Annotated in this window: 773 protein-coding genes, 10 tRNA genes, 1 rRNA gene, 19 pseudogenes and 1 riboswitch (2 of these 804 cut by a window edge); of the genes and pseudogenes, 364 read left to right on the top strand and 439 right to left on the bottom strand. The window is 60.9% G+C overall.

Annotated features, from left to right (window positions below; all coding sequences use genetic code 11):
* Window positions 1-699: ribosomal RNA gene (locus NIBR502773_RS24950) — 16S ribosomal RNA — on the bottom strand; it reaches 838 nt to the left of the window's first position.
* A 695-nt stretch (window positions 700-1394) separates the two neighbouring features.
* Here NIBR502773_RS24950 and rhtA point away from each other — a divergent pair.
* Both rhtA and NIBR502773_RS24935 read left to right on the top strand, forming a co-directional pair.
* The gene (gene rhtA, locus NIBR502773_RS24940; protein ID WP_065939873.1) at window positions 1395-2282 is read left to right on the top strand and encodes a threonine/homoserine exporter RhtA; all 888 of its coding nucleotides are present in this window, start codon (window positions 1395-1397) and stop codon (window positions 2280-2282) included.
* Between the two features lie 165 nt (window positions 2283-2447).
* Complete coding sequence (locus tag NIBR502773_RS24935) at window positions 2448-2729, top strand: hypothetical protein (RefSeq protein ID WP_065939874.1); 282 nt, start codon at window positions 2448-2450, stop codon at window positions 2727-2729.
* Window positions 2730-2835: 106 nt separating this feature from the next.
* Here the strand turns inward: NIBR502773_RS24935 and NIBR502773_RS24930 are convergent, their stop codons facing one another.
* The 3 genes from NIBR502773_RS24930 to NIBR502773_RS24920 all read right to left on the bottom strand — a co-directional run bounded on the left by NIBR502773_RS24930 (window position 2836) and on the right by NIBR502773_RS24920 (window position 6348).
* Complete coding sequence (locus NIBR502773_RS24930; RefSeq protein WP_141157197.1) at window positions 2836-4644, bottom strand: aminopeptidase P family protein; 1809 nt, start codon at window positions 4642-4644, stop codon at window positions 2836-2838.
* 39 nt (window positions 4645-4683) lie between these two features.
* Window positions 4684-5844, bottom strand: coding sequence for a cysteine desulfurase family protein (locus NIBR502773_RS24925; protein ID WP_141157196.1), 1161 nt, complete (start codon window positions 5842-5844; stop codon window positions 4684-4686).
* A 234-nt stretch (window positions 5845-6078) separates the two neighbouring features.
* Complete coding sequence (locus tag NIBR502773_RS24920) at window positions 6079-6348, bottom strand: DUF547 domain-containing protein (protein WP_141157195.1); 270 nt, start codon at window positions 6346-6348, stop codon at window positions 6079-6081.
* A gap of 399 nt (window positions 6349-6747) precedes the next feature.
* Between NIBR502773_RS24920 and msuE the strand changes: the two genes are divergently transcribed.
* The 4 genes from msuE to NIBR502773_RS24900 are packed head-to-tail and all read left to right on the top strand — an operon-like array spanning window position 6748 to window position 10820.
* On the top strand, window positions 6748-7311 hold the full coding sequence (gene msuE / locus NIBR502773_RS24915; protein WP_027607134.1) for an FMN reductase: 564 nt from the start codon (window positions 6748-6750) through the stop codon (window positions 7309-7311).
* A 9-nt stretch (window positions 7312-7320) separates the two neighbouring features.
* Window positions 7321-8460, top strand: a complete 1140-nt coding sequence (ssuD, locus tag NIBR502773_RS24910; protein ID WP_027607133.1) for an FMNH2-dependent alkanesulfonate monooxygenase — start codon at window positions 7321-7323, stop codon at window positions 8458-8460.
* Window positions 8461-8515: 55 nt separating this feature from the next.
* On the top strand, window positions 8516-9703 hold the full coding sequence (locus NIBR502773_RS24905) for an acyl-CoA dehydrogenase family protein (protein ID WP_027607132.1): 1188 nt from the start codon (window positions 8516-8518) through the stop codon (window positions 9701-9703).
* A gap of 13 nt (window positions 9704-9716) precedes the next feature.
* Complete coding sequence (locus tag NIBR502773_RS24900; protein WP_092358583.1) at window positions 9717-10820, top strand: sigma-54-dependent Fis family transcriptional regulator; 1104 nt, start codon at window positions 9717-9719, stop codon at window positions 10818-10820.
* Here the strand turns inward: NIBR502773_RS24900 and NIBR502773_RS24895 are convergent.
* Window positions 10809-11174 carry an antibiotic biosynthesis monooxygenase gene (locus tag NIBR502773_RS24895; RefSeq protein WP_141157194.1) on the bottom strand — a complete coding sequence of 122 codons (366 nt, stop codon included), beginning with the start codon at window positions 11172-11174 and terminating at the stop codon, window positions 10809-10811. The genes NIBR502773_RS24900 and NIBR502773_RS24895 overlap by 12 nt on opposite strands.
* Before the next feature lie 99 nt (window positions 11175-11273).
* Here NIBR502773_RS24895 and soxR point away from each other — a divergent pair, with 99 nt between their 5' ends.
* From soxR to NIBR502773_RS24845, 10 genes are all read left to right on the top strand, one after another.
* Window positions 11274-11714 carry a redox-sensitive transcriptional activator SoxR gene (gene soxR / locus NIBR502773_RS24890; RefSeq protein WP_027607129.1) on the top strand — a complete coding sequence of 147 codons (441 nt, stop codon included), beginning with the start codon at window positions 11274-11276 and terminating at the stop codon, window positions 11712-11714.
* A 91-nt stretch (window positions 11715-11805) separates the two neighbouring features.
* Complete coding sequence (locus NIBR502773_RS24885) at window positions 11806-12264, top strand: VOC family protein (protein WP_141157193.1); 459 nt, start codon at window positions 11806-11808, stop codon at window positions 12262-12264.
* Between the two features lie 220 nt (window positions 12265-12484).
* A complete protein-coding gene (locus NIBR502773_RS24880; protein ID WP_141157192.1) occupies window positions 12485-13687 on the top strand; it encodes a PepSY domain-containing protein in 1203 nt (400 codons plus the stop codon).
* Window positions 13684-14223, top strand: a complete 540-nt coding sequence (locus tag NIBR502773_RS24875; protein ID WP_141157191.1) for a thiamine pyrophosphate-binding protein — start codon at window positions 13684-13686, stop codon at window positions 14221-14223. The genes NIBR502773_RS24880 and NIBR502773_RS24875 overlap by 4 nt, the downstream gene beginning before the upstream one ends.
* Window positions 14220-14543: a hypothetical protein gene (locus tag NIBR502773_RS24870; protein ID WP_141157190.1), complete on the top strand. Its 324-nt coding sequence runs from the start codon at window positions 14220-14222 to the stop codon at window positions 14541-14543. Before NIBR502773_RS24875 ends, NIBR502773_RS24870 begins: the two co-directional genes overlap by 4 nt.
* A complete protein-coding gene (locus NIBR502773_RS24865; protein ID WP_141157189.1) occupies window positions 14540-15100 on the top strand; it encodes a DUF6162 family protein in 561 nt (186 codons plus the stop codon). Before NIBR502773_RS24870 ends, NIBR502773_RS24865 begins: the two co-directional genes overlap by 4 nt.
* A 19-nt stretch (window positions 15101-15119) precedes the next feature.
* A complete protein-coding gene (locus NIBR502773_RS24860) occupies window positions 15120-16040 on the top strand; it encodes a metal ABC transporter substrate-binding protein (RefSeq protein ID WP_065924535.1) in 921 nt (306 codons plus the stop codon).
* Entirely contained in the window at window positions 16037-16783 is a 747-nt protein-coding gene (locus NIBR502773_RS24855) for a metal ABC transporter ATP-binding protein (RefSeq protein ID WP_115488151.1), read from the top strand. Before NIBR502773_RS24860 ends, NIBR502773_RS24855 begins: the two co-directional genes overlap by 4 nt.
* Window positions 16780-17679: a metal ABC transporter permease gene (locus NIBR502773_RS24850; protein WP_053128716.1), complete on the top strand. Its 900-nt coding sequence runs from the start codon at window positions 16780-16782 to the stop codon at window positions 17677-17679. Before NIBR502773_RS24855 ends, NIBR502773_RS24850 begins: the two co-directional genes overlap by 4 nt.
* The gene (locus NIBR502773_RS24845; RefSeq protein ID WP_141157188.1) at window positions 17679-18599 is read left to right on the top strand and encodes a metal ABC transporter solute-binding protein, Zn/Mn family; all 921 of its coding nucleotides are present in this window, start codon (window positions 17679-17681) and stop codon (window positions 18597-18599) included. Before NIBR502773_RS24850 ends, NIBR502773_RS24845 begins: the two co-directional genes overlap by 1 nt.
* A gap of 19 nt (window positions 18600-18618) precedes the next feature.
* Here the strand turns inward: NIBR502773_RS24845 and NIBR502773_RS24840 are convergent, their stop codons facing one another.
* Window positions 18619-19332, bottom strand: coding sequence for a UTRA domain-containing protein (locus NIBR502773_RS24840; RefSeq protein WP_065924533.1), 714 nt, complete (start codon window positions 19330-19332; stop codon window positions 18619-18621).
* Window positions 19333-19679: 347 nt separating this feature from the next.
* On the opposite strand from NIBR502773_RS24840, the gene NIBR502773_RS24835 reads away from it, so the two are divergent.
* The 6 genes from NIBR502773_RS24835 to NIBR502773_RS24810 all read left to right on the top strand — a co-directional run bounded on the left by NIBR502773_RS24835 (window position 19680) and on the right by NIBR502773_RS24810 (window position 25051).
* Entirely contained in the window at window positions 19680-20756 is a 1077-nt protein-coding gene (locus NIBR502773_RS24835; protein WP_027607118.1) for an ABC transporter substrate-binding protein, read from the top strand.
* A gap of 189 nt (window positions 20757-20945) precedes the next feature.
* The gene (locus NIBR502773_RS24830) at window positions 20946-21752 is read left to right on the top strand and encodes an alkaline phosphatase family protein (RefSeq protein WP_141157187.1); all 807 of its coding nucleotides are present in this window, start codon (window positions 20946-20948) and stop codon (window positions 21750-21752) included.
* The gene (locus NIBR502773_RS24825) at window positions 21749-22594 is read left to right on the top strand and encodes an ABC transporter permease subunit (RefSeq protein WP_027607116.1); all 846 of its coding nucleotides are present in this window, start codon (window positions 21749-21751) and stop codon (window positions 22592-22594) included. Before NIBR502773_RS24830 ends, NIBR502773_RS24825 begins: the two co-directional genes overlap by 4 nt.
* The gene (locus tag NIBR502773_RS24820; RefSeq protein ID WP_141157186.1) at window positions 22581-23381 is read left to right on the top strand and encodes an ABC transporter permease; all 801 of its coding nucleotides are present in this window, start codon (window positions 22581-22583) and stop codon (window positions 23379-23381) included. Before NIBR502773_RS24825 ends, NIBR502773_RS24820 begins: the two co-directional genes overlap by 14 nt.
* The gene (locus NIBR502773_RS24815) at window positions 23378-24367 is read left to right on the top strand and encodes an ABC transporter ATP-binding protein (protein ID WP_092490276.1); all 990 of its coding nucleotides are present in this window, start codon (window positions 23378-23380) and stop codon (window positions 24365-24367) included. The genes NIBR502773_RS24820 and NIBR502773_RS24815 overlap by 4 nt, the downstream gene beginning before the upstream one ends.
* Window positions 24368-24397: 30 nt before the next feature.
* A complete protein-coding gene (locus tag NIBR502773_RS24810) occupies window positions 24398-25051 on the top strand; it encodes an HAD family phosphatase (RefSeq protein ID WP_141157185.1) in 654 nt (217 codons plus the stop codon).
* 78 nt (window positions 25052-25129) lie between these two features.
* On the opposite strand, the gene NIBR502773_RS24805 is transcribed toward NIBR502773_RS24810, so the two are convergent.
* A complete protein-coding gene (locus tag NIBR502773_RS24805; RefSeq protein ID WP_141157184.1) occupies window positions 25130-26092 on the bottom strand; it encodes a zinc-binding dehydrogenase in 963 nt (320 codons plus the stop codon).
* Window positions 26093-26230: 138 nt separating this feature from the next.
* Between NIBR502773_RS24805 and NIBR502773_RS24800 the strand changes: the two genes are divergently transcribed.
* Together NIBR502773_RS24800 and NIBR502773_RS24795 are read left to right on the top strand one after the other, a co-directional pair.
* Window positions 26231-28312: a carboxy terminal-processing peptidase gene (locus NIBR502773_RS24800; protein WP_373682355.1), complete on the top strand. Its 2082-nt coding sequence runs from the start codon at window positions 26231-26233 to the stop codon at window positions 28310-28312.
* A 118-nt stretch (window positions 28313-28430) separates the two neighbouring features.
* Complete coding sequence (locus NIBR502773_RS24795; protein WP_141157182.1) at window positions 28431-30200, top strand: bifunctional diguanylate cyclase/phosphodiesterase; 1770 nt, start codon at window positions 28431-28433, stop codon at window positions 30198-30200.
* Here the strand turns inward: NIBR502773_RS24795 and NIBR502773_RS24790 are convergent.
* The 4 genes from NIBR502773_RS24790 to NIBR502773_RS24775 all read right to left on the bottom strand — a co-directional run bounded on the left by NIBR502773_RS24790 (window position 30197) and on the right by NIBR502773_RS24775 (window position 32499).
* Window positions 30197-30568, bottom strand: coding sequence for a hypothetical protein (locus tag NIBR502773_RS24790; RefSeq protein WP_003172941.1), 372 nt, complete (start codon window positions 30566-30568; stop codon window positions 30197-30199). The genes NIBR502773_RS24795 and NIBR502773_RS24790 overlap by 4 nt on opposite strands.
* A complete protein-coding gene (locus tag NIBR502773_RS24785) occupies window positions 30565-30903 on the bottom strand; it encodes a helix-turn-helix transcriptional regulator (RefSeq protein ID WP_065939991.1) in 339 nt (112 codons plus the stop codon). Before NIBR502773_RS24785 ends, NIBR502773_RS24790 begins: the two co-directional genes overlap by 4 nt.
* Before the next feature lie 93 nt (window positions 30904-30996).
* Window positions 30997-31455, bottom strand: coding sequence for a YkvA family protein (locus NIBR502773_RS24780; protein WP_141157181.1), 459 nt, complete (start codon window positions 31453-31455; stop codon window positions 30997-30999).
* Between the two features lie 312 nt (window positions 31456-31767).
* Entirely contained in the window at window positions 31768-32499 is a 732-nt protein-coding gene (locus NIBR502773_RS24775; protein WP_012723274.1) for an FKBP-type peptidyl-prolyl cis-trans isomerase, read from the bottom strand.
* Between the two features lie 258 nt (window positions 32500-32757).
* Between NIBR502773_RS24775 and NIBR502773_RS24770 the strand changes: the two genes are divergently transcribed.
* On the top strand, window positions 32758-34566 hold the full coding sequence (locus tag NIBR502773_RS24770; RefSeq protein WP_141157180.1) for a di-heme-cytochrome C peroxidase: 1809 nt from the start codon (window positions 32758-32760) through the stop codon (window positions 34564-34566).
* Window positions 34563-35729 carry a catalase family protein gene (locus NIBR502773_RS24765; RefSeq protein ID WP_092358561.1) on the top strand — a complete coding sequence of 389 codons (1167 nt, stop codon included), beginning with the start codon at window positions 34563-34565 and terminating at the stop codon, window positions 35727-35729. Before NIBR502773_RS24770 ends, NIBR502773_RS24765 begins: the two co-directional genes overlap by 4 nt.
* 124 nt (window positions 35730-35853) lie before the next feature.
* Here the strand turns inward: NIBR502773_RS24765 and NIBR502773_RS30665 are convergent, their stop codons facing one another.
* The 5 genes from NIBR502773_RS30665 to NIBR502773_RS24745 all read right to left on the bottom strand — a co-directional run bounded on the left by NIBR502773_RS30665 (window position 35854) and on the right by NIBR502773_RS24745 (window position 36587).
* Window positions 35854-36015: a hypothetical protein gene (locus NIBR502773_RS30665; RefSeq protein WP_168209011.1), complete on the bottom strand. Its 162-nt coding sequence runs from the start codon at window positions 36013-36015 to the stop codon at window positions 35854-35856.
* A 52-nt stretch (window positions 36016-36067) separates the two neighbouring features.
* Window positions 36068-36144: transfer RNA gene (locus NIBR502773_RS24760), tRNA-Asp, on the bottom strand.
* Between the two features lie 19 nt (window positions 36145-36163).
* Window positions 36164-36239, bottom strand: a tRNA-Val gene (locus NIBR502773_RS24755).
* A 176-nt stretch (window positions 36240-36415) separates the two neighbouring features.
* Window positions 36416-36492: transfer RNA gene (locus NIBR502773_RS24750), tRNA-Asp, on the bottom strand.
* A gap of 19 nt (window positions 36493-36511) precedes the next feature.
* Window positions 36512-36587: transfer RNA gene (locus NIBR502773_RS24745), tRNA-Val, on the bottom strand.
* Between the two features lie 159 nt (window positions 36588-36746).
* Here NIBR502773_RS24745 and rdgC point away from each other — a divergent pair.
* The 3 genes from rdgC (at window position 36747) to sugE (ending at window position 39140) form a co-directional block, all read left to right on the top strand.
* Window positions 36747-37667, top strand: a complete 921-nt coding sequence (gene rdgC, locus NIBR502773_RS24740) for a recombination-associated protein RdgC (protein WP_065939896.1) — start codon at window positions 36747-36749, stop codon at window positions 37665-37667.
* A gap of 85 nt (window positions 37668-37752) precedes the next feature.
* Window positions 37753-38718, top strand: a complete 966-nt coding sequence (locus NIBR502773_RS24735; protein ID WP_027607104.1) for a bile acid:sodium symporter family protein — start codon at window positions 37753-37755, stop codon at window positions 38716-38718.
* Between the two features lie 107 nt (window positions 38719-38825).
* Window positions 38826-39140 (top strand): quaternary ammonium compound efflux SMR transporter SugE, encoded by a 315-nt coding sequence (gene sugE / locus NIBR502773_RS24730; RefSeq protein ID WP_027607103.1) that lies wholly within the window; start codon window positions 38826-38828, stop codon window positions 39138-39140.
* Between the two features lie 115 nt (window positions 39141-39255).
* Here sugE and NIBR502773_RS24725 read toward each other — a convergent pair whose 3' ends face one another.
* The 3 genes from NIBR502773_RS24725 to NIBR502773_RS24715 all read right to left on the bottom strand — a co-directional run bounded on the left by NIBR502773_RS24725 (window position 39256) and on the right by NIBR502773_RS24715 (window position 43624).
* Entirely contained in the window at window positions 39256-41130 is a 1875-nt protein-coding gene (locus tag NIBR502773_RS24725; RefSeq protein ID WP_141157179.1) for an MFS transporter, read from the bottom strand.
* A gap of 57 nt (window positions 41131-41187) precedes the next feature.
* The gene (locus NIBR502773_RS24720; RefSeq protein WP_141157178.1) at window positions 41188-42336 is read right to left on the bottom strand and encodes a TDT family transporter; all 1149 of its coding nucleotides are present in this window, start codon (window positions 42334-42336) and stop codon (window positions 41188-41190) included.
* Between the two features lie 88 nt (window positions 42337-42424).
* The gene (locus NIBR502773_RS24715) at window positions 42425-43624 is read right to left on the bottom strand and encodes an MFS transporter (RefSeq protein ID WP_141157177.1); all 1200 of its coding nucleotides are present in this window, start codon (window positions 43622-43624) and stop codon (window positions 42425-42427) included.
* 91 nt (window positions 43625-43715) lie between these two features.
* On the opposite strand from NIBR502773_RS24715, the gene NIBR502773_RS24710 reads away from it, so the two are divergent.
* Window positions 43716-44255: a TetR/AcrR family transcriptional regulator gene (locus tag NIBR502773_RS24710; protein WP_065924520.1), complete on the top strand. Its 540-nt coding sequence runs from the start codon at window positions 43716-43718 to the stop codon at window positions 44253-44255.
* A gap of 128 nt (window positions 44256-44383) precedes the next feature.
* Here NIBR502773_RS24710 and NIBR502773_RS24705 read toward each other — a convergent pair whose 3' ends face one another.
* The 4 genes from NIBR502773_RS24705 to NIBR502773_RS24690 all read right to left on the bottom strand — a co-directional run bounded on the left by NIBR502773_RS24705 (window position 44384) and on the right by NIBR502773_RS24690 (window position 47560).
* Window positions 44384-45163, bottom strand: coding sequence for an ABC transporter permease (locus tag NIBR502773_RS24705; RefSeq protein ID WP_012723134.1), 780 nt, complete (start codon window positions 45161-45163; stop codon window positions 44384-44386).
* Window positions 45160-46092 carry an ABC transporter ATP-binding protein gene (locus NIBR502773_RS24700; RefSeq protein WP_027607098.1) on the bottom strand — a complete coding sequence of 311 codons (933 nt, stop codon included), beginning with the start codon at window positions 46090-46092 and terminating at the stop codon, window positions 45160-45162. Before NIBR502773_RS24700 ends, NIBR502773_RS24705 begins: the two co-directional genes overlap by 4 nt.
* A 134-nt stretch (window positions 46093-46226) precedes the next feature.
* Window positions 46227-46844: a glutathione S-transferase gene (locus NIBR502773_RS24695; RefSeq protein ID WP_115488168.1), complete on the bottom strand. Its 618-nt coding sequence runs from the start codon at window positions 46842-46844 to the stop codon at window positions 46227-46229.
* A gap of 56 nt (window positions 46845-46900) precedes the next feature.
* Entirely contained in the window at window positions 46901-47560 is a 660-nt protein-coding gene (locus NIBR502773_RS24690) for a transglutaminase family protein (RefSeq protein WP_115488134.1), read from the bottom strand.
* 190 nt (window positions 47561-47750) lie between these two features.
* Here NIBR502773_RS24690 and NIBR502773_RS24685 point away from each other — a divergent pair, with 190 nt between their 5' ends.
* Together NIBR502773_RS24685 and NIBR502773_RS24680 are read left to right on the top strand one after the other, a co-directional pair.
* Window positions 47751-50198 carry an acyl-CoA dehydrogenase gene (locus NIBR502773_RS24685; protein ID WP_141157176.1) on the top strand — a complete coding sequence of 816 codons (2448 nt, stop codon included), beginning with the start codon at window positions 47751-47753 and terminating at the stop codon, window positions 50196-50198.
* A 75-nt stretch (window positions 50199-50273) separates the two neighbouring features.
* Entirely contained in the window at window positions 50274-50681 is a 408-nt protein-coding gene (locus NIBR502773_RS24680) for a PA2817 family protein (RefSeq protein ID WP_010567536.1), read from the top strand.
* Window positions 50682-50748: 67 nt separating this feature from the next.
* Here the strand turns inward: NIBR502773_RS24680 and NIBR502773_RS24675 are convergent, their stop codons facing one another.
* Window positions 50749-51681 (bottom strand): LysR family transcriptional regulator, encoded by a 933-nt coding sequence (locus tag NIBR502773_RS24675; protein ID WP_141157175.1) that lies wholly within the window; start codon window positions 51679-51681, stop codon window positions 50749-50751.
* Between the two features lie 89 nt (window positions 51682-51770).
* Between NIBR502773_RS24675 and NIBR502773_RS24670 the strand changes: the two genes are divergently transcribed.
* A complete protein-coding gene (locus NIBR502773_RS24670) occupies window positions 51771-52397 on the top strand; it encodes a hypothetical protein (protein WP_065924517.1) in 627 nt (208 codons plus the stop codon).
* Between the two features lie 147 nt (window positions 52398-52544).
* The gene (locus NIBR502773_RS24665; RefSeq protein ID WP_141157174.1) at window positions 52545-54284 is read left to right on the top strand and encodes a dipeptidase; all 1740 of its coding nucleotides are present in this window, start codon (window positions 52545-52547) and stop codon (window positions 54282-54284) included.
* A 93-nt stretch (window positions 54285-54377) separates the two neighbouring features.
* Here NIBR502773_RS24665 and gltS read toward each other — a convergent pair whose 3' ends face one another.
* The 5 genes from gltS to NIBR502773_RS24640 all read right to left on the bottom strand — a co-directional run bounded on the left by gltS (window position 54378) and on the right by NIBR502773_RS24640 (window position 56196).
* A complete protein-coding gene (gene gltS / locus NIBR502773_RS24660; RefSeq protein ID WP_141157173.1) occupies window positions 54378-55589 on the bottom strand; it encodes a sodium/glutamate symporter in 1212 nt (403 codons plus the stop codon).
* A gap of 192 nt (window positions 55590-55781) precedes the next feature.
* A tRNA-Gly gene (locus NIBR502773_RS24655) sits at window positions 55782-55857 on the bottom strand.
* A 3-nt stretch (window positions 55858-55860) separates the two neighbouring features.
* Window positions 55861-55936, bottom strand: a tRNA-Glu gene (locus NIBR502773_RS24650).
* Between the two features lie 105 nt (window positions 55937-56041).
* A tRNA-Gly gene (locus NIBR502773_RS24645) sits at window positions 56042-56117 on the bottom strand.
* Window positions 56118-56120: 3 nt separating this feature from the next.
* Window positions 56121-56196: transfer RNA gene (locus tag NIBR502773_RS24640), tRNA-Glu, on the bottom strand.
* Window positions 56197-56555: 359 nt separating this feature from the next.
* Here NIBR502773_RS24640 and NIBR502773_RS24635 point away from each other — a divergent pair.
* Together NIBR502773_RS24635 and NIBR502773_RS24630 are read left to right on the top strand one after the other, a co-directional pair.
* Window positions 56556-57326, top strand: a complete 771-nt coding sequence (locus NIBR502773_RS24635) for a hypothetical protein (RefSeq protein WP_027607090.1) — start codon at window positions 56556-56558, stop codon at window positions 57324-57326.
* A gap of 126 nt (window positions 57327-57452) precedes the next feature.
* A complete protein-coding gene (locus tag NIBR502773_RS24630; RefSeq protein ID WP_141157172.1) occupies window positions 57453-58265 on the top strand; it encodes an alpha/beta fold hydrolase in 813 nt (270 codons plus the stop codon).
* 34 nt (window positions 58266-58299) lie between these two features.
* Here NIBR502773_RS24630 and NIBR502773_RS31400 read toward each other — a convergent pair whose 3' ends face one another.
* The 4 genes and pseudogenes from NIBR502773_RS31400 to NIBR502773_RS24615 form a co-directional block, all read right to left on the bottom strand.
* Window positions 58300-59004 (bottom strand): methyl-accepting chemotaxis protein, encoded by a 705-nt coding sequence (locus tag NIBR502773_RS31400; protein ID WP_373682396.1) that lies wholly within the window; start codon window positions 59002-59004, stop codon window positions 58300-58302.
* Between the two features lie 204 nt (window positions 59005-59208).
* A pseudogene (locus NIBR502773_RS31395) lies at window positions 59209-59358 on the bottom strand (HAMP domain-containing protein); the annotation flags it as partial.
* A gap of 1024 nt (window positions 59359-60382) precedes the next feature.
* A complete protein-coding gene (locus tag NIBR502773_RS24620; RefSeq protein WP_141157170.1) occupies window positions 60383-61795 on the bottom strand; it encodes a PLP-dependent aminotransferase family protein in 1413 nt (470 codons plus the stop codon).
* Between the two features lie 201 nt (window positions 61796-61996).
* Window positions 61997-62758 carry an SDR family oxidoreductase gene (locus NIBR502773_RS24615; protein ID WP_027607086.1) on the bottom strand — a complete coding sequence of 254 codons (762 nt, stop codon included), beginning with the start codon at window positions 62756-62758 and terminating at the stop codon, window positions 61997-61999.
* 228 nt (window positions 62759-62986) lie between these two features.
* On the opposite strand from NIBR502773_RS24615, the gene NIBR502773_RS24610 reads away from it, so the two are divergent.
* Complete coding sequence (locus tag NIBR502773_RS24610) at window positions 62987-63994, top strand: NADP-dependent oxidoreductase (RefSeq protein WP_065939911.1); 1008 nt, start codon at window positions 62987-62989, stop codon at window positions 63992-63994.
* Between the two features lie 52 nt (window positions 63995-64046).
* On the opposite strand, the gene pyrF is transcribed toward NIBR502773_RS24610, so the two are convergent.
* Window positions 64047-64745, bottom strand: a complete 699-nt coding sequence (gene pyrF, locus NIBR502773_RS24605) for an orotidine-5'-phosphate decarboxylase (protein WP_065924510.1) — start codon at window positions 64743-64745, stop codon at window positions 64047-64049.
* A gap of 259 nt (window positions 64746-65004) precedes the next feature.
* On the opposite strand from pyrF, the gene NIBR502773_RS24600 reads away from it, so the two are divergent.
* Together NIBR502773_RS24600 and NIBR502773_RS24595 are read left to right on the top strand one after the other, a co-directional pair.
* Window positions 65005-65769, top strand: a complete 765-nt coding sequence (locus NIBR502773_RS24600) for a response regulator (RefSeq protein ID WP_115488166.1) — start codon at window positions 65005-65007, stop codon at window positions 65767-65769.
* Window positions 65769-66806, top strand: a complete 1038-nt coding sequence (locus NIBR502773_RS24595; RefSeq protein WP_141157169.1) for a HAMP domain-containing sensor histidine kinase — start codon at window positions 65769-65771, stop codon at window positions 66804-66806. Before NIBR502773_RS24600 ends, NIBR502773_RS24595 begins: the two co-directional genes overlap by 1 nt.
* Here NIBR502773_RS24595 and NIBR502773_RS24590 read toward each other — a convergent pair.
* From NIBR502773_RS24590 to NIBR502773_RS24555, 8 genes are all read right to left on the bottom strand, one after another.
* Window positions 66803-67864, bottom strand: a complete 1062-nt coding sequence (locus NIBR502773_RS24590; RefSeq protein WP_141157168.1) for an AI-2E family transporter — start codon at window positions 67862-67864, stop codon at window positions 66803-66805. The two genes, NIBR502773_RS24595 and NIBR502773_RS24590, sit on opposite strands and share 4 nt — an antisense overlap.
* A gap of 71 nt (window positions 67865-67935) precedes the next feature.
* The gene (locus NIBR502773_RS24585) at window positions 67936-68754 is read right to left on the bottom strand and encodes a DUF4892 domain-containing protein (RefSeq protein WP_141157167.1); all 819 of its coding nucleotides are present in this window, start codon (window positions 68752-68754) and stop codon (window positions 67936-67938) included.
* Between the two features lie 102 nt (window positions 68755-68856).
* A complete protein-coding gene (locus tag NIBR502773_RS24580) occupies window positions 68857-69711 on the bottom strand; it encodes an alpha/beta hydrolase (protein WP_141157166.1) in 855 nt (284 codons plus the stop codon).
* The gene (locus NIBR502773_RS24575) at window positions 69708-70511 is read right to left on the bottom strand and encodes an alpha/beta fold hydrolase (protein WP_027607078.1); all 804 of its coding nucleotides are present in this window, start codon (window positions 70509-70511) and stop codon (window positions 69708-69710) included. Before NIBR502773_RS24575 ends, NIBR502773_RS24580 begins: the two co-directional genes overlap by 4 nt.
* A 97-nt stretch (window positions 70512-70608) precedes the next feature.
* The gene (locus tag NIBR502773_RS24570; protein ID WP_027607077.1) at window positions 70609-71052 is read right to left on the bottom strand and encodes a hotdog fold thioesterase; all 444 of its coding nucleotides are present in this window, start codon (window positions 71050-71052) and stop codon (window positions 70609-70611) included.
* A 118-nt stretch (window positions 71053-71170) separates the two neighbouring features.
* Entirely contained in the window at window positions 71171-71620 is a 450-nt protein-coding gene (gene sixA / locus NIBR502773_RS24565; protein WP_141157165.1) for a phosphohistidine phosphatase SixA, read from the bottom strand.
* A complete protein-coding gene (locus NIBR502773_RS24560; protein ID WP_141157164.1) occupies window positions 71617-71964 on the bottom strand; it encodes a DUF4389 domain-containing protein in 348 nt (115 codons plus the stop codon). The genes sixA and NIBR502773_RS24560 overlap by 4 nt, the downstream gene beginning before the upstream one ends.
* Window positions 71965-71974: 10 nt before the next feature.
* Window positions 71975-73000 carry an NAD(P)H-dependent glycerol-3-phosphate dehydrogenase gene (locus NIBR502773_RS24555; RefSeq protein ID WP_141157163.1) on the bottom strand — a complete coding sequence of 342 codons (1026 nt, stop codon included), beginning with the start codon at window positions 72998-73000 and terminating at the stop codon, window positions 71975-71977.
* Window positions 73001-73195: 195 nt separating this feature from the next.
* Here NIBR502773_RS24555 and NIBR502773_RS24550 point away from each other — a divergent pair, with 195 nt between their 5' ends.
* The 5 genes and pseudogenes from NIBR502773_RS24550 (at window position 73196) to fabB (ending at window position 80141) form a co-directional block, all read left to right on the top strand.
* A complete protein-coding gene (locus tag NIBR502773_RS24550) occupies window positions 73196-75316 on the top strand; it encodes a TonB-dependent receptor plug domain-containing protein (protein WP_373682354.1) in 2121 nt (706 codons plus the stop codon).
* 1 nt (window position 75317) lies between these two features.
* A complete protein-coding gene (locus NIBR502773_RS24545; RefSeq protein ID WP_141157161.1) occupies window positions 75318-76247 on the top strand; it encodes an ABC transporter substrate-binding protein in 930 nt (309 codons plus the stop codon).
* Window positions 76244-78144: pseudogene (locus NIBR502773_RS24540) on the top strand (ATP-binding protein). The gene NIBR502773_RS24545 and the pseudogene NIBR502773_RS24540 overlap by 4 nt, the downstream one beginning before the upstream one ends.
* Window positions 78145-78393: 249 nt before the next feature.
* A complete protein-coding gene (gene fabA / locus NIBR502773_RS24535; protein ID WP_003210552.1) occupies window positions 78394-78909 on the top strand; it encodes a 3-hydroxyacyl-[acyl-carrier-protein] dehydratase FabA in 516 nt (171 codons plus the stop codon).
* Window positions 78910-78920: 11 nt separating this feature from the next.
* A complete protein-coding gene (gene fabB, locus NIBR502773_RS24530) occupies window positions 78921-80141 on the top strand; it encodes a beta-ketoacyl-ACP synthase I (protein WP_027607070.1) in 1221 nt (406 codons plus the stop codon).
* Window positions 80142-80241: 100 nt separating this feature from the next.
* Here fabB and NIBR502773_RS24525 read toward each other — a convergent pair whose 3' ends face one another.
* Window positions 80242-81264: an amidohydrolase family protein gene (locus NIBR502773_RS24525; protein WP_115488119.1), complete on the bottom strand. Its 1023-nt coding sequence runs from the start codon at window positions 81262-81264 to the stop codon at window positions 80242-80244.
* 140 nt (window positions 81265-81404) lie between these two features.
* Between NIBR502773_RS24525 and NIBR502773_RS24520 the strand changes: the two genes are divergently transcribed.
* Together NIBR502773_RS24520 and NIBR502773_RS24515 are read left to right on the top strand one after the other, a co-directional pair.
* Window positions 81405-81821, top strand: coding sequence for an OsmC family protein (locus tag NIBR502773_RS24520; protein WP_065924497.1), 417 nt, complete (start codon window positions 81405-81407; stop codon window positions 81819-81821).
* A gap of 64 nt (window positions 81822-81885) precedes the next feature.
* Window positions 81886-82752 (top strand): pirin family protein, encoded by an 867-nt coding sequence (locus NIBR502773_RS24515; RefSeq protein WP_141157160.1) that lies wholly within the window; start codon window positions 81886-81888, stop codon window positions 82750-82752.
* A 46-nt stretch (window positions 82753-82798) separates the two neighbouring features.
* Here NIBR502773_RS24515 and NIBR502773_RS24510 read toward each other — a convergent pair whose 3' ends face one another.
* The 4 genes from NIBR502773_RS24510 to NIBR502773_RS24495 all read right to left on the bottom strand — a co-directional run bounded on the left by NIBR502773_RS24510 (window position 82799) and on the right by NIBR502773_RS24495 (window position 86513).
* A complete protein-coding gene (locus NIBR502773_RS24510; protein WP_027607066.1) occupies window positions 82799-83527 on the bottom strand; it encodes a dienelactone hydrolase family protein in 729 nt (242 codons plus the stop codon).
* Window positions 83528-83593: 66 nt separating this feature from the next.
* Window positions 83594-85498, bottom strand: coding sequence for a molecular chaperone HtpG (gene htpG / locus NIBR502773_RS24505; protein WP_141157159.1), 1905 nt, complete (start codon window positions 85496-85498; stop codon window positions 83594-83596).
* Window positions 85499-85587: 89 nt separating this feature from the next.
* Window positions 85588-86040 (bottom strand): PaaI family thioesterase, encoded by a 453-nt coding sequence (locus tag NIBR502773_RS24500; protein WP_065939925.1) that lies wholly within the window; start codon window positions 86038-86040, stop codon window positions 85588-85590.
* Window positions 86037-86513: a PaaI family thioesterase gene (locus NIBR502773_RS24495; protein ID WP_027607063.1), complete on the bottom strand. Its 477-nt coding sequence runs from the start codon at window positions 86511-86513 to the stop codon at window positions 86037-86039. The genes NIBR502773_RS24500 and NIBR502773_RS24495 overlap by 4 nt, the downstream gene beginning before the upstream one ends.
* A 158-nt stretch (window positions 86514-86671) precedes the next feature.
* Between NIBR502773_RS24495 and NIBR502773_RS24490 the strand changes: the two genes are divergently transcribed.
* Window positions 86672-86923, top strand: coding sequence for a hypothetical protein (locus tag NIBR502773_RS24490; RefSeq protein ID WP_010211724.1), 252 nt, complete (start codon window positions 86672-86674; stop codon window positions 86921-86923).
* A 94-nt stretch (window positions 86924-87017) separates the two neighbouring features.
* Here NIBR502773_RS24490 and NIBR502773_RS24485 read toward each other — a convergent pair whose 3' ends face one another.
* The 12 genes and pseudogenes from NIBR502773_RS24485 to sdhC form a co-directional block, all read right to left on the bottom strand.
* Window positions 87018-87755, bottom strand: a complete 738-nt coding sequence (locus tag NIBR502773_RS24485) for a DUF599 domain-containing protein (RefSeq protein ID WP_141157158.1) — start codon at window positions 87753-87755, stop codon at window positions 87018-87020.
* Window positions 87756-87898: 143 nt separating this feature from the next.
* Window positions 87899-89212, bottom strand: coding sequence for a branched-chain amino acid transport system II carrier protein (gene brnQ, locus NIBR502773_RS24480; RefSeq protein ID WP_027607061.1), 1314 nt, complete (start codon window positions 89210-89212; stop codon window positions 87899-87901).
* A gap of 361 nt (window positions 89213-89573) precedes the next feature.
* Window positions 89574-90722, bottom strand: a pseudogene (locus NIBR502773_RS24475) (integrase core domain-containing protein).
* 186 nt (window positions 90723-90908) lie between these two features.
* Window positions 90909-91790, bottom strand: a complete 882-nt coding sequence (gene sucD / locus NIBR502773_RS24470; protein ID WP_003172813.1) for a succinate--CoA ligase subunit alpha — start codon at window positions 91788-91790, stop codon at window positions 90909-90911.
* Window positions 91790-92956 carry an ADP-forming succinate--CoA ligase subunit beta gene (gene sucC / locus NIBR502773_RS24465; RefSeq protein ID WP_003233235.1) on the bottom strand — a complete coding sequence of 389 codons (1167 nt, stop codon included), beginning with the start codon at window positions 92954-92956 and terminating at the stop codon, window positions 91790-91792. The genes sucD and sucC overlap by 1 nt, the downstream gene beginning before the upstream one ends.
* Window positions 92957-93160: 204 nt before the next feature.
* Entirely contained in the window at window positions 93161-94597 is a 1437-nt protein-coding gene (gene lpdA / locus NIBR502773_RS24460) for a dihydrolipoyl dehydrogenase (RefSeq protein WP_141157157.1), read from the bottom strand.
* Window positions 94598-94698: 101 nt separating this feature from the next.
* Window positions 94699-95925 (bottom strand): 2-oxoglutarate dehydrogenase complex dihydrolipoyllysine-residue succinyltransferase, encoded by a 1227-nt coding sequence (gene odhB / locus NIBR502773_RS24455; RefSeq protein ID WP_065939928.1) that lies wholly within the window; start codon window positions 95923-95925, stop codon window positions 94699-94701.
* A 44-nt stretch (window positions 95926-95969) separates the two neighbouring features.
* A complete protein-coding gene (locus NIBR502773_RS24450; RefSeq protein ID WP_141157156.1) occupies window positions 95970-98801 on the bottom strand; it encodes a 2-oxoglutarate dehydrogenase E1 component in 2832 nt (943 codons plus the stop codon).
* A 261-nt stretch (window positions 98802-99062) separates the two neighbouring features.
* Window positions 99063-99767 carry a succinate dehydrogenase iron-sulfur subunit gene (locus tag NIBR502773_RS24445; protein WP_003172807.1) on the bottom strand — a complete coding sequence of 235 codons (705 nt, stop codon included), beginning with the start codon at window positions 99765-99767 and terminating at the stop codon, window positions 99063-99065.
* 11 nt (window positions 99768-99778) lie between these two features.
* Window positions 99779-101551 (bottom strand): succinate dehydrogenase flavoprotein subunit, encoded by a 1773-nt coding sequence (gene sdhA / locus NIBR502773_RS24440; protein ID WP_053255229.1) that lies wholly within the window; start codon window positions 101549-101551, stop codon window positions 99779-99781.
* A 3-nt stretch (window positions 101552-101554) separates the two neighbouring features.
* A complete protein-coding gene (sdhD, locus tag NIBR502773_RS24435; protein ID WP_003172805.1) occupies window positions 101555-101923 on the bottom strand; it encodes a succinate dehydrogenase, hydrophobic membrane anchor protein in 369 nt (122 codons plus the stop codon).
* The gene (sdhC, locus tag NIBR502773_RS24430; RefSeq protein WP_003172804.1) at window positions 101917-102291 is read right to left on the bottom strand and encodes a succinate dehydrogenase, cytochrome b556 subunit; all 375 of its coding nucleotides are present in this window, start codon (window positions 102289-102291) and stop codon (window positions 101917-101919) included. Before sdhC ends, sdhD begins: the two co-directional genes overlap by 7 nt.
* Window positions 102292-102655: 364 nt before the next feature.
* Here sdhC and gltA point away from each other — a divergent pair, with 364 nt between their 5' ends.
* From gltA to NIBR502773_RS24415, 3 genes are all read left to right on the top strand, one after another.
* Entirely contained in the window at window positions 102656-103945 is a 1290-nt protein-coding gene (gene gltA / locus NIBR502773_RS24425; protein ID WP_027607056.1) for a citrate synthase, read from the top strand.
* A gap of 303 nt (window positions 103946-104248) precedes the next feature.
* Window positions 104249-105772 (top strand): DUF2235 domain-containing protein, encoded by a 1524-nt coding sequence (locus NIBR502773_RS24420; RefSeq protein WP_141157155.1) that lies wholly within the window; start codon window positions 104249-104251, stop codon window positions 105770-105772.
* Between the two features lie 40 nt (window positions 105773-105812).
* A complete protein-coding gene (locus NIBR502773_RS24415) occupies window positions 105813-106490 on the top strand; it encodes a hypothetical protein (RefSeq protein WP_141157154.1) in 678 nt (225 codons plus the stop codon).
* A gap of 49 nt (window positions 106491-106539) precedes the next feature.
* Here NIBR502773_RS24415 and NIBR502773_RS24410 read toward each other — a convergent pair whose 3' ends face one another.
* From NIBR502773_RS24410 to NIBR502773_RS24400, 3 genes are all read right to left on the bottom strand, one after another.
* The gene (locus tag NIBR502773_RS24410) at window positions 106540-108198 is read right to left on the bottom strand and encodes a cation acetate symporter (protein ID WP_115488109.1); all 1659 of its coding nucleotides are present in this window, start codon (window positions 108196-108198) and stop codon (window positions 106540-106542) included.
* The gene (locus NIBR502773_RS24405; protein WP_049709234.1) at window positions 108195-108506 is read right to left on the bottom strand and encodes a DUF485 domain-containing protein; all 312 of its coding nucleotides are present in this window, start codon (window positions 108504-108506) and stop codon (window positions 108195-108197) included. Before NIBR502773_RS24405 ends, NIBR502773_RS24410 begins: the two co-directional genes overlap by 4 nt.
* Before the next feature lie 265 nt (window positions 108507-108771).
* Window positions 108772-109623: a glycine betaine ABC transporter substrate-binding protein gene (locus NIBR502773_RS24400; RefSeq protein ID WP_027607053.1), complete on the bottom strand. Its 852-nt coding sequence runs from the start codon at window positions 109621-109623 to the stop codon at window positions 108772-108774.
* A 332-nt stretch (window positions 109624-109955) separates the two neighbouring features.
* On the opposite strand from NIBR502773_RS24400, the gene NIBR502773_RS24390 reads away from it, so the two are divergent.
* Complete coding sequence (locus tag NIBR502773_RS24390; RefSeq protein ID WP_141157153.1) at window positions 109956-111509, top strand: glycosyl hydrolase family 17 protein; 1554 nt, start codon at window positions 109956-109958, stop codon at window positions 111507-111509.
* A gap of 80 nt (window positions 111510-111589) precedes the next feature.
* On the opposite strand, the gene NIBR502773_RS24385 is transcribed toward NIBR502773_RS24390, so the two are convergent.
* On the bottom strand, window positions 111590-111958 hold the full coding sequence (locus tag NIBR502773_RS24385) for a hypothetical protein (protein WP_092358527.1): 369 nt from the start codon (window positions 111956-111958) through the stop codon (window positions 111590-111592).
* Between the two features lie 236 nt (window positions 111959-112194).
* On the opposite strand from NIBR502773_RS24385, the gene NIBR502773_RS24380 reads away from it, so the two are divergent.
* The 4 genes from NIBR502773_RS24380 to NIBR502773_RS24365 all read left to right on the top strand — a co-directional run bounded on the left by NIBR502773_RS24380 (window position 112195) and on the right by NIBR502773_RS24365 (window position 115670).
* Window positions 112195-113493: a serine/threonine protein kinase gene (locus NIBR502773_RS24380; RefSeq protein ID WP_065939932.1), complete on the top strand. Its 1299-nt coding sequence runs from the start codon at window positions 112195-112197 to the stop codon at window positions 113491-113493.
* The gene (locus tag NIBR502773_RS24375; protein ID WP_027607049.1) at window positions 113486-114274 is read left to right on the top strand and encodes a VacJ family lipoprotein; all 789 of its coding nucleotides are present in this window, start codon (window positions 113486-113488) and stop codon (window positions 114272-114274) included. The genes NIBR502773_RS24380 and NIBR502773_RS24375 overlap by 8 nt, the downstream gene beginning before the upstream one ends.
* Window positions 114275-114463: 189 nt before the next feature.
* Complete coding sequence (locus tag NIBR502773_RS24370; protein WP_141157152.1) at window positions 114464-114934, top strand: hypothetical protein; 471 nt, start codon at window positions 114464-114466, stop codon at window positions 114932-114934.
* A 232-nt stretch (window positions 114935-115166) separates the two neighbouring features.
* The gene (locus tag NIBR502773_RS24365) at window positions 115167-115670 is read left to right on the top strand and encodes a hypothetical protein (protein ID WP_115488106.1); all 504 of its coding nucleotides are present in this window, start codon (window positions 115167-115169) and stop codon (window positions 115668-115670) included.
* A gap of 69 nt (window positions 115671-115739) precedes the next feature.
* On the opposite strand, the gene NIBR502773_RS24360 is transcribed toward NIBR502773_RS24365, so the two are convergent.
* Entirely contained in the window at window positions 115740-116654 is a 915-nt protein-coding gene (locus tag NIBR502773_RS24360) for a DUF808 domain-containing protein (protein WP_115488105.1), read from the bottom strand.
* 135 nt (window positions 116655-116789) lie between these two features.
* On the opposite strand from NIBR502773_RS24360, the gene NIBR502773_RS24355 reads away from it, so the two are divergent.
* On the top strand, window positions 116790-117395 hold the full coding sequence (locus NIBR502773_RS24355; protein WP_065939935.1) for a TetR/AcrR family transcriptional regulator: 606 nt from the start codon (window positions 116790-116792) through the stop codon (window positions 117393-117395).
* A gap of 114 nt (window positions 117396-117509) precedes the next feature.
* On the opposite strand, the gene NIBR502773_RS24350 is transcribed toward NIBR502773_RS24355, so the two are convergent.
* Window positions 117510-117950 carry a heme-binding protein gene (locus NIBR502773_RS24350; protein ID WP_065939936.1) on the bottom strand — a complete coding sequence of 147 codons (441 nt, stop codon included), beginning with the start codon at window positions 117948-117950 and terminating at the stop codon, window positions 117510-117512.
* Window positions 117951-118206: 256 nt separating this feature from the next.
* Here NIBR502773_RS24350 and gcl point away from each other — a divergent pair, with 256 nt between their 5' ends.
* The 8 genes from gcl (at window position 118207) to NIBR502773_RS24310 (ending at window position 127564) form a co-directional block, all read left to right on the top strand.
* A complete protein-coding gene (gene gcl / locus NIBR502773_RS24345) occupies window positions 118207-119982 on the top strand; it encodes a glyoxylate carboligase (protein WP_141157151.1) in 1776 nt (591 codons plus the stop codon).
* A 10-nt stretch (window positions 119983-119992) separates the two neighbouring features.
* A complete protein-coding gene (hyi, locus tag NIBR502773_RS24340) occupies window positions 119993-120775 on the top strand; it encodes a hydroxypyruvate isomerase (protein WP_115488102.1) in 783 nt (260 codons plus the stop codon).
* A gap of 188 nt (window positions 120776-120963) precedes the next feature.
* Window positions 120964-121854, top strand: coding sequence for a 2-hydroxy-3-oxopropionate reductase (locus NIBR502773_RS24335; protein ID WP_141157150.1), 891 nt, complete (start codon window positions 120964-120966; stop codon window positions 121852-121854).
* Between the two features lie 55 nt (window positions 121855-121909).
* Window positions 121910-123190, top strand: a complete 1281-nt coding sequence (locus NIBR502773_RS24330; protein ID WP_141157149.1) for a glycerate kinase — start codon at window positions 121910-121912, stop codon at window positions 123188-123190.
* A complete protein-coding gene (gene pyk, locus NIBR502773_RS24325) occupies window positions 123180-124595 on the top strand; it encodes a pyruvate kinase (RefSeq protein WP_141157148.1) in 1416 nt (471 codons plus the stop codon). Before NIBR502773_RS24330 ends, pyk begins: the two co-directional genes overlap by 11 nt.
* Window positions 124596-124731: 136 nt before the next feature.
* Entirely contained in the window at window positions 124732-125607 is an 876-nt protein-coding gene (locus NIBR502773_RS24320; protein ID WP_141157147.1) for an urea transporter, read from the top strand.
* A 31-nt stretch (window positions 125608-125638) separates the two neighbouring features.
* The gene (locus tag NIBR502773_RS24315) at window positions 125639-126463 is read left to right on the top strand and encodes an ion transporter (protein WP_115488098.1); all 825 of its coding nucleotides are present in this window, start codon (window positions 125639-125641) and stop codon (window positions 126461-126463) included.
* Between the two features lie 96 nt (window positions 126464-126559).
* Window positions 126560-127564 carry a sulfate ABC transporter substrate-binding protein gene (locus NIBR502773_RS24310; RefSeq protein WP_027607038.1) on the top strand — a complete coding sequence of 335 codons (1005 nt, stop codon included), beginning with the start codon at window positions 126560-126562 and terminating at the stop codon, window positions 127562-127564.
* Between the two features lie 55 nt (window positions 127565-127619).
* On the opposite strand, the gene NIBR502773_RS24305 is transcribed toward NIBR502773_RS24310, so the two are convergent.
* Window positions 127620-128243 (bottom strand): DUF5666 domain-containing protein, encoded by a 624-nt coding sequence (locus NIBR502773_RS24305; protein ID WP_141157146.1) that lies wholly within the window; start codon window positions 128241-128243, stop codon window positions 127620-127622.
* 141 nt (window positions 128244-128384) lie between these two features.
* Between NIBR502773_RS24305 and NIBR502773_RS24300 the strand changes: the two genes are divergently transcribed.
* Window positions 128385-129581 (top strand): MFS transporter, encoded by a 1197-nt coding sequence (locus tag NIBR502773_RS24300; RefSeq protein ID WP_141157145.1) that lies wholly within the window; start codon window positions 128385-128387, stop codon window positions 129579-129581.
* On the opposite strand, the gene NIBR502773_RS24295 is transcribed toward NIBR502773_RS24300, so the two are convergent.
* Entirely contained in the window at window positions 129578-129982 is a 405-nt protein-coding gene (locus tag NIBR502773_RS24295; protein WP_141157144.1) for a type II toxin-antitoxin system HicB family antitoxin, read from the bottom strand. The genes NIBR502773_RS24300 and NIBR502773_RS24295 overlap by 4 nt on opposite strands.
* 11 nt (window positions 129983-129993) lie before the next feature.
* A complete protein-coding gene (locus tag NIBR502773_RS24290) occupies window positions 129994-130182 on the bottom strand; it encodes a type II toxin-antitoxin system HicA family toxin (protein WP_141157143.1) in 189 nt (62 codons plus the stop codon).
* A gap of 194 nt (window positions 130183-130376) precedes the next feature.
* Between NIBR502773_RS24290 and NIBR502773_RS24285 the strand changes: the two genes are divergently transcribed.
* Entirely contained in the window at window positions 130377-131258 is an 882-nt protein-coding gene (locus NIBR502773_RS24285; RefSeq protein WP_141157142.1) for a LysR family transcriptional regulator, read from the top strand.
* Window positions 131259-131287: 29 nt separating this feature from the next.
* On the opposite strand, the gene NIBR502773_RS24280 is transcribed toward NIBR502773_RS24285, so the two are convergent.
* The 4 genes and pseudogenes from NIBR502773_RS24280 to NIBR502773_RS24265 form a co-directional block, all read right to left on the bottom strand.
* Entirely contained in the window at window positions 131288-132769 is a 1482-nt protein-coding gene (locus tag NIBR502773_RS24280; RefSeq protein WP_141157141.1) for a M10 family metallopeptidase C-terminal domain-containing protein, read from the bottom strand.
* Window positions 132770-133164: 395 nt separating this feature from the next.
* Entirely contained in the window at window positions 133165-133737 is a 573-nt protein-coding gene (gene phnN / locus NIBR502773_RS24275; RefSeq protein ID WP_065939949.1) for a phosphonate metabolism protein/1,5-bisphosphokinase (PRPP-forming) PhnN, read from the bottom strand.
* Window positions 133737-133853 (bottom strand): annotated as a pseudogene (locus tag NIBR502773_RS31020) (PhnM protein); the annotation flags it as partial. The pseudogene NIBR502773_RS31020 and the gene phnN, both read right to left, overlap by 1 nt.
* A 129-nt stretch (window positions 133854-133982) precedes the next feature.
* Entirely contained in the window at window positions 133983-134573 is a 591-nt protein-coding gene (locus tag NIBR502773_RS24265) for a histidine phosphatase family protein (protein WP_141157139.1), read from the bottom strand.
* Window positions 134574-134654: 81 nt separating this feature from the next.
* Between NIBR502773_RS24265 and NIBR502773_RS31390 the strand changes: the two genes are divergently transcribed.
* Complete coding sequence (locus tag NIBR502773_RS31390; RefSeq protein WP_373682353.1) at window positions 134655-134819, top strand: DUF6124 family protein; 165 nt, start codon at window positions 134655-134657, stop codon at window positions 134817-134819.
* A gap of 175 nt (window positions 134820-134994) precedes the next feature.
* On the opposite strand, the gene NIBR502773_RS24260 is transcribed toward NIBR502773_RS31390, so the two are convergent.
* The 10 genes from NIBR502773_RS24260 to ccmA all read right to left on the bottom strand — a co-directional run bounded on the left by NIBR502773_RS24260 (window position 134995) and on the right by ccmA (window position 142346).
* A complete protein-coding gene (locus tag NIBR502773_RS24260; protein ID WP_141157138.1) occupies window positions 134995-135390 on the bottom strand; it encodes a hypothetical protein in 396 nt (131 codons plus the stop codon).
* Between the two features lie 16 nt (window positions 135391-135406).
* Window positions 135407-136591 (bottom strand): c-type cytochrome biogenesis protein CcmI, encoded by a 1185-nt coding sequence (gene ccmI / locus NIBR502773_RS24255; RefSeq protein WP_141157137.1) that lies wholly within the window; start codon window positions 136589-136591, stop codon window positions 135407-135409.
* The gene (locus NIBR502773_RS24250) at window positions 136584-137057 is read right to left on the bottom strand and encodes a cytochrome c-type biogenesis protein (protein WP_092358509.1); all 474 of its coding nucleotides are present in this window, start codon (window positions 137055-137057) and stop codon (window positions 136584-136586) included. The genes ccmI and NIBR502773_RS24250 overlap by 8 nt, the downstream gene beginning before the upstream one ends.
* Window positions 137054-137590 (bottom strand): DsbE family thiol:disulfide interchange protein, encoded by a 537-nt coding sequence (locus NIBR502773_RS24245; protein WP_010211784.1) that lies wholly within the window; start codon window positions 137588-137590, stop codon window positions 137054-137056. Before NIBR502773_RS24245 ends, NIBR502773_RS24250 begins: the two co-directional genes overlap by 4 nt.
* Window positions 137587-139575, bottom strand: a complete 1989-nt coding sequence (locus NIBR502773_RS24240; RefSeq protein ID WP_141157136.1) for a heme lyase CcmF/NrfE family subunit — start codon at window positions 139573-139575, stop codon at window positions 137587-137589. The genes NIBR502773_RS24245 and NIBR502773_RS24240 overlap by 4 nt, the downstream gene beginning before the upstream one ends.
* A gap of 3 nt (window positions 139576-139578) precedes the next feature.
* Entirely contained in the window at window positions 139579-140034 is a 456-nt protein-coding gene (gene ccmE, locus NIBR502773_RS24235) for a cytochrome c maturation protein CcmE (RefSeq protein WP_027607026.1), read from the bottom strand.
* Window positions 140031-140207 carry a heme exporter protein CcmD gene (ccmD, locus tag NIBR502773_RS24230; protein ID WP_003172771.1) on the bottom strand — a complete coding sequence of 59 codons (177 nt, stop codon included), beginning with the start codon at window positions 140205-140207 and terminating at the stop codon, window positions 140031-140033. Before ccmD ends, ccmE begins: the two co-directional genes overlap by 4 nt.
* Window positions 140204-140959, bottom strand: coding sequence for a heme ABC transporter permease (locus NIBR502773_RS24225; protein ID WP_115488089.1), 756 nt, complete (start codon window positions 140957-140959; stop codon window positions 140204-140206). The genes ccmD and NIBR502773_RS24225 overlap by 4 nt, the downstream gene beginning before the upstream one ends.
* Window positions 140960-141045: 86 nt before the next feature.
* Window positions 141046-141714 (bottom strand): heme exporter protein CcmB, encoded by a 669-nt coding sequence (ccmB, locus tag NIBR502773_RS24220; protein WP_065924458.1) that lies wholly within the window; start codon window positions 141712-141714, stop codon window positions 141046-141048.
* Window positions 141711-142346, bottom strand: coding sequence for a cytochrome c biogenesis heme-transporting ATPase CcmA (gene ccmA, locus NIBR502773_RS24215; RefSeq protein WP_141157135.1), 636 nt, complete (start codon window positions 142344-142346; stop codon window positions 141711-141713). The genes ccmB and ccmA overlap by 4 nt, the downstream gene beginning before the upstream one ends.
* 199 nt (window positions 142347-142545) lie before the next feature.
* On the opposite strand from ccmA, the gene NIBR502773_RS24210 reads away from it, so the two are divergent.
* Together NIBR502773_RS24210 and NIBR502773_RS24205 are read left to right on the top strand one after the other, a co-directional pair.
* Window positions 142546-144123, top strand: coding sequence for a flagellar hook-length control protein FliK (locus NIBR502773_RS24210; protein WP_141157134.1), 1578 nt, complete (start codon window positions 142546-142548; stop codon window positions 144121-144123).
* Window positions 144120-144449 carry an EscU/YscU/HrcU family type III secretion system export apparatus switch protein gene (locus tag NIBR502773_RS24205; RefSeq protein WP_027607021.1) on the top strand — a complete coding sequence of 110 codons (330 nt, stop codon included), beginning with the start codon at window positions 144120-144122 and terminating at the stop codon, window positions 144447-144449. The genes NIBR502773_RS24210 and NIBR502773_RS24205 overlap by 4 nt, the downstream gene beginning before the upstream one ends.
* Window positions 144450-144485: 36 nt before the next feature.
* Here NIBR502773_RS24205 and glp read toward each other — a convergent pair whose 3' ends face one another.
* A complete protein-coding gene (gene glp, locus NIBR502773_RS24200; protein WP_141157133.1) occupies window positions 144486-145712 on the bottom strand; it encodes a gephyrin-like molybdotransferase Glp in 1227 nt (408 codons plus the stop codon).
* Window positions 145696-146235, bottom strand: a complete 540-nt coding sequence (gene moaB / locus NIBR502773_RS24195) for a molybdenum cofactor biosynthesis protein B (protein WP_027607019.1) — start codon at window positions 146233-146235, stop codon at window positions 145696-145698. Before moaB ends, glp begins: the two co-directional genes overlap by 17 nt.
* Window positions 146236-146311: 76 nt before the next feature.
* Between moaB and mobA the strand changes: the two genes are divergently transcribed.
* Window positions 146312-146914 (top strand): molybdenum cofactor guanylyltransferase MobA, encoded by a 603-nt coding sequence (gene mobA / locus NIBR502773_RS24190; RefSeq protein ID WP_141157132.1) that lies wholly within the window; start codon window positions 146312-146314, stop codon window positions 146912-146914.
* An 81-nt stretch (window positions 146915-146995) separates the two neighbouring features.
* Window positions 146996-147217, top strand: a complete 222-nt coding sequence (locus tag NIBR502773_RS24185; protein WP_010211805.1) for a YgdI/YgdR family lipoprotein — start codon at window positions 146996-146998, stop codon at window positions 147215-147217.
* A gap of 55 nt (window positions 147218-147272) precedes the next feature.
* Here NIBR502773_RS24185 and NIBR502773_RS24180 read toward each other — a convergent pair whose 3' ends face one another.
* The 3 genes from NIBR502773_RS24180 to NIBR502773_RS24170 all read right to left on the bottom strand — a co-directional run bounded on the left by NIBR502773_RS24180 (window position 147273) and on the right by NIBR502773_RS24170 (window position 148877).
* Complete coding sequence (locus NIBR502773_RS24180) at window positions 147273-148163, bottom strand: pseudouridine synthase (protein ID WP_141157131.1); 891 nt, start codon at window positions 148161-148163, stop codon at window positions 147273-147275.
* Window positions 148164-148230: 67 nt separating this feature from the next.
* Window positions 148231-148566 (bottom strand): hypothetical protein, encoded by a 336-nt coding sequence (locus tag NIBR502773_RS24175; protein WP_003209087.1) that lies wholly within the window; start codon window positions 148564-148566, stop codon window positions 148231-148233.
* Between the two features lie 74 nt (window positions 148567-148640).
* Complete coding sequence (locus NIBR502773_RS24170) at window positions 148641-148877, bottom strand: glutaredoxin family protein (protein ID WP_027607016.1); 237 nt, start codon at window positions 148875-148877, stop codon at window positions 148641-148643.
* A 200-nt stretch (window positions 148878-149077) separates the two neighbouring features.
* On the opposite strand from NIBR502773_RS24170, the pseudogene NIBR502773_RS24165 reads away from it, so the two are divergent.
* A pseudogene (locus NIBR502773_RS24165) lies at window positions 149078-150807 on the top strand (cation:proton antiporter).
* Here NIBR502773_RS24165 and NIBR502773_RS24160 read toward each other — a convergent pair.
* On the bottom strand, window positions 150794-152002 hold the full coding sequence (locus NIBR502773_RS24160) for an ammonium transporter (RefSeq protein WP_065940001.1): 1209 nt from the start codon (window positions 152000-152002) through the stop codon (window positions 150794-150796). The pseudogene NIBR502773_RS24165 and the gene NIBR502773_RS24160 overlap by 14 nt on opposite strands.
* Before the next feature lie 347 nt (window positions 152003-152349).
* Here NIBR502773_RS24160 and NIBR502773_RS24155 point away from each other — a divergent pair, with 347 nt between their 5' ends.
* The 8 genes from NIBR502773_RS24155 (at window position 152350) to NIBR502773_RS24120 (ending at window position 161128) form a co-directional block, all read left to right on the top strand.
* Window positions 152350-152664, top strand: a complete 315-nt coding sequence (locus NIBR502773_RS24155; RefSeq protein WP_012723021.1) for a YqjD family protein — start codon at window positions 152350-152352, stop codon at window positions 152662-152664.
* Between the two features lie 3 nt (window positions 152665-152667).
* Window positions 152668-153051: a phage holin family protein gene (locus NIBR502773_RS24150; protein ID WP_065939958.1), complete on the top strand. Its 384-nt coding sequence runs from the start codon at window positions 152668-152670 to the stop codon at window positions 153049-153051.
* Complete coding sequence (locus NIBR502773_RS24145; protein ID WP_141157130.1) at window positions 153048-153386, top strand: hypothetical protein; 339 nt, start codon at window positions 153048-153050, stop codon at window positions 153384-153386. The genes NIBR502773_RS24150 and NIBR502773_RS24145 overlap by 4 nt, the downstream gene beginning before the upstream one ends.
* Window positions 153387-153476: 90 nt before the next feature.
* A complete protein-coding gene (locus NIBR502773_RS24140; RefSeq protein ID WP_141157129.1) occupies window positions 153477-154640 on the top strand; it encodes an EAL domain-containing protein in 1164 nt (387 codons plus the stop codon).
* Between the two features lie 71 nt (window positions 154641-154711).
* Window positions 154712-156043, top strand: a complete 1332-nt coding sequence (locus NIBR502773_RS24135; protein ID WP_141157128.1) for a deoxyguanosinetriphosphate triphosphohydrolase — start codon at window positions 154712-154714, stop codon at window positions 156041-156043.
* A gap of 171 nt (window positions 156044-156214) precedes the next feature.
* Window positions 156215-156610: a response regulator gene (locus tag NIBR502773_RS24130; RefSeq protein WP_141157127.1), complete on the top strand. Its 396-nt coding sequence runs from the start codon at window positions 156215-156217 to the stop codon at window positions 156608-156610.
* Between the two features lie 256 nt (window positions 156611-156866).
* Window positions 156867-157487, top strand: a complete 621-nt coding sequence (locus NIBR502773_RS24125) for a response regulator transcription factor (protein WP_065939963.1) — start codon at window positions 156867-156869, stop codon at window positions 157485-157487.
* A gap of 8 nt (window positions 157488-157495) precedes the next feature.
* Window positions 157496-161128, top strand: coding sequence for a transporter substrate-binding domain-containing protein (locus NIBR502773_RS24120; RefSeq protein ID WP_141157126.1), 3633 nt, complete (start codon window positions 157496-157498; stop codon window positions 161126-161128).
* Window positions 161129-161157: 29 nt separating this feature from the next.
* Here the strand turns inward: NIBR502773_RS24120 and NIBR502773_RS24115 are convergent, their stop codons facing one another.
* Together NIBR502773_RS24115 and NIBR502773_RS24110 are read right to left on the bottom strand one after the other, a co-directional pair.
* Entirely contained in the window at window positions 161158-161640 is a 483-nt protein-coding gene (locus NIBR502773_RS24115; protein ID WP_115488079.1) for a GAF domain-containing protein, read from the bottom strand.
* Complete coding sequence (locus NIBR502773_RS24110) at window positions 161637-162527, bottom strand: ATP-binding protein (protein ID WP_027607006.1); 891 nt, start codon at window positions 162525-162527, stop codon at window positions 161637-161639. The genes NIBR502773_RS24115 and NIBR502773_RS24110 overlap by 4 nt, the downstream gene beginning before the upstream one ends.
* Window positions 162528-162690: 163 nt before the next feature.
* Between NIBR502773_RS24110 and NIBR502773_RS24105 the strand changes: the two genes are divergently transcribed.
* Window positions 162691-165000, top strand: a complete 2310-nt coding sequence (locus NIBR502773_RS24105; protein ID WP_141157125.1) for a response regulator — start codon at window positions 162691-162693, stop codon at window positions 164998-165000.
* Here NIBR502773_RS24105 and NIBR502773_RS24100 read toward each other — a convergent pair.
* The 3 genes from NIBR502773_RS24100 to msrB form a co-directional block, all read right to left on the bottom strand.
* Window positions 164954-165445 carry a MarR family winged helix-turn-helix transcriptional regulator gene (locus tag NIBR502773_RS24100; protein ID WP_141157124.1) on the bottom strand — a complete coding sequence of 164 codons (492 nt, stop codon included), beginning with the start codon at window positions 165443-165445 and terminating at the stop codon, window positions 164954-164956. The two genes, NIBR502773_RS24105 and NIBR502773_RS24100, sit on opposite strands and share 47 nt — an antisense overlap.
* Window positions 165442-165927, bottom strand: coding sequence for a glutathione peroxidase (locus NIBR502773_RS24095; RefSeq protein ID WP_027607003.1), 486 nt, complete (start codon window positions 165925-165927; stop codon window positions 165442-165444). The genes NIBR502773_RS24100 and NIBR502773_RS24095 overlap by 4 nt, the downstream gene beginning before the upstream one ends.
* 218 nt (window positions 165928-166145) lie before the next feature.
* A complete protein-coding gene (gene msrB / locus NIBR502773_RS24090) occupies window positions 166146-166538 on the bottom strand; it encodes a peptide-methionine (R)-S-oxide reductase MsrB (RefSeq protein WP_065939967.1) in 393 nt (130 codons plus the stop codon).
* A 202-nt stretch (window positions 166539-166740) separates the two neighbouring features.
* Between msrB and NIBR502773_RS24085 the strand changes: the two genes are divergently transcribed.
* Together NIBR502773_RS24085 and htpX are read left to right on the top strand one after the other, a co-directional pair.
* Complete coding sequence (locus NIBR502773_RS24085; RefSeq protein ID WP_141157123.1) at window positions 166741-167952, top strand: pyridoxal phosphate-dependent aminotransferase; 1212 nt, start codon at window positions 166741-166743, stop codon at window positions 167950-167952.
* A gap of 303 nt (window positions 167953-168255) precedes the next feature.
* On the top strand, window positions 168256-169143 hold the full coding sequence (gene htpX, locus NIBR502773_RS24080) for a protease HtpX (RefSeq protein WP_065939969.1): 888 nt from the start codon (window positions 168256-168258) through the stop codon (window positions 169141-169143).
* Window positions 169144-169197: 54 nt separating this feature from the next.
* Here the strand turns inward: htpX and NIBR502773_RS24075 are convergent, their stop codons facing one another.
* Window positions 169198-169854: a thiopurine S-methyltransferase gene (locus NIBR502773_RS24075; protein ID WP_141157122.1), complete on the bottom strand. Its 657-nt coding sequence runs from the start codon at window positions 169852-169854 to the stop codon at window positions 169198-169200.
* Between the two features lie 105 nt (window positions 169855-169959).
* On the opposite strand from NIBR502773_RS24075, the gene NIBR502773_RS24070 reads away from it, so the two are divergent.
* Window positions 169960-170727, top strand: a complete 768-nt coding sequence (locus NIBR502773_RS24070) for a class III extradiol ring-cleavage dioxygenase (RefSeq protein ID WP_141157121.1) — start codon at window positions 169960-169962, stop codon at window positions 170725-170727.
* A 69-nt stretch (window positions 170728-170796) separates the two neighbouring features.
* Here the strand turns inward: NIBR502773_RS24070 and NIBR502773_RS24065 are convergent, their stop codons facing one another.
* Window positions 170797-172470: a DEAD/DEAH box helicase gene (locus NIBR502773_RS24065; protein ID WP_017136163.1), complete on the bottom strand. Its 1674-nt coding sequence runs from the start codon at window positions 172468-172470 to the stop codon at window positions 170797-170799.
* A 422-nt stretch (window positions 172471-172892) separates the two neighbouring features.
* On the opposite strand from NIBR502773_RS24065, the gene NIBR502773_RS24055 reads away from it, so the two are divergent.
* Window positions 172893-173684, top strand: coding sequence for a crotonase/enoyl-CoA hydratase family protein (locus NIBR502773_RS24055; RefSeq protein ID WP_065924442.1), 792 nt, complete (start codon window positions 172893-172895; stop codon window positions 173682-173684).
* 116 nt (window positions 173685-173800) lie between these two features.
* Here the strand turns inward: NIBR502773_RS24055 and NIBR502773_RS24050 are convergent, their stop codons facing one another.
* A complete protein-coding gene (locus tag NIBR502773_RS24050) occupies window positions 173801-174556 on the bottom strand; it encodes a spermidine synthase (protein WP_065939972.1) in 756 nt (251 codons plus the stop codon).
* Between the two features lie 124 nt (window positions 174557-174680).
* Here NIBR502773_RS24050 and NIBR502773_RS24045 point away from each other — a divergent pair, with 124 nt between their 5' ends.
* Window positions 174681-176027, top strand: a complete 1347-nt coding sequence (locus NIBR502773_RS24045) for a class II 3-deoxy-7-phosphoheptulonate synthase (protein WP_115488074.1) — start codon at window positions 174681-174683, stop codon at window positions 176025-176027.
* 61 nt (window positions 176028-176088) lie between these two features.
* On the opposite strand, the gene NIBR502773_RS24040 is transcribed toward NIBR502773_RS24045, so the two are convergent.
* Both NIBR502773_RS24040 and NIBR502773_RS24035 read right to left on the bottom strand, forming a co-directional pair.
* The gene (locus NIBR502773_RS24040; RefSeq protein ID WP_141157120.1) at window positions 176089-177309 is read right to left on the bottom strand and encodes a winged helix-turn-helix domain-containing protein; all 1221 of its coding nucleotides are present in this window, start codon (window positions 177307-177309) and stop codon (window positions 176089-176091) included.
* Between the two features lie 45 nt (window positions 177310-177354).
* A complete protein-coding gene (locus NIBR502773_RS24035; protein ID WP_065924439.1) occupies window positions 177355-177561 on the bottom strand; it encodes a DUF1127 domain-containing protein in 207 nt (68 codons plus the stop codon).
* 70 nt (window positions 177562-177631) lie between these two features.
* Here NIBR502773_RS24035 and NIBR502773_RS24030 point away from each other — a divergent pair, with 70 nt between their 5' ends.
* The gene (locus tag NIBR502773_RS24030; protein ID WP_043293698.1) at window positions 177632-178513 is read left to right on the top strand and encodes a LysR family transcriptional regulator; all 882 of its coding nucleotides are present in this window, start codon (window positions 177632-177634) and stop codon (window positions 178511-178513) included.
* Here NIBR502773_RS24030 and NIBR502773_RS24025 read toward each other — a convergent pair.
* The gene (locus tag NIBR502773_RS24025) at window positions 178503-179252 is read right to left on the bottom strand and encodes a sulfite exporter TauE/SafE family protein (RefSeq protein WP_027606990.1); all 750 of its coding nucleotides are present in this window, start codon (window positions 179250-179252) and stop codon (window positions 178503-178505) included. The two genes, NIBR502773_RS24030 and NIBR502773_RS24025, sit on opposite strands and share 11 nt — an antisense overlap.
* 108 nt (window positions 179253-179360) lie before the next feature.
* On the opposite strand from NIBR502773_RS24025, the gene NIBR502773_RS24020 reads away from it, so the two are divergent.
* From NIBR502773_RS24020 to NIBR502773_RS24005, 4 genes are all read left to right on the top strand, one after another.
* Window positions 179361-180311, top strand: coding sequence for a LysR family transcriptional regulator (locus NIBR502773_RS24020; RefSeq protein WP_115488072.1), 951 nt, complete (start codon window positions 179361-179363; stop codon window positions 180309-180311).
* A gap of 79 nt (window positions 180312-180390) precedes the next feature.
* Window positions 180391-180843, top strand: coding sequence for a MarR family winged helix-turn-helix transcriptional regulator (locus NIBR502773_RS24015; protein ID WP_141157119.1), 453 nt, complete (start codon window positions 180391-180393; stop codon window positions 180841-180843).
* Window positions 180844-181078: 235 nt separating this feature from the next.
* Complete coding sequence (locus NIBR502773_RS24010; protein WP_065939975.1) at window positions 181079-181498, top strand: organic hydroperoxide resistance protein; 420 nt, start codon at window positions 181079-181081, stop codon at window positions 181496-181498.
* A 27-nt stretch (window positions 181499-181525) separates the two neighbouring features.
* Window positions 181526-182542 (top strand): alpha/beta hydrolase, encoded by a 1017-nt coding sequence (locus NIBR502773_RS24005; protein ID WP_141157118.1) that lies wholly within the window; start codon window positions 181526-181528, stop codon window positions 182540-182542.
* Window positions 182543-182605: 63 nt separating this feature from the next.
* Here the strand turns inward: NIBR502773_RS24005 and NIBR502773_RS24000 are convergent, their stop codons facing one another.
* On the bottom strand, window positions 182606-183178 hold the full coding sequence (locus NIBR502773_RS24000; protein WP_003172723.1) for an elongation factor P: 573 nt from the start codon (window positions 183176-183178) through the stop codon (window positions 182606-182608).
* Between the two features lie 48 nt (window positions 183179-183226).
* A complete protein-coding gene (earP, locus tag NIBR502773_RS23995; RefSeq protein ID WP_115488069.1) occupies window positions 183227-184360 on the bottom strand; it encodes an elongation factor P maturation arginine rhamnosyltransferase EarP in 1134 nt (377 codons plus the stop codon).
* A 132-nt stretch (window positions 184361-184492) separates the two neighbouring features.
* Between earP and NIBR502773_RS23990 the strand changes: the two genes are divergently transcribed.
* A complete protein-coding gene (locus NIBR502773_RS23990) occupies window positions 184493-184861 on the top strand; it encodes a hypothetical protein (protein WP_115488068.1) in 369 nt (122 codons plus the stop codon).
* 5 nt (window positions 184862-184866) lie between these two features.
* Complete coding sequence (locus NIBR502773_RS23985) at window positions 184867-185349, top strand: GreA/GreB family elongation factor (RefSeq protein WP_027606983.1); 483 nt, start codon at window positions 184867-184869, stop codon at window positions 185347-185349.
* Window positions 185350-185354: 5 nt separating this feature from the next.
* On the opposite strand, the gene cysB is transcribed toward NIBR502773_RS23985, so the two are convergent.
* The 5 genes from cysB to NIBR502773_RS23960 all read right to left on the bottom strand — a co-directional run bounded on the left by cysB (window position 185355) and on the right by NIBR502773_RS23960 (window position 189256).
* On the bottom strand, window positions 185355-186329 hold the full coding sequence (gene cysB, locus NIBR502773_RS23980) for an HTH-type transcriptional regulator CysB (protein WP_003189876.1): 975 nt from the start codon (window positions 186327-186329) through the stop codon (window positions 185355-185357).
* 103 nt (window positions 186330-186432) lie between these two features.
* The gene (locus NIBR502773_RS23975) at window positions 186433-186933 is read right to left on the bottom strand and encodes a universal stress protein (protein WP_141157117.1); all 501 of its coding nucleotides are present in this window, start codon (window positions 186931-186933) and stop codon (window positions 186433-186435) included.
* A gap of 53 nt (window positions 186934-186986) precedes the next feature.
* On the bottom strand, window positions 186987-187904 hold the full coding sequence (locus NIBR502773_RS23970; RefSeq protein WP_027606981.1) for a 5'-nucleotidase: 918 nt from the start codon (window positions 187902-187904) through the stop codon (window positions 186987-186989).
* A gap of 15 nt (window positions 187905-187919) precedes the next feature.
* A complete protein-coding gene (locus NIBR502773_RS23965; RefSeq protein ID WP_141157116.1) occupies window positions 187920-188873 on the bottom strand; it encodes a putative 2-dehydropantoate 2-reductase in 954 nt (317 codons plus the stop codon).
* Complete coding sequence (locus NIBR502773_RS23960; RefSeq protein ID WP_141157115.1) at window positions 188870-189256, bottom strand: thioredoxin; 387 nt, start codon at window positions 189254-189256, stop codon at window positions 188870-188872. The genes NIBR502773_RS23965 and NIBR502773_RS23960 overlap by 4 nt, the downstream gene beginning before the upstream one ends.
* Here NIBR502773_RS23960 and NIBR502773_RS23955 point away from each other — a divergent pair.
* Complete coding sequence (locus tag NIBR502773_RS23955) at window positions 189255-189689, top strand: PilZ domain-containing protein (protein ID WP_065924429.1); 435 nt, start codon at window positions 189255-189257, stop codon at window positions 189687-189689. The genes NIBR502773_RS23960 and NIBR502773_RS23955 overlap by 2 nt on opposite strands.
* Window positions 189690-189818: 129 nt before the next feature.
* Window positions 189819-190895, top strand: coding sequence for a 3-deoxy-7-phosphoheptulonate synthase (locus tag NIBR502773_RS23950; protein ID WP_141157114.1), 1077 nt, complete (start codon window positions 189819-189821; stop codon window positions 190893-190895).
* 72 nt (window positions 190896-190967) lie between these two features.
* Here NIBR502773_RS23950 and NIBR502773_RS23945 read toward each other — a convergent pair whose 3' ends face one another.
* Window positions 190968-191249, bottom strand: coding sequence for a GNAT family N-acetyltransferase (locus tag NIBR502773_RS23945; protein ID WP_027606976.1), 282 nt, complete (start codon window positions 191247-191249; stop codon window positions 190968-190970).
* Window positions 191250-191860: 611 nt separating this feature from the next.
* Between NIBR502773_RS23945 and oprI the strand changes: the two genes are divergently transcribed.
* Window positions 191861-192112 (top strand): outer membrane lipoprotei OprI, encoded by a 252-nt coding sequence (oprI, locus tag NIBR502773_RS23940; RefSeq protein ID WP_003172710.1) that lies wholly within the window; start codon window positions 191861-191863, stop codon window positions 192110-192112.
* Between the two features lie 139 nt (window positions 192113-192251).
* Here oprI and NIBR502773_RS23935 read toward each other — a convergent pair whose 3' ends face one another.
* From NIBR502773_RS23935 to NIBR502773_RS23925, 3 genes are all read right to left on the bottom strand, one after another.
* Window positions 192252-193220: a L,D-transpeptidase family protein gene (locus NIBR502773_RS23935; protein WP_027606975.1), complete on the bottom strand. Its 969-nt coding sequence runs from the start codon at window positions 193218-193220 to the stop codon at window positions 192252-192254.
* A gap of 74 nt (window positions 193221-193294) precedes the next feature.
* Complete coding sequence (locus NIBR502773_RS23930) at window positions 193295-193588, bottom strand: hypothetical protein (protein ID WP_003172705.1); 294 nt, start codon at window positions 193586-193588, stop codon at window positions 193295-193297.
* A gap of 58 nt (window positions 193589-193646) precedes the next feature.
* Window positions 193647-194252, bottom strand: coding sequence for an arylesterase (locus NIBR502773_RS23925; protein ID WP_065939983.1), 606 nt, complete (start codon window positions 194250-194252; stop codon window positions 193647-193649).
* Window positions 194253-194262: 10 nt separating this feature from the next.
* Here NIBR502773_RS23925 and NIBR502773_RS23920 point away from each other — a divergent pair, with 10 nt between their 5' ends.
* A complete protein-coding gene (locus tag NIBR502773_RS23920; RefSeq protein ID WP_005786391.1) occupies window positions 194263-194946 on the top strand; it encodes an ABC transporter ATP-binding protein in 684 nt (227 codons plus the stop codon).
* Window positions 194946-197456 carry an ABC transporter permease gene (locus tag NIBR502773_RS23915; protein WP_141157112.1) on the top strand — a complete coding sequence of 837 codons (2511 nt, stop codon included), beginning with the start codon at window positions 194946-194948 and terminating at the stop codon, window positions 197454-197456. Before NIBR502773_RS23920 ends, NIBR502773_RS23915 begins: the two co-directional genes overlap by 1 nt.
* A gap of 46 nt (window positions 197457-197502) precedes the next feature.
* Here NIBR502773_RS23915 and greB read toward each other — a convergent pair whose 3' ends face one another.
* Both greB and NIBR502773_RS23905 read right to left on the bottom strand, forming a co-directional pair.
* The gene (gene greB, locus NIBR502773_RS23910; protein ID WP_027606972.1) at window positions 197503-197976 is read right to left on the bottom strand and encodes a transcription elongation factor GreB; all 474 of its coding nucleotides are present in this window, start codon (window positions 197974-197976) and stop codon (window positions 197503-197505) included.
* Between the two features lie 113 nt (window positions 197977-198089).
* Window positions 198090-199058: a hypothetical protein gene (locus NIBR502773_RS23905; protein ID WP_141157111.1), complete on the bottom strand. Its 969-nt coding sequence runs from the start codon at window positions 199056-199058 to the stop codon at window positions 198090-198092.
* A 212-nt stretch (window positions 199059-199270) separates the two neighbouring features.
* Here NIBR502773_RS23905 and NIBR502773_RS23900 point away from each other — a divergent pair, with 212 nt between their 5' ends.
* The 3 genes from NIBR502773_RS23900 to NIBR502773_RS23890 are packed head-to-tail and all read left to right on the top strand — an operon-like array spanning window position 199271 to window position 202680.
* Window positions 199271-200197, top strand: coding sequence for an ATP-binding cassette domain-containing protein (locus NIBR502773_RS23900; RefSeq protein WP_141157110.1), 927 nt, complete (start codon window positions 199271-199273; stop codon window positions 200195-200197).
* Window positions 200194-200919, top strand: a complete 726-nt coding sequence (locus NIBR502773_RS23895; RefSeq protein WP_141157109.1) for an ABC transporter permease — start codon at window positions 200194-200196, stop codon at window positions 200917-200919. Before NIBR502773_RS23900 ends, NIBR502773_RS23895 begins: the two co-directional genes overlap by 4 nt.
* 15 nt (window positions 200920-200934) lie before the next feature.
* Window positions 200935-202680, top strand: coding sequence for a Gldg family protein (locus NIBR502773_RS23890; protein WP_141157108.1), 1746 nt, complete (start codon window positions 200935-200937; stop codon window positions 202678-202680).
* A 4-nt stretch (window positions 202681-202684) separates the two neighbouring features.
* Here NIBR502773_RS23890 and NIBR502773_RS23885 read toward each other — a convergent pair whose 3' ends face one another.
* The 3 genes from NIBR502773_RS23885 to NIBR502773_RS23875 form a co-directional block, all read right to left on the bottom strand.
* The gene (locus tag NIBR502773_RS23885) at window positions 202685-202993 is read right to left on the bottom strand and encodes a hypothetical protein (RefSeq protein ID WP_065924423.1); all 309 of its coding nucleotides are present in this window, start codon (window positions 202991-202993) and stop codon (window positions 202685-202687) included.
* Window positions 202994-203254: 261 nt separating this feature from the next.
* Entirely contained in the window at window positions 203255-203689 is a 435-nt protein-coding gene (locus NIBR502773_RS23880; RefSeq protein ID WP_141157107.1) for a DoxX family protein, read from the bottom strand.
* A gap of 103 nt (window positions 203690-203792) precedes the next feature.
* The gene (locus NIBR502773_RS23875; RefSeq protein WP_141157106.1) at window positions 203793-205214 is read right to left on the bottom strand and encodes a transglycosylase SLT domain-containing protein; all 1422 of its coding nucleotides are present in this window, start codon (window positions 205212-205214) and stop codon (window positions 203793-203795) included.
* 235 nt (window positions 205215-205449) lie between these two features.
* Between NIBR502773_RS23875 and NIBR502773_RS23870 the strand changes: the two genes are divergently transcribed.
* The 6 genes from NIBR502773_RS23870 to NIBR502773_RS23850 all read left to right on the top strand — a co-directional run bounded on the left by NIBR502773_RS23870 (window position 205450) and on the right by NIBR502773_RS23850 (window position 213667).
* A complete protein-coding gene (locus NIBR502773_RS23870) occupies window positions 205450-206256 on the top strand; it encodes a TatD family hydrolase (RefSeq protein WP_141157105.1) in 807 nt (268 codons plus the stop codon).
* A 96-nt stretch (window positions 206257-206352) separates the two neighbouring features.
* Window positions 206353-207834 carry a methyl-accepting chemotaxis protein gene (locus NIBR502773_RS23865; RefSeq protein WP_141157104.1) on the top strand — a complete coding sequence of 494 codons (1482 nt, stop codon included), beginning with the start codon at window positions 206353-206355 and terminating at the stop codon, window positions 207832-207834.
* Between the two features lie 198 nt (window positions 207835-208032).
* Entirely contained in the window at window positions 208033-212517 is a 4485-nt protein-coding gene (locus tag NIBR502773_RS23860) for an RHS repeat-associated core domain-containing protein (RefSeq protein WP_257228060.1), read from the top strand.
* Window positions 212518-212523: 6 nt separating this feature from the next.
* Window positions 212524-212748 (top strand): HNH/endonuclease VII fold putative polymorphic toxin, encoded by a 225-nt coding sequence (locus NIBR502773_RS31015; protein ID WP_306669990.1) that lies wholly within the window; start codon window positions 212524-212526, stop codon window positions 212746-212748.
* Window positions 212745-213161: an Imm50 family immunity protein gene (locus NIBR502773_RS23855; RefSeq protein WP_141157103.1), complete on the top strand. Its 417-nt coding sequence runs from the start codon at window positions 212745-212747 to the stop codon at window positions 213159-213161. The genes NIBR502773_RS31015 and NIBR502773_RS23855 overlap by 4 nt, the downstream gene beginning before the upstream one ends.
* A gap of 143 nt (window positions 213162-213304) precedes the next feature.
* Window positions 213305-213667 carry an Mpo1-like protein gene (locus NIBR502773_RS23850; RefSeq protein ID WP_115486029.1) on the top strand — a complete coding sequence of 121 codons (363 nt, stop codon included), beginning with the start codon at window positions 213305-213307 and terminating at the stop codon, window positions 213665-213667.
* 3 nt (window positions 213668-213670) lie between these two features.
* On the opposite strand, the gene NIBR502773_RS23845 is transcribed toward NIBR502773_RS23850, so the two are convergent.
* From NIBR502773_RS23845 to NIBR502773_RS23835, 3 genes are all read right to left on the bottom strand, one after another.
* On the bottom strand, window positions 213671-214468 hold the full coding sequence (locus tag NIBR502773_RS23845; protein ID WP_141157102.1) for an acyl-CoA thioesterase II: 798 nt from the start codon (window positions 214466-214468) through the stop codon (window positions 213671-213673).
* A gap of 90 nt (window positions 214469-214558) precedes the next feature.
* Window positions 214559-215320 carry a CHAD domain-containing protein gene (locus tag NIBR502773_RS23840; RefSeq protein ID WP_065947441.1) on the bottom strand — a complete coding sequence of 254 codons (762 nt, stop codon included), beginning with the start codon at window positions 215318-215320 and terminating at the stop codon, window positions 214559-214561.
* Window positions 215321-215364: 44 nt separating this feature from the next.
* Window positions 215365-215643, bottom strand: a complete 279-nt coding sequence (locus tag NIBR502773_RS23835; RefSeq protein ID WP_003172685.1) for a hypothetical protein — start codon at window positions 215641-215643, stop codon at window positions 215365-215367.
* 217 nt (window positions 215644-215860) lie between these two features.
* On the opposite strand from NIBR502773_RS23835, the gene NIBR502773_RS23830 reads away from it, so the two are divergent.
* The gene (locus NIBR502773_RS23830) at window positions 215861-216898 is read left to right on the top strand and encodes a patatin-like phospholipase family protein (protein ID WP_141157101.1); all 1038 of its coding nucleotides are present in this window, start codon (window positions 215861-215863) and stop codon (window positions 216896-216898) included.
* A gap of 216 nt (window positions 216899-217114) precedes the next feature.
* On the opposite strand, the gene NIBR502773_RS23825 is transcribed toward NIBR502773_RS23830, so the two are convergent.
* From NIBR502773_RS23825 to kdpF, 6 genes are all read right to left on the bottom strand, one after another.
* Window positions 217115-217804 (bottom strand): response regulator, encoded by a 690-nt coding sequence (locus NIBR502773_RS23825; protein WP_115486025.1) that lies wholly within the window; start codon window positions 217802-217804, stop codon window positions 217115-217117.
* Between the two features lie 37 nt (window positions 217805-217841).
* Window positions 217842-220493, bottom strand: a complete 2652-nt coding sequence (locus NIBR502773_RS23820) for a sensor histidine kinase KdpD (protein ID WP_065939267.1) — start codon at window positions 220491-220493, stop codon at window positions 217842-217844.
* 30 nt (window positions 220494-220523) lie between these two features.
* Window positions 220524-221069, bottom strand: coding sequence for a potassium-transporting ATPase subunit KdpC (gene kdpC / locus NIBR502773_RS23815; RefSeq protein ID WP_141157100.1), 546 nt, complete (start codon window positions 221067-221069; stop codon window positions 220524-220526).
* A gap of 64 nt (window positions 221070-221133) precedes the next feature.
* On the bottom strand, window positions 221134-223197 hold the full coding sequence (gene kdpB / locus NIBR502773_RS23810; RefSeq protein ID WP_141157099.1) for a potassium-transporting ATPase subunit KdpB: 2064 nt from the start codon (window positions 223195-223197) through the stop codon (window positions 221134-221136).
* Between the two features lie 9 nt (window positions 223198-223206).
* Window positions 223207-224901 (bottom strand): potassium-transporting ATPase subunit KdpA, encoded by a 1695-nt coding sequence (kdpA, locus tag NIBR502773_RS23805; RefSeq protein ID WP_141157098.1) that lies wholly within the window; start codon window positions 224899-224901, stop codon window positions 223207-223209.
* A 9-nt stretch (window positions 224902-224910) separates the two neighbouring features.
* Entirely contained in the window at window positions 224911-225000 is a 90-nt protein-coding gene (kdpF, locus tag NIBR502773_RS23800; protein WP_003218754.1) for a K(+)-transporting ATPase subunit F, read from the bottom strand.
* A 414-nt stretch (window positions 225001-225414) separates the two neighbouring features.
* Between kdpF and eat the strand changes: the two genes are divergently transcribed.
* Both eat and NIBR502773_RS23790 read left to right on the top strand, forming a co-directional pair.
* Window positions 225415-226779 carry an ethanolamine permease gene (gene eat, locus NIBR502773_RS23795; protein ID WP_027604147.1) on the top strand — a complete coding sequence of 455 codons (1365 nt, stop codon included), beginning with the start codon at window positions 225415-225417 and terminating at the stop codon, window positions 226777-226779.
* Window positions 226780-226889: 110 nt separating this feature from the next.
* Window positions 226890-227057 carry a DUF2897 family protein gene (locus NIBR502773_RS23790; RefSeq protein WP_003172675.1) on the top strand — a complete coding sequence of 56 codons (168 nt, stop codon included), beginning with the start codon at window positions 226890-226892 and terminating at the stop codon, window positions 227055-227057.
* A gap of 6 nt (window positions 227058-227063) precedes the next feature.
* On the opposite strand, the pseudogene NIBR502773_RS23785 reads toward NIBR502773_RS23790, so the two are convergent.
* Window positions 227064-227911: pseudogene (locus tag NIBR502773_RS23785) on the bottom strand (urea carboxylase-associated family protein).
* A gap of 15 nt (window positions 227912-227926) precedes the next feature.
* Window positions 227927-228571, bottom strand: coding sequence for a GntR family transcriptional regulator (locus NIBR502773_RS23780; protein ID WP_141157097.1), 645 nt, complete (start codon window positions 228569-228571; stop codon window positions 227927-227929).
* Window positions 228572-228703: 132 nt separating this feature from the next.
* On the opposite strand from NIBR502773_RS23780, the gene NIBR502773_RS23775 reads away from it, so the two are divergent.
* Complete coding sequence (locus NIBR502773_RS23775) at window positions 228704-229282, top strand: TetR/AcrR family transcriptional regulator (RefSeq protein ID WP_141157096.1); 579 nt, start codon at window positions 228704-228706, stop codon at window positions 229280-229282.
* Window positions 229283-229299: 17 nt separating this feature from the next.
* Here NIBR502773_RS23775 and NIBR502773_RS23770 read toward each other — a convergent pair whose 3' ends face one another.
* The 35 genes from NIBR502773_RS23770 to mtnA form a co-directional block, all read right to left on the bottom strand.
* The gene (locus NIBR502773_RS23770; protein ID WP_141157095.1) at window positions 229300-229632 is read right to left on the bottom strand and encodes a helix-hairpin-helix domain-containing protein; all 333 of its coding nucleotides are present in this window, start codon (window positions 229630-229632) and stop codon (window positions 229300-229302) included.
* Window positions 229633-229802: 170 nt separating this feature from the next.
* Complete coding sequence (locus NIBR502773_RS23765) at window positions 229803-230825, bottom strand: glycosyltransferase family 4 protein (RefSeq protein WP_141157094.1); 1023 nt, start codon at window positions 230823-230825, stop codon at window positions 229803-229805.
* A 94-nt stretch (window positions 230826-230919) separates the two neighbouring features.
* Window positions 230920-232911: a nucleoside-diphosphate sugar epimerase/dehydratase gene (locus tag NIBR502773_RS23760; protein ID WP_141157093.1), complete on the bottom strand. Its 1992-nt coding sequence runs from the start codon at window positions 232909-232911 to the stop codon at window positions 230920-230922.
* A 56-nt stretch (window positions 232912-232967) separates the two neighbouring features.
* Window positions 232968-233924, bottom strand: coding sequence for an SDR family oxidoreductase (locus tag NIBR502773_RS23755; protein ID WP_141157092.1), 957 nt, complete (start codon window positions 233922-233924; stop codon window positions 232968-232970).
* 7 nt (window positions 233925-233931) lie between these two features.
* On the bottom strand, window positions 233932-235059 hold the full coding sequence (wecB, locus tag NIBR502773_RS23750) for a non-hydrolyzing UDP-N-acetylglucosamine 2-epimerase (RefSeq protein WP_141157091.1): 1128 nt from the start codon (window positions 235057-235059) through the stop codon (window positions 233932-233934).
* Window positions 235052-236062 carry a polysaccharide biosynthesis protein gene (locus NIBR502773_RS23745; protein WP_141157090.1) on the bottom strand — a complete coding sequence of 337 codons (1011 nt, stop codon included), beginning with the start codon at window positions 236060-236062 and terminating at the stop codon, window positions 235052-235054. Before NIBR502773_RS23745 ends, wecB (NIBR502773_RS23750) begins: the two co-directional genes overlap by 8 nt.
* An 18-nt stretch (window positions 236063-236080) precedes the next feature.
* A complete protein-coding gene (locus tag NIBR502773_RS23740) occupies window positions 236081-236941 on the bottom strand; it encodes an SDR family oxidoreductase (RefSeq protein ID WP_141157089.1) in 861 nt (286 codons plus the stop codon).
* Window positions 236942-237286: 345 nt separating this feature from the next.
* Window positions 237287-238498 carry a glycosyltransferase family 4 protein gene (locus NIBR502773_RS23735; RefSeq protein ID WP_141157088.1) on the bottom strand — a complete coding sequence of 404 codons (1212 nt, stop codon included), beginning with the start codon at window positions 238496-238498 and terminating at the stop codon, window positions 237287-237289.
* A gap of 125 nt (window positions 238499-238623) precedes the next feature.
* Entirely contained in the window at window positions 238624-239832 is a 1209-nt protein-coding gene (locus tag NIBR502773_RS23730) for a glycosyltransferase family 4 protein (protein WP_141157087.1), read from the bottom strand.
* 5 nt (window positions 239833-239837) lie between these two features.
* Window positions 239838-240917 (bottom strand): non-hydrolyzing UDP-N-acetylglucosamine 2-epimerase, encoded by a 1080-nt coding sequence (gene wecB, locus NIBR502773_RS23725; RefSeq protein ID WP_141157086.1) that lies wholly within the window; start codon window positions 240915-240917, stop codon window positions 239838-239840.
* Between the two features lie 24 nt (window positions 240918-240941).
* Window positions 240942-242066 (bottom strand): glycosyltransferase, encoded by a 1125-nt coding sequence (locus NIBR502773_RS23720; RefSeq protein ID WP_141157085.1) that lies wholly within the window; start codon window positions 242064-242066, stop codon window positions 240942-240944.
* Window positions 242067-242086: 20 nt separating this feature from the next.
* Window positions 242087-243928 carry an asparagine synthase (glutamine-hydrolyzing) gene (asnB, locus tag NIBR502773_RS23715; protein WP_257228059.1) on the bottom strand — a complete coding sequence of 614 codons (1842 nt, stop codon included), beginning with the start codon at window positions 243926-243928 and terminating at the stop codon, window positions 242087-242089.
* Between the two features lie 84 nt (window positions 243929-244012).
* Window positions 244013-245473, bottom strand: a complete 1461-nt coding sequence (locus NIBR502773_RS23710) for an oligosaccharide flippase family protein (RefSeq protein ID WP_141157083.1) — start codon at window positions 245471-245473, stop codon at window positions 244013-244015.
* Window positions 245466-246764 carry a glycosyltransferase gene (locus NIBR502773_RS23705; RefSeq protein WP_141157082.1) on the bottom strand — a complete coding sequence of 433 codons (1299 nt, stop codon included), beginning with the start codon at window positions 246762-246764 and terminating at the stop codon, window positions 245466-245468. The genes NIBR502773_RS23710 and NIBR502773_RS23705 overlap by 8 nt, the downstream gene beginning before the upstream one ends.
* 40 nt (window positions 246765-246804) lie before the next feature.
* Window positions 246805-247320, bottom strand: a complete 516-nt coding sequence (locus NIBR502773_RS23700; RefSeq protein ID WP_053132492.1) for a DapH/DapD/GlmU-related protein — start codon at window positions 247318-247320, stop codon at window positions 246805-246807.
* Window positions 247317-248210 carry an NAD(P)-dependent oxidoreductase gene (locus NIBR502773_RS23695; RefSeq protein WP_141157081.1) on the bottom strand — a complete coding sequence of 298 codons (894 nt, stop codon included), beginning with the start codon at window positions 248208-248210 and terminating at the stop codon, window positions 247317-247319. The genes NIBR502773_RS23700 and NIBR502773_RS23695 overlap by 4 nt, the downstream gene beginning before the upstream one ends.
* Window positions 248211-248323: 113 nt before the next feature.
* On the bottom strand, window positions 248324-249292 hold the full coding sequence (locus NIBR502773_RS23690) for a dTDP-glucose 4,6-dehydratase (protein ID WP_141157080.1): 969 nt from the start codon (window positions 249290-249292) through the stop codon (window positions 248324-248326).
* On the bottom strand, window positions 249289-250245 hold the full coding sequence (locus NIBR502773_RS23685; RefSeq protein ID WP_141157079.1) for a Gfo/Idh/MocA family protein: 957 nt from the start codon (window positions 250243-250245) through the stop codon (window positions 249289-249291). Before NIBR502773_RS23685 ends, NIBR502773_RS23690 begins: the two co-directional genes overlap by 4 nt.
* 3 nt (window positions 250246-250248) lie before the next feature.
* Complete coding sequence (locus NIBR502773_RS23680; RefSeq protein WP_141157078.1) at window positions 250249-250752, bottom strand: acyltransferase; 504 nt, start codon at window positions 250750-250752, stop codon at window positions 250249-250251.
* Window positions 250742-251881 carry a DegT/DnrJ/EryC1/StrS aminotransferase family protein gene (locus tag NIBR502773_RS23675; protein WP_218938954.1) on the bottom strand — a complete coding sequence of 380 codons (1140 nt, stop codon included), beginning with the start codon at window positions 251879-251881 and terminating at the stop codon, window positions 250742-250744. Before NIBR502773_RS23675 ends, NIBR502773_RS23680 begins: the two co-directional genes overlap by 11 nt.
* 216 nt (window positions 251882-252097) lie before the next feature.
* Window positions 252098-253189: a DegT/DnrJ/EryC1/StrS aminotransferase family protein gene (locus NIBR502773_RS23670; protein WP_141157077.1), complete on the bottom strand. Its 1092-nt coding sequence runs from the start codon at window positions 253187-253189 to the stop codon at window positions 252098-252100.
* On the bottom strand, window positions 253186-253770 hold the full coding sequence (gene wbpD / locus NIBR502773_RS23665; RefSeq protein ID WP_141157076.1) for a UDP-2-acetamido-3-amino-2,3-dideoxy-D-glucuronate N-acetyltransferase: 585 nt from the start codon (window positions 253768-253770) through the stop codon (window positions 253186-253188). Before wbpD ends, NIBR502773_RS23670 begins: the two co-directional genes overlap by 4 nt.
* A 7-nt stretch (window positions 253771-253777) precedes the next feature.
* A complete protein-coding gene (wbpB, locus tag NIBR502773_RS23660; RefSeq protein WP_141157075.1) occupies window positions 253778-254728 on the bottom strand; it encodes a UDP-N-acetyl-2-amino-2-deoxy-D-glucuronate oxidase in 951 nt (316 codons plus the stop codon).
* Between the two features lie 17 nt (window positions 254729-254745).
* Window positions 254746-256059, bottom strand: coding sequence for a UDP-N-acetyl-D-glucosamine 6-dehydrogenase (wbpA, locus tag NIBR502773_RS23655; protein ID WP_141157074.1), 1314 nt, complete (start codon window positions 256057-256059; stop codon window positions 254746-254748).
* Window positions 256060-256795: 736 nt separating this feature from the next.
* Window positions 256796-257041 (bottom strand): lipopolysaccharide assembly protein LapA domain-containing protein, encoded by a 246-nt coding sequence (locus NIBR502773_RS31385; protein WP_141157073.1) that lies wholly within the window; start codon window positions 257039-257041, stop codon window positions 256796-256798.
* 19 nt (window positions 257042-257060) lie between these two features.
* Window positions 257061-257363 (bottom strand): integration host factor subunit beta, encoded by a 303-nt coding sequence (ihfB, locus tag NIBR502773_RS23645; protein ID WP_141157072.1) that lies wholly within the window; start codon window positions 257361-257363, stop codon window positions 257061-257063.
* Window positions 257364-257494: 131 nt separating this feature from the next.
* A complete protein-coding gene (locus NIBR502773_RS23640) occupies window positions 257495-257779 on the bottom strand; it encodes a hypothetical protein (protein ID WP_141157071.1) in 285 nt (94 codons plus the stop codon).
* Between the two features lie 151 nt (window positions 257780-257930).
* Complete coding sequence (rpsA, locus tag NIBR502773_RS23635) at window positions 257931-259616, bottom strand: 30S ribosomal protein S1 (RefSeq protein ID WP_027604177.1); 1686 nt, start codon at window positions 259614-259616, stop codon at window positions 257931-257933.
* Between the two features lie 120 nt (window positions 259617-259736).
* Window positions 259737-260426, bottom strand: a complete 690-nt coding sequence (gene cmk / locus NIBR502773_RS23630; RefSeq protein ID WP_003172653.1) for a (d)CMP kinase — start codon at window positions 260424-260426, stop codon at window positions 259737-259739.
* Entirely contained in the window at window positions 260423-262633 is a 2211-nt protein-coding gene (locus NIBR502773_RS23625) for a bifunctional prephenate dehydrogenase/3-phosphoshikimate 1-carboxyvinyltransferase (RefSeq protein ID WP_257228304.1), read from the bottom strand. Before NIBR502773_RS23625 ends, cmk begins: the two co-directional genes overlap by 4 nt.
* Before the next feature lie 28 nt (window positions 262634-262661).
* Window positions 262662-263774: a histidinol-phosphate transaminase gene (gene hisC, locus NIBR502773_RS23620; protein ID WP_092359025.1), complete on the bottom strand. Its 1113-nt coding sequence runs from the start codon at window positions 263772-263774 to the stop codon at window positions 262662-262664.
* Between the two features lie 9 nt (window positions 263775-263783).
* On the bottom strand, window positions 263784-264878 hold the full coding sequence (gene pheA / locus NIBR502773_RS23615; protein ID WP_003172650.1) for a prephenate dehydratase: 1095 nt from the start codon (window positions 264876-264878) through the stop codon (window positions 263784-263786).
* Window positions 264878-265963 (bottom strand): 3-phosphoserine/phosphohydroxythreonine transaminase, encoded by a 1086-nt coding sequence (gene serC, locus NIBR502773_RS23610; RefSeq protein WP_065939348.1) that lies wholly within the window; start codon window positions 265961-265963, stop codon window positions 264878-264880. Before serC ends, pheA begins: the two co-directional genes overlap by 1 nt.
* 110 nt (window positions 265964-266073) lie before the next feature.
* The gene (gyrA, locus tag NIBR502773_RS23605) at window positions 266074-268728 is read right to left on the bottom strand and encodes a DNA gyrase subunit A (protein ID WP_027604181.1); all 2655 of its coding nucleotides are present in this window, start codon (window positions 268726-268728) and stop codon (window positions 266074-266076) included.
* 422 nt (window positions 268729-269150) lie between these two features.
* Window positions 269151-270221, bottom strand: a complete 1071-nt coding sequence (mtnA, locus tag NIBR502773_RS23600; protein WP_141157069.1) for an S-methyl-5-thioribose-1-phosphate isomerase — start codon at window positions 270219-270221, stop codon at window positions 269151-269153.
* A gap of 109 nt (window positions 270222-270330) precedes the next feature.
* Between mtnA and NIBR502773_RS23595 the strand changes: the two genes are divergently transcribed.
* From NIBR502773_RS23595 to NIBR502773_RS23580, 4 genes are all read left to right on the top strand, one after another.
* Window positions 270331-271662, top strand: coding sequence for a TRZ/ATZ family hydrolase (locus tag NIBR502773_RS23595; RefSeq protein ID WP_141157068.1), 1332 nt, complete (start codon window positions 270331-270333; stop codon window positions 271660-271662).
* Between the two features lie 64 nt (window positions 271663-271726).
* Window positions 271727-272425 (top strand): bifunctional 2-polyprenyl-6-hydroxyphenol methylase/3-demethylubiquinol 3-O-methyltransferase UbiG, encoded by a 699-nt coding sequence (gene ubiG / locus NIBR502773_RS23590; protein ID WP_003172645.1) that lies wholly within the window; start codon window positions 271727-271729, stop codon window positions 272423-272425.
* 4 nt (window positions 272426-272429) lie between these two features.
* Window positions 272430-273101, top strand: coding sequence for an N-acetylmuramic acid 6-phosphate phosphatase MupP (mupP, locus tag NIBR502773_RS23585; RefSeq protein ID WP_065928119.1), 672 nt, complete (start codon window positions 272430-272432; stop codon window positions 273099-273101).
* Between the two features lie 69 nt (window positions 273102-273170).
* Window positions 273171-273911 (top strand): YciK family oxidoreductase, encoded by a 741-nt coding sequence (locus NIBR502773_RS23580; protein WP_065939298.1) that lies wholly within the window; start codon window positions 273171-273173, stop codon window positions 273909-273911.
* Between the two features lie 121 nt (window positions 273912-274032).
* On the opposite strand, the gene NIBR502773_RS23575 is transcribed toward NIBR502773_RS23580, so the two are convergent.
* From NIBR502773_RS23575 to NIBR502773_RS23550, 6 genes are read right to left on the bottom strand one after another with little or no spacing between them, the layout of a single operon-like run.
* Window positions 274033-275547, bottom strand: coding sequence for an ABC transporter substrate-binding protein (locus tag NIBR502773_RS23575; RefSeq protein ID WP_141157067.1), 1515 nt, complete (start codon window positions 275545-275547; stop codon window positions 274033-274035).
* Complete coding sequence (locus NIBR502773_RS23570; protein WP_141157066.1) at window positions 275529-276548, bottom strand: ABC transporter ATP-binding protein; 1020 nt, start codon at window positions 276546-276548, stop codon at window positions 275529-275531. The genes NIBR502773_RS23575 and NIBR502773_RS23570 overlap by 19 nt, the downstream gene beginning before the upstream one ends.
* Window positions 276545-277501: an ABC transporter ATP-binding protein gene (locus NIBR502773_RS23565; protein ID WP_141157065.1), complete on the bottom strand. Its 957-nt coding sequence runs from the start codon at window positions 277499-277501 to the stop codon at window positions 276545-276547. The genes NIBR502773_RS23570 and NIBR502773_RS23565 overlap by 4 nt, the downstream gene beginning before the upstream one ends.
* A complete protein-coding gene (locus NIBR502773_RS23560) occupies window positions 277498-278355 on the bottom strand; it encodes an ABC transporter permease (RefSeq protein ID WP_141157064.1) in 858 nt (285 codons plus the stop codon). Before NIBR502773_RS23560 ends, NIBR502773_RS23565 begins: the two co-directional genes overlap by 4 nt.
* On the bottom strand, window positions 278352-279299 hold the full coding sequence (locus NIBR502773_RS23555; protein WP_141157063.1) for an ABC transporter permease: 948 nt from the start codon (window positions 279297-279299) through the stop codon (window positions 278352-278354). The genes NIBR502773_RS23560 and NIBR502773_RS23555 overlap by 4 nt, the downstream gene beginning before the upstream one ends.
* A gap of 3 nt (window positions 279300-279302) precedes the next feature.
* On the bottom strand, window positions 279303-280190 hold the full coding sequence (locus NIBR502773_RS23550) for a proline iminopeptidase-family hydrolase (RefSeq protein WP_115486000.1): 888 nt from the start codon (window positions 280188-280190) through the stop codon (window positions 279303-279305).
* Window positions 280191-280373: 183 nt separating this feature from the next.
* Here NIBR502773_RS23550 and NIBR502773_RS23545 point away from each other — a divergent pair, with 183 nt between their 5' ends.
* Both NIBR502773_RS23545 and NIBR502773_RS23540 read left to right on the top strand, forming a co-directional pair.
* Complete coding sequence (locus NIBR502773_RS23545) at window positions 280374-281138, top strand: LuxR family transcriptional regulator (protein WP_027604192.1); 765 nt, start codon at window positions 280374-280376, stop codon at window positions 281136-281138.
* A 92-nt stretch (window positions 281139-281230) separates the two neighbouring features.
* Window positions 281231-282163 carry a proline iminopeptidase-family hydrolase gene (locus NIBR502773_RS23540; RefSeq protein ID WP_115485999.1) on the top strand — a complete coding sequence of 311 codons (933 nt, stop codon included), beginning with the start codon at window positions 281231-281233 and terminating at the stop codon, window positions 282161-282163.
* 115 nt (window positions 282164-282278) lie between these two features.
* Here the strand turns inward: NIBR502773_RS23540 and NIBR502773_RS23535 are convergent, their stop codons facing one another.
* Window positions 282279-283781 (bottom strand): nucleobase:cation symporter-2 family protein, encoded by a 1503-nt coding sequence (locus NIBR502773_RS23535; protein ID WP_115485998.1) that lies wholly within the window; start codon window positions 283779-283781, stop codon window positions 282279-282281.
* A gap of 159 nt (window positions 283782-283940) precedes the next feature.
* Between NIBR502773_RS23535 and NIBR502773_RS23530 the strand changes: the two genes are divergently transcribed.
* Window positions 283941-284774, top strand: a complete 834-nt coding sequence (locus tag NIBR502773_RS23530) for a nucleoside-binding protein (RefSeq protein WP_141157062.1) — start codon at window positions 283941-283943, stop codon at window positions 284772-284774.
* Here NIBR502773_RS23530 and punC read toward each other — a convergent pair.
* Window positions 284771-285955: a purine nucleoside transporter PunC gene (punC, locus tag NIBR502773_RS23525; RefSeq protein ID WP_141157061.1), complete on the bottom strand. Its 1185-nt coding sequence runs from the start codon at window positions 285953-285955 to the stop codon at window positions 284771-284773. The genes NIBR502773_RS23530 and punC overlap by 4 nt on opposite strands.
* 122 nt (window positions 285956-286077) lie before the next feature.
* Between punC and punR the strand changes: the two genes are divergently transcribed.
* A complete protein-coding gene (gene punR, locus NIBR502773_RS23520) occupies window positions 286078-286998 on the top strand; it encodes a DNA-binding transcriptional activator PunR (RefSeq protein WP_141157060.1) in 921 nt (306 codons plus the stop codon).
* On the opposite strand, the gene NIBR502773_RS23515 is transcribed toward punR, so the two are convergent.
* On the bottom strand, window positions 286987-288156 hold the full coding sequence (locus NIBR502773_RS23515) for an aspartate aminotransferase family protein (protein ID WP_141157059.1): 1170 nt from the start codon (window positions 288154-288156) through the stop codon (window positions 286987-286989). The two genes, punR and NIBR502773_RS23515, sit on opposite strands and share 12 nt — an antisense overlap.
* 103 nt (window positions 288157-288259) lie before the next feature.
* Between NIBR502773_RS23515 and NIBR502773_RS23510 the strand changes: the two genes are divergently transcribed.
* Window positions 288260-289165 (top strand): LysR family transcriptional regulator, encoded by a 906-nt coding sequence (locus NIBR502773_RS23510; RefSeq protein ID WP_141157058.1) that lies wholly within the window; start codon window positions 288260-288262, stop codon window positions 289163-289165.
* Here NIBR502773_RS23510 and NIBR502773_RS23505 read toward each other — a convergent pair.
* Window positions 289162-289785 (bottom strand): HAD family phosphatase, encoded by a 624-nt coding sequence (locus NIBR502773_RS23505; protein WP_141157057.1) that lies wholly within the window; start codon window positions 289783-289785, stop codon window positions 289162-289164. The two genes, NIBR502773_RS23510 and NIBR502773_RS23505, sit on opposite strands and share 4 nt — an antisense overlap.
* Before the next feature lie 304 nt (window positions 289786-290089).
* On the opposite strand from NIBR502773_RS23505, the gene NIBR502773_RS23500 reads away from it, so the two are divergent.
* Entirely contained in the window at window positions 290090-291286 is a 1197-nt protein-coding gene (locus tag NIBR502773_RS23500; RefSeq protein ID WP_141157056.1) for an anthrax toxin-like adenylyl cyclase domain-containing protein, read from the top strand.
* A 35-nt stretch (window positions 291287-291321) separates the two neighbouring features.
* Here NIBR502773_RS23500 and fabV read toward each other — a convergent pair whose 3' ends face one another.
* Window positions 291322-292518, bottom strand: coding sequence for an enoyl-ACP reductase FabV (gene fabV / locus NIBR502773_RS23495; protein ID WP_141157055.1), 1197 nt, complete (start codon window positions 292516-292518; stop codon window positions 291322-291324).
* 308 nt (window positions 292519-292826) lie between these two features.
* Between fabV and NIBR502773_RS23490 the strand changes: the two genes are divergently transcribed.
* The 5 genes from NIBR502773_RS23490 (at window position 292827) to NIBR502773_RS23470 (ending at window position 296471) form a co-directional block, all read left to right on the top strand.
* The gene (locus NIBR502773_RS23490) at window positions 292827-293651 is read left to right on the top strand and encodes an aspartyl/asparaginyl beta-hydroxylase domain-containing protein (RefSeq protein ID WP_141157054.1); all 825 of its coding nucleotides are present in this window, start codon (window positions 292827-292829) and stop codon (window positions 293649-293651) included.
* Between the two features lie 148 nt (window positions 293652-293799).
* Window positions 293800-295173, top strand: coding sequence for a nucleotide 5'-monophosphate nucleosidase PpnN (ppnN, locus tag NIBR502773_RS23485; RefSeq protein WP_141157053.1), 1374 nt, complete (start codon window positions 293800-293802; stop codon window positions 295171-295173).
* A 207-nt stretch (window positions 295174-295380) separates the two neighbouring features.
* A complete protein-coding gene (locus tag NIBR502773_RS23480) occupies window positions 295381-295638 on the top strand; it encodes an AbrB/MazE/SpoVT family DNA-binding domain-containing protein (RefSeq protein WP_115486032.1) in 258 nt (85 codons plus the stop codon).
* On the top strand, window positions 295635-296030 hold the full coding sequence (locus NIBR502773_RS23475) for a PIN domain-containing protein (protein ID WP_053132385.1): 396 nt from the start codon (window positions 295635-295637) through the stop codon (window positions 296028-296030). The genes NIBR502773_RS23480 and NIBR502773_RS23475 overlap by 4 nt, the downstream gene beginning before the upstream one ends.
* Window positions 296031-296099: 69 nt before the next feature.
* Window positions 296100-296471, top strand: a complete 372-nt coding sequence (locus NIBR502773_RS23470; protein WP_115485988.1) for a hypothetical protein — start codon at window positions 296100-296102, stop codon at window positions 296469-296471.
* A gap of 7 nt (window positions 296472-296478) precedes the next feature.
* Here the strand turns inward: NIBR502773_RS23470 and NIBR502773_RS23465 are convergent, their stop codons facing one another.
* Window positions 296479-296808 carry a YXWGXW repeat-containing protein gene (locus NIBR502773_RS23465; RefSeq protein WP_043293388.1) on the bottom strand — a complete coding sequence of 110 codons (330 nt, stop codon included), beginning with the start codon at window positions 296806-296808 and terminating at the stop codon, window positions 296479-296481.
* 131 nt (window positions 296809-296939) lie between these two features.
* Window positions 296940-297836, bottom strand: coding sequence for a LysR family transcriptional regulator (locus NIBR502773_RS23460; RefSeq protein WP_141157052.1), 897 nt, complete (start codon window positions 297834-297836; stop codon window positions 296940-296942).
* A 99-nt stretch (window positions 297837-297935) separates the two neighbouring features.
* On the opposite strand from NIBR502773_RS23460, the gene NIBR502773_RS23455 reads away from it, so the two are divergent.
* Entirely contained in the window at window positions 297936-298601 is a 666-nt protein-coding gene (locus tag NIBR502773_RS23455; protein WP_115485986.1) for an NADPH-dependent F420 reductase, read from the top strand.
* 87 nt (window positions 298602-298688) lie between these two features.
* Here the strand turns inward: NIBR502773_RS23455 and mqo are convergent, their stop codons facing one another.
* On the bottom strand, window positions 298689-300335 hold the full coding sequence (mqo, locus tag NIBR502773_RS23450; protein WP_141157051.1) for a malate dehydrogenase (quinone): 1647 nt from the start codon (window positions 300333-300335) through the stop codon (window positions 298689-298691).
* A 478-nt stretch (window positions 300336-300813) separates the two neighbouring features.
* Between mqo and NIBR502773_RS23445 the strand changes: the two genes are divergently transcribed.
* Window positions 300814-302001: an MFS transporter gene (locus NIBR502773_RS23445; protein WP_141157050.1), complete on the top strand. Its 1188-nt coding sequence runs from the start codon at window positions 300814-300816 to the stop codon at window positions 301999-302001.
* Between the two features lie 12 nt (window positions 302002-302013).
* On the opposite strand, the gene NIBR502773_RS31010 is transcribed toward NIBR502773_RS23445, so the two are convergent.
* Window positions 302014-302235 (bottom strand): hypothetical protein, encoded by a 222-nt coding sequence (locus NIBR502773_RS31010; RefSeq protein ID WP_065939320.1) that lies wholly within the window; start codon window positions 302233-302235, stop codon window positions 302014-302016.
* 198 nt (window positions 302236-302433) lie between these two features.
* Here NIBR502773_RS31010 and NIBR502773_RS23435 point away from each other — a divergent pair, with 198 nt between their 5' ends.
* Window positions 302434-303195, top strand: a complete 762-nt coding sequence (locus NIBR502773_RS23435) for a metallophosphoesterase (RefSeq protein WP_141157049.1) — start codon at window positions 302434-302436, stop codon at window positions 303193-303195.
* Window positions 303196-303357: 162 nt separating this feature from the next.
* Here NIBR502773_RS23435 and NIBR502773_RS23430 read toward each other — a convergent pair whose 3' ends face one another.
* The 3 genes from NIBR502773_RS23430 to NIBR502773_RS31375 all read right to left on the bottom strand — a co-directional run bounded on the left by NIBR502773_RS23430 (window position 303358) and on the right by NIBR502773_RS31375 (window position 305590).
* Window positions 303358-303606, bottom strand: coding sequence for a CsbD family protein (locus NIBR502773_RS23430; RefSeq protein WP_082340961.1), 249 nt, complete (start codon window positions 303604-303606; stop codon window positions 303358-303360).
* A gap of 336 nt (window positions 303607-303942) precedes the next feature.
* Window positions 303943-304590: a methyl-accepting chemotaxis protein gene (locus NIBR502773_RS31380; RefSeq protein ID WP_373682352.1), complete on the bottom strand. Its 648-nt coding sequence runs from the start codon at window positions 304588-304590 to the stop codon at window positions 303943-303945.
* A complete protein-coding gene (locus tag NIBR502773_RS31375; RefSeq protein ID WP_168209010.1) occupies window positions 304583-305590 on the bottom strand; it encodes a methyl-accepting chemotaxis protein in 1008 nt (335 codons plus the stop codon). The genes NIBR502773_RS31380 and NIBR502773_RS31375 overlap by 8 nt, the downstream gene beginning before the upstream one ends.
* Window positions 305591-305873: 283 nt before the next feature.
* Between NIBR502773_RS31375 and NIBR502773_RS23415 the strand changes: the two genes are divergently transcribed.
* The 3 genes from NIBR502773_RS23415 (at window position 305874) to tal (ending at window position 308284) form a co-directional block, all read left to right on the top strand.
* Window positions 305874-306014 (top strand): DUF2256 domain-containing protein, encoded by a 141-nt coding sequence (locus tag NIBR502773_RS23415; protein ID WP_141157046.1) that lies wholly within the window; start codon window positions 305874-305876, stop codon window positions 306012-306014.
* A 130-nt stretch (window positions 306015-306144) separates the two neighbouring features.
* Window positions 306145-307131: a tRNA dihydrouridine(20/20a) synthase DusA gene (dusA, locus tag NIBR502773_RS23410; protein WP_141157045.1), complete on the top strand. Its 987-nt coding sequence runs from the start codon at window positions 306145-306147 to the stop codon at window positions 307129-307131.
* A gap of 226 nt (window positions 307132-307357) precedes the next feature.
* On the top strand, window positions 307358-308284 hold the full coding sequence (tal, locus tag NIBR502773_RS23405) for a transaldolase (protein ID WP_027604215.1): 927 nt from the start codon (window positions 307358-307360) through the stop codon (window positions 308282-308284).
* An 87-nt stretch (window positions 308285-308371) separates the two neighbouring features.
* Here tal and rssC read toward each other — a convergent pair whose 3' ends face one another.
* Entirely contained in the window at window positions 308372-308854 is a 483-nt protein-coding gene (rssC, locus tag NIBR502773_RS23400; RefSeq protein ID WP_010212025.1) for an anti-sigma factor antagonist RssC, read from the bottom strand.
* The gene (gene rssB, locus NIBR502773_RS23395; protein ID WP_027604216.1) at window positions 308854-310035 is read right to left on the bottom strand and encodes a two-component system response regulator RssB; all 1182 of its coding nucleotides are present in this window, start codon (window positions 310033-310035) and stop codon (window positions 308854-308856) included. The genes rssC and rssB overlap by 1 nt, the downstream gene beginning before the upstream one ends.
* Window positions 310036-310311: 276 nt before the next feature.
* Here rssB and NIBR502773_RS23385 point away from each other — a divergent pair, with 276 nt between their 5' ends.
* Window positions 310312-310608, top strand: coding sequence for a PilZ domain-containing protein (locus NIBR502773_RS23385; RefSeq protein WP_065939332.1), 297 nt, complete (start codon window positions 310312-310314; stop codon window positions 310606-310608).
* A gap of 61 nt (window positions 310609-310669) precedes the next feature.
* Here the strand turns inward: NIBR502773_RS23385 and NIBR502773_RS23380 are convergent, their stop codons facing one another.
* Window positions 310670-311359: a VacJ family lipoprotein gene (locus NIBR502773_RS23380; protein WP_027604219.1), complete on the bottom strand. Its 690-nt coding sequence runs from the start codon at window positions 311357-311359 to the stop codon at window positions 310670-310672.
* A 194-nt stretch (window positions 311360-311553) separates the two neighbouring features.
* Between NIBR502773_RS23380 and NIBR502773_RS23375 the strand changes: the two genes are divergently transcribed.
* Together NIBR502773_RS23375 and NIBR502773_RS23370 are read left to right on the top strand one after the other, a co-directional pair.
* Window positions 311554-312162: a phosphatase gene (locus tag NIBR502773_RS23375; protein WP_065939333.1), complete on the top strand. Its 609-nt coding sequence runs from the start codon at window positions 311554-311556 to the stop codon at window positions 312160-312162.
* A 110-nt stretch (window positions 312163-312272) separates the two neighbouring features.
* A complete protein-coding gene (locus NIBR502773_RS23370; protein WP_141157044.1) occupies window positions 312273-312539 on the top strand; it encodes a DUF4404 family protein in 267 nt (88 codons plus the stop codon).
* A 64-nt stretch (window positions 312540-312603) separates the two neighbouring features.
* Here the strand turns inward: NIBR502773_RS23370 and queF are convergent, their stop codons facing one another.
* Both queF and NIBR502773_RS23360 read right to left on the bottom strand, forming a co-directional pair.
* Window positions 312604-313434: an NADPH-dependent 7-cyano-7-deazaguanine reductase QueF gene (queF, locus tag NIBR502773_RS23365; RefSeq protein ID WP_141157043.1), complete on the bottom strand. Its 831-nt coding sequence runs from the start codon at window positions 313432-313434 to the stop codon at window positions 312604-312606.
* A gap of 66 nt (window positions 313435-313500) precedes the next feature.
* Complete coding sequence (locus NIBR502773_RS23360) at window positions 313501-314022, bottom strand: plastocyanin/azurin family copper-binding protein (protein ID WP_115485934.1); 522 nt, start codon at window positions 314020-314022, stop codon at window positions 313501-313503.
* 157 nt (window positions 314023-314179) lie between these two features.
* Here NIBR502773_RS23360 and NIBR502773_RS23355 point away from each other — a divergent pair, with 157 nt between their 5' ends.
* Together NIBR502773_RS23355 and NIBR502773_RS23350 are read left to right on the top strand one after the other, a co-directional pair.
* Complete coding sequence (locus tag NIBR502773_RS23355; protein WP_092490356.1) at window positions 314180-314860, top strand: heavy metal response regulator transcription factor; 681 nt, start codon at window positions 314180-314182, stop codon at window positions 314858-314860.
* Window positions 314857-316212 carry a heavy metal sensor histidine kinase gene (locus NIBR502773_RS23350; RefSeq protein WP_141157042.1) on the top strand — a complete coding sequence of 452 codons (1356 nt, stop codon included), beginning with the start codon at window positions 314857-314859 and terminating at the stop codon, window positions 316210-316212. The genes NIBR502773_RS23355 and NIBR502773_RS23350 overlap by 4 nt, the downstream gene beginning before the upstream one ends.
* A 104-nt stretch (window positions 316213-316316) precedes the next feature.
* Here the strand turns inward: NIBR502773_RS23350 and NIBR502773_RS23345 are convergent, their stop codons facing one another.
* Genes NIBR502773_RS23345 through NIBR502773_RS23335 form a run of 3 tightly spaced genes read right to left on the bottom strand, consistent with a single transcriptional unit; the run spans window position 316317 to window position 319561 of the window.
* The gene (locus NIBR502773_RS23345; protein ID WP_065939337.1) at window positions 316317-317561 is read right to left on the bottom strand and encodes a lipoprotein-releasing ABC transporter permease subunit; all 1245 of its coding nucleotides are present in this window, start codon (window positions 317559-317561) and stop codon (window positions 316317-316319) included.
* A gap of 58 nt (window positions 317562-317619) precedes the next feature.
* Window positions 317620-318303, bottom strand: a complete 684-nt coding sequence (lolD, locus tag NIBR502773_RS23340; RefSeq protein WP_024074097.1) for a lipoprotein-releasing ABC transporter ATP-binding protein LolD — start codon at window positions 318301-318303, stop codon at window positions 317620-317622.
* 7 nt (window positions 318304-318310) lie between these two features.
* Window positions 318311-319561 carry a lipoprotein-releasing ABC transporter permease subunit gene (locus tag NIBR502773_RS23335; RefSeq protein ID WP_027604228.1) on the bottom strand — a complete coding sequence of 417 codons (1251 nt, stop codon included), beginning with the start codon at window positions 319559-319561 and terminating at the stop codon, window positions 318311-318313.
* Between the two features lie 94 nt (window positions 319562-319655).
* Between NIBR502773_RS23335 and NIBR502773_RS23330 the strand changes: the two genes are divergently transcribed.
* The gene (locus NIBR502773_RS23330; protein ID WP_027604229.1) at window positions 319656-320240 is read left to right on the top strand and encodes a PilZ domain-containing protein; all 585 of its coding nucleotides are present in this window, start codon (window positions 319656-319658) and stop codon (window positions 320238-320240) included.
* 46 nt (window positions 320241-320286) lie between these two features.
* Complete coding sequence (locus NIBR502773_RS23325; RefSeq protein WP_027604230.1) at window positions 320287-321009, top strand: glycerophosphodiester phosphodiesterase family protein; 723 nt, start codon at window positions 320287-320289, stop codon at window positions 321007-321009.
* A gap of 42 nt (window positions 321010-321051) precedes the next feature.
* Here the strand turns inward: NIBR502773_RS23325 and sthA are convergent, their stop codons facing one another.
* On the bottom strand, window positions 321052-322446 hold the full coding sequence (gene sthA / locus NIBR502773_RS23320) for a Si-specific NAD(P)(+) transhydrogenase (RefSeq protein ID WP_003189670.1): 1395 nt from the start codon (window positions 322444-322446) through the stop codon (window positions 321052-321054).
* A 234-nt stretch (window positions 322447-322680) separates the two neighbouring features.
* Between sthA and NIBR502773_RS23315 the strand changes: the two genes are divergently transcribed.
* Window positions 322681-323214 carry a chalcone isomerase family protein gene (locus tag NIBR502773_RS23315; RefSeq protein WP_092358981.1) on the top strand — a complete coding sequence of 178 codons (534 nt, stop codon included), beginning with the start codon at window positions 322681-322683 and terminating at the stop codon, window positions 323212-323214.
* Between the two features lie 186 nt (window positions 323215-323400).
* Here NIBR502773_RS23315 and NIBR502773_RS23310 read toward each other — a convergent pair whose 3' ends face one another.
* Window positions 323401-324864: a glyceraldehyde-3-phosphate dehydrogenase gene (locus tag NIBR502773_RS23310; RefSeq protein WP_027604232.1), complete on the bottom strand. Its 1464-nt coding sequence runs from the start codon at window positions 324862-324864 to the stop codon at window positions 323401-323403.
* 340 nt (window positions 324865-325204) lie between these two features.
* Between NIBR502773_RS23310 and mfd the strand changes: the two genes are divergently transcribed.
* The 3 genes from mfd to NIBR502773_RS23295 are packed head-to-tail and all read left to right on the top strand — an operon-like array spanning window position 325205 to window position 331935.
* On the top strand, window positions 325205-328654 hold the full coding sequence (gene mfd / locus NIBR502773_RS23305) for a transcription-repair coupling factor (protein ID WP_141157041.1): 3450 nt from the start codon (window positions 325205-325207) through the stop codon (window positions 328652-328654).
* 11 nt (window positions 328655-328665) lie between these two features.
* A complete protein-coding gene (locus NIBR502773_RS23300; protein WP_115485928.1) occupies window positions 328666-329232 on the top strand; it encodes a CsiV family protein in 567 nt (188 codons plus the stop codon).
* A 9-nt stretch (window positions 329233-329241) separates the two neighbouring features.
* Window positions 329242-331935 carry a DEAD/DEAH box helicase gene (locus tag NIBR502773_RS23295; RefSeq protein WP_115485927.1) on the top strand — a complete coding sequence of 898 codons (2694 nt, stop codon included), beginning with the start codon at window positions 329242-329244 and terminating at the stop codon, window positions 331933-331935.
* Here the strand turns inward: NIBR502773_RS23295 and nagZ are convergent.
* Window positions 331932-332939 carry a beta-N-acetylhexosaminidase gene (gene nagZ / locus NIBR502773_RS23290; protein ID WP_065947399.1) on the bottom strand — a complete coding sequence of 336 codons (1008 nt, stop codon included), beginning with the start codon at window positions 332937-332939 and terminating at the stop codon, window positions 331932-331934. The two genes, NIBR502773_RS23295 and nagZ, sit on opposite strands and share 4 nt — an antisense overlap.
* 136 nt (window positions 332940-333075) lie before the next feature.
* Window positions 333076-333783 carry a TetR/AcrR family transcriptional regulator gene (locus NIBR502773_RS23285; RefSeq protein WP_141157040.1) on the bottom strand — a complete coding sequence of 236 codons (708 nt, stop codon included), beginning with the start codon at window positions 333781-333783 and terminating at the stop codon, window positions 333076-333078.
* A 263-nt stretch (window positions 333784-334046) separates the two neighbouring features.
* Between NIBR502773_RS23285 and lexA the strand changes: the two genes are divergently transcribed.
* Window positions 334047-334655, top strand: coding sequence for a transcriptional repressor LexA (gene lexA, locus NIBR502773_RS23280; RefSeq protein ID WP_003172575.1), 609 nt, complete (start codon window positions 334047-334049; stop codon window positions 334653-334655).
* 10 nt (window positions 334656-334665) lie between these two features.
* Entirely contained in the window at window positions 334666-335139 is a 474-nt protein-coding gene (gene sulA / locus NIBR502773_RS23275; RefSeq protein ID WP_065939343.1) for an SOS-induced cell division inhibitor SulA, read from the top strand.
* Window positions 335140-335221: 82 nt separating this feature from the next.
* Here sulA and NIBR502773_RS23270 read toward each other — a convergent pair whose 3' ends face one another.
* The 8 genes and pseudogenes from NIBR502773_RS23270 to NIBR502773_RS23240 all read right to left on the bottom strand — a co-directional run bounded on the left by NIBR502773_RS23270 (window position 335222) and on the right by NIBR502773_RS23240 (window position 343656).
* Window positions 335222-335455: a hypothetical protein gene (locus tag NIBR502773_RS23270; RefSeq protein ID WP_010212068.1), complete on the bottom strand. Its 234-nt coding sequence runs from the start codon at window positions 335453-335455 to the stop codon at window positions 335222-335224.
* Window positions 335456-335573: 118 nt separating this feature from the next.
* A complete protein-coding gene (locus NIBR502773_RS23265) occupies window positions 335574-336095 on the bottom strand; it encodes a DUF6586 family protein (RefSeq protein WP_027604239.1) in 522 nt (173 codons plus the stop codon).
* 39 nt (window positions 336096-336134) lie between these two features.
* Window positions 336135-336215: pseudogene (locus tag NIBR502773_RS31370) on the bottom strand (outer membrane lipoprotein carrier protein LolA); the annotation flags it as partial.
* An 85-nt stretch (window positions 336216-336300) separates the two neighbouring features.
* On the bottom strand, window positions 336301-338922 hold the full coding sequence (topA, locus tag NIBR502773_RS23260; protein WP_141157039.1) for a type I DNA topoisomerase: 2622 nt from the start codon (window positions 338920-338922) through the stop codon (window positions 336301-336303).
* A 114-nt stretch (window positions 338923-339036) separates the two neighbouring features.
* Window positions 339037-339273: a DUF1653 domain-containing protein gene (locus tag NIBR502773_RS23255; protein WP_027604241.1), complete on the bottom strand. Its 237-nt coding sequence runs from the start codon at window positions 339271-339273 to the stop codon at window positions 339037-339039.
* Window positions 339274-339370: 97 nt separating this feature from the next.
* Complete coding sequence (gene fadA, locus NIBR502773_RS23250; protein WP_026136849.1) at window positions 339371-340546, bottom strand: acetyl-CoA C-acyltransferase FadA; 1176 nt, start codon at window positions 340544-340546, stop codon at window positions 339371-339373.
* Window positions 340547-340575: 29 nt separating this feature from the next.
* Window positions 340576-342723 carry a fatty acid oxidation complex subunit alpha FadB gene (fadB, locus tag NIBR502773_RS23245; protein WP_141157038.1) on the bottom strand — a complete coding sequence of 716 codons (2148 nt, stop codon included), beginning with the start codon at window positions 342721-342723 and terminating at the stop codon, window positions 340576-340578.
* 495 nt (window positions 342724-343218) lie between these two features.
* Entirely contained in the window at window positions 343219-343656 is a 438-nt protein-coding gene (locus NIBR502773_RS23240) for a hypothetical protein (RefSeq protein ID WP_027604243.1), read from the bottom strand.
* Between the two features lie 105 nt (window positions 343657-343761).
* On the opposite strand from NIBR502773_RS23240, the gene NIBR502773_RS23235 reads away from it, so the two are divergent.
* Entirely contained in the window at window positions 343762-344202 is a 441-nt protein-coding gene (locus NIBR502773_RS23235; protein WP_027604244.1) for a universal stress protein, read from the top strand.
* Between the two features lie 82 nt (window positions 344203-344284).
* On the opposite strand, the gene NIBR502773_RS23230 is transcribed toward NIBR502773_RS23235, so the two are convergent.
* Window positions 344285-346204 (bottom strand): ATP-binding cassette domain-containing protein, encoded by a 1920-nt coding sequence (locus NIBR502773_RS23230; protein WP_065947396.1) that lies wholly within the window; start codon window positions 346202-346204, stop codon window positions 344285-344287.
* 213 nt (window positions 346205-346417) lie between these two features.
* On the opposite strand from NIBR502773_RS23230, the gene NIBR502773_RS23225 reads away from it, so the two are divergent.
* Complete coding sequence (locus tag NIBR502773_RS23225; protein WP_115485921.1) at window positions 346418-348346, top strand: transglycosylase SLT domain-containing protein; 1929 nt, start codon at window positions 346418-346420, stop codon at window positions 348344-348346.
* 65 nt (window positions 348347-348411) lie between these two features.
* Here NIBR502773_RS23225 and NIBR502773_RS23220 read toward each other — a convergent pair whose 3' ends face one another.
* A complete protein-coding gene (locus tag NIBR502773_RS23220) occupies window positions 348412-350196 on the bottom strand; it encodes an ABC transporter transmembrane domain-containing protein (RefSeq protein WP_168209009.1) in 1785 nt (594 codons plus the stop codon).
* 246 nt (window positions 350197-350442) lie between these two features.
* Between NIBR502773_RS23220 and NIBR502773_RS30660 the strand changes: the two genes are divergently transcribed.
* Complete coding sequence (locus NIBR502773_RS30660) at window positions 350443-350616, top strand: PA1571 family protein (protein ID WP_027604248.1); 174 nt, start codon at window positions 350443-350445, stop codon at window positions 350614-350616.
* A gap of 54 nt (window positions 350617-350670) precedes the next feature.
* On the opposite strand, the gene pdxB is transcribed toward NIBR502773_RS30660, so the two are convergent.
* Window positions 350671-351816, bottom strand: a complete 1146-nt coding sequence (pdxB, locus tag NIBR502773_RS23215; protein WP_141157036.1) for a 4-phosphoerythronate dehydrogenase PdxB — start codon at window positions 351814-351816, stop codon at window positions 350671-350673.
* 161 nt (window positions 351817-351977) lie between these two features.
* Between pdxB and NIBR502773_RS23210 the strand changes: the two genes are divergently transcribed.
* Complete coding sequence (locus NIBR502773_RS23210; protein ID WP_141157035.1) at window positions 351978-353372, top strand: MATE family efflux transporter; 1395 nt, start codon at window positions 351978-351980, stop codon at window positions 353370-353372.
* Here the strand turns inward: NIBR502773_RS23210 and tusA are convergent.
* Together tusA and rlmM are read right to left on the bottom strand one after the other, a co-directional pair.
* The gene (gene tusA / locus NIBR502773_RS23205; protein WP_027604251.1) at window positions 353369-353620 is read right to left on the bottom strand and encodes a sulfurtransferase TusA; all 252 of its coding nucleotides are present in this window, start codon (window positions 353618-353620) and stop codon (window positions 353369-353371) included. The genes NIBR502773_RS23210 and tusA overlap by 4 nt on opposite strands.
* 27 nt (window positions 353621-353647) lie before the next feature.
* Window positions 353648-354724, bottom strand: coding sequence for a 23S rRNA (cytidine(2498)-2'-O)-methyltransferase RlmM (gene rlmM, locus NIBR502773_RS23200; protein ID WP_115485918.1), 1077 nt, complete (start codon window positions 354722-354724; stop codon window positions 353648-353650).
* Window positions 354725-354920: 196 nt separating this feature from the next.
* On the opposite strand from rlmM, the gene acnA reads away from it, so the two are divergent.
* The gene (acnA, locus tag NIBR502773_RS23195) at window positions 354921-357662 is read left to right on the top strand and encodes an aconitate hydratase AcnA (protein ID WP_141157034.1); all 2742 of its coding nucleotides are present in this window, start codon (window positions 354921-354923) and stop codon (window positions 357660-357662) included.
* A 129-nt stretch (window positions 357663-357791) separates the two neighbouring features.
* Here the strand turns inward: acnA and NIBR502773_RS23190 are convergent, their stop codons facing one another.
* Window positions 357792-358730, bottom strand: coding sequence for an aspartyl/asparaginyl beta-hydroxylase domain-containing protein (locus tag NIBR502773_RS23190; RefSeq protein WP_115485916.1), 939 nt, complete (start codon window positions 358728-358730; stop codon window positions 357792-357794).
* A gap of 127 nt (window positions 358731-358857) precedes the next feature.
* On the bottom strand, window positions 358858-359832 hold the full coding sequence (cysK, locus tag NIBR502773_RS23185) for a cysteine synthase A (RefSeq protein WP_065938939.1): 975 nt from the start codon (window positions 359830-359832) through the stop codon (window positions 358858-358860).
* A gap of 129 nt (window positions 359833-359961) precedes the next feature.
* Here cysK and NIBR502773_RS23180 point away from each other — a divergent pair, with 129 nt between their 5' ends.
* The 3 genes from NIBR502773_RS23180 (at window position 359962) to NIBR502773_RS23170 (ending at window position 363162) form a co-directional block, all read left to right on the top strand.
* Window positions 359962-361038: a DUF748 domain-containing protein gene (locus NIBR502773_RS23180; RefSeq protein WP_065938938.1), complete on the top strand. Its 1077-nt coding sequence runs from the start codon at window positions 359962-359964 to the stop codon at window positions 361036-361038.
* Window positions 361039-361138: 100 nt separating this feature from the next.
* On the top strand, window positions 361139-361984 hold the full coding sequence (locus NIBR502773_RS23175; RefSeq protein WP_027604257.1) for a MoxR family ATPase: 846 nt from the start codon (window positions 361139-361141) through the stop codon (window positions 361982-361984).
* Complete coding sequence (locus NIBR502773_RS23170) at window positions 361984-363162, top strand: VWA domain-containing protein (RefSeq protein ID WP_024074064.1); 1179 nt, start codon at window positions 361984-361986, stop codon at window positions 363160-363162. Before NIBR502773_RS23175 ends, NIBR502773_RS23170 begins: the two co-directional genes overlap by 1 nt.
* 42 nt (window positions 363163-363204) lie before the next feature.
* Here NIBR502773_RS23170 and NIBR502773_RS23165 read toward each other — a convergent pair whose 3' ends face one another.
* The 4 genes from NIBR502773_RS23165 to NIBR502773_RS23150 all read right to left on the bottom strand — a co-directional run bounded on the left by NIBR502773_RS23165 (window position 363205) and on the right by NIBR502773_RS23150 (window position 366193).
* A complete protein-coding gene (locus tag NIBR502773_RS23165; RefSeq protein WP_141157033.1) occupies window positions 363205-363747 on the bottom strand; it encodes a hypothetical protein in 543 nt (180 codons plus the stop codon).
* 96 nt (window positions 363748-363843) lie between these two features.
* Window positions 363844-364755, bottom strand: a complete 912-nt coding sequence (locus NIBR502773_RS23160) for a biotin-dependent carboxyltransferase family protein (RefSeq protein ID WP_108574005.1) — start codon at window positions 364753-364755, stop codon at window positions 363844-363846.
* Window positions 364752-365456: a 5-oxoprolinase subunit PxpB gene (gene pxpB / locus NIBR502773_RS23155; RefSeq protein ID WP_141157032.1), complete on the bottom strand. Its 705-nt coding sequence runs from the start codon at window positions 365454-365456 to the stop codon at window positions 364752-364754. The genes NIBR502773_RS23160 and pxpB overlap by 4 nt, the downstream gene beginning before the upstream one ends.
* Window positions 365453-366193 (bottom strand): 5-oxoprolinase subunit PxpA, encoded by a 741-nt coding sequence (locus NIBR502773_RS23150; RefSeq protein WP_092356644.1) that lies wholly within the window; start codon window positions 366191-366193, stop codon window positions 365453-365455. Before NIBR502773_RS23150 ends, pxpB begins: the two co-directional genes overlap by 4 nt.
* Before the next feature lie 175 nt (window positions 366194-366368).
* Between NIBR502773_RS23150 and NIBR502773_RS23145 the strand changes: the two genes are divergently transcribed.
* Window positions 366369-367283, top strand: a complete 915-nt coding sequence (locus tag NIBR502773_RS23145; protein ID WP_092487986.1) for a LysR family transcriptional regulator — start codon at window positions 366369-366371, stop codon at window positions 367281-367283.
* A 59-nt stretch (window positions 367284-367342) separates the two neighbouring features.
* Here the strand turns inward: NIBR502773_RS23145 and NIBR502773_RS23140 are convergent, their stop codons facing one another.
* From NIBR502773_RS23140 to NIBR502773_RS23130, 3 genes are read right to left on the bottom strand one after another with little or no spacing between them, the layout of a single operon-like run.
* Window positions 367343-367885, bottom strand: a complete 543-nt coding sequence (locus tag NIBR502773_RS23140; protein ID WP_027604263.1) for a DUF2937 family protein — start codon at window positions 367883-367885, stop codon at window positions 367343-367345.
* Window positions 367886-367896: 11 nt separating this feature from the next.
* Window positions 367897-368673, bottom strand: a complete 777-nt coding sequence (locus NIBR502773_RS23135; protein WP_141157031.1) for a class II glutamine amidotransferase — start codon at window positions 368671-368673, stop codon at window positions 367897-367899.
* Window positions 368674-368703: 30 nt separating this feature from the next.
* Window positions 368704-369237 (bottom strand): MFS transporter, encoded by a 534-nt coding sequence (locus NIBR502773_RS23130; protein ID WP_141157030.1) that lies wholly within the window; start codon window positions 369235-369237, stop codon window positions 368704-368706.
* Between the two features lie 24 nt (window positions 369238-369261).
* On the opposite strand from NIBR502773_RS23130, the gene NIBR502773_RS23125 reads away from it, so the two are divergent.
* Complete coding sequence (locus tag NIBR502773_RS23125; protein WP_141157029.1) at window positions 369262-371304, top strand: S9 family peptidase; 2043 nt, start codon at window positions 369262-369264, stop codon at window positions 371302-371304.
* A 69-nt stretch (window positions 371305-371373) separates the two neighbouring features.
* Entirely contained in the window at window positions 371374-371847 is a 474-nt protein-coding gene (locus NIBR502773_RS23120; protein ID WP_027604267.1) for a cyclic nucleotide-binding domain-containing protein, read from the top strand.
* Here the strand turns inward: NIBR502773_RS23120 and NIBR502773_RS23115 are convergent.
* Window positions 371844-372122 carry a hypothetical protein gene (locus NIBR502773_RS23115; RefSeq protein WP_027604268.1) on the bottom strand — a complete coding sequence of 93 codons (279 nt, stop codon included), beginning with the start codon at window positions 372120-372122 and terminating at the stop codon, window positions 371844-371846. The genes NIBR502773_RS23120 and NIBR502773_RS23115 overlap by 4 nt on opposite strands.
* A 78-nt stretch (window positions 372123-372200) precedes the next feature.
* Between NIBR502773_RS23115 and NIBR502773_RS23110 the strand changes: the two genes are divergently transcribed.
* Entirely contained in the window at window positions 372201-372887 is a 687-nt protein-coding gene (locus tag NIBR502773_RS23110; protein ID WP_141157028.1) for a spermidine synthase, read from the top strand.
* Window positions 372888-372925: 38 nt separating this feature from the next.
* Here the strand turns inward: NIBR502773_RS23110 and NIBR502773_RS23105 are convergent, their stop codons facing one another.
* Window positions 372926-373846, bottom strand: coding sequence for a ParB/Srx family N-terminal domain-containing protein (locus NIBR502773_RS23105; protein WP_141157027.1), 921 nt, complete (start codon window positions 373844-373846; stop codon window positions 372926-372928).
* 106 nt (window positions 373847-373952) lie between these two features.
* Between NIBR502773_RS23105 and NIBR502773_RS23100 the strand changes: the two genes are divergently transcribed.
* The 3 genes from NIBR502773_RS23100 to NIBR502773_RS23090 all read left to right on the top strand — a co-directional run bounded on the left by NIBR502773_RS23100 (window position 373953) and on the right by NIBR502773_RS23090 (window position 375382).
* Window positions 373953-374327, top strand: coding sequence for a YajD family HNH nuclease (locus NIBR502773_RS23100; RefSeq protein ID WP_141157026.1), 375 nt, complete (start codon window positions 373953-373955; stop codon window positions 374325-374327).
* Between the two features lie 169 nt (window positions 374328-374496).
* Complete coding sequence (locus tag NIBR502773_RS23095; protein WP_065938927.1) at window positions 374497-374964, top strand: RNA methyltransferase; 468 nt, start codon at window positions 374497-374499, stop codon at window positions 374962-374964.
* A gap of 67 nt (window positions 374965-375031) precedes the next feature.
* Entirely contained in the window at window positions 375032-375382 is a 351-nt protein-coding gene (locus tag NIBR502773_RS23090; protein WP_027604272.1) for a DUF2892 domain-containing protein, read from the top strand.
* Window positions 375383-375406: 24 nt separating this feature from the next.
* On the opposite strand, the gene NIBR502773_RS23085 is transcribed toward NIBR502773_RS23090, so the two are convergent.
* The gene (locus NIBR502773_RS23085) at window positions 375407-376627 is read right to left on the bottom strand and encodes a hypothetical protein (RefSeq protein WP_141157025.1); all 1221 of its coding nucleotides are present in this window, start codon (window positions 376625-376627) and stop codon (window positions 375407-375409) included.
* Window positions 376628-376640: 13 nt separating this feature from the next.
* Window positions 376641-377090, bottom strand: coding sequence for a YcgN family cysteine cluster protein (locus NIBR502773_RS23080; protein WP_003172524.1), 450 nt, complete (start codon window positions 377088-377090; stop codon window positions 376641-376643).
* Between the two features lie 153 nt (window positions 377091-377243).
* Between NIBR502773_RS23080 and NIBR502773_RS23075 the strand changes: the two genes are divergently transcribed.
* Window positions 377244-377828 carry a nitroreductase family protein gene (locus NIBR502773_RS23075; RefSeq protein ID WP_141157024.1) on the top strand — a complete coding sequence of 195 codons (585 nt, stop codon included), beginning with the start codon at window positions 377244-377246 and terminating at the stop codon, window positions 377826-377828.
* 127 nt (window positions 377829-377955) lie between these two features.
* Here NIBR502773_RS23075 and NIBR502773_RS23070 read toward each other — a convergent pair whose 3' ends face one another.
* The 5 genes and pseudogenes from NIBR502773_RS23070 to NIBR502773_RS23050 form a co-directional block, all read right to left on the bottom strand.
* Entirely contained in the window at window positions 377956-378888 is a 933-nt protein-coding gene (locus NIBR502773_RS23070; RefSeq protein ID WP_141157023.1) for a D-2-hydroxyacid dehydrogenase, read from the bottom strand.
* Window positions 378889-378995: 107 nt separating this feature from the next.
* Entirely contained in the window at window positions 378996-379289 is a 294-nt protein-coding gene (locus NIBR502773_RS23065) for a YcgL domain-containing protein (protein ID WP_027604276.1), read from the bottom strand.
* Entirely contained in the window at window positions 379286-380419 is a 1134-nt protein-coding gene (gene rnd / locus NIBR502773_RS23060) for a ribonuclease D (RefSeq protein ID WP_141157022.1), read from the bottom strand. Before rnd ends, NIBR502773_RS23065 begins: the two co-directional genes overlap by 4 nt.
* 122 nt (window positions 380420-380541) lie before the next feature.
* Entirely contained in the window at window positions 380542-381141 is a 600-nt protein-coding gene (locus NIBR502773_RS23055; protein ID WP_115485901.1) for a class I SAM-dependent methyltransferase, read from the bottom strand.
* A gap of 101 nt (window positions 381142-381242) precedes the next feature.
* Window positions 381243-382612: pseudogene (locus NIBR502773_RS23050) on the bottom strand (glutamine synthetase family protein).
* Window positions 382613-382959: 347 nt separating this feature from the next.
* Between NIBR502773_RS23050 and NIBR502773_RS23045 the strand changes: the two are divergent.
* The gene (locus tag NIBR502773_RS23045; protein ID WP_141157021.1) at window positions 382960-383733 is read left to right on the top strand and encodes a transporter substrate-binding domain-containing protein; all 774 of its coding nucleotides are present in this window, start codon (window positions 382960-382962) and stop codon (window positions 383731-383733) included.
* A gap of 50 nt (window positions 383734-383783) precedes the next feature.
* Complete coding sequence (locus NIBR502773_RS23040) at window positions 383784-384623, top strand: cache domain-containing protein (RefSeq protein ID WP_141157020.1); 840 nt, start codon at window positions 383784-383786, stop codon at window positions 384621-384623.
* 69 nt (window positions 384624-384692) lie between these two features.
* Here NIBR502773_RS23040 and NIBR502773_RS23035 read toward each other — a convergent pair.
* Together NIBR502773_RS23035 and pobA are read right to left on the bottom strand one after the other, a co-directional pair.
* Window positions 384693-386209: pseudogene (locus NIBR502773_RS23035) on the bottom strand (MDR family MFS transporter).
* A 66-nt stretch (window positions 386210-386275) separates the two neighbouring features.
* Window positions 386276-387460 carry a 4-hydroxybenzoate 3-monooxygenase gene (gene pobA / locus NIBR502773_RS23030; protein WP_177414174.1) on the bottom strand — a complete coding sequence of 395 codons (1185 nt, stop codon included), beginning with the start codon at window positions 387458-387460 and terminating at the stop codon, window positions 386276-386278.
* Window positions 387461-387649: 189 nt separating this feature from the next.
* Between pobA and NIBR502773_RS23025 the strand changes: the two genes are divergently transcribed.
* Window positions 387650-388528, top strand: coding sequence for a helix-turn-helix domain-containing protein (locus NIBR502773_RS23025; protein WP_115485896.1), 879 nt, complete (start codon window positions 387650-387652; stop codon window positions 388526-388528).
* Here the strand turns inward: NIBR502773_RS23025 and NIBR502773_RS30655 are convergent.
* Window positions 388521-388697 (bottom strand): hypothetical protein, encoded by a 177-nt coding sequence (locus NIBR502773_RS30655; RefSeq protein ID WP_162844255.1) that lies wholly within the window; start codon window positions 388695-388697, stop codon window positions 388521-388523. The two genes, NIBR502773_RS23025 and NIBR502773_RS30655, sit on opposite strands and share 8 nt — an antisense overlap.
* Window positions 388698-388797: 100 nt before the next feature.
* Window positions 388798-389703, bottom strand: a complete 906-nt coding sequence (locus tag NIBR502773_RS23020) for a LysR family transcriptional regulator (protein ID WP_027604285.1) — start codon at window positions 389701-389703, stop codon at window positions 388798-388800.
* Between the two features lie 107 nt (window positions 389704-389810).
* Here NIBR502773_RS23020 and NIBR502773_RS23015 point away from each other — a divergent pair, with 107 nt between their 5' ends.
* A complete protein-coding gene (locus tag NIBR502773_RS23015) occupies window positions 389811-390674 on the top strand; it encodes an MBL fold metallo-hydrolase (protein ID WP_141157018.1) in 864 nt (287 codons plus the stop codon).
* Between the two features lie 34 nt (window positions 390675-390708).
* On the top strand, window positions 390709-391323 hold the full coding sequence (locus NIBR502773_RS23010) for an NAD(P)-dependent oxidoreductase (protein ID WP_115485894.1): 615 nt from the start codon (window positions 390709-390711) through the stop codon (window positions 391321-391323).
* Between the two features lie 48 nt (window positions 391324-391371).
* On the opposite strand, the gene NIBR502773_RS23005 is transcribed toward NIBR502773_RS23010, so the two are convergent.
* The gene (locus tag NIBR502773_RS23005) at window positions 391372-392244 is read right to left on the bottom strand and encodes a LysR substrate-binding domain-containing protein (RefSeq protein ID WP_141157017.1); all 873 of its coding nucleotides are present in this window, start codon (window positions 392242-392244) and stop codon (window positions 391372-391374) included.
* A gap of 111 nt (window positions 392245-392355) precedes the next feature.
* Between NIBR502773_RS23005 and NIBR502773_RS23000 the strand changes: the two genes are divergently transcribed.
* The 4 genes and pseudogenes from NIBR502773_RS23000 (at window position 392356) to NIBR502773_RS22985 (ending at window position 397826) form a co-directional block, all read left to right on the top strand.
* Window positions 392356-393981, top strand: a complete 1626-nt coding sequence (locus tag NIBR502773_RS23000; protein ID WP_141157016.1) for a 5-guanidino-2-oxopentanoate decarboxylase — start codon at window positions 392356-392358, stop codon at window positions 393979-393981.
* Entirely contained in the window at window positions 393978-395420 is a 1443-nt protein-coding gene (locus NIBR502773_RS22995; RefSeq protein ID WP_141157015.1) for an aldehyde dehydrogenase family protein, read from the top strand. The genes NIBR502773_RS23000 and NIBR502773_RS22995 overlap by 4 nt, the downstream gene beginning before the upstream one ends.
* Before the next feature lie 146 nt (window positions 395421-395566).
* Window positions 395567-396753: pseudogene (locus NIBR502773_RS22990) on the top strand (cyanate transporter).
* Between the two features lie 137 nt (window positions 396754-396890).
* Entirely contained in the window at window positions 396891-397826 is a 936-nt protein-coding gene (locus NIBR502773_RS22985) for a LysR family transcriptional regulator (protein ID WP_115485890.1), read from the top strand.
* A gap of 15 nt (window positions 397827-397841) precedes the next feature.
* Here the strand turns inward: NIBR502773_RS22985 and NIBR502773_RS22980 are convergent, their stop codons facing one another.
* Complete coding sequence (locus tag NIBR502773_RS22980; RefSeq protein ID WP_065938908.1) at window positions 397842-398204, bottom strand: 5-carboxymethyl-2-hydroxymuconate Delta-isomerase; 363 nt, start codon at window positions 398202-398204, stop codon at window positions 397842-397844.
* Between the two features lie 55 nt (window positions 398205-398259).
* Window positions 398260-399183, bottom strand: a complete 924-nt coding sequence (locus NIBR502773_RS22975; protein ID WP_092356590.1) for a LysR substrate-binding domain-containing protein — start codon at window positions 399181-399183, stop codon at window positions 398260-398262.
* Window positions 399184-399310: 127 nt separating this feature from the next.
* On the opposite strand from NIBR502773_RS22975, the gene NIBR502773_RS22970 reads away from it, so the two are divergent.
* Both NIBR502773_RS22970 and NIBR502773_RS22965 read left to right on the top strand, forming a co-directional pair.
* On the top strand, window positions 399311-399490 hold the full coding sequence (locus NIBR502773_RS22970; protein ID WP_065938906.1) for a hypothetical protein: 180 nt from the start codon (window positions 399311-399313) through the stop codon (window positions 399488-399490).
* Window positions 399491-399574: 84 nt separating this feature from the next.
* The gene (locus NIBR502773_RS22965; protein ID WP_141157014.1) at window positions 399575-400072 is read left to right on the top strand and encodes a hypothetical protein; all 498 of its coding nucleotides are present in this window, start codon (window positions 399575-399577) and stop codon (window positions 400070-400072) included.
* Here NIBR502773_RS22965 and NIBR502773_RS30650 read toward each other — a convergent pair whose 3' ends face one another.
* Complete coding sequence (locus NIBR502773_RS30650; protein WP_162844254.1) at window positions 400073-400216, bottom strand: hypothetical protein; 144 nt, start codon at window positions 400214-400216, stop codon at window positions 400073-400075.
* Between the two features lie 197 nt (window positions 400217-400413).
* Here NIBR502773_RS30650 and NIBR502773_RS22960 point away from each other — a divergent pair, with 197 nt between their 5' ends.
* From NIBR502773_RS22960 to NIBR502773_RS22910, 11 genes are all read left to right on the top strand, one after another.
* Entirely contained in the window at window positions 400414-401718 is a 1305-nt protein-coding gene (locus NIBR502773_RS22960) for an MFS transporter (protein ID WP_141157013.1), read from the top strand.
* Window positions 401718-402476, top strand: a complete 759-nt coding sequence (locus tag NIBR502773_RS22955; RefSeq protein WP_141157012.1) for a substrate-binding domain-containing protein — start codon at window positions 401718-401720, stop codon at window positions 402474-402476. The genes NIBR502773_RS22960 and NIBR502773_RS22955 overlap by 1 nt, the downstream gene beginning before the upstream one ends.
* Before the next feature lie 298 nt (window positions 402477-402774).
* Complete coding sequence (locus tag NIBR502773_RS22950) at window positions 402775-403626, top strand: STAS domain-containing protein (RefSeq protein WP_027604298.1); 852 nt, start codon at window positions 402775-402777, stop codon at window positions 403624-403626.
* A 2-nt stretch (window positions 403627-403628) separates the two neighbouring features.
* Window positions 403629-403991 (top strand): STAS domain-containing protein, encoded by a 363-nt coding sequence (locus NIBR502773_RS22945; protein WP_065938902.1) that lies wholly within the window; start codon window positions 403629-403631, stop codon window positions 403989-403991.
* Complete coding sequence (locus NIBR502773_RS22940; protein ID WP_027604300.1) at window positions 403988-404392, top strand: ATP-binding protein; 405 nt, start codon at window positions 403988-403990, stop codon at window positions 404390-404392. The genes NIBR502773_RS22945 and NIBR502773_RS22940 overlap by 4 nt, the downstream gene beginning before the upstream one ends.
* Window positions 404383-405390: an ATP-binding protein gene (locus NIBR502773_RS22935; protein ID WP_141157011.1), complete on the top strand. Its 1008-nt coding sequence runs from the start codon at window positions 404383-404385 to the stop codon at window positions 405388-405390. Before NIBR502773_RS22940 ends, NIBR502773_RS22935 begins: the two co-directional genes overlap by 10 nt.
* Window positions 405383-406246: a sensor histidine kinase KdpD gene (locus NIBR502773_RS22930; protein WP_065938900.1), complete on the top strand. Its 864-nt coding sequence runs from the start codon at window positions 405383-405385 to the stop codon at window positions 406244-406246. Before NIBR502773_RS22935 ends, NIBR502773_RS22930 begins: the two co-directional genes overlap by 8 nt.
* Window positions 406236-408170 (top strand): response regulator, encoded by a 1935-nt coding sequence (locus tag NIBR502773_RS22925; RefSeq protein ID WP_141157010.1) that lies wholly within the window; start codon window positions 406236-406238, stop codon window positions 408168-408170. The genes NIBR502773_RS22930 and NIBR502773_RS22925 overlap by 11 nt, the downstream gene beginning before the upstream one ends.
* Before the next feature lie 84 nt (window positions 408171-408254).
* Window positions 408255-409133, top strand: a complete 879-nt coding sequence (locus NIBR502773_RS22920) for a hypothetical protein (RefSeq protein WP_177414151.1) — start codon at window positions 408255-408257, stop codon at window positions 409131-409133.
* A 157-nt stretch (window positions 409134-409290) separates the two neighbouring features.
* On the top strand, window positions 409291-409503 hold the full coding sequence (locus NIBR502773_RS22915; protein ID WP_141157009.1) for a cold-shock protein: 213 nt from the start codon (window positions 409291-409293) through the stop codon (window positions 409501-409503).
* 67 nt (window positions 409504-409570) lie between these two features.
* Window positions 409571-409783 carry a cold-shock protein gene (locus tag NIBR502773_RS22910; protein WP_027604305.1) on the top strand — a complete coding sequence of 71 codons (213 nt, stop codon included), beginning with the start codon at window positions 409571-409573 and terminating at the stop codon, window positions 409781-409783.
* Here NIBR502773_RS22910 and NIBR502773_RS31365 read toward each other — a convergent pair.
* A complete protein-coding gene (locus tag NIBR502773_RS31365) occupies window positions 409780-410604 on the bottom strand; it encodes a methyl-accepting chemotaxis protein (RefSeq protein ID WP_373682395.1) in 825 nt (274 codons plus the stop codon). The genes NIBR502773_RS22910 and NIBR502773_RS31365 overlap by 4 nt on opposite strands.
* 96 nt (window positions 410605-410700) lie before the next feature.
* Window positions 410701-411420, bottom strand: a pseudogene (locus tag NIBR502773_RS31360) (MCP four helix bundle domain-containing protein); the annotation flags it as partial.
* 190 nt (window positions 411421-411610) lie between these two features.
* Here NIBR502773_RS31360 and NIBR502773_RS22900 point away from each other — a divergent pair.
* Complete coding sequence (locus NIBR502773_RS22900; RefSeq protein ID WP_141157008.1) at window positions 411611-411982, top strand: type II toxin-antitoxin system HigA family antitoxin; 372 nt, start codon at window positions 411611-411613, stop codon at window positions 411980-411982.
* 139 nt (window positions 411983-412121) lie between these two features.
* Here NIBR502773_RS22900 and NIBR502773_RS22895 read toward each other — a convergent pair.
* The 5 genes from NIBR502773_RS22895 to dapA form a co-directional block, all read right to left on the bottom strand.
* Window positions 412122-412211, bottom strand: a tRNA-Ser gene (locus tag NIBR502773_RS22895).
* Between the two features lie 83 nt (window positions 412212-412294).
* Window positions 412295-413008 carry a phosphoribosylaminoimidazolesuccinocarboxamide synthase gene (gene purC, locus NIBR502773_RS22890; protein ID WP_115485876.1) on the bottom strand — a complete coding sequence of 238 codons (714 nt, stop codon included), beginning with the start codon at window positions 413006-413008 and terminating at the stop codon, window positions 412295-412297.
* Between the two features lie 27 nt (window positions 413009-413035).
* On the bottom strand, window positions 413036-413794 hold the full coding sequence (locus tag NIBR502773_RS22885) for an MBL fold metallo-hydrolase (protein ID WP_027604310.1): 759 nt from the start codon (window positions 413792-413794) through the stop codon (window positions 413036-413038).
* A 4-nt stretch (window positions 413795-413798) separates the two neighbouring features.
* Window positions 413799-414914 carry an outer membrane protein assembly factor BamC gene (bamC, locus tag NIBR502773_RS22880; RefSeq protein WP_115485874.1) on the bottom strand — a complete coding sequence of 372 codons (1116 nt, stop codon included), beginning with the start codon at window positions 414912-414914 and terminating at the stop codon, window positions 413799-413801.
* Window positions 414915-414931: 17 nt separating this feature from the next.
* Window positions 414932-415810: a 4-hydroxy-tetrahydrodipicolinate synthase gene (dapA, locus tag NIBR502773_RS22875; RefSeq protein WP_065938895.1), complete on the bottom strand. Its 879-nt coding sequence runs from the start codon at window positions 415808-415810 to the stop codon at window positions 414932-414934.
* A 273-nt stretch (window positions 415811-416083) separates the two neighbouring features.
* Here dapA and NIBR502773_RS22870 point away from each other — a divergent pair, with 273 nt between their 5' ends.
* A complete protein-coding gene (locus NIBR502773_RS22870) occupies window positions 416084-416644 on the top strand; it encodes a glycine cleavage system protein R (protein WP_003172487.1) in 561 nt (186 codons plus the stop codon).
* Between the two features lie 12 nt (window positions 416645-416656).
* Window positions 416657-417130 carry a peroxiredoxin gene (locus NIBR502773_RS22865; protein WP_115485873.1) on the top strand — a complete coding sequence of 158 codons (474 nt, stop codon included), beginning with the start codon at window positions 416657-416659 and terminating at the stop codon, window positions 417128-417130.
* Window positions 417131-417179: 49 nt separating this feature from the next.
* Here NIBR502773_RS22865 and NIBR502773_RS22860 read toward each other — a convergent pair.
* Window positions 417180-418249, bottom strand: a pseudogene (locus NIBR502773_RS22860) (AI-2E family transporter).
* 31 nt (window positions 418250-418280) lie between these two features.
* Window positions 418281-418520: a sulfurtransferase TusA family protein gene (locus NIBR502773_RS22855; protein ID WP_010212198.1), complete on the bottom strand. Its 240-nt coding sequence runs from the start codon at window positions 418518-418520 to the stop codon at window positions 418281-418283.
* A gap of 95 nt (window positions 418521-418615) precedes the next feature.
* Here NIBR502773_RS22855 and NIBR502773_RS22850 point away from each other — a divergent pair, with 95 nt between their 5' ends.
* Window positions 418616-420049 carry a M48 family metalloprotease gene (locus tag NIBR502773_RS22850; RefSeq protein WP_027604315.1) on the top strand — a complete coding sequence of 478 codons (1434 nt, stop codon included), beginning with the start codon at window positions 418616-418618 and terminating at the stop codon, window positions 420047-420049.
* Window positions 420050-420115: 66 nt separating this feature from the next.
* On the opposite strand, the gene NIBR502773_RS22845 is transcribed toward NIBR502773_RS22850, so the two are convergent.
* The 4 genes from NIBR502773_RS22845 to rpoE form a co-directional block, all read right to left on the bottom strand.
* Window positions 420116-421555: a DegQ family serine endoprotease gene (locus tag NIBR502773_RS22845; protein WP_065938892.1), complete on the bottom strand. Its 1440-nt coding sequence runs from the start codon at window positions 421553-421555 to the stop codon at window positions 420116-420118.
* A 234-nt stretch (window positions 421556-421789) separates the two neighbouring features.
* Window positions 421790-422752 carry a MucB/RseB C-terminal domain-containing protein gene (locus NIBR502773_RS22840; protein WP_141157007.1) on the bottom strand — a complete coding sequence of 321 codons (963 nt, stop codon included), beginning with the start codon at window positions 422750-422752 and terminating at the stop codon, window positions 421790-421792.
* A 16-nt stretch (window positions 422753-422768) separates the two neighbouring features.
* Window positions 422769-423356, bottom strand: coding sequence for a sigma-E factor negative regulatory protein (locus NIBR502773_RS22835; RefSeq protein WP_141157006.1), 588 nt, complete (start codon window positions 423354-423356; stop codon window positions 422769-422771).
* A 32-nt stretch (window positions 423357-423388) separates the two neighbouring features.
* Window positions 423389-423970: an RNA polymerase sigma factor RpoE gene (gene rpoE, locus NIBR502773_RS22830; RefSeq protein WP_003172477.1), complete on the bottom strand. Its 582-nt coding sequence runs from the start codon at window positions 423968-423970 to the stop codon at window positions 423389-423391.
* 461 nt (window positions 423971-424431) lie between these two features.
* Here rpoE and nadB point away from each other — a divergent pair, with 461 nt between their 5' ends.
* Window positions 424432-426048: an L-aspartate oxidase gene (gene nadB, locus NIBR502773_RS22825; protein ID WP_141157005.1), complete on the top strand. Its 1617-nt coding sequence runs from the start codon at window positions 424432-424434 to the stop codon at window positions 426046-426048.
* Here nadB and NIBR502773_RS22820 read toward each other — a convergent pair.
* Together NIBR502773_RS22820 and NIBR502773_RS22815 are read right to left on the bottom strand one after the other, a co-directional pair.
* A complete protein-coding gene (locus tag NIBR502773_RS22820) occupies window positions 426017-426463 on the bottom strand; it encodes a protein YgfX (RefSeq protein WP_141157004.1) in 447 nt (148 codons plus the stop codon). The genes nadB and NIBR502773_RS22820 overlap by 32 nt on opposite strands.
* The gene (locus NIBR502773_RS22815; protein ID WP_115485870.1) at window positions 426447-426701 is read right to left on the bottom strand and encodes a succinate dehydrogenase assembly factor 2; all 255 of its coding nucleotides are present in this window, start codon (window positions 426699-426701) and stop codon (window positions 426447-426449) included. Before NIBR502773_RS22815 ends, NIBR502773_RS22820 begins: the two co-directional genes overlap by 17 nt.
* Window positions 426702-426841: 140 nt before the next feature.
* On the opposite strand from NIBR502773_RS22815, the gene NIBR502773_RS22810 reads away from it, so the two are divergent.
* Together NIBR502773_RS22810 and NIBR502773_RS22805 are read left to right on the top strand one after the other, a co-directional pair.
* On the top strand, window positions 426842-427783 hold the full coding sequence (locus NIBR502773_RS22810) for a folate-binding protein YgfZ (RefSeq protein ID WP_141157003.1): 942 nt from the start codon (window positions 426842-426844) through the stop codon (window positions 427781-427783).
* A 36-nt stretch (window positions 427784-427819) separates the two neighbouring features.
* Window positions 427820-428641, top strand: coding sequence for an HDOD domain-containing protein (locus tag NIBR502773_RS22805; RefSeq protein ID WP_115485868.1), 822 nt, complete (start codon window positions 427820-427822; stop codon window positions 428639-428641).
* Here NIBR502773_RS22805 and NIBR502773_RS22800 read toward each other — a convergent pair.
* Window positions 428642-430026: pseudogene (locus NIBR502773_RS22800) on the bottom strand (sensor histidine kinase). It abuts the gene before it with no gap.
* Window positions 430019-430690, bottom strand: a complete 672-nt coding sequence (locus NIBR502773_RS22795) for a response regulator (protein WP_108573986.1) — start codon at window positions 430688-430690, stop codon at window positions 430019-430021. Before NIBR502773_RS22795 ends, NIBR502773_RS22800 begins: the two are co-directional and overlap by 8 nt.
* 235 nt (window positions 430691-430925) lie before the next feature.
* Here NIBR502773_RS22795 and NIBR502773_RS22790 point away from each other — a divergent pair, with 235 nt between their 5' ends.
* The 5 genes from NIBR502773_RS22790 to NIBR502773_RS22770 are packed head-to-tail and all read left to right on the top strand — an operon-like array spanning window position 430926 to window position 436297.
* Window positions 430926-432218 (top strand): OprD family porin, encoded by a 1293-nt coding sequence (locus tag NIBR502773_RS22790; RefSeq protein WP_065947359.1) that lies wholly within the window; start codon window positions 430926-430928, stop codon window positions 432216-432218.
* Window positions 432219-432249: 31 nt separating this feature from the next.
* Window positions 432250-433233 carry a tripartite tricarboxylate transporter substrate binding protein gene (locus NIBR502773_RS22785; RefSeq protein WP_141157002.1) on the top strand — a complete coding sequence of 328 codons (984 nt, stop codon included), beginning with the start codon at window positions 432250-432252 and terminating at the stop codon, window positions 433231-433233.
* 59 nt (window positions 433234-433292) lie between these two features.
* On the top strand, window positions 433293-433751 hold the full coding sequence (locus NIBR502773_RS22780) for a tripartite tricarboxylate transporter TctB family protein (RefSeq protein WP_141157001.1): 459 nt from the start codon (window positions 433293-433295) through the stop codon (window positions 433749-433751).
* 1 nt (window position 433752) lies between these two features.
* Window positions 433753-435267, top strand: a complete 1515-nt coding sequence (locus tag NIBR502773_RS22775; protein ID WP_027604329.1) for a tripartite tricarboxylate transporter permease — start codon at window positions 433753-433755, stop codon at window positions 435265-435267.
* Window positions 435260-436297 carry an AbrB family transcriptional regulator gene (locus NIBR502773_RS22770; RefSeq protein WP_141157000.1) on the top strand — a complete coding sequence of 346 codons (1038 nt, stop codon included), beginning with the start codon at window positions 435260-435262 and terminating at the stop codon, window positions 436295-436297. Before NIBR502773_RS22775 ends, NIBR502773_RS22770 begins: the two co-directional genes overlap by 8 nt.
* Window positions 436298-436328: 31 nt before the next feature.
* Here the strand turns inward: NIBR502773_RS22770 and ung are convergent, their stop codons facing one another.
* Window positions 436329-437021 (bottom strand): uracil-DNA glycosylase, encoded by a 693-nt coding sequence (gene ung, locus NIBR502773_RS22765; RefSeq protein ID WP_027604331.1) that lies wholly within the window; start codon window positions 437019-437021, stop codon window positions 436329-436331.
* Window positions 437022-437157: 136 nt separating this feature from the next.
* Here ung and NIBR502773_RS22760 point away from each other — a divergent pair, with 136 nt between their 5' ends.
* Complete coding sequence (locus tag NIBR502773_RS22760) at window positions 437158-438270, top strand: enoyl-CoA hydratase/isomerase family protein (RefSeq protein ID WP_092356563.1); 1113 nt, start codon at window positions 437158-437160, stop codon at window positions 438268-438270.
* Window positions 438271-438325: 55 nt separating this feature from the next.
* Here NIBR502773_RS22760 and NIBR502773_RS22755 read toward each other — a convergent pair whose 3' ends face one another.
* The gene (locus NIBR502773_RS22755; RefSeq protein ID WP_081744398.1) at window positions 438326-438697 is read right to left on the bottom strand and encodes a hypothetical protein; all 372 of its coding nucleotides are present in this window, start codon (window positions 438695-438697) and stop codon (window positions 438326-438328) included.
* A 262-nt stretch (window positions 438698-438959) separates the two neighbouring features.
* Between NIBR502773_RS22755 and NIBR502773_RS22750 the strand changes: the two genes are divergently transcribed.
* From NIBR502773_RS22750 to NIBR502773_RS22695, 11 genes are all read left to right on the top strand, one after another.
* Window positions 438960-440582 carry a methyl-accepting chemotaxis protein gene (locus NIBR502773_RS22750; protein ID WP_141156999.1) on the top strand — a complete coding sequence of 541 codons (1623 nt, stop codon included), beginning with the start codon at window positions 438960-438962 and terminating at the stop codon, window positions 440580-440582.
* Window positions 440583-440749: 167 nt separating this feature from the next.
* A riboswitch (guanidine-I (ykkC/yxkD leader) is annotated at window positions 440750-440851 on the top strand.
* Window positions 440852-440911: 60 nt separating this feature from the next.
* Window positions 440912-441979 (top strand): putative urea ABC transporter substrate-binding protein, encoded by a 1068-nt coding sequence (locus NIBR502773_RS22740; RefSeq protein WP_115485864.1) that lies wholly within the window; start codon window positions 440912-440914, stop codon window positions 441977-441979.
* A gap of 12 nt (window positions 441980-441991) precedes the next feature.
* Window positions 441992-442807, top strand: a complete 816-nt coding sequence (locus NIBR502773_RS22735) for an ABC transporter permease (protein ID WP_027604335.1) — start codon at window positions 441992-441994, stop codon at window positions 442805-442807.
* Window positions 442804-443568 (top strand): ABC transporter ATP-binding protein, encoded by a 765-nt coding sequence (locus tag NIBR502773_RS22730; RefSeq protein WP_141156998.1) that lies wholly within the window; start codon window positions 442804-442806, stop codon window positions 443566-443568. The genes NIBR502773_RS22735 and NIBR502773_RS22730 overlap by 4 nt, the downstream gene beginning before the upstream one ends.
* Window positions 443565-444290 carry an urea amidolyase associated protein UAAP1 gene (locus NIBR502773_RS22725; RefSeq protein WP_065938873.1) on the top strand — a complete coding sequence of 242 codons (726 nt, stop codon included), beginning with the start codon at window positions 443565-443567 and terminating at the stop codon, window positions 444288-444290. The genes NIBR502773_RS22730 and NIBR502773_RS22725 overlap by 4 nt, the downstream gene beginning before the upstream one ends.
* 9 nt (window positions 444291-444299) lie before the next feature.
* Window positions 444300-444929, top strand: coding sequence for an urea amidolyase associated protein UAAP2 (locus NIBR502773_RS22720; RefSeq protein WP_074844417.1), 630 nt, complete (start codon window positions 444300-444302; stop codon window positions 444927-444929).
* Window positions 444930-445092: 163 nt separating this feature from the next.
* The gene (gene uca, locus NIBR502773_RS22715; RefSeq protein ID WP_141156997.1) at window positions 445093-448698 is read left to right on the top strand and encodes an urea carboxylase; all 3606 of its coding nucleotides are present in this window, start codon (window positions 445093-445095) and stop codon (window positions 448696-448698) included.
* Between the two features lie 48 nt (window positions 448699-448746).
* Window positions 448747-448953 (top strand): cysteine-rich CWC family protein, encoded by a 207-nt coding sequence (locus NIBR502773_RS22710; protein WP_065938870.1) that lies wholly within the window; start codon window positions 448747-448749, stop codon window positions 448951-448953.
* Window positions 448943-449635, top strand: a complete 693-nt coding sequence (locus NIBR502773_RS22705; RefSeq protein WP_141156996.1) for a 16S rRNA pseudouridine(516) synthase — start codon at window positions 448943-448945, stop codon at window positions 449633-449635. Before NIBR502773_RS22710 ends, NIBR502773_RS22705 begins: the two co-directional genes overlap by 11 nt.
* A gap of 304 nt (window positions 449636-449939) precedes the next feature.
* Window positions 449940-450824, top strand: a complete 885-nt coding sequence (locus tag NIBR502773_RS22700) for an alpha/beta fold hydrolase (protein WP_027604342.1) — start codon at window positions 449940-449942, stop codon at window positions 450822-450824.
* Window positions 450825-450934: 110 nt separating this feature from the next.
* A tRNA-Gly gene (locus tag NIBR502773_RS22695) sits at window positions 450935-451008 on the top strand.
* Between the two features lie 143 nt (window positions 451009-451151).
* On the opposite strand, the gene NIBR502773_RS22690 is transcribed toward NIBR502773_RS22695, so the two are convergent.
* Window positions 451152-451661, bottom strand: coding sequence for a GNAT family N-acetyltransferase (locus NIBR502773_RS22690; protein ID WP_141156995.1), 510 nt, complete (start codon window positions 451659-451661; stop codon window positions 451152-451154).
* A 9-nt stretch (window positions 451662-451670) separates the two neighbouring features.
* Window positions 451671-452222 (bottom strand): hypothetical protein, encoded by a 552-nt coding sequence (locus tag NIBR502773_RS22685; protein WP_141156994.1) that lies wholly within the window; start codon window positions 452220-452222, stop codon window positions 451671-451673.
* A gap of 343 nt (window positions 452223-452565) precedes the next feature.
* Between NIBR502773_RS22685 and NIBR502773_RS22680 the strand changes: the two genes are divergently transcribed.
* Window positions 452566-453090 carry a DUF3833 domain-containing protein gene (locus NIBR502773_RS22680; RefSeq protein ID WP_027604345.1) on the top strand — a complete coding sequence of 175 codons (525 nt, stop codon included), beginning with the start codon at window positions 452566-452568 and terminating at the stop codon, window positions 453088-453090.
* A gap of 20 nt (window positions 453091-453110) precedes the next feature.
* Window positions 453111-453416 carry a DUF6482 family protein gene (locus tag NIBR502773_RS22675; protein ID WP_141156993.1) on the top strand — a complete coding sequence of 102 codons (306 nt, stop codon included), beginning with the start codon at window positions 453111-453113 and terminating at the stop codon, window positions 453414-453416.
* Window positions 453417-453484: 68 nt separating this feature from the next.
* Here the strand turns inward: NIBR502773_RS22675 and NIBR502773_RS22670 are convergent, their stop codons facing one another.
* Window positions 453485-453724, bottom strand: a complete 240-nt coding sequence (locus NIBR502773_RS22670; RefSeq protein ID WP_027604347.1) for a DUF6124 family protein — start codon at window positions 453722-453724, stop codon at window positions 453485-453487.
* Between the two features lie 403 nt (window positions 453725-454127).
* Between NIBR502773_RS22670 and NIBR502773_RS30715 the strand changes: the two genes are divergently transcribed.
* Window positions 454128-454370, top strand: coding sequence for a DNA-binding protein (locus NIBR502773_RS30715; protein ID WP_177414150.1), 243 nt, complete (start codon window positions 454128-454130; stop codon window positions 454368-454370).
* Window positions 454371-454375: 5 nt separating this feature from the next.
* Here NIBR502773_RS30715 and NIBR502773_RS22660 read toward each other — a convergent pair whose 3' ends face one another.
* Window positions 454376-455566 carry an MFS transporter gene (locus NIBR502773_RS22660; protein ID WP_141156992.1) on the bottom strand — a complete coding sequence of 397 codons (1191 nt, stop codon included), beginning with the start codon at window positions 455564-455566 and terminating at the stop codon, window positions 454376-454378.
* A complete protein-coding gene (locus tag NIBR502773_RS22655; protein ID WP_141156991.1) occupies window positions 455563-456726 on the bottom strand; it encodes an MFS transporter in 1164 nt (387 codons plus the stop codon). Before NIBR502773_RS22655 ends, NIBR502773_RS22660 begins: the two co-directional genes overlap by 4 nt.
* A gap of 95 nt (window positions 456727-456821) precedes the next feature.
* Between NIBR502773_RS22655 and NIBR502773_RS22650 the strand changes: the two genes are divergently transcribed.
* The 5 genes from NIBR502773_RS22650 (at window position 456822) to NIBR502773_RS22630 (ending at window position 459522) form a co-directional block, all read left to right on the top strand.
* Window positions 456822-457718: a LysR family transcriptional regulator gene (locus NIBR502773_RS22650; RefSeq protein ID WP_141156990.1), complete on the top strand. Its 897-nt coding sequence runs from the start codon at window positions 456822-456824 to the stop codon at window positions 457716-457718.
* Between the two features lie 164 nt (window positions 457719-457882).
* Window positions 457883-458065: a type II toxin-antitoxin system HicA family toxin gene (locus tag NIBR502773_RS22645; RefSeq protein ID WP_003189411.1), complete on the top strand. Its 183-nt coding sequence runs from the start codon at window positions 457883-457885 to the stop codon at window positions 458063-458065.
* Between the two features lie 22 nt (window positions 458066-458087).
* Window positions 458088-458498 (top strand): type II toxin-antitoxin system HicB family antitoxin, encoded by a 411-nt coding sequence (locus NIBR502773_RS22640; protein ID WP_027604351.1) that lies wholly within the window; start codon window positions 458088-458090, stop codon window positions 458496-458498.
* A gap of 88 nt (window positions 458499-458586) precedes the next feature.
* Window positions 458587-458928: a hypothetical protein gene (locus NIBR502773_RS22635; protein ID WP_141156989.1), complete on the top strand. Its 342-nt coding sequence runs from the start codon at window positions 458587-458589 to the stop codon at window positions 458926-458928.
* Between the two features lie 93 nt (window positions 458929-459021).
* Complete coding sequence (locus tag NIBR502773_RS22630) at window positions 459022-459522, top strand: methylated-DNA--[protein]-cysteine S-methyltransferase (protein WP_141156988.1); 501 nt, start codon at window positions 459022-459024, stop codon at window positions 459520-459522.
* Here NIBR502773_RS22630 and NIBR502773_RS22625 read toward each other — a convergent pair whose 3' ends face one another.
* Entirely contained in the window at window positions 459523-460305 is a 783-nt protein-coding gene (locus tag NIBR502773_RS22625) for a GNAT family N-acetyltransferase (protein ID WP_141156987.1), read from the bottom strand.
* A gap of 178 nt (window positions 460306-460483) precedes the next feature.
* Between NIBR502773_RS22625 and NIBR502773_RS22620 the strand changes: the two genes are divergently transcribed.
* Entirely contained in the window at window positions 460484-460909 is a 426-nt protein-coding gene (locus NIBR502773_RS22620; protein WP_027604355.1) for a low affinity iron permease family protein, read from the top strand.
* Window positions 460910-460963: 54 nt separating this feature from the next.
* Here NIBR502773_RS22620 and NIBR502773_RS22615 read toward each other — a convergent pair whose 3' ends face one another.
* The 3 genes from NIBR502773_RS22615 to fos all read right to left on the bottom strand — a co-directional run bounded on the left by NIBR502773_RS22615 (window position 460964) and on the right by fos (window position 462716).
* Window positions 460964-461491 (bottom strand): DUF4142 domain-containing protein, encoded by a 528-nt coding sequence (locus tag NIBR502773_RS22615; RefSeq protein ID WP_027604356.1) that lies wholly within the window; start codon window positions 461489-461491, stop codon window positions 460964-460966.
* Window positions 461492-461609: 118 nt separating this feature from the next.
* Window positions 461610-462251: a LysE family translocator gene (locus NIBR502773_RS22610; protein WP_141156986.1), complete on the bottom strand. Its 642-nt coding sequence runs from the start codon at window positions 462249-462251 to the stop codon at window positions 461610-461612.
* 54 nt (window positions 462252-462305) lie between these two features.
* Window positions 462306-462716 (bottom strand): fosfomycin resistance glutathione transferase, encoded by a 411-nt coding sequence (gene fos / locus NIBR502773_RS22605; protein ID WP_141156985.1) that lies wholly within the window; start codon window positions 462714-462716, stop codon window positions 462306-462308.
* 99 nt (window positions 462717-462815) lie between these two features.
* Between fos and NIBR502773_RS22600 the strand changes: the two genes are divergently transcribed.
* Complete coding sequence (locus NIBR502773_RS22600; protein WP_065928241.1) at window positions 462816-463055, top strand: CopG family ribbon-helix-helix protein; 240 nt, start codon at window positions 462816-462818, stop codon at window positions 463053-463055.
* On the top strand, window positions 463045-463329 hold the full coding sequence (locus tag NIBR502773_RS22595) for a type II toxin-antitoxin system RelE/ParE family toxin (RefSeq protein ID WP_141156984.1): 285 nt from the start codon (window positions 463045-463047) through the stop codon (window positions 463327-463329). The genes NIBR502773_RS22600 and NIBR502773_RS22595 overlap by 11 nt, the downstream gene beginning before the upstream one ends.
* 7 nt (window positions 463330-463336) lie before the next feature.
* Here the strand turns inward: NIBR502773_RS22595 and NIBR502773_RS22590 are convergent, their stop codons facing one another.
* Window positions 463337-464254: a LysR family transcriptional regulator gene (locus NIBR502773_RS22590; protein ID WP_141156983.1), complete on the bottom strand. Its 918-nt coding sequence runs from the start codon at window positions 464252-464254 to the stop codon at window positions 463337-463339.
* 68 nt (window positions 464255-464322) lie between these two features.
* Here NIBR502773_RS22590 and NIBR502773_RS22585 point away from each other — a divergent pair, with 68 nt between their 5' ends.
* Window positions 464323-464811 carry a DMT family transporter gene (locus NIBR502773_RS22585; protein ID WP_141156982.1) on the top strand — a complete coding sequence of 163 codons (489 nt, stop codon included), beginning with the start codon at window positions 464323-464325 and terminating at the stop codon, window positions 464809-464811.
* Here NIBR502773_RS22585 and NIBR502773_RS22580 read toward each other — a convergent pair whose 3' ends face one another.
* The 6 genes from NIBR502773_RS22580 to yiaY all read right to left on the bottom strand — a co-directional run bounded on the left by NIBR502773_RS22580 (window position 464812) and on the right by yiaY (window position 471263).
* Window positions 464812-466143 (bottom strand): MFS transporter, encoded by a 1332-nt coding sequence (locus NIBR502773_RS22580; protein WP_141156981.1) that lies wholly within the window; start codon window positions 466141-466143, stop codon window positions 464812-464814.
* A 59-nt stretch (window positions 466144-466202) separates the two neighbouring features.
* Window positions 466203-467144: a hydroxymethylglutaryl-CoA lyase gene (locus NIBR502773_RS22575; protein ID WP_141156980.1), complete on the bottom strand. Its 942-nt coding sequence runs from the start codon at window positions 467142-467144 to the stop codon at window positions 466203-466205.
* Window positions 467141-468334, bottom strand: a complete 1194-nt coding sequence (locus tag NIBR502773_RS22570; RefSeq protein WP_141156979.1) for a CaiB/BaiF CoA-transferase family protein — start codon at window positions 468332-468334, stop codon at window positions 467141-467143. Before NIBR502773_RS22570 ends, NIBR502773_RS22575 begins: the two co-directional genes overlap by 4 nt.
* A 68-nt stretch (window positions 468335-468402) precedes the next feature.
* Window positions 468403-469332 (bottom strand): LysR family transcriptional regulator, encoded by a 930-nt coding sequence (locus tag NIBR502773_RS22565; protein ID WP_141156978.1) that lies wholly within the window; start codon window positions 469330-469332, stop codon window positions 468403-468405.
* The gene (locus NIBR502773_RS22560; protein ID WP_065938855.1) at window positions 469332-470006 is read right to left on the bottom strand and encodes an NAD(P)H-binding protein; all 675 of its coding nucleotides are present in this window, start codon (window positions 470004-470006) and stop codon (window positions 469332-469334) included. The genes NIBR502773_RS22565 and NIBR502773_RS22560 overlap by 1 nt, the downstream gene beginning before the upstream one ends.
* Before the next feature lie 108 nt (window positions 470007-470114).
* Window positions 470115-471263, bottom strand: a complete 1149-nt coding sequence (gene yiaY / locus NIBR502773_RS22555) for an L-threonine dehydrogenase (RefSeq protein ID WP_141156977.1) — start codon at window positions 471261-471263, stop codon at window positions 470115-470117.
* 125 nt (window positions 471264-471388) lie between these two features.
* On the opposite strand from yiaY, the gene NIBR502773_RS22550 reads away from it, so the two are divergent.
* Window positions 471389-472405 carry a DUF4917 family protein gene (locus NIBR502773_RS22550; RefSeq protein ID WP_141156976.1) on the top strand — a complete coding sequence of 339 codons (1017 nt, stop codon included), beginning with the start codon at window positions 471389-471391 and terminating at the stop codon, window positions 472403-472405.
* Between the two features lie 61 nt (window positions 472406-472466).
* On the opposite strand, the gene NIBR502773_RS22545 is transcribed toward NIBR502773_RS22550, so the two are convergent.
* Window positions 472467-472994: a helix-turn-helix domain-containing protein gene (locus tag NIBR502773_RS22545; protein WP_027604369.1), complete on the bottom strand. Its 528-nt coding sequence runs from the start codon at window positions 472992-472994 to the stop codon at window positions 472467-472469.
* Window positions 472995-473152: 158 nt separating this feature from the next.
* Here NIBR502773_RS22545 and NIBR502773_RS22540 point away from each other — a divergent pair, with 158 nt between their 5' ends.
* The 6 genes and pseudogenes from NIBR502773_RS22540 (at window position 473153) to NIBR502773_RS22515 (ending at window position 480159) form a co-directional block, all read left to right on the top strand.
* Window positions 473153-473935 (top strand): aldolase, encoded by a 783-nt coding sequence (locus NIBR502773_RS22540; protein ID WP_141156975.1) that lies wholly within the window; start codon window positions 473153-473155, stop codon window positions 473933-473935.
* Window positions 473936-473963: 28 nt separating this feature from the next.
* Entirely contained in the window at window positions 473964-474836 is an 873-nt protein-coding gene (locus NIBR502773_RS22535) for a dihydrodipicolinate synthase family protein (RefSeq protein ID WP_141156974.1), read from the top strand.
* A gap of 137 nt (window positions 474837-474973) precedes the next feature.
* Window positions 474974-475513, top strand: a complete 540-nt coding sequence (locus NIBR502773_RS22530) for an RNA polymerase sigma factor (protein ID WP_027604372.1) — start codon at window positions 474974-474976, stop codon at window positions 475511-475513.
* Window positions 475510-476478: a FecR domain-containing protein gene (locus NIBR502773_RS22525; RefSeq protein WP_141156973.1), complete on the top strand. Its 969-nt coding sequence runs from the start codon at window positions 475510-475512 to the stop codon at window positions 476476-476478. The genes NIBR502773_RS22530 and NIBR502773_RS22525 overlap by 4 nt, the downstream gene beginning before the upstream one ends.
* 127 nt (window positions 476479-476605) lie before the next feature.
* Window positions 476606-479163 (top strand): annotated as a pseudogene (locus NIBR502773_RS22520) (TonB-dependent hemoglobin/transferrin/lactoferrin family receptor).
* Window positions 479164-479265: 102 nt separating this feature from the next.
* Complete coding sequence (locus tag NIBR502773_RS22515) at window positions 479266-480159, top strand: DMT family transporter (RefSeq protein WP_092487809.1); 894 nt, start codon at window positions 479266-479268, stop codon at window positions 480157-480159.
* A 4-nt stretch (window positions 480160-480163) separates the two neighbouring features.
* On the opposite strand, the gene NIBR502773_RS22510 is transcribed toward NIBR502773_RS22515, so the two are convergent.
* The 4 genes from NIBR502773_RS22510 to NIBR502773_RS22495 all read right to left on the bottom strand — a co-directional run bounded on the left by NIBR502773_RS22510 (window position 480164) and on the right by NIBR502773_RS22495 (window position 483510).
* Window positions 480164-481381 carry an SAM-dependent methyltransferase gene (locus NIBR502773_RS22510; RefSeq protein WP_141156972.1) on the bottom strand — a complete coding sequence of 406 codons (1218 nt, stop codon included), beginning with the start codon at window positions 481379-481381 and terminating at the stop codon, window positions 480164-480166.
* 121 nt (window positions 481382-481502) lie between these two features.
* The gene (locus tag NIBR502773_RS22505) at window positions 481503-482120 is read right to left on the bottom strand and encodes a TPM domain-containing protein (RefSeq protein ID WP_115485822.1); all 618 of its coding nucleotides are present in this window, start codon (window positions 482118-482120) and stop codon (window positions 481503-481505) included.
* A gap of 31 nt (window positions 482121-482151) precedes the next feature.
* Complete coding sequence (locus NIBR502773_RS31170; RefSeq protein WP_065947342.1) at window positions 482152-482880, bottom strand: YgcG family protein; 729 nt, start codon at window positions 482878-482880, stop codon at window positions 482152-482154.
* 18 nt (window positions 482881-482898) lie between these two features.
* On the bottom strand, window positions 482899-483510 hold the full coding sequence (locus tag NIBR502773_RS22495; protein ID WP_141156971.1) for a LemA family protein: 612 nt from the start codon (window positions 483508-483510) through the stop codon (window positions 482899-482901).
* Window positions 483511-483748: 238 nt separating this feature from the next.
* On the opposite strand from NIBR502773_RS22495, the gene bglX reads away from it, so the two are divergent.
* Window positions 483749-486040 (top strand): beta-glucosidase BglX, encoded by a 2292-nt coding sequence (gene bglX, locus NIBR502773_RS22490; RefSeq protein ID WP_141156970.1) that lies wholly within the window; start codon window positions 483749-483751, stop codon window positions 486038-486040.
* 66 nt (window positions 486041-486106) lie between these two features.
* Here bglX and NIBR502773_RS22485 read toward each other — a convergent pair whose 3' ends face one another.
* From NIBR502773_RS22485 to NIBR502773_RS22470, 4 genes are all read right to left on the bottom strand, one after another.
* Window positions 486107-487264: a phosphatidylserine/phosphatidylglycerophosphate/cardiolipin synthase family protein gene (locus tag NIBR502773_RS22485; protein ID WP_141156969.1), complete on the bottom strand. Its 1158-nt coding sequence runs from the start codon at window positions 487262-487264 to the stop codon at window positions 486107-486109.
* Between the two features lies 1 nt (window position 487265).
* Window positions 487266-487856 carry a YceI family protein gene (locus NIBR502773_RS22480; protein ID WP_065938842.1) on the bottom strand — a complete coding sequence of 197 codons (591 nt, stop codon included), beginning with the start codon at window positions 487854-487856 and terminating at the stop codon, window positions 487266-487268.
* 90 nt (window positions 487857-487946) lie between these two features.
* The gene (locus NIBR502773_RS22475) at window positions 487947-488261 is read right to left on the bottom strand and encodes an amidase (protein ID WP_141156968.1); all 315 of its coding nucleotides are present in this window, start codon (window positions 488259-488261) and stop codon (window positions 487947-487949) included.
* On the bottom strand, window positions 488258-489331 hold the full coding sequence (locus NIBR502773_RS22470; RefSeq protein WP_141156967.1) for a serine hydrolase: 1074 nt from the start codon (window positions 489329-489331) through the stop codon (window positions 488258-488260). Before NIBR502773_RS22470 ends, NIBR502773_RS22475 begins: the two co-directional genes overlap by 4 nt.
* Before the next feature lie 184 nt (window positions 489332-489515).
* Between NIBR502773_RS22470 and olsB the strand changes: the two genes are divergently transcribed.
* Both olsB and NIBR502773_RS22460 read left to right on the top strand, forming a co-directional pair.
* Complete coding sequence (gene olsB, locus NIBR502773_RS22465) at window positions 489516-490271, top strand: L-ornithine N(alpha)-acyltransferase (RefSeq protein WP_027604385.1); 756 nt, start codon at window positions 489516-489518, stop codon at window positions 490269-490271.
* Window positions 490271-491062, top strand: coding sequence for a lysophospholipid acyltransferase family protein (locus NIBR502773_RS22460; RefSeq protein WP_092487788.1), 792 nt, complete (start codon window positions 490271-490273; stop codon window positions 491060-491062). Before olsB ends, NIBR502773_RS22460 begins: the two co-directional genes overlap by 1 nt.
* Before the next feature lie 113 nt (window positions 491063-491175).
* Here NIBR502773_RS22460 and NIBR502773_RS22455 read toward each other — a convergent pair whose 3' ends face one another.
* The gene (locus tag NIBR502773_RS22455) at window positions 491176-491760 is read right to left on the bottom strand and encodes an ACP phosphodiesterase (RefSeq protein ID WP_141156966.1); all 585 of its coding nucleotides are present in this window, start codon (window positions 491758-491760) and stop codon (window positions 491176-491178) included.
* A gap of 154 nt (window positions 491761-491914) precedes the next feature.
* On the opposite strand from NIBR502773_RS22455, the gene NIBR502773_RS22450 reads away from it, so the two are divergent.
* Genes NIBR502773_RS22450 through NIBR502773_RS22440 form a run of 3 tightly spaced genes read left to right on the top strand, consistent with a single transcriptional unit; the run spans window position 491915 to window position 494505 of the window.
* On the top strand, window positions 491915-492241 hold the full coding sequence (locus NIBR502773_RS22450; protein ID WP_027604388.1) for a helix-turn-helix transcriptional regulator: 327 nt from the start codon (window positions 491915-491917) through the stop codon (window positions 492239-492241).
* Window positions 492242-492254: 13 nt separating this feature from the next.
* Window positions 492255-493421, top strand: a complete 1167-nt coding sequence (locus NIBR502773_RS22445) for an MFS transporter (protein ID WP_141156965.1) — start codon at window positions 492255-492257, stop codon at window positions 493419-493421.
* A gap of 28 nt (window positions 493422-493449) precedes the next feature.
* Complete coding sequence (locus NIBR502773_RS22440) at window positions 493450-494505, top strand: alkene reductase (RefSeq protein ID WP_027604390.1); 1056 nt, start codon at window positions 493450-493452, stop codon at window positions 494503-494505.
* A gap of 306 nt (window positions 494506-494811) precedes the next feature.
* Here the strand turns inward: NIBR502773_RS22440 and NIBR502773_RS22435 are convergent, their stop codons facing one another.
* Window positions 494812-495444 carry a TetR family transcriptional regulator gene (locus tag NIBR502773_RS22435; protein ID WP_027604391.1) on the bottom strand — a complete coding sequence of 211 codons (633 nt, stop codon included), beginning with the start codon at window positions 495442-495444 and terminating at the stop codon, window positions 494812-494814.
* 285 nt (window positions 495445-495729) lie between these two features.
* Between NIBR502773_RS22435 and NIBR502773_RS22430 the strand changes: the two genes are divergently transcribed.
* The 8 genes from NIBR502773_RS22430 to NIBR502773_RS22395 all read left to right on the top strand — a co-directional run bounded on the left by NIBR502773_RS22430 (window position 495730) and on the right by NIBR502773_RS22395 (window position 509069).
* Window positions 495730-496878, top strand: coding sequence for an efflux RND transporter periplasmic adaptor subunit (locus tag NIBR502773_RS22430; protein WP_141156964.1), 1149 nt, complete (start codon window positions 495730-495732; stop codon window positions 496876-496878).
* Between the two features lie 3 nt (window positions 496879-496881).
* Window positions 496882-500043: an efflux RND transporter permease subunit gene (locus tag NIBR502773_RS22425; RefSeq protein WP_092487781.1), complete on the top strand. Its 3162-nt coding sequence runs from the start codon at window positions 496882-496884 to the stop codon at window positions 500041-500043.
* A complete protein-coding gene (adeC, locus tag NIBR502773_RS22420) occupies window positions 500040-501497 on the top strand; it encodes an AdeC/AdeK/OprM family multidrug efflux complex outer membrane factor (RefSeq protein ID WP_027604394.1) in 1458 nt (485 codons plus the stop codon). The genes NIBR502773_RS22425 and adeC overlap by 4 nt, the downstream gene beginning before the upstream one ends.
* A gap of 188 nt (window positions 501498-501685) precedes the next feature.
* Entirely contained in the window at window positions 501686-503383 is a 1698-nt protein-coding gene (locus NIBR502773_RS22415; RefSeq protein ID WP_027604396.1) for a molecular chaperone HscC, read from the top strand.
* Window positions 503384-503393: 10 nt separating this feature from the next.
* Window positions 503394-505007, top strand: coding sequence for a J domain-containing protein (locus NIBR502773_RS22410; protein ID WP_141156963.1), 1614 nt, complete (start codon window positions 503394-503396; stop codon window positions 505005-505007).
* Window positions 505008-505149: 142 nt separating this feature from the next.
* On the top strand, window positions 505150-506400 hold the full coding sequence (locus tag NIBR502773_RS22405) for an OprD family porin (RefSeq protein WP_141156962.1): 1251 nt from the start codon (window positions 505150-505152) through the stop codon (window positions 506398-506400).
* A gap of 84 nt (window positions 506401-506484) precedes the next feature.
* Entirely contained in the window at window positions 506485-507384 is a 900-nt protein-coding gene (locus tag NIBR502773_RS22400; protein WP_141156961.1) for a polysaccharide deacetylase family protein, read from the top strand.
* A gap of 119 nt (window positions 507385-507503) precedes the next feature.
* Complete coding sequence (locus NIBR502773_RS22395) at window positions 507504-509069, top strand: M91 family zinc metallopeptidase (RefSeq protein WP_141156960.1); 1566 nt, start codon at window positions 507504-507506, stop codon at window positions 509067-509069.
* A gap of 5 nt (window positions 509070-509074) precedes the next feature.
* Here the strand turns inward: NIBR502773_RS22395 and pcaC are convergent, their stop codons facing one another.
* From pcaC to pcaR, 11 genes are all read right to left on the bottom strand, one after another.
* Window positions 509075-509473 carry a 4-carboxymuconolactone decarboxylase gene (gene pcaC / locus NIBR502773_RS22390; protein ID WP_141156959.1) on the bottom strand — a complete coding sequence of 133 codons (399 nt, stop codon included), beginning with the start codon at window positions 509471-509473 and terminating at the stop codon, window positions 509075-509077.
* Between the two features lie 252 nt (window positions 509474-509725).
* Window positions 509726-510517 (bottom strand): 3-oxoadipate enol-lactonase, encoded by a 792-nt coding sequence (pcaD, locus tag NIBR502773_RS22385; protein WP_141156958.1) that lies wholly within the window; start codon window positions 510515-510517, stop codon window positions 509726-509728.
* 10 nt (window positions 510518-510527) lie between these two features.
* The gene (locus NIBR502773_RS22380) at window positions 510528-511892 is read right to left on the bottom strand and encodes a 3-carboxy-cis,cis-muconate cycloisomerase (RefSeq protein ID WP_141156957.1); all 1365 of its coding nucleotides are present in this window, start codon (window positions 511890-511892) and stop codon (window positions 510528-510530) included.
* A gap of 10 nt (window positions 511893-511902) precedes the next feature.
* Window positions 511903-513198 (bottom strand): MFS family transporter, encoded by a 1296-nt coding sequence (locus NIBR502773_RS22375; RefSeq protein WP_065938827.1) that lies wholly within the window; start codon window positions 513196-513198, stop codon window positions 511903-511905.
* A gap of 155 nt (window positions 513199-513353) precedes the next feature.
* A complete protein-coding gene (gene pcaG / locus NIBR502773_RS22370; protein ID WP_098480246.1) occupies window positions 513354-513920 on the bottom strand; it encodes a protocatechuate 3,4-dioxygenase subunit alpha in 567 nt (188 codons plus the stop codon).
* Window position 513921: 1 nt separating this feature from the next.
* Window positions 513922-514626, bottom strand: coding sequence for a protocatechuate 3,4-dioxygenase subunit beta (pcaH, locus tag NIBR502773_RS22365; protein ID WP_027604405.1), 705 nt, complete (start codon window positions 514624-514626; stop codon window positions 513922-513924).
* 17 nt (window positions 514627-514643) lie between these two features.
* Window positions 514644-515846: a 3-oxoadipyl-CoA thiolase gene (pcaF, locus tag NIBR502773_RS22360; RefSeq protein WP_177414173.1), complete on the bottom strand. Its 1203-nt coding sequence runs from the start codon at window positions 515844-515846 to the stop codon at window positions 514644-514646.
* Window positions 515843-516622: a CoA-transferase subunit beta gene (locus NIBR502773_RS22355; RefSeq protein ID WP_027604407.1), complete on the bottom strand. Its 780-nt coding sequence runs from the start codon at window positions 516620-516622 to the stop codon at window positions 515843-515845. The genes pcaF and NIBR502773_RS22355 overlap by 4 nt, the downstream gene beginning before the upstream one ends.
* Complete coding sequence (locus NIBR502773_RS22350; protein WP_027604408.1) at window positions 516622-517479, bottom strand: CoA transferase subunit A; 858 nt, start codon at window positions 517477-517479, stop codon at window positions 516622-516624. Before NIBR502773_RS22350 ends, NIBR502773_RS22355 begins: the two co-directional genes overlap by 1 nt.
* 146 nt (window positions 517480-517625) lie before the next feature.
* Window positions 517626-518966, bottom strand: coding sequence for an MFS transporter (locus tag NIBR502773_RS22345; protein WP_141156955.1), 1341 nt, complete (start codon window positions 518964-518966; stop codon window positions 517626-517628).
* Window positions 518967-519111: 145 nt separating this feature from the next.
* Window positions 519112-519954, bottom strand: a complete 843-nt coding sequence (pcaR, locus tag NIBR502773_RS22340; RefSeq protein WP_025855315.1) for a pca regulon transcriptional regulator PcaR — start codon at window positions 519952-519954, stop codon at window positions 519112-519114.
* Between the two features lie 559 nt (window positions 519955-520513).
* On the opposite strand from pcaR, the gene NIBR502773_RS22335 reads away from it, so the two are divergent.
* Both NIBR502773_RS22335 and NIBR502773_RS22330 read left to right on the top strand, forming a co-directional pair.
* A complete protein-coding gene (locus NIBR502773_RS22335; protein WP_003172389.1) occupies window positions 520514-520714 on the top strand; it encodes a hypothetical protein in 201 nt (66 codons plus the stop codon).
* A 311-nt stretch (window positions 520715-521025) separates the two neighbouring features.
* On the top strand, window positions 521026-522501 hold the full coding sequence (locus NIBR502773_RS22330; RefSeq protein ID WP_027604410.1) for an inorganic phosphate transporter: 1476 nt from the start codon (window positions 521026-521028) through the stop codon (window positions 522499-522501).
* Window positions 522502-522636: 135 nt separating this feature from the next.
* Here NIBR502773_RS22330 and ccoM read toward each other — a convergent pair whose 3' ends face one another.
* Both ccoM and NIBR502773_RS22325 read right to left on the bottom strand, forming a co-directional pair.
* Window positions 522637-522753 (bottom strand): cytochrome c oxidase subunit CcoM, encoded by a 117-nt coding sequence (ccoM, locus tag NIBR502773_RS31165; RefSeq protein ID WP_017530457.1) that lies wholly within the window; start codon window positions 522751-522753, stop codon window positions 522637-522639.
* Window positions 522754-522896: 143 nt separating this feature from the next.
* On the bottom strand, window positions 522897-523091 hold the full coding sequence (locus NIBR502773_RS22325; protein WP_141156954.1) for a hypothetical protein: 195 nt from the start codon (window positions 523089-523091) through the stop codon (window positions 522897-522899).
* Between the two features lie 100 nt (window positions 523092-523191).
* Here NIBR502773_RS22325 and NIBR502773_RS22320 point away from each other — a divergent pair, with 100 nt between their 5' ends.
* The 3 genes from NIBR502773_RS22320 to NIBR502773_RS22310 all read left to right on the top strand — a co-directional run bounded on the left by NIBR502773_RS22320 (window position 523192) and on the right by NIBR502773_RS22310 (window position 525803).
* Window positions 523192-524064 carry a LysR substrate-binding domain-containing protein gene (locus NIBR502773_RS22320; protein WP_141156953.1) on the top strand — a complete coding sequence of 291 codons (873 nt, stop codon included), beginning with the start codon at window positions 523192-523194 and terminating at the stop codon, window positions 524062-524064.
* Between the two features lie 90 nt (window positions 524065-524154).
* Window positions 524155-524625, top strand: coding sequence for a RidA family protein (locus NIBR502773_RS22315; RefSeq protein WP_141156952.1), 471 nt, complete (start codon window positions 524155-524157; stop codon window positions 524623-524625).
* The gene (locus tag NIBR502773_RS22310; RefSeq protein WP_141156951.1) at window positions 524622-525803 is read left to right on the top strand and encodes an aminotransferase class V-fold PLP-dependent enzyme; all 1182 of its coding nucleotides are present in this window, start codon (window positions 524622-524624) and stop codon (window positions 525801-525803) included. Before NIBR502773_RS22315 ends, NIBR502773_RS22310 begins: the two co-directional genes overlap by 4 nt.
* Here the strand turns inward: NIBR502773_RS22310 and NIBR502773_RS22305 are convergent.
* Window positions 525800-526141 carry an aspartate-semialdehyde dehydrogenase gene (locus tag NIBR502773_RS22305; RefSeq protein ID WP_065926412.1) on the bottom strand — a complete coding sequence of 114 codons (342 nt, stop codon included), beginning with the start codon at window positions 526139-526141 and terminating at the stop codon, window positions 525800-525802. The two genes, NIBR502773_RS22310 and NIBR502773_RS22305, sit on opposite strands and share 4 nt — an antisense overlap.
* Window positions 526142-526359: 218 nt before the next feature.
* Between NIBR502773_RS22305 and rapA the strand changes: the two genes are divergently transcribed.
* Window positions 526360-529206, top strand: coding sequence for an RNA polymerase-associated protein RapA (rapA, locus tag NIBR502773_RS22300; RefSeq protein WP_141156950.1), 2847 nt, complete (start codon window positions 526360-526362; stop codon window positions 529204-529206).
* 181 nt (window positions 529207-529387) lie between these two features.
* Here the strand turns inward: rapA and NIBR502773_RS22295 are convergent, their stop codons facing one another.
* Window positions 529388-530734, bottom strand: a complete 1347-nt coding sequence (locus tag NIBR502773_RS22295) for an MFS transporter (protein WP_141156949.1) — start codon at window positions 530732-530734, stop codon at window positions 529388-529390.
* Between the two features lie 251 nt (window positions 530735-530985).
* Between NIBR502773_RS22295 and NIBR502773_RS22285 the strand changes: the two genes are divergently transcribed.
* The 3 genes from NIBR502773_RS22285 (at window position 530986) to NIBR502773_RS22275 (ending at window position 536133) form a co-directional block, all read left to right on the top strand.
* Window positions 530986-531351: a YkgJ family cysteine cluster protein gene (locus NIBR502773_RS22285; RefSeq protein WP_115485798.1), complete on the top strand. Its 366-nt coding sequence runs from the start codon at window positions 530986-530988 to the stop codon at window positions 531349-531351.
* A 138-nt stretch (window positions 531352-531489) separates the two neighbouring features.
* A complete protein-coding gene (locus NIBR502773_RS22280) occupies window positions 531490-533754 on the top strand; it encodes a bifunctional diguanylate cyclase/phosphodiesterase (protein ID WP_141156948.1) in 2265 nt (754 codons plus the stop codon).
* Between the two features lie 201 nt (window positions 533755-533955).
* A complete protein-coding gene (locus NIBR502773_RS22275) occupies window positions 533956-536133 on the top strand; it encodes a hypothetical protein (RefSeq protein WP_141156947.1) in 2178 nt (725 codons plus the stop codon).
* Between the two features lie 36 nt (window positions 536134-536169).
* On the opposite strand, the gene NIBR502773_RS22270 is transcribed toward NIBR502773_RS22275, so the two are convergent.
* Together NIBR502773_RS22270 and NIBR502773_RS22265 are read right to left on the bottom strand one after the other, a co-directional pair.
* Window positions 536170-537261: a hypothetical protein gene (locus tag NIBR502773_RS22270; RefSeq protein WP_141156946.1), complete on the bottom strand. Its 1092-nt coding sequence runs from the start codon at window positions 537259-537261 to the stop codon at window positions 536170-536172.
* A 260-nt stretch (window positions 537262-537521) separates the two neighbouring features.
* Window positions 537522-537824, bottom strand: a complete 303-nt coding sequence (locus tag NIBR502773_RS22265) for a DUF2288 domain-containing protein (RefSeq protein ID WP_065938816.1) — start codon at window positions 537822-537824, stop codon at window positions 537522-537524.
* A gap of 339 nt (window positions 537825-538163) precedes the next feature.
* Between NIBR502773_RS22265 and NIBR502773_RS22260 the strand changes: the two genes are divergently transcribed.
* From NIBR502773_RS22260 to NIBR502773_RS22215, 9 genes are all read left to right on the top strand, one after another.
* Window positions 538164-539291 carry a branched-chain amino acid ABC transporter substrate-binding protein gene (locus NIBR502773_RS22260; RefSeq protein ID WP_065938815.1) on the top strand — a complete coding sequence of 376 codons (1128 nt, stop codon included), beginning with the start codon at window positions 538164-538166 and terminating at the stop codon, window positions 539289-539291.
* A 228-nt stretch (window positions 539292-539519) separates the two neighbouring features.
* Window positions 539520-540443, top strand: coding sequence for a high-affinity branched-chain amino acid ABC transporter permease LivH (gene livH, locus NIBR502773_RS22250; protein ID WP_141156945.1), 924 nt, complete (start codon window positions 539520-539522; stop codon window positions 540441-540443).
* On the top strand, window positions 540440-541693 hold the full coding sequence (locus NIBR502773_RS22245) for a high-affinity branched-chain amino acid ABC transporter permease LivM (protein WP_065938814.1): 1254 nt from the start codon (window positions 540440-540442) through the stop codon (window positions 541691-541693). Before livH ends, NIBR502773_RS22245 begins: the two co-directional genes overlap by 4 nt.
* Window positions 541690-542457, top strand: coding sequence for a high-affinity branched-chain amino acid ABC transporter ATP-binding protein LivG (gene livG, locus NIBR502773_RS22240; RefSeq protein ID WP_027604424.1), 768 nt, complete (start codon window positions 541690-541692; stop codon window positions 542455-542457). Before NIBR502773_RS22245 ends, livG begins: the two co-directional genes overlap by 4 nt.
* Before the next feature lies 1 nt (window position 542458).
* The gene (locus NIBR502773_RS31160) at window positions 542459-543160 is read left to right on the top strand and encodes an ABC transporter ATP-binding protein (protein ID WP_017844798.1); all 702 of its coding nucleotides are present in this window, start codon (window positions 542459-542461) and stop codon (window positions 543158-543160) included.
* Between the two features lie 175 nt (window positions 543161-543335).
* Entirely contained in the window at window positions 543336-543632 is a 297-nt protein-coding gene (locus NIBR502773_RS22230) for a DUF2282 domain-containing protein (RefSeq protein WP_027604425.1), read from the top strand.
* 22 nt (window positions 543633-543654) lie between these two features.
* Window positions 543655-544533, top strand: a complete 879-nt coding sequence (locus tag NIBR502773_RS22225) for a DUF692 domain-containing protein (protein WP_141156944.1) — start codon at window positions 543655-543657, stop codon at window positions 544531-544533.
* Complete coding sequence (locus NIBR502773_RS22220) at window positions 544530-545306, top strand: DNA-binding domain-containing protein (protein ID WP_141156943.1); 777 nt, start codon at window positions 544530-544532, stop codon at window positions 545304-545306. Before NIBR502773_RS22225 ends, NIBR502773_RS22220 begins: the two co-directional genes overlap by 4 nt.
* The gene (locus NIBR502773_RS22215) at window positions 545303-545788 is read left to right on the top strand and encodes a DoxX family protein (RefSeq protein WP_141156942.1); all 486 of its coding nucleotides are present in this window, start codon (window positions 545303-545305) and stop codon (window positions 545786-545788) included. The genes NIBR502773_RS22220 and NIBR502773_RS22215 overlap by 4 nt, the downstream gene beginning before the upstream one ends.
* On the opposite strand, the gene NIBR502773_RS22210 is transcribed toward NIBR502773_RS22215, so the two are convergent.
* Complete coding sequence (locus NIBR502773_RS22210) at window positions 545785-546693, bottom strand: LysR family transcriptional regulator (RefSeq protein WP_141156941.1); 909 nt, start codon at window positions 546691-546693, stop codon at window positions 545785-545787. The genes NIBR502773_RS22215 and NIBR502773_RS22210 overlap by 4 nt on opposite strands.
* A 103-nt stretch (window positions 546694-546796) precedes the next feature.
* On the opposite strand from NIBR502773_RS22210, the gene NIBR502773_RS22205 reads away from it, so the two are divergent.
* A complete protein-coding gene (locus tag NIBR502773_RS22205) occupies window positions 546797-547396 on the top strand; it encodes a short chain dehydrogenase (RefSeq protein ID WP_115485789.1) in 600 nt (199 codons plus the stop codon).
* Here NIBR502773_RS22205 and NIBR502773_RS22200 read toward each other — a convergent pair.
* Window positions 547381-547761 carry a hypothetical protein gene (locus tag NIBR502773_RS22200; RefSeq protein WP_177414149.1) on the bottom strand — a complete coding sequence of 127 codons (381 nt, stop codon included), beginning with the start codon at window positions 547759-547761 and terminating at the stop codon, window positions 547381-547383. The two genes, NIBR502773_RS22205 and NIBR502773_RS22200, sit on opposite strands and share 16 nt — an antisense overlap.
* Window positions 547762-547942: 181 nt before the next feature.
* Between NIBR502773_RS22200 and NIBR502773_RS22195 the strand changes: the two genes are divergently transcribed.
* Both NIBR502773_RS22195 and NIBR502773_RS22190 read left to right on the top strand, forming a co-directional pair.
* Entirely contained in the window at window positions 547943-548614 is a 672-nt protein-coding gene (locus tag NIBR502773_RS22195) for a COG3650 family protein (protein WP_115485787.1), read from the top strand.
* 106 nt (window positions 548615-548720) lie between these two features.
* Window positions 548721-550334 carry an NAD(P)/FAD-dependent oxidoreductase gene (locus tag NIBR502773_RS22190; protein WP_092487710.1) on the top strand — a complete coding sequence of 538 codons (1614 nt, stop codon included), beginning with the start codon at window positions 548721-548723 and terminating at the stop codon, window positions 550332-550334.
* Between the two features lie 61 nt (window positions 550335-550395).
* On the opposite strand, the gene NIBR502773_RS22185 is transcribed toward NIBR502773_RS22190, so the two are convergent.
* Window positions 550396-551490, bottom strand: a complete 1095-nt coding sequence (locus NIBR502773_RS22185) for a PLP-dependent cysteine synthase family protein (protein WP_141156939.1) — start codon at window positions 551488-551490, stop codon at window positions 550396-550398.
* Window positions 551491-551706: 216 nt separating this feature from the next.
* On the opposite strand from NIBR502773_RS22185, the gene nhaA reads away from it, so the two are divergent.
* Window positions 551707-552882 (top strand): Na+/H+ antiporter NhaA, encoded by a 1176-nt coding sequence (nhaA, locus tag NIBR502773_RS22180; protein WP_065938804.1) that lies wholly within the window; start codon window positions 551707-551709, stop codon window positions 552880-552882.
* Window positions 552883-552958: 76 nt separating this feature from the next.
* Here nhaA and NIBR502773_RS22175 read toward each other — a convergent pair whose 3' ends face one another.
* Window positions 552959-553423, bottom strand: a complete 465-nt coding sequence (locus tag NIBR502773_RS22175; RefSeq protein WP_003189251.1) for a glycine zipper 2TM domain-containing protein — start codon at window positions 553421-553423, stop codon at window positions 552959-552961.
* 157 nt (window positions 553424-553580) lie between these two features.
* Here NIBR502773_RS22175 and NIBR502773_RS22170 point away from each other — a divergent pair, with 157 nt between their 5' ends.
* A complete protein-coding gene (locus NIBR502773_RS22170; RefSeq protein WP_115485785.1) occupies window positions 553581-553841 on the top strand; it encodes a hypothetical protein in 261 nt (86 codons plus the stop codon).
* A gap of 36 nt (window positions 553842-553877) precedes the next feature.
* Here the strand turns inward: NIBR502773_RS22170 and pdxH are convergent, their stop codons facing one another.
* The 5 genes from pdxH to dinG all read right to left on the bottom strand — a co-directional run bounded on the left by pdxH (window position 553878) and on the right by dinG (window position 561625).
* A complete protein-coding gene (pdxH, locus tag NIBR502773_RS22165) occupies window positions 553878-554525 on the bottom strand; it encodes a pyridoxamine 5'-phosphate oxidase (RefSeq protein WP_115485784.1) in 648 nt (215 codons plus the stop codon).
* 27 nt (window positions 554526-554552) lie between these two features.
* Window positions 554553-555713: an OmpA family protein gene (locus NIBR502773_RS22160; protein WP_141156938.1), complete on the bottom strand. Its 1161-nt coding sequence runs from the start codon at window positions 555711-555713 to the stop codon at window positions 554553-554555.
* 143 nt (window positions 555714-555856) lie between these two features.
* Window positions 555857-557002, bottom strand: coding sequence for a serine hydrolase domain-containing protein (locus tag NIBR502773_RS22155; protein ID WP_141156937.1), 1146 nt, complete (start codon window positions 557000-557002; stop codon window positions 555857-555859).
* An 82-nt stretch (window positions 557003-557084) separates the two neighbouring features.
* Entirely contained in the window at window positions 557085-559382 is a 2298-nt protein-coding gene (locus NIBR502773_RS22150) for a beta-galactosidase (RefSeq protein WP_141156936.1), read from the bottom strand.
* Window positions 559383-559480: 98 nt separating this feature from the next.
* Window positions 559481-561625 (bottom strand): ATP-dependent DNA helicase DinG, encoded by a 2145-nt coding sequence (gene dinG, locus NIBR502773_RS22145; protein ID WP_027604440.1) that lies wholly within the window; start codon window positions 561623-561625, stop codon window positions 559481-559483.
* A gap of 99 nt (window positions 561626-561724) precedes the next feature.
* On the opposite strand from dinG, the gene NIBR502773_RS22140 reads away from it, so the two are divergent.
* Complete coding sequence (locus NIBR502773_RS22140) at window positions 561725-562189, top strand: CopD family protein (RefSeq protein WP_027604441.1); 465 nt, start codon at window positions 561725-561727, stop codon at window positions 562187-562189.
* Between the two features lie 45 nt (window positions 562190-562234).
* Here the strand turns inward: NIBR502773_RS22140 and NIBR502773_RS22135 are convergent, their stop codons facing one another.
* Both NIBR502773_RS22135 and NIBR502773_RS22130 read right to left on the bottom strand, forming a co-directional pair.
* Window positions 562235-562993 carry a collagen-like triple helix repeat-containing protein gene (locus NIBR502773_RS22135; RefSeq protein WP_065938797.1) on the bottom strand — a complete coding sequence of 253 codons (759 nt, stop codon included), beginning with the start codon at window positions 562991-562993 and terminating at the stop codon, window positions 562235-562237.
* Between the two features lie 156 nt (window positions 562994-563149).
* A complete protein-coding gene (locus NIBR502773_RS22130) occupies window positions 563150-563851 on the bottom strand; it encodes an OmpA family protein (protein ID WP_141156935.1) in 702 nt (233 codons plus the stop codon).
* A gap of 191 nt (window positions 563852-564042) precedes the next feature.
* Here NIBR502773_RS22130 and NIBR502773_RS22125 point away from each other — a divergent pair, with 191 nt between their 5' ends.
* The 15 genes from NIBR502773_RS22125 to pdeM all read left to right on the top strand — a co-directional run bounded on the left by NIBR502773_RS22125 (window position 564043) and on the right by pdeM (window position 579554).
* The gene (locus tag NIBR502773_RS22125; protein ID WP_141156934.1) at window positions 564043-564540 is read left to right on the top strand and encodes a DUF6231 family protein; all 498 of its coding nucleotides are present in this window, start codon (window positions 564043-564045) and stop codon (window positions 564538-564540) included.
* Between the two features lie 3 nt (window positions 564541-564543).
* Complete coding sequence (locus NIBR502773_RS22120; protein WP_065926434.1) at window positions 564544-565014, top strand: YchJ family protein; 471 nt, start codon at window positions 564544-564546, stop codon at window positions 565012-565014.
* A 19-nt stretch (window positions 565015-565033) separates the two neighbouring features.
* The gene (locus NIBR502773_RS22115) at window positions 565034-565516 is read left to right on the top strand and encodes an LEA type 2 family protein (protein ID WP_115485775.1); all 483 of its coding nucleotides are present in this window, start codon (window positions 565034-565036) and stop codon (window positions 565514-565516) included.
* Window positions 565513-565713 carry an SEC-C metal-binding domain-containing protein gene (locus tag NIBR502773_RS22110; RefSeq protein WP_003189235.1) on the top strand — a complete coding sequence of 67 codons (201 nt, stop codon included), beginning with the start codon at window positions 565513-565515 and terminating at the stop codon, window positions 565711-565713. Before NIBR502773_RS22115 ends, NIBR502773_RS22110 begins: the two co-directional genes overlap by 4 nt.
* Before the next feature lie 175 nt (window positions 565714-565888).
* Window positions 565889-566533 carry a glutathione S-transferase N-terminal domain-containing protein gene (locus NIBR502773_RS22105; protein WP_092487687.1) on the top strand — a complete coding sequence of 215 codons (645 nt, stop codon included), beginning with the start codon at window positions 565889-565891 and terminating at the stop codon, window positions 566531-566533.
* A 142-nt stretch (window positions 566534-566675) separates the two neighbouring features.
* Window positions 566676-569117: a penicillin acylase family protein gene (locus NIBR502773_RS22100; protein ID WP_141156933.1), complete on the top strand. Its 2442-nt coding sequence runs from the start codon at window positions 566676-566678 to the stop codon at window positions 569115-569117.
* A 201-nt stretch (window positions 569118-569318) separates the two neighbouring features.
* The gene (locus NIBR502773_RS22095; protein WP_141156932.1) at window positions 569319-570323 is read left to right on the top strand and encodes a ligase-associated DNA damage response exonuclease; all 1005 of its coding nucleotides are present in this window, start codon (window positions 569319-569321) and stop codon (window positions 570321-570323) included.
* Window positions 570320-571954: an ATP-dependent DNA ligase gene (locus NIBR502773_RS22090; protein WP_141156931.1), complete on the top strand. Its 1635-nt coding sequence runs from the start codon at window positions 570320-570322 to the stop codon at window positions 571952-571954. Before NIBR502773_RS22095 ends, NIBR502773_RS22090 begins: the two co-directional genes overlap by 4 nt.
* Before the next feature lie 233 nt (window positions 571955-572187).
* The gene (locus NIBR502773_RS22085; protein ID WP_027604451.1) at window positions 572188-572967 is read left to right on the top strand and encodes a transporter substrate-binding domain-containing protein; all 780 of its coding nucleotides are present in this window, start codon (window positions 572188-572190) and stop codon (window positions 572965-572967) included.
* 57 nt (window positions 572968-573024) lie between these two features.
* Window positions 573025-573753, top strand: a complete 729-nt coding sequence (locus NIBR502773_RS22080) for an ABC transporter permease (protein WP_141156930.1) — start codon at window positions 573025-573027, stop codon at window positions 573751-573753.
* Complete coding sequence (locus NIBR502773_RS22075; RefSeq protein WP_027604453.1) at window positions 573750-574460, top strand: ABC transporter permease; 711 nt, start codon at window positions 573750-573752, stop codon at window positions 574458-574460. Before NIBR502773_RS22080 ends, NIBR502773_RS22075 begins: the two co-directional genes overlap by 4 nt.
* Before the next feature lie 9 nt (window positions 574461-574469).
* A complete protein-coding gene (locus NIBR502773_RS22070) occupies window positions 574470-575588 on the top strand; it encodes a succinylglutamate desuccinylase/aspartoacylase family protein (protein ID WP_141156929.1) in 1119 nt (372 codons plus the stop codon).
* A 13-nt stretch (window positions 575589-575601) separates the two neighbouring features.
* A complete protein-coding gene (locus tag NIBR502773_RS22065) occupies window positions 575602-576366 on the top strand; it encodes an ABC transporter ATP-binding protein (protein ID WP_016973168.1) in 765 nt (254 codons plus the stop codon).
* A gap of 57 nt (window positions 576367-576423) precedes the next feature.
* Window positions 576424-578904: a ligase-associated DNA damage response DEXH box helicase gene (locus NIBR502773_RS22060; protein WP_141156928.1), complete on the top strand. Its 2481-nt coding sequence runs from the start codon at window positions 576424-576426 to the stop codon at window positions 578902-578904.
* Window positions 578904-579554 (top strand): ligase-associated DNA damage response endonuclease PdeM, encoded by a 651-nt coding sequence (gene pdeM, locus NIBR502773_RS22055; RefSeq protein ID WP_141156927.1) that lies wholly within the window; start codon window positions 578904-578906, stop codon window positions 579552-579554. Before NIBR502773_RS22060 ends, pdeM begins: the two co-directional genes overlap by 1 nt.
* 15 nt (window positions 579555-579569) lie before the next feature.
* On the opposite strand, the gene NIBR502773_RS22050 is transcribed toward pdeM, so the two are convergent.
* On the bottom strand, window positions 579570-579770 hold the full coding sequence (locus NIBR502773_RS22050; RefSeq protein ID WP_027604457.1) for a hypothetical protein: 201 nt from the start codon (window positions 579768-579770) through the stop codon (window positions 579570-579572).
* A gap of 107 nt (window positions 579771-579877) precedes the next feature.
* A complete protein-coding gene (gene dcd, locus NIBR502773_RS22045; protein ID WP_003172320.1) occupies window positions 579878-580444 on the bottom strand; it encodes a dCTP deaminase in 567 nt (188 codons plus the stop codon).
* Between the two features lie 389 nt (window positions 580445-580833).
* On the opposite strand from dcd, the gene NIBR502773_RS22040 reads away from it, so the two are divergent.
* Window positions 580834-581043, top strand: a complete 210-nt coding sequence (locus tag NIBR502773_RS22040) for a cold-shock protein (protein WP_002554837.1) — start codon at window positions 580834-580836, stop codon at window positions 581041-581043.
* A gap of 210 nt (window positions 581044-581253) precedes the next feature.
* On the opposite strand, the gene rpoS is transcribed toward NIBR502773_RS22040, so the two are convergent.
* The 8 genes from rpoS to NIBR502773_RS22000 form a co-directional block, all read right to left on the bottom strand.
* Window positions 581254-582258: an RNA polymerase sigma factor RpoS gene (gene rpoS, locus NIBR502773_RS22035; RefSeq protein WP_025855149.1), complete on the bottom strand. Its 1005-nt coding sequence runs from the start codon at window positions 582256-582258 to the stop codon at window positions 581254-581256.
* A 105-nt stretch (window positions 582259-582363) separates the two neighbouring features.
* Window positions 582364-583200 carry a peptidoglycan DD-metalloendopeptidase family protein gene (locus NIBR502773_RS22030; protein ID WP_065948790.1) on the bottom strand — a complete coding sequence of 279 codons (837 nt, stop codon included), beginning with the start codon at window positions 583198-583200 and terminating at the stop codon, window positions 582364-582366.
* A 207-nt stretch (window positions 583201-583407) separates the two neighbouring features.
* On the bottom strand, window positions 583408-584043 hold the full coding sequence (locus NIBR502773_RS22025; RefSeq protein ID WP_169899534.1) for a protein-L-isoaspartate(D-aspartate) O-methyltransferase: 636 nt from the start codon (window positions 584041-584043) through the stop codon (window positions 583408-583410).
* Window positions 584044-584084: 41 nt separating this feature from the next.
* Window positions 584085-584834, bottom strand: coding sequence for a 5'/3'-nucleotidase SurE (gene surE, locus NIBR502773_RS22020; protein ID WP_027604459.1), 750 nt, complete (start codon window positions 584832-584834; stop codon window positions 584085-584087).
* Window positions 584822-585880: a tRNA pseudouridine(13) synthase TruD gene (gene truD, locus NIBR502773_RS22015; protein WP_141156926.1), complete on the bottom strand. Its 1059-nt coding sequence runs from the start codon at window positions 585878-585880 to the stop codon at window positions 584822-584824. Before truD ends, surE begins: the two co-directional genes overlap by 13 nt.
* Window positions 585877-586350, bottom strand: a complete 474-nt coding sequence (ispF, locus tag NIBR502773_RS22010; RefSeq protein ID WP_141156925.1) for a 2-C-methyl-D-erythritol 2,4-cyclodiphosphate synthase — start codon at window positions 586348-586350, stop codon at window positions 585877-585879. The genes truD and ispF overlap by 4 nt, the downstream gene beginning before the upstream one ends.
* Window positions 586351-586404: 54 nt before the next feature.
* Entirely contained in the window at window positions 586405-587250 is an 846-nt protein-coding gene (gene fghA / locus NIBR502773_RS22005; protein WP_065938783.1) for an S-formylglutathione hydrolase, read from the bottom strand.
* An 8-nt stretch (window positions 587251-587258) separates the two neighbouring features.
* On the bottom strand, window positions 587259-588371 hold the full coding sequence (locus NIBR502773_RS22000; protein ID WP_141156924.1) for an S-(hydroxymethyl)glutathione dehydrogenase/class III alcohol dehydrogenase: 1113 nt from the start codon (window positions 588369-588371) through the stop codon (window positions 587259-587261).
* 108 nt (window positions 588372-588479) lie between these two features.
* Between NIBR502773_RS22000 and NIBR502773_RS21995 the strand changes: the two genes are divergently transcribed.
* Entirely contained in the window at window positions 588480-589376 is an 897-nt protein-coding gene (locus tag NIBR502773_RS21995; RefSeq protein ID WP_027604462.1) for a LysR substrate-binding domain-containing protein, read from the top strand.
* On the opposite strand, the gene ispD is transcribed toward NIBR502773_RS21995, so the two are convergent.
* The 23 genes from ispD to rpsB form a co-directional block, all read right to left on the bottom strand.
* Complete coding sequence (gene ispD, locus NIBR502773_RS21990; protein ID WP_065938782.1) at window positions 589377-590084, bottom strand: 2-C-methyl-D-erythritol 4-phosphate cytidylyltransferase; 708 nt, start codon at window positions 590082-590084, stop codon at window positions 589377-589379. It lies immediately after the preceding gene.
* On the bottom strand, window positions 590081-590359 hold the full coding sequence (gene ftsB, locus NIBR502773_RS21985; RefSeq protein WP_003172294.1) for a cell division protein FtsB: 279 nt from the start codon (window positions 590357-590359) through the stop codon (window positions 590081-590083). Before ftsB ends, ispD begins: the two co-directional genes overlap by 4 nt.
* A 183-nt stretch (window positions 590360-590542) precedes the next feature.
* Window positions 590543-591832, bottom strand: coding sequence for a phosphopyruvate hydratase (gene eno / locus NIBR502773_RS21980; RefSeq protein ID WP_053137218.1), 1290 nt, complete (start codon window positions 591830-591832; stop codon window positions 590543-590545).
* Window positions 591833-591989: 157 nt separating this feature from the next.
* A complete protein-coding gene (gene kdsA / locus NIBR502773_RS21975) occupies window positions 591990-592835 on the bottom strand; it encodes a 3-deoxy-8-phosphooctulonate synthase (protein ID WP_027604465.1) in 846 nt (281 codons plus the stop codon).
* 5 nt (window positions 592836-592840) lie between these two features.
* Complete coding sequence (locus NIBR502773_RS21970; RefSeq protein WP_053137224.1) at window positions 592841-594472, bottom strand: CTP synthase; 1632 nt, start codon at window positions 594470-594472, stop codon at window positions 592841-592843.
* A 274-nt stretch (window positions 594473-594746) separates the two neighbouring features.
* Window positions 594747-596057 carry a tRNA lysidine(34) synthetase TilS gene (gene tilS, locus NIBR502773_RS21965; protein ID WP_141156923.1) on the bottom strand — a complete coding sequence of 437 codons (1311 nt, stop codon included), beginning with the start codon at window positions 596055-596057 and terminating at the stop codon, window positions 594747-594749.
* Window positions 596058-596217: 160 nt separating this feature from the next.
* Window positions 596218-597165: an acetyl-CoA carboxylase carboxyltransferase subunit alpha gene (locus NIBR502773_RS21960; RefSeq protein ID WP_016976871.1), complete on the bottom strand. Its 948-nt coding sequence runs from the start codon at window positions 597163-597165 to the stop codon at window positions 596218-596220.
* 128 nt (window positions 597166-597293) lie between these two features.
* A complete protein-coding gene (dnaE, locus tag NIBR502773_RS21955) occupies window positions 597294-600815 on the bottom strand; it encodes a DNA polymerase III subunit alpha (RefSeq protein WP_115485764.1) in 3522 nt (1173 codons plus the stop codon).
* 77 nt (window positions 600816-600892) lie between these two features.
* Window positions 600893-601525 carry a ribonuclease HII gene (gene rnhB, locus NIBR502773_RS21950; protein WP_065938777.1) on the bottom strand — a complete coding sequence of 211 codons (633 nt, stop codon included), beginning with the start codon at window positions 601523-601525 and terminating at the stop codon, window positions 600893-600895.
* On the bottom strand, window positions 601522-602661 hold the full coding sequence (gene lpxB, locus NIBR502773_RS21945) for a lipid-A-disaccharide synthase (protein ID WP_065938776.1): 1140 nt from the start codon (window positions 602659-602661) through the stop codon (window positions 601522-601524). The genes rnhB and lpxB overlap by 4 nt, the downstream gene beginning before the upstream one ends.
* Window positions 602662-602663: 2 nt before the next feature.
* On the bottom strand, window positions 602664-603440 hold the full coding sequence (gene lpxA / locus NIBR502773_RS21940) for an acyl-ACP--UDP-N-acetylglucosamine O-acyltransferase (protein ID WP_027604472.1): 777 nt from the start codon (window positions 603438-603440) through the stop codon (window positions 602664-602666).
* Window positions 603437-603877 carry a 3-hydroxyacyl-ACP dehydratase FabZ gene (fabZ, locus tag NIBR502773_RS21935; RefSeq protein ID WP_003172281.1) on the bottom strand — a complete coding sequence of 147 codons (441 nt, stop codon included), beginning with the start codon at window positions 603875-603877 and terminating at the stop codon, window positions 603437-603439. Before fabZ ends, lpxA begins: the two co-directional genes overlap by 4 nt.
* Window positions 603878-603987: 110 nt before the next feature.
* Window positions 603988-605043 carry a UDP-3-O-(3-hydroxymyristoyl)glucosamine N-acyltransferase gene (gene lpxD / locus NIBR502773_RS21930; RefSeq protein ID WP_141156922.1) on the bottom strand — a complete coding sequence of 352 codons (1056 nt, stop codon included), beginning with the start codon at window positions 605041-605043 and terminating at the stop codon, window positions 603988-603990.
* Window positions 605044-605046: 3 nt separating this feature from the next.
* Window positions 605047-605550: an OmpH family outer membrane protein gene (locus tag NIBR502773_RS21925; protein WP_003219314.1), complete on the bottom strand. Its 504-nt coding sequence runs from the start codon at window positions 605548-605550 to the stop codon at window positions 605047-605049.
* 45 nt (window positions 605551-605595) lie between these two features.
* Window positions 605596-607983 carry an outer membrane protein assembly factor BamA gene (gene bamA / locus NIBR502773_RS21920; RefSeq protein ID WP_115485762.1) on the bottom strand — a complete coding sequence of 796 codons (2388 nt, stop codon included), beginning with the start codon at window positions 607981-607983 and terminating at the stop codon, window positions 605596-605598.
* Window positions 607984-608057: 74 nt separating this feature from the next.
* Window positions 608058-609410: a sigma E protease regulator RseP gene (gene rseP / locus NIBR502773_RS21915; protein WP_108573951.1), complete on the bottom strand. Its 1353-nt coding sequence runs from the start codon at window positions 609408-609410 to the stop codon at window positions 608058-608060.
* Between the two features lie 54 nt (window positions 609411-609464).
* Complete coding sequence (gene ispC, locus NIBR502773_RS21910; RefSeq protein ID WP_141156921.1) at window positions 609465-610655, bottom strand: 1-deoxy-D-xylulose-5-phosphate reductoisomerase; 1191 nt, start codon at window positions 610653-610655, stop codon at window positions 609465-609467.
* Complete coding sequence (locus tag NIBR502773_RS21905) at window positions 610652-611461, bottom strand: phosphatidate cytidylyltransferase (RefSeq protein WP_141156920.1); 810 nt, start codon at window positions 611459-611461, stop codon at window positions 610652-610654. Before NIBR502773_RS21905 ends, ispC begins: the two co-directional genes overlap by 4 nt.
* Window positions 611462-612217 carry a polyprenyl diphosphate synthase gene (gene uppS, locus NIBR502773_RS21900; RefSeq protein WP_027604478.1) on the bottom strand — a complete coding sequence of 252 codons (756 nt, stop codon included), beginning with the start codon at window positions 612215-612217 and terminating at the stop codon, window positions 611462-611464.
* A 17-nt stretch (window positions 612218-612234) separates the two neighbouring features.
* A complete protein-coding gene (gene frr, locus NIBR502773_RS21895) occupies window positions 612235-612792 on the bottom strand; it encodes a ribosome recycling factor (protein ID WP_027604479.1) in 558 nt (185 codons plus the stop codon).
* Window positions 612789-613532, bottom strand: coding sequence for a UMP kinase (gene pyrH, locus NIBR502773_RS21890; RefSeq protein WP_003172271.1), 744 nt, complete (start codon window positions 613530-613532; stop codon window positions 612789-612791). Before pyrH ends, frr begins: the two co-directional genes overlap by 4 nt.
* Window positions 613533-613743: 211 nt before the next feature.
* Window positions 613744-614607, bottom strand: a complete 864-nt coding sequence (gene tsf / locus NIBR502773_RS21885; protein WP_027604480.1) for a translation elongation factor Ts — start codon at window positions 614605-614607, stop codon at window positions 613744-613746.
* Window positions 614608-614799: 192 nt separating this feature from the next.
* The gene (gene rpsB / locus NIBR502773_RS21880; protein WP_003219330.1) at window positions 614800-615537 is read right to left on the bottom strand and encodes a 30S ribosomal protein S2; all 738 of its coding nucleotides are present in this window, start codon (window positions 615535-615537) and stop codon (window positions 614800-614802) included.
* Between the two features lie 387 nt (window positions 615538-615924).
* On the opposite strand from rpsB, the gene map reads away from it, so the two are divergent.
* From map to dapC, 3 genes are all read left to right on the top strand, one after another.
* Window positions 615925-616707: a type I methionyl aminopeptidase gene (gene map / locus NIBR502773_RS21875; RefSeq protein WP_012722594.1), complete on the top strand. Its 783-nt coding sequence runs from the start codon at window positions 615925-615927 to the stop codon at window positions 616705-616707.
* Between the two features lie 65 nt (window positions 616708-616772).
* Window positions 616773-619475, top strand: coding sequence for a [protein-PII] uridylyltransferase (locus NIBR502773_RS21870; protein ID WP_065938770.1), 2703 nt, complete (start codon window positions 616773-616775; stop codon window positions 619473-619475).
* A gap of 58 nt (window positions 619476-619533) precedes the next feature.
* Window positions 619534-620733: a succinyldiaminopimelate transaminase gene (gene dapC / locus NIBR502773_RS21865; protein WP_141156919.1), complete on the top strand. Its 1200-nt coding sequence runs from the start codon at window positions 619534-619536 to the stop codon at window positions 620731-620733.
* 9 nt (window positions 620734-620742) lie between these two features.
* Here dapC and NIBR502773_RS21860 read toward each other — a convergent pair whose 3' ends face one another.
* Window positions 620743-622386 carry a Na+/H+ antiporter gene (locus NIBR502773_RS21860; RefSeq protein ID WP_141156918.1) on the bottom strand — a complete coding sequence of 548 codons (1644 nt, stop codon included), beginning with the start codon at window positions 622384-622386 and terminating at the stop codon, window positions 620743-620745.
* 280 nt (window positions 622387-622666) lie between these two features.
* Here NIBR502773_RS21860 and NIBR502773_RS21855 point away from each other — a divergent pair, with 280 nt between their 5' ends.
* From NIBR502773_RS21855 to NIBR502773_RS21840, 4 genes are all read left to right on the top strand, one after another.
* A complete protein-coding gene (locus NIBR502773_RS21855) occupies window positions 622667-622975 on the top strand; it encodes an arsenate reductase (protein ID WP_231982825.1) in 309 nt (102 codons plus the stop codon).
* Between the two features lie 32 nt (window positions 622976-623007).
* Complete coding sequence (gene dapD / locus NIBR502773_RS21850; RefSeq protein WP_027604485.1) at window positions 623008-624042, top strand: 2,3,4,5-tetrahydropyridine-2,6-dicarboxylate N-succinyltransferase; 1035 nt, start codon at window positions 623008-623010, stop codon at window positions 624040-624042.
* A 64-nt stretch (window positions 624043-624106) separates the two neighbouring features.
* Window positions 624107-625312 (top strand): aminotransferase class V-fold PLP-dependent enzyme, encoded by a 1206-nt coding sequence (locus tag NIBR502773_RS21845; protein WP_141156917.1) that lies wholly within the window; start codon window positions 624107-624109, stop codon window positions 625310-625312.
* Window positions 625309-625722, top strand: coding sequence for a SufE family protein (locus NIBR502773_RS21840; protein ID WP_141156916.1), 414 nt, complete (start codon window positions 625309-625311; stop codon window positions 625720-625722). The genes NIBR502773_RS21845 and NIBR502773_RS21840 overlap by 4 nt, the downstream gene beginning before the upstream one ends.
* A 20-nt stretch (window positions 625723-625742) precedes the next feature.
* On the opposite strand, the gene tcdA is transcribed toward NIBR502773_RS21840, so the two are convergent.
* On the bottom strand, window positions 625743-626552 hold the full coding sequence (gene tcdA, locus NIBR502773_RS21835) for a tRNA cyclic N6-threonylcarbamoyladenosine(37) synthase TcdA (protein ID WP_065938764.1): 810 nt from the start codon (window positions 626550-626552) through the stop codon (window positions 625743-625745).
* A 218-nt stretch (window positions 626553-626770) separates the two neighbouring features.
* Between tcdA and NIBR502773_RS21830 the strand changes: the two genes are divergently transcribed.
* The 4 genes from NIBR502773_RS21830 (at window position 626771) to NIBR502773_RS21815 (ending at window position 631866) form a co-directional block, all read left to right on the top strand.
* On the top strand, window positions 626771-629362 hold the full coding sequence (locus NIBR502773_RS21830; protein ID WP_141156915.1) for a glycosyltransferase: 2592 nt from the start codon (window positions 626771-626773) through the stop codon (window positions 629360-629362).
* A gap of 111 nt (window positions 629363-629473) precedes the next feature.
* Complete coding sequence (gene dapE / locus NIBR502773_RS21825) at window positions 629474-630625, top strand: succinyl-diaminopimelate desuccinylase (protein WP_027604490.1); 1152 nt, start codon at window positions 629474-629476, stop codon at window positions 630623-630625.
* Window positions 630625-631434 (top strand): putative RNA methyltransferase, encoded by an 810-nt coding sequence (locus tag NIBR502773_RS21820; protein ID WP_141156914.1) that lies wholly within the window; start codon window positions 630625-630627, stop codon window positions 631432-631434. Before dapE ends, NIBR502773_RS21820 begins: the two co-directional genes overlap by 1 nt.
* A 54-nt stretch (window positions 631435-631488) precedes the next feature.
* On the top strand, window positions 631489-631866 hold the full coding sequence (locus tag NIBR502773_RS21815; RefSeq protein ID WP_141156913.1) for a hypothetical protein: 378 nt from the start codon (window positions 631489-631491) through the stop codon (window positions 631864-631866).
* Window positions 631867-632006: 140 nt separating this feature from the next.
* Here NIBR502773_RS21815 and NIBR502773_RS21810 read toward each other — a convergent pair whose 3' ends face one another.
* Window positions 632007-632216, bottom strand: a complete 210-nt coding sequence (locus tag NIBR502773_RS21810) for a cold shock domain-containing protein (RefSeq protein ID WP_017529713.1) — start codon at window positions 632214-632216, stop codon at window positions 632007-632009.
* A 180-nt stretch (window positions 632217-632396) separates the two neighbouring features.
* Between NIBR502773_RS21810 and plsB the strand changes: the two genes are divergently transcribed.
* From plsB to NIBR502773_RS21795, 3 genes are read left to right on the top strand one after another with little or no spacing between them, the layout of a single operon-like run.
* Window positions 632397-634901 carry a glycerol-3-phosphate 1-O-acyltransferase PlsB gene (gene plsB / locus NIBR502773_RS21805; RefSeq protein ID WP_141156912.1) on the top strand — a complete coding sequence of 835 codons (2505 nt, stop codon included), beginning with the start codon at window positions 632397-632399 and terminating at the stop codon, window positions 634899-634901.
* Between the two features lie 51 nt (window positions 634902-634952).
* A complete protein-coding gene (locus NIBR502773_RS21800; RefSeq protein WP_027604494.1) occupies window positions 634953-635354 on the top strand; it encodes a YbaY family lipoprotein in 402 nt (133 codons plus the stop codon).
* Window positions 635355-635376: 22 nt separating this feature from the next.
* A complete protein-coding gene (locus tag NIBR502773_RS21795; protein ID WP_141156911.1) occupies window positions 635377-636066 on the top strand; it encodes a DUF4197 domain-containing protein in 690 nt (229 codons plus the stop codon).
* 379 nt (window positions 636067-636445) lie between these two features.
* Here NIBR502773_RS21795 and NIBR502773_RS21790 read toward each other — a convergent pair whose 3' ends face one another.
* Genes NIBR502773_RS21790 through NIBR502773_RS21780 form a run of 3 tightly spaced genes read right to left on the bottom strand, consistent with a single transcriptional unit; the run spans window position 636446 to window position 641214 of the window.
* Window positions 636446-637039 (bottom strand): LysE family translocator, encoded by a 594-nt coding sequence (locus NIBR502773_RS21790; RefSeq protein WP_141156910.1) that lies wholly within the window; start codon window positions 637037-637039, stop codon window positions 636446-636448.
* A 2-nt stretch (window positions 637040-637041) separates the two neighbouring features.
* Window positions 637042-640107, bottom strand: coding sequence for an efflux RND transporter permease subunit (locus NIBR502773_RS21785; protein WP_141156909.1), 3066 nt, complete (start codon window positions 640105-640107; stop codon window positions 637042-637044).
* A gap of 6 nt (window positions 640108-640113) precedes the next feature.
* A complete protein-coding gene (locus NIBR502773_RS21780; protein WP_141156908.1) occupies window positions 640114-641214 on the bottom strand; it encodes an efflux RND transporter periplasmic adaptor subunit in 1101 nt (366 codons plus the stop codon).
* A gap of 93 nt (window positions 641215-641307) precedes the next feature.
* On the opposite strand from NIBR502773_RS21780, the gene NIBR502773_RS21775 reads away from it, so the two are divergent.
* Window positions 641308-641961, top strand: a complete 654-nt coding sequence (locus tag NIBR502773_RS21775) for a TetR/AcrR family transcriptional regulator (RefSeq protein ID WP_141156907.1) — start codon at window positions 641308-641310, stop codon at window positions 641959-641961.
* A 44-nt stretch (window positions 641962-642005) separates the two neighbouring features.
* Here NIBR502773_RS21775 and NIBR502773_RS21770 read toward each other — a convergent pair whose 3' ends face one another.
* On the bottom strand, window positions 642006-642788 hold the full coding sequence (locus NIBR502773_RS21770) for a class I SAM-dependent methyltransferase (RefSeq protein WP_141156906.1): 783 nt from the start codon (window positions 642786-642788) through the stop codon (window positions 642006-642008).
* A 96-nt stretch (window positions 642789-642884) separates the two neighbouring features.
* Between NIBR502773_RS21770 and NIBR502773_RS21765 the strand changes: the two genes are divergently transcribed.
* Window positions 642885-643505 (top strand): energy transducer TonB, encoded by a 621-nt coding sequence (locus tag NIBR502773_RS21765; RefSeq protein WP_141156905.1) that lies wholly within the window; start codon window positions 642885-642887, stop codon window positions 643503-643505.
* On the opposite strand, the gene NIBR502773_RS21760 is transcribed toward NIBR502773_RS21765, so the two are convergent.
* The 7 genes from NIBR502773_RS21760 to ppc form a co-directional block, all read right to left on the bottom strand.
* On the bottom strand, window positions 643502-644200 hold the full coding sequence (locus NIBR502773_RS21760; protein ID WP_141156904.1) for an extensin family protein: 699 nt from the start codon (window positions 644198-644200) through the stop codon (window positions 643502-643504). The genes NIBR502773_RS21765 and NIBR502773_RS21760 overlap by 4 nt on opposite strands.
* 3 nt (window positions 644201-644203) lie before the next feature.
* Window positions 644204-645031, bottom strand: coding sequence for an isocitrate lyase/phosphoenolpyruvate mutase family protein (locus NIBR502773_RS21755; RefSeq protein WP_141156903.1), 828 nt, complete (start codon window positions 645029-645031; stop codon window positions 644204-644206).
* 27 nt (window positions 645032-645058) lie between these two features.
* Window positions 645059-645919: a DUF72 domain-containing protein gene (locus NIBR502773_RS21750; protein WP_141156902.1), complete on the bottom strand. Its 861-nt coding sequence runs from the start codon at window positions 645917-645919 to the stop codon at window positions 645059-645061.
* Window positions 645919-646209: a hypothetical protein gene (locus NIBR502773_RS21745; protein ID WP_027604506.1), complete on the bottom strand. Its 291-nt coding sequence runs from the start codon at window positions 646207-646209 to the stop codon at window positions 645919-645921. The genes NIBR502773_RS21750 and NIBR502773_RS21745 overlap by 1 nt, the downstream gene beginning before the upstream one ends.
* 160 nt (window positions 646210-646369) lie before the next feature.
* A complete protein-coding gene (gene tsaB / locus NIBR502773_RS21740) occupies window positions 646370-647056 on the bottom strand; it encodes a tRNA (adenosine(37)-N6)-threonylcarbamoyltransferase complex dimerization subunit type 1 TsaB (protein WP_137211483.1) in 687 nt (228 codons plus the stop codon).
* An 88-nt stretch (window positions 647057-647144) separates the two neighbouring features.
* Entirely contained in the window at window positions 647145-647792 is a 648-nt protein-coding gene (gene adk, locus NIBR502773_RS21735; RefSeq protein WP_010212617.1) for an adenylate kinase, read from the bottom strand.
* A gap of 299 nt (window positions 647793-648091) precedes the next feature.
* Window positions 648092-650737: a phosphoenolpyruvate carboxylase gene (gene ppc / locus NIBR502773_RS21730; RefSeq protein ID WP_141156901.1), complete on the bottom strand. Its 2646-nt coding sequence runs from the start codon at window positions 650735-650737 to the stop codon at window positions 648092-648094.
* Between the two features lie 184 nt (window positions 650738-650921).
* On the opposite strand from ppc, the gene NIBR502773_RS21725 reads away from it, so the two are divergent.
* From NIBR502773_RS21725 to NIBR502773_RS30645, 4 genes are all read left to right on the top strand, one after another.
* Window positions 650922-651266 carry a hypothetical protein gene (locus NIBR502773_RS21725; protein ID WP_027604509.1) on the top strand — a complete coding sequence of 115 codons (345 nt, stop codon included), beginning with the start codon at window positions 650922-650924 and terminating at the stop codon, window positions 651264-651266.
* A gap of 296 nt (window positions 651267-651562) precedes the next feature.
* Window positions 651563-651973 (top strand): DUF4398 domain-containing protein, encoded by a 411-nt coding sequence (locus NIBR502773_RS21720; protein WP_169899499.1) that lies wholly within the window; start codon window positions 651563-651565, stop codon window positions 651971-651973.
* A gap of 55 nt (window positions 651974-652028) precedes the next feature.
* A complete protein-coding gene (locus NIBR502773_RS21715) occupies window positions 652029-652814 on the top strand; it encodes an OmpA family protein (protein ID WP_065938744.1) in 786 nt (261 codons plus the stop codon).
* A gap of 7 nt (window positions 652815-652821) precedes the next feature.
* Window positions 652822-653199: a hypothetical protein gene (locus tag NIBR502773_RS30645; protein ID WP_065938743.1), complete on the top strand. Its 378-nt coding sequence runs from the start codon at window positions 652822-652824 to the stop codon at window positions 653197-653199.
* 26 nt (window positions 653200-653225) lie between these two features.
* Here NIBR502773_RS30645 and NIBR502773_RS21705 read toward each other — a convergent pair whose 3' ends face one another.
* The 8 genes from NIBR502773_RS21705 to prfB form a co-directional block, all read right to left on the bottom strand.
* Complete coding sequence (locus NIBR502773_RS21705; protein WP_141156900.1) at window positions 653226-653582, bottom strand: hypothetical protein; 357 nt, start codon at window positions 653580-653582, stop codon at window positions 653226-653228.
* Between the two features lie 168 nt (window positions 653583-653750).
* Entirely contained in the window at window positions 653751-654077 is a 327-nt protein-coding gene (locus NIBR502773_RS21700; RefSeq protein WP_003172217.1) for a hypothetical protein, read from the bottom strand.
* Window positions 654074-654979 carry an alpha/beta hydrolase gene (locus NIBR502773_RS21695; RefSeq protein ID WP_141156899.1) on the bottom strand — a complete coding sequence of 302 codons (906 nt, stop codon included), beginning with the start codon at window positions 654977-654979 and terminating at the stop codon, window positions 654074-654076. The genes NIBR502773_RS21700 and NIBR502773_RS21695 overlap by 4 nt, the downstream gene beginning before the upstream one ends.
* A 27-nt stretch (window positions 654980-655006) precedes the next feature.
* Window positions 655007-656284 (bottom strand): flavohemoglobin expression-modulating QEGLA motif protein, encoded by a 1278-nt coding sequence (locus tag NIBR502773_RS21690; RefSeq protein ID WP_027604513.1) that lies wholly within the window; start codon window positions 656282-656284, stop codon window positions 655007-655009.
* A 21-nt stretch (window positions 656285-656305) separates the two neighbouring features.
* Window positions 656306-656854, bottom strand: a complete 549-nt coding sequence (locus NIBR502773_RS21685; protein WP_115485736.1) for a hypothetical protein — start codon at window positions 656852-656854, stop codon at window positions 656306-656308.
* Window positions 656855-656869: 15 nt separating this feature from the next.
* Complete coding sequence (locus tag NIBR502773_RS21680) at window positions 656870-657586, bottom strand: TetR/AcrR family transcriptional regulator (RefSeq protein WP_027604515.1); 717 nt, start codon at window positions 657584-657586, stop codon at window positions 656870-656872.
* Between the two features lie 106 nt (window positions 657587-657692).
* Window positions 657693-659195, bottom strand: coding sequence for a lysine--tRNA ligase (gene lysS, locus NIBR502773_RS21675; protein ID WP_046071251.1), 1503 nt, complete (start codon window positions 659193-659195; stop codon window positions 657693-657695).
* Window positions 659196-659286: 91 nt separating this feature from the next.
* Window positions 659287-660382, bottom strand: a protein-coding gene (gene prfB, locus NIBR502773_RS21670) for a peptide chain release factor 2 (protein ID WP_098465888.1) whose coding sequence is annotated in 2 segments (ribosomal slippage) — window positions 659287-660309 and window positions 660311-660382 — 1095 coding nt in all. Because the reading frame shifts where the segments join, the coding sequence is not laid out codon by codon here.
* A gap of 212 nt (window positions 660383-660594) precedes the next feature.
* Here prfB and NIBR502773_RS21665 point away from each other — a divergent pair.
* The gene (locus tag NIBR502773_RS21665) at window positions 660595-661026 is read left to right on the top strand and encodes a hypothetical protein (RefSeq protein WP_141156898.1); all 432 of its coding nucleotides are present in this window, start codon (window positions 660595-660597) and stop codon (window positions 661024-661026) included.
* 169 nt (window positions 661027-661195) lie between these two features.
* On the opposite strand, the gene NIBR502773_RS21660 is transcribed toward NIBR502773_RS21665, so the two are convergent.
* The 8 genes from NIBR502773_RS21660 to NIBR502773_RS21625 all read right to left on the bottom strand — a co-directional run bounded on the left by NIBR502773_RS21660 (window position 661196) and on the right by NIBR502773_RS21625 (window position 670541).
* Window positions 661196-662197, bottom strand: coding sequence for a PleD family two-component system response regulator (locus NIBR502773_RS21660; RefSeq protein WP_141156897.1), 1002 nt, complete (start codon window positions 662195-662197; stop codon window positions 661196-661198).
* A gap of 49 nt (window positions 662198-662246) precedes the next feature.
* Complete coding sequence (locus tag NIBR502773_RS21655; protein WP_065938739.1) at window positions 662247-663257, bottom strand: chemotaxis response regulator protein-glutamate methylesterase; 1011 nt, start codon at window positions 663255-663257, stop codon at window positions 662247-662249.
* Complete coding sequence (locus NIBR502773_RS21650) at window positions 663254-665536, bottom strand: hybrid sensor histidine kinase/response regulator (protein ID WP_141156896.1); 2283 nt, start codon at window positions 665534-665536, stop codon at window positions 663254-663256. The genes NIBR502773_RS21655 and NIBR502773_RS21650 overlap by 4 nt, the downstream gene beginning before the upstream one ends.
* On the bottom strand, window positions 665533-666234 hold the full coding sequence (locus NIBR502773_RS21645; RefSeq protein ID WP_115485734.1) for a chemotaxis protein CheW: 702 nt from the start codon (window positions 666232-666234) through the stop codon (window positions 665533-665535). Before NIBR502773_RS21645 ends, NIBR502773_RS21650 begins: the two co-directional genes overlap by 4 nt.
* A complete protein-coding gene (locus tag NIBR502773_RS21640) occupies window positions 666231-667484 on the bottom strand; it encodes a protein-glutamate O-methyltransferase CheR (RefSeq protein WP_141156895.1) in 1254 nt (417 codons plus the stop codon). Before NIBR502773_RS21640 ends, NIBR502773_RS21645 begins: the two co-directional genes overlap by 4 nt.
* Window positions 667481-667993 (bottom strand): chemotaxis protein CheW, encoded by a 513-nt coding sequence (locus NIBR502773_RS21635; RefSeq protein WP_027604522.1) that lies wholly within the window; start codon window positions 667991-667993, stop codon window positions 667481-667483. The genes NIBR502773_RS21640 and NIBR502773_RS21635 overlap by 4 nt, the downstream gene beginning before the upstream one ends.
* Window positions 667993-669615, bottom strand: coding sequence for a methyl-accepting chemotaxis protein (locus tag NIBR502773_RS21630; RefSeq protein WP_027604523.1), 1623 nt, complete (start codon window positions 669613-669615; stop codon window positions 667993-667995). The genes NIBR502773_RS21635 and NIBR502773_RS21630 overlap by 1 nt, the downstream gene beginning before the upstream one ends.
* Before the next feature lie 218 nt (window positions 669616-669833).
* Window positions 669834-670541 carry a tellurite resistance TerB family protein gene (locus NIBR502773_RS21625; RefSeq protein WP_065938734.1) on the bottom strand — a complete coding sequence of 236 codons (708 nt, stop codon included), beginning with the start codon at window positions 670539-670541 and terminating at the stop codon, window positions 669834-669836.
* Between the two features lie 168 nt (window positions 670542-670709).
* Between NIBR502773_RS21625 and NIBR502773_RS21620 the strand changes: the two genes are divergently transcribed.
* From NIBR502773_RS21620 to NIBR502773_RS21580, 9 genes are all read left to right on the top strand, one after another.
* Window positions 670710-671621 (top strand): LysR family transcriptional regulator, encoded by a 912-nt coding sequence (locus NIBR502773_RS21620; RefSeq protein WP_115485732.1) that lies wholly within the window; start codon window positions 670710-670712, stop codon window positions 671619-671621.
* A gap of 132 nt (window positions 671622-671753) precedes the next feature.
* Window positions 671754-673211, top strand: a complete 1458-nt coding sequence (locus tag NIBR502773_RS21615) for a gamma-aminobutyraldehyde dehydrogenase (protein ID WP_177414172.1) — start codon at window positions 671754-671756, stop codon at window positions 673209-673211.
* Window positions 673212-673282: 71 nt separating this feature from the next.
* On the top strand, window positions 673283-674434 hold the full coding sequence (ydcS, locus tag NIBR502773_RS21610) for a putative ABC transporter substrate-binding protein YdcS (protein ID WP_065926496.1): 1152 nt from the start codon (window positions 673283-673285) through the stop codon (window positions 674432-674434).
* Window positions 674435-674571: 137 nt separating this feature from the next.
* Window positions 674572-675606 carry an ABC transporter ATP-binding protein gene (locus tag NIBR502773_RS21605; protein WP_065938731.1) on the top strand — a complete coding sequence of 345 codons (1035 nt, stop codon included), beginning with the start codon at window positions 674572-674574 and terminating at the stop codon, window positions 675604-675606.
* Between the two features lies 1 nt (window position 675607).
* The gene (locus NIBR502773_RS21600) at window positions 675608-676537 is read left to right on the top strand and encodes an ABC transporter permease (RefSeq protein WP_115485730.1); all 930 of its coding nucleotides are present in this window, start codon (window positions 675608-675610) and stop codon (window positions 676535-676537) included.
* A complete protein-coding gene (locus tag NIBR502773_RS21595; RefSeq protein ID WP_065938730.1) occupies window positions 676527-677336 on the top strand; it encodes an ABC transporter permease in 810 nt (269 codons plus the stop codon). The genes NIBR502773_RS21600 and NIBR502773_RS21595 overlap by 11 nt, the downstream gene beginning before the upstream one ends.
* A gap of 169 nt (window positions 677337-677505) precedes the next feature.
* Window positions 677506-678930: a gamma-aminobutyraldehyde dehydrogenase gene (locus NIBR502773_RS21590; protein ID WP_141156894.1), complete on the top strand. Its 1425-nt coding sequence runs from the start codon at window positions 677506-677508 to the stop codon at window positions 678928-678930.
* Between the two features lie 90 nt (window positions 678931-679020).
* Window positions 679021-680883 (top strand): FAD/NAD(P)-binding protein, encoded by a 1863-nt coding sequence (locus NIBR502773_RS21585; protein ID WP_141156893.1) that lies wholly within the window; start codon window positions 679021-679023, stop codon window positions 680881-680883.
* 294 nt (window positions 680884-681177) lie between these two features.
* Entirely contained in the window at window positions 681178-682803 is a 1626-nt protein-coding gene (locus NIBR502773_RS21580) for a glucan biosynthesis protein D (RefSeq protein ID WP_065938728.1), read from the top strand.
* A 47-nt stretch (window positions 682804-682850) separates the two neighbouring features.
* Here the strand turns inward: NIBR502773_RS21580 and NIBR502773_RS21575 are convergent, their stop codons facing one another.
* The 3 genes from NIBR502773_RS21575 to NIBR502773_RS21565 form a co-directional block, all read right to left on the bottom strand.
* Window positions 682851-683036 (bottom strand): hypothetical protein, encoded by a 186-nt coding sequence (locus NIBR502773_RS21575; protein ID WP_065926501.1) that lies wholly within the window; start codon window positions 683034-683036, stop codon window positions 682851-682853.
* 270 nt (window positions 683037-683306) lie between these two features.
* Complete coding sequence (locus NIBR502773_RS21570; RefSeq protein ID WP_027604534.1) at window positions 683307-684413, bottom strand: NADH:flavin oxidoreductase/NADH oxidase; 1107 nt, start codon at window positions 684411-684413, stop codon at window positions 683307-683309.
* A 126-nt stretch (window positions 684414-684539) separates the two neighbouring features.
* On the bottom strand, window positions 684540-686441 hold the full coding sequence (locus NIBR502773_RS21565; RefSeq protein ID WP_027604535.1) for a potassium transporter Kup: 1902 nt from the start codon (window positions 686439-686441) through the stop codon (window positions 684540-684542).
* A gap of 413 nt (window positions 686442-686854) precedes the next feature.
* On the opposite strand from NIBR502773_RS21565, the gene NIBR502773_RS21560 reads away from it, so the two are divergent.
* The 7 genes from NIBR502773_RS21560 (at window position 686855) to tsaA (ending at window position 691617) form a co-directional block, all read left to right on the top strand.
* The gene (locus NIBR502773_RS21560; protein WP_065938726.1) at window positions 686855-687178 is read left to right on the top strand and encodes a type II toxin-antitoxin system RelE/ParE family toxin; all 324 of its coding nucleotides are present in this window, start codon (window positions 686855-686857) and stop codon (window positions 687176-687178) included.
* Window positions 687175-687510, top strand: a complete 336-nt coding sequence (locus NIBR502773_RS21555) for an addiction module antidote protein (RefSeq protein ID WP_043293399.1) — start codon at window positions 687175-687177, stop codon at window positions 687508-687510. The genes NIBR502773_RS21560 and NIBR502773_RS21555 overlap by 4 nt, the downstream gene beginning before the upstream one ends.
* 180 nt (window positions 687511-687690) lie before the next feature.
* On the top strand, window positions 687691-689031 hold the full coding sequence (gene rimO / locus NIBR502773_RS21550) for a 30S ribosomal protein S12 methylthiotransferase RimO (RefSeq protein ID WP_141156892.1): 1341 nt from the start codon (window positions 687691-687693) through the stop codon (window positions 689029-689031).
* 100 nt (window positions 689032-689131) lie between these two features.
* Window positions 689132-689605, top strand: coding sequence for a GNAT family N-acetyltransferase (locus NIBR502773_RS21545; RefSeq protein WP_141156891.1), 474 nt, complete (start codon window positions 689132-689134; stop codon window positions 689603-689605).
* Window positions 689606-689676: 71 nt separating this feature from the next.
* Window positions 689677-690387 (top strand): rRNA pseudouridine synthase, encoded by a 711-nt coding sequence (locus NIBR502773_RS21540; protein WP_141156890.1) that lies wholly within the window; start codon window positions 689677-689679, stop codon window positions 690385-690387.
* Between the two features lie 69 nt (window positions 690388-690456).
* The gene (locus NIBR502773_RS21535) at window positions 690457-690918 is read left to right on the top strand and encodes a DUF1456 family protein (RefSeq protein WP_141156889.1); all 462 of its coding nucleotides are present in this window, start codon (window positions 690457-690459) and stop codon (window positions 690916-690918) included.
* A 3-nt stretch (window positions 690919-690921) separates the two neighbouring features.
* On the top strand, window positions 690922-691617 hold the full coding sequence (gene tsaA / locus NIBR502773_RS21530; RefSeq protein ID WP_065938724.1) for a tRNA (N6-threonylcarbamoyladenosine(37)-N6)-methyltransferase TrmO: 696 nt from the start codon (window positions 690922-690924) through the stop codon (window positions 691615-691617).
* A gap of 116 nt (window positions 691618-691733) precedes the next feature.
* Here the strand turns inward: tsaA and fpr are convergent, their stop codons facing one another.
* Window positions 691734-692513: a ferredoxin-NADP reductase gene (gene fpr / locus NIBR502773_RS21525; RefSeq protein ID WP_003172178.1), complete on the bottom strand. Its 780-nt coding sequence runs from the start codon at window positions 692511-692513 to the stop codon at window positions 691734-691736.
* Window positions 692514-692637: 124 nt separating this feature from the next.
* On the opposite strand from fpr, the gene NIBR502773_RS21520 reads away from it, so the two are divergent.
* On the top strand, window positions 692638-693564 hold the full coding sequence (locus tag NIBR502773_RS21520) for a LysR family transcriptional regulator (protein WP_065938723.1): 927 nt from the start codon (window positions 692638-692640) through the stop codon (window positions 693562-693564).
* Between the two features lie 3 nt (window positions 693565-693567).
* Here NIBR502773_RS21520 and NIBR502773_RS21515 read toward each other — a convergent pair whose 3' ends face one another.
* From NIBR502773_RS21515 to NIBR502773_RS21505, 3 genes are all read right to left on the bottom strand, one after another.
* Window positions 693568-693930 (bottom strand): diacylglycerol kinase, encoded by a 363-nt coding sequence (locus tag NIBR502773_RS21515; protein WP_065938722.1) that lies wholly within the window; start codon window positions 693928-693930, stop codon window positions 693568-693570.
* 75 nt (window positions 693931-694005) lie between these two features.
* Entirely contained in the window at window positions 694006-694656 is a 651-nt protein-coding gene (gene erdR, locus NIBR502773_RS21510; RefSeq protein ID WP_027604545.1) for a response regulator transcription factor ErdR, read from the bottom strand.
* Window positions 694657-694908: 252 nt separating this feature from the next.
* Window positions 694909-695628 carry a tRNA-uridine aminocarboxypropyltransferase gene (locus NIBR502773_RS21505; protein ID WP_141156888.1) on the bottom strand — a complete coding sequence of 240 codons (720 nt, stop codon included), beginning with the start codon at window positions 695626-695628 and terminating at the stop codon, window positions 694909-694911.
* A gap of 179 nt (window positions 695629-695807) precedes the next feature.
* On the opposite strand from NIBR502773_RS21505, the gene NIBR502773_RS21500 reads away from it, so the two are divergent.
* Complete coding sequence (locus NIBR502773_RS21500) at window positions 695808-696248, top strand: PA3611 family quorum-sensing-regulated virulence factor (RefSeq protein ID WP_027604548.1); 441 nt, start codon at window positions 695808-695810, stop codon at window positions 696246-696248.
* Between the two features lie 377 nt (window positions 696249-696625).
* Window positions 696626-697738: a TIGR00730 family Rossman fold protein gene (locus tag NIBR502773_RS21495; RefSeq protein WP_065926513.1), complete on the top strand. Its 1113-nt coding sequence runs from the start codon at window positions 696626-696628 to the stop codon at window positions 697736-697738.
* Between the two features lie 242 nt (window positions 697739-697980).
* On the opposite strand, the gene recX is transcribed toward NIBR502773_RS21495, so the two are convergent.
* From recX to NIBR502773_RS21440, 11 genes and pseudogenes are all read right to left on the bottom strand, one after another.
* Window positions 697981-698448, bottom strand: coding sequence for a recombination regulator RecX (gene recX / locus NIBR502773_RS21490; protein ID WP_012722522.1), 468 nt, complete (start codon window positions 698446-698448; stop codon window positions 697981-697983).
* A gap of 8 nt (window positions 698449-698456) precedes the next feature.
* Window positions 698457-699515, bottom strand: coding sequence for a recombinase RecA (gene recA, locus NIBR502773_RS21485; RefSeq protein WP_065926514.1), 1059 nt, complete (start codon window positions 699513-699515; stop codon window positions 698457-698459).
* A gap of 83 nt (window positions 699516-699598) precedes the next feature.
* Window positions 699599-700099, bottom strand: a complete 501-nt coding sequence (locus tag NIBR502773_RS21480; RefSeq protein WP_027604550.1) for a CinA family protein — start codon at window positions 700097-700099, stop codon at window positions 699599-699601.
* An 81-nt stretch (window positions 700100-700180) separates the two neighbouring features.
* Window positions 700181-700680: pseudogene (locus NIBR502773_RS21475) on the bottom strand (lysis system i-spanin subunit Rz).
* Window positions 700668-701225 (bottom strand): glycoside hydrolase family 19 protein, encoded by a 558-nt coding sequence (locus NIBR502773_RS21470; RefSeq protein WP_141156887.1) that lies wholly within the window; start codon window positions 701223-701225, stop codon window positions 700668-700670. The pseudogene NIBR502773_RS21475 and the gene NIBR502773_RS21470 overlap by 13 nt, the downstream one beginning before the upstream one ends.
* Before the next feature lie 22 nt (window positions 701226-701247).
* Complete coding sequence (locus tag NIBR502773_RS21465; protein WP_257228055.1) at window positions 701248-702183, bottom strand: contractile injection system protein, VgrG/Pvc8 family; 936 nt, start codon at window positions 702181-702183, stop codon at window positions 701248-701250.
* Between the two features lie 225 nt (window positions 702184-702408).
* The gene (locus NIBR502773_RS21460) at window positions 702409-703371 is read right to left on the bottom strand and encodes a hypothetical protein (RefSeq protein WP_115485714.1); all 963 of its coding nucleotides are present in this window, start codon (window positions 703369-703371) and stop codon (window positions 702409-702411) included.
* 11 nt (window positions 703372-703382) lie between these two features.
* Window positions 703383-703568 (bottom strand): Com family DNA-binding transcriptional regulator, encoded by a 186-nt coding sequence (locus NIBR502773_RS21455; RefSeq protein ID WP_115485713.1) that lies wholly within the window; start codon window positions 703566-703568, stop codon window positions 703383-703385.
* A 365-nt stretch (window positions 703569-703933) separates the two neighbouring features.
* Window positions 703934-704119 (bottom strand): annotated as a pseudogene (locus NIBR502773_RS21450) (baseplate J protein); the annotation flags it as partial.
* Window positions 704116-704448: pseudogene (locus NIBR502773_RS21445) on the bottom strand (phage baseplate protein). The pseudogenes NIBR502773_RS21450 and NIBR502773_RS21445, both read right to left, overlap by 4 nt.
* A 9-nt stretch (window positions 704449-704457) precedes the next feature.
* Window positions 704458-704953, bottom strand: a pseudogene (locus tag NIBR502773_RS21440) (phage baseplate assembly protein V).
* Between NIBR502773_RS21440 and NIBR502773_RS30985 the strand changes: the two are divergent.
* Entirely contained in the window at window positions 704906-705052 is a 147-nt protein-coding gene (locus NIBR502773_RS30985; protein ID WP_227451278.1) for a hypothetical protein, read from the top strand. The pseudogene NIBR502773_RS21440 and the gene NIBR502773_RS30985 sit on opposite strands and share 48 nt — an antisense overlap.
* An 18-nt stretch (window positions 705053-705070) precedes the next feature.
* On the opposite strand, the gene NIBR502773_RS21435 is transcribed toward NIBR502773_RS30985, so the two are convergent.
* The 4 genes from NIBR502773_RS21435 to NIBR502773_RS30640 all read right to left on the bottom strand — a co-directional run bounded on the left by NIBR502773_RS21435 (window position 705071) and on the right by NIBR502773_RS30640 (window position 707524).
* The gene (locus NIBR502773_RS21435) at window positions 705071-705586 is read right to left on the bottom strand and encodes a hypothetical protein (protein WP_141156885.1); all 516 of its coding nucleotides are present in this window, start codon (window positions 705584-705586) and stop codon (window positions 705071-705073) included.
* 20 nt (window positions 705587-705606) lie between these two features.
* A complete protein-coding gene (locus NIBR502773_RS21430) occupies window positions 705607-705951 on the bottom strand; it encodes a phage holin family protein (protein ID WP_027604569.1) in 345 nt (114 codons plus the stop codon).
* Window positions 705952-706547: 596 nt separating this feature from the next.
* Complete coding sequence (locus tag NIBR502773_RS21425; protein WP_169899530.1) at window positions 706548-707291, bottom strand: XRE family transcriptional regulator; 744 nt, start codon at window positions 707289-707291, stop codon at window positions 706548-706550.
* Between the two features lie 80 nt (window positions 707292-707371).
* Window positions 707372-707524: a hypothetical protein gene (locus tag NIBR502773_RS30640; RefSeq protein ID WP_168209008.1), complete on the bottom strand. Its 153-nt coding sequence runs from the start codon at window positions 707522-707524 to the stop codon at window positions 707372-707374.
* A 261-nt stretch (window positions 707525-707785) separates the two neighbouring features.
* Here NIBR502773_RS30640 and NIBR502773_RS21420 point away from each other — a divergent pair, with 261 nt between their 5' ends.
* The 4 genes from NIBR502773_RS21420 to fdxA all read left to right on the top strand — a co-directional run bounded on the left by NIBR502773_RS21420 (window position 707786) and on the right by fdxA (window position 711735).
* Window positions 707786-708001: a hypothetical protein gene (locus NIBR502773_RS21420; protein WP_115485711.1), complete on the top strand. Its 216-nt coding sequence runs from the start codon at window positions 707786-707788 to the stop codon at window positions 707999-708001.
* Between the two features lie 135 nt (window positions 708002-708136).
* Window positions 708137-708463, top strand: a complete 327-nt coding sequence (locus NIBR502773_RS21415; protein WP_141156884.1) for a DUF2388 domain-containing protein — start codon at window positions 708137-708139, stop codon at window positions 708461-708463.
* A 214-nt stretch (window positions 708464-708677) separates the two neighbouring features.
* Window positions 708678-711269 carry a DNA mismatch repair protein MutS gene (mutS, locus tag NIBR502773_RS21410; protein WP_065926522.1) on the top strand — a complete coding sequence of 864 codons (2592 nt, stop codon included), beginning with the start codon at window positions 708678-708680 and terminating at the stop codon, window positions 711267-711269.
* 142 nt (window positions 711270-711411) lie between these two features.
* A complete protein-coding gene (gene fdxA, locus NIBR502773_RS21405) occupies window positions 711412-711735 on the top strand; it encodes a ferredoxin FdxA (RefSeq protein ID WP_027604581.1) in 324 nt (107 codons plus the stop codon).
* Between the two features lie 498 nt (window positions 711736-712233).
* On the opposite strand, the gene apbC is transcribed toward fdxA, so the two are convergent.
* Window positions 712234-713328 (bottom strand): iron-sulfur cluster carrier protein ApbC, encoded by a 1095-nt coding sequence (apbC, locus tag NIBR502773_RS21395; protein ID WP_141156882.1) that lies wholly within the window; start codon window positions 713326-713328, stop codon window positions 712234-712236.
* A gap of 172 nt (window positions 713329-713500) precedes the next feature.
* Between apbC and metG the strand changes: the two genes are divergently transcribed.
* The 4 genes from metG (at window position 713501) to NIBR502773_RS21375 (ending at window position 717643) form a co-directional block, all read left to right on the top strand.
* Entirely contained in the window at window positions 713501-715552 is a 2052-nt protein-coding gene (gene metG, locus NIBR502773_RS21390; protein ID WP_141156881.1) for a methionine--tRNA ligase, read from the top strand.
* A 114-nt stretch (window positions 715553-715666) separates the two neighbouring features.
* The gene (rsxB, locus tag NIBR502773_RS21385) at window positions 715667-716632 is read left to right on the top strand and encodes an electron transport complex subunit RsxB (RefSeq protein ID WP_141156880.1); all 966 of its coding nucleotides are present in this window, start codon (window positions 715667-715669) and stop codon (window positions 716630-716632) included.
* An 82-nt stretch (window positions 716633-716714) separates the two neighbouring features.
* The gene (gene nth, locus NIBR502773_RS21380; protein ID WP_027604585.1) at window positions 716715-717353 is read left to right on the top strand and encodes an endonuclease III; all 639 of its coding nucleotides are present in this window, start codon (window positions 716715-716717) and stop codon (window positions 717351-717353) included.
* Between the two features lie 107 nt (window positions 717354-717460).
* Complete coding sequence (locus NIBR502773_RS21375; protein WP_027604586.1) at window positions 717461-717643, top strand: PA3496 family putative envelope integrity protein; 183 nt, start codon at window positions 717461-717463, stop codon at window positions 717641-717643.
* Between the two features lie 84 nt (window positions 717644-717727).
* On the opposite strand, the gene NIBR502773_RS21370 is transcribed toward NIBR502773_RS21375, so the two are convergent.
* The 3 genes from NIBR502773_RS21370 to NIBR502773_RS21360 all read right to left on the bottom strand — a co-directional run bounded on the left by NIBR502773_RS21370 (window position 717728) and on the right by NIBR502773_RS21360 (window position 721207).
* On the bottom strand, window positions 717728-718360 hold the full coding sequence (locus NIBR502773_RS21370; protein WP_027604587.1) for a response regulator transcription factor: 633 nt from the start codon (window positions 718358-718360) through the stop codon (window positions 717728-717730).
* A gap of 591 nt (window positions 718361-718951) precedes the next feature.
* The gene (locus tag NIBR502773_RS21365) at window positions 718952-720169 is read right to left on the bottom strand and encodes an argininosuccinate synthase (RefSeq protein WP_012722490.1); all 1218 of its coding nucleotides are present in this window, start codon (window positions 720167-720169) and stop codon (window positions 718952-718954) included.
* 129 nt (window positions 720170-720298) lie between these two features.
* The gene (locus NIBR502773_RS21360) at window positions 720299-721207 is read right to left on the bottom strand and encodes an OmpA family protein (RefSeq protein ID WP_065938697.1); all 909 of its coding nucleotides are present in this window, start codon (window positions 721205-721207) and stop codon (window positions 720299-720301) included.
* Window positions 721208-721363: 156 nt separating this feature from the next.
* On the opposite strand from NIBR502773_RS21360, the gene pyrC reads away from it, so the two are divergent.
* Entirely contained in the window at window positions 721364-722410 is a 1047-nt protein-coding gene (pyrC, locus tag NIBR502773_RS21355) for a dihydroorotase (RefSeq protein WP_027604589.1), read from the top strand.
* Window positions 722407-723081, top strand: coding sequence for a ribonuclease T (rnt, locus tag NIBR502773_RS21350; protein ID WP_027604590.1), 675 nt, complete (start codon window positions 722407-722409; stop codon window positions 723079-723081). The genes pyrC and rnt overlap by 4 nt, the downstream gene beginning before the upstream one ends.
* A gap of 65 nt (window positions 723082-723146) precedes the next feature.
* Here rnt and NIBR502773_RS21345 read toward each other — a convergent pair whose 3' ends face one another.
* Window positions 723147-723749 (bottom strand): peroxiredoxin, encoded by a 603-nt coding sequence (locus NIBR502773_RS21345; protein WP_003172097.1) that lies wholly within the window; start codon window positions 723747-723749, stop codon window positions 723147-723149.
* Window positions 723750-723993: 244 nt separating this feature from the next.
* Here NIBR502773_RS21345 and NIBR502773_RS21340 point away from each other — a divergent pair, with 244 nt between their 5' ends.
* A complete protein-coding gene (locus tag NIBR502773_RS21340; RefSeq protein ID WP_074844072.1) occupies window positions 723994-724212 on the top strand; it encodes a bacterioferritin-associated ferredoxin in 219 nt (72 codons plus the stop codon).
* 201 nt (window positions 724213-724413) lie between these two features.
* Window positions 724414-724884, top strand: coding sequence for a bacterioferritin (gene bfr / locus NIBR502773_RS21335; RefSeq protein WP_012722487.1), 471 nt, complete (start codon window positions 724414-724416; stop codon window positions 724882-724884).
* A gap of 69 nt (window positions 724885-724953) precedes the next feature.
* Here bfr and grxD read toward each other — a convergent pair whose 3' ends face one another.
* Both grxD and NIBR502773_RS21325 read right to left on the bottom strand, forming a co-directional pair.
* Window positions 724954-725292 (bottom strand): Grx4 family monothiol glutaredoxin, encoded by a 339-nt coding sequence (gene grxD / locus NIBR502773_RS21330; RefSeq protein WP_027604591.1) that lies wholly within the window; start codon window positions 725290-725292, stop codon window positions 724954-724956.
* 86 nt (window positions 725293-725378) lie between these two features.
* Window positions 725379-727487 carry a molybdopterin oxidoreductase family protein gene (locus NIBR502773_RS21325; RefSeq protein WP_141156879.1) on the bottom strand — a complete coding sequence of 703 codons (2109 nt, stop codon included), beginning with the start codon at window positions 727485-727487 and terminating at the stop codon, window positions 725379-725381.
* A gap of 431 nt (window positions 727488-727918) precedes the next feature.
* On the opposite strand from NIBR502773_RS21325, the gene argF reads away from it, so the two are divergent.
* Window positions 727919-728839: an ornithine carbamoyltransferase gene (gene argF, locus NIBR502773_RS21315; RefSeq protein WP_027604593.1), complete on the top strand. Its 921-nt coding sequence runs from the start codon at window positions 727919-727921 to the stop codon at window positions 728837-728839.
* On the top strand, window positions 728836-729945 hold the full coding sequence (locus tag NIBR502773_RS21310; RefSeq protein ID WP_065926527.1) for an ABC transporter ATP-binding protein: 1110 nt from the start codon (window positions 728836-728838) through the stop codon (window positions 729943-729945). Before argF ends, NIBR502773_RS21310 begins: the two co-directional genes overlap by 4 nt.
* 63 nt (window positions 729946-730008) lie before the next feature.
* Here the strand turns inward: NIBR502773_RS21310 and ybaK are convergent, their stop codons facing one another.
* Window positions 730009-730479, bottom strand: a complete 471-nt coding sequence (gene ybaK / locus NIBR502773_RS21305; protein WP_027604595.1) for a Cys-tRNA(Pro) deacylase — start codon at window positions 730477-730479, stop codon at window positions 730009-730011.
* A 326-nt stretch (window positions 730480-730805) separates the two neighbouring features.
* Between ybaK and NIBR502773_RS21300 the strand changes: the two genes are divergently transcribed.
* From NIBR502773_RS21300 to NIBR502773_RS21250, 11 genes are all read left to right on the top strand, one after another.
* Window positions 730806-731660 (top strand): MIP/aquaporin family protein, encoded by an 855-nt coding sequence (locus NIBR502773_RS21300; protein ID WP_027604596.1) that lies wholly within the window; start codon window positions 730806-730808, stop codon window positions 731658-731660.
* A gap of 76 nt (window positions 731661-731736) precedes the next feature.
* The gene (gene glpK, locus NIBR502773_RS21295) at window positions 731737-733242 is read left to right on the top strand and encodes a glycerol kinase GlpK (protein ID WP_065926529.1); all 1506 of its coding nucleotides are present in this window, start codon (window positions 731737-731739) and stop codon (window positions 733240-733242) included.
* Window positions 733243-733337: 95 nt separating this feature from the next.
* On the top strand, window positions 733338-734093 hold the full coding sequence (locus tag NIBR502773_RS21290) for a DeoR/GlpR family transcriptional regulator (RefSeq protein WP_027604598.1): 756 nt from the start codon (window positions 733338-733340) through the stop codon (window positions 734091-734093).
* Between the two features lie 235 nt (window positions 734094-734328).
* Window positions 734329-735867, top strand: coding sequence for a glycerol-3-phosphate dehydrogenase (gene glpD / locus NIBR502773_RS21285; protein ID WP_027604599.1), 1539 nt, complete (start codon window positions 734329-734331; stop codon window positions 735865-735867).
* Between the two features lie 312 nt (window positions 735868-736179).
* Window positions 736180-737106 carry a glutamate/aspartate ABC transporter substrate-binding protein gene (locus NIBR502773_RS21280; RefSeq protein ID WP_027604600.1) on the top strand — a complete coding sequence of 309 codons (927 nt, stop codon included), beginning with the start codon at window positions 736180-736182 and terminating at the stop codon, window positions 737104-737106.
* 194 nt (window positions 737107-737300) lie between these two features.
* Window positions 737301-738047, top strand: a complete 747-nt coding sequence (locus tag NIBR502773_RS21275; RefSeq protein ID WP_024073702.1) for an amino acid ABC transporter permease — start codon at window positions 737301-737303, stop codon at window positions 738045-738047.
* Window positions 738047-738718 carry an amino acid ABC transporter permease gene (locus NIBR502773_RS21270; protein WP_027604601.1) on the top strand — a complete coding sequence of 224 codons (672 nt, stop codon included), beginning with the start codon at window positions 738047-738049 and terminating at the stop codon, window positions 738716-738718. Before NIBR502773_RS21275 ends, NIBR502773_RS21270 begins: the two co-directional genes overlap by 1 nt.
* A complete protein-coding gene (locus NIBR502773_RS21265; protein ID WP_027604602.1) occupies window positions 738715-739449 on the top strand; it encodes an amino acid ABC transporter ATP-binding protein in 735 nt (244 codons plus the stop codon). Before NIBR502773_RS21270 ends, NIBR502773_RS21265 begins: the two co-directional genes overlap by 4 nt.
* A 66-nt stretch (window positions 739450-739515) precedes the next feature.
* Window positions 739516-741417: a sensor histidine kinase gene (locus NIBR502773_RS21260; RefSeq protein ID WP_141156878.1), complete on the top strand. Its 1902-nt coding sequence runs from the start codon at window positions 739516-739518 to the stop codon at window positions 741415-741417.
* A 53-nt stretch (window positions 741418-741470) separates the two neighbouring features.
* A complete protein-coding gene (locus tag NIBR502773_RS21255; protein ID WP_242001049.1) occupies window positions 741471-742751 on the top strand; it encodes a sigma-54 dependent transcriptional regulator in 1281 nt (426 codons plus the stop codon).
* On the top strand, window positions 742751-743089 hold the full coding sequence (locus NIBR502773_RS21250; RefSeq protein ID WP_141156877.1) for a GlpM family protein: 339 nt from the start codon (window positions 742751-742753) through the stop codon (window positions 743087-743089). Before NIBR502773_RS21255 ends, NIBR502773_RS21250 begins: the two co-directional genes overlap by 1 nt.
* A 49-nt stretch (window positions 743090-743138) precedes the next feature.
* Here NIBR502773_RS21250 and NIBR502773_RS21245 read toward each other — a convergent pair.
* From NIBR502773_RS21245 to NIBR502773_RS21220, 6 genes and pseudogenes are all read right to left on the bottom strand, one after another.
* Window positions 743139-744535, bottom strand: a pseudogene (locus NIBR502773_RS21245) (sigma-54-dependent transcriptional regulator).
* Window positions 744525-746294, bottom strand: a complete 1770-nt coding sequence (locus NIBR502773_RS21240) for a HAMP domain-containing sensor histidine kinase (protein WP_115487718.1) — start codon at window positions 746292-746294, stop codon at window positions 744525-744527. Before NIBR502773_RS21240 ends, NIBR502773_RS21245 begins: the two are co-directional and overlap by 11 nt.
* Window positions 746294-747418, bottom strand: a complete 1125-nt coding sequence (locus NIBR502773_RS21235) for a GNAT family N-acetyltransferase (protein ID WP_141156876.1) — start codon at window positions 747416-747418, stop codon at window positions 746294-746296. Before NIBR502773_RS21235 ends, NIBR502773_RS21240 begins: the two co-directional genes overlap by 1 nt.
* Before the next feature lie 98 nt (window positions 747419-747516).
* Window positions 747517-748455: a carboxylesterase gene (locus tag NIBR502773_RS21230; protein ID WP_141156875.1), complete on the bottom strand. Its 939-nt coding sequence runs from the start codon at window positions 748453-748455 to the stop codon at window positions 747517-747519.
* Window positions 748452-749846 (bottom strand): aspartate aminotransferase family protein, encoded by a 1395-nt coding sequence (locus NIBR502773_RS21225; protein ID WP_065938687.1) that lies wholly within the window; start codon window positions 749844-749846, stop codon window positions 748452-748454. The genes NIBR502773_RS21230 and NIBR502773_RS21225 overlap by 4 nt, the downstream gene beginning before the upstream one ends.
* Complete coding sequence (locus NIBR502773_RS21220; RefSeq protein ID WP_027604610.1) at window positions 749839-750543, bottom strand: MtnX-like HAD-IB family phosphatase; 705 nt, start codon at window positions 750541-750543, stop codon at window positions 749839-749841. The genes NIBR502773_RS21225 and NIBR502773_RS21220 overlap by 8 nt, the downstream gene beginning before the upstream one ends.
* A 226-nt stretch (window positions 750544-750769) precedes the next feature.
* Here NIBR502773_RS21220 and NIBR502773_RS21215 point away from each other — a divergent pair, with 226 nt between their 5' ends.
* Window positions 750770-751540, top strand: a complete 771-nt coding sequence (locus NIBR502773_RS21215; protein WP_141156874.1) for a MipA/OmpV family protein — start codon at window positions 750770-750772, stop codon at window positions 751538-751540.
* A 51-nt stretch (window positions 751541-751591) separates the two neighbouring features.
* Here NIBR502773_RS21215 and NIBR502773_RS21210 read toward each other — a convergent pair whose 3' ends face one another.
* The 5 genes from NIBR502773_RS21210 to NIBR502773_RS21190 all read right to left on the bottom strand — a co-directional run bounded on the left by NIBR502773_RS21210 (window position 751592) and on the right by NIBR502773_RS21190 (window position 755206).
* Window positions 751592-751996, bottom strand: a complete 405-nt coding sequence (locus NIBR502773_RS21210) for an EamA family transporter (RefSeq protein WP_065926540.1) — start codon at window positions 751994-751996, stop codon at window positions 751592-751594.
* Window positions 751993-752373: a transporter gene (locus NIBR502773_RS21205; protein WP_027604613.1), complete on the bottom strand. Its 381-nt coding sequence runs from the start codon at window positions 752371-752373 to the stop codon at window positions 751993-751995. Before NIBR502773_RS21205 ends, NIBR502773_RS21210 begins: the two co-directional genes overlap by 4 nt.
* Window positions 752370-753290: an arginase gene (locus NIBR502773_RS21200; RefSeq protein WP_065926599.1), complete on the bottom strand. Its 921-nt coding sequence runs from the start codon at window positions 753288-753290 to the stop codon at window positions 752370-752372. The genes NIBR502773_RS21205 and NIBR502773_RS21200 overlap by 4 nt, the downstream gene beginning before the upstream one ends.
* Before the next feature lie 187 nt (window positions 753291-753477).
* The gene (locus NIBR502773_RS21195) at window positions 753478-754131 is read right to left on the bottom strand and encodes a DsbA family oxidoreductase (protein ID WP_141156873.1); all 654 of its coding nucleotides are present in this window, start codon (window positions 754129-754131) and stop codon (window positions 753478-753480) included.
* 55 nt (window positions 754132-754186) lie between these two features.
* Entirely contained in the window at window positions 754187-755206 is a 1020-nt protein-coding gene (locus NIBR502773_RS21190) for an alpha/beta fold hydrolase (protein WP_115487713.1), read from the bottom strand.
* A gap of 182 nt (window positions 755207-755388) precedes the next feature.
* Between NIBR502773_RS21190 and metR the strand changes: the two genes are divergently transcribed.
* Window positions 755389-756306 (top strand): transcriptional regulator MetR, encoded by a 918-nt coding sequence (metR, locus tag NIBR502773_RS21185; protein ID WP_027604617.1) that lies wholly within the window; start codon window positions 755389-755391, stop codon window positions 756304-756306.
* 49 nt (window positions 756307-756355) lie between these two features.
* On the opposite strand, the gene NIBR502773_RS21180 is transcribed toward metR, so the two are convergent.
* From NIBR502773_RS21180 to NIBR502773_RS21170, 3 genes are read right to left on the bottom strand one after another with little or no spacing between them, the layout of a single operon-like run.
* Window positions 756356-756862, bottom strand: coding sequence for a GNAT family N-acetyltransferase (locus tag NIBR502773_RS21180; RefSeq protein WP_141156872.1), 507 nt, complete (start codon window positions 756860-756862; stop codon window positions 756356-756358).
* A 5-nt stretch (window positions 756863-756867) separates the two neighbouring features.
* Window positions 756868-757281: an NUDIX domain-containing protein gene (locus tag NIBR502773_RS21175; RefSeq protein WP_092487404.1), complete on the bottom strand. Its 414-nt coding sequence runs from the start codon at window positions 757279-757281 to the stop codon at window positions 756868-756870.
* A 32-nt stretch (window positions 757282-757313) separates the two neighbouring features.
* Complete coding sequence (locus tag NIBR502773_RS21170) at window positions 757314-758630, bottom strand: HD domain-containing phosphohydrolase (protein WP_141156871.1); 1317 nt, start codon at window positions 758628-758630, stop codon at window positions 757314-757316.
* Between the two features lie 219 nt (window positions 758631-758849).
* Here NIBR502773_RS21170 and NIBR502773_RS21165 point away from each other — a divergent pair, with 219 nt between their 5' ends.
* From NIBR502773_RS21165 to NIBR502773_RS21150, 4 genes are read left to right on the top strand one after another with little or no spacing between them, the layout of a single operon-like run.
* Window positions 758850-760724: a bifunctional diguanylate cyclase/phosphodiesterase gene (locus NIBR502773_RS21165; RefSeq protein WP_065938678.1), complete on the top strand. Its 1875-nt coding sequence runs from the start codon at window positions 758850-758852 to the stop codon at window positions 760722-760724.
* Between the two features lie 25 nt (window positions 760725-760749).
* Window positions 760750-761718: a cytochrome-c peroxidase gene (locus NIBR502773_RS21160; RefSeq protein WP_141156870.1), complete on the top strand. Its 969-nt coding sequence runs from the start codon at window positions 760750-760752 to the stop codon at window positions 761716-761718.
* 10 nt (window positions 761719-761728) lie between these two features.
* A complete protein-coding gene (locus NIBR502773_RS21155; protein WP_115487708.1) occupies window positions 761729-763543 on the top strand; it encodes a DAHL domain-containing protein in 1815 nt (604 codons plus the stop codon).
* Complete coding sequence (locus NIBR502773_RS21150; protein WP_141156869.1) at window positions 763540-764919, top strand: ATP-binding protein; 1380 nt, start codon at window positions 763540-763542, stop codon at window positions 764917-764919. Before NIBR502773_RS21155 ends, NIBR502773_RS21150 begins: the two co-directional genes overlap by 4 nt.
* 45 nt (window positions 764920-764964) lie before the next feature.
* Here NIBR502773_RS21150 and NIBR502773_RS21145 read toward each other — a convergent pair whose 3' ends face one another.
* A complete protein-coding gene (locus tag NIBR502773_RS21145; protein ID WP_115487706.1) occupies window positions 764965-765555 on the bottom strand; it encodes a hypothetical protein in 591 nt (196 codons plus the stop codon).
* Between the two features lie 369 nt (window positions 765556-765924).
* Between NIBR502773_RS21145 and NIBR502773_RS21140 the strand changes: the two genes are divergently transcribed.
* The 6 genes from NIBR502773_RS21140 to NIBR502773_RS21115 all read left to right on the top strand — a co-directional run bounded on the left by NIBR502773_RS21140 (window position 765925) and on the right by NIBR502773_RS21115 (window position 779648).
* The gene (locus NIBR502773_RS21140; RefSeq protein ID WP_257228301.1) at window positions 765925-767505 is read left to right on the top strand and encodes a glucan biosynthesis protein; all 1581 of its coding nucleotides are present in this window, start codon (window positions 765925-765927) and stop codon (window positions 767503-767505) included.
* Window positions 767502-769766: a glycoside hydrolase family 3 N-terminal domain-containing protein gene (locus NIBR502773_RS21135; protein WP_141156867.1), complete on the top strand. Its 2265-nt coding sequence runs from the start codon at window positions 767502-767504 to the stop codon at window positions 769764-769766. Before NIBR502773_RS21140 ends, NIBR502773_RS21135 begins: the two co-directional genes overlap by 4 nt.
* 81 nt (window positions 769767-769847) lie before the next feature.
* The gene (locus NIBR502773_RS21130) at window positions 769848-771467 is read left to right on the top strand and encodes an FMN-binding glutamate synthase family protein (protein WP_065938672.1); all 1620 of its coding nucleotides are present in this window, start codon (window positions 769848-769850) and stop codon (window positions 771465-771467) included.
* 63 nt (window positions 771468-771530) lie between these two features.
* Window positions 771531-771827 carry a cupin domain-containing protein gene (locus NIBR502773_RS21125; protein WP_141156866.1) on the top strand — a complete coding sequence of 99 codons (297 nt, stop codon included), beginning with the start codon at window positions 771531-771533 and terminating at the stop codon, window positions 771825-771827.
* 132 nt (window positions 771828-771959) lie between these two features.
* Window positions 771960-773093, top strand: coding sequence for an OpgC family protein (locus NIBR502773_RS21120; protein ID WP_141156865.1), 1134 nt, complete (start codon window positions 771960-771962; stop codon window positions 773091-773093).
* 66 nt (window positions 773094-773159) lie between these two features.
* On the top strand, window positions 773160-779648 hold the full coding sequence (locus tag NIBR502773_RS21115) for an NEL-type E3 ubiquitin ligase domain-containing protein (RefSeq protein WP_141156864.1): 6489 nt from the start codon (window positions 773160-773162) through the stop codon (window positions 779646-779648).
* A 50-nt stretch (window positions 779649-779698) separates the two neighbouring features.
* On the opposite strand, the gene NIBR502773_RS21110 is transcribed toward NIBR502773_RS21115, so the two are convergent.
* Window positions 779699-781117: an amino acid permease gene (locus NIBR502773_RS21110; RefSeq protein ID WP_141156863.1), complete on the bottom strand. Its 1419-nt coding sequence runs from the start codon at window positions 781115-781117 to the stop codon at window positions 779699-779701.
* A gap of 457 nt (window positions 781118-781574) precedes the next feature.
* Between NIBR502773_RS21110 and NIBR502773_RS21105 the strand changes: the two genes are divergently transcribed.
* Window positions 781575-784685 (top strand): transglycosylase domain-containing protein, encoded by a 3111-nt coding sequence (locus NIBR502773_RS21105; RefSeq protein WP_141156862.1) that lies wholly within the window; start codon window positions 781575-781577, stop codon window positions 784683-784685.
* On the opposite strand, the gene NIBR502773_RS21100 is transcribed toward NIBR502773_RS21105, so the two are convergent.
* From NIBR502773_RS21100 to NIBR502773_RS21070, 7 genes are all read right to left on the bottom strand, one after another.
* Window positions 784682-785422, bottom strand: coding sequence for a molecular chaperone (locus NIBR502773_RS21100; RefSeq protein WP_141156861.1), 741 nt, complete (start codon window positions 785420-785422; stop codon window positions 784682-784684). The genes NIBR502773_RS21105 and NIBR502773_RS21100 overlap by 4 nt on opposite strands.
* A gap of 20 nt (window positions 785423-785442) precedes the next feature.
* Window positions 785443-785973: a fimbrial protein gene (locus tag NIBR502773_RS21095; protein ID WP_257228053.1), complete on the bottom strand. Its 531-nt coding sequence runs from the start codon at window positions 785971-785973 to the stop codon at window positions 785443-785445.
* Complete coding sequence (locus NIBR502773_RS21090) at window positions 785973-786713, bottom strand: molecular chaperone (RefSeq protein ID WP_141156860.1); 741 nt, start codon at window positions 786711-786713, stop codon at window positions 785973-785975. Before NIBR502773_RS21090 ends, NIBR502773_RS21095 begins: the two co-directional genes overlap by 1 nt.
* A 15-nt stretch (window positions 786714-786728) precedes the next feature.
* Window positions 786729-787982, bottom strand: a complete 1254-nt coding sequence (locus tag NIBR502773_RS21085; protein ID WP_141156859.1) for a hypothetical protein — start codon at window positions 787980-787982, stop codon at window positions 786729-786731.
* A 4-nt stretch (window positions 787983-787986) separates the two neighbouring features.
* Complete coding sequence (locus tag NIBR502773_RS21080; protein WP_257228052.1) at window positions 787987-788214, bottom strand: hypothetical protein; 228 nt, start codon at window positions 788212-788214, stop codon at window positions 787987-787989.
* Between the two features lie 71 nt (window positions 788215-788285).
* Entirely contained in the window at window positions 788286-790811 is a 2526-nt protein-coding gene (locus NIBR502773_RS21075) for a CS1-pili formation C-terminal domain-containing protein (protein ID WP_141156858.1), read from the bottom strand.
* Between the two features lie 122 nt (window positions 790812-790933).
* Window positions 790934-791425 carry a CS1 type fimbrial major subunit gene (locus tag NIBR502773_RS21070; protein WP_141156857.1) on the bottom strand — a complete coding sequence of 164 codons (492 nt, stop codon included), beginning with the start codon at window positions 791423-791425 and terminating at the stop codon, window positions 790934-790936.
* A 520-nt stretch (window positions 791426-791945) separates the two neighbouring features.
* Here NIBR502773_RS21070 and NIBR502773_RS21065 point away from each other — a divergent pair.
* Together NIBR502773_RS21065 and NIBR502773_RS21060 are read left to right on the top strand one after the other, a co-directional pair.
* Entirely contained in the window at window positions 791946-792494 is a 549-nt protein-coding gene (locus NIBR502773_RS21065) for a PadR family transcriptional regulator (RefSeq protein WP_065938658.1), read from the top strand.
* A complete protein-coding gene (locus NIBR502773_RS21060; protein WP_141156856.1) occupies window positions 792491-793258 on the top strand; it encodes a siderophore-interacting protein in 768 nt (255 codons plus the stop codon). Before NIBR502773_RS21065 ends, NIBR502773_RS21060 begins: the two co-directional genes overlap by 4 nt.
* 3 nt (window positions 793259-793261) lie before the next feature.
* Here NIBR502773_RS21060 and NIBR502773_RS21055 read toward each other — a convergent pair whose 3' ends face one another.
* From NIBR502773_RS21055 to NIBR502773_RS21005, 11 genes are all read right to left on the bottom strand, one after another.
* On the bottom strand, window positions 793262-794218 hold the full coding sequence (locus NIBR502773_RS21055) for a fimbrial protein (protein ID WP_141156855.1): 957 nt from the start codon (window positions 794216-794218) through the stop codon (window positions 793262-793264).
* A 112-nt stretch (window positions 794219-794330) separates the two neighbouring features.
* On the bottom strand, window positions 794331-794879 hold the full coding sequence (locus NIBR502773_RS21050; protein ID WP_141156854.1) for a fimbrial protein: 549 nt from the start codon (window positions 794877-794879) through the stop codon (window positions 794331-794333).
* Window positions 794880-794888: 9 nt separating this feature from the next.
* Window positions 794889-795368 (bottom strand): fimbrial protein, encoded by a 480-nt coding sequence (locus NIBR502773_RS21045; RefSeq protein ID WP_065926568.1) that lies wholly within the window; start codon window positions 795366-795368, stop codon window positions 794889-794891.
* Window positions 795369-795381: 13 nt separating this feature from the next.
* Window positions 795382-795876: a fimbrial protein gene (locus NIBR502773_RS21040; protein WP_141157862.1), complete on the bottom strand. Its 495-nt coding sequence runs from the start codon at window positions 795874-795876 to the stop codon at window positions 795382-795384.
* A 10-nt stretch (window positions 795877-795886) separates the two neighbouring features.
* Entirely contained in the window at window positions 795887-796468 is a 582-nt protein-coding gene (locus NIBR502773_RS21035; RefSeq protein WP_065938653.1) for a fimbrial protein, read from the bottom strand.
* A gap of 22 nt (window positions 796469-796490) precedes the next feature.
* Window positions 796491-797252, bottom strand: a complete 762-nt coding sequence (locus NIBR502773_RS21030) for a fimbria/pilus periplasmic chaperone (protein WP_141156853.1) — start codon at window positions 797250-797252, stop codon at window positions 796491-796493.
* A complete protein-coding gene (locus tag NIBR502773_RS21025; RefSeq protein ID WP_168209007.1) occupies window positions 797249-799852 on the bottom strand; it encodes an outer membrane usher protein in 2604 nt (867 codons plus the stop codon). Before NIBR502773_RS21025 ends, NIBR502773_RS21030 begins: the two co-directional genes overlap by 4 nt.
* Window positions 799853-799871: 19 nt before the next feature.
* On the bottom strand, window positions 799872-800432 hold the full coding sequence (locus tag NIBR502773_RS21020; RefSeq protein ID WP_092487319.1) for a fimbrial protein: 561 nt from the start codon (window positions 800430-800432) through the stop codon (window positions 799872-799874).
* A gap of 50 nt (window positions 800433-800482) precedes the next feature.
* Window positions 800483-800992, bottom strand: a complete 510-nt coding sequence (locus tag NIBR502773_RS21015; RefSeq protein ID WP_065926573.1) for a fimbrial protein — start codon at window positions 800990-800992, stop codon at window positions 800483-800485.
* A 491-nt stretch (window positions 800993-801483) separates the two neighbouring features.
* Window positions 801484-802110, bottom strand: a complete 627-nt coding sequence (locus NIBR502773_RS21010) for a Pr6Pr family membrane protein (protein ID WP_065948890.1) — start codon at window positions 802108-802110, stop codon at window positions 801484-801486.
* A 4-nt stretch (window positions 802111-802114) separates the two neighbouring features.
* Window positions 802115-802348: a VF530 family DNA-binding protein gene (locus tag NIBR502773_RS21005; protein WP_027604640.1), complete on the bottom strand. Its 234-nt coding sequence runs from the start codon at window positions 802346-802348 to the stop codon at window positions 802115-802117.
* Window positions 802349-802497: 149 nt separating this feature from the next.
* Between NIBR502773_RS21005 and NIBR502773_RS21000 the strand changes: the two genes are divergently transcribed.
* The gene (locus NIBR502773_RS21000; RefSeq protein ID WP_141156852.1) at window positions 802498-804516 is read left to right on the top strand and encodes a TonB-dependent receptor; all 2019 of its coding nucleotides are present in this window, start codon (window positions 802498-802500) and stop codon (window positions 804514-804516) included.
* A gap of 594 nt (window positions 804517-805110) precedes the next feature.
* Complete coding sequence (locus NIBR502773_RS20995; protein ID WP_141156851.1) at window positions 805111-807528, top strand: glucose/quinate/shikimate family membrane-bound PQQ-dependent dehydrogenase; 2418 nt, start codon at window positions 805111-805113, stop codon at window positions 807526-807528.
* Window positions 807529-807633: 105 nt separating this feature from the next.
* Here the strand turns inward: NIBR502773_RS20995 and NIBR502773_RS20990 are convergent, their stop codons facing one another.
* From NIBR502773_RS20990 to NIBR502773_RS20955, 8 genes are all read right to left on the bottom strand, one after another.
* Complete coding sequence (locus NIBR502773_RS20990; RefSeq protein ID WP_141157860.1) at window positions 807634-809970, bottom strand: bifunctional diguanylate cyclase/phosphodiesterase; 2337 nt, start codon at window positions 809968-809970, stop codon at window positions 807634-807636.
* 210 nt (window positions 809971-810180) lie between these two features.
* A complete protein-coding gene (locus NIBR502773_RS20985; RefSeq protein WP_065926582.1) occupies window positions 810181-811353 on the bottom strand; it encodes a PotD/PotF family extracellular solute-binding protein in 1173 nt (390 codons plus the stop codon).
* Entirely contained in the window at window positions 811350-812324 is a 975-nt protein-coding gene (locus NIBR502773_RS20980; protein ID WP_141156850.1) for a GTP-binding protein, read from the bottom strand. Before NIBR502773_RS20980 ends, NIBR502773_RS20985 begins: the two co-directional genes overlap by 4 nt.
* Window positions 812321-812620: a hypothetical protein gene (locus NIBR502773_RS20975; RefSeq protein WP_141156849.1), complete on the bottom strand. Its 300-nt coding sequence runs from the start codon at window positions 812618-812620 to the stop codon at window positions 812321-812323. Before NIBR502773_RS20975 ends, NIBR502773_RS20980 begins: the two co-directional genes overlap by 4 nt.
* A 13-nt stretch (window positions 812621-812633) precedes the next feature.
* The gene (locus NIBR502773_RS20970; protein ID WP_141156848.1) at window positions 812634-813383 is read right to left on the bottom strand and encodes an SDR family NAD(P)-dependent oxidoreductase; all 750 of its coding nucleotides are present in this window, start codon (window positions 813381-813383) and stop codon (window positions 812634-812636) included.
* A 79-nt stretch (window positions 813384-813462) separates the two neighbouring features.
* Window positions 813463-814224 (bottom strand): SDR family NAD(P)-dependent oxidoreductase, encoded by a 762-nt coding sequence (locus tag NIBR502773_RS20965; RefSeq protein WP_065938644.1) that lies wholly within the window; start codon window positions 814222-814224, stop codon window positions 813463-813465.
* 10 nt (window positions 814225-814234) lie between these two features.
* The gene (locus tag NIBR502773_RS20960) at window positions 814235-815575 is read right to left on the bottom strand and encodes an MFS transporter (protein WP_065938643.1); all 1341 of its coding nucleotides are present in this window, start codon (window positions 815573-815575) and stop codon (window positions 814235-814237) included.
* A 38-nt stretch (window positions 815576-815613) separates the two neighbouring features.
* Window positions 815614-815757, bottom strand: partial view of a polysaccharide deacetylase gene (locus tag NIBR502773_RS20955; RefSeq protein WP_003234086.1) — the 3' portion only. 735 nt of this gene lie beyond the right edge of the window; 144 of the gene's 879 nt are visible here — the last part of the coding sequence; the start codon falls outside the window, past its right edge; it ends in the stop codon at window positions 815614-815616.

The following is an 815757-nucleotide window of genomic DNA, read 5'->3' as shown; positions in this document are numbered from 1 at the left end:
ATCTACGCATTTCACCGCTACACAGGAAATTCCACCACCCTCTACCATACTCTAGTCAGTCAGTTTTGAATGCAGTTCCCAGGTTGAGCCCGGGGATTTCACATCCAACTTAACAAACCACCTACGCGCGCTTTACGCCCAGTAATTCCGATTAACGCTTGCACCCTCTGTATTACCGCGGCTGCTGGCACAGAGTTAGCCGGTGCTTATTCTGTCGGTAACGTCAAAACCATCACGTATTAGGTAATGGCTCTTCCTCCCAACTTAAAGTGCTTTACAATCCGAAGACCTTCTTCACACACGCGGCATGGCTGGATCAGGCTTTCGCCCATTGTCCAATATTCCCCACTGCTGCCTCCCGTAGGAGTCTGGACCGTGTCTCAGTTCCAGTGTGACTGATCATCCTCTCAGACCAGTTACGGATCGTCGCCTTGGTGAGCCATTACCCCACCAACTAGCTAATCCGACCTAGGCTCATCTGATAGCGCAAGGCCCGAAGGTCCCCTGCTTTCTCCCGTAGGACGTATGCGGTATTAGCGTCCGTTTCCGAACGTTATCCCCCACTACCAGGCAGATTCCTAGGCATTACTCACCCGTCCGCCGCTCTCAAGAGAAGCAAGCTTCTCTCTACCGCTCGACTTGCATGTGTTAGGCCTGCCGCCAGCGTTCAATCTGAGCCATGATCAAACTCTTCAGTTCAAACATCTTTGGGTTTTTAAGAAACCCTAAACTTGGCTCAGCAATCGTTGGTTATTCTTTGATTTCTCGCGGAGTAACTTGTGATGCTGATAATCTTGTTGACTATCAGTCTGACTCCACAAGCACCCACACGAATTGCTTGATTCAGTTGTTAAAGAGCGGTTGGTTAAGAGCTTTCGTCTCAACCGAGGCGCGCATTCTACAGCAGCCTCATTTGCTGTCAAGTGATTATTTTCAGAAGCTTTCGAAGATTTCTTCAACAACTTCAACCACTTGCGCTTGCGATCTCTCGTCAGCGGGAGGCGAATTCTACAGCGTTACACGCTGCTGTCAACACCTCTTTTTCTCCGCTTTCGACCGAGAAGATCGAATCGTTAATAGCGTCAAACAACATGACCCTACCAACTCCTTCTAGGCTTCGATGAACTGAAGCAATCCGCTGCCTTATTCTGCATAACTCATTGTTTAACAAGGAGTTTTACGTTTCGACTGCGCCGGAAGTGGGCCGAATTATAGACGTCTACAATCTGCCGTCAACCATTAATTTGGTTTTTCTATCAAAGCACCTAACAACCTTTGAATCCCTCTATATATGCCGTCTCCGAATCAAACTGAGCAATATATTGCTCAATTCCGAACAGTTAAGCATCATAGCCGCCTCTGCTTCTCGAATATGACCTCGGACGAACGCCCCAATGACCACCTCCCCCCGCAGCCTGGCCTCGGCATTGTTTCCTGTCGGCCTGCTGTTAATCGCCATGGCCTCCATCCAGTCCGGAGCCTCACTGGCCAAGAGCATGTTCCCGATTGTCGGAGCCCAGGGCACCACAACCCTGCGCCTGATCTTCGCCAGCGTAATCATGTTGCTCATCTTGCGACCATGGCGCGCCAGGCTGACCGCAAAATCCCTGCGAACAGTAGTTGTTTACGGCATGGCCTTGGGCGGCATGAATTTCCTCTTCTATATGTCCTTGCGCAGCGTTCCGTTGGGCATCGCCGTAGCCCTTGAATTCACCGGACCGCTCGCCGTCGCGATCTACGCATCGCGCCGAGCGGTAGACTTCCTGTGGATAGCACTCGCTATCATCGGCCTGCTCCTGTTGATCCCCACGGGGGAAGCCAGCAGCGGAATCGACCTGGCTGGTGCGACCTATGCTTTGGGGGCAGGGGCTTGCTGGGCACTCTACATTCTGTTCGGACAGAAAGCAGGCAACGACAACGGCGTCCAGACCGCCGCTCTGGGCGTAATGATCGCCGCCCTGTTTGTTGCGCCCATCGGCATTGTCCACGCCGGTACCGCACTACTGACCCCGGCATTGATCCCTGTCGCCATTGGTGTCGCGATTCTGTCCACGGCACTTCCCTACACCCTGGAGATGGTTGCGCTGACACGCCTCCCCGCCCGCACATTCGGAACGCTTATGAGCATTGAGCCTGCTTTCGGTGCGCTCTCAGGACTTTTCTTCCTACAGGAACATCTATCCCTACCGCAATGGCTGGCCATAAGTTGCATCATCATGGCCTCGGTAGGTGCGACGTTGACAATGCGCAATGACTCCAAGCCGCTGGTTCCGGCGGATTGAATCATCTTTGAAAGTTGCTCTGGTATTTGCCGCGTATTTAGGCCATGTTTAAACTGCAAACGAATGTCATTCATGGAGTTTTTCGACAAGGACAGCGCGAACGCTACACTCGAGAGCGAGTAGAGCCGACTTCGAGCATTGTGAAGCGGCTATATAAGGATGGGAATGAAGCGAATTTTGATACTGTTAATGGTCGTGGCCCTTGCTGGCTGTGCCGCGACTACCAAGACAGAAGTAAAACGCGGCAAAAAAGGGCTGCATATCAACTGTTCCGGCCTGTCTTCTTCCTGGGACCAGTGCTACACCAGTGCAACCAACTCTTGTGGCGCGAAGGGCTACCGAGTTATCGCCAAGTCCGGTGACAATTCCGAGGAACCAGGGGACTACCCCTTCGGCCTAAACCCTGCCGGCTATACCAGCCGCAGCATGATCGTTATCTGCAAGTGATCTTTTCCGAGCAGTCACCAGCGACTGCTCATCCACATGCCTGATACAACCTCACGCCATCGCGGCGCTGCAACTGAATTATTGCAGCTCCTGATTTTGCAACAGATCAAATAGCCGTCGTGCGCACCTGCAACCACTCCAACGCAGCACCGCTGAGTAGCGGGCTCAGGCGCTCACGCACCTGGGCGTGATAGGCGTTGAACCACTCGCGCTCTTCCGCCGTAAGCAGCGACGGCTCCAGGCAACGGGTGTCGATCGGGCACAAGGTCAGGGTTTCAAACGAGAGGAACTCACCAAACTCGGTCTTGCCTGCCTCGCGGTTCAATACCAGGTTCTCTATACGCACGCCCCAACGTCCAGGGCGGTAGGTGCCCGGTTCGATGGAGGTGATCATACCTGGCTGCATCGCGGTTTGCGGCGCAGTGGCGGCCTGGTAGGCGATCACTTGTGGGCCTTCATGCACATTGAGGAAGTACCCTACGCCGTGCCCGGTACCGTGACCGTAGTCCACGCCTTCGGCCCAGATCGGCGCACGGGCAATGGAATCCAGCAGCGGCGATAGAATGCCCTTGGGGAAATGCGCACGTGACAGTGCAATCACGCCCTTCAGCACACGGGTGCAGTCACGTTTCTGTTCGTCGCTCGGCGTACCGATAGGCACCATCCGCGTGATATCCGTGGTACCGCCCAAATACTGGCCACCCGAGTCGATCAGCAGCAAGCCGTCGCCTTCGATTACCGCATGCTCTTCTTCGGTGGCGTGGTAATGCGGCATGGCCCCATTGGCATTGAACGCTGCGATGGTATTGAAACTCAGCGACACGTAATCGGGGCGACGGGTGCGCGCAGCCGTCAAGTGTTCATCGATGGTCAATTCAGTGATGCGTTCACGTCCGAGTGCACTGTCCAGCCAGGCGAAGAATTCGCACAGCGCCGCGCCGTCCTGTTCCATGGCTCGGCGGATGTGCTCCGCGTCCGCCAGGCTCTTGCGGGATTTGGCCAGCGTCGTCGGGTTCAGCCCTTCGATCAGCTTGACGCCGGGATCCAGGTTTTCCAGCAGACCGGCAGTAACGCGGGCCGGGTCAACCTGCATGCTGGCGCCCGATGGCACCGCACGCAGTGCATCCGCCACGTCGCTGTAGTCGCGCAACGTCACACCATCCTGCGCAAGCACCGCACGCAGGTCCGCGTCGACTTTACTCAGCGCCACAAACAACGTGGCCTGTTGTTGATTGATCAACGCAAACGACACAAACACCGGATTAAACGAAACATCGCCGCCGCGCAGGTTGAACAGCCAGGCGATGTCATCCAGGGTGGCGATGAAGTGCCAGTCGGCGCCCTTCTCTTTCAAACTGGCGCGCAGTGCGGCAAGTTTATCGCCACGGCTGACGGTCGCTTGCGGTGGCAGATGCTGATAGATCGGCTGGCTCGGCAGGCTCGGACGGTCCTTCCAAACTGCATCGAGTACGTCGATATCGGTCCGCAGGCGCGCCCCGCGCTCTGCCAGCCTGGCGCCCAAGGTGCGCGCCGACGCGACAGCCATGACCGCACCGTCCACCGCCACCACACCGCCTTCCGGCGTCTGCTCGGCCAGCCACTCCAACGGCCCGGGTTGGCCCGGTTGCAGCTTGACCAATTCAATGCCACTGCCCTTGAGCTCCTTGATCGCCTGCTCCCAGTAACGGCTGTCGGCCCAGACACCGGCGAAATCCGCAGTGACAATCAGCGTGCCTACCGAACCATGGAACCCCGACAACCATTGGCGCCCCTGCCAGTAACCCGGCAGGTACTCGGACAAATGCGGGTCAGCCGACGGCACCAGCAGGGCGTGAATGCCCTCGCGGCGCATCAGTTCGCGGGTATGCGCCAAGCGCTGGGGAACCGTTCCATGGGTCAAAGGCTGCGTACTCATTGTGTCTCCTGCTAACCACTAATAATTGTTATGTGAAAATCAGACGGCCCAGAACGCCGGTGCGCTGGCCAGTGCGGCCTTGATCAATTGCACGGCCTGGTCGATGTCCTGCTCGGTGGTAAACCGGCCCAGGCTCAAACGTATGGTGCGGCCGGCAGAACGTGCGTCAAGGCCCAACGCAAGCAGCACGTGGGAAGGCGCATTGCTCGCGGAGTTGCAGGCCGAGGTCGCCGAAAAAGCGATGCCCGCACTCAACGCAGCAGCGTCGAATTCACCTTCGCTGAACGTAAGGCTGAGGGTGTGAGGAATGCGCTGCGCAGGGCTGCCATTGAGGCGCACGCCACCGACCGTATCCAACTGATCCAGCAGGCGCTGGCGCAAGGCCATGATGACTACCTTCTCCTGCGCAAAAGACGCCGCCGCCAAGGCGAATGCCGCGCCCATGCCCGCAATCTGATGGGTGGCCAGGGTACCGGAGCGCAAGCCCCCCTCGTGGCCGCCACCATGAATCTGTGCCGACACTTTCTGTTGCGCCCGAGGGCCGACATACAGCGCGCCAATCCCCTTGGGGCCATACAGCTTGTGCGCGGAAAACGACATCAGGTCCACCGGCCACTGCGCCAAATCGATCGCCACCTTGCCCGCCCCTTGCGCCGCGTCCACATGCAACAAGGCGCCATGCTCACGCACACGTGCGCCGATAGCCGGGATGTCATTGAGGGTGCCCAGTTCGTTATTCACCAGCATCAGCGATACCAGAAAGGTATCTTCACGCAATGCCTCGCTGACGGCCTCGGCGCTGATCAATCCGTCGGCGTCCGGCACCAGGTAAGTCACGGCCACACCGGCTTCCTGCAGCTGCCGCGCGGTGTCCAGCGTGGCCTTGTGTTCAATCTGGCTGGTGATGATATGCCCGCCCGCCACGCCACGCGCCTGGGCAACGCCCTTGATCGCGAGGTTGTTGGACTCAGTAGCGCCGGAGGTCCAGACGATCTGCTCAGGCTGTGCGCCGACCAGCCCGGCCACTTGGCTGCGCGCCTGTTCAACCGTTTGCCGGGCCGCCTGGCCGAACGCATGGGAACTGGACGCAGGGTTACCGAAGTTGGCGTTGAAGCCAAGACACTCGACCATCACCAGGATGACGCGTTCGTCCACCGGGGTGGTAGCGGCGTAGTCGAAATACAGCGGACGTTTATTCATGACAGTCAAGACTCGCAGAGCAGGTTCCCGAGAGCAGCGTCTCAGGGGCATCGGCCGGAACAGAGGTCGTCAGGTTTACCGGATCGAATGCCATTAAAGAAGGACAACTTTAAGTAAATGTGCGTAGGAACGCTCCTGAAATTCAGCTTAACAGGCTGAAGTCGTGCCATGGCAAACAAAAAGCCCGAGGTTCCTTCAAGGGAAGCCTCGGGCTTTTTGCTGCGCAGTGCCAACTCAACTGGGACGACCATGCAAAACCACGTTGCGCTCGGCGTTCATTTCGCCCTGGCGATCAAATCCGAAGGGCTTCTGTGGCTGGCCGGTCAGTGCGGCGCGCTGCTGTTGATATTCATCAAACGACAAGCCACGACGGCTCAGCGCTTCCAGGGCCAGTTGCTTGCTCTCTTCGGCCGTGTAGGGACGCAATTCCGGCGATGAATGGCTCGCACAGCCGGCGAGTACGGCGCTGACAATCACTAAGCAAACAGCAAGAAATCGGTTCATGGAGGTAGCCCTGGAAAGAAGGTTTCGAGTCAATGAACACAGGCTACTCCCGACCTCACAGAGTGAAAAATCACCGTCCGTGATAGTCGCTATCAACCGCCAACGCCCCCTCGATAGCCACCCCCTCATATTTCCTTATGATCTATAAATATGGAAATACGTTCATTTACGGAATAAATGCAACGCTCTATAAAGGACTTGCACCGCAACTGCACTGTTCGCCACGCAACTGTTTGCCAGGCAACAGCCATTCAACAAATCACCAGTCAGACAACAGCAGCATTTTTCAGCAGTGAACCTGCAACCCACGCCAATCAAGGCCTGCACCCGTTGGTACAGCTCTTGCTCAACAGGTTGCACTCCACCTGCTATGAACCACTGTTGATAAAGGAACTGTTCATGACCCGTCCCCTGAATGTCGTTGCCCTCTCCGGCGGAACCTGGCGCCCGTCCCGTACCCTCGTGCTGACCCAAGCCGTACTGGCTGAATTGGCGACCTTGCTGCCGATCCAGACCACCCTGATCGAGCTGGGCGACATTGCCCGGCCGCTCGGTGGTGCGCTGTCACGGGATGAGTTGCCCGCCGAGGTCGAAGCCCAACTGGTGGCCATCGAACAGGCCGACCTGCTGATCGTCGCCGCACCGGTCTATCGCGGTTCCTACCCAGGCCTGCTCAAGCATCTGTTTGACCTGGTTGGCCTCAACGCCCTGATCGACACACCGGTATTACTCGCAGCCACCGGCGGCAGCGAGCGCCACGCGCTGGTTCTCGATCACCAACTGCGTCCGCTGTTCAGCTTCTTCCAGGCCCTGACCCTGCCGATCGGGGTGTACGCCACCGAGGCCGACTTCACCGATTACCAAATAACCAGTGAGCCCCTGAAGGGCCGTATACGCCTTGCGGCAGAACGCGCAGCGCCGTTGTTTGCAGCGCACTCCCCCTCTCTGCTGAAAATCGCTTAAGGATTGGTCATGGATGTTTTCTGGTTTCTGCCAACACATGGCGACGGTCATTACCTGGGAACCACCCAAGGTGCACGGCCGGTCACCCTCAATTATCTGAAGCAAGTCGCGCAGGCGGCTGACAGCCTGGGTTACCACGGCGTGTTGATTCCTACCGGCCGCTCGTGCGAAGACTCCTGGGTCATCGCCTCGGCACTGGTGCCGCTGACCGAGCGCCTGCGTTACCTGGTGGCGATTCGCCCGGGCATCATCTCGCCGACCGTTTCTGCGCGCATGGCGGCGACCCTGGATCGCCTGTCCAACGGTCGCCTGCTGATCAATGTGGTCACCGGTGGTGATCCCGATGAGAACCGCGGCGACGGCAGCTTCCTCGACCACAGCGAACGCTACGAAGTCTCCGACGAATTCCTGCAAATTTGGCGCCGCGTATTGCAGGGCGAATCAGTGGACTTCGAAGGCAAACACCTGCGAGTGCAGAACGCCAAGGCGCTTTACCCACCGGTGCAAAAGCCTTATCCACCGTTGTATTTCGGCGGTTCCTCGGATGCCGCCCACGACCTCGCCGCCGAACAGGTGGACGTGTACCTGACCTGGGGCGAACCGCCCGCCGCCGTCGCCGAAAAACTCGCGGATGTACGTGAACGCGCTGCCCGCCACGGGCGTACGGTGAAGTTCGGCATTCGTCTGCACGTGATCGTGCGCGAGACCGAAGAAGACGCGTGGAAAGCCGCCGACAAGCTGATCGAGCACATCAGCGACGAAACCATCGCCGCCGCGCAAAAATCCTTCTCGCGCTTCGACTCCGAAGGCCAGCGCCGCATGGCCGCCCTGCATGACGGGCGCCGCGACAACCTGGAAATCGCCCCCAACCTGTGGGCCGGTGTCGGCCTGGTACGCGGCGGTGCCGGTACCGCGCTGGTGGGCAACCCCCGGCAAGTGGCCGAGCGCATCAAGGAATACGCCGACCTGGGCATCGAAAGCTTCATCTTCTCCGGCTACCCGCATCTGGAAGAAGCCTATCGCTTTGCCGAGCTGGTGTTCCCGCTGCTGCCGGAACCCTATGCCAGCCTGGCCGGACGCGGCATCACTAACCTCACTGGCCCGTTCGGCGAAATGATCGCCAACGATGTTCTGCCAGCCAAGGCCTGATCGGCGCAGCGGCGGGAGCGGCATTGGTCGTTCCCGCTTATAAAGAGGAAAACCCGTGACAGCCAAACCCCATAGCGTCCTGCCATCACCGTTGCAGACCGCCAGACTGCTGGCCGCCGAATTCGCCCTCACCGCCGTCGAACGCGACGAGCGCGGTGGCACCCCCAAGACCGAACGTGACGCCCTGCGCCAAAGCGGCCTGCTGGCCCTGAGCATTCCCACCCAATACGGCGGCCTCGGCGCCCGCTGGAGTGACACCCTGGCCATCGTGCGCGAGTTCGCCAAGGTCGACAGCTCCATTGCCCACGTCTTCGGCTTCCACCACCTGATGCTCGCCACCGTGCGCCTGTTCTCGCGGCCGGACCAATGGCAACCCTGGTTCGAACAGACCGCGCGCAAAAACTGGTTCTGGGGCAACGCCCTCAACCCATTGGACACACGCACCGTGGTCAAGGACTTCGGCGGCTGGCGCGAGTTCTCCGGCAAAAAAAGCTTCTGCTCCGGCGCCAGCGACTCGGAAATGCTGATTGCCTCGGCGGTGGATGAAAGCGCCGGCGGCAAGCTGCTGATCGCCGCCATCCCCAGCGGGCGCAGTGGCATCACCCTGCACAACGACTGGAACAATATCGGCCAGCGCCAGACCGACAGCGGCAGCGCCAGCTTCGAACGGGTGCGCGTCGAGGAGTCGGAATTGCTGCTCGACCCAGGCCCGCTGAGCACGCCTTTTGCCTGCCTGCGCCCGCTGATCGCCCAGTTGACCTTCACCCATATGTTCCTCGGCATCGCCGAAGGTGCCTTCGAAGAAGCGCGCAACTACACGCTCACCGAGACCCGTTCCTGGCACAAGTCCTCGGCCGAAGACGTGCGCCAGGACCCTTACGTGCTGCATCACTACGGCGAATTCTGGGTGGCCCTGGAGGGTGTGCGCCTGTTGGTGGAACGCGCTGCAGAGCTGCTCGACCAGGCCTGGGCAAAAGGCCCCAACCTCAGCGAAAACGAACGCGGTCAACTGGCGATTGCCATTGCGACCGCCAAGGTCGCCGCCACCCGCCAAGGCCTGGACCTGTGCAGCCGCCTGTTTGAAGTCACCGGGGCGCGCTCCACCCACGCGTCTCTGCGCCTGGATCGCCATTGGCGCAACCTGCGCACGCAAACCCTGCACGACCCGGTCGACTACAAACTCCACGAGCTGGGGGACTGGGCGTTGAACCAATCCCTGCCGATTCCGACGTTCTACTCATAAAAAAGAGGTGCCCATGCAGCTTCTAACCTTACCGCCCTCGCCCGCCCTTGCGACGTCGATCCGCGCCACGGCCCAGGTCTTCGAAGACCCGAAATCCAAGGCGCTGCTCGACCACATCCAGCAAGTGGCGCCCAGCGAAGCCAGCGTGCTGATCATCGGCGAGACCGGTACCGGTAAAGAGCTGGTGGCGCGCCACATCCACAACCTCAGCGCGCGGCGCAACCGGCCGTTCGTGGCGGTGAACTGCGGCGCGTTCTCCGAATCCCTGGTGGAAGCCGAGTTGTTCGGCCATGAAAAAGGCGCGTTTACCGGCGCCCTCAGCGCCAAGGCCGGCTGGTTCGAAGAGGCCGATGGTGGCACCTTGTTCCTCGATGAAATCGGCGATTTGCCGATGCCCATCCAGGTCAAGCTGCTGCGCGTCCTACAGGAGCGCGAAGTGGTGCGCCTGGGGTCGCGTAAGAGCATTCCGATCGATGTGCGGGTACTGGCCGCCACCAACGTGCAGCTGGAAAAGGCCATCAACGCCGGACATTTCCGCGAAGACCTCTACTACCGCCTCGACGTCGTCAGCCTGGAACTCAGCCCGCTGCGCGAGCGCCCCGGCGATATCCTGCCGCTGACCCGGCACTTTATCGAAGCCTACAGCCAACGCCTGGGCTACGGCCCGATCACCATCAGCCGCGAGGCCGAACACAAGCTAAAGAGCTACAGCTGGCCAGGCAACATCCGCGAATTGGAAAACGTGATCCACCACACCCTGCTGATCTGCCGTAACGGTGTGATCGAACGCGACGACCTGCGCCTGTCAAACATGCGCATCGAGCGCCAGGACGACAGCCAGCACGGCACCGACAACAGCGCCGAAGCCTTGCTGGAGCGCGCGTTTCAAAAGCTCTTCGAAGAACAGGCCGGTGCCCTGCACGAAAAGGTTGAAGACGCGCTATTGCGCGCCGCCTACCGCTTCAGCCATTACAACCAGGTGCACACCGCCAACTTGCTGGGCCTGAGCCGCAACGTCACGCGCACGCGCCTGATCAAGATCGGCGAGTTGGCGGTGAACAAGCGTCGCCCTGGAGAAAACGTGCAGGGCGAGCGCATGCTGCACCTATCCATTTAGGCGACAGTGCAACGCGTTGTCATGGCTGCGTTCGAAACTGCGCAGTACCTGGAACGAATCAAAGGTCACGGCCGTGGCCTGGTGGGCGCGAATCAGCGTCCAGAAATCTTCCTCGCCGTGCTCAAAGCATTGGAACGCCGCTTCGCCGTCCGCGCGGGAGCGCCATTGCAGGTAATTGAGCACCCGCCGCCCGTCTTCGCTGACCTGCACGCTCGCATTGATAAAGCCGCCATGGCCCTGGGCCAGGCGTTCACTTTGGGTGGACAAGGCCGCCACCAGCGCCACTTGTTGCTGGGGCTCGATGTGAAACTCGATCAGTTGAGTGAAACTGCGATTCTTCTCTGATACCGGCATGAACACTCTCCTTTCTCTGTAGGCAGAATCTTGTGATTCGATACCACGCAGGGTAAAACCTCTAGTTAAGTCAAGGTCAAGCGCTTAATTGGAGTATTCATGGTTACCAAAGAGCTCACCGTCGGCCAACTGGCAGCCCGTAGCGGTGTAGCTGTTACGGCCCTGCACTTCTACGAAACCAAGGGGCTGATCAAGAGTCATCGCAATGCCGGCAATCAACGACGCTATCCACGGGATGTACTGCGCCGGGTGGTGGTGATCAAGATCGCCCAGCGCCTGGGAATTCCACTGGCAACGATTGGCGAGGCGTTGCAGACGTTGCCGGAAGGGCGCACGCCCAACGCTCAGGATTGGGAGCGGTTGTCCGCGCTGTGGCGGGAAGACCTCGACGAGCGCATCCATAAGCTGATGCTGCTGCGGGACAAACTCACCGGTTGTATTGGGTGTGGATGCTTGTCGCTGGACGCGTGCCCGTTGCGCAACCCGGATGACCAGCTCGGTGGGCGCGGGCCGGGGGCGCAATTGCTGGAGCCCGGCTGAACGCCCCCTTGTCGGGGCCCTCGGAGCCCTTGATGGGCATGGCCTATAGTGAAGAGGCCGTGCCTCCACAACCACAATCAAGGAGAACGAAATGAGCGTTAAACCCATTCCCGAGGGTTATCACAGTGTCACGCCCTATATGGGCATCGACAAAGCTTCAGAGGCTATCGAGTTTTACAAAAAGGCCTTCGGCGCCACCCAAATCATGCGCCTGGACATGCCCGATGGCAGGGTCGGCCATGCCGAGCTGCGCATTGGTGATTCGGCGATCATGCTGGGCACGCCCTGCGATCAGATGTCCCTGAGCAATCCGGCTGAAAGCACCAGTGTCGCTTTGCATCTGTACGTGAACGACGTAGACGCACAGTTCAAACAAGCCGTCGCAGCGGGCGCCAGCGTGGTGTCCGAACCAGAGGACCGATTCTATGGCGACCGTTCGGGCAGCGTGAAGGATCCATACGGTCATCTTTGGTACCTCGCCACCCGCAAGGAAGACCTCAGCGAAGAACAGATCCGTCAGCGCGCCATGGAAATGTTCAAGCAAGGCTGAGCATCGGAGCCGGTTCGCCGGCTCCTACCCCACTTCATGAATACCCCCACGCTGTAAAAAACCGCTGGATGTGAACCTGAAACATTTTCTTTCATATCCATCTTGGGGATTTCTCATTCTCATCCGTCTTAATTTAGATACAGCCGGTCGCGTCAGCAAAAGCTACGACTGGCCTTTTACGGGCCTCCCTCGCCCTCCTCTGATCAAGACCCCCTTTCACATGTCGAAGAAGTCACGCTCAAAACTCTGGTTTCTCGTCCATAGCTGGCTGGCCTTGCCCATCTGGTTCTTTGTACTGATTGTCTGCGTCACCGGCACCCTGGCGGTGGTCAGCCAGGAAATCGTGTGGCTGGCCAACCCGGACATCCGTGCGAGCAAGCCGTCGGATGATGCGCAACCACTGAGCTACGACCAGGTCATCGCGGCCATCAAGCGCGACGAACCCCAAGTCTTCGTCCAATCGATCAGCCGCCCGGATGAATCCCACTTCGCCCTCAGCGTCGACCTCAGCTACCCGGACGGGCGCTCGGTAGAGGTCTACGTCAACCCATACACCGGGGCGATCCAGGGCATCAGCCCGTCGTTCAACTTCCGTCAGTTCACCCGCGCCCTGCACGGCTGGTGGCTGGTGCCGTTTACCAATGGCTTCAGCTGGGGCTGGTACCTGGTGTCGCTGCTCGGCTTGCCGTTGCTGGCCTCACTGGTCACCGGCCTGGTGGTGTACAAACGCTTCTGGAAAGGCTTTTTCAAGCCGACCCTGCGTATCCGCCACGGCGCGCGGATTTTCTGGGGCGACTTCCACCGCCTGAGCGGTATCTGGTCGATCTGGTTTATTGCGGTGATTTCCATCACTGGCACTTGGTTCCTGATCCAGGCAATCCTGGGTGACAATCAGATCTCCATCTCCAGCGAGCCCATCGTCCCGGTGATCGCCCGCGAAAAAGTCCCAACCTCAGCCCCCGGCGTGCCTGCGCCGATGATTCCGGTGGATGAGGCGATCGCGATCGCCACCCAACGTATCCCAGGGCTGGAGGCGAGTTTCGTGAGCCTGCCGCTCAATGCCTACAGCCACCTGCAAATCGGCGGGCGGGGCTGGTACCCGCTGATGTTCCAGACCGCTCAGATCAACCCGTATGACGGTGAAATCGCCTCGTCGCACCTGCTGTCCGACCGCACCAAGCTGGAGTTCGTCACCGAGTCCATGCGCCCCCTGCACACCGGCGACTTTGGCGGGTTGTGGATCAAGCTGATCTGGGCATTCTTCGGCCTTGTGCTGAGCATGATGGTCTTGAGCGGCCTGTTGATCTGGACCAAGCGCACGGCCCTGGCCACCCTCAACGCTCTCAAGCGTGAGGCCAAGACACAACGTGCGCCGGCAGCCATTCCGGCCATGCGGTCTGAAACCTCGGAGGCCAACCCATGAGCAAGTCCGCCAACGCTACCCCGCCTTCACCGTTGCGGACCTTTTGGCTGAAATGGCGTTTCCACATCAATGTCCTGCTGTTGCTGGTACCGCTGGGCTTCATGCCCAAGTACTTCGCCGATGCCGCGTTGTTTCGCGGCGACACCGGCATCGGCGAGCGGGTGGCCGGCGACGTACAGGTCGGCCCCTGGAGCCTCACGCTGGCCGAATTCCGCAACGAAGGCCCACGCCCCGACCCGGCCGGCCCGATGAAGTTCTTCAACGCCGCCCTCTGCGCCACCTGCGCCGACCAGGTCAAGGCCACGTACCTGCGCATCGGCAAGCCGCGCAGCCTGCGTGCCGCCGGGGTGATCTTCTTCGGCACCCCGTACCGCATGGGTGCCGGCCTGCCCGTGCCGGAACGTACCCCCGTCGATGCCGAACTGTGGGTCACCATGGAAGGCTGGGACGGCACCATGCACCAGGGTTCCATCCCGCTGAGCCAGGCCTCGCCTGCCACCATTGCCTGGCTGAACAAGCAAGGAGTCAAACCATGATGTTCAAGCGCCTGTCCCGCGCCGCGCTGTTGCTGTGCGCCAGTTTCAGCACCACCGTCTTTGCCCACAACCCGATGTGCGAATGCAAGGAAATCCCCGGCGAGCAGATCCAGTGCAAAGGCGGTTTCTCCGACGGCAGCGGTGCCCCCGGCGTGACCCTGGATGTGATCGGCTATGACGAAACCATCCTGGTGCCCGGCAAGCTCGGCCAGGACTCCACCCTGACCTTCAAGAAGCCGTCCGCCGAGTTCTACGTGCTGTTTGATGCAGGCCCCGGTCACGTGGTGGAAATCGACCAAGCGGATATCCAGCCTCAATGAGTACGACACAGGTTGTTCGCCCCGCCGGTGCCGGCCACGAAACCCTCTACGTACTGCTGCTGTGCCTGATCATCCTCGCGGTGGCCGGTACGGTGGTGGCGCTGCACGGTGAAACCCAGGCAGTCGCGGCGCTGCCGCGCCATCAACTGGATGCCCGCCGCGACCTGAGCGCCGCCGAACAAGGCATCTACGCCGACCTGCGGGTCACACTGGATGAAATCCACTTGATGCAGCAGGAGCAAAGTGCCCTGCCCACCCCCGAGCAACTGGCCGAAGAAGGCTTCGCGCCGTTTGCCCAGGACGCCAGTTCGGTCAGCCGCGGCGACCATCGCTGGCAGTTGCTGGCAAGTTCCGCCTACTTGGGACTGAGCCAGACGCCGACCACCAGCGGTTCACTGCTGATGCGCGTACAGGGCAGCGAGCCGGATATCTGGCTCAACCGTAGCACACACCTGGCCGCCCCCTCCGACCTCACTGACCAGGCGCTGATCGCAGCCGGCTGGCAGCAGGTGGTCGCGCAATTCGATGCCGGCGTCACCCGCCAGCACCGTCACTGAACGAGAAGACCGATTGCCCATGTCTATTTCATCGCCCCTGTTGCGCGTGTTTCTGGTTGGCCTGTTCAGCCTGATACTCGCCCCCCTCGCGAATGCCGAAGCGGCTAAACGCCTGCGTATCGGCATCACCCTGCACCCTTATTACAGCTACGTGGCCAATATCGTCGGCGACAAGGCCGAAGTGGTGCCGCTGATACCGGCCGGCTTCAATCCCCACGCCTACGAGCCACGTGCCGAAGACATCAAGCGCATCGGCACCCTGGATGTGATCGTACTCAACGGCGTCGGCCATGACGATTTCGCCGACCGCATGATCGCCACCAGCGAGCGCCCGGACATCCCGGTGATCGAAGCCAACGCCAACGTGCCGCTGCTGGCGGCCACCGGCAACGCCGCGCGCGGTGCCGGCAAGGTGGTCAACCCGCACACCTTCCTGTCGATCAGTGCGTCGATTGCCCAGGTCAACAACATCGCCCGCGAGCTGGGCAAGCTCGACCCGGACAATGCCAAGACCTACACCCAGAACGCCCGCGCCTACGGCAAACGCCTGCGGCAGATGCGGGCCGATGCCCTGGCCAAGTTGACCGGCGCCCCCAACCCGGACCTGCGCGTCGCCACCGTGCACGCGGCCTACGATTACCTGCTGCGCGAGTTCGGCCTGGAAGTCACGGCCGTGGTCGAGCCGGCCCACGGGATCGAACCGAGCCCCAGCCAGTTGAAGAAGACCATCGACGAACTGCGCGCCTTGGACGTCAAGGTGATCTTCTCGGAGATGGATTTCCCGTCGACTTATGTCGACACCATCCAGCGCGAATCCGGGGTCAAGCTGTACCCGCTGTCGCATATTTCCTACGGCGAATACAGCGCTGAAAAATACGAAGTGGAAATGACCGGCAACCTCAACACCGTGGTGCGGGCGATTCAGGAGTCCGGAGCATGACCGCAGCGCAGCAACTTAAGGTCGCGAGCGTCGGCCCGACCCTCGACTTCGACCAGGTGTCCCTGACCCTGGGCCGCACCGTGATCCTCGACGGCGTGAGCTTCCAGGTGCAGCCGGGCAGCATCCATGCGCTGGTGGGGCCGAATGGTGGCGGCAAAAGCTCGCTGATCAAGACTCTGCTGGGGCAAACACCGCACCAGGGGCAACTGAGCCTGCAGTGGCCGGGCACGCCCGGCACCATCGGTTATGTGCCCCAGGCGCTGGAGTTCGACCGGGGCCTGCCGATGACGGTCGACGATTTCATGGCTGCCATGTGCCAGCGGCGCCCGGCGTTCCTGGGGTTGTCCAAACATTACGCCGCCGCGATTGGCGAGGCGCTGGAACGGGTCGGCATGCAGGACAAGCGCAAGCGGCGCATGGGCGCGCTGTCCGGCGGTGAGCGCCAGCGGGTGTTGTTGGCCCAGGGATTGATCCCGGCGCCACAGTTGCTGGTACTGGATGAACCGATGTCGGCCCTCGATGAAGCGGGCATCCAGGTGTTCGAACGCCTGCTCAATGACTGGCGCCTGGCCGGCATCACCGTGCTGTGGATCGAGCACGACCTGGAAGCCGTGGGCCGCCTGGCCGACCGCGTCACCGGCCTGAACCGCCGCCTGCTGTTCGACGCCACGCCGAAAGAGGCGCTGACCCCGGACCGCCTGCTGACCCTGTTCTCTACCCACCCGCGGAGCCCGGCGCCATGAGTTATGAAGCGTTTCGCCTGATGGTCCAGGGCTGGGCCTCATCCGGTTACCTGCCGGAGGCACTGGCCTATGGTTTTGTGGTCAACGCCCTGCTCGCCGGTCTGCTCATCGGCCCGGTGCTGGGCGGGTTGGGCACGCTGGTGGTGGTCAAGCGCTTTGCGTTTTTCTCCGAAGCGGTCGGCCATGCCGCACTGACCGGCGTGGCCGTGGGCATCCTGCTGGGTGAGCCCTACACCGGGCCCTATGGCAGCCTGTTCGGTTACTGCCTGTTGTTCGGCATCCTGCTCAACTACCTGCGCAACCGTACGGGCCTGGCGCCGGACACCTTGATCGGCGTGTTCCTGTCGGTGTCCCTGGCGCTGGGCGCCAGCCTGCTGCTGATCCTGGCGGGCAAGATCAACGTGCACATCCTCGAAAACGTGCTGTTCGGTTCGGTGCTCACGGTCAACGGCAACGACCTGCTGGTACTGGCGATTGTCGGCGCCCTGGTGATGGCCCTGGCGCTGCCGCTGTACAACCGCATCATGCTCGCCAGCTTCAACCCGCAATTGGCGGCGGTGCGTGGTGTGGCGGTGAAGACCCTGGACTACCTGTTCGTGATCCTGGTGACGCTGATCACCGTGGCGGCAGTCAAGGTCATCGGCGCCATCCTGGTGGGCGCACTGCTGGTGATCCCGGCTGCGGCGGCACGCCTGCTGAGCCAGTCGCTCAAAGGCTTCTTCTGGATCTCGGTGGTGATCGCTACCGTCAGCACCCTGTGCGGGATCCTGTTGCCGATCATCTTCGACCTGCCCATCCCCTCCGGTGCCGCGATCATCCTGATGGCCGGTATCGCCTTCGCCCTTGCCGCCATCGCGCGCGGCACCGTGCCCAGCCTTAAAGGGAACCTTGGATAATGCGCTCCGTTCTTCAGCCTCTGGCCCTGGCCATCGCTTGCTTGATCACCACGCCGCTGATGGCGGCCGACGTGGGCAAACCGGCTGCTCACGCGGCCAAACCGGTCAAAGTCCTGGCCTCGCTGCCGATCACCTACGGCCTGGCGCAGGTGCTGCTCAAGGGCACCGACGTGCAGCTCGAGCGCGCCGCGCCGGCCAACCTGCCGGGCTCGCGACAGGTGTCGTACTTCACCGGCCGTGGCGCGCCGGCACTGAACACCCTGGCCCAGGACGCCGACGCTGCCATCGGCCTGCGCTCGCTGTGGGCCGATGACCCGCTCTACCCCGTGTCTCGGCGCAGCAATATCCGTATCGTCGAAATCGATGCGGCACGCCCGGTGGATGGCGGCCTGCCGGGCATCGCCGTGCAACCTGGCGTCGCCGACGGCTTGAACAGCCAGCCGTGGCAATCGAGCAACAACCTGGGGCGCATGGCCGATGTCCTGGCCGCCGACCTGAGCCGCCTGGCACCGGGCGCCAAGGCGAAGATCGACGCCAGCCTGGCCGCCCTCAAGCAACGCCTGCTCAAGCTCAGCGCCGACAGCGAGGCGCGACTGGCCAAGGCGGACAACCTGAGTGTGGTCAGTTTGAGCGATCACTTTGCCTATCTGATCAGCAGTTTGAATCTGGAACTGCTCAGCACCGATGCCCGGCCCGACGCCGATTGGACACCTGAGGCGTTACAGAAGCTCAGTGCCGAGCTGAAGGACAACGACGTGGCCGTGGTGCTGCATCATCGCCAGCCGAGTGACACAGTGAAAGCCGCCATCACGGCAGGCGGTTCAACGCTGCTGGTGTTGAACGTCGACGGCGCGGACCCGGTATCGGAGCTGGAGAGCAATGTGGACCAAGTGATCAAGGCACTCACGCCGGATAGCTGAGTGACAGAGCCTTTGTGGGTTAAACCACATCCACGCCGACATGAATCGCATCATGCCGCCAGAATTCCAAGTCACAGTCGATCAAGCGCTGGTGCTGGTCATAATTGACCCGGGCGATCCGCAAGCCCGGGCTGCCCACCGACACGCGCAATGCCGCCGCCGCTTCCACCGGCAATGAGGTCGGCACGATCTCGAAGCGCACCCGCCCGTAGTGCAAGTCGTACTTGCGCGCATACAACTCGGTCATCGACTGATTCAGGTCGCATTCGAGAATCCCCGGGAAATACTGCGGGTTCAGGTAGTGCTCCACATACAACACCAGCCGCCCGTCAATCCGCCGTCCCCGGCAGATCTGGATCACCCTGGACAACGCCGGCAGCTGCAACCACGCACACACCGCGGCCGAGGCCGGTTGCAGCCGCGCACTGATCACTTCGGTGGATGCCACCCGCCCTTGGTCGTTGACCATGGCGTGAAAGTGGCTGCGCTGCATCAGGTTGTAGGCCAGCCGAGGCGGCGAGACAAACCAGCCACGACGCTCCTCGCGATAAATCTGCCCTTGAGCCTCCAGTTGTAACAAGGCTTCCCGCACGGTAATTCGAGTGGTACCAAACAACTCGCTGAGCTTGCGCTCGGCGGGCAGCTTGCTTGCAGGCGGCAACAGGCCGTGGTCGATCTGCTCTTGCAGCGCCAGCCCGATGGATGTCACCGCCTTAATTGCCTCATCACGCATCAACGTTACCTATCTGGACTAGACCAGCACTGTTCAGGTGCACAAACCGCTGCATAAATGGGCTTGCACGACTGCTTGCCAGCCTAGGCACTCCTGATGACCGACAGATGACAGTCCCTGCCGCGTCCCTGCACCACGCCCTGCAATACGCCGGCCAAGTCCAGTCCCTGCGGGCATTTGAGCATGGTCTACGCTAAGTCTGCGCCGAGCGACATCAAGGCTTTAAAAACGACATCGACATGAAACTGTCATCCATCGCGTCTAGATTGGCTCAGGTATTGCTCTGACCTAGACCAACAACACCGTAGAAAACACCGCCGCGTTGAAAACGCCCAAAGGAGCTTCGGATGAAACAGCTTTTCCTGGCATCACTGTTAGGCTCGACCATTGCCATGTGCACCGCCGCCATGGCCGCTGATACCGATCTAAAAACCTTGGAAGCCGCCGCGAAGGCGGAAGGTGCCGTCAACAGCGTCGGCATGCCCGATGACTGGGCCAACTGGAAAGGCACCTGGGAAGACCTGGCCAAGACCTACGGCCTCAAGCACATCGACACCGACATGAGCTCGGCCCAGGAAATCGCCAAGTTCAAGGCCGAAAAAGACAACGCCAGCGCCGACATCGGCGACGTAGGCGCCGCCTTCGGCCCGATCGCGGTGAAGCAGGAAGTCACCCAGCCGTACAAGCCGTCCAACTGGGCTTCGGTGCCGGATTGGGCGAAAGACAAGGACGGTCACTGGGCCCTGGCCTACACCGGCACCATCGCGTTCATCGTCAACAAGAAGCTGCTGCACGGTTCCGAAGTCCCAACCAGTTGGGCCGACCTGCAAACCGGCAAATACAAAGTCTCGGTGGGTGACGTGAGCACTGCGGCCCAGGCCTCCAACGCCGTACTCGCCGCCGCCATCGCCAATAAAGGCGATGAAAAGAACATTGCCCCCGGCCTGCAATTCTTCACCAAGATCGCCCAGCAAGGTCGCCTCGGCCTGTCCAACCCGACCATCGCCACCATGGAAAAAGGTGAAGTCGAAGTAGGTATCGTCTGGGACTTCAACGGCCTGAGCTACAAAGCCAAGATGGCCAACCCGGATGACTACGTGGTGCTGATCCCATCGGACGGCTCGGTGAAATCCGGCTACACCACCATCATCAACAAATACGCCAAGCACCCGAACGCCGCCAAGCTGACCCGCGAATACATCTTCAGCGACGCCGGCCAACTCAACCTGGCCCGTGGCAACGCACGTCCGATCCGCGCCGAAACCGACCTGAAGCTGCCGGCCGACATCGCCAAGAACCTGATCCCGGGCGAGCAGTACACCAAGGCCAACCCGCAGCCCATCAAGGATGCCGATGCCTGGGAAGCCACTTCCAAGAAGCTGCCGCAACTGTGGAACGAGCAGGTCATCGTAGAGATGAAGTAAGGGTTTATCCCACATTGGAGCTCCAATGGAGATCCAATGTGGGAGGGGGCTTGCCCCCGATGACGGTGGATCAGCTAACAAATTCGTTGAATGACACACCGCTATCGGGGGCAAGCCCCCTCCCTCATTTTTGACCCCGTTCCTCCAGAGGAATTGAGCCAAGTCAATCATTGCGGAGCGTCGCCCCCCATGAAACACCCCGTCATCCTTGTCGTGCTCGACGGCCTGAACTTCGAGGTTGCAAGGCACGCCATGGGGCACTTGCAGGCCTATGTCGGCGCAGGACGCGCAGCCCTCTACAAGCTGGAATGTGAACTGCCCGCCCTGTCCCGCCCGCTGTACGAATGCATCCTCACCGGCGTGCCACCGATCCACAGCGGTATCGTCCACAACAATGTCTCGCGCCTGTCCAACCAACGCAGCATTTTCCATTACGCCACCGACGCCGGCCTTACCACCGCAGCGGCGGCTTACCATTGGGTCAGCGAGTTGTATAACCGCACGCCCTTTCTCGCCGCCCGGGATCGTCATACCGACGACAAGGCGCTGGCGATCCAGCACGGGCATTTCTACTGGAATGACCACTACCCGGACTCCCACCTGTTCGCTGACGCCGACAGCCTGAGGCTCAAGCACACGCCGGACTTCCTGGTGGTGCACCCGATGAACATCGACGACGCCGGCCACAAGCACGGCCTCGACACGCCGCAGTACCGCAACAGCGCACGCTCGGCCGACATCATCCTGGCCGACTACCTGCAAGCCTGGCTCGATGCCGGTTACCAGGTGCTGGTGACCGCCGACCACGGCATGAACAACGACCGCTCCCACAACGGCCTGCTGCCGGAAGAACGGGAAGTGCCGCTGTTCGTCCTCGGCGATGCCTTCAGCCTGGACACCCACGCCGCACCGAAACAGACCGAGCTGTGCGGCACGGTCTGCGAACTGCTGGGCGTACCCCACGACAAACCTGTGTGCCGGGAGTTACTGAAGTGAGTTCAATATCCCGCGGCAAATGGCTGGCCCTCCTGTGCCTGGTGCCTTTCGCACTGTTCTTTATCGTGTTCGAAATCGCCCCGCTGGTGTGGGTGCTGATCAATAGCCTGCAGACCGAAGACACCGGCTGGGGGCTGGACAACTTCACGCGCATCTTCAGTTCAAAGTTCTACCTGCAGGCCATCCAGTTCAGCCTGGAGATCAGCTTCTACTCGAGCATCTTCGGCATCATCATCGCCACGCTGGGCAGTTACTCCCTGCGCCGGGTGGATTCGCCGCTGCGCAACTTCGTCACCGCCTTCGCCAACATGACCAGCAACTTTGCCGGCGTGCCCCTGGCCTTCGCGTTCATCATCCTGCTGGGGTTCAACGGCAGCATCACCATCATGCTCAAGCAGGCCGGGATCATTCAGGACTTCAACCTGTACTCCAAGACCGGCCTGATCATCCTCTACACCTACTTCCAGATCCCCCTCGGCGTGCTGCTGCTCTACCCGGCCTTTGACGCCCTGCGCGAAGACTGGCGCGAGTCCGCTGCGTTGCTGGGCGCCAATGGCTGGCAGTTCTGGCGGCACATCGGCCTGCCGGTGCTCACGCCTGCACTGCTGGGCACGTTCGTGATCCTGCTGGCCAATGCCCTGGGCGCCTACGCGACGGTCTACGCCCTGACCACCGGTAACTTCAACGTGCTGCCGATTCGTATCGCCGGCCTGGTGTCGGGGGATGTATCCCTCGATCCAAACATGGCCAGCGCCCTGGCCGTGGTGCTGGTGGCGCTGATGACCGTGGTCACCGTGGTCCATCAACTGCTGCTCAAGAGGAGCTACCATGTCTCGCGCTGAAGCCGGCCCGGCCTCCCTCTACCACCGCGTGGTGGTGTACCTGTTGTTCGCGATCCTGGTGCTGCCGCTGATCGGCACGTTCGTCTACTCCATTGCCAGCAGTTGGTCGGCGACCATTCTGCCCGCGGGCTTCACGGTGAAGTGGTATGTGCAGCTGTGGAGCGACCCACGCTTCCTGATGGCCTTCGGGCAATCCTTGCTGGTGTGCGTGGGCGCGTTGATCCTGTCGGTGGTGTTGATTCTGCCGCTGCTGTTCGTGGTGCATTACCACTTTCCCAAGCTCGACGCCTTGATGAACATCCTGATCCTGCTGCCCTTTGCGGTGCCGCCGGTGGTGTCGTCGGTGGGCCTCCTGCAACTGTACGGTTCCGGGCCGTTGGCGATGGTGGGCACGCCGTGGATCCTGATCGGCTGCTACTTCACCGTGGCGCTGCCATTCATGTACCGGGCGATCACCAACAACCTGCAAGCCATCAACCTGCGCGACCTGATGGATGCCTCGCAACTGCTCGGCGCCAGCACCTGGCAGGCCGCGCTCTTCGTGGTGCTGCCCAACCTGCGCAAAGGCCTGATGGTGGCGCTGCTGCTGTCGTTCTCGTTCCTGTTCGGTGAGTTCGTGTTCGCCAATATCCTCGTGGGCACCCGTTACGAAACCCTGCAGGTGTACCTGAACAACATGCGCAACAGCAGCGGCCACTTCACCAGCGCCGTCGTGATTTCCTATTTCTTCTTTGTGCTGGTGCTGACCTGGGCCGCCAATATCTTGAACAAGGACAAAAGCCAATGAGCTTCGTCAGCGTCCAACACCTGCAAAAAGGCTACGCCGGCACCCCGGTATTCAGTGATATCAACTGCGAAATCGCCAAGGGTGAGTTCGTCACCCTGCTCGGCCCATCCGGTTGCGGCAAGTCCACCCTGCTGCGCTGCATCGCCGGCCTGACCGCGGTGGACAGTGGGAAAATCCTGCTGGACGGCCAGGACATCGTTCCGCTGAGCCCACAGAAACGCAACATCGGCATGGTGTTCCAGAGCTATGCGCTGTTCCCCAACATGACCGTGGAACAGAACGTCGCCTTCGGCCTGCGCATGCAAAAGGTCAACGCCGATGACAGCCACAAGCGCGTGCAGGAAGTGCTGCAACTGGTGGAACTCAAGGACCTGGCCGGCCGCTACCCGCACCAGATGTCCGGCGGCCAGTGCCAGCGGGTGGCCCTGGCCCGTTCGCTGGTCACCCGCCCGCGCCTGTTGCTGCTGGATGAGCCGCTGTCGGCGCTGGATGCACGGATTCGTAAGCACCTGCGCGAACAGATCCGCCAGATCCAGCGCGAACTGGGCCTGACCACGATTTTCGTAACCCATGACCAGGAAGAGGCCCTGACCATGTCGGACCGGATCTTCCTGATGAACCAGGGCAAGATCGTGCAAAGCGGCGATGCCGAGACCCTCTACACCGCACCGGTGGATGTATTCGCCGCCGGTTTTATCGGCAACTACAACCTGCTGGACGCCGACAAGGCCAGCCAACTGCTGCAACGCCCGATCAGCGGGCGCATCGCGATTCGCCCGGAGGCCATCGAACTGAGCCGCAACGGCGAACTCGACGCGCTGGTGCGCAGCCACAGCCTGCTGGGCAACGTGATCCGCTACCGTATCGAAGCCCGTGGCGTGGAATTGGTGGTGGACGTGCTCAACCGCTCGGCGGACGATCTGCACCCGGACGGCCAGCGCCTGGCACTTTCCATCGACCCCAGTGCGCTGTGTGAAGTAGCCTGAGCAGCAGTGAATCTTGAGAGAGCGTAACGGATGGCATTGGTAATTTTTGATTTGGACGACACCCTGATCCATGGCGACTGCGCCACCCTCTGGAGCGAACAGATGGGGCGCCTGGGCTGGGTCGACCCGGCGTCGTTCATGGGCAGGAACAACGAGCTGATGGACGCCTACAGCCGGGGCGAGCTGGCCATGGAAGACTTCATGGACTTCAGCCTGGAACCGATGATCGGCCGCACGCCGGAGGAAATCGACCACTTGGTGGAGCCCTGGGTCGAAGACGTGATTGAGCCGCTGATCTACAGCGACGCCACCAAGACCATCGCCCGCCATCGGGCGAATGGTGACCGGATCCTGGTGATCTCCGCCTCGGGGACTCATCTGGTGAAACCGATTGCGGCGCGTATCGGCATTGATGAGGTGCTGGGGATTGAACTGGAAGTGAGTCATGGCGTGTACAGCGGCCGTACCGTCGGTGTACTGACCTACCGCGAAGGCAAGATCACGCGTTTGCTGGAATGGTTGGAGCAGGAAGGTGAGACGCTGGACGGCGCGTATTTCTATTCGGATTCACGCAATGACTTGCCGTTGCTGTTGAAGGTGGATCACCCGCAGGTGGTGAACCCGGATCCGGTATTGCGCGAGCATGCCGAGAAGGCCGGCTGGCCAATCCACCACTGGGTCTGACACCGCCTATCCCGACTTGAAATCCAATCAAATGTGGGAGCAAGCCCCCTCCCACATTGAACCTATTCCAATCCGGGATCAGGTGAGGCTTTCGTCAATCACCAACACCAGCTTCCCGGCGATCTGGTTAGTCGCCAGCTCCGCAAACGCCGCCTCGGCATCCTTGATCGGGAACGTCCTGGCCAATTGCGGGCTCAGGCGCCCTTCGGCAAACAACGGCCATACATGCTGGCTCAGCTCGCTGAACAGGTCGGCCTTGAACTGATCGTCACGGCTACGCAGGGTCGAACCCAGCAGTTGCACACGCTTAGCCAGCACCTGGGCCAGGTCCAGTTGCGCCTCGCGGCCGCCCATCAAGCCAATCAACACCCAGCGACCGTCCAGCGCCAGCAGCTTGAGGTCCAGCGCGGCGTAGTTGCCGCCGACCGGATCGAGGATCACATCGAATGGCCCGAAATCCCGCAGCCCTTCGATACCGTCAGTGCGTACTACGCCGCCCTGGGCGCCCAGGTCTTCACAGTAGGCCAGGCGCTGCGCCGAGCCGACGCTGACCCAGCACGGGCTGCCAAATGCCTTGCACAGCTGGATGGCCGCCGAGCCCACGCCACTGGCGCCGGCGTGCAGCAACACTTTCTCACCGGGCTTGAGGCCCGCCAGCTGGAACAGATTGAGCCACGCGGTGCTGTACACCTCCGGCAGCGCCGCCGCTTCAATCAGCGACAGACCTTCCGGCACCGGCAGCACATGACGTGCATCCACCACCACTTCTTCGGCCATGCCGCCACCGGCCAGCAGTGCACAGACGCGATCGCCCACCTGCCAGGACGAACCCGGGCCCACTTCGCTGATCACCCCGGAACACTCCAGGCCCAGTACGGCACTGGCGCCAGGCGGTGGCGGATAGAGCCCCGCACGCTGCAATAAATCGGCGCGATTAAGGCCCGCAGCCGCCACGCGAATGCGAACTTGGCCTACATCACATGTAGGACTGGGTTCGTCCAACCACTCCACATGACCTTCAACGCCTTGCAATGCTTTCACAGTGCCTCCATAGTGAGTCTGGACTGAGCCCGTAGCAGTAGCGTCGGGCTTTTTGCATTATGCGACCGGCCCCTATGGAACCGGCAACTTCAAAGACGGCCTAATATGCGTTATCAATTGCCCCCGCGTCGAATCAGCATGAAGCATCTGTTCCCCAGCACCGCCCTCGCTTTTTTCATTGGTATCGGCTTCGCGTCGATGTCGACCAATACGCTCGCAGCCAACAGCTGGGACAACCTTCAGCCGGACCGCGATGAGGTGATTGCCAGCCTTAACGTCGTCGAGTTGCTCAAGCGTCATCACTACAGCAAGCCGCCGCTGGACGACGCGCGCTCGGTGATCATCTACGACAGCTACCTCAAGCTGCTGGACCCGTCGCGCAGCTACTTCCTGGCCAGCGATATCGCTGAGTTCGACAAGTGGAAGACGCAGTTCGACGACTTCCTCAAGAGCGGCGACCTGCAGCCCGGCTTCACCATCTACAAGCGCTACCTGGATCGCGTAAAAGCGCGTCTGGACTTCGCCTTGGGTGAGTTGGACAAGGGTGTCGACAAGCTCGACTTCACCCAGAAGGAAACCCTTCTGGTGGACCGCAAGGACGCGCCTTGGCTGACCAGCACCGCCGCCCTCGACGACCTGTGGCGCAAACGCGTCAAGGACGAAGTGCTGCGCCTGAAGATCGCCGGCAAAGAGCCCAAGGCTATCCAGGAGCTGTTGACCAAGCGCTACAAGAATCAGCTGGCGCGTCTGGACCAGACCCGCGCAGAAGACATCTTCCAGGCCTACATCAACACCTTCGCGATGTCCTACGATCCGCACACCAATTATCTGTCGCCAGATAACGCGGAAAACTTCGATATCAACATGAGTCTGTCCCTGGAAGGCATCGGTGCCGTCCTGCAAAGCGACAATGACCAGGTGAAGATCGTGCGTCTGGTGCCGGCCGGTCCGGCAGACAAGACCAAGCAGGTGGCGCCTGCCGACAAGATCATCGGTGTGGCCCAGGCCGACAAAGAGATGGTCGATGTGGTCGGCTGGCGCCTGGACGAAGTGGTCAAGCTGATTCGCGGGCCAAAAGGCAGCGTGGTGCGCCTGGAAGTGATTCCGCACACCAATGCACCGAACGACCAGACCAGCAAGATCGTGTCCATCACCCGTGAAGCGGTGAAGCTCGAAGACCAGGCCGTGCAGAAGAAAGTCCTCAACCTCAAGCAGGATGGTAAGGACTACAAGCTGGGCGTGATTGAAATCCCGGCCTTCTACCTGGACTTCAAGGCCTTCCGTGCCGGCGATCCGGACTACAAGTCCACCACCCGCGACGTGAAGAAAATCCTTACCGAGCTGCAGAAGGAAAAAGTCGACGGCGTGGTCATTGACCTGCGCAACAACGGCGGCGGTTCCCTGCAGGAAGCCACCGAGCTGACCAGCCTGTTTATCGACAAGGGCCCGACCGTGTTGGTACGCAACGCTGACGGCCGTGTCGACGTGCTCGAAGACGAGAACCCGGGTGCCTTCTACAAAGGCCCGATGGCGTTGCTGGTCAACCGTCTGTCGGCGTCGGCGTCGGAGATTTTCGCCGGCGCCATGCAGGACTACCACCGCGCGTTGATCATCGGCGGCCAGACCTTCGGCAAAGGCACCGTGCAGACCATCCAGCCGCTGAACCATGGCGAGCTCAAGCTGACGCTGGCCAAGTTCTACCGGGTTTCCGGGCAGAGCACCCAGCATCAGGGCGTACTGCCGGACATCGATTTCCCGTCGATCATCGACACCAAGGAAATCGGCGAAAGCGCCCTGCCGGAAGCCATGCCGTGGGACACCATCCGTCCTGCGATCAAGCCGGGCTCGGACCCGTTCAAGCCGTTCCTCGCGCAGTTGAAGGCTGACCACGATACCCGCTCTGCCAAGGATGCCGAGTTTGTGTTTATCCGCGACAAGCTGGCCCTGGCCAAGAAGTTGATGGAAGAAAAAACCGTCAGCCTCAATGAAGTGGACCGTCGTGCACAGCACTCCGACATCGAAAACAAGCAACTCGCCTTGGAAAACATCCGCCGCAAGGCCAAGGGTGAAGAGCCCCTCAAAGAGTTGAAGAAAGAAGACGAGGATGCGCTGCCGACCGAAGCGGATAAAACCAAGCCGGAAGACGACGCTTACCTGGCCGAGAGCGGCCGGATCCTGCTGGACTACCTGAAAATCACCAAACAGGTGGCCAAGCAGTAAATGATGGCGATTTAATGTGATCGCTCCTTGGAGTGTCATCATATAGACATCATTCTGTCGTGAAATGAAGGACCGCTGGCGTAACGCCTGCGGTCCTTTTTTTTCGATCGAGATCGCCATGACTATGACCGAACAGCTGAGTGCATTGGGCTCTATCCTGGCTCAAGGCAGTTTGCACAGCCTGTTCCAACCCATTATCTGTCTGTCGGAACGGCGCATCCTTGGCTACGAAGCCCTCAGCCGCGGCCCGTCGAACAGCCCGCTGCACTCCCCCATCGCGCTGTTCTCGGTGGCGCGCCACGCCGGACGCCTCAGCGAACTGGAAATGGCCTGCCGCGAAAGCGCCTGCCGCCGCTTCAGCGAGCAAAAGCTGCCGGGCAAGCTGTTCCTGAATGTCTCGCCGGAATCCTTGATGGAGACCGCTCATCAACCGGGCCGCACCCTGCAATTGCTGCGCGACTTCGGCATCCCACCAAGCCAGGTGGTGATCGAACTCACAGAGCAGACCCCCACCGACGATTTCGACCTGCTGCAAACCGCCCTGCACCATTACCGCAACATGGGCTTTTCGATTGCTTTGGATGACTTGGGTGCCGGCTATTCCAGCCTGCGCTTGTGGTCGGAGCTGCGCCCGGATTACGTGAAGATCGACCGGCATTTTATCGACGGTATCCATCAGGATGCGCTCAAGCGTGAGTTTGTCGGCTCTATCCTGCAGATCGCCAGGGCCTCACGGGCCCAGGTGATTGCCGAGGGCATCGAATTGCCGGAAGAGCTGGCGGTATTGACCGAGATGGGCGTCGACCTGGTCCAGGGTTACCTGCTCTGCCGTCCACAGGAGCAGCCGCCACAGGAAGCCCGCCAGATGCTGCCCAAGCCCGACCAGGCCAATGTGGCCCTCAGCGAAGAAGCCGGCGACCTCAGCGCCCTGCTCAACGAACAACCGGCGGTCGATCAGGACACCGCTACCGCCCAGGTGTTGGAGGCATTCCGCCGCCAGGCCAACCTTAACTCCCTGGCGGTGCTGGATGGACGCGGCCACCCGGTGGGGATCGTGCACCGGCATTCGTTGTCGGATGCGCTGCTCAAGCCGTTTGCCACCGACCTGTTTGCACGCAAGCCCATCAGCCGGCTGATGAGTACGGATTTTCTGGCGGTGGAGCTGAGCCAATCGCTGCAACAGGTCAGCCGCCTGCTGACCAGCCGCGCACGGCAACGTATCGAAGAAGATTTCATCATCACCCTCAATGGCGACTACCTCGGCCTGGGCCGGGTGATCGATGTACTCAAGCTGATCACCGAACTGAAAATCCAGCAGGCACGCTATGCCAACCCGCTGACCCTGCTGCCCGGCAACGTACCGATCCAGCAGTGCCTGACGCGACTGTTGCAGCAACAGCGGGAATCGGTGATCTGCTACGTGGATATCGACAGCTTCAAGCCGTTCAACGACATCTACGGCTACGGACGTGGGGATGAGGTGTTGCTGTGCCTGGCGCAGTGCCTGAACGACCGGGTCGACCCCAGCCGCGACTTTGTCGGGCATATCGGTGGCGATGATTTTCTGCTGGTATTGGGGCCACAGGATTGGCGCAAGCGGCTCAACCAGCTGCTGGACGATTTCCATACCCAGTGCCGGCGCTTCTACCGCGCCGAGCACCTCGATGCCGGCTGCTTCGTGGCACTGAACCGCCAGGGCGTACGCCAGGAGTTTGCGTTGCTGTCACTGTCGATCGGGGTGGTGCATTTGTATCCACAGGCCTGTGGACAACTCGATGCCAGCCAGTTGGCAGAGTTGGCCTCACAGGCCAAGCACCACGCCAAGGATATGACCGGCTACAGCATCCATGTGATCGACAGCATGGACATGTTGTCCCAGGCGCTTTAAACCTCGGCGGATTCCGGATATTCGTATTCGAATACCCGCACCACTTCCGAGGCATGCCAGGAGGCGGCGGCCACGCCATCGGACGGCCCGCTGAAACGCCCCAGGCGCTCCACACATTCAAAGAACCCGGTACGCGGCAGGCGACTGGCGCCCTGGCTGATCACCAGGGAACTGCGCAACGGTTGCTCGGCCTTAGCGTCCAGCGCCGCCAGGTGCTCCAGGGCAGCGGCCAGGGTTTGCATCGCCGGCGTCGGAAATTGCAGGCGCTCCAACAGTGCCCGGTATGTCAGCAGATGGCGCTGGCGGCGCGCCTGGTCCAGTTCGTTAAGTAACCCATCCCAATGTTGACGACTGATACGTAGGCTCAAGATTCATCCCTCCACCCTGTAACGCCCAATTCCCAGGCCAGGCTGCGGCGGATTGCGGCATCCGGCTGACGTTCACCACTTTCGATCAATCCTAGATACGAGGGGCTGATGCCCACGGTGCGGGCCAACGCTTCAATCGCCAGGCCCTTGGCTTCACGCAAGCCGCGCAGGTCTGCGAGCGGGCGCAAAACCTGGTCAGGCGCGGCTTGGACAGTAGAAGAAGGCGTCGGTGAAGGCTGTTGCTGACCGGCAGCTTTTAGCAGCGCCTGGTACTGATCCCATGGCAACACCGCATACTCGGGTTCGCCATTGCGTGAAATTATCTGAATATCCATGACCGCCCCGTAGGATAACTGCACTTACTGAGTAAGCTCTTTCCTTAGGAGTGTAATCCTAACAGCCACAAAGGTCGCAGGGGGATAGCCACGTCATCCGTTTTTTTGCGGGTTTTCCTTGGCCAGCAAGGCCGGGGTCGCAGGCAAGCGCTCAACCACCGCGAGTTTTTCCGGGAGCTGCGCGTCACGCCAGGCACGAAACGCGCTCAGTTCGCCTTCCAGGGTCTTCATGACCCACGCCAGTACCGCGATGTCATCGAGCATGCCGAACATAGGGATAAAGTCCGGGATCGCATCAATCGGACTGAGGAAATACATCAACCCCGCCACCACAGAGATCAGCGCCTTTGGGCTGATGGCCCGGTACTCGCCACGCCAATAGGCCAGGCACAGGGATTGAAGCAGTTTGAGATCATCCTTGAGCTTACCCAGGCGGTTGCCCTGGCTGGAGCCTTTGGCGGCGACAGCGAACAGCAGGGTCGGCAAACGTCCACGGCCCAGCAAGCGTGCAGCCATGGGCAGGAAACGGGTGAAATTGAAGGGTGGTTTCATCTGTCACTCCAGTTCCATCAAACAGAAAGGTTATCCACACAAATTGTGGATAACCTTGTGAACAGAGCCTGTTTTACCGGCTGAAAGCCACGGTCTACAAGGCTTCCAGTCAGATCGGGCGTTTTTTGCGCACATCAAAAAAACCCAAGAATTCATTGACTTGGCGCAGATGTGCCGATACCCGTACTCGAGTCTTACATCAGACTGTTACCGCGTACGGGCGTTCGATCGAATGTCTACAGGTACTGATTTTGAAAACCCCGGAAACAACAACGCCCCGTCAAGACGGGGCGTTGTGTGTTCAAGCGCCGATTACTTCTTGGCGGCAGGTGCAGCCGGGGCTTCAGCCTTGGCTGGGTCCTTGATGGCCAGCAGTTCCAGGTCGAATACCAGCACCGAGTTGGCCGGGATTGCCGGGCTCGGGCTCTGGGCACCGTAGGCCAGGTCGGACGGGATGTACAACTCGACCTTCTCGCCAACGTGCATCAGTTGCAGGCCTTCGACCCAACCAGGAATCACGCCGCTGACCGGCAGGTCAATCGGGCTGCCGCGATCCACGGAGCTGTCAAAGGTGGTGCCGTTGGTGAGCTTGCCGGTGTAGTGAACAGTCACCACGTCAGTCGGCTTAGGCTGTGGGCCGTCGGCTTTCTTGGTGATCTTGTACTGCAGGCCGGAAGCCGTGGTGACTACGCCGTCTTTCTTGGCGTTGTCTTCGAGGAATTTCTTGCCGGCGGCTGCCGACTCTTCGCTCATTTTGGTCATGCGTTCTTCAGCACGCTTCTGCAGTGCGGCAAACGCTTCAACCAGTTCGTCGTCTTTGAGCTTCTGCTCTTTCTTGCCGACGGCATCTTCGATGCCCTGGGCTACCGCTTTGGAATCCAGGTCATCCATGCCTTCCTGAGCAAGGCTTTTGCCCATGTTCAGGCCGATGCCGTAGGAAGCTTTCTGCGCCGGGGTTTTCAGCTCTACGCTGGTCTGCGAATCACAACCCGCAAGTACCAGGCTAACCAGGGCCACCGCCGCCGCCAACCGATGCTGTTTCATGCTATTTCCTTGTTCATGCGCCAAAAGGGCATTCGAATAAAGTCGCGAGCTTATCAGGCGGCCACGACCAATGGCTACCGGCATGTGAGCAGGAAACTTCCGATAAGTTCACGTGTTTAAAAGCATTTTCATTCATTATGGGAGCCCGCGACGGATCGCGGGACCGCCTCTCATCTGACTCATGGCCACTTGCCGCACCCGTGGCGTAGTGGCATAACAACGCGACCACTCGACAAGGCCGAGACAAGGATAGCCATCTTGCGCATTTTTTCCCGTGTTTTACTGCTGATACTCATCGCGCTGGGCCTGATCCTGGCCGTGGTGCTGTACTACACCGTCAACCCCAGGCTGCCCGACTACATGCCGGTGGAACAGGTGCACTACCAGGACCAATGGAGCGCCGCCGACCGCCAGACCTATTACTTCACGCCCCAGGGCACCCAAGTAAAAGGCCTGCACTACAACTGGTTCACCGCCCTGGAACTGCCGTTCTCCGAGCGGCGTTTTGCCACGCCGGAGTACCTGGCGCGCTTCGGTTTCCTGGTGGACCCCAAGCAGGTACCCACTACGCAAAACCCCGGCAACCTGCCCGTGGGGTTCGCCCGGCACAAGAACGCCGACAGTAACGTCGAATACCTGGATATTACCTGTGCCGCCTGCCATACCGGCGAATTGCACTTCAAGGGCCAGGCCCTGCGTATCGACGGCGGCTCGGCCCAACACGTACTGCCCTCCAGCGTACCCACCTTGCGCGGTGGCAGTTTCGGCCAGGCCCTAGTCGCCAGCCTCGCCGCCACCTACTACAACCCCTGGAAATTCGAGCGGTTTGCCCGCCAGGTGCTGGGGGATCGCTACGATGCCGAGCACAGCCAGTTGCGCGAGGACTTCAAACAGTCGCTGAACCAGTTCCTCAAGGTCGCCTGGAACGACACCCACCGCGGCCTCTACCCCACCGAAGAAGGCCCGGGCCGCACCGACGCCTTTGGCCGAATCGCCAATGCCAGCTTTGGCGATGCCATTTCGCCAGACAACTACCGCGTCGCCAATGCGCCGGTGGACTACCCGCAGCTATGGGACATCTGGACCTTCGACTGGGTGCAATGGAACGGCTCGGCCCAGCAACCCATGGCGCGTAATATCGGTGAAGCCCTCGGTGTAGGCGCGACATTGAGCTTTTTCGACGCCGCCGGCCAACCGCTTCAGGGCGATGCGCGCTACCCGTCGAGCGTCAGGGTGCGTGACCTCAACCGGATCGAAGAAACCCTGCAACGCCTAAAACCACCGACCTGGCCCGAGGATTTGTTCGGTCCCGTCGACAAGCCCCTCGCCGCCCAGGGCCGCGCGCTGTTCGCCGAGAACTGCGCCGGCTGCCATGTGCCGGCCGTCACCGAGGAAAATGGCCGCCCGGTGCAGCAACTGAAAATGCTGCCGGTGGAGTACATCGGCACCGACCCCGGCACCGCCAGCAACATTGCCGACCAGCGCTATGACCTCAGCGCCCTGCAGTGGGACCCGGCGGAACTGGCCAAGCTCAATGTCGAACTGCACCCCACCCCCACCGAGCCGTTGGACCTGAAGAAAATGTCCGTGGCCAAGGGCCTGGCCTACGTCACCGCCTTCGTCGAAGACCACGCCTACCGCGCCGCCGGCGTCACCGCGGCCGAGCGCCCGCGCCTGGATGGCTACGGCCTGCCCATTGGCGTGCGCGAGTTGCGTGCCTACAAGGCCCGCCCGCTGGCCGGTGTATGGGCGACCCCGCCGTTCCTGCACAACGGCTCGGTGCCGACGATCTACCAGTTGCTCTCGCCCCAGGACGAGCGCAGCACCACCTTCTATAAAGGCACCTTCAACTACGACCCGCGTCACCTGGGCTTTGAGACCGCAGCGTTCAAGAATGCCTTCCTGTTCGATACCAAACTCACCGGCAACCACAACAGCGGCCACGAATTCCGTGCCGGCAAGCGTGGCAATGGCGTTATCGGCCGCAGCTTGCTGCCGCAGGAACGCTGGGCACTGCTGGAATACCTCAAAGTGCTGGGCGGCCCGTTGGAGCAACAACTGCCATGATGATCCGATCTCGATACGACCAACCTTCCCTGCTCGCCCGCCTGTGGCTGCGCCTTGGCCGGTTTCTCGGCAAGACCCTGCTGTGGCTGGTGGGCCTGGGCCTGCTCGGCTGGCTGGCGAGCACGGCGTGGTTTGCCTGGCAGCACAGTGGCCCGGTGTCGCCGGACGAGCAGATCCCTGCAGGTGAAGCGGCAATGACCCAGGGCATTATCCAGACCGCCGTGCGCATCGTTGACCAGCACCGCGAAGGCACCCGCTACCTGCGCGATGCCCACGCCAAGGCCCATGGTTGCGTGAAAGCCGAAGTCAGTGTGCTGGCCGATCTTGACCCGGCGTTGCGCCAGGGCGTATTTGCCGAACCAGGCAAGACCTGGCAGGCCATGATGCGGTTGTCCAACGGCAACGCCTACCCGCAGTTCGACAGCATCCGCGATGCCCGGGGCATGGCGCTCAAGCTGCTGGACGTGCCGGGCAAACAATTGCTCGCCGACCAGCAGGCCCGCACGGAACAGGACTTCGTGATGTTCAGCCACCCGAATTTCTTTGTCAGCGATGTGGCGGAGTACGCGCAGAACATCGGCGCCCAGGCGGATGGCAAGAAAGTCCTGGCGTTCTTCCCCAAGGCCGACCCGCGCAGCTGGCAGGTGCGTCACCTGTTTATCGCCCTGGCAACCCTGGCACCCGCTCCGGCCAGCCCGACGCAGACCACCTATTTTTCGGTATCGCCCTACAAGTTCGGCGCGGCCAATGCCAAGTTCCGTGTGGCGCCCGACCCACAGAGCTGCCCTGAATATGCCCTGCCCAAGCAGAACCAGGACCTGCCGAACTTCCTGCGCAGCGCCTTGAGCCAGCAGCTGTCCACCGACCGCGTGCCGGCATGTTTCGTGTTGCAGATCCAGCGGCAGAACCCGCAGAAATTCATGCCGATCGAAGACACCAGCATCGAGTGGAAGGAGAGCGATGCGCCCTACGAGAGCGTGGCCAAGGTGCGGATCCCGGCCCAGGATTTCGATACGCCCGAGCAGAACCTGGCGTGCGACAACCAGTCGTTCAACCCATGGTTTGGCGTAGCCGAGCATCGGCCCATCGGTGGTATCAATCGCTTGCGCAAGGCGGTGTATGAAGCGGTCAGCGATTACCGTCACAGCCGCAACGCCCCGTAAAGAGTGCGTAACAATGGCCCCGGCGTCGTAAGGATTGCGTCGGGTCTATTGAGGCGCTTTCGCCGCAACTCTACCGTGGACGCCTACTCCATCACGTAGGAAGCCCATCGTGGAAAGCTCAACCCTAGGCATGATCGTCCTGACCATAATCGCCGTGTTCGGCACTGCGTCTTTTTGCTTCGAGCACTTGGCCACGCGCCAGCCACGCAAGAAAAAGATCAGGTAGCGTCAGGGCGACGGCAAGGCGCAGAAAGGTCAAATCGCAGACAAAAAAAAGCCCGCTCATTGAGCGGGCTTTCCGTGGTGACCTGGCGTTCAGCGTTCCAGGCTACCGAATATGGCGCAGCGGACGGGACTCGAACCCGCGACCCCCGGCGTGACAGGCCGGTATTCTAACCGACTGAACTACCGCTGCGCGTAACACGTGAAGCGAATGGTGGGTGATGACGGGATCGAACCGCCGACCCTCTGCTTGTAAGGCAGATGCTCTCCCAGCTGAGCTAATCACCCTTCGTTTCGGTGTGGGCGCATCATACACCAAAAAATCGTAATGTCTTGATTTAAATGCAATTTATTCAAAAAAAGTTTAGCGCACGATTTTTTGCCATATCCCGGACAGCAAAAAGCCCGCGATTAAGCGGGCTTTCTGTGGTGACCTGGCGTTCAGTGTTCCAGGTTACCGAATATGGCGCAGCGGACGGGACTCGAACCCGCGACCCCCGGCGTGACAGGCCGGTATTCTAACCGACTGAACTACCGCTGCGCGTAACACATGAAGCGAATGGTGGGTGATGACGGGATCGAACCGCCGACCCTCTGCTTGTAAGGCAGATGCTCTCCCAGCTGAGCTAATCACCCTTCGTCTCGGTGTGGCGCGCATTCTACGGAGCGACCTTATGTCTGGCAAGCACTTTCTTAAATCTTTTTTTTGAGGCCTTCCAATGGCTTAGGCAGGGTTGGCCTGGGGCGCTATCAAGAGAATAATGCCCCCCTTTGTATAAAGGAGAGACTCACCCCATGTGGTTCAAGAACCTGCTTATCTATCGCCTGACCCAAGATCTGCCTGTTGATGCCGAGGCGTTGGAAGCGGCCATGGCCACCAAACTGGCGCGCCCTTGTGCCAGCCAGGAGTTGACCACCTACGGTTTCGTCGCGCCTTTCGGTAAGGGCGAGGACGCTCCCCTGGTTCACGTCAGCGGTGACTTCCTGCTGATCGCCGCCCGCAAGGAAGAACGCATCCTGCCGGGCAGCGTGGTGCGTGACGCACTGAAAGAGAAAGTCGAAGAGATCGAAGCCGAGCAAATGCGCAAGGTCTATAAAAAGGAACGCGACCAGATCAAGGATGAAATCATCCAGGCCTTCCTGCCCCGCGCCTTTATTCGTCGTTCGTCGACCTTTGCCGCCATCGCGCCGAAACAGGGCCTGATCCTGGTGAACTCGGCCAGCCCGAAACGCGCCGAAGACCTGCTCTCCACCCTGCGGGAAGTGATCGGCACCCTGCCGGTTCGCCCACTCACCGTGAAGACCGCGCCCACGGCCATCATGACCGACTGGGTCACCACCCAGAAACCGGCCGCTGACTTCTTCGTCCTCGATGAGTGCGAACTGCGCGACACCCACGAAGACGGCGGCATTGTGCGTTGCAAGCGCCAGGACCTGACCGGCGAAGAAATCCAGTTGCACCTGACCACCGGCAAGGTCGTGACCCAGCTGTCCCTGGCCTGGCAGGACAAGCTGTCCTTCATGCTCGACGACAAGATGACCGTCAAGCGCCTGAAGTTCGAAGACCTGCTGCAAGACCAGGCGGAACAGGACGGTGGTGAAGAGGCCCTGGGTCAACTGGACGCCAGCTTCACGCTGATGATGCTGACCTTCGGTGACTTCCTGCCGGCGCTGATCGAAGCCCTTGGCGGCGAAGAAACCCCGCAAGGCATCTAAGCCGTGTGAAGATCAAATTGTGGGAGGGCCCCCTCCCACAGTTGATCGCAGTTGCACTTCAAGCATCTAACAACAAGGACACCCCATGCGCGCACTCGCCGCCTTGAGCCGCTTCGTCGGCAATACCTTCGCCTACTGGGTGTTGATCTTCGCCGTCGTGGCTTTCCTCGAACCCAGCTGGTTCATCGGCCTGAAAAGTGCCATCGTCCCGCTGCTGGGCCTGGTGATGTTCGGCATGGGGCTGACCCTCAAACTTGAAGACTTCGCCGAAGTCGCTCGCCACCCGTGGCGCGTGGCCCTGGGTGTAGTCGCACATTTCGTGATCATGCCGGGGGTGGCCTGGCTGCTGTGCCAGGCCTTTCACCTGCCGCCGGAAATTGCCGTCGGCGTGATCCTGGTTGGTTGCTGCCCAAGCGGCACCTCGTCCAACGTGATGACCTGGCTGGCCCGTGGCGACCTGGCGCTGTCGGTGGCCATCGCTGCCGTCACCACCCTCCTCGCCCCGCTGCTCACCCCGGCGCTGATCTGGCTGCTGGCCTCGGCCTGGTTGCCGGTGTCGTTCATGGAGTTGTTCTGGTCGATCCTGCAAGTGGTGCTGCTGCCGATCGTGCTCGGCGTGGTCGCGCAACGCGTACTCGGCGAGCGGGTCCGCCATGCGGTGGATGTGCTGCCCCTGGTGTCGGTGGTCAGCATTGTGATCATCGTCGCCGCGGTAGTGGCGGCCAGCCAGGCGAAAATCGCCGAATCGGGCCTGCTGATCATGGCCGTGGTGATGCTGCACAACAGCTTCGGCTACCTGCTGGGCTACTTCACCGGCCGTGTGTTCAAACTACCATTGGCCCAACGCAAGTCGTTGGCACTGGAAGTGGGCATGCAGAACTCAGGGCTGGGCGCCGCCTTGGCCAGTGCGCACTTTTCGCCGTTGGCGGCAGTGCCCAGTGCGTTGTTCAGTGTCTGGCACAATATTTCCGGGGCATTGCTGTCGACGTATTTCCGCCGCATGAGCGAGAAGGAAGACCGCCGCGTACTGGAGAACACGCCGCAAACTTGATCGCATGATCAATTTTCGGCACTCTACCGAGCTTCGCGGGGACGACCTCGCGACGCTGTCGAGGCGCACAATCCGGGGACGACCCCGCCTATGGAAGCGAGGTCATCATGTCCTGGATCATTCTGTTTTTTGCCGGTCTGTTCGAAGTCGGCTGGGCCGTCGGCCTGAAGTACACCGACGGTTTCAGCAAGCCACTGCCCACGGCCCTGACGATTGCCGCCATGGCCATCAGCCTCGGCCTGCTGGGGCTGGCCATGAAGGAACTGCCTCTGGGCACCGCCTACGCCATCTGGACCGGCGTGGGCGCGGTGGGCACCGTGATTGCCGGGATTGTCCTGTTCGGGGAGTCCATGGCGTTGTTTCGCTTAGCCAGTGTGGCGTTGATCATTTGCGGGCTTGTTGGGCTTAAGATCAGCGCTTAGGCCGCTACCGCCATCGTGGGCAAGCCCCCTCCCACATTTGACCGAGGTCTAGTGTGGGAGGGGCGGTGCGACGATTCGACTTGCCCCCGATGAGTCCGGAACATCCAGCACAGAACTACCTGACACTCCCCCGCAAAACACCCACCACCGCCTGCAACTGCGCAGGCGTAGCCGCCTCCACGGCAACAGGCTCACCCGCCACCAACACCACCCGCGACCAGATCCGATGAAAGAAGCCCTTATTCGGATCGCGGCTGAAGAAACTCCCCCACAGCCCCTGCAACGCCATCGGAATCACCGGCACCGGTGTCTCTTCCAAGATGCGCGTCACCCCACCACGAAACTCATTCATCTCGCCATCCGCTGTCAATTTGCCTTCCGGGAAGATACACACCAACTCCCCGTCCTTCAGGTACTGGGCAATGCGCGTGAAGGCCTTTTCGTAGATCTGGATGTCTTCGTTACGCCCGGCAATCGGAATCGCCCCGGCGGTGCGGAAGATAAAGTTCAGCACCGGCAAACGGTAGATCTTGTAGTACATGACAAAGCGAATCGGCCGACGCACCGCGCCACCAATCAACAGCGCATCGACAAACGACACGTGATTGCACACCAGCAACGCAGCGCCTTCATCCGGGATAGCGTCAAGGTTGCGATGCTCAACGCGGTACATGGAGTGGCTGAGCAGCCAGATCATGAAGCGCATGGTGAACTCGGGGACGATCTTGAAGATGTAGGCGTTGACCGCGATGTTGAGCAGCGACACCACCAGGAACAACTCCGGGATCGACAGCTTGGCCACGCTCAGCAGCAGGATCGACACGATCGCCGAGACCACCATGAACAGCGCATTGAGAATGTTGTTGGCGGCGATCACCCGCGCCCGCTCGTTCTCGGCGGTACGCGACTGGATCAGCGCGTACAGCGGCACGATATAGAAGCCGCCGAACACACCCAGGCCAAGGATATCGAACAACACCCACCAGGCCTGGCCGTAGCTGAGCACCGCGAGCCAATCGTTGGCCTGGACGTTCTGCGGGAAACCGCCGGAATGCCACCAGAGCAGCAGGCCGAACACCGTCAGGCCGAACGAGCCAAACGGCACCAGGCCGATTTCCACCTTACGCCCGGAGAGTTTTTCGCAGAGCATCGAGCCCAGGGCGATGCCCACCGAGAACACCGTGAGGATCAGGGTGACCACGGTTTCATCGCCGTACAACCATTCCTTGGCGTAGGCCGGGATCTGCGTCAGGTAGATCGCGCCGACAAACCAGAACCATGAGTTACCGACAATCGAGCGCGACACCGCCGGCGTCTGCCCCAGGCCCATGCGCAGCGTGGCCCAGGACTGGGTGAAGATATTCCAGTCCAGGCGCAGTTGCGGCGTGGATGCCGCCGCCCGTGGAATGCTGCGGCTGGCCAGGTAACCCAGCACCGCCACGCCGACAATCGCCACCGCCACGATCGGCGCGTAATGGGTGGACGACATCATGATCCCGGCGCCAATGGTGCCGGCCAGGATGGCCAGGAACGTCCCCATCTCCACCAGGCCGTTGCCACCTACCAGCTCATCTTCGTGCAGGGCCTGGGGCATGATCGAGTACTTCACCGGACCGAACAGCGCCGAGTGGGTACCCATGGCAAACAACGCCAGCAGCATCAATTCCAAATGGTTGAACAGGAAGCCTGTGGCACCGACGGCCATGATCACGATCTCGCCGATCTTGATCGCACGGATCAACGCATCCTTGTTGAATTTTTCGCCAAACTGCCCGGCCAGCGCCGAAAACAGGAAGAACGGCAGGATAAACAGCAAGGCGCACAGGTTGACCCAAATGCTGCGGTCACCGTCGATGGTGAGCTTGTAGAGAATCGCCAGGATCAGCGATTGCTTGAAGATGTTGTCGTTGAAAGCGCCCAGCAACTGGGTGATGAAAAACGGCAGGAAGCGCCGTGTGCGCAGCAAGGTGAATTGTGAGGGGTGGCTCATCGTCCGTGTTCCTGCGTGGCCTAATAGTTATCAGGCCACGACTTTACCTAACTCCGCTTACTTATTCCCTAGTCCTGCAATGCACGGCGAAACAAAAAGCTCGCCTTTATAGGCGCCCTGCACAGTGCGCTTGGCCACGATCAGCCACATCAGCGCCAACGCCGCCACCAACAGGCTACCGAAGGCGCTGAAGAAGCCCAGGTGCAGCAGGCTCGCCAGCTTCAGCGTGGCCAGGGCGTACACTCCCAATGGGAAGGTAAAGCCCCACCAACCGAGGTTGAACGGGATACCGCCGCGCAGGTAACGCAGGGTGATCAATACTGCGATCAGCATCCACCACAAGCCGAAGCCCCACAGGGTGATGCCTGCGACCAGGCCGAGCCCATTGGCTATTTCACCCACGCCGGGCAAGCCATTGGCGGCAAAGATCGCCGGAGCATCGCCGCCCAGCAACAACATGCCCAGGGCACCGGTACCGATCGGGCCCAACGCCAGCCAGCTCGACGCCGCCATGTTGGCGTGAGGCAGTTTGTGCAGGGCCATGCGCAACATCAGGATGGTCAGGATGCTGAACGCCACCGGCAGGGAAAACGCCCACAACACGTAGCTGGTCACCAGCATCACCAGTTGCGAATGCGCGTCCGCCAGGTGCGGCGCGAGCAAGCCGCCGCTGGCTGCAGCGACTTCGGCCGCCACCACCGGCAGCAACCAGACCGCAGTCATCTGATCGATGCTGTGTTCCTGGCGGGTGAACATCATGAAGGGAATCAGCACACCGCAGGCCAGGGCCATCGCCACATCCAGCCACCACAGGGCTTCGGCCAGCGCAATCACATCGGCGCCCCAACGCGGCAGGCCGAACAGCAGCAAGCCATTGAGAATGGTCGCCAGGCCCATGGGGATCGTGCCGAAGAACATCGAGACCGTGGAGTGCCCGAAAATCCTCCGTGCCTCGTGGAAAAACATCACCCAGCGCGCCGTATACAAGGCACTGAACAGAATGAACAGGCCAATGGTGAACCACCACAGTGCTTCGGCAATGGCCTGCACACCTGGCAGGTTGACCGGCCATTGCGCCAGGGCCAGCGCCAGCACGCCGGTGCCCATGGTCGCGGCGAACCAGTTGGGGGTGAATTGGCGAATCACTTCCCGAGGCCGGGTCAGGTGACTGAAGGGTTTGTAGCTGATGGTCGTCGAGCAGGTCATGATGGCAATCCTCTTCCTCGCATGAGGTTGAGGCCATGGTAGAACCTGATCGAATATCTATATAACGGGTAATATCTCTAACTGTTATCTACTTTGCAGATATGCAGGCCGCCTTGGATTTTGCCGAATCCTGCAGCAGCAAAGCGACCAACGCCCCGAGGGCCAGCAGAATGAGGACTGCGCCGTAACCGTCGGTGGTGGCGATCAGGCCAAAGCGGCGAATCAGGTTGCCCGCCAGCAGCGAAGGCAAGCAGAACGCCAAATAACTCAGCACATAGAATGCCGACATCAAGCCTGCCCGTTCATGGGGCAAAGCCAGCGGCACCACACTGCGCAATGCGCCGAGAAAGCCGGCGCCGAAGCCGCTGCCGGCGATCAATGTGGCGATAAAAAATAGCGGCAGACTGGCGCTGTGCGCCGCCGTAAGGATCAGTGCCACCCCCACAGCCAGCAGCGTCGCGCCCAGGCGCAGCACCTTGCTGGCCGGGCGATTGCGCAGGGTGAAGATCATCAGCGCCCCGCTCAACGTCAGCACCGCCACCAGGCCGCCACCGATAAGGTTCGACGTAGAGCCCGTCGCCGCCCGTACCAGCGACGGCGCCAGGGACAAGTAAAAGCCCCCCATCGCCCACACCGCCACATCCACCGGCAATGACAGCCACAACGCGCGACGCGCCTGGGGCGGCACATGCAGCGTGGGGCGCAGCGAGGCCAGTGCACCGGGAATGCGTTCAACGGTTTCCGGCAGGCGCCACACATACAACGCCTGCATCAGCATCAGCGCCAGCAGCGTCCAGTAGATCAACTGCGTCGGCAGTGGCGCGAACTCCGCCAGCACGCTGCTGCCCATCGCACCGCACGCCATGCCGAGCAGCGGCGCCACGCTGTTGACCAGCGGGCCCTGCTGGCGATCGGTGTCGAGCAAGGCCGCGCCCAGCACCGCCGTGGCCATGCCGGTGGCAAACCCCTGTACGGTACGCGCGGCAATCAGCCAGGCCACGCTGTCTTCATTGATAAACAGCAGCATCGCCAACATATTCAGGACCAACGCCGTAAAAATCACGGGCCTGCGTCCCAGGTGGTCCGACAGCGAGCCCACGGTCAACAGCGCCGCCAACAGGCTCAAGGCGTACACGCCAAAGATCAGCGTGAGCGTGCCCGCCGAAAAATGCAGCCCCTCCTGATACAGGTGATACAACGGTGTCGGCGCACTGGAAGCGGCGAGAAACGTCAACAACGTGACCGCGAGGAACACCAGGCTGGAACGATGAGAAGTGAGGCTGGACATGGGCACGCTCCGCTAAAGCTAATTTTTTGCTTTTGCGGAGTGTGCTACTCGCCGGCGCTTAAAGCAAATTCTTTGTGTTAAGGTCACAAGCATGGCGATAAAAGAAGGCCTCCGCCCGGGGGGCCGCAGTGCCCGGGTACAGGAATCAGTCCATTCGGCCGTGCGTGAATTGCTCGAAACCCATGAGCGCTCCAGTGTCACGGTGCCGATGATTGCCGCACGCGCAGGCGTCACGCCGTCGACTATCTACCGGCGCTGGGGCGACCTCTCGGTGCTGCTCGCGGATGTGGCCCTGGCGCGTATGCGCCCCGACAGCGAGCCCGCCAACACCGGCAGCCTGCGTGGCGACTTGCGGGCGTGGGCCGAGCAATACCTGGATGAGATGAGTTCGGAGCCGGGCCGCAACATGATGCGCGACCTGCAATGCAGGGGGACGCCAGGCTACTGCGTGAGCATCTTGAGTGGGCAGCTTCAGGCGATTGTCGACCGTTATCCGCACCAGTCGCCACCGAGCGTGGACCACTTGATCAATCTGCTGGCAGCGCCAACGGTGTTTCGTATTCTGTTCTCAAGCGCACCGCTGACGGTTGAAGAACTGCACGCGCTGATCGAGCTGGCACTGAAAGCCTGAAGACCTGACACAAAAACCAAATGTGGGAGGGGGCTTGCTCCCGATAGCGGTATGTCAGTCAGCTTATCTGTAGCTGACACATCGCAATCGGGAGCAAGCCCCCTCCCACATTTTTTGACCGCGTCTTATCAGGTACGCATCCCGCGCCCGCTCACCAGCAGCTTCGCGCAACCGATATACAACACCACCGTTGCCACCAGCATGAAGGTGATCGCCACGCTGATCTTGATATCCGACACGCCCAGGATGCCGTAGCGGAAGGCGTTGACCATGTGCAGCACCGGATTGGCCAGCGACACGGTCTGCCAGAACGGCGGCAGCAAGGTGATGGAGTAGAACACCCCGCCCAGGTAGGTCAGCGGCGTCAGCACGAAGGTCGGGATGATCGAGATGTCATCGAAGTTGCGTGCAAACACGGCGTTGATAAACCCCAGCAGCGAGAAGATCGTTGCCGTCAGCACTACCACCAGAATGGTGACGCCGAGGTGATGCACCTGCAGGTGGGTGAAGAACAGTGACAGCAGCGTCACGATCACGCCCACCATCAAGCCGCGCAGTACGCCACCCAAGGTGTAGCCGATCAGGATGGTGTGGGGCGATACCGGCGAGACCATCAGCTCTTCGATGGAGCGCTGGAACTTGCTGCCGAAGAAACTGGAGACCACGTTGCCATAGGAGTTGGTGATCACCGACATCATGATCAGGCCCGGCACGATGTACTCCATATAGGTGAAACCACCCATGTCGCCGATCTGCCGGCCGATCAGGTTACCGAAGATCACGAAGTACAACACCATGGTGATCGCCGGCGGCAGCAGGGTCTGCGGCCAGATCCGGGTAAAGCGCTTCACTTCGCGGTAGACGATGGTCTGCAGTGCGACGAGGTTGGGTTGCAGCTCAGAACTCATACCGCCACCTTCGTCAGATTTTTCTCCACCAGGGACACGAACAACTCCTCAAGGCGATTGGTTTTATTACGCAGGCTCAGCACGTCGATGTTCTGCGCCGCCAACTGGGTGAACAACGCGGTGATGCCCATGGCTTTATCCACCTGGACTTCCAGGGTATGGCTGTCCACCAGGCGGCTGGGGTAGCCGAGCAGTTGCGGCGGTGCCGACAGGTTGTTCTTCAGGTCGAGCAGGAAGGTTTCCACATGCAGTTGGCCCAGCAGGTTACGCATGCTGGTGTTCTCGACGATGGTGCCGTGGTCGATGATGCCGATGTTGCGGCACAGCTGCTCAGCCTCTTCCAGGTAATGGGTGGTGAGGATGATGGTGATGCCTTTCTCGTTCAGCTCGGTGAGGAAGGTCCACATCGAACGGCGCAGTTCGATATCCACGCCGGCGGTGGGCTCATCGAGGATCAACAGGCGCGGTTCATGCACCAGTGCGCGGGCAATCATCAGGCGACGCTTCATGCCACCGGACAGCGAACGGGACGGCACGTCGCGCTTGTCCCACAGGCCCAACTGGGTCAGGTATTGCTCGGCGCGCTCCTTGGCAACTTTCGCCGGGATGCCGTAGTAGCCAGCCTGGGTCACGACAATGTCGAAAGTCTTTTCGAACTGGTTGAAGTTGAATTCCTGGGGCACCACGCCGATGGAGCGCTTGAGCGCCGCCGGGGATTTGTCCAGGTCGTGGCCGAAGATATTCACCGTGCCGCTGGTCTTGTTGACCAGGGTGGAGAGGATACCGATGGTGGTGGATTTGCCGGCGCCGTTGGGGCCGAGCAAGGCGAAGAAGTCACCTTCGGCAACGTCCAGATCGATACCACTCAGGGCCTGGAAACCGTTGCCGTAGGTTTTGGTTAGCTGCCGGATGGACAGAGCGGAACTCATATCGGAATACGCACCAAAGAAGGGAATAGAAAGAGTAGATGAGGGCGCAGCGCACGTAGTTCAACGGCGGCGCATGACAGGCATGGTGCTTGCCCACGCCGCACAAGTACAGTCACCTGTATTAATAGTCAGTATTAAGTCAACGCGGTCATGACCGCCTTGCGGTAGGCCGGGCGCTGTTGCAGGCGCTGGTACCAGGCCTCCAGATGGGGCATCGCAGGGCGTTCGATGGGCATCTCGAACCAGGCGTAGATAAAGCAGCCGAGGGGAATATCACCCATGCCGAAGGTCTCGCCCGACAGGTAAGGCTGCTCCGCCAATGCGTTGTCAACGGTGCTCAGTGCATCGATACAGGCCTGACGCCCGGCGTTGATGCTGCCCCAGTCCTGCTTCTCCGCCGGGGTGCGCACAATGCCCCAGAACACAGCCTTGAACGGTTCGGCAAGGGTTGAGGTGGTCCAGTCCATCCACTTTTCGGCACTGGCACGCACTTGCAGGTCACTCGGGTAAAACGCCGACGCGTGTTTGGCGCAGAGGTAGCGCACGATGGTGTTGGATTCCCACAGCACAAAGTCGCCATCCTCGATCATCGGCACCCGGCCATTCGGGTTCAATGCCCGGTATTGCGGCGTGTCCACCACGCCAAAAGCCCCGCCCGCATCAATTGCCTCATAGTCCAGGCCGAGTTCCTCGGCGCACCACAGTGCTTTCCTGACGTTTGATGAATTTTTACGACCCCAGATCTTCAGCATGACCGCGCCTTTTTGTTGATGAACATGGCTGGATGAACGCAGCAGCATACGCCGGTTCACCCGCGGCTCAAATCGCTCTGCATGTCGCCCAGCAAGGTCGGCATCTGTTCGGCAAACAGGTGCGGGTAACATTTCTCCAGATGGGCGAAGAAGAAATCCTCGGGCACATCGGGAAACTGCCCATGGTCCACCACGTACTCCATCGAGCGCTGCCCCTGGCGGTTGAATGCATGGAACACGCTGTCGTTGATCCCGTCGAAATCCAGCGGTGGTACGTCGAACACCTCACACAGTTGGCGGTTGAACGCCGGCGTCGCCTTGACCCAGCGGCCGTCCAGATAAAACTCGGTGTAGCCATGCATGGCGAACACATCGCTTTTGAGCAACGCGATCAGGCGCGGTGTCGACAGGTGATTGCGCACATCCGCAAGACCGATGCGCGCCGGGATGCCGCAGTGGCGGGCGCAGGCGGCGAGCAAGGTGGCCTTGGGCACGCAATAGCTTTCGCCGGCGGCCAGGGCAAAGCTGGCGCTGAGGCTGCCGGGGTCGCGGCTGAAGGTGTAGGGGTTGTAGCGAATCGCCTCACGCACGGCGTAATAGAGACTGACCGCCTGGTCACGTAAATTCGCGCTGGAGCCGCGGTGTTTTTCGGCGAACTCCACCACCGCAGGGTGGTCACTATCGATGAAGCGGCTGGGACTCAGGTACGTATCCATGAGCTTGATCTCCGAAGGAAGCCTGGAGTTTAACGACAGGCCCGCCACGGAGATAACGACGATTCGGCCAAATGTCGGCGCCTGATGCCAGGTGTTCCCAGTACAACTTGTAACACCCTGATCACCCGCTTGTTCGGATGCCGACTAAGCTCCCTGGTGGTTTCGCCCCTGGTTTCACGGAGGATTGAATATGCTGTTGTTGTGGATACTGGTTCTGGTGGTCGGCATTGCCTACCTGGCACATCGCCGCGTCGCCCCCCTGCCCGCCCTGGGCGTGGTCGCCGTTTACCTGCTGGCGATGGGCGCCTGGAGCCATGCACCGGGGTGGCTGCTGCTGATTTTCTGGGTATTGATCGCTGTGGTGGCCGCGCCCTTGCTGCTGCCGGACCTGCGCCGCCAATACTTCACCAAGCCGCTGTTCAGCTGGTTCCAGAAAGTCTTGCCGCCGATGTCCGAGACCGAGCGCGACGCCATCGACGCCGGCACCGTGTGGTGGGACGGCGAACTGTTCAGCGGTCGTCCCGACTGGGACAAGCTGCTGGCCTACCCCAAGGTCCAACTGACCGAGGAAGAACAGGCCTTTATCGACGGCCCCACCGAAGAACTCTGCGCCATGGTCAGCGACTGGGAAATCGGCCAGGCCATGGACCTGCCGCCGGCCGCGTGGGAGCACATCAAGACCCACGGTTTCTTCGCCCTGATCATTCCCAAGGAATATGGCGGCAAGGGCTTCTCCGCTTATGCCCACTCCCAGGTCGCGATGAAACTCGCCACCCGCAGCGGCGACCTGGCCTCCACCGTGATGGTGCCCAACTCCCTCGGCCCGGCCGAATTGCTGTTGCATTACGGCACCGACGAACAACGCAACCACTACCTGCCGCGCCTGGCGCGTGGCGATGACATCCCCTGTTTCGCCCTCACCGGCCCGCTGGCCGGTTCCGATGCCGGCGCCATGCCTGACACGGGCGTGATCTGCAAAGGCGAATGGGAAGGCAAGGAAACCCTCGGCCTGCGCCTGAACTGGGAAAAACGCTACATCACCCTTGGCCCGGTCGCGACCCTGCTGGGCCTGGCCTTCAAGGCCCACGATCCAGACCACCTGCTGGGTGAAGAAGAAGACCTGGGTATCAGCCTGGCGCTGATCCCTACCGACACCCCCGGCGTGGAAATCGGCCGTCGTCACCTGCCCCTCGGCGCCGCGTTCATGAACGGCCCCAACTCCGGCAAGGACGTGTTCATCCCCTTGGAATACCTCATCGGCGGCCAGGAAATGCTCGGCAAAGGCTGGATGATGCTGATGAACTGCCTGTCGGTCGGCCGGTCGATCTCCCTGCCCGCCGTGGGCACCGGCGCTGCCAAGTTCACCAGCCTGGTCACCGGCCAGTACGCCCAGGTGCGCGAGCAGTTCAACGTACCGCTGTCAGCCTTCGAAGGTATCCAGGAAGCCCTGGCGCGCATCGGCGGCAACGCCTGGCTGATGGACAGCGCACGCATGCTCACCGCCAATGCCGTGGACCTTGGGGAAAAACCCTCGGTGCTGTCGGCGATCCTCAAGTACCACCTGACCGAACGCGGCCGTGAGTGCATCAGCCACGCCATGGACGTACACGGCGGCAAGGGCATCATCATGGGCCCGAACAACTACCTGGGCCGCAGCTGGCAGGGCGCGCCGATCTTCATCACCGTGGAAGGCGCGAATATCCTCTCGCGCAACCTGATGATCTTCGGCCAGGGTGCCATCCGCTGCCACCCGTTCGTGCTCAAGGAAATGGCGTTGGCCGGTCGTGAGGACCACGATCAGGCGCTGAAGGAGTTCGACGGGCTGCTGATGCAACACATTGGTTTTGCCGTGAGCAATGCCGCCAGCACCCTGGTGCTGAACCTCGGCGTGGGGCACTTCGAGAAGGCCCCGGGCAACCGTTTGAGCCAGGGTTATTTCCGCGCATTGAACCGCCAGGCTGCCGCGTTCGCGCTGCTGGCAGACCTGAGCATGATGCTGCTGGGCGGCGAGTTGAAACGCCGCGAACGCCTGTCGGCACGCCTGGGTGACGTGCTGAGCCATATGTACCTGGCGTCGGCGGCACTCAAGCGTTACCACGACCTGGATTCGCCGGATCACCTGGAACCGCTGTTCGCCTGGGCGATGGAAGAAAGCCTCGGCGAGTCCGAGCGTGCGCTGGATGAACTGTTGACCAACTTCCCGAATAAAGTGCTGGGCTGTCTGCTGCGGGTGATTGTGTTCCCGTTCGGGCGTCGCCATACCGGCCCGTCCGATGCGCTGGATGCCGAAGTGGCTGCGGTGATTGGGCGCGCCAAAGGCGATCCGACCCTGGAAGAATTGCTGGCTGGCTGCTACCGCCCGCAATCGGCAGAAGATCCCGTGGGCGCGCTGCAACACGCCTACGATCTATTGGGTGCCAGCCATCCATTGCATAAAAAGCTGCACACCGCACTCAAAAGTGGCCAGGCCAAACCCGCTGCCGGCGAACATATGATCGATGCCGCGCTGCATGCCGGTGTGCTGCAACCGGCGGAAGCGCAAACCTTGCGTGACGCCGAAGCGGCACGGCGCAAGGTGATCGACGTGGATGATTTCAGCAAGGAAGAGCTGGTACACGCTGAAGGTAAAGTCCGCTGAGTCCGGCGGTCATATAAAAACGGGCGCGAGAGGCATATACTCTCGCGCCCGTTTTTGCTTTAGAGGACTTATCTCGTGTCCAACGTCGTTGCCGATCATCTCGTCTTGCTCGACCACCTGCGCAGCATCCTGGTTGCCGTCGGCGAAGCCGAACAGGTACCCGAGGAAAGCCACACCCTGTTCCTGGAGCGCTTCGACGAACTGCGCGCCCTGCTGCCGATCGACCCGATCGAAAGCCAGTACCTGGGCCAGGACCTGATGAGCCAGGTCATCCTGCGCTACCCGCAGATCGCCCACCTGGTCCCGCGCGACCTGCTGTGGTTCTTCGGCGGCGATTGCCTGCACTTCATGCCCGACGAAGAACTGGACCTGTACCAGGCCCTGGAAGAGCGTCGCTTTGAAGCCGAACAGAACGACGAACCGTTCGACTGGAACCAGGAAAAGCAGCTGCTGGCCATGCCGCAGGACCAAAGCAAACACTGATTGTTCAAGACACTGCACAACTGAATGCGGGAGCGAGCAAGCCCTCCTCCCACATTTTCGACCGCGCCTATCGCCGGCGCAATGTCGGCTCCCTCGCCATGCATTCCACCAGATAATCGATAAACACCCGCAGCTTCGGCGGCAGGTAGCGCGTGGGCGAATGCAACAACCACGCCTCGCCATGGTAGGACGCAATAAAGTCCCACCCGGGCAACACCTGTACCAAGCGCCCCTCCTCCAACGCATGACGCGCGGTGAAATACGGCAAGCTGCCAATTCCCACATGCTGCAACACCGCATCCAGCCGAACGCCGGTGTGGTTCGCCGCATAACGTCCACGCACGCCGACCGTCACCGCCTTGCCGCCCTGGCGGAATTTCCAGCGCGAGTCACCCGGTGTTTCCCCCAGGTAGATACAACTGTGCTCCAGCAAATCATGGGGATGGCTCGGCGTGCCATGCTCGGCCAGGTACTGCGGTGTCGCGCACAGCAAGTGCTCGATGGGCAATAGCTGTCGCCCGACCAGCCCCGGTGGCGGACTGTCGGTGATGCGAATGCTCAGGTCGACATTGTCGTCGATCAGGTCTACATGCCGGTCTTCAAGAATCAGTTGCACATCCACCCTGGGATAGCGCCGCAGAAACTCCGGCATATGCGGATGCACCACAAACCGCCCGACCGCCTTCGGCACACTGACCCGCACCAGGCCCTCGGCCTCGTGGGTGAACTGGCCGCTGATTTCCATCACTGAGCGCGCCGCGCTGACCATCTCCTGGCAGCGCTTGAAGACCTCCTCACCGGCTTCACTCAGGCGCAATTTGCGCGTGGTGCGTTGCAACAAGCGGGTTGCCAGGGCCTTCTCCAGGCGCGAGATGCTACGGCTCACTGCCGACGGCGAAACGCTCAACTGCCGCGCCGCTTCGGAGAAGCTGCCGGTCTCCACTACCTTGACGAAAATCGCCATTTCGCCCAGCAGCGGCAAAGGAAGATTGATGCTCATAACGCACAGGTCCATTGATATTTGAGCGGATTATCACCTATCCAGGCACTATTTATACTCCCCGCAGAACCCTGATGCGGATGTAGAAAATGACCGAGCGCCTGTTTTTCACCCATGACCACCTGACCGCCGAGCTTGAAGTACTCAGTTGCACCCCCTGCGAGGGCCAGTTTGCGGTCGTTTTGCAGTCGACGATTTTCCATCCCCAAGGCGGCGGCCAGCCGTTCGATACCGGCTGGCTGGGCGACAGCCAGGTGCTGCGAGTGACCCAGGAAACCGATCGCGTGGTGCACTATGTCAACCAACCGGTGGAACCGGGCCCCATCACCGCGCGGGTGGACGAACCACGCCGCGCCCTGCACACCCGCCTGCACTCCGCCGGGCATTTGATCGGCAACGCCGGCGAAACCCTGGGTTGGATGCCGATCAAGGCGCACCACTGGCCAGGTGAAGGCAAGATCACTTTTATCCGTGGCGAAACCGCGCAAGCCATGGACGCCGAGATCATTCAACAGCAGATCAACCAATGGATCGCCGCCGACTATCCGCGCCATATGGCCCTGGACGACGGCACCCGCGAAGTGGGCTTCGGTGATCTGCCCACCTACGCTTGCGGCGGTACCCATGTGCAAACGCTGGGCGAGTTGGGTCAGGTAACGATCCTGGCGCTTTCGGAGAAAAAGGGCGCGTTGTCGGTGCGTTACAGCCTGGACTAAAGCACAGGGTCGAGGGTGCTATCGAGTTTTTAGATAAGCCTCTCAATGGTCTCCCGGGCACACCTGGGCAGTGGTAGTGTGTCGAAATATTTCTGACATGTTGATCAGAAATCCCCTATTTCCCTTTGCAAAGGAATGCCCCTGACCATGCATTTTCGACTCAAGCAATTGGCGGCTGCCACTCTGTTCGCGGCCGGCCTTTCGGTGATGACCGCACCTGCCTTTGCCAACATCACCCCAGAGCAAAGCACGGCGATCCTGAAGAGCTTCAGCGAAACGTCGGTCACGGATTTCCGTGGTTTCCTCGGCACCCTGGCCAAAGGCGACCTGGGCAAGGCCGACGACGTAGGCCCGGCGATCGGTGCCTTCCTCGATAACAAAACCCTGAGTGCCGACCAGCAGAACGAGATCCATCGCCTGCTGGGTATTTACACCCGAGTGAAATACGGCAAAGCCGCCCTCGACACCCTGCGCGAACTGGTGGAAATCCCGACCTTCAACGTGGACGGCGTGCCGCAGTACAAAAATCCGGAATTCATCCGGATTGCCGACAAGATCCAGGCCCTGGCCAAGACCTTCAACCTGAACTTCCGTAACGTCGACAACCGCGTGTACGAGATCTCCCTGGAAGGCAGCGGCGACGAAGTGGTGGGTATCCACGCCCACGCCGACGTGGTGCCGGTGACGCCGGAGAACTGGGTGTTGAAAGACGGCACCAGGCTCGACCCGTTCAAGGTCACGCTGATCGGCGACCGCATGTATGGCCGGGGCACCGAGGACGACAAAAACGGCATCGTGGTGGCAATGTACGCCATGAAGGTGATCAAGGAAGAGAAGTTGCCGCTGGCGCGCAATTTCAAGCTGCTGGTGGACACCACCGAAGAAACTTCCGGCGACGCGATCCCCTATTACTTCGAACGCAACCCGACGCCGCAGTACAACCTGGCGCTGGATGGCGGCTACCCGGTGGTGATTGCCGAAAAAGGTTATGGCACTGTCATGGCCACCTTCCCGCGCCGCAAAGGGGAAGGCCAAGGCGCGGAAATCATCGCGATGACCGGCGGCATGGCCACCAACCAGATTCCCTCGGCCTCGGTTGCCACGTTGATCAGCGACACGCCTGCCGAACTGGCCGCCAGCCTGCAAAAAGCCGGTGCGGAGTACGCCAAACGCAACGGCGGTGACTTCGAAGTGACAGCCAAGGTGGTTGGCAAAGAGGTCAAGCTGACAGTGACCGGGGTTTCCGCGCACTCCTCCGAGCCGGAATCCGGTATCAACCCGGTGTCACGCATGCTGGAGCTGATCCACAGCGTCGACGGCACGATCGCCCTCAAGCACAACCACATCACCGACGCGGCCCGTTATGCCTCGGACAACTGGGGCCTGGATTATCTGGGCGGCAAATTGGGCGTAGGTTTCTCCGATGATTTCATGGGGCCGCTGACCACCTCGCTGACCTTTGTCGGCCTGGATGACAAAGCCTTCAAGCTGGCGGTGAACCTGCGTGTACCAAAGGGCAAATCGCCGGAGAAACTGAAAGCCGAGATTTCCGACAAGTTGAGCACCTGGGACAAGCAAACCAAGGTCAATGTGGACTTCACTTACTCGGTCGCCGAACCGATGTACCGCAATCCGGAAGGTGAGTGGGTGAAGGCCTTGTTGGCCGTGGCCAGCGAAAACCTGGGCATGGAGCACAAATTCGGCACCTCGGCCGGCGCGACCTCCGTGCATGAACTGCCCAATGGCGTGCAATTCGGCCTGGCGCGGCCGGAAGTGAAGTACACCGGGCACACCGACAATGAGTTCAAGACGGTCGACCAGTTCTTGCTGGATCTGCAGATCGTCACCGAAATGATCGGGCGTATCGGGCAGTTGCCGAAGCTCTGACAGAGGTTCGAACCCGCCACGGCTCAGCAACAGATAGCACATGCAAAAACGCCGATCAGCATTGATCGGCGCTTGTGCGGATAGGCAAAACACTCAACCTGCCACGCCCAGGAACGGCAACGCCAGGTACAACTTGATCACCACCGCATTGGTGATATCGATGAAAAACGCCCCCACCATTGGCACCACCAGAAACGCAATCTGCGACGGGCCGAAACGTTGAGTCACTGCTTGCATATTGGCAATGGCCGTTGGTGTGGCGCCGAGCCCGAAACCGCAATGCCCGGCCGCCAACACCGCCGCATCATAGTTGCTGCCCATGACCCGGAACGTGACGAAAATCGCGAACAGCGCCATCAACAACGCCTGCGCGGCCAACAGGATCACGATGGGCAGTGCCAGTGCCGCCAGGTCCCAGAGCTTGAGCGACATCAGGGCAATGGCCAGGAACAACGACAAGCTGACGTTGCCCAGCACCGACACTTCACGCTCGAACACCTGATGCCAACCCAGCGCCGACAATCCGTTACGCAGCACTACGCCGATAAACAGCACGCACACGAAGGTGGGCAATTCGAACGCCGTGCCTTGAAGAAAACCATTGAGCAAAGTGCCGACCTGCAGGCTGATCGCGAGAAGTGCCAGGGTCTCGATAAACGAGAATGAAGTGATCAAGCGCTCCTGGTTGGGCTGCTCGAAGCCCTTCGGCAAGCGCGGTTGCGGATGCTCCAGGCCAGGCGTCCGGACACGCTTGATGAGCAAACGCGCGACCGGTCCGCCAATCAAGCCGCCGAGGACCAAACCGAAGGTCGCCGAAGCGATGGCCAGCTCAGAGGCGGAGGCAACAGCATATTTTTCGCTGAACACCGAGCCCCACGCAGCCCCGGTGCCGTGACCGCCCGACAATGTCACGGAGCCAGCAAGCAAGCCCATCAGAGGGTCAAGCCCCAACGCCGTGGCCAGCGCAATACCCATGGCGTTCTGCACCACCAACAGTGCGGTGACGACCAACAGGAAAATACCCAGGATGCGTCCGCCTTTCTTCAGGTTGGCGAAGTCCGCATTCAGTCCAATGGTGGCAAAAAATGCCAGCATCAGCGGGGTTTGCAGCGAAGGGTCGAACCGCACCTCGATATCAGCCAGCCCGCGCAACGCCAGCAGCAGCACGGCAACCACCAGACCGCCTGCCACCGGTTCAGGAATATTGTAGGTGCGCAAAAAGCTGATTCGCGCGACCAGCCCGCGTCCCAGTAAAAGAACCAGTGACGCGGCGACCAGCGTGGAATAGAAATCGAGTTCAAGCATTCAGGCATCTCTCTGGAGTAGGCCGGGAAATCGGGCACGCCAGAGTAAAGATCACCAAGCCAATACGCACCCATCCCACTCTAACTACAGATAAGTCCTACAAAACACCCAGCACCCTACATCGGGTGTGCCTCATAGAAAAACAGCACAAACAAAAACGCCGATCATCACTGATCGGCGTTTTTTTGAATATGGAGCGGGAAACGAGACTCGAACTCGCGACCCCGACCTTGGCAAGGTCGTGCTCTACCAACTGAGCTATTCCCGCAAATGGCGTCCCCTAGGGGACTCGAACCCCTGTTACCGCCGTGAAAGGGCGGTGTCCTAGGCCACTAGACGAAGGGGACACGCTACTGAAACACATGGTGTGTATTTCAGTGCCCAGAGGCCTCGTCCGAAGACTTGGTCCTGGTTTCACTCAGTGCCGCCCGAAAGCCACACTGCTTGTAAATTGGAGCGGGAAACGAGACTCGAACTCGCGACCCCGACCTTGGCAAGGTCGTGCTCTACCAACTGAGCTATTCCCGCATATGGCGTCCCCTAGGGGACTCGAACCCCTGTTACCGCCGTGAAAGGGCGGTGTCCTAGGCCACTAGACGAAGGGGACACACGTACAACATTCACTCCCTACCGCGTTTCGCTGTGTGCTTTACGCTGTAAGTGGCGCGCATTCTATGGATGGATTGAAAGGTCGTCAACCCCCAAGGATAAATTTATTTAAATCAATGACTTCGCCCGTGTTTACCGGCCCGCGCGGGGCATTCTGCCCGTCCAGGCCTTGACGCCTATATTCTGGCGTCCGACAAGGCGCTATAGTTCGTTCCAGCAAGTGATGGCAATGTGCATCTACGCAGGGAGCGGCTACTTATATAGAAGAACTACCTGGGTAACTGGTCGATCAGTCCTATCCGTCGACAAGCCCAGTCACTACACTCCACTGTAAACCCTATCAAAGAGGTCACACCGGTGACACCACTCATGATCACCCTGCTGGTAATTGCCGGGATCGTAATACTGATCGCCATTGGCTACATGAACCACGTGGTGGAAAACAACAAGCTGGAAAAGAAGCGCACCGAGATCGAGCTTAATGATCGCCTGCGCCGTTGCGGTGAGATCACCGAGACCTTCCCTGGCCAACTGATGACCCCGGCGCTCAAGCTGCTACTGGCTCGCCTGGAGCTCAACGTCAATCAGCGCCTGTTGAACCTCAACAAGACCAGTGCACCGCTCAAGGCCCGTATCACCGAGCTGAACACGCTGGTGGCCCAGGGCGAGTCCATCCCGGTGAACAACCCGCCGGCGCCGATCCAGACCGAAGCCAAGGCCAAGGACGTGCGCTTCCTGCTGGAAGCCCTGCATGGCCAGGTCACCCGCGCCGCCCAAGACGGGTTCCTACCGACCAACGAAGCCAAGCACTGGATCAAGGAAATCCGTCATATCCTGGTGCTGTTGCACATAGAGTTCTTCAACAACCTCGGCCAGCACGCCTTGCAGCAGGGCCAACCGGGCCAGGCGCGCCTGGCCTTCGAGCGTGGCGTGCAGTACCTGCGCAAGCAGCCTGAACCGGTGCTCTACAGTGCACAGCTGCAATTGCTGGAAGGTCAACTGGCCCGCGCCAACTCTACTGTGCTGGCTAACAGCAAACAGGCGGCGGAGGAAGTCAACGAATTGACCGAAGGCATGAAAGAAGTCGACGCCGATGCCGAGTGGAAAAAGAAAGTCATCTACGACTGATATGCCCACTCCCCTGGGGTGAGCGGGCTGCCCGCTCGCCCCAACATGCCATCAATTTGCATCTATCGCCCCGCCCCCGACTAGCGTAAAAAAGTGCCCCTCACTCCGTGAAGTCAGAGGCCCGCTATGCCTATCGCCGTCATTGATGGACAACCGCTGCATTACGTCGACCAGGGCACCGGCCCTGTCGTCCTGCTCGGCTCAAGCTACCTGTGGGACCGCGACATGTGGGCCCCGCAGATCGAAGCCCTGTCGCAACAGTACCGGGTCATCGTGCCCGAACTGTGGGGCCACGGCGAATCGGGCCAGCTCCCCGCCTCCACCCACTCCCTAGACGACCTTGCGCGCCAGGTCCTGGCCCTGCTTGACCATTTGGAGATCGCAAAGATCAACCTGGCAGGCCTGTCGGTGGGCGGCATGTGGGGCGCACGCCTGGCGTTGCAGGCCCCCGAGCGGATCAACAGCCTTGTGCTGATGGACACCTACCTCGGTGCCGAGCCAGAGGCCACGCGCCAGTATTACTTCTCGTTGTTCAAGATGATTGAAGACGCCGGCGCCATTCCTGAGCCGTTGCTGGATGTGATTGCGCCGATCTTCTTTCGCCCGGACATCGACCGCGAATCGGCGCTCTACCAGGACTTTCGCAAGTCACTGCAGGACTTTACCCGGGAACGCCTGCTGCACAGCATCGTCCCCCTGGGTCGATTGATCTTCAGCCGCGAAGATGTGCTGGAACAACTACCGCAGCTGGACGCCGATACCACCTTGGTGATGTGTGGCGAACAGGACAAGCCTCGGCCACCCGTCGAATCCGAGGAAATGGCCGCACTGATTGGCTGCGCCCTGATCCTGATTCCACACGCCGGGCATATCTCCAGCCGGGAGAACCCGGATTTCGTCAACGAAGCACTGCTGACCTTCCTCGCCAACCACGCCTGATCGCCCCCCTTCGATCGCCGCCTCGGGGCGGCGATCAAAGGCGGAAGTGCCCCACCATCCCCTTGAGCTCCGCCCCCAACTGCGCCAGCTGGATGCTCGACGCCGCATTGCCCTGCATGCTCAACGCCGATTGATCGGCACTCGCACGAATACTGGTGACGCTACGGTTGATCTCTTCGGCCACAGAGCTCTGCTCCTCAGCCGCAGCGGCAATCTGCTGGTTCATCTGCTGGATCAACGACACCGCTACCGCAATGCTACCCAGGGCACTTTCGGTTTCCAACGCATCACTGACCGCCAGCTTGACCAGTTCGCCACTTTGCTGGATTTGCTGCACCGATGATTGCGCCGCACTGCGCAAGGTACTGACCAGCCGCTCGATTTCTTCGGTCGATTGCTGGGTGCGCTTGGCCAGTGCCCGGACTTCATCGGCCACCACCGCAAACCCCCGGCCCTGCTCGCCTGCACGGGCGGCTTCGATGGCCGCGTTCAGGGCCAGCAGGTTGGTCTGTTCGGCGACGCTTTTGATCACGCTCAGCACGGTGCCGATATTCTGGATTTCAGCACTGAGGCTCTCGATACTGGTGCTCGCACGGGTACTGGACGTGGCCAGCAATTCGATGCGTTGCAAACTCTGGCGCACCACCTGCTGGCCGCTGTCGACTTTTTCATCCGCCGTCTGCGCGGCTTGCGCAGCCTGTTCGGCGTTGCGCGCCACATCGTGCACGGTGGCGGTCATCTGGTTCATCGCCGTAGCGACCTGCTCGGTTTCTTCCTTCTGGCTGCTGACCTCGACGTTGGTCTGCTCGGTCACGCTGGACAGCGACTGCGCCGAGCTGGCCAATTGTTCGATACCGGCCTGCAGGCCGCTGACCATCTGGCTGAGGCCGCCGCCCATCTGTTGCATCGCCTGCATCAACTGGCCGATTTCATCACGACGGCTGACCTCCATGCGCCCGCTCAGATCCCCGGCGGCAATCTGTCGGGCTACCGCGATCACACTGCGCAGCGGCGCGACAATCAAGCGGGTAATCACCCAGGCCGCAATCAACCCCACCAGCAAGGCCAGGGCCGACGAGCCAATGATCAACATCGCGCTTTTCTTCAGTTGCGCCTGCATCGACAGGTCTTCAGCGTCATAGGCCTGGTTGACCCGGCTGACGACCTGGTCAGCTCGATCATGCAGTTGTTTGTAGACGACTTTTTCCTGGGCCAGCAGGCCGGTGTATTCCCCCAGCTTTTCGCTGAAGGCGGCGATATGCCCGGAAACTTCGTTGAGCACCGTCTGATAACCAGGGTCCTTGACCGACGTTTTCAGTTGCTCGACCTGAGCCAGGGCCTGGTCGGCCTGCTCGATCTTGCCTTGCTCGGCGTCATCAGCATCCGCCTTGCGGCTCTGGTCCAGGCGCACATGGGCTTCGTTCATGGCCTGCAACATCAAGCGGGAAACCTGACTGATCTGGCCCGCCTGCTCGATAAACTCGGCGCCCTCCTTGCCTTGGCTTTCCTTGAGGCCATAGGCGCCGTCGTCCGCCAGCCCGGCCTGCAATACATCCAGGTTATTCGCTACGCTGGACACCGACCAACTGGCCATTTCCAGCGCCAGGTCCTTGGTCTGCGTCAGCTCGACAAACTCATCGAACGCCTTCCGGTAGGCTGCCAGAGCCTGCTCGACCTCGGCCATCACCGGCACATTCGCCGCAGACTGGGCCTTGAGGCCAGCCGCCTGGGCCGCCAGGGCATCGAGACTTTCATGCAGGGCGTCGACGGCCTTGGGGTCGGCGTGCAACGCGTAGTCCTGTTCGATCAGGCGCACCTTGAGCAAGCCGCTGTTGAGCGACGACATGGCCTTGAGGCCTTGGAAACGCTGGCCAACGGTTTGCAGGGACCACACGCCGATAGCCGCGACCAACGCCGTCAGCAGCAGCACCAGGGTGAAACCCAAGCCCAGTTTTTTCGCCATACCCAGGTTGGCGAAACGTCGTTGCACGCCTGAAATCATTGCACTTGAATCCTCTTGCAATGGCGGACGCCATCAAGTCCGATGGACAAGCAACGAGATTCGCAACCAAAAGGCACTGAGCACAAGGTACTGGCGCCACAATAATGGCAAAAAGCTACACGCTCGTCGTTTTCAGAATGGTCGAGGTCGATCTGGCGGGCCCCATCGCACGAAACAACGCCAAGGCACGTTGATCAGTAGCATAGGCGACATTGAGGCGTAGCCACTCACTGTGACTGCCGCTTGGACTGAACAACGCCCCGGGCGACAACAACACCCCCAACTGCCGGGCGCACGCCTGCAACCGCGAAGGCTGCGCCGCCCCCGGACGTGCCCACAGGAACATACCGCCGGTGGGTACGGCGAACACCTCCCACTCTTCGTCCTCCAGCACTTGCAGGGTCACGGCCATTTCACTGCTCAACCGCTTGCGCAGACGCTGCACCCACTTGCGATAGGTACCATTGGCCAGCAACGTGGCGACCACCGCTTCAGCAAACCGGGAGGTGCCGAAACCGCTCAAGGTCTTGAGGCTGGCCAATTGCGTGATGATTGCGCTGCTGGCGCAGAGGTAGCCCACACGCAAGGCGCTGCTCAGGGTCTTGGAAAAACTCGCGACGTAGATCACCCGATCATCATGGGGCAATGCCGAAAGCCGCGTGCAACTGGCCTGTTGCAGGTCGCCGTAGACATCTTCCTCGATGATCAGGAAGTTCTTGCGGTGTGCCAGTTCCAGCAAGCGCTCGGCCACCACCCGACACAGGCTGGTGCCCGTGGGATTGTGATAGAGGCTGTGGATGAACAGGCACTTGGGATGATGGTGCTGCAGCAGCGCTTCAAGCGCCGGGAGGTCGGGGCCGCCTCGGGTACGCGGTACTTCCAGCAGTTGCACGCCCTGGAACGCCAGCTGCCGATAGAGGTTGGCATACCCGGGGGTTTCGACCACCACGCTGTCGCCAGCCTTGAGCAGCGTACGTATCAGCAGGTCCTGGGCATGGCTGGCACCTGCGGTGGTCAGGATGCGCTCCAGGCTGGTGGCGATGTGAATCTGGGTCAGGCGCTTGAGCAGTTGCTCGCGCAGCGCAGGCAGACCCAGAGGGGTGCTGTAGTTGAACAGGCCGGCCGTGTCGGTGCGGGTGACTTCGCGAATCGCGTAACTGATGTCATCGCTTTCGCGCCAGGCATCGGGCAACCAGCCGCAGCCCAGCTTCAACTCGCCCAACGGATTGTCGGCAAAGGCGCCCCACTCGCGCTCCGCCCCCTCATACCAGTTGCCTTCGTGGCAGGCAGCCGGCTGGGCCACCACAAATCCCGAGCCCTGCCGGGGCGCCAGCACCCCTTGGGCGACCATCCGTTCGAATGCTTCGATCACACTGGATTGGCTGAGCAGGTTGTCCAGGGCCAACTGGCGGACGGACGGCAAGCGCGTTCCGGGGCTCACGCCGTCCTTGCGAATCCATTGCACCACTGCACTGACGATTTGCTGCACTACCGGTACAAGGGCCTGTCGATCGATCCCTAAATCCATGAGCCACTCACTTCAACTGTCTGTTATCAACCCGGAGAGTTAAGCACAGAAGCCGCAGATTGCCGGCCACATAAATTTATTAAAGTATTGATTTTATTGACTTATTTACCTACTGACACATATTCGATCACAGCGTTTTGCCAGCTTTGGAAAAGCCCCACGCGCCCCCAGACGTTTTCGACCAAGGGCCGGCGCCAGGTCCTAGATAGCCGTCGCGCCACCGTCCACGGCCAAGGCGTGGCCGGTGGTGAACGCCGCTCCGTCGCTGCACAGGTACAGCACTGCGCTGGCAATTTCCTCAACCTTGCCGATACGCCCGACCGGGTGCATGGCGGCGGCGAATTCGGCCTTGCGCGGGTCGGCTTCATAGGCGCGCCGGAACATATCGGTATCGATCACCGCCGGGCAGACGGCATTGACGCGGATTTTCTTCTTCGCATACTCGATCGCCGCCGATTTGGTCAGGCCGATCACCGCATGTTTGGAGGCTGCATAGATACTCATCTTCGGCGCCGCGCCCAACCCCGCCACCGACGCGGTGTTGACGATCGCCCCGCCGCCCTGGGCCAGCAGCAGCGGCAACTGGTACTTCATGCACAACCAGACACCCTTGACGTTGACGCCCATGATCGCGTCGAACTCATCCAGGCTGCCGTCCGCCAGCTTGCCCTTCTCGATCTCGATGCCGGCGTTATTGAAGGCATAGTCCAGGCGACCATAGGCCCCAATGGTCTGTGCCATTAACTGCTGCACATCCGCCTCCTGGGTGACGTTGCAACGCACGAACAGTGCCTCGCCTCCGGCCTGGTGGATCAGCGCGACCGTGCCCTCGCCGCCGGCCACGTCGAGATCGGCGACCACGACCTTCAAGCCTTCGGCGGCGAACGCCAGCGCAGTGGCGCGACCAATACCGGCGGCTGCGCCAGTCACCAGGGCGACCTGGCCGGAAAACGTCATGCTCATGGAGGATGTCCTATTGGGATTAATGGCAGTGGCACGAGTCTAGCCAACGCCGAGACGCACACGTCAGCACTATCAGAAGGCCGGTTAGTGCCGTATGAGTCATGGTGATAAGGCAACCGGGCTCACTATCAATGGCACCTATCGATGAGCATTCGCACCCTCGGCTGACCTTGCCCCCGGGCCATTCAAGGTCTATCAATCATGCTTCACTTCTAAAGAGTCCTTGCCATGACTGCCCAGACCAACCGCCAATTCCTGCTCGCCAAACGCCCGGTCGGCGCGGCCACGCGGGAAACCTTCACTTACCAGGTAGTGCCGGTGGGCACGCCCGAGGACGGGCAGGTGCTGGTGCGCAACGAATACCTGTCCCTCGACCCGGCCATGCGTGGCTGGATGAATGAAGGCAAGTCCTACATTCCGCCCGTAGGCCTCGGCGAGGTCATGCGCGCGCTGGGTGTGGGCAAGGTGATTGCCTCGAACAACCCGAAATTCGCCGTCGGCGACTACGTGAATGGCGCCCTGGGCGTGCAGGATTACTTCCTTGGCGAGCCGCGCGGCTTCTACAAGGTCGACCCCAATCTGGCGCCCCTGCCCCGCTACCTGTCTGCGCTGGGCATGACCGGCATGACCGCCTACTTCGCGCTGCTGGACACCGGCGCGCCCAAGGCCGGTGAAACCGTGGTGATCTCCGGCGCAGCCGGTGCCGTGGGCAGCATTGCCGGGCAGATCGCAAAGCTCAAAGGCTGCCGCGTGGTCGGCATTGCCGGCGGTGCCGACAAGTGCAAGTTCCTGGTGGATGAACTGGGCTTCGACGCCGCCATCGACTACAAGAACGAAGACGTGCCCGCCGCCCTGAAGCGCGAATGCCCTAAAGGCGTGGATGTGTATTTCGATAACGTCGGCGGCGACATCCTTGACGCGGTGCTCAGCCGGCTGGCGTTGAAAGCCCGCGTGGTGATTTGCGGGGCCATCAGCCAGTACAACAACAAGGAAGCGGTGAAAGGCCCGGCCAACTACCTGTCACTACTGGTCAACCGCGCACGGATGGAAGGCTTTGTGGTGATGGATCACGCGGCGAACTTTGCCGCTGCCGGGCAGGAAATGGCCGGCTGGATGGCCCAGGGCAAGCTCAAGAGCAAGGAGGATATTGTCGAGGGGCTGGAGACGTTCCCGGAAACGCTGATGAAGCTGTTCAACGGCGAGAACTTTGGCAAATTGGTGCTCAAGGTCAGCTGATACACACGCTCTGCGCGTTCCCACGCTCTGTGAACGTGGGAACGCGCATCGATCAGGCGATCTCGGCGACTACCGCCGCCAACGCCTTGGCCGGATCCGCCGCCTGGCTGATCGGACGACCGATCACCAAGTAGTCGGAGCCCGCGTCCAACGCCTGGCGCGGGGTCAGGATGCGGCGCTGGTCATCCTGGGCACTGCCCGCCGGACGAATCCCCGGGGTCACCAATTGCAACGACGGATGGGCGGTCTTCAAGGCCTGGGCTTCCAGCGCCGAGCACACCAGGCCATCAAGGCCGGCTTTCTGCGCCAGGGCGGCCAGGCGCAGTACCTGCTCCTGAGGCTCGATGTCCAGGCCGATGCCCGCCAGGTCCTCGCGCTCCATGCTGGTCAGCACGGTCACGCCGATCAGCAACGGCTTGGGGCCGCTGCGCTGTTCCAGCACTTCGCGGCAGGCGGTCATCATGCGCAGACCGCCGGAGCAGTGCACATTCACCATCCACACGCCCATCTCGGCCGCAGCCTTGACCGCCATGGCGGTGGTGTTGGGGATGTCGTGGAATTTCAGGTCGAGGAACACCTCGAAGCCTTTGTCACGCAGGGTGCCGACGATTTCCGCGGCGCAGCTGGTGAACAGTTCCTTGCCGACCTTGACCCGGCAAAGCCTGGGGTCCAACTGATCAGCCAGCTTCAGTGCGGCGTCACGGGTGGGGTAATCCAGGGCGACGATGATAGGAGTCTGGCAGACGGACATTGGAATGGGCTCTCAGGCAAGTCGAAATCGGCGCGGATTGTAGCGCAAGCAGCGCCGTTGCGGGATCCGATGATCGGTAAATACTGACCAAGCGTCATCAGCCGGGCATTCCAGGTAATTATTTCAAAGCCGATACATTCATGACATGCCCACAACACGCCCTGCCGCTAGCCTCGCCCGCACGACCCACCGACCAGCACTACCAGCCATGGGGCTGGGCGCCTATGCTGAGCGCAACAACCAGGCAGATGATCGCACTATGCATACCCCTTCCGTCCCCGTGAACGACGAGCAAAAAGGCTCGGTGGTCGCCGATGACAAGCGCTGGAACACCCGTGCGCTGATCGTCGACGACGATGTGCCGATCCGCGAATTGCTGATCGACTACCTGGCACGCTTCAATATCCTCGCCACCGGCGTGACCGACGGCGCCGCCATGCGCCTGGCCATGCAAGCCGAAACCTATGATGTGGTGGTACTCGACCTGATGCTGCCGGGGGAAGACGGCCTGACCCTGTGCCGCTGGCTGCGCGCCGAATCGGATATCCCGATCCTGATGCTCACGGCCCGCTGCGAGCCCACCGACCGCATCATCGGCCTGGAACTGGGGGCCGATGACTACATGTCCAAGCCCTTCGAACCGCGTGAACTGGTAGCGCGGATCCAGACCATCCTGCGCCGCGTACGCGATGACCGCACCGAACAACGCGCGAATATCCGCTTCGACAACTGGCGCCTCAACAGCGTGTTGCGCCAATTGGTGGCCGACGATGGCCTGGTGGTGCCGCTGTCCAACGCGGAATTCCGCCTGTTGTGGGTGTTTATCGAACGCCCGCGCCGGGTGCTGAGCCGGGAGCAACTACTCGATGCCGCCCGTGGCCGCTCGATAGAGGCCTTTGATCGCAGTATCGACTTGCTGGTGTCGCGCCTGCGGCAAAAACTCGGGGATGACCCCAAGGCACCGCAGTTGATCAAGACCGTGCGCGGCGAAGGCTACCTGTTCGACGCCCGGGATATTGGCTGATGCGCGCGCCCTTCAACACGCTGTTCGGTCGGCTGTTCGGCGTGTTGCTGGTGGCGATTGTGCTGGCCCATGGGCTGGCGTTCTTCTGGTTTCACCACTACGGCCAACCGCCGCCGCCCCCTCCTGAGCGATTTAGCGAGCAGCCGGACGGGCCCCTGGCGCCGATGCGCGACAAGCACCCACGTCCCTGGTTTGGCGGCCCGGTGGTGCCCCTGACCTTTCAATTCGTCTCGTTGATTATCGCGGCCTGGTACGGTGCCAAACTGCTGAGCCGGCCGATACAGCGCCTGAGTGAAGCGGCGGAACGCTTGAGCCTGGACCTCGACAGCCCCCCCCTCGATGAATCCGGCCCGTGGGAAGCGCGGCAGGCCGCCTCGACCTTCAACCTGATGCAAAGGCGCATTCGCGAGCAGGTCAGCCAACGCGCGCGCATGCTCGGCGCCGTCTCCCATGACCTGCGCACCCCGCTGTCACGTCTCAAGCTGCGCCTGGAGCAGATCGAGGACACCCGGCTGCAGGGCCAGATGCGCCAGGACCTGAACGACATGATCGGCATGCTCGACGCCACCCTGAGCTACCTGCACGAACAGCGCACCAGTGAAACCCGGCATTGGCTGGATGTGCAGGCGCTGGTGGAGTCCATGAGTGAAAACGCCCAGGACCAAGGCTCCGATGTGCAATGTGCGGGCAGTTGCCTACCCTTGCAGGTGCAACCGATGGCCCTGCGCTCATGCCTCAACAACCTGATCGACAACGCCTTGCGTTATGCCGGTACCGCCCGCGTGGAGCTGGAGGACAGCCGCGAAGCGCTGGTCATCCGTGTGATCGACCACGGGCCGGGGATCGCGGTCGATAAGCGTGAGGCAGTGTTCGAGCCGTTCTATCGGCTGGAAGGCTCGCGTAACCGCAATTCCGGCGGCGTTGGCCTGGGCATGACCATCTCTAAGGAAGCGGCAGAACGCCTGGGCGGCCGCCTGAGCCTGGAAGAGACCCCAGGCGGCGGCTTGACCGCCGTGATGTGGTTGCCCAGGGCTTAAAGGGGCTTGTCTTCACGTCGAACCTGGGCCTGGGTTGCGCTCCAATCCATCAGCAGGCTGTAGGCCACGGCCAGCAGGGTCGGGCCGATAAACAGGCCGATAAAGCCAAAGGCAATCAAGCCGCCGAAGACCCCGAGCAACACGATCACCAGCGGCAGGTTGCCGCCACGGCTGATCAGGTACGGCTTGAGCACGTTGTCCACGCCACTGATGATGAACGTCCCCCACACGCCAAGGAACACCGCATAGGTGTAGTCGCCTTTCCACGCCAGCCAGGCCGTGGCCGGGATCCATACCAGCGGCGGGCCCATCGGGATCAGGCTGAGCAGGAACGTCACGATCCCCAGCACCAACGCACCCGGCACGCCGGCGATCAGGAAGCCGATCAGTGCCAGCAGGGCCTGGGCGGCGGCAGTGCCGATCACACCGTTGACCACACGCTGCACCGTACCGGCCACCAGTTCGATGTAGTAACCGGCACGGTCACCGATCAGGCGTTCCAGCAAACGATGCACGAACATCGCCAGACGTGGGCCATCACGATAGAAAAAGAACACGAACACCAGGCTCAGGGTCAGTTCGAGGATGCCACCGCCGATCTGCGCACTGCGCGCCAACAGCCAATTGCCCACCTGCCCCAGGTACGGCTTGAGGCTGACCATCAGCGCCGCGCCCTGCTCGTCGATGCTGTTCCACATGCCGACCAGGCGTTCCCCCACAAAGGGAATCGCCGCCAACCAGGTTGGCGCCTCGGGCAGCCCATCGACCTGAATATCCTTGATCAACGCCACGGCATCGCGTACATGGTCCGCGAGATTGAACCCCAGCCATACCAGCGGCACCGCCACCAGCAACATCCAGCCCAGGGTCAGGATGCCGGCGGCCAGGGACTCACGGCCGCCCAGCGCGCGGGTCAGCAGCACCATCAGCGGCCAACTGGCAAACGCCAGCACCGCCCCCCAGAACAGCGCCGACCAGAACGGCGCCATCACCCAGAAGCTGGCACCAAACAGCACCAGCAGCAGGATTTGCACCAGCAGGCGATCGTTATTGAGCATGGGGTATCTCTAGAAAAGGCTGTAGGAAGAAAGCTTAGGCGAACGGCACGGGTCCGTTCGCCCTGTTACGGTCAGCGTATCAGATGCAGGTGCAGGCCTTTGGTTTCAGTGGTGCCGGTTTCCAGGCGCGCGGCGCGCACGCCTTTGTCGACCAGGGCCTGGCGCCAGGCTTCGGCTTTCGGGCCGGTCAGACTGACGCGCAAGGTCGTATCGAGGTTCAAGCCCCGGGAAATCAGGGTCAGCCAGGTGTCGTCGGGGTCGCCGCCAAGCGCGGGGAAATCCAGCTCACCGGTGCTTTTGAGCTCGCGCAACAAGGTGGCCGAGGTGGGCAACAGGTCGCCCAGCGGTGCGCCGGCATCCAACTGCTCCACATGCAGGTAGGCACGACGGTTGCCTCGGGTGATGCCGTACATGGCCACCAGGGAGTTTTCCTGAGGGGCGGCCAGGCGCAGCAGCAGGTATTCCTGCTGGCCGTCGGCACCTACCAGCTTGGCATTACCGAACACTTCGTTGGCCCACAAGCTGCTTTCACCGCAATCGCGGGCCTGGCACCAGAACAACAACTGCGCGCCGTTGGCCTGCAACGCTTCGCGCGTCGACGTGAACGCAGCACTGGAGGTGTGTTCGGCAGGCAGTTCGTAGGTAATCGCTGTGGCTCGCCCACGGGCAGTGGCCTGGCCCTCGTAACGCAACTGGCCACTGATCTTGCGGATCGCCCCCATGGGGTAGATGCGTTCCTTTTCTTCAGCGGGACGGTAATCGACGATCTGTGCGTCGACCTGACGGGCCACGGCAGGCAGGTCCTGACTTCCCGGCACATCGGCGGCGAACACCAAGGGGCTGAAACAGCACAGTCCAAGGGCACGTATACATCCTTTACGCAGGCTCATCGGATCGGTGAGCCCTGGCCATCGGAGGTCGCAGCGGTGTTGAGTTGGTTCATGGTTGACTCCCTTTCAATCCGCCCAGCCTCGGCAGTTGACCGCCCCAAGTCAAGGCGCGGAGAAGAACCGATTGAAACAGTCTGCAACAAGGACCGCACCGGGCTCATCATTCAGGTGTAAATGATGGCCACCCGGCAACGTGGTTACCGTAAAGGGTAGCTGGGAAAGCAATTCGGGATGTTTCGCCAACATGCCATCGGCGGCGACCACCAACTGCGCAGGGCAACCCACGCGCCGCACGAAAGCCATGGCCTGCTCATCGGTCAGGCGCATTGGCGAAGCCAGGGTAAGGCGACTGTCCGAGCGCCAGGTATAACCGCCCGGCACCGGCATCAAACCGCGCTGGGCCAGCAGTTCTGCGGCTTCACGGCTCACGGCGACCAAACCTTTCATGCGCGCCTCAACCGCCCGATCCAGGGTGCTGTAGACCGGCTTGCGCTTATCCTGCAAGTTCAATTGCGCCTGCAAGGCCATGCCCAGGCGCTCGGCCGCGTTCTCACCGCTGGCCGTGGGCGGGATCACGCCGTCAATCAAACCCAGGTGCGTCACCCGTTCCGGCAAGGCACCGGCCAGCACCAGGGACACGATGGCGCCGAGGGAGTGGCCGAGTAATGCAAAACGTTTCCAGCCCAGTTGCTCGGCAACGTGCAGCACGTCGTGGACGTAATCCCACAAGGCATAACCGGCACCTGTAGGACGATGCGCCGAATGCCCATGGCCGGCCATGTCCAGCGCCACGATACGCAAACCCGCAAGCTTCGGCGCCAGGCGTGCAAAGCTGTTGGCATTGTCCAGCCAGCCATGCAGGGCGATCACCGGCAAACCGTCCTCGGGGCCAAACAGATGGGCCGCCAATTCAATGTGCGGCAGGCTCAGGCGAACCTCTTCGACGGGTGTGCTCATGCGCAGCTGCGCTCCCGGGCTTCCCAGCGCGCGAACAGGGTCTTGATCAAGGTCGCGGTGTCCTGGGGGCGTTCGAGGGGAAACATATGGCCGCCGGGCATGGTGAGCATTTCGCCCATGGGTAGACGGTCGACACCGCTGGCGTGGTGACGCATCACCACACGGCTCTGGCGACCGCGCACCACCGCCAGCGGCACTTTCAATTGGCGCACCTGGCCGGGACTGGTGTGGGGCACGCCCCGGTAGATGCTGATTTCGGTGGCCGGGTCGAAACGCAGGCGCAGGCGATCACCCGCCTGGTACAGGCCGTGTTGCAGGTAGGCGTCGAAGCATTCCGGGTCGAAGCCTCGGAACAGGGTCTTGCCGGCGAAGTAGCTGCGCGCGGCGTCCAGGTCGCTGAATTCTTCACGACGGCCCAGGGTGCGGCCGGCCGGCGTGAGTCGATCGATAAAACCGAAACGCTTGGCGGCGCGGATCACCCAGCGGTCGGCGCGGGTCAATACGGGCGAGTCGAGCATCACCACCCCGCGATACAGCTGCGGGCAGCGCAGGGCCGCGTGCAAATGCAGCACGCCACCCAGGGAATGGCCCACGCCCCATACGGGCTGCGGTTGCTGCTCCAGATGATGGATCAACTCGTCCACCAGGTTCTGCCAGTTATCGTCCACTGGGAACCTGGGGTCGTGACCGTGCTGCGGCAAGTGAGCCACCGCATATTCCGGGGCCAGGGCGGCAAACAGCTTGCCGTAGGTGGCCGAGGGAAAGCCATTGGCGTGGGCAAAAAACACGTGCTGCGACATAGCGGACCCATCTGCAAAAACCGAGATTGATTGTCACCAGCCCCAAGCCCCACAGCAATGACTGTAACTGCCAGGAATGATGACACTCACGCCACACCTATCGCGCCGGAGGGGTTTCGCCCAAAGGCACCACGGCCATGGTCAGCCGTGAGACACAGTTGCACTTGCCGTCATCGGTGGTCAGGCGGATGTCCCAGACCTGGGTGGTGCGGCCGATATGGATCGCCTTGGCCACCGCCGTCACCCGCCCGCTGCGCACACCGCGCAGGTGGTTGGCGTTGACCTCCAGGCCCACGCAATAGAACTTGCTCGGGTCGATGCACAAATAGGCCGCCACGGAGCCGACGCTCTCGGCCAGAACCACCGACGCACCGCCATGCAGCAGGCCGTAAGGCTGGTGAGTGCGGTGGTCGACCACCATGCTGGCGGTGAGGGATTCGTCGTCGAAGCTTTCAAAACGGATGTCCAGCAGTTCACCAATGGTGTTTTTCTGGCCGGCATTGAGTTGTTCGATATTCGGTTGGGTGCGCCACAAGCTCATGGAATTGTCCTTATTGGTTTTATTACGACCCTAATCCTGCCACACAACTGCCTCGCTGCGCTCGCTCCAACGAAAAGCGACGGACATACGACCCGATCCTCTGTGGCACGGCGATAGCCTACGGATTCTTCACGCTGACCAGGCTCATCAACCCCGCCAGCGGGAAGTCGCCCTCAAGCTCCGCCAGGCTGGCCGTGGACATCGGCTGCGGCTGGCGCTGATGACCATGCTGCAAAAAGCTGATCAAACTGCCGACCAGCGGCTGATGACTGACCAGCAGCACGTTGTCATCGCTGTCGAGCTTGCTCAGGACCTCCAGCGGATTACCCTCCGGCGTGAGCCAAGGCACCGTGCGGATATCCGGTTCGAAACCCAACGCGTCCCGCACCAACTGCGCAGTCTGCTGCGCCCGCACGTACGGGCTGGCAATGATCGCGCTGAGCGGCTGGCCGATCAGGTGCGCCGCACTGCGCAACACCTCGGCGCGGCCATGCTCGGTGAGGTTGCGCTCGGCATCCGTGCGGGCCTGACTCTCGGCCTCGCCGTGACGCAAGACCCACACTTTCATAGCTTCGGCTCCTCATCACGCGCCGGATGCGGCGTCGGCGGCACGCTGTGGGCGGCTTCGCCCTCGGGAGCGCGCGGGGTTGGCCAGTCGGCGAACGGCCAAGGCTTCTGCTCGGTGTGGAAGCTGCCAAAGCGGCCGATCTGGGCAAGAAACTGGCTGAGGCTGTCGCCGAAGTTCATCAGGCCCAGGTTCGGCGCGCTGTACACCAGGCGGTAGATCAACTGCACCACCACCAATGCGCCGAGCAGGAACTGCGCCACCTGCCACACCAGGGCAAACACCAGCATCCACAGGATGCGCAAGAGGATGGACTCGTACTTGGGGGCTGCTTTCGGATCGTTCATGGCGCGTTCCTCAGTTGAAACCACTGGTGGAAATAAAGTCGACGTCGGTTTTGGGCTCGGCCCGCATCAGCAACTCGATGACCTGGTTCAAGGTGCGCCCTTCAAACAGGATCGCGTGCAGCCCGGCGACCAGCGGCATGTACACGCCGACTTCCTGGGCCTTGGCCTTGAGCACCTTGAGGGTGTTGACCCCTTCGGCCACTTCGCCCAGGCGCGTCACCGCGTCTTCCAGGCTCAGGCCCTGGCCCAGGGCGAAACCCACCTGGTAGTTGCGGCTTTTCGGCGACGAGCAGGTGACGATCAAGTCGCCCACGCCGGCCAGGCCCAGGAAGGTCATGGGGTTGGCGCCCTGGTTCACCGCGAAACGGGTCATTTCCGCCAGGGCGCGGGTAATCAGCATGCTCTTGGTGTTTTCGCCCATGCCCAGCGCCACCGCCATGCCGGCAATGATCGCATAGACGTTTTTCAGCGCCCCGCCCAGCTCCACGCCAAAGCGGTCGCCACTGGCGTACACGCGGAAGGTCCGGCCATGCAGCACCGCCTGGACGCGCTCGCACAACGCCTCATCTTCGCTGGCGATCACCGTGGCGGTCAGTGCGTGCTCGGCGACTTCCCGCGCCAGGTTCGGCCCGGACAGCACGCCAATGCGCGCCTGGGGGGCGATCTCGGCGAGGATTTCGCTCATCAGCTTGAAGGTGTGCGCCTCGATGCCCTTGGTCAGGCTGACCAGCAGCTTGCCCGCCAGGCGCTCGGCATGGGGCGCAAGCACCGCGCGCAAGGCGCTGGAAGGCAGCGCAACAAAGCACAGGTCGCAGTCCGTCAGGGTGGCCAACAGGTCGGTGACCGGCTCGACCGCCGGATGAATTTTGATGCCTTTAAGGTAACGCGGGTTTTCGCGGTGTACGCGAATGGCCTCGGCCTGCTCGGGATCGCGCATCCACTGGCGCACCGCATGGCCGTTCTCGGCCAGCAGGTTAGCCACGGCGGTACCAAAACTTCCGCCTCCCAGGACCGCAATAGGGCGCTGTTCAGTCATATGCAATCCGTTAATCCATACCAGTGGCGATGGCGGCATTATACGGGGCGACCCGCTTGCGGCCAGCCCCCGTATCAAATCGTGGGCCTGTCGAAAACTGCCATGTCCGTGTGACGGAATTGCAAGGGCGACGACTGGCAAATAGCCTCACCTCGGTTAACATGGGCGGCTATCCGTCATTATCAAGGCCATGTCGTGTATTTGGGCCCTCCTTCCCGTTCATCTCTACTGCTTATGCTGTTGTGCAGTGCACCTGCGCTGGCTGACGACCTGTTCCTCGACAGCCAGCCGCTGCCGCAGGTCTTGACCGCCACGCGCCTCAAGCAATCGGCCGCCGCCGTGCCGGGCAGCATGACCGTGATCGACAGCGAGTTGATCAAGGCCAGCGGCGCAAGGGATATCAGCGAGCTGCTGCGCCTGGTGCCGGGGATGATGGTCGGCTACAACACCGGCAACCAGGCGGCGGTGAATTACCACGGCACCAGTGCCAGCGACGCGCGCCGCATGCAGGTGTTGATCGACGGGCGTTCGGTGTACCGCGCCGGCCTGGCCACGGTGGACTGGAGCGACATCCCGGTAGCAATGGAAGACATCGAGCGCATCGAGGTCTTCCGCGGCCCCAACACCGTCAGCTACGGGGCGAATGCCTTGATGGCGGTGGTCAATATCCTCACGCGCTCACCGGCCAACAGCCATGGCTCACGGGTGAAGGTGATTCGCGGTGAGCGCGGCATCAATGACTTTTATGCCAGCCAGGGCGTGGGCTGGGAAACCGGCGATCTGCGCCTGTCGCTGTCCGGGCAACAGGACGATGGCTTTGACAGCGATGCCGCTGGCGCCGACCGCCGGGACGGCCGTCGCCTCAACCGCTTCAGCCTGGCAGTGAGCCAGACCTTGAACGCGCAACAGAGTATCGACTGGCAACTGAATGCCAAGGAAGGCACCAACCAGCGTCCTTACACCTATACCCCGGTATTCGCCGGGATTACCGAGGGCGGCGACAATTCCGATGTCACGGCCAAGGACTACGCCGGTTCCCTGCGCTGGAACTTTGATTTCAACCCAGAGCACAGCCTGTATATCCAAGGCTCGGCCCAGCAGTGGGACCGCCGGCAAATCTGGAAAGCCTGTGACGCCAAGGTCTCGTTCAGCCCCGAGCTGACCCAGTTGTGGCAGCTCAACCCCAACTATGCCGAACGGCTGGCCCGGCATATGGACACCTACAGCCAGGGCACCGCGCCACCGGGCAGCGCCGCCGAACAAGCCTTGGCCAACCAGGTACTGGACCAGTGGCGCAACGGCGCCAACCAGAGCGTATGCGGCGACATCGACCAGAGCACCCGCGAAAGCCGCTACGACGTGGAAATCCAGGATACCCTCAGCCTGTCCGACAGCCTGCGTCTGGTCAGTGGCATGAACTACCGCTACGACCGCGCCGACTCCGATACCTACTTCAACGGCACCCTGGACGACACCACCTGGCGTCTGTTCGGCCAGTTGGAATGGCGCGCCAGTGAACATTGGCTGCTGCAAGGCGGCGCCATGTTCGAAGACACGCACCTGAGCGGCCCTTCGCTGACGCCCAGGGTGGCGGTCAACTATTTGATCAACCCGCGCCACGGCTTGCGCGCGGTGTACTCGGAAGCCATCCGTTCGCCGGACATGTTCGAGAACAATGTCAACTGGAGCTACCGCGTCACCAACCTCAGCTCACCGACCTATGGGCAGAGTTCCGGACAGTACTTCGTGAAGACGCGGGGCCCGGGCAACCTCGACAAAGAACTGATGCGCTCGCGGGAACTGGGCTACAACGGCTTCTTTGCCGACATCGGGCTGAACATGGACGTGAAGGTGTTCTACGACGAAATCACCGACATGATCAGCTCGCCGCTGCGTAATAACCAGTACATTGCCAGCAACGCCAACAGCTCACGCTTCACCGGCGCCGAGTCCCAGTTCGACTGGCGCGTGAGCAACGCCGACCGCCTGCGGCTGACTTACGCGTATGTCGACGCTACCACCAGCAACCCACTGGACAAAGCACAGACCGCGCGTAACAGTGGCTCGGCCGGCTGGTTGCGCGAATGGGGCCAAGGTTGGTCCAGCGCGCTGTTCTACTATGGCGACGACGCACTCAACCAATATCGTTTCGAACGGGTCGACCTGCGGGTGGCCAAGCGCATTGCCCTGGGCAAAGCCAACGTGGAGCTGGCCGGCATGTTGCAACAACGCCTCGATAACCAGCCCACCACTTGGGCCGATAACACTTACGACCATCGCCACGTACTCTACTTCAGCGCGGAGTTAGAGTTCTGACATGGGCGACTCGTCACGGATGACCTTCTTCTTTATCTACAGGCTGCGGCGACTTGCCGGGCTGCTGGCCGGCCTGTTGCTGTGCGCACCGGCATGGAGCGCCGAAATCCTGCTGACCGCCGCCGAAGACAGCGCCGGGGTGCAGGCCTTTACCCAGGCGCTGGCCCGACAACGCCCCGAAGACCGCGTCACCTTCACGTCCCTCGGCGACTTGCCAGCACCCAGCCACCTGCCCGCCGGCACACGCCTGATCCTGCTCGACCTGCCCGGCCTCGACTGGCGCCTGCGGGATACCCAAGGGCCTCCGACGCTGGTACTGCGCATCAGTCGGCTCCAAGCCCATCAGCGCCCGGAGGCCTCACGGCACGCGCGGGTCAGCCTGTTGTGGAGCGACCCGCCACTGGAGCGGCAGCTGCGCCTGATCAACAGCGTCCTGCCCCAGGCACGGCGCATCGGCGTGCTCTACGGCACCGACAGTGAATTCCTGCTGCCCGAATTGCGCCAGCATGCGGCGGCCCTGGAGCTGGAGATCGTGCCGCAGCGCTGGGACAACACTAACGACAGTCGCCCGCTGCAAACCCTGTTCAGGAACAGCGACGTGCTGCTCGGCCTCGATGACCCGCAGCTGTACAACCCGAAGACCGCGAAAAACCTGCTGCTGAGCAGCTACGCCCAGCAATTGCCGCTGTTCGGGCCCAATGCAGGGTTTGTGCGCGCCGGCAGCCTCGCCAGCACCTACAGCGACCAGGACGATTGGCTGGCGGTACTCGATCGTTTGCTCGACCAGCCGCCGGCCGCTTGGCCACGCGCGCTGTACCCCGACCACTTCAAAGTAGTGGGCAACGCGCAGGTCGCACGCTCACTGGGCATCGAACAGGTGGACGAAGCCAGCGTCGCCGCCCGAATGGCCGAAGGAGAAAAACGCCCATGACCTTGCGTCGTCGTTGGGACATCAATACCCGCACCCAGCTCATCACCCTGGGGCCGGCGCTGTTGCTGACGTTGCTGTTGATCAGCTTCTTCACCTTCGTGCGTATCCAGGACCTGCGCCAGGAACTGGACCACACCGGCCAATTGATCGCCAACCAACTGGCACCGGCCACCGAGTATGGGGTGATCTCGGGCAACAACGACGTGCTCGACAGCCTGCTGCGCGCCACGCTGGCCACGCCCCATGTACGTTTCCTGGAGATTCAGGACAGCAGCGAAAATATCCTCGTGTACGTCGAGCAACCCTCGGAGAAACACGACCGCGCGCTGTCGGTAAAAGTGTTCCAGGCGCCGATTCGCCTGCAGCATATCCAGCTGGGCAATGACTTTTTCCAGGACAACCTCAACGAACCCAAGGCCCCCGCGCGGACTACCTGGGCCGGGTGATCGTCGGCATGTCCAATGACGCCTTCAGCCAGCGTCAGCAGGAGATCCTGTTCAAGGCCGGTATCCTCGCGCTGTTCGCCCTGCTGTTTACGTTCCTGCTCGCCCGGCGCCTGGCGGCGAGCCTGTCGCAACCGATCAGCGCCATGGGCCATGCGGTCAAGGCCATCCAGCAGGGCGACTACAAGACGCCGCTGCCGATTGTGGATGATTCGGAGCTGGGCGACCTGTCGCGGCATATCAACAACCTCGCCGAAGGCCTCAACCAGGCCAGCCGCGAACAACAGCAGGCCATGGCCCAGTTGATCCAGACCCGCGAAGAGGCGGAACGGGCCAACAACGCCAAGTCAGACTTCCTGGCGATGATGAGCCACGAACTGCGCACGCCGATGAACGGCGTACTGGGCATGCTGCAACTGCTGGAAACCACCGACATGACCGAGGAACAGACCGAGTACGCGGCGCTGGCCTCCGAATCCACCGAGCATTTGCTCAAGGTGATCAACGACATTCTCGACTTCTCGCGCATTGAACGCGCGGCCCTGGAACTGGAACATATCCCCTTCAACCTGGCCGACCTGATCAACAGTTGTGCCCAGGCCTTCCAGCACAGCGCCCAGCAGCGCGGGCTGGCGCTCAAGCTGCCGATCCCGCCCGGCATGGACGCACTGCGGGTACAGGGCGATCCGACGCGGATCCGCCAGATCCTGGTGAACCTGATCGGCAATGCCTTGAAGTTCACCGAACACGGCACCGTCAGCGTCGAGCCCCACTGGCAGGTGCTCGACCATGAGTTGGTGTGGTTCACCTGCACCGTGCGTGACAGCGGCATCGGGATTTCCGCCGAGCGCCTGGAATTGATGTTCGATGCGTTCCAGCAAGCCGACAGTTCCATTTCAAGACGTTACGGCGGTACCGGTCTCGGGCTGCCCATCGCCCGTACCCTGGCCGAACGCATGGGCGGCACGCTGCGCGCGCAGAGCGAAGAAGGCAGTGGCTCGGTGTTTACCCTGGAGATCCCCCTGGCCATCGACCCGCACAGCCAGCCGTCGATCGCCCTGGATGCCGAGGGCAAGCACAGCGCCGGCGAGGGTCGCCATGTGTTGCTGGTGGAGGACAATCCGGTCAACCGCACCGTGGTCGAAGCCATGCTGCGCAGCCTGGGCTTTGAAGTCAGCCTGGCCACCGATGGCGCCGAGGCGATCCGCAGTGCCGAGAGCCTGATATTCACCGCGATCCTGATGGATTGTCGCCTGCCCTTGATCGACGGTTATGAAGCCACCCGGCAGATTCGCCAACTGCCCGGCTGCGCCGACCTGCCGATCATCGCCCTGACGGCCAACGCCTTGCAGGGCGACCGGGAGGCCTGCCTCGCGGCCGGAATGAACGATTACCTGGCCAAGCCGTTCAAACGCACGGATTTGCAGCAAATCCTACAGCGCTGGGTGCAATAGCGGCGCGCCATCAGCCAACTCCGACTGGCGTGAAAGACGAAAGTGCGGCAGTCTTAGGCACCCGAACGGGCCCCTGAACGGGCTCGGTTTAAAATTTCAGTGAACAAGTGTACATTCAGTACCTTGCCGCTGTGACTTTCACTACAACGCAATAGTCTATGTGTAGGCTGCCGACATGAGGCATGAACGCTTCATTCGGTTCGGGAAGATTTGCCCTACCCTGCCGCATGGGATTATTGAGGAGCTCGCATGACCAAACAAAACGCCTTTACTCGGGAAGACCTGCTGCGCTGCAGTCGCGGTGAGCTGTTCGGCCCAGGTAACGCGCAACTGCCCGCCCCGAACATGCTGATGGTGGATCGCATCACCCATATCAGCGAAGAGGGTGGCAAGTACGGCAAAGGTGAATTGGTCGCCGAGCTGGATATCACCCCGGACCTGTGGTTTTTCGCCTGTCACTTCGAAGGTGACCCTGTCATGCCGGGCTGCCTGGGCCTCGACGCCATGTGGCAACTGGTCGGCTTCTACCTGGGCTGGCAAGGCCTGCCAGGCCGTGGCCGCGCCCTGGGTTCGGGCGAAGTGAAGTTCTTTGGCCAGGTCCTGCCGACCGCCAAGAAAGTCACCTACAACATTCAAATCAAGCGCGTCCTCAAGGGCAAGCTGAACCTGGCCATCGCCGACGGTTCGGTGACTGTCGACGGTCGCGAGATCTATACTGCCGAAGGCCTTCGGGTCGGCGTATTTACTTCCACTGACAACTTTTAAGGGTTATCCGCATGCGCCGCGTCGTTATCACTGGTCTGGGCATTGTTTCTTGCCTGGGCAATGACAAAGAGACCGTCACCGCTAACCTGCGTGCAAGTCGCCCTGGCATCCGCTTCAACCCGGAATATGCCGAAATGGGTCTGCGTAGCCAGGTTTCCGGCTCCATCGACCTGCCCCTCGAAGAACTGATCGATCGCAAGATCTATCGCTTCGTGGGCCACGCTGCCGCCTACGCCTACCTGGCCATGAAAGACGCCATCGCCGACTCCGGCCTGAGCGAAGACCAGGTATCGAACGTACGCACCGGCCTGATCGCCGGCTCCGGCGGCGCATCGACCCTCAACCAGATGGAAGCGCTGGACATCCTGCGCGAAAAAGGCGTGAAGCGCGTTGGCCCGTACCGTGTCACACGGACCATGGGCAGCACCGTTTCGGCCTGCCTGGCCACGCCGTTCCAGATCAAGGGCGTGAACTACTCGATCTCCTCCGCATGCGCTACCAGTGCACACTGCATCGGCACCGCCGTCGAGCAGATCCAACTGGGCAAGCAGGACATCGTGTTTGCCGGCGGCGGTGAAGAAGAACATTGGAGCCAGTCGTTCCTGTTCGACGCCATGGGCGCCCTGTCCACCCAGTACAACGAAACCCCGGAAAAGGCCTCCCGCGCCTACGATGCCAAGCGTGACGGTTTCGTCATCGCCGGCGGTGGCGGCATGGTGGTGGTCGAGGAACTGGAACACGCCCTGGCCCGTGGCGCCAAGATCTACGCGGAAATCGTCGGCTACGGCGCCACTTCCGATGGCTACGACATGGTTGCGCCAAGCGGTGAAGGCGCCATCCGTTGCATGCAGATGGCCATGTCCACCGTGGACACCCCGATCGACTACCTGAACACCCACGGCACCTCGACTCCGGTCGGCGACGCCAAGGAAATGGAAGGTGTACGCGCGGTATTCGGCGACAAGGCCCCGGCCATCAGCTCCACCAAGAGCCTGTCGGGTCACTCCCTGGGCGCCGCCGGCGTTCACGAAGCGATCTACTGCCTGCTGATGATGGAAGGCAACTTCATGGCCGGTTCGGCCAACATCGACGAGATCGACCCGGTCGTCGCCGATATGCCGATCCTGACCAAGACGGTTGAAAACGTCAAAGTCGACACCGTGATGAGCAACAGCTTCGGCTTCGGTGGCACTAACGCCACCCTGGTGCTGAAACGCTGGCAGGGTAAGTAAGCCCCGCAGATTGATCACATGAAAAAGCCCCGACTGGATCGGGGCTTTTTTATGGGCGACTGGATTTGAGACCGCATTTGCGTGAGACGAAAACGCAATATCAACGCGCACCCTCATCGCCGCGAGGTTTAGGCAGGATGGCCAGGAAGTTGTCCCTCGCCACTTTGTGGGCAACATCCTCAGGCAATGCATCAAGGAATACATCAAAGCGGTGCATTTCCTTACCCAGCTTGTTGAAACGCCCGACGACATCCGAACCCAGCATAAAGCGCTCCGGGAAGCGCTCCACCAGCGTTACCCACTCCGGCCGAGGCTTGCCCCCATCATCCAGCAAGTAAGGCGTGAGCATGCTCCAGGACAGGTCGATATACAGGTTGGGGTAGGCCTCGAGCATACGGTTCAAGGTGGGCAGCAAAAAGTCCATCTGCACCTGGTGGCGGTGTATTTCCTTGCTGGTACCGGCGTGAGCCCAGATAAAGCGGGTGTGCGGGTGGTTGCGCAGCGGCTCTTCGATTTCGGCCAAATACAGCGGGTTACGCTCGCGCTTGGAGGTGATATTGGAGTGCAGCATCACCGGCAAGTCGTTTTCCGCCGCCAGGTGATAGATGCGCGTCATGGCCTCGTTGTTGGCGCGCGGGGTATCCCCCGATGTGAGGGCGGTAAGGTCGTCGTGACGGGTAAACACTTCACCGATGCCTTGCCATAGCCCCGGATTGAGGTCGAGCATGCGCTGGATATGGGCATCCGAATTCTTGTCATTGGGGTTGAAGCCGGACAGAAACGGATGAAAGTGCTGGCGCTGTTCAGGTGTCAGTTTATTTACCGCTGCAGCAACAATCACGTCCGTGGCGCTGTACCAATAGGCATCCGCGTCATCACCGGCGTAGTAGCGTGGGCGCTTGGGCTCGTCTTCGTGCCATTTCTTTGCGACGGGAATGCCGGAAATCATGACATGCTCGATGCGATTATCTGCCATCGCCTTGAGCAATGTGTCCATCCCCGCCGTTTCCTGGAAGAAATCCACGTAGTGCAGGTGGGCATCGCTGTAGGCATAGTCGCGAGCCTGTGTGGCAAGGCTGTTGGCGGCGAGCAACAGGGCGAGACTCAAGCGGGTCCAGGGCACGGTATAACCTCGATAAGGGCGAATACCGGTAGACCTTGCGCGCCATACCGGGGTTCAGCCGGCAAAAAATGTGGAACACCCCCGTGCCAGCATGCTCTATAACTGCATGACCTTCCTTCTGCCACCCCGTGAGGTTTGCCATGCCTGTTACCGTCAATACGCTGAACGCCGACAACTTCCGCCACAGCGTCAATATCAATAATCACGAGCTGTTTACCGACCTGCCCAAGAGCCTGGGTGGTGACGACTCGGCGCCCTCCCCCCACGATTACTTCGACGCCGCGCTGGCATCGTGCAAGGCGCTGACCGTCAAGCTCTACGCCCAGAAAAAAGACATCCCCCTGACCGGCGTCACCGTGGAAGTCACCCACGACGCCAGCGAAGAGCAAAAGGGCAAATACAGGCTCAACGTCAAGCTGACGCTCAAGGGCGTACTCACCGACGAACAGCGCGACGAGCTGCACCGCGTGGCGGATCGCTGCCCGGTACACAAGCTGATGACCACCGCCGAGGTCACCATCGAAACCCGCCTCTCTGAAGGCGCGTTCAGCCAATAGCGGCAACCTCCCGTCGAGCGGGTTATGCTCATTACCCTACAACCCGCTCAGACTGGGACGCACCATGACCACCCTCACCGTGATCCGCCCACGCCCCGAAGATGTCGAAGGCCAGCCGATCCTGCGCCCGCTGCCCTCGCGGGAATGTCGCAGCGTCGGGCCCTTTGTGTTTTTCGATCATATGTTGCCGACCCGCTATGCACCGGGCAGCGGCATGAACATCCGCCAGCACCCGCATATCGGCCTGTCCACCCTCACCTATCTGTTCGAAGGCGCACTGCTGCACAAGGACAGCCTGGGGTCGGATCAAGTGGTAGAGGCCGGCGATGTCAGCTGGATGACCGCAGGCGGTGCAATCGCCCATGTCGAGCGCACACCCGAGGCACTCAAGGCCCGTGGTTTCAGCATGCATGGCCTGCAAGTATGGCTGGCATCGCCCAAGGACCACGAAGAGGGGCCGGGGCACTACAGCCATCACCCTGCAGCGAGCCTGCCGGTGAGTGACAACCTGGGCGTGCGGATTCGCCTGATCGCCGGCAGTGGCTTCTGCCTCAAATCACCGGTGCCGGTGCTGTCGCCTACGTTGTATGCAGATGTACACATGCAAACGGCCACGACCCTGCTGATTCCTGACGAGCACGAGGAACGCGCGGTGTATATGCTGGAGGGTGAAGCCCAGCTGGAGGGTGAACAGCTTGAGGTGCACAGCCTGGTGGTATTGCCGGCCGGGCAGGCAATGACCCTGTTCGCCGAAAGCGATTGCCAGTTGGTGGTGTTTGGCGGAGCACCGCTGGATGGGCCACGGCGGATCAATTGGAATTTTGTCGCGAGCGATCCGTTGAAGATCGAGCAGGCCAGGCAGCGCTGGGCCGCTGGGGATTGGCCGACGGTGCCGGGTGAAGCTGAAAGAATTGAGTTGCCGGTGAGATAGCTATCGGGGGCAAGCCCCCGATGACGCTGGAACAGGCGCTGAAGATTCAGCCCTTGAACACTTCATCCAGCAAGTTATGCATCGACCGGAACGCCCGTGCAGCGGTCTTGGCGTCATACATCATCTTGCCCGGCACATTGGCGTGCGGGTCGGTGAAGGAATGCACCGCACCGCCGTAGCTCAGCAATTGCCAGTCCACGCCGGCCGCGTTCATTTCATCTTCGAACGCCGGCAGTTGCTCTTTCGGCACCAACGGGTCGGAAGCACCGTGCAGCACCAGCACTGAACCCTTGATGTTTTTCGCATCTGCCGGGTTCGGCGTGTCGAGGGTGCCGTGGAACGATACGGCAGCCTTCAATGGCGCACCGGTCCGTGCCAGCTCCAGGGAGCAGCAACCGCCGAAGCAGAAACCAAAGGTGGCCAGCTTAGAGGTGTCCACTGCCGCTTCGGTCTGGCCCTGCAGCTGCTCAAGGGCAGCCTGCATGCGTTTGTTCAGCAACGGGCGATCATTCTTCAACGGCATCATTGCGGCGCCGGCTTCATCGCCATTCGACGGGCGCACGGTTTGCCCGTAGAGGTCGGCGATCAGCACCACGTAGCCCTTGGCGGCAACGCTCTTGGCGATCTCTTCGGCCCCCGCACTCACCCCCATCCAGTTCGGCGCCATCAGCAGGCCGGGCAGCGGGTTCTTTTGGCTGGCATCGAACGCCAGGCGGCTTTCATAAGACTGGCCATCAATCTGATAGACCACGGAACGCACGGTGACTTGGCTCATCATTTTCTCCAGTTAGGGTGCACTAGAACGAAAAAACCCGCCGAAGCGGGTTTTTCTACAACGGTATCAAACCGACAGTTCAACCAACAGCTTGTTCAGTCGGCGCACGTAGGCGGCCGGGTCCTTGAGGCTGTCGCCAGCGGCCAGGGCCGCCTGGTCGAAGAGGATGTGGGACAGGTCGCCAAAGCGCTCTTCGCTCTGCTCGCCGTCGAGTTTCTCGATCAACGGGTGAGCCGGGTTGAATTCGAAGATTGGCTTGGAGTCCGGGACCTTCTGGCCGCTGGCTTCGAGGATCTGGCGCATCTGCATGCCCAGGTCCTGCTCGCCGATGGCCAGGATCGCCGGGGAATCGGTCAGACGGTGGGAAACCCGCACTTCGCTGACGGCATCGCCCAGGGACGCCTTGATCCGTTCAACCAGGCCTTCTTTGGCCTTGGCGACTTCCTCGGCTTGTTTCTTCTCTTCCTCGGAGTCCAGGTTACCCAGGTCCAGGTCGCCACGGGCCACGTCGACAAAGGATTTGCCGTCGAACTCGTTGAGGTAGCTCATCAGCCACTCATCGATACGGTCGGTCAGCAGCAGCACTTCGATGCCTTTCTTGCGGAAGACTTCCAGGTGCGGGCTGTTCTTGACCTGTGCGTAGGTTTCGCCGGTCAGGTAGTAAATCTTGTCCTGGCCTTCCTTGGCACGTGCCAGGTACTCGGCCAGGGACACCACCTGCTCGCCCTCTTCACCCTGGGTGGAAGCAAAGCGCAGCAGACCGGCGATTTTTTCCTTGTTGGCAAAATCTTCCGCCGGGCCTTCTTTCATGACCTGGCCGAAGTTTTTCCAGAAACCCTTGTATTGCTCTGGCTCGTTCTTCGCCAGTTTTTCCAGCATGTCGAGCACGCGCTTAGTCAGCGCCGACTTCATGGAATCGATGATCGGGTCTTTTTGCAGGATTTCCCGCGACACGTTCAGCGACAGGTCATTGGAGTCGACCACGCCCTTGATAAAGCGCAGGTACAGCGGCAGGAACGACTCCGCCTGGTCCATCACGAACACGCGCTGCACGTAGAGCTTCAGGCCCTTCGGCGCTTCACGCTGGTACAGGTCGAACGGCGCACGGGCCGGCACGTAGAGCAGCGAGCTGTATTCCAGCTTGCCTTCGACCTTGTTGTGGCTCCAGCTCAGCGGATTTTCGTAGTCGTGACCGATGTGCTTGTAGAACTCCTGGTATTCCTCGTCCTTGATCTCGGTACGCGGACGGGTCCACAGGGCACTGGCGCGGTTGACGGTTTCCCATTCCTGCGCAGGCTTCTCTTCACCTTCGGCAGCTGCTTGTTCTTTCGGCAGCTCGATCGGCAAGGCGATATGGTCGGAGTACTTCTTGATGATATTGCGCAGGCGCCAGCCGTCGGCGAACTCGTCTTCACCGGATTTGAGGTGCAGGACGATGCGGGTACCACGGTCAGCCTTGTCGATGGTGGCGATTTCAAATTCGCCCTCGCCCTTGGAAGCCCAGTGCACGCCTTCGCTGGCGTCAAGGCCGGCACGACGGCTGAACACTTCAACCTTGTCGGCCACGATGAAGGCCGAGTAGAAGCCCACACCGAACTGGCCGATCAGGTGCGAATCTTTCTTCTGGTCGCCGGACAGGTTTTTCATGAAGTCGGCGGTACCGGATTTAGCGATGGTCCCCAGGTGGGTGATCGCATCTTCACGGCTCATGCCGATACCGTTGTCTTCGAGGGTGACGGTATTGGCGTCTTTGTCGAAGCTCACACGGATTTTCAGTTCCGCGCCACCTTCCAGCAGCTCAGGCTTGGACAGGGCTTCGAAACGTAATTTGTCGACAGCGTCGGAGGCGTTCGAGATCAATTCGCGAAGGAAGATTTCCTTGTTGGAATACAGCGAATGGATCATGAGGTGCAGCAGTTGCTTCACCTCGGTCTGGAAGCCCAGGGTTTCCTTTTGAGTTTCCACACTCATGGTCATCAAACTCCAATTGGATGGCAGTGGCCGCGCCCTGAAGGGTTGGCGGCGGGTTGTCATCAAAGTTGGGGGCTAAGAGCAGGATTTCAAGGGCGGACCACGTCCTCGATCTTGAAATGCGCACGGGCGGTGGCGATGGGCTCGGCGGCGGTGGTTTGCCAGGCGGTGATCGCCACATTCGCCACCCGTCGGCCCTGGCGCCACACCTGGCATTTGGCGTAAGTGTCGCGAAACTGGCCGGCGCGCAGGTAATCGAGGGAGAAATCGATGATTTTCGGGAGGCCCGGCGCTCCGGTAAATACCAGCAGGTGCAACGCCGCTGCCAGTTCCATGAAGCCGGCAATCACCCCGCCGTGAAGCGCAGGCAATATGGGGTTACCAATATTGTCCTTGTGGGCCGGCAGGCGAAACAGCAATTCATCCCCCAGCCGGGTGCATTCGATCCCGATCAGTTTGGCGTAGGGGATCAGGTCCAGCAGCGCCTCGTAGCTGCCGCGCTGATGAGCCTGTTCCAGGCGGGTCTTGAATCGATGGGTCATGCCTGCTCTCCTTTGATGGCGCGCCCCAACCCTTGGGTGCCCTTGAGACGCTTGCCCATGCGCATGAAGGTGCCCACCACATGGGCGATGGGTTGTTGCGGGTCGTCCTGGTAGGCAAAACCACGGGTGAAGATCACGTCGGTGGTCACCCGGTAGCACTGGGCGAAACCATATACCGGCTTATGCGGCTCGGCGGGATGCATATAGTCGACACGCAGGTCCAGGGTAGGGCACACCTCGAACTCCGGCAGGACACACAGAGTGGCCATGCCGCAGGCGGTATCCATCAAGGATGTCAACGCGCCACCGTGGATCACGCCGGTCTGGGGATCACCCACCAACTGCGGCGCGTAAGGCATGACCAACGTGATGCCCTCCTCGCTGGCATGATGAACGCTGATACCCAGCACCTGACAATGGCGCAAGGCTGAGACAAAGCGCGTCGCGCGCTCTAACAAGGGATTTTCGGTCATTCGTTGCAGACTCTTATTAGTGTTGATGGGCGAAATAGACGGTGCGGGCGAAAGTTCCTTTGAGGTCGTTGTTTATATATCTGTGGAATAAAAGGAACTAATGCTGAACGGCCATGCTCGAAAGGCCAGTAGATATCTTCACTAAGGAGAAACACCCCATGCGTAAGACTTTAGCTATTTCCATGATGTTGGCCGCTGCCCTCGGTCTCGCTGCTTGCGACAAGAAATCCGAAGACAAAGCACAAGATGCCGCAGCGCATTCTGAGCAAGCTCAAAAAGACATGGCGAAAGCTCAGGATAAAGTGAACGACGCTGCGAAAGAAAACGCCGATGCTGCCAAAGCTCAGGCTGAATCGAACGAAGCCGCCGCAAAAGAAGCAGCACCAGCTACTCCTGCCACCGGTTCCTGATACCGCGGCATGAAATAGCTTCGCTGCAAAAAGAAAGCCCGCTTATATAGCGGGCTTTACTTTGCCTGTTGTTTTTAACTCAGCGCGTCACGCATTAAATCTCCTCTTTGGCCGGCTCAGGCATCGGTGTATCCGTCTGCGTATACACCATCACTTGTAGTACGTCGGAATGAAACTCCCGGCGATACAACACAAACACCACCCCGGCACTCATCAACATGAACAACCAGGGGCTGACGAACCACGCCAGCATGGTCATGCCGAAGTAATAAGAACGCAGGCCAAAGTTGAACTGGTTGGCGGCCATGGAGATCACCCGCGCCGCACGCAGGGCAAACGCCTTGCGCTCCAGCTCCGACACATGCCGTTCACCGATCATCGGTGCCGACCCGACCAGCACAGCGGCAAAGTTGTACTGGCGCATGCACCAACTGAAGGTGAAGAAGGCATAGACAAAGACCAGCGCCAGGCAGAGCAGCTTGATCTCCGACATGCCCTGGGAGGCCTGCTGCACCATGGGTATGTCCGCCAGCAATGACACCGCCCGTTCGGAGGCCCCCAGCACCGTGAGAATGCCGGCGAGGATGATCAAGGTGCTGGAGGCGAAGAATGAGGCATTACGCTCCAGGTTGCCGATCACGCTGGCGTCGGCGATGCGGTTGTCGCGCAGCAGCATGCGGCGCATCCAGTCCTCGCGATACAAATGCAGCACGCTGGCCAGGCATGCAGTGTCCCGCGCCTTCCAGGTGGCATAACGGGTGTAGCCGCCCCAGCACAGGATGAACCAGAGGGCGGCAAGCAGGTGGATCTGATTGGCTTCGACGAACGACATGCGGGTCCTTGCAGAAAGAAGATTGAGAAACTTTTTGCGTCTGTTCGACGTTAGCGCAGAGAAAAAGACACTGCCTTGCGCTCAAAAAAAATGCCCCTTATCAATCGATACGGGGCATTTCAGTGCAAGCCAAAGCCCGCGAGTTAAGCGATAGCTTCACTACGCTTGCCGAGCACTCGGTCGACCACCACAGCCACGACCAGCGTCATCACCGAGGGCACCAGCCACGCCAGGCCTTGCTCACTCAGCGGCAGGTTCGCCAACTGCGAAGGCATCCAACCCGCCAGACCCGCGCCCTTGAGCGCGTCGATGCAGCCAAAGATGAACGACACCAGCATCACCGGACCGACGATACGGCCCTGCTCCTGCCAGAAGTCTTTGCAGAAACTCAACGCCACCAGCACGATGCACGGCGGGTAGATCGCAGTGAGTACCGGGATCGAGAACGCAATCAGCTTGGTCAGGCCCAGGTTCGACACGAACAGCGAGAACAGCGCCAGAATGACGACCAGCGCCTTGTAGGACAGCGGCAGGATTTTGCTGAAGTACTCGGCACACGCGCAAGTCAGGCCGACGGCTGTGACCAGGCATGCCAGGGAGATCAATACAGCCAGGAACCCACTGCCCAGGGAGCCGAAGGTGTGCTGAACATAAGCGTGCAGCACTGCGGCGCCATTGGCAGCACCGGCAGCGACTTCATGGCTGCCCGACCCAAGGCGGAACAGGCTGACATACACCAGCGCCAAACCGACGCCGGCAATCAACCCGGCAATGATCGCGTAGCGGGTGATCAGCTTGGGCGATTCGACCCCACGGGAACGGATCGCGTTGACGATCACAATGCCAAACACCAGCGCCCCCAGGGTGTCCATGGTCAGGTAACCATTGATAAAGCCCTGGGAGAACGGTGCGGCGACGTATTCCGGGGTGGCGACACCCACCTCACCTGCCGGCAGGGCAAAGGCGGCAATGCCGAGGATGGCCAGGGCGATGATCTTCAGCGGCGCCAGGAAGCGCCCCACGGTGTCCAGCAGTCGGCCCGGGTACAGTGAGACAAAGAACACCACCAGGAAATACACCGAGCTGTAGAGGAACAGCGCCAGCGGGCTTTCGCCGGTCAGCGGCGCCAGGCCCACTTCAAACGAAACGGTCGCGGTACGCGGGGTGGCGAACAGCGGTCCTACAGCCAGATACGCCGCCGCCGCGAGCAGGCCACCGGCGATCTTGCCGATCGGGCTGCTCAGCGCGTCCATGCCGCCACCGACCTTGGCCAGGGCGATCACGGTAACCACCGGCAGGCCAACGGCGGTGATCAGGAAGCCCAGCGCCGCCATCCAGACATGAGGCCCGGACTGCAAACCAACGATAGGCGGGAAGATGATGTTGCCGGCGCCCACGAACAGGGCGAAGGTCATGAAGCCCAACGCCAGGATGTCCTGGCTTTTCAACACTTTCATTTGAGGAAATACCACACTACTGAATCGGAATTTAGAGAGGGATTCCCTATGGATGAGGGAAATGCTGCCGGCCCTTATGGGCACCGGCCGGTCTAGCGCGCAGCTTCCTTTTGGGAGGCGGACGCATAAAGAGGCGGCTAGGGTACAGAATTAGCCTGACAAACGCACCGTTGCGGGGCGAACTGTCCGATAAGCGACATCTTGATGTCGCGTTTTCATACTTAATTTGGCAATACAAACAAAATTGTGGGAGGGGCTTGCCCCCGATTGCGGTGCGTCAGTCCCACATTAGCTGGCTGATGCACTGCAATCGGGGTGTAGAACCGTAGACATCGTTTACATCTGAAACCGGGAACATCGTTTACACATTTGAGGCCTGGACGCGGGTCATACCTCGTCCAAGCCTCCCCAAGGGATAATCACACAGGTACAAATCCCAAGCATCATCTTCAGCTTCTTTGAGCCCTATCCTTTCCCCGGACAGCGCCTCGCTGATAAATACCAACTTGCCGTTCCACTTGATCGATCCGTCCTGCCTGACGCTTCGAACTTTCATTTCTGCCGGATATTCCACATCGGGCAAGCATCCTGGATAAATTCGGGTGGACGGCACATACAAGTCTCCCGGACTTTTCATGCCGAGCGCTTCGTGAGGGCGTACGTAATTAAACTCATGCCTGAAATGCTCCAGCAAAAGCTGCTGCTCGACTAAGTTTTTCCCTAAGGGCAACTCAAGTTTCAAGCTACGGTGCATTCGTTCATGGCGACCATTCTGGGCAGGTCTTCCCGGCATGGTTCGCTCGGGATAAATACCCAGCCGAATCCACCAAACTGCCAGTGTGGATATTCTTGCCAGGCCAGGAGAGGCGAACGGTACCCCGTTGTCTGAACGGATAACTTCCGGCATGCCGTACTCCTGAAAAAGCCTCTCAAAGGCCTGTTTTACGGGCTGGGTCATGATCTTGGGATGGGCCCTACACGCTAAAATCAGCCGCGACGCATGGTCTGTGACGGTCAAAGGGAAGCACATCTGAGCATTAAGCATCTTGAACTGCCCTTTGTAGTCAGCACACCACGTCTTGTTAGGTTCGTCGGCCTTTCGCATTTGTGCGTGGGAAATGCTGTGTCGGCGTTTGAAGCGCCGCTTTTTGACGAGCCCAAGTCGGTCAAGCCATTGACCGGCCGTACTTGGAGAGGGCCAGGTGACGCAGGGATCTTCCAGCCGTAATAGTTCGAGAAGCTTTTTCGGCCCCCATTTATCGTGAGCCTCCTTCATCGCGACTACACGGGCCAAAATCTCGTCGTCGGTTTTATTTGGGCTGTTGTGAGGTCGCCGGGACAGTTAGGATAAAGACCTCAAATCGCCGTCGTGCCGGGCAATCCACTTATCGACGGTAGGTCGGCTAACGTCAAAGCGGCGTGCCAACTGGCTTTTGGTGAAGTTGCCAGAAAGCCAATCAGCTACCAGCTTGATTCTTTGATTCATGGGGGACTCTTGGTTCCAGGGCATGATCAGTTACCTCCTGATCATGCGTATTAGCCTGTAAACCATGTCCCCGGTTAGAAATGTAAACGATGTCCCCGGTTTGTACCGGGGCAAGCCCCCTCCCACATTTGAATCGTCAACAATCTGCAGAATGCACAAAGGCCACCCGAAGGTGGCCTTTGCTGGTAAAGCGTCAGCTAAGCGCGAGGCTTACTTGACAGCCCAACCGGTCAGCTCGGCCAAGGCCTTGCCGATGTCTGCCAGCGAACGCACGGTTTTAACGCCTGCGTCTTGCAGTGCAGCGAATTTCTCGTCTGCAGTGCCTTTGCCGCCAGAGATGATTGCGCCCGCATGGCCCATGCGCTTGCCCGCAGGGGCAGTCACACCAGCGATGTAGGAAACAACCGGCTTGGTTACGTGTGCCTTGATGTAGGCAGCCGCTTCTTCTTCAGCCGAACCGCCGATCTCACCGATCATCACGATCGCTTCGGTCTTCGGGTCTTCCTGGAACAGCTTCAGGATATCGATGAAGTTGGAGCCCGGGATCGGGTCACCGCCGATGCCGACGCAAGTCGACTGACCGAAACCGGCGTCAGTAGTTTGCTTCACAGCTTCGTAGGTCAGGGTGCCGGAACGGGAAACGATACCGACTTTACCTGGCAAGTGAATGTGACCTGGCATGATGCCGATCTTGCATTCGCCTGGAGTGATCACGCCTGGGCAGTTAGGGCCGATCAGGACTACACCCAGCTCGTCGCACTTAACTTTAGCGTCCAGCATGTCCAGGGTAGGAATGCCTTCGGTGATGCACACGATCAGCTTGATGCCGCCGAATGCCGCTTCCAGGATCGAGTCCTTGCAGAAAGGAGCTGGAACGTAGATCACGCTGGCGGTGGCGCCAGTGGCAGCTACAGCGTCTTTCACGGTGTTGAACACTGGCAGGCCCAGGTGCTCGGTGCCGCCTTTGCCCGGTGTTACGCCGCCAACCATCTTGGTGCCGTATTCGATGGCTTGCTGGGTGTGGAAACTACCTTGCGAACCGGTAATACCCTGGCAGATAACTTTGGTGTCTTTATTGATCAGGACGCTCATTATTTGCCCTCCGCAGCTTTGACAACTTGTTGAGCAGCGTCGGTCAGGCTGGTAGCCGCGATGATGTTCAAACCGCTTTCTGCCAGTACTTTAGCGCCCAGTTCAGCGTTGTTGCCTTCAAGGCGAACAACAACCGGGATTTTAACGCCGACTTCTTTCACTGCACCGATGATGCCTTCGGCAATCATGTCGCAACGAACGATGCCGCCGAAGATGTTGACCAGTACTGCAGCGACGTTGGAGTCGGACAGGATGATCTTGAAGGCTTCGGTTACGCGTTCTTTGGTAGCACCACCGCCTACGTCGAGGAAGTTGGCTGGTTTGCCGCCATGCAGGTTGACGATGTCCATGGTACCCATGGCCAGGCCGGCACCGTTGACCATGCAACCGATGTTACCTTCCAGGGCTACGTAGTTCAGTTCGAACTTGGCAGCGTGCGCTTCGCGCGGATCGTCCTGGGACGGATCGTGGAAAGTCTTCAGCTTAGGCTGACGGTACATGGCGTTGGCGTCGATGTTGATCTTGGCGTCGAGGCAGTGCAGATCGCCGTCAGCCTTGATCACCAGCGGGTTCACTTCCAGCAGGGCCAGATCGTGATCCTGGAACAGTTTGGCCAGACCTACGAAGATCTTGGCGAACTGGGCAACTTGCTTGCCTTCCAGGCCCAGCTGGAAAGCCAGCTCGCGACCCTGGAATGGCTGGGCGCCAACCAGTGGATCGATAGTGGCTTTCAGGATTTTTTCTGGGGTTTCGTGAGCGATCTTCTCGATGTCCACGCCACCTTCGGTGGAAGCCATGAACACGATGCGACGGCTCGAACGGTCAACGACAGCGCCCAGGTACAGCTCTTTAGCGATATCAGTGCACGATTCAACCAGGATCTTGGTGACTGGCTGGCCATTGGCATCAGTCTGGTAAGTCACCAGACGCTTGCCCAGCCACTGCTGTGCGAAGGCCTTGGCGTCTTCTTTGCTGCGAACCAGCTTAACGCCGCCCGCTTTACCGCGACCACCAGCGTGGACCTGGGCTTTGACAACCCACTCGGTGCCGCCGATTTTGTCGCAAGCTTCTGCTGCTGCTTCCGGGGTGTCTACTGCGTAGCCCTTGGAAACTGGCAGGCCGTATTCAGCGAACAGCTGCTTACCCTGATACTCGTGAAGATTCATGCTTTTTACCGTCTTCGTTAGGTACTGCGCATTCGGCGCTGCGCTCATTATGAGTGCCGCGCCACCTGTGACTGCTGCTTGCGCAACTTGCGGGGCTCAAGGCCCGTAAAGCTGCGCAAGACTGCGTCCAGCGGATATTCCGCGGTGAGTCTTGCGCGCAAGGCTCACGACGGGCAACTCCGCCGTGGTTTCTTATTATCTCGCTTAGCGCTTCTTCTTGTTGGCGATGTGGATGGCATGGCCATTCACTGCCAACGCGGCTTCGTGCAGCGCTTCGGACAGGGTCGGATGGGAGAAGACCATCATGCCGATGTCCTCGGCACTGGTGCCGAATTCCATACCGATCGCGCCCTGCTGAACCAGTTCTGCTGCGCCTGGGCCAATCACGTGGACGCCCAATACGCGGTCAGTCTTGGCATCAGCGATGACTTTGACAAAACCACCGGTGTCGTTGGCTGCCATGGCACGGCCAGAAGCGGCGAACGGGAAGGTGCCGACGTTAACTTCAACGCCTTCAGCTTTCAACTGCTGTTCGTTCTTGCCGACCCATGCAATTTCAGGGTGGGTGTAGATAACCGATGGGATCAGGTCGTAGTTCATCTGGGTCTTGTGACCCTTGATGCGCTCGACCACCATGATGCCTTCTTCGGAAGCCTTGTGCGCGAGCATCATGCCGCGAACCACGTCGCCAATGGCGTAGACGCCCGGAACGGTGGTAGCGCAGTGATCGTCAACGTGGATGAAACCACGCTCGTCGATGTTCACGCCGCTGTCGGAAGCCAGCAGGTCGGTGGTCACCGGACGGCGGCCCACGGCGACGATCAGCTTGTCGAACGTGATGGTCTGTTCGCCATCCTTGTCGGTGTAGGTCACGACGACTTCTTCGCCGTTGACCTTAGAGCCGGTCACGCGAGCGCCCAGCTTGATGTCCAGACCTTGTTTGGTCAGGGTTTTCAGCGCTTCCTTCGACACTGCGGTGTCAGCAGCCAGCAGGAACGTGTCCAGGGCTTCCAGCACGGTCACTTCGGAACCCAGGCGGGACCAGACCGAACCCAGTTCCAGGCCGATGACGCCGGCGCCGATCACGCCCAGGCGCTTAGGCACGGCCTGGAATTCCAGGGCGCCGGTCGAATCAACGATCACGTTCTGGTCAACCGGAGCCGGTGGAATGTCGATTGGACGCGAACCTGGGGCCAGGATCACGTTCTCGGCTTCGATGACTTCTACCGAGCCGTCCGGCTTGGTGATCTCAACTTTCTTGCCGGCCAGCAGTTTGCCGTGGCCTTGCAGGGAAGTCACATCGTTGGCCTTGAACAAGGTCGCAACGCCGGAAGTCAGGCCTTTGACGATGTTGGCTTTACGGCCGACCATTGCTGGCACGTCCATGGTCACGCCGGCATGGTTGATGCCGTGGATAGCGAAGCCGTCCTGGGCTTCGTGGAATTTCCAGGAGCTGTCCAGCAGCGCCTTGGAAGGAATGCAACCGACGTTCAGGCAAGTACCGCCCAGTGCCAGTTTGCCTTCCTTGTCGGTGTATTTTTCGATGCAAGCAGTCGAGAGGCCCAGTTGTGCGGCCTTGATGGCGGCAACGTAGCCGCCAGGACCTGCACCAATCACTACAACGTCAAATTTCTGCGACATGAAAATAGTTCCTCTATTTAGCAGCAAGCTTTCAAGCCGCAAGCCCCAAGCCCAACTGCCTTATCCGGCAATCTGTCACTTGAGACCTGCAGCTGCTTCTATCAGATATCCAGCAGCAGACGAGCCGGGTCTTCCAGCAGGTTCTTGATGGTCACCAGGAAAGTCACGGCTTCTTTACCATCGATCAGGCGGTGATCGTAAGACAGCGCCAGGTACATCATTGGGCGGATCACGACTTGGCCGTTGATGGCCATCGGACGCTGGATGATGTTGTGCATGCCCAGGATCGCGGCTTGTGGCGGGTTAACGATCGGCGTCGACATCATCGAACCGAAGGTACCACCGTTGGTGATGGTGAAGGTACCACCGGTCATCTCGTCGATGGTCAGCTTGCCGTCACGGGCTTTCTTGCCGAAGCCGGCGATGCCGCCTTCGATTTCAGCCAGGCTCATCAGTTCGGCGTTACGCAGGACCGGGACCACCAGGCCACGGTCGCTGGACACGGCAACGCCGACGTCTGCATAACCGTGGTAAACGATGTCGCCGCCGTCGATGGAAGCGTTGACTGCCGGGAAGCGTTTCAGCGCTTCGGTGGCCGCTTTCACGAAGAACGACATGAAGCCCAGGCGCACGCCGTTGTGGGACTTCTCGAACAGATCCTTGTACTTCGAACGCAGGGCCATGACTTCGGTCATGTCGACTTCGTTGAACGTGGTCAGCATCGCCATGTTCGACTGTGCCTCAACCAGGCGCTTGGCCACGGTGGCACGCACGCGGGTCATCGGTACACGCTTCTCGGTGCGGTCGCCGGCAGCGAACACAGGCGCAGCGGCAGCCGGGGCAGCAGCCTTGGCAGGCGCGGCAGCCGGAGCGTTTTTCTTGGCTTCAACAGCAGCGACCACGTCTTCCTTGGTCACACGGCCGTCTTTGCCGGTGCCTTTGATGGACGCCAGGTTGATGCCGTTTTCTTCAGCCAACTGGCGAGCAGCCGGTGCAGCGATTGGATCTTCTGCGCCAGCAGCCGGAGCGGCAGCAGGCGCCGAAGCAGCGGCCGGTGCAGCAGCGGCAGCAGGAGCAGGAGCGGCAGCGCTGCCCTCTTCGATCGAGCCCAGTACCTGGTTCGACAGAACGGTAGCGCCCTCTTCGGCAACGATTGCGCCCAGCACGCCGTCAGCTTCGGCCAACACTTCCAGCACGACTTTGTCGGTCTCGATGTCGACGATCAGGTCGTCACGCTTGACGGCCTCACCTGGTTTCTTGTGCCAGGTGGCAACGGTGCCATCGGCAACCGATTCCGGGAATGACGGGGCTTTGATTTCGATAGCCATTATCTGTGGGTCCTTAAAATTCGGTTTCAGTCAGCGCGAAGGCGTTAAACAGTGAAAGCATCTTGCAGCAGTTTTTCCTGCTGCTCGGCGTGCATCGACGCATAACCACACGCAGGTGCAGCGGAAGCATCACGGCCGGCGTACTCCAGGCCCAGGGCCTTGTTGTGGTTACCGATGCTGCGACGCAGGTGATGCTGGCTGCTGTACCACGCGCCCTGGTTCATCGGCTCTTCCTGACACCACACCACGTTAGTGAGGTTGGTGTAAGGCGCGATGGCCTCCATCAGGTCGTCTTCCGGGAACGGATAAAGCTGCTCGATACGCACGATGGCGATGTCTTCGCGGCCTTCGGCACGGCGTTTTTCCAGCAGGTCGTAGTAGACCTTGCCGCTGCACAGCACCAGGCGAGTCACCTTGGCCGGGGCCAGCGTGTCGATTTCTGGAATAACGGTCTGGAACGAGCCATCGGCCAGATCTTCCAGGGTCGAGATGGCCAGTTTGTGACGCAGCAGCGACTTCGGCGTCAGCACGACCAGCGGCTTGCGCAGCGGGCGGATTACCTGGCGACGCAGCAAGTGGTAGATCTGTGCCGGGGTAGTCGGCACGCATACCTGGATGTTGTGCTCGGCGCACAGCTGCAGGTAACGCTCCAGACGAGCCGAGGAGTGCTCAGGACCCTGACCTTCATAGCCATGTGGCAGCAGCATGGTCAGACCGCACAGGCGACCCCACTTGTGCTCGCCGCTGGTGATGAACTGGTCGATAACCACCTGGGCACCGTTGGCGAAGTCGCCGAACTGGGCTTCCCAGATCACCAGCGCGTTCGGCGTGGTGGTCGAGTAACCGTATTCGAACGCCAGTACGGCTTCTTCGGACAGGAACGAATCGTACAGGTCGAAACGTGGCTGGCCTTCGTAGAGGTGCTTCAGCGGAACGTAGGTGCCTGCGTCTTTCTGGTTGTGCAGAACCGCGTGACGGTGCGAGAACGTACCACGGCCGATGTCCTGGCCAGTCATGCGGATCGGGTGACCTTCGAACGCCAGGGTCGCGTACGCCATGGTTTCGGCATAACCCCAGTTGATCGGCAGGCCGCCGGCTTGCATCTTCTGACGGTCTTCGTAGATCTTCGCAACCTGGCGCTGCACCACGAAGCCTTCCGGAATTTCCAGCAGCTTGGCGGACAGTTCCTGCAGGGTCTTCAGATCGAACGACGTGTCGTGACGCGCCGTCCAGGTGTGACCCAGGTACGGACGCCAGTCAACGAACAGCTCTTTGTTCGGCTCCTTGACCAGGCTTTTTACGACATGCAGACCATTGTCCAGCGCGTTGCGGTATTCATCGATCTTCGCCTGAACACGTTCATCGTCAACGATACCGGCCTTGGTCAGGCTTTCGGCATACAGCTCACGGGTAGTGCGCTGCTTGGTGATCTGCTGGTACATCAACGGCTGGGTGCCGCTTGGTTCGTCGGCTTCGTTGTGACCGCGACGGCGGTAGCAAACCAGGTCGATCACCACGTCACGCTTGAACTGCATGCGGTAGTCGACAGCCAGTTGGGTCACGAACAGCACGGCTTCCGGATCATCGCCATTCACATGGAGGATCGGCGCCTGGATCATCTTGGCAACGTCGGTAGCGTACTCGGTGGAACGCGCGTCCAACGGGTTGCTGATGGTGAAGCCCACCTGGTTGTTGATGACGATGTGAACGGTACCGCCGGTCTTGAAGCCGCGGGTCTGCGACATCTGGAACGTTTCCAGGACCACGCCTTGACCGGCGAATGCCGCGTCACCGTGGATGGAAATCGGCAGGACCTTTTCACCGGTAGTGTCGTTACGACGATCCTGGCGAGCACGGACCGAACCCTCGACCACTGGAGAAACGATTTCCAGGTGGGATGGGTTGAAGGCCATGGCCAGGTGAACTTCACCGCCGGTGGTCATCACGTTGGACGAGAAGCCCTGGTGGTATTTAACGTCACCGGAACCCAGCTCGACCTTCTTCTTGCCTTCGAACTCGTCGAACAGCTCACGCGGGTTCTTGCCGAAGGTGTTGACCAACACGTTCAGGCGACCACGGTGGGCCATGCCGATCACGATTTCCTTGGTGCCGTAGGAACCGGAACGCTGGATCAGCTCGTCGAGCATCGGAATCAGGCTCTCGCCGCCTTCCAGGCCGAAACGCTTGGTGCCTGGGTATTTGGTACCCAGGTATTTTTCCAGGCCCTCGGCTGCGGTCACGCGCTCAAGCAGGTGGCTGCGCACGTCGGCGGACAATACCGGACGGCCACGCACGCCTTCCAGGCGATGCTGGAACCAGTGGCGTTGCTCGGAATCGGTGATGTGCGTGAACTCAGCGCCGATGGTGCGGCAATATGTCTGCTGCAACGCTTCGTGAATTTCGCGTAGGCTCGCTTCCTCTTTGCCGATGAACAGGTCGCCGGCACGGAAGGTCGTATCAAGATCGGCATTGGTCAAGCCGTAATGATTGATCGACAGGTCTGCAGGTGCAGGACGCTGCCACAGCCCCAGCGGGTCAAGCTGGGCTGCCTGGTGGCCACGCATACGGTAGGCCTGGATCAGTCGCAGTACTTCAACTTGCTTCTTCTCGTGCTCACTGCTCACGCTGCCGGCGGAAACCGGTTGGGCGCGGCGCCGGTTCTTTGCCAGCAGCACGAACTGATCGCGAATTGTTGCGTGCGATACATCGGTGGCAGCGTTGCCGTCTGAAGACAACGTCTGAAATTTGGTGCGCCATTCTTCTGGCACAGCGTTAGGGTCGTGCAGGTAGAGCTCATAAAGCTCTTCCACATAGGCAGCGTTACCACCTGAAAGATAGCCGCTGTTCCACATGCGCTGCATCACGCTTTCTTGCATGCTTGGTCACCCTCGATTTGGGGACACCACCGGCGAAAACACCGAGTTTGCTTGCAAAAGGCCAAGTGCAGCGACCAAAACAAGCCACTTAGGATCACGCTGATAGTTCGGGTACCAACCCGAATGCCCCTGCTTGTCTCATTTCTTCAAAATAAGAGCTGCGGCTTTGTAAGTCGCTGCTCAAGTTAAAACTACGGCGCCGGTTGAAGCCTGCGCCGTAGCATTTACGGGCACAACGGTCCTGCTTTGTTACAACGTCAGTTACACACCGCTTTGCAGCAGCATGTTACGGATGTGACCAATAGCCTTAGTCGGGTTCAGGCCTTTAGGACATACGTTGACGCAGTTCATGATCCCGCGGCAGCGGAATACGCTGAACGGGTCATCCAGCGAAGCCAGACGCTCGGACGTCTTGGTGTCACGGCTGTCTGCCAGGAAGCGATACGCTTGCAGCAGGGCAGCAGGACCCAGGAACTTGTCCGGGTTCCACCAGAAGGACGGGCACGAGGTCGAGCAGCAAGCGCACAGGATGCACTCGTACAGACCGTCGAGCTTTTCACGCTCTTCCGGGGACTGCAGACGCTCGATGGCCGGAGCCGGCGTGTCGTTCTGCAGGAACGGCTTAACTTTCTCGTATTGCTTGTAGAAGATGCTCATATCGACGACCAGGTCACGGATAACCGGCAAACCTGGCAGAGGACGAACGATCAGCTTGTTGCCTTTGACAACGGCGGACAGCGGCGTAATGCACGCCAGGCCGTTTTTGCCGTTGATGTTCATGCCGTCGGAACCGCACACACCTTCACGGCAAGAGCGACGATAGGAGAAACCTTCGTCCTGCTCTTTGATCAGTGCCAATACATCCAGCACCATCAGGTCTTTACCACCGGTATCGACCTGGAACTCCTGCATGAACGGCGCAGCGTCCTGATCAGGGTTGTAGCGATAAACACTGACTTTCAACATGGCAGCCACCCTTAGTAAGTCCGAATCTTCGGTTCAAACGTCGGAACCGTCTTCGGCGAGAAGTTCACGGCACGCTTGGTTACGCGCTTGTCACCCGGGAAGTACAGGGTGTGGCACAACCAGTTTTCGTCATCGCGATCTTCAAAGTCTTCACGAGCGTGGGCACCACGGGATTCCTTACGAACCTCGGCGGCGATCGCAGTCGCTTCAGCCACTTCCAGCAGGTTTTGCAGTTCAAGGGCTTCGATACGAGCGGTGTTGAACGCCTGGCTCTTATCGTTGATCTTGACGTTGGCGATGCGCTTGCGCAGATCGGCCAGCTGGGCAATACCCTTCTGCATGTATTCGCCGGTACGGAATACACCGAAGTAGTTCTGCATGCAGTTTTGCAGCTCGCGACGCAGAGTTGCCACGTCTTCGCCATCAGTGCGCTCGTTCAGAGCGTTCAGGCGCGCCAGGGCGGCCTCGATGTTGGCGTCGGTGGCGTCATCGTATTCGATGCCGTCGGTCAGGGCTTTTTCCAGGTGCAGGCCAGCCGCGCGGCCGAATACCACCAGGTCGAGCAGCGAGTTGCCGCCCAGACGGTTGGCACCGTGTACCGATACGCAAGCCACTTCGCCTACCGCAAACAGACCGTGGATGATCTCGTCCACGCCTTCGGCGTTCTGGGTGATCGCCTGGCCATGAATGTTGGTCGGAACACCGCCCATCATGTAGTGGCAGGTTGGAACAACCGGAACCGGAGCAACCACCGGGTCCACGTGGGCAAAGGTCTTGGACAGCTCACAGATACCCGGCAGGCGGCTGTGCAGCACTTCTTCACCCAGGTGATCGAGCTTCAGCAGTACGTGGTCGCCATTCGGGCCACAGCCGTTACCGGCGATGATTTCCTTGACCATCGAACGGGCAACGACGTCACGACCCGCCAGGTCTTTCGCGTTCGGAGCATAACGCTCCATGAAACGCTCGCCGTGCTTGTTGATCAGGTAACCGCCTTCACCACGGCAACCTTCGGTGACCAGTACACCGGCGCCGGCGATGCCGGTCGGGTGGAACTGCCACATTTCGATGTCTTGCACCGGCACGCCGGCACGCAGTGCCATGCCGACGCCGTCACCGGTGTTGATCAGGGCATTGGTGGTGGAAGCGTAGATACGGCCTGCACCGCCGGTCGCCAGAACGGTAGCCTTGGCGCGGATGTAGGTGGTTTCACCGGTTTCGATGCAGATGGCGATCACGCCAACGAATGCACCGTCGGCGTTCTTCACCAGATCCACTGCGTAGTATTCGTTCAGGAACGTGGTGCCGGCTTTCAGGTTGCCCTGATAAAGCGTGTGCAGCAGCGCGTGACCGGTACGGTCGGACGCGGCGCAGGTACGGGCAGCCTGGCCGCCTTTACCGTAGTCCTTCGACTGGCCGCCGAATGGACGCTGGTAGATGCGACCCTGTTCGGTACGGGAGAACGGCAAACCCATGTGGTCCAGCTCGAACACCGCGGCCGGGCCTTCCTGACACATGTATTCGATAGCGTCCTGGTCACCGATGTAGTCGGAACCCTTGACGGTATCGTACATGTGCCAGCGCCAGTCATCATTCGGGTCGGCGGACGCGATGGCGCAGGTGATGCCCCCCTGGGCCGATACGGTGTGGGAGCGAGTCGGGAATACCTTGGTGATCACGGCAGTCTTGTGACCGCCCTGGGCCAGCTGCAGCGCTGCGCGCATGCCGGCACCGCCGCCACCAATAATGATGGCGTCGAAGGAAATAGTTGGAATGTTAGCCATGAATCAGATACCCCAAAGAATCTGCACACCCCAGACGAAGTAAGCGAACATCGCGACGCCGCATACTGCCTGGAAGAGGAAACGGACTGCGGTCGCGGACTTGCCCAGCGCCATCGGCGTCAGGTAGTCGGTCGCGATGGTCCACATGCCGACCCAGGCGTGAGCGCCCAGGGCTACAAGGGCCAGCAGGCTGAAGATTCGCATCGCATTGTGGGAAAACAGCCCGTGCCATTGCTCGTAGCCAATGCCCGGGTTTGCGACGAGGTATCCGATCAGGAAAATGAAATAAGCCGCGAGAACGACCGCAGACACACGCTGCGCCATCCAGTCATAGAGGCCCGAACGCGATAGGTTCGTAACGCTGGTTACCATATCCAAACTCCTGCCAGAACGATCAGCACCACGGAAATGGCGATGATGATTTTCGAGCCCAGGCGGCCGCCTTCCAGCGTCTCACCGATGCCCATGTCCATGATCAAGTGGCGCACACCGGCTACCAGGTGATACAGCAGAGCGGACAGGAGGCCCCATGCTACGAACTTGGCCAGCGGGCTGGTCAAGCATGCCTTCACCTCGGCGTATCCTTCCTCGGAACCCAGGGATTTGCTCAATGCATAAAGCATGATGCCCAAGCCCAGGAACAGGATGATGCCGGAAACACGGTGCAGGAACGACGTAACGCCGGTGATGGGGAGTTTGATGGTCCTTAGGTCTAGGTTTACAGGTCGTTGGCTATTCACGGCTTTTTTTCACACTGAAGAGCCCCTAACAATCAGGGCAAAGTTGTTGGGGAGTGCGACTGGTCAGGTAAGCACCACCCAGGGAGTGCGACCCCCAATGAAAGCAAGCCCAAAAGCCCTTGGCGGTCGGTGGCCGAGTATAGACAGTTAGGTTACTAATGACAACGCGCGCACCTCACCCTAATAGCGGATTGCGCTGGCGGGATAAAAGGCGTAAATGGCAGGCAATTTCGAGGAAAAAGTCCGGTTAAAGCCTTCTGGGGCAAGACTTTAGGCAAATTGACATCTGAATTTATCTCACTATAGTGGTGCGGGCCCTGCGTGGGGGTCTGTCTGATGATTTGAAGCATAAATAGGAGGCCACATGGCTGACAAAAAAGCGCAGTTGATCATCGAGGGCGCAGCCCCCGTCGAGCTGCCCATTTTAACCGGCACCGTTGGTCCCGATGTTATCGACGTACGGGGCCTGACGGCCACGGGCCGTTTCACTTTCGACCCAGGCTTCATGTCGACCGCCTCCTGCGAGTCGAAGATCACCTATATCGACGGCGACAATGGCATCCTGCTGCACCGGGGCTACCCGATCGAGCAACTGGCGGAAAAATCGGACTATCTGGAAACCTGCTACCTGCTGCTAAATGGCGAATTGCCAACAGCCGAGCAAAAAGCCCAGTTTGTCAGCACCGTGAAGAACCACACCATGGTTCACGAACAGTTGAAGACCTTCTTCAACGGCTTCCGTCGCGACGCTCACCCGATGGCGGTCATGTGCGGCGTGGTCGGCGCCCTGTCGGCCTTCTATCACGACTCCCTCGACATCAATAACCCGCAGCATCGCGAAATTTCCGCGATCCGCCTGGTTGCCAAGATGCCGACCCTGGCCGCAATGGTTTACAAGTACTCCATGGGCCAACCCATGATGTACCCGCGCAACGACCTGACGTACGCGGAAAACTTCCTGCACATGATGTTCAACACCCCGTGCGAGATCAAACCGATCAGCCCGGTGCTGGCCAAGGCAATGGACCGGATCTTCATCCTCCACGCCGACCACGAGCAAAACGCCTCCACCTCCACCGTGCGCCTGGCAGGCTCTTCGGGTGCCAACCCGTTCGCCTGTATTGCCGCCGGTATCGCCGCACTGTGGGGCCCTGCCCACGGCGGTGCGAACGAAGCCGTATTGACCATGCTCGATGAAATCGGCGATGTGTCCAACATCGACACGTTCATCGCCAAGGCCAAGGACAAGAACGATCCGTTCAAGTTGATGGGCTTCGGTCACCGGGTCTACAAGAACCGCGACCCACGCGCCACCGTCATGAAGCAGACCTGCGACGAAGTGCTGAAGGAACTGGGCATCAACAACGATCCGCAACTCGAACTGGCCATGCGCCTGGAAGAGATCGCCCTGACCGACCCGTACTTCATCGAACGCTCCCTGTACCCGAACGTCGACTTCTACTCGGGGATCATCCTCAAGGCGATCGGCATTCCAACCAGCATGTTCACCGTGATCTTCGCCCTGGCGCGGACCGTGGGCTGGATCTCCCACTGGAAAGAAATGCTCTCCAGCCCGTACAAGATTGGCCGTCCACGCCAGCTGTACACCGGCTACGAGTCGCGTGACATTACCAAGCTGGAAGATCGCAAGTAAGCAATCAGCCGCTTAGCTGCACTGAACAAGGCCTCCTCTGGAGGCCTTGTTCGTTTTGCCGCAGCGACCATGCCTGCAACGACACATCCCAATCGGTAGCGAGCAACTCGAACGCCGCCCCCCCGGTATTTGCCGGCGCGACTTGACGCCTCCCCGGTACTGATCTTGAATCCAGCGTACCGCTAGGTATCCGTAGTCAGCGCTCACTTTCCGGCCGATGTGCCCCGCGCTGCCCTCTGCATGCAGCCAAACCCGTCGCCGGGTTTCTTGAACTGGCTCCTGCTTGCAGGTAAAGGATTTGCCATGGCTAATCTGGTGATTTGCTGCGACGGTACCTGGAATACCCCCGACCAACTCGATCAGGGCGTCCCCGCCCCCACCAACGTGGTGCGACTGTTTAACGCCCTGGCCGACCTCGACGCCCAGGGCGTCGCGCAAACCAAATACTATCACCCAGGTGTCGGCACCAACGGCAGTTGGTGGGATAAAGCCGTCGGCGGCGGCACCGGCGCCGGCCTTGATAACAACATCATGAGCGCCTACCAGAAGCTCTGTTACTGCTACCAGCCCGGCGATGCGATCTATCTGTTCGGCTTCAGCCGCGGGGCCTACACGGTGCGCAGCCTTGCCGGATTCATCGGCCGCTGCGGGCTGTTGCGGATCGCCGGACTACCGCCAGCAGAGGTCTGGACACGCATTCAGGCGCTGCTCACCTACGGCTACCGACGTAAAACCGAAGAGCGTGGAGACTGGAGCGCCCAGGGCTGGGAATTCCACAACAAGGCCGGCGAACCCATCCCGATTCAGTTCATTGGGGTCTGGGACACCGTTGGCGCGCTGGGCATCCCCGACGACATGGCTTTGCTCAACCTGCTCGACAATCGCGAACGCTACACCTTCCACGACACCACGCTACACCCCTCGGTCAAGCATGCGCGTCACGCACTGGCGATGGACGAACGCCGCGCCTCGTTCCAGCCGACGCTGTGGAACCAGCCATCATCGAAGGACACCGAACTCAAGCAGATCTGGTTTCCCGGCGTGCACTCGGACGTCGGCGGCGGCTATCAAAACTGCGGCCTGGCCGATGGCGCACTGCTGTGGATGCTGGATGAAGCGAGCGCGACGGGCCTGGATTTCGCGGCGGATATTGTCAAGCAGATCAAGCCCGACCTCTACGACACCATGCACGACTCCTGCGACGGCGTGTTCAATGTGCTGGCGACTCAGCCGCGCAGCGTGGCCAACCTCAACACGCAACCGGCACTGTTCCACAGCTCCGCACTGGCGCGGCAGAAAACCCCACCCATCACTCAATCGCCTTACCGCAAGGCGCGCCTGCTGACACCCCCGACCCCGCTGGTACTGGACATCTCAGCACGCCTGCCGTGGAACGAAACCGGCCTATGGCTCAACGCGGGCACGACGTACACCTTCAGCGCCAGTGGCGAGTGGCTGGACGCTTCGATCGTCTGCGACCCTGATGGCCCAGTTGACAACCATTTCCAACCCGGTGAACTGTCCTACCTGGCCGGCACCGCACTGGGCAAACTGGAAAACTGGTACGGCAAGCTGTTCAACAACAGCGATGCAAACTTTTACTTCACCCGCCGCCACGAGAATTACCCCTGGTTCAGCCTTATCGGCGCCATCACCAACAGCGATGGTGTTGACGCCAAGGGCATCCTGCTGAAACCGGAGTCCTTCCTCATCGGCCACGGCTGCACCTATACGCCCAAACGCTCAGGGTATCTGTATGCCTATGCCAACGACGCGTGGAATTGCTACGGCAATAACAAGGGGCATGTTGCGTTGACGATTCAATAATCCGTGGCTCATCACCCACTCGCTTGAGGGAGTACGCTCCATGACGGATAAACCCGCTGAACAAAAAATGGGCGCCGAGCTGTCTTCGCTGCTCAACTTCATACCCAGCGCTTACTACGACCTGATTGCGCGAGTGTGCCCAGGAATGGCGTTCTGGGTAGCACTGGCCTACAAGATGGATTTCATCATCACGCCCAGCAAACCGAACGCGCTGGCTTCCGGGGCCGATCTGTTCATTCTGATTTTGCTCAGCTACGTATCAGGCATTGTGCTGACCGGCTTCTGTGTCATCTGGGACGCTATATCGATCTTCATCCTGGAGCGCGTGCCCTTCTGCAAGGTATTGAACCTGGACAACGGCGCCACCTTTACCCAGCGCTGGAAGCAGGTTTCCGTGCATATCGATCAGGTGGGCAAAGCAAATGACACCGCCGGCCGCATCCTGGTCAAAGCCATGGCCGAAGTGACACTGTGCCAAAACCTGCTGAGCGGCCTGATCGTGCTCATGTTCATCGGCTTTTTTTCCGACGGCGTAAAATTCTACGCAGTGCAGCCTTACTACCTCTATTACTCGTTCATCGGCGGCGCGCTGTTCCTTGCCATGATGTTTCGCCAAGTGATGTTTCTTGGACGCGTGATGGGCCTGCACGCGCTGTATACCGACAACATTCCCCCGCCAGCTATAACCGTGACCGCCGAAGTAAATCCGCAGCCATAAAAAAATGCCCCGGCCTTTCGACCGGGGCATTCCTTACCCAACAACAAACTTAGTGATTAACCGCCCCACTCGCCCCCAGGCCAGTCTGCGAACGCACAAACTGCGGGAAGTACAGCGCGCGCTCTTTCTCTGCCGCCGCCGACTTGTCGGTGATTGAGAAGAACCAGATACCGATGAACGCAATGATCATCGAGAACAGCGCCGGGTATTCGTACGGGAAGATGGCTTTTTCGTGATGCAGGATCGAGACCCAGATGGTCGGACCCAGGATCATCAGGCCAACGGCACTGATCAGGCCCAGCCAGCCGCCAATCATCGCGCCACGGGTGGTGAGGTTTTTCCAGTACATGGAAAGCAGCAACACCGGGAAGTTACAGCTGGCGGCAATCGAGAACGCCAGGCCGACCATGAACGCGATGTTCTGGCTTTCGAACAGGATGCCCAGGCCAATCGCCAGCACTGCCAGGGCGATGGTGGTGATCTTCGATACGCGAATCTCATCCTTTTCGTTGGCCTTGCCTTTCTTGATCACGCTGGCGTACAGGTCATGGGACACCGCCGAAGCACCGGCCAGGGTCAAGCCGGCAACCACGGCCAGGATGGTGGCGAAGGCCACCGCCGAGATGAAGCCCAGGAAGATACTGCCACCCACCGCGTTGGCCAGGTGCACCGCCGCCATGTTGTTACCGCCCAGCAAGGCGCCTGCTGCATCCTTGAACGCCGGGTTGGTGCTGACCAGCAGGATCGCGCCGAAGCCGATGATAAAGGTCAGGATATAGAAGTAGCCGATGAAGCCCGTGGCATACAGCACGCTCTTCCGCGCTTCCTTGGCATCGCTTACGGTGAAGAAGCGCATCAGGATGTGCGGCAGGCCGGCGGTACCGAACATCAGTGCCAGGCCCAGGGAGAACGCGGAGATCGGGTCTTTCACCAGGCCGCCGGGGCTCATGATCGCTTCACCTTTAGGGTGAACCTTGATCGCCTCGGAGAACAGCGTGTTGAAGTCGAAGTTGACGTGCTTCATCACCATCAGCGCCATGAACGAAGCACCGGACAGCAACAGCACCGCCTTGATGATCTGCACCCAGGTGGTCGCCAGCATGCCGCCGAACAGCACATACAGGCACATCAGGATCCCGACCAGGATCACCGCCACATGGTAGTCGAGGCCGAACAGCAGCTGGATCAGCTTGCCCGCCCCCACCATTTGCGCGATCAGGTAGAACGCCACCACCACCAGGGAACCACAGGCCGACAGGCTGCGGATCTGGGTTTGCCCGAGGCGATAGGACGCCACGTCGGCAAAGGTGTACTTGCCCAGGTTACGCAGGCGCTCGGCGATCAGGAACAGAATGATCGGCCAGCCCACCAGGAAGCCGATTGAGTAGATCAGGCCGTCGTAGCCGGAGGTGAACACCAGTGCGGAAATACCCAGGAAGGACGCGGCCGACATGTAGTCGCCGGCAATCGCCAGGCCGTTCTGGAAACCGGTGATCTTGCCGCCGGCCGCATAGTAGTCGGCCGCCGACTTGTTGCGCTTGGACGCCCAGTAGGTGATGCACAGGGTGGCACCGACGAACGCGACGAACATCACGATCGCCGAGATGTTCAACGGTTGCTTGTGCACTTCACCGGTCAATGCGTCCGCCGCCCAAACGGCCGGAGCAAACAGCGAAGCGCCGAATACAGCCAATAGACGCCGGATCATTGCGCAGCCTCCTTGAGAATCGCATTGTTCAGGTCGTCAAACTCGCCGTTGGCCCGGCGCACATAGATGCCGGTCAGGATGAAGGCGGACACAATCAGGCCGACGCCCAGGGGAATGCCCCAGGTAATCGACGAACCGGGACTGAGCTTGGCCCCCAGTACTTGTGGCCCGTAGGCGATCAACAGGATGAATCCGGAGTACAGCCCTAGCATGATCGCCGAGAGAATCCAGGCGAACCTTTCCCTTTTTCTTACCAGCTCCTTGAAACGCGGGCTGTTTTGAATCGAGAGGTAAATGCTGTCGTTCATTGTTTTTATCCTCGCAGCACAGCTTTTTTATTATTGGTACGTATCCACTGTATGCGGCTACGGAACAGGTTCCAGACGACCTTAGTATTAGACGGAGTGTAGCGAGGGATTGAGAGGGCGCAGAAACATTTGCGGGTGACGAAAATAATGTGGGAGGGGGCTTGCTCCCGATAGTGGTGAGCCAGTCAGATCATTGACGACTGACACACCGCAATCTGGGGCAAGCCCCCTCCCACAGGGGTTGTATCAAGGCATTGGGGGGGGGTTATTTACCGGTCCACTCGGCTACGCGCTCAGGGTGCTTGGCCACCCAATCCTTGGCCGCTGCATCAGGCTTGGCGCCTTCCTGGATAGCGAGCATGACTTCGCCGATCTCATCCTTGGAGGCCCACTGGAATTTCTTCAGGAAGGCCGCGACTTCCGGCGCTTTCTTCTCCAGGCCCTTGCTGCCGATGCTGTTGACGGTTTCAGCAGCACCATAAATCCCTTTTGGATCGTCCAGGAAACGCAGTTTCCACTTGGCGAACATCCAGTGTGGCACCCAGCCGGTGACCGCAATGGATTCCTGCTTGTCTTCGGCACGGGTCAGCTCGGCGATCATCGCCGCACCCGAACTGGCTTGCAGTTTGTAGTCGAGGCCGTACTGCTTGATGGCTTCGTCGGTCTTGAGCATCACGCCTGAACCGGCGTCAATGCCGACGATCTTGTTCTTGAAGGTGGTGTCGGTCTTGAGGTCTTCGATGGACTTGGCCTTGACGTACTCCGGCACGATCAAGCCGATCTTCGCATCCTTGAAGTTGGGGCCGTAGTCGACCACCTTGTCCTTGTTCTTGGTCCAATACTCGCCGTGGGTCACGGGCAGCCAGGCGGAGAGCATGGCATCGAGCTTGCCGGTGGCCACGCCCTGCCACATGATCCCGGTGGCGACCGCTTGCAGTTTGACGTCATAACCGAGCTTTTCCCTGATCACCTCTGCCGCCACATGCGTGGTGGCAACGCTGTCGGACCAGCCATCTACATAACCGATGCTCAGGGTTTTGCTGTCGGCGCTGGCCAGTGTGGAGCTCATCGCAACTACCAGAGTGGCAGCTGCGCCCAAGAGTCGTCGCATCTTCATCGTACTTCCCCGAAAGTGCTGCGCCCGACGGATGTCGAGCGACGTCAACCTGTTGTTATGTGGTGCGCCGCGCCCCCTTCACGCGCATCGATCCGGCTGCTGCGACATCAGTGGAGTGCTGACACCTCGATCATCAACCTGCCGCCGCCTTCGACCTGCTCTGTCAGCGACCTCATGCAAGCAAGAAACGACATCACATCGCCAGTAGGATTTTTTGTAGGACTTAACCCCACGATCCCGCCTGAACTTTGCATGTCAAAATTATGCAGCCCCACTGGGATAGCGCAAATCCGGGTAAGATGCGCGCCTTTGCTCCCCCAGATAAGCCGACCATGCCCGCCACTGCCCGCTTCCCTGCCTTGCCCTATTGCTTCGCTTTGATCCTCGGCCTGCTGACCCTTGTCGGCTACTGGTATGGCCTCGGCCGGCCGGTGGTGCTGCCGGATGTGGCCAGTGCCAGTCACAAGCTGCAATGCGCGTCGTACACACCGTTCGACAAGGACCAATCGCCCTTCGATCAGCCGCTCAAGCTGCGCCCTGAGCGCATGGACGCCGACCTGGCCCTGCTGGCCACACGCTTTGAGTGCGTGCGCACCTACACCATGATCGGCCTGGAAGCCTTGCCGGACCTGGCGCGCAAGCACGGCCTGAAGGTGATGGCGGGTGCCTGGGTCAGCAGCGACCCGGTAGCGACCGAAAAAGAGGTCGACCAACTGATCGCCTCGGCGAATGCCAACCCCGATGTGGTTACCTCGGTGATCGTCGGCAACGAAGCGCTGCTGCGCAAGGAAGTCACCGCCAAACAGCTGGTGGCGCTGATCCATAAGGTCAAAAGCCAGATCAAGCAGCCGGTCACCTACGCCGACGTCTGGGAGTTCTGGCTGCAGCACCCGGAAATCGCTCCGGCGGTGGACTTCCTGACCATCCACCTGCTGCCTTACTGGGAAGATGACCCCTCCGGCATCGACCAGGCCCTCAAGCATGTGGGCGATGTACGCCAGACTTTTGGCAACAAATTCGCGCCCAAGGACATATTGATCGGCGAGACCGGCTGGCCCAGCGAAGGCCGCCAGCGCGAAACCGCGGTACCGAGTCGTGTCAACGAAGCCAAGTTCATGCGTGGCTTCGTGGCCATGGCCGAGGCCAATGGCTGGCACTACAACCTGATCGAAGCGTTTGACCAGCCGTGGAAGCGCGCCAGTGAAGGTGCCGTGGGCGGTTACTGGGGCCTGTTCGATGCCGACCGCCAGGACAAGGGCATCCTCGCCGGGCCGGTGACCAATGTGCCGCACTGGCCGCTGTGGCTGGGGGTCGGTGGGATTATCCTGCTGGGCACGCTGGTGCTCGGTGGTCGCGTCCGCAGCACGCGCGCCGCGATCGCCCTGCCCCTGCTGGGTGCTGTGGCTGCCTGCGCCATCGGCACCTGGGCCGAACTGACCCGCGTGACTGCGCGCTTCAACGATGAGTGGGCATGGGCCGGTTTACTCGTGGCGCTGAACCTGCTGGTGCTGGCCCACGCGGCCCTGGCCCTGAGTGCCCGTGAAGGCTGGCGCGAACGCCTGTTCAACTGGCTGGAACAACGCGCCTGCTGGCTGGTGGCAATCGCCGGGTTCGCGGGCGCCATAATGATGCTGGCACTGGTGTTTGACCCACGCTACCGCAGCTTCCCGAGTGCGGCGCTGCTGCTGCCGGCGTTGGTGTACCTGGTTCGTCCGGTGGCCGGGCCACGCCGGGAGATTGCCTTGCTGACCTTTATCATCGGGGCCGGCATTGCGCCACAGCTGTACCGTGAAGGCTTGCTGAACCAGCAGGCATGGGGTTGGGCATTGGTAAGCGGGTTGATGGTTGCGGCTTTGTGGCGGTGCTTGCGGATGCGCAAGGCTTAAGAGCGCCATCGGGGGCAAGCCCCCTCCCACCTTTGGACTGCGTTCTCATGTGGGAGGGGGCTTGCCCCCGATTGGCCTTATCAGGCGCGCCGCGACTGCCTGACCAACCGCAACCCCGCAATCACCACCGCAAACACCGCAAACGAGGTGTTGTACAACGCCAGGGCAGGCAGCCCGAACGCCAGCCCCAGTACCGCCAAGCCCCATCCCGCACGGCCCGGCACGAAAAACGCCAGCACCGAGGTCACCAGCGCGGCCCAGCCCAGCACCTTGAAGTGAATCATCAAGCCCAGGTTCGAACGCACCTGGCATTCCCAGCGGCTGGCCTCGTCGGCACAGATGCCGACCCACTGGCCATCTTCCATAAAGCCGTAACGCGCGCCATAACTGGCAGCCAGCCATAACGGCAGGGCAATAAGCAGCAAAATCAACGGCAAGCGGCGGGACATGGAGCACTCCGATAGGCAAAAACGGCGCTCAGCTTAATGCGCCAGCGGCCGTTAGCAAGGTGCATACACACAATTAGTGTTCACTAATGCATGGCAAAGTGTATCGTCTCGCTACTATTACCCCGAATCCGACGTTATTTTCCGACTTTTCGTGCCGAGAGCTGGCACTTCGGTGGCAACGCGGTGGTCATAGCCTGCGAACTTCATTAAGCACGTTTCCTCTTAGGGATTAAGTCATGCTCCGTTCCTTGCGCTGTGCTGCCTTACTGGGCAGCCTTTTTTTGAGTGCGTCAGCACTGGCCGTCGATATCGACCAAGCCAGCTATGGCTACCCTTTGACCAACCCGTTCGAAGCGACCATCGCCACCACCCCGCCCGACCTTCGGCCGACATTGCCGACCGACGACCAGATCAACCAGTCCGACTACACCCTGAACATGCGCCCCGAGCGCGAGTTCAGCCTGCCGGACAATTTCTGGGCAGTGAAGAAGCTCACTTACCGCATCGCCAAGCAGGACCGCGCCGCGCCGCTGATCTTCCTGATCGCGGGCACCGGTGCGCGGTTTGACAGCAGCATCAACGAATACCTGAAAAAACTGTATTACCAGGCCGGCTACCACGTGGTGCAACTGTCGTCGCCCACCAGCTTCGACTTCATCGCCTCGGCATCGCGCTTCGCCACCCCCGGCATCAGCCAGGAAGATGCCGAAGACATGTACCGCGTGATGCAAGCCGTGCGCGCCCAGAACGCTTCGCTGCCGGTGACCGACTTCTACCTCACCGGCTACAGCCTCGGTGCGCTGGATGCGGCGTTTGTCAGCAAGCTCGACGAGACCCGCCGCAGCTTCAACTTCAAGAAAGTGCTGCTGCTCAACCCGCCGGTCAACCTCTACACCTCGATCACCAACCTCGACAAGCTGGTACAGACCGAGGTCAAGGGCATCAACAACACCACCACCTTCTATGAACTGGTGTTGAACAAGCTGACCCGTTACTTCCAGCAAAAGGGCTACATCGACCTCAACGACGCCCTGCTCTACGACTTCCAGCAATCCAAGCAGCACCTGACCAACGAACAGATGGCCATGCTGATCGGCACCTCGTTCCGCTTCTCAGCGGCCGACATCGCCTTTACTTCGGACCTGATCAACCGCCGTGGCCTGATCATCCCGCCGAAGTACCCGATCAGCGAAGGCACCAGCCTCACGCCGTTCCTCAAGCGTGCGCTGCAATGCGACTTCGATTGCTACCTCACCGAACAGGTGATCCCGATGTGGCGCGCCCGCTCCGACGGCGGCAGCCTGTTGCAACTGGTTGACCAGGTCAGCCTGTACGCCCTCAAGGACTACCTCCACGCCAGCCCGAAAATCGCCGTCATGCACAACGCCGACGACGTGATCCTCGGTCCGGGCGACCTCGGCTTCCTGCGCAAGACCTTCGGCGATCGCTTGACCGTCTACCCCCTGGGCGGCCATTGCGGCAACCTCAATTACCGCGTCAACGCCGACGCCATGCTGGAGTTCTTCCGTGGCTAAATATCTTCTGCTGCTTGCCGCCCTGATGTGCGCAGGCGTTGCCAATGCCGACAACAGCAAGGCTCACGCGCCTGTGGTGATGGACTCCGACGGATTCAAGGAGCCGTTGAGCAAACTCAAGTTCAACCCGGGCCTGGACCAACGCGAATTCGAACGCTCGTCGGTCAACGCCCTCAACGTGTATGACCCGCTCGAATCGTGGAACCGCCGCGTGTACCACTTCAACTACCGCTTTGACCAATGGGTGTTCCTGCCGGTGGTCGACGGTTACCGCTACGTCACGCCAAGCTTCCTGCGCACCGGCGTGAGCAACTTCTTCAACAACCTGGGCGACGTGCCCAACCTGTTGAACAGCCTGCTGCAACTCAAGGGCCACCGTTCCCTGGAAACCACCGGGCGCCTGCTGCTCAACACCACCGTCGGCATCGCCGGCCTGTGGGACCCGGCGACCGCCATGGGGCTGCCGCGCCAGAGCGAAGACTTCGGCCAGACCCTGGGCTTCTACGGCGTGCCCGGCGGTGCCTACCTGGTGCTGCCGATCTTCGGCCCGTCGAACCTGCGCGACACTGGCGGCTTGCTGGTGGACTACACCGCCGAGTCCCAGATCAACTTCCTCAACGTCTCCGAAGTCAGCTCCAACCACCCGGAAATCTGGGCCCTGCGCGCGGTGGACAAGCGCTACCAGACCAGCTTCCGCTACGGTCAGATGAACTCGCCGTTCGAGTATGAGAAGGTGCGGTATATCTATACGGAATCACGCAAGTTGCAGATTGCCGAGTAAATAACGCCGACAAAAAAGGCCATTCGAATGAATGGCCTTTTTTTTGCGCGCAGTGGCGGTAACAGCAGCATGACGGGAACCAGCCGCACAGCTACGCCACACAGAGTCCGGTCACCCCACAGACAAGCCTGACAAACATCAGGCGGATGAGGCGGTTACCCACCTTGAACTTTGAGTGGATATTTCAATATGACGCAATCTATTTCCTCCAGCCCTTCCTCCGCCCCTACTGCGTATAGCCCTCAAGCAGCCGAACCGCAGGCATCGAAGAACGCTGGCACGGGCGCTCCCACAGGTGCTTATGGCAGGCCTGCCGGCGATCACCGCGGCGCAGAAAAAATCTTCAACGACAATCCGGCGCTCAAAGACGTGCTCAAACAGGACGGCCCTTTCTCCAACGACTTTCTTAACAAGCTCAAAAAGCAGACCGGCGATTGGGGCCCCGCCAACGACAATTCTGAATCGCGTGCGGATGCGGCCTATAACCTGTCGAAAGTGGTGAACCACATCGATGGTCGCGAAGGCCTCAAGCGGCAGGGTTCATCGCAACAAGGCGATCACCGCATGCAGGGCTTTGGCCAGTTCGGCAGTGTGTCCGCCGGTTCCGAAGCGCAGTTGCTCAAGGCTTTCAGCGAAAAAGGCTACAGCGCCTTGCAATAACCCCCTGAAGTAAACGCGGCGGGCGTGCCGCTGAACTCAAGTGTTCAGGGTACGCCTCGGGACCATGTACACCGATACTCACGAGCTCGGCGTAAACCGGTAATTTCCCCCACACGCAGACCACTAGATTTCCTAGGTCTAAGGGAACCGTTTCATTCGAGAAAACCACTTAAGGCGCGAACCCACGGGTTCCCAAATAAGACGCCTAATCATTGAAAAACGGAAAACCTTGATGGATGTAAACAATTCCAGCGGCTCCAATCAATACAATACCGGATACGCCCAGGCAAACGGCCCGGCAGGCTCCCAGTCGTCGACAGGCCAGCAGGGGCACGCCTCTATCAGTGCGCCTACCGGCAATACGGGCAGGGCACCTGGCGATCATCGCAGCGTCGACGCCATTACCAACACCCCGCTTTTTGCGAGCGCGCGCGAAGCGCTCAAGGATGACAAACTGACGGGGATCAAGTCTCAGACAGGCGATTGGGACGACATGAATGCGTCGAACGATACGCGGGCCGACCGGGCCGCAAATGCCGAGCGCGTATTCCAATACGCCGATGCCAAGGGCGGCACCGAGTCGACACCCAATAACAACCAGATAGAAGGGACGCTTTACACCCGACCAATGACTGCAAGCGCCTCCTCTGACAGTAGCTATGACTACGTGAAAGGTTCAGAAGCAAACACGCTTTACAACTTCGAGCAGAATGGCTACAAGGCCTTCGCCCAGTAATTGAAGGTTGCAGGCGGCGGGCGTGACGACGCCCGCTGCGCTGATACACATCGGTGCCTGACTGAAATGTCAGGCCCTCGCCGTACGCCACAACCGACCGACCACCGACACCACCACCAATACCGCCGCCCCGGCGACAATCCCCACACCCGCGTTCAACAGGGTCGGCATCAGCCACGCCACCCCACCGACACTCTGGCTCACCGTTTCCACCCAATGATGCACCACCGGCACACCATGGGTAAGGATGCCACCGCCGACCATGAACATCGCCGCCGTGCCGATCACCGACAGGCTCTTCATCATGTACGGTGCCGCGCGCAGGATGCCGCCACCGATACTGCGAGCCATCTGGCCAGGCTTCTGGGTAAGCCACAGGCCCAGGTCATCCAGCTTGACGATGCCAGCCACAAGCCCGTAGACGCCGATGGTCATGACGATGGCGATGCCCGACAGGACAATCACTTGCTGCATCAACGGCGCATCGGCCACGGTGCCGAGGGTGATGGCGATGATTTCCGCAGAGAGGATGAAGTCAGTCCGGATCGCGCCTTTGATCTTGTCCTTTTCAAAAGCCACCAGATCGGTAGCCGGGTTGGCCACCGCTTCGACCAGTTGCGTATGTTCGGCCTGGACTTCAGCCTTGCTGTGCAGGAATTTATGCGCGAGCTTCTCGAAGCCTTCGAAACACAGGTAAGCGCCGCCGAGCATCAACAACGGTGTCACGGCCCAAGGAGCGAAGGCGCTGATCAACAACGCGGTGGGCACCAGGATCAATTTGTTGATAAACGAGCCCTTGGCAACGGCCCATACCACCGGGATTTCCCGCTCGGCACGCACACCGGAAACCTGCTGGGCGTTGAGCGCCAGGTCATCGCCCAGCACGCCGGCGGTTTTCTTGGCGGCCATCTTGGTCATCAGGGCGACATCGTCGAGGACGGTGGCGATGTCGTCGATCAACACCAGCAAACTGCTTCCTGCCATGAAACGCACTTCCGTAAGAGAAAAGATGACGCGAGCATAGCGCGGCGCAAGGCGTTGCGGACACATTGTTGAGGCTCGCGGATAGCCGGTGCTAACATGCCCGACCGCCTGCACTGGCAAGGAAAACCCTGGTTTATGAGCACCATTCGCGAGCGCAACAAAGAAAAGATCCTGCGGGCGGCAAGCGAGGAGTTTGCCGACAAGGGCTTCGCCGCGACCAAAACCAGCGACATCGCCGCCAAGGCCGGGCTGCCCAAGCCCAACGTGTATTACTACTTCAAGTCCAAGGACAACCTCTACCGCGAGGTGCTCGAAAGCATTATCGAGCCGATCCTGGCGGCGTCCACGCCGTTCAACCCCGAGGGCGAGCCTTCAGCGGTGCTGAGCAACTACATCCGCTCGAAAATCCGCATCTCCCGCGACCTGCCCTTCGCCTCCAAGGTGTTCGCCAGCGAAATCATGCATGGCGCACCGCATCTGAGTGCCGAGCAGGTCCAACAACTCAATGCCCAGGCCAAGCACAATATCGACTGCATCCAGAGCTGGGTGGATCGCGGGTTGATCGCGGCTATCGACCCTCATCACCTGATGTTCAGCATCTGGGCGGCGACGCAGACCTATGCGGATTTCGACTGGCAGATTTCCGCGGTGACCGGCAAGGCCAAGCTGGATGAGGCCGATTATGAAGCGGCGGCGCAGACGATTATTCGGTTGGTGCTCAAGGGCTGTGCGCCGGACTGATGCACCGAGGTGCCTGTGCCAATCGGGGGCAAGCCCCTTCCCACAGATTGAACTGTGAACATGCTCAAAACTGTGGGGCTTGCTCCCGATGAGGCCCTTACAGTCACACACGACTCAAGCTGACACCCCCGCATCCGCCCTCAACCCCAGCCCTTCGATCGCCGTGATCGCACACTGCTCATCAATATCCGACGTATCCCCGCTGATCCCGATCGCCCCCAGTACCGCCCCCGCCTGATCCCGAATCAACACCCCACCCGGCGCCGGCACCACGCTGCCTTGCCCCAGGCTGTTCAACGCCGCGATAAACGCCGGCCGTTGCTGTGCATCCAGCGCCAGCAAGCGCGAGCCCTTGCCCAGCGCAATCGCGCCCCAGGCCTTGCCGATGGCGATGTGCGGGCGCAACAGGCTGGCGCCGTCTTCGCGCTGCACGGTGATCAAGTGGCCACCGCTGTCAAGCACCGCAACGGTCAGCGGTGCGGCTGAGATCGTGCGCCCTGCGCTGAGGGCCTGGCCGGCCAGTTGGGTGGCAATCTTCAAGGTTAAAGCGCTCATGGTGCCGTCCTTCTTTTGTTATTGGGAAAGCGGTGGAGGTCTGTTTGATCAGATGCCCGATCAAACAAATAGAACACAATGACATTTATTTTTGTATACAATATTTTCAAACAAAGGCTCCATACGTCGAAAAAAGCAGTTCCGACGAACGCAAAGGCCAACCAATAAAATGGATTGACCTGCGCCGCCCGCCGTGAATACACTTTGGACAGACACCACTTGTATACAATTACAAAACGCAAGAGGCACCAAAATCATGAGCAAAATGAGAGCAATCGAAGCCGCCGTCCTCGTCATGCGCCGTGAAGGCGTGGACACCGCCTTCGGTATCCCAGGCGCTGCGATCAACCCGCTGTACTCAGCCTTGCAGAAGGTGGGTGGCATCGATCACGTCCTTGCTCGCCACGTTGAAGGCGCCTCGCACATGGCCGAGGGTTACACCCGCACCAAGGCCGGCAATATCGGCGTGTGCATCGGCACCTCGGGCCCGGCGGGCACCGACATGGTCACCGGCCTCTACAGCGCCTCGGCCGACTCGATCCCGATCCTGTGCATCACCGGCCAGGCACCACGGGCCCGCCTGCACAAGGAAGACTTCCAGGCCGTGGACATCACCAGCATCGTCAAGCCGGTGACCAAGTGGGCGACCACCGTCCTCGAGCCGGGCCAAGTGCCGTACGCATTCCAGAAAGCCTTCTATGAAATGCGCTCCGGCCGCCCTGGCCCGGTGCTGATCGACCTGCCGTTCGACGTGCAGATGGCCGAGATCGAATTCGATATCGACGCCTACCAGCCGCTGCCACTGGCCAAGCCCTTGGCCACCCGCATCCAGGTCGAAAAGGCCCTGGCCCTGCTGGATCAGGCTGAACGCCCGTTGCTGGTGAGCGGCGGCGGTGTGATCAACGCCGACGCCAGCGAGCTGCTGGTGGAGTTCGCCGAGCTGACCGGCATCCCGGTGATCCCGACGCTGATGGGCTGGGGCACCATTCCCGACGATCACCCACAGATGGTCGGTATGGTCGGCCTGCAAACCTCCCACCGCTACGGCAACGCGACGCTGCTCAAGTCAGACGTGGTGCTGGGTATCGGCAACCGTTGGGCCAACCGCCACACCGGTTCAGTGGAGGTGTACACCGAAGGCCGTAAATTCATTCACGTCGACATCGAACCGACGCAGATTGGCCGCGTATTCACCCCGGACCTGGGCATCGTGTCCGACGCCGGCTCCGCGCTGACGATGTTCATCGAAGTCGCCCGCGAGTGGAAAGCCGCCGGCAAGCTCAAGGACCGCAGCGCCTGGCTGCATGACTGCCAGCAGCGCAAGGCGACCCTGCAGCGCAAGACCCACTTCGACAACGTGCCGGTCAAGCCGCAACGGGTGTACGAAGAGATGAACCAGGTGTTCGGCAAAGACACCTGCTACGTCAGCACCATCGGCCTGTCGCAGATTGCCGGCGCGCAGTTCCTGCATGTGTACAAGCCCCGCCACTGGATCAACTGCGGCCAGGCCGGCCCGTTGGGCTGGACCATTCCGGCGGCGCTGGGCGTGGTCAAGGCCGACCCTAGCCGCAAGGTGGTGGCACTGTCCGGCGACTATGACTTCCAGTTCATGATCGAAGAGCTGGCCGTGGGCGCACAGTTCAAGCTGCCGTACATCCATGTAGTGGTGAACAACTCCTACCTGGGGTTGATCCGCCAGGCCCAGCGCGGGTTTGAAATGGACTACTGCGTGCAGTTGTCTTTCGACAACCTCAACGCACCAGAGCTGAACGGCTACGGTGTCGACCACGTTGCCGTCGCTGAAGGCCTGGGTTGCAAGGCCCTGCGCGTGTTCGAACCGGGACAGATCGCGTCGGCGCTGCGCAAGGCCGAACAGATGATCGAAGAATTCAAGGTGCCGGTGATCGTCGAGATCATTCTGGAGCGCGTGACCAATATTTCCATGGGCACCGAGATCAACGCCGTCAACGAATTCGAAGACCTGGCCCTGGTCGGCAACGATGCGCCGACCGCCATTTCCCTGCTCGATTAAGGAGAACCCTATGCCACGCTTTGCCGCCAACCTGTCCATGCTGTTTACCGAGCAGGACTTTCTCGCACGCTTCAAGGCCGCTGCCGATGCCGGCTTCCAGGGTGTCGAGTACCTGTTCCCCTACGAATTCAGCTCGGCTGACATCAAGGCCCAACTCGATACCCATGGCCTGACCCAGGTGCTGTTCAACCTGCCGGCCGGTGACTGGGCCAAGGGCGAACGCGGCCTGGCGTGCCACCCGGACCGGGTCGAGGAGTTCCGCGCCGGGGTCACCCTGGCCATCGCCTACGCCCAGGTGCTGGGCAATACCCAGATCAACTGCCTGGCGGGGATTCGGCCCCAGGGTGTGGATGATGAAACCGTGGAGAGGACCTTTGTCGCCAACCTCAAGTACGCCGCCGACAAGCTGCAGGCGGCGGGCATCAAGCTGGTGATGGAAGCGATCAACACCCGCGACATTCCGGGTTTCTACCTCAACAACACTGCACAGGCCCTGTCGATTCGCGAACAGGTGGGCAGTGACAACCTGTTCCTGCAGTACGACATCTACCACATGCAAATCATGGAAGGCGACCTGGCCCGGACCATGGCGGCGCACCTGGAGGAGATCAATCACATCCAGCTGGCGGACAACCCTGGGCGCAATGAGCCGGGAACCGGGGAGATCAACTACCGCTTTCTGTTCGAACATCTGGACCGCATCGGGTACGCGGGCTGGGTGGGCTGTGAGTACAAGCCGCTGACCACCACCGAAGCGGGTTTGGGCTGGCTTAAAACCCACAACGCCGTCTAACCGACACCACACAAAACCTTGTGGAAGGGGGTTTGCTGTGGTGATGGGGGCTTTACCACTGCCCCCATGGGGCTGCTACGCAGCCAGCGCGGGACAAGCCCGCTCACCACAACAAGCCCGCTCACCACCGCAAGACCGCTTACCACCGCAAGCCCAGCGCCCACAGAGCATAAAAAGAGGATTTCATCATGGCTAAAATCGGATTTATCGGCACCGGCATCATGGGCCAACCCATGGCCGCGAACCTGCAGAAGGCCGGTCATCAACTGTTTCTTTCCGAACACCACGGCAAGGCACCGGCCGAGCTGATCAGCGCCGGCGCAGTGGCCCTGGCCACCCCGCAGCAAGTGGCCCAGGAAGCCGAGTTCATTATCGTCATGGTCCCCGACACCCCGCAGGTCGACGACGTGCTGTTCCGTACCGACGGTGTGGCGGCGGGCCTGTCGCCGAACAAGGTGGTGATCGACATGAGTTCGATCTCTCCCACGGCCACCAAGGCGTTTGCGGCAAAGATCAACGAGCACGGCGCGCAGTACCTCGACGCCCCGGTGTCCGGCGGTGAAGTCGGCGCCAAGGCCGGTACCTTGAGCATCATGGTCGGTGGCGAACCACAGGTCTTCGAACGTGCCCTGCCGCTGTTCCAGAGCATGGGCAAGAACATCACCCTGGTGGGCGGCAATGGCGATGGCCAGACCGCCAAAGTGGCCAACCAGATCATCGTCGCGCTGAATATCCAGGCGGTGGCCGAAGCACTGCTGTTCGCCTCCAGGAACGGCGCCGACCCGGCCAAGGTACGTGAAGCGCTGATGGGCGGCTTTGCCTCGTCGAAGATCCTCGAAGTGCATGGCGAACGCATGATCAAGGGCACCTTCGATCCGGGTTTCCGTATCAACCTGCACCAGAAGGACCTCAACCTGGCCCTGGCCGGTGCCAGGGAACTGGGGATCAACCTGCCGAATACCGCCGGCACCCAGCAGGTGTTCAGCACGTGCGCGGCGCTTGGCGGCGGTAACTGGGACCACTCGGCGTTGATCAAGGGGTTGGAGCATATGGCGAACTTCTCGATTCGCGATAAGTAACCCCCCTTTGAAATGGCTGCACCTCTAATAACAAAAATCCCCCGGGAGTCCGCTTATGTCGGTCGATCCGCAACACCTGCTTCGCGAGCTGTTTGCCACAGCCATCGACGCCGCCCACCCCCGGCACGTCCTTGAACCCTGCCTGCCCGCCGACCGCAGCGGCCGCGTGATCGTGATCGGCGCCGGCAAAGCGGCGGCCGCCATGGCGCTGGTCGTCGAGAATTGCTGGCAAGGCGAAGTCTCGGGCCTGGTGGTCACCCGCTACGGCCACGGCGCCCCTTGCCAGAAAATCGAAGTGGTCGAAGCCGCCCACCCGGTGCCCGATGCCGCCGGCCTTGCAGTGGCCAAGCGCGTGCTGGAATTGATCAGCAACCTGGGCGAAGACGACCGGGTGATCTTCCTGCTCTCCGGCGGCGGCTCGGCACTCCTGGCACTGCCTGCCGAAGGCATCAGCCTGGCCGACAAGCAGGCCATCAACAAAGCCCTGCTCAAATCCGGCGCCACCATTGGCGAGATGAATTGCGTACGCAAGCACCTCTCGGCAATCAAGGGCGGTCGGCTGGCCAAGGCGGCCTGGCCGGCGACGGTCTACACCTATGCGATTTCCGATGTGCCGGGCGACCAGGCCACGGTCATCGCCTCCGGCCCCACGGTCGGCGACCCCAGCACTTCGCAACAGGCCCTGGCGATCCTCAAGCGCTACGGCATCGACGCACCGGCCGCGGTGCGCAGCTGGTTGCAGAATCCGGCCTCGGAAACCGTCAAGCCCGGCGACCCGGTGCTCGCCCGCAGCCACTTCCAGCTGATCGCGCGCCCGCAACAATCCCTGGAAGCGGTGGCGGTGAAAGCGCGCCAGGCCGGTTTCAGCGCGCTGATCCTCGGCGACCTGGAAGGCGAAGCGCGGGAGGTGGCCAAAGTGCACGCCGGCATCGCGCGGCAAATCGTGCAGCACGGCCAGCCGTTGGCGGCGCCGTGCGTGATCCTCTCCGGTGGGGAAACCACCGTCACCGTGCGCGGCAATGGCCGTGGCGGGCGCAACGCCGAATTCCTGTTGAGCCTGACCGACAGCCTCAAAGGCCTGCCGGGCGTGTACGCCCTGGCCGGCGACACCGACGGCATCGACGGCTCGGAAGACAACGCCGGCGCAATCATGACCCCGTGCAGCTATGCGCGCGCCGAAGCCCTGGGCCTCTCGGCCAGCGACGAGTTGGATAACAACAACGGTTATGGCTACTTCGCCGCCCTCGCCGGCTTGATCGTTACCGAGCCGACCCGCACAAATGTCAATGACGTGCGCGCCATCCTGATTCTTGAGACTGCCCACCATGACGCCTGACAAGAAGGTCAAGATCCTCGCCACCCTGGGCCCGGCCACCGACGGTATCGACGATATCCGTGAGCTGGTGCAAGCCGGGGTGAATATCTTTCGCCTCAACTTCAGCCACGGTGAGCATGCCGATCACGCCCGGCGCTACCACTGGATTCGCCAGATGGAGCGCCAGCTCAACTACCCGCTGGGCATCCTCATGGACCTGCAGGGACCGAAGCTGCGCGTCGGGACGTTTGCCGAGGGCAAGGTGCAACTGGTGCGTGGCCAGGCCCTGCGCCTGGACCTGGACCCGACGCCGGGTGACCAGCGCCGGGTCAACCTGCCCCACCCGGAAATCATCGCCGCCCTGGAACCGGGCATGGACCTGTTGCTCGACGACGGCAAGCTGCGCCTGCGCGTGATCACCCGGCACGCCGCTGCCATCGACACCACCGTACTGAATGGCGGCGAGTTGTCCGACCGTAAAGGCGTCAACGTCCCACAAGCCTTGCTGGAACTCAGCCCGCTCACCGCCAAGGACCGTCGCGACCTGAGCTTCGGCCTGGAGCTGGGCGTGGACTGGGTGGCGCTGTCGTTTGTGCAGCGCCCGGAAGACATCCGCGAGGCTCGCGAGCTGATCGGCGACAAGGCCTTCCTGATGGCCAAGATCGAGAAGCCCTCAGCCGTACAACGCCTGCGGGAAATCGCCGAGCTGAGCGACGCGATCATGGTGGCCCGGGGCGACCTGGGCGTGGAAGTGCCGGCCGAGAGCGTGCCGCAAATCCAGAAAGACATCATCCGCACCTGCCGCCAGTTGGGCAAACCGGTGGTAGTGGCGACGCAGATGCTGGAGTCCATGCGCTTCTCGCCGGCGCCGACCCGCGCGGAAGTGACGGATGTCGCCAATGCAGTGGCCGAAGGCGCGGATGCGGTGATGCTGTCGGCGGAAACCGCGTCGGGCGAGTACCCGCTGGAAGCCGTGCAGATGATGAGCAAGATCATCCGCCAGGTGGAAAACGGCCCGGACTACCAGACCCAACTCGACGTCAGCCGGCCCAAGGCCGATGCCACGGTGTCGGACGCCATCAGCTGCGCGATCCGGCGCATCAGCAGCATCCTGCCGGTGGCGGTGCTGGTGAACTACAGCGAGTCGGGCAGTTCCAGCTTGCGCGCAGCGCGGGAACGGCCGGTGGCGCCGATTCTCAACCTCACGCCGAACCTGTCCACCGCACGCCGCTTGAGTGTGGCGTGGGGCGTGCATTCGGTGGTCAATGATCGACTGAGGCAGGTGGATGAAGTGTGTTCCACCGCGCTGGAGATTGCCCAGGCCCAGGGCATGGCGCAGCGCGGGGATACCTTGGTGATCACTGCCGGGGTGCCGTTCGGGCAACCGGGGTCGACCAACTCCTTGCGCATAGAGACGCTGATCTAGCGCCTGTAGAGGCCCCATCGGGGGCAAGCCCCCTCCCACATTGGACGGCATTCACACATCTAACTATGTGAACCCAATCAAGTGTGGGAGGGGCTTGCCCCCGATGGGCCCAACTCGGTCCCACTGAATACCCATCATGCACACCCCAACCTGCCCCGACTGGGCCGAAGCCCTGCTCAACGGCTTCAGCCAGATCTTCCTGCAACGCCATTCGCTGTGCGGCCTGCTGTGCCTGTTGGCGATCCTGATCGGCGCTCCGGCCTTGCTCGGCGGTGCGCTGCTGGGTGGGGTCGCCGGGTTGCTCACGGCCCAGCGGCGCGACTATCCCAAGGCCGAGCGCCAGGCCGGGCTGTATAGCTACAACGGCGTATTGCTGGGCCTGTTGATCAGCCAGCATTTCACCTGGTCGGCCTTGTTGCCACCGCTGATCCTCGCGTGCGGCGGCTTGAGCGCGATCCTCACGCAGCACTGGCTGAAACACGCCAGCCGGCCGCACGACTTGCCCGCCTACACCGCGCCCTTTGTCGGCCTGGGCTGGCTGCTGCTGGGCAGCGTCCCACACAGTGCCTTGGCCCTGGGCGAGCCCGAGACCCTGGCGGTGCTCGGCGCGCCGTTCACCGGCCTCGCGCAAATCATGCTGCTGGACCAGCCGCTGGCGGGCGTGCTGATTGCCCTCGGCCTGTGGCTGGCGAACCGGCGTGCCGCGGTCTGGGCCATGATCGGCGACAGCAGCGGCGTACTGATCGGATTGCTGCTGGACGACAGCAGCGCCGCCCTCCTCGGCCTGCACAGCTACAACCCGGCTCTCGCGGCCCTGGCGCTGAGCCAGGCACGGCGCCAACCCTGGCTGCCGCTGCTCGGCATCCTGCTGGCGATCGCCCTCACACCGGGCTTTGCTGCCCTGCACCTGCCCGCACTCACCGCGCCGTTTATCCTCGCCTGCTGGCTGGTACGCGCCGGCGCCCGAATACTCAGGAAACCCCGCATGGACAGCCCCTTCGAATCCCCCTAGGCTTGCTCGATATTCGATTCAGGCGGGCTTTATGGACAGCAACAACGACTGGCGTCAGCGGCTCTACGTCATGGTTTTTCAAAGCGACACGGTCGCCGGGCGGCGCTTTGACGGCATCCTGCTGTTGATCATCCTCGCCAGCCTGGTGATCGTGATGCTCGACAGCATCGACCAGGTCCACCAGAACTACGCCGATGTGCTGGCCTACATTGAATGGGGCTTCACCCTGATCTTCCTGATCGAGTACGGGTTGCGCCTGTACTGCTCACCCAAGCCGTTGCGCTACGCCTTCAGCTTTTACGGGCTGGTGGATCTGCTCGCCATCGTGCCCGGCATCCTTGCGCTGTACTACAGCGACGCGCAGTACCTGCTGATCATCCGCATCATCCGGATGCTGCGGATTTTCCGCGTGCTCAAGCTCAGCCCGTACCTCAAGCAGGCCAACTACCTGATGGCGGCGCTGCGCGGCAGCAAGCAGAAGATCGTGGTGTTCCTGGTGAGCGTGTGCACCCTGGTCACGGTGTTCGGCACCTTGATGTATGTGATCGAAGGCCCGGAGCACGGCTTCACCAGTATCCCCAAGGGCATCTATTGGGCGATCGTGACGCTGACCACCGTGGGCTTTGGCGATATCGTGCCCAAGACGCCGTTGGGCCAGGTGATTTCGTCGCTGGTGATGATCACCGGTTACTCGATCATCGCCGTGCCCACGGGTATTTTTACGGCCGAACTGGCCAGTGCCATGCGCGGTGAGCAACTGCAACACGACTGCCCGGTGTGCAGGAAAAACAGCCACGAGCCCAACGCGGCGTTCTGTTCGCGCTGTGGCAGCGCTCTTTTTAAGAAAGTGGAATAAGCAAAGTTCTTTTTAATCTTTAAGCGACTAAGTGCCCCCGGCTATAGTCGCTGGCAATATGCCTCCCCTCTTCTCCCGAACAACAAGGAATGAGCAGTGAAAAAACTCGTAAGCGCCTCTCTCCTGGCCGCCGGCCTTGCCCTCGCGGGCGCCGTCCAGGCCGCACCGGTCACCCTGCTCAACGTCTCCTACGACGTGATGCGCGATTTCTACAAGGACTACAACGCCGCCTTCCAGAAGCACTGGGAAGCCGAGCACCCGAACGACAAGCTGACCCTGCAGATGTCCTTCGGCGGTTCCAGCAAACAAGCGCGCTCGGTGATCGACGGCCTGCCGGCTGACGTGATTACCATGAACATGGCCACCGACATCAACGCCCTGGTCGACAACGGCAAACTGGTGCCGGACAACTGGGTCACCCGCCTGCCGAACAACAGCGCGCCGTTTACCTCGGCCACCGTGTTCATCGTGCGCAAGGGCAACCCCAAAGCCCTGAAAGACTGGCCGGACCTGCTCAAGGATGGCGTGCAGGTGATCGTGCCCAACCCGAAAACCTCGGGTAACGGCCGCTACACCTACCTGTCGGCCTGGGGTTATGTACTCAAGAACGGCGGCGACGAAGACAAGGCCAAGGCCTTTGTCGGCAAGCTTTTCAAACAGGCGCCCGTGCTGGACACCGGTGGCCGCGCCGCCACCACCACGTTCATGACCAACCAGATCGGCGACGTGCTGGTGACCTTCGAGAACGAAGCCGAAATGATCGCCCGTGAATTCGGTCGCGATCAGTTCGAAGTGATCTACCCAAGCGTCTCCGCCGAAGCCGAGCCGCCGGTGTCGGTGGTGGATAAAGTGGTCGAGAAGAAAGGCACTCGCGTGGCGGCAGAAGACTACCTGAAGTACCTGTGGTCGCCGCAAGGCCAGGAAATCGCTGCCAACAACTACCTGCGCCCGCGTGATCCGAAGGTGCTGGCCAAGTACACCGACCGCTTCCCGAAAGTCGACTTCCTGTCGGTGGAGAAGACCTTTGGTGACTGGCGCACCGTGCAGAAAACCCACTTCAATGATGGTGGGGTTTTCGACCAGATCTACTCCGGTCAGTAACTGACAAATGTGGGAGGAGGCTTGCCCCTCCCACATTTAGATCTGGGTTTTGCAGTTACATCGGCGGTGTCACGCCATCCTTGCCGGCTGAAATGGCTTGGGCAGTGATTTTCCCATCCGCCCCCTGCGCGGCAAACAACACCACCTTCACCCCCGGCTTGAGCAAGCTGCGGTCCCCCGGTTCCAGGTTGACGATCGGCACATCCTCCGGCACCACGATCTTCTGTTCGCCGCCTTTGTATTTCACGGTCAACGTCCGCCCTTTGCTGACCACCAGGTCGCCGACGGTGCCGTTGGTCATGCTGCTGCCTTCCTTCAGGTCAAACGCCCGATGCCCGTCGCCGGTGCCGGCCATGGCCGGTGGGAACACATGCACTTCCAGCGCCGTCAGGGTACCGTCGGCGTTGGGCATGGCGGCCGAGCCGATGTAGCTGCCCGGCTTGATTTCATCGATCCTGGCCAGGGTGACGGCGCGCACCTGGGTGTCCTTGGTCAGGTGCACGGTGACGTCTTCACCGCTGTTGACCTTGACCTGCATCGCATCACCGTCCATCGCGGTGATTGCCCCGCGTACGCCTACGCGCGGCGCATCGGCGGCATTGGCGGCATTGGCCAGGCCCAGGGCCATTGCAGCAGCGAGGCTTGAAGCCAGGAGTATCTTGTTGAGCGTGATTTGCATGGCGCTGGATTTCCTGTTTCGGCAGTTGTGTCTGAATGTATCATCACCCGGCATAAGTGATATCACCACAAACGGCCTACTCGCCGTTGAGCCTTGTCTTTACTCTCGCTCGCCATCTACCTTCGCTTTTATGAGAACACCATGAATGCCACCCCCCACGCTACGAGCACCATGACCCGCGCAATGGTGATGCTGTTTGCGTTTTGCTGCGGCGCCATCGTCGCCAACATCTACTACGCCCAGCCGATCATCGAACTGATCGCACCGGACATCGGCCTCACCCCGGCGATGGCCAGCCTGATTGTGTCCCTGACGCAGATCGGCTATGCCCTCGGCCTGTTCTTCCTGGTCCCCCTGGGCGACCTGCTGGAAAACCGCAAGCTGATGATCATCACGACCGTGGTGGCAATTGCCAGCCTGTTGGGTGCTGCCTTTACCGAACAACCGAACCTGTTCCTGATGGTGTCGTTGCTGATCGGCTTCAGTTCGGTGTCGGTACAGATCCTGATCCCCCTGGCCGCACACCTGGCGCCCGCCGAGTCTCGGGGTCGGGTGGTCGGCAGCATCATGGGTGGGCTGCTGTTGGGCATCCTGCTGGCGCGGCCAGTGTCCAGCGTCGTGGCTGACCATTTTGGCTGGCGCGCGATGTTCATGGCGGCCGCCGCGTTGATGGTGTTTATCAGCGTGGTGCTGATGCTGACCATCCCCAAGCGCCAGCCGGACCACAGCGCCAGCTATGGCCAATTGCTGCGCTCCCTGGGCACCCTGTTGCGAGAACAACCGCTGCTGCGTCAACGTGCGTTTTACCAAGGCTGCATGTTCGCCACGTTCAGCCTGTTCTGGACCGCCGCCCCGCTGGAACTGGTGCGCAACCATGGCCTGAGCCAGACCCAGATCGCGATCTTCGCCCTGGTCGGTGCCATCGGCGCCATTGCCGCCCCCATCGCCGGACGCCTGGCCGATGCCGGCCACACCCACCGCGCGTCGCTGCTGGCCATGGTCTTTGCGGTGTTGAGCTTCCTGCCGGCCTTTGTGCACCCACTGTACAGCGTGATCGGCCTGGCGGTGACCGGCGTGGTCCTGGACTTCTGCGTGCAGATGAACATGGTCCTCGGCCAACGCGCCATCTATGCACTCGACGCCAACAGCCGCAGCCGCTTGAACGCGCTGTACATGACCAGCATCTTCATCGGCGGTGCCTTCGGCTCGGCGATTGCCAGCAGCGTGTACGAACACGGCGGCTGGCTGGGCGTGATGCTGGTGGGCAGCGCGTTCCCGCTGGTAGCGTTGTTGCGTTTCCTCAGTGCGTCGCGGCAAACGGCTGTCGCCACCGCCTAAGAACGCACCAACTTCTCCAAAGCCGCATCCGCCAGAAATGACGAGCGGCTTTTGACCTTGTGCTCGCGCACATAGCGGTCGATTCGCTGGATGACATAGCCGGGCAAGGTCACATTGACCTTCTCGGTCTTGCCCAGATAGGGCGAGATGTCCAGTTCGAGCATACCCCAGCCCATCCCGGCGTAATCTTCGTGGGTGTGATGATCGGCCACCGACGTTGGCATCGGAATCACCCCGCCTTCTGCGGCGATCTCCTGCAGCAGGATGTGCGCGACTTCCACCGCGGCGTTGTAGGCCTCTTCGAAACTGTCCCCGGCGGTGACTGCACCTGGAATATCGGGGATCTGGATACCGGTGGCGGTGAAGTCATCGCCCCATTCGATAGAGATTGGGTATTGCATGAATGCTCTCCTTAAAACTGAAACAGCCCGGCACGTTTCCTGATGCTTCTGATGGTGCCCAGCGGCAGATACTTCTTCGGATGCGGCACCGGGATCGTGTACGGGTTATAGCGGTGGGTAAAAGTAGGATGACTGCCCGTGACCCGATCCAGCACCCAACCCGCCTCTTGCAGCTCCTTGATCAATAGCCTGCTTTGCACCCCAGTCTCCTTGGCTTGGCCTAAAAAAGTAACCCTAGAGTTATCTTCACTCAAGCACAAAATAGGTCAGGCTGACTGATGGTTGTTTTGCGCCATGTTGAAAACCACCAACCGGATGACACTCCATGGGCATTACCCTTAGGCTTGTACGCCGCGCTGCCTCGCGATGCGCTCAATCCAGCAAGGAACACCCGATGGACCGTCTCACCGCCATGGAAACCTTCGTCCACGTTGTCGAGACCGGCTCGTTCTCCGCCGCCGCCAAGCGCCTGGGCATCGGTCAACCGGCCGTGTCCAAGAGCATCGCGCAATTGGAGGCACGGCTGGCGGTACGCTTGGTGATGCGTTCGACAAGAGGCCTGACGCCAACCGAGGCGGGGCTGGCGTTTTTCGATAAAGCCAAGCGCGCCATCGATGAGGCCAACGCGGCCGACGAAGCGGCGCGCGGTGCAGGCTCCGGACTCTCGGGGAACCTGCGGATCAGCGCGCCGGTGACCTTCGCCCGCCTGCACATCATTGCGCACCTGGGGCCGTTCCTGGCGCAATATCCCGGGATGAACGTGGACGTGGTGCTCGATGACCGCAGCCTCAACCTGGTGGAAGAAGGTATCGACGTTGCCCTGCGCATGGGCAACCTGAATGATTCAAGCCTCACGGCGCGCAAGATCGGCGAATCGCCCTGCGTCATCCTCGGCACCCCCGCCTACTTCGAACGCTTCGGCGAACCCGCTACCCCCGCCGACCTGATGCAACACCAGGCAATCATCTACACCCGTGGCGAAGGCGCGCACTGGAACTTCACCCAAGGCGATACCCTCGCCCCCATCGTCGCCCAGGGCCGTGTGCGCGTCACTGCAGCCGAAGGTGCGCGCGCAGCCGTGCTGAGTCATTTGGGGCTGACCCTGTCGTCAACCTGGATGTTTTCTCCGGAGCTGGCCAGCGGCGAGGTCAAGGCCGTGTTGACTGACTGGGCATTGCCGTCGCGGGATTTATGGGCGGTGTTCCCTTCCGGGCGCATGGCAAGTGCCAAGGCGCGAGCGTTTGTCGACTATGTGCAGGCGCTGATCAAGGCCTGAGCCTGTCAGCGCCTCGTTATGTGGCAATGTTATCTGCGGGCATCCGACTGGACGATACCTTGCATCCATTGCAACAAGGCCGCCAACGCCTTGGCCATCACCTCCCGCAACGCGGCAATCGGGTCCGTATTGGTATCAAGCGGGGGCGCAGGGGCTGGTGTGGGGAAAACCCTCGGTGCGGGGTTCACTTCCGGCTTTTGCCCCTGCCACTGCACATCGGCAGGTTTGATCTGGCCAATGCTCTTGACCACCAGGTCGGCGCTGCCGCTCCCCTTCAGATCTATCTCCAGGCTTGAACGCCCCGTGGCCGCGTCGTGCCTGAGCAATGCCTCGCCGGCGCGACCCGTGAACCGATCAGTGAACGTCAGGGCTCCGACGCGCGCCTCTCTCAATGCACCCGAGACGTCAATCTTGTCCGTCCCGCTGGTAAAGTCCTCGATCAGGTCAGGCTGCTGCGGTGTGGAGTCGCTGGCCTTGTCGTAGTCAAAAATATCCGCCCCGCCGCCGCCCCGCAGCCTGTCTGCACCCAAGCCGCCCTTGAGCCGATTGTCTGCCTCATTCCCCGTCAACACGTCACGTCCGGCCCCACCGATGGCGTTTTCAAGCACGCAGCCCTTGGCGATGGAAACATTGCCCTTCAAGCCGCCCACATCGGAAAACGACTCGGCGTTCAAATTGATGTTCTGGTTCTGGGAAAACCCGGAACAATCCAGGGTGTCGTTACCGCCACCATCCCATACGCAAAAGATAGGTTTATCCCTGGCGCTGGTGAGGGTCATGGCTTCGCAGCCGGTATTGGAATTGAAGCCATAGGTGGTGTCGGTGTTGCGGGTTTTGTGATTGGCCCCATAGAGCCGCTGAACGGCAGCGATGTCATCCATCATCGGGGCAGAGGGATTCGAATACCGAAAGTCGTGACCAGCCTGGTTTTTCTCCGACCAGTAGCTCATCACACTGCGCGCCTTTGTATCGCCGGCATATTTGGCACCATTGTTGTAATCAGCACCGCCGCCATTGTAATCACCAGGATGCTGCAGGCCGATGGCATGGCCGATCTCATGCACGGCAGTGACCGAAAAGTGGCTGCCCAGCGCAGGCGAACTACTTTCTCGCAGTGTGCCGACCGTGGCCGTGGTGGTGGTAATGCCGCGCGAGGGTGAGCTGGCGACGCCACGGTCACCGCGCGGGTTGTTTTTGATGTGAACCGTGCCATCGGCGCCGGCTGCCCGTTCCTTGAAACTGATGTTGGCCACCTCCTCCCAATGTTGCACCGCCTGGCGCACTCGGCGTTGCTGCGCGGCGCTGAACGTCGGGTCTACCGTATAGGAGAGGTCGATGCGCTTGTCGCCATTACGGTCGTGGAAGTGCAGGTTATTGCGGGTGATGTACTTTCCGGCCTGCTCCGTTGTGAAGGTTGGTTTGCGACCGGCGCCCACACCATAGGGGCCAGAATCGGAAGGCGGCAGGTTTTCAAGTGATACGTTGAGACGAGAAAACTCAGAGTTAATCATGAGATAGCGCTCCCTACAGTAAGTTAATGAGCCGAGTCAATCAGAATCGACGCAATAAGCTCCCATGTAGAAAACACTCAGGACAGCACTGATTTAGTTCCTACTGAAACACACTAAGGTGGCGCAACATTCGTTAAGACATGCAATAAACCGCTTGCACTTTAAACAACTGAACACACACTTTCGCGCCAAAAAACTTATTGGATTCTCAGAAAAAAAACAAAATCCTACACAATGACGCTGATTTGACTACACCAAATCCGCCCTCAGACAGATACATGCACTTAACTTTTTCCGCCGAGTTCACGGCCTGTCAGGATTTCGCCGCTTGACATGCCCCATGCCGCACTCGATCAATGCGCTGCGCGGTTGACGGCACAGGCTTGCATCATTGGTCAGGCGCATACGGAGTGCCCCGAGTTCAGGCAACACAGCAGGCGCTCGACCGTGTGTTCCAGTGGCCCGGAGTTATCCAGCACAAACAACCCTGAGCCATTGCCGGCGATCAGTTCGGTGGTGAACCGCGCATTGCGCGCCAGGCGCTCCTCGATATCCACCTGGGCCTCACGCCCCCGCGCCACCAGGCGCTGGCGCAATACGGCTTGATCCACCGTCAGCAACAGCACCCACATATCCGGGTAACGCTCGCGGGTCTGCGCCAGGTGCGCGCGGGAACCATTGACCAGTACGTCTTCCCCCGCCGCCAGCCATTCGTCGATGACCTTGGGGATGCCGTAGGACAACCCGTTGGCGTGCCAACTGAGGGCAAACGCGCCCTCGGCCTGCATCACGGCGAATTGCTCCGGGCTGACACCCTGGGCCGCCTCACCCACCGCTTCCGCCGAGCGTGTGATCACCCGGCGCACAATCCGGCAACCGCGTTCGGCCAATCGTGGGCGTGCAGCCTCCAACAGGCTGTCCTTGCCCGAACCCGATGGCCCTATCAGATAGATCAACCTGCCCGCCATCAAAACACCCTCTTCGCTTGTCGCCAGACTGGTTGCACCACGGGTAGCCCTGCGCGGCTCCTGGCTTGGACCAGGTCGGCGCGCAGGCCAATGGCGATTTTCCCCGCACTGGAAAGTATATCCAGCAATCCCTCGGCAGCGACCACGTTACTGAAGCGCGCGCCGCCTCAATATTTGCCGGGCTTAATGCTTGCTCAACCCTGACGGGTTGGTGAGGTTTTTTGAAAGTCGCGTGTTGCGGTGATTCAGTCCGTTTCAAAGGGCGAGATAGCCGGAAGTATCTTCAATTCGAAATCTTCCAGAGCCAACATCGCCCCATTTGAAAGCTGCCAGGTGTAGAAATCCGAGAAGTCCCCTCTGGCCAATGCACGAATCACCTTTGCCACAAAACCATGTGCCACCAACAAAACAACCTGTGTTGGATAAAGCGACGTTAACTGGACCAAGCCTTGGTGTACTCGCGTGACCACATCAGCTATCGACTCACCACCGTCAGGCCCTGCCGCCCATTGGCGCGTGATGTCCTGTGCCCAAAGCACTGGATGCATGGCCTTGGCCTCCGCCTGAGTCAACCCTTCGAACACACCCACATCGCGCTCGCGGAAGCTGTCAATCGTCACAGGTTCAAGGTTTAACACACGGTTAAGAATCTGCGCCGTTTGCCGCGCCCGCAAGCGTGGAGAAACGATCAACACCTCAATACCGCCGGGTAGTTTTTCGCTGAGCAAAACAGCCTGTTCCCGGCCCCGCTCGGTCAGTTCCGGGTCGAGTGCGCCGAGGTAGCGGTGCTCCGCGTTGGCCCACGTTTCGCCGTGGCGTATGACGTAGAGGTTCATGAGGGTCCATCTCGTTGAAGGGTGGGGAGTTAATCTGGTCCTGATCATATTGCCGCCTATGCACAGAAGTGGCCTTAAGCAATGCCAGCAAGATGCTGGAGTCGGCGACTGACTGTGTGTGCCTACGACTGCCCCGAGCACTGGGATGGTTCAAGCCGCAAGCAGGTGCTGGCGGTGGTACAGATGGTTGAGATTGTGCAGTTGTTAGTGGGTGCGGCACTGGAGCGGGAGTGTACTGTGGCTTGATGGCTGAGGAGATCTCCTGTGGGAGGGGGCTTGCTCCCGATAGCGGTAGGTCAGTCAGACATTAATCAACTGAAACACCGCTATCGGGGGCAAGCCCCCTCCCACATTTGCCCTCCAGTGTCTGGAAGAATGGGTTTCACAGGCATGAAGAAGGCGACCCGAAGGTCGCCTTTTGTCATTGCGCGTACTGCTTGCTCAACCCCGGCGGCACGCCGTGCACATCGGTGTCTTCCCATGGCCCGTTGGGGCTGATGGAGCGGCTCCAGCCGTTGCTCCAGCGGTAGTAGGTGCGCTGGCGGTAGAAGGTGTCGGGCTGGTCGTCGAGCACGTAGACCTGCATCTTGCCGTCCCAGTGGCTGGCGGCGCCCGGTGGTGGGGCGAAGGTGGGCGATTTGGTCGGCAGTGGCTTCGGCGGCGGGGTCACCGGGCCAGAGGGCCTGGTGCTCGGCTGGGTCGAAGGGCCTGACGGCGGGATGGTCGGGCCGGTCGGCGCAGGCGGTGGGCGGTGGACCGCACAGGCGCTCAGGCCCACTACCAGGCTGAGCAGGGTGATGCGTGCAAATGCGGTCATGGGCGTTTCCTCGAAATTACTTGTCCGGACTGTCGATGGTCAGCTGCTGCAGCGCAGTGGTGCTGCTGGCCAGGGGTTGGCTGCGGCCGATCCACTCGCCGGTGGTCGGTTGACCGGCCCGGGATATGCGCGCAACCAGTTGGACTTCGGGGAAGTTGGACAGTTTCAACTGCGGCATCATCGCGTCGGCATCGCCGAGTTCGACGGTGACGGGCAACTCGGCAACGGTGACGCGCTTGGCCGCCAGGGGTGCCGGCGGGCCTTTTACCGCGCGGGCGAAGATGAATACGCTGTCGGTGGGCAGGGCCTTGGCCTTGACCTCGGCGGACAGGTCCACGCGGACGTTCATCACCGCTTTCTGCGCCACGCTACCGCCGCCTTCCTTGAGTTTTTCCGCGGCACGGTCAATGCCGCCTTGCAGCGCCACGCGGGAATTGTCTTGCGGTGGCAGTTGCGCCAGCAGGCGGCTCCAGTAGTCGATGGCCTCTTGATAACGCTGGCCTTCGAAGGCGGCGATACCGAGCAGGCCGAGACTGGTGACTTCCTTCGGGTCGAGCTTCAAGGCTTCGTCGGTCAGCGCCTGGACCTTGGGCGACCACTGTTTGTTGTCGGCAAAGTACTGCGCCTGGGCCCACTGGCCGAGCAGTTCCGGCTGGCGCCCGGCCAGCGCCACGGTACGCTCGAAGACCTTGGCGGCATCGGCGGAACGGTCCTGGGCCATATAGGCGCGACCGAGGAAGTACAGGCCTTCCGCCGAGTCCGGTTGGGCGGCGGCGGCGCGTTCCAGACGCTGAGTCATATCTTCCATGGACACCGGCGGCTGAGCGAATTCGCGGGTCAGTTCAACCTTGTCGCTGGCACCGAAATGCATATACAGGCCCAGGCCAAGCACCGGCACAAGGACGGCGGCGAGCAACGGCAGCGGTTTGCCCAGGCGTGATTCGCGGGGCTTTTCCACGCCTTCGGTGTCGGCCAGCAGCTCGCGGGCGGCTTCGGCGCGGCCGCTGTCGAGCTGGGCGGCGTTGAGCACGCCTTCGTCCTGCTGCACTTGCAGCTCGGCCACACGTTCTTGGTAAAGCGCCACGTTCAGCGCGGTGCGATCCTCTTCACGCTGGGCGCGGCGGCCACGCAACACAGGGATCAACAGGAAACTCAGGGCAATCAGAAGCAGCAAGCCGGCTGCGAGCCAGAAATCAATCATCAGTCTTGGTGTCCAGCAATTGGTCGAGGCGTTTACGCTCTTCGGGGGATAGCGCGTCGGAACCATCGGTAGTCGCGGCGCGGCGACGGCGGACGATCACGGCCATCACCACCACGCCGGCCAGCAGCAGCCCGGCGGGGCCGAACCAGAGCAGCGCGGTCTTGCCGGTGAGGGCCGGTTTGTAGCGCACGAAATCACCGTAGCGGTCGACCATGAAGTCGATGATCTGCTGGTTGTCCTTGCCCTCCCCCAGCATGCGGAAGATTTCCTTGCGCAGGTCGGCGGCGATGGGCGCGTTGGAGTCGGCGATGTCCTGGTTCTGGCACTTGGGGCAGCGCAGCTCCTTGGTCAATTCGCGGAAACGCTCGCGGTCACCGTCCTTGGCGAATTCGTAAGTGTCGATGGCAGCGTGGGCCACCCCGGCCAAGCCCAGCGCCAGCACGGCAGCAGCTAACAGGCGCTTCATGGCTTGGCCTCGTCGACCAGCGCCTGGTACTTGGCGGCCAGTTGCTCGCGCCACACCACTTCGTCGATCACGCCGACGTATTTGTCGCGGATCACACCCTTGGCGTCGATGAAGAAGGTTTCCGGGGCGCCGTACACGCCGAGGTTCAAACCGAGGTTGCCGTCTTCATCACGGATATCCAGCTGGTAGGGATTATGGAATTCCGCCAGCCACTTCAAGGCCGCCGCGTTGTCGTCCTTGTAGTTGATGCCGTAGATCACCACGCCCTTCTCGGCCAGCTTGTTCAGCACCGGGTGCTCGACGCGGCAGGAGATGCACCAGGTGCCCCACACGTTGACCAGCGCCGGTTTGCCGAGCAGGTCGGCCTGGGTCAAGGTCTTGTCACCCTGCACGGTCGGCAGGCTGAACGCGGGGAACGGCTTGCCGATCATCGCCGAGGGCAGTTCGGCCGGGTCCAGGTACAAGCCGCGATACAGGAATACCGCCACTACGAGAAACAGGGCCAGCGGCACGACCATCAACCAACGCTTCATACCGCCGCTCCTTGCATACCCAGCGCTTCACGCACCCGGCTCTTGACCTTGACCCGATACCGGCGGTCCAGCGCCGCGAGCAAACCACCAAAGCCGGTGAGCAAGCCACCGAACCAGATCCAGCGCACGAACGGTTTCACATGCACGCGCACGGCCCAGGCGCCATCGCCCAAGGGTTCACCCAGGGCCACATAGAGGTCACGGGTGAAACCGGCGTCGATACCGGCTTCGGTCATCATCGAACTCTGCACGGTGTACAGGCGTTTTTCCGGGTGCAGCACGGCGATCTCTTTACCGTTACGCACTACGCGCACGGTGCCTTTGTCTGACGTGAAGTTCGGCCCTTCGAAGTGCTTGGCGCCTTCGAAGATGAAGTGGTAACCGGCAAGGTCCATGAACTCGCCCGGCGCCAGGCGCAGGTCGCGCTCGGCGCTGTTCTGGCTGGAGAGCACTACGCCGAGGGCGCACACGGCGATGCCGATGTGGGCGATCTGCATGCCCCAGTAGCTGCGGGTCAGGGTCGACAGGCCTTTGACCAGGCCTTTGTGGCGGGTCTTGTCGACGATGTCACGCACACCGGCCAGCAGCACCCAGGCGGCGAGCAGGAACGTGGCGAGCACCGCCCAGTTGAAGTCGCCGTAGGCGATACCGGCGACCACGGCCAGGGCCACGCTGCCGAGCAGCACCGGCATCAGCATGCCGGCCAGCCATTTGACCGGGGTGTCCTTCCAGCGCACCAGCACACCGACCGCCATCACCACCATCAACAGCCCCATCAACGGAATAAACAACGCGTTGAAGTACGGCGGGCCGACGGACAGCTTGGCGCCGCTCAGGGCATCCAACACCAAGGGGTACAAGGTGCCGAGCAGGATCATCGACGCGGCCACCACCAGCACCAGGTTATTGCCCAGCAGCAGGGTTTCCCGCGACCACAGGTTGAAGCCGACCTGGCTCTTGACCACCGGTGCGCGCAGGGCGAACAAAGTGAGGGAGCCGCCGACTACAAACAGCAGGAAGATCAGGATGAACACACCGCGCTCCGGGTCGGACGCAAACGCGTGCACCGAGGTCAACACGCCCGAACGCACGAGGAAGGTGCCGAGCAGGCTGAGGGAAAAGGCCGCGATGGCCAGCAACACGGTCCAGCTCTTGAACACGCCGCGTTTTTCGGTGACGGCCAGGGAGTGAATCAGTGCCGTGCCGACCAGCCATGGCATGAAGGACGCGTTTTCCACTGGGTCCCAGAACCACCAGCCGCCCCAGCCGAGTTCGTAGTAGGCCCACCACGAACCGAGGGTGATGCCGATGCCGAGGAACGCCCAGGCGACGATGGTCCACGGCCGCGACCAGCGCGCCCAGGCCGCATCGAGACGCCCGCCGAGCAAAGCGGCAATGGCGAAGGCAAAGGCCACGGAGAAACCCACATAGCCCATGTAGAGCATCGGCGGGTGCACGATCAGGCCGATGTCCTGCAGCAGCGGGTTGAGGTCGTGACCGTCCGCCGGGATCTGCGGCAGGATGCGGGTGAACGGGTTGGAGGTCATGATCAGGAACAGCAGGAAGCCGATGCTGATCATGCCCATCACCGCCAGTACCCGCGCCAGCATGACTTGCGGCAACTGGCGCGAGAACACCGACACCGCGAAGGTCCAGCCGCCGAGGATCAACGCCCACAGCAGCAGCGAGCCTTCGTGGGCGCCCCACACCGCGCTGAACTTGTAGTACCAGGGCAAGGCGCTGTTGGAGTTATTCGCTACATAGGCGACGGAAAAGTCGTCGGTCATAAAGGCGTAGGTCAGGCAGCCGAACGCGAACACCAGGAACGCGCACTGGCCCCAGGCGGCCGGCTGCGCCAGGCTCATCCACAGGCGGTCACCACGCCAGGCGCCGAGCAACGGCACCACCGCCTGGACGATGGCAAAGCACAGGGCGAGGATCATCGCCAACTGGCCCAGTTCCGGAATAAACAGTGCGGACGTCATGGCTTAGCCCTCCTTGGCGGGGGTAGGTGCGGACTGGCCGCTGTCCTTGAGGGCTTTGGTCACCTCAGGCGGCATGTATTTCTCATCGTGCTTGGCCAGCACTTCATCGGCCACCACCACGCCGTCGGCGTTGAGCTTGCCCAGGGCGACGATGCCCTGGCCTTCGCGGAACAGGTCCGGGAGGATGCCGCGATAAGTGATGGTCACGGCCTTGTTGAAATCGGTGACCACGAAGGTGACGTCGAGGGAGTCGCCGGAACGCTTCAGCGAGCCCTTCTCCACCATGCCGCCGGCGCGGATGCGCGTGTCCAGCGGCGCTTCGCCGTTGGCGATCTGGGTCGGGGTGTAGAACAGGTTGATGTTCTCCCGCAGGGCGCTCATCGCCAGGCCCACGGCAATACTGACACCGGCCAGGATGGCAAGGATGATCAACAGACGCTTTCTACGCAGCGGATTCACTTTTCGGTCTCCCGGCGCAGACGACGCGCCTCTTGTTGCAGGTAACGCTTGCGGGCCAGGATCGGCGCGGCGACGTTGAGGGCCAGCACGGCCAGGCAGATGCCATAGGCCGTCCAGACATACAGGCCGTGGTGGCCCATGGCGAGAAAATCACTGAAAGAAGCAAAACTCATCCGCGCGCTCCCAGGCAGCTTTGCACTTCGGTCTTGACCCAGCTGGCGCGGGCTTCACGCTTGAGCACTTCGAGGCGCATGCGCATCAGCAGCACGGCGCCGAAGAAACAGTAGAACCCCAGCACCATCAGCAGCAACGGCGCCCACATTTCCACGGGCATCGCCGGTTTTTCGGTGAGGGTGAAGGTGGCGCCCTGGTGCAGGGTGTTCCACCACTCCACCGAGTACTTGATGATCGGGATGTTGATCACGCCGACAATCGCCAGCACCGCGCAGGCCTTGGCGGCGCTGTCACGATTGCTGATCGCGTTGCCCAGGGCAATAAGACCGAAGTACAGGAACAGCAGGATCAGCATCGACGTTAGTCGCGCATCCCACACCCACCACGAGCCCCAGGTGGGTTTGCCCCAGATCGCACCGGTGACCAGCGCCACGGCGGTCATCCACGCCCCGATGGGCGCGGCGCATTGCAGGGCGACGTCCGCGAGTTTCATCTTCCACACCAGGCCGACGACGCCGCACACCGCCAGCATCACATAGCAGGACTGGGCCAGCATCGCGGCGGGCACGTGGATGTAGATGATGCGAAAGCTGTTGCCTTGCTGGTAGTCCGGCGGCGCGAAGGCCAGGCCCCAGACCAGGCCGATGCCGATCAGCAACACGGCGGCGAGGCTGAACCAGGGCAGCAGTCTGCCACTGATGCCGTAGAACCATTTGGGCGAGCCGAGCTTGTGAAACCAGGTCCAGTTCATTGCTGTTTCCATCACGGTTGCTTCTTGTCTTGGCAAGAAGCGTAGGGTCTTTACTGACTATGCGTATACCGCCCAGTCAGACCTCATTATTCACCGACGCTGATCTTCAGGCCGGCGGCTATAGCAAAGGGTGTCAGGGTTACCGCCAGGGCGGTCAGGCTGCCAAGCCACAGGAGGTAACCGGTCGCCGGCATGCCCATGAGCGCGGCTTGCAACGCGCCGCTGCCCAGGATCAGTACCGGGATGTACAAAGGCAGAATCAACAGGGCCAGTAACAGGCCACCCCGCTTCAAGCCGACGGTCAACGCGGCACCCACCGCCCCCAACAGGCTGAGTACCGGGGTGCCGAGCAGCAGGCTCAGCAACAGGATCGGCAGGCATTCGCCGGGCAATCCCAGCATCATCGCCAGCAGTGGCGAGAGCAAGACTAGCGCCAGGCCGGAAAAAGCCCAGTGTGCCAGTACCTTGGCCAGGACCAGAAGTGGCAGGGGGTGCGACGAAAGGACCCACTGTTCGAGGGAACCGTCTTCGAAATCACTGCGAAACAGCCCGTCCAGCGAGAGCAGGACGGACAAAAGGGCCGCGACCCACACCAGTCCCGGAGACAAGGTTTGCAACAGTTTAGTCTCGGGGCCGACCGCCAACGGGAACAACGCAATCACGATGGCGAAGAACACTAGCGGGTTGGCCAGTTCGGCCGGGCGACGGCACAGCAAGCGGGCTTCGCGGGCGACCAACAGGGCAAACACACTCATACCGACCACCGCCCCAGGTCGAGGTCGCGGTAACCGACGGGCATGCGCGCCAGGGTGTGGTGGGTGGTGAGCACCACCTGGCCGCCCTGCTCGCAGTGCTGCGCCAGGTGCTGTTCCAATTGGATGACGCCTTGTTTGTCGAGGGCGGTGAAGGGTTCGTCGAGAATCCACAGCGGCGGGCCAGGCAGGTACAGGCGCGCCAGGGCCACGCGGCGCTGCTGGCCGGCGGACAGGGTGTGGCAGGGCACGTCTTCGAACCCCTTGAGGCCGACGGCGGCCAGGGCCTGCCAGATGGCGTCGCGGGTCGCAGGGTGATGCAGGGCGCTGAGCCAGCTGAGGTTTTCTTCGGCGGTAAGCACGTCCTTGATGCCGGCGGCGTGGCCGATCCAGATCAGGTTGCGTGCCAGTTCGGTGCGTTGTTCGTCGAGGGGCCTGCCGTTGAGTCGCACTTCACCGGCCGTAGGCTGCATCAGGCCGGCCAGCAAGCGCAGCAAACTGGTCTTGCCGCTGCCGTTGGGGCCGCTGATCTGCACCATGTCGCCGCCCGCCACACGCAGGTCGAGGTGCTCGAACAGCAGGCGCAGGTCGCGTTCACAGGAGAGCGCTACGGCTTCAAGAAGAGGGCTGGTCAAGAGATCGCGGGCCTTTACGGTTCAAGTCGGCGGTGCAGCGGCCGTTATAGAAAGAAGCACAATAACGGCTTTGGCGACCGATTTTAGAGAGCTGGATCAAATAGTTGTGAGGTTTTTACCGCTCTCTTTGCAGACGGGCGGCATTATACATGCGATGCCCTACGCTAAAGAGGGCTATTTCCCAGAGACGATGCGCACGATGACCGGCGAGATCAACCTTCCTACGCTTCCTCCCACCCCGGCAGCCGGGCAAAGCCCTGCGCCTGCGCCCGGGGCTCTGCTGAAACTGCTGGAGCCGCAGATCGGGCTGATCGACCCGGGCAAAACCGTGAATGCCGAGGTGCTCGCCCTGAAACAAGGCGGTGAGGCGTTTCAGCTGTTGCTCAAGCTGACCCTTGAAGGCGGCCGCCAGACGCTGGTGCAAGCCAGCAGCCCACAACCCTTGCCGTTGGGCAGCAATGTGGCCGTGAGCCAGACGCCCGCAGGCAACCTGGCCATCAGCCTGCAACAAGCCCTGAGCGCCAATGTTGCCGCCCTCACCCGTATCGATACGGCCAGGATGCCGGAAGGCACCCTGCTGCAGGCCAAGGTGCTGACCACCCAGGCCCTGCCCCAAGGCACCACGCAGCCGGCGATCTACCGTTCGTTGGTGAGCGTACTCAATAGCGCCATGGCCGGTGCGACCCTGACGCTGGAAAGCCCGCAACCGTTGCGCGTGGGCAGCTTGCTCAGCGCCGTGGTGCAGAACGCGCAAACCCTGAATTTTGTGCCGTTGAGCGGGCTCAAGGATCAACTGGCCGTCACCCAGCAATTGTCGACCCAGCAAAGTCGCCAGGGCTCCCTGGATGCGGTGTTCACGGCGTTGCAAAATCTGCCCCGCGGCGACAGCACCTCCGCCGACCTGCGCGCTGCCGCCGACCGTTTGCTGGCGGCCTTGCCCGACCTGGCACAGGTGAGCAATCCCAAGGTGCTGGCCCAGGTGATCCAGAACAGCGGCGCCTTTCTTGAAGCCAAGTTACTCGCCGGGCAAAACCCGCAGGTGCCACCGCTGGATATGAAGGGCGCGCTGCTGCGCCTGGTCGCCGACCTGCTGCCCGCCCTGCCCGCGAGCACCAACCTGAATGCCATTCTTGCCGCCAACACCCTGGCCCAGGTGCTGCCCAACTTCGTGCGCAGCCCATTGGGCACCCTCGGCCAGGTCGGCGCACGGCAGGCACCGGTCAGCTTCCCACTGCCGGAGCGGCTGATGGCGAAACTGGAGGGCGAAGGCGACCTGGAAAACCTGCTGCGCCTGGCCGCCGGGGCCATTTCCCGCTTGCAGAGCCACCAGCTGTCGAGCCTAGAGCAAACCGGCACCACCGCTGATGGCCGCCTGCAAACCACCTGGCAGTTGGAGATCCCCATGCGCACCCTGCAGGACATCGTGCCGTTGCAGGTCAAGTTCCAGCGCGAAGAGCCGGCGCCGGACAAGGACCAGCCCGAACGCAAGGATTCCAAGGAGCCCAAACAGATGCTCTGGCGCGTCGAACTGGCCTTCGACATGGAGCCCCTGGGGCCGTTGCAGGTCCAGGCGCAACTGACCCAGGGCAAGCTGTCCAGCCAACTGTGGGCAACCCGACCTTTCACCGCCAGCCTGATCGAAAGCCATTTGGGCAGCCTGCGCGAGCGCCTGGTGTCGTCGGGGCTGAATGTCGGCGACCTGGACTGCCACCTCGGCACCCCGCCACGCGGGCCGAAAACCGGACTGGAACAACGCTGGGTGGATGAAACCGCATGAACAACGCCAACCCGCCACGCCAGGCGATTGCCCTCAAGTACGACGGCCAGCAAGCGCCGACCCTGACCGCCAAGGGCGACGATGCCCTGGCCGAAGCCATCCTCAAGTTGGCGCGGGAAAATGAAGTGCCGATCTATGAAAATGCCGAGCTGGTGAAACTGCTGGCACGCATGGAACTGGGCGACAGTATCCCGGAGGAGTTGTACCGCACCATCGCCGAGATCATTGCGTTTGCCTGGACGTTGAAGGGCAAGTTCCCGGTGGGCTATGACCCGGATGCGCGGCCGGTGGAGCGGGATGTGACCGAGCGTGGCGACGATTACTGAATCGTCGCAGCGCCCCTCCCACATTTGGATTCGCGGTCAGTTGAGCAATTCGCTTAGCGGAATGAAATTGACCCGATCACCTACCTCCAGCGTCGTGCCTTCCAACACCTCCACAAACCCCTCCGCCCACGCCGCGCTGCGCAGCACGCCGGAGCTCTGGTTGCGGTAGATGATCGCCTTGCCCTGTTCGATGCGCCCGCGCAGATACTCGCGGCGGTTGCCCGGCTTGGGCCAGGTGAATCCCACCGGCACTTCGAAGCGCAGTGGCTCCACGTCTGCCACCCCTTGGCGGCGTAGCAAGTACGGGCGCGCCAACAGCGCAAAGGTCACCAGGGTCGAGGCCGGGTTGCCCGGCAGGCCGATCACTGGCACGCCACGGAAGTGGCCAAAGGTCAGGGGTTTGCCCGGCTTGATCGCCAGCTTCCATAACGCCAGCTCACCCTCCTCGCGCAGGGCGATACCCAGGAAATCCGCCTCGCCCACCGACACACCGCCCGTGGACAAAATCAGATCAACCGCGCTCAAGCCTGCCAGTCGGGAACGGGTCTGCTCCAGGTCATCCGGCAGGATGCCTGCGTCGATGACTTCGCACCCCATGCGCTCAAGCCAGGAACACAACACGCGGCGATTGCTGTTGTAGATCTGGCCCGGACCGAGGGGCAAACCGGGCTCGATCAGCTCATCGCCGGTGGACAACACCGCGACACGCGGGCGGCGGATCACGTCCAGCCGATCACGGCCAAGGGAAGCCGCCAGGCCCAGTTCGATCGGGCCCAGGCGTGTACCGGCCGCGAGCACCAACTCACCGACGGTGGTTTCCTGGCCTTGGGGGCGGATGTTCTGATTGAGCTGCAACGGTTCGCTGAAGCTCACGCGCTCATCGGCGTGGACCACGGCGTTTTCCTGCATTTCCACGCAGTCCGCGCCTTCCGGTACCGGCGCCCCGGTGAAGATGCGTGCGCAGGTACCGGCGGCCAGCGGCTGCGGTGCCTGGCCGGCAAAGATGCGCTGGCTGACGGGCAAGGGTTCACCGGTCCAATCCGCCAGGCGCACGGCGTAACCGTCCATGGCGCTGTTGGGCCAGGGCGGCAGGTCGAGGGTGGAGACCAGATCCTGGGCCAATACACGGCCGTCGCACTCGGCCAGGGGCAGCACGTGCTGATCGCGGATCGGCGCGGCTTCGGCCATCGCCAGCAGCTGTTGCAAGGCTTGTTCTACCGGCATCAGGGCGCCGGTCTTGCCGGGCTTACCCACGGGATTCACAGGGTTCGGCCAACTTCAGGTGCGGCACGAAGTTGCACGGCCGATGACGGTTATCCAGTTGTTCGGCGAGGATGCCATCCCAACCGGTGCGCACCGCATTGGTGGAGCCCGGCAGGCAGCACACCAGGGTACCGTTGGCCAGGCCGGCCAGGGCGCGGGATTGCACGGTGGAGGTGCCAATGTCGGCCACGGAGATCTGGCGGAACAGTTCGCCAAAGCCGTCGACTTGTTTGTCGAGCAGGCAGCCGACCGCTTCGGGGGTGCTGTCGCGGCCGGTGAAGCCGGTGCCGCCGGTGATCAACACCACTTGCACCACGTCTTCAGCGATCCAGTGGGCGACCTGGGCGCGGATCTTGTAGAGGTCGTCCTTGAGCAGCACGCGCTCGGCCAGGTGGTGGCCGGCGGCGGTGAGGCGGTCGACGAAGACCTGGCCCGAGGTGTCGGTGTCCAGGGTGCGGGTGTCGCTGACGGTCAATACCGCGATATTCAGGGGTACGAAGGGTGCATCGGCCTTGGCTTTCATGGCACGGTCCGGTTGTCGAAGGAACGGCCCGATGTTATATCACAGGCCCCTGTTCAGCTGCCTGCGCGGAACCCACATGCCACTCGATTCAATCCCCCTGCCCTGTTCGATCCTGCTGTTGGCCGGTGGCCGCGGCCAGCGCATGGGCGGCCAGGACAAAGGCCTGTTGGACTGGCACGGCCTGCCCTTGATCGCACATGTGCAGCGCCTGGTACGGCCACTGACCGATGACCTGATCATCTCGTGCAACCGCAACCAGGCGCAGTACGCCGCCTATGCCGACCAGTTGGTAAGCGACGACAGCCCGGACTTTCCCGGGCCATTGGCCGGTATCCGCGCGGGACTGGCCGCCGCGCGCCATGGGCACCTGCTGATCCTGCCATGCGATGTGCCCCATATCGACACTCGACTCCTCGCCGACCTGCGTGAAACCGCACAACGCCATCCCTTGTTGCCGGTGATGGTGCGCCACGGTGAATTCTGGGAACCTTTGATCTGCATCATCCCCATCGGCCTGCGAACCGAGGTAGAACAAGCCTGGCATGCCGGTGAACGCAGCCCGCGAAAGATCCTCCTGCAATTGGGCGGCGTGGGCGTGAAATGCCCAACCGATGACCCGCGCCTGGCCAACCTGAATACACCAGAGCTGTTGCGCCCAAGGTCTGACGTGTCAGAATGAACCTTCGCACAAGGAACTTTGGCGACGTCTCACACGTCACAAGGTCAGCAATCAAAAAGTATTCTCTTGGAGACAACACCCATGACTCAACGGACCATCGCCGCTCTCATGCTTGCACTGGGCCTGGCTACCCTCGCCGGTTGCGCCTCGCCGACAGTGATCACCCTGAATGACGGTCGCGAAATCCAGGCCGTCGACACCCCGAAATACAACGAAGATTCGGGTTTCTACGAATTCGAACAGCTTGATGGCAAGCGTACCCGCATCAACAAAGATCAGGTTCGCACCGTTAAAGACCTGTAAGTCTCAGCGCTTGCACACAAGGCCCGCCTCGCGCGGGCCTTGTCGTTTCCGGGGGTTACCAGTCGAGGGTGATGAGGCTGCGAAAACGACGTTCTTCACCAGTGACCGGGTCGATAAACCGCACGCCCTGGGCCAGCAGCTTGAGGGGATTGGCGTAATCATCGACCGCATCCTTGATCACGTCCGGATAGAACGGATCGTTGCAGATGCTCGCCCCCAGCGCGGTCATGTGCACACGCAGCTGGTGTTTCTTGCCGGTCACGGGAAACAGGCCGTAGCGCCATAAGTCGCCGTTCTTTTCCCGCACCTCCACCGCTGTTTCGGTGTTGCTGGCACCGGGGCCTTCCTGCATGCGGAAGAAAGGTTCGCCATCCACCAGGCGGCTTTTGTGTACCAACGGGAACGTCAGCCCAGGCAAAGCCGGGGCGATGGCCTCGTAGAATTTATCGATCCGACGCGTGGGAAACAGCTGCTGATAGGCCGAGCGGCTGGCCGGGTTGGCCGAGAACAGCACCAGCCCGGCGGTGTGTCGGTCGATGCGGTGCAGGGGCACCAGCGCCGGGTTGTCCAGGCGGCGAATCAGGCGGCGCAGCAGGGTTTGCTCGACGTACTCGCCGGCCGGGGTCACGGGCAGGAAGTGCGGTTTGTCCGCCACCACCAGGTGCTCGTCGGCGTAGAGGATGGTTTCCTGCACCGGGATGACTTTTTCGTTGGGGACTTCACGGAAGTAATAGATGCACAGGCCTTCCTTGTAGGCCAGGTCCAGGGGGATCGGGCTGCCAGTGACATCCAGCACCCGCCCGCGGGCGATGCGGTCCAGCCAGTGTTCGCGACTGATCGCCGCAAAGTGCTCGCACAGGCACTCCAGCACCGTCGCCCAGGGGCCAGGTGGCAGGTACAGGGTGCTGGCCTGGTGCTGGGACGCGGAAAAAGCGGATGTGGACATGCTCGAAGCCTTGAAAAAACAGGCGGGCATTATCCCGCATCAAGCGGGATGAAACCTAGGGCGGATCTCAGGCCTTGGCCAATTCCGCGCGCAGGACCGGTGACGCACTCGCCGCCTCGGTAAATTCCTTGAGCCAGCGCAGCACGTCCACCGCTTCCCAGCGGCCGGGATCGTACAGCGCGTACAACAGGCCCTGGTAACCCACCACATCGAGCTGCTTGTGATAACCGGCGCGCTGGAACAACGCCTCGATCTCGGCAAAGCAGGTATTGAAATGCACTTTGTTAAACGGCGTCTTGCCTTCCGTGACCAGGCCGTCGAGGCGCAGCTCGTTCACCGCGTCGCGCACGACATCGGCAGACATGCGATTGACGCTGCTTTTCAGTTGTTCAACATTCACCACGGGCGTTCCCTCTATTCAATCGCTGTACAAACATACAGTAACGTAATATTCGGAAACCCGCCATCGCATAAACGTCAGCGCAGGAAGGCGACAACCTGATCCGCATCGAAGGGCCAATCCAGTTCAGCCCCCGTGTCCACCCGCCGAAGCACCGGAATCCTTAGGCCGTAGGCGTCGGTCAGGTCGTCGGGGTCGGTGATATCAACCAACTCGACCAGCAACCCGCGTTCGACGAGCGGCATGATTTCGGCTTCGGCAATCTCACAAAGATGGCAACCCAGGGTGCCGAACAACTGGCATTCAGGAAGCATGGCGAATGGCCCTGATCAGTAAGTAGACGAGCATTCTAAGCCTGACAAAAACCTGTGGCGAGCGGGCTAGCCACAGGTACAGCGTTCGCTCTCCGGAAATCCGCCGGCCACAATAAACCCTGACCCAGATCACCATGGCCTATAACTGATTCAGCGATTCTCGCGGCTTTTTGCCCGCTCACCCTGCAACGGAGATGCTTGTGTTCGCCAACCTGCTGATCATTCTGGCCTCATCCCTGGTGGTGATTGCGCTGTTTCGCCGGCTGCAACTGCCACCCGTGCTGGGCTACCTGTGCGTGGGCCTGGCCGTAGGGCCCACGGCCCTCGACTGGGTGAATGACAGCGAAGAGCTGCCCGACCTCGCCGAACTGGGCGTGGTGTTCCTGCTGTTTTCCCTGGGCCTGGAGTTTTCCCTGACCAGGATGCTCGCCCTGCGCCGCGTGGTATTTGGCCTGGGCAGCTTGCAGGTGCTGGGGTGCAGCGTGCTGCTGGGGGCCTGTTGATGGCCTTTGGTGTGGCGCCGGGCATCGCCTTGTTGCTGGGTGCAGGTTTGGCGCTGTCGTCCACGGCGATCGTCAGCAAGGAACTGACCAGCCTCGGCGAAATCTTCAGCAGCCATGGCCAGAACGCGATCGGCGTGTTGCTGTTCCAGGATGTGGTGGCGGTGTTGCTGCTGACGCTGGTGCCAGTGTTCGCCGGCAGCAGCGAGCAGGCCTGGTACTAGGCGTTGCCGCTGACGCTGGGCAAAACCGTGGTGTTGTTCGTGGGCCTGTTGCTCGCCAGCCGCTGGTTACTGCCGCGCTTGTTTCATGAGGTCGCCGCTTCCCATTCGGCAGAGCTGTTTGTGCTGCTGGCGCTGGTGATCGTCTTGCTGACCGCCTGGCTCACGCATCTGCTGGGCCTCTCCCCTGCCCTCGGTGCCTTCCTGGCCGGCATGCTGCTGGGTGAAAGCCATTACCGCCATCAGATCGAAGCGGATATCCGCCCGTTTCGCGACATCCTGCTGGGGCTGTTTTTCGTCAGCATCGGCATGCTCATCGACCTGCAGTTGTTCGTCAGCCACAGCCTGTTGATCCTCGGCATGACTCTCACGCTGATGCTGATCAAGGGCGGAGTGGTGGCCGCGCTGGTCAAGCTGCGCGGCAGCGACAGTGAAACCGCCTGGCGCAGCGGCCTGGCCCTGGCCCAGGGCGGTGAGTTCTGTTTTGCCCTGATGGCGCAGATGCAACAGAGCCGGCTGATACCCGATGAGTTCAACGGTCTGTTGCTCGCCGCCACGTTCTGTTCGATGCTGCTGACCCCACTGCTGCTGCGCGCCGCGCCGGCGATTGCCCTGCGCCTGCACCGCAAGCCCAACCAACAGGTTCAACTTGAAGAAATTGCCGCCCTCAACGCCCAATTACACGGGCATGCGGTTATCTGCGGCTATGGCCGCGTCGGGCAATCCATCGGGCGCTTTCTGCGCAATGAGCAACAGGCGTTTATCGCCCTGGATGACGACCCGGAACGGGTCCAGGAAGCCGCCACCGAAGACAGCAGCGTGCATTACGGCGACTGTCGCCGTGGTGCCTTGCTCAGTGCCGTGGGCCTGGAACGGGCGTGCCTGGTGGTGATTGCCGTGGACAACAGTGAGGTGGCCCTGGCGGTGCTCAAGGAAGCCCGCCATATCAACCCCCACGTGCCGATCCTGGTGCGCACCCGCGATGACAGCCAACTGGCTGAGTTGAAAGCTGCGGGCGCCAGCGAAGTGGTGCCCGAGCTGCTGGAGTCGAGCCTGATGCTCGCCTCCCACGCATTGATCCTGCTGGGCCTGCCGGACCAACAGGTGCAGGCGCGGGTCGATGAAGTCCGGCACAACCGCTATCGCCTGCTGCACGGTTTCTACACGCACCCGAGCACCGACGAAGAGGCGCCGATCAATCCTGACTGACCGCACCGATCTTGTGTATCGACAGGTCTGCGCCGTAATACTCCTCTTCCTGGCTCAGGCGCAGCCCGTGTACGCGCTTGATCACGCCGTACACCAGCAGGCCGCCGCCGAGCGCGACGGCCACGCCGAGCCCCGTACCGATCAATTGGCTGATCAGGCTCACACCGCCCAATCCACCCAGCGCGGTCTGGCCAAAGATGCCGCAGGCAATCCCGCCCCATACACCGCACAGGCCATGCAGTGGCCACACCCCCAGCACGTCGTCGATCTTCCAGCGGTCCTGGGCAGCGATAAAGCACCACACAAACAGTCCGCCAGCGACGACACCGGTGACCAGCGCGCCCACCGGATGCATCAGGTCGGACCCGGCGCAGATCGCCACCAGCCCGGCCAACGGACCGTTATGCAGGAAGCCTGGGTCGTTGCGACCGATCACCAGGGCGGCGACGGTGCCACCGACCATGGCCATCAGCGAGTTCACCGCCACCAGGCCGCTGACGCCGTCCAGGGTTTGCGCGCTCATCACGTTAAAGCCGAACCAGCCGACAATCAGGATCCACGAGCCCAACGCCAGGAACGGAATGCTCGACGGCGCAAACGCCACCAGGCGCCCTTCGCGGTAGCGCCCATTGCGCGGGCCCAGCAGCAGCACCGCCGCCAGCGCCAGCCAGCCGCCCATGGCATGCACCACTACAGAGCCGGCAAAGTCATGGAAGCTGGCGCCGAACGTCTTGAGCAACCAGGCCTGCAGGCCGAAATTGCCGTTCCACACCATGCCTTCGAAAAACGGATAGATAAACGCCACGATCAACGCGGTGGCGCACAACTGCGGAGCGAACTTTGCACGCTCCGCAATACCGCCGGAGATGATCGCCGGGATCGCTGCCGCAAACGTCAGCAGGAAGAAGAACTTCACCAGGCCATAACCATGATCGGCGCTGATCACGGCCGCCGGTTGCATGAAGCTCACGCCGTAGGAGATCCAATAGCCTATAAAGAAATAGGCCAGGGTGGAGATGGCGAAGTCGCTGAGGATCTTCGACAGGGCGTTGACCTGGTTTTTCTGGCGCACCGTCCCGACTTCCAGAAACGCGAAGCCGGCGTGCATGGCCAGGACCATGACCGCACCGATCAGGATAAACAGGGTGTTGGAGCTGTGGACGAGGGTATCCACTGCACTTTGCAGATTTTCCATGGAGGTTGGCAGGCCTGCGTTAAAGGCAAAAAGCACCAAAGCGGTTCAAGCCAGGGATTGCGCGCACTAAATTGGCACCACCGGCACCGCCCCTCTTCAGAGGGCGTGAACCGCTTTAGGGCAGCGTTCAACACAACAGGCCGTTGCCGACAGGGTTTTTCCGCGAGTTTCAATTATTTAGGGTAAGGTTTTTCGAGACTTGAGCCCCGACCGCCCGGATTCAGCGCAAGCCCCGGGGCGTGCGCACCAAGGCAAAGCAAAAGCTGTACCAGACAATTGCACTGAACCTTCACCGATACCGGTGACTCGAAACCACACGTACCGATCAGCCAATCACGGAGATAACCATGGCCAGAAGAACTGCAAAGACTGCTCAAGAAATACTGATGGCGGATTTTCAAACCCTGGTCACTGACACCGAAAGGTTGCTGGACGACACCAAGGTGCTTGCGGGCGACCAGGCCGATGAGCTGCGCGCCAAGATTCATGACACGCTGCTACAGGCCCGCGAAACCCTCAAGCAGACCGAAGACTCCCTGCGCGAACGCGGCCAGGCGGCGGTCACCGCGACCGAAGATTACGTGCAGGCCAACCCTTGGCAGTCGGTAGGCATTGCCGCCGGCGTGGGCTTTCTGATCGGCCTTCTGGCTACAAGGCGCTAAATCATGTCTATCGGCGAAAGCAGCTCGTCCACGGGCTCAACTTCACGACGCCTGGGCGCGGCCGTTCTTGGTTTGCTGCACAGCCACGTCGAACTGTTTGGCATCGAATTGCAGGAGCAAAAGGCCCGTACCGTCAGCCTGCTGCTGTTTGCCGGCCTGGCGCTGGTGTTTGCCCTGTTGTTGCTGGTGGGGTTGTCGACGCTGGTGATGATCCTGGTATGGGACACCGGCTACCGCCTGACCGGGATCATCTGCCTCTGTGTGTTCTACAGCCTGGCCGCTGCCTTCTGCGGGGTGCGCTTGAAAGCGGCGGTGTTCGATGAATCCACGCCGTTCCACGCCACCCTCGAAGAGCTGGCCAATGATCGGGAGCGCCTGTTGCCATGAGCTCGAATGAAATCCAGCAAACCTCCCGCCGGGAAATGCGCAAGGCGTTGATCCGCTTGCGCATGGAGATGCACCGCCAGGAGATTCGCCACGAATCCCAACAATTGATGGTGCCGTTGAACAAGGTGCGCAACATGGGCCAAAGCTTTCAGGGTGGCCTGGGCATCAAGCACGCGCCACTGTGGGGTGTGGCCGCGGTGACGCTGATGGGGTTCTTGACCGGCAAAGGCGCCAAGGGCGGCGGTATCAGCAGCGTGACGCGCCTGGTGCGCCTCGGTGCCGGTCTGATCCCACTGATCAAACTGGCCATGCAGGGCAATTCACGCAAAGGTTGAGCCTGCTGGCTGCATTCTTGCTAACAGAATGGCCCGGTCCTCGTTTTCGAGGGCCGGGCCTTTTTTCGCCAATGCTTTTAAGGAGGCCCCGTGATTGACGGGCAACCGCTCGCCTGCTTCCAGCCGTTTATCGATACCGCCACCGGGCGCATTGCCGGCGTCGAGGCCTTGGGGCGCCTACGCCAGGCTGATGGCAGCCTGCTGACCGTTGGTCCGCTGTTCGCCGACCCACGCACGCCAGGCGCGACCTTGCGCCGTCTCGACCGGCAGATTCGCGACAATGCCTTGAGCCGCCTGCATGAAGCCCCGGAAGACTGGTTCCTGAGCCTGAATATCTCGCCGCGCTGGATCAACCAATTGCGTCCGGGCCAGGCGCTGCCGAGCCTCAAACAGATCCACAGCCATGGCGTCGACCCGCAGCGCATCGTGTTCGAGATCACCGAACTGGGCGGCGATATCCAGCGCCTGGCCGAGGTGGTGGCGCGCTATCGCGAGGCCGGTGCGCGCATCGCCATCGATGATTTCGGTGCCGGCTATTCCCAGCTTGACCGGGTACTGGCGCTGCAGCCGGACATCCTCAAGCTGGACATGCGCCTGTTCCAGCAAGCCGCCAGGGGCGGACCGAGCAGTGACGTCGTGCGGGCGCTGGCGCAGATGGCGGAAAAGACCGGCTGCTGGATCATTGCCGAAGGCGTGGAAACCGAGGCGCAGCTGAGCTTCGCCCTGGAATGCGGTTCGCGCTACGTGCAGGGCTATCTGTTTGCCCAGGCGCACTTGGACTGGTTCGCCACCGACGCCTTCGTGCCGCGCTTTGACCAACTGCGCGCGGCGTATGTCCAGCAGAAGCTGGCCGAACGCGGGCGCATCATGCAACTGCGCCAGCAATTGACCGAACTGATGAAAATCCTGCAATCCTGGGCACAGGCCCAAGCCCCGCTGGATCACTTGCCCCAACTGCCGGCCTTCCCCTGGCTGCTGCGCTTTTACCAGTGCGACCGGCATGGCACCCAGCTGACCCCCAACTTCGAATGGCGCCAGGACGCCTGGCAGGCCGACAGCCGCTACCTGGGCCACAACTGGTCATGGCGCCCGTACTTCTATCACCTGCTGGCCGAAGGTTGGGAGGAGCGTCGCCTGACGCTGTCCTCGACCTACCGCGACGCCACCACCAACCAGTACTGCCTCACCGCCGGACAATTCTTCGATAACGGTCAGCGCTTGCTGTTAATCGATATCGACGCGGCCGGGCTGTAGATTTTCGCTTGCCCCGCCAAGGCGGAACCGGGAAGCTGGGAGGGTCATTCACCGTACGGAGAGTACCCGCCTTGGATTGGCCCACCCTGCTTACCCGCGAACGCCTTGGAAAACCCCTGCACAGCCCGGAAGAACTCGGCCGCAGCCCGTTTCACAAAGACCATGACCGCATTATCTTCTCCGGCGCGTTTCGCCGCCTGGGCCGTAAGACCCAAGTGCACCCGGTGTCCAGCAACGACCATATCCATACACGCCTGACCCACTCCCTGGAAGTCAGTTGCGTAGGCCGCTCCCTCGGCATGCGCGTGGGCGAAACCCTGCGCAGCGCCCTGCCCGACTGGTGCGACCCGAGCGACCTGGGCATGGTGGTGCAATCGGCCTGCCTGGCCCATGACATCGGCAACCCGCCGTTCGGGCATTCCGGCGAAGACGCCATCCGCCACTGGTTCCAGCAGGCAGCGGGGCGCGGCTGGCTGGACGACATGAGCAGCGCCGAGCGCAATGACTTCCTCAACTTCGAAGGCAATGCCCAAGGGTTCCGGGTACTGACCCAACTGGAATACCACCAGTTCGACGGCGGCACGCGCCTGACCTACGCGACCTTGGGCACGTACCTCAAGTACCCCTGGACCGCCCGCCACGCCGACTCCCTGGGTTACAAGAAACACAAGTTCGGCTGCTACCAGAGCGAACTGCCGATCCTCGAACAGATCGCCGGCAAGCTCGGCCTGCCGCAACTCGAGGAACAACGCTGGGCTCGCCATCCACTGGTCTATCTGATGGAGGCAGCAGACGACATCTGCTACGCCTTGATCGACCTGGAGGACGGCCTGGAAATGGACCTGCTGGAGTACACCGAAGTCGAGTCACTGCTGCTCGACCTGGTGGGCGACGACCTGCCGCAGACCTACCGGCAACTGGGCGCCCAGGACTCGCGCCGACGCAAGCTGGCGATCCTGCGCGGCAAGGCCATCGAGCACTTGACCAACGCCGCGGCGCGCGCCTTCGTCGAACAACAGGATGCCTTGCTTGCCGGCACCCTGCCCGGAGACCTGGTGGAACACATGCACGGCCCCGCCAAACGCTGCGTGCTGGATGCCAAGGACATGGCGCGCAAGAAAATATTCCAGGACAAGCGCAAGACCCTGCACGAGATCGGTGCCTACACCACCCTGGAAATCCTGTTGAACGCCTTTTGCGGCGCGGCCCTGGAGCAGCATGGCGGACGCACGCCATCGTTCAAGAACCGGCGCATTCTCGACCTTCTGGGCAACAACGCGCCGGACCCTGCGTGGCCGCTGCACAGGTCGTTCCTGCGGATGATCGACTTCATCGCCGGCATGACCGACAGCTATGCCACCGAGATGGCACGGGAGATGACCGGGCGCTCCAGCCCTCAATAACCTGGCTGATCACGCCGCCTGTTTACTGAACAGAATCTGCCTACGATGGGAACAGAGCGGCCTGATCGAATTCGCACAAGCACCCGAAGAATAATCGCGCACGCTCCGGGCAGGTCTGGCGAACAGTTCCTACGTGCCCCCTATCGACGCTTGACTCACCGTGTGCCTTCTATGCCCCGTTACCCCCTTCGGATCCTGTTGGTGGAGGACCATCCCTTTCAACTGCTCGCCACCCAATGCCTGCTGAGGAGCTTCGGCTTCGAGCACCTGGTCCCGGCCGAAAACGCCGAAGAGGCAATCCGTTTGATGACCCAGGCCGAAGCGCCCTTCGACATCATCCTCTGTGACCAGTGCCTGCCCGACCTGCCTGGGCTTGAATTGATTGAAATCGCCAGTCGCCAAGGCTTTATCAAGACCGCCATCTTGCTCAGCGGACTTCCCGAGGCAGAACTTTCAGCGTTGCAAACCCAAGCCCACAAACGTGGCCTGCCATTACTCGGTTACTTACCAAAGCCGTTGAATAAAGATGAGCTGGCACGTTTGACCCATACATTACTCACGTTATAAATGTAGGACTTTAAACAAATTGATCGGTCAGAAAATTCGCGCACAACAACCGTAAAGTCCCTGCCACGCTCCTTCAGCCCGCGCCTCTGCGGAGCATTGGCCTTTCGCGTTACGACTCCTTAGAGACGGGTAGGCTTTTACCTTTTTTAATGTAGGAACTTTCCTGTTTTATACCTGTTGCCACCCAAGTTCATGCTTACCCATCGGCTTCTGAGCTAATGTGCCCGCTTTATTTGTACCTGCATGGAATATGATCATGAACACAGTTTTTATTATTGATGACCATCCCGTTATAAGACTGGCCATACGAATGTTGCTGGAGCACGAAGAAAACTTCAAAGTAGTCGGCGAAACGGATAACGGATGCGACGCCATACAAATGGTCCGCGAATGCATGCCGGACCTGATCATCCTCGACATCAGCATTCCAAAACTCGATGGCCTGGAAGTGCTGTGCCGATTCAACGCCATGAACGCTTCGATGAAAACCCTGGTTCTGACGGCTCAATCCCCCACCCTGTTTGCCACGCGCTGCATGCGTTCGGGGGCCGATGGCTACGTGTGCAAGGAAGGTGACCTGAGCGAGCTGATGAGCGCCATCCGCGCCGTACTGTCCGGTTACAACTACTTCCCCAGCCAGGCCTTGACCCCCTGCGATGAAAGCGGAAAGGAACTTGAACTGTTCAAGGCCGTAAATGATCGCGAGTTGATGGTATTGCAACTTTTCGCACAGGGCCGCACCAATAAGGAAATAGCTAAAGGTATGTTCCTGAGCAACAAAACAGTAAGCACATATAAAAAGAGGCTGATGCAAAAACTTCAAGCCAAGTCCTTGGTAGAACTTATCGAGATGGCAAAACGAAACGCGCTAGTGTGAGAAACCGGATGCCCAGGCGTATAAAGGACTATTTGATTATATTGAGTGCCGGTTTGTGCTTCAGCACCGCCGTGCCTGCAACCCCTCCAGCGAGCCCGGAGCATTTCAACCTATTGAGTCGCGCGAGCTCCGTGCAGTTGGAACCCTACCTGAACAAGGCCCAACGCCAATGGCTCCAGAACAAACGCGAACTGGTACTGGGCGCAGCGTCTCCTGACTACCCGCCCTTTGACCTCACCTCCAGTGGGCGTGACTATGAGGGGCTCACCGCCGACTACGCCGGCCTGCTGGCAATGGCGCTGGACGTGCCGGTAAAAGTGTTGCGCTACTCCTCCCGAGAGGCCGCCATTCGTGCCCTCGAAGCAGGGGAAATCGATTTACTGGGTTCCTCCAACAGCTTTGAAGCGGCAAATCCCAACCTGACGTTGTCAGAACCGTACGCCGTGGACCGGCCGGTATTGGTGACCCGCGAAGGTGAAACCCGCAGCCTGAATGATGGGCTGGCCGGCATGCGCCTGGCATTGGTCTATCACTATCTGCCACTGCACGAAGTGGAAAAGCTATACCCCAAGGCAATCATCCGTGCCTACCCTTCTTATCAAAACGCCTTGAATGCCGTGGCTTTCGACCAGGCAGACGTCTTTCTCGGCGATACCATTTCCACCCACTACATGATCAACAAGGGTTACCTGAAAAACATCCGCATGGCGAATTTCGGCAAACATGAAGCCTATGGATTCAGCTTTGCAATGCCCCAGGCCCAGCAGACACTGTTGAGCATCGTCGACGCCGTGCTGAGGGCCGTGCCCACTGCCGAACGGGAAACGATTGCCAAACGCTGGAGTGCCGGCAGCGACATCCTCCTGACCGACCAAAAGTTGCAACTGAGCCTTCGCGAAGAACGTTGGCTGAGGGAAAACCCGGTCGTCAAAGTGATCGTGAACCCCACCTTTGCGCCGCTGACCTTCTTCGACGCCGATGGCAATTTCCGCGGCATTACGGCCGACCTGCTGGAACTGATTCGCCTGCGCACCGGGTTGCGCTTCGAGATTCAGCGCGGGCGTGATGTGAACACCATGATCGAGCACGTTGAAACCGGCAAAGCGGACATCGTCGGAGCAATCATCCCCAGCGTCGAGCGAGAAGCCCAACTGAACTTCAGTCGTCCCTACCTGGAAAACTCCTACGTGATGCTGACACGCAAGGACGGCCAGGCCCCCACAGGCCTTGAGGAAATGGAGGGCAAGCGCCTGGCGATCACGCAAGGCAGCCCGCTGAAAAAATTCCTGCGTGAGCACTTCCCAAAGATTCAGCTGGTAGATACCGGCGACACGTTCAAGTCAGCCGAACTGCTGGTACAAGGCCATGTAGAGGGCGCGGTGAATACCCTGGTGGTCGCCAATTACTTCCTGTCCTCGCAGATACTCCAGGACAAGATCCAAATCAGCTTCAGTATTGGCACGATGCCGGCTACCTTCGGACTGGCGACATCACGCAGCGCCACCGAACTCAGCTCGATTCTCGACAAGGCGTTGCTCAGCATCGCCCCGGACGAACTCGGCGTGATCAACAGTCGTTGGCGCGGCTATACCGCCGCCTCGGACAGTTACTGGCGCGACTATCACCAACTGATTGCGCGCATCGTCATCGGGACCGGCCTCCTGCTGCTGATTTCCCTGAGCTGGAACGCGTACATGCGCCGCCAGATCAAGCACCGGAAAATGGCCGAGCGCGCCCTCAATGATCAGTTCGAGTTCATGCGCGCCCTGGTCAACGAAACCCCGCACCCGATCTACGTACGTGACAACAAGGGGCTGCTGCAGACCTGCAACGACAGCTACCTGCAGGCGTTCGACGTCAAGCGCGAGGACGTGATAGGTAAAAGCGCGGTCCAGATCAGCACAGCCCTCGCCGTCGAGGCGGCGCAATACCATGCCGACTATCGGCGCGTGGTGGCCGAGGGCAACCCGCTGATCCTGGACCGCACCCTGCATATTCGCGGAAAAAAACTGACGATCTACCACTGGATCCTGCCGTACCGCGACTCCGTCGGTGAAGTTCAGGGCATCATCGGTGGCTGGATCGATATCAGTGAACGACGCCAGTTGTTCGACGAACTCCGCACCGCCAAGGAACGGGCCGACGAGGCCAATCGGGCCAAAAGCACATTCCTCGCCACCATGAGCCACGAAATCCGCACGCCGATGAACGCGGTGATCGGCATGCTCGAGCTGACCCTCAAACGGGCGGACCAGGGCCACCTCGACCGCCCGGCCATTGAGGTTGCCTACAACTCGGCCAAGGATCTGCTGGAGCTTATCGGCGACATCCTGGACATCGCGCGGATTGAATCCGGTCGCCTCAGCCTGGCACCGGAACGCGTCAACCTGAGGGAGGTGATCGAGTCGGTGGTGCGTGTCTTCGACGGCCTGGCACGCCAGAAAACCCTTAGCCTGCTGCTGGAGTTCACGCCTGATCTGGAACACACCGAAGTGCTGATCGACCCGCTGCGCTTCAAGCAGGTGCTGTCCAACCTGATCAGCAACGCCATCAAATTCACTGAACGTGGCCAGGTAAAGATCAAGGTGGAAGTATCAGCCACCGAACTGCCGCAGCAGGTCGAGATGAAACTGGTGGTGGAGGACACCGGCATCGGTATCAGCCGGGACGACCAGATGCGCCTGTTCGAACCCTTTGCCCAGGCGGACAACTCAGGACAGCTGGCCAGGAGCGGTGCGGGCCTCGGGCTGGTGATCTGTCGCAGCCTGTGCGCGATGATGGGCGGGCAACTGAGCCTGAGCAGCGTGCCCATGGTGGGCACCCAGGTGCATGTAAGCCTGAAAATGAATCGCCTGCAGGCGCTGCAGGTGGCCGAAGAGCTCAAGCCCGCCGCAACCTCGAACGTGCCGGTGCTCAATGTGCTGGTGGTGGACGATCATCCGGCGAATCGCCTGTTGATGTGCCAGCAGCTCGGCTACCTGGGTCATCAATACACCGCCGCCCAGAACGGCGCCTCCGGCTTCCAGGCCTGGCGCCAGGAGCGCTTCGACCTGGTGATCGCCGATTGCAACATGCCGATCATGAATGGCTACGAGCTGAGTCGTTCGATACGCGAATACGAGGAACGCGAACAGCTGACACCTTGCGTGGTACTGGGTTTTACTGCCAATGCCCAGCCCGAAGAGAAACAACGCTGTGCGCAGGCAGGCATGGATGACTGCCTGTTCAAACCCATCAACCTTACGGCGCTGGAGCGGCAATTGGCGAAGATCAGTCCTCAACCCAGCGGCATGACCCTGGACATCGGCAACTTCGAGGCCCTTACCGGTGGCGATCCGCACATGAGCCGCCTCTTGCTGGAAGAGTTGCTGAGCAGCAGTCGCCAGGATCGCCAGGAGCTGGTCGCACTGATCGCAGCGCAGGCCTTGCCCGAAGAGATCATCGAACAGGCTCACAAGATCAAGGGGGCCGCGCGCATCGTTCAAGCCTCTGCGCTGGCCTCACAATGCGAAGCCGTCGAACAGGCCTGTGCCCGGGGTGATGATCAGCCCCTGATCGAGGCAGGTGTAAAGTCCCTGGAGAAGCTGATGCTGGAGTTGGAGAGGATGCTGCAAGTGCGGCTTGAGGAACTGGATGGCTGATCAGGGGCGGGTCGCGCCCCCTATTTCGATCAGCAGTCGGTCAAGCGCAGGAAAATCGCCGCCAGCTGTTCGATACCCGCCTGATCCTGAGGGGTAAAGCGGGCCAACGACGGGCTATCGAGGTCAAGGACACCTATCAATTTGGCGTCCTTGACCAGTGGCACCACCAATTCGCTGTTGGAGGCGCTATCACAGGCGATATGCCCGGGGAACGCGTGCACATCGTCTACTCGCTGGGTTTGCCGCGAGGCCGCGGCCGCGCCGCACACCCCACGGCCGAACGGAATACGCACACAGGCGATCTGCCCCTGGAACGGGCCAAGCACCAGCTCTTCATTGCGGTTGAGGTAAAAGCCCGCCCAGTTCAGGTCATCCAGCTGGCTGAACAGGAAAGCCGAAAACTGGGCGCTGTTGGCGATGAAATCACGCTCATCGGCCAGCAGCGACTCCAGTTGGGCACTCAGCAGGGCATAGCCACCGAGGCCGGTGCCGGCTTGTTGTAAATCGATCATGGTTGACGCTCCAGCAATTTGAGACCCACCCAGTAACGGGCGAATTGATACGCGCAACGACCGTTGCGGTTGCCGCGCCCGGTAGCCCAGCGCACGGCGAGAATGTCGAGGTCCTCATCGCGCTGCCACTGCAAACCCGCCTTGTTCGCCAGCTCACCGATCCAGTGCTCGACCACGTCCAGGAAATGTTCCTGGGTGAACGGGTAGAACGACAGCCACAAGCCAAAGCGGTCGGACAAGGCAATCTTGTCTTCCACCGCCTCGCTCGGGTGCAACTCACCGTCCACGCGCTTCCAGTTATCGTTGTCGCTCTGGTTTTCCGGCACCAGGTGGCGGCGGTTGGACGTGGCATACAGCAGCACGTTTTCAGGGGCCTGTTCCAGGGAACCATCCAGCACGCTCTTGAGCACCCGGTAGTCGCCCTCGCCGGCCTCGAATGACAAGTCGTCGCAGAACAGGATGAAACGTTGCGGCAACTTGAGCAATTGTTCAACCACACGCGGCAGGTCGGCCAAGTGGTCACGCTCGATTTCGATAAGGCGCAGACCGGCCTTGGCGTGTTGGGCGAGCAAAGCGCGCACCATGGACGATTTACCGGTGCCCCGCGACCCCCACAGCAACGCATGATTGGCAGGCAGGCCATCCAGGAACTGCTGGGTGTTGCGCGCCAGGGTTTCACGTTGCTTGTCCACGCCGATCAGGTCGGACAAGCGCATGTCCAGGCTCACGTCCAGCGGCAGCAGGAAGCCACTGCGGCCCTCACGCTGCCAGCGGGCCGCCAGGCACTGGTTCCAGTCGATGGTTTGGCGCGGCGCGGGCAACAAGGGTTCCAGGCGAGCGAGCACGGCATCGGCTCGCTCCAGAAAGGCACTCAATCGAGAATCCATGATTATTCCTCTGGCAAGTTTTTGCAAAAGATGGCGTATTGGCAACCCTGCGACAGACCGCTTGGGGCTGCGTAAAAACCGATTCATGCCGGGCAGGCCTGGGCGTGTGGATGTTCAGCTATGCTTGCCGGGCGAAGGGAAACGTGAAGTGGTTCAACACTCAATGGATATCAAGTTCGCCCACCGCTTGTCTTATAAACAAGCCAGATTGACGGTGCTGGTCGGTTTCGTCTTGGGAACCTTGCTCAGCCTGATCCAAATCGGCATTGATTATGCCAGCGAAGACGCATCCATCAACCGCGAAATACGTTCGCTGATCGAAATCAGCCATAACCCCGCGTCACGTATCGCCTACAACATCGATGCCGAACTGGCCCAGGAACTGACCCTGGGCCTGCTGCACTCCCCCGCCATCATTCGCGCGCAGTTGATCGATAACAACGGCGTGGTGCTGGCCGATGTCGACCGACCACGCAAGGAAAGCACCTACCGGCCTATCAGTGACTTCATGTTTGGCGCCAACCGCCAGTTCGAAGACCAACTGTTCCTGAGCCACATGCCCGACGAGTCACTTGGCGTACTGCGCCTGGACGTCGACACCTACGCCTTTGGCAGCCGGTTCCTGCGCCGCGCCGAGATCACCCTGCTCAACGGGTTCGCACGCAGCCTGTTGTTGACCGGGATTTTGCTGGGCCTGTTCTACGTCATGCTGACCCAACCGCTGGTGCGCATTATTCGTGAGCTGAGCACCCGCAAGCAGGCACGCCTGGACTGCCCGCCGGGGCATGAGCACGATGAAATCGGGGTGTTGGTGGACGTCGCCAACCAGCAATTCGAAAACATGGAAACCGAAATCCAGCAGCGCCGCCACGCCGAGGATCGGCTGACCGAATACCTGGGGCAACTGGAACATATCGTGTCCGCGCGCACCCTTGAACTCAAGGCCAGCAACCAGCGGCTGACCCAGTCCAACGATGAGCTGGAAGCCGCCAAGATGCATGCATTGGGCATGGCCCAGGCCCGGGCGGCCTTCCTGGCGAACATGAGCCACGAAATCCGCACCCCGCTCAACGGCCTGCTGGGCATGATCGCACTGTCGCTGGACAGCCCGTTGAACGCCGAACAACGCCAGCAACTGTCTATCGCCCATGACTCCGGCAAAGTGCTGGTGGAACTGCTCAACGATATTCTCGACCTGTCCAAGTTCGACGCCGGCCAGTTGGAGCTGGAGCGCATCCCGTTCGACCTCGGCGCACTGGTGGAAGACACCGCCAACCTGTTATCGCAGAACGCCGCACCGAGCGTGGAACTGAGCTGCCTGATCGACCCGCAGTTCCCGGCCCTGGTGCTGGGTGACCCGACCCGTGTGCGGCAGATTGTCAGCAACTTGCTCTCCAACGCCTTGAAGTTCACCCGCTTTGGTCGGGTTGATGTGCGCCTGGGTACCCACGACGGCGGTGTACGCATTGAAGTCTGCGATACCGGCATCGGCATTGCGCAGGAAGCCCAAGTGAAAATCTTCCAACCGTTCACCCAGGCCGGCGCCGGCATCACTCGCCAGTATGGCGGGACGGGCCTGGGCCTGGCACTGACGCACAACCTGTGCGAAGCGATGAAGGGGCGCTTGAGTATCAGCTCGGAAGTGGGCTTTGGCAGCCAGTTCTGTGCAGACCTGCCACTGCCCGCCCATTTGCCCGCGGTCCAGCCAGCGCCTCTCAAAGGCGAGGTCATCGCCATCACCAACGCCGGCAGCGGCCTGACAGAGTTGCTCACGACCCTGCTGCCCTGCTGGGGACTGTCCCTGCGCTGTTTCACCATGGATGACGATTTGAGCGGGCAAACCCCCGATCTGCTAATTACCGACTGCCCGGAATGCCTGTTCCGCATACGGCCGGGCATTACCGCGCCCATCCTGCTGGTGACCGCCTATGGCAACTTCATGCCCAGCGAAGAAGTGGCGGCACTGGCGCCGTTGCACCAACAGGCACGCCCCTTGAGCCGCAACGCGCTGTACCAGATCCTGCAACGTAACTTACGCACCGACGCGCACCTGGTGCTTGACCCCGTCCAGCTGGATGCCGCACCGCTCGCACACCGGGCGCGCATCCTGCTGGTGGAGGACAACCCGGTCAACCAACTGGTGGCCAAGGGCATGCTCAGCAAACTGGGCTGCGAAGTGATCGTGGCCGCCCACGGTGGCGAAGCGCTCAAGCTTCTTGAAGAACAGCGCTTCGATATGGTGCTGATGGACTGCAACATGCCGGTGATGGATGGCTATGAGGCCAGCCGGCAGATTCGGCGCAGCGGGCGCTGGCCGGACCTGCCGATTGTAGCGTTGACCGCCAACGCTTTGTCCGAAGAACGCGAGCGCTGCCGTGCGGCGGGGATGAATGACTACCTGGCCAAGCCGTTCCGCCGCGAAGAACTCAATGCCCTGCTGGACTTGTGGGTGCCTGGGACGACAAGTCTTTAAGTTGCACAAGCAACTGGTCGAGACCATCGCGCAAGGCATCGGCTTGATTCAGGTCGATGCCGCGATCACACAGCAGGCGGGTTTTCAGGCCATGGGCCTGGTCCCGCAGTTGTACACCGGCCTCGCTCAGGCTCAAGTGCACTTCACGCTCATCCCTGGCACTGCGCCGACGCGCCACTAACTCAAGCTGTTCAAGGCGCTTGAGCAGCGGCGTCAGCGTGCCCGAGTCGAGCATCAGGCGCTCCCCCAGGGCCTTGACCGTCGGCTGCAGCGCAGGCGTGGCGTGCCACTCCCACAACACCAGCATCACCACATATTGCGGGTAGGTCAGACCCAACTGGTCGAGCATCGGCTTATAGGCACGGGTGACAGCGCGTGACGCAGCGTAGAGCTTGAAACACAGCTGGTTGTCCAGGGCCAGGGACACACTGGGCAAGTCGGTCATTTGAGCAAGGCTTCGATCTCTTGGGTCAAGTCCTGCGGCTTGGTGGCAGGACCGAAGCGCTTGACCACCTGGCCGTCGCGGCCGATGAGGAACTTGGTGAAGTTCCACTTGATGCCCTTGGACCCCAGCAGCCCCGGCGCCTGTTTTTTCAGTTGCACGAACAGTGGATGGGCATCGCTGCCATTGACGTCGATCTTCTTGAACAACGGGAAGCTGACACCGAAGTTCAGCTCGCAGAATTCGGAAATCGCACCTTCGTCACCGGGCTCCTGCTTGCCGAACTGATTGCAAGGAAAGCCCAATACCACCAGGCCCTGGTCCTTGTACTGCTGCCAGAGTTGCTCCAGGCCCTTGTACTGCGGAGTGAAGCCGCATTTGCTGGCGGTGTTGACCACGAGGACGGCCTTGCCGGCGAAATCGGCCAAGGTCTTTTGCTCACCCTTGATGGTGGTGCAAGGGATGCTCAGCAGGTTGTTGCTCATGGCAGTGCCTCGATAAGGGAGAAAGAGGATGAAACATAGTAGGCAATTCAATTGTGTGCAATTTAATTGACCGCACTGATGACACCTCATCAACACTCTGTAGGAGCGAGCTTGCTCGCGAAAAACTCAAGGACACCGGGCTGAACCAGAATGCCCGTGTAATCGTTGACGACTTTCGCGAGCAAGCTCGCTCCTACAGGGGCCCGCCGTCAGTCGAGTTAACGGGGTACAAGGTCCAGGCACACCGAGTTGATGCAATAGCGCAGGCCAGTGGGCGGCGGGCCGTCCGGGAACACATGGCCCAGATGCGCATCGCATTTGGCGCAGGTGACTTCAGTGCGGATCATGCCGTGGCTGACATCACGGATCTCGATCATTGCGCTGTCGGCGATCGGCGCGTAGAAACTCGGCCAGCCACAGCCGGAATCAAACTTGGTGGTCGAATCGAACAATGGCGCATTACAGCAGATGCAGTGATACACGCCATCGGTCCGGGTCTCATTGTACTTGCCGCTGAAAGGACGCTCGGTGCCCTTGAGACGGCATACGTTGTACTGCTCCGGATCGAGCATTGCCTTCCATTCTTCAACGGTTTTCTGCAACTTTTCCATCGGTACACCTCGGCAACTGAAAAAGCCTGATCTGTATCTTTTCCATGGATCAGGCGGCACGTATGATTGCGCCTCTTCAAAACGCCAGTCTGGCACCCGCGCTACCGGCATTCAAACGTATTTATGGGTGCGGGCCTCGCAGCATTCACAGTACGGTAGTGCCCACACCGTCTGGATCGTTCATTTTCAGGATCACATCGCCATGCAGGTCAGCAAATCGAACAAGCTCGCCAACGTCTGCTACGACATTCGCGGCCCGGTGCTCAAGCACGCCAAGCGCCTGGAAGAGGAAGGCCATCGCATCCTCAAGCTGCACATCGGCAACCCGGCGCCCTTTGGTTTCGAAGCGCCGGATGAAATCCTCCAGGATGTGATCCGCAACCTGCCCACCGCCCAGGGCTACAGCGACTCCAAAGGCCTGTTCAGCGCGCGCAAGGCCGTGATGCAGTACTACCAGCAGAAGCAGGTCGAAGGCGTCGGCATCGAAGACATCTACCTGGGTAATGGCGTGTCCGAGCTGATCGTGATGTCCATGCAGGCCCTGCTCAACAACGGCGACGAAGTGCTGGTGCCGGCACCGGACTACCCACTGTGGACCGCCGCCGTGACCCTGGCCGGCGGCCACCCGGTGCACTACCTGTGCGACGAGGGCGCCGACTGGTTCCCGGACCTGGCCGACATCAAGGCCAAGATCACGCCGAACACCAAGGCCCTGGTGATCATCAACCCGAACAACCCCACCGGCGCCGTGTATTCCAGGGAAGTGCTGCTGGGCATGCTCGAGTTGGCACGCCAGCACAACCTGGTGGTGTTCTCCGACGAGATCTACGACAAGATCCTCTACGACGATGCGGTGCATATCTGCACCGCTTCCCTGGCGCCGGACCTGCTGTGCCTGACCTTCAACGGCCTGTCCAAGTCCTACCGCGTAGCGGGCTTCCGCTCCGGCTGGATCGCGATTTCCGGGCCCAAACACAATGCCCAGAGCTACATCGAAGGCATCGACATGCTGGCCAACATGCGCCTGTGCGCCAACGTGCCGAGCCAGCACGCAATCCAGACCGCCCTCGGTGGCTACCAGAGCATCAATGACCTGGTCCTGCCCCAGGGCCGTCTGCTGGAACAGCGCAACCGCACCTGGGAGCTGCTCAATGCAATCCCGGGCGTGAGCTGCGTCAAGCCCATGGGCGCGCTGTACGCCTTCCCGAGGATCGACCCGAAGGTCTGCCCGATCCTCAACGACGAGAAGTTCGTGCTCGACCTGCTGCTCTCGGAAAAGCTGCTGGTGGTCCAGGGCACGGCGTTCAACTGGCCGTGGCCGGATCACTTCCGAGTGGTGACCCTGCCGCGCGTGGATGACCTGGACATGGCCATTGGCCGTATCGGCAACTTCCTCAAGTCCTATCGCCAGTAACCGGCATGGCGCTGTACGACCGGCATTCGGTCGTACAGCGATTATCTGGCAACACTTCTCTGGCTATACACTTTCCCCGTACTGCACTTGCGTTTCTACATCCATAAGCCCCTGTAGTTATGGGGCCGCAAGACAAAAAGTGGCTTTTCACGGGTAGTATTCATCATCGGAAAATCCCTTCAAGGCTCTACATTCAGGCTGTAGGACACAGTTTGAAATAGTCGCTCGGTTGAATCACCCCAAGCCGCACCTTATATACCCCGCAGTACGCGACATATTAAGCATGAGGAGAACTCTACAACCATGATGCGCATCCTGCTGTTCTTGGCTACCAACCTGGCGGTCGTGCTGATTGCCAGCATCACCCTGAGCCTTTTCGGCTTCAACGGGTTCATGGCGGCCAACGGGGTTGATCTGAACCTCAATCAGCTGCTGATTTTCTGTGCGGTCTTTGGTTTTGCCGGTTCGCTGTTCTCGCTGTTCATCTCCAAGTGGATGGCGAAGATGAGCACCAGCACCCAGGTCATCACTCAACCACGCACCCGCCATGAACAATGGCTGATGCAGACCGTGGAGCAGTTGTCTCAGGAAGCAGGTATAAAAATGCCCGAGGTCGGGATTTTCCCTGCTTACGAGGCCAACGCCTTTGCAACGGGCTGGAACAAGAACGACGCCCTTGTGGCGGTCAGCCAAGGGCTGCTCGAGCGATTCTCTCCCGATGAGGTGAAGGCGGTCCTCGCACACGAGATCGGCCACGTAGCCAACGGCGACATGATTACCCTTGCGCTGGTGCAGGGCGTGGTGAACACCTTCGTGATGTTCTTTGCGCGGATCATCGGCAACTTTGTCGACAAGGTGATCTTCAAGAACGAAGGCGGCCGCGGGATCGCCTACTTCGTAGCGACCATCTTTGCCGAAGTGGTACTGGGTTTCCTGGCCAGCGCGATTGTGATGTGGTTCTCGCGCAAACGAGAGTTCCGCGCAGACGAAGCCGGCGCGCGCCTGGCTGGCACGAGTGCAATGATCAGTGCACTGCAGCGCCTGCGCTCCGAACAGGGCCTGCCGGTGCATATGCCCGACAGCCTGACCGCCTTTGGCATCAACGGTGGTGTCAAGCAGGGCCTGGCTCGCATGTTCATGAGCCACCCGCCGCTGGAAGAGCGTATCGACGCGCTGCGTCGTCGGGGCTGATACCCGGTAATGCAAAAGGGGCGATTGGATCGCCCCTTTTTTTGTGCGCGGGTTTTACAGCTTGGTGAGCCGATACACGCGCTCTTCGAGGCGCGCGACTCCGTCCTGCAAGAACTTCCAGCTCTCACCCAGGATATCCTGGGCTTCGAGCACCTCCAGGCTCCAATGCAAACCCAGCAGCACCTTCACCTCGTCATCCGGCACCGCAAAGGGCGGGCCGGCTTTTTGCGTCTGGTCGTAGTCCAGGGTGATCAGCAGCCCCTGGCAGCCTGGCCGCAGCAGGCTATTCAACTGCTCGGCGTACTGCGCACGCATCAACGGCGGCAGGGCGATTAGTGCGGCACGGTCGTAAAGCGCAGCGCAGTCAGCCAGTGCCCCGGCGTCCAAGGCAAAGAAATCGCCGCACCATATTTCGATCAAATCAGCCTGGTACACCTTGAACACGCCGTGCCGAGTGATGCGCGGCGTCAGGTTCTGCTCGCTGAAAAAGGTTTCCACCGCCTGTTCCGACAGTTCAACGCCGAGCACGTGATAGCCGTTGCTGGCCAGCCACATCAGGTCCAGGCTTTTACCACACAGCGGCACCAGCACCTTGGCGCCCTGGGCAAGGCCCAGCGCAGGCCAATACCGCAACAGGTAAGGATTGACCTTGGGCAGGTGAAAGCCGATCTGATTGCGCGCCCAGCGCTCCTGCCAAAATTTGGGCTCCATGGAATCACCTCCGAAAATTCGATCAAAAAACGCTAAAACTTATATTAGATTTAGATCAATGATCTGATTGAAGATGGGCCCATGTTAACCCTCAGGACCTTCCTTATGTTGCCCAGCCTGTTTATCTCCCACGGATCGCCCATGCTTGCCCTGCAGCCCGGCGCCAGCGGCCCCGCCCTGCAGCGCCTGGCCGCTGAACTGCCGCGGCCGAAGGCAATTGTGGTGGTGTCGGCACATTGGGAAAGCCAGGAACTGCTGGTCAGCGGCAGCGCTGCGCCCGAGACCTGGCACGACTTCGGCGGTTTCCCCCGCGAGCTGTTCGCCGTGCAGTACCCAGCACCGGGCGACCCGCAATTGGCCGGCGAAATTGTCGAACTGCTTCATGCCGACGGCTTGAATGCGCGGACCGATGAGCGCCGCCCTTTTGACCATGGCACCTGGGTGCCGCTCTCGCTGATGTACCCGGCAGCGGATATCCCAGTGGTGCAAGTCTCCTTGCCCAGTCACATGGGCCCTGCCCTGCAAACCCGCGTCGGGCATGCCTTGGCCGGCTTGCGCGAACAGGGCGTGCTGTTGATCGGCTCCGGCAGCATCACCCATAACCTGGGCGAGCTGAACTGGCAGGCCGGACCTGAGCGTATCGAACCCTGGGCACGCGAATTCCGCGACTGGGTGGTGGAGACACTCGCCGCCAACGACGAGGCGGCCTTGCATGATTACCGTCGCCAGGCGCCCCACGCCGTGCGCAGCCATCCCAGCGATGAACATTTGTTGCCGCTGTACTTTGCCCGCGGCGCCGGGGGTGACTTCAGCGTTGCACACCAGGGGTTCACCATGGGCGCGCTGGGCATGGACATCTACCGCTTCGGTTAACAGCGGACAAAAAAAATCCCCGAACCAATCGGGGATTTTTTATGTGCGATCAATCAGCCCGAGGGCGGATCAATCTTCGCGGTAGCGACGCAGCTTCAATTGCTTGCCGGCAACGCGGGTGTCTTTCAGCTTGGCCAGCAGTTTTTCCAGACCGTCTTCCGGCAGCTCCACCAGGGAGAAGCTGTCACGGACCTGGATGCGACCGATGGCTTCACGTGCCAGGCCACCCTCGTTGAGGATAGCGCCCAGCAGGTTCTTGGCAGCGATACCATCCCGCGCGCCCAGCGCGGTACGGCAACGGGCACGGCCTTCAGCCAATGGAACCGGAGCGCGACGCTCACGGTCACCACGGTCCGGACGGTCGCCGGTACGTTCTGGACGATCACCGCGTGGCGCGTTGTTCGGCACCAGTGGGCGCTCTTTCTCGATGGCTGCCAGGGTCAGGGCCTGACCGTTGGTAGCCTTGCGCAGCAGGGCTGCAGCCAGGGCACGCGGGGTGCAGCCGATATCGGCGGTCAGGCGGTCCAGCAGGTCGCCGTGGGTCGATTCAGCGTCAGCCACCAGGGGCGACAGGCTGTTGGTCAGTTTCTTGATGCGGGCATCGAGAACGGCCTGGGCATCCGGCAGGCGTACTTCGGCAACTTTCTGACCGGTTACACGCTCGATCACTTGCAGCATGCGGCGCTCACGTGGCGTCACCAGCAGCAGTGCACGACCTTCGCGACCGGCACGGCCGGTACGGCCGATACGGTGAACGTAGGATTCCGGATCGTAAGGCATGTCAACGTTGAACACGTGGGTGATACGCGGAACGTCGAGACCACGAGCCGCTACGTCGGTCGCCACAACGATGTCCAGACGGCCATCCTTGAGGGAGTCGATCACGCGCTCACGTTGGTTCTGGGCGATGTCACCGTTCAGCGCAGCGGCTTTGTAGCCTTTGGCTTCCAGGGCACTGGCCAAGTCCAGGGTCGCTTGCTTGGTACGCACGAACATGATCAGGGCGTCGAAGTCTTCGACTTCCAGCAGGCTCAATACTGCCGAGGTCTTCTGGTCAGCGTGAACCAACAGGTGAGCCTGTTCGATCGCGGTAACGGTCTGAGTCTTGGTCTGGATCTTCACGTGTTGCGGATCGCGCAGATGGCGTTCGGCAATGGCACGGATCGACTGTGGCAGGGTAGCCGAGAACAGGACGGTCTGACGGGTCGGTGGCAGTGCCTTGAAGATGACTTCCAGGTCATCCATAAAGCCCAGCTTCAACATTTCGTCGGCTTCGTCCAGAACCAGGTGGTTCACGGTCGACAGGACTTTCTCGTCGCGACGCAGGTGGTCGCACAGACGGCCCGGGGTGGCCACGACGATCTGGGCGCCATTACGGATGGCCTTCAGTTGCGGGCCCATCGGCGCGCCGCCGTAGACGGCAACAACGGTAACGCCTGGCATTTGCTTGGCGTAGGTTTCAAAAGCGGTTGCTACTTGCAGCGCCAACTCACGCGTTGGCGCCAGGATCAGGGCTTGCGGCTCGCGCTTGGCAGGATCGATGCAGTGCAGGATAGGCAGGGCGAACGCGGCGGTTTTACCGGTACCGGTTTGCGCCTGGCCAATCATGTCCTGGCCGGCCATGATGATCGGGATCGATTGCTGCTGAATCGCCGAAGGTTCTTCGTAGCCGGTCGCGATGACGGCGGCGAGAATGTTCGGGTTAAGATTAAAAGCGGCGAAGCCGCCGGTTTCCTGGGTCATGGGTCTGCCTCTAAGTGCATCCGCAAAGACCCATGCTCCAAAGCTGCGCATGCCGTGTTGAGACTCAAGAGTCGCCCTGGCTGCTTTGTCGGCGGGGATTTGCGAAAACGAATGAATGAAAAAGATTCGTCAAGGGAGAGTCCGCTGTGCGGACGTGCAGCCGAAGCTGACTTCGGGGAATTGCGCTACCTAAACGCGGCCCGGTTAAAGGCCGGCGCGCACTATACCGGAAATACCTGAAAAAGGGAGCTTTTTTTATCGCCAGGCGCCGATAAACCGCGCTGCATCACAGTCTTTGCAGATAAGCGCGGCAGGGTCTATTTTTCAAAGGCCCGGCCCTGCTGGTCATAACGCTTAAACGGTTCACCTTGCATCGAGACCCTTTGGTCTGAAACCCTTCATTGCGCCCGAGGGCACCCCCGATGAATCAAGCCAGCAGCAGCCGCGTCAGCCGTGAACTCCAGGGCCATGTCCTGCTGTTGGGCCTGGATCGGGTCGCCAAGCGCAACGCCTTTGACCTGGACTTGCTCAATGAACTGAGCCTGGCTTATGGCGAATTTGATCGAAATGACGAAGCACGGGTGGCCGTAGTATTTGCCCACGGCGACCACTTCACCGCCGGCCTGGACCTGGCCAATGTCAGCGCCGTGATGGCTGGAGGCTGGCAACCGCCCCTGGGCGGTTGCGATCCCTGGGGCGTTTTCGCCGGCCCCAGGGTCAGCAAACCGGTGATCGTCGCGGCCCAGGGCTACTGCCTGACCATCGGTATCGAGTTGATGCTCGCGGCGGATATCAACCTGTGCGCGAGCAATACCCGCTTTGCGCAGATGGAAGTGCAACGTGGGATTTTTCCGTTTGGAGGCGCGACATTGCGCTTTCATCAGATCGCCGGCTGGGGCAACGCCATGCGCTGGCTGCTCACCGGCGATGAGTTCGACGCCCATGAAGCCCTGCGCCTGGGCCTGGTGCAGGAAGTCATGGCCAGTGAAGACCTGCTGCCCCGCGCCATCGAACTCGCCAGCCGCATCGCGCGCCAGGCGCCGCTTGGCGTCCAGGCCACCTTGATGTCGGCCCGCCTGGCACACATGGAAGGCGAAACCGTTGCCGCCGCCGCGCTGCCGCCGATGGTGGATAAATTGCTGAACAGCGAGGATGCCAAGGAAGGCGTGCGGGCGATGGTCGAGAAGCGGCCGGGGGTGTTCAAGGGCATTTGAGTTGGCAGCACCGACGCCATCGGGGGCAAGCCCCCTCCCACATTTGGAACTCATTTCAAATGTGGGAGGGGCGGTGTGACGATTCGACTTGCCTTCGATGGCGTCGGCACAGGCGCCTACGTCGCCGGACGAATCGCCTTGATCAACGGCTGCAACGAATAGCCCAGACGCGGCGCCAACAACTCAGCTCGAGTAGAAAGCGCATCCAGATCCAGCGCCTGGTCCAGCTCCGAAGGCACCAACAGGATCACATTGCCCTCCTTCACCGGCAGTTCCCAATAATGCCGGTGGTACAAACCACGCAGCAACGCCGCGCCCAAGGGTTTGCCATCATCGGTCGCCCACTGGTTGATCACCAGCCAACCGCCGGGGTTGAGTTTCTTCTGGCAGTTTTCCAGGAAGGTCCAGGCCAGGTGTCCGACGCCGGGACCGACATCCGTGTAGAGGTCGACGAAAATCAGGTCCGCCGATTCAGCGCTCTCCAACAATTCCAAGGCGTCGCCGATGCGGATATACAGGCGCGGATCATCATCCAGCCCCAGGTATTCGATGGCCAGGCGCGGCACATCGGGGCGCAGCTCGATGGCTTCGACATCCTCCAGCGGCAGGAACTTAAGGCACGCCTGGGTCAAGGTGCCAGCTCCCAGGCCGAGGAACAGTGCGCTCTCCGGCTGCTCATGGCACAACGCGCCGATCAGCATCGCGCGGGTGTAGTCGTACTCCAGCCAGCTCGGGTCAGCGGTGAACACGCAGCTTTGCTCGATGGCGTCGCCAAACTCGAGAAACCGGTAATCGGCCACCTCGAGCACACGAATCATGCCGAAATCATCATGGACTTCGGCCAGCAGGCGCTCGACACGCTCCTCGCTCATCACTACTCCTAAAGGGTCTACCCCACGGCAAAGGCGCGATTGTCGGCCAACCGGCGGCAACAGGTCACGCACTAATTGCTGATAACATTGGCGCCCGACCGTCAACCACCCAATCGAGTTCATGATGAGCCAACCCTGGAGCCCCGACAGCTGGCGCGCCCTGCCAATCCAGCAACAACCCCAGTACCCGGACGCCGCGCACTTGTTGCAAGTGGAGCAGAGCCTGGCCAGCTATCCGCCGCTGGTGTTTGCCGGGGAAGCCCGCGAGTTGCGCCGTCAGTTTGCCGAGGTGACCCAGGGTCGCGCGTTCCTGCTGCAAGGTGGCGACTGCGCCGAGAGCTTTGCCGAATTCTCCGCCGCAAAAATCCGCGACACCTTCAAGGTGCTGCTGCAGATGGCCATCGTGATGACCTTCGCTGCTGGCTGCCCGGTGGTGAAAGTCGGGCGCATGGCCGGCCAGTTCGCCAAGCCGCGCTCGGCCAACGATGAGACCCTCGACGGCATCACCCTGCCCGCCTACCGTGGCGACATCGTCAACGGCATCGGTTTCGACGAAAAAAGCCGCGTGCCGGACCCGGACCGCCTGCTGCAGTCCTACCACCAGTCCACCGCCACCCTCAACCTGCTGCGCGCCTTTGCCCAGGGCGGTTTTGCCGACCTGCACCAGGTGCACAAGTGGAACCTGGACTTTATCGCCAACTCCGCCCTGGCGGAAAAATACAGCCAGTTGGCCGACCGCATCGACGAAACCCTGGCCTTCATGCGCGCCTGCGGCATGGACAGCTCGCCGCAGTTGCGCGAAACCAGCTTTTTCACCGCCCATGAAGCGCTGCTGCTCAACTACGAACAAGCCTTCGTGCGCCGCGACAGCCTGACTAACGACTACTACGACTGCTCGGCCCACATGCTGTGGATCGGCGACCGCACCCGTCAGTTGGATGGCGCCCATGTCGAATTCCTGCGCGGGGTGAACAACCCGATCGGCGTCAAAGTCGGCCCGAGCATGAACCCCGATGACCTGATCCGCCTGATCGACATCCTCAACCCCGACAACGACCCCGGCCGCCTCAACCTGATCGCGCGCATGGGCGCAGGCAAAGTCGGCGACCACCTGCCCAACCTGATTCGCGCGGTGCAGCGCGAAGGCAAGCAGGTGCTGTGGAGCTCCGACCCGATGCACGGCAACACCATCAAGGCCAGCAGCGGCTACAAGACCCGCGACTTTGCGCAGATCCTCGGCGAGGTCAAGGAGTTCTTCCAGGTACACCAGGCCGAGGGCACCTATGCCGGCGGGATTCATATCGAGATGACCGGGCAGAACGTCACCGAGTGCATCGGCGGCGCGCGGCCAATTACCGAAGATGGCTTGTCGGACCGCTACCACACCCACTGCGACCCACGGATGAACGCCGATCAGTCGCTGGAGTTGGCGTTCCTGATTGCCGAGACGTTGAAGCAGGTCAAACGCTAGCAGACGTTTGGAAAATAGGGCTTGTAGTGGCAAGCCCGCTCGCCACGAAAGTACCTTCCTCCTACACGTGCAGCATGGCTAACCGCAACCGGTCGGCACTCGGCCGCTGGCAATTGAGCTGCACCTGTTCCAGACCCAGCCAGTCGGCCATTTGCCGCAGGTTCAGGGCCAGCGCCTGCATCCCCTCATCATCCAGCCCCGGCTCCTCTTCGTGCACCCCATGCACGGCCAGGCGCCCGTTGGCGCGTTCGGCCCGCAGGTCGATACGTGCAGCGATGCGCTCGTTGTGCAAAAACGGCAGCACGTAGTAGCCGTACACCCGTTTGTGTTGCGGGGTGTAGATCTCCAGGCGGTAGCGGAAATCGAACAGGCGCTCGGTGCGGCTACGCTCCCAGACCAGCGAGTCGAAGGGCGACAGCAGTGCGCTGGCCGACACCTTGCGTGGCACTTTGGGCTCGGGCAGGCAGTATGCTGCCTGCTTCCAGCCTTGCACCTGGCACACCTGCAATTGCCCGTCCTCGACCAACTCCGCCAGGCGACTGCGACTGTCGGCGGGGTCAAGGCGGAAGTAGTCGCGCAGGTCTTTTTCGGTGCCTACACCCAGGGCGATGGCGCTGTGCAGCAACAGGCCACGCTGGGCCTCGGCCTCGGTCAATGGCGTCTGCTGGAGGATGTCAGCCGGGATGACGCGCTCGGGCAAGTCATACAGCCTCTCGAAACCACGCCTGCCGGCAACGGTCACCAGGCCGGCGGCGAACAGCCACTCCAGCGCATGCTTTTCATCGCTCCAGTCCCACCAGGGTCCGGCTCGCTCTTCGCGGGTAGACAAACTGCCCGCGCCCAGCGCGCCCTGCTGTTCGACAGTCTGCAAAACGCGCTGGATCTTGGCCTGTTGCTCACGACCGAAGCGCGCCATCTGCGAATAAATGCCCCGTCCCTGCTGCGCCCGCTCCATACGCCAACGCATCAAGGGATACAACGCCATCGGCAGCAACGAGGCCTCGTGCCCCCAGTACTCGAACAGCGAACGCCGCCGGCCCTGGCTCCAGGCCGCCTGTTCAAGCATCAACGGCGAGTAACCGCCCAGGCGGGAAAACAGCGGCAAGTAATGAGAGCGCACCAGCGCATTGACCGAGTCAATCTGCAACACGCCCAAGCGCTCGATCACGCGGTTGATGTGCACAGCTTTTATCAGTACGGGCGCCTGGCGCCCGGAAAATCCCTGGGCCGCCAGCGCCATGCGCCGAGCTTGCTTGAGGGAAAAAGACAGGTCGGCGGCCATGAGGTTCTCCATGTGGGCTCGCCAACCACCCTACTGCATCCGGGGTCATTTTCGCAGCGGGTCTTGCCAGAAATGCAGATGGCGATCCTGCTCAACGTCGCCGCGATTGAGCCCGATGTCCTTGAGCGCATCATCGCTCAAGCTGGCCAGGACCTGACGCTCCCCATGCAGCGCCTGCCAACGGGCAATCCTGTGAAACAGCCCGGAAAACGGACGTTTTGCCATCAACACAAAGCCTCTTTGACCTTTCATCTTCTCGCCCTCCAATGGGGATGACGCGAGTGTGAGCCTGGCCTTATGATCAATCCAACGAATGTTTCTTATGCAATACATCTCGGAGATTGATCAATTGTCCGACTACCCGAGCATCGACACTGAAGTGCTGCGCACCTTCGTCGCCATCGCCGACCAGGGCGGTTTCACCCGCGCCGGTGAACGGGTCAACCGCACCCAATCGGCGGTGAGCATGCAGATGAAGCGCCTGGAAGAAGACGTGCTGCAGCGCAAACTGTTCGAGCGCGATGGCCGGCAAGTGCGGCTTACCCCCGAGGGCCAAGTGCTGCTGGGCTACGCGCGGCGCATCCTGAAATTGCACAGCGAAGTGTTCAACACCCTGCGCGAGCCGCATATGGTGGGGCTGGTACGCATCGGTACACCGGATGACTACGTGATGCGCTTCCTGCCGGGGATTCTCCAGCGGTTTTCCAAGGCATACCCGCTGATCCAGATTGAGATGCACTGCGAGGCGTCCACGGTGCTGATGCAGCGCCGGGACCTGGCCCTGACCGTGATCAGCCGAGAGCCCGGGAATGATGTCGGGGAACTGTTGCGTTCCGAACGCATGGTATGGGCCGCAGCACCGTGCTTTTGCGTAGACGAGCACGACGCCCTGCCCCTCGCGATTTCCGGTGCTGACTGCCTTTACACCCAGTGGGCCCTGGGGGCACTGGATTCGGTCGAGCGCAGTTATCGCCTCGCCTATCACAGCACCAATGGGGCGGCGATCCAGGCAGTCGTCAGCGCAGGCTTGGCGGCCATGGTCAGCATGGAAAGCCTGGTGACTGCAGACCTGCGCATACTCGGCAGCGAGGAAGGGTTACCGCCCTTGCCGTCAATGAACCTGCGTTTGCTGCGTAACCCCCTGATGGCCTCACCGATCACCGATTGCCTGGCCGAGTACATCCTCGAAGGCTTCAGACTTTAAAGGTCAGCATTACCGCACACAGCACCAGGAAGCCGCAGAACAGGCCGCGCAACAGCCTTTCCGGCAGGGCGTGGGCGACTTTCACGCCCCAACTGATACTGAGCAGGCCACCGACGGCCAGGGGGATGCCGATCAGCCAGTCCACTTCGTGGTGCCAGGCATAGGTGACCAGGGTCACCCCGGTACTGGGCAGGGCCAAGGCCAGGGACAAGCCCTGGGCGACCACCTGGGTGGTGCCGAACACACTGGTGAGTACCGGCGTGGCCACCACCGCGCCACCCACCCCAAACAAACCGCCCATGGAACCGGACGCCGCGCCCAATACGCCAAGCCAGGGCCAGGAATAACGCATGTGTGCCGTCGGCGGTGCATTGCGTGTGAACATGCGCAGCAGGTTGTAAGCCGAAAGCGTCAGCAGGAACACGATAAAGCCGATGCGCATGGCGCCTGCGTCCAGCCCCACGGCCCAGATCGAGCCGAGCCAGGCAAAGCTGAAGCCCATGATGCCCAACGGCAGGGCGTGGCGCAGTTCGATGCGATTACGCTGGTGGTAACGCCACAGGGCCAGCATCACGTTCGGCACCACCATCACCAGCGCCGTGCCTTGGGCAAGTTGTTGGTCCAGGCCGAACCATACGCCGAGTACCGGGATCGCAATCAGCCCACCGCCAATACCAAACAGGCCACCCACCGTGCCGAGGGCCACGCCCAATACCAGATACACCGCTAAATCCAACACCGCTCGCTACTCCACATTCCCAGGCCCTGCATGCTACGCAGTCGACCCTGGCGCGGAAACGCACAGCAACGCACAATGGCTATGCCAATCTCGCATAAGCGCGCATCGATGAATCCCAACACGCTGACCGATCAACTGAGCCTGTTTCTCGATGTACTGGAAACCGGCAGCTTTTCCGCCGCAGCCCGTCGCCATCCGCTGACGCCCTCGGCGGTGGCGCGGCGCATCGACAGCCTGGAAAGCTCCGTGGGCAGCCGCCTGTTCCAGCGCAGCACTCACGCGGTGGTGCCGACCCCGGCGGGCCTGGCCTTCGCCGAGCGGGCACGACGGATTGTCAGCGAGCTGCAACTGGCGCGGGCGGAAGCGGTCTCCTTGAGCCACGCACCCGAGGGCTTGATCCGCGTGGACGCACCGGCAGCCTTTGGGCGACGGCATCTGGCGCCCGTGATCGCCGACTTTCTGAATGTATACCCTGGGCTGGATGTGCACCTGCATCTGATCGACAGCTTTGTCGATATGCAGGGCGCGCACTTGGGCAAGGTCGACCTGGTGCTGCGCGCCGGGCACATCGTCGATACACGGCTGATCGCCACGCCCCTGGCCAGTATCGTGCGCATCGCCTGCGCCAGTCCGGCCTACCTGAAAAGCCGTGGCACCCCGGCCCACCCTCACGAATTGAGCGAGCATGACGGCCTGGACTGGGACGGCCTGGCGCCGATGTTCGCGTGGCGCTTCGAGTTGGACGGGCGACGTGCAACGCATCGCCCGCGGCGCATCCGCATGAGCGCCAACAACGCTGAAGCGCTGTTATCGGGGGCTCTCGCCGGGCTGGGGATCGCCCACCTCCCCACCTGGCTGGCCAGTGAGTACCTGGTGCGCGGCGAGTTACTGCCACTGTTTTGCCAAGACGGCCTGCCCAACCCGGAGACCACCGGGATCTACGCACTGCGCCTGGAACAGCAGCCCAATGCGCGCAGCCGGTTGCTGCTGGAATATCTCAAGTCCCGATTCAGCCCCGTGCCGCCTTGGGATCTGGCACTGCAAAGCGGACTGGTCTGACCACCCGGACAGAATTATCTGGCGCATTAAAGATTTGCCCGCTAGATTCCAGGTAGACACGCTTTTTTGAGGCACCACCATGAGCAAAAATCCCGCCCCGTGCGAATCCCTGTTGCTGGACAACCAACTGTGTTTCGCCCTGCACTCCACGTCGCTGCTGATGACCAAGGTCTACAAACCGCTGCTGCAAGCCCTCGGCCTGACGTACCCGCAGTATCTGGCCATGATGGTGCTGTGGGAAGAAGATGGTTTGACCGTCGGTGAAATCAGCAGCCGCCTGCTGACCGACCCGGGCTCCCTGACACCACTTCTCAAGCGCCTGGAAGCCGAAGGCCTGCTCAGCCGCACCCGCAGCCGTGAAGATGAGCGCGTGGTGGTGGTGGAACTGACCGACGCTGGGCGTGCCTTGCAGGAGAAGGCCATGGGTATTCCACAGTGCATTCTCGGCGCCAGCGGTTTGGAGCTGGACCAATTACGCACGCTGCAGGCTGACTTGCTTGCGTTGCGGGGCAACCTGCAGAACGCGATCTGAACACGGCAAAACACTCAACATGTGGAAGGGGGCTTGCTCCCGATGACGGTTTATCAGTCGACGAATCTTTTGACTGAAACACCATCATCGGGAGCAAGCCCCCTCCCACAGTGGTTTGCAGCGACTGAAAAATATTTATACATTTATCTTGCGCGCTAAACATTAGCGCTATACATTTGCCTCACCAACTACTTAGCGCGCAAAACTTTAGCGCTAAAACCAAAAGGACGACACCATGCAAACGCTCTATACCGCAGTAGCCACCGCCACCGGCGGCCGTGATGGTCGCGCTGTTTCCAGCGACAATATCCTCGACGTCAAACTCTCCACCCCCAAGGAATTGGGCGGCGCCGGCGGCCAGGCCACCAACCCGGAACAACTGTTTGCCGCCGGTTACTCGGCCTGCTTTATCGGCGCCCTGAAATTCGTCGCCAGCCAGACCAAACGCAAAATCCCGGATGATGCCTCGATCACTGCCCACGTCGGCATCGGCCAGATCCCTGGCGGTTTCGGCCTGGATATCGACCTGCACGTCAGCCTGCCAGGCCTGGCCGAGGACGATGCGCAAAGCCTGGTCGACGCTGCGCACCAAGTCTGCCCGTACTCCAACGCCACCCGTGGCAACGTCGAAGTGCGCCTGCACGTAACCGTCTAACCACTGCCGCTGTCACTGGAGAAGAACATGAACACATTTGCCAACGTGCTGACCGGCAGCCTGCTCGCCCTGTCCGTCACTCACGCGTTTGCCGCCAATGGCGACGTTGAACACACTACCCAGGCCTTCCTGGATGTGTTGAACGCCGGCACCGGCAAACCGATGGAACAACTGACACCCACGCAAGCCCGTGCCGTACTGACGGGTGCCCAGGCCGGTGTGAAGTTGACCCTGCCCAAGGCGGACGTGAGCCAGAAGACCATTCAGGTCGATGGCCAGCCGCTGGACCTGACCATCGTGCGGCCAGCCGGGGTCAAGGGCACATTGCCGGTGTTCATGTTCTTCCACGGCGGCGGCTGGGTGTTGGGGGATTACCCGACTCACGAGCGCCTGGTGCGCGATCTGGTGGCGGGTTCGGGGGCCGTGGCGGTCTTCGTCAACTACACGCCTTCACCGGAAGCCCGCTATCCGGTGGCGATCAACCAGGCCTACGGCGCAACCAAGTGGGTCGCCGAGCATGGCAAGGACATCAACGTCGACGGCAAACGCCTGGCGGTCGCGGGTAATAGTGTCGGCGGCAATATGGCAGCCGTCGTCAGCCTGATGGCCAAGGACAAGGGCACACCTGCGATCAAGTTCCAACTGCTGTTATGGCCGGTGACCGATGCCAACTTCGAGACGGCGTCCTACAACCAGTACGCCGAAGGGCACTTCCTCACCAAGAACATGATGAAGTGGTTCTGGGACAACTACACCACCGACGCCAATCAGCGCGCCGAGATCTACGCCTCGCCGCTGCGGGCGACCGCGGATCAGCTCAAGGGCTTGCCGCCCGCGCTGATTCAGACCGCCGGTGCCGATGTGTTGCGTGACGAAGGCGAAGCCTATGCGCGCAAGCTGGACCAGGCCGCGGTTCCCGTGACGGCCGTGCGCTATAACGGCATGATCCACGACTACGGTTTGCTCAATGTGGTCAGCCAGGTACCAGCGGTGCGTTCGGCCTTGCTGCAGGCATCCGACGAGCTGAAGCAGCACCTGAAGTAAAAAGCAGCGCCCACGAAAAAGCCCGACGCTAGGTCGGGCTTTTTCGTATCGGCGGGGCGAGAATTACTTCTTGGCGCGACCTTTGTACGAACCACCTTCGCGGGTGTCGATCTCGATCAGGTCGTCGATTTCGATGAAATCGGCAACTTGCAGTTCGGTACCGTTGCTCAGCTTGGCAGGCTTCATCACTTTGCCCGAAGTGTCACCGCGAGCGGAACCTTCGGTGTAGGCAACCTTACGCACGATAGTGGTCGGCAGCTCTACGGAAACCAGGCGCTCTTCGAAGAAAATAGCTTCGCAGACGTCTTCCATGCCTTCTTCGATGAACGGCAGAACGGCTTCGATATCTTCAGCGTTCAGCTCGTACATGGTGTAGTCGGTGGTGTCCATGAACGTGTAGGTGTCGCCGCTGATGAAGGACAGGGTCGCTTCCTTGCGGTCGAGGATCACGTCGTCCAGTTTGTCATCGGCGCTGTAGACGATCTCGGTCTTGTAACCGGTCAGCAGGTTCTTCAGCTTGGTCTTCATGATTGCGCTGTTACGACCAGACTTGGTGAACTCAGCTTTCTGAACCAGCCAAGGGTCGTTTTCGAGACGGATCACTGTACCGGGTTTCAGTTCTTTACCAGTTTTCATTGCGTATATCCGAAATTTGGATGGGATTACAAAAATCAAGGTCGCGTATCATATCCAACTTTCATAAAACTGTACCAGCGCCGTCGCAAGATCGGCCTGCAAGCCTTGTTCCAGACACCACGTCTGCGCGTGCTGAGTTAACTCAGGCCAGTGCGGCAGCAGCATTTTCCACGCGTATGCCATATCGCCATCAGTGTTCCAGGCTTGCCAGAGTTCGACCAGGGCAGCCTTCGCGGCCGGTGACAGGGCGGCGGTGTACAGGTCCAGGAAGGCGTCGAGCTTGTCCAGGTGGATGTCTTCGTCCTGACGATAGATGTGCCACAGCAGCGGCCGCCCGGCCCATTGGGCGCGCACGAACGAGTCTTCGCCGCGCACGGCGTTGAAGTCGCAACACCACAGCAGGCGGTCATATTGCTCCTGGCGCACAAACGGCAGCACCTGCACGGTCAGGGCGTTGCGTTGATGGACGTCCCCCACCGCCAGGCTTTCGACACCGAGCCAATGCTGCACATCACCGAGGATGCGCCCTTCCGGCACCAAGAGATGAGTGGCGTGCCCGTCGGTCGAGAGTGCATCCAGCCAACTGGCCAGCCCGGCGTTTTCGTAGGCGAACAACGAGATCAGCCGCGCACCCGGTGCCGGAAACACACCCAGACCTTGCAGGAATTGCCGCTGTGCAGCGGCATCCTGCTGAAACGCCTGACGCTGTTCCAGCAACCCGGCCTCGCGTAACAGCCCGCCCGTACCGGGTCGGAACCCTGGGAAAAAGAAGTACTTCTGCACGCCCTTGAACTTCACCGAGGGCAACCGATGACACCCCACTACCCAGTCTTCGGCACTGAGGTAATCCAGGTTCATCCACAACGGCGTACGTTCACGCACGGCCATGGCTTCCATGTAGTCAGGCGGCAACTGGCAGGCGAAGGCGGCGATCACCACATCGGCTGCCGGTGCGCTCGACCACACGGCCGGCCAATGGCGCACATCGACACCCTCTTGCCATTGCTCGTCCAGGCGCACATCAATCTCGGGGCACATACGCTCGAAGGCGCGCAGGTCGTCGACCCACAAGCGCACCTCGCACCCCTGCTCCGCCACCAATTGCCGGGCCAGGCGCCAGGTCACGCCGATGTCGCCATAGTTATCGACGACGCTGCAAAAAATATCCCAGCGGGCTTTCATTCCGGGCTCCAACGCTCAAAGGCTCGATTGTCCGCATAAATGCGCCGATGCAGAAGGCTTGATCGCGATTATTCTGCACAGTGGCTGTGCGACAATCGCCGCCATGCCGTTAATGTCTGCCAGGAGGCCATCATGTCCGATCGCTCGTTGTCGCTGCCCAAACTCACGCTCGCCATTGCCCTGGGGCTGTGGCTGGGGTTTATCGCCATTGCGCTGACCAGTTGGCTGGCGTCGCGCTATCTGTTCCCGCAAAGCCTGGCGCCTGTAGCCCAGGCCGTTGAGCAACTGGGCAAACCTGCGGCGGTTGCACCGGAGCCGCCGAACCGTATGTTCGAGCAGTACCAACAGAACCTGCAGAAGCAGGAACAACAGCAGGCCCTGGACCAGGCCCGCAATAACGCACGCAACCTGTCCAACCCAAAATGCCAGTTCTGGCTACAGCAGGACCAGAACGCACCGAATGAAAAGACCCGGGCCAATGTCCTGCAATTCTGCGATTGATGACCATGAATAAACACGCTGTTCACCAGCTGATCCTGGAAAAACTCACCGTCGACCTCGACATTGCCCAGCGCGCCGCGCAGACCGCCTACGAAACCGCGACCCACGAAGAAAATATCGCCGAAAACAAATACGACACCCTCGGGCTGGAGGCGTCTTACCTGGCAGCCGGGCAAGCCAGGCGCGTCGAGGAAATCAAGCAGGCGCTGGCGCTGTGCCAGAACCTGCCACTGCGTGCGTACGATGATCAACGTGGCATAGAAGTCGGCACATTGCTGGGCCTGGAAGACGAAAACGGCCGCCAGCAGTGGCTGTTCCTGGCACCGGATGCGGCGGGTTTGAAGGTGGACGTGGTCGGGCAACCGGTGACCGTCATCACCCCGCGTTCACCCTTGGGCAAAAGCCTGCTGGGCAAGTTCGAAGGTGATGAGGTGGAGATTCTGGTGGCAGGCGCCCGGCAACACTTTACGGTTACCGAGGCCAAGTAACCCCCTTAATGGACGGGCAATTCCACGCCGTCGAACAGCTCTTCCAGTTCCTGCTTGTTGTGGCACTGGATCGCCTTGGCCATGACTTCGCGGGTGAGGTGCGGGGCGAACTTCTCGATGAAGTCGCACATGAAGCCCCGCAGGAAGGTGCCACGGCGGAAGCCGATCTTGGTCACACTGGACTCGAACAGCTCGCTGGCATCCAGCACCACCAGGTCTTTATCGAGGTTGGTATCGACCGCCATCTTGGCAACGATGCCAACGCCCAGGCCCAGGCGCACATAGGTCTTGATGACGTCGGCGTCGGCGGCGGTGAACACCACTTTCGGCGTCAGGCCACGATGGCTGAAGGCTTCGTCGAGCTTGGAGCGGCCGGTGAAACCGAAGACGTAGGTGACGATCGGGTACTCGGCCAGGGCTTCCAGGGTCAGCTTCGGCAACTTGGCCAATGGGTGACCCTGGGGCACGACGACGCAACGGTTCCAGCGGTAGCACGGCATCATCACCAGGTCACCGAACAGCTCCAAGGCTTCGGTGGCGATGGCGAAATCGACGGTGCCGTCGGCGGCCATCTCGGCGATCTGCATCGGCGAGCCTTGATGCATGTGCAGCGCCACGTCCGGGTATTGCTTGATGAAATCGCGGATCACCGGCGGCAATGCGTAACGCGCCTGGGTGTGGGTCGTGGCAATCGACAAGGTGCCTTTCTTCTCGTTGGAGAATTCCTGGGCGATCTGCTTGATACTCTCGACTTTGCGCAGGATCTCGCCGGCGGTGGTGATGATGCGTTCACCGGCCGGGGTGACGCGGGTGAGGTGCTTGCCGCTGCGTGCGAACACTTCGACGCCCAGCTCGTCTTCGAGCAGGCGGATCTGCTTGCTGATACCGGGTTGGGAGGTGTAAAGGCTTTGAGCGGTAGCGGAAACGTTGAGGTCGTGGTGCGCCACTTCCCAGATGTAGCGCAGTTGTTGAAGCTTCATATGTGTCCCTCAAAGCAGATAGACGCCACGGGTATCAGCGACGGTATATAACTATATTAAAGGTTTGACAGATAAATCTAGAACTTTTTATCGTTTTTCAGCGTCACACGTCATCACTGCGTCGACGCTGTAACGCAGGCACCAGGTAAACCGGCACGCTAGACAATTGCAGCACCCGTGCAGCGGTGCGCCCAAGCGGTGTGGCGGCCGCCGTGGCATGGCTGTGGCTGCCGACGATCAACAGGTCGACGGACAATTTGCGCAACTGCTCGAGTATCACTTCGCACGGGTCGCCCTGAATCACCCGTACCGAGCGAATCAGTTCAAGATCCTGGCCCTCACCCCCCAATTCTTCGCGAAAACTGTCCAGCACCCGTTGCTCAATGGTCGCCATGACAGTGCTCAGCCCCTGGCTCTGCCATTCACTCAAGGCCTTCTCATCAAGGTAGCTCTGCAACACCGATTCGGCGAACAACCCGATGGGCTCGACCACATGAATCACATCCAGGTCAGCCTTGAACGTTCGTGCCAGCGCCAGTGCATGTTGCATCACATACGGCGCGTACAGACCAAGGTCCGTGGCGTACAGCATCGAACGAATCATAAAACCTCCCGGACGGCCAGGATGGAGGAGATTGAATGAGCTTAGCAGCGCCCCTAAGTCTCGGCCTGAATCCTCACCTCGTTACTGATGCCATGGGGCACATGCCCGGTGGCCACCACCTCCCTGGCTTTCTCGCAGTGACCGGCCTGGTCATCGAAAAACACATCCGCGGCAAACGCCTCCAGGAAGGCGGACTTTTCCAGGCCGCCGAGAAACAGTGACTCATCCAGTCGGATGTCCCACTCACGCAAGGTCCGAATCACCCGCTCGTGGGAAGGCGCCGAACGGGCGGTGACCAAGGCTGTGCGGATCGGACAGGCCTCGTCTGGAAACTCACGCTGCAACAAGTTGAGTGCCGCCAGGAACCCCTTGAACGGGCCACCGTGCAAAGGCTGGCGTGCCGACTCGCGCTCGCTGGCCTGGAATGCCTCCAGCCCGCCGGCCTGATACACGCGCTCCGACTCATCGGAGAACAGCACCGCGTCACCGTCGAAGGCGATCCGCAGCTCTTCGCTGGACGCCCGGCGCGGACCGCCCGACAGAATCGTCGCGGCGGCAAAGCCGGCATCGAGGGCGCTACGTACATCTTCAGCATGGGTGGAAAGAAACAGATGACAGCCAAACGCCGCCAAATAAGGATAAGGACTACGCCCACCGACAAAGGCTGCGCGGGAAATATCCAGGCCGTAATGCTGGATGGAATTGAACACGCGCAAGCCGGTGTCGGCACTGTTGCGCGACACCAGCACCACCTCGACCCGAGCACGGCCCAGGCTGGCATTGAGGCTCAGCAGCTTCTTGACCAGCGGAAAGGCGTCACCGGGCTCGAGGATCTCTTCCTCGTGTTCGATCTGGTATTTACGGTAGGCCTCCACCCCTTGGGCCAGGTAGACCTTGTGGCTGTCGCTCAGGTCGAACAGCGCCCGCGAGGAAATCGCCAGCACCAGTTTGTCGCCCAATCCCTTTGCCATGGTACGTCCCCCGAATCAGCGGTTACGCCGATCAATAAAGCTCAAGGCCTGGTACAGCGCCTGCATTCGTGGCAATTCGCAACCTGCGGCCTTGGCGGCAGCGAGCGGTCGCCCATAGATCGCCGCCAGTTCCAGCGGGCGTTTATGTATATGGTCGTGGTACATGCTGGGCAGGTAATCGTCCATGGTTTTCGTCATGGCGAACATCTGCTCGGCGTAACTGCCGGGGATTTCATGGCCGCAGGCATGGGCACCCTGCACCACTTCGGCCATCAGCGCCTGGATCAGCTCGCGGCTGGATTCGTCCGCCATCATTGCCGTGGTACCCGTTCCCAACAGTACGGAGAGGCCATTGTAAGGCACGTTCCACACCAGCTTGTGCCAGCGGGCCTGATGCACATTGGCCATGGCCTGGGACTCGATGCCGGCCTTATGAAACAACGCGGCACCGGCTTCGACAATAGCCTTCTGGCGGGCCTCATCGTTGGCGGCCGTGCCGCTGTGGTAGCCCAGGTTGACCCGGCCCAACGCCTGATGCTCGACGACGCCAGGCGCGGAGCGGTGTACGCCGATGTAGCACAGCCCGCCCAGTAGATGCAGGGATGGCGGCAGGTGTTCACGCAGACTGTCTTCGACATCCAGGCCGTTTTGCAGCAACACCACCTTGGCGTCCGGCGCCGCGACCTGGGCAAGGGTTGGGGCAAGCTCGACATTGCCGGTGGACTTGGTGCCCACCAGCAACCAGTCGCACGCCGGCATGTCGGCGGCACGGGCGTAGGCTTGCACCGGGTGCAGGTGCAGGTTGCCATGCACGCTGCTATTGACGCGCAGGCCGTGCTCGCTGACCGCTGCATATTCGCTGCGCAGCAGGAAGTGCACGTCGAAGCCCGCGCGTGCCAGCATCACTCCATAGAAGCCACCAATGGCGCCGGTGCCGATAATGCCGATACGTGGCGACTGTACTGTCATGGCAGTTCCTCCGGAGTGCGGCTAAGTGCTTGGTCAATGGTTTCGGTCAGGTCAGAAAGCGTAAGACGTGTCTGTATTTGCCCGAGGAACTGACCCTCGCACACCACGAACAACGCCGGCAAATGAAAGATCTGGTAGCGTTCGACCGCACCGCCGTTGTGCCCGGCATCCACCCAGCACACGCGGTCCACCGGCAAACGCCAGCCCGGCAACTGCTGGCGCGCCCAACGGCAACTGGAACACCCCACGCTGATGAACACCACCAGCGAAATACCTGGCAATCCCAGCAATTGCTGGTCAATATCCAGGTCGGTCAATTCCAGTTCCTTCACTATACTGCTGCCACCGCCGTCAACTGGACGGTGCTTGGAGTCCGTGTACATGGGTCGTTTTTTACCTCACCCTGATGATGTCGCTGTCGAGTTAATCCAACGCCCCTCTCCCGCCATCCCCCGCCAACGCCTGCACACTATCGGCCTGGGCGGCGTTGCCTGCAATTGGCCCCGCGCATGGCGCCAGGGCACGGCCGTTGACCTGCACATTCCCTCCCTGGGCGCCACGGCCCGCTATCCGGGGTATGTGGCGTGGTGTCGCAAGGTGGAAAACGGCTACCGCGTGGGCATTTCGTTTACCGATGAACATGCGTTGTTCGGGGCGCGAATGGGTGAGCAAGCATGCCGGATAGAGCGCTACTGCCGCCAGCACGAAGATGCCGAGCCGACCCCGCAGCAACTCGAAGCCCTGGCCCGTGAGTGGGTGGCGCGCCATGCCGGCGAGTTCGCCCACGAGACGTTTGTGCGGCCAGCGCTGGATTAAAGCGGGCTTTGCCCATTGTCGCGGGCCCGTGTTACGCGCTAAGGTTCCTCCCCCTGCATTCAAATCATGCTGTGCCCGCCGCACGGGGATGGCTGGCGGCCGGCACCCGTGACCCTGGCGAGTAACACGATGGCTGATTTACCGATCAATGACCTAAACGTCGAATCCAACGAGACCCTGATCACACCCGATCAGCTCAAGCGCGAAATCCCTCTGAGCGACGCTGCCCTGCAGACCGTCACCAAAGGCCGCGAAGTCATCCGTGACATTCTCGATGGCACCGACCACCGCCTCTTCGTCGTGATCGGGCCTTGCTCGATCCACGACCTCAAGGCTGCCCACGAATACGCCGAGCGCCTCAAAGTGCTGGCGGCGGAAGTGTCCGACACCTTGTACCTGGTGATGCGCGTGTATTTCGAGAAGCCGCGTACCACCGTGGGCTGGAAAGGCTTGATCAACGACCCGTACCTGGACGACTCGTTCAAGATCCAGGACGGCTTGCACATCGGTCGCAAGTTGCTGCTGGACCTGGCCGAAATGGGCCTGCCCACTGCTACCGAAGCCCTCGACCCGATCTCCCCGCAGTACCTGCAGGACCTGATCAGCTGGTCGGCCATCGGCGCGCGCACCACCGAGTCGCAGACCCACCGCGAAATGGCATCCGGCCTGTCTTCGGCCGTAGGCTTCAAGAACGGCACCGACGGCGGCCTGACCGTGGCGATCAACGCGCTGCAATCGGTCTCCAGCCCTCACCGTTTCCTGGGTATCAACCAGGAAGGCGGCGTCTCCATCGTCACCACCAAGGGCAATGCCTACGGTCACGTGGTGTTGCGCGGCGGCAATGGCAAGCCCAACTATGACTCGGTCAGCGTTGCACTCTGCGAGCAGGCGCTGGACAAGGCCAGGATCAAGCCGAACATCATGGTCGACTGCAGCCACGCCAACTCCAACAAGGACCCGGCCCTGCAGCCGCTGGTGATGGAAAACGTCGCCAACCAGATCCTCGAAGGCAACCAGTCGATTATCGGACTGATGGTCGAGAGCCACCTGAACTGGGGCTGCCAGGCGATTCCAAAGGACCTGGCCGACTTGCAGTACGGCGTGTCGATCACCGATGCCTGCATCGACTGGTCCGCCACCGAGAACACCCTGCGCAGCATGCACGCCAAGCTCAAGGACGTATTGCCGAAACGCAAACGCAGCTGAACCTGTATCTGAAGTGTGCGCACACAAAAACGCCGGGCTGAGCCCGGCGTTTTTCATCCTGCGTTTTATGCCTCAAAGCTTCGCGGCATGGCGCTGGTGGCGCTCCATGTAGCGTTCGACATAGGAACACGACGGGATCACCGTGTAGCCTTGCTCTTCGGCAAACTTCAACGCTTCCTCGGTCAACGCAGCTGCAATGCCACGGCCGCGCAGTGCGTTGGGCACGAAGGTCCGATAGATGTCCAGGGTCTGCTTCCCGAGGTCCATATAGGTCAGATAGGCACGATGACCGTCCACATTGGTCTCGAACTGATGACCAGCCTGGTCATGGTGGATGGACAACGCCTCGCTCATCACTACTCCTCGCGGGTCTTGGATTCTGACCCCTACCTTACCGATGTTTTTCCGGCGAAGGAACATCTACGCCACCCCGTGCCGGTTTCGACAACGAGAAAACCTTGAGCGCTCACAACCAGCACGTAGGGAATAGTAGGCACCAATCCTGTAATTGCTCAAGGCGTACCCGTCATCCCTGCCGCTGGCGGATATAGAAAGGGCCTCGATCAACCGGTGATCGAAGGCCTGAACATTGCCGGCAGTTGAACCTTGAGACGAACAGACGCTCTTAAAGTCACCTCTACATGCACAAAAGATGCGGGGCGTGGTAAAGGCCAGCCAAACGAAAGTGTCAGCCTCGATATATAAAATTTCATCTATTTACAAGGCTTAACACATGCGGGCCGGCCCTCTCAGCCTGGATCCAATCTCCGTCAGACTGCAAAAAACTGTACGGTTTTTATACGAATGTCCAAAAGATTAGCCAAAATAGATTCGGCACAAGAATTTTTTTTGCTTCTTGCGCTACGTCAGTTTACTTACTACAAGTAATGGGTAGTATGTACGCCGGCTATTAGCTCACTCTGAGAAAGTAGCCATTTAATAGAAAGTCCTTGAAGGGGAACACGATGAACAACGTTCTGAAATTCTCTGCTCTGGCTCTGGCCGCAGTTCTGGCTACCGGTTGCAGCAGCGTCTCCAAAGAAACCGAAGCTCGTCTGACTGCAACTGAAGACGCAGCAGCTCGCTCCCAGGCCCGTGCAGACGAAGCCTACCGTAAAGCTGATGAAGCTCTGGCTGCTGCTCAAAAAGCACAACAGACTGCTGACGAAGCTAACGAGCGCGCTCTGCGTATGCTTGAAAAAGCTAGCCGCAAGTAATAATCCCTCGGGATTGTTATCAAGCCGATCCATTCTTGGATCGGCTTTTTTATTGCCTGCGATTCGGACCAGCCCCCCCGCTCAATAAAAAGCCCGCCGCAGCGCCAGGCCGTGGCGGGCTCAGGAACGGGCCAGTCGCTTATTGCTGCAGGTCGATCGGCGCGCTGGAAGCTATCGGTGCAGCACCTGGCACACCGATCTCGGTGGGCAGGCCATCTTCGGCCGCGACCACATCACGCACCTGATCCCAGTTCACCCGCAGGTTATTGGCCAGGTCTTCACGCTTGAGCAAAGCGTTGATCACTGCCGTGTGCTTGTCGACCACCGACGGCGTGCCATCGTCGTTCAAGGGCGTATGCGCCTCGAGGTAGACCTTGCCGCCGCTGCTGCCGAACTTGTAGGCATCGTTGATGATCCGCACCGACGTCCCCACCGGGACCATGCCGGCCATTTCCAGCACGTTGTTGTTGAACATGCGGAAGCAACCGTGGCTGGTACGGGTGCCGATGCCGAACTTCATGTTGGAACCGTGGATGAGATACCCCGGCGTCCCTAGGGTGAACTTGAACGGCCCCAGGGGGTTGTCCGGGCCGGCCGGCACCACATTGGGCAGCGGGTCGCCGTTGGCGGCGTGCTCAGCCTTGATCGAGGCCGGCGGCGTCCAGGTCGGGTTCGGCGTCTTGGCGATGATGCTGGTGTGCGCAATGGGCGAGCCCCAGCCTTCACGACCAATCCCAAGCGGGAAGGTGTAGACCACGTCCTGCCCCTTGGGGAAGTAGTAGAGCCGATACTCCGCCAGGTTGATCACGATGCCTTCACGGGGGCCCGGCGGCAGGATGAAGCGCGTCGGCAGGACGATCTCGGTCCCCGCCCCCGGCAACCAGGCATCGACGCCCGGATTGGCCGCGACCATTTCCGAATAGCCCAGGTCGTAGGTGGTACCCAGGTCGGCAAAGGTGTCTTCGTACTTGGCCTTGATCACCTGGACCTGCCCGACGATGTCTTCGCCGGGTGGAGGCAGGGGCAACTGCAAGGCGGCGGCAGGACCGGCCGCACACAAGGCAGCAAGAGACAGGCAGCAGGTGACGACGGAAAGGCGCGACAACATCCGGAAAATCCTTCGCAGAACGACGGGTAGGTAAAAATCGATTGTATACGTGAAGCGGGCTTCTAGCTGCCCCCCTACAACTCGAAACGCAACTCGGGCCAGATTGGCGGCGTGCCACGCTTCTGGGACTCGAGGATCGCCCGGCACAAAGGGCACAGGCGCTGGTCCTGGAAAATCGAACGGTCGACCAGGGACCAACGCGGCTGCGCCGGCAATAACGTACCGCACAGGGTGCGATCGATGGAGCCGCCCAGTTCCAATTGACGCGTCACCAGATGCACCCGCACTTCCTGGCAGGCGAACAGATCCAGCTGCTCGTCCGGCTCGATCAGTTGGTAGTTAAACAGGGACCAGGCAGGACGCGACATCGGGGGCTCCAGATCGGGGGGGCGCCACCTTAGCCGAAAGCCTGCCGGTAGAAAAGCGTCATAGCAGCGGTTTTAGCGTCGGCCAGACATTTTCCAGCAATTTGCCCTGGGCGCCGAGAGCCGGGTGAAGTTGATCAGCCTGCATCAGCTCCGGATGACCACCCACGCCTTCAAGGAAAAACGGTACCAGCGGGATGTTTTTTTCCTTGGCCAGCGTGCCAAAGACTTCGGCGAATGCCGTGGTGTATCGCGGACCATAATTGGGCGGCAACTGCATCCCCAATAACAGCACCTTGGCACCGCCGGCCTTGGACTGATCAATCATCGACGCAAGATTTTGTTTCAATTGCGCCGGTGGCTGCCCACGCAGGCCATCGTTACCGCCCAACTCGATCACCACCACGTCCGGCTTATGCTCTGCAAGCGCCGCCGGCAGGCGCGCCAGGCCTCCGGCACTGGTGTCGCCGCTGATGGAGGCATTGACCACTTTATCGTCGAAACCTTCCTTCTTGAGCCGTTGCTGCAGCAATGCAACCCACCCTTTGCTGGTATCCAGGCCGAAACCGGCACTGATACTATCGCCAACGATCAGGACTGTACCCGCCGCTGCGTTCTGGGCCATGCACATCAAGGCCAGGCCAGCACTCAAAAACCACATTCGCATCGGATTCTCCATGGGCGCAAGCATTCTCACCGCGCGGAACCTCAGCAAAGTGGTTCCCAGCGCGGAAGGTGAACTGACTATCCTGCACGAACTGAGCCTGGAACTGAACAAGGGCGATAGCCTGGCTATCGTCGGCAGCTCCGGTTCCGGTAAATCCACCCTCCTCGGCCTGCTCGCCGGCCTCGACCTGCCCAGCAGCGGTGAAGTCACCCTCGCCGGCCAGGCCCTCAGCACCCTCGACGAAGACCAGCGCGCGCGCATCCGTGCCGAACACGTGGGCTTTGTGTTTCAGTCGTTCCAACTGCTCGACAGCCTCAATGCGCTGGAGAACGTCATGCTGCCGTTGGAGCTGGATGGCCGCAAGGACGCCCGCGAACGCGCCAGACACCTGCTGGAGCGCGTGGGCCTCGGCCAGCGCCTGACCCACTCCCCTCGCCAGCTTTCCGGGGGCGAACAGCAACGGGTGGCGATTGCCCGCGCCTTTGCCGCCGAGCCGGACGTGCTGTTTGCCGATGAGCCGACCGGCAACCTCGACAGCCACACCGGTGAGCGCATCAGCGACCTGCTGTTCGAGCTCAATAAAGAAAGCGGCACGACCCTGGTGCTGGTTACCCATGACGAGCGCCTGGCTCATCGTTGCCGACGCCTGATCCGCCTTGAAGCCGGCCTGATGGTCGCCCCCCTGGAGCCTTGATGGCACGTTTGCCGCTGTTGCGCCTGTTCAGCCTTGCCCTGCGCCAATTACTGCGCGATGCCCGCGCCGGCGAATTGCGTGTGTTGTTCTTCGCCCTGTTGGTGGCCGTGGCGGCCAGTACCGCCATCGGTTATTTCGGCGCCCGCCTCAACGGCGCCATGCTGTTGCGCGCCACTGAGTTCCTCGGCGCCGACCTGGTACTCGAAGGCAGCTCACCGGCACGCCCCGAACAAATCAGATCCGGGACCGAGCTGGGCCTGGATCACGCCCGTGTGGTTGAGTTTTCCAGCGTCATTGCCACCGACAATGGTATCCAGCTCTCCAGCATCAAGGCGGTCAACGAGCAGTATCCGCTACGCGGTGAGCTTAAGAGCGCAGCAGCCCCCTTTGGGGATGAAACCCCGGGCGGCGGGCCGAAACCCGGTGAGGCCTGGGTCGAGTCGCGGCTGCTGACGGCACTGGACCTGAACGTCGGCGACAGTATCGATGTGGGCATGAAGACCTTGCGCCTGGCACGTGTACTGACCTACGAACCGGATCGCGCCGGCAACTTCTATAGTCTGACGCCCAGGGTAATGATCAACCTGGCGGACCTGGACGCCACCGGTGTGGTCCAGCCGGGCAGTCGCGTCAGCTACCGCGAGCTATGGCGTGGCCCGCAGGCCAGTACCGCGCTGCAAACCTATCGAGACCTGATCAAGCCGGGGCTCGCCGCCAACCAGCGTCTTCAGGACTCACGGGACGGCAACCAGCAGATCGGCGGCGCCCTGGGCAAAGCCGAGCGCTACCTGAACATGGCCAGCCTGGTGGCCGTGCTGTTGGCCGGCGTGGCCGTGGCCCTGTCGGCCAACCGCTTTGCCACCCGCCGTTTCGACGCCAGTGCGTTGCTACGTTGCCTTGGGTTATCGCGACTCGAGGCCATGCTGCTGTTCAGCCTGCAATTGAGCGTACTGGGGTTGCTGGCGAGCCTGGCCGGCGCCCTGCTCGGTTGGCTGGCACAGTTTGGCCTGTTCTATTTCCTGCACGACCTGTTGCCGGCGGATGTTCCGCCTGGTGGACTGTTGCCGGCCATTGCCGGGATCGGCACCGGGCTGGTTGCTCTCGCGGGTTTCGCGCTGCCACCGTTGGCCGCTCTCGGTCGCGTACCGCCGCTGCGAGTGCTGAGGCGCGACCTGCTGCCTATCCCGTCCAGCACCTGGATGGTCTACGGCGCCGCGTTGTTCGCCCTGGGCCTGATCATGTGGCGCCTGAGCCTCGACCTGGTGCTGACCTTCGCCCTGCTGGGCGGCGGCGTGGTCGCCGCGCTGGTTCTGGGTGGCTTGCTTCTGCTGCTGTTGCAGAGCCTGCGACGCCTGTTGGCCCGGGCGTCCCTGCCTTGGCGCCTGGGCCTGGGCCAATTGCTGCGCCACCCGCTGGCGGCGGCGGGCCAGTCCCTGGCGTTCGGCCTGATCCTGTTGTCCATGGGCTTGATCGCCTTGCTGCGTGGCGAATTGCTGGACACCTGGCAAAACCAGCTGCCCAAGGACGCCCCCAACTATTTCGCCCTGAATATCCTGCCGGCCGATAAGGAAGCCTTTGGTGCCCGTCTGCTGGAAGTGCAGGCGCAATCCGCGCCGCTGTACCCGGTCGTGCCAGGACGGTTGGTCAGTATCAATGGCGAGCCGGTACAGGAAATAGTCAGCAAGGACTCCAGTGGTGACCGTGCCGTACAACGCGACCTGAGCCTGACCTGGGCCGCCGACCTGCCGCCGGGCAATACCCTGACCGAAGGCTCATGGTGGTCGCAACAACCCAGCGATGGAATTCCAGGAGTCTCGGTGGAGGCCAAGGTCGCGCAGAGCCTCAAGCTCAAGTTGAACGATCACCTGGTGTTCACCATCGCCGGGGAAAACCGTGAGGCGCGGGTTGCCAGCCTGCGAACCATCAACTGGGATAACTTCCAGCCGAACTTCTTCATGATTTTCCAACCGGGAACCTTGACGGACCTGCCGGCCACCTACCTGACCAGCTTCTACCTCGCGCCAGGGCATGATCAGCAGATCGTTGATCTGTCCCGCGCCTTTCCGGCGGTGACCATCCTGCAGGTCGAGGCGCTGCTGGAGCAACTGCGCAGCATCCTCGCCCAAGTGACCCTGGCGGTGGAGTACGTGTTGTTGTTTGTGCTGGCCGCTGGGATGGCGGTGCTGTTCTCCGGCCTGCAAGCCACCTTGGATGAGCGCATTCGCCAAGGTGCACTGCTGCGAGCACTGGGCGCGGAGCGCAAGCTGCTGGTCAAGGCGCGGCGCATCGAGTTTGGCTTGCTGGGCGCAGTCAGCGGCTTGCTGGCGGCACTGGGTACCGAGTTGGTGACGTGGGTGCTGTACCGCTATGCCTTCGACCTGGCCTGGCAACCGCACCCCTGGCTGTTGCTGCTGCCTGTGATCGGCGCCATATTGATCGGCGGTGCCGGGGTGTTCGGCACACGCCGTGCGCTGAACGCCAGCCCGCTGACGGTATTGCGCGAGGGCTGAGCGCTCCATGACCCGCCTGCCTCACGGGGGGGCGGGTCAACGTCACTTACTTCACGTACTCGATAGCGGTGATCCACCAGCACACCTCACCTCCAGGGGTCTGCACGATGGCCTCATCGTCGACTTCCTTGCGCAGCAGCGCACGGGCCATTGGTGAATCGATGGAGATATAGTCCATCCGATCATAAATCTCGTCATAACCGACGATGCGGAAACGCTTGGTCTCGCCCTGCTCGTTTTCAATCTCGACCCAGGCGCCGAAAAATACCTTCCCCTCCTGCTCGGGCATGTACTCCACCACGCGCATGTCTTCCAGACGCTTGCGTAAATACCGCACCCTCCGGTCGATTTCACGCAGCAGCTTCTTGTTGTACTGATAGTCAGCATTCTCACTGCGATCCCCCAGGGAAGCAGCCCACGTCACCTTGCGTGTGGTATCCGGACGCTTTTCGCGCCATAGGTAATCCAGCTCTTTCTTCAGCGCTTCATGACCTTCTTTGGTAATCAGCTTGGTACTCAAACGCATGCATCCCCAGGCAATGTCCATAGGTACCGATAGGCCAGGAAATCACACCCTGGCGTCGGTTCACTGGCTTTGATGATAAATGAACCCGAGAAAGTAGCCAGGCCAGTCTAACCATCCAAGGCCTGATCCAGTTCAAGCAGCACACCCCGCAGGCTCTGGCGCAAGCCCGATACTTGCGAGGTCATCACCTTCAGGGCCTCGGTTCGCTGACTGACTGCCAGGGACTGGTCATGCAGTTGGGCGGTGCGCTGCTCCAGATCCCGGGCCTTTTCATCCAACTGGGTTTGCTCCTGCTGCAATCGGGCCTGCCATTGATCAAGCGCCGCTTCCCTCTCCACTGCAGCGAGTTTCTGTTGGGTCAGCTCCTGAGCGACACGAGCGAGGTTGTTCAACGTACTGCCCACTTCGGACAAAGTACCGTCATCCGCGGGTGCCGGAAGCTGCGGCTGCGGCTGCGGCGCCGCGGGGCTTGGGACAACAGGTGCATCCTGAGCAATGGCCACAGGTGCGTCAAACGACATCTCTCGGGACTCTTCTACAACAGGTTCATGTACAGGCTCGGGTGAATTCCCCCTGACAGGTGAACTCATTTTCGACGAGAAACGGATGGAAGGCACAATCAATGAAGCACTTTCGATTGCCGGCATCACTGGCGCAGACATTCCCCAGGTGATCACTTTCATCACCAGTGCCTTCTTGATGATCACCGAGTGATGTTCTTCGGGCCTTGCAGGCGGCAGCTTGCAGCCTTTCAAATCAATAAAATGATAAGGAACCTGAGTTTCGGTAACACCCGCCTTGGCGCCTGCCGCCACCGATGTAAGAATCTGCTTGAAGACATGCATTGCCACATGCAGGTCTTCCTTGGACTCGACACCGCCCAGAAAATACCGATCAAGTTTTTTGCGCAAGGCTGCGATATAAACTCTGGAACTCGCAGGCTCAACCTCTTCATCCAAGCTATAGACAAGGAAGTTGGAGGCAATCTGACCTACAGCAAACCCACAGAGCAATGCACCGTTGACCGGAGCATCCTGACCGTCGCGTTCAAGAACAAGGGTACGTAGAAGCATCATGGTAATCGGGCCTCCTTACAAAATTCGAAAAGTCTCTATAACTTTCAGACATTCACTCAACAATTAAAGGTTAAAAATACAAAACAATTGTTTCAGCGACCTGCCTGGCGCGCACGTAGGAGTTTTCCTATTAATGCAGAGCGGCGTTCCCAAAAACAGCTATTACTCGTACCCTTTTCAAACTCTCCTCTTCTACGACCACACCACGCTAAATGATCGAGATAATCAACCTGACAAAACATTCAAACAATAAAAAAATAATCAGCGATTTTTCATTCAGCGCAAATAAGCAGGAATGCCTGGGACTATTCGGCGAAAATCCTACAGTTAAAACAGCCCTTCTCGATGTAATATCGGGCTCAAGCACTCCTTCCAGCGGGCATATAAACATTCAAGGCTTCAGTACTAAAACCCACCCATTTAAAACAAAAAAACTCATAGGCTATCAACTGCATAGGAGTGTCAGTCATCCTACGATGTCGGTTAAAGAGTTCCTTGACTACATCGCAGCCATTCGCGGACTGCGCGGCACCGAAAAACGCGCTCAGGTGGAATATGCCGCTACACGTTTGGAATTGTTGCCGGTGCTCAACGCGCCCCTCGAGGCTCTCTCCATGGGGTTGGAACGCAAAGTCGCCATTGCCCAGGCCATCCTGCACACCCCGGCCTTGCTATTACTGGATGAACCGACCGAAGGGCTGGCATCTGATCAGAAATACAAACTCAGAAGCCTCATCCAGTCATTGACGCAGGAAATGACAGTGATCGTCGCTTCCCGACACAGCGATGAATTGTCCGAATTCTGTACGCGCGCGCTGGTTATCGCAGGCGATCGTCTGGTGGCCGATGCCCCCATGCCGGATTTGCAACGCGACTCTCGCCATTTCCAGGCGGTCACCCTCACCGCAGATGCCCCCTTGGATCTGCTGGCTCTCGCCGTACTGCCAGGGGTGGCAGGCATTGAAGAACATCGACACGCGCCCGGCACGGTGACGGTCCTGGCTATGCCGGGGCACACCATCTACCCCCATATCAATACGCTCATCGCCAATCGCCGCTGGAAAATCAACTCACTGAGCGTGGAGCCTGGTCGCCTCAGCGACGTAGTTCACCATCTGAGCCGAGAGATCCGCCGTTGAAACTGCTGCCCGTCATTTTCAAGCGTCAACTCGCCCACTATGCCGGAGCACCCGGCACTTATCTGAGCATTGCGATTTTTTCAGTACTGTCCGTGGCATTGGGGTTGCACATGAGTGCGTGGCCAGAACAGGACAGCGGTCACTTGCAGATTTTCTTCCAGCTACACCCCTGGCTCTATTTGTTGCTGATTCCTGTACTGGCGGCACAACTCTGGGCGGACGAGTCCAATGCCGGCTTTCTCAACCTGATGAAAACATTGCCCATCACCACGTTTGAATGGGTTATTGGCAAATTTTTAGCAGCCTGGGTCGTGGCGGGTACCGCCCTAATGCTGACCTTCCCTCTCGTGATCATTGCCAACTACCTGGGCGTGGCGGACAACAGCATTATTGCCTCGCAATTTTTGTCGAGCTGGCTGCTGGCTGGCAGTTATCTCGCCGTCGGTTTTTTTATTTTCACACTGGTGCGCCAGCGCACAGTCCTTTTCATACTGACAGTGGTCTTAATGCTCATCGTCAGCGCGCTCTCTTATTTACTCGATACACTTGAACACCAAGCGCCAATTGTGGCGGTAGACAGCTTGGTTTCCCTCAGCCCTTTTTCGAGATACAGCGCTATCGACAACGGGAAGTTGACACTTCGCGACACGCTTTACTTCATCAGCATGATCTTAGCGTTTCTCGCAGCGACGACCGTAACTCTCAACTACAAACACAGCTGAGAAGGAAAGCCCTCCATGCGACCTACTCTGCGCACCGGCATGACACTCACTGTCATCCTGTTACTATTCCTGGCGTTTAACTTAGTTTGGGTAGGAAAGATTCCGGATATTCGATGGGATTTCTCACAAGGAAAAACTCATACCCTATCGCCTCAAGTACGACAGCTACTCGCGTCATTGGAAAGTCCTATGGATTTGTATTTTTTCAATGCCCATGACGCCCCTGAGCGAAGCTACGCCTTGAAGCGCTATGGCAAGCGCATCGAAGACCGGTTGATGGAGTACGAAAAAGCAGCGAAAGGCATGATCAACCTGCACCTTATAGATCCCATGCCTTTTTCAGAAGACGCCTACAAAGCCAAGTTGTTTGGCCTCGACAACAATGGGGGATTCATGGGCCTGATCGGTACGCGAGCCGGCTACGGGGCACAACGTATCGAATCATTCAGCTTGGACCGTGAGCCATTGCTCGAATATGAAATCAGTCATTTGATCTACAAGTTGCAGCATCCGGAGCGCCCCGTTATCGGACTGCTATCAGGGGTGGCGATGGGAGAATCCTCTGGTCGATTGTTGAAACAACTGCAGCGACATTTCAATCTGGTCAATCTGGGAGCGGCCACCGACCCCGTACCGGAACAGGTCAAGACGCTCATGGTCGTGCATCCACAGGCGTTACCTGAGCAAGCGATGTATCAGATTGAACAGTTTGTCTTGAAGGGCGGTAAGTTGATGGCATTTATCGACCCCCTGAGCGAGCAAAGCTCGAACACCACATCCGCCAACAACCGACTGCCTGATTTGCTTGCCGCTTGGGGGATACAGATGCCAGCGGACAAATTTCTGCTGGACCACCGCTACGCGGCGTCGCCTCCCCCTGTGAACGGGAAGCTCACAGTGCAGCTTCCGGGCCGGTTGACCCTGCCCCGGCAGGCGATGAAGACAGACGACCCGAGCACCTGGAAATTGAATACCGTGACGGTATCGAGCAGCGGCGCGCTCTTTCGCCGCCAGAAAGGTCGCACCACCCTGACCCCTCTTCTATACAGCTCCGGGCAATCCGAGTTGCGGGAGACCAAGCGGCTTGCCTCAGCACCCGAGTTCGATTCAGCGGCCGATGAGGCCTCCAGCCAAGCGCAACGCCATGTGATTGCAGCCCGTATAGAGGGGCCTGCCTATTCAGCATTTCCCGATGGCATTGAAGGACAGCCGGCAGGTGTGCAAAAAGCGGCGCAGATCCATGTGGTGGTGGTCGCCGACACCGATTTGCTCACGGATCAAGTCAATAGCCCAGCGCCCGACAGCAACACGTTGTTTATCTTGAATACGCTGGATAACTTGTCCGCCGGTGATGTACTGACCACCATTCGCCCGCGCGCGCCGGCGCAACGATCGCCGAACAGGCTGGACCAGATGCGCGACAGCGCCGCACACGCTTACGCGCAGAAGGCGACTGAATTGGAACAACGCCTGCTACGAACAGAACAGGAATGGCAAATGCTGCGCCCAACGCAGATCACACTCGGCTCCCAGACAGTAGACACCACCACCCAATTGGTTGCACTCAACAAGGAACGCCTGCGCTTACCAATGGAATTACATGCCTTGAGGGCCGAGGCATACGCGCAGGTACATCGCCTGGAGTTCGTCATAAAAATGGTGGTGACCTTGGCGATCCCCCTGACGCTATGCCTGGTTGCCTGGGTGGTTTTTCGCTGCAATCGACGGCGTCGACTACAGGCGGGAGTCGCGCTCTACTGAGCGTTCAACGCCTGGCAATCAGGCCCTGCCGGGCAATGCGGGTCAATTGTCGGATGACTTCCTGCGCGTCGCTGGCGCTGGGGGCCTGGATAACCGCAAGATCGAAGCTGTTATTCGCAAACCGGGCAAGAGAATCGCCATCTTCCACAAACTGAATCAAGAATGCCGATGGCCGTCCGCTGCGACGTGGCCACCCGTCCAGATAACGTAAGAGCGTAGGCTGATGCTTGCCGCCCAGGAGGATTTTTGGATTGCGTTGGGTGAGGTCCGCGGTGATCGGGGCCAGGCGTATCAGGGGGCGTAGTGCATTCATCGTGTCGTGTCTCTGCCTCAAAAGTCTGCGGGCAGGTGAGAGGCAACACCGAACCAGCGCTTTAGCGGTATTTCGAAGTTGCCTCCTCAGGGGAAAACAGGCTTCTGTCGGGTTCTATCAAGACCCTGTGGCGCCCCGCAATTAGCTGTTTAAATCGGCGCATGCGCAGCATCCTAGAGAAGCCGGTGGGGCGGTGTCAAGAATCCCGAGCAACGAAAAGGCCCACACAGTGGTGGGCCTTTTCAGAGTTTTGCGCAGGTGTCAGTTGGCGATGGCGCGGTCGGCAGACAGTTTGCCAGCACCTTCCAGCAGCACCGCCAGGGAGCCGCCCAGCAGGGCCAGTGCGAACTCATAACCGTTGTTGGCCATGAACAAGCCGTTATGGATATGCACCGAGAAGATCGCCACCAGCGACAGAATGGTCAGGCCCAATGCCGCCGGGCGTACCAGCAAACCGATGATCAGTGCCAGGCCGGCAAAGAACTCGGTTCCGCCAGACAGCAGCGCCATCAGGGTGCCCGGCGCCAGGCCAATGCTTTCCATCCACTGGGCGGTGCCCGCCAGGCCATAGCCGCCAAACCAACCGAAGAGTTTTTGCGAACCATGGGCGGCAAAGATGATGCCGACGAAGATGCGCAGGATGGTCAGGCCGTAGCCGGCACGAGTGGACAGTACGCTTTTGATCATTGGGCTCATGGGGTGGATCCTTTTCGAAGTAGGGGTTGGTTGGCCGCTATATTAATCAGTTTAAGCAATGACAAAAGCCGAAAAACTGCCTGATTAACATCGAAAAAATAGATTATTTCCGTGAGGCGATTTTCGGCGCCGACGGTTCCAGGGACTCTCGCTCCCGATCAAACGCCAAGTAGTACTTGTTGACGCTGTTCACATAGCTGACGGCCCCCATCCCCACCTGCTCCATGGCGATGCGTTCCACCTGGAAGAACCACTGATTGGGGTTCAGTCCCCGGCGCCTGGCCTCGGCGCGCATGCCCTGCACCCGCTCCGGCCCCATGTTGTACGCGGCCAATACGAAAGCCATGCGCTCGCGCTCGTTGAGCTTGGGGCTGGCGAAGAATTTGCGACGGATCAACGCCAGGTAACGCGCGCCGGCCTGCACATTGCTGTCGAGGTTTTCGATGTTGTTGACGCCCACCCGCTGCGCTGCCGAAGGGGTGATCTGCATCAGGCCGGTAGGGCCGCCACTGTTACGCGCACCCGGGTCGAAAGCCGACTCCTTGAACGCCAGCGCCGCGAGGTTCAGCCAGTCCATGCCTTGCTCACGGGCGTGCTTTTGCAATACCGGGCGCAGTTTTTCCAGGCGCTGGCGGTCGACGCGGGCCAGCGGGTTGCGCACTTGGTAGAGGCGCCGATAGATGCGCTGGAATGCCACGTCCTGGTCGGACGGCGTGCGATAGGTCTTGAGAAATCGGTCAATACTGGCCCGCAGCATCGAGGCATCCTGGCGCACAAACCAGTACTCGTCGCCCGGTTCGCTGATTGCCACCTGCTTGTCGAAACGCAACTTGGGCAGGATCTTCGACCAGCGTTCGGCAATCGGCTTCTCGACGATCGTCAGGTGAAAAATACCCGCCTGGACCATCTCCAGCACATCCTCAACCGCGAGGGTCGGGTCCACCCATTCCACTTTTACCGGCGGCTGTTTGTGCAAGGCCAGCTTCTGGTTGACCTGGCTGATGGCATCCGCCGCCGCGCTGCCGGTGGTCAGCGCCAGGGTACGTCCGGACAGTTGCTCCAGCTTGGTAAACCGCCGCTCCCCCTTCACCCCCACCAGCCATAACGGCACACCGCTGGCGATCGGATCACTGGTGCTGATCTTGTGTGCGGCCTTCACATCCAGCAATTCACCGGGGGCCACCAGGTCACCTTCGCCACGGGCCAATGCGCCGAGCAGTTGGTCCTTGGCCTTGGGAATGATCTTGAGGTTGATTTCCTGGCCATCCCGGGCGTGGCCATTGAGGTATTGCTCGAACGCACGCAGGCGATGGTATTCGACACCAATGGCCTGGCCCTGGACTTCGCCGGAACTGTTACGGCTCTGGTTGACCAGTACACGCAGGGTGCGACTCGAGCGAATTTCCGCCAGATCGCGCACCTTGCCGGGCCTGGTCACTTCCAGTGGCCCGTCCAGACGTGCGAGCGCCGCTGCGGGCAGCAGCAGCGTCAGGCACAACATAAGCAACGCCGAGGGTCGGATCATCCGCTCTCCGGAAAGAATACTGGCCAACACCCTCGCGAAAAACGAGTTGTTGGGGTCAGAAACAGAGCGCTTTAAGCGCTGGCAAGACGCGCAACGGTGGCACAGTGCAAGGCGTGCAGCCAATCACGATGTCACTTGCGACGTTCAAAGACAGCTATAACTCGTTGTAGTTCTTAGTTTTTCTTATAAATCTACAGCTCTGATATGCTTTCCGGCCGCAGGCGGAGATAGCACCATGCAACTCATTGATATCGGCGTCAACCTGACCAACCCCAGTTTCGACGAGAAGCACCAGGCTGTTCTCGACCGCGCCTATGCCGCCGGGGTGCAACAATTGGTGCTCACCGGCACCAGCGTCGACGGCAGCGAACAGGCCTTTGAACTGTGCGTCAACCTCGATGACAGCGGCCAGCGCCTGTTCAGCACGGCCGGCATCCACCCCCACTCCGCCAGCGATTGGAACGGCGATAGCGCCAGGCGCCTGCGTGGTTTGCTCAACGAAAGCCGCGTGCGTGCAGTGGGCGAATGCGGGCTGGATTTCAATCGGGATTTCTCTCCGCGCCCGCAACAGGAAAAAGTCCTCGAAGAGCACTTGGCGCTGGCGGTTGAGCTCAAACTGCCGGTGTTTCTCCACGAGCGCGACGCCAACCAGCGCCTGCTGGAGATCCTCAAGGACTACCGCGACCACCTGAGCGCAGCCGTGGTGCATTGCTTCACCGGCGAACAACCGGCGCTGTTCAGCTACCTCGATCTCGATTTGCACATTGGCATTACCGGCTGGATCTGTGATGAGCGCCGTGGGACGCACCTGCATCCGTTGGTCAGGGAAATTCCCCGTGGTCGTCTGATGCTGGAAAGCGATGCGCCCTACCTGCTGCCGCGCACCCTGCGTCCAAAGCCGAAAAACGGCCGTAACGAACCCGCCTACCTACCGGAAGTGCTGCGCGAAGTCGCCCTGCACCGCAACGAAACGGCCGAGGACCTGGCTCAGCACAGCACCGCCTGTGCCCGCACGTTTTTTGGGCTGCCTGCCGTGGATTGATGCGGTGCATTGACCCATGTCAAAACCGCTTTTCTGAGTAGCGGCACAATAATGGCACCTTGCCAATGCTGTTTCCGCTATCAGAGAAAACCTTCCATGGGTGCCTGGCTTAGCAATATCTCGCTGAAATACAAATTCTGGGCCGTCAACGCGGTCGCCTTTATCACGACCCTGCTTCTGGTGCTGTATGCCGTGCATCTCGAACAGCAATCGCGCAGCCATGCGTCCCAGGCCTCGGCCCAGGCCCAGGCGCAATTGCTCGGTGCCTGGCCGGCCGACAAGGCCCTGCCCAAGAGCGAGCACTGGCTGACGTTTGCCCGAGGCCAAGCCCCACAGCTGGCCGATCAGGATCTGTCAGCCCTGAGCAGCAACACGGGTTGGGTCGAACTCAACCCCATGCCGCTGTTCGGCGAAAACACGCTGATGGGCGCTGAAGTGATCGCCCGCCCTGATGGGCAGTACATCGCCGTGCTCGCCCGCGCCCCCAGCCTGAGCCAGGTATTCAGTGAACGCTTCGCCAACTATGCCGTGGCGGTGCTGATCCTGATGCTGGCGATGCTCTGCGCCTCCCAATTGCTGATCCGCTTCCTGCTCAGCCAACTAAACACCCTCAAGGACGTGATGCTGCACGTGGAGAAAACCGGCGACCTGTCGGCCCGCGTGCCATTGGCCTGCAAGGATGAAGTCGGCCAGATGGCCAGCGCCTTCAATGCCATGCAAGCCGGTTATCAGCGCGTGGTCAGCACCGTGGCGCGCACCGCCAAGCTTCTGGACGAGGGTGCCGCTCGATTGGCCAGCAGCATGAACGAGGTACAACACGGCATGCTTGGCCAGCAAAGCGAGACCGACCAGGCCGCCACCGCCATCAACGAAATGACCGCCACCGTCTACCACATCGCCCAACATGCCGGCGCCACCCGCGACTTGTCCCAGTCCGCCGATACCCTCGCTGGCAGCGGTCAGGACGTGGTCACCCGCGTACAGCATTCAATCGCCGGCCTGTCTTCCGGCGTGCAACAGACCGCCGAAATGATCCAGAAACTGGCCGAAGACAGCCAGAAAATCAACAGCGTGGTCAGTGTGATCCACAGCATCGCCGAACAGACCAATCTGCTCGCCCTCAACGCCGCCATCGAAGCTGCTCGCGCCGGGGAAATGGGCCGTGGGTTTGCCGTGGTCGCCGACGAAGTGCGCAACCTGGCCAAGCGCGTGCAAAGCTCCACCGACGAAATCACCCGCATGGTCTCGGCGCTGCAGGCCGGCACCCGCGACGCGGTGGACTTCATGCAGGAAAGCTCGTTCAAGGCCGACGACTGCGTACAACAAGCCCTGGAAGCCGGCACAGCACTCGCCGAAATCACCAGCGCCGTGGCGCAAATGCGTGAAAGCAACACCCAGATCGCCGTCGCCGCCGAACAGCAAAGCCACGTGGCCGAAGAGATGAACCGCGCAGTGGTGAGCATTCGTGATGTGACCGAGAACACCGTGCAACAGACGGTGGATTCGGCGACCACCAGCAATGAGCTGGCAACGTTGGCTGGTGAGTTGAGCAAGGCGATTGGGCAACTGAAGCTGTAGGGCTTCTCCACCTGTAATCCGACTCCTACGATCGACTCTGCGTTTACCCGAAGTTTTGGCGACTCCTCCTAGCCGTCCTGGCGAATAGCGCCGACTTCTTTACCTGACGAAGCCCTCCAAAGTCTCTCGCCTGATCATTCAGTGCGAGGGACCGCCGATGCACCTACCCGTTAATGCCCTGGTCGTCGGGGCTGCCTCTTGATTCCCGTGATTGCCAGCTTTGTCCTGGCCCCCATGGATGCCAAGGCACCGGACGTTGAGCGCGTCTTTCGTGACTTTCGCGGTTGCCTGAATACCTTTGATGAGTGGGCGGGGAGCTTCTGGAGCGTTTCGGCACTGGAAGTGGAGCAGGTGTTCAAAGTTGGGGAAGAGGTGGCGCTGGTGGCGCCGGCTTCCTCCAAAGCCCCCAGTAAAACCGTAGCCAGGTGCGATGCCCAGGGATCGCTGACCCTGGTGCATATGTTCGAAAGCACTCGGTTTGTACCGATCGGCAATACGCCGGTGATGCTGCAAGCCATTGCCCAGGACGGCAGCCCGCTCGGCGCACCACTCCATCGGACCATCGGCCCCAGCGGCATCCTCGAAATCACCGAGTGTGATCGCAACCAGCCGTACCAAATCACCTTCTATCCCAACGTTTCCAAGGACCACGTCCAGGCACTGTACGGGTCTTATCAATCGGTGATCGCGGGGTTGGAAGGTCACCTGCGTGACGAATGGACCAGGACCTTCCAGCCCCAATGGGACGACTTCGCCAACGCCCCGCCGCTCCAACGGAGCGCGATGCAGGGCTTGGCCTTTTCCACCGGGATTGCCAAGGCGTTCTACAACCTTTGGGACAACGCTACGCAGCTGTATGACTTGCTGGCGGACCTCAAGGCCAACAGCGAAAAGTTGCTGCAATACATCTCCCAGGCCGAACTTGATGAACTGCTGAAGCTGGGCAAGGACGCCATTGCAAAGGGGCTGTTGGTGCTCAGCGATGAGCCGCTGCTGTTTATCTACCTGTCGGCCATGGTCAGTTGGCTACGCCTGCTGCCGCCGCCCGAGCTGTATGAAGTGCTGGGCGAGATCAGCGGTGAGGTGTTGATCAATCTGTTCCTGATCTGGGCGACCCGTGGCATGGGCGTGCAGATTCGCCTGGGCGCTCAGGTGTTGGGGCCTATCAAATCCGGAAGAGCGCGCAAGTGGCTGGAGAGGCTGGCTGATCAGTTGGTGGGGCCGACATTGGACGCGCATGCCGAGGCGGCTAAACCTTTGCTGCTCGGTGGCCCCGCGACAGAGATCAAGACCGTACCGGTTGCGCCGTTGAAGGCGGGGGAGCATGTGGTTTCGAACCCGGTGCCGGCGGTTCGCAGGAAGACTCGGCAGACGGTGTTGGTCAGGCAGGAGCCTGTCGATGATGTGCCGGTTTCAGGGAAAAACCCGAACGGGGATGCGGCGGCGGCTTCGGATAAGACCGTCACCAACGGCTGCCCCGTGTCGATGGTTACCGGGGAGGAATTGCTCACCCTCACCGACGGCACGTTGGATGGGATCTTGCCGTTCGAGTGGACCCGGCTGTATCGCACCAGTGCGGTGGAAGTGGATGGCGGGTTGGGGTTTGGCTGGAGTCATTCGCTGGCGCATCGGCTGGTGGTGTCGGGCGATTCGGTGGTGTGGACGGACCATGAGAACCGCTCGATTGGGTTTCCACTGCCGACGGTTGCTCGACCTGCCATCACCAATAGCCTGGCCGAAGCCGCGGTCTATCTGGGCGCGTCGCCGGATGAACTGGTGCTGGCCCAGGCATCACGGTTCTATCACTTTCGCGACGGGGTGTTGGTCTCCATCAGCGATGCGTATGACAACCGGCTGCGGATTTCTCGGGATTATTTGGGGCGGATTGAGCGGCTGGATAACGGCGTCGGGCGTTCGCTGTTCCTGCGCTATGCGTTCGGCCACATCGTGGCGGTGGACTATCAGGTTCAGCGCGCCAAGGGGCATGAACCCTTCGAGTGGGTGACCGAGCAGAACGTTGTTTCCTACGCCTATGACGACCTGGGACGGTTGGTTTCGGCGACCAATGCGGTCGGCGAAAGCGAGGTTTATCGCTACGACGAGCAGCACTTGATTCTTGAGCGTGGGCTGGCCGGTGGGGCGAGTTTCTTCTGGGCGTGGGAACGGGCTGGCAAGGCTGCGCGATGTGTTCGGCATTGGGCCAGTTTTTCGCAGATGGATACGCGGTATGTGTGGGGGGACGACGGCAGTGTCACGCTGCATAACGCCGATGGTAGCCAGGAAGTGTACGTCCATGACGACCGGGCGCGGCTGGTGCAGCGGATTGATCCGGACGGTGCCCAGCATTTCAAATCCTACGATGCCAAAGGCCGACTGACGGTTGAGCAGGATCCGCTGGGGGCGGTGACGGCGTATCAGTACGACGAAGCCGGACGTTTGGTGGCGTTGTTTCCCGGGGATGATGAGCCGACGTCCTACGAGCATGACAATGGCTTCGTACGGGTTATGCGCCGTGGTGAGGCGGTCTGGAAGTACGAGCGCAATGACCAGGGCGATGTCATCCGCAAGATCGATCCCGATGGTCATGTTACGGATTACAGCTACGACCAATACGGGCAACTGGTTGGGGTTTGGTACCCGGATCACAGTTGTCAGCGGCTGGTGTGGAATGAGCGCGGACAGTTGCTTGAAGAGCAACTGCCGAATGGCGGGATCAAGCGTTATCGCTATGACGATCTTGGCCGGCAGGTGGCGCGCGAGGATGAGCATGGCGCGCTGACCCAGTATCAGTGGGACAGCGTGGGTCGCTTGGTTCGCGTGGTGCTGCCCGGTGGGGCGTGTCGGGAATACAGCTACAACCCCTACGGAAAAATCACCGCCGAACGCGATGAGCTGGGGCATGTCACCCGCTACGAATACGCCAACGGCCTGCACCTGATCAGCTGCCGTATCAACGCCGACGGTAGTCAGGTCAAGTACCGCTACGACAACGTGCGGTTACTGCTGACCGAGATCGAAAACGAAGTTGGCGAGACCTACCGACTTGCTTATCACCCCAATGGCCTGATCCAGCAGGAAACCGGGTTTGACGGGCAGCGTACGGCCTACGTCTACGACCTCAATGGCAACCTGCAGGAAAAGACCGAACACGGTGACGATGGCAGTCAGCTCGTTACTCGCTACGAGCGCGATCACGCCGGGCGCCTCGTACGAAAAAACCTGCCTGATGGCAATACCGTCGATTACGCCTACGACCGTCAGGGCAACCTCCTCAGCGTCGATGACGGCCACTGGGCGCTGGCCTACGAATACGACCCACAAAACCGCCTCACCGCCGAACACCAGGGCTGGGGCACCTTGCGCTACGGCTACGACACCTGCGGCCAGCTTCAACACCTGCGCCTGCCCGATAACAACCGGCTGGTTTTTAATCATGCGAAAGGCGGCCACCTCGCCAGCGTCGCGTTAAATGGCACGCTGCTAACGTCTCATCTGTTCAGGACCGGCCGTGAACACCAACGCGCCCAGGGGAAACTGCTCAGCAGCTACCAACACGACGAACAGGGCCGCCTGTTCAACCACGGTATCTGTGACAGCGAAGGCGCGCTGTACCGACGTCAATACGACTACGACAAATCCGGCAACCTCACCCGCCTGCTCGACACCCGCAAAGGCGAACACCACTACCACTACGACCAGCTACACCGCCTGACCCGCGCCGACCACTCCCAAGACCTGCAGGAACGCTTCGGCCACACTCCGGCCGGCAACCTGCTGATGCAAGACCGTCCCGGCCCCGACATCGTCGCCGGCAACCGCCTGATGATCCAGGGCGACCGCCACTACGACTATGACGCTTTCGGCAACCTCATCCGTGAACGACGCGGCAAAGGCCATCAACTCGTCACCGAATACCGCTACGACTGCCAGCATCGGCTGATCGGCATCACCCAACCCAACGGCCAAACCGCAAGCTATCGATACGACCCGTTTGGGCGGCGCATCAGCAAAACCGTGGACGGCCTCACAACGGAGTTTTTCTGGCAAGGCGACAGGCTGATTGCCGAGCACCATGCGGATCGCCATCGCAGCTATCTCTACGAACCCGATAGTTTTAGGCCACTCGCCCTGCTGGAAGGCTTCGGCCCAAAAGACACCAAGCCCTACCACTACCAACTCGACCACCTCGGCACACCGCAGGAACTGACCGACCCCGACGGCGAAATCGTCTGGTCCGCGCACTACCGCGCCTACGGCCAGATCAGCCGACTCGACAAAGGCACAATCGACAACCCGCTACGTTTCCAGGGTCAGTACTTTGATCAGGAAAGCGGGCTGCACTACAACCGGCATCGCTACTACAATCCGGATATTGGGTGTTACCTGACGCCTGATCCGGTGAAGTTGGCGGGTGGGATCAACGCGTATCAGTACGTGACTAACCCTACGGGTTGGGTAGATCCACTCGGACTGAATGCCCGTTGCACCGGCGTAGTAAAGAAAAATCCAACCTGCGCAATACCTGTTGAACCTCACGCACCTTATGTATCTCGTAAAGGAGCATTCCGCGAAGCAAAAAGAGACGCCAATATACCGACATCGCAACAACCCGATGTATTTATCGACGCGGGTTCTGGCGCAAAAAAAACAATACAACACTGTGAAAATGTCAGATATAAATGAAAAAAAATTTTAGATAATTCTGGAAAACCGATTAAGACGAGGGTCTACCAATATACGAGAGCCGATGGTTCCAAAATACTAATACAAGACCATTCAGCAGGGCATAATTTCGGTGCTCAAAACGGAGCAGGCGATCAAGGCTCTCACTTCAACCTACGCCCAATTGATACACCGCGAACCGGCAAAGTCCCGGAAACAAAAGACCACTACCCATTTAAGGATAAAAAATGAAGCATTGGAATGATCTTGAAGGAACAATATTTTTTAATAAATTGTTCAGTCGTCCAATTGAAATTCGCGAGATTTATATACACTCTCTGACGATAGAAAACGACCAACCTTCTCTCAGCATTGGTTTTGACATACCAGACTTTCCAGATTTTTTACCTCCAAAATTGGAGAATAAAGGATACAACACATGCAGGATTGGGCTAACCTGTAACGCAATAAGTAACCTGCAGATAACCAATCTTCCTCGCCGGGAAATTTTCATTGCGAAAATAACGCAAAAAAACGAGCACTTTATTTTCAACGCAAAATCAGAAAATGCCTCTATTGAATTTAAATCAAAGTGGCTGTCTATGGCTGGGCCGTCAGTTTATATAAATTGTCCTGAACCAGGAGATCATAGCTGGCCAGCATAAGTTTTGTAGAATAGATGGGAGAAAGGACTAGATGATTTACATAACAGAAACTATGAGCGCTATAGCCAACCCCAATTCGCCCACCCGCCCACCCCCACCTAAACTCTCCCCATGTTATTTCAACGGACAGAGGGTTCACCATCATGGGCAAACGTCATCCCAATCTCCCCGCCTGGCAATGGCGTAACTACCCGCAAAGCCATCAGCACCCGACCAACCTGGCGTTGCACCTGATTGCCGTGCCGCTGTTTATCATCGGGTTTCTGTTGATTGTGTCCGGTGTGTTCAGCCTGAGCCTGGCCAGTTTCGCCATTGGCGTAGTCGGCATCCTCGCAGGCCTGGCGTTGCAGCGTCATGGCCATAGCCTGGAAGCCGAGGCCGGTGAGCCGTTCAGTGATCGTAAAGACGCGGTACAGCGCCTGGTGGTCGAGCAGTTCCTGACGTTCCCGCGCTTTGTGTTGAGCGGTGGCTGGTGGCGTGCCTGGCGGCTGCGCCACCGCCACTGACGATCAGGCGAAGACCACCACGGTCTGGCGACTGAGGGCGATCAACGCACCGGTTGGGCTCCACAACGCGGCGGCGGCGTGGCCGTAGCCGTCGCGCGCATGCTCGATGCTGACGTGGTACTGGCACCAGTCCAGGGTCGTCAATTCCTGCAAGGGCTGGATGAATTCGATGGTCCAGGTCAGGGTGCTGCCCGGAGCGGGCTTTTTCAGGTGCGGCAGCAACGCCGGTGGCCAGGCGTCGACCAGGGCGAGGATATGCGCTTCGGTCAGCGGTTCTTCCTTCACATCCCCGCGCAAACGAACCCAACCGCCCATCTCGCGGGATTTATTCCCGGTAAACGGCAAACCGCCAACGCTCCAGCGCATCGCCAGGTGGCGCATGAACTCAGGCGTGACGCCCTTGATATAGGGCAGTTCCTGGCACTCATCCCAGTGCTTGAACGTCGGCGGCGGCTCGCTGGCCACATCGATTTCCGACTCGCGGGATGCGCCAAAACTTGCCTGTACCAGGGTCGCGACCTCACCGTTCTGCACAACACGGCCGAGCAACTGGCTGACCGCCTTGCCTTCACGCAACACTTCGACTTGATAGCTGGCGGGTATATCGGGCGCGACCGGGCCAACGAAGGTGATCGCAAGCGAGCGCAATGGGCGGTCCGTCGGCACCTCGGCGCGCAAGGCTTCGTATTGCAACGCAGCAACCAGGCCACCGAACGTGGCGCGGCCCTGGGCCCATTCAGCGGGAATGGTGACATCCAGCGGGTTGCTTCGGGCGGCGTCGAGCAAATCACTAAAGCGCATGGCGACCTCACATCAAAAAAAACAGATGGGCGATCTTAACCAGCGCGCGGGCAAGGTACAGCGCTCATTCCGGCCAAAAGCCGGACCGCCTTAGAAACAATCCGCGCTGAGTTTGTCCAGCACGCGATCCGCCTGCCCTTCGGCCTTGGCCATGGTGCGATGCCAAATCGCAACACAGGGCTGCAGATCAGCTTGATGTTCGGCCTGGGCCAACCATTGCCAGCAGTCATGCCAATCACCCAGTGCCGCTTGGGCTTTCTTCAGGCGTGGCAGGGCATTGGCGGGCAACTTATCCAGCTGGGGGTAAGCCTCGGCGGCATAGCGCACACGCTTGATCAACAAGCGCAAACGGTGGCGATCATGGTCTGGATCTTTCAGCGCTTGATCGAGTTTCTGCCATTGCTTGGCCAGGCGCTTCTCGATGCGCGGTCGCAAACCCTTGAGCAATTTCTGGTGCTCCGAGGCGCGGATAAAGCGCGGGAATGCATCAAGGATCAGCAGCAGATGGGCAACTTCCGGGCCTTGTGCCACCTGGCGATAGGCGTCGGGTTGCAGGCGCAGGCGTCGATCAGCGGCCTCGTGATAACCATGCTGATGCAAATACGCCGCCAGCACCTCTCGGTCGCGCAGCGGCGTCGTCAACTGGCCGACCGTACCGGCGGCCAATTCAAGCTGTTCTACGCCCGGCAGCCCGCGCAAAGGACGCAACAGGCTACGCAGGCGGCGCACGGTGGTGCGCAGATCATGCAGGGCTTCATCATCGGTGACGGCAGCGAGGCGAGCCTGGCAGCTCAGTAACCCTACTTCCAGGCCAATGACCTGAGCGACTAACTGATCGACCAAAGCTGACATCCTGCCCTCACTCTCAGATGAAAAATCCCACTCTGCGCTGCACGTCAACGCCCGGCGCGCGACTCACGAATATAGAACCGCGCTTTTTCGGCCTTGTTGGAGCAGCCTTCAAACGCCTCGAATTGCTGCTGGGTCTTGGCGCCAGTCAACAACGACAAGGCCTTGGAGTAGCTGACGGTGCCGGCAAAACCTTCGGCCTTGGCCAGGTCGAGCTCTTTCCAAGCGGCATCCAATTGCGAGCCACAGCTGTCGCGGTATGCGGTTTTCCCGGCACAACCCGCCAAGGCCAACATGATCACAGGCACACACATCCAGGCTTTCATCGATGACACCTCAAAATAAAGAAAAACAGTCGTACGCCTGTAGACGTTGCCTACAAGAAAAAGTGCCTTGTCCTTAGCCTGAAATCGGTAGTACCTATTGCCAGAGCATACCCGAGCCTGGGCGCTATTCTTGAAAAATATTGCCAGGCGCAACCAAGATTGAAGCGGCCCCCACAATAGGCGCATTGTGGGCCCCCGTTTATGAAGGACATCGACCATGAAGAAACGTGTTGCCTTGGTGTTGGGATCCGGCGGGGCCCGGGGCTACGCCCATATCGGGGTGATCGAGGAAATCGAACGGCGCGGTTACGACATCGCCTGTATCGCCGGTTGCTCCATGGGTGCCGTGGTGGGCGGGATCTACGCCGCGGGCAAACTGAACGAGTATCGAAACTGGATTGAAAGCCTCGACTACCTCGACGTGCTGCGCCTGGTGGACGTGAGTTTCCGCCTTGGGGCGATTCGTGGCGAAAAGGTCTTCGGGCAAATCCGCAAGATCGTCGGCGAGATCACTATCGAAGAGCTGCGCATCCCCTACACCGCCGTCGCCACCGACCTGACCAACCAACAGGAAATCTGGTTCCAGGAAGGCTGCCTGCACCAGGCCATGCGCGCCTCGGCGGCGATTCCCAGCCTGTTCACCCCGGTGATGCAAGGCAACCGCATGCTGGTGGACGGCGGCCTGCTCAACCCGCTACCGATCGTGCCGGTGGTGTCGAGCCATTGTGACTTGATTATCGCGGTCAACCTTAACGCCACCAACCAGAAACACTACCAGCTGCCGGTGATCCAGCGCCCGCCGGCGTTCAAGAGCCGCTTCAACAGCCTGGCGAAATCACTGGGTTCGCACCTGCCGTTTCGCCGCAAGCAGGCCGAGCAGTTGATGAAACTTGAGCAGGAAGCCTTGCAGGCCCAGGCGGCCGAGATCAATCCGTGGCTGGAGTCGGCCGAACCCGAATCCCAGCAACCTGCCGCCGCACCGGAAAAGCCGGGGGCGCCGAAGTCGGCCACCGGTTCATTCATCATCGATAACGTCGGGCCGGCGTCATTGCTGGATCTGATCAACCAGAGTTTCGAGGTGATGCAGACTTCGCTGGCGCAATACAAGATCGCTGGCTACCCGCCGGATGTACTGATCAACGTGCCGAAGCGGGTGTGCCGGTTTTTCGAGTTCTACAAGGCGCCGGAGCTGATCGCACTTGGGCGGGAAATTGCCAGTGATACCCTGGATCGCTATGAGAGTGAGCAGCGTTGAGACAGCTGTGTCGCTAGAGCGGTGGTGAGCGGGCTTGCCCCGCGTTGGGATGCGCAGCGGCCCCACTCAATGAGGAACGCGTAGTGTCAGGTACTCCTTTGGGCCTGGTTTTGGGGCTGCTACGCAGCCCAACGCGGGGCAAGCCCGCTCACCACAGAAACCACAGAACCACAGAACCACAGAACCACAGAACCACAGAGAGGCTGACAGATCGCCTCAGGCACTCAACAATCGATACCCCACTCCAGCCTCGGTCACGATAAACCTCGGCTGGGTCGGATCATCCGCCAGCTTCTGGCGCAGATGCCCCACCACAATCCGCAGGTAGTGACTGTCGTCGGTGTGGGTCGGGCCCCAGATGTCCTTGAGCAGTTGCTGTTGGGTGATCACCCGTCCCGGGTGTCGCGCCAGTTGTGCCAGCACCGCGTATTCCTTGCGGGTCAGTGCCACCTCGGCGCCGTCCAGCAGCACGCGGCGATAGGCCAGGTCCACCGTCAACGGGCCAAACTGCAGCGCCGCTTCCTGGGTCTCGCCCACAGGCGCCTGGCGCAACAAGGCGCGCACGCGGGCCAGGAACTCCTGGATGCCGAATGGCTTGGTGACATAATCATTGGCACCACCGTCAAGGGCTTCGACCTTCTGCTCTTCGCTGGCCCGCACCGATAGCACCAGCACCGGTACCGTCGACCACTCACGAAACTCGCGCAACACCTGCTGGCCGTCCATGTCCGGCAGGCCCAGGTCGAGCACCAGCAAGTCGGGCTTGCTCAACGCCGCCTGGGCCAGGCCTTCGTTGCCGGTGCCGGCCTCGATCACTTTGTAACCCTGGGAGGCCAGGCTGATGCGCAGGAATTTGCGGATCTGCGGTTCGTCATCAATGACTAAAATCGTCGCGGTCTGGCTCATGGCGTCCAATCAACATCCGTAGAGAAAACAGGGTAGCTCACGCCTCGCCTTCCAGGCCAGGCTGTGTCGGCAATGGCAGGAACAGCGTGATACAGGTACCGCGCCCCTCAATGCCATCGGCCACGCTGATATGCCCACCATGGGCGCCGACCATGCCCTGGCAGATCGCCAGGCCCAGGCCGGTGCCCTGCCCGCCTCGATCACCGCGTGCGGCGGTGTAGAACATGTCGAAGATCTTCGCCCGCTCATCCTCAGGAATACCGGGCCCCTCATCCGCCACGGCGAAAAACAATCGGTTATCCGAGACGCCGGCGCTCAGTTGCAATCGACCGTGGGGCGGTGAAAAGCGCGCGGCATTTTCCAGCACATTGACCAGTGCCTGCTCGATCAACGCGGCATGGACATAGAGCAGCGGCAACTCCGCGGGCACATCGGTGCTCACCTGCAGCGGCGCCAGCACCGCGCGCAAACGCCCGAGCGCACTGCCGACAATATCGCCGGGCGACACCCAGTCCCGCGCCAGCTTCAGCGCGCCATGGCCCAGTCGCGTCATGTCCAGCAGGTTCTGGATATAGCGGTCCAGGCGCTCGGCTTCATCACGAGTACCTTCGAGCAACTCGCGACGATCCTCCAGGGGGATGGCTTCGCCGAGCGCCAGCAGGCTGTCGATACTGCCGCGCATGGAGGTCAACGGTGTGCGCAAATCGTGGGACACCGACGCCAGCAAGGCGCTGCGCAGTTGCTCGGTTTCGCCATGCAAACGTGCGGATTCCAGCTCCTGGGCCAACTGTGCCCGCGCCAGGGCCTGGGCCAGGGGCTGGCTCAAGGCGGTGAGCAAGCGACGGCGTTGGCCGCTCAATTCCAGGCCCGGCTTGGCACTGACGCCGAGCAACCCGAGCGGGCCTTCTTCGCCCGACAACGGCCACCACCACCAGCGGCCGAACGGCAAGGTGCCGGTGCCCATGCCTGCCGGCTGGTCATGCTGCCAGGCCCAATCGGCCGCAGCCCGTTCGGCTTCGGTGAAGGTCAGCGGGCCGCCGGTCTCGACTTTCCAGCCACCCTGGCCGTCGCGATTGACCAGGCACAGATCCAGGTCGCTCCAACCTTCCAGATGGTGGGCGGCGGCACTGATCACCGCCTGGCGGTCGGTGGCGGCGGTGAGTTTGCGCGACAGGTCGAGCAGTTCGCCGGTTTCTTCCTGGGTGTCGCGCAATGCCTGCAACTGCCGGCGCTGGCGCGCAGCAAGGTTACCGGTGAGCGCCGCCATCAGCAGGAAGAACAACAGCGTCAGCACGTCCTCTTCGCGCTGGATGGCGAAGGAGAAATTCGGCGGAATAAACAGGAAGTCATAGGTCAGGAACGACAACGCCGCACACACCAGGGACGGCCCCAGGCTGCTGCGCACCGCCACCAGCAGCACGGCGGCGAGAAACACCAGCGAGATATTCGGCAACGGCAATACGCTGGACACGGCCCAGGCCACAGCGGCGGCGACGACAGTCGCAACCACGGCCAAGGCGTAATCGAACCACACCAGGCCGCGCACATCCGGCAGGCGTGGGGCTGCGGGCACATCGTCGCTGTCGAGGACGTTGATTTCCAAGCCCCGGGCATTACGCAACAGGCGCGCCGCCAAGCCGCCACCGAACAGGCGACGCCGCCAACGCATTCGCGACTGCCCCACCAACAGCAGGCTGGCGCGGCGTTCGGCGGCATGCTGGATCAAAGTCTTGGCCACCTCCCCCGCCCGCAGCAGCACCACTTCGCCGCCAAGACGCTCGGCCAGTTGCTGGGCGTTTTGCAGGCGCAGACGGGCCTGCTCATCCCGCGCACGGCCGTTGTCGATATGCACCAGGCTCCACGGCAAATGCCGGCGCTGGGCGACGCGACTGGCATGGCGCACCAGGCGTTCGGCTTGCGCATCGCCATCCACGCCCACCAACAAACGCCCACGCACCGCCGGCGCCGCCTGGCCGAGCTGGCGATAGCCCTGGGCCAAATCGTCATCAACGTGGGCAGCGGCGGTCTGCATCGCCAGCTCGCGCAGGGCCATCAGGTTGGTCTGGGTAAAGAACGCATCGATGGCGGCGCGGGCCTGCTCCGGCACATACACTTTGCCGTCGCGCAGACGCTCGAGCAGTTCGCGGGACGGCAGGTCGATCAGCAGCAGTTCGTCGGCTTCCTGCAGCACCCAATCCGGCAGGGTTTCGCGGACCTGCACACCGGTGATCCCGCGGACCTGGTCATTCAGGCTTTCCAGGTGCTGGACGTTGACCGTGGTAAACACGTTGATGCCGGCGGCGAGCAGTTCCTGGATGTCTTGCCAGCGCTTTTCATGGCGGCTGCCGGGGGCGTTGCTGTGGGCCAGTTCGTCCACCAGCACCAGCTTGGGCTTGGCGGCGAGCAGGCCGTCGAGGTCCATTTCTTCGAGCATCACGCCACGGTATTCGCTGCGCAACAGCGGTTGTTGCGGCAGGCCGCTGAGCAAGGCTTCGGTCTCGGCGCGGCCGTGGGTTTCAACCACGCCGGCGATCAGTTTGACGCCCTGGCGCAGTTGGGTGTGGGCAGCCTGGAGCATGGCGTAGGTCTTGCCCACACCCGGCGCGGCGCCGAGGAAAACTTTGAGCCGGCCACGGCCGTCCCGGGGTAGATCGGCTAGCAGGGCATCGGCGCGGCCGGAGTCGCTCATGCGGGCAGTGTCCTTCAGGTATTGATCGGGTTACAGCTTTTCCAACGCCATGTTCAGCGCCAGCACATTCACCACCGGCGGCCCCACCAGCGGGCTTTCGATATGTTCATCCATCAACCGTTGCAGGGTCGATACCGGCACATTTCGCGCGGCAGCCACCCGTGCCAGTTGATAGGCAATCGCCTGGGGTGGCAAGTGTGGATCAAGACCGCTGCCGGAGGTAGTCAGCGACACCAAGGGCACCGGGCCCTGGCCGGGCACCAATTGCTTGCTCGCGTCATCGAACACGCGGGTGGCCAAGGCCGGGTTGCTGGGGCCGAGGTTACTGGCGCTGCTGGAAACCGTCGCAAAGGCCCCCGCCGAAGGGCGCGGATGGAACCAGCTGTCACCGGTAAACTCCTGGGCGATCAGGCTGGAGCCACGCACCTTGCCGCTGGCATCGCGCACCAGGCTGCCGTTGGCCTGGTCCGGGAAGGCGACTTGGGCGACACCGGTCACCACCAGTGGGTAGGCCACGCCGGTGATCAGGGTCATGAGCACCAGCAGGCTCAGGGCCGGGCGGATTATGTTGGACATTTCAAATTCCTCAATTCAGTCTTTGCAACCTGTGGGCACCGGGGTGGTGCCCACAGGCATCGGGTCACACCAGGTGCAGCGCGGTCAGCAGCATGTCGATCGCCTTGATGCCCACGAACGGCACCAGCAACCCGCCCAGGCCATAGATCAGCAGGTTGCGCCGCAGCAACGCCGCCGCACTCGCGGCCTGCACACGCACACCGCGCAGCGCCAGGGGAATCAGCACCACGATGATCAGCGCGTTGAACACGATGGCCGAGAGAATCGCGCTCTGGGGGCTCTGCAAGTGCATCACGTTGAGCACGCCCAACTGCGGGTAGATCGAGGCGAACAACGCCGGCAGGATCGCGAAGTACTTGGCCACATCATTGGCGATGGAAAAGGTGGTCAACGCGCCGCGAGTCACCAGCAACTCCTTGCCGATCTGCACCACGTCCAGCAGCTTGGTGGGGTCGCTGTCGAGGTCGACCATATTGGCGGCCTCGCGGGCGGCCTGGGTGCCGTCGTTCATCGCCATGCCGACGTCCGCCTGGGCCAGTGCCGGGGCGTCGTTGGCACCGTCGCCGCACATCGCCACCAGGCGGCCGTCGTTTTGCTCGTGACGGATGCGCGCGAGTTTTTTCTCCGGGGTCGCTTCGGCCAGCACGTCATCCACACCGGCTTCGGCAGCAATCGCAGCGGCCGTCAGCGGGTTGTCACCGGTGACCATCACCGTACGAATGCCCAGCTTGCGCAGCTCGGCGAAACGTTCGCGGATACCGGGCTTGACCACGTCCTTGAGGTGGATCGCACCGAGCAATTTGCCGTCGGCACACACCAGCAAGGGCGTGCCGCCGCTCTGGGCGATCTTGTCGATTTCCCGCGCCAATGCCGGTTGCAGGTCGCTGCGTGGCTGGCCGATAAATGCCAGCAACGAATCCACTGCGCCTTTGCGGAACACGCGACCCTGGTAGTCGACACCGGACAAGCGGGTCTCGGCGCTGAACGGTACCGCGGTCAGCTCATCCAGGGATGGCTCGGCCTGCGGGTGCAGAGCCCGCAGGTATTCGACAATGGATTTGCCTTCTGCCGTGTCATCGGCCAAAGAGGCAAACAACGCACCTTCGGCCACTTCCTTGCCGCTGACGCCAGGCGCCGCAACCACCGCCGCGCACCGACGGTTACCGAAGGTGATGGTGCCGGTCTTGTCCAGCAGCAACACGTGCACGTCACCGGCCGCTTCCACGGCACGGCCGGACTTGGCGATCACATTGAGGCGCACCAGGCGGTCCATGCCGGCAATACCGATGGCCGACAACAAGCCGCCGATGGTGGTAGGAATCAGCGTCACCAGCAGTGCGACCAAAAACACCAGGGGCAAGCTGCCGTTGGCGAAGTGGGCGAAGGGCTGCAAGGTCACGACCACCAGCAGGAAGATCAGGGTCAGGCCGATCAGCAGGATATCCAGCGCGACTTCGTTGGGAGTTTTCTGGCGTTTGGCGCCTTCGACCAGGGCGATCATGCGGTCCAGGGTGGATTCGCCGGGGTTGGCGGTGATGCGGATCAGCAGCCAGTCCGAGACCAGCCGCGTATTGCCGGTGACGGCCGAGCGGTCGCCGCCGGACTCGCGGATCACCGGTGCGGATTCACCGGTGATCGCCGCTTCGTTGACCGCTGCGATGCCTTCGATGACCTCGCCGTCGCCGGGGATCATTTCCCCGGCGGCCACACGCACCACATCACCTTTTCGCAGACTGGTGGCCGGCACGACCTTGAAGCTGCCATCGGCTTCCTTACGCCGTGCGCTCAGGCCTTCGCTGCCGGCCTTGAGGCTGTCGGCACGGGCCTTGCCGCGTCCTTCGGCCAAGGCTTCGGCGAAGTTGGCGAACAGCACGGTGAACCACAGCCACACGGCGATTTGCACGGCCACATACGTCGGTACGGCGGTGTCGGGGACAAAGCACAGCACGGTGGTGAGGATGGCGGTCAGCTCGACCACCAGCATCACCGGCGAGCGTTGCAGCTGGCGCGGGTCCAGCTTGACGAACGCCTGGACCAGCGCCGGGCGCCACAGGGCAGAGACGGCGGTTTTGGCGGGTTCCTGGGTTTTGACCGGGGCCGCGTTTTTTGCAGGCATATTCATGTTCATATCCCCTTTTTAGAAGCCCATGCTCAAGTGTTCAGCGATGGGCCCCAGCGCCAGCGTCGGCAGGAAAGTCAGGCCGCCCACCAGCAAAATAGTCACGGTCAACAGGGTCACGAACAGCGGACCATGGGTCGGGAAGCTGTTCTGGCCAATCGGTGCGGTCTTCTTCATCGCCAGGCTGCCGGCCAGGGCCAGTACCGGGAGGATGTAGCCGAAGCGGCCGATCAACATGCCCAGGCCCAGCATCAGGTTGTGGAACGGCGTGTTGGCACTGAAACCACCGAACGCCGAGCCGTTGTTGGCGCTGGCCGAGGTGTAGGCGTACAGCAACTGGCTGAAACCGTGAGGGCCAGGGTTACTGATCGCGCCGGCAGGTCCGGGCAGGCTCGCGGCGATGGCACCCAGTACCAGCACGCCCACAGGCATCACCAGCAGGGTCACGACCAGCAGCTGCACTTCCTTGGCCTGGAGTTTCTTGCCCAGGTATTCCGGGGTGCGGCCGATCATCAGGCCGGCCAGGAACACCGCGATCAACACGTTGAGCAACATGCCGTACATACCGGCGCCGACGCCGCCGAAGATCACTTCGCCGACCATCATGTTGACCAGCGCCACCATCCCACTGAGGGGGTTGAGGCTGTCTTGCATGCCGTTGACCGAACCGTTGGACGCCGCGGTGGTGGTCACCGACCACAACACCGTGCCGGTGGTGCCGAAGCGCGCTTCCTTGCCTTCCAGCGGTGCGGTCTGCTCGACGGCCGGGTTGTTCAAGGTCGGGTTGGGCTGGTATTCGGACCACAGGGAAGTGGCGCCGCCGATCAGGAACAGCGCTAGCATGCAGCCGAGGATCGCGCGGCTCTGACGCAGGTCTTTCACGTAGTGGCCGAAGGTGAATACCAACGCCACCGGGATCAGGATGATCGAAGCCACTTCGAACAGGTTGGCCCAGGCGGTGGGGTCTTCAAACGGGTGCGCCGAGTTGACGCCGAAGAAGCCGCCGCCGTTGGTGCCCAGTTGCTTGATCGCAATCTGGCTGGCTGCCGGGCCCAGGGGGACCACTTGATCCACGCCTTGCAGGGTCACGGCATCCACATAGTGCGCGAAGGTTTGCGGTACGCCCTGCCATACCAGGAACAGCGCCAGCACCAGGCACAACGGCAGCAGGCCGTAGAGCGTGGCGCGGGTCATGTCGACCCAGAAGTTACCCAGGGTCCTGGCGGATTTGCGCCCGATCCCACGGCACAGCGCGACCAGGACGGCCAGGCCGGTGGCCGCACTGACGAAGTTCTGCACGGTCAGGCCAGCCATCTGGCTGAGATAGCTCAGGGACGCCTCACCGCTGTAGGACTGCCAGTTGGTGTTGGTCATGAAACTGACCGCAGTATTGAAGGCCAGGGTCCATTCCTGGCCCGGCAATTTCTGCGGGTTCAGTGGGAGATAGTCCTGGAACAGCAGGATCGCGAACAACAGCAAAAAGCCCGCGAGGTTGAACGCGAGCAAGGCCAGCATGTATTTCTGCCAGCTTTGTTCCTGATGTTCATCCACCCCCGACAGGCGATAACAGGCTTTTTCGACAGGCCCCAGCACCGGGCTCAGCCAGGTGCGCTGGCCTTCCATCACCTTGTAGTAGAACCGCCCCAGGAACGGTGCCGGCACCAGTACCACGGCAAAGAAGGCAATGATCAGCCAATAGTCATAACTGTGCATGGCCAGCTCCTAGTTCCGATCCGCGCGTAACAGCGCAACCAGCAGATAAATGAACAGCGCCACGGCCAATAGCAGTGACACCCCGTCCAGAACGCTCATGGAAGTCTCTCCGTTTAGCGGCGAGTGCCGCGTGTGGGACAATTGTCCGCAGGAGTGGCGTAAAGGAACGAGAGCGACGGGCTGGGCGGGGCGTAAAGATGGCGTAAAGAGTGGGTTTATGCGGGGTTTACACTGGGGGTTTCCAGCGTCTGGGCGGGCGCTATCGGGGGCAAGCCCCCCTCCCACACTTGACCGCGTTGTCATGCCGAGCGCCAGTCAACCTGTGGGAGGGGGCTTGCTCCCGATAGCGCCGGCACCGTGACCGCCGCACCTATCTGGTGCGACACCGGCAAATTTCAAACGCCAAACCATCCCCCACACGACAGTTGCGCCGCTTTACGACAATGATTCTCAGGCTGGCATGGCCGCTGCAACACCTTGAATCATTCCAAACCGTTCAGGGAGCGCAGCACAATGAACACACAACTCAAACCCACCTTGGGCACCCTGCATTTATGGGGCATTGCCGTCGGGCTGGTGATTTCCGGGGAATACTTCGGCTGGAGCTACGGCTGGGGCGTGGCCGGGACCTTGGGCTTCCTGGTGACCTCGCTGATGGTCGCCGCGATGTACACCTGCTTTATCTTCAGTTTCACCGAGCTGACTACCGCCATTCCTCACGCAGGCGGGCCGTTTGCCTACAGTCGTCGCGCCTTTGGGGAGAAAGGCGGCTTGATCGCAGGCCTCGCCACACTGATCGAATTTGTCTTCGCCCCGCCTGCCATCGCCCTGGCGATCGGCGCGTATCTGAATGTGCAGTTCCCAGCCCTGGACCCCAAGCATGCGGCTGTCGGTGCCTACATCGTGTTCATGGGGCTGAATATTCTCGGCGTAAAACTGGCCGCGACCTTCGAGCTGGTGGTGTGCGTGCTCGCCGTCGCCGAGCTGCTGGTGTTCATGGGCGTGGTCGCGCCCGCGTTCAGCTTCAGCAACTTTGCCCTGAACGGCTGGGCCGGTTCAGATACCTTCGGCGCCCCGGCGATTGCCGGGATGTTTGCGGCGATTCCGTTTGCCATCTGGTTCTTCCTGGCCATCGAAGGCGCAGCCATGGCGGCCGAGGAAGCGAAAGATCCGAAGCGCACCATTCCAAAGGCCTACATCAGCGGCATCCTGACCCTGGTGATCCTGGCCATGGGCGTGATGTTCTTCGCCGGCGGCGTGGGCGACTGGCGCACCCTGTCGAACATCAACGATCCACTACCGCAGGCGATGAAAACCGTGGTGGGCGACAACTCCGGCTGGCTGCACATGCTGGTCTGGATCGGCCTGTTCGGCCTGGTGGCGAGCTTCCACGGCATTATCCTGGGCTACTCGCGCCAGTTCTTTGCCCTGGCCCGCGCCGGTTACCTGCCCTCCTTCCTCGCCAAATTATCGCGCTTTCAGACACCACACCGGGCAATCATCGCCGGTGGCGTGGTCGGCATCGCCGCCATCTACAGCGATGGCCTGATCAACCTGGGTGGCATGACATTGACCGCGGCGATGATCACCATGGCGGTGTTCGGTGCCATTGTGATGTACATCATGAGCATGCTCAGCCTGTTCAAACTGCGTAAGACCGAGCCGCTGCTGGAACGTACCTTCCGCGCGCCGGGTTATCCGATCGTGCCCGGCATTGCGCTGGCGCTGGCCGTGGTGTGCCTGGTGGCCATGGCGTGGTTCAACACGCTGATCGGGCTGATCTTCCTCGGTTTTATGGCGGTGGGTTTCATCTACTTCCAGATGACCGCACAGGATCGTGCCGATGCGCCGGCAGACGCAATGTTGACCGGGCTCTAAGGTTTCGAGGCAGAACGGGCCTACACTGAACTACTCAGAAAGCCCGTCACTCAAAGTAGTTATTGCCGTGGGAAAATTCTCCGACGGTAATCTGCCTCAAGGAGAGCCTTATGCCGTGGTATGCGTGGTTGATTATGGTGGTTGCGATCGGGTCGATCGTCGGAGGGCTGATGATGCTGCGTGACAGCGCCAACAAGGTGGAACTCACCGACGAACAACGCAAACGCGTGGCCGAGCGCAACGCCCAGGCGGATGCCAAGGACGCGCAGGACCGCTAGGGACGCTTACTCCCAATCCGCCTTGGCAATCTGCAACCCGTGCTGCCCTTTATAGGCAGCACGCTCCGGCTGGCTCCAGCCGTCCAGCAACTCGTCCTCCAACCGATAAATCTCAACCCCCAACGGACGGCACACCGTCAGCGGATCCTGCGCATCCGGCCCCCACATCGGCAGCGACAAGTCCCCGCCCGGGCACGTCGACAGCGCGCAGAGCAAATCAATCTCGGCAAAGAACTCCAGGTAATCGCCCTTCTGCGCCGGGCAGGCTTTCATGAAATACATATCGTCGTGATTGAGGCCCGTGCACTGGAAAATATTCAGCACGTCATGCACGTCGAATTCCGTCAGACCATGGGGTAATACCGCGCGGGTCAGGTTGGAGTGGCAATGGTGATGGAAGTCCTCGCCGGTGAGCATGCGGTTCACATAGGGATCGCAGCGCGTACCGAGCAAGTCATGCAGACGACCGCCGTGCTCATCGATGCCGTAACTGGCCAGGCTGTCATCGGTGATGGTCACCAGGGGCCTTAGAAATGGCAGATTCGACCATAGTCGGTCATGAGTGCTCACATGCGCCCCTTGCAACTGACGGGTACGTGCAGCCCAAAGACGTTCGCGGGGGTCATTGGCGTTCCACACATTGAAGTCCCCACCTGCGGGCCCACGGGCGTGGTGACACGAAACACATGCCCGGCGGGCACCTTCCACGCCCTGCCCGTGCGAATCGGTACCTCGAACTGCTCGATCAAGCTGCGCTGATCTTTTCGGTCACGAATGCGCTCGTAAAATGCCGCGTCGACCTGCAACGCCGAACCCTTGCTGACCTGATAAGCGGCCGGATAGTCTTTGTACATGATGCAGATCCTCGATCAGGGGTGGGTAAACAGGGCCAAGGACAGGCGTTCCGAATCATCCAGGTACAGGCTCATTGCCTCCCCTGCAGCCAATTTGTCGTGCTTGACCAGCCATTGATAAATCTCACGATCACGCTCCAGCCAGGGCGACTGGAAACGTTGCTCATCAGGCGCGGCGCAAAACACCAGGCGCAACTGGGCGATGACCTGGGCAAAAAACTCATCGAACAACGGGCTGCCCATCAACCCGACGATGTGCTGATGGAACAGCAAACTGTGGGTGGCCACTTCACGCCAATCCTCGCGCTCACGGGCCAGGGTGGTGGCGTCAATGGCGTTTTGCAGGCGTTCGGATTGCTCGTGCGTCAGGGCGCTGCTTCCGGCGATGGCCTGCAACTCCAGGGTACGGCGGACTACAAACAGATCGCGGACTTCCTCCCGCTCCAACCGCCGCACCATGACGCCCTTGTTACGCACATAACGGGTCAACCCCTCCTGCCCCAGACGGTGCAAGGCTTCGCGAATCGTATTGCGCGACGCACTGTAGGCCTTGACCAGATCCACCTCGACCAATGCCATGCCTGGCAATAACCGCCCCGCAATGATGTCGGCACGCAGCTCCAGGGCAATCTGGTCGGCTAAAGACAAACTGAGCCTCATGACCACCTCACGATTGTTGAACAATCTTCCGTCTAGATGTAATCACATTTCATGCCAACGCCCTGCATGCCGACGAGTGTGTAAAAAAGGTCAAGTTGGTTAAAATGCCCGCCTGTAACCGAGGCATGCCCCATGCGTTATTCACAGAACCACAAAGCTCAAACCCACCAACGCATCATCAAGGAAGCCTCTGCGCGCTTTCGCCGCGATGGCATCGACGCCACCGGCCTGCAGCCCCTGATGAAAGCCTTGAACCTGACCCATGGCGGCTTTTACGCGCATTTCAAATCCAAGGGCGAGTTGGTGGAGACAGCCCTGCAGGCGGCGGCTGCAGACCTGGACGCCCATTGCGACATGCTGTTCAGCCAGGAACAGCCGTTGAGCGCGTTTATCGACAGTTACCTGTCGGAATGGCACCTGACCTCCCCGGACCAGGGCTGCCCGTTGCCAACGATGTCTTCAGAGCTGGGACTGAGAGGCCAACCCAGCGCGACAACGGACAAGGTGCTCGACGCAAGGCTCAAGCAAATAGAAACAGCATTGGGAGAGGAGCGGTGTGATGCAGAGAGCCTGGTGATGATGTCGACACTGGTGGGCGCATTGGTACTGGCCAGGAGTGTTGAAGACCCTCAATTGGCAACAAGGATCATGGCCGTGGTGCGCGAACGCCTGAAAACGCAGAACCCGGAGACTAAAAAGGCCGATCAATGACCGGCCTCCTGGATAGATCAGTTGATGACCAACCTATCGCGATTTTTCTCCAGCAACGCCTTGCCGATCCCCTTCACTTCCAACAACTCATCCACCGCCGTGAACGGACCATTGCTGTCGCGATAGGCGATGATCGCCTTGGCTTTAGCGGCACCGATACCGAAGAGGTCACGGCGCAGGGTTTCGGCGTCGGCGGCGTTCAGGTTGACCTTGGCAGATTGCTCGCCCTGGGTCATCTGGGCGGTGATCGGGGTTTGGGCTTCGGGTTTGATGGACGGGGCTGCGTTGGTGGCGACGGAGAGGCTGGTGAGGAAGGCGAAGATTAGGGAGGTGAGGTAGGTGTTTTGCATTGGTGACGCTCCATGACATCGTTGAGAGAAAAGCAGCTTTTCCGAAGCTGCTTTTCAAACTTAGGTGATATCAGGCAACTGTCAAAAACGTGTCCATTACAGGATGTGAAGCAGTCGCCTGCCTATCAAGTTATTGAACTTACACCAAGTAACATTCCATCCTCCTTACGTTATGCAATGCTACGCTCCAACTCACCGGCTCGAAATTTGATTGCCAGTAAAACCAGTGGAACATAAGCCACTGTCAATACCGTCGCACCATCCAAATCGTAGATCAGCAGGCACAATGCCGCAGGCAGTAGCCACAAAATGTTGATTGCTCCTACCGCCAGGGTAACAGGCAAATGTGCGCCTAATCGGCGTGATGCGAACTGGTATGCATGGCTACGGTGGGCTTCGTAGACCTTATCTCCTCGTACCAAACGGCGTAACAACGTGAACGTGGCATCGACAATGAACACGCCCAGGAGTATCAGCCAGGCCCAAAAAAACGTGGGCGAGATCCAAGCCGCCTGGAGTGATAGAACGCCTAATGCCATGCCAAGAAATCCACTTCCGGCATCGCCCATGAATATTTTGGCTGGCGGAAAATTCCAAAGTAAAAAACCTGCGACACAACTCGCCAAGGCAACTAATGACCAACCTTGCGCTGGCGTGCCGTTGACCCAGTATAAGAGACAACCACACAGGCAAACTGTCATCGCTTCCACGCCGGCGATACCATCAATGCCATCCATAAAATTATAAAGGTTAAGCATCCACACTAAATAAACGACAGCGAAAACGTACCCAACCCAACGGATATCAATGTTAAAGCCGTACAGACTTATGGCTGGCACCCCTCCGAACCACACCACTGCCCATATCGCCGACGCGAAGTGCGCCAACAATCGCCAGCGTGCGGCTATATGCCCATGGTCATCCAAGAAACCCACAACGGCAGTCAACACCCCTGCTCCGGTTAATGCGTAAAACACCGTAGAGGGAATTAGCCCTCCGGCGTACATGCCGACCAACGCCACGATATAGCTCAATACAATAGCAACGCCCCCACCGCGAGGCGTAGGGATGGAGTGCGAGCTGCGACCATTGGGAATATCGAGCATCTTTCGCGACAACGCATAACGACGCAGGGCAGCAGTCAGAAAAAAGGAAAGTCCGGTCAATGCCGGAATCAGCCACCAATAGTTCATTATCCGAACAACTCCAAAAACAAAAATTCTTATTGGTACTGATATCTCGGCCTGATACAGGCCCCAGAAAATGGCAATTCAATTACTGTGTCGTTCAAAAGCCGTCAGCATTTTCCTGACGGCGTCTGTGAATCAGATCGACAATCTGGCACTCGGGAACGTAGCCACTCACCGTAGCGCCGAGCAATTTGCGCAGTTGGACATAATCATCCGCGTTGACCGCATCCAGTAATGCCGAAATGGCCAGTTTGAATGGTTCCCATGGCAGGTGCTCCTCGTCGGCACGCATGATCATCGAGTGCTCGGTCGGCGATACGTTGTCCCCAATCAGCAATTCTTCATAGAGCTTTTCACCACGACGCAGCCCGGTGAACTCAATCGCGATGTCCCCGCTGGGCCTCTCGTGAGTGCGCAAGGACAGACCCGACAGGTGCACCATCTTTTCGGCCAAATCGGCAATTTTCACCGGCTGCCCCATATCGAGCACAAACACATCGCCGCCCTGCCCCATGGAGCCAGCTTGAATGACCAGTTGTGCAGCTTCAGGGATGGTCATGAAATAGCGGGTCATGTTCGGATGGGTCACCGTAATAGGGCCACCATTCTTTATTTGTTCCCGAAACAACGGAATGACTGAGCCAGACGAGCCCAATACATTGCCGAAGCGCACCATGGTGAAACGTGTCTTGTTGGTGCACGGTTGCATATCAGGCTCACCGAACAGCAACGGCTGGGGCTCTCGACTCAACGCCTGCAAAGTCATCTCAGCCAGTCGTTTGGTACACCCCATGATGTTGGTAGGTCGCACCGCCTTGTCGGTGGAGATCAGTACAAAGTGCTCCACACCTGCTTTCACGGCAGCCTGGGCGGTGAGCAACGTCCCCAGGACGTTATTCAACACCCCCTCAGCAACGTTATGTTCGACGATGGGCACGTGCTTATAGGCTGCTGCGTGATAAACCGTATTAACCTTCCAGGTACGCATCACATCCAGCAGACGCTCACTGTTGCGAATCGAACCCAGGATCGGCACCAGCTCCAAGTCCAACCCTTCATCCTGGATCAGCTTCTCCAGTTCGGTCTGGATGCTGTAGAGATTGAATTCGCTGTGTTCGAACAGGATCAGCACCGTCGGCTGACTGGTGAGGATCTGCCTGCATAATTCCGAGCCAATGGAGCCGCCGGCCCCCGTCACAAGGACAACATGATCACGGATGCAGCGCTCGAATAGAGCCTGCTGCGCCGCAACGGGATCGCGACCGAGCAGATCGACAATATCAACTTCCTGCAGATCACTGACACTGACACGACCATTGGCCAGGTCCATGAACCCCGGAATCGTGCGCACGTGGACGGGATAACACTCAAGTGCAGCCAACATCTCACGGCGTCGAGCACGCGAGGCAGAAGGGATGGCCAGCAGAACTTCGGTTGCGCCAGTCTCCGCGATCATCTGCTCAATATCAGAAGAAGGGTAAACCTTGAGGCCGGCGATGACCCGGCGCGCAATACTTGCGTCGTCGTCAATGATAGCAACCGGCCGCATCGATTTGTCCGACCGCAGCGCCGCGACCAACTGATTACCTGCCGCGCCCCCGCCATAAACAGCGACCTTGGTGGCGTCATCGTCCTGGCGTAGAAACGGCACATGCTGACCGGCGAGGAACCAGTCACCAAGGAAATACTGACGCATGAACAACCGTAACCCGCCGATCATCAGCAGACTCAGCCACCAGAAGTTGATGATCAACGAACGTGGGACCAATACGTTAGGGCGGTACAAATAGACGTAAACCGTTAACACCAGCGCCGACAACGCCACGGCTTTGAAGATACTGACCAACGCTTCATTACCGAAATAACGCATCACCGCTCGGTAAAGGCCAAATCGGATAAAAATAGGCACAGAAATAATCGGTGCAGCGATGAATAACCATGCGTAATCACCAAACGGGTTGATCGGTTGCTCAATCCCCAGTCTCACGACAAAAGAGAGCCACAATGCCAACCAGACCAACACCACATCGACCATCAACTGCAAGATACGCTTGTAGCTACGCGGCAAATTTAATAAACGCTCACGCATTGTCCGAGCTTCCTGCGCTCGACTTTCGAATTGCCCACCGCCCTTCCCTTCCACGCTCAATGCTCCAGAAAGTCTTTTGCCGTTTTTTCAAGAGCCCCGTCGACGCTGATCACAGGAGTCCACTCAAGTAGTGTCTTGGTTTTTTTGATGTCGACCTGAAGCGACTCACACAAACGTTGAGATACTGCTTTTTTTCCAAGTATTTGCGCAAAGACGCTCAACAGCCACATGGGCAATGGCAACAGACGTGCCGGCTGACCCAGTGCCCGCGCCATCCGCCGTAGCAGTTCACTCGTAGACAGGTCTTCATCGTCGCTCACCAGAAACACCTGATTCGCAGCGCAAGGATGGTGTATGCAGGTCACTATCAGGTCGACCAGATTGTCCAATGCCACCAGACTTCGTTTGTTGGTAATCGTACCCAGCGGCAAAGGCGCGCCACGATTGAGCCAAGCCATCATGCTACGAAAGTTGGCTTTCACCCCTGGGCCGTACACCAGCACCGGACGAATAATCACGACTTCCATCTGCATTTCAGCTGCGAGCTTCAGCAATGCTTGTTCCGCTTCCAACTTGGAGATGCCATATGGATCTGCTGGAGCGGGCAGGTCATCCGCAGAGAAAGGGTGGCCCGGCACAGTCCCCTCACCGTTTACCTTGATTGAGCTCAGATAGATGAAACGGCGAACACCGGACTCCGCCGCTTGTTCTGCCAAGCGTAATGTCCCCCGCACATTCACGTGCCGGAAGGCCTCCAAGGGATCGGCTTCACGCTCGTCCATGACATGGACTCGAGCGGCACAGTGGATGATCACGTCGACCCCTTCAAGGGCCGGCTGCCAGTCGTTATGCGGTTCAAGTCCCTGGACCTGGCAGACTTCCAGACCCGCGAATGGCGATAACGGCAGCCGCCGATAGACCGAACGCACCGCGTACCCGGGATCATCCAGCAGACGAGCCTGAACCGCAGCCCCGACAAAGCCACTGGCTCCGGTCAGAAGAACACGTGTCATAACGATCTCAAGCCTTTTTCCACACCGTACGATTGATGTAATCGGTGTAACTCAGCACAACACGAACCACCTGCAATGAAACCGGACCACCTTGATAATCCGCAACCACTGGCACCTTGCGCTGCTCGCGCGCGTGCTGACTGGTTACCACTCGAACCGCATCCATTACGGACTCGCGCTTGAGGCCGCTCATGATCAATGTCCCCTCGTCCATACCTTCGGGGCGCTCGTGGGCGTTGCGCAAGGTCACCGCCGGCAGGCTCAACAGCGAAGCCTCTTCGGTAATGGTGCCGCTGTCGGACAGCACGCAAAACGCTGACATCTGCAGCTTGATGTAATCCAACAGGCCGAACGGTTTGACGAAGCGGATCAGCGGATGGTCAAGAGACTCGCCCAACGCTTCAAGACGCTTGCGCGTACGAGGGTGCGTCGAGACGATCAGAGGGAAACCATAGTGGTCCGCCAGGGAGCGCAGCGTATTCAGCAAATCACGCAGGTTATCCGGCGTGTCGACGTTCTCCTCGCGGTGGGCGCTGACAATGAAGAACTTATCCTGCTCCAGACCACTGCGCGCCAACACATCGGACTGCTCGATCTTGGGCATGTAATACTCAAGAACTTCCTGCATGTGCGAGCCTGTCTTGATGATCGTTTCTGGACGAATGCCCTCGGCGATCAGATAACGACGAGCATGCTCGGTCAAGACCATGTTGATGTCACTGAGGTGGTCCAGTACTTTGCGGTTAAGTTCCTCAGGCACCCGCTGATCGAAGCAGCGGTTTCCGGCCTCCATATGGAATACCGGAATTTTGCGACGTTTGGCAGCGATCACTGCAAGACATGTATTGGTGTCGCCGTACAGCAGCAACGCGTCAGGCTGTTCCAACTCGAAGAGTTCATCGGACTTGGCAATGACTTCGGCGATGGTTTTCGCGGCGGTATCGCCGGCCGCACCGAGGAAGTGGTCAGGCTTGCGAATTTCCAGATCGTCGAAGAACACCTGATTGAGTTCGTAATCGTAGTTCTGACCCGAGTGCACCAGGACATGATTGACCTGACGATCCAGTTCGGCGATGACCCGGCTCATTTTGATCAGCTCGGGACGCGTGCCGACGAGTGTCATGACCTTAAGCATCGAGTTGCTCCTTGATGTAATCAAGCTTGAGTAGCAATGCCTTGATACCAGGTACATCCAGACGCTCTGTATTGTGGGAAGTGTAATCATCCAGATCGGAGATAAGCTGCTCACCCTCAACGAAGTACTTTTTGTAATTCAAGTCACGGTTATCTGCTGGAATACGGTAATAACGGCCCATATCCTCGGCCTTGGCCATTTCCTCCCTAGACACCAGGGACTCATAGAGTTTCTCGCCGTGGCGAGTACCGATCACCTTGACAGCATTGCTCTTGGCGAACAGCTGCTTCAGCGCCTCAGCCAGGTCACCGACAGTGGAGGCCGGGGCTTTCTGGACGAACAAATCGCCCTGCTGGCCGTGCTCGAAAGCGTGCAGGACCAGGTCGACCGAGTCTTCAAGTGACATCAGGAAACGTGTCATTTCAGGGTCAGTAACGGTGAGCACTTCACCTTTGCGCAGTTGATCGACAAACAAGGGAATGACCGAGCCACGCGAAGCCATGACGTTGCCATAACGTGTTGCACAAATAACCGGCCCCTTGACCGGAATCATGCGCGACTTGGCAACCATTAACTTCTCGGCCATCGCCTTGGAAATGCCCATCGCATTGATCGGATAAACAGCCTTGTCGGTGCTTAATACAACGACTCGCTGCACGCCCGTCGCAATAGCGGCATTCAGCACGTTTTCGGTGCCCAGTACGTTAGTGCGCACCGCTTCCATAGGATAGAACTCGCAGGAGGGTACCTGCTTCAGCGCAGCGGCATGGAAGATGTAATCGACACCGACCATTGCCTGGGAAAGACTGTCGTAGTCACGCACATCACCGATGTAGAACTTGACCTTGTCGTTGGCCAAGGCGATACGCATGTCTTCCTGCTTTTTCTCATCACGACTGAAGATGCGAATCTCGCGCACAGCGGTATTGAGAAAACGCTTGAGGACCGTATGGCCGAAGGAACCGGTGCCACCGGTGATCATCAATACCTTGTCGTCGAACATGTAAACCTTCCGAATTCGTTAGCGAGTGGCGTGCATCAGCTCAATGAGCTGTCGCCAGGCTGGTGCTTTGTATCCAGTTGCCTGGGTGAAGCGCTCACTGTTGAGCGAGCGATCGATGACTAATGCGGCATCAGGGCGGATCTCGATTGACTTGCCATATTGGTTGGCAATCAACGTCAACAAGTCGAGCTTGGCAATTGGATCTGCGGACACATGATACAGACCATTGAGCTCCGGGTGCGGAATGACGAAGTCTTTCATGACGCGGGCCAATTCAACGGTGGGCAGGCCAGAGAAAATGGCCTTGGAAAAACCGCGTGTGCTGCCCTGTTGTGACAGGAACCAGTCCACCAGGGAGTGACTGGAATTCAACTCATGCCCGATGATGGAGGTTCGTAGGGTGACCGCATTGGGCACGTCATGAAGTTCGCCGATGTACTTGGACTTCCCATACAGATCACTGGCATCTGACACATCGCTTTCCAGGTAACCGCCTTTTTTACCCGAGAAGACGCAGTCAGTACTGATCTGAATCAGGCGCGCGTTGCTCAGGGCGCACAATCGCGCTAACCGATGCGGCAACAGGGAGTTGACCGGCAATGCGGTCAATGGGTCGTTGGCATCGGCCAATTGCTTGATCAGACCTACACAATTGATCACGACGTCAGGGCGAACCCGGGCTAGCACCGCAACAAGCGAGTCCTGATCCAATACATCGACGCCCGACAGGAGACGCTCGTGGTTGGCGGCAGCGAAGTGTCGCAGTCCGGCAGCGCTTCGCAACGTTCCCCACCCCTCATGTTCCGAGTCGGAACTGAAAGCCTTGAAGACCGCACTGCCGAGCATGCCGGTAACGCCAAGAACAAGAACACGTGCCATGAATCATGAACCTTCTATATTTTCAGATCTGGAAAAGACGAGAAAAAACCCCATCAATAAATAACAGAATAAAGACGTTCAAAAAAGGAAAACGAACAGTCTACAACTTTGCATGGAAACACTTTACATACTGAAGACTTACATGACCTGAATTGAGTTTGCTTCACACCGACACATCAATCCCTCATGCGCTTATACAGTATTACAGCCACTTGAAATAACGCCCCAACAACTAACACGCATTCAATCCGTTCGCAGATGACGCTCTCTGACTTCGAGCAGATCAATGTGTGCGCCTTGAACGTTATCAAACGCTTGCGCACGTTGACATGGTTGCGTCGCCCTTTAGCGCTGCAACAGCCCGACCAAGCGGCTCACTTGGCTGTCCATGTCAAAATTGGCATCGAAGTACGCCCGCCCGGCTTCGCCCATTGCCGCTCGCTCTTGCGTGTCCATAGCCTTCAGGAGCCGAATATTGGCCACCAGAGGAGGAACTTGCTCAGCAGGCGAAGTCAGGCCTGCGCCTGCTTCATCGATCACGCGCGCGCCTTCGCCGTTCATCGAAGCGATGATCGGCCGTCCCGCTGCAAGATACGCCTGAATTTTGCTCGGAATAGTTTGGGCAAAAACTTCCTCATCAGTCAGCGAAACCAACAACGCCGATGATCGTTTGAAAATCGCGCTCATCGCCTCTACCGGAAAGCGCCCCGGCAGCACCAGATTGTCCAGCTCAAGGGCCAACTTCTGCGATTTGAGCCAGTCCAGACGACTCCCGCTGCCAACCAGCACAATGCGAATCTGCGCGTCATCACGCAGCTTTAATGCTGCCTCGACCAGTGTATCGAGGGCTTGAGCGGTGCCCAGATTGCCCGCAAACACTACGCAAAAATGTTGCGTGAGCACTGCATCCAGCTCAGGCGGAACAACAAACGGCGACTGCGCCCCCCGCGTGTCCATTGAGTTAGGGTAATACTGGATTTTTTCGCGTGCCGCGTACCGGGCAACCGGCTCTACAAATGCGTGCGACTGCACCAGCAGCGTGTCGCAATGGCGATAGATGACCTTGACCGCCTCACCCACCAGCCTCAACACATACCGGTTATGAATGAATCCGGTGGCAGAGAGACTTTCCGGCCACAAATCCTGCACCCACAAAGCAAGCTTGGCCTTCTTCAGCCACTTCAACGGAATCGCGGGAACAGCCTGCAGGATTGGCGAAGGGGCAAAGACCAGAATCGCGTCGAACTCTCGTTTACGCAGCATCCACGGTAAAAAAAGCAGGCCGGCGAAGACGAACGACAGGTAGTTGAAAATCAGGTTCTTCGCGCCCCCTTCCCCTCTTGGCCAGAGCGGAACGCGCAGCACATCGATCTTCCCAAGGTAGCGCTCGCGTTGGGTGCCCTTGGCGCTATAGCCCTCAAATATTTTGCCATCCGGGTAATTGGGCTTGCCGGTAGCCACAACCACCTCATGGCCCTGCTCATCAAGGGTACGCACGATGTCGTTGATGATGAAGCTTTCGGGCCAAAAGTATTGCGAGACAACGAGAATCTTCATAGGGAATCGGGGTACTCAATCATTGATTCGAGCGAGGTATTCTGCCTGGCAAGGTGGCTGGCCAAGATCGGCCAGCCCCCTGCGCACGCTTGAGCAAATTCAGATGCCTTTGACCAGACCAGTGATTATCCCTGGTGAACATCCTGGGATGTCACACCGCAGACATCCTGATAAATCTGGTACATAAGCCGTGCATTCACTTCGATGGCGAAATTATCCTCAGCCCACCGGCGAGCCTGGCGGCCAAGGGTCAAACGAAACTTGTCGTCCCCTGCCAGTCGTTGCAAGGCATTAGCGAGTAATTCTGGATCAGAGCGGGGTATGGCCAACCCCGTCACCTCATGAATTATCGCGTCCGGTACGGGGTTCGCCACGGCAACCACGCTTGGAATTGAGTAGAACGCCGCCTCGAACACCGGCCGGCCCGCCGCATCAAGATGGGAAGGGAAGCACAGAATATCGAGCTGCGGATACAACTGCCGGACATCGTCTACAAAACCCATCAGGCGCACATGGCTTTGCAGGTCATGCTTTACGATGAAACATTCGAGATCGCTACGTACGTCGTGTGCAAATCCAAGCTTGCGCAGCACCCAAGCCTTGGGCCCGGAAAGATCCCGTGCATTCTCACCAGCAATCCAGCATTCGATCCGAACCTGACGGTCCCTGAGGACGCGCATGGCTTCCACAAGCTCATAAACCCCTTTCAGAGGAATGAGCCCACCCACGAACCCGACTCGTACAGGCTTATCCCTATCCCGTGGCGACCCTTCATTCAGCGGACCATCAATACTCAGGCCATTATGCACAATGCGCAGAGGCAAATCGTTTGAAAGGGTAGCAGCTACCGTATGGTCGATAGGCACGACCGCATCGGCAAAACGCTGCAATACCGCACTCACAAGCCTTGTACGCACACCCTGACGGGGAGGACGCTGCAGAGACCGCACATGCACCACCATCGGTATGCGCAATAATAACTTCGCTAGTATCCCCAAGGGCAGCAACGTCACTTCGTTCAGATGCAACACGTCAAAGCGCTCATGCCGCAAGCGCCAAAGGGCGATCAGGGAAAAGGGCAGCAGGAACAACTCGCGCAGCAGAATGATCCATCGCAAGCGTCGATAATAGCCATAACGGGTGTTGTCGAACTGACTCAACCCCTTGACCGCCCTGACATCCATTCCCGCCTGAATAAAAGCCTGGCAGACGGTACCGGAGGGGCTTAACACCGTGCCCTTCACACCGTAGGCGCGCAGACACCCGAACAACTCGATCAGACTCTTGGATGCGCCACCGAATGCCGCTGCCGGGTGGAGGAACAAGACTCGCACCCGAACTACCTCTGGCCTGAAACGAGGCGAAGTGACTGAACAACCCGGCCTGCTGCCTGACCGTCACCATAAGGCTCGCCATCTGCCGTGCCCGGCAGATAATCCTGTTCAAATGCACTGAAAAAATCGTCGCTCAGTGGCGAAGCAAGGCGGTTCCAGCCCATATCGATCAATTCCAGCCACTCGGTCTCATCCCTCAGCGTGAGGCAGGGAACCCGATGAAAATACGCCTCTTTTTGCACGCCGCCGGAATCAGTGACAATCAGTGAGGCGTGCTTCTCAAGCATGACCATGTCGATATACCCGAGCGGTTCCACTATCAGGATATTCGCAGGCATGACTATCCCTTGATCAGCGAGGCGATTACGGGTCCGCGGATGCAAGGGCAGGACGACTTTCAGCGGGGACCGGGACAAGCCATCAAAGATGCGCTGCAGACGCAGTGGATCGTCGGTATTTTCCTGCCGATGCACGGTCGCCAACCAATACGCTTTTGGGGCCAGTGACAACGTCTGAAGAATCTTGCTGGTCTCGTCGGCTCTTGCCCCAAAGTATAAGGCTGCATCAAACATCACGTCACCCACGTTGATGACGTGCGAACCGGTGATACCTTCTTGCGCCAGGTTCTGGATACCCTGCTGATTCGGGGTCAACAGCAAATCGCTGAGGTGATCAGTCAACTTGCGGTTGATTTCTTCAGGCATGGCCCGGTTGAAGGAACGAAGCCCCGCTTCGACATGAACAATGGGTACGTGCAACTTGGCGGCCGCCAGCGCGCCAGCCAAGGTGGAGTCCGTGTCCCCGTAGACCAGCACCGCATCCGGACACTCCTTGATCAGTACAGCCTCAATGGCTTCAATCATGCGCCCCGTGTTCTGGCCGTGGCTCCCGCCTCCCACCCCGAGACTGTAGGCGGGTTTAGGGATCTCCAGTTCTTGAAAAAAAACATCCGACATATTCGCGTCGAAATGTTGTCCGGTATGGATCATGACTTCAACGCAGTCGCCTTGCTCTACCATTGCACGAGAGACAGTAGCGGCCTTGATGAACTGAGGACGGGCACCGACAACGGTAACAATTTTCATAAATTCACTCATAAATGACGGTGTTCAGAGCAGCCGTGTGATTTCCGAGAGCAGAACCTTTCCATCATGCTCGTAATTGAGTTCACTGGCCGCGCGATGCGACGCTTGCTTGAATTCAGCGATATCTTCAGCGCTGAGCGCATTCATGGAGGCGGCCAGCGCTTGGGCGGTAAAAGAGTCAGCAACCACACCACAGCGATACTTGTTCAGCAGCGTAGCCATTTCAGTCGAAGGGCCGATGGCAACCCCGAGACGGGCCTGCACAAACTCAAAGAACTTGTTGGGCAACGCATGCTCATGGTTGAAGTTGACCGGTGGGAGCAGATAGACGCCCATGTCATATCCATTGAGCGCCTGGCATATCTGCGGCATCGGTACGGGCTCGATAAACCTGATCCGCACGTCTGCGCTGGCAGCCTGGCGCAGCTCCTTCATGTAAGCCGCATCCGACTCCATCAGCATGAAATCCAGACTGAAGCGCTGATCCAGGTACTGCATCATCTCGATCATGACGCCCAGGTGACGAGACCGAATGGCGGCGCCATGGTGGATCAGACGAACCTGGTGTTCATTGACAGGCGATGGCGCCAGTTTCTGATCGAGTGGCGCGTTATGAACAACCACCGGTTGAACCCCATAGACACGCCCATATTCGTCGGCAATGCCCTGGCAAACAGTAACCATGCCCGCGGCCAACGGCAGGTAGCGCTGGCACAACGTATGGTTGTAACGACCGAACAGCAACCGCCACGCCCATTTATCGTCGAATTCCCGAGGCGAGTACTCGTGCGCATCCACCAGCACTGGCGTAGCACCCGCCAACTTCAACGCCAGCGGCGCACTAGAAAGATCATTGGCAATGATAAGGTCAAAACTGTCGGCGCTCAGCAGAGCCTGGGCGCTGCGGACCTGTTGCTGATTCCAGTAGTAGTTTTCAAACGCACCGGCCAGCAGCTTGGCCGCCCAAAACAGCTTCTTCGGCAGACTCGCGGGTGATTTCTCAAGGTTTACGAAACGTATATTCGCATCAGGCTTTTGGCCATAGCCGGCCACAGTCACCTGGTAATCAGATTCGAGCAAGCGAACCTGCCGCATGACCCGAGGATCGCTATGAATAACGGAAAAAGAAATTATCAGTATGCTTTTCAAAGTAAAACCTTGACTCAATATCAAGCAATAAAATGACTATGCCAGCGACAGAAGTTAATCCAGCGCCAGACCTGCCAGGTAAAAGGCTTTTTGCCCGCCATGATCAACTCAAACTCACGCAACGCTTCTGCCTGGTCGAAAAACGGCAACTGCAGATCAACTCGCAGCCAACTGCGAATCGTATCCACCATCGATGTCAGCCAAACCTGTTCAGGAGTGGCAAAGCCGATCTTGTCGCGGCGATCCAGGACGTCATCGGGCACGATACCGCGCATGGCAGCACGAAACACGGACTTCGTCTCGCCCTTCGGCGAGATCAGGTAGGACTCTGGCAACGACAGCAACAGATTCACCATATCCAGCGTCAGGAAAGGTACCCGGCTTTCAACCGAAAAACGCATCGAGTTGCGGTCGCCATGACGCAGCAGCGCGGGCAACCCACGGCGAGTCAACGAAAGTGCCAGCTCGGCAACCACACGGCGACCCGACTCGGTCACGTCAGAGCGCTGCAACGGAAAACGCTGAACAATGCCGCGCTCGGCAAGCGGCTCACTTTTGATCCAGGCGGGTAACGCGTTCATACCATTCAATGAGCGCAGCGCCTGGTTCAACGTGCCCTGGGTCATTTCAGCCACGCATCGCTTGGCCCCACCCATCCGGCTGCGACCTGGCCACTTGGACCACTCATCAAGAAAGCTCCAGGCTTCGCCCAGTTTTCCTTTCTCGATCAGGCTTCGCAGACGCTGTCCTGGATAACCGCTGTAGCCGGCCATCATCTCATCAGCGCCCTGACCGTCCAGGGTGACGGTAACGCCCTGCTCTTTCGCCAGCTGAAACACCCGATACTGGGCGTAAATACTGGTGCTGCCGAAAGGCTCGCCTTGAGCCAGGATCATGGAATCGAGGTCGCGCGCGAGTTCATCGGCGCTGACCACCATTTTGTGGGGAACCGCGCCCACATGGTCATTGACTCGATCGACCCATACCTCTTCGCTTACATCACTGCCCCGCGCAATGTAGCTGAAGGTATTGATCGGCAGGTCCGGCTCGACATGACGCATGGCACACACCACAGCAGAGGAGTCGATGCCGCCGGACAACGCCGCGCCGACCGCAACATCACTGCGCAGGTGCAAGCGGATGCTTTGCAGAAAGGTTTCTCGGACACGCTCCGTGGCATCCGCGAAGCTCAGGTCGCTGCGCTCTTTGATCGAGGGGGCCCACCAACGTAGCGGGTCGCTGAGCGCGCCAGTCTTGAGGTCAACCGTGAGCACATGCCCTGGCAACAGGTTCAACACCCCCTCAAAAAAGGTGCCGGGACCACTTTCATAATCGCCGTGAACCAGATAATCGTAGGCACGCTGCCAGTCCAGAGTCGCCTTTTCGCGCTTCAACGCTTTGATCGCCGCCACTTCCGAGGCGAACAGGAACGCACCTTGTTCTTGAGTATAAAAGAAGGGTTTGATGCCAAACGCGTCACGCACGCACGTCAGCGTCGCCGCTACCCGGTCAAACACCGCAAAAGCGAACATGCCGGTCAGGCGTGGCAGACACGCTCTGCCCCACTGCTTCCATGCGGCCAACAGCACTTCGGTATCAGAGTCAGAAACAAAGGGGTGCCCGAGCGAGCGGAGTTCTTCACGCAGCTCGCGGTAGTTGTAGATCTCACCATTGAAAACGATCGATAGCGTCCCCTCAGAGGAATGCATCGGCTGATGCCCGGCCGATGACAAATCAATGACCGACAGACGTGTATGCCCCAGGCCGACGACGGCGTTAGCCGCCTCGAACAGCTCGTATCCCCGGTCATCCGGACCTCGTAGGCGCATGGCATCAAGCGCCCTGGCCAGGCTGTCATCCACCAAGGATGACCGTGTCGGCCACCATCCCCCTGCAATACCGCACATGGCTATCCAATCTCCAGAAACAAGGTTAAGCCTGCCGAATCACACATTAGACCGTCGACCGACACGCTGGCGAACTTGCAGCAACAGCGCACGAATATCTGCAAGTGGCAGCAGACCACTCGCCACCACGACAATCGACAGTGCAATCAATAGCAACGATTTCAGCATCAGGGCCAGCGGCAAGTAGAGATCCCATTGATCCAGCTGCGCGCTCACCCAGGCACAAATAATGAAGGCCACCACGCCAGACGCGCAGGCAGGCCAGTTATAGGGAATCCGATAGAGACGCTGACTGACCAACAGCCAGGCCACAAAGAACACCAGCGCGGCCAGAAGTGTCGCCGTTGCAGCCCCGTAAACGCCCCACAACGGCACCAGCAGCCAGTTGGCCCCGGCACTGACCGCCGCTGACAGCAGCGTTACCCACAGCTGCCAGATGGTTTTTTTCTGGATGGCGATGCCCGGCGCAAAAATATACATCTGAGACAGAAGCAGCGCCGGGGCGAGGAAGGCAACCAGCGAGGCGCCTGCGAGGTAATCCGCGGTTGCAAATACAGTCAAGAGCTCGCGGGCAAACACAGCCAGGAACAGGCAGCCGGCCAGCGCTACAGCAACAAACCAGCTGAACAACCGGGCAATCTGCCCCGGTGTTTCCGGTTCCCGGTAATGCTGGTAGACCAGTGGCGTCAGTGCGGCCTGGATACCAAGCAGCAGCAAGGCGGAAAGGCCCGCGACACGACTGCCAATACCGAACAGGCCGACGTCCTCCAGTGAGCCAAAATGCATCAGCGCAACGCGGTTGATATACAGGCTGACAAACACCGCCAGGCCGGCCGGAACCAACGGCATGGAGAACTTCAGCATCGCCGCGAGCCTTTCAACATCGAAGGAAAAGCCGAATGTGGTGCGCAAAAGCCAAAGACAGATCAGCGTTGAGCATAACGCGGCCAGTAACTGGCCAAGCATGACGCCTTCCAACCCCTTGCCAAGCATCAGGCAGAACAGCACCGCAAAGGCCAATGTCATCAGCGCATAGCCGAAGCTGACCATGGCGTACGCCTTACTGCGCAGCTCCCAGCGAAACTGGTTGAGCAGCAAATAGTAAATGCCATTGATGGTGATAAAACCCAGGCCAAGGCGAAAGGTCTCGAGGTACGCCGCGTCGCCGAGCACCAACAGATTCAGGCGTGACGAAGCCACCAGGCCTGCCAGCAGAAACACACTGTACATACCCAGGGTGAACCAGAAGGACGTGCTTGCCAGCGTGCGCTTTTCGGAGGGTTCCGCGATGTCTCCCCAGTAACGCGCCAACCCCTGCGACACTTCCAGCGCAACGGTTAGATTCACCAGCGCGCCCAGAGTGATGAGCAAGTCAAAAGCCCCGTAATCACCTGGAGAAAGTACCCGTGTGTAGAGCGGCAGCAAAAAAATAGCCAAGCCTCTGGACAAAATAGAGGCCAGGCCGTAGATCAGGCTGTCACGCAAAATCGCCTTAAGCATTGGAGACTTGGTCCTCGCTTTTGACCAAATCAAGAAGAGCGCGCTCCAGGGCCGGTTTATCCCCCATCGCCAAAGCGCTGGCACCCAACTGCTCGACTACTCCACTCACCAGGAAACGTACGTGATAATCGGGGGCGCAACATCCACCAACATAATCGATGCGTGAAGGGTCAAACCACCATTCGGCGCGAGGAGTGCCCTCAAGAAGATCCAGATAGCGTCTGGCAACGACCGCACACGACCAGCGCTCCTGAACGAAAAGCTGAGCCCGTCGGCCCAACTCCGTCCTGTACTCGGGTTCGCAAACCAGCTTCTCTATCGCTGCTTCCAAATTCTGCGGTAACACGTACAAACTGGGTGGCACATCTTCGGCCTGGATGTAGCGCGAGACATTCTCGGCCATGTAGCCGGCAATGACGCAAGGTTTACCAAAGCGAGCCGCCTCGGAGCCAAAAACGGCAAGCGGGATGTCCGAATACAGTTGATCCACGATGAAATCACAGTGGGCCAACTGCTTGAGTACTTCCTGATTACTGACACCCTGGAGCTTGATGAACTCGATCGGATACCCCCGGGCGATCAACCCATCGATAACCTCACCTATCCTCTGACTGCCCTTGGCCAGGGGACTTGAAGGGCTGTGCAAAATTGTCACTTTTCCCGCTGCGGGCTTTGTATCGATACCAACAGGCGCATCAAAGGCAGCCGGCACGCCCATAGCGAACCAGTTTATAAAAGGTTGCTCATGGAAATGGGAACTGCTCGGCGAACTGACAATGAAGTCAGCGTAACGCTCATGCAGGGCAATACGCTTTTTCAGGGTGTTGACCACTCGTCCCAATTTATGAAAATCAGGCGACTCTGCCACACAAGGATAAACAGACCCATCCAGATAAGGGGGACGGAAGTCACTGCCCACGTTAATGAACACCACTTTCTTCCTGAACGCCTTGAGCAAAAACAGTTCGAGATGAGAGTCCGTTAACGTACGACCGTAGAGGAAAATATAAGCGTCGTAGCAAAAAACCGACCCTAGAAAAACCAGCCAGCTCCAGGCTTTGTGCAGCAGTACGTAAAAGATCTTGCGCAGCAATTGACGTGATTGTGTCGCGCCCCGGCGCGCACCGATTGCCTGCCAGGCACGGATCAGCCACGAGTCACGCGCCCCGCCGTAGGAAAAGATATGCCTGCTCTCCAACACCAAGTCAGCCGAGATGCCATTTTCGGCAAAGCCCTTGGCTAGACCTTTGGCAACACCGGCGATTTCTACCGGGCCGATCAAAACCCTCATACCTCCTCCGGGGTGAGACGTGAGCAGGAGAGCATTGTAATCATCGGCTGCGAATCAACTTGGCCGGAACACCAGCAACGACAGAGTATTCAGGAAAGGTCTTGGTCAAGACGGCACCCGCTCCTACCTTGCTGCCCTTGCTGACGGTTACGCCGTTCATGATGATTGCGCCAATACCAATATTTACGTCGTCTTCAATGACAACCTTGGCAAAGCTCAAGCTCTGAAACATGATCGGTACGTCACGCCCGCTATCTTCGTGGTACGCCGCATGGATTTTCACCCCTGGGCCTATACCCACGCAGTCACCGATTTCAATGCCGCCGGCACCATGCAAAAAACAGCCTTGGCCAATCCACACATTGTTTCCTAGAACAATCTTGTCCTTGTAATAACCTTTCAAGATCGTGTCGTGACCGATGTAAACATTATCCCCAAGCTCGATATTTTCAGGGTGAAAGACCCGGACGCCATCTTCAATAATGACATTCGTCCCTACACGCGCAAACTTGCTCAGGTCAGGAGTACCTGGCCCTTCTGATCGATATGCTTTCATTGCCCACCTCGAATACTGTCGATTAAACGACCCAGTCCGGACTCCAGGGAAATAGCACCCCGTCCTTTGCAATACATACTGGATTTAGCACCGTCTACCTGATTGAAAACGGGCTCAATATTTAGAATCCGGCCCGCGAGCAGCGCAATCTCCTGAATACTGACGATCTCGCTTCCACCCAACACATGCACGCCCTCGACGCGCCCCAGCGTCATTGCACAGAGCTGATCGCATAGGTCATCAATATGTTGCGGGTTGATGAGCGGGCACGAGGCATGAATCGAAATATCAATCGGCTCGCGGTTCAGGATGCGCTGGATCAACCTTGGCATCAGGCGCTCCCGGGACTGACCTTCACCGTAGGGGTAATACAAACGCGCAACTGCAGATGGCCCTCGATAGTGCAGGCGAACGACCTCGTCCCCGAGGTACTTGCTTAGAGCATAATCACCCACAGGGGCCGCAGGGCTATCGAATACCGCCGGGCCATCCGAGTAACCGTATACAGCGCCACTGGATACATTGAGCAAATAAGGGGGTGTTGCGCGCGCCTGCAACATCGCACACAGGTTAATGATCCCCTGTACGTTTACGGTGAACAGCTTTTCTCGATCCGCCCCCACATAAGCAGCGCAGTTGATCACTGCATCGTGATCCTCAAGGCAGCCAAATGACTCCGGCATGACAAGATCGATATCGCTGCGACCGTAGGCTCGAACCTGGTGCCCCTCGGCAGTCAGTCTAGAGACCAGATGACTGCCGACAAATCCGTTTGCGCCTACGATTCCAACATTCATATTTAACACCTGATAAAACCAGACCAGCCAATATTGTGTTTCTGTACCGTCCAGGTTGCCCGCTGAAACTGACACGCCTACGACTAGTTTCAAACCCGGTATTGGCTCATCCAGCCGTTACATACGTTAGAACCAATTCAGGCTTGAATACGCATGAGGGGCAAGATAAATCAGCATCCGCCAACCTGAGGCAAGGCTTACACCCTTCAGTCGATGCGCTGCTTGTACCAGGCCAGGGTTTCCGCCAGGCCTTTATCGAACGGCGTCAAAGAATACTGGATAAGGCCTTTGACCTTTTCGTTACTGGCGTTGTGGCAAAGCACATCCGAATGGCGTCCCGGTTTGCGCAGGATCTCGCCGCTATAGTCGAAAGCCGTGCAGATACGCTCAATCAGCTCCGTGATGGAAATCTGATTGTCGGTGGAAATGTTGACGGTCTCACCCGACGGCAGCACCGAGTACAGCTTCACAACGGCATCTACCGTGTCCTGCACATAGATGAAATCGCGGCTCTGAGTACCCTCGCCATGAATCTCAGGCGTACCGCCTTTCAGCAAGCGCATGGCGGTAATCGGGATCACACCGGCGAGCATGCCCCTGTAGTTCTGGCGTGGCCCGTAGTTATTGAAAGGCCGCACGATGAACGCATCCAACTCAAACATCCGCACATAGCTTTCCACGGCCAGGTCGGCAGCAGCTTTACCCGCAGCATACGTGGTGGTTGGATTGCGTGGATGAGCTTCGTCCATCGGCTCGTAAACAGCAGAGCCGTAAACTTCCGAAGTGGAGAAATGGCACAGCGTCTTGAACAGGCCCCGGCGCTGCAGCTCCAACAGGTTAAGCGTCACGCGCACGTTGGTATCGAAAGCGTTGGCCGGGTTCAGGAACGAATAATTCAGCGCCTTAGTCGCGCAATTGAAGACGATATCAATTGAATGATTGGTAAAGATGTATTCCAGACTGGTGTTGAATTCCGCATCATCGCGATAAAAGGTGACTTTGCCAGTCGCAAGAGCCTCCTCCAGGTTGTCTTCCGAGCCGACAAACAGATTGTCGATCACGACAACATGCGCTGCCCCTTCGACCAGCAGCTTGTCCACAAGGTGACTGCCAATGAAGCCAGCACCACCGGTGACAAGGATCGTCTTGCCCCGCACATCATCCCGAATCGTCATGCTTGCACCGCCGCTTGAATCACTGCACAAATTTTCATTGCCTCAACACCTGCATCGACACCCGGCACACTGACCGAGGATGGCTGCCGGCAACTCGCCATGAAGGCTTGCAGCTCGGACAACAGGGCTTCCTGAGGAGGCACCGCAACCGCCTCTTGAATCGCCGAGATGGTGTAGGGCAATACACCGCCCTGCTGGGTCTCAGATTGGCGATTGATGATGATTTCTTTACGCAACAGATCGCAGTCGACAAACATGTCGGTGCAAGTAGCCTCGATCTGGCGCTTCTTCTTGTCGGTTACGCGACTCGCCTGAATTCTTGAGAAGCGGCCGTTTTCATGGGTAATCAACGCTGAGGCGAAATCGATCATGCTCCCGTGCGCGAAACCGTGAGCAGCCACGGACTTTGCCGGGCCGTTAAGGAACAGCGCCAGATCAATGTCATGAATCATCAGATCGGTGACAACATCAACATCGGTGATACGCGAACTCACTTTGTTGGTCCGGGTGAAGTCGATGCTGATGATCTGCTCGCTCTTCTGCAGGACCACCTTCAGCGCCTGCACTGCAGGGTTAAAGCGCTCGATGAAGCCGACCTGGATATTCAGGTTGTTGTCCTTGGCGAAAGCTGCGACTTCATCGCACTCCTCCAAGGTCGCCGCGAGAGGCTTTTCGACGAAGATATTCTTCACCTGGGCGGCTACCAGGCGGATGTAATCGGCGTGGGTCACGGTAGGGGTACAAATCACCACAGCGTCGACGTTGGCGAGCAGTGGGCTTGGGTCAACCACCCCTGGCACGCCGTGCGCTTCGCCAGCACGAGCGGCTACGCCAGCGTTCGCATCAGCGACAAAGGCCAGTTCCACGCCCTTGAGCAGGGACAGCACGCGCAAGTGATTACGCCCCATATTCCCAAGGCCAATCAGGCCTACCTTGAGCACTTCTTCAAACATATCTCAAACGTCTCCGGAAACTCGATTGCCTTCCCTGTCGATCTTGGCGACCGCACGAGCAGGATTCCCCATGACGAGGGTGTAAGGTGCAACATCCTTGGTAACGACACTCCCGGCTGCGACCATGGCGTACTCACCAATGGTAATCCCGCAGACGATGGTCGCATTCGCACCGATACTGGCACCGTTATGCACGAAGGTCGGTGTGATGGACCAGTCAGCATTGAATGCGCGTGGCACCTTGTCATTGGTGAAACAGGCATTGGGGCCGACGAAGACATCATCACCGATCTCTACGCCGTTATAGACCGAGACACTGTTCTGGATCTTGCAACGATCGCCGATCTTAACTGCGTGATCGATATAGACATCCTTGGACAGAATGCACCCTGCCCCGATCACCACATCTTCACGGATCTGTACGTTGATCCAGACCTTGGTGCCCTGCCCGATACTGGAGTTGTCCGAGACGTTGGCCGTCGGATGGATATAGACATCATTTGCCATTGGCGCCTCCGGCCAGCGTTGCACGAACTACGGACACCACGCTCTGCAATTCCTCATCGGTCATGTAGGGGAACAGCGGTAAATTAAGCACCGATGCACACAGTTGCTCGCCGACCTGACCGCCGAAGTGCCCTTTGATATAGGCGGCAGCGCCCGGCTGGCTCGACATGACGCCAGGGTAGATGTTCGCAAAACCGATCTCGGCCGCCTTGAGCGCAGACTCCAGGGCGAGCTTGGTATCCGCGTCAGACACCAGGCAGACATTGCAGTACCCATTTTCCGTGTATGCGGCTGGGGCCGACATCAGCTCGATGCCAGTCGAAGGCAGAGCCTCTCGGTAAAAGGCGACCGCCTTGCGACGGGACGCAAGGCGGTCCTCGATATGCCCGATGGACAAATTGAGGAACGCCGCCTGCAGCGAATCCAGGCGCGAGTTCCAGCCCACGTCGCCGTACCCGTAATGAGCCGTGCGCCCGTGATTACCGAGACGTCGAACCTTGTCGGCAAGCGCCGCGTCATCGGTAAACACCGCACCGCCGTCGCCCGCACCACCAAGAACCTTGGCTGGGTAGAAGGAGGTGGTGGAAATGAACGCCCCCTTGCAGATCGGCTCACCCGCGAATTCAGCACCGTACGATTGAGCACCGTCCTCGATCAGGCAGACAGCGTGTTTTTTGCACAGATCGCGCAGATCCTGCAGGCGCGCACTGCCCCAGCCATACAGGTGGGCAATGATCGCAGCTTTGGGCGATGCCTCGCGAATGGCCTGCTCGAACGCAGCAAAATCGACGCCCCCATCAGTGATTTCAGCATCAATGGTGACTGGTTTTGCGCCTACATTGACGACCGCTTCGAAGGTCGCCCAGAAGGTCACATTCGGAACCAGCACCACGTCCCCCTCACCCACGCCCACTGCACGCAGGGCCAGTTGAAGGGCATCCGTGCCGTTTGCACAGCTCACTGCATGAGCCACCTGCAAGTCCGACTGCAAGCGTGACTCCAGGGCAGCGACTTCGGCACCACCGATGAACTGTGCGTTGATCGTCATCGCATGGAATTTTTCCATCAACGCGGCGTGAAACCCAGGCTCAAAGCGCTTGAGATCAATAAAGGGAACTTTAATTTTCAATCTCCTTAGATAAGCCCAAAAATGGCCGCCACTTTATCAGCAATCCGGGCCAATCTCATAACTAGTGTCACCCCTTCCAAGTGCCGTTTACGGGCCATATGCGCCTGGAGGACGTACGACATAAAAATTTTAAAAATCAATATGATACGCTATCAATCCGAGTCAGATCCAAGCATGCCCCGGCAACCAGGCCTGACCACCGGGACAACGCACGACTCACTGCCCCAGACTATCGCTCAACGCCTGGACGATGGACCGCAATACCGCTTCATCGAGATAGGGATGCATGGGCAAACTCATGACACGCGAGGCCGCGGCATCACCCACTGGTAGCGCAACGCTATCATCCTTCACCGCAGGCTGGCGGTTGAGTGGAATCGGATAATGCACCGCAGTGGGTACACCCAGCGCCTTCAGTTGCTCCTGAACCTTGTCTCGCGCACTGACCTGAACGGTGAACTGAGCCCAGGCACTGGTGTTGAACGCCTCTACAAAGGGCACAGCGATGCCGGCCTCAGCCAGCAATTGGCGGTAACGTTCAGCGACCTTCTGTCGCAACACCAGTTCTTCGGCGAATATCCCCAATTTGGGCAAGAGGATGGCTGCCTGCAGCGTATCCAGACGACTGTTCACCCCCACGCGTACGTGGTGGTAACGACGATCCTGGCCATGGCGGGCGATTTGCCGCATGACAACAGCCAACTGATCGTCGTTGGTAAATAGCGCACCGCCGTCGCCGTAGCAACCCAGTGGCTTGCTCGGGAAAAAGCTTGTACTCCCAATGGTCGTCAAGTTGCAGGATCGACGCCCCTTGTAGGTCGCACCAAAACTCTGCGCCGCATCCTCGATCACAGGGAGGCCGTGTTGGGTCGCGATGGTATTGATCGCGTCGAAATCCGCACACTGGCCATACAGAGAAACCGGAATAATCGCCTTGGTACGCGGTGTAATTGCCGTCTCCAGCAATGCCGGATCAAGATTGTAGGTGCGCGGGTCAACATCGACATAGACAGGCTTGGCGCCCAGCAGCACCACGGTTTCTGCGGTAGCGATGTAGGTAAAGCCCGGCGTGATCACTTCATCGCCCGGACCTACACCCAAGGCCATCAAGGCAATCTGCAAGGCATCGGTGCCATTGGCGCAGGTAATGCAATGCTTGGCGCCAACAAATGCGGCAAGACGCTCTTCGAGCTCCGCAACTTCCGGACCGAGGATGTATTGACCATGAGCCAGGACACGCTGGATACCCGCATCGATCTTGTCTTTGATTCTGGCCTGCTGGGTCTTGAGGTCAATAAACTCGATCATTGCCCGGCCTCCTTGATCAGCGTTTTACCACTCAATATGTAGCGAGCCCCACTGTGCTCGCAAATCGCAATACCGTCGCCTTCCAGTGGCAAGTCCAACTGCTCGCCGAACTCGCTCATCCAGCCTATTTGCCGAGCTGGCACGCCCACCATCAAGGCATAGGCAGGCACAGGTTTGTTGATCACGGCACCGGCACCGACGAAAGCATATTCACCAATGGTGACACCACAGACGATCGTACAGTTGGCGCCCAGGGTGGCGCCTTTCCTGACCAGAGTGTCGCGGTATTCGCTCTTGCGCTCAATCAGCGAACGCGGATTGTAGACATTTGTGAACACCATGCTCGGCCCACAGAACACTCCTTCTTCCAGCGTCACGTTGTCGTAGACCGAAACGTTATTCTGAATCTTGCAGTTGTCCCCTATGAGCACCTTGTTACCGACAAAGACGTTCTGCCCTAGGGATACACCCTTGCCGATACGCGCACCACTACAGACGTGCACGAAATGCCACACCCGCGAGTCGTCACCGATCTGCGCACCCTCGTCGATAATTGCAGAAGGATGAATTTGATAATTCATGCCTGCCTCAGCGACTCAGAGCTGCAAGAAAAGGATGGCCCTCGCCGTCCTGCGGAGTAACGATGGCGGTCGAACGAATGGTGTTTACGGTCTCGATGCAGTGACGCGCGTCTTCAATGCCATAGCCACGGCCGGCGAGAATTTCCCGGTAACTGGTGGTATGCAGGTCGGTAAAGCCTTCGGAGAACTCCATCTCATCGCCATCAACCGTGATGGAGCGATAGGTAGGTTTCTTACCCTTGACCGAGTCCGGCAAGTCATCGGCATCAATGGACAAAAACCAGCGCACACGCGCTTTCTCGTATTCGAGGTAACCAGCGGCTTTGTAATCATTGGCAAAGTGCACAACGTTACGCTGCAACTTGCCAAAAATGAAATGCAACATGTCGTAAAAGTGCACGCCGATATTGGTCGCAATGCCATAGGATTTGCGCGGGTCCCCCTTCCAGCTCTCCATATACCACTTGCCACGCGAAGTGATATAGGTGAGCTCTACATCATACTTAACATCGCGAGACTCCCGGGCAACTTTCTCCTTTAGATCGAGAATGGCCTGGTGATGACGCAGTTGGAGGATATTGTAGACACGCTTGCCTGTCTCGCGCTCGACCAAGGCCAACTCGTCGAGAATTTCAGGCGTAGGAACCAACGGTTTTTCGCAAATCACATCACAACCAAGGCGCAGGCCGGCGGCGATATGCGAATGGTGCAGATAGTTGGGCGAACAGACTGCGACGTAGTCCAGGGCCGTGGCCGGATCGCGCTTGAGCTGCCAGGCGTGTTCACTGAAACGCTCGAACTGAGTAAAAAACTCGCTCTGCGGAGACAGGCTGTCAATGATCCCCACGGAATCATTGATGTCATAGGCCGACACCAACTCGTTACCGGTGTCTTTGATTGCGCGCATATGCCGAGGGGCAATGTAACCGGCAGCGCCAATAAGGGCGAAACGTTTCAAAGGGAACACTCCAGCAATCAGGCTTTGATGATATGGGCTTCAGGGGTACGGTACTTGCCGCGGCTATCGACCACCAATAATGCGTGCCGGCGAATCAGCTCATAATCGAATTTGTCGTGATCAGTCGCCAGAACAATGGCGTCGAAGCTCGCAATATTCTCCGAGGTCAGCACTTCGCTGGACAGGTTGAAGTGGTGTTCACGCATCTTCGGGAACACCGGAACGTGCGGGTCGCTGTAAGCCACGATGCAACCTTTGGCCTCCAGCAACTCCATGATCTCCACGGAGGGCGACTCACGCATATCGTCCACGTTTTTCTTGTAGGCAATGCCAAGCACCAACACTCTGCTGCCTTTCAACGGTTTACTGTTGTTATTGAGGCCGTCCATCAGCTTGCTGACTACGTACTCGGGCATGGCTTGGTTGACTTCGCCGGAGAGCTCGATGAAACGCGTGTGCAGGCCGTACTCGCGGGCCTTCCAGGTCAGGTAGAACGGGTCGATGGGGATGCAGTGCCCACCGAGACCTGGGCCAGGATAGTAAGGCGTGAAGCCGAACGGCTTGGTTGCAGCTGCGTCGACCACTTCGAAAATATCAATCCCCATCCGATCAGCCACAACTTTCATCTCGTTGACCAATCCGATATTCACCGCACGGTGGATATTTTCCAGAAGCTTGGTCATTTCAGCGGCCTTGGTAGAACTGACCGGCACCACTTGGTCAATCGCCTGCTCATACAAGGCGATACCGACTTCAAGACACGCAGGCGTATGCCCACCTATCACTTTTGGAATAGTGCGGGTTTCAAAGTTTGGATTACCCGGATCTTCCCGTTCTGGCGAGTAAACCAGGAAAATATTCTCACCGACCCTCAAACCACCACCCTCAACGCGCGGAAGCAATTCTTCTTCCGTAGTTCCCGGATAGGTGGTGCTTTCAAGCGAGACAACCTGACCTTCACGCAAGTAAGGTTTTATTGCTTCCGTGGTATTAATCACGAAGCTCATGTCCGGCTCACGATACTTGTTCAGAGGCGTTGGAACACACAAAATCAACGCATCACATTCACTAACGCGCTCAAATTCGGTAGTAGCCTCAAAACCGCTTTGACGGGCACTGTGAACTTTCTCAGCGGGAATATGTTCGATATAACTTTGACCGGCATTCAACCGAGAGACTTTAGCCTCATCAATGTCGATACCCAATACGCGAAAGCCAATGGCATTATAACGCAACATCAGGGGCAGACCGACATACCCCAATCCAACAATACCGATCAGGGCTTCTTTGCTCTTAAATCTGTCAACACTTGACTGCTTGATGCCTGACATCAGGTAAAACTCCATTAGCTAATTCTGGAACGATCAACACATCAACTATCCCGGGAATCACAACCCGATGCTGAGGCTCTCTTTTTCATACGTCCCATTGGAAACGCCGCCACTTGGAATTGACCAACCTGCGAGACAGCGTAAGCACATGCACCGTGGGGAATGTATCAAAGGGCACATTATGCCGCCATTCTACCCGCATAGCTGTAGCCAAATTGACGATTCCACAACAGCCTTGGAGAGAAACACATGTAATCATGGCGTTACAGCGAGCAAATCCAGGCAGAGGATTGCCGTTTTCTAACAACGCCCACCCCTGAAACGACCCTGATTTTTCTCCCCCAAAGCACATGTGAATCTTACCTTGCGCTACAAAATGTCGCGGCCGACGCACTGCCAGTCACTATAAACCAGAGCAAATTCCCCAACCGGACTGACTACTCGACACACGATAGGAAGACTGGACGATTTTTCAAGAGACCACAGATCCGTTACCAAGCCTGGCCTTAGTAGCGAAGCCTGTGGATCAGGATTCCAAAGCGCCATAACCCGAGAAGCGTTGCACTGCCCGGATAACTCACCAACATTCAAATAAGCAGATTTAAAATCTCTGCCCGCAAAAGGGGTGCATGGCTTGAGCATGCAGCACAGAGAACAGCCATACAAAGCGCCCCAACCCTAACGATCCGGATCCACCTGAAAAGGGCCACTAATTTCAACATGCAACACTAGAGTATTAGCTCTTAACGCGCGCCTTTGCTGCGCGCCTTAAACGCAGACGCGCCAACGAGCCAATAAGAGGACCGAGACAGCAACCTACCAGGAAAGCCAAGACAATATAGACCGCAACTGAAGCCTGAGGCGTAGACCAAGTAAAGAATATAAGGGCTACACGCTGATCATTTTCAAGAGTGAATACAATCACGACTACGGCAATCAAAATAAGCAGTACGATTTGCGCTAACTGCCTGACTTTACTCATCTAAACCTCCAAGCTACGATCACAGGCGACCTTCATCTTCCTCATCCTCATTCACCCGATCCCGCAATTCCTTCCCCGGCTTGAAATGAGGCACAAATTTCCCATCCAGGCTCACCGACTGCCCAGTCTTAGGATTCCGCCCCACCCTTGGAGCGCGGTAGTGCAGCGAAAAACTGCCAAACCCACGGATCTCAATTCGATCACCGGTCGCGAGGCACTGGGACATTTGCTCAAGCATGGTCTTGATAGCCAGCTCCACATCCTTGGATGAAAGCAGCCCTTGATGGGTGACAATTCGTTCGATCAACTCCGACTTCGTCATATTTTTCCCTTCTTTTTCAAGCAGCTAGGAAAAGCGCTTCGAAGGTTTTAGCATGACTTGATGAATTTGAACAGCCCACATACCAACTTATCCGCCGTTTGAATAACGCCCCCCATGAGCGACCTACACTCTCAATTGCAGATCACGAGCATGGTACGGGTGACCGCTCCTGCAGGGTTCCAACCGAACAAGTAATCACCCTCTTCGTCCTTGGCGTCGTTGGACCTAGCGACGACCTTATAACCCTGCATCCTGCATTCGCGGGCGGCGCGCCTCTCGCACTTATCCCAGTTGTTGCCCAACCCCGAGCAATCGACCTCAATACCGCTGACACCACGCCTCGCGTGAGTTTTGGCGCTGGTAACGGAACAGCCCGCAAGCATTACCACTGCGAACACCACGATAAGCCTGTTCATCGAAATCCTTGAAAACGCGGGAGCGCCTTTATCAATACTCTATTCAGCTCTGACATCAAGCTGTGTGCCTTGGTTCTTGCGTGTTGATTCAACAAATTTAAGGCAAAAAAAAAGGCGACCGAAGTCGCCCTTTTTTACAGCCTTACAGAACTTAGTTCTGCTTAGCCATTGCTTCACGCAGCAGGGAGGCCATGGTGGTCTCGCCTGTTGCAGCTTCCGGAGCCGATTTCAGGCTCTGGATGGCTTCTTTCTCTTCCACTTCGTCTTTCGACTTGATGGAGAGTTGGATCACGCGGCTCTTGCGATCGACGCTGATGATCTTGGCTTCTACTTCCTGGCCTTCTTTCAGAACGTTGCGCGCGTCTTCAACGCGGTCACGGCTGATTTCGGAGGCTTTCAGAGTCGCTTCGATATCGTCGGCCAGAACGATGATGGCGCCTTTGGCGTCAACTTCTTTCACAGTGCCTTTAACGATTGCGCCTTTGTCGTTCTCTTGAACGTACTCGGAGAACGGATCGCTTTCCAGTTGCTTGATACCCAGGGAGATGCGCTCGCGCTCTGGGTCAACCGACAGGATAACGGTATCCAGCTCGTCGCCCTTCTTGAAACGACGAACAGCTTCTTCGCCAACTTCGTTCCAGGAGATGTCGGACAGGTGAACCAGGCCGTCGATGCCGCCGTCCAGACCAATGAAGATACCGAAATCGGTAATCGACTTGATGGTGCCGGAGATTTTATCGCCCTTGTTGAACTGGCCAGAGAAATCTTCCCATGGGTTAGATTTGCACTGCTTGATGCCCAGGGAGATACGACGACGCTCTTCGTCGATGTCCAGAACCATGACTTCCACTTCGTCGCCGACTTGTACGACTTTCGAAGGGTGGATGTTCTTGTTGGTCCAGTCCATTTCGGAAACGTGTACCAGGCCTTCAACGCCTTCCTCCAGCTCAGCGAAGCAGCCGTAGTCGGTCAGGTTGGTAACACGCGCGGTGACGCGAGTGCTTTCTGGATAACGGGCTTTGATAGCAACCCATGGATCTTCACCCAGTTGCTTCAGGCCCAGGGAAACACGGTTGCGCTCGCGATCGTATTTCAGAACCTTGACATCGATCTCGTCGCCAACATTGACGATTTCGGAAGGATGCTTGATACGCTTCCAAGCCATGTCGGTAATGTGCAGCAGGCCATCGACGCCACCCAGATCGACGAATGCGCCGTAATCGGTGAGGTTCTTGACGATACCTTTGACTTGTTGGCCTTCCTGCAGGGATTCCAGCAGAGCTTCACGCTCGGCGGAGTTCTCTGCTTCCAGGACGCTGCGACGGGAAACGACAACGTTGTTGCGCTTCTGGTCGAGCTTGATGACCTTGAATTCGAGTTCTTTGCCTTCCAGGTGCGTGGTGTCGCGCACAGGACGAACGTCGACCAAAGAACCTGGCAGGAACGCACGGATGCCGTTAACGTCGACAGTGAAGCCGCCTTTAACCTTACCGTTGATAACGCCCTTGACCACTTCTTCAGCTGCGAAGGCTGCTTCGAGAACAATCCAGCATTCAGCGCGCTTGGCTTTTTCACGGGACAGCTTGGTTTCACCGAAACCGTCTTCAACCGAGTCCAGAGCAACGTGAACTTCGTCACCGACATTGATTGTCAGATCACCAGCATCGTTGTAGAACTGTTCCAGCGGGATCAGAGCTTCAGACTTCAGACCAGCGTGAACGGTTACCCAGCGAGCTTGGTAATCGATATCAACGATAACACCGGTGATGATGGAGCCTGCCTGAAGGTTCAGGGTTTTTAGGCTTTCTTCAAAGAGTTCCGCAAAGCTTTCGCTCATTTTAATTCCTGTTGATAAGGGCGAAGAATACGCCCATCTCCACACCCCAGACGGTGTGGGTCAGTTTCAGTTAAAAGAAGCCACCGCAGGACTATGACTGGTCCCCTGCGGCCTTCTTGATCACCCGGCGATATCGCGAATGGCGATTTCACTCAAGATGCGTTCCAGCACCTGCTCGATGGACAACTCCGTGGAATCCAGCTGTATGGCATCAGCCGCCGGCTTGAGCGGGGCTACTGCGCGCTGGGTATCACGCTCATCGCGTGCACGGATCTCATCTAGCAGACTCGACAGACTAACACCATCGACTTTGCCCTTCAACTGCAAGTAGCGGCGGCGAGCCCGCTCCTCGGCGCTGGCGGTCAGGAAAATCTTCAGCGGCGCCTCGGGAAACACCACCGTGCCCATGTCACGGCCATCGGCCACCAGGCCCGGTGGCTCCTGGAAAGCCCGCTGACGCTGCAACAACGCATCACGCACCGCCGGCAGTGCGGCAACCTGGGAAGCCCAGGAGCCGACCTGCTCGTTACGCAAGTCATCGGTCACATCGTCCCCTTCCAGGATGATGCGCTGGGGATGACCCTCCGTCGCGCCGACGAACTGCACATCGAGATGCGCGGCCAGCAGCTTCAGGGATTCTTCGTTGGTCAGGTCGACGCCATGGTTGCGTGCGGCAAACGCCAGCAGGCGGTACAGCGCGCCGGAATCCAGCAGGCACCAGCCCAGGCGCTTGGCCAGGATGCCGGCGATCGTGCCTTTGCCCGAGCCGCTTGGCCCGTCGATGGTAATCACCGGTGCTTTGATATTCACAATTGAGCCTCTTGGGCAACACGGATGCCGACTTGGGCACACAGTGTAAGAAAGTTCGGAAAAGACGTAGCAACATTGGCGCAGTCATGGATACGAATCGGCGCGGTCGCCCGCAGGGAAGCCACGCTGAAGGCCATGGCAATCCGGTGATCACCCCGGGCATGGACTTCACCACCGCCCATCACGCCACCGTCAATGATAATCCCATCGGCGGTCGGTTCACACTTCACCCCCAACACCTGCAGACCGTCGGCCATGACCTGGATACGGTCGGACTCCTTCACGCGCAACTCTTCGGCTCCACGCAAAATGGTCCGGCCTTCAGCGCAGGCGGCCGCGACGAACAACACGGGGAATTCATCAATAGCCAGAGGCACCAGCGCTTCCGGAATCTCGATACCCTTCAATGCAGCTGCCCGCACCCGCAGGTCAGCGACAGGCTCGCCACCCACTTCGCGCGGGTTTTCCAAGGTGATATCGGCCCCCATCAACCGCAGGATATCGATCACGCCGGTGCGGGTCGGGTTGACGCCGACATGCTCCAGCAACAACTCGGAGCCCGAGGCAATCGAAGCCGCCACCAGGAAGAATGCCGAAGAGGAGATGTCCCCCGGCACTTCAATATGGGCAGCCGTCAGTACATGGCCCGATTCCACCGACGCGGTAGCGCCTTCCACCGCGACCGGGTAACCAAAACCGCGCAACATACGCTCGGTATGGTCACGGGTCGGCGCAGGCTCGGTCACAGCGGTTTGACCTTCGGCATACAGCCCCGCCAGCAGCAGGCACGATTTGACCTGGGCACTGGCCATCGGCATTGCATAGCTCATGCCTTTGAGCGCCTGGCCGCCACGAATGGTCAGCGGCGGACGTCCTTCCGGCCCGGTCTCGATCACCGCACCCATGTCCCGCAATGGCTTGGCCACGCGGCTCATCGGGCGCTTGGACAGGGAAGCATCGCCGGTCAACACGCTGTCAAAGCGTTGTGCCGCCAACAAACCGGACAGGAGGCGCATGGACGTGCCGGAATTGCCCAGGTAGATCGGCCCCGGCGCCGGCTTCAAGCCGTGCAAGCCAACACCATGAATGGTCACGCGCCCATGGTGCGGCCCCTCAATCACCACGCCCATGTCGCGAAACGCCTGCAGGGTCGCCAGGGCGTCTTCACCCTCAAGGAACCCTTCCACCTCCGTCACGCCCTCGGCCAACGAGCCGAGCATGATCGAGCGATGGGAGATCGACTTGTCACCCGGCACCCGGATACGCCCGCTCAAGCGGCCGCCCGGGTTGGCGAGAAATGTCAGGTCATCGGCGTTCACAGCGGTTTCCATATAGGCCCGGCGAGCCAGGATCTTGCTGAAATGCTCACGCGCCACCCGCGCACGGGTGAACACGCCCAATAATTGATGGCCATCCCCGGCATCGACCGCGTCGCGCAAGGCGTCGAGGTCACTGCGGAAGGTGTCCAGGGTGCGCAACACCGCTTCGCGATTGGCGAGAAAGATGTCGTGCCACATCACCGGATCGCTGCCGGCAATCCGCGTGAAGTCGCGGAAGCCACCGGCGGCATAACGGAAAATCTCGAGGTTTTCGTTACGCTTGGCCAGGGAGTCCACCAGGCCGAATGCCAACAGATGGGGCAAATGGCTGGTCGCCGCCAGCACTTCGTCGTGGCGCTCGACCTGCATATGCTCCACATCCGCCCCCAGCTCACGCCAGAGACGATCCACCACCGCCAGCGCGGCCGGATCGGTTTGCTCCAGCGGCGTCAGGATCACTTTATGGCGGCGGAACAGCTGCGCGTTGGACGCTTCCACCCCGCTCTGCTCAGAACCGGCAATCGGATGGCCCGGCACAAAGCGCGACGGCATGCCGCCAAAGGCCTGCTGCGCCGCCCGCACCACATTGCCCTTGGCACTGCCGACGTCTGTCAGGATCGCCTGGCCCAGATCCATGCCGGCCAATACCGCCAGCAGTTTCTCCATGGCCAGGATCGGCACAGCGAGCTGGATGACGTCAGCCCCCTGGCACGCCAGCGCCAGGTCCGCCTCGCAGCGATCCACCACGCCCAACTCCACCGCCAGCTTGCGCGATTGCGGGTCAAGATCCACACCAACCACTTCGCCGCACAGCCCGCTTTCGCGCAGGCCTTTGGCAAAGGAGCCACCGATCAAGCCCAGGCCGACCACCACCAGGCGACCGATCATAGGCACGGCAGGTTGCAATGCAGTGACATCAACCACGAGCCAGGACCTTGGCCAGCGCCTCCAGGAAGCGGCTGTTTTCAGCCGGCAAGCCGATGGTAATCCGCAGGTGGTTCGGCATGCCGTAGTTGGCCACCGGCCGCACGATCACACCTTCACGCAGCAGCCCCTGGAATACCGGGGCGGCCACTTGACCAAGGTCGACACAGATGAAGTTGCCCTTGGAGGGAATCCAGCCCAGGCCCAACGCACGGAAACCATCCTGCAACTGCAGCATGCCGCTGGCGTTGATGCGGCGACCTTCTTCCAGGTACTCGGCATCCTTCACCGCCGCACACGCTGCCGCCAGGGCGAGGCTGTTGACGTTGAACGGCTGGCGTACGCGGTTCAGTACATCGGCAACCACCGCAGTCGACAGACCATAGCCAACCCGCAGCGACGCCAGGCCATAGGCCTTGGAGAAGGTGCGCGACACCAGCAGGTTCGGGTAGGCCGCCAGGAAATCCAGGCCGTTCGGCAGGTCGCTGCCTTCGGCGTACTCGATGTAGGCCTCGTCCAACACCACCAGCACATGCTCAGGCACGTCCTGCAGGAAGTCGTTCAGCGCCTGTGCATCGAACCAGGTGCCGGTCGGGTTGTTCGGGTTGGCGATAAACACAACGCGGGTCTGAGCATCGATGGCAGCCAGCATGGCCGGCAGGTCGTGACCCCAGTCCTTGGCGGGAATCACGCGGGCGTCGGCACCGACCGCCTGGGTGACGATCGGGTAGACCGCAAACGCGTGCTCGCTGAACACGGCGTTCAGGCCCGGCGCCAGGTAGGCACGCCCAACCAGCTCGAGGATGTCATTGGAACCGTTGCCCAGGGTGACCTGGTTCAGCTCAACCCGGCATGTTTCTGCCAGCAGGGACTTGAGGGCGAAGCCATTGCCGTCCGGGTAACGGGTCAGCTCGGCCAATTCTTCGCGAATCGCCGCCAATACCTTGGGGCTTGGGCCCAGTGGATTCTCGTTACTCGCCAGCTTGACGATCTTGGAGGGATCCAGGTTCAACTCACGCGCCAACTCGTCCACAGGCTTGCCCGGAACGTAAGGCGACAGTTGTTGCACGCCCGGCTGGGCCAGGGCGAGGAAGTTGCCACTCATGTTAAAGCCTCACAAAACCGCTTTCGGGTAAGAGCCCAGCACCTTGAGTGCCACGGCTTCCTGACTGATCTTCTCCAGCACGCCCTTGACCAGCGGATCGCGGTGGTGGCCGATAAAGTCGATAAAGAACACGTAAGTCCATTTACCGCTGCGCGAAGGACGCGTCTCGATGCGCGTCAGGTCAATCCCGTTATCGTGGAACGGCACCAGCAGCTCATGCAGCGCGCCGGGCTTGTTGCTCATGGAGACGATGATCGAAGTCTTGTCGTCGCCGGTCGGCGGCACCTCCTGGCTGCCGATCATCAGGAAGCGCGTGGAGTTGTCCGGGCGATCCTCGATTTTCTCGGCAAGGCGCGTCAGGCCATACAGGCCTGCCGCCATATCACCGGCGATCGCCGCCGAATTCCATTCACCCTTGACCCGCTTGGCCGCTTCGGCGTTGCTGGACACCGCCACGCGCTCCACATTCGGGTAATGCGCATCCAGCCACTTGCGGCACTGGGCCAGGGACTGGGCGTGGGAATAGATGCGGCTGATGCTGTCGGTCTTGGTGTTCTCACCCACCAGCAGATGGTGGTGGATGCGCAGCTCGACTTCGCCGCAGATCACCATGTCGTGCTCAAGAAAGCTGTCCAGCGTGTGGTTGACCGCGCCTTCGGTGGAGTTTTCCACCGGTACCACGCCAAAGTTCACCGCGCCGGCCGCCACTTCACGGAACACCTCGTCGATGGCCGCCATGGGCTTGCTGATCACCGCGTGGCCGAAGTGCTTCATGGCCGCCGCCTGGGTGAAGGTGCCTTCCGGGCCGAGGTAGGCCACTTTCAGCGGCTGCTCGAGCGCCAGGCACGACGACATGATTTCACGGAACAACCGCGCCATCTCTTCGTTGCCCAGCGGGCCCTTGTTACGCTCCATGACGCGCTTGAGCACCTGGGCTTCACGCTCCGGCCGGTAGAACACCGGCACTTCGCCTTCCGCCAGGGACGCCATCTTCACCCGGGCCACTTCCTGGGCGCAGCGCGCACGCTCACTGATCAGCTCCAGGACTTTCTCGTCCAGGCTGTCAATGCGTACACGCAGGGCCTTGAGTTCTTGTTCAGACATTAGCCGTGTTCCTTTTCGAACTCTGCCATGTAGGCAACCAGCGCGTTGATCGCGTGGATGTCGACAGCGTTGTAGATGGAGGCGCGCATGCCACCCACCGAACGGTGGCCCTTGAGGTTCAACAGGCCGCGGGCGTCGGCACCGGCCAGGAAGGGCTTGTCCAGGCGGTCATCGGCCAGGCGGAACGGCACGTTCATCCACGAGCGGTCGGTGAGGTTGATGGGGTTGCTGTACAGGCCGCTGGCGTCGATGAAGTCGTACAGGGTGCGCTTCTTCTCTTCGTTGAGCTTGCCCATGGCCGCCACGCCGCCCTGCTCTTTCAGCCACTCGAACACCAGGCCCGACAGGTACCAGGCGAAGGCCGGCGGGGTGTTGTACATCGAGCCGTTGTCGGCCGCGACCTTGTAGTTGAGCATGGTCGGGCACAGTGAACGGGCGCGACCCAGCAGGTCCTCACGCACGATATTGACCAGGATGCCGCTCGGGCCGATGTTCTTCTGCGCGCCGGCGTAGATCATGCCGTAGCGCGACACATCGATAGGCCGCGAGAGGATGTCCGAGGACATGTCGCACACCAGCGGAACATCGCCGACTTCCGGCACCCAGTCGAACTCCAGGCCGCCAATGGTTTCGTTCGCGACGTAGTGCACGTAGGCCGCGTCCTTGGACAGCTTCCATTCGTTCTGACCGGGAATGGCGAAGTAGTCGTAGGGCTTGGCGGTGCCGGCCACATTGACGTGACCGTAGCGCGAGGCCTCTTCAATAGCCTTCTGCCCCCAGATACCGGTGTCGATGTAGTCGGCCGTGCCATCTTCCGGCAGCAGGTTCAGCGGGATCTGGGCGAACTGCTGGCTCGCACCGCCTTGCAGGAACAGCACTTTGTAGTTGGATGGAATGTCGAGCAAGTCGCGCAGATCCTGCTCGGCCTTGGTGGCAATGGACACGAACTCATCGCTGCGATGGCTCATTTCCATCACGGAGAGGCCTTTTCCATGCCAGTCGAGGAGTTCACCCTGCGCACGCTGCAGGACTGCTTCAGGAAGCGCCGCGGGACCGGCACAGAAGTTATAGGCTCTCTTGCTCACATCCAATCTCACTCTGATCTGGTGGGGTGGTGCAATAAATCGGGTTTCAATACTTTCATAAGGGACAAACAACAAGGGGGCGAATCTTCATCCGCCCCCTGTGTGTCCGCTTATTCCTGCGGTTCTTCTTCGTCTGCGGCAGCATCGAGGGTTGGCTCGTCGACGCTGTCATCGCCGGTTGCGATCACCTCGCCTTCGAACTCCTCACCTTCCAGCTCTTCGCCTTCGACTTCCGACGGTTCCTGGACACGCTCCAGGCCGACCAGTTTTTCGTCCTTGGCCAGCTTGATCAAGGTCACGCCCTGGGTGTTACGGCCCAGGCTCGACACTTCGGCCACACGGGTACGCACCAGGGTGCCCTGGTCGGAAATCAGCATGATTTCCTCGCCATCGAGCACCTGGACCGCGCCGACCAGACGGCCGTTGCGGTCGTTGCTGACCATGGCGATAACGCCCTGGCCGCCACGCTTGTACTCCGGGAACTCGCTGATGGCGGTGCGCTTGCCATAGCCACGCTCGGAAGCGGTGAGGATCTGACTGCCTTCTTCCGGGATCAGCATCGAAATCAGCTTCTGCCCTTCCGGCAGGCGCATGCCGCGCACACCGCGGGCGGTACGGCCCATGGCGCGAACGTCGGATTCCTTGAAGCGAGTGACCTTGCCGCCGTCGGAGAACAGCATGACTTCACGCTCGCCATCGGTAATGGCCGCGCTGATCAGTACGTCGCCTTCGTCCAGCTCCAGGGCGATCAGGCCCACGCTGCGCTGGCGGCTGAAGGACTCCAGCGGGGTCTTCTTCACGGTGCCTTTGGCGGTGGCCATGAAGATGAAGTGACCTTCGGTGTATTCCTCGACCGGCAGCATGGTGGTGATGTACTCATCACTGTCCAGCGGCAGCAGGTTGACCAACGGACGACCACGGGCAGCACGGGAAGCTTCCGGGATTTCATAGGTCTTGAGCCAGTACACCTTGCCCTTGCTGGAGAACAGCAGCAGCGTGGTGTGGCTGTTGGCGACCAGCAGGTGAGCAATGTAGTCCTCATCCTTCACGCCGGTAGCCGATTTACCTTTACCACCACGACGCTGGGCCTGGTACGCAGCCAATGGCTGGGTCTTGGCATAGCCACCGTGGGAGATGGTCACCACGCGCTCTTCTTCCGGGATCATGTCACCCAGGGTCAGGTCGAGGCGCGCATCGAGGATTTCGGTGCGGCGCACGTCGCCGTATTCGGCGCGGATCACTTCCAGCTCTTCGCGGATCACTTCCATCAGGCGCACGGCGCTGTTGAGGATGCGGATCAGCTCGCCGATCTGGTTGAGGATCTCCTGGTACTCGGCCAGCAGCTTCTCGTGTTCCAGGCCGGTCAGGCGGTGCAGGCGCAGCTCCAGGATGGCCTGGGCCTGTTCCGGCGACAGGAAGTACTTGCCATCGCGCAGGCCGTATTGCGGGTCCAGGGTCTCCGGGCGGCACGAGTCGGCGCCGGCACGTTCAACCATCGCCACCACGGCGCTGGATTCCCATGGCATCTTGATCAGCGCTTCCTTGGCTTCCGACGGCGTCGGCGAAGCCTTGATCAGGGCGATGACCGGATCGATGTTCGACAGCGCTACAGCCTGGCCTTCCAGGATGTGGCCGCGCTCGCGGGCCTTACGCAGTTCGAACACGGTACGGCGGGTAACCACTTCGCGACGGTGACGTACGAAGGCTTCCAGCAGGTCCTTGAGGTTCAGGATGCGTGGGCGGCCGTCGATCAGTGCAACCACGTTGATACCAAACACGCTTTGCAGCTGGGTCTGGGCGTAGAGGTTGTTGAGGATCACTTCAGGCACTTCGCCACGACGCAGCTCGATCACCACGCGCATACCGTCTTTGTCGGATTCGTCGCGCAGTTCGGTGATGCCTTCGAGCTTCTTCTCTTTAACCAGCTCGGCGATCTTCTCGATCAGACGCGCTTTGTTCAGCTGGTACGGGAGCTCGGTGATGACGATCTGCTGGCGGCCACCGACCTTGTCGATGTCCTCGATGATCGAGCGGGCGCGCATGTAAATGCGCCCGCGACCGGTGCGGTAGGCTTCGATGATGCCGGCGCGACCGTTGATGATCGCGGCGGTCGGGAAGTCCGGGCCCGGGATGTATTGCATCAGCTCATCGACGGTCAGCTCAGGGTTGTCGATGAGGGCCAGGCAACCGTCGATGACTTCACCGAGGTTGTGCGGCGGGATGTTGGTGGCCATGCCCACGGCGATACCGCTGGAACCATTGACCAGCAGGTTGGGAATCTTGGTCGGCATGACCGCCGGGATCATTTCGGTGCCGTCGTAGTTCGGCACCCAGTCCACGGTTTCTTTATGCAGGTCGGCCAGCAGCTCGTGCGCCAGCTTGGTCATGCGCACTTCGGTGTATCGCATGGCCGCGGCGTTGTCGCCGTCGACCGAACCGAAGTTGCCCTGGCCGTCTACCAGCAGGTAGCGCAGGGAAAACGGCTGGGCCATCCGAACGATGGTGTCGTACACCGCAGTGTCGCCGTGAGGGTGATACTTACCGATCACGTCACCGACAACACGGGCAGATTTCTTGTACGGCTTGTTCCAGTCGTTACCCAGCTCGCTCATTGCGAACAGCACACGCCGGTGCACGGGCTTCAAGCCATCGCGCGCATCAGGCAGTGCCCGACCGACAATTACGCTCATCGCGTAGTCGAGGTAGGACTGTTTCAGCTCGTCTTCGATATTGACCGGGAGGATTTCTTTGGCCAGTTCGCCCATGAGAAGCCTGATTCCTTTTTCGGGTGAAACCTCGTCGCATCCATATGGGACGAACGAAGCTCGCCGTCGCCGGCACACTGCCTGACAACGACTTACGACAAATCAACGAGTTATGACACGGATCTGCACGTTATGGGCAACCCCTGGGGGCGGCCCTGGAAACCGCCGGATGTTATCACAATCGCCGCCACGCACCTATCCCCCTGATGCGCATGGAGACTAGTAATTTGACGGATGACAGGCTTGAGGAGGCCGAGAGGGGCTCAGAGATGGGGTGGTGCTTTTTTTTGAGGGTGGATCCGAGGGTTTTATTGACTTTCAGGGCCAATCGGGGGCAAGCCCCCTCCCACACTTTAATTGTGAACAGTCAAAATGCGGCAGGGGGCTTGCCCCCGATGGCCATTTCACAGACACCACAGCCCTCAATGCAGCCGCTTACGGCACATCAGCTTGGCCAATTTCGCCGTATCCGGCCGCTCAACCACGCCCTTCTCAGTCACGATCACATCGATCAGGTCGGCTGGAGTCACATCAAATACCGGATTAAACGCATTAACCTCCAAGCGCTGCCCCATGACCTCCAGCAGCTCACCGGGATCGCGCTCCTCCAGGGCCACATCGTCACCAGTGGCCATCATCAAGTCCAGGCTCGAACTCGGCGCCACCACCATGAAACGCACGCCGTGGTGCATGGCGCACACCGCCAATTGATAGGTGCCGATCTTGCTGATCACATCACCATTGGCGGCAATGCAATCGGCGCCGACGATCACCCAGGTGACGCCCTTGGTCTTGAGGAGATGCGCACCGGCCGAGTCGGCATTCACGGTGACCGGGATACCCTCGCCCGCCAGCTCCCAGGCAGTCAGCCGCGAGCCTTGCAGCCATGGGCGGGTTTCATTGGCGTAGACGTGCTCGACCAAGCCTTCCAGAAAGGCCGCGCGAATCACCCCGAGGGCCGTGCCGACACCGCCGGTGGCCAAGGCGCCGGCGTTGCCATGGGTCAAGATCGCCTGGGCGTTGCCCTGATGCTTGCGAATCCGCTCAACGCCCAACTGGGCCATGACGAGGTTGGCTTCCCGGTCGCTTTCATGGATAGCGATCGCTTCGGCCTCCAGCACCGCCAGCGGATCGGCGTGCTTCTTGACGCGATCCAGGCGATCGCGCATGCGCTTGAGCGCCCAGAACAGGTTCGAGGCGGTCGGACGGGTATCGGCCAGTAGTGCGTAGTCCTCTTCCCAGGCGGCCTGCCAGTCACCGCCCTCGGCGATGCGCTCGCGAGCGGCGAGCACCAGGCCATAGGCCGCGCTGATGCCGATGGCCGATGCGCCACGCACCACCATGGCGCGAATGGCCGCTGCAACTGCATCGACCGTGGAGCAGGCCACCCAGCGTTCCTGGGACGGCAGGGCGCGTTGATCGAGCAGGTGCAGCGTGCCATCACGCCAATCGATGGCCTTCACTTTCTCCGCTGCCAACAGTCGATCGCGCATCCATCACCCCATACTCATCAACAAAAGCCGCCGATTATAGCGATCCGCCAGCCAGGACGCTCGGGTATACTTCGCGCTTCTTTTATAGCTGCCCGGGAAGAAGCCTGCGATGACCTCCACTGCCGCCCCGCTCGACTTATTGCTACTGCCAACCTGGCTGGTACCTGTCGAACCCGCCGGCGTGGTGCTCAAGGACCATGGCGTGGGCATCCGCAATGGGCGTATCGCCTTTATCGGTCCACGGGCTGCGGCGTTGAAGCTGTCGGCCACTGAAATGCGCGAACTGCCGGGCATGTTGCTCAGTCCAGGCCTGATCAACGCCCACGGGCATGCGGCGATGAGCCTGTTTCGCGGCCTGGCCGATGACCTGCCCTTGATGACCTGGCTGGAAAAACACATCTGGCCCGCCGAAGCCAAGTGGGTCGACGAGGCCTTCGTGCGTGACGGCACCGACCTGGCCATTGCCGAGCAGCTCAAGGGCGGTATCACCTGCTTCTCGGACATGTACTTCTACCCCAAGGTCGCCAGCGATTGCGTGCACAACAGCGGCATGCGTGCGCAGATCTCGATTCCGATCCTCGACTTCCCGATTCCCGGTGCCGGCACCGCCGATGAGGCGATCCGCCAGGGCATCGAACTGTTCGGCGACCTCAAGCACCATCCGCGCATCAAGATCACCTTCGGCCCCCACGCGCCCTACACCGTGTGCGATGCCAACCTGGAAAAGATCCGGGTCATCGCCGAAGAGCTGGACGCCGCGATCCATATGCATGTGCATGAAACCGCTTTCGAGGTACAACAGGCCGTCGAACAGACCGGCGAGCGGCCGTTGGCGCGCCTGGGACGCCTGGGCTTGCTGGGTCCGCGCTTCCAGGCAGTTCATATGACCCAAATCAGCGAGGACGACCTGGCTTTGCTGGTAGAAAGCAACACCAGCGTGATCCATTGCCCGGAATCGAACCTGAAACTGGCCAGTGGCTTCTGCCCGGTGGAGCGTCTATGGCAGGCGGGCGTCAATGTGGCCATCGGCACCGACGGCGCCGCCAGCAACAACGACCTGGACCTGCTGGGTGAAACCCGTACCGCCGCGATGCTGGCCAAGGCCGTCGCGGGTTCGGCCACCGCCCTGGACGCCCACCGTGCGCTGCGCATGGCTACGCTCAACGGTGCACGTGCCATGGGCCTGGAAAGTGAAATCGGCTCCCTGGAAGTGGGCAAGGCAGCGGATATGGTCGCCTTCGATCTGACGGGGCTGGCGCAACAACCGATCTACGATCCGGTCTCACAGCTTATATATGCCACCGGACGCGATTGCGTGAAACACCTTTGGGTCGCCGGCAAGCAGTTGCTCGACGACCGGCAACTCACCCGCATGGATGAACAACAGTTGACCGCCACGGCGATTGCCTGGGGAAAACGCATCAGCGGGCACACCGAATAACGCTGGCTCTGAACCCGCGTGTTCAGGACCGACAAACCGATTTATCAGATTTAGAGGATTCACCATGAGCAACGTCGACCACGCCGAAATCGCCAAGTTTGAAGCCCTGGCCCACCGCTGGTGGGACCGCGAAAGCGAGTTCAAACCCCTGCACGACATCAACCCGCTGCGGGTCAACTGGATTGACGAACGAGTCAACCTGGCCGGCAAGAAGGTGCTGGACGTTGGTTGCGGCGGCGGCATCCTCAGCGAAGCCATGGCCCAGCGCGGCGCCACCGTGATGGGGATCGACATGGGCGAAGCGCCGCTGGCCGTGGCCCAGTTGCATCAGCTGGAATCCGGCGTGAGCGTGGAATATCGCCAGATCACCGCCGAAGCCCTGGCCGAGGAAATGCCTGAGCAGTTCGACGTGGTCACCTGCCTGGAAATGCTGGAGCACGTGCCAGACCCCTCGTCGGTGATCCGCGCCTGCTTCCGCATGGTCAAGCCGGGCGGCCAGGTGTTCTTCTCCACCATCAACCGCAACCCCAAGGCCTACCTGTTCGCGATCATCGGCGCCGAATACATCATGAAGCTGCTGCCGCGCGGCACCCATGACTTCAAGAAATTCATCCGCCCGTCCGAACTGGGTGCGTGGAGCCGCCAGGCCGGGCTGACCGTCAAGGACATCATCGGCCTGACCTACAACCCGCTGACCAAACACTACAAACTGGCCAGCGACGTTGACGTCAACTACATGATCCAGACCCTGCGCGAGGAGTAAGCCTGTGAAGTTGCGAGCGGTTCTCTTCGACATGGACGGTACCCTGCTGGACACCGCGCCGGACTTTATCGCCATCTGCCAGGCGATGCGCGCCGATCGCGACCTGCCACCGATCAACCCACAGCATATCCGCGATGAAATCTCCGGCGGTGCACGGGCGATGGTGGCCGTGACCTTCTCGATGGACCCGGAATCCCCCGGCTTTGAAGAGCTGCGCCTGGAATTCCTCGAGCGTTACCTGAAGGGTTGTGCGGTCCACAGCACATTGTTCGACGGCATGGCGGAACTGCTGGAAGACATCGAGAAATCCAAGCTGATCTGGGGCGTGGTCACCAACAAGCCACTGCGCTTTGCCGAGCCGATCATGCAGCAACTGGGCCTGGCCGAGCGCTCGGCGCTGCTGATCTGCCCGGACCATGTGAAAAACAGCAAGCCGGACCCGGAGCCCATGATCCTGGCGTGCAAGATGCTCGGCCTGGACCCGGCCAGCGTGCTGTTCGTGGGGGATGACCTGCGCGACATCGAGTCCGGCCGCGACGCCGGCACCCGCACGGCGGCGGTCACCTATGGCTATATCCACCCGGACGACAACCCGCGCCATTGGGGAGCGGATGTGGTGGTGGACCACCCGTTGGAACTGCGCAAGGTGCTGGATAACGCACTGTGCAGTTGCTGATGGCTCACCGATCCAGCTGACCTATGAAGATTGGTGTTTGTAACCCGCTGAATTCTGTCGAGGCTTTTTATGTTTGATTACTCTGCACGTCCAGAACTGCTCAAAGGCCGGGTGATCCTGGTGACCGGCGCCGGTCGCGGAATTGGTGCGGCGGCGGCGAAAACCTACGCCGCCCATGGCGCGACCGTGCTGTTGCTGGGCAAGACCGAAGCCAACCTGGCCCAGGTGTATGACGAGATCGAAGCGGCCGGCCACCCGCAGCCGGTGGTGATCCCCTTCAACCTGGAGACCGCCCTGCCCCATCAATACGATGAGCTGGCAGCGATGATCGAAAAAGAATTCGGCCACCTCGATGGCCTGCTGCACAACGCCTCGATCATCGGCCCACGTACGCCGATCGAGCAGTTGTCCGGCGAGAACTTCATGCGGGTAATGCACATCAACGTCAATGCGATGTTCATGCTCACCAGCACGTTGTTGCCGCTGCTCAAGCTGTCCCAGGATGCGTCGGTGGTGTTCACCTCCAGCAGCGTCGGGCGCAAGGGCCGGGCGTATTGGGGCGCTTATGGGGTGTCGAAATTCGCCACTGAGGGCCTGATGCAAACCCTGGCGGATGAGCTCGACACCGTCGCACCAGTACGCGCCAACAGCATCAACCCCGGCGCCACGCGTACCAGCATGCGGGCCCAGGCGTATCCAGGTGAAAACCCAAGCGACAACCCGACGCCGGAAGAAATCATGCCGGTGTATCTGTACCTGATGGGCCCGGACAGTACCGGCATCAATGGGCAGGCGTTTGACGCGCAGTGAAACCAAATGTGGGAGGGGGCTTGCCCCCGATTGCAAGGTGTCAGTCACTGTATCTGTGACTGACCCACCGCTATCGGGGGCAAGCCCCCTCCCACATTTGTATTGCGGTGTTCTCTGGGCCTTAGTTTTTCACGACATCTTCAAGCGTGAAACGACCCAACGGGTTTTGCAGGAAGTTGCTCACATTCTTGCGTGAGATGTTGATGTACGGGCTGTAGTACAGGTCGATCCAGTTCACATCCTCTTTCGCCAGTTTCTGCAGTTCGACATACATCTGCTCACGCTTGACCGGGTCGGCCTCGATGCGCGCCGCCGCCACCAGCTCCTTGACCTTGTCGTTCTTGTAGCGGGTCATGTAGTTCTGGTTGGTGTCGTGACCCAGTACGAAGGTGGTCTTCTGGTCCGGGTCGAGGATGTCGTTGGTCCAGTACATCACCGAAATATCGTACTCACCGTCCACCAACATCTGCCAGCTTTGGGTCGGGTCGACCTTCTGCAGGTTGGCGGTCACGCCGACCTTGGCCAACTGGTCCTTGATGATCACCGCGATCTGCTCGTCGGCTTCGTTGCCGGCGTTGACCACATAGTTGAGCTTCAAGTCCTTCGCGCCAGCCTTTTCCAACAGTTTCTTGGCGGCGGTCGGGTCATACGGGCGTTGCAGGTTGTTGGCGTAGTGGAACAACGAGCCTTTCGGGATGTAGGAATAGGCCACCGTGCCCTGACCGTAGGTCGCGGTTTTCACCAGCGACTGCTTGTCGATCGCCATGTCCAACGCCTCGCGTACTTCCTGCTTGGCCAGCAGACCGTGGGCGTGGTTGATCAGCAGGTGATCTTCACGGGTGGACGGGTCGGAGTGGATCACCACGTTCTTGTCTTTCTTCAGCTCTTCAACCCGGGAAAACGGTACGAAGATCGCCGTGTCCAACTCGTTGTTCTGCACCATGCGCATACGCGTGTTGTCGTCGGTCACGGAGACCCACTCCACGCCATCCAGGCTGACCTTCTTGGCCTGCCAGAAGTTCGGGTTCTTCTTCAGGATGACCCGGTCGCCCTTGCGCCATTCGTCCACGGTAAACGCGCCGGAGGTCACCGGATTTTCCGAGTAGGCGTCTTCACCCATTTTGGTCATGGCTTTTTCCGACAGGATCGACACCGTCGGCGAAGCCAGTTGCGACAGGAAGGCGACTGCCGGGGTCTTCAGTGTGACAACCAGGGTTTTCGAGTCCGTTGCCTTGGCGGTGTTGATCAGGTTGAAGGGGTCAGCCCACAGCGACGCCTTGTTGTCGCGAATGCGCAGCAGGCTGAACGCCGCATCCTCGGCGGTGATCGCCGAGCCATCGGAGAACTTCGCATCGCGCAGCTTGAAGGTGTAGGTCAGGCCGTCCTTGGAAATATCCCAGCTTTCAGCCAGGCCCGGCTCCATCTTGGTCCCTAGGTTGTCCACGCGTACCAGGGTGTCGTAGACGTTGGCAAATACCCAGGTATCGCGGTTTTGCGCGCTTTTGATCGGGTCGAACGTGGTGCTGTCTTCACGGCAACCGATGGTCAGGACGCCGGCGGCATGGGCCAGACCGGCGGTCAACGACCAGGCGGTCAGCGTGGCAGCGGCGAGCAATTTCAAGTGGCGCGATTGCATGTCATAACTCCTTGTTCATGATGGGCAGGAAGGGTCAACGGTTCTTCAAGCACGCAACTGTATCGATGCTCGTGCAGGGAATGGATAGGCGGCAATACCACGGAACACATCGTCCGGGCGTACCGGCAACGCGGGTGGAAGGCACAGCCCGTAGGCAAATTCAGCGGGCTCGGCGGCTCGCCAGGTAACGGCTGCGTCGGCAAGGGCCGGTACGGATCGATCTCCGGAATCGCCTCGATCAACGCCGCGGTATACGGATGGCGCGGCGCGGTGAAGACCGCTTCCACCGGCCCTTCCTCGACAATCTTGCCCAGGTACATCACCGCCACTCGGTCGCACAGGCGCCGCACGATGGCCAAATCGTGGGCGATAAACAGGATCGCCAGGTTCATGCGCTGTTGCAGTTCCAACAGCAGGTTGATGATCTGGCCCTGGATCGATACATCCAGCGCCGCCACGCATTCATCGGCGATGATCAGGCGCGGCTCCACCGCCAGCGCCCGGGCAATACCCACGCGCTGGCACTGGCCGCCGCTGAGGGCGCCAGGCTTGCGACTGGCCAGCTCGGGGCGCAAGCCGACCAAATCGAGCAGCTCGTTGACCCGAGCCGAGATACGCGCGGCCGGGACTTTGCGCTGCACCCGCAGCACCTCGGCGATGGTTTCGCCGATGGTGTGGCGCGGGTTCAACGCGGCGTAGGGGTCCTGGAAGATCATCGCCGTTTCATGGCGCAGGCGCGCGATGTCGACCCCGCTGCCATGGGCCATGTCGATGCCATCGAACAGCACCTGCCCGGCACTGATCGGGTTGAGGTGCAGGATCGCGCGGCCCAAGGTGCTTTTGCCGCTGCCGGACTCCCCCACCAGCCCCAGGGTTTCACCGGCGGCCAGGTTCAGCGACACGCCGTTCACCGCCTTCACCCACTGCTTGTTCAGGCCGAACACCCCCGTGCCGGACGCGGCGAACCGCACCTCGAGGTTCTTGATCTGCAACAGGCTCATGGGCGTGCTCCCAACGGGTAGTGACAGGCCACGCGCGCGCCTTCGGGCAACCGTTCGGTGCACAACGCGCCGACCTGCGGGCAACGCGGGTTGAAGCGGCAGCCGCCGGGTAATGCATCGAGCAAGGGCGGCTGGCCGGGGATGGTACGCAGCAACCCAGGGCCACTGCCGTGGGCCGGCTGGCAATCAATCAGGCCGGCAGTGTAGGGGTGTTGCGGGTGGGCGAGCACGTCGTACTTGCTGCCGTGCTCGCACAGGCGCCCGGCGTACATCACGGCGATGGAATCGCAGGTTTGCGCAACCACGCCGAGGTCGTGGGTGATCATGATGAGCGACAGGCCGCGCTGGTCACGCAGGTCCAGCAACAGGCGCAGGATCTGCGCCTGCACGGTCACGTCCAACGCCGTGGTCGGCTCGTCGGCAATCAATACGTTCGGGTTGCAGCCCAGGGCCACGGCGATCATCGCGCGCTGGCGCATGCCACCGGAGAACTCATGGGGATAGTTGTCGACCCGGGCCTGGGGATCGGGAATGCCCACCTGGCGCAACACTTCGATGGCTTGTCGGCGCGCGTGTTTTTTCGACGCGCCCTGATGCAGGCGGATGCCTTCGGCGATCTGATCGCCGATGCGCATCAACGGGTCAAGGTGGCTGCTGGGGTTCTGGAAAATCATGCCCAACTGCCCGCCACGCACCGCGCGCATGCCGGCGTCATCCAGTTGCAGCAAGTCCTGGCCCGCCAGGCGTACCGCACCGCCCTGCACGCGCAGGTTGGGTGACGGCAACAAGCGCATCAAGCCACGGCAGGCCATGGTCTTGCCCGAGCCGCTTTCACCCACCAGGCCGAGGATCTCGCCTTCGGCCAGGTCGAAGGACACGCGGTCGACCAAGGTCACATCGCGCCCGCTGTTATTGGCGATCACACTCAGATCCCGCACTTGAAGCAGACTCATGAGCGATCCCCCAACACTTGCGCCACACCATCGGCCAGCAGGCTGAAGCCCATGGCCAGGGTCACGATGGCCAGCCCCGGAAAGGTGCAGATCCACCAGGCCGTGGTGATAAACGCCTGCCCTTCGGCAATCATCGTGCCCCACTCCGCCGTCGGCGGTTGCACGCCCAGGCCCAGGTAGCTCACGGCGGCACCGTTGAGCAGCACCAGCACCGCGTCAGACATGGAAAACACAATCGAGCCAAACATCGCATTCGGCAGCAAATGCCGGAACAGGATGCGCCCATGGCCAAAGCCCAGGCTCTTGGCCGCGAGGGCGAAGTCGCTTTCCTTGAGCACCAGGATCTGGGAGCGGATCAGCCGTGCATACGACACCCAGCCCACCAGCGCCATGGCGATATAGAAACTCTTCAAGCCCGGACCGAGGATAGCCATGATCGCCAGCATCAACACCAGGAACGGGAACGCCAGGATCACATCGATCACGCGCATGCAGAAACTGTCGAAGCGCCCGCCGATATAGCCGGAAATCGCGCCGACAAACGTGCCGATCATGAACGGAAAAATCACCCCGATGATGGCAAGCTGCAGGTCGACGCGTGCGCCCCAGATCACCCTCGAAAGGATGTCTCGACCGTAGCTATCCGTACCGAATGGATGGGCCAGGCTCGGCCCCAGCAAGCTGATGTCGGTGTTCTGCGCGATCGGGTCATAGGGCGCGATCCACGGCGCACACAGCGCCAGGACCAACCACACCAGCAGGATCAACAGCCCCCACGCGGCCGTCAGGCGGCCATTGCGAAAGCCAAAACGCAGACGCAGGCGCCATGGAGCAATCAGAGGACGGCTGCTCATTGCATTTTCACCCGAGGGTCGAGGGCCACCGTGACCACGTCGGCGATAAAGTTGACCACCACCGTCACGCACGCCAGCACCATCGCCACACCCTGCACCACCATGTAGTCACGGGTAAAAATGCCGCGCACCAGCAACTGGCCGATGCCGGGAATGGCGAACAGGCTTTCGATCACGACGGTGCCGCTGATCAGCCAGCCAATATTCACCGCCAGCAGGTTGACCGCCGGCACCAGGGAATTGGGCAGCACATGGCGACGGAACACCGCCGCTTCCGACAGCCCGCGGGCTCGCGCGGCAGTGACGTGGTCGGCCTGCAGCTCCATCAGCATGCTCGCCCGCAGGTTGCGGACCAGCACTGCCGACAGCGCCAGGGCGATGGTCAGGCACGGCAAGACCATATGGTGCGCCTTGTCCAGCCAGGTACGGCCGTAGCCGGACACCGGGAACAGGCCCCATTGCACACTGAGCAGCAGGATCAGCATCAGGCCCAGCCAGAACGCCGGCATGCCCAGGCCCACGGTGGTGAACACGCGGATCACGTTGTCCGCCCACCCGCCTTTATTGCGCGCGGCCCACGTCGCCAGTGGCACCGCAATCAGCAGTGCCAGCACCACGCTGCCGAGCACCAGCACCAGGGTGGGTTCGATGCGGGTGACGATCAGTTTCAAGGCGTCGACTTTGTACAGCAGTGATTGGCCGAGATCGCCCTTGAGCAGGTTCTTCAGGAAATAGAAATACTGCTGCCACAAAGGCTGGTCGAGGCCGTACTGGGCGCGGATTTTCAGCAAGGCGTCCGGCGTGCTGCGCGAGCCCAGCAGGGCCCGTGCCGGGTCGCCAGGAATCGAGCGCACCAGCACAAACGTGATCAGGCTGATGCCAAACAGTACCGGCAGCAATTGCAGCGGCCGGGACAGTACAAAACGGTAGCGCGCCAGGTTCATCTGTCAGCCTCGGTGGCGAGCGAGAAAGTCCAACAGTACCGGAAAATAAGCCTGTGGCTCTTCATAGAACGGCATATGGCTACTGTTGGGAAATACATGCAGTTCGGCGTGTCTGGCCGCCATCTTCATGCGCATGGCGCAGGCCGGGGTGAGTTCGTCGTGCTGGCCGGTGGTGATCAGGATCGGCATGTTGAAAGCGGCCATCTCGGGGATTCGGTTCCAGTCCTTGAGGTTGCCGACGTAGAGGAATTCGTTGGGGCCCTGCATGGTTTCGTAGGGGCCCATGTTCCAGTCGCCGAGGGAGCGCTTGACCGGCTCGGGCCATTCGTCCAGACGGCAGACGTGACGATAGTTGAGCAAGGTGATCGCGGCCTGGTACTGCGGGTGGTCGAGGGTACCCATGGCTTCATGACGCTGCATCATCGCCACGGTTTCACTGCCCAGGGCGCCGCGCAGGCGTTCGAGTTCTTGAGAAAGATGCGGAATGTCGCCGACGGTGTTCTCGAGGATCAGGCTTTTCAGCCTGTCGGGGTAATGGATGGCGTATTCGATGCCCAGCCAGCCGCCCCAGGAATGCCCGAGCAGGTGCACGCGGCCGAGGCCAAGGGTTTGGCGTACGGTTTCGACTTCTTCGACATAACGGCGGATTTCCCACAGGGAAACATCGGTCGGTCTGGCTGATGCGCCTGTGCCAAGCTGGTCGAATGCAACCACTCGCAGGTCATGGTCCTTGAGCCAGCCATGAGCGTCGCGCAAGTAGTCACACGGCAGGCCCGGCCCGCCGTTGAGACACAAGAGCACCTCATCGCCTTCGCCGAAGCTGTAGACCACGAGGTTGTGGCCATCGACTTGCACGTTGTACTGCTGGTCGGGGGCAATTTCACGCCACATGCATACATTCCTTGTGTTGTATCGGCCTGGCGGGCAGCGGCCGTTTATCAGGCCAACACTACCGAGGATGCCGCGCGTCCATAACCTGGTATTTCTTATAGGTTTGGCCTGGCAGTCCTTCGCCGGGGCGTGGCATTCTACTTGCAGGAAGTGGAGATTCAAATGAATTCGGGAGCAGAACGGATGCTGGCCAAGCTAACTGCCTTCAATAATCGTCTGATGCCGGGCAGGAGCCTGGATGAGCAGATGGACAACACTTTTATCCTCGCCCAGCAGTTAGGCTTCGATGCACTGGTATACGACTACACCCCGGTGCCGATCGACCAGAATGGTGCGTTGATCACCCCCTCGGTGCTGGAGCTGCGCAACACGCCGACCGATTGGCATGCGCTGTGGTGCAGCAAGGGTTTCTACCAGATCGACCCGGTGCAACACCTGGCCCTGCGCACGGTATCGCCGTTCGTGTGGTCCTACGAAGCCAAGGCTGACACGGCCCTGCAAACCATCATCGACCCCTGCCACGCCCCCGTTTCATCCTACCTGCACGACCAGCAACTGACCTGCGGCGTCAGCGTGCCGATGCATCTGCCCCGTGGCGGCTTCGCGTCACTGACCGGCTTGCGCACTGGCAAAACGCCTACCGTGCTGCAGGACGCGCAGCAGACCTTGTCGGACTTCAGCCTGATTTCCCACGCGTTGCAGGAAGCGGCCTACCCGCTGTTCGGCAAGGAGCTGCGCACCTACCCGCACATTCACCTGACCAAACGTGAACGCGAATGCCTCAAATGGGCCGCCGACGGCCTGACCGCGGCCGAAATCGCCACGCAACTGAGCCGCTCACTGGCCGTCGTCACCCTGCACCTGGCCTCGGCGATGCACAAACTGGGCGCCAAGAACCGCGTGCAGGCGGTGGTCCGCGCCACCCATTACCGCCTGCTGGAAGACTGATCCCCCGGCAAAACCTAGCTGTTTTGCTAGTTACCTAAATCTCGCCCGCAGACTATCGTGTCCCTGATCATTTTTTCAGGGCAGGGTAGGAAATGGACTTCATCGAAAAAATCCGCGAAGGGTATGCCGCGTTTGGCGACTACCAGACCTGGTACCGCGTCACTGGCGACCTGGCCAGCGGCCGCACGCCGCTGGTGGTCATCCACGGTGGCCCGGGCTGTACCCATGATTATGTCGACGCCTTCAAGGACGTCGCGGCCAGCGGTCATGCGGTCATCCACTACGACCAACTGGGCAACGGCCGCTCCACGCACTTGCCTGAGAAAGACCCGTCCTTCTGGACCGTCGATCTGTTCCTTAAAGAATTGGACAACCTGCTGGACCACCTGCAGATCAGCGATAACTACGCGATCCTTGGTCAGTCCTGGGGCGGCATGCTCGGCAGCGAGCACGCCATCCTGCAACCCAAGGGCCTGCGTGCGTTTATCCCGGCCAACTCACCGACCTGCATGCGCACCTGGGTCAGCGAAGCCAACCGCCTGCGCAAGCTGCTGCCCCAAGGCGTGCATGAAACCCTGCTCAAGCATGAAGCCGCCGGCACTTACCTCGACCCGGAATACCTAGCCGCCTCGCGGGTGTTCTATGACCAGCACGTGTGCCGGGTGAACCCATGGCCGGAAGAAGTGGCGCGTACCTTCGCCCAGGTCGACTCGGACCCCACGGTGTATCACGCCATGAGCGGCCCGACCGAGTTCCACGTGATCGGCAGCCTTAAAGACTGGAAATCCATTGGCCGCCTTTCGGCTATCCAGGTGCCGACCCTGGTGATTTCCGGCCGGCATGACGAGGCCACGCCACTGGTGGTCAAGCCGTTCCTGGATGAGATCGCGGATGTGCGCTGGGCGCTGTTCGAAGACTCCAGCCACATGCCCCACGTGGAAGAACGCCAGGCCTGCATGGGCACCGTGGTGAAGTTTCTGGATGAGGCGTGCTCTGTTCCGCACACAGTCCGCAAGGCTGGTTGAGTTCCAAATGTGGAAGGGGGCTTGCTCCCGATAGCAGAGCGTTAGCCACTGTATTTGTGACTGACCTACCGCTATCGGGAGCAAGTCGAATCGTCGCACCGCCCCTCCCACATTTTTAGACCTCTGTGGTTTCAGCGTGTGCGGCTTTCCTTGGCTCCTGCGCCACCAATGGAATTTCCTTGCCCTCGGCATCAAATAACTTGCCACCCCTGAAATAATCCCCATCACGCAACGCCGCTACGTCGTGGAAACACAAACTGCGCTCAGTCCCCGCCACAAACACCGACTGCTGGTCCGAATTGCCTACGGTGAAATGGTTGAACGCCAGGTTCAACAGGATCGCCATGATCGCCGACGAACTGATACCCGAGTGGAAAATGGTCGCGAACCAGCTGGGGAACTGGTCGTAGAAACTCGGTGCGGCAATCGGGATCATGCCAAACCCGATGGACGTGGCGACGATGATCAGGTTCATGTTGTTGCGGTAATCCACTTTGGACAAGGTGCGAATACCACTGGCCGCCACGGTGCCGAACAGCACAATCCCGGCACCGCCCAGTACTGAGGTCGGCACCGCCGCGATCACCCGCCCCATAAATGGCAGCAAGCCGAGGATTACCAGGAACAAGCCACCGGTTGCCACCACAAAACGACTCTTCACTCCGGTCACCGCCACCAGGCCAACGTTCTGGGCGAAGGCACTCTGGGTGAACGAACCGAAGATCGGCGCGAACATGCTCGACAGCATATCGGCGCGCAGGCCGTTACCCAGGCGCTTGGAGTCGACCTTGGTATCGATGATTTCCCCCACCGCCAGGATGTCGGCCGAGGTTTCCACCAGTGTCACCATCACCACGATGCACATGGAAATGATCGCCGCGATGTGAAAGGTCGGCATACCGAAATGGAACGGCGCAGGGAAACCGAACATGGGCCCCTGGGTGACCCCGGAAAAATCCGCCATGCCGAGGAACACCGCGATCACCGTGCCGATCACCATCGCCAGCAGGATCGACAGGCGCGAGATGGTCGCGCTGCCGATCTTGCTCAATAGCAGCACCAGCACCAGGGTCAACGCCGCCAGGCCGATATTGGGCATGCTGCCGAAATCCGCCGCGCGGCTGTTACCGCCCATGGCCCAGCGCGCCGCCACGGGCATCAGGGTCAGGCCGATGGTGGTGATCACAATACCGGTCACCAACGGCGGGAAGAACTGGGTGATCCGCGAGAACACCGGGGTGATCAACAGCCCGATAAACGACGCGGCCATCACCGCGCCGAGAATCGCCGGTACCCCGCCGGCGCCATCGCTGCCGACAATCGCCACCATGGTTGCCACACCGGCAAACGACACGCCCTGCACCAGCGGCAACTGACAGCCAAAGAACGGCAGGCCAAGGGTTTGCAACAGGGTGGCAAGGCCACCGGCAAACAGCGACGCGGCGATCAACAGGCCGATATCCGCCGGTGACAACCCGGCCGCCTGGCCCACGATCAACGGTACCGCGACGATGCCGCCGTACATGGTGAGCACATGCTGCAGGCCGTAAGCCATGTTGGCGGCGACGCCTAGATTCTCATCTTCCGGCCGCTGCGGTGACGCCTTCGGGATAGTCATGGTGAGGGGTTCTCTGTTTTTGTTGTGGCGACACTGTATGCAATGTTTAGACTGGATGTCCATAGAGTTGTATACAATCAATCGAACAAGATACCCTCCGTCGGCGTTACAAAAACAACCCGGCCGTGATGAGCCAGAACGCCAAAGGACACAGAAACCATGAAAAAGGCATTACAGGGGGCAACCGTTGCACTCACCCTCCTCGGCGGCGGGGAGGCCGTCGCAGTGGAATGGATGAACAACAGCGTAGGTTTTCGCTACGGCCAGCAGTTCACCAATCCGAATAACCCCGACGAATTCAGCAAGCGCATCTACAGCGTTACCCACGCCAGCGGCTACCGGTATGGCAGCAACTTCCTGAACCTGGACGTGTTCCTGTCCGACAGCCGCGACCCGCGCAAGGGCACCGACCACGGCGGCAGCGAGGTGTACGCGGTGTACCGGCATCAGTTGTATGCGTCACGGGTGCTGGATGTGCCTCTGGGCACCGGGCTGGTCAAGGATTACGCGTTGACCTTGGGCTTTGATGCCAACCGCAACAACAACTTCGCGTCGGCGAAAAAACGCGCACTGGTGATCGGCCCGACCTTGAAGTTCAACACCCTGGGCGTGCTGGACCTGAGCCTTCTGTACTACAAGGAGCGCAACCACACCGGCATCCCCGGTGCACGGGAGTCGAACCACACGTTTGACGACACCTACATGCTCAACCTGACGTGGATGCGCCCTTTCGAGATCGCCAACCATGCGGCGAAATTCCAGGGCTTTGTGAATTACGTCGGGGAAAAAGGTGCGGACTACCATGGCCGTGACACGGCACCGGAAGCCCTGATGCGCAGCGCGCTGATGGTCGCGGTGCGACCGGGCAAGAGCGTAAAGCCGAACCTGTACCTCGGGGTGGGTTACGAGTACTGGCATAACAAGTTCGGCGTGGACGGCGGCCGGGGCAGCCGCACGTCAACGCCGACGGTGAACATGGAAGTGACGTTCTAGGCGGCGGCCAGTTCCGACTTGTCTGCTTTCGGCCGCGCCAGCCAATAGCCCAAGACGGCCAAGGGCGCGGTCGCCAGCATCACCATCACAGTAATCAGCAAGGGCTGTTCGATCATCGACGACACCAACAGGCTGCTGAGAAAGCACAGACCCAATTGCAGGGTGTTTTGCAGTGCCGCCGCCTTGCCGGAATGTTCTGCAAACGGCATCAGCGCATTCGCCACCACGATCGGATAACTCGCGCCGTTGACCAGCGCCATCAGGCAGAACGGAATCAGCAAGGTGGTGAGCGTCGGCACGGTCAAGGTGGCGATCAGGTACAACGCCACCATGCTGATGCAATAGGCCAGCAGCAGCCACGGCAACAGCGTCTTGCCCTGGAAACGCTGCAAGGCGCTACGGCAACTGTAGCCACCCACCAGAAACGCCAATGTCGGCAGCACGTAGCTCAGGCCGATGTCATTCGGGCTATAGCCCATGTCGCCGAGGATGAAGGGGGAAGCGGTCAGCCAGGCGAAGAAACTGGCCGAGCAGGCAGCGAAGATCATCACATTGCCGGTGAACACCCGGGAGGTGAGCAACTGCCAATAGCCAAGGCGCGAAGGTTCGTCTTCCCGCGCCTGAGGTTTCGGTACACGGCGCAGGAACAACGTCGGCAGCAGCAACAGCAACGACACCCCCAGCAATACACCGAAGATGGCCTGCCAACCGAAGTGGTTCAGCACCATCGCGCCCAGCAGTGGCGCCAGCGCCGGTGACAACGACATCAACGGCATGATGCTGGCGAACACACGGTGGGCCTTGTCGGCCGGGTAGCGGTCGATCACCAGCGCCTGCCAGCTCACGGCCGCAGAACACACGCCAATCGCCTGCATAAAGCGCAAGGCCAGCAACTGCGGCGCGGTCTCGACCCAAAACATTCCCGCGCAACCCACGACAAACAGGCTCAAGCCCGCGAGCAGGATCGGCTTGCGCCCCAGGCGGTCGGACAACGGCCCCCACAGCAACTGCCCCACGGCAAAGCCCGCGAGGAAAATACTCAGGCTGGCACCCACCGCGCCCGCACCAATCTGCAACTGCTCGCCCATGGCGCCGAACGCCGGCAAATACATGTCCATGGCGAGATAACCGAGCATGCTCAGCCCCGCCAGATACCAGGTGAAACCAAAAGAATTTTTCATTGAAGCCTTGTTAATCTTGCCATCAAACTATTTGCTGACTACCGCCCATTATGAAGCTGACAGTTTTTGTGTGAAGCGATAATAATTGGCGAATATTATCAATAATTTTGAAGGCAACCCTCATGTGGTCCGAATACTCCCTGGATGTCGTCGATGCGGTAGCGCGCCATGGCAGCTTCAGCGCCGCCGCCCAGGAATTGCACCGCGTGCCGTCAGCCATCAGTTACACCGTACGTCAACTTGAAGAGTGGCTCGCGGTGCCGCTGTTTGTGCGCCGGCATCGTGATGTGGAACTGACACCCGCCGGCCGTCTGTTTATCGACGAGGCCCGCGGGGTAATGAAAAAAATGCTCGGCACACGGCGCCTGTGCCAGCAGGTGGCCAATGGCTGGAGTGGCCAGTTGAAGGTGGCCGTGGATTCCATCGTCAAGCCCCAGCGCTGCCGACAGTTGGTGCTGGATTTCTATCGACAGTTTCCCGAGGTGGAATTGCTGCTGGAATACGAGGTGTACAACGGCGTGTGGGATGCCTTGGCGGATGAGCGCACCGATATTGTCATCGGTGCCACCAGTGCGGTGCCGGTGGCCAGTCACTTCACCTTTCGCGATATGGGCTTATTGAGCTGGCTGTGCGTGGTCAGCGCCCGGCACCCATTGGCGGCCGTGGACGGGTTGCTCAATGACGACCAACTGCGCCCCTTCGCCTCGCTGTGCATGACCGACACCTCGCGCAACCTGCCCAAGCGCGACACCTGGACCCTGGATAACCAACGGCGGCTGGTGGTGCCGAACTGGGCCTCCGCCATCGATTGCCTGCGCGATGGCCTGTGCGTCGGCATGGCACCGGCGCATCAGGTATTGCCCTGGATCGAACGCGGTGAATTGGTGGCGCTGCAACTGACGCGCCCCTTCCCGGCCAGCCCCTCGTGCGTGGCCTGGGCACAGAGCAAACTGTCCCCGGCCATGGCGTGGTTGCTGGAGTACCTGGGGGATACCGAAACCATGAACCAGGAGTGGCTCAACGGAAAGGACCTAGCTCAATAGCCGAGTGATGGCCCGCACAATCATCTCGACCTCCTTGGTATCCAGGGTCAACGGCGGCAGCAAGCGAATGACCTTGCCCCGCGTCACGTTGATCAGCAGCCCATGCTCCTGGGCAGCGCGCTGCGCCAGGTCGCGATAAGGGCTGGCCAGTTCAATACCGATCATCAGGCCCTGCCCGCGAATCGCCAGCACCTGCGGGTGCTCTTCCAATTCCATGCGTAACCGCGCCAGCAAGCGCTCGCCCTGCTGCGCAGCGTTCTGCAACAAGCCTTGCTCTTCGATAATGTCCAACACCGTGCAGCCCACCCGGCACGCCAGCGGATTGCCGCCAAAGGTGCTGCCATGACTGCCGGGCGTGAAAAGCGCGGCTACCGCTGCCCTGGCCAGGCAGGCACCGATGGGCACGCCATTGCCGAGGCCTTTGGCCAGGGTCATCACATCCGGAACAATGCCTTCATGCTGGAAGGCAAACCAGGCGCCGGTGCGGCCGATGCCGGTCTGGATTTCATCGAGCATCATCAGCCAGCCGTGCCGTGTGCAGAGGTCACGCAGTGCGTGCAGGTAACCCGGCGGCGCTGGCAGTACACCACTTTCGCCCTGGATGGGCTCCAGCAAGACCGCCGCGATACGTGTACCGAACGTCTGGGTGATTGCCTCAATCGCCGCCAGATCACCAAACCTGACCTTGAGAAAATCCCCCGGCAAGCGTTGGAAACCCAAGCGCACCGAGGGGCCATCGCTGGCCGCCATGGTGCCCAGCGTACGGCCATGAAAGGCATTCTCCATCACCACCACCAACGGCTCTTCGATGCCTTTTTTCCAGCCATGCAACCGCGCCAGTTTCAGCGCCGTCTCGTTGGCTTCGGCGCCGGAATTATTGAAAAAGGCACGGTCCAGACCGGCCAGCCGCGTCAGGCGCTGGGCCAAGCGTTGTTGCCAGTCGATGCTGTAGAGGTTGGAGGTGTGCAACAACAGGCCGGCCTGCTCGCTGATGGCCGTCACCAGCTTCGGGTGGGAATGCCCGACATTGGTTACCGCCACACCCGCCACTGCGTCCAGGTATTCGCGCCCCTGCTGGTCCCACAGGCGCGTGCCGAGGCCACGGGTGAAACTCAGGGCCAGGGGTTGATAGGTGGTCATCAGGCAGGCGGCGGTCATGGTGGCGGACTCCAGTGCATCGTTGAGATAGCAACAGTATCGTTAGCCATCCCAGCTGGATAAACTGCGCCCTCCTGCAATGACTTTAAACCAGGACTTGATAATGGACCTATTCCAAGCGATGTCGGTGTACGTGAAAGTGGTGGAGAGCGGCAGCATGACCGCCGCCGCCCACGCCTGCGGGATGTCGACCACCATGGTCGGCAACCACTTGCGCGCCCTCGAACAACGCCTGGGCGTCAGCCTGCTCAAGCGCACCACCCGCAAACAGAGCCTCACGGAGTTCGGCGGCCAGTATTACCAGCGTTGCCTGGAAGTACTCGGGCTGGTGGCCGACTCCGAGCAATGGGCCGAACAGGCCCACGGCGACGTCCCCAAAGGCACCCTGCGCATCACCGCGCCACCGGCGTTCGGCACTGAACGCCTGTCGCCGGCCCTGAGCGAGTTTTCCCAGCGCTACCCGCTGATCAAGCTGTACGTAGTGCTCAGCAACCAGCGCATGGACATGGTCGACAGCGGCTTTGACGTGGCTATCCGCCTGGGCGAGCTGGAACCCTCAAGCCTGATCGCCCGACCAATGCAGGACTACACCATCACCCTGTGCGCCTCACCGGACTACCTGGCCCGACGTGGTACACCCCAGATGCCCGAGGACCTGCAACAGCACGACTGCCTGGCGTTCGCCTACCCTTCCACCGATGACTGGCGCAACGCCGACAAGCTGTGGCGCATGACCGGCGCAGAAGGCGAAGTGGAAATCCCGGTGTCCGGCTCGCTGACCATCAATAGCTCCCAGGCTTTGCGCCAGGCCGCCGTGCAAGGAATGGGGATCGTCATGCTGCCGGATGCCCTGATGCAGCCCGACCTGCAAACCGGCAAGCTGGTGGCCTTGCTGACCACCTATCAACTGCCCAGCCGGCCCATGCATTTGCTGTACGGCCAGGACCGTTATCGCTTGCCGAAGCTGCGCGCCTTTGTGGATTTCGCCATGGAAAAGTGGGCGCGCTAGAAGCCCACGCCCAACTCGCGCAATCGCGCGGCCGTCTGCTCGGCAGACACATGGTGGATGCCTTGCCAGCCGAGGGAGACGGCCGCTTCGATATTGCCGGCGACATCATCGATAAACACCACTTCCCCCGGCTGGATATCCGGCAGGTACACCCGTACCTGGCTGAGACTGGCGTGGTAGATCGCCGCGTCAGGCTTGATCAGCTTCAACTCGCCAGACACCACGATGTTGCGAAATTTCCGAAGGAAGGGGTAATTGGCGAGCGCATAGGGAAAGGTCTCGGCCGACCAGTTTGTAAGCCCAAACAGTGGCATGTTGGCCTGATGCAGCGCGTTGAGAATCGCCACGCCTTCGGGTAACGGGCCACGCAGCATTTCGTGCCAGCGGCCGTAATAGGCCGTGATCAAGGGTTCATGCTCGGGGTATTGATCGATCAGGATCTGCGTGGCTTCGGCCAGCGGCCGCCCCGCATCCTGCTCGGTGTTCCAGGCCTGGGTACAGATGTTATCGAGGAACCATTGCCGCTCTTGATCGTCGACAATCAGTTTGCGGTACAGATGCTGCGGGCTCCAGTCGAACAGTACACCGCCAAAGTCAAATACTACTGCGCGGATCTCCATGGGCGCCTCCCTTTTGTGCAACGCCAGAATCAGGACAGTTTGGCATGTACCCGGCCCCTGGCAGCAAGTAAGCACGAGTAGGATTGTTCTGAGATTCAAACAAGGCGTGCGCTGAGAACCAGCAGCGTCCCTTGTGAATACAAGCCTTTAGCTTTAATGCACGGATTCTATCTCACATAAATGGTCACACTTGTTCCTCCCGCTTGAAGATGTCCTCATTTTAATCTCGGGCGTACAACTCAAGGAGCTGGCGCCTGAAGGGAATCATCGAATTTCGCTGTAGATATGACTTGGAGAAACATCAATGACAAGCATGACCTTTTCAGTGACCTCCCCTTCCGCATACAGCCTTGCTGCGCTGCAAAACTACCTGGCCCAAGGCGCAAATACTCCCACAGCAGTGCTGGTCGATCGGGTCAAGGACGAAACAGGCATCGTGCCAAGCCATCTTGCCCCCTTACAAGACATCGCACTGACCACCAACTCCATCATAGGCATACGCCCGGTCGAAACCGTCGCAACAGGCCTGATAGAAGCCGGGCATCCCACCAAGGACTTCCATATCAAAGGCAAGAGCGCCAACTGGGGGCCTCAGGCAGGTCTGATCTGTACAGACCAGGCGTTCAGCAAACTTGAACAAGTTGCCGGAAAAATACCGGCCAAAGTGGCCAAGGCCAATGAGCAAATCCAAGCGTGTATCCAAGAAGGCCATGCCGTTGCAACGCCCCTGCAGCTGTCGAGCCAGCGCCTTGATGTATTGGTCAAGCTCGGCCACATAACCCAACTGGCCGTTCAAGGCGCTGATGGCACATTACAATTAAGCGCCCGCGGGCCCAGTCAGCAAACCTATACATTCGAAGGCCATCGCACGTCACCTTCAAGCGACAGCTACTTCATCACCCATCAGGGCAAGCCCCTTGAAGTGCTGGCCAAGCATGCAGAAGGCAAACCGTTGACCGCCGATTACGACCTGCACCTGATCGCGCCCCATATCAGCGACTTCGGCCCCCAGGACAAACTCCCCGTACCGGACGTGGCCCACAGTGTTTTCAAGGGTCGAGTTGAACGCTATAAGCAAGTTCCTGAGGTGCTACGCGCAGACTTCGACAGCCCCGGCCATTTCTACCGGAAAGAAGATCCCAACCTTGGCAACGCAACACCACGGATAGAGCAGATGATAGGGCTGATCAATCAAAAATTGGTCGGCGAGGGAGAGAGAGTGGTTCATCACAATGCGGACTCGGGCAGCCCGGCCACGGAAGTGGCTGCCAATTACCCGGCGACGTTTTTCTTACCGGCAAAACTGGGTCGATTCGATAAAATCAGCATCATCCACGACAGCAGGGAAATGGCAGAACTGATCAAGACCGCCAAGGACAGCGGTTATCACGTGCCGCTGAATCCCCTGTGGGAGAAAGAAGTGACCAACGTGAGGCGGTCTGCCTTCACCCAGGCAAAAAATCGCCTTGCCTGGATCATGACAACGAAGACAGCGGCCTGATAACCCGATGATCAGGCCGCTATCAGTCACATCATTTACGCCTGGACCAAGCCGTTGATCTTCACGGTCGGATTGACGTCAGCCTCATAGTCCACGCCATCGACTTCAAAGCCGAACAAGCGCAGGAACTCTGCCTTGTAACCGGCGAAATCACTGATCTCGCTGACGTTCTCGTCGGTAACCTGGTTCCACAGTGCCGCCACGGCGTCCTGGACCTTAGGCTCCAGTTCGGCCAGGTCGGCACGCAGGCGGCCGTCGGCGTCAAGCTTCGGCTCGCTGCCGTACAGGCTGTCCTTGAACAGGCCGTAGACCTGCTCGATGCAGCCTTCGTGGGTACCCTGCTCTTTCATCACTTTGAACAGCAACGACAAGTACAGCGGCATGATCGGGATCGCGGAGCTGGCCTGGGTGACCACCGCCTTGAGTACCGATACGCGGGCATCGCCCTTCAGTGCAGCGAGGTTGTCGCGCAGGGTCAGGACTTTCTTGTCCAGGTCTTTCTTGGCTTCGCCGATGGAGCCGTTCCAGTAGATGTCCTGGGTCAGCTTCTCACCGAGGTAGGTGAACGCGGTAGTCTTGGCGCCTTCGGCCAGTACGTCGGCGTCACGCAGGGCGTCGATCCACAGCTGCCAGTCGGCGCCGCCCATGACATTGACGGTGCCGTCGATTTCTTCCTGGGTCGCAGGCTCGAGGGTGGTATCGACCACCACGCCTTTGTCGGTATTGATACCGCGCAGGGTCACAGCCTTGCCGATTGGCTTGAGGGTGGAGTTGTAGACTTCACCGGTCTTGGGATCGGTGCGGCGTGGCGCGGCCAGGCTGTAGACGACCAGGTCGATCTTGCCCAGGTCTTTCTTGATGGTTTCGATGGTCAGGCGCTTGATCTCGTCGGAAAACGCGTCGCCATTGATGCTCTTGGCGTACAGGCCTTTTTCAACGGCAAACTTCTCGAACGCAGCGCTGTTGTACCAGCCGGCGGAGCTCAGCTTGCCCTCTTCGCCTTCTTTCTCAAAAAACACGCCCAGGGTGTCGGCGCCGCAGCCAAACGCAGCACTGATGCGCGCGGCCAGGCCGTAGCCGGTGGAAGCGCCCAGAACCAGCACCTTTTTCGGGCCGTTTTTGATGGCGCCGTGCTCAGTTACGTAGTCGATCTGTTCCTTGACGTTCGCTTCACAGCCAACAGGGTGAGCGGTCACACAGATAAAGCCACGAACCCGCGGTTTGATGATCATAAAATTTCTGCCTCTTCCAAGGTGCCGAAGGCCAATGGTGGCCATTCAACTTCAATCGTACCGGTCTATGACGTCCGAAAAACCGAAGCGTCACGATAGTCGCAAATCTTCTGTTTACAAAATCCAATCCACACAAGCCCATCAGGGTTAAAGGCTGTGTCGAGCATCCACAATTTCGCACTATTTAAAACGCCAATCCGCTGCTGGACGCCTTATCATGACGAAGATGTTTCATTATGTTTCAAAACCCACCACTCGCGGCCACGGATCCGGATCTGTCGAATGGCGTCCTTCTGGAGCTGAGTTGCATGAACAAGTCTGCTTTGCGTAAGAAAGCGGTATCAGTCGCCTGGGTACTCGGCGTGTTGCTGATTATCGATGTGTTCCCCGAAACCACGTTGGTGTTCCTCTGCCTGGTACTGGTGTGCGGCTTTTACGACTTCCTGCGTAACGGCCTGTATGACAAGCCCACCATCAAGAAATACTTTATCGGCAGCGGTCGCAATACTTGGCTGCTGGCCCCGTTCAACACCCTGTTCGACCTGCTGAGCGCGCGTAACCGTCACGTCTACACGATGGACGACCTGCCACCCGCCTGGCGCACAGACCTGCAACAGGTGCTCGATGACGCAATGGCCCACAAGGATGAAATCATCGGCTACCTGGACGAACGCATGGCCGAGAAGAAGCGCGGCATGTTGTTTTTCCAGTGGTACGGGCGGCCGATCGAAACCAGGCTGGATATTCCTGAACTGCGCAAAAAACTGCCGTTCGTGAAAACCATCGGCGTGTCGGTGTTCAACGAGAACCGCTCGACGTCCTTTCACTTCGGCCCCCTGCGCATGATGTTCCGCGTGCTCTACAACATGGCACCGGCGCCCCATCACGATGGCGTGTACATCCAGGTCGGCAAGCACAAGCATTACTGGCATGACGACCCGCTGTTTATCTTTGATGACACGCTGATGCATGCGTCCTTCAACAAGAACGACGCCAAGCGCTACTGCCTGTTCATCGACATCGTACGGCCGACGCCGCTGCCGTCGGTACTTAACGCCGTCATCGCGGGATTTGCCGGGCTGGTCTTTACCCTGCGTCGGGTTTTCTACAAAAACTGGAAGCTGATTGAGTAAGTTCTGCGGCATGATGGTGTTGGACGGTATTTGCGCTCAGCCCTGCGCCTGAGGTAAATATCCGGCTCGTGCGCCTTAACCTGCGCCCACCATTCTCACGTCATCGCACCTCGACAGGTGCGGTGGCTGCGTTTTTCAAGGAATCAGAATGCCCCAACGCCAAGTCATCAATGCCTCCGTCAGCCCCAAGGGCAGCCTCGAAACCCTGTCCCAACGTGAAGTCCAGCAACTGAGCGAAGCCGGTACCGGCAGCATCTACACCCTGTTTCGCCAGTGCGCCCTGGCGATCCTCAACACCGGCGCCCATATCGATAACGCCAAGACCATCCTCGACGCCTACAAAAACTTTGAAGTGCGCATCCACCAGCAGGACCGTGGCGTGCGCCTGGAGCTGTTGAACGCCCCCGCCGATGCTTTCGTCGATGGTGAAATGATCGCCAGCACCCGCGAAATGCTGTTCAGTGCCCTGCGCGACATCGTCTACACCGAGAACGAGCTGGACAGCCAGCGCATCGACCTGAGCAACTCCCAGGGCATTACCGACTACGTGTTCCACCTGCTGCGCAACGCCCGCACGCTGCGTCCCGGCGTGGAACCGAAGATCGTGGTGTGCTGGGGCGGGCACTCGATCAACACCGAAGAATACAAATACACCAAGAAAGTCGGCCACGAACTCGGCCTGCGCAGCCTCGACGTGTGCACCGGTTGCGGCCCAGGCGTGATGAAAGGCCCGATGAAGGGCGCGACCATTTCCCACGCCAAGCAACGCATTACCGGCGGGCGCTACCTGGGCTTGACCGAGCCGGGCATCATCGCCGCCGAAGCGCCGAACCCCATCGTCAACGAACTGGTGATCCTGCCGGACATCGAAAAACGCCTTGAAGCCTTCGTGCGCGTGGGCCACGGCATCATCATCTTCCCCGGCGGCGCCGGTACGGCCGAAGAGTTCCTGTACCTGCTGGGCATCCTGATGCACCCGGACAACCGCGACGTGCCCTTCCCGGTCATTCTCACCGGGCCGAAACAAGCCGCGCCGTACCTGCAACAATTGCACGCCTTCGTCGGCGCCACCCTCGGCGAAGCCGCGCAGGCGCACTACCAGATCATCATCGACGACCCGGCCGAAGTGGCCCGCCAGATGACTGCCGGCCTCAAGGCGGTGAAGCAGTTCCGCCGTGAGCGCAACGACGCGTTTCACTTCAACTGGCTGCTGAAGATCGACGAAGGCTTCCAGCGCCCGTTCGACCCGACCCACGAAAACATGGCCAGCCTGCAACTGAGCCACGTACTGCCGCCCCATGAACTGGCAGCCAACCTGCGCCGTGCGTTTTCGGGGATCGTGGCGGGTAACGTGAAGGACAAGGGCATTCGCCTGATCGAAGAACATGGCCCGTACGAGATCCACGGCGACCCGGCCATCATGAAGCCACTGGATGAGCTGTTGCAGGCGTTCGTTGCCCAGCATCGCATGAAGTTGCCGGGTGGCGCGGCGTATGTGCCGTGTTATCGCGTAGTGCAGTGAGCTCGTCAGGTAATTTGCTTACAGCCGCCAGGCTTTACTGGCGGTCGGTCATAGTTTGTATTTCTTTGCAGCATGGGTAAGCGTGCGGGAGGGCTGAGTTCGGACTAGGTTTTCATGACCCCGACTCATCCTCCACCTGAAGAGCGACCTATGGACCAACGGATATTGTCCTCCATCACTCCTTACCCTAAGGTAAGGAGCATCATGCTGGAGATCTTTACCATGGCGACCGCCACACTTACCTCAAAAGGGCAAATCACCATCCCCGTCCAAGTCAGGACCGCACTTGGCCTGGAAACAGGCGACCGCGTCGAGTTCGTCGAAACGGAAGATGGCAAGTTTTCCATCATTGCAGCGAGCAAGACTGTCCATGATCTCAAGGGGCTGATCCGGAAGCCTGCCAGGGCCGTGTCCATTGACGACATGAACCACGCTATCGCAGCACAGGGAGCGAAGGCTGGATGATCGGGCTGGATACCAATGTGCTGGTGCGCTACGTCACCCAGGATGATCCCGTTCAATCCCCCAAGGCGTGCGAATTGATCGAATCCCTCACCACGCTTTCGCCAGGGTTTGTCAGCCTGGTGTCCGTGGTGGAGCTGGTATGGGTATTACAGAGCTGCTACCAATGTGCCAAAAATGACATTGTCGTCGTTCTGGAAACACTGCTGCGCACCCGTGAATTGACCGTCGAACATGCCGAGGTCATCTGGCAGGCGCTTCGACGGTTCACGGCCAACAACGCCGATTTTGCCGATTGCCTGATAGAGCGCTGCGCCCACGCGGCCGGGTGCGAATACACCGCTACCTTTGACCTCGGTGCGGCCAAGGCAGCGGGTATGAAGCGCCTGGGCTGAGCGGCAACATTGCGGCAAGGGGCAGGCTTTGGTAAAAGTCACTGATCCCTGAACGAGAGAACGCCCCACGTGCGCACGCTTCTTCTTGCTGCCCTGGCCCTGACGCCGCCCCTCGCACTGGCCGAGATCATCTGGCCCGACCTGCCAAAGAGCTGCTTCGTCAGCGGGCGTTCTGCCACTAGTGTGGATGTGGACACCGGCTGCGCAGCGTTCCTGATCAATGTGCAAGGCAAAGCCGCAGGTACGCCGATCAAGGTGGATATTCCCCAATACGCTTTTCACATCGACGAAGCCAGCGGCAAAGAGACACCGGTGATCATCATCCAGGCCGAAGAGAACGGAGAGGTCAAGGCCGTGGGATACAAGGAACTGGGCACCGATCAACTCGGTGCCGCGCTGCTGCGGGAAGTACGGCTCCTGGGTACAAAGAAGCCCTCCTAGTCGGGGTTCAACGAACCCAGCCACCCACCTGCCAGTGGTAGCCATCATTGCGCTGCACCCAATGCGGATGCACATAACGATAGCCTTCGCGCACCGGCTCCCAATGGCCGTGTACGGCAACGTAGCGCCCGCCTTCCCAGCGCCAGTAACCACGTGACCATATGTAACCTTCACGTACCGCAGGCTCGACTTCGATGACCTGGGTCGGCGGCGGTTGTGGCGCAACCACCTCGACATATTCACGCTGTACAGGCCGGCGCTCATGCACCACGCGCTCCTGCACACACCCGGACGCCGCGACCACAACCGCCGCTAATGCCGCGTAACGTAACAACATACAACCCCCTCGGGCGTTATCGCCCAACACCTGCACCGGTAAAAATGCCCCCGTGTTTCAGCCGTGCTCCTGCTCAGGCCTGGGTACTTTTTTAACAGGTTGTGTCTGTCGGATTGCTGAAGCAGCACGCATCAAGGGTGACCGAAGCGTCCCAACACCGCTTCGACGAAGCGTCTCAGCTTGGCCGTACGCTGGCGGTTCGCCGTGTAGACAAGGTGCATCGGACGGCTCGGCGCTTCAAAGTCCGGCAGCACTCTCACCAATTCGCCCCTGGCCAATGCCCGGCGCAAGAAGTCTTCCGGACCGAGCACGATGCCAAAACCATCCAGCGCGGCGGACATCAAGGCCCTGCTTTCATTGATCTGCAAGCGACTGGCAACCTGCACCTTGTAAGGCGTCGACGCCTGGTAGAACACCCACTCGCGATCCGCCGGCCGCGACCAGAAGGCGTAACCGAGACATTCATGACGCTCAAGGTCTGCCGGGGCCTGTGGGGTACCACGTGCCGCCAGGTACTCCGGCGAAGCGCAGACCACCAGGCGGTAAGGTGCCAGTGGCCTGGCTGTCAGGCCGGTGGTCGCCAGGGGGCCGATACGAAAAGCGGCTTCATAGCCCTCCTCCACCAGGTCCACGAAACGGTCGGTCAGGTGCAGGTCGATTTCCACATCCGGGTTGTCGCGCAGGAACCCGGTAATCAACGGCATCAGGCTGTAGGAGCCGAAGGTGACGGGCGCGGTGATTTTCAGCTTGCCGCGCGGCGTGTCGTTCATGATCTGCGCCAATGAATCGGCAGCCTCGGCTTCTACCAGGATATGTTTGCAACGCTCGTAGTACGCGCCCCCCAACTCCGTCAGGCTTTGCCTTCGTGTGGTGCGGTTAAGCAAGCGAGCGCCCAGACGCTGCTCCAGCGCGGTGACATGTTTGGCCACCATCTGCGGCGACATCCCCAAGCGCTCGGCAGCCCTCGCGTACGAGCCCGACTCTGCAGCCATCACAAAAGCATTCATGCTCGACAGGCGATCCATCATTCCCTACTCCCAGTAACAACATCCACGCCAAAACGACAATTTATCGCCATTGGGTTGCCAATCATCATAACCGCTCCCCCCATGCATCGGAGCAAGACCATGAAAATTGGTGTTATTGGAGCAGGCTTTATCGGGCGCGCCGTGGCCCAACTGGCGCTGGCGGCCGGGCACGAAGTGATGTTGAGCAACTCCCGTGGCCCCCACACCATGAGCAGCGTCGTGAGCGGCATACTCGGCGTACAGGTGGGCAGTGCCGACGACGCCGCCAAATTCGGCGATTTGGTGCTCGTGGCGATCCCCCTGGAGCATTACCGCAGCGTCCCAGCGCAATGGCTGGAGGGCAAGACCGTGATGGACGCGAATAATTACTACCCGAACCGCGACGGCCATATACCGGTACTGGATCGCTTCGAAACCACCACCAGCCGGTTGCTCGCCGAGCATTTGCCCCATTCACATGTAGTCAAAGTGTTCAACGCGATCTTCGCTCCCGACCTGACGCAGGACGCCCGCCCCCACGGTGCCCCCGACCGCCGGGCGTTGCCGGTGGCAGCGGATGACGCCGCAGCGAAGGCACGCGTCATCACGCTACTCGACGAACTGGGGTTCGACGCCGTGGATGCCGGCAGCCTGGATGACAGCTGGCGGCTGGAACGCGGCAAGCCGGCCTATTGCGTCCCGCTGGACCAGGCTGGCTTGAAGGCAGCGCTGGCCGCCGCCGAGCGTACGGTTGAACTGCCGCCTGTCGAACGCACTCGCCGTTAGACACGCACAAAAAAGCCCGCTGGCCGTTACCGGTTCAGCGGGCTTTTTGTTACCGGCAAGGTCCTGACCCAGGACCTCGCCAGCGGCTTACAGCGCCAGGTCAGACGCCGGTTTGCTCGGCTCAGCCGCAGGCTTGGCAGCCTCGGGCGCCTTGACAGCAGCCTGTTGCGGAATCGCAGGCGGTGTAGGCAGTTGCAGGATATTGGCGGTGTAGGCCCATTCCTTGGCAACAGCCTCAGGACTGTCGTTCAGCTTGGTGCCGTAGCTTGGCACGATCTGGTGCAGTTTTGCCTGCCACTCAGGGGTCGCAACCTTGTCCTTGAACACTTTCTGCAGCACGGTCAGCATGATCGGAGCCGCGGTGGACGCGCCTGGCGATGCACCCAACAGACCTGCAATGGTGTTGTCGGCGGAGCTGACCACTTCGGTACCGAGTTTCAGGACGCCGCCCTGCTCTTCGTCACGCTTGATGATCTGCACGCGCTGGCCGGCCTGCCACAGGCGCCAGTCGGATTGCTTGGCGTTCGGGAAGTACTCCTGCAGCGCCTTGAAGCGATCGTCATCCGACAGCATCAGTTGGCCGGCGAGGTACTCGACCAGTGGGTATTCACGAATACCGACTTTGGTCATTGGCCAGATGTTGTGGGTGGTGGTGCTGGTCAGCAGGTCCAGGTACGAGCCTTCTTTCAGGAACTTGGTCGAGAAGGTGGCGAATGGGCCAAACAGAATCACGCGCTTGCCATCCAGCACGCGGGTGTCCAGGTGCGGAACCGACATCGGTGGCGCGCCAACCGAAGCCTTGCCGTAGGCCTTGGCCAGGTGCTGCTCGGCGACGGTTGGGTTATCGGTCACCAGGAACGAGCCGCCGACCGGGAAGCCAGCGTATTCCTTGGCTTCAGGAATGCCCGACTTTTGCAGCAGGTGCAGTGCACCGCCACCGGCGCCGATGAACACGAACTTGGCGTCGGTTTCAGTCTTGGTGCCGTCTTTCAGGTTTTTGTAGCTGACACGCCACGAACCGTCGGCGTTCTTGGTGATGTCCTGCACTTCGCTCGACAGTTTCAGGTCGAACTTAGGCGTGGTTTGCAGGTGAGCGACGAACTGACGGGTGATCTCGCCGAAGTTCATGTCGGTACCCAGCGGGCTCCAGGTGGCCGCGATTTTCTGGTTCGGGTCACGCCCTTCCATCATCAGCGGAACCCACTTGGCGATCTGCGCCGGGTCTTCGGAGTACTGCATGCCGGCGAACAGCGGGCTCGCTTGCAGGGCTTCGTAGCGCTTCTTGAGGAACTTGATGTTGTCATCACCCCACACAAAGCTCATGTGCGGCGTGGAGTTGATGAACGAACGCGGGTTCTTCAGCACGCCCTGCTGGACCTGCCAGGACCAGAACTGACGGGAGATCTGGAACGCTTCGTTGATCTCGACCGCTTTCGGGATCTCAACGTTGCCGTTCTTGTCTTCCGGGGTGTAGTTCAGCTCAGCCAGGGCCGAATGACCGGTACCGGCGTTGTTCCAGCCGTTGGAGCTTTCTTCGGCGACGCCATCGAGGCGCTCGACCATTTCCATCGACCATCCCGGCTCCAGCTCGTTGAGCCAGACACCCAGGGTTGCACTCATGATGCCGCCGCCGATCAGCAGCACATCGACTTTCTTTGCCTCTTCCGCGTGAACGGACGTGATCCCCATCGACAAAGCCAGCCCCAGCAGGGCAGTGTTTACTTTTTTAAACATCAGTAGCACCTATGATAAAACGCCATCCGCCCCACCGCCCCTGATCATGGGCAACCCTCAATCACGCTGCGCCAGGCAACGCACCGCGAGGTTTACACATTCACTCGGGGACCGCAGGGTGGGCACACAAGGCCGACGTATCGACCTCACTTTTATGTCCCTTCTGCGCTGACTTCTTATCATTATTGGCTTCAGCTACCTGGGCGACAGCCAAACGCCGGGACGTATACGGGTGTACGTACCGGGAAAGACCAGACCAAGACGGCGCGCAGAATATCACGCCACACGGCGTTTATGCGTCGTTTGGCCAATTGACAACTCTAAATCGCCGGTTTTAACGCGCGAGTGTCAAGTGTGGCAAACGCGACCTGAGGTCACAGGGCAGGAACTCTCAGGCAAAAGGCTGTTCTAGACTCCTTCGTCGCTGCTTGCGTAGCATCGACGGTTTTCCTCGTACCCCTTCAATATAGAGCGATCCATGTCTATCCACCAAACTCCCGGGCACGTACTGCCCGCGCGCAGCGCCGCCAAAATGGAAGCTGCCATGGCCGTGGGCGCCTTCGCGATCGGTACCGGCGAATTCGCCATCATGGGCCTGATGCCCGACATCGCGCAAAACCTGGGTTTAAGCGAACCCCAGGTCGGCCACGCCATCAGCGCCTACGCCCTCGGTGTGATGGTCGGCGCCCCACTGCTGGCCATCCTCGGCGCCAAGCTGCTGCGCAAACATATGTTGCTGTTGCTGATGGGCCTGTATGCCCTGGGCAACCTCGCCACTGCGTTCACCCCGACCTTCGGCTCGTTGGTGGCGTTCCGCTTTATCAGCGGCCTGCCCCACGGCGCCTACTTCGGCATTGCTGCCGTGGTCGCCTCGAGCATGGTGCCCAACGACAAACGTGCCGGCGCCGTGGCGCGAGTAATGATGGGCCTGACCCTGGCCATGCTGCTGGGCAACCCCATCGCCACCTTCCTCGGCCAGCATCTGGGCTGGCGTTCGGCGTTCGCGCTGGTGAGCGTGATCGCCCTGTGCACCATCGCCCTGGTCTGGCAATTCGTGCCCCATCGCCATGACGAACAACGCAGCGACCCACGCAAGGAACTGCGGGCGTTTACCAAACCCCAGGTGTGGATGGCCCTGTCGATTGGTGCCATTGGCTTTGCCGGGATGTTCTGCGTGTTCAGCTACCTGGCGCCGACCATGCTGGAAGTGACCAAGGTGTCGCCGCAGTGGATTCCCTTCGGCCTCGCGGCATTTGGGGTAGGTGGGATCATCGGCAACATCGCCGGCGGCAAGCTGTTTGATCGCATGCAGTTTCGCGCGGTGGGCTTGATATTGGTGTGGTCGATGGCCGTGTTGCTGCTCTTCCCCTTCGCGGCGTCCTCGCTATGGGGCGTGCTGCTGAGCATGGGCCTGGTCGGCACCATGGTGTCGTTGGCCGCGCCGCTGCAGATCCGCCTGATGGACATCGCCCACGAAGCACCGAGCCTTGCAGCAGCGTCCAACCATGCGGCGTTCAACCTGGCCAATGCGCTGGGACCATGGTTTGGCGGGATGGCGATTACGGCGGGGTTTGGCTGGACCAGCACCGGCTATATCGGCGCGGCCACGGCGCTGGTCGGCCTGGGTATCTACCTGATCGCCCGCCGGATGAAGGGCGGCCACTGACTGCCCCCCCAATCAATCATCATGCAACAACCCCGACCCGTACTCCCCATAACTGCTCCCCAGCCCACTGCCGCCAAAATTCATCTTCGCGGCCTTGCTGGGGCTGTGGTCCCCAAACGCCTGGCATCCGCCTGAAAAGCAAGGGTCCCTGCTCACACCGGACGAACCCGAAGAACAAGCGCCCAACAGCAACGTGCCAGCAATCATCACGACTTTGACGAGGTTCGAGATCATTTTTTCAGTTCCCTGTGGGCTGGAGGCGCGAGGGTCCTCTCTTGAGCAAGATCGTAGACCTCAGTGGCGAAGGGAATGATGAAACTTTGCTGGATGACAGGGAGGGTTCAGGTTGCCTGATTTGAGGGTAATGCCAGGTTTTCGCAGACGCTGGCAATGATATAGTTCACCCGTGCCCACCCCATCGAAGCCCTGAACATGTACACCATAGAAGTATTTGAATCCAACTCAAAGGGCCGCGACTTTGTAGTGGGTGATATTCACGGGCACTTCAAGCTACTCGCTTCACTCATGAAAAAAGTAAACTTCAACACCCGACAGGATCGCCTGTTTTGTGTGGGCGATCTTATTGATAGAGGCCCTGACTCTATTGACGTCTTGAAGTGGCTCAGCGAACCGTGGTTTCACGGCGTACGCGGCAACCACGAACAGATGCTGATGGATTGCCTCTCCGGTCGCGGTGACATCAATAGGCACACGCGAAACGGCGGAGCGTGGCTATACGCGCTCTCGCCCAGTGTCCAGAGCGAGATTTACAACGCACTGCAAACGCTCCCAATAATGATTGAGATCGGCTTAGCGGATGGTCGAAAAGTTGGCATCGTCCATGCTGAAGCCTTTATTTCAACCACCACCCATAGTTGGCAAGACGCCAAAGACGCTATCAGTGGAGTGCGAGGAGAGTCCGCCCAACAACAAGCGTTGAAAATCGCCCTCTATGCCAGGGAAAAGATAGAACAGCAAAACCAGGCAGCGATCATAGGTTTGGATAGGTTATATGTGGGCCACTCGACAGTCCCTCATGTGCACGCATTGGGCAATGTCATTTATATCGATACGGGTTGTTCTTTTTCGGACGGTGCGTTGAGTTTGATAGAGATAGAAAGTGGAGAGGTTGCGCATGTGAGCATGCATTCATTGCTGGGGGACAGCCCCTCCAGTGTCCATTCCACGAGCTAAGTGGCCCAATAGCCTCGTAGTAATTCAGACGCGGTGCGCGGATGGAATTGAGTCGTGCATACCTGCCCGCGCCCCAGAAGCTCACTGATGGAAAAATCTAGGGGGCGGGGGTGAATAAACGCAAAAGTGAACGCCCCTGTCGGAACGTCCATTCTCCCTCACTCAGCGACGAAAAAGACGGTCTAGAACCAACAGGGCAACTGCACCAATCGCGATTGCCGCAACTGGTTTTTCTTTAACGAATGTAGATACGCTGTCCAGTGCGTCGCCATAGGTTTGTGTCAGCTGTCCAGCTGCTTGCCGACCAGCACCTTCAGCTTCCAGCTTCGAATCACCAAACAGTTTCCCAACTGCGCTCTGCGCTTTGCCGGCAACCTTTTCAACAACACCTTCTACCTGTTCGCTCTTCATGATTCACCAAACCTTCGTGTGTGATTGAGTAACCCAGAATAAATCTGGGCTTGAGGCAACCTTCACGGCATTAGGGGGACGCTGGTAATGATTAGTTCAAAGTGGATGAGGCTCACAGGTAGCCAGCTATCATTCACTCGAAAACTTGAAGGAAACAGCCCACGCTGACGGCATGCACACGCCCTCAGCAAGACTCCATGTAGCAGCCCCATTAAGATAAGTTGGCATGTTCTGTCTTACTTCGACCGAGAATCCTACGTGGCCAGTTAAACTTCTGAGTAGCCCAGCAGTCGCGCATAGACGTCAGCGCAGCAGTGAAAAGCTGTCCTGAATCCACTAAGCCGCAGAGAAGAACGCCACTTTAGCGGTAAGACGATCCGCTAAATCTGATAGCTCGATGCTAGCTGCCGCCACTTGGCGCGCGCCGTTGGCAGACTCAACAGTCGAACCATGAATGCGGTTGATATTTTCAGCGACCTCATCGGTCACGCTACTCTGCTGTACGGAGGCGCTCGCGATCTGGGCGTTCATATGACTGATTGCGGCAACCTGCTCGCTGATCCTTGCCAATGCACGCTGCGCGCTGCGGGTTTGTGTGACCGTTTGGCTCGCTAGCTCGCAACTATCGCGCATAGTTTGGGATGCCGTTTCGGTACCCGATTGCAGCGTACTGATCATCTCCCGAATTTCCTCGGTCGACTGCTGTGTACGATTGGCCAAAGAACGTACTTCGTCAGCTACCACCGCAAACCCACGCCCGTGCTCCCCAGCTCTCGCTGCCTCAATGGCAGCGTTCAAGGCAAGCAAATTGGTTTGCGAGGCGATAGCGTTGATGACGTCGATCACTGACGCGATATTTTCACTGTGTTTGGACATCTGGTTCACGGTAGCAGTGGTTTGCTCAAGCGTTACTGCCAACTGTTCAATGGCAAGCGTGGTACTTGCAACCAGCTTGTTCCCACTTCCCACTTCAGTATCAGCCATCAGCCAACCGGGAGGCGTCAGCTGCCTGCGCGGCATATCCAGATACTTCATTAACCGTCGCGGCCATTTGCATTATGGCTGCGGCCACCTGCTCGGCTTCGCGGGTTTGTAAGCTAATCTGCTCATTGTTAGCCGATGATGCGGCAGACAACTGGGTGGACGAGTGATTGACCTCTTGGGCCGCCTTACGTACTTGCTGAATAGTCTCTGCGAGATGGCCTAGCGCGTTTTTCAGGACGCCCATCACACTGCCGGGATAATCTGTGGAAATCGTCTGATTCAGATCACCAGCTGCCAGTCGCTCGATGGCCAATGCAACGTCTGTGGGCTCAGCACCCAGCGTGGATTTAACGAAGCGAATAATTACAGCCGACAACGTGATGCTCAGCAGCAAAGCAATACCTGTCGCAATAAGCATGAGCGTACTGAACTGACTGGCGGTTGCCTGCACTGCGCCCAGCTTTGCCTTGATTGATGCTTCCTCGTAGTCGATCAGTGCATTGACGCGTTTCAGCCACTCACTGTAATCCAAAGACGTTTGACGCATCAGCAGCGCCTGAGCTCCAGGTATGTCACCCGCTTGGCGCAGGGAGATTACCGCCCTGGTGGAGTTAAGGGTTTGTTGTTCGATGTCCTTGATAGCGCTCAGTAATCGAACCTCCTCGCCTGTTACGCTTGCGCCCTTGAACAACTGATCCATTGGAGCCGCCGAGTCGGAGTAGGCCTTTTCCAAGGCTGTGACCTCCGATAAGTGTTTTGCCAAATCCGTATCAGTCGTCACCAGCACAGCATCCCGAATAGCGATGGCTCGGTTATGGACACTGCCTCGAAAATTGATTGCATAGCGCTGCACCTTGGCGGCATTTTCGCTGACGTCTTCCAAGGTGAAGTCAATGAACGCAACGCGGTGAATGCCGATGGCGGTTATCAACATGAGCAGCGCCAGGATGGCTGCGAAACTAAGCCCTATGCGTGTGGCCAACGACAGCGTTTTCTTCATGGCTAGCTCGAAAATATGACCTGTACAGGCCTTTGTTGATTTGGAAGACGCGAACGGTACTACCACGATACGTCGACGCAGAAAGGTCATCCAGTTAGCAATACGCACCGCCATGACAGCGTATAGCTATCATCATGATGCGTATGTTCTGCAGTGGGCCTCGCGATTTACCTAGAGCGTTTTTGCGCGGCTATGGCAGTAGGAGCTAATGAGGGAGGTCGCAAAGCCAACGGTCATTAGATCGCCACGTGGGTACCCGCAAGCCAGTTGAAGGTGAACAGTTTTGAAAAAGAGTGAGCTTCCAGTAAAAACCTGCCTTAGCTGCGGCCTTCCCTTCACTTGGAGGAAGAAATGGGCGCGCTGCTGGGAGGAGGTTCGTTATTGCTCTGAGCGCTGCCGACGCAGTAAGCCTGCTAACTGCTGAACCAAAAGGGGGTCAGGTTGCCGCCTTCTTGGGGTAAGGCGGCAGGGTTGCCACAAAACAAGCCTCTCCCACACCCTGGATCCATCCCTGATAAACTGCCCACCATTCGCCTCGTTGACTCAGATTCCCAATGCCCCCACAAACCGCTCCCCTCTCCCGCCGCTTTTCCGTCGCCCCGATGATGGATTGGACCGACCGCCACTGCCGGTTCTTCCTGCGCCTGCTCTCCAAGCACGCCCTGCTCTACACCGAGATGGTCACTACTGGCGCAATCCTCCACGGCGACCACGACCGCTTCCTGCGCCATAACGAAGCCGAGCACCCTCTGGCGCTCCAGCTCGGCGGCAGTGTCCCCGCTGACCTGGCCGCCTGTGCCCGTATGGCCGAGGCTGCCGGTTACGACGAAGTGAACCTGAACGTCGGCTGCCCCAGCGACCGGGTGCAGAACAACATGATCGGCGCGATCCTGATGGCTCACCCGGCCCTGGTGGCCGATTGTGTGAAGGCGATGCGTGATGCGGTGTCGATTCCGGTGACGGTGAAGCACCGTATCGGGATCAATGGCCGGGATAGCTACGCCGAGCTGTGTGATTTTGTCGGGACGGTGAAGGATGCCGGCTGCACCAGTTTTACCGTGCATGCGCGGATTGCGATTCTGGAGGGGTTATCGCCTAAGGAGAATCGCGATATTCCGCCGTTGCGTTATGACGTGGCGGCGCAGTTGAAGCAGGATTTCCCGGAGTTGGAGATTATTCTCAACGGCGGCATCAAGACGCTGGAGCAGTGCCATGAGCATTTGCAGACGTTTGATGGGGTGATGCTGGGCCGGGAGGCTTATCACAATCCATACCTGCTGGCGGAGGTGGATCAGCAGTTGTTTGGCAGTGAAGCGCCGGTGATCAGTCGGGCTGAGGCGTTGGCGCAACTGCGGCCTTATATTGCTGAGCATTTGGCGACTGGCGGGACGATGCATCACATTACGCGGCATGTGTTGGGGTTGGGCACCGGTTTCCCTGGGGCACGCAGATTCAGGCAGTTGTTGTCGGTGGATATTCATAAGGCTGCGGATCCGCTGGCATTGTTGGATCAGGCTGGGGGTTTGTTGGAAGGGCGTTGATTGGATAGCGTGCAGGGGGTCAGTTGGCATGAAGCGCTATCCTAGTGTCATCGGGCAGTCGGTTTGAACCTGTCGGCCGTTCTGGCCTCCTATTGATCAGTACCGCCGGGCATTCAAACGGCTGTTTTCAGGTTGTTGCCCTCGCAAACGATCGAACGCATTTGCGCCCTTGAGCGCCTGCCAGCGCTCGGGTAATGTCATCAGACCCATAGGACAGAGCACGCCCATGACTTCCAAGTTGGAACAACTCAAGCAATTCACTACTGTCGTAGCCGATACCGGCGATTTTTCCACCCTCGCCAAGCTCAAGCCCCAAGACGCCACTACCAACCCTTCCCTGCTGCTCAAGGCCGCATCGATCCCGGGCTATGCCAAGCTGCTGGATGAGTGCGTGCAGGACTGCAACGGTGATGTCGGCTTGGCCAGCGACCGTTTCGCGGTGGCCGTGGGCCAGGAGATCCTTAAGGTCGTACCAGGACGCATCTCCACCGAGGTGGATGCCCGCCTGTCGTTCGACACTGACGCCGTACTCAAGCGTGCGCACCGTCTGATCGACCTGTACGACAAAGCCGGGGTTAGCCGTGACCGCGTACTGATCAAGATCGCATCCACCTGGGAAGGCATCCGCGCGGCGGAGAAGCTGGAAAAAGAAGGCATCCAGACCAACCTGACCCTGCTGTTCTCGTTTGCCCAGGCGGTGGCGTGTGCAGAGGCCGGCGTGTTCCTGATTTCACCGTTCGTAGGCCGTATCTACGACTGGTACAAGAAAGCCAATGGCAACGACTACACCGGCGCTGATGATCCGGGCGTGCAGTCGGTGACGCGCATCTACAACTACTACAAGGCTAATGGCTACAAGACCGTGGTGATGGGTGCGAGTTTCCGTAACCTGAGCCAGATTGAAGAACTGGCCGGCTGTGATCGCCTGACCATCAGCCCGGACCTGCTGGAGAAACTGGCGGCGGATGACGGCAAGCTGGAACGCAAGTTGTCGCCAGGGCACGCCGGAGAAGCGCGGGTGCATCTAACTGAAGCGCAGTTCCGTTGGGAGTCCAACGAGGATGCGATGGCGACTGAGAAGCTGGCGGAGGGGATTCGTCAGTTTGCCCGGGACCAGGAGAAGCTTGAGGCACTGTTGTCCGCCAAGCTGTAAACGGCGGAGGCGGCAAAAAGGGCGGTACCTGTGAGGGTACCGCCCTTTTTTGCTCTGTTGTCCCTAAGTAGCAGGCGATCTCCGGGATCAGTGACGCTCGAGAGCGTTGACGAGGTCGTGGAAAGCTTCGCGGTTGGACTCGTTCAGGCCCATCAGGATCTTGTGCGCTTCCAGCACCTTGACCCGTACGATTTCCTCGGACTGGTCCTGGGACGGCAGGTCGGTGAGGCATTCCGGGCACGGGATCGGGCGATCAACGATGTTGAACACCTGGTCGAAACCCATGGACTGCAACAGACGGGTGATGTCTTCGTGGGTGGTGACGACGGTCGGCAACAGGCCGACCTTCTGCCGGGACAGAATGGACAACTTGGCCAACAGCCCAAGGGTGGTGCTATCGATGCTGCGGGTTTCGGTCAGATCGATCACGATCGCCGAGAAATTCAACGCCGTGAAAATCCGCTCAATCGTCGCATCCAGCGCCGAACACAAGGTCAGGCGCACTTCACCGACAAACTTCAGGACGAAGGTCCCGTCTTGCTCGGCGAATTGGATTCTTCCGGTACTCATCAAAGATTCCTGCTCAACACCAATAGGGCGATATCATCCGGCATCTCCCCTAGCGTGGCCAATCCAAAAACCTGCCGCAGGCCATCCAGGCTGCCGCCCGCCGACTTGACCTTCTGGGGCAAGGCGGCTTCTTTCTCTTTGAGTGTAGGCTCTGGAAGAAGATCCAGGATGCCATCGGACATCAGCGTCAGGCTGAACGTCGGCGGCAGCTCCAGGATGTGGTCTTCGTACGTGGCTTCATTGAACAAGCCTACGGGCAGGCCACGCCCTTCCAGGTAACGCACACTGTCGGGAGTGTATAAAACAGGCATCGGCAGGTGACCGCCGATGCTGTAGGTCAAAAGACCGGTTTCTTCATCAATCACGCCGCCTACCATCGTCACGTGCTTGCCCAGCTTGCAGCTGATCAGGCCCCGGTTGATGTGGCCCAGCACCTCGGAGGGGGTAAACTCCGGCAAGGTGCCATTACGCTTGGATTCGAACAACAGCCGTGTCGTCATGAACTTCAACAGCACGGTGACAAAAGCAGAGGAAGCACCATGGCCGGAGACATCGGCCAGGTAAAACGCAACACGCCGCTCGTCTACGCGGAAATAATCGACAAAATCGCCCGACAGGTACAACGACGGGATGATCTGGTGAGCAAACTGGAATTCGTCGATGGTCCAGGGGCTGACCGGCAGCATGTTCATCTGCACCTGGCGACCGGCGTTCTGGTCTTCCTGAAGCAGGTTAAGGCTGGCTTCGAGTTCGCGGTTGGCGGTTTCGAGCTTTTCGCGGTAGCGCTGGTTCTCGACCAGCAGGCGCGCACGATCCAAGGCGCGACGCACAGAGTGCTCCAGTACCGCCAGGTCTTCGAGGGGCTTGATCAGGTAGTCGGCAGCGCCCAGACGCAACGCTTCCACGGCATCGTTCATGACGCCGGCACCGGACACGACAATCACCGGCGTCTGCGGGGCAAGCTCGGTCACCTGGCGAATCAGCTCCAGGCCGCCCATCTGGGGCATGCGCAGGTCGCAGATCACGAGGTCGGGCTGGTCGCGCTCGAATACCTGGAGACCCTGTTGGCCATTACTGGCCTGCAGGACGCTGAAGCCACTGTCTTCCAAATAGGCCGCGAGGCTCGCGCGCACTACTTCGTCGTCATCGATTATCAGCAGCGTGGCACTGGTTTTTTGCATGTGGGCAAACGGCGCCAGAATTAGGTTGGCGTAGGTGGCTCGGCAATGGCCGGGCTCACGTACTGGATTCGCTTTCTAGCCTCTCTGTACTACAACGCAATGGGATTTTCCCCATGCACAACTGTAAAGCAGAGGTGCCCTTCTAAGGCGCAGACGGTACTCCCATCCGCCAGGGGTTTCAAGCTCATGCCGATGGTCGCCGGGCGTCTTTACATCGCAAATCACCGGGAGTTATAAGAACAGCCAAGACCACAACACAAAGTAAGGATGGAACCGATGGGCGAACACGAGCGCGACTACGCCGAAAAACGCGATTTCATCCGCATGCGGGTGGATGCCGAAGTATCTTTGCTCCACGAAGGCCAGGAGTTTGCCGGGGTTTGCGTGGACCTTTCCAGCTCCGGGATGCAGGTGCAGGCACCGCGCCAGTTTGCCGTGGGAGACCTGCTCACCGTACGCATTGATTCAGACCACCCGGCGCTTAAGGGCCTGGAGGCTGACACGAAAGTGGTCTGGACCAAAACCACGGGCGACGAGCAACAACTCGGGCTTAGGATCCTGAAAATGCGCTGAAACCCGCGCACAAAAAAGGCGACCGCCAGGGTCGCCTTTTTTCATTTCAAAACATCACAGCTTAAAAGTCGTCGACGACCTTGCCATCCTTGACCTTGAACTCGCGGTTCTGCAGGTAGGCATTGCGGATGAAGGTGTACTTGTCGCCGGTGATCAGTTTCTCACTGTCGAGCAGGCTGGCACGGGTGTCAACGATGTTCAGGCCCATGGTGCTGTTGCGCCAGCCGATATCGTTCATATACCGGTACGGTTGGGTGTAGCTGTCCACGTATTTGGACGGTGCATCACGCAAGGTGCTCGGTCCCAGCAGCGGGATCATCACGTAGGGACCGCTGCCCACGCCCCAGTAACCGAGGGTCTGGCCGAAGTCTTCATCACTGCGTTGCAGCCCCATTTTGGTGCCGACGTCGATAAAGCCCAGCACGCCGAAAGTGGTGTTAACCAGCAAGCGCGCAGTGTCGACCCCGGCATTGTGGGGCTTGAGCTGCAGCACATTGTTGGCCAGGTTGCCGACATCACCGATATTGCGGAAGAAGTTATGGATACCATCTTCGACAAATTGCGGGGTGATCCACTGATAGCCTTGGGCCAATGGCTTGAGGGCATAGGTATCAACGGTGTCGTTAAAGGTGAAGATCGGGCGGTTGACGCTTTCCCATGGATCATCTTCCGATGCAGCCTGTGCAGCGAAAGGCGCCAGCAGGACAGTGGCACACACCGATAGCTGAGCGAAGTAGTGGCTCCAGCGCATAGCTTTTGCTCCTTGAATGGTCTGTCATGGGCGCTATGCCCTGAATAAGGCCGTCAGTATATGACGGAAGTGTCCAATTAGGCAGCTGCCAGGAATCGTCCTAACACAAATGGACAATTTTCCTACAATTAGCCGCCTGTCATCTGCTTGTCATCCTGCCCCGATAGCGTCACAGCTATTTCAGGGATGTCGACATGCCTCACGCCGAGATAGCCATCGCCAACGCGCCCGCCTTGACTGCTGTTCTGTTTGGCCTGAGTGGTTGCCTGGTGGACTTTGGTTCCCGGGCACGCACCGATTCCCCCTCCCCGGACTCCCAAGCCACACCCGGCGCCCTGAAAATCCTGCGCAGCCTCAAGGAACAAGGCGTCCCCTGTGCCTGGCTGGATGAACTGCCGCCTTCGGTAACCACACCACTGGCCGCCGTACTGCCCGGCTGGCTCAAGGCCGCCCCTCCCTCCTCCATCCGCTGGCCCGCCCCTCATGCCTGCTGGCAAGCCTTGATGGAACTCAACATTGAACGCCTGGAAGGTTGCGTACTGGTCAGTGGCGAACCGCGCCTGTTGCAATCGGGCCTGAATGCCGGTTTGTGGACCATTGGCCTGGCCTCCTGTGGTTCGCTGTGCGGCCTGGCGCCTGAGCAGTGGCAGGCGCTGAGCGACAAGGAACGCGAGCACAAACGCGGCAAAGCCACCGTTGAGCTCTATGGCCTGGGGGTCCACTCGGTGATCGATCACCTCGGTGAACTCGGCACCTGCCTGGCCGACATCAGCCTGCGCCAGCTCAAAGGCGAGAAGCCCTGATCGAGATCATGCACAGTCGGCGCCCGTGGATTAATCTACAGGTCAGTCCGTAGACCTTTCACGGCGTGCCGTGGTCTATGCCAGTGCCTATCGATAAAAGGAAGAACGTCATGCCTGATCGCAAAAAACTGGAAGAACAGGTCGAGATCCTGCGCGGGCAGCTGGAACAGGAACCGCCGCTGCCGCAAGAAAAACGTAAAGCGCTGGAGGCCTTGATTGCCAAGTTCGAATTACAACTTGAACTTGAGCCGGCTACTCAGACACCGAGTATTTCCGACGATGTGAGTCAAGCTGCCATAGAGTTCGACGCTGAGCACCCGGTGATTTCCGGGACACTGCGCAATATCATGATCACCTTGGGTAACATGGGGATCTGACCCGAGCCCAAGCCAGGCGCAGAACCAAAAGGTAGGAGAGGGCTTGCCCCCCTCCCACCTTTGCTTACTGACGGGCCAGGCGCACGTTCTGGAACGCCACATCCTCAGTACTGCGGTAAGGGTTGATATCCAACCCGCCGCGCCGCACATAGCGCGCATACACCGTCAACTTCTCCGGCTTCAGCAAACGCTGCAGGTCGAGGAAAATGCGCTCCACGCACTGTTCATGGAAATCCGAGTGCTGGCGAAAGCTCACCAGGTATTCCAGCAAACTCCCGTGATCCAACGCCGAACCGCGATACTCAACCACTACGCTGCCCCAGTCGGGCTGGCTGGTCACCGGGCAGTTGGACTTGAGCAGGTGGCTGTGCACGCTCTCCGCGACAATGCGCGAGTCATCGCAACGCAGCAGCTCCGGGCGCGGGTGTTCGTAGTTGCTGACACTGATATCCAGATCGTCAATGCACGTGCCCGGCAACGCCATCACGCCTTCGGCCTCAATGTCGGCCAAGCTGCGGATACGCACGGTAACAGGCTTGCCGGCGGCGGCGCTGAGGTCGGTGCGCAGGGTCGCTTCCAGGCTGGGTGTATCGGTGAACGCGGTCTGGTTCAGCGAGTTGAGGTACAGCTTGAACGACTTGGACTCGATGATGTTCGGCGAGTCGGCGGGGATGCTGAATTCACCGATGGCCACCACCGGCTTGCCCGACGGCAGCAGCCAGGACAACTCGAAGCAGTTCCAGAAGTCCACGCCCTTGTACGGCAGAGTCTCGGCGCTCAGGCCCAGCTCGGCCCACTTGGCGGCGCGTGGAATCGGGAACAGCAACGAAGGGGTGTAGGTGGAAATGTATTCACTGGACTTGCCCAGCGGCGAATGTTCGGCTGCGGGATGCATGGCGGAAACCTGGCTAAATAAACCGCGCCAGTCTACCAGCCTTTGCCCCCGCCCTTAAGAAACGCCTTACTCAACGGTCAGCTTGCCGACCATGCCCGCCTGGTAATGCCCGGGGAGGTTGCAGGCGAACTCCAGGCCGGTGGCCTTGGTGAACGTCCAGGTCAGCTCAGCAGTCTTGCCGGGTTCCACCAGCACGCTGTTGGGATCGTCGTGTTTCATGCCGCCCATTTCACCGTGGCCCATGGCGCTGTGATCCATCTTGCCCATCCCCGTGGAGGTGAGCATGCCGCTGGCCTGCATCTGCAGCATTTCCTTCTGGTGTTGGGCGTGCATCGCCGCGTCACCGAGGTTGAATTCATGCAGCAACTGGCCTTTGTTGACCAGTACAAAGCGCACCGTCTCACCGGCCTTGACGTCCAGGGACTTGGGCGAAAAAGAAATATCCTGCAGCGTCACTTCCACGGTGCGTGTGGCCTTATCCGCCGGTGCCGGCTGGCCGAACGCGTAGGTATGGGCCGCATCCGCCATTACATTGAAACTCAACGCCAACAGGCAGCTCGCCAACAACAGGGGTGTACGCAATGCCATCTCGATTCTCCAAAAAGTGTGCAACCTGCTTGGACAGCACTCTAAGAGTGCGCCGCTGCCAGCCAGCTGACTGCTAGATTACAACTTTGTCAGGTTGCGCCCTTCCCCTGGCACCCAGGGTATAAAGCCCCTCGTGAACTGTTGCCAAGAGCCGCCCATGAAATTGCTGATCGTCGAAGACCAACCGAAAACCGGCCACTATCTGCGCCAAGGCCTGGCCGAGGCGGGCTTTACCACCGAACTGGTGGCCGACGGCACCAGCGGCCAGCACTTGGCGCTGACCGGCGATTATGACCTGTTGATCCTGGATGTGATGCTGCCCGGTCGCGACGGTTGGCAAATCCTGCAAGCGGTGCGCAGTGCCGGCCTGGAGATCCCGGTGCTGTTTCTGACCGCCCGGGATGCCGTGGAAGACCGGGTGCACGGCCTGGAACTGGGTGCCGACGATTACCTGGTCAAACCCTTTGCCTTCTCCGAACTGCTGGCGCGGGTACGCAGCCTGTTGCGCCGTGGCAGCAGCACGCCGCAGGAAACCGCCCTGCAACTGGCCGACCTGCGCCTGGACCTGATCCGCCGCCGCGTCGAACGGGACGGCCAGCGCATCGACCTCACCGCCAAGGAGTTCTCCCTGCTGGAACTGCTGCTGCGCCGCCAGGGCGAAGTCCTGCCCAAGTCGCTGATTGCCTCCCAGGTGTGGGACATGAATTTCGACAGTGACACCAACATCATCGAAGTCGCGATCCGGCGCCTGCGCCTGAAAGTCGACGATCCCTTCCCCACCAAGCTGATCCATACCGTGCGCGGCATGGGTTATGTGCTGGAGGAGCGCAGCCATTGATCCCGCGTCTATCCCTGGCCAGCCGCCTGGCCCTGCTGTTTGCGGCGTGCACCGCGGTAGTCTCGTTGCTCGCCGGCGTGCTGTTCAACCGTGCCAGCGAGGCGCACTTCATTGAGCTGGACCAACAGCAACTCGACAGCAAGCTGGTGGCGCTACGCAGTACCTTGCAGGGCGTCGAATCACTGGACTCATTCGCCCAACGCGAAGCGCAGCTGCGAGCCGAACTCAATCGCCAGCCTGACCTGACATTGCGCATCACCGCCGCCGGCCAGCGCTGGCTGGACGATGCGCCAAGCGTCAGTCTGCCCGAGGCGCCTGGCCTGCACACCCTGCAAAACGCCGGCACCGACTACCGCGTGTACAACGCCCCCTTGAGGCCCGGCCAGCCCGCCTCACCGCAACTGACCCTGATGCTCGACATCACCCATCACCAGCACTTCCTGCAACGCATGCAACACTTGATCTGGCTCACCGTCGGCCTGTCGGCCCTGGCCACCGCGCTGCTGGGCGCCTGGGCTGCACGCAGCGGCTTGCGGCCGTTGCGCCGCATGGGCGAAGTGGCAGCCAGTGTATCGGCCCACTCCTTGACCCAGCGCCTGCCTCAACAGCAAATGCCGGCGGAATTGGCCGAACTGGCCCAGGCCTTCAATGCCATGCTCGGGCGATTGGACGACGCCTTCCAACGCCTGTCGGCCTTCTCCGCCGACATTGCCCATGAACTGCGCACGCCCCTGTCGAACCTGCTGACCCAGACCCAGGTCATCCTGACCCAACCGCGCCCCTTGGAGGATTACCGCGAAGCGCTGCACAGCAATCTGGAAGAGCTGCAATGGATGGCGCAGTTGGTGAATGACATGCTGTACCTGGCCAAGGCGGACCACGGTTTGCTGGTGCCCAAGCGCGAGCCGTTGGTACTGGCGGATGAAGTGGAGACGTTGCTGGAGTTTTTCGCGTTGCTGGCAGAAGACGCACAGGTCTCGCTGGTACGCGAAGGCGGCGCGCAAACCGTCGGCGATCGCGGCATGCTGCGCCGGGCCCTGTCGAACCTGCTGGATAACGCCCTCAGGTTTACCCCGGCCGGCGGCCAAGTGCGCGTGCGGATGGTTGAAGGCGCACGGGGCGTGACACTGACGGTAGAAAACAGCGGGGAAGGTATTCCAGCGGACGTGGTGCCGAGGCTGTTCGACCGGTTCTACCGAGCCGACCCGGCGCGCCATGAAGGCAGCAGCGAGCATGCGGGCCTGGGATTGGCGATTACCCAGTCGATTGTGCGGGCACACGGAGGGAGGATTTTTTGTGAATCCGCGGCGGGGTGGACAAGGTTTGTGATTGAGTTGCCGAAGGTAAATTGATGCAAGCCGGGCCGGCCCTATCGGGGGCAAGCCCCCTCCCACACGTTGATCTGTGAATACATTCAAATGTGGGAGAGGCTTGCCCCCGCTAGCGGTCTAAAAGACTACGAATACCTAAGCGCATGCGCCGGCTCAATCTTCGCCGCCCGATACGCCGGGTAAATCGTCGCCATGAAGCTCAACACAAACCCGGCCGTACAAATCAGCACCACATCGCCACTTTGCAGCTCCGAAGGCAGGTTGCTGACGAAGTACACATCCGAACTGAAGATATGCTGCCCGCTCACCCGCTCCAGCCAGCCCACCAGCTCACTCACGTTCAGCGCCGCAATCACCCCCAGCACGCCGCCGATCAAGGTGCCGACAATGCCGATCACCGTGCCCTGCACCATGAAAATCGCCATGATCTGCCGTGGCGTGGCGCCGATGGTGCGCAGGATCGCGATGTCCGCGCCCTTGTCGTTCACCACCATAATCAGCGTGGCGATGATGTTGAACGCCGCGACGGCGACGATCATCAGCAACAACAGGCCGATCATGGTCTTTTCCATCTTCATCGCGCTGAACAGGCTGCCCTGGGTGTGGGTCCAGTCATCGGGCTTGTAACCGCTGCCGAGGCTGGCGGCGATGTCCGCCGAGACCTTGGGCGCTGCGTACAGGTCTTTCAACGCCAGGCGCACGCTCTGCACCTGGTTCGGCTGCCAATGCTGTATCTCGGCGGCGTCGGCCATGTGGATCAAGGCCATGGAGCCATCCAGCTCGGCGCCGACCTTGAAGATACCCACTACGTTCAGACGCTGCATGCGCGGGGTGATACCACCGGGCGCACTGCTGATTTCCGGGACGATCAGGGTCAATTTGTCGCCCACATTCAGGCGAAAACGCCGGGCGGTGATTTCGCCGACCACCACGCCGAACTCGCCGGGCTTCAGGTCTTCCAGTTTGCCCTGCACGATATGCTGGGCCACGATCGACACCTTGCCTTCCTGGGCCGGGTCGACGCCGCTGATCTCAATCGGCTGCATCGCGCCCTTGTAGGAGAACATCCCGTCCATCTGCGTGAACGGTACGGCGGCAGTCACTTGCGGATTCTTCATCGCCGCAGCGGCCACCGGCTGCCAATCGTCGATCGGATTCACCCCGACGACAGTGGCGTGCGGCACCATGCCAAGGATGCGCGAGCTCATTTCGCGCTGGAAGCCGTTCATCACCGACAGCACCACGATCATCGCCAGCACGCCCAGGGCGAGGCCGATCATCGAGGTCATCGAGATAAACGAAACAAAGCGGTTGCGGCGCTTGGCGCGGGTATAGCGCGTGCCGATGAAAATCGATAACGGTCTGAACATTCGCGGGCACCGTTGGAAAAATAGAAAACCCGGCGTCAGGCACCGGGCTTGAAACAGGTCAGATGGCGACCAGATGACCTTCCTGCAGGTGCAGCACACGGTCCATCTGGCGGGCCATGCTCATGTCATGGGTCACCACCAGGAACGCGGTGCGCATCTGGGTGCTCAGTTCCAGCATCAAGTCCTTGATGCCCTGGGCGGTGTGGGAGTCGAGGTTGCCGGTGGGCTCGTCGAGCATCACCAGCCCCGGGTTGTTCACCAGGGCACGGGCAATCGCCACACGCTGGCGCTCACCGCCGGACAGTTCGGCCGGTTTGTGCTCCAGGCGATGGCCGAGGCCGACGCGCTCGAGCAAGGCCTTGGCACGCTGGCGGGCTTCCGGGATCGCGGTCTTGCCGATCAGCAACGGCATGCACACGTTTTCCAGGGCGGTGAATTCCGGCAACAGGTGGTGGAACTGGTACACAAAGCCCAACGAGCGGTTGCGCAACTGGCCACGGGCCTTTTCATTCAAAGCCGACAGTTCTTCACCGGCCAGCCATACGCTGCCCTGGGACGGCGTATCGAGGCCGCCCAACAGGTTGAGCAAGGTACTTTTGCCGGAACCGGAACTGCCGACGATCGCCACGCGCTCGCCGGGATGCAGTTCCAGTTGCAGGTTGGACAGCACCACGACCGACTCCGGGCCTTCCTCGTAGGATTTGCCCAGGTTGCGGCAGCTCAGGATTGCTTTTTCACTCATGCCCGATTCACTCATAACGTAAGGCCTGTGCTGGCTGGGTACGTGCCGCGCGCCAGGCTGGATACAGGGTGGCAAGGAAACTCAGGACCAACGCGGCGCCGCCCACCATCAGCACGTCCTGGGCTTGCACCTGGGACGGCAGGTAATCGATGAAGTAGACGTCGGCGTTGAGGAACTTGTGGCCGATCACTTTTTCAAGCAAGGCGATGGCGGCACTGACGTTCAGCGCGGCCAAGATGCCTACCGCCGTGCCGATCAAGGTGCCGACCACGCCAATCACGGTGCCCTGCACCATGAAGATCGCCATGATCTGCCCCGGCGTAGCACCCAGGGTACGCAGGATGGCGATGTCGCCCTTCTTGTCATTCACCACCATCACCAGCGTGGAGATGATGTTGAAGGCCGCGACCGCGACGATCAGCAGCAACAGCAGGCCGATCATGGCTTTTTCCATGCGGATGGCCTGGTACAGGTTGCCGTGGGTGCGGGTCCAGTCGCGGGCGTAGTACTGGCTTTCACCCAGGTGCTGGGCGATTTCCCAGGCGCCGCGCGGGGCATCGAACAAGTCATTGAACTTCAGGCGCAGGCCTTGCACCTGGTCCGGCTGCCAGCGATGCAGGCGGGCCAGGTCGGTGAGGTTGGTCAGGCCGAGGTAGCCGTCGATCTCGCCGGCGCCGACGTGGAAGGTACCGACCACGGTAAAGCGCTTCATGCGCGGGAACATGCCGGCCGGCGTCACGGTGACTTCCGGCGCGACGAAGGTCAGCTTGTCGCCGATGCCGACGCCGAGCTTGGCCGCCGCCTTGTCACCGATGACGATGCCAAAGCTGCCGGGCGCCAGATCGTCGAGTTTGCCCTGCAACATGAACTTGTCGATGATCGAGACGTTGCGTTCCTGGGCCGGGTCGATGGCATTGAGCAGGATTTTCTGCACCTTGCCGTCGTTGGTCAGCAACCCCTGCATCTGGGTAAACGGCGCCACGGCCACTACCTTGGGGTTCTGCTTGACCTTGGCGGCCAGGCTTTGCCAGTCGCTGATGGGCGCATCGCCCTCGATGGTCGCGTGGGGCACCATGCCCAGCACACGGGTGCGCATCTCATGATCGAAGCCGTTCATCACCGACAGCACCACGATCATCACGACCACGCCAAGGGCGAGACCGATCATCGAGGTCAAGGAAATGAACGACACAAAATGATTGCGACGCTTTGCACGGGTATAACGCGTGCCAATAAATACGAAGAGAGGTCTGAACATGTCGGGGCTTGTTCGGAGGAAAAGAAGACGTCCCGGTGGCGGGGTCTGGTAAGCAGCTTTACACTCAGACCATTACCGTTACCTGGGGTTCGCCATGTCGACATTAGATGAAGAAGAGCGCCGCGAATACTACCGTATCGACGACATGATCGCACTCCAAATCAAAAGCCTGTCTGCCCCCGAAGCGGCGAGCAAGGAAGTGTTGCTGGATGATTCACCGCTGTTCAATCTGCTCAGTGAACTGCACCTGAGCGAATTTGAAGCCCAGCACCTGCTGCGCCAGCTCAGCGAGAAGGATCGCACCCTCGTCGCCTTCCTCCGGGTGCAGAACAAACGCCTGGATTTGCTCAGCCAAATCATGGCCCGCGGCCTGCTGGATGAGGTCGGCGCTCCGCAGCCGGTGATCATTTCCGAAGGCGGCATCGATTTCCAACACCCCTCCCCCCTGACGGTGGGTGCGCACCTGGCGGTCAAGCTGGTGCTGATGCCCCAGGCGCTCGGCCTGCTGCTGCGCGCGCGGGTTACCCATTGCGATCCCAAGGGCACAGGCTTCGACGTCGGCACGGAATTCGAAGCCATGACCGATGCCCAACGCCAGCTACTGGCGCGCTACATCCTGCAGAAACAGGCGCAGGAACGGCGCCTGGCACGGGAACAGAGCGACGCCCAAGACACCTGAACTCTCGAATTCACCCTGCCAGACAACCTGGCGTAAAGGAGCAACTGTGACCCTGATCTACGGCCACCGCGGTGCCAAAGGCGAAGCACCGGAAAACACCCTGACCAGCTTCCAGGCGTGTCTCAAGCACGGTGTACGCCGCTGCGAACTGGATTTGCACCTGTCCATGGACGGCGAGCTGATGGTCATCCACGACCCGACCCTCAAGCGCACCACCGACCGGCGCGGCAAAGTCGTCGAGTATTCGGCGGCAGACCTGGTGAAGATGGACGCGCGCAAAGGCGGCCCGGGCTGGGTCAAGCCTTGCCCGATTCCGCGCCTGGAAGAGCTGTTCGAACAGTGCGACTTCGATCACTGGCAACTGGAAGTCAAAAGCGCCTCGCGCACCCGTGCCGCGACCACCGTGCTGGCCATCCGTGAGATGGCCGTGCGTTTCGGCCTGATGGACAAGGTCACCGTAACCTCAAGCTCGCGGGAAGTGTTGAAAGCAGCGGTTGAACTCACCCCCGACCTGTCACGCGGGCTGGTCGCCGAATATGCCTGGCTCGACCCGCTGAAGGTCGCGCAGAACTACGGCTGTGAGATGCTGGCGTTGAACTGGACGTTGTGCACCCCCGAGCGTCTGGAAAAAGCCCAGCGCCAGGGCCTGCACGTGTCCGTATGGACAGTCAACGAACCTGCGCTGATGCGCAGGCTCGCCGACTTCGGCGTAGATAGCCTGATTACAGACTTTCCCGGTTTGGCCACCGCCACCCTCGAGAATTACTGAAATCGGTCTCCCCGGCCGGCTCAGGCCACCGGCCGGAGCCGCTCAAAAAAGCCGGTTGAGGCCGTCGTAGGCCGCTACCCGATAGGCTTCGGCCATGGTCGGGTAGTTGAACGTGGTGTTGACGAAATACTTGAGGGTATTTTGCTCACCCGGCTGGTTCATGATCGCCTGGCCGATGTGCACGATCTCCGAAGCCTGGTAGCCGAAGCAATGCACGCCGAGGACTTCCAGGGTTTCGCGGTGGAACAGGATCTTGAGCATGCCTTGCGGCTCACCGGCGATCTGCGCACGCGCCATGCTCTTGAAGAACGCCTTGCCCACTTCGTAAGGCACCTTGGCCTTGGTCAGTTCGTGCTCGTTCTTGCCGATCGAGCTGATCTCGGGAATCGTGTAGATCCCAGTCGGCACGTCGTTCACGTAACGCCAGCTGCCGTTGTCGACAATGCTGCCGGCCGCCGAACGGCCCTGGTCATGCGCCGCACTGGCCAGGCTTGGCCAGCCGATCACGTCACCGGCACCGTAGATGTTCGGCACGCAGGTGCGATAGTTCTCGTCGACTTCGATCTGGCCACGGCTGTTGACCTTGACCCCGATGTTTTCCATGCCGAGCTTGTCGGTGTTGCCGGTACGGCCGTTGCACCACAGCAAGGCATCGGCCTTGATCTTCTTGCCGGACTTGAGGTGCAGGATCACGCCGTTGTCCAGGCCTTCGACCCGCTCGTATTCTTCGTTGTGACGCACGGTGATGTTGTTGTTGCTGAAGTGGTAGCTCAACGCCTGGGAAATTTCCGAGTCGAGGAAGCTCAGCAACTGGTCGCGGTTGTCCACCAGCTCCACCAGCACGCCCAGGCCGCTGAAGATCGAGGCGTATTCACAGCCGATCACGCCGGCGCCGTAGATGATCAGCTTGCGCGGGGTGTGGCCCAGGCTGAGGATGGTGTCGCTATCGTAGATACGCGGGTGGTGGAAATCGATATCCGCCGGGCGATACGGGCGCGAACCGGTGGCGATGATGATGTGCTTGGCCACCAGCTTCTCGACCACGCCGTTGGCGCACACCACTTCGACGGTTTGCTCGTCGGCGAAGCTGCCGGTGCCGAAGAACAGGTCGACACGGTTACGGGCGTAGTAGCCGGTGCGCGAAGCGACTTGCTTGGAGATGACCTTCTCGGCGCTTTTCAGCACGTCCGGGAACGAGAACCAGCGCGGCTCACCAATGGCCCGAAACATCGGGTTGGTGTTGAACTGCATGATCTGGCGCACCGAGTGACGCAAAGCCTTGGACGGGATGGTGCCCAGGTGGGTGCAGTTACCGCCGACCTGGCGACGGCTATCGACCATCGCCACCTTGCGCCCTGCCTTCGCGGCGTTCATCGCCGCACCTTCTCCAGCCGGGCCGGAACCCAGTACCACCACGTCGTAGTTGTAGACAGCCATGCGTACTCCTCAGAACAGGCCAGGCGCACGGTTGGACGCCTGGCTAAATCATGCCGCGGCCAGCGGTCATGAAGGACAATTTGGCTCAAGTGTGTGAACCGGGGCACAGTCTATATAAGGCTCAACGCCGCGCACATTAACCCTTGGTCGCGTCGTAGGCCAGTTTTGCCTTTACTACAGGAACAGGAAACCGGCATTACACTGCTGACACGCACCTTTGCAGGACGGGCCATTATGCGGCATGTCGTTTTCTGTTTAATGATGATTTTTTCGGTTGTGGTGTATGCGAATGAAGCAGACCGCCTCCGGCAAGCCGATTTTCCTGCGCAAGCCCCCGGACTGGCGCTGAAAAACCAGACGGTGTTCACCTACCTCTGGGCGGATGTGTACGCGGCTGCGCTGTATACCCCGCAGACTGTGAGCGCCAGGCAGGCATGGGACTCGCAACAGCCGCTGCGCCTTGTGCTGTATTACTTTCGCGACATCGACCGCAACGATGTGATCAAGGCGGCGACGGCCACCTTGGAGCGCCAGCAAGCCAGCCCTCGCCTGAGGCTTGAAGTCGACCAGTTGCACGCCAGCTTTCGTAACATCCGCAGCGGTGATCGCTACGCCCTGGACTTTCGCCCCGGCCGTGGCCTGAATCTGGAGATCAATGGGCAGGTGGTGTTCAGCAGCGCCAATGACGCGCTGGCAAGGGCCTACCTGGGCATTTGGCTGGCGCCCAAGGGTTTGTCCGATGACTTGCGCGGCAAACTGCTGAAATGAAAATGGCCTGCCCGTTAGGCATGCATACGCTGAACTACCGCTATCGGGGGCGAGCCCCCTCCCACATTTGAAATGTATTCACACGTCGAAAGCTTGCTCCCGATGAGGCCCTGCCCGGTAACACATAACCCGCTTGCCATAAAAAAGCCCCGAACCAGTCGGGGCTTTTTCATTCAGTGCTAAGGCTCAGCGCGGGAACGCAGGCGGGTTGACCCCGGCCATGTCTTCCATCACGCGAACCACCTGGCAGCTGTAGCCGAACTCGTTGTCGTACCAGACGTACAGTACAACGCGGTTGTCCTGGGTAATGGTCGCTTCCGCGTCCACCACACCGGCGTGGCGCGAGCCAACGAAGTCGGTGGACACCACTTCCTGGGAATTGACGAAGTCGATTTGCTTGTGCAGGTCGGAGTGCAGCGCCATGTAGCGCAGGTACTCGTTCATCTCTTCACGGGTAGCGGCTTTCTCAAGGTTCAGGTTGAGAATGGCCATCGACACGTTCGGCGTCGGCACACGGATCGCGTTACCGGTCAGCTTACCGGCCAGCTCAGGCAGGGCCTTGGCAGCGGCGGTGGCGGCACCGGTCTCGGTGATGACCATGTTCAGCGCGGCGCTGCGGCCACGGCGATCGCCCTTGTGGAAGTTGTCGATCAGGTTCTGGTCGTTGGTGTACGAGTGAACGGTTTCAACGTGGCCGTTGACGATGCCGAACTTGTCATTCACAGCCTTGAGCACCGGCACGATGGCGTTGGTGGTGCAGGAGGCAGCGGACACGATCTTGTCGTCAGCGGTGATTTCACCGTGGTTGATGCCGTGCACGATGTTCTTGAGCTTGCCTTTGCCAGGCGCGGTCAGCACGACGCGGTCGATGCCCGGGCAGGCCAGGTGCTGGCCCAGGCCTTCGGCATCACGCCATACGCCGGTGTTGTCCACCAGCAGGGCGTCCTTGATGCCGTACTGGGTGTAGTCCACCTCGGTCGGGTTCTTCGCGTAGATCACCTGGATCAGGTTGCCGTTGGCGGTGATGGTGTTGTTTTCTTCGTCGATGGTGATGGTGCCGTTGAACGAACCGTGTACCGAATCGCGACGCAGCAGGCTGGCGCGCTTGGTCAGGTCGTTCTCGGCGCCTTTGCGCACCACGATGGCACGCAGGCGCAGGCCGTCGCCGCCACCGGTTTTTTCGATCAGGATGCGCGCCAGCAGACGGCCGATACGACCGAAGCCGTAGAGGACAACGTCGGTACCTTTGCGGGCAGCGGCGTTTTGCTGGCCCACCACATCGGCCATTTCTTCACGCACGAACTGCTCGGCGCTGCGGCCGGCACCTTCCTTGCGGAATTTGTAGGCCAGCTTGCCCAGGTCTACCGAAGCCGCGCCGAGCTTGAGCTCGCTCATGGCCTTGAGCAGGGGGAATGTTTCGTGGACGGAGAGTTCGCTGTCGTCGGCGGAACGATGGCGAGCAAAGCGATGCGCCTTGAGAATCGCGATGACTGATTGGTTGATCAGGCTGCGGCCATAGATCGAGCTCACCACATTGTTATTGCGGTACAGCTGACCGATAAGCGGGATCATCGCTTCTGCGAGTGCTTCACGGTCGATCCATTCACCAAGACACTGGTCGGGCTTCTGAGTCACGGGAACCTTCCACATGTAGGGGCTGAAAAAAGGGGCTACATTATGTCGTCCGACCGCCCGTTGAGCAATGCGCCAACCACAACAAAAAGCCCTTGCAAAAAAATACCACCCCGCTACAGGCCAGGAAACACGCGGGTTTCAGAAGGCCACCAATGGCGCAGCGCCGCCAACTTGTCCGTAACTCTCCGAAACATCCGTGCAAAACGGCACTACATAATGAGTCAAAAGGCTGCTTTGTTTGTCTTAGCCACTACATTTCCTACAAACCGTAATAGGCTCAGTCAGCAACTGACAGGCGGCACCTCGGGCCGTTACAATTACCGACTTTGTCGCAACGCTTGGAGCTCAACCTTCCGTGCCCGTTCTGCGTCTACCGCTTCTCCCTGCCGCGGCAGGTAAACAGCACTGGGGCAACCTGCCCGGTGCCGCCCTGAGCCTGGCCATTGCCGAGGCTGCCAGCGCAGCCAAGCGCTTTACCCTGCTGCTTACCGCCGACAGCCAAAGCGCCGAACGGTTGGAGCAGGAGCTGAGCTTCTTCGCCCCCGATTTGCCGGTGCTGCATTTTCCCGACTGGGAAACCCTGCCCTACGACCTGTTCTCGCCGCACCAGGACATCATCTCCCAGCGCATCGCCAGCCTCTACCGCCTGCCGGAACTGGCCCACGGTGTGTTGGTGGTGCCGATCACCACCGCCCTGCACCGCCTGGCGCCGACCAAGTTCCTGCTGGGCAGCAGCCTGGTGCTGGATATCGGCCAGAAACTCGACGTGGAACAGATGCGCACGCGCCTCGAAGCCAGCGGCTACCGCTGTGTCGACACGGTGTATGAGCACGGTGAATTCGCCGTGCGTGGTGCGCTGATCGACCTGTTCCCCATGGGCAGCAAGTTGCCGTACCGCATCGACCTGTTCGATGACGAAATCGAGACCCTGCGCACCTTCGACCCGGAAAACCAGCGCTCCATCGACAAGGTCGAGTCGATCAAGCTGCTGCCGGCACGGGAGTTCCCGCTGCAAAAGGACGCGGTCACGCGCTTCAAGGCGCGCTTCCGTGAACGCTTTGACGTGGACTTCCGCCGCTGCCCGATCTTCCAGGACTTGAGCAGCGGGATTACCCCGGCCGGCATCGAGTACTACCTGCCGCTGTTCTTCGACGAAACCTCGACCCTGTTCGACTACCTGCCCCAGGACACCCAAGTGTTCTCGTTGCCGGGCATCGAACAGGCGGCGGAAAACTTCTGGAACGACGTGCGCAACCGCTATGAAGAGCGCCGCGTCGATCCTTCCCGGCCTTTATTGCCGCCTGCCGAATTGTTCCTGCCGGTGGAAGACTGCTTCGCCCGCCTGAAGAACTGGCCGCGCGTGGTCGCCAGCCAGCAGGATGTGGACGCCGGCAGCGGCCGCGAGCGCTTCCCAGCGGCAACGTTGCCGGACCTGGCGATCCAGTCCAAAGCCACGCAACCCCTGGAAGCTCTCTCGAACTTCCTCGGCGACTTCCCCGGCCGCGTGCTGTTCACCGCAGAGTCCGCCGGGCGCCGTGAAGTGCTGCTGGAACTGCTGGAACGCCTGAAGCTGCGGCCGAAAACCGTCGACAGCTGGCCGGATTTTGTCGCTGGCAAAGAGCGCCTGGCGATCACCATCGCGCCACTGGACGAAGGCCTGCTGCTGGATGACCCGGCGCTCGCGCTGATCGCCGAGAGCCCGCTGTTCGGCCAGCGCGTGATGCAGCGTCGCCGCCGTGAAAAACGCGCCGACGCCAACAACGACGCGGTGATCAAAAACCTCACGGAACTGCGCGAAGGCGCGCCGGTGGTGCATATCGACCACGGTGTCGGCCGCTACCTGGGCCTGCAGACCCTGGAGATCGACAACCAGGCCGCCGAATTCCTCACCATGGAATACGCCGAGGGCGCCAAGCTCTACGTGCCGGTGGCCAACCTGCACCTGATCGCCCGCTACACCGGCAGCGACGACGCCCTGGCGCCGTTGCACCGCCTGGGTTCCGAGACCTGGCAGAAAGCCAAGCGCAAGGCCGCCGAACAGGTGCGCGATGTCGCCGCCGAACTGCTCGACATCTATGCCCGTCGTGCGGCGCGCGAAGGGTATGCCTTCGCCGACCCGAAGGCCGACTACGCCACCTTCAGTGCCGGCTTCGCCTTCGAAGAAACCCCGGACCAGCAGACCACCATCGAAGCGGTGCGCGCCGACATGCTCGCGCCCAAGCCGATGGACCGCCTGGTGTGCGGCGACGTGGGCTTCGGCAAGACCGAAGTGGCCATGCGCGCAGCCTTTATTGCGGTACACGGCGGCAAGCAAGTGGCGATCCTGGTGCCGACTACCCTGCTCGCCCAGCAACACTACAACAGCTTCCGCGACCGCTTTGCCGACTGGCCGGTGACCGTGGAAGTGATGAGCCGCTTCAAGTCCGCCAAGGAGGTGAATGCCGCCGTCGCCGACCTCGCCGAAGGCAAGATCGACATCGTGATCGGCACGCACAAGCTGCTGTCGGACGATGTAAAGATCAAGAACCTGGGCCTGGTGATCATCGACGAAGAACACCGCTTCGGTGTGCGTCAGAAAGAACAGCTCAAGGCCCTGCGCAGCGAAGTCGACATTCTTACCCTCACCGCCACGCCGATTCCGCGCACGCTGAACATGGCGGTGTCGGGCATGCGCGACCTGTCGATCATCGCCACGCCGCCGGCGCGGCGCCTGTCGGTGCGCACGTTCGTGATGGAGCAGAACAAAAGCACAGTCAAGGAAGCGCTGCTGCGGGAATTGCTGCGCGGCGGCCAGGTGTACTACCTGCACAACGACGTAAAAACCATCGAGAAATGCGCCGCCGACCTCGCCGAACTGGTGCCGGAAGCACGCATCGCCATCGGCCACGGGCAGATGCGCGAACGCGATCTCGAACAGGTGATGAGCGACTTCTACCACAAGCGCTTCAACGTGCTGATCGCCTCGACCATCATCGAGACCGGCATCGACGTGCCTAGCGCCAACACCATCATCATCGAGCGGGCGGACAAGTTCGGCCTGGCCCAGCTGCATCAGCTGCGCGGCCGGGTTGGGCGCAGTCACCACCAGGCGTATGCCTACCTGCTGACGCCGCCCCGCCAGCAGATCACCGGGGACGCCGAAAAGCGCCTGGAAGCGATCGCCAACACCCAGGACCTGGGCGCCGGTTTTGTGCTGGCCACCAACGACCTGGAAATCCGCGGTGCCGGCGAACTGCTGGGCGATGGCCAGAGCGGGCAGATCCAGGCCGTCGGCTTCACCCTGTATATGGAGATGCTCGAACGCGCGGTGAAAGCCATCCGCAAGGGCGAGCAGCCGAACCTCGACCAGCCCCTGGGCGGCGGTCCGGAAATCAACCTGCGCTTGCCGGCGTTGATCCCCGAAGACTACCTGCCGGATGTGCATGCACGGTTGATCCTGTACAAGCGCATCGCCTCGGCCACCGACGAAGAGGGCCTCAAGGACCTGCAGGTGGAGATGATCGACCGCTTCGGCCTGCTGCCCGAGCCGACCAAGAACCTGGTGCGCCTGACCCTGCTCAAATTGCAGGCCGAGCAGCTTGGGATCAAGAAAGTCGACGCCGGGCCGCAAGGCGGGCGTATCGAGTTCGAAGCGCAGACACCGGTGGACCCACTGGTGCTGATCAAGCTGATCCAGGGCCAGCCCAATCGCTACAAGTTCGAAGGGGCTACGCTGTTCAAGTTCATGGTGCCGATGGAACGTGCCGAAGAACGCTTTAATACATTGGAGGCGTTGTTCGAGCGCCTCATCCCGAAATCTGCTTGAAGGACGCCCCAATGCGCCTGTTCCGCATTCTGAGCCTGTTGTTGGTGGTACTCGCGCCTTCGGCATTTGCCGACAGTCCGTACCAGGTGGAAATGATCCTGGTACGCCAGAACGCGGAGCCGGCGCTCAACAGCCGCGCGGCGCCGGAAAACTGGGATGAGGGCGCCCAGCGGTTGGGCGACAGGCTGAGCCCGCCGCGCCTGAACAATATCGTCGACAAACTCAACGCCGATAACAGCTTCACCGTGCTGGCGCACAAGGCCTGGGAACAGAACCTCGGCGAGCAGCCGGTCAGGATCGCGATCACCGACGGCCAGGAGCAGTTCGGCCAGTTCCCCATCGAAGGGGTGTTGAGCCTGCAACTGGGGCGCTTCACGGATATCGATGCGGACTTCTGGCTCAACACGTTCGACAGCAACGGCAGTGTGGTGGCCAGCGAACACCTGAGCCAGAAAGACGTGCGCACCAAGAACAACCAGCTCAACTACCTGGACGGCGGCCACCTGGCACTGCTGATCAAGATCACGTCGCTGACCGCCAAGCCACCCAGCGCACCCCCGCCCGACATTCAGGACTGATCCAGCGCCATGCCCCTGACGTCGCCGTTGACCAAACCCCTGGCCCCTTCGTGGGCCAATCGCTTCAAAGAGCAAAGCCTGGAGCGCGGGCGACGCTACGCCCTGGAGAACCGCGTGCGCATCGTCGAATCCGGCGACAGCACCATCGTCGCCAGTTGCGAAGGCTCGGGGGGCAACGTTTACCGGCAGACCATCTCATTGCGCGAATCGGCCAAGGGCGCGCTGATCCTGGTGGACAGCCGCTGTACCTGCCCGGTGCACACCAACTGCAAACACATCGCCGCGGTGCTGCTCAAGGTCCAGGAAACCCTGGCCTACCCGGCGGCCGCCCAGGATGCCGAGTTGCTGGAAAAACTCCAGGCCGTGCTGGATAACCGCGTGGTGTTGCCGCAGGTGGTGATGGAGGATGTGGTGCCCGTGCCGCGCCTGTGGCTGGCCAGCGTCGAGTTCAGCGCGTTTGAACCGCGCAACGGCAAGATGCAACGCTATATCCAGCACCGTGCGGCGCTGTCGTTCAACTACCTGGGCAACTATGTCAGCGGGCAGAAGAACGCCGACATCATCGTGCGCCAGGAAACCCAGAGCCTGCGCATCAAGCGCCATCCCGAGCTGGAGCAGCCCTATCGCGAACAACTGCGCCTGCTCGGTTTCAAGATCGCCACGCGCCAGAGCAAGGCCTTGCCGGAAAGCGCCGGCGAGCTGTTCGAGATGGTCAATGACAGCGCCTGGCTGAACTTCACCCTCAATGCCTCGCCGACCCTGCGGGCCGAGGGTTGGGAGCTGCAGATCGATGATGACTTCGGGTTTGACCTGAGCGCGGTCGACGACTGGTACGCCACCGTCGATGAAGGCCCCGAGCGCGACTGGTTCGACCTGGAACTGGGGATTATCGTCAACGGTGAGCGCCTGAGCCTGCTGCCGATCCTGCTCAACCTGATGCGCTCCCACACCGAGATCCTCAACCCGGAAAAACTTGCGCGGCGCCGGGATGACGAGCTGATCCTGGTGAATATCCCCGGCCTGCCCAATGGCGGTCATGGCCCGCTGCAAGTGGCCCTGCCCTACGGCCGCCTGAAACCGGTACTGGCCACCCTCGGCGAGTTTTACCTGCAGGAGCCCGGCACCACCGCGCTGCGCCTGGCCAAGGCCGATGCGATTCGCCTCAATCCGCTGGAAGACCTGCCCCTGCAATGGGAGGGCGGCGAGAAGATCCGCAACTTTGCCCAGCGCCTGCGGGACATCAAGGACTTCACCTGTGTGGCGCCCGAAGGCCTGAACGCGACCTTGCGACCTTATCAACTGGAAGGGTTGAGCTGGATGCAGTCGCTGCGCCAACTGGAGGTGGGCGGCATTCTTGCGGATGACATGGGCCTGGGCAAAACCCTGCAGACCCTCGCGCATATCCTCAGTGAAAAGATCGCCGGGCGTCTGGACCGGCCGTGCATGGTGGTGATGCCCACCAGCCTGATCCCCAACTGGCTGGACGAAGCGGCGCACTTCACCCCGCAACTCAAGGTGCTGGCGCTGTACGGTGCCACGCGCAAAAAACACTTCGCCAGCCTGCAGGACTACGACCTGCTGTTAACCACCTACGCGCTGCTGCCCAAGGACATCGAACACCTGGCCGCCCTGCCCTTGCATGTGCTGATCCTCGATGAAGCCCAGTACATCAAGAACCCTTCCAGCAAGGCTGCCCAGGCCGCGCGCGAGCTGAATGCCCGGCAGCGCCTGTGCCTGAGCGGTACACCGCTGGAAAACCACCTGGGCGAGTTGTGGTCGCTGTTCCACTTCCTGCTGCCGGGCTGGCTGGGCGACGTCAAAAGCTTCAACCGCGACTACCGCGTCCCCATCGAAAAGCGCGCCAGCGAGGTACGACTGCAGCACCTCAACGGTCGGATCAAACCCTTCCTGCTGCGCCGCACCAAGGAACAGGTGGCCACGGAGCTGCCGCCCAAGACCGAGATCATTCATTGGGTCGACCTCAATGAGGCCCAGCGCGATGTGTACGAGACCATGCGCCTGGCCATGGACAAAAAGGTCCGCGACGAAATCACCCGCAAAGGCGTGGCACGCAGCCAGATCATCATCCTTGAAGCACTGCTGAAGCTACGCCAGGTGTGCTGCGATCTGCGCCTGGTCAACGATGCGACCCTGCCCACCCGCGGCAGCAGCTCGGGCAAGCTCGACAGCCTGATGGAAATGCTCGAAGAGCTGTTTGAGGAAGGCCGCCGGATCCTGTTGTTTTCCCAGTTCACCTCGATGTTGAGCCTGATCGAAGTGGAGCTGAAAAAGCGCGGTGTCGCTTACGCCCTGTTGACGGGCCAGACCCGCGACCGGCGCACACCGGTGAAGGATTTCCAGAGCGGCAAGTTGCAGATTTTCCTGATCAGCCTGAAGGCCGGTGGCGTGGGCCTGAACCTGACCGAAGCCGACACCGTGATTCACTACGACCCTTGGTGGAACCCGGCCACCGAGAACCAGGCCACCGACCGTGCATACCGCATCGGCCAGGAGAAGCCGGTGTTCGTCTATAAGATGATTGCGCGGGGCACGGTGGAGGAGAAAATCCAGCACCTGCAGAAGGAAAAATCCGACCTGGCAGCGGGCGTGCTGGATGGGCGTACGACGGGGGATTGGCAGTTGGGCAACGACGATATCGAGGCGTTGTTTGCGCCGTTGCCCAATAAGCAGGAAAAGCGCTAGATCAGCTGTGCATCCCGCAAAGCGCCCAGTGCGGTGAGCCAGCGCGGATCCTGCTTGTAGTCAGTCGAAGCAATCGCCTGCCCACGCATACGCGCGATGCGCGCCGACGGCGTGACCTTCATGCGCTGCGCCGCACTCAGCGCCAACTCAGCCGCCGCACGATCGTTGCACACCAGCCCCATGTCGCAACCGGCGGTCAGCGCCGCCTCGATCCGACTGGCCGCGTCGCCGACCACATGGGCACCGGCCATCGACAGGTCATCGCTGAAAATCACCCCATCGAACTGCAACTCGCCGCGCAGGATGTCCTGCAACCAGCGACGTGAGAAGCCGGCAGGCTGCGCATCCACCTGCGGGTAGATAACATGCGCCGGCATCACTGCCGCCAACTGCTTGCTCAGGCGTGCGAAAGGCACCAGGTCATTAGCGCGAATCTGTTCCAGGCTGCGTTCGTCGTTGGGAATCGCGACGTGGGAATCGGCCTCGGCCCAGCCATGGCCCGGGAAGTGTTTACCGGTGGCGGCCATGCCGGCGCTGTTCATGCCTCGGATAAAGGCACCGGCGAGCACGGCGGCGCGCTCGGGATCACCCTCGAAGGAACGGGTGCCGACCACGGCGCTGCGCTGGTAGTCCAGGTCCAGTACCGGGGCGAAGCTCAGGTCGAGACCGACCGCCAGTACTTCGGTGGCCATGATCCAGCCGCACTGCTCGGCCAGGTACTCGGCGTTGGGGTTGTCCGCCAACGCGCGCATGGCCGGCAGGCGCACAAAGCCTTGGCGCAGGCGCTGGACACGACCGCCTTCCTGGTCGACCGCCAGCAGCAGGTCCGGGCGCACCGCACGAATCGCCGCGCTCAACTCCCGCACCTGCCGTGGGTGCTCGATATTGCGCGCAAAAATGATCAGGCCACCGACTTCAGGCTGGCGCAACAGGTGGCGGTCCTCGGCCGTCAGCCAAGTACCGGCCACGTCGACCATCAAAGAACCTTGCAGGGCAGCAGTCATAAACCTTCCTTAAATAACGCACACAACCCGTTGACCCCACCAGGCGCAGTGAGGACAACAGGTTGCGAGTAAATAGCTGAATTCGGCATGGGCAGCTAGCTTAGCGGATGCAAGCGGCCGCGCACACCCGGAGCGGTCAAACCTTGGCGGCAGCTGGCGTGGATTTGCTGCGCGGGCGCAATTGGGCGGCAGCCATGGCCGGGTCGGTCACGCCGGTTTCAGCGCGCATGCCGGCGGCAAGGAATGGCACCATCAGGCGCATGACCTGCTCAATGGAAGTGTTTACGCCGAAATCGGTCTCGGCAATCGCACGCAACGCCTTGATCCCGGACATGCTGAATGCGGCCGCACCGAGCATGAAGTGCACGCGCCAGAACAGTTCGATCGGCGGAATACGCGGGGAGGCTTCGTTGACCAGCAACATATAGCGGCGGAATACCTTGCCGTACATGTCTTCCAGGTAACGGCGCAAGTGGCCCTGGCTCTGGCTGAATGCCAGGCCCAACAGGCGCATGAAGATCGACAGGTCATTACCGCTGCGTGGCTGAACCACCAGCGCCTGTTCCACGAGCATTTCCAGCAGGTCTTCCAGGGTCGGCTTGTGGTCGGCCTTGGCCTGGCGGCGCTCGAGTTCACGGTCCAGGCTGGCACAGAACGGCCCCAGGAAGCGCGAGAATACCGCCTGGATCAGGGCCTTTTTCGAGCCGAAATGGTAGTTCACTGCAGCGAGATTGACCCCGGCTTTGCTGGTGATCAGCCGCAATGAAGTTTCAGCAAATCCTTTTTCCGCGAACAATTGCTCGGCAGCATCGAGAATGCGTTCAACGGTTTCCGACTGGGCCATGGATACTCCGCCTGACAAACACTTGTTTGAAACATACGTTTCAGGGTGTGTCTTGTCAAGCCTGCAAGTTCGCTTTCCGGCCGGGCAGTCATCTATTTCATCGCTATTTAATCACATACTCCCAGGTCTGTAGGCAGCGCTATCTCTGCCTTGTAGGACACTTGACGAATGACCGTCCAGCGGAGCCGCAGAAAAGGATGATTGCCAAGCGCAGTTCACTGTATATAATCCCAGTCACTGTATAAAAAGACAGAGCGATCAACATGCTAAAACTGACGCCACGCCAAGCTGAGATTCTGGCTTTTATCAAGCGCTGCCTCGATGACAACGGCTACCCGCCGACACGAGCCGAAATTGCGCTGGAACTGGGGTTCAAGTCCCCCAACGCCGCCGAAGAACACCTCAAGGCCCTCGCTCGCAAAGGCGCGATCGAGATGACTCCCGGTGCTTCACGGGGTATTCGCATCCCTGGCTTCGAAGCCAAGGCCGACGAATCGACACTGCCGATCATCGGTCGCGTCGCCGCCGGTGCGCCCATCCTGGCGCAGCAGCACGTCGAGGAATCCTGCAACATCAACCCGACCTTCTTCCACCCTCGCGCCGACTACCTGTTACGGGTGCACGGCATGAGCATGAAGGACGTGGGTATCTTCGATGGCGACCTGCTGGCCGTCCACACCACCCGCGAAGCCCGTAACGGCCAGATCGTCGTCGCCCGTATTGGCGATGAAGTCACTGTCAAACGCTTCAAGCGCGAAGGCAGCAAGGTCTGGCTCCTGGCCGAGAACCCTGAGTTCGCCCCGATTGAAGTGAACCTGAAAGATCAGGACCTGGTGATCGAAGGCCTGAGCGTCGGCGTCATTCGCCGCTAAAGGAGGCATCATGCAGCTCGTGCACACCCCCCAACACACACAACTGTCGCTGTTCGAGGCCTTTATGGCCCAACCCCTTGCGCCCATCCTCAAGGAAACGGTCGAGGCGCCCTGGGGCGCCGAACCTGAGGCGTTCAGTGAACTGTCGTTGCGCGGTGCGGCTGGGAGCTGCCTGAGCCTGCTGGCGCCGATCCTTCGTGAACTGAGCGAGGAACAGGATGCACGCTGGTTGACGCTGATTGCCCCGCCCGCCAGCCTGACCCAGGCCTGGCTGCGGGATGCCGGCCTCAATCGCGAGCGCATCCTGTTGCTGCAACCCCGCGGTGCGCAAAGTGCTCAGCAGTTGACCTGTGAAGCCTTGCGCCTGGGTCGTAGCCACACCGTGGTGAGCTGGCTCAACCCGCTGAATGCCACTGCCAAGGCACAGCTGATCAGCGCAGCGCGTACCGGCGATGCACAGAGCTTGAATATTCGATTGGGTTAATTCTGTGTGCCGCAGGCTATCCATTTGAAGGAGCCTGTTGTGGTGAGCGGGCTTGCCACAACAGCGAACCCACTTGCCACACTCAGTGAAGAACGCGCGGGCCGTCTTCTTTCTCGGGCTCGCCTTCTGCCAGACGACCTGCCATCTGCACACCAACGCTCAACATGGCTTTTGCCACTTCCACGTGCTGGCCCTGCAGGAACACCTTGGCGTCCTCGGAAAAATCCAGGATAACCAGAGAACCTTCGTCCTCAGCCCGGCGCAGCTCGATTCGGCCGTCAGGCAACTCAACAATTTCCAGAAAGGACGTCGGCATAAAAGTCTGTTCTCCACGAAAGGCCGGGATTATATCAGTCATCCGCCCGGCCTCGCTGAGGATCTGAAGAGGTTTCTTTACGGCTTGATGAACGGTGCCATGTGAATCCGACTAACGTTCAGCACTCGTTCAAACCTTCACGAAAGCGCAATGCCATCTTTTTCAGCGCCTGACGCCAGCCTTCCAACTCTTCGCGACTCAGTGGCTCGGGCTCTTCCTCTTCCAGCGCCACCGCAACGATCAAGGGCTGGGTTACATCGCCCTTGGGCACATGGGGAACCCGGGGCGGCTGAAACATATCCGCATGGGCCTTAAGCAGACGCGCGACCCAGCTATCAGGGCTCTGCGCCATTTCCACCAGCTCGGCCAGCTCAGGGATCGCCATGCTTTCCAGCACCTCACGATTCATGATCATTTCCGCACGGGGCGAACCGGCCTGGGGCAAGCGGTAGAACCCGGCGATCTCATGACACAAGCCCAGTAACGCACCATACAGGTGGAACAACGCGGCTTCACGCCCGGCCTGGACCAGCGCAATCGCGTTCATCTCCTTCCCCTCCTCGGCACGGCCAAGGGCTTCCAGGGACAAACCCGCAAAATAAATTTTCTGATTGGTACGGGTATAGAGCTCGTTGGCCATAACGGCAATCTCCACAACGAATAAGCGTGATGCTGGCTATGTAGGAGCGAGCTTGCTCGCGAAAAACTTCAGAGCACCGTTCGGCGCCAGGTTTTTCGCGTAATCGTTAACAACCTTCGCGAGCGAGGACCAGGCGCCCTCCTCGTTCCCACAGCAAGCAAAAGCCGTCTATACAGACGGCTTCTAACGTTAACAGACTAGCGGATCAAGCGCCCTGGCGCTTGTCCTCGACCTTCCACTTGCCACCGTCGTAGAACGCTTTCCAGCCGGTAGGCTTGCCATCCACTTCGGTCTGCACGTACTGCTCCTTGGTCTTGCGGCTATAGCGGATCACGGCTGGGCGACCATCCGGGTCCTTCTTCGGCGCTTCACACAGGAAGTGGTACTTCGGATCGATCTCGTCCTTGTGCGGCACGATCTCCAGCACCAACGGCGCTCGAGTCTCGCGGTTTTTCGGGAACTGGCTGGCCGCCAGGAACAGGCCCGAGGCGCCGTCACGCAGGATGTAGGTGTCGTTGACCTTCTCGCACTTGAGTTCCGGCATCTTCACCGGGTCCATCTTCGGCGGCGCCGCGTCACCGCTTTTCAGCAGTTTGCGCGTGTTCTTGCAGGTCGGGTTGGTGCAACCGAAGAACTTGCCGAAGCGGCCGGTCTTGAGCTGCATCTCGCTGCCGCACTTGTCGCATTCCAGGCTCGGGCCTTCATAACCCTTGATGCGGTAGCTGCCCTCTTCGATCTCGTAGCCGTCGCAATCCGGGTTGTTACCGCAGATGTGCAGCTTGTGCTTCTCGTCCAGCAGGTAGGCGTCCATCGCCGTACTGCAGATCGGGCAGCGGTGCTTGCCACGCAGTACCAGCGACTCGGATTCACCCTCGTCGTCGGCGGCGATTTCATCGCCCGGCACCAGGTTGACGGTGGCCTTGCAGCGTTCTTTCGGTGGCAGGCTGTAGCCCGAGCAACCGAGGAACACGCCGGTGGATGCGGTACGAATCTGCATCGGACGGCCACAGGTCAGGCACGGAATGTCGGTCATCACCGGCTGGTTGGCACGCATGCCGCTCTCGGGGCTTTCGGCCACTTCGAGTTTTTTCTTGAAGTCGCCGTAGAACTCGTCGAGCACGTTTTTCCAGTCGCGCTCGCCCTGGGCCACGTCATCGAGGTTCTCTTCCATACCGGCGGTAAAGCCGTAGTCCATCAGGTTGGAAAAGCTCTCGGACAGGCGCTCGGTAACGATATCGCCCATCTTTTCCGAATAGAAACGACGGTTGTGCAGCGCGACGTAACCACGGTCCTGGATGGTGGAGATGATCGCCGCGTAGGTCGAAGGACGACCAATACCGCGTTTCTCCATCTCTTTCACCAGGCTGGCTTCCGAATAACGCGCCGGCGGCTTGGTGAAGTGCTGGGACGGGTCGAGCCTGATCAGCTTCAACGTGTCGCCCTGGGCCATGTCCGGCAGCACATCGTCATCGCCAGGCTTGGCGATCTGCGGCATCACCCGGGTGTAGCCGTCGAACTTGAGGATACGGCCCTTGGCGCGCAGCTCGAAGTCCCCGGCGCCGACACTGACGGTAGTGGACAGGTATTGCGCCGGCAGCATCTGGCAAGCCAGGAACTGGCGCCAGATCAGCTCGTAGAGGCGCTCAGCATCGCGCTCCATGCCACTCAGCTTGCTTGGCTCGGTGTTGGCATCGGAAGGACGAATCGCTTCGTGAGCCTCCTGGGCGCCTTCTTTGCTGCTGTAGACGTTCGGCTTCTCCGGCAGGTACTTCTTGCCGAATTCGCTTTCAATATAGGTACGCGCCATGGCCACCGCGTCTTGCGACAGGTTGGTGGAGTCGGTACGCATATAAGTGATGTAGCCGGCTTCGTACAGACGCTGGGCCATCATCATGGTTTTCTTCACCCCGAAGCCCAGGCGGTTACTTGCGGCCTGTTGCAGGGTGGAGGTGATGAACGGCGCCGACGGCTTGCTGCTGGTCGGTTTGTCTTCACGCTTGACGATGCTGTAGCTGGAGGCCTTGAGCTTTTCCAGCGCGGCCATGGCCTGGGCTTCGTTCAGCGGCTTGAACGCCTCGCCTTTCTCACGGGCCACTTCGAAGCGCACGTTGGCGCCCTTGGCGGTGCCCAGGTCAGCGTGGACTTCCCAGTATTCCTCGGGGTTGAACGCACGGATCTCACGTTCGCGCTCCACCACCAGCTTGACCGCTACCGATTGCACACGGCCGGCGGACAGGCCACGGGCGATCTTGGCCCACAGCAGCGGCGAGACCATGTAACCCACGACGCGGTCGAGGAAACGACGGGCCTGCTGGGCGTTGACGCGATCGATGTCCAGCTCGCCCGGCTTGGAGAAGGCTTCCTGGATGGCTTTCTTGGTGATTTCGTTGAACACCACACGCTTGTAGCGGCTGTCATCACCGCCGATGGCTTCCCGCAGGTGCCAGGCAATGGCTTCCCCTTCGCGGTCCAAGTCCGTTGCGAGATAGATGGTGTCGGCATCCTTGGCGAGCCGGCGCAGCTCTTCGATGACCTTTTCCTTGCCCGGAAGGATTTCGTACTTGGCCTTCCAGCCATGATCCGGGTCCACACCCATGCGCGAGACCAGCTGCTTGCGCGCTTTCTCTTTAGGCGTGAGCACCGGACCTTCGCCCGCAGCCGCCTTGCCGCGCTTGGCGGCAGGCTCCTTGCTGGCGCTAGCCGAACCGCTGGTGGGCAGGTCTCGGATATGGCCGATACTCGACTTCACCACGTACTCGTTGCCCAAGTACTTGTTGATGGTCTTGGCCTTAGCCGGGGATTCCACAATGACCAGCGATTTGCCCATGGATCGGAAAATTCCTGAATTCGAGAAGTGAAAGGCAGTTGGCGCCTGACGCGGCAACGCTATATATAGTGGCAACAAGGTGAGGTCAAGCGCAGCATTCTGCGCGACCTGCCGTTATTGCCCTGAAAAAAGACTGGGTTCGACCTGGACCAAAGCAAAGCGCGGGACCTGCTCGCCGTCAACTTCGACGGTCTCCAGGAACATGCTCAAGGGGCGCACCCAAAAGCCGTAATCGCCATACAGTGCTTGGTAGAACACCACTTCTTCTTCGGTCTCGGAATGCCGTGCCACGCTGAAAACGCGGTACTGCGGACCTTTATAATGTTGGTAGAGCCCTGGTTCGACTTTCATGCTCTGGCCCCCTTACAAAATTTGTTGAAAAAAAATATTAAAAATTCCAAAAAACAAAAACCGGGGCACTGGGCCCCGGCTTCCGTCGACTCAACGCTTAGACGCGTTCGAAGACGGTGGAGATGCCTTGGCCGAGACCAATGCACATGGTTGCAACCCCAAGGTTACCGCCATTTTGCTTCATCACGTTAAGCAAAGTGCCGGAAATACGCGCACCGGAGCAACCGAATGGGTGGCCCAGGGCAATCGCACCGCCGTGCAGGTTAACCTTCTCGTTCATCTTGTCGAGCACTTTCAAATCTTTCAGCACCGGCAGGGCCTGTGCAGCGAAAGCTTCGTTGAGTTCGAAGAAGTCGATATCGGAGATGGTCAGGCCCGCGCGCTTCAAGGCTTTTTGTGTCGCCGGTACTGGACCATAGCCCATGATTGCCGGGTCCACACCCGCCACCGCCATCGAACGAATCACTGCCAGCGGCTGGATGCCGAGGTCCTGGGCACGCTGCGCCGACATTACGATCATGCACGAGGCGCCGTCGGTGATTTGCGACGAAGTACCCGCCGTCACGGTGCCGCCCTTCGGATTGAAGGCAGGCTTGAGGGCCGCCAGGCTTTCCAGGGTGGTATCCGGACGAATGGTTTCGTCGTAGTCGAACAGCTTGAGGAAACCGTTCTCGTCGTAGCCGTTCATCGGGATGATTTCATCCTTGAACTTGCCTTCCACGGTCGCCTTGTGGGCGAGCTGGTGGGAACGCACGCCGAACGCGTCCTGGGCTTCACGGGTAATGCCGTGCATCTTGCCGAGCATTTCCGCGGTCAGGCCCATCATGCCCGAGGCTTTTGCCGCGTACAGCGACATGTGCGGGTTAGGATCGACGCCGTGCATCATGCTGACGTGGCCCATGTGCTCCACGCCACCAACCACGAACACATCACCGTTGCCGGTCATGATCGCCTGGGCGGCGGTGTGCAGCGCACTCATGGACGAGCCACACAGGCGGCTGACGGTCTGGCCGGCTGCCGTGTGCGGGATCTGCGTCATCAACGACGCCATGCGCGCGATGTTCCAGCCCTGCTCCAGGGTCTGGTTGACGCAGCCCCAGATCACGTCTTCGACTTCGTTCGGGTCGACCTTGACGTTGCGTTCCAGCAGCTTGCTGATCAGGTGCGCCGACATGTCTTCAGCGCGGGTGTTGCGGTGCATGCCGCCCTTGGAGCGGCCCATCGGCGTACGACCGAAGTCGACAATCACGACGTCTCTTGGATTCAAGCTCATAAATATTCTCGCTCTAGTCGTCTGGGCACTTAACCGAAGAAGCGCTGGCCGTTCTTGGCCATCTCACGCAGCTTCGCGGTCGGGTGGTACAGCGGGCCCAGATCAGCGTATTGATCAGCCAGGGCAACGAACTCGGCCACACCGATCGAGTCGATGTAACGCAGCGCACCACCACGGAATGGAGGGAAGCCAATACCGTACACCAGGCCCATATCGGCCTCGGCGGCGGTTTCAACGATGCCGTCTTCCAGGCAACGCACGGTTTCCAGGCACAGGGCGATCATCATCCAGTTGATGATGTCCTCGTCGGACACTTCACGCTGTTCGTAGATGACCGGAGCCAGCACTTCGTGCACCGACGGGTCGGCCACTTTCTTCTGCTTGCCCTTCTTGTCCGCCTCGTAGGCGTAGAAACCCTTGCCGTTCTTCTGGCCCAGGCGCTTGGCCTCGTAGAGCGCGTCGATCGCCGAGCGGCGGTCGTCTTTCATGCGGTCCGGGAAGCCTTCAGCCATCACGTCACGACCGTGGTGGCCGGTGTCGATGCCGACCACGTCCATCAGGTACGCCGGGCCCATCGGCCAGCCGAATTTTTCCATGACCTTGTCGATGCGCACGAAGTCCACACCGGCACTCACCAGCTTGGCGAAACCGCCGAAGTACGGGAACAGCACGCGGTTGACCAGGAAGCCCGGGCAGTCGTTGACCACGATCGGGTTCTTGCCCATTTTCTTGGCGTAGGCAACGGTGGTGGCAATCGCCAGCTCGCTGGACTTCTCGCCACGGATCACTTCCACCAGCGGCATCATGTGTACCGGGTTGAAGAAGTGCATGCCGACGAAATTTTCCGGACGCTTGAGGGCCTTGGCCAGCAGCGAAATGGAAATGGTCGAGGTGTTCGAGGCCAGGATGGTGTCGTCTTTGACGTGGCCTTCAACTTCAGCCAGTACCGCCTGCTTGACCTTCGGATTCTCGACAACCGCTTCGACCACCAGGTCGACATGGCCGAAATCGCCGTAGGACAGCGTAGGACGAATGCCGTTAAGCACTTCAGCCATCTTCGCAGCCGTCATGCGACCTTTATCAACGCGGCCGACCAGCAGCTTGGCGGCTTCGGCCAGGCCCTGTTCGATACCGTGTTCGTTGATGTCTTTCATCAGGATCGGCGTGCCTTTGGACGCCGACTGATAGGCGATACCGCCGCCCATGATACCGGCGCCGAGCACGGCAGCCTGTTTCACGTCCTTGGCGATTTCGTCGTAGGCCTTGGCCTTTTTCTTCAGTTCCTGGTCGTTCAGGAACAGGCCGATCAGGCTCTGGGCCGCCGAGGTCTTGGCCAGCTTGACGAAGCCTGCTGCTTCCACTTCCAGGGCTTTGTCGCGACCGAAGTTCGCGGCCTTCTGGATGGTCTTGATCGCTTCAACCGGCGCCGGGTAGTTCGGGCCGGCCTGGCCAGCCACGAACCCCTTGGCGGTTTCGAACGACATCATTTGTTCGATGGCGTTGAGCTTGAGTTTTTCCAGCTTCGGCTGACGCTTGGCCTTATAGTCAAATTCGCCGCTGATGGCGCCCTTGATCAGGTTCAGCGCGGCTTCGGCCAGTTTGTCCGCAGCCACCACAGCGTCGACGGCACCGACTTTCAGTGCGTCTTCGGCACGGTTTTCCTTGCCGGCGGCAATCCACTCGATGGCGTTGTCGGCACCAATGATGCGCGGCAGGCGCACGGTGCCGCCGAAGCCTGGGTAGATGCCCAGCTTGACTTCAGGCAGGCCGATCTTGGCGGTGGCGGACATGACGCGGAAGTCCGCCGCAAGGCACATTTCCAGGCCGCCGCCCAGCGCGATGCCATTGATCGCGGCAACGGTCGGTACGTTGAGGTCTTCGAAATCGCTGAAAATCTTGTTGGCTTCGAGGTTGCCAGCCACCAGCTCGGCATCGGGCAGCTTGAAGTTGTCGACGAATTCGGTGATGTCAGCGCCGACGATAAACACGTCCTTGCCGCTGGAGACGATCACGCCTTTGATCGATGCATCAGCCTTGATGGTGTCTACGGCCTGACGCAGTTCGTTCAGGGTTAGACGGTTGAACTTGTTGACGGACTCACCCTTGAGGTCGAACTTCAGTTCGACGATGCCACTTTCAAGAGCCTTAACCGTGATGGCTTTACCTTCGTAAATCATCAACTGATCTCCACGATATGGAAGCTGAACAGTACACATTGGACGCTGGCCTATGCTTGGACATTGATAATTTCGTCAATGCTCAGGCCAATCCGCCAGGCACACCCGCCAATGCGATAGTCGGGGTTCTGTATGAGCGGTCTGACAGACAAACGCTCAATTCATACGCCCGTTTGATTTGGGTACGCCACCTTCATCCAATTCCGAGCAATTGTCAATCGCTCGAAAGGCTAGGAAAAACGCGACTTTCCAGTCATTTCAGAACCCCGGGGCCAGGCCCGCGATTCGTCAATATTCAACTATTCACGAAATCAATAATGAAAAAGATAGGGAAAACCGCTGTACAGAACGGGATATGCCGCTAGGCTAGCGACAACCGTAACGCGCCTGGATGAACATCCGACGCGGGAAACCCGGATTTACCGGCCTGCCTGGCCAACTCCAGCCCGATGATGCTTTCGGGCTTTTTATTGCCTGGGGTTTGACACACAGGTGTCAGGCCAGGGCCTTGAGCAATGTATCAATGGCCAGCAGGTCGCTCGCCTCGCCCTTCTCGCCCCAGTAAAGGGCGATCATTTGCTTGTCCGCCTCGACCTTGTAGACATTCGCCGGCAGCGTTGCAAAATGCGGCAACAACTTCTCATCGACACACACTTCGCGCCACTGATTGACCCACACGCCCGGCTCCAGCTGCCAGTAGCTCCAAACGGCCGGCATACTGCCGCGCCGGGGTCGACAGTACTGCGCACACGGGCTCGGCGGCTCTTGCTTGAGCCAGTGCGGCCACTCCTGGGGCGCCAGTTGCATGGCCAGGCCGATGCGGCGTGCCTCCATGCGCAGGGCCATGCGCCCGCTCTGATGGCGCGACGGGCGCAGCCATGCCAGAGGGCTCAGAACCACGACAAGGATTGACACCACTATCCAGACCGTCATATGTGTACTCCCGATTTTTCTGATGAGCGGATTTGACCTGACGCAACCCTATCCGCTTGAAAGCAGCCATACTGAATCTATTGCAGTCCCCTGGAGGAACGCCCCATGTCCTACGAACATATTCTGGTCGCCGTAGACCTGACCGAAGAGTGCGATCCAGTGATCAAGCGCGCCCGAGCGTTTGCCGTTGCCAGTGGCGCAAAACTGTCACTGGTGCATATCGTCGAGCCCATGGCCATGGCCTTTGGCGGCGACGTGCCCATGGACCTTTCCCAACTGCAGCAACAACAGTTCGACCAGGCCAAGGAGCGCCTTGACCGCCTGATCGTCAAATACCCCGAAGTGACCAAGGAAAACTCCCACCTCACCTACGGCCAACCGCGCCAGGAAATCCACCACCTGGCCAAGGAGCAGCATTGCGACCTGATCGTGGTCGGCAGCCATGGCCGTCATGGTTTGGCGTTGCTGCTGGGCTCCACTGCCAATGATGTGCTGCACGGTGCGCCGTGCGATGTATTGGCCGTCAGGCTGGTAAAAACCTCTTAAGGCCACATTTGAATCGCATTTCATATGAAAAAGCCCGGCGCCCATATTAGGGCGCCGGGCTTTTTTATTGCACGAAGGTCACTCAGGCATCCAGCTCGGCCCAACGCTCGACCAGCACTTCCAGCTCCTGGTTCAACGTCTCCAGGGAGGCGATGACCTTGGCGGTTTCCGCCGCCGGACGCAGGTAGAAACCCGCGTCAGCCATTTCCGCTTCTACCGCGGCGATCTGCTGTTCCTTGGCGTCGATATCACCCGGCAAGGCTTCCAGCTCACGCTGCAGCTTGTAGCTGAGTTTCTTCTTGGCCGCCGGTGCCGCTTCCTGGGCCGGTGCAGCCGCTTCCACCGGAGCCACCACAGCGGAGGTCAGGTCGGCCTTGCCGGACTTGCTCTCGGTCACGCCCAACAGACGCGGCGAGCCGCCCTGACGCAGCCAGTCCTGGTAACCACCGACGTATTCGCGCACCTTGCCTTCACCTTCGAAGACCAGGGTGCTGGTGACCACGTTGTCGAGGAATGCCCGGTCGTGGCTGACCATCAGCACAGTGCCGTTGAAGGTCAACAGGACCTCTTCCAGCAGCTCGAGGGTTTCCACGTCGAGGTCGTTGGTCGGTTCGTCGAGCACCAGCAGGTTGGCAGGCTTGCTGAACAGCTTGGCCAGCAGCAGGCGCGCACGCTCGCCACCGGACAAGGCCTTCACGGGTGTACGCGCACGCTGCGGGCTGAACAGGAAGTCGCCCAGGTAGCTGAGTACGTGGCGGCTCTGGCCGTCGATATCGATAAAGTCGCGGCCTTCGGCGACGTTGTCGATCACGGTCTTTTCCAGGTCCAACTGATGGCGCAACTGGTCGAAGTAGGCCACGTCGATGCGCGTGCCCTCTTCCACCGTGCCGCTGGTCGGCTGCAGACCATTGAGCATCAGCTTGAGCAAGGTGGTCTTGCCGGTACCGTTGGCACCTAACAGGCCGATACGGTCGCCGCGTTGCAGGACCATGGAGAAGTCCTTGATCAGGAACGGGCCATCCGGATGATGGAAGCTGACGTTCTCCAGCACCATGACCTGCTTGCCCGACTTATCGGCGGTATCCAGCTGGATATTGGCCTTGCCGGTGCGCTCGCGACGTTCGCTGCGCTCGACGCGCAGGGCCTTGAGGGCGCGCACACGGCCTTCGTTACGGGTGCGACGCGCCTTGATGCCCTGGCGGATCCAGACTTCTTCCTGGGCCAGTTTCTTGTCGAACAGGGCGTTGGCGGTTTCTTCGGCGGACAGCGCAGCTTCCTTGTGCACCAGGAAGCTGGCGTAATCGCCGTTCCAGTCGATCAGGCCACCACGGTCCAGTTCAAGGATCCGCGTCGCCAGGTTTTGCAGGAAGGAACGGTCGTGCGTGATGAACAACACGGCGCCCTGGAAATCCTTGAGGGCTTCTTCCAACCAGGCGATGGCGCCGATGTCCAGGTGGTTGGTTGGCTCGTCGAGCAGCAGCAGGTCCGGCTCGGACACCAGGGCCTGGGCCAGCAGCACACGACGACGCCAGCCGCCGGACAACTCGGCGAGGGTCTTGTCGGCCGGCAGTTGCAGGCGGCTCAGGGTGCTGTCGACCAGTTGCTGCAGGCGCCAGCCGTCACGGGCTTCGAGGTCCTGCTGGACGTGCATCAGCTTGTCCAGGTCGGCTTCGGTGACGCAGTTCTGGGCCAGGTGATGGTATTGCGCAAGCAACTCACCGACACCGTCCAGGCCTTCGGCAACCACGTCGAACACAGTCCGTCCGTCGGCAACCGGCAATTCCTGCGGCAATTCGCCAATCTTGAGGCCTGGGGCGCGCCAGACAGAGCCGTCATCGGGCTTCTGGTCGCCCTTTACCAGCTTCATCATGCTGGACTTGCCGGTGCCGTTGCGGCCGATGATGCACACCCGCTCACCACGGGCGATCTGCCAGGACACCTTGTCCAACAACGGCATAGCGCCGAAAGCAAGGGACACATCGCTGAATTTGAGCAGGGTCATACGCTTCTCCAAAAACTGGGCGCGCATTCTACCTGACTTGAGGGTGGGATGCGGCCAGCATTTTCGCTGCCGACACGTTCTGTAGGACATTTCCGGAGAACTTGAACGAACCACCCGGCAAAGCTTTCGCCGGCCGCTGGCAAAAGGCTAAGCTAGGGGCAATCAGTGTCGGCGGTGCCGGTGCTAGTCGTGATTTCTCTGCACGGACGTCTCATGCGCAGTCGCCTTTTCAACTTTTTATCTTGTCTGCTTCTTTCCGCCACCGCCGTTCAATCCGCCCAGGCCGTGGACCTCACCACCCAACGTCAATATTACGATGAAGCCAAACGCGCCCTGGCCAAGGGCGATACCGGCCCCTACATGCAATACAGCCAGGCCCTGGCCGACTACCCGCTGACGCCCTACCTGGCCTACGACGAACTGACCGCCCGGTTGAAGACCGCCAGCAACGAGGAAATCGAACAATTCCTCGCCAAAAACGGCGACCTGCCCCAGGCCAACTGGATGAAGCTGCGCTGGTTGCGCTGGTTGGCCGAGCGTGGCGACTGGCAGACCTTTGAAAAGTACTACGACCCCAAGCTCAATTTCGTCGAACTGGACTGCCTGCACGGTCAGTTCCAACTGACCCACAACCTCAAGGCTGAAGGCTACAAGACCACCGAAAAACTGTGGATGACCGGCAAATCCCAGCCGGCCGCCTGTGATGCCACCTTCAGCCAGTGGGCCGCCGACGGCCAACTCACCGAACAAAAAATCTGGGACCGCGCCAAACTCGCCGCCGAAGCACGCAATTACCCGCTGGCCAACAGCCTGGTAAAAACCCTGCCGACCCTGGGCGCCCAAGGCCGCCTGATGGTGGACGTAGCACAGAAGCCCGACATGCTCGGCGATCCGTCGCGCTTCCTGCCGGCCACCGAGGCGATGTCTGACGCCGTGGGCCTGGGCCTGCGCCGCCTGGCACGCCAGGATCCGGACAAGGCCATGGCCCTGCTCGACGGTTACGCCAGCAGCATGCACTTCTCCCGTGACGAAAAAGTGGCAATCGCCCGTGAAATCGGCCTGACCCTGGCCAAGCGCTTCGACCCGCGCGCCCTTGAGGTGATGACCAAGTACGACCCCGAGTTGCGCGACAACACCGTGTCCGAATGGCGTCTGCGCCTGCTGTTGCGCCTGGCCCGTTGGGAAGACGCCTACCAACTGACGCGCAAACTCCCACAGGACTTGGCCACCACCAACCGCTGGCGCTACTGGCAGGCCCGTAGCCTGGAACTGGCCGAGCCGAAAAACCCGCAAGCCCTGGTGCTGTACAAGAATCTCGCGCAGGAACGGGACTTCTATGGCTTCCTGGCCGCCGATCGCTCCAAGGCGCCGTACCAGTTGAAGAACAAGCCGTTGCTGATGAGCCAGGCGCTGGTCAACAAAGTGCGTAACACCCCGGGTGTGCGCCGTGCCCTTGAGTTCTACGCCCGTGGCCAGATCGTGGATGGCCGCCGCGAGTGGTACCACGTCAGCCGCCATTTCAACCGTGACGAAATGGTCGCCCAGGCCAAGCTGGCCTACGACATGAAGTGGTACTTCCCGGCGATCCGCACCATCAGCCAGGCCCAGTACTGGGATGACCTGGACATCCGCTTCCCGATGGCCCACCGCGACACCCTGGTGCGCGAAGCCAAGGTCCGTGGCCTGCATTCCAGCTGGGTATTCGCCATCACCCGCCAGGAAAGCGCCTTTATGGACGACGCCCGCTCCGGCGTCGGCGCCAGCGGCCTGATGCAACTGATGCCCGGTACCGCCAAGGACACCGCGCGCAAGTTCAGCATCCCGCTGGCCTCACCCGCCCAGGTGCTGGACCCGGACAAAAACATCCAGCTCGGCGCGGCTTACCTGAGCCAGGTGCACAGCCAGTTTAACGGCAACCGCGTCCTCGCCTCCGCCGCCTACAACGCCGGTCCCGGCCGCGTACGCCAATGGCTGCGCGGCGCCGACCACCTGAGCTTCGACGTCTGGGTGGAAAGCATCCCGTTCGACGAAACCCGCCAGTATGTGCAGAACGTGCTGTCTTATTCGGTGATCTACGGGCAGAAGCTCAATTCGCCACAGCCATTGGTGGATTGGCATGAGCGCTACTTTGATGATCAATAAGGTTTAAAACAGAAATGAAAATGCCCGCATTGAGAGATGCGGGCATTTTTTATGCGCACCGCAACTCAGTGTTCGCTGCTCTCCTCAACCCCATCACTGAACTGCAACGCCGCCAATCGCGCATATAACGGATTGCTCGCAATCAACTGCTGATGCGTGCCCACCGCCACCAGCCTGCCCTGATCCATCACCGCGATGCGGTCAGCGTTCTTCACCGTCGCCAGTCGATGGGCGATAACCAGCGTGGTACGCCCTTGCATCAATTGCGGCAACGCTTGCTGGATCAGGTGTTCACTCTGGGCATCCAGGGCGCTGGTGGCTTCGTCCAATAGCAGGATCGGCGCGTCCACCAGCAACGCACGGGCAATCGCCAGGCGTTGGCGCTGGCCGCCGGAGAGCCCCATACCGCCGTCGCCGAGGTGGGTCTGGTAGCCGTCGGGCATTTGCAGGATGAAATCGTGGGCGTGGGCGATACGGGCGGCGGCTTCGACTTGCTCGCGAGTGGCCATTGGGTTGCCGTAGCGGATGTTCTCCTCGACGCTGCCGAAGAACAGCGCCGGGTTCTGGGACACCAGGGCGAAGTGACGACGCAGGTCCAGGGGGTCGAGATCGGTCAGCGCCTGGCCTTCAATCAGGATGCGGCCTTGCTGGGGATCGTAGAAACGCAGCAACAGGTCGAAAAGCGTCGACTTGCCCGCGCCGGACGGCCCCACCAGTGCCAGGGTTTCGCCGGGGTTGATGCTCAGGTTCAGGCCGTCGATGGCGTAGCTGTCCGGCCGCGAAGGGTAGGAAAAGCGCAGGTCCTGCAGTTCCATACGGCCGCTGACCCGCTCGGGCAACTGCACGCTGCCCGTGGCCGGCGCCTGGATCTCGTTGCTCGACTGCAACAGCTCACCAATGCGCTCCGCTGCACCGGCGGCACGTTGCAGTTCACCGAGGACTTCGCTCAGGGTACCGACGGCGCTGCCGACGATCAGGCTGTAGAACACGAACGCAGCCAGCTCGCCGCCGGAAATGCGCCCGCTGATCACATCCATGCCGCCGACCCACAGCATCACGCCCACCGCACCCAGCACCAGCATGATCACCAGGGTGATCAACCAGGCGCGCTGGGCGATGCGCTTGCGTGCGGTGGTGAACGCCTCTTCCACGGTCACGGCAAAGCGTTGCTCGTCCTGGACCTGGTGGTTATAGGCTTGCACGGTCTTGATCTGGCCGAGGGTTTCGGACACGTAGCTGCCCACATCGGCGATACGGTCCTGGCTCAGGCGCGACAAACTGCGCACGCGACGGCCGAAGATCAGGATCGGCGCCAGCACCAGCGGCAGCGCCACCACCACGATGCTGGTGAGCTTGGGGTTGGTGATGAACAACAGCACGATGCCGCCGATCACCATCAACGCATTGCGCAGGAACAGCGACAACGACGAGCCGATCACCGATTGCAGCAAGGTGGTGTCGGTGGTCAACCGCGATTGGATTTCAGAGCTGCGGTTGTTCTCGTAGAAACCTGGGTGCAGGTAGATCAGGTGGTTGAAGACCTGCCGGCGAATGTCCGCCACCACCCGTTCACCGATCCACGACACCAGGTAAAACCGCGCAAACGTGCCCACGGCCAAGCCCAGCACCAGCACCATGAACAGGCCGATGGACTGGTTGAGCAGGTGCGGCGACTGGGTCATGAAGCCCTGGTCCACCAGCAGGCGAATGCCCTGCCCCATGGACAAGGTGATGCCGGCGGTGACGATCAGCGCGACCAGGGCACCGAGGGCCTGCCAGCGGTAGGGCGCGATGAAGCGGCTGGCCAGGCGAATTGCACGGCGTTGACGGACTGAGAGCATGGAGGGCATCACCTGATCGGAAAGGATTGGTACCTGCCTGCTTACATGGGGGGAACTTGCGCGAATAACAATGAGTCAGGTTAATTATGCCCGCCGATGCTGGCCCCTAGAGGCTATCGGTCTAACGCCCGGCTGGAAATCCACAGCGGTTTCTGGTGGACTGGGTGTTCGAACCGGTGATCTCGTAAGGAGTTGTAACAGCGCGGTCACTCGGGGGTTATACAGTAGGTACACAACCTGATGAGGAGACAGGCCATGACCTTGCAAAACAGCAGCGATGCCAAGATTGAAGTGATCCGCCAACCGCAGCACTTGCCTTGCTCCGTGATCGACGCCCAGGGCCGCGAAGTGCAGATTACCGAAGAGATGATCCAGCAAGCGTGCCGCGAGCTGGAACAGCGACTGGTCAAGCCTGCCCAGCAAGGCTAAAGGGCCTACGCTCTTTCAAACCCGGCCCCGGTGGCCGGGTTTTTTATTCAGTGCCTAGACGGTTGCCGCGCCCAATGCGGACACGATGCGCGCCAACGCCAGCGACTCCCCATTCACAATGCGCACCTTCAAGCCATCAATCTCACGACGCTCCGGATAATGCTTGCGCAGCACGTCGAACGCCTTGCGTTGTTCTTCGACGCTGCCCACCAGGCTACGGCGGAAATCCGCATCATCACGGCGCGGGTCGTACACGCTGCGGCACAACGTCGCCAGCGCCCAGGCCGGATCGGTCGATGCGTTCAAGTGCACTTCGGCCAGCCACGGTTGCGGCAACAAGTCGCCCAGCTGAATGCTCGGCTCCTGGCCCAGGTGCGCGCAGAACGCCTGATAGATCTGCGCCGTACCGCGCTGCTTGCCGTCCAGGCTGTAGCCGGCGATATGCGGGGTGGCCAGCACACACAGGTCGGCCAGGTCGACGTCCACCTCGGGCTCGCCTTCCCACACGTCCAGCACCGCTTGCAGGTCTTCACGCGCCAGCAGCACATCGCGCAGGGCGGCGTTGTCCACCACCGGGCCACGGCTGGCGTTGATCAGCCAGGTGCCGGGCTTGAGGCGGTTGAGGCGGTCGCGATCAAACAAGTGCCAGGTGGAACCATTGCCGGATTTGGTCAATGGCGTGTGCAGGCTGATCACATCGCATTGCTCGATGATCTGCTCGAGGCTGACGTAATCGCCGTCTTCGGCGATCTGGCGCGGCGGGTCGCAGACCAGCACGTTCCAGCCCAGACCCTTGAGCACTTCGATCAGGCGCCCGCCCACTTCACCGGCGCCGACGACGCCATAGGTACGCTGATTGAGGTCGGCGCCTTCGATCTCGGCCAGGGTTTGCAGGCTGCCCAGCACATAGTCCACCACGCCCCGCGCATTGCAGCCGGGCGCGCTGGACCACTGGATACCAGCCTGCTTGAAGTAATCGAGGTCGAGGTGGTCGGTGCCGATGGTGCAGGTGCCGACAAAACGCACCTGCGTGCCGTCCAGCAGGGCGCGGTTGACGTTGGTCACCGAGCGCACCAGCAGCACATCGGCCTGTTCGACGGTGGCGCGGTCGATGGAACGACCGGACACTCGGCGAATCTCGCCAAATCCTTGGAAGAACTCATCGAGCAGCGGGATATTTTCGTCGGCAACAATCAGCATGGCAGGCTCCTTTGGCGGATCAGCAGTGTACAGGGATGCGATCTTCAATGTGGGAGGGGGCTGGCAGGTCGCTTACAAATCCCTAACACAGGTTTTTTCCTGACCGTTACGTCAAGGCGTAGAATCCGCGGCCTTGCACCCTTTTGACTGGACTTGCGTACGTGAACACTGCCACTGCCCCCCTCACCCGCCCCGCCCGCATCAGCCGGGAAGTGGGTGGCCTGCTGACGCTCGCGCTGCCGATCATGATCGGCCAACTGGCAACCACGGCCATGAGCTTCGTCGATGCGGTGATGGCCGGGCGCGTCAGCCCCCAGGACCTGGCGGCGGTGGGCCTGGGCAACTCGATCTGGATTCCGGTGTACCTGCTGATGACCGGTACGCTGCTGGCCACCACGCCGAAAGTCGCCCAGCGCTACGGTGCGGGCCACTACGGCGAAATCGGGCCGTTGGTGCGTCAGTCACTGTGGCTGGCGGTGGTGGTCGGCATCATCGGCGCGCTGCTGTTGCTCTGCGCCGAGCCGATCCTGCATGCCATGAAAGTTGAGCCAGACCTTATCGCCCCCACCATGGGCTACCTGCATGGCATCGCCGCCGGCATGCCGGCCATCGCCCTCTACTACGTGCTGCGCTGTTTCAGTGATGGCCTGGGCCGCACCCTGCCCAGCATGGCCATGGGCCTGTGCGGGTTGGCGCTGAATATTCCGCTGAACTACATCTTCATCTACGGCCACCTGGGCGTGCCGGCCATGGGCGGCGTGGGCTGCGGCTGGGCCACGGCCATTGCGATGTGGGTGATGATGCTCGGCATGGCCGCCTGGACCCGCTGGGGGGCCGCCTACCAGAGCAGCGAACTGTTCAAGCGCTTCGATTGGCCGGAGTGGTCGGTGATCAAGCGCGTACTGGGGATTGGCCTGCCGATCGGCATCGCGATCTTTGCCGAATCGAGCATCTTTGCCGTCATCGCCCTGCTGCTCGGCAGCCTGGGCGCCACGGTTGTGTCGGGGCACCAGATCGCGCTGAACGTCAGCTCACTGGTGTTCATGATCCCTTATTCCCTGAGCATGGCCGTCACCGTGCGCGTCGGCCAGGCCCTGGGGCGTGGCGAGGCGCGTGAAGCACGCTTCGCCGCCGGGGTCGGCATGGGCACGGCGCTGGCGTACGCCTGCCTGTCCTGCAGCCTGATGCTGGTGTTTCGCGAGCAGATTGCGGCGATCTACACCCCGGACCCGATTGTCATCCACCTGGCCTCGACGCTGATCGTGTTTTCAGCGCTGTTCCAGTTCAGTGACTCGATCCAGGTCACCGCCGCCGGCGCCCTGAGGGGCTACCAGGACACCCGTGTCACCATGGTGCTGACCCTGTTTGCCTATTGGGGCGTGGGGCTGCCGGTGGGGTACGCCCTGGGGCTGAGCAACTGGCTGGGCGAACCCAGCGGCCCGAGCGGTTTGTGGCAAGGGCTGATCGTGGGCTTGAGCTGTGCGGCGGGGATGCTGCTGGTGCGCCTGGCGCGCAGTGCACGCCGGCGCATTCGCCTGGAGAAGGCGCGGGGTTAATCGGCCTTTTTACGGATCCAGTACAGGTACGTACCGGCCTGCTCCTGTTGATCCACCAGTTCATGGTCAAGGAACACGCAGAACTTGGGGATATCGCGGCGCGTCGACGGGTCGGTCGCGATCACCTTGAGCAAGCCGCCGGGCGGCAGGTCGCGGATGTGCTGGTGCAGCATCATCACCGGCTCAGGGCAGTTGAGGCCCGTTGCGTCGAGGGTGCCATCCACGGCGGTGTCGAAAATATCGCTCATTGTCTACTCCTGGAACCGGCGCTCAGTTTAGCGGGCCTTGGTTTTCTTCACATCCACCAGACGACGCAGGTGGCAGGTCACTTCTTCACGGTCGTGATACAGCTGCTTGCAGCCGATCTCCACCCGAATGCCGCGCGCCTTGAAGCCGTCTTCGATACGCTCCAGCAGGCGCTTGACCTCGGCGTAACGCTGCTTCATCGGCAATTTCAGGTTCACCACCGCCTCGCGGCAATGCCCTTCGCCGATCCAGGTCTCCAGCAATGCCGCGTTGCGCGCCGGCTTTTCGACGATGTCGCAGACCATCCAGTCCACCGGCTGCTTGGGCACGAAAGTAAATCCGTCGGCCATCAGGTGCTGCACCAGGCCGGTGTCCATCAGGCTTTCGGCCATGGGGCCGTTGTCGATGGCGGTCACCAGCATGCCACGGTTGACCAGCTGCCAGGTCCAGCCGCCAGGGGCTGCGCCCAGATCGACGCCGGTCATGTCGCCATGCAGGCGCTCTTCCCATTGGTCGCGGGGGATAAAGTGGTGCCAGGCTTCTTCCAGTTTCAGGGTTGAGCGGCTTGGCGCGTCCCGGGGGAATTTCAACCGCGGGATGCCCATCGGCCACATCGCCGAGTTATTCGACTCGGCCAAACCCATGAACACTTCGCGGCCGCTTTTGAAGGTCAGCAGCAGGCGCGGCTTGCTCGGGTCGTCCACCAGCTTGCCGGCGTTCAACAAGGCTTTGCGCAGGTGCACTTCGAATTTCTTGCAGAAGTTCGAGAGTTCCTTGCCGTCATTGGTGTCGACCATCTCCAGCCACAGGCTGCCGCACACCGGGAATTCACGCAGGTGAGCGAGGATCACGCTGATACGGTCGGTTTCCGGCAGGTCGATAAACACCCCGCGCGCCCACTGCCGCGGGAAGATCAGCTCAGCAAAGCGCTGGCCGTGCATCAGGCGCTGGGCGCCGTCTTCTTCGGTGCAGACAAATTCGGCGCAGGCGCTGCCGGTCTTGGCCTTGGCGTAGCCGGAAACGTTCAGGCGCGCGGCGTGTTCCGCGATCTCGGAACAGACTTCGCCCTCAAACCCCGGGCGGCAGTGCATAAAAAGGGTGTTCATCGACTCTCCTGGTGACTCAACTGACGTTGCGCTATCGCAATGCCTGTCATGAAAACGCGCGCATGATAGCCGAGTTCGGAACCTTGGTTCTGTCCATAGAGTCCAGTAATTAGCCAGCTACTGAAAACAGCGCTAGTTTGAAAGCTCTGTTCGTCCCGTCAGGTCCGTAGCCGTGCGGACCATAAGGAGTCATGTAATGTCATCCCTTGATAGCCTGAGTACCCTTAAAACTTTAGAAATCGACGACAAGACCTACCACTATTTCAGCCTGCCCGAGGCCGCCAAGCGCCTGGGTGACCTGGATAAGCTGCCGATGTCCCTCAAGGTGCTGCTGGAGAACCTGCTGCGCTGGGAAGACAACAAGACCGTCACCGGCGCCGACCTCAAGGCCATTGCCGCCTGGCTCAAAGAGCGCCAGTCCGACCGTGAGATCCAGTATCGCCCCGCCCGCGTGCTGATGCAGGACTTCACTGGCGTACCCGCCGTGGTCGACCTGGCCGCCATGCGCGCCGCCGTGGCCAAGGCCGGTGGCGACCCGCAGCGCATCAACCCGCTCTCGCCGGTGGACCTGGTGATCGACCACTCGGTGATGGTCGACAAGTTCGGCAACGCCGACGCCTTTGGGCAGAACGTCGACATCGAAATGCAGCGCAACGGCGAACGCTACGCCTTCCTGCGCTGGGGCCAGAGCGCCTTCGACAACTTCAGCGTGGTACCGCCGGGCACCGGCATCTGCCATCAGGTCAACCTCGAATACCTGGGCCGCACCGTGTGGACCAAGGACGAGGACGGCCGCACCTACGCGTTCCCCGACACCCTGGTGGGCACCGACTCCCACACCACCATGATCAACGGCCTCGGCGTGCTCGGCTGGGGCGTGGGCGGGATCGAAGCGGAAGCGGCGATGCTCGGCCAACCGGTGTCGATGCTGATCCCGGAAGTGATCGGCTTCAAGCTCACCGGCAAATTGAAAGAAGGCATCACCGCCACCGATCTGGTGCTGACCGTCACCCAGATGCTGCGCAAGAAAGGCGTGGTGGGTAAATTCGTCGAGTTCTACGGCGACGGCCTGGCCGACCTGCCCCTGGCGGACCGCGCGACCATCGCCAACATGGCCCCGGAATACGGCGCCACCTGCGGCTTTTTCCCGGTGGATGAGGTGACGCTGGACTACCTGCGCCTCTCTGGTCGCCCGGCTGCCACCGTGAAGCTGGTCGAGGCCTACACCAAGGCCCAGGGCCTGTGGCGCCACGCTGGCCAGGAACCGGTGTTCACCGACAGCCTGGCCCTCGACATGGGCAGCGTCGAAGCCAGCCTCGCCGGACCGAAACGCCCACAGGACCGCGTGTCCCTGCCCAATGTCGGTCAGGCGTTCAGTGACTTCCTCGACCTGCAGTTCAAACCCACCACCAAGGAAGAAGGCCGCCTGGAAAGTGAAGGCGGCGGCGGTGTGGCCGTGGGCAACGCCGACCTGGTGGGCGAAACCGACTATGAATACGAAGGCCAGACCTATCGCCTGAAAAACGGCGCCGTGGTGATCGCCGCCATCACCTCCTGCACCAACACGTCCAACCCCAGCGTGATGATGGCCGCCGGGCTGGTGGCGAAAAAAGCCGTGGAGAAAGGCCTCACGCGCAAACCCTGGGTGAAAACCTCCCTGGCGCCTGGCTCCAAAGTGGTCACCGACTACTACAAGGCCGCGGGCCTCACCCAGTATCTGGATAAAATTGGCTTCGACCTCGTGGGCTATGGCTGCACCACTTGCATCGGCAACTCCGGGCCGTTGCCCGAGCCGATTGAAAAAGCCATCCAGAAGGCCGACCTCGCCGTAGCCTCGGTGCTGTCCGGCAACCGCAACTTCGAAGGCCGCGTGCACCCCCTGGTGAAAACCAACTGGCTGGCCTCGCCGCCGCTGGTGGTGGCGTACGCCTTGGCGGGGACCGTACGCATCGATATCAGCAGCGAACCGCTGGGTAACGATCAACAGGGTAATCCGGTGTATTTGAAGGACATCTGGCCGAGCAGCCAGGAGATCGCTGACGCCGTTGCGCAGGTCAGCACCGGTATGTTCCACAAGGAATACGCCGAGGTGTTTGCCGGTGACGAACAGTGGCAAGCCATTGAAGTGCCTCAGGCCGCGACCTATGTGTGGCAAAAAGACTCCACCTACATCCAGCACCCGCCATTCTTCGACGACATCGCCGGGCCTCTGCCGGTGATCAAAGACGTCAAGGGCGCCCACGTACTGGCGTTGCTGGGGGACTCGGTGACCACCGACCACATTTCCCCCGCCGGCAACATCAAGACCGACAGCCCCGCCGGCCGCTACCTGCGCGAGCAAGGCGTGGAGCCGCGTGACTTCAACTCCTACGGCTCACGCCGGGGCAACCATGAAGTGATGATGCGCGGCACCTTCGCCAATATCCGCATTCGCAACGAAATGCTTGGCGGCGAGGAAGGCGGCAATACGCTGTACATCCCCACCGGCGAGAAAATGCCGATCTACGATGCGGCCATGAAGTACCAGGCCTCGGGCACACCGCTGGTGGTGATCGCCGGCCAGGAGTACGGCACCGGCTCCAGCCGCGACTGGGCCGCCAAGGGCACCAACCTGCTGGGGGTCAAGGCGGTGATCGCCGAGAGTTTCGAGCGGATTCACCGTTCCAACCTGGTGGGCATGGGCGTGCTGCCGCTGCAGTTCAAGCTGGATCAGAACCGCAAGGTGCTGAAGCTTACGGGCAAGGAGAAGATCGATATTCTCGGCCTGACCGAGGTAGAGATCGTGCCGCGGATGAACCTGACGCTGGTGATTACCCGTGAGGACGGCAGCAAGGAGAAGGTTGAAGTACTGTGCCGGATCGATACCTTGAATGAAGTAGAGTACTTCAAGTCGGGGGGGATTCTGCACTATGTGCTGCGGCAGTTGATTGCCTCTTAAGAACACAGGAGATCAAATGTGGGAGGGGGCTTGCCCGATAGCGGTATGTCAGTCAAAACATCTATGACTGATCCACCGCTATCGGGAGCAAGCCCCCTCCCACATTTTGACCGCGTCTAACGCTTCAGATCAGCCGAACAACCACTTCCACAGCAGTACCAACACCACTACCGCCAGCACCGGCCGCGCAATGCGGTAAGCCTTCGGATGCTTGCGCTTCCACTGCTTGACCACGCCGCTGAACTTGTCGCTGAAGGTCTTGCTCCAGGCATACGCCTGGTTGATGCCGCCGACGCGCTCGTCGTCGAGGTTCTGCGGTGCGGTGGCGCGGCCCAGTTGCTTGCTGACCCAGCGGTTGACGCGGGTCATCAGGCGGTTGCTCAGCGGACGCTCGATGTCGCAGAACAGGATCACGCGGGTCTTCTCGGTTTCGTTCTTCACCCAGTGCACGTAGGTTTCATCGAACATCACGTCGTCACCGTCGCGCCAGGCGTATACCTGGCCGTCGACGAAGATGCGGCAGTCGTCGGAGTTCGGCGTGGACAAGCCCAGGTGATACCGCAGGGAACCGGCAAACGGGTCACGGTGCGGGTTGAGGTGGCTGCCGCCCGGCAACAGCGCGAACATCGCGCCCTTGACGTTGGGGATGCTGCTCACCAGCGCCACGGTTTTCGGGCACAACGCCTCGGCCGATGGCAGGGGTTTGTCGTACCACTTGAGGTAGAAACGCTTCCAGCCCTTCTTGAAGAACGAACCGAAACCGGCGTCGTTGTTCTTTTCGGCGGCGCGGATGTAACCCTCGTCGAACAGGTGCATGGCCTCTTCGCGGATCACTTCCCAGTTGTCCTTGAGCACGTCCAGTTCCGGGAACTTGCTGCGGTCCAGGTACGGCTTGGACGGCACGGCCGAAAACAGGTACATCAAGGCGTTATAGGGGGCGAACAGCGCCGAATGGTTGACGAACTGGCGCAACATCGGCAAACGGGCCTTGCCGCGCAGGTGCACGTACAGCGTGCTGCCGATGAACAGCAACAACACCGACAGTTTGGCGGCCAAAGAAAAGGTCATGCAGCAACTCCTGGAAATAAGCGCCTGGCCAACAGCCTCCCGGCGACGGGAGGCCAGACGTGACAGCCGGCCATGATAAACAGTTGGGCCATTATGCAGAAGGCCCAGGCTGACCGGCTGACATAAATCAAGCCTGGTTTTCCTGCTCGGTAAACAAATCGCTGAACAGCATGCTCGACAGGTAGCGCTCACCGGAGTCCGGCAGGATCACCACAATGGTCTTGCCCTGCATTTCCGGCTTCTCGGCCAGGCGCACGGCCACGGCCATGGCGGCACCGCAGGAAATACCGCACAGGATGCCCTCTTCCTGCATCAGGCGCAGGGCCATGGCCTTGGATTCGTCGTCGGTCACCAGTTCCACGCGGTCGACCATCGACAGGTCGAGGTTTTTCGGCACGAACCCGGCGCCAATCCCCTGGATCTTGTGGGGGCTGGGCTTGATCTCGGCACCGGCCAGGGCCTGGGTGATCACCGGCGACACCATCGGCTCGACAGCCACCGACAGGATCGGCTTGCCTGCGGTGTTCTTGATGTAGCGCGACACGCCGGTGATGGTGCCACCGGTGCCCACGCCCGCCACCAGCACGTCCACGGCGCCATCGGTGTCGTTCCAGATTTCCGGACCGGTGGTTTTTTCGTGGATGGCCGGGTTGGCCGGGTTTTCGAACTGGGCCGGCATAAAGTAGGTGGCCGGGTCACTGGCAACGATTTCGCCGGCCTTGTCGATGGCGCCCTTCATGCCCTTGGCCGGCTCGGTCAGGACCAATTCGGCGCCGAGGGCCTTGAGCACCTTGCGGCGTTCGATACTCATGGACGCCGGCATGGTCAGCAGCAATTTGTAGCCACGGGCGGCGGCGACAAAGGCCAGACCAATACCGGTATTGCCGGAAGTGGGTTCAACGATGGTCATGCCCGGCTTGAGTTTGCCGGTGCTTTCGGCGTCCCAGATCATGTTTGCGCCAATGCGGCACTTCACCGAATAACCTGGGTTACGCCCTTCGATCTTGGCCAGGATGGTTACGCCACGGGGTGCGATACGGTTGATCTGAACCAGGGGCGTGTTACCGATGGAGTGCGCGTTGTCTGCAAAAATGCGGCTCATGGCGGGTCCTATTAGGCGGTTTTCAGAAAGGCTCCAAGGGTATGCCTCGTGCTGCAAAGCGTCCAGTCGAAGGAACGTTGCGCCTGCCGCTGGGGTCCACCGCACCAGTATGGACAGAGGACTCTCCCCATGAAACGTCGCTACAGCTGGCCACTATGGACCATTGCCGGATTGCTGGTGGTCCTGGTCGCCGTGAGCATCGCGCTCCCCTACCTGGTGCGTAACTACCTGAATGACAAGCTCGCCGACATGGGCGATTACCGCGGCCAGGTGACCGACGTGGACCTCGCGCTGTGGCGGGGTGCGTACCGGATCAACGGCCTGGAGATCGTCAAGGTCGACGGCAAGGTGCCCGTCCCGTTCGTCAAGGCGCCGCTGATCGACCTGGCGGTGAGCTGGCACTCTCTCTGGTACGACCACGCGGTGGTGGCCAAAGTGCTGTTTATCAAGCCCGAGGTTAACTTCGTCGACGGCGGCGCCAACAAGCAAGCCTCCCAGACCGGTAAGGGTACCGACTGGCGCGAGCAGTTGAGTAAGCTGGCCCCCATCACCCTCGACGAAGTGCGCATTGAAGACGGCAAGATCGCCTTCCACAACTTCAGCTCCAAACCCGTGGTGAAGATCGACGCGACCGGCGTCAACGCCAGCTTCTACAACCTGACCAATGTGGTCGACGTCAAAGGCCGGCGCGACGCGCGCTTCGACGGCAAGGCCCTGCTGCAAGGCCAGGCCCCGCTGGAAGCCACCGCCACCTTCGACCCGCTGAGCAATTTCGAGAATTTCGAGTTTCGCTTTCGCGCCAGGGACTTGCAGCTCAAGCGCATGAACGACTTCGCCGCGGCCTATGGCAAGTTCGACTTCAAGGCCGGCACCGGGGACGTAGTGATCGAAGCCCAGGCGGAAAAAGGTCAGTTGACCGGGTACATCAAGCCGCTGCTGCGCGACGTGGAAGTCTTCGACTGGCAGCAGGACGTGGAGAACAAGGACAAGAACATCTTTCGTTCGATCTGGGAGGCCGTGGTGGGCGCCAGCGAGACCGTATTGAAGAACCAGGCAAAGAATCAGTTCGCCACCCGCGTGGAACTCAGTGGCAGCGTGCATCAGCAAAATGTCAGCGCGTTCTCCGCATTTTTGGCGATTTTACGTAATGGTTTTATCCAGGCGTTCAATGCGCGCTATGAGCAGCCCAAGCCTTCGGCGGATTGAGCCGTGACCGGTCATTCAGAGACTGAATAACCCGTCTGCGTTCACAGTCGCCGGGGCCGCGCGGTATAGTCCGGGCATTGATGAATTCGAGGAATGACCGATGAAGTTCGAAGGCACCCAGGCCTACGTTGCCACCGATGACCTGAAACTGGCCGTCAACGCTGCCATCACCCTGGAGCGTCCGCTGCTGGTCAAGGGTGAGCCCGGCACCGGCAAGACCATGCTCGCCGAACAACTGGCCGAGTCCTTCGGCGCCAGGCTGATCACCTGGCACATCAAGTCCACCACCAAGGCCCACCAGGGCCTGTACGAGTACGACGCGGTCAGCCGCCTGCGCGACTCGCAACTGGGGGTGGACAAGGTGCACGACGTGCGCAACTACCTGAAGAAGGGCAAGCTCTGGGAAGCATTCGAGTCCGAGGAGCGGGTGATCCTGCTGATCGATGAAATCGACAAGGCCGACATCGAGTTCCCCAACGACCTGCTGCAGGAACTCGACAAGATGGAGTTCTACGTCTACGAAATCGACGAGACCATCAAGGCCCGGAAGCGCCCGATCATCATCATTACCTCCAACAACGAAAAAGAGCTGCCGGACGCGTTCCTGCGCCGCTGCTTCTTCCACTACATCGCCTTCCCCGACCGCACCACCCTGCAAAAAATCGTCGACGTGCACTACCCGGACATCAAGAAGGAGCTGGTCAGCGAGGCGCTGGACGTGTTTTTCGACGTGCGCAAAGTCCCCGGCCTGAAGAAAAAACCGTCCACCTCCGAACTGGTCGACTGGCTCAAGTTGCTGATGGCCGACAATATCGGCGAAGCGGTGCTGCGCGAGCGCGACCCCACCAAGGCCATCCCGCCCCTGGCCGGTGCCTTGGTCAAGAACGAGCAAGACGTGCAGTTACTGGAACGCCTGGCATTCATGAGCCGTCGCGGTAATCGATAATGTTGCTCAACCTGTTCAATGAAATGCGCGCAGCCAAGGTCCCGGTGTCGGTGCGCGAGCTGCTCGACCTGATCAACGCGCTGAAACAGCGCGTGACCTTTGCCGACATGGACGAGTTCTACTACTTGGCCCGAGCAATCCTGGTCAAGGACGAACGGCATTTCGACAAGTTCGACCGCGCCTTCAGCGCCTACTTCAATGGCCTGGAAAAGCTCGACGATCACCTGCAGGCGCTGATCCCCGAAGACTGGCTGCGCAAGGAGTTCGAACGCTCGCTGAGCGACGAAGAGCGCGCACAGATCCAGTCCCTCGGCGGCCTCGACAAGCTGATCGAGGCATTCAAGAAACGCCTGGAGGAACAGAAGGAACGCCACGCCGGCGGCAACAAATGGATCGGCACCGGCGGTACCAGCCCGTTCGGCTCCGGCGGCTACAACCCCGAAGGCATTCGCGTCGGCGACGCCGGCAAACGCCAGGGCAAGGCCGTGAAGGTCTGGGACCAGCGCGAGTACAAGAACCTCGACGACCAGGTGGAACTGGGCACCCGCAACATCAAGATCGCCCTGCGCCGACTGCGCAAGTTCGCGCGCCAGGGTGCGGCCGAAGAGCTGGACATCGATGGCACCATCGACCACACCGCCCGCGATGCCGGGCTGTTGAATATCCAGATGCGCCCGGAACGACGCAACACCATCAAGCTGCTGTTGCTGTTCGATATCGGCGGCTCGATGGACGCCCACGTGAAGATCTGCGAAGAACTGTTCTCGGCCTGCAAGACCGAGTTCAAGCACCTGGAGTACTTCTACTTCCACAACTTCGTGTACGAGTCGGTGTGGAAGAACAACCAGCGCCGCACCTCCGAGCGCACCTCCACCCAGGACCTGCTGCACAAGTACGGTGCCGATTACAAAGTGATCTTTATCGGCGATGCATCGATGGCGCCGTATGAAATCACCCAGGCAGGCGGCAGCGTCGAGCATTGGAATGAAGAGCCGGGGTATGTGTGGATGCAGCGCTTCATGGCCAAGTACAAGAAACTGATCTGGATAAACCCGTATCCCAAGGATACCTGGGGTTATACCGCGTCGACGGGGATTGTGCGGGAGTTGGTGGAAGACCAGATGTACCCGCTGACGTTGCGCGGGTTGGAAGAAGGCATGCGCTTTCTGTCCAAGTGATAGCCGGCCTGTAGCCGAAGACATCGGCTACAGGCCCCTCACTCAGCAGTGCTCGCTGTCGATCCAGGCAAACTTGAGGAAAAGCGCGGCGAACTGCTTGACCAGTTCCGAATCCTGACGGTCGACCTTCCCATCATTGTTGACGTCCTGGTTGATCGAGACAGAGGCGCCACGACCATTACCATCGCTGTACACCGCTGCCGAATAGACAATGGTTTCATCTCGCGGCACCCCCTCCCCTTGATGAAAGTGCAAGCGCACCGTGTCGGGAATCCCGTTGTTATCAAAGTCACCGGCAAATACCTTCAGGTACTTGTCGAAGGGTTCGTCGAGGCTGAACCATTCGAACGCCAGAAACAGCTGGGCAAACTCGATGGCCATCTCTCGATCCACGGTGTCGACAATGCCGTCCTGATTGAGATCGTCCGCAATGATCCAGTCGAACTGGCCGTCGTCGGTGATATCGAAGGCCGTGGCCCGATGGACAAGCGCGGGGGTCCTGGAATCGTCATAGAACTCCAGGTACACCACATCGGGAACATCGTTATCGAGCACATCTTGGGCAAAAATCTTCAAATAGCGCATGGAAAAGCCTGAATAGTGGATGAAGCCATTCAGGTTTTCATGACTGCGCTAAAGCCGCGAAGACGACAAACACTGGCACTCCCGTAGGAGCTTTCTTTACAGCGCAAACCGGCGCAGATACTCCACATGCTGCCGATGCGCCATATCCTGCACCACCGGTACCAACCTCAGCTTTTCTCCCGGCAAACACTGCGCCAGCCGCGCCAGCGCCAATGGCGTCAAGGCGCCCAGGCGCGGATAGCCACCGATGGTCTGGCGATCATTGAGCAACACGATCGGCTGCCCATCCGGCGGCACCTGGATGCCACCCAACGGAATCCCTTCGGAAATCAGCGACGGCCCCTGGTATTGCAAGGGCGTGCCCAGCAAGCGCATGCCCATGCGGTCGGCGCGACTGTCCAGGGCCCACTCGGTGTTAAAGGCATCGAACAGGCTCTGGCCGCTGAACAGGCCAATTTGGGCGCCGACGATCACCTCCAGCGGCGCCTTGGCCGGCAAAGCCTGCTCGCTCAGCACTTTCATCCCGCCGCCGGTACCGGAGTAGCCCAGTCGCCCGCCTTCAACCAAGGCCTTGCCGAAACCGTCCGGTCCGCCCAGCGCCTCACGTACCACCGTTGCGCAGCTGCCCAGCACATCCGGCGCATCAAACCCGCCGGGGGCGGCCAGGTAAGCCCGCGCGCCGCTGAAGGGCTGGGTAAAGCGCAGGCGCTGGCCCTTTTGCAGGATAAAACTACGCCCGGGACTGATCGCACGTTCATCGATATACGCCCCCAGATCCGCCCCGGCCAGCGCCAACAGGCAATAATCCTCGGCCTGCACGGTAAAGCCACCGAGAGTGATTTCCACCACCGGCGCGTCCAGCGCATTGCCCAGCAGCCAGTTGGCCCAGGACATCGACACCCAATCCAGCGCGCCGCCCTGGGTCACGCCCAGGTGGCGCACGCCAAAACGACCGGCGTCCTGCAGCAGGCACAGCGGCGTGCTGGCCTCGATGATCAAGCGGCTCATGCCTGCGCCTCCAACGGCGTGTCATCGCCACCCAAGTTTATAAATTCAGCGTGGCTGACCGATTCAAAGCGCACCGTGTCACCGGGCTGCATCAGGCTGTAGCCGTCGCGCTCGCGATCGAACAGCTTGGCCGGCGTGCGGCCGATCAGGTTCCAGCCACCAGGGGACACCACCGGATAGGCAGCGGTCTGTCGCTCGGCGATACCGACACTGCCGGCCGCCACGCGCTGGCGCGGGGTGCTCAGGCGCGGTGTGGCGAGGATTTCATCCACCAACCCCATAAAGGCAAAACCGGGGGCGAAGCCGAGGGCGAACACCTGGTATTCGTGGGCGCTGTGGCGGCGGATCACGTCGTCGACGGACAAGCCACTGCGCCGGGCCAGCAACGTCAGTTCAGGGCCGACACTCAGGTCGTACCATACCGGCAGCACATGGCACTGGCCGCTGCCCTGGGCCTGGGGTTGCAGGTCGGTCAGCGCCTGGTCGATCAATTCCCGCGCCTGGGCCGGGCTCAACGCCGTGAGGTCGTAATGCACCATCAAGGTGGTGTAGGAAGGCACCAGATCCACCAGGGCTGCGCCAAAACCGCTGCGCAGGCGCTCGGTGGCAGCGAGCATCCACGGCATATTGGCTTCGGCGATCACCTCGAACAGACGCACCATCAGGCAGTCGATCGCCACCACTTCAATCCGTGGCTTCATGCTGGCTTCAATGCCTCGCGGATACGCTTTACGGCGGCGACCGAGCTGGCATTGTCGCCATGCACGCACAGGGTATTGGCGCGCAATAGCAACGGGCTGCCGTCACTGGCGGTCAGGGGTTCGCCACGGGAAAGGGTCAAGGACTGCTGGACGATGACCTCTGGATCATGGTGCACCGCCCCCGGCAATTGACGTGAAACCAGATGGCCGTTGGCGTCGTAGGCACGGTCGGCAAAGGCCTCGAACCACAGGATCACCCCGTATTCGTCGCCCAGTGCCTGGGCCGCGCTGTTGTCGCGGGTCGCCAGCAGCATCAGCGGCAGGTCGCCATACGCGGCCACGGCCTCGATCACAGCACGCAGTTGCGCCGGGTTGGCCATCATGTCGTTGTACATCGCGCCATGGGGCTTGACGTAACTGACACGCCCGCCCTGGGCACGGCAGATGCCGTCGAGGGCGCCGATCTGGTAATGCAGCAGGTCCTGGATTTCCTGGGGGGTGTAGGCCATGGAGCGGCGGCCGAAGCCTTGCAGGTCCTGGTACGCCGGGTGTGCGCCGACCTGTACACCGTGCTTGAGGGCCAGGCTGACGGTCTTGCGCATGATGCTCGGATCGCCGGCATGAAAGCCGCAGGCCACGTTGGCGCAATCGATGAACGGCATGACCTCGGCGTCCAGACCCATGGTCCAGTTGCCGAAGCTCTCGCCGATGTCGCAATTCAATAGCAGACGGCTCACGCTGGTTGCTCCTGTAGGCTTTGTTTTTTTGTAGTGTGGGATTTTTTACGCAGAACTCGCAACTTGTCCTGACACCCCAACGGCGCTTATCGTGGAATAGCCTGATTTTTGGCGTTTGCCCGGTGCGGCGTCCAACTAATAAAAACCGATCCATGCATAAGAAAAAGTTGATCCCATGAATTTGAAGTTCCTCGAAACCTTCGTCTGGGTGGCCAAGCTCAAGAGCTTCCGCCTGACTGCGGAGAAGCTGTTCACCACCCAGGCCTCGATTTCCAGCCGCATCGCCGTGCTGGAAAGCGAGCTGGGGGTAAAGCTGTTCCTGCGCGACTCCCGGGGCGTGAGCCTGACCCCGGAAGGCTTGAAGGTACTCGACTATGCCGAGCAGATGATGGTGACCATGCAGGGCCTGAAACAGTCCCTGGAAACCACCAGCAGCAAGGTCGGGCGCATTCGTATCGGTGCGATGGACACGGTGATCCACACCTGGCTCAGCCCGTTGGTGGCGGAACTGATGGACCATTTCCCATTGGTGGAAATCGAATTGGTCGCCGATACCGCGCTTAACCTCAGCGATCAGCTGCAAAAAGGCTTTCTCGACCTGATCCTGCAAACCGACCTGCTGCGCCTGGAAACCGTGCGCAGCCTGGAGCTGGCCAGCCATCCCATGGCCTGGATCGTCGCCAGCCAGTCGATCTACAACCGCGACTACGCCTCCCTCGCCGAACTGGCCCAGGAGCGCATCATCACCTACTCGAAAAACTCCCACCCGCACCAGGACGTCATCAGCCTGATGCAAGCCAACGGCGTGGCCGCGCCACGGATGAACTGCGTGAACTCAGTGTCGGCGATTACCCGGTTGTTGCGCGATGGCTTCGGGATTGGTGCACTGCCGCCGGTGCTGGTCAGGGAAGAACTGGCGCGTGGCGAATTGGTGATGTTGCCGATGGCGCAGAAACTGCCGAACCTGCAGGTGGTGGTGTCGTGGCGCGTGGGGGTGGAATTGGTGGAGGAGATTGTCGGGCTGTGCCAGAAGGTCGTTACCCGCTATGCCGAGGAAGTCGGCGAAGAGCGGATGGTGCTGAGCAACTGAATAAACCGGATACAAATGTGGGAGGGGCAAGCCCCTCCCACATTAGACCGAGGTGTGGGTTAGAGACCTTTCAGGTCCCGTTCTTCGATTGGCCGGCTTTGGCGCAAGCGCTTGCCACCCAGCACCACCCAGTCGATCAGGCGGAACAGGCACTCCAGGCCAAACGACAGCAGCATCGCCCCGCCCAGGCCCCAGCCCATGGCTTCGGGGGTCAGCAGGATCTGGTAGCTGTAGCCGTTCCAGGTCTCCAGGCGGATATCCGGGTCGGCGGCCACCGCCACTTGCAGGGCGCGGATGTACCACGGACCTTGCATGGCCTGGAATTGCTTGTCCAATGCCACCTGGCGGTCAAGCATGGCGCCCAGGCTGTTGGCGTCGCTCTGGAACACCGGGTCGTCGCTGGCGCGGTAATGCGCCACCAAGGCCTTCAAGTCACCGTTGAAGAACTGCCGCGCGGTGGTTTCAAACCCGCTCAGGCCGGTCTGGGCCTCAATCAGGTGGGCTTCGACGCGCTTGGCATAGTCGTTGATAAACCCCGGCACTTGCACGCCGACCAACAGGCCAATGGCAAACAGCACCAACCGCAGATAACTGAGCAACATGGTCGATATCCTTACTCGGTAACGCCCTGGCTGACGCATTCACCGCGTCGCCACAGGCTCCATTGGCCCGGTTCGTAGCGGGTCCAGTTTTCGTTGTCGGTCAACGGCTCGGTGGCGATCACCGTCACCACATCATTGGGGGTGGTTTCGGCCTGAAAATCGACGATCACGTCGACATCCTTGAGGCGTGCCGGACCAAACGGCGCACGCCGGGTGATCTGCGCCAGTTTGCTCGAGCAATAGCAAAACAGCCAGTCACCGTCGCTGAGCAGGCAGTTGAACACACCCTTGCTGCGGTATTCGGCACAGGCGGCGATCAGGTCCGGCAGCATCTGTTCGATGTCCACCGGCTCGGGGAAGGCCTCGCGCACGCGGTTGAGCAGGTCGCAGAAGGCCGCTTCACTGTCGGTATCGCCGACTGGCCGATAGAACGTAGCGCGGGGGTGGAAGTCCGCCAACTGGCCGTTGTGGGCGAAACACCAGTTGCGGCCCCACAGCTCGCGCACAAACGGGTGGGTGTTGGCCAGGCTCACCTTGCCGACGTTGGCCTGGCGGATATGCCCGATCACCACCTCACTCTTGATGGGGTAACGCTGCACCAGCAAGGCGACTTCCGACTCGCTGCTCGCGGCCGGGTCCTGGAACAGGCGCAGGCCACGGCCTTCGTAGAAAGCGATGCCCCAGCCGTCGCGGTGGGGGCCGGTACGCCCACCGCGCTGCATCAGCCCGGTAAAACTGAACACGATATCGGTGGGGACGTTGGCACTCATGCCCAATAATTCACACATGCCAGGGCTCTCGCTGCAGGGCGGACAACGTTAAAGGCGCGGTTCGACCCGCATACCGCTCACCGGTGCAGGACGACGGAAAGGCTCATCGTCTTCATCCACAGGCTCGGCGGCCAAGGCGGCGTCGGTGGCGGCCTTGCGCTCACGGCGGGCGTTGGCGGCGCGCTCGATGGGCCAGCGGATCAGCACAAACACGAGGTACACACCAAAGGCGATCATGGTGTACATGAACAAATCGGAAATCGCCCGCCAGGCGTTATTGCCGACCTTGAGCACCAGGTCCAGGGCCGTGATGGCCACGGCCGGCGCGAACTGAGTCTTGACCGGGTCGACGATGGTCGGGCTCAACAACAGCACGGCCATCAGCAATTGCAGCGGTTCGCGCAGCCAGCGCCAGATCCAGCGGGTCATGCGCCACCACACCAACAGGCAGCCCAAGGCAGCGAAGGCGTAAAGGCCCCAAGCGGTCAGATAGTCGTTCTCGGTCATGGTGTCCATGGCAAGGTAGGCAAACAGGCGGCTATGATAACGGCTTTTGCGTGTCGCGGCTGCAATGCCTGCCACCTTCCGCCAGACAGAGAGTGCTCCATGCCTTCATCGACCGCCCCGATTGCCCGTAAAGCCCCAGGCCAGGACCCGTACGCCTGGCTGCAAGAGCGCGACAGCGTTGAGGTCCTTGATTACCTGAAGGCCGAAAATGCCTTCCAGGAAGCCCGGCTCGCCGACCAGCAGGCCCTGCGCGAAACCCTGTTCGAGGAGATCAAGGGCCGCATCCTCGAAACCGACCTGTCCCTGCCCTCCCCCTGGGGCCCGTACCTGTATTACACGCGCACCACCGCCGGTGACGAATACGCACGCCACTACCGCTGCCGCCGCCCGACCGGCGACGGCAACCAGGTGGACGACAGCAGCGAAGAGCTGTTGCTGGACCCCAACGTGCTGGCCAACGGCGGCTTCTTTTCCCTCGGCGCATTCAGCATCAGCCCCGACCACCAGCGCCTGGCCTACAGCCTCGATACCAGTGGCGAAGAGATCTACACCCTGTTCGTGAAGGAATTGGCCACGGGCAAAGTCAGCGAACTGGAGTTCCAGGATTGCGACGGCAGCATGACCTGGGCCAATGACAGCCTGACCCTGTTCTTCGGCGAGCTGGACGACACCCACCGCCCGCACAAGCTGTATCGCTACCGCCTGGATGGCACGGCGGCGCAGGAAGTGTTCCATGAGCCCGACGGCCGGTTCTTCCTGCATTGCTACCGTTCCAGCTCCGAGCGCCAGTTGCTGCTCTCGCTCGGCAGCAAGACCACCAGCGAGGTCTGGGCGCTGGATGCCGACCAGCCGCACCTGGACTTCACCTGCCTGGCGCCACGGGTCGAGGACCATGAATACGATGTCGACCACGGCCAACTGAATGGCGCGTGGACCTGGTTTATCCGCAGCAACCGTGATGGCATCAACTACGCCCTGTTTGTGGCGACCGACATTGGCGACGTGCCGACCGAGGATGAGTGGCAGAACCTGATTCCCCACAGCGATGACGTGATGCTCGACGGCGTCAGCCTGAACACCGGCGCCATGACCCTGAGCCTGCGCATCGGCGGCCTGCCGGTGATCGAAGTGCATCCCCAGGGCTTGTCGCCCTATCGCGTGGAGCTGCCCGACGCCGCCTACAGCCTCTACGTGCAAAACAGCCTGGAATTCGTCAGCGACAAGATCCGCCTGCGCTACGAAGCCCTGAACCGCCCGGCCCAGGTACGCCAGCTGGAACTGGCCAGCGGCGCGCAGCAGGTGCTCAAGGAAACCCCGGTGCTCGGCGTGTTCAATGCCGATGACTACGTCAGCCAGCGCCTGTGGGCCACCTCCGCCGATGGCACCCAGGTGCCGATCAGCCTGGTGGTCAAGCGCGACCAGCTCGGCAAGCCGACACCCTTGTACCTGTATGGCTACGGCGCCTATGGCTCAAGCCTCGACCCGTGGTTCTCCCATGCACGCCTGAGCCTGCTGGACCGTGGCGTGGCCTTCGCCATTGCGCATGTGCGCGGCGGTGGCGAACTGGGTGAAGCCTGGTATCGCAATGGCAAGCAGGAACACAAGCAGAACACCTTCAGCGACTTTATCGCGTGTGCCGAACACCTGATCGCCGAGGGCCTGACCACCTCCAGGCAACTGGTCATCAGCGGCGGCAGTGCCGGCGGCCTGTTGATCGGCGCGGTGCTCAACCAGCGTCCGGAGTTATTCCAGGCGGCGATTGCCGAAGTGCCGTTTGTCGACGTGCTCAACACCATGCTCGACCCGGAATTGCCGCTGACCATCACCGAGTACGACGAGTGGGGCAACCCCGAAGAGCCTGCGGTGTATGAACGCATCAAGGCCTACGCGCCGTACGAAAACGTCAGCGCCCAGGCCTACCCGGCCACGCTGGTGATCGCCGGCTACAACGACAGCCGCGTGCAGTACTGGGAGGCGGCCAAGTGGGTGGCCAAGTTGCGCGCGACCAAGACGGACGACAACCTGCTGTTGCTCAAGACCGAACTGGGTGCCGGCCATGGCGGGATGAGCGGTCGTTACCAGGGATTACGTGACGTAGCACTCGAATATGCATTCGTGTTCAAGGCGCTGGGGCTGGTTTAAGGAACTTAGCGGGGCGGTCCTGTCTGAACATTCAGACCGCCTCCTGATTGATGGACCAAGATTGCAGCCATGGCACTCCCGACTTTAATGAATACCGAAATCCGCGACATGCTCATGGACTGCGGCCTGTTCGACCCGTTGTTGCCGGAAGACTTCTACGTCGCTGCCGGCTACTTCAACATCAGCAGCATTGCCGAGGGCGAGGTGATTTTCCTCGAGGGCGATGCCGGTACCTTCATGTGCATCATCCACAGCGGCCAGGTGGCGGTGCAGAAAACCAACCACACCGGCCAGCGCCTGACCATTGCCACCCTGCGCAGCGGCCGGGCCTTTGGGGAGATGGCCGTGCTTGACGGCGAGCGGCGCTCCGCCAGTTGCGTGGCCGCCAGCGACTGCGTGTTGTTGAACCTGGGCAAGGACGCCCTGGAAAAGATGCTCAATGAAACGCCGCGTGTGGCGGCGAAGATCATCCGCGCAATCGCCATCGCGTTGTCCAAGCGCCTGCGCATGGCCGATGGGCAATTACTCTCCCAACAGTTTTAACCGCCGGGGGTCTTCGGCTTGCTGTCGTTCTGCTGCAGGCCGGGCACCGTCTGGTCCTTGGGCGGTGTCGGCAACACGATGGGCACCAACGGCGGTGAGCCGTTCGTCTTCGGCACGGCCGGCGGGGTGATCTGCGGATACAGCGTCGGCGTTGGCGTGCCCGGTGCGCCGGGGCTAGGTGCCGGCGCCACCGGTACGGTTTGCAACTCCTGAGCCTGCGCCGCACCCAATGCGAGCGCGCTCAACACAATGACCGTTAGAATGCTGCACTTCATCGATGGCTCCATGGCCTGACCGGAATGTCGTAAGGCTACTCCCAACCGCGCAAGAATGCCCTTCCCAATGAGATTTCCATGAAACGTTTCGTTCTGCTGGACACCACCCCGATCCCCGACAACGGCGGTGCCTTGTGCCTGTTCGAATACGGTGAAGACTTTGTCATCAAGATCCAGGGCGGTGACGGCGGCCAGTTGATGAACACGCGCATGCACGGCTCCGAAGACGCGCTGGCGGAAATCCCTTGCCGCAAGGTCGCGGGGCGCCCGGGCTCACGGGTATTGATCGGTGGGTTGGGCATGGGCTTCACCTTGGCCTCGGCGCTCAAGCACCTGGGCAAGAGCGCCGAAGTGGTGGTGGCGGAACTGGTGCCCGGTGTCGTGGAGTGGAATCGTGGGCCCCTGGGGGAAAAGTCCGGCCGCCCGCTGCTGGACCCGCGCACGGTGATCCGCATGGAAGACGTGGCCAAGGTGCTGCAGGCCGAGCCCCAGGGCTTTGACGCGATCATGCTCGACGTCGACAACGGCCCCGAAGGCCTGACGCAGAAGGCCAACAGCTGGCTCTATTCCGCCGGTGGCCTGGCTGCCTGCGCCAAGGCCCTGCGGCCCAAGGGCGTGCTGGCCGTGTGGTCCGCCAGCGCCGACAAAATGTTCAGCGACAAACTGCGCAAGGCCGGTTTCAAGGCCGAGGAAGTGCAGGTGTTTGCCCATGGCAACAAGGGCACCCGGCATACCATCTGGATAGCGGAGAAGCTCAAGGGCTGAGCACGCTTCCCAAGCCCCCTCCCACATGTTGATCCCTGTCAGTTGTGGGATTTGCGGTAGTCGATCACGTACGGCACTTTTTTGTCGAAGGTCTTCTCCAGCTCATCGCGGTCCAGCCGGGTCATGCCGCCCAGTTGATGGGCGGTGAAACCGCTGTCACCCACCTGTGAGCCCGGCGCCAGGCTGACCATGCGCTTGGCGACCGCTTCGATAGCGTCCTTAAAGCCGCCTTTCTTGTTCAGGTTGTACTGGCCCAGATCAATCTGCGTGCGCAGCCAGTTACCCCAATAGAACTCCAGGAACTCCGGTGCGATCTCGCCGCCATCCGGCTTGCCATAGGCGGCCTTGCGGGTGAAATACACCAGGCTGCGGAAGGTGTCGTCCTGCAGGTTCTTGAAGCCCAGGTGCGCCGGTAGTTGTTCCGGCGGCAGGGCCTGGCCCTGGTTGTCCTTGAGCCAGACCTTGCGGGCCGCTTCCATGCGCTGCCAGAAGCTCGCCATGTTCGGGCTGTTGCTGAAGTCGTCGGTGACCTTGACCCACATCTTCAAGCGCGGGCCGCCGCCAGGCACTTCCCACAAGGTGGTGAAACTGTGGTGACCGTCGGTCAGGTACAGTTGGCCGGCGGGGCCGACCACCACGGTTTTCATGTCCTCGGGGTGGGTGCCCACCGGGTCCTTGCAGGTGAAGCTGTCGGGCTGGTGCAGGTCAGCCTTGCTGGGCACCTTGTCGGCCTCGCCCTGGCCGTTGGTTTCGCAGTATTCATCGAAGACCTTGGCGGGTTTGTCGGCGAACAGGCCCAGGCTGTAGTAGATCTGGTCGAAGCCCACCACCGCCTGGGTCGGATGCAATTGTTCAAGGGCAACTTCGATCACTTGCCCGGGCTTGGGCGTCGAGAACGCCTGGGCCTGGAGGGTAACGACACACAGTAGCAGTGCAACAGTCCATGAAAGCAGACGCATGTTTTTCAGATCCTTATGAGTAAAGTAAATCGATCCCAGCGGTCATTTGCGACGCAAGCGGCTAGAATCAACGCTATCCGTGACCACCAAACAGCCAGGAGCCATGATGAGCTCGACCAACCCGCCCTCCCACACCGCCAAGCTGGACCGCATCCTTGCCGATGCCCAGCGCGACCGGGAAATGGGCTACCGCGACAAAGCCCTGAAGATGTACCCCCACGTGTGCGGCCGCTGCGCCCGTGAGTTCGCCGGCAAGCGCTTGAGCGAACTTACCGTACACCACCGTAACCACAATCATGATGACAATCCCCAGGATGGCTCGAACTGGGAGTTGCTGTGCCTGTACTGCCACGACAACGAACACTCGCGCTACACCGACCAGCAGTACTTCGGCGAGGGCTCCACCAGCAGCCCGACAATCGCCAAGGCCACGCATAACCCGTTTGCGGCGTTGGCGGGGTTGATGAAGAAAGCCGACTGAAGAGTGTCGTTGCCTGTCCTGGCCTCATCGGGAGCAAGCCCCCTCCCACATTTTGAGCTGTGAACAAATTTCAAATGTGGGAGGGGGCTTGCTCCCGATAGCGTTACCCCAAGCAATACACCAGCTTCAGGCCGTATAATCGCCGCTTTTCTCCAAGGCACCCCTTCCCGTGGGCAATAAACGCTACAGCTGCATCGGTCTGTATAACCCCAAATCCCCCGAAAACGTTGGCTCGGTCATGCGTGCCGCCGGCTGCTACGGCGTGGCCTCGGTGTTCTACACCGGCGTGCGCTACGAGCGCGCCCGGGACTTCATCACCGACACCAAGAAGGTCCACCACGATATTCCGCTGATCGGCATCGATGACCTGAAGAAGATCCTGCCCCTGGGCTGCATCCCGGTCGCCGTGGAGCTGGTGGACGGTGCCCGACCGCTGCCCGAATACACGCATCCCGACCGCGCGCTGTATATCTTCGGCCCTGAAGACGGGTCCCTGGATAAAGACATCCGCGACTGGTGCGAAGACGTCGTGTACATCCCCACCACCGGCTGCATGAACCTGGCCGCCACCGTCAACGTGGTGCTCTACGACCGCATGGCCAAGGGCAACAACACCCGTTCGGGCCCCAAGTACTGATCTTTTGGGAACATCCGGCGCCTGCGCGCAGTCAGCTGCATACACTTGACCTTGTTGGAGACAGATCATGAGCGACAGCACAACCTTGCGACCTATCATCGAACACACCCCCTTCCAGAATCAGCCCACCCAGAACGTGCACGGCTGGGAACGTATCGGCTCGGTGGCCGGTGGCGTGATGATGGTGGGCAAGGGCCTGCGCCGTGGCGGGATTTTCGGCCTGATTCAGGTGGCGATCGGCGGCGTGGCCCTGGCGCGCGGCTTTACCGGGCACAGTGCGCTTAAAGACAAGCTGGAACAGGGCCGCCAGGAAATGAACAGCGTGCGCACGAAGATCGAACGTGCCGGTGCAGAGCTGAAAAACCTGAAGACCAAGGCGGAAGTGGCGGCTGAGAAAGCGGTTAAAACCACTGGTTAGATTCAAATGTGGGAGGGCTAAGCATCAGCGTAAGAGTTTGGAATCGAGCACCACCGACGATTCGCCGATGATGCTCTCCGCCAACTGCACGAACTCCGCAGTGGTGATGCTGTTGGCGCGCATCACCGCCTGCGCGAGGTCATCCAGGGAGCGCTTGTTGTGAGTCTTTACGCGGATCTCGCGATCCAGCTCCTGCAACACCACCACCGCCCGTGACACCGTCGCACCGCTGACGTGGTCGCCGCGCAGGCTGGTCACGTCCTTGCCGTCCCTGGTCAAGCGCGCCTGTATCGCCTGATAGCGCTCATCGGTCACCCCGCCGGCACGGCGCACCAGCTCAATGGCGTAGTACTCCGCCAGCCCCTCGCTGATCCAGTCACTGGTGTCGTGGTCGTTGAAGCGGCCAATCGCCTGCACCACTTCACGAATCAACGGGCTGCTGCCGTTCTCGCTGACCAGCGGCGTGCGGCTGTTGAGGTAGATCGAGTCGCGCGCCGAGACCGCACCACGGCGCATCGGATCGCTGGCGCCCACCACCAGCAGCTTGGCCGGATGACGTGGGAACGCCGCTTCCACCTGCGGCCAGACAAAGGTCAGCAGCGTCAGCACATCCATCCGCCGCATGGCTTGCCCCTTGGGCGAGGCGATGGTCACTTCGGTCTCACCCAGGCGCACGCGGCGGCTGCCCAGGGTGCCGGCGAGCATCCAGCCGGTGGGCCGGTCAAACAGGCGCGAGACGTTGTCGATGCGGAACTTGTTCTTGCCGATGCGCGGCCAAGCGGTTTCGATGCTTTTCCAGCCGGCCGGCAGTTCGAACACCAGGCGCGAGACCAGTTCGACACCATCCTGCTGGTCGAGGCGTGCGGGCGGCACCAGATCTTCGCCGCGAAACAGCGCCCAGCTCGGAGTCATCCGCGCTTCATAAATACCCGGTTTGCGCGCGTGGCTCAGGCGCACCCGATAGGTCAGGCTGGCCTTGCTGGCGCTGGGTTGCCACAGGCCGCGTTGGTCATTGACGCTCCACTGGCCATCGGCCTTGAAGTCGCTGTAGTCGCCGGTGCGGCCCAGGTCGAAGTTCAGGCTCCGCACCGCCGAACCCTGGGACAGGCTCACCCGCACCTCGGCCTGATCGCTCTGGGGCAGCAGCTTGACGTGATAATCCAGGTCGACTTTCTTCGCGCACCACGCAGGCATGCTCAACGCCAGCAACACCAGGCTTGCCGCCAGCTTGGTTCCCGCCCTCATACACACTCCTTGCTCAGCCCGCGCGAAAGATCAGGTAATCCTCCCAGTCGTCCTCGGGCACGCTGCCTTCGCTGAGCATGCGCCCGGACTGGGAAATGCGTTCGTGGTGCACGGCATCGCGGTCGCCGCAGACCAAGTGGTGCCACAACGGCAGGTCCTTGCGCTCGCTGACCAGGCGGTAGCCGCAGGTGGGCGGCAGCCATTTGAACTGGTCGGCCTGGCCCGGGGTGAGCTGGATGCAGTCAGGTACCGAGGCACGGCGGTTGGGGTAGTCGGTGCATTGGCAGGTTTTCAGGTCCAGCAGCTTGCAGGCGATGCGCGTGTAATAGACGCTGTTGTCGTCTTCATCCTCAAGCTTTTGCAGGCAGCACAGGCCACAGCCGTCACACAACGACTCCCACTCCTCCTGGTCGAGGTGTTCAAGGGTTTTGCGTATCCAGAAAGGTTCGACTTTGGCGGCCATGGCTCTACATCGGTATCGGTAGGTGAAAAGGCCGCCAGTCTAGTGCCCAAGGCCCCTGGGGCCAAGCGCTTACGACTGTCGGTATGACAAGACTTGTCAGTCCAGCGGGGGCGCAGTAGCTTTGAGCGCCGAATTGACGATCAGGAGCTGCCCATGACACGCGTTGCCGATTACCCGATCCATACCCAGTTCACCGAACGCTGGTCGCCCCGTGCCTTTACCGGCGAGAGCATCCCGCAGGAAACCCTGCTGAGCTTCTTCGAAGCCGCACGCTGGGCACCGTCGGCCTACAACTCGCAGCCTTGGCGTTTTCTCTATGCACGCCGTGACACGCCGGACTGGAAGCGCTTCCTGGGCCTGCTGAATGAATTCAATCGTGGTTGGGCACAGCATGCGTCGGCCCTGGTGATCATTGCCTCGAAAACCGACTTCATCGCCCCCGGTGCCACGGAAGAAACCCCGGCACTCTGGCACACCTTCGACACCGGCTCGGCCTGGGGCCACCTGGCGCTGCAAGCCAGCCTCAGCGGCTGGCACACCCACGGCATGGCCGGCTTCGATCAGGAGCTGACGCGCAAGGAGCTGAAGATTCCAGAGGGGTATGCGCTGCATGCCGCCGTTGCAGTGGGCAAGCTGGGCGACAAGTCGACCTTGCCGGAGTACCTGCAGGGCCGTGAAGCGCCAAGCCCGCGTAAGCCGCTGAGCGAGCTGGTGTCAGAAGGTGATTTCAGCCTCTGAAACTGACGCAATCTCAAAATGTGGGAGGGGGCTTGCCCCCGATAGCGGTGGTTCAGTCAATAGATACAGTGACTGACACTCTGCTATCGGGAGCAAGCCCCCTCCCACATTTTCTCCCAGCGCCGCCTCAGTAACCGCGCTCGAAATCCACTTCCCCGCGCAAGGCTTGCTTGGCCTGGTACGCGCGCAGGTTTTCCAGGAACAGCTCCACCATCATCGGCGGCGAGGTCGGCGCGGAGCTGTGCCCGGTCAACAGCAGGCCCCAGGCGGTCCAGAACGGGTGGCGCTGCGGCAACGGTTCCTGGCGGCACACGTCGATCACCGCGCCGGCCAGGTGCCCTTCTTTCAGGGCCTCGACCAGATCGGCATCCACCACCGCCACACCGCGCCCGACGTTGATGAACAAACCGGTCGGCTTGAACTGCTTGAACAGCGCGGCGTCGTACAGGTCATGGGTGTTCGGCGTGTTGGGCAGCAGGTTGATCACGTAGTCCACCTCCGCCACCAACCGACCCAGTTGGTCGAGCCCGGCCACTTCGATAAACGGCGCTTGTTCCCGCGCAGTGCTGGCGATGCCGTACAACTTGACGCCGAACGGCACGAGAAACTCGGCGACACGCTGGCCGATGTCGCCGGTACCCACGATCAACGCCTTGCGCCCCGCCAGGCTCTGGCCAGTGCGGCTGTCCCACTTGCGCTCGACCTGGCTGACCAGTCGCGCCAGTACTTCGCGCTCGTGGCCCAGCATGTAGGTGAGGACAAATTCGGCCATGACCTGGCCAAAAATACCGACGGCGCGGGTCAGGCGATAGTCACGGGGCAAGCCTTCGGCCAGCAGCGGCGTAATACCGGCCCAGGTCGATTGCAGCCACTGCGGCTGGTGGCCCTGGCGCAACAGCGTCGCCAACAGGTCCGGCTGGCCCAGCCATACCGGGCAATCGGCGGCCAGGCGCGACAGCTCGGCCGAGTCGCCGCTGGTGAGCACCTCCAGGTCCGGCGCCGCTTCATTGAGCAATTGGGCGTAGAGCGGGTGATCCTGTTCAGCAATCAGAACACGCATGGTTCAAACCTTTCAAAAACAGTGCAGACGGCCGCCCGCTTCCCTACGGCCACCGCCCACTAATACGATTCCATTGAAACCTATGCCCCGGGCGAGGCACTGCCCGATCACATCGGGTCGTTGCGACGCAGCAGCTCTTCGGGCAGGTGCTCGATGTACTCGTCCTCGGCCGGCGGCATTTGCAGGTGATAGCCCTGCTTGTCGAGATTTTCCAGCACCACGATGATGTCTTCGCGAGACAACTTGCGCTCCGGCGTCAGCACCATGTCGAAGGCGTGGTGCGGTTTGCCGAACGCCGCCATCAAGGGCTCCGGCACGCGCTCCAGGGCGTCGCTTTTGAGCACGTAGAGGTACATGCCGTCTTTTTTCAGGCTGCGATAGATGGAGCAAATACGTTTCAAGGCTGTTCTCCGGCAGTGGCCAGGCTGTCGAGCAGCGCCTGGCCCATCAACTCGCGGCGCCAGCCACGCAGCGAGTCTGGCAATTGGTAAGGCCCATCGGGGTAGCCACTTTTAACCAGGGCTTCGAGGGTTTTCTTGCGCAGCATCAGTTCCGGCGCCATGTCCAGGCGCTCGGCGAATGTCTGGCCGAGGGCGCGCAGTTGCTTGATCAGCGTGGCGGCGTCCACCGGCAGCGGTTCAGCCACGGCCGGCGGCCACTGGTCCATGGAAACGCTACCGGCACGCTTGATCAGGTCCAGCAGGAACTGGCCATCCTGGCGCACGGTACGCGGGTGCATGTCTTCGATCTTGCCCAGGGCGGCGAGGTTGTCCGGCTGGGACTTGGCCAGGGGCCACAGCGAGTGTTCGCGAATGATGCGGTTGCGCGGCAGGTCACGGGCGCGGGCCTGTTGCTCGCGCCAGGCACAGAGTTCACGCAATACGGCGAGCTGGGCACGGGACAGTTTCCACGCCAGCTTGGCGTCACGGTACACCTCGTACGGGTCGACTTCGCGGCGCAGGTTGGCAACCAGTTCGGCGCCGTCTTCCAGGACCCAGGCGTATTTATCATCCGACAAGCGCGGGCGCAGGCGAATGTAGACCTCGGCCAGGTGCACGGCGTCTTCGGCGGCGTAGCTCACCTGGGTCTCGGACAATGGCCGCTGCAGCCAGTCCGAGCGGGTCTCGCCCTTGGGCAACTCGATATCGAGCACGGCTTGCACCAGGCGCGAGTAGCCCATGGAGAAGCCGAGGTTCAGGTAGGCGGCGGCCAATTGGGTATCGAACAACGGCACCGGCAGGCTGCCGGTCAGGCGCAGCAACACCTCAAGGTCTTCGCTGCAGGCGTGCACCACCTTGATCACCGCCGGGTTCTCCAGCAACGCGGCCAGGGGTTGCCAGTTGTCGATGGTCAGGGGATCGATCAGGTAAGCGCGTACGCCATCACCGATCTGGATCAGCCCGGCAATGGGATAAAAAGTGTCGACCCGCATGAATTCGGTGTCGAGGGCGACGAATGGCAACTGCTGCCATTCGGCGCAATGCTGGCCGAGGCTATCGTTGTCGCAGATCCAGTGAATATCGATGGCCACACGGCTCTCCCTTGAAGAATGGCGCGCAGTATATATCGCGAACGGGGCTAGCGAGCATCCGCAGTGCACAGGCAACCATGAAAACTCAGACAGGAGATGAAGAATAGTCCGACAAGTGGGAGTTATCCTTTCTTACGAAGAACGTAGACCCGCCACAGGCTGGAGCCCGGCATGAATTCCTGCTGACTCAAGACCTTGAACCCGGCCTGACGAAATTCCTCTTCCACGGCGGTACGCGAGGGTACCGACACAATCACCGTGTCGCGGCTGACCCGGTGAAACTCGCGCAATAACGCCATGCGCCCTTCGCTGCTGGGCACATGACGAAACAACTCCAGGCAGAAAATGCAATCCACCGCATTCGCCGACAAGCCGATGGAAAACGCCGAGCCCTGGAAGGTCTTGACGCGCTTGAGCAATGACGCCGGATGGTGGCTACGGGCGTGGTCGAGCATGTCCTGGGAATTGTCCGAGGCCAGGATCACCCGGTTGACGTGCTCGGCCAACACCGGCCAGAAGCGCCCCGAGCCGCAGGCCAGGTCCAGGATCAGCCCCGGCTCGCCAGCGACCTTGAGCGCCTGGCGCACCAACCACTCGTCGCGCCATGACGCCAGGCGCTGGCGCAGACCGGGCGGGCGCGTGTCACCGCAGACCCTGGCGTGCTCAAGGCCACAGCGTTCGGCGTATTCGATCTCGATGGAAGAAGGAGGTTGTGGCGACATCGCAGGCTCATGTGACTGAAACGGTAGTGAACGACCTTGATTCGCAGCTTAACCCTTGCAACGTGAAAAAAAGGTCGAAGCCCTCACCACCGTAAAAACCATCACGCCTGATGCAGATACCAACGCCAGTCCTGCTCGCCCACCTCGCCCATGAACTGGCGGTATTCAGCATGTTTCACCGCCAGGTACACGCCCAGGAACTCGCTGCCGAACGCCTCCCGCGCCCAGCTTGAAGCCTCCAGTGCGCGCAGGGTGGTGAGCCAATCGGTGGGCAGCAACGCCTTGGCCTGGGCGTAGCCGTTGCCTTCCACCGGGGCTCCGGGGTCGAGTTGTTCGCGAAGGCCACGGTGGATGCCCGCCAGGATCGCGGCCGCCGCCAGGTAAGGGTTGGCATCGGCGCCGCAAATGCGGTGTTCGATATGCCGGGAATCGGCCGGACCACCCGGCACCCGCAGGCTGACGGTGCGGTTGTCCACGCCCCAGGTGGCGGCCAGCGGCGCATAGCTGTTGGTTTGGAAACGGCGATAGGAGTTGGCGTTGGGGCAGAACATCAGCAGTGAATCGAGCAGGGTGCCGAGCATGCCCCCACCGCGTGGCGCAGCAGTGGCGTGCCGTCGGCGGCTTCACTGGCGAACAGGTTGTTGCCCTCGGCGTCGGCCAGGCTGACGTGCATATGCATGCCGGTGCCCGCCAGGTCATCGAACGGCTTGGCCATGAAGCACGCGGCAATGCCGTGTTTGTGCGCCACGCCCTTGACCAGGCGCTTGTAGCGCACCGCTTCGTCCATGGCTTGCAGGGCGTCGGCGCGGTGTTCCAGGGTGATCTCCACCTGGCCCGGGGCGTATTCGGAGATTGCCGTGCGCGCCGGAATGCCTTGCAGTTTGCAGGTGCTGTAAAGGTCGGCGAGGAACGGTTCGATCTGCTCCAGCTCACGCAGGCCGTAGACCTGGGTTGCGCGTGGGCGCCCGCCGTCCACGTCCCGTGCGGGTTGCGGGCGGCCATTGCTGTCGCGCTTCTGGTCGAGCAAGTAGAACTCCAGCTCCGCCGCCATTACCGGGTAATAACCGTCGGCGTTCAGGCCTTCGATTACCTTGGCCAGCAAATGCCGGGGGTCGGCCACGGTGGCGGGCAGGCCTTCGGTGGGGTGCATGCTGACCTGCACCGCAGCGGTCGGGATCAGCCGCCATGGCATGCGCTGCAAACTGCCGCTGATCGGGTAGGCGCGGCAGTCGATATCGCCCACCTCCCACACCAGCCCGGAATTCTCCACATCGTCGCCATTGATGGTCAGGCCGAGGATGGTGCTGGGCAGCGGCCGCCCGCTTTCATACACCGCCAGCAATTCGTCGCGGTGCAGCAACTTGCCGCGCGGCACGCCGTTGTTGTCGAGGATAAACAGCTCGAACAGCTCGATGTCCGGATGCTGTTCAAGGAAGGCGTGGGCTTCGTGCAGGCTGGCAAAAACACTCATGGGGGTTTCTCTTACGTTTGTGTCAGGCAGGCGCGCACAAGGGTGCGTCATCCGTGGGGTAAATCAGCGTAGGAGAAGGGAGTCTGGCGGGCGCGCGTGGCGGCAGTGGAACAGGGCCCAGAAGGCGAGTTCGGAGGGCAGTGTCGCAGGGTGAGTGTCGGGGGAGCCGCCCATGGGTGGATCACAATGATAGAGATGCGCCCAGCGTCACACGCCCGCATAGGTGTTTAAATTCAGGGTTGATGGAGTTTGGTTGCGACTTGGCTAAACATTCAACGCCCCTTGCTACCTGGCCTTGCTGCTGGAAATAATGACCGCCCCCGAGCATGCCCCAAGGACCCGATCGCATGAAAACAACGATAACCCTGTGCGTACTGGCAAGCCTGGCCACCTCCGCCCTGGCCGACACCGCCCCCTCGCGCCTTGACCAGGTGCTTGAGCGCGGCACCCTCAGCGTCTGCACCACCGGCGACTACAAGCCCTACACCTCGTTGCGCGCTGATGGCAGCTATGAAGGCATCGACATTGCCATGGCCGAGTCCCTGGCCAAGAGCCTCAATGCCAGGATCCAGTGGGTGCCCACCACCTGGAAAACCCTGATGCCGGACTTCCTCGCCCAGCGCTGCGACATCGCCGTGGGCGGGATTTCGGTGTCCCTGGAGCGCCAGAAAAAAGCCTTCTTCAGCCACTCCCTCGGGGTCGACGGCAAGATCCCGCTGGTGCGTTGCGCCGACGTCAAGCGCTACCAGACCGTGGAGCAGATCAACCAGCCCCAGGTGCGCGTGATCGAACCGGCGGGCGGCACCAACGAAGTCTTCGCTCGCGCCCACCTGGGCCAGGCGCAAATCCGCCTGCACGACAACGTGACCATCTTCGACGAACTGCTGGCCGGCAAGGCCGACGTGATGATCACCGACGCCAGCGAAGCGCGTTACCAGCAGAAGCAAAAGCCCGGGTTGTGCGCGGTCAACCCGGAGCGGCAGATGCAGTACAGCGAAAAAGCCTTCCTGCTGCCCCGTGATGATGTGGCGTGGAAGAGCTATGTCGACCAGTGGTTGCACCTGAGCGTGGCCACCGGCGTCTACGACGGCATCGTCAGCCAATGGTTGGCAGCGCCCTGAGCCAGAGCCGTCTACGCTGTGCTCACATCAATAAGAACGAGGGACGGGACATGAAGGGACTGCTCCGCATCACCTGGCTGCTGCTGTTGTGTTTCAGCCAGGTACACGCCGCGACCACTCAGGACGAGGACGCCCAGGCCGCCAAGGCCCTGCTGGAAAAAGCCCTGGCCTACTACCAGAGCAACGGCGACAAGGCGCTCGCCGTGTTCAGCCGCCAGGGCGAGTTTGTCGACCATGACCGCTACGTATTCGTGGTCGACACCCAGGGCGTGCTGCTGGCCAGCGGCGGGCCCTCCTCCGCCTTGATCGGCCGGGATGTGTCCGAGGTACTCGGGCCAGAGTTGCGCCAGTCATTCAAGGACGCGCTCAAGGTGCCGGAAGGCCAGGGTATCCAACAGGCCGACTACCGCTGGCAGAACTGGAACGACGGCAAGGTCGAGCACAAGCATGTGTTTTACCAGCGCGTCGGCCAGCGCATCCTCGCTGTGGGTTACTACCTGCCGCGCGCCACCCCGGAACAGGCCCGGGCCCTGCGCAACAAGGCGGTGAACGCGTTGCTGAAGGATGAAGCCGGCACACTCAAGGCCATCAACTCATTGCAGGGCGGTTTCCTGCAGGATGACCTCTATGTGTTTGTCGTGGACTTGAACACCCAGCGCTACGTGGCCCATGGCACCAACCTGCGCCTGATCAACACCGACTTCAGCAAGATCAAGGACCCCGACGGCAAGCCGGTGGGCGAGCCGATCCTCAAGCTGATGGCCGAGCAGGACCAGGGGGAATACAAGTACCGTTGGAAGAACCCGGTGACGGATAAGGTCGAGAACAAGCATGCGTATGTGCGCAAGGCCGGACATTTCATGGTTGCGGTGGGTTACTACAGCCCCTGATCTGAACTGGAATGCATTCAAATGTGGGAGGGGGTAAGCCCCTCTCACATCAAATCTCTATTGTGTCAGTCAGCGGGTTTTGTCTTCTCGCCCGCGCAGCACGCGATTGGGCATCGCGATCGCCGCCGCCAACCCCAGCAGCGACCCCCCGCACTCACCAGCAGCAAATGCCGGAACGTCACCCCCAGCTCCCCGCGCAGGGCATCCTGCGCCGGGCCTGGCGCGGCGTTCAGGCCGTCGAGCAGCACATTGCCGGAACCGCCCTCGGCCACCAGCGCACCGCTGGCCAGGTGGGCGAAGCTGGAGTCCTGCAACAGCGCCAGCAGCAACGCCGACATACACGCCACCCCCACCGCGCCGCCCAGGGAGCGGAACAGGTTGGTGGTGCTGGTAGCAACGCCGATGTCCCGTTGCTGCACCGAGTTCTGCGCCCCTACCAGGGAGGTGGGGAACTGCATGCCGGCGGCGATCCCGCACAGCAACATGAACACGCCGGTCAGCAGCATATCCTGGGGCGCACTGTAGGCCATGCCCAGGATCGCCAGCGGGCTCAACAGCGCTCCGCCGAGGATCATCGGTTTGTAACGCCCGGTCACCGAGGTCATGCGCCCGGCGCAATAGGCGCCGATGGGCAGGCCCATCGCCAGGGGCAGCAAATGCAAGGCGGCACTGTCGGCACCGCCGCCGGTCACTGTCTGAAAGCGCAGGGGCATCAGCACCGTCAGGGAAATCGCCTGGAAGCTGGTGAAGAAAATCGTGCACCAGCACAGCACCGCACTGCGGTTGGCAAACAGGTGCATCGGCAGCAAGGGCTCGCGGGCGCGGCGCTCGTGCCAGACGAACAGGGTCAATGCCACCAGGGCACAGGCCAGCAGCCCCAGCACCTGGCTGTCACGCCAATGATGGCCCTGGCCGATTTCGGTGATGCCCAACAGCAAGGCGGTGAGGCCGATGATCATCAGTACCGTGCCGAGGTAATCGATAATCGGCTTGCGTTGCGGTGCCGGCAGCCCCACCAGGGTGCGATGGGCCACGTACCAGGCACCGGCGCCCAACGGCAGGTTGATCAGGAACACCCAACGCCAGGATAAGTACTCGGTCATGTAGCCGCCCAACACCGGCCCGGCCACGCTGGCCACCGCGTACATGCTGCTGAAATAGCCCTGATAGCGCCCGCGCTCACGGGGCGGGATGATGTCGCCGATAATCGCCTGGCTCACCGAGATCATCCCGCCGGCGCCGATGCCCTGCAGCACCCGCGCCAGCACCAGTTGCTCCATGCTCTGGGCCATGCCGCAGAACAACGAAGCGACGGTGAACAAGCCCATGCCGATCAGCATCATCGGCCGCCGCCCGTAGAGGTCGCCGAGCTTGCCGTAGATCGGCACCGCCACCGTCATCGCCACCATATAACCGGAGATGACCCAGGCCAGCAGGTTGACGTCGTGGAATTGCGCGGAGATGGCGGGCATGGACACGGCGACGATGGTCTGGTCCAGAGCGCCGAGGAAGATCGCCATCATCAACGAGGCGAGAATACTGCGCACCGCGGGGAGCGGTGGCGCGGGCTGATTGAGCTGAGTCACGGCAGAACCTTCGAGCAGGGCCCGCGGGAAAAGGCGGCCCGCGGGAATGCTCGATACGATAGCAGGCTATTCGATAGGCTCGTAAGGAAGTCCGACGTAATTTTCCGCAATGGTCTGGCGCCCGGCTTCGGAGTGGATGAAGTACTCCAGCTCGCTCTGGGCAATGCGCTGGCTGAATCCGTCGGACTCAGGGAATTGATGCAACATCGAGGTCATCCACCAGGAAAACCGTTCAGCCTTCCACACCCGGCGCAGGCAGATGGCGGAATAACGTTCGAGCAAGTCCACGCGCCCCTCGCCATACACCTTGAGCAAAATCCGGAACAAGGTGCTCACGTCGCTGGCCGCCAGGTTCAAGCCCTTGGCCCCGGTGGGCGGCACGATATGGGCCGCATCGCCGAGCAGGAACAGGCGCCCGTACTGCATCGGTTCCACCACAAAACTGCGCAGGGGCGCGATGCTTTTTTCGATGGAGGGACCGGTGACCAGTTGTTCAGCCAAGGCGCTGGGCAGGCGGGTTTTCAGTTCCGCCCAGAAGCGTTCGTCCGACCATTCATCCACGGGCTCCTCGGCCGGCACTTGCAGGTAGTAGCGGCTGCGTGTCGGTGAACGCATGCTGCACAGCGCAAAGCCCCGTGAATGCTTGGCGTACACCAGTTCCGCGTGCACCGGCGGGGTGTCGGCAAGGATGCCCAGCCAACCGAAGGGGTAAACACGCTCGAACACCTTCAGCGATTCAGCCGGGATCGACTGGCGCGCTACACCGTGGAACCCATCACAACCGGCGATGTAGTCGCACTCCAGGCGAAACGCCTGGCCCTGATGCTCGAACGTCAGCCAGGGTCGATCGCTTTTAAGATCATGGGGCTGCACGTCGCGTGCTTCATACAGGGTGGTGGCGCCAGCGGCGGCGCGGGCGGCCATGAGGTCGCGGGTGACCTCGGTCTGGCCGTAGATCATCACCGATTGGCCGCCGGTCAGCGCCTTGAGGTCGATGTGGGTCAGTTGACCGTCCAGCGCCAGCTCGAAGCCATCATGCACCAGGCCTTCGGCATCCATGCGCTGGCTCACGCCCGCCTCGCGCAGCAGGTTGACCATGCCTTGTTCCAGCACCCCGGCGCGGATGCGGCCTTGTACGTAGTCGGCACTCTGGCGCTCCAGGATCAGGGTCTGGATACCGGCGTTGTGCAACAACTGGCCGAGCAAGAGTCCGGAGGGGCCGGCGCCGATAATGGCGACTTGGGTTTTCAGGGTTTTCATTATTTTTATCGCCCGCAAGTTCCACCCGAACGGATCGAGTGAAAGAGTTGTCATTGATCTTGTGGCTGACAGTTTTCACTTGAGTGCGCAGTATAAGAAGGTGAAAACTGCGACAAAACCTGCGCTTTTTGCCAATTTGGGCGATTACCGCACCACTGTCCTGAGTATCGGATTGAAACCATGACCAACACCGCGATTCCGGTCTTCAAGCTTTACGGAGAAAGCCAGCAATGGCCGACCCCCGATTTGTTGCACTGCGAAACCATTTCCCGGCGCAGTCGGGAATACCAGTGGGAAATCCAACCCCACCGGCATGCGGATCTGTGCCAACTGCTGTACGTGCACAAAGGCCAGGCCGAGTTGGAAATCGAAGGCCAGCGCACCACCCTCAAAGAAGCCACACTGCAGGTATTGCCGCCGTTGTGCGTGCATGGGTTTCGCTTTGCCGAAGATGTGGAAGGCTATGTAGTCACCCTGGCGGCACCGCTGGTCAGCCACTTGCAAGCCCAGCTGGGCGCAACGGCAGGCGGTTTGCAGACCCTGGGCAGCTACCCGGCGGGCAAGGACAGTGATTACCTCAACAGCCAGTTCGCCCGCCTGCAGGACGAATACGCCGACGACCAACCGGCCAGGGACATGCTGATGCATGCGCTGGTCAGTGTGCTGCTGGTGTGGATCAGCCGCCAGGCCATCCAGCGTCGCCACCCGCGCGCGCCAAGGGGCCGCGAGTATTTCCGGCGCTTTACGCAATTGGTTGAACAGCACTATCGGGAACACCCGAAGATTGAGGATCTGGCCCACAAGCTGGGTATCTCGGTCTCGCACCTGAATGGGACGTGTCGGGAACTGGGTGGGCAGCCTGCCTTGCAGATCATGCATGACCGCCAATTACTCGAAGCCAAGCGCCTGCTGACCTACACCAGCATGACCATCAACGAGATGTCGGAAGTACTGGGTTTTTCCGACCCAACCAACTTCTCTCGGCTGTTCCGCCGACGGGTCGGGTTCTCACCCAAGGCGTTTCGCGAGCAACTCAAGGCCGAACAGCCGCCTACCTGAGTGCACTGAAACTGCCGGTGTGGGGAACGCATTGGTCCTGATGGCAGCTGATCGCAAAAGTCGGCTGCATCCGGGTCTGCTCCACGCGGTAGGCGGCGGTGCCATACAGCCCGGTCGCCAGGGCGCAGAGGAAGAAAATCATCAGGTATTTGCGGGTTTTAATGCTCATGGCACAGACCTCTGAGCGGATCTACAGGGTGCTGTTTAAAGCATAGGCCAACCGGGGCGAGTTGCCATTATTGGGCGACATTCAACAGGGTTATGTCGCCCTAGAGCCCCCTATCCCAGACCGGCTGCTCGGGGAACCTCACCACCAGGAAATCCAGCAAGCTGCGCAACGCCGATGGCATGTGTTTGCGCGACGCATAGACCGCGTAGATGTTCATCTGCCGGGGTTCGGCCTCGGGTAGCAGACGTACCAGTTCACCACGGCGGATGTGATCGCCGGCCTGGTAGCTGGGCAGCATCGCCACCCCCGCGCCGGCCAGCGTCACGCGTAACAACGTACTCGCTTCGTTAGCGGTGATATTGCCGTGCACCGGCACCGAGACGTGCTCGCCGTGCTCCTCGAAATGCCACAGGCTTTTGCCGAAGTACGAATGGGTCAGGCAGTTGTGCCGGGCCAGGTCCTCGACTTTCTGCGGTGCCGGGTGCTCCAACAGGTAGGCTGGGGTTGCGCACACCACGGAGCGACAGACCGTCAGGCGCCGGGCGATCAGGTTGGGGTCCAGGTCGTTGCTGGTGCGGATGGCCAGGTCGATGCGCTCGTCCACCAGGTTCACCGTGCGGTCGAGCATTTGCAGGTCAATCGTCACCAAGGGGTAGCGTTTGACGTACTCGGCAATGGCCTCGGCCAATTGCGCCTGGCCGAACGAGGTGCTGACACTCAGGCGTAACAGGCCACGGGGCGCATTATCAGGCTCACTGACGGCGGCCTGCATATCGCCGCACAACTCCAGGAGTTGCCGACAGCGTGGCAGGGTTTCGCCACCGGCCGCCGTAAGGCTGAGTTTGCGCGTGGTGCGGTGCAACAGGCGCGCGCCGACCCAGTCTTCCAGCTCGGCCAGGTAACGCGACACCACAGGGCGGGACAGGTCCAAATGGTCGGCGGCGGCGGACTGGCTGCCCAGGTCCACCACCGTGACAAACACGCGCATTGCTTGAAGACGATCCATGATTTGCCCGATTTCAGAAACAAACTATGTCCCAGCATCGCATTTTTAGTTCGGTTTAGTGCAACTAAGCTCTGTGCATCCTTTGAACTCACTGCTGGAGCTGCCCGATGTTCTCAACCCTCAAGCGCTTGACCTTCACCGCTGCCTTGGCGTTTGCCGGCCATGCAGCGGCGGCCGACCTGACCCTGGATGTCTACAACCCTGGCGAGGCGGCGATCTTCCCGGTCAGCTCGGTGCTGGTCAGCGGTGCCAAAGACGCGATCCTGGTGGACGCGCAATTCGGCAAAGGCCAGGCCGTGCAACTGGTACAGAAGATCCGTGCCAGCGGCAAGCACCTGACCACCATCTACATCAGCCACGGCGACCCGGATTACTACTTCGGCCTCGACACCCTGACGGCCGCGTTCCCCGACGCCAAGGTCCTGGCACCGCAACCGGTGGTCGACCATATCAACGCCACCGTGGCCGGCAAACTTGAGTTCTGGGGCCCGAAAATGGGTGCCGACAAACCGGGCAAAACCATCGTGCCCCAGGTGCTGCAAGGCCACAGCCTGACCCTTGAAGGGCAGCAACTGGAGGTGATCGGCCTGGACGGCCCGCAGCCGGACCGCAGCTTCGTGTGGATCCCGTCGATCAAGGCCGTGGTCGGGGGCGTGGTGGTCGCGCAAAACATTCACCTGTGGATGGCCGACACCCAAAGCGCGCAATCCCATAAAGACTGGCTTGCGACCCTGCAACGCATCGAACAGCTGAAGCCACGCACGGTGATTCCGGGCCACTACCTGGGCACGCCGTCGCCGCAATCCGTAGCCTTTACTGCCGACTACATCAAGGCCTTCGACGTAGAAACCGCCAAGGCCAAGGACGCCGCCGCGCTGATCGCGGCCATGAAAAAGCGTTACCCCACCCTCGCCGACGAAAGCTCGCTGGAACTCAGCGCCAAAGTCGCCAAGGGCGAAATGAAGTGGTGAATGGCTTTAAACCCTGACCGTACTGGAGAACATCATGAGCAAGATCGCAATCATTGGGGCCACCGGCCGTGCCGGCAGCCAATTGCTGGAAGAAGCCCTGCGTCGTGGGCATAGCGTGGTGGCTATCGCGCGTAACACCGACAAGCTGGCTGTACGCCCCGGCGTCACCGTCAAGCAGGTTGATGCACTGGATGCCAATGCCCTGGAACAAGCCATCAGCGGCAGCGATGTGGTGATCAGTGCGGCACACTTCGCCACCCTGCCCGCCAGCGCCGTGATCAACCCGGTAAAAAAAGCCGGGGTGAAACGCCTGCTGGTGGTGGGTGGCGCCGGTTCGTTGCGGCTGCCCGGTGGCGGGCGTGTGATCGACAGCGCGGGCTTCCCTGCCGAATACAAGGCCGAAGCCAGTGCAGGCGCTGAGTTTCTTGACGTGCTGCGTCAGGAGAAGGACCTGGATTGGACGTTCCTGTCACCGTCCGCCTTGTTCGATGGCACCGAACGCACCGGTAAATTCCGCCTGGGCCAGGATGATTTGCTGGTGAGCAGTGACGGTAGCAGCTCGATCAGCTTTGCCGACTACGCCATCGCCATGCTCGACGAAGTGGAAACACCGAAGCACTCGCGCCAGCGCTTCACCGTCGGCTACTGACACCTGTGGGAGGGGGCTTGCCCCCTCCCACATTTGGATCTTCAGCGCCTACGACTGTTGCGCCTGGCTCACCAACCAATCCATCAACGTTTCAAGCCCTGCCGACGGCACCGTCCCCGGCGGATACACCAGGTAGTACCCCTTCCCCGTCGGCACCCGCAGTTCGAACGGCATCACCAGCCGACCCGCCTTGAGATCCTCGCCCATCAACGCACTGTCGCCCATCGCCACCCCGGAGCCCTGGGAGGCCACGTTCATCGCCAAGTCCAACGTCTCGAAATGATGCCCCTGGCTCACGTTGCTCAATCGCGTATCCGCCGCCTTGAGCCAGCGCGCCCAATCGCGCTCATCCCGGGTGGGATGCAACAGCACCTGTTGCTGCAAGTCCGCCGGGGTGTGCAAACCGGCGAGCAGCGCGGGGGCGCAGACCGGGGTGAGTTGCTCATCGAACAAGTGCCGCGCCTCGGCCGACTGCTCGGCGATGGGCGCATAGATAACCGCCGCGTCGAATTGCTCGCGACGAAAATCCACGCTGTAGGCCACGGTGGTAGTGAGTTCAACCGGCACATCCGGGCGTTCCTTTTGCCACTGCATCAAGCGCGGCAACAACCAGCGCATGACACAGGTGGAGGCCTTGATTTGCAAGGTATGGCGGCGATTGCCGATCTGTTCCAGCGCGTCACCGAGCAGGCCAAACACCTGCTGCACCCGTTGCGACCACTCGCGACCTTCTTCGGTCAGGCTCAACCCCCGTGCCTGGCGCTGGAACAAGGCGTAGCCCAAATGGCTCTCCAGCCCGGCGATCTGCCGGCTCACCGCGCCTTGGGTGATGTGCAGTTGCTCGGCGGCGCGGGTGAAGTTGCAGCACTGGGCCGTGACCCAGAAGGTATGCAGCGCGGGCAGTGGCGGAAGGCGTTTCATATGGGCGCAGCCATGACGTGAGGACATGGCTAGTATGACTTTTTATCGATTGTTGCCGCTACGGGCCAGCCGTTCCAATACCGCCACGATTCCATAACAAGAGCGACACCTATGGCGACCTGCGGCGAAGTATTGGTCAACCTTCTGGAACGCTACGGCGTGGACCAGGTGTTTGGTATCCCCGGCGTGCACACCGTGGAGCTGTATCGCGGCCTGGCCTGCTCGAGCATCCGCCACGTCACCCCGCGCCACGAACAGGGCGCCGGCTTTATGGCCGACGGCTACGCGCGCACCAGTGGCAAACCGGGCGTGTGTTTCATCATCACCGGCCCCGGCATGACCAATATCACCACCGCCATGGGCCAGGCCTACGCCGACTCGATCCCGATGCTGGTGATTTCCAGCGTGCAATCGCGCAGCCAGTTGGGCGGCGGGCGCGGCAAACTGCATGAGCTGCCGAACCAGGGCGCGATGATGGCCGGCGTGGCGGCGTTCTCCCATACCTTGATGTCGGCAGCGGAATTGCCCGCCGTGCTGGCGCGGGCGTTTGCGTTGTTCCAGGCCGGCAGGCCGCGCCCGGTGCATATCGAGATTCCGTTGGATGTGCTGGTGGAAAACGCCGATGCACTGCTGGGCAGTCAACCGGTCAGCATCGCCCGTGCCGGTGCGGCACCGGCGGCGGTCAAGCAGATGAGCCAGTTGCTCGCGGCCGCCAAACGCCCGCTGATCCTGGCCGGTGGCGGCGCGATTGAGGCGGCCGCCGAATTGACCCGCCTGGCCGAAGCCCTCGGCGCGCCGGTGGCCCTGACCATCAATGCCAAGGGCATGCTGCCTTCCGAGCATCCGCTGCTGATCGGCTCCACCCAGTCCCTGGTCGCTACCCGCGCGCTGGTGGCCGAGGCCGATGTGGTGCTGGCCATCGGCACCGAGCTGGCCGAGACCGACTACGACGTGACCTTCGCCGGTGGCTTTGAGATACCCGGTGCGCTGCTGCGCATCGATATCGACCCCGACCAGACCGTGCGCAATTACCCGCCGCACCTCGCACTGGTGGCCGATGCGCAGATCGCCGCCGATGCCTTGCTGACCGACTTGAACCGCACGCCGCTGGGGCCCCGCCACACCGACTGGGGCGCTCAGCGCGTCGCCCGGTTGTGGGCCGAACTGGTTCCCACCTGGGACGCCGCCACCCGCGCGCAAACCCTGTTCCTCAATACGGTGCTGGAAGCACTGCCGGGCGCCGTGCTGGTGGGAGACTCGACCCAACCGGTGTACAGCGGCAACCTGACCCTGAACCTCGACCACCCGCGCCGCTGGTTCAATTCCTCCACTGGCTACGGCACCTTGGGCTACGCCCTGCCGGCCGCCATCGGCGCCTGGTTGGGCCGTGGCGATGGGCAACCGGTGGTGTGTTTGATCGGTGACGGCGGGCTGCAATTCACCCTGCCGGAACTGGCCAGCGCAGTGGAAGCGCGCACGCCGATCATCGTGCTGCTGTGGAATAACCAGGGTTATGAAGAGATCAAGAAATACATGCTCAACCGCGCCATCGAACCGGTCGGCGTAGACATCTACACCCCGGACTTTATCGGCGTGGCCAAGGCCCTCGGCAGTGCTGCCGACAGCGCTCACAGCGTTGCACAGCTGCGCAACGCCTTGCGCGCCGCCGCCGATCGCCCGGGGCCGACGCTGATTGAGATCGACCAGGACCTATGGATGAAGGAGACAGCGGTATGAGCGCAATAGTGAACGGTGTGTATATCGACGGTGCATGGCGTGCCGGCCATGACGCGCTGGAGGTGATCAACCCGGCCACCGAGGCGACCCTGGCCCAGGTCAGCGTCGGCGATGGGCAGGCCGTGACCCAGGCCGTGGATGCGGCCAGCGCGGCCTTTATCGACTGGTCGAAAAGTAGCGGCCGCGATCGCGCCAGCCTGCTGCGCAAAATCGCCCAAGGCGTCAGCGCGCAGCGCGAACAGTTGATGCACCTGCAATCGAGCAACAACGGCAAGCCGCTGTTTGAAGCCGGTATCGATGTGGACGATGTGATCGCCACGTTCGAGTACTACGCCGGTATCGCCGACGATATGGACGCCGGCCAGGACCGCCCGGTGGCGCTGCCCAGCGACGACTTCAGCGCGCGCCTGCGCCGTGAGCCGTGCGGCGTGGTGGGGCTGATCGTGCCGTGGAATTTCCCGATGGTCACCACCGCCTGGAAACTCGCCCCGGCCCTTGCCGCCGGTTGCTGCGTGGTGCTCAAGCCCTCGGAAGTCACGCCATTGGCGGAGTTGCAGTTGGCGCAAATCATCGCTGACGCGGGCTGCCCGGCGGGGGTGTTCAACCTGGTCTGCGGCACCGGCTTGGCCGTTGGCGCACCGTTGGCCGCAGACCGTCGCGTGGCGAAGATTTCCTTCACCGGCAGCAACGCCGTGGGCGTACAGGTGATGCAACGTGCAGCGGAAACCATCAAAGGCGTGAGCCTGGAATTGGGCGGTAAATCTTCGCTGCTGGTACTGGCGGATGCCGACCTCGACCTGGCGGTGGAGCTGGCGTGTGGCGGTGGTTTTTTCAACGCCGGGCAAATGTGTTCCGCCACCAGCCGCGTGCTGGTGGCCGACAGCCTGGCGGATGAATTCCTGCAACGCTTGCAGGCCCGGGCTGAAGGGATTCGCGTCGCCGACCCATTTGCCGACGACGTGGAAATGGGCGCGTTGATCAACCGCGTGCAGTATCAGCGGGTGCTGGGGCATATCCAACGGGGCGTCGAGGCTGGCGCGCGATTGGTGTGTGGCGGCGAACGCCCGGCGAATCTGGCGAAGGGCTACTTCATTCGCCCAACCGTGTTTACCGACGTGCCATTGGACAGTGCATTGTGGAACAAAGAAATCTTCGGCCCGGTGCTGTGTGTACGGGCTTTTGCCACTGAGGAAGAGGCCATTGCCCTGGCCAACGACAGCGATTTCGGCCTGGTGGCCAGCGTGGTCAGCCGCAGCGTCGAGACCACCGAGCGCGTGGCGAATGCCTTGCAGGCCGGGTTGGTGTGGATCAACGCACCGCAGGTGATCTTCCCGCAGACGGCGTGGGGTGGTTACAAGCAGAGCAGTATCGGCCGTGAGCTAGGGCCTTGGGGCCTGGCGGCGTTTCAGGAGATCAAGCATGTGATCCGGTCTATCTGACGACGCAGAACAACTGTGGGAGGGGGCTTGCCCCCGATAGCGGTGTTTCAGTTAACCGCAATTTTTAGATAGCCCCTGCGACTTTCTCATTTGCCCCCCTCCCCCCTGCGTGGCCTGATTCACCCTTGTTCATTCAAGGCAGGCCCATGGAAAACGTTCAGGCAAAACCCACCACCGCCGTATGGCTGATGATCAGCGTCGTGCTGGTCGCCCTTAACCTGCGGCCGTCGATGGCCGCCGTGGGGCCGTTGTTGTCGTCAATCCGCGGCGATGTGCCATTGAGTTTCAGCAGCGCGGCGTTGCTGACCATGTTGCCGGTCATGGCAATGGGCCTGGCGATGTTCTTTGGCATGGGCCTGGCCAAGCGTTTTGGCGAGCACCGCAGCATTGTGCTGTCACTGCTGGTGATTGGCGTAGCGACGTTGTCGCGGCTGTTCCTGGATTCGGCCCTGGAATTGATCGTCAGCGCCATTGCCGCCGGTGTGGGCATCGCCATGATCCAGGCGTTGATGCCGGCCCTGATCAAGTCGCGGTTCAGCGACAACGTGTCGCTGTTCATGGGCCTCTATGTCACCGCCATCATGGGCGGCGCGGCGCTGGCGGCAACGTTCTCCCCCTTCGTGCAGGTGCAGACCGGCAGCTGGCGCATCGGCCTCGCGATCTGGGGGTTTCTGGCGCTGCTGGCCCTGGTGTTCTGGTACGCCCAGCGCTCGGTGTTGCCACCGTTGCCCCAAGCCGCCGCCGGCCCTCAGGAATCGTTTTTCGGCAACGGCCGCGCCTGGTTGCTGGCGATCTTTTTCGGCCTCGGTACGGCGTCCTACACCTGCGTGCTGGCGTGGCTGGCGCCGTACTACGTGGAGCAAGGCTGGAGCGAACAGAATGCCGGGTTGTTGCTGGGTTTCCTGACCGCTATGGAGGTGGTGTCCGGCATGGTGACGCCGGCCATCGCCAACCGCCGCCGGGATAAACGCGGGGTGGTGGCGGTGTTGCTGGGGCTGATCATCCTGGGGTTCTGCGGCCTGATCCTCAGCCCGCAACACCTCAGTCTGCTGTGGCCGTGCCTGCTGGGCCTGGGTATCGGCGGGTTGTTCCCGATGAGCCTGATCCTGTCCCTCGACCACCTCGACAACCCGCGCCGCGCGGGGGCCTTACCGCATTCGTACAGGGCATCGGCTACCTGATTGCCGGCCTGTCGCCGCTGATCGCCGGAATGATCCGCGACCAGCTGGGCAGCTTCGAATGGGCCTGGTGGTCGCTGACGGCGGTGATCGTGGTGATGCTGCTGATCGTCACGCGCTTCAACCCAAGGCATTACACAGAACATATTCGCTGACGTCGTGTTGCAAACAGTATTTGTCCCACGCAAAACATTGAAACGCCCTACAGAGCTTTCTATTGGTACGGCCGTTCCGTTAAGCTTTCGCGCTGTCTTGTACTGACTTCGGTACATGGGGTTTACGGACGAAACCGATGTTAAACAGTAACTTGCTCAGAAAACTCGATATGCAGGACTTGATGGTGTTTATCGCCGTCTATGACCAGAGCAGCGTTACCGACGTGTCAGAAACGCTGTTCGTCAGCCAGTCCACCGTGAGCTACAGCCTGAAGAAACTGCGGACCAGTTTTGAAGACGAGCTGTTTATCAACACGCGGGCGGGCATGCGGCCTACGTACAAGGCCACTACCATGTACGCCCATGTGCAGAAGATCCTCGAAAGCATCAACCTGTGCCACGCCGGTGGCCAGGCCTTCGACCCGACCCAGAAGGCCGTGACCTTCAATGTCTGCGCGCCGGAGTACTTCGAACAACTGATCCTGCCGCGCCTGTTGAAGAATTTCGACCGCGCCGACCTGCCGGTGATCGTCAATGTGCAGAAACTGGAAGCCGACATCCCCGCCGACGACCTGCGCGAGGGCCGCCTGGACCTGGTGATCTGCTTCGGACCGCACTTTCACCGCGCCCATAAAGACTTCAAGACCCAAATGCTGCTGGAGGACGATCTGGTGTGCGTCTTCGATAAACGCTCGGCACCGCGCGAGCCGGCATTCAGCCTGCAATCATTCGTCGAGCGGCGCCACGTGTTCCCCACGCCATGGACCTCCGACACCAACATGATCGACGGCTGGCTGGCGCGCCAGGCCCACAAGCGCCAGGTGATCGCCCGCGCCAACAGCTACAGCGCGGCGCTGAAGATGATCACCGGCACCGACTTCATCGTCACCCTGCCGCGCCGCGTGCAGAAACTGCTGGCACCGGCGACGGTGTTCGGCCACTGCGAGGCCCCCAACGGGTTACCGGGGTTCACCCTGGATATGCAGTGGAATGAAAGCAGTGAACAGGACAGTGCCAATACCTGGTTTCGTGAACAGGTGGTGAAGGTGTGTGCGGATCAGGGACTACTCTAATTTCTGTGGCGAGGGTTAGCCGATCGCGACTTTGCTGTAGGAATCGCGATCCATGTCGACCAGCTGGACACTGAGTTGAACCTGCAGATCCGTCGGCCAGTCGCCCAGATCCTGCAACGCTGCCAGCAGGCTTTGCGACAATTGCTGCTTGACCTGCGGCGACCGCCCGCTGAGCAGTGACAGCTTCACCGCGATGAAACCGCGTGGGTTGAGGGAGGTGCCGACCTGAAAACTCTCGAGCTTCACGGCGCGGCTTTTGATATCGAACTCGGAACCGAACTGCCCGGACGCCATCAGCACATTGTTGAGCCGCAACAGGGTTTTCTCGACGGCCAGGTTTGTCAGGTTGGCGGTGTATTCCAAGTGCAGGTGTGGCATGGATGACTCCGAGTCATTCGTAGGAAAGTCTGTAGATATAGCACGGATAAAAGCATCAGGCCTTGTTTGCCTGGCCCCGATCGCTCATGAACGCCTCCAGCCGCGAACGCACCCAGCGCTCGGCCGGGTCGGTGTCCACATGACTGAGCCAGACCATGGACAAATCCAGGGTCGGCGTCTCGAACGGAAACGGCTCGCAGAACAGGTTGCCCGACACCGCCATGGCCTCGGCCGTGTAATCCGGCAGGCTGGCGATCAGGTCGGTCCCGGCCAGCAGCGCGGGCAATGCGCTGTATTGCGGCACCGACAACACCACATGGCGCTTGCGGCCGATCTCCGCCAGCCACTCATCGGCAAACCCGGACACGTTGGCGGTGTGGGACACCAGCACATGGGGGCGCGAGCAATATTCATCGAGGGTCAGCGGGGTGTCCGAGGCATCGGCGCGCAGCAGTCGCGGACGAATGTGGCGCAGCAGCTTGCGCTTGGCATTCGCCGGCAGGCCACGGGTCTGGGTGATGCCGACGGTAATATCGCCGGACGCCAGCAGATCGGGAATCCGCCAATAGTCCACGTGCTGCACCACGAACACCACCTGCGGCGCTTCCTGGCGCAAGGCGCGCAGCAACGGTGGCAGCAGGCCGAATTCGACGTCATCGGACAAACCGATGCGAAAGGTCATAGTGCTGATGGACGGGTCGAAATCGTGAGTCAGGCTCAAGGCCGACGACAGTGAGTCCAGGGCCGGCGACAGGTGCTGGATGATTTCCTCGGCGCGCGCGGTAGGTTCCATGCGATGGCCGACGCGAATGAACAGCGGGTCGTTGAACAAGGTGCGCAGACGGTTGAGGGCCGAACTGATGGTCGGCTGGCCGAGAAACAGCTTCTCGGCCACTCGCGTCACATTGCGCTCGAGCATCAGTGCTTCGAAGACCACCATCAGGTTGATGTCGGCCTTGCGTAATTCATTGCGATTCATCGGCGCCTGCCCCTAGCCCAAGACAAGCCGCAGTTTAGAAAGCCGGGCCGGCCGCGTCTATGTGCACACTGTTCATCACGCGGCTTTGGGACTATAAACAGCGCTCGAACGTCGCAGGAACACTACCGTGCTGGTCATTTTTGGCCTGGCCATTCTGGTGGCCGGGTTCTGCCTCTGGCTTATCCGCTTTGTCACCCGCCCCACCGCCCGCACCTTGTTGCGGGTGTTTGTCGGCCTGTGCCTGGCAGCAGTGGTGGCGTATCTGGTGCTGGCCTCGGGTTTTCCTGTTTCGTTGCTGGTTTCATGACGCCCCCTCTTTGAACTGGATGCTATTGCCTTGATAAACATCCGCAACATCGCACTACCGCTGTTACTGGCCGGATGTACCGCCATGACGCCCTACAAGGCACCGCTCGAAGGCCCGCGAGCACAGCTCAAAAGTGAGTTGAGCACCCACGCCAGCTACAACGAATGGCTGTCTGTCAGCGTGTCGACGGATCATGAATGCCTGCAAGGCAGGGTGGGAGCGCCGAGTAAGGAAACCGCACTGTTTTCGGTGCACAGCAGCACTTCGCGCCCCGACGGTTACGTGGACATCGCCGCCGACCAGCCGCTGCACTTGATCGTGTCGGGCCTGGCGAGCGCCGGCCGGCGCTGTGTGATTGAGTTCAACACCCAGTTCGCCGCCCAAGGGCGCTACCTGCTCAAAGGCGGGATTGCCGACGCCGACAGTGGCTGGTGTCGCGTTAAGGTGATCAATGCCGATACCGGCGCCGCGCTGGCGGAGTTCGAAACCCCGACCCAGGTAACACCTGCCCCCACGGAGAGCCCTTCGTGGAGGCAGTTCATGGCCCGTCAAGGGTGCTTTTTAGCCCCGGCCGAACATTGATCAGGGCTTGAGCGGACGCTCCTGATCCCGCTCGGACAGCTCAGTGCCGTCGTCCGGGTGCTTCCAGGTCTGGGGTTTTTCCTCTTCATGTCGCCGGGGTTGCTCATGCTCCGGCTCATCCTGGCGCTTCGGTTCATTGCCCATAGCCATCTCCCTTCCGTAAGAATGGGTCATACCTTCCAGCATAGAACAGAGCGGGATTTTTGACAGGCACGCAAATTCATAACCAACAGACATTAATCAATCCATATTTTTCACTTTTCATTTCTAAATGTGTCAGCCACTATCTTCAGCATTAAGCGAAACAAGCACTTTAAAAAGAACGCTGGAGACACAAAACCATGACTAGCCCTACCTTGCCCGACTCTGCCCGTTCTAAAGTGGGGGCGGTATTCCGCGTTACTTCGGGCAACTTCCTTGAACAGTTCGACTTCTTTCTGTTCGGTTTCTACGCCACCTACATTGCTGCCGCGTTCTTCCCTGCCGCCAATGAATTTGCCTCATTAATGATGACCTTCGCCGTGTTCGGCGCGGGCTTCCTGATGCGCCCACTGGGCGCCATCATCCTCGGCGCTTATATCGATGACGTCGGTCGCCGCAAAGGGTTGATCGTGACCTTGTCGATCATGGCCAGCGGCACGCTGTTGATCGTGCTGGTGCCGGGCTATCACACCATTGGCCTGTGGGCCCCGTTGCTGGTGCTACTGGGCCGCTTGCTGCAAGGCTTCTCGGCCGGTGCGGAGCTGGGCGGTGTGTCGGTGTACCTGTCTGAAATGGCCACCCCAGGCCGCAAGGGGTTCTACACCAGCTGGCAATCGGGCAGCCAACAGATCTCCATCGTGGTCGCCGCCGCCCTGGGCTATGGCTTGAACGTGTGGATGGAACCGGCGGTGGTTGCCGACTGGGGCTGGCGCATTCCGTTCGCCATCGGTTGCGTGATCATCCCCTTTATCTTTGTGTTGCGTCGCAACCTGCAGGAAACCGAAGAATTCGCCAACCGCAAGCATCGCCCGACCATGCGCGAAGTGCTGGCCACACTGGTGAAAAACTGGACCGTGGTCATCGGCGGCATGCTGATGGTGGCCATGACCACCACCGCGTTCTACCTGATCACCGTGTACGCGCCGACCTTCGGCAAGACCGTGCTGCAACTGAGCACCTCCGACGCGCTGCTGGTGACCTTGCTGGTGGCTGTGTCGAACTTTGTCTGGCTGCCGATCGGCGGCACCCTGAGCGACCGCTTCGGCCGCAAGCCGGTGCTGATCGCCATGACCGCGTTGACGGTGCTCACGGCTTATCCGGCGCTGTCCTACGTGGTGAATGCACCGAGCTTCGCCCATATGCTGGAGACGCTGCTGTGGTTCTCGTTCCTGTACGGCATGTACAACGGCGCGATGATCCCCGCCCTCACGGAAATCATGCCGGTGGAAGTGCGCGTGGCGGGCTTCTCCCTGGCCTACAGCCTGGCGACCGCGATCTTCGGTGGGTTTACCCCGGCGATCTCCACCTGGTTCATCCACATCACCGAAGACAAGGCCTCGCCGGCCTATTGGATGATGTTCGCTGCGTTGTGCGCGCTGTGTTCGACCCTGGCGCTGTATCGTCGCGCCAATGCACGCGGGCAGGTGATGCAGGGGGCGGCGTGATGAAGTCTCTGTTCAAGACCCTGACGGCCCTGGCCCTCGGTGCCCTGGCGCTGACGGCCCAGGCCGAGGAACTCAAGGTGATGACCTCCGGTGGCTTCACCGCCGCCTATAAACTGCTGGGCCCGCAATACGCCCAGCACAGCGGCGACACCCTCGATACCGTCCTCGGCCCGTCCATGGGCAAGGCGCCGGAAGCGATTCCCAACCGCCTGGCCCGTGGTGAACATGCCGACGTGGTGATCATGGTCGGCTATGCCCTGGATGACTTGATCAAACAAGGCAAGGTCGACCCGGCGTCCCGCGTGGAACTGGCGGATTCGCGCATCGGCCTGGTGGTGAAGGCAGGTGCGACCAAACCCGCGATCGGCACCGATGCCGAACTCAAGGCCGTACTGAGCAAGGCCAAGTCCGTGGCGTATTCGGACAGCGCCAGCGGAGTGTATGTCGAGAAAGAGCTGTTCAAGAAGCTCGGCATGCCCGCCAAAGGCACCATGATCGAACGCCTCCCGGTGGCCGAACAGGTCGCCAAGGGCGATTACGAGGTGGGCTTGCAGCAGGTGGCGGAGTTATTGCCGGTGCCGGGAGTGACGTACGTCGGCAAGATCCCGGAAGACGTGCAATCGGTGACGCGCTTTGCGGCGGGCATCCCGGTCAATGCCGAACACCCTGCACAGGCCAAGGCGCTGTTGCAGTTCCTGGCCTCGCCCCAGGCACAACCGGTGGTGCAATCCACCGGCCTGGACTCGGTGGCACACTGACCGAAACGGCATCTCCCGCCCCACCGCTCCAATTCCAGCGCCGCCGACGGCCAGCTCCGTCCGCGGCGTTTGGTCACCTCACCTGCGGTTCCACCCACGGCACACTCAGCCAAATGGGCTGCTCCGACGCCGCTATCGCGATCGACGGCAGCATCGACCCCCATCCCGCCTCCACCTGCCCGAAGCGCCCGGTCCACAGGGCTTGAGGCAAATGAACGAAAACCTTCGAAACAATTCAAAGCACTTCAATTTAGTATAAATTGCATGCCACTCAACAAGGCATTCAAGGAGGTTTCCCGTGGCAACTCTGCAAGCTCACACCATCCAGGCACTGCACACCCATCGCCCGACCCTGCTGACCGAATGGGTTGCCAGCCTTGAAGCTTCGGGGGCCACGCGTAACGTCAAGGCCGAAGACACCCGGCAGCAGGCCAACGACTTCCTCAACCTGCTGATCGCGGCCCTGCAGCAAGGCGGTTCCCAGCCGGTCAACCATGAAAACTGGGCAGAAACCCGAGTATTCCTGGAAAAGCTCTCCCACAGCCGCGCCCTGGTCGGTCAGGACTCGCAACAGACCGCCAGCTTTATCTTTGCCCTCAAGGGCCCGCTGTTCGCCCTGCTGCAACGGGAATATGCCGAACAACCGACGCAACTGGCCGAACAACTGTGGGAAATCTCCGAGCTGCTTGACGCGCTGGGCATGCACACCATCCGTACGTTCCAGAAATCCCGTGAGTCGGTGATCAAGCGCCAGCAGGAAGAATTGCTGGAACTGTCCACCCCGGTGGTCAAGCTGTGGGACGGCGTGCTGGCCCTGCCGATGATCGGCACCCTGGATTCGCAACGCACCCAGGTGGTCATGGAGTCGCTGCTGCAGCGCATCGTCGACACCGGCTCGGAAATCGCCATCATCGACATCACCGGCGTACCCACCGTGGACACCCTGGTAGCCCAGCACCTGTTGAAAACCGTTACGGCCATCCGCCTCATGGGTGCCGACTGCATCATCAGCGGCGTGCGTCCGCAGATCGCCCAGACCATCGTGCACCTGGGCCTCGACCTGCAAGGCGTGGTGACCAAGGCTAACCTGGCGGATGCCTTGGCGTTGGCTCTGAAACGCCTGGGCGTCACCATCAGCAAGGCTGTTTAAGCATGGAACGTATCCCTATTTTGCAGATGGGCGAGTTCCTGCTCGTGACGATCCAGGTCGACATGCATGACCAGCTGGCGCTGACGCTGCAGGACGACCTGTCCGAGCGCATCAGCCGCACATCCGCCCGGGGCGTGCTGATCGACATTTCGGCGCTGGACATGGTCGACTCGTTTATCGGCCGCATGATCGGCACCATTTCCGGCCTGTCGCGCATCATGGATGCCCAGACCGTGCTGGTAGGCATGCAGCCGGCCGTGGCGATCACGCTGGTGGAACTGGGCATGACCCTGCCGGGCGTGGCCACCGCGTTGAACGTCGAGCGCGGCATGCAACTGTTGCGTGACCGGGTAGACCACTCATGACCCAGGCCAGCAGTGGCACTCACCCGGTGCTCATCGAACAGGACGTAGTGCTGGCCCGACAATTGGTGCGCAAGCTGGCCCAGGAATGCGGCATGCGCCTGATCGACCTGACCAAACTGGTCACCGCCGTCAGTGAGCTGGCGCGCAACACCGTGGTGTACGGCGGCGGCGGCCATATGGATTGGGCCGTGGTCGAAAAAGACCACCGCCCAGGCCTGCGCCTGACCTTTCGCGACGAAGGGCCGGGCATCCCCGACCTCAAGTTGGCGATGACCGACGGCTGGACCTCCGGCAGCGGCCTGGGCCTGGGCCTGACCGGCGCCAAGCGGTTGGTGGACGAGTTTGAACTGGACACCGCACCCGGCCAGGGCACCCGCGTGACGATTACCCGATGGGCCTGAATATTCCCAGTGCCCTGACCCAGGTGTTGTTGATCGAGGATGTCAGCCAGATCGGCCATGCCCGACGCACCGCGCAACAGTTGGCCGAACAATCGGGCTTCGACGAGACCGATGCCGGCCGCGTGGCACTGGTGGCCACCGAGCTGGCCAGCAATATCCTCAAGCATGCCGCCCATGGCCAATTGCATCTGCGCCTCACGGGTAACCAGGGCGTGGAGCTGATCGCCGTGGACCGTGGCCAGGGCTTTGACCTGGACAGTTGCCTGGTGGACGGCTTTTCCACCGGCGGCACCCAGGGCATCGGCATGGGCGCCATTGCTCGTGTGGCCCAGGTGTTCGACGTGTACGCCGATCAACGCGGCACGGCGATGCTGGCGCGCCTGTATCCACGGGCCTCGGCCCCCAAAGATATCCGCTACGGCGTCAGCCAGCATTCCCTGCACAACGACCCGGCCTGCGGCGATGCCTGGCACCTGGTGATCGAACCCGGCCGGTTCAGCGTAATGGTAGCCGACGGCCTGGGCCATGGCAGCGAAGCCGAACGCGCGGCGCAGGCCGGCGAAGCGGTGTTTGCCCAAGACGCCTTCTTCGACGCAAGCGAGCTGTTCAACGACCTGCATATCGGCATGAACGGCACCCGCGGCGCAGCCGTGGCCGTGGCGCAGTACGATGCCACGGCAGACAGCCTGCGCTTTACCGGGGTGGGCAATATCGGCGCCAGCCTGATCGGCCCCGGCAAGTCCCGCGGGCTGGCGTCCCATCCCGGGATCGTAGGCGTGCAGTTTCGCAAGGCGCAGCCCTTCGACTACGCTCAAGTGGGTGGCCAGATGCTGATCCTCTACAGCGACGGCCTGCAGTCACGCTGGAACCTGGCGGACTATCCCGGGCTTTCCCATCGCCACCCTGCCCTGATCGCCGCCGTCCTGCACCGTGATTTCTGTCGCGGCCGGGATGACGTTACCGTCTTTGTGATTGCCCTGGAGGCCACCGATGGCTGACACCACCGTTTCGCTTGAGGAGCAAGTGCGAACGCTTCGACTGGAAGCCGATGCACTGCGCGCCGAACTGGACGAAACCAACCAGGGCGTATTGGCACTCTATGCCGAGCTGGATACCCAGGCCGACCAACTGCGCCAGGCGTCGGACCTGAAAAGCCGTTTCCTGTCGTACATGAGCCATGAATTCCGCACGCCCCTGGGCTCGATCCTGAGCATCACCAGCCTGCTGGTCGACGAACTCGACGGTCCCCTGAGCCCTGAGCAGCACACGCAGGTCGGGTTTATCCGCAGCTCCGCACGCGAACTGCGCGAAATGGTCGACGACCTGCTGGACCTGGCCAAGATCGAGGCCGGGCGCATCACGATCTCGCCGGCCTGGTTCGACATGTTCGATCTGTTCTCGGCGTTGCGCGGGATGTTTCGCCCGATCGTCGATGCGACGTCGGTGGACTTGATCTTCGAAGAGCCGATCGGCTTGCCCAAGCTGTACACCGATGACAAGAAGCTCGCGCAGATCCTGCGCAACTTCATCTCCAACGCCCTGAAGTTCACGGTGCAAGGTGAAGTGCGAGTGTCGGCGCAGAGAGTGGGTGATCAGGAAATCCGCTTTGCCGTGCACGACACCGGCCTGGGCATTCCGGCCGAATTGCACAGCAACCTGTTCGAAGACTTTTCCCAGATCGATTCGCCGCTGCAAAAACGCCTGCGCGGCACCGGCCTGGGGCTGTCGCTGTGCAAACGCTTTGCCGAGTTGCTCGGCGGCCGCGTCGGCGTGGAAAGTACCCCAGGCGTGGGCTCGATGTTCTTCGTGATCATTCCTCTCTCTATTCCTGGCGGGCCTGTTGATGAACCGTGACATCCAACTGCTGATCGTCGACGACAACGCGGCGACCCGCTATGCCCTGCGCCGGCGCCTGGAGAACCATGACTACCGCGTGCTAGAGGCCGGCACCGGCCAGGAAGGGCTGGACCTGATCGCCAGCCAAAAAATCGACGGGCTGATCCTCGACGTCAACCTGCCGGACATGAGCGGCTTCGACATCGTACGCGGGCTGCGCGCCGATCCGGTCACGGCCTTGCTGCCGGTGGTGCACGTGTCGGCCGCCTCCATCGAGACCGGCGACATCATCACCGGCCTGGATGCCGGGGCCGATGCGTACCTGATCCACCCTATCGACCCCGATGTGCTGCTGGCGACCCTGCGGACCTTGCTGCGGGTGCGCGACACCGAATATGCGCTGCGCGAGAGCGAGGCACGCTTTCGCGAAATATTCTTCAATATCAGCGCACCGATTGCGGTCATGGACGCGCAGCTCAAGGTCCACGAATGTAACCACGCCTTCGCCCAGTTGATTCACGACAACCTCAACCCCGACGCCCTGCTGGAGTGCTTCGCCGCCGATCAGCTCGGCGTGCTCCAGGAACTGTGCCAGCGCCTGGCTGCGGGCGAGCGTTGGAAGGGCACCTTGCAGATGAAGGTCGACGGTCAGTTGCGCGAGACCGAATGGCAGGTTTCGCCCTACCGCAGCGCCGAATTGAGCCTGGTGTTTGTCGAAGACGTCACCGAGCACCGCCACCGCGAGCGGCACCAACAGGCCGAGCTGGCCAACGCCGCCACCCAGTTGGCACGTACCGAGGCGCAACTGTTGCAGGCGCAGAAGATGGATGCCCTGGGCAAGCTCACCGGCGGCATTGCCCATGACTTCAACAACCTGCTGACCGGGATCATCACCAGCCTGGAGCTGATCAAGAAACGCATCGAGACCCAGCGCACCGACAAGGTCATGGCCTATGCCGATGCAGCGTTGAGCTCGGCCCTGAGCGCCGCCGGCCTGACCAACCGCCTGCTCGCCTTCGCCCGCCAGCAACCGCTGGATACGCGGCCGATCGACATCAACGCGCATATCCGCTCCCTGGAGGAACTGCTGGTACGCACCATCGGTGAACATATCGCGCTGAAGCTGGAGCTGACCAACAACCCAGCCGTGGCGATGGTCGATCCGATCCAGCTGGAAAGTGCGGTGCTGAATCTGGTGATCAACGCCCGCGACGCGCTGCCCAAGGGCGGCACTGTCTGGGTGACGACTTACCCGGCCTACTCCAGTGGCAACCTGAAACTGGAAAACGGCGCCTACATCGCCCTGTCGGTGCGGGACAACGGGGTGGGCATCGAACACAGCGTCATCGACAAAGTCTTCGACCCTTTCTTCACCACCAAGCCGCTGGGCCAGGGTACCGGGTTGGGCCTGTCGACTATCTACGGGTTCGCCCGCCAGTCCGGCGGCGATGCACAGATCCGCAGCGTGACCCGCCAGGGCACCGAAGTGACCATCATGCTTCCCGCCGCCAGCGGGCCTGCCAGCATCGTGACCAAGCCTCTGGCCGCACCCGGCCAGAGCCAGGGCGAACATGTGCTGGTCGTCGAAGACATGCCTTCGGTGCGCAGCTTTGTCGCCGAAATCCTGGCCGACGCCGGCTACCGCTGCAGCCTGGCCGCCAATGGTGACGAAGCGGTGGTCTGCCTGCGCAGCGATCCGAGCATCAACCTGTTGTTGACCGACGTCGGCCTGCCCTTTATGACCGGGCGCGAACTGGCAGACGTGGCACGCGAGATCCGCCACACCTTGCCGATCCTGTTCATGACCGGCTACGCGGAAAATGCCGCGAACCGGCAAAGTTTCCTCGGCGAAGGCATGGATCTGATTTCCAAGCCGTTTCACATCGATGAGTTGCTGGAAAAGATCCGTCGTGGGCTGGATGGGACGGCAGGCGAGCGTTAGCAGGAGATCAGGGCAATGACAGGGTGATGTTCAGCGGCATGCTTGGTACCGTGGACGACCTTTTGATTCGTTACCGGCTGCGCTATGCCTCAAACAGTTAAACCTCATCGGGCCCTGCGCCTCACCCTGTGGACACTCGCCCTGCTGTGTGCCGCAACCTTGGGCTTTTTCGCCTGGCAGAACTTCTACCCGGTGCGTGCCGCCGAGCAATGGCGTTACCAGGTGCTGCATCGCGACGTGGCCAAGGCCGCGTCCTTGATGCCCCTGGACGATGGCTCACTGATGGTCAGCCAGGAACTCGACGACGCCAAGGGCAGCATCCTGCGCATCCACCCCAACGGCACCCGCGAGGTTGTGGTGGGCAATCTGTCCAAACCCGACGGCATGTTCGCCACCCGTGGCGGTTGGGTGTTCAGCCAGGAAGCCCTCGATTCCCCGGTCAGTTTTCTCAAGGACGGCGTCGTCACCGAACTGTTCAGGGGCCAGAACGTACAAGGCCTGTGGGACGACGGTAAGTACCTCTATGCCATGGAAGACAGGCGCGATGAAGGCCGGGTGCTGCGTTATCGCTGGAGCGACCAGAGCTTGAGCGTGGTGCGCAAAGGCCTGGACGAGGGTGAGTCGATCATCCGCTGCACCGACGGGCGCCTGCTCTACACCAAAAAGAAGGAAGGCATGGTTCGCGAGCTGACCGAAGACGGCAGCGACCCGGTCGTGCTGGCCAAGCTGAATCAGCCGACGTTCCTGATGTGCGATGAGCGGGGCCTGTGGATCACTGAAGATGCCACCCACCGTGCGCGGTTGCTGCTGATTGATAAACAGGGGCACCGGCAGACCATCCTGTCTTTCCTGAAGGCGCCACAGTCGATTGTGCCAACCGCGCGCGGCACCTATCTGGTGGCCGAAGGCGGTCGGAATCGGGTGCTGGAACTGCTGCCCGCGCAGCACGAAAACCCACGGTAAAACGAAGCAGTATCGCGCAACGGCACAGGCGGCGAACCTGTCAGGAATGACAGTACCGCTGGTCCCGTGGCGCGTTGACGAGCAGCGGCTTCGGGACTTTGCTTATGGGTACCGCGACGAATCTGCAGCGGGGCACACCGGTTCGAGGACACCAAGAATGAGCGACAGACAGAGCGGCACAGTGAAGTGGTTCAACGATGAAAAGGGTTACGGATTCATCACGCCGGAGAACGGCCCCGACCTGTTCGTCCACTTCAGGGCAATCGAGGGCAGCGGGTTCAAAACTCTGAAGGAGGGCCAGAAGGTCACCTTTGAAGCCGTACAGGGCCAGAAAGGCATGCAGGCCGATAAAGTCCAAATCGTGTCCTGACCCGCTTGATGCCCGCAGACATACCTGCCCCGACGGGCCACCTATTGCACTGGAAAGGAGAACGGCCATGCCCAGGAAAACTCCACAGACTGCAATCTCCATCAGCAGCAAGACCGCCGCCTACGATGAGCAGGACATTTTCTTTCGCAGCGCCACCACCGCCCAGGGCGGCCGGCGGCTGCGCGAGGGGCAGACGGTCACCTACGAATTGGTCAGGGGCCCGGGCGGCGACTGGCAGGCCGTCAATATCGAGATCGTGGACGAGTCGACACTGAACTAGCCCGCGCATGTCACTACAGCTGAAACCTTGCGACGGCTTCGTTCAAGGAAACGGCCAGCTGCGCCAGTTCTCGACTCGATCCATTGATCTGCCCGGCACCGGAAGAGGATTGTGCAGACAGGTCGCGAATATTGACGATATTGCGATCGACTTCCTTGGCCACCTGGGCCTGCTCCTCGGCGGCGCTGGCGATGACCAGGTTGCGCTGGTGGATCTGGTCGATGGAGTCGGTGATCTGGCTCAATGCGCCCCCGCCCCTCAGCCAAAGCCAGAGTGTCGGTGGCACGCTGGGTACTCGACTGCATCGAGCTCAACGCGTCGTTGGACCCCGTACGCATCGCGGTCACCATCTGGTCGATTTCCAGGGTCGATTGCTGGGTACGGTGGGCCAGTGCACGGACTTCGTCAGCCACCACCGCAAAGCCGCGCCCCGACTCACCGGCCCGCGCCGCCTCGATCGCAGCGTTGAGTGCCAGCAGGTTGGTCTGCTCGGCGATGGAGCGGATCACATCGAGCACCTTGCCGATATCCCGCGATTGCTCGGCGAGGTTCTGCACCAGGATCGAGGTTTCGCCGATGTTGGTGCTCAGGGCTTGAATGGCGCTGACCGTTTCACCCACACGGTGCTGGCCTTCGCGTGCGGTTTCATTGGAAAGGCGAGTGGACTCGGAGGTGGACACCGCATTGCGCGCCACCTCATCCGCCGCCGAGGTCATCTCGTTGACGGCGGTGGCAGCCTGCTCGATTTCAGCGGTCTGCTTTTGCAGGCTGCGGCTGCTCTGGTCGGTGATGCCGTTGAGGTCGGTGGCCGATGACGCCATCTGCCCGGCCGACTGGCGAATCAGTTGCAAGGTCCCGCGCAGGTTGGCCTGCATGGTCTTGAGTGCCACGAGCAGACGCGTCACTTCGTCGTCGCCGCTCACGTCCACCGTTTGGGTCAGGTCACCTTGGGCAACGTTCTCGGCAGCCCGCACGGCATGGCTGAGCGGGCCAACAATACTGCGCGTGAGCAACCAGGCCAGCAGCACGGTGCTCAACCCGGCCACGATCACAAAGCCGAACACCATGGTGCGCGAACGGCTGTACTGCGACTCGGCCGCCTGGCCTTGCTGGTTGATCTGGGCGTTGTAGTAGTCGGCCAGGGCATTGAGTTGGGCCCCGGAGCCATCCACCACGGTTTTCATATCCACCAGCAACAGCTTGTTGAGTTCGGCGCCCTGCTGCTTGTCGGCAAGGATGAACGACTGCGCCAGCCCTTGCTGGTATTGGCGCAGCGAGACCTGGAACTGGTCGTAGAGCGTGCGCACTTCGGGGGTGTCGATCACTGCATCGAGGTCGGCCAGTCGTTTGCTCAGGTCCTGGCTGCGGGTGTCCATCTGGCTACGGTATTGCGGGATGCTCGCCGGGTTTGGGTCCAGGGCCATGCGCAAAGAGATCGTACGAATGCGCAGCATGATTTCGCGAATGTCCGCCACCAGCCGCATCTTCGGCACCAGCCCGCTTTCCACCTGCACCGCGCTGGCGCGGATATTTGCCATGTTCGACAGTGCAAAAAAACCCAGCAGGGCCACGAGCAAAGCAATCAGGGCAAAACCCAGACCCGCACGGCGGGCGATGGACAGGCTGCGAAGGGACATTAGGGGGGACTCTCTTATTGGGGGATACGATGTCGTACGAGAGTATTTCGGCCGTGCGGATAAAGACTTGAGGGGCGTACACCCAGGAAATGGGAAGTTATAAATATCAGTGAGTTATTTGCAGCGTCGCCGAGCATGATGCCCACGAGAATACTGGGAACACATCAAAGATGACGAAACGGAGTAACCCATGAACATCCGACCTATCCACACCGAACAGGATTACAAGGACGCACTCAAGTCTGTCTCTGCGCTGTTCGACAACGAACCAGAACCGGGCACCCCGCAAGGTGATTACTTTGACGTAATGATCACGCTGATCGAGGCCTATGAAGCCAAACACTTTCCCATGGACCTGCCCAACCCAATCGATGCCATTCGCTTCAGAATGGAACAGTCTGGCCTGTCGGCGGCTGATCTTATTCCCGCCATTGGCCGCCAGAATCGTGTTTATGAAGTGCTGAATGGAAAACGAGCGCTGACCTTGCCAATGATTTGGAAGCTGCATGAGATGTTTGGTATTCCAGCAGAAAGTCTGATCAAGCCAGTAAGGACTGCTTGAAGACGGAATACGGTTGGTTGTGCCTGCTGGCAACAACCACTGCGGCCCTGTTTGCTGCTCGGAACGAGCAGCTTGCCCTCAAATCTCAGAAACGAAAAAGCCCCGTAGCTTATTCAGCTACGGGGCTTTTTCTATGTAATGGCGGAGAGATAGGGATTCGAACCCTAGGTACCGGTGAAGGTACAACGGATTTCGAATCCGTCCCATTCGGCCACTCTGGCATCTCTCCAACGGCGCGCATCATAACAGCCTGTTTCGTGGAAGCAAAGCTCAAACGAGATTTTTTTCCGTGCTATCAGATGCTTGCGTCGATTAAAGCGGTACGCCGAGGCGCTTGGCGACTTCTTCGTAGGCTTCGATCACATCACCGAGGCCTTGGCGGAAGCGGTCCTTGTCCATCTTCTTCTTGGTGTCCTTGTCCCACAGGCGGCAGCCGTCCGGGCTGAATTCGTCGCCGAGGACGATGGAGCCATCGTGGAATACACCGAATTCCAGCTTGAAGTCCACCAGCAGCAGGCCTGCGTCGTCGAACAGCTTGCTCAGCACGTCGTTGACCCTGAGGGACAACTCCTTCATGCGTGCCAGTTGCTCGGCGGTGCCCCAGCCGAATGCCACGACGTGGGATTCGTTGATGAACGGGTCGCCCTTGGCGTCGTCCTTCAGGAACAGCTCGAACGTGTAAGGGTTGAGCTTGAGGCCCTCTTCCACGCCCAGGCGCTTGACCAGGCTGCCAGCGGCGTAGTTACGTACGACGCATTCCACCGGGATCATGTCCAGCTTCTTCACCAGGCACTCGTTGTCGCCCAGCAGTTTGTCGAATTGGGTCGGAATCCCGGCCGCTTCGAGTTTCTGCATGATGAAGGCGTTGAACTTGTTGTTCACCATGCCCTTGCGATCAAGTTGTTCGATGCGCTTGCCGTCGAACGCCGAGGTGTCGTTGCGAAACAGCAGGATCAGGCGGTTGGCGTCGTCGGTCTTGTAAACCGACTTGGCTTTGCCGCGGTAGAGTTCTTCACGTTTTTCCATGATGGGCTCCGCTTTGAGTGAGGTGGGCTAGGCGATATGTCGCCAGTCGAGCCCTGAATCTTGATCGGCCAGTTGCAGCCAGTCCGGGTCGCACCCGAGGGTGTCGACAAAACATTGCCGGGCAAGCGTCGGCAGGTTGTTCTTGCTGCTCAAGTGGGCCAGGACCAGGTGTTGCAGGTCTTGCCAGCCCAACTCATACACCAGGTACGCCGCCTGATGATTGTTCAAATGTCCCAGTTCGCCGCCGACCCGTTGCTTGAGAAAGTACGGGTAGTGACCGCGAGCCAGCAGGTCTCGGCAGTGGTTGGACTCGATCATCAAGGCATCGAGGTTCCGGTAGCCGTCCAGCACCTTGGCGCAGTAGGAGCCCAGGTCGGTGAGCACGCCGAAACGCCGCTCTCCGTCACTGAATACATACTGCGTCGGCTCCTGGGCGTCGTGCGCCACGGCAATCACATCGATGCTCAGGGCACCGATTTGCAGCTGCTCGCCACCGGCCAGGAAACCTGCGGGTTCTATAGGTTTGCGCATCCCGCGCAGTGTGCCGCGACTGAGGTACACCGGAAGATTGTAGCGCCGAGACAGCAAACCCACGCCATGCACGTGGTCGGCATGTTCGTGGGTCACCAGAATCGCGCTCAACTGCGAGGGGTGAACCCCCAGGCGCAGCAGGCGCCGCTCGGTTTCCTTTAACGAGAAACCACAATCCACCAGCACGTACGTGTCGTCATGGGCGACCAGCGTGCCGTTCCCTTGGCTACCGCTGCCGAGAACGGCAAAACGCATCGGATCAGCCCAGGTTGTCCTGAATAACGCCCAACACCTTGCGCGCTGTTTCAGCCGGCGCGACGGTGTTGATGTTCTTCTCGACGGTGACCTGCACAGTCTCGCCAACCTTGCTCAAACGCACCTGATAACGCTCGGCGCGGGTCTCGATTTCTTCCTTGGTCGGCTTGCTGCCGAACAGTTTGCCGAAGAAACCAGGCTCATCGTCTTTGCGCTCGGCCTTTTCAGCCACGTTGATGTAGTACAGGCCCAGGCTGCGGTTGATGTCTTCAACACGCCATGGGCCTTGCTCCAACGCGCGGCCGACGCTGGCCCAGGCGCGATCCAGGTCTTCACCCAGGTTCAGCACCACGTTGCCGCTGCCGTCCTCGGTGAGGCTGACGCGGCTCGGGGTGTCGTAATCACGGGCGGCGAGCAGGGAAACGGAACCGCCCTTCTCGGAGATACGGCTCATGCTGGCCAGCATCTCGTCGACCAATGCCGAGTCGACACCGGTGTTGACCGAGCGGTTGGTGAAGTCGACGTTGGCGGTGCTGCCGGCAGGACGCTCGGCGCTGACCACGTAGACTTCACTGGTGTTGCGCTGCACACCCGGCTCGATGCGCACACGCACACGGGCTTCGCTGTCGGCGGCGACACCACCGGCCTGCAGGCGCTTGGCCATGGTGGCGGACAGCTCGCTGCCCTGCTGCCATGCCGTGGTAAATTCACCGGTCTGCGGGCGCTGCTCGTCGATGCGGAAACCGTTGTCCTGGAAGAACTGCACCGCTACCGGCCAGACTTCGGCAGGTGGGCGCTGCGCCACGATCCAACGCGAATCACCGCTCTTCTGCAGGCTGTAATCGCTGGCATCCGCCACGGCCGAGATCGGCTGTGGACGTGGCACGACGTATTCACCCTTGGTGGTGTCGTCGGCAACGTTGCGTGGAATCGGCAGCAAAGGGTCAAGGCGCTTGGCGACGTTGACGTCCGGCGGCAGTTGCATCGGTTTGGTTGCTTGTGCTTCCAGGTAATCGCTGCCGCGGTCACGGAAGTAGCCTTCCGGGCCCCAGATCCAACCGCAGCCACTGGTGCTGGAGATAATCAAGGCAAGTGCGGAAAGTCCGGCCAATCGCTTCATGCGTAGTGCTTCCTCAATTAAACCAGGACGCCGGACTGGCGCAGGGCCTGTCGCAGCGGTTCGTGACAGGCTTCGCTGAGGCGGGTGAGCGGCAGACGGATACCGTCCGGCATCAGGCCCATCTCGAACAGCGCCCACTTCACGGGAATAGGGTTGGATTCGATAAACAGTGTCTTGTTGAGCGGCATCAGCTTCTCGTGGATCGCACGGGCAGTCACGGCGTCGCCGGCGATGGCGGCGGCACACATGTCGCTCATGGCGCGCGGGGCCACGTTGGCGGTCACGGAGATATTGCCCTTGCCCCCCAGCAGGATCAGCTCGACAGCCGTGGCGTCGTCACCGGAATACAGCAGGAAATCGCTGCTCACCCCGGCCAGGATATCCTTGGCGCGCTGCAGGTCGCCGGTGGCTTCCTTGATGCCGATGATGTTCGGCACGGTAGAGAGGCGGATCACGGTCTCGGCCTTCATATCGCACGCGGTACGACCCGGCACGTTATAGAGGATCTGCGGGATGTCGACGGCTTCGGCAATGGTGCGGAAGTGCTGGTACAGGCCTTCCTGGGTCGGCTTGTTGTAGTACGGGGTCACCAGCAGGCAGGCGTCGGCGCCGGCTTTCTTGGCGTTTCGGGTCAGCTCGATGGCTTCGCGCGTCGAGTTGGCGCCCGTGCCGGCGATCACGGCAATACGCCCCGCGACGCGCTTGACCACGAATTCGATCACCTGGATGTGTTCTTCCACATCGAGGGTGGCCGATTCACCTGTGGTGCCGACCGCCACGATGGCGTTGGTGCCTTCTTGCAGGTGGAAGTCCACCAGTTTGCCCAGGCTGTCCCAGTCGAGATGACCTTGTGCATCCATGGGTGTGACCAGTGCCACCATACTGCCCGCAATCATGCAACCGCTCCTGCCGGAAAAAGAGAGCCGTAATGGTACTGGCGCCAAGATGCTTGTACAAGCGAAGTACCGCCTGAGGATGCGTTCTGGCGCAACTAAACGACGGGCAATGCCATCATCGGGCCAAAGCACCACTTGAGGCAGGGCAAAATCAGGCGGATCACGTAATGAAAACGCCCCCTCCTATCCCTTGGCGACGCTTTTCGCTACCCTTCATGCTTTGATCGATACAGCCCTCACCGTATCGACCGCTCATCGTTTTAGGAAGGCTGCATGTCCACCCCCACAGTTCGCGAACAATTCCTTGTTATCAGTGCCCTCGGCGCCAACCCCATGGAGCTGACCAACGTCCTGTGCCGCGCCAGCCATGAAAACCGCTGTGCCGTGGTGACCTCCCGCCTGACCCGCCATGGCGAGTGCAGTGCGCTGGTCCTGCAGATTTCCGGCACCTGGGATGCCCTGGCGCGCCTGGAGACCGGCCTGCCGGGCCTGGCCAAGAAGCACGACTTCACCGTCAACGTGGTGCGCAGCGCCGCCCTGGAGAATCGCCCGCAGGCGCTTCCTTATGTGGCGTATGTCAGCTCGGCCTACCGTTCGGACATCGTCAATGAGCTGTGCCAGTTCTTCATCGACCATAACGTCGAACTGGAGAACCTGACCTGCGACACCTACCAGGCCCCGCAAACCGGCGGCACCATGCTCAACGCCACCTTCACCGTGACCCTGCCGGCCGGCGTGCAGATCAGTTGGCTGCGCGACCAGTTCCTGGATTTCGCCGATGCCCTGAACCTCGACGCGTTGATCGAGCCGTGGCGCCCACAGAACCCAATGTAAGGAAGTTTTTTCATGGCGGTAGTCATCGACAAACCCGTAGCCGATTTCGAAGCCCAGGCCACCAGCGGCCAGACCTTCAGCCTTGCCGCCCTCAAGGGCAAGCACGTGGTGATCTACTTCTACCCGAAGGACAGCACCCCGGGCTGCACCACCGAAGGCCAGGGTTTCCGTGACCAGTACGCAGCATTCAAGGCCGCCAACACCGAAGTGTTTGGCGTGTCGCGCGACAGCGTGAAGTCCCATGAGAACTTCAAGGGCAAGCAGGAATTCCCGTTCGAGCTGATCAGCGACAAGGATGAAGCGGTCTGCCAGCTGTTCGATGTCATCAAGCTGAAGAAGCTGTACGGCAAGGAATACCTGGGTGTGGATCGCAGCACCTTCCTGATCGACAAGGACGGTGTGCTGCGCCAGGAATGGCGCGGCGTGAAAGTGCCGGGCCATGTGGACGCCGTTCTGGCCGCAGCCCAGGCGTTGAACAAGGCCTGATCTGTAGCGCGGATCACTGCGGCGATGAAGCAGTGATTCGCGCCTCCCCTTACAACAACGGTGCCACCACCGGCTCCTGCCGCGGCCACGCATCCAGCACGGCCTTGAACAGCGTCGCCAGGGGAATCGCAAAGAACACCCCCAGAATCCCCACAGCCCACCAAACAACAACACTGCACAGATGATCGCCACCGGGTGCAGGTTGACCGCCTCCGAGAACAGCAGCGGCACCAGCACGTTGCCATCCAGGGTCTGGATGATGCCGTAGACCGCCATCAAGTAGATGAACTGGTCGCTCCAGCCCCACTGGAACAAGGCGATCAAGGTCACCGGCACCGTCACCACCACGGCACCGACATACGGCACCACCACCGAAATCCCTACCAGCAATGCCAGCAAGGCGGCGTAGTTGAGGTCCAGTGCGATAAACGCGATGTAGGTAACGCCCCCGCAGATAATGATCTCGATGACCTTGCCACGAATGTAGTTGGCGATCTGCCGGTTCATTTCTTCGGCCACCCGGGTGATCAGCGCTCGTTCGCGCGGCAGATAGCCGCTCACCCAACGTCCGATCATGGCGCGATCCTTGAGGAAGAAGAACACCAGGATCGGTACGAGCACCAGGTAGATCATGATGTTGACCAGCAGCGGCAGGCTGGACAGGGAAAAGGTCAGAGCCCATTGCCCGAACTTGCCGATTTCGCCGCGCGCCACTTCTATGGCCTGCAACACCTGCTCGTCCGAGACCAGGTGCGGGTAACGCTCCGGCAACAGCAGCAACAGCGACTGCCATTTGGCGAGCATGCCCGGCAACTCGTTGAACAACGTGATCAGTTGGTGCCACAGCAGCGGCAATACCACGACGACAAACACCACCAGCAGCCCCATGAACAAGGCGAATACCAGGCCCACTGCCGCGCCGCCCGGCAAGCGTAAACGCTCCAGGGTGGTGACCAGGCCCTGCATCAGGTAAGCCAGCACCATCCCCGCCAGTACCGGCGCCAGCATGCCTCCCAAGGTGAGTACGGCCGTAAAGGCCAGGAACAGCAGGACCGCCAGCACCACGGCTTCTTCATCGGAGAAGTAGCGCTGGATCCAGTCTCGTAACACTTTGAACATCAATCAACCTCGGGTGGTAGGGGCAAACGGTTCAGGCCTTGCGCAACCAGTAACGGTACACACCGGCGGCGTCTTCTTCATGCAGCAGGGTATGGCCGGCCAGCTTGGCGAAGGTGCGGAAATCACGCTGGGAACCTGCGTCGGTGGCGATCACCTTGAGCACAGCGCCACTGGCCAATCGATTGAGTTCCAGCTTGGCCTTGAGTAGAGGCAACGGGCAATTGAGGCCGCTGGCATCGAGTTCGGCATCAAAGGCTACAGCGTCGGTCATGGTTTTACTCCGGGCACGCATTCGGGGTGCTTAGAATATCTGGTCCGAAGCTCAGTGTCCGGCTACAGTAAGCTCTTTGTCGAAAGGCTCTGTGCATGACTTTTTTGCGCCCCACCCTGCTGACGCTGGCTTGCCTGCTGGCCTCCCCAGGCTTCGCTGACGACCTGCCGTCACTTGGCGACGCCAGTTCTGCCATTGTCTCGCCACAACAGGAATATCAGCTGGGCCGCGCCTGGCTGGCCTATCTACGGGGCCAGGTCTCGCAGCTGAACGACCCGCAGCTCAAGGATTACGTCGAAACCAGCGTGTACAAGCTGGTGGAAACCAGCCAGGTGAATGACCGGCGCCTGGAATTCATCCTGATCAACAGCCCGCAACTGAACGCCTTCGCCGCACCCGGCGGTATCGTCGGCGTGAACGGCGGCCTGTTTCTCAATGCCCAGACCGAAGGGGAATACGCGTCGGTGCTGGCCCACGAACTGGCTCACTTGTCCCAGCGTCACTTCGCCCGTGGTGTCGAGGCGCAGCAGCGCATGCAGATCCCGATGATGGCCGCGCTCCTCGGCGGCATCATTGCGGCCGCCGCCGGTGCCGGGGATGCCGGGATCGCTGCAATCGCCGGCACCCAGGCCGCAGCCATCCAGGAACAACGACGATTCTCTCGCCAGAATGAGCAGGAGGCGGACCGTATCGGCATCGTCAACCTGGAGAAAGCCGGCTACGACCCGCGCTCCATGCCAACCATGTTCGAACGCCTGATGCGTCAGTATCGCTTCGACGCCAAGCCGCCAGAATTCCTGCTGACTCACCCGGTGACCGAATCGCGTATCGCCGACACCCGCAACCGCGCGGAACAGGCCAAGGCCGGCGGCAAGGAAGACAGCCTGCGCTACCAGCTGATTCGCGCGCGGGTACAGCTGCAATACGAAGACACCTCCGGACTCGCCGCCAAGCGCTTCCAGGCGCAACTGGACGAAAATCCTAAAAACGACGTGGCGCGCTATGGCCTGGCCATCGCCCAGATCAAAGCCTCCCAGTTCAAGCAGGCACGGGAAAGCCTGCAACCCTTGCTGGCCAAGGCGCCCAATGACATCACCTACAACCTGGCGCAAATCCAGTTGGACATCGACAACAACCACCTGCCCGATGCCCAGCAACGCACGGATCGGATGCTGACCCAATACCCCGGCAACTACCCGCTGAATCAGATTCGGGTAGATCTGTTGCTTAAACAGAATCGGACCGCCGATGCGGAAAAGGCCCTGGATGGCTTGCTCAAGTCTCGCCCGGACGATCCGGATGTGTGGTACCAGGTCGCTGAGACCCGTGGATTGTCGGGCAATATCATCGGGCTGCATCAGGCTCGCGCCGAATACTTTGCATTGGTGGGCGACTTCCAGCAGGCGATTCAGCAGTTGGACTTTGCCAAACGTCGCGCCGGCAGCAATTTCCCGTTGTCGTCACGTATCGATGCACGTCAGCGTGAGTTGATCGAACAGGAACGCCTGGTTAAAGGCATGATGGGCTAGGCCCATCGCCCACAAAAAAGCCCCGCCCTCGTAACACGAAGGCGGGGCTTTTATTGGCCGGGTGGGTTACTCGGCCAGCTTGAAGGTAATGAAACTGGCACGCCCCTGGCGAAGCACGCGCATCGATACCGAGCGGTTCTTCGGCAACGCCTTGGCGATGTCGGTGAACTGCTTGGTAGTCTCAATCGCCTGATTGTTCAGGTGAGTGATCACGTCGCCAGGCTGCAGGCCGATCAAGGCTGCCGGGCCGTCCTGCACTTCCTTGATCACCACGCCGCTCTTGAGATCGAAGGCTTTCTTCTGCTCGTCAGTCAGCTCGGCCACGGCAATGCCCAGGCGATTGCTGCTGCGCTCGGCGCCCGGCTTGGTATTACCCAGGGCATCCAGGGTCGCGCCCTCTTCAGGGATCGCACCCACGGTCAGCTCGACATTCTGGCGCTTGCCATCACGAATCACTTCCAGCTTGGCCTTGCTGCCGGCCTTGAGTGCGCCAACCAGGTGCGGCAGGTCGGCCGACATAATGATCGGTTGACCGTTCATGCTCAGAATCACGTCGCCGACTTGCAGACCGCCTTTGGCAGCCGGGCCGTCGTCCTGGATTTGCGCGACCAGGGCGCCCGCCGGCTTGTCGAGGCCGAAGGATTCAGCCAGGTCCTTGTTCACTTCCTGAATGACCACGCCCAACCAGCCACGGCTGACCTTGCCACCGCTTTTCAGCTGATTGGAAACATCCATGGCCACGTCGATAGGAATGGCGAACGAAACCCCCATGAAGCCACCGGAACGGGTGTAGATCTGCGAGTTGATCCCCACCACTTCACCCGCCAGGTTGAACAACGGGCCACCGGAGTTGCCCGGGTTGATCGGCACGTCGGTCTGGATGAACGGCACATAGTTCTCGTTCGGCAGGCTGCGACCAATGGCACTGACGATGCCCTGGGTGACGGTATGGTCAAAACCAAACGGCGAGCCGATGGCTACCACCCACTGCCCCGCCTTCAGGTCCTGGGACTTGCCCAGCTTCAGCACCGGCAGGTCCTTGCCTTCGATCTTCAGCAAAGCCACGTCGGAACGCGGATCGGTGCCGACCAATTTGGCTTTCAGCTCACTGCGATCAGCCAGGCGCACAAGGATCTCGTCGGCGTCGGCAATTACATGGTTATTGGTGAGGATGTAGCCATCTGGCGAGATGATGAAGCCCGACCCCAGGGACTGCGCTTCACGCTGGCCACCACCGCCACCACGGGGCGCACGCGGTTGTGGCATGCCACGCTCGAAGAACTCGCGCAGCATCGGCGGCAGGCCTTCCAGGTCAGGCATCTGCTGGTTGGAGACTTTGCGATCCGGCAGCTTCTGAGTGGTACTGATATTCACCACGGCAGGCGAGGCTTGCTCAACCAATTGGGTGAAGTCAGGCAACTCGACCGCTTGCGCGGGCACGGCCTGACCCAGCACCAATACCGTGGCGACTATGGATAGGTAAGACTTCAAACGTGGTATCGACATACAGCTCCCGTTACGACGAGCAGGGTTGAGCGACAGGGTTCAAGAAACGCCGAAAACTGCGAACGACATCTTTGTTCCGCGAACTAAACAAGGCCAGGGCCAACAAGCCCTGACCTATAAAAAACATGGGAGATTTTTGCAAGTGAAAATGCTGATCCAGACATTTCATGCTCTCGGCAGCCAACCTGGCATGGACGTACTGTGAAAGATCTGGATGAACATAGGATTAACGACTCACGGCTTGGGGGCGGCCTTTTTTTCACCGCGCACCGACAGTGCGATGCGTTCGGCGGTGCCAATAGGTATTTCGCCGACCACAGTCACCATCATTTCGCCATCCACCGTATTCAAGCGACGAGATACAGCAACCGTGGGGCCTAATTGGGTGCGAGTCTCGGTCACGCTCACATCGCTGATCGGCTCAAGAAACACCGAAAAGCGCGCCAGTCCATCTTCATACATCAGGCTGTCGACCGTGGCCTTGGTATGGGGATCCTTGCGGGCGCTGCTATTGGTCAGCTGAAAGCCTGGCGGCAACCACTCCAAGTGCCACGCCTCGGTGGCCTCTACGGCCGCTGCCTTAGTGTCGCCGACGGCGATGGAGGTGCATTCGCCGCTGGGCTGCAAGTCGCGATCATTGGGTGTGGTGGAGGTGTCCAATCGAGTGAACTGAAAGCGCTCCAGCAACTGTCCTTGATCATTCAGCAACAAGGATTTGAGCGGCAGCGCAGTTTCACGATCAAGATGCAGCTCAAAACCGTAGCGATATTGATCACGGGGCGTAATCGACACAATCACTGCATTGCGACCGGCCACGCGAGATTTGCCGATAACGGCCAGTTCATAGAATTGATTGAGTCTTTGCGGATCGAGCGCGCGCGAGGGCGCATCACGCGAATTGCCAAGGCCGGCGACAAGAGTGCCGCTGACGCACTGAGTACGACCGTCTACACGAACGACTTCCTGGGCAGAACCATCAAGCTGCAAAAGCCGCTCACGGACCTGGCCATTCTGGACACGATGCCAGATGTCGTGGGTAGAAAAACTGCCATTACGTTCGTAGACAAACGTACCTTGAAAACTTTGCTGCTGCTCAGCACGCCCAAGTCGAGTCAGCCAGTCTTGGGCTTCATCGGCATGGGCGGGGAGTGCAAACCAACCACTGAGCAATAACGTAAGGAGCGGTATGGCGCGCATAGGGCTCCTTAACGGATCAGCGGTTTTCCAGGCTTGCAGCGCGAGCGTATGGCAGAGCGCTTTCAGTGCCTTTCAAGGCGGATTCCTGTGCGTGTTGGCGCAGGTAGCCTGGAAGACGCTGGTCCTGCCAGCCGGATTGCCCTTGCAGCACACCGTTGGCCATAGGGCCGGTGGTGTCTGAGCTTTCCTTGTAGCCGGCCAGTACCGCTGGGCCTTTGACTTGCGGACCGGCCATGACCGGTTGCTGAGTCTGCTGGGCCAGTTCGGCACCGGCGATTTCGTCATGGTTGTACAGGCGAACACCGGCCAGCACTGCAACAGTCACCGAGGCAGCCACTGCCAGGCGACCCAGGCTGCGCCAAGGGCCACGAGCAGCTTTTGCCGGAACGGCTTCATCAGCCAGCGCGGCAGAAACGGCCGCAGCAATATCCAGACGAGGGATTAGAAGATCCTTGTGCATCACCGCCCGAGCGACTTGGTAACGAGACCAGGTATCACGGGTTTCGGCATCATCAAATGCGTTGAGCACTCGACGAAGTTCCAGTTCATCCGCTTCGTTATCCATCACTGCGGACAGCGATTCCTGCAGGGCATCACGACTCATGGCGGTTCCTCTCTTGGCTGTCGCCGCTGTCTTTAGTTTTCCTGCAACAACGGTTGCAAGGCTTTATCGATGGCTTCCCGGGCCCGGAAAATCCGTGACCTTACAGTCCCCACCGGACACTGCATGACGCTCGCAATGTCTTCGTAACTCAGACCATCGAATTCACGTAAAGTTAACGCCGTACGCAAATCTTCTGGCAGTTGCTGAATTGTGCGATGAACGGTGCCTTCGATCTCGTCGCGCAGCAATGCACGCTCCGGCGACTCGAGATCTTTGAGGCCGTGATCACCATCGTAAAATTCTGCATCTTCTGAACTTACATCGCTATCCGGTGGGCGGCGTCCGCGAGACACCAGATAGTTCTTCGCCGTGTTGATGGCGATGCGGTAGAGCCACGTGTAAAACGCACTATCACCGCGGAAATTGCCCAGTGCACGGTACGCCTTGATAAAGGCTTCCTGTGCAACGTCCTGCGCTTCATGGGTGTCGTGCACAAACCGCACGATCAACCCGAGAATTTTGTGCTGGTATTTCAGCACTAGCAGATCAAATGCTCGCTTGTCACCGCGTTGAACGCGCTCGACCAGCTGCTGATCCTCTTCCTGGGTTAGCATGAACACTCCTCGTTGTACTTGAAGGAGGCTTGCATAACTAAACGATCAGGCTTGCAAACATAGACTCGGACTTTTCGCAAAAGTTCTCCCCCTTCAAGCAAGTTTCCGGCACGCACTGATTTGGCACACACGAAAAACGCAGCGCGGGCAACGCCGGCTGCGCGAATAATCTTGTCGTCGGTTTTCTGACGCGTCCAATGCTCCCGACGGGCCAATAAACTCAACGTTTCCCAGCTTTCGGGCAACCTGCTATTGAGTCGGGGCTTATGCAAAAAGTTCCCACCTCAATAACCTGCCGATTTTACCCGAGCCGTGCACCGTAATCTCACATTGCCACGAATGCCCGGCTATTGTGCCGCTCCCCCCTCTATATACTAGTGGCCCGTGTGACCCTTTGATTCGCCGATCCAGGCGTCCTGTTTGCGCCAGCCCTGTGGATCGCTTTTTGCGGAATCCTTCAAATGAGCCAACAGTTTCAACACGATGTCCTGGTGATCGGTAGCGGCGCGGCCGGCTTGAGCCTTGCGCTGACCCTTCCCAGCCACCTGCGTATTGCCGTCCTGAGCAAAGGCGACCTGGCCAACGGTTCGACATTCTGGGCCCAGGGCGGTGTCGCCGCGGTGCTGGACGACACCGATACGGTGCAATCCCACGTTGAAGACACCCTCAACGCCGGCGGCGGCCTGTGCAACGAAGACGCGGTGCGCTTCACCGTCGAGCATAGCCGCGAGGCGATCCAATGGCTGATCGACCAGGGCGTGCCCTTCACCCGCGATGAACATGCAGGCAGCGATGACGGCGGCTTCGAGTTCCATCTGACCCGCGAAGGCGGCCACAGCCATCGCCGTATCATCCACGCCGCCGATGCCACCGGTGCCGCGATCTTCAAGACCTTGCTCGACCAGGCCCGCCAACGCCCCAACATCGAACTGCTGGAACAACGCGTCGCTGTCGACCTGATCACCGAAAAGCGCCTGGGCCTGCCGGGCGAACGCTGCCTCGGCGCCTATGTGCTCAACCGCGCCAGCGGCGAAGTGGATACTTATGGTGCGCGCTTCACCATCCTCGCCTCAGGCGGCGCCGCCAAGGTCTACCTCTATACCAGCAACCCCGACGGCGCCTGCGGCGACGGCATTGCCATGGCATGGCGCTCGGGCTGCCGGGTGGCCAACCTGGAATTCAACCAGTTCCACCCCACCTGCCTTTATCACCCACAGGCCAAGAGCTTCCTGATCACCGAAGCCCTGCGCGGCGAAGGTGCACACCTCAAGCTGCCCAATGGTGAGCGCTTCATGCAGCGTTTCGACCCGCGCGCCGAGCTGGCTCCACGGGATATTGTCGCCCGCGCCATCGACCATGAAATGAAGCGCCTGGGCATCGACTGCGTCTACCTGGACATCAGCCACAAGCCCGAAGCGTTCATCAAGACCCACTTCCCGACCGTCTACGAGCGCTGCCTGGCGTTCAACATCGACATCACCAAAGGCCCGATCCCGGTGGTGCCGGCGGCGCACTACACCTGCGGCGGTGTGATGGTCGACCAGCATGGGCGTACCGACGTACCCGGCCTGTACGCGATTGGCGAAACCAGCTTCACCGGCCTGCACGGCGCCAACCGCATGGCCAGCAACTCACTGCTCGAATGCTTCGTCTACGCCCGCTCGGCCGCAGCCGACATTCTCGAACAACTGCCGCGCATCCCGGTGCCGGCCGCCCTGCCCCGCTGGGATGCCAGCCAGGTTACCGACTCGGACGAAGACGTGATCATCGCCCACAACTGGGACGAGCTGCGGCGCTTCATGTGGGATTACGTGGGGATCGTGCGCACCAACAAGCGCCTGCAACGGGCACAGCACCGGGTGCGATTGCTGCTGGATGAGATTGATGAGTTCTACAGCAACTATAAGGTCAGCCGTGACCTGATCGAACTGCGCAACCTGGCCCAAGTCGCGGAGTTGATGATCCGTTCGGCCATGGAGCGCAAGGAAAGCCGGGGCCTGCACTACACCCTCGACTACCCGCAGATGCTGCCCGAGGCCCGCGACACTATTCTGGTGCCAACCACCTACGGCGGCTGAACTTCAAGCGAACCCGCAGTCGCCGGTGCACATCGGCGGCCTGCGAATCCGTCGGCACGCAGACCGAGCGCACCCGCCATTCCCCCGGTACGCGATAGCGCAACACCACAATCAGCGGCAACGCCAGGCTGTCGGGCCGCAGCTGCACGCGATGCCAACCGCGCTCATTGCTGAATAACTGCCAGCCCTCTTCATCGCGCCGCAGGCCACGAATCGACGAACGGTGAGTCAGCAGAACATAACGCGGCAATACCCAGACAGCCTGGGCCAGGCATGCCAGCACGCCGAGGACAGCAAAGGGAGCGTCGAGGACCATCAGCGCACCCAGCGCGAACAGCTGGGCAAGGAGATACGCCGCCAGCAGCAGCCGTGAGGCCTGCCAGCGGCATTCGAAACGATTACTTGGGCTGGACACGATCCAGGATCATCCGGACCATGCGCTGCAGTTCAGGATCTTCGGACTCTGCCCGCTCCATGAACCAGCCGAACATGTCCTGATCTTCGCAAGTCAGCAGCCTGACGTAGAGATCGCGATCTTCCTGATTGAGCGTCGCGTACACCTCTTTGGTAAAAGGCACCAGCAACACATCAAGCTCAAGCATGCCACGACGGCTGTGCCAGTAGAGACGATTGATTTCTACATCTTCGACCATGGAGCGCTCCTCAAATAGAGCGCAAGTATACAGGCCCGACGGCACCGGAACAGTCGGCTTTGGTCGCCCCCTACGGAAACTATCCATTTGCCGGGCGCCCCTCTATGATGCACCCATGACTTTTTGACCTGCGATGACCCATGGCTGACTCTGCTTTCTTCTGCCCCCTGTCCCACGAAGGCGTTCTCGCCGTCCGCGGCTCCGACGCTGCCAAGTTCCTGCAGGGACAACTCACCTGCAACCTCAATTACCTGAGCGACACCCAGGCCAGCCTCGGTGCGCGCTGCACGCAAAAAGGCCGCATGCAGTCGAGCTTCCGCATCCTGTTGCAGGGCGACGGCGTACTCCTGGCCATGGCCAGCGAACTGCTCGAACCGCAACTGGCGGACCTGAAGAAATATGCGGTGTTCTCCAAGTCCAAGCTCACCGACGAAAGCGCCGCCTGGGTGCGTTTCGGTGTGATCGATGGCGATCAGGCGCTGACCGGCCTTGGCCTTGAGCTACCCACCGAAACGGACAGCGTTGCCCGCACCGAACACCTGATCGCCGTCCGAGTGTCTCCCGCCCGCGCCGAACTCTGGGTACCGGCCGAGCAAGCCGACGGCGTGCGCAGCCAATTGGCCGCACAGTTGACACAAACCGACTTGAATCACTGGCTACTGGGCCAGATCCGCGCCGGTATCGGCCAGGTCATGCCCCAGACCCGCGAACTGTTCATCCCGCAGATGCTCAACCTGCAGGCCGTGGGCGGCGTCAGCTTCAAGAAAGGCTGCTACACCGGCCAGGAAATCGTCGCGCGCATGCAGTACCTGGGCAAACTCAAGCGTCGCCTGTACCGCTTGAGCTTGAATGCGGCTGAAATGCCCGAGCCAGGCACCCCGTTGTTTTCCCCCAGCCACAACAGCTCCATCGGCGAAGTGGTGATTGCAGCAAAAGCTGACCAGGTGATTGAACTTCTGGCGGTATTGCAAGCCGAAGCTGCCGATAGTGGCGATGTGCACCTAGGCACGCTGGAAGGCCCCGGTTTGCAACTGCTTGACCTGCCTTACACCCTTGACCGTGATCGTGAGATCCAGCGTTAGTCGCCGTATTTTCCTGCAACACCCTAGAGAGCATGAATGAACAAACTGGCGGAAAAAGTCCAACAGGCGTTGGTTAAGGCCATCGACAACGATGACCTGGTTCTGCCGACATTGCCGGAAGTGGCCCTGAACATCCGTCAGGCCGCTGAAGACCCGGAAATCAGCATCAGCCACTTGAGCAAAGTGATCGGCCGCGACACTGCGTTGTCGGCGCGCCTGATCAAAGTGGTCAACAGCCCACTGTTGCGCGCCACCCAGGAAGTCACCGACCTGCACACCGCCATCACCCGGCTGGGCACCAACTACAGCAGCAACCTGGCCATCGGCCTGGTGATGGAACAGATCTTCCACGCCCGTTCCGAAGTGGTCGAACAGAAAATGCGCGATGTGTGGCGCCGCAGCCTGGAAGTGGCAGGCGTCAGCTACGCCCTGTGCCGCAACCACAGCCAGCTCAAGCCGGACCAGGCAGCGCTGGGCGGCCTGGTGCACCAGATCGGCGTGCTGCCGATCCTGACCTATGCCGAGGACCACTACGAACTGCTGTCAGACCCGGTCAGCCTCAACCACGTGATCGACAGCATCCACCCGGTGCTGGGCGACAAGTTGCTGAGTGGCTGGGACTTCCCGGAAATGCTGGCGAAACTGCCGGGCCAGTACCTGAACCTGGAACGGGACTCAGCCTGCCTCGACTACATCGACCTGGTGCAGATTGCCGTGCTGTATTGCCATCACGGCACCGACCACCCCCTGGCCAAGGTGGACGTCTCCAGCGTGCCTGCGATGAAAAAACTGCGGGTTGACCCCTACAGCGAAAAACTGCGCGCAGAGCTGGATGAAGCGCGCGCCATGTTCGATTGATCAACCGGCGATAAAACTCACCCGCACCTTCAACCCCGCGTGCTCGCCGTCATGCAGGCTGATCTGGGCCAGATGCGCACGACAGATTTCGCCCACGATCGCCAACCCCAGGCCTGAGCCCATGCCTTGCTGGCTGCGGCGGTAAAAGCGCTCGAAAACCCGGTCGCGCTCATCCTGCGGAATACCCGGGCCATCATCTTCCACCTCCAGTACCGCCGGCGCCGTGACCCGCAGGATCACGTTGCCGCCCGGTGGCGTGTGCGCCAGGGCGTTGTCCACCAGGTTGCTCAACAGTTCGTTGAGCAGCGTCGGCTCGCCACGCAACCACACCGGTTCATCCGCCTCCAGCGCCAGTGCCACGCCGCGCGCATGGGCCAGCGGCGCCATGGCCATGCCCAGTTCACGGGCCAATTGGCTGAGGTCCAGCAACTGCGCGCCGCCTTCGGCAATCGCCCGGGCACCGTTTTCGATGCGCGCCAGGGACAGCAACTGATTGGCCAGGTGGGTCAATCGATCGGTGCCTTGGGCGGCGGTCTCCAGGGTACTGCGCCAGGTTGCGGGATCTTCGGCGCGCAGGCCCAACTCCAGGCGCGCCTTGAGCGCCGCCAACGGGGTACGCAGCTCATGGGATGCATCGGCAATAAACTGCGCCTGACGCTCGAACTGGCCGCGCAGGCGTTCGGTGAAGTGGTTGAGGGAACGCACCAGCGGGCCGAACTCATGCTGCACTTCCACCAACGGCAACGGCCGCAAGTCGTCGGGCTGGCGCTCTTCCACCGCCGTGCGCAGGCGCTCCAGCGGGCGCAAGGCGGCGCTGACGGCAAACCACACGAGCAACAAGGCACCGATGGCGAGCATGCCCAGGCGCAGCAAAGTGTCGGCCATCAGGCTGCGGGCCATGCTCACCCGTGCCTCATCGGTTTCGGCCACGCGGATTTCCGCCATGCCGTTCATGTTCGGTTCAGAGACCGCCTTAAGCAGGCTGACCACCCGCACTTCCTGGCCCTGGTACTTGGCGTTGTAGAAGCGCGCCAGCGCCGGGTAGTCGTCGGTGCGCGGCGTACCGGGGGCGGGCCGGGGAGGTTTTCGTAGCCGGAAATCAGCTTCTGATCAATGTCATTGACCTGGTAATAGATGCGCCCGGCGCTGTCGTAGGCAAAGGTGTCGAGGGCGACATAGGGCACGTTGGCGCTGAGGGTACCGTCCACCTGGGTCAGGCCGGCGGCGATGGTACGCGCCGAGGCCAGCAGCGTGCGGTCATAGGCGGTGTCGGCCGCTTCGCGACCGTTCCAGTAGGCACTCATGCCACTGGCGAGCATCAACAGCACCAGCAGCAGCGCCAGGTTCCACAGCAGGCGCCAGCGCAGGCTGCTGGGCTTATGCATCGCGGGCTTCCAGCAGGTAGCCGAGACCGCGGAACGTCACGATGGCGATGGGGTGGCCATCGAGCTTCTTGCGCAGGCGGTGCACGTAGATTTCGATGGCGTCGGGGCTGGCCTCTTCGTCCAGGCCGAACACCTGGGAAGCCAGTTGCTCCTTGCTCATCACCCGGCCTGGGCGGGCAATCAGCGCTTCAAGCACGGCTTGCTCGCGGGAGGTCAACGTCATCAACTCGCCGCCCACCGTGAAACGGCGGGTGTCGAGGTCATAGACCAGCACACCGCAGGCCTGCTGGCGCTCGCCGCCCAATACGCTGCGGCGCAGCAGCGCCTTGACCCGGGCTTCCAGCTCGGTCAGTTCGAACGGTTTGGCCAGGTAGTCATCGGCGCCCAGGTTCAGGCCATGCACGCGGTCCTTCACATCGCTGCGCGCGGTCAACATCAGCACCGGCAGGTTTTTCCCACGCGCCCGCAAGCGCGCCAGCACCTCGAAGCCGTCCATGCGCGGCAGGCCCACATCGAGGATGGCCACCGCGTAATCCTCACTGCCCAAGGCCAGGTCGGCGGCCACGCCGTCATGCAATACGTCAACGGTCAAACCTGTGCTCTTGAGCGCTTGGGCGACGCTTTCGGCGAGTTGCAGATGGTCTTCAACCAGAAGGACACGCATGGATTTCCACCTTATTCGGACGTGGTCGGCGCCACGCTTTGCCGGGCAGTTTACAGGCGCCGACTGCCCTGTGAAGCCTGAAAACATTGAAAGGCACCTGAAAGGTTAGTGAAAGCTTCGCCCTTTAGCATCCAGCCACGGTAGGTCATGCCTGCCGAGCGACCTGATGAGTCGCGCCCGAAAAACGCCTCGAAGCGTTTTCGCCAAAATAAGAACAATAACGGAGTGCACCACGATGCTGTCGACACAGCCACAGGCTTGCCCGCCTGTTCGTATTTCCCGCCTGACCCACACCGCCCTTGCCAGTGCCGCTGCCCTTGCCGGCTTTTCGCCGCTTGGCCAGGCTGCCTTCTTCGAAGACAGCAGCGCGACCCTGGAAACCCGCAACATGTACTTCAACCGCGACTTTCGCGACGGCACCAGCGCCCAGCAGTCCAAGCGCGACGAGTGGGCCCAGGGCTTCATGCTCAACCTGCAATCGGGCTACACCGACGGCACCGTCGGCTTTGGCGTGGATGCGCTGGGCATGCTCGGGGTCAAGCTCGACTCCAGCCCCGACCGCACCGGCACCGGCCTGCTGCCCACCCACGACGATGGCCGCGCCGCCAATGAGTACTCCAAGCTGGGCCTGACCGGCAAAGTGAAGATTTCCGCCACCGAGCTCAAGATCGGCTCGCTGATGCCTGAACTGCCGATCCTCAAGCCCAATGACGGGCGCATCCTGCCGCAGACCTTCAACGGTGGCCTGATCACCTCCAAGGAATTCAAGAACCTGGTCTTCACCGGCGGCCGCCTCGACAAGGCCAAGGACCGCGACGACAGCAACTACGAGGACATCGCCCTCAACAACAAGAACAGCCGCTTCCTCAGCGGTGCCACCGGCAAGCATTTCAACTTCGGCGGTGTCGACTACAAGTTCGCCGACAAGATCACCGGCAGCTACCACTTCGCCCAACTCGACGACGTGTACCGCCAGCACTTCCTCGGCCTGGTCGCCGCACGCCCGATGGGCCCCGGCACCTTCGCCACCGACCTGCGCCTGGCGATCAGCGATGACGCAGGCGCAGCCCGTGGCGGCAAGATCGACAACACCTCCCTCAACGGCCTGTTCAGCTATGCCCTCAATGGCCATAAGCTCAGCGCCGGCTACCAGCATATGTCCGGCGACAGTGCCTTTCCGTACGTGGATGGCAGCGACCCGTACCTGGTCAACTTCGTGCAGATCAACGACTTTGCCGGCGCCGAAGAGCGCTCCTGGCAGGCGCGCTACGACTACGACTTCGCCAAGCTGGGCATTCCCGGCCTGAGTTTCATGAGCCGTTACCTCTCGGGTGACAATATCAAGCTCAGGAACGGCGACACCGGCAAGGAATGGGAGCGCAACAGCGAGATCAAGTACGTGGTGCAAAGCGGTACGTTCAAGGATGTGGCCGTGCGCCTGCGCAATGCCACCTACCGTTCCAACTATTCAGCCCGTGATGCGGATGAAATGCGCCTGCTGGTCAGCTACAGCGTTGCGCTCTGGTAAGCCACTCATAACAACAAAGACGGAGATCACCATGACCCCTTCATTGCGTAAATTGGCCCTCGCCGCCGGCTGCATGCTGTTCGCCGGCCAACTGCTGGCCGCCGACGAACCCAAGCGCCCGGAATGCATCGCCCCGGCCTCCCCCGGCGGTGGTTTTGACCTGACCTGCAAACTGGCGCAAAGCGCGCTGGTCAACGAGAAACTGCTGAGCAAACCAATGCGCGTGACCTACATGCCGGGCGGCGTGGGCGCGGTGGCCTACAACGCCGTGGTGGCCCAGCGTCCTGCGGACGGCGGTACGCTCGTGGCCTGGTCCAGCGGTTCGCTGTTGAACCTGGCCCAGGGCAAATTCGGGCGCTTCGATGAGAGCGCCGTACGTTGGCTGGCCGCCGTGGGTACCAGCTACGGTGCCATCGCCGTTAAAGCCGATTCGCCCTACAAAACCCTCGACGATCTCGTCAAAGCCCTGAAGAAAGATCCCGGCAGCGTGGTGATCGGTTCCGGCGGCACCGTCGGCAGCCAGGACTGGATGCAAACCGCGCTGATCGCCAAGGCCGCCGGGATCAACCCGCGCGAGCTGCGCTACGTGGCGCTCGAAGGCGGCGGTGAAATCGCCACCGCCCTGCTCGGCGGACATATCCAGGTCGGCAGTACCGACATCTCCGACTCCATGCCGCACATCCTCAGCGGTGACATGCGTCTGCTGGCGGTGTTCTCCGAGGAACGCCTGGACGAGCCGGAAATGAAGAATATTCCGACCGCCAAAGAGCAAGGCTACGACATCGTCTGGCCGGTGGTGCGTGGCTTCTACCTCGGGCCAAAAGTCAGCGATGCCGACTACGCCTGGTGGCAGGAGGCCTTCGACAAACTGCTGGCCTCCGATGAGTTCGCCAAGCTGCGTGACCAGCGCGAGCTGTTCCCGTTCGCCATGACCGGCCCGGAGCTGGACACCTACGTGAAGAAACAGGTGGCTGACTACAAAGTGCTGGCCAAAGAGTTCGGCCTGATCCAGTAATCGCCCCTCTGTCGCGCGGCCATGCCTGGCAAACCCCAGGCATGGCCCAGGAGTTCAACATGCTCTTACAACGCATATTCGCCGCCGCGCTGCTGCTGGCGTGCGCCGGTCTGGCGCTGATGGCCTGGCCCTACCAGGCGTCGTTTTCCTACGAACCCGTAGGGCCCCGCGCCTACCCATTGCTGATGCTCGGGCTGATGAGCCTGGCGCTGATCTACATGCTGTTCCGCCCGCAACCCACCAAACACACTGAAGAAGAGCCGGCGCTCGACCGCCAGACCCTGGTCAAGATCGGCATCTGCGTCGCGCTGTTGATCGTGTTTGCCGGCACCTTCGAGCCCCTGGGCTTCATCCTCAGCAGCATGCTGATCGGCATCCCCATGGCGCGCCTGTATGGCGGCCGCTGGGTGCCCAGCGTGGTGATCGTCAGCCTGATGGCCATCGGTCTTTATCTGCTGTTCGATAAAGCCATGGATGTTCCGCTGCCCCTCGGCCTGCTCGACGTTCTGGAGAACTGATATGGATACTTTCGGCTATTTGGGCCAGGGCTTCGGCGTTGCACTGTCCCCCTACAACCTGGTGACTGCCCTGTGCGGCACCCTGATCGGCACCGTGGTCGGCCTGTTGCCGGGCCTGGGCCCTATCAACGGCGTGGCGCTGTTGATCCCCATCGCATTCGCCCTGGGCCTGCCGCCGGAATCGGCGCTGATCCTGCTGGCGGCCGTGTACCTGGGCTGCGAATACGGCGGCCGTATCAGCTCGATCCTGCTGAACATCCCGGGCGAAGCCTCCACCGTGATGACCACCCTCGACGGCTACCCGATGGCCCGCAAAGGCCTGGCCGGCGTGGCGCTGTCGTTGTCCGCGTGGAGTTCGTTCATCGGCGCGTTTATCGCCACCTGCGGCATGGTGCTGTTCGCGCCGCTGCTGGCCAAATGGGCGATTGCCTTCGGCCCGGCGGAATACTTCGTGCTGATGGTGTTTGCGATTGTCTGCCTGGGCGGCATGGCCGGTGACAAACCGTTGAAGACCTTTGTGGCGGCGCTGATCGGCCTGTTCCTTTCCGCCGTGGGCATCGACGCCAACAGCGGCGTGTACCGTTTTACCGGCGATAACATCCACCTCACCGACGGCATCCAGTTTGTGGTGTTGGTATTGGGCTTGTTCTCCATCAGCGAGATCCTGTTGCTGCTGGAAAAAACCCACCGTGGCCAGGAAGCGGTGAAAGCCACCGGGCGGATGATGTTCAACCTGAAGGAAGCAGGTTCGGTGTTCGTGGTGAACATTCGCTGCGGCCTGCTCGGTTTCATCATGGGCGTACTGCCCGGCGCGGGCGCGACCCTGGCCTCGGCGGTGGCCTACATGACCGAGAAACGCCTGGCCGGTGCCAGCGGTAAATTCGGCCAGGGCGACATGCGCGGCCTGGCGGCACCGGAAACCGCCATCGGTGCGTCCGCCTGCGGTGCCCTGGTGCCGATGCTGACCCTCGGCGTTCCCGGTTCGGGCACCACCGCCGTGATGATCGGCGCCCTGTCGCTGTACAACATCACCCCCGGCCCGCTGCTGTTCCAACAGCAACCGGATATCGTCTGGGGCCTGATCGCCTCGTTGTTTATCGCCAACATCATGCTGGTGATCCTCAACATCCCGATGATCCGCATCTTCACGCGCATCCTCGCCGTGCCGAACTGGGCGCTGGTGCCGGTGATCGCGATCATCACCGCGATCGGTGTGTACGCGGTGCACGCCACCACCTTCGACCTGTTCCTGATGGTCGGCATCGGCATCTTCGGCTACATCCTGCGCAAGCTGGACTTCCCGCTGTCGCCGGTGCTGCTGGGCTTTATCCTCGGCGGCCTGATGGAGCAGAACCTGCGCCGCGCGCTGTCGATTTCCAACGGTGACCTGCAGATTCTCTGGTCAAGCCCGATCACCTTCGGTGTGTGGGTACTGACCGCGTTGATGCTGGCCTTCCCGCTGGTGCGCATCTACCGCAAACGTGCCCTGCAGCGTCGTGCCGTGGCCGATGTCTGAGGTCACCTTTAAACATTGGTGGGGAACACCGCTGGTCGGCCTGGCCGGCGGTTACCTGGCCAGCCTGGTCGGCTGGCCTTTGCCGTACATGGTCGGCTCCTTACTGGCGATCATCCTCGTGCGTTGCCTCACGCCGTGGCAGTTGGCGGAGATTCCCGGCGGGCGCAAATGCGGCCAATGGGTGGTGGGCATCGGCATCGGCCTGCACTTCACCCCGGTGGTGATCGAACAGGTGATGAGCCACTTCGGCCTGATTTTCTTCGGGGCGCTGGTCACCAGCCTGTCGAGCGTGGTCGGCGTGTGGTTGATGCGCCGCAGTGGTGAAGACCGCGCCACCGCGTTTTTCTCGAGCATGCCGGGCGGTTCCGGGGAGATGGTCAACCTCGGCTCGCGCAATGGCGCGGTACTCAGCCGTGTCGCGGCTGGGCAAAGCCTGCGTGTGCTGGTGGTGGTGCTGTGTGTGCCGGCGATCTTCAAGTATCTGTTGGGCGGCGGTGCGCCGCAGTTTCATCCGGCGCCGGTCAGTTGGGCGTGGCTGGCGCTGCTGTTTCCACTCGGGGCACTGGTGGCCTGGGGCTGGCAGCGCTTGCGCCAGCCTAACCCGTGGCTGTTCGGCCCCTTGCTGGTCAGTGCGACGGCCAGCGTGGTGTGGGACCTGCATATCGGCCTGCCCGACGGCGGCAGCCAGATCGGCCAGTGGTTGATCGGCAGCGGGTTGGGCTGTCACTTCAATCGGCAGTTCTTTCGTCGAGCACCGTCGTTCATGGGCCGCACCTTGATCGGCACGGCCTTGACCATGGCGTTGGCAACGTTGGCCGCGGTGGGCTTGAGCGCCCTCACCCACCTGGACCTGCGCTCGCTGACCCTGGGCATGATGCCCGGCGGGATTGCCGAGATGAGCCTTACGGCCGAGACCCTGCAACTGTCGGTGCCGTTGGCGACGGCGATGCAGGTGATGCGCTTGTTGTTTGTGCTGTTTCTGGCGGAGCCGTTGTTTCGGCATTGGAACCGTCAGCCGGAAAAAATCTAAACCTTCGGCACAGGTTGAACTGTGCCTGGCCTTAGAGCGGCGGCAGGCGCCACTCAATCGGCGTCTCGCCGTTCTGCTCAAGAAACTTGTTGGTGCGGCTGAAATGCCCGCACCCCAGGAACCCCCGATACGCCGACAACGGTGACGGATGCACCGACGTCAGGACCAAATGCTTGGTGGCATCGACCAGTTTCTGCTTGCCCTGGGCATGGGCGCCCCACAACAGGAACACCAGGTGCGGCTGGTGCTCGCTGACCACCTCGATAATCCGATCGGTAAAGAACTGCCAGCCCTTGCCCGCATGGGCATTGGCGTTGGCGCGTTCCACGGTCATGGTGGTGTTGAGCAGCAACACGCCCTGGTCGGCCCAGCTTTGCAGGCAGCCGTGGTTGGGGATGTCGATGTTCAGGTCGCGCTTGAGCTCTTTGTAGATATTGACCAAAGACGGCGGTGCCGGCACTCCCGGTTGTACCGAAAAGCACAAACCGTGGGCCTGGCCGGGGCCGTGGTACGGGTCCTGGCCGAGGATCACCACCTTGACCTTGTCCAGCGGCGTTGAGTTAAGCGCATTGAAGATCAGCGGGCCGGGCGGGTAGATCTCTTTGCCGGCGGCATGTTCCTGGCGCAGGAACTCGCGCAACTGGCCCATGTAGGGCTTATCGAACTCATCACGCAGGGCGTGTTTCCAGCTGGGTTCGAGTTTGATACGGTCGCCTTCGGTCATAGTTGAAATGTCTTGTAGAAAAGAATGAGGCGAACCCTAGGAAAGCCGGCCCTGCTTGTCAATTGATCTGACACACCACCGGCACTTTCCCACGAAGCGATCATACTGATCCTTCACCTTCTCGATTGAGGTCACGATGAATCTGCACTTCGAAGAACTGACCGGCAGTGGCGGCGCCCGCGTCGGCATCGCCAGCCTCGACGCTGAAAAGTCCCTCAATGCCCTCTCTTTGCCGATGATCCTGGCCCTGACAGATCGCCTGGAGGCCTGGGCCAAAGACCCGGCCATCGTCTGTGTGCTGCTGCGTGGCAACGGGCCCAAGGCCTTTTGCGCCGGGGGCGAAGTGCGCAGCCTGGCCCAGGCCTGCCGCGAGCAGCCGGGTGAAGTGCCGGCCCTGGCCGCACAGTTTTTTGCTGCGGAATATCGTCTCGACTACCGCTTGCACACTTACCCTAAGCCGTTGATCTGCTGGGGCCACGGTTACGTGCTGGGCGGGGGCATGGGCCTGCTGCAAAGTGCGGCCATACGGATTGTCACGCCGAGCAGCCGCCTGGCCATGCCCGAGATCAGCATCGGCCTGTACCCGGACGTGGGCGCAAGCTGGTTCCTGTCGCGCCTGCCGGGCAAGCTGGGCTTATTCCTTGGCCTTACCGGTGCCCATATCAACGGCCGTGACGCTCTGGACCTGGGCCTGGCCGACCGTTTCCTGCGCGACGATCAACAAGACGAGTTGCTCGATGGCTTGCTGCAACTGAACTGGCAGGAACAGACCGCGATACAGCTCAACAGCCTGTTCAAGGCCCTGGCCCAGGAAGCCGTGGCCCAGCAACCCGAGGCGCAATGGCTGCCGCGCCGGGCACAGATCGACGAATGGCTGGACGTCGGCGATGTGCGCAGCGCCTGGCGCGCCTTGAGCCCGCTGCGCGACCACGCGGACCCACTGTTCAATCGCGCCGGCAAGACATTGAGCGAGGGCTGCCCGCTGACCGCGCACCTGGTGTGGGAACAGATCCAACGGGCCCGCCATCTGTCCCTGGCCGAGGTGTTCCAGATGGAATACACCCTGAGCCTGAACTGCTGCCGCCATCCGGAATTCAGCGAAGGGGTACGCGCGCGGTTGATCGACAAGGACCAGAAACCCCATTGGCATTGGCCGGACATCAATACGGTCCCGGACGCAGTGGTGCAGGCGCACTTCACCAAGGCGTGGGAAGGCCGGCACCCGCTGGCGGACTTGTCCGATTACTGAGGTTTTGCGCCCATGAAAAAGCGGCGCTTCATGCGCCGCTTGTCATACAGGCCGGTCAACGGTGACCGCCGCGGCCACCTCCACGGTCATGATCGCCACCGCGTCCATGCCCGCCATTGTTCCAACGATCCCCCCAGCCTTGGTTCGGGTATGGCCGGTAACCGGCCCTTGGCCCTGACGGGTAATAGCGAGGCGCCGGCTGGTAATAACGCGGTGCCGAGTAATAACGCGGTGCCGGAGCGTAGTAACGCGGCGACGGGTAGTAATCACGGCGATATTGATACGCCGTGCCGCCGCCATAGTAATAAGCCGGCGCCGGTGAGGTGTAGACCTCGGAACGGTAGTAGCTCTGGCCTCCATCGTAGTAGGGCACACAAGCGGAAAGGGTCAGACCGAGTAAAGCGCTGAGCAGCAGTCGTCGATACATGGCGGCCTCCTGGACCGCGGAAGAGCACCTCCAGCGACGCTGGAGGGCGGCATTCAGCTTTCACTGAATGACGAAATATCTGACATCAAAAAACGAAACTGGTGCGTTTTCGCAATAGTTTGAAACATGTGTGTAACTGTCATGAACAGGGCTTTTTTATACGAACTGAAACTTTCCGGATTTGCATGATGTCATTACGACATCGCACAATGCCAGGGAGGCTCTAGCGCGAGCTTCCTCCCCTCATCCCCGGATTCCAGTCATGAAGATTTCAACCAAACTGCTGCTCTCATTTGTATTGTGCGCGTTCATCACCCTCGTCGTGGGCGCCTTGGGTATCAAGGGCGTGACACGGCTGGCTTCGGCGCTTGAACTGACCTTCTCGAACAACCTGGTCTCGGTGAGCAATACCGCCGCCACCCTCAATGGCATGGTCGCCCACAACCGTGGCCTGTATCGCCTGGTGGATGCCAGCAATGGCGATGTGGCCCAGCAGGACCGCGAACGCGTGCGCCAGGACATCGCCAACGAACTCAAACGCAGCCAGACCGCCTACGCCATTTATCGCGCCACACCGTTGGAAGATGACGAACGGGCAGCCGGCGACAAGTTCGACCAGATCTGGCCCACCTACGTCAGTAACTCCGAAGGCATCATCGCGATGCTCGATGCCGGCCAGCTTGCGCAAGCCCGTACGCAGCTCAACACCAGTAACAATGAACTGTTCCGCCAGGCACGTGAGCTGATTCGCGTGATGGTCGACTCCAATAACCGCCAGATCAAGGAAGGTGCCGCCGCCGCCGACGAGCTGCGCAACAGCGCGATGACCTGGATGATTGCCGGCATCGTGCTGGCCTTCATCATTGCAATCATCATTGGCGTGCTGATCACGCGGCTCATCACCCGTCCCATCGCCCAGGCGGTGGAAGGCGCGCAGCGCATTGCCAAGGGTGACCTGACCCAAGCCATCGTTACCGAGCGCACCGACGAAGCCGGGCAACTGTTGATGGCGTTGTCGGATATGCAGGGCGGCCTGAAAAGCACCCTGGTGGAAATCGCCAACGCTTCCGACCAGCTCGCGTCGGCCGCCGAAGAGCTGAGCGCGGTCACCGACGAAAGCAGCCGTAGCCTGACCCGCCAGAACGACGAAATCCAGCAAGCCGCCACCGCCGTCAACCAGATGACCGCAGCGGTCGACGAAGTGGCGAGCAACGCCGTGTCGACCTCCGAGGCATCGCGCCAGGCCACCGCCGAAGCCGAGGACGGCCGCCAGCAGGTGGAGCAGGCCGTGTCGGGCATGTCATCGATGGTGGTCGAGATCAACGATTCGACCCAATCGGTCGCCGACCTCGCCGACCAGGTGCGTGAAATCGGCAAGGTGATCGATGTGATCCGCGGCATTGCCGACCAGACCAACCTGCTGGCCCTCAATGCCGCCATCGAAGCTGCCCGAGCCGGTGAACAAGGCCGTGGTTTTGCCGTGGTGGCCGATGAGGTGCGGGCGCTGGCCCACCGCACCCAGACCTCCACGGTCGACATCGAGAAAATGATCGGTGAAGTCCAGGCCGGTGCCGACGGCGCCGTGGCCGCCATGAACAAAAGCCTGACCTGGGCCAACAACACCCAGACCCTGGCGCAAAATGCCGGTCAGGCGCTGGAACGCATCACCTCCAGCGTGGCCAGTATCAACGAGCGCAACCTGGTAATCGCCTCGGCGTCCGAGGAACAGGCCCAGGTGGCCCGGGAAGTGGATCGCAACCTGCTCAACATCCAGGACCTGTCCACCCAGACCGCCGCCGGTGCGCACCAGACCAACGCCTCCAGCCAGGACCTGTCGCGCCTGGCCACCTCGTTCAATGTGCTGGTCAGCAAGTTCCAGCTGTAAGCGCCTCATAGCAGTGCGCCGACGCACCCGCGTGGCGCACAACGCCCTCTTCTACACCCTCCTCTCCCGCCAGCCCGGCTGAACCGCCGGGCATCGAAGCCACTTGGCACGACTCTCGCTTTGTCTCTTGCGTGCAGGATTGATACAGGTTCGCGGCACCACAATTTGCAATGGCCGACTAGGGTTCCGGCTCGCCGAAAGCGAGTGGCTGGTCCGAGAGTTGGCGACCTCCAGTTGAGGTTACACGGCGGGATAAAAGCCCGGGAGACAAGCCACCGCTCACGGTGCCGCGTTGCTCCTGCTCGCCCTTGATCAACTGGAGAAGCCCCATGCCCTCAATCCGTTTACCCGCCCTGCTCGCCGTCGTCTTTGCCGCCGTGCTGAGCGTCCAGGCCCAAGCCGCCCCCAAAAAACACTTCAGCGTGTGCTGGACGATCTACGCCGGCTGGATGCCGTGGGAGTACGCCGGCAGCCAAGGCATCCTCGACAAGTGGGCGAAGAAATACGGCATCACCATCGACATGGTGCAGCTCAACGACTACGTCGAATCCATCAACCAATACACCGCCGGCCAGTTCGACGGCTGCACCATGACCAACATGGACGCCCTGACCATCCCCGCCGCCGGTGGCGTGGACAGCACCGCGCTGGTGGTCAGCGACTTCTCCAACGGCAACGACGGCGTGGTGATCAAGGGCACCGGCAAGACTGTGGCCGACCTCAAGGGCATGAACGTCAACCTGGTGGAACTCTCGGTGTCCCACTACCTGCTGGCCCGCGCGCTGGAGTCGGCGGACTTGACGGAAAAAGACCTGAAGGTGGTCAACACCTCCGATGCCGACATCGCGGCGGCCTTCAACACCGACCAGGTCCAGGCCGTCACCACCTGGAACCCGATGCTTTCGGAGATCAAGGCCAAGCCCGGGGTTAGCCAGGTGTTCGACTCGAGCAAAGTGCCCGGCGAAATCATGGACATGATGGTGGTCAACACCCAGGTCCTCAAAGACAACCCGGCCCTGGGCAAAGCCCTCACCGGCGCCTGGTTCGAAGTGGTCGCGCTGATGAACGCCAAGGGCCCCGCCAGCACCGCAGCCCTCGAACATATGGCCAAGGCCTCCGGCACGGACCTTGCGGGCTTCCAGTCGCAACTGGACACTACCAAGCTGTTCGCCACGCCCCAGGAAGCCCTGGCCTTCGCCATCAGTCCACAGTTGCCCGCCACCATGGGCAAAGTCGCCGAGTTCTCGTTTAAACACGGCCTGCTGGGTGAAGGCGCCAAGGACGCCAGCGCCGTGGGCATGCGCTTCGCCAACGGTGTGACCAGCGGCGACAAGGCCAACCTCAAGCTGCAGTTCGACCCCAGCTACGTACAGATGGCCGCCGACGGCAAGCTGTAAGAGGACCCGGCCATGCGCCTGATCAACCGTCACCCGGACCGTTCCAGCCGCCTGTTGCTGGTGCTGCTGCCGTTCGCCCTGCTGCTGTTCGCTTACTTCGTGGGCTCGGCCGAGCGCCTGGCGGACAACCCCAACGACAAGCTGCTGCCCGGTGCCGGGCAAATGCTTGACGCGGTAAAGCGCCTGGCCTTCAACGCCGACACCCGCACCGGCGAATACGTGCTGTGGCAGGACAGCGCCGCCAGCCTGCGGCGCCTCGCCATCGGCCTGGGCATCAGCGCCCTCGCCGGCCTGTGCCTGGGGATCGCCGCCGGCACGCTGCCGCTGTTTGGCGCGCCGCTGTCACCGTTGCTGACGGTGCTGTCGATGGTGCCACCGCTGGCGATCCTGCCGATCCTGTTCATCGTGTTCGGGCTGGGGGAATTGTCCAAGGTGATGCTGATCGTCATCGGCGTCACCCCGTGCCTGGCCCGCGACCTGGAGCAGCGCGCACGGGAAATACCGGTCGAGCTGCTGGTGAAGGCGCAGACCCTCGGCGCCTCCACCTGGACCCTGATGCTGCGTGTGGTATTGCCGCAATTGCTGCCGCGCCTGTTGATCTCGCTGCGGCTGATGCTCGGCTCGGCGTGGTTGTTTTTGATCGCCGCCGAAGCCATCGCCTCCACCGACGGTTTGGGCTACCGGATCTTCCTGGTACGACGCTACCTGGCGATGGACGTGATCCTGCCTTACGTGGTGTGGATCACGCTGCTGGCGTGGCTGATGGACTGGGGCCTCAAGGCCCTGACCCGGCGTGCGTTCCCCTGGTACGAAGGAGCGCGGGCATGAGTTTTATCAGCGTCAATAATGTGTGGCAGCGCTATGGCGATCAGGTGGTGCTCGAAGGCCTCAACCTGCAGGTCGCCGAGGGTGAATTCTGCACGCTGGTGGGCACGTCCGGCTGTGGCAAGTCGACCTTCCTGCGCCTGCTGCTAGGCCAGGAAACCGCGAGCAAGGGCCAGATCCTGCTGGACGGCCAGGCCCTCGCCGCCGAGCCGGATGCCAGCCGTGGCGTGGTGTTCCAGCGCTACTCGGTGTTCCCGCATCTGACGGTGCTCGACAACGTCGCCCTTGGCCTGGAACTGCCACGTTCTCGCCTGCTGGGCCGGCTGTTCGGTAAAACCAGGAAGGACGCCCGCGAACAGGCTGCCGCGCTGCTGCACAAGGTCGGCCTCGGCCACGCCCTGGACAAGTACCCCGCGCAGCTCTCCGGCGGCATGCAACAACGCCTGGCCATCGCCCAGGCCCTGATCATGAAACCCCGCGTGTTGCTGCTGGACGAACCCTTCGGCGCCCTCGACCCGGGCATTCGCAAAGACATGCACCAACTGCTGCTGGAACTGTGGCGCGAAACCCGGCTGACGGTGTTCATGGTCACCCATGACCTGAGCGAAGGCTTCAGCCTCGGCACGCGCCTGCTGGTGTTCGACAAGGTTCGCGTCGATCCCCACGCCCCCGGCGCCTATGGCGCGCGCATTACCTACGACATCCCTTTGAACAGCGAACGCCGCAAGGCGCTCGCCGCCGAACTTGGAGCCACGTCCAAATGACCGATTCCACCCAACTGTTCCCACCCTTCGCCGAAGAAATGCTGCCCGGCGGCGGTCACCGTTCGTTCGTGCTCAAGCGCGGCCAACTGCTGCGCCTGACCGACCTGCGCGGCGGCGCCAACGTCAGCCTGACCCTGCTCAACGCCAACGAAAAAACCGAGCGCCTGAACCTGCCCGACAGCCTCAAATGCCAACACACCGCCAAGCTCACCACCGGCCATTGCCTGTACTCGGACATGGGCCGCGTGCTGGCCGCGATCACCGCCGACACCTGCGGCTGGAGCGACAGCATCGGCGGCGTGCTGTGCGCCGCCGAAGTCGCCGAGAAGTACGGCCAGGGCCGCTACCAGGAACTGCGCAACGGCTTCTTCCGCAACGGCACCGACAACCTGTTGGTGGAGTTGGGCAAGTGGGGCCTGGGCCTGTCCGACCTGCTGATGACCCTCAACCTGTTCAGCAAAGTCACGGTGGACAGCGACGGTGGCCTGCACTTTGTACCGGGTAATTCCAGGGCCGGCGACTACATCGAACTCTATGCGCCGATGGACACCCTGGTGGTGCTCACTGCACTGCAACACCCCATGGACCCGAACCCGCAATACGCCCCGCAACCGCTGAAACTGAGCTGGATGAACGCCGACAAAAGCGTCGCCGAACACTGCCGCACCTCGCGCCCGGAAAACGAGCGCGGCTTTATCAACACCGACCGCCTGTTCGCCTGAGGAGCTGCCATGTCTATCGCACTGAAACAACCGGACGCGGCCGTGTACCGCGCAACCATCCCCGCCGGCGAACCGTGGCTGATGGAGGTCAAGGCCGGGCAGACCCTGCGCATCCTCGACCTGGAGGGCAACCAGGCCGTCGACACGTTGTTCTACAGCGTGAAAAACCCGCGTGAACGCTACGACGTGCAACGCACGTTGCGCCGGCAGAACAGCGTGTACCTGGGCACCGGCAGCGTGCTGTATTCCAACCTCGGCCAGCCGATGCTGACCATCGTCGATGACACCTGCGGGCGCCACGACACCCTCGGCGGCGCCTGCGCCCAAGAGAGCAACACCGTGCGCTACGCCCTGGAAAAACGCTACATGCACAGCTGCCGCGACAACTACCTGCGCGCCTGTGCCCACGACGGCCGCCTCGGCAAAGGCGACATCGGACCGAACATCAATTTCTTCATGAATGTGCCTGTGACGGCCGACGGCGGGCTGACCTTCGAAGACGGCATTTCCGCCCCCGGCAAGTACGTCGACCTGCGGGCGGAGATGGATGTGATCGTGCTGATCTCCAACTGCCCGCAGTTGAACAACCCATGCAACGCCTACAACCCCACCCCTGCGGAGCTGCTGGTATGGAACTGAAACTCAAGCGCCTGCGCCGTTGGCTGTTTGCCCTGTGCCAATCCCGAGCCGGGCAGTGCATCCGCAAACAATAGCGCGCCAATGTGGGATCCACACTGACTGCACGCACTGCGGACGACCGCAGTGCTCCCCCACTTTGCGGGACGGCCCGCAGGGTTTTGCCATGTTCGAAAAACTGTTGATTGCCAACCGTGGCGCCATCGCCTGCCGCATCCTGCGCACCTTGCGCGAGCTGCAGGTCAAGGGCATCGCCGTGTACGCCGAGGCCGATGCGGCGAGCCTGCATATCCAGCAAGCCGACGAGGCCTACAGCCTCGGTGAAGGCGCGGCGGCCAGTACGTACCTGGCGGTGGAAAAAATTCTCGCCACCGCCAAGGCCTGTGGGGCCAAGGCGATCCACCCCGGCTACGGCTTCCTGTCGGAGAACGCCGCGTTTGCCGAAGCCTGTGAAAACGCCGGCATCGCCTTTGTCGGGCCGACGCCGCAACAGCTGCGGGTATTTGGCCTCAAGCACACCGCCCGCGCCTTGGCCAAGCAGCACAAGATCCCGCTGCTGGAAGGCACCGAACTGCTCAACAGCCTCGCCTGCGCGTTGCTGGCCGCCGACACCGTGGGCTACCCGGTGATGCTCAAAAGCACCGCCGGCGGTGGCGGTATCGGCATGCGCGTATGCCGCAGCAGCGTGGAGTTGAGCGAGTCCTTCGAGGCGGTCAAACGCCTGGGGCAGAACAATTTCAGCGATGCCGGCGTGTTTATCGAGAAGTACATCGAGCACGCGCGCCACTTGGAAGTGCAGGTGTTCGGCGACGGCGCCGGTGAAGTGATCGCCCTCGGCGTGCGCGACTGCTCGGTGCAACGGCGCAACCAGAAAGTCCTCGAAGAAACCCCGGCGCCGAACCTGCCCGAAGGCATGGCCGACGCCCTGTGCGCCGCCGCCATCACCCTGGCCAAGGCCGTGAACTACCGCAGCGCCGGCACCGTGGAATTTATCTATGACAGTGCTGACGGGCGCTTCTACTTCCTCGAAGTGAACACACGCCTGCAGGTGGAACACGGCGTCACCGAACAGGTATGGGGCGTGGACCTGGTGCGCTGGATGGTGCAACTGGCGGCCGGGGAAATGCCGCCGCTGAACACACTCGAGTTAACCTCCCAGGGCCACGCGATCCAGGCGCGCCTGTATGCCGAAGACCCGGGCCGCGATTTCCAGCCCAGCCCCGGCTTGCTGACCTGTGTGGATTTCCCGCTGGCCGAAGGCCTGCGGATCGACACCTGGGTGGAAGCCGGCTGCGAGATCCCGCCCTACTTCGACCCGATGATCGCCAAGCTCATCACCTGGGCGCCCACCCGCGAACAGGCGCGCCTGGATCTGCACCGGGCTTTGAGTGACAGCCGGTTGTACGGCGTGGAAACCAACCGCGATTACCTGCGCCAAATCCTGCTGGCCGCGCCCTTTGCCAATGGCCGGCCGTGGACGCGGTGCCTGGAAGACCTGGTCTACGTGGCCGACACGTTTGAAGTGATCAGCGCAGGCACGCAAACCAGCGTGCAGGACTATCCCGGCCGCCTCGGCTACTGGGCCGTGGGCGTGCCGCCGTCGGGGCCGATGGACAGCCGCGCGCTGCGCCTGGGCAATCGCCTGCTGGGCAACGACGAGGGAGCAGCGGCGCTGGAAATCACCCTGAGCGGGCCGCTGCTGCGCTTCAATTGCGCGGCGGTGGTCGCCGTGACCGGTGCTGAAATCCCGCTGCGGTTGAATGATCAAGCCGTGCCAATGAACACCGCGTTGTTGATTGAGGCCGGGTCGGTGCTGAGCCTGGGCACCCTCGCCGGCGCCGGGGCGCGCAGTTACCTGTGCCTGCGTGGCGGGCTGCAAGTGCCGGACTACCTGGGCAGCAAAAGCACCTTCACCCTCGGCCAGTTTGGCGGGCATGGCGGGCGCGCCTTGCGGGCAGGCGATGTGTTGCATCTGTTGCCGTTGGAAGACCGGAACGCCGGGCAACAATCAGTCGCTGAACCGCTGCCGGAGGTCCGCATACTGCGGGTGATTTATGGCCCCCACGGCGCGCCGGAATATTTCCTGCCGGCGTACATCGACACGTTCTTCGCAACGCAGTGGGAAGTGCATTTCAACTCCAGCCGCACCGGTGTTCGGCTGATCGGGCCCAAGCCATTGTGGGCACGCACGGACGGCGGCGAAGCAGGGCTGCATCCGTCGAATATCCATGACAACCCCTATGCCATCGGCGCCGTGGATTTCACCGGTGACATGCCGGTGATCCTGGGGCCGGACGGGCCAAGCCTGGGCGGTTTTGTGTGCCCGGTGACGGTGATCGAGGCGGACCTTTGGCAACTCGGCCAGCTCAAGGCCGGTGACAAGGTTCGCTTTGAACCGGTGGACCTCAAGACCGCCCGCGACCTTGCCCTGAACTGGGATCAAAAGGATGCCGAAACCCTGCGGGAGCAGAGCTTGCTCGCGATGGGAGCAACTCGGTCCGTCGCCGGCACCGAGCAATTGGCATCCCCCATCATCCTGGACATCGGCCACGCCGACACCCGCCTGGTCGCGCGCCTCGCCGGCGACACCCACCTGCTGCTGGAAATCGGCGCGCCGGAGCTGGACCTGGTGCTGCGCTTTCGCGGCCATGCCCTGATGCAGGCCCTGGAAACCCGAGCGTTGAAGGGCGTGATCGACCTGACGCCCGGGATCCGCTCGCTGCAGATCCACTACCAGCCGGAACAACTGCCCCTGGCCGACCTGATCGCACTGATCAGCCACGAGTGGACCGCCGTGTGCACCCGGCAAAACCTGCAGGTGCCTTCGCGCATCGTGCACCTGCCGCTGTCCTGGGACGACCCGGCGTGCCAGCTGGCCATCGAAAAATACATGACCACCGTGCGCAAGGACGCCCCGTGGTGCCCGAGCAATCTGGAGTTCATCCGTCGCATCAACGACCTGGCCAACCTCGATGAAGTGCGCCACACCGTGTTCGACGCCAGCTACCTGGTAATGGGCCTGGGCGACGTCTACCTCGGCGCGCCGGTGGCCACGCCGCTGGACCCGCGTCATCGCCTGGTGACCACCAAATACAACCCGGCCCGCACCTGGACCGCCGAAAATTCGGTGGGCATCGGCGGCGCGTATTTGTGCGTGTACGGCATGGAAGGGCCCGGCGGTTATCAGTTTGTCGGGCGCACCTTGCAGATGTGGAACCGCTATCGCGAAGTGGCGGCGTTTGACGGCAAGCCGTGGCTGCTGCGCTTCTTCGATCAGATTCGGTTCTATCCCGTGAGCGCGGATGAGCTGGTACGGATTCGTCGGGATTTCCCCCTGGGACGCTTCGAACTGAGCATTGAGCAAAGCACGCTGAACCTGGCGGATTACCAAGGGTTTCTTACGCGGGAAGCCGCGAGCATCGGCGCGTTTCGTGAGCACCAGCAGCACGCCTTCAATGCCGAGCGCGAACGCTGGATCGCCAGCGGCCAGGCGCATTTCGACAGCGAAGAGCTCGCGACGCCAGCGGCGCAAGACACGCTGCTCAAGGCCAATGAATACAGCATCGACAGCCCTATCGCCGGCAACCTCTGGCAGGTGCCGGTGGCCGTGGGCGCGCGGGTTGCGGCCGGGGATGTGCTGGTGATTCTGGAGTCGATGAAAATGGAGATCCCGGTGCTGGCGCCCTTTGCCGGGGTGGTGCGGGAAATCCCGGTGCAGCCGGGCAGCGGCATTGGCGCCGGCCAACGGGTCGTGGTGCTGGAACGGGACTGACCGGCGCTGTATCGTGCAGGGACTTCCAAGGCCCTGCCCCCACCGACCATGACCACGCCAACCCTTTGCCCCGCCTGCGGTGCCCGCAACGATTGCACCCTGGCCGACCCACGCACCGCCGACCAGCCGTGCTGGTGCTACAGCGTCACCATCGACCCGGCGGTGCTTGAAGCGCTGCCCGATGCATTGCGCAACACGGCCTGCCTGTGCCCGCGCTGTGCTCAGGTGGATGAGCAGCTTCGCAATGCGCGTTGACCGTTTCCTCAGCAACCTGCCGCGTTTCAATCGCCAGCAAGTGCGCGTGTTGCTGGTGGAGCGGCGGGTGACGGTGGATGGCGTGGCTGTCAGCGACCCACATCATGAAGTGCGCGAATTCAGCCGCGTGTGCGTGGACGATGACGTACTGCAGGCGGGTAAAGCGGCGCGCTATTTCATGCTGCACAAACCCCAGGGCTGCGTCAGCGCGACCTCGGACCCGCAACACCCGACCGTCCTGGACCTGCTGGATGAGCCGGACAAAGGCGAGCTGCATATCGCCGGTCGCCTAGATTTCAACACCACCGGCCTGATGCTGATCACCAACGACGGCCAGTGGTCGCGGCGCCTGACGCAACCGCAGACCAAGTTGCCAAAAGTCTATCGGGTAGAAACGGAGCAGGACATCGGCCCCGAATACGCGGCAACCTTTGCAGCGGGCCTTTATTTCGCTTTTGAAGACCTGACCACGCAACCGGCCGAGCTGGAGCTGCTGGGGGCACGCCTGGCCCGACTGAGCATCACCGAAGGCCGCTATCACCAGGTGAAGCGCATGTTCGGGCACTTCAACAACAAAGTGATCGGCCTGCACCGTGAGCGAATGGGCCCATTGGGCTTGGATGCGGCCCTGGCGCCTGGCAAGTACCGGGCGCTGTCCGAGGAAGAAATCCGACAGGTCTGACGACCGTTCGGCCGGTGATGGCAAAAACCCATTTGAGCGACTTGCGGCATCCCCGGTCTACTGCTTGAATCAAACCGTCAGCCAAATTATGACTGACGAGTCGCCTATAACCTCCAAGAAACACCTTGCCCCGCCCGCGCTTGATCTACGGGCCTCCCAGGCAAACAGCCCGCCCTAACAACAGCCGTCGGCCAGCCGTCATCGGACCGACATGGGCTCTCATCTTCCAGGCGTATGCCTACCTGTCACAAAGCTCGTGCAGAGTGATCTGCGCGCCCTACCCGCTTGCCAGGAGTCTTACGACATGAGGCCAGAAATCGCTGTGTTGGATATACAGGGTCAGTATCGGGTTTACACGGAGTTCTACCGCGCGGATGCTGCTGAAAAGACCATCATCCTGGTCAACGGCTCGCTGGCCACCACGGCCTCCTTCGCCCAAACCGTGAAAAGCCTGTACCCGCAATTCAATGTGGTTTTGTACGACCAGCCCTACGCCGGTCGCTCCAAAATCCATAACCGTCATGAGCAAATGCTGACGAAGGAAGTCGAAGGCCAGATCCTCCTGGAGCTGATCGACCACTTCGCCGCCGAGCACGTGCTGTCCTTCTCCTGGGGCGGCGCCGCCACCCTGGTGGCCCTCGCCCAGCGGCCACGGCGTGTGGAAAAGGCGGTGATCAGCTCGTTCTCGCCGGTGATCAACGCGCCAATGCGCGACTACCTCGAGCGTGGCGTCGACTACCTCGGCAACCTCGACCGCGACCGCGTCGGGCACTTGATCAACAGCACCATCGGCAAACACCTGCCGTCGCTGTTCAAGCGTTTCAACTACAAGCATGTGAGCAGCCTGGCCGAGCACGAATACGGGCAGATGCATTTTCACATCAGCCAGGTACTGCACAACGACCGCCTGTGCTACCTCAAGGCCGCCCGGCAGATCGATGTGCCGGTGCTGTTTTTGAACGGCGAATGGGACGAATACACCAGCGCCGAGGATGCCAGGCAGTTCGGGCAGTACGTGACGAAGAGCAGCTTCAGCACCATCCAGGCGACGGGGCATTTCCTGGATATGGAGCACAAGGCCGCCTGCCGGGACAGCCGGGACGCGGTGGTGGGCTTTTTGAAACCGGAACGGCAGGCCAGCCGATTGCGTTATCACCAGGGCCAGACGCAGCATGCATTCGCCATCTGAAATGAAGGCTTGCCGTGGCGAACGGACCTGCTCGCCACGGCAAGCTGCACAAATTCCCAAGAAAAACTTCAAATCCCGGCGCACATCTGGTACAAAGTCAGCCGCTCTGAGCGGGTGTCGTATAATGGCATTACTCCAGCTTCCCAAGCTGATAACGAGGGTTCGATTCCCTTCACCCGCTCCACTCAGACATAGCTTCCACGCCGGCAGGATTTTGGCGGGGGATGCATAAAAAAACCGGTCCTTGGTGGCCGGTTTTTTTATGGACTGTCCAGAATCAGTTTTATTGGGGAACGCCTCTACTTATTCTTCCTGCTCACCAGCAGCTCAAGCCACCGCCCGGAATCCTTTGATCAGAGTTGCAGTGGACAATATTAGACGCCTAGGATTATTCGTTGACGCTACGAAACCCAACTTAGCCTGGTAATAACTTGCAGCTCTCTGATCTTTAGCATCCACGACTACAAACGCTACGCCCGATTGTTTGGACACCGTATAAACCCGCCTGAAGAAGTCGGACATGAGCCGCTGGCCAAGCCCCGAGCCCTGCATGCTTTTATCAATCGCCAAGCGACTCAAAAGCACTGCCGGCATGGGGTATCCGGGCATCCGCTTTTTTTGGTCTTCACTCAGTTCGTCAACCGCAACAGATGCATTCGCCAAAGCATAGTAGCCGAGCAAAATGCCCCTTTCGATGTACATGAATGTTCGAGAAACGTTGCGCTTTTCGTCTTGCCCTGCGTGCTGGGCGATATAAGCGTTTAGCGCTGGGTGAACTTCACAATCGAAAGCAGAACGGTCAATAGACTTGTTAAAATTGACGGTAATGAAATCCATTGAGAGGCCTTAGCGCAAGGCGAGCAATTTTTGCAGAGCCTCTGTCGGCTCTGGTGGCGTATCCAACAGTTGGTGTGCGGTACCGGCATCAAGCACAGTGACGCCGTAAAGGTCCAAATCAAAAGCCATTTCTTCATGCGCGACAGAGCGTACAGCCAGCGCTGCTACAACTTTCTTGAGCTCTGCCAGCTCGCGTTCCACACTCGAAAGATGCGTAGCACGCATTGAACGAGTCTTAAGCCCACTGGTGCGACTGAACGCACTACTTGCGAGGCTTTTCGAGGCATGTCGCTCAACCACCGCGTCGGCGTCTGACAAAGCAGCCGACACCTTGTCGGCGGTCAGCTGCGTGCTTTTTGGTTGAACCGGTTTGTTCACGATGCATCCCTCTGTATTCGTGAATCCTAGCACATTGGACTTGACGCCTATCCTCAGGCCTTGCCTCTCGGACTTGCCCCGACTGAGTGAGATAGAACGCGATACGCCTCCATGTTCACTTCGAACGATTTCGTCCATCTGCCACAGACTTTGCGCCAAACGATCAAATAAGACTTTTTCCACCACTTCTCTCCCCTCTGGTGCTCTGTAAGGCCTGCTCAACCCATTCTCATTTGATCTATGGGGTAGCAACTGCACGCAGGTGAGCAAGCGGGGTAGCTTTTTTCGGGATACCAGCACGCTCCAAATGTCCTGCATACAGCCGCGGTCAAGCGCGGATAGTCGCTGGCAAACCATAAGTACCTCGTCCAACACGCACAACACCGACGCTTCCGATGATTGCGTAGGCAATGCCCGAAATTTCAACATCCCTCGCGCACTCAAAAACATGTACAAACAATGAATTATGTACAAGTATCAGGCCCAAGCGTTGGCATCGCGCCTCGCACGCTCAAGGAGCCTGGTCATGACGCGTCTATGGGTTTCACTGTTGCTGGCATTGAGTGTGAGCAGCTGCGCCAATGTGGGTGTCGACCACTACGCCGACCAGCAACCGAAACTGGACCTGGAGCGCTTCTTCAGTAAACCGGTGAAAGCCTGGGGCATCTTCCAGAAGCGTTCGGGGGAAGTGGCCAAGCGCTTTGAGGTCGATATTGCCAGCCGGCGCGAAGGCAACGCGTTGATTCTGGATGAGCGTTTCTTGTACAGCGATGGCACGCGCCAACAACGGGTGTGGACACTGACGCCGGACGGCCCAGGACGCTGGCGCGGACGAGCCGGGGATGTGGTGGGCGAGGCGATCGGCGAAGTGGCGGGTAATGCGCTGCGTTGGCGCTACCGGCTCAATCTGCCGGTTGATGGCTCGGTGTACGAAGTCAGCTTTGACGATTGGATGTACCTGATGGACGAGGACACCTTGATCAACCGCTCGAGCATGTCCAAGTTCGGTGTCGAGTGGGGTCAGGTCACGCTGTTCTTTCGTCGCCAATGAGCCACGAGCGAGGGTCAATCATGAATATGCAAATGCTGGCCGAGCTGGCCGGGAAAGGCGAAATACGTGAGCTGGAGTTGCTGTCCCTGGAGGGTGGTTTCTATATCGCTCGCGTCAGGCTGGAGCACGTCGAGGCGACGTTACTGGACGATCAGGGCAAGCCGATGCGCATCGGTTCCACCACGCATTTACGCGACCTGTTGCAGCGGGTTCCGCCGTTTCCTTGCGTACTGGTGCAGCACTGCGTTCACGATGAAATGTGCGGTACGCGTGAAGGGCCTATCGGTGCGTTGCGCATTCCGTTTTCGCTGGCGGCGACACTGTAAATCCTGGCTCCCCTCCCCCGTGGTATGGGCGGCCTGGGAAGGCAAGCCGTTTACACCGTACGGGTGACCTACGCGGCTCGGTCCACGCGGTCCTGAACAGCCTCGACCAGCAGCAGGCCCAGTTCAATCATCTGCTGAATGGCCAGGGCCAGGTAGCGCTGTTGAGAGGGCAGGCTTTCGACGAACTCGTGGGTCATGGCACCTGCACCGGCGATGGTTTCGTAGGCGTTGGCGAGCAGCGCTTGAGTGTCGATTTCGGGACGGACGCTGAACAGTTTTACGGATGGATTGCATGAGTCAGTACACATCTGTTGATCCTCGTTAGGGACCGCATACCAGAGCTACTAAACAATGGGTGGCGGCTGTACGCAGGTTAGTAGACCGGCGAATCAACGAAACCGGCGCGCCCGAAGACGCCCTGCGTGCAGCCACCATAAGAGCAGCTGTACGCCGTTGATCGTATCGGGCTACTAAACCCGACCGCTGATGGGCAGCGGCTGACGAACCTTAAAGAGGCCGTCCAAGGCGCACAACTCGGACGAGTCTGATCGTTGTGTAGGCAATGCCGCAAGGTTCAGCCCCATGCTCGAAGCGTGAAGAAATCGAAGCTTTTGGCAACAAATAGCCGTTGAAGAACGTTTGAATTCAACCTACCACTCACATCATTGTCCATGGCCCCAGCCCACCAGAAATGCATACGCAGGTTTGATCATGACTCAGCCATTGACCGCTTTCGATATTGTTGACCTGCTCGACAGCCAGGAAGCCATCCACGAATACCTTTCTCAGGTTATTGCAGAGGGTGATAAATCAGAGTTCCTAAGGGCTGTCGATTTTGCGGCCAAAGCCCGTGAGAAAATTCGGGCAGAACTGGCGATGGTTGAGTCCAGCCGAGAACCTCAGCCGTTCGACTCCTTGGCATTTAAGCAAAAAATTCCAAGTACCCGAGAGTGAGCCTTTTAAGCCTCAACCCCACTCCTCTGCACCACCCACGCCAACGGCAACGTCACACCCAACATCCCCGCCAACACCATCACCGCCACCGGCACGCCCAGCACATCCCCCACTGCACCAAACACCAGCGGCGCCAGCGCGCCACCGCCAATCGTGCCGGTGTAGAACAGTGCAAACGCCTGCTCGCGCTTGCCCGCGCCGGCAAGGTCGGGCACGGCGCCGTACAGTACCGAGGAGGTGCCATTAAGCACCAGGCCCAACAGCGGCAGCATCACCATCAACCCGCTGAGCGGCAGGCACACCGCCGCGACGATCAGCACTGCAGTGCCGGTTTCCGTGATCCACACGGTCTTCATCATGCCGATGCGCGCGCCGAGGTAGCCGCAGAACAGTTTGCCGAAGGCACCACCGATGAACAGCAAGGTGAGGGCGAGGCCGATGCCAGCAGTACCGGCGCCTTTGGCTTGCAGCAGGAACGGCAGGAAAGTGAGAAATCCCATGCGCACGGCGCTGTCGAGGGTGCCGGTGAGGATCAGCGCGCGCAGGCCCGTGGTGGAGCCGCTACCCCTGAGGGGCTTGGCTGTTTTTGCGGCGGTGGATTCGGATGCTTGAGCAGGAATCAGCCACCACAACAGCCCCGCCGCCGCCAGGCCAAGCAGGCCCAGCAACGTGGCGCTGGCCTGCCAACTGATGACGGTGAGCAGCAGCCCGACCAGACCAGGAATCAGTGTCTTGCCGATATCGCCGGAGAAGTTGTACTGGGACAGCGCCTGCTTGACCCCACCCCCGTCCTCGTAGGCGTCGGTGATCATCGACGAGGCCAGTGGGTGCTGGGTGCTGGCGCCCAGGCCGCCCAGCAGCAGCGCCACCAGCAACACGCTCAGTCCTGTCGCCTGCCCCACCAACAAGTAGGCAACACCCGCCAGCGCCGTGCCGCCCACCAGCATCGGTGTGCGGCCCCAGCGTCTGGCGGCGCGGCTGGCCAACAATTGGAACACGGCCATCATCCCGGAATAGGCACCCCGCAGCAGGCCGATCTGGGCGTAGGACAAGGCGAACTGAGCCTGCCAGACAGGCAGCAAAACGTAGATCACGTCAGTGAGCCCATCATGCACGGCATGGGCGCTGCAACCAGCGAACAAAGCGCGACGGCGCGTCGATAATTCGGGCGAAGGCACAGCAACGGTATCGTTCATCGCGTAGGAATCAGCTCAGGTTTAAGGGGCTTCCAGCCGGTCAAGGCGATCAACAAGATCAGCAGTTGGAACCCGATGATCAGCACCACGCACCCGACCCAGCCCCAGCGTTCCCAGATCAGCGCCGGGACAATGGCGCCGCCGCTGCCGCCCAGGTAATAACAGGTGAGATACACCCCGATAGCACCCGTCTTGTTATCGCCCGCGGTGGCCGTGATAAACCCATTGGCGGCCGCCTGGACGAGGAACACACCGGTGGAACTGAGCGCCAGGCCCACTACGATGCACCAGAGGGAGGGCATCAGGGTCAACGCCGAACCACTGACGCCCAGCACGGCGGCGACACCCAGCAGTTGGGCATGGGGCCGGGCTTTGCTGAGGCGTCCGGCGATGGGGATCACGATCAACGCCAACAGGAACACCATGTACAGCGTCCCCAACGCCGCAGGCCCGAGGTTGAACGGCGGCAGGCCCAAGTACAAACCTGCGTAGGTAAACGCCGCGACTTGCGAAAACAACACGCAGAAACCTACGGCGTATGCGGCCAACAGCGGCTGGCGAAATACACCTGACGAGGAGGCTTTAACCTGCACGGTCCGCGGGCGGTTGGCCGGCAACAGAAACTGGATGAATCCGCCGACCATCAAGCTCAGCACCGCGAGCACTTCAAAAGCCTCACGCCAGCCCACATACTCGGTCATGACTCCGGTGACGAAGCGCCCGGCGAACCCGCCCAACACGGTGCCCGCGACGTAGAGACTCGTCACCTCCGTGACCGTGCCGCCGCGCCAGCGGTCGCCGATGTAGGCCACGCTGGTGGCGAACAGTACCGGGATCAGCATGCCCTCGACAAAACGCCATACCAGCACTTCGGCAAAGCTGTCGGCATAAGCGGTCATCAATGCCGGCACCGCCAGCAGCACAGCGGCCACCGAGATCACCGTGCGTTGTGCAAAACGTCCGGTCAGGCGACTGACGAAAGGTGCCGTGATCGCCACCGCCAGGGTGGTGACGGTGATGCTCCACCCCGCCTCCTTGGCACTGATATGAAAGTGCGCGGCGAACGTCTGGAGGATGCTTTGGGTCGCATAGAGGTTGAGAAACGCCGCGCAGCCACACAGGAACAGGGCAAGGCGGGCACAATGCAGGCGCAGTTTCATGAAACCTCTCGTTTTATTTTGAAAGGTCTTTATAGAATGGCCGGCAGGTCTTGAACCAATACCGAATTCGGACCGATTGATACCCAAGGATCAGGATGCTCGACCTACGCAAGCTGCGTTACTTTCTGACGGTCGCCGAAGAATTGCATTTCGGTCGCGCCGCCCTGCGCCTGCACCTGGCCCAGCCGCCGTTGACCCGGCAGATTTCGGCACTGGAAGCAGAGTTGGGTTTCAAGCTGTTCGATCGCACCAGCCGCACGGTGACGCTCACCGCCCAGGGCCGCGCGTTCCTGCCCTATGCCCGTGGCGTGCTGGAACAGGTTGAATTGGCACAGGTGATCGCCAGTAAATTGGCTGCTGGCACCGCCGGGCAACTGGCTCTGGGCTATGTGAGTTCCATCGCCCTGTCGGACCTTTTCAGCCAGTCAATCCAGGCCTTTGCCCAGCGCTTTCCCGATGTGCAACTGACCCTGGTGGAATGCGCCTCCGGCAGCCTCGGGGCGCAAGTGGCCGATGGACGGCTGGATATTGGCTTGAGCCGGCTGTTGCCACAAAACGACGCAGTGCAAGCGCTGTCGTTGGGCGAGGAACCCCTGGTGGCGGCGGTGTCGAGTGACAGCCCGTTGGCCAGCCAGGCCGAGATCAGCCTGGCGCAGCTCAGTGCCTATCCTTTGATTCTGTTTCCAGCCGATTACGGCTCGGGGCTGAACCAGTCCATCGAGCAGCTTTACCGCCACCATGGCGTGCCCCTGCATGCCGGACCGACCGGACGGCAGATCACTTCGATCATTGCACTGGTGGCCGCTGGGCAAGGGGTGGCGCTGGTGCCGGCCTGTACCCGGAGTTTGACGAACAAGGGCGTGACTTATCGGCCTTTGGTGGAGGCAGATGCGTGTGCGCGATTGTTGGTGCTGACACCGACCGAAAGACACAGTGTGTTGATTGACGCGTTTCTTGCCGTTATCGAAGAGGCATTACACATCCGGCAATGACCCGAAAAACCTCGCAATACCTCCCCACAGCGCCGATCCCACTCGCTCTTACACTGCATTCACCATCTGCCGAAATACCGGTCATCGAAGACTGGTAGGTAGAGTGTTGATAATTTATTTTCAGTGGTTATAGTCACCACCAACACACACCACAAGGAGGTGCTGTGGATAGCCGATACTTGATAGGTCACATCGTCGCAGACGGCTGGTACCTGGTTCGCATCAGAGGCAGTCATCACCACTTCAAGCACCCGACGAAGCCTGGCCTGGTGACGATCCCCCACCCAAAGAAAGACCTGTTGGACAAAACCGCCAAGAGCATTTTGAAACAAGCTCTGTTGAGTTAATCGTCCCTGGAGGACAACGAACATGCTGTACCCCATCGCAATTTCAACCGGTGACCACGATCACGCCTGGGGCGTGGAAGTCCCGGATATTCCCGGTTGCTACTCTGCCGGTGACGACCTGGACGACGCCATGGCCATGGCGCGCGAAGCCATCGAAGGGCACTTCGAAATCCTCGCGGAAGACGGCGCGCCGATCCCGAGCGCCCAGAAGGTCACCGTGCATGCCGCCAACCCTCAGTACGCCGGCTGCACTTGGGCGGTTGTAGACATCGATGTCACCAAGTACCTGGGCAAGGCGCAAAAACTCAACATCACGTTGCCGGGCTACCTGCTCAACCGCATCGATGAATACGTACTGCACCACCCGGAGGAAAAAAGCCGCTCCGGCTTCCTCGCGTCGGCGGCGCTCAAGGTGCTGCAACAGGATCGGTAGCTGCAACGGGAGCAAAGTCTGAATGCGGCACTGCATCCATAGCGTGATGATGTCGCTTCATTGAGCTTGCGGCCCCAGGGTTATTGCCATGATTGAACCCAAACACCCCACATCCAGACCTGTACTGCGCCAAGTGCTCGGCTGGGTGCTGGTGTTGCCACTGCTGGTCGCACTGGTGCGACTTCCCTACCCCTTGGGGCTGGGGCTGGCGCTCGGATCCATCGCCGCATCCGTCTACGGCGTAGTGTTTGCCAGGCGCCATGCCAGCCGAGGCGTGACCGTATTCGCTGCAATCGTCACGCTGTTCAATCTGATTTCCCTGGTCGCAATCGGGGAGGCCTCAGTCATCATGGGGCTCTACAGGATGTCCTGGTTCTACTGGTACCCGTACTATTCCAACTGGGTTTACTGGAATGTCCAGGGCCAGTGAGAATTCCACCGCAAGAAACGTAGTGTTCAGTCCGGCGGATAGCAATACCGTAGGCCTGTAGCGTTTAACAACTGCCCCTCGAGGAGCCCGCTCATGCCTTACGAATACAAGCTCATGCCCTCCCCTGTCGGTGAGCTCACCCTGGTGGCGCGCGATGGCAAGCTCAGTGCCATCCTGTGGGAAGTCGAGCGCGCCAACCGTGTGCGCCTGGGTCAATTGCACGAAGCCAACGACAGCCCGGTGCTGTTGGAAACCGAGCGCCAGTTGAAGGAGTACTTTGCGGGGACTCGCCACACATTCGACCTGGAACTGGATTTCACCGGTACCGCCTTTCAGAAGCAGGTCTGGCAGGCGCTGCTGACTATTCCTTTTGGCGAAACCCGCAGCTACAGCCAGATCGCCCGGCAAATTGGCAACCCGAAAGCCGTACGAGCCGTGGGCGCCGCCAATGGGCGTAATCCCATCTCGATCATTGCGCCGTGCCATCGAGTGATTGGTGCCTCGGGCACCTTGACCGGGTTTGCCGGAGGACTCGAAGCCAAGCAGTATCTGTTGACGCTCGAGGACCGTGGTCAAGGAAAAATGACCTTCTGATCACTGGCCTGCGACCGGGCCACGGACAAAAGACTGGTAGTCGAATAAATCTTCGAAACCCAACTTGCGGTACACCGAAACACCCTGCGTCGTTGCTTCAAGAAAACAGCGCCGGGCCCCCAGGCTCGAAGCATGAAGCAGCGCGGTTTGAATCAGTTGCGTCGCATACCCCTTGGCGCGGAACTCCGTGATCGTGCCGACATCGTTAAGCCGGGCCTCTCCATTGCACATGGACAGCGTCAACGAACACCTCACCTGCCCCTCAGTGGACAAGGTGAAGTGGTAAAGCGCTTGACCCACGTCAAGCGCCCGCTGGTGCCGTGCCTGATAACGCGTAACCCATTCAGGCGGGAGCAAAAACGCATTGCCAAGGGGAGCCGCCCAGCCTTCCAGGTTTCGAGTCAAGCTGACCTGTACAGTGCTGTCACGCTCCGATGAAACAAGGCGCGACAGATCGAGTGCCATCGCCGTGGTCTTTTCGGCTGCCTGAAAGCCGATCCCCATCAGCACCGCACCTACCTGCGCGACCTTCTCCTCATGAATCACGATGCGTGTATTCATCAAGATACAGCGAATCAGTTCCATGGGCGCCGCCATGGCGTCCCCCATCGGGGTGCTGCCTATCCGGATAAACAACAGGTTCGCAGGTTCGAAATACCCGTCGGTAAAATAAGCGTTGATACAAGCGTTGTAGCGACGATGCAGCGAGCAAGTGGCAGCGAAATAATGATCTTCGGTCTGGTGATAAAGCGCAGTCAGGTCACAGGCGGCGTTAGCGTGCATAGGGCGTTCCCGGATAAAATCCCAGTCTTGCCCCTCGCTCCATCGGCGTGCCGTAAGCTCACTCCTAAAAGTCCGGAAGAAAAACGCACAACGTTGTTCACACCCCAAGATGTAAAAAGAAATTTCAGAGCGTACCTGCGGTCAGTATTTTCATCACTCACCTTTAAGGAAAACGGTCATGAAATTCTCTGCAGTCTCACAATCCCTGTCCCGTTGGGCAGGCAGTGCCCGGACGTTCTATGCGGCGGTCGCGTTGATTTTCCTGTGGAGCTTGAGCGGCCCGTACTTCCACTACAACGACACCTGGCAGTTGATCATCAACACCTCGACCACCATCATCACCTTCCTGATGGTGTTCCTGATCCAGAACACGCAAAACCGCGATAACGACATCCTGCACATCAAGATCGATGAACTGCTGCGGGTCTCCAAGGATGCGCAGAACGCCGTGCTGAGCCTGGACGGCCTGGACCGCAAGGAACTGGAAAAACTGCGCCAGGAATACCGCAGCATCGGCAACACCGGCACCGTCAGCCTGAACAGCAGCTGTGGCCACGCGGCCGACGATGCGGCCCCGAACAAGACCGATCTGAACCAGGCATAAAAAAACGGCGGTTGGACATGATCCAACCGCCGTTTTTTATATCAAGCGAAAGGCTCAACCGTCGCCTTGATGGCCCTTACCGTAGGTCGAGGCCAGGGCTCGGGCCTTTTGCAGACGCTCTTCCAGCTTGGGCAGCGTCTCATCCACCAGTGCCTTGATTTCCGGCACGTCCGAGGCCGCCCCTTCGCGCTTGAACAGGGCAATGGCGTCTTCGTTTTCCTTCACTTGCTGCGCGGTGTAGGCCGCGTCGAAGGAGTCGCCGTCCTTGAGTTCGGGCATCAGGGTTTCGGCCTTGTCGACGATCTTCTCCCGTGGGGCCACGGGCAGGTCGAGCTTCTTGGCGATCGCCGCCAAATGCTGGTTGGCCAGGGTGCGCTCGTTGATCACCTCGATGGTGTAGTCCTTGATTTCCTGGGACGAGGTTTTGGCGTGGGCCATGCGACTGGTTTCGATATCGGCCATGCCTTTGGCCGAAGCCTGCTCGATGAATTCAGCAGGCGACTGGGCGAAAGCATTGCTGGCGCCGAGGCCCAGCAGCATCGCGAAACTGGCGGTGCGTAACCGGATAGCCATGCGGCTCATGATGGGTTCCTCCAGGGCAAAAATAGGTGCGGGGAAAGACACCTCGCCCTGAATTCGAATTTTCAGGGCGGCAAAGGTTTAGAAAAAACTTGCCCGCGCGACGAACGGTCGTGCCCAGTCAGGCCGGTTTACTGCCGAACAGGCCTGGCAGCGCATGGGCCAGGGCATTGATGGCGAAGCCGATAAACATCACGCCGCAGAGCCTGGTGATGAGGATTTCGTGGCGCTGATACACCGTGCGCACCCGCTGGGCACCGACCACGCCGATCAGGATCGCGTAGGCCAACAGGCCCCCGACGAAGCTCAGGAAGATCAACGCCGGCAGCATCGACCAGGTCAGCAATTCGGCGCGGCTGGACAGCAATGCAGTAAATGTCGCCACGGCCACCGGATACGCCTTGGGGTTGGTCAAGCCGAACAGGATGCCGTGCCAGAACGGATGCCGCGCCGCGCCCTGGGGGGCTTCAGTGCTGCGACGCTGGGTACGAATCGCGCGCCAGCCGAGCCAGAACAGGTACAGGCCACTGAGCACGCCGAGCACATCGAACGCGCTGCTGCCGACTTCACGCGCGCCCACAATCGCGATCAGCGCCGTACTGCACCACAGCACATCGCCGAGCAAGTGCCCGCACAGAAACCCCGCCCCGGCACGACGGCCCCGGGCGGCGCCGATGCCAAACACCGCCAGTACCCCGGGGCCAGGCGTAATACCGTAGATAAAACCCGAAGCGAGGACGGCAAGCAGCAAGGAGGGGGTCATGGTCGCGACTCTGACAAAGCATGGGTAGGTGGACGGATTCTGCACGTTCCTGCGCTATGGGTAAAACCGCATTCCCGCATAGGGCTGGTCACGGCAAGCCAGCAGGCGCGAAGCCAGGTCGCCCACATGGGCTTCGAGCTTATGGCCATCGGGATCAAGGAAATAGAACGAAGCGCCTTCGCTGCGATTGTCGCGCCACGCTTGCACCTCGGCGGCGCGCAGGCGCGAGACCAGCGCAGCGAAATCACTCGCTGCGACAGTGAACCCATAGTGGGTGTAATCGGCCGCCGGCTTCGAGTCGCGCAGCGGATCAAGGGACAGGCATAGCCATAGGCCCGGCAATGACAAATAGGCGCCGGTGTCCCAGGTGGCGTCGAGCTTGAGTTGCAACAACTCATGGTAAAAGGTGACGCTGCGACTCACGTCGGTGACGGCCAGGGTCAAGTGGTTGAGGCCTGAAAGCATGAGCATTTTCCTTATCGGATCCCCTGACGAACGGGGGCAAATCATGAAGAGATGACAATGTAGTATGTTGCACTACACATCACTACATCGAGGCTCCCCATGTCTGTTATGTCCCTACGCATACCCGAAGACATCGCCGCCACGCTTGCCAGTCTCGCCAAGGCGACCGGGCGCAGCAAATCCTTTCTCGCAGTCGATGCATTACGCGAATACTTGACGCGCGAAGCGTGGCAAATCGAAGAAATTCAAAAAGCATTGAAAGAAGCAGACGCAGGCGAGTTCGCAACGGCTGCGGAGGTAAAAGCCGTCGCCGATAAATGGCGCACCAATGCAGGTTGAGTGGCTGAGGACAGCCCTCAAGAACCTTGATGATGAAGCCGCGTACATTGCGCAGGAAAATCCCAAAGCCGCCCATGAGTTCGTCCAGGCCATCATGGTTGGGCTAGGACATGTCGCTGAATTTCCTGCTGTGGGAAAGGAAGGTCGAGTGCCAGGAACGCGGGAGTGGGTAGTGCCTCGATGGCCTTACATCGTTCCCTACCGGATTCGAGATGGACGATTACAAGTGATGCGATTTTTTCATACACGTCGCCAGCCACCGACATCCTGGTAGCAACCATTCAGCCCTGTAACCCTCCCTGCACTCGCCCAATCAACCACTGCAACCCCGAATCCCCGCCCCGTCGCGCATGCCACGCCAGTTCAAAGGTAAACGACGGAATATGAAACGGCGGCGCCACGGCGACCAGATGCGGGTGATCAATATTCAGCAAGCCTCGCGACGATACGGTGAGAATCAAGTCCGTGCCCTTGATCAACTGCGGCGCCACGCCCCAGTGCGGCAGGCTGATCGCCACATGCCGTCGCTCGCGAATCGCGGTCAGTGCCCGCTCGATTTCCGGCGCACCGCTGCCGCGCATTTCCAGCAGTACGTGGGGGCGCGACAGGTAGGTGGGCAGGTCGAGCACACCGTTGTGCGGCAGGCTGTTGCGGTCCAGCAGGCAGGTGTAATGCTCTTCGAACAACGGCGCAGTGCGCAGCTCGGCGGGCATGTCGGGGAACACGCCGGCAGCCAGGTCAATATCACCGTTGAGCACGCCCTCCACCATGCCTTCGCGGCTGGCCTGGATGATTTGCAGGTCGATACCGGGCGCTTCACGCCGCAGGACGCGAACCAGACCCGGCAGGAAAATCGCCGCACTGTAGTCCGACATCGCCACACGAAACCGACGCTTGGCCGATGCCGGGTCGAAGCGATTCGGCGCCAGCAGCGCCTGCACCTGGGCCAGGGCTTCGGCCAATGGCGCAGCCAACTCCAGGGCGCGGGCCGTGGGCACTAACGTGCCGCCCTGGCGCACCAGCAACGGGTCACCCAATAAATCGCGCAAGCGCGCCAGCGCGTGGCTCACTGCCGGCTGGCTGAGGTGCAAACGCTCGGCGGCGCGGGTGACGTGTTGCTCACTGAGCAAGGCGTCAAGGACCACCAACAGGTTAAGGTCGACGCGGCGCAGATCATTCATCAGCTGCATGCTCGGCATAAGAACTTGGAATTTAAATTTGCGCGACGAATAGCCTAGAGTCCAGCAAAACCTCTGGGAGATTCGCCATGACGACGTTGCATTGGGCCGGTTTGTTGCTATTGGCGGTGATCGCCGGGACGGTGGTGCCGTTTCAAAGTGCGATCAACGCCCACCTCGGACGCGGCCTTGGGCATCCGCTGTGGGCCACCCTGGCGTCGCTGCTGGTGAGCATCCTCGTGCTGCTGCCGGTGATCGTGGCGCTGCGCCTGCCGCTGCCCGGCCTCGCATTTATCACCAAGGCGCCCCTGTGGATGTGGGCCGGGGGCGCGTTTGGCGTGTGCTTTATCGGGCTGGCGTTGACGCTGCTGCCCAAGCTGGGCGCGTCGGGGTTTATCGCCCTGGCCATGGCCGGGCAGATTCTCGCGTCGCTGCTGCTGGATCATTTCGGCCTGTTTGGCTTGGCCGAGCGCCCACTGACAACGCCTCGAATCCTTGGCGCGTTGTTGTTGATGGGCGGCGTGGCGTTGATTCAGTTCAGCGCCACACCGGCCCACGCGCTGACAACCGCCGGCTGATCAGGCCTTGTCGAGGGTACGCAGCTTTTGCGGCAGGCCCCACAGCAGCAGCGCCGCCGCCAACAGCGCGCACACGCCGATCACATAGAGTGCCGGGGTGGTACTGCCGGTAAGGTCCTTGATCCGCCCCACCATCACCGGGCTGACAATCCCACCGAACTGCCCGAGGGTATTGATCACCGCAATCCCGCCCGCCGCGCCTGCGCCGGCACCGGCCAGCAACTTGGGCGGCAGGGTCCAGAAGGTCGGGATCGACGCGATGATGCCGGCGCCCAACATGCCCAGGGCGATGATCAGGAAGATGGTGTGGTCGGCAAAGATCCCGGCACTGAAGAAGCCCACCGCGCCCAGCACCACCAAGCCGCAGACAAACTTGCGGCGCTCGCCAGTCGCGTCCGACAGCCGCCCGATCACCACCATGCTGATCGCGCCGCACACATAGGGAATCGCGGTGAGCAGGCCGATCATCACCGGGCTTTGGGTGCCGGCGCTGCGGATCAGCTGCGGCGCCCAGAAGTTGAGGCCGTAAGACGCCACCTGGATCAGGAAGTAGATAAACCCGAGCATCAAGAAGCCGGGAATGCGGATCGCCGACAGCAGTGAGCCGCCATGTGTGTTCGGCTCATGCTGGGCAATGCGGCTCGACAGCAGGGTCTTCTCCGCCGGCGTCAGCCAGTGCGCATCTTCGATACGGTCCTTGAGCAGGGTCAGCACCAGCAAGCCCAAACCGATGCAGGGCAAGCCGCCGAGCAGGAACAGCCAGTGCCAGCCGCGCATCTGCAGCACGCCGTCGAGATGTTCCAGCACGAGGCCGGAGAACGGCGCACCTACCAGGCCGGCAAAGGCGGACGCCAGGAACAGCATCGAGGTAATGCGCCCGCGGAAGTGCTGCGGGAACCACAACGTCAGGTAATACAGCACACCGGGCGCGAAGCCCGCCTCCATCGCACCGATGATGAAACGCAGGCCATAGAACTGCCATTCGGCGGTGACAAACACCATGGCCGCCGTGGCCAGGCCCCACGACATCATGATCCGCGCAATCCAGCGCCGCGCGCCGACCTTGTACAGCATCATGTTGCTCGGCACTTCAAAGATCACATACCCCACCACGAACAACCCGGCGCCCAGGCCGTAGGCGGTGTCGCTCAGGCTGAGGTCGGCCTGCAGCTGGAACTTGGCAAAGCTGATGTTGATGCGGTCAAAAAACGCGAACAGGTAGCACACCATGATCAGCGGCATCAGGCGCCAGGCGACCTTGCTGACCAGGGCTTTTTCGGCATCGATTTCAGCGGCCGGGCGCGCGCCGACCTCCAACGTATGAGTGCTCATGGTTTCTCTCCAGCGGACTGCTCACAGGCGTCCGATTGTTTTTGTTGTCTGGTATGGCGTTACAAGGCGGCGATGTAGTCCGGCGGCGGATGCAGATCGCAATTGCGCCCGGCCTTGGCCACCTGGCCGGGTAATTCATGGCCCAGCAAGGCCGGCAAGCGGCGGGACAGGTTCAGCAGGTGCGGCAGGTCGACTCCGGTGGGAATGCCGACCTCTTCACACAGGTTGACCAGGTCTTCGGTGCAGATATTGCCCGACGCCCCCGGCGCAAACGGGCACCCACCCAGGCCACCCAACGCCGCGTCAAAACGCCGGGCCCCGGCTTCGTAGGCGGCCAGCACATTGCACAGGCCCAGGCCGCGGGTGTTATGGAAATGCAGGGTCAGGTCGCTGGCGGGCACGCGTTGCAACACGCGCTTGACCAGGCGTTCCACCTGGCGCGGGTTGGCCATGCCGGTGGTGTCGGCGAGGCTGATGCCCTGGATGCCGAGTTGCAGATAGGCGTCGACCAGTTGCAGCACGCGGTCTTCATCGATCCTGCCTTCGAACGGGCAGCCAAAGGTGGTGGCGATGCTGCCGTTGAGGCGTACCGGGTGCCCGGCGGCAAAGCTGACGATCTCGCCGAATGCCGCCAACGACGCCTCGCACCGCATACGCATATTCGCCAGGTTGTGGGTCTGGCTGGCCGACATCACCAGATTCAGTTCGTCGGCGCGCGACTCGACGGCGCGCTGGGCGCCCTTGAGGTTAGGGATCAGCGCAACGTAGATCACCCCGGCTTTGCGCGCGATGCCCTGGAACACTTGTTCGCCATCACGCAATGCAGGGATGGCCTTGGGCGACACGAAAGAACCGGCTTCGATCCGCGAAAAACCGGCCAGGGAAAGCTGGTCGATCAGGGCGATCTTGTCAGCGGTCTCGACCCAGGTCGGCTCGATTTGCAGGCCATCGCGCGGGGACACTTCCTGCACGATCAGCGGGTCGGAATAGTCAGTGATCATTGCACCACTCCCGAGGTTTTCAGGCGTTGAATGTCGGCAACCGTAAGTCCCAGGCTGCCGAGGATGTCATCAGTGTGCTGGCCCAGGCTCGGGCCCTGCCAGTTCACGGCGCCGGGGGTTTCCGAGAGCTTGGGCACGATGCCGGGCATCTTCACCGACACACCGCCCGGCAGCTCGGCATTGAGCAACATGTCACGCGCCTGGTAGTGCGGGTCGCTGACGATATCGGCCACGGAGTAGATGCGCCCGGCCGGCACTTCGGCGGCTTCCAGGGCGCTGAGCACCTGCTCGATAGGCAGGCTGCTGGTCCAGTGGGTGATGGCGGCATCGAGCAAAGCGCTTTTCGCCGCACGGCCATCGTTGTGGGCGAATTCGACGGCTTCGGCCAGGTCGGCACGGCCGATGGTGGTCATCAGGCGCTTGTAGATCGGGTCGCTGTTACCGGCGATCACCACATAGGCACCGTCGGCGGTCAGGTAGGTATTCGAAGGTGCGATACCGGGCAAGGCACCGCCGCTGCGCTCACGCACGTGGCCGAGCATGTCGTATTCGGGCACCAGGCTTTCCATCAGGTTGAACACGCTTTCCGCCAGGGACACATCGACAACCTGCCCGTCGCCTTGGCCGGTCTTGACCCGCAGCAACGCCATCAGCGCACCGATCACACCATGCAACGACGCCAGTGAGTCGCCGAGGCTGACGCCGACCCGCGCCGGGGGCGAATCGGGGTTGCCGGTGGTGTAGCGAATCCCGCCCATGGCTTCGCCGATAGCACCGAAACCAGGGCGGTCACGGTAAGGGCCGGTCTGGCCGTAGCCGGAGATACGCACCAGGGTCAGCTTGGGGTTGAGCGCGTGCAGTACGTCCCAGCCCAGGCCGAGTTTTTCCAGGCCACCGGGGCGCAGGTTTTCGATCAGCACATCGGCGTCGCCGAGCAGCTGCTTGATCAGGTCCAGGCCTTCAGCGGACTTGAGGTCCAGGGCCAGGGATTTCTTGTTACGCGATTGCAGGTACCACCACAGCGAGGTGCCTTCATGCAGCTTTCGCCATTTACGAAGTGGATCGCCCTGCCCCAGGGCTTCGATCTTGATCACCTCGGCACCGAACTCGGCCATCAGCCGGGCGGCGAACGGCGCGGCAATCAGCGTGCCGATCTCGATCACCTTGATACCGCTCAAGGGAGCCGTCATGGGGTGTACCTCTTATTCTTGGAATGTGCAGCCAAGGCTAGAGGACAGGGACAGGAAAAATCCAACCGTCAGTTGGCAAGGAGCGTTCGCTGAATGCGAACGCTCAGGTAATCGAACAACAGCCGGCTCACGGGTGACAACTGCGCCTCATCGCGCACCACCAGGATCAAACTGCGGTCCGACCAGGCATCGGTCAGCGGCACGGCATGCAGGCCCAGGGCACGGCCAAACAACTCATAGGCCTTCAGCGGCAGGATGCCGATGCCCATGTTCGCCTGGACCATCCGGCACATCGCATCAAAGCCCGGCACATGAATACGCAGGCGCAGTGTCTTGCCGGCCTCGCGCGCGGCGGTGTGGGTGCGCATGTTGATCGAGCTGGCGGCGTGCAGGCCCACGTAGTCACTGTCCAGGGTTTCGGCGAAGGCCAGGCTTTCGCGCGGCGCCAACGGGTGATCCGCCGGCATCAACACCACCAGTTTGTCGTGGCGATAGGTCACGCTGGGCAGGCCCTTGGTGTCGGTATCACTGGAGCAGATCCCCAAGTCCGCCACCCCATCCAGCACACCTTGTACCACGCCATTGCTGGGGCGCTCTTCGAGGTCGGTTTTCACTTCGGGATGCAGCCTGGAAAAATCCCGCAAGTCTTCCGGAAGAAACTGAATAATCGCCGAGAGATTGGCCAGCATCCGCACATAACCGCGAACACCGTGGCTGTGTTCGCCAAGCTCCAGGCCCATTTTTTCCACGTTGAACAGCATCTGCCGGGCATGGTGCAGCAGGGTTTCGCCGGCGGCGGTGAGGTCCATGCCCTTGGCCCGTCGCACGAACAGGCTCACCCCCAGCACCTGCTCCAGCTCCATCAAACGCTTGCTGGCTGCCGACACGGCGATGGCTTCGCGGGCGGCGGCGCGGGTCAGGGTGCCTTCCTCGAACACCGCGACGAACAGCTGCAGGGTGATCAAGTCAAGGCGACGCACCAGGCTCTTGTGCAACATCAGGCGCGCTCGGACGCCAGGCGATTGATCTCGGCCTGTTCCACCACCGGTTGCGGCGCGCCATGGCGCACCGCCGCGAGCATCGCCCGGCCGACAGTCTCCGTACTCACCACCCAGCCCGGCTTGACCCGACGCACCAACGACAGCACTGGCCCGAGCACGGAATAGAAGGCTTGATACAACGGCGTCTTCGAGCGCACACCGTGCAGCGGCTGAATGATCCCCGGCCGGAACAGGTACACCGCCTTGAACGGCAGGCGCAGCAGGGCATTCTCGGTCTTGCCCTTGACCCGCGCCCACATCGACTTGCCCGCTTCGGAGCTGTCCGTACCGGCGCCGGACACGTAGATAAACGTCATTTGCGGATTAAGCCGCGCCAGGGTGCTGGCGGCGACGAGGGTCAGGTCATAAGTGAGGTGGGTGTACTTGGTTTCGTTCAGGCCGGCAGACGACACGCCGAGGCAGAAGAAACACGCATCAAACCCTTGCAGCAGATTTTCCAGGGGTTGGAAATCCAGCATGTCGCTGTGCAACACCTGATGCAACTTGCCGTGTTCCCGGGTCAGGGGCGTGCGGCCGACGGCGACGACTTCCTGTACGTCAGCGGCCAGCAGGCACTCGCGCAGGACGCCCTGGCCGACCATGCCGGTGGCACCGAATAACAGAACTCTCATAAGGGGACCTCAGCGGCAAGCCGCAAGCTTCATGCTCAAGTTGAATGCAGTGCGAGACTCGCACCTTAACAGCTTGTAGCTTAACGCTTGCAGCTTGAGGCTGCGCCGTCAGAACGCGCTACGAAAGATCTCCTCAATCTGACGCTGATCGGCGCGCCGTGGGTTGGTCAGCCCGCACGCGTCCTTCAATGCATTGGTGGCCAGCAGCGGAATGTCCTGCAACTTGGCACCCAGTTCGCGCAGGCCGGCAGGGATTTCAACGTCCTGGGACAGGCTGCGAATGGCGGCGATGGCGGCTTGGGCGCCCTCTTCGTCAGTGGTGCCCTTGGCGTCGACACCCAGCGCGCGGCCGACATCGCTCAAGCGCTTGGCACTGACGCTGGCATTGAAGCTTTGCACATGGGGCAGCAGCACCGCGTTGCACACGCCGTGAGGCAGGTCGTAGAGACCGCCGAGTTGGTGGGCCATGGCATGCACGAAACCCAGGGAGGCATTGTTGAACGCCATGCCTGCGAGGAACTGGGCATAGGCCATGTTTTCCCGCGCGGCCTTGTCGCTGCCGTCGCGTACGGCCAGGCGCAGGTTGGCGCTGATCAGTTCGATGGCCTTGATCGCGCAGGCGTCGGTGATCGGGGTGGCCGCCGTGGACACGTAGGCTTCGATGGCGTGGGTCAGGGCGTCCATGCCGGTGGCGGCGGTGAGGCCCTTGGGCATGCCGACCATCAGGCTCGGGTCGTTGACCGACAGCAGCGGCGTGACGTTGCGGTCGACGATGGCCATTTTCACGTGGCGGGTTTCGTCGGTGATGATGCAGAAACGGGTCATCTCGCTGGCGGTGCCGGCGGTGGTGTTGATCGCCACCAGGGGCATCTGCGGCTTGCTGGATTGGTCGACGCCTTCGTAGTCGCTGATATGCCCGCCGTTGGTGGCGCACAGGGTGATGCCCTTGGCACAGTCATGGGGCGAACCGCCGCCCAGGGACACCACGAAATCGCAGGCGCTCTGCTGCAGCAACGCCAGGCCTTTCTCGACGTTTTCCACATTGGGGTTGGGCTTGGCGCCGTCGTAGATCACCGAATCGATGTCCTGCATCGCCAACTTCTCGGCGATCATGCTGGCCACGCCCGCCTTGGCCAGGCCCGCGTCGGTGACGATCAGCGCTTTGCGAAAACCGTAGTTGCGAATGGCATTCATGGCTTCGTCGAGGCAGTCGGTGCCCATGATGTTGACGGCGGGAATGAAGAAGGTGCTGCTCATGGCGAATCCTCGGATGACGTGTATGCCTACAGCATCAACCTCACCTGCCTGCGGCATCTTGACCAGGATCAACGCCGGCTCGTGATAAAGTCGCCATCCAGCCGATTTCGAGTAGACCCACAGCAATGAAGGATTTCCAGGATATTGACGCCCACCTTGAAGATTGGAGCGCCCTGCGCAGCAGCACCGCCTTCAGTGGGATTCTGATCGGCAATGGCGCGAGCCGCACGATTTGGGAAGACTTTGCCTACGACTCGCTGTTCGAAAACGCACGCACCGTCGAAGAAAAACCCCTGGGCCCATCCGAGCTCAGCGTGTTCGACGCCCTGCAGACCCGCAGCTTCGAGCAGACCCTGGGGGCATTGAAAACCACCAGCCGAGTCAACAAGGCCCTGGCGGTCAGCTCGGCGGCACCGCGTAATCGCTACTATGCGATCAAGGAAGCGCTGATCAATACCATCCACGCCGTGCACATTCCGTGGCGGCTGGTGCAGCCGTCGACGCTGGCGACGATCAACCGCGAACTGGCGAACTACGCCAGCGTATTCACCACCAATTACGATCTGCTCAACTATTGGGCGATCCTGCACACGCCGGGCATCGACGACCTGTTCCGCAGCGCCGACTCGGGCTTCGACCTGCGCAACACCCACACCGATACCACGCGCATCCTCTACCTGCACGGCGGCCTGCACCTGGTGCGCAACCTTGACGGCACCGCACGCAAATTGCCGAGCACCGACAGCACCTTGCTCAGCAGCTTTGCGATCAACAACACGATCAAGACCCTGGACGATGTGCCGTTGTTTATCAACGAAGGCACGGTGCAAGAGAAGCTCAAGACCATCCGCAGCTCGGATTACCTGTCGTTCTGCTATGAACAGTTGCTGAGCCATGAGGGCGCGCTGTGCATCTTTGGCCATGACCTGGGAACGCAGGATCAACACGTGGTGGATGCAATTCGCCAGGCCCGGCCCGCAACCCTGGCGATCTCGGTATCGGGCCGCAGCGACGGGTTTATTCGCCAGCAGAAGCGGCGGTATTCGCAGTTGTTTGATGGCAGTGGCGTGCAGTTGAAGTTTTTTGCCGCGCGCACGCATCCGTTGGGTGATCCGGCCCTGTCGATACCTGTCGAACGTTGAGCCACCGGTGGGAGGGACTTGCTCCCGCCCATACCGATCGCATTTCAAACCGTCAGCGCGGTCATTCTTGCGAGCTGTGTACAACCACCAATAGCTGCGCCTGCACAGGGCCTACCGAACGCAGGCGATGCGGCTTCTGGGCATTGAAATGCAGCGCATCGCCGCGCTCCAGAATCACCCGTTCGTTCATGAAATCCACTTCTACCGCCCCTTCATGCACGAACAGGAACTCCTCTCCAAGGTGCTCCTTGAAGGTTTTGTCGGAGAATTGCGCCGGCGGGTAGATGATGAACGGCAACAAGCTGCGCTCACTGACCTGATGGGCCAGCACTGCGTAACCCGGCGCGGTGTCGGGCCGCTCATGGCTGCGCACCAGGCTGTAGCTGTCGAGGCTGACGCGGTCTTCGCTGAACAGCTCTTCGACCTTCACGTTCAACGCCTTGGCCAGTTTCAGCGCAGCGGCAATCGACGGCGTGTTGAGTCCGCGCTCGACCTTGGACAGGTAACTCTTGGTCATCCCGGATTTTTCAGCCAGGGCCTCCAAGGTCACGCCAAGTTTTTTCCTCAATAATTTCAAACGGATAGACATGTGCTGCGGTTAATCCATGCAGAAGCGATAAGCTGCGCTTGCCAATGACACTTTGTGTCATATAGCATCATTAGTGTCATTTGCCTCACCCAACGACCTTGCGAGCAGCGGGAGACCAGCAAATCCGACGTCCATTGAACCACCCAAAGGACACCGATATGGCCAAGACATTAGCACTCCCCAAAGACCAACTGGTCAAGCAAGCGCTGGTCCAGATGCAAAACACCCTGGCGGATAATACGTGGACCGTCCGGCAAAAGCTGGCGCTCACTTGCCGAATCCTGTTCGAACACGGCCACGACTCCGGCCTCGCCGGGCAGATCACCGCGCGCGGGCCTGAACAGGGTACCTACTACACCCAGCAACTGGGCCTGGGTTTTGATGAAATCACGGCCAGCAACCTGTTGCTGGTAAACGAGGATCTTGAGGTGCTGGAAGGTCACGGCATCCCCAACCCGGCCAACCGCTTTCACAGCTGGGTGTACCGCGGGCGACCGGATGTGAATTGCATTATTCATACGCACCCGACCCATATCGCTGCACTGTCGATGTTGGAAGTGCCGTTGCAGGTGTCCCACATGGACCTTTGCCCATTGTACGAAGACTGCGCGTTCCTGGAGGCCTGGCCGGGTGTGCCGGTGGGCAATGAAGAGGGGGAAATCATCACCGAGGCCCTGGGCGACAAGCGCGCGATCCTGCTGTCGCACCACGGCCAGTTGTCGACCGGAGCGAGTGTCGAGGAAGCCTGCGTGATCGCGCAGTTGATCGAACGCGCGGCCAAGTTGCAGTTGCTCGCCATGGCAGCCGGTGCGATCAAGCCGATCCTGCCGCAACTGGGGCGCGAAGCCCATTCCTGGATTTCCCGACCCAAGCGCCACGGCGCCGCGTTCAATTACTACGTGCGGCAGAACCTGCGCCAGCACGCCGATTGCCTGAACTGACCCGCCCTTTTTCCACCGGAGACTTTCCATGTCCAGCCCAACGATTCACGGCATCATCGGCTACACCATCACCCCGTTCAGCGCTGACGGCCAGCGCATCGACCTCGACGCCCTCGGTCGTTCCATCGACCGTTTGATCGACAGCGGCGTGCACGCCATCGCGCCTCTGGGCAGCACCGGTGAAGGTGCGTATTTGAGCGATGCCGAGTGGGACGAAGTCAGCGCCTACAGCCTGGCAAAAATCGCCCGGCGCGTGCCCACGGTGGTCAGCGTTTCCGACCTGACCACCGCCAAGGCCGTGCGCCGCGCCCGCTACGCCGAAGCCAATGGCGCGGATGTGGTGATGGTGCTGCCAGCCTCGTATTGGAAGCTCAGCGAGGCGGAAATCCTCGCCCACTACGCTGCGATCGGCGACAGCATCGGCGTGCCGATCATGCTCTACAACAACCCGGCCACCAGCGGTACGGACATGTCGGTGGATCTGATCCTGCGTATCGTCAAGCAGGTGGCAAACGTGACGATGGTCAAGGAGAGCACCGGGGACGTTCAACGCATGCATCAACTGCGGCGCTACAGCGACGTGCCGTTCTACAACGGCTGCAACCCGCTGGCCCTGGAAGCCTTTGCGGCCGGAGCCAAGGGTTGGTGCACGGCGGCGCCCAACCTGATCCCGCACCTGAACCTGGCGTTGTATGCGGCGGTGCTGGCCAATGACCTGGACAAGGCGCGCGAGCTGTTTTATCGGCAGTTGCCGTTGCTGGAGTTCATCCTCAAGGGCGGGTTGCCGGCGACGATCAAGGCCGGGCTGCGCCTGACCGGGTTGGAGGCGGGCGATCCTCGTTTGCCTGTGTTTCCATTGGGTGAAGCAGGGATCGAACAACTGAAGACCTTGCTGCGGTAAAACTGCGACCTTATGTGGGAGGGGTTTGCCTCCTCCCCATATTTTAATCCGGGCCCGTCTAAAATAGAGACAAATGACAATAGTTCTCGATATCATTCACGACTTTTCCACGTCGTGCTTCGTCAAGAAGGATATCCATGTCTCGTCCCAAGCCCGACCCGGTGTCGGCCGATGCCTTTCGCGGGTTCTATGCAGATATTCTGTATTTCCTGCGCAGACGCACGGACAACGCCAGCGACGCGGCGGACATGACTCAGGACGTCTTTACCCAGTGGCTGGACTACCGCGACCGGGCCAAGGTCGAGCAGCCACGGGCATTTTTGTTCCAGATGGCACGCAACCTGCTGCGTGATCACTGGCGCAAACAGAAGGTACGGCAGACCGTCCACCCAGATCAGGCCGACAGGGACGCGGAACCGATCACCGACGAGCAAAACGACCCCATGGCCGCCGCCCAGCGCCTGCAACGCCTGGAACAGTTGAAAGAAGTCCTCGCCGAACTATCGCCCCGCCGGCGAGAAGCCCTTATGCTGCACCGCTTCGAAGGCCTGAGCCAGGCGCAGATCGCCGAGCGCATGGGTATTTCGACGAGCATGGTGGAAAAGCACATCGCTTTTGCCCTGCTGCATTGCAAGCGACGCCTTCAAAACGACCCCGGCACGGAGCAGCCAGAATGAACCGCCTGAGCGACACCGACGGCCTGGATATCGAAGCCAGTGACGCCATTGATGCCCAAGCCGCCAGTTGGTTTGCGCGCAACCGTCACGACACAGGCCGTGCCGATCGCAAGGCCTTTGCCGCCTGGCAGGCCACGCCCGCCCATGCCCGCGCCTATGCCGAATTCGAGCAACTGTGGGCCGACCTGGCCCAGTTGCAGCAACTCAACAAACCCGTGGCGCTGCCCAAGCGCAAAGCATCGGTATTGCGCCCGGCCCTGGCCGTAGCCGCCGCCGTGCTGTGCGCCGTATTGGCCCCCCACATCGGTGCGCCCCGCGAGCTGTATCACAGCCAGGTGGCGGCCCATGCCAAGGGCATGCGCACCCTGAACCTGCCCGATGGCAGCACCCTGTCGGTGAATGCCAACACCCGCCTGCGCGTGGACTTCAGCGCCCACCAGCGCATCGTGCACCTGGACAAGGGCCAAGTGTATATCGAAGTGGCAGCCGACAAAGAGCGGCCGCTGTTCGTTCAAGCCGGCGAGGCCAGTGTGCGGGTGGTCGGCACCGGCTTCGATGTGCGCCGCAGCCAGCAGCAACTGGTGGTCAGCGTCGCCCACGGCCAGGTTGCTTTCGAGCCGTCCGCCACAAGCCCCGTCTCTCTGCTCGGCGCCCAGCAACGCGCCATCTACAGCTACGCCAAGGGCACCTTGCAACAGCAAACCCTCGCGGCCGAAGAAGTCGCCGATTGGCGCAGCGGGCACTTGTCGTTCCGCAACCGTGAACTGGCCAGCCTGATCGATGAACTGAGCCTGTATCGCCCGCAGGCACCGTTGCAGGTCAGCAACGCGGTAGCGCACCTGAAAGTCTCGGGCAATCTGGACGTGAATGATCCGGATGCCCTGCTTAACGCCCTGCCCGCCCTGTTGCCGGTGAAAACCGTGGTCTCGGCCGATGGCATCGTGCGGATTGAACCGAGCAAGTAATCTGCGAAATTCTTATTTGAGAATATTTTGCATTCGCAGGTGTGGATTTTTTTGCCTGCCCCGTCTTCCTCCGGTCTGTATCTGATCAGCACACCTTTTTGGCCATTTGGCCGCTCCGGGGGATTCCATGTTTCGCGCGCCTTGCCACGCTTCGCACCTGTATCTTCGACCGACCCTTATCGCCACCTGCCTGGCGTTCAGCCTCGGCGCCCAGGCTGAGTCATTCACCGTGCAACTGCCCGCCCAGGCGCTGGCCACGTCCCTGAGCCAAGTAGCGCAGCAGGCGAAGATCCAGCTGTTGTTCGATGAGGAGCTGCTCAAGAACGTGCAGGCGCCGGCGCTCAACGGTGACTTCACACCGGAAGTTGCGATTCGCAGCCTGCTGAAAAACGGTGAGTTCACCCTGATCAAGGTCGGCAGCACATACGTGGTAAAGCCCGAAGAGGCCAAGACCACCCAGAGCGGCGCGATCCAGCTGGACACCCTGAGCGTGATCGGCACCGGCAATCAGGTCGACTCCAGCACCGTCGGCCGCTCCACCCTGAGCCAGGCGGATATCGATCGCTACCAGGCCAATAACATCCCCAGCCTGTTGCAGACCCTGCCCGGCGTGAGCCAGGGTGGCTCACTGAAACCCGGCGGTCAGACCATCAACATCCGTGGCTTCGGCGATGCCGAAGACGTGCCGCTGACCGTCGATGGCGCGACCAAAAGCGGTTTCGAGCGCTACCAGCAAGGCACCGTGTTTATCGAGCCGGAGTTGATCAAGAGCATCGAAGTGGAGAAAGGCCCCAACTCGCCGTTCAGCGGGAACGGCGGCTTTGGCGGTACGGTGAACATGACCACCAAGGATGCCCCGGACCTGCTCAAGGACGGTCGCAACAGCGGTGCGATGCTCAAGTACGGTTATTCCAGCAACGACCACGAACAGATCTACAGCAGCGCCGTGTATGGCCGCACCGACGATGGTCGTTTCGATGCGCTGGCCTACCTGACAAAACGCGACGGTGACGACATGAAGGTGGCCGCCAAGCTGCCCAACGAAAACAACCAGTACCCGATCAACCCCCAACGCCTGCCCAATACGGCCCAGGATGTGGACGGCAAGCTGTTCAAGGTCAATGCGCACTTCACCGATGAACACAGCGTCGGCCTGTCCTACTCACGGTCCCACAGCAACCGCTGGACACCGTTCTCCGCCGCCAGCTACCCCACGCCACCGACTCAGGCCAACATTGACCGCTACGGCTATGAAGGGGCACTCAAACGTTTTTTAGCCCACCGCGACACCGTCGACACCACGTGGTCGGGCAAGTATGAGTACCAGCCCCTGGACAACCCGCTGGTGGACCTGACCGTCAAATATTCCCAGTCCAACACCGACCAGACCGACGAGCGCGATGCCACGGCGTTTTTCCAGCTGGCCACCGGCGGGCGCAAGATGGACACGGCCTACACCGACAAGAACCTCGACATCCGTAACGTCAGCCTGTTTGACACGGGTCCCTTGCAACACGCAGTGACCCTCGGCGGCCAAATTCGCAAGCACACCCGCGAAACCGAGATGTGGATGCCCGGCGCCACCTACAACACCCCACGCTACAACTACGGGCATTTCCAACCGGGCTTCATGCCGCATGGCAAGGTCGATACCAACAGCTTCTTCATCCAGGACGCGGTGACCCTGGGGGACGTGACCGTTACCCCATCGCTGCGCTACGACCACGTGCGCAACCGCGGCGAGGCAAACGATGCACCGTACTACAGCAACCCCGACCCGGCCGTCGGCCACGACTACAGCGACCGGACCTACACCGGCTGGTCGCCGCGCCTGGCGCTGTTCTGGACGGTAACCCCCATGTCGGGCTGTTTGCCAACTGGAGCCAGACCTGGCGCGCACCGGTGATCGACGAGCAGTACGAAGTGCAAGGCCTGGGCAGCCGCACCGCCACCAGCGTCGACCTCGACCCGGAGCGCATCACCTCGATCACCGTGGGTAACATCACCAGCTTCGATAACCTGATCGCCCAGGATGACAACCTGCAAATACGCACGACCCTGTTCCACAACAAAGTCGAGGACGAAATCTTCAAGGCTACCGGTGTGGGCTGCCAGAACCAGGCCATCAACGGCGGCAGTATTTCCACGGCCTGCCCGCCGGGGGCGATGTCCAACTATCGCAATATCGGCGGCCTGACCATCAAGGGCTTCGAGGTCGAGTCGTTCTATAACTCCACCTACCTGTTCGGCTCGGTATCGTACGCCTACGCCACCGGCCAACACGAAGGGGCCTACACCAACCCATGGGGGCCGGATGTATCGGCACGCGATATTCCGCCGACCAAATGGGTACTGGTGTTAGGGACCAACATCCCGGCCTGGGACGCCCAGGTCGGTTGGACGGGGCAATTCATCGGCGCCACCGACCGCCTGCCCAGCGACAAATATTCGGGCGGCCCGGGCTCCAGCGTCGGCGACTTGTTCTACGACCAGTATGGCAACAAGCGCTACAACACCCAGGGCCTGTTCGCCAAATGGAAGCCACAGCAGGCGTACCTCAAGGGCACTGAGGTCAACTTCACCCTGGACAATATGTTCAACAACAACTTCCGTCCGGCCCTGAGCGGCGACCGTGCCTACACCAAGGGGCGCGACGCCAAGATCAGCATCACGCGCTTCTTCTGAAAACTGTACGGATAAATCCGCACCCAGCTGTAGGCCCGTAATCGGCGGGGGTTGTGGCTAGATGGGCTTCCCTTGAAGCCCTCTGGATTTCGGATCCCGCCCATGAGCTCGCGCGAAAACACCGGCATGGCCCTCGGCCTGCTGGGTGTCATCATCTTCAGCCTGACCCTGCCCTTCACCCGTATCGTGGTGCAGGAGATCCACCCGTTGCTCAACGGCCTGGGCCGTGCCTTGTTCGCGGCGGTCCCGGCGGCGGCGCTGTTGCTGTGGCGCCGTGAGCGCTGGCCGACCTGGCGCCAGGTGCGGGGTTTGTGCCTGGTCATTGCGGGGGTGATTCTGGGCTTCCCGGTGCTGTCGGCGTGGGCCATGCAAACCTTGCCGGCGTCCCATGGCGCACTGGTCAATGGCCTGCAACCGCTGTGCGTGGCGCTGTATGCAGCATGGCTGTCCCATGAGCGGCCGTCGAAAGCCTTCTGGGCCTGCGCGGCGCTGGGCAGCGGGTTGGTGTTGAGTTATGCATTGATCACCGGCGCCGGCAGTATCCAGGCCGGCGATTTATTGATGCTCGGCGCGATAGCCGTGGGTGGCCTGGGCTATGCCGAAGGTGGCCGGTTGGCCAAGGAGATGGGCGGCTGGCAGGTGATCTGCTGGGCGCTGGTACTGTCCACGCCGGTGTTGATCGGCCCGGTGTGGTACCTGGCGGCGCAGCACCAAGGCGCGGTCTCGATGCGCGCCTGGTGGGCGTTCGGCTATGTGTCGCTGTTCTCGCAGTTCCTGGGCTTCTTCGCCTGGTACGCCGGCCTGGCCATGGGCGGCATTGCGCGGGTCAGCCAGATTCAGCTGTTGCAGATCTTCTTCACCATCGCGTTTTCGGCGCTGTTCTTCGGTGAACATATCGAGCCGATTACCTGGGTGTTTGCCTGTGGGGTCATCGTCACGGTGATGCTCGGGCGCAAGACCGCAGTGCAGGCTGCGCCGATCGCTAAGTCGGCGTGAGCCCCTATTTAAGGTAGCCATCCGCGCGCAGCAGGGTTTCCAGGCAGTGTTCGGTGATGTGGTAGAACGCCTTCAACTCCTGGATTCTCTCCAGCAACTGCGCGTTGTCCACCGGCTCCGCACGCTTGACCGCCAGGATCATCTTGTTCTTGTTGGTGTGCTCCAGGGAGATGAACTCGAACACCTTGGTCTCGTAGCCGCAGGCTTCGAGGAACAATGCCCGCAAGCTGTCGGTGACCATTTCCGCCTGCTGGCCCAGGTGCAGGCCGTATTGCAGCATCGGCTTGAGCAGCGCCGGGCTCTGGATCTGCAGGCGAATCTGCTTGTGGCAGCACGGTGAGCACATGATGATCGACGCGCCGGAGCGGATGCCGGTGTGGATCGCGTAATCGGTGGCGATGTCACAGGCATGCAGGGCGATCATCACGTCCAGCTGGCTGGGCGCCACGCTGCGCACATCACCACATTTGAACACCAGCCCCGGGTGCTCCAGGCGGGCCGCTGCGCTGTTGCACAAGGTCACCATGTCTTCGCGCAACTCGACGCCGGTGACTTCGCCTTCGGCCTTGAGGGTGTTGCGCAGGTAGTCGTGGATCGCAAACGTGAGGTAGCCCTTGCCCGAACCGAAATCGGCGACGCGCACCGGTTGGTCCAGCTTCAGCGGTGAGGAGGTCAGCGCATGGCTGAACACTTCGATGAATTTGTTGATCTGCTTCCACTTGCGCGACATCGACGGGATCAGCGCCTGCTTGGCGTCGGTCACGCCCAGGTCGGCGAGGAACGGCCGGCTCAGGTCGAGGAAGCGATGCTTCTCACGGTTATGCTCGGCCGATGGCGCCTCGCGCAGTTGCTGAGGCTTGCTCCTGAACAGCGAGCTTTTGTTCTTCTTGCTGTATTCCAACTGGGCTTCGTCGGTCAGCGACAGCAAGTGCGCGTTCTTGAACGAGCCCGGCAGCAACGCGGCAATCGCCGCCACGCCGTCGGCCAGTGCCAAGTTCTTGGTGATGTCGCGGGTCTTGTAGCGGTAGACGAAGGACAGGCACGGCTGCTCCTTGACGGTCACCGCCTTGATGATCAGCCGCTGCAACTCGGCTTCGTCGCCGACGTATTTGGCCAGCACCAGCTTGATGAAGGCGTTCTGCGCAAGGCTTGTGCTCAACAGTTCGATGAACTGGGCGTGATGATCCGGCGCGGGGCTGGCAGGTTGAACGGTGACAGACATGAACAAAAACGCCTCGGGCAGGGAATGCCGGGCATTTTAGGGGGGATGGGGGTTCAGGGCACGGGGTTATTTGATCAACGGTACTGCCCCCTCCCACATTTGATCTCCGGTGTTGGATGTTCTATTCGAGTACGACCAGGCGATTTGGCAGTTCATTCCGGGCGTGCGTCACCGGCACATGCACCTTCAATAATTCACCACACGCTTCGATGCAGGCAATAAACCCAGCCAGCGTCTGCCCCTGTTTCACCTGCTGGGTAAACGCCTTGACGATGGCATCCCAACTGCTGTTATCCAGGCGCTTGGAAATACCTTCGTCCACCAGGATCTCCACATAACGTTCCGCCTCGCTGACAAAAATCAGCACCCCGGTGCTGCCCAGGGTGTGGTGCAGGTTCTGCTCCAGGAACTGCCGGCGCGCCAGGTTGGAGGCGCGCCAATGGCGTACCGAGCGCGGGATCAGGCGAGTGGTCACCTTGGGCAGGCGAAACAGCAGGCACAACACGATGAACGTCGCCCACTGCGCCAGCAGCAAGGTGTACATGGTCAGGTAGCCCGACAGGTAATGCACCACGCCCGGCACCACCAAGGCGATCAGGCTGGCCCACAGCAGGGGGATGTAGGCGTAATCGTCGGCGCTGGCCGCCAGCACGGTGACCAGTTCGGCGTCGGTGGTTTTTTCGACCCGGGCAATCGCTTCGGCGACTTGGCGCTGCTCGTGTTCAGTCAGTAATGCCATGGTTGTAGATGCTCTTTTCTAGTTATTGTCATTACCAGCCGCCCGACGCGCCGCCGCCGCCGAAGCCACCACCGCCGCCTCGGAAACCGCCGCCACCTCCCCCGCCACCGCCGCCGCGTCCACTGCTGCTGAGGATCGCCAAAAGGATCGCGCCCACCGGCAGGCCCATGCGATTGCACAGCCACAACACGCCGATCAGCAGGATGAACAGGCCGATGGAAAAGCCGGGATTATCCTTGGCAAAGTTGGCATCCGCCACATGCGCCGGCACCGCCAGCGGTTCACCGCCGACCACCTGTACCATCGCCGCCACGCCGTCGCTGATGCCCTGGCTGAAATTGCCGGCCTTGAACTTGGGGGCAATCACCTGGTTGATGATCACCCAGGACTGCGCATCGGTAAGCACGCCCTCGAGGCCATAGCCGACTTCGATGCGCAACGTGCGCTCGTCACGGGCGACGATCAGCAACGCGCCGTTGTCCTTGCCCTTCTGGCCGATGCCCCACTGGCGACCCAACTGGTAACCGTAGTCCTCGATGGGCACGCCCTGCAGGTCGGGCACCGTGACCACCACGATCTGGTCGCCACGGGTCTGCTCCAGCGCCTGCAACTGCTGGGTGATGTGCTCGCGCGTGGCCGGGTCGATCATCTGGGCGGTGTCCACCACCCGTCCGCTCAACGCCGGGAACGTCAGCGCCGCCTGGGCCACACCCACGCATGCCAGCATCCATAGCGCCAGGCCTATCCGTAATAAACGCATCGACACCTCAGTGCAGCCTTATTTGAACTTCACTTGCGGCGCTTTATCGGCATCGGCACTGGTGGCTTCAAAGGTGGCGCGGATCGGCAGGTCGCTGTACATCACGCTGTGCCACAGGCGGCCAGGGAAGGTGCGGATCTCGGTGTTGTACGCCTGCACGGCCTGGATGAAATCGCGACGGGCCACGGAGATGCGGTTTTCGGTGCCTTCAAGCTGGGATTGCAGGGCCAGGAAGTTCTGGTTGGCCTTCAGGTCCGGGTAGCGCTCGGAGACCACCATCAAGCGGCTGAGGGCACCGCTCAAACCGTCCTGGGCCTGCTGGAACTGCTTGAGTTTTTCCGGGTTGTCCAGGGTGCTGGCATCCACCTGGATCGAGGTGGCCTTGGCCCGCGCCTCGATCACGGCGGTCAGGGTGTCCTGCTCATGGGCCGCGTAACCCTTGACCACTTCCACCAGGTTGGGGATCAGGTCGGCGCGGCGTTGGTACTGGTTCTGCACCTGGCCCCAGGCCGCCTTGGCCTGTTCGTCCAGGGTCGGGATGTTATTGATGCCGCAGCCGCTCAATACTGTGCTGATCAATAGCAAAGCCGCGGCCTTGAGGCCCCAGCGGGAATGTTGTGCTGCTTGCATGGTGTTTCTCCTGCCCAAACTGGATGGAATATGACGACTAACCCTAAAAACCACACGCTTGGGGCATAATCCGCCACCACTGGAATGCATCGAGCCAATCAGCTACAAAGATGCCCAGCGCGATAAAGAGTTCAGAGTGTGCTGCATTTATCTGAACAACACCCGAACAACAATAGACGCTCCCCACATTTTGGCCGATCAGCCCAAGCGCTGTGCAGTGAGCCGAAAAAGGATATTCATGAAGAAGCTGTGTTTGCTCGGCCTTGTTGCCACGCTGGCCACCCACCCCGTCTGGGCAGAAACAAAGCCTGCTGCGCTTAAGGACAAGGACGCTTTCGTCAACGACCTGCTCAAGCAGATGACCCTGGACGAAAAGATCGGCCAATTGCGCCTGATCAGCATCGGCCCGGAAATGCCCCGTGAGCTGATCCGCAAGGAAATCGCCGCCGGCCGCATCGGTGGCACGTTCAATTCCATCACCCGCCCGGAAAACCGTCCGATGCAGGACGCGGCCATGCGCAGCCGCTTGAAGATCCCGATGTTCTTCGCCTATGACGTGATCCACGGCCACCGTACGATCTTCCCGATCAGCCTGGCCCTGGCCTCCAGCTGGGACATGGACGCCATCGGCCGCTCCGGGCGTATCGCCGCCCGGGAAGCCGCCGCCGACAGCCTCGACATCACCTTTGCACCGATGGTCGATATCTCCCGCGACCCGCGCTGGGGTCGCACGTCCGAAGGTTTCGGTGAAGACACCTATCTGGTCTCGCGGATTGCCGAAGTGATGGTCAAGGCCTTCCAGGGCGCCAGCCCCGCGAATGCCGACAGCATCATGGCCAGCGTCAAGCACTTCGCCCTGTACGGCGCAGTGGAAGGCGGACGTGACTACAACGTGGTCGACATGAGCCCGGTCAAGATGTACCAGGACTACCTGCCGCCATACCACGCGGCGATCAAGGCCGGTTCCGGCGGCGTGATGGTGGCGCTGAACTCGATCAATGGCGTGCCCGCCACCGCCAACACCTGGCTGATGAACGACCTGCTGCGCAAGGACTGGGGCTTCAAGGGCCTGGCCGTCAGCGACCACGGGGCGATCTTCGAGCTGATCAAGCACGGCGTGGCCAAGGACGGGCGTGAAGCCGCCAAGCTGGCGATCAAGGCCGGCATCGACATGAGCATGAACGACTCGCTGTACGGCAAGGAACTGCCGGGGCTGCTCAAGTCCGGCGAGATCGAACAGAGCGACATCGACAACGCCGTGCGTGAAGTGCTCGCTGCCAAGTACGACATGGGCCTGTTCAAAGACCCGTACCTGCGCATCGGCAAGGCCGAGGATGACCCGGCCGACACCTACGCAGAGAGCCGTCTGCACCGTGCCGAGGCCCGTGATGTGGCGCGCCGCAGCCTGGTGCTGCTGAAGAACCAGAACGACGCCCTGCCGCTGAAAAAGTCCGCGACCATCGCGCTCGTGGGCCCACTGGCCAAGGCCCCGATCGACATGATGGGCAGTTGGGCGGCGGCCGGCAAGCCGGAGCAATCGGTCACGCTGCTCGACGGAATGAACGCGGTCATCGGCGAAAAAGGCAAGATCATCTACGCCCGTGGCGCCAACATCACCAACGACAAGGCGGTGGTCGACTACCTCAACTTCCTCAACTTCGATGCCCCGGAAGTGGTGGATGACACCCGCCCGGCCCAGGTGATGATCGATGAAGCGGTCAAGGCCGCCAAGGATGCCGACGTGGTGGTGGCCGCCGTGGGTGAATCCCGTGGCATGTCCCACGAATCCTCCAGCCGCACCGACCTGAATATCCCGCAAAGCCAGCGCGACCTGATCAAGGCCCTGAAAGCCACCGGCAAACCGCTGGTACTGGTGCTGATGAACGGCCGCCCGCTGTCGATCCTGGAAGAGAAACAACAAGCCGACGCCATCCTGGAAACCTGGTTCGCCGGTACCGAAGGCGGCAACGCCATCGCCGACGTGCTGTTCGGTGACTACAACCCATCGGGCAAGCTGCCGATCACCTTCCCACGCTCCGTGGGGCAGATTCCGACCTACTACAACCACCTGACCATCGGCCGGCCATTCACCCCGGGCAAGCCGGGCAACTACACCTCACAGTACTTCGATGACACCACCGGGCCGCTGTTTCCGTTTGGCTATGGCCTGAGCTACACCACGTTCAGCCTGTCGGACATGGCGCTGTCGTCCACCACCCTGAACAAGACCGGTAAGCTCGACGCCAGCGTCACGCTGAAAAACACCGGCAAGGTCGATGGCGAAACCGTGGTTCAGCTGTATATCCAGGACGTGGCAGGTTCGATGATCCGTCCGATCAAGGAGCTGAAGAACTTCCAGAAGGTCATGCTCAAGGCTGGCGAAGAGCGCACCTTGCACTTCACCATCACCGAGGACGACTTGAAGTTCTACAATACCCAGCTCAAGTTCGCCGCCGAGCCGGGGGAGTTCAATGTACAGATCGGGCTGGATTCCCAGGATGTGCAGCAGCAGACCTTCGAACTGCTCTAACGCCTGACGCGGTCAAAAAATGTGGGAGGGGCTTGCTCCTTCCCACATTTGGCCTCAGTGTTCTTGCTAGCCGCGTCGATCCAGAAGGTTCACCACCAACCGATCAATCCACCCCCACACCCGCTGCTTCACCCGCCGCCACAACGGCCGCGCCTTCCACGCTTCCAGGCTGACCACCAGGCTCTGGGCAAAATCCGCGGTAAAGCTCGCCGCCACCGCCTGCGTCAGCCCGGGGTCCAACGCTTCCAGGTTGGCTTCCAGGTTGAAGCGCAGATTCCAGTGATCGAAGTTGCACGAGCCAACACTCACCCAATCGTCCACCAGCGCCATCTTCAGGTGCAAAAAGCACGGCTGGTATTCAAAGATCTGCACGCCTGCGCGCAGCAAGCGCGGGTAATAACGGTGCCCGGCGTAGCGCACGGAGGGGTGATCGGTGCGCGGGCCGGTGAGCAGCAAACGCACATCCACCCCACGCCCTGCGGCCCGACGTAATGCGCGGCGCACGCCCCAGGTGGGCAAAAAATACGGCGTGGCAAACCAGATACGTTGCTGGCTGCTGTTCAGCGCGCGGATCAACGATTGCAGGATATCGCGGTGCTGTCGGGCGTCTGCATAGGCCACTCGGCCCAGGCCTGGCCCCGTCGCCGGCACCTTGGGCAAACGCGGCAAACCGAAATGGGTGGCGGGCTTCCACGCACGGCGCGCGACATTGGCATGCCATTGCCGTTCGAACAGCGCCTGCCAGTCCAGCACCAGCGGGCCGTGGACCTGCACCATCACCTCATGCCAATCGGCGGTGTCTTGCCCCGGCGTCCAGAATTCATCGGTGACGCCCGTGCCGCCGACCACGGCGATTTCCTGATCGATCAGCAACAGCTTGCGGTGGTCGCGATACAGGTTGCGCATCCAGCGGCGCCAGCTCAGGCGATTGTAGAAACGCAATTCCACACCGACGTCGGTCAGGCACTTACGCAGCCCCAGGGTAAATGCCAGGCTACCGTAGTCATCAAACAGGCAACGCACCCGCACGCCGCGCTCGGCGGCCAGCACCAGCGCCTGCACCATCGCTTCGGCGCAGGCGCCAGCCTCCACCAGATACAATTCCAACTCCACTTGCCGCTCGGCCCGGGCAATGCCCACCAGCATCTGCGGAAAAAATTGCGGGCCGTCGATCAACAACTCGAAACGGTTGGCGCTGCGCCACGGGAACACTGCGCCGCTCATATCAGCGCGCCGTAAAGATCAGTACCGCACCCACCGGCACCGACAAACTGATCGACTTGAGACCGGCTGCTTTGCGCAACATCGCCACCCCCGGCGCCAGGTCGAAATCCTCCGCATGCAACACCACCGGCTCCAGGGTCACCACCTGGAAACGCCGGTCATCCAGGCGCGTGGCCAACAACTCGGCGCTGTAGGTCTGGGTCTTGCCATGCAGGGTGACGCTCAGGGGCAAGCGCAGTTCCAGTTGCGCGCCAGGCGCCAGGTCATTGATGGGTTGCAGGTTGATCTGTGCGCTGATCAGCGCCTCGGGGAAGGTCTTGATCTCGAACAGCTGGTTGCGCATGCGCTCGTCGCGCAGCGGGATGCCGCTGTTGACCGACTCGAGCTCCACTTCCAATTGCGCCGCGCCCTTGCTGTCGACCTTGCCGTGCAGCACCAGGAAGCGATGGACTTCAGCGATCTCGGTGTTTTTGGTGGTAACGAACGACAGGCGCGAGGACTCGTTGTCCAGGTACCAGTCGGCATGGGCGGGCACCGCGGCAGCGGCCAGCAGGGCGAAGGCCAGGGGTTTGATAACAGACGCGTTGAACATTAAGGACTCGTGGGGCGAAAAACCTGCACGAACCTTAAGCGCAATGTCACGAACGGCGCAAATCCAATGTGGGGGGTGGCTTGCGCTGTGTCAGGGATTCAGACGACAGCCCTGCCGATCCCCCAACCACCGCGCGCTGTGCGTACGCCCCAAGCCACTCGCCGTCACTTCGCTACGCTCCGGGTTATCGCTGAACCCACTGGTGGGCACGTACTGTTTCACATAACCCCGGCAATAGTCAGCTGGATTGTTCGCCACATACCGGCACGAGCAGTACTCCTTGGCGGTATACGCCGCGATGATATCGGGGAAGGCTTGCAGGTTGACGCGCTCGTGCCAAACCCAACCAGACAGGGCAAGCAGCAGCACGAGAAACAGGCTGGTGAACGGCCGACGACGGATCATGGTTGCACCGCCGCAAGCACGCGTTTGAGCAGTTCGTTGTGGCGGTAGCTGCCGTCGCGATCATCGCCATAGCGCACAATCACCAGGTGTTCGTCGGGCATCACGTACAGCGCCTGTCCCCAATGACCGAGGGCGGCGAAGGTGTCGGCGGGGGCATCGGGCCAGGGTCTCGAGGCGCCCTGGTTGAGCCACCATTGGCCACCGGGGACGGCTTCGTCCTGGCCGGCGGTGTATTTGTCGAAGGGTTGGCGGTTGAACGCCACCCAGTCTTTGGGCAGCAATTGTTGATCCCCCCAGCGCCCGTCGCGGGCCATCAGCAGGCCGACACGCGCCAGGTCACGCGCGGTGAGGAACGCATAGGACGAGGCGACAAAGGTTTCGTCGGCATCGGTTTCCCAGGTGGCGTTGTGAATGCCCAGCGGCTTGAACAGCGCGTCCCAGGGGTAACTCATGTACGCCTTGTGGCCGAGCATGCCCTTGAGCGCGGCGGACAGGATATTGCTGTCGCCGCTGGAATAACGAAAGGCCTGGCCCGGTGCGCTGAAGGACTCAGTGCTGGCGGCGAACTCGGCCATATCGGCGCGGCCACGGGTGTAAAGCATCGCCACCACCGAGGACTTCAGCGGCGCGTATTCATAGTCTTCCTGCCAGTCCAGGCCCGAAGCCCAGTGCAGCAGGTCGGCCATGGTCACCTTGGGGTGCTGTTTCATCGGCGGGTAAAAGCGTGCTGCGGGGTCGGTCAGTTTGAAACGGTTTTCGCCGTAGGCCACGCCGAGCACCGTGGCCATCAGGCTTTTGCTGATGGACCAGGTCAGGTGCGGCGTGCTGGCCGTGGTCGGTGCGGCGTAGCGTTCATAGATGACCACACCGTCGCGGATCACCAGCAGCGCGTCGGTGCGAATGCCTTGGCGGGCAGTGTCGTCACGGGGCGGGAATGCATAGGCGTCAAGGGCTTCGACGGCGGGCCCTGCGAGTGGCGTGCCCTTGGCCCAGTCCTTGTCAGGCCAGGTTTCAGCGCAGGCGGTAACGGTGACGAACAGCAGGGCAACGCACAACAGGCCTTTGACCATGGACACAGACTCAAGGGGGCATTCAAGCCCGCGAGCCTAGCCGAGGGCAATGACAGATTTGCTACAGAGGTCCTGTCATCCAAGCGTCACCATAACTTCATGGAGATGACACCGGGGCTACATAGCCTGACTTTGGACAACAAAGTCGACCGGCCGAAACGTGGCTGGCACTCGGAGATTCGCCATGACTCAGATCGCCCGCATCAGCGACACCGGCAATGAACGCCGTCTGCAAGCCGAACGCCTGGTTGGCGCCAAGGCTTTGCAGGAAGCCCAGGCCCTGCGTTTCAACGTCTTCAGCGGCGAGTTCAACGCCAAGCTGAAAGGCGCGGAACACGGCCTGGACATGGATGACTATGATGTTCACTGCAGCCACATCGGCGTGCGGGACTTGAACAGCGGTCGACTCGTCGCCACCACTCGTTTGCTCGACCACCAGGCCGCCAGCACCCTGGGCCGGTTCTACAGCGAAGAAGAATTCAGCCTGCATGGCCTGCTGCATCTGCAGGGCCCGATCCTGGAAATCGGCCGCACCTGCGTCGACCCGGCCTACCGCAACGGCGGCACCATCGCCGTGTTGTGGGGCGAGTTGGCCGAAGTGCTCAACCAGGGCGGCTACAGCTATCTGATGGGCTGCGCGAGCATCCCGATGCACGACGGCGGCATCCAGGCCCACGCGATCATGCAGCGCCTGCGCGAACGTTACCTGTGCAACGAACACCTGCGCGCCGAACCGAAAAAACCGCTGCCGGCGCTGGACCTGCCGACCAACGTAATCGCCGAGATGCCGCCACTGCTCAAGGCCTATATGCGCCTGGGTGCGAAGATCTGCGGCGAACCGTGCTGGGATGAGGATTTCCAGGTCGCCGACGTGTTCATCCTGCTTAAGCGCGATGAGCTATGCCCGCGCTATGCGCGCCACTTCAAGGCGGCCATGTGATGAGCCGCCTGCGCGTGTACGGGCGCATCGCCCGGGTGCTGGTGGTAGTGGCGCTGGGCTTGAGCATGGCCAGTGTGTTTGGTGTGTTCGAACGCTTGGGCGTGGCCAACTCGATGGTGCGGCGCCAGCGCTGGTCGCGGTTCTTCATGGCGCGGCTGACCAACGCCCTGCCCTTTCGCGTGACAGTGCACGGCGAGTTGCCGACCCAGCCCATGCTATGGGTGAGCAACCACGTGTCCTGGACCGATATTCCGTTACTGGGCGCAGTGGCGCCGATGTCGTTTTTGTCCAAGGCCGAAGTGCGCACCTGGCCGGTGGCCGGCTGGTTGGCGGCGAAGGCCGGTAGCTTGTTTATCCGTCGCGGTTCGGGTGACAGCCAATTGATCCGCAAGCAGATGACCCGCCATCTGGAACAACAGCACCCGCTGCTGATGTTCCCCGAAGGCACCACCACCGACGGCCGCAGCCTGCGCACCTTCCACGGGCGCTTGCTGGCCAGTGCGATTGACGCGGACGTGTCGCTGCAACCGGTGGCCATCCGTTATCTGCGCAATGGGCAGATCGACCCGCTGGCACCGTTTATTGGCGATGACGATTTGCTCTCGCACCTGATGCGCCTGTTCGGCAATGACCAGGGCGACGTGGAAATCCATGTGCTCAAGCCGATTGCCTGCGCCGGGCAGGAACGTGCGGCGCTGGCATTCCAGGCGCAGCAGGCGGTGCAGAAAGCGTTGTTTGGGCCGGTGCCGGAGACTGAACAAGTAGCGGCGCGACCAGCCTTTGCCGCGTGATATGAGCTAGACACTGCTCCAAATGTGGGAGGGGGCTTGCCCCCGATAGCGGTGGGTCAGCTATAGATAAGCTGACTGGAAGTCTGCTATCGGGGGCAAGCCCCCTCCCACATTTAGCTTTGTGTTGTCAGGTGGTTATGCGCGAAGGCTTGCAGTTCGGGGTAGAAGATCCGGAAGTCTTCACTCAACGGCTCATACAACTCACGCAATTCCTGCATCGCAAACCTTAATTCCTGGGGTTGTGTGAGCCGTCTCGAAATCCCGCGCAACACCTGCTCCATCACCGCAAACTCGCGGTACGACCCCAACCAGTCATCCGCGGCCATATACGGCGCTATCTGCGCCAGCCGCCCCGGCAACTGCGGTTCGGCCGCCAGCACGCGGTACACCTGCGAGGTGAAGTGCTCCAGGGGCTGGTCGGCGTACAGCGCCCAATCCCGCGCCAGGCAGTGATCGAAGAACACATCAAGGACAATCCCGGCATAGCGCCGCCGGGTCAGGCTGAAGCGCGACAACGCCTCGCCCACCAACGGGTGGCTGTCGGTGAAGCGGTCGATCGAGCGATGCAACTGGATCGCCGCTTCGATTGGCGGGCTGAACTGGCCCTGCAGGCGGCCTTTGACAAAGTCGCCGTAAAGGCTGCCCAGCAGTTGCGCAGGAAGTTGGCCGCCCAGGTGCAGATGTGCGAGATAATTCATGCCGCGCAGTCTAGCACTGGCGCCAACGTATCGTTATAACCCGATATACCGATTCAGCCTGAGCTCAGAGCAAAATCATATTGGTATATCGGGATATAACGATTTAAAGTTCGCCTCATCGCGATATAACGCTTTACGACACCGAGCACCTGCCATGTCCATCGACCTCGACGAAATAATAAAAGCCCTGGCGCACCCAGTACGACGAGACATCCTCACCTGGCTGAAAGACCCGAAAGTGCAGTTCCCCGAGCAAGTGCACAACCACGAATACGGCATCTGTGCCGGGCAGATCGACCAGCGCTGCGGCTTGTCCCAGTCGACCGTGTCGGCCCACCTGGCCACCTTGCAACGGGCGGGATTGATCAGCAGCCAGAAGGCCGGGCAGTGGCACTTTTTCAAGCGCAATGAGGAAGTGATCCAAGCCTTCCTCGCGGCGCTTACCACTGAACTCAGCGCTGAAATCAGCGCGACGTTGTAACAAGGAAACGATAATGCCCCTCTCGCTACTCATCCTGGCCCTGAGCGCCTTCGCCATCGGCACCACCGAGTTCGTGATCATGGGCCTGCTGCCCGATGTGGCGGCGGACCTCGGCGTGTCGATTCCCGGCGCCGGCTGGCTGGTCACCGGCTATGCCCTGGGCGTGGCCATCGGTGCGCCATTTATGGCACTGGCCACCGCCAGGTTGCCCCGCAAGGCGGCCCTGGTAGCGTTGATGGGCATCTTCATTATCGGCAACCTGCTCTGCGCCCTGGCCAGTGACTACAACGTGCTGATGGTTGCCCGTGTGATCACCGCGCTGTGCCACGGTGCGTTCTTCGGCATCGGTTCGGTGGTCGCCGCCAACCTGGTGCCGGCCAACAAGCGTGCTTCGGCCGTGGCCCTGATGTTCACCGGCTTGACCCTGGCCAACGTGCTTGGTGTACCACTGGGCACTGCGCTGGGCCAGGAAGCCGGCTGGCGCTCGACCTTCTGGGCAGTGACGGTGATTGGGGTGGTGGCGTTGATCGGCCTGGTCCGCTTCCTGCCGGCCAAGCGTGACGAAGAAAAACTCGACATGCGCGCCGAACTGGCCGTCCTCAAGGGTGCCGGCATCTGGTTGTCGCTGAGCATGACCGCCCTGTTCGCCGCGTCCATGTTCACCCTCTTCACCTATGTTGCGCCGCTGCTCGGCGATGTCACTGGCGTGTCGCCCAAAGGCGTGACCTGGACCCTGCTGCTGATCGGCCTGGGCCTCACCGTGGGCAATATCATCGGCGGCAAGCTGGCGGACAAACGCCTGGCAGCCACCCTGATCGGCGTGTTTATCAGTATGGCGGTGGTGTCCACCGCGCTGACCTGGACCAGCGTCGCCGTGATCCCGACCGAGATCACCCTGTTCCTCTGGGCCACCGCTTCATTTGCCGCCGTACCTGCGTTGCAGATCAACGTGGTGACCTTCGGCAAGGCCGCGCCGAACCTGGTATCCACCCTGAACATCGGCGCCTTCAACATCGGCAATGCCCTCGGCGCCTGGGTGGGCGGCAGCGTGATTGCCCACGGTTTCGGCCTGAGCAGCGTGCCTCTGGCGGCAGCGGCCCTGGCGATCCTGGCGCTGCTGGTGACCCTGATTACTTTCCGTCAGGGCGGCGATGCCGACCTGGCCCCTGCGACCCACTGATCAACTTCAAAGAGAAGGGTGTTTTCCCATGACGACTATTTTCGATCCGATCAAACTGGGCGACCTGGAGCTGTCGAACCGCATCATCATGGCACCGCTGACCCGCTGCCGCGCCGATGCCGGCCGCGTACCCAACGCACTGATGGCCGAGTACTACGTGCAACGTGCTTCCGCCGGGCTGATCCTCAGCGAAGCCACCTCAGTGACACCGCTGGGCGTGGGCTACCCGGACACGCCGGGCATCTGGTCCAACGACCAGGTGCGCGGCTGGGCCAATATCACCAAGGCCGTACATGGCGCAGGGGGCAAGATCTTCCTGCAACTGTGGCACGTCGGCCGCATTTCCCACGCGTCCTACCTGAACGGCGAAACCCCGGTGGCGCCGAGCGCGATCCAGGCTAAAGGTCACGTCAGCCTGGTGCGCCCATTGGCCGACTACCCGACGCCGCGTGCCCTGGAAACCGCTGAAATCGCCGACATCGTCGACGCTTACCGCACCGGCGCCGAGAACGCCAAGGCCGCAGGCTTTGATGGCGTGGAGATCCACGGCGCCAACGGCTACCTGCTCGACCAGTTCCTGCAAAGCAGCACCAATAAGCGCACCGACAACTATGGTGGCTCCCTGGAAAACCGTGCACGCCTGCTGTTGGAAGTGACCGATGCGGCCATCGAGGTCTGGGGCCCTGGCCGTGTGGGTGTGCATTTGGCACCCCGCGCCGATGCCCACGACATGGGCGACGACAACCTGAAGGAGACCTTCACCTACGTCGCCAGCGAGCTGGGCAAGCGTGGTATCGCCTTCATCTGCTCCCGTGAAAAGGCAGGTGCGGACAGCCTCGGTCCTCAATTGAAAAAGGCCTTTGGCGGCGTGTACATCGCCAACGAACGTTTCACCAAGGACAGTGCCAATGCCTGGCTGGCCGAAGGCAAAGCGGACGCCGTGGCCTGGGGTGTGCCGTTCATTGCCAACCCGGACCTGCCAGCACGCCTGAAAGCCGATGCGCCGTTGAACGAAGCGCATCCGGAAACCTTCTACGGCCAGGGCCCGGTGGGCTACATCGATTACCCGACGCTGCCACTGTAATCACCCGACACGCGAAACCAAATGAGGGAGGGGGCTTGCTCCCGATGGCGGTGCGTCAGTCACTGTATGTGTTGACTGAACCACGGCCATCGGGGACAAGCCCCCTCCCACATTGTTGACACGATGTTGCCTTGGGAAACACTCCTTAACAGCCTTGCAACAAAATCCCTACAAAATACTTAGGCGGCTATGTATCAACCGCCCGCCAGCCCGTATATAAAGTCACCCCACCTATCAGGCAGAAGGACGATTGACGGTCCTTAGGCTTTACTGTTGACACAACCTGATGCAATTACGCATTTTGTCTCAATTGCGCAGGCTGGGGCTCAAGCGCAGCATATCGAGCCCTGCATCCACCCAGCGTTCGGCCTCCTGATGTAGCTGGAAGCTGTCGGGTACCAGCAGCCACTGGCCAATCAGCCCGTTGATGTAGGCATGGATGCACACTGCGCCACGGGTGGTGTCTAGGTTTTCCGGAAGTTGTCCGCGGTGGACCGCGTTGCGCAGTGTCAGGCCGATGCGCAGGTTGCATTCCAGGCTGTGGGTCTGGCGCTGACGGCGCATGTCGCACATTTCATCGGTGAATTCGCACTTATGAAACAAAATCTCATTGATGCGCCGGGTTTTCGGGTCCAGGGCCACCTGATGAAACAAATGAATCAGCAGCTTGCGCATGCACCCCAACGGATCGACTTCGTCCTCGCTTTCACTGGCCCTGGCCAATTCGTCCAGTGGCTCATGCAGCGTGTCCAGCAGGGCCTGCAACAGATCGGATTTATTACTGAAGTGCCAATAAATGGCGCCCCGCGTGACACCGGCCAGCGCAGCGATATCCGCCAGCGTCGTCCGTGCAACGCCGCGTTCATAAAAGGCTTGCTCGGCGGCTTCGAGAATTTGGCTGCGCGTTTCCTGAGCTTCCTCTTTAGTGCGACGAACCATGGCAGTACAACCTCAATCAGGACACATAAGACTATCGTTAACGCAGTGTTAATAGATGTTAACGATCATCCGAATATTTGTGGGACGACACCGTCATGGGCGCCGAACGTAATGGAATCGAGACTTTTGGCCTGCTTTGTCAACAATCCGCGAAGCCTGTCAAGAGTTTACAAACAACCATGAACGTAAGTATATTGCGTAGCAAGCTACTTATCCACTCACAGCTTGTTTTTTACCCTTCCACACTTCTTGTGCGCACCCTGCGCGCCTGACCCGAGGATCTTCATGCAACTTAAGCCAGCTGTTACCGCTCTGGTCACTGCCGTCGCCCTGGCATCGCTGCTCAGCGGATGTAAAAAGGAAGAAGCGGCTCCGCCCGCTCAAATCCCTCAGGTCGGCGTGGTCACCATTCAACCGCAAGCCTATACCCTGACGTCCGAGCTGCCCGGCCGCACCACCGCCTACCGCATCGCGGAAGTTCGCCCACAGGTCAACGGCATCATCCTCAAGCGCCTGTTCAAGGAAGGTGCGGATGTGAAGGAAGGCCAGCAGCTCTATCAGATCGATCCGTCGGTCTATGAAGCCACGCTGAAAAGCGCACAAGCCAGCCTGACCCAGACCAAGTCCATCTCCGACCGCTACAAGCAGTTGGTCGATGAGCAAGCCGTCAGCCGCCAGGAATACGACACCGCCGTGGCCAACCGCATGACTGCGGAAGCAAACGTGCAAACCGCCCAGATCAACGTGCGCTACACCAAAGTGTTCGCGCCGATCTCCGGGCGTATCGGTCGTTCTTCGGTGACCGAAGGCGCGCTGGTCAGCAATGGCCAGACCGATGCCATGGCGGTAATCCAGCAACTGGACCCGATCTATGTCGACGTCACGCAGTCTTCGGCTGAAATGCTGAAACTGCGCCGCGACCTGGAAAGCGGCCAACTGGAAAAAGCCGGCGCCAACGCCGCCAAGGTCAAGCTGACCCTGGAAGACGGCAGCGACTACGGCCATGACGGCAAACTGGAATTCTCCGAAGTCTCGGTCGACCAGACCACCGGCTCCGTGACCCTGCGCGCCGTGTTCCCCAACCCTGACCACACCCTGCTGCCGGGCATGTTCGTGCACGCCCAGCTGCAAGCCGGCGTGAACAGCAAGGCGATCCTCGCGCCACAGCAAGGCGTGACCCGCGACCTCAAGGGCATCCCGACAGCGCTGGTGGTCAACGCCGACAACAAGGTCGAGCAGCGTGTGCTGGTGGCCAACCGCACCGCCGGCGCTTATTGGCTGGTGGAGAAAGGCCTGAACGCCGGTGACCGCGTGATCACCGAAGGCCTGCAGTACGTCAAGCCGGGTGTGGAGGTCAAGGTCAAGGAGGCTGACAACGCCAAGCCCGCCGGTTCCGCCGCTGCTCCTGCTGCCGCGCCTGGCCAGGGGGAGTAATCCATGTCGAAATTTTTTATCGACCGTCCCATTTTCGCCTGGGTAATTGCCCTGGTGATCATGCTGGTCGGGGCACTGTCGATCCTGAAGTTGCCCATCAACCAATACCCGGCCATCGCGCCAACCGCCATCGACATCCAGGTGACCTACCCAGGCGCGTCCGCACAAACCGTGCAGGACACCGTGGTGCAGGTCATCGAGCAACAGCTCAACGGTATCGACAACCTGCGTTATGTGGCCTCGGACAGTAACTCCGACGGCAGCATGACCATCACCGCGACGTTCAACCAGGGTACCAACCCGGACATCGCCCAGGTTCAGGTACAGAACAAGCTGAACCTGGCGACCCCATTGCTGCCGCAGGAAGTGCAGCAACAGGGTATCCGCGTAACCAAGTCGGTAAAGAACTTCCTGATGGTGATCGGCCTGGTGTCGGAAGACGGCAGCATGACCAAGGATGACTTGTCCAACTACATCGTTTCCAACATCCAGGACCCGATTTCCCGGACCGCAGGTGTGGGTGACTTCCAGGTGTTCGGTTCGCAGTACGCCATGCGTATCTGGCTGGACCCGGCCAAGCTGAACAACTTCCAGCTCACGCCGGTGGATGTCAGCACGGCCATCTCGGCACAGAACGTCCAGGTGGCCACCGGTCAATTGGGCGGCCTGCCTGCCCTGCCCGGCAACCAGCTGAACGCCACCATCATCGGCAAGACCCGACTGCAGACGGCTGAGCAGTTCGGCAATATCCTCATGAAGGTCAATGCCGACGGCTCACAGGTTCGCCTGCGTGACGTGGCGCGTATCGAACTCGGCGGCCAGAACTACAGCATCAGCGCGCAGTTCAACGGCAACCCGGCTTCCGGTATGGCGATCAAGCTCGCGTCGGGCGCCAACGCCCTGGACACCGCCAAGGCCATCCGTGCCACCGTGGCGTCCCTGGAACCGTTCTTCCCGCCTGGCATGAAGGCGGTGGTGCCGTATGACACCACCCCGGTCGTGACCGAATCGATCTCCGGTGTGGTGCACACCCTGATCGAAGCGATCGTGCTGGTGTTCCTGGTGATGTTCCTGTTCCTGCAGAACTTCCGCGCCACCATCATCACCACCATGACCGTACCGGTGGTATTGCTGGGTACCTTCGGGATCCTCGCGGCGTTCGGTTTCACCATCAACACATTGACCATGTTCGGCATGATCCTCGCCATCGGCCTGCTGGTGGACGACGCCATCGTCGTGGTGGAAAACGTCGAGCGGGTAATGGCCGAGGAGCACCTGTCGCCGAAAGAGGCGACAGTCAAGTCCATGGGCCAGATCCAGGGCGCCCTGGTGGGTATTGCCCTGGTACTGTCGGCGGTACTGTTGCCGATGGCGTTCTTCGGCGGCTCCACCGGTGTGATCTACAAACAGTTCTCCATCACCATCGTTTCGGCCATGGCGTTGTCGGTACTGGTTGCCCTGATCTTCACCCCGGCCCTGTGCGCCACCATGCTCAAGCCGATCGACCCGGAAAAACACGGCCAACCCAAGCGTGGTTTCTTCGGCTGGTTCAACCGCACCTTCGACCGCGGCGTACTGAGCTACGAGCGCGGCGTGGGTAACATGATCAAGCACAAGATCCCGGCGTTCCTGGTGTACGCCCTGATCATCGCCGGCATGATCTGGCTGTTCATGCGCATCCCGGCTGCGTTCCTGCCCGATGAAGATCAGGGCGTGATCTTTGCCCAGGTGCAGACCCCGGTAGGCTCGTCGGCTGAACGCACGCAAAAAGTCATCGACGACATGCGCGCCTACCTGCTCAATGACAAGGAAGGCGAGCCGGGCGAAGGCAAAGGCGTGAAATCGGTGTTTACCGTGAACGGCTTCAACTTCGCCGGTCGTGGCCAGAGTTCGGGCCTGGCCTTCGTGATGCTCAAGCCGTGGGATGAGCGCGACTCGTCCACCTCGGTGTTCGAGATTGCCAAGCGTGCCCAGGGTTACTTCATGCAGACCTTCCAGGACGCCATGGTGTTTGCCATTGTGCCGCCGTCTGTACTGGAACTCGGTAACGCCACCGGTTTCGACGTGTTCCTGCAAGACCAGGGCGGTGTCGGCCATGAAAAGCTGATGGCTGCGCGTAACCAGTTCCTGGGCATGGCTGCCCAGAGCAAGATCCTGGCCGGTGTGCGCCCCAACGGCGTGAACGATGAGCCGCAATACGAGCTCACCGTCGACGACGAGAAGGCCAGTGCCCAGGGCATCACGCTGTCCAACATCAACCAGACCCTGGCGATTGCCTTGGGTGGCAGCTACGTCAACGACTTCATCGACCGTGGTCGGGTGAAGAAGGTTTACGTGCAAGGTGAAGCCGCCAGCCGGATGTCCCCGGAAGACCTGAACAAATGGTACGTGCGCAGCGACTCCGGGAAGATGGTGCCGTTGTCGGCCATCGCCTCGGGCAAGTGGATCTACGGCTCGCCGAAGCTCTCGCGTTATAACGGTGTAGCGGCGATGGAAATCCTCGGTACCCCGGCACCGGGCTACAGTACCGGTGACGCCATGGCCGAAGTCGAACGCATCGCCAAGGAGTTGCCGGCGGGCGTGGGCTACGCCTGGACGGGCCTGTCGTATGAAGAACGCCTGTCCGGCTCCCAGGCGCCGGCACTGTATGCGCTGTCGCTGCTGGTGGTGTTCCTGTGCCTCGCGGCGCTGTACGAAAGCTGGTCGATCCCGATCGCAGTGATCCTGGTGGTTCCATTGGGCGTGGTGGGTGCGTTGATCGCCACCAGCATGCGCGGCTTGTCCAACGACGTGTTCTTCCAGGTGGGCTTGCTGGTGACGGTGGGCCTGGCAGCGAAGAACGCCATCCTGATCGTGGAGTTCGCCAAGGAACTCCACGAGCAAGGCAAAGGCATCGTCGAGGCGGCCATCGAAGCCTCGCGGATGCGCCTGCGGCCGATCATCATGACCTCCATGGCGTTCGTCCTCGGCGTGTTGCCGCTGGCGATCTCCTCGGGCGCCGGCTCAGGCAGCCAGCACGCAATCGGTACCGGTGTAATTGGCGGTATGATCACGGCCACGGTGCTGGCGATCTTCTGGGTGCCACTGTTCTTCGCGAGCGTGTCCGCCATGGGCGAACGTAAAAAGACTGAACCTAAGCAAACTCCTCAAGAGGCTGGCCAATGAGCAAGTCGCTACTTTCCTTAGCCGTCACCGCATTCGTGCTCAGTGGCTGCTCGCTGATCCCTGACTACCAGCGCCCTGAAGCGCCGGTGGCAGCTCAGTTCCCACAGGGGCCGGCGTATTCGTCGGCCCAGGCGCCGGGCCAGGCCGCTGCAGAGCAGGGCTGGAAGCAGTTTTTCCATGACCCTGCCCTGCAACAGCTGATCCAGACCGCGCTGGTGAACAACCGTGACCTGCGTGTCGCGGCCCTGAACATCGACGCGTATGCGGCGCAGTACCAGATCCAGCGTGCCGACCTGTTCCCGGCCGTATCGGCCACGGGCAGCGGCAGCCGTTCGCGCACCCCGGCCAAGCTGTCGCAGACCGGCGAATCGACCATCACCAGCCAGTACTCGGCCGGCCTCGGGATCAGTTCTTATGAGCTGGACCTGTTCGGTCGTGTGCGCAGCCTGAGTGAAGAAGCGCTGCAAAAGTACTTCGCCACTGAAGAGGCACGGCGCAGCACCCAGATCAGCCTGGTGGCCAGCGTGGCGAATGCCTACCTGACCTGGCAGGCCGACAAGGAACTGCTCAAGCTGACCCAGGACACCCTCGGCGCTTACGAGCAGAGCTTCAAGCTGACCTCGCGCAGCAATGAAGTCGGCGTGGCTTCGGCCCTCGACCTCAGCCAGGCGCGCACCTCGGTGGAAAATGCCCGTGTGGCACTGGCACGCTACACCCGCCAGGTGGCCCAGGACGAAAACAACCTGACCCTGCTGCTGGGCACCGGCCTGCCGGCGAATATCGCCAGCAAGCCGCTGTCGGATGACCTGCTCAGCGACGTACCGGCCGGCTTGCCCTCGGACCTGCTGCAACGTCGTCCCGACATCGTGCAGGCCGAGTACAACCTCAAGGCCGCCAACGCCAACATCGGTGCGGCCCGTGCAGCGTTCTTCCCGAGCATCAGCCTGACCGCCAGCGCCGGTACCGCCAGCCCTACCCTGGGCGGCCTGTTCAAAGGCGGTTCGGGCACCTGGTCGTTCGCCCCGCAGATCAACATCCCGATCTTCAACGCCGGCAGCCTGCGCGCCAGCCTGGACTACTCGAAGATCCAGAAAGAGATCAACGTGGCGAACTACGAGAAGGCGATCCAGACCGGCTTCCAGGAAGTCTCCGACGGCCTCGCCGCGCGTGAGACCTACAAGCAGCAGCTGGAGGCCCAGCGTGGCTTCGTCGCGGCCAACCAGGATTACTACCGCCTGGCCGAGCGTCGCTACCGCATCGGTGTCGACAGCAACCTGACCTTCCTCGACGCCCAGCGCCAACTGTTCAGTGCCCAGCAATCGCTGATCACCGACCGCCTGGCGCAGCTGACCAGCGAGGTCAACCTGTACAAGGCCCTCGGCGGTGGCTGGAACGAGCAGACCGCGAAGAACGAGCCGTTGAAAGAAGAAGCACCGGCGTTGAAGTTGTTCTGATAGCGCCGTTGTAAACAAAACCGCTTGCCTTACTGGAAGCGGTTTTTTTATGCCCGGTCATCGGGGCCTTGCGATGGACGGAATGTTTTTGTGGCGAGCCACAAAGCGCTCCCGCCTTGCTTTGCGCTCAACCTTTCAGGGTAAAATCTGTCACAGATTCTTACAGACCACAGAGGGAGCTTGTCGTAATGATCGTAGGAATCGACCTGGGGACCACCAACAGTCTCGCAGCCGTCTGGCGCGGCGATGCCGCCGAAATGGTGCCCAATGCCCTGGGCCAGTTGCTGACCCCCAGCGTGGTCGGGCTGGATGACCAAGGCCGTGTCCTGGTAGGCCAGGCCGCCAAAGAGCGCCTGCACACCCATCCGCACCTGACCACCTCGCTGTTCAAGCGCTACATGGGCAGCGCCACCGAAGTGCGCCTGGGCGACCGCTCGTTCCGCCCCGAAGAACTCTCGGCGCTGGTACTCAAAAGCCTCAAGGAAGACATCGAGCGCACCTACGGCCAAACCGTTACCGACGCGGTGATCAGCGTGCCCGCCTATTTCAGTGACGGCCAACGCAAGGCCACGCGCATCGCCGGTGAACTGGCGGGGCTCAGCGTTGAGAAACTGATCAACGAACCGACCGCCGCGGCCTTGGCCTACGGCCTGCACCAGCGGGATAAAGAAACCTCGTTCCTGGTCTTCGACCTTGGCGGCGGCACCTTCGACGTGTCGATCATCGAGCTGTTCGACGGGGTGATGGAAGTGCGTGCCAGCGCCGGTGACAACTTCCTCGGTGGCGAAGACTTCGACACCCTATTGCTCGAACACTTTGTCGACAGCCAACGCAACGCCACGGGTTTCCCGCCCACCAGCACGGTGCTGCAAGCTCTGCGCCGCGAAGCCGAGCGCGTACGCAAAGCCCTGGGCCAGGACGACAGCGCCGAGTTCGCCCTGCGCGTCGACGGCCAGCAATGGACAAAAACCATCACCCAACAGGAACTGGCCAAGCTCTACACGCCGCTGCTGGAACGCCTGCGCGCGCCGATCGAACGCGCCCTGCGCGATGCGCGAATTCGGGTCGGCGACCTGGATGAAATCCTGCTGGTGGGCGGCACCACGCGCATGCCGCTGGTACGTAAGCTTGCCGCAGGCCTGTTTGGGCGCTTTCCGTCCATCAGCCTCGACCCCGACCAGGTGGTCGCCCATGGTGCGGCGATCCAGGCCGCCCTCAAGGCCCGTTCCGCGGCCCTCGAAGAAGTGGTGCTGACCGACGTCTGCCCCTACACCCTGGGCATCGAAACCTCCAACCAGTACGGCGGCCATATCGAAAGCGGCCATTACCTGCCGTTGATCGAACGCAACAGCAGCGTGCCGGTCAGTCGGGTCAAAAGCGTGGTCACCCTGCACGACGACCAGGCCCACGTACTGCTGAAGATCTACCAGGGCGAAAGCCGCCTGGTCAAAGACAACATCGAGCTGGGCCAACTGGATATTCCAGTGCCCAAGCGCAAGGCCGGTGAAGTCTCCCTGGACGTGCGTTTCACCTACGACAACAACGGCCTGCTGGAAGCCCAGGTGAATATCCCGCTGACCGGCGAGCAGCATTCGCTGGTGATCGAGAACAACCCCGGCGTGCTCAACCCGCAGGAGATCCAGCAACGCCTGCAAGCCCTGGCGCAGTTGAAGGTCCACCCCCGCGACCAGCAGGTCAACACCGTGCTCGTCGCCCGCCTCGAACGGCTCTACCAGGAAAACCTGGGCGAGCTGCGCGAACAGCTCGGCCATTGGGCGGCGCAGTTCCAGCAGGTACTCGACACCCAGGACGAACGCCGCATCCGCGAAGCGCGCAGCGAACTGAGCCGTCAACTTGAGCAACTCGACAACGGGTTCTGGCGCTGAGGGCACACCGATGGATTGCTGGACCGTACTGCAACTGCCGGAGGACGCCGACGAGCGCAGCATCAAGCGCAGCTATGCGCGGTTGCTCAAAGGCTGCCGCCCGGACGACGACGCCCAAGGCTTCCAGCGCCTGCGCGAGGCCTATGAGCACGCGCTGAATGAAGCACGCTGGCGAGCGGATAACGAAGAGGCAGAACCCGTCCAGGCGCCCGTGGCCGAAGCGGCCTACGCCAACCTGAATGACCTGGCCGAACTGATGGACATCAGCCCCGTCAGCCCGGCGCCCTTCGACGCCCCCACACCGGACCCGGCCCAGGCACTGCTCGACGGCCTTAACGCGGGTAACCTCGATGAACGCTGGGCCCAGGCTCGGCAACAGGGCTGCACCGATGCGTTCCAGGCCGGCCTGTTGCGCCATTGTTTCGAAGCACCGGGCGAACGCAGCGCCATCGCCGGTTGGGCCGCGCAACACCTGGAATGGCTGACCCCCTGGCAGCAGGTGGCGATGACGTCCTGGCAATACGAAGCACTGACCGGCGAGCTGCTGCAAGACTACCGCCGCACCCTGCAGGAACTGCTGGAGCAAAAGGCCGAGCGCGAGTTCATCACCCAGCTCACGCAGTACAACGACCAACCCTGGCTACGGGTGTTCGACCTGCAACAGCAATGGCAGCGCATCGTCCTGCACCTGCTGCATGACACCCAGTGGAGCGTGCCGCTGTTCGAGCGCGTGTGCCAGGCCTTCGGCTGGGACGACCAGAAAGGCGTCTACCCGGAACCGGCGTGGATGTGGCGAGAATTGGTGTCGCGTTGCGAGCAGGAAAGTTTCTACGCCAACTTGCAGGACAAGGCCCAGGACACGCGGCGCACATCAGCCGATGCCCTGGCCGCGCGCCTGCTGCTGACGCCGATGTCCGCCACGCAACACAAACGCATGATCGATGGGTTTGGCGAGAACGAGTGGAACGCCTGCCAGCACCTGGCGCAAACACTGACCTGGCGCTATCCGCAACTGGTCGAGCGCCTGCCTCAAACAGACCTGTTCTTTTGGCGCAAATTCGTGCCCCGGCCGATCTACACCCAGGTGTTTATCCGGCTATGGGCCGTCTTCGCTTTGGGGCTTGGCCTGAGCATCGCCCACGATAAGCCAGACAGAATGGACGGGATGTCGCTGGTCATTTTCATGCTGATGGCGTTCGTGCCGGCGGCCGTTGGCTTTCGCGTCACCCAAATGTGGGCCGGGATGAGTTCAACCTATCGGGTGCTGGATGTGTGGCTGAGCCAGTACCTGATCCCCAGGCGAATCAACCCCAACGACTACTGGCTGGTGATTCGCCACGGCGTACCGCAGGCGATCATGCTGGTGGCCTGCGGCTTGATGCTCGGTGTACTGGGTGCGGTGACCTATGCCGGCGCGCTGCTGATCAACCTGCTGCACAAAAAACGCATCGGTCATATGAGCCAGAAGTTCGCCGAAGGCTACCCCTGGCTGAACGGCCTGCACTGGGCCTTCTGGAGCCCTCTGCAAGGGGTGTTCCTGGTGGTGATGGTGGCGCTGATCGTAGCTGCGCAACACTACCTGCCGACTGTGCCCTGGACCCACTTCGACCTGCCCAAGCGATAACCCGCCAAGGCCGGGCCTCAGCGCCCGGCAACTTGCGTTCGATCATCGCCCACAACCCGCCCTGCCCCGATTGAACCGCCCCCGCACCGCCCCGCACCATGGCCGCCACCTGCATAAACCCAATAACAACAGGTCCACCACCATGAGCACTTTTCACCCGCGCCGGCTCCTGCTGGCCACCGCTATCGCCAGTCTTGCCCTGCCCGTCGTCGCCGAAGAACACGGTTTTCTGGAGGACGCCAGCGCCAACCTCAACCTGCGTAATTTCTTCTTCAACCGCAATTTCACCAACCCCACCAAAACCCAGGGTGGCGCGCAGGAGTGGACGCAGAGTTTCATCCTCGATGCCAAGTCCGGCTTTACCCAAGGCACCGTCGGTTTCGGTGTGGATGTGCTGGGGCTGTACTCGTTGAAGCTCGATGGCGGGCGCGGTACCGGCGGCACCCAGTTGTTGCCGCTGGACCACGATGGCCGCCCTGCGGATGAATTCGGACGTCTCGGCGTGGCGTTCAAGGCGCGTATTTCCAAGACCGAAGTGAAGGTCGGCGAATGGATGCCGGTGCTGCCGATCCTGCGTGCCGACGATGGCCGCTCCCTGCCGCAAACCCTGCGCGGCGGGCAGATCACCTCGAAGGAAATCGACGGCCTGACCCTGTACGGTGGCCAGTTCCGCGCCAACAGCCCGCGCGACGACAGCAGCATGTCGGACATGTCGATGGTCGGCAAAACCGCGTTCACCTCGGACCGCTTCAACTTCCAGGGCGGCGAGTACGCCTTCAACGACAAACGCACCCAGATCGGCGTGTGGAACGCCCAGCTCAAGGACATCTACAGCCAGCAGTTCGTCAACCTGATCCACAGCCAGCCCCTGGGCGACTGGACCCTGGGCGCCAACCTCGGGTTCTTCTATGGCAAGGACGACGGCAGCGCCCGCGCCGGCGACCTGGACAACAAAACCTGGTCCGGTCTGTTCTCGGCCAAGTATGGCGGCAACACCTTTTACGTCGGCCTGCAAAAACTCACCGGCAACAGCGCGTGGATGCGCGTCAACGGCACCAGCGGCGGCACCCTGGCCAACGACAGCTACAACTCGAGTTACGACAACGCCGAGGAAAAATCCTGGCAGGTGCGCCACGACTACAACTTCGCCGCCCTCGGCGTACCGGGCCTGACCCTGATGAACCGCTATATCAGCGGCAGCAACGTGCACACCGGCACCATCACCGATGGCAAGGAATGGGGCCGCGAAAGCGAATTGGGTTATACCGTTCAAAGCGGCGTGGTGAAAAACCTTACGGTGCGCTGGCGCAATTCGAGCATGCGCCGCGACTACAGCAACAACGAGTTCGACGAAAACCGGTTGATCGTCAGTTACCCGATAAGTCTGCTGTAATCCGGCGCGACACTTACTGTATCGTGCGCGCCTGCCGCTGCTGATCCGCACAGCAGCGGCCTCTTATCCGAGCCTGCGCACACCATGAAATCCTTTGCCATCGCATCCGCCGTGCTTGCCCTGGCCTTGAGCCTCAGCGGCTGTATCGGCGCGCCCATCGCCCTGACCGCGCAGACCGAGCAACGCCTGCAAGCCCAGGCGCCGATCCGTTTTTTGCTGACCTTCGATGACGGCCCCAGCGCCTCGGGCTACAACAACCCCAGCCGTTCAGTGCTCGCCGACCTGGCGCACAACCCGGTGCTACCGGGGATCAAGGCGGTGTTCTTCCTGCAGACAGAATCGTCGCGTTCCGGCGGCAGCACGCGGGGGCGCAAGACGATGGCGCGTGAATACGCCGGCGGGCATGTGCTGGCTTTTCACACTGCCACGACCTTTCATACCAACCACCGCTGGCTGAATGATGCCGAGCTGGAGCGCACCCTCAGCCAGGGAGCGAGCGATATCGCCTCGATCACCGGCGCGCCGCCCGTGCTGGTCCGCCCGCCGTTCTGGAACTACGACCGACGCACCTTCGCCGCCTACCAGCGCCACGGCATGCAGGTCCTGCTGACTGACCTGAGCGCCAATGACGGCAAGATCTGGGGCTTCAATGGCAGCCCACGCCGCCGCGCCAACCTGTATCGACAACTGTCGGTGGTGCGCGAGCGCATCGCATTGGGGGAGTTACCGACGGTGGACGGCGTGATACCGGTGGTGGTGACCTTCCACGATATCAACCGCTATACCGCGCGGCATATGCAGGAATACCTGCAGATCCTGCTGGACAGCGCACGAGTCAATGGCATGAAGACCGCAGCCGAACCGTTCTACACCGATACGGCCGCCCTGCAACGCGCGGCATTGGCGCGTACGGTCAAAGACGTGAATGAAGCAGTGCATCTGCCGGGCGTGTGGAATTGGGTGTGGGACGCCGACTCCCATTAACTCCAGGCCGCTCTTAAGGCATGCAACATCAAGACAGCGTTTGACTGCTTTTCCCTTGGAACAGCATTTCCCCTCCCGCCACTCAAAGGAACACCTGCCCACCACGATCGAGCCCAACCATGACTATCCCTGCGCCCACGCCCGTGCTGACGAATTACACCAACAGCCCATCACCGGCAACGCCAGAACCCCCAGTCCACATCAAATACAAACGCCCTGATTCCGATGCCCTGACCCCCGCCTCCCGACCGACTCCCGAAGTCGCCCTGGGACACAAAAGCTACGTAAACAGCGAGGTCCTGTTTCAGGACAAGCACGTAAAAATCTCCCAGGAGGTTGAATTCAGCGCCGCGCAAAACGGCGACGTCAGCACAATATTCAGTCAAATCGTTTTGGAAACAGGCAACCATGCAGACCGGGTGAACATCAGACGTACCTCCGATGGAAAGCTGCTCGCTACCGTCAACGGTAAAGCCTACACCCTTGAGCTGCTCAATCGCCCCGAGGCGGGCATGGTCCAACCCCTGTATATCAAGACCCACGGCGGCAACGACAGCGTGGTAGTGGCTCCAGACGTGACGACCCCCATCAGGATCGACCTGGGAGACGGTGACGACTACGCCCGTGGTGGTGGCGGTACCACCCAAATCAAGGGCGGCGCTGGCGACGACTTTATCGTGATGGGCAGGGAGCGTGGGGTCGCATCGGGCGGAGAAGGCAACGACACGCTGATCGCGGGCAGTGGCAGCAGTGCGCTTTATGGCGACAATGGCGACGACCACCTTCAGGCCGTGAAGGGCCCTGCCAACCGAGTGGTGCATATGGACGGGGGGCGCGGTCACGACTTCATGATCGCCAAAAATGGCCACACCGTGATGCACGGTGGCGGTGGTGACAACCTGATGGTCAGTCATGGCAGTTCGGTCATTTACACCGGCAGGGATAGTAACAACGTGAGGTCTTACCATGACAACACGGTTATCTACGCCAAACCTTCGGATAATGTGATCCGCTCGCTCAACTCACGCAGGTTTGATGTAACGCCCAGTGACGCCGGCAAAACAGCCTATCTGGTCGAGGGTTCCGCGGAGTTCAGACAGCGGGTCGAAGACGATCTGGAGCTATTGAGAATGTCGCCCATAGGCCAGCAGTCCTTGAAGAAAGAGGACGAACTGGCGGCGCGCAACAACGCGCCAGTCACCCTGCGCGAGCTGGACACCCGTGATGACATGACCTACGGCTTCAACACCCAAGCCATTCAACGGTATCTTCAAGCGGGCGGCGACGTCGAATCACTGACCGATTCACAGTTGGGTTACATCGTGGAGGGTAAAGCGGGAGAAACGGCTGACCTGGGTACGATCAATTACAACCCGATGTATATGTATGACGACAGTTCCCCCCCGATCAGCAGCCTCGCTCATGAGAGGGGACACGCATTCGCGGGTGCTACAGGTCAAAATCTAAAGGGAGAAACTGCAACACCCGACACTCACCAGGAACGCGAACCCAACATAGAGCGGCAGGCGATCGGTCTGCAAACGACAGTCCCCCCGGTTGATTTCGACGGCGACCCCAGCACCGCGAAAACCACCACCAATCCACGGGAATTTACCGAGAACGGCCTGAAAGAAGAGATGGGACTTCCGTTGCGCAAGAGGGTCTACACGACAAGGCTGGCCTGAGCCTGTTACTTCGGCTGGCGGGATTCTACCCCCAGTTCATCCCACACTGATTCAGCCAGGTGGAACGTTGCATTCGCCGCCGGTATCCCGCAATAGATCGCGCTCTGCATCAACACTTCCTTGATCTCGGCACGGGTTACGCCATTGCTGGCGGCGGCGCGCAGGTGCAGCTTGAGCTCTTCATTGCGGTTCATGCCGATCAGCATGGCGATGGTGATCAGGCTGCGGGTGTGGCGAGGCAGCCCGGGGCGGGTCCAGATGTCACCCCAGGCGTGGCGGGTGATCATGTCCTGGAACTCGCTGTTGAACTCGGTCACGGCATTGAGGCTGCGGTCGACATGGGCATCGCCCAGCACTTCGCGGCGCACTTGCAGGCCGTCGGCGTAACGTTGTTTCTCGTCCACAAAAAACTCCTGGTTCAATAAAATTTCAACTCGATGACCTGTGGTGAGCGGGCTTCTTGTGGTGAGCGGGCTTGCCCCGCGCTGGGGCGCGAAGCGGCCCCAAATCAGGCGCCACGGTCTGTCTGAAATAATTCGGCGTCCGTATTGGGGCTGCTTCGCAGCCCAGCGCGGGGCAAGCCCGCTCACCACAAGAAGCCCGCTTGCCACAGGAAGCCCACTTGCCACAACGAGCCAGTTGCCACAACAGCGGCCTCAGCGGGCCAGCAGGAATTTGATAACCCGGTCACTGAATGCAGCGCCAGCCTGTACGTTGGACAGGTGCGCGGCGTAGAACTCGGCGTACTCGGCGCCCTGCACATGGTGCTGGATAAAGTGACCACCGGCCGGTGGCGTGACGGCATCTTCAGTGCCGGCAATCACCAGGGTTGGCGCCTTGATCTTCGACAACTGCTCACGGAAATCCGCATCACGCACGGCGGCGCAGTTGGCCGCGTAACCTGGGGGCGAAGTCGCGGCAAGCATGTCGGTGATCTGCTTGGCCTGGTGCGGGTTGGCTGCCGCAAAATCGGCGGTGAACCAGCGCGCAATCGACGCATCGCGCAAGGCCACCATGGCCGCCGCGCCATCCCGCTGGACCATCTCGATCCGTGGGTTCCAGATCTCCGGCGTGCCGATTTTGGCGGCGGTGTTGCACACCACCAGGCGCTGCAGGCGCTCACCGGCATTAATCCCCAGCCATTGGCCGATCAAGCCGCCCATGGACAGCCCGCAAAAGTGCGCACGCTGAATATCCAGCGCATCCAGCAGTGCGATCACGTCGTGGCCCAACTGCTCGATGCTGTACGGTCCCTCGGTCACCAGGGATTTGCCGTGGCCACGGGTGTCGAAACGCAACACCCGGAAATGCTCGGTCAACGCCGGGATCTGGATATCCCACATATGCAGGTCGGTGCCCAGCGAGTTGGACAGCACCAGCACCGGTGCGTCCACGGGGCCATCGAGTTGGTAACGCAGTTCGCCCTCGGCGAGTTGTACGAAAGCCACAGCGTTCTCCTTAGGCGTTCAATGCAAAGTGTTCGGTGACAGCGCGAGTGACCCAGGTGGGCGCCTGGCCCAGGTAGTGGGCCGGGTCGAGCAGGCGGTCCAACTCAGGGGCGGACAACTCGGCGGTGACCTGCGGTTCGTCCGCCAGCACCGCGCGCAAGTGGCGCCCTTCTGCGACGGCGCGTTTGCAGCATTGCTCCAGCAGGTGGTGCGCGGTTTCCCGGCCCAGGCGTTGAGCCAGCACGATGCTGACGGCTTCGGCCAGCACCAGCCCTTGGGTCAGGTCGAGGTTGTGGGCCATGCGTCCGGGGTCGACTTCCAACCCTTCGCTCACCAGCAGCGCTTGTTTCAAGGCCCCGGACACCAGGCGGCAAATCTCCGGCAAGGTTTCCCATTCGGCGTGCCACAGGCCCAGGCTGCGTTCATGTTCCTGGGGCATGGCGCTGAACATCGTCGCCACCAGGCCGGGCACGCGCGTGGCGGTGCTGATCAGCACAGCGGCGCCCACCGGGTTGCGTTTGTGCGGCATGGTCGACGAACCGCCCTTGCCGGGCGCCGACGGCTCGAACACTTCGGCCGCTTCGGTTTGCATCAGCAGGCTGATATCGCGGCCCAGTTTGCCGAGGCTACCGGCGATCAGGCCCAGGACGGAGGCGAACTCCACCAGACGATCCCGTTGGGTGTGCCAGGGTTGTTCAGGCAAGCTCAGTTGCAACTCCGCCGCCAGCGCCTCGGCCACCGGCATGGCGTGTTCACCGAGTGCCGCCAACGTCCCGGACGCGCCGCCGAATTGCAGCACCAGCAAACGCGGTTGCAGTTCTTTCAAACGTTGGCGACTGCGCGTCACCGCGCCCAGCCAACCGGCAATCTTCATCCCCAGGGTGACCGGCGTCGCGTGCTGTAACCAGGTACGCCCGGCCAACGGCGTCGTCGCATAACGCTGGGCCTGGGCGGCCAGCACGTCGCCCAGACGCGCCAGGTCCGTTTCGATCAACCCCAGGGCCCGGCGCAGTTGCAGCACCAGCCCGGTGTCCATCACGTCCTGGCTGGTCGCGCCCAGGTGCACATAACGTTCGGCCCCGGCATCCCCGCTGGCAATCAACTTGCCCAGGGCCTTCACCAGCGGAATCGCCGAATTCCCCGCCGTGGCAATCGCCGCGCCGAGGGCATCCACGTCGTACAGCGACGCCAGGCACGCCTGGGCAATCGGCGCCACGGCGGCCTGGGGGATCAACCCGACCCGGGCCTGCGCCCGGGCGAGCGCGGCTTCGAAATCGAGCATGCCCTGCAAGCGTCCCTGGTCGCAGAACACCTCGGCCATGCTGTCAGCGGTGAAGTAAGCGTCGAACAGTTGATTGCTCGTGCGCAGTGTCATAACTCATCCCTTACAAATCGTGATGCAGGTACGCCGCCTGTTTCGGCAAGCGCAAGCTGAACAGGAAGGCCACCGCCATCATGCCGGTGACATACCAATAGAAGGTGTTTTCCATGCCCATGGATTTGAGGCCCAGGGCCACGTATTCCGCCGAACCGCCGAAGATCGCGTTGGCCACCGCATAGGCCAGGCCCACGCCCAGAGCGCGCACTTGTGGCGGGAACATTTCCGCCTTCACCAGGCCGCTGATCGAGGTGTAGAAGCTGACAATCGCCAGGGCCAGGGTGATCAGCACAAACGCCAGGAACGGACTGCTGACGGTTTTCAAGCTGAGCAGGATCGGCACCGTGCACAGTGTGCCCAACGCGCCGAACCACAGCATCGAATTACGCCGGCCGATCTTGTCGGCCAGCATGCCGAACAGCGGCTGCATGCACATGTACAGGAACAGCGCGCCGGTCATGATGTAACTGGCGGTCTTGGCGTGCATCCCGGCGGTGTTTACCAGGTACTTCTGCATGTAGGTGGTAAAGGTGTAGAAAATCAGCGAACCGCCTGCGGTGTAGCCGAGCACGGTGATGAATGCCGCCTTATGGTCACGGAACAGCGCGGCGATACTGCCGGCGTCCTTGTCCTCGCGGGTTTCCTTGCTGGTGGTTTCCTTGAGGGTGCGACGCAGCAGCAGGGAGATCACCGCGGCAATCGCACCGATCACGAACGGAATCCGCCAGCCCCAGGCCCGCAGCTCTTCCTCAGTGAGGATCTGTTGCAGGATCACCACCACCAGCACCGCCAACAGTTGGCCACCGATCAGGGTCACGTACTGGAACGAGGCGAAAAACCCACGCTGGCCCTTGAGCGCGACTTCACTCATGTAGGTCGCAGTGGTGCCATATTCGCCCCCCACCGACAGGCCCTGGAACAGCCGCGCCACCAGCAGCAGGGCCGGGGCCCAGGCGCCGATGTCTTTGTAGGTGGGCAAAAAGGCGATGACCAGGGAACCGGCGCACATCATCAGCACCGAGATCATCATCGAATTCTTGCGTCCGTGCTTGTCGGCGACCCGGCCGAACAGCCAGCCGCCGATGGGGCGCATCAGGAAGCCGGCGGCGAACACGCCAGCGGTGTTGAGCAGTTGGACCGTGGGGTCATCCGACGGGAAAAACGCCGGGGCGAAGTAAATGGCACAGAAGGCATAGACGTAGAAGTCGAACCATTCGACCAGGTTGCCGGAGGAGGCACCGACAATCGCAAAGATCCGTTTGCTGCGCTCTTCTCCGGTGTAGTGACTGGTGGTTGTTGTCATGGTTTTTCACTCAGTGGGAACGGTTATAGCCTAGACATACTTTGCAACAACCATGTTCCGCAAGCAGACTTTTGCGTAGGCAGTGCCTGAACCGGCCCCCTCCCACATCAAAATGTGGGAGGGGGCTTGCCCCCAATGGGGCCCTGACAAGCGACTCAATAATCGAAGAACACCGTCTCCTTATCTGTGCCCTGCAAAATCACATTCCACTGGTGCACACCCGCCGCATCCGGCTTGGCAATCAACGTGCCGCGCCGCTCGGCAGGCACACAGGCCAGCAACGGGTCGTCCCCGTTCAACGCCTCGCCCTCGAAATAAATCCGCGTCAGCAGGTGCTTCACCAGCCCACGGGCAAACACCAGCACCACCAGGTGCGGCGCCTGGGTCGTGCCTTGCAGGCCCGGCACGCTGCCCGGCTTGATCGTGGTAAAGCGGAAGCGCCCTTCGGCATCCACCGGTACCCGGCCAAAGCCTTCGAAGTTCGGGTCGAGCGCCTTGTCCTGCTCGTCTTCAGGGTGGTCGTATTTGCCGGCGGCATTGGCCTGCCAGACTTCGAGCATGGCGTCGTTGACAACATCACCGTTGCCGTCCACCACTTGCCCGCTGATCGCCACGCGCTCGCCGAGGGTGGCGGCGACGGTCAAATCTTCGCGGTTCAGCCAGGTCAGGCCGATGTGGTAGTACGGCCCGACGGTGTGGGACGTGGTCGCGTAGAGTGTCATCTCATTTCTCCATCGGCGTGGCGTCGCGGCCGCGCAGGACGATGTCCCAGCGGTAGCCGAGGGCATAGGAAGGAATGGTCTTTTCCAGGTCGAAACGGGCGATCAGACGTTCCTTGGCGCTGGTATCCGGTACGCAGTTGTAGATCGGGTCGTATTCCAGCAGCGGGTCGCCAGGGAAATACATCTGCGTCACCAGGCGCGTCAGCACGCTCGGGCCGAACAGCGAAAAATGGATATGCGCCGGGCGCCACGCGTTGTGGTGGTTGCCCCATGGGTAGGCCCCAGGCTTGATGGTCTGGAACTGGTACCAGCCATCGGCGTCGGTGACGGTGCGCCCGGTGCCGGTGAAGTTCGGGTCCAGCGGCGCATCGTGCAGGTCACGCTTGTGGTTGTAGCGACCGGCGGCGTTGGCCTGCCAGATCTCCACGAGGATGCCCGGCACCGGCAGGCCGTTTTCATCCAGCACGCGGCCATGAATGATGATGCGTTCGCCCAACGGTTCGCCGTCGTGTTGGGCGGTGAGGTCGTTGTCCTTTTCGCTGACTCGCTCGGCACCGATGGTCGGGCCGGTGATTTCCGACAAAGAATGGGGCAGGAACACCAACGGCTGGGACGGCGAACGCAGGTTCGTCGACTGGTAGGCCGGGTGCAGGTAATCAGGCTGAGTGCCCGCTTGCGGGCGCCGGTAACCGGGCTTGTCACTCATGGAGCTGTCCTCTCTTATTAGATGCGTTCGATCGCCAGGGCCAGGCCTTGGCCGACGCCCACGCACATGGTCGCCAGGCCTTTACGGCCGCCGGTTTTTTCCAACTGATGCAGGGCCGTCAATACCAGCCGTGCACCGCTCATGCCCAAGGGGTGGCCCAGTGCAATGGCGCCACCGTTCGGGTTGACCTGGGGTGCATCGTCGGCGATGCCCAGTTCACGCAGCACCGCCAGGCCTTGGCTGGCGAAGGCTTCGTTGAGTTCGATCACATCGAAGTCAGTCACGGCCAGGCCCAGGCGTTCCACCAGCTTGCGCACCGCCGGCACCGGGCCGATGCCCATCACCCGTGGCGCAACACCGGCGCTGGCCATGCCCAGCACGCGGGCGCGGGCAGTCAGGCCGTGTTTTTTCACCGCTTCGGCAGACGCCAGGATCAGTGCGGCCGCACCGTCGTTCACCCCCGAGGCATTGCCCGCGGTGACGGTCTTGTCCGGGCCGTTGACCGGCTTGAGTTTGGCCAGGGCTTCAAGGGTGGTGTCCCTGGGGTGCTCATCGTGCTCCACCAGGGTTTCGCCTTTTTTCTGGGCGACCCGTACCGGTACGATTTCTTCAGCGAAGAACCCGGCAGCCTGGGCGGCGGCGGTGCGTTGCTGGCTGCGCAGGGCAAAGGCGTCCTGGTCGGCGCGGGAGACCTGGTAGTCGTCGGCGACGTTATCGGCGGTCTGCGGCATGGCGTCCACGCCGTACTGGGCCTTCATCAACGGGTTGATAAAACGCCAGCCGATGGTGGTGTCTTCCAGCTTCATGTTGCGCGAAAACGCCGCATCCGCCTTGCCCATCACGAACGGCGCACGGGACATCGACTCGACGCCACCGGCAATCGCCAGCTCCATTTCGCCGCTGGCGATGGCGCGAAACGCGGTGCCGATCGCATCCATGCCCGAGGCGCACAAACGGTTGAGGGTGACGCCGGGAATGCTTTCCGGCAGGCCGGCCAGCAGCAACGCCATGCGGGCGACGTTGCGGTTGTCTTCACCGGCCTGGTTGGCGCAGCCGAGGAACACCTCGTCGACGGCCGTCCAGTCTACCGAGGGGTTGCGCTCGATCAGTGCCTTGATCGGCACGGCCGCCAGGTCATCGGCGCGCACACTGGACAGGCCACCGCCAAAGCGGCCGATGGGGGTGCGAATCGCATCGCAGATAAAGACCTCGCGCATCAGGCTTCTCCCGGGGCTTGGCCATGGGCGGCGGCCGTGCGTGCTTCGAGATCACGCAGGGCGGTCAACTCGACCTCGGTCGGCTCGGCGGTGGTGCTGACCTGCTCGGCAAACCGAATCGCCCAACCGGTGGCCGCTACGACTTGCTCGCGGGTCACGCCCGGATGGAGGGCGGTGACCACGAATTCATGGGTGCCCTCTTCCGGTTCCATGATGCACAGGTCGGTAATAATTCCGACAGGACCGGCACCCGGCAAACCCAGGCGTTTACGCGAATCCCCACCTTCGCCGTGGCCGACCGAAGTGATGAAGTCCAGCTTGTCGACAAACGAACGGGACGACTGCTTGAGGATGATCAACACGCTCTTGGCCGAGCCGGCGATTTCCGGCGCGCCACCGGCGCCCGGCAGGCGCACCTTGGGTTGGTGATAATCACCGACCACGGTGGTGTTGATGTTACCGAAACGGTCGACTTGCGCGGCACCGAGGAAGCCCACGTCGATACGCCCGCCCTGCAGCCAGTAGCGAAAAATCTCGCCGGTCGGCACCACAGTGTCGGCGGTTTCCGCCAGCTCGCCATCACCGATCGACAGTGGCAATACGCTGGGCTTGGCGCCAATCGGGCCGGACTCGTAGATCAGCACCACATCCGGCGACGAAGTCAGGCGCGCCAGGTTGGCGGCCTTGGACGGCAGGCCGATGCCCACAAAGCATACGGAGCCGTTCTTGAGGCGACGCGCGGCGGCGACGGTCATCATTTCATTGGTCGAGTAAGCCATTACTTGGCCTCCTGCTGCGTGGTCAGCTTGGCCTGGAATTCACTGAAATCGGCAGTGCCGTGGATGTATTCATCCATCCAGGCGGTAAAGGTCCCACGGTCGCGGGCGATGGGGTCCCACGCCTGGTAGAAGCGATTGTCACGCTCGTTGTAGCCGTGGGCGTAAGACGGATGGGCACCACCGGGTACATGGCACACCGCCGTCAGGGCCCAGGTCGGCAGCACGCAGCTGTTCATCGGCGCGTTCAGGTCATCGACGATTTCTTCCACGGTGACGATGCAGCGCTTGGCCGCCAGGGCCGCTTCCTTCTGCACCCCTAGAATGCCCCAGAGCAGCACGTTGCCCTTGCGATCAGCCTTTTGCGCGTGGATCACGGTGACGTCCGGACGCACCGACGGTACCGCTGCCAGCACTTCACCGGTGAACGGGCACGTCACGCTCTTGATCAGCGGGTTGACCTTGGGCAAGTCGGAACCCGCGTAGGCGCGCAGCACCGCGAACGGCAGGCCCGATGCGCCGGCGACGTAGGCATTGGCCAGGTCGGCGTGGCTGTGTTCTTCGATTTCCAACGGTTGCGGCCATTGCTTCTCGACCGCGTCACGCAGGCGATGCAGGGAGCCTACACCCGGGTTACCGCCCCAGGAAAAAATCAACTTGCGCGCACACCCGGCCCCGATCAACTGGTCGTAGATCAGGTCAGGCGTCATACGCACCAGCGTCAGGTCTTTCTTGCCCTGACGAATGATTTCATGACCCGCTGCCGTAGGGATCAGATGGGTGAAGCCTTCCAGTGCGACAGTGTCGCCGTCGTTCACGAATTGCTTCACCGCGTCACGCAGCGCAAGAATTTCAGCCATGGGGTTGGACTCCCGGTGTGGATCGAAAAGGCGCTGAGGTGGCGCCGAAGTGCTTGAAGATTAAGCCGGGGAAATCGGCCAAACAATCCGATAATCGACTCAGCGTTCGATTATCGAACGGATTGTTGGCAGGCTATCGATTAGTCTCAGGTCGCATCCGCATGGCTGACCATGCCTTTGATCACCACGGCTGCCGTGGCCAAAGCGGCCGGAATCACCAGGGCGGTGAGCACCTGCTCGAAGTTCCAGCCCAGGCCGAGCAAGGTGGCGCCCATCCACGCGCCGAGGATCGCGCCGAAGCGGCCGATGCCGAGCATCCACGACACGCCGGTGGCACGGCCTTGGGTCGGGTAGAAGCGTGCGGCCAGGGATGGCATCGCCGATTGCGCACCGTTGACGCACATCCCGGCGACCAGCACCAAGGTGGCCAATAGGGTGATATTGCCCAGGCTCTGCCCCACCGCGTAGGCAAACACCCCGGCCAGCAGGTAGAAGGTGCCGATGACCTTGTGGGGATTGAACCGGTCCATCGCCCATCCCACGCCGACGGCGCTCAATACGCCACCAAACTGGAACAACGCGCCGATGAAGGCGGCCTGCTCCATGCTGGCGCCGCTGTCACGCATCAGGGTCGGCAGCCAACTGGTCAGCAGGTACACGATCACCAGGCCCATGAAGTACGTGAGCCACAGCAGCAAGGTGCCGGCGCTGTAGGTGCCCGAGAAAATCACCGCGAACACGTTGCGCGCCTTGACGGTTTTTTGTTCAGGCACGCTGAAGGCCGTGGCCTGGGCAACGATCGAGGGTTCGATGGGCGACAAGGTCTTGCGCACCTTGTCGACGCCTCGATTGCGCACCACCAGGAAACGCGCCGATTCCGGCAGCCACAGCATCAGCACCGCCACCAGGATCAACGGCAGGATGCCGCCGATCATCAACAAGGCGTGCCAGCCGAACGCCGGGATCAGCTTGGCCGAGATAAACCCGCCACCGGCCATGCCCAGGTTGAAACCACAGAACATGCTGGTCACCAATAGCGATTTGTGGCGTTCAGGGGTGTATTCGGAGAGCAAGGTCGTCGCGTTCGGCATGCCGGCACCCAGGCCCAGCCCGGTGAGAAAACGCAGCACCAGCAATTGGTCCACGTTGCTGCTGTAGGCCGAGGCCAGGCTGAAGGCGCCAAACACCAGCACCGCGCCCACCAGCACAACCTTGCGCCCGAAACGGTCGGCCAGCGGTCCGGAACCCAGGGCGCCGAATACCATGCCGATCAACGCAGCGCTCATCACCGGGCCAAGGCTGGCGCGGTCAATGCCCCAGTCCTGGGACAGCGCGGGCGCGATAAAGCCCATGGCGGCGGTGTCGAGGCCATCGAGGAAAACGATGAGGAAACACAGGATCACCACGCGCCACTGGTAACGGGACAGTGGCTGGGTGTTGATGAAGGACTGGACGTCCAGGGTCGTGCCGACAGAAGGTTGATTCATTATTCTTATTCCACACCGATGGCGGGCCAACGGCCTGGGGCCGTCATTATTATTGGGGCGCCCTCAAGAGCGCTGCCGCACAGTAATAAGCCGGGGGAAACATCGTCAATTGATCAAGCGGGGATCTGTGCGGTCACCGAACACCTTAAGCAAACAACTGCGCACTCAACTCACGGCTGGCACTGAGCATGCTCGGCAGGAAACGCTGCTCCAGTTCGCTGCGGCTGACCCGCCCAGCGTGAGTACTGACATTGAGCGCCGCCAGCACCTGGCCGGACGCGTCATACACCGGCACGGCGATGGAGCGCAGGCCCTGTTCCAGTTCCTGGTCGACAATGCACCAGCCCTGCTGCCGCACTTGTTGCAGGCATTCGAACAAGGCCTCGGGGGTGGTCAGGGTGCGGCTGGTCTTGGTTTGCAGGTCGGCATGGTCGAGGTAGTCCTGCAGCGAGGCGTCATCCAATGCCGCGAGCAGGATGCGGCCCATGGAGGTGCAATAGGCCGGCAACCGTCCGCCCACCGACAGGTCCACGGAAATCAGGCGCTGGGTGGTGGCCGAACGGGCGATGTAGAGGATGTCGTCGCCTTCGAGGGTGGCCATGTTGCAGGCTTCGTGCAGTTGCTCGCTCATGCGGTCCAGGTAAGGCTGGGCCGATACCGCCAATGGCGTGGAGGACAGGTAGGCATGCCCTAGGGTCAGGACTTTGGGCAGCAATGAATAGGTGCGCCCATCGGTGGTGGCGTAGCCGAGTTTGATCAGGGTATGCAGGCAGCGGCGTACGGCGGCGCGGGGGATTTCGGTGCGGTGACTGATCTGGGCGATGGTCAGGTGGCGCTTGCGCTCCTGGAACGCCTGCACCACGGCCAGGCCGCGAGCCAGCGAGGTCATGAAATCCGGATCACCGGTAAACGCCTGAATACGCTTGGCCGGCGAAGCAACGATCGGCGGCGCCACTGACGCGAAAGAGTTGCGCAATTGATCGTTCATGCCAGGTTCCTTTCTCTTATTGTCAACCACAGGGGATTGGGCTGCTATTACAAGCCGGGCCGGCCGTGGCGCACAAGGCACGCCCCGCAACATTGGGCGATTATCGGACAATCATGCGATTATCGCAATTCAGCACCGCACCTGGCAGATGTCCCAATCTCGCCATCCGATAATGTTAAGCCGGTCATTTAATAACGGTATCCCTTGTTGTATTTATGACGCCAGTTTTTCAGCAAATACCGACGCGTCCGCGTAACAAAACACTCACACAAAGTTGACGCTTTTTAACTTTATGCCGATAGTGTTATTCAAATGCGCCGCTATAATGCACCCTGTGCGGAGGTCAGCCCGGTTTGATATCGGGGCCGGAGCTCGCCAGACCATGCACAGGCCGTGCATGAACGGTCGCAACTACCTGCCTGCAATGACTGTCGCAACAGTGGCCTCTCGTTTCCATTTCAAACTTGAACACTTCATGGGTTCAATTTGGAACAACCCGAGGCGGCATTCAGGCATTAACGCTGCTACGTATTTACACTCAACTCAATTAGGTAACAATGTGACGAAAGATGAACTGCGCGCGGAACTTGAGCGCCAGGAGCAACGTTACAAGGATGTTTACGGCGGAGAAGTCACCACCTACGCCGCCCAGCCTGAACCGGAACGCAAACCATGGCGCAAGCGAGCCAGCCTGCTCGACCAGGCATTTGCCCAGGAAATCCAAAAGATTGAACAGGAACTCAAGGCCGAAGAGCCATAAGCGCTTCGGCTTGAGTCTTGGGTCCTGGCTGGAGTGCTGCCATTTAGCCAGCGCGCCGTCGGCCTCATCCCGCGATCGCCTGTAAAATTTCATACAAATGTTTCAGGCATGACGATTTGGTGACAAAACCCTGTCTTTTCAGCGCTGCGCGTTATAAATCAAAGACTTGCCAAAGCCCCGAAAACCCTGGGATTGCCAGCTTTCGCCCAGGGCGATTCGATGAAGATTGATACCGATGAGCAGCTAGTGCATCGATTACCGAGGTTTTCTGGCATAATCGCGCCCCCTTACGACCGGGTCAGAAAACCTTCATGATCGATTTATTCAGCGGACTGGATGCTTGGGTTCTCGTGAGCCTGTTGCTCGCCCTGGCCTTTGTCCTCGCCTTCGAGTTCATCAATGGCTTTCATGACACCGCTAACGCGGTGGCCACAGTCATCTATACCAAAGCCATGCCGCCGCATCTGGCCGTGTTCTTCTCCGGGGTGTTCAACTTCCTCGGCGTGTTGCTCGGTGGTGTCGGTGTCGCCTACGCCATCGTGCACCTGCTGCCCGTGGAGCTGCTGATCAATGTGAACACCGGCCATGGCTTGGCGATGGTCTTCTCGTTGCTAGCCGCGGCGATCACCTGGAACCTGGGCACCTGGTACTTCGGTATCCCCGCCTCCAGCTCCCACACCCTGATCGGTTCGATCCTCGGTGTCGGCCTGGCCAATGCCCTGATCAACGACATCCCCCTGGCTGACGGTGTGAACTGGCAGAAGGCCGTCGATATCGGCGCGTCCCTGGTGTTCTCGCCGATGGCCGGCTTCCTGGTCGCAGCCCTGGTGCTGATCGGCCTGAAATGGTGGCGCCCGCTGTCGAAGATGCACAAGACCCCGGACCAGCGCCGCAAGCTCGACGACAAGAAGCACCCGCCGTTCTGGAACCGCCTGGTCCTGGTGATTTCGGCAATGGCCGTGAGTTTCGTGCACGGCTCCAACGATGGCCAGAAAGGCATCGGCCTGATCATGCTGGTGCTGATCGGTATCGTGCCGGCGCAGTTCGTACTCGACCTGGGCAGCACCACCTACCAAATCGAGCGTACTCGCGACGCCACGCTGCACCTTAACCAGTTCTACCAGCGCAACCACGAGACCCTGGGTGAGTTCCTGGCCCTGGGCAAAAGCGTGAAAGACGACCTGCCGGGCAAGTTCCGCTGCAACCCGCAGCAGACCGAACCCACCATCAATGCGTTGCTGGATACCTTGAAAGGCGTCTCCGATTACCATTCCCTGAGTGCCGATCACCGCATCGAAGTACGCCGCTACTTGCTGTGCCTGGACGACACCGCGAAAAAAGTCGGCAAGCTGCCGGGCCTGGAAGCGCGTGAGAAGTCCGACCTCGACAAACTGCGCAAGGACCTCACCGCCACCACCGAGTACGCGCCGTTCTGGGTGATCCTCGCGGTCGCACTGGCCCTGGGCCTGGGCACCATGGTGGGCTGGAAGCGTGTGGTACTGACGATCGGTGAGAAGATCGGCAAGCAGGGCATGACCTATGCCCAGGGCATGTCGGCACAGATCACCACCGCCACCATGATTGGTTTTGCCAATATCTTCGCCCTGCCGGTCTCCACCACCCACGTCCTGTCTTCCGGCGTGGCGGGCACCATGGTCGCCAACAAAAGCGGCCTGCAAGGTGGCACGGTCAAGACCATCCTGATGGCTTGGGTGTTGACCCTGCCTGCGACCGTAGGCCTCTCGGCAGGCTTGTTCTGGCTGGCCTCCAAGGCCCTGGGCAACTGATCGCCAGGCGCTGACAAAAAAGGTGCGGCCTCTGTGAGGACCGCACCTTTTTTATGGACCAGAATTAAACACCCAAAAAAAAGGGCGACCGAAGTCGCCCAAAATGCCTTGCGTGCTCATGTAACCCGGAAAGACCTAAGGTTTTTTACGCTTGTTCGCGTCTTTCCAGATAAAAAATCCAAACCCTACAAAAAACAGCACCATGAGGCTTACAGTCAGCACTCCGGCGAATACCACATTATCGATAAACATGACCGGCCTCCTGCACTTGCCTTGTTGCGATAGGGCTAAGTTAATGGAGAAGGCGGATTGGAAAATTGACGGGGATCAATGTCGCCCGCGACGGGGCGTAAAGAAGGGTAATAACTGACCTGCATCAATAGATGCCGGCCGTTTTAACGCTTTTTGGGTTTGTTCTTTGATTTTTTCTTGGCTTTGCCTAAAGGCATCGCCTGTTCAAACGCCTGGCGCACTTCATTCAGGCGCTTGTCATTCAGGTCATGCACGCGCTTGGCGCGTTCAGCGTTCAGGTCGATCAGCTTGTCGTCATCACTCATGGCTTGGCTTACGTAGTGGCGAGTAAGGCTCAATAATGCGGACTCCTGCGCCCGACGGCAAATCAACCGGCGACAAAAGGCCGAGCGACACCCAAAATCGGCACTTTCCAACCACTCAAGGAGGCCCATCCAGGTGGCACTGCATAAGGATCTTCCGCCGCTGCTGGCCCTGCGCGCCTTTGAAGCCGTGGCCCGGCACTTGAGCTTTATCAAGGCCGCGCAGGAGTTGTCGGTAACCCAGAGTGCCCTGAGCCATCAGGTCCAAAAACTCGAACAGCACCTGGGTAAATCGCTGTTTATCCGACGCACCCGCGCGATCGATCTGACCGTAGACGGCCAGCAGTACTACGCCGAAATCCGTCCCGCCCTGGACGCCATCGCCGTCGCAACCCGCGCCCAACGGCTGGTACCCAGCGCCACGGTGTTACGTGTCGGCCTGCTGGCGTCTTTCGCCACCCTGTGGTTGGCGCCGCGCCTGGCCGGTTTTCTCAACCGCTATCCGCATATCCAGGTGGAGTTGCTGCCGGCGATTCAACTGGCAAACGTCGCGGCGGCCGAAGTCGACCTGGCCATTCGCTACGGCAAGGGCGACTGGCCCGACGTGCAGGCCACACGACTGATGCCGGAGGTGATCTCTCCGGTGTGCAGCCCGGCATTCAAGGCCAGCCAAGTGCACAACGGTGCGCTGTTGATGGCCACTTCGCACCGGCCTTTTGAGTGGACGGACTGGTCTGGGCATTATCAAGTCGACCTCAGACACCACCCGCGCGTCATGCTGCACGACTACAACATCGTGGTCGAAGCCGCGGTGGCCGGCCAGGGCATTGCCATGGGCCGTCATCGCTTGATCCAACGCAGGCTGGATGATGGCAGCCTGGTAGAAGCCTTCGATTGGCCGCCCTATCACAGCGAAATAGGCTACTGGTTGATTGCAGCGCAAGGCCCTGCCAGCGACGCCGCGCGGTGTTTCAGCGAGTGGTTGAAGGACGTCTGCCGCGACACGTGAGTTATTTCGATACGTCGAATGAGATCTATCCGTTTGTCGACACTCCCCCTGCCCCACATGCTGAAACCTCCTGACCCCAGAGGATTCACCATGAGCGACTCCCTCCGCCACCGCGTGCAAGCCCTCGGCCTGACGCTGCCATCACCCAGCCAGCCGATTGCCAACTACATCAACCATGTGGTCAGCCAGAACCAGCTGTTTATCTCTGGGCAAATCCCGCTGATAGACGGCAAGCCTGCCTACGTGGGCCGCCTGGGCGAATCCCTCAGCGAGGAAGAAGGGGTCCAGGCCGCGGAACTGGCTGCACTGGGCTTGCTCGCGCAATTGAGCGATGCCCTGGGCGATGACCTGTCGCGCCTGGTGCGCGTTCTGCGCCTGGGGGTGTTTATCGCCAGCAGCGGCGAGTTCCAGCGCCAGGGCGCGGTGGCCAATGGGGCGTCCAACCTGCTGGTGAATGCCCTCGGCGAAAAAGGCCGGCATGTGCGCACGGCAGTGGGCGTTTCAAGTCTGCCGGCCGGCGTGGCGGTGGAGGTTGACGGGATTTTCGAGTTGCAGCCGTGAGCCCGCTGCAAGTGCAACATCTGCGCGAGAGCACTCCCGGCTGCCAATCTGGCATCGTGCACTTCAACTCTGCCGGTGCCTCCTTGCCGAGCCAGGCGACCCTTGACGCCATCATCGACCAACTACAACGCGAAGCCCGCGACGGCCCGATGGAAGCCGGCGAGCATGGCGCGCTGCTGGTAGAAAAAGCCCGCCGCGCGGCCGCGCAGTTGCTCAACGCGCCCACCCCGTCGATTGCCTTTGCCAGCAGCGGCTCGACCGCCTGGAGCATGGCGTTCCAGGCCTTGGGCCCGTGGCAGCCGGGCGACCGCATTCTGGTAGGACGCCACGAATGGGGCGGCAACCTGGCGAGCATGCAGTTGGCGGTGCAAGCCGGCGCGCGGGTGGACGTCATCCCCTGCGATGCCACCGGCGCGGTGTGCCCCGTGGCATTGGAAGCGATGATCGATTCAAGGGTAAAGCTCATCGACCTCACCTGGCTCCCCGCCAACGGCGGCCTGATCAACCCCGCCCAGGCCATCGGTGAAGTGGCCAGGCGTCACGGGATCGCCTACTTTATCGACGCCGGCCAAGCCGTCGGCCAGGTGCCGGTGGACGTGCAGGCGTTGCAGTGCGATGTGCTCAAGGCAGCCGGGCGCAAGCACCTGCGCGGGCCACGGGGAACGGCGCTGCTGTATGTGCGGCCGGATTTCCTCCCGCACTTGAACCCCGCCCAGCGCGACGTGTTTTCCGCCCCCTGGAGCGCCGACGGTTTCGACCTGCGCAACGACGCCCGGCGCTTTGAGACCAGCGAGGTGTCCTTCGCCCTGTTGGCGGGCCTGGGCAATGCACTGCAGGAGATGAATCAGTTGGGGATCGAGCGTGTGTGGGAAAGGGTCACGTACACCAGCAGGCGAATCCGCGAAGCATTGCGCGGGATGCCGGGTATTTCCCTGCATGACCTGGGCACGCTTCAATCAGGCTTGATCGCCTTCAACCTCGCCGGCTGGGACGCCTTCGAACTCAAGCGGCAATTGGGATTGAAACGGATCAATATCGGCGCCAACGGTGTGGCCTACACCCCGTTGGATATGCAGGCCCGTGGCCTGAACAGTATTGCGCGGATCTCCGTCAGCCCGTTCAACAACGATCACGACATCGAGTTGCTGATGACGGCCCTGGGGGAACTGCGGGGCTAAACCTCGACGTCCACCCACAAGCCCTGGCGCGGCGCGTCTTCGATCAGCGGCACAACCGGTACGGTGTTGTCGGCATTGAGCAGGTCGCCCGGGATCGCCAAGTGCTGATCCGGGTCTTCATCGGCTTCGCGCCGGCGTTTCTGCTGTTCCTGCTGGCGGCGTTGTTCCTCGCGCAGCAAAAAAGTCGACTGCTCGGCATCGCCCTTTTTCAGGTCGATGGTGCTTTCGTTGGAGCCCGCTTGCACAGGGACCACGGGCGGAATATCGGGTTTCTGGCGGACCGGGTCGAGTTGCGACGTAACCGGTACGACGCTGACGGGCAGCATAGGTGGAAGCATGATAGTTGTTCTCCTGTCAGCAGGCTGTCGGCGGGCCGCGCGACGACTTGAGCGCAGGTTCGCCAACCTGTGACCCAGTCGACACTCACAAGTGCCCGCCACCCGTCGATTCAGCGCTCGCCCCGCCACTCAAACGGAGTAGTTTTTGTCAGAGTCCTTGGGCGTGAGGCCTTGTTCCGTTAACATAGTCGGCTTTTTCACGGCGGGAGTCAGGCAGCATGGCGCAGCAGTATCAACCGGGGCAACGCTGGATTAGTGACAGCGAAGCAGAGCTGGGGTTAGGCACCGTTCTGGCACAGGACGGCCGCTTGTTGACCGTGCTCTATCCGGCCACTGGCGACACCCGCCAGTATGCGCTACGGAATGCGCCCCTCACTCGCGTGAGGTTCTCGCCGGGTGACACCATCACCCATTTCGAAGGCTGGAAAATGACCGTGCAGGAAGTCGACGACGTCGACGGCCTGCTGGTCTACCACGGCCTCAATGGGCAGAACGAGCAGGTCACCCTGCCGGAAACCCAGCTCTCCAACTTTATCCAGTTCCGACTGGCCAGCGACCGTCTGTTCGCCGGGCAGATCGACCCGCTGGCCTGGTTCTCGCTGCGCTATCACACCCTTGAACACACCAGCCGCCAATTGCAATCCTCGCTGTGGGGCCTGGGTGGCGTGCGTGCGCAACCTATTGCCCACCAATTGCACATCGCCCGTGAAGTCGCTGACCGTATCGCACCACGGGTGTTGCTGGCGGACGAAGTGGGCCTGGGCAAGACCATCGAAGCGGGCCTGGTGATCCATCGCCAATTGCTGTCGGGCCGTGCCAACCGCGTACTGATCCTGGTACCGGAAAACCTGCAGCACCAGTGGCTGGTGGAAATGCGCCGCCGCTTCAACCTGCAAGTAGCGCTGTTCGATGAAGAACGCTTTATCGAAAGCGATGCCGCCAACCCGTTCGAAGACACCCAGCTGGCCCTGGTCGCGCTGGAGTGGCTGGTGGACGATGAGAAGGCCCAGGACGCGCTGTTCGCCGCCGGTTGGGACCTGATGGTGGTCGACGAAGCCCACCACCTGGTCTGGCATGAAGACAAAGCCAGCCCGGAATACAGCCTGGTCGAACAACTGGCCGAGGTCATCCCGGGCGTGCTGCTGCTCACCGCCACTCCGGAACAGCTGGGCCAGGACAGCCACTTCGCGCGCCTGCGCCTGTTGGACCCGAACCGTTTCCACGACCTGCACGCCTTCCGTGCCGAAAGCGAGAACTATCGCCCGGTGGCCGAAGCCGTGCAGGAGCTGCTCGACAAGGGCCGCCTGTCGCCCGCCGCGCACAAGACCATCCAAGGTTTCCTCGGCAACGAAGGCGAAGCGCTGCTGACCGCCGTCAACGATGGCGACGCCGAAGCCAGTGCGCGCCTGGTGCGTGAACTGCTCGACCGCCACGGCACCGGCCGCGTGCTGTTCCGTAACACCCGTGCCGCCGTGCAGGGCTTCCCGGAGCGTAAGCTGCACGCCTACCCGCTGCCGAACCCGGACGAATACCTCGAGTTGCCCCTGGGCGAACACGCCGAGCTGTACCCGGAAGTCAGCTTCCAGTCGCAACCGGACATCGACGAAGAAAACCGCTGGTGGCGCTTCGACCCGCGCGTCGAATGGCTGATCGACCAGTTGAAAATGCTCAAGCGCACCAAGGTCCTGGTGATCTGCGCCCACGCCGAAACCGCCATGGACCTGGAAGACGCCCTGCGCGTGCGCTCCGGCATCCCGGCCACGGTGTTCCACGAGGGCATGAACATCCTCGAGCGTGACCGCGCCGCCGCTTACTTCGCCGATGAGGAATTCGGCGCCCAGGTGCTGATCTGCTCGGAAATCGGCAGTGAAGGCCGCAACTTCCAGTTCTCCCACCACCTGGTGCTGTTCGACCTGCCGTCCCACCCCGACCTGCTGGAACAGCGGATCGGCCGTCTGGACCGGATCGGCCAGAAACATGTGATCGAACTGCACGTGCCCTACCTGGAAACCAGCCCGCAACAGCGCCTGTTCCAGTGGTACCACGAAGCCCTGAACGCGTTCCTTAACACCTGCCCGACGGGCAACGCTTTGCAGCACCAGTTCGGCCCGCGCCTGCTGCCGCTGCTGGAAAACGCCGACGACAGCGAGTGGCAAGCCCTGATCGACGAGGCCCGTGCCGAGCGCGAGCGCCTGGAGCAGGAATTGCACACCGGCCGCGACCGCCTGCTGGAGCTCAACTCCGGTGGCGCCGGTGAAGGCGATGCGCTGGTGGAGGACATCCTCGAGCAAGACGACCAGTTCGCCCTGCCGATCTACATGGAAACCCTGTTCGACGCCTTTGGCATCGACAGCGAAGACCATTCGGAAAACGCGCTGATCCTCAAGCCCAGCGAGAAAATGCTCGACGCCAGCTTCCCCCTGGGCGACGACGAAGGTGTGACCATCACCTACGACCGTAACCAGGCGCTGTCCCGTGAAGACATGCAGTTCATCACCTGGGAACACCCGATGGTGCAGGGCGGCATGGACTTGGTGCTGTCCGGCTCCATGGGCAACACCGCCGTGGCGCTGATCAAGAACAAGGCGCTCAAGCCGGGCACCGTGTTGCTGGAGCTGCTCTACGTCAGCGAAGTGGTCGCGCCCCGTGCGCTGCAACTGGGCCGTTACCTGCCACCGGCGGCACTGCGCTGCCTGCTGGATACCAATGGCAACGACCTGTCCGGCCGCGTCTCGTTCGAAACTTTGAACGACCAGCTGGAAAGCGTGCCACGGGCCAGCGCCAACAAGTTCGTGCAGGCCCAGCGCGATCAACTCACACCGCGGATCAATGCCGGTGAAGAGAAGATCACGCCGCGTCACGCCGAACGTGTGGCCGAAGCCAAGCGTCGCCTGGCGGCAGACACCGACGAAGAACTGGCGCGCCTGACCGCGTTGCAAGCGGTCAACCCGACTGTTCGCGACAGCGAGTTGGTCGCCCTGCGCAACCAACGTGAGCAAGGCCTGGCCATGCTCGACAAGGCGGCGCTGCGACTGGAAGCCATTCGGGTGTTGGTAGCGGGTTGATTACCGCCCTGCCCAGTTGAATAGAGGCCCGCGCAATGCGGGCCTTTTTCATTCACTTGAGAACAGCGTTGGCGTTGCGGGCCTCATCGGGGGCAAGCCCCCTCCCACATTGATCGGTGACCGACATGACAACGCGGTCTACTGTGGGAGGGGGCTTGCCCCCGATGGCGTCACCGCAGAATCAAGCCATCGCGGCCGCAGCCGGCACCTCAACCCCCTTCAACCCCTCCTTCATCCGCTTGGCATCACGCACAAAACTGCGTGACGCCTGGAACAGAAACAGCATCGTCAAGAACAGCGCCACCGGAATCAGGTACATGGCGTCATGCAAGCCCACCGCCTTGTAAGCCTCGGTCATCTGCTCGGCCCCCGCCGCATACATCGCCGCATGGGCAAAGTGATCGGACAACCCGCCCACCACAATCGGCCCCATGCCCCCGCCCAGCAAGTACAAACCGGCAAAGAACAGCGCCATCGCCGTGGCCCGCAGGCGCGGCTCGACCACGTCCTGGATCGCCGTGTACACACAGGTGTAGAAGTTATACGCAAACAACCAGCCCACACTGAACAGCGCCACAAACACGCCGATCTCGATGCGCCCGGCATGCAGGGCCCAGGCGGTGGTGACGGTGGAGATGATCAGGCTGCACGCCGCAAACAGCAGTCGGCCATTGGCAACGCGTTGATGGATCTTGTCGGCAATCCAGCCCCCCAAGGTCAGGCCCACCAGGCCGGTCAACCCGACGATGACGCCGGTGGCGACCGCCGCGTCCTGCAGTGGCAGGAGGAAATAGCGCTGCAGCATCGGCACCAGGAACGAGTTGCACGCGTAGGTGGCGAAGTTGAAGCACAACCCGGCCAGCACCAGCCACAGGAAGGTCGGCACGGCCAGCACGCGGCGAATCGGGCGATCGACGCGCTCCTGGGAGACTTGTACGGCTTCGGCGGCGCCGCGCTTGGGTTCCTTGATATAGAACATGAACACCGCAAGGATCAGCCCCGGCACGGCGGCGATGAAGAACGGCGCGCGCCAGCTGTCGAAGGCCTTGACCATCCAGCCGATGGTGAAGAACGCCAGCAACAGGCCCAAAGGCAGGCCCAGCATGAAAATCCCCATGGCCCGGGCGCGACGGTGCGCCGGGAACAGGTCGCCGATCAGCGAGTTGGCAGCCGGCGCATAGCTGGCTTCACCGATACCGATGCCCATGCGCACCAGCAAAAACGTCCAGAAACTGCCGACCAGGCCGTTGATCGCCGTCAACCCGCTCCACGCGAACAGGCCCCAGCCCATCAGTTTGCTGCGCGAGCCGGTATCGGCCAGACGCCCCAGCGGCAGGCCGGCAATGGCGTAGACGATGGTGAAAGCGGTGCCGATGATGCCGAGCTGGAAGTCGCTCAGGTGCCATTCCATGCGGATCGGTTCGATGATGATCGCCGGAATGGTGCGGTCGAAGAAGTTGAACAGGTTGGCGAGGAACAACAGGAACAGAATGCGCCAGGCATTCGCCGCTTGGGTCGAGTTCTGCATGGGTCCGTCTCTTTTATTGTTATGAGAGCTGCGATGCCCGATGCATCCCGCCCGGTACCTGCAACATAGTCAGGCGAGCCGTGGTTGTCTGTAATGATTCGTAAAGCTGATAGGGCATGATTTCACCCGACAGCACGGGACTTTGCCGACAAAAATATAAGTGCCTGCCCCCCTTCCCAACGGCCATGACCCGATTAGAATGGCGAGCCTTCCAGTAGTCCCCCACTCTACTTTTCTTATCGATGACGCCCATGTCCGAAGCCAGTCCGTGTCTGAGTTGCGGTGCCTGCTGTTCACACTTTCGTGTGTCTTTCTTCTGGGGTGAGTGCGCCTCCTCGGGAGGGACGGTGCCTGATGACCTGGTGGTGCAGATCAACCCGACCCGCGTGGCAATGATCGGCACCGACCAGAAGCCCGTGCGCTGCTGCAGCCTTGAAGGCGAAGTCGGCAAAGGCACGAGTTGCTCGATTTATGAGCAACGCTCAAGCCCCTGCCGAGAATTCGAGGCTTCATGGAGCCAGGGCGAGCAGAATGTCGATTGCGACGCCGCCCGTGCTGCGTTCGGCCTGCCGCCGTTACAAGCACCGTTCGAGTTGGAGTTGCCCATCAGCGCTTAGCACTAATTGCTATGCACGGCATGCCAAAATCATTCCGAGCAAAGTGCCATTATCGCTGGAAAATCCCGCGAGGCTTCTATACTCGACCTCATAGGTCATCGCCGTAGGCTGTGACGTGACGCTATGACGGGACATGCTATGGAATGGCTAGGTCTGCACTTTTTTACCGACCTCCCAGCGAACGGGCACTTATTACTCAATTGCAGTCATAACCCTTTTCTGGTGCTGTTGGCCTATCTGGTCGCCTGTGCGGCGGGGTTCGGCACCCTGGACATGGCCGAACGGGTTGGCCATGTCGAAGACCCTACCGCTCGCCGCCATTGGCGTTGGCTGGGTGCCGGTTGCCTGGCAGGGGGTATCTGGTCCACTCACTTCATCAGCATGCTGGCCTTCCAGGCACCCATCGCGATTCACTACGAACTGCTCATGACGTTCGCCTCGCTGGCCATCGCCCTGATCGCCTCGTTGTTCGCCATGCAAACCCTCAGTCACACCAAACTGCGATTTAACCAATACCTGCTGGCATCGCTGTGGATGGGCATCGGCATAGCCCTGATGCATTACGTCGGCATGTCGGCCATGCGTTCCCAGGCCCAGGCGTATTTCGAGTCGGGCCTGCTGCTCGCCTCGGTCGGCATCGCCATTGGCGCCAGCCTGGCCGCCCTGTTGTTGTCGAGCTACCTGCGCACCGGTGCCGGCGTCTTCCATCAACTGCTCAAATACGCCGCCAGCCTGATGTTGGGCGCAGGCATTATCAGCATGCACTTTACCGGCATGGCCGCCATGCAACTGATCGTCCCCACCGGCGCCGATCTCTCGCTACCTCTGGACAATAACCCTATCCAACTGGGCCTGTCGGTCGCCGTGATCACCCTGCTGGTGATCGGCAGCAGCATCAGCGCCGCGCTGGCGGATAAAAAGCTGCAACACAAGGAGCGCGACCTGCGTCGGGTCAACGCACTGCTCAGCGAACTGGATCAGGCGCGCGCCTCCCTGCAACAGGTGGCGCATTACGACGCGCTGACCAGCTTGCTTAACCGACGCGGTTTCAATCAGATTTTTGCGGAAAAAATCGCCGAAAAAACGGCTTCAAACGGCATGATGGCGGTTATTTTCCTGGATATTGATCACTTCAAGCGCATCAACGACAGCCTCGGCCATGACGCAGGGGATCAATTGCTCAGCGTTCTCGCCAGCCATATCAAAGGCTCCGTGCGCAGCCATGCGGACGTGGTCGCACGGTTTGGCGGCGATGAGTTCTGCATCCTGATCAGCATTCACCACCGCGACGAAGCGCGACACCTGGCCCAACGCATCATGCAAAAGATGAAGGATCCCGTCGAACTGGCCGGTCGCCGTATGGTGATGACCACCAGCATTGGCATCAGCCTGTTTCCCGAGGATGGCCTGACCTGCGAAGAGCTGCTCAAAAACGCCGACCTGGCGCTGTACCAGTCCAAGGACATGGGACGTAATAGCCTGAACTTCTTCAACTCCAACCTGAAGACCCGCGCCTCCCTCGAACTGCAATTGGAAGAAGAGCTACGCAGCGCCCTGCGCGCCCAGAACCAGTTGGTACTGTTCTACCAACCGATCTTTGACATGAAGCTGGGCAAAGTGACACGCCTGGAGGCCCTGGTGCGCTGGCAGCATCCGCAACATGGGCTGCTGACCCCAGCCCGGTTTATCGGGATTGCCGAAAGCAACGGGCTGATCGCCGAACTCGATCACTGGGTCTTGCGCCAAGCCTGCCATGACTTGAGCCTGCTCTCCGACCGCGGCTATACCGAACTGACCATGTCGGTGAATTGCTCGGCCCTGAACCTGGCCCGCGACGAACTGGCGGATGAAATCGAAGACGCACTGCGCTTCAGCGGGATCGGCGCCAACCGCCTGGAGCTGGAAGTGACCGAAAATGCCTTGATGGGCAATATCAGCAGCACCCTGGCCCTGCTGCGGCAAATCCGCGCGCTGGGCGTGTCGTTGGCCATCGATGACTTCGGCACCGGCTACTCCTCCCTCGCCTACCTCAAGCGCCTGCCGCTCAACACCCTGAAGATCGATCGCTCGTTTATCCAGGACATTCCCAAGTCGACCGCCGACATCGAGATCGTCCAGGCAATTATCGGCATGGCTCACACCCTGCACTTGCAGGTGGTGACCGAAGGCGTGGAAACCCAGGCCCAATTCGATCTGCTGCTCAACCATGGCTGTGATTTCGTACAGGGCTACCTATTGAGCCCGGCGGTGCCCGCCAGTGAAATAATGGGCGCAATGCAGGGGATCGACAGGCGCAATCCGATCACCCCAGCCAGCGTGGCGGGCACCAAGGACACCCCTGCGACAAAAGAGCTGTCCCCAGGCCGCCCCGGATCCACCTCCGTTGTCAGGCCAATTCGCTGACGTCGAATCTTTGGCATTTCGCCATCACTTACCTAAAGATCGCCGACGAACGGCCGATTCATCAGAGTCCGGCCAGGTTTTTCCTGAGCACACTGGGTAAGCCTGATGGTTCGGACAAGGACGCACTGTAAAGTCGCGATCTCCCATTCCGCGATGGCTATTTGATACTTTTCAGCCATCCGTCCAGGCACATGGCGCACAATGACCTCTAAAAATAACTCTGGCACCGTGGTATCCGACGTGTTGCTCCCAGCGCCTGAGGGCAAACCCTCAGGTTCAAAGTCATTGAGCACCGCGCGCCCGCTGGCCACCCAGCAATACCTGTACTTCACCGAAACCAATACCGACCGCATCCTCGATAACCTCGACGGCCTGCGCGACATGGTGTTCCCGCGCCCGCCTCACCTGGAAGGCGACAGCGAGCAGCACAGCGAGCAGGAATTCCCCTCGGTCTGCCTGATCGGCCTGGGCCGCTGCGGTTCGAACATCGCGCTGGACGTGGCGGAGCTGGTGTACAACGCGCGCAAGTTCTACCTCAACGAATTCAGCACCGAAGACAAATCCTTGGATAAGGGCTACAGCCCGGCCCAGTGGATTCGCAACAACCTGCGCCTGGGCGGCGGCAAGGCCAGCAAACCGGTGTTCCTGGTGGAACCGCTGGTGATGCTCGGTGACCTGGACAAGGACATCGCCGGGCGTATCCGTTTCTCGCGCAAGGGCGAAAAAAGCGGCTTCCTGCGCGACTACAGCAAGATGAAAATCATGGACCTCTCCGAAGTCCATGCCGGTGGCGCCGGTAACGCGCCGATCCTCGGCCAGTACCTAGCCAAGATCATCCTCAACAAAGACACTCAGCGCTTTTCCAGCCCCGACTGGAAGATGATCCACTCGTACCTGATCGACTCCTGCGGCATCAAGGCCAACCAGTCGCGCCTGTACTTCTCGATCTTCAGCGCCGGCGGCGGCACCGGTTCGGGCATGGCCTCGGAGTTCGGCCTGGCGCAGCAGCATTCGTACATGAACAAGACGTTCGACACCAAGCCCGCCGACGAACACGACAGCAAAAGCGGCCACGCCTTCGTGTTCGAGCCGATCTTCACCAGCGGCATTTGTGTGCTGCCGAACATCTCCGACCACCGCAGCGAAATGTCCGAAGCGCTGCACATCAACGCCGGGCGACTGCTGTGCAAGTACCTGTCTGAAGAATGGGATTTTTCATACAACTTTGCCAACGAAGACAGCAGCGAAGCCAGCGTGAAGGGGCGCATCCGCCCGTGGAACGCGATGATGCTGATCTCCAACGACATCATGCGCTACGCCGAAGAGAGCGATGACGGCAATATCCAGAACATTGACGTCAATGCCATGGAGAAACACGCCAACCAGTACATATCCCAGCAGATCTTCAACATCCTCACCGCCCAGGCCGTGACCACCGACTACGACCAGAACTACTTCCGTCGCGCCGGCATCGACATCGGCGAAACCATCCGCCTGGATGCCAATGACCTGTTCATGAGCCTGGCCGGGCCGGTGGCGATTGCCTACGCCGAATCCGTCGTACCGGAAACCCCGGTGCCGTCCAATGACAAGTTCAAAGTCTTCGAGAAAGAGCCTCAGCGCCTGAACATCGACGACCTGTTCTTCCGCTCCATCGACCTGCCGCACTTCAACAAGGTCACCCAGGCCATCGAAGGCATCAGCCTGTTGCCGATCGAGTCCAAGCGCTACAAGGCGTCCCTGGAGCAGTACAAGAACTCCGGCTACGACGCGGCAGCGCTGCATGACCTGCACTTCTTCAAGAACTGCTCGTCGGTGGTGTCGATCGTCTCGCTGCCCAAGGACTACAAGCTGTCCTACATGGACCTGAACCGGCTCAAGACGCACCTCAACAGCCTGTTCCCCAACACCACCCTCAAGCGCTATGCCCTGGTGATCGGCGCCTCCGCCAACCTGTCGCTGACCACCCTGATCGCCAAGAGCCCGTGCCTGTCGGATGACTTCCTCACGCTGATCGTGGCCTTTATCAAGCGTTGCTTTGCGCGCAACCCGTACCGCTTCGATGACACATTGGACAATTCGATCCTGGACTTCATCATCCACGAGGACTTCGACGAAGACCGCATCGACGAGTTGCTCAACGAGTTTGAAAACCCGGCGAAGATCCTCGATACCAACTGGTACGCGATCAAGCCGATGTATGAGAAGAAGTACCGCGAGTTGATCAACGACAAAGAGAAGTTCGTGTCGATCAATGACATTCGCCTGTCACGGGATTGTGTGAAGAAGGCGATCAAGTACTTGCGCGAGATCTACCGTCACCGCATCGGCAAGACCAAGGTTATTTCGTTGAATAACCACACCGGCAAGACCGCCTAGCCCAGTGTGACGGCGCCGCCTGGCGCCGTTGCAACCTCAGTGCGTCATGCGTTGACGCAGGAACGCGATGATGGTCTTTTCGTCGGCGCGTCTTGCAGGCCGGGGCAAATGCTTCGGCCAGCCGGAATTTTTTGCGCCGAAGAACCGCTTCTGCTCCGCCTCATCCCAGCCACGAATCTCCCGCGAAGCCGATTCCCACCACCCGTGTCGGCACACGTCGTAGTACGGATGCGCAGGCGCCGAACTGCCGTAGAGCAAGTCACGACCGACCTTTTTCAGGTGCTTGCGCTGATTGCGCAGCTTCCACTTGATGCGCAGCCGCTGCCAGGGCGAGGGCACCGGCTTGACTCGCGGCACATCCCTGCATCGCGCTACCAGCTCAGGGCCGAATGCCTCACCGTGAAGGGTGAAGAAGTGCGCTTGCATGGCATGGAAGAAGCGCTTGTCGGCGAAGTAGTGATGAACGAATTTATGCGCCTCGCGCACCTTCTGGTCGCGCATCGCGAAGGAAATCGCGATTTGCTCGATGGTGTGAATATCGAACGAGTTCCGCGTCCACTCGTCGATCAGGCGGATGGAGGCTTCGAGCAGCGGCGCATCGCTGGCACGCACGCCGCACAGACCACTGTTATAGAGTTTGAAGCTGTTATCCGCAGAGATGCCATGGGCCTGCAGGTGCTCGCCCAACTTGAGATAGTCAGGGCGCTTGCAGACATAGCTCCAGTCGTATTCGAAGCCGTCCATCACATACTGGCCCGGCTCTATCAGTTCGAACACACGATGGGGGGACTTGAGGAACAGCGTGTCGGTGTCAACGAACAGGGTCTTGTCCGCCAGCGTAAGCCCATGGGCGATCGCGCAGGCCTTGCGGCGATGGGGGTAACCGTTTTCACCCTGCCATTGGGCCAGGGTCTGCTCGTCCAGGGCGATGGTTTCAACCGGCCAGCCAATGTAATCCTGGGGGCGATCGGTCATGACCCGGATGCACAGCGACTCGCCCGGTTTGAGTTGGGACAGGGCGGTGAGGATGCTGAACTTGGCTTCGCGCCGATAAACGTCCTGGTGACCGTAGATAAGGTAAAGCAGTTGGTGCGAAGGCTTCGCTAAGGGGGACAGCGCTGACGGCATGACTAGCTCCGGGTGACAAGCGGCGAACTTTACCGGAATTCGCCGTTTCCTACGCCGCGATCTGACAGCCACCACCCTTTTATTCACACTGAGAAACAATTCTCCCGCCTATTCACCGGCGAGAAAACTGTTCCCATGACGTGCGCGTCACCCAGCGCTGTGACCTTTCTTCACGGCAAGATGCCATCACGGCGCCAGCGGTTACTCAGCTACACACTTTTAAAACGGAAAATCACGCACCTTTTCAGTGCAACCCTTGATCACGCCGCCCTTTCCTGGATCAGTATCCACGGCGAAACCACCACCGCCCACAAGCTCGGGTCGCGTTCAACCAGGTCCAATGCCCGCGTCGCAGACACTTCGCAAAGGCTGCCAGCGGCCAACCAGGCAGCGACTTTATCGCGGTTGTCTTCAGCCATTCCCTCGGCGGCCTCGATCAAATCCAGGCCGGCATCGACCCACAATAGGGCACCCTTGGCAAAGAACGGCTCAAGCTCCTTCCAGGAGATTTCGGCGGTTTCACCGAGCAGCTTGGCATAGAGGGTGCTAGGTTCTTGAGTCATGGGAATTCACCTGGGGAAAAATCGGCGCAATCATAGCGCCCCCTCTCCGGCAGAAAAACCCAGTTGCAAATGAGTCATCGATAGAAAGTGTCAGGAAAGCCAAGGATTGCCCGGAACGCTGGCATCACCCCGCCGCAATTCTGTCTTTTTCTTTCATTTAAGCGACACACCCGGCTTTTGCCCCCGGCAGCCAGCTTTTCAAGCGATCAACCGGCGCTCTACACTGTACCGGTACAGTTGCCAGGGCACTGCCGGGGGATATCCGAGATATCCGATCCGGTTCTGCAGCTCACAAGGCCGCTAGAACTATAAAAAATACAACAGTAAGAGTGGAGCACTATGAATAAGGCTACTAAGCAGATTTCCAAACTGTTTGCCGCTATGGTCCTGGCTGGGGTTGCCGGCCATTCGTTCGCAGCCGACACCATCAAGATCGGCATCGCCGGTCCAAAGACTGGTCCTGTAACGCAATACGGCGACATGCAATTCATGGGTGCCAAGCAGGCCATCGCCGACATCAACGCCAAGGGCGGCGTCGACGGCAAAATGCTCGAAGCCAAGGAATACGACGACGCTTGCGACCCTAAACAAGCCGTGGCCGTAGCCAACAAAGTGGTCAACGACGGCGTCAAGTTCGTGGTCGGTCACCTCTGCTCCAGCTCCACTCAGCCAGCGTCCGACATTTATGAAGACGAAGGCGTGATCATGATTACCCCGGCAGCCACCAGCCCGGAAATCACCGCCCGTGGCTACAAGCTGATCTTCCGCACCATCGGCCTGGACAGCGCCCAGGGCCCGGCGGCCGGCAACTACATCGCCGACCACGTGAAGCCGAAAATCGTTGCCGTCCTGCACGACAAGCAGCAATACGGCGAAGGCATCGCCACCGCCGTCAAGCAGACCCTCGAGAAGAAAGGCACCAAGGTTGCCGTCTTCGAAGGCCTGAACGCCGGCGACAAAGACTTCTCCTCGATCATCCAGAAGCTCAAGCAAGCCAACGTCGACTTCGTCTACTACGGCGGCTACCACCCGGAGCTGGGCCTGATCCTGCGCCAAGCCAAGGAAAAAGGCCTGAACGCCAAGTTCATGGGCCCGGAAGGCGTCGGCAACGACTCCATCTCGCAAATCGCCCAGGGCGCCTCCGAAGGCCTGCTGGTGACCTTGCCTAAATCCTTCGATACCGACCCGGCCAACAAAGCCATCGTTGAAGAGTTCGCCAAGAACAAGCAGGACCCAACCGGTCCGTTCGTGTTCCCGGCCTACTCGGCCGTTGAAGTCATCGCCGAGGGCATCAAGACTGCCAAGAGCGAAGACACCGCCAAAGTGGCCGCAGCCATCCACGCGGGCACCTTCAAGACCCCTACCGGCGACCTGAGCTTCGACGCCAAGGGCGACCTGAAGGACTTCAAGTTCGTGGTCTACGAATGGCACTTCGGCAAACCAAAAACCGAAGTTTCCCCTCAGTAAGCCAGGCGTTACTGGTCCAACAAGCCCACTGTGAGAGCAGTGGGCTTTGTTTTACGAGGTTTATGGGCCTGTCACCCGCGATCCGGGCGCTGGCTCACCTGAAAATCTTAAAACCGTCACCAGCGGTTCGCTGGCAAACGCTTTGTGCAAATGTGCTCACAGAACACAGCACGGGCCGGAACATGACTCCACCAGTGAAATGCGTATCGGGTTTTTAGGAGCGCTGTAATGCCTGAGATCTATCATTTTTCCCAACAGCTGGTTAATGGGCTGACCATTGGCAGCACCTATGCCTTGATAGCCATTGGCTACACAATGGTTTACGGCATCATTGGAATGATCAACTTCGCCCATGGCGAGGTATACATGATTGGTTCCTACGTGGCCTTCATTACCCTTGCCGGGCTGGCCATGATGGGTATCCACTCCCTGCCGCTGTTGATGACCGCCGCGTTCCTGGCGTCGATCGTCGTAACCAGTGCCTATGGCTACAGTATCGAGCGCGTTGCCTACCGTCCCTTGCGTGGCAGCAACCGTTTGATCCCGCTGATTTCCGCCATCGGCATGTCGATTTTCCTGCAGAACACCGTATTGCTGTCCCAGGACTCCAAGGATAAATCCATCCCCAACCTGATCCCGGGGAGCTTCTCCTTCGGTCCGGGCGGTGCGGAAGAAGTGTTGATTTCCTACATGCAGATCCTGGTCTTCGTCGTCACCCTGGTGGCCATGCTGGGCCTGACCCTGTTCATCTCCCGCTCCCGTCTGGGGCGCGCCTGCCGGGCCTGCGCCGAAGACATCAAGATGGCCAACCTGTTGGGCATCAATACCAACAACATCATCGCCCTGACCTTCGTGATCGGTGCCGCACTGGCAGCCGTCGCGGCGGTACTGCTGAGCATGCAGTACGGCGTGATCAACCCCAACGCCGGTTTCCTGGTAGGCCTCAAGGCTTTTACCGCAGCGGTATTGGGCGGCATCGGCAGTATCCCGGGCGCGATGCTCGGCGGCCTGGTGCTGGGGGTGGCCGAGGCGTTTGGTGCCGATATTTTCGGCGACCAATACAAGGACGTCGTCGCGTTCGGCCTGTTGGTTCTGGTGCTGTTGTTCCGTCCGACCGGCATCCTGGGCCGTCCGGAGGTTGAGAAAGTATGAGCAGATATCTTAAATCGGCGTTTTTCAGCGCCTTGCTGGTGTGGGCGGTGGCCTTCCCGGTACTCGGCCTCAAGCTGAGCATTGTCGGCATCAACCTGGAAGTGCATGGCACCGGCCCCGTGACGCTGACCATCATCGCCTTGTGTTCGGTGCTGATGTTCCTGCGCGTGCTGTTCACCCAGCAGGTCGGTGCCCTGTTCAAGGGCAACCGTGGCCCGTTGGTCTCGCCCAAGGTCAGCCAATTCCTGACCCTGCCGCGCACCCAGCGCTACATCATCATCGGCCTGATCGTGGCCGCGCTGATCTGGCCGTTCTTCGGCTCGCGCGGTGCGGTCGACATTGCCACCCTGATCCTGATCTACGTGTTGCTGGGCCTGGGCCTGAACATCGTAGTGGGCCTGGCCGGCCTGCTCGACCTGGGTTATGTGGGCTTCTACGCCGTGGGTGCCTACACCTACGCGCTGCTGTCGCACTACCTGGGCTGGAGCTTCTGGATCTGCCTGCCGCTGGCCGGCATGGCGGCGGCCACGTTCGGCTTCCTGCTGGGCTTCCCGGTATTGCGCCTGCGCGGTGACTACCTGGCCATCGTGACCCTGGGCTTCGGGGAAATCATCCGTCTGTTCCTGCGTAACCTGACCGACATCACCGGTGGCCCCAACGGCATCAGCAGCATCCCCAAGCCGACGTTCTTCGGGCTGTCGTTCGACCGCACCGCTGCCGAAGGCATGCAGACCTTCCACGAGTACTTCGGGATCGACTACAACCCGGTGAGCAAAGTGGTGTTCCTGTACCTGGTGGCGCTGTTGCTGGCGCTGGCGGCACTGTTCGTGATCAACCGCTTGCTGCGCATGCCGATCGGCCGTGCCTGGGAAGCGTTGCGCGAAGATGAAATCGCCTGCCGTGCCCTGGGCCTGAACCCGACCATCATCAAGCTCTCCGCCTTCACCCTGGGTGCCGCGTTCGCCGGTTTTGCCGGCAGCTTCTTCGCCGCTCGCCAAGGCCTGGTGACCCCGGAGTCGTTCACCTTCATCGAGTCGGCGATCATCCTCGCCATCGTCGTGTTGGGTGGCATGGGCTCGCAGCTGGGCGTGATCCTGGCGGCGATCGTGATGATCCTGCTGCCGGAAATGATGCGTGAGTTCAGCGAATACCGCATGTTGATGTTCGGCGCCATGATGGTGCTGATGATGATCTGGCGACCTCAAGGCCTGCTGCCCATGCAACGTCCACACATGGAGCTGCGCAAATGAGCCGCGAGATCCTGAAAGTCGAAAACTTGAGCATGCGCTTCGGCGGCTTGCTGGCGGTCAACGGCGTCGCCCTGACCGTGAAAGAGAAACAGGTGGTTGCGCTGATCGGCCCCAACGGTGCCGGCAAGACCACGGTGTTCAACTGCCTCACCGGCTTCTACAAGCCGAGTGGCGGCAGCATCCTGCTGGACGGCCAGCCGATCCAGGGGCTGGCCGGCCACGAGATCGCCCGCAAGGGCGTGGTGCGCACCTTCCAGAACGTACGGCTGTTCAAGGACATGACGGCGGTCGAGAACCTGTTGATCGCCCAGCACCGTCACCTGAACACCAACTTCTTTGCGGGCCTGTTCAAGACCCCGGCGTTCCGCAAGAGCGAGCGCGAGGCCATGGAGTACGCTGCGTACTGGCTGGACAAGGTCAACCTCACCGAGTTCGCCAACCGCCCCGCCGGCACCCTGGCCTACGGTCAGCAACGTCGCCTGGAAATCGCTCGCTGCATGATGACCCGTCCGCGGATCCTGATGCTCGACGAACCGGCCGCCGGCCTGAACCCCAAGGAAACCGAAGACCTCAAGGCGCTGATCGGCGTGTTGCGTGAGGAAAACAACGCCACGGTGCTGTTGATCGAACACGACATGAAACTGGTCATGAGCATTTCCGACCATATCGTGGTGATCAACCAGGGCACGCCGCTGGCGGACGGGACGCCGGAGCAGATCCGCGACAATCCTGAAGTGATCAAAGCCTATCTGGGGGAAGCGTAAAATGCTGCAATTCGAAAACGTTTCCACTTTCTACGGCAAGATCCAAGCCTTGCACAGCGTCAACGTCGAAGTGCGCCAGGGTGAGATCGTCACGCTGATCGGTGCCAACGGCGCCGGCAAGTCGACCTTGCTGATGACCTTGTGCGGCTCGCCGCAGGCCCACAGCGGCAGCATCCGCTACATGGGTGAAGAGCTGGTGGGCCAGCAGTCGTCGCACATCATGCGCAAGAGCATTGCCGTGGTGCCGGAAGGCCGGCGGGTATTCTCACGCCTGACCGTGGAAGAAAACCTGGCCATGGGTGGGTTCTTCACCGACAAGGGCGACTACCAGGAGCAGATGGACAAGGTGCTGCACCTGTTCCCTCGACTCAAGGAGCGCTTCAGCCAGCGCGGCGGCACCATGTCCGGCGGCGAGCAGCAAATGCTCGCCATCGGTCGCGCGCTGATGAGCAAGCCCAAGCTGTTGCTGTTGGACGAACCTTCACTGGGCCTGGCCCCCATCATCATCCAGCAGATCTTCGACATCATCGAACAACTGCGCAAGGACGGTGTAACGGTGTTCCTGGTGGAGCAGAACGCCAACCAGGCGCTGAAAATCGCTGACCGCGCCTACGTGCTGGAAAACGGCCGGGTGGTGATGCAGGGCACTGGCGAGCAGTTGCTGACCGATCCGAAGGTGCGTGAGGCGTACCTGGGCGGCTAAGAGACGGTGGCTGGATAAGCCGGATCTCATGTGGGAGGGAGCAAGTTCCCTCCCACATTTTTTTGCATTGTTTGAAATTATTTAGTCTGACCTTGTAACGAACATCCCCCTCCCGCCTCTAGTGGTGCAAGCAGGCATTCAAGCCCGCTCCTCAACCTACTGCTGGAGATCCATCATGACCACCAAACTGTCCGCTGCTAGCCTCGTCCTCGCCCTGAGTTCGGCCTTGAGCCTGTCCGCCCTGACCACCACCGCCCACGCTGCCGACGACATGCAGAAGTGCTTCGGCGTCGCTGAAGCCGGCAAGAACGATTGCGCCGCCGGTGCCGGCACATCCTGCGCCGGCACCTCGAAAACCAAGGATCAGGCCAACGCCTGGAAACTGGTCCCGGCCGGCACCTGCACCCAAACCCCAAGCTCCACCTCGCCGACCGGTTTCGGCCAGGAAGCCGCCTTCACCGCCAAGTCCTGACCCCTCCCCGGCCGGAGTACGGATGATGACGCTTTCACGCCTGTCCACAGTCTCACCGGTTCAGGTGCCAAGGCTCCCCAATCGGGCCGGATTGGGCCTGAAGAACGAGCACTTCAAGGAAGTGCTCGATACTTCGCCCGATATCGGTTTTTTTGAAGTGCACGCCGAAAACTACATGGTGGCCGGCGGCCCGTTTCATCACTACCTGGGGTTGATTCGCGAACGTTACCCCCTGTCGTTGCACGGCGTGGGCCTGTCCATCGGCGGCGAAGGCCCGCTCAACCGTGAACACCTGGGGCGCTTGGCCGCACTGATCGAACGCTACCAACCCCACTCCTTTTCCGAACACCTGGCCTGGTCCAGCCACGGCCCGGCGTTTCTCAACGACCTGCTGCCCCTGGCTTATGACGCCGCCACCTTGAGTCGAGTTTGCGAGCACATCGACCAGGTACAGTGCACCCTCAAGCGGCCGATGCTGCTGGAGAACCCCTCGACCTACCTGCAGTTCCAGCGCTCGACCCTGGACGAGACCGACTTCATCGGCGAGATCATCCGCCGCACCGGCTGCGGCCTGCTGCTGGACGTGAACAACGTCTACGTGTCGTGCATCAACCACCAGCGCGACCCACTGGCCTATCTCAACGCCCTACCGTTGCGCGCCGTGGGTGAGATTCATCTGGCCGGCTTCGCCGAAGACACCGACAGCCTGGGCGATCGCCTGCTGATCGATGACCACGGCGCACCCATCGATAACGCGGTATGGCTGCTGTATGAACACGTGCTCGCGCTGACGGGTCCGGTCGCGACCCTGATCGAGCGCGACAACCAAGTGCCGGCCTTCAGCGTGCTATGCGCGGAAGCCCAGCACGCTGAACGGTACTTATCGCAGGTCCGCCCATGAGCCTTCACGACGCCTTTTCCAGCGCCTTGCTGGCGCCCGGTCTACCTTGCCCCGACGGCCTGTTCAGCAGCAACGGGGCCGACCCGGCCAGTCGTTTTGCGGTGTATCGCAACAATGTTCACAACTCGTTGATCAATGCGCTGGCAACCGCATACCCCGTAACCGCGCAATTGGTCGGCGATGAATTTTTCCGCGCCATGGCCGGCATTTTCGTCCAGGCCTACCCGCCCGCCAGCCCGTTGATCAGCGAGTACGGCGGCACATTCGCCGACTTTATCCAAGGGTTTGAACCGGCCGCCAGCGTGCCCTACCTGGCCGATGTCGCCCGATTGGAACGCTTGCGGGTTCGCGCTTATCACGCAGCGGATACAACCGTGGTGGATCCGCAAGCCGTTCTGCAACAACTGCAGGCCCACACGAAGCCGGGGGCGCTGCATCTGCAACTGCACCCGTCCGTTGGCACATTGAACTCCGCCTACGCCGTGGTGGCGGTGTGGGCGGCACACCAGACCGAGGGCGCCCTGGCCACCCTGGATCCCTGGCATGCCCAGAGCGCACTGGTGTTGCGCCAAGGGTTGAATGTCAAGGTCTTCGCCATCGACGGCGGCTCGGTCGCCTTTATCAATAGCCTGAAACGCGGCTCGGCGCTGGAAATGGCCGTCGCCAATGCCCTCGAGGCCAGCGCCGAGTTCGACCTGCACCAATGCCTCACGCTGCTGATCAACCACGACGCCCTCACTCATCCGCTCCCAGAACAACAGGTATCGCCATGAACACGTCCTCTTCGTGCCTGATCAGACAGGCCATCGCACTTTTCGAGAAAATCCCCTACAGCCTGCTGGCGTTTGTCGCGCGCTTCTCCATTGCGGCAGTGTTCTGGAAATCCGGGCAAACCAAGGTCGAAGGCATTGCCATTGACCTGATCAACGGCACGTTCGAACTCGGTACCCCCAAACTCGCCGCCTCGACATTGCCGCTGTTTCGCAGTGAATACCACGTGCCATTGCTGTCACCGGAAGTGGCCGCGCACATGGCGGCGTTTGCCGAGCACTTTTTCCCGGTGCTGATCCTGGTGGGCCTGGCCACGCGTTTCTCAGCCCTGGCCTTGATCGGCATGACCCTGGTCATTCAGTTGTTCGTCTACCCGGACGCCTACCCCACCCACGGCACCTGGATTGCGCTGCTGTTGCTGTTGCTCGCCAAAGGGCCGGGCAGCCTGTCCATCGACCACCTGATTGCGCGCCGCTACCGTTAAAGCCGATCCAGTGCCTCACCGCTGCGCTTGAACCAGTCCACCAGGTAGTCGGCCAATACCTGGGTGCGGCGCGGCAGCCCGCCCTGGTAAGGATGGACCAGGTACATCGGCAGGCTCCGCGTCTGATAATCGCGCAGCAGCCAGCATAATCGGCCGTCAGCCAGTTCCGCCGGCAAAACGTAGGACGGCAGGCGTGCGATGCCGGCCCCCACCAGGGCGGCCTTTTTCAGCAGGTTGTAGTGGTTGGAGGCGAAGGTGCCGCTGACCCGCACCCGCAGCAATTCGTGCTGCTGGTGGTACAACCATTCCTCACGCCCGCTGTAGTGGCTGTTGAGCAGGCAGCGGTGTGCGGCCAGGTCTGCCGGGGTCTGGGGTTCGCCATATTGCTCGAGGTAAGCCGGGCTGGCACACGTCATCTCTTTCCAGGCCAGCAACGGCTTGGCCACCAGGCGCTCGTTTTCAATCGCCCCCGAGCGCACACCCAGGTCAAAGCCGTCCCGCGCCAGGTCCCGGTAGCTGTTATTGAGCTCCAGTTCGATCTGCACCTGCGGGTATTGCTTGGAAAACTCCAGCAACAAGCCATCGAAGAAGGTTTCGCCCAGCGACACCGGCACCGTCATGCGCACCGGCCCGGCCAGGTCGTCCTTAAGCCGCGCCAAGGCCTGGCGGGCGCGATCCACTTGCACCACCAACGCCTGGGCCTGGGGTAATAAGGCCGCACCGGCAGCGGTGAGGCTGAGCTTGCGCGTGGTGCGGTGCAACAGCACCACGGCGTACTGCGCTTCCAACTGGCTGATTCGCTTGGACAATTGCCCCTTGCTGCAGCCCAACTGCTCGGCAGCCACGGTAAAACTGCCCGCCTCGATCAGTACTGCGAAGGCCGCCAGATCATCCATCTCGCTCATGGATTGTTTCCATTTGAAAACCAAAGGTTGCCTATTAGCGCGTTTATCCATCAGAAAAGCCACACTAGACTGAACCTTCACTTACCTCTGGAGGAACAGCACCATGAAAATCCTTTTGATTGGCGCCAGCGGCACTGTCGGCTCTGCGGTCAACGCAGAACTGGCCCAGCGTCACGACGTGATCAGCATCGGTCGCAGCAGCGGCGACTTCCAGGTGGACATCAGCGACAGCGCCTCGATCCGCCGGCTGTTCGAACAAACCGGCAAGTTCGATGCATTGGTCTGTGCGGCAGGCAGCGTGAACTTCGTGCCGCTGGGTGACATGCACGACAGCGACTTCGAACTCGGCCTGCGGGACAAGCTGATGGGCCAGGTCAACCTGCTGCTGATCGGGCGTGAATACGCCAACGATGGAGCCTCGTTCACCTTCACCAGCGGCATTCTCAACCGCGATCCGATCCGTACCGGTGCCTCGGCGGCACTGGTCAATGGCGCGCTGGATGCGTTCGTCAAAGCCGCTGCAATCGAATTGCCACGTGGCCTGCGCATCAACTCCGTCAGCCCGACGGTCCTGCTGGAAGCCATGGACAGCTACGCACCGTACTTCCGTGGCTACAAGCCGGCGACCGGCGCCGACGTGGCGTTGGCCTACGCCAAAAGCGTGGAAGGCTTGCAGACAGGTCAGACCTACATCGTCGGTTGAGACGCGACGGCCTCACGTGAGAATTGAGACATCCATTCATTCACCAGCGCGCGCGGGGCAGACATCACGAACTCCCCGCCCAGCTGGCCTTGAACCCTGGACGTATTCAGCCGGTAGCCGTCCACATAGAGTGTCAGGTACTTCTGATACGCCAGCAGCGTAATGGATTGGGTCCTCGCCCTGGCCTCTGGACTCAACGTGACACTGACTTCAACGCGAGACGGGTCGGGGTCTTCAGGTTTTTTCAGCGTCACCGAGATCTTCGTGAAGTCGGTGGCCGACCAGTAGACGAGCCGGGCGGGCTCGTCTGCACAGGCCGCACTCGCCCAGAGCAGGAGAACGCACAGGCTCCATTTGATGTTCATGGCAATCTCCGACCCAAAGATCTCGACTTTCTCACGACGTATCTGCCCTAACTATAGGAAACATCCCCCTTTGCACCGCCTGATTTCCCAACGCGCGGAGAACAGGTATTCAAACTGTGTCCCGTACTTGTGATGCAGCGCCAGCCTGCGTAACGTGGCGGCACTTGTCTGGAGACCCGATATGCGCGCCGCCCGTACCCTCGCCCTGTTTGCCTTGCTCCCCCTGTTCGCCGCCTGCCAGATGTTCGAAAGCGAGCCGGCCAAGCCGTCTCTCGCCGGGATGACCCGCATGCAGGGTGAACTCACCGCAGTGGGTGGCAAGCTGCTGTTCCAGCCGTGCAACGATAAACGCAACTACGTGGTCAACGACACCGGCGGCACCAGCATCCTGCAGGAGGCCGCCTCCCTGGCCGGCCAGCAGGGCGCGTTATTTGCCGACCTGCGCGGCCAGTTTTCCGGGGTCGCCAGCGGCACCCAGGGTTCGGTAGACCTGCAACAGCTCTACCGCATGGAACGCTCGACCTCGGCCTGCGACGACCCGGACTTCAAGCGCATGATCCTGCGGGCCAACGGCCACAAACCGGCCTGGGCGATGAATGTCACGGCCAAGGGTATGGTGCTGGAACGCGAAGGCCAGCCACCTCTGGCGGTGCCGTACGTCGAAGAGCAAATGGGCGACGGCCGTTTCAACCTGATGACCGAAGCCAATAACCAGCACATCGAACTGTGGGTGGCCCCGCAGCGTTGCATCGACAGCGTCAGCGGCAGCTTGCAACACATGACTGCCGAGTTACGCGTCAATGGCCAGGTACAGCGTGGTTGCGCGTCGTTCGGCGGCTCGCGGGACGACTGATTAGACCCTGCGCTGTTTTAACATGTCGGAAAACCGCCATTGAGGCTTATAATCGCCGGTTTGCAAAACAGCCGGCCTCTCTGCCCGCCGCCTACCGGATCCCGTCATGTTACGAATCACCGAACTCAAGCTGCCCATCGACCATCCCGAAGAAGACCTGCGGCCTGCCATCGTGCAGCGCCTGGGCATCGCCAGTGATGACCTGCTCGATTTCACCCTGTTCAAACGCAGCTACGACGCACGCAAGAAGTCGTCGGAGCTGTGCTTCATCTACACCATTGACCTCAATGTGAAGGGTGAGGCCGCCCTGCTGCTCAAGTTCGCCGATGACCGCAACGTCAACCCGGCGCCGGACGTCAGCTACAAGGTCGTGGGCCAGGCCCCGGAAGGCTTGGTCGAACGGCCTGTGGTCGTCGGTTTTGGCCCGTGCGGTATCTTCGCCGGGCTGTTGCTGGCGCAGATGGGCTTCAAGCCGATCATCCTCGAACGCGGCAAGGAAGTACGCCAGCGCACCAAGGACACCTGGGGCCTGTGGCGCAAAAGCGTGCTCAACCCCGAGTCCAACGTGCAGTTCGGTGAAGGTGGCGCCGGGACCTTTTCCGACGGCAAGCTCTACAGCCAGATCAAGGACCCGAAATTCCACGGTCGCAAAGTCCTGCACGAGTTCGTCAAGGCCGGCGCGCCGGAAGAAATCCTCTACGTCAGCAAACCCCACATCGGCACCTTCCGCCTGACCGGCGTGGTGGAAAACATGCGCGAGCAGATCATCGCCCTGGGCGGTGAAGTGCGCTTCGAGCAACGGGTGACCGACGTGCTGATCGAAGACGGCCAGTTGAATGGCGTGGTCATCGACGGTGGCGAACAGATCCTCTCCAAACATGTGATCCTGGCCCTCGGCCACAGCGCCCGCGACACCTTCCGCATGCTCCATGGCCGTGGCGTCTACATGGAAGCCAAACCGTTCTCGGTGGGGTTCCGGATCGAACACCCGCAATCGCTGATCGACGCCGCGCGCCTGGGCAAATATGCCGGGCACCCGAAGCTGGGCGCCGCCGACTACAAGCTGGTGCACCACGCCAAGAACGGCCGTTCGGTCTACAGCTTCTGCATGTGCCCGGGTGGCACCGTGGTGGCAGCGACCTCCGAGCCGAACCGTGTCGTGACCAACGGCATGAGCCAGTACTCGCGTAACGAGCGCAATGCCAACTCCGGCATCGTCGTCGGCATCACGCCGGAAGTGGATTACCCAGGCGGCCCGCTGGCGGGTATCGAGTTGCAGGAGCGCCTGGAGTCCCACGCCTACATCCTCGGCGGCAGCAACTACGAGGCCCCGGCACAGTTGGTCGGCGACTTTATCGCCGGCAAGCCGTCCACGGCCATCGGCAGTGTGGAACCGTCCTACAAGCCAGGCGTGGCCCTGGGCGATCTGGCCCTGGCCTTGCCGGACTTCGCCATCGAAGCGATCCGCGAAGCACTGCCGGCGTTCGAGAAACAGATCAAGGGCTACTCGCTGCACGATGCCGTGTTGACCGGTATCGAGACGCGCACCTCGTCGCCGCTGCGGATTACCCGTGACGAATCGATGCAGAGCCTGAACGTGAAAGGCCTGTTCCCGGCCGGTGAAGGCGCTGGGTATGCGGGTGGGATTCTGTCGGCCGGTGTCGACGGTATTCGGATTGCCGAGGCGTTGGCGCGGGATATGTTGGGTATCGAGGCCTGAGAACAGCGCAAATTAAATGTGGGAGGCGGCTTGCCCCCTCCCACATTTGGTTTGCGTCGGGTCAGATATTTGCGCGCAGGATGCTGGAGGGTAATGGCTCGCCCTGCTCCACACTGGCCGCCACGGCCGCGATCAACCCCTCGAGCGCATAGCCCTGACCCGCCAACCACGCTTGGTCGTAATAGGTCGTTGCATACCGCTCGCCCCCATCACACAAGATCGCCACGATCGAACCTGACTCCCCAGCCGCTTTCATCTGCTGCGCCGCCATTAATGCGCCAATCAGGTTGGTCCCGCTGGAACCACCGACACGTCGCCCCAGGCGCTCAGCCAGGTAATGCATGGCCGCCAGCGACAGCGCATCCGGCACCTTGACCATCGCATCAATCACCTTGGGCAGAAACGACGCTTCGACCCGTGGCCGGCCAATGCCTTCGATCCGCGAACCACAGTCCAGGCGCAGGCTGGCGTCACCGCTCTGGTAGAAATCGAAAAACACCGAGCGCTCGGCGTCGGCACACAACACGCGGGTACAGTGCTGGCGATAACGCACATAGCGACCCAGCGTGGCAGTGGTGCCGCCGGTACCGGGGCTGGAAATCAACCAGCTCGGTTCCGGGTGCCGCTCAAAGCGCATCTGTTGGAAGATCGACTCGGCGATGTTGTTGTTCGCCCGCCAGTCGGTGGCACGCTCGGCATAAGTGAACTGATCCATGAAATGACCGCCGCTTTCCTGGGCCAGACGTTCGGACTCGGCGTAGATCTGCGTGGGATCCTGTACCAGATGGCTTTTGCCGCCGTAGAAGGCAATCTGCGCGATCTTTTCCTGGGATGTCGTGGCGGGCATCACCGCAATGAACGGCACCCCGAGCAGCCGGGCAAAATACGCTTCGGAAATCGCCGTCGAGCCGCTGGATGCTTCAATGACCGGCGCGCCTGGCTTGAGCCAGCCATTGCACAGCGCGTACAGGAACAGCGAACGGGCCAGCCGATGCTTCAGGCTGCCGGTAGGGTGGCTGGATTCATCCTTGAAGTACAACTCGATGCCCTGCAGGCCCGGCAGCGGTAACGGAATCAGATGCGTGTCAGCACTGCGCTGGAAGTCCGCTTCGATGATGCGAATGGCTTCGCGGGCCCAGGGACGGTGGTCGCTCATAAGGAAGAACTCTAAGGATTTCAGTACCGATCTTAGGATGTTTCCTACACTGCACACAGATACAGTGACGACTTAATTGGACACACAATTGCTAGGCTTTGGCGCTACGCCACCCTACCCCTTCTCTTATAACAAATAAGAATATAACTTTTGTTTTAACAACTAACGGTACGGGTTAGGGTACCCACCTATTGAACCTGGATTGGAGAGCATCCCTTGCCTCTGCGTAGCACTTTTACCCGTTTCTTCCAGCTGGAAGCCGCCAGCGGCCTGTTGCTGATCGCCGCTGCCGCCTTGGCGCTGATCATCAACAACTCTCCCTTGTCGCACCTGTATGGCGCGTTTCTCGACGTGCCGGTGGTGGCCCAGATTGGCGCGCTGCAAATCGCCAAGCCCGCGCTGCTGTGGATCAACGATGGCCTGATGGCCCTGTTCTTCCTGTTGATCGGCCTGGAGGTCAAGCGCGAGCTGCTTGACGGCCACCTGTCCAAGCCTTCGCAAGTGGTGCTGCCCGGCGCAGCCGCCATCGGCGGCATGGTGGTGCCGGCGCTGATCTACTGGGCGATCAACAAGGACTACCCCGCCGCCCTCTCCGGCTGGGCAATCCCGATGGCCACCGACATCGCCTTCGCACTGGGCGTCCTGGCACTGCTGGGCAAGCGGGTGCCGGTGTCGTTGAAGCTGTTCCTGATGACCCTGGCCATCATCGACGACCTGGGCGCGATCATTGTTATTGCAGTGTTCTATTCCGCCGACCTGTCCGGTGCGGCCCTGGCCGGCGCGGGCGCCTGCCTGGTCGCCTTGATTGCAATGAACCGCCTGGGCGTGATCAAGCTCGGTCCCTACCTGATCATCGGCCTGATCCTGTGGGTGTGCGTACTCAAGAGCGGCGTGCACGCCACCCTGGCCGGCGTGACCCTGGCGTTCTGCATCCCGATGCGCACCAGGAATGCCGAGCCCTCGCCGCTGCTTACACTGGAACACGCCCTGCATCCGTGGGTGGCCTACGGCATCCTGCCGCTGTTCGCCTTCGCCAACGCCGGGGTGTCACTCACCGGGGTCAGCCTGGAAAGCTTCACCCACCACGTGCCCATGGGCATTGCCGCCGGCCTGCTGATCGGCAAGACCGTCGGCGTGTTCGGCCTCACCTGGCTGGCCATCAAGACCGGCCTTGCCGCGCTGCCCAGCGGCGCCAACTGGGGCCAGGTCTTCGGCGTGGCGATCCTGTGCGGCATCGGCTTCACCATGAGCCTGTTCGTCGGCTCCCTGGCGTTTGTGCCGGGTGCCAGTGAGTTTGCCGGGGAGGATCGAATGGGGATCCTGACCGGATCGATACTTGCGGCGTGTATCGGGTATGGGGTGACGGCGATGGCGAGTCGCAAAAAAGCCTGAGCCGACTGAAACACAGCCCATAAAAAACCCCAACCGGTCACCCGGTTGGGGTTTTCTTTTGCCTGCTGCTTACCGGTCAGCGAGTAACGCGGCTGGTGCCATCAACGGTCATGATGCGGACGCGATCACCGATGCGGAAGATTTCATTTTCCTGCACGGCTTGCACGTAGGCACGCATGCTGCCGTCGTCTTCGCGAACGGTGATTTCCACGCCCTGGGTGCGGGTCAGGCCTTCTTCGGTGGCCGAACCCAGCAGGCCGCCGGCAACGGCGCCGATCACGGCAGTCACGATACTGCCACGGCCACCGCCGATGGCGCTGCCGCCAACACCACCGATGACCGCGCCGGCAGCGCCGCCGATTGGGGTCTTGGTGCCTTCGATTTTTACCGGACGCAGGGATTCAATGGTGCCCATGCGAACGGTCTGTACACGACGCGCTTCGTCACGGGAGTACGAGTCGCCGGTCAGACTCGAGGCGCAGCCACCCAGCAGCAACGACAGCGTGGTAAAGCAGGCAACCAGTAAAACGGACTTACGCATAGCATCAACTCCAAAGGACAGGTATTCATTAGACGCTGCAGCTTGACGCCTGTCACGACAAGCCCGGCAGGAAATTGCTTTCATTCAGCCTCAGTACAGACTGCCCGTAGCCAAAATACCGACCAACGGTAGCACTCTCATCGTAACCAGGAACTTCATGGACTATTTCATCATTGTAGTCACTACCGTCGCCGGCCTGTACTTCCATGGCTGGCTGTACCTGCGGATCAGACGCTGGATAGACCGCGACCTGGCACTGTCCCTGGCGGGAGACGACCTGCACAAGCGTGCCTTTATGCTGCAACAACTGGAGCAGGCGCGGATCTCGAAGATCAAGCGAAACGAGTTGCCGCAGTGGCTGACGAACGCCGCACAACAGTACACAGCCGAAACCTCTTCAACAGAGACTTCGGTGTGATCGATATCATTCCAGTGGGGTGACGAAAGGTGCCGCTCAGGGCGCCAGGCGTTCGCGGGACCATGCGGCCCCTTGCAGGCGGTAGTTCAGGCGATCATGCAGGCGGCTGGCGCGGCCTTGCCAGAACTCGATACGCTCCGGCAGCAGGCGATAGCCCCCCCAATGCTCGGGGCAGTCGGGCTGGGTATCGCTGAAACGCTGTTCGGTGGCCTTGAGCAGGTCCTGCAGTTCTTCACGGTCACGAATGACCTGGCTCTGCGGGGAAGCCCAGGCGCCTAAACGACTGCCCAGGGGGCGGACCTGATAATAAGCGTCGGATTCCTCAGGCGTCACCTTGACCACCCGTCCTTCAATACGCACTTGGCGCTCCAGGGTCGGCCAGAAGAAGGTCATGGCCGCAAACGGCCGCGCCGCGAGCTGTTCGCCCTTGGCGCTCTGATAGTTGGTGAAGAAGGTAAAGCCCTGTGCATCCAGGCCCTTGAGCAGCAGGATGCGGCAGTGCGGGCGACCGTCCTGGTCGACCGTAGCCAGGGTCATGGCATTGGCTTCCACCGGTGGCTGCTCGGTCTTCACCGCATCGGCAAACCACTGGTGGAACAACGCAAACGGCTCATTCGGGGCCTGGGCCTCGCTCAAACCGTCCCGTGTGTAGTCACGGCGCATATCGGCCAGTGCCTGGGTCATGCGGCTTTATCCTTCTGGTTCAGCGGATCAGTTTTTTGCCTGGTCATTCGCAGCCGGTGCAGCAGCCTTGGCCTTGGCCGGGGCCGGTTTCTTCGCAGCGGGCTTGGCCGGGGCTTTTTTAGCCGCGGGCTTGGCAGCCGCCTTTTTAGCCGCGGGTGCCTTTTTAGCCTGGGTCTTGGCGGCGGGGGCCGGGGCTGGAACGTTCTGCACCGCAACCATTTCGGCTACAGGCGGGGTCTTGCCCGATTGATACTTGCTCAACAGCGCCAGCATGGTAGTGCGCTGGGTGAACATGATTTCCATGCGGCGGTTCAGCGCGCGGCCCTGGGTGCTGTCGTTGGCGGCACGTGGCATCAGGTCACCCATGCCACGCAGCATCAGGCGGTCCTGTTTCAGGCCGCTGAGGCTGAAGATCGAGGCAATGGACTGCGCACGCTCCTTGGTCAACGCCTGGCTGGCAGGCGCGGTACCGGTGGCATCCACGTGGCCCAGCACCAGCACGGCGGTTTTTGGATCGGCTTCAACCGCCTTGGCGACGCGAGTGAACGGCCCCAGGGTAACCGGCAGCAGCATCGCCGGGCGTTTCGGGTTGTAGGAGCCGTCTACCGGAGCAATCACCACGAGTACGTTATCGCGACGTTCCAGTTGCAGGTTGCTGTCCTTGATGGCGGCGCGCAGGCGCGGCTCGTAGTCGTCCAACCAGGCCTGGGTGATTTTCGGGTCAGGCATTGGCACATTGGTCACGTCGACCTTGGCCAATGGCTTGGGTTTGCTTTCGAACGGCCACCACCAGTGGGTTTCGCTGTCGGTCTTGGCGACGGCAGGCGCGGCGTCTGGAGCCGGGGTCGCGGCCTTGAGGTCGGCTTTCAGGTCAGCCTTGGCATCAGCGGCCTTCTCGTCGGCGCTCTTGGAGGAGAACGGCCACCAGCTGGAACCGGTCTCAGCCTTGGCGGCCGGCGCTGGCGCGGAGGCGACAGGCGCAGCAGCAGCTACAGGTGCGGCAGGCTTGGCGCCGGCAGCGGGTTTGGCATCCGGCTTGGCGTCGGTTTGGGTCACTGCGTCCTTGGTCGTGGCCTTATCCGACCCAAATGACCACCAATGCCCACCCTCGGCATCATTTTGTGGAGTTTGTGCGCAACCGGTAATAGTGAGGCAAAGCGCCAGTGCCAAGGACTTGTTCGATAACATGAGATATCCACAAAATGAGAAAAGAAACGGGGGTCTCGATGACCCATTAAACAGACGCTTACAGAACATTAAAGTTACGTCATTTCGTTCAGCGTCTTCTTATAGTTGCCTTTGTAACAAAAAAATGTGAAACAGCAAGGGGTTTACAGACAACCGGCCAATATTCTGACCAACTTCTGTGCCCGTGGGTCCATAAGTACATAAGGCCCCAATGTATTAGTCACGAAACCAAACGCTACATCATGCTCAGGGTCGGCAAAACCCACCGAACCGCCCGCGCCTGGATGCCCGAACGCACGGGCGCCAAGGCCGAACGTGGCATTGGGCAATTGCGGCTGGTCCAACATGCAGCCCAGCCCGAAGCGGGTTTGTGTCAATAATGTTTTATCCGGCCCGATACTGTGTTCACGGGTCAATTCTTCGAGCATGTCGGCTTCCAACAAACTACCGTCCAACAAACCACTATAAAAACCCGCCAGACTACGCGCATTACCGTGACCATTTGCCGCCGGCTGCTGCATGCGTCGCCATTCAGGTTTATTAGTACTGGTGAGAATAGACGGCGGGTTGGCAAATGCCCGCGTCGTCATGGCGGTGGGCTCGCGCATCATTACTTGCAGTAAACGCTGCGCGGCTTCATCGCCCATATTGCCTTTGCTGCGCGCGATATGTGCAACACGATAAAACTCTTCGTCGGCCAGGCCCACGTGGAAGTCCAGCCCCAGCGGCCGTGCCACCCGCGCCACAATGGACTCACCCGGCCCACGCCCATCGGCGCGGCGCAGCAATTCGCCGACCAGCCAACCGTAGGTGATCGCCTCGTAGCCATGGCCCTGGCCCGGCGTCCACCAGGGGGCTTCGGCTGCCAGGGTGTCGACCATCAATTGCCAGTCATACAAGGCTTCGGTGGGCAGCATCTCGCGGATGGCCGGCAACCCGGCCTGATGGCAGAGCAACTGGCGCAGCGTAATGGTTTCCTTGCCGGCAGCAGCGAACTCAGGCCAGTACCTGGCCACTGGCGCGTCCAATTGCAACTTGCCCTCGGCCACCAGTTGCAGGGCCGTGACAGCGGTGAAGGTTTTGGTGCAGGAAAACAGGTTGACGATGGTGTCGCTGTGCCAGGCCTCGGTACCGTCCTTGTCGGCGGTACCGGCCCACAGGTCAACGACGGTTTCGCCGCCGACCTGGATGCAGAGCCCGGCGCCACGCTCCTGCGGGTCATCGAACAACGCGGCAAACGCTTCACGTACCGCTTCGAACCGGAGCTCGTAATGACCCTGAACCTGCACCTAAGCCCCCTCGGAAAACACCGTAAAAAGTGGCCGACATTGTTCCAGCCATTGTTGGATTTGTGAACCCGTCAACAAGGAATCAATGACCATTTCCCGAATGCCCACCGGCGTGTCCGGCGCCCTGCCCCGGGCCTTTGCCCTCGCGCCCAGGCTTGCTGCCTTCGCTTTCACGCGCGGTGCCGGCGGCCTTGGCCTTTTCCGCTTCCTTGCCCAGTTGATCCACCGCCGCCAGGTTGCTTCTACGCACACTGTCGACAAACCCCTGGAACGGTACGTCAGTGATACCCACCAGGCCGAAGTGGCCGTTTTCACCGTCCAGCAACCGGCCGGTCACCGGCTGGTCCAGGTACTGGAACCAATGCACACCGACAATGGACGGCTCGGCCATGGCTTGCTTGAGGAAGTTGGCATATGCCACGCCACGCTCTTCTTCCCTGGCCAACTGGGTCACGCCGCCCCAGAACGGGCCACGGTCCGCAGAGCCGAAGTTGAATTCAGTGATCAACACCGGCTTGTCCAGTGCACGAAGCGCGGCAAAGTCATAGCCGTCCTGGGGTTTGAGCGTGTACATGTTGAAACTCAGCACATCGCAATACTGCGCGCACGACGCCACGGCCTCCGGCGTACTTACCGCATAACGCCCGCCCAGCAGCAGTTGGTTGGGGGCGTGCCATTTCAGCGAGTCGGAGATGGTCTTGAAGTAGGCATCGGCGAAGGTCTTCTGGAAGTATTTGAAGTCAGCTTCGATTTCCGGGTGCTCAGGGTTGGGCACCGGCGGCTCGAAGCCCGGGTCTTCCATCAGTTCCCACCCCGCCAACTCGATGCCCCAGGCTTTCGACAGGCCTTGTTCGTTGCGGTACTTGTCACGCAATTGCTTGAGAAACGCGCGCTTGGCCGGCACGTCGGTGGTCATGCGCAAGGTGCCGTAGGCCAGGGCGTAGCGGGATTTCGGATCATCGCCGGGGCCGGCCCAGGCCAGTTCGTTATCGGCAAAGAAGCCGATCAGCCACGGGTCGTCGCGGTGGTCGCGGGCGGCAATGGCCACCGCGCGCTCGGTCGCCATGGCGAAACGCGGATCGAACGGATCGGGCATGCCGCCCCACCAGTCGGTGCCGGTGCTGATGCTGGCGTAGTCGCCGACAATCGACAACGGCAAGGTGTACGGCACACGGTCGGCAGTGGCCAACGCGTCGTCGCTCCAGTTGCCGACGGTGTTGAAACCCCAGGCTTGCAGGCGATCGAGGGTATGGGTCACCCAGCGTTTCTGGTCAAACCCTTCGCCGCCATAAGTGCGCTGCAGGTTGGCGCCGTAGAAATCGTACCAACGCCCGGCAGCGAAGCCACGACCTTCACCCGCACCATTGCCGGTGCGGTTATCGCCGCTGCCGTAGTACTTGTCGAAGGGTTCACCGGCCTTTGGCAGCGCCGCGAACATCCACTCACGACCGGCCACGTAGGTCTGGCTGTTGTCCGGGGCCACGGTATTGACCCCCAGGGAATAGAACGGATGGCCTTCCGGGGTCACGAGGTACCAGCGACCGTCGCGCTTTTCGGTACGGAAAAAGCCACTGGCCTTGAACGCCGGCCCTTTGTTCCAGCCGCCGAACGTGTCCAATGCGGATTTATCACGCGCGGCCAGCCAGCCCTGCAGTTGGGTGTGTTCCTTTGCCGCAGCCGCCTTGAGCTGTTCGTCGCTGCTGACCTTTTCCGGCCAGCGCGCACGGGTGGACTGACCATAGGTATCCACCAGTTCGCTGTAGGCCGCCTTCAGCACCGGCTCACTGTCCTGCACACCAAAGCGTTCCAGCAGAATGCTTTGCGCGGCGTTGGGCTTGATCATCGACAGGGTCACCGAGACCACCTGGCTACGGTCGATCTCGCCGGCGCTGCTGGCCAGCAACACACGCTGGCCATCCACGGTGATCGGCATCGGCGGGCCGGCCTTCATGCCCTGGCTCAACGGCGAGTTGGCTTGCAGCGGGATCAGCAAAGTCTGGGCGGGGCCGGCCGGCAGGTCGATGCGGCTGACCAGGGTCTTGCCATCGCTGCTCTGCACCTTGACGTAGAGGGTCAGCGCCCAGTCCATGGCACTCTGGATACGCAGGCTCATGGCGCCGGACTGCGACCAGTCCCAGGCACCGGCCTGTGGGCTGAGCACCAGGCTCGGCTCGGCGGCCGGGTTGAAGGTGATGCGACGCAACACCTCGCCTTCGGGGGTTTGTTCGGCGTTGTATTGCGGCAGGCTGGCGTCCTGGGTCGCCACCTTGACCACATCGGCAGGCCGGACGAAGTTGAACAATGTCTGTTGCCCCGCGGGCGCGGCCATCAAGGGCGCAGTGAACAGCAGGGCAAAAAGGGCGGGCAGCGTGCGAATCATACGAACAAAATTCTCCCAAACGGCCGGTAAATAGCCTGATGACATAAATCGATAGCAGTGAGATAGACCACGAAGTGGGCGAATTCGCCCACGATGGCTTAAGAAATTTCGCGCCGGAACGGCGGCAACGCATTCAGGATCGCCTTGCCGTAGCGCTGGGTCACCAGGCGGCGGTCGAGCAAGGTGATGGTGCCCCGGTCTTCCTCGGTACGCAGCAAGCGACCGCAGGCCTGCACCAGCTTCAAGGAAGCATCCGGCACCGAAATCTCCATGAACGGGTTACCGCCCCGCGCTTCGATCCATTCGGCCAGCGCGGCCTCGACCGGATCATCCGGCACGGAGAACGGGATCTTGGCGATCACCACGTGTTCGCAGTAGGCACCGGGCAAGTCCACGCCTTCGGCGAAACTCGCCAGGCCGAACAGCACGCTGGAATCCCCGCCATCGACCCGCGCCTTGTGCTTGTTCAGGGTTTCCTGTTTGGACAGGTTGCCCTGGATAAACACCTGCTTGCGCCAGTCGCGGTCGAGGCCGTCGAACACGTCCTGCATCTGTTTGCGCGACGAGAACAACACCAGGGTGCCGCGCGAACCTTCCACCAGGGAGGGCAGGTCGCGGATGATCGCCGCGGTGTGCGCCGGTGCATCCCGTGGGTCGGCCTTGAGATCGGGTACCCGCAGCACGCCGGCGTCGGCATGATGGAACGGGCTTGGCACCACCGCCGTGACGGCTTTTTTCGGCAAGCCCGCGCGCATGCGGAAGCGGTCGAAGGTGCCCAGGGCGGTCAGCGTGGCGGAGGTCACCAGGCAGCCATACGCCACGTTCCACAGGTTGCGGCGCAGCATCTCGGCGGCGAGGATCGGGCTGGCGTTGACCTCGATATCAAACAACGCACCGCTTTCCGACAGGGTCAGCCAACGGGCCATGGGCGGGTTGTCTTCCGGGTCTTCGACGGTAAACGCCGTCCACAGCTCCCAGTTGCCCTGGGAACGGGACAACAGGCTGCCGAACAGCGGATACCATTCCTCGGCCTGGTTGCTGGCGATGCCGATGTTGACCTCACCGTCCATGCCTTCCTTGAGCAAGTCAGTCAGGCGGGTGAACAGGTCGGTAAGACGGGAAAAGCCTTTCTTCAGCTCGATGCCCATTTCGCGCATATGCTCGGGGATCATCCCACCGACAAAGCGGTGGCGCGGGCGCTCACGGCCTTCCACATCTTCACCGGGCTTGAAGTCGGCCACCTGTTCGCAGGCGCTGAACATGAACTGTTGCTGGGTCTTGATCTCCCGCGCCAGCTCCGGCACCTGCTCGATCAACTTGCCCAGATCGCCGGGCAGCGGGTGCTGGGCGAGCAATTTGGTCAGATTCTTCGCGGTGGTTTCCAGCCAGTCGGCGGTGGAGCGCAGGCGCGTGTAGTGGGCGAAGTGGCCGATAGCCTTGTCAGGCAGGTGATGGCCTTCGTCGAACACGTAAAGGGTGTCACGCGGGTCCGGCAGCACGGCACCGCCGCCCAGGGCCAGGTCGGCCAGGACCATATCGTGGTTGGTAACGATCACGTCGACCTTGCCCATGCCTTCGCGAGCCTTGTAGAAGGCGCACTGGCCGAAGTTGGGGCAATGGCGGTTGGTGCACTGGCTGTGGTCGGTGGTCAGGCGTGCCCAGTCGGCATCTTCGAGGGCGGTGGGCCAGCTGTCGCGGTCGCCGTCCCATTTATTGCCGGCCAGTTTCTCGATCATGCTGGTAAACAGCTTCTGGCTGACCTCATCCACCTCGATCTTGAAGCCTTCTTCCTCGAACAGCGACGCCGTGGCGGTTTGTGCGTGGCCTTCCTGCAGCAGCACGTCGAGCTTGGACAGGCACATGTAGCGGCCACGGCCCTTGGCCAGGGCGAAGGTGAAGTTCAGGCCGCTGTTGCGCATCAGGTCGGGCAGGTCTTTGTAGACGATCTGCTCCTGCAGGGCGACGGTGGCGGTGGCGATCACCAGGCGCTTGCCGGCGGCCTTGGCGGTCGGGATCGCAGCCAGGCTGTAGGCCACGGTCTTGCCGGTACCGGTACCGGCCTCGACGGCCACGACGGCGGGCTCACCTTCGCGGCGGCCTTCGTCATCGGTGTCGATATCCCCGAGGACCTTGGCCACTTCGGCGATCATCAGGCGTTGGCCGTAGCGCGGTTTCAAGCTCTTGGCTTCGAGAAAACGCGTGTAGGCGCCCTGGATCGTGGTTTTGAGTTCAGTGCTGATCATGGATAGTCGGGCGCAAAAAACGCTGGATAAATTTTCAGTGGTTCGGATCGGCAGCTATCATACCCCGCTAATTAATCCCGCGCAGAACGGAGTACCACAATGACCGCGTTTAGCCTCGTTTACACCCTGCATGTATTGGCCGCCCTGATCTGGGTCGGCGGCATGTTTTTCGCCTGGATGATCCTGCGCCCCGCCGCTGTGGCGGCCCTTGAGGGCCCTGCCCGACTCAAGCTGTGGGCCAATGTGTTTCAACGTTTTTTCGTGTGGGTATGGGTGGCAGTGCTGGTTTTGCCGATCAGCGGCGTCGGCCTGCTGCACCTGCGCTTCAGCGGGTTTGAAAGCGCACCGCGCTATGTGCAGGTGATGATGGGTTTGTATCTGGTGATGACGGCGTTGTTTATCCGTATCCAGGCGCTGAAGTTTCCGCAACTGAAGGCGGCGGTGGCGGCTGAGGATTGGCCGGCGGGTGCGGCTGCACTGGGGCAGATTCGCAAGCTGGTGGGGATCAACCTGATCGTGGGGTTGGTGGTGGTGGCGATTGCATCGGCTCGGCCGATGTTCTGAGTACAGCCGCAAGCTGCAAGCTCGAAGCTTGCAGCTATTTAGAACTTAGAGCCGCTGAATAGTCACGGTACCCGCAGGCCCAGCTGGCCCCGGCTGCCCTTCCAACCCTGGGCGCCCCTTCTCGCCACCGTCGGCGCGGTACACCAGGCAACCTTTGGACTCCCCGCCCTTGCCCGGCTTGCCGGCCGTGCCGGCCAAACCGCCAGCACCGCCATCCACCCAGACCTTGATGTGTTCAGCCGGGAAGTCCTTCGGCAACTCCACGCGCACCTGTGCACCCGCCCCACCCGGCAAGCCATCGCCGCCGTTATCGCCATTAAAACCTCGCCCCGCCGAGCCCCAGGTGCACCCAGGATCCACGCCATTGGCGCCATCCAGCCCGGCATACCCTTGGGCACCGGCGCCGCCACGGGCATCCACCGACAGTGCTTCAGCCGTCAGCGAGTTGATGCGCAAAGTCAGGTCACGCCCGGCCTTGGCCGGTTTTTCATGGGTGCCGGGAGCACCGCGCGAGGTGATCTGGCTGCCCTGCTCAAGTTGTGCATGCCGCACCTGCAATTGCAGCGCGGTATTGCCAGGCACAATTGCGATGCGTGCGTCGCGGCCCAGGTGCAGTTCATCCACCGTGACCTGGCTGATGGTGGCCGGAATCAGCAACGTACCGTAGTCCGCCACGTCCAGGCGCTCCAGTTGCAACACGCTGGTGCTGGAGGGAAGGCGCATCAATGAGTTGGTTTCGACACTGACGCTCTGGGCCAGGGCAACGGGGCTGACCAACAGGGCCAACAGAAAAACCTTACGCATCATGGGGCTCCTGAATGTTTTCAAATTTTTCTTTGGACGCACAGTAACGACTTCTACAGGCGATTTGCCAGTGAAGGTTCAAAAAACTTGAGCAGGGAGCGGTTCAAGCGAGGGTGGCCGGCAATGCCCCTGTGGATCCCACAGGGGCAAGGGCTGTCAGCGGTTGATCTGGATTTCCGTGCGGCGGTTCAGGGCGCGGCCTTCAGCGGTCTTGTTGTCGGCGACCGGATGGCTTTCGCCCGCCCCGGTGACAGATACAAAGGCACTGCGGGGCACCCCGGCGCCGATCAGGTAATCGGTGACCGAATGGGCACGTTTTTCCGAGAGTTTCTGGTTGTAGGCGTCTTTACCGACGCTGTCGGTGTGACCACTGACCCGTAGCTGGGCGCTCGGGGCTTCCTGTTTCAGGCGCGTGGCAATGGTGTCGAGTTTGGTTTTATCCGCTGCCGTCAATTTGGCCGAGTCGAACTGGAAGTGCACATCGCGGATCACGATGGTTTCTTCCTTGACCACGACCACCTCCTCAACCACCGCCGCTGGCACTGGCGGTGCCGGTGGGCAACCATTGGCGTCGACCTGCACGCCTTTCGGGGTGCCCGGGCACTTGTCGCGGCTGTCCGGCACGCCATCGCCATCTTCGTCGCCATCGCCGTGCACCCAGCAATAGGCGCCGGCCATACCGCCGACCAGCAACGCGCCATAGCCTGCGTAGGCCGAGCTTTCAGTCGCACCGATCGCCGCACCGGTCACACCGCCGACAGCGGCACAGGTAGGCCAATCGGTTTTTTGCAAGCCTGCGCAACCTGTCAATACTCCGGTTAGCAGAACCAAGGGTAGAGCTGTCCGCATGATGCTCATCTGACTTTCTCCTGAGGGGATCGGCGGGGGCCGATGGGTGGAGTAAAGACCGCTCTTTTCAACTGCGCCACTACGCCAAGCCCCCGTATTCATTGGGTATCGCCGCCCACGTAGGACTTTTCGCAGCCACCCGCTCTAGGCCCGCACGCTCAGCCGCGCTAGTCTCTATGGTCCTGATGTGAGGATCTCTGATGACCGCTGGTATTTCTGCCCGTACTCCCCAGCAAGCGCTGGCCGCCTTGCTCGATCTGCACCAGCCCAAACGCCTGTTGCTGCTGGGTGCCAGCCAGTTCCCGGCGCTGGACGCATTTAAAGCCGCACACCCGGAGACCCAGGTGTTTTGCGCCGACCCAGGACCATTGCCGCAAGCACTGGCGGCCCAGCGGTTTGACCTGGCGCTGGTGGTCGATTGCCTGGAGCACCTGCCAAAACCCCAGGGCCTGACCTTGCTCGGCGGTATCCGCAACCTCAACGCCAGCCGCATTGCGGTGCTGGTGGACCTGGGCGCCTGCGGCTGGAAGGAAACCGACTTCTTCTCCCTGGCGCTGCAGGCCGGCGAGCGTTTCCAGCGCGATGAGCAGGTGCTGACGCTGTTTACCTACGATCTGCTTGACTATAAACAGGTGCCGGACTGGCTCAACGCCCGTTTCTGGGCTAACCCGGAAAACTTCGGAAAGTATTGGTGGTAATTTATGAGTACATCCATTTGCCCCTGCGGCAGTGGCAACCTGCTGGATGCCTGCTGCGGCCATTATCACGCCGGGCACCCGGCACCCTGCGCCAGCGCCCTGATGCGTTCACGCTACAGCGCCTATGTGCTGGGCCTGGTGGACTATCTGGTCGCCACCACTTTGCCCGCGCAACAGGCTGGCCTGGACCGTGAGGCCATCGCCGCCTGGAGCGCCCAGAGCACCTGGCTCGGCCTGGAGGTTGAAAGCTCCGAAGTGTTCGGCGGCCAGCCGGAACACGCCTTCGTGACCTTCACCGCACGCTGGCATGACAGCACCGGCGAACATAGCCACCGCGAGCAGTCTTCTTTCGTACAGAATGAAGGGCGCTGGTACTTCATCGACCCCACGGTGGAAGTGAAAACCGGACGCAACGATGCGTGCCTGTGCGGCAGTGGGCAAAAATTCAAGAAGTGTTGTTCCAGCTATCTCTAACTACCACAGGACTCACGCCATGCTTCGGATCTACAGCTTGATGCTGGCGTTAACCTTCGGCCTGACCGGTTGCGCCTCCTGGTTCGCAGACGATTCGCCCCCGCCCCACGTTTCCCTGGTGAAAGTCGAAGTGGTGCGGGCCAAGCTGCTGGAGCAGAAATTCAAGCTGTACTTTCGCGTGGATAACCGCGACGACTCTGACTTGACCGTGCGTGGGCTGATCTACAAGGTCACCCTGGATGATTTTGTGCTCACCGAAGGCGAGTCCAATGAATGGCTGACGGTACCGCCCAAGGGTCATGCATTTTTCAAGGTATCGGTGCGCACCAACCTCTGGCCGCAGATACGCGACGTGGTGCAACTGCTGAAAAAACCCGACCAGCCTGTGCCGTATCGCCTGGAGGGTGAACTGAAAACCGGATTATTCATCGGTTATGACGTGCAGGTGAACCACAATGGCGAGATAATCCCCGGCGATTTTATTCCGGAGCGACATCGATGACTCAGCAACCCCATGTCCATGGTCCTGACTGCAACCACGATCATGATCACCATGATCACGACCACGGCCATGTCCACGGCCCGAACTGCGGCCACGCTCACCAGGAGCCGGTGCGCAATGCGTTGAAGGACGTTGGCCGCAACGATCCTTGCCCGTGCGGCAGTGAGAAAAAATTCAAGAAGTGCCACGGCGCGTAAATCGCGCTGAGGGCCCACGTGTGTGTGAGGGAGTTCGCTCCCTTCCACAGCTGCATCGCATTCCAAATCGAAAGCGTCTAAGGGTAGACGCAAATGTTTGATTGAATTTCCACCCTCCCACCTTTACCTATACCTACAGGCATTCGCTCAAGCATCACCACTTTTGGAGAGCTTCATGATCGACCTGTATTACTGGACCACCCCCAACGGTCACAAAGTATCGCTGTTCCTGGAAGAAGCCGGCCTGCCCTACAACGTGCACCCGATCAACATCGGCCAGGGCGACCAGTTCAAGCCGGACTTCCTGAAGATTGCCCCCAACAACCGCATCCCGGCCATCGTCGATCAGAACCCGAGCGACGGCGGCGCGCCGATCTCGCTGTTTGAATCCGGCGCGATCCTGCTGTACCTCGCGGAAAAAACCGGTCAATTCATTCCAAAAGACCTGCGCGGTCGCCAGGAAGCGCTGCAATGGTTGTTCTGGCAAATGGGCGGGCTCGGGCCGATGGCGGGTCAGAACCATCATTTCAGCCAGTTCGCACCGGAGAAAATCCCCTACGCGATCAAGCGCTACGTAGATGAAACCGCCCGTCTATACGGTGTGCTGGACCGACGTCTGGCGGACCGTGCGTTCGTGGCGGGTGAGGACTACAGCATTGCCGATATGGCGATCTATCCGTGGATCGTTTCCCACAAGTGGCAGAGCCAGCGCCTGGAAGATTTCCCACACGTTCATCGCTGGTTCAATAGCATCAAGGAACGGCCAGCGACGGTTCGGGCGTATGAATTAGTCCAAAAGGTCAATCCGCCTAAATCCTGACCTGAAGTCGTGCGCGGTCAACAGGTGGGAGGGGCGGTGCGACTCAAGATCTAACGCTTTACCCAAACTCCTGCTTGCGTCGTTTCACCGCGCTCACTAACGTAGCGCCTTTACTGACGCTACCCCCCGCAGGAGCTTTGCCATGGCCTCGCCAGCCCTCTCACATTTTCTTCCCCGGTTCGGCGTTGCCGCGGCAGTGGCCAGTGCATTAAGCCTGGCCGGTTGCCAGCTCCAGAGCACCCAGGACACCCTGCCGCCAGTGGCCGGCGTGCAGCCGATCAAGGGCCTCGCACAGAATGTTTCGATACGCCGCAACGCCCAGGGCATGCCGCTGATCGAAAGCAACACTTTCCACGACGCGCTGTTCAGCCTCGGTTATGTACACGCCAGTGACCGTATCACCCAGATGGTCACCCTGCGCCTGCTGGCCCAGGGCCGCCTGGCTGAAATGTCCGGGCCTGAGGTGCTGGATGTTGACCGCTTCATGCGTGCGGTCAACCTGAAGAAAAGCGCGGGCGAGCTGTATAACGCCTCGTCGCCGCGCCTCAAGCGCTTCTTCGAAGTGTATGCCCGTGGCGTCAACGCCTACCTGTTCCGCTACCGCGACAAGCTGCCGCCGGACTTGGCCCAGACGGGCTACAAGCCTGAGTACTGGAAGCCGGAAGATTCGGCGCTGCTGTTCTGCCTGCTGAATTTCAGCGAGTCGGCCAACCTGCAGGAAGAGCTGGCGTCGTTGCTGCTGGCGCAAAAGGTCGGCGTGGACAAACTCGCCTGGCTGACACCAAGCGCGCCGGATGAGCCGATCCCCCTGGCCGAAGCCGAGAAACTCAAGGGCGTGAACCTCAGCCAGATCACCGGCCTGGCCGGGCTGGACGCGGTCAGCCAGCAATTGAGCAGCCTCAACTCGCTGGCGGTTACCACGTCGAGCAACTGGGCCATCGGCCCGCAACGCAGTCGCAGCGGCAAGAGCCTGCTGGCAGGCGACCTCGCCGCCCAGCCGCAGGCGCCGTCACCGTGGAACTACGTGCAGATTCGCGCACCGAAATACCAGGCCGTCGGCGCCTCGATTGCCGGCCTGCCGACCCTGTTGTCCGGTTTCAACGGCAACGTGGCGTGGAGCATGAGCACGGTCAAGGGCGATACCCAGGACCTGTTCCTGGAGAAGGTCAAACGCCAGGGCAGCGCGTTGTACTACGAGAACAACGGAAAATGGCTGCCGGCAGCGGTGCGTAATGAAACCTTCTTCGTCAAGGGTCAACGCTCGATTCGCGAAGTGGTGTACGAAACCCGCCACGGCGCCCTGCTCAACAGCAGCCAGGCCCTGACCAGCGGTTTTGGCCTGGCCCTGCAAACCGCCGACTTCAAGGATGACAAGAGCCTCGACGCGTTCTTCGACCTGTCCCGCGCGCAAAACGCCGGCAAGGCCTCGGACGCAACCCGCAACATTCGCGCCATTGCCTTGAACATGGTCTTCGCCGACGCCGGCAGCATTGGCTGGCAGGTCACCGGCCGTTTCCCCAACCGCCGCGAAGGCGAAGGCCTGCTGCCCTCGCCCGGTTGGGATACGCGCTTTGACTGGGACGGTTACGCCGACGCGATGCTGCACCCCTATGACCAGGACCCGGCCCAAGGCTGGATCGGCACCGCCAACCAACGCACCGCGCCGCGCGGCTACGGCATGCAGCTGTCCAACTCCTGGGATGCGCCGGAGCGCAGCGAGCGCCTGGCGCAACTGGCCAATGCGGGCAAGCACGACAGCCGCAGCATGATCGCCATGCAATACGACCAGACCACCACCTTTGCCGCCAAGCTCAAGACCATGTTCCAGGCGCCGGGTATGGCCCAGCCCTTGAAGCAGGCGATTGATGCGCTGCCAGCCCCCGAGCAGGCCAAGGCGCGGGAAGCACTGAAGCGCCTGATGGCGTTCGATGGTCGCCTGGTATCGACGTCCGCCGACGCGGCGCTCTACGAACTGTTCCTGCAGGAAAGCACCCGGCAGATCTTCCTCGACGAACTGGGGCCGGAAAACAGTGCCAGCTGGAAAGCCTTTGTCAGCAACGCCAACCTGTCTTATGCCGCCCAGGCCGACCACCTGCTGGGCCGCGAAGACAGCCCGTTCTGGGACGACGTGCGCACCGCGCAGAAAGAAGACAAACCCGCCATCCTCGCCCGCAGCCTGGCCGCCGCGATCAGCGCTGGCGACAGCCAACTGGGTGCTGACCACAAGGCCTGGCAGTGGGGCAAGCTGCACAGCACCACCTGGAAAAACACCAACGGCCAAGTGATTCGCGGCCCGCTGGCGTCCGGTGGCGACCACAACACCTTGAACCCGGCGCCGTACAGCTGGGGCCAGGATTTCACCACCACCCAGGTGCCTGCGCTGCGCATGATCGTCGACTTCGGCCAGGTGGAACCGATGATGGGCCAGGGAGGCATCGGCCAGTCCGGCAACCCGGCCAGCCCGAACTACGCCAATGGCATCGACCCGTCGCTCAAGGCGCAATACCTGAGCTTCCCGATGCAGCCGCAGAACTTCGAGAAAGTGTATGGGAAGGCCAGGTTGACCCTGACCCCAGGCAAGTGACCTGACTTCTACCTGACAAAACCTGATCCAAATGTGGGAGGGGGCTTGCCCCCGATAGCGGTGTGTCAGTCACCGATGTTTTGACTGAACCACTGCTATCGGGGGAAAGCCCCCTCCCACATTTGGACGGCATGCATTCCGATAGAACTTCTGCGCTCGCCCCCGCCTCATACCTGATAAGCCCATCGCCCCGGTCACCCCATGGACCTTGTCATCGCCCGGCCCGAAGGCCTCTACTGCCCCGCCGGAGATTTCTACATCGATCCCTGGCGTCCCGTGGAACGCTCCGTCATCACCCACGCCCACGGCGACCACGCCCGAACGGGCAATCAACACTACCTGGCCGCCGCCCCTGGCGAAGGCATCCTGCGCTCGCGCCTGGGCCAGGACATCAACCTGCAAACCCTGGCCTATGGCGAAAAACTCGTCCACCACGGCGTGACCCTGAGTTTTCACCCGGCCGGGCATGTACTTGGCTCGGCCCAGGTGCGCCTCGAGTACCAGGGCGAAGTCTGGGTGGCGTCCGGCGACTACAAAGTGGAACCGGACGGCACCTGCGCGCCCTTCGAACCGGTGCGTTGCCATACCTTCATCACCGAATCCACCTTTGGCCTGCCGATCTACCGTTGGCAGCCCCAGGCGCAGATCTTCGCCGGGATCAACGATTGGTGGAGGAGCAATATTGCCGCCGGCAAAGCCAGTGTGCTGTTCTGTTATTCCTTCGGCAAAGCCCAACGCATCCTGCATGGCATCGACGCCAGCATCGGGCCGATCCTCAGCCATGGCGCGGTCGAGCCGCTGAACCGGGTGTACCGCGAGGCCGGCATTTATATTCCCGAAACCCTCTACGCCGGCGATTTCAAAAAGACCGACCCATTGCTGCGCCAGACCCTGATCATCGCGCCGCCTTCCGCCGGTGGCAGCAGTTGGATCAAGCGCTTCGGCGACTACAGCGATGCCTTCGCCAGCGGCTGGATGCGCCTGCGCGGTACGCGACGGCGGCGCGGAGTGGACCGAGGCTTTGTGCTGTCGGATCATGCGGACTGGCCCGGGCTGCTGTGGGCGATCGAACAAACCGGCGCCGAACGGGTGATGGTCACCCACGGCTCCGTCGGGGTATTGGTACGCCACCTGCGGGAAAAAGGCCTGGATGCCCAGGGCTTCACCACCGAATACGGTGATGACGAAGAGGAGGCCACGGCATGAAAGCCTTCGCCGAGCTGTACGCCAACCTCGACGCCACCACCTCCAGCAATGCCAAGCTCGCGGCCCTGCAAGCCTACTTCCTGCAAGCGCCGCCTGAAGACGCTGCGTGGGCGGTGTATTTCCTGTCCGGCGGACGACCGCGACAATTGGTACCGACGCGTCTGCTGCGGGACATGGCCACCGAAGCATCCGGCATCGAGCCGTGGCTGTTTGAAGAAAGCTACCAATCGGTAGGCGACCTGGCCGAGACGATTTCCCTGCTCCTGCCGGAATCCACCTACACCTCCGAGGACGGCCTCGCCGTGTGGCTGGAAGAAAAACTCCTGCCGCTGCGTGGCCTGTCGCCCCTGGACCTGGCCGAACGGTTGCCAGCGTTATGGGCGCAACTGGACCAACCGAGCCTGATGGTGTGCATCAAGTTGATCACCGGCAGCTTTCGCGTCGGCGTGTCCAAATTGCTGGTCACCCGCGCACTCGCGGCCATGGCCGACCTCGACAGCAAGCGCGTCGCGCAGCGATTGGTGGGCTACACCGATTTATCCAACCGACCGACAGCCGAAGGCTACCTCAAGCTGATCGCCGCCGAATCATCCGACGAGCATGCGCAACGGGGCGGACAGCCTTATCCGTTTTTTCTTGCCCACGGGCTGGCGCAACCGGTGGAGCAATTCGACGCCTTGCTCGGTTCCCCCGCGCACTGGCAGGTGGAATGGAAGTGGGACGGCATTCGCGCGCAGATGGTCAAGCGCGAAGGCCGGCTGTGGATCTGGTCGCGGGGCGAAGAGCTGGTGACCGAACGTTTTCCCGAACTGCATAGCCTGGTCAGTGGCCTGCCCGATGGCACGGTGATCGATGGCGAGATCGTGGTGTGGAAGGACTCGGTACAACCCTTTGCCCTTCTGCAGCAGCGCATCGGTCGCAAGACCCTGAGCAAAAAAGTGCTCGACGATGCCCCGGTTGCGCTCCTCGCCTATGACCTGCTGGAACATCAGGGCGACGACTGGCGCAACCACCCCCAGGCCGAACGTCGCGCCCAACTGGAACAGGTGATTGCCCAGTGCAACCAACCCGTGTTGCAGCCCTCGCCCCTGCTGACGGGCGCCACATGGCAGGACCTCGCACTGCAACGCGAAGCCTCCCGCAGCCTCGGCGTGGAAGGCATGATGCTCAAGGCTCGCGACGGCCTGTACGGCGTGGGCCGCACCAAGGACATGGGCCTGTGGTGGAAGTGGAAAGTCGACCCCTTCAGTGTCGATGCGGTGTTGATCTACGCCCAACGCGGCCATGGCCGGCGCGCCAGCCTCTACAGCGACTACACCTTCGCCGTATGGGATGGCCCGCCCGGCAGTGAACGCACGCTGGTGCCCTTCGCCAAGGCCTATTCAGGGCTGACCGACGAAGAAATGCGCAAGATCGACGCCATCGTGCGCAAGACCACCGTGGAGAAGTTCGGCCCGGTCAGCAGCGTGACGCCCAGCATGGTGTTCGAGCTGGGGTTTGAAGGCATTGCCCTCTCCAAACGGCACAAGAGCGGGATTGCGGTGCGCTTTCCGCGGATGTTGCGTTGGCGCCAGGACAAGGCGGTGGATGAGGCGGATAGCCTTGCCACCCTGCAGGACTTACTGGCCTGACCCAGAACACCGCCCCTCCACAATTGGATCGCCAAATGTTCCGAAATAGTGCGCTCGATTTTCAATGCCCATTTTCGGGCATCTCCTACACTCATGACTCCCTTGTCCCACCTTTTAAAACGCTCATTCGGAACTATGGTGCAGAAATTGCTACTCGTGATCCGTCTGACACCGTTCAGTAACAGTCCTAAAACGCGCCACAAGCGCTTATCTTGGTTTCCAGGGATTAAATAATGAAAAAAGCATTGCTGACCCTTTCTGCACTGGCTCTGTGCATGGCCGCCGGTACCGCGCTGGCCAAGGAATACAAGGAACTGCGTTTTGGTGTCGATCCGTCCTACGCGCCGTTCGAATCCAAGGCGGCCGATGGCAGCCTCGTGGGCTTCGATATCGACCTGGGCAATGCGATCTGCGCCGAACTGAAAGTGAAGTGCAAGTGGGTCGAAAGTGACTTTGACGGCATGATTCCAGGCCTCAAAGCCAACAAGTTCGACGGAGTGATTTCGTCCATGACCGTGACCCCGGTGCGCGAGAAGGCCATCGATTTCTCCAGCGAACTGTTCTCCGGCCCGACCTCGCTGGTGTTCAAGAAAGGCGCGGGTTACTCGACGCCAGAGTCCCTCAAGGGTAAATCCGTGGGTTATGAGCAAGGCACCATCCAGGAAGCCTACGCCAAGGCGGTACTGGATAAAGCCGGTGTGACCACCAAGGCCTACGCCAACCAGGACCAGGTTTACGCCGACCTGACCTCCGGTCGTCTCGACGCTTCCGTGCAGGACATGCTGCAGGCCGAACTGGGCTTCCTGAAGTCTCCGGCCGGTGCCGGCTATGAAGTCAGCGCCGCCATCGATGACCCATTGCTGCCATCGAAAACCGCCATCGGTATCAAAAAAGGTAACACTGAACTGAAGGCCCTTTTGGATAAAGGTATCAAAGCGTTACACGATGATGGCACCTACGCCACCATCCAGAAGAAACATTTTGGCGATCTGAACCTGTACAGCGGCAAATAATGCCTGGGGCGCCCCTTCTCTCAAGGGGCGCTTTTTTATCGCCATAGGTCCTGATTTATGTTCGAAGAACTGTTGCAAACCCTCGGGCTGAGCGCACTCAGCCTGAAGGGTTTCGGCCCGTTGTTGCTGCAAGGCACCTGGATGACCATCAAGTTGTCGGTGCTGTCCCTGATCGTCAGCGTATTGCTGGGCCTGCTCGGCGCCAGCGCCAAACTTTCCAGCCTGCCCTTCCTGCGCATCCCCGCCCAGCTCTACACCACCCTGATTCGCGGTGTACCCGACCTGGTGCTGATGCTGCTGATTTTCTACAGCCTGCAAACCTGGCTCACCGGCCTGACCGACTTCATGGAATGGGAATACATCGAGATCGACCCATTCAGCGCCGGGGTGATTACCCTGGGCTTTATCTACGGTGCTTATTTCACCGAGACGTTTCGCGGCGCGATCCTCGCCGTCCCCCGTGGCCAGTTGGAAGCCGCCACGGCCTATGGCCTCAAGCGCGGACAACGCTTTCGCTACGTGACCTTCCCGCAGATGATGCGCTTTGCCCTGCCGGGTATCGGCAACAACTGGATGGTGATGCTCAAGGCCACGGCCCTGGTGTCGATCATCGGCCTGGCGGACCTGGTCAAGGCCGCCCAGGATGCCGGCAAAAGCACCTACCAACTGTTCTACTTCCTGGTACTCGCCGCGCTGACCTACCTGTTGATCACCAGCGCGTCCAACTTCGTCCTGCGTCGTCTTGAACGTCGCTACTCCGCAGGCTCACGGGAGGCGGTGCGATGATCGAACTCTTGCAGGAATACTGGCGCCCCTTCCTCTATAGCGACGGCCAGCACATCACCGGCCTGGCCATGACCCTGTGGTTGCTCAGCGCCGCCCTGGTGATCGGCTTTGTGGTGTCGATCCCGCTGTCCATCGCCCGTGTATCGCGCAACCCGCTGGTACGCTGGCCGGTGCAGTTCTACACCTACCTGTTCCGTGGCACGCCGCTCTATATCCAGTTGCTGATCTGCTACACCGGCATCTACAGCATCGCCGCCGTACGCGAACAACCGCTGCTGGATGCGTTCTTTCGCGATGCGATGAACTGCACGATCCTGGCCTTCGCCCTCAACACCTGCGCCTACACCACGGAGATTTTCGCCGGGGCCATCCGCAGCATGGCCCACGGCGAAGTCGAGGCGGCCAAGGCCTACGGTTTAAGCGGTTGGAAGCTGTACGCCTACGTCATCATGCCGTCGGCGTTGCGCCGCTCGTTGCCCTACTACAGCAACGAAGTAATCTTGATGCTGCACTCGACCACGGTAGCGTTTACCGCGACGATCCCGGACATCCTCAAGGTGGCGCGGGACGCCAACTCGGCCACGTTCATGACATTCCAATCATTCGGCATCGCCGCGCTGATCTACCTGACCGTGACCTTTGCCCTGGTCGGTCTGTTTCGTCTGGCGGAGCGCCGCTGGCTGGCGTTTCTCGGGCCCAGCCATTAAGGAGCCTTCATGCGTCATCAGGTACACGATCTGGTCGCGCCGGTGCCAGGCACGGCGCGGCAGATTCACAGTTTCCACTTCGGCCCCGAACATGCCGAAGGCAAGGTCTATATCCAGTCATCGCTGCATGCCGATGAACTGCCGGGCATGCTGGTGGCCTGGCACCTGAAAGTGCGCCTGGCCGAGTTGGCGGCAGCCGGGCGGTTACTGAGCGAGATCGTGCTGGTGCCCATCGCCAATCCGGCAGGCCTGGAGCAGGTGTTGATGGACACCCCGCTGGGCCGCTACGAGTTGGAAAGCGGACAGAACTTCAATCGCCTGTTTGTCGACCTCAGTGATACCGTCGGCGATCAGGTCGAGGGCTCGCTCGGCGATAACCCGCAACAAAACGTCGAACTGATCCGCGCCGCCTTGAGCGCTGCCCTGGCCGTGCAAATCGCCGAGACCCAGTTGCACTCCCAACGCCTGGTGCTGCAACGCCTGGCCTGCGATGCCGACATGGTGCTGGACCTGCATTGCGACTTCGAAGCCGTGGCGCACCTCTACACCACGCCCGAGGCCTGGCCGCAGGTGGAACCGCTGGCGCGCTATATCGGCTCCGAGGCCAACTTGCTGGCCACAGACTCCGGCGGACAATCCTTCGATGAGTGTTTCACCCTGGTGTGGTGGCAGTTGCAGCAACGCTTTGGCGCGCGCTTCCCGATCCCCATGGGCAGTTTTTCGGTGACCGTCGAACTGCGTGGCCAGGGCGACGTCAACCATGGGTTGGCCGCCCTCGACTGCCAGGCAATCATCGACTACCTGATTAACTTCGGCGCGATTGCCGGCGACGCCGCACCGCTGCCCGAGTTGCCCTACCCCGCCACGCCGCTGGCGGGCGTCGAACCTGTGGCAACGCCGGTGGGCGGCCTGCTGGTGTTCAGCGCCCTGCCCGGTGAATACCTGGAAGCCGGGCAACTGATCGCCGAAATCATCGACCCCATTACCGACCGCGTAACGCCCGTGCACTGCCAGAAGGCCGGCCTGCTTTACGCCCGTTCGCTGCGCCGCATGGCCACTGCCGGGATGGTCGTCGGCCATGTCGCCGGCACCGAGGCCTACCGCAGCGGCTATCTACTTTCGCCTTGAGGATGCACGCCCCATGTACAAATTGACCGTTGAAGGCCTGCATAAAAGCTATGGCGACAATGAGGTGCTCAAAGGTGTCTCGCTCAAGGCCAGGACCGGTGATGTGATCAGCCTGATCGGCGCCAGCGGCTCGGGCAAGAGCACCTTTTTGCGCTGCATCAACTTCCTGGAAACCCCCAACGACGGCGCCATGACCCTCGACGGCCAGCCGATCCGCATGGTCAGCGACCGCCACGGCATGCGCGTGGCCGACGATGCCGAGCTGCAGCGCCTGCGCACGCGACTGGCGATGGTGTTTCAGCATTTCAACCTGTGGAGCCATATGAGCGTGCTGGAAAACATCACCATGGCCCCGCGCCGGGTGCTGGGTTGCAGCAAAAAGGACGCCGAAGACCGCGCCCGTCGCTACCTGGACAAGGTGGGTTTACCGGCACGGGTGGCGGACCAATACCCGGCGTTCCTGTCCGGTGGCCAGCAACAACGGGTGGCCATCGCCCGCGCCCTGGCCATGGAGCCGGAAGTGATGCTGTTCGACGAACCCACCTCGGCCCTCGACCCGGAGCTGGTGGGTGAAGTGTTGAAGGTGATCCAGGGCCTGGCCGAGGAAGGCCGCACCATGATCATGGTGACCCACGAAATGAGCTTTGCACGCAAGGTATCCAGCCAGGTGCTGTTCCTGCACAAGGGCCTGGTGGAAGAGCAAGGCGCGCCGGAGGATGTGCTGGGCAATCCGAAGAGCGAACGCCTGCAACAGTTCCTGAGCGGCAATTTGAAGTAAACCTTTGCGACGCCTGGAGGGTCTGTGGAATAGGCCCTCCAGAGCGTTCGCCGCCCCATGGCAAAACCCCTCGACTTCGCCAAAACGTGGTTTGCCGCCAAAGGCTGGAAGCCGTTCGCTTTCCAGAAAGACGTATGGACGGCGGTCAAGGACGGCCGCTCGGGCTTGCTGCACGCCAGCACCGGCGCCGGCAAAACCTACGCCCTGTGGTTTGCCGCCCTCAACCGTTTCGCGATCACCCGACCGCCCGCCGCCGGTAAACGCAAACCGCCGGCTGAGCCACTGACCGTGCTGTGGATCACGCCCATGCGTGCGTTGGCCGCCGACACCGCACGCGCCCTCGAAGCGCCGCTCGAGGCCTTGCAGATTCCCTGGAGCGTCGGCCTGCGCACCGGCGATACCAGCAGCAGCGAGCGTGCCCGGCAAACCCGACGCCAGCCCACCGCCCTGGTCACCACCCCGGAAAGCCTGACCCTGATGCTCGCCCGCGCCGACAGCGAAACGAGCCTGGCGCACCTGCGCATGGTGGTGGTGGATGAATGGCATGAACTGATCGGCAACAAGCGCGGCGTGCAGTTGCAACTGGCGTTGGCGCGGCTGCGGCGTTGGCATCCTGAACTGATGGTGTGGGGCATTTCGGCCACCCTCGGTAACCAGTCCCACGCCCTGGAAGTGCTGGTCCCACAAGGGGACGGGATTAATGTGCAGGGACAAACGGCCAAGCAGTTGCACGTCGACACCTTGCTGCCGCCCATCGCCGAGCGGTTTCCCTGGGCCGGGCATATCGGCTTGAAGATGCTGCCGCAGGTGGTGGCCGAGGTCGACGCCAGCAGCAGTTGCCTGGTGTTTACCAACACGCGGGCGCAGTCGGAAATCTGGTATCAGGCGCTGCTCGATGCACGCCCGGATTGGGCCGGGGTGATTGCCCTGCACCATGGTTCGCTGGCCCGCGAGACCCGCGACTGGGTGGAGCGGGCGTTGAAAGACGGTCAGCTCAAGGCGGTGGTGTGCACATCCAGCCTGGACCTAGGGGTGGATTTCTTGCCGGTGGAGCGCGTGCTGCAAATCGGCTCGGCCAAAGGCGTGGCGCGCCTGATGCAACGCGCCGGGCGCTCCGGCCATGCACCCGGGCGGCCGTCGCGGGTGACCCTGGTGCCGACCCACAGCCTGGAACTGGTGGAAGCCGCTGCGGCCCAGGACGCCATTGCAGCGCGGCGCATCGAAGCCCGCGAATCGCCCCACAAGCCGTTGGATGTGCTCGTACAACATTTGGTGAGCATGGCCCTCGGCGGTGGCTTTACGCCGCAGGCGCTGCTGGCGGAGGTGCGTGGCGCCTGGGCCTATCGTGACCTCAGCGAGGCCGATTGGGCCTGGGCCCTGGGTTTTGTACGGCATGGCGGCTTATCGCTGACCGCCTACCCGGATTACCGCCGCGTCGAACCGGACGAGCACGGCATCTGGCGCGTCCCGGATGCCCGGCTTGCGCGCCGCCATCGCATGAGCGTGGGCACCATTGTCAGCGACGCCAGCATCCAACTGAAATTCTGGAGCAAGGGCGGCGGTGGCAAGAACCTCGGCAGTGTCGAGGAAGGTTTTATCGCACGCCTCAAGCCGGGTGATGGCTTCTTGTTTGCCGGACGCCTGCTGGAATTGGTGCGGGTGGAAAACATGACCGCCTATGTGCGCCGCAGCAGCGCCAAAAAAGCTGCCGTACCCCGCTGGAATGGCGGGCGCATGCCCCTTTCCAACGAGCTGGCCCAAGCCGTGGTGGAGCGCTTCGATGCGGCCGCGCACGGGGTCTACGAGGGGCCGGAAATGCGGGCTGTGCAAACCCTGCTGCAGACACAGTTGCGCTGGTCCGGCTTGCCGACACGCGAACACTTGCTGGCCGAGGCCTTGAAATCGCGGGAGGGCTGGCACCTGTTCCTCTACCCGTTTGCCGGCCGCCAGGTGCACCTGGGGCTGGCGAGTCTGCTGGCGTGGCGGATCAGCCAGCAGCAGCCTGTGACCTTCTCGATTGCCGTCAACGATTATGGTTTGGAGTTGCTCAGCGCCACCGAGGTGGATTGGCCACGCTTGCTGAATGGGGCGCTGCTGAGCCCGAAGCAGTTGCTGACAGACGTGGCGGCCAGCCTGAACGCCGGGGAACTCGCCCTGCGCCGCTTTCGCGAGATTGCGCGTATCGCCGGACTGGTGTTTGCCGGTTACCCCGGCGCACCGAAAAGCACGCGCCAGGTGCAGGCGTCCAGCGGGTTGTTCTTTGAAGTGTTCAAGCAATATGACCCGCAAAACCTGTTGCTGGCCCAGGCGGGGGAAGAAGTCCTACGCGACGAATTGGATATTCGTCGGTTGGAAGAGACCTTGCTTCGCCTCTCGGCTCTGACACTGGACGTGCATAGGATCGAACGTCCTACGCCCCTGGCCTTCCCACTGCTGGTAGAACGGATGCGCGAAAGCATGAGTTCGGAAAAACTCTCGGAGCGCATTGCGCGGATGGTCAAGGACTTGGAAAAAGTCGCCGATAACGGCAAACGCTGATGGTGTGCTCAGTGACCCTGGAGGGCGAAGAGCTGTGGCTGTTGGCGGATAAGGCGCTCTATTGGCCCGCGCGCCGGTGCCTGCTGATCGCCGATGCACACTTTGGCAAGGCATCGGCCTATCGCAGCCTGGGCCAGCCGGTGCCGCAAGGCACCACCACCGAAAACCTGCAGTGCCTGGACCGGCTGCTAGCGGCTGTGCCGTGCGCCCAGGTGATCTTTCTCGGCGACTTCCTCCACGGGCCCGGCTCCCACGCCAGCGGCACCCTCAGCGCCTTGAGAGCCTGGCGAGCACGTCATTGCGACCTGTCGATGACCTTGATTCGCGGTAATCACGATAAACGCGCAGGCGACCCACCGGCTGACTTGAACATCGAAGTGGTCCCGGAGCCCCTATTGATGGGCCCTTTCGCCCTGCAACACGAACCGCACGCCCATGCCAGCCACCATGTGCTGGCGGGGCATGTGCACCCGGTCTATCGCTTGCGCGGCAAGGGCCGGCAGAGCCTGCGCCTGCCGTGTTTCCAGTTCGGCACGCGCGTCAGCCTGCTGCCGGCGTTTGGGGCGTTTACCGGGGGGCATACGGTGGAGCAGGACAATGACCGCCGAATCTTTGTCATCGGCGATCACCAGGTGTGGCAGGTTCGCTGACCGGCCTTGCGGGTATCAGGCGACCGGTGCGGGAGGCGGCTCGTCCGGAAGGGTCGGCTCACCGGGCTCGGTGGGCTGCTGTGGCCAATCTTCATCGGGTTGGCCGGGGATGCCGCCTGCATAGGCGGGATCAGCCATCAGGGACCAGGCCAGAACGCCAATCTGGTTGGGTTCAAGCCGGGCAAGTTCTGCGCTGATTCGCGGGTCAATCTTCATAAGGCACTCCTCAAGCGTGGCTCGGTGCGTTTTGCACGCACCGAGGCAGTACACCCAATAGAGTCACTTTCTGCGGACTAATTCCCTTTACGCGTAGGACCTTTCGATCAAGCGCGTGGCAAGGTGACGCCGCGCTGGCCCTGGTACTTGCCGGCGCGGTCTTTGTAGGACACTTCACAGGCCTCGTCAGACTGCAGGAACAGCATCTGCGCCACGCCTTCATTGGCGTAGATCTTCGCCGGCAGAGTGGTGGTGTTGGAGAACTCCAGGGTCACGTGGCCTTCCCACTCAGGCTCAAGTGGCGTCACGTTGACGATAATGCCGCAGCGCGCGTAGGTGCTTTTACCCAGGCAGATGGTCAGCACGTCGCGGGGAATACGGAAGAATTCCACGGTGCGTGCCAAGGCAAAGGAGTTCGGCGGGATAATGCACACGTCGCTTTTCACATCGACGAAGCTCTTTTCGTCGAAGTTCTTCGGATCGACGATCGCCGAGTTGATGTTGGTGAACACCTTGAACTCATCGGCGCAGCGCACATCGTAGCCGTAGCTGGAAACACCGTACGAGATCACACGGTCATCGCCTTCGCCACGAATCTGGCGCTCGACGAACGGTTCGATCATGCCGTGCTCTTGCGCCATGCGGCGAATCCACTTGTCCGATTTGATGCTCATGGCGGGTGTCCTGAATAGCGAGGTGGAAAAATTCTGTGGGGCATCTTACCGGGGCCGGCGTTGGGGTTCAAAGGGCGTCGGGCTTTTCTTGATGAACGCACCGGCTGCCATAAGGCGCAGCCAGCGGGGCCGGGACCCGCGTTGCCGCAACCGGTGTGTGTAAATACCACCGCCAGTCACGAAAATAGAGAAACCTTCGGAAATACCATTGGCACGTTCCGGAAAAAGGGTTAAGGTGGCGCCACTGTGCTGCTTGTGTCACTGAGAATCTCTACACGATATGTTGAATTTCGATCCAACCATCTCCAAGAATTTTTCCTGCTCTTTGCACTCAGTCTCGGCCAGGGCTTTTCCTGAGTCGCAGTTAACTTTGTCCAAGGAGATACACCATGTCTAATCGCCAAACTGGTACCGTTAAGTGGTTCAACGATGAAAAAGGCTTCGGCTTCATCACTCCACAATCCGGTGACGACCTGTTCGTTCACTTCAAAGCTATCCAATCCGACGGCTTCAAAAGCCTGAAAGAAGGCCAACAGGTTTCTTTCATCGCTACCCGCGGTCAGAAAGGCATGCAAGCTGAAGAAGTTCAAGTTATCTAACTTGTACTGACTCAGTCGAAAAGACCCCGCCCTTAAAAGCGGGGTTTTTTTATGCCCGGGATTTGGGCATATATGAATAAAATGTCGTGCGCAAAAAATATGGGAGGGGGCTTGCCCCCGATGGCGGTGTAGCAGTCGATACTTGAATTGACTGACAGACCACTATCGGGGGCACGCCCCCTCCCACATTCAAGCATTCAAGCGGCGTCGTTATTGAAACAACGACTCACTCGACAAGCCATTCTTCTCCAGGATCTCGCGCAAGCGCTTGAGCCCTTCCACCTGGATCTGCCGCACCCGCTCACGGGTCAGGCCAATCTCCAGGCCTACGTCCTCCAGCGTGCTGCTCTCATGGCCACGCAGGCCGAAGCGGCGTATCACCACCTCACGCTGCTTGTCCGTGAGCTCCGACAGCCACTGGTCAATGCTTTGGGAAAGATCATCGTCCTGCAGCAGCTCGCAAGGATCCGTAGGACGATCATCCGTCAGAGTGTCCAGCAGGGTTTTATCCGAGTCCGGACCCAGCGAGACGTCGACCGAAGACACACGCTCGTTAAGACCCAGCATGCGCTTGACCTCTCCTACCGGCTTTTCCAGCAGGTTGGCGATTTCTTCGGGCGAGGGTTCATGATCGAGTTTTTGAGTGAGCTCACGTGCCGCCCGCAGGTAGACGTTGAGCTCCTTGACCACATGGATCGGTAACCGGATCGTGCGGGTCTGATTCATGATCGCCCGTTCGATGGTCTGGCGAATCCACCAGGTGGCATAGGTCGAGAAGCGGAAGCCCCGCTCAGGATCGAACTTCTCCACCGCCCGGATCAAGCCCAGGTTGCCCTCCTCGATCAGGTCCAACAAGGACAGCCCACGATTGACGTAGCGTCGGGCGATTTTCACCACCAGGCGCAGGTTGCTTTCAATCATGCGCTTGCGCCCAGCCGGATCACCCTTTTGCGACAAGCGCGCAAAATGGACTTCTTCTTCGGGAGTCAGCAGAGGGGAAAAGCCGATTTCATTGAGGTACAGCTGGGTCGCATCGAGCGCCCGCGTGTAATCAATGTATTTGTGTTGCTTTAACGCGGTGGAGTTCTTGGATTTGGTGCGAACTGAAGGTACAGCAGGTCCCTCATTCGACATCGATTCCGTAGCGATGCCGGTCTCCATAAGGAGAACCTCATCGTCGATGTCAAACTCCGGCGCTTCTTTACTGAGAGCCATTGTTATAGTCCTTTGGTGAGTTCGACCTCAAGCTCAAGCGACGCCTTTATCCTTGGCAACGCTGGAGCCTGTTCCTTCTACGTGAGGAACAGGCTGTGCAACATATCAACGACGGGGTAGGAATTGCAGTGGATCTACAGGCTTCCCTTGACGGCGAATCTCAAAGTGCAGTTTCACCCGGTCTGTACCAGTTGATCCCATTTCGGCAATTGTCTGTCCGACTTTGACCTGCTGCCCCTCCCGAACCAACAGCCTACGGTTGTGGCCGTAAGCACTGACGTAGGTATCGCTGTGTTTGATGATGACCAGCTCGCCGTAGCCCCGCAAACCACTCCCGGCGTACACCACCGTCCCATCAGACGCAGCTAAAACAGGCTGTCCCAAATCCCCGGCAATATCAATGCCTTTATTCAAACTGCCGTTTGAAGAGAATTTTCCAATTAACACTCCATTTGAGGGCCATCCCCAACCGGTCGGCGCAGGCCCTGCGGGGGGCAACGGCGCGGGTGCCGGCTTGTTCGCAGCACTCGGCGCAGCGGTACCCGCAGGCCGGGTAATGATGGTGGTTTTGCTCGAAGACGACGGCGAAGATCCGGTGTTTGTCACAACTGCCGTAGGGGTAGAACCGGTGCGACCGTCAAAGCGAATCGTCTGACCCGGATGTATCGTGTAGGGCACAGGAATATTGTTACGGGCTGCAAGGGCCTTGTAGTCCCAGCCATAACGGAAGGCAATCGAGAACAAGGTGTCGCCCTTGCGCACGACATACTGCCCGGTGGTCACCGTCGGCTTTTGTGGTGCAGCGTTATTGCGGTCAACGACCCGTGCACCGCTGCTTGGCGAGCTGGAACACCCTACCAGAAGGGAACCAAAGACAAGGCCAAGCACCAGTCGCTGAAAACTTGTTTTACTCATACGCTGCGCAAGACCTGTGAGACTCACCCGCCGCTCCCTTTGTGGTGGCTGAACATGAATGCCTGTATCAGGCTTGAAATATGACGCAAGTATAACTGGGCATTGAAGTTTTACCGTCACGCGACTGAAACGAATCATTCAGCGCGTTGAATCGCCCCGCCTATCATGTTGACTTGATAGACCCCGCCGTAAGACACATCCTCACCAACAGAATTCACTGCCCGCGAAAAATGATCAGGCCAGCGGGCCATTGAGCAACGGCACAAAGCGTACGGCGCCAAGTACGTGCCGGGAAAAACCGTCGTCTTCACGGACAATAAGCATCAATTGTTGCACTTCACCGGAACCCACCGGAATGACCAGCCGCCCACCCGGGGCCAGTTGATCGAGCAGCGCCTGCGGCACATCGGTGGCCACGGCAGTGACGATAATCCCGTTGTAGGGCGCCAGCGCCGGCCAACCTTCCCAACCATCGCCCCAGCGGAATACCACGTTGCGCAGGTTCAGCTCCACCAGGCGTTCCTTGGCGCGATCCTGCAGCACCTTGATGCGTTCCACCGAGAACACCCGCTCCACCAGTTGCGACAGCACCGCTGTCTGGTAGCCGGAACCGGTGCCGATCTCCAGCACCTTGTCCAGCGGCCCCGCCGCCAGCAGCAGCTCGCTCATGCGCGCAACCATATAAGGCTGGGAGATGGTCTGGTTATGGCCGATGGGCAATGCCGTGTCTTCGTAGGCACGATGGGCCAAGGCTTCATCGACAAAGAGGTGCCGAGGCGTACGCCGGATCACTTCCAACACCTGGGCGTTGGAAAGCCCCTCTTCGTACAGGCGCTGGATCAAACGCTCACGGGTACGCTGGGAGGTCATCCCGATGCCCCGGCGCAGCAGGTCGTCTTGTTCACGAGCCATCAGCGCAGCCCCTCCAGCCAGCCATCGAGACTACTGAAGGCATCACTGAAGGTGCGATCAAGTTGCAACGGGGTAATCGACACATAGCCTTGCATCACCGCGTGAAAGTCCGTGCCTGGGCCACCGTCTTCGGCATCGCCCGCTGCCGCGATCCAGTAGCCTTCCTTGCCACGCGGGTCGACGACCTTCAACGGCGCTGCCGCGCGGGCGCGATGGCCCAGGCGCGTAAGCTGGATACCGCGAATGTGGTCGAGGGGCAAATTGGGAATGTTGACGTTGAGCACCGTGCGCGGCGGCAGATCCAGGGCGCCATGGGCCTCCACCAGCTTGCGCGCGAAATAGGCCGCGGTGGGCAAGTTGTCCAGTTGCCGCGATGCCAACGAAAACGCAAACGAGGTGCGGCCGAGGAAGCGTCCTTCAAGCGCCGCCGCCACCGTGCCGGAATACAGCACGTCGTCGCCCAGGTTGGCGCCGAGGTTGATGCCCGACACCACCAGGTCCGGCTCCTGGTCCAACAAACTGTTGATCGCCAGGTGCACGCAGTCGGTGGGGGTGCCGTTCACACTGATAAAGCCATTGGCCAGAACCTGCGGGTGCAGCGGACGGTCGAGCGTCAGCGAACTGCTGGCGCCGCTCTTGTCCTGGTCGGGGGCAACCACAACGCACTCGGCGTAATCCTGCAGCGCAGCATAGAGCGCGGCAAGGCCGGGTGCGGTGGCACCGTCATCGTTTGATATCAGAATACGCATGGGCTGTCCGTCTGCCCCACCGGCACCAGATCAACAAGCTCGCGCACCAAGACAGTGGCGAAGCATCCGGCCGGCAGGACGAATTCCAATTGCAGAATGTCAGGCCCGGGATAATGCCACGTCAACCCGCCAATGGGCAGTCGCAGAATGCGACGTTCCTGGCTCATGCCGGCACTCGCCAGCCAATCACGCAGGTCGGCTTCACCGGCGGCAACCGCCTGCTCCAACTCAAACGTGGCGCCTGTCGCCGGAGAATCACCCTCGCCCCACTGCGGGCCGGTGGGGTGCAGGTCCAGGATCGCCAGGCGCGGGTCGCTGCACTCAGCCTCCCCCGCCGGAAAAAAGCTGCGGCTGTCGGTAAACGCCAGCAGATCACCCACTTGCGCGCGCTGCCAGGAACCGTCGGCGACACGTGCCGCCAACACTTTGTTGAAGAGGAAGCTACGCGCGGTGGACAACAACCGCGAACGCACGTTGCGCTGCTCCGGCAAGGCCTTGCGCGCGGCCCATTCGCGGGCGTCGACGACATTGCCACCGTTGTGGCCAAAACGCTGGGTGCCGAAATAGTTGGGGATGCCGTGCTGGGCAATCAATTGCAACCGAGCGTCAATGGCGGCGGCATCACCGGCCAATTGGGTCAGGCGCAAGGTAAAGCCGTTGGCCGAGTGCGCGCCACGTTGCAGCTTGCGCTTGTGGCGGGCGGTTTTCAGGATCCTGAGGGTGTCGTTTTCCGCACCGCTCATGTCCGGATCGGCCTTGCCAGGCAGTTGAACGCTGAACCACTGGCGGGTCAACGCCTGACGGTCCTTGAGCCCGGCATAGCTGACAGTGCGCAACGGTACGCCAGCCGCCTTGGCAATACGGCGCGCGGCTTCCTCAGTATTGAGCCCGCGCTTCTCAACCCACAACCACAGGTGCTCGCCTTCGCCGCTGAGCGGAATATCGAGCACTTCGTCGACCTGGAAATCTTCAGCCGTGGCCTTCAGGACCGCGCTGCCCAGGGCCTCGCCATAGGCACGCGGGCCCAGCAGTTGCAGGTCGTTCATGCGCGCAGCAACAAGGCGACGGAGTGCACCGCGATGCCCTCTTCACGACCGGTGAACCCGAGCTTTTCGGTGGTGGTGGCTTTCACGTTGACTTGATCCAATTCAATTTGCAGGTCTGCGGCAATCAGTGCGCGCATGGATTCGATATGCGGGGCCATTTTCGGCGCCTGGGCCACGATGGTGTTATCGACATTGCCGATCTTCCAGCCCTTGGCATGGATCAGGCCGACCACATGGCGCAGCAGGACACGGCTGTCCGCGCCCTTGAAGGTGGGATCGGTATCCGGAAAGTGCTTGCCGATATCGCCCAGCGCCGCCGCGCCGAGCAAGGCATCGCTCAAGGCATGCAGGACAACGTCGCCGTCGGAATGAGCCAGCAACCCATGGTGGTGTGCAATGCGCACGCCGCCCAGGGTGATGAAATCGCCTTCAGCGAAACGGTGCACATCGTAGCCGTGGCCAATACGCATAAAAAAACGCCCCGATTTAATTCAGGGCGTGATTCTACCTACTTTTGCCTCACATTAACCGAGCAAAGCACGACCATGATGTCGCAAATGGTCTTCGATGAAGCTGGCGATAAAGAAGTAGCTGTGGTCGTAGCCGGGCTGCAGGCGCAGTTCCAGCGGATGGCTGGCCGCCTTGGCCGCTTGCTGCAAGGCTTCGGGCTTGAGCTGCACGGCAAGGAAATCGTCGCGGTCGCCCTGGTCCACCAGCAACGGCAGCTTTTCCGAGGCTTCGCCGATCAGCACACAGGCATCCCATTCACGCCATTTGGCGCGCTCTTCACCCAGGTAACGGGAGAAAGCTTTCTGGCCCCACGGGCAATCCATCGGATTGTTAATCGGCGAAAACGCCGACACCGACAGGTAACGCCCAGGGTTGCGCAGGGCACACACCAACGCACCGTGGCCGCCCATGGAGTGGCCGCTGATACCGCGTTTGTCCGAAGCCGGGAAATGCGCCTCGACCAATGCCGGCAATTCCTGCACCACGTAGTCATGCATCCGATAGTGCTTGGCCCACGGTTCCTGCGTGGCATTCAGGTAAAACCCTGCGCCCAGGCCGAAATCCCAGGCATTGTCCGGGTCGCCTGGTACACCTGGCCCACGCGGGCTGGTGTCCGGCGCCACGATGATCAACCCCAGTTCCGCCGCCATGCGCTGGGCACCGGCTTTCTGCATGAAGTTCTCATCGGTGCAGGTCAGGCCGGACAGCCAGTACAGCACCGGCAGCTTGCCGCCCTGCTCCGCTTGCGGCGGCAGGTAGACGGCGAAGGTCATGTCGCAGCCGAGCACATCGGAGTGATGCTTGTAGCGTTTATGCCAGCCGCCGAAGCTCTTCTGGCACGACAGGTTTTCCAGACTCATGGCCGACCTCAGAAGTGGATGACGGTACGAATGCTCTTGCCTTCATGCATCAGGTCAAACGCTTTGTTGATGTCTTCCAGGCCCATGGTGTGGGTGATGAACGTGTCCAGCGGAATCTCGCCGGTCTGGGCCATTTCCACGTAGCTTGGCAACTCGGTACGGCCGCGTACGCCACCGAACGCCGAGCCACGCCAGACGCGACCGGTCACCAGCTGGAATGGTCGGGTGGAGATTTCCTGGCCGGCACCGGCAACGCCGATGATCACCGACTCGCCCCACCCCTTGTGGCAGCACTCGAGCGCGGCACGCATCAGTTGCACGTTGCCGATGCACTCGAAGGAAAAGTCCACGCCGCCGTCAGTCAAATCGACAATCACGTCTTGGATCGGGCGGTCATAGTCTTTCGGGTTGATGCAGTCGGTAGCGCCCAGTTGCCGGGCGATCTCGAACTTGGCCGGGTTGATGTCAATCGCGATGATACGGCCGGCCTTGGCCTTGACCGCACCGATCACGGCCGACAGGCCGATACCGCCAAGACCGAAGATGGCCACGGTGTCACCCGGCTTGACCTTGGCGGTGTTGATCACCGCACCGATGCCGGTGGTGACGCCACAGCCGAGCAGGCAGACCTTCTCCAGCGGCGCTTCTTTGGGAATTTTGGCGACGGAAATTTCCGGCAGCACGGTGTACTCGGAGAACGTCGAGGTGCCCATGTAGTGGAAAATCGGCTGACCCTTGTAGGAAAAGCGCGTGGTGCCATCCGGCATCAGGCCTTTGCCTTGGGTGGAACGAATGGCCTGGCACAGGTTGGTCTTGCCCGACAGGCAGAATTTGCACTTGCCGCATTCCGGGGTGTACAGCGGGATCACATGGTCGCCCACCGCCACCGAAGTCACGCCCTCGCCGATGGCTTCGACCACCGCACCGCCTTCATGACCAAGGATGGACGGGAAGATGCCTTCCGGGTCGGCGCCGGAGAGGGTGTAGGCGTCGGTATGGCAAACCCCGGAGGCGACCACACGCAACAGCACTTCGCCCGCCTTGGGCATGGCCACATCGACTTCCACGATCTCGAGGGGTTTCTTGGCTTCAAAGGCAACGGCAGCGCGGGACTTGATCATCCGGGTTTCTCCAGGGCGTTAAAAATGATGGAGAGAGTGTAAAACATGGCTCCATGATTAATAATCCAGGCAAAAGCAAAACTTTATTGCTGTACAGGGATAATCGCCATGCTGGAGAACCGCTGGGAAGGCATTGATGAATTCGTTGCCGTCGCCGAATGCAGCCAATTTACGGCGGCTGCCGAGCGGCTGGGTGTGTCTTCGTCCCACATCAGCCGCCAGGTGGCACGCCTGGAAGAGCGCCTGCAAACGCGGTTGCTATATCGCAGTACCCGTAAGGTGACCCTGACTGAAGCGGGTCAGACATTCCTGCAACATTGCCAGCGCCTGCAGGACGGCCGCGAAGAAGCCTTGCGCGCCGTGGGTGACCTCACCAGCGAACCGAAAGGCATGTTGCGCATGACCTGCGCGGTGGCCTATGGCGAGCGTTTCATTGTGCCGCTGGTGACGCGGTTCATGGGCCTGTACCCACAATTGCGGGTGGATATCGAATTGAGCAACCGCCAACTGGATCTGGTGCACGAAGGCCTCGACCTGGCGATTCGCCTGGGGCGCTTGCAGGATTCGCGCATGGTCGCCAGTCGCCTCGCACCTCGGCGTATGTACCTGTGCGCGTCGCCGTCCTACCTGGCCCGGTACGGACGGCCCCATAGCTTGTCGGAATTGAGTCGACATAACTGCCTGATCGGCAGCTCGGATATTTGGCAACTGGCCCAGGACGGGCGCGAATTTTCCCAACGGGTACAGGGAAACTGGCGCTGTAACAGTGGGCAAGCGGTGCTGGATGCGGCGTTGCAAGGGGTGGGGCTGTGCCAACTGCCGGACTATTACGTGCTGGAGCATCTGCACAGCGGCGCATTGGTGTCGTTGCTGGAGGCGCATCAGCCGCCGAATACGGCGGTGTGGGCGCTGTATCCGCAACAACGGCACTTGTCGCCGAAGGTCAGGAAGTTGGTGGATTTCTTGAAAGAGGGCTTGGCCGAGCGGCCGGAGTACAGTGGTTGATTAACGACGATTCGCCCAACGCAGTCGCAGCCACTCCAGGTCTTCCGGCCGGGTCACCTTGATATTGTCCGAGCGCCCTTCGATCAAGCGCGGCGCCTGCCCGGACCACTCCATGGCCGAGGCTTCATCGGTGATCACTGCATCGGCCACCAGGCTGTCAGCCAATGCGCGGTGCAAGGCCCCGAGGCGGAACATCTGCGGCGTATAGGCTTGCCAGATCAAGCTGCGGTCGACGGTTTCCACCACCCGCCCCTGCTTGTCGACGCGCTTGAGGGTATCGCGAGCCGGCACCGCCAGGAGGCCGCCTACCGGATCGTCCGCCAACTCGGCCAGCAACTTGTCGAGGTCATCACGGCTCAAATTAGGCCGTGCCGCATCATGCACCAACACCCAATCGTCATCGCCGGCGCCCAGGGCATTGAGTTGCAGCAGTGCATTGAGCACCGAACCCGAGCGCTCCGAACCACCGTCCGCACGTTGGATACGCGGGTCAGCGGCACACGCCAGGTCGGGCCAATACGGATCATCAGCAGCAAGACTGACCACCAACCCCTTGAGGCTGGGATGGTCGAGAAAACAGCCAAGGCTGTGTTCGAGAATAGTGCGCCCGCCCAATTGCAAATATTGCTTGGGACGGTCCGCGGCCATACGGGCACCGACGCCCGCGGCAGGTATCACGGCCCAGAAGGCCGGCAAACGGTAACTCATTGGGCCAACTGGTAGAGGGTTTCGCCCTCCTTGACCATGCCCAACTCATGACGGGCCCGTTCTTCAACGGTCTCGGTACCCTTTTTCAGCTCAAGCACTTCGGCATCGAGGACGCGGTTGCGCTCCAGCAGGCGTTCGTTCTCGGCGTGCTGGTCGGCAATTTGCTGGGTCAGGTCTTTTACCTGCGCAAAGCTGCCATTACCTACCCATAGGCGGTACTGCAGGCCAGCCAGCAACAAGAGCAAGACGAGGAACAACCAATTGGGACTGCGCATCGAATATCGGGTATCCAGTGGAAAAACACGCCATGCAAAACTTTTACAGCAACTGATAGCACGAAGCCTGGAAGAACCAGGCTTGTGCTTGATCGCCATCAGATTAGCGCCGAAATGTTCACTATCGTGAATTTTCCGACGCAATCCGCCGACTTTTTACCACGCTTTACTCTTAACTAGCGATCAGCCACGAAACTCGCCGCGACCGTTGTACTTGGCTTTGCCGGCCAGTTGCTCTTCGATACGCAGCAATTGGTTGTACTTGGACACACGGTCAGAGCGGCACAGGGAGCCGGTCTTGATCTGGCCCGCCGAAGTGCCCACGGCCAGGTCGGCGATGGTCGAATCTTCGGTTTCGCCGGAGCGGTGCGAGATCACGGCGGTGTAGCCCGCAGCCTTGGCCATCTGGATGGCTTCCAGGGTTTCGGTCAGGGTGCCGATCTGGTTGAACTTGATCAGGATCGAGTTGGCGATCTTTTTGTCGATGCCTTCTTTCAGGATCTTGGTGTTGGTCACGAACAGGTCGTCGCCCACCAGCTGGACTTTTTCGCCGATCTTGTCGGTGAGGATCTTCCAGCCATCCCAGTCGGACTCGTCCAGGCCGTCTTCGATCGAGATGATCGGATAACGCTGGGTCAGGCCCTTCAGGTACTCGGCAAAACCTTCGGAGTTGAACACCTGGCCTTCGCCGGACAGGTTGTATTTGCCATCTTCGTAGAACTCGCTGGCGGCGCAGTCCAGGGCCAGGGTCACGTCGGTGCCCAGTGTGTAGCCGGCGTTGGCCACGGCTTCGGAGATCACTTTCAGTGCATCTTCGTTGGACGCCAGGTTTGGTGCGAAACCACCTTCGTCACCTACGGCAGTGCTCAGGCCACGAGCTTTCAGCACGGCTTTGAGGTGATGGAAAATCTCGGTGCCCATGCGCAGGCCTTCGGAGAAGGTCTTGGCGCCGACCGGCTGCACCATGAATTCCTGGATGTCGACGTTGTTATCGGCATGCTCGCCACCGTTGATGATGTTCATCATCGGAACCGGCATCGAGTAGACACCCGGCGTACCGTTCAGGTTGGCGATGTGGGCGTACAGCGGCAGGTCCTGGTCCTGGGCGGCCGCCTTGGCAGCAGCCAGGGACACGGCCAGGATGGCGTTGGCGCCGAGGCTGCCTTTGTTTTCAGTGCCGTCGAGCTTGATCATCGCGTGGTCCAGGGCTTTCTGGTCCAGCGGGTCCTTGCCCAGCAGCAGGTCACGGATCGGGCCGTTGATGTTGGCTACAGCCTTGAGGACACCCTTGCCCAGGTAACGGCTCTTGTCGCCATCACGCAGTTCCAGCGCTTCGCGCGAACCTGTGGAAGCACCGGACGGCGCGCAGGCGCTGCCGATGATGCCGTTATCGAGAAGCACGTCGGCTTCGACGGTGGGGTTGCCACGGGAGTCGAGAACTTCACGACCTTTGATGTCGACGATTTTTGCCATTGTTGTAAACACTCCAAAGTTGACGAAAACGACGCAGCTGAAGGAAATCTTTTGACCGACCGCAAGGGTGGAACAACGGGGCAGGCTTGCAGGCGACAAGGCTCAGGCCCATAGGCCTGAGCGTAAAGCGTGGGAAAGTCTACCGGAGAATCAACGCTTACGCGGTCTCTACCGTCGGAAAACTCTTGACCAGTTCGTCCAACTGCTTGAGCTGGGCCAGGAATGGCTCCAGCTTGTCCAGGCGCAGGGCGCATGGGCCGTCGCATTTGGCGTTGTCCGGGTCCGGGTGGGCTTCGAGGAACAGGCCCGCCAGGGACTGGCTGATGCCGGCCTTGGCCAGGTCCAGTACCTGGGCACGGCGCCCACCGGCGGAGTCGGCGCGACCACCGGGCATTTGCAGCGCGTGGGTCACGTCGAAGAACACCGGGTATTCGAACTGCTTCATGATGCCGAAACCGAGCATGTCCACCACGAGGTTGTTGTAGCCGAAGCTCGAACCGCGCTCGCAGAGGATCAACTGGTCGTTACCCGCTTCCACGCACTTGTTCAGGATATGTTTCATCTCCTGGGGCGCGAGGAACTGGGCTTTCTTGATATTGATCACAGCGCCGGTCCTGGCCATCGCGACCACGAGGTCGGTCTGGCGCGACAGGAAGGCCGGCAACTGGATGATGTCGCACACCTCGGCGACCACGGCAGCCTGTTCAGGCTCGTGGACGTCGGTGATGATCGGCACGCCGAAGGCTTGCTTGATGTCCTGGAAGATCCGCATGCCTTCTTCAAGGCCCGGGCCGCGATAGGAGGTCACGGACGAACGGTTGGCCTTGTCGAAGCTGGCCTTGAACACGTAGGGGATACCCAGTTTCTCGGTAACCTTGACGTACTCTTCACAGACCTGCATCGCCATGTCACGGCTTTCCAGCACGTTCATGCCGCCGAACAGCACCATGGGCTTGTCGTTGGCAATCTCGATGTCGCCTACGCGAATGATCTTCTGGGCCATCAGGTTTACGCCTTCTTCTGGTGTTGCGTCAGTGCAGCCTTGACGAAACCGCTGAACAACGGGTGACCGTCGCGTGGAGTCGAGGTGAACTCAGGGTGGAACTGGCAAGCGACGAACCATGGATGATCCGGGGCCTCGACCACTTCAACCAGCGCGCCATCACCGGAGCGACCGGAGATTTTCAGGCCAGCCTCTTTGATCTGCGGCAGCAGGTTGTTGTTCACTTCGTAGCGGTGACGGTGACGCTCGACGATCACGTCCTTGCCGTAGCAGTCGTGAACCAGAGAACCCGGCTCCAGCAGGCAGTCTTGCGCGCCAAGGCGCATGGTGCCGCCCAGGTCGGAGCTTTCGGTACGGGTTTCGACGGCGCCGGTGGCGTCTTCCCATTCGGTGATCAGGCCCACGACCGGGTGGCCGCTCTTGCTGTCGAACTCGGTGGAGTTGGCGTCTTTCCAGCCCATCACGTTACGGGCGAACTCGATAACGGCCACTTGCATGCCCAGGCAGATGCCCAGGTACGGCACCTTGTTCTCGCGGGCGTACTGCACGGCAGTGATCTTGCCTTCCACGCCACGCAGGCCGAAACCGCCTGGAACGAGGATCGCATCGACACCTTCGAGCAGCGCGGTGCCCTGGTTCTCGATGTCTTCGGAATCGATGTAGCGCAGGTTGACCTTGGTACGGTTGCTGATGCCCGCGTGGCTCATCGCTTCGATCAGCGACTTGTACGCGTCCAGCAGCTCCATGTACTTGCCGACCATGGCGATGGTGACTTCGTGCTCAGGGTTGAGCTTGGCGTCAACCACGGCTTCCCACTCGGACAGGTCCGCGCCGTTGCACTGCAGGCCGAAACGCTCGACCACAAAATCATCCAGGCCTTGCGAATGCAGGATGCCCGGGATCTTGTAGATGGTGTCGGCGTCTTCCAGGGCAATCACCGCACGTTCTTCAACGTTGGTGAACTGCGCGATCTTGCGACGCGAGGAAATGTCGATCGGGTGGTCGGAGCGGCATACCAGTACGTCCGGCTGCAGGCCGATGGAACGCAGTTCCTTGACCGAGTGCTGGGTAGGCTTGGTTTTGGTTTCGCCGGCGGTGGCGATGTACGGCACCAACGTGAGGTGCATCAGCATCGCGCGCTTGGCGCCGACTTCGAAACGCAGCTGGCGGATGGCTTCGAGGAACGGCTGGGATTCGATGTCACCCACGGTGCCACCGATCTCGACCATCGCCACGTCGGCATCGCCTGCACCCTTGATGATGCGGCGCTTGATTTCGTCGGTGATGTGCGGGATCACCTGGATGGTTGCACCCAGGTAGTCACCACGGCGCTCCTTGCGCAGCACGTGCTCGTAGACACGGCCGGTGGTGAAGTTGTTGTTCTGGGTCATGGTCGTGCGGATGAACCGCTCGTAGTGGCCCAGGTCCAGGTCGGTCTCGGCGCCGTCGTGTGTGACGAACACTTCACCGTGCTGGAACGGGCTCATGGTGCCCGGGTCGACGTTGATGTACGGGTCCAGCTTGAGCATGGTGACTTTAAGCCCCCGCGCCTCCAGGATGGCCGCCAATGAAGCGGAGGCAATGCCTTTCCCCAATGAAGAAACAACACCGCCCGTGACGAATATGTAGCGCGTCATGAAAAACCCTAGAAGTCTGCGTTAAAGCGGTCCGAGCCGCCGGGGAAAGCGAAGAGAGGCCGAAGCCCCCGATCACCTGCATTAATCACAGTGCACCTTTCAAAAAAACCGCCGCGTTGTGACAGACCAGCAGTGAAACTGCCGGTACGTTGATCGCTACACATTTTTTGGAATCGCCCAGCAAAGACTGCTTGGTAATCGGCAACTGCTGCGATTCAGGCGAATCCACAGAAGTTGTATCAAGAAGGGAGCGTAGTCTACCGGAAAGGCTCTATCAGCTCAAACCTTGATCGCAGGTCTCTGGCATCCAATGTAATTGCCAAGCTTCACTCGGTGCGGCCCAGAGTCCAGTGAGGAGGGGCACGCCGAGCAATTGCTCGCCCCGATACAGCAGCGGCAATCTGCCACGGACGAAGCCCGGCACACCATGCTCATTAAGCAGGCGCTTCAAGTCACGCCGGCCCCGGCCGGGCACTTCAAGCATTTCGCCGCCCTGGCGATAACGCACCTCCAGCGGGCCTTCGGGCACCTTGCCGCTCATTTCCAGCAGGCCATTGCCGGGTAACTCTAGTGGCTTTTGCGGATCAGGCCAGCTCACCGATGCGTGGGAAAACTCCGACCAGGCGCGAGGCAACCACCAGATGCGTGCGCCGCAACGCTGCAAATCTCCATCAGCCAGACGCCATAAGGGATGCGCGTCGCCCTTGGCGTCGCGCAGGGCATACCAGCCAGCCCAATGGTCGCTGTCAGGTAAACGGGTCAGCGGCGCCAGCCAATGGCGCAGGACATTGCGCTGACGGGCATCGGAAAGTTCGCGCAGTGGACCAAGGTCCAATGATGGCAACACCAACCAAGGAAACCGCGAAGGCTGATCGGCGGCTTGCAGGTCCATGCAGGCCAGTTCACCCAGCAGCGCCTGGGCTTCACCGAGGTGTTCGGCGGTGCGGGCCAGGCTGGAGACAGCTTGGGGCCAACGCGCCGTCAGCGTCGGGATCACGCGGTGACGCAGGTAATTACGGGAGAAACGTGGATCGGTGTTGGAAGGATCTTCAACCCACTTGAGTTGATGCTCATCAGCGTAGGCTTCCAGCTCGGCGCGCGAGACCTCCAGCAACGGCCGCACCAGGAAACCACCTGCCAACGGGCGGTGCGCAGGCATTGCGGCGAGCCCTCGCACCCCGGCACCGCGCAGCAGGCGGAATAGCAGCGTTTCGGCTTGATCATCGCGATGCTGGCCGGTGAGTAACACTTCCCCTGCCCCGATCACCTCGGTAAACGCCCGGTAACGTGCATCACGCGCTGCACGCTCAAGACTGGCGCCAGGCTGCACGTGCACGCGCATGACCCGCAAGGGTACGCCCAGGCTGTCGCACACCGACTGGCAATGACCTGGCCAGACGTCGGCGACAGCCTGCAGGCCATGGTGGACATGAACAGCGCTTAGAGGCGGAAGGGCTTCGGCGTTGGCCAGGAGATGCAACAGGACAGTGGAATCAAGACCACCAGAGAAGGCGATATGCCAAGCCGGGGCGTTGCGCCAGGGGGCCAGGGCGTGCAGGAGTTTGGCGGATAAAGTCGGTTTCATCACAGGTTACCGCCGCAAATCTGGAATACCCAAGCCAAGCATACACAAAGCAAATGTGGGAGGGGGCTTGCCCCCGACAGCGGAGCATCAGCCAGTGAATACAGTGACTGACACTCAGCAATCGGGGGCAAGCCCCTCCCACATTAGTGCTGCTGCGATCTTAGAGACCGTAGCTCATCAGGCGCTCGTAGCGACGGGCCAGCAGCGCTTCGTTATCCAGCTTCTTGAGCATCGCCAGTTGCGACCCCAGCTCGGCACGGATAGTGGCAGCGGCGGCGGCCGGATCGCGGTGGGCGCCGCCCAATGGCTCGGCGATCACTTTGTCGACGATACCCAGGCCCTTGAGGCGATCGGCAGTGATGCCCATGGCTTCGGCAGCGTCCGGCGCCTTCTCTGCGGTTTTCCACAGGATCGAGGCGCAACCTTCCGGCGAGATCACCGCGTAGGTCGAATATTGCAGCATGTTCAACTGGTCGCAGACGCCAATGGCCAGTGCACCGCCGGAACCACCTTCACCAATCACAGTGGCGATGATCGGGGTTTTCAGGCGGGCCATCACTCGCAGGTTCCAGGCAATCGCTTCGCTCTGGTTGCGCTCTTCGGCGTCGATACCCGGGTAAGCACCCGGGGTGTCGATGAAGGTCAGGATCGGCATCTTGAAGCGCTCGGCCATTTCCATCAGGCGGCACGCCTTACGGTAGCCTTCCGGACGCGGCATACCGAAGTTGCGGCGTACTTTCTCGCGCACTTCACGGCCTTTCTGGTGACCGATAACCATGACCGGCTGGTCGTCCAGGCGAGCGATACCGCCCACGATGGCCGCGTCGTCGGAGAAATGGCGGTCGCCGTGCAGCTCGTCGAACTCGGTGAAGATGTGCTGAATATAGTCCAGGGTATACGGACGGCGCGGGTGGCGGGCCAGGCGCGCGATCTGCCAGCTGGTCAGCTTGCCGAAGATGTCTTCGGTGAGCGTGCTGCTCTTGTCTTGCAGGCGAGCGATCTCATCGCCGATATTCAGCGAATTGTCATTGCCGACCAGGCGCAGCTCTTCGATCTTGGCTTGCAGGTCAGCGATCGGCTGTTCGAAATCAAGAAAATTCGGGTTCATAAGCGTCCGTCTTGGGTCGACGGCCAAGGGTTGCCTGGCCAGCCGGTTGTCTATTCGCGCCCTACCTTAAGGGAGAGGCGCGTTTAGGTCGAGATTAAATGTTCAGCCGAGGTCAGGCGTCCTGACCGTCAACGGTATTGGAGGAAGACGTTGTCACGACCGAACTGGTCACGCAAAGCTTGAATCAAGCCGTCAGCGGGATCAATTCGCCACGTCTCGCCAAACTGCAACATGGCCTTGGCGTCGTTGCCGGTGTACTCCATGGTCACCGGGCAGGCGCCACGATGGCGCTTGAGCAGGTCACCCAACCAGCGTAGCTGATCGCCCTTGAGGGCTTCGGTCTTCACCTTCAGGCGCAGGCTTTCGGCCAGGTTGGTGCGCGCATCTTCCATGCTCATCACCCGCTTGATCCGCAGGCGCAAGCCGCCGGAGAAGTCATCGTTGCTGACCTCCCCTTCCACCACCACCATGGCGTCGGTCTGCAGCAGCGACTGCGCGGAATGAAAGGCGTCGGCAAACAGCGACGCCTCGATCCGGCCCGAGCGGTCGTCGAGGGTGATAAAGCCCATCTTGTCGCCCTTTTTGTTTTTCATCACCCGCAGGGCGATGATCATGCCGGCGACGGTCTGGGTATCCCGCGCCGGTTTCAGGTCGATGATGCGTTGACGGGCGAAACGACGGATCTCGCCTTCATATTCGTCAATCGGGTGACCGGTGAGGTACAGGCCCAAGGTGTCTTTCTCACCCTTGAGGCGTTCCTTGAGGGTCAGCTCCTTGGCTTTGCGGTGGTTGGCATACACGTCCGCATCTTCTTCGACGAACAACCCGCCAAACAGGTCGGCGTGGCCGCTGTCGTGGGTGCGGGCGGTCTGTTCGGCGGCCTTGATCGCTTCTTCCATGGCGGTGAGCAGCACCGCGCGATTGCGATCGATATTCGCCTGATACGCCTTCGGCTCATCGTGGAAATACGGGCCGAGACGGTCGAGCGCGCCGCTGCGGATGAGGCCATCGAGGGTACGTTTGTTGATGCGCTTGAGGTCGACCCGTGCGCAGAAGTCGAACAGATCCTTGAACGGCCCGTCCTGGCGCGCTTCGGTGATGGCTTCCACCGGGCCTTCGCCCACGCCCTTGATCGCGCCCAGGCCATAGATGATGCGACCTTCATCGTTCACCGTGAACTTGAACTCCGAGGCGTTCACGTCCGGCGCGTCGAGGCGCAGCTTCATGGTGCGCACTTCTTCGATCAAGGTCACGACCTTGTCGGTGTTGTGCATATCCGCCGAGAGTACCGCAGCCATGAACGGCGCCGGGTAGTGGGCTTTCAGCCAGGCGGTCTGGTACGACACCAGGCCGTAGGCGGCGGAGTGGGATTTGTTGAAGCCATAACCGGCGAATTTTTCCACCAGGTCGAAAATGTTACCGGCCAGGTCGGCATCGATATTGTTGGTGGCGCAACCCTCAATGAAACCGCCGCGTTGCTTGGCCATTTCCTCGGGCTTTTTCTTACCCATGGCCCGCCGCAGCATGTCCGCGCCACCGAGGGTGTAGCCGGCCATCACCTGGGCGATCTGCATCACCTGTTCCTGGTACAGGATGATGCCGTAGGTCGGCGCCAATACCGGCTTGAGGCCATCGTACTGGTAGTCGGAGTGCGGGTACGCCAGTTCGGCACGACCGTGCTTACGGTTGATGAAGTCATCCACCATGCCCGATTGCAGCGGGCCAGGACGGAACAGGGCCACCAGTGCGATCAAGTCTTCCAGGCAGTCGGGCTTGAGCTTTTTGATCAGCTCTTTCATACCGCGGGATTCAAGCTGGAACACCGCCGTGGTTTCGGCTTTTTGCAGCAAGGTGTAGGTCGGCTTGTCGTCCAGCGGGATGAAGGCGATATCCAGCGGTTCTTCGTTGACCTTGGCGCGGTCGCGGTTGATGGTCTTGAGTGCCCAATCGATGATCGTCAGGGTGCGCAGGCCGAGGAAGTCGAACTTCACCAGGCCGGCCGCCTCCACATCGTCCTTGTCGAACTGGGTAACCAGGCCGCCGCCCTCTTCATCGCAATAGATCGGCGAAAAGTCGGTGAGCTTGGTCGGCGCGATCACCACACCACCGGCGTGCTTACCGACGTTACGCACCACGCCCTCAAGCTTGCGCGCCATCTCCCAGATTTCGGCGGCTTCTTCATCGACCTTGATGAAGTCGCGCAGGATCTCTTCCTGCTCGTAGGCTTTTTCCAGGGTCATGCCGACTTCGAACGGGATCATCTTCGACAGGCGGTCCGCCAGGCCGTAAGACTTGCCCTGCACCCGCGCTACGTCACGGATAACCGCCTTGGCCGCCATGGAACCGAAGGTGATGATCTGGCTCACGGCGTTGCGGCCGTATTTCTCGGCCACGTATTCGATCACACGGTCGCGACCGTCCATGCAGAAGTCGACGTCGAAGTCGGGCATGGAGACCCGTTCCGGGTTCAGGAACCGTTCGAACAGCAAGTCATATTCCAGCGGATCAAGGTCGGTGATCTTCTGTACATAGGCGACCAGCGAGCCGGCACCCGACCCCCGGCCCGGACCTACCGGCACGCCGTTGCTCTTGGCCCACTGGATAAAGTCCATCACGATCAGGAAGTAACCGGGGAACCCCATCTGGATGATGATATCCAGCTCGAAATTCAGCCGATCGACATAGACCTGGCGCTTGGCCTCGTAATCTTCGGTGGTGTCCCTGGGCAGCAGGACGGAGAGCCGCTCCTCCAGACCATCAAACGACACCTTGCGGAAATACTCGTCGATGGTCATGCCATCGGGAATCGGGAAGTTGGGCAAAAAGTGCTTGCCCAGCTTCACTTCGATATTGCAGCGCTTGGCAATCTCGACGGAGTTTTCCAGGGCCTCGGGCAGGTCGCTGAACAGCTCGGCCATTTCGTCCGCGCTCTTGAGGTACTGCTCTTCGCTGTAGTTCTTGGAACGACGCGGGTCATCCAGGGCCCGGCCTTCACCGATGCACACGCGGGTTTCGTGGGCCTCGAAATCTTCCTTCTTGATAAAGCGCACATCGTTGGTCGCCACCAAGGGTGCGCCCAGCTTGTCGGCCAGGGCTACGGCGGCGTGCAGATGCTCTTCATCGTTGGGACGGTTGGTGCGCTGGACTTCCAGGTAGAAACGGTCGGGGAAGACCTGCATCCACTCCCTCGCCAGCACTTCGGCTTCATGGGGATTACCGCCCAGCAGCGCGATACCGATCTCGCCTTCTTTGGCGGCCGACAGCATGATCAGGCCTTCGCTGGCCTCGGCGACCCATTCGCGCTCGATGATGATCGAGCCGTTGCGCTGGCCGTCGATAAAGCCACGGGAAATCAATTCGGTGAGGTTGCGATAACCCACGCCATTCATCGCCAGCAGGCTGATGCGGCTCAGGGGGTTATCCGGATCTTTGTTGGACAGCCACAGGTCAGCGCCGCAGATCGGCTTGATGCCGGCGCCCATGGCGTTCTTGTAGAACTTGACCAGGGAGCACATGTTGTTCTGATCGGTAACCGCGACCGCAGGCATGTTCATGCCCACCAGGGTCTTGACCAGCGGTTTGATCCGTACAAGGCCGTCGACCAGGGAGTATTCAGTGTGCAGGCGCAGGTGAACGAATGAAGCCGGCATAGTGATCCTGTCCAGAAACTTAGAAACAACAAGGCCCGGGATTGTACCGGGCCTTGGCAAAAACATCAGCCTTGCGACTAAACCTCGCTGAGGTTCTCGCGCAGCTCATAAGCCTGGCGCACCGGGGCAAACGAGCGCCGATGGATCGGCGTTGGGCCGAGACGGGCCAGGGCTTCCAGATGAACGGGCGTCGGATAGCCTTTATGGCCCCCGATGCCGTAGCCGGGGTAAATCAATTCGAAGGCAGCCATTTCACGGTCTCGGCTGACCTTGGCCAGGATCGACGCGGCGGCAATGGCTGGAACCTTGCTATCGCCCTTGACCACCGCTTCAGCCGGCATCGCCAGCTTCGGGCAACGGTTGCCGTCGATCATCGCCAGTTTTGGGGTGATATGCAGGCCTTCAACGGCACGCTGCATGGCCAGCATCGTGGCGTGCAGAATGTTCAATTCGTCGATTTCTTCAACTTCGGCCCGGGCGATATGCCAGCTCAGGGCCTTTTCACAGATTTCGTCGTAGAGTTTTTCACGGCGCGCTTCGGTGAGTTTTTTCGAGTCGTTGAGGCCCAGGATCGGGCGGTTCGGATCCAGGATCACGGCCGCCGTCACCACCGCGCCACACAGCGGGCCGCGCCCCACTTCGTCAACACCGGCCACCAGTTCGTGGGCTTGGGCAACGAGGCTGAAATCCAGGCCTATTTGCGTGCTCATAAAGCTTCCTGTTTTTGGCCGATCAAGGTCAATACGGCGTCGGCCGCCTGGTTCGATGCATCACGGCGCAGGGTGCGGTGGATGTCGTCAAAACCACGGGTCTGTTCTTCGCCGCCGTCGATCAAGGGTAGTAGGGTTTGCGCGAGGGCTTCGGGGGTTGCATCGTCCTGCAATAATTCCGGCACCAACAGGCGCTGGGCCAACAAGTTGGGCAAGGAGATGTAAGGGCTTTTGACCATGCGCTTGAGAATCCAGAACGTCAGCGGCGCCAGGCGATAGGCCACGACCATCGGGCGCTTGTAGAGCAGGGCCTCCAAGGTCGCGGTACCCGAAGCGATCAGCACCGCATCACAGGCCGCCAGGGCCAGGTGCGACTGGCCGTCGAGCAGGGTCAATGGCAGATTGCGACCGACCAGCAGTGTCTCGATTTGTGCACGCCGTTGCGGGCTGGCGCAGGGCAACACGAACCGTACGCCGGGCTTCAAGGCTTGCAGGCGCTCGGCAGCATCGAAAAATACGCTGGCAAGACGGCCCACTTCGCCACCTCGACTGCCCGGCATCAGCGCGACGAGCGGGCCGTCGGGCAGGCCCAGTTCGGCGCGCGCGGCTGCACGATCAGCCTGCAAAGGAATGCTGTCAGCCAGGGTATGCCCGACAAACCTTACCGGCACGCCCTTCTCCTCGTAGAACCTGGCCTCGAACGGCAACAGGGTCAACATCAGGTCGCAGCCTTCGCGGATCTTCAACACACGCTTCTGCCGCCATGCCCACACGGAGGGGCTGACGTAGTGGACGGTCTTGATTCCGGCCTGACGCAACTTGAGTTCGATATTGAGGGTGAAGTCCGGCGCATCGATGCCGATAAACACGTCGGGCTTTTCTTCGATCAGCGTCTGGATCAGCAGCTTGCGACGAGCCAGGAGCTCACGCAGGCGACCCAGCACCTCGACCAGGCCCATGACCGACAGACGCTCCATGGGGAAGTACGACGTGAGGCCTTCGGCCTGCATCAGCGGCCCGCCGACGCCGATAAACTCCACCGCAGGGTGCCGGGCCTTGAGTGCCCGCATCAGACCTGCGCCCAAAATGTCGCCGGAAGCTTCTCCGGCCACCAGCGCGATACGCAGAGTAGCCATGATCAGCGGGTGATGCCGCGGGTCGACGCCTGGATCGAGTCACGGAACACCGCGACTTCCGGAAACAAAGCTGCCGGCTCGGCCAGTTGGATCAACGCCTGGTCCACCGTCAGACCCTGCCGGTAGACCACCTTGTAGGCACGGCGCAGGGCGTGGATCGCCTCTTCGCTGAAACCACGACGGCGCATGCCTTCGAAGTTCATGCTGCGGGCTTCGGCCGGGTTGCCGAACACCGTGACGAACGCCGGAACGTCCTTGCCGATGGCGGTGCCCATGCCGGAAAAGCTGTGGGCGCCGATATGGCAATACTGATGCACCAGGGTAAAGCCGGACAGGATCGCCCAATCGTCAACGTGTACATGGCCAGCCAACGCCGTGTTGTTGACCAGGATGCAGTGGTTGCCGATCACGCTGTCATGACCGATATGGGCATAGGCCATGACCAGGTTGTGATCACCCAGCGTGGTCTCGGCACGATCCTGCACGGTGCCACGGTGAATGGTCACGCCTTCACGGATGATATTGTGATCACCGATTACCAGGCGGGTTTCTTCACCCTTGTACTTCATGTCCGGGGTGTCTTCGCCTACCGAGGAAAACTGGTAGATGCGGTTGTGTTTGCCAATGCGGGTCGGACCCTTGAGGATCACGTGCGGCCCGATGACAGTCCCCTCGCCGATTTCCACACCTGCGCCGATGATCGACCAGGGGCCGACCTCAACGTCGGCGGCCAGTACGGCCGACGGATCGATGATTGCGCGAGGGTCAATCAAACTCATAGTTTGCGTTCCGCACAGATGATCTCGGCAGAGCACACCGGCTTACCATCTACCGAGGCCTGGCATTCGAACTTCCAGATCTGGCGCTTGCAGCTGATGAACTTGGCTTCCAGGATCAACTGGTCACCCGGGGTAACCGGGTTGCGAAAGCGCAACTTGTCGGAGCCCACGAAATAGTAAAGCGTGCCGTCGGCAGGCTTGAGGTCGAGCATTTTGAAACCAAGGATACCGGCAGCCTGGGCCATTGCTTCGATGATCAATACGCCCGGCATGATGGGATGCGCGGGAAAGTGACCGTTGAAGAACGGTTCGTTGATGCTGACATTCTTGTAGGCACGAATGCGCTTTTCCTCAACATTGAGGTCCACTACACGGTCCACCAGCAGGAACGGGTAACGGTGGGGCAGGTATTCGCGAATCTCGTTGATGTCCATCATTTCGGGGGGAAGCCTGTAATAAAGATTGGGGGCGGGCGACTAAACGCACGCCCCGCTAGCAAATCAAGGAGGCAGTCTAGCGGCTGTGCACACTTGATATGGAAATGGTATCAGCCTTCTGATGAAGCATTACCGCCAGGGGTCACGTCCCCAACACGCTTTTCCAGCTGTTTGAGACGTCGAGCCATGTCGTCGAGCTGCCTCAAACGTGCTGCGCTCTTGCGCCATTCAGCTGCGGGCTGCATGGCGGTACCAGATGAGTAGGCCCCCGGTTCGGTAATCGAGTGGGTGACCATGGTCATGCCGGTGATGAAAACGTTGTCGCAAATATCGATATGCCCCACCAGCCCTACGCCACCGGCGAGCATGCAATGCTTGCCGATCCGGGTGCTGCCGGAAATGCCTACACAGGCGGCCATGGCGGTGTGATCGCCAATCTGCACGTTGTGGGCGATCTGGATCTGGTTGTCGAGCTTCACGCCGTTACCGATCACGGTATCGGCCAAGGCCCCGCGATCGACCGCCGTGTTGACACCGATTTCCACGTCGTCGCCGATCAATACGCCGCCGACCTGGGCAATCTTGTGCCAGACGCCTTTCGAGTTGGCAAAGCCAAAGCCTTCACCGCCAATCACGGCGCCCGACTGAATGACCACACGTTCACCGATACGCACGTCGTGGTACAGGGTCACGCGAGGTGCCAGCCAACCGTCGGCGCCGATTACACAGCGAGCGCCGATAAAGCAATGCGCACCGACCGTTACACCGGCCGCGATGCGTGCACCGCTCTCGATCACCGCAAACGCACCGATGCTGGCCGCAGGGTCAACCTGGGCATCATCGGCGATAACCGCAGACGGATGAACACCACCTGCTGCCTTGGGCTTCGGGTCGAACAGATGAGACGCCTTTGCGTACGACAGGTAGGGGTCAGCCACTACCAGGGCATCCCCGGCGTAACCCTCGGCGTCAGCGGCCTTCAGCAACACGGCTGCGGCCTGGCAGTCGACCAGGTATTTACGGTATTGGGGGTTTGCGAGGAAGCTCAACTGAGCTGGGCCAGCCTCCTGCAAGGTGGCTAGCCCAGTGATTTCCTTCTCCGGGGAACCACGCAAGGTGGCTCCCAGGAACTCGGCCAACTCGCCGAGCTTGATAGTCGCGGTCATGGCTTACTTCAGCTGGTTCATGCGCTCGATCACCTGACGGGTGATGTCGTATTGAGGCTTGACGTCAATCACTGCGCCACGCTCGAACACCAGGTCAAAGGCACCTTTCTTGATGACTTCTTCCACGGCGCTGTCGAGTTTAGGCTTCAGCTGTTTCAGCATTTCACGGTCGGCAACAGCCTTGGCTTCGTTCAGCTCCTTGGACTGGAACTGGTAGTCACGGGCCTTTTGCTTGAACTCAAGCTCCAGACGCTCGCGCTCGCCTTGCTGCATCTTGTCGCCACCCGCTACCAGACGGTCCTGGATACCCTTGGCGCTGCTTTCCAACGTCTTGAGCTTGGTCAGTTGCGGACCGAATTTTTTCTCGGCATCCACGGCGTATTTCTTGGCCGCATCGGATTCCAGCAGGGCCATCTGATAGTTCAGGACGGCGATTTTCATTTCGGCGAAGGCCGGGGTGGCTACCAGCACGGTGGCCAGCAGTACCAATTGAGTCAACTTACGCACGATGTACTCCTACAGAATCCGTTGTCGTTATCTTGGGTCAGACGCTTAGAACGTCTGGCCGAGGGAGAATTGGAAAATCTGGGTTTCAGCGTTATCCGGTTTCTTGATCGGCATGGCCAGAGCAAAGCTCAACGGGCCAAGCGCAGTCACCCAGGTCACACCGACACCCACCGAGCTCGCCAGGTTGCTAAGGCTCACGTCGTTGCACTCAGTCTTGGACTTCACGCCACTTGGGTTAGTGATCTGTTCGCACTTGGAGTCGAATACGTTACCCACATCCCAGAAGACCGAAGTACGCAGGGACCGCTGATCCTTGACGAACGGCAGCGGGAACAGGATTTCCGCACCACCCTGGATCAACACGTTACCACCGAATGGCAGCGGGTCGTTGTCGGAGTCAGCGACGGTGCCCTGGTTACCGGTCACACCAACGCCACGGCTCGGTGTACCACGTGGACCCAGGGTGCTGTCCTTGAAGCCCCGCACGGAGTTGAAGCCACCCGCGTAGTAGTTCTCGTAGAACGGCAGCCCATTGGTGGAACCATAACCGTCGCCATAGCCCAGCTCGGTGTGCAGGCGCATGGTGTAGTTATCGCTCAACGGCTGGAACAACTGGCCACGGTAGTCGAGCTTGAAGAACGACAGGTCGCTGCCCGGCGTCGTTGCTTCCAGCGTCAGGCTCTGGGAATGGCCACGGGTGGCAAGCACGCCTTTGTTCAGGGTCGACTCGGACCAGCCGGCGGACGCCTTGAAGTTCAGGAACTTGTCGCCTTCCTTGCGAGTGAAGTCGAAGATCTCGTCCACGGTGTACACACCGGTCTTGATCTCATCCTGTTGCGCAGTCAGGCCGAAGGTCAGGCGCGAAGTCTCGCTGATCGGGTAACCGATGTTGGCGCCTACGCCCAGGCTGTCGATTGCATAGCTGGCTACGTCGACGTCGAGGTCTTTGTAGTCGGTGGTGCGATAGAAGGCGTTGTAGCCCAGGCTGACACCGTCCGCGGTCCAGTAGGGGTCGACATAACCGAAGTTATAACGGCTCTGGTATTCGCTTCGGGTCAGGCCGATGGACACCTTGTTACCGGTACCCAGGAAGTTGTTCTGGGTGATGGAACCACCGAGGATCAGGCCGGCACTCTGTGCGAAACCGACACTGGCGGTGATCGAACCCGACGCTTGCTCTTCCACGGCGTAGTTCACGTCAACCTGGTCATCCACACCCGGTACGGCTGGCGTTTCGACGTTCACTTCCTTGAAGAAACCCAGGCGCTCAAGACGGGTCTTGGACTGGTCGATCAGGTAAGTTGATGCCCAGCCACCTTCCATCTGGCGCATTTCGCGGCGCAGCACTTCGTCCGCGGACTTGGTGTTGCCACGGAAGTTGATGCGGTTCACGTAGGCACGCTTGCCTGGATCGACGACAAAGGTGATGTCCACGGTGTGGTCTTCATCGTGGGGGGTAGGCACGCCGTTGACGTTGGCGAAGGTATAGCCTTCGTTACCCAGGCGACGGGTGATCAGTTCGGACGTGGTGGTCATCAGCTTGCGCGAGAACACCTGGTCTTTCTGCACCAGCAACAGGGCCTTGACCTGGTCTTCAGGCACTTTCAAGTCGCCGCTGAGCTTCACGTCACGAACCTTGTACTTCTCGCCTTCGTTGACGTTGACAGTGATGTAGACGTGTTTCTTGTCCGGGGTGATAGACACCTGGGTCGAAGCGATATCCATGTTGATATAGCCACGGTCCAGGTAGTAGGAACGCAGGCGTTCCAGGTCACCGGAGAGTTTTTCGCGGGCGTACTTGTCATCGTTCTTGAAGAACGACAACCAGTTGGTGGTCTTGAGCTCGAACAGGTCGATCAGGTCTTCATCAGCAAACTTGGTGTTGCCCACCACGTTGATGTGCTGAATGGCCGCCACGGTACCTTCGTTGATGTTGACCTTGAGGCCGACACGGTTACGAGGCTGCGGCACGACTTCCGTTTCCACGGTCGCGGAGTAGCGACCCTGGGCAACGTACTGGCGCTGCAGTTCGTTACGCACACCCTCAAGGGTGGCGCGCTGGAAGATCTCGCCCTCGGCCAGGCCGGATTGCTTCAGGCCTTTCATCAGGTCTTCAGTGGAGATCGCCTTGTTGCCTTCGATCTCGATACTGGCGACGGAAGGTCGCTCGACGACGGTGATAACCAGGACATTACCTTCGCGACCCAGTTGGATGTCTTGAAAGAACCCGGTTTTGAACAGCGCACGAGTGGATTCCACCAGGCGACGGTCATCAGCCTGTTCCCCGACGTTCAACGGCAAGGCACCAAAGACGCTACCAGCGGAAACCCGCTGGAGGCCGTTGACGCGAATATCGGAGATGGTGAAGGACTCGGCGTGAACTTCGGCGATCATCAATACGGTGAGAACCGCAGTTAGCAGCAGACGTTTCATGAAGTCCTTTCTTATTCCAACTGGCAATAAACAAACTGCCGCAAAATGCGGCAGATTCGCAATTCAGCGAAGCGTTACAGTCGACCCAGATCGTTGACCAAGGCTAATAACATCACCCCGACCACCAAGCTGATACCGATCTGTATCCCCCAACCCTGCACCCGATCCGACAAGGGGCGACCACGCACCCACTCGACCAGATAAAACAACAGATGCCCCCCATCCAATACCGGAATGGGCAGCAAATTCAGAACACCCAGGCTGATACTCAGATAAGCCAGGAAATTCAGGAAATCCGCGACACCCGACTGGGCAGAAGCGCCCGCCACTTTAGCAATGGTTATCGGTCCACTCAAGTTTTTTACCGAGAGCTCGCCGAACAACATTTTCTTGAGGGATTCGAGGGTCAGCACACTCATGGTCCAGGTGCGTTTTGCACCCTCGCCAATGGCCGCCAGCGGCCCGAAACTGACCTCACGCACCATCGAGGGCGGCCACTCCGGACTCTTGACGCCTGCACCCAGGTAACCCCCGGCTGCCTTGGCTTCCCCACGTACCGCCAGGGTCACGGGGACGTCGATTTGAGCACCGTCACGCTCAATTTTCAGCACAATCCTTGTATCAGGGCGTACGCGCACCAGGTCGACTACCTGCTGCCACTCACTCAACGCCTGGCCATCGAGGGCCAGCAAGCGATCGCCGGTTTTCAGACCCGCGGCCTGGGCCGGCCCCTTCGGATCCAGCTCGGCAAGCACTGGCGGCAGCGCAGGACGCCATGGACGGATGCCCAGGGACTTGATCGGATCAGGCTCGTCAGCGCCCTTGAGCCAATGGTCCAAGGCCAACGTGCGCGGGGTCTCGGCACTGGAATCCTGCTCACGCACCACGACGTTGACGGTGCCGCTTTCACCCAAACGACGGACCAGTTGCAAATTGACCGCGCCCCAACCCGTCGTCGGCTCACCATCAATGGAAACAATTTCCTGCCCTGCGACCAGACCTGCCTTGGCGGCGATACTGTCCGCCTCGACCGCGCCGATGACAGGACGCACCTGCTCGCTGCCGAGCATGGCCAGGACCCAGAAAAACAGCATCGCCAGGAGGAAGTTGGCGATCGGACCGGCCGCAACAATGGCGATACGCTGACGAACGGTCTTGCGATTGAAGGATTGGTCCAACTGATCAGCCGGCACTTCGCCTTCACGCTCATCGAGCATCTTGACGTAGCCACCCAACGGGATAGCCGCGATCACGAACTCGGTGCCGTGCCGGTCGTGCCAGCGAACCAGCGGCATGCCGAAACCGACGGAAAAGCGCAGTACCTTGACGCCGCAACGACGTGCCACCCAGAAGTGGCCGAATTCGTGGAAGGTAACCAGCACACCCAGAGCAACCAGGGTGCCGACAATCATGTAAAGCGCACTCATCTAATTTCTCCGCATTCCAATCCAGTGCCCCAAGGCTCAATCGCGCCCACAAGACTAACGCGCGTTGCGGTCCAACCATTGTTCGGCCAAGGCGCGCGCCTTGGTGTCCGCCTCGAATACCGCGCCGAGGTCGTTGACTGCCACCACGGGCTCAAGACTCAGGACGTCCTCGATGATACTCGCGATCTGCGGAAAGCGGATGCGCCGTTCGAGAAACGCCGCCACGGCCACTTCATTCGCCGCATTGAGCATCGCCGGCGCGCTGTTACCCGCCTCCGCCGCCTCACGTGCCAGACGCAGGCACGGAAAACGTTGCTCGTCCGGCGCCTCGAAGTCCAAGCGGGCAATGGCAAACAGGTCCAGTGGCGCCACGCCGGAATCGATTCGCTCCGGCCAGGCCAGGGCATTGGCGATCGGGGTGCGCATATCCGGATTGCCCAATTGGGCCAATACCGAGCCATCCACGTAGTCGACCAGTGAATGAATCACACTTTGCGGGTGAATCACCACCTCGACCTGCTCCGGTCGCGCATCGAACAACCAGCACGCCTCGATCAACTCCAGGCCTTTATTCATCATGCTTGCCGAGTCGACGGAGATCTTGCGCCCCATCGACCAGTTAGGATGAGCGCACGCCTGGTCCGGAGACACCTGCTCTAACTCCGCCAAAGGAGTTTGCCGGAAAGGACCACCCGACGCGGTCAGCAGAATCCGACGCACACCCACCTGGCCCAGGCCACGAGCAAAGTCGCCGGGCATGCATTGGAAGATCGCATTGTGTTCACTGTCGAGGGGCAGCAGTACGGCGCCGCTCTTGCGCACCGCCTGCATGAAGAGCGCGCCGGACATCACCAGCGCTTCTTTGTTGGCCAGCAGGATTTTCTTGCCCGCATCCACGGCAGCCAAGGTCGGACGCAAGCCGGCGGCACCGACGATAGCGGCCACCACCGTATCCACCTCGGCATCGGCCGAGACCTGGCACAACCCCTCCTCCCCCACCAGTACCTGAGTGGCCAGCCCGGCAGCCCGCAGATCATCCTGCAGGCTCCGTGCCGCCGAACGCCCAGGTACCACGGCAAAGCGCGGCACGTGGCGCACGCACAGTGCCAGCAGTTCGCTGAGGCGGGTGAACCCGGTCAAGGCAAACACTTGATAGCGGTCAGGATGACGAGCGATCACATCCAGGGTGCTCAACCCTACCGAGCCGGTTGCACCCAGCACGGTCACTTGTTGCAGGCGGCTCACGAAGCGGTCATCCACAACAGTACGGCAAAGATCGGGATGGCAGCGGTAAGACTATCGATACGATCCAGCACCCCGCCATGACCCGGCAGCAGGTTGCTGCTGTCCTTGATCCCGGCCTGGCGCTTGAACATGCTTTCGGTGAGATCACCGACCACCGAGATAAATACGACAATGGCCGTGCCCAGCAGGGCCAGGACAATCTCCTTCACCGACCAGTCGCGCACCAGCCCCACCACCAGGGTGATCGCCAGCGTCAACGCAAGGCCGCCATACACGCCTTCCCAACTCTTGCCCGGACTGACTGCCGGCGCCAGCTTGCGCTTGCCGAATGCCCGGCCAGAGAAATAGGCGCCGATGTCTGCGCCCCAGACCAGCACCATCACCGCCATGATCAGCCAGTTACCCATCGGCGAATTCTTGATTTCCACCAACCCTTGCCAGGCGGGCAACAGAATCAGCAAGCCAATCACCAGCTTGCTGGCGACACTGGACCACTGGCCACTGCTGCGCGGAAAAGTCAGCACCAGGTAGGTCGCAAGCGCCCACCACAGCACCGCCGCCCCCAACACCCAAGGCACGATGATGCTCGACAGGGTGTGCATCAGAAACAGCAGCACCGCCACCACAAGGGCATACACCACACGCGGCAACTGTGCGTTGAAACCTGCCAATCGCGCCCATTCCCAGGCACCCAGGGTTACCACCAGGCCGATAAACAGCGCAAAGCCGGAGCCATCCAGCAGGAAAAACCCGCACAAGGCAATCGGCAACAGTATCAGCGCGGTGATGATTCGTTGTTTAAGCATTTAAACCCGGGCCCCAGCTTCGATCTGCTCACTCGTTTTACCGAAGCGACGCTGACGGGAAGCGAAATCGGCCAGCGCAGTGCGCATGGCATCGTGTTTGAAGTCCGGCCAGAACAGGTCGGAGAAGTACAACTCGGTATAGGCCAATTGCCATAAGAGGAAATTGCTGATGCGATGCTCACCACCGGTACGGATACACAAGTCAGGTAACGGCAGGTCGCCGGTCACCAGGCAGGTCTGTAACAGTTCAGGCGTGATGTCGTCCGGCCGCAGGTGACCGGCCTGCACTTCGCGGGCCAGTCGCTGCGCAGCCTGGGCAATGTCCCACTGGCCACCGTAGTTGGCCGCGATTTGCAGCACAAAGCGGTCAGTACCGGCAGTGATCGCCTCGGCTTCACGCATGGCCGCCTGCAGTTCCGGGTGGAAGCGCGAGCGGTCGCCGATGATGCGCAGGCTGATGTTGTTGTCATTCAGGCGCTTGGCCTCGCGACGCAGGGCCTTGAAGAACAGATCCATCAAGGCACTGACTTCTTCGGCGGGCCGCTGCCAGTTTTCACTGGAGAACGCGAACAGGGTCAATACCTCGACCTTGGCCTCGGCACACACCTCAATCACGGCCCGCACCGCATCGACACCCGCCTTATGCCCGGCGACACCCGGCATAAAGCGTTTCTTCGCCCAGCGATTATTCCCATCCATGATGATCGCGACATGGCGCGGCACCACGGAGGGCACAGTCTGCTTGGTCTTTTCCATGAAGGCGTCCTGACCCCTTATACGGCCATCAGGTCCTTTTCTTTTTCGTCGGTTGCCTGGGTGATCTTCGCCTCGGCCTCCTTGGTCAGCTTGTCGATATCGGCGACGGCACGACGCTCTTCGTCTTCGCTGATTTCCTTGTCCTTGACCAGCTTCTTCAGCTCGCCCAAGGCATCACGACGAATGTTACGCACTGCAACACGTGCATCTTCAGCCGCGCTGCGGGCCTGCTTGGTGAAACCCTTGCGGGTTTCTTCAGTCAGGGCCGGCATGGAGATCAGCAGCAACTCACCCAGGTTGGTGGGATTGAGGTTCAGGCCAGCGCTCTGGATGGCCTTGTCGACTGCCGCGAGCATGTTGCGCTCGAAGGCCACGACTTGCAGGGTGCGCGAATCCTTTACGGTAACGTTGGCCACGCCGCTCAGCGGGGTATCAGTGCCATAGTAGGGCACCATCACGCTGCCCAGGATGCTCGGGTGCGCCTTGCCGGTACGAATCTGGCCGAATGCGTGGCTCAGAGACTCCAGGGATTTCTGCATACGCGCTTGGGCGTCTTTCTTGATTTCGTTGATCATTGTTGGCCTTCCTCGATCAGAGTCCCTTCCGCGCCGCCGTGTACGATATTCAGCAGGGCACCGGGTTTGTTCATGTTAAATACGCGCAGCGGCATCTTATGGTCGCGGCACAGGCAAATAGCCGTCAGGTCCATCACGCCCAGCTTGCGATCCAGCACTTCATCGTAGGTCAGATGATCGAACTTCTCGGCATGCGGGTCTTTGAATGGGTCTGCGGTGTACACGCCATCTACCTTGGTCGCCTTGAGCACCACGTCGGCATCGATCTCGATGGCGCGCAGGCAAGCAGCCGAGTCCGTGGTGAAGAACGGGTTGCCGGTACCGGCAGCGAAGATCACCACCTCTTTGGCGTTCAGGTGGCGCATGGCTTTGCGACGATCATAGTGATCGGTCACACCCACCATGGAAATAGCCGACATCACGATAGCCGAGATATTGGCACGCTCCAGGGCGTCACGCATGGCCAGGGCGTTCATCACAGTGGCCAGCATGCCCATGTGGTCGCCGGTGACCCGATCCATGCCGGCCGCACTCAGTGCCGCGCCGCGGAACAGGTTACCGCCACCGATCACCAGGCCGACCTGCACGCCGATGCCGACCAACTGGCCGACTTCCAGCGCCATGCGGTCGAGTACCTTGGGGTCGATCCCGAACTCTTCCGAGCCCATCAGGGCCTCGCCGCTAAGCTTGAGTAGAATGCGTTTATAGCGAGCCTGATAACCACTGCCCTGCTGAGCCATTGCGAATCTCTCCTGCGGCGTATTTTTAAAAAATTCTTGGCGAGCCGTTTACGGCTTGCGTTCACTCTAGCTGGACGCTCTCACAGCGCCATCGGAACACGGCTTTGTAAGCCAGTTCCGAGGGTAAGCCAAATTAAATCGGCCTGCCCATTTGAAAAGAGGCTGCGCGCGTGAGCGGGCAGCCTCTTTCGGGCGACAGTTGAAAACTGTCTTATTGCTTGGCGGCAGCCAACTGGGCAGCAACTTCTTCAGCGAAGTTGTCGACCGGCTTCTCGATGCCTTCGCCTACTTTGAAGTAAGTGAAGGAAACGATTTCAGCACCGGCTTTCTTGGCCAGTTCGCCAACCTTGATTTCAGGGTTCTTGACGAACGCCTGCTCAACCAGGCTTGCCTCAGCCAGGAACTTGCTGATACGGCCCTTGACCATGTTCTCAACAATGTTTTCTGGCTTGCCTTTGATTTTTTCTTCGTTCAGCTGCAGGAACACAGCTTTTTCACGCTCGATCGCTTCGGCAGAAACTTCCGAAGGCAGCAGGAACTCAGGGTTGCTGGCCGCTACGTGCATAGCGATGTCTTTGGCCAGCTCAACGTTGCCGCCCTTCAGGACCACTGCAACGCCGATCTTGTTGCCGTGCAGGTAACCACCGACAACATCACCTTCAACGCGCACCAGGCGACGGATGTTGACGTTTTCGCCAACCTTGCCGACCAGTACCAGGCGATCAGCTTCTTGAGCGGCGATCAGCGGAGCGACGTCAGTCAGCTTGTCGGCGAACGCTTTTTCAACGCTGGCAGCAACAAATGCCTTGAAGTCGTCCTGCAGGGCCAGGAAGTCGGTCTGGGAGTTCACTTCCAGCAGAACAGCAGATTTGCCGTCTTCTTTCAGAGCGATAGCGCCTTCAGCAGCCACGTTGCCTGCTTTCTTGGCAGCCTTGATGGCGCCGGAAGCACGCATGTCATCAATGGCTTTTTCGATGTCGCCGTCAGCCTTTTCCAGGGCTTTCTTGCAATCCATCATGCCTTCGCCGGTACGCTCACGCAGTTCTTTAACCAACGCTGCAGTAATTGCTGCCATTTTCAAATTCCTCTTGGATAGGTTTTCAACCATTCCACCCGATCGAACGGGGGATCAATTCTTCCCGAACCACCCTTGTTAGCCGCTGCACGTTACAGGTGATGTAGCTGCGCTGCTGACAAATGGTTTTCGAGGTGGCAAAAAGGGGGCCAAGCCCCCTTTTTGCTTACTGAGTCAACGCCAGGGCGTCAATTACTCAGCTGCGGCTACCGGAGCTTCTTCAACGAACTGCTCGGTGCCACCAGCAACGTGGTTGCGACCACGGATGACAGCGTCAGCCATCGAACCCATGTACAGCTGGATGGCGCGGATGGCGTCATCGTTGCCTGGGATGATGTAGTCAACGCCTTCCGGGCTGCTGTTGGTATCGACTACGCCGATAACAGGGATGCCCAGCTTGTTGGCTTCGGTGATCGCGATGCGCTCGTGATCAACGTCGATAACGAACAGTGCGTCAGGCAGACCGCCCATGTCCTTGATACCACCCAGGGAACGATCGAGCTTTTCCAGGTCACGAGTGCGCATCAGCGCTTCTTTCTTGGTCAGCTTGGCGAAAGTACCGTCTTCGGCCTGCACTTCAAGGTCACGCAGACGCTTGATGGAAGCACGGATGGTTTTGAAGTTGGTCAGCATGCCGCCCAACCAGCGGTGATCGACGTACGGCGAACCGCAACGTGCTGCTTCTTCAGCAACGATCTTGCCAGCGGAACGCTTGGTGCCGACGAACAGGATCTTGTTTTTGCCCTGGGCCAGGCGCTCTACGAAAGTCAGAGCTTCGTTGAACATTGGCAGGGTTTTTTCAAGGTTGATGATGTGGATCTTGTTACGCGCGCCGAAAATGTATTTACCCATTTTCGGGTTCCAGTAACGGGTCTGGTGACCGAAGTGCACACCGGCCTTCAGCATATCGCGCATGTTGACTTGGGACATGATAGTTCCTTAATAAGTCGGGTTTGGCCTCCACGTATCCCAATGACCAACCAGCGGCATCAAGGCCTCCGGCACCCAGGTCATCGTGTCGACACGTGTGTGGATTTAAGCTTTTCGGGGTATCCCCGGAAAGCGGCGCATTTTATACCACACGAAGGGCGAAAACGAAACACGCAATCACATTTGGCCTGGGCGACGTATACGCAACCCTTTGAATAGAGCCGATATAACCCCATCTGATAGAGAGAAGCGATCGTCGGGAGCTCATGATTTGCCGCCCGCGTCTGTTAGAATCGCGTTTTTTGGCGCTTGTGCGAATTCTGCAACCTTTTGTCGCACGCCCGTAAACCGTATTGATTTCAGCGCATCGCGCTAGAGAGAGCCTGTATGACCGTTAGTTTGAAAACCGCCGAAGACATCGCCGGCATGCGCATTGCCGGCAAACTGGCTGCCGATGTGCTGGAAATGATTGCCGAGCACGTCAAGCCCGGCGTTACCACGGAAACCCTGAACCAGATCTGCCACGACTATATAGTCAATGTGCAGGGCGCCATTCCTGCGCCGCTGAACTACAAGGGCTTCCCCAAGTCGATCTGTACTTCGGTCAATCACGTGGTCTGCCACGGGATTCCGGGCGACAAGCCGTTGAAGGACGGCGACACCCTGAACATCGACGTCACCGTGATCAAGGACCGCTACTTCGGCGACACCAGCCGCATGTTCCACGTCGGCACCGTGCCGGTGTGGGCCGAACGCCTGTCCCAGGTCACCCAGGAATGCATGTACAAGGCCATCGAGATCGTCAAGCCTGGCTGCCGCCTGGGCGACATCGGTGAAGTGATCCAGAAGCACGCCGAAAAGAACGGTTTCTCGGTGGTGCGCGAATTCTGCGGCCACGGTATCGGTACGGTCTTCCACGAAGAACCGCAGATCCTGCACTACGGCCGCGCCGGCACCGGCATGGAGCTCAAGGCAGGCATGACCTTTACCATCGAGCCGATGATCAACCAGGGCAAGGCCGACACCAAGGTGCTGGGCGACGGCTGGACCGCCATCACCAAGGACCGCAAGCTCTCGGCCCAGTGGGAACACACCCTGCTGGTCACCGAGACCGGCTACGAGATCTTCACCCTGCGCGCCGACGACACGATCCCACGCGTTTCGGCGTGAAGGGCTGCCAAGGTTTTCCCAAACTGTGTTGTGACTGACTGATAGATAGAAAGGAAAGCCGATCAATGCCCCAGGTGGATCCCGAACTCTTCGACCGTGGCCAGTTCCAGGCCGAGCTGGCACTGAAAGCGAGCCCCATCGCCGCGTTCAAAAAGGCGATCCGCCAGGCCCGCGAGGTGCTCGACGAGCGCTTTCGTAGCGGCCGGGACATCCGCCGGCTGATCGAAGACCGCGCCTGGTTCGTCGATAACATCCTGCAAAAGGCCTGGGAACAGTTCAGCTGGAGCGAAGACGCCGATATTGCCCTGGTGGCGGTCGGCGGCTACGGTCGTGGCGAGCTGCACCCCTACTCCGACATCGACCTGCTGATCCTGCTGGACAGCGCCGACCATGAGATCTTTCGCGATTCCATCGAGCGCTTTCTGACACTGCTGTGGGACATCGGCCTGGAAGTCGGCCAGAGCGTGCGCTCGGTGGATGAGTGCGCCGAAGAGGCCCGCGCCGACCTGACCGTCATCACCAACCTGATGGAAAGCCGCACCATCGCCGGCCCCGAGCGCCTGCGCCAGCGCATGCTCGAAGTCACCAGCACCGCACACATGTGGCCGAGCAAGGATTTCTTCCTGGCCAAGCGTGCGGAGCAGAAGGCCCGGCACCACAAGTACAACGACACCGAATACAACCTCGAACCCAACGTCAAAGGCTCGCCGGGCGGGCTGCGCGACATCCAGACGATTCTGTGGGTCGCACGTCGCCAATACGGCACCCTGAACCTGCGCGCCCTGGCCGGCGAAGGCTTCCTGGTGGAGAGCGAAAACGCCCTGCTGGCGTCGTCCCAGGAGTTCCTGTGGAAAGTGCGCTACGCCCTGCACATGCTCGCCGGGCGCTCCGAAGATCGCCTGCTGTTCGACCACCAGCGCTCCATCGCCACCCTGCTGGGGTTTGAAGGTGAAGACGCGAAGACCAGCATCGAAAGCTTCATGCAACAGTACTACCGGGTGGTCATGAGCATTGCCCAACTCAGCGACCTGATCATCCAGCATTTCGAAGAAGTGATCCTCGCCCCGGAAGACGAAGCACCGCCGCAGCCGATCAATTCGCGCTTCCAACTGCACGACGGCTATATCGAGGCACGCAACGACAACGTGTTCCGCCGCACGCCGTTCGCCATGCTGGAAATCTTCGTGCTGATGGCCCAGCAGCCGGAAATCAAGGGCGTACGCGCCGACACCATCCGCCTGCTGCGGGAAAACCGTCACCTGATCGACGACGACTTTCGCAACGACATTCGCAACACCAGCCTGTTTATCGAGCTGTTCAAGTGCAAGATCGGCATCCACCGCAACCTGCGGCGCATGAACCGCTATGGCATCCTCGGGCGTTACCTGCCGGAGTTCGGGTTTATCGTCGGGCAGATGCAGCACGACCTGTTCCACATCTACACCGTGGACGCCCACACCCTCAACCTGATCAAGCACCTGCGCAAGTTGCAGTACACCCAGGTGTCAGAGAAATTCCCGCTGGCCAGCAAACTCATGGCCAAGCTGCCCAAGCCGGAGTTGATCTACCTGGCCGGCCTGTACCACGACATCGGCAAGGGTCGGCATGGCGATCACTCGGAAATCGGCGCGGTCGATGCCGAGGCGTTCTGCCAACGCCACCAGTTGCCGTTGTGGGACAGCCGCCTGATCGTGTGGCTGGTGCAGAACCACCTGGTAATGTCGACCACCGCCCAGCGCAAGGACTTGTCCGACCCGCAGGTGATCCACGACTTCGCCGGGATTGTTGGCGATGAAACCCGCCTCGACTACCTGTACGTGCTGACCGTTTCCGACATCAACGCCACCAACCCGACGCTGTGGAATTCCTGGCGCGCCAGCCTGTTGCGCCAGCTCTACACCGAGACCAAGCGCGCGCTGCGCCGTGGCCTGGAAAACCCGGTGGACCGCGAAGAGCAGATCCGCCGCACCCAAAGCGCCGCCCTGGACATCCTGGTGCGCGGCGGCAACGACCCGGACGACGTCGAGCAACTGTGGTCGCAATTGGGGGACGATTACTTCCTGCGCCACACCGCCGGCGATGTCGCCTGGCACAGCGACGCGATCCTGCAGCAGCCGGCCGATGGCGGCCCGTTGGTGTTGATCAAGGAAACCACCCAGCGCGAATTCGAAGGCGGCACGCAGATCTTCATCTATGCGCCCGACCAGCACGACTTCTTCGCCGTGACCGTGGCGGCCATGGACCAGCTCAACCTGAACATCCACGACGCACGGGTCATCACCTCCAGCAGCCAGTTCACCCTCGACACCTATATCGTGCTCGACACCGAAGGCGAGTCCATCGGCGATAACCCGGCGCGGGTGAAAAAGATCCGCGAAGGCCTGACCGAAGCCCTGCGTAACCCCGACGACTACCCGACGATCATCCAGCGCCGGGTACCGCGTCAGCTCAAGCACTTTGCCTTTGCGCCCCAGGTGACCATTTCCAACGATGCGCAGCGCCCGGTGACCGTGCTGGAACTCAGCGCGCCGGACCGGCCAGGCCTGCTGGCACGGATCGGCGGCATTTTCCTGGAATTCGATTTGTCACTGCAGAACGCCAAGATTGCGACCCTCGGCGAGCGCGTGGAGGACGTGTTCTTTATTACCGATGCCGATAACCAGCCGCTGTCCGACCCGGAGCTGTGCCTGCGCTTGCAGGCGGCGATCGTGCAGCAGTTGAGCGTGACCCAGGAACCCGGTGTCGAGCTGACGCGCCTGACGATTTGATACCAGGAGCGGCCCACCGCTCCCTCCCAGTTTTTAACGCCTTGCACGAGATCCACCGATGAACAACGCCCTGAACCAGCTCCAGCCCTACCCGTTCGAAAAGCTGCGCGCCCTGCTGGGCAGCGTCACGCCGAACCCGGACAAGCGCCCGATCGCGTTGTCCATCGGCGAACCCAAGCACAAATCGCCGCAGTTCGTTGCCGATGCCCTGGCCAACAACCTCGACCAGATGGCGGTCTACCCCACCACCCTGGGCATCCCGGCCCTGCGCGAGGCCATTGGCGCCTGGTGCGAACGCCGCTTCGACGTACCCAAGGGCTGGCTGGATCCAGCGCGCACTATCCTGCCGGTCAACGGCACCCGTGAAGCGCTGTTCGCCTTCACCCAGACCGTGGTCAACCGGGGCGACGACGCGCTGGTGGTCAGCCCGAACCCCTTCTACCAGATCTACGAAGGCGCCGCGTTCCTGGCCGGGGCCAAGCCGCATTACCTGCCATGCCTGGATGAAAACGGCTTCAACCCGGATTTCGACGCGGTATCGCCGGACATCTGGAAACGCTGCCAGATCCTGTTCCTGTGCTCCCCCGGCAACCCGACCGGTGCACTGATCCCGGTCGAGACCCTGAAAAAACTCATCGCCCTGGCCGACGAATATGACTTCGTTATCGCCGCCGACGAGTGCTACAGCGAACTGTACTTCGACGAACAAACCCCGCCACCGGGCCTGCTCAGCGCGTGCGTCGAGCTGGGCCGCCAGGACTTCAAGCGTTGCGTGGTGTTCCACAGCCTGTCCAAGCGCTCCAACCTGCCAGGCCTGCGCTCCGGTTTTGTCGCGGGCGACGCCGAGATCCTCAAGGGTTTCCTGCTGTACCGCACTTACCATGGCTGTGCAATGCCGGTGCAAACCCAGCTGGCAAGCATCGCGGCCTGGCAGGACGAGGCCCATGTGCAGGCCAACCGCGACCTGTACCGCGAGAAGTTTGATGCCGTGCTGGCGATCCTCAAGCCGGTGCTGGACGTACAGGCCCCGGACGGCGGCTTCTACCTGTGGCCGAATGTGCAAGGCGATGATGCCGCGTTCTGCCGCGATTTGTTCGTGGAGGAACACGTGACCGTGGTGCCGGGTTCTTACCTGTCCCGGGAAGTGGATGGCGTGAACCCCGGCGCCGGGCGCGTACGCCTGGCGTTGGTTGCGCCACTGGCCGAGTGTGTGGAAGCGGCTGAACGGATTCGCGATTTCATTCAGCGTCGTCGGTAAGCAACCGGGTCATTTCATCTGGCCCAGATTCGCCTCACTCATATCCAGCTCCGCCAACACTTCCCTCAAAACGTCATCACCAATTTGGTGATGACGGCTCAAACTGTACAACTCCAAGCGTTGCGCACGCAGGGCCTTGAGCCGCAGTTTTCGCTCAAGCAGGTCCATCTGCATCGCGAGCGCCTGGGCTTCGGCTGAGTCGTTGAACACTTCCAACTGATGGCGGTATTCCGACATCAACCGTGCCTTTAGCTCCGTAGCCAGCGCCGCCTGGGCGGCGTCGGACGTTTCCGACTCTACGGGCTCTTCCGCCTCCAGTGCGTGAATCGCTGCCACTGCGGTTTTTTTCCAGGCCTCGCGCACTTCGTTATGGCGCTTTTCGTCCGGACTTTTTTCAACGCCCCGCAAGAGCAGCGGCAGGGCGATGCAGGCGGCGATCAGCGACAGCAGGATCACACCCGCTGCGATAAAGATCAGCAGGTCGCGCTCGGGGAAATCCTGGCCTGGCACCAACAGCAATGGCACCGACATTACACCGGCCAGGGTCACCGCACCGCGCACACCGCCCACGGTCAACAGCCAGCAGGAACGCGCAGTGGGCACCAGGGTCAACTCACTTTTCCCACGTAGTCGCCGGAGCAAACCCGATAGGCGCCAGATGCTCTGCACCCAGATAAAACGCAGCACCACCAACACCAGGAAAATCGCAATCACATCCAGGCAGCGATACAACAAGGTGGGCCACAGCGTCGGCTCATGACTGGCCACGGCCTTGATGATGTCCGGCAATTGCAGGCCCAGCAGCAGGAAGATCAGGCCATTGAAGGCAAATTCCAGCAATGACCAGACACTGCGATTGAGCAGGCGCGTGCTGGTCTGGCGAGGCAGCAGGTCGAGCCAGCTTTGCATCATGCCCGCCGCGACCGCCGACAAGATGCCCGAGGCGCCGAGGCGTTCGGCCAACACGTAGGCCGCAAACGGCAGCAGCAACATGAACACCACATGCGTTGCCGGGTCATCCCAGCCCCGGGCAATCATCCAGGCGCGCAGGCGGCCGACCAGCCAACTCAGCGCCACCCCCACCGCCAGGCCGCCCAAGGCCACCAAGACAAAGGTCAGGCTGGCATCGGCCAACGAGAACACACCGGTCAACGCGGCCGCCAAGGCGAACTTGAAGGTCACCAGGCCCGAGGCGTCATTCATCAACGCTTCGCCCTGGAGCATATGCATCAGCGGCGTCGGCAAGCGGTTCTGGGCAATTGCCGACACGGCCACGGCATCGGTGGGCGACAACACGGCCGCCAGGGCGAAGGCCACCGGCAGCGGGATCGTCGGCAACAGCCAATGAATGAAGTAGCCGGCACCGACCACGGTGAACAGCACCGACCCGACGGCGAGTGTCAGGATCGGCCCACGCAGGCGCCACAATTCGCGCTTGGGCATACGCCAGCCATCGGAGAACAGCAGCGGTGGCAGGAACAGAAACAGGAACAGCTCCGGGTCCAGCGCCACATGCAGTCCCAGCGTGGGCCAGGCCAGCAAGGCGCCGGCGGCAATCTGCACCAGCGGTAACGGCAGGGGGATGACACGTCCGACCAGACGCGAAACGCTGACCAGCATCAGCAGGATAAGAACGGTGTAGGCGGTTTGCATAACGCGGGTTTCCCGGACGATCGGCTTGCAACGACACACATCAGGCAACAACTGGCCGTTGAAGTGCCATATTACCCGGCTATCTTACCGGCCTATGCTGCGCGCTGGCTTTTGCACAAAAGTCGCACGCTGCTGACGAGCGGCACCCAAAATCTCTGGGCGTGGCATAATCCGTGATCTTTCATTTTCATTGGCACTTGCATCAGTAAAGCAGGGGGGCAATTCCTTGACCGCTTCAAGCAAAACGTTGCACCTTTTCGGCATCAAAGCCTGCGACACCATGAAAAAGGCGCGCACCTGGCTCGACGAGCACGCGGTGAGCTATGAGTTCCACGACTACAAAACGGCCGGTATCGACCGCGAACACTTGACCCAATGGTGCAACGAGCACGGTTGGCAGGTGGTTTTGAACCGTGCGGGCACCACCTTTCGCAAACTCGAAGACGAACGCAAAGCCGATCTCGATCAGTCGAAAGCCATTGAATTGATGCTCGCACAACCTTCGATGATCAAGCGCCCGGTGCTTGATCTCGGCGACAGAACCCTGATTGGCTTCAAGCCAGATAGTTATTCGGCGGCCCTCAAGTAGGCCAGCCCTTCCATTTTTGTAGAGGTAACAGCATGTCCAATTCCCTGTTCAGCCTGGGCTTCGGCGTCGGCACTCAGAACCGCCAAGGTGCTTGGCTGGAAGTGTTTTACGCACAACCCCTGCTCAACCCATCGGCTGAAATCGTTGCCGCCATCGCGCCGATCCTCGGCTACAGCGAAGGCAACCAGGCAATCACCTTCACCGTCGCCCAGGCCCTGCAACTGGCCGACGCGCTCAAAGGCGTCGACGCTACCCAGGCCGCCCTGCTGAGCCGCCTGGCCGAAAGCCACACGCCGCTGGTCGCCACCTTGCTGGCCGAAGACGCCGCACTGACGTCCACCCCAGAGGCCTACCTCAAGCTGCACCTGCTGTCCCATCGCCTGGTCAAGCCGCATGGCCTGAGCCTCGCTGGTGTGTTCCCGCAACTGCCGAACGTGGCGTGGACCAGCCAGGGTGCAATCGACATCAATGAGCTGGCCGAACGCCAACTGGAAGCCCGCCTGCGTGGCGAGCTGCTTGAAGTGTTCTCGGTGGACAAGTTCCCGAAAATGACCGACTACGTGGTACCGAGCGGCGTGCGTATCGCGGATGCCGCGCGTATCCGCCTGGGTGCCTACGTGGGCGAAGGCACCACCGTGATGCATGAAGGTTTCGTCAACTTCAACGCCGGCACCGAAGGCCCGGGCATGATCGAAGGCCGTGTATCGGCCGGCGTGTTCGTAGGCAAGGGTTCGGACCTGGGCGGCGGTTGCTCGACCATGGGCACCCTGTCGGGCGGCGGCAACATCGTGATCAAGGTCGGAGAAGGCTGCCTGATCGGCGCCAACGCCGGTATCGGTATCCCGTTGGGCGACCGCAACACCGTGGAGTCGGGCCTGTACGTCACCGCCGGCACCAAGGTTGCGCTGCTGGACGAGTCGAACCAACTGGTCAAGGTGGTCAAGGCCCGTGAGCTGGCCGGCCAACCCGACCTGCTGTTCCGCCGTAACTCCGAGACCGGTGCCGTGGAGTGCAAAACCCACAAATCGGCCATCGAACTGAACGAAGCGCTGCACGCTCACAACTAAGCAGCCACTCGATGCCACTGGCGGGCCCCGACCCTGGGGCCCGCTTATACGAGTCTTGAACACCATGCTTGTGCCCTCCCCCTGGCGCGCCGACTTTCCGGCCATCGCCACCCTGCAACGGCAAGACCAGACTTATCTGGACAACGCCGCGACGACGCAAAAACCCCAGGCCCTGCTGGATGCCATCAGCCATTACTACGCCAATGGCGCCGCCAATGTGCACCGTGCCCAGCATTTGCCGGGTGCCCATGCGACCCAGGCCTTCGAGGACAGTCGCAGCAAGGTTGCGCAGTGGTTGAATGCAGGTGACAGCGGGCAAATCGTGTTTACCCACGGCGCGACGTCAGCGCTGAACCTCCTGGCTTATGGCCTTGAGCACTTATTCAATGCGGGCGATGAGATTGTCATCAGCGCCCTGGAACACCACGCCAACCTGTTGCCGTGGCAGCAACTGGCCAAGCGTCGCGCGCTCACCCTGGTGGTATTGCCACTCGGCGATGACGGCGTGATCGACCTGCAAGCCGCCGCCGAGTCGATCGGCCCGCGTACACGCCTGCTGGCGGTGAGCCAACTGTCCAACGTCCTTGGCACCTGGCAGCCGCTGCCGGCCTTGCTGGCGCTGGCCCAGGCCCACGGCGCCCTGACCGTGGTCGATGGCGCCCAAGGCATCGTCCACGGCCGCCACGACGTGCAGGCCCTGGGCTGCGACTTCTATGTATTTTCCAGCCACAAGCTGTACGGCCCGGACGGCGTCGGCGTGCTCTATGGCCGCAACGAGGCCCTGCATCACCTGCGCCATTGGCAATTTGGTGGCGAGATGGTGCAACAGGCCGACTACCACAGCGCCAGTTTCCGCCCGGCACCGCTCGGGTTCGAAGCCGGCACCCCGCCGATTGCCAGCGTGATCGGCCTGGGCGCGACCCTGGACTACCTGGGTTCGCTGGACCCACAGGCGATTCTCACCCACGAAGCGGCTCTGCATGACTACCTGTTGCGCGGGCTGAACGCGCGCAATGGCGTCCGTGTGCTGGGCTCGCCGCAAGCAGCGCTGGTCAGTTTTGTGGTCGAGGGCGTGCACAACGCCGACCTCGCGCACCTGCTGACCGAGCAAGGCATTGCCGTACGCGCCGGCCATCACTGCGCGATGCCGCTACTCAAGGCGATGCACTTGTCGGGGGCGATCCGTGTCTCCCTGGCGCTGTATAACGACTCCGATGACCTGGAACGCTTCTTTGAAGCGCTGGACCGGGCGCTGGATATGCTGCGATGAGCCTGCCGGTAGATGCGGTAGCTGCGCTGGAGGCCTTCCAGTCAGTCGGCAGTTGGGAACAGCGGGCACGCATGCTGATGCAGTGGGGTGAACGCCTGCCCGTATTGGCGGATGAGGAGAAGGTCGATGCCAACCTGGTGCAGGGCTGTGAGAGCCTGGTGTGGTTGGTGGGGCGCTTCGAGCACGGTCATTGGCAGTTCGCCGCGAGCAGCGATGCGCGGATGATTCGTGGCTTGGTGGCGTTGCTGCTGGCGCGGGTCAATGGGCTGTCGGCGGACGAGTTACAGGCGGTCGACTTGCCGGATTGGTTCAATCAGCTGGGACTTTCCCGTCAACTGTCGCCGTCGCGCAGCAATGGGCTGAATGCAGTCCTGCAGCGCATGCGCGAACTCAGTCATACCCACATTTGAACCGTGAAACGTTCTGAGACTCAGGCGGGCTTGACCCGCTCCGAAGGCCTGCGCACCCCGGCCACAATCTTGTCCACCGCCTTGGTCGCCGCGACCATGCCGAAGGTCGCCGTCACCATCATCACCGCGCCAAACCCGCCGGCGCAGTCCAGCTTCACCCCATCACCGACAAAACTCTTCTGCAGGCAGATGCTGCCATCCGGCTTGGGGTAGCGCAGTTGCTCGGTGGAAAACACGCACGGCACGCTGTAATGGCGGGTCACGGTGCGGGAAAAGCCGTAGTCACGGCGCAAGGTGGAGCGCACTTTCGACGCCAAGGGGTCATTAAAGGTGCGGTTCAGGTCGCAGACCTGGATCAGCGTCGGGTCGATCTGCCCACCGGCGCCACCAGTCGTGATGATCTGGATCTTGCGGCGCTTGCACCAGGCAATCAGTGCGGCCTTGGCGTTAACCGCGTCGATGCAGTCGATCACGCAGTCGATAGTGGGCGTGATGTACTCGGCCATGGTGTCGCGGGTGACGAAATCCGCCACCGCATGCACCGTGCAATCCGGGTTGATCGCGCGCAGGCGCTCGGCCATCACCTCGACCTTGGGCTTGCCCACGGTGCTGTCCAAGGCGTGCAACTGGCGGTTGCTGTTGCTGACGCAGACGTCGTCCAGGTCGAACAGCGAAATCTCGCCCACTCCGCAACGGGCCATGGCTTCCGCCGCCCAGGAGCCGACGCCGCCGACGCCGACGATCGCCACATGGGCCGCTTTCAAGCGCTCCAGGCCTTCAATGCCATACAAGCGGGCGACGCCTGCAAACCGCGGATCTTCTGTACTCATGACCATTACCCCAAAAACCGGCGCGCATTATAGGACTACGCAGCGACAAGTTTTAAGCTACAAGCTACAAGTTAAGAACTTAGATGTACTTTCGCTGCCCAATGTCCGGTTTTTCTCGGCTTGCTGTACGGTCAGGGAAAGGCCGGTGTAGGATGCGCGCCGTTCGGTGCAGGCCGACACCTCTTTTCGTTCCACACCCTTTGGAACCCGACATAACCATGGCATCGCGTAAATTTGGACTCAACCTGGTGATAGTGCTGGCAATTGCCGCGCTGTTCACCGGCTTCTGGGCGCTGATCAACCGCCCGGTCACTGCTCCCAACTGGCCCGAGCAGATCTCCGGTTTTTCCTACTCGCCGTTCCAGCAAGGCCAGTACCCGCAGAAAGACCAGTACCCCACCGACGAGCAGATGCGTCGCGATCTGGAGATCATGAGCAAGCTGACGGATAACATCCGCACCTACTCGGTCGACGGCACGCTGGGGGACATTCCCAAGCTGGCCGAAGAGTTCGGCCTGCGCGTAACCCTGGGGATCTGGATCAGCCCGGATCTGGAGCGTAACGAGCGCGAAGTCCAGCGGGCCATCGAGATCGCCAACAGCTCGCGCAGTGTCGTGCGGGTCGTGGTCGGTAACGAGGCGCTGTTCCGTGAAGAGATCACCCCTGAAGCGCTGATTGTGCTGCTGGACCGAGTGCGCGCCGCCGTGAAAGTCCCGGTGACGACCTCCGAGCAATGGCATATCTGGGAAAAGAACCCGCAACTGGCCAAGCACGTCGACCTGATCGCCGCGCACATCCTGCCGTTCTGGGAATACATCCCGATGGACAAGGCCGGCCAGTACGTACTCGACCGCGCCAGGGACCTGAAGAAATTGTTCCCGAAAAAACCGCTGCTGTTGTCGGAAGTGGGCTGGCCAAGTAACGGCCGTATGCGCGGCGGTAATGAAACGTCCCCGGCAGACCAGGCCATTTACCTGCGTACGCTGGTGAACAAGCTGAACCGCCAGGGCTACAACTACTTCGTGATCGAGGCCTTCGACCAGCCGTGGAAGGTCAGCGACGAAGGCTCGGCCGGCGCGTATTGGGGCGTCTACAACGCTGCGCGCCAGCAGAAATTCAACTTCGAAGGGCCGGTGGTGGCAATCCCGCAGTGGCGCGTCCTGGCGATCGGCTCGGTGGTGCTCGCCTTGCTGTCCCTGACCCTGCTGATGATCGACGGCTCATCCCTGCGCCAGCGTGGCCGCACCTTCCTGACCTTTATCGCGTTCCTCTGCGGTTCGGTACTGGTGTGGATCGGCTACGACTACAGCCAGCAATACAGCACCTGGTTCAGCGTGACCGTCGGCATCTTGTTGGCCCTGGGCGCCCTGGGCGTGTTCATTGTGTTGCTGACCGAAGCCCACGAACTGGCGGAAGCGGTATGGACCCACAAGCGCCGGCGTGAATTCCTGCCGGTGGAAGGGGAATCGGATTACCGCCCGAAAGTGTCGATCCATGTGCCGTGCTACAACGAGCCGCCAGAGATGGTCAAACAGACCCTCGACGCCCTGGCCGCCCTCGATTACCCGGACTACGAAGTCCTGATCATCGACAACAACACCAAGGACCCGGCGGTGTGGGAGCCGGTGCGCGACTACTGCGAAACCCTGGGCCCGCGCTTCAAGTTTTTCCACGTCGCGCCCCTGGCCGGTTTCAAGGGCGGTGCACTGAACTACCTGATCCCGCACACCGCCAAGGATGCCGAAGTGATCGCGGTGATCGACTCGGACTACTGCGTGTCGCCGAACTGGCTCAAGCACATGGTGCCGCACTTCGCCGACCCGAAAATCGCCGTGGTGCAGTCGCCGCAGGACTACCGCGACCAGAACGAAAGCACCTTCAAGAAGCTATGCTACGCCGAATACAAAGGCTTCTTCCATATCGGCATGGTCACCCGTAACGACCGCGACGCGATCATCCAGCACGGCACCATGACCATGACCCGTCGCTCGGTGCTCGAGGAACTGGGCTGGGCCGACTGGTGCATCTGCGAAGACGCCGAATTGGGCCTGCGGGTATTCGAGAAAGGCCTGTCGGCGGCGTACTACCACGACAGCTACGGCAAGGGCCTGATGCCGGATACCTTTATCGACTTCAAGAAACAGCGTTTCCGCTGGGCCTATGGCGCGATCCAGATCATCAAGCGTCACACCGCCAGCCTGCTGCGCGGCAAGGACACCGAGCTGACCCGTGGCCAGCGCTACCACTTCCTCGCGGGCTGGTTGCCGTGGGTGGCGGACGGCATGAACATCTTCTTCACCGTCGGCGCGCTGTTGTGGTCGGCGGCGATGATCATCGTGCCGACGCGGGTCGACCCGCCGCTGTTGATTTTCGCGATCCCGCCGTTGGCGTTGTTCGTGTTCAAGGTGGGCAAGATCATCTTCCTCTACCGCCGCGCGGTAGGTGTGAACCTCAAGGATGCATTCTGCGCCGCCCTGGCTGGCCTGGCGTTGTCCCACACCATCGCCAAGGCGGTGCTGTATGGCTTTTTCACCACCAGCATTCCGTTCTTTCGTACACCGAAAAACGCGGATAACCACGGCTTCTGGGTAGCGATTTCCGAAGCCCGCGAAGAAATGTTCATCATGCTGCTGTTGTGGGGCGCGGCGCTGGGGATCTACCTGGTGCAGGGCCTGCCGAGCAATGACATACGTTTCTGGGTGGTGATGCTGCTGGTGCAATCGCTGCCGTATGTGGCGGCGTTGATCATGGCGTTCCTGTCGTCGCTGCCGAAACCGGCCGTGGCACCTGAGCCTGCACCTGTGGCTTAAAAACTTGCGCAATGCACTAAACGGCGGCCTCTGGTCGCCGTTTTGCTATAAGATAACGGCCGTTTTGTCCGCCCGCCCCGCTCTTCCAGACATGCTTTCCGGAGTTTTCCCATGACGGCCCATGCCGACCTTTCGCCGACCCTTCAACTTGCCATCGACCTGATCCGTCGTCCCTCGGTCACGCCGATCGACGCCGATTGCCAGAAGCTGATGATGCAGCGCCTGGGCGACGCCGGTTTTGCGCTGGAGCCGATGCGCATCGAGGACGTGGACAACTTCTGGGCCACCCATGGCAAGCATGACGGCCCGGTGCTGTGCTTCGCCGGCCACACCGACGTGGTCCCCACGGGCCCGGTGCAAGCCTGGCAGAACGACCCCTTCGACGCATTGATCGACGAAAACGGCATGCTCTGCGGGCGTGGCGCGGCCGATATGAAAGGCAGCCTGGCCGCCATGCTGGTGGCGGCCGAGCGCTTCGTCAGCGACTACCCGGACCACAAGGGCTCGGTCGCGTTCCTGATCACCAGCGATGAGGAAGGCCCGGCACACCATGGCACCAAGGCCGTGATCGAACGCCTGGCTGCGCGCAAGGAGCGCCTGGACTGGTGCATCGTCGGCGAACCGTCGAGCACCACCCTGGTGGGTGACGTGGTCAAGAACGGCCGTCGCGGCTCCCTCGGCGCCACCCTGACCGTGCGCGGCGTGCAGGGCCATGTGGCCTACCCGCACCTGGCGAAGAACCCGATCCACCTGGCCGCGCCGGCCCTGGCCGAACTGGCCGCCGAGCACTGGGACAACGGCAACGCCTTCTTCCCGCCGACCAGCTTCCAGATCTCCAACCTCAACTCTGGCACCGGCGCCACCAACGTGATTCCGGGTGACCTGACGGCGGTGTTCAACTTCCGTTTTTCCACCGAATCCACGGTCGAAGGCCTGCAACAGCGCGTTGCGGCGATTCTCGACAAGCATGGCCTGGACTGGCATGTGGAGTGGGCGCTGTCGGGCCTGCCGTTCCTCACCGAGCCTGGCGCGTTGCTCGATGCGGTGTCGGCCAGCATCAAGGCGATCACCGGGCGTGAGACCCAGGCCTCCACCAGTGGCGGCACCTCCGATGGGCGCTTCATTGCGACCCTCGGCACCCAGGTGGTCGAGTTGGGCCCGGTGAACGCGACGATCCACCAGGTCAACGAGCGGATCCTGGCCAGCGACCTCGACGTGCTGACCGAAATCTATTACCAGACCCTGATCAAGTTGCTCGCCTGATGCTGGCCTGCCCGATTTGCAGCGCCCCGCTCAACGCGGTGGACAATGGCGTGGCGTGCCCGGCCGGGCACCGTTTCGACCGCGCGCGCCAGGGTTACCTGAACCTGTTGCCGGTGCAGCACAAGAACAGCCGCGACCCGGGCGACAACCTGGCGATGGTCGAGGCGCGCCGTGACTTTCTCAACGCCGGGCACTACGCCCCGGTGGCCAGGCGCCTGGCCGAGCTGGCCGCCGAACGCGCACCGCAGCGCTGGGTAGACATCGGTTGCGGCGAGGGTTACTACACCGCGCAAATCGCCGCGGCCCTGCCCCATGCCGATGGCTACGCCCTGGACATTTCCAAGGAAGCGGTCAAGCGCGCGTGCAAACGCAACCCGGCGCTGACCTGGTTGATCGCCAGCATGGCCCGCGTGCCGTTGGCCGACGCCAGCTGCCAGTTCCTCGCCAGTGTGTTCAGCCCGTTGGATTGGCAAGAAGCCAAGCGCCTGCTCAGTCCCGGCGGCGGCCTGATGAAGGTCGGCCCGACCAGCGGCCACCTGATGGAACTGCGCGAGCGCCTGTACGACGAAGTGCGCGAGTATACCGACGACAAGCACCTGGCCCTGGTGCCGGACGGCATGAGCCTGGCCCACAGTGAAACCCTGGAATTCACGTTGAGCCTGGCCGAACCCCGGGACCGCGCCAACCTGCTGGCCATGACCCCCCATGGCTGGCGTGCCAGCGCCGAACGCCGTGCCGAGGTGATCGAGGCGGCCGAGCCGCTGCTGGTCACAGTATCGATGCGCTACGATTATTTCGTGCTTCAATAACCGACGTTTAACCATCCGCGAATGGATTTTCGAATCCCGCAACGAGGAATATCCATGCGCCAACCCGATATCGAGATTTACCTGAAGGACGCCGACGTCGACTACAAGGCCATCGCCGCCTGGCTGGGCGCTGCCCTGGGCCCATGCAGCGACTGGGTCCAGCGTGGCCAGACCTACAAGTGCAAGGCCGGCAATGTGCCCGTCACCTGGCTGCCGAAAGCCGTAGGCAAGTGGAACAGCCTGTACCTGGAAAGTGACCAGACGCCGTGGGAAGACGACATTGCCTGCGCCCGCGCTGCGTTTGCTGCGCTGAACGTGGAAGTGCGCTGCGCACCGGGGAGCTGGGTCGAGGAAGAAGGTGAGGACAGCGCCGACACCTGGATCCGCATCAGCGCGGACGGTGAAGAGCAGATCACCTGGAAAACTGCCTGAGCCGAACTGTTAACCCAATCAAATGTGGGAGGGGGCTTGCCCCCGATAGCGGTGTATCAGCCAATATATTCAGTGACTGGCACTCCGCAATCGGGGGCAAGCCCCCTCCCACATGGGTTCTGCGGTGTAACAAATCCGCATTACAAACCGACCACATCCTCCGCCTGCAGCCCCTTCTCGCCGCTTACCACGGCGTATTCCACCTGCTGGCCCTCGGCCAATGAACGGTGGCCGTCGCCGCGAATGGCGCGGTAGTGCACAAATACATCCTTGCCATCTTCACGCTGGATGAAGCCATAGCCCTTGGCGTCGTTGAACCACTTCACATTGCCTGTCTCGCGCGTTGCCATCTGTTCACTCCCACTTGATTGTTATTGTTGAGCCGATCGCGTTGAACTGCCGAGTATAAGACAGGCTCAAAAACGATCAACTCAAGTTTACATCGCTGCTTTTTTGCCGATTTTCGGCGAATACGGCACACTACCCGCCCGAGCGCCTGCTCGGTTTTTCCCACTTGAAGCAGCTCGCCTATGACCCGCTCCCCGTTCCGCCGTCTGGTGTTTGGCACCTTGCGCCGACTGTTGTACCTCTGGGTTCGCTCGGAGACGATCAACCAGTCGTCCCTTACCCTCAACCTGGACCGCAGCCGGCCGGTGTTTTACGTCCTGCAATCGCCCTCCCTCACCGAATTGGCCGTGGTCGATGCCGAGTGCACCAAGGCCGGCCTGCCGCGCCCGGTACTGCCGGTATCGGTAGGCCCGTTGATGGAACCCGCGGCGTTCTTCTACCTCACGCCCGAGCCGGACTGGCTGGGGCGCCAGGACAAGCGCGGCGCGCCGCCGACCCTGACCCGCCTGGTCAACACCCTCAGCGAACACGCCGAAGAGAATGCACAAATCATTCCGGTCAGCGTGTTCTGGGGGCAAACCCCTGCGAGCGAGTCGAGCCCGTGGAAGTTGCTGTTCGCCGACAGCTGGGCGGTCACCGGGCGTCTGCGCCGGTTGTTGAGCATCCTGATCCTGGGGCGCAAGACCCGTGTGCAATTCTCCGCGCCCATCAACCTGCGTGAATTGATCGAGCACAATAAAGGCCACGAACGCACCGTACGCATGGCCCAACGCATCCTGCGCGTGCACTTTCGTAACCTGAAGACGGCGGTGATCGGCCCCGATTTGTCCCACCGGCGCAATCTGGTGAAAGGCCTGGTCAACATGCCGCTGGTGCGCCAGGCCATCGTTGACGAAGCCGAGCGGGAAAAAATCAGCCCGGAAAAAGCCAAGGCCCTGGCCCTGCGCTACGGCAACGAGATCGCCTCGGACTACACCTACACCGCGATCCGCTTCCTGGAAGTGGTGCTGAGCTGGTTCTGGAACAAGATCTACGACGGCATCAAGGTCAATAACATCGAGGGCGTGCAACAGGTTGCCCAGGGCTACGAGGTGATTTATGTGCCTTGCCACCGCAGCCATATCGACTACCTGCTGCTGTCCTACCTGCTGTTCAAGAATGGCCTGACCCCGCCGCATATCGCCGCCGGCATCAACCTGAACATGCCGGTGATCGGCAGCCTGTTGCGCCGTGGCGGTGCGTTTTTCATGCGCCGCACCTTCAAGGGCAACCCGCTGTACACCTCGGTGTTCAACGAATACCTGCACACCTTGTTCACCAAGGGCTTCCCGGTGGAGTACTTCGTCGAAGGCGGGCGCTCGCGCACCGGGCGCATGCTGCAGCCGAAGACAGGGATGCTGGCGATTACGCTGCGCAGTTTCCTGCGCTCCTCGCGCATGCCGATCGTGTTCGTGCCGGTGTATATCGGCTATGAGCGCGTGCTCGAAGGCCGCACGTATCTCGGCGAGCTGCGGGGTGCGAGCAAGAAGAAAGAGTCGATCTTCGATATTTTCAAAGTGGTCGGCGCGCTCAAGCAGCGCTTTGGCCAGGTCGCGGTCAACTTCGGCGAGCCGATCAAGCTGGCCGAGTTCCTCGACGCCGAGCAACCGGACTGGCGCGCCCAGGCACTGGGCCCGAACTACAAACCGGCCTGGCTCAACGAAACCACCAATCGCCTCGGCGAACAGGTGGCCCGCCACTTGAACGAAGCCGCCGCCGTGAACCCGGTGAACCTGGTGGCCCTGGCGCTGCTGTCGACCACGCGCCTGGCCCTGGATGAACAGGCCATGGCCCGCCAGTTGGACCTGTACCTGGCGCTGCTGCGCCGCGTGCCTTATTCGCCCCACACCACCTTGCCCGAAGGCGACGGCCTGGCGCTGATCAAGCACGTCAAGGACATGGACCTGCTGTCGGAACAGAGCGATGCCCTGGGCAAAATTCTGTACCTGGACGAGCAGAACGCCGTCCTGATGACCTACTACCGCAACAATGTGCTGCATATCTTCGCCCTGCCGGCGCTGCTGGCCAGCTTCTTCCAGAGCAGCTCGCGGATGAGCCGCGAGCAGATCCTGCGCTATACCCACGCGCTGTACCCGTACCTGCAATCGGAGCTGTTTATCCGCTGGTCGCTGGAAGAGCTGGATACGGTGGTCGATCAATGGCTGGACGCGTTCGTCGAACAGGGTCTGCTGCGCTTCGAAAACAATGTGTTCCTGCGCCCTGCACCAAGCTCGCGACACTTCGTACTGCTGACCCTGCTGTCCAAGACCATCGCCCAGACCCTGCAACGCTTCTACATGGCGATCTCGCTGCTGCTCAACAGCGGCCAGAACAGCATCAGCGCCGAAGAACTGGAAGATCTGTGCACGATCATGGCCCAGCGCCTGTCGATCCTGCATGGCCTCAACGCCCCGGAATTCTTCGACAAGAGCCTTTTCCGACATTTCATCCAGACCTTGCTGGAGCAAGATGTGCTGCGCCGCGACGAGGCCGGCAAGTTGAGCTACCACGACCTGCTCGGCGAACTGGCCGAAGGTGCGGCCAAGCGCGTGTTGCCCGCGGAGATTCGCCTGTCGATCCGCCAGGTGGCCTTGCACCGTGTGGATGGCGCGGCCGAAGCGCCGGTGGAAGCGGAAGAAACACGCTAGATTGAACAAGGCGCCAGTTGGATGCTGGCGCCGTTGAAAAGGAGCTGCACCATGAAAAAGATCATTCTCCTGGGCCTCACCGCCCTGCTCGGAGCCTGCCAATCCATGCATCCAGCGCCCAAGGCCAGCCTCGACGGCGAAGTGTTCTACCTGCAACGCATTGCCCTGCCGCCCGCTGCCACCTTGAGCGTGAGCCTCCAGGACGTGTCCCTGGCGGATGCGCCCGCGGTGACGCTGGCCGAGCAGAAAGGCCCGGTCAAAGGCCAGGTGCCGCTGCCGTTTCACCTGACCTACGACCCCGCACAGGTCAAGCCGGGCCACAGTTATTCGGTGAGCGCTCGCATCGAGCTGGACGGCAAGCTACTGTTTATCACCACCGAACGGCACACGGTGCAGCTCAACGGCCAGGATCCACAGCCGCTGCGCGTGCGCGTGAACGCCGTAGCACCCTGAACTCGAACATAAGGAAGCGCCCATGCTCCGCAACTCCCTTCGCCTCACTGCCCTGTGTGCCGGCCTGCTGCTCGGCGCCAATGCCGTGGCCCTGGACCTCAGTAGCCTGTCCCAGGGCGACGCCAGCGGCGGCCTCAAGGACGCCCTGACCCAAGGCGCACAGATCGCCGTGAAACAACTGGGTGTACCCGGTGGTTTCAGCAACAACCCTGAAGTGAAGATCGGCCTGCCGGGCAAGCTGGGCAAAGTCGCCGACAAGCTGAAAATGTTCGGCATGGGTGACCAAGTCACGCAGTTGGAAGACAGCATGAACAAAGCCGCTGAAACCGCCGTGACCCAGGCCCAGCCGATCCTGGTCAACGCGGTGAAAAACATGAGCGTGACCGACGCCAAGGGCATCCTCAGCGGCGGCCAGGACTCCGCCACCCAGTACCTGAACAAGAGCAGTCGCGAACAGATCCGCGCCAAGTTCCTGCCGATCGTCAAGGCCGCCACCGACAAGGTGGGCGTGGCCCAGCAGTACAACGCCCTCGCAGGCAAGGCCGCCGCGTTTGGCGCCGTGGATGCCAAGAGCGCCAATGTGGAAAACTACGTGACCGAACAGGCGCTGGATGGTTTGTTCAAGATGATTGCGCAGCAGGAAGAGACGATTCGCAAGAACCCGGCGGCGGCGGCCACCAGTCTGGCGAAGAAGGTGTTTGGCACACTCTGAATAATGGCTGGAGCACCTCACCCCCTACAAAAAACGCCCCGACTGTTTCGGGGCGTTTTAGTGTGAAAGCACTTAGTAGAGTCGGTGCGTTGGGAAGTAACCTGTTACTGGGCCATTAACCGTTGTGGTAGTCGTTGTTGTAACACTGTGGGGTGAAGGTATAGGTCGAGCAGGTTCAGGCTCAGGTGGCCTACAGCACTGAGGACGACCAAACCCACCGAAAAGAAGCGGAAGAACGAGAGGGAAGAAAAGCACATTGAACTCCTTGCGTTTCAATCACTCCTGCTTCTACCCTACGCAGAAACAGGTACCTGCCAATCAGGTAACGTTAAGTGGCAATCACATAAGATTGGTTCCACACCTCCTGTAGGCGTCATCCCTACTGCAGGAGCGTCTCGACCAAGCGCCCCATCATGAGCGTGGCAAAGCCGCAGATGGCCACAGAGGTGACACGATTGATCTTCAAGGGGGTCAACCAGGTCTTCTGAAACCCTTCGAATTGGCTGCCGAGAATGATCCAGGCACAACCGACGGGTATCACCACCAAGGCAAGAGCGGTCATGAACCCCACATAACCTTGCAGCGTGATAAAGGCGCCGGCCGGCGCGATGAACGACACGATCAACAGCCCCTTGGGGTTCATGACCGTCAACCAAAAGAAATACAGCCCGGAGAATCGATCCCTGTTCAGGTCGATGGCAGCACCTTTGCGCTGCCACAGGTTGTAGGAGACGTACAGCAAGTAACAGGCCGCGGCCAGTTGCGTCGCCTTCAATGCCCACGGCGAATACATCGCCAGGTAAACCAGCGCTACGCCCCACAGTGAGACCTGCAGCAGGTAAGCCAGACACTCGATAAAGGCCAGTTTCCACGAAGCCCGGAACCCGAACAGCAGCCCGGCACGAAACAGCAGGGTATTGGTCGGGCCGGGGGCGACCAGCAACAACATCAGGGCAGAAACAGTGGCCAGCATGATTACGCGACGTCCTTCCTCACTCGGAACCACGCAGCATACAGGGCCGGAAGGAACAATAGGGTCAACGCCGTCGCCACGATCAAGCCGCCCATGATCGCCACCGCCATCGGCCCGAAGAACACGCTGCGTGACAGCGGGATCATCGCCAGCACCGCCGCCAGGGCAGTCAGCACAATCGGGCGGAAACGCCGAACGGTAGCTTCGATAATTGCCTGCCACGGCGCCAGCCCGGCCTTGATGTCCTGCTCGATCTGGTCCACCAGGATCACCGAGTTGCGCATGATCATCCCCGACAACGCGATGGTCCCGAGCATGGCCACGAAGCCGAAGGGCTGGCGGAACACCAGCAGGAACAGCGTCACGCCAATCAGGCCCAACGGCGCGGTCAGAAACACCATCGCCGTGCGTGAAAAGCTGCGCAGTTGCAGCATCAGCAAGGTCAGCACCACCACGATAAACAACGGCACGCCGGCCTTCACCGAGTTCTGCCCGCGGGCGGAGTCTTCGACGGTACCACCGACTTCCAGCAGGTAGCCATCCGGCAGTTCGGCGCGCACACCCTCAAGGGTTGGCAGGATTTGCTGGACCAACGTTGCCGGTTGTTCCTTGCCGTAGATATCGGCGCGCACGGTCACCGTCGGCAAGCGGTTGCGGTGCCAGATAATGCCCTCTTCGAAACCGTATTCGAGGGTGGCGATCTGCGACAGGGCCACGCTTTTACCGTTGTCGGTCGGCACCGCCAGGCTGGGCAGCAGCGATAACTCGGTGCGCTCGTGGACGGTGCCGCGCAGGAGGATTTCGATCAACTCGTTGTCCTCCCGGTATTGACTGACGCTGGAACCGGTCAGTGAGCTTTGCAGGAATTTCGACAGGTTGGCGGTACTGACGCCGAGGGCGCGGGCGCGGTCCTGGTCGATATTGAGGTAGACGATCTTGCTCGGCTCTTCCCAGTCCAGGTGCACGTTGACGACGTGGGTATTTTCGCGAACCTTGGCCGCGACCTTCCGTGCAAGGGCGCGGACTTCCTCGATGTGTTCTCCGGTTACGCGAAACTGCACCGGATAGCCGACGGGAGGGCCGTTTTCCAGGCGGGTAACCCGCGAGCGCAGGTCGGGGAATTGTTCGTTGAGGGTTTCGATCAGCCAGGTGCGCAGGCTCTCGCGGCCCTCGATGGTCTTAGCCAACACCACGAACTGCGCAAAACTGGCCGCTGGCAGTTGCTGGTCCAGGGGCAGGTAGAAACGCGGCGAACCGGTGCCGACGTAGGCCACATAGTTATCAATGCCGGCGTGTTCCTTGAGCAAGGCTTCCAGGCGCTTGACCTGGTCGGCGGTATTGCTCAGGGAAGCGCCTTCAGCCAATTTCAGGTCGACCATCAGCTCCAGGCGGCCTGAGGCCGGGAAGAACTGTTGCGGCACAAAGCGAAACAACGCCACCGAGCCGATAAACAGTAGCAACGTCAGGACAATCACGGTTTTGCGCCGACGCACGCACCACTCCACCAAACGTCTTACACGTTGGTAGAACGGCGTGCCGTAGGGATCCGGGCCATCGATGCCGTGTTTGGCCGCGTGAATCTTCGCCAGGTCCGGCAGGAGTTTTTCCCCCAGGTACGGCACAAATACCACGGCGGCGATCCATGAGGCGAGCAACGCGATCGTCACCACCTGGAAGATCGAGCGTGTGTATTCACCTGTGCTCGACTGCGCGGTGGCAATCGGCAGGAAACCGGCCGCCGTGATCAGCGTACCGGTGAGCATCGGGAAGGCGGTGCTGGTCCAGGCAAAACTGGCCGCTTTGAGCCGGTCGTAGCCCTGCTCCATTTTGATTGCCATCATTTCCACGGCAATGATGGCGTCATCCACCAGCAAGCCGAGGGCCAGCACCAACGCACCGAGGGAAATCTTGTGCAGGCCGATACCGAGGTAATACATGGTGGCAAAGGTCATTGCCAGCACCAGCGGAATCGCCAGGGCTACGACCATGCCAGTGCGTATGCCGAGGGAGAAGAAACTCACCAGCAAGACAATTGCCAATGCCTCGGCCAACACCTGCACGAATTCGCCGACACCGGTTTTCACCGCTGCCGGTTGGTCTGACACCTTGCGCAGCTCCATGCCCGCCGGAAGGTTCTTTTGCAAACGTGCGAATTCGCCTTCGAGGGCCTTGCCCAGCACCAGGATATCGCCGCCATCACGCATGGCCACGGCCAGTCCGATAGCATCCGCCCCCATGTAACGCATGCGCGGTGCCGGTGGATCGTTGAAGCCACGGTGAATGTCGGCTACATCGCCAATCCGGAAGGTTCGATCAGCGACACGAATCGGAAAGTTGCGGATCTCTTCCACCGTCTTGAAGTTGCCCGACACGCGCAGTTGCACACGCTCGCTCGGGGTTTCAAAGAAGCCGGCAGTGGACACCGCGTTCTGCTCCTGCAACGCCTGCTGTACAGCGGCCAACGGCAGGCCAAGAGTGGCGAGCTTGAGGTTGGACAGCTCGATCCAGATCTTCTCATCCTGTAGGCCAAGTAACTCGACCTTGCCCACATCCGCCACCCGTTGCAGTTGAATCTGGATGCGGTCAGCGTAGTCCTTGAGCACGGCATAGTCGAAGCCGTCGCCGGTCAGGGCGTAGATATTGCCGAAGGTGGTACCGAACTCGTCGTTGAAAAACGGCCCCTGGATATCCGGCGGCAAGGTCTGCCGGATGTCGCTGATCTTCTTGCGCACCTGGTACCACAACTCAGGAATCTGCACAGAGTGCATGGAGTCGCGCGCAATGAAGGTGACGGTGGACTCACCCGGGCGAGAGAACGAGACAATGCGCTCGTATTCGCCGGTCTCCATCAGTTTTTTCTCGATACGCTCGGTGACCTGGCGCGAGACTTCCTGGGCCGTAGCGCCGGGCCAGTTGGTCTTGATCACCATGGCCTTGAAGGTAAACGGTGGATCTTCGCTTTGCCCCAGCTTGGTGTAGGACAAGGTGCCGACCACAGCCAGCAGGATCATCAGGAACAGTACGATCTGGCGGTTACGCAACGCCCATTCGGAAAGATTGAAAGCCATCGGGGACTACTCCTTGGCCGCCAGGTTCACTACACGGTTGGAGCCATCCACCGCGCGCACTTGCTGGCCCTCGTGGAGCACATGCACGCCTGCTGCGACCACCCAGTCGTTGGGGGTCAAGCCTTCCAGCACCGGTACGGTTTTTTCACCGAAGGCGCCAATGCGTACCGGTGTGCGCTTGAGGGTGTTGTCCGGCTGTACACGCCAGACGTAGGACGCACCGTTCTCCGCACTCAGGGCAGACAGCGGTACCGACAGCGGAACAACGCCGTCGGCCTGTATGAATACGCGAGCGCTTTGCCCCAGTTCCGCCGGGACTTTGCCGCCGGTGAAGGCAACGCGAGCGGCGAAGGTGCGCGATTTTGGATCAGCCGCAGGCGACAGTTCACGGATGCGCCCGGTAAAACGCTGGCCCGGCTGGCTCCACAACTCCACCGCGACCGGTTGACCGATCTTGAAGCGACCAAACCCTTGTTCGGGCAGGCTGATGAGCACTTCGCGCTCGCCATCGGTAGCCAGGGTGAACACGGTCTGGCCAGCGGAGACCACTTGGCCGACTTCCACCGCGCGCTTGGCTACGACGCCATCCTGGGGGGCGCGCAATACGGCGTAGCCGGCCTGGTTACTGGCCACGTCGAACTCGGCCTTGATCTGCTTGAGGCGCGCTTCGCCGGAACGGTAAAGGTTTTCGGAATTGTCGTACTGGGAACGGCTGACCATCTGGCGGTCCATCAGGGTCTTGTAGCGATCACGCTCAGCGCGTACCAGGCGCAGGTTGGCCTCGGCAGCGGCGACCTGGGCACGGGCGGCCTCCAGTTGCAGGCGCACATCCTGAGGGTCAAGTTCCGCCAGCGCCTGGTTGGTCTTGACCCGCTCGCCCTCCTCCACCAGACGCTTGCTGACTTTGCCACCGATCCGAAAGGCCAGGTCAGGCTCATAGCGAGCGCGTACTTCACCGGGGTAGCTGTCCGTCGACTGCGCCGAGGGTTGCGGCTGCACCACCATGGCCGGGCGGACGGTGGTCTGGACCGCTTCTTCATGGCCGCAGGCGGCCAACAGGAAGACCAGGCAGACAGGCAACGCAAAGGGCAGGACAGTGCTGCGCATGCTGAAGGACCTTTCGCAAATGGAGCTAGGAATAATTATACTGGCCGGTATGTTATTAATACCAAACTCGCCAGTCCAGTATTAAAGGTGAAAATGTCCGACAATCGTGTAAACACCAATAGCCCCGGGCGTCCCAAGGACATGGCAAAACGCCAGGCAATCCTCTCGGCAGCAAAAACCCTGTTCTTGAGCAATGGCTACGCCAGTACCAGCATGGATGCCGTGGCCCTTGAGGCCGGCGTGTCGAAGCTGACCGTCTACAGCCACTTCACCGACAAAGAAACCTTGTTCACCGCCGCCGTGGTGGCCAAGTGCGAGGAACAGTTGCCGGTGATGTACTTCGAACTGCCCGAAGGCATGCCGGTGGAAACGGTATTGTTGAATATCGCGCGGGGGTTCCATCGGCTGATCAACAGTGAAGAGTCGGTGAACCTGCATCGCCTGATGATGACCACCGGCAATCAGGACGTGAAACTCTCCCAAATCTTCTTTGAAGCCGGGCCCATGCGCATGCTCCAGGGCATGGAGCGCCTGCTCGGCAAGATCGATCAGAGCGGTGCGCTGAGCATCGACAGACCGTTTACGGCGGCCGAGCACTTCTTCTGCCTGCTCAAGGGCACCGCGAACTTCTGCCTGCTGTATGGCTGCGGCGGACAGTTGAGTGAGGAAGCCGCCGAAGCCCATGTGCAGGAGGTGGTGGGGTTGTTTATGCGGGCCTATAGGAGAGATGCAGCTGCAAGTGGTTAGCTGCAAGCAGCAAGTGAAAAGCGCTTTTGCTTGCAGCTTGTGGCTTAAGACTTGAGCGCTTTCTTGGGATAAATGTCATACCGACTGGACTTGCCATCCAGCGCATGGCTCGGCTTGGGCCCTTCGATGCAGGGGGCCTTGCGCGGGCGCTTGACCACCACGCGGTGGCTGGCCAGGGCCAGGGCGGCGGCCAGCAACGCCGGTGCGTCCGGATCATCGCCCACCAGCGGCCGGAACAGGCGCATTTCTTTCTTCACCAGGGCGGTTTTCTCACGGTGAGGGAACATCGGGTCGAGGTAGATCACCTGGGGCGGCTCCCCTTGCCAATTGAGCATCACGTCAATGGAGTTACCCTTGAGCAGCTTCATGCGCGCCACGATGGGCGCCACGTCGAAATCCTCCGCGCCGCGTGCCAGGCCATCTTCGAGCAGGGCGCCAATCAGCGGTTGGCGCTCGATCAGGCTCATCTCACAGCCCAGGCTGGCCAGCACGAACGCATCCTTGCCCAGACCGGCCGTGGCGTCCAGCACACGGGGACGTACGCCCTGGGCAATGCCCACGGCCTTGGCGATCATCTGTCCGCTGCCGCCACCATACAGCCGCCGGTGAGCCGCGCCGCCTTCGACGAAGTCCACCCGCACCGGCCCCGGCGCGTCGGGCCCCAGCTGTTGCAGTTGCAGGCCATGCTCGCCTACCTGCAGGGAAAAATCCGCATTCGCGAGCTGTAAAGGCAAGCCGAGCTGTTCAGCCCACTGCTCGGCCCGGGCCTGGAAACCTTCGCCCAAGGCCTCGACCTGGATGCGGCTGGCCGCTGGTTGTTCGCTCATCAATCGCTACGCTCAAAAATATTAAGGATCGGCAAACAACGGCCGATAAAAACAACAGTCAGGTATTTTGCCAGAGCTGAGCGTCGACCGAGAAAAATGTCAGACATTCTCCCCCTAACCATCGGTGTACTGCCGACCCATAACCACTACGGCCTGCGCAATACCCAAGCGCTGGCCGGGGTGAGTCATGTGTGGCAGGACTTCTTCGCCCGGGCGCTGGCCGAGCAGCTCGGTGAAACGCCGGACGTGCTCGCCGCCAAGGCGCCGGCACCGGCGGACCCAACGGTAGAGCCCAGCGCCGGTGCCGACCTGTTGTCGCAGATCCTCACGCAGCGCGAGTGCGACGTCAAAGACACCGAGATCGCCCCACCTGAGCCGCTGTTCCTGCCCATCGCCGAATTCGAAACCGAGTTGCTGCCACCGGCCGCCGAGCCGTTCCCACAGGATGAAATCGTCGCCCAGCAGCGCCAGCAGAATTTCGAAAGCGCTTGGGTTCGCCCCATCGTCCTGACTGCCGGCCAGCCATTGCCTGAGCCCGGCCCGGCGCCGGAACCACGCCCTCTGCACTTGCCGATTGCCGAGTTCGAACTGGACCTGTTGCCACCACCCGCCACGCCTTACCCAACCGAAGAACTGCTGGCGCAACAGAAGGCGCTGGACTTCGACTACCACTGGGCACGCCCACTGATCACCCACAACCTGCGCCTGGCGGCCTAGCGACACACCCACCAACGCCCCATGTCCAGATGGAAATGGTTGCGGTGCGCGGCGTTGTAGTCCGGGCTCAACACCACATTGAAGTCATCACAGGCGCCATCGCGCACCTGGCGCAGGAACCGCGCGCTGTCGCCCTCCCCGGACCAATCCTTGAGCACGCTGATACTGCGCCCATCCGCCAGGCGAAACCCGGCGATATCCAAGGCATTGGCCGACGCATGCTGGCTGAGCCGCCCTTCGGCACGGTTATACATGTTGCGACAGGCAAAGCTGCCCAGGTGATCGACCCGTGTCACCGCCTGACCGAACACCGCCTGGGCTGCCGGTTGCAGGCTGTGGCGCTCGAACAGCGCGAACGCCACGGCCAACGGGCAACTGGCGAGAAAGCTGCTGCTTAATACCACGTCCGCACCCTGCACGCGCAAGGTATTGCGCAGCGGACAGGCAGCGTCGGCGGGCGTGTCAGCCTGATGGCTAACCCGCAGACCCGCAGTTTTCAGCACTTGGTCGCACAGCACAGGGTCATCCTGCAGGCGCCCCAGCTTGTAGCGGGTCAACAGGTTAGGACTGGACCTCACGTCCAGCGGCGACCAGGGGTTCCATTCAGCCGGCAGCGGCAACCAGGCACGCCACACACCCACGGCAAATGCACCACTGAGCACCAGCAGTGCACCCAGCAGTTTGAAAAAACGCACGGCTCAGTCCTTGAAGAACTGATTGGCCTGGCTGAAGAGCATCGAGCGCTCGGTAAAGCTGAACGTGCCCAGCTCATAGACTTCCTGGGCCGCTCGGTAGAATTCACCATAGGCCGCCAGTGCCATGGCCGAGCCCACGCTGATGCGCTTTACCCCCATCGCGCTCAATTGCGCCACGCTGAGTTTGAGGCCGCCGGACATCAACACGTTCACCGGCTTTGGCGCCACGGCCTTGACCACCGCCAGCACGTCCTCGGCACTGCGCAGGCCCGGCGCATAGAGCACGTCGGCGCCGGCTTCGGCGTAGGCCTGCAAGCGGCGAATAGTGTCGGGCAGATCCAGGCGACCATGCAGGAGGTTTTCGGCGCGGGCCGTCAGCGTGAAGGGGAATGGCAAGCTGCGGGCAGCGGCGACGGCGGCTTCCACGCGCTCTACGGAAAGGTCGAAGGGATAGATCGGGTCGACGGCAACGCCGGTGGCATCTTCGATAGAGCCCCCCACGATACCGCTGGCCGCCGCCCGCAAGATGGTTTCGGCACACCCTTCGGGGGTATCGCTGAAGCCGTTTTCCAGGTCGGCCGCCACCGGCAGCGCGGTGGCCTTGGCAATCATGCTGGCATTGCGCAAGGTGTCTTCCAGGGACAACGCCCCTTCCGCGTCCGGGCGTCCCAGGCTGAACGCATAACCCGCGCTGGTCGTGGCCAGGGCTTCAAAGCCAAGGCTGGTGAGCATCACCGCAGAGCCGGCGTCCCACGGGTTTGGCATCACGAAGACGCGGTCGCGCTCATGCAGGGCCTTGAAGGTTTCGGCGCGAAGGGTTTGGGCATCCATGACTGACTCCTGGCGGAAAAAGGAGCCCTAGAGTAACCCCAGTTGCTCGGCTTCGGGTTCCCGATGCAAGGTCGGCAGCGCCGGCAGGCCGGGCAGGCGCGCCATGAGTTGCGTGTGAAAACGCAGGGCCAGTTGCGCGGCAAGACGATTATCCGAGGTGTGCAGGAACATGTAGGGTGTGCGGCCTTCTTCGATCCAACCCGCGATTTTTTCCACCCACGGCACCAGGAACGGGTCATTCGCCTCAAGCTCCGGATGACCGATAAAACGCACTTGGGGAAACCGGGTCAGCGCGGCCGGACGGGGCGGCACCTTGGGCTTTTTCGATTGTGCGTGCAGCACCGCCGCCGAGGTCGACGTGCAACTGAACAAGGCGCGCGGGTCGAGGCAGATGCGCTCGACACCACGATCACGCAACAAACGGTTGAGCATGCGCTCGGCATCGCCCTTGGCGAAGAACTCAGGGTGGCGCACTTCCACCGCCATCGGGCGTTCCAGACCATCGATAAAGCCGGCCAGTTCAGCCAGGCGTTGCGGCGAAAAACTCGCCGACAGCTGCAGCCACAGCGGCGAAACACGTTCACCGAGCGAGCTCATCAAACCGACAAAACTTTCCGCTGCCGGCAATTGCTCACGCAAGTCGCCACCGTGACTGATGTCACCGGGGAACTTGGCCGTGAAACGAAAATCGTCGGGCATGATCTCAGCCCAGCGCTGCACAGTAGCGGCCGAAGGGCGAGCGTAGAACGTGGTATTGCCTTCGACGGCGTTGAAGACCTGGGAATAAAGGGCAAGGTAATCGCCGGAGCGGGCGTCGGCTGGGTACAGGTACTCGCGCCAGGCGTTTTCACTCCAGGACGGGCAGCCGAGGTAGTAAGGCAGGCGCATCAGATGTGGATGTCGAGACCCAGCACTTCCATATCCCATTCGACAAATCCGGCGGTGGTCAGGTAGCTGGCCAGGGCGGTGGCAACGCTTTTGCTCATGGAACGCGGGAAGACCATGTCTTGCTGACGGGCGGGAACGCCGCTGATGCGGGCTTGTGAACTGGCCTGCGCATCGGATTGGACCTCGATGAAGTCCGGCGAATCCTCGACGGAGTCGTCCACCGTGGCGTTTGCCCTACGCGGCTTGCGCTTGATCGGGTACGACTGTGAGGAAAATCCATCTATACGCATAGGCGCGAACTCGCTATCAGTAATGGCATTTTAGTGGCGCAATCCGTAGCGCGCAAATGCTCTGGTGATAACTAGAACACATAATTTGAAAAAGGTTTAAAAACCCGGGGAAATTCTGACGATTGGCGACTTTTGCCTCAAATTGCCATCATTTTTGGCGTCAAATAATCCCTCTTTCCGCCTTGGTCTGCGCGACTTTATCGCGCAGGTAAACCGGTGCGGCCTGATCCGCAGGAATCGCCTCGCCACGTTCGAACGCAAAGCGTGCCAGGGTCAGCAGATCTTCGGCGTGAGGCAACAGGGTTGCGTCCTGCCCAGCCGGTTGAACACCGATACGCTCGCCATACCCCCAGCCGGTGCCAGCGCCGAACCAGTCACCGCTGGCATCGCCCGGCAATACCGCCGATTCCGGTGGCTGCACCGCTTCCACGCCGACAAGGCGCATTTCGCCAGCCGTTTCGCGGTAGCACCCCCAATACACTTCGTCCATACGCGCATCGATCGCGGCCGCCACCTGCTGGGCGCCGTGTTCGCGCAAGGCACGTTGGGCCAGTACGGCAAGGTTGGAGACCGGCAGCACCGGGCGCTCCAACGCAAAGGCCAGGCCCTGGACCACGCCAATGGCGATGCGCACCCCGGTGAACGCTCCCGGGCCACGGCCAAAGGCGATGGCATCCACGGCCGACAGGGTGGTGCCCGCGTCTTCAAGCAGCTGCTTGATCATCGGCAACAGCTTCTGCGCATGCAGGCGCGGGATCACCTCGTAGTGGCTTGTGACCTTGCCATCGTGCAGCAAGGCAACGGAGCAAGCTTCAGTCGCGGTGTCCAGGGCCAGCAGGGTGCTCATCGGTGTGGGTGTCCAAGTCAAAAAAAGTGCGCCAGTATAAACAACAACGGCCCGCAAGCGGGCCGTTGTCTATCAAGCCGATAAAGGATCAGCTCAGTGCTTGCAGGACCTTGGCGGTGATGGCTTCCACCGAGCCGACGCCAGGGATATGGCTGTACTTCGGCTTGCCCTGGGCTGCGGACAGCTTCTGGTAGAAATCCACCAGCGGCTTGGTCTGGGAATGGTAGACAGACAGGCGATGACGCACGGTTTCTTCAGTGTCGTCCTTGCGCTGCACCAGGTCTTCACCGGTGACATCGTCCTTGCCTTCAACTTTAGGCGGGTTGTAGACGGTGTGGTACACGCGGCCGGAGGCTTCGTGGACGCGACGACCGGCGATACGCTGGACGATTTCTTCATCTTCAACCGCGATTTCCACCACCGCGTCCAGCTCGACGCCGGCTTTCACCAGGGCTTCGGCCTGGGGAATGGTGCGTGGGAAACCATCGAACAGGAAGCCGTTCTTGCAGTCTTCCTGGCTGATGCGTTCCTTGACCAGGTTGATGATCAGGTCATCGGAGACCAGGCCACCGCTGTCCATCACGCTCTTGGCGATCAGGCCCAGCTCGGTGCCGGCCTTGACGGCAGCACGCAGCATGTCGCCAGTGGAGATTTGTGGAATGCCGAATTTTTCAGTGATGAACTTTGCCTGAGTACCTTTACCGGCCCCGGGAGCTCCCAGCAGAATGACGCGCATCGATGTGCTCCTCAATTTTTTATAGAGATGACGCTCGGATTCGCCGCGTGGGGCCAATCTCGTAAAAATAATATAGGGCTCATGAAACTATGGGCCCAGGCCGCCCAAACGGCCAAAGGCTGATCAAGATACACAGCGGGCCCTAACCACACAAGCCGCCAAAAGTCGCAGGAACCCGCGCCACGCGTACGTCATAGGTAGGGTGTGCTTGAGTGCAACCCGCGCTGTAAACGCCGACCACCCCTTTCGGGGCGGCCGTCGTGGTTTATCCGCAAGCCTTTGAGAACACGCAAAAAACCTCAGCCGGTGTTGCGCAGGCCGGCGGCAATACCGGCCACGGACACCAGCAACGCCTGTTCCAGAGGGCTGTCTTGCGCGGCTTCCTGGCGACGCGAGCGCGCCAGCAACTCGGCCTGCAACAGGTGCAAGGGATCGAGGTAGGTGTTGCGCAGGCGGATGAACTCCAGGGTGTCAGGGCTATGGGCCAGCAGTTGCGACTGGCCGGTCAGGCCAAGCACCACGTCGCATGCCTGCGACAATAGGTCGCGTAAGTGCGCCCCCAGTGGCAACAGGTCCGGCTGCACCAGGCGCTCGTCATACAGGCGTGCAATATCGGCATCGGCCTTGGCCAGGACCATTTCCAGCATATCGATGCGGGTGCGGAAGAACGGCCACTGTTCGCGCATCTGTCCCAGCAGTTCACCTTCGCCGCGCTCCAGGGCCTTGCTCAATGCGGCTTCCCAACCCAGCCAGGCCGGTAGCATCAGGCGAGTCTGGGTCCAACCGAAGATCCACGGAATGGCGCGCAGGCTTTCTATACCACCGGCGCGGCGCTTGGCCGGGCGACTGCCCAGAGGTAGCCGGCCTAGCTCCTGCTCCGGGGTGGACTGGCGAAAATACTCGACGAATTGCGGATTTTCCCGCACCACCGCGCGGTAAGCGCTGACGCCGTCGGCCGCCAATTCATCCATCAAATGGCGCCACGCCGGCTCCGGTGGCGGCGGTGGCAGCAACGTAGCTTCCAACACGGCGGCCAGGTAGAGATTGAGGTTCTGTTCGGCAATGTCCGGCAAGCCGAATTTGAAGCGAATCATCTCGCCTTGTTCGGTGGTACGGAAACGCCCCGCCACCGAACCCGGTGGCTGCGACAGGATCGCCGCGTGAGCCGGGCCGCCGCCACGCCCGACGGTGCCGCCGCGACCATGGAACAGCAGCAATTCCACCTGTTGCTCCCGGCAGATATCCACCAGCCGCTCCTGGGCCCGGTACTGCGCCCAGGCGGCGGCGGTGGTGCCGGCGTCCTTGGCCGAGTCGGAGTAGCCGATCATCACTTCCTGCGGGCCCTGCAAACGCGCCCGGTAGCCCGGCAGCAGCAACAGTTGTTCGATCACGGGACCGGCGTTATCCAGGTCGGCCAGGGTTTCGAACAGCGGCACCACGCGCATCGGCCGTTGAACGCCCGACTCTTTAAGCAGCAGTTGCACCGCCAATACGTCCGACGCGGCACCGGCCATGGAGATGACATACGAGCCTAACGAGGCGCCAGGCGCGGCGGCCACTTCCTTGCAGGTGTTGAGCACTTCGGCGGTATCGGCCGACGGCTTGAAATAGCCCGGCAACAGCGGTCGACGGTTGGCCAGCTCCTTCATCAGGAAGCTGATGCGCATGTCTTCGTTCCAGTCCTCGTAACGGCCCAGGCCCAGGTAATCGGTGATTTCGGTCATGGCCGCCGAATGACGACTGGAATCCTGGCGCACATCCAGGCGCACCAGGAACAGGCCAAAGGTGACCGCCCGGCGCAGGCAATCGAGCAGCGGGCCGTCGGCGATCACGCCCATGCCGCACGCGTGCAGCGACTGGTAGCACAGCTCCAGTGGCTCGAGCAGGTCGCGGTTGTTCTGCAACACCTCGGCAGGCGCCGGCGTGCTGCTGCTCAACGCGGTATGGGCCCATTGGCGCGTGGCGCGCAGGCGTTCGCGCAGTTGCTTGAGCAGGGCACGATAGGGTTCGACGCTGTCACCGACCTTGGCCTGCAACGCCGGGATGGCCTGTTGCATCGACAGTTCGGAGGCCAGGTGGTCGATATCGCGCAGGTACAGGTCTGCCGCCATCCAGCGCGCCAGCAGCAACACCTCGCGGGTGACCGGCGCGGTGACATTCGGGTTGCCGTCACGGTCGCCGCCCATCCACGACGCAAAGCGGATCGGCGCGGCTTCCAGCGGCAAACGCAGGCCCGTCGCCGCGTGTAACGCCTGGTCGGCCTTGCGCAGGTAATTGGGGATGGCGTGCCACAACGAATGCTCGATCACCGCGAAGCCCCACTTGGCTTCATCCACCGGGGTGGGTCGGGTGCGGCGGATTTCTTCGGTGTGCCAGGCTTCGGCGATCAAGCGCTGCAGGCGCTGGCGGATCTGCTCGCGCTCGGCAGTGGTGAGGTCGCGGTGATCCTGCAGCGCCAGTTGCGCGGCGATGGCGTCGTATTTCTGGATCAGGGTGCGGCGCGCCACTTCGGTGGGGTGGGCGGTGAGGACCAGTTCGATGTCCAGGCGTCCCAACTGGCGGGCCAGGGACTCATTGCTGTGGCCCTCGCCCTGCAGGCGCGCCAGTAACTCCGGCAATACGCGGGACTCGAACGGCGCCGGTTGCGACTCGTCGCGCCGGTGAATCAACTGGTACTGCTCGGCGATATTGGCCAGGTTGAGGAACTGGTTGAAGGCCCGCGCCACCGGCAGCAGTTCGTCTTCCTGCAACTGATTGAGGCTGGCGCTCAGTTCATCACCCGCGGCTTTGTCCGGGGCGGCTCCGCGGCGGTCGGCCTTGGCGCCTTTGCGGATCTGTTCGATCTTGGCGAGAAAATCATCGCCGTACTGCTCTCGAATGGTGTTGCCCAACAGCTCACCCAGCAGGTGAACATCCTCACGCAAGCGTGCATCGATATCACTCATCAGCCAATCTCCAGCCAGAAATCCGGGACGCGCAGGTGTGTCAGAGTGCCGCCGGCATCGTTTTATGACAAGACTTTAAACCTTGTGACTTGCAGCTAGTCTCAAGTGTGAGCCGCCGCGTTTATCCACGCGCACGGCTGGTCACTCATCACCGCCTGCCACCGCAGGCTTTATTGAGGTTGCCATGAAAATTCGAGAACTGGCCCAGCATTGGGAAGAGAACGCCAAGGGTCGCCTGACCAAGACCGAGTACGCCATCCATCTGGATGTGGAGGCGGCTGCACGGCTGGCAGCCATCGCCGAGATGTACCCCAAGCGCCACACCGAAGAACTGCTCGGCGAGCTGATCGGCGCAGCCCTTGAGGAGCTGGAAGCGAGCTTTCCCTACATCAAGGGACAACAGGTCATCGCCACCGATGAAGAGGGCGACCCGCTCTATGAGGACGTCGGGCCAACGCCTCGGTTCCTGACCTTGTCCCGTCGCTATCTGCATGATTTGTCTGCCAGTGCCGACGACCAAAAGCACTGACGGACTCGATTGACACCCATCAGAACCCCGTATTCCGGGCCTCTACCGAGGCTCTGAGTACCCCTGCACGGGGCAAAAGTTCCAATTTTCTACCCTGACCAATCAGTCAGATATTTTTTTAGGCAAATCGCCATCTCTTCTGAACTTTTGAAAAAAGCCTCCGGTCACAGCCAGTAAGCCATCACTTGGAACGGTCGTTTGAAAGGGCCCGTCGTGCTTTACCGCCGCGCCCCGGCCGTTCATCGACCGCGATGGATTTTGATGTTTTTAGGAGCTATCCAATGGAGTTGAAGACGATGAAGACCAGCACTGCCAAATCCACGTTTAACCACCTGCGCGGGCTTAAATTGGCCGCGCTGGCAATCGGCACCAGCTTCGTTTTGGCTGGCTGCGCCGGCAACCCGCCCACCGAGCAATACGCGGTGACTCAGTCCGCCGTCAACAGCGCAGTGAGCGCCGGCGGCACCGAGTACGCAGCAGTTGAAATGAAATCGGCCCAGGACAAGCTCAAGCAAGCCGAAATCGCCATGCACGACAAGAACTATGACGAGGCGCGTCGCCTGGCCGAACAGGCTGAATGGGATGCTCGCGTTGCAGAGCGCAAGTCCCAGGCCGCCAAGGCCGAACAGGCTGTGAAGGATTCCCAGAAAGCTGTTCAGGAGCTGCGTCAGGAAGGTATGCGCCCGGCTGCTATCCAGCAGAAATAAAGCGCCGCGCCTGATTGCACTGCACCCGATATCGAATTGAAAGGACGACACGACTATGCGTAAACAATTGATGATCCCTGCCCTGCTGGCAATGAGCGTTGCCCTGGCGGCCTGCTCTACCCCGCCCAACGCGAACCTGGAAAACGCACGGACCAACTTCTCGTCCCTGCAAACCAACCCGCAAGCCACCAAGCTTGCCGCGCTGGAAACCAAGGACGCCAGCGAATGGCTGGACAAGGCTGACAAGGCCTACCGCGACAAGGAAGACCAGAAGAAGGTCGATCAACTGGCCTACCTGACCAACCAGCGCGTTGAAGTGGCCAAAGACACCATCGCGCTGCGCGAGTCCGAAGCCAAGCTGAAAAACGCCGGCGACGAACGCGCCCGTGCCCTGCTTGAGGCCCGTGATGCGCAGATCAAACAGCTGCAGGACAGCCTGAATGCCAAGCAAACCGATCGCGGTACGCTGGTGACATTCGGCGACGTGCTGTTCGCTACCAACAAGTCCGACCTGAAATCCAGCGGCCTGGTGAACATCACCAAGCTGGCGCAGTTCCTGCGTGACAATCCGGATCGTAAGGTGATCGTCGAAGGCTACACCGACAGCACCGGTTCCGACTCGTACAACCAGAGCCTTTCGGAGCGCCGCGCGGCCTCGGTACAACGCGCACTGGCTCAGCAAGGCGTGGATATCTCGCGCATCGTGACCCAGGGTTATGGCAAGGAATATCCGGTTGCCGACAACGGCAGCGTCTCGGGCCGAGCCATGAACCGCCGCGTTGAAGTGACCATCTCCAACGACAACCAGCCGGTCAAGCCACGTTCGTCCATGGCGAACTGATTGATTGATGCTGGATAAAAAACCCACCTCACGGTGGGTTTTTTTTCGGGTCGCCGAACTGGATAGTGCGATGTGTATCCTCGGCGGGCAATTCGACCTTCGAGCCGTACGTATTTTGCGAGAGCTTATCCATCAGCTGCTCAAGCTCATGATTGCGAGCGTCTCGCCTTACCAGCGCCTCATGCCCCCTGATCATGTCCAGCATGTTGTCGATTGCAGCAATGCGTATCGCCACCTTTTCAGCCTCGATCTGTGTAAGCAACTCCGCCTTCTGTGGTTTTATGACGCGCTATGGTTCCAGATAATCCCGTCGCCAATGACTGCCGCAAGTGCCGATGTCCTCATCGACTATCGCCCCATGCCCGGTGAAAAAACCCGCCTATGACAGACGGGTTATCCACGGGTGGGCAATCAGGCGGAGGCGGAGACGGGGCCTGAGCTTTGGTAGTTTGGCGGCTGGATTTGCGGACCACTCTGTCCTTCACCTTTTTCGCCACCTTCGCCGCCTTGAGCGCCCTGCGGAGCAGTTGATTGCAGCAGTTGTGCAAGCTCCTTCTTCAGCCTCTCCAGCAACTTCTCCAAATCCTCGAGAGTGTCTCCTCCTCCGGCCCCACCGCTTCCTTGCCCGCCCTGGGAACCTTTTGCCTTCAATTCGTTAATTTTGTTTTCTGTGTCATTAATCTTCCCCCTGAGGTCTTGCTCGTTGCCTCCGCTGGCACCAAAGCTGTCCGCATTCATCTGAGGCCGTATTGCGCTGATACCGCTCATAAATATTAGCTCCACAATAAATTGGATAAGGACCGATCAGTCATACCGATCAGCCCATAGTCTGTGGCGGACAAATAGAGATGGTTCCGGCCTGCGAAGACTCGGACCTGCACCAAGGGACGAATCCTCAGATTGAGTGGCACTTTCCCACGAACTCGACGCGCTGGCTTACTGTTGCAGTTGCGGCGTTTCCTGCCCCATGCAACGCACCGCCTGCTTCTTATTATTGACCAACACCCCACTCAAGCCTTTCTGCTCAGTATCGAACATGACCAGCACGCCATCGACGCACTGCGCCACTTGAGCGGCCGGGGTCAGGGAGATCTTGTAGTCCTCGCCCGGCACGGTCTTGAGCATGGTGAAGTCGCTGAGCAGCAGCGCATCCTCAGGCTTGGCGAAGTGCAAATAGCCGTAGTACCACAGGCAGCCGACGGTGCCGATGATGGTGCCGATACCGGTGAGGATCAGCGGGATCATGTTGCGTTCTTCGCTCATTGCGGGCTCTCTGATGGATCAGCTTTAGGAATGGGGTAATTCGGAATCTCGCCCAGGCGGCGCAGGCCGTTGAAGTGCTGCGGGTCGTCCAGGTAGCGCAGCATCACGGTTTGCCAGGTCTTGTCGGCAAAGGTCTGCACATGGCCGCCGCGGGTCAACTGCAATACCCTTGGCGGCGGCGCGGCCTGATACAGGCGGATACCGTTGGCCACGGGCACGATCGGGTCATCCAGGCTGTGGAACAGCAATTTCGGCACGCCGGTCAGTTGCGGCATGGCGTTGATCGCGCTGTCGGCGTCGGGCACCAGCCAAGACAAGGGCACCTGCAAGGGCCATGTTAACCAGGAGGTGCTTAGGGCGAATTGTCCTACGTCACGATAACTGGCGGGCACGCCGTCCAGTATCAGGGCCTTGAGTTGGGACTGACGCTGCGGGTGTTCCGCCAGGTAATGCACCGCCAGCGCGCCGCCCAGGCTTTGGCCAAGCACAATCAGCGGCTGGCCCTGGGTTTCGGGCGCCCGGTCGAGCCAGTTGAACGCCGCGTCCACATCCTGATAAATCGCCGGCAGTGAGGGCTTGCCTTCCGACAGCCCGTAACCGCGATAGTCCAGCAGCAGTACCTGGTAGCCCTGCTCCGGCAACCACCAGCTGCCGCCCAGGTGCCAGGCCAGGTTACCGCCGTTGCCGTGCAGGTGCAGCACCGTACCTTTGACGGGTACTCCGGCCTTGGCCGGCAGCCACCACGCATGCAGCTTGACGCCGTCGGCCGTGGTGAGGGTGACATCGCGGTATTGCAAGTGCGCTTTTTCGGGCGTGAATGGCAGGCCGGGTTCGGGGTAGAACAGCAGGGAGCTGCAACCGTTCAATGTGAGTAGCAGGCACAGAATGCCGAGGATTCTCATCCGTTGAAGCCTCGTGAATAACAGCGTTTAAAGGATATTGGAGTAATCCGCCTCGATCCGGTCCAGGCTCAAGTGGTTGAGGAAGTTGGAGAAACACATCCACGCCGCCAGTGCGTTCATGTCGCGGAACTGTTCAGGCAGGTACTTGGGCGGCACCACCAGGCCTTCGTCCACCAGTTGGCGCAAGGTGCGCATGTCTTCCAGGGTGGTCTTGCCGCAGAACAGCAGCGGCACTTGCTCCAGCTTGCCTTTGCGCACGGCCAGCTGGATGTAGTTGTAGACCATGATAAAGCCCTTGAGGTAGGACAGATCCTTGGTAAACGGCAAGCCGTTCGGCACCGAGCCACGGAATACCCGGCTGGCGTTGCCATAGCTTTCGGCCATTTCAAAGCCTTGCTCGCGGAAGAACTCGAACACCTGTAGGAAGTCGGCCCCCTCTTCCACCATGTGAATGGCACGGGTGCGGTTGGTCAGCTTGCGCAAGCGGCTCGGGTAGGAGGCGAACGTAATGATCTCCATGAGGATCGCCAGGCCTTCCTGGGTCACGGTGGACGACGGCGGGCCCTTGGACAGGAAGGTGCAGATCGGCTGGTTCTGGCCGTTGAGCGTGGTACCGACATGCACCAGGCCTTCGTGGACTTCCAGCGCACGCACGTCGCGGTCGTTGAACATCGCGTCGGCGCGGATCTTGATGTAGTCGGCACCCGCTGCGGCATCGGCAACGATACCGTCGGACTCAAACACCCGGATGGTCTCTTCGGCTTCGCCAAATACCTTGTTCAGGCGGGTTTGCAGCAGGGCCACGGCGTCTTTGGCGGTCAGGGTCTTGGCTTCGTCCTTGAGGTCGCCACGGCCGTCGATATTGTTCAGGTAGTCGGAGAGCATCAGGCCCAGGTCAGCCAGGGTCGGGTCGCCGGCGTGGAAGGCATCGGAGGCGGCGCCGTACAGCTCCTGGGAAATCAGGCCGAAGTCCTCGGTGCCGCGGGCTTCGAGCATGCGCACCACCATGCGGTATTCGCGGCACATGCGACGCATGATCTGCCCCACCGGGCTGAACTGGCCGAGGCGGCGAGTGATGTCGCGTTCGATGTTCTGGAATTCCAGCTTTACCGCACTGGAGTCGAACGACAGCGGTCGGTTCAGGTAGTAGTCGCGATCCACGGCGGGCATGGCCTTGCCCTTGGCCTTGAGGAATCCCTGGCGAATGTTGTCGTCCCACTTCACGGCGTCGAGGACGCGAATCGGTGTTTGCGCCAGCACAATGCGATCGGACAAGCTGCGTATCGTCTGCTGGTAATCGTCCACCCGGTGCTTCCTCTCTAAACGTTATTTGCCCGCACGCTGGTAGCGCACGGCTTCAACGAACACATCGGCATTGGCCGGATCATCCAGGTAGGCAAACACCTGGCTCATGGAACTGTCGACCCGTACGCCGGCGCCTTCGACGGTCTCCACGTTGCTGCCCTGCAGCACCTGTTGCCCGATGGCCTGGTGAATCTGTTCGAGGTCGAGGTTATAGACCACCAATTCGTGCTTATCGTCGAACTCGAACCCCGCCAGGAAGTAATGCCCTCCGAACCGGGCCGGCAACGGTGCCGACAGGTACCAGCGGTTGCCATGACGCGAAACGGTAAACAGGTACTCATCGCGCTGGGCCGGCGTGGCTTTAGGGTAGCTCACCGCCTTGTAGCGGTGCTCACCGGCACGGCTGATGCGCAGATTGAGCGGTTCGCCCCAGGCATTCCTGCTGGTCCAATGGCCCAGCAACTCATCCGGCGCCGCCTCATGGGCGGGCAACGGGTCCTTGAACGTGACCAGGCAACCGCTGAGCAACAGGAACGACAAGGCGATTACCGCCACACGCCAGGTTTTCATTGGACTCCCCCGGTGTCAGACCGAGGCCAACACCAAATGCATGTAACGCTTGAGGATCTCAAGCATCTCTTCACCGGTCAGAGGCTCTGCGCCGCCCAGCAGGCCCTGATATTCCATCCGACTGATAATCGCCGTCAACACCTTGGCGTCCTGTTGCGGCTCGCGGGAGCCCAATACCTGGAAAAACTGCCCCGTGCCCTGCAACAGGATCTGCTGGTGGGACCGCACCAGCTCAGCCAGGCGCGGGTTGAGCAAGGCTTCCTGGCGGAAGGCCTGTTCGGCCATCAAATGTTCGCGGCGGTTGGTCAGTTGGCGCAGCACATAGTCGGCGGTCAGCCGCGCAATGTCATCGGCCAGTTGCGAGCGCGATTCCGGGCTGCCATCGCCATAGGCGACCATCTCACGCAGCAGGCCTTCGTTACGCACCCATAGCTTGCCCATGAAGGCCGCGCTGCGTTCAACATACTGGGCGAAGGTATCGGTGAGCAGGTCATCGATGTCCTTGAAGTAATAGGTAGTGGCTGACAACGGCACACCGGCCTCGGCCGCCACGGCCCGATGGCGCACGGCGCGCACGCCATCGCGCACCACGATGCGCATGGCTGCATCGAGAATGTCTTGCCTGCGTTGCTCGCTGCCCCGACGGCTGGCCTTACGGCCCTGGTACTGGACGCTTTCAGCCACGGCAGCGGCAATGCCGGCGGCGCCTTCTTGAGCGGTTACGCGGTTCACGACACACATCCTTGAATAGATCAAAACCTGGCGCTGTTTGCTTGACGCTTAAAAACGCCACATAAAAAAGCCGCCTTATAAAAGGCGGCTTCGGATTTCGCTACGCTTACGCTTGTGGCCGCATGTGCGGGAACAAGATCACATCGCGGATCGACGGCGAGTTGGTCAACAACATCACCAGGCGGTCGATGCCGATACCTTCACCGGCCGTTGGCGGCATGCCGTATTCCAGGGCACGTACGAAGTCGGCGTCGTAGTGCATGGCTTCGTCATCGCCGGCGTCCTTGTCGGCCACCTGGGCCATGAAGCGCTCGGCCTGGTCTTCCGCGTCGTTAAGCTCGGAGTAGGCGTTGGCGATTTCGCGACCGCCGATGAACAGCTCGAAACGGTCGGTGACGTTCGGGTTGTCGTCGTTGCGACGGGCCAGCGGCGACACTTCGAACGGGTACTGGGTAATGAAGTGCGGCTGTTCCAGCTTGTGCTCCACCAGCTCTTCGAAAATCATCACCTGCAGTTTGCCCAGGCCTTCGAAGCCCAGCACCTTGGCACCGGCTTTCTTGGCGATGGCGCGGGCCTTGTCGATGTCATTGAGGTCGTCGGCGGTCAGCTCAGGGTTGTACTTGAGGATCGAGTCGAATACCGAGAGACGCACGAACGGCTCGCCGAAGTGGAACACCTTGTCACCATACGGCACGTCGGTGCTGCCCAGGACCAGTTGCGCCAGCTCGCGGAACAGTTCTTCGGTCAGGTCCATGTTGTCTTCGTAGTCGGCGTAGGCCTGGTAGAACTCCAACATGGTGAATTCCGGGTTGTGCCGGGTCGAGACGCCTTCGTTACGGAAGTTGCGGTTGATCTCGAACACCTTCTCGAAGCCACCGACCACAAGACGCTTGAGGTACAACTCAGGCGCGATACGCAGGAACATTTCCATGTCCAGTGCGTTGTGGTGGGTTTCGAACGGCTTGGCTGCGGCGCCCCCCGGGATGGTCTGCAGCATCGGGGTTTCCACTTCCAGGAAGTCACGCTGCATCAGAAAGCTGCGGATATGCGCGATGACCTGCGAACGCACGCGGAAGGTCTGGCGCACGTCTTCGTTGACGATCAGGTCAACGTAGCGCTGACGGTAGCGTTGCTCGGTATCGGTCAGGCCGTGGTGCTTGTCCGGCAACGGGCGCAGGGACTTGGTCAGCAGGCGCACGCTGGTCATTTCCACGTACAGGTCGCCCTTGCCGGAACGGGCCAGGGTGCCTTCGGCGGCGATGATGTCGCCCATGTCCCAGGTTTTCACCGAGGCCAGGGTTTCTTCAGACAGGGTCTTGCGGTTGACGTAGACCTGGATACGCCCGGTCATGTCCTGGATCACCATGAACGAGCCACGGTTGAGCATGATGCGACCTGCCACCTTGACCGGGATCGCCGCTTCTGCCAGCTCTTCCTTGGTCTTGTCCGCGTACTGCTTCTGCAAGGCATCGCAGTAGTTGTCGCGACGGAAGTCGTTGGGGAAGGCATTGCCCTTGGCGCGCTCGGCAGCCAGCTTTTCCTTGCGCAGGGCGATCAGGGAGTTTTCTTCCTGTTGCAGGGCTTGCGGGTCGAGTTGTTGGTCGCTCATGTCTTTAAATTTTCCATCAGGTTCGTGGTCCCCGGCCTGCGGCCGGGGATCGCCGGCAAGGACTGGGCGTCCCCCCGGTTCCTACAAGGGGTTACAGGCCAGATTTCAGGCTGGCTTCCAGGTATTCGTCGATGTCACCGTCGAGCACCTTGTCGCAGTCGCTGCGTTCGATGTTAGTGCGCAGATCCTTGATCCGCGACGCATCGAGCACATAAGAGCGGATCTGGTGACCCCAGCCGATATCCGACTTGGTGTCTTCCAGGGCCTGGGAAGCGGCGTTGCGCTTCTGCATTTCCTGCTCGTACAACTTGGCCCGCAGCATTTTCATGGCGGTGTCCTTGTTCGCGTGCTGGGAACGTTCGTTCTGGCAGCTCACCACGGTGTTGGTCGGTACGTGAGTAATACGTACGGCCGAGTCGGTGGTGTTTACGTGCTGACCACCGGCACCGGAGGAGCGGTAGGTGTCGATACGCAGGTCAGCCGGGTTGATCTCGATTTCCACCTTGTCATCGATCTCGGGCGAGACGAACACCGCAGAGAACGAGGTGTGGCGACGGTTGCCGGAGTCGAACGGGCTCTTGCGCACCAGGCGGTGTACGCCGATCTCGGTACGCAGCCAGCCAAAGGCGTATTCACCCTTGATGTGCACGGTCGCGCCCTTGATGCCGGCGACTTCACCGGCCGACAGTTCCATGATGGTGGCGTCGAAACCGCGCTTGTCGGCCCAGCGCAGGTACATGCGCAGCAGGATGTTGGCCCAGTCCTGGGCTTCGGTGCCGCCGGAACCGGCCTGGATGTCCAGGTAGGCGTTGTTCGGGTCCATTTCGTGGCTGAACATGCGACGAAATTCAAGCTTGGCGAGGTTTTCCTCGAGACGGGCCAGCTCGGCGACGACATCGCCCACTGCGCCTTCGTCGTTTTCTTCGACGGCCATGTCCAGCAGGTCGCGGCAATCGGCCAGGCCGGTGTTCAGTTCGTCGAGGGTGTCGACGATCTGCGCCAGCGCAGCGCGCTCGCGTCCCAGTTCCTGGGCGTATTCAGGTTTGTTCCAGACACTCGGATCTTCAAGCTCGCGATTGACTTCGGTCAGACGCTCATGCTTTTGATCGTAGTCAAAGATACCCCCGAATAGTTTCGGAGCGCTCGGACAGGTCCTTGATGGTGTTAAGGATCGGGTTGATTTCCATGGCGGGCAGCACTCGTTGGCGAACTTTTGAAAGCCGGCGAGTATAACGGCAAACGGGGGGGAACGGCAGTCCGCTGGGCGAAAAGGCATGTTTCATGCCCATTGAGGTGACCTGTTAGTTTTCACAGGTTACACAATATTGAAAGGAGCGTTGAATTGCGATGAACCACCGATCTCGGTGATCTGCTATCAAACCGATTTGGAACGACGTCCATGAAAATCAGGCCCCACATCGCAATTGCCACCACATTCATCGCCGCCTGGATGCAAACCGTCATGGCGGAAGCCGAAAGCAACCCGGACAACCTCCCCTCCGGCCAGGTTTTTGTAGCGCCCGCACAAGCGCCAGCCGGGTCCCCTACGCCAACGCCCGAGCGGTCAACTACTTCGGTCGAAGTCGTGAATGCCAGTGAAAGGCCGGTTACCCTGATCCAGACAAAGTTGAAACCGCAAACACTGCCCTCCAAACAAAAGAGTTCCGATCTCAACTCCGATAAAGACCCAACTAAGAAGTTAAGCCTGGACCTCGCCGAGGGAGCTATCACCGTGACTCCCACCGAGAAAGATGGGGCCATCAGGTTTGTCACGCTGACCAAGTCAATCGGTCCGTGTACAGGCGTGGAGTACTGCCTGATTGTCCAATAGTGGAGTGGCCAGCCTTACCGATCGGGCAATGCATGAGCCACAAGCCCCTGCATAACGGATGGGATCGAACCATTTATTGTCCATCGAGGCGAACGTTTGCAGGCGCTTGCTCGGTATCTCATCGCCCCCCGAAGTAACTGTTAGGGCCACACTGGATCTGCGGTGTTTCTCACTCGATCCCCACCTGATTACGTCCGTTATGCTTGGCCGTATACAAACCCTTGTCCGCTGCCATGATCAACTGGCGGCAATCGGTACCCTGTACCGGCGTCATGGTCGACAGCCCGATGCTGATGGTCAGGCTGGAACCTTCGGCCGGGGCGATATGCGGGATTTTCAGTGCGGCGACGGCCATGCGCAGCTTTTCCGCCACCAGGCGTGCCCCACCCGGCGAGGTGTTCGGCAACACCAGGGCAAACTCTTCGCCGCCATAGCGCGCAGGCAGGTCCGAGGGGCGGCTGCTGGCTTCGCGGATGGTGTTGGCCACTTTGCGCAGGGCTTCGTCACCCTCGACGTGGCCGAAGCTGTCGTTGTAGGTCTTGAAGAAATCCACGTCGATCATCAGCAATGACAACTGGGTCTGGTCACGCATGGCGCGGCGCCATTCCAGCTCCAGGTATTCGTCGAAGTGGCGACGGTTGGACAGCCCGGTCAGGCCATCGGAGTTCATCAGCCGTTGCAGCACCAGGTTGGTGTCCAGCAGCTGTTGCTGGCTGACCCGCAGCGCACGGTAGGCGGCATCGCGTTGCAAAAGGGTCATGTAGGAGCGCGAGTGATAGCGGATGCGCGCCACCAGTTCGATATTGTCCGGCAACTTGACCAGGTAGTCATTGGCCCCCGCCGAGAACGCCGCGCTCTTGATCAGCGGGTCTTCCTTGGTGGAAAGCACGATGATCGGGATGTTCTGCGTGGCCGGGTGGTTGCGGTATTCGCGCACCAGGGTCAGGCCGTCGAGGCCGGGCATCACCAGGTCCTGCAGGATCACCGTGGGTTTGATGCGGATGGCCTGGGCAATCGCCTGGTGCGGGTCGGCACAGAAGTGGAAGTCGATGTTTTCTTCGTGGGCCAGGCCACGCCGTACGGCTTCGCCGATCATGGCCTGGTCGTCGACCAGCAACACCATGGCGGCGTTTTCGTCGGTCTTGATGTCGTCGATCTGTAAATCATTCATGTGCAGTCACCTGAATTACTACCTGCAAGCCAGCCGCGGGAGGTGTGGATCATTTTGCAAATACCTCCAGCAATCGGGGCGCAATTCTATCCAGTGGGCGAATTTCAACAGCAGCATCAATCGCCGCCGCCGCTTTGGGCATGCCATACACCGCCGAGCTTTGCTGATCCTGGGCGATGGTCAAATAACCTTGTTCACGCATTAGCTTGAGCCCCTGGGCCCCGTCACGGCCCATACCGGTCAGCAGTACGCCGACGGCATCGCCATTCCAGTGGCTGGCCACGCTTTCGAAAAACACATCGATGGAAGGCCGGTAAATCTCGTTCACCGGCTCTGCGGTATAGGCTAGCGTGCCATTCTTCAATAAACGAATGTGGTGATTGGTGCCGGCCAGCAGCACCACCCCGCTTTGCGGCGGTTCGCCTTCGCGGGCCAGGCGTACCGGCAGGCCGGAGGCGCTGCTCAGCCACTCGGCCATGCCGGCGGCGAAGACCTGGTCCACATGCTGCACCAGCACAATGGCGGCCGCAAAGTCCCGGGGCAACCCCTTGAGCAGGATTTCCAGGGCAGCCGGGCCACCCGCCGAAGAACCGATCGCCACCAGGCTCTGGCGTTTGCCGGTGCTGCGCTCCGGCGTGGTTTCGGCGCGCACACGGCTGCCACGCTGGCCGATCAGCCAGCCGATGTTGAGGATCTTGCGCAGCAACGGCGCCGCCGCATCCTTGGGGTTGCCCACGCCGAGCGCCGGCGTGTCCACCACATCCAGGGCGCCGTGGCCCATGGCTTCGAACACCCGGCTCATATTGGCCTGGCGGTCGACGGTCACCAGCAGGATCGCGCACGGGGTCTCGGCCATGATCTGCCGCGTGGCCTCCACGCCGTCCATCACCGGCATGATCAGGTCCATCAGGATCAGGTCCGGGGTCAATTCGGCGCAGCGCTGCACCGCCTCCAGGCCATTGCTGGCCACCCACACCACCTGGTGCATGGGCTCGAAGCTCAAGGCACGGCGCAGGGCCTCCACGGCCAGGGGCATGTCATTGACGATCGCAATCCTCATGAGCGCGCGCCTCCGATCAGCTCCACCACAGCATCCAGCAGCGCGTCATCGTGGAAACTGGCCTTGGCCAGATAATAATCGGCCCCAGCATCCAGCCCACGACGGCGGTCTTCTTCACGGTCTTTGTACGACACCACCATCACCGGCAACGATTGCAGGCGACTGTCACGGCGCAGGAGTGTGACCAATTCAATACCGTCCATACGAGGCATATCGATATCAGTGATAAGCAGGTCGAAGTCTTCGGAGCGCAAGGCGTTCCAGCCGTCCATGCCGTCGACCGCGACGGCCACTTCGTACCCGCGATTGAGCAGTAACTTGCGTTGCAACTCCCGCACAGTGAGCGAGTCGTCCACCACCAGTACCCGCTTGCGCGGTGCCTCGGTGGCCTGCTGGCTGCGCCGGGCGATGCGCTCCAGGCGCCCGGTGTTGAGCAGCTTGTCCACCGAGCGCAGCATATCTTCCACATCGACGATCAATACCACCGAGCCGTCGTCCAGCAAGGCGCCGGCGGAAATATCCTGGACCTTGCCCAGGCGATCATCCAGCGGCAGCACCACTAGGGTGCGCTCGCCGATAAAGCGTTCCACGGCGATCCCGTAAACCGCATCGCGCTCGCGAATCACCACCACCTTCAAGGTTTCGTCATTGCTCTGCCCCGATGGGCGCTGCAACAACTGGCTGGCGGCGACCAGGCCGACATGCCGACCTTCGTGCCAGAAATGCTGGCGGCCTTCCAACTGCACAATGTCGTCGGGGGCCAGGTCGCACATGCGCTCGATATGCGCCAGCGGGAACGCATAGGCTTCCTCGCCGACTTCCACCACCAGGCTGCGCACCACCGACAGGGTCAGCGGCACCTCCAGGTGGAAGCGACTGCCCTGCCCTGCCGTCTGCTCCAGCACCACCGCGCCGCGCAGTTGGCGGACCATATGCTGCACCGCATCCAGCCCGACACCGCGCCCGGACACTTCGGTGACCTTGTCGCGCAGGCTGAACCCCGGCAGGAACAGGAACGTCAGCAGTTCCTCTTCGCTCAGGTTCAAGGCCGTCTCCCAGGTTGAAAGATGCCGATCGACGATGGTGCCGCGCAGGCGCTCCAGGTCAACGCCATTGCCGTCGTCACTCAGCTCCAACACCAGCAGGCCGGCCTGATGGGACGCGCGCAGGCGGATCAGGCCTTCGGCGGGTTTGCCTGCCAGCAGGCGTTGCTCGGGCATTTCGATGCCGTGGTCGACGGCGTTGCGCAATAGATGGGTGAGTGGCGCTTCGAGCTTTTCCAGCACGTCGCGATCGACCTGGGTCTTTTCCCCCTCGATCTCCAGGCGCACTTGCTTGCCCAGGCTGCGGCCGAGGTCGCGCACCATGCGCACCTGCCCGGCGAGTACATCGGCAAACGGGCGCATGCGACAGGCCAGCGCAGTGTCGTAGAGCACCTGGGCACGCTGGCCGGCCTGCCAGCCAAACTCATCCAGCTCGGCGGTCTTTTCCGCCAGCAGCGCCTGGGCTTCGCTCAGCAGGCGGCGTGTATCGGCCAGGGCTTCCTCGGCTTCGAGGCTCAAGCCCAGGGTCTTGAGCTGGCCATCCAGGGTATCCAGGGCGCGTACGCTCTGGCTTTGAATCCGTTTGAGACGCTGCATGCTGGCCAGGTAGGGCTTGAGCCGCTGGGTTTCCACCAGGGACTTGCTCGAGAGGTCCAACAGGCTGTTCAAGCGCTCGGCGGTCACGCGCAATACGCGTTCGCCACCTTCGGTCATGCGTCGGCCCTGACGCGGCGGATCGCTGGCGACGGGCGGTGCGGGCTCGGGCTCCGGCGGCAGCTCTTCGATGAGCGGCGCCGGGGCGGGCTCAGGCACAGCGGGCAGCGGCGCGACGTAGGTGCTGGGCTGGGATGGATCCAGCAGGCGCTCCATCAACGCCACATAGGCGTCGATGTCCGCCGTGCCGACATCGTTGCCAGGGGTGGCGATACGCATCAGCAGGTCGGTGCCTTGCAGCAACGCGTCGATATGTTCGGGTTGCAGGTACAGGCGGCGTTCCTGGGCGCTGACCAGGCAATCCTCCATGACGTGGGCCACGCTGACCCCGGCGTCCACCCCAACGATGCGCGCCGCGCCCTTGAGCGAGTGTGCGGCACGCATGCAGGCTTCAAGCTGGTCGGCCTGGGTAGGGTTGCGCTCCAGGGCCAGCAGGCCCGCGCTCAGCACCTGGGTCTGGGCATCGGCTTCCAGGCTGAACAGCTCCAGCAGCGAGGCGTCGCGCATCTGGTCGGGGGTCATGTGAGGCTCCGGGTTACGGCGGACAACAATTGCGCCTCGTCCAGCCACCGCAGGCTACGGCCTTTCCACTGCAACACACCCTGGGTGTAGCGCGCGCTGGCCTGGGTACCCGAGGCCGACGCCGCCTTCAGGGTGCGCTCATCGATGGCATGGATACCATCCACTTCGTCCACCGGCACCACCACCGGGCCATCCTGCGCGGCGATGATCAGCATGCGCGGCATGATCCGCCCACCGCTGGCGCCCTGATGGGTTGTTTCCAGGCCAAGCAACTCCACCAGCGACAGGCACGCCACCAGCGCACCACGCACATTGGCCACACCGAGTAAGGCACGGGAGCGCTGGTGCGGCAGCGAGTGAATCGGTTGCAACGGGGCCACCTCCACCAGGCAACGGGTGGCGATGCCCAGCCATTCCTCGCCGAGGCGGAACATCAACAGCGAGCGGGTGACGATCTTTTCGTCAACCTCGGCAGCCGCCACCGGACGACGGTCGTCCTGCTGCAAGGCATAGCGGTCCAGCAAGCGCGTGGCGGCAGCCGAGTACACCGAACAGTTGCGGCAGTGGATATGCTCCACCAGCAGCGGGCACGACTTGTCGCCATGGATACCGATACGGTTCCAGCAGTCGTCGATGGCTTGGGTGTCGGCCAGGGTCAAGTCCAGGCCTGCGGTGTTGAGCGCCTCGGTGCTACTCATCGTTTGGACTCACTGTCTGCTCGCTCGCTGCGGGCGGCCCGCGCCTGTAAACGGCGCGCCCCCGCACTGTCGCCCTGGGACTCGAGCAAGGCGGCCAGGTGCATCAAGGCCTGCGGATGCTGGGGTTCCAGGTACAAGGCTTTTCGATAAAACCCCTGGGCTTCCAGGGCGCTGCCGGCCACGTCGCTGAGCAACCCCAGCCAGTAGAACACCTGGGCGGCCGGCGGGTGACTGTTCAGATACTGCTCACAGGCGGCGCGGGCCTCGGCACTTTTACCTTCGTTGGCCAGGCTGGCGATGCGGCTGAGCAAGGTGCCCGCATCGGAGGGCGGCGCCTTGATCGGCCCCGCCTGGTTGCTGGCCGTGCTGAACGGTCGCGGCTTGACCGGGACCGGCGCGACGCGGCGCGGTGGCGTCGGCATGGGCACGAATACCGGCTCAGGCGTCACCGGCTCGGCCTGCCGGCTGAAGGCAAATGACTGCGGCACCCCAATCGAGCGCATGCCGTGGCGCCCCAGCAAGCTGCCCTCCGCGGGGCCGATAAACAGCACGCCGTCCACATGGGTCAGGCCCTTGAGTACGTCGAAGACTTGCTTCTGGGTCGGCTGGTCAAAGTAGATCAGCAGGTTGCGGCAAAACACGAAATCATAGCTCGCCTCGTTCGCCAGCAGCGCCGGGTCGAGCAGGTTGCCGACTTGCAGGCGCACCTGTTCGCGCACGCGGTCGGCGATGTGGAACCCGTCGCCGCATTCCGTGAAGTGGCGGTCGCGAAAGGCAATATCGCCGCCGCGAAACGAGTTCTTGCCGTACACCCCGCGCCGGGCGCGCTCCACAGACAGCGGGCTGACATCCAGGCCCAGGACCTTGAACTGGTGCGGCGCCAACCCGGCATCCAGCAAGGCCATGGCAATGGAATAGGGTTCTTCGCCGGTGGAACACGGCAGGCTGAGAATGCGCAGGGCGCGCATCTGCTTGATCTCGGCCAGGCGTGCAAGCGCCAGTCGGGCCAGGGTCGCAAAGGATTCGGGGTAACGAAAAAACCAGGTCTCGGGGACGATCACGGCTTCGATCAGCGCTTGTTGCTCGTCCTCGGAGCTTTGCAGGTGCTGCCAGTATTCGCCTGGTGTTTGTGCCTGCACGGCCTGGCTGCGCTGGCGTACGGCGCGCTCGATGATGGCCTCCCCGACCGACGCGACATCCAGGCCGATACGCTCTTTCAAGAAGGCAAAGAAACGCGGGTCGCTGCTCATAGGCTCAGCTCGGCAGAAAACAACAGGGCGCGCACATCATCGGTGAGCACGTCATTCACGCCAATCCACTGCATCAGGCCCAGGGCATCCTCCCGCACCGGCCCCAGGTACCGCGCCTGGCGGTTATCCAGGCCGTAAGGCTGGAATTCCGCCGGGTCGCACCGCAGGGTGTCCGTGGCCTGCTCGAGGATCAGCCCGAGCCAGCGCGATTCGACCCAGGTGTGCGGCTGGTAATTGACCAGCACCAGGCGCGTACTCGTCCGCGCCTGGGCCGCTGTGCCGAAGGTCAGCGCACTCAGGTCGATGACCGGCACCAACGCCCCGCGATGGGCAAAGATGCCCGCCACCCACAGTGGCGCATGGGCGATGGGCTTGAGCGGCAGGCGTGGCAACACCTCGGCCACCTCCGTGGCCTTGAGCGCAAAGCGTTCGCTGCCGATGTGAAACACCAGGAACAAGGCTTTTTTCGCTGCCGGAACGGCGCCGCGTTTAGCCGCGAGATCGCTCATCAGACTTTGAAACGCGACACGCCGCTGCGCAGACCCACCGCAACCTGGCTCAGTTCATCGATGGCAAAGCTGGCCTGGCGCAGGGACTCCACCGTCTGGCTGCTGGCATCGCCCAGTTGCACCAGGGCATGGTTGATCTGCTCGGCGCCGGTGGCCTGGGCCTGCATGCCTTCGTTGACCATCAACACCCGCGGCGCCAGGGCCTGTACCTGATGGATGATCTGCGACAGCTGCTCGCCCACTTGCTGCACTTCAAACATGCCTCGACGGACTTCTTCAGAGAACTTGTCCATGCCCATCACGCCCGCCGAAACCGCTGACTGGATTTCACGCACCATCTGCTCGATGTCGTAGGTGGCCACGGCGGTCTGGTCGGCCAGGCGCCGCACTTCGGTGGCCACCACGGCAAAACCGCGCCCGTATTCACCGGCCTTTTCGGCCTCGATGGCGGCATTCAGGGACAGCAGGTTGGTCTGGTCGGCGACCTTGACGATGGTCACCACCACCTGGTTGATGTTGCCGGCCTTTTCATTGAGGATCGCCAGCTTGGCATTCACCAAGTCGGCGGCGCCCATCACCGAATGCATGGTTTCTTCCATGCGCGCCAGGCCTTGCTGGCCGGAACCGGCGGCCACCGAGGCCTGGTCGGCGGCGGTAGACACTTCGGTCATGGTGCGAACCAGATCCTTGGAAGTGGCAGCGATCTCCCGCGAAGTGGCACCGATCTCAGTGGTAGTAGCCGCCGTTTCAGTGGCAGTGGCCTGTTGCTGCTTGGAGGTGGCCGCAATCTCGGTGACCGAGGTGGTGACCTGCACCGAAGAGCGCTGGGCCTGGGACACCAGGGCCGTAAGCTCGGTCATCATGTCGTTGAAGCCGGTTTCCACCGCGCCGAACTCGTCCTTGCGCTCCAGGTTCAAGCGTTTGCTCAGGTCACCGGTGCGCATGGTTTCGAGGATCTCGACGATACGCTGCATCGGCGCCATGATCGCGCGCATCAGCAGCAGGCCACACAGGCCGGCGGCGAGGATCGCCACGGCCAGCGACAGGAACATGCTGACCTTGGCAGAGGCAACGGCGTCGTCAATGGCGGCCGTCGCGTTGTCGGACACGGCCTTGTTTTCCGTGATGATGTCATTGAGCTTCATGCGCCCTTCGGTCCAGATCGGCGTCAATTGCTCTTCCAGCAGCTCGCGCGCGGCCGGCAGGTCATTGGCTTCGACGCGATCGAGTACCTGGGCCAGAACCTTGTTGTAATTGATGTGGGCGGCCTTGAAGTTGTCGAACTCCATGCGATCGGCCTGGCTATGCACGGTTTTTTCGTAATTGGCCATCTGCTGTTCGATACGCGATTCGAAGGCCTTGTAGTCCGACTTATCGCTATTGGTGAAGGTTTTATCCTCGCGCAGGCCAATGATATCGATGGTCTGCAAATAACTGTCGACCCATGCGCTGCGGATCATCGAACTGAGGTAAACCCCCGGCACCGCGTCGTCACGCACCGATTCCTGGCTGGCTTCAATCTTCAGCAACCGTGAGTAGGACACCACAACCATCAGCAACATGATCGCGATAATGACCGCAAAGCTCGCCAAAATCCGCTGGCGCAAGGTCCAATTCTTCACAGTGTTTCCTCGAAGGGCCATTCAAATGGAGGGGAGTATAGCTGAGCAGAAGCCCTCATTTATCAATGGGTTTCGATGTGGCACACACACATTGCAAAAACACCTGTGGGAGGGGGCTTGCTCCCGATTGCCGTGGGTCAGTTGCAGAGATTCGAACTGGACCACCGCTATCGGGAGCAAGCCCCCTCCCACAGGTTGGATTTGCCCGGCCCCGTTGGTTACTGGTTAAGCCGTACCTGCTTTTCCAGTTCCAGCTTCAAGCCCGGTTCGAGCTTGAGTTGGCGGGCCAATTCGTCCAGATACGCCTTTTCCATAAAGTTCTCCTCATCCACCAGCATCACGCTGGCGATGTACATCTCGGCGGCCATTTCCGGGGTGCCGGCGGCGCGGGCGACGTCGGCCGGGTCCAGCGGCTTGTTCAGCTCGGCGTGCAGCCAGCTTTGAAGTTCGCGGTCGTTGTCCAGCTTGGTGAATTCACCTTCGATCAGTGCGCGCTCGCGTTCATCCACATGGCCGTCGGCCTTGGCGGCGGCGACCAATGCCTTGAGGATCCCCTGGCTGTGCTGCTCGACCTGGGCCGGTGGCAGGCGGTCGATGGTTTGCGGTTCGCCCTGAGGAGCGTTGGCCTGCTTCGCTTGCCAGTTGCCGTAGGCTTTGTAGGCAATCACGCCCAACGCGGCCAGCCCGCCATAGGTCAGGGCTTTGCCGCCAAACTTGCGCGCCTTCTTGTTGCCCAGCAACAGGCCCATCGCCCCCGCCGCCAGGGCGCCACCGCCCGCACCGCCGAGCAGGCTGCCCAGACCGCCGCCGCCGAGCAGCCCGCCGAGGGCGCCTTTATCGTCCTGCTTGCGCTGGCCGCCGGTTTTATTCTGCAACATGTCCTGGCCGGACTTGAGCAACTGATCGAGCAATCCACGGGTATTCATTCGTAGCCTCCAGACACTAGGGTTCATAGGACCAATAGGCCCTCAGCGTAAAACTAAGTGCCAAAAAGCCGCGATCTAGAGTGCTTCCAGATGTAACGCCACTGCCCTTCGCTAAAACCGATATACACTCGGACAAATCTATAAAAACACCCCACTGGTAATTCCAGCATGATGACCTTGCGTCAAATCCGGCATTTTATCGCCGTGGCCGAGACCGGCTCGATCTCCGCCGCCGCGCAGACCGCGTTCATTTCCCAGTCCACCCTGACCCTGGCGATCCAGCAACTGGAGCAGGAAATCGGCGTCACCCTGTTCAACCGGCACGCCAAGGGCATGACCCTCACGCACCAGGGCCATCAGTTCCTGCGCCAGGCGCACTTGATCCTCGCCACCGTCGACAATGCCAAGCGCAGCCTGCAACAGAGCACCGACCAGGTCGCCGGGCAGTTGATCATCGGTGTGACCAGCCTGGTCGCCGGCTACTACCTGGCGGATTTGCTCACCCGCTTCCAGCGCGCCTACCCCAACGTGGAGATCCGCGTGATGGAAGACGAACGCCCGTATATCGAGCATTTGCTGGTCAGCGGTGAAATCGATGTGGGCGTACTGATCCTCTCCAACCTGGAAGACCGCCACGCCCTGCAGACCGAAGTCCTCACCCACTCGCCCCACCGCCTGTGGCTGCCGGCGCAACACCCGCTGCTGGAGCACGACAGCATCAACCTCGCCGACGTGGCAAGGGAGCCGTTGATTCAGTTGAATGTCGACGAAATGGGGCATAACGCCCAGCGCCTGTGGGCCGCTGCCGGCCTGCAGCCGCGCGTGACCCTGCGCACCGCCTCCACCGAGGCGGTGCGCAGCCTGGTGGCCGCGGGCCTGGGCGTGTCGATCCAACCGGACATGACCTACCGCCCCTGGTCCCTGGAGGGCGACATTATTGAAGCGCGGCCGATTGCCGACCTCAGCCAGACCCTGGACGTCGGCCTGGCCTGGCGTCGGGGCACCGCGCGGCCGGCCTTGGTGGATCCGTTCCTCACCGTGGCGCGGGAACAACCACACCCACGCAAGCCATCTATTTAATCGAATGCTGCATTCAGTATTTAGTATTTGTTGACCTCGCGCCTGACCTCTAGTCTCTGTCTATCCATAAGAGAAGGTCAGGCGCCTTGTAAGAGAACGCCCATGACCACACAAGAAAAGAGTTCACGAAAAATGTCCGGCGCGCCCACCCCGCTGCTCACTGCGTTGCTGATCGACGGCGAACTGGTCCAGGGCCAGGGCGTTGCCGAGCCGATCCTCAACCCGGCCACCGGCGAAGTGCTCACCCAGATCGCCGAGGCCAGCACCGAGCAGGTCGAAAGTGCGATCCTCGCCGCACACCGCGCTTTTGCCGGCTGGTCGCGGACCACGCCGCAACAACGCTCGAACGTCCTGCTGGGCATCGCCGACGCCATCGAGAAACACGCCGACTACCTCGCCCGCCTGGAATCGCTGAACTGCGGCAAGCCGTTGCACCTGGCACGCCAGGACGACTTGAGCGCCACCATCGATGTGTTCCGCTTCTTCGCCGGCGCCGTGCGCTGCCAGACCGGCCAGCTCAGCGGCGAATACCTGCCGGGCTACACCAGCATGGTGCGCCGCGATCCGATTGGCGTGGTGGCCTCGATTGCGCCGTGGAACTACCCGCTGATGATGGCCGCGTGGAAGATCGCTCCGGCGCTGGCGGCCGGTAATACCCTGGTGTTCAAGCCGTCGGAACACACGCCGCTGTCAATCCTCGCATTGGCCCCGGTCCTGAAGGACGTGTTACCACGCGGGGTCATCAACATTCTGTGCGGTGGCGGTGAGGGCGTGGGCAGCCATTTGGTCAGCCACCCCAAGGTGCGCATGGTCTCGCTGACCGGCGACATCGTCACCGGCCAGAAAATCCTGCAGGCCGCCTCCAAGACTCTCAAGCGCACACACCTGGAATTGGGCGGCAAGGCGCCGGTGATCGTGTGCAACGATGCCGACCTGCAAGCCGTGGTCGAAGGCGTACGTGCCTACGGTTACTACAACGCCGGCCAGGACTGCACCGCGGCGTGCCGCATCTACGCCCAGGCGGGCATCCACGACAAATTGGTCGCCGAACTGGGCGCAGCCGTCAGCAGCCTGCGCTTCGCCGGCAAGCGCGATGCCGATAACGAACTCGGCCCGCTGATCAGCACGCGCCAGCGCGACCGCGTGGCCAGCTTTGTCGAGCGCGCCCTGGGCCAGCCGCATATCGAGCGGGTCACCGGCGCGGCCGTGCATTCCGGGGCCGGCTTCTATTACCAGCCGACGCTGCTCGCCGGTTGCAAGCAGAACGATGAAATCGTCCAGCGCGAAGTGTTCGGCCCGGTGGTCACCGTGACCCGCTTCGACGAACTGGAACAGGCGGTGGACTGGGCCAACGATTCCGAATACGGCCTGGCCTCCTCCGTCTGGACCCAGAACCTGGACAAGGCCATGCAGGTCGCCGCGCGCCTGCAATACGGCTGCACCTGGATCAACAGCCATTTCATGCTGGTCAGCGAAATGCCCCACGGCGGCTTGAAGCGCTCGGGGTATGGGAAAGATCTGTCCAGCGATTCGCTACAGGACTACAGCGTGGTGCGCCACATCATGGCCCGCCACGGCCAGCATCTTTAAAACAACAACTAAGCTCATGCGTCACGGCTTCACACACTGCCCCGACCATAATTAAAGAAGAGGGAATCCCCATGTCTGCGCATAAGACCGCACTGCTCAGTGCCTTGACCACCGCGCTGCTGGCCAGCGTCAGTATCCAGGCCGCCGAACCGCTCAAGGCGGTGGGCGCTGGTGAAGGCCAGCTGGATATCGTCGCCTGGCCCGGCTATATCGAACGTGGCGAAAGCGACAAGGCCTACGACTGGGTCACAGGCTTCGAGAAGGAGACCGGCTGCAAGGTCAATGTGAAAACCGCCGCCACTTCTGACGAAATGGTCAGTTTGATGGCCAAGGGCGGTTATGACCTGGTCACCGCGTCCGGGGATGCGTCGCTGCGATTGATCGTCGGCAAGCGTGTGCAGCCGATCAACACGGCGTTGATCCCCAACTGGAAGAACATCGACCCGCGCCTCAAGGATGCGCCGTGGTACGTGGTGGGCCAGCAGACCTACGGCACCCCGTACCAGTGGGGGCCGAACGTGCTGATGTACAACACCACCGTGTTCAAGACCGCGCCCACCAGCTGGAATGTGCTGTTCGATGCGCAAAACCTGCCGGACGGCAAGCCGAACAAAGGTCGTGTGCAGGCCTATGACGGTCCGATCTACATCGCCGATGCGGCGCTGTACCTCAAGAGCACCCAGCCGGAACTGGGGATCCAGAGCCCCTATGAACTGACCGAAACCCAGTACAAGGCCGTGCTCGACCTGTTGCGCGCGCAGCAGCCGTTGATCCACCGCTACTGGCATGACACCACCGTGCAAATGAGCGACTTCAAGAACGAAGGCGTGGTGGCCTCCAGCGCCTGGCCGTATCAGGTCAACGGCCTGCAAAACGAGAAGCAGCCGATTGCTTCGACCATTCCCAAGGAAGGCGCCACCGGCTGGGCCGACACCACCATGCTGCACAGCGAGGCCAAACACCCGAATTGCGCCTACAAGTGGATGGACTGGTCGCTGCAGCCCAAAGTCCAGGGCGATGTCGCCGCCTGGTTCGGCTCGCTGCCGGCGGTGCCCGCAGCCTGCAAGGAAAGCGAACTGCTCGGCGCCGAGGGTTGCAAGACCAACGGCTTCGACCAGTTCGACAAGATCGCCTTCTGGAAAACCCCGCAGGCCGAGGGCGGCAAGTTCGTGCCATACAGTCGCTGGACCCAGGACTACATCGCGATCATGGGCGGCCGCTAAGACCATGCAGACGGCATAGATCCCCTGTGGGAGGAGGCTTGCCCCCTCCCACATCGACCGCATTCACGGATGTTTTGTTTTTTCAGCAGTCCAGGCCGGGCGCTGCGACCACCCGCGCCTTTTTGGAGCACCGCACCATGACGCTTGCAGTCCAATTCACCCACGTTTCCCGTCAGTTCGGCGAAGTGAAAGCCGTTGACCGGGTTTCCATCGATATCCAGGACGGCGAGTTCTTTTCCATGCTCGGCCCATCCGGCTCGGGCAAGACCACCTGCCTGCGCCTGATCGCCGGTTTCGAGCAGCCGAGCGCAGGCTCGATCCGCATTCATGGCGAGGAAGCCGCTGGCTTGCCGCCGTATCAGCGTGACGTAAACACGGTATTCCAGGATTACGCACTGTTCCCCCATATGAACGTGCGCGATAACGTCGCCTATGGCCTCAAGGTCAAAGGCGTGGGCAAGACCGAACGCCTCAACCGCGCCGAAGAAGCCTTGGGAATGGTCGCACTCGGTGGCTACGGCGAGCGCAAGCCGGTGCAACTCTCCGGCGGCCAACGCCAACGGGTAGCCCTGGCCCGTGCCCTGGTCAATCGCCCCCGTGTGTTGCTGCTCGATGAACCCTTGGGCGCCCTCGACCTCAAGCTGCGCGAACAGATGCAAAGCGAGCTGAAGAAGCTGCAACGCCAGCTCGGCATCACCTTTATCTTCGTGACCCACGACCAGACCGAAGCGCTGTCGATGTCCGACCGTGTGGCGGTGTTCAACAAGGGCCGCATCGAACAGGTCGACACCCCGCGCAACCTGTACATGAAACCGGCCACCGCGTTCGTCGCCGAATTCGTCGGCACCTCCAACGTGATTCGCGGCGAGTTGGCCCAACGCCTCAGCGGCAGCCCGCAGCCGTTCTCGATCCGTCCGGAACATGTGCGTTTTGCCGAGGGCCCGCTGGGCGCCGGCGAAGTGGAAATCAGCGGCTTGCTGCACGACATCCAGTACCAGGGCAGCGCCACCCGCTATGAGCTGAAACTGGAAAACGGCCAGGCGCTGAACATCAGCCAGGCCAACAACCAGTGGCTGGACATCAGCAGCGGCCATCAGGTCGGCCAGTCCATCACCGCCCGTTGGGCGCGAGAAGCCATGACGCCGCTGACTGACCGCGCAGGCGAGGTGTGACATGAGCCTGGCCCCTTCCCAACCGCCGATGCGCAGGTTTTCCAACCTGCTGTACCGCAAGCCCAACCTGTACCTGGCGATGCTGCTGGTTCCGCCGCTGATCTGGTTCGGCGCGATCTACCTGGGTTCGCTGCTGACCCTGCTGTGGCAAGGCTTCTATACCTTTGACGACTTCACCATGGCGGTCACCCCGGACCTGACTCTGGCCAACTTCGCCGCGCTGTTCCAGCCGTCGAACTTCGACATCATCCTGCGCACCCTGGGCATGGCGATCGTGGTGTCGATCGCCAGCGCCATCGTCGCCTTCCCGATCGCCTACTACATGGCGCGCTACACCACGGGCAAGACCAAGGCGTTCTTCTATATCGCGGTGATGATGCCGATGTGGGCCAGCTACATCGTCAAGGCGTATGCCTGGACGTTGCTGCTGGCCAAGGGCGGCGTGGCGCAGTGGTTCGTGCAGCACCTGGGCCTGGAACCGGTGTTGCAGTTCGTGCTGGGCATTCCCGGCGTGGGCGGCAGCACCTTGAGCACCTCGCACCTGGGGCGCTTCATGGTGTTCGTCTATATCTGGCTGCCCTTTATGATCCTGCCGATCCAGGCGTCCCTGGAGCGCTTGCCGCCGTCGTTGCTGCAAGCCTCCGCCGACCTCGGCGCCAAGCCGCGCCAGACCTTCATGCAGGTAATCCTGCCGCTGTCGGTGCCGGGGATTGCCGCCGGTTCGATCTTCACGTTTTCGCTGACCCTGGGCGATTTCATCGTGCCGCAACTGGTGGGACCGCCGGGGTACTTCGTCGGCGGCATGGTCTACGCCCAGCAAGGCGCCATCGGCAATATGCCCATGGCCGCGGCGTTCACCCTGGTGCCGATCGTGCTGATCGCGGTTTACCTCTCCATCGTCAAACGCCTGGGGGCCTTCGATGCACTCTGAGAAATCATCATTAAGCTTGAAGATCGCAGCCTGGGGCGGGTTGGTATTCCTGCACTTCCCGATCCTGATCATCTTCCTCTACGCCTTCAACACCGAAGAAGCCGCGTTCAGCTTTCCGCCCCAGGGCTTTACCCTGAAGTGGTTCAGCGTGGCCTTCGCCCGGCCGGATGTGCTGGAGGCGATCAAGCTGTCGTTGCAGATCGCCGCCATCGCCACCCTGATTGCCATGGTGCTGGGCACCCTGGCCTCGGCGGCGCTGTATCGCCGCGAGTTCTTTGGCAAGCAAGGCGTGTCGCTGATGTTGATCCTGCCGATTGCGCTGCCGGGGATCATCACCGGTATTGCGCTGCTGGCGACGTTCAAGACATTAGGCATCGAGCCGGGGATGTTCACCATCATCGTCGGCCACGCGACGTTCTGCGTGGTGATCGTCTACAACAACGTCATCGCCCGCCTGCGCCGTACGTCCCACAGCCTGATCGAAGCCTCGATGGACCTGGGCGCCGACGGCTGGCAGACCTTCCGCTACATCATCATGCCCAACCTCGGCTCGGCGCTGCTGGCCGGCGGCATGCTGGCGTTTGCGCTGTCGTTCGACGAAATCATCGTCACCACCTTCACCGCCGGCCACGAACGTACGTTGCCGCTGTGGTTGCTCAACCAATTGAGCCGGCCACGGGATGTGCCGGTGACCAATGTGGTCGCGATGCTGGTGATGCTGGTGACGATGTTCCCGATCCTGGGTGCCTATTACCTGACCCGCGGTGGTGAAAGCGTGGCGGGGAGCGGTGGTAAATAATTTTTTATTGAAGACACCGAGCTCAAATGTGGGAGGGGGCTTGCTCCCGATAGCAGTGTGTCAGTTGTAGATGATGTGACTGAAAGACTGTCATCGGGAGCAAGCCCCCTCCCACATTTAGAGCCGGTTTATTCAGTGACATAACGATCGCTTTTTGGAGGACTGAACCATGCAAACCAAACTCTTGATCAACGGCCATCTGGTCGAAGGCGAAGGCCCGGCGCAAGCGGTGTTCAACCCGGCATTGGGCCGCGTGCTGGTGGAAATCAAAGAAGCCAGCGAAGCCCAGGTCGACGCCGCCGTGCGCGCCGCCGATGCGGCCTTCGAAGGCTGGTCGCAAACCGCGCCCAAGGATCGCTCGCTGTTGCTGCTGAAACTGGCCGACGTGATCGAAGCCCACGGCGAAGAACTGGCCAAGCTGGAATCGGACAACTGCGGCAAGCCCTACAGCGCCGCGCTGAACGACGAGATCCCGGCAATTGCCGACGTGTTCCGCTTCTTCGCCGGTGCCAGCCGATGCATGAGCGGTTCGGCCGGTGGTGAATACTTGCCCGGCCACACCTCGATGATCCGTCGCGACCCGGTGGGCGTGATCGCGTCCATCGCGCCGTGGAACTACCCACTGATGATGGTCGCCTGGAAAATCGCACCGGCCCTGGCCGCGGGCAATACCGTGGTGCTCAAGCCGTCGGAGCAAACCCCGCTGACCGCGTTGCGGATGGTCGAGTTGGCGTCGGAGATTTTCCCGGCCGGAGTACTCAACCTGGTGTTCGGCCGTGGGCCTACCGTGGGCAGTCCGCTGGTGAACCACCCGAAAGTGCGCATGGTGTCGCTGACCGGCTCCATCGCCACCGGCGCGAATATCATCTCCAGCACCGCCGACAGCGTGAAGCGCATGCATATGGAGCTGGGCGGCAAGGCGCCCGTGATCATCTTCAACGATGCGGATATCGATGCAGCGGTGGAAGGCATTCGTACCTTCGGCTTCTACAATGCCGGCCAGGACTGCACCGCAGCGTGCCGGATTTATGCGCAGGCGGACATCTACGATGCGTTTGTGGAGAAGCTCGGCGCGGCGGTCGCCAGCATCAAATATGGCTTGCAGGATGACCCGGCCACTGAGCTGGGCCCGTTGATCACCGCGCAACACCGCGACCGGGTTGCCGGGTTTGTCGAACGCGCCGTGGCGCAGCCGCATATCCGCCTGGTCACCGGTGGCAAGGCGGTGGAAGGCAATGGTTTCTTCTTTGAGCCGACCGTACTCGCCGATGCGCAACAGGACGATGAAATCGTGCGCCGCGAGGTGTTCGGGCCGGTGGTGTCGGTGACCAAGTTCACCGATGAGGTGCAGGTACTGGGCTGGGCCAATGATTCGGACTACGGGTTGGCGTCGTCGGTATGGACCGCCGACGTAGGACGCGCCCATCGCCTGGCCGCGCGTTTGCAGTACGGCTGCACCTGGGTAAACACCCATTTCATGCTCGTCAGCGAAATGCCCCACGGCGGTCAGAAACTGTCGGGGTATGGCAAGGATATGTCCATGTATGGCTTGGAGGACTACACCACGGTTCGGCATGTGATGTTCAAGCACTGATCGCCGTCGCACCCTTTGCAGGAACCGGCGCCCTCATCACAACGCCGGCGCCTGCCGGGGCCTCATAACAATAAACTTCAGGTTCCCCCCATGGACATCACCCGCCGCGACTTCCTCAACGGCGTCGCCATCACGATTGCTGCCGGCATGACCCCGCTGCAGATCCTCCAGGCCGCTCCGGATGGCCGCTACTACCCCCCCGCCCTCACCGGCCTGCGCGGCAGCCACGTCGGCTCGTTCGAAGTGGCACACCAGATGGGCTGGGAAAAGAAGGTCTTCAACAGCGAAAAATTGCCGATCTCCGAGGACTACGACCTGGTGGTGGTCGGCGGTGGCCTGAGCGGTTTGTCGGCGGCCTGGTTCTACCGTGAGAAGCACCCCAAGGCAAAAATCCTGATCCTGGAAAACCACGACGACTTCGGCGGCCACGCCAAGCGCAATGAGTTCCAGGCCGGTGGCCGCATGATCATCGGCTACGGCGGCAGCGAGGCGTTCCAATCGCCCAACCATTTGTTCAGCAAACAGGTGAATGGCCTGCTGAAAAAACTCGGGGTGAATATCAAGCGCTTCGAGACCGCCTTCGACCGCCAGTTCTATCCGGGCCTGGGCCTGTCGCGCGGGGTGTTCTTCGACAAGGAAAACTTCGGCGAAGACAAACTGGTCACCGGCGACCCGACGCCGATGGTCGCCGACGACATCGCGCCGGACCAACTGCATGCGCGCTCGATCAGCGACTTCATCAATGACTTCCCATTGCCACTCGCTGACCGCCAGGCGTTGATCGAGCTGCACACGGCGCCCAAGGACTACCTGCCGGGCAAGACCGCCAAGGAAAAAGCCGACTACCTGGCGGCCACCAGCTATCGCGATTTCCTACTTAAAAACGTCGGTTTATCCGAAGGCGCGGTGAAGTACTTTCAGAGCCGCACCAATGACTTCATGGCCTTGAGCATTGACGCGGTGGCGTCATCCGACGCCTACAACGTAGGGTTCCCAGGCTTTGGCGGAATGAACCTGGCGCCCATCAGCGAAGAAGCGGCGGCAGAGATGGAAGAGCCCTACATCTATCACTTCCCGGATGGCAACGCGTCAGTGGCACGGTTGCTGGTGCGCAGCCTGATCCCGGGCGTGGCACCGGGGCATACCATGGACGACATCGTGCTGGCAGCCTTTGACTACGCCAGGCTCGATCAACCCAAGGCGCCGGTGCGGCTGCGCTTGAACAGCACAGCGGTCAGTGTGCGCAACGCAGGGGATGGCGTGCACATCGGCTACAGTCGTGGCGGGCAACTCGCCCAAGTGCGTGGCAAGCGCTGCATCCTGGCCTGTTACAACATGATGATTCCGTACCTGTTGAAAGACCTGTCGGCTCCCCAGGCCCATGCCCTGAGCCAGAACGTGAAGTTCCCGCTGGTGTACACCAAGGTGGTGATCCGCAATTGGCAGTCGTTCCAGAAACTGGGGGTGCATGAAATTTATGCGGCGACCCAGCCGTACAGTCGGATCAAGCTGGACTATCCGGTGAGCATGGGCGGCTACGACCACCCGCGCGACCCGACGCAGCCGATTGGCCTGCATATGGTTTACGTGCCCACCAGCCCCAACAGCGGCATGAACGCCCGCGACCAGGCGCGGGCCGGACGCGGACGCTTGTATGGGCAGACATTCGAACAACTGGAAGTGCAGTTGCGCGACCAACTGCAACGCATGCTCGGCCCGGGCGGGTTCAATCATGAGACTGACATCCTGGGAATCACGGTGAATCGCTGGTCCCATGGCTATGCCTATTTCTCCAACAGTCTGTTTGATCAGGCCGACGAGAGTGAAGCGCTGATGAACCTGGCACGCAAGCCGGTGGGGCATGTGAGCATCGCCAACTCGGATGCGGCGTGGAGCGCGTATGCCCATGCAGCGATTGACGAGGCGTATAGGGCTGTGGTCGAAGTGGCCTGAAAGACACTCTGACAGGCAATACAAAACCAAATGTGGGAGGGGATTGCCCCCTCCCACACTTGGATCTTCATAATTGGTGGGTAATGTGTCCACTCAGAGCGCCGGAAATGTCTTGTCGCATTTGCAATGCTATCACCCCGCCATCAATCAATTTTCCTACGTCATCGAACCGCTTAAGCTATCCGGCGTCTGTTTAATGTCCGTTGCGTTTGGCCGAAGGCATGTCCGAACCGTAATTTCTGATCCAGCACGTGCCAGGAACGGCGCGGGATTTGCTCACGACAGGTTGTCTCTATGCACCGCAGGAATTTGCTCAAAGCCTCCATGGCCATTGCGGCCTACACCGGTTTATCGGCCAGCGGCCTGCTTGCCGCGCAGGCCTGGGCCGGGAACCGTGCCGCCGATGGCAAGGCCGTGGCGTTCGATTTTGAAACGCTCAAGGCCCAAGCCAAACAGCTGGCCGGGACCGCGTATAAAGACACCAGACAGGTGCTGCCGCCCACACTGGCGACCATGACCCCGCAGAATTTCAACGCCATCGGCTACGACGGCAACCATTCGCTGTGGAAGGAATTGAACGGCCAGCTCGACGTGCAGTTCTTCCACGTCGGCATGGGCTTCAAGACACCGGTGCGCATGCACAGCGTCGACCCCAAGACCCGTGAAGCCCGCGAAGTGCATTTCCGCCCTTCACTGTTCAATTATGAAAAAACCACCGTCGACACCAAACAGCTGACCGGCGACCTGGGTTTCTCCGGCTTCAAGTTGTTCAAGGCGCCGGAACTGGATCGCCATGACGTGCTTTCGTTTCTCGGCGCCAGCTACTTCCGCGCGGTGGATTCCACCGGCCAGTACGGCCTCTCCGCCCGTGGCCTGGCGATTGATACCTACGCAAAAAAACGCGAAGAGTTCCCCGATTTCACGCAGTTCTGGTTCGAGACCCCGGACAAGAACGCGACCCGCTTTGTGGTCTACGCTCTGCTCGACTCGCCGAGCGCCACCGGTGCCTACCGCTTCGATATCGACTGCCAGGCCAACCAGGTGGTGATGGCCATCGACGCCCATATCAACGCACGTACCGCCATCGAACAGTTGGGCATCGCCGCCATGACCAGCATGTTCAGTTGCGGCACCCACGAGCGCCGCATGTGCGACACCATCCACCCACAGATCCACGACTCGGACCGCCTGGCGATGTGGCGGGGTAATGGCGAGTGGATTTGCCGCCCGTTGAATAACCCGGCCAAGCTGCAGTTCAACGCGTTCGCCGACACCGACCCGAAAGGTTTCGGCCTGGTGCAGACCGACCATGAGTTCGCCAGCTACCAGGACACCGTCGACTGGTACAGCAAGCGTCCAAGCCTGTGGGTCGAACCGACCACCGCCTGGGGCGAAGGCTCGATCGACCTGTTGGAAATCCCCACCACCGGCGAGACCCTGGACAACATAGTGGCCTTCTGGACGCCGAAAAAGCCTGTGGCGGCCGGCGATTCACTCAACTATGGCTACAAGCTGTACTGGAGCGCCCTGCCCCCGGTCAGCACACCGCTGGCGCAAGTCGATGCGACCCGTTCCGGCATGGGCGGCTTTACCGAAGGTTGGGCGCCGGGGGAGCACTACCCGCCAGTGTGGGCGCGCCGGTTTGCCGTGGACTTCAAGGGCGGCGGCCTGGACCGCTTGCCGGCCGGCACCGGGATCGAGCCGGTGGTGACCTGCTCCCACGGCGAAGTGAAAGACTTCAGCGTGCTGGTGCTCGACAACATCAAGGGCTACCGCATCCTGTTCGACTGGTACCCGACCAGCGACAGCGTGGAGCCGGTGGAACTGCGACTGTTTATCCGCACCCAGGACCGCACCCTGAGTGAAACCTGGTTGTATCAGTACTTCCCGCCGGCACCGGAACAGCGCAAGTACACCTGATCCAGATCGTTCCCACGCTCGCGTGGGAACGATCCTCGCGCACGCCGTCAGAACCGCGACACACTCTTCATCGCTCCAATCAGATACCGCATCGCTACCTGATCGCTTTCGGTCAGGGCGCGATACTGCGCCAGTAATTCGGCTTCGTCCGAACTCAACCTGCGGCCACGCAAGGACACCCTGCGGGTAAAAAAAGACACCACCGCACCCGCTACACCATAGGACTTGGCCATGGACTGTTTCTCCTGATATCGATCAAAAACTCCTGTGCCCACAAACCGTTTCCCGGGGAACGCAATGCCTCGGTGTACAAACAGACTGACTCCCTGGGCCAGAAATCAGTCGTACCCTAAGCGTAGAAACAATCTCGTTACGCGTGGGATTTTTTTAGAGTATTCACTTAAAAAATCACTTCGGTAACAAATACCTACAACCCCATCCCACAGCAGCAGGCAAAAAAAACCCACCGGTTCAAGGTGGGTTTCGACGGCGCCGACGCAGGATCAATCCCTCAAGTCAGACTCATGGATCGGTTGGTCCCGGTGGGTCGCTCGTTGGTACTGAGCCGGCCAAATAGCCTTGCGCCCGCCCAGATCATCATCGGCATGCAACGGCCAGTAAGGGTCACGCAGCAGTTCACGCGCCAGGAAGATGATGTCGGCCTGGCAGGTACGCAGGATGTGCTCGGCCTGGGCCGGTTCGGTGATCATGCCGACGGTGCCGGTGGCGATGCCCGACTCCTTGCGTACACGCTCGGCAAAGCGCGTCTGGTAACCCGGGCCGGTGGGGATTTCGGCGTTGGCGGCAGTGCCACCGGAAGACACGTCGATCAGGTCCACGCCCAGGTCTTTGAGGCGACGCGCGAGTTCCACGGTTTCATCAGGGTTCCAGCCATCTTCCACCCAGTCGGTGGCCGACACCCGCACGAACAGCGGCAGCTCCTGGGGCCAGACCTCGCGCACCGCTTCAGTCACTTGCAGCACCAGGCGGATACGGTTCTCGAATGAGCCGCCATATTGGTCCTGCCGCTGGTTGCTGATGGGCGAGAGGAATTGATGCAGCAGGTAACCATGGGCGGCGTGGATTTCCACCACTTCAAAACCGGCGGTCAGGGCGCGCCTGGCGGCGGCTACGAAGTCGGCGATCACTTGCTGGATCTGCGCCTCATCCAAAGGCTTGGGTTGGGTGTGCTGCGGGTCAAAGGCAATCGGCGACGGCCCCACCGGCACCCAGCCACCGTCTTGCGGCTTGACGCTGCCGTGCTTGCCGATCCATGGGCGGTGGGTGCTGGCCTTGCGCCCGGCATGGGCCAGCTGGATGCCCGCCACCGCGCCCTGGGCGGCGATAAACCGTGTGATGCGCCGCAGGGGTTCGATCTGTTCGTCGTTCCACAGGCCCAGGTCTTCGGCCGTGATGCGGCCATCGGCGGTTACGGCGGTGGCTTCGGTGAATATCAGCCCGGCGCCACCGACCGCGCGGCTGCCGAGGTGGACGAGGTGCCAGTCGTTAGCCAGGCCATCGACACTTGAGTACTGACACATCGGCGACACCGCGATACGGTTGAGCAGGGTCAATTGGCGCAGGGTATAGGGTTCGAGCAGCTGACTCATGGCGCACCTCTTCTGGGGTCTGTGGGCACTATTCAAACAGTGCTTAGAGCCTAGTCGACAACCGTGGATTGCACAGGGTTCAGACGTAAAGCGGGAGCCGATTGCCGGCTCCCGTACCGCGCAGGCTTACATTTCGACCTGGGTGCCCAATTCGATCACTCGATTGACCGGGAGCTTGAAGAACCGCAGGTTGCCGTTGGCGTTCTTGAGCATGAATGCAAACAACGCTTCGCGCCAACGGGCCATGCCCTTGATGCGGGAGGCGATGACGGTTTCACGGCTGAGGAAGTACGTGGTGCGCATCGGACTGAAATCCAGGCCGTCCAAATGGCACAGCTTCAACGCTTCGGGGACGTCCGGCTCATCGGTAAAGCCGAAGTGCAGGATCACGCGAAAGAACCCCTCGCCGTAGGAATCCACCTCGAAGCGCCGTGAGGCCGGGACACGCGGGATGTCTTCGTAGACCACCGTCAGCAACACCACCTGTTCATGCAGCACCTGGTTATGCAGCAGGTTGTGCAACAGCGCATGGGGCACGGCGTCCGGGCGCGCGGTAAGGAACACCGCCGTGCCCTGCACGCGATGCGGCGGCTGCACGCGGATGCTGCTGATAAAGATCGGCAACGGCAGGCCACCTTCATCGAGGCGGTCCACCAGCAATTGCTTGCCGCGCTTCCAGGTGGTCATCAGCACGAACAGCACAATCCCCGCCAATACCGGGAAGGCGCCGCCCTGAATGATCTTCGGCACGTTGGCCGCGAAGTACAGCCCGTCCACCAACAGGCAGCAGACCAGGACCGGCACGGCCAGAATCGGTGGCCATTTCCACAGCAACAGCATGACTGCCGACACCAGGATGGTGGTCATCAACATGGTCCCGGTCACCGCCACGCCGTAGGCCGACGCCAGTGCGTTGGAGGACTCGAAACCCAGCACCAGCAGGATCACGCCGACCATCAGCGACCAGTTCACCGCACCGATATAGATCTGGCCCTGTTCGGCGCTTGAGGTGTGCTGGATATGCATACGCGGGATATAACCCAACTGGATCGCCTGGCGCGTCAACGAAAACGCACCGGAAATCACCGCCTGGGACGCAATCACCGTGGCCAGGGTGGACAGCACCACCAGCGGGATCAGCGCCCAACTTGGCGCCAACAGGTAGAACGGGTTGCGTGCGGCTTCCGGGTCGCCCAGCAACATGGCGCCCTGGCCGAAATAGTTGAGCACCAGCGCCGGCAACACCAGGATGAACCAGGCGCGGGCGATGGGCTTGCGGCCGAAGTGACCCATGTCGGCATACAGCGCCTCGGCACCGGTCAACGCCAGCACTACCGCGCCGAGGATCGCCACGCCAATGCCAGGGTGGGCCTCGAAGAAACGCACGCCCCACATCGGGTTCAGGGCATTGAGCACTTCAGGGTGCAGGGTAATGCCATACACGCCGAGGCCCCCCAGCACCAGGAACCAGGTCACCATCACCGGCCCGAACAACTTGCCGATGCGGTCGGTACCGTGCTTCTGGATCAGGAACAGCGCCACCAGCACCACCAGGGCGATCGGCACCACCCATTTTTCCAGGCCGTCGAACGCCAGTTCCAGGCCCTCAATGGCCGACAGCACCGAAATCGCCGGGGTAATCATGCTGTCGCCATAGAACAACGCCGCACCGCACAGGCCACACACCACGAGGAAACTGCGCAACTTCTTGCGCTCCCCCGCCGCCCGTCGCGCCAACGCGGTCAGGGCCATGATGCCGCCTTCGCCCTGGTTATCGGCGCGCAGCACGAACAGCATGTACTTGATCGACACCACCCAGATCAACGACCAGAAGATCAGCGCCAGGATCCCCAGCACACCGTCATGGTTGACCTGCACCCCATAACCACCGTTGAACACCTCTTTGAGGGTATAGAGCGGGCTGGTACCGATATCGCCGTAAACCACCCCGACCGCTGCCACCAGCATGCCGATCGGCTTTGCGTTGGAATGCTCGGCACCTGCTGCCTGACTACTTGCCTGACCCATCAACCACTCCTGCCCTTTGACCTGAGGTCTCTTATAAACAGCGCGTCTAAGCTGACCCTAGCATGCGCTGTTTTACTTCTCGTAACAGACGTTTTATTGACCCAAGGGTTTTCCCCGTGCGCAACGGCGCGAAGCATAGCGCAGCGGTCGTCGTATTTCCCTGCTCAAGTGATTCGGGTATCGATTTACACCGTCAGTCGTAGATGAAGCGGCATTTTGGAGCCTTTTTGCCTGCATTGATCACATTTACGGCCAACCGTATATTTTCCGCCCGGCTCAGTAGCGCAGCCTCAGCGGTGTATGCGCAAGCTCCTTGGCCACCTTGCCTGATCAATAAATCGCGCGCCTGCATCACGTGCGTAGTCGATATAAAAACTCAATCATTGCCCTGTCTCTTTTAAGGTACATTCCGCATGTACGAAGTGAAACACGTACTTTCAGTCAACGGGGTGGATATCTACCAGGCTTGGCTGGACACCGTGCAAGACACGCGTTCAAAGGCAAGAATCACCACCAGAGTGGATCGAGCTTCCCTTGGCCACTTTGGTGTTACCGAGTCGGTGGGTGACGGGGTCTTTGAGATGAAACTCGACTTCGGGCCTGGGTTTCGTGTGTATTACGCAATCCAGGATCGAAAAATTGTTTTCCTGTTGGGCGGCGGCTCAAAGGCCAGGCAGCAGAACGACATTGATCAGGCCAAGGCCCTCTGGAAATCTTACAAGGTGCAGCAAAAATGACCATTCGTACTCGTTCTCATGAAGATAGTGTTCTTGAAATGCTCCGAGACGACGAAGCATTTGCCTTGGAATATCTATCTGTCGCGCTTGAGGAAATCGATGAAGCGGGTGGGGAAGACGCATTCCTTGTCGCTATCCGTCGAGTGGCGGACGCTCGCGGCGGGATGCTCAGTCTGTCGCAGAACACGGGCCTCAATAGAGCAAATCTCTATAGGTCCCTCGGCGTCGGCGGCGACCCAAAGCTTTCCACTCTCCTGAAAGTGCTTCAGGCGTTAGGTGTGGGCATGTCTAAAGTTGTAACGCACCGCACAGAGCAGGACGTCCGGGCTTAAGAACGTGTAAGGGCTGGGCGATTCACCCAACACAGCACTCGTCGCATTTCCCTGCATAAAGCTGGTCAAGTGCGTTGCCCGTCGCTAGAATTGCGCACTTTTTGATCAGAGGCGCAGCAAGCGCCCGTCCGCAGCCCTGTCGTGCCCGACTGGCGGCGTCATTCAATACCGAGGTTAGACATGTCCACCACCACCGCAAAAGCCAACCCCAAGGTTGGCTTTGTTTCCCTGGGTTGCCCGAAGGCTCTGGTCGATTCCGAACGCATCCTCACGCAACTGCGCATGGAAGGCTATGACGTGGTGTCCACTTACCAGGACGCCGATGTGGTGGTGGTCAACACCTGCGGCTTTATCGACTCGGCCAAGGCAGAGTCCCTGGAAGTGATCGGCGAAGCCATCAAGGAAAACGGCAAGGTCATCGTGACCGGCTGCATGGGTGTGGAAGAAGGCAATATCCGCAACGTGCACCCCAGCGTACTGGCCGTGACCGGCCCGCAGCAGTACGAGCAGGTAGTCAATGCCGTGCACGAGGTGGTGCCGCCGCGCCAGGATCACAACCCGCTGATCGACCTGGTGCCGCCCCAAGGCATCAAGCTGACCCCGCGTCACTATGCGTACCTGAAGATTTCCGAAGGCTGCAACCACAGCTGCAGCTTCTGCATCATCCCGTCGATGCGTGGCAAGCTGGTCAGCCGCCCGGTGGGTGACGTACTTGACGAGGCCCAGCGCCTGGTCAAGTCCGGCGTCAAGGAGCTGCTGGTGATCTCCCAGGACACCAGCGCCTACGGCGTCGACGTGAAATACCGCACCGGCTTCTGGAACGGCGCGCCGGTAAAAACCCGCATGACCGAACTCTGCGAAGCCCTCAGCAGCCTGGGCGTGTGGGTGCGCCTGCACTACGTCTACCCGTACCCGCACGTGGACGAGCTGATCCCGTTGATGGCCGCCGGCAAGATCCTGCCGTACCTGGACATCCCGTTCCAGCACGCCAGCCCGAAAGTGCTCAAGGCCATGAAACGCCCGGCCTTCGAAGACAAGACCCTGGCGCGCATCAAGAACTGGCGCGAGATCTGCCCCGAGCTGATCATCCGTTCGACCTTCATCGTCGGCTTCCCCGGCGAAACCGAAGAAGACTTCCAGTACCTGCTGGACTGGCTGACCGAAGCGCAACTGGACCGTGTGGGTTGCTTCCAGTACTCGCCCGTGGAAGGTGCCCCGGCCAACCTGCTGGACCTGGCCGTGGTCCCGGATGACGTCAAGCAGGACCGTTGGGAGCGCTTCATGGCGCACCAACAGGCGATCAGCTCGGCGCGCCTGCAACTGCGTATCGGCAAGGAAATCGAAGTGCTGATCGACGAAGTCGACGAGCAAGGCGCAGTCGGCCGTTGCTTCTTCGATGCACCGGAAATCGACGGTAACGTGTTTATCGACGATGCCAGCGGCTTGAAGCCGGGTGACAAGGTCTGGTGCACCGTGACCGACGCTGATGAGTACGATCTGTGGGCTGAAAAGCGCGACTGATCGAAAAAACTTGAAAAGCCCTGCTTCTGGACAAGATGCGGGGCTTTTTTAGGTCTATCGTTTTGCCCATCAGCGCCAATCATCGCAAGGGGCAGCGGGCATGCGTCAGCATTCGGTTATCCACACACCTAAAACCAGCGACTACGCGGAGTTGGCGCGCATCTGGGAGGCCTCGGTGCGGGCCACCCATGATTTTTTGCCGGACAGTTACATCATATTGCTGAAAAACCTGCTGCTGACCCGCTACCTGGATTCGGTGATGCTGATCTGCACCAAAGACGCACGCCAGCGTATTACCGGGTTTGCCGGGGTGGCGTGCGGTAAGGTGGAGATGCTGTTTATCGACCCGCAATACCGCGGGCAAGGCCTCGGCCGGCAGTTGCTGCGTTATGCAATCGAGCGCATGAACGCCGACGAACTCGACGTCAACGAGCAGAACCCCCAAGCCTTGGGGTTTTATTTCAAGCAGGGTTTCGAAGTGGTCGGACGCACCGAACATGACGGCCTGGGCCAGCCCTATCCGTTGCTGCACCTGCGCCTGCGCCAGCAACAACAAAACGCCCGTCAGGGCTAAATGAAATGGGGCCGGGATTAACCGCGCCCACACAGGTACAATAGCCGCCCCCTTTTGTTACGGCCCTTGTCATGACTGACCCCATACGCCTCTCCAAACGCCTTATCGAACTGGTCGGTTGCTCCCGTCGGGAGGCTGAGCTGTTTATCGAAGGCGGCTGGATCTCGGTGGACGGTGAAGTGATCGACGAGCCGCAATTCAAGATCACCACCCAGAAGGTCGAACTGGACCCGGAGGCCAAGGCCACTGCGCCAGAGCCGGTGACCATCCTGTTCCACGCCCCGGCCGGTGTCGATGCCGAGACGGCAATGGCCTCGATCAGCGCCGAAACCCTCTCGGAGGAACACCGCTTCAGCAAGCGTCCGCTCAAGGGCCACTTCCTGCGCCTGACCGCCAGCGCCGACCTGCAGGCCAAGGCCAGCGGCCTGCTGGTGTTTACCCAGGACTGGAAGATTCTGCGCAAGTTGACCGCCGATGCCGCCAAGATCGAGCAGGAATACGTGGTGGAGGTTGAAGGTGACATGGTTGCCCACGGCCTCAACCGCCTGAACCACGGCCTGACCTACAAAGGCAAAGAGCTGCCAGCCGTAAAAGCCAGCTGGCAGAACGAAAATCGCCTGCGCTTTGCGATGAAAAACCCGCAACCGGGCGTGATCGCCCTGTTCTGCGAAGCCGTTGGCCTGAAAGTCGTCGCTATCCGCCGCATTCGCATCGGCGGCGTGTCCATCGGCAAAGTGCCGGTTGGCCAATGGCGTTATCTGTCCGGCAAAGAAAAGTTCTAAACAGCCTCCCCCTTTCCAGGCACCGCCCCACCCGGCGGCGCCCACCGTTGAAAACCAGGATTGCCCACCATGATTCACAACGACGTACTGCGCAGCGTGCGCTACATGCTCGACATCAGCGACAACAAGATGGTCGAGCTTATCAAGCTCGGCGGCATGGACGTGACCAAGGAAGACCTGCAGACCTACCTCAAGAAAGACGAGGAAGAGGGTTTTGTGTTCTGCCCGGATGACGTCATGGCCCACTTCCTCGATGGCCTGGTGATTTTCAAGCGCGGCAAGGACGAAAGCCGTCCGCCGCAGCCGATCGAAACCCCGGTGACCAACAACATCATCCTCAAAAAACTGCGTGTGGCCTTCGAACTGAAGGAGGACGACATGCACGCCATCCTCAAGGCCGCCGAATTCCCGGTGTCCAAGCCTGAGCTGAGCGCACTGTTCCGCAAGTTCGGCCATACCAACTACCGCACCTGTGGCGACCAGCTGCTGCGCAACTTCCTCAAGGGCCTGACGCTGCGGGTTCGCACGTAAGCCATGGGTTACCAGGTCTCGCCGGTCGGTTTCGTACGCTCCTGCTTCAAGGAGAAGTTCGCCATCCCGCGCCAACCGCAACTGGCGCCTGCCGCGCGGGGCGTGCTGGAGTTGGTGGCGCCGTTCGACCAAGGCGAGGCGGTACAGGGCCTGGAGCAGGTCAGCCACGTGTGGCTGTTGTTTCTGTTCCACCAGGCCCTGGAAGACAAGCCCCGCCTGAAAGTGCGCCCGCCCCGCCTGGGTGGCAACACGTCCATGGGGGTGTTTGCGACCCGCGCGACTCATCGGCCCAACGGGATTGGCCAGTCAGTGGTCAAGCTGGACAAGGTCGAGCCGGGCCGGCTATGGATTTCCGGAATCGATTTGCTCGATGGCACCCCGGTATTGGATATCAAGCCGTATGTGCCCTACGCCGACATCATCGACACGGCCACCAACAGCATCGCCAGTGGTGCGCCGCAGCTGATTCCGGTGCAGTGGCTGAAGAGCGCACTGCAGCAGGCACAAGGCCATGCCCAGCGCCTTGGGGAGCCGTTGGTGGAGTTGATCGATCAGTGTCTGGCACAGGATCCACGCCCGGCCTACCAGACGCCAGGGCCCGAGCGCGAATACGGGGCGCAGTTCTGGGATGTGGATGTGCGCTGGCACTATCCTGAAGCAGGGATGATTTGTGTGTTGGAAGTGGTGCCAGCGGGATAAACCGGTAACCCAATGTAGAAGGGGGCTTGCTCCCGATGGCAGTGGATCAGTCAACGTGTATATCGACTGACCCATCGCCATCGGGAGCAAGCCCCCTCTCACATTTTTTACCGCAGTTATTTCTCGACGAACGCGCGCTCGATCAAGTAATCACCCGGCTCACGCATGCGTGGCGAAACTTTCAAGCCGAAGCTGTTCAGCACTTCGCTGGTCTCGTCCAACATGCTTGGGCTGCCGCACAACATGGCGCGGTCGTCCTCGGGGTTGATCGGTGGCAGACCGATGTCGCTGAACAGCTTGCCGCTGCGCATCAGGTCGGTCAGGCGGCCTTCGTTTTCGAACGGCTCGCGGGTCACGGTCGGGTAGTAGATCAGCTTCTCACGCAGGGCCTCGCCGAAGAATTCGTTCTGCGGCAGGTGCTCGGTGATGAATTCGCGGTAAGCGACTTCGTTGACGTAGCGCACGCCGTGGCACAGGATCACTTTTTCGAAACGCTCGTAGGTTTCCGGGTCCTGGATCACGCTCATGAACGGAGCAAGGCCGGTACCGGTGCTGAGCAGGTAGAGGTGTTTGCCCGGCTTCAAATCGTCAAGCACCAGGGTGCCTGTCGGTTTTTTGCTGATGATGATCTCGTCGCCTTCCTTCAAGTGCTGCAATTGGGAAGTCAGCGGGCCATCCGGCACCTTGATGCTGAAGAACTCCAGATGCTCTTCCCAGTTCGGGCTGGCAATGGAGTAAGCGCGCATGAGCGGGCGGCCGTTGGGCTGTTGCAGGCCGATCATCACGAACTGACCGTTCTCGAAGCGCAGGCCCGGATCGCGGGTGCACTTGAAGCTGAACAGAGTGTCGTTCCAGTGATGAACACTGAGGACACGCTCGTGGTTCATGTTGCTCATGTACGGGGGACTCCTGGAAATGGGTCTGCGCCAAAGATGAAGTGCGCAATTGCACAGCATTCTAATGGCGGCGACAATATCTGTTAACTGGATTATTAAGATAAGGGTTATCGGTTATATCGATATGCGATTTACTCTCCGTCAACTGCAAGTCTTCGTCGCCGTCGCCCAGCAGGAAAGCGTCTCTCGCGCTGCCGGCCTTCTGGCCTTATCTCAATCCGCCGCCAGCACCTCGATTACGGAGCTGGAGCGTCAATCCAGCTGCCAATTATTCGACCGTGCCGGTAAACGCCTGAGTCTCAACGCCTTGGGCCATCAGCTGTTGCCTCAAGCAGTGGCGCTGTTGGACCAGGCCAAGGAGATCGAAGACCTGCTCAACGGTAAGTCCGGGTTCGGCTCCCTGGCGGTCGGCGCTACCCTGACCATTGGCAATTACCTGGCCACCCTGCTGATCGGCAGCTTCATGCAGCAGCACCCCGAAAGCCAGGTGAAGCTGCATGTGCAGAACACGGCCAATATCGTGCATCAGGTTGCGCACTACGAAATTGACCTGGGTCTAATCGAAGGCGACTGCAGCCACCCCGATATCGAGGTGCAAACCTGGGTGGAAGATGAGCTGGTGGTGTTTTGTGCACCTCAGCACCCCTTGGCCAAGCGCGGCGTGGCCACCCTGGAAGAATTGACCCATGAGGCCTGGATCCTGCGGGAGCAAGGCTCCGGCACGCGCCTGACCTTTGACCAGGCCATGCGCCATCACCGCAGCGCGCTGAATATCCGCCTGGAGCTGGAGCACACCGAGGCGATCAAACGGGCGGTGGAATCGGGTTTGGGCATCGGGTGCATTTCCCGGCTGGCGCTGCGCGATGCATTTCGCCGTGGCAGCCTGGTGCCAGTAGAAACCCCGGACCTGGACCTGGCCCGGCAGTTCTACTTCATCTGGCATAAACAGAAATACCAGACCTCGGCCATGCGCGAGTTCCTGGAGCTGTGTCGGACCTTCACCGCCGGGGTTCAGCGCAGCGACGAGATCGTGCTGCCGAGCATTGCCTGATCGTCAGATCAGGATCACGGCCCACACCAGGGTGATCATGGTCAGCGCCACGAATTGCGCGGCGCTGCCCATGTCCTTAGCGTTTTTCGACAAGGGATGGCGATCGAGGGAAATACGGTCGATCGCCGCTTCTACCGCCGAATTGAGCAATTCAACGATCAAGGCCAACAGGCACACTGCAATCAGCAGCGCCCGTTCAACACGGCTGACGTGCAGGAAAAAACTCAGCGGGATCAGGATGACGTTCAACAAGACCAGTTGACGGAACGCCGCCTCACCGGTGAAAGCCGCGCGCAGGCCATCCAGGGAATAGCCCCCTGCATTGAAGATACGTTTGAGACCGGTTTGACCCTTGAAAGGCGACATAGACGTAGGCAACTGAACCAAAGAAGTGGGGAAACTAGATCACGCAAAGTCAAAAAAGCGTGAATCGGTAACAACTTAATGCTGAGCAATTGACTCAAGTTGTTGCAAGAGCAGCGCCGCCTGGGTCCGCGTGCGCACCCCCAATTTGCGAAAGATTGCCGTGACATGCGCCTTGATGGTCGCTTCCGACACACTCAGCTCATAGGCGATCTGCTTGTTCAGCAAACCTTCGCAGACCATGGTCAGCACCCGAAACTGCTGGGGCGTCAAGCTGGCCAAGCCATCACGGGCGGCCTTGGCTTCGTCGGACACGTTGATGTGTTCGAATGCCTGCGGCGGCCAGGACACATCACCGTCCAACACTGCGCGCACGGCCTTCTGAATATCTTCCATCGCGCTGGACTTTGGAATGAAGCCGCTGGCGCCAAACTCCTTGGAACGCACCACCACGTCGGCGTCTTCCTGGGCAGAGACCATCACCACGGGGATCTGCGGGTATTGCCCACGCAGGAGCACCAGCCCCGAGAAACCGTAGGCGCCGGGCATGTTCAGGTCGAGCAGCACCAGGTCCCAATCGGATTTTTCGGTAAGGCGGGTTTCCAGCTCGGCAATGCTGGCCACTTCAACCAGGCGCACGTCGGGGCCAAGGCCCAGGGTCACGGCCTGATGCAGCGCACTGCGAAACAGCGGGTGGTCATCGGCTATCAGGATTTCGTATGTGGCCATTGATTAAATGATCCTGTTTTTTATGGCAGCCCCGATGGGTTCGGGGTTCACCAATACACAAGGCGACGGCCAGGCAGCCATCGCCACAGGGTACGTTCAACGTCAAAAGCACTTGGAACGACGTCGAAAACTCACGGTTGCCCCCCAATCGGCGCTCAGCATGCCCAGCGCAGCCTGGGGGGTCAAGCACTACGCCCATGGGCATTTTAGCGGGGTGCAGGTTTACGGTGCCATCATGCAAACGTCGTCTGGCTATAGCGTGGGTATATAGGGTGCAAGACGAGTATGGACGCTGTCGGTCGGGTCCAGCGGCAGCTGGAACTTGGCGGCCAGGTAATGGGTGCTGAATACGTCGAGGTAGGCGTCCAGCACTTCGCTTGCTGCGGCGTCCTCGGCCAGCTCCAGGCACAGGGCGGCGACTTCGGCGGTGCAGAAATGGTCATCACGCTTGGAGCGGCGCAGTTTGTAGCGCGAAAGCTGCTCAGGCGCCAGGCTCAATACCGGCAGATGCTCCAGATAGGGACTCTTGCGGAACATCTTGCGCGCTTCGCTCCAGGTGCCATCCAGCAGGATGAACAGCGGGCGCTTGCCTTCTGCCACCGCCACGGTACTGACAACACGCTCGGGCGCCACGAATTCGCCGGGGAACACGATGTAGGGCTGCCACTGCGGGTCAGCGAGCAGGGTGAGCAAATCCGGGTCGACTTCGGTGCGCGACCAGGCGAATGCCGTGGTGTCCTCGACCACGTCGGCGATCAGCCAGCCGGTGTTGCTGGGTTTCATCGGTTCGACATCGTGCATCAACAGGCACATGGCGGACCTGGCTGCGACCTGGGGGCGCCAGGCACACAGGCAGTATTCGGGGATGACCCGGCAGCCGGGGCAGCGCTCGGCACGGGAGCCTCGATTGACGAAGGGTTTGATCGCGCGTGCCAGGCGCTGTGTACGCAGGCGGGAGACGGCGTGGCTCATCGGATGCGCCGTACAGAGGGGTAGATCGACACGGAGAAAACTCGTGGAAGGCTGAAGTGACCGCAGTTTACCAGCGATACGCCTGGCTGTAGTGGCAAGGGGTCACCTATAATTGCGCGCCACTGAACGCACAGCGCAGTGGCTGGTCTATGCACCAGTAACCGAATCAGGAGAGTTTCATGCTGCGTTCCATGCTGCGTCTTGCCGCCCCATCCATCGCACTTGCGCTGGTACTGCCCGTGGGCGCCCAGGCGGCCTCGCTGCTGGAGGCCCAAATGAACCGGAAGCTGCAAAGCGTCGCGACTGAAAGCAACAAGGACCTGCCCCGGGAAATCGACGAAAAAACCCTGGAAGTGGCCTACACCGTTGAGGGCATGCAACTGATCGATCACCTCAGCGTATTGCCTGATCGCGCCGAACAGATGCGCGCCAACCCCAAGGCGGTGTACTTCCAGCTGGGGCAAAGCGTGTGCCTGAACAAAGGTTATCGCGAGCTGATGGCCAAGGGCGCAGTGATGCGCTATGAAATCACCGAGAACAAGACCAACCGCCCTGTGGCATCGGTGAAATTCGTGGAAGCGGATTGCCCGGCACCGGCTGCCGCCAAGAAGAAAAAGTAAACCTCGCTTGCCCTTCGCGCGCTGCTGCTCAGTAGCGCGCACGCCCCTGCTCCGTTTCCCTGCAGTTCAGCTGAACTCCCTGTCGAGTGACCAATAAGCGGTTGCCAGCCAAGGGTTTTTCGGCCCATGATCAAGTCATCCCGACCGCCCGTTCATCACGGCTTCCACACCGTTCTGTAACATTTCCAGGGCAAAAGAGGGTTGCCCTCCTGCGTCATGCAGTGCAAAGGTTTTTTAAATCACAAGGAATATACAGAGCCCGTTTGCTGCCTGGCGAACACGTGCAATGCCTTGGTATGCAGCGACACATGCAGTGTCGTGGCCCCCGGACGAATCTCTCGCCGCTGGCCCAGCCTCTGTGAAGAAGGAGAAGTTGAATGCCTTACGAACCGAATGACCGCCTGCTCCGGCATTTTGAAGAAAACGGGGCCGACCTTACGCAACAGGTTGAAGCTCAGCTCCAGCAGATCGCCCCCAACAGCCCGAATATCCCCCTGTATCGCGACATGATCCTGACCGTGCTGCGCATGGCCCAGGACGACCGCAACCGCTGGAACGCCAAGATCACCTTGCAAGCCATTCGCGAACTGGACCACGCCTTCCGCGTACTCGAACAGTTCAAGGGGCGCCGCAAGGTCACGGTGTTCGGCTCTGCACGCACCCCGGTGGAAAGCCCTCTGTACGCCTTGGCCCGCGAGGTGGGTGCCGCACTGGCCCGTTCGGACCTGATGGTAATCACCGGCGGCGGCGGTGGGATCATGGCGGCGGCCCATGAAGGGGCAGGCCTGGAACACAGCCTGGGATTCAATATCACCCTGCCGTTCGAACAGCATGCCAACCCGACCATCGATGGCACCGAGAACCTGCTGTCCTTCCACTTCTTCTTTACCCGCAAACTGTTCTTCGTCAAGGAAGCCGATGCGCTGGTGTTGTGCCCCGGTGGTTTCGGCACCCTGGATGAAGCCCTGGAAGTATTGACCCTGATCCAGACCGGCAAAAGCCCGCTGGTGCCGGTAGTGTTGCTGGATGCGCCGGGTGGCGGTTTCTGGCAAGGCGCCCTGGACTTTATCCGTAGCCAGCTGGAAGCCAATCGCTACATCCTGCCCACCGACCTCAAGCTGGTACGCCTGGTGTACAGCGCTGAAGAGGCAGTGGAAGAGATCAATCAGTTCTATGCCAACTTCCATTCCACGCGCTGGTTGAAACGTGAGTTTGTGGTGCGCATGAACCACCCGCTCAGCGATCGAGCTCTGGCTCATTTGCAGAGTGAATTTGCCAGCCTGCGATTGAGCGGAGAATTCCAGCAGCTTGCCTATACGGGCGAGGAGCATGATGAGCCGAAGTTCAGCCATTTGACGCGGTTGGTGTTCAACTTCAATGGCCGCGACCAGGGCCGGTTGCGGGAGCTGGTGGATTACATCAACTTGCCGGAGAACTGGGCGCAGGCTCAGGGGAAGACGCAACAGCGGGTAGCGCCGCAGCCGGCGTGAAATCCAGAAATGCAGAATCCAGAAACGCAAAAAGGCCCGCTATTTTCATAGCGGGCCTTTTTTGGGGGCTTCAGGTTTGGTGTTTCAGGTTTAGATCGAAGGTGAGGCCATTGGGGCTGCTTCGCAGCCCAGCGCGGGGCAAGCCCGCTCACCACAAACAAGCCCGCTCACCACAACAAGCCCATTCACCACAACAAGCCTATTCACCACACAACAAGGCCGTTCACCGCACAACAAGGTGTTCAGTCATCCATGTCTCGGCCACTTAATAAGCGGCTGATCATTTCCATCGAAAAACCGCGATAACTTAAGAAGCGCCCCTGCTTGGCGCGTTCCCTGGCATCAATGGGGAGATGACCCGAGAATTTGCGGCGCCAGGTGTCTTCCAGTTGTGCCTGCCAACTGATACCGCACTCACGCAAGGCAAGGTCGATATCGGCTCGCTGTAAACCGCGCTGGCTCAGCTCTTCGCGAATACGCGCCGGGCCATAGCCGGAACGGGCTCGGTAGGAGACAAAACTTTCGAGATAACGGGATTCAGAAAGCAGCCCCTCTTCCGTCAACCGGTCAAGGGCGGTTTCGATCATCTCAGGTTCCGCGCCGCGCTGACGCAGTTTACGCGTCAGCTCGACTCGACCATGCTCGCGGCGAGCGAGCAGGTCCATTGCGGTGCGCCGAACGGCGACGAGTGTATCCAGTACAACGGTCATCGTTTACTTCAGATGTCAGTGTCGGCTTCTTCTACTTCTTCAACCGGCTCGCGGTTGGCGGCAGCTTTCACGTCTGGTGTTGGGGTCAGCAGTTTGTCGCGGATCTGCTTCTCAAGCGTGGCAGCGATATCCGGGTTGTCCGCCAGGAACTTGGCCGAGTTGGCCTTGCCCTGACCGATCTTGCTGCCATTGTAGGCATACCAGGCACCGGATTTTTCAACGAAGCCGTGCAGCACGCCCAGGTCGATCATCTCGCCGTTCAGGTAGATACCCTTGCCGTAGAGAATCTGGAATTCAGCCTGGCGGAAAGGCGGAGCCACTTTGTTTTTCACGACCTTGACGCGGGTTTCGCTACCGACCACCTCGTCACCTTCTTTCACCGCGCCAGTACGGCGGATGTCCAGGCGAACCGACGCGTAGAACTTCAACGCGTTACCACCGGTGGTGGTTTCCGGGCTGCCGAACATCACGCCGATCTTCATGCGGATCTGGTTGATGAAGATCACCAGGCAGTTGGCGTTCTTGATGTTACCGGTGATTTTACGCAGCGCCTGGGACATCAGGCGGGCTTGCAGGCCCACATGCATGTCGCCCATTTCACCTTCGATTTCAGCCTTGGGTACCAGAGCTGCCACGGAGTCGACCACGATCACGTCGATGGCGTTGGAGCGCACCAGCATGTCGGTGATTTCCAGGGCTTGCTCACCGGTGTCCGGCTGGGACACCAGCAGGTCGTCAACGTTGACGCCCAGCTTGCCGGCGTATTCAGGATCCAGGGCGTGCTCGGCGTCGACGAATGCGCACGTAGCGCCCATTTTTTGCGCCTGGGCAATCACCGACAGGGTCAGGGTGGTTTTACCGGAAGATTCAGGACCGTAGATTTCAACGATACGGCCTTTTGGCAGGCCGCCAATGCCGAGCGCGATGTCCAGACCCAGAGAGCCAGTGGAAATAGCCGGGATCGCCTGACGGTCGTGATCGCCCATACGCATTACGGCACCCTTGCCGAATTGACGTTCGATCTGACCCAGGGCCGCAGCCAAGGCTTTCTTCTTGTTGTCGTCCATTAAAGTCCTCACGTAATCAATAAGGCCTGACGGCCAACACCTGTATAAGTAGACAGTATTGTTCCACAAAGATCGGAGATCGCCTACCCCTGATTTTCTATTTCTGCTGCAGCTCGTCGCAACAAGCCCTCCAGCGCGGCCTTCACCGTTTGTCGGCGGACCTCATCGCGGTTGCCGGGGAAGTGCTGAAGCTCGGCCGTGACCTCCTCGCCAACGCCAAAGGCCAGCCACACGGTGCCCACCGGCTTGTCCACCGAACCACCATCGGGCCCCGCCACACCGCTGACCGCCACGGCAAAGCGCGCCAGGCTTTTCTCCTGGGCGCCGCGCACCATGGCCTCCACCACTTCCTGGCTGACCGCCCCAACCTTTGGAAACAAGGTTTCCGGCACATTCAACTGCCGGGTCTTCTGCCGATTGGAATAGGTGACATACCCCGCCTCGAACCAGGCCGAACTCCCCGGGATCCGCGTAATGGCCTCGGCGATACCGCCACCGGTACAGGATTCGGCCGTGGTGACGTGGGCATTGAGCACCTGCAGGCGGCGGCCCAGGTCAGCGGCAAGTTGAGTGATTTCCTTCACGACGGTCTCCAGAAGTGGGCGGGGGTTTGCCTACCCTACAGGAGCAAATCGCTCGTGCAAGCGACAGACTGGAACAAGAGATCAGCGGGCGACAGCGCGCACATACGCCTGGCAAGCGCGCAAGGCGATCAGTCCTTGGTCGCCGGCATCGGTGATGCCGATAATTCGCTGAGCATGCGCCGGGTCAAGTCGGGCTCGTGCGGCTGCATGAACCAGGCCGCCGGTGGTGGTGGTACTTGGCACTGCGCAGCCATCGGCGGCTTCGGTGGCGTCGAGAAGGACTGACAACCGCACATCAGCAGTGGCCAGACGGTCGCGCAGAGCAGCCTGGTTATGTTGGGCATCGCTCAACTCCCGAGCATGGTGTTGGTCGCTGGCACTGAGCTGTTGCTCCAGGGCCATCCGTTTATCTTGTTCAACCTGTTGTTGATGCAAGGCCGCCTGGCGTTGCTGGCTGAACGCCTGTGCATGGGCAGAAGCCTGGCGCTCAAGCTGTCCCCCAAGCGCCAGGCCTGGACCTGCCAGGTCACCGCCACCAACAGGCAAGCACCGATCAGTTGGTAGGTCCCTAGGAAACGCATAACACCGCCTTCGCCCGCGCCCACAGCCGCAAGCGATCCTCCAGCCCATTCAGCCCGCCATTGATGCGCCGTGTAATGCTGGTGAACTGGTCCTTGTCGGCCAGCTCATTCAGGCCATTGACCTGCCAGAACCAGGCGGCCGACTCAACCGCCCATTGCGGTTGCTCCAGCAACATCGGCTCCCGTAACAGACGGTCATCACCAAACAGCGCCTGGCTGCATGCCAGGTAATTGCGCCGACCGGTGATCTGGATCAGTCCTCGGCCGCGATACAACTGGCCGTCGCCATCCGCTTCGAGGCTATTGCCCAGGCGTGCGGCCAGGCTGCCGGTGTCGTATTTGCCCAGGTAGTGATCGTTGCCCAGTTCGCGCACGTAACGCAGCTCACTGGATTCGTGGCCGATCTGGGCGAGGAAGGCGGCTATGCGCTTGGCACGGTTAATCTCGAAGCGAACGAACGCCGCATTCAAGGGCATTAAAAAAACGCCCGCTCTAAGGCGGGCATCCGGCATAACGCCAAGCAGTTGGGGGAGTGTTATCACCATTGGTTTTACTCTCGAAAAGTAGCTATATCGACAACCCACCGGCCGTGATCGAACTGCGGTATCCCGCCACCGGATCGCCGACATGAACCACCTGCTTTATCGACCAGCGCCCCTGCATATAGGATGGCCAGCTCTCATCCAGCACTAACAGGCCTTCCGCTGCCAACAATGGATTGCCCGGGCAATCGATCAGCAACTTCAAATTTTCACGCCCCACACGGCGTAGCTCGCCTTCGGCAACGGCGCGGGCCTCGGCTTCGTTCTGATAGCGTTGGCGCAAGGTTTTGAACGGCGCGTTCCCCACCTGGACGACGCGCTGCTTGCCGGCGGAGACATCCCACCAACTGGCACGGCAGCCTTCGTATTTCGAGCGGGATTTTTCGTCGAGCTTGGCGGTGATAAAGCTTTGTTCACCGGGGCGATTGTCATCCGTCACGGACAGCTTCACTTCCGGCAACAGCTGGCCGGAGAGCGATTTGGCTTGGCCGGCTTCGGCCAATACATAGAGTTCGTTGAACGGTTTGGTGACTGCACTATAAAGTCGGGCAAGGCGCGAAATGAACGCCATATCACTTTCGTTGGACTGGTCAATGTGCGCGATCGCAATCCCCTCCAGCGCCGGCGCCACTCGCGGTGAATAGCCGTGACGACTGACCAGTTGGCGAAACAGCGCGCCCAGGGTGGTCGGACCGTAACTGGCGGATCGACGCTGGCGGTAACCCGTTGCATCGACCACGCTGAAGGGCGCTGCGGTGGCCACGATCATCAAGCGCATGGGAAACAGCACCGGTGTGCGTTGGGTGACGACAAACTCGCCCTTTTCCACCAACCCCGACTCCAGGTAACCGGCACGCAAGCCGATCTTGCCGTTCAGCGTGGGTAGGCCGTCCAGGCCCTCGATATTCAGGGTCAGCTCCAGCCGGTCGGTCTCAATGCACGCGGCGTCGATGAGGCGCACGCAGTAAAAATGATTCGGTGCGCCTTGGCGGGGAGCGGTGATCCAAATAGGAAGTCAGGTGTTAACAGCACGCGCGGGCTGCCGGTATTTTTCCGTAGCGCTGCACTACCGGCTTATCCGCGTCCAGGCATCCCCCGAAGGGCAACCCTGGCTGTGGCGAGCCTGAATCAGAAATGAAAAAGCCCAGCGCGACGGCTGGGCTCTATTACGCAAGGAGATAGAAGATCATGGAGTCCAGTAAGCAATCTTGCCGCCTGCACCAACAGCTACAAAATTGCCGTTGCCGTAGGCGACGCTCCGGATATCGGTTCCTGCGAAAGTGTTGGCTTGCTGAACCCAGCCGATCCCATCCTCGGAAACGGCTGTCTTGCCGCCGTCGCCGACAGCTACATACTTGCCATTACCGTAAGCAATGTCGCGGATGATGGTTCCACCGAAACTGGTATCTTCAACAGCAGTCCAGGTAAGCCCATCGGATGAATATGCCATCTTGCCATCCGCACCAACGATAAACATTTTCCCGTTGCAAAGCTTCATGGAAAGGATGGTGCTAGTGCCGAAGGTGCTGGTTCTGGTCGCAAATGATTGCGGATTTTCCGTCGCCATCTTCACAGCGCTAAGCAGCTTCCCATTCGATCCCGCAACCAACACAAAAACGCCAATGACGTTGACGCAGTACACAGTCTCGCTAGAGTTGAAGGTCGTAGTGCGCTCCACCTGGCCTGACCAATCGCCATAACGGGAAAAGACTTTACCGTTAGACCCAACCAGTATCCAGGTCGTGTCAATGCCGGAAATTGGCTGATAATACACGATGCCTTGCAAGTCTCCGGACGCGCGAGCAGTTGCCGTAATGTCTGTCCAAGCCCTTTCAGGGCGTGCTGTGCTGCCGTAGACCACATTGCCGGATTGAGAAAGGGCTTGAAGCTGTGTCCCAAGACCGTTCCAGTACAGGTCGTTGAGGACCTTTCCGCTATCAGAGGTGACGACGCCCTTAAGCTTGGTCCACGCTGTACCAGTTGCGTCTCCGCTGACAAGCTGAGTGGTTGTGGGAAGACCGTTGCCACCAGCCGCATAGAACTTGCCTTGCGCAAAAACTACGCGCCTAAGCATGCCGGTGTTATCCACCGGTTGTACTTGAGTCCAAAGATCTTGCAAGGTTTGAGACGCCGAGTTTGCGCTTTCCATTTTAAACTCCGTTACTTAGCTGATTTAAGTTCAGGCCTCTGTATTGGGCGTATGGCGCTCATGGGCGATTGCTCGAGGCTCGCGGCCTTCACATGATTCAGCGTCCCGCATCGGGAACATTTGATCTGGAGCTCTGTAAACCCACCCGTACGGGCGAGAAGTCTTTTGCAGTTACCGCATCTGAATTCTTTCAACATCTGCAAGTCCGTTTATTTATCTGCTAGGCCCCCTCCCGCTCGCGCGAGCAGTGAGGGCCCTGGCTGGCTACATCTGCGATCTGGCGTCTCCTGAGGGTGTTACAGCACCCTCTGGAGTCGCCCTCTCTTTTTTCGACCCCAACAAAAAGCCCTGAACTTGTCGGGGCTTTTTGCTTTCTTCCGGGCACAAAAAATCCGACACAATGGCCGTTTTTTGTGAATCATCATGATCGGCCTCAAGGGCTCGAGTATCTGCAGTTGCGCGCACCGGCGCTGTGGAACGCATAGTCGATTCAACTTGGGTTCACGCGGCCGTCCAAGCAAGGGCAGGAGTCGGCGTAGGTTTGCAGCAGTTGTTGCGCGGCCGCTTGGGTCAGCAGCTCGCTTTCGTTGTCGAGGCTGACCTTGAGTCTGGCCGCGCTTTGCGGCGCACGGGCGGCGACGTAGTCGACAACAAACGCCTTGAACTCCGCCAGCAGCGGTTCGAACTCATCGACCGCGATAATCGCCGGCTCCGCCAGTTGGTTCTGGCCTGGGATCAGCATGCTCATGTCACGACCTCGAAGGATTGTTGGCGGTTTTTCCAGGTGCCGGCAAAACGCAGCAATAACCCGGCGCCCTGGCGGGTGGCGACGATGACCTGGGGCTGGAAGTCGGCAATGCCGTTCTGGCGGTTGTAGAACGCTTGCGCGGCGTGGCTTTGGGCGAGGATCAACAGGTCGTCGCCAAGGTTCTGGCCAAACAGTTGCGGGATCATCGAGCCGTACAACGGGCGCTTCTAGCGAGTGCCCAAGGGGGTGGTCAGCGCTCGGGTGGCACGCTGTACGAATTGCAGCCAGTCATCCACGGCTGCCCCGGTGTTCCTATCGATTCCGATCATGGCAACTCCTTATGCGCGGCTGATCACGCGCCCCTGGTGATCCGCCACCGGGCCGCTCAAATGCACGCCGGCAGCATCCAGCGAAAGGCCGGTGGCACCGAGTTGCAGGGTGATGCCCTGGGCGCTCAGGGTCAGGCTGGCAGCACCGACCTTGACGTCGACCTGTTCGCGGGATCCGCTGAACGTGGTTGGGCCGTTAATCCAGTTGAAGGTATGGCTGGCATCGTCGTAGTCGCTTTGGGTGCCATCCTGATGGCGCCGCCGGATCAGCGAGGCCACGCTGGACACCGGTGGAAACAGGCTGCTGTTCAGCCCGAACAGCGCCACCGACTGCGCGCCCCCTTCCCCGCCGCCATAGTTGAGCAGCAGGCATTGTTCGCCCACCGATGGAATGGGTTTCGGTCTGCGCACCGGCGCTGGGGTTGAAGAACCGAATCGCCGGGGTAAGCAACTCACCATGGCTGACCTTGCAGGTATTGCTGGCAGCGTCGACCTCCTGGCACACGCCAATGCGGCAGAAACTGTCCGCGCGGCGATACAGGTCTTCGAGCTGGGCTTCCATTTCCGCCAGGCGCTCGACAATCGGCCCCAGTTGCATGCGTAACAATGCGTCGAACATGACCTACTCCTGCAGGGGCCGATATTGATCCGGATCGTCGATGTCCGAGACTTCCCAAGCGCGGGCAAACAGCGGTGTGCCGGTGGGGTCTTCGAGCAACGACGGGCCGAGATAAAGGGTTTGGGTGAAGGAAACGATCCAGGTGTCGTAGTCCGTTTCGGCGCTGGCGAGTCCAGAGGGCGCCGCAACGACGGCCGTGGGTAAATCGCACTGGTCCGACGGCAGGCCCCAGCGGTTATCCAGGGCCAGGTCCATCAATTGGCTGGCCAGGTCGCACGCGTCAAAAGGTGCCGCCGCGCTGGCGACCGTAACCCTGAGTGATACCGACAAGGCATGTGCCTTGCGCCCTTCACGGGAACGAACGCCGGGGCCGTTGCGTTCCACGCTGATCAGCACGCCGGTGTGATCCCCGGCGCCGGCAACGTCCTGGTGATTGCCTACCTGTAGTTGTGGGAAGGTACGCTTCAGCGCCTCCTCAATTGCTACAGGCAGTTGGGAGGGTTTTTCGATAAGTGTCATCAGTTGCGTCCTTGCAGCAGTTACTGCTGATCCGAGCGGGATGTCGGCGCTTCGTTGACCCCGATGCGCTTGGCCGCCCAGCGTTCATAAAGGCCGATGGCGACGTCCGCGCCGGCCATGGCCGTCAGGCAACCAATGGCGCCGGCGGTCCAGATCGACATGCCGGCGGCGTAACACAGCATCAATGCCGAAACCCCGCAGACCATGCACGCCCCGGACCGCAGGGCCAGGCGCCGGACCAGCGACCAACCGCGGGCGCCCTCCTTGTCGGCGCGCCACATTTCGCCGGATACACCGCCAATCAGCGCCAATGCGATCACCAGCCAGATAGGCATTTCCGCTAACGCTTGCTGCTCGTTTGTCATGTCACGCCTCCTGGCTGAGCAATGCCGGTAAGCACCGGCTTTTGGGTAAATCCATGTATAGGTAGGCATTCCAAAAAGCCCGGTTGCCCAGGCTTTTCAGTAATGCGGTCCAGCTTCGATCTTTCGGCGCTACTGGCGCGGTACGGATCTTTCCTCGATGTTTTTCCGACCACGATCCCTGTCTGCCGGATAACTGCTTCTGGTGCTTTACGCTGCACACCCGGGTCAGTTGCCAACCCTCTGAACCGTCAAGGCCGGTTCATCGCTGCCTGTTGCTGAAGCGGTGTCACTAAAGAGCGTCGGCATCCTTGCCGGTGTTGCCTGGCGTCCCTGCCATCGCTCTGATGGCGTCCTTGCCGATGTTGCGTGCCTTCCTTGTCTTCCTTGGCAGCATCCTTGCCGCCTCCACCAGACCTTATTGGCTGGCTTGGGATGAAGAATATGCATGTATGCATATACAGTCAATGCGTAAATGCATTTATTTTCACCTTGCTAATGCACTGATGCATTTCAGGCCTTTCGGGTAAATGGTTGGGCGATTTTCCACGGGCGAAAAAAAGCCCGCTCGATGGCGGGCTCCCTCTTACGCAAGGAGGTTAACGGGCGTACATCCCCCACCAGAACACATGACCGAGGATGCTGATCTGCTCATCCTGGATATCCTGGAAGCTGTAGTCTTCATCCGGGTGTTCATCGCGATTGAAACTGCGCAGGCGAATCCCGGAAGGCAGGCGATAGAGCTGTTTAACCCGCAGCTGGCCATTGTGATTGATGGCATACAAGTCGCCATCGACGATGTCGCCGATGCCACTTTTGCCAGCATTCACGCCGACCGTCGCGCCGTCGCGCAGTACCGGCAACATACTGTTGCCGCGCACCGTCACACACTTGGCCTGGTCGAACTGCACACCGTTATGCCGCAGGCTGCGCTTTCCAAAACGCAGGCTGGCCTTCTCGCTTTCCTCGATGACGAATCTTCCTGATCCAGCAGCCAATTCAACCTCGCGCAGAAAGGGGATCGACACCTCGTCATCATTAACGGGCGTGTCATCGTCCCACAGGCTTATATCCTTGAGTTCCGAATGCATCGGGTCGCGCCCGTCATCGCGCAAAGCCCCCACCGCCGCGCGCCCGCGCAGTTGATCGGTGCTGACGCGGAAGTACTCGGCGATGCGCGAGATGTGTTTATCCGACGGATCAACAATCTTGCCGCTGAGAATCCGGGACAACGTGGATTGAGGCACGCCAGTACGCCGGTGAAGCTCCGTGGGGGAGATCCGGTCGCGGTCCAGCAGTTCTCTTAAGACGATAGAAACGTTGCGTTTTTGCATAGCGGCGATAGTGACGGGAGTTTTTGGGGTTGGCAAATGCTAATTTGCATATTCCATGCACATCAGCGGAACTTCCGGGCAAAATAATATCAATTTGGCATGATCACCGCGGTACTTGATGCGGTGCGCTCAAACAGCGCCAGGCTGATTCCTGGCGAGCCAAGGAAGAAAGCAATGAAACTCGTGCTTGCCATTTTGTTGATGTTCAGTGGGTACATCTTTGCGGCAAGTTGCACCAGCATCAGCGACTCTGACCAACGAGCCTACTGCAACGCCCAGCAAAGTGGCTCCAGCTGCGAAAACATCAGCAATAGCGATTTGCGCACTCAGTGCAACGCAATGAAGCGTTGATCAGGATGGGCTAAGGGACAAAAAGGGTCGCCCGCACTTTTATTTACGTTCTACCTATCCGTTCATGACCTGCGAAGCCCCCAACCTTGCGTGCTAACCTTGCCGCCAACGCCCATTCACCTCAATTTAAAGCGGTATGCGGAAGACCACGAATGACCGAATGGAGAAATCAGAGCTTCTGGGGCAAGGCGTGGATATACGCCGTGCTGGCGCTCCTAATGTTGATCTCCGACGGCGCAGACTTCAGCTCGCTGGGCGGCGGGGGCTCTAATCGCAAGCGGGTCTTCAGCCCCGGGTTCATTGTGCTGTGCTGTTTCGTCGCGGTGATTGAATTGATAGCGCTGAACCATTTCTATGGGGCGAACTGATGAGTCGAGAGCACAGCGTTAAAAACCACCCCGTCAAGCATGGCAACCCGCCCCAGTGCCGACGGCGCCTTATATCTGCAAAGTGACCAGCTCTGCTATCGTGCCCCCCTCTTATAGAAATGGAAGCTTCGAAGAATGGACTCATGGAAGACTCTGGCAATCGCTGCCATGGTATTGATCGGCGCCCCAGCAGTGGCCGCAGAAAACGCCAACCCTTTCGATAAAGCGCTGATGTATACGACGTTCGTGCCCACCATCCTGGTTGCGGGAACCACCGCTCTCACGACCGATGCGCCAAAGCTTTTCACATCGTCCAAAACCGATGCCCTGGCCTTTATCGGTTCGGACGGCGAGATCCGCGGTGCTGTGTTCGAACAGGCATCTCGGTACTATCGCGCGACCTACGCCTCGCCTCTTATGTCCGATATGCAACTGGCCAAGGCGATCGCCTCATCGTACTGAGGGAGGCATTTTCGGCTGCGTGCCAACAGCGACACGTCCCTGCAGAAGCCTTGCGCATTTAAACAAATGCGCCATCCCACTTTGCGTTTTACCTATCCGTTTGCGACCTGCGAAGGGCCGACCTCGCGTGTTAACCTTGCAGCCATTGCAAAATCAGCAGGGCCGAGCGCCCCCCCTTTGCCCCACTCCTTTCAACGAATTTGCCTATTATCCAATGAGTAAAAACACGTCCGATCTGTCCTCTCACACCCCGATGATGCAGCAGTACTGGCGCCTGAAAAACCAGCACCCTGATCAGTTGATGTTCTATCGCATGGGCGACTTCTACGAGATCTTCTATGAAGACGCGAAGAAGGCCGCCAAGTTGCTGGACATCACCTTGACCGCGCGCGGGCAGTCGGCGGGGCAGTCGATTCCGATGTGCGGGATCCCTTATCACTCGCTGGAGGGTTACCTGGTCAAGCTGGTGAAGCTGGGCGAATCGGTGGTGATCTGCGAGCAGATCGGCGATCCGGCCACCAGCAAGGGCCCGGTGGAACGACAGGTGGTGCGCATTATTACCCCGGGGACGGTGAGCGATGAGGCGCTGCTGGATGAGCGTCGCGATAACCTGATCGCCGCGGTGCTGGGCGATGAGCGCTTGTTCGGGCTTTCGGTACTGGACATCACCAGCGGCAATTTCAGCGTGCTGGAGATCAAGGGCTGGGAAAACCTGCTGGCGGAGCTGGAGCGCATCAACCCGGTGGAGCTGTTGATCCCGGATGATTGGCCCAAAGACCTGCCAGCGGAAAAACGCCGTGGGACCAAGCGTCGTGCGCCGTGGGATTTCGAGCGTGACTCGGCACTGAAAAGTCTATGCCAGCAGTTCTCGGTGCAGGACCTTAAAGGCTTCGGTTGCGAAACCCTGACCCTGGCCATCGGCGCTGCGGGTTGCCTGCTCAGCTACGCCAAGGAAACCCAGCGCACCGCCCTGCCGCACCTGCGCAGCCTGCGCCACGAGCGCCTGGACGACACCGTGGTGCTCGATGGCGCGAGCCGTCGCAACCTGGAACTGGACACCAACCTGTCCGGCGGGCGCGATAACACCCTGCAATCGGTGGTCGACCGCTGCCAAACCGCCATGGGCAGCCGTCTGTTGACCCGCTGGTTGAACCGTCCGTTGCGGGATTTGACGGTGCTGCAGGCGCGCCAGACGTCGATTACCTGCCTGCTGGACGGCTATCGCTTTGAAAAGCTGCAGCCGCAGTTGAAGGAGATCGGCGACATCGAGCGCATCTTGGCGCGGATCGGCCTGCGCAATGCGCGGCCCCGTGACCTGGCGCGTCTGCGCGATGCCCTCAGCGCCCTGCCGCAACTGCAAGTGGCGATGACCGAACTGGACACGCCGCACCTGCAACAACTCGCCGTAACGGCCGGTACCTACCCGGAACTGGCCGCGCTGCTGGAAAAGGCCATTATCGACAACCCGCCGGCGATCATCCGTGACGGCGGTGTACTCAAGACCGGCTACGACAGCGAACTGGACGAACTGCAGTCCCTGAGCGAAAACGCCGGGCAGTTCCTGATCGACCTGGAAGCCCGCGAGAAAGCCCGCACCGGCCTGGCCAACCTGAAAGTGGGCTACAACCGCGTGCATGGCTACTTTATCGAGTTGCCGAGCAAGCAGGCCGAGTCGGCGCCCATCGACTATCAACGCCGCCAGACACTCAAAGGTGCCGAGCGTTTTATCACCCCGGAGCTGAAGGAGTTTGAAGACAAGGCGCTGTCGGCCAAGAGCCGTGCCTTGGCCCGGGAAAAGATGCTCTACGAGGCGTTGCTGGAAGACTTGATCAGCCAGTTGGCGCCGCTGCAGGACACCGCCGCCGCCCTGGCGGAGCTGGATGTGCTGAGCAACCTCGCCGAACGGGCGCTGAATCTTGATCTGAACTGCCCACGGTTTGTCAGCGAGCCGTGCATGCGCATCGTGCAGGGACGTCACCCGGTGGTGGAGCAGGTGCTGACCACGCCGTTCGTCGCCAACGACCTGTCGCTGGACGACGATACGCGCATGTTGGTGATTACGGGGCCGAACATGGGTGGTAAATCCACCTATATGCGTCAAACCGCGTTGATCGTACTGCTGGCGCATATCGGCAGTTTTGTGCCGGCAGCCAGTTGCGAGCTGTCTCTGGTGGATCGCATCTTCACCCGGATCGGCTCCAGCGATGACCTGGCCGGTGGCCGTTCGACCTTTATGGTGGAAATGAGCGAGACCGCCAATATCCTGCACAACGCCACCGAGCGCAGCCTGGTGCTGATGGACGAAGTGGGTCGCGGCACCAGTACGTTTGACGGCCTGTCCCTGGCGTGGGCGGCGGCCGAACGGTTGGCGCACCTGCGTGCCTATACACTGTTTGCCACCCACTACTTCGAACTGACGGTGCTGCCGGAAAGCGAGCCGCTGGTGGCCAACGTGCATCTGAATGCCACCGAGCACAACGAGCGCATCGTGTTCCTGCACCACGTGCTGCCAGGGCCGGCCAGCCAGAGTTACGGGCTGGCCGTGGCGCAATTGGCCGGCGTGCCGAACGACGTGATCACCCGTGCCCGCGAACACCTCAGCCGCCTGGAAACCACGGCCTTGCCCCATGAAACCGTGGTGGCCAGCCCTGCCAAGGCCAGCCGCAAACCTGCTGCGCCGCATCAGAGCGATATGTTCGCCAGCCTGCCCCATCCGGTGCTGGATGAGTTGGCAAAACTTGACCTGGACGACTTGACGCCGCGAAAAGCGCTGGAAATGTTATATGCACTGAAGACTCGGATATAACGCTCACGCTTGCAAGCTGATAGACTCTCGCGCGGTTTGGGATGCTGCTGGCTCTTAGCCTGGCCTGCAGACTATCGCTCCCGAACCTCGCGAGCCCTACCACAAAGGGTTTCGCTGCCGCCGCCTGAGGAGAGAATTAGAAATGACCTTCGTCGTCACCGACAACTGCATCAAGTGCAAGTACACCGACTGCGTAGAAGTGTGTCCGGTGGACTGCTTCTACGAAGGCCCGAACTTCCTGGTCATCCACCCGGACGAGTGCATTGACTGCGCCCTGTGTGAACCTGAATGCCCGGCCGTCGCCATTTTCTCCGAGGACGAAGTCCCGGCGGGCATGGAACAGTTCATTCAGTTGAACGTTGAATTGGCTGAAATCTGGCCAAACATCACCGAGAAGAAAGATTCGTTGCCGGATGCCGCCGAATGGGATGGCAAACCCAACAAGATTGAGCAACTAGAGCGCTAAAAGCGCCGTTGCCCAACAAAAAAAAGGCCCTTCAAGGGCCTTTTTTGCGTTCCGGGGAACGCATTCACTTTTCTATAGACGAAAAAAGGGGCGGTATGACCCGCCCACATTTTTTCCCTAGTCCCTGTGTTCCTTTTCATCATCCTGATGAATCGCATCCTGCGACGTTCCTTCAACCATCGTTCCTTGATGGCTGTGTCAATCCGTGGACACAGGGCTGATGTTAGAGAGTTCCAAGGGAAGTTCAACGGGATCCAAACCGGGCACTGACAGGCTCCATCCCCCAGACAAAGATAATTAATTGTTATCTTTCAAACAGATAGAAAACTCCTTCAAAGATTCGAGACGCACACACCTAACAAAAAAACCAAACACTTACGAGAAAGTAAGTGAATGCTTACGCGCGCCATTGCGTAAAAGCGTAAAAGAACCCCATTAACCGATCTCCAGACAAGAAAAAGCCCCGACAACGTCGAGGCTTCTTGTCCTTCAGCGAGGTCAGTCGTCGCTGACCGTAATGGTCGGCATTGCCGGGGCCGCCGCTTCCTGCAGGACGATCCGGGCCCCCACATGACGAGCCAATTCCTGATAGATCATGGCGATCTGGCCATCGGGCTCTGCCGCTACCGTGGGCTTGCCGCCGTCGGCCTGTTCACGAATGCCCATCGACAATGGCAACGAAGCCAGTAGTTCAACGCCGTACTGGGTCGCCAGCTTCTCGCCACCGCCTTCACCAAACAGATGCTCTGCGTGGCCGCAGTTGGAGCAGATGTGCACCGCCATGTTTTCCACCACACCCAACACTGGAATGTTGACCTTGCGGAACATCTCCACGCCCTTCCTGGCGTCCAGCAAGGCCAGGTCCTGGGGCGTGGTCACGATCACCGAACCCGCCACCGGGACTTTCTGTGCCAGGGTCAGCTGGATATCGCCGGTGCCTGGCGGCATGTCGATCACCAGGTAATCCAGGTCGCCCCAGGCAGTCTGGGTGACCAACTGCAGCAACGCGCCGGACACCATCGGCCCGCGCCACACCATCGGCGTGTTGTCATCGGTCAGGAACGCCATGGACATGACCTCCACGCCCATGGACTCGATCGGCACGAACCACTTCTGGTCCTTGATCTTCGGCCGCGTGCCTTCGGCGATACCGAACATCACGCCCTGGCTCGGGCCGTAGATATCGGCGTCGAGAATACCCACGCGCGCGCCTTCACGGGCCAGGGCCAGGGCCAGGTTGGCTGCTGTTGTGGATTTGCCCACGCCGCCCTTGCCGGAAGCGACTGCCACCACGTTCTTGACGTTGGCCAGGCCCGGGATCTGCGCCTGGGCCTTGTGCGGGGCGATCACGCACTGGATGTCGACCTTGGCGGCACGCACGCCGTCGAGGCCCTCGATGGCCATTTGCAGCATCTGCGCCCAACCGCTCTTGAACAGGCCGGCGGCATAACCCAGCTCCAGTTGGACCGAGACCTGGTCACCCTGGACCTCGATGGCGCGTACACAGCCGGCGCTGACCGGATCCTGGTTCAAATAGGGGTCGGTGTACTGGCGAAGAACGGCTTCCACCGCTGCGCGATTGACGGCGCTCATGGGCAACTCCCGAAAAAAGACTGACTGAAACAGGCGGCTATCCTAACCGTTCCAGCCGCGTTACGGCATGCTTTCGCAGGTGCGGAAGATTCTGAAACAGCACCACGGGGTGAAATAAATTTCCTGGCGCTTTATAGTGGCCGACCTCCGTTTCATCAAGTAGCCGAGCCCCATGTCCGAGCCACGCAAGATCCTCGTCACCAGCGCCCTGCCCTATGCCAATGGTTCCATCCATCTTGGCCATATGCTTGAGTACATCCAGACCGATATGTGGGTGCGCTTCCAGAAGCATCGCGGCAATCAATGCATCTATGTCTGCGCGGACGACGCCCACGGTTCGGCCATCATGCTGCGCGCCGAAAAGGAAGGCATCACCCCGGAACAACTGATCGCCAATGTGCAGGCTGAACACAGCGCCGACTTTGCCGAGTTCCTGGTGGACTTCGACAACTTCCACTCGACCCACTCCGCCGAAAACCGCGAGCTGTCGAGCCAGATCTACCTGCGCTTGAAGGACGCCGGGCACATTGCCACGCGCTCGATCACGCAGTATTTCGACCCGGAAAAGAAAATGTTCCTGGCCGACCGCTTCATCAAGGGCACCTGCCCGAAATGCGGCACTGAAGACCAGTACGGCGACAACTGCGAGAAGTGCGGTGCCACCTACGCACCGACTGACCTGAAGAACCCACGCTCGGCGATCTCCGGCGCCATCCCGGTACTCAAGGATTCCCAGCATTTCTTCTTCAAGCTTCCGGATTTCCAGCAGATGCTGCAAACCTGGACGCGCAGCGGCACCCTGCAGGACGCCGTGGCCAACAAGATCGCCGAATGGCTGGATGCAGGCCTGCAACAGTGGGACATCTCCCGCGATGCGCCGTACTTCGGCTTCGAGATCCCAGGCGAGCCCGGCAAATACTTCTATGTGTGGCTGGACGCGCCGATCGGCTACATGGCCAGCTTCAAGAACCTCTGCGACCGTACGCCGGAGCTGGACTTCGATGCGTTCTGGGGCAAGGACTCCACCGCCGAGCTGTACCACTTCATCGGCAAGGACATCGTCAACTTCCACGCCCTGTTCTGGCCAGCGATGCTCGAAGGTTCGGGCTACCGCAAGCCAACCGGCATCGCCGTACACGGCTACCTGACGGTCAACGGCCAGAAGATGTCCAAGTCCCGTGGCACCTTTATCAAGGCACGCACCTACCTGGACCACCTGTCGCCGGAATACCTGCGCTACTACTACGCCTCCAAGCTGGGCCGTGGCGTCGACGACCTGGACCTGAACCTGGAAGACTTCGTCCAGAAGGTCAACTCGGACCTGGTCGGCAAGGTGGTCAACATCGCCAGCCGCTGCGCCGGTTTTATCCACAAGGGCAACGCCGGCCTGCTGGTGGCCGAGAACGCCGCACCGGAACTGACCGACGCGTTCCTGGCTGCCGCACCAAGCATCGCCGACGCCTATGAAGCCCGCGACTTTGCCCGCGCCATGCGCGAGATCATGGGCCTGGCCGACCGCGCCAACGCCTGGATCGCCGACAAGGCGCCCTGGTCGTTGAACAAGCAGGAAGGCAAGCAGGCTGAGGTCCAGGCGATCTGCGCCACCGGCGTCAACCTGTTCCGCCAGTTGGTGATCTTCCTCAAGCCCGTGCTGCCATTGCTGGCCGCCGACGCCGAGGCGTTCCTCAATGTCGCTCCACTCACCTGGAACGACCACACCACGCTGCTCAGCAACCATCAGTTGAATGAATTCAAGCCTCTGATGACCCGGATCGACCCCGTCAAGGTCCAGGCCATGACCGACGCCTCGAAAGAAGACCTGGCCGCCAGCCAGACCGATACCGGCGAATCGAAACCAGCCGGTAACGGCGAGCTGGCCAAGGACCCGCTTTCCCCGGAAATCGACTTTGACGCCTTTGCTGCCGTGGACCTGCGCGTGGCGCTGATCATCAAGGCCGAAGCCGTGGAAGGGGCTGACAAACTGCTGCGCCTGACCCTGGATATTGGTGACGAACAACGCAACGTGTTCTCCGGAATCAAGAGCGCCTATCCGGACCCGTCCAAGCTCAATGGTCGCCTGACCATGATGATTGCTAACCTCAAGCCGCGGAAAATGAAGTTCGGTATCTCCGAAGGCATGGTGATGGCGGCCGGTCCCGGCGGTGAAGAAATCTATCTGCTGAGCCCGGACAGCGGCGCCAAGCCGGGTCAACGTATCAAGTAAGCGCTGCAAAACAGCCCCGTCGTTTCCGCGACGGGGCTTTTCAACTAGTCCCCCTTTCTCGCTTGCCGGATAATCAAACCCTGTTTGTCCAACCGGCACGCCAATGACCACTCCATGAATCTGATTCAACGTATCGACGCGCTGCTACCGCAGACACACTGCGGCAAGTGCGGGCACCCGGGCTGCAAGCCTTACGCCGAGGGTATCGCCCGGGGTGAGGCAATCAACAAATGCCCGCCTGGAGGACAGGAGACAATCACTGGCCTTGCGCGATTACTGCGAGTCCCCATTCTGGAACTGGACACCAGCCGCGGGGAAGCTCCTGCCCAGGTGGCCTACATTCGCGAGGCCGAGTGCATCGGCTGCACCAAATGCATTCAGGCCTGCCCGGTGGACGCAATTGTCGGCGCCGCCAAGTTGATGCACACCGTCATCGTCGATGAGTGCACGGGTTGCGACCTGTGCGTCGCGCCCTGCCCCGTCGACTGCATTGAGTTGCGCCCACTGGTCACAGGGCTGCCGATCGTCGGCGGCCTGGCAGCGAACGAAAACGAACGCCGTGAACGAGATTTCAAGCGCGATCGTGCCCGGCAACGCTTTGAACAACGCAATGCGCGACTGCAACGGGAAGAAGAGCACAGGATTGCCCAGCGTGTGGCGCGGCCTCAGCGTTCAGCACCAACTCCCCCTTTGCAACTTGACGCAGCGCGGGCCGCCCAGGATGCGGAGGTAAAAAAAGCCAAGATCAATGTGGCCATGAGCCGAGCCCAATTGCACAAATCCTTGAAGGCTTTCGGGCACCCGCCGACCTTTGAACAACAATCCCAACTGATCGCCCTGCAACAGCAGTTCGAGGCAGCGGAGCAAGCATTGGCAGCACTGGACCAGAATCACGCCGCGCCAACACCGCTGCCTGCCGCCGTCAACAACGCCGACCTCAAGCGCGCCAAAATCCAATTGGCGATGCGTCGTGCCGAGTTGAAGAAAGCCCTGGACCAACAGGCTGATCCGCAACAATTGGCCGACGCGCAACACAAGCTCGATGATGCGCAGCGACAAGTAGCCACCCTTGGTACATGACCGATAATCCTGCTTGCAGGGCTTCAGGCCTGGACCCACTATTCGAAACTACGCTGACTGCCCGAAAGGAACCTTCCGCCCCATGAACGCCGCAAAACGCCTGGAAATTTTCCGCAGGCTTCACGAAGACAATCCGGAACCCAAGACCGAACTGGCCTACTCCTCGCCGTTCGAGTTACTGATTGCCGTGATCCTGTCGGCCCAATCCACGGACGTCGGCGTCAACAAGGCCACGGCCAGGCTGTATCCCGTGGCAAACACGCCAGAGGCGATTTATGCCCTGGGTGTGGACGGGTTGTCGGAGTACATCAAGACCATCGGCCTGTACAACAGCAAAGCCAAGAATGTCATCGAGACCTGCCGCTTGCTGATAGAACGGCACAATAGCGAAGTGCCAGAAACCCGCGAAGCGCTGGAAGCCCTGCCGGGGGTGGGCCGTAAAACCGCCAACGTGGTGCTCAACACCGCATTCAGGCAACTCACCATGGCCGTGGACACCCATATTTTTCGGGTTAGTAATCGAACCGGCATAGCACGCGGCAAGAACGTGGTCGAAGTGGAAAAGCAGCTCATGAAGTTCGTGCCCAAGCCATACCTGCTTGACTCCCACCATTGGCTGATCCTGCACGGACGCTATGTTTGCCAGGCCCGCAAGCCGCGCTGCGGCAGCTGCCGCATTGAAGACCTGTGCGAATACAAGGACAAGACGTCGGACGATTGAGGGTTCATTGGTTTTCTCGATCAGTCGATTGAAAAAATCTTTTTTACCCATTCATGGATTATCGTTATAAGGAGCGCCAACGGCAGTCTTACTCCGGAGTTAACGTTATGAGCACTGACAAAGAACAGTTGGATGTGGAAGACGACCTCGTTGAATCGGAGGACGATGGCGTGGAAGCACCTGTGGCAGAGGTCGCCAAGACCAATCTGAGCAAACGCCGTACTATCGACAACCTTCTGGAAGAACGACGCTTGCAAAAACAACTGGCCGACTACGACTTCGACCTCTGATCAAGCGGTCGACGGCCGGAAGCCTCCCTGACGGAGGCTTTTTTCTGCCGGTTACGCGGCCTGTATGCAGTGCTATGCCCTCACCTATACCAAGCCGTTACGCTGGGCCAGTTCGATCAGGTCCACGAGAGAGCGGGCATTGAGCTTGAGCAGCAGACGAGTCTTGTAGGTACTGACGGTCTTGTTGCTGAGAAACATCCCGTCGGCGATTTCCTTGTTGGTTCTGCCCCGAGCCAATTGCTGCAACACCATCATTTCCCGGCCGGACAGACGCTCGACCATATCGGCCTCACTGGCATTACCCATGGTGGAGCGTACCGAGTTGAGTGCCTGGTTTGGAAAATAGCTGTAGCCCGACAACACCGCCTTGATCGCACTCAGCAACTCGGTCAGGTCCTGTTGCTTGCACACATAGCCCGCAGCGCCCGCCTGCATACAACGCATGGAAAAGTGACCGGGGGCCTGGGAGGTGAGCACCAGGACCTTGAACGGTACAGCCTGTTTGGTGGACGAAAGCCGGCAAATAACTTCCAGGCCATCGAGCTTGGGAATCCCAATATCCAGTATGACAATATCCGGCATATGCTCCCGCGCAAGTTGCAATGCATCGACACCGTTATTGGTCTCGGCAACGACCTCATAACCATGACGTTCCATTAGCATACGCACAGCAAGACGAATGACGGGATGATCATCTACGATCAGCACTTTATTCATGAGAAAGTCCAATTTCGCTGTTCGAATTATTTAGAGCAAACACAATAGCCTAGTCGTTTCATAGTTGGCATAGCGCTCCCCCCCGAGCAACAGCAAGCAGAGACCCACCCCACAGCGATAAAGGAAATTCCCTACAAAAAAACACCGATTCAGATGTTTCCAGTTTTATGGAGCCTTTCAGAACTTTCCGGGGCATCACATATTTTGAGTGAAATTTCCAAGCCCCCCAGGGGATAAGGTAAACGTGCCGCACACCACTATCAGGAAATGCCCCTTGCCCGCCGACTGCAGGTACCGGAGCTGGCAGAGAAAAATCGGTAGTTTCAGTTCCATTCAACATATTTATTTACTTCCATATTTCCTACAGTATTTTTTACTTCTTACGTACTCCTCGCACCTATATGAGTGAATTATCTGTAAGACTGGTTCCTACATAAATGATAAAAAATCATTCGCCCGGCAAAAAAAACCAGCAATCCAATAGTTGGATCACCAATTAAACAAGTTTAAACAGCGTGGACTTAATCAAAATACCAGGCCAAAAAAATGGCCCCTTGAAAAAGGGGCCATTTTTTACAACGAGCTAAACACTCAGAACAACGAGCGACCTTTGTTGGCAGCAATGCGCATGCGCAATGCATTCAACTTGATAAAGCCCGCTGCGTCGGCCTGGTTGTAGGCGCCGCCATCTTCTTCGAAGGTGGCGATGTTGGCGTCGAACAGCGAGTCATCGGACTTGCGGCCAGTAACAATCACATTGCCCTTGTACAATTTCAGACGCACAACACCGTTCACGTGGGCCTGGGAGGCGTCGATCATCTGTTGCAGCATCAGACGCTCAGGGCTCCACCAGTAGCCGGTATAGATCAGGCTGGCGTACTTGGGCATCAACTCGTCTTTGAGGTGAGCCACTTCACGGTCCAGGGTGATGGACTCGATGGCGCGGTGAGCACGCAGCATGATAGTGCCGCCCGGGGTTTCGTAGCAGCCACGGGACTTCATGCCCACATAGCGGTTCTCGACGATGTCGAGGCGGCCGATACCGTGCTCGCCACCGATACGGTTCAAGGTCGCCAATACGGTGGCCGGGGTCATTTCCACGCCGTCCAGCGCGACGATGTCGCCATTACGGTAGGTCAGTTCCAGGTACTGCGGCTTGTCTGGAGCGTTCTCCGGGGAGACGGTCCATTTCCACATGTCTTCTTCGTGCTCGGTCCAGGTGTCTTCCAGCACGCCGCCTTCATAGGAGATGTGCAGCAGGTTGGCGTCCATCGAGTACGGGGACTTCTTCTTGCCATGACGCTCGATCGGGATCGCGTGCTTTTCAGCGTAATCCATCAGCTTTTCACGGGACAGCAGGTCCCATTCACGCCACGGGGCAATCACTTTCACACCAGGCTTGAGCGCGTAGGCACCCAGTTCGAAACGCACCTGGTCGTTGCCCTTGCCGGTAGCGCCATGGGAAATGGCATCAGCGCCGGTTTCGTTGGCGATTTCGATCAGGCGCTTGGCGATCAGCGGACGTGCGATGGAAGTACCCAGCAGGTACTCGCCTTCGTAGACAGTGTTGGCGCGAAACATCGGGAAGACGAAATCGCGGACGAACTCTTCGCGCAGGTCGTCAATGTAGATCTCTTTCACGCCCATGGCTTGCGCCTTGGCACGTGCAGGTTCGACCTCTTCGCCCTGACCCAGGTCAGCGGTGAAGGTCACCACTTCACAGTTATAAGTATCCTGCAGCCACTTGAGGATCACCGAAGTGTCCAGGCCGCCGGAATACGCGAGAACGACCTTGTTTACGTCGGCCATGCCATCACTCCACGGGGTTGTACGGAAAGGCGTCGATTCTACCGATCAAAACCGTGAATTTACAGGGGCGCGACAGCAAATGAAGATAAAGCGACAGATTATGTCGAACGAGCGACCGATGGTCGCACGTCAGGAGGTGTGTGCCGGGTTGCTCGGACCCGTGGCCTGGGGGGCCGGTTTCTCAGGGGCAGCCACGCGTTCGAGCTGAATATTCACACGGCGGTTACGGGCCCGATTGGCGGCAGTGGTGTTAGGCGCCAAGGGGTAGCTTTCACCATGGAACCGCAGGGTAATCTGGGACTCCGGGATACCGTTGGCCTTGAAGTAGTCCATCACCGCCAGCGCACGACGGCGTGAAACATCACGGTTGCTCAGGCGATTGCCGCTGTTGTCCGAGTGGCCGTTCAATTCGATATGGTTGACGGTAGGGTCCGCCTTCATGAATTCGAGAATCACCGCCAGCTTCTGCTTTGCCGCAGCGTCCAGCTCGATGCCGCCACCGGGGAAGCCCACTTCGGTCTGCTTGACCTGATCGTAATTCATCGGCAGCAGCTTGGCCGTGCACAGCTGATAGTCGCTGTAGGCCTTGTTGAATTTCACCGGCAGCAGGCGAATCTCCGAATAGCCACCCTCGCGTCCATAGTGCCGCACAGTGGGCGAGCGTCCATCGAGCAAACCGTTGAAGAGACGCCCGGCCTGGGCCTGAGAGCTGTTGAACAGCACATCACCGCTGCCGGCACGTACGGCGCCGAGATTGATGTCACCCCGGCCGGGCTGCCAGGGGGCTGCGGCAGCCAATAAGGTGGCCGACCCTGCGCCCAGCGACCCGTTATAGGCTTTCAGACGAAACGTCGCCTGCTCGCCGGCCCGGCGCACGAACTCACCCGAACCGAAGTCGGTGATCGGTTGGGTCAGGCGGCACTCGAACTTGTCCCCCTCCACCTTCCACTCAATGTTCTCCAGACGTGTCTGGAACGTGAGGGCCATAGCAGGCAGGCTGGCGAACACACTGAGCAGGGCTAGATAATGCTGGCGCACGGGAGGCTCCACTGGTTTCTACAACACTTCAAAGCGTCATACATCGATAAGGCATACGAAAGGCTATCGGATGCATCCTGCAAAACTTGATAGCGAGTGCCTGCAAGAGTCTTTTCCGGTAGCATTCCCACCAGATTGACCCGCCTGGAATCCCCAATGTCCGACCGCCTGACCCTGCTGCGTCCCGACGACTGGCATATTCATCTTCGCGATGGTGCTGCGTTGCCCCAAACCGTGGCCGATGTAGCGCGTACGTTTGGCCGCGCCATCATCATGCCTAACCTGGTACCACCGGTGCGTAACGCCGCCGAAGCCGACGCCTATCGCCAGCGCATCCTCGCTGCACGGCCGGCCGGCAGCCGCTTCGAACCGTTGATGGTGCTCTACCTCACCGACCGCACCCAGCCCGAAGAAATTCGCCAGGCCAAGGCCAGCGGTTTCGTGCACGCCGCCAAGCTGTACCCGGCCGGCGCGACCACCAACTCCGATTCCGGCGTGACCAGTATCGACAAGATCCTGCCGGCCATCGAAGCCATGGCCGAAGTCGGCATGCCGCTGCTGATCCACGGTGAAGTCACCCGTGGCGACGTGGATGTGTTCGATCGCGAGAAAATCTTCATCGACGAGCACATGCGCCGCGTGGTCGAGCTGTTTCCGACCCTCAAGGTGGTGTTCGAGCACATCACCACGGCCGATGCCGTGCAGTTCGTCACCGAGGCCTCGGCCAACGTCGGCGCAACCATCACCGCCCATCACCTGCTGTACAACCGCAACCACATGTTGGTGGGCGGGATTCGGCCGCACTTCTATTGCCTGCCGATCCTCAAGCGCAATACCCACCAGGTGGCCTTGCTGGATGCCGCGACCAGCGGTAATCCGAAGTTCTTCCTCGGCACCGACTCTGCGCCCCACGCCCAGCACGCCAAGGAAGCCGCCTGCGGTTGTGCCGGTTGCTACACCGCGTTTGCCGCCATCGAGCTGTATGCCGAAGCGTTCGAACAGCGCAACGCCCTGGATAAACTCGAAGGTTTCGCCAGCCTCAATGGCCCGCGATTCTATGGCCTGCCGGCGAATACCGACCGTATCACCCTGGTCCGTGAAGACTGGACCGCCCCTGCCAGCCTGCCATTTGGCGAGCTGACCGTTATCCCGCTGCGCGCCGGTGAAACACTGCGCTGGCGCCTGCTGGAGGAAAGCAAGTGAGTGAAGACCATTACGATGACGACCAGGAACACGGTGGCGGTGGTGGTTCGCGCCACCCGATGGCCGAACGTTTCCGCGGCTACCTGCCTGTCGTTGTCGACGTAGAAACCGGCGGCTTCAATTGCGCCACCGATGCACTGCTGGAAATCGCCGCAACGACTATCGGCATGGACGAACAGGGCTTTGTGTATCCGGAGCACACCCACTTCTTCCGCGTCGAGCCGTTTGAAGGTGCCAATATCGAAGCGGCAGCCCTGGAGTTCACCGGGATCAAGCTCGATCACCCTCTGCGCATGGCCGTCAGCGAAGAAGCGGCACTCACCGATATCTTCCGTGGCGTGCGCAAGGCCTTGAAGGCCAATGGCTGCAAGCGCGCGATCCTGGTCGGGCATAACAGCAGCTTCGACCTGGGTTTCCTCAACGCCGCCGTGACGCGGCTGGACATGAAGCGCAATCCGTTCCACCCGTTCTCCAGTTTCGACACCGCCACCCTCGCTGGCCTGGCCTATGGCCAGACCGTATTGGCCAAGGCCTGCCAGGCGGCCGGCATCGACTTCGACGGTCGCGAAGCCCACTCGGCCCGCTACGACACCGAGAAGACCGCCGAACTGTTCTGCGGCATCGTCAACCGCTGGAAGCAGATGGGCGGCTGGGAAGACTTCGGCGACTGAGGTCAAATCCCGCGCACAAAAAAACCGGCCTTCTCAGACCGGTTTTTTTGTCCCGCGAATCCGGCTTACAGCTTGCCAGCGTTCTCGGTCAGGTAAGCCGCAACGCCTTCTGGCGAAGCGTTCATGCCTTTGTCGCCTTTTTTCCAGTTGGCAGGGCAGACTTCGCCGTGCTCTTCGTGGAATTGCAGGGCGTCGACCAGGCGGATCAGCTCTTCCATGTTACGGCCCAGCGGCAGGTCGTTGATGATCTGGGAGCGCACAACGCCCTTGTCATCGATCAGGAACGCGCCACGGAACGCCACGCCGCCTTCGGATTCAACGTCATAGGCCTTGGCGATGTCGTGCTTCATGTCGGCAGCCATGGTGTATTTGACTTTGCCGATGCCGCCATCGTTGATGGCCGTGTTACGCCAGGCGTTGTGGGTGAAATGGGAGTCGATGGAAACGGCAACCACTTCAACGTTACGTGCCTTGAAATCGTCCATGCGGTGGTCCAGAGCGATCAGCTCCGAAGGGCAGACGAAGGTGAAGTCCAGCGGGTAGAAGAACACCAGGCCGTATTTGCCTTTGATGGCTTCAGACAGTTTGAAGCTGTCAACGATTTCGCCATTGCCGAGCACGGCAGGTACGTCGAAATCCGGGGCTTGTTTGCCGACGAGTACGCTCATTGGGTATCTCCTGATGTAAGGGTGACGATTGAAGTAAAAGGACCGGCCTTGAGTCTGCCGCATTCAAGCGACAGCCCTGTGACGCAGTCACGCTTCGTGAAGACCGACCATCATACACTGAAAAAACCGTTCGTCAGCGTGAGGGCGGTGCAGGCGAATACCCTACGAATCTACTTTGACAATCATTCTCGTTAACATTAAGATCCATCGCACTTAAGCCTTAAACCCGCGACGGTTCTCCCTTATGTATGTGTGCCTGTGTACCGGCGTCACCGACGGACAAATCCGCGAAGCAATCTATGAAGGTTGCTGCAGCTACAAGGAAGTGCGTGAAACCACCGGCGTTGCCAGTCAATGTGGTAAATGTGCTTGCCTCGCCAAGCAAGTGGTACGGGAAACCCTGACGCAGCTGCAAACAGCCCAGGCCGCTGTTCCCTACTCAGCAGAATTTACACACGCTTAAATAGGCGTGTTTTGAAGAACCGGACCGAGTGTCCGGTTTTTTTATGCCTGTAATTCAATTAGTTAGCGCTAAGACGCGGAACACAAACATTCTTATTCCGATTAATTTTCATTTATTATTCAATAACTTAGGTTTGACACTAGGGTTTTCGCCGCTCAAACTCCGCCTTATACACAGCTACTACAGGGCAGGCCCCCAGTCATGAAAGGCGACATCTCAGTCATCCAGCAACTCAACAAAATCCTTGCCAATGAACTGGTCGCGATCAATCAGTACTTCCTGCATGCGCGCATGTACGACGATTGGGGCCTGGAAAAACTCGGCAAGCGTGAATACAAAGAATCCATCAAGGCCATGAAGGACGCCGACGCGCTGATCAAGCGCATCCTGTTCCTCGAAGGCCTGCCGAACGTACAGGACCTGGGCAAGCTGAACATCGGCGAGCACACCCAGGAAATGATCAGCAGCGACCTGGGCTTTGAACGCAAGAGCCACAGCGACCTCAAGGCCGCCATCGCACATTGCGAGACCAAGGGCGACTTCGGCAGCCGTGAGCTGCTGGAAGATATCCTCGAAGACCAGGAAGAACATATCGACTGGCTGGAAACCCAACTGGGCCTGATCGATAAAGTCAGCCTGGAAAACTACCTGCAATCGCAGATGGGTGAATAACCCCGGCGCCCACAGGTACAAAAAAGCCCCGCTCTCTCACGAGAAGCGGGGCTTTTTATTGCAGGCGAATCAAGCGTCGGTCTTGGCCGCCGCGTTTGCCGCTGCATCTTTGATCAACGCCTGCAACGAACCATCAGCCGCCATTTCGGTGATGATATCGCTACCGCCGACCAGCTCGCCGGCTACCCACAGTTGCGGGAAGGTAGGCCAGTTGGCGTACTTCGGCAGGTTGGCGCGGATTTCCGGGTTTTGCAGGATATCCACGTAAGCGAACTTCTCGCCACACTGCATTACAGCCTGGGAAGCCTTCGCGGAGAAACCGCACTGAGGAGCGTTAGGTGCGCCCTTCATGTAAAGCAGAATGGTGTTGTTGGCAATCTGCTCTTTGATCGTTTCGATGATATCCATGGAACACCTCGGCTGGAACTTTGCGACTCACAGGTCGGCACGGTGGCGCATTGTAACGCAAAATTCCAACGCGGTGCTCGGGCTCCTTATGCGGCAGCGACTTGGACCGGTACGCCATTCAATGCCGCATTGCCCGATAACTCATCCAATTGCCGCTCGTCGGTCAAGTCATTCGCGCTCGCCCCCGGTTGCCCGCTGGCGATGCTCATCTGCACCCCCGGACGGGCGTGACCCCAACCATGGGGCAGGCTGACCACGCCGGGCATCATGTCGAGGCTGGCGACCACCTCCACCTCGATCATGCCGATACGTGAACTGACGCGCACCCGCTGCCCATCTGCCAACTGGCGACTGGCCAGGTCGTCGGGATGCATATGCAACTGGTGCCGAGGCTTGCCCTTCACCAGCCGGTGATAGTTATGCATCCAGGAATTATTACTGCGCACATGGCGACGGCCGATCAGCAGCAACTCGTCAGCCACAGGCATCGGCTGCGCCGCAAAGCGCGCCAGATCCGCCAGAATCACTGCCGGTGCCGCCTGAACCTTGCCATCCACGGTTTTCAACCGCGCTGCGAGATTTGGCTGGAGCGGCCCCAGGTCCATGCCATGGGGATGATCCGCCAGCTTCGCCACCGACAACTGATGGCTCGACGCATCGCCATAAGCGCCGGCGCGCAGGCCGAAGTCGATCATTTGCGCAGGCGGCATGGTGGGCTTGAGCGCCCTACCGGTGTGCGCAGCGAATGCCGTGGCCAGGCCGACAAAGATCTCCCAGTCATGCAAAGCCCCCTCGGGCTTGGGCAGGATCGCGCGATTGAAACGGGTAACATTGCGCACAGCGAACATGTTGAACGTGGTGTCGTAGTGGTCGTTCTCCAGCGCCGAAGTGGACGGCAGGATCAGATCGGCATAACGCGTGGTCTCGTTGATATAGAGGTCGATGCTGACCATGAACTCCAAGCCGTCCAGCGCCTGCTCCAACTGGCGGCCATTGGGGGTCGACAGCACCGGGTTGCCCGCCACCGTCACCAGCGCGCGGACCTGCCCTTCGCCGCCGGTGAGCATTTCTTCGGCCAATGCAGACACCGGCAACTCGCCCCCGTACTCCGGGCGCCCGGACACGCGACTCTGCCAGCGATTGAAATGCCCGCCACCGGTGGACGCGACCAAGTCCACCGCCGGACTGGTGCATAACGCACCGCCCTCGCGGTCGAGGTTGCCAGTGACCAGGTTGATCAACTGCACCAGCCAATGACACAGCGTACCGAACGCCTGGGTCGACACCCCCATGCGCCCGTAGCAAACAGCTCTATCCGCAGCAGCGAAATCCCGTGCCAACTGGCGAATCTGCCCGGCGGGTACGGCACACTGGCGGCTCATGGCTTCGGCGGTAAAGCCGAGGATCACACGGCGCACATCCTCAAGGCCCTCTACCGGCAAATGACTGTCACGCGTCAGGTTCTCGGTGAACAGTGTGTTGAGTACCCCGAACAGCAACGCCGCATCCCCGCCAGGCCGCACGAACAGATGCTGATCAGCGATCGCCGCCGTCTCACTGCGCCGAGGATCGACCACCACCACCTTGCCGCCCCGGGCCTGGATACCCTTGAGACGCTTCTCCACATCAGGCACGGTCATGATGCTGCCGTTGGAGGCCAGCGGGTTGCCGCCCAGGATCAGCATGAAGTCGGTGTGGTCAATGTCCGGAATCGGCAGCAACAGGCCGTGGCCGTACATCAGGTGGCTGGTGAGGTGATGGGGCAACTGGTCTACGGAGGTGGCAGAAAATCGGTTGCGCGTCTTGAGCTGGCCGAGGAAGTAGTTGCTGTGGGTCATCAGCCCATAGTTGTGCACGCTGGGGTTGCCCTGATACACCGCCACCGCATGCTGCCCATGCCGCGCCTGGATGCCCGCCAGCCGCTCGGCGACCAGGGCAAACGCCTCATCCCAAGGGATTGGCTGCCATTCGCTGCCCACCCGCAACATGGGCTGGTGCAGACGGTCAGGATCATTCTGGATGTCCTGCAACGCCACGGCCTTCGGGCAGATATGGCCGCGACTAAAGCTGTCCAGTGCGTCGCCCTTGATCGAGGTGATCGCCAGGCTGCCGTCTTCGGCTTGGGTGGTTTCCAGGGTCAGGCCACAGATGGCTTCACACAGGTGGCAGGCACGGTGGTGGAGAGTCTTGGTCATGGCCAGTCTCTTTATTGGGCTTTGGCCTGACTATGGGCCGTGACCATGACAGGCGCCAGCATCGTTCGTCCTGTGAATCGATAGCCATCAGGCCAGGCCATGCGCAAACATGAGCAAATGTTACAGAACCTGTCATCAACCTCTGAAACCGACGCAGCCTGATCCAGGCCCGCCCCCGCGCATTGCAAAAGGTGATGGCGTCAGTGTACAAATGGCCCGCTGCTGTCAGGAAATCGTCTTCAAAAGCGCTCTCGCGCCCTTCTTGAACACCCCTAAAAACGTAGCCCTATTGGTAAGACGCGACATTTAATGTCAATATCGCGCCTTCCCCTATTTCGTCGCCCCGTGCGGCTTTCGCCGCAGGTCTCGCCCGTTGTCACAATAAACAAGGCTTTGAGTATCTGCGGTCTGTTGCAAAAAGGTAGTTAATGATGAGCGCAAGGCACTTTCTCTCCCTGATGGATTGCACGCCCGAAGAGCTGGTCAGCGTGATCCGTCGAGGCATTGAGCTTAAAGACCTGCGTAACCGCGGCGTACTGTTCGAGCCTTTGAAAAACCGCGTGCTCGGGATGATTTTCGAGAAGTCGTCGACCCGCACTCGCCTGTCGTTCGAAGCCGGCATGATCCAGCTGGGTGGCCAGGCCATCTTCCTGTCGCCGCGTGACACCCAACTGGGCCGTGGCGAGCCGATCAGCGACTGCGCGATCGTCATGTCGCGCATGCTCGATGCGGTGATGATCCGTACCTTCGCCCACAGCACCCTGACCGAATTCGCCGCCAACTCGCGCGTGCCGGTAATCAACGGCCTGTCCGATGACCTGCACCCGTGCCAATTGCTGGCCGATATGCAGACCTTCCTTGAGCACCGTGGCTCGATCCAGGGCAAGACTGTGGCCTGGATCGGTGACGGCAACAACATGTGCAACAGCTATATAGAAGCGGCGATTCAGTTCGACTTCCACCTGCGCATCGCCTGTCCGGAAGGCTTCGAACCGGCCGCCGAGTTCCTGGCCAAGGCCGATGGCCGTGTGCAGATCCTGCGCGATCCAAAGGATGCAGCGATCGGCGCCCACCTGGTCAGCACCGACGTCTGGACCTCCATGGGCCAGGAAGACGAAACCGCCAAGCGCCTGGCCCTGTTCGCGCCCTTCCAGGTGACCCGCGCCCTGCTCGACATGGCCGCGCCGGACGTGCTGTTCATGCACTGCCTGCCCGCCCACCGGGGTGAGGAAATCAGCCTCGACCTGCTCGATGACCCACGCTCCGTGGCCTGGGACCAGGCAGAGAACCGCCTGCACGCGCAAAAAGCCCTGCTCGAATTCCTCGTCGAACCGGCGTACCACCACGCATGAGCCAGCCATTACTGCTGAACTTGCGCAATCTGGCATGCGGTTACCAGGATCAACGGGTGGTGCAGAACCTCAATCTGCACCTCAACGCGGGCGATATCGGCTGCCTGCTGGGTTCTTCGGGCTGTGGCAAAACCACGACCTTGCGCGCGATTGCCGGGTTTGAGCCGGTGCATGAAGGCGAAATCAGCCTGGCGGGCGAAGTGATCTCCAGCGCCGGTTTTACCCTGGCGCCGGAGAAACGTCGTATCGGCATGGTGTTCCAGGACTACGCGCTGTTTCCCCACCTCAGCGTGGCCGACAACATCGCCTTCGGCATTCGCAAGCACCCGCAAAAAGACCGTGTGGTCGCCGAACTGCTGGAGCTGGTCAACCTCAAGAACCTGGGCAAGCGTTTCCCCCACGAACTGTCGGGCGGCCAGCAACAACGCGTCGCCCTCGCCCGCGCCCTGGCACCGGAGCCGCAGCTGTTGCTGCTGGACGAACCGTTCTCCAACCTCGACGGCGAACTGCGGCGCAAGCTCAGCCACGAGGTACGAGACATTCTCAAGGCACGGGGCACCAGTGCGATCCTGGTCACCCATGACCAGGAAGAGGCATTCGCCGTGAGTGATCATGTCGGGGTGTTCAAGGAAGGCCGCCTGGAGCAGTGGGATACCCCCTACAACCTCTATCACGAACCCCTGACGCCGTATGTCGCCAGCTTTATCGGCCAGGGTTATTTCATTCGTGGCCAGTTGAGTTCGCCCGAGTCCGTCCACACCGAACTGGGCGACCTGCGCGGAAACCGCGCCTACACCTGGCCTACGGGGGGTGCCGTGGACGTCTTGCTGCGCCCGGACGACATCGTCTACGCGCCGGACAGTGCCTTGAAAGCTCGGATCGTCGGCAAGACCTTCCTCGGCGCATCGACCCTGTACCGCCTGCAACTGCCGACCGGTGCGCAGTTGGAGTCGATTTTCCCCAGCCATGCCGACCATCAGGTGGGCGCGCAAGTGGGCATTCGCGTGGCCGCTGAGCATCTGGTGCTGTTCCAGGCCTCAGGCAGCGTCGCGGCGCAGGTTCCTCACGCCGAATCCGGCGTACGACGCTACAGCCCGGCTGGCTGAGTCAATGATCAACGTGTGGGAGGGGCAAGCCTCCTCCCACATTGGTTATCCAGGATACCGGGACTACGCCCGGCCAATTTCTGCGAATTTGGCCTGGGTATGTTCCGCCAGCACTGCGGCGGACAACTCCACTTCCAGTCCCCTTCTCCCCGCACTCACAAAAATTGTCGCAAACGGCTGTGCCGTTACATCAATAAATGTGCGCAGCCGCTTTTTCTGCCCCAGTGGGCTGATGCCTCCCAGCAGGTAACCGGTGGAGCGCTGCGCCGCTGCCGGATCAGCCATTTCGACTTTTTTCACACCCGCCGCATGAGCCAGGGCTTTGAGGTCCAGACTTCCGACGACCGGCACCACAGCCACCAATAATTCGCCTTTTTCACTGCTGGCCAACAAGGTCTTGAACACCTGCGCCGGGTCGAGGCCCAATTTTTCTGCGGCCTCCAGGCCATAAGAGGCGGCCTTGGGATCGTGTTCATAACTGTGGATGCGATGTTCGGCGCGAACTTTTTTCAACAAATCCAATGCGGGGGTCATGACCTCTCCGAGCGTGGCAAACAGACGGCCAATTCTAGGCCAAGCCCGCATAAAACGCTCTAGTCCGCCCTCCCCATCCACAACACTTAACGTCGCGAGCGTGATCATTCATCAAACCAATAGTTGGAAAGTGACCGACAGTTCACTTTCGACCTTTGACAGCCGTCATTCTTGTCTATATTTTTTCGTTTACGAATACTGTAGGAATACACCTGCAGCGTTCCAGCAGTAAGCCGTGCCTTGGATGGGGATCCTCGTCACGGTGAAAATCGCGCAACCGTCCGTTGAGGCAGTGCGCCAGACAAGAACAACAATCGAGGTTTTCCATGACAACTGCTCTTCAACAGCCTTCACTTTCGAGCCAATGCATGGCCGAGTTCCTGGGGACTGCGCTTCTGATCTTCTTCGGTACAGGCTGCGTTGCTGCGCTCAAGGTCGCGGGTGCCAGCTTCGGGTTGTGGGAAATCAGCATCATCTGGGGGATCGGCGTCAGCATGGCGATCTACCTGAGCGCCGGTATTTCCGGGGCTCACCTCAATCCGGCAGTCAGTATCGCCCTGTGTATTTTTGCCGACTTCGACAAGCGCAAACTGCCGTTCTACATCTTGGCCCAAATCGCCGGTGCCTTCTGCTCGGCGGCGTTGGTGTACACGCTCTATAGCAATCTCTTTTTCGATTACGAACAAACCCACCATCTGGTGCGCGGCACCCAGGCCAGCCTGGAATTGGCCTCGGTGTTCTCCACCTACCCCCATGCACTGCTGAGCACGGCGCAGGCCTTCCTGGTGGAAATGGTCATTACCGCGATCCTGATGGGCGTGATCATGGCCCTCACCGATGACAACAACGGCCTGCCGCGCGGCCCGCTGGCGCCACTGTTGATCGGCCTGCTGATTGCGGTCATCGGCAGTGCCATGGGCCCGCTGACCGGCTTTGCGATGAACCCGGCGCGGGATTTCGGGCCCAAGCTGATGACCTTTTTCGCTGGCTGGGGTGAAATGGCCTTTACTGGCGGCCGCGATATTCCTTACTTCCTGGTTCCGATTTTCGCGCCGATTGTCGGCGCATGCCTCGGTGCTGCGGCCTATCGCGGGCTGATTGCTCGCCACTTGCCGAGCGCCGCACCTGCTATAGCGGAAACAACTGACACGGCTGTCAACGGCAAGACTCGTATTTCCTGAAAGCGCCAGCCTGGTCCTCTGCCCTTCGCGGCCCCGGCTGATTTCTGACTTCCTTATTTCGTCCAAGGCAATTGACATGACCGATATCGAGAATAAGAACTACATCATTGCCCTTGATCAGGGCACCACCAGTTCCCGGGCGATCATCTTCGATCGCGACGCCAACGTGGTCTGCACCGCCCAACGTGAATTCACCCAGCACTACCCGCAAGCCGGCTGGGTCGAACATGACCCGATGGAAATCTTCGCCACCCAGAGCGCGGTGATGGTCGAGGCCCTGGCACAAGCCGGCCTGCACCATGACCAGGTCGCCGCCATCGGCATCACCAACCAGCGTGAAACCACCGTGGTCTGGGACAAAGTCACCGGCCGCCCGATCTACAACGCCATCGTCTGGCAGTGCCGCCGCAGCACCGAGATCTGCCAGCAGCTCAAGCGCGACGGCCACGAGCAATACATCAACGACACCACCGGCCTGGTCACCGACCCGTACTTCTCCGGTACCAAGCTCAAGTGGATCCTCGATAACGTCGAAGGCAGCCGCGAGCGTGCGCGCAACGGCGAGTTGCTGTTCGGCACCATCGACAGCTGGTTGATCTGGAAATTTACCGGCGGCAAAACCCACGTCACCGACTACACCAACGCCTCGCGCACCATGCTCTTCAACATCCACACCCTGGAGTGGGATGCGAAGATGCTGGAGATCCTCGACGTTCCGCGGGAAATGCTGCCGGAAGTGAAGTCTTCCTCCGAGATCTACGGCCGCACCAAAAGCGGCATCGCCATCGGCGGTATCGCCGGTGACCAGCAAGCGGCACTGTTCGGCCAGATGTGCGTGGAGGCCGGCCAGGCCAAGAACACCTACGGCACCGGCTGCTTCCTGCTGATGAATACCGGCGACAAAGCGGTCAAGTCCAAGCACGGCATGCTCACCACCATCGCCTGCGGTCCCCGTGGCGAAGTGGCCTATGCGCTGGAAGGCGCGGTGTTCAACGGCGGCTCCACTGTGCAATGGCTGCGTGACGAGCTGAAAATCATCGCCGATGCCACCGACACCGAATACTTCGCCGGCAAGGTCAAGGACAGCAATGGCGTGTACCTGGTCCCGGCCTTCACCGGCCTGGGCGCCCCGTACTGGGACCCGTATGCCCGTGGCGCACTGTTTGGCCTGACCCGCGGCGTACGCGTGGATCACATTATTCGTGCCGCCCTGGAGTCGATTGCCTACCAGACCCGCGACGTGCTCGACGCCATGCAACAGGACTCGGGCGAACGCCTCAAGGCCCTGCGTGTGGACGGCGGTGCGGTGGCCAACAACTTCCTGATGCAATTCCAGGCCGACATCCTCGGCACCCAGGTCGAGCGCCCGCAAATGCGCGAAACCACTGCACTCGGCGCCGCCTACCTGGCAGGCCTGGCCTGTGGCTTCTGGGGCAGCCTCGACGAGCTGCGCGGCAAGGCCGTGATCGAGCGCGAATTCGAACCGCAACTGGAAGAAGCCGCCAAGGAGAAACTCTACGCCGGCTGGCAAAAAGCGGTGAGCCGCACCCGTGACTGGGAGCCCCACGAAGGCGCCGAATAAGCCAAGCGCCAGCCCTATATCGGGTTGCAACTGGCAGGGAGCAGATTCCTGCGTCATCATGGGCCACTTTTGTATGGCAGCCCAAAGGACGCCCCATGAATCTGCCTCCCCGCCAGCAGCAAATCCTCGAACTGGTCCGCGAACGCGGCTACGTCAGTATCGAGGAAATGGCGCAGCTATTCGTTGTCACCCCGCAAACCATCCGCCGCGACATCAACCAGCTGGCGGACGCCAATCTGCTGCGCCGCTACCACGGCGGCGCGGCCTATGACTCCAGTGTCGAGAACACCGCGTATGCCATGCGGGCCGACCAGATGCGCGATGAGAAACAACGCATCGGCGAAGCCATCGCGGCACAAATTCCCGATCACGCCTCGCTGTTCATCAATATCGGCACCACCACCGAATCCATTGCCCGTGCGCTGCTCAACCACAACCACCTGAAAATCATCACCAACAACCTCAACGTCGCCACCATGCTCAGCGCCAAGGACGACTTCGATGTGTTGCTGACCGGTGGCAATGTGCGCCGTGACGGCGGCGTGGTGGGTCAGGCCAGTGTCGACTTCATCAACCAGTTCAAGGTCGACTTCGCATTGGTGGGTATCAGCGGCATTGACGAGGACGGCAGCCTGCTGGACTTCGACTACCAGGAAGTGCGGGTTTCCCAGGCGATCATCGCCAATGCACGCCAGGTGATCCTGGCGGCGGACTCCAGCAAATTCGGACGCAATGCCATGATTCGACTGGGGCCGATCAGCCTGGTGGACTGCCTGGTGACGGATCAGGAGCCGGTGCCGGCCTTGGTGCAGTTGTTGAACCAGCATAAGGTTCGCCTGGAAGTCGTATAGCGCCTGCACTGACGCCATCGGGGCGACGATTCGACTTGCCCCCGATGGCGATCTATCTGACAGGCCATTTCTTAAGCCTGCCTCGGTTTCATGTTCACAAATTTTCCTTTTCCCGCCCTTCGATGAGTTTTTTCAATCGAAGTCGACTGGCTGTGCCCACGTTTATCAGCTACCATTTTCGCAAATGAACATTAATGTTCGAATTCAAATACGAAAAAGCTCCCGAGGCCAGTCGATGAACCCTTCTACCTTGCCTGCTCCACCGCTTGCCGAAGTCTATGACGTTGCCGTAATCGGTGGCGGGATCAACGGCGTCGGCATTGCAGCAGACGCAGCCGGTCGCGGTTTGTCGGTATTCCTTTGCGAAAAGGACGACCTGGCCAGCCACACCTCCTCCGCCAGCAGCAAGCTGATCCACGGCGGCCTGCGCTACCTCGAACATTACGAATTCCGCCTGGTACGCGAAGCCCTGGCTGAACGTGAAGTGCTGCTGGCCAAGGCCCCGCACATCGTCAAGCAAATGCGCTTCGTCCTGCCACACCGCCCCCACCTGCGCCCGGCGTGGATGATTCGTGCCGGCCTGTTCCTCTATGACCACCTGGGCAAGCGCGAGAAACTCGCCGGCTCCAAGAGCCTCAAGTTCGGCCCTGACAGCCCGCTGAAAAGCGAAATCACCAAAGGCTTCGAATACTCCGACTGCTGGGTCGACGACGCCCGCCTGGTCGTCCTAAACGCCATGGCCGCCCGTGAAAAAGGTGCGCATATCCATACCCAGACCCGCTGCATCAGTGCCCATCGCAGCAATGGCATGTGGGACATGAACATGGAACGCGCCGATGGCAGCCTGTTCTCGATCCGTGCCCGCGCCCTGGTGAACGCCGCCGGCCCGTGGGTCGCCAAGTTCATCAAGGACGACCTGAAGCTGGACTCGCCCTACGGTATCCGCCTGATCCAGGGCAGCCACCTGATCGTGCCGAAGCTGTATGAAGGCGCCCACGCGCACATCCTGCAGAACGAAGACCAGCGCATCGTCTTCACCATTCCGTATCTGAACCACCTGACCATCATCGGCACCACCGACCGCGAATACACCGGCGACCCGGCGAAAGTGGCGATCACCGAAGGCGAAACCGACTACATGCTCAAGGTGGTCAACGCGCACTTCAAGAAACAGCTGAGCCGCGACGACATCGTCCACACCTACTCGGGTGTGCGCCCACTGTGCAACGACGAGTCGGACAACCCGTCGGCCATTACCCGTGACTACACCCTGTCGCTGTCCGGTGGTACGGGCGAGGCGCCGATCCTGTCGGTGTTCGGCGGCAAGCTGACCACCTACCGCAAGCTCGCCGAATCGGCGATGGCGCAACTGGCCCCGTACTTCACGCAGATGCGTCCCAGCTGGACCGCCACCGCCAGCCTGCCCGGCGGCGAGGACATGACCACCCCAGAAGCCCTGGCCGAGGCCATTGGCAGCAAATTCGACTGGTTGCCGAGCGAGATCGCGCGCCGCTGGTCCACCACCTATGGCAGCCGCACCTGGCGCCTGCTCGAAGGCGTGCAATCGCTGGCTGACCTGGGTGAACATTTGGGCGGCGGCCTGTACACCCGCGAGGTCGACTACCTGTGTGCCGAGGAATGGGTAACCCAGCCCCAGGACGTGCTGTGGCGCCGGACCAAACTCGGCCTGTTCACCACCCCACAGGAACAGGATAACGTGCAACGCTACCTGTCCAAGGTTGAGCAGACCCGCAGCAAGATCGAAGCGGCCTGACAGGCCCATCGCACAAAAGCCCCTGCGCCGTAAGGCCCAGGGGCTTTTTTGTATCGCCAGGCATTCGGTTTTCCGAACGCCACAGGCAAGCCTATTCGGTTTACCGGATCAAACGGTTACATATTTGTAGTCATACAAAATTAATCCTCATATAAATCAACTTGTTAAGCTTTTATTTCCGGTCTGGCACGACTCATGCTCTACACTCCCAGACGATTGCCTGGGACGCTTCAGGAGCCGTCACGGGCATTCGCTGTACAAGAGAGCCGTCTAGCCGGCTTCATAAAAAAAACAAATGTCGAGGAAGTATTGATGCGCATCGTTCCCCATATCCTGGGCGCAGCTATCGCTGCTGCTCTGATCAGCACTCCAGTTTTTGCCGCCGAACTCACCGGCACACTGAAGAAAATCAACGACTCCGGCACCATCACCCTCGGGCACCGCGACAGCTCCATTCCGTTTTCCTACATTGCGGATGGTTCGGGCAAACCTGTGGGCTACTCCCACGACATTCAGTTGGCCATCGTCGAAGCCCTGAAAAAAGACCTGAACAAACCCGATCTGCAGGCCAAGTACAACCTGGTCACCTCGCAGACCCGTATTCCGCTGGTTCAGAACGGCACCGTCGACATCGAGTGCGGTTCCACCACCAACAATGCCGAACGCGCCCAGCAAGTCGCCTTCACCACCAACATCTTCGAAATCGGCACTCGTCTGCTGGTCAAGAAAGATAAGGAAGGCAAGCCTAGCTACGCCGACTTCGCCGACCTGAAAGGCAAGAACGTCGTGACCACCGCCGGCACCACGTCCGAGCGCATCATCAAGGCGATGAACGCTGACAAGCAGATGGGCATGAACGTCATCTCCGCCAAAGACCATGGCGAGTCCTTCCAGATGCTGGAAAGCGGCCGTGCCGTAGCCTTCATGATGGACGACGCCCTGCTGGCCGGTGAAGAAGCCAAGGCCAAGAAGCCGGATGACTGGGTCATCACCGGTACTCCACAGTCCTTCGAAGCCTACGCGTGCATGGTTCGCAAAGAAGACCCTGCCTTCAAGAAAGCGGTGGATGACGCCATTGTTGGCCTGTACAAGTCCGGCGAAATCAACAAGATCTACGCCAAGTGGTTCGAAAGCCCGATCCCACCAAAAAACCTGAACCTGAACTTCCCAATGAGCGACAAGGTTAAGGAACTGATCAAGAACCCGACCGACAAGCCGGCGCCTGAAGTAAAAATCTGATTCCTGACTAACCTTATCGTCTGAGGGAGCCTACCCTCCCTCAGGCGTCTGTTACTACCTGCTGGCTATACTTTGGAACACTCGACCTGGCGGTTTTCGAGCCGATCGCGTGTGCCTGGCGTTCATCGCCGGGCGGGAATGGACTTTCCCCAAGCGGGTGCTTGTACATCGATCGATCTCGAGGGGAGACCCTAATGAATTACAACTGGGACTGGGGCGTGTTCTTCAAGTCCACCGGCGTGGGCAGCGAGACTTATCTCGACTGGTACATCGCCGGCCTGGGCTGGACCATCGCCATCGCTGTCGTGGCATGGATTATCGCCTTGCTGCTGGGCTCCATTCTGGGGGTCATGCGCACCGTGCCAAACCGCCTCGTATCAGGCATCGCGACCTGCTACGTGGAGCTGTTTCGTAACGTGCCGCTGCTGGTGCAGCTGTTCATCTGGTACTTCCTGATACCCGACCTGCTGCCGCAGAACCTGCAGGACTGGTACAAGCAGGACCTCAACCCGACCACCTCGGCCTACCTGAGCGTTGTCGTGTGCCTGGGCCTGTTCACCGCTGCCCGTGTGTGCGAGCAAGTGCGTACCGGTATCCAGGCGCTGCCACGTGGCCAAGAGGCCGCTGCACGTGCCATGGGCTTCAAGTTGCCGCAGATCTACTGGAACGTGCTGCTGCCCCAGGCCTACCGGATCATCATTCCGCCGCTTACCTCGGAATTCCTCAACGTCTTCAAGAACTCCTCCGTGGCGTCCTTGATCGGCCTGATGGAACTGCTGGCGCAAACCAAACAGACCGCCGAGTTCTCGGCCAACCTGTTTGAAGCCTTCACCCTGGCCACGCTGATCTACTTCACCCTGAACATGAGCCTGATGCTGCTGATGCGCGTGGTCGAGAAGAAAGTCGCCGTGCCCGGCCTGATCTCCGTGGGGGGTAAATAATGGAACTCGATTTCAGCGGCATCATCCCCGCCATCCCGGGCCTGTGGAACGGCATGGTCATGACCTTGAAGCTGATGGTCATGGGCGTGATCGGCGGTATCGCGCTGGGTACGATCCTCGCACTGATGCGCCTGTCGTCCAGCAAACTGCTGTCCCGGGTGGCCGGCGCCTATGTGAACTACTTCCGCTCGATCCCGCTGCTGCTGGTGATCACCTGGTTCTACCTGGCGGTGCCGTTCGTGTTGCGTTGGATCACCGGCGAAGACACGCCGATCGGTGCGTTCACCTCCTGCGTCGTGGCGTTCATGATGTTCGAGGCGGCGTACTTCTGCGAGATCGTGCGGGCCGGCGTGCAGTCGATCCCCAAGGGCCAGATGGCGGCGGCACAGGCAATGGGCATGACCTATGGCCAGACCATGCGCCTGATCATCCTGCCCCAGGCGTTCCGCAAGATGACCCCGTTGCTGCTGCAACAGTCGATCATCCTGTTCCAGGACACCTCGCTGGTCTACACCGTGGGCCTGGTGGACTTCCTCAACTCCGCCCGTTCCAACGGCGACATCATCGGGCGCTCCAATGAGTTCCTGATCTTCGCCGGTGTCGTCTACTTCATCATCAGCTTTTCCGCCTCGCTGCTGGTCAAGCGTCTGCAAAAAAGGTTTGCCGTATGATCTCGATCAAGAACATCAACAAGTGGTATGGCGACTTCCAGGTGCTGACCGATTGCAGCACCGAGGTTAAAAAAGGCGAAGTGATCGTGGTGTGCGGGCCATCGGGCTCGGGCAAGTCCACCCTGATCAAGTGCGTCAACGCGCTGGAACCGTTCCAGAAAGGCGACATAATCGTCGACGGCACGTCCATTGCCGACCCGAAGACCAACCTGCCGAAACTGCGTTCGCGCGTGGGCATGGTGTTCCAGCACTTCGAGCTGTTCCCGCACCTGACCATCACCGAAAACCTGACCATCGCACAGATCAAGGTACTCGGCCGCAGCAAGGAAGAAGCCACCAAGAAAGGCCTGCAACTGCTTGAGCGCGTCGGCCTGTCGGCGCACGCCCACAAGCACCCGGGCCAGCTTTCCGGTGGCCAGCAGCAACGTGTGGCGATCGCCCGCGCCCTGGCCATGGACCCGATCGTCATGCTGTTCGACGAACCGACCTCGGCCCTCGACCCGGAAATGGTCAACGAAGTACTGGACGTGATGGTGCAACTGGCCCAGGAAGGCATGACCATGATGTGCGTCACCCACGAAATGGGCTTTGCCCGCAAAGTGGCCGACCGCGTGATCTTCATGGACGCCGGCAAGATCATCGAAGACTGCCCGAAGGAAGAGTTCTTCGGCGACATCAGCGCCCGCTCCGAGCGCGCGCAGCACTTCCTTGAGAAAATCCTGCAGCACTAAGTACCACCCAGCAGTGGTGAAGGGGCCACCCCCTTCGCCACAACTGGTTGACCCAAGGCATCTGTGATGAAATGCGACCCCAACCTCTATCGCGCCGCACCGCCATCACTTGCCGTGAAACCTCGTCTGATTCGCCAACTGTTCCTGCCGCCGTTGATCATCGCCCTGATGATCGGCCTGGGTTATATCGGCTTCTGGATCAGTGAGTACTACGGCATCCGCACCCTCAGCGACAACGGCGAACGCCAGCTGGAGCTGCATGCCCGCACCGTCGAGAGTGAAATCAGCAAATACACCTACCTGCCCAGCCTGCTGGAGCTGGAGTCGAGCGTCTCCAAGCTGCTGGCCGAGCCGAACCAGGAAACCCGAAAAACGGTCAACGACTACCTCGAAGGCCTGAACCGACGCAGTCGCAGTCGGGCCATCTACGTGATGGACACCACCGGCCGCGTGCTGGCCACCAGTAACTGGCGCGATGCCGACAGTTACCAGGGTGAAGACCTGTCCTTTCGCGCCTATTTCCAGAATGCCGTGCGCGGCCAGCCCGGGCGTTTCTACGGCATCGGCAGCACCAACGGCGAACCCGGCTACTACCTGGCCCACGGCCTGGAAGAGCACGGCAAGATCATCGGCGTGGCGGTGGTAAAAGTGCGCCTCGAAGCCCTGGAAGAGCGCTGGCAACGCGCGCGCCTCGAAGCCTTTGTGAGCGACGAGAACGGCATCATCATTCTCTCCAGCGACCCGGCTCGACGCCTTAAGGCGGTGCGACCGCTGAGCGACGAGACCAAGGATCGCCTGGCCCACAGCCTGCAATATTACTGGGCCACGCTCAACGAACTGGAACCCCTGGCCCGTGAGCGCTTGAATGAACGCAGCGAGAAGCTGACCTTCCCGGCCAACACTGAAGTGGTCAACGACGAGCACGAAGTCAGCTACCTGGCGCAAACCCGTCCACTCAATGACACACCGTGGAATTTCACCCTGCTCACCCCGCTCAACGACCTGCGCCGCGCGGCGATCAACCAGGGCATCCTGGTGGCAGTCGCGTTTGGCCTCGTCGCGTTTTTGCTGATTGCCTGGAACGAGCGGCGCAAAGTCATCGCCACCCGCCTCGCTGCGCGGGAAGCCTTGCAGGAAGCCAACAGCCAGCTGGAACGGCGGATCGCCGAACGCACCGCCGACCTGCGCGCCAGCAACGAGCGGCTCAAGGGCCAGATCCGCGAACGGCGCCAGGCCGAGGAAACCCTGCGCCGCGCCCAGGATGAACTGGTACAGGCCGGCAAGCTGGCGGCCATCGGCCAGATGTCCACCAGCATCGCCCATGAACTGAACCAGCCGTTGGCCGCGCTGCGCACCTTGTCCGGCAACACTGTGCGCTTCCTCGAACGCGGCGCGCTGGACACCGCCAGCGCCAACCTCAAGACCATCAACGAACTGATCGACCGCATGGGCCGTATCACCGCCAGCCTGCGCTCCTTTGCCCGACGCGGCGATGACCAGGGCGAAGCCAGCCTGGCCAAGGCCGTGGACGCCGCGTTCCAGGTCCTCGGCCCACGCCTGGACAGCCTGCCGCTGAGCCTGCACCGTAACTTTGCCCCGGCCCAATTGCAGATCGACCAGACGCGCCTGGAACAGATCCTGGTCAACCTGATCGGCAACGCCCTCGACGCCATGCAGGCACAACCGGCTCCCGAGTTGTGGCTGGAAGGCAGCGCCGCCGAGGGCAAATACCGCCTGCTGGTGCGCGACAACGGCCACGGCATCGACGCCGAGGCGCGCAAGCATCTGTTCGAACCCTTCTTCACCACCAAACCCGGCGAGCAAGGCCTGGGCCTGGGCCTGACCCTCTCCGCCAGCCTCGCGGCAGCCACCGGCGGCACCCTCGCCGTGGAGCACCCGGCCGGCGGTGGCACTGCCTTTGTCCTGAGCCTGCCGCTGGTGGGCGCTCAACAAGCTGAGTCGACATGAATATTGATCCTCAAGACCTCACCGTGCTGATCGTCGAAGACGACCCCCATGTGCTGCTCGGCTGCCAACAGGCCCTGGCGCTGGAAGATATCCCCAGCGTGGGCGTGGGCAGTGCCGAGGAGGCATTGAAACGTATCGGCGAGAACTTCGCCGGCATCGTGATCAGCGACATCCGCCTGCCGGGCATTGACGGCCTGGAACTGCTCACCCGTCTCAAGGCCCTGGATAAAAGCCTGCCGGTGGTGCTGATCACCGGGCATGGCGACATCTCCATGGCGGTAGGCGCCATGCGCAATGGCGCCTACGACTTCATGGAGAAACCCTTCTCCCCCGAGCGCCTGGTCGACGTCGCCCGCCGCGCCCTGGAACAACGCGGGCTGGCGCGGGAAGTCTGGTCGCTGCGCCGCCAGTTGGCTGAGCGGGATTCGCTGGAAGGCCGCATCATCGGTCGCTCGCCGGCCATGCAGAACCTGCGCGAGCTGATCGCCAACGTCGCGGACACCTCGGCCAACGTGCTGATCGAAGGCGAGACCGGCACCGGCAAGGAACTGGTCGCGCGTTGCCTGCATGATTTCAGCCGCCGGCACGCCCACCAGTTCGTCGCCCTCAACTGCGGCGGCCTGCCGGAGAACCTGTTCGAAAGCGAGATTTTCGGCCACGAAGCCAACGCCTTTACCGGCGCCGGCAAGCGCCGTATCGGCAAGATCGAACACGCCCATGAAGGCACGCTGTTCCTCGATGAAGTGGAAAGCATGCCGATCAACCTGCAGATCAAATTGCTGCGAGTGCTGCAGGAGCGCACCCTGGAACGCCTGGGCTCGAACCAGAGCGTGGCCGTGGATTGCCGGGTGATCGCCGCCACCAAGTCCGACCTCGACGAACTGAGCCGCGCCAGCCAGTTCCGCAGCGACCTGTACTACCGCCTCAACGTGGTGACCCTGGAACTGCCGCCCCTGCGCGAACGCCGCGAAGACATCCTGCAACTGTTCGAACACTTCCTGCAGCAGTCGTCGCTGCGTTTTGACCGCACCGCGCCGGAACTGGACAACCAGACCCTGTCCAGCCTGATGAGCCACGACTGGCCCGGTAACGTACGCGAACTGCGCAACGTCGCCGAACGCTTCGCCCTCGGCCTGCCCGCCTTCAAGAAAAGCGGGGCCAGCAGCGGCAGCCAAGGCCTGGCGTTTACCGAAGCGGTGGAAGCGTTTGAACGCAACCTGCTCAGCGACGCCCTGCAACGCAGCGGCGGCAACCTGACCCAGGCCAGCCAGGAACTGGGCATGGCCAAGACCACCCTGTTCGACAAGGTCAAGAAATACGGGTTGAGCCACTGATGGATCTTTTTTTGAAAGCCGCCCTGGGCGCGGCGGTGGTGCTGATCCTGGCGGCGCTGGCCAAGACCAGGAACTACTACATAGCCGGGCTGGTGCCGCTGTTCCCGACCTTTGCGCTGATCGCCCACTACATCGTCGGCAAGGGCCGCTCGGTGGAGGACCTGAAGACCACCATCCTGTTCGGGATGTGGTCGATCATTCCGTACTTTGTGTATTTGGGGACGTTGTATGTGATGGTGGACCGCATGCGGCTGGAGGCCTCTTTAGCCGTCGCAGCGGTAGCGTGGCTGATGGCCGCGACGGTGTTGGTGAGCGTGTGGGTACGCGTCCACGCCTGACACCACTCAATCCAAATGTGGGAGGGGGCTTGCCCCCGATAGCGGTGTGTCAGCGGACAATCTTGTCGACCTGGATGCCCAGCTTCTTCAAGCGATACCAGAAACTGCGCTCAGAAATCCCGATCTTCGCCGCCGCCGCAGCCTGCACGCCGTTGCTCTCCTGCAAGGCGGCCAGGATGTAGGCTTTCTCCACCTCCGCCAGCGCCGCATCCAGGTCCTGGGGAATCCCCGGCCCGTCGCTGAGGATCGCGGTCACGCTACCTTCGCTGGGTTTGGAAGCAAACAGATAGCCCGGCAAATCAATGTCTTCGATCACAGGCGTGGCGGCCACGATGGTCGCGCGCTCCACACAGTTTTGCAGCTCACGGATATTGCCCGGCCAGTGATACGCGGCCATGGCCTGCAACGCTTCAGGGCTGAAGCCGGTAATACGCTTGCCGGCAGTGGCGCTGAGGGTCCGGGCAAAGTGACGGGCCAGGGGCGCGATGTCTTCCACGCGTTCACGCAGGGCCGGCAGCGGGATTGGGAACACATTGAGGCGGTAATACAGGTCTTCGCGAAACTCCTTGTTGGCCACCGCCTCCAGCAGGTTCTTGTTGGTGGCGGCGATCACCCGCACATCCACCTTGCGCTCGCGGGGTCGCCCACCGGCTCGATCACCCGCTCCTGCAAGGCGCGCAGGATCTTGGCCTGCAATGCCAGGGGCATATCGCCCACTTCATCGAGAAACAGCGTGCCCTTGTCGGCCTGCTGGAAGCGCCCGACCCGGTCAGACACGGCGCCGGTAAACGCGCCCTTGCGATGGCCGAACATTTCGCTTTCCAGCAGCCCTTCGGGGATCGCCGCGCAGTTGACCGCCACAAACGGCTTGTCGGCACGGCTGCCGTGCTTGTGGATGGCGCGGGCGACCATTTCCTTGCCGGTGCCGCTTTCGCCGGTCAGCAGGATGGTGGTGCTGCTGTCGCGCACCGAATCCACCGCCTGCAGCACCTTGCGAAACGCCGGGCTGTCGCCCACCAGGCTGTCGAACTGCGCCTGTTCATCCAGCTCGGCGCGCAGGCGCGCGTTGTCGCGCATGATGTCGCGAAACTGCAGGGCCTTGGCCACGGTGATGTCCAGCTCGTCGATATCGAACGGTTTGGCAATGTAGTCGTAGGCCCCGTTGCGCATCGACTGCACGGCGTTTTTCACCGTGCTGTAGGCGGTCATCACGATCACCGGCACATGGGGGTAACGCACCTTGATCTCGGCCAGCAAGGCCGGCCCGTCCATGCCCGGCATGCGCCAGTCACTGATCACCAGGTCGATGTCTTCCTGTTCCAGCACCTTGAGCGCATGCAGGCCGTTGCCCGCAATGAACACCTGCACGTTGTTCTGACCCAGGGCCGACGCCAGCAGGTCGCAGAGCTTGGGTTCGTCGTCGACTACCAGAATGTTATGCGTCATGACTCTCCTCGTCGTCTTCGCCTGTCGCTGGAATGTACAGGCTGAAGGTGGCGCCGGCATCGTTTTCGCTGGCGCATTCGATGCTGCCGTCGTGACTTTCCATGATCGAATAGACTTTGGCCAGGCCCAGGCCCGTGCCCGAGGCCTTGGTGGTGACGAATGGCGTAAAGATGCGCTCGATCATCTCCGGCGCGATGCCCTGGCCGGTGTCGGCGATGGCGATGACGGTGTTGTCGCCCTCGCTGCGAATCCCCAGGGTCAGGCGCCCGCCTTCAGGCATGGCATCGATGGCGTTGAGAATCAGGTTGAGGCAGGCCTGCTTGAGTTGCTTGGCATCGGCGTAGATCGTCGCCCCCGGTGCCTGGTCGTCGATCTGCGCGTCGATGTTATGGGTGGCCAGTTCCGGCGCGCAGAAGCCCAGGATCTCCTCCACCAGCGGACGGGCCGGCTGCAGCACGCGCAACGGTGGGTTGGGTTTGGCAAAGTCGAGGAACTCGGTGATCAAGTCATTGATGCGGCTGACTTCGCTGATCACATATTCCAGGTGGCGCTTGTCGGCGTCCGGCAGGTCAACGCGGCGGTGCAACAACTGGGTGGCCGTCTTGATGATGCCCAACGGGTTACGGATCTCATGGGCCAGGCCCATGGCGACTTCGCCCAGGGCATGCAGGCGATCGCGCCGGCGCAGTTGGGCTTCGAGGTGGTGCAGCTCGCCCAGGCGCTCGGTCATATGGTTGAAGGTGCTGCTCAATTGCGCCAGTTCATCGCCGCCACTGACCAGCACGCGGTGCGTGTAGTTGCCTGAGATCACCGCACCCACGCCTTCGGACAAGTCCCGCAACGGCTTGGTCAGGCGCCGTGACACCAGCACCCCCGCCGCCAGGGACAGCGCCGAGCTGAGCAGGAAAATCAGCACGAACAGATTGCTCTGGTTCACCAGCCCCACCAGGCTGGTATGGCGCAGCAGGCCGCTGAAAATCACGCCTTGGAGGTCACCGGCGTCGTTGAAGATCGGCCAGTACAGCCCGCTGTAGCTGTTGGTGAACTGCTCGCTGGGCTGCTTGGTACTGCGCATCGCGGTCTCGACACTTTTCGGAATGCGCGCAGGATGGTCCACGAAGCGCTGGGTCGAAAATATCTCCGAGAACCCCTCGGGGTTGGCCAGGTACAGGCGCAGGTCGAGGGAATGCACATCGGCCACGCTGGTGAGAAAGCTGCTGTCCAGGTAGGTCGCCACCAACAGGCGGTAGTCGACCCCGTCCTGGCTGGTTTCGAAGGTCGAGACCACAATCCCGGTGCTCACCCCCGCCACTTGTACGGTCTGCAGCACCGCATTGCTGGTCAGGCTGATCTGTTTGACGATGTCATCGGAGGCCGTGCTGAACACCACTTTTTGATCGCTGGTGCGGATCAGCGCCACCACGTCGATGTCGGTGGCATCGGCGATGTCTGCGGTCAGCCGGTCATGCTTGGCCGCCTGCCGGCTCGAGGGCGGGCTGGTGTAACGCAGGAACAGCTTGGCCATGCGCGCGTTGTCGTGAAGGATGTCGCCGATCTCGTCCTTGACGATCTTGGTCGATTCCTGCAGCCAGATACGCACGTTGCTGTCGAAAATCTGCGACAGCGTGGTCGCCGCCAGCTCCGCCGCGATCATGGTGGGAATCACGCTGACCAGCCAGAACGCCAGCACCAGCTTGCGCTGGACGCTCCAGCGCGAAATGGCAAAGGGGCGGGCTTTCTGGCGGGTCTTGGTGATCATCAGGTTTCGCTTATCGCAGCAGCCATGGCAGGGTCGGAACGATCCGGTCGAATAAACAGTTTTACAAGCGCGAGCAGGCCGTTGACCAGCCGGTTGCGGTGGCGGAAAAACACACTGTTGCCCTGGAACTCGCAGCCCAGGCGCAGCTTACTGGCATAGCCGGCCTGGCCGCACTCATACACCGCAATATTGTGTTGAATACAGTAGTCGACGTTGGTCAGCCAACTGCGGAAGTACAGGTTGTAGTCACGGGTGAACGCAACGTCATGGGCGAAAAACTTGTCCACCAGCCGGTGCTCGTCCAGCAGCAGCAGGTTGAACGCCACCAACTGCTCGTCGACCCAGTAAAGAACACAGACGGCGCGATCGCCAAGACGTTCCAGCACGCCGGTGAAATAGCCGGCAGGCAGGCGTTCGAACTGCAACTCGGCGCGCGTCAGCGTGGCTTCATACAGGCGCATGATCTCGGGCAGCACGTCGTCGATATTGCCGCGCCACTCCACCCGCGGTCCAGGTGCACGCAGCTTGCGGCGCAAGTCCTTGCGGGTGGATTTGCCCAGCGAGCCGAGGTAGGCGTCCACCGAGCCGTATGGCAGCGGCAACACCCCGGTGGGCAAGCCCGGCATGCTTTGAAAACCCGCCCCCCGGCAACTGTCGAGCCAATGGGGATCCTGGCTGGGTGCATCCTTGACCGCCAGCAGGCCGATACCGAAGTCATCGGCATCCTGGCGCGCGGCTTCCAGCAAGTGTTTGAGCAACAACGGACGACGCGACTCGGGTACGCCACTGGCCACCCCGGCGTCGCAACGCTCGGCCACCGGGGAGCCAATGGCATACAAGCCCAATTGCAAAACACCCGGCCACAGCCGCTCCACACGTTCGGCCAAACGCTTGCCGGCGCCCGACACCGTGGTGTCGAGGCGATAATGGGTGATGAAGGCGGCGGCCACGGCCACCAGCGTTCCATCGTCGTAAACCGCCAGGTAGCGCCATTGGAAATCATCGATGGCGGCGTTTTCCACGGCGACGTAATAATCCCAGTCTTCCAGGGCACCGGGAAAACAGTCGTTCCAGGCGCTACGCTGGAGGGCCCGGATGGACGGGAAGGCTTGGGTGGTGATCACATCGTTTCCCTTGTTATGGCTGGCGAGCGACATCTTGTGGTGAGCGGGCTTGCCCCGCGCTGGGCGGCGAAGCCGCCCCAAACCCAGGCACCTCAGTTCTAACTGGACGCATGCAGTGTCAGTGATGGGGCGGCTTCGCCGCCCGGCGCGGGGCAAGCCCGCTCACCACAACAAGCCCGCTCACCACAAAGTAAGCCGGCGTCCACAAACGCGGTGTGCCGTTCGACAAAGTCGGCACTCAACTCGATCACCCGGCGGTATTGCAGGTCGACGGTGATCATGTGGTAGCAGTTGTCCAGCAGGATCTTGGTCACCGGGCCGCCCAGGTGGCGCTCCACGTAATCGGCGTTCCAGCGGCTGGTGATGTCGTCCTCGAGGGAGTGCAGCACCAGGGCCGGCACCTTGACCTTGGGCATGCGCTTCCTGACCACGGCGTTCATGCGGTGCAATTCGCGCACCGTGATGCCTTCCATGGTCAGCAAACCGGCTTCGCTGCTCTGCCCTTCCTTCATCTGCCGCTCGACGATTGCCCGCAGACGTTCGTTCTTGATGCCGTAGGGCGGCTTCTCTTCGAAGCGGCAGATGTGCACGCCGAACGGAATTTTCATCAGCAACGGCGTGAGGAACGCCAGCTTGTTGATGCTCCAGCCGTCGTACTTGAGGGTGGTGGAATACATCAACAGCCCGGCAACTTGCCCAGGGTGCTCGGCGGCCACGTACATCGACATCACCGCGCCCATGGACAAGCCACCGACAAACACCTGTTCATGACGTTGCCTGACCTGTACGAAGGTCTTGCGCACGCCTTCGTACCAGTCCAGCCAGCCGGTGGCCTGCAGGTCGCTGTTGTCACCACAGTGCCCGGCCAGGGTGGGCACGTACACCGTGCAGTTACCCGCCTTGGCCAGGCCCTTGGCGACCTGGCGCAATTCCGTCGGGGTGCCGGTCAGGCCGTGGATCAACAGGATCCCGACCGGACCTTCACCGAGAACGAAACCGGCGCTGCCTTCACCGAGGTCGATCCCGGCGGCGCTCACCGTTGGGTCGCCCGTACCAGCAGTTGCTCGAGCAGCTTCAGGCCCAGTTCGATTTCCGGGTAGCTGATTTCCAGGGACGGTGCCAGGGTGATCACGTTTTTGTAGTAGCCGCCCACGTCGAGGATCAGGCCGAGTTTGCGGCCATCGACGACCATGTCGCCTTTCATGCCTTCTTCGACCATGTAGTCCAGGGTCGCCTTGTCCGGCGTGAAGCCGTCCGGGCCGCAGATTTCGCAGCGCAGGGCCAGGCCCAGGCCATCGACATCGCCGATGATCGGGAAACGTTTCTGCAGGTCCTGCAGGCCTTCGAGGAAGAATTTGCCCTTGGCCATGACCATCGCGCCGTAGTCGACTTCGTTGGTCATCTTGAACATTTCCAGGCCCACCGCCGTGCCCAATGGGTTGGAGGCGAACGTGGAGTGGGTCGAACCTGGCGGGAAGATCTTCGGGTTGATCAACTCTTCACGGGCCCAGATGCCGCCCAGTGGGTTGAGGCCGTTGGTCAGCGCCTTGCCGAAGACGATCACGTCCGGTTGGACGTCGAAGTGCTCGATGGACCAGAGTTTGCCGGTGCGGTAGAAGCCCATCTGGATTTCGTCGGACACCATCAGGATGCCGTGCTGGTCCAGTACCTGCTTGAGTTCGCGATAGAAGTTCATCGGCGGGATCACATAGCCGCCGGTGCCCTGGATCGGCTCGACGTAGAACGCAGCGTATTCACTCTGGCCGACTTTCGGGTCCCACACACCGTTGTATTCGGTCTCGAACAGGCGCGCGAATTGCTGCACGCAGTGGCTGCCGTACTCTTCCTTGGTCATGCCCTTGGGACCGCGGAAGTGGTACGGGAACGGGATGAACTGCGCACGCTCGCCGAAGTGGCCGTAGCGGCGACGGTAGCGGTAGCTGGAGGTGATCGACGAGGCGCCGAGGGTCCGGCCGTGGTAGCCGCCTTCGAAGGCGAACATCAGGCTTTTGCCGTTGGTGGCGTTACGCACCACCTTCAGGGAGTCTTCGATCGACTGCGAACCGCCGACGTTGAAGTGCACGCGACCGTCGAGGCCGAATTTCTTCTTGGCGTCCACGGCGATCATTTCCGACAGCTCGATCTTGCCTTTGTGCAGGTACTGGCTGGCGATTTGCGGCAGGGTGTCGATCTGCTGTTTCAGCGCGTTGTTCAGGCGCGGGTTGGCGTAGCCGAAGTTGACGGCCGAGTACCACATTTGCAGGTCGAGGTAGGCCTGGTCTTCGGTGTCCCACACGTAGGAGCCTTCGCAACGGCTGAAAATACGCGGTGGCTCGATGTAGTGAACGGTGTCGCCGTAGGAGCAATACTTGGCTTCTTTATCCAGAAGGATCTGGTCTTCGGCGGTAGCGATGCGGATATCAGACATGATGGAAGAGTTCCTGATTGTCAGAAGAGGTGTTGAAGGTGGTGGCGTTGGCGGCGATGCCCTGAGGCAGGCGGGCCAGCAACGCAGGCACTTCGGCGAAGGTGTCGAAGCGCGCGTGAGGGATGTTGTTGGCCGCGCAGTACTGGGCGAGGCTGCCTTTGGCAAATACGAAGTCGGCGGTGGAGGCCACGCACATGTCCGACTTGCCGTCGCCGATCACCAGCACGCGCTTGTTGCGCGGGGTGGATTTGCACTTGCAGTTGCCGGACGCCGCACGGCAGGCATCGCTGGCATACGGGAAGTCGATGCGCCAGCTGTTCTGGTCGACCTGGCGCAGGCGGTTGGCAAGGATCGGCAGCAAGGTCACGTAGTTGCGCGACAGGATCCGCGCAATACCCTGTTCGATGCCGTCGCTGACCACTTCGAGGGAAGCGCCCAGGCCGAGCACGTGATCGACGAAGTCGGGGAAATCCGGGTCGATCTCGACACTGTCGAAATACGCCAGCAGTTCACTTGGGGTGGCCTTGATCAGCGCCAGTTGGCGGCTCAGGCATTCGCGGGAACCGATATGCCCATCCAGCCATTCCTGTTCGATGGTTTCCCACTCGGGGCCGGCGAAGCGTTGGAGGACGTTGTCGATGACATCGGTGGGGGTAATGGTCCCGTCGAAGTCACACACGATATGCCAGTGGATCATCTGCGTTTACCTTGAGGAGCGCGCTGTGTGCGCTTGCACAAGGGGTAGAGCAGGGAGTGTGCCAACTGGCTGAAGTCCAGCCGGGCTGGGGGTTCTGGCGTTAGCGGTGGAGATATGTGTCGTGCAAGCTACAATTTTTGTAGCTCGCTACAAACAAGATGAGTGCTTGCGCAAGGGATGCCCTTCGCGCGTTCATGCGCGCATGTCCAGATAAGGAAACCGCTCCATGTTCAAGGTTACAGCGACTGTATTTGCCGGCTTACTCGGACTATGGGGCTTTTCCAGTAGTGTCCTGGCGGACCCGATCACCGGTGAAGTCGGCGCAGGCCTCAGTTATCAACCCCACGACCCCACCGGCAGCCGCTACGAAACCCGCCCTGTGCCCTACCTGGACCTGGACTGGGGCCCTGTCAGCCTGAGCACCGATGACGGCCTGACCTGGAGCGCCCTGAACAGCAACGGCTTTACCGCCGGCCCCTATATCAACTACCTGCAGGGGCGTACCTCCAACGGCGAGCTGCAAGGCCTGCGCAATGTGTCGGACATGGCGGAAGTGGGCGGTTTCATCCAATACGCGCCGGCCGACTTCTGGCGCGTGTACGCCCGAATGGGCCAGGCCGTGGGCGGCGGGCATTCGCAGAGCGGCGCGCTGGGCAAGGTCGGCGGCGAGCTGGGCTACCCCCTGGGTGGCGGGATTATCGGCAGCAGCGGCCTGGCGGCGAATTTCGCCGATGCGCGCCAGACTCAAACCTATTTCGGGGTAGACGCCAATGAATCCGCGGCCTCCGGCATTCGCCCCTACAACGCCAGCGGCGGTTTCCAGAACCTCACGCTGACCCAGAGCTTCGAGTTCCCCCTGGCCTCCCACTGGTCGCTGCTGACCAGCGCCAGCTGGATCCACCTGGTGGGTTCGGCGGCCAACAGCAGCATCGTCAAGGAGACGGGCGACGTGAATCAGGGCCAGGTGCAGACGGCGATCAGCTACACGTTCGATTGATCACTTCGGACAACATGTGGGAGCAAGCCCCCTCCCACATGGGTCCGTGTTTCAGTTTTCCTCGCCCTCGGCCAACAGCGCGATTCCGCCGATAATCACCGCCACCCCCACCCAATGCAGCGGGCTGATGTGCTCCCCCAGCCCCAGCCACGAACCCAGCAACACCACCACAAACACCAGCGAACTCAGCGGAAACGCCAGGGACAGGCTGCTGCGCCGCAGGATCAGCATCCACACGAAAAACGCGCCGATGTAACTGGCGATCGCCGCCAGGATCCCCGGGTTGCGTGCCACCTCGGACAACCACTGCCAGTTGAAATCCATCTGCCCCAGCTGGTCCCCTGCAACTTTGGTAAACAGCTGCCCGGCACTCTCGGTGCAGATCAGCAAGGCCCACAGCACCACAGTGCCGAGGCGCCCATGCAACCAACCGGTATGCATCGTTTGCGTACTCATGCCTGACTCCCAGCAATCGCTACCAGCATCACACCCAAGGTAATCACCAGCGTGCCCAGCCAACGACGGCGGCTGACGGTTTCGCCCAGTACCACCTTGCCGGCCAGCACCACCCCGCAATAAGCCAGCGCTGCTGCCGGGAACAACAGGCTCAACGGCGCACGAGACAGCGCTTCGAGCCACACGAAAAACTCGATCACATAGGCGGCGATCCCCGCCCACAGCAACGGCGCATTGAACACCTGGCCCCAGAACGCATTCAGGCGAAAACCGCCCTCCAGCTCCGGCAAGCGGTCCAGGCCGAGCTTGAAACACAGTTGGCCGATCACATCGAGCACGATGGAAAAGGCCACGAGCAACACCACAGTCAAGGTCACGGGAACAGCTCCTCAAACAGGTCGATCAGGGCTTCATTGGTGGCGGCGTTGCGCTGCAGATCCTCCGGGCTCCAGCGCTCCGCGGGCGGCTGGTCGGACTTGGCTTCCCAACGCTTGAACGCGTTGCTGAACGCCGGCGTGGCGAACTCGCCGCACACGTCGATGCCGATGATGCGCTTGCGCGCCGCCAACGCCCGCAGGGCTTGCAGCAGGTGGGTCAGGCGCATGCCGCCCTGGTCCCAGTTGGTGGCGGCGTCTTCACTGGCGAGCACGTCTTTGTCGATGGTGATCCAGATCGCTTCGGTGGGCAGGCTGCCGATCATCTGCTCGAGAAACGCCGGCCAGTCCAGCTCCGCCAGGTTGCGCCAGTGCAGGTGGTTTTCCTGCTGCTGGTGGCCGGCGCCATCGCCGACCCGGCCCCAGACTTTCGACGGCGGGTGCTGCCAAGGGAACAGCTGCAAACGCCCGCGCTTGAGGGCACCGAGGTTGCCGCCACGCAGTTGCGGGTTATGCAGGTCATCGCTGCACGGGCCGAGGGTGACGATGCGTTTGATCGCCGGCATGTTCAGTGCGCGGTTGACCCACGAGCCACAGTGGCGCCTGGGCGCAAAGCGCACCCAATCGGGATGGTTGTCGAAGTGGATCAGGCTGATGGGTTCTTTCAGGTCGGCCAGAAATGCCGGCGTCAGGTGGTGATAATCGCCGGAGCCGACGAACAGGATCTCCGGGCGCGCGTCCGTGGGCCGAGGCCGCCGGGCCAGGCGTTCGGCGAAGCGCTTCCAGGTTTTTTCGGTGGACCACAGGCGCAGCTTCGGGCCCAGGTCCAGCAGGTCGATACGCGTGGCACGGCCACTGGCCAGACGCCGGGCAATCGGTGCCTGACCGGTGAGGCTGTGGTCGAGGTCGAGAATGTTCAAGGTCATGTTTCCCCTATGGCTTTAGGGGGTCGATGCAAGGGGCGGGCCAGCGCTTACCTCAAGGACAGTGAGAAACAAATGTGGGAGGGGGCTTGCTCCCGATAGCAGAGTGTCAGTCAACAAAGATGTTGAATGTGCACCGCTCTGGGGGGCAAGCCCCCTCCCACATTTGGATCAGTGTTCGATTTTAGTTTTTAGCTTCGTTGATGATCTGGCGAATCGCCCCCACAAAGGCTTCCGCCGGCTGGCCACCGCTGACGGCGTACTGGTCGTTGAACACGATGGTCGGCACCGAGCTCACCCCACGGGATATCCACAACTGCTCTTGCTCACGGACTTCGGCGGCGTATTCATCGCTGGCGAGAATCTCGGCGGCGCGCTTTATACCCAGGCCGACGCTTTCGGCGATGATCGCCAGGGTGGCGTGATCGGAAGGGGCCTGGCCGTCGCTGAAATAAGCCTTGAACAACGCTTCCTTGAGGTTGTACTGCAAGCCCTCGAGCCCGGCCCAATGCAGCAGGCGGTGTGCGTCGAAGGTGTTGTAGATACGGCTCTGGCCGTCGGTGCGGAAGGCAAAGCCCAGCTCGGCGCCCATGTCACGGATACGCGCACGATTGGCCTGGGACTCTTCGGCGCTGGAGCCGTATTTCTCGGTGATGTGTTCGACGATATTTTGCCCTTCGGCGGGCATGTTCGGGTTCAGTTCGAACGGCTGGAAATGGATCTCGGCCTGCACCTCGCTGCCAAGCTGGTCGAGGGCTTCGGTCAGGCCGCGCAGGCCGATGATGCACCAGGGGCAGGACACGTCGCTGACGAAATCGATTTTCAGGGGAGTACTCATGACAGGCAACCTCGCAGGCTTCAATACGCCGTAAAGGGTGCACGATACACCAATGTCACAGCAGCTTCGAAGGCCCGACCGGATCGATCTGCGCCCAATGGGCGGCATCTTCACGATGCGCCTGCAGGTAAGGCAGCACCGCCGTCAGCAGCGGCACCTTGAACGCTTCCTGGAAACGATGGGCCATGCCGGGAATCAACTTCAACTGGCTGCCCTGGATATGCGCCGCCAGGTGCACGCCGTGCATCACCGGCAGCAAAGGGTCGGCGGTGCCGTGGACCACCAGTGTCGGCACGCGCAGCTGGTTGAGCAGCGGCACACGGCTGGGTTCGGCGAGGATCGCCATGATCTGGCGCTTCACGCCGTCCGGGTTGAAGGCGCGGTCATAGGACAGCGCCGCCTGGTGCAGCAACACCTGGCGATCATCCTTCACCGTCGGGCTGCCCAGCGCCGCGAGCAAATCGGCCTGCTGCTCCAGCGCCACTTCACGATTCGGCGCACTGCGTCGCGACAATAACTGCACCAGCGCCGCATTCGGGGCCGGCAAGCCTTCGGCGCCGGAGCTGGTCATGACCAGGGTCAGGCTTTCCACGCGCTGGGGCGCCATCGCCGCCAGGTGCTGGGCGATCATGCCACCCATGCTTGCGCCCAGTACGTGGAACTGTTGGATCTGCAAGGCGTCCATCAGGCCCAGGGCGTCATCGGCCATATCCGTCAGCGTGTACGGCGCCGATACCGGCAGGCCGAGCTTGTAGCGCAGCACTTCAAAGGTCAGGTTGGCGTTCGCCGGCGCCTGGCGCCAGGTGGACAGGCCGACATCGCGGTTGTCGTAACGGATTACCCGGAAACCCTGCTGGCACAGGGCAACGACGACTTCGTCGGGCCAGTGGATCAGTTGCCCGCCCAGGCCCATCACCAGCAGCAAGGCCGGGTCGGACGCACGGCCGATACTCTGGTAGGCGATACTCACCTGGGCCAGGTCGACCGTTTGGGTCGGGACATTGACATCACATCGAGACGCCGCAAAAGACGGCAGGCCGAACAGTAGAGCGGCCAGTAAAAGCAACACGCGCATGAAAAACACCGAAACGCAGAACCCCAGTAGAGCGCGAGTCTGATGAAGTTTGTTCAATGGCGCTGCCACAGTTCCATGACAGTTTGATGAAGAGTGCCCGGCGGTCGTGGTCGACACAGCTTGCAACATGAGACAAACTCACGCTATCCCGCTTCGTCACAAATTGTCTTCATGGAGAGCCCGTGCTCGAGATCCGTCACCTCAAGACCCTGCATGCCTTGCGCGAGGCCGACAGCCTGGTGGAGGCCGCCGAGCGTCTGCACCTGACGCAATCGGCGCTGTCCCACCAGTTCAAGGAGCTGGAAGAGCGCCTGGGCATGCCGCTGTTCGTGCGCAAGACCAAACCCGTGCGCTTCACCAGCGCCGGCCTGCGCCTGCTGCAACTGGCCGACGCCACCCTGCCCCTGCTGCGTGGTGCCGAGCGCGATATCGCGCGCCTGGCCGGTGGCACCGCCGGACGCCTGCACATGGCGATCGAGTGCCACAGTTGTTTCCAGTGGCTGATGCCGACCATCGACCAGTTCCGCGATGCCTGGCCGGAAGTCGAGCTGGACCTGGCCTCGGGCTTTGCGTTCGCGCCGCTGCCGGCCCTGGCCCGTGGCGACCTGGACCTGGTGGTGACATCCGACCCGCTGGAGCTGCCGGGCATCACCTATGTGCCGCTGTTCACCTACGAAGCCATGCTCGCCGTGGCCAACCAGCATGCGCTGGCGAACAAGGCGTACATCGTGCCCGAAGACCTGCTGAGCGAAACCCTGATCACCTACCCGGTGGAGCGTGACCGCCTGGACATCTTTACCCGCTTCCTGGAACCGGCCGACGTGGAACCGGCCCAGGTGCGCACCTCGGAACTGACGGTGATGATGATGCAACTGGTCGCCAGCGGCCGCGGCGTGTGCGGCATGCCCCATTGGGCCCTGCATGAATACAGCTCGCGCGGCTACGTGAAGGCCAAGCGCCTGGGCGAGAAAGGCTTGTTTGCGACGCTGTATGCGGGGATTCGTGCGGATATGCTGGATGCGCCGTATATGCGCGATTTTTTGCTGACGGCCAAAGACACGTCGTTTTCAACGCTGGATGGCGTGAGCGCGGTGCGCTGAAACACTACGGTTCTAAATGTGGGGTGCTTGCCCCCTCCCACATTGGCTCTCAGTCAGCGTTGAGTTCGCGCCACATGTAGATTTTGTCGAAGTAGTCCACACCCACCCGCACCGCCAACGGTTCCAGGCCGTACTGGATAAACCCGCAGCGTCGGTACAGCGCAAACGCCGCGTCGTTGCCGGCGGTGACGGTCAGTTGGATCACTTTCAGGCGCGGATGCTGGCGTGCCTCATCCAGCGCGGCCTCGACCAATCGCCGGCCCAGGCCTTTGTGCTGGTGCGCCCGGGTCACGTACATGCCGAACAGGGTCACTTTGTGCCGCGCCTTCTCCCGAGGCTCGAAGGCCAGGCCAACGATGCCGGCCAGCTCCCCGTCGACGTACGCGCCGAGCAAACGATCCAGCGGACTCTCCAGGCGTTTTTCCCACCAGCTCAACGGCATCGCCGCACGCTCGGCCACGCTGGAAGTGAACGCCTGGGGATAGGCGCCGTAGGCTTCCAGCATCAACGCCCGATAAGCCTCGGCATCGCTGGCCCCCAGCGCACGCACGTTCATTCGCGTCAGGCCGGCGTGGTCAGTGACGCGCGGTAAAACGGCAGGATCAGGTCACGGGTCAAGGGCGCCAGCACCAGGCCGCCATCACCGGCCGGGTCGATCCAGCGCACCTCTTCGATTTCAGCGGCCGGGCTGACCGGAACATCGATCTGCACCTGGAACAATTCAGCGTCCACGGTAAACCCCGGTTCGTTGGCCGCGGGGGCCGAGAAGTGACCAAGGTAGACCGCGTCGCCGGGCTCGATGCGCAGGTTCAGCTCTTCGTACAGCTCGCGGGCCAGGGCCTCGGCGGGCTGCTCACCGGCGTCGATCTTGCCACCGGGTTGCATAAAGGCCTGGGTGCCGCGCTTGCGCACCAGCAAGGTGTGGCCGTCGCTGCCGATCAGCAGGGCAGCGGCGATACGGATAGTGCTAGGCATAAACTGAAAACCTTGAACTCAAACAATGAAAATTAATGGAGCACCCCTTCGCTCTCGTCCGGCTCCTTGATGAACACGCTGTACTTGGCGCCTTCCATCGCCTCGAACGCAATCAGCTTGTCCACCAACGGCAGGTTCAGCACCTTGCCGGCGTTAAGCAGCAACATGCCGTTATCGGCGTTGAGGTTACGCGCCAGGACCATACCGTCTTCCAGCTCACGGGTGGTGAGCACCTTGACCGAGGGATCGCCCAGGGTCACATCACTGAGAAACGCAGCGCACGCCAGGATGAAGTCCTCGACCAGGTCCGGATCGTAGAGGCGCCCGGCATACTTGCGGATATACAACAGCGCTTCATCGCTGTTCAGGTGCCGCTCAAGAATCAGGCCTTTCTGCAACTCGATGAAGTCCACCGCCAGTTTCAGCAGGCGTGAACCGAACGGAATCGCATCGCCCTTGAGGTGGTCGGGGAAGCCACTGCCGTCCCAGCGTTCCTGGTGATGACGGATGATCCGCGCCGCATCCTTCATCGGCTCCAGGGTCATCAGCAGCGATTCGCTCTGGGCCGGATAGCCACGGTAGCGCTCGCGATCGGTGCTGTGCAGCTTGTCGGCCGGCTCGATCAACATGCTGTCGCTCCAGCTCAGCTTGCCGATGTTGTACAACGCGGCGGCCATGGCCATGTCGCGGGCGCTGGCTTCGTCGATGGACTGGGCGGTGCAGTACACCCGCACCAGTTCGATCAGTGCACGGTTGGTCTGTTTGTTCTTGGGCAGGCGCAGGTTGGCCAGCAACGAAAACACTTCGGTGCCGGTCACGTAGCTGCGCTTGAGCTCGTCGTAGGCCAGGTCGAGCATGTCGGCGGTCTGTTGCAACTCACTGGTGCGTGCTGCCACGCGTTTTTCCAGGGTCGCGTTCAACAGCTTGAGCTGGTCGTTCTGCTGATGGGCCAGGCGCTCCAGCCGCTGAAATTCCAGGGCCTGCTGCAGGATCAGCTTCAGTTCGTCGTCGTTCCAGGGTTTGCCGATATAGCGGTGGATCGCCCCTTCGTTGATTGCCTTGATGATCGTCGGCAGGTCGGCGTAGCCGGTGAGCAGGATGCGACTGGTGGCGGGATAAAGGCGATGAACCTCGGCCAGCAGTTGCGCGCCGTCCATGCCGGGCATGCGCGCATCGCTCATCACCAGGTCGATGGGCTGGGCGGCCATGATCTCCAGGGCCTGGGCGCCGCTGCCCGCGAGCACGACATCGAAGGGTTGGCCGCGCAACAGGCGACGCAAGCTGTTGAGAATCGACTCTTCATCGTCGACCAGCAAAATAGTGGGTTTCGTCGCAAGTTGTTCATCCATGCCTGCTGCGCCTTCACATTGAACTGAATTGAGCTGATTTGAACCCGTGTGCCAAGCCGTCTTCCCTCGCTTAAGGCGCGGGGTTGATTTGACGCCAACTGGCCGCCGAATTCAAGGGACCTCGACTACACTGTCACGGCAGGCCTGCGCCCCGCTCAGCCACGGAACCAAGGAAGGAATGGTTATGCCGTCGAACCGTTTGCAGATAAGGCGCGCACTATGAACCCGAACCCTGAGCGGGCCAACCGTCGCATCCTGATCGTCGATGATGTCACGTCCATCCACCTGGACTTTCGCAAGATCCTGTGCGCCGACGCCGACGCCGAGCCCTCCCTGGATACCCTTGAGCAGACCCTGTTCGGCACCACCACCGTCGCTCGCCAGGCGTTTATCCTCGATTCCGCCTACCAGGGCCAGGAAGCCTTGGATCTGGTGAACCGGGCCCTGGCAACCAACACCCCCTACGCCATGGCGTTCATCGATATGCGCATGCCGCCCGGCTGGGACGGCCTGCAAACCATCGAGCAGTTGTGGAACGTCGATCCCAACCTGCAGATCGCCCTGTGCACCGCCTATTCCGACTATTCCTTTGAAGCGATCGAGGCGCGATTGAAGTACAACGACCAGTTGCTGATCCTGAAGAAGCCCTTCGACCACCTGGAAATCCGCCAGATGGCCAGCGCCCTTACGTGGAAATGGCAGCTCGCCCAGGATGCCGCCCTCAAGGTGATCGGGCTCGAACGCACGATTGAGGAACGCGTGCAGGAGTTGCTGAAAGTCTCGCACCTGCTGCAATACGACGCGCTCACGGAGCTGCCCAACAGCACGCTGCTGGGCGACCGCCTGACCCAGGCCATTGCCCTGGGCCGGCGCCATGACACGCAACTGGCGGTGATGTTTATCGGGCTCGACCGCTTCAAGCGCATCAACAACGCCCTGGGTTATCCGGTGGGGGATGAGGTGCTCCAGCAGGTCAGCCAAAGCCTGGTGGCGGCCGTGCGTGAGTCGGACTCGGTGTTTCGTTATGGTTCGGACGAGTTTGTGATCCTGCTCAATGATGTCCAGCATCCCCAGCAAACCCAGCACATCGCCCAGAAGGTGCTCCAGGCCATCAGCGTTACCCGGCATGTCGCGGGGCACGACCTGAGCGTCACCGCCAGCCTCGGCATCAGCATCTACCCGAACGACAGCAGCACTGCGGTGGAACTGATCAAGCACGCCGAAACCGCCATGCACACCACCAAGGAGCGTGGCCCGGACGACCTGAGTTTCTACACCGAAGACATGAACCTGCGCGCCCGGCACCAGCAGAACCTGGAAAGCGCGATCCGCCAGGCCCTGGAGCACGATGAGTTTGCGCTGCACTACCAGCCCAAGCTGGACCTGAAAACCGGGCGGATCCTCGGCGCAGAGGCGCTGATCCGCTGGTTTCAACCGCGCTCGGGCTGGGTCCACCCGGCCGACTTCATTCCGGTGGCCGAAGACAGCGGGCTGATCGTGCCCTTGACCCAATGGGTGCTGCGCCACGCCTGCGAACAGGCACAGGCCTGGCGCGCCATGGGCCTGGCGCCGCTGCGCATCTCGGTGAACATCTCGGCCATCGACTTCCGCCAGCGGGAGTTTGTCGACAACCTGGCCGCCATCCTCAAGCAGACCGGCCTGCCGCCCAACCAGCTGGAGCTGGAAATCACCGAAAGCGTGCTGATGCAGAATGTCGACGATACGGTCGATATCCTGAACCGGATCAAGGCCATGGGCGTGCGCCTGGCCCTGGATGATTTCGGCACCGGCTACTCCAGCCTCAGCTACCTGCGACGCTTTCCCATCGATGTGCTGAAGATCGACCAATCATTCGTGCGCGGGCTGCACGAAAATAGCCAGGACGCGCAGCTGATCAGCGCTATCATCGGCATGGGCAAGAGTCTGGAGCTGAACATCATCGCCGAAGGGGTGGAGACCGTCGAACAGCTGGACTTCCTGAGAGCCCAGCACTGTGAAGAAGGCCAGGGCTTTCTGTTCAGCAAGGCCGTGCCTGCGAAGGATTTCGCCCAGTTGCTGCAGGTGGGCAGCCCCACACTGATGCCCGACCAATAGCCCTATGCCTGCAAGGAGTGCTCGCTTGAGCGACGTTTCAACCTACCGTTTCGGTTCCATCCTCGCGTTGGGGCTGTGCCTGGGGACGACCGTGACGGCCGCGCCGCTGGACGAAGCGCTCAAGCCCCTGCCGCCGGCGCCGCACCTGGATGCGGCCAAGGTCGAGCTGGGCCGCCAGCTGTTCAATGAGCCGCGCCTGTCAGTGAACAACACGCTGTCTTGCGCCAGTTGCCATCACCTCGAATCCGGGGGCGCCGACACCAGGCCCTTCTCTCTGGGTTTCGACGGCAAGCCCGTGGAGATCAATACGCCGTCGGTCTTCAACGCCAGCCTGAACTTCAAACAGTTCTGGAATGGCCGCGTGGACACCCTGGAAGCGCAGGTCGAGCAAGTGGTCATCAGCCCGGTGGAAATGGGCAGCGACTGGAACACCGTGGTACAGAACCTGACCGCCCTGCCCGCCTACCAGGCAGCGTTCAAACAGGCCTACCCCGATGGCGTCACCGCCGCCAATGTGCAAAACGCCCTGGCCACCTATGAACGCACGCTGCTGACGCCCAACTCACGGTTTGACCAGTACCTGCTGGGCAACACGGACATCCTCACGATCCAGGAAAAGTACGGCTACCAGCGCTTCAAGGATTATGGTTGCATCGCCTGTCACCAGGGCATCAACATCGGCGGCAACATGTTCCAGAAATTCGGCGTGATGGGCGACTACTTCAAGGTGCGCGGCAACCCCGTCGAGTCGGACCTGGGGCGCTACCTGCTGACCAAGGATGAGGAAGACCGGCACGTGTTCAAGGTCCCCAGCCTGCGTAACGTCGCGGTCACGGCCCCGTATTTTCACGATGCCTCGGCCAAGACCCTGGAAGAAGCCGTCGACGTGATGTTCAAGTTCCAACTGGGGCGCAACCCTTCGCAGGAGGATAAAGACCTGATCATCCAGTTTCTCAAGACCCTGACCGGCGAATGGAAAGGCAAGCCTTTATGAGCAGACCGTCATGACCCTTTCTCGCCGCCGCACCAGCCAGTTGGCCTTGGGGTTGATCACCCTGTTGCTGGCCTCGACCCTGATCTTTCTGTACATCAAGTCGTCCAGCGACCAGGCGTCTTCCTACACCCACTCCCGGGATCTGATCCGGCAGTTGCAGCAACTCAATGCCCAATGGGACAGCGAAGTCCTCAAGGCCAGGATCGCCATCACCCACAACTACGACCCCCTGGTGACGCCCCTGACGGAAATGACCCGGTTGTGGGCCGAGCTGGAAGCACGCGGCTCGTACCACAGCCCGCAAGACCTGCCCGCCTGGCAAGCCAGCCAGCAGGCTTATCAAGCGGCCATCCAGGAAAAGGCCCGGCGCGTCGACCAGTTCAAGTCCCATAACGCGGTATTGCGCAACTCCCTGGCTTTCCTGCCGACCGCCGAAGACGATATCCAGGCGCAGTTCAACCAGGTAAACGACGATACAAAAGCGCAACTGCAAAGCGTGGCCACCGACACCTACGACCTGCTGCTCAGCAGCCTTGAATTCGCCCAGGTCACCAGCGACGAGCGCGCCGCCGACATTCTTGTCGGCCTGGGCAAGCTGGCCGTCAACCAGGAACTGCTGCCCAGCGAATTCCGCGGCCCGGTGGAGATCCTGAGCAATCACATCGAACTGATCCTGCGTGAACAGCCGGTGGTGAACACGTTGCTCGACCAGATCGCCGCCATTCCGGTAGCCGAACGCCTGGATGACCTGACCACCCACCTCAACCTGGACCAACAGGCCCTGGACCGGGTCGAGCAGCAATACCACCGTTACCTGCTGGTGTTCTCCACACTGCTGGTGGCCCTGTTGCTGTACCTGACGATTCGCCTGCTGCGCAGTTTCGCCGAGATCAACCGTGTCAACCGCGCCTTGCAGGCGGTGAACGAAACCCTCGAACAGCGCGTGGAACGGCGCACCCGACAGCTCAAGGATGCCCAGAGCGAGCTGATGGACAGTGCACGTCAGGCCGGAATGGCGGAGATCGCCACCAACGTGCTGCACAACGTCGGCAACGTGCTTAACAGCGTGAACATCTCCGCCGACCTGGTCACCCGCAAACTGCGCAGCAGCAAGGCAATGGGCCTGGGCAAGGCCATGCAGTTGATCAACGAACGCCAGGGCGACCTGGGCACTTTTATCACCGAGGATGAGAAGGGCAAGTTGCTGCCCGGCTACTTGAACCAGTTGGTGGACGCCATTGCCGTCGAGCAGCAAGGCCTGATCGAGGAACTGGGGCAATTGAGCAAAAGCGTGGACCACATCAAGGACATCGTCTCCACCCAACAATCCTATGCGGGCGCGCCCTCGCTCAGGGAGCCGGTGCAGATCAGCACCTTGATGGAAGACGCCCTGCGCATGAACGCGGGGGCCCTGAGCCGGCACAATGTCACAGTGGTCAAGCACTACGGGCAGGTGCCGGAAGTCCTCGCGGACAAACACCGCTTGCTGCTGATCATGGTCAACCTGATCAGCAACGCCAAGTACGCCATGTCCAACCTCACTGACCGGCCACGGCAGATGACCCTCACGGTCCAGTCGCTGGAGGACAACAGGTTGCAGATCAGCGTGAAGGACGAAGGCGAAGGCATACCTGCCGAGAACATGACCCGGATATTTACCCACGGTTTTACCACCCGCAAGGAAGGCCACGGTTTCGGGCTGCACAGCTGCGCGCTGGCCGCCGTCGAAATGGACGGCCACCTCAGCGCCCACAGCGACGGGCCGGGCCTGGGCGCGCTATTCACCCTGACGATCCCCCTCATTCCTGCCGGAAGCCTCGTATGAACCAGCCTCCCAACCGGCGCATCCTGTTGATTGATGACACGCCGTCGATTCATGAGGATTTTCGCAAGATCCTGATGCCGCCCACTGAATCCAACCAGGAGCTGGATGACATGGAGTCGGCACTGTTCGGTGAAACCAGCAAACCCACGGCTCCCCCTTTCGACCTGCACTCGGCCTACGGCGGCGAAGAAGGCCTGCAGCTGCTCATCACCGCCATGGCACACCAGCAGCCCTATGCCCTGGCGTTTGTCGACATGCGCATGCCCCAGGGCTGGGACGGCGCGAGGACCATAGAAGAGCTCTGGAAAGTCGCCCCCGACCTGCAAGTAGTGGTGTGCACCGCGTACTCGGACTATTCCTGGGAGGACCTGCTCGACCGCCTGCAAGGCCATGATCGCTTGCTGATCCTGAAAAAACCGTTCGATAACATCGAAGTCCAGCAGATGGCCAACACCCTGGCCAATAAATGGGACATGGCCCGTCGCGCCACCCTGCAAACCACTCATCTGGAACGGCTGGTGGAACAACGCACCCACGCGCTGCAGCTTGAAATCGAAGAACGCAAGCACCTGGAAAGCCAGCTGGTGCAGTCGGAAAAACTCGCCTCCCTGGGGCAACTCGCCGCGGGCGTGGCCCATGAGATCAATAACCCGGTAGGCTTTATCTCGTCCAACCTCAGCACCCTCGACGGCTACTTCACCCAGTTGCAACAGATGCTGGAGGCTTACCGGCAGGCCGAAGAAAGCCTCGCCACGGGTGAACAGCACGAGCAGCTCAAGGCCTTGCGCACCCGCCTGGAACTGGAGTTTCTACAGGAAGACATTCCGGTGTTGATCCACGAGTCCAAGGAGGGCATCGGCCGCGTGGTGCAGATCGTCAAGGACCTGAAAAACTTCTCGCGGGTGGACAACGACCAGACCTGGCAATTCGCAAACCTGCAACAGGGCATCGATTCGACGCTGAACATCGTTGCCAGCGAACTCAAGTACAAGGCCGATGTGGTCAAGCACTACGCACCGCTGCCAGAGATCGAATGCCTGGCCTCGCAGCTCAATCAGGTGGTGATGAATCTGGTGATCAATGCCGCTCAGGCCATGGGGCCGGAGCGCGGCATCATCACCATCAGCAACGGTGTGGAAGGCGAGCACGTGTGGCTGGAAGTGGCGGACAACGGCTGCGGGATTGCCCCCGAGGCGGTGCAGAAAATCTTCGACCCGTTTTTCACCACCAAGCCGGTGGGGGAAGGCACTGGGTTAGGACTGTCACTCTCCTACGGCATCGTCAAGAAACACCATGGCGATATCTCTGTCAGCAGCGAACTGGGCAAGGGCACGAAGTTTCGCGTGGTATTGCCGATTCGGCAGACGGCGGCGTAGGGCACGCCGTCCGCGCCGTTAAGGACATCGCTCGGACGAGGGAAGTCAAATCCCGGTCGGCGTTGTTTTCAGCGTTCCTGCAAACCCAGCAGCGGCAGTGAACGTGCCCCCCAGCGCCTGGGTCAGCCCCAACGTCGACTTGACCGACTTGGGTGTGGATTCGTTATGGGCGACCGCTTGTCCGTATCCGTTTAGAACCGACACCCAATCGCCCTTCGCCGCCCCCGCAATCGCTGTGGCCAAACCCGTCTTCAGGGTTTTATCCAGGCCGCTTTTCAACCCGTCCATCATCCCGTCTACACTGCCATCTGACTTTTCCAGCCCATGAAGCATGTTGCTCAAGCCGGGAATAAACCAGGTGTGCCGAGCGATGTCGCCACTTGCCTTTTGGACCCAGCTGCGGTCGGCGGCTACGGGCGCTTGCGCCGATAATGACGGTGCCATTTGCTGATAGAGCCTGGACTTGACCAAAGGGTTGCCATTGGCCATGAAGGGGGCAGATTCGCGGGGTGTCGACGTAAAGAACCGCGCGCTGTCTGGCACAGGATGAGGCGTGGTAGAAGGCATCTGCGACGACGAGGCAAAGCGTGTCAGCAGATCCACTGCGGTCAGGGCAGTATTGATATTGCTAATCATGGTCGGCTCACTTTGGGAAAGGTTGGGGAACTCCCGTTTAAGTGGCCAGGGGCGACCGATGAGTTCCGCACGCCAAGGCCTCTGAAATGGACACCTGCATGGCCAACCCTTGGCCACGATTTCGCCGCGGACGCAGCAGAACGATCGACCTTTTCAAAACCTGCTCAGATCATTGATCTGCCTGCCCTCGCAACCTGTTATTTCTGACAGTAGACAGACCCTTTTCCCGACTCGACACTCCACACAAGCAACACGATTGCATGCCGGTGGCGTGCTGAACGTGAGGCCTGGGCTCTCATCGTCGAAGGAAATGACACCATGTCTACGCGCCGCGAGTTCCTCACATACGCGTCACTGGGCGCCTTGCTCATGCCACTGGGCAGGGACGCCCCGGCGGCCGATACAGCCGACCCGTCCAGTACTTTTTCCTTCGAAGGCTTGATCGAACAGGCACAAGCCGATGCCTTGAAACCCTACACCTACCCCAGCACTGCATCGGCCGCGCTGCTGGCGCGGCTCGACTACGCCGCCCACGGCCAAATCCGCTTCAAACCCGAGCACGCCCTGTTCGCCAAAGGCCCGGGCAAGTTCCCTGTGACATTCTTTCACTTGGGGTCGTTTTTTCGCACGCCCGTCAGGCTGTATGTGCTGGACAACGGCATCGCCCGCGAGATCGTCTACGACCCGGCGCACTTTGATATGCCGGGCGACAGCCCGGCCCATGCCCTGCCCCGTAACAGTGGATTTGCCGGCTTTCGTATCCAGGAAAGCCGCCTGGGCGACCAGGCCAGGCTGGCGTGGCAACAAAACGACTGGGTGGCCTTTCTTGGCGCGTCGTACTTCCGGGCCATCGGCGAGTTGTACCAGTACGGCCTGTCGGCACGGGCGATTGCCCTGGATGTGGCACAAGCCGGCAAGGCCGAAGAATTCCCCGACTTCACCCACATCTGGTTCGAGCCGCCAAAGAACCAGCACACAAACGCCATGACCCTCTACGCGCGGCTCGACGGCCCCAGTATCTGCGGCGCCTACCGTTTCGTGATCCACCGTACACAGGGCGTGGTCATGGACATCGACTGCACGTTTTTCCTGCGCAAGAACGTCAGCCGGCTGGGCATTGCGCCGCTGACCTCGATGTTCTGGTTCAGTGAAACCGCCAAGCGCACCGCCGCCGACTGGCGCCCTGAGGTCCACGACAGTGACGGCCTGGCGCTGTGGACCGGCAACGGAGAACGTATCTGGCGGCCCTTGAACAACCCGCCACGCACCCTGGTTTCGGCGTTCAGTGATCGTCAACCGAAGGGCTTCGGCCTGCTACAGCGCGACCGTAATTTCGACCACTACCTCGATGGGGTGAATTACCAACGGCGCCCCAGCCTGTGGGTCGAACCGTTGGGCGATTGGGGCGAAGGCAGCGTGCAACTGATGGAAAACGGCACCGACGACGAGATCCACGACAACATCGTCGCGATGTGGGTACCCTCGGCCCCGGCGGAAGCGGGCAACCGTTATGCGCTGCGTTATCGCCTGCACTGGCTGGCCCGGGAACCCTACGTTTCGCCACTGGCGGCGTGCGTGGCCACACGCCTGGGCAAAGGCGGCTCACCGGGCGAGCCGCGCCCGCTGGGGGTACGTAAATTCGTGGTGGAATTCCAGGGCGCCCCCTTGGAAAAACTCGCACCGGGGGTCAAGCCCGAGGCCGTGATCAGTTGCTCCAGGGGCGCCCTCAGCCGGGTCTTTACCGAAGCGGTGCCGGACGGCGTCGCCGGCCATTGGCGAGCACAGTTCGACCTGAGCGTCGACGGCAAGGACCCGGTGGAATTGCGCCTGTTCCTGCGCCTGGACGGCCAGCCGCTGTCAGAAACCTGGCTGTATCAGTACCATCCCTTCCACTCCGAATCGACGGCAATCGGTACCCCTTCAACGGCTGACACCGGCAATATTCCATGAGGCTCGGCGGCCAATGGGCGCTGTTCTGCGTGGTGTTCAGTGTCAGCGGCAACGCTCTCCACGCCGGCGAGCAGGACCGCGTAGAGGCCTTGTTGCAGCAAATGACGCTGGAAGAAAAAGTTGGCCAACTCAGCCAGCTCGGCGTCCAGGACACACCTACCGGCCCGGTCATTGACCCAGGCGAGCTGGCGCAACTGCCCATGAACACCGTGGGCTCGGTCCTTGGCGCCTACGGCGTCGAACAGACCCGCCGGTTGCAGGAACACGTCGTCACCCGTTCGCGTCTGCCTATACCGTTGTTGTTTGCCTTTGATGTGATCCACGGGTTTCGCACCGTATTTCCCGTGCCGTTGGCGGAAGCCGCTGCCTGGGACCCTGACCTGGCACAACGAACCGCTCGCGCGGCGGCCGTTGAAGCGACGGCCAGCGGCATACACTGGACCTTCGCGCCCATGGTCGACACTGCCCGCGACCCGCGTTGGGGCCGTGTGGTGGAAGGCACCGGCGAAGATCCGTTCCTGGGCGCAGCGCTGGCCAGCGCCAAGGTGCGGGGGTTCCACGGCGCCGGGCCTGCCGACCCGTCATATATGCTGGCGACCGCAAAACACTTCGTGACCTACGGTGCCGCCGAAGGCGGGCGCGACTACAACGTCGCCGACGTGTCGGAACGCACCTTGCGGGAAGTGTACTTCCCGCCTTTCCAGGCCGCCGTGGCGGCTGGCGTCGATGGAATCATGCCTTCGTTCAACGAACTGGCCGGAACGCCCCTGCACAGCAACACCGCGCTGTTGACCGGTGTGCTGCGCAATCAGTGGCGGTTCCGTGGCCTCATTGTCAGTGACTTCAACGCCATTTGGGAGCTGAGCCAGCACGGCATCGCCGGCAGCCCGGCCGACCGGGCACGGCTGGCGTTCAGCGCGGGGGTGGACATCGACATGGTCAGCCAGACGTACCGCCAATACCTGCCCACCCTTGTGCGCACTGGCCAGGTTCCCCTGACCGCCGTGGATAATGCGGTGCGCCGTGTACTCCAGGCCAAGCAGCGCCTGGGACTGCTTGACGATCCCTACCGCTACAGCGACGAGGCGCGGCAACGGGCCAATGTCCTGACCCCGCAGCACCGGGCACTGGCGCGCGAGGCCGCGCAGAAGTCCATCGTATTGTTGAAAAACACCGACGCCCTGCTGCCGCTGTCCAAGCACCTGCGCAACGTGCTGGTGGTCGGCAGCCTGGCCAAGGATGCCGAGGCCACGCTCGGTCCCTGGGCCTTGGCGGCTCGTCCGGAAGATTCGATCACGGTCTTGCAGGGCATACGCCACGCCGTCGCCCCTGGCACCGAGGTGGTTTACCTGCCCGGCGCTTCGCCCATCAGCACCGAGACTCAGAACCTCAACGAGGTCCGGCAGGCCGCCCGCCGCGCCGAAGTGGTGGTCGCCGTGCTCGGCGAGCGCGCCGATCAGAGCGGCGAGGCCCGCAGTCGCGCGGACCTGGGCCTGCCGGGTGCCCAGGAGGCGCTGTTGCGTGCCCTGCTGGACAGCGGCAAACCCGTGGTCATCCTGTTGATGAATGGCCGCCCGCTGGTGCTCTCGCAAAACGTGCGCCAGGCGCCGGCGCTGCTGGAAACCTGGTTCCTGGGCAGTGAGATGGGCCATGCCGTGGCCGACATTCTGTTTGGTGACGTCAACCCCAGCGGCAAACTGCCGATCACGTTCCCCCGCAGCGTGGGGCAGATTCCCCTCTACTACGCGCACAAAAACACCGGTCGTCCGCCCAGCGGCGATGGTCATTATGCCTCCGCCTACATCGATGAACACTGGACGCCGCTGTATCCCTTTGGCTTCGGCCTGAGCTACACCTCGTTCAGCTACTCCGCACCGCGGCTCAGCACACAGCGGCTGGCGTCCACCCAAGTGCTGAGCGTGGCGGTCACCGTCACCAATACCGGAGCGCGCCCAGGCGAAGAAATCGTGCAGTTATACCTGCGCGATGATGTCGCCAGCGTGACCCGCCCGGTTCGCCAATTGCGCGGTTTCCGCAAAGTGCAGCTGGCGCCCGGCGAGGCGCGGGAGCTGACCTTCACCCTTGACCAGGCGGACTTTGCCCTGCTGGACAGCAACTTTTCGCCGGTGATTGAGGCCGGCACGTTCACCGTCTTCGTCGGGGCAGATTCGACCACCGAAAACCAGGCCCGGTTTGAACTGACCGATAGCCGCGCCTTGTCTATTTCGGACCAGTCCGTCCCATCACCGGGATCAAACTGAGTCCACCTGCAGGTTGTCTGGCGTTTCATTACTGGCGCAGAATGCCGGATCGACCTGAGAGTCCGAACCCAAGGAAACCGTATGAGCCTGTCCTTGCTAAGCCGTTACGCCTTCTTTGCCGTGTGCGTCATTTTCACCCTCGCCAGCCTGCCCTTTATCCAACACGAATGGCTGTGGCCCATCACCCTGGTCACCGGCGTGTTGAGCCTGATCGGTATTTTCGACCTGTTGCAAAGCCCCCATGCGGTGCGCCGCAACTACCCGATCCTGGGCAATATCCGTTACCTGGTAGAAGCCATCCGCCCGGAAATCCGCCAGTACCTGCTGGAGTCCGACAGCGACGCCCTGCCCTTCTCGCGCTCGCAGCGATCCCTGGTGTACTCGCGGGCCAAGAACGAAACCGCCGACAAACCCTTCGGCACCCTGATCGATGTGTACCAGCTGGGTTTCGAATTTATCGGCCACTCCATGCGCCCCGCGCCGCTGAGCGACCCCAGCGCCTTTCGCGTGATGGTCGGCGGCCCGCAATGCACGCAGCCGTATTCGGCGTCGGTGTTCAATATCTCGGCAATGAGCTTTGGCTCGTTGAGCGCCAATGCGATCCGCGCGCTCAACCAGGGCGCCAAGCTCGGCAATTTCGCCCATGACACCGGCGAAGGCAGCATCAGCCCCTATCACCGCGAAAACGGCGGCGACCTGACCTGGGAACTGGGCAGCGGCTACTTCGGCTGCCGTACCAGCGATGGCCGCTTCGACCCGGAGCGCTTCGCCGCGCAGGCGCAGAACCCGCAGGTGCGCATGATCGAAATCAAGATGAGCCAGGGCGCCAAACCCGGCCACGGCGGCATCCTGCCCAAGCACAAGGTGACTCAAGAGATCGCCGAAACCCGCGGCATCCTGATGGGCGAAGACTGCATCTCGCCGTCACGTCACAGCGCGTTCTCCACGCCCATTGAGCTGATGCAATTCATCGCCCAATTGCGTGAACTGTCCGGCGGCAAGCCGGTGGGCTTCAAGTTCTGCCTGGGCCACCCGTGGGAATTCATGGGCATTGCCAAGGCCATGCTCGAAACCGGCATCCTCCCGGACTTTATCGTCGTCGACGGCAAGGAAGGCGGCACCGGCGCCGCGCCCGTGGAGTTCACCGACCATATCGGCGTGCCGCTGCGCGAGGGCCTGCTGTTCGTGCACAACACCCTGGTGGGCCTGAACCTGCGCGACAAGATCAAGCTCGGTGCCAGCGGCAAGATCGTCAGCGCCTTCGACATCGCCAGCGTGCTCGCCATCGGCGCCGACTGGGCCAACTCGGCGCGCGGCTTCATGTTCGCCATCGGTTGCATCCAGTCCCAAAGCTGCCACACCAATAAGTGCCCGACCGGCGTCGCCACCCAGGACCCGTTGCGCCAACGTGCTCTGGTGGTACCGGACAAGGCCCAGCGGGTGTTCAACTTCCACCGCAACACCCTCAAGGCCCTGGCCGAAATGCTCGCGGCGGCAGGCCTGGATCACCCGTCGCAGCTGTCGGCCAAGCATCTGGTACGACGCATGTCGGCCACCGAGATCAAGCTGTTCTCGCAGTTGCATGTGTTCCTCAAGCCTGGCGAGTTGCTCACCGGCGAAGTGAATGGCGAGTTCTATTCGCGCATGTGGCAGATGGCGCGGGCGGACAGTTTTGAGCCCCATGAGGTGGTGGCTGCATAACCTGCACCCCCCTTTCCTGCTGAACCGGACCACCGACGGCATCGTAGAAACAAGGAGATTCACATGCCGTTACTGGACTTCGCTGCAATCGCCGGGCAACTGCCTGACAGCTGGAAATCGATACGCCTGGGCCAGGTCGGCCCGGCGCGGATCAAGGTGTTGCGCATGGATGAGCAGGCTTACGAAGAAGAAGTGCACGACTACAACGAAGGGCTACTGGTGATCAGCGGCCATTTGCGCCTGAGCATCGCTGATGAAGAGATCCACGTAGAGACCGGCCAGATGTACCTCGTGGAAGCGGGCACCGCTCATGCCGTACTTCCAGGTAGCCAGGGCACCCTGGTGATCATTGACGCCTAGAGACATTCAGTAATACCCAACCTTTGCAATTGCTTACAAATACCGCCAACCTGCGCCCGCCCGACGTGCGGCGTACGACAACCTGCACGCTCGCCAGTCATTACTAAACCTTTTGTTCAAGAGCCCGCTGCCATGCTGAACGGACGCGACCCACGCATCGATTTTTTTCGGGGCCTGGCGTTGATCTTCATTTTCTGGGATCACGTCCCCCACAATCCTCTCGGCCAGATCACCCTGCGCAATTTCGGTTTCAGCGATGCGGCCGAGGTCTTTGTATTCCTCGCCGGATACGCCGCAGTGCTGGCCTACGGCAAGATCCTGCAACGCGACGGCTACTGGATTGCCTCGCTGAAAATCCTGCGCCGCGCCTGGGTGTTGTACGTGGTGCATATCTTTTTGCTGGCGATGCTGATGGGCATCGTGTTCTTCGCCAACAGCCATGTGGAAACCCGCGATCTGGTTCAAGAGATGGGCCTGACGCACTTCGTCACCCACCCGCAACAGGCCCTCACCGATGAGCTGCTGCTGCGCTTCAAGCCCAACCTGATGGACCCGCTGCCGCTGTATATCGTGCTGCTGGCGGGGTTGCCGCTGGTATTGCCGCTGCTGCTGCGCCACACCTGGCTGGTGGTGACCGCGTCGGCGACGGTGTATCTGCTGGCGCCGTGGATGGGCTGGAACCTGCGGGCGATTGCCGACGGCGTGTGGTACTTCAACCCGGTGACCTGGCAGTTCCTGTTTATTCTCGGTGGCGCGGCGGCGCTGCAGGCCAGTCAAGGGCGACCGCCGGAACAGCGCCCGCTCAAGCGCCAGCCGTTGTTCATGGCGGCGGCGGTGTACACCGTGGTGGCGTGTGTGCTGACCCTGTCATGGCGCTGGCCCGAGGTGCATGACGCGTTGATGCCGTCGTGGCTCAGCGACCTGATCTATCCCATCAGCAAGACCGACCTGTCGCCGCTGCGCCTGCTGCACTTCCTGGCCCTGGCCTATGTCACCGCCAAGCTGTTGCCGGGTCGCGGCTGGACGCAAACCTGGTGGGCGCAACAAAGCTGCCGCATGGGCCGTTACTCCCTGGAGGTGTTCTGCCTCGGCGTGCTGCTGGCACCGCTGGCGGACATGCTCAACGCCCAGGTCGAGGATGCCTGGCCGATGCAGGTTTTCAGCGCGTTGCTGGGGCTGGCGCTGATGGCCGGGCTGGCAGCGTGGCTGGAGTTCAACAAGCGCCTGGACCTGGCGCTGCGCGGCGAGGCGCCGGCCCTTAAATAGATAGCCCCAGCGCCGGTATGCGCGGTGCTTCCATCTGCCTTCCACTTATCGTGAAAGGTAGAGCGCATGCCGACTCATCAATTACTCAACGGCCTGTCCGGCAATCTGCAATCGAGTACCACCTGGGCCCAGCAACAGGCGCTGGAGCTGATCCAGCGCAATATCCTGCAAGCCCTGGAAGGCCTGGACGCCGAGGAAAAACCCCGCTTCCTGCGCCTGCAACGCAATGCCCTGGCGGCCATGGCGGCGGTTGAAGCCGAAAAGGAACGGGTGGTCCGCAGCTTCAAGGCCGATGGCCTGGCGCAGTTGCGTGACCGGATCGGTGGGCGCGATCCGGAGCAGTATCGCTTCGAAACCACCTACCTGGAAAAGATCGAGCAACCGCTGCCCTGGGACCGGCAGCCGGGCAGTCACGTGCGGGTACCGCGGCGCTCCGACAAGGATCTGCGCTTTATCGAACACATCAAAAGCCTCTCGTTGTGGGAGGCCGCCTGCCTGAATTTCGGCTTCACCGCCTCGGTCCGCCAGGACTCCGGCTACAGCCTGGTGGACGCCAGCCGTGTGGTCGGGCCGGGTGGCGATCGCAGCCTCACGGCGCAGGCGTTCATCGCCATCGCCCGTGAGCTGGACCTGGGCCACCAGTTACAGGTGAAGATCACGGCCAGCCTCGATGAAAACGGTACGCTGCGCCGCTTGATGGGCGAGGCGGCGCTGGCGCTGCTGCAGTTCGATGTGCTTGACGCCTGGCGCAACCGCGCCCGCAACGGCCTGACCCGCGAGATGTATGACAGCCTCACCGCATCGATCGACGGCAGCGGGCCGCAACTGCCGGTCGACAGCCTGAGCCTGACCTCGGGCGTCACCCCCGTCATCGCCGTGCCCTTCGTCGCCTGGGAGAGTGCCATTCCCGTACCGCTGCTGCTGATCAGGGTCGCCAGCCTCGGGGTGCTGTCCTATTTTCCGTTCCGCCCCGGCGGCGCGCTGCGTTACCACAGCGATGCGCGCGCGGCAGAGGTGGATTTTCGCCAGCAGTTGCTGGACAGCCACCAGCAAGGCGACCTGGGCTGGTTTTCCCGGCAATTGCCCCTGGTGGGGTTGTCGGTGTTCCAGTCGTTGGTGACCCGGCAACCCCGCCCCGAGGGCATGAGCTGGCTGGCCGAGCGGCTTTACGATGGCTTTCACGCGGCCTTCCCGGAGCGCACCCTCAACGACATCCGCTTCTCCACCGACCCACACACCGGCCCCGCCGTAACCCTGGTGCAAGCCCTGACTTACCGGCAGATCCAACGCTGCCAGGCCGACCTCGACACCCTGGCCAACAGCCGTTCCGAAGCCGACTGGCAGGCGGTCCAGGACGCCACCGCCGCCGTTGCCGCCGAAGTCTTGCAAGTGCTGCTCACGCCCTTGCCCGGCGGGGTCACGGGGATGAACCGGGTGATGCAACTGGCCGTATTGGGCAGCATGACCTACAGCGTCAGCGTGGGCCTGAATGAAGCGGTCAAGGGCGATGCCAGCAGCTTCGCCTCGACCCTCAGCGATGTCGCCGACCTGGCCATCAGCGGCCGCTTGATCAGCGTCGCCGGCAGCGCCCATCGCCAGCGCATGCTCGGGCACCTGCAGCGGCTGGGCAATCCGCGCAAAGTCACGCGTCCCGACGGGGTGGAAGAGCTGTGGAAACCCGACGCACGTCCCTACGCCCATCGCCAGCAGTACCTGCTCGAGGGTAAACGCGCCGACGCCCTCTGCGTATTCACCGTGCAAGGCCAGCAATACGTCAAGCTGCACCATGACAGCCAGACCCTGGTGGCCGAGGTCGCCCACGACCAGGCCACCCAGCGCTACGTTCTCAAAAACGGCAGCAGCCCCTACAAGCCACCGATTGTCTTCAACCCGGCGCTGCAAGCCTGGACCTTCGACCTGCACAACACCCAGGCCCTGTCGGATGCCCAGTTGCTGCAACAGATGCTGCCCGATGGCTCATCGCTGATCGCGCGGGCCGACCTGGAGCGGATGCTGCGCAGCACGGCCACCTCCCGCGCCACCCTGGAGCACGTGTGGCAAGGCGAGCCGGCACCGTTGAACCTGATCGAAGGCGTGCGCCGCCTGCAAGCCGACCAGGTGATCGAGCACATCATCAACCGCTTTCATGAAGCCGGCTATCTGCCCCCCTATGGCGACAGCGTGGTGTTATGCCTGCTGACCCAACTGCCCGATTGGCCCGCCGCAACCTTGCTGAGCATCAGCGATCCGCAACGCAGCGTGATCGAAACCTTCGGCAAGACCGAGCCGACGATGCCGGGCCCGACGACGATCACCCTCGTGCGCGGCGCCGACAACCGCTACCAGGCCGAAGGCGACGGCGGCCTGCCGCCTTATCGGGCCGACCCGTTGTTGAGTCTGGTCATCAGCCTGCAACCGAGTACCTCGCTGCTGGGTCTCACGGACCAACTCGACGCCACGCTCGAACAGCGGATCCTGGCAGTACGGCGCGACGTCGCCGCCCTGGCGCGGCGCGAACGCCTAGCCCTGTTCGCGGCCCTGGTGAACTACGCCGGCTATGAAAAACATGAGCTATTGCCGCCCGCCAATGTGCGGCGTTTCCTGCCGGTCAAGGCGTCGATGCCCTTGGTGGCGGTTACGCCGCTGCTGAAAAAACTGCGCGACCTCAACAGCCCGCTGTCACCGGCCTTGCTGGAACGTCTGTTGGCGCAGCATCCCCTCACCCCACGCCAGCAGCAGGCCTATCTGCGTGAAGGCGGGCTGCCCACGGCCTTTGCCGAACTGTTGGACAACCACCGCACCGCCCTGCGCATCGACGCTGCGATCGATGCGCTGTACCACCCGCGCCAGTTCAACAACGATGCCGATCAATGGGCGCGGGAATTCGCCTCGGCGTTGATACGCCGAAGCCTCAAGCGCGACTTCCTCATCACCGAAGTGGTCGTGGGACGCATCGCCAAACCCTATCGCTCCAGCGGCCCCGAGGACCTCACCGTGGAGCTGCGTCACTACGGCGAGGGTGTCTATGAAGCCTATGACATGCGCAATGCCGGCACGATTGCAGTGACGCCGGCGGTGGACAGTTTCTACCTGGCCATCGGTTCGGTGCTGCAACCCCACGAGCGGCAACAATTGGGCATGCACAGCGCCACCGACGCCAAGGGCCTGCGCATCACCCTGGGCGACTACATGAGCAACCAGCGCGGCCCGGAAGGCTTTGTAAGACTGGCCGACGGTTCACTGGCCCAGTACGAGCACACCCTGGCACTGCCGCCCAGCCTGCGGCCGGATGCCGAGGGTATTTTTCCTCTGGCCGGCGACCACTATCTGCCGCTGTTCGGTTCCTGGTACCGGATCGTCTATGACAAACGGCTGTTCAAGTGGCGGCTCAAACACCCGCAGAAGATCGGTGTCGACACCCCGACCCTGGAGCACAACGGCGAGGGCGCATGGCGCCTGTCCAGCGAGAACCCCATGGGCTGGGACGACCACAGCCTGCTCTATCGCCTCGGGGGCGACCATTACACATTCCCCCAGGACACTGCTCGCAGCATTCTCGCCCTGACCGACACCCCGCCCCACGTGCTGCGCCAGATACACCGCAGCGGTAGGGCGTCGCCACCGTTGTTGGCCGATACCTGCAAGCGCTTGCGCATCGATCAGGAAATCAACCACTTCATCGAGGCGATGTATGAGCTCCCCAATACTTCCGCCAGCGCTCCAGACCCGAACCTGCAACTGCTGGTGGTCTCCAGCCTGCCCGGCTGGCCCGATAGCCACGTACTGGAAATTGTCGACCGGGATGCCCCGCTCAGATACCCCGCCCGTCATCGGACCGATGCCAAGGTGGTGAGCGCCACCGATAAAGACCTCGAGTCGGCCGGGCTGCTGGAGAAATTCATCGCTGACGACGACCTGACCCTGGCACTGCTCGGCACGCTGCCGCAGACCCAGGAACAGCGGCTGTTCCAGCTGATCACCCGGATCGTTGACTACACCGACCGCGAGCGCTCGCAAATCCTCGAGTCCTTGTACATGCGCAGCGAGTCGGCGGGCAGCGAGCCCGAGCGCCGCTTCAAGACCAAGCACCCGGACCTGTCCACCAGCACGGTCAAGGCGATTCTCGGCCAAGCCTCCAAGCGCGAGCTCAAACAGCTGCATGAGCATGACCGCCTGAGCCTGCGCCTGGCCGAACAGGCGCGCCTGAGCGGCCACGAGTTACGTTTGAACCGGGCGTTCGAAGGCCTGTATGTGGATGCCTGCGCCAACGCCGACAGTGACCGGATCACCCTGTACCTGCTGCACAACCTGCCCGCGTGGCCGAAGACCCTGCGCATCGATGTGCGTGAACGGGACAATCAGGGGCGCCTGCTGGAAACCGCCGGCCATCGGCAGGGCTCCTCGCGCCGGACCGTGGCCAGGACCAACCGCGGTTACCAGGCCTACACCCCGCAGGGCGAGCCGCTGGGCGAGCCCTCGAACCGATTGCTGCGGGTGATTCTCAGCAGCTTGTCCGCCGACGAGCGGGCTTTGCTCGAGGTGGACAGCGAAAGCGGCATCGCCCAACTGCGCACCCAACTGGCCGAACTGGCCTTCGCGCGCCGCGTGGAAATCAAGGGCCTGCTGGATATCCCCCATCTGCAACCCTGGATGCAACCGGCCATGGGGGTGGATCGTTCGTTCCTGGTGTATCCGTTCTGGCAACGTATCTGGCCGTTTCGCGGCCCACGGCCGCCGGATCTGGTGGCCAAGGTCCAGGAGCTTTACCCGCATTTCAACAATGACGATGCACGGCGGATGCTCCAGTCCCTGAACATGACCGACCCGGAAAAACTCATCGAGCTGGAACGCCGCCAGGCCGAGTACCAGGCCATGGATGTGGAGCTGTCACGCTGGAGCGAAACCCTGCTGCCGGCCGACGACGAACTCAATGACCCTCTGGGCATGAACCGTGGCCGGCGTCGCCATATCGCCTACCAACTGCGGGGCGCATGGCGGCGCGAAAACGCGACGTTCTACATCGCCGGCCTGTTCAACGTGCCGTCACTGGAGTTGCAGCTGGACGACGAAGGCCTGCCGCCCGGCTCGTTCCTGACCGGCACCAGCGGCTTCAGCCACATCGAGTACCTGCGGATTTCCGGTAATGCCTTCCCGACCACGGGGGCAGAGTTCCTGGGCAAATTCACCCAGCTCAAGGCCCTGCGCATCGACTGTCGCCTTACCGACTTGCCCAGCGCGATCACCGACATGACCTGGCTCACCCACCTTGACTTGAACGACAACGACCTGCGCTTGACCGAAGAGTCGGTACAGCGCCTGGCCACTATGGTCAACCTGCAGAAACTCGACCTGAACGACAACCCGGACCTGACCCTCACCCCGGATGTCAGCCGGATGCTGCAGCTCAATACCCTGCACCTGGCCAACACCGGCATCACCCAATGGCCCATCGGCGCCAGCGCGCTGCCGGTGCTGACCGAGCTGCACTTGCAGGCCAACGGGATCAGCACCATTCCCGACGAAGTCTTCAGCAACCCCTGGCTGCAAATGGCCAATCGCAACACCCTGCTGCACGAAAACCCGCTGTCCGCCGAGACCCTGGCAAGCATAGACGCCTACCGTATCGCCACGGGTATCCGCCTGGGCGGTCAACTGCGCACACCGGCCCATGCCCCCGTGGCGCCGAATGACTTCGATACCTGGCTGACCGGCGTCGCAGCGCAGGACGTGGCGGCCCGCCGACAATTGTGGGAGCAACTGCAGGCCAATGAAACGGCGAGTGCCGATGATGTGTTCCGGGTCCTGCGCGACCTCAAGCGGACCCACGCCTACCGCAGCAACACCTCAAGAACGCGGCTGACCGAGCGGGTCTGGAGCCTGCTGATGGCAATGGGCGAGTCGACGCAACTGCGCAACACGATCTGCCTCAATACCTACGGCTCAGGCAATTGCGGCGACAGCGTGCTGCTGGCCTTTACCAACATGGAACTGCATCACCGTATCCACCAGGCCAAGCTGCAACCCAGGAGCTACCTGGCCGACCGGGCCTTGCTGGAACTGGCCAAGAGTTGCTTCTACCTCAATCAGCTCGACCACTTTTCCGACCAGTTCGTGCTGGCGCGCGAACGGGCCGAGCTGGATGCCGACCCCGCCGAGGTGACCATTTACCTGCGCAGTAAACTGGCGCGGGAATTCAACTTGCCGTTTTATCCGCTGGAGCTGCTGTACAGCGTGGATGACTATGTGACACCGGCGGTGATCGACGAGGCGCGCCGGACCCTGCGCAGGCTCGGCCAGTCACCGGCCTTGCAGGAAGCGATCCTGGCCACCGAGTTCTGGGTCGAGTACCTGGCCAGCAGTGAGCCGGAGGCGTTTTTCACCGTCAAGGACACCATCACCTACAAAGTCAGTGTGCTGGATCAGGAATTGCCGGACAGGCGTTCGGATGAATACCTGGAGCGTCGCCAGCAACTGGCCGACGATGAAGCCAACGAACACAACCGCCTGGTGCGGCAGTTGACCGAGGGCACGCAACGCACGTTGCAGCGGGTCTGAGACCGTGCGGGCCGACCTGTCGTAAAACAGGCCGGCCCGCGCTCAAGGGATCACGCCGACGGCTGTGAACCCTGGACGACCGGGGTCGGCTGCAGCTTGAACACGTAGAACAACACGATCAGCAGCACCAGGAAGGCCGGCCCCACATACAGTGCCACGCGGGTATCCGGGAAGTACGCCATCAGGCCCACCACCAGCACCAGGAACCCCAGGGCCAGGTACGAACTGAGCGGGTACAGCCACATGCGGTACTTGAGGGCTTTCTGTTCGGCCGGGCTCAGGCTCCTGCGGAACTTGAGCTGGGCCAGCAGGATCATGACCCACGTCCAGATCGCGCCGAAGGTGGCGATGGACGTGACCCAGACGAAGACTTTCTCCGGTACCAGGTAGTTGAGCAGCACGCCCAGCAGCAAGGCGAAGATCGACAACAGCAGCGCCTTGCGCGGTACGCCGTTGCTCGAGGTGGTAGCGAACGCGGCCGGTGCCTGGCCGTTCTGCGCCAGGCTGTAGAGCATGCGCCCGGTGCTGAAGATGCCGCCGTTGCACGACGACAGTGCCGCAGTGATCACCACGAAGTTGATGATGCCGGCGGCGGTCTTGATGCCCAGGCGCTCGAAGGTCATCACGAACGGGCTGCCCTGGGTGCCGATTTCATTCCACGGGTAGATCGACAGGATCACGAACAACGCGCCCACGTAGAACAGCAAAATGCGCCAGAACACCGAGCCGATGGCGCGGGGAATGGTCTTCTGCGGGTTCTTCGCTTCACCGGCGGTGAGGCCGATCATCTCCACGCCCAGGTAGGCGAACATCACCATTTGCAGGGACATCAACACGCCCTGGACGCCATTGGGCATGAAGCCGCCGTGGCTCCACAGGTTGGAAATCCCCAGGGCCACGCCGTCGTTGCCAAAGCCGAAGGCAATGATGCCGACGCCGCCGATCACCATGGCAATGATGGTGACGATCTTGATCAGCGCGAACCAGAATTCGAACTCACCGAAGGCCTTCACCGCAATCAGGTTGATGGTGCCCATGCTGATCAGGGCTGCCAGGGCCCAGATCCAGCGCGGCGTATCGGGGAACCACACGCCCATGTACACCGCCACCGCGGTGATCTCCGCCACGCAGGTCACCAGCCACAGGAACCAATAGTTCCAGCCGGTCAGGAAGCCCGCCAACGGGCCGAGGTAATCCTGGGCATAGCGGCTGAACGAGCCGGCGACCGGGTTGTGCACGGCCATTTCGCCGAGGGCACGCATGATCACCAGGATGGCCAGGCCACCGATGATGTAGGACAGCATGATGGCCGGGCCGGCCATTTCGATGGCCTTGGCCGAGCCGAGGAACAGGCCGACACCGATACAGGCGCCGAGCGCCATCAGGCGGATATGCCGTTCGCCCAGTTCGCGTTTGAGCGGGCCGCCCGAAGCGGTCTCGCCATGGGGCAGGTGGTTGCCGACTGGCATAGGGATACAACCTCGTCTTGTTATTGGATATGAGCCTCCGAGTCCGGCACGCCACGGCGGGTCAGCCATGGCATGCCGTCTCCAGTGGACCTTTTGGGTCAACCGGTCTGGCCGGGCCAGATCAGGGGGGTGCAGTATAAAAAGCTCAACCCAGTGATTTTCACTCTATAAACGGCAATATTCAGCGGGAACTCCCGGAAAATTCCGATTGCGCGGTGGGAGTATCGCACGGAGATGGTGCGCGGCTTAAGCCCATTGCCCTGCGTACTGACCTTGGCGGCGCACGCATCGGCGCGTCGAAGAACACCGTGCGGGCCATGGGCAGGCTGATTTCGTCGCGACGAATCTCCAGGGGTTGCACGCGGTCGCCCGCACGCCGACAAATTTCTCGACGGTGCCAATCAGCGTCTACGCTTGAATCAAGTCCGATCAATCTGCCGGGATGGATCAATCGACTATGGGCGCTTTATGGCAAACCGATTCAACCAAGGCTGCGGCTCCCACCGACAGCATGGACGAACAGCCATTGCCACGACGCTCCCGCAAACGGCTGTACCGGTGGCGAATGGCGTGGCTGTTGCTGGTGATCGGCCTGATCGCCGCCGGGTTCGCCGCCCAGCGCGAAATGCGCACGTCCCATTGGCAGGCCCGGGAATTGAGCCGCCTGGCCGCCACCTTGAACTACCGGCTCGAACCCGGCCCCAGCGATGCCGTGGTCTATCCCGGTGACGGGCCTTTCGACAAGCGCCTGGGTTACAGCGACCTGGATGAATTCCTGCCGCGCCTGCTCAAGCGCAACTACCTGGTCCAGAGCCAGGTGCGCTTCTCCGCCCCCCTGATGACCTATGCCGAGCGCGGCCTGTTCGTGCCCTATGGGGAGAAAATCCAGGCCGGTTTGTCGATCAGCGATTGCCGCGCCGAGCCGTTGTACCGGTTCACCTACCCACAGCAGTCCTACCAGCGTTTCGACGCGATCCCGCCGGTGGTGGTCAACAGCCTGCTGTTCATCGAGAACCGCGATTTACTCGACCCGGCCCAGCCCCAGGCCAACCCGGCGGTGGACTGGCCGCGCTTCGCCAGGGCGGCGTGGTCGCAAGTTGCCAAGCTGTTGCACTTGCCCGGGCAGACCGCCGGCGGCAGTACCCTGGCCACCCAGCTGGAAAAATACCGCCACTCCCCTGATGGGCTGACGCTGTCCGGCGGCGAGAAACTGCGCCAGATGTTTTCCGCCAGCGTGCGCGCCTATCGGGATGGCCCGCAGACCTTGCAGGCGCGCCAGGACATCGTGCGCGACTACCTCAACAGCGTGCCGTTGTCCGCCGTACCCGGTCACGGCGAAGTGCATGGCATGGCCGAAGGGTTGCGCGTGTGGTACGGAGCCGACTTCGACCGCACCAACGCGTTGCTCGCCGACACCAGCCCGCAGGACCTCGCGCAAAAGGGCCTGGCCCTGCGCGAAGTGTTGTCGTTGATGATCGCCCAGCGCCGGCCTTCCCATTACCTGTCCAAAGGCCACGCGGAACTTTCGAACCTGACCGACAGCCACCTCCGCCTGCTGGAGCGGGACGGGATCATCGACCCTGCCCTGGCAAGGGCCGCCCTGACCAGCACAGTGAGTTACCGCGACTGGCAGCAACAGCCGACGCTCCAAGCGATTGACTCCAACAAAGGCATCAGCATGGCCCGCAGCCGCCTGGCCGCCCTGCTCAACCGCCCGCTGTATGACCTGGATCGCCTCGACCTGTCCGCCACCAGCACCTTGCACAATGACCTGCAAACCCAGGCCACGGCCTACCTCAAGCACCTGGCCGATCCGGCCTTTGCCGGGCAACTCGGCCTGCTCGGCCCGCGCCTGCTGACGCCCGCCAGCACCGCGCAAGTGCGCTACAGCTTCACGCTGTACGAGATGACCGGCGACGGCGCGCGGGTCCGGGTGCAGACCGACAACACCGACCAGCCCTTCGATATCAACGAGAGCAGCAAGCTGGAACTGGGCTCCACCGCCAAGCTGCGGGTGCTCACCACCTACCTGCAAATCATCAGCGAACTGCACCAGCGCTACGCCGGCCAGACACCGGCTGCGCTGAGAAAAGTCGATGTCGATGAGCAGGATCGCCTGTCGCGCTGGGCCGTGGATTACCTGGCGCAAAACAGCGACAAGAGCCTGTCGAAGATGCTTGACGCCGCGCTCGACCGGCCGTATTCCGCCAGCCCCGGCGAGAGCTTCTTTACCGGCGGCGGCCTGCATCGCTTCCATAACTTTCGCAATGAAGACAACGGCCGCAACCCGACATTGCGCGACGCCCTGCGTGAGTCGATCAACCTGCCATTTATTCGCCTGATGCGTGACTTGGTGCGCTACAGCACCTATCACGCAGACAACAACAGTGCCGAGTTGCTCAAGGACGACAGCAACCCACGGCGCCAGGAATACCTGGCCCAGTTCGCCGACCGCGAAGGCACGACCTTCCTGCTGCGCTTCTGGAAAAAGTACCGCAACAAGGACACCCAGGCACGGCTCGACACCTTCCTCGACGGCATGCGCCCTACGGCCATTCGCCTGGCCGCCGTGCACCGTTATCTGCTGCCCCAGGCCAACCAGGAGAGTTTCAACCGTTTTGTCCGGGCGCATCTGAACAGTCAAAAAACCTCGGAAAAACTCACCGACGAACGCCTGGCCAGGCTCTACACCGATTACGGCCCCGGCACCTACGACCTGCCGGACCAAGGCTATATCGCCAAGGTCCACCCCCTGGACCTGTGGCTGCTCGGCTACCTGTTGAACCACCCCGACGCCACCTTCACACAGGCCGTCGCCGCCAGCGAACATGAGCGCCAGGAAGTCTATGGTTGGCTGTTCAAGAGCCGGCACAAGAGCGCGCGGGACAGCCGCATCCGCACCATGCTGGAGGTCGAGGCGTTCCTGGATATTCACCAGCGCTGGCAGGCGGTCGGCTACCCGTTCGACCATCTGGTGCCGTCGCTGGCCACCGCCATCGGCAGTTCCGGCGACCGCCCGGCGGCCCTGGCGGAACTGGTCGGCACGATCCTCAACGACGGCGTGCGTGAGCCGACCCTGCGCATCGACAGCCTGCACTTTGCCGTCGACACGCCCTATGAAACCCGCCTGGTGAACAACCCCGACAAAGGCAAGCGGGTGATGCCCAGCGAAGTCGCCACCGCCTTGCGCGGTGCGTTGTCCCAGGTGGTGGATGCGGGCACGGCCAAACGCGTGTCGGGCAGCTTCAAGTTGCCCGACGGCACACCGCTGGCCATGGGCGGCAAGACCGGCACCGGGGACAATCGCATCGAAGCCATCGGCGCCGGTGGGCGCATCCTCAGTTCCAAGGCGATCAACCGTACCGCGACCTTTGTGTTCTATATCGGCGACCGGCATTTCGGCACGCTGACGGCCTTCGTGCCCGGCAGCGGCGCGCAGAATTTCACCTTTACCTCGGCGCTGCCGGTGCAGGTGCTCAAGGGCATGGCGCCGGTGCTGATGCCGTACCTGCAACCGGGCGGCCATACCCTGTGCAACCCGCCTCGTGCCGTGACCTCAACAGACTAACCGTTGATTTCGATGATGCGTTCGGAGGTACCCTCCACCAGATAGAACCGATACGTCCGCCCGGGCTGTTTTTCAAAGCTGAACACCCGGCCAGGGAAGATATGGTTCTTGGTGGTCGGGGCGCAGGATGTACGGTCCTTTGCCGCGCAATCCTTGAACTCATCCACCACCACCACGGTGTTGCCGGCATTGCGCAAGGTGTAACGCTGCCCGCCGTTTTCGACCCGGGTGTCGAAGCGGCTGTCCTTGGGCCGCACGAAGAACACCGTGCCGTAGCCGGCCATCACCTGCACGCCTCCCACCAAGGTCTCTTCGTAGGCTTTGCGCTCTTCGTCGCTGAGGCCAAAGCCGTCTTCGGTCTCGGGCGCGACCGGCAGGTAGCGTACCCGGAAGTAACGCTCGCGGTCGCGATCACCGATAAACACAAAGCGCGTGCTCTGCATGCCGTCCGCCGGCACGATCAGCCGCGCCGGGCTGGCCACCAGGCCGTTGCGCACGCTGCCGTCGGCTTCGAGCTTGAGCGGCACCTCGTCGTAGCTGCCGTCGGGCTTGTAGAGCATCTCGGTGACATTGACCTTGACGAAGGCCGTCTTGGTGCCGCCATTGAATACCCGCTTAAGGTAGGTGCTTTTATCGCCGCGCAAGTAATCGTAGAAGTCACCGACGTTGATGTTCGGCCCGGCCTGGGCATTGAGTGAACACAGGATCAAACCCAGCATTGCATATAAAGCCTTCATAACTACTCCTCTGCCCATCATCACGGCCGTACCGCATCGAACAGCAGCTCGACGCTGCCGTAGTACTCACCTGGGGTAAAACCATCCGCCGGCTCGACCGCCGAGATATCCAGCAGCACGCGCTTGCCCTGGCGCGCCTCGTCGTGCGGCACCACCAGGGTGTCATCGAGGCCCAGCACCTGGCCGTTGAAGGTGACGTTCAAGTCGATATAGGTGCGCCCGCCATTGAACAGCGTGGGCAGCGCGCCCAAGCGGGCGTTGATGCCGCCGGCGGAACTCTTCACGTCAAAGTGCTCGCGCAGCGGGCGCAGACGCCCGGGTACCAGGTCCCAGACCATTTTTTGCTCGCGCTCCAGGAACCCGGGGTTGATCGGCAGGACGTAAAAGTCTGCAGTCGGGATGGTCACGGACACATCGAACACCTGCTCTTCACGGATCGCCAAGGCCTGGGTACTCAGCAATGCGCCCACCATCAGCAGCAGCGCCGCCAACACGAGTTTGCAATGTCTGCACGACTGGCGCGCTCCCCCTTGGGCTATTTCACTGACCATCAGCCTTTGACCTCATATGGTTTTTTTTCGCTGCCCTCGATCAGGGTGAAGCGGTAGGTACGCCCGGCCTGCCTGGCAAAGCTGAAGGCACGCCCCGGCAGGATGTGATGCTTGGTGACGGGCAGGCAGTCCTGGCTATCGCCACTGGCGCAGTCCTTGAACTCATCGACCACCACCACGCTGTTGCCGTCGTTATGCAGCCCGTACTCAACCGGCTGCTCATCGATGCGGGTGGCAAAGCGGGTGTCCTTGGGCCGCACAAAAAACACCGTGCCGAACCCCGCCAACACCGTGACCCCGGCTGACAGTTGGTTCTTGTAGGCCTCGCGCTCTTCGCTGGAGACCACGAAATCGTCCTCGGGCTCGGGCATCACGGGCACGAAACGCAGGCGGAAATAACGCTCGTTTTGCCGCTCGCCCAGGTACAGCAGGCGTGTGCCCTGCATGCCATCGGGCGGCACGATCAGGCGGGCCGGCGTGGCCATCAGGCCATCGCGCGCGGAGTTGCCGGGGGTGTTCTTGAGCTCGACCTCCTCGGCGCTGCCATCGGCGTTGTAGAGGATCTCCATCACCGAGACCTTGATGAACGCCGTACTGTCGCCACCGTTGAATATCCGTTTCAGGTAGGTACTTTTGTCACCGTCGAGGTAGTCATAGAACACCCCGACGTTGATGTTGGGAGCCGCTGGCGCCGACAACGGCAACCAGCACAGCGCACACAGCGCCAACAGATGTTTCATCGCCATAAATCCCCGTTAGAGTTCCGAATCCCAGACCACCGTGACCTGGCCCGAATAGGTGGTGCCACCGCGCTCGACCATCGCTTCGGCGTAATCCTTCTTGACCTCGAAATGCAAGGTGCCGGGCCGGCGATTGACGTAGAAATCGGGCTTGAACAGCTCGGTGCCAACACCGCTGAGCAGCAGCGGCTGGCGGCTCACGGCGGATCCATCCTCACGGGTCAGGCCATTGGGCAGGCTGACGCTGACATCCAGCGGCACTTCGTGGTCATCGGTGGTGTTCTTCAAGGCGCAGGTGTCGCCGATGACCCGCTCGCAGCTCATTTGCATTTTGAAACGCGATGAGGACGAGATGTTGAAGGTCTGGTCACGGAACAGCCGTGCTGGTTTGCGGCCCTGGTTCACCCAGGCTTGCCAGCCACCTTGAGGAACCAACTCAATACGGTTTGCACCGGGAGGGACTTCGACTTTCAGTTCATGCTGTACAGACAGAGTGAAGTTGAGGGTCAGCGTAGGACTACTGGGCATCATCAAGTTGCCCAAATCAAAGTCCTGCCCAGGCCCCACAGTGTATTGGTGACTGCCGAAGTACTCCCCTGAAGACATGCCTAAAGGGTTAGGCGTGATGAGTTCGTAGGCAAATTCCAGATAGTTGTAGCGCATCGTGGGAATATCGAACCTGGCTTGTTTGGCACACAGGGAGTCCACAGGGGTTCTCCAGAAAAATGTATACGATATCGACCCATAAGCACTGATTCCGGTGCCCAGGCAGGAGCTAGGGGGGTACACCCAACTGGAGCCGGTCCATAACCGCTGATGCGCCTGCCCAGGGGTGACGTCTCCTCCTACCAGGTTGACCAGATTGGGGACTGAGTACGTCGACCCAACCCCCATTATCCGGACTCTGACCGTCTCCACTTCCTGAGTCTGTCGATGGATAACAGTCAGGTCCTGCCACTGTGTCGGAACTTTAAACATTGCTCCTTGCCGTGGATCCGTATGAAAAGCAGAAATCGGCCCAATGGAATTAGATGAGATGCCGGCCCTGAGACTGAATATATTCAATGCGGCACATTGCGCAGGAAACCCCAGACAGTAACCAAAGCTCGGGGTTTTATTCTCGAACTTATTCAAATGTGGCTTCGCAGGATCCGGTCGAAACTCAGCCTGGATGTTCATCTGCACCGCTATTGCGGGCATTGCCAGCAACGCCAACAGCGTATGACCTGCAACGCTGAAGCACTGTCCCATCCGTTTCAATACCTTCATATCTCTACTCCCACCACATGATTGGCGCAAGGGACAGCGCCGTGAAGTTGGTGTCCCGCAGGCTGAAAATACCCAACGCCTTGCAGCGCGCCGGAATATGCGCGGCGCAGATCGAGCTGATCGGCGTGGTGTTTTCGAATTTGTTCACCATGGGGTTGGACGGGTCGGGGCGGAACCGCGCGGTGATGTTCTCGTCGGCCGTTGCAGCAGCGCCACACAGCAGGACGGCCATGCCTAGGGCGAAACAGTGAGGCGCGCGGGCCCTGGGGTTTTTCATAACGTTGTTTAGTCTCGTCATCATGTTCAACCGGCAATCTGTTCGGCGGTGGTGGTGTCGGCCAACGTATCCGGCGTGCAACGCAAGTCACCGATCATCAGCACGCTGTTTTCGCTGCGCGCCTTGGAGGGGTCTAGCCGGAACTGGCAGAGCAACTGGTTGTTGCGACGCACTTCCAGGGTGGGTGAACTGGCGTTCATTTCCAGCGAGAAGAAGCCGTCGACCTCGCTCACCCCACGGGTGGCGTGATTGATCACGTGCAAGCCCTTGAGCGGCTTGCCCTGGGGGTCCACCAGGCGGCCGAGCACGGTCACGGTTTGCATCACACTGATCTTGCGATACTCCACGCCCCCCTTGTTCAAGTGGTAGCGCGTGCGCGGCGGCTGGATCGTGGCCGAGGGTGCATGGTTGCCTTCGAAGTCGAAGCTCACCGAGCTGCCCTTGTAGGCGGTGATCGGGATGAAGTTGCGGCCGGGGCGCAGGGCCGTGCTGCCGCCGCTCAGGTCGTCGGCGCGCAGGGCGATGTCATCGACGTCGGTCTCCACGTCCACGATCAGGCCGGAACCGGTGCCGTGGTACTGGCTGGTGAGCACCATCTTCTGCTGGCCCAGGGCGAAGGTGCTGTCCAGGTTGAGGCCGCCGGACAACTCGTTGTTGAACGACGAGCGCTGGGCATAGCCGTCACCACTGACAAACTCGTTTTCGAAACTGGCCATGCCGGACAAACCGACGCCGTAGGTATCGGTGGTTGCCGTGGCGGACACGCTTTGCAGCAGGTGGTCCTGCAGGTCCTTGCGGTAGGTCAGCGAGGCATTGTTGTCACGGGTCCCGTCGCGGGAAGTCCGCGTGCCGATACTGGCGGACCATTGCTCGCCCGGCGCGCCAAGGGCCAGGCTGACGCTCAGGTCAATCCCGCGGTTGCGCCGGTCGCCCGTGCTGGCGCTGGCGGGCCGGTCGAACACCGACAGCCGCCAATTGGCGTCGTTGCCGAACAGGTGGGTGCGTTCGGTCCACCCCAGGTCCAGGCCGACGCCTTCGTTATTGCCCTCGCTGTAGAACAGCCGGCCGTTGATCGAACGCAGGTTGCTCAGGCGATGGTTGACCGAAATCGACGAACTGCTGGTCTGGCCGACAAAGATGTCGCGCTGGCGAATACGCGTGCCATCGGGCAGGGTTTCGTAGGTGTTGCGGGTGTCGAGCCAGCTGCGGGTGTGGTTGAACACCACGCTGCCCAGGCCGTAGTTGTATAAGCCGTTGAGGTCGAGGCCGGTGCCGTACTTTTCCGTCCAGTACACGTTGGCGTACAGGCTGGCCTGATCGGCCAGGGTCCAGTCGATCGAGGAGCCGTACTGCATGTTGTCCTTGACCTGGCGCCCGGATACACCCAGCACCACACGGGGATGCGCCAGGTAATTGAGGGAGACGCCGGCAGTCGGACTGCCGCTGCTTTGTTCGTCGAAGTTACTCAGCAGTTTGCTTTCCTGGCCGGCGAACAGGTTGTAGCGCCAACGCTCGTCGTGGTTGCGCCAGTTGTTGGGCTTGTACACCAGCTCCTGGGTGGTGCTGGTGATCTGGCCGTCTTCCACCAGGCGCACTTCCACTTCATAGATGCCGCCGGGCAGTGGTCGGGTGTCCAGGCTGTGCAGGCCGCTGCCGACCGGCTGGGTGTTGATCAGCAGGCCGTTGCGGTAAATCTCCACCGATGCCTGGCGGCTGGCGGTGACATAGATCGGGTAGACCGCCGGTTTGGAATTGTTGATCACCAGACTGTCGGAACTGCCGTACATCACGCCGACCGCGGTATCCGGACTGGCGCCGAAGGTGCGCAGCTGACGGGTCAGGCCTTCGGCGTTGGGGGTGAAGTAACCCAGGCGCAGGAAGTTGCCCTGCAACTCGCGCTGGGTATAGAGCGCATACACCGCGTGGTTGAGGTCGTCGTCATCAGGACCGCCGAGGCGCGAGAACTGCATATTCAGGGTCTGGCTCCACAGGCCCAGGCTGCTGCTGGCGTCAATGCCGAAGCGCCCGCCCAGGTCCTGGCCTTCGCCGCCGCTGAGGTTCAATTGGTTGCGTACGATCAGGCCGGTGCTGCCGCCGGTGGGCAGGAAGTAGTAGCGCTGCGCCTGCTCATCGCGCTCGGCGTTTTCGGTCAGCAGCGACACCGTGGAGTTTTCCAGGTTGTAGTGCACGGCCATGAGTCCGTCCGGGCAGTTGCTGGCGCAGGTCCCCAGGGCCACCCCCTGCTTGAGGTAATCGGCCCACTGATCGCGTTCCTCATCCTTGATCACGCTGCCGTCGTGGTCGGTAAAGTCGAGCAGGGTCAGGCGGTCATCGCGGGTCAGGACAATCATCGCTTCGGAGACAAACTCCTGATCCAACTCAACCCTGACCGCAAGCGGCACGTCGAAAAAGTGCTCTTCAAAATCCGCCGGCAATCCCTTGGCCTGGGACAGCAAACTACGAGGGGTTGTACCGTCGGCGGTACCTGCCGCCAACGCGCCCGCACAAAACAACAGGGCGAGCGCTGCCGCGATGGGAGTCATCGGGAACATGAACGGAATACTCTGGATTCGGACGTCAAAACAGGGAGACCGATCGACCGACAAATGCTGCCTGCCGACCGGTACCGCTACCCAACAATAAGCCGCTGCTTATTGAGTCAACGGGCTTGGCGTTACGGAGTAACGCGTGGCTCGTGGTCGAACACGATGGTGTAGTTAGTGGTGAAGAGGCCGGAAATGCCATCCGCCGGCTTGGCTGCGGCCACGACCAGATCTGCCTGGGTACCCGGGGTGGAACTGGCGTCGTCGACCACTTCCAGCGGCGAACCGGTCAGCACCACACCGTTGAAGGTGTTCGTCAGTGCGATCGACGCAGTGCCGTTGGTCAACGAAGCAGGACCGCCTTCGATGTAGGCCTTGATCGAGCCATCCGTGTTCTTCACATCGTAGGTGGCGCGCAACGAACTCAGTTCACCGCTAACGGTGTTGTAGGCCATGGTTTCATCACGACCGAAGTTGGGATCACGCGGCTGGACATGAAACTGCTTGGTAGGAATGGTGGCCTTGATGTTGATGACGCTGCTGGCTTCGCCGGCAGCGAATACGCTGGATGAGCCGAAAGCCAATGCGATGAATGGCAGGACGAAAGCGGTCTTCTTAAGCATTTTAAGTACCTGTAGTGGCATCAGTATTTAGTTGAGAAGCGGTGTTCTCTGGCGTCAAGAAAACGCGTAATGCGTGTCTTGCGACGCCGGTAAATACTCCCTTGAAAAACCACTTGGCGATGCCAGCACTTTCGTTTAAGCGCGTAATTAATCACGACTGGGCAACACAGAAAAAAACAATATTATTCAATAAGTTGAATATTAACTGTCATCCACGTATTACCTTTACAAGTACTCAACACTACTTAATTTATTCGCTTATCTGTAAGACATTAACTACACGCTCTGCAGACGCCCACTATTCAAGCGTTTCGCTTAAAGACGTACTTAATAAGTTTATTCCGCATTCATAAAGTTGCCATTTAACTGTCAAATAAATAATGGTAGCGCCGGAACGGATTGTGGGTCGTGGCGCCCCTTCGAAGCAGCTCTCGCCTGCCGGCACCGCTCGTCAGAAGATTTTGCATCCTTCGTAAGATATATCTTAAGTTGTATCGAAATCAGACAGGAGAACAGCACCATGAGAGACCCTCATCACCACCGAGACCACGGTGACCGCCACGATGGCTTTGAAAAGCGCGCCGGCCGCGAACGCGGTGGGCGTGGCCCGCGTGTCTTCGCGCCGGGTGATCTGAAACTGCTGCTGCCGGCGCTGATTGCCGAGCAGCCGTGCCACGGCTATGACTTGATCCGCCGCATCGAAACCCTGTTCGACGGCGCCTACAGCCCCAGCCCCGGGGTGATCTACCCCACGCTGACTTTCCTGGAAGAAAGCGAATTGATCGCCGGCGACGCCGAAGGTGGAAAAAAACGCTACACAATCACCGAGGCCGGTCGTCTCTTCCTAAGCGAACAGGCGGTGGCCCTCGACGGTATTCGCCTGCGCATGGACGTGAGCAAACGCTCGCTGCGCGGTCATGACCGCCCTGCGGAAATCCACGAGGCCGTGCACAACCTGCGCCATGCCTTGCATTCACATCACGGGCGCTGGAGCCCGGAAGAAATCGTTCGTGTCGCGGCGCTGCTCAACGGCGCCGCCCAAGCCATTGCCGACGGAACAGCCCAATGAATACGCAAGCCATCCACCGTGTCACCCACGAAATCAAACGCCGCCGCCTTGAAGTATTGCGGGTAGTCGACCTCACTCCGCGCATGCGCCGCATCACCCTGGGCGGCCCGGAACTGGCGGGCTTTATCAGCCTGGGCAGTGACGATCACATCAAGCTGCTGTTCCCGCAGAACGCTGCCGAACAAGCGGCGCTGGAAAGCCCGACCTTCAACATCAAGGGCGACGGCCCGCAGCCGGCGATGCGCGACTACACGCCACGCCGCTTCGACCTGGACATCGGCGAACTGGACATCGACTTCGTGCTGCACGGCGACGGCCCGGCCTCCACCTGGGCCGAACAGGCCAAGGTCGGCCAGCACCTGTACATCGGCGGGCCACGGGGCTCGATGATCGTGCCGGATATGTTCGACAGCTATTTGCTGATCGGCGATGAGACGGCGATCCCGGCCATTGCTCGGCGCCTGGAAGAATTACCGGCCGGGCGCAAGGTGCTGGCGGTGATCGAGGTCGCCAATGCGGCGGAACGACAGGCACTGGCAAGTGCTGCCGATGTGGAGGTGAAATGGGTCGTGCGCGGCCAGGACGACCTGCTCGACACCGTGCAGAAACTGACGCTGCCGAGCGGTTCGTTGTACAGCTTTGTCGCCACCGAAACCAGGCTGTCGCGCCAGGTCCGCCGGGTGCTGCTGGACACCCACAAGGTCAATGAGGCGTTCCTCAAGGCGGTGGGTTACTGGCGTGCGGAAGGCAGCGAAGAGGAGTAAGCCTCAGGGCACACCCATTACGAGGACACCGCTGCCGCTGACAACCCCAGCGGCAGGCAGTGAACCGGCACGCCTTACGAGGGAAAACGTTACATCGTCGCTCCCCACACTGTTGGTGATTTGGGTCAGGAATGAACCACCGACTTGAACCGCGCTTGCGCCACGAACCAGGGCCGTGCCCACGTCCGGGTTGGTCATGCGCAGCAGGCGCGTGTCAAACGACGAGGCAGTGCCTTTGTAGGTGATGGTGATCGGCGTGGTAATCCCACCGTCCGGGCATGAATAGGTGAGCCGGCGGTTGCTGCGGATGGTCGTGGTCAGCGGATCGGTACCTATTGCTCTTTGGTGCACATTGCCGAAGTCGATCTCGATCGGGTTGTTATTGTTGATCGTGCAGGTTGACGGGGAGATGGTGAAGTTGTTGGCAGCCGTATAAGTGACAGTGAGTTGCGGCCGTGTCGCGTCGTAATTGTTCGAGCTGGTGAGACGCAACAGGCCGAGGGTATCTCCTGTTCGTATATCGATCGGATTGGAGGGACTGTGACGCACCAGAATGTAGGGGGTGATATTGATCGGATAGCCAATACCGTTGTTGGGCATGGTAGCCACCCGTATACCCGCCGGAACCGGGGTATTGAGGAAAGCGCCATTGATACGCAAACCACTCCGTTCACTGACGAACTTGGGGCCGGATGTCCAAGGTGTCCCAGAGGCATTGCCGGTTTCCCAATAGTCCGCCCCCCAAACGGGGCCTGCGCCAGCCGTAAACCGACACTCGAGCCGAGCACCTTCCATCAGAATCCTCGTGCGATCAGTATCAAGTCGTACCGTTACGGGGACGGTCAGATGAGTGACGCGCGCCCACTCACCACCATTGACCCGACAGTCTACGGCCTGCGCGGTCGTGCTGACGCCAATCAGCAGGAGAAGCACAATGGCGCTGTCATATAGTCGTTTCATGTTGATCTCTCGTTGCTTATCTACACAGGCGCCATCCAGTGAACAATCAGTTCGTGCAGACCTGATTGATCTGAAGACCAATGCGTATGCGCCCGGTTGTTGAGCGTGTGAATTACGGATAGTCCAGCGTAAAAGTAGAGGTCGCGGTATAGCTGCCGTGCCCTATGGTCTGGTCCCTGATGGCCGTCGGCTCCCCTTGCACGTAGGCTTTGAGTTCGATGACATTGCTGCCATTACTCAGTACCTGTTCGTCGCTGGTTTTATTCAGCGGCAAGGGCTTGTTACCCGGCGTCTCTATACCGATCCCGATACCGGAGGCACCGCTTCCACCATCGAGTGCGAGCAACCCCGGAAGCTCCCGGTTTTCTACGCCGCCGAACGTGATGGTCACCGTGTCGCCGATGGTGGTGTCGCAGTCCTCCAGGTGCAGCTTGAAACCTTTGCCCACCGAACGCGTATTGATGTAGAGGTGCTTGCTGGTCAGGTCCCAGAGTTCCAGGCTGATTGCCTCGTCACCCGGACGGATGGTGCAGGCTTCTTCAACCAGGTTGCCCTTGAAATTCAGGTTATCCGCCGCGTGTGCTTCGCAGATCAGGCCCAGGGCCGGCAGGCACGCCAGCACGGCGTACAGCCTGGCCCTCTGAACAGTTTCATGTCCCATATCCAACTCCTACTGGTACTCGGCCAACAACGTCGCCACCGCGGTAAACCTGGCGGGGGCAAGCGTTGCACCGGGCTGTTTGACCGGCACGACTTCCAATACCGGCGGGGAAGACAGGGTGATGTCCAGTGGCGTATTGAGTCGAAACGGCAGGTTGTTTTGGAATATCCGAATACCCAGGTCAGGTGCACTGGTCTGCAATGCCGCGCCGTCGAACGTCGTGGGGGTACCGTTGACACTCAACTTGAGTACCCACGGGAGCGTGTCGACGCCACAATTGATGGTGTAACCCACCCCCCGGCGATATTTCACCCCATCGACCCGCTTGACCCCCACATCCCCAAAGTCGACTTCAATCTTGTTGCCCGCATCAATGGTGCAGGGCGGGGGCTCGTTAAGCGTTCCGCTGAACGTTACGTTGGCCGACGCACTATGGCAGAGGCCGATGGAACACAAAGCGAGCAAGGCTCGCTGCTGCCAGCATGTCATTGCGCGCTCCTCATCACTGGTAATCGATCACGAAGGTGGCGGCAGCATCGAATGCGCCTCCCACCAGCCGGCTGCCCGCGCGCTTGACAGGCACCGCCTGCACCACGGGAAAGTTCGGATAGGTAAAATTCACGCTCGAATTCAGCGCCCAGTCAGCGCCATTGAGCGACAGTTTGACCCCCAGGTCCGGGTTGCGGGTCGAGAGCACACGCCCATCAAACGAAGCCCCGGTCCCCCTGAGCTGAAGGGTCATCGCGTTACTGAACGGGGCGTCACAGGTGACGGTGTAAGGCACGTCGCGACGGTAGTTGACCCCGTCGATCCGTGACGTAAGAAGGTCATTGCCAAAAGGCACATTGAGCGTACCGCCGCCATTGATGACGCAGGGCGGAGGCGCAATGATGACCGCGCGGATGATCAGGCTGGTCTCGGCCTGCGCGCCTTGACTGACCGCCCACAACAGGCCCCCCGCGATAAGAATGGCCCGCGAGCCGACTGACTTAGCCATTGTTTTGCCCTTACTCATAACTGAGCCTGAAATCCACCACCGCCCGAAACGCTCCGCTGGTCAACGGCGCGGCGGTACGCGTGGGTTGAACATTCCACGTCTGGGTCGTGCTGCCCTCGCTCAGATACAACGGTTCGCCTCTGGAGCCCAGCTGTACATCGCGCCCCAGGGCATCGGTCAACCGCAGTCCCATCCCGGTGATGCCTTGCACTTTGACCAGTCGTGGGTCGTCGGCATCGGCAGGGGCAACAAACGTCACCGACAACACCGGTTGGTGAGCGCTCCATGCCAGGTTCCCGGTACGTTCGCTGCGGATACTGCCTGCGGTGCGCTGGCAATCCTGAAAACGCAGTTGAAACGGCTTCGATGGGGCCTGATCGCCAGGTCGTTGCAGCTGACTGGCAGACACGGCGCCCAAGTCGACCGTTTGATGCAGCGATGTCATCTCCAGCGTGCAAGGGGACTCATGCATGGATCCGGAAACGTTCAACCGGCCACGCTGGCCATCGATTCCATCGTCATCCTCGGCGCCCGCGCGCGTTGCCAGGACCAGTAACACACAGCCCAGGACTTTCACGTTGTGCAACTTCATGACGCTCTCCCGCTGCAGGCTGCTACTCATTAGGCGTCGAGACTTGCAAGTTCACCTTGCATGTTTCGCCCGTGCAGGTGAACGCCAGTAATGGACGCCCGCCGTAGTCATTCACGTAGGCCAGGTAGGGTGAATTGCCCAGCGCCTTGGCCGTCGGCCCCAGGGTTTGCGTGCCTTTAGGCGGGATCATCACGGGCTCGAAACCCGGCACGGTCTTGCCGTCTTTGCTGCTGCGAGCATCCACCAGAGACACGTAGTAAGGCGTAGGGTTGTTCACCTGGTAACGGTCGCCCTGGCGGGTCAGGGTCAGCTTTTCCTGCCAGGGGTTGGACAGGTCTTGCTGACTGGGAGCGATGGCCTGCGGTCGGTAGAACAATTTAATCCGGGTCTGCAGCGCGATTTGCAGGGTGTTGGATTTGTCGCTGCGCGGTGGAATCTCCCGCAGGTTGAAGTAGTAGACCGTCTCGCGATCCTGCGGCAACGACTTGGCCGCCGGCAACGCCTGCACTTTCACCTGGCTTTGCTTGCCGGGCTCCAAGCGTTGAACCGGCGGCAGCACGATCAAGGGCGAGGTGATCTTGTTGCCCTCCTCGTCCTCGATCCAGCCTTGGGCCAGGTACGGCAGTTGGGTGTTGTTATTGGTGATATTCACGCTGGTCGCATCCTTGCCACCGTCAAAAATCACCCGGGTTCGGTCCAGGCCAACCGCGGCGCCGGCACTCTGGGTCAGGCCCAGAGCCAGCAGTGCGAAAACCAGGAGTGTGGGGTGCGTATTGAGCATCATGAGGCGTTGTTCTCCGTATCGGTACGCTTCCCGGTCAGCGCTGCTGGCTCGGGTGAGGATTGATCAGTGGCTACGCTCTGGCAGCGCAATTGCAAGGCATCGGTCAAGCTGTCTGCGGGCAGCGCGACGGGCAGCGTGAGCAGGCAGCGCTCGATGCCGCCCCAACTGACGATCATCTGCTCACCGGCCTGAATACCGCTCAGGTAAACAGCGCCACCGTCGTTCACAATCCCGGTGTCCTGCTGTTTGGTGTTCTTCACCGTCGCGCCGAAGGGCGGTGCGCTGCCATCCGGCAGGCGCAGGACAGCCATGGCCTTCTCACCGGCAATCACGTCCAGGGACCGATAACCAATGGCCCCTTCGGTAAGGGTCAGTTGGGTCACCGATTGAGTCGCTTCAACGTTGCTCGGCAGGTTCTCCAGGTCGACACTGGCGGCCGTACGCTGGTAGCTGCTGATATCGGAAATCACTGCCTTGCCGAACGCGTTGGTGCGGGTCGATGTGCCGTAACCACGCACAGGCACATCGGGCACACCCCCGGTGTCGAGCATCAGGCGGGTGCCACCGGTGCCATTGGTTCGGTGCAGCGCCGCACCGTAGGGCGTGAGCGTGCCGCCGCCGCGAATGGATGCACTGAGGGTCCTGCCACTGCCTTCCTGGGTGCTGGCGCTGAGATCGATGTCGGCCTGGTCGCCGATATGACTCAGGTAGCCGCTGACGGAGCGGTCGCTTGCATTGAGCTGGTAGCTGTTGCGCTCATCGAGGCGATCGCTGTAGCGCGTCGAGAAACTCTCTTTACCCGAGGTCCTGTTGGCGTCCAGCGACAGGGTGCCGCTGCGCCCCAACGGCAGGCTGACCGTCAGCGCCATTCCGTTATCCTTGTAGGCATACTCCTGGGTGCGAAACATGTTCAGGGACAGGCTCATGTTCCTGACGGTTCCCACATTGAAGTAGCGCGACATCGACAGGTTCCAACGCTGGGTGTCCGGGCGCCCCCAGTACGTCTGCTTGTTGTAGCTGGCGTAGACGGTCGCCCCAAGGTCACGAAACTGCTTGTTGAGCGTCACCGTATACAGGGCCTTGCTGTCGCCAATCGGCTTCCAGCCCTCGATGTATTCACCGCGCTCGATCCCGCCGCGCTCACCGTTCAACCCGTAATGACGGGCGTCCAGGTACTCGCTCATGCTCAAGTAGTTTTTCTCGGAAAACCGGTAACCGGCAAACGTGACCTGGCTGTCGTACTGCTCGAAGTGCTTGGAGTATTGAAGGCGGTAGGATTTGCCCGAGAGTGTCTGGTTCCACACACTGGCGTGGGACTGGGTGGCATCCAGCGATACGGCGCCGAACGCCAGCAGGTCGCGACCGACCCCGACAGACAATGCGCGGTAGTTGTTATCCGTTATCCCGCCGCCAAACAGCGACCAACCATTGCTGATCCCCCAGGAGAATTCGCCGGTGCCGAAAACGCTGCCGTTGGCGCCGTACTGAAGATCGGACGGGCGCCCGGTCGCCAGCTTGTATCGAACGTGCCCAGGACGTGTCAGGTAGGGAACGCCTGCCGTATCGATCTGGAAGGTCTGAACCGAACCATCCTGCTCCTCGACCCGCACATCCAGAGTGCCACTCACGGCGTCGCTGAGGTCCTGAATGCGATAAGGGCCTGCGGCAACCAGCGTTTCATACAGCACGCGGCCCTTCTGGCTGATGATGATTCTTGCGTTGGTCTTGGCGACCCCGACGACTTCCGGTGCGTAGCCACGCAGGTTGGGTGGCAGTTGGCTTTGATCCGAGATCAGTGAAGCACCGGTAAAACGGAAGCTGTCGAAGATGTCCGAGTACAGGTAGTCCTCTCCGACCGTCAAGCGTGCCTTCAGTGCAGGCACTGCGCGATAGGCGTAGTAACGACTCCACTCCAACTGTTGTTGATCCCTGGGTGCCCCCTCCACGCCTTTCTCGATCCGCCCCTGCCAGTCGGCCCTCAGGCGCCAGGCCCCGGCATTGGCGCCAAGGGTTCCGTTACCACTGAGGTTGTTGCGGGTGCCGTCATTCTTTTGATAGCTGGACTGCGCCGTCATGTTGTAGTCAACCAACAGCCCCGGCACACCCTCATCCCACCGGGACGGCGGATCCCAATGAATGGCGCTGTACTCGAGGTAGGCCTGGGGCAGGTTGATGTTCAGTGTGGAGGTGGCCAGGTCGCCACTGACCTCCATGCCAGGCAAACTTTCGGTATCCAGGCACTCGCCGTTTTTCCACCATTTGAGTTTGGCCGCGTCCGACGCCTTGAGACCCAATTGATCGACAAGATCCAGCGATAAACATGCCTGGCTGCCTTTAGGGTCATTATCGGGGGGATAGAAAGCCACCGATTGCTCAGCAATAGGCTGGGCATTAATCTGCACTACCATCGAATAGGTGCCCGGCAGAATAAACCCGCTGCGGGCAAACTGAGACAAGTCAATATTAGTGCGATCACTCAGATCAAGAACATCAGTATTAAACTCAATATCCCCAGCAGCCAGTGCAGTGCCTGCCAATGATATCAACCCGCCAAAAAGGCTTGGGCGCAGCGTATTTTTGACCTTCGCTGTATTTAACATGCAAGCAACCCATCAACGTTCAAAAATATTCCAACTTGAACCGCACGGCAGTACGGTGGGCTCCGGCCACTATGGGCAATCCGTTACCGACAAAATGAAGCGTGTAGTGCAGCGTCATATCGCCTTCCGTTAACGGATGTGGAGTCATCGGCTGACCCGGAACACTTAACTGGCCAGCGGAATCCTCAATATTCAGCGCAACGCCTTGGGAGCCACCAAAGACCGCAAAAGAACGACCACCTCTATCCGTGGGGCCGTCAAACGTCACCCGAAGGTGCTGCCAGTCGGGCAGCGTCACCCCTGGACGGGATGGATCGGTACGACTCAAGGTGCAATTGACCAGGCGCAACTGGAAGGACTGGTCCTGGCCCCTGGCGCGCCGCAGGAACCGGCCAATGGGCTCGGGGTCCATATCGATGGTTTGATCGACGCTGACCAACTCCAGCCCGCAGGCCGAGTCGACGACCTCTCCTCCCAGCGTGACAAGCCCATCACCTTGAGCAGGCTCCTGGGCAACCACCCCAGGGCTGATGAACATCGCCAAAGAAGAGGAGATAGCGAGACTTATGAATGTTTTCACCTGTGCCTCCACCAGCCTCCCCCGCCACGCTGGGTGGCGGGGGAAAACGCTTACTGATAAGCCAAGGTGAAGTTGGTCACCGCGCTGAAGTCGCCCGGTACGATGTCGCCCGTGGCAGCGCCTTGTACATAGGCACCGAACTCCAGCGTGTTGTCACCGGCGGCAATCACTTGCGGCGTGGTAGCCACGCCCAATTCAACGGGTTTACTGCCATGGGTCATCATGATGCCCACATTGCCCGCGCTCCCGACGGTGCCCAGCGCACCCGGCACAACGCTCGATGGCGCTCCGGTGAAGGTGGTGGTCACGGTGTTATCGGTGAGACCCGCCAGGTCGCAGCCCTCCAGTTCAATCAGCAGACGACGCGGCTCGGACTTCCCGCCCGCTTGCAATTGATGTTTTGCGATCGCGCCAAGGGGAATGGTCTGATCGACCGAATCAGGCTTGATAGAGCAGGCACCCGAATGGACCGACCCCAGAAACGTGACAGTTCCGTCCGCCGCCTGGGCAACGGACATCGACCCCACCAACAGCCCGATAGAGAACAGCGCGGTTTTCATTTTAGCTTTCATTTATAGATGCCCACATGAGTAATAAACGTTGTTTAAGTGATTCCGCCGCCGTGGCGCACAGAATCCCTCTATTTATTCCAATTACTTGTATTGCAAACCAGCTCATTTGAAGCCAGGCGATTATCCCGGCCAATTTCAAAAAACATAAGTCGGCCAGTTCTTCTAATTGCGTAGCCTTGCAACACTCGGACACATAGGAAAAATATGGCAAATTGCCAAAACTTTAAAATTACCCGTAAGAATTGGACTACATCAGCTTTAGTTGCAGAAACTCGTCTTCAGATATCACTGTAAGAGAGGGATTACACTCAACGAAAAATAACAACGTTTACTGGAGCACATCAACTAACATGTTGATAAGTGCGCGACGTGGTGAAACACCGTTCAATGGAAAACCATGGACGGTGCGCAGCGGGGGGAATGAAGAGGCTTAAAGCCTGGGAGAAGGGAATTGCTCCCTGCTCAGAGATCTGTACAGGTTAAATTCGGGGTGACTTCAAGGTCTTGTCCAGGCCGACCGCCGCCAGGGCAACCAGCACGAACCCCAGCAGGATCCCCCCGGCATTCACAAACACTTGTGGATAACCCAGGGTGCCGACATCGATGAACGGGTACTGGTACTGCCCAAGCAAATCCCCGCGCAGCAGCACATAGCCGAAGTACACCAGCGGGTAGATGACCCACAGGCCAATGTGCTTGAGGCGCAACTGGCCCTTGGGCACGCAGCGCCACCAGTACAGCACGAACAGCAGCGGCATCACGTCGTGCAGCAGTTCATCGGCGATCCATTGAAAGCCTTCGGGCTGCCACAGATGCCTCAGCAACAGGCTGTAGGCCAAGCCGACCACCACGATGCTGACGGCGATGCCGCTGCTGACGCCGGGGGCGAGGAAAAACCGCCTGGCTGCAGAATCGCGCTTCACCCACGCATAGCTCAGCACCACCGCTGCCAGGGTATTGGTCAGCACCGTGAAGAAACTGAAGAAGTTGATCAGCCCGCCGAGCAGGCTGGCGCCGGACTCCCAGCGCGAATAGAAAATCAGGTATTGCTGAATCGCCAGGCCCACCCAACCGGCCAGCGCCGCTGCCGCCACATACCGCTTCATGAGGTCAATCCAGCGGGCGTTTGGTGCGCATCAGCTTGACGTACAAGCCTTCGACCTTCTCCCGCGCCCATGGGGTCTTGCGCAGGAACGTCAGGCTCGACTTGATGCTCGGGTCGCTCTTGAAGCAACGGATATCAATGCGTTCGGCCAGGCCTGCCCATTCGTAGTGTTCCACCAGGGTGGTGAGGACGTGTTGCAGGGTCACGCCGTGGAGGGGATCGTTGTTTGTCGCGGTCATGCCGGGCCTATGAAAAAGTGCTCACGAAGGCGCACACCTTATCACTCCGCCCTGGCAGGTAAAAAAAGTTCCCGCTCTCGGCAAAAAAGAGATGTTATATTGTAACGATACATCTCAAATCTTTTCGTCGTTTTGCCAAGGAATGTCCGATGTCCCTCTCCTCCCTGTGGCGCTTGTCGCCGCTCGCCGCCGCCCTGCTGATCAGCTCGGAAGCCCACGCCCTGGAACTGCAACCCCAAGTCATCACCGGCAACCCGCTGGGCAGCGAGCAACTCGCCTCGCCGACCACCGTGCTGGAGGGTGATGAGCTGACCCTGCAACAAAAAGGCAGCCTCGGCGAAACCCTGAACAAGCAGCCGGGCGTGTCGTCTTCGTACTTTGGCCCGGGCGCCAGCCGGCCGATCATCCGTGGCCAAGACGGCGACCGCATTCGCATCCTGCGCAATGGCGTGGGGGTGTTGGATGCCTCGTCACTGTCCTACGACCATGCGGTACCGCTGGACCCGGTGAATGTCGAACGCATTGAAATCGTACGCGGCCCGGCAGCGCTGTTGTATGGCGGCAGCGCCATCGGTGGCGTGGTCAACACCTTCGACAACCGCATCCCCACCGAAGCCATCGAGGGCATCCACGGCGCCGGTGAACTGCGTTACGGCGGCGCCGACACCACGCGCAGCAGTGCGGGCAAGCTGGAAGCCGGCAATGGCACCTTCGCCTTGCACCTGGATGCCAACGCGCGGGAATTCAACGACCTGAAAATCCCCGGTCAGGCCCGCAGCCGCCACGCCCCGGACAGCGACGACGCACCCGGCAGGAACGGCCGCCTGGGCAACAGCGACGGGCGCCAGGACGGCGGCGCGGTAGGCGGCTCTTACACCTGGGACGACGGTTACGCCGGGCTGTCCTACAGCAACTACGACAGCAACTACGGCTCCCCGGCCGAACAGGATGTGCGCATCCGCATGCAGCAGGATCACTACGGGTTCGCGTCCGAAATCCGCAACCTGCAAGGCCCGTTTACCTCGGTCAAAGTCGACGCCGGTTATACCGACTACGAGCACCGCGAAATCGAAGGCGGCGAAACCGGTACGGTCTTCAAGAACAAGGGCTACGAAGCCCGCGTCGAAGCCCGTCACCAGCCGCTCGGCCCATTCGACGGCGTGGTCGGTGCGCAGGTGACGCGCAACGAGTTCTCGGCCTTGGGCGAAGAAGCCTTCGTGCCGCAGACCGACACCAACGCCGGCGCGCTGTTTATCCTCGAAGAAATGCAGGCCACCGACCGCCTGAAACTCAGCCTCGGCGGGCGCCTGGAACACACCCGCATCGACCCCGACGCCAAGGGCAACGAACGCTTCGCCGGCGCCGACAGGAGCAACCACTTCACCGCCGGCAGCCTGTCGTCGGGCGCGGTGTATACCCTCACGCCGATCTGGTCCGTGGCCGCGACCCTGGGCTACACCGAGCGCGCACCGACCTTCTACGAGCTGTACGCCAACGGTGCCCACGTCGCCACCGGCACCTATGAGTTGGGCGACGCCCATTTAAAGAAAGAGAAAGCCGTGTCCAGCGACCTGGCTCTGCGCTTTGACACCGGCACCCACAAGGGCAGCTTCGGCGTGTTCTACAGCCACTTCTCCAATTACATCGGTTTGCTGGGCACCGGTCGTACGCTGAACGACGAAGGCGAAGAAGACGCTGGCGGCATCCCCGAGTACGAATACTCCGGTGTGCGCGCACGTTTCGCCGGCTTCGAGGCCCAGGATCACTGGAAGCTCAGTGAGGGCGCCTACGGCAAGTTCGCGCTGGAGCTGTCAGGCGACTACACCCGCGCCACCAACCTGGACACCGGCGAAGCCTTGCCACGCATCGCGCCGCTGCGCTTGAACAGCGGCCTGCTGTGGGAACTGGATCGCTGGCAGGCGCGCATCGACGTCGAGCACGCGGCCGGGCAAGGGCGTGTGCCGGATAACGAGAGCGGTACCGATGGCTACACCACCCTGGGCGCGAGCGCCGGCTATCGCTTCAATGTCGGCGGCAGTCAATGGTTGGCGTTTGTGAACGGTGAAAACCTGACCAACCAGACCGTGCGCTATGCCAGCTCGATCCTGCGCGATATCGCGCCGGCACCGGGGCGCAGTGTGCAATTGGGCATCCGCACCACCTTCTAAACACACTGAAAGCCCCAGTGGGAGGGGGCAAGCCCTAATACCAGTCAGTTAAGGAGGAACACTGTAACTGTGGCGAGCGGGCTTGCCCCGCGTTGGGCTGGAAGCAGCCCCAATAAGAGCGCTGCAGTGTGCCAGGCAGCTCCGGGGCTGTGCTTGGGGCTGCTGCGCAGCCCAACGCGGGGCAAGCCCGCTCGCCACAGGTTACTGTTTGCCCGTTCTATCTCTTAACTGACTAGCATTGGGGCTTGCCCCCTACCCTCTTACTTGGCAGCGACGATCTGTCACTGTTACCAAATCTGAAATGATGCATCTTGCGATTCGTGCTTTCTCTTGGTGCGCCAGCGCTTTATCCTTGTCGGCAATAACCTGAAACGTTTCACTCCCCCGGCCGACCCCACTTTGCTGATTATTCCTACCCGCCAAGACAGCGCTGTCTTACGCCGACCTGCGCACGGGAATAAATCGCCCACCTGTGGATAAGTCCGTTATCCACAGAAAAACGTAATTAACGCTGAACCAAGCCCGTGTCGAATCGTCATCTACAGTGAAGAAACACGGGGATACATAATTCCAACGTAACGGAGAAACACAACTATGAGCACTGACGGTGCTTCACGTCCGAGCCGCCTGCTGCCGAGGCTGCTAGGCGTCTTGCTGCTGATCATGGGCCTGGCCTTGCTGGCCGGCGGCGTCAAGCTGAGCCTGCTCGGCGGGTCGCTGTACTACCTGCTGGCCGGTATCGGCATCACCCTGACCGGCCTCCTGCTGCTGGCCACCCGCCGCGCCGCGCTGGGCCTGTACGCTCTGGTGCTGTTCGCCAGCACCGTATGGGCCTTGTGGGAAGTCGGCCTGGATTGGTGGCAGCTGGTGCCGCGCCTGGCGCTGCTGTTCGCCCTGGGCATCGTCATGCTGCTCCCGTGGTTTCGCCGTCCGTTGCTGCGCGGCCAACCTGCCCCGCTGGGCACTGGCGCGCTGAGCGTGGCCGTGGTGCTGGCCGGTGCAACCGCCCTGGCCAGCCAATTCACCAACCCCGGTGAAATGGTCAAGACCGGCCAACTGGACCGCGACGCGGTACCGGGCATGGCCAGCGCTGCACCGTCCCAGGCCGATGGCGACTGGAACTCCTATGGCCGCTCGGCCTACGGTGATCGTTACTCGCCGTTGGCGCAGATCACTCCGGAAAACGCGCACAAGCTGGTACCGGCGTGGACCTATCGCACCGGCGACATCCCCGGCCCGAACGATCCAGGCGAGACCACCGCGGAAAACACCCCGCTGAAGGTCAACGGCATGCTCTACGTGTGCACGCCCCACAGCCAGGTGATTGCGCTGGACCCGGACACCGGCAAGGAAATCTGGCGCTTCGATCCGAAGATCAGCAGCCAGGGTGCCGAGAACTTCAAGGGTTGGGCGCACATGACCTGCCGTGGCGTGTCGTATCACGATGACGCCGCCTACGCTTCCGAGCAGAGCCCGACCGGCAGCGCCAGCCCGGCCGCCGCACCGAATGCCTGCCCGAAACGCATCTTCGTGCCGACCGCCGACACCCGCCTGATCGCCCTGAACGCCGACACCGGCAAGATGTGCGAAGACTTCGGTGATAAAGGCCAGGTCGACCTGCGTGCCAACATCGGCAGCTTCGCCCCAGGCGGTTACTACTCCACTTCGCCACCGGCCGTGACCAAAAACCTGGTGGTGATTGGTGGCCACGTCACCGATAACGTCTCCACCGACGAGCCCAGCGGCGTGATCCGCGCGTTCGATGTGCACACCGGCAAGCTGGTGTGGAACTGGGACAGCGGCAACCCGGACGACACCACCCCGTTGGCCGAAGGCAAGACCTACACCCGCAACTCGCCGAACATGTGGTCCATGTTCGCCGTGGATGAAAAACTCGGCATGCTCTACCTGCCGATGGGCAACCAGATGCCCGACCAGTACGGCGGCGACCGTACCGACGATTCCGAGAAATACGCTGCGGGCCTGACCGCCCTGGACATCGACAGCGGCCACGTGAAGTGGACCTTCCAGTTCACTCACCATGACCTGTGGGACATGGACGTGGGCGGCCAGCCGTCGCTGATCGACATCAAGACCGAAGCCGGCGTGAAGCAGGCGGTGATGGCATCGACCAAGCAAGGCAGCATCTACGTGCTGGACCGCGCCACCGGCCAGCCGGTGGTGCCGATCCACGAAGTGGCCGTGCCCCAGGGCGCTGTCGCGGGCGACCGTACTTCCCCGACCCAGCCGAAGTCCGAGCTGAACTTCATGCCTCCGCCCCTCAAGGAGCGTGACATGTGGGGCGTGACGCCGTTCGACCAGATGCTGTGCCGCATCGATTTCAAATCCATGCGCTACGACGGCCCGTTCACCCCGCCCTCGCTGCAAGGTTCGATCGTTTACCCAGGTAACTTCGGCGTGTTCGACTGGGGTGGCATCTCCGTCGACCCGGTACGTCAGATCGCTTTCGTGAACCCGAGCTACATGGCGTTCAAATCCAAGCTGATCCCGGCGGCCAATATCGCCAAGCAAGGCCCTCGTGTCAGCGAAACCCAGGGCGTGCAGCCGAACAAAGGCGCGCCGTACGGCGTGATCCTCGAAGCACTGCTGTCGCCTCTGGGCCTGCCGTGCCAGGCACCGGCGTGGGGTTACGTGGCCGCGGTCGACCTGACCACCCACCAGACCATCTGGATGCACAAGAACGGTACCGTGCGTGACAGCTCGCCGGTTCCGGTCCCGCTGACCATGGGCGTACCGAGCCTGGGCGGCACCTTCACCACCGCCGGTGGCGTGTCGTTCCTCAGCGGTACCCTCGACCAGTACCTGCGTGCCTATGACGTGAAAAACGGCAAGCAGTTGTGGGAAGGCCGCCTGCCCGCCGGCGCGCAAACCACCCCGATGACCTACACCGGCAAGGACGGCAAGCAGTACGTGCTGGTCATGGCGGGTGGTCATGGTTCCCTGGGGACCAAGCAGGGTGACTACGTGATGGCGTTCAAACTGCCGGATTAAGCTTTATCGGCGGCAAAACCAAGGCGGCTACCCTCACAGGTAGCCGCCTTTTTTGTGCCTTCCATAGCAGCTGCGGATTTGCGCGGTGTTGGATTATGCGGTGCTTCAGAGCGGCTTGCGTTCCCGCCGCATCCACAACTCGAACGCCATGGCATTGAGCGGACGGCTGATCAAGTAGCCCTGGGCCGTATCGCAGTTCCACTGCTTGAGCAGCTTGAGGCTGGGCTCGAATTCCACACCTTCGGCCACCACCTTGAGCCCCAGGTTGTGGCTCATTTCGATGGTCGAACGCACGATCACGCCGTCGCCGCTGGTGCTGTCGAGGTTGCGCACGAAGGATTGGTCGATCTTCAACTCCTGCACCGGCAGGCGCTGCAGTTGCGCCAGGGAGGAATAGCCGGTGCCGAAGTCATCCACCGACAGGCTGATGCCGCAGCCGCGCAGTTGCTCCAGCACGCTCAAGGCTTGCTGCGCGTTGTGCATGATCGCGCTTTCGGTGATTTCGAAAATCAGCTGCCGGGCCGCCACGCCGTACTGCATCAGCAAGGTGCTGACGCGGATCGCCAGGTCGTCATCGGCCAGGTCATCCACCGAGATGTTCACCGACAATTGAATGTGCATGCCGCGCTGCGACCACTCGCCGATCTGGCGGATGGCTTCTTCGATCACCCACAGGGTCAGGCCGCCCATGCTGCCGGTGCGCTCGGCCAGGGGGATGAACTCGGCGGGCGACACCAGCCCCAGGGTGGGATGCTGCCAGCGCAGCAGGGCTTCGGCCTGGCACACCTCGCCATGCTTGAGGTCGAGCTTGGGCTGGTAGCACAGGTACAGCTCGCCTTCGACGACGGCCCGGCGCAGGTCGCGGATCAGGGTGATCTGGCGCTGGTGGGCGAGGTCGCGGTCCTGCTGGTAGATCTGCAGATAACCCGGCAGCGTCGCCGCATCGTGGCGGGCGATGGCGGCGCGACTGATCAACTCTTCCACCTGCTGGCCATCGGCGGGGTAGGCGGCGATGCCGATGCTGACTTCGTGGCGCACTTCATCATTGCCGATGCGCTGGGGCTCGGTAAGCAGCGCGTAGAGGCGGTCGGCGCGGGCGACGGCGCGGTCGATCTCGGTGTTTTCCAGCAACAGCAAGAACTCGCTGCCGGTGATGCGCGCCGCCGTGTCGCTGGCCAGCAGGCTCATGGACAGGCAGCGGCTGGCTTCGCGCAGCATGTCCTCGACCCCCTCCGGGCCGAAGCCTTCGTTGATCACCCGGTAGTTCTCGATGCCCAGGTACAGCAATACCACCGGCCGCCGTGCACTGATCGCACTGCCCAGGCGCTCCATGGCCAGGGCTCGGTTAGGCAGGCCGGTGAGCGGATCATGCAGGGCGTTATGGGCCAGTTGCCGTTCGCGCACGGCGATGCCGCTTTGCATGGCGTTGAAGGCGCGGGCCAGCAAACCGAACTCATCGTGGCTGCGTGCCCGCACCGGCGTGCGGTAATCACCGGCGCCGATGCGCCCCGCCGCCTCCACGAGGGCGTTGAGCGGGCGCGACACCCGCCGCGCCAGGAACAGCGCGCCGGCCAGCGACACCAGCAGCACCGCCAGGGCAATCCCGAGAAACTGCCGGTCCAGCGGCGCAAAGGATTCCAGCGCATGGTCCAGCGGGCTTTGCAGCAATACGCGCACGTCATCGCCGTCGCCGGTATTGGCCAATGGAAGCACGCGGCTGAGCACGCGCTGACCGTGGAACCCATGGATCTGTGCCTCAGGGTTGAGCGGAGCGTCGTGCAGCAGGCTGAGGGCGGTGGCCCGGTACGCGTCGGGCTGGGTGCTGAACAGCGGGCCGGGCGTGCCGTCCTGCACACTGAGAAACGACACTTCCAGGTTGCTCATGGAGCGCAGTTCATAGGCGAACAGTTGGTCCATGGCAAAGCCCATCACGATGCGCGCGATGGGCAACGGGTCGCGCACTTCATCCTGCACCAGCAGGTAAGGCCGCCCATCCAGGGCCACGATCACCATGTGCAGGCCACTGCGCCGCGCATGACGCAAGGCGGCGTCATAGGGGAACAGCTGGCCGCGGGTGAGGATGGGGAGTGTGCTGACCATGACCTTGCCATCCAGGCCCAGCACAAACACTTCGCTGGAACGAATGCCGGTGCCGTGGCGCCGCAGTGCCGCCAGGATCGGTGCGGGCTTGCCTCCGGCCACGGCCTGCTTGAACGGACCATCGCCGGCGAGCCAGTCGAGCCCGTATTGCAGGCGCCGCCCGCGCAGGTCCAGCAGACGCTCGAATACCTGGGTTCCGGTTTTCAGTTGGACTTGTGCCTGGTTCTCCACGGCACGGCGGGTGGCGCTCTTGACAGCGAAATAGGTGGCGGCGACCACCACCAGCAGCAACAGCGCCAACACCCCGGCAATACGGGTTTGAAAGGTATGGCGCCATGTCATGGCAGTGCCCTCCGGCAGCGTTCGCCGCTCGCCGCCGCGTCCCTTAGTCATGTGCACTCCTTGCGCCCTGACCTGCTGTCAAAAAAACATCCATTTAGACTGGACTTTTTGTTTTAGCAGATTAGCTGGGACATCGCATAAGCGCACCGAATAAAACCGGGGTTTTAACTGTCATTTTATTGGCGACAACCGCTTGGCCATATCCGCCTGTCAGCTGCGGGCGCGCATGAAGTCCCCCCAACGCCGCACCAGGTAGTTGTGCTCATCCATGACCGAGTTCCACACCGCGATATGCCCCATGCGCTGCTCATAGGAGCCGCCATCGCGCACCTCGCCGATATCGATCAACGGCAACCCATCACTGCCGAGCAGCTCCTCCCGCGCAGGCTTGCCGGCGTACCAGTAATCCCACTCGGCACTGCTCAGGTGATCACGGCTGCGCGCCGGGTTGCCGATGTAGTAACCCTGGCGCGCCATCACCGCGCCCGGCCAGCCGGACAACCACCAATTGAGGTACGCGTAGGCCGCGTCCAGCACCGGCCCCTGGGCATGGCGCGACAATGACAAGCCGCCGAACCAGGCGCGATAGCCTTCGCGGGGCACCGCCAGGCGGTATTTCACTCCGGCGCGGTGCAGGCGCATCAGGGTTGGCGACCACAGGCTCTGGATATCGATGCTCGGGCTGAGCATCAGTTGCGCCGCCTCTTCATCGTCGGACCAGAACGCGGCGAAATGCCCTTCCTTCTGCTTGCGCACCAGAATATCGGCGAGCACGTCGATCTCTTCGATGCTCATATTGCCGATGTCGTTGAAGCGCGCCAGCCCCGCGCCCTGCACCGCCAGCGCAGCATCCAGGGCGCCGATGGCGGCATCGCTCTGCAACGCCGTGCGGGCGCGCCAGGCCGGGTCCAGCAGCCAGCCCCAGCTTTCGTTACCGTGGCAAAAACCCTCGGGCAGGCGCTCGGGGCGGTAGGCGAAGCTGTCGGCATTGTGGGTCAGGGGCAGCATGCTGATGCGCTCGGTGACGGTGCTGCCGAGGCTGCCGTCGTGCTGCACGAACAGGCGTTCGCTGGGCACGCTGCCGCTGCCCAGGCGGTCATTGGGCGACAGCCGACCGCGCTTGGGCAGGTCGTTGATCTCGTGCCACAGCGCGATGCGCCGCGTGTCGATGGGCTGGATCGCCCGGGCCGGCCACACGAAGTCGACGTTGTGAAACCATTGGTCGTAGAGGTCGTAGCTGTCGGGCTGCATCACTGCGATGCGCTGGGCCTGCTCCACATCGTGCACCTGGTACACCAGGCGAATCCCCAGTTCCTGTTCGGCGCGCACCCGCAGGCATTCGAGCAAAGTGACCGAGGTGCCGAGCACCCGTAAGGTGATCATCCGGCGAACCGCCGTGAGAACACCTCAAAGGAACGCCGCAGCAACGCTGGGTCGAGACCGCGCAGGATAAACACCAGGCGCGATTGCCGCTCGGTGCCTGGCCACGCGGGCAGATGGACCGGGGCATGCAGGCAATGCTGCACGCCATGAATGACGATGGGGGCGTTACTGGCGTTCACGTTGAGCAGTCCTTTGACACGAAGGATTCGTTCGCCGTGGCATCTTAACAGCATCGACAACCACACCCCGAAGCCGACCCAGTCCAGCGGCCGGTCGAAGGTCATACTGCACACCTGGGCCGTACCATGGGTGGCGCTGGTGGTCTGGTGCAATTGCCAGCGGCTGACTTCCAGGGCGGGCTCGGCACTGCGCAGGCCTTCGCCGAGCAACAGTTGGTCGCCGCTGTGGATGGCGTGGGTATCGAGGATCGGCGTACCGGCGTTGAGCGCCTGCAGGTGCGCACGCAGCGGTTCACAGTCATCCACAAGATCAGTCTTGCTCAGCAGCAAACGGTCTGCCGCCGCGACCTGGGCCAGCCATTCCGGGTGCAGGCGTTCCTGCAACGCGGCGTGGCTGGCATCGACCAGCGTCACCACCAGGCCGATATGAAAACGCCCGCGCAGCTGCACGTCGTTGTTCAAGGTGGCGAGGATCGGGGCCGGGTCGGCCAGGCCGGTGGTCTCGAGGATCACCCGTTTGAACGCGGGGATTTCGCCACGCTCGCGGCGTTGCAACAGGCCGAGCAACGCGTCCTTGAGCTCGCCACGGATGGAGCAGCAGATGCAGCCGCTGGGCAGCAGCACGGTGTTCGGCGCGACTTCTTCCACCAGCAGATGGTCGATGCCGATATCACCGAATTCGTTGATCAGCAGTGCCGTGTCGCCCAGGCTTTCGCCTTGCAGCAGACGCTTGAGCAAGGTGGTCTTGCCGCTGCCAAGGAAGCCGGTGATGACATTCAGGGGCATGCTCATGGGGCTGACTCCAAGTGATCGAGCAGTCGCGGATCAAGGGGATCCAGCGGCCGGCCGAGCATGGCTTCAGCCGCCTGCCAGAGTTGATCCAGCCCGCTCGCCAGTGCCTGTTTACCGGTGGCGCCCACCAGCAGATAGGACGCGCCCTGGAAGTCTTCGACCTTGAGCCGGAACACCGCCAGGACCTGGTTGATCGCGGCGATACGGCGCAGGCGTTCGCGGCGCCTGGGCAGTTCATCGCCCAGGGGATCGCTCCAGTGCAGGTCTTCCCCGAGCAGTCCGCAGAGTCCGCACATGGCTACACCCCACTCATGGCATGACATCGCCGGAGTTCGGGCCCAGAGTCTGACCGACGAACAGGTTGCCGCCCGGCTCGCTGGCCAGCAGCACGGCGGTGGGCGCCACTTCATCCGCCAGGCCGAAGCGTCCCAAGGGCAATTCAGCGGCCTTGGCACGCTTCCAGTCGGCGCTGATACCGCCCACTAACGGCGTCTCAATCGGACCGGGAGCGATGGCGTTGACCAGCACATTGTCCTTGGCCACTTCCAGGGCCAGGGACTTGGTAAAACCGATGACGCCGGCCTTGGCGGCCGCGTAGTGGGTGAGTTCGGCGCCGCCCTTGATGCCCAGTTGCGACGCCACGTTGATGATCCGCCCCCAACGCTGCGCCAACATATGCGGCAAGGCGCGCTGGCTGGCGACGAACACACTGGTGAGGTCGACGCGCAGCATGTCGTTCCACATCTCGATGGACAGGTCGACGCAACGCGCCTGGGTGAGCATCCCGGCATTGTTGACCAGGATATCGATGCCGCCGAAATGTTCGACGCAACGGTCGACACTGGCCTGGGCGCCTTCGACCGTGCCCACATCGGCCACGCACTCGACCACCTCGGCGCCCAGGTTACGGCAGGCGGTCGCGGTTTCGGCGAGGCTGGCGGGGTTGCGGTCGGCCAGTAACAGGCGCGCACCTTCAACGGCATAGGCGCGGGCGATGGCGGCACCGATGCCGCTGCCGGCGCCGGTGATCACGGCGCGGCGGTTATTCAGTTGAGGCATATGAAAATCTCCTGAAACAAACACAGTTCCAATGTGGGAGGGGGCAAGCCCCCTCCCACATTTGGATTGAGTACATCAGTCAGTCAGGCCAGCGCACGGTGAGGCCGCCGTCGATGACGATGCTCTGCCCGGTCAAATAACTCGACGCTTCACTGGTCAAGAACTGCACCAGCGACGCCACTTCATCCGCGCGCCCTACCCGCCCCAACGGAATCGCTCGAGCAGCCTTTGCCAGACCTTCCGGCCCCAGCGAGTTCTTCGCATCCAGCGATTGCGGCGTCTCGATCAACCCCGGGATCACCGCATTGCAGCGAATGCCCAGGGGCGCCAATTCCACCGCCAGCGAACGGCACAAGCCCGGCACACCGGCCTTGGCCGCCGCGTAGTGGCTGTGGTCCTGCCAGCCATACACGCCGCCGGCAATCGAAGAGATCGCCACCAGCGCGCCGCCTTCGTTCATATGCCGCGTCGCCGCGCGGAAGGTACGCATCACCCCGGTCAGGTCGACATTGAGCATCTCGTTCCATAACTCGTCGGTCATTTCCAGCAGCGGCGCACGGCGCAGCAAACCGGCGTTGGCCACCGCGTAATCCAGCCGGCCGAAATGCTGTACCGCCTGCTCGGCGAGGGCGTCCACCGAGGCGGTATCGCCCACGTCCAGCGGCAACATCAGGCACTCGCCCCCCGCCTCTTCCACCAACGACACGGTGGTGCCCGGGTCGTGGGGATCGGCCGGGTAATACCCGCCCACCACCGCCACGCCACAACGTGCATAGGCCACGGCGAGGGCTTGGCCGATGCCACTGGCGGCACCGGTAATCAGGGCAACTTTACGGCTCATCACATTCTCCTTACTGAACGGTTTCCGGACGCACATGGCGTGCGGCAAACATCAGCGCGCCGGACAAGAAGCATGGCAGCGCGCCGAACCACAGCGCGGCGGTCTGCCAGTCACTGCCGGCGGACAACACCTGGGTCGCACCAAAGCCCGCGACCACGGCACCAATCGGGCCCATGGCATGGATGATCGCGCCGCCGGTGGCGCGGATGCTGGTGGGGAAACTTTCACTGATAAAGAACAGCGCCGCCGAGTACGGCCCGATCAGGAAGAACAGGCCCAGGCTGTACAGCCCGACCACCATCGGCATATTGCTTGGGCCAAACAGCATGCCGGCAAACGCCAGGCCGCCGAGCATCCAGCCCAGGCCGATCACATTGCGGCGGCCGATCTTGTCGCCCATCCAGCCGTGGCTGAGGTAGCCGCAGTAACCCACCAGGTTCGACAGCACGAGGATGATCAGCGAGTTCTCGAACGAAATGTGGTGCACGCTGACGATCACCGAGGTGCCAAGCACGCTGAACACCTGGATCGCTGCCCAGTTGAGCAGCAGCGCAGCGCCGATCACCAGGGTGGCGCGACGGGCCGGGCCACGGAAGGCCGCCTTGAGACCGGCCTTGCTGTGTTCGTCGTAATCCACGCCGTAGGTCACGGCAACGTTTTGCGCTTCGGTCACCGCACCGCTTTTACGCAGTTGGCTGATGCGCTGGTGGATCTGGAACTGCGGGCTCTCCTTGAGCTTGCGCGCCATGATCGCGATGACGATGGCCGGGATCGCGGCGAAGATGAAGCAACCCTGCCAGCCGATGATCGGCAGCAACAGCGCGGTCAAGCCGGCGGCGATCAACGCACCGACCGGCCAGCCGCCCTGCACCAGGCTGTAGATGAAGCCGCGGCGCTTGGTCAGGCGCGGGTCTTCCGAGGCGCCATACAGCTCGGTCAAATAAGTGGCGTTGACGGTTTCTTCGGCATACCCCAGGCCGCCCAGCGAACGGATCAGAATCAGCGGCGACTTGCCCCACGCGCCGCCAATGGCGGTCAGCGCCGAGCACAGTGCGGAACCGGCCACGGTGAAAATAATCCCTTTGCGCCGCCCCAGCTTGTCGACGATCGGCCCAATGGCCAAGGCGACAACGGCGGTACCCACCGCCACCCAGGTCGCGATTTCAGCCTGCTCCACTTCACCCCAGCCAAAGTGTCGGCCGATCTCCGGCAGCAAGGTGCCGAACAGGATGAAGTCGTACACCGCAAACACCCAGGCGAAAAACGCGATCCAGGTGGCGAAGCGCACTTCCTGGGACGTCAGTTGCCGGGGTTTCCAGCCAGTCAGGTCAAGCTTGTTGTAGATGGACATAATCGCGCCTCGGGAGGTGGGGGCTGCTTGGGTTGGGATCAGGTACGCGGTTGGCGGCGGATAAAGTCGTCGGCGATTTCGTCGAAGGTGACGAAGCGCACGCCGGCATGGCTCTGGATGTGTTCGATCAAGCGCTCGAGCATCAGCAGCACTTGCGGGCGGCCGGACACGTCGGGATGGAT

It is taken from the genome of Pseudomonas sp. NIBRBAC000502773 (assembly GCF_006517195.1).
Classification (GTDB): Bacteria; Pseudomonadota; Gammaproteobacteria; order Pseudomonadales; family Pseudomonadaceae; genus Aquipseudomonas; species Aquipseudomonas marginalis.
The sequence above is the reverse complement of the archived record's forward strand: the minus strand, read 5'-3'. Positions and strand labels throughout refer to the sequence as shown.

What these genes read in the sequence shown, in the direction of transcription:
- eat (WP_027604147.1), top strand. Translation starts at nt 225,415, where the DNA reads ATGAACACACAACTCAAACCCACCTTGGGCACCCTGCATTTATGGGGC.
- NIBR502773_RS22440 (WP_027604390.1), top strand. Translation starts at nt 493,450, where the DNA reads ATGACGACTATTTTCGATCCGATCAAACTGGGCGACCTGGAGCTGTCG.
- NIBR502773_RS22495 (WP_141156971.1), bottom strand. Translation starts at nt 483,510, where the DNA reads ATGCAAGCAGCACAACATTCCCGCTGGGGCCTCAAGGCCGCGGCTTTG.
- msrB (WP_065939967.1), bottom strand. Translation starts at nt 166,538, where the DNA reads ATGGAAAAGTTGCAGAAAACCGTTGAAGAATGGAAGGCAATGCTCGAT.
- NIBR502773_RS23075 (WP_141157024.1), top strand. Translation starts at nt 377,244, where the DNA reads ATGACACGCGTTGCCGATTACCCGATCCATACCCAGTTCACCGAACGC.
- NIBR502773_RS21415 (WP_141156884.1), top strand. Translation starts at nt 708,137, where the DNA reads ATGGACTCATGGAAGACTCTGGCAATCGCTGCCATGGTATTGATCGGC.
- NIBR502773_RS23890 (WP_141157108.1), top strand. Translation starts at nt 200,935, where the DNA reads ATGCGACCTACTCTGCGCACCGGCATGACACTCACTGTCATCCTGTTA.
- NIBR502773_RS21000 (WP_141156852.1), top strand. Translation starts at nt 802,498, where the DNA reads ATGTCCCTCTCCTCCCTGTGGCGCTTGTCGCCGCTCGCCGCCGCCCTG.
- NIBR502773_RS21030 (WP_141156853.1), bottom strand. Translation starts at nt 797,252, where the DNA reads ATGATGCTCAATACGCACCCCACACTCCTGGTTTTCGCACTGCTGGCT.
- NIBR502773_RS30655 (WP_162844255.1), bottom strand. Translation starts at nt 388,697, where the DNA reads ATGAGCATTAAAACCCGCAAATACCTGATGATTTTCTTCCTCTGCGCC.
- NIBR502773_RS22910 (WP_027604305.1), top strand. Translation starts at nt 409,571, where the DNA reads ATGCCCAGGAAAACTCCACAGACTGCAATCTCCATCAGCAGCAAGACC.
- NIBR502773_RS23770 (WP_141157095.1), bottom strand. Translation starts at nt 229,632, where the DNA reads ATGCAAAACACCTACCTCACCTCCCTAATCTTCGCCTTCCTCACCAGC.
- NIBR502773_RS24815 (WP_092490276.1), top strand. Translation starts at nt 23,378, where the DNA reads ATGAGCTTCGTCAGCGTCCAACACCTGCAAAAAGGCTACGCCGGCACC.
- NIBR502773_RS24590 (WP_141157168.1), bottom strand. Translation starts at nt 67,864, where the DNA reads ATGCTCAATAACGATCGCCTGCTGGTGCAAATCCTGCTGCTGGTGCTG.
- mutS (WP_065926522.1), top strand. Translation starts at nt 708,678, where the DNA reads ATGAGTAAAAACACGTCCGATCTGTCCTCTCACACCCCGATGATGCAG.
- NIBR502773_RS22835 (WP_141157006.1), bottom strand. Translation starts at nt 423,356, where the DNA reads ATGAGTCGTGATGCCCTGCAGGAATCGCTGTCCGCAGTGATGGATAAC.
- kdsA (WP_027604465.1), bottom strand. Translation starts at nt 592,835, where the DNA reads ATGGCCCAGAAGATCATTCGCGTAGGCGACATCGAGATTGCCAACGAC.
- NIBR502773_RS21775 (WP_141156907.1), top strand. Translation starts at nt 641,308, where the DNA reads ATGTCCGACAATCGTGTAAACACCAATAGCCCCGGGCGTCCCAAGGAC.
- NIBR502773_RS23755 (WP_141157092.1), bottom strand. Translation starts at nt 233,924, where the DNA reads ATGACACGTGTTCTTCTGACCGGAGCCAGTGGCTTTGTCGGGGCTGCG.
- NIBR502773_RS24030 (WP_043293698.1), top strand. Translation starts at nt 177,632, where the DNA reads ATGCAATACATCTCGGAGATTGATCAATTGTCCGACTACCCGAGCATC.
- NIBR502773_RS23180 (WP_065938938.1), top strand. Translation starts at nt 359,962, where the DNA reads ATGAAACGTCGCTACAGCTGGCCACTATGGACCATTGCCGGATTGCTG.
- NIBR502773_RS22620 (WP_027604355.1), top strand. Translation starts at nt 460,484, where the DNA reads ATGAAATTCTCTGCAGTCTCACAATCCCTGTCCCGTTGGGCAGGCAGT.
- NIBR502773_RS23105 (WP_141157027.1), bottom strand. Translation starts at nt 373,846, where the DNA reads ATGCGTCTGCTTTCATGGACTGTTGCACTGCTACTGTGTGTCGTTACC.
- ispD (WP_065938782.1), bottom strand. Translation starts at nt 590,084, where the DNA reads ATGAGTTACCGTTTGCCGGCCTTCTGGGCCGTGATACCTGCCGCGGGC.
- NIBR502773_RS24490 (WP_010211724.1), top strand. Translation starts at nt 86,672, where the DNA reads ATGCGTAAGACTTTAGCTATTTCCATGATGTTGGCCGCTGCCCTCGGT.
- NIBR502773_RS22260 (WP_065938815.1), top strand. Translation starts at nt 538,164, where the DNA reads ATGAATAAGGCTACTAAGCAGATTTCCAAACTGTTTGCCGCTATGGTC.
- ccmI (WP_141157137.1), bottom strand. Translation starts at nt 136,591, where the DNA reads ATGATTGATTTCTGGCTCGCAGCCGGCTTGCTGCTTCTGATTGCCCTG.
- NIBR502773_RS22205 (WP_115485789.1), top strand. Translation starts at nt 546,797, where the DNA reads ATGAAAATCCTTTTGATTGGCGCCAGCGGCACTGTCGGCTCTGCGGTC.
- NIBR502773_RS30660 (WP_027604248.1), top strand. Translation starts at nt 350,443, where the DNA reads ATGACCTTGCAAAACAGCAGCGATGCCAAGATTGAAGTGATCCGCCAA.
- NIBR502773_RS24615 (WP_027607086.1), bottom strand. Translation starts at nt 62,758, where the DNA reads ATGAGCATGACGTTTTCCGGCCAGGTCGCCCTGGTGACTGGCGCAGCC.
- kdpF (WP_003218754.1), bottom strand. Translation starts at nt 225,000, where the DNA reads ATGAGCGTTCTGGACGGGGTGTCACTGCTATTGGCCGTGGCGCTGTTC.
- NIBR502773_RS22115 (WP_115485775.1), top strand. Translation starts at nt 565,034, where the DNA reads ATGCTTCGGATCTACAGCTTGATGCTGGCGTTAACCTTCGGCCTGACC.
- ydcS (WP_065926496.1), top strand. Translation starts at nt 673,283, where the DNA reads ATGTCTGCGCATAAGACCGCACTGCTCAGTGCCTTGACCACCGCGCTG.
- NIBR502773_RS24100 (WP_141157124.1), bottom strand. Translation starts at nt 165,445, where the DNA reads ATGACCGACTTGCCCAGTGTGTCCCTGGCCCTGGACAACCAGCTGTGT.
- NIBR502773_RS23455 (WP_115485986.1), top strand. Translation starts at nt 297,936, where the DNA reads ATGAAAATTGGTGTTATTGGAGCAGGCTTTATCGGGCGCGCCGTGGCC.
- NIBR502773_RS23000 (WP_141157016.1), top strand. Translation starts at nt 392,356, where the DNA reads ATGGCGACCTGCGGCGAAGTATTGGTCAACCTTCTGGAACGCTACGGC.
- NIBR502773_RS23945 (WP_027606976.1), bottom strand. Translation starts at nt 191,249, where the DNA reads ATGAGCGAGGCGTTGTCCATCCACCATGACCAGGCTGGTCATCAGTTC.
- NIBR502773_RS21845 (WP_141156917.1), top strand. Translation starts at nt 624,107, where the DNA reads ATGCTTGTGCCCTCCCCCTGGCGCGCCGACTTTCCGGCCATCGCCACC.
- NIBR502773_RS21620 (WP_115485732.1), top strand. Translation starts at nt 670,710, where the DNA reads ATGATGACCTTGCGTCAAATCCGGCATTTTATCGCCGTGGCCGAGACC.
- NIBR502773_RS23005 (WP_141157017.1), bottom strand. Translation starts at nt 392,244, where the DNA reads ATGAAACGCCTTCCGCCACTGCCCGCGCTGCATACCTTCTGGGTCACG.
- NIBR502773_RS22000 (WP_141156924.1), bottom strand. Translation starts at nt 588,371, where the DNA reads ATGATCAAGTCCCGCGCTGCCGTTGCCTTTGAAGCCAAGAAACCCCTC.
- NIBR502773_RS21705 (WP_141156900.1), bottom strand. Translation starts at nt 653,582, where the DNA reads ATGAGCGGTATCAGCGCAATACGGCCTCAGATGAATGCGGACAGCTTT.
- pdxB (WP_141157036.1), bottom strand. Translation starts at nt 351,816, where the DNA reads ATGCTGATTGTTGCCGACGAAAATATCCCGCTGCTCGATGAGTTCTTC.
- NIBR502773_RS23445 (WP_141157050.1), top strand. Translation starts at nt 300,814, where the DNA reads ATGTCTATCCACCAAACTCCCGGGCACGTACTGCCCGCGCGCAGCGCC.
- NIBR502773_RS22125 (WP_141156934.1), top strand. Translation starts at nt 564,043, where the DNA reads ATGACCGCTGGTATTTCTGCCCGTACTCCCCAGCAAGCGCTGGCCGCC.
- NIBR502773_RS21800 (WP_027604494.1), top strand. Translation starts at nt 634,953, where the DNA reads ATGAAAAAGATCATTCTCCTGGGCCTCACCGCCCTGCTCGGAGCCTGC.
- NIBR502773_RS22455 (WP_141156966.1), bottom strand. Translation starts at nt 491,760, where the DNA reads ATGAATTATCTCGCACATCTGCACCTGGGCGGCCAACTTCCTGCGCAA.
- NIBR502773_RS23255 (WP_027604241.1), bottom strand. Translation starts at nt 339,273, where the DNA reads ATGAAAGTCGAACCAGGGCTCTACCAACATTATAAAGGTCCGCAGTAC.
- NIBR502773_RS21325 (WP_141156879.1), bottom strand. Translation starts at nt 727,487, where the DNA reads ATGACCAAGACTCTCCACCACCGTGCCTGCCACCTGTGTGAAGCCATC.
- NIBR502773_RS22090 (WP_141156931.1), top strand. Translation starts at nt 570,320, where the DNA reads ATGAAAGCCTTCGCCGAGCTGTACGCCAACCTCGACGCCACCACCTCC.
- NIBR502773_RS23540 (WP_115485999.1), top strand. Translation starts at nt 281,231, where the DNA reads ATGGACTTCATCGAAAAAATCCGCGAAGGGTATGCCGCGTTTGGCGAC.
- NIBR502773_RS21650 (WP_141156896.1), bottom strand. Translation starts at nt 665,536, where the DNA reads ATGACCCCCGACCAGATGCGCGACGCCTCGCTGCTGGAGCTGTTCAGC.
- NIBR502773_RS23960 (WP_141157115.1), bottom strand. Translation starts at nt 189,256, where the DNA reads ATGTACACGGACTCCAAGCACCGTCCAGTTGACGGCGGTGGCAGCAGT.
- tcdA (WP_065938764.1), bottom strand. Translation starts at nt 626,552, where the DNA reads ATGAGTACAGAAGATCCGCGGTTTGCAGGCGTCGCCCGCTTGTATGGC.
- NIBR502773_RS24515 (WP_141157160.1), top strand. Translation starts at nt 81,886, where the DNA reads ATGACCACCCTCACCGTGATCCGCCCACGCCCCGAAGATGTCGAAGGC.
- NIBR502773_RS22630 (WP_141156988.1), top strand. Translation starts at nt 459,022, where the DNA reads ATGCCTTACGAATACAAGCTCATGCCCTCCCCTGTCGGTGAGCTCACC.
- NIBR502773_RS21250 (WP_141156877.1), top strand. Translation starts at nt 742,751, where the DNA reads ATGGATCTTTTTTTGAAAGCCGCCCTGGGCGCGGCGGTGGTGCTGATC.
- NIBR502773_RS24050 (WP_065939972.1), bottom strand. Translation starts at nt 174,556, where the DNA reads ATGAGCGAGGAGCGTGTCGAGCGCCTGCTGGCCGAAGTCCATGATGAT.
- tsf (WP_027604480.1), bottom strand. Translation starts at nt 614,607, where the DNA reads ATGGCAGCAATTACTGCAGCGTTGGTTAAAGAACTGCGTGAGCGTACC.
- NIBR502773_RS21570 (WP_027604534.1), bottom strand. Translation starts at nt 684,413, where the DNA reads ATGAGTCAGCTGCTCGAACCCTATACCCTGCGCCAATTGACCCTGCTC.
- NIBR502773_RS24405 (WP_049709234.1), bottom strand. Translation starts at nt 108,506, where the DNA reads ATGAACGACAGCATTTACCTCTCGATTCAAAACAGCCCGCGTTTCAAG.
- NIBR502773_RS22760 (WP_092356563.1), top strand. Translation starts at nt 437,158, where the DNA reads ATGAATCTGCACTTCGAAGAACTGACCGGCAGTGGCGGCGCCCGCGTC.
- kdpC (WP_141157100.1), bottom strand. Translation starts at nt 221,069, where the DNA reads ATGTCCAACATAATCCGCCCGGCCCTGAGCCTGCTGGTGCTCATGACC.
- NIBR502773_RS21105 (WP_141156862.1), top strand. Translation starts at nt 781,575, where the DNA reads ATGGGCGCTTTATGGCAAACCGATTCAACCAAGGCTGCGGCTCCCACC.
- rlmM (WP_115485918.1), bottom strand. Translation starts at nt 354,724, where the DNA reads ATGAACACCCTTTTTATGCACTGCCGCCCGGGGTTTGAGGGCGAAGTC.
- NIBR502773_RS22740 (WP_115485864.1), top strand. Translation starts at nt 440,912, where the DNA reads ATGCCCTCAATCCGTTTACCCGCCCTGCTCGCCGTCGTCTTTGCCGCC.
- sthA (WP_003189670.1), bottom strand. Translation starts at nt 322,446, where the DNA reads ATGGCTGTCTACAACTACGACGTGGTGGTACTGGGTTCCGGCCCGGCT.
- NIBR502773_RS21715 (WP_065938744.1), top strand. Translation starts at nt 652,029, where the DNA reads ATGCGTAAACAATTGATGATCCCTGCCCTGCTGGCAATGAGCGTTGCC.
- NIBR502773_RS22955 (WP_141157012.1), top strand. Translation starts at nt 401,718, where the DNA reads ATGAAGTCTCTGTTCAAGACCCTGACGGCCCTGGCCCTCGGTGCCCTG.
- NIBR502773_RS22130 (WP_141156935.1), bottom strand. Translation starts at nt 563,851, where the DNA reads ATGAGCATCATGCGGACAGCTCTACCCTTGGTTCTGCTAACCGGAGTA.
- lexA (WP_003172575.1), top strand. Translation starts at nt 334,047, where the DNA reads ATGCTAAAACTGACGCCACGCCAAGCTGAGATTCTGGCTTTTATCAAG.
- adk (WP_010212617.1), bottom strand. Translation starts at nt 647,792, where the DNA reads ATGCGCGTCATTCTGCTGGGAGCTCCCGGGGCCGGTAAAGGTACTCAG.
- metG (WP_141156881.1), top strand. Translation starts at nt 713,501, where the DNA reads ATGTCCGAGCCACGCAAGATCCTCGTCACCAGCGCCCTGCCCTATGCC.
- NIBR502773_RS24575 (WP_027607078.1), bottom strand. Translation starts at nt 70,511, where the DNA reads ATGTCGCAGCACGTGTTTTTTGCCCACGCCAATGGCTTTCCCTCGGCC.
- lpxA (WP_027604472.1), bottom strand. Translation starts at nt 603,440, where the DNA reads ATGAGTTTGATTGACCCTCGCGCAATCATCGATCCGTCGGCCGTACTG.
- NIBR502773_RS23835 (WP_003172685.1), bottom strand. Translation starts at nt 215,643, where the DNA reads ATGAAAGCCTGGATGTGTGTGCCTGTGATCATGTTGGCCTTGGCGGGT.
- NIBR502773_RS21810 (WP_017529713.1), bottom strand. Translation starts at nt 632,216, where the DNA reads ATGGCAACGCGCGAGACAGGCAATGTGAAGTGGTTCAACGACGCCAAG.
- NIBR502773_RS24670 (WP_065924517.1), top strand. Translation starts at nt 51,771, where the DNA reads ATGACCGAGCGCCTGTTTTTCACCCATGACCACCTGACCGCCGAGCTT.
- NIBR502773_RS21260 (WP_141156878.1), top strand. Translation starts at nt 739,516, where the DNA reads ATGAAATGCGACCCCAACCTCTATCGCGCCGCACCGCCATCACTTGCC.
- NIBR502773_RS22485 (WP_141156969.1), bottom strand. Translation starts at nt 487,264, where the DNA reads ATGAGCGGCGCAGTGTTCCCGTGGCGCAGCGCCAACCGTTTCGAGTTG.
- NIBR502773_RS22330 (WP_027604410.1), top strand. Translation starts at nt 521,026, where the DNA reads ATGATCGATTTATTCAGCGGACTGGATGCTTGGGTTCTCGTGAGCCTG.
- NIBR502773_RS22845 (WP_065938892.1), bottom strand. Translation starts at nt 421,555, where the DNA reads ATGTCGATACCACGTTTGAAGTCTTACCTATCCATAGTCGCCACGGTA.
- NIBR502773_RS24485 (WP_141157158.1), bottom strand. Translation starts at nt 87,755, where the DNA reads ATGTCGTTCGTCGAAGCCAATCAGATCCACCTGCTTGCCGCCCTCTGG.
- NIBR502773_RS22680 (WP_027604345.1), top strand. Translation starts at nt 452,566, where the DNA reads ATGACGCGTCTATGGGTTTCACTGTTGCTGGCATTGAGTGTGAGCAGC.
- NIBR502773_RS21225 (WP_065938687.1), bottom strand. Translation starts at nt 749,846, where the DNA reads ATGTCTGATATCCGCATCGCTACCGCCGAAGACCAGATCCTTCTGGAT.
- glpD (WP_027604599.1), top strand. Translation starts at nt 734,329, where the DNA reads ATGAACCCTTCTACCTTGCCTGCTCCACCGCTTGCCGAAGTCTATGAC.
- dapD (WP_027604485.1), top strand. Translation starts at nt 623,008, where the DNA reads ATGTCCAATTCCCTGTTCAGCCTGGGCTTCGGCGTCGGCACTCAGAAC.
- NIBR502773_RS23335 (WP_027604228.1), bottom strand. Translation starts at nt 319,561, where the DNA reads ATGTTCAGACCTCTCTTCGTATTTATTGGCACGCGTTATACCCGTGCA.
- NIBR502773_RS22140 (WP_027604441.1), top strand. Translation starts at nt 561,725, where the DNA reads ATGACCGCGTTTAGCCTCGTTTACACCCTGCATGTATTGGCCGCCCTG.
- NIBR502773_RS24555 (WP_141157163.1), bottom strand. Translation starts at nt 73,000, where the DNA reads ATGACTGAACAGCGCCCTATTGCGGTCCTGGGAGGCGGAAGTTTTGGT.
- NIBR502773_RS23090 (WP_027604272.1), top strand. Translation starts at nt 375,032, where the DNA reads ATGAGCGACAGCACAACCTTGCGACCTATCATCGAACACACCCCCTTC.
- NIBR502773_RS22065 (WP_016973168.1), top strand. Translation starts at nt 575,602, where the DNA reads ATGTACAAATTGACCGTTGAAGGCCTGCATAAAAGCTATGGCGACAAT.
- NIBR502773_RS23355 (WP_092490356.1), top strand. Translation starts at nt 314,180, where the DNA reads ATGAAATTGCTGATCGTCGAAGACCAACCGAAAACCGGCCACTATCTG.
- wbpA (WP_141157074.1), bottom strand. Translation starts at nt 256,059, where the DNA reads ATGTCAGGCATCAAGCAGTCAAGTGTTGACAGATTTAAGAGCAAAGAA.
- NIBR502773_RS21780 (WP_141156908.1), bottom strand. Translation starts at nt 641,214, where the DNA reads ATGCGCAGCACTGTCCTGCCCTTTGCGTTGCCTGTCTGCCTGGTCTTC.
- NIBR502773_RS23360 (WP_115485934.1), bottom strand. Translation starts at nt 314,022, where the DNA reads ATGGCATTGCGTACACCCCTGTTGTTGGCGAGCTGCCTGTTGGCGTTG.
- NIBR502773_RS24800 (WP_373682355.1), top strand. Translation starts at nt 26,231, where the DNA reads ATGAAGCATCTGTTCCCCAGCACCGCCCTCGCTTTTTTCATTGGTATC.
- tsaA (WP_065938724.1), top strand. Translation starts at nt 690,922, where the DNA reads ATGGGTTACCAGGTCTCGCCGGTCGGTTTCGTACGCTCCTGCTTCAAG.
- NIBR502773_RS21135 (WP_141156867.1), top strand. Translation starts at nt 767,502, where the DNA reads ATGAGGCTCGGCGGCCAATGGGCGCTGTTCTGCGTGGTGTTCAGTGTC.
- map (WP_012722594.1), top strand. Translation starts at nt 615,925, where the DNA reads ATGACCGTTAGTTTGAAAACCGCCGAAGACATCGCCGGCATGCGCATT.
- NIBR502773_RS24710 (WP_065924520.1), top strand. Translation starts at nt 43,716, where the DNA reads ATGGCGATAAAAGAAGGCCTCCGCCCGGGGGGCCGCAGTGCCCGGGTA.
- NIBR502773_RS24250 (WP_092358509.1), bottom strand. Translation starts at nt 137,057, where the DNA reads ATGAAGCGCCTGTTAGCTGCTGCCGTGCTGGCGCTGGGCTTGGCCGGG.
- NIBR502773_RS22505 (WP_115485822.1), bottom strand. Translation starts at nt 482,120, where the DNA reads ATGGCATTACTGACTGAACACGAGCAGCGCCAAGTCGCCGAAGCGATT.
- NIBR502773_RS21010 (WP_065948890.1), bottom strand. Translation starts at nt 802,110, where the DNA reads ATGAAGCGGTATGTGGCGGCAGCGGCGCTGGCCGGTTGGGTGGGCCTG.
- NIBR502773_RS23110 (WP_141157028.1), top strand. Translation starts at nt 372,201, where the DNA reads ATGAAACGTTTCGTTCTGCTGGACACCACCCCGATCCCCGACAACGGC.
- NIBR502773_RS23045 (WP_141157021.1), top strand. Translation starts at nt 382,960, where the DNA reads ATGAAAACAACGATAACCCTGTGCGTACTGGCAAGCCTGGCCACCTCC.
- NIBR502773_RS23545 (WP_027604192.1), top strand. Translation starts at nt 280,374, where the DNA reads ATGCTGGCCAAGCTAACTGCCTTCAATAATCGTCTGATGCCGGGCAGG.
- NIBR502773_RS21695 (WP_141156899.1), bottom strand. Translation starts at nt 654,979, where the DNA reads ATGAGAATCCTCGGCATTCTGTGCCTGCTACTCACATTGAACGGTTGC.
- NIBR502773_RS24130 (WP_141157127.1), top strand. Translation starts at nt 156,215, where the DNA reads ATGCCCCGTTACCCCCTTCGGATCCTGTTGGTGGAGGACCATCCCTTT.
- mqo (WP_141157051.1), bottom strand. Translation starts at nt 300,335, where the DNA reads ATGTTTAAAAAAGTAAACACTGCCCTGCTGGGGCTGGCTTTGTCGATG.
- NIBR502773_RS24150 (WP_065939958.1), top strand. Translation starts at nt 152,668, where the DNA reads ATGTCTATCGGCGAAAGCAGCTCGTCCACGGGCTCAACTTCACGACGC.
- NIBR502773_RS21375 (WP_027604586.1), top strand. Translation starts at nt 717,461, where the DNA reads ATGAGCACTGACAAAGAACAGTTGGATGTGGAAGACGACCTCGTTGAA.
- NIBR502773_RS23270 (WP_010212068.1), bottom strand. Translation starts at nt 335,455, where the DNA reads ATGCCGACGTCCTTTCTGGAAATTGTTGAGTTGCCTGACGGCCGAATC.
- NIBR502773_RS21275 (WP_024073702.1), top strand. Translation starts at nt 737,301, where the DNA reads ATGAATTACAACTGGGACTGGGGCGTGTTCTTCAAGTCCACCGGCGTG.
- gcl (WP_141157151.1), top strand. Translation starts at nt 118,207, where the DNA reads ATGAGCAAAATGAGAGCAATCGAAGCCGCCGTCCTCGTCATGCGCCGT.
- NIBR502773_RS21860 (WP_141156918.1), bottom strand. Translation starts at nt 622,386, where the DNA reads ATGCAAACCGCCTACACCGTTCTTATCCTGCTGATGCTGGTCAGCGTT.
- moaB (WP_027607019.1), bottom strand. Translation starts at nt 146,235, where the DNA reads ATGAAAGCCAAGGCCGATGCACCCTTCGTACCCCTGAATATCGCGGTA.
- NIBR502773_RS22850 (WP_027604315.1), top strand. Translation starts at nt 418,616, where the DNA reads ATGACTTTTTTGCGCCCCACCCTGCTGACGCTGGCTTGCCTGCTGGCC.
- NIBR502773_RS21155 (WP_115487708.1), top strand. Translation starts at nt 761,729, where the DNA reads ATGACCCTTTCTCGCCGCCGCACCAGCCAGTTGGCCTTGGGGTTGATC.
- NIBR502773_RS22565 (WP_141156978.1), bottom strand. Translation starts at nt 469,332, where the DNA reads ATGTTGCACAAGAGCCTGGTGCGTCGCCTTGACTTGATCACCCTGCAG.
- dusA (WP_141157045.1), top strand. Translation starts at nt 306,145, where the DNA reads ATGCCCCCACAAACCGCTCCCCTCTCCCGCCGCTTTTCCGTCGCCCCG.
- NIBR502773_RS22425 (WP_092487781.1), top strand. Translation starts at nt 496,882, where the DNA reads ATGTCGAAATTTTTTATCGACCGTCCCATTTTCGCCTGGGTAATTGCC.
- NIBR502773_RS21535 (WP_141156889.1), top strand. Translation starts at nt 690,457, where the DNA reads ATGATTCACAACGACGTACTGCGCAGCGTGCGCTACATGCTCGACATC.
- NIBR502773_RS21300 (WP_027604596.1), top strand. Translation starts at nt 730,806, where the DNA reads ATGACAACTGCTCTTCAACAGCCTTCACTTTCGAGCCAATGCATGGCC.
- NIBR502773_RS22965 (WP_141157014.1), top strand. Translation starts at nt 399,575, where the DNA reads ATGACGCCCTACAAGGCACCGCTCGAAGGCCCGCGAGCACAGCTCAAA.
- tal (WP_027604215.1), top strand. Translation starts at nt 307,358, where the DNA reads ATGACTTCCAAGTTGGAACAACTCAAGCAATTCACTACTGTCGTAGCC.
- fadA (WP_026136849.1), bottom strand. Translation starts at nt 340,546, where the DNA reads ATGAGCTTGAATCCAAGAGACGTCGTGATTGTCGACTTCGGTCGTACG.
- NIBR502773_RS23875 (WP_141157106.1), bottom strand. Translation starts at nt 205,214, where the DNA reads ATGATCCGACCCTCGGCGTTGCTTATGTTGTGCCTGACGCTGCTGCTG.
- NIBR502773_RS31390 (WP_373682353.1), top strand. Translation starts at nt 134,655, where the DNA reads ATGCCAGCAAGATGCTGGAGTCGGCGACTGACTGTGTGTGCCTACGAC.
- NIBR502773_RS22815 (WP_115485870.1), bottom strand. Translation starts at nt 426,701, where the DNA reads ATGGTCGAAGATGTAGAAATCAATCGTCTCTACTGGCACAGCCGTCGT.
- NIBR502773_RS21520 (WP_065938723.1), top strand. Translation starts at nt 692,638, where the DNA reads ATGCGATTTACTCTCCGTCAACTGCAAGTCTTCGTCGCCGTCGCCCAG.
- lysS (WP_046071251.1), bottom strand. Translation starts at nt 659,195, where the DNA reads ATGAGCGACCAACAACTCGACCCGCAAGCCCTGCAACAGGAAGAAAAC.
- pcaR (WP_025855315.1), bottom strand. Translation starts at nt 519,954, where the DNA reads ATGAACGATCAATTGCGCAACTCTTTCGCGTCAGTGGCGCCGCCGATC.
- NIBR502773_RS24415 (WP_141157154.1), top strand. Translation starts at nt 105,813, where the DNA reads ATGACGGATAAACCCGCTGAACAAAAAATGGGCGCCGAGCTGTCTTCG.
- NIBR502773_RS31160 (WP_017844798.1), top strand. Translation starts at nt 542,459, where the DNA reads ATGCTGCAATTCGAAAACGTTTCCACTTTCTACGGCAAGATCCAAGCC.
- tilS (WP_141156923.1), bottom strand. Translation starts at nt 596,057, where the DNA reads ATGAAACCGACTTTATCCGCCAAACTCCTGCACGCCCTGGCCCCCTGG.
- NIBR502773_RS24855 (WP_115488151.1), top strand. Translation starts at nt 16,037, where the DNA reads ATGACCGCAGCGCAGCAACTTAAGGTCGCGAGCGTCGGCCCGACCCTC.
- NIBR502773_RS21290 (WP_027604598.1), top strand. Translation starts at nt 733,338, where the DNA reads ATGAATCTGCCTCCCCGCCAGCAGCAAATCCTCGAACTGGTCCGCGAA.
- pyrC (WP_027604589.1), top strand. Translation starts at nt 721,364, where the DNA reads ATGTCCGACCGCCTGACCCTGCTGCGTCCCGACGACTGGCATATTCAT.
- NIBR502773_RS23580 (WP_065939298.1), top strand. Translation starts at nt 273,171, where the DNA reads ATGTTTGATTACTCTGCACGTCCAGAACTGCTCAAAGGCCGGGTGATC.
- NIBR502773_RS23145 (WP_092487986.1), top strand. Translation starts at nt 366,369, where the DNA reads ATGAATTTGAAGTTCCTCGAAACCTTCGTCTGGGTGGCCAAGCTCAAG.
- NIBR502773_RS21505 (WP_141156888.1), bottom strand. Translation starts at nt 695,628, where the DNA reads ATGAGCCACGCCGTCTCCCGCCTGCGTACACAGCGCCTGGCACGCGCG.
- pcaG (WP_098480246.1), bottom strand. Translation starts at nt 513,920, where the DNA reads ATGACACTCTACGCGACCACGTCCCACACCGTCGGGCCGTACTACCAC.
- ybaK (WP_027604595.1), bottom strand. Translation starts at nt 730,479, where the DNA reads ATGACCCCCGCATTGGATTTGTTGAAAAAAGTTCGCGCCGAACATCGC.
- NIBR502773_RS24630 (WP_141157172.1), top strand. Translation starts at nt 57,453, where the DNA reads ATGCCTATCGCCGTCATTGATGGACAACCGCTGCATTACGTCGACCAG.
- NIBR502773_RS22355 (WP_027604407.1), bottom strand. Translation starts at nt 516,622, where the DNA reads ATGGCTTACTCGACCAATGAAATGATGACCGTCGCCGCCGCGCGTCGC.
- NIBR502773_RS23745 (WP_141157090.1), bottom strand. Translation starts at nt 236,062, where the DNA reads ATGTTCGACGACAAGGTATTGATGATCACCGGTGGCACCGGTTCCTTC.
- NIBR502773_RS23955 (WP_065924429.1), top strand. Translation starts at nt 189,255, where the DNA reads ATGGGTCGTTTTTTACCTCACCCTGATGATGTCGCTGTCGAGTTAATC.
- pyrH (WP_003172271.1), bottom strand. Translation starts at nt 613,532, where the DNA reads ATGGCTCAGCAGGGCAGTGGTTATCAGGCTCGCTATAAACGCATTCTA.
- NIBR502773_RS24585 (WP_141157167.1), bottom strand. Translation starts at nt 68,754, where the DNA reads ATGAGCCTGCGTAAAGGATGTATACGTGCCCTTGGACTGTGCTGTTTC.
- NIBR502773_RS21660 (WP_141156897.1), bottom strand. Translation starts at nt 662,197, where the DNA reads ATGAATGATTTACAGATCGACGACATCAAGACCGACGAAAACGCCGCC.
- NIBR502773_RS21970 (WP_053137224.1), bottom strand. Translation starts at nt 594,472, where the DNA reads ATGACGCGCTACATATTCGTCACGGGCGGTGTTGTTTCTTCATTGGGG.
- NIBR502773_RS22610 (WP_141156986.1), bottom strand. Translation starts at nt 462,251, where the DNA reads ATGACCCCCTCCTTGCTGCTTGCCGTCCTCGCTTCGGGTTTTATCTAC.
- NIBR502773_RS24370 (WP_141157152.1), top strand. Translation starts at nt 114,464, where the DNA reads ATGACGCAATCTATTTCCTCCAGCCCTTCCTCCGCCCCTACTGCGTAT.
- NIBR502773_RS24900 (WP_092358583.1), top strand. Translation starts at nt 9,717, where the DNA reads ATGCAGCTTCTAACCTTACCGCCCTCGCCCGCCCTTGCGACGTCGATC.
- cysK (WP_065938939.1), bottom strand. Translation starts at nt 359,832, where the DNA reads ATGAGCCGCATTTTTGCAGACAACGCGCACTCCATCGGTAACACGCCC.
- NIBR502773_RS21855 (WP_231982825.1), top strand. Translation starts at nt 622,667, where the DNA reads ATGAAAAAGGCGCGCACCTGGCTCGACGAGCACGCGGTGAGCTATGAG.
- NIBR502773_RS22585 (WP_141156982.1), top strand. Translation starts at nt 464,323, where the DNA reads ATGACGACGTTGCATTGGGCCGGTTTGTTGCTATTGGCGGTGATCGCC.
- topA (WP_141157039.1), bottom strand. Translation starts at nt 338,922, where the DNA reads ATGGGCAAATCGCTGGTCATTGTGGAATCCCCGGCTAAGGCCAAGACC.
- NIBR502773_RS21595 (WP_065938730.1), top strand. Translation starts at nt 676,527, where the DNA reads ATGCACTCTGAGAAATCATCATTAAGCTTGAAGATCGCAGCCTGGGGC.
- NIBR502773_RS21050 (WP_141156854.1), bottom strand. Translation starts at nt 794,879, where the DNA reads ATGGGACATGAAACTGTTCAGAGGGCCAGGCTGTACGCCGTGCTGGCG.
- sugE (WP_027607103.1), top strand. Translation starts at nt 38,826, where the DNA reads ATGTCCTGGATCATTCTGTTTTTTGCCGGTCTGTTCGAAGTCGGCTGG.
- NIBR502773_RS24010 (WP_065939975.1), top strand. Translation starts at nt 181,079, where the DNA reads ATGCAAACGCTCTATACCGCAGTAGCCACCGCCACCGGCGGCCGTGAT.
- NIBR502773_RS24155 (WP_012723021.1), top strand. Translation starts at nt 152,350, where the DNA reads ATGGCCAGAAGAACTGCAAAGACTGCTCAAGAAATACTGATGGCGGAT.
- ccmB (WP_065924458.1), bottom strand. Translation starts at nt 141,714, where the DNA reads ATGAGTGTGTTTGCCCTGTTGGTCGCCCGCGAAGCCCGCTTGCTGTGC.
- NIBR502773_RS24390 (WP_141157153.1), top strand. Translation starts at nt 109,956, where the DNA reads ATGCCCGCCACTGCCCGCTTCCCTGCCTTGCCCTATTGCTTCGCTTTG.
- NIBR502773_RS24045 (WP_115488074.1), top strand. Translation starts at nt 174,681, where the DNA reads ATGAGCCAACCCTGGAGCCCCGACAGCTGGCGCGCCCTGCCAATCCAG.
- lpxB (WP_065938776.1), bottom strand. Translation starts at nt 602,661, where the DNA reads ATGGCTACTCTGCGTATCGCGCTGGTGGCCGGAGAAGCTTCCGGCGAC.
- NIBR502773_RS23265 (WP_027604239.1), bottom strand. Translation starts at nt 336,095, where the DNA reads ATGGCCAACGAGCTCTATACCCGTACCAATCAGAAAATTTATTTTGCG.
- NIBR502773_RS30715 (WP_177414150.1), top strand. Translation starts at nt 454,128, where the DNA reads ATGACTCAGCCATTGACCGCTTTCGATATTGTTGACCTGCTCGACAGC.
- NIBR502773_RS22245 (WP_065938814.1), top strand. Translation starts at nt 540,440, where the DNA reads ATGAGCAGATATCTTAAATCGGCGTTTTTCAGCGCCTTGCTGGTGTGG.
- bamC (WP_115485874.1), bottom strand. Translation starts at nt 414,914, where the DNA reads ATGAAGCGATTGGCCGGACTTTCCGCACTTGCCTTGATTATCTCCAGC.
- bglX (WP_141156970.1), top strand. Translation starts at nt 483,749, where the DNA reads ATGAAGAAGCTGTGTTTGCTCGGCCTTGTTGCCACGCTGGCCACCCAC.
- NIBR502773_RS23975 (WP_141157117.1), bottom strand. Translation starts at nt 186,933, where the DNA reads ATGATTCGTTCGATGCTGTACGCCACGGACCTTGGTCTGTACGCGCCG.
- NIBR502773_RS24350 (WP_065939936.1), bottom strand. Translation starts at nt 117,950, where the DNA reads ATGAGCGCTTTAACCTTGAAGATTGCCACCCAACTGGCCGGCCAGGCC.
- NIBR502773_RS22510 (WP_141156972.1), bottom strand. Translation starts at nt 481,381, where the DNA reads ATGTCTGTCACCGTTCAACCTGCCAGCCCCGCGCCGGATCATCACGCC.
- livH (WP_141156945.1), top strand. Translation starts at nt 539,520, where the DNA reads ATGCCTGAGATCTATCATTTTTCCCAACAGCTGGTTAATGGGCTGACC.
- NIBR502773_RS22985 (WP_115485890.1), top strand. Translation starts at nt 396,891, where the DNA reads ATGTTAAACAGTAACTTGCTCAGAAAACTCGATATGCAGGACTTGATG.
- NIBR502773_RS24240 (WP_141157136.1), bottom strand. Translation starts at nt 139,575, where the DNA reads ATGACGTCCGCACTGTTTATTCCGGAACTGGGCCAGTTGGCGATGATC.
- NIBR502773_RS22940 (WP_027604300.1), top strand. Translation starts at nt 403,988, where the DNA reads ATGACCCAGGCCAGCAGTGGCACTCACCCGGTGCTCATCGAACAGGAC.
- NIBR502773_RS24620 (WP_141157170.1), bottom strand. Translation starts at nt 61,795, where the DNA reads ATGGATTTAGGGATCGATCGACAGGCCCTTGTACCGGTAGTGCAGCAA.
- NIBR502773_RS21340 (WP_074844072.1), top strand. Translation starts at nt 723,994, where the DNA reads ATGTATGTGTGCCTGTGTACCGGCGTCACCGACGGACAAATCCGCGAA.
- queF (WP_141157043.1), bottom strand. Translation starts at nt 313,434, where the DNA reads ATGCATCCCGCAGCCGAACATTCGCCGCTGGGCAAGTCCAGTGAATAC.
- NIBR502773_RS22215 (WP_141156942.1), top strand. Translation starts at nt 545,303, where the DNA reads ATGAACACGTCCTCTTCGTGCCTGATCAGACAGGCCATCGCACTTTTC.
- pheA (WP_003172650.1), bottom strand. Translation starts at nt 264,878, where the DNA reads ATGTCTGAACAAGAACTCAAGGCCCTGCGTGTACGCATTGACAGCCTG.
- oprI (WP_003172710.1), top strand. Translation starts at nt 191,861, where the DNA reads ATGAACAACGTTCTGAAATTCTCTGCTCTGGCTCTGGCCGCAGTTCTG.
- NIBR502773_RS23460 (WP_141157052.1), bottom strand. Translation starts at nt 297,836, where the DNA reads ATGATGGATCGCCTGTCGAGCATGAATGCTTTTGTGATGGCTGCAGAG.
- ihfB (WP_141157072.1), bottom strand. Translation starts at nt 257,363, where the DNA reads ATGACGAAGTCGGAGTTGATCGAACGAATTGTCACCCATCAAGGGCTG.
- NIBR502773_RS21085 (WP_141156859.1), bottom strand. Translation starts at nt 787,982, where the DNA reads ATGAAGGTATTGAAACGGATGGGACAGTGCTTCAGCGTTGCAGGTCAT.
- livG (WP_027604424.1), top strand. Translation starts at nt 541,690, where the DNA reads ATGAGCCGCGAGATCCTGAAAGTCGAAAACTTGAGCATGCGCTTCGGC.
- NIBR502773_RS23710 (WP_141157083.1), bottom strand. Translation starts at nt 245,473, where the DNA reads ATGCTTAAGGCGATTTTGCGTGACAGCCTGATCTACGGCCTGGCCTCT.
- NIBR502773_RS22705 (WP_141156996.1), top strand. Translation starts at nt 448,943, where the DNA reads ATGCGCGTTGACCGTTTCCTCAGCAACCTGCCGCGTTTCAATCGCCAG.
- NIBR502773_RS23040 (WP_141157020.1), top strand. Translation starts at nt 383,784, where the DNA reads ATGAAGGGACTGCTCCGCATCACCTGGCTGCTGCTGTTGTGTTTCAGC.
- NIBR502773_RS22925 (WP_141157010.1), top strand. Translation starts at nt 406,236, where the DNA reads ATGAACCGTGACATCCAACTGCTGATCGTCGACGACAACGCGGCGACC.
- NIBR502773_RS22060 (WP_141156928.1), top strand. Translation starts at nt 576,424, where the DNA reads ATGGCAAAACCCCTCGACTTCGCCAAAACGTGGTTTGCCGCCAAAGGC.
- NIBR502773_RS22540 (WP_141156975.1), top strand. Translation starts at nt 473,153, where the DNA reads ATGGCCAAGACATTAGCACTCCCCAAAGACCAACTGGTCAAGCAAGCG.
- NIBR502773_RS23930 (WP_003172705.1), bottom strand. Translation starts at nt 193,588, where the DNA reads ATGTCGCGTCCTGCCTGGTCCCTGTTTAACTACCAACTGATCGAGCCG.
- NIBR502773_RS23085 (WP_141157025.1), bottom strand. Translation starts at nt 376,627, where the DNA reads ATGAGGGCGGGAACCAAGCTGGCGGCAAGCCTGGTGTTGCTGGCGTTG.
- NIBR502773_RS24085 (WP_141157123.1), top strand. Translation starts at nt 166,741, where the DNA reads ATGCAGGTCAGCAAATCGAACAAGCTCGCCAACGTCTGCTACGACATT.
- NIBR502773_RS22230 (WP_027604425.1), top strand. Translation starts at nt 543,336, where the DNA reads ATGACCACCAAACTGTCCGCTGCTAGCCTCGTCCTCGCCCTGAGTTCG.
- nagZ (WP_065947399.1), bottom strand. Translation starts at nt 332,939, where the DNA reads ATGACTGCTGCCCTGCAAGGTTCTTTGATGGTCGACGTGGCCGGTACT.
- NIBR502773_RS22150 (WP_141156936.1), bottom strand. Translation starts at nt 559,382, where the DNA reads ATGATTCGCACGCTGCCCGCCCTTTTTGCCCTGCTGTTCACTGCGCCC.
- NIBR502773_RS21585 (WP_141156893.1), top strand. Translation starts at nt 679,021, where the DNA reads ATGGACATCACCCGCCGCGACTTCCTCAACGGCGTCGCCATCACGATT.
- NIBR502773_RS23885 (WP_065924423.1), bottom strand. Translation starts at nt 202,993, where the DNA reads ATGAATGCACTACGCCCCCTGATACGCCTGGCCCCGATCACCGCGGAC.
- NIBR502773_RS23915 (WP_141157112.1), top strand. Translation starts at nt 194,946, where the DNA reads ATGGCACGTTTGCCGCTGTTGCGCCTGTTCAGCCTTGCCCTGCGCCAA.
- soxR (WP_027607129.1), top strand. Translation starts at nt 11,274, where the DNA reads ATGGTTACCAAAGAGCTCACCGTCGGCCAACTGGCAGCCCGTAGCGGT.
- NIBR502773_RS22975 (WP_092356590.1), bottom strand. Translation starts at nt 399,183, where the DNA reads ATGAATCGCAATGAATTACGCAAGGCCGACATCAACCTGATGGTGGTC.
- NIBR502773_RS21210 (WP_065926540.1), bottom strand. Translation starts at nt 751,996, where the DNA reads ATGAGTACGCAAACGATGCATACCGGTTGGTTGCATGGGCGCCTCGGC.
- NIBR502773_RS21215 (WP_141156874.1), top strand. Translation starts at nt 750,770, where the DNA reads ATGTTCAAGGTTACAGCGACTGTATTTGCCGGCTTACTCGGACTATGG.
- NIBR502773_RS23900 (WP_141157110.1), top strand. Translation starts at nt 199,271, where the DNA reads ATGATCGAGATAATCAACCTGACAAAACATTCAAACAATAAAAAAATA.
- NIBR502773_RS23490 (WP_141157054.1), top strand. Translation starts at nt 292,827, where the DNA reads ATGAACAAGTCTGCTTTGCGTAAGAAAGCGGTATCAGTCGCCTGGGTA.
- dapC (WP_141156919.1), top strand. Translation starts at nt 619,534, where the DNA reads ATGAACAACGCCCTGAACCAGCTCCAGCCCTACCCGTTCGAAAAGCTG.
- NIBR502773_RS21515 (WP_065938722.1), bottom strand. Translation starts at nt 693,930, where the DNA reads ATGTCGCCTTTCAAGGGTCAAACCGGTCTCAAACGTATCTTCAATGCA.
- NIBR502773_RS22220 (WP_141156943.1), top strand. Translation starts at nt 544,530, where the DNA reads ATGAGCCTTCACGACGCCTTTTCCAGCGCCTTGCTGGCGCCCGGTCTA.
- NIBR502773_RS21005 (WP_027604640.1), bottom strand. Translation starts at nt 802,348, where the DNA reads ATGACCGCGACAAACAACGATCCCCTCCACGGCGTGACCCTGCAACAC.
- NIBR502773_RS21600 (WP_115485730.1), top strand. Translation starts at nt 675,608, where the DNA reads ATGAGCCTGGCCCCTTCCCAACCGCCGATGCGCAGGTTTTCCAACCTG.
- NIBR502773_RS24795 (WP_141157182.1), top strand. Translation starts at nt 28,431, where the DNA reads ATGACTATGACCGAACAGCTGAGTGCATTGGGCTCTATCCTGGCTCAA.
- NIBR502773_RS22995 (WP_141157015.1), top strand. Translation starts at nt 393,978, where the DNA reads ATGAGCGCAATAGTGAACGGTGTGTATATCGACGGTGCATGGCGTGCC.
- NIBR502773_RS24170 (WP_027607016.1), bottom strand. Translation starts at nt 148,877, where the DNA reads ATGCTTCCTGAATGCCAGTTGTTCGGCACCCTGGGTTGCCATCTTTGT.
- NIBR502773_RS24120 (WP_141157126.1), top strand. Translation starts at nt 157,496, where the DNA reads ATGCCCAGGCGTATAAAGGACTATTTGATTATATTGAGTGCCGGTTTG.
- ssuD (WP_027607133.1), top strand. Translation starts at nt 7,321, where the DNA reads ATGGATGTTTTCTGGTTTCTGCCAACACATGGCGACGGTCATTACCTG.
- NIBR502773_RS20965 (WP_065938644.1), bottom strand. Translation starts at nt 814,224, where the DNA reads ATGAGCCGTAAAGTTGCCCTGATTACCGGTGCCGCCAGTGGCATCGGC.
- NIBR502773_RS22785 (WP_141157002.1), top strand. Translation starts at nt 432,250, where the DNA reads ATGACCCCTTCATTGCGTAAATTGGCCCTCGCCGCCGGCTGCATGCTG.
- NIBR502773_RS24385 (WP_092358527.1), bottom strand. Translation starts at nt 111,958, where the DNA reads ATGTCCCGCCGCTTGCCGTTGATTTTGCTGCTTATTGCCCTGCCGTTA.
- dinG (WP_027604440.1), bottom strand. Translation starts at nt 561,625, where the DNA reads ATGATCAGCACTGAACTCAAAACCACGATCCAGGGCGCCTACACGCGT.
- NIBR502773_RS22350 (WP_027604408.1), bottom strand. Translation starts at nt 517,479, where the DNA reads ATGGCTGAAATTCTTGCGCTGCGTGACGCGGTGAAGCAATTCGTGAAC.
- NIBR502773_RS22935 (WP_141157011.1), top strand. Translation starts at nt 404,383, where the DNA reads ATGGGCCTGAATATTCCCAGTGCCCTGACCCAGGTGTTGTTGATCGAG.
- NIBR502773_RS24015 (WP_141157119.1), top strand. Translation starts at nt 180,391, where the DNA reads ATGAGCAAAAATCCCGCCCCGTGCGAATCCCTGTTGCTGGACAACCAA.
- NIBR502773_RS21555 (WP_043293399.1), top strand. Translation starts at nt 687,175, where the DNA reads ATGACCATTCGTACTCGTTCTCATGAAGATAGTGTTCTTGAAATGCTC.
- NIBR502773_RS21025 (WP_168209007.1), bottom strand. Translation starts at nt 799,852, where the DNA reads ATGTTAAATACAGCGAAGGTCAAAAATACGCTGCGCCCAAGCCTTTTT.
- NIBR502773_RS22410 (WP_141156963.1), top strand. Translation starts at nt 503,394, where the DNA reads ATGGATTGCTGGACCGTACTGCAACTGCCGGAGGACGCCGACGAGCGC.
- NIBR502773_RS24895 (WP_141157194.1), bottom strand. Translation starts at nt 11,174, where the DNA reads ATGCCGGTATCAGAGAAGAATCGCAGTTTCACTCAACTGATCGAGTTT.
- NIBR502773_RS24210 (WP_141157134.1), top strand. Translation starts at nt 142,546, where the DNA reads ATGACCGGCGAGATCAACCTTCCTACGCTTCCTCCCACCCCGGCAGCC.
- NIBR502773_RS22160 (WP_141156938.1), bottom strand. Translation starts at nt 555,713, where the DNA reads ATGTTATCGAACAAGTCCTTGGCACTGGCGCTTTGCCTCACTATTACC.
- fos (WP_141156985.1), bottom strand. Translation starts at nt 462,716, where the DNA reads ATGCTTTCAGGCCTCAACCACTTGACCCTGGCCGTCACCGACGTGAGT.
- NIBR502773_RS24380 (WP_065939932.1), top strand. Translation starts at nt 112,195, where the DNA reads ATGCTCCGTTCCTTGCGCTGTGCTGCCTTACTGGGCAGCCTTTTTTTG.
- NIBR502773_RS21580 (WP_065938728.1), top strand. Translation starts at nt 681,178, where the DNA reads ATGCACCGCAGGAATTTGCTCAAAGCCTCCATGGCCATTGCGGCCTAC.
- NIBR502773_RS22570 (WP_141156979.1), bottom strand. Translation starts at nt 468,334, where the DNA reads ATGACGGCTCCCTTGAGCGGTATCAAGGTGATCGAGATCGGCACGCTG.
- fghA (WP_065938783.1), bottom strand. Translation starts at nt 587,250, where the DNA reads ATGAGTCTGGAAAACCTGTCGTGCCAGAAGAGCTTCGGCGGCTGGCAT.
- NIBR502773_RS20995 (WP_141156851.1), top strand. Translation starts at nt 805,111, where the DNA reads ATGAGCACTGACGGTGCTTCACGTCCGAGCCGCCTGCTGCCGAGGCTG.
- NIBR502773_RS24500 (WP_065939925.1), bottom strand. Translation starts at nt 86,040, where the DNA reads ATGACCCATCGATTCAAGACCCGCCTGGAACAGGCTCATCAGCGCGGC.
- NIBR502773_RS21770 (WP_141156906.1), bottom strand. Translation starts at nt 642,788, where the DNA reads ATGAGCGAACAACCAGCGGCCAGCCGCATCCAGGTCGAGGCCTTGGGC.
- NIBR502773_RS23790 (WP_003172675.1), top strand. Translation starts at nt 226,890, where the DNA reads ATGCCGTGGTATGCGTGGTTGATTATGGTGGTTGCGATCGGGTCGATC.
- rpsA (WP_027604177.1), bottom strand. Translation starts at nt 259,616, where the DNA reads ATGAGCGAAAGCTTTGCGGAACTCTTTGAAGAAAGCCTAAAAACCCTG.
- NIBR502773_RS22175 (WP_003189251.1), bottom strand. Translation starts at nt 553,423, where the DNA reads ATGCGTAAGTCCGTTTTACTGGTTGCCTGCTTTACCACGCTGTCGTTG.
- dnaE (WP_115485764.1), bottom strand. Translation starts at nt 600,815, where the DNA reads ATGCCGGCTTCATTCGTTCACCTGCGCCTGCACACTGAATACTCCCTG.
- NIBR502773_RS24000 (WP_003172723.1), bottom strand. Translation starts at nt 183,178, where the DNA reads ATGAAAACTGGTAAAGAACTGAAACCCGGTACAGTGATCCGTCTCGAA.
- NIBR502773_RS21140 (WP_257228301.1), top strand. Translation starts at nt 765,925, where the DNA reads ATGCCACTGGGCAGGGACGCCCCGGCGGCCGATACAGCCGACCCGTCC.
- NIBR502773_RS23565 (WP_141157065.1), bottom strand. Translation starts at nt 277,501, where the DNA reads ATGAGTCTGCTTCAAGTGCGGGATCTGAGTGTGATCGCCAATAACAGC.
- NIBR502773_RS22735 (WP_027604335.1), top strand. Translation starts at nt 441,992, where the DNA reads ATGCGCCTGATCAACCGTCACCCGGACCGTTCCAGCCGCCTGTTGCTG.
- NIBR502773_RS21015 (WP_065926573.1), bottom strand. Translation starts at nt 800,992, where the DNA reads ATGAAAACCGCGCTGTTCTCTATCGGGCTGTTGGTGGGGTCGATGTCC.
- rpoE (WP_003172477.1), bottom strand. Translation starts at nt 423,970, where the DNA reads ATGCTAACCCAGGAAGAGGATCAGCAGCTGGTCGAGCGCGTTCAACGC.
- NIBR502773_RS21065 (WP_065938658.1), top strand. Translation starts at nt 791,946, where the DNA reads ATGAGAGACCCTCATCACCACCGAGACCACGGTGACCGCCACGATGGC.
- NIBR502773_RS24700 (WP_027607098.1), bottom strand. Translation starts at nt 46,092, where the DNA reads ATGAGTTCCGCTCTGTCCATCCGGCAGCTAACCAAAACCTACGGCAAC.
- NIBR502773_RS24410 (WP_115488109.1), bottom strand. Translation starts at nt 108,198, where the DNA reads ATGATCCGGCGTCTATTGGCTGTATTCGGCGCTTCGCTGTTTGCTCCG.
- NIBR502773_RS21470 (WP_141156887.1), bottom strand. Translation starts at nt 701,225, where the DNA reads ATGGTGATAACACTCCCCCAACTGCTTGGCGTTATGCCGGATGCCCGC.
- NIBR502773_RS22265 (WP_065938816.1), bottom strand. Translation starts at nt 537,824, where the DNA reads ATGACTCAAGAACCTAGCACCCTCTATGCCAAGCTGCTCGGTGAAACC.
- NIBR502773_RS23430 (WP_082340961.1), bottom strand. Translation starts at nt 303,606, where the DNA reads ATGAAGAGCGAACAGGTAGAAGGTGTTGTTGAAAAGGTTGCCGGCAAA.
- NIBR502773_RS24265 (WP_141157139.1), bottom strand. Translation starts at nt 134,573, where the DNA reads ATGAACCTCTACGTCATACGCCACGGCGAAACGTGGGCCAACGCGGAG.
- NIBR502773_RS22190 (WP_092487710.1), top strand. Translation starts at nt 548,721, where the DNA reads ATGTTACGAATCACCGAACTCAAGCTGCCCATCGACCATCCCGAAGAA.
- NIBR502773_RS24280 (WP_141157141.1), bottom strand. Translation starts at nt 132,769, where the DNA reads ATGATTAACTCTGAGTTTTCTCGTCTCAACGTATCACTTGAAAACCTG.
- NIBR502773_RS24020 (WP_115488072.1), top strand. Translation starts at nt 179,361, where the DNA reads ATGAATCCCAACACGCTGACCGATCAACTGAGCCTGTTTCTCGATGTA.
- NIBR502773_RS21455 (WP_115485713.1), bottom strand. Translation starts at nt 703,568, where the DNA reads ATGTTGAAAGAATTCAGATGCGGTAACTGCAAAAGACTTCTCGCCCGT.
- NIBR502773_RS21460 (WP_115485714.1), bottom strand. Translation starts at nt 703,371, where the DNA reads ATGGAAAGCGCAAACTCGGCGTCTCAAACCTTGCAAGATCTTTGGACT.
- olsB (WP_027604385.1), top strand. Translation starts at nt 489,516, where the DNA reads ATGACTCAGATCGCCCGCATCAGCGACACCGGCAATGAACGCCGTCTG.
- NIBR502773_RS22980 (WP_065938908.1), bottom strand. Translation starts at nt 398,204, where the DNA reads ATGCCACACCTGCACTTGGAATACACCGCCAACCTGACAAACCTGGCC.
- NIBR502773_RS22945 (WP_065938902.1), top strand. Translation starts at nt 403,629, where the DNA reads ATGGAACGTATCCCTATTTTGCAGATGGGCGAGTTCCTGCTCGTGACG.
- NIBR502773_RS23315 (WP_092358981.1), top strand. Translation starts at nt 322,681, where the DNA reads ATGCGGCATGTCGTTTTCTGTTTAATGATGATTTTTTCGGTTGTGGTG.
- NIBR502773_RS23685 (WP_141157079.1), bottom strand. Translation starts at nt 250,245, where the DNA reads ATGTTTGAAGAAGTGCTCAAGGTAGGCCTGATTGGCCTTGGGAATATG.
- NIBR502773_RS24725 (WP_141157179.1), bottom strand. Translation starts at nt 41,130, where the DNA reads ATGAGCCACCCCTCACAATTCACCTTGCTGCGCACACGGCGCTTCCTG.
- NIBR502773_RS24875 (WP_141157191.1), top strand. Translation starts at nt 13,684, where the DNA reads ATGAGCAAGTCCGCCAACGCTACCCCGCCTTCACCGTTGCGGACCTTT.
- NIBR502773_RS22595 (WP_141156984.1), top strand. Translation starts at nt 463,045, where the DNA reads ATGCAGGTTGAGTGGCTGAGGACAGCCCTCAAGAACCTTGATGATGAA.
- sdhD (WP_003172805.1), bottom strand. Translation starts at nt 101,923, where the DNA reads ATGGTAACCAGCGTTACGAACCTATCGCGTTCGGGCCTCTATGACTGG.
- NIBR502773_RS20970 (WP_141156848.1), bottom strand. Translation starts at nt 813,383, where the DNA reads ATGCCTCAACTGAATAACCGCCGCGCCGTGATCACCGGCGCCGGCAGC.
- NIBR502773_RS21090 (WP_141156860.1), bottom strand. Translation starts at nt 786,713, where the DNA reads ATGAAACATCTGTTGGCGCTGTGTGCGCTGTGCTGGTTGCCGTTGTCG.
- odhB (WP_065939928.1), bottom strand. Translation starts at nt 95,925, where the DNA reads ATGGCTATCGAAATCAAAGCCCCGTCATTCCCGGAATCGGTTGCCGAT.
- htpX (WP_065939969.1), top strand. Translation starts at nt 168,256, where the DNA reads ATGATGCGCATCCTGCTGTTCTTGGCTACCAACCTGGCGGTCGTGCTG.
- NIBR502773_RS21605 (WP_065938731.1), top strand. Translation starts at nt 674,572, where the DNA reads ATGACGCTTGCAGTCCAATTCACCCACGTTTCCCGTCAGTTCGGCGAA.
- NIBR502773_RS24715 (WP_141157177.1), bottom strand. Translation starts at nt 43,624, where the DNA reads ATGTCCAGCCTCACTTCTCATCGTTCCAGCCTGGTGTTCCTCGCGGTC.
- NIBR502773_RS23125 (WP_141157029.1), top strand. Translation starts at nt 369,262, where the DNA reads ATGCCTTCATCGACCGCCCCGATTGCCCGTAAAGCCCCAGGCCAGGAC.
- argF (WP_027604593.1), top strand. Translation starts at nt 727,919, where the DNA reads ATGAGCGCAAGGCACTTTCTCTCCCTGATGGATTGCACGCCCGAAGAG.
- NIBR502773_RS21870 (WP_065938770.1), top strand. Translation starts at nt 616,773, where the DNA reads ATGCCCCAGGTGGATCCCGAACTCTTCGACCGTGGCCAGTTCCAGGCC.
- NIBR502773_RS24300 (WP_141157145.1), top strand. Translation starts at nt 128,385, where the DNA reads ATGAATGCCACCCCCCACGCTACGAGCACCATGACCCGCGCAATGGTG.
- NIBR502773_RS21145 (WP_115487706.1), bottom strand. Translation starts at nt 765,555, where the DNA reads ATGATTAGCAATATCAATACTGCCCTGACCGCAGTGGATCTGCTGACA.
- ung (WP_027604331.1), bottom strand. Translation starts at nt 437,021, where the DNA reads ATGACCGAAGGCGACCGTATCAAACTCGAACCCAGCTGGAAACACGCC.
- NIBR502773_RS23765 (WP_141157094.1), bottom strand. Translation starts at nt 230,825, where the DNA reads ATGAACTATTGGTGGCTGATTCCGGCATTGACCGGACTTTCCTTTTTT.
- lpxD (WP_141156922.1), bottom strand. Translation starts at nt 605,043, where the DNA reads ATGACCGCGACTATCAAGCTCGGCGAGTTGGCCGAGTTCCTGGGAGCC.
- NIBR502773_RS21240 (WP_115487718.1), bottom strand. Translation starts at nt 746,294, where the DNA reads ATGATCACCAAGACCCGCCAGAAAGCCCGCCCCTTTGCCATTTCGCGC.
- NIBR502773_RS24885 (WP_141157193.1), top strand. Translation starts at nt 11,806, where the DNA reads ATGAGCGTTAAACCCATTCCCGAGGGTTATCACAGTGTCACGCCCTAT.
- NIBR502773_RS22915 (WP_141157009.1), top strand. Translation starts at nt 409,291, where the DNA reads ATGAGCGACAGACAGAGCGGCACAGTGAAGTGGTTCAACGATGAAAAG.
- NIBR502773_RS23990 (WP_115488068.1), top strand. Translation starts at nt 184,493, where the DNA reads ATGTCCGATCGCTCGTTGTCGCTGCCCAAACTCACGCTCGCCATTGCC.
- mtnA (WP_141157069.1), bottom strand. Translation starts at nt 270,221, where the DNA reads ATGCGCGATCGACTGTTGGCAGCGGAGAAAGTGAAGGCCATCGATTGG.
- uca (WP_141156997.1), top strand. Translation starts at nt 445,093, where the DNA reads ATGTTCGAAAAACTGTTGATTGCCAACCGTGGCGCCATCGCCTGCCGC.
- NIBR502773_RS23845 (WP_141157102.1), bottom strand. Translation starts at nt 214,468, where the DNA reads ATGCGCTTTAGTGATTTGCTCGACGCCGCCCGAAGCAACCCGCTGGAT.
- NIBR502773_RS31380 (WP_373682352.1), bottom strand. Translation starts at nt 304,590, where the DNA reads ATGGCTGATACTGAAGTGGGAAGTGGGAACAAGCTGGTTGCAAGTACC.
- NIBR502773_RS22085 (WP_027604451.1), top strand. Translation starts at nt 572,188, where the DNA reads ATGAAAAAAGCATTGCTGACCCTTTCTGCACTGGCTCTGTGCATGGCC.
- fpr (WP_003172178.1), bottom strand. Translation starts at nt 692,513, where the DNA reads ATGAGCAACATGAACCACGAGCGTGTCCTCAGTGTTCATCACTGGAAC.
- NIBR502773_RS21540 (WP_141156890.1), top strand. Translation starts at nt 689,677, where the DNA reads ATGACTGACCCCATACGCCTCTCCAAACGCCTTATCGAACTGGTCGGT.
- NIBR502773_RS23510 (WP_141157058.1), top strand. Translation starts at nt 288,260, where the DNA reads ATGGACCTATTCCAAGCGATGTCGGTGTACGTGAAAGTGGTGGAGAGC.
- grxD (WP_027604591.1), bottom strand. Translation starts at nt 725,292, where the DNA reads ATGGATATCATCGAAACGATCAAAGAGCAGATTGCCAACAACACCATT.
- NIBR502773_RS23575 (WP_141157067.1), bottom strand. Translation starts at nt 275,547, where the DNA reads ATGCAATCGCGCCACTTGAAATTGCTCGCCGCTGCCACGCTGACCGCC.
- NIBR502773_RS22650 (WP_141156990.1), top strand. Translation starts at nt 456,822, where the DNA reads ATGCTCGACCTACGCAAGCTGCGTTACTTTCTGACGGTCGCCGAAGAA.
- NIBR502773_RS24285 (WP_141157142.1), top strand. Translation starts at nt 130,377, where the DNA reads ATGGACCGTCTCACCGCCATGGAAACCTTCGTCCACGTTGTCGAGACC.
- NIBR502773_RS30985 (WP_227451278.1), top strand. Translation starts at nt 704,906, where the DNA reads ATGGCTGACCTTGCAGGTATTGCTGGCAGCGTCGACCTCCTGGCACAC.
- NIBR502773_RS24705 (WP_012723134.1), bottom strand. Translation starts at nt 45,163, where the DNA reads ATGAGTTCTGAGCTGCAACCCAACCTCGTCGCACTGCAGACCATCGTC.
- NIBR502773_RS23515 (WP_141157059.1), bottom strand. Translation starts at nt 288,156, where the DNA reads ATGACCGCCGCCTGCCTGATGACCACCTATCAACCCCTGGCCCTGAGT.
- NIBR502773_RS21700 (WP_003172217.1), bottom strand. Translation starts at nt 654,077, where the DNA reads ATGAGCGAAGAACGCAACATGATCCCGCTGATCCTCACCGGTATCGGC.
- NIBR502773_RS22655 (WP_141156991.1), bottom strand. Translation starts at nt 456,726, where the DNA reads ATGAAACTGCGCCTGCATTGTGCCCGCCTTGCCCTGTTCCTGTGTGGC.
- NIBR502773_RS22770 (WP_141157000.1), top strand. Translation starts at nt 435,260, where the DNA reads ATGTCTGAGGTCACCTTTAAACATTGGTGGGGAACACCGCTGGTCGGC.
- NIBR502773_RS23225 (WP_115485921.1), top strand. Translation starts at nt 346,418, where the DNA reads ATGCGCAGTCGCCTTTTCAACTTTTTATCTTGTCTGCTTCTTTCCGCC.
- NIBR502773_RS24580 (WP_141157166.1), bottom strand. Translation starts at nt 69,711, where the DNA reads ATGAGCACACCCGTCGAAGAGGTTCGCCTGAGCCTGCCGCACATTGAA.
- NIBR502773_RS22210 (WP_141156941.1), bottom strand. Translation starts at nt 546,693, where the DNA reads ATGAGCGAGATGGATGATCTGGCGGCCTTCGCAGTACTGATCGAGGCG.
- ppnN (WP_141157053.1), top strand. Translation starts at nt 293,800, where the DNA reads ATGCCCCAACGCCAAGTCATCAATGCCTCCGTCAGCCCCAAGGGCAGC.
- NIBR502773_RS24445 (WP_003172807.1), bottom strand. Translation starts at nt 99,767, where the DNA reads ATGTTGAAAGTCAGTGTTTATCGCTACAACCCTGATCAGGACGCTGCG.
- NIBR502773_RS21635 (WP_027604522.1), bottom strand. Translation starts at nt 667,993, where the DNA reads ATGAGCGATCTCGCGGCTAAACGCGGCGCCGTTCCGGCAGCGAAAAAA.
- NIBR502773_RS23220 (WP_168209009.1), bottom strand. Translation starts at nt 350,196, where the DNA reads ATGCCCTCCATGCTCTCAGTCCGTCAACGCCGTGCAATTCGCCTGGCC.
- NIBR502773_RS22560 (WP_065938855.1), bottom strand. Translation starts at nt 470,006, where the DNA reads ATGAGAGTTCTGTTATTCGGTGCCACCGGCATGGTCGGCCAGGGCGTC.
- NIBR502773_RS22690 (WP_141156995.1), bottom strand. Translation starts at nt 451,661, where the DNA reads ATGGATTTCATTACCGTCAATTTTAACAAGTCTATTGACCGTTCTGCT.
- rhtA (WP_065939873.1), top strand. Translation starts at nt 1,395, where the DNA reads ATGACCACCTCCCCCCGCAGCCTGGCCTCGGCATTGTTTCCTGTCGGC.
- NIBR502773_RS22295 (WP_141156949.1), bottom strand. Translation starts at nt 530,734, where the DNA reads ATGCAGAACTCGACCCAAGCGGCGAATGCCTGGCGCATTCTGTTCCTG.
- NIBR502773_RS23135 (WP_141157031.1), bottom strand. Translation starts at nt 368,673, where the DNA reads ATGTGTGAATTATTGGGCATGAGTGCCAACGTCCCCACCGATATCGTG.
- NIBR502773_RS24510 (WP_027607066.1), bottom strand. Translation starts at nt 83,527, where the DNA reads ATGAGCCAAGTCACCGTGCGTTCCGTGGTCTATCAGATTGATGGCCAG.
- NIBR502773_RS24870 (WP_141157190.1), top strand. Translation starts at nt 14,220, where the DNA reads ATGATGTTCAAGCGCCTGTCCCGCGCCGCGCTGTTGCTGTGCGCCAGT.
- nadB (WP_141157005.1), top strand. Translation starts at nt 424,432, where the DNA reads ATGAGCCAACAGTTTCAACACGATGTCCTGGTGATCGGTAGCGGCGCG.
- NIBR502773_RS24865 (WP_141157189.1), top strand. Translation starts at nt 14,540, where the DNA reads ATGAGTACGACACAGGTTGTTCGCCCCGCCGGTGCCGGCCACGAAACC.
- NIBR502773_RS24835 (WP_027607118.1), top strand. Translation starts at nt 19,680, where the DNA reads ATGAAACAGCTTTTCCTGGCATCACTGTTAGGCTCGACCATTGCCATG.
- NIBR502773_RS30665 (WP_168209011.1), bottom strand. Translation starts at nt 36,015, where the DNA reads ATGAGCGGGCTTTTTTTTGTCTGCGATTTGACCTTTCTGCGCCTTGCC.
- NIBR502773_RS23025 (WP_115485896.1), top strand. Translation starts at nt 387,650, where the DNA reads ATGACCAACACCGCGATTCCGGTCTTCAAGCTTTACGGAGAAAGCCAG.
- NIBR502773_RS22050 (WP_027604457.1), bottom strand. Translation starts at nt 579,770, where the DNA reads ATGAAGATTGACCCGCGAATCAGCGCAGAACTTGCCCGGCTTGAACCC.
- NIBR502773_RS23295 (WP_115485927.1), top strand. Translation starts at nt 329,242, where the DNA reads ATGCCCCTGACGTCGCCGTTGACCAAACCCCTGGCCCCTTCGTGGGCC.
- NIBR502773_RS21115 (WP_141156864.1), top strand. Translation starts at nt 773,160, where the DNA reads ATGCCGACTCATCAATTACTCAACGGCCTGTCCGGCAATCTGCAATCG.
- sulA (WP_065939343.1), top strand. Translation starts at nt 334,666, where the DNA reads ATGCAGCTCGTGCACACCCCCCAACACACACAACTGTCGCTGTTCGAG.
- NIBR502773_RS22795 (WP_108573986.1), bottom strand. Translation starts at nt 430,690, where the DNA reads ATGCGTGTCCTTCTGGTTGAAGACCATCTGCAACTCGCCGAAAGCGTC.
- NIBR502773_RS22920 (WP_177414151.1), top strand. Translation starts at nt 408,255, where the DNA reads ATGCCTCAAACAGTTAAACCTCATCGGGCCCTGCGCCTCACCCTGTGG.
- NIBR502773_RS24850 (WP_053128716.1), top strand. Translation starts at nt 16,780, where the DNA reads ATGAGTTATGAAGCGTTTCGCCTGATGGTCCAGGGCTGGGCCTCATCC.
- NIBR502773_RS23465 (WP_043293388.1), bottom strand. Translation starts at nt 296,808, where the DNA reads ATGTTGTTACGTTACGCGGCATTAGCGGCGGTTGTGGTCGCGGCGTCC.
- NIBR502773_RS21815 (WP_141156913.1), top strand. Translation starts at nt 631,489, where the DNA reads ATGCGCCAACCCGATATCGAGATTTACCTGAAGGACGCCGACGTCGAC.
- NIBR502773_RS22725 (WP_065938873.1), top strand. Translation starts at nt 443,565, where the DNA reads ATGACCGATTCCACCCAACTGTTCCCACCCTTCGCCGAAGAAATGCTG.
- NIBR502773_RS24110 (WP_027607006.1), bottom strand. Translation starts at nt 162,527, where the DNA reads ATGGATTCTCGATTGAGTGCCTTTCTGGAGCGAGCCGATGCCGTGCTC.
- NIBR502773_RS23160 (WP_108574005.1), bottom strand. Translation starts at nt 364,755, where the DNA reads ATGAGCCGCTTGATCATCGAGGCCAGCACGCCGCTGTGCCTGCTGCAG.
- NIBR502773_RS24450 (WP_141157156.1), bottom strand. Translation starts at nt 98,801, where the DNA reads ATGCAAGAAAGCGTGATGCAGCGCATGTGGAACAGCGGCTATCTTTCA.
- bamA (WP_115485762.1), bottom strand. Translation starts at nt 607,983, where the DNA reads ATGAAACGTCTGCTGCTAACTGCGGTTCTCACCGTATTGATGATCGCC.
- truD (WP_141156926.1), bottom strand. Translation starts at nt 585,880, where the DNA reads ATGAACGACCTGCAACTGCTGGGCCCGCGTGCCTATGGCGAGGCCCTG.
- NIBR502773_RS24295 (WP_141157144.1), bottom strand. Translation starts at nt 129,982, where the DNA reads ATGCAATACCCAATCTCTATCGAATGGGGCGATGACTTCACCGCCACC.
- NIBR502773_RS24365 (WP_115488106.1), top strand. Translation starts at nt 115,167, where the DNA reads ATGGATGTAAACAATTCCAGCGGCTCCAATCAATACAATACCGGATAC.
- NIBR502773_RS24355 (WP_065939935.1), top strand. Translation starts at nt 116,790, where the DNA reads ATGAGCACCATTCGCGAGCGCAACAAAGAAAAGATCCTGCGGGCGGCA.
- NIBR502773_RS22435 (WP_027604391.1), bottom strand. Translation starts at nt 495,444, where the DNA reads ATGGTTCGTCGCACTAAAGAGGAAGCTCAGGAAACGCGCAGCCAAATT.
- NIBR502773_RS23625 (WP_257228304.1), bottom strand. Translation starts at nt 262,633, where the DNA reads ATGATCGGTCGCCTGGTGGTGGTCGGCCTGGGCTTGATCGGTGGCTCC.
- htpG (WP_141157159.1), bottom strand. Translation starts at nt 85,498, where the DNA reads ATGAGTGTGGAAACTCAAAAGGAAACCCTGGGCTTCCAGACCGAGGTG.
- NIBR502773_RS23780 (WP_141157097.1), bottom strand. Translation starts at nt 228,571, where the DNA reads ATGAGGCTCAGTTTGTCTTTAGCCGACCAGATTGCCCTGGAGCTGCGT.
- NIBR502773_RS22075 (WP_027604453.1), top strand. Translation starts at nt 573,750, where the DNA reads ATGATCGAACTCTTGCAGGAATACTGGCGCCCCTTCCTCTATAGCGAC.
- NIBR502773_RS22635 (WP_141156989.1), top strand. Translation starts at nt 458,587, where the DNA reads ATGATTGAACCCAAACACCCCACATCCAGACCTGTACTGCGCCAAGTG.
- NIBR502773_RS23760 (WP_141157093.1), bottom strand. Translation starts at nt 232,911, where the DNA reads ATGCGTGAGCGTTTATTAAATTTGCCGCGTAGCTACAAGCGTATCTTG.
- NIBR502773_RS23375 (WP_065939333.1), top strand. Translation starts at nt 311,554, where the DNA reads ATGCCTCACGCCGAGATAGCCATCGCCAACGCGCCCGCCTTGACTGCT.
- adeC (WP_027604394.1), top strand. Translation starts at nt 500,040, where the DNA reads ATGAGCAAGTCGCTACTTTCCTTAGCCGTCACCGCATTCGTGCTCAGT.
- NIBR502773_RS24305 (WP_141157146.1), bottom strand. Translation starts at nt 128,243, where the DNA reads ATGCAAATCACGCTCAACAAGATACTCCTGGCTTCAAGCCTCGCTGCT.
- NIBR502773_RS23015 (WP_141157018.1), top strand. Translation starts at nt 389,811, where the DNA reads ATGTTCTCAACCCTCAAGCGCTTGACCTTCACCGCTGCCTTGGCGTTT.
- NIBR502773_RS24695 (WP_115488168.1), bottom strand. Translation starts at nt 46,844, where the DNA reads ATGCTGAAGATCTGGGGTCGTAAAAATTCATCAAACGTCAGGAAAGCA.
- ppc (WP_141156901.1), bottom strand. Translation starts at nt 650,737, where the DNA reads ATGAGTGATATCGATGCACGCTTGCGTGAGGATGTTCACCTGCTGGGT.
- apbC (WP_141156882.1), bottom strand. Translation starts at nt 713,328, where the DNA reads ATGAGCGCCGTCAATCGCGCAGCGGTGGAAGCCGTTCTTCGCCAGTAC.
- NIBR502773_RS23825 (WP_115486025.1), bottom strand. Translation starts at nt 217,804, where the DNA reads ATGAGCCAGACCGCGACGATTTTAGTCATTGATGACGAACCGCAGATC.
- gyrA (WP_027604181.1), bottom strand. Translation starts at nt 268,728, where the DNA reads ATGGGCGAACTGGCCAAAGAAATCCTCCCGGTCAATATCGAAGACGAG.
- NIBR502773_RS22225 (WP_141156944.1), top strand. Translation starts at nt 543,655, where the DNA reads ATGATGACGCTTTCACGCCTGTCCACAGTCTCACCGGTTCAGGTGCCA.
- uppS (WP_027604478.1), bottom strand. Translation starts at nt 612,217, where the DNA reads ATGGAAAAGACCAAGCAGACTGTGCCCTCCGTGGTGCCGCGCCATGTC.
- punR (WP_141157060.1), top strand. Translation starts at nt 286,078, where the DNA reads ATGTGGTCCGAATACTCCCTGGATGTCGTCGATGCGGTAGCGCGCCAT.
- NIBR502773_RS22660 (WP_141156992.1), bottom strand. Translation starts at nt 455,566, where the DNA reads ATGAACGATACCGTTGCTGTGCCTTCGCCCGAATTATCGACGCGCCGT.
- phnN (WP_065939949.1), bottom strand. Translation starts at nt 133,737, where the DNA reads ATGGCGGGCAGGTTGATCTATCTGATAGGGCCATCGGGTTCGGGCAAG.
- NIBR502773_RS21665 (WP_141156898.1), top strand. Translation starts at nt 660,595, where the DNA reads ATGAAAATCAGGCCCCACATCGCAATTGCCACCACATTCATCGCCGCC.
- NIBR502773_RS24495 (WP_027607063.1), bottom strand. Translation starts at nt 86,513, where the DNA reads ATGACCGAAAATCCCTTGTTAGAGCGCGCGACGCGCTTTGTCTCAGCC.
- wbpD (WP_141157076.1), bottom strand. Translation starts at nt 253,770, where the DNA reads ATGAATTATCAAATTCATCCTTCTGCAATTATCGACGAGGGTGCGCAG.
- NIBR502773_RS23300 (WP_115485928.1), top strand. Translation starts at nt 328,666, where the DNA reads ATGCGCCTGTTCCGCATTCTGAGCCTGTTGTTGGTGGTACTCGCGCCT.
- NIBR502773_RS24720 (WP_141157178.1), bottom strand. Translation starts at nt 42,336, where the DNA reads ATGACCTGCTCGACGACCATCAGCTACAAACCCTTCAGTCACCTGACC.
- NIBR502773_RS21040 (WP_141157862.1), bottom strand. Translation starts at nt 795,876, where the DNA reads ATGGCTAAGTCAGTCGGCTCGCGGGCCATTCTTATCGCGGGGGGCCTG.
- NIBR502773_RS24105 (WP_141157125.1), top strand. Translation starts at nt 162,691, where the DNA reads ATGGATATCAAGTTCGCCCACCGCTTGTCTTATAAACAAGCCAGATTG.
- sdhA (WP_053255229.1), bottom strand. Translation starts at nt 101,551, where the DNA reads ATGGCTAACATTCCAACTATTTCCTTCGACGCCATCATTATTGGTGGC.
- NIBR502773_RS22615 (WP_027604356.1), bottom strand. Translation starts at nt 461,491, where the DNA reads ATGAGCCGCATGGCTATCCGGTTACGCACCGCCAGTTTCGCGATGCTG.
- NIBR502773_RS23570 (WP_141157066.1), bottom strand. Translation starts at nt 276,548, where the DNA reads ATGAGCCTGTTGCAGATCAAGAACCTCGAGGTGCGGTTCGCCGCGTCC.
- NIBR502773_RS24095 (WP_027607003.1), bottom strand. Translation starts at nt 165,927, where the DNA reads ATGAGCAACAACCTGCTGAGCATCCCTTGCACCACCATCAAGGGTGAG.
- NIBR502773_RS21180 (WP_141156872.1), bottom strand. Translation starts at nt 756,862, where the DNA reads ATGAACGTGCGTGCGCTGGGGGCCAGCGATGCCGAGGCTTATCGGGCG.
- NIBR502773_RS21790 (WP_141156910.1), bottom strand. Translation starts at nt 637,039, where the DNA reads ATGCTGGCCACTGTTTCTGCCCTGATGTTGTTGCTGGTCGCCCCCGGC.
- NIBR502773_RS24225 (WP_115488089.1), bottom strand. Translation starts at nt 140,959, where the DNA reads ATGAACTGGACCTGGTTTCACAAGCTCGGCTCGCCCAAATGGTTCTAC.
- NIBR502773_RS23175 (WP_027604257.1), top strand. Translation starts at nt 361,139, where the DNA reads ATGAAGTTCGAAGGCACCCAGGCCTACGTTGCCACCGATGACCTGAAA.
- ccmD (WP_003172771.1), bottom strand. Translation starts at nt 140,207, where the DNA reads ATGAGTTTTGCTTCTTTCAGTGATTTTCTCGCCATGGGCCACCACGGC.
- NIBR502773_RS22700 (WP_027604342.1), top strand. Translation starts at nt 449,940, where the DNA reads ATGAGGCCAGAAATCGCTGTGTTGGATATACAGGGTCAGTATCGGGTT.
- NIBR502773_RS24335 (WP_141157150.1), top strand. Translation starts at nt 120,964, where the DNA reads ATGGCTAAAATCGGATTTATCGGCACCGGCATCATGGGCCAACCCATG.
- NIBR502773_RS21435 (WP_141156885.1), bottom strand. Translation starts at nt 705,586, where the DNA reads ATGACACTTATCGAAAAACCCTCCCAACTGCCTGTAGCAATTGAGGAG.
- NIBR502773_RS31400 (WP_373682396.1), bottom strand. Translation starts at nt 59,004, where the DNA reads ATGACCGCCACCGTGCACGATGTGGCGCGCAACGCCGAACAGGCTGCG.
- NIBR502773_RS24765 (WP_092358561.1), top strand. Translation starts at nt 34,563, where the DNA reads ATGATGATCCGATCTCGATACGACCAACCTTCCCTGCTCGCCCGCCTG.
- NIBR502773_RS24560 (WP_141157164.1), bottom strand. Translation starts at nt 71,964, where the DNA reads ATGAACGATCCGAAAGCAGCCCCCAAGTACGAGTCCATCCTCTTGCGC.
- eno (WP_053137218.1), bottom strand. Translation starts at nt 591,832, where the DNA reads ATGGCAAAAATCGTCGACATCAAAGGTCGTGAAGTTCTCGACTCCCGT.
- NIBR502773_RS23020 (WP_027604285.1), bottom strand. Translation starts at nt 389,703, where the DNA reads ATGGATCGTCTTCAAGCAATGCGCGTGTTTGTCACGGTGGTGGACCTG.
- NIBR502773_RS22545 (WP_027604369.1), bottom strand. Translation starts at nt 472,994, where the DNA reads ATGTCTATCCGTTTGAAATTATTGAGGAAAAAACTTGGCGTGACCTTG.
- NIBR502773_RS21765 (WP_141156905.1), top strand. Translation starts at nt 642,885, where the DNA reads ATGTCAGACATTCTCCCCCTAACCATCGGTGTACTGCCGACCCATAAC.
- NIBR502773_RS21125 (WP_141156866.1), top strand. Translation starts at nt 771,531, where the DNA reads ATGCCGTTACTGGACTTCGCTGCAATCGCCGGGCAACTGCCTGACAGC.
- NIBR502773_RS23055 (WP_115485901.1), bottom strand. Translation starts at nt 381,141, where the DNA reads ATGTCGCCACAACCTCCTTCTTCCATCGAGATCGAATACGCCGAACGC.
- NIBR502773_RS24160 (WP_065940001.1), bottom strand. Translation starts at nt 152,002, where the DNA reads ATGGAAAATCTGCAAAGTGCAGTGGATACCCTCGTCCACAGCTCCAAC.
- NIBR502773_RS23535 (WP_115485998.1), bottom strand. Translation starts at nt 283,781, where the DNA reads ATGACTATCCCGAAGGCGTCACCGCAGCGGCCGGAAGATGAGAATCTA.
- sixA (WP_141157165.1), bottom strand. Translation starts at nt 71,620, where the DNA reads ATGAAAGTGTGGGTCTTGCGTCACGGCGAGGCCGAGAGTCAGGCCCGC.
- NIBR502773_RS23475 (WP_053132385.1), top strand. Translation starts at nt 295,635, where the DNA reads ATGATCGGGCTGGATACCAATGTGCTGGTGCGCTACGTCACCCAGGAT.
- NIBR502773_RS23555 (WP_141157063.1), bottom strand. Translation starts at nt 279,299, where the DNA reads ATGAACCTGGCGCGCTACCGTTTTGTACTGTCCCGGCCGCTGCAATTG.
- NIBR502773_RS21575 (WP_065926501.1), bottom strand. Translation starts at nt 683,036, where the DNA reads ATGGCCAAGTCCTATGGTGTAGCGGGTGCGGTGGTGTCTTTTTTTACC.
- NIBR502773_RS24400 (WP_027607053.1), bottom strand. Translation starts at nt 109,623, where the DNA reads ATGAAGATGCGACGACTCTTGGGCGCAGCTGCCACTCTGGTAGTTGCG.
- erdR (WP_027604545.1), bottom strand. Translation starts at nt 694,656, where the DNA reads ATGGCCACATACGAAATCCTGATAGCCGATGACCACCCGCTGTTTCGC.
- NIBR502773_RS22885 (WP_027604310.1), bottom strand. Translation starts at nt 413,794, where the DNA reads ATGCGTTTTGCCGTTCTCGGCAGCGGTAGCCAAGGGAACGGCACGCTG.
- tusA (WP_027604251.1), bottom strand. Translation starts at nt 353,620, where the DNA reads ATGAGCGATATTTTCGACACCGCCGTGGATGGCACCCTCGACGCAACG.
- NIBR502773_RS21785 (WP_141156909.1), bottom strand. Translation starts at nt 640,107, where the DNA reads ATGGCTTTCAATCTTTCCGAATGGGCGTTGCGTAACCGCCAGATCGTA.
- NIBR502773_RS21840 (WP_141156916.1), top strand. Translation starts at nt 625,309, where the DNA reads ATGAGCCTGCCGGTAGATGCGGTAGCTGCGCTGGAGGCCTTCCAGTCA.
- NIBR502773_RS22120 (WP_065926434.1), top strand. Translation starts at nt 564,544, where the DNA reads ATGAGTACATCCATTTGCCCCTGCGGCAGTGGCAACCTGCTGGATGCC.
- NIBR502773_RS21655 (WP_065938739.1), bottom strand. Translation starts at nt 663,257, where the DNA reads ATGAGGATTGCGATCGTCAATGACATGCCCCTGGCCGTGGAGGCCCTG.
- pyrF (WP_065924510.1), bottom strand. Translation starts at nt 64,745, where the DNA reads ATGTCCGTCTGCCAGACTCCTATCATCGTCGCCCTGGATTACCCCACC.
- NIBR502773_RS21720 (WP_169899499.1), top strand. Translation starts at nt 651,563, where the DNA reads ATGAAGACCAGCACTGCCAAATCCACGTTTAACCACCTGCGCGGGCTT.
- NIBR502773_RS22110 (WP_003189235.1), top strand. Translation starts at nt 565,513, where the DNA reads ATGACTCAGCAACCCCATGTCCATGGTCCTGACTGCAACCACGATCAT.
- NIBR502773_RS23500 (WP_141157056.1), top strand. Translation starts at nt 290,090, where the DNA reads ATGACAAGCATGACCTTTTCAGTGACCTCCCCTTCCGCATACAGCCTT.
- NIBR502773_RS22805 (WP_115485868.1), top strand. Translation starts at nt 427,820, where the DNA reads ATGAACAAACTGGCGGAAAAAGTCCAACAGGCGTTGGTTAAGGCCATC.
- fdxA (WP_027604581.1), top strand. Translation starts at nt 711,412, where the DNA reads ATGACCTTCGTCGTCACCGACAACTGCATCAAGTGCAAGTACACCGAC.
- purC (WP_115485876.1), bottom strand. Translation starts at nt 413,008, where the DNA reads ATGGAAAAACGTGAAGAACTCTACCGCGGCAAAGCCAAGTCGGTTTAC.
- NIBR502773_RS23855 (WP_141157103.1), top strand. Translation starts at nt 212,745, where the DNA reads ATGAAGCATTGGAATGATCTTGAAGGAACAATATTTTTTAATAAATTG.
- NIBR502773_RS22930 (WP_065938900.1), top strand. Translation starts at nt 405,383, where the DNA reads ATGGCTGACACCACCGTTTCGCTTGAGGAGCAAGTGCGAACGCTTCGA.
- NIBR502773_RS23080 (WP_003172524.1), bottom strand. Translation starts at nt 377,090, where the DNA reads ATGGCCGCCAAAGTCGAACCTTTCTGGATACGCAAAACCCTTGAACAC.
- NIBR502773_RS21055 (WP_141156855.1), bottom strand. Translation starts at nt 794,218, where the DNA reads ATGAAACGACTATATGACAGCGCCATTGTGCTTCTCCTGCTGATTGGC.
- NIBR502773_RS20980 (WP_141156850.1), bottom strand. Translation starts at nt 812,324, where the DNA reads ATGAGCATGCCCCTGAATGTCATCACCGGCTTCCTTGGCAGCGGCAAG.
- ftsB (WP_003172294.1), bottom strand. Translation starts at nt 590,359, where the DNA reads ATGCGCAGTCCCAATTGGTTGTTCCTCGTCTTGCTCTTGTTGCTGGCT.
- NIBR502773_RS30645 (WP_065938743.1), top strand. Translation starts at nt 652,822, where the DNA reads ATGCTGGATAAAAAACCCACCTCACGGTGGGTTTTTTTTCGGGTCGCC.
- NIBR502773_RS22445 (WP_141156965.1), top strand. Translation starts at nt 492,255, where the DNA reads ATGCCCCTCTCGCTACTCATCCTGGCCCTGAGCGCCTTCGCCATCGGC.
- NIBR502773_RS23165 (WP_141157033.1), bottom strand. Translation starts at nt 363,747, where the DNA reads ATGCGCTATTTGAAGATTTTTGCCCAAGATGTGCTCGATAACGATGTT.
- NIBR502773_RS21060 (WP_141156856.1), top strand. Translation starts at nt 792,491, where the DNA reads ATGAATACGCAAGCCATCCACCGTGTCACCCACGAAATCAAACGCCGC.
- sucC (WP_003233235.1), bottom strand. Translation starts at nt 92,956, where the DNA reads ATGAATCTTCACGAGTATCAGGGTAAGCAGCTGTTCGCTGAATACGGC.
- NIBR502773_RS23595 (WP_141157068.1), top strand. Translation starts at nt 270,331, where the DNA reads ATGACCTCCACTGCCGCCCCGCTCGACTTATTGCTACTGCCAACCTGG.
- NIBR502773_RS24810 (WP_141157185.1), top strand. Translation starts at nt 24,398, where the DNA reads ATGGCATTGGTAATTTTTGATTTGGACGACACCCTGATCCATGGCGAC.
- NIBR502773_RS22710 (WP_065938870.1), top strand. Translation starts at nt 448,747, where the DNA reads ATGACCACGCCAACCCTTTGCCCCGCCTGCGGTGCCCGCAACGATTGC.
- NIBR502773_RS23435 (WP_141157049.1), top strand. Translation starts at nt 302,434, where the DNA reads ATGTACACCATAGAAGTATTTGAATCCAACTCAAAGGGCCGCGACTTT.
- NIBR502773_RS22070 (WP_141156929.1), top strand. Translation starts at nt 574,470, where the DNA reads ATGCGTCATCAGGTACACGATCTGGTCGCGCCGGTGCCAGGCACGGCG.
- NIBR502773_RS24320 (WP_141157147.1), top strand. Translation starts at nt 124,732, where the DNA reads ATGCACACCCCAACCTGCCCCGACTGGGCCGAAGCCCTGCTCAACGGC.
- NIBR502773_RS21625 (WP_065938734.1), bottom strand. Translation starts at nt 670,541, where the DNA reads ATGAATACCCGTGGATTGCTCGATCAGTTGCTCAAGTCCGGCCAGGAC.
- NIBR502773_RS24775 (WP_012723274.1), bottom strand. Translation starts at nt 32,499, where the DNA reads ATGAAACAGCATCGGTTGGCGGCGGCGGTGGCCCTGGTTAGCCTGGTA.
- NIBR502773_RS21175 (WP_092487404.1), bottom strand. Translation starts at nt 757,281, where the DNA reads ATGCCTAGCACTATCCGTATCGCCGCTGCCCTGCTGATCGGCAGCGAC.
- dapA (WP_065938895.1), bottom strand. Translation starts at nt 415,810, where the DNA reads ATGATTGCGGGCAGTATGGTGGCACTGGTCACACCCATGGATGCACAA.
- plsB (WP_141156912.1), top strand. Translation starts at nt 632,397, where the DNA reads ATGACCCGCTCCCCGTTCCGCCGTCTGGTGTTTGGCACCTTGCGCCGA.
- NIBR502773_RS21820 (WP_141156914.1), top strand. Translation starts at nt 630,625, where the DNA reads ATGCTGGCCTGCCCGATTTGCAGCGCCCCGCTCAACGCGGTGGACAAT.
- NIBR502773_RS23905 (WP_141157111.1), bottom strand. Translation starts at nt 199,058, where the DNA reads ATGATGCTTCTACGTACCCTTGTTCTTGAACGCGACGGTCAGGATGCT.
- rnhB (WP_065938777.1), bottom strand. Translation starts at nt 601,525, where the DNA reads ATGAGCACGCAAATAGGCCTGGATTTCAGCCTCGTTGCCCAAGCCCAC.
- NIBR502773_RS24925 (WP_141157196.1), bottom strand. Translation starts at nt 5,844, where the DNA reads ATGAATAAACGTCCGCTGTATTTCGACTACGCCGCTACCACCCCGGTG.
- NIBR502773_RS20960 (WP_065938643.1), bottom strand. Translation starts at nt 815,575, where the DNA reads ATGTCCATCTACAACAAGCTTGACCTGACTGGCTGGAAACCCCGGCAA.
- NIBR502773_RS24570 (WP_027607077.1), bottom strand. Translation starts at nt 71,052, where the DNA reads ATGAGCTTGTGGCGCACCCAACCGAATATCGAACAACTCAATGCCGGC.
- NIBR502773_RS23380 (WP_027604219.1), bottom strand. Translation starts at nt 311,359, where the DNA reads ATGCGCTGGAGCCACTACTTCGCTCAGCTATCGGTGTGTGCCACTGTC.
- NIBR502773_RS22865 (WP_115485873.1), top strand. Translation starts at nt 416,657, where the DNA reads ATGGCGGTAGTCATCGACAAACCCGTAGCCGATTTCGAAGCCCAGGCC.
- NIBR502773_RS23690 (WP_141157080.1), bottom strand. Translation starts at nt 249,292, where the DNA reads ATGACGATTCGGGATGATGTGCGGGGCAAGACGATCCTTGTCACCGGT.
- NIBR502773_RS22670 (WP_027604347.1), bottom strand. Translation starts at nt 453,724, where the DNA reads ATGTGTACTGACTCATGCAATCCATCCGTAAAACTGTTCAGCGTCCGT.
- NIBR502773_RS22855 (WP_010212198.1), bottom strand. Translation starts at nt 418,520, where the DNA reads ATGACCGACGCTGTAGCCTTTGATGCCGAACTCGATGCCAGCGGCCTC.
- NIBR502773_RS23935 (WP_027606975.1), bottom strand. Translation starts at nt 193,220, where the DNA reads ATGTTGTCGCGCCTTTCCGTCGTCACCTGCTGCCTGTCTCTTGCTGCC.
- NIBR502773_RS23505 (WP_141157057.1), bottom strand. Translation starts at nt 289,785, where the DNA reads ATGGAGATCCGCGCAGTAGTATTTGACTTTGGCGGTGTACTGTTCGAC.
- NIBR502773_RS21190 (WP_115487713.1), bottom strand. Translation starts at nt 755,206, where the DNA reads ATGCGCGTGTTGCTTTTACTGGCCGCTCTACTGTTCGGCCTGCCGTCT.
- NIBR502773_RS21685 (WP_115485736.1), bottom strand. Translation starts at nt 656,854, where the DNA reads ATGAAAACCTGGCGTGTGGCGGTAATCGCCTTGTCGTTCCTGTTGCTC.
- NIBR502773_RS24860 (WP_065924535.1), top strand. Translation starts at nt 15,120, where the DNA reads ATGTCTATTTCATCGCCCCTGTTGCGCGTGTTTCTGGTTGGCCTGTTC.
- frr (WP_027604479.1), bottom strand. Translation starts at nt 612,792, where the DNA reads ATGATCAACGAAATCAAGAAAGACGCCCAAGCGCGTATGCAGAAATCC.
- NIBR502773_RS24520 (WP_065924497.1), top strand. Translation starts at nt 81,405, where the DNA reads ATGCCTGTTACCGTCAATACGCTGAACGCCGACAACTTCCGCCACAGC.
- lpdA (WP_141157157.1), bottom strand. Translation starts at nt 94,597, where the DNA reads ATGTCGCAGAAATTTGACGTTGTAGTGATTGGTGCAGGTCCTGGCGGC.
- cysB (WP_003189876.1), bottom strand. Translation starts at nt 186,329, where the DNA reads ATGAAGCTTCAACAACTGCGCTACATCTGGGAAGTGGCGCACCACGAC.
- NIBR502773_RS24785 (WP_065939991.1), bottom strand. Translation starts at nt 30,903, where the DNA reads ATGGATATTCAGATAATTTCACGCAATGGCGAACCCGAGTATGCGGTG.
- fabZ (WP_003172281.1), bottom strand. Translation starts at nt 603,877, where the DNA reads ATGATGGACATCAACGAGATTCGCGAATACCTGCCCCACCGTTACCCG.
- NIBR502773_RS21345 (WP_003172097.1), bottom strand. Translation starts at nt 723,749, where the DNA reads ATGAGCGTACTCGTCGGCAAACAAGCCCCGGATTTCGACGTACCTGCC.
- NIBR502773_RS20975 (WP_141156849.1), bottom strand. Translation starts at nt 812,620, where the DNA reads ATGTGCGGACTCTGCGGACTGCTCGGGGAAGACCTGCACTGGAGCGAT.
- surE (WP_027604459.1), bottom strand. Translation starts at nt 584,834, where the DNA reads ATGCGTATTCTGATATCAAACGATGACGGTGCCACCGCACCCGGCCTT.
- NIBR502773_RS22270 (WP_141156946.1), bottom strand. Translation starts at nt 537,261, where the DNA reads ATGCCGTCAGCGCTGTCCCCCTTAGCGAAGCCTTCGCACCAACTGCTT.
- NIBR502773_RS22185 (WP_141156939.1), bottom strand. Translation starts at nt 551,490, where the DNA reads ATGAGCGACCACCGTCCCTGGGCCCGCGAAGCCATTCGCATCATCGAA.
- NIBR502773_RS21265 (WP_027604602.1), top strand. Translation starts at nt 738,715, where the DNA reads ATGATCTCGATCAAGAACATCAACAAGTGGTATGGCGACTTCCAGGTG.
- NIBR502773_RS22285 (WP_115485798.1), top strand. Translation starts at nt 530,986, where the DNA reads ATGTCCGAAGCCAGTCCGTGTCTGAGTTGCGGTGCCTGCTGTTCACAC.
- rseP (WP_108573951.1), bottom strand. Translation starts at nt 609,410, where the DNA reads ATGAGTGCGCTTTACATGATTGTCGGCACCCTGGTTGCTCTGGGTGTG.
- NIBR502773_RS31010 (WP_065939320.1), bottom strand. Translation starts at nt 302,235, where the DNA reads ATGATCTCGAACCTCGTCAAAGTCGTGATGATTGCTGGCACGTTGCTG.
- fabA (WP_003210552.1), top strand. Translation starts at nt 78,394, where the DNA reads ATGACCAAACAAAACGCCTTTACTCGGGAAGACCTGCTGCGCTGCAGT.
- rpoS (WP_025855149.1), bottom strand. Translation starts at nt 582,258, where the DNA reads ATGGCTCTCAGTAAAGAAGCGCCGGAGTTTGACATCGACGATGAGGTT.
- NIBR502773_RS21150 (WP_141156869.1), top strand. Translation starts at nt 763,540, where the DNA reads ATGAACCAGCCTCCCAACCGGCGCATCCTGTTGATTGATGACACGCCG.
- NIBR502773_RS22960 (WP_141157013.1), top strand. Translation starts at nt 400,414, where the DNA reads ATGACTAGCCCTACCTTGCCCGACTCTGCCCGTTCTAAAGTGGGGGCG.
- NIBR502773_RS23925 (WP_065939983.1), bottom strand. Translation starts at nt 194,252, where the DNA reads ATGCGAATGTGGTTTTTGAGTGCTGGCCTGGCCTTGATGTGCATGGCC.
- NIBR502773_RS24420 (WP_141157155.1), top strand. Translation starts at nt 104,249, where the DNA reads ATGGCTAATCTGGTGATTTGCTGCGACGGTACCTGGAATACCCCCGAC.
- fabB (WP_027607070.1), top strand. Translation starts at nt 78,921, where the DNA reads ATGCGCCGCGTCGTTATCACTGGTCTGGGCATTGTTTCTTGCCTGGGC.
- NIBR502773_RS23840 (WP_065947441.1), bottom strand. Translation starts at nt 215,320, where the DNA reads ATGTCAGCTTTGGTCGATCAGTTAGTCGCTCAGGTCATTGGCCTGGAA.
- dcd (WP_003172320.1), bottom strand. Translation starts at nt 580,444, where the DNA reads ATGAGCATCAAATCGGACAAGTGGATTCGCCGCATGGCGCAAGAGCAC.
- NIBR502773_RS24780 (WP_141157181.1), bottom strand. Translation starts at nt 31,455, where the DNA reads ATGAAACCACCCTTCAATTTCACCCGTTTCCTGCCCATGGCTGCACGC.
- NIBR502773_RS22105 (WP_092487687.1), top strand. Translation starts at nt 565,889, where the DNA reads ATGATCGACCTGTATTACTGGACCACCCCCAACGGTCACAAAGTATCG.
- fadB (WP_141157038.1), bottom strand. Translation starts at nt 342,723, where the DNA reads ATGATTTACGAAGGTAAAGCCATCACGGTTAAGGCTCTTGAAAGTGGC.
- NIBR502773_RS21170 (WP_141156871.1), bottom strand. Translation starts at nt 758,630, where the DNA reads ATGGATGAACAACTTGCGACGAAACCCACTATTTTGCTGGTCGACGAT.
- NIBR502773_RS23100 (WP_141157026.1), top strand. Translation starts at nt 373,953, where the DNA reads ATGAGCTCGACCAACCCGCCCTCCCACACCGCCAAGCTGGACCGCATC.
- rsxB (WP_141156880.1), top strand. Translation starts at nt 715,667, where the DNA reads ATGAATCTGATTCAACGTATCGACGCGCTGCTACCGCAGACACACTGC.
- NIBR502773_RS23670 (WP_141157077.1), bottom strand. Translation starts at nt 253,189, where the DNA reads ATGATCGAGTTTATTGACCTCAAGACCCAGCAGGCCAGAATCAAAGAC.
- NIBR502773_RS23345 (WP_065939337.1), bottom strand. Translation starts at nt 317,561, where the DNA reads ATGTTCAGACCGTTATCGATTTTCATCGGCACGCGCTATACCCGCGCC.
- NIBR502773_RS30650 (WP_162844254.1), bottom strand. Translation starts at nt 400,216, where the DNA reads ATGGGCAATGAACCGAAGCGCCAGGATGAGCCGGAGCATGAGCAACCC.
- NIBR502773_RS23530 (WP_141157062.1), top strand. Translation starts at nt 283,941, where the DNA reads ATGAAAAAGGCATTACAGGGGGCAACCGTTGCACTCACCCTCCTCGGC.
- NIBR502773_RS24145 (WP_141157130.1), top strand. Translation starts at nt 153,048, where the DNA reads ATGAGCTCGAATGAAATCCAGCAAACCTCCCGCCGGGAAATGCGCAAG.
- NIBR502773_RS21725 (WP_027604509.1), top strand. Translation starts at nt 650,922, where the DNA reads ATGAAAATTCGAGAACTGGCCCAGCATTGGGAAGAGAACGCCAAGGGT.
- ccoM (WP_017530457.1), bottom strand. Translation starts at nt 522,753, where the DNA reads ATGTTTATCGATAATGTGGTATTCGCCGGAGTGCTGACTGTAAGCCTC.
- NIBR502773_RS24075 (WP_141157122.1), bottom strand. Translation starts at nt 169,854, where the DNA reads ATGGAGCCCAAATTTTGGCAGGAGCGCTGGGCGCGCAATCAGATCGGC.
- NIBR502773_RS31365 (WP_373682395.1), bottom strand. Translation starts at nt 410,604, where the DNA reads ATGGCGTCATCGGCCACCGACCTCAACGGCATCACCGACCAGAGCAGC.
- NIBR502773_RS24205 (WP_027607021.1), top strand. Translation starts at nt 144,120, where the DNA reads ATGAACAACGCCAACCCGCCACGCCAGGCGATTGCCCTCAAGTACGAC.
- NIBR502773_RS23385 (WP_065939332.1), top strand. Translation starts at nt 310,312, where the DNA reads ATGGGCGAACACGAGCGCGACTACGCCGAAAAACGCGATTTCATCCGC.
- NIBR502773_RS23070 (WP_141157023.1), bottom strand. Translation starts at nt 378,888, where the DNA reads ATGCGTGTTCTGATTGCTGAACAGGATCACCCGCTCTACGCCCAATTG.
- wecB (WP_141157086.1), bottom strand. Translation starts at nt 240,917, where the DNA reads ATGAAAATTGTTACCGTTGTCGGTGCCCGTCCTCAGTTCATCAAGGCC.
- NIBR502773_RS22575 (WP_141156980.1), bottom strand. Translation starts at nt 467,144, where the DNA reads ATGATCACTGACTATTCCGACCCGCTGATCGTGCAGGAAGTGTCCCCG.
- NIBR502773_RS22600 (WP_065928241.1), top strand. Translation starts at nt 462,816, where the DNA reads ATGTCTGTTATGTCCCTACGCATACCCGAAGACATCGCCGCCACGCTT.
- gltS (WP_141157173.1), bottom strand. Translation starts at nt 55,589, where the DNA reads ATGCTTGAACTCGATTTCTATTCCACGCTGGTCGCCGCGTCACTGGTT.
- NIBR502773_RS23920 (WP_005786391.1), top strand. Translation starts at nt 194,263, where the DNA reads ATGGGCGCAAGCATTCTCACCGCGCGGAACCTCAGCAAAGTGGTTCCC.
- NIBR502773_RS21755 (WP_141156903.1), bottom strand. Translation starts at nt 645,031, where the DNA reads ATGGATGCCCAAACCCTTCGCGCCGAAACCTTCAAGGCCCTGCATGAG.
- NIBR502773_RS24245 (WP_010211784.1), bottom strand. Translation starts at nt 137,590, where the DNA reads ATGAAGCGTTGGTTGATGGTCGTGCCGCTGGCCCTGTTTCTCGTAGTG.
- pdxH (WP_115485784.1), bottom strand. Translation starts at nt 554,525, where the DNA reads ATGACCCAGGCACTGGCCGATATGCGCCGTGACTACACACGGGACGGT.
- NIBR502773_RS22405 (WP_141156962.1), top strand. Translation starts at nt 505,150, where the DNA reads ATGAGCACTTTTCACCCGCGCCGGCTCCTGCTGGCCACCGCTATCGCC.
- NIBR502773_RS21165 (WP_065938678.1), top strand. Translation starts at nt 758,850, where the DNA reads ATGAACCCGAACCCTGAGCGGGCCAACCGTCGCATCCTGATCGTCGAT.
- NIBR502773_RS21495 (WP_065926513.1), top strand. Translation starts at nt 696,626, where the DNA reads ATGCCTTACGAACCGAATGACCGCCTGCTCCGGCATTTTGAAGAAAAC.
- NIBR502773_RS21075 (WP_141156858.1), bottom strand. Translation starts at nt 790,811, where the DNA reads ATGTTCCCGATGACTCCCATCGCGGCAGCGCTCGCCCTGTTGTTTTGT.
- NIBR502773_RS21100 (WP_141156861.1), bottom strand. Translation starts at nt 785,422, where the DNA reads ATGAAGGCTTTATATGCAATGCTGGGTTTGATCCTGTGTTCACTCAAT.
- NIBR502773_RS21365 (WP_012722490.1), bottom strand. Translation starts at nt 720,169, where the DNA reads ATGGCCGACGTAAACAAGGTCGTTCTCGCGTATTCCGGCGGCCTGGAC.
- NIBR502773_RS22460 (WP_092487788.1), top strand. Translation starts at nt 490,271, where the DNA reads ATGAGCCGCCTGCGCGTGTACGGGCGCATCGCCCGGGTGCTGGTGGTA.
- NIBR502773_RS22080 (WP_141156930.1), top strand. Translation starts at nt 573,025, where the DNA reads ATGTTCGAAGAACTGTTGCAAACCCTCGGGCTGAGCGCACTCAGCCTG.
- NIBR502773_RS24880 (WP_141157192.1), top strand. Translation starts at nt 12,485, where the DNA reads ATGTCGAAGAAGTCACGCTCAAAACTCTGGTTTCTCGTCCATAGCTGG.
- NIBR502773_RS22470 (WP_141156967.1), bottom strand. Translation starts at nt 489,331, where the DNA reads ATGGTCAAAGGCCTGTTGTGCGTTGCCCTGCTGTTCGTCACCGTTACC.
- NIBR502773_RS23285 (WP_141157040.1), bottom strand. Translation starts at nt 333,783, where the DNA reads ATGGCCCAGTCGGAAACCGTTGAACGCATTCTCGATGCTGCCGAGCAA.
- NIBR502773_RS23970 (WP_027606981.1), bottom strand. Translation starts at nt 187,904, where the DNA reads ATGGCAAAGGGATTGGGCGACAAACTGGTGCTGGCGATTTCCTCGCGG.
- NIBR502773_RS24820 (WP_141157186.1), top strand. Translation starts at nt 22,581, where the DNA reads ATGTCTCGCGCTGAAGCCGGCCCGGCCTCCCTCTACCACCGCGTGGTG.
- NIBR502773_RS22475 (WP_141156968.1), bottom strand. Translation starts at nt 488,261, where the DNA reads ATGATCCGTCGTCGGCCGTTCACCAGCCTGTTTCTCGTGCTGCTGCTT.
- kdpA (WP_141157098.1), bottom strand. Translation starts at nt 224,901, where the DNA reads ATGCACAGTTATGACTATTGGCTGATCATTGCCTTCTTTGCCGTGGTA.
- NIBR502773_RS23705 (WP_141157082.1), bottom strand. Translation starts at nt 246,764, where the DNA reads ATGAGGGTTTTGATCGGCCCGGTAGAAATCGCCGGTGTTGCCAAAGGT.
- NIBR502773_RS23965 (WP_141157116.1), bottom strand. Translation starts at nt 188,873, where the DNA reads ATGACAGTACAGTCGCCACGTATCGGCATTATCGGCACCGGCGCCATT.
- NIBR502773_RS31170 (WP_065947342.1), bottom strand. Translation starts at nt 482,880, where the DNA reads ATGCGTTTATTACGGATAGGCCTGGCGCTATGGATGCTGGCATGCGTG.
- NIBR502773_RS24675 (WP_141157175.1), bottom strand. Translation starts at nt 51,681, where the DNA reads ATGAGCATCAATCTTCCTTTGCCGCTGCTGGGCGAAATGGCGATTTTC.
- NIBR502773_RS22840 (WP_141157007.1), bottom strand. Translation starts at nt 422,752, where the DNA reads ATGCGCGCCATACCGCTCCTTACGTTATTGCTCAGTGGTTGGTTTGCA.
- pyk (WP_141157148.1), top strand. Translation starts at nt 123,180, where the DNA reads ATGACGCCTGACAAGAAGGTCAAGATCCTCGCCACCCTGGGCCCGGCC.
- NIBR502773_RS21565 (WP_027604535.1), bottom strand. Translation starts at nt 686,441, where the DNA reads ATGGGTCAGGCAAGTAGTCAGGCAGCAGGTGCCGAGCATTCCAACGCA.
- NIBR502773_RS23775 (WP_141157096.1), top strand. Translation starts at nt 228,704, where the DNA reads ATGCGTTATTCACAGAACCACAAAGCTCAAACCCACCAACGCATCATC.
- NIBR502773_RS22535 (WP_141156974.1), top strand. Translation starts at nt 473,964, where the DNA reads ATGTCCAGCCCAACGATTCACGGCATCATCGGCTACACCATCACCCCG.
- NIBR502773_RS21615 (WP_177414172.1), top strand. Translation starts at nt 671,754, where the DNA reads ATGTCCGGCGCGCCCACCCCGCTGCTCACTGCGTTGCTGATCGACGGC.
- NIBR502773_RS24830 (WP_141157187.1), top strand. Translation starts at nt 20,946, where the DNA reads ATGAAACACCCCGTCATCCTTGTCGTGCTCGACGGCCTGAACTTCGAG.
- NIBR502773_RS20985 (WP_065926582.1), bottom strand. Translation starts at nt 811,353, where the DNA reads ATGATCACCTTACGGGTGCTCGGCACCTCGGTCACTTTGCTCGAATGC.
- NIBR502773_RS23170 (WP_024074064.1), top strand. Translation starts at nt 361,984, where the DNA reads ATGTTGCTCAACCTGTTCAATGAAATGCGCGCAGCCAAGGTCCCGGTG.
- NIBR502773_RS24545 (WP_141157161.1), top strand. Translation starts at nt 75,318, where the DNA reads ATGGGCGACTCGTCACGGATGACCTTCTTCTTTATCTACAGGCTGCGG.
- NIBR502773_RS23830 (WP_141157101.1), top strand. Translation starts at nt 215,861, where the DNA reads ATGAAGAAACGTGTTGCCTTGGTGTTGGGATCCGGCGGGGCCCGGGGC.
- NIBR502773_RS22750 (WP_141156999.1), top strand. Translation starts at nt 438,960, where the DNA reads ATGAAGATTTCAACCAAACTGCTGCTCTCATTTGTATTGTGCGCGTTC.
- hyi (WP_115488102.1), top strand. Translation starts at nt 119,993, where the DNA reads ATGCCACGCTTTGCCGCCAACCTGTCCATGCTGTTTACCGAGCAGGAC.
- NIBR502773_RS22025 (WP_169899534.1), bottom strand. Translation starts at nt 584,043, where the DNA reads ATGACCTCCCAGCGTACCCGTGAGCGTTTGATCCAGCGCCTGTACGAA.
- rpsB (WP_003219330.1), bottom strand. Translation starts at nt 615,537, where the DNA reads ATGTCCCAAGTCAACATGCGCGATATGCTGAAGGCCGGTGTGCACTTC.
- acnA (WP_141157034.1), top strand. Translation starts at nt 354,921, where the DNA reads ATGTCATCCCTTGATAGCCTGAGTACCCTTAAAACTTTAGAAATCGAC.
- NIBR502773_RS31375 (WP_168209010.1), bottom strand. Translation starts at nt 305,590, where the DNA reads ATGAAGAAAACGCTGTCGTTGGCCACACGCATAGGGCTTAGTTTCGCA.
- NIBR502773_RS21195 (WP_141156873.1), bottom strand. Translation starts at nt 754,131, where the DNA reads ATGAGTACTCCCCTGAAAATCGATTTCGTCAGCGACGTGTCCTGCCCC.
- NIBR502773_RS24260 (WP_141157138.1), bottom strand. Translation starts at nt 135,390, where the DNA reads ATGACCGCATTTGCACGCATCACCCTGCTCAGCCTGGTAGTGGGCCTG.
- NIBR502773_RS23120 (WP_027604267.1), top strand. Translation starts at nt 371,374, where the DNA reads ATGGCACTCCCGACTTTAATGAATACCGAAATCCGCGACATGCTCATG.
- rssC (WP_010212025.1), bottom strand. Translation starts at nt 308,854, where the DNA reads ATGAGTACCGGAAGAATCCAATTCGCCGAGCAAGACGGGACCTTCGTC.
- NIBR502773_RS21750 (WP_141156902.1), bottom strand. Translation starts at nt 645,919, where the DNA reads ATGCGCCTGCCTTACTACCTCGGCTGCCCGTCCTGGAGTGAAAACGCC.
- wecB (WP_141157091.1), bottom strand. Translation starts at nt 235,059, where the DNA reads ATGCTTAAGGTCATGACACTCGTCGGCACGCGTCCCGAGCTGATCAAA.
- NIBR502773_RS22305 (WP_065926412.1), bottom strand. Translation starts at nt 526,141, where the DNA reads ATGCTTCCACCTATGCTGCCCGTCAGCGTCGTACCGGTTACGTCGCAA.
- NIBR502773_RS24065 (WP_017136163.1), bottom strand. Translation starts at nt 172,470, where the DNA reads ATGACCCAGGAAACCGGCGGCTTCGCCGCTTTTAATCTTAACCCGAAC.
- NIBR502773_RS21370 (WP_027604587.1), bottom strand. Translation starts at nt 718,360, where the DNA reads ATGAATAAAGTGCTGATCGTAGATGATCATCCCGTCATTCGTCTTGCT.
- NIBR502773_RS22415 (WP_027604396.1), top strand. Translation starts at nt 501,686, where the DNA reads ATGATCGTAGGAATCGACCTGGGGACCACCAACAGTCTCGCAGCCGTC.
- NIBR502773_RS21220 (WP_027604610.1), bottom strand. Translation starts at nt 750,543, where the DNA reads ATGATCCACTGGCATATCGTGTGTGACTTCGACGGGACCATTACCCCC.
- NIBR502773_RS23140 (WP_027604263.1), bottom strand. Translation starts at nt 367,885, where the DNA reads ATGTTGCTCAGTTATCTGCGGTTGGTGCTGTTTGCCATTGGCCTGTTG.
- glpK (WP_065926529.1), top strand. Translation starts at nt 731,737, where the DNA reads ATGACCGATATCGAGAATAAGAACTACATCATTGCCCTTGATCAGGGC.
- brnQ (WP_027607061.1), bottom strand. Translation starts at nt 89,212, where the DNA reads ATGAAAGTGTTGAAAAGCCAGGACATCCTGGCGTTGGGCTTCATGACC.
- NIBR502773_RS23950 (WP_141157114.1), top strand. Translation starts at nt 189,819, where the DNA reads ATGGCTGATTTACCGATCAATGACCTAAACGTCGAATCCAACGAGACC.
- NIBR502773_RS21270 (WP_027604601.1), top strand. Translation starts at nt 738,047, where the DNA reads ATGGAACTCGATTTCAGCGGCATCATCCCCGCCATCCCGGGCCTGTGG.
- NIBR502773_RS22515 (WP_092487809.1), top strand. Translation starts at nt 479,266, where the DNA reads ATGAGCTCGCGCGAAAACACCGGCATGGCCCTCGGCCTGCTGGGTGTC.
- nth (WP_027604585.1), top strand. Translation starts at nt 716,715, where the DNA reads ATGAACGCCGCAAAACGCCTGGAAATTTTCCGCAGGCTTCACGAAGAC.
- dapE (WP_027604490.1), top strand. Translation starts at nt 629,474, where the DNA reads ATGACGGCCCATGCCGACCTTTCGCCGACCCTTCAACTTGCCATCGAC.
- mobA (WP_141157132.1), top strand. Translation starts at nt 146,312, where the DNA reads ATGCCACTCGATTCAATCCCCCTGCCCTGTTCGATCCTGCTGTTGGCC.
- NIBR502773_RS21795 (WP_141156911.1), top strand. Translation starts at nt 635,377, where the DNA reads ATGCTCCGCAACTCCCTTCGCCTCACTGCCCTGTGTGCCGGCCTGCTG.
- ispF (WP_141156925.1), bottom strand. Translation starts at nt 586,350, where the DNA reads ATGCGTATTGGCCACGGCTACGATGTGCACCGTTTCGCTGAAGGCGAT.
- NIBR502773_RS24005 (WP_141157118.1), top strand. Translation starts at nt 181,526, where the DNA reads ATGAACACATTTGCCAACGTGCTGACCGGCAGCCTGCTCGCCCTGTCC.
- NIBR502773_RS24920 (WP_141157195.1), bottom strand. Translation starts at nt 6,348, where the DNA reads ATGAACCGATTTCTTGCTGTTTGCTTAGTGATTGTCAGCGCCGTACTC.
- NIBR502773_RS24185 (WP_010211805.1), top strand. Translation starts at nt 146,996, where the DNA reads ATGACTCAACGGACCATCGCCGCTCTCATGCTTGCACTGGGCCTGGCT.
- NIBR502773_RS22275 (WP_141156947.1), top strand. Translation starts at nt 533,956, where the DNA reads ATGACCTCTAAAAATAACTCTGGCACCGTGGTATCCGACGTGTTGCTC.
- NIBR502773_RS24735 (WP_027607104.1), top strand. Translation starts at nt 37,753, where the DNA reads ATGCGCGCACTCGCCGCCTTGAGCCGCTTCGTCGGCAATACCTTCGCC.
- NIBR502773_RS23985 (WP_027606983.1), top strand. Translation starts at nt 184,867, where the DNA reads ATGAATAAACACGCTGTTCACCAGCTGATCCTGGAAAAACTCACCGTC.
- NIBR502773_RS21095 (WP_257228053.1), bottom strand. Translation starts at nt 785,973, where the DNA reads ATGGTCAGTGAAATAGCCCAAGGGGGAGCGCGCCAGTCGTGCAGACAT.
- NIBR502773_RS24315 (WP_115488098.1), top strand. Translation starts at nt 125,639, where the DNA reads ATGGACAGCAACAACGACTGGCGTCAGCGGCTCTACGTCATGGTTTTT.
- NIBR502773_RS24845 (WP_141157188.1), top strand. Translation starts at nt 17,679, where the DNA reads ATGCGCTCCGTTCTTCAGCCTCTGGCCCTGGCCATCGCTTGCTTGATC.
- NIBR502773_RS21640 (WP_141156895.1), bottom strand. Translation starts at nt 667,484, where the DNA reads ATGAGCAGCGACCCGCGTTTCTTTGCCTTCTTGAAAGAGCGTATCGGC.
- NIBR502773_RS21280 (WP_027604600.1), top strand. Translation starts at nt 736,180, where the DNA reads ATGCGCATCGTTCCCCATATCCTGGGCGCAGCTATCGCTGCTGCTCTG.
- recA (WP_065926514.1), bottom strand. Translation starts at nt 699,515, where the DNA reads ATGGACGACAACAAGAAGAAAGCCTTGGCTGCGGCCCTGGGTCAGATC.
- NIBR502773_RS23850 (WP_115486029.1), top strand. Translation starts at nt 213,305, where the DNA reads ATGGGCAAACGTCATCCCAATCTCCCCGCCTGGCAATGGCGTAACTAC.
- yiaY (WP_141156977.1), bottom strand. Translation starts at nt 471,263, where the DNA reads ATGAGCAGCACCTTCTTCATTCCCGCCGTCAACATCATGGGCACCGAC.
- NIBR502773_RS23680 (WP_141157078.1), bottom strand. Translation starts at nt 250,752, where the DNA reads ATGGCAAATGATGTCTATATCCATCCGACGGCCAACGTCTCGGACAAC.
- NIBR502773_RS21070 (WP_141156857.1), bottom strand. Translation starts at nt 791,425, where the DNA reads ATGCTTAAGAAGACCGCTTTCGTCCTGCCATTCATCGCATTGGCTTTC.
- gltA (WP_027607056.1), top strand. Translation starts at nt 102,656, where the DNA reads ATGGCTGACAAAAAAGCGCAGTTGATCATCGAGGGCGCAGCCCCCGTC.
- NIBR502773_RS22870 (WP_003172487.1), top strand. Translation starts at nt 416,084, where the DNA reads ATGTCCACCCCCACAGTTCGCGAACAATTCCTTGTTATCAGTGCCCTC.
- NIBR502773_RS22900 (WP_141157008.1), top strand. Translation starts at nt 411,611, where the DNA reads ATGAACATCCGACCTATCCACACCGAACAGGATTACAAGGACGCACTC.
- NIBR502773_RS24125 (WP_065939963.1), top strand. Translation starts at nt 156,867, where the DNA reads ATGAACACAGTTTTTATTATTGATGACCATCCCGTTATAAGACTGGCC.
- fabV (WP_141157055.1), bottom strand. Translation starts at nt 292,518, where the DNA reads ATGATCATCAAACCGCGGGTTCGTGGCTTTATCTGTGTGACCGCTCAC.
- NIBR502773_RS22095 (WP_141156932.1), top strand. Translation starts at nt 569,319, where the DNA reads ATGGACCTTGTCATCGCCCGGCCCGAAGGCCTCTACTGCCCCGCCGGA.
- NIBR502773_RS22480 (WP_065938842.1), bottom strand. Translation starts at nt 487,856, where the DNA reads ATGTTCAACGCGTCTGTTATCAAACCCCTGGCCTTCGCCCTGCTGGCC.
- NIBR502773_RS23640 (WP_141157071.1), bottom strand. Translation starts at nt 257,779, where the DNA reads ATGAACAGGCTTATCGTGGTGTTCGCAGTGGTAATGCTTGCGGGCTGT.
- NIBR502773_RS22195 (WP_115485787.1), top strand. Translation starts at nt 547,943, where the DNA reads ATGCGCGCCGCCCGTACCCTCGCCCTGTTTGCCTTGCTCCCCCTGTTC.
- NIBR502773_RS21120 (WP_141156865.1), top strand. Translation starts at nt 771,960, where the DNA reads ATGCTGAACGGACGCGACCCACGCATCGATTTTTTTCGGGGCCTGGCG.
- NIBR502773_RS23190 (WP_115485916.1), bottom strand. Translation starts at nt 358,730, where the DNA reads ATGACCTTTTCTTTGGCCGCCAAACTGTCGGTGTTGTTGCTGTTCATC.
- NIBR502773_RS24330 (WP_141157149.1), top strand. Translation starts at nt 121,910, where the DNA reads ATGTCGGTCGATCCGCAACACCTGCTTCGCGAGCTGTTTGCCACAGCC.
- NIBR502773_RS23740 (WP_141157089.1), bottom strand. Translation starts at nt 236,941, where the DNA reads ATGGCACGTGTTCTTGTTCTTGGCGTTACCGGCATGCTCGGCAGTGCG.
- NIBR502773_RS24055 (WP_065924442.1), top strand. Translation starts at nt 172,893, where the DNA reads ATGAATCAAGCCAGCAGCAGCCGCGTCAGCCGTGAACTCCAGGGCCAT.
- NIBR502773_RS22135 (WP_065938797.1), bottom strand. Translation starts at nt 562,993, where the DNA reads ATGCGTAAGGTTTTTCTGTTGGCCCTGTTGGTCAGCCCCGTTGCCCTG.
- earP (WP_115488069.1), bottom strand. Translation starts at nt 184,360, where the DNA reads ATGAAAGCCCGCTGGGATATTTTTTGCAGCGTCGTCGATAACTATGGC.
- tsaB (WP_137211483.1), bottom strand. Translation starts at nt 647,056, where the DNA reads ATGAGCACCCTGCTGGCCCTGGACACCGCGACTGAAGCTTGCTCCGTT.
- NIBR502773_RS22380 (WP_141156957.1), bottom strand. Translation starts at nt 511,892, where the DNA reads ATGACACTGCGCACGAGCAATCAACTGTTCGACGCTTACTTCACCGCT.
- NIBR502773_RS22450 (WP_027604388.1), top strand. Translation starts at nt 491,915, where the DNA reads ATGTCCATCGACCTCGACGAAATAATAAAAGCCCTGGCGCACCCAGTA.
- NIBR502773_RS23560 (WP_141157064.1), bottom strand. Translation starts at nt 278,355, where the DNA reads ATGAGCAGCCGTCCTCTGATTGCTCCATGGCGCCTGCGTCTGCGTTTT.
- NIBR502773_RS31385 (WP_141157073.1), bottom strand. Translation starts at nt 257,041, where the DNA reads ATGAGTAAAGTCAGGCAGTTAGCGCAAATCGTACTGCTTATTTTGATT.
- NIBR502773_RS20990 (WP_141157860.1), bottom strand. Translation starts at nt 809,970, where the DNA reads ATGACATGGCGCCATACCTTTCAAACCCGTATTGCCGGGGTGTTGGCG.
- pdeM (WP_141156927.1), top strand. Translation starts at nt 578,904, where the DNA reads ATGGTGTGCTCAGTGACCCTGGAGGGCGAAGAGCTGTGGCTGTTGGCG.
- NIBR502773_RS21130 (WP_065938672.1), top strand. Translation starts at nt 769,848, where the DNA reads ATGAGCCTGTCCTTGCTAAGCCGTTACGCCTTCTTTGCCGTGTGCGTC.
- kdpB (WP_141157099.1), bottom strand. Translation starts at nt 223,197, where the DNA reads ATGAACATGAATATGCCTGCAAAAAACGCGGCCCCGGTCAAAACCCAG.
- recX (WP_012722522.1), bottom strand. Translation starts at nt 698,448, where the DNA reads ATGACCGTTGTACTGGATACACTCGTCGCCGTTCGGCGCACCGCAATG.
- NIBR502773_RS21960 (WP_016976871.1), bottom strand. Translation starts at nt 597,165, where the DNA reads ATGAACCCGAATTTTCTTGATTTCGAACAGCCGATCGCTGACCTGCAA.
- NIBR502773_RS23115 (WP_027604268.1), bottom strand. Translation starts at nt 372,122, where the DNA reads ATGAAGTGCAGCATTCTAACGGTCATTGTGTTGAGCGCGCTCGCATTG.
- NIBR502773_RS24690 (WP_115488134.1), bottom strand. Translation starts at nt 47,560, where the DNA reads ATGGATACGTACCTGAGTCCCAGCCGCTTCATCGATAGTGACCACCCT.
- sucD (WP_003172813.1), bottom strand. Translation starts at nt 91,790, where the DNA reads ATGAGCGTCCTGATCAATAAAGACACCAAAGTTATCTGCCAGGGTATT.
- NIBR502773_RS24935 (WP_065939874.1), top strand. Translation starts at nt 2,448, where the DNA reads ATGAAGCGAATTTTGATACTGTTAATGGTCGTGGCCCTTGCTGGCTGT.
- lolD (WP_024074097.1), bottom strand. Translation starts at nt 318,303, where the DNA reads ATGAGTGAAAAAGCAATCCTGAGCTGCCGCAACCTGGGCAAATCCTAC.
- NIBR502773_RS23550 (WP_115486000.1), bottom strand. Translation starts at nt 280,190, where the DNA reads ATGTGGCGTGAAATTGCCCCCGACCAGCAGTACAACGTGCAAGTCGAT.
- NIBR502773_RS24070 (WP_141157121.1), top strand. Translation starts at nt 169,960, where the DNA reads ATGTTGCCCAGCCTGTTTATCTCCCACGGATCGCCCATGCTTGCCCTG.
- NIBR502773_RS23865 (WP_141157104.1), top strand. Translation starts at nt 206,353, where the DNA reads ATGGGTGCCTGGCTTAGCAATATCTCGCTGAAATACAAATTCTGGGCC.
- NIBR502773_RS23230 (WP_065947396.1), bottom strand. Translation starts at nt 346,204, where the DNA reads ATGACCCTGCTCAAATTCAGCGATGTGTCCCTTGCTTTCGGCGCTATG.
- NIBR502773_RS21905 (WP_141156920.1), bottom strand. Translation starts at nt 611,461, where the DNA reads ATGCTTAAACAACGAATCATCACCGCGCTGATACTGTTGCCGATTGCC.
- NIBR502773_RS22780 (WP_141157001.1), top strand. Translation starts at nt 433,293, where the DNA reads ATGCTCTTACAACGCATATTCGCCGCCGCGCTGCTGCTGGCGTGCGCC.
- NIBR502773_RS21080 (WP_257228052.1), bottom strand. Translation starts at nt 788,214, where the DNA reads ATGGCCGTCCTGCTGTGTGGCGCTGCTGCAACGGCCGACGAGAACATC.
- rssB (WP_027604216.1), bottom strand. Translation starts at nt 310,035, where the DNA reads ATGCAAAAAACCAGTGCCACGCTGCTGATAATCGATGACGACGAAGTA.
- NIBR502773_RS24600 (WP_115488166.1), top strand. Translation starts at nt 65,005, where the DNA reads ATGCATACCCCTTCCGTCCCCGTGAACGACGAGCAAAAAGGCTCGGTG.
- NIBR502773_RS24040 (WP_141157120.1), bottom strand. Translation starts at nt 177,309, where the DNA reads ATGGCCGCCGACCTGTCTTTTTCCCTCAAGCAAGCTCGGCGCATGGCG.
- NIBR502773_RS23870 (WP_141157105.1), top strand. Translation starts at nt 205,450, where the DNA reads ATGCAACTCATTGATATCGGCGTCAACCTGACCAACCCCAGTTTCGAC.
- NIBR502773_RS22675 (WP_141156993.1), top strand. Translation starts at nt 453,111, where the DNA reads ATGAATATGCAAATGCTGGCCGAGCTGGCCGGGAAAGGCGAAATACGT.
- rdgC (WP_065939896.1), top strand. Translation starts at nt 36,747, where the DNA reads ATGTGGTTCAAGAACCTGCTTATCTATCGCCTGACCCAAGATCTGCCT.
- NIBR502773_RS22790 (WP_065947359.1), top strand. Translation starts at nt 430,926, where the DNA reads ATGCTGTCGACACAGCCACAGGCTTGCCCGCCTGTTCGTATTTCCCGC.
- NIBR502773_RS21995 (WP_027604462.1), top strand. Translation starts at nt 588,480, where the DNA reads ATGCTGGAGAACCGCTGGGAAGGCATTGATGAATTCGTTGCCGTCGCC.
- NIBR502773_RS23735 (WP_141157088.1), bottom strand. Translation starts at nt 238,498, where the DNA reads ATGAAGATTCTCGTTGTCTCGCAATACTTTTGGCCCGAAAGCTTCATC.
- pxpB (WP_141157032.1), bottom strand. Translation starts at nt 365,456, where the DNA reads ATGAAGCCACGGATTGAAGTGGTGGCGATCGACTGCCTGATGGTGCGT.
- NIBR502773_RS21310 (WP_065926527.1), top strand. Translation starts at nt 728,836, where the DNA reads ATGAGCCAGCCATTACTGCTGAACTTGCGCAATCTGGCATGCGGTTAC.
- NIBR502773_RS22810 (WP_141157003.1), top strand. Translation starts at nt 426,842, where the DNA reads ATGGCTGACTCTGCTTTCTTCTGCCCCCTGTCCCACGAAGGCGTTCTC.
- NIBR502773_RS23240 (WP_027604243.1), bottom strand. Translation starts at nt 343,656, where the DNA reads ATGACGGTCTGGATAGTGGTGTCAATCCTTGTCGTGGTTCTGAGCCCT.
- NIBR502773_RS21430 (WP_027604569.1), bottom strand. Translation starts at nt 705,951, where the DNA reads ATGACAAACGAGCAGCAAGCGTTAGCGGAAATGCCTATCTGGCTGGTG.
- NIBR502773_RS23310 (WP_027604232.1), bottom strand. Translation starts at nt 324,864, where the DNA reads ATGTGGAAGGTTCCCGTGACTCAGAAGCCCGACCAGTGTCTTGGTGAA.
- NIBR502773_RS22525 (WP_141156973.1), top strand. Translation starts at nt 475,510, where the DNA reads ATGAACCGCCTGAGCGACACCGACGGCCTGGATATCGAAGCCAGTGAC.
- NIBR502773_RS22775 (WP_027604329.1), top strand. Translation starts at nt 433,753, where the DNA reads ATGGATACTTTCGGCTATTTGGGCCAGGGCTTCGGCGTTGCACTGTCC.
- NIBR502773_RS21560 (WP_065938726.1), top strand. Translation starts at nt 686,855, where the DNA reads ATGTACGAAGTGAAACACGTACTTTCAGTCAACGGGGTGGATATCTAC.
- NIBR502773_RS24665 (WP_141157174.1), top strand. Translation starts at nt 52,545, where the DNA reads ATGCATTTTCGACTCAAGCAATTGGCGGCTGCCACTCTGTTCGCGGCC.
- NIBR502773_RS22315 (WP_141156952.1), top strand. Translation starts at nt 524,155, where the DNA reads ATGAGCGACTCCCTCCGCCACCGCGTGCAAGCCCTCGGCCTGACGCTG.
- NIBR502773_RS21420 (WP_115485711.1), top strand. Translation starts at nt 707,786, where the DNA reads ATGACCGAATGGAGAAATCAGAGCTTCTGGGGCAAGGCGTGGATATAC.
- NIBR502773_RS22755 (WP_081744398.1), bottom strand. Translation starts at nt 438,697, where the DNA reads ATGTATCGACGACTGCTGCTCAGCGCTTTACTCGGTCTGACCCTTTCC.
- NIBR502773_RS21110 (WP_141156863.1), bottom strand. Translation starts at nt 781,117, where the DNA reads ATGCCAGTCGGCAACCACCTGCCCCATGGCGAGACCGCTTCGGGCGGC.
- NIBR502773_RS23880 (WP_141157107.1), bottom strand. Translation starts at nt 203,689, where the DNA reads ATGAGCCCAATGATCAAAAGCGTACTGTCCACTCGTGCCGGCTACGGC.
- NIBR502773_RS21545 (WP_141156891.1), top strand. Translation starts at nt 689,132, where the DNA reads ATGCGTCAGCATTCGGTTATCCACACACCTAAAACCAGCGACTACGCG.
- NIBR502773_RS22580 (WP_141156981.1), bottom strand. Translation starts at nt 466,143, where the DNA reads ATGAGCACTCATACGTTGGAGGTCGGCGCGCGCCCGGCCGCTGAAATC.
- NIBR502773_RS22730 (WP_141156998.1), top strand. Translation starts at nt 442,804, where the DNA reads ATGAGTTTTATCAGCGTCAATAATGTGTGGCAGCGCTATGGCGATCAG.
- NIBR502773_RS24840 (WP_065924533.1), bottom strand. Translation starts at nt 19,332, where the DNA reads ATGCGTGATGAGGCAATTAAGGCGGTGACATCCATCGGGCTGGCGCTG.
- NIBR502773_RS23370 (WP_141157044.1), top strand. Translation starts at nt 312,273, where the DNA reads ATGCCTGATCGCAAAAAACTGGAAGAACAGGTCGAGATCCTGCGCGGG.
- NIBR502773_RS22720 (WP_074844417.1), top strand. Translation starts at nt 444,300, where the DNA reads ATGTCTATCGCACTGAAACAACCGGACGCGGCCGTGTACCGCGCAACC.
- NIBR502773_RS21045 (WP_065926568.1), bottom strand. Translation starts at nt 795,368, where the DNA reads ATGACATGCTGGCAGCAGCGAGCCTTGCTCGCTTTGTGTTCCATCGGC.
- NIBR502773_RS22100 (WP_141156933.1), top strand. Translation starts at nt 566,676, where the DNA reads ATGGCCTCGCCAGCCCTCTCACATTTTCTTCCCCGGTTCGGCGTTGCC.
- NIBR502773_RS24685 (WP_141157176.1), top strand. Translation starts at nt 47,751, where the DNA reads ATGCTGTTGTTGTGGATACTGGTTCTGGTGGTCGGCATTGCCTACCTG.
- rapA (WP_141156950.1), top strand. Translation starts at nt 526,360, where the DNA reads ATGGCGCAGCAGTATCAACCGGGGCAACGCTGGATTAGTGACAGCGAA.
- NIBR502773_RS23330 (WP_027604229.1), top strand. Translation starts at nt 319,656, where the DNA reads ATGTCGACATTAGATGAAGAAGAGCGCCGCGAATACTACCGTATCGAC.
- NIBR502773_RS22530 (WP_027604372.1), top strand. Translation starts at nt 474,974, where the DNA reads ATGTCTCGTCCCAAGCCCGACCCGGTGTCGGCCGATGCCTTTCGCGGG.
- NIBR502773_RS22640 (WP_027604351.1), top strand. Translation starts at nt 458,088, where the DNA reads ATGCTGTACCCCATCGCAATTTCAACCGGTGACCACGATCACGCCTGG.
- pcaH (WP_027604405.1), bottom strand. Translation starts at nt 514,626, where the DNA reads ATGAGTGACAAGCCCGGTTACCGGCGCCCGCAAGCGGGCACTCAGCCT.
- bfr (WP_012722487.1), top strand. Translation starts at nt 724,414, where the DNA reads ATGAAAGGCGACATCTCAGTCATCCAGCAACTCAACAAAATCCTTGCC.
- msuE (WP_027607134.1), top strand. Translation starts at nt 6,748, where the DNA reads ATGACCCGTCCCCTGAATGTCGTTGCCCTCTCCGGCGGAACCTGGCGC.
- NIBR502773_RS21035 (WP_065938653.1), bottom strand. Translation starts at nt 796,468, where the DNA reads ATGAAGTTGCACAACGTGAAAGTCCTGGGCTGTGTGTTACTGGTCCTG.
- NIBR502773_RS23700 (WP_053132492.1), bottom strand. Translation starts at nt 247,320, where the DNA reads ATGAAAGCATATCGATCAGAAGGGCCAGGTACTCCTGACCTGAGCAAG.
- NIBR502773_RS22550 (WP_141156976.1), top strand. Translation starts at nt 471,389, where the DNA reads ATGAAGGATTTCCAGGATATTGACGCCCACCTTGAAGATTGGAGCGCC.
- NIBR502773_RS22040 (WP_002554837.1), top strand. Translation starts at nt 580,834, where the DNA reads ATGTCTAATCGCCAAACTGGTACCGTTAAGTGGTTCAACGATGAAAAA.
- NIBR502773_RS22590 (WP_141156983.1), bottom strand. Translation starts at nt 464,254, where the DNA reads ATGCCGAGCATGCAGCTGATGAATGATCTGCGCCGCGTCGACCTTAAC.
- NIBR502773_RS21500 (WP_027604548.1), top strand. Translation starts at nt 695,808, where the DNA reads ATGCTGCGTTCCATGCTGCGTCTTGCCGCCCCATCCATCGCACTTGCG.
- NIBR502773_RS21590 (WP_141156894.1), top strand. Translation starts at nt 677,506, where the DNA reads ATGCAAACCAAACTCTTGATCAACGGCCATCTGGTCGAAGGCGAAGGC.
- NIBR502773_RS22345 (WP_141156955.1), bottom strand. Translation starts at nt 518,966, where the DNA reads ATGAATCAACCTTCTGTCGGCACGACCCTGGACGTCCAGTCCTTCATC.
- NIBR502773_RS22400 (WP_141156961.1), top strand. Translation starts at nt 506,485, where the DNA reads ATGAAATCCTTTGCCATCGCATCCGCCGTGCTTGCCCTGGCCTTGAGC.
- hisC (WP_092359025.1), bottom strand. Translation starts at nt 263,774, where the DNA reads ATGAGTGGCAACTTCCTCGCCCTGGCCCAGCCGGGCGTGCAACAACTG.
- NIBR502773_RS21645 (WP_115485734.1), bottom strand. Translation starts at nt 666,234, where the DNA reads ATGAGTAGCACCGAGGCGCTCAACACCGCAGGCCTGGACTTGACCCTG.
- NIBR502773_RS24180 (WP_141157131.1), bottom strand. Translation starts at nt 148,163, where the DNA reads ATGTCCACATCCGCTTTTTCCGCGTCCCAGCACCAGGCCAGCACCCTG.
- NIBR502773_RS21745 (WP_027604506.1), bottom strand. Translation starts at nt 646,209, where the DNA reads ATGCGTATAGATGGATTTTCCTCACAGTCGTACCCGATCAAGCGCAAG.
- NIBR502773_RS24610 (WP_065939911.1), top strand. Translation starts at nt 62,987, where the DNA reads ATGACTGCCCAGACCAACCGCCAATTCCTGCTCGCCAAACGCCCGGTC.
- ubiG (WP_003172645.1), top strand. Translation starts at nt 271,727, where the DNA reads ATGAGCAACGTCGACCACGCCGAAATCGCCAAGTTTGAAGCCCTGGCC.
- NIBR502773_RS21830 (WP_141156915.1), top strand. Translation starts at nt 626,771, where the DNA reads ATGGCATCGCGTAAATTTGGACTCAACCTGGTGATAGTGCTGGCAATT.
- rimO (WP_141156892.1), top strand. Translation starts at nt 687,691, where the DNA reads ATGTCCACCACCACCGCAAAAGCCAACCCCAAGGTTGGCTTTGTTTCC.
- NIBR502773_RS24360 (WP_115488105.1), bottom strand. Translation starts at nt 116,654, where the DNA reads ATGGCAGGAAGCAGTTTGCTGGTGTTGATCGACGACATCGCCACCGTC.
- NIBR502773_RS24115 (WP_115488079.1), bottom strand. Translation starts at nt 161,640, where the DNA reads ATGATCGATTTACAACAAGCCGGCACCGGCCTCGGTGGCTATGCCCTG.
- NIBR502773_RS24035 (WP_065924439.1), bottom strand. Translation starts at nt 177,561, where the DNA reads ATGAAAGGTCAAAGAGGCTTTGTGTTGATGGCAAAACGTCCGTTTTCC.
- NIBR502773_RS22395 (WP_141156960.1), top strand. Translation starts at nt 507,504, where the DNA reads ATGACTATCCCTGCGCCCACGCCCGTGCTGACGAATTACACCAACAGC.
- NIBR502773_RS22625 (WP_141156987.1), bottom strand. Translation starts at nt 460,305, where the DNA reads ATGCACGCTAACGCCGCCTGTGACCTGACTGCGCTTTATCACCAGACC.
- NIBR502773_RS22200 (WP_177414149.1), bottom strand. Translation starts at nt 547,761, where the DNA reads ATGAACATCAAATGGAGCCTGTGCGTTCTCCTGCTCTGGGCGAGTGCG.
- NIBR502773_RS22280 (WP_141156948.1), top strand. Translation starts at nt 531,490, where the DNA reads ATGGAATGGCTAGGTCTGCACTTTTTTACCGACCTCCCAGCGAACGGG.
- NIBR502773_RS22375 (WP_065938827.1), bottom strand. Translation starts at nt 513,198, where the DNA reads ATGACAACAACCACCAGTCACTACACCGGAGAAGAGCGCAGCAAACGG.
- punC (WP_141157061.1), bottom strand. Translation starts at nt 285,955, where the DNA reads ATGAAAAATTCTTTTGGTTTCACCTGGTATCTGGCGGGGCTGAGCATG.
- NIBR502773_RS24595 (WP_141157169.1), top strand. Translation starts at nt 65,769, where the DNA reads ATGCGCGCGCCCTTCAACACGCTGTTCGGTCGGCTGTTCGGCGTGTTG.
- NIBR502773_RS24930 (WP_141157197.1), bottom strand. Translation starts at nt 4,644, where the DNA reads ATGAGTACGCAGCCTTTGACCCATGGAACGGTTCCCCAGCGCTTGGCG.
- NIBR502773_RS23010 (WP_115485894.1), top strand. Translation starts at nt 390,709, where the DNA reads ATGAGCAAGATCGCAATCATTGGGGCCACCGGCCGTGCCGGCAGCCAA.
- NIBR502773_RS30640 (WP_168209008.1), bottom strand. Translation starts at nt 707,524, where the DNA reads ATGCTGGTGCAACTTGCCGCAAAGATGTACCCACTGAACATCAACAAA.
- NIBR502773_RS22430 (WP_141156964.1), top strand. Translation starts at nt 495,730, where the DNA reads ATGCAACTTAAGCCAGCTGTTACCGCTCTGGTCACTGCCGTCGCCCTG.
- NIBR502773_RS23820 (WP_065939267.1), bottom strand. Translation starts at nt 220,493, where the DNA reads ATGAGCGACTCCGGCCGCGCCGATGCCCTGCTAGCCGATCTACCCCGG.
- NIBR502773_RS22170 (WP_115485785.1), top strand. Translation starts at nt 553,581, where the DNA reads ATGGACTATTTCATCATTGTAGTCACTACCGTCGCCGGCCTGTACTTC.
- NIBR502773_RS23235 (WP_027604244.1), top strand. Translation starts at nt 343,762, where the DNA reads ATGTCCTACGAACATATTCTGGTCGCCGTAGACCTGACCGAAGAGTGC.